Genomic DNA, 922746 nt, shown 5'->3' with positions numbered 1-922746 from the left:
ACCAAACGCAGCGTTTCAAGTTTTGCTTTCGCAATCCTGAACGCCCTGTCTGCCGTTTCCGTATAATTGCCTTTTGCCAATAGCGCCAGTTCAAAACCTTCTCTGAGAAATGGGTGGCTGTCGGTTTTTTTAAAATGCCCGATTTCGTATGTCCCGGCCAGCAATCCGGAGAAAGCGGCTTCTGCGAGTCCGGCCTGAAATCCGTCGGGAAGCACCAGCGCGGTGTTTGTGTTGAAATGTTCCTTATTCCTTAACGATATACGCCGGAACATCGTAAAAACCGATTTGTAATCAGGCGTTTTACCCAAGCCGATGAAGAGGTGCAGGCAGTCGTATTTATCCGAATGATATGACGTATCCTTTTTTCCGTAGAACACCTTTGACGAAACCGAAACGCCTTGAAATTCAATTGGAACGAGGCTTTTTACATGGGTCTCAAAAACGGGAATCAAAATCGTTCCTTTAAAATCAGCCAGTTCGTGTACAGTAATTATTTTCATTTAATTGTCTTTGGTGTTAAAAAAAAGCCATTCCATCGCTTTCGGGAATTCGTCGCTCCAATACCGCTCGTTGTGTTGGCCTTCCATATTAATACTGAGGCGGATTTTCATCTTATCAGCGACAAATCCGTTCTTAATCATATTGTCTTTAAACTTCTTAACCTGACCGATCATGGTCTTGCTTTCGTCGCCGCCCGCATAGAGGTAAATCTTGGTGTCGCCGGGTTCATCAAGATTCATATTCATAAAATCCATCTTTGGAACCACCCAGAGCGATGGTGAAAAAATCATCAGTTTGCCATACACTTCCGGATACATCAGTCCGCTGAAAATGCTTACGAGCCCGCCCATCGAGCTCCCGCCGATGCCCGTGTGTTCCCTTTCCGGCTTCGTCCTGAATTTGCCGTCGACAAAGGGCTTCAGCGTATCGGTAATAAACCGGATGTATTTTTTTCCCTCACCGGCACCCAAAACGGTCCGGCCCACGTTGTATTCCTTTATTCGATCCTGCTCGGCGTGTTCAATAGCGATAATGATGATTTTACCGATTTTATATTCGGACATCACCGCGAGTTTCTTGTCAATTTCCCAATTGCCGTATTGTGCTTGTTCGTTAAAAAGATTCTGGGCATCCTGCAGGTACATTACCGGATAGCGTTCGCCCGAACTGTCATAATCATGAGGCAATAATGCCCAGATCCGACGCTTCCTGTTGAGCTGCGGCATGTCGAATCCTTCTGAAATCAGCTGGATTTGCGGAAGGAAATTCGGTTTGAAGGGCAGCCAGTTCCGACGCCACTTTGCGACATGTTCACGGCGCAAACCCTGTGTTTGTGTGCAGGAACGGTTTTCGGTCCGGTTTCCGGACTGGTCAATTTCGACAGCACTCCAATCGCCTTTGGTAAACTTGTAAAGCAGCTCGTTGGGATACACGAAATCTTCGGGGAATCTAAAATGGTACAGGCCATTGCCGACTTTGTCCATCTCAAATTTGCGGTCCTGCGTGTGCCATTCATTGAAATTGCCCGACAGGTATACAGGCCTTTCGTCATCGTCATCGGTGGTCAACAGGATGTTAAGCTGAGGCTCCTCAGGCCCCGGTTCGCGGAAATGTAAATTGATGTTGGCGTTGGAAATCATAAAGCAAAAACTGGCTTCGTTTAAAAAGTAAATATAGGTTTTTGGTTTTTCAATTAAAAACAAACAGGCGGCGAATAGACGACATTTTAATACTTAGGGTGATCAGGAACCCTCAGAAATGCCTGACGGTGCGTCGTCATCCTTAAACAGCAGCGCCACAGTCGTTCCCTGTTTTTCTGAACTTTGGATATCGATGGATACGCCAAGCAATTCGCAGAGTTTTTTTACAATCGACAAACCGATGCCTGTGCCCTTTACGTCCGAAAACTTGTTTGATTTGGCACGGTAAAACTGTTTGTAAATGTCCTGCAATTCCTGCTTAGAGATACCGATCCCAAAATCAGTGATGCGGCAAATCACATAGCCGTTTTCGTTAAAAATGTGAATGTCGACCACGCCGCCCACTTCTGAGTATTTAATGGCGTTTGACAGGATATTTTCAATAATTATAGACGCTTTGTAGGCATCAGTGGTCACCGGGAAAAGCTCATCGAACTTAAAATTGATGACGCTCCTACGGCTTTTTATCAAGGGTGACAGGCGTTCAAGTGACTCGAGAATAATCTCATTCAGCGCGATTTTTTGTTTCTGGAGCACAATCTGGCTGTTTTCGAAACGCGCCAGTAAAAGCAACTGGTCTACCAGGTTATTCATGCGGTTGATTTCGGAAATGCAATAGTTTATCGTTTTTTCATATTCCTCTTTTTCACGGGGTTTACGGATCAACACCTCTAAATTTCCTTTAATTACAGCCAATGGCGTCCGGAGTTCGTGCGAAGCATCGGATGTAAACTGTTTCTCGCGATCCACGGCGGTTTCAATGCGTTCGAGCAGGCTGTTTATCGTTTCGGATAATACAAACAATTCGTCACGGTTCGGCGGCAGGTTAATCCTTAAATTAAGATTTTGCCGCGAAATCTGGCTCGCGGTTTCGGTAATGCGTATGATAGGGCGAATGCTACGGCCAGCGATGTACCGAATGATGAAAAACAGCAGTGGAAGCACAAGAATAGCGGAGATAATCAAAACCAGCATTAAATTGTCCAGTACGACATTCTCTTCTTCCAGAGACATGGCAATCGAGAGGTAACCCTTAATGCTGTCATTTCTAACAATCGGGACCTGGACCTGACGTATGGATTGCCGGTGCAAGGTGGTATCCACAAAATGCTTTTTATGGATATTCCGATAAAAATGCAGGTTGTCCTTTTTAAGATTTGGAGATTTCTCGACGGGAATGCCGTCGGGTTTATAAATTTCGACAAAAACGGGATCGATGGTTAGCCGGTTGTGTTCGCGTTCTTTCCATTCTTCCACATCAATCCATTTGAAAATATCCTTATCGAAATCCATTTCCGAAAAATGGAGCGCGATTTCGTGTTCGATGTCTGAATTGACGTCGCGGTACACGTTGTATTTGACGATGGCATAAATCACGGCAAATACGCCGAACATCACCAATGCCGTCGTGATCATGAAGTTGAAAGCCAGTCGGTTTTTAAACGAAAGTTGGAACATATCAGCCGATTTCATCCGCAATATAGCCTATTCCGCGGATGGTCCTGATATAATCTTCATCTTTTTTAAGGTTGAGCTTCTTGCGCAGGGAATTCATAAAAACATCGATGACGCCGGTGTCATATTCGAAACTGATATTCCAAACGTCTTCAATAATCTGCGTCCTGGTGCAGATCCGGCCCTTGTTTTTTACGAGATATTCCAGCAAGGAAAATTCCTTTTGCGTGAGTGCCACCTCGTGTCCTGCACGGAACACCTTATGTGCCAGTTTATTAATGCTGATGTCGCCCAGCTGGTATTCGTTTACTTCACCTTCCGTGTGACGAAGCTGCACCCTGATCCTTTCGAGCAGTTCCTCAAAATGGAATGGTTTCTTAATATAATCATTGGCGCCCGAGCGCAATCCGGCAATCGTTTCCTGAATGGTGTCTTTCGCGGTGATGAAAATAATCGGTGTGGTTTTATCCTGTTCCCTGACGCGGGTACAGATGTCGAGACCGCTAAGTCCCGGCAGCATCCAGTCGAGCAGCAGCAAATCGTAGGAGTGCGACAGTGCGCGCTTGAGGCCTTCATTGCCGGTAGCCGCAATATCAATCGCATAGCCTTCTTCTTCGAGCCCTTTCTTCAGGAAGCCCGAAATTCCGGGTTCATCTTCGACAATGAGTATCTTCGTCATAAATTAAAATTTTCGCAGCATGCTGATAAACTGCGTGGGCGTTTCTTCCTTATATACGCCGGTTTTTCCGCGGACTTTCGAATCCTTGCTGAGCACGACGACTAACGGGAAAAAACCGTCCTTGTTATATTTTTCAATGATCAGCAGGTTCTTTTCAATCATGCTGTCGGTCAGTTCTTCGGTAGGCTTTTGCGAGAAGTCAATCCTCACCGGTATGTAATTTTCTTTGGCGAAAGCCTGAAATTCTTCGCTACTGAAAATATTCTTATCGAGCTTGTCACAATTCTCGCACTGTTCTGACACCGTAAAAAACAGCAACACGTCCTTGTTTGCCACGGCCGCTTCCCTGAGTGCCTTGTCGATATCGGTTTTCCAATGCAATTGTTGGCTTTGGGCGAAGTTGCCCACCATCAGGACTGCGAATATTAGGCTTTTCATAAGCATCGATTTTCTGCTAAATATCCATAAAAAATTCCCGATTCGCAACCAAAAAACAGGGCACTTTTATTTCAGGCGATGGTTTGTAAACAAATAATCCGCTGTTTGGTAAAACGAAATGGTTTCTGTCAGAAATCCTTTATCCATGGGCAAAGGTTCCAGCGCATTGGTGTTTTTATCCCAGGTATAAAAATGTTGCACTTTCTGGTCCGATAAAATCATGGCCTTGTTTTTTTTCACTAAGGCAAGCTTGCGGTAAGTCCCGGAGAAGAAACGCTCCTCAAAGCCATTTTCGAGTACGTCCTTGCCATAGAAATCAGAGTCGTATGACCAACCGAATAACCCGAAAAGCGTCGGGAAAATATCAATCTGCGAGCACTGCGTCTCCACTTTCCGCGTTGTTCCCGCATTGATGATAAATGCCGGAATATGGTAATTGGCCAGATCAATCTCGTCTTTTCCGGCGCTGCTCGCACAATGGTCCGCAATTATCACAAACACGGTATTCCTGAACCAGGGCTTGCGGCTTGCCTTACGGAAAAGTTGCCTCAAAGCATAATCGGTATACTTTACGGCGCCTTCCCTGCTCTTGCCTGACGGGATGTCTATTTTTCCTGAAGGGTATGTGTATGGCCTGTGGTTTGAGGTGGTCATGATGAAATTGAAAAAAGGCTTGCCCGACCGGTATTGCGCATCCGCGACGCCGAGCATTTTATTGAAAATGTCTTCGTCACAAATGCCCCAGGCGTTTTCAAAAGTCACCTCACTGTCGGCAATATTGTGGCGCGTCGTCCTGATGTCGTCACTCAGTACGCTGCCCCGGCCGCGATCATAGATCGTAAAGCCATTGCCGCCAAAGAAACTGTTCATATTGTCGAAGTAACCATCGCCGCCATAAAAGAAATTGCAATCATACCGGCGGTTCCTGAATACCGAAGCGACAGTATATAGGTTGTGGTTGTCGGGTCTTTTAACGATACTTTGTCCCGGCGTGGGCGGAATGCTCAGCGTGACGGCTTCCATCCCGCGAACTGTGCGGGTGCCGGTGGCATAGAGGTTCTCAAAGCAAACGGATTGTTGCGCGATGCTGTCCATAAACGGCGTGATGTGTTCCGTGTTGCCAAATTCACCAAGGAACTTTGCGCTCAGGCTTTCCACCAGGATGAAAACTACGTTCTTGTTTTCCATACCATCGCCTGTCAGTGTTCGATGCACGCTGTATTTGTCGGTGACGAAAGTAGCGTTGGGGGAGCCAAGTTTCTGCCGGACCAGATCGAATGCAGCGTCATTGCCTGTTGACGAATAGAATTCGGTGTATTTCATCTGGTTGTTCCGGAAAGCGGCAAAAAACGAATATATGCCGGATTTTGAGATTTCGGAATTGTAACGGTTTGATGACCATTCCGCCTGGTTGTTTGTAATGCCAAGCGAAAACACCAAAGCAATCCCGACCGTGATGGCAAGCGCGATGACCCTTTTTTTCAACGCAAGTGCATGAGAGAACGTGTCGCGGAAGACCTGCCTTTTGTAAAACACAAAAACAATCAGCCCTGTGATCAGCAAAACGCCGCCGATCAAAACGGGCAATGGGTAAGATTCCTTGATATTTGCCACAACTTCGTGGGTATAGATCAGGTAATCGACTGCAATAAAATTAAAACGGGTTCGGAATTCATCCCAGAAAGTGATTTCAGCGAAAAACGTCAGCACGAGGATGAACAGCATCAGGACCGTAAAGAAATACGTTACGATCTTGTCGAACCAGCTTCCGATGAGGCGGTTGGGTAAAATCGAAAAGTACAGCACTGCCGGCAACAATACAAATGAGACCGTACCGATATCAAAGAAAATACCGGTAAACAGCGTGCGGAACACATCGAGGATATTCCATGATATTTCGTCATGCTGCCATATCATGAAGGTGACGCGCAGCAGCAACGAAGCGGCCAGGAACCACACAGCCAGCGCAGTAAGTAAGGCAAATCTTTTCCGGGGAAGGAATTTAGTCAGCATATATCTCTTTTTGCAAAAATCGGTTACCGCACAATTGAAGCGCTTAAGGTTGACTTAAAACAAACTTAAGATTTCCTTAAGACTCAGCTGAACGTGGCCAAACCATTACAACATGCCATTGTACTTTCTGATAAACCATTCCGCCGAAAGCAAAGCTGCAATAGCGATCAGCAGCAGCATACTGTCGACCAACGGAATTTTCCGGACGACCTCCTTCTGTATCGATTTGTAATCGGGGTTTTCAAGCAGTGCTTTGATCAGCGCGTCGGCCTGGTTCGGTACGTAGGTTTTGCCGCCGGTCTGCGCAGCGAGTTGGTTCAGTTTGGCAACATCCGGATTGACAAATTGCTTTTCAATGTTGAAATCAAGTATTTCAAAGCTGCCGTTGTAACGGTTTTTTGAGGTCTGCTCAACGACGGAGAAGGTATATTGCCCGGCTGCCAGTCCGTCCAGATTCGCTTTGTAGGCATTGGCTCCTTTGAGCATATCGTACTGCCGGGTTTGTTTCGTCTGCCTATTGGTTACCGCAATGGTCAGCCTCGCTTTTTCGTCAAACTCATAATTCTTGTTGAAATATTGCGCAGTTATCTCGATAGCATCACCCGAATTGTAAAACCGCTCGTGGTTGACGACCAGCGATTTCCGGGCGTTGTTCGACGCGAGGTATTGGATGATCTTGTCCGAAAAAAGATCAAATTTCTCGAACGTATTCAGGTCGGCATGACTCTGCAACCGCCATTTCCAAATGTTTTCGCCCAAAAGAAAAGCCGTACGCCGACCCGCATTTTCAGTAAATGCAAGCAGGGGCGCGCCTGTAGCGATATTCCGAATCCTTGCCGACAGCAACACGTTAAGATTTCCACTGGCTGTAATGGTCCCGAAAGCGTGCTGCAAAGGCGGCAAACGGTCGAATCCGAAATCGTCTATCGCAAACAGATTGAACTGCGTATTAAAGTCGGCCGAGTAATCCTCTTTCTGTCCGCTCATCTTGAAGTTCAGCGTCTGCTGCTGCTGGTTCAGGAAATTAAAATCTGTGGCGGTGCCCGTGATAATCAAAGTATTGATGCCCGCATTCCTATTACTGTCAAAAACCGGCTTGAAGTCGGCCGTGGGCTGGTAAAGCACCAACACGTTATAGTCGTCAAGGCTTTTCAGGTCCGTTGGCTTTACGATGGTCACGTGGCGCTGCGGATTCATTTCTATGGAACGCTTGAGCGCACCCAGGTCGGGATGGTTGAATGAGGCGACGATTGCGATCTCCGACTTCTGGTCGATGACTTCCACCGCAAAGTTCTTGATGTTGTTGTAGGAGTTTTTTTCCGCTTCCGCAGAAGAAAGCCGGGCACGGTAGATTTGAAGCCCGTTTTTTTCTGCCGGCAACAATACGTTTACGACAGCCGATCTTTTAGAAGGGGAAAAACTGACTTTTTCCTTTGCCAACACATTGCTGCCCTGCGCGATGCTGAAATCGGCCTCGATGGCTTTGGTACCCGAATATTGCAGGAACACCTCGACCGGGAATTTATTCTTCAGGAATGCATATTTGTTCACGTTTAACTGGCTGATCCGCAAGTCGGTAAACGTTGTCGTGTCGCCGAGAATCAACGGATAGACCTTGTTTCCGGCATCAAAACTGAATACATAGTCATTTCCGGTGGTTTGATTCCCATCGGAAATGAGGATTGTAGGATACAATTTATTGCGGTTGATGCTCTTAAGGTTGCGCGCCGCTTCATCTATATTCGTCTGGGTTCCTTTGAAATCGAACTTTTCCGACAGTTCAAAACCAGTGTCAAAACGGTAACCCTGCACATCAAATTTTTCGCGCAGGCCTGAATCAGAATATAATTTCTTAAACAATTCGTTTGCCGTGGCGTCTGCTTTTAAATCCTTTACGGATTCAGAATTGTCCACCACGATTGGCAATGGTGTCTTCTCGGTCTCAAAAGTGCTTCTCGTAATCTTTGGATTAATCAACAGCAACAATATCCCGAACACGGACAAAAAACGCAGCACAGATAAAACCAGGTGTGTCCTGCTCCTGGTTTTGCTTTTATAAAGGTATTGGTAAAATGATAGTCCGGCTGCCAGTGCAAGCGCTAGGATAATTAATAATATAGTATTTAATGCCATTTAGTTTTTTACCTTCATAATGAAATTGTTATCGGCTACGCAAATTATCAGCCTTTTATAAATTTGGCCCCGTGTATGGCGTCACTTTTGATGATGTAAGCGCCCTTTGAAAGCCTGGAGAGACGTTAATCAATTGTACTGCCTCCCATTGAATTGGCCAGTCATCACTACTATGTTGGAAAATTCAATTTGCTTGTCCATATAAATTTCCTGTCTACAATTTGTCTTATGTCAGCATACCTCCGTCAACATTCAGCACCTGCCCCGTGATGTACGCGCTCATGTCTGACGCCAGGAACAGGCAGGCATTGGCGACATCTTCCGTGCTGCCGCCACGCTTTAACGGAATCGACTCTGCCCAGCCTTTCACGACCTCCTCATTCAATTTGGCAGTCATTTCCGTTTCAATGAACCCCGGAGCTATCGCGTTGCAGCGGATGTTCCTGGAACCCAATTCCAAAGCAACAGACTTGGTAAAGCCGATAACACCTGCTTTAGAGGCAGCATAATTGGTCTGTCCGGCGTTCCCTTTCACCCCTACTACAGAACTCATGTTGATGATCGAGCCTGAACGTTGCTTCAGGAAAGTCTTCTGAATAGCTTTTGTCATATTGAATACCGATTTCAGGTTGACATCAATCACCTTATCAAAATCCTCTTCAGACATACGCATCAAGAGGTTGTCCTTGGTAATTCCTGCATTATTAATCAGGATGTCTACCGTTCCGAAATCAGCCAAAACAGCGTCGACAAAAGTATGCGCTTCGTTAAAATCGGCGGCGTTGGACTGATATCCTTTGGCCTTGATCCCTAAACCGTTCAGCTCGTTTTCAAGCGCTAACGCAGACTCAGCAGAGGCGCTGTATGTAAAGGCGACATTGGCACCGTGCTTTGCAAAAACTTCCGCTATTCCTTTTCCGATGCCGCGGCTGGCTCCCGTGATGATGGCTGTTTTTCCTTCTAATAATTTCATAATGGTCTGATCAAATTTGTAATGGTTGCACAAATATAGGAATTCAGATTTTAGAATCAGGATTTTAGATTTGAGAATTCCGGGGCAGATTGCGTATGGTGCTGGCACCTGAAACAGCCATCAATTTCCAGGAATCAGGAAGTTTCCAAAAAGCAAAAGGCCGCCTGTTGGCAGCCTGCTGATTTATAGTAAGTTGTGATTAATCTCTGAGGACGCGTGTGAACCAGCCGACGGCTTCGGAGACCATTTTTGAAATCGCGCCGCCTATGGGCATGGCCGCAATCGCGATCGTTGCCTTTGCTGGTGCCGTGGCGGCATTGGTTGCATTTTGATTGTGGGCGCTGGCCGCTACGGAACAAAGGAGCAGCAGGAGAATTACTTTCGTTTTCATAATGTAGTTTTTTGGTTGATGATCGTTTTAATGATTTCAAATATATTAAAAAAATCGAATCATAGATATAAATAACATGAATATCAATAAGTTGTTATCAAAATGCTATCCTTTGAGGAATTTTGATGACCAGGTTCCTGTATTAGAAATCACTTTTAGTACATACTCTCCAACCGGCAAACGCGATACATCAATACTATAATCGCCAACCGCAGGGATCGCTTTCGTGACTTCCTGTCCAAGCATGTTATAAATGACTATTGAATCAATATCGGCGGTTACTTTTGAAGCAATATTCAAAACATCCTTTACCGGATTTGGATATAAAGCAAATCCAAATGCATTTTCATTTTCATCCGTGCTTAAAGGAATAGCCATGGTAGTCACCGCAGTATTCGTAACAATAGGGAAGTTATAATCGAAATAAATACTCGCTGTATTGCTGATGGTACTGCCTAAAGTCAATGTCGGTTTGGTTTTGATCTTGAACAGTATATAACCGTCATTATTGGCGTCATCGAAAGGGAGATTGATGTTTTCGAATAGGAATTCGGCCTGATCGCCTGTGATTCTTGTAGTGAATGGATGACTTCCATCAAGTGGTATTAATGTAGTCACATCAAATTTTGCCGTATCTATCACATCTTTCACGACGATATTTTGTGCCGGAGCATTGCCAGTATTTTCAAAACGGATGCGGTAGTGCAGCTCCTTCCCAACGATATCCGGTGTAATTGCATCACCTTCAAGGCATATCTTATCATTCGGATCAAATGAATTAAATACAGGCTGTTCCAGTTGCGCAGTATTGTTCTGAGGTGTTTCATCTGTGGCATCTGATGTAGCCACGGCGTTGAAATGCAATATGGTATTGCCATTAACCGGCGGAGTATCCGTAGGGGTATTCAGATTAAACTGAACCATGAATTCTTTTTTTTCAAAAGGTACCAAATTAACGCTCCATGAAAGGCTGCCCTCATTGTCGGCTGCTGTTGGCTGTACATTAACCAAGTGCATTAAATCATTTTCAAAATGAAATTCCACATGGGCGGATTGTGACGTATTCCCTGTATTATTTACAATGACTTTATAATGAATATCGAAACCCGGAATGGCGTCGCCAATGGGTAGCAGGATTATTTCAAGATCGTTGCGGTTCCCTGCTGGCGCAATACAAAATTGGAGGTTATAAGGACTTGCCTGTGCAGGGAAGCCTACGCTTGCTGAAGTGGGCGATACCGTAAAATACTCCGGATGCTCAAGTACAGGGGCAACTTGATAAGTGCCTTGCGAAACAGGAATACTGAACAGGCTGTTCGCAGCTGCTATTACTTGTGTAGTGGTACTCCCCGAAGTTAAATTTAACTTCATGGCAGGTATGTTCAGGTCACCTGCGTCACATCCGTTTGCATTGGAATCCAAGGTATTGGCGGCAGCAATTTGATAATAAGTGCCGCCTGGAGTAAACGAACAGTATGTATTGACTTCGCAATTGGTAATATTATAAATTGGAAAGTTAGTGCCTATCATGTCGTCTGTCTCATTTGCATCAACACAAATGTATCGTAGGGACGGAAGGTTTTCTAATGTCGGAAACGGATTATAGTTCCCATTCTTAAGATTAACCCACTCTAATAACGGGTTGTTGTCAAATTTAACTGAATTCGAAATTAACCCATTTGGACGAATAGATGACAAATCCAATTTAGTAAACAGGTTATTCGTACAGGACAGATTTGTAATTGAACTGGAGCCCTGGCCTTCATTGTAAAAATGGAGCTCGGTGAGGAAATTGTTATCGCAATAAAAATGGGAAAGATGCTGGAAAGAACTCACATCGAATTGCGTAAAAAGGTTGTTGCTTATATTGATTTCAAACAGGTGATACCATGATGCCCCGATATCGAGTGATGTAAGCTGGTTACCCTTACAACTCAGTGTTGTAATATTGGAAAGTCCGGAAAGGTTAAGAGATGTCAATATGCCATCCTCGCATCCGATATAGGCCAGCGTAGGATAAGGTGTAAGATCAAGTGAAGTGATTGCGGTATGGCTGATGAGAATTTGGCTGATTGACGTAAGGCCCGTCATATCCAATGCCGTTAAGGGATTGGAATAACAAACAAGCTGCAAAAGATTATGCAAGCCTGCGACCTGTATATTTGTCATGTCATTCGTATGGCAGTAAAGGGTTTCAAGCCCACTCAATGCCATTACATCGAGTGTTGTAAGGTGGTTGTTATTGCAATAAAGGATCTTAAGGTTGCTGAGCGCCGCCAGATTAAGAGCGGTAAGATTATTATAGGAACATTTCAGTGTACCGAGGTTTGTAAAGTATTCAATCCCTGAAAGGTCGGATATCTTCTCGCTTTCTGTAAAATTTAATGAATCTACATTCAAAAAATATACAGCCTGTGCTTCCGTAACGGTGATCTGCCCGTCATAATCGGCGTCAATATGTATTGGAAGATTCGCTTCATTCCTTGCAATATCGTTATTTATAGAAGAAAGCGCCAGCCTTGCTGCAAAGGCCGTGTCAGCAATATTGATTACCTGTGCCTGTACACCTGCAAAAGCAAGCATTAGTAATAAATAATGTTTTTTCATTTTAATTGTTTTGGTATTCAAATATAATGCAATTATAATACGGTTGCATAAAACCAATAAAAAAGCCGGTCAGTAACCGGCTTGATATTTAACTGGAAATTACTCCTTTATAAACCGCGAGGCCCAACTTCCGGTCTCCGAAATTACCTTCACTACATAACTGCCTACCGGCAAACGCGATACGTCTATACTATAATCTCCATTCGCAGGCAATACTTTCATTACCTCCTGTGCCAGGGTGTTGTAAATTTGTACCACATTGATGACAGCATCGGTTTTTGACGAAATGTTTATGACATTCTTCGAAGGATTTGGGTATAAACTGAAGCCGCTCTTATCCACTTCATTTATGCTTAAAGGAACCGCAACTGTAGTCACCGCAGTATTCGTAATCACGGGAGCATTATAATTGAAATAAATCCCTGCAGTGTTGCTGAGTTCATCCCCTAAAACCAAAGTCGGCTTTGTTTTGATTTTAAATATTACATAACCATCATTATTCGCATCGTCAAACGGCAGCATGATATTATCAAAAATAAACTCCACCTGATTGGTGTTGGTGATACGGGTAATAAAAGGATGGCTTCCCGCAATGGGCGTTAAAGTTGAAATATCAAATTTTGAAGTATCAATCACATCTTTAACTGTAACAATCGCTGCAGGATAATTTCCGGTGTTCTCAAAACGGATTTTGTAATGAACATACTCCCCTGCCATGTTCGGCGTTATCGTATCACCTTCGAGACAGGTTTTGTCGTTGGGGTCGAAAGCGTTAAATACTGGCTGGTTCAATGCCGTGATGTTGTCCGACGGCGTTTCATCATCATTAAATGCACTATATGCTACAATAGTAATATTGTCACCCTGTTGCAATGGTGGATTTTCAACAGGAGAATTCAGGTTCATGGTAAAATGTACAGTATATGATCCGAATGGCTTCAAATCCGAATAGGCCCAGCTGAGTTCGTTCAGCGAAGCATTGGCAGCCGGTTCAGCAGTAACAAAATCGAGGATATCATCATCGAAGGATACATTGATAAAGCCTGATGCTGTGGTTGTACCTTTATTTTTACAGAGAACGGTGTAATCAGCATCAAAACCGGGAATGGCAGTATTGTTATTGGTAATGGTAATTTCTATATCGGGATGCGTTCCATTCGGGACGATACAGAAACTTTGCGCTACCACAGATGATGTACCCGGAAACGTTATCGAAGCGCTATTGGGAGTGCTGCTGAAGTAAGGTGTTTCAAAAACAGGCGTAATACTATAAGTACCGGCAGGAAGGGATAAGTTGCCTGTACCTGATAAATTTACAAAAAGGCCTCCGCTGCTACCACCATTATCGATAATAAATCTTTGGTTGGGAATTAGAGGATTCGCAGCATCACAACCAACTCCGGCAGCATCAAATTTTGCAGTATTAGCAATTTCGTAAGGTGCATCGGCACCGTCATTACAATAATTGTTGATTTCGCAACCGGTGATATTGTTATAACTCAATTCCTGTTGTATTGCATAAAAATCGGATTCATCTGCGCAGATATATGACAAGTTGGGTACATTGGATATTGAAAACTGGATTTCCTGTGAACCGTTCTTGACATACAATGACTGGAGTAGCGGATTATCATGTATGCTGACATATTGAGCCGGAAACGGCACTTCGATACTCGTCAGGTCAGTGAAATAGCAATACAATCTTGTTATCTGTCCTAATTTTAATGTAGTAAGTGGATTGTTGGAGCATGTGAACTGATCCAATATCTTGTCCGAAACGTCAAGCTCTGTTATAAGATTGTTACGGCAGCTCAGTGTGTTCGATACACTACTATTCAACATTGATCCGGTCAGGTCGAGACTTGTCAATTGATTGAAGCCGCAAAGCAAGCCGGATAAGCCGGGAAGATGGTCTACCTGCAGGCTCGTAAGCTGATTGTAACTGCAGTTGAAGGTGGTCAGCAACGGAAGCATGGTTACGTCAAGTGTAGTCAGGTTGTTGTAATCACACCATAGGTAATTCAATAAAGGGCTGCCGGAAACATCAAGTGAAGCTATCTCATTTTCAGTGCACTTTAATTTCTCAAGTTGTGCCAGCCCTGTGATGTTTATCCCTGTAATGTTGTTGTTTTCGCAAAGTAAACTTTTGAGTCCGGGCATAGAACTAAGGTCCAGCGTGCCTGCAATCTGGTTGTCGTCTATGTCGAGAGATTTCAATCCGGAAAGCCCAGCAAGGCTCAGCGTTGTGAGATAATTACCCCCAACCTGCAAAGATTCCAATGCCAATCCGCTCACATCGATTGCGGAAATCACGTTCGAGTATGCCGTAAGGCTTTTCAAATTAATGAAACTATTAATTCCGGTAAGGTTTACAATATTGGAACTACTTACGGAGAGCGAATAGACCAGTGCTGCTTCGCTTTCCTGAATTTCATTGTCGCTGTTGGTATCAATCTTGATTTTTACACCATTTACGTCTTTTGCAATACTTGAGGTTTCGGAGGATTGGAGCAACTTCGCCTTAAAATTGGCATCAGGGATGTTGATTACCTGTGCCTGTACACCTGCAAAAGCAAGCATTAGTAATAAATAATGTTTTTTCATCTTAATTGTTCTGGTGTTCAAATATAACGTATTTATTATACCGTCAAATAGATCCATAAAAAAGCCGGTCAGTAACCGGCTTGATATTTAACTGGAAATTACTCCTTTATAAAACGTGAGGCCCAACTTCCGGTCTCCGAAATTACCTTCACTACATAACTACCTACCGGCAGACGCGATACGTCTATACTGCAATCTCCATTCGCAGGCAATACTTTCATTACATCCTGTCCCAGGGCGTTGTAAATTTGTACCACATTGATGACAGCATCGGTTTTTGACGAAATGTTTAAGACATCCTTCACCGGATTCGGATATAAAGCCAAACCAAAAGCATTGTCATTTTCATTGGTATTCAAAGGCAACGCCACCGCCGTCACCGCCGTATTGGTTACAATCGGCAGGTTGTAATCAAAATAAATGCTGGCCTTATTGCTGAGCGTACTTCCTACGGTCAATGTCGGTTTGGTCCTGATCTTAAATAAGACATAACCGTCGTTGTTGGTATCATCAAAAGGCAGGTTGATATTTTCGAAAATAAATTCGACCTTGTCACCGTCGGTGATGCGCGTCGTGAACTCATAATTGCTGCTGACCGGCACCAAAGACGCTATATCGAATGTGGCCGGATCGATGATGTCTTTCACCACCACATTCTCCGCCGCAAAAGTACCTGTATTTTCAAAACGGATAAGGTAGTGGACGTAATCTCCCACCATGCCGGGCGTAATGGTATCCCCTTCGAGACACGTCTTATCGTTTGGGTCAAACGAATTGACCACGGTCTGGCGCAATATCGTCGTGTTGTTTAACGGCGTTTCGTCGGTACCCGAATACGTCAAAGCCGCAGTGAACACAAGGTGGTCATCCAAATTGAGCGCCGGCGTCTCGACCGGGCTGTTCATATTCATTTTGACCAGTACACTGCGTGTTTCAAACGGTGCGATTGGCAATCCGCTCCAATGCAGCATACCCTCATTTTGGTCAGATAAAGGCGGTACCGACTGCACAAAATCCATTACGCTGTCGTCAAAGGCAAAATCAAGATCGGTATCAATTGTCGTGTTTCCTGTATTTCGGAATAACAGATTGTAAGTAGCATCAAAACCGGGTCTCGCAATCCCGATTGGCATGATGAGTATTTCCAGGTCGTTATGGATGCCATTCGGGATGATACAGATGTCCTGCATCACGCTGTTAAGATCGCCCGGAAAACTGATTGTGAACTGTGAAGGATCGGTAGTGAAATAGCTGTTTTCGACCACCGGGGTGATCGTATGGGAACCGGCCTGAAGCGGCAGGCTGTAGCTACCCAACGCATCTGCAACGAATGTTCCTGAGTTCACGCCGTCGGTCACGGTAAATTTAATGCCGGGATACAATGGATCTGAGACGTCACAACCATTGCCGTCGAGATCTGCCCTTGAACTGCCCTCTACGGTATAATAGGTTCCGCCCGGTGTGAAAGAGCAGTACGAATTGATGCTGCAAAGAGGAAGCGCCTGCGTAAGATAGTCCAGGCTTTCAATCTGCTCATCGTCAGTACATAAATACTTCAGATTGGGTATTGCCGTTGCCGCGTTAAAATTAAAATTAAGGATTTCGTTGGCGCCGTTTTTTAAGTTCAGCATTTCGACACCCGAGCAACCTGATAAATAGACTTGCTGCAGGTGAGTATTGGATGAAAAATCCAATGATTGGGTAGGATAAATATAGGACAGGACAACATCCTCAAGCAATGCATTGCCTGAAAAGTCGTATGCTGTAACGGATTCAGTCCTGGATTGAAGGGTTTTCAACGAGGCGAGCGCGGTCAGATCGAGCGAGGTGCAATTCAGCATCGTAAGCGTCAGGGTTTCCAATGCTGGCAACGACAAATCAACCGCCAGCCAATCGGTCTCAAGGCTGAGCTCTTTTAAAATATGGCAATTGTTAAATGCTACTGTACCCGGGCTGGACATTTTGAGGGTAAGCTTTTCAAGATTCACTGCCGGATTTAAATCCAATTGCGTAGGATAAGAAGCAGTTACGAAGTACAATTCCCTGAGGTTAACACAGCCCGTAACATTCATAGAAGACAGCCCGTAGCATTGATTTGCATATACGCGCTCAATCAGCGGATTGGCGGACAAATCGAGGTTTTGAATGCTGGAAAAGGAAACCCAGAGTTCCCTGAGGTTTGGAACAGCGCTGAAATCAGTCGTTTCCGAAAGATAATTTTCAGTTGCATTAATCAGGGTGAGCGTATTGCAGCCGGTGAGTATCAATTGGGTAAAATGATTTACCGTCAGATCGAGTTCGGGAAGCAGGTTTGCCCTTCCGCTTAAATCAAGCACGCCATAAATCTGGTTGTTCCTGCATTTAAAATCGTGTAGTGCATAGGTTCCGTCGATATTCAGCGAGGTGAGGCTGTTGTAGGTGCAATCGAGGTCGGTCAACGCCGAAAGCCCACTGGCATTCAGGCTGGTCAACAGGCAATGGTTGACATTCAGTTTCGTAAGCAGCGGAAACACGGTCGCGTCCAGCGTCGTAATCGGGTTGTACGGCATGCTCAGCACTTTGAGGTTCGTAAAATATTCAAGCCCCGTAATATTGGAAATGCCGTTGTTATAAAAATACAATTCACTGACCTGTAGCGCTTCGGAAACCTGTATCTGGCTGTCGTTGTTGGCATCGATGGCAAAATAGGCGCCGTCAAGGTTTTTTGCCCTGGTGTTGGTGGCCGAGGCGTCAAGCAGTCTCGCTTTGAGCTGTCCCGATGGAAAATTGATGATCTGTGCGTTTGCGATCGAAACACCGGCGAATGCCAGCATCAGCAGGTAAAATTTTTTCATATCGATTATTTGGTTTTCAAATATAAATTAAATGTGGCGGTAATCTCAACAAAGCCAAAAAAAAAGTCCCGCATGCCGCGGGACTCAGTGTATAATATCCGAATCAGGGTTTATCCTAAAACCTCTTTAACTTTCTTACCAATCTCTGCGGGGGAATCCACCACGTGGATGCCACATTCGCGCATGATGCGTTTTTTAGCCTCAGCGGTGTCATCCGCACCACCGACGATTGCACCGGCATGTCCCATCGTACGGCCTTTAGGCGCCGTTTCACCAGCGATAAAACCGACTACCGGTTTGCGGTTGCCGTCAGCCTTAATCCACTGTGCCGCATCCGCCTCCAGCTGCCCGCCGATTTCACCGATCATCACGATGCATTTGGTTTCAGGGTCATTCATCAGCAACTCCACCGCTTCCTTCGTTGTGGTTCCGATAATCGGGTCACCACCGATTCCGATCGCGGTTGTAATTCCCAAACCTTGCTTCACCACCTGGTCAGCGGCCTCGTAAGTCAGCGTTCCTGATTTTGAAACAATTCCGACGTTGCCTTTCCTAAAGACGAAGCCAGGCATGATGCCCACCTTTGCCTCTTCCGGAGTAATTACCCCAGGGCAGTTCGGCCCGATCAATCGGCAGTTTTTTCCTTTGATATAGTCATATGCCCGGATCATGTCGGCCACAGGAATTCCTTCAGTGATGGTGATGATGACTTTGATGCCGGCATCGGCCGCTTCCATAATGGCATCGGCTGCAAATGCTGGCGGTACAAAAATAATCGTCGTATCCGCTCCTGCCTTATCTACAGCGTCTTTCACCGTGTTGAAAACCGGACGGTTCAGGTGTTCAGTCCCGCCTTTTCCGGGTGTTACGCCACCTACAACGTTGGTTCCGTATTCAATCATTTGTGAAGCGTGGAATGTTCCTTCACTTCCGGTAAAACCCTGTACAATTATTCTGGAATCCTTGTTAACTAAAACACTCATGGTATATGGTTTAAATTATTTTTTGAATTTAGTGCTGCAAAAATAAGTTTTTGGAGGCAAATCTCGTGTGCTTTTGAAAAATATATTGCCGTCGCGCTTATGAAAGCTGGCTCATCTGGTAGCCGCGGAATAACTTACCATCCCTGACTTCCCAGATCACAAAAAAGTGCGCGAGGAGCATCTCTTCCCTCGGATTTTCAATCGTTTTGACAAAATGGGAATACCTGGCCGAAACCATATCGCCCTCATGGACGATGTGGCTCATGCGCACTTTGGTCCGCATGTAAGCCTTACTCAACTCCGTCGTAAAGGCAATGATTTCGTCATGATCCATTACAATCAGCCCCTTGGTGCTGTTCCATTCCACTTTTACTTCGGGATGCAGGTAGGTTGCCATTTCGGCAGGATCGATCAGTGCATCCGATTTGTAAAAAGCCTGAACCAGTTTTTTAGCGTTCATGTTTATTTCAGTTTGTTAAGTATCTCCGGTATTTTCTTGATGTTGGCCAGTTGCTTGAGTTTTTCGCGTGATTCTTCAATCGGAGTGCCAAAGTAGGTTTTACCACCTTCGACAGATTTGGTTACGCCGGTCTGCCCCATCACCACGGCCTTAGCCCCGATCGTGATGCCGCTTGTCGTACCCACTTGTCCCCAGAGCGTCACTTCATCCTCAATCACGACGCAGCCCGCGATGCCCGTTTGCGAGGCAATCAGGCATTTCTTCCCGATAACCGTATCGTGCCCTACATGCACCTGATTGTCTATTTTTGTGCCCGCACCGATGGTCGTGTCGCCCGTAACGCCTTTGTCAATGGTGCACAGCGCGCCAATGCCAACGTTGTCCTCGATCACGACGCGTCCGCCGGAAACCAGCTGGTCAAAACCTTCCGGCCTTTTCTTGTAATAAAATGCATCGGCTCCCAGAACGGTACCCGCATGGATCATCACATTGTCGCCGATAACGGTATGGTCATAAATGGCGACATTAGAGTGGATCTGGCAGTTTTTACCGATCTTGACATGGTTTCCGATAAACGTATTCGGCTGGATTACCGTGCCTTCACCGATCCGGGCTGTGGGTGAAATCGCCGACGAGGCACTTTGAAATGGCCTGAAATGCTTTGTCAGGGTATTGAAATCCCGAAAAGGATCATCTGAAATCAACAGCGCTTTACCTTCAGGACAGTCGACTTTTTTATTGATCAGTACGATGGTTGCGGCAGACTTTAGCGCCTTGTCATAATATTTCGGATGATCGACAAACACGATATCCCCGGGTTCAACGACATGGATTTCGTTCATTCCGTGAACCGCAAAATCAGCAGCACCGACGAATTCGCACCCGAGCAGGTCGGCAATGCTTTTGAGGGACTGTACGTTTGGAAATTTCATATTGTAACCGGATAACGGGTTGGTTGGAAAATTACGGTAATTTGGAAGGGCTTAAGACACAAGGCCTATCGCCTGTTTCATGATGATGCTTGATCAAATTTCCGATTATTCCTTTACGCGCTCCATATATTGACCCGAAGCGGTGTCAATCTTGATCTTATCGCCTTCGTTGATGAATAACGGCACGTTAACGGTTGCACCGGTTTCAACGGTAGCAGGTTTGGTCGCGTTGGTGGAAGTATTTCCTTTTACGCCCGGTTCTGAATACGTCACTTCGAGGATTACCGAGGCCGGCATATCCACAGACAGCGGTGCTTCGGTTTCCGCATTGATGATTACTTTTACGGTAGTCCCTTCTTTCAGTAAATCCGGGGCATCAAGAATGGCTTTGTTCAGTTGGATCTGCTCATACGTTTCAGTGTGCATGAAATTATACAGATCGCCTTCTGCATATAAAAATTGGAATTCGTGCGTCTCCACGCGCACTTCATCAATCTTGTGCCCTGCAGAAAAGGTGTTGTCCAACACTTTTCCGTTAGTAAGGCTTTTGAGTTTGGTGCGTACGAATGCCGGGCCTTTTCCGGGCTTCACGTGAAGGAATTCGACGATCTTGTAAATGTCGTGGTTGAACTTGATGCATAATCCGTTTCTAATATCCGATGTAGATGCCATTATTGAATGTTATTTTAAATGTTCGTTGTTAATTTTATGAATTGTCGTCTCGCTGTACATGGTTAGTAATTTCCGGTGTAGCCTTTCATCACGCCGCGTGAGGAATTCCTGATGAAGTCAAGGATTTCGTCACGTTCCGGAGTCGCTTCCATTTCCGCTTCGATGATGCTTACGGCCTGCGAGGTATTGTAATTTTTCTGGTACAATATGCGGTAAATTTCCTGTATCTCACGTATTTTTTCCGTGCTGAAACCCCGGCGCCTCAAACCAACAGAATTGATGCCCACGTAGGACAGCGGCTCTTTAGCGGCTTTTGTAAATGGGGGTACATCCTTCCTTACCAGTGAGCCACCTGAAATCATCGCATGATCCCCGATGTTGATAAACTGGTGTACCGCCGCCAATCCGCCGATAATGGCGTAATTGCCCACGGTCACGTGGCCCGCCAATGCGACACCATTGACTATAATTGCATTGTCACCAATGTGGCAATCGTGAGCGATGTGTGCCGTAGCCATCACCAGGCAGTTGTTGCCGAGCTTGGTCTGCCCTGAGGCGATGGTGCCCCTGTTGATCGTAACGCACTCACGGATAGTACAGTTATCGCCGATTATCGCAAGTGATTCCTCACCTCCGAATTTCAAATCCTGAGGAATCGCTGAAATGACCGCTCCGGGAAATATATTGCAATTCTTCCCTATCCGGGCACCTTCCATGATGGTGACGTTCGATCCGATCCAGGTACCATCACCGATCACCACGTTATTGTGGATCGTTGTAAATGGTTCGATCACCACATTCTTGGCAATCTTCGCACCGGGATGCACATAGGCTAAAGGCTGATTCATCTTCTGTTTTTTTATGGTTTGTCCTTATGGGACTTATTGTTTTTTTGCGATTTGGGCCATCAGTTCCGCCTCAGCGACGAGTTTGCCATTGGCGTAGGCGTTGGCCTGCATGTGACAGATTCCCCTCCGTATGGGCGCAATCAGGTCACACTTGAACACCAAGGTATCACCCGGCAGGACCTTGTATTTAAATTTGACGTTGTCGATTTTCATGAAGAAAGTCAGGTAGTTTTCAGGATCAGGGACGGTGCTCAGCACCAGGATCCCGCCGCATTGCGCCATCGCCTCGACAATCAAAACGCCGGGCATAACAGGCGCTCCGGGAAAATGGCCAACGAAAAACGGTTCGTTCATCGTCACGTTTTTCAACCCGACGACATGGGTATCGGACAATTCGAAAATTTTGTCTACCAGCAGGAAAGGCGGCCTGTGCGGCAGCATCGACATAATTTTATGAATATCCATCAACGGCTCCTGATGCAGGTCGTATACCGGAACATGGTTGCGTTGTTCAATCTTGATGATTTTCGACATCTTCTTTGCAAACTGCGTATTGACGAAATGCCCGGGCTTGTTTGCGATCACTTTACCTTTGATTCTTGTGCCTATCAGTGCCAGGTCGCCCACTACATCAAGCAGTTTGTGTCGCGCGGCCTCGTTCGGGTAATGCAGTGTAAGGTTGTCAAGCACGCCATTTGGCTTGACTGAAATCTTGTCTTTCCCGAAAGCGACCTTAAGGTTTTCCATTGTAGATTCCGAAATCTCCTTATCTACATATACGATGGCATTGTTAAGGTCGCCGCCTTTAATCAGCCCGTTTTCGAGCAGTGATTCAAGTTCATGAAGGAAACTGAACGTCCGTGAATTTGCGATTTCAGTCTTGAATTCCGAAATGTTTTTCATCGTGGCATTTTGCGTGCCGAGCACTTTCGTCCCGAAATCGACCATCGCGGTCACCTGATACTCATCACCGGGCATCACGAGGATTTCGCTTCCCGTGGCCTCATCGGTAAAAGAAATGACTTCTTTCACGACATAATATCTGCGCTCCGCTTCCTGCTCCACAATACCGGCTTTCTCGATCGCCTCGACAAAATATTTTGAAGAACCATCCATAATCGGCGGCTCGGAAGCATCAAGCTCTATGATAACATTATCGACGTCACAGCCTACGAATGCAGCCAGTACGTGTTCTGACGTCTGTATCTTGACACCCAATTTTTCCAGATTGGTGCCGCGCTGCGTATTGACAACATAATTGGCATCGGCCTCAATGACCGGCTGCCCTTCCAGGTCTACCCTGACGAAAGTGTAACCGTTATTTACAGGTGCGGGCTTAAAGGTCATCTTTACCTCTTTGCCTGTGTGAAGCCCTACGCCTGTAAGGGAAATTTCATTTGCGATGGTTTTTTGTTTAACCATTAGATCGTGTTTTTGTTTGTATATTCGTTTGAATCGCCATACCCGACAGGCATGTTGACTCCTGATGCTATTCTGTTTTTTTCTTCAGTTCCTCCCATTCGGCGATGATCTTCGGCAGGTTCTTAAAATGTACATACGATTTGCTGAAATCGGTATAATTATATGCCGGACTGCCCTGCACTACCTCGTCATCCTTGAGGCTGCGCCCAATGCCGGACTGCGCCTGCACCCTGACATTGTTGCCAATGGTAAGGTGGCCGGAAATGCCAACCTGCCCCCCAATCATGCAATGACGGCCGATTTTGGTCGAGCCCGCCACACCGGTTTGCGCCGCAATTACGGTATTCTCCCCGATCTCCACATTGTGCGCAATCTGTATCTGGTTGTCCAGCTTTACCCCATTGTGGATGATCGTCGACCCCATCGTCGCGCGGTCAATCGTCGTGGCGGCACCGATATCGACATAGTCGCCAATGACCACATTGCCGATCTGCGGAATTTTGGAATAAGTTCCGTCTTCTTTTGGCGCAAATCCAAAACCATCGGCACCAATAATCGCACCGGAATGGATGTTGCAGTAGTTCCCGATTTTCGAATCAGAATAAATCTTCGCGCCCGCAAAAATAATTACATTATTCCCGATTTCCACATTATCACCGATAAAAGAATTAGGATATATCTTGACATTGTCGCCGATCCTTACATTATTGCCAATGTAACTGAAACTGCCCAGATAAAAATTCTCGCCATAAACCGAACTTTCTGACAACACGGATGGCTGCTCTACCCCCTGCTTATTGTGCTTAACCTGGTCGTAAAACGTGAGTATCTTCGTAAATGCCCCATACGCGTCTTCAACCTTGATCATCGTGGTAAAAACGGGAGCGTCAGGAATAAACGATGCATTGACAATCGTTACCGACGCCTGCGTGGAATAAATGTAATTGTTGTATTTGGGATTCGAAAGGAACGTAAGTGAACCGTCCGTTCCCTCCTCGATTTTTGACAATTTAAAAACAACGGCATCAGGATTTCCGATGATTTCGCCTTCCAGGATGTCCGCTATCTGTGCTGCTGTGAATTTCATTTTACTGATGTTTCTGCCTGTTTCCTGTCAAAAAGAGATTGGCGGGAAATCGTAAAGCCCTTGATTTGCTTTTGCCCGACAAAAATATAAAAAAACAGGTTTAATTGTTAATTTTACGCCAGTACTTTTGGAAAGCAAATATAGTATTTGGTCACCGGTTTGCTCAGCGCTTTAAGGTTGAGATGGTCGGAGGCTTCCACCACATCCTCGATACTGCGGTCTTTTTTGTAAATACTGATCGGTTCAGCCGCCTTATCATACGCCTGGTTCCTGATTTTTCCCTTGAATACGAAATATCCGGCCTCATAAGCCGAAATGTGATTCTTCGACGCGAAATCCCGGATGTACCCGTCGGTGTCGTCTTTCGAAAATTTTTCGTCACTGAACCGTATCTTCGGCAAATCCCGGTTGATGATCATCTTGCTCAAATGGCTCAGTACAAAATCGTCGTGGTACTGCCACGCCTTCAGTGCGCTCACTACGTCAGAGTCGTCCAGCCTTGAGAAAAGTTCGAGTACCTCATTGTCGAAATCGCCGGCTTCAATTTTATGTGCCATGAAAAACCTGAGCGGCGCACTGCACTCCAGGTCAACGCCCTTCAATGTCAGTTCCTTGGCACGTTTGAGGGCCTTCATCAGGATCAGCTCTGCTGCAAGGCTGGTTTTATGCAGGTAAGCCTGCCAGTACATCAGCCTGCGCGCCATCAGGAATTTCTCGACCGAATAAATGCCTTTTTCCTCGATGGCGAGTTTGTCATCCACTACAATCATCATCTGGATCAGGCGATCGGAATTGATATTGCCTTCCGCGACACCCGTGTAAAAGCTATCGCGTTTCAGGTAATCCATGCGGTCCATGTCGAGTTGGCTTGAAATGAGCTCAAGCATGAACTTCCGATGGTATTCTCCTTTAAAAATCTCAATGGCTAAGGTAAGCCGTCCCCCGAATTCCGCGTTCAGTTTGTCCATAAACAATAACGAAATGGATTCATGGCTGATATTTTCAACAATGCTGTGTTCCATCGCATGCGAAAATGGCCCATGTCCGATATCGTGGAGTAGAATCGCAGCATACAGCGCAATTTCCTCTTCCTTTGAAATGACCGTGCCCTTAAACCGAATCGCTTCAACGGCTTTCTGCATCATGTGCATACAACCCAGCGCGTGGTGGAACCGGGTGTGGTGCGCACCAGGATACACCAGGTAAGACAGGCCCATTTGCGAAATGCGGCGCAGGCGCTGAAAATAAGGATGCTGCACCAAATCGTAAATCAGCGTATCCGGTATGGTAATAAACCCGTAAATCGGGTCGTTGAGGATTTTCAACTTGTTGATGTGGCTCACTTTAAAATAATCATCGAATTGACAAGCCATGTCCTGCCTGCAATTACGGGTTAGCGAAGCCAAAGATACGCATTTCCGTTGTATGGTAAATTCGGTTGCAATTTGTAACTTTAGGTCCTAAAACCAATTTATGGATCTCAGGAAAACTGCCTTTTTCATCTTTGCACCGTGCTTTCTCAGCTGCTCCTCGCAGCCCACCCCGCTTAAAACTGTTTTTGATTTACCCGGACAAATAAAGGAAGCCTCAGCGCTGGCATACCTTCCAAACACCAATGTCTTCTGGACTTTAGAGGACAGCGGCAACGATGCGGTCTTGTTTGCACTGGACACAAACGGGGCGCTCAGGCACAAGGTAAACATTAATAAACCGAATGTCGATTGGGAGGCTTTGACATCAGACGATCGCGGAAACCTGTACATTGGCGATTTCGGCAACAACGACAATGACCGGGAAAATCTGATGATTTATAAGATCAACGCGGAAGATTTGGGAAAAGCCGGTGCAAACGTCTCCGTGCAGGTTAATTTTTATTATCCCGAACAGCAGGAGTTCCCGCCTAAAAAGTCCAAACGCATTTTCGATGCCGAGGCGTTTTTCCTGCACGACAACTATTTTTACGTCTTTACGAAAAACCGCAGCAGCAATTCTGACGGTACGACGCAGCTCTATAAAATCCCAAATGTTGCCGGAAATCACGCCGCAAAGCTTATGGGCTCCTTTACGACCTGTGAGGCATTCCGGAAATGTGCCGTGACTGATGCCGCCATCAGTGGCGACGGAAAGAAAATGGCCTTGCTGAGTAATGCAAAGGTTTGGCTTTTTGAAGATTTTAGCGGCGACGCATTTCTTAAAGGAAAAGTGACCGAAATCGACCTGCATGACAATTCGCAGAAAGAGGGCATCTGTTTTAAGGGCAGTGAGATTTTTATCTGTGATGAAAAAGACAAGCACAGCGGCGGAAATATGTATCAACTCACAATAGACAACCAATAATTTTATTCGATATGGAAAACACGACAGACATCCTCCATCAGATTTTCTGGCTGTTGGTCCTGCCGCTGCCCGTCGCGTGCATCGCCTGGACGGTAACCCATGAAGAAGTCTTCAGGGAGCCGCGTGAATACTGCGTCTCGCAATCCAAAAGTAGCCGCCGGCTCTTGCGACGGAAGTTTTTTTACCTCTTCACCTGCGAATACTGCTTCAGCCATTATGTAACGCTGGGCGCCATCATACTGACCCGCTTCCATCTGTTGCTCCCGGATTGGCGGGGCTACATCATTTCAGGTTTTGCGACGGTTTGGATGGCCAATGTCTACATGAGCGTTTTTGCCCTCATCCGCCAGGATATCAAAAAGGAAAAGACTGAAATCGCGCTGATAGAAAAAAAGGTTGAGGAAATAAGCGAAGCGCCCGCTTCAAAATCTTAAAACATAATCTGCGTATACTGTAAACGATTGGCGATATCATGGGATAAATTTGTTAAGACGCAAACCAGTCTAACAAAAAAATGAATGTCATGAAAACAACGCAACAGGATACGCTGCCATTGCAGTCCAAATTTGATACCTCGGGAACTGATCCAAACCGTTACGCCGCGTTTTATTCCGAAGACGAAGCGCAACGCCTTGGCAATGTTACACATAAGGCGAAGCCCGTGATAAAGGGGCTGGAACCCAATATCGGCAAACTCGAACGCATCCTTATGGTTGCAGGCGGTACGTACCTGCTCTATAAGGCACTGTCCGGAAAAACAAAAAGCGTAGGCAAAGGCATCGCAGGCGGCACCATGCTTGCGCGCGGCATCAGCGGCTATTGCCCGATGTACGACCTGGCCGAAAAAAGTGGCAAGTTCAAAGCATCCAACGTCAATATCCGCACCTCAATTACCATCGACAAGCCGGTAAGCGACGTGTACGCATTCTGGCGGAAACTCGAAAACCTGCCCAAATTCATGAGCCACCTTGACAGCGTCAAAGAGTTGACCCAGACCACCTCTGAATGGCGTGCAAAAGGTCCGGCCGGCATAGGCCACATCAGTTGGAAAGCCAACATACTCATGGATGAAAAAGACCGTATGCTCAGCTGGCATTCCGTTCCGGGTGCCACCATCGACAATGCCGGGAAAATTTACTTCCGTGAAAACGGACCGCAAAGCACCGAGCTTGACATCACGCTGTCTTATCATGCGCCGCTGGGAATTGCAGGCGAAGCCGCTGCAAAGCTACTCAACCCATGGTTTACGAAGATGGTAAACCACGATATCGAAAATCTCAAGGCCTATATGGAAACCGGCCAAAATGCGCTGCAGGAATAAACCGCCCGCCTTTTTGCTCCCGAATGTTCAGCGCCGCGTTTGATTTTTGAATCCAAAATGAAAAACACGGCGTTTTTTCGTGATCAATAATTTTATCGACAACATAACACCCAGCAATCATGGATACCCAAAACGGACGCGAAGGCCAGCCATCGCAAACCCACCCTGACGAAATCAATGTTAAACACCCCGCAAAAGAAATCGCAGCGCAAAACAAAGTGACCATCAAAGAAAGCGGCCTCGGACGCGAACAGGGCCAAACCCCGGCAGATGAGCATATTGAAGTGAGCCCACCAAACAACGACGATGATGACATCAATGATACCGACGACCGCGATCAGGGTGACAGCACACGCGACTGGGATGCCGAACACAGCCGCACCGGAAGGAACAAGTAGCGCGCAACCGGAAACTACTTACTGTGCCCGCCGCCGCGCCTTGCGCTCGTCCCGGATGTCCTGGTAAACCTTAAATTGCTCCTCGCTGAGCAACGCCTTCATTTCCTCGTCTTTGTTGATGCGCAGCGTCTTGATTTCTTTGAGGCGCGCGATTTTCTTGCGGCTGGTATCGGCGTTAATCTCTTTGGCTTTTTCAGCATATTTTCTTGTGATTTCCAGGAACGGCGCTTTCTGCTCCTCGGTAAGCGACAGTTTTTTCACATCGGTCTTCAACTGATCGATAAATTCGCTGTTTTGCTTTTGGTTCAACTGTGGTTCCTGTTGTGCCACAGCGGTGAAGCCCGCAGTCAGCAGCAGGGCCGGTAAAAGTAGACTGAGTCTTTTCATCTTAAATCATTTTATTCGTAAAGTTAATAAATGCGTCAACAGGGCCGTTGCGATTTGCACTGCAATTGTTGCAATTTTATGGCGGACATTTCCGGCTGTCCACTGTATCTTTTTTTAACCCTCCGGGATTAAAAAAAGGATGCCGTTCCCATCCGGGCCGCGGCACAGTTCGGATTGACGCCTTCCACAACGATTGCCGCAGGCTAAATATCAACTGCCGTTTATCATGTAATTTACACGGCTAATCCTTACCTTTGCATTTTGCTCAAAAATATGCCTGAAATTGAAAATTCCATTGAGGTACTCGGTGCCCGCGTACACAATCTTAAAAATATAGACGTCACCATCCCGCGCGAGCAACTCGTCGTGATCACCGGACTTTCGGGTTCCGGGAAGTCCTCGCTCGCGTTCGACACGATTTATGCCGAAGGACAGCGCCGTTACGTCGAGACATTCTCTGCTTATGCACGCCAGTTCCTGGGCGGACTCGAGCGGCCGGATGTCGATAAGATCGACGGATTGTCCCCCGTAATCGCCATCGAGCAGAAAACAACCAGTAAAAGTCCGCGGTCCACGGTAGGCACGATTACAGAGATTTATGACTTCCAGCGGCTGCTTTTTGCACGCGCCGGAGACGCCTACAGCTACAATACCGGCGAAAAAATGGTCAGTTACAGCGACGAGCAGATCAAAAACCTGATCCTCGAAAATTACGCAGGCAAACGCATCAACATCTTGGCACCCGTAATCCGCGCACGAAAAGGCCATTACGGCGAACTCTTCCAGCAGATTGCCAAGCAGGGCTTCCTGCGCGTGCGCATCGATGGCGAGCTTAAGGAAATCACGCCGGGCATGAAACTTGACCGCTACAAGGTACACGACATCGAAATGGTGATTGACCGCATGCTGGTAGAGGAAAATCCGGAGACTGACAAGCGCCTCAGCGAGAGCATCAATACCGCAATGTATCACGGCGACGATGTGCTGATGGTGCTCGACCAGGATGCAGGCAACGTCCGGTTCTTCAGCCGAAATCTGATGTGCCCGACAACGGGAATTTCATACCAGAATCCGGAACCAAACCTGTTTTCGTTCAATTCGCCCAAAGGGGCATGTGAACACTGCAACGGTCTGGGCACGGTCAACGAGATCAATATCAGGAAAATCATCCCCAATCCGCTAATCTCAATCAAGTCAGGCGGGTTACTCCCCCTGGGCGAATACAAGAACTCCTGGATTTTCAAGCAACTGGAAATCATCGGGGAAAAATTCGGTTTTAAGCTCACCGACCCTATTGAAAAAATTTCCGCTGATGCTATGGATGTAATCCTGAACGGCGGCAAGGATAAATTTGCGGTTTCCTCCAAAAGTCTGGGCGTGACCAAAGAATATAAGATCGAATTCGAAGGCATTTCGGCGTTCATCAAAAACCAATACGACGAGAGCGGATCCTCGACGATCCGCCGTTGGGCCAAGGATTTCATGGATGAGGTGAAATGCCCGGTTTGCGAAGGCTCGCGGCTGAAAAAAGAAGCTTTATATTTTAGGATCCATGGCAGGAATATCGCGGAATTATCTGAGATGGATATTTCGGATCTTACGGATTGGTTTAACAGTATCGACAAACACTTGTCGGAAAAACAAAAAATCATCGCCTCTGAGATCATCAAGGAAATCCGCGACCGACTGCATTTCCTGATGAATGTCGGATTGGATTACCTGTCGCTGAACCGCAGTTCCAAATCGCTTTCGGGCGGCGAAGCGCAGCGCATCAGGCTTGCCACGCAAATCGGATCGCAACTGGTGGGTGTGCTTTACATCCTCGACGAACCCAGCATCGGGTTGCACCAGCGCGACAATGAAAAACTGATCCGCTCGCTGGAACAGCTGCGCGATATCGGGAATTCTGTATTGGTTGTAGAACACGATAAGGACATGATCGAGCGCGCCGATTACGTGATCGACATCGGTCCCAAAGCCGGGAAATACGGCGGGAAGATCATCAGCCAGGGCACGCCTGCGCAATTGCTTAAAGAGCGCACGATGACGGCGAAGTACATGAACGGTGAAATGCAGATAGAAGTTCCGGAGAAGCGCCGGGCGGGAAATGGCAAATTCATGAAACTCAGCGGCGCATCGGGCAACAACCTTAAAAATGTTACGATTGAGCTGCCGCTGGGACAACTGATCTGCGTCACCGGGGTTTCGGGCAGCGGAAAATCCACGCTGATTAATGAGACACTATACCCGATCCTGAATGCGCACTACTTCAATGGTGTGAAAAAGCCGCAGCCTTACAAGAAAATGGAAGGCCTGGAACACATTGACAAAGTCATCGACATTGACCAAAGTCCGATTGGACGTACACCGCGCTCCAATCCGGCGACTTACACCGAGGTGTTTTCTGAAATCAGGAGCCTGTTCACAATGACACCTGAAGCGATGATCCGCGGTTACAAGGCCGGACGCTTCAGTTTTAACGTAAAAGGCGGGCGCTGTGAAACCTGTGAAGGATCAGGGGTTCGGACCATCGAAATGAATTTCCTGCCCGATGTCTATGTGGAATGCGAGACCTGCCAGGGTAAACGCTTTAACAGGGAAACACTCGAAATCCGTTACAAAGGCAAGTCGATCTCTGACGTACTGAATATGACAGTGGATGAAGCGGTGCCGTTTTTTGAAAACCTGCCGAAAATTTACAGGAAGATCAAGACGATACAGGATGTCGGATTGGGATACATTACATTGGGCCAGCAAAGCACGACACTGTCCGGTGGTGAAGCGCAGCGCATCAAACTGGCCGCCGAATTGTCAAAAAAAGATACCGGAAATACTTTCTACATCCTCGACGAACCCACAACGGGTTTGCATTTTGAAGACATCCGCGTGCTGATGGAAGTCATCAACAAGCTTGTAAACAAAGGGAACACCATCCTGATCATCGAACACAACATGGACGTAATCAAGCTCGCCGACTACATTATTGACATCGGGTATGAGGGCGGAAAAGGCGGCGGACAGGTGGTGGCAAAAGGTACGCCCGAGGAAGTGGCTAAAAATAAAAAAAGCTACACTGCGCAGTTTTTGAAGAAAGAACTCGCCAAATAATGACGATATTTGGCATCGACAGCGAAAAAGCGTTATATTGGCGCGGTTTAGTTACAACGACTGAGGAGGTCAATACAAACGGAATCGGCAACAGTTAGCTGCCGGATAAATATGAAGATATGAGATTAGAAGATTTTGACAATGATGAGGATAAGATCATCCAGGACCGCTTGAAGCAGAAAACCTGGAATGAGATCAGGACCAATGACAGCTGGGCAATCTTTAAGATTATGGCAGAATTTGTCAATGGTTACGAAACCATGGGACGAATCGGGCCCTGTGTATCTATTTTCGGATCGGCCAGGACCAAGCCGGATGAGCATTTTTATCTGCTTGCCGAAAAAATCGCGTTCCGCATCAGCAAAGCCGGCTACGGGGTGATCACGGGCGGCGGGCCCGGAATCATGGAAGCGGGCAACAAAGGCGCGCACCTGGGCGGCGGCACTTCTGTGGGACTCAACATCGAGCTGCCATTTGAACAGCATTACAATCCATACATCGACCGCGATAAGAATCTCAATTTCGATTATTTTTTCGTTCGCAAGGTCATGTTTGTAAAATATTCGCAGGGGTTTGTGGTCATGCCCGGCGGTTTTGGGACCCTGGATGAGATGTTCGAGGCCATCACGCTGATACAAACCAAAAAAGTGGCTAAATTCCCTGTGATCCTTGTGGGACGTGAGTTCTGGTCCGGACTGATGGACTGGGTGCGGGCCGTGTTGGTTGAAAAATATAAGACCGTCAGCCCTGGTGACATGGACCTGATCCGGATCGTGGACACCGAGGATGAGGTCGTGGAAGTTTTGGATAATTTCTACAAAAAATACACCCTGAGTCCGAACTTTTAAAAGTTACGTATATGCTTATAAACCGCAAAGTCCTTCGGGTTTTGTGGTTTCTTTTTTCTTAAGCAATTATTAAGCAACCCTGCGCAATAAGTCACGTCTGTAAGATGTTATTTTACGTGCGAACTTTTGAACATAGCCATTTGAAATCTTACTACCCGTTTTTTTTATTGCTTCTTACCTTATACGCGCCGGCAGCCACAGCGCAGCATTCCTCGGTGATTTCTGCTGTCCTCGATACCGAGACCAGGACGCTTTCGGTCACGCAGCAATTGGTTTACGTTAATGATTCAAACGACACCCTGCAAACCATCGTCCTGAATAACTGGATAGAAGCATACGCTTCAAAAGACACGCCACTTGCCAAACGCTTTTCTGACGAATTCATCAGAAGCTTCCACCTTGCCAAAAATAACGAGCGCGGCGGCACCGACAATCTTGAGATACACTTCAGCGGAACCGGCGCGGCAGCCGATTGGTTCACGATGAATGACCAGCCCGATCTTGTCGAAGTCAATCTGCCGAACCGGCTTCTGCCGGGCGAGAAAACGACGTTTGAAATGACCTATCTGATCAAGGTGCCCAGTGATAAATTTACCGGTTACGGCTACGGACCCGGAAAAAAGCTGTACCTGCGCAACTGTTTCCTGTCGCCTGCCCGGTTCGAGAACCATCACTTTGTCAAATACAGCAACAACAATTCTGATGACATGGCCAATGCGCCAACCGATTATGACGTTACAATCGCGACACTGCAGGATGTGAAATTGTTTTCTGACCTTGACGAGCAGGAATCAGGGAATCCGGTGCGCTTTGTCGGTAAAAAACGTAACGATTTTGTACTCTTTTCAAGTGACAGCCACGAGATGCGCACTTACAAAAACGATGTGACTGAAGTGGTCACCGATTTAAAGGACAACAACATCGACGAAATCCGGAAAGCGCTGCTCATTGACAAGATTGTCCATTACGTCGACAACAATATCGGGCGCTACCCTTATGAGAAAATCATGGTGACACAGGCGGATTATGAGCGCAACCCGTTTTATGGGCTCAACCAGCTTCCGGCCTTCATCAGCCCGTTTCCGAACGACTTCCTGTATGAGGTAAAATTCCTGAAAACCTACCTGAACAATTTCCTTAAAAACAGCCTGCGCGTCGATCCACGGGCTGACAATTGGATTTATGACGGATTCCAGGTGTATTTTATGATGAAGTACATTGACGAAAATTATCCGGGCATCAAGATGATGGGCCACGTGTCAAAACTCGGCCTGTTCAAGAGTTACAACCTGACTCAACTGGATTTCAATGGCCAATACAGCTATTTCTACATGCTTATGGCCCGTAAAAATCTGGATCAGCCGATTGGCGCGCCAAAAAACACTTTGATCAAATTCAATGAACAAATTGCCGGAAAATACCGTGCCGGGTTGAGCTTCCGTTACCTTGCCGATTACATCGGGAAGGACAATGTGGAAAAGAGCATCACTGCATTCTATTGCAAGAACCAAACCGTAAACAGGTCTGCACGGGATACCTTGGAAACCATACTTAAGGCTGCTACAGACAAGGACATCGATTGGTTTTTCAAGACGATTATCGACTCGCGTGAGATTGTCGACTATAAATTCGGCGAGGTGTCGAAAACAAAGGACAGCGTTACTTTTACCGTAAAAAATAAAACCGGCACCACGGTTCCGATCCCGGTTTACGGCGTGCGGAATAAGGAAATTGTTTTTAAGCGATGGCTCGAAGGCATCAGCACAGACAGTACTTTTACGATGCCCAGGGAATCCGCCACGAAATTGGTGCTGAATTATAATAATGAAGTGCCGGAATACAATTTGCGCAACAATTGGCGCTCGTTGAAAGACTTCAGGATCAGCAACCGCCCCATCAAATTTGTGTTTATGAAGGATCTCGAGGATCCTTACTACAACCAAATCCTGTACGTGCCTACCCTCACTTACAACCTTTATGACGGATTGTCCCCAGGCTTCCGGTTTCACAACAAGACCATCCTTGACAAACCTTTTGTTTTTGATGTGAATCCGATTTATTCGCCGAACAACCAGTCACTGGTAGGGAACTTCTCGTTTGCGGTCAACCAGAACAACCGTGACAGCAACCTGTTCGGAATGCGCTACCAGATCAATGGATCGTATTTTCATTATGCCCCTGAATCGGCATATTTCAAGCTCACGCCGATTGTGTTTATGAAATTCCGGGATCCGGACCTGCGCAGCAACCACAAACAAACGCTGGTGTTGCGCAACGTCATCGTCAAACGCAACAACCTGCCCGACACCGCCGACGACGAACTGCAGAATTACAGTGTCTTCAATGCGAAATTTATCGATGGAAATACGGAAGCCACGAAGCATTTTGGATACACGACCGACCTCCAACTCTCTAAATCTTTTGGTAAAGCGTCAGTTGATATGCAGTTCCGTAAACTATTCAACGACAACCGTCAAATCAGTTTGCGGTTGTATGCCGGGACGTTTCTGTACAATCGTACCGATGATGATTATTTCAGCTTCGGACTGGACCGTCCTACAGATTACCTTTTTGATTACGATTTTTACGGCCGCTCTGAAAAATCAGGTTTATTCAGCCAGCAGCTCATTATCGCTGAAGGCGGATTCAAATCAAAATTCGGAACGCCTTTCGCCAACCAGTGGATTACAACGGCCAACGTCGGTTTCAATATCTGGAATTGGGTTGAAGTCTATGGCGATGCGGGTTTTGTCAAAAATCGTTTCACGCAGCCTGAATTTTTATATGACAGCGGAATCCGGCTAAACCTGGTAACTGATTATTTTGAGCTTTATTTTCCGGTGTATTCAAGCAATGGTTGGGAAGTCGGCCAGCCGAACTACAACGAAAAAATCCGCTTTGTCGTAACGCTTGATCCGCGTTTGCTCGTGAATCTTTTTACAAGAAAATGGTTTTAAAAAGGCGGACATCCGGTAGTGTACGATTATTTCCCAATTATAACGTTTTCGCTGACTCAACATGCTTATTGACAGCAGGTTATTGCGATTGGTCGTAAACTTTACCCACTTTGCCACTTCGGCACTTTGTTACTTGTGCCGTTTTTCAGTAAATTTGCCGGATATATTCAATAATTCCCCGATATGGCACAGGCAGAAACCAATGCAGCTCTAACTTTCGAAGATTTCAAAACCGAAGTCATCAACGATTATAAAATTGCGGTCGTAAGCCGGGAATGCAGTCTTCTGGGAAGGCGTGAGGTGCTGACCGGCAAGGCTAAATTCGGGATTTTCGGTGACGGGAAGGAAGTGCCGCAGCTCGCGATGGCCAAGGCTTTTAAAAATGGGGATTTCCGGTCAGGCTATTATCGCGACCAGACTTTCATGATGGCTATCGGCGAGATGACCATAGAAAAGTTTTTCGCAGGCTTGTATGGCCATACCGACCTGAATTTTGATCCGATGTCTGCCGGAAGGCAGATGGGCGGACACTTTGCCACCCATTCGCTCGACGAAAACGGCAACTGGAAAAACCTGACGCTACAAAAGAATTCCAGCGCCGACATCTCCCCCACCGCGGCCCAGATGCCCAGATTGCTCGGTTTGGCGCAGGCGTCGAAGATCTACAGGAACGTCAGCGGGATCCATAATAAAACCAACTTCTCGATTAACGGAAACGAGGTAGCGTGGGGTACCATCGGGAACGCATCCACGTCTGAAGGGTTGTTTTTTGAAACCATCAATGCTGCCGGTGTCCTTCAGGTTCCTATGATCATGAGTGTTTGGGACGATGATTATGGAATTTCGGTCCACGCGCGCCACCAGACAACCAAAGAGAACATATCGGAAATCCTTAAAGGCTTCCAACGCGATGAACACGGCAACGGTTATGAGATTTTTAAGGTCAAAGGATGGGATTATGCCTCGCTGGTAGACACTTACCAAAAGGCTGCAAAAATCGCCCGTGAGGAGCATGTACCGGTGCTGATCCACGTTTACCAACTAACACAGCCACAGGGGCACTCCACTTCAGGTTCGCACGAGCGCTACAAAAATACTGAAAGGCTTGCCTGGGAAAGCGATTTTGATTGCGTTCGCCAGATGAGGCTTTGGATGATCGCCACCAATGTGGCCACGCCTGAGGAGCTCGACGCCCTGGAAAACGATGCCAGGAAGCAGGTGCTCGAAGGCAAAAAAACCGCATGGAACGCGTTCATCAACCCGATGAAAGCAGAGCAGTCCGAGTTGGTCGCCCTGTTGGAAAAGACTGCGGCTGCAAGCGACAATAAGGTTTTCATCGAAAAACATATTTCCGAAATCAAATCCATAAAAGAGCCGGGAAGAAAAGATCTCTTGAGTACGGCACGAAAAATCCTGCGCTTGGTGTCCAAGGAAAATAAGCATACGGCGCTTTCAAAATGGATTTCGGATTACACTGAAAAGATACAGCCGAACTTCAGTTCCCACCTGTTTTCCGCTTCCGATGCCAATGTTTTTTCGGTTCAGGAAGTTCCGCCCGCTTACAATGAAAATAACGAGGATGCGGACGGCCGCGTAATTTTAAGGGATAATTTCGACGCAATCTTTGCAAAATACCCTGAAACCTTGGTTTTCGGCGAAGATGCCGGAAATATTGGCGATGTAAACCAAGGATTGGAAGGCATGCAGGAAAAATACGGCGAGTTGCGTGTTGCTGATGCCGGGATACGCGAGGCAACAATACTCGGCCAGGGCATCGGGATGGCGATGCGCGGACTGCGCCCCATTGCCGAAATACAATACCTCGACTACCTGCTGTACGCGATCCAAATTATGAGCGATGACCTGGCGACACTGCAATTCCGCACCAAAGGCAGGCAGAAAGCCCCGCTGATCATCCGTACGCGCGGGCACCGCCTGGAAGGCATCTGGCATTCGGGGTCACCGATGGGAATGATCATCAATGCGATCCGTGGTATCCACGTTCTGGTACCCAGGAATATGACGAAGGCTGCCGGTTTTTACAACACATTACTGGAGACCGACGAACCTGCATTGGTTATTGAATGCCTTAATGGGTACAGACTTAAAGAAAAGATGCCAACAAACCTAGGGGAATTCAGGACACCAATCGGGGTCGTGGAGACGATACGCGAAGGCAGGGACATTACGATTGTTTCGTATGGATCCACTTTGAGGCTTATTGAACAGGCGGCCAAAGAATTGCAGGAGACGGGCATTGAGTGTGATATTATCGATGTACAATCGCTGCTGCCGTTTGACGTCAACAAAGATATTGTGAAAAGCCTGCAGAAAACAAACCGCCTGCTCGTGGTTGACGAGGATGTGCCCGGTGGCGCTTCAGCCTTCATCCTGCAACAGGTTTTGGAAGCACAGGACGGTTACCGCTTTCTGGACAGCAAACCGGAAACACTTACTGCAAAAGCACACAGGCCGGCTTACGGAACCGATGGGGACTATTTCTCAAAACCCTCGGTCGAGGACATTTACGAAAAGGCATATGCAATCATGAGTGAAAGCAAACCGGCACAATTTCCGGCGTTGTACTAGTTACTTTGTCACCGGCATTTAAATGATTTTTTTACAAGGCATGTGTTTTTTCGTTACCTTAAGGGTTGCAATAAAAAGCATTATAATAAGTTATTGCAGTAATTAACAATTTAAAAAACCTTAACGTATGAAAAAAGTAATCCTGATGGCTGCAATGATTTCGTCATTCGCCATCGTATCCTGTAAAAAAGATGCACCTGCCCCACCTCCGGCTCCTGAAGCGCCGGCTGAAGCTCCGGCACCACCGCCTCCTCCACCTACGCCTGAGGCTGCGCCAGAGAAAACCGAAGACGGTACCAGCGTAACGGTTGGGAAAAACGGTGTCGATGTACAGACCAAAACAGAAACAAAAAGCACGACTGTCGAGGTTAACAAAAAAGGTGCTGCCATCGAAGTCAAGAAATAGGAATTCTTAATTTAAAGTTATAATGCCAACATAAAAATTTTATGTTGGCATTTTTTATTTTAACTTTAAGGAACTAAACCAAACATCTATGACCGTTTTTGAAAATTTCCTTTATGATATACAGAGGGTGAAAGTGCTTGACAGTGACATCCATATCAGTAAGTATGTGGCGATCGACTTGTCAGAAAAGTTAACCGACCATTCCAGAAAGTTCCTCCAGGACCCCACTCATTTCCAATCCTTTATCGATGACTACCTGCACACCAACCAGGCGACCGTGGCCTATGGCGGGTACAACGAAAAACGTACATTGTACCACCATAATGCACTGTTCAACGATGACGAAAGCGCCGAACGCAATATCCATCTGGGTTTTGATTTCTGGGCGAAAGCAGGCACAAAGGTCATCGCGCCACTCGACGCCACAGTTCATAGTTTTGATTACAATGCGGGCGAAGGCGACTATGGTCCGACCATCATCCTGGAACATAAAATTGATGGACATCATTTCTACACACTTTACGGTCACCTGTCAACCGAAAGCATTGAAAATATTGAAATCGGCGACCAGATCGGGCGGAATGTGGCCTTTGCAACAATAGGCGACACGTCAGTGAACGGGAACTACGCACCCCACCTCCATTTCCAGATTATCCTTAATCTCGAAGACCATTTCGGCGATTATCCCGGAGTTTGTTCAGAAGACGATTTACCGCATTATTTAAAGAATTGTCCCGACCCTGAGTTGCTTTTTAAATTCGACGCGCCATGAGAACTTTGCTGATCGGGTGCCTGATCTGCCTGTCGTTACTGGCATGCAAGGTAAAAAAAAACGTCGCTAAATTTGTGAGGGTGGATCCTACTGAAGTCAATACAGCGTCGAAAAATCGGGCGTACGAATTGGGTAAGCGCATCCTCGTCAGCTGTAATACGTCTCGTTTTAAGCCATTCAACACCAGTGAAGCTACTGCTGAAATCATTAAAAACATCACACCTGAAAAAATCACCAAAACCTGCCAGAAGTTCCTCATAAAATATGGCAGGTTCCAGGACCTGAAGCTGGCTCAGGTGTTGCAGAACAGATCAAACAATTCGCTGATATTCCGTTACAAGGCCGATTACCAATGGAAACATACCGTGCGCGAACTGCGTGTGACGGTCAATTCGGACGGCAAAGTATCTGCAATTAAATCAGCCAATTGGACCGAAGACTACACACCATAAATCCTTTTTTCTAAAAATGAATCCCAACCAGCAGTTGATTGAAGAATTTTACGCAGCATTTGCAAGCCACAATCCTGATACGATGGCGAGCTGCTACCATCCCGATGTGACATTCCAGGACCCTGTATTTGGCCTGCTCAAAGGAAAGGATGTCAGCGATATGTGGCATATGCTGATTGCCCGCAGCAAAGGGCATCTCGATATTGGATTTTCCGAAATCAGGTCGGAAGGGCATGCCGGATCAGCAACCTGGATCGCGACCTACGTTTTCAGCAGCACCGGCCGAAACGTCGTGAATGTGATTCATGCGCGATTTGAATTCAGGGACGGGCTGATTTTTCGCCATACAGACCACTTTGATATCTGGAAATGGAGTCGGCAGGCACTTGGCATCAAGGGCTTACTGCTGGGATGGACGGGATTTCTTCAGAATAAAGTACAGCAACAGGCACTGCATTCGCTACGTAAATTTCAAACCGGAAACACGTAAATGAAGGCTTCGGACTTATTGGCTTTGCGCCTTTCGAGCCAGTTGCTGCAAACCGGGCATGAAAAGAATGTGCAGGAAGTTGTGCGTCACCTTGGGGCCATGCAGGCACAGGATTACGGCATGGCAAAATGGGCGATCGGAATGCGTAGCGGCGAGAGCGAAGCCGTTGTTGATGACGCCATCAATTCAGGTGCCATCCTGCGGACACACCTGTTGCGGCCGACCTGGCACTTTGTGGCTGCAGACGACATCCACTGGATGCTTGAACTCACTGCGCCGCAGATCCGCGTCCCTTTACTGTCGGCGTCAGCCAGACTCGGACTCGACGCAAAGGCGCTCCATAAATCCATAATAGTTATCGAACAATTGCTGTCAGTCCACAAATCGATGACACGCGAAGAGATTATGCAGGAATTGGTTAAACATCATGTGCCCGTCGACCATCTCAAGCCTGCCCACATTATGATGTTCGCGGAAATGGAACAACTGGTCTGCAATGGTCCGATGCGCGGCAGGCAATTCACTTATATGCTGCTGCAGGAACGCGTTGGCGAACCAACCGGCTTCACTAAGGAAAAAGCGTTACACGATTTGTCGCTGCGGTATTTTACGAGTCACGGTCCGGCGACACTCTCCGATTTTACATGGTGGTCGGGGTTGTCTGTTACAAATGCCAGGGTGGCTTTGGAATCGTCGAAGCAGCAGCTGGAGTCAACGGAAACAGGTGGGTCTGTTTACTGGTATCGTCCCCAATCAATCATGGCGATGAATGAAACCGTACATTTGTTGCCTGCGTTCGACGAATACCTGATCAGCTATAAAGACCGTATCGCCGCCATTGATTTGAAACACCAGCCTAAAGCATTTACAAAGAACGGGATTTTTAACCCGGTAATATTGATAAACGGAAAGGCCGCGGGCACATGGAAACGCAGTTTTAGGAAAAGTAAGGTGGTCTTTGAGTGCACTCCTTTCGCTGAATTCAATAAAAGGGCAAAGCGTTTGATTGAGATCAAGGCAGAAGAATATGCGGCCTTTATCGGATTAGATGCAGAAATCAGGTTTTAAGCCAGGTTGAACTGCTGCGGAACGTTATGATCGAACCAAAGCGCGCCACTCCGCACAGCAAGCGGCCCATCAAAATTGTTGGTGTAAAGCGCGCCCGTACCCAACCCCTGGGGCATGGGATTGCGCAGCGTGTAGGTCCATTGCGCAATTGCATTGAGTCCGATGTTGCTTTCCAACGCCGAGGTAATCCACCACCCTATTCCATATTTCCTGGCCAGCGCTATCCATTCGTTTGTCCCGCGAAACCCGCCGATGAAACTGGGTTTTAAAATGATGTATTGTGGCATGATGGCGCGAAGCAGGTTTTCTTTTTCCGAACGTGCCGTAACACCGATCAACTCTTCATCAAGTGCAATAGGCAAATCGCTGTTTTTGCACAGGGCTGCCATACTGTCAGTATTGTTTTTAGCAATAGGTTGTTCTATGCTATGTAATTTAAATTCAGACAGTTGATTTATTTTATATAAAGCGGAATCTAAGGAAAACGCTCCGTTGGCATCCACACGTATTTCCATCTGTTCAGCGGTGAAATTACTGCGGATAAAACGCAATAAATCGAGTTCCTTATTAAAATCAATCGCCCCGATCTTGAGCTTAATGCACCTAAAACCCGCTGCAATCTTCTCTTCGATCTGTGCTTTCATGAACGCTTCGTCACCCATCCATACCAACCCGTTAATCGGGATTGATTTTGTTCCTGCCGTGAATTCCGAACGGAATAAAATAAATGGATCTTGTGCTGCCAGTGACCGGAATGCCATCTCCACTCCAAATTGTATGGAAGGAAAGTCACGCAGTGATTCCCATAAAACCTCTTCACCCAATTGGATGTTGTCGCAAACCCATCGCAATTTTTGTTCATAATCCGGAACGTCGTCATAACTGAGTCCTCTCAGGATCCCGCATTCGCCAATACCTGTTTTGCCGTCACTTTCAATGACCAAAAACCAGGTTTCCTTTTCTGTCAGGATGCCACGTGAAGTACCGGATGGCACTTTAAACTGCAGTGGATAACGATAGTAGGATGCTTTCACTTAGCGAAACAGTTTTAAGATGCGTGCGAAATTTTCAGAATCGATTCCGGCCGACCTGAAGTCATTGAAATCGCTGTTCGTCTTGTCTTTCCAGCTCAGCGACGCCGTCACATTTTGCAGCATGTATTTGCGGTGCAGCGTCTTCGCAGCCTGAAAGTCATCGTTCAACAAATAGGCATGTGCGAGATTGAGCTTGATGAGCAATTCGGAGTTGTCCAGTTTCTCACCTTCCTTAAACGCCCTGATGGCTTTCTCGAATTGCCTGGAATACAGGTAATATTGCCCAATGGCGTTGTAATCGAGTGCCTTTGCTGTGCCCCTGTCAATGATCCCGGCCTGCAACAGCCTGATGGCCTCGTTGTATTTTCTGTTTTTAAAATGTCTGGCTGCATCAGTGCGGATGTTGGCCTGGATGGCGAGATTGTCTTCCGACCTGGAAAGGCACGAATTGCCAAAGTCCTTGAAAATCTTCGTCTTCTCGACCGCGAGCAGTTTGGCATATTGGTTGTAAGTGTATTTTTGCTGGATCTTATCCAAAATACAAACGCAGTAGTCGTCAGGCGAAAGCATCAATTCGGCGATATCCGAAGTTTTACTGATGGCAAGGATTGATTTACGGTTTTCGACGGTCCAGCCGCGGTTCAGGTTCCGGTCGACCCAGGGCACCACTTCAAGCACGATCTTGCTTTTCATGATCCAGTTTTTGCTTTCAAAACCAAACCACATCGCATCACTGCCGAAGCAACCGCTTTTGTCAATGGAAAGCCGCTTGGCATCCTTGCTCAACGGTTCTCCCTGCTTCCAGCAGGATTTATCGGTCTTGCCTTCCTTGACGTAAGCCGATGCGTTCTTTTCAGACGAAAAGACCGCGTAAGTGCATTTGTCATCGCCTGAAACCTTAGACATCAGGAACACGGCGCCCGCTGAACCCTGGCTGATTCCTGTCGGGTCCGGAATGGATTTGAGTACCGACACCAGGCTGTTGGCCATCTGCTGGTTGTCATCGAGCAGTGTAATCCGAAAAACGACCTCAGTGGTGCCCGTCGGAAAATCCTCGGTACGCACAACAATACGGTCACCTGCGGCCAGCTTGATTTCTTTCGTCGTGGCGCGGTCTTTGTCCCAATACCCTTCCGGCTGTGCGAAAATCCACTGGCTAAAGGCAAGGAGGAAGAAAATAATGTTTTTAGTCGTCATATCATTTGAGAACGGAACCCCTAGCCCGGATGGCAGCGGCATCCTTTTGCCGGCGGCTTTAGCCGGGAAAAGATACAGCGGACAGCCGGATCAGCTCCTGAAAAATTAGAGGTCAATGGAAGCGCCGATGTCCAGCAGCATCAGGTCTTTGCCCTTGTCAAAGAACTGTCGAATCGCCTTTTCCCGGTTGATGATGATGTATCCGAAAGTGTCGTAATGCACACCCAGGACTTTGTCGCATTGTACGAAATCTGAGGCGATGATTGCATCCTCGACGTCCATCGTAAAGTTGTCGCCGATCGGCAGTATGGCCAGGTCAAGTTTGGTACGCAGCGGAATCAGTTTCATATCCATCGTCAGGGCGGTATCGCCGGCGATGTAAATATTCTTATGCTCGCCTTCGATGACAAAACCGCCAGGGTTTCCGCCGTATGCCATATCAGGGAACTGGCTCGAATGGATTGCATTCACATATTTTACCTTGCCGAAATCGAACTGCTTACTGCCGCCATGGTTTAACGGGTGCGTCTTAAAGCCCTTGCCTTCATAATAAGCCGCAATTTCCGCATTGGAAACAATGACCGCGCCGGTGCGGCTTGCGATGGCTTCTACGTCGAGTATGTGGTCGCCATGCGCGTGTGTCAGCAGGATATAGTCGGCCGGAAGCGAATGGATGTCGATCTGCGATGCCTTGTCGTTCGCCGAAATGTAAGGGTCGACGAGGATGTTTTTGCCGCTGACCGCGATGCCCAGCGATGCGTGTCCGTAAAATGTAATTTTCATATGGTTAATTTTGTTGTGTGAAATATAGGTAAATCTGCAGCAAGATGTCCGTAAAGAAATAAATCATCGAAAGCGCGAGCAGCACAGACATGGCGAAAGTGCCCAGCGCCAGCTTCTTGAGCTCGGGGTCGAGCTTTTTCGGATCCTTGTTTTTAGCTACGGTCACCAGGTGCCGGATAATGGGAATGTAAGCCAACAGGAACACGTAAATATCAGGATTAAATTCTCCCGGATTCGCATCCTTGTACAAATCGAAGCAGATCGCAAAAACGAGCGTTAAAACCATGGCTGAAACCAATAAAAAGTAGTGGTAGACTTTGGCCTTGGCGCCGCCAATTTTCACGACAATGGTGTTTTTATTCGATTTGCGGTCGGATGCCTCATCGCGCATGTTGTTCAGGTTCAATACTCCTGTACTCAGGAAGCCGATGGCCGTCGCGGGTAAAATCAGCAGCGGATCAATGGTTTTTAAAACCATGAAGCTGACCCCTATCGTGCTCACCAGCCCGAAGAAAATAAACACAAATACATCGCCGTATCCGCGATAACCATAGGCCGTATCGCCCACAGTGTAACGGATGGCAGAGAAAATCGCCAAAATCCCGAGCACCAGGTAGAACAGCGAGTACGTAATGTTCGTATCGCGGAACGCCACATAAATCAGGCTCACGGCAGAGCAAAGCGTGAGCACCGATGTGATCATGATCGCCTTTTTCATTGCCTGTGGAGAAATCACGCCGCTTTGTATGGCGCGCTTCGGCCCGACGCGCTCGTCGTTGTCGGTGCCTTTTATGCCATCGCCGTAGTCGTTGGCAAAATTGGACAAAATCTGCAGCAGCAGCGTGGTACTGAGTGCCGAAATGACAATCTTCCAGTTAAAGATGGATTGCGACATCGCATAAAAACTTCCGACGATGATTCCTGATACGGAAAGTGGCAATGTCCTGACCCTTGCGGCTTCGACCCAATGTTTCATTGTAATTGATGGTTGATAATCGACAATGGACGATTTCGTCCGAAAATCAATTGTGTAAATAATTTGTTTGTTGTTGATAATTTTCCATTCGCGTTTATATTACATCCAGTTGCTGTCGGACGTTTCCAGGCCATAGAGCCACAGATTGGCGTAATCCTTTATGACGTCGAAATTTCCGAGCTGGAAGCTGATATTCCCGCCTGCAGTATGCAGCGTCACTGAGCCGATGTTCAGGTTTTTGTGCCAGAACAGTTGCGAAGTCGTCACGGCCTGTATTTTCTGCGGCTCGATGATTTCATGGCTGATGTCCCACGCGCCGCTTTGCTTTATGATAAAATCGTTATGGATGAAAAGGCGGGCATTCCTGAACTTATAATATTGCAGCAATGCCAGCAGTACGATGTAAATGCCGACAAAGTAATACAGATTGTCGTTTTCGGTCCTGCTGTAATTCTTGATCATGAAAAATCCGGCAACGGGAATGACGATCGTCAGGAAAATTGAAAATACAAGTTTGCGCCAGTTGGGCACAAGCGCGAGGCCTTTCTGCGGAAGCGCATGAAACAGCAATTTTAAAATGGCATCGCGTTCTGCGGCGTTGCAACCCGGAATTTCGATTGCGGTATTTTTTTCGCCCCGCAGTCCGCCCGTGGCCTGCCTGACGCGCATTTGCAGCACACCCATTTTCTTCTGGAAGTAATTTTGTGTGACCACGGCGATCTGTACTTTTTCAGGTTTAATGATCGTGCTTTTTGTGTTCAGTAAACCAAACGAAAGCAGCAGTGAGCCCTGTTGCTTCATGATCGTATAGTCAAAATAACGCAATACCATCCGGAAAACGTTTACTACGATAATGACGGCGAAAATCAGCAACGTCACGACAAGGATTAATTCTATTATGGTGAATTGGGACGCGTAACTGTCGATGCGGTCGGTGTCAATCCCATCGCCGTCGTAAACCTGCCGGATGTTTTCGTAGGTCGAAAAGAAAAACGCCAGCAGCAGGAAAAAGCTCTTCACGTAATTGGACGTAAATCCCATTTTCAGCAGGCTTTTGAAACTGATTTTTACGAATGGTGAGGCGGTTTCCGTGTGGTCATTTTCAACATGCAAAGGTGCTTCGGCGAACTCCGGCGACAGTGGTTTGTTGAAATTGTGCGCCAATAGTCGGGATTTCAGATCGGTGGCAATGCCATGCGACACGGCTTTGATTACGACTTCTTCTTTTGAAGATCCGGCCGTATCTACATCGAGTGAAAAGACGCCGATGATTTTCTGGATCAGTGACTGTTTGATATTGACCTGCTGGATCTTATTGAGGTTGATTGTCGTGCGCGACTTGTTCAGTACGCCTTCGGTGATGACGAATTCCTCATTCTCGTCGTCGAGAAAAAAAGTAAAATTAAGGTACTTCAGCCAGGCTATGACGCCAATAGCCACGACAATGAGCAGCAAGGCGGCCCCGACATAGAGCAGAGACACTTTGGGCTTTAAAATGAAGATGGCGAGCATCGGCCACATCGCCTTGATCAAATGGCGCATCGTATCGAAGAACATGACGATAATCCCGACTACGGATTGCCTTTGCGGCTGACTGAAATCAGGTTTCATTTACAGTGTTTTTTGGATTTTGCCCATCAGGAGCTGTTTGATGTTCTCTGCTTCGGATTTTGCGATACCCGGAATCCCAATGTCGCTGGATGCGCCTCCGGCAGTGAAAATCTCGACTTCGGCCAATCCAAAAATCCGGGAAACAAAGCCTTCATGTAAGGACACATGTTGCACTCTGTTGTAAGGGATTACGATCGTATTGGTAGCGATAACGCCGCGTCGGTAAATTACATCATGCTCGCGGAATGCGTACGCTTTTTTCTTAAAACCGAGACGCAGGAACAACAGCAGGAGCGCCGTAAAAACGACATAACCCACGCTGATTTCCATCTGGTATTCGACCCATTCTTCAATATTGTACGAAGCGAAACCCAATGCAATCCCGACGATGATCATTACAATCAGCGTGTTGATCAGCAGTGCTTTCCAGTAAAACCGGTGCAGTTTCGTCATTTCAACGGCCTCAAACCTCGGAAGCTGTTTGGTATCAATCGTATCATTTGTAAAGTTTTCCATAATCGCGACTACGCTTAACTTCTTATTTTGCTTGAACTCTATTTACGGCAACCATTTGTTTTTGCCAAAATCGGGCTTGCGCTTTTCAAGAAACGCATTGCGGCCTTCCTTCGCTTCTTCGGTCATGTACGCGAGACGCGTCGCTTCACCCGCAAATACCTGCTGGCCGACCATACCGTCATCAGTGAGGTTCATCGCAAATTTGAGCATTTTTATCGATGTAGGTGATTTCTGCAGGATTTCCTGCGCCCACGCATACGCCGTATCTTCCAATTCGGCATGGGGAATTACGGCATTTACCATTCCCATTTCGAAAGCTTCCTGCGCCGAATAATTGCGCCCGAGGAAGAATATTTCGCGGGCCTTCTTCTGCCCTACCATCTTTGCCAAATATGCAGAGCCATAGCCGCCGTCAAAACTGGTCACATCGGCGTCAGTCTGTTTGAAGATCGCGTGTTCCTTACTCGCCAGTGTCATGTCGCAAACCACATGCAGGCTGTGCCCGCCACCGACTGCCCAGCCGGGAACAACGGCAATTACGACTTTCGGCATAAAGCGGATCAGGCGCTGTACCTCCAGGATATTCAACCGATGTTGTCCGTCCTCGCCTACATAACCCTGATGTCCACGGGTGCTCTGGTCACCGCCGCTGCAGAAAGCGTATACGCCGTCTTTCGTGGAAGGGCCTTCGGCAGAAAGAAGCACTACGCCAATCGACGTATCTTCCTGCGCATCGTAAAAAGCCTGATATAATTCGCTGGTGGTTTTCGGTCGGAAAGCGTTCCTTACGTTCGGGCGGTTGAACGCGATACGCGCCACGCCATTGGATTTCTTATACGTGATGTCCTCAAAATCTTTAACAGTTTCCCACTGTATGTGATTCATATTTGTATTATTTTAGCGTAAAAATAAACCATTTTTCAGACTTACATAAACAAAAACCCACTTAAATAAAATGAAAAAAAGCATTTTAAGCCTTGCGCTGGTGTCGATAGGATTTTACGGCTACGGCCAGGCGTATGAATTTCAAACTGTTAAAGATATTGAGGCGACGCCCGTCATTTCGCAAGACCAGACCGGCACCTGCTGGAGCTTCTCCACTACCTCATTCCTTGAAGCTGAAATCATCCGTATGACAGGGAAACCGGTCGACCTATCGGAAATGTTCAATGTACGCCATACCTACGATAAAAAGGCCTGGACGTACGTGATGCGTCAGGGACATGCGCAGTTCGGCGAGGGCGGACTGGCTCATGATGTGATCAACAGCGCCAGGGATTTCGGTCTGGTTCCCGAAGAAGCGTACACGGGACTCACAGGAAATGCAACAAAATACAATCATAGCAAAATGGTCGCCGAACTCGAGAAAATGCTCAAGGGCTATGCCGATCCCGGCAAAAAACTGTCTCCCGAATGGAAGAATGAAGTAAAGAAAGTGCTTGATGAGACTTTGGGTAAAACCGTCACTGAGTTTAACTATCAGGGAAAAATGTACACACCGAAAAGTTTCCTCGCAATGACCAAACTCAGGCTCGAGGATTACGTGACCATCTCTTCCTACATTAACGAGCCTTATTACAAACCGTTTATACTTGATATCCCCGATAATTTTTCAAATGGCAGTTTTTACAATATGCCGTTGGATGAATTCATGCAGAATATCGACAATGCGATAGATAAAGGTTACACACTGGCAGTGGATATTGATGTCTCCGAGGACACTTTTTCGGCAGAAAAGCAACTGGCCGTGATTCCTGACAACGACGCCGACAAGAAAGCAATCCTGACCGAAATCAAGCCCGAAAAACAGGTTACACCCGATTTCCGTCAGGCCGAATTCGAAAATTTTGACACCACTGATGATCATTTGATGCACATCGTTGGGAAAGTCAAAGACCAGAAGGGCAATATGTACTACAAGGTTAAGAATTCATGGGGAAGCAAAGGACCTCATTCCGGCTTTGTTTATATGAGCGTTCCTTACGTACGCCTGAAAGCGATCTCAGTTTTGGTCCACAAAGAGGGCCTGCTTAAGAAAACCAAAAAAGAACTGGGCGTGTAATGACTGTTTTTCGTTCTGCTAAAAGTACCGCAACAATGATTGTTATGGGGGTATTGGTAATTGCATTGCCAATACCCATAATTTTTGCTGCATTTGAGGAAGAATTTGGGTCAATAATAGTCCCGTTTATCATTGTCGTTCTGATTGAAGCGTTTTTTATCTCGATGGTCTTGGATACAAAATATATCGTTGACGGGGAGATTTTATTTTATCGTTCCGGCCCGATCAGAGGAAAGATTGACATTTCAAAAATCAGGAAGATCGAAGAGAATAATTCGTTTGTAAAATACAGTACATTCAAACCCGGATTAAGCAACAGGGGATTTGTAATACATTTCAATACGTTCGACGATATTTTCATTTCGCCTGAAAACAAAGAAGCATTCGTAACATTACTATTGCAGATAAATCCCGGGATCCAGGTTTGTTAACCCCATTTCACCGACGTCATCGTCAGGGAACCACCAACGGCCTTGTCATTAAAAAAACGGATGTCGTCACCATTTTGCTGTAACGCCATCGCATACAGCAGCGGGTAATAATGATCCGGAGTCGGAATGGCAAGTTTCGCCGCAGCATGCAGTTTTTCATAATTGACCAACGCTGATGCCTCGCCGTTTCGAATCTTTTCCTTAAATACCGAATTCATCTCCAAAGCCCAATCGAAGCCATATTCGGGCTCAGTCAATTTGTCCCAGGCGACCATCCTTAAATTGTGGACCATATTGCCGCTGCCAATGATCAACACGCCTTTGTTGCGAAGCGAAGCCAATTGCTTTGCCAGCTCAAAGTGGTATCCTGCGGGCCTCGCATAATCGATGCTCAACTGCAGCACGGGAATGTCAGCATCAGGATACATATGCCGCACAACGGTCCAGGTGCCATGGTCTAACCCCCAGTCGTGGTCAAGACCTATATCGGTCATGGCAATAAGTGTTTTTGTGGCCTCCGCCAGAGCTGGCTCACCGGGCGCCGGGTACTGCACTTCAAACAGTTCTTTCGGGAATCCGCCAAAATCGTGGATGGTCCTCGGATTTGGCATCGCGGTAATGTGCGTGCCCCTCGTAAGCCAATGCGCTGAAATCACCAGCACGGCTTTAGGATTGGGGATATCCCTGCCCATTTTGGCCCAGCTTTCTGAAAACGCGTTGTGTTCAATCCCGTTCATCGGTGAGCCGTGGCCGATAAACAGTACCGGATGGCGGCCTTCGCAGTAACCCAGATCCTGCGTCCAGTTATGGAATTGGTGTAGTGACATTACAATAGGTAAATGCCGTCTTCCTTGATGTCAATCAATTTTTGCTTGTATAACGCTCCGATCGATTGCTTGAAGGTTTTCTTGCTCATTTGCAAAACGGTCTTGATATCTTCAGGGTCGCTACTGTCATTCAATCGCAGGAAACCGCCTCGGCTCGCTTTGAGTTCGTCAAGGATTTTCTGCGCGTTCGACTCGATTTTCTCATAACCGGGTTTCTCCAGTGACACGTCGATTTTGTTATCAGGACGTATTAATTTGATGTATCCGATTGCATGATCGCCGGTACGCACCCCTTCTTCAAAAACCTCGTTCTTATACAGCAGCCCCTTATGTTTTTCATTGATGATGACATTGATGCCAAGATCAGTAATGTGCGATACAATCAGGTTCACTTCATCGCCCACGGCAACTGTAAGGGTTTCATTGCTCAGGAATTGATTGATTTTACTTGACGCTACCAGTCGGTTGGTTTTGTCGTCGAGGTACAAGTGTACGAGATAGCGTTTCCCTTTTTCCATCGGGCGGGCCTGCTCCCTGAACGGCACCAGGATGTCCTTCTCCAACCCCCAATCGAGGAATGCGCCGGTTTTATTGACATAACTGACACGCAACAAGGCAAACTCATGAAGCGTAATATAGGGCTCCAATGTGGTCGCAACAGGGCGCTGCTCATGGTCAAGGTATACAAAAACCGCTATCATGTCCCCTATTTCGTATTGTTCAGGCACGTACTTGTTCGGGAGCAGTATGCCTTCGGCGTCAGCATTTTCGCCTAAAAACAAGCCCACTTTGGTGCTCCTTAAGATTTGAAGTGTGTTGTATTTTCCTATCTCGATCATCATGGTAAAATCAGATTGCGAAGTTACGAAGTTGCTTTGGTTTAAATCACTATTTTTATCAAAACCAAAATGAACCCGTGAGACCGTTATTTTTCGAGAAAGCATCCGATTTCAGAAAGTGGCTTGAGGAAAACCACGACAAATGCACCGAAGCAATCGTTTTGTTCTATAAAACCGGAAGCGGCAAACCGAGCATGAACTGGCCGGACTCCGTTGACCAAGCACTCAGTTTCGGGTGGATTGACGGACACCTGAAGCCTGTGGATGAACAATCCTATACCAGGCGGTTCACGCCGCGAAAGGCAAACAGCATCTGGAGTAATGTCAATATCAGAAAAGTCGAGAAACTGATTTCCGAAGGACTCATGCACGAAGCAGGAATGGCCGCCTACAATCTGCGGAAGCCCGGGAAAATCGGAATTTACGGATTTGAAAAGCCGTTACAACAACTCGACGAAACACTCGAAAATGGCTTTAAAGCCAATCAAAAGGCCTGGGAATTTTTTGAGAAACAAGCGCCATCGTACAAAAAAGCCATCATCCATTGGCTCATGGCAGGCAAGCAGGAAAAAACGCGGTTGGCACGCCTGGAAAAGATCATTTCGGCAAGCGCTGAAGGCAAAAAACTCAGATAAGTTCGCGGAAATACTGCAACAATACGCCGTCGTTTACCGAAGTTGGCGTAAACACTTCGAGGATGGCGGGCCGCTCATCTGAGGCAAACAAAGCTGAAAGCCCGACTTCCAAAGTGTTTTCATCATTGGCGCTCAGATAATTCAATCCGAACATTTTCGCCAGATGCTCCGCGGTCAGCGTATGACCGGTTTCGAAATACGTATTGAACACGGGTGTTTCCTGATGCCCGGGCAGGATCCTGAAAATGCCACCGCCGCCGTTGTTGACCAGGATGATCTTAAAATTCTTCGGGATGTAGCTGTTCCACAGTGCGTTGCTGTCGTATAAAAACCCGATGTCGCCGGTAATCAGCGTAGTCTGTTTTCCTGAAGCCAGCGCCGCACCTATCGCCGTTGACGTGCTGCCGTCTATACCGCTCGTACCCCGGTTACAGAACACCTCGATGGTCGGGTCAATCTCGATGAGTTGCGCATACCGGATTGCCGCACTGTTGCTGATCTGAAGTTGCGACTCCCTGCGCAGGGCAGGCATCACGGCAGCGAAAACCTTAAAATCACAAAACGGCATTTTACGCAGATATTCTTCGTGGCGGCGGGCGCGCAAGTCTTTTATCCCCTGGCCCAGTTCACGATAATCGCTGACGCTGTGCGCAACCGATGGCGCCAATTGTCCGAAAAAGTCATTGACCGGCATTTCGAAATGTTTCGTTAACGCACCGAAGGTGTCGTACGCACGCAGCGGATCGATATGCCAATGGTTTTTGGGTCTGTATTTACGCAGGAACGCCTTAATGCGTTTTGATACCACCATGCCGCCGAAAGTGATCAGCAAATCGGGTTGCAGCGCGCCAAATTCTTCCTCTGTAAAAGGCGTGATGATCGTGTCGATATTGTTGATGAATGACGGATGGTGCAGGTTTGATGTGGTTTCCGTCATGACCATCATTGACGGATCCGCGGCAATTTGGCCCACAACGGCATCGCTGACGACTCCCGGTTCATTCACGCCGACGAGCAACAGTTTCTTTCTGGCGCCGTTCCAGATTCCGGCAAAATTGGCAAGATTCGGGTTTTGGGCAGCTGTCACGTTCATTTCGGCAATGGCAGGCGTCACCGAAATCCCTTCCTGCGTTTCGTACAATGGTTCTTCAAAAGGCGCATTGATGTGTACCGGACCCTTTTTCACGCGGCTGATCCCGATCGCTGTATTGATTTCGGCGTCATTTTCTGCGGAAGCGCTTTCGCTGAGATTGGCGTTGTACAGCGAATGGTTCGCATACACGTTTTGCTGGCGGATGGTTTGCCCGTCACCGATGTCGATTTTATCTGTTGGCCTGTCGGCAGAAATTACGACCAAAGGAATCTGGCTGTAAAACGCCTCGGCAAAAGCCGGGTAATAATTGAGCAATGCCGACCCTGAAGTACAGACCAAAACCACAGGCTCATGCAGTTGCTGTGCGATGCCCAGAGCGAAGAATGCCGCACAGCGCTCGTCGGCGATGCTGTAACAGCGAAATCTTGGCTGGCTGGCAAAACCGATGGTCAGCGGCGCATTTCTGGATCCGGGAGAAATCACGATGTGTTGTATTCCTTGCTGCGCACAAATTTCGATTATGCTTTGCGCCAAAGGGATTTTAGGAAAGGTCATCTGGCAATTTTTACCCTGCAAATTTACGGATAATTTACCGTTAAAGCGGTCATGGCTGCCATCATTCGGGAAACTTTTTTGTTTAAATTTGTCGTTCTGATTACGGATTATGAACACACTCTTAAAGTATCTGCTCATTTTATTTTTTGCCCATGCTGCCATGGCGCAAAACGGCGTGCAATTTGAGGAAATCGGTTTCGAGCAGGCCATTGCAAAATCCAGGACGGCGCGCAAACCGGTTTTTTACATGATTTATGCCACCTGGTGCCCGCACTGCGAGAAAATGCGGCAGCAGGTTTTTACTGATCCGAAAATAGGCGCATACTTCAACAGCCATTTTATCAATGTGTTGGTTGATGGGGAACAAGGCGAAGGGCCGGAATTGCGTAAGAAATTTGGCGTAAAGGCATTTCCCGGACTGCTTTTCATCGATGAACAGGGCACGCTGCTATACAGCCTGAACGGAGAATTTAAAGTGGATGATTTACTCGCTGAGGCCGCAAACGCCATGGTTCCGGAAAAACAACTTCCGTACCTGAAAGCTGCTTTCGACGCCGATCCGTCTAATGCCGAAAAATGCCTTGCATACCTGATTACGCTGCGTAAAGGAAGCGATCGCAAGGCGCTTTCACCCGCAGCACACAAGTATTTGGCAACGCAGTCCGACAGTCAGTTGCCCAGTACCATCAACTGGCGGATTATTGCCAATGCGGTGACAGACATCAACTCACGCGAATTCCAGTATGTCCTCAGCCATCAGGAGCAGTTTGCGGCGGTTGCATCGCCGGCGCGTGTACAACGCAAAATCGGAAACATCGTCACTGAATTGCTCGAACCTTACGTTGCCAGTCTGGATAGTCTCGGCTACAAATCGAAGCGGCAGATTGTAAAGTCGATGCGGTTGCAGAAGGCCGATTCTTTGGTCTTTTCATATGATCTCATGCTTGCGGAACACACCAATAATTGGGCAGCTTACCGAAAGGCGGCTGAAGAGGGTGTTGAAAAATATGTGTGGGGAAACCAGAAAATCATCAAGGAAATTGCCAACACTTACTTACAGCATCTTGCGGACACCGAGCGTCTTTCTTACGCGATAAAATGGGTGAAACATGCATTGGAATTGATGGACTCGTATGATGGAAATATTATCCTGTCGAAGTTATACCTAAAAGTCAATGACCGCAGTAATGCCATCACTTACGCCCGAAAAGCGAAAGAACTCACGAGAAACCTCGGCTGGAATTCGCAGGAGGCCGATGCCCTTTTTAAGGAATTAAACATCAACTGATATGGCGATAACCGTTCGCAATGCAACAGAAAATGACATTACGGCGATACTGGAGATTGTCAATCACGCCATACTCCATACAACGGCGATCTATGATTATGACGCACGCACGGTCGTACAGCAGCAACAATGGTTCAGCGACAAAAATTCCGTCGGTGATCCGGTCGTGGTCGCCGAGGTGGACGGCCGCGTTGCCGGATTCGGGACGTACGGAAGTTTCAGGGTAAAGGTGGCATACCGTCACACGGTCGAGCATTCGGTGTATGTGTCGGACGGGTTCAAAGGCCGTGGTATCGGAAAACTATTATTGGAAACGCTCATCTCCCGCGCCAGCATGCAGGGCCACCATGTGATGATCGGCTGTATTGATGCGGAAAACACCGGGAGCATTGCATTTCATGAAAAATTCGGTTTTGAGGTAACGGGAACCCTGCGTGAAGTCGGTTTTAAATTCGGACGCTGGCTTGACCTCGTTATGATGCAACTGATACTGAAATAAAAAAGGGTCCGAAGACCCTTGTTTTTTTATTGTTTTTTCTGGACTGTATTTTGCGCACCGTCAATCCAGGATGTAATAGCCGGATCAAGCGGACTCACTTTAGATTCGAGTGACTTGACAAGATTCCCATTCTCATCGATCAGGAACTTCTGGAAATTCCATTTCACATCAAAATTCCGAAGACCGTTCAGTTTTTCTTCAGTAAGGAACTGGTAAACCTTACTTTTATTTAGGCCGTTCACAGATACTTTGGCCATCATCGGAAACGTAACTCCGTAATTTTTCTGGCAGAACGCAGCGATTTCCTTGTTGCTTCCCGGTTCCTGCTCCCCGAAATCGTTTGACGGAAACCCAATGATCACGAAATTCTTGTCCTTGTAGCGTTGGTACAACTCTTCCAATTCCTTATATTGTGGCGTAAAGCCACATTCAGACGCCGTATTTACGATCATGACTTTTTTGCCTTTCAGCGTTGAAAAATCAAATGGCTTGTCTGCGATGTCCCTTGCATTGAAATCGTAGAGTTTCTTCGGTTGTGCTTTCGGTGAATTATCCATAGGTTGAGCGCTTATGTTGGCCTGTTGTGCGAGCGTGCCCTGAGTTGACAAACAAAAGAGGCAGGCTGCTAAAATTGTGATTTTTTTCATTTTGGAAATTTTAGCTAAAAGTAGTTAAAAGTTGCGAAATACGAAAGCTAAAAAAATCTGGCTGCCATTTTTGTTGAGCCAAATCGCGATTTGTTAAAACAATGCTTTATTTTCTACTAAAGTTTGCATAAGTTTGTATGAAACATAAATCCTTACAAAATGACCCAGGAAGAATTATTGCCGCTGGTTTTGAAGAAAGACGAACGAGCGTTCACGCTGCTTTATGACATGTACTCCAAAAATCTTTACGGCGTGATTTACAATCTCGTGCGCGACCGCGAGGAGGCCGAAGATGTGTTACAGGAAGTGTTTGTGAAGATTTGGAAGAACATCGAAACCTACAATGAGAGTAAAGGCCGGTTCTTTACCTGGATCCTGAATATCGCCCGAAATACCACGATTGATAAACTCCGGTCCAAAGGTTTTAATAACAGCCGAAAAAACCTGAGCGCCGATAATTTCGTACATCTGCTAGATGACAGTAATAAATTGTCCAACCGTATAGATACGATCGGCATCCGGGAATTCGTCAAAAAATTAAAGCCGAAATGCATCCAGATTATCGATTTGCTCTTTTTTAAAGGTTACACGCAGCAGGAGGCGTCGGAAGAACTCGAAATACCGTTAGGCACGGTAAAAACGCAGAACCGCAATTGTATGAATGATTTGAGAAACTTTTTACAGGTATAAATGGATATTACAACATATATTGAATCGGGAATTTTAGAACTTTACGTTTTTGGTAATCTTACCGAGGACGAAATGAAGGAAGTCAGCGAGATGGCACAAAAGCATCAGGAAATCAAGAATGAAATCCTGTCTATTGAAAAAGCGGTAATCAGCCTGTCCTTCAGTATGTCGCCTTATTTGTCTGCAGCCAATTTTAACCAAATCCGCAGGCAGCTAATAGAAAAGCATGGTGGCGTCATTGAAATGAGGAAACGCCCGAACGCCATGTCATACATCGGCTGGGCAGCGGCAATTTTGCTACTTGCCGGGACATGCTATTTTTACAATCTGAATGAATCTGCAAACAATCAGATTGTCACTGTAGAAGCCGAAAAAACCAAAATGAAGGGCGATATGGATGCCCTGCAGGCCAAGAGCAGGAATACGGAAAATATGCTTGCCGTGGTACGTGATGAAAACAATGTCATTGTACCCCTGGGCGGACAGGCTGTCGCACCGGATGCCAAGGCGAGGATCTATTGGAACAAGTCGACTCAGGCAGTTTATGTTGACGCCAGCGGATTGCCCGAACCTCCGGAAGGCAAAGTCTACCAGGTATGGTCGTTGCAGCTGAGTCCGCAACTCGTCCCCACAAGCATCGGGCTATTGGCTGACTTTAAAGCCAACGACGCCAAAATGTTTGCTGTGGAGAGCACCGCTTCCCCACAAGGTTTCGGGATCACACTTGAACCGGCAGGCGGAAGTGCGACGCCAACAATGGAACAGTTGTACACGCTAGGTGCTATGAAAGTTTAAATTGCCAACTACTATAAATAAAAAGGGCTCCGTTAGCGGAGCCCTTTTTTATTGGTTGTAAGAAGCTTCAATACTTGATGTTCCGCCGAAACGTTCTTAATCAAGCCAATCCCCCATCCGCTAATGTTAAAGAACGCTTACGGTTAATCCGGGTAGGATGACATGCGGTTTCTGGTGAACCAGGATTCCCGATGCTTTCTAGTGCCTGATAGTTTGACAAAGCAGTCGGGGACGAAACAAAAACTTTAACGATTGGTACGGGTTCTCCGTAACGTTGATTGAAATTTATTTCATAGGGCCAGTTACCGCCCCTTCCCTGAAGGTAAAATACAAATTACAGAATAGCTTTCGATGTGGAAAATCCACAGCAGGTGTTAAAAATAACAAGCGGGTAATTTTACAGATCTCTTATTTTTTATAGAATTTACGCTGCTTACCATAAGTAATCGCTCCAAGGAATGCGATGACTATCATGCTGTACCACATCCAGCTCAGTGATTTGGCTTCGCCACTGGCATAAGAATGCAGTCCGGTAAGGTGGAAATTCACGCCATAATATGTAAATAAAATAGACAGGAACGCGAACATACTCATCAGGTTAAATACCCACTTGCCGCGTAGTGCAGGCACAAAGCGCGCATGAATCACAAATGCATAGACCATAATACTGATCAGTGCCCATGTTTCTTTAGGATCCCATCCCCAGTACCTACCCCAGCTTTCATTTGCCCATTGCCCGCCCAGGAAATTTCCGATGGTCAGCATCACAAGACCAATAGTCAATGACATTTCGTTGATGTAAGTGATTTCCTGAACATTGAGCTTCATTTTCTCCTTATTTTTTTCGGTTGTGAAAAAGATCAGTAACAGCGATACGAATCCAAGCACCATGCCCAGCGCAAACGGACCATAACTCGCCACAATTACTGCAACGTGGATCATCAGCCAATAGGAGTTCAGTACCGGTACCAGATTTGCGATTTCAGGATCAACCCAGTTGGCATATGCGGCCATGAGGATCATAGATGTCACGAATGCCGATGACGCTACGGTCAGTTTAGATTTCCGGTCGAACGCCAGACCGAAGAACATCGTGGCCCAGGCGACGTAAACAATGGCTTCGTACGCATTACTCCACGGTGCGTGCCCTGAAATGTACCAACGCGCAACAAGGCCAACCGTGTGGGCCGCAAACAATAATCCGACGACGACATGCATGAAATTGACCAAAAACCGCATCAGCCTATTCTCCTTGAAAATGCGGATAATTACAAAAATCATCATCACAATCCCTGCCATCATATACATAAAGAAAAGGTTTCTGAAGATGTTGATCTTGTTATAAAGGATTTCAGATGAGATTTTATCGTCGCTCGGCATCACTTTCGCGCCGTACTTTTTTTGGTACTTGGAAATTCCCTCGAGATAAAAATCCGGTTCCTTGTATTTTTTGTTCAGGGCAGCCACGGAAAGGGAATTCAGGTAAATCGGTACAATCTGCCTGGTAAATATAGAATCCATGCCTTTAATCGGCGCCGTATCCAGTTCCGCTGAGGAAATCCATTTGTTATTCTTGTCTCCCGGAATCGGGAAAATCCTCAGAATGGTCCCGGACAATGCTGAATTCATCAGGTTCATTTTCTTGTCGGTTTCCACAAAATCCTTCTCGAAATTGGTCGGATTTACCGCACCGTAGGCTTTATCCAAAAACGGCGACAGTTTGTAGTTCCCCATTTTATCAAAGAAATTGATAAATCTTGCGAATTTCTGTTTGGAAGGGATACCGATGATCTTACGGATACTGTCATTCCCTGGATTGATGTAGATAATCGGCACCTCGTACCAAAGTTTCGGGAACTGTGTCATCGAAAGGAATACCTGGTCCGCGTTCATGTCGTTATACGTATCGGAATGGCTCACTTTGCGCAGCAATTCTGATGAAAAAGTGTTCACGGGCTTCATCCTGCCGCCGACATCCTGCACGATAATGCGGCCGAATTTTGCTGCGTGCGTCCCGCTGACTTTATATTTCGTCAGAATGGCGTTGATTTCCTGCTGAGTTGGCGCTTTCATCTCGTGTTGCGCCGCCGCGCCGAAACCCGAAAGTAACAGCAATACCGCCATCAGACCTGCTTTTTTCTGTTTTACTTTTTCCAGTTTCCGCTTGAGGTCGGCAAAGCGCGAATGCTTCGTAAACATAATTGCCATCAATCCGAAAAACAACAGGAAGTAACCGACATACGTAATCGTGGTTCCCCAGAAATCGTGATTGACGGAAAGCCGCGTGCCCATCTCATCAGGGTCATACGAAGCCTGGAAGAAACGGAATCCTTTGTAATCCAATACATTGTTCATGAAAATGCGTGCATCAAATTTTTCGTTGTTTCCCTCAAGGGTGTCCAGCACGGTCACCTTACTTTCAAATGACGAATAGCTCTTCTCGGTTCCCGGATATTTTTCAGCCACAAAATCGTTGAGCTTCACAAAAAAAGGCGTGTTGTAAATCTTATTCCCGAATGACAGCGTAAAATCAAGGTTGCCGGAATTGAATGTTTTCGTCTTGCCCGGATCGGTGATACCGCTCATCAACGCGACTTCTTTCTCCTTGCCCTCCGCGACAATCTTTACAACCAATACGTCATCGGTTTCCTTGTCCTTGTAATTGTTATTTGATACGTAATCCTCAACGCCCTTAATGGCGGGTTCGGGAAATACGAACTGGCTTCCACCGACATTGTAGAGTGAGCGCAGCATCAGGTTCTGGGCGGAATCCTTGACGACTTTCCCTTGCATCTTATCGGCCATACGCATGAAATTCCCTTCAAACGGCGTGCGGATCGTGAGGTTGGAAGCATCGCCGCTGATATTAATGGCACCGGGCGTCGGTTTATTGAACGCAAAGAGCAGGTTGTGGATCTCTTCGAGTTGTCCCTCCTTTAAGAAATGCTCATGCCGCGTGCCACCGCCGGCCTCAACCATTTTCAGGTACAGGACACCTTTTTCGTCCTTCCTGATCTCAGGTTTGGCGTTCATGATGTATCTGACGTACTTCACTTCATATGGAATCTCGGCAAACTGATCGGTAATCGTAAAATTGTTGTTTGTTACCGGGGACATCAGCAGTTCCTTTTGCTTAATCTTCCGCTTGAGCCCTCCTTTGTACTGCCCGTCCACGGTCACGGTGAGGTAATTCTTTTCGGAATAAAATTCGTTGGTTTTTGCGCCTTCGCGGATCAGCATCATGCCTTCATAACTGATATATCTTGTAATTCCGGCACCGATCAGGATAAAAATAAACGCGAGGTGCAGGGTCAGGGTGGCCCATTTTTCTTTTTTCCAAAGTTGGTATCGCTTGATATTTCCAAGGAAATTCACAAAAAAAAGCAGGTGAATCATTTCAAACCACCACGTATTGTAAATCAGGATGCGTGCCGTTGCGGTGTTGTAGTCGTTCTCTATGAAAGTGCCTGTGGCCATCGCCGCGGCATAAGTCAGGAAAAGTACGGCCATTAAACGTGTTGAAAAGAAAAAAGAAGCCAGGCGGGAAAGTATTTTCTGATCCATTATTTTGGAAAATTTATTGCATAAAAAAGTCGCACAAAAGTACGCAATAGAATTCTGAATTAATATGCAAGACGTAAGAAATATGCGCTGCCCGTGCATTATCCCGCGATAACGATTCTTAACGCTTAATTTTTTATTTTTACGGCACCAAAAACCACAAAATGCACGACATACGCATTGAATTTGTCATGAGCCTCTTCATCCTGGGTGCCGCGGTGCTGGCGTTCATCCACCATACGGCACTGTACTTTTTCAGTAAGGACCGTTTTTTGCTCCACTACCTCATTTACCTGTTCTTTACAGGGATTTTCCTTTATGCCAAAACAGGCCTGTACGCCTACGCATTTGGCATCGAAGCCGAAAATTATATGCTGTACGCATACAAGGAAGCCATACAGATTGTGTACCTCACCTCTTATTTCAATTTTATCATCCACGCGATCTGGCTTTCCGGGACTAAGGTTCCGTACCTGTTCCGCTTCTGGAAACCCATTGGCGGTGTCTTGCTGTTGTACGCCGCGCTGTTTACAATGTCGAAGGTATACTTCCCGCTCGATGACTATACCATCCCGTTCGTGGCCATACGCATTTTCATCTTTGCTATCACCGGCATCATGCTTTACCAAAGCTTTAAATTAAGGGAAATCAGGTTCCAGCAAATCATCCTTTACGGATGCTCGGCGTACATGGTCTGTGGGTTGACGAGCTTTATCACCAACCTGGATCCGACGACCGATATGCTCATTTACCCATTGGAATGGCTGATGATCGGTAGTTTTATCGATATTATCTTTTTCTCTTTTGCCATCGGGTACCGCAATAAAAAACAGCACGAAAGCCTCAATTTATCTTTACTCGAAGAAGCCAACAAGCTGATTGAAAAGCAGGCAGAACTTGAAAACGAACGCAGCCGCATCGCCGCCGACATGCACGATGACCTCGGCAGCGGCCTGACCAAGATTACATACCTGAGTCAGATGGCCGTCAGGAATGACACCCAGGAAAACCTCGTCAAGATTAAAAACACCGCCGCCGAACTTGTAAAAAACATGGGCGAACTGATTTGGGTGATGAAAGAGGAAAACAATACCCTCGGTGACCTGGCCAGCTACATCCGGGCCTTCGCCGCAGATTATTTTGAAACCAACAACGTCACGTTGCGCACCGCCATCAAGGATTTTCTCGATGAGATGACCATTAGCGGAAATGACCGCCGTAACATATTCCTTTTGGTCAAAGAGTGCTGCCATAACATCGTTAAGCATTCCGGCGCCGGAACGGTCTGGCTCAGCATCGGATACGCTGACGGCCTGAACATCACCATTAAGGACGACGGCTGCGGGATTCCCGAAAACAAACTGCAGCCCACATCAGGCAACGGACTCAAAAACATGCGTGTCCGCATCGCTAAAATGCGTGGGCGGATGGAAATATTATCGGGCGAAGGGTGCGAAATACGTTTCGTTATCCCTTTGCAGAAGGATTCCAAAAATCAACCGTTTGTACCATTGTAATCTTAAAACCACCGGCGTTCCTTTGCACCGTCAAATTTCGAAACATGATAACCATTTGCATCATTGAAGATATTCCTGATATCCAGAAAGGATTGCAAAGCATTATTGAAAGTGACGAGCGTTTCAGCCTGCTCGGGAGTTTCGCCAACGCTGAAGAAGCGATCATCGAATTGCCGCTGCTCAGGCCGCATATTGTGTTGACCGACATTAACCTGCCCGGAAAAAGCGGTATTGAATGTGTCGCCGAAGTCAAGCCGTTATTCCCTGAGATGCTGTTCATCATGTTCACCATCCATGAGGACAGCGACCAGGTTTTTGACGCGCTGAAGGCCGGATCGAGCGGATACATCCTGAAGAATACGGCACCGGAAAAAATCATCGGGTCGCTCGTAGAACTCTACGAAGGCGGCAGCCCGATGACCCCGAAAATTGCACGCAAAGTACTCAATACATTCAACAAGACGGTCCCGGAGGTGCATGTGAGCGAACTGCTTTCGAAACGCGAGCAGGAAGTGCTCGAACTGCTCAGCAAAGGGTTCCTGTACAAGGAAATCGCCGACCAGCTGAATATCGCGATGAGCACAGTAAAAAGGCACCTGAATCATATTTATGCGAAGTTGCAGGTGCAGAATAAAATTGAAGCCGTCAATAAATTATATAAGCGAAACTAAGGCCTGATCAACCTTGGATCACAATGGAGAAGTCCCATTTCAAAAAACTTCAGAGAAAATCATCATAACCCAACCCGAAGGCCGTTTGGCTGTAGGGAATCAAAAAACGAACATCAAATGAAACAACTACACTTTGTTGTGGCAGCCGCCACCATGCTTTGCCACACTGCGCTGGCACAACCTCAGATCACACGGTCAAACGTCAACACGACCAATTTTGAATCCGAGTTCTATTATGCACCTGCGGACGGCCTGGACGTAGGCGAAGCCGGTATTGAACAGGTCTGGGATTTTTCCAGCCTCGACCTGATGTATTTAGGCACGGACGTCACCCTTCCGGTATCCGCTACGCCTTATGCTGCCACGTTTCCGACGGCAAACTACTGTTACAAATATGACGGGATTTTCGGGCAGACAGGGCGGTATTATTACCACACCATCACGCCATCCAAGTATGAGATCCTGTCTATTGCCTGGAATGGGACTGCAGGCGACAACTACAATCCGGATCCGCGTACGTTTATGGTCTTTCCTTATAACCTGAACGATTCTTACACTGACACGTATAAGTCCACCGACGATATGGTCGAGAAAAATGTTGTGGCGACCTACGACGCCTATGGCACAGTAATCATGCCTTTCGGTACGCTAAACAATGTCATCCGACAGAAAGTCGTCACCGATGGCGTCACCGATTACATCTGGTTTAACGTAGAACCCTTCTACCCTATCGTGCAAACCGTCTTTGCAGAGAACAGCCTCGGGATTGTCAAGAATACGACACCGCTGGGCATTGAAAATCCTGCGGAACGAACGTTCAGCATCGCGCCGAACCCCACGTCAGGCGCATTTTCCATTGCTTCAGAAGGATTCAGTGACGGCTCTGAAATCTCGATTAACAATGCGCTCGGCCAAAGCGTTGCGGTACAAAAAATTGCTGCCATGAGCGAAACCGTTACTTTAAACATTCAAGACCAGCCGGCAGGACTCTATTTTGCAATAATTACCGATAAGCAGACGTCGGTGAAGCATACGCAGAAAATCATCAAGCAGTAACGCGTCCCCGAAGGAACAACAATATTGACGCTTCGTAAAGCCTCCATATGGGGGCTTTTTTATTTGGTTTGTCGTACATTTATGAAAAAAATCAAACCATGGTTAAAATTTCAGCCCATATTGGCAAGACGAACTACATCACTGAAATCAAGGGTTCCCATACAATCATCGCCGATGAGCCCACTGAAAAAGGCGGCGGCAATCAAGGCATGAACCCGGGCGAGCTGCTGGCTTCCTCACTGGCTTCCTGCAGCCTGATTACCATGCAGATGTATGCCCAACGTAAGGCGTGGGATCTTGCTGCCGCCCATGTTGAAATTTCCTATGAGCACGATATGAAGGAAAATACGGCTACGATGATCAAGCACATTACGCTCACGGGCAATCTTGACGATGCGCAGCGGCAGCGGCTGAAATATTTTGCCGGAAAATGCCCCGTACACCGCATTCTTGAAAAAGCCGTAAATATTGAAAGTTTCCTGACCGATGCAGTGTAATTGCGCCGATTTGAATAATTTTGCGCCATGATTAATGTCAGTATTATTGGGTCGGGCAATGTGGCCGGCCATTTGGTTTCGGCTTTCGCCAAAAGTGACGCGGTGCAGTTGGTGGAGGTTTTCTCACGCAGGAATAGCGTCGATTTTACATTGCCTGAAAATGCCTCGCTCGTGCACGACCTGGATTTACTGCAGGATGCCGACCTGTACATCATCGCCGTAACCGATGGCGCCGTTGCCCAGATTTCGGAGGCACTCCCTTTTAAAAACCGTTTGGTGGCGCATACCTCGGGTACGATGCCCCTGGAAATCCTGCACGAAAACAATCGGAAAGCCGTTTTTTACCCGTTGCAGACTTTCAGCAAAACCAAAGCGGTCAACTTCCTGGACATCCCTATCTGCCTCGAAGCGCAGTTTCCTGCGGATTTTCAGCTGCTGGAACGTACTGCCAGGGCGATTTCTGATAAAACTTACGCAATCAATTCCGCCCAGCGGAAAGCGCTGCACGTTGCCGCGGTTTTCGCCAATAATTTCACGAACCACCTGTATGGCATCGCCGACGAAATCTGCCGTGAGCACCAGATGCCGTTTGAAATACTGAAGCCCCTGATTGCCGAAACCGCTGCAAAAGTGATGCAGCTCTCACCCGATGAGGCACAGACGGGGCCTGCTAAACGCAATGACCTTAAGACCATAGCCGCGCACGAGGCCTTTTTATCTGACTATAAAAAAGACATTTACCATATCCTAACCGAATCAATACAGAACCATGGCAAAAAGTTATAAAGAAATCATGAATGCAATCACGACGTTCATATTTGATGTTGACGGCGTATTGACCGACAGCACGGTACACGTCACCCAGAATGGCGAAATGTTGCGTACGATGAACATCCGCGATGGTTTCGCGATGAAGGCCGCCGTCGAATCGGGATACCACGTTGCGATCATTTCCGGTGGCAGCAGCGAAGGGGTCAGGATCAGGCTGCAGAACCTCGGCATTACTGACATTTACCTTGCCTGCCCAAGCAAAACCGATACGTTCAGGGAATATACGGCTTTGCACAACATCAATTCGGAACAGGTGTTGTACATGGGCGACGACATCCCCGACTACCACGTGATGCAGCTCGTAGGTCTTCCTGCCTGTCCGAAGGATTCCAGTCCGGAAATCCGCGAAATCGCCAGGTACATTTCCCATAAAGACGGCGGCAAGGGCGCAGTCCGCGATGTGATTGAACAGGTCATGAAGGTACAGGGAAAATGGCATATATACTATGACGGGAAGCACGATTGAGTTGTTTTGGCTTGTAAAGTTGGCTTCAGTCATCGCTTAAAATGTAAACCTTAGCGCAAAAGAACTACCTTTGCAGCCTTGAATTTGAAAAAATGAGATTACACAGGAACTTAGTTTACACCACGATTGATTCACTGAACGCAATCTTCAATGAAGGCGAATATGCTGACAAGGTGGTGGCAAGGGCGCTGAAAAAAGACAAACGCTGGGGAAGCCACGACCGTAAATTTGTGGCAGAAACCATTTATGAAATTGTCCGTTGGAAAAGATTGTATGCCGAAATCGCAAATGTGAAAGAACCTTTCGACCGCGATGACCTGTGGCGCGTATTTGCAGTATGGGCCGTATTGCGCGGCTATCCGATTCCCGACTGGAGACAGCTCGAAGGTACACCCGAACGAAAAATCAAGGGCCGTTTCGACGAATTGTCAAAAATACGCACATTCCGCGAGTCGATTCCCGATTGGATGGATGAGCTCGGTATAAAAGAGCTCGGCGAACAAAAATGGACCGAGGAAATCGCAGCACAAAATCAGCCGGCAAAGGTAATTTTGCGTGTCAACACATTGAAAACTACCAAAGAGAAGCTGCGCGCGATCTTAATGGACCTCAATATTGAAACGGAATTCCTGAAAAACCAGCCTGACGCTCTGGTGTTGAAGGAACGCGCGAACGTTTTCCTGACCGATGCCTTCAAAGAAGGCCTGTTCGAAGTACAGGATGCGAGTTCGCAGCTTGTGGCCGCTTTCCTCGATGTCAAACCGGGAATGCGCGTTGTAGACACCTGTGCCGGTGCGGGCGGAAAAACGCTGCACCTGGCTTCGCTGATGGAAAATAAGGGACAGCTGATTGCGATGGACTTATACGAGAGTAAGCTCAAACAGCTAAAACTGCGTGCCAAAAGGAACGGCGCGTTCAATATCGAGTATAAAATCATTGACTCAACCAAAGTCATTAAAAAATTGCAGGAGAAAGCCGATCGGGTATTGATTGATGCGCCCTGCAGCGGACTCGGCGTACTGAAACGCAACCCCGATGCCAAGTGGAAACTGCAGCCGGAATTTATCGACAACATCCGCAAGGTACAATCCGAGGTACTGGAAAGCTACAGCCGTATCGTGAAGCCGGGAGGTAAATTGGTCTACGCCACCTGTTCGGTGTTACCCTCTGAAAATCAGGAACAAATACAGCACTTCCTTACCACCGAAAACGGTAAAAACTTTACCTTTGTGAAAGAAGAAAAGATCCTCGCATCAGAATCCGGCTTTGACGGCTTCTATATGGCGCTGTTGGAACGAAAATAAATCCTATGAAAAAATTATACACTCCGTTTGCGCTGCTGTTGGGTTTTATTGCGGTGGCGCAGATACCGGCCGGATACTACAACTCGGCTACCGGGACAGGACTGACCCTCAAAACGCAGCTCCACAACATCATCAAGAACCACGACGACCAGGGATACAACGCCATTGATAATTTTTTCACTGCGCACGACATCGACATCTATTATGAAGATGACAACACGATCCTGGATCCGTATTCGGAAAAACCGAATGCCACAGACGCCTACAATTATCAGCCTGACCAGCCCGGTGACATTTGCGGGAATTACAACAGCGAAGGCGATTGCTACAACCCCGAACACGTCATTCCGCAGTCGGTTTTCAGCCAGGCTCCACCCATGCGCGGCGATGCACATCATTTGCTTCCGACTGACGGCAGGGTGAATAACTTCAGGAGCAATTTCCCGTTCGGCGTTGCGGGTACTTTGGTTTCGCAAAATGGTATCACGAATCCCACGACAAATGGCTCTAAACTGGGGGCAAACGTAAATTCGGGTTACTCGGCGGGTTACACCGGAACGGTTTTCGAGCCCATCGATGAATTCAAGGGCGATATCGCACGGATATATTTCTATTTTGTCACCCGATATCAGGATGTTATCGCAGGCTGGAACAATTATGCGATGTTTACACCAAACAACTCCGGAACGGTCATTGCGCAGCCGTTCCTGAATATCCTGCTGACGTGGAATATACAGGATCCTGTAAGCCAAAAGGAAATCGACCGCAATAATGACGTATACGATTATCAGGGCAACCGGAATCCATTCGTTGACAATAACAATTATGTGGCGATGATTTGGGGTGCGCCGTTGGGTAGATCCGAAAATGACATCGTCAACGTCTCGGTATATCCGAATCCGTCTGCCAACCATCAGGTCAATATACAATCGGACAGGTCTTTGAACCGGATTGAGTTGACGAATATCAACGGACAGCTGATCCGGCGGATTGACAATCCGGTCACTGTAAACAATGTATATACGTTATCGGACCTGCCGCAGGGACTTTACTTCCTTAAAGTGGCGGCTGCGGAACAATTTTCGGTAAAGAAAATTGTGGTGAATTAGTACGGAACAAAATTACGCTTGAACACCTGGCATAGGTCCCTCAGCTGAGATTAATAAGTAAAGTCCCAATCTTTTGGGGCTTTTTTTATATACACGACCGAGTAGGCCGCAGTTTTTTCACAATCAGCCGTAAAAATTTCACCAATCCAAATAAAGCATATACATTTGCTGGCTGAATTTTTTAAATATGAAGAAAATATTATCGTTTACCGCATTGTTTTTCACACTGTTAAGCATTGCCCAGGCGGGAAGTCCCGCACCGTATTATAATGGATTTAACTGGACCCTTACCGGCGTGGCACTCAAAAATGCTTTGGCTACGAAAATCATCACGACACACACCGAGCAGTTGTCCTACACGCCCGGGATATGGAACGCGTTGAAAATAACGGATAAGGACCCGAACAATTCCTCAAACGTACTCCTGATTTATGGTTGGGAAAATGGCAGCGACAGTGATGTAACCAATGACCTTTCGAGAAGTAAAAATTCAAACGGTGGTGCAGTGGGCGAATGGAACCGCGAACATACCTACGCACAATCCATTGGTACGCCGGATCTGGGCACGTCAGGTGCCGGTGCAGATGCGCACCATTTACGCGCTGCCGATGTACAACGCAACGGGAGCCGCGCGAGCAAGAAATTTGCCGCAGGAAGCGGGAACTCGGGCGCAGTGACCGGCGGATGGTATCCCGGCGATAACTGGAAAGGCGATATAGCCCGAATGATGATGTATATGTACCTGCGTTATGACGACCAATGCCTGCCGAAAAATGTCGGTGTTGGCAATACACTGGCCACCGACGCCAATATGATCCAGCTTTTCCTGCAATGGAATGCCGAAGACCCGGTGTCTGCCGTTGAAGACCAGAGAAACACCTACCTGGGCAACGCGAGCAACACTTACGGGCAGGGAAACCGCAATCCGTTTATCGACAATCCTTATATCGCAACGGTGATCTGGGGCGGCCCTGCTGCCGAAAACCGCTGGCCGTCCATTCCGCTGGGTATTGAAAACCATTCCCTTGAACAGCTGGTGGTGTATCCGAATCCGTCGAATGACCACAAAATCAATATCGATGGGGATGTCGTTTTGGATGAAATTGAACTCATAAACCTTAATGGGCAGCTGGTACAGAGAATTACAAAGCCCGCGATGGACAATCACAGTTATACGCTCAACGGACTACCCTCAGGATTTTACCTGCTCAGGATGACTTCTGAGAACCAGACGGCAACAAGGAAGGTCATTGTAAACTAACTGTTCCCCAAATATCAAATTAACCTGCCAGTTCACATGGCGGGTTTTTTTGTGCTTTGTCGAAAAAAAATACGCGATTTATGAATTTATTTGCGTATTGTTAAAATTATTATAAATTTGGAAACCGATACCTTTACCAACAACAAAACCAACACTTTGCGTCACTACCTTTCCCAGTTATGAAGAAATTATTAGTCCTGCTCCTGATTCCCATTTGGTCTTTCTCCCAGACCGCAAAAGACAAACAAGACATCATCCGCCACACTGATGTATCAAAATTAAAAGCAGCATCAGCCAGATTTCACAAGCAATTTGAAGAAAACCGAAACAAAGCACGGATGCTTGCCAAATTGTATCAATGGCCATTGAAAATCAGTAAAGACAAAACATTTTCCGAACTGGTCGGTGTCACCGCGCAACTCAGGCCGGTGTATTATATGACATTTAATGAAGGAGCCGGAATCACCTCGCGCGCCAACAAGCTCTACAGCGGTGGAAGCCTCGGACTCAACATCAACGGTGAAAACATGATTTCCGGCGTGTGGGATGCTGCAGGAGCGCGGGAAACCCATCAACTTTTTAGCGGACGTGTTTCGGTGGAGGACGGGACTTTGGATACGCATTACCATTCAACCCACGTCGCAGGCACCATCATGGGGACCAATCTCGTCCAAAATGGGGCAGCAACCGGGATGGCTTATAAAGCCCATGCCGACTCCTACGACTGGAATGACGATATCTCTGAAGTGGCCGCGGCGGCAGCCGGCGGTTTGCTGCTGTCGAACCATTCCTATGGCCGTAACCCGTACTATGTGGAGGATTTCGAATACGGGAAATATGACGAAGAAGCGCAGGCTTTCGATGACATCATGTTCAATGCACCGTATTATCAGTTTGTGTGCGCAGCCGGAAACAGCAGGGGAAATTTTAACCTGGACAAAAATGGCTACGATTTGCTTACAACGCACGCGCTCAGCAAAAACTCGATTGTGGTCGCCGCTGTGGAGGAAGTCCTGCAATATGACGATGAAAGTTCGGTAGTGATGTCCGACTTCAGCAGTTGGGGACCCACTGATGATGGTAGGATTAAACCGGACATTTCGGCTAAGGGCGTAAACACTTTCTCAGCAGTAGACGATTCGGACACCAGCTACGATTATCTTTCGGGTACCTCTATGGCGTCACCCAGCGTAAACGGCACCTTGCTGCTTCTGCAACAATATTACCATCAGAAAAACAATGTATTCATGAGGGCGGCTACGCTACGAGGCCTCATGATTCATAGTGCTGATGAAGCGGGGCTGACACCCGGACCCGATTATAGTTTTGGCTGGGGTCTTATCAATGCAGAAAAGGCGGCGAATATCATTACCAAAAGAGATTTCCAGACTTACATCCAGGAAAACACCTTGTTACAGGGCGAGACCTATACTATCGGGGTGAACGCGCTTGGTGATGAGCCGTTGCTGGCCACAATCTGCTGGACCGATCCGCAGGGTATAATCCATTCGCAGGCCATCGATGATCCGACACCGGCGCTCGTGAACGACCTCGACATCACCATCTTGCAGAGCAACGACACCTACAGGCCCTGGAAGTTAAACCCCGCATCGCCCGCGGCCGCGGCAACAAAGGGTGATAACGTGGTGGATAACGTGGAGAAAATTGAAATCCCGAATCCGTCAGGAAGTTACACCATCCGCGTCACCCATAAAGGTACTTTGGTCAACAACCAGCAGCAATACAGCCTGATTATTTCGGGAACCACTGCGAAGGATTTCTGGATCACGTCGACTGACAACGTTAAGTTTGAATGTGACGACAACAGCAGCAGTACATACGCTTTCAACCTCCATACCAAATCGGGCTTCAGCGATGTAGTGACGCTGTCAGCATTAAACCTCCCTGCAGGAATCTCAGCCGCTTTCACCGCGGAAACCATGACGGCATCGGGAGATTTTGAGGTTACGCTGAGCAACATCAACTCACTGGTGCCGGGCGTCTATCCGTTCACAATCAGTGGGATCTCGGCTAATGATTCCTATGAAATTCCGGTGGCACTCCAGATTTTATCCGATACGTTCCAGCCACTCACGATTTTGGCGCCCGTCAACGGTACGATGGGCTATCCCCTACCGGCATCATTTAGCTGGAATGCAGATCTGAACGCGCAGGCGTATGAAATACAAATTGCCGAAGACGCTTCGTTTGCCAACATTGTGCAAACACAGTCTGTTGCAACAAATACCTACACTGCGCAAGGTCTGGCCAACGGACACCTTTATTTCTGGCGCGTGCGCGGAAAAAATTCCTGCGGTACGGGAAGTTTCAGCGTGGCAGCTTCTTTTTCAACCATCTGCAGCATCCCTTCCGGGATTACGCTTGTATCAGCAGCCAGCGCTACATCACAAATTGGATGGGTGGATGCTTCGGGTGCCGCAAGCTGGGAGGTCGAAGTTGTGGCAGCAAACGCAAGTCCGACGGGATCCGGTACCATCGTAAATTCAAATCCATATACCATCACAGGCCTTACCGCATCGACCTGTTATAAATTTTATGTGCGCAACCTCTGTGAATTGGGGGATGCAGCCTGGGCAGGCCCGTTCGATTTCTGCACACAACCTGACTACTGCGCCGGAACGCATTTCTACGACAGCGGCGGGCCGTCAGGGAATTTCCAGATCGGAGAAAATAACGTGACAATCATTCGTCCTGACCAAACCGGTGAGCGTATCCGGGCCATTTTCAACAGCTTTGACTTAGGGGAATGCTGCGGTTATTTTATTGTATTCGATGGGCCCGATACAAGTTCACCCATTTTGTACTACAGTTATTTTGATGAGATGCCGCCGTCGTTCGCGTCCTCACATCCGGAGGGTGCGCTGACGTTCCTTTTCAATTCCAGCGACTATCAGGTAGCTTCAGGATGGGATGCGACCATCATATGCGAACCAATACCCGCTTGTCCGACCCAGCCAACAAACCTGCATACAACAAACCTCACCCTCCATACAGCAAACATCACCTGGGAAGACGATGCTTCGGCAATATCATGGGAAACTGAGCTGTTGCCCTCAGGTGCATATCCGACGGGAATAGGGGTATCAAATACTACGGGAACTGTCGAGTATACCGGCCTAACGCTCGACACTTGTTATGATTTTTATGTAAGATCTGTCTGTGCTGCGGGCACCTCAGGTTGGTCAGGACCATTCAAATTCTGCACCCCGCCGGACTACTGCAACGGAAGCCATTTCTATGATACGGGCGGAGCTACAGGCCCATACCAGAATAACGAGCATAAAGTCACCACCATATATCCTGATAACCCGGGCGATCGCATCAGGGCGGTTTTCAATACTTACCAACTGGACAACTGGAGTGATTTTATGGTGATCCATAACGGACCTGACGAGACGTATCCTGTGCTTTACGAAGGCAATTACAATTCTCCCGGGACAGTGGTTTCCACAGAAGTCAATACCGGCGCGCTGACCTTTGTTTTTTACTCCAATGAATATGAAACTGGAAACGGATGGGATGCGTCGATTATTTGTGAGCCAATGCCAGCCTGCCCGAATGCACCCACAAATCTGGAGGTTACTTACGTAAGCACTGATTTTGCCAGGATTGGCTGGACAGACAGTTCCAATGCCTGGTCCTGGGAGACTGAAATGGTCCCCCATGGGATGACGCCAACAGGTACCGGTACCATAATCAATACCACCCTAACCGAGTTTGAGGGGCTGGCATTAAACAGTTGTTACGATTTTTATGTCCGGTCGATTTGTGCTGACGGAACCTCGACCTGGGCGGGCCCGCTCTACTTCTGCACTCAGCCGGATTATTGCGGAGGTGCCCATTTCTATGATTCCGGTGGGGCTACAGGCGCCTACCTTCCATATGAAAATAAAACAACAGTGATTTACCCTGAAAACGCCGGCGATCGCGTACGTGCCATTTTCAACGAATTCAACATCAACAATTGTTGCGATTACTTTGCAGTGTACGACGGCCCTTCGACAAATGCGGAGGTGCTCTATTACAACTATTACGGCAACCCACCTGTTTCGTTTATCTCATCTCATCCGACAGGGGCCCTGACATTTTCCTTCCAGTCTGCCTATCAGGGTGGAACCGGTTGGGATGCTGTCATTTTGTGTGAACCCGTTTCGCCATGTGCGACGGCGCCGGCTAACCTGCATCTCGACAGCATTTCCTTTAATGAAGCAAATATCGGATGGGACAATGATACGAACTCAAGTTCATGGGAAATTGAAGTGCTGCCTCACGGAACCACGCCCACAGGAAGCGGAACCATGATTAGCATGAACGCCTATTCTTTTGAAAACCTGTCCGCAAATACGTGCTACGATTTTTATGTAAGGACGTTTTGCGCAGCCGGCGCCACGGATTGGACTGGCCCGCTACAATTCTGTACGCCACCTGATTACTGCGGAGGCGCCCATTTTTATGACACCGGAGGACCTGCTGGGGCGTATAACGATTACGAAAATTATACCAAAGTAATTTATCCGTCGACAGCCGGAGAACGTGTGAAAGCCGTTTTCAACTCTTTTCAGTTGGAATCCTGCTGTGATTACCTTCGGATTTATAACGGCCCTGACGCCACTTATCCTTTGTTGTATAACAGTTATCAAAACAGCAATCCCGGCACATATAAAGCCACTACACCTACAGGCGCATTGACCTTCGAATTCCATTCTGACGGCAGCGCTACTTATTCCGGATGGGACGCGACGATAATTTGCGAACCCATGCCAGCCTGCCCAAATGCGCCTACCTCCTTGAGCGTTTCAAATGTTACGACAACATCAGCCCAGTTCACCTGGGATGATTACGGCACTCCCGCAAGCTGGGAAGTTGAGATTGTGCCGCAAAACGGCAGTCCGGCCGGCAATGGAACCATTACGCAAACCAGACCCTACGCAGTTTCAGGTTTGTCGCCGGGCACGTGCTACCAACTTTACATCAGATCGAATTGTACCATGGGCAATTCAGATTGGGTAGGCCCGTTTAACTTTTGCACCACGCCTGACTACTGTGCGGGAGTCCATTTTTACGATAGTGGTGGCGCTACAGGATCTTACGGACCAAACGAATACAAGCAAACCGTAATTTATCCCGACACCGCCGGCAACAGGGTACGCGCGATTTTCAATGCGTTCCAGTTGGAGTCCTGCTGCGATTATATGACCATTTACGACGGTCCGGGTACAAATTACCCATACCTGTATTCCGGTAATGGCAATCTGTCACCCGGAAATGTCGTAGCGACAAATCCACTCGGTGCATTGACGTTTTTATTCTCATCGGATTCCAGCGGTCAATACAGCGGTTGGGATGCTACCATTATTTGTGAACCGCTTCCTGACTGTCCTAACCCGCCCGGGAACCTGATCGCCTCAAATGTTACCAAAACCGCCGCCACCGTATCATGGCTTGAAAATTACAATGCCAGTTCGTGGGAAATGCAGTTAATACCCCATGGCGCGCCACCTGCGGTTTCAGGTACCGTTGTGGCGAACAGCCAACACACGTTCAGCGCGCTGAGCCCGAATACCTGCTACGATTTTTATGTCCGATCGCTTTGCAGCGATGGCCATACCGACTGGGCAGGGCCGCTCATTGTCTGTACCCAGCCGGATTACTGCGGTGGTAATCATTTCTATGACACGGGAGGTGCTACAGGGTCGTATCAGGACAATGAATATTATGTGACTACGATTGCTCCCGACAGCGCAGGGCAAAAGGTGAAAGCGGTATTCAATTATATTTCGCTCGAAAGTTGCTGCGACTCAATGTCAATCTACAACGGCCCTACGACTTCCAGTCCGTTGCTCTATTCCGGCGGAGGTTACAATATGCCTACAACCTTCAACTCCACGGATGCCACGGGAGCTTTGACATTCCGTTTTGCTTCTGACGGCAGCGAGACCGCTTCAGGATGGGATGCCACTATCAGCTGTATTACGCTTGGAACCGACGGCTCGGATGCATTCAGCCAACTTGAATATTATCCGAATCCTGTGCAGGAAAGGCTGGAGATTGACGCCAAACAAACCGTTGCCAAATACGCGTTGTACAGTATTGAAGGCAAGCTGATCAGGGAAGCCGAAGTGGGTATGGACAAGTTCCAGATCGAAATGGCCGGGTTAAGTTCCGGGGCATACATGATCAGGCTCACCAACGACGAGTCAGAAGTCAAAGTGATAAAAGTCATCAAGAATTAAATGAAAAAGTCCCGGAAATCCGGGACTTTTTTTATAATGTACAGGCGTCGCAGCCAACGATTACTAATCATTCATCGATATCAGGAACTCTTCGTTGTTACGGGTTTTCTTAAATCGGTCATTGATAAAATCCATGGCTTCCACCGGATTCATGTCTGACAGGTATTTCCGCATGATCCACATGCGCTGTAGTGTTTTCTCATCCAAAAGCAAATCGTCCCGGCGTGTGCTTGACGACGTAAGGTCGATGGCCGGGAAAATACGCTTATTGGCAATCTTGCGATCCAATTGCAGTTCCATGTTTCCGGTTCCCTTGAATTCTTCGAAAATCACCTCGTCCATTTTAGAACCTGTTTCAGTCAGGGCCGTAGCGATAATACTCAGCGATCCGCCATTTTCCACGTTTCGTGCCGCCCCGAAGAAGCGTTTTGGTTTCTGCAGCGCATTGGCATCGACACCCCCGGAAAGTACTTTCCCGGATGCGGGTTGCACGGTATTGTAAGCTCTGGCCAGTCGCGTGATGGAATCCAGCAGGATCACCACATCATGTCCGCACTCCACAAGCCTTTTTGCTTTTTCCAAAACGATGTTCGCAATCTTCACATGTTCCTGCGGCTCGCGGTCAAAGGTTGAGGCGATCACCTCTCCCCTGACGTTGCGTTGCATGTCGGTCACCTCTTCCGGGCGCTCATCAATCAACAACACCAATAGATAGACCTCAGGATGGTTTGACGCAATGGCGTTGGCAATGTCTTTCAGCAACATCGTCTTACCGGTTTTCGGTTGTGCCACAATCATCCCACGCTGTCCTTTACCGATCGGTGAAAACAGGTCGATGATGCGCGTGGAAATTGAGCTGCCTTTCTCAGCAATCCTGAATTTCTGCTGTGGGAAAATCGGGGTCAGGTGCTCAAAAGACACACGGTCCCGGACTACCTGAGGGTCGTGCCCGTTAATTTTCAAAACCCTTACCAATGGAAAAAACTTCTCCCCTTCCTTTGGCGGACGGACCACGCCTTTCACGGTATCGCCGGTCTTGAGCCCAAAAAGGCGGATCTGCGATGTCGAAAGGTAAATGTCATCCGGCGAGGCCAGATAATTGTAATCCGAAGAACGCAGGAAACCGTAGCCGTCAGGCATCATTTCCAAAACACCTTCGCTTTCGATAATCCCGTCAAATTCGTAATCCGAATCACGAAAATTGTTCTTTTTCCCTTTAAACGCGGCTTCGCCCCGGGCATTCTGGTTTCCGTTAGGGTAGTTATTCGGTTTAGGGTTTTGATTGTCGTTTCCGTTGCTGTTCCCGTTTTGGGCCTGGTTCGGATTGCTTTGCTGCACACGGTTCGGCTGTGTGTCGGACTGTGTGTTGCTGTTATTATTGTTATTGTTCTGGTTTTGCGGATTTTGGTTCGGACCCTGGTTTTTACCGATAATTTTCGGCTTCCTTTCCGCAGTACTTTCTGCAGCCTGTTCCTGCGTGTCTCCCAAAGTTTCCTGGGAATCGTTGTTGTTGTTGTTGCGGTTCTTTTTGTCGAATTTATTCTTCCCGAATTTATTCCTGCGTTCAGTTTGCTGGGTGGTTGCGGCCGACTCGGGTTCACTGACGGCCTGGTCAAACAATGTGGCGCTTTCCGCGGTCCTGGGCGACGGAGGAGTCTCTGCGGAAGCGTCTTTCTTATCTTTTGACATGCGTGTTCTTTTGCCTTTGCCTTCTTCGGCTGCGGACCCGTTGTTATTGTCCTGGGTAGTCGTGGCAGCGGCCTGGTTGGCGAGGATCCTCTCAATCAGTACTTCTTTTTTTACGCCTGCTGTTTTGATGTTTTTGGCCAATTTGGCAATTTCCTGAAGCTCAGTAAGCTTCATTTCTTTTAATGCAGAAATATCAAACATGAATGTTTTTTGAATTAATTAAATTGGAGCAATTCGGAATGAATGGTGGTGAAATTTTTGAAAATGAATATACCGAAGGATGAAGTACTTACGGTTTAGTTGTGCAATAATACAAATAATATTTCAGCAGACAATAGCAATTATTAAAAAGAAAATATATTTTTGTGCCGAAATTACTACAGTATGCTGCAGAGAATACAGACCGTCTACATGGCCATCGCGCTCCTCGCGACCGGTGTGCTTCCGTTCATTTTCCCGTTGTGGAAGGTGGATGGCAAGGACGTTTTTTTTGTGGCTGAAACCATTTATGTACCGCTTTTCGGTTTGAGTACCGCATTGTCGGTCATGGCAATCATTTCGTACGCAAAAAGACAAAACCAGTTTGTGATGAACAGGCTGAATATGATATTGAATTTAATTTTATTAGGATTATTTGTATACCGCTCGCTAAATTTATCTGGAGAAGCGCCCGTCGTTTCTGAGAAAGGTATTGGTATGTTCCTCCCGATTGTTGCTATCGTTTTTTTGGTCTTAGCCAACAAAGCCATCAAGAAGGATGAAGATCTCGTAAAATCTGCGGACCGGTTGAGGTAACCCTATAAACTTAGTTTATTAGTGCGAAGAAAAGTCTGAACGAAAGTTCGGACTTTTTTTGTTTTACAAATATGGAAATCCGGTAGTTATTAATGCATGGATGGCGGGCGCTTCTGTCCGAGTTCAATCACCTCCAGATCACTGATTTTTTCCCCGTCAATCACAAACCGCAGCATGGTACGGACCTGATGGAAGCCGCTGATGCCGCAGGCGCCCGGATTCATGTGCAGCAAACCGAGCTTCTTATCAAACATTACCTTAAGGATGTGCGAATGCCCGCAAATGAACAGTTTCGGCGGATGGTCGTTAATTTCCTGCCTTACCGCCGGATTGTATTTACCCGGATAGCCGCCGATGTGTGTGATCCAGACCTCGACGCCCTCGCAAAAAAAACGGTTGTGCAATGGGAATTCCATACGCGCCTTATCACCATCAATATTGCCGTATACGGCGCGCAGCGGCTTGATGCGTTTCAACGTGTCAGTGACGTTCAGGTCGCCGATGTCACCTGCATGCCAGATTTCGTCTGCCTGTGCCGCATATTTCAGGATCTTGTCGTCGATGTGACTGTGGGTATCGGAAAGCAGCAGTATTTTTTTCATGTAGGAAGGTGCAGTTTACAGGTGTGCCAAATTTACAAAGTTCGTTTGAACCCGCGTGTTCGGTTTCAAAAGTTGCTTTAAAAAAAGCCGTTTTGGAACTGTCGAACTTTGCTGACACTTCCTGAAAAACTTTGTAACTTTGCTGCTTTAATCTTTCCACGTTACATTGCGCTACTTCATCCGATTTTCCTATAACGGCACCCATTACCACGGTTGGCAATACCAGCCGAATGCGGTTTCCGTGCAGGAAATACTCGAAAAGGCGATGTCCGTGATCTTAAGGGAACCGGTCGAACTGACCGCCGCCGGTCGTACGGACGCCGGGGTACACGCCAGGACGATGTACGCACATTTCGAGGTCGGATCTCTCGAGAGCACGCCCGAGATCGTGCATCGTCTCAATGCCTACCTGCCCGCTGATATTGCAGTTGCTGAGCTCATCAAAGTCCACGATGGGGCACATGCGCGTTTTGACGCGACCAAACGCACGTATGAATACCATATTTTCACAACCAAAAACGTATTCGGCAATGAAACGGGCTGGCATTACGGACTGCCGCTTGATGTGCACAAAATGAATCAGGCCGCCGCAATCCTTTTGGAATACAATGATTTCCAATGTTTTTCTAAAGTCAATACTGATGTCAATACGTTCAATTGCCGCATCGCTGAGGCATACTGGCAGGAACAGGACGACCGGTTGGTCTTTACGATATCTGCCGATCGTTTCCTGCGCAATATGGTCCGCGCGATTGTTGGTACTTTAGTAAACATCGGCCGGGGTAAAATTCCGATCGAAGGCCTGAAAGCCATCATTGAGAGCAAAGACCGCAGCAAAGCCGGATTTTCTGTGCCTGCACAAGGCCTCTTCCTGACAGCAATAACATACGATTACATAGTAGAAAAGTCCAATACCGGCACCGCTAACATCTGACTAAATGAGCGCAAAAGCATTCGATTCCCGCGTATTCAAACGCATTATGGCCTACACCAAGCCGTATCGCAGGCGCTTTAACGGCGTCATTGTCTGGGCGGTGTTCCTCGCGGTTTTCGCGGCACTGCGCCCCGCTTTACTGAAGGGCACCATCGACAATTACATCGCCAAAAAGGACGAACTGGGCTTGCTGTATTATATTATTGCTATGGGTGGCGCGCTCATCATGGAAGTGCTTTCCCAGTTTTACTTCGTCTATTGGGCGAACTGGCTGGGGCAGGATATCATCCGTGACATCCGGAACAAACTGTTCCGCCACATCTTCAGCTTCCGGATGAAATATTTTGACATGGCGCCTGTGGGCCAGCTCGTGACGCGCACGGTTTCGGATATTGAAGCCATCGCAAAAATATTCAGCCAGGGCCTTTTCATGATCCTGAGCGATCTCGCCAAGATGGTCGCGTTGCTGTTCCTGATGTTTTACCTGAACTGGAAACTCAGCTGGATCGTGATCGTTGCCATGCCGATCCTGGTATATATCACACGCATTTTCCAGAAGAAAATGCAGTTGGCCTTTGAGCAGGTGCGCAACGAGCTGTCAAACCTGAATACCTTCGTACAGGAACGTGTTACGGGTATGAAAATCGTACAGCTTTTTCACCGCGAGCAGATAGAGTATGACAAGTTCCGCGACATCAACGACCGCCACCGCAAAGCGTGGATCAAGACCGTATGGTACAACTCCATCTTCTTCCCGATTGCCGACATGATCTCTGCACTTACACTGGGATGTGTGGTTTGGTATGGCGGATTGCGCATTTTAGGCGGCGACACGACAACGACCTTTGGTGACCTGTTTTCATACACCATGTTTATCACGATGTTGTTCAATCCTTTGCGCCAGATTGCGGACAAATTCAACGAAATGCAGATGGGAATGATTGCAGCCAATCGTGTCTTCGACATCCTCGACAGCGAAGACCAGGTACAGCAGGACGGTACAATCGAGGCGCCCGCGTTTGAGGGACACATCGAATTCCGTGATGTGCATTTCGGGTATATTGAGAATGAAGAAGTCATCAAAGGCATCAATTTGAAGGTAAATGCGGGAGAGACCATTGCCATTGTCGGGGCCACGGGTGCCGGAAAGTCGACCATCATCAACCTGATGAACAGGTTCTATGAAATCAACAGCGGAAAAATCTGCATTGATGGCCATAACATCAGGGATTTTAGGCTGGAATCGCTTCGGAATCAGATCGGGGTGGTTTTGCAGGACGTTTTCCTTTTTGCCGATACCATCCTGAACAATATTACGCTGAACCACGCCGGCATCAGCAGGGAGCAAGTCATTAACGCCGCGAAGAAAATCGGCATTCATGACTTTATCATGAGCCTTCCCGAAAATTACGACTACAACGTCAGGGAGCGCGGCGCCATGCTGTCATCTGGCCAACGCCAGCTCATCGCTTTCCTGCGCGCTTACGTGAGCAATCCTGCGATTTTGGTGCTTGATGAGGCGACATCTTCAATTGACACCTATTCCGAAGAACTGATACAGCGCGCGACCGAGACCATCACCAAAGGGCGCACATCCATAGTCATTGCGCACCGCCTCGCCACCATCATCAACGCCGATAGGATTGTAGTGATGGACAAAGGGCTGATCGTAGAACACGGCACCCATCAACAGTTGCTCAGCATTGAAGGCGGTCACTACCGAAACCTGTATTATTCGCAATTCCTGACCGAAGTAAAAAATTAAGCTATGTCCTTCACCATCGCCATTTCCACCGACAGAAAAAAGTTTAAGCAAAACCGATGGCTGCAGCTTTTTTGCGCTGTTTTCATCGGTTGCTGGATCAATTCATTTATAGGGACTACGGACACGTCAAACTGGTTTCTGGAAAACACCCTGGTTTTCCTGTTTCTGGGCTTCCTTACCTTTACGCACAGGAAATACCAGTTCAGCGACCTCAGTTATCTGTTGATTTGCATCTATTTGTGCCTGCATGTGTATGGCTCGAAATATACTTATGCTGAAAATCCCTTCGGATACTGGCTGAAAGATGTCCTGGATTTACAAAGGAACCATTACGACCGCATTGTGCACTTCAGCTTCGGATTCCTGCTGGCCTACCCCATGCGCGAAATGTTTCTCAAATGGCTGAAATTCCCTGCCTGGGTGGCCTGGACCTTGCCGATAGAGATCACCCTGTCGATCAGTGCTTTCTATGAGCTGATCGAATGGGCCGTTGCCGACATCCTTTTTAAGGAACAGGGCGCCGCTTACCTCGGCACTCAGGGCGACATCTGGGATGCCCAGAAAGATATCTTTCTGGCTTTTTCAGGGGCAATCATCGCAACGACAGTGGTTTCAATTGTCAGGAAACTGGGAAATTTCAACGAGCCGCAATAAGACAAGTTCATCATCAACAGAAATAATCTTATGGAAAATCAAATTGAATCGCTTCAGAGACAGGTGCGCCAACTGCGCATCGCGCTCATGGCTTTGGCGGGATGCCTTGCTGTTGGACTCCTGGTCTCATTCAAATCCGGGAATCAAGAAATCATCCGCACCAAAGGCCTTATTGTAGAGGATGCCGCGGGCAAACCTTTTATCATGATGGGCAGCCCGATACCACAGGAGAAAGGCCGCAAACGGCACGACGCGATGTCAGGATTGGTTTTTGTGGACAGCACCGGCACCGACCGCTTATTCATGGGTAAAGATGGAAAATTGCAGATTGGCGGGAAACTCGAAGACCGGAATTCGGCAGGCTGGTCCTATATCATTAATGACAACACCGGCGATGAACGCGGCGGCTTCGGATTTGCGGATGATGAGGACCGCATCGGCCTAGGGCTGGATTATGGCGGTAAGGATGGCGGAGAGGCCATCTACCTATATGCTTCAAACGACATAGCCTACCTGCTCATGAACAGCAACACGAACGACAGGGTCCGGCAGCGCGCCGTGTTGTGGCATGACACAAAAAATGATCTTACGCAGATCAAGCTTGGAGATAAAATCACCGACGAAAGGCTTGTAATGCGCGTTGCGGCACAAAAGGCCGTGATTTCCCATCAGGTTAAAGGCACCAACAAGAATATCCTGGAGTAGTTTTTTGCAGCACCAATTGGCGCAAACATTTTACAATAACCAAATAAATACTTACTTTCGTACACAAATTTTAAACCGCAAAATATACATAATGAAATACGATATTATAGTTTTAGGAAGTGGTCCCGGTGGCTACGTTACGGCCATCAGGGCTTCGCAACTCGGATTTAAGGTTGCTGTGATCGAAAAGGAAAGTCTCGGCGGGATCTGCCTGAATTGGGGATGTATCCCGACGAAAGCCCTGTTGAAATCGGCACAGGTATTTGATTACCTTAAACATGCTTCTGACTACGGACTGACCATTAAGGAATACGATAAGGATTTCAACGCGGTGATCTCCCGTTCGCGTGGTGTGGCCGACGGCATGAGTAAGGGTGTGCAGTTCCTGATGAAAAAGAATAAGATTGATGTGATCGAAGGGGCCGGAAAAATCAAGCCGGGCAAAAAGGTCGCCGTGGACAACAATGGGACTGTGACGGAATATTCAGCCGACCATATCATCATCGCTACAGGTGCACGCTCGCGTGAACTGCCTAACCTGCCGCAGGACGGCGAGAAAGTGATCGGTTACCGTCAGGCGATGACCTTACCGGAACAGCCTAAATCCATGATTGTCGTGGGTTCCGGTGCAATCGGGGTAGAATTTGCACATTTCTACAATTCGATGGGAACAGACGTTACGATTGTGGAATTCCTTCCGAACATAGTCCCATTGGAGGACGAGGAAGTGTCCAAACAAATGGAACGCTCGATGAAGAAAGCCGGCGTGAAAATCATGACCAATGCATCCGTTGAAAAAGTGGACATCAGTGGCAATGGCGTCAAAGCAACAGTTAAGACAGCTAAAGGGGAAGAAATACTCGAAGCCGATATTGTGCTTTCTGCTGTCGGAATCAAATCCAATATTGAAAACATCGGACTCGAAGAAGTGGGCATCGCTACCGATCGTGACAAGATCCTTGTAAACGATTTCTATCAGACGAATATTCCCGGGTATTATGCAATCGGCGATGTAGTTCCCGGACCTGCGCTGGCTCACGTCGCTTCCGCAGAAGGAATTACGTGCGTTGAGAAAATTGCGGGCCTCCATGTTGATAAGATCGACTACGGAAACATCCCGGGCTGTACTTATGCCGCACCTGAAATCGCTTCCGTGGGGATGACCGAAAAACAGGCTAAAGAGAAAGGATACGAACTCAAAATCGGCAAGTTCCCATTTTCTGCCTCCGGAAAAGCAAAAGCTGCCGGTGCTGCTGATGGTTTCGTAAAGGTAATCTTCGATGCCAGATACGGCGAATGGCTGGGTTGCCACATGATTGGTGCCGGCGTTACTGACATGATTGCCGAAGCGGTCGTAGCCCGGAAACTCGAAACTACAGGTCATGAAATCATCAAATCCATACACCCCCACCCGACCATGAGTGAGGCAATTATGGAAGCGGCTGCGGCGGCTTATGATGAAGTGATCCATTTGTAGACGCGGATTGCACAAATAGATTTAAGAATAGACCGTCCTTTGGGGCGGTTTTTTTTTTGGCCAAAACACCAGGGTAGCGAGCGTGTTTTTTAAGAGACATTTCGGTCAGTTCGCTCAGGTTCCGGCGACAATACGATTTTTAACAAAACTGCCGCTTTTAAACAAAAAGTCCTCAATTCCTGAAGCTTTTCCCATCAAAATCAACATAAACAAACGATGCAACGTTAATCCCTGAAATCCTCTAACTATTTTCTTAAATCCTTAGTAATTTTACATCTCCAAAATGTAAAACAAAATGACAACAATGCTTGCTTCTTACTGGTGGGTGCTCCTGATCCTGCTGGGTATTCTTATGTACAAATTTGTACTTCGCGTGTTCTTCGGTATGGTCATCGTGCCTGAAGACAAGATTGGTCTTGTAACCAAAAAATTCGTGCTTTTCGGAGCTGAAAAATCCTTGCCTGACGGCCGCATCATCGCCACCAAAGGCGAAGCCGGTTTTCAGGCTAAAACGCTCGCACCTGGACTTTATTGGGGCATGTGGATCTGGCAATACAGCGTCGACATGACCGCGTTTACCATTATTCCTGAAGGTAAAATCGGGCTGGTGCTGAGTAAAGATGGTGAAGAAATCCCGACCGGGCACATCCTGGCGAGAAAAGTCGATTGCGACAATTTCCAGGACGCGACTGCCTTCCTGAACAATTCCGGACAAAAAGGGCGGCAAACGGCGTTCATCACCACGGGATCTTATCGGATTAACACCTTCCTGTTCGAAATCATCGTGTCCGACCAGATCAAGATTTTCGAAAACATGATCGGGATTGTAACTGCCCTGGACGGCGAACCGATCCCTCAAGGGCAAATTGCCGGTAAATACATCGATGGGCACAACAATTTCCAGGATTTCGACAAGTTCCTCGAGCTCGGCGGAAACCGCGGCCTCCAGCCACAAATAATGCTGGCCGGTTCGTACTACATCAATCCCTGGGCCGTGCTGATAGAACAAAATCCGATGACAGACGTGCCTATCGGTTATGTCGGTGTTGTGATTTCCTATATCGGTGAAGATGGCAAAGACGTTACCGGCGACAGCTTCAAGCACGGAAATATCGTTTCAAAAGGACAACGCGGCGTGTGGATGGAGCCGCTGGGTCCCGGAAAATACGCATTGAACAAATACACAACCAAGCTCGAGCCGGTGCCTACCACGAATCTGGTACTGAACTGGGCCAACGCGCGCAGCGAATCGCATAACCTGGACAAGAACCTGTCGACCATTACGGTACGTTCGAAAGACGGTTTCCCATTCAACCTTGACGTGGCGCAGATCATCCACGTACCGGCCAACGAGGCACCAAAAGTCATCGCGCGTTTCGGAAGCATGAACAACCTCGTGTCACAGGTTTTAGAACCCACTATCGGAAACTACTTCCGGAACTCGGCCCAGGACAGTGATGTGATTTCGTTCCTGTCGACCAGAAAAGAGCGCCAGGAATCAGCCAAGAACCACATCAAGCTGGTGTTGGATGAATACAACGTAAACGCTGTGGATACGTTAATTGGTGACATCGTTCCGCCTGAATCACTGATGAAAACGCTGACCGATCGTAAGATTGCCGAAGAAGAGCAGAAAACTTACCAGACTCAGAGGATGGCGCAGGAACAAAGGCAGGGTGTAGAAAAAGAAACGGCCATTGCAGACATGCAGAAGGAAATCGTGCGCGCTTCTCAAAGTGTCGAAATTGCGCAAAGGACTGCCGACGCCACCGTTAAAAAAGCGGAAGGTGATGCGACCAGCCTCAAGCTCAGTGTAAACGCTGAAGCCGAAGCGACAAAAATGCGGGCCAATGCAGAAGCCGAAGCCACCAAGGCGCGGGCCGGTGCGCAAGCGGAGGCGACAAAACTAAACGCCAGCGCCGAAGCGGAAAAGATCTCCAAAACCGGTCTGGCCGAAGCCGAGAAAATCATGGCCATCGGAAAATCGACCGCCGAAGCTTATCAGTTACAGGTTTCAGCGATGGGCGGCGACAATTTTACAAAATATAAAATCACCGAAGAGATCGGGAAAGGAAAAATCAAGGTCATTCCGGACGTCCTGATTTCAGGCAACAACGGTACCGACGGTTCGATCAGCGGACTGCTGGGGATGAAACTCATGGAAATGATGGATGCCAGGGACGACACCAAAACGCGGGATGGAAAAGCACAGCCCGGAAATGAGGCATAAGTCCGAATCAGTCACAAAAATCCGTACCATGTGTACGGATTTTTTTTTGCAATTGGCGGCCCGTCAGCCTGTAAATTAAAATGGGAAAGCTGTAAAGCGCCGCATTCAAAATGCCCTAATTTCGGTAAAAACCACAGCCATGAAAAGAAGGATAAAAAAAGCGCGGAAACACAGCCGGAAAAAAAACCGGCTCGGCGTCAAAAACTCGCTCGTCAACAACATCAACGCGCGCCGCAAGAAGGGTATTTCGAGAAGCAAACGGAAATCAGGGATTTCGAAAAAATCGTACGCTGCGATGCAGGCAAACTGGAAGAAAAAGAAGTGAGCTGACGTATATTTAGTCCTTCAGGATTTCCCCTTTTTTTTCAAATCGTCAGCAGAGGCTTTTTAGTTCATTTTCATATCTTTAAGCCGAAAAACGAAAATTCTGATGAAGCCATTCTACAAATCAATCGGATTGCTGGCTGCACTTTCCCTGGGCAGCTGCAACCACGTCCCGGAAAAAAAGCCTGAAAAAGGGAACGACCTGTCGGTTTATGAGCCGAAGGAATACGTGGAAGTCAAACACCCGGACTGGTCAAAAAATGCCACGATTTATGAAGTGAATATCCGCCAGTACACCCATGAAGGGACGTTCAAAGCATTCGAATCGCACCTGCCCAGGCTGAAAGCGATGGGAATCGACATCATCTGGCTGATGCCGATACATCCGATAGGCGTGGAAAAACGCAAGGGTACACTGGGCAGCGAATATTCCGTTAAGGACTATTTCGGTGTCAATCCTGAGTTTGGCACTGCGGCCGATTTCAGGCGCCTGGTCGACAGCATACACGCGATGGGAATGCACATCATCATCGATTGGGTTGCGAATCATTCGTCATGGGACAATCCGTTGGCGAAACAGCATCCTGACTGGTATACCAAGACACCGGAAGGCCACTTCCAGCCCACGCCCTGGTATGATTGGGATGACGTGATTGATTTCGATTATGACAAACCCGAACTTCGCAAATACATGACCGGTGCATTGGTGCATTGGGTCAGAGATTTTAATATCGACGGGTATCGCTGCGATACGGCCGGTTTTGTGCCAACCGATTTCTGGGACAACGCGCGCGCCGAACTCGATGCCATCAAACCCGTGTTTATGCTGGCCGAATGGGAATCGCGCGATTTGCATAAGAAAGCATTCGATATGACCTATTCATGGACGCTGTTTGAGAAAATGACCGCGGTGACAAAGGATAAGAAAGGCAGCGCCGGACTTGTAGAATACATGGCGCATGATGTGAGCACGTTCCCCCGAAACGGCTACCGCATGCTTTTTACCGACAACCACGACATGAATTCCTGGAATGGAAATATGGTTGCCAATTTCGGAGATGGACTGAAAGCCTCGATGGTGCTTTGCGCCACGATCAATGGTATGCCGCTGGTGTATGGCGGACAGGAAGCGGGGTTGTCGCGTTCGCTTAAATTTTTTGATAAGGATGAGATCAATTGGTCGGCATTCCCATATGCGCCGTTGTACACCAAACTCTTTGCGCTGAAGCACAGCAACCGTGCACTATGGAATGGCAACGAAGGCGGGGTGATGATCCGGATATTCAATGACAAGCCTGAGCAGGTCATTTCTTTTTCGAGGACGCAGGGAAAAGACAGGGTGATCGCGATAGTCAATTACAGTAGCAAACCGGCAACGGCGACGCTGGATTCGAAATACCAGAAAGGCAGTTATACCGAACTTTTTTCCGGAAACAAAGTGACGCTCGCCGGCGCAGACGTATTCAAGTTGGCTCCCTGGGAATACCTGGTGCTGGTAAAATAAAAAATCCCGCGTTTGCGGGATTTCTTTTGCTGTAAGCTATTCTATCTATTTGAGCATAAAGTTCAGCCCCACGTTGAAGCTTCCCCGGTCGTTGCGTATCGCTGATCCGTCGTTGTTTTTTGCGATGTCGCTCAAACCAGCCTGTTCATCGTACTCGATGAAGATTTTCATCTTGTCTGATACCGGTATTTTTACACCAATACCCAAAGCCAGTCCGAAATCACTGCTTTTAAAGAAATCCTTAACGTCGGTATCAGCCGAACTTTCTTTGGCGCTCATTAAAAAACCTGCGTACGGACCAAAATTAAGGTACCAATTGCGCTTTTTTCCAAAATGCCAGTTGGCCATCACCGGTACCGTAAGGTAGTTAACATTGTAGTCTGCAGGGAAAGTATCTCCATTGGCGTCAGTGAAAAATCCGCCATCCCAGCCCTTCTGGTCGTAATACAATTTTGCCTTCAGACTCCATCGGTCTGAAAAATAATAGTCACCTCCAACGGAAAAATTAAATCCGGTGCCGGTATCCGCCTGCAGATTGGCATCCTGAACCGTCGAGAAGTTCACACCGACACCAACGGCCATTTCAAAATCGCCCTTAGCCTGCGCTGAAGCCACAGTAGTAAGTCCGCAAAAAATTACTGCAGACAGTAAAAAATTCTTCATGGTTTATGTTTTAATTGTTTTGCGCAAACATAATACTTTTTTCCAAAAACGCAACTAAATCAGCTGGAGTGCATTCACCAATTCGTCGATGTCCTCGATGGTATTGTAATGGCTGAAGGAAATCCTCAGGCTTGGTTTCTCGAGATCGGCCGCTTCCAGCATTTCAGCAAGTACGTGCGACGGCTTCGGGCTGCCGGACTGGCAGGCGCTGCCACGTGACACCGCAATCCCTTTGATGTCGAGGTTGAAAAGGATCATCGAAGTCTTCTCGGGTGAAAAAGGCAGCAACACATTGATGATGTTGTATAAGGTGGCGTCGGGATTACCGTTGATTTTCATCTGCGGAAACTGTGCTGACAACCTACGCACGGCATATTGCTTTAAGTCATTGATATGGTTTGACTCTTCCTTAAGATGGGCATATGACAATTCGAACGCCCTGGCCATACCAGCAATATTGTGTACCGATTCAGTTCCAGGGCGCAGGCCTTTTTCCTGTTCTCCACCGAAAAATACCGGGTTTATGGAAAGTCCCTTGCGGATGAATGCAAAACCGATGCCTTTGGGTCCGTGGAATTTGTGTGCACTGGCAACCAAAAAATCGACTGGGATTTGTTGCAGGTCAATTTCAATTTTCCCGATCGACTGCACCGTATCAGAATGAAAAAAAGCCCCATGTCGCTTCGAGATTTCGGCAACCGCTGCAATGTCGGTGATTACCCCGGTCTCATTATTGACGTGCATCAGTGACACCAAAGTAGAGATTTCCTGCGACAGCAATGCCTCAAGATGGTTGAGGTCGACACTGCCATCGGGAAGAATTTTCACGAAATCAATCGCTGTCCCGAATTCCGTTTCCATGCGTTCCACTGCATGAAGTACTGCATGGTGCTCAATCTTTGAGGTAATGATGCGCCCCACGCTGAGATGGGTTACGGCGTTGCGGATAATCCAATTGTTGGCTTCCGTGGCTCCGGAGGTGAATATGATTTCGCCGGCCTGGGCATGAAGCTGCGCAGCGATGGCTTTTCGTGACAATTCTATGGTGTTTCGGGAAACCCTTCCGAAGCTGTGGGACGAAGACGGATTACCGAAATCGTCCGCTAATATCCTGCTCATTTCTGCAATGACTTCAGGGCGGACCTGGGTCGTCGCAGCGTTGTCTAAATATATTTTTTTCATCGGTGCAAAGCTAGCAAATTTGTGATTTCATTGTGAGCTGCCGTCGGTGAATTCTCATTTTTTTACCTACTTTTGCTCAAAATAAAAGATTGGCATGAAGAAATTTCTGGTTTTATTGTGTTGCAGTATTTTGCTAAATGGCTGTAATGACGGGGATATCAAAGTAGAATCGTTTGATTTTGAAAATGCGCAGACAAGAACCTGCGGAGAAGACACCAACGACTTTTTCCTGTATAAATTTGATGGAAACGAAGCGCTGATCGTCCAGATACCCCAAACGCGATTTGTCAATAAGGAAACACCTGCCGGAACTCCGATAGTCATTGATATCACAGCAAATGTAAAGGTGATCTACAGGGTGTATGATGCACCGGTAACCGCGTCTACGCTTTGCAGCAACATCCCGCCTTCAATGCCTACGGTTATTGACGAGTGGAATGCTGAAGGTGGCACCATTGAAATCACCACGAGGGCAGTCAATACCGAAGTGGCCGCGACCGGAGAAAGCCTCGTGACTTCTTTCAGTCACAACATCATCTTCAAGAATATCACGTTCAACCGCGGAAATGATGAGCGCCAGACGACGGAACAGATTAATTTCGGAACCTACACCACTCCGAACCGGAATAAGCCGGTGGACTTTACCACGATTGAAAACGTACAAACCTGCACGACCAATAACCTGCTTTACAAATTATCCGGAAACCAGGCTTTGGCGTTAGACCTGGACGCCGCCACGCTGGCCACGCTTTTCCCGAATGAGGCCACTACGGTAGATAATCCCAGGGAATTTTACCTTACTACTGAAGACCAATTGCTTTTTGTGGTATATGCCAATGTCGTGACCAGGGATGATTTTTGCGGAGGCAACGTCGGTGCGGTCTCCGAGATATGGAAAGCGCAACCCGGCGTTGATCAGATCAGCGGACTGATTCAGGTTGAAACAACGACGAGCGGCAGCAATTTTATCCATACCATCCGGTTCAGGAATGTCCGGTTTAAGAACGCCGACGGGCTCGAATTCACTTTTGGCGACAACTACCGTTTCGGGGATTACATCACGAATTAGGCTTTCTTATTTTGCCTGAAATAAATCTCAGTGGCACCGGCACCATATTTCTGGTAGCTGGCATCCTGGAAATCCAGGTTGTCGTATCTGCCCAGTAAAAAGTCCAGTTCAGCTTTCAGCACGCCCTCTCCCACCCCGTGGATGAATACGATTTTAGGGATACGGTGGCTGATGGCAAAATCCACGTGTCGTTTCGCAGTCTCGATCTGCAGATTCAGGATGTCGAAATTGTTCATTCCGCGGGGATTCTTTACAAGTTTTTCAATGTGCAGGTCAAATTCGGGAACCGGAACTTCCTTCACTTTTTTCTCCTTTACAAAACTACGTGGTTTCGGAATCTCTTTTTCTTTTAGGATTTGGCTGATATTCCCAGTGGTAAAATTGATTTCGGGTCCGCCCACCAGGAGCAGTTCCTTTTGATGGAACGTAAGTTCGAATCCCTCGGTAGTTTCCACAGTGACCGATTCGCCCTGCACATTCATCACGATGCCTTCGATGTCATCGTCAAGCACCATCACCTTATCGCCCTTCTTGTACATCGTCATCGTCATTGCGTTGGTTCTTACTTGGTATTTTGGCGCTCAGCCGCATCATGCAAAACATGAACACTGCGATGGCCGCAATCATGACATACACATTCGGATGCGTTTTGCTTTGCTCGTAAAGTGCGAGCAATATGGACACGAAAATCAGCGGGACCAGGATTTTGTTCATGTAGTGCATTTTGGAGTCTAAATTACGATTTTTCCAAACAAAAAATCCGTTCCGGTCGCCCGAAACGGATTGTGATATTCTCTTTATAATTATGCTGCTCCTGCCCCTGACAGCAACGCTACGATCATCAGCAAAAAGGCGAGTACATAAATCGACAGGAAAATAATCGTGAAAATTCCGATGAACTTATAGTGAGACTTCAGGTATTCCATTGACGAAGCCAAATATTCGGAGCTGTTTTCCCTGTAGGCTTTTTTGAGGTTGACCGCGAATTTGTTCAGGTAAAAAACCGGAAAAAACATGATGGCGATTACAATCAGCAGTATAAGTCCCAACGCCGTCGGGTTCATATCCTGAACCTGCTCGTTTCCTCCACCTGGATTGATCAGTGCGGAGTTGCCCGTGGTGATTACGGCTATCGTAAGCAGCACCATAAGCCCGAGGTACACAAACCCGATGATACTTAAAAAATGAGCCCATTTACCTACTTCCCTCAGGAATTCCTTGGCAGAATCGGTTAATTGCATTTCAAATTTTCCAAAAGCAGAATCGCCTTCCATAATGTCCAGTTTTAAAGTTAATTTCCAAATTTAACAAAATTGGTTTCACCACCATTTGCCGGAATTAAAAGTTTTAAACAAAAAACCCGCTTCAAAGCGGGTCCTTTTTATTTCTCGAATTCCTTTAAGGTCTTTATGATGATATTAATGCAGTCGGACAGCTGCTCTTCGGTCATGACCAACGGCGGTGCAAACCGGATGATGTTGCCGTGGGTTGGCTTGGCCAGCAGTCCGTGATGGGCCAGGCGGAGGCAGATATTCCACGCCGTATCGCTGTCTTCAGTATCATTGATCAGAATAGCGTTCAGTAATCCCTTACCTCGCACCAGCGTGGCTATATTCGAAGTCCTGATGTACTCACCTATAGCTTCCCTGAAAATGGTTCCGAGATATTCGGCATTTTCAGCAAGATTTTCATTTTCAACCACTTCGAGTGCTGCCATGGCCACCGCTGCCGCCAACGGATTGCCTCCGAACGTTGAACCGTGCTGCCCCGGTTTAATGACATGCATCACGTTGTCATTTGCAAGCACCGCGGAAACCGGATACACGCCGCCCGAAATGGCTTTGCCTAAGATCAGGATATCAGGCTGTACATTTTCATGGTGCACGGCCAGCAACTTCCCGGTACGTGCGATGCCGGTCTGTACCTCGTCAGCAATGAACAAAGCGTTGTGTTTTTTGCAAAGCGCGCTGGCTTTGGCGAGATATCCTTCAGACGGCACGTAGACGCCCGCTTCTCCCTGGATAGGTTCTACGAGGAAACCGGCGATATTTTTTGTGGAAGCCAACGCCTGCTCCAAAGCGTCAATGTCATCGTAGGGAATCTTAATGAATCCGGCAGTATACGGCCCGAAATGCTTCCTGGCATTTTCATCGTTGGAGAAAGAGATAATGGTCGTGGTCCTGCCATGGAAGTTGCCTTCGCACACGATAATCTGGGCCTGCTGCTCTTCAATACCCTTGACTTCATACGCCCACTTCCGGCAAAGCTTTACTGCGGTTTCCACCGCTTCTGCGCCCGTATTCATCGGCAATACTTTGTCAAATCCGAAATACTCACAAAGAAACTTTTCGTAAAGCCCTAATTTATCATTGTGGAAAGCCCGCGACGTTAACGTAAGGGTTTGCGCCTGGTTGATCAGCGCTTCAACAATATCCGGATGGCAATGGCCTTGATTGACCGCAGAATATGCTGACAGGAAGTCGTAGTACCGCTTTCCTTCGGCATCCCACACATACACGCCTTTTCCGCGGCTCAACACCACAGGCAAAGGATGGTAATTGTGTGCTCCATACTTGTCTTCCATCTCGATAAATGCTTCTGAACTGATTTTTTCTAAAACTGACATTGATACTGATTTTTAGAATATGTTTTTACAATTCCTTCTTATGGAGAGAAATCATCCGTTTGCGGCGTAAAAATAAATATAAAATGGAGAATCTTATCTTTTTGCCAAAGATATTCACCCATCTTAAAAAAACGCCCCGTTCCCTTTCGGAAATGAGGCGCGCTTAGAAATGTTTTTTTGTTTACAGCAACGTTGCCGTTGAGGAGATATCGGTGTTGAGTAATTTTGAGATCGGACAGTTCTTTTCTGCCTTGTCCACGAGTTCCTGAAACTTCTCTGCTGAAATGCCATTGACTTTCCCGTTTACGGTCAGCACCGAACTTACGATGGCTCCGTTCTGAAAATCGATATCACACTTGGTTTCAATACTTTCAATCTCGTAACCTTCTTCGCTGATATAAGCGGACAACTGCATGGTAAAGCAGCCCGAATGCGCCGCTGCAATAAGCTCTTCCGGGTTTGTCCCGATGCCGTCTTCAAAACGGGTTTTAAACGAATACTGTGAATTGTCGAGCACCTTGCTCTGTGTCGTAAGCCTGCCATTGCCCTCTTTCAGGGAACCTTTCCAGACTGCGGTTGCGTTGCGTTTCATATTGTTGATTTTTTTGTTGCTTAAATTTACACCTTAATCCGGACAATGCGATCGTGACGCGAAAAATTAACACAAACAAAACACTACTTTTTGCGGTACATCTTGAGGTCAATAACGAAGGTGGCGCCTTTGATGTCGCCGCCGCTTTCCGCGTAGAAAAGCCCGTCCGCTTTCTTGATAATCTGGCTTGAAAGGTACAGGCTCATGCCGTTGGGCTTGCCATCCTTGTCCGAACGCGTCATATTGGCCAGGCTGAAGAAGTCTTTACTGCTCGTGCCCATCCCCGCGCCGTTGTCGGCGACTGTAATCATGATATGCGAATGTTGCCTGTATACACTGAGCGTGATGGTTTCCCCGACGGGCGAATACTTCACCGCATTGTCGATAAGACTGCCAAGCACCGTAAGCAGGGATTCGCTGTCGATACGCAGGTGCGTTTCGGTAATTTTTAAGTCGGTGACCAACTCGATGCGCTTTGCACGCAGTTTTTCCTCAAATTGCTTTTTCAGGGCATTGACGATCTCAGCGAAACGAATCCCCCTTACCTTAAACATTTTCCGGGACAGCGCTTCTTCTTCCTTTAAGATGGCGACGTAAGTCTGCAGGAACTCCTTTTGTCTTTCGGCAGAATCTGCGATAGTCTGGGCCTCAGCAGCAATCGCCGGTGAGGGTTGCAGGCTGATGATCCTGCGCGCAGATGCAAGCGGCGTTTCGGCAAAAGCTTTCATATCGTTTGAGAGCAAACCGGCCATATCCTGTTTTTGCTGCAGCAGCGCTTCATTAATCCTGATGGCGGACTGGATGTTGGCCATCAGCAGGCCGGCAGCGTCGGTGTATTCTACGGGAAGGTTCGGGACGGTGCGTGTGCTCCGGTAATTTTCCAATGCCTTGGAGGCGGCGTCGATCGGAGCGATGAGTTTCTTCAGCAGGACCAATGTCACCGCCGTGGCAAACAAGGTCAGCGCCAGGGCAATGACGATGACCGATGTCGGAGAAATCTTAGACTCATAAAACGCGATAAAAAATAGCAGTCCGATAAGCGGAATGTGGATTCCGACAAATGCGACAAAAAGGAATTTTCCCGCATAGCGGTCCTTCAGAAAGCCCAAATTGGATAAGGCGGCGTATAATTTCATGGTGATTGTGTTTGATTGCTGGCAACGATAATTACGAAACCGGTGAGGTATCGGTTTTCCAAATATAACATTATTCGCAAATGAATAAAAATTAATGCGCCGAACTGAAAAATATGGCAGGTTTTAATTTTAAGCTTACTTTTGCGGCATGGCAGCAAAAAAGACAGACAAGATCATTTTTGAAAATATTGAAGTACTCGATGCGGGTGCAAAAGGCGTTTCCGTAGCGAAAGCCCCTGACGGCAAGGTGATTTTCATTCCTAATGTGGTTCCAGGCGATACCGTGGATGTACAGACGTTCAAAAAACGGAAAGCCTATTACGAGGGAAAAGCGATAAAGTTTCATGGCTTGTCGGAGCACCGAACAGAGCCCCAATGCCAGCATTTCGGGGTTTGCGGCGGCTGTAAATGGCAAAACATGAAATACAGCCGGCAACTGCATTACAAACAAAATGAAGTCAAGAACCACCTGCAACGCATCGGGAAGATCGCGTTGCCTGAATTCGAGCCGATCCTGGGGTCACAAAAACAATTCTTTTACCGCAACAAAATGGAATTCGGTTTTTCGAATTCCCGTTGGCTGACTGAAAAGGAGATTGGCACCTCAGACGAGATCGACAGCCGCAATGCACTGGGATTCCATATCCCCAGGATGTGGGATAAGATCCTGGACATTACGGAATGCCACCTTCAGGAAGATCCGTCAAACCAGATCAGGAACGAGATCCGCAAATTTGCCATTGCAAACGACCTGGCGTTTTTCGACCCAAGGAATCATGAAGGACTGTTGCGCACGCTGATGATCCGCACCGCGTCGACGGGTGAGATTATGGTCCTGATACAGTTTTTCCACGAAAACAAGCCGCAGCGTGAATTATTGCTCGATTTTCTTTCCGAAACCTTTCCACAGATTACGTCGCTTCAATACGTAATCAACAGCAAACCGAATGATACGATTTACGATCAGGATATCAAACTGTACAAAGGACGCGATTTCATCTATGAGGAAATGGAAGGCCTGACATTCAGCATCAACGCGAAGTCTTTTTATCAGACCAATTCGGCCCAGGCCTATGAATTGTACAAAATCACGCGCGAATTTGCCGGTCTCACAGGACAAGAAACCGTGTATGACCTGTATACGGGAACGGGTACGATTGCGCAATTTGTGTCGAAACAGGCTAAGAAGGTCGTCGGTGTGGAAGCCGTACCCGAAGCGATTGCTGATGCCAGGGAAAATGCCAGGCGTAACGGGATTACGAACTGCGACTTCTTCGTGGGCGATATGAAAGTGGTTTTCAACGAAGCCTTTATCGCAGCGCATGGCAATCCTGATGTTATCATTACCGATCCGCCGCGCGACGGTATGCACAAGGACGTGGTAGAGCAGATCCTCAGGATTGCACCGGAAAAAGTGGTGTATGTCAGCTGCAACTCGGCTACACAGGCGCGCGACCTGGCGCTGATGGATGAAAAATATAAAGTTACACGTGTGCGCCCTGTTGACATGTTTCCGCAGACGCACCATGTCGAAAATGTCGTACTTTTAGAAAAAAGATAATCGTCCCGGAGCGGGATTGCAATATGAAAAAGATTTATTTACTGCTGTTACTGGCCTTTGCCTTTTCAGGTTGTGAGAAAGATGATATCTGTGATTCATCCACACCTACCACACCGCGGCTTGTCATCGAGTTTTATGACTTCACCAACCCCGCACTGCTTAAGGACGTAACCAATTTAAAAGTGACGGGCACTGGCGCTGACCAGGCCATTGTCTTCAATGATGCTTTGCCCGAGGATGATGAGAATCGATACCTCGCAAACACCAACAAGATCATGCTCCCCTTAAAAATCAATGATGATACGGCAGAGTATACGCTGACGCTGAATTCAGGAAATGATGTGCTCAACGTATCCGATATGATCCGATTGAATTACACCCGTACCAGTGAATATGTGTCCCGCGCCTGTGGATTCAAGACGCTGTTCAGGCTTAACCCGGACGTGAACGATGATACGGCGCCGCTGATCATCAATGGGAATCCGGCCGCGAATGCCGGAAACTGGATCAAGAATGTGGAGATCATCAAATCAAACCTCGAAACCGAAAATGAAACACACGTTAAAATATTTTTTTAGTGCCTTTTTCCTTTGCATGGGTTTGATGCTGCAGGCACAGGAAGTAAAAAAGGATTCGGTCAAGCCAAAGAAGGAACGTTATGGCGTGCGCGTCGGGGCTGATCTGTTCAAGCTCTCGCGCTCTTTTTACGATAAGGATTATAAGGGCATTGAATTTTCGGGGGATTACCGACTGACGCGAAAGTATTATCTCGCTGCCGAAATCGGGAATGAAAACAAGACCACCGACGAGGACCAGCTTAATTTTACGACCAAGGGCAGTTTCCTGCGTTTAGGTTTTGACTATAATATGCATGAAAACTGGCTCGACCTTGAAAATATGATCTATGTCGGATTGCGGTACGGCATCAGTACGTTCAGCCAGGAGCTCAACAGTTACAAAGTATACAATCCCAATCCGTACTTTAATGAAACCTCCACCATTGCCGTGGGTGAAAAATACAGCGGGCTCTCTGCCCAATGGGTCGAGGCAGTTGCCGGCATGAAGGCGCAGGTTTTCAACAACATATTCGTGGGGTTCAGCATCCGGCTGAGCACTTTGGTGTCCAACAGGAAACCTTCAGGATTCGACAACCTTTACATTCCGGGATTTAACCGTACTTACGACGGTGATTTTGGTTTTGGCTTTAATTATTCGGTGTCTTACTTCCTGCCATTGTATAAGAAACAGGTAAAGATGGATCAGAAAAAATCAGACGAGGCTAAAGCTGCAAAGTAGCGACTGTACGGCATCCGGTTTTTATCCCACCTGCTTTACCCCTTTCACAAAAATCCATTTCATAAAGACCTTTTCGCCTGCACCTGTTTTCACGGATTGGAACTTGGGTGCGAGCAGACTGGCCGCAACGGCTGCCGTCAACGGTTTAAGCCAACCGTTAAGATTCGTGAATTCGGCTGCAAGGAAATACATCAGCAGGTACAAGGCCGCAAAGCAGATGAAGTTGTAAAGCAGTGCTTTTGTAGTGGGTTTCATAATGATTTTGGATTATCGCCCGACATACCGGGGTTGAATTTGGCCCGTTTGCTTCCTTCGTACATTTCATATTTGACGAAGCGCGCTTCAAGGCTTCCGTTAAACAGTTTTATCTTTCTGGATGGTTTCAGACCAACAAACTTCAGGGCTTCGATGTTTGCCGTAATAAACCAGGCATTCGTATTCGGATAGCTTTTTTTGAGGGTATCGCCTATTTCTGCGTAAAAACGCTCCATATCGATGTCGAGGCGTTCGCCGTATGGCGGATTGAATACCATGTGCAGCGGACCCTGCGTTTCTTTTTCGGTGTCGAAGAAATTGCGCTCATACACCGAAATGTAATCGTCGAGATTGGCATTCCGGATGTTGTCCTTCGCCTTCAGGACGGCAGACGGCGCTTTGTCATAGCCCTTGATCGTGTAATGGAATTCGCGCACTTTCTTAAGGCAGGATTCGGCAATCATGTCAAACAGCTCATTGTCCCAGTCGGCCCATTTTTCAAAAGCGAATTCCCTGCGGTTGATATTTGCCGGAATGTTACATGCGATCATAGCGGCTTCCGCCAGAATCGTCCCGCTGCCACACATCGGGTCGACAAAATCGCCCTGCCCGTTCCAGCCTGAAAGCAACAGCATCCCTGCAGCAAGCACTTCGTTGATAGGGGCGATGTTCGTTGCGGTCCGGTAACCGCGGTGGTGCAGCGACGCCCCGGAAGTATCCAGCGCCACCGAAACCTGATCCTGGTGGATGTGGATGTTAAGCCGCAAATCAGGATGCGTCTTGTCAATACTCGGACGCTGCCCTGTTTTCTGCCGGAACTGGTCGACAATGGCATCCTTGCATTTTTGCGATACAAATTCAGAATGCCGGAATCGATCGGAGTTCACCGTGGCATCAATCACAAAAGTCTGATCGGGGGTCATATACTTCGACCAATCCATGCTGTAAATGCCTTTGTACAGGCTGTCTTCATTGGATGCCCTGAAATGATACACCGGCTTGAGTATCTTAAGGGCAGTACGCAGCGACAGGTTGGCTTTGTACATAAAACCCTTGTCGCCCTTAAAGCTGACCATGCGTACACCGGCTTCCACATCCTGTGCGCCTAAGGCCCTGAGTTCCTGTTCCAGTATTTCTTCAAAACCGAAAAAGGTCTTGGCAATCATCTTAAAATTGGCTTCCATAATTTTTGTATTTGGATGGGACAGGCGTGTAGTGAGCTGATCCGTTTCCGGACATCATCCCGCTTTTGCCTTGAGAACAACTTGGCGTCCCTGTATAAATCTGGCAAAAATAGTCTAAATTTGCGTTTCAATCTGAAAAAAGAATATGCCCGAAAATCAAAACAGCCAATCCGCGGAAAACGGCCGCCCTGCGGACGAAAACCTGAAACCCAACTGGTACGCTTCCTGGTTTGACACGCCGTATTACCATATTCTTTACAAGGACCGCGACAATACCGAAGCGCGTCTTTTCATGGACAATATCACCCAATACCTGAATTTACCGGACGACGCTACAATCCTTGACCTGGCTTGCGGCAAAGGACGGCATTCGATTTACCTGAACGAACTGGGGTATGACGTTACGGGTGCCGACCTGTCTGAGAATAGTATTGCCGAGGCCAAAAAGCACGAAAACGACCACCTGCATTTTGTGGTTCACGATATGCGCGAGCCTTGCGCAGCACAGTTCGACGCCGTTTTCAACCTGTTTACCAGCTTCGGTTATTTTGAAGACGATGCGGACAATATGAAAACCCTCGCAGCCATCAGGGACAGCCTCAACGAGACCGGATTTGCCGTTATCGACTTTATGAACGCCGCGCATGTCATCAATCATCTTGTTCCGGAAGAAGAGAAAATAGTAGAGGGAATTACATTCCGCATTAAACGCTATCATGCTGATGGCCATATCTTTAAGGAAATTGATTTTGAAGACCAGGGTACCTCTTACCACTTCACCGAGCGGGTCCAGGCATTGATGCTGTCCGACTTTGAACATATGATGGCCCAGGCGGGAATCTTCCTTCTTGACGTTTTCGGGGATTATAAGCTCCGGAAATTCCATCAAACTGAAAGCGAACGCCTGATCATGATTTTCAAATAATGAACTATTTACTCCCGTTATTGTCTGTTCTGGCAGGTTACGCCTTCGCCATTTTCATCAGGCCCGAAAAGAAGAAAAGCCTGAAATTACTGCTTTCATTCAGTGGGGCATTCCTGCTGTCGCTGACGGTAATGCATCTGCTTCCGGAAGTTTATGAAGCGGAACACCTGAAAAGTGGCGAAGCACATTCCAATACTGTTGGTATTTTTATTATGGTCGGGATATTGTTCCAGATCTTATTGGAGTTCTTTTCGAAAGGCGCTGAACACGGTCATGTACACGGTCACGAGGAAATGCTGCGGATGCCGTGGACTTTGTTCTTCAGTCTTTGCCTGCATGCCTTCCTCGAAGGATTTCCGGTAAGCCGGCATCACGACCTCGCTATGGGAATCGCCATCCATCACTTACCGATTGCGGTCATCCTGACGCTGTTCTTCATCAATGGCAAATTGAAAAAAACCACGATTTTTATATTTATGGCTGCATTTGCAATCATGACGCCTTTAGGTACCTTTGCGGCAGAATCCTTGTCGGTTTTAAACGACTATTACACTCAGATTACGGCGGTTGTCATCGGAATCTTATTCCATATTTCCTCAACGATTATTTTTGAGGCGAGTGAAAATCATAAATTCAATGTGGCGAAACTGTCGATGATCGCCCTTGGTATTGTCCTGGCGTTGCTATTGTAGGCACTGCGCTCGGATGCGGATAACCAGGTTTAGCTGGCTACTGCATTTTTTATTAAAGTGCCAGTTTGTGCATGCAGCGACACTAAATTAGCGCGGGATTTTAATTGTAAAACCGTAACTTTGGGTTCAAATCCAAAAATCGTTACATTTTGTCTTTTACCAAAACGACTGAACAGTCCTCGAAATACAACAGCCTCGAATCGATGCCGGTTGGCGAACTGCTGGCCAGTATCAATAACGAAGACAAGACCGTCCCTTACGCGGTTGAGAAAGCGCTTCCGCAGATAGAAAAACTCGTCAATGACATCGTGTTGCGCATGCAAAACGGCGGCCGCTTATTTTATATCGGGGCCGGGACATCCGGAAGGCTGGGAATTGTAGATGCCTCTGAATGTCCGCCCACTTTCGGCGTACCGTTCGACCTTGTCAACGGGATCATCGCAGGTGGCGATAAGGCAATCCGGCGCGCGGTTGAAAATGCGGAAGATGATGCCGAGCAGGCGTGGAAAGACCTCACCGACATGCAAATCGGTCTGAACGATACCGTCATAGGGATTGCCGCTTCCGGCACGACGCCTTATGTCATCGGCGGATTGGCCCAATGCAACCGGAACAACATCCTGACCGGCGCGATTTGCTGCAACGCGGGCAGCCCGTTATCACAGACGGCAATCCATCCGATCGAGGTTGTCGTAGGCCCAGAATTCGTCACGGGCAGTTCACGTATGAAGGCCGGAACCGCACAAAAACTCGTGCTCAATATGATTTCGACAACCGTAATGATCCGACTCGGCCGCGTGAAGGGCAACAAAATGGTTGACATGCAGTTGAGCAACAAAAAACTTGTAGACCGGGGCGCCAAAATGATCGTGGAGGAAACCGGCGTAAGCTACGACGATGCCATCGAAATGCTGATACAATACGGCAGCGTGCGCAGTGCGGTTGATAACTACCAAAGCAAATCGTAATGCCTACAAACAAAGACATTTTAAACAAGGGATTGAAACTGCTGGCGTTTGCGTTGCCCTGCGCCTTCATCGGTCCGGCCGTGATCCATTTTGCATTTATAAACAAGCAGCAACCCTTGTTCCCGCTCGTGCTTGGAATCGGGATTGTACTCGCTTTTGCCGCGATTTTCCTGATGTTCAAAGGCATCATCACCATCATTAACAGCATGACCGACTGATGGAAAACCTCATTAACATTGATGTTGTTTTCGACAAATTGGCCTTCGTGAACCAGAAGTTGGCCCACCGGGAGTTTGATGGCTGTATTTTCCGGAATTGCGATTTCGCAGGCAGCGACCTGTCGAACAACAGCTTTACCGATTGTGAATTCCGTGATTGTAACCTTGGCATGGTGAAGTTTAGGGAGACCGGACTCAAGACCGTGCTGTTCAGCAATTGTAAAGTCATCGGTGTCCGGTTTGATGAGGCGGACGAATTTCTGTTCCATGTCCGTTTCGACAATTCAGTGCTCGATTATGCGTGTTTCGAAAACAGGAAAATGCCGAAGACCAGTTTCAGACATTGCAGCTTGCGCGAAGTAATTTTTACGGGTGCGGACCTTTCGGGTTCCGATTTTGACCATTGCAACCTCGAAGGCGCGATTTTCAGCGAAACGGAGTTGAAAGCCTGTGATTTCACGACCGCTTACCATTTCAGCATCGACCCGGAGCAAAATCCGATGAAAAAGGCAAAGTTTGCTGTAGAGGCGCTGCCCAACCTGCTTTCCAAATACGACATTAAAATCATTTAGCCATGGATACCAATACCACTTACCTCGAAAGTGTGCGCAAACAGTTCCTGTATTACAAGACCATTGCCGAAAAGGCGCTGGCACAATTGCAGGACGCGCAGTTGTTTACAGCGACGAACGAAGATACGAACAGCATCGCAGTGATTGTAAAGCACTTGTCCGGCAACATGCTTTCGCGCTGGACCGATTTCCTGACCGCAGACGGTGAGAAGGAATGGCGTGATCGTGACAGCGAATTCAATGATACTTACAGCTCAAGGGCCGAGATGCTCGAAGCCTGGGAAAAAGGCTGGTCATGTCTCTTTGAGGCGATTGATGGCCTGAAGCCGGAACAGCTGTCGGATATCATTTACATCCGGAACGAAGGGCATACCGTCATTGAGGCGATCAACCGACAGCTGGCGCATTATCCATATCATGTCGGACAGATTGTTTTTTATGCGAAAATGCTTAAGCAGGGTGCGTGGGATACGCTGTCGATTGCCCGGAACCGGTCGGCGAACTACAATGCCGGAAAGTTCTCGAAGGAGAAGACCATACGAAATTTTACGGACGATGAACTGGACAAATTAAACAAATAGGACAAGGTGCCCCTAGCCCCGATAGCAGCGGAAATCCTTTTATCCGGCCTGGGAAGGCCGATAAAAGATTGCAGCGGATAGCGGGAAATAGCTTCTGAAAAAAATGAAAAAAATACTACTAACCGCCGTTTCACTAGCCATGATTTCCTGTTATGAACCCCCCGAGCGCCGGTGCAATGATTTTAAGACAGGTAAATTCCGAACGGAACAAATCGTTAACGGTAAGAAAACCGTCACGGAATTTGAACGCAATGACAGCCTTGAAACCGGCATTCTCAATGGAGAAAAAGAAACCGCGACAGTGCGGTGGGTCAATGACTGCGAGTATATCATGCGGAAAAAAGACCCGAAAAATTACCGTGAAGCGGTTGCAATCAGCGTGAAAATATTGACCACCTCAAAAAATTCGTATACCTTTGAATACGGGGAAGTCGGGAAATCCAAAAAATTCACCGCCACCGCCACAAGGATTCCGGATTGATGCCGCTCCTGAAACCATAAACCAAACCTAAAATTACAAATACCGCTGCATGGAAGTCTTACTGAATCCCAATTCCTGGATTGCCTTACTGACGCTTACTTTTCTTGAAATCGTATTGGGAATCGACAACATCATTTTTATTTCCATCGCGACCGGGAAGCTCCCGATGGCAAAGCGCAAAAAAGCGACCAAAATCGGTATGTTCCTTGCGATGTTTATGCGCATCGGGCTGTTGTTCGGGATCAGCCTGCTGATTGCGATGAAGGAGCCGTGGTACAGCATCAACACGGATTGGGTTACGCTCAATATCACCGGACAGAGCATCATTTTGTTGCTGGGCGGATTGTTCCTGCTGTATAAAAGTACGAAAGAGATCCGCGAGAAGGTCGACGAACGAGGTGAAGAGGAAAAAGAGCTCAAGCGCGGTGCGGCCTCTACATTCGGGAATGTGATCCTGCAGATCATCCTGATTGATATGGTGTTTTCGTTTGACAGCATACTGACCGCGGTGGGTATGACCAATGGCGTGGAAGGTGCGATTTATATCATGATTGCCGCGGTGATCATTTCGGTGTTTATCATGATGCAATTTGCGGTGCCTATCGGTACTTTCGTCAATAAGAATCCTTCAATCCAGATTTTGGCGCTGTCTTTCCTGGTGCTGATCGGCTTCATGCTGATTGTGGAATCTGCGCACCTGGCGAACGCGTCTTTCTTCGGGAACCATGTTGAGACTGTGCCGAAAGGTTACCTGTACTTCGCCATCGCGTTCTCATTGCTGGTCGAGCTCCTGAACATGAAAATGTCAAAGAAACAAAAGAAAAGCCGCGATGAGGAGGCGTAAATCGCAGCCGATGGTTCTGATCATAAAAAAAGCTGTTGCGATGCAACAGCTTTTTTTATAATCCATAATATTGGCGATACCGACTAAAATAAGGTGATCTGTCCCTCGTCATCAATCTGAACATCTTCGTCCGGAATGTCCGTTGGTTCCGGAACTTCGGTAACTTCGGCGACCGCCTCCTCCGGGAGTTCGTAAGGCAACGGTTCGAGCATGTTCACCTGTTTGAGCTTGTCAGCCGTGAGCTGGTTCCCTAATGCCTTAAATCCTTTTACCGCGATGAACGCCTCGACGTCGACGACGAGATTTTCTTTCTGTACACCCTTCACTTTGGCGAAAACCAGTTCAGCCACGGGACGGTAATCCGTCGAGACAATCTCGAGCTGTGAATTCGGGTGTTCGCTGATGAAGGTTTCTTCCTTCCCCTCGTTTTCCACGATAAAACGCTTCACATAATAACGCTCTTTTTCGCCGTCGTAGTAGATTGCCGAAATCGGTTTTTTCGGGATCCATTTTTCCAGAACGACCATATCGGGGTCGAAATGCGTCGTCAGCTCGGGAATGATGACCTTGAGTTTTCCCGTTTGCGAAATCACAAGAATCTTATCGCTGGGCCTGAATTCCCCAAGCAACTCTCCCCTGCCGTCGACATTGAGGCGCTGCACTGTGTCGTCAAACCATATCTTACGGGGCAATAATGTAGAAATCCCTTTTTCCTTGAGCTCGATTTTCTTGATCGGGTATTTGGTCACGAGATTGCCTTTTGACGAGCGCCCCTTGATCGCCATTTTGGCGAAATCAATATCGAATTTGAGTTTTTTGATGCTTCCGACCTGACGGAGTAAAATCGTAATCACCTCTGCCTCGCCATTAGGATTGTGAGAAAAATACAGCACCTGCGACCCGGTATTCCCGTTGGTCAGGTCATACGCCTTGTCTCGCGTGACGCCTGAAACGTTGAAGCGCTTGATAAACGAAGGCCCTGATTTCCCGTCGCGGTACACCATATTGTAAATCGTGCGCTTGTCATTTTTATCAAAAATATCAACGTGTATGATGTCTTTACCAATAAATTTCTTGTCATCAACCTTGGTGATCATCATGGTGCCATTTCTCAGGAACACGATTACATCGTCAATGTCGGAACAATCGGTCACGTATTCGTCTTTCTTCAACCCGGTCCCGATAAAGCCCTCCTCACGGTTCACATACAATTTGGTATTCCGGAGGACGACTTTCGTGGCTTCGATGTCATCAAAAATACGCAGCTCTGTCTGCCGTTCGCGTCCTTTGCCGTATTTCTCCTTAAGCTTCGTGAAAAACGCAATCGCAAAATCAGTCAGGTGTTCCAGATGGTGCTTGACCTGTTCGATTTCACCCTCGAGCGCCTCAATCTTCTCCTGTGCCTTGTCGATGTCGAACCTGGAAATGCGTTTGATCCGGATTTCTGTCAGCCGGTTGATGTCTTCATGCGTTACCGCGCGCCTGAGGTGGGTAATGTGGGGTTTCAATCCTTCGTCAATCGCGTTGATTACGCCTTCCCAGGTTTCCTCCTCTTCGATAAGGCGGTAAATCCTGTTCTCAATAAAGATGCGCTCGAGTGATGCAAAATGCCAGTTTTCCTCGAGTTCATCGAGCTGGATTTCCAGTTCCTGCTTCAACAACTGCACGGTGCGTTTCGTCGAAATCCGCAACATGTCCGATACGCCGATAAACCGCGGTTTATGGTCTTCAATCACACAGCCCAGCGGTGCCACCGACGTTTCGCAGGCCGTAAAGGCATACAACGCGTCTATGGTTTTATCTGGTGAGACGCCGGGAAAAAGGTGGATTAATATCTCCACCTCCGCCGCGGTGTTGTCTTCTATCTTCTTAATTTTTATTTTTCCTTTCTCGTTGGCTTTCAATATACTATCAATCAGTGTTGAAGTATTGGTTGAGAAAGGGATTTGGGTAATGACGAGTGTGTTTTTATCCAACTGGCCGATTTTGGCCCGCACGCGCACCCTTCCGCCACGCATCCCGTCGTTGTAATTCGACACGTCGGCGATACCGGCTGTCTGGAAATCAGGGAATAGCTGGAAAGGTTTGTTTTTAAGTATTTTTATCGAAGCATCAATCAGTTCGTTAAAATTGTGCGGCAATACTTTTGTCGAAAGTCCCACGGCAATCCCTTCCGCGCCCTGTGCCAGCAACAGCGGAAATTTTACGGGTAGATTGTTGGGTTCGTTGCGGCGGCCGTCGTAAGAGGCAATCCATTCGGTAATCTTAGGGCTGTACAGCACCTCGAGTGCAAATTTGGAAAGGCGCGCCTCAATGTAACGTGAGGCAGCTGCCCCGTCCCCGGTAAGGATATTTCCCCAGTTTCCCTGGGTATCAATCAGCAGCTCCTTCTGCCCGATCTGCACCATAGCGTCGCCAATGCTCGCATCGCCATGCGGATGGTACTGCATGGTATGCCCAACGACATTAGCAACTTTATTGTAGCGGCCGTCATCAAGTTCTTTCAGCGAATGCATGATGCGGCGTTGCACCGGTTTGAAACCATCTTCGATGGCTGGTACGGCGCGTTCGAGGATGACGTACGAGGCATAATCCAGAAACCAGTCTTTATACATACCGGTAACCTTCGTGATCGTGTCATTCGGGTCTTCTTCCTCATTCTCATAGAAGTGCGAGCCTTCCGGGCGCTGTTCTTCTGAAAGTGCGTCGGGGTTGATATTTTCTTCTTCTTCGTCCATTAATTTGAAGTAAAAACCCTGTAGCCCAAGCTACTGGTTTTCGATGGTGTCTTAAAAATTATACTTCTCCCTGCATATGTGTTTCTCCGTGATGACCTGGTTGCCATGCTTGTCAATCGTTACCATTTTCTTTGTCTCACATTCATTATGGTCATTGGCATCGGTGATAAACAGGTATCCGCTCACAGCAGTCACAACGACGAGGGCTAAGGTGATGTACCAGGCTCTTTTCATTACTTTATAGTTACAGTTCCTCAATTACGTCAAGTTCGACCTTCAGGTTGTTGATGATAAACTCCTGTCTGTCGGGCGTATTTTTTCCCATGTAAAAGGACAGCAGCTGTTCGATTGATGTGCCTTTGTCGAGCATGATCGGATCCAGCCTGATGTCGTCGCCGATAAAATGTTTAAACTCATCGGGTGAAATTTCTCCCAATCCCTTGAATCGTGTGATTTCCGGCTTGGGTTTCAGTTTTTCAATCGCCGCTACGCGCTCTTCTTCAGAATAGCAGTAAATCGTTTCCTTCTTATTCCTGACCCGGAATAACGGTGTCTGCAGGATATACAGGTGCCCTTCCTTGATCAGCTCGGGGAAAAATTGCAGAAAAAAAGTGATGAGCAGTAACCGGATGTGCATCCCGTCCACATCGGCATCGGTGGCGATGACGATGTTGTTGTACCTCAGGTCGCTCATGTCTTCTTCGATGTTGAGCGCCGCCTGCAGCAGGTTGAACTCTTCATTCTCGTACACGATTTTTTTGCTCATCCCGTAGGAGTTCAACGGCTTACCGCGAAGACTGAAAACCGCCTGGGTATTGACATCCCGCGATTTGGTAATCGATCCGGAAGCTGAATCCCCTTCGGTGATGAACAGCGTACTTTCCAGGTAACGCGGATTCTTGATATCCGGCAGGTGTACGCGGCAGTCGCGAAGTTTCTTATTGTGGAGGCTTGCCTTCTTTGCACGGTCTTTGGCCAGTTTTCGGATTCCCGAGAGCTCTTTTCGCTCGCGTTCCGCCTGGAGTATCTTACGCAGCAATAAATCAGCCGTTTCAGGATTTTTATGCAGGAAATTGTCAAGCTTGTTTTTTACAAAATCGTTGATGAACGTACGTACTGAAGGCAGGTCAGGGCCCATATCCGTAGACCCCAGCTTGGTTTTCGTCTGCGACTCAAACACGGGCTCCATCACCTTTACGCTGATGGCGCTCACAATCGACTTGCGGATGTCTGAAGGCTCGAAGCTCTTGTTGTAAAACTCCCGGATGGTCTTCACAAGAGCCTCCCGAAAGGCCACCAGGTGCGTACCACCCTGCGTCGTATTCTGGCCGTTAACAAACGAATGGTATTCTTCGCTGTATTGCGATTTACTGTGGGTCATCGCAATCTCGATATCGTCGCCGAGCAGGTGGATGATCGGATAGACCATGTCCTCTTCTGAAATATTCTCATCGAGCAGGTCCTTTAAACCGTTATCGGAATAAAATTTTTCTCCGTTGTAAATGATCGTCAGCCCGGTATTGAGGTAGCAGTAATTCTTGAGCATCTTCACCACATATTCATTCCTGAACTTGTAGTTTTTGAAAATGGCTTCGTCAGGAGTGAAGATTACCTTTGTGCCTTTACGTTTCGTGGTATCGATCACGTCTTCTTCCATCACCAGGTTTCCGGCGGAAAACTCTGCCGCTTTCTGCTTTTCTTCCCTGACCGATTCTACGCGAAAGTAGTTTGACAGCGCATTGACCGCCTTGGTACCCACACCATTCAATCCGACCGATTTCTTGAAGGCCAGCGAATCGTATTTCCCGCCGGTATTCATTTTCGACACGACATCGACCACCTTGCCCAGCGGAATCCCGCGCCCGTAATCCCGCACCGACACCGTCCTGTCTCGGATGGTCACTTCAATGGTCTTGCCGGCACCCATAACGAATTCATCGATACAGTTATCAATAACCTCCTTGAGCAGTATGTAAATACCGTCATCAACCGAGGAGCCGTCACCAAGTTTCCCAATATACATCCCGGGACGCATGCGGATGTGCTCCTTCCAGTCCAGCGAACGGATATTCTCTTCGGTATATTGATTTTCGACTGACATGCAGAAATAACGATTTAGCTGATGGTGATGGCGCGTATGCCGGATGCAACGCCCATGGTTTGCTAATATAGTTGAAATCGCGGCGAATCGGAAGCGGAAAAAATCAAAGTTATTAAGAATGATATTGACAAATCCCGAGGCTATATCATTATAAAGAGGCCAACAATGTTTACGGTTTTCGGTCGAAATTTACTGGTAATGGCAAAAAATGCCACCGTCGGTCAGCGTCCACAAGGCCGCCTTCTGCCTTCCGGATTTCAGCGTGTTGTTCGTCCAGGAATTGCAGGTGTAGAACAGGCTGTACCTGCCTTCGGCTTCATAAAAGATGTCGTTCAGGCCGTAGCCCGAATGTAAAATCGGGCGTGGATTTCCGGCTGTGTCGCGCGCAAATGATTTTTGAACGAAAGCCACCATGTCCGCATACTCCCGGCGGCTTACAAAAATTTTGCGGCAGCGTTCGCCCTCAAGCGGCTGGTCGAGAAAAACCACATGCATTGCGCTGGTGCCCAGATAAAAGGCGGCATTGAAAGCGGTGCGGAATTTAAGGTCAGACCACTCCGGCGTATGAAGGTAAAAATCCCTGTCACCCCAGCCGAAAGCGACATATGCCAATGCCGCATCGTTGGCTACGGTATGGCCAACCCGGACGAATTGCTTCCAGTTAAAAACCTCATTCTCAACCGGAAAAACCACATCGGTGTGGACACCGTTGGTACGCAGGTAGATGGCGACAGCAGAGTCCGGATCCTCGTCTCGGGAATTCACCGAAATGCGTGACAGTAAAAAAGCCAGGAGCATATAGGCGGCGATAAAGACCAGCAGCGAAAGCATCAGCCTCCGAAACAACCGCAACCATGTCCAAGCTCTATACTTCAATTATCGCGCAATTTTATAGGCCGCTACTGAGCGGTTGTTTACAAAAAGTGTCAGGAATCCGCGATCCGCCGCATCAATAGGGATTTCAAATTCAGCAAGGTTGCCATTGCGTTTGAGCTCGGGGCGCTGCAGTTCGTTCTGACTGCTGAAGGCGTACGTGACGCTGTCGCGCTCACCGAGGTCGGCAATACGGAAAGGGATAGCTTTTTGTCGGGCAGGAAGTATACCGCTTTCAGGCGACAGGATTTCGTAATCAGAATTGACATAGCTACCGTAATATAAGGGCAGGTTTGCAAAGTCCTGCGGTGTTTTTTCGAGCATCGACATCCTATTGTCTTCAGGAAAATGGTTCAGGAAAAAAATTTCGGGCATTGTACAGAAATAGCCGTCATTAAACGAGGGAACAAACCGTCCGGTGTCAGAATCGACGTTCCCGGCGCCCCAGGTGACATCGATGAGATTCCATGAATTTCCGATTTTGACGGCATTCCATATGTGGTCGCTCGGTTGCGGCAGCTTGCCTATTTGTGTGGGACTGGTCTTGGCGCTGCCGGGAATGTCAATGCATTTCAGCGCCGTCAGGTCGCAAAGGTGATGAAACAGCGCTGCGTAATTCTGGCAAATGCCTTTTCCGCTTTTCAGTGTCTTCTCAGCCAGCTGGAGACGAAATTTTTTCTCTTTTTCTATTCGATCGGCTTCATCCTTATAATAGAACGCCACACCATTACCGAAACGCGAGGCCGGTAAATCGTAACGGATATTGGTCGCAATCCAGGTGTAAATCGCGCGCGCCTTGTCGGCATCAGAACTGAAATCGGTATTGATTTTCCCGGCAAGTTTTTCTGCCGAAGAAAAGGCTGACGGATAACCCCGTACGATGTCATCCACCGCAGCAAAGTCCTGTGCAAAAGCACTTTGGATGAATAAAAAGATAAAGGTGATGGTCAGCATCAGTTTGGGGAAACGCTTTTTCATGGTCATTCGCTTTACAATAATTATACCATAAAACGCGCCGGATTTAAAAAAATTTCAGCAGGCATCCTGAATTAACAGTTGACACTGAAATACATTACATTCAATCCCTCAATTTGAGTTTGAGTCCGGGAACAGTTCTGAAGATACGACGCAGGTCCGAGAGGTCGGCGTCCGTCATCTCGCGCTTCGGTATCAGGTTGGCCACCTGCTTGCTTTGGTACACCAGGAACCAGTCGCGGGTTTCCTCAATGCGATACAGGCTGTCCATTGCGAGTTCTGAATTGAAACGCTCCCCTTTCGAGAACATTTTGTCAGCTGTGAATTCGTATATCACCGGCTGTTGTATGCGCTTGTTCGAGGCGAAATTGCGTGTCGATTTGATGTACAGCATAACCGGAATAAAAATAAGGTAAAACGCGAACAGCAGCGTAAATATCGGATCCAGGCCGAAATAAGTCTGACCGGAATATTCCAGTATCCCCATCACCATCAGTACGAAACAGAGTGCGGTAAACACAATCGTAAACGGCTTGCGGTATGTGAGTTAAAAACACAGTTTTAAGTAGTCTTTGCCGGCGATTTGCGTGGTGAAAACCATGGCCCGGAACTACACTGGAAATTTTGAAACGGTTTCCCTGAGTTCGGTGTCGAGCGTTGCATTGGAAATGCGGTTGGTACCGAGATCGAAATTCTCGTAGAACGACGGAAGTGAGAATACCGCCTTGATATTTCCGCCATAGCGGGGCAAATTAGCCTGGGCAATCTCCAGCACGCTTTTCCCACCACGCTGACCGGGGGAAGTAGCCATCAGGAGCATCGGTTTATTTTGAAAAACTTCCTTGGTGATGCGGGAGCACCAGTCGAAAAGGTTCTTAAAGGCCGCAGAATAATTTCCGTTGTTCTCGGGCAGGGACAGCACGATCACCTCTGCGGAAGCGAGCTTGTCAAGGAACGCCTGGGCCAGAGGATGCTGCCCGATTTCATCCTCACGGTCCTGACTGTACAGCGGCATCTCATAGTCGTTAATGTCCAGTAATTCCACTTCCGCGTTGTCGAAAAGACCTGCGGCATATGCAGATAATTTCCGGTTTATGGATTTCGAACTGTTTGAGCCTGCGAACGAGATGATTTTCATAAAAATTGAATTGAAGGGTCTGTAAGATATTGATCCGTCCTAGGAATTATTTCGAATTTCCTGAACCATCGGATTTTACTGTCCGATTACACGTTAAACCTGAAATGCATGACGTCGCCATCCTTGACAATATATTCCTTGCCTTCGACGCGGAATTTCCCGGCTTCTTTTACCTTGGCTTCGGAACCGTATTGTACATAATCGTCATAGGCGATCACTTCTGCGCGGATGAACCCTTTTTCAAAATCGGTATGGATGACGCCGGCTGCCTGTGGCGCTGTGGCCCCGATATTGACGGTCCAGGCCCTGACTTCCTTAACGCCGGCGGTGAAATACGTTTGTTGCTGCAGCAACTTGTACGCCGCACGGATCAGCACCGATGCGCCCGGCTCTTCCAGTCCGAGATCTTCCAGGAACATCTTGCGTTCCTCATACGTTTCCAGTTCAGTGATATCAGCTTCAGTGCCAACAGCGAGGACAATGACTTCCGCATTCTCGTCCTTAACGAGTTCCCGTACCTGCTCCACGTAGGCATTCCCGGTTGCGGCAGACCCCTCGTCGACGTTGCATACATACAATACCGGCTTGGATGTAATCAGTTGGAAATCCTGCATCAATTCTTCCTCATCATTATTGTTAGGCTGAACGGTACGCGCAGACTTGGCCTGCAATAGTGCTTCGCGGACGCGGTTCAGCAGCGTTTCTTCCGTCTGGGCTTCCTTGTTCCCTGTCTTGGCGGCGCGCTTTACTTTTTCGAGCCTTTTATCTACGGTTTCGAGGTCTTTGAGTTGCAGCTCGATGTCGATGGTTTCCTTATCGCGGATCGGGTTGACGTTGCCGTCTACGTGAACGATATTGTCATTGTCGAAACACCGCAATACATGGATGATGGCATTACATTCCCGGATATTTCCCAAAAACTGGTTACCAAGCCCCTCCCCTTTACTCGCACCCTTCACCAGTCCTGCGATGTCAACGATATCCACGGTTGCCATAACGACACGTTCCGGCTTCACCAACTCTTCGAGTTTCGCGATACGCGGGTCCGGCACATTTACCACGCCGATATTCGGTTCGATGGTACAAAACGGAAAGTTTGCGCTTTGGGCTTTGGCATTGGATAAACAATTGAACAAAGTTGATTTTCCTACATTCGGTAATCCGACAATTCCTGCTTTCATTGAAAGGTATTTTTTTTAAAAGTCCGCAAATATAGCGATTTTAGATTTAAGAAATCCGGGTTAATATCGTCGTGATGTTGTTCATTCTGATAAATTTCAAAGAAATTCCGTAACACATTTCGCACAAACGGCTCGTAGTTTTGTCAGGTATAAATCAGAAAACTAAACATTATGAAAAAGATACTTTTAAGCGCGATGATGCTGTTCGGACTGAACGCAGTGGCACAAAACAAGAACATCACCAATGTGACCAAAACCACGGTGACAACCGTCAAAGACTCAGACGGAGAAAAGAAACAAGTTAAAAAGGAAAATGTTCAGGAAGTCCAGAATATTGAACTTCAGAATGCCGAGTCGAAAGAACTCAACAAAGACTTAAAGCCTACACCGGTAGAGGTTACCTCAACCACGCAGATCACCAACCCTGACGGCAGTACGCGTACCGTCGACGTCGACCGTTCATCATATTATGAGTCAAACGGCGTCAAATATGACGTAAAATTAGACGCACAGGGCTACACGGTCAATGCACCTTCGTTCCAGAAACCTGCCTTACTCAGGAAAACGTCAACGAACAGTTACATTTATCGTGGCAAAGACCAGACCTCAATCGGATACTTTGATACCAACGGCAACCTGATCCTGGAGACCTACGACGACAGGTCAGATAAGGTAAGTACGCAAACCTTCACAAAAGTAAAATAAATACCTGCCCCTTAAACGAAAAATCCTGAGCATAACTCAGGATTTTTTTTATTCATTATGGAGAAACGCCTGCCGGTTTAGCAATGTCTCTTCACTTTCAACATGGTTGTCGTCAGGTACGCAACAGTCAACCGGACAAACGGCGGCGCACTGTGGCTCTTCGTGAAACCCTTTACATTCAGTGCATTTTCCGGGCACGATGTAGTAAATGTCGTCTGAGATCGGGGTTTGCGGGTCGTCGGCATCCACGGTCTCACCAGATGGCAAAACAACCTTCCCGCGCAGCGCCGTGCCGTCTTTGTAACGCCAGTCGTCCGCACCTTCATATATCGCCGTATTTGGGCATTCCGGCTCGCAGGCTCCGCAATTGATGCATTCGTCAGTTATGATGATGGCCATTTTTCAGATTTTAGTGTTCAATGGTGAGGGCAATGGAAAAGCGTTGCATGCAACTTGTACCCTGTACCAAAATGAACTAATTTTGCGCAAAATTACATCCAAAACAATTCATAAGCAAATCATCTATGACTTTAGCAGATAAAAAAGCGGCTTTGGTGACGCTGGGCAAATTCCTGTCACAATTTTCCGCAAATGGCAATGTCGCGAACCATGAGGTGCCGCACAACGAATTGTTTTTTTCCGCTTTTGCTGATCTGATCCAGTTATCACAATCGCACAATGGCTGGTATACTCCGGAGCAGGTACATTTCGCAATCAGCGCGTGGGCGGAGGCTTTGACACTGGAAAATCTTGAAAAATGGCTTTCGCAGTACCCAATTGAACCGCACGAACCAAAAACAGTCGCCCTTATTCTGGCAGGAAATATCCCTTTGGTCGGATTTCACGATGTGCTGTGCGTACTGCTCAGCGGACACAGGGCGCTGGTGAAACTGTCGTCGAATGACCAGAAACTCCTGCCTTTCCTTGCCAATTACCTTATCGCGGTCGACGCCGGATTTGCAGAACTGATTTCGTTTACTGACGGGAAACTAGAAAACTTCGACGCGGTGATTGCGACCGGGAGTAACAATACGGCGCGTTATTTTGAATATTATTTTAAGGACAAGCCTTCGATTATCCGGAAAAACAGGAATTCGGTTGCCGTGCTCGACGGCGGGGAATCCAGGGAACAAATGGTGGCGCTGGGCGAAGACATTTTCAGGTATTTCGGACTCGGATGCCGCAATGTTTCAAAAATCTTCATTCCGAGGGATTATGACTTTGACCGTTTCTTCAACGGTATGTTCCCTTACAGCGATGTAATTAAATATGAGAAATACGCCAATAATTATGACTACAACAAGGCCGTTTTCCTGATGAGCAATTTCAAGCTGCTCGATAACGAATTCCTGACAATCAAGGAAGATCCGGGTTACGCCTCCCCGATTTCGAGTGTCTTTTATGAATATTACGACGACCTGACTTCCATCAAATCGAAACTCGGGAACGACCGCGACCAGATCCAGTGCATCGTCTCAAACAACCTCATCGAAAACAGCGTCGGTTTCGGGCAAACCCAAAAGCCGCAGCTGTGGGACTACGCGGACGATGTCGACACCATGGCATTTCTACTTTCGCTGCGCTAACCGCCTCTTACCATCCGCCTGCCTTCACTACAACGTTTTTGTTAATAACCTTATGAAATTATTACTAAAACGCAATCATTGTATTAATTTCATTTTTGGAAATTTGCGCCTGAACCCTTATTTGATGCCAAAATGAAAAAGCACAACTACAGCGCCGGTCCGTGCATCTTGCCGCAGGAAGTTTTTGAGAAATCGGCTGCGGCCATACTCGATTTTAACAACTCCGGTTTGTCGATTCTCGAGATTTCGCACCGCAGCAAGGATTTTGTTGCAGTGATGGAAGAGGCGCGCGCCTTGGTGCTGGAACTACTCGGACTCCAGGGCAAGGGCTACCAGGCGCTGTTTATGCACGGTGGCGCCAGTCTTGAATTCCTGATGGTGCCCTATAACCTGATGAAGCAAAACGGGAAAGCTGCATATCTCGATACCGGAACCTGGGCCAATAATGCGATTAAGGAAGCCCGGTTTTTCGGGGAGCCGATGGTTGTCGCTTCGTCGAAAGCGTCTAATTACACCTTCATACCAAAAGATTTTGCCATCCCTGTTGATGACGATTATTTCCATTGCACAAGCAACAATACCATTTTCGGAACCCAAATGAAATCATTTCCCGAAACCGCTGTGCCGATGGTATGTGACATGAGTTCGGATATATTCTCAAGAACCATCGATTTTTCAAAATTCGGTTTGATATATGCGGGCGCACAAAAAAATATGGGTCCTGCAGGCGCAACATTGGTGGTCATTAAGGAAGAATTATTGGGTAGAACCGGCCGTGAGATACCAAGTATGCTCGACTACCAAAAGCATATCGCTGCCGAAAGCATGTACAACACGCCCTCCGTATTCCCGATTTACGCGTCGCTGCTCACGCTGCAGTGGCTTAAAGGTCAGGGTGGCATTGCAGGAATAGAAAAAGTAAACGAACAAAAAGCAGCACTACTTTACGCTGAAATCGACAGAAACCCGTTGTTTAGAGGGACGGCGGCGGTCGAAGACAGGAGTATCATGAATGCCACTTTCCTCCTGAATGATGAATCACATGCGCCGTTATTTGACAGTTTGTGGAAAAGCGCCGGGATTTCAGGGCTGCCCGGACACCGCTCCGTGGGCGGCTACCGCGCCTCGATGTATAATGCATTGCCATTGGAAAGTGTCGAGCTTTTGGTAGCGGTCATGAAGGAACTGGAAACAAAAATATAAATCTGAAAATTAAGGTCACCAAAAAAACTTGGATTAAATACCCGGTTTTCAAATTATCCAAATAATAAGAATGATGAAAGTATTAGCTAACGACGGACTATCAAAAAGCGGTATCAATGCGCTCGAAAAAGCCGGTTTCGAAGTCATTACGACCAAGGTTGCCCAGGAACAGGTTGCAAATTTTATTAATGAAAATAACGTATCGGTATTGCTCGTACGCAGTGCGACCAAGGTCAGGAAAGACCTTATTGACGGATGTCCCGGACTGAAAGTGATTGGGCGCGGTGGTGTCGGAATGGACAATATCGATGTCGACTATGCGCGCGCAACGGGCAAACATGTCATCAACACCCCGGCCTCTTCGTCAGAATCGGTTGCGGAATTGGTATTCGCCCATTTGTTTACGGGTGTGCGTTTTTTGCAGGATGCCAACAGGAACATGCCTTTGGAAGGCGACACCAATTTTGAAGGACTTAAAAAGGCCTATGCCAATGGTACGGAACTTCGCGGCAAGACCCTTGGGATCATCGGCTTTGGACGGATTGGCCAGGCCGTGGCTAAAATGGCGTTGGGCCTTGGTATGAAGGTAATCGCCGCCGACAAATTTTTGGGAAAGGCTGAAATCAAGGTCGATTTCTACAACGGGCAGTTTATCATTGTTGAAATCCCTACCGAGCCACAGGAAGACCTCTTCAGGCATTCGCATTTTATTACTCTGCATGTCCCGGCACAAGATGGGTATGTAATCGGGGCGGCAGAACTCAGTCAGATGCGCGACGGCGTGGGCATTATCAATTGTGCGCGCGGCGGTGTCATCGACGAAGTGGCGCTGATCGATGCGCTTGATCAAGGAAAGGTTTCGTTCGCGGGGCTGGATGTTTTTGAAAGCGAACCCACACCCGAAATCCAAATCCTGATGCATCCCAAAATTTCGCTGACGCCACACATCGGGGCAGCGACGAATGAGGCCCAGGATCGGATCGGCACTGAACTTGCTGAACAGGTAATCAGTATTTTAAAAACGGAAAATAGTTAAAGAGAATACGTTAAAGTTACATCAGGCACCCGAACAGGGTGCTTTTTTTATTATATTTAAATATGAAAAAGATTGTTGTAACGACCCTGCTGCTGTCCTCGATCATGGCAGCCTGCATCGCCTCAAAAAATGGTGCGCCGGGCCAACCCGGAAAAGATGCCGCCATGGCTGTAAATGATACCGTCAGGATTGCCAATGACGAACTGGAATATGAAATCATCATCATTGATCCGGGCTTCAACTCTTGGTTCAATTCGTATGCCAAACCACGCAATTTTTATTCTCAGCCCTATCTTGAAGCACGCAACAGGGTTTGGGTCAGCGAGTGGAACATCAGGGCATCCTCACCGCTTACATACGGCGATCTTTACGGCATGCGGATCGACTACAACACGAATATCGACTACGGTTATGAAGTGAATTATATGCTGTTCAACTACATGACGTATTTCCAGATTGTGAATAAGGTGCAGCTGGGCGGTTTTGCGCCAAGGATATAAAATTGTATTTTTGGATATAAATTAAACGAATGAGCAAACTCAAACAACGCTGGGGCATTACATCGAATTTTCAGATGGCCGTAATCTTTGTTGTTTTTGCCATCAATGGTACGCTGTCTGCAGAAATCTCGAAGCTGCTCATGGGCCTGCTCGGTATCAGTAAGGCAACCACCCCAACCTATTTGTATTATCCTTTATTACTTGTGCTGGTCCTGCCGCTGTATCCATTCCTGCTGATGGCTGTCGGGTACCTGTTCGGCCAGTCGGCGTTTTTCTTTCCTTTCGCCAGGAAAATGTTGCGAAGCATCGGACTTGGTTTCGTTTTCGGCACAAAAAAAACTCCCTGAGCGGGAGTTTGTATTTTTTACTTCTTGAGCTTGTCCTTGAAATGTTCCCTGACTTTTTTGACTTTCGGGGTAATCACATAATGGCAATAGGACTGGCCCTTGTTCTGATTGTAGTAATTCTGGTGGTAATTTTCAGCAGGGTAAAATGCTACGGCCGGAGACACCTTGGTTACGATCGGATTGCTGTAGGTCTTTGCGGCTGTAAGTTGCGCGATATAGTCCTCTGCAGTCTGTTTCTGTGCGTTGCTGTGGTAAAAAATCTCACTGCGGTATTGTGTCCCGATGTCATTACCCTGGCGGTTCAGCGTCGTGGGGTCATGCGTTGCGAAAAACACCTCCAGTAATTCGCCGAACGAAATTTTCGCGGGATCAAAAGTGATTTCTGTGGCTTCGGCGTGCCCGGTGGCGCCTGAGCTGACCTGCTCATATGTTGGATTCGGCCTCGCGCCACCCGTGTAACCGGATACGACCGACTTTACTCCATCCAATTCTAAAAAAATTGCTTCTGTACACCAAAAGCATCCGCCGGCAAACGTGGCGACTTCCATTCCGTCCTGTGTATTCATCTTTATGGGTTGATTTGTTTGTGCTGTGACCGCTTTGTTTTCTTTCGCCTTGGATTGGCAGGCAATTCCGAAAAATGCCAAAATAAGAACCGATACTTTTTTCATAATGTGGGATGTTTCACAAATATACGTAATGAGGAAAATACGGTTTCCGCTTTAACGAAATTTTAATTTGAAAGCAAGTAATGGAACGAACCTGGTGTAGTCAGGATGCAGGAAACGTACAATTGATCGTTTCCCGTTTTGCAACCCAACAGTCTTTCCGTTATCTTTGCCAAAACCCAAACCATGATCCAGGCGAAAAACATCCATAAGCATTACGGGGAACTACATGTACTGAAAGGCGTGGATCTGCACATCCGTAAAAGCGAAATCGTATCAGTGGTCGGTGCATCAGGCGCTGGAAAAACGACGCTGCTGCACATCTTAGGTACATTGGATAAAGCCGATGCGGCCGATTCCACCCAATTATTGATCAATGGCGAAGATGTATTGCAGATGAACGACAAAAACCTCTCGCGCTTCCGGAACGTGAATTTAGGTTTTATTTTTCAGTTCCACCAGCTTCTGCCAGAGTTTACCGCGCTCGAAAATGTCTGCATTCCGGCTTACATTGCCGGCAAAGGCAAAGCGGAAACCGAGGCCGAAGCCAAAAAACTCCTTGACTATCTCGGACTTTCGCACCGCGTGTCGCACAAGCCCGGTGAGCTGTCAGGCGGTGAGCAGCAACGGGTCGCCGTGGCGCGCGCCCTGATCAATAAGCCTGCCGTTATTTTTGCAGACGAACCTTCCGGGAATCTCGACACCGCTTCCGCAGAAAACCTGCACCAGCTGTTTTTCAGGCTGCGTGACGAGTTCAGCCAGACGTTCGTCATCGTAACCCATAATGAAGAGTTTGCGAACATGGCCGATCGGAAACTGGTGATGTCCGACGGGAATATCGTGGGATAATTTTAACGTTTGGTGCGGTAAATCCGTAAATTGACCCCTCACGGCTTCGCTACCTTTATACTATTGCCACGATAGTATACGCCATGAAATCTCTAATCGCCTATTTTATAATCTGGGTGTTGCAAAGCTGCTCTGCCCCTGCGTCGGACACACTGGATGAGGCCGGCAATTGTCCAAAGTCCGCTCTTCCGCCCATAAGCGGCGAAACGCTTCCTGCCGACATCGACACCGACGTTATTTCGATACAATTAGCACGCGCTGAAAACTTTCGAAGGTCGTTGTCCTGCGATTTACAGGCATGGACAGCGCGCTATCCTAATTTATATGCCATTATCCTGAATGATTTCCTGGACGATTATACTGCAACCCACCGGGCGCTGGCAAAGCGGCAGATATGGTCGATGACATACAATGACAACTACTCAGGTGATGGATTTTTTGCTGATGCAGATACCGCTGCGCCGATTGCCAACGATAATCTTCAACTCATTCCGCAGAAAATTTTATCTGGCAACGGACAGGTATCGATTCACTTTGGCATCACGTCAAGCGATGGTGGTTATGCGCGGCAAAAGGTGTCGGTTGCGTTATGTCAGGTACTTTCCGATGCCCTGAAACTCGCAAACACCCAGCTTCCTAAAAACCAGCTAATAAGCGCAATCGAAATCAAATCCACCACAAATGGCAACCATCTTACCGACAGCAACCATTCGAAGAAAACCGCGATGGATATCAGTCAGATCAATGGCGTCCCTATAGCATTTTCGCCTCCCGAAACCATTGCATTGCTGCAAACTTCATTTGATGCCCAACCTCAGATCAGGGAAAATTTCGGTCCTGCATTCAAACATAAAACCTCCGCAGATGGGTCACGCAACAATTACTTCAAAATACCGGGCCATTTCGACCACATCCATATATCGGTTCAATGACTACGGAAGGATACTTTTCTCAAAAGCGCCAATACCAAAAAGTGCGTAATCATATTTTACCGGATCCAAAGGGTCGAAATCGCGCAGTTTGGCATCTAGCTCGGCCAACGCCCTGCCGTCATTCTGCTTGCGTGTAATGAGGCCCAGACTTCGTGCGATGTTCCCCGAATGCACGTCGAGTGGGCACGACAAAATCGCAGGCGAAACGGATTTCCATATACCCAGATCAACGCCGCGCCGGTCTTTCCGTGCCATCCAGCGCAGGAAAAGGTGTATGCGTTTCGCAGCGGAATTGGTTGCGGGATCGGCGATATGTTTGCGGCTGCGGGGCAGGTGATCGATTTCGAAAAATAATTTTTTAAATTCAGTAATGCTTTGGTGCAGGTAGCCTCCGGCCTGGTTCAGGACAAAAACCTGCTCCATGCCGCCGTGGTTCTTGTAAATGTGCTGTAAGCCCACGATAAAAGACCTTAAGTCAGCGGCATTAAATGTACGGTGTACAAAGCCATCCATTCGGTCCAGGTCTTTTTCCTTGTGGGACATTACAAAATCGTAGGGCGAATTTCCCATCAATTCCATCATACGCGTGGCACTTCTGATCACTGATTTGCGATTTCCCCAGGCTACGGTCGCCGCAAGGAACGCAGAAATTTCAATATCTTCTTTGATGGTAAACAGATGCGGGATCTGTACGGGATCGGATTCGATAAATGCGGGATTGTTATAATGTGAGGCTTTCTCATCGAGAAAATCCTTCAACTCGGTCGCAGTCATTCCTGAAATGTTGTTCTTTTGCATCTGCTATTTTTACGCCTGCAAAGGTAACGCAAATTCGTAGCCCGCATTGTCCATAAAATCAATACCTTTGCCGAAAATTACGCAATGGCTACATTTGAACAGTTCAACCTTCCGAAATCATTACAGAAAGCAATTGACGAACTCGGGTTTGTTACCCCTACACCGATCCAGGAGAAGTCTTTTGCTTTGATCATGTCGGGGCGCGACATGATGGGAATTGCTCAAACCGGAACAGGAAAGACATTCGCTTACCTTTTGCCTCTGCTGAAATTGTATAAATTTTCGCCCACGCATACGCCAAAAATTGTCATCCTTGTACCCACCCGTGAACTGGTCGTCCAGGTTGTTGAGGAAGTCGAAAAACTGACCACTTACATGTCGGTGAGGACACTTGGGATTTACGGCGGCGTCAACATAAATACCCAAAAAACTGCTGTTTATCAGGGTATTGACATTCTTGTGGGTACGCCGGGACGCGTTATGGACCTGGCTTTGGATAATGTAATCCGTTTTGATGAAACAAGCAAGCTCGTAATCGACGAATTCGATGAGATGCTTAACCTGGGTTTTCGTCCGCAAATCACCTCGATTTTAGCCATGATGAAACCCAAGCGCCAAAACATCCTGTTTTCGGCTACGATGACCGATGAGGTCGATGCCGTATTAAACGACTTCTTTGATTTTCCTGAGGAAGTCAGCCTGGCCGCTTCAGGGACACCATTGGAAAATATCACCCAGCGCGCGTATCCCGTGGTGAATTTCAATACCAAAATCAATTTGCTCAAGGATTTGCTGCAAAAGGATGACAGCATGAGCCGTTTGCTGATTTTCGTCAACAACAAAAAGATTGCCGATATGCTTTTCGACAATATTGACGAAGCATTTCCGGGCGAATTTGGCGTCATCCATTCCAACAAATCACAAAACTACCGGCTTAACACGATGGCAGAATTTCAGCAGGGACACCTGCGCGGGATTATTACAACCGATATTATGGCACGTGGACTGGATATTTCTGACATTACGCACGTGATCAACTTTGAGATGCCGGAAATGCCGGAATTGTACATGCACCGTATTGGGCGAACCGGGCGTGCCGATGCGACCGGAACTGCAATCAGCCTGTACACGGCGCGCGAAGAAGAAATGAAACTCGAAGCCGAAGTGCTGATGAACAAGGAAATCGAATTACTCCCGTTCCCTGAAGATGTAGCGATTTCTGATAAACTCATCGGACCGGAAAAGGATAAGCAGCCGGTAAAATTCCTGATGAAAAAACCGAAACTCGAAGGCGACGGCGCGTTCCACGAGAAATCGAAGAAAAACCAGAAGGTGAATCTCGGCGGGCCGTCTAAGACAAAAAAGAAAACCCACGGCTCTGTAAACCGAAACATGCTCAGGACACAGACCGCTAAAAGAAATAAAAAGAAATAGTTTGAATAAAAAACCCGCCAACTAAGGCGGGTTTTTTTATACTGATAAAATGCATCAAATGTGTAGCGACCGGTTATCGGTTGCCCCTAACGCGGCTTCTTTGACCGCTTCGGCGTAAGTTGGGTGTGCATGCGACATCCTCGCAATGTCTTCAGCGGAAGCCTTAAACTCCATTGCGGTTACGGCTTCGGCAATCAAATCGGCCGTACGTGCGCCGATCATATGAATGCCTAAAACCTCGTCGGTTTTGGTATCGGCCAATATTTTTACGAATCCGTCCGTATCACCGCTGGCGCGCGACCTACCGAGCGCTTTGAACGGAAAACTTCCTGTCTTGTAGCTAATCCCTGCCTCTTTGAGCTGTTCTTCGGTTTTACCTACTGCAGCCACTTCAGGCCAGGTGTATACTACGCCCGGGATCAGGTTGTAATCGATGTGTGGCTTCTGCCCGGCAAGCGTTTCGGCAACAAAAACCCCTTCTTCCTCGGCTTTGTGCGCCAGCATCGCCCCTTTGATCACATCTCCGATCGCATAAATATTCGGAACGGTCGTCTGCAAATGATCATTTACCTCAATCTGTCCCCGTTCAGTGACTTTCACTCCGGCTTTTTCAGCCGCAAGTCCGTCCGTGTATGGCCTTCTGCCGACCGCGACCAATGCGTAATCGCCGTCAAGGGTAACTGTTTCACCTTTGGCGTTGTCCGCCTGAACCTGTACGTTAGCGCCGTCCCTCGTTACGGATTTCACTTTATGCGACGTATAGAACTTCATCCCCTGCTTCTTGAGTACTTTTGTCAGTTCTTTCGAAAGTCCGCCGTCCATACCCGGAATAATCCTGTCGAGGTATTCCACTACAGACACTTCTGCGCCAAGCCTCAGGTACACCTGACCGAGTTCCAAACCGATCACACCACCGCCAATGATGATGAGATGCTTAGGCACTTCTTTGAGTTTCAGCGCCTCGGTTGAGGTGATGATACGCTCTTTATCGATACTGATAAATGGCAGGCTCGCGGGTTTAGATCCCGTAGCGATGATGGTGTATTTTGCCTCAAGGACTGTCGACGTACCGTCATTTTTAGCCACCTTGACGTGGGTAGCGTCTTCAAATGAACCCACACCTTCGAAAACAGTAATCTTATTCTTGTCCATCAGGTATTTAATTCCCGATGTATTTTGATCGACCACGGTGCCTTTACGGGCAATCATCTGGTCGATGTTGAATTTGATTTCGCCTGAAATTTCAATACCGTGCTCTGCAAAATGGGATTTGGCATCATGATAATGGTGAGACGAATCAAGCAAAGCCTTCGAAGGAATACAGCCAACGTTAAGGCAGGTGCCTCCCAAAGTGCTGTATTTTTCGATGATGGCTGTATTGAAACCGAGCTGCGCGCAACGGATTGCAGCTACATAACCGCCAGGTCCTGAACCAATAACGACAACGTCAAATGAACTCATGGTATATCTTTTTAGTTTTTTAAATTTTGAAGCACAAATTTAAGGATAATTAGCGAATTAGCCGATGAGGAAAACCGTGAAATGGCGTACCAACTTAAAACCCAAAATAACAACAACTGAAGGCCATTGTTTTTGAGCTGTTGCGATACCCTTTCATACCAAGCCGGTTAAGTTCTTGCGATTTGCCCGAGCCTGCTGTGGCGCCTGCTGTAGCCGAAATAAATTACCAAACCGATAATGAGCCAGATGGTGAAATAAATCCAGTTCCATACACTCAGTTCGGCCATCATGTAGAGGCAGCTGATTAGTCCAAGCAGCGGTATCAGGGACAGATTCCTGCGATACGTCCAAACCAGTAGTGCCAATAGCACGACCAGGAAAATCCACATCGGGATCTTGTGTTTGAACAATGAAAAGCCGGATTCATATTTAAGCGAATCAGGGATCGGTAATGACGCGACCACAATTTCGTAATCCCCTGCCTGCTGGTGGCTTGCGAGTGCGTTTTCGAGATCGGCATTACCCTGTTCCTGTGGAATGAGCACGTTGTGTACTGCCATCGCCTGTTCCTGATTTAATGACGTGACAATGTCGGCAGGCCCGAACACCTGCTTTTCATTGGTCAGGAAATCCATCGTCGCCTTATTGTTAATCGTGAAAGCGATCGTGATCCCCGCAATAAGCAATATCGGGTAAATAAATTTGGCATTGATGTAAGGTGTCCTGAATTTGCCACGTGGGATGTCTTTCTTATTCTGCAGTACCAACACGCCTGCGCAGACCAGTACAAAGGCAAATAACGTCCCGATACTGCAAAGATCGGTTACCATCGTGAGGTTTAGGAAAAGTGCGGGAATTGCCACCACAAAACCCGTGACAATCGTTGCGTACGAAGGCGTTTTGAACCTCGGGTGTACACGTGAAAATTTTGCCGGTAGCAAGCCATCGCGGCTCATGCTCATCCAGATTCGCGGCTGTCCCATCTGAAAGACCAACAACACGCTGGCCATCGCGACCACGGCACTTACCGCGATAATGCCTGACATCCACTTCAAATCCAGTTTCTCAAAAACATAGGCCAGCGGATCGCCCACATTCAGGTTACTGTAATTGACCATACCTGTAAGCACCAATGCTATCACCACGTATAATACGGTACAAATGATGATTGCCCACATCATGCCCCTGGGCAGATCACGCTGGGGATTTTTGCACTCCTCGGCTGTTGTGGAAATGGCATCGAAACCAATGTATGCAAAGAAAACTGCCGAAACGCCTTTTAACACCCCCGCGACACCGTTTGGCGCAAACGGATCCCAATTGTCAGTATCCACATAAAAAACGCCAACTGCGATCACGAGTAGGATGATACAAAGTTTCACAACAACCATCAGGTTACTGGCGTTTCTTGATTCTTTCATTCCGCGGTACACGAGGTAAGTGATCAGGACAATAATGAATAAGGCGGGCAAATCTGCCACAAAGTGTAGCGGGCCTAGTACCGGCGCCGTTTTCCAGGCGATGTACGCGTTTTGCAGCCCTTCGCCCAGACTGTCAAAGGGTTTGCCCGTCGCCATCAGGGCGGTCGCGTCCTTGAAGCCATTAGAGGCCGTCAGGTAATCCATTTGTATCCATTGAGGCAGGTCAATCCCTCCACTCTTGAGTAATCCCGTAAAATAGTCGCTCCATGAAATAGCGACCGTGATATTCCCTATAGCATATTCCATAATCAGCGCCCAGCCGATGATCCACGCGATTATTTCACCAAAAGCCACATAGGAATAGGTATATGCACTGCCCGAAACCGGTACCATTGACGCGAACTCGGCATAGGCGAAAGCGGCAAACCCACATGCGAGCGCCGTAAAAAGAAACAGGAATATTACTGCCGGACCTCCATCTGCACTGGCTTTACCAATGGTACTGAATATCCCTGCACCGACGATGGCCGCAATCCCAAACGCAGTCAAGTCTCGGGTTGTCAGGTGCTTGCCGAGACTGTTATGACCGTCCGATTCATTTTTTTCAACCTGTCGTAAGATGTCCTGTACTGTTTTTTTCCGGAATAAATCTGAAAATGCCATATTGAGTTTTTTCGAATAGGAAACAAATATATATTATTTACATGTTGCTTGGCATACTTTAAGCTGTTTGGCTTAGATAAGTCACCTCATAAGCATTATGAAAATAGTCATACGCTATCGATAAATAAATATTAATCATAATAAACTATCGACACTAAGCGGTAATCGGAATACATTTGCAACATAAAATTTATAAACCTTAATTATAATTCCTATGTCATTAGTCGGTAAAAAATTCCCAAACATCAGCGTTGACGCCATTTCGGAAATGGGCGACAACTTAAAGATCAATGTTTTCGAAGAAGCGGTAAACAACAAGAAAAAAGTACTCTTATTTTGGTACCCGAAAGATTTCACATTTGTTTGCCCGACCGAATTGCATGCATTCCAGGCAGCACTACCTGAATTTGAGAAAAGAAATACCATGGTCATCGGGGCATCCTGCGACACCAACGAGGTGCATTTCGCCTGGTTGAATACACCAAAGGATCAGGGCGGTATCGAAGGAGTTACATACCCCATTCTTGCTGACACGAACAGGAACCTGTCAAACATTCTGGGAATCCTCGATATAGAATCCACAAGCTACAGCGAGGAAACGGACTCAGTGATCATCGAAGGATCGAATGTTACCTTCAGGGCGACTTACCTGATTGATGAAACGGGTAAAATTTTCCACGAAAGTGTCAATGACATGCCGCTGGGCCGTAATGTAAACGAGTACCTGCGACTGCTTGATGCCTATATCCACGTTCAGGAGAAAGGCGAAGTGTGCCCGGCCAACTGGGAAGAGGGCAAACAGGCGATGTCTGCTACCAGGGAAGGTGTGGCGTCTTACTTAAGCAACTAACGATACAGTCCGCATTTGCAGAGGAAAATCGCTGCGCGCGCGACCTAATCTTTAAACTAAAAATTATGCTAATCGAGTTAAACGAGGATACGCTGCAAAACGTAGTGTCTGAAAATCCTAAGGTGGTCGTGCAATATTCTGCATCATGGTGCGGCAATTGCAGGATCATGAAGCCTAAGTTCAAAAAAATGGCAGCTGAAAACGAGTCGATGACCTTCGTGATTGTCGATGCGGAAAAGTCACCGGAATCGAGGAAACTTGCCAACGTGTCGAACCTTCCGACGTTTGCCACTTTCATCAACGGAAAGCTTGTGAATGAAACCCAGACCAACAAGGCCGAAGTCTTGGCCGAATTGGTGGATGAAATCGCTGCTGCCTTATGAAGCTGCCCGTATTAAAACATTTGACACAGTTCATTGAGGACAACGACCAGGATTACCTTGTCGAAACGATCGAAGTTTTGGAATCCCTGACCGAAGTCCCCTCCTTGAAAGATGAGGAGCTCGACGTAATCGGCGAACTGATTTCAAATATGTACGGCGCGCTGGAAGTCCACAAAATGGTGCGTGAAGGCATGGATAAGAAAGAGGCCTTAAACGCTTTTATGAAAAGGGTTTTAGGGTCGATTGATAAGTAGTTTTAGATTTTTTTATAATGAAAAGCCTCCGCTATGGGGGCTTTTTTATTGCAGATTTTAAGGCATCTTCCCTATCTATGCTATCTGATTCGGCTTCTTATACATTCTTGAAGTTAAGTCGGTCAACATTTTGGACTTTCTAATCCTGTCATCCTTTTTTTTTTCACAAACAAGCCTTTTCGATGTAGGAAAAAAATAAATTTTTACAGTCAAAGAAACTATTTTGCCGGGAGAGCCGAAAATCACCTACCCCAACCAGCCATCCCGATCCAAACTCCTATACTGTATCGCCTCAGCGATATGCGAAGGCCCCACAAGCTCCTGATTGTCCAAATCGGCAATAGTACGCGATACCTTAAGGATACGGTCATAAGCCCTAGCAGAAAGGTTCAGCCGCTCCATAGCGGTTTTCAACAATTGCAGCGAAGCCTCGTCAAGCTTGCAATATTCGCGAATCAGTTTGGTGCTCATTTGCGCATTGTAATGCACTTTCTCCGTTCCCGAAAAACGCTTCGTCTGGATTTCACGGGCTTTGATGACTCTTTGCCTGATTTCTGCGCTGCTTTCAGATTTTCGGTCATCGGACAACTTCTCAAACGGCACGGGAGTGACTTCAATATGGATGTCAATCCGATCCAATAACGGCCCTGAAATTTTTCCAAGATAGCGCTGCATTTCATTTTGCGAGGCATTCGAAGGGGAATCGGGGTCGTTAAAAAATCCACCCGGGCTGGGATTCATACTCGCCACCAACATGAATGAGGAAGGATATGTAATCGTAAATTTCGCCCGTGAAATAGTGACTTCGCGGTCTTCGAGCGGCTGCCGCATCACTTCGAGCACGTCCCGTTTGAATTCGGGCAATTCATCAAGAAACAGCACCCCATTGTGCGCCATAGAAATCTCTCCGGGTTGTGGATAACTGCCCCCGCCAACAAGCGCAACGTTTGAAATCGTATGATGCGGACTCCGGAACGGCCTCTGGTTCATCAGCCCGGCTTCCTTGAGTTTGCCCGCCACGCTGTGGATTTTTGTGGTTTCGAGCGCTTCCCTAAGCGTCATCGGTGGGAGGATGCTCGGCAGACGTTTCGCAAGCATCGTCTTCCCTGCTCCCGGCGGGCCTATCAATATGATGTTGTGTCCGCCGGCAGCGGCAATCTCCATACAGCGCTTGATGCTCTCCTGTCCCTTAACGTCCGAAAAGTCGAACTCTGGAAAATCCAGCGTCCTGAAAAATTCCGAACGCGTATCAATCACCGTTGGTTCGACCGTAGGATTTCCGGCAAAGAAATCGATTACTTCTGACACGTTGCTGATACCATAAACGTCAATCCCATCTACAATCGCAGCTTCATTCACATTCTGTATCGGCAGGAAAAAGCCCGTAAAACCTTCCTCGCGCGCCTTGATCGCAATTGGCAGTGCGCCTTTGATGGGTTGCAGGCTCCCGTCAAGCGAAAGCTCACCCATGATGATGTACTTTTCCACTTCATCGGATTTGATCTGCCCGGAGGCGGCGAGTATGCCAACGGCCAGAGTGAGGTCGTAAGCCGAGCCTTCCTTTCGCAAATCGGCCGGAGCCATATTGATGATGATTTTTTTGCCGGGCATATTATACCCGTTGTTTTTGAGTGCTGCGGAAATGCGGAAACTGCTTTCCTTAATGGCATTATCGGGAAGGCCCACGAGATGGTACCCGATTCCCTTGTCCATATTGACTTCAACAGTGATGGTTGTGGCTTCCACGCCAAAAACGGCGCTTCCGAAGATTTTGATGAGCATGGCGTATAAAAATTTATCTGGCGTTTAGTGGGATAAAAATAAAAAAATCCGCCAAATAAATAGTTACCGATTGTAAAAGTTTCAACAATGCACCTCACGTCAGAATCCGCTTCGTTGCCAGACTCATTCGTTTTTGCGTGATTATTTCCTGAATTTCGAAACCCCGTCCTGAAGCCATTTGTAATAGGTTACAACATCCGGCGTGTATGCAATCGGCTCATTGAGGTTTTGTTCGTCGTGGCCCATCAATACATAGTAAGGACGCGCATTACTTTGGTAGCGCTCCCTTTCAAAATCGGACCATTTTTTGCCAACGGTCGTAATCTCAGAACCGGTCGCTTTGGAAACATACTTTTCATTTTCAGGCAATTCGACGGCAGAATCGCCATAAAGCGAAACCAGTACGACGTCGTTCTTAAGCATGGAAAGAACTTTAGGATCAGACCACACATTATTCTCCGTCAGCCTGCAGTTCTGACAGGTTTTCCCGGTAAAGTCCAGCATCACGGGCTTGTTGACTTTTTTAGCATACGCCAGGCCTTTATCATAATCCTCAAACGAGACAATATGGTGCGGCCCATATACGGCGCCTTCAGGTAAAACCTCGAGTGCTCCGGATGTGTTGCTGCCGAAACCATCCGGACTTTCACTGTAAGTCTGCGGAGGCGGAAATGCGCTGATGAGCTTCAAAGGAGCTCCCCAAAGCCCGGGAATCATGTACACGGTGAAAGCCAGCGTCACAAGGCCGAACAGCATCCGGCCGACCGAAATATGCGATAACTTGTCGTCGTGCGGTAAGGTGATTTTTCCGAAAAGATACAAGGTCAAAGCGCCAAAAATAGCGATCCAGAACGCGAGGAACAATTCCCTGTCAAGCAGGTGCGTCTCCATCACGAGGTCGGCGCTGGAAAGGAACTTAAAGGCCAGGGCAAGTTCGATGAATCCGAAAACCACTTTCACGGTGTTGAGCCAGCCACCGGATTTCGGCATATTTTTGAGCAAGCTCGGAAACAGCGCCAGCGAAATGAAAGGCATCGCGAGTCCGAGTCCAAAGCCCAGCATCGCCATCGTGAGTATCGTAGCACCGCCGTCAGTTGACAGTACGCTGCCGAGGACAAACCCCAGCGCGGGGCCCGTGCACGAAAATGATACGATGATCAGTGTCATGGCCATAAAGAAAATGCCTACCAATCCGCCTGAATTTGACGCATTATCGGCCTTATTGGCAAGCCAGTTGGGCATGGTGATTTCAAACGCGCCAAAAAATGAAATTGCAAAAATGATGAAGATGATAAAGAAAAACAGGTTCAGATACACATTGGTCGAAATCTCTGTAAACATATTGGGATCCAACTTTTCAAATAGGTGAAACGGCACTGAAATCAGTACATAAATCGCGATGATGCAGAATCCATAAAAGAAAGCGTTGAATTTTCCTTTGGACTTGGTGCCCGATTGCTTGATGAAAAAACTCACCGTCATCGGGATCATCGGGAACACGCAGGGCGTTATCGTAGCCAGCATCCCGGCCAGGATTGCCCCGACGAAAATCAGCCAAAGACTTTGGGGGGCGCCTTTTTTCATGGGCGTTTTTTGCCCGTTAGGTTTGGCTACCGAGGTTTGTTTCACGGTGTCGGTCACCGTAGCAGCTGAAGTGACAGTGTCCGCAACTACGGCTGTAACTTCGGTCTGCACGGCATTTACGACTGCGGCACCGGACATTTTGGGGATATCAAACGTGAATGTCTTTTCGTCATTAATGCAACGGTCCTTACAAACCTGGTATTCAATGGTCGCCTTTATTTTTGCCAATGCAGGATTGGTGATTTTTACCTTCTGCTTAAACACCGCCTTGTGGCTGAAAAAAGTCTCTTCGACTTCAAACGCGTCGCTAAACGCTTTTTCGGTCTTCCCTTCCGATGTTTTTCCATTTAAAATGTAGTTTCCGGCTGCATTTGCAAACGTGACCACTGCCGGCATCGAACCGTCCGGATTTGAGTTTTGCGAATACACGTGCCAGCCTTCGTCAATGGCCCCCTCCATAACGAGGGTAAACTCATTGGCGCTGATTTTTTCTACACGTGAAGTCCATTTAACGGGGGTGAAAATTTGGGCGTTGCTCTGCGTAAAAACCAATAAAAATAATAAGGACGCGAAATGTTTAAGGGGAAATTGAAGTGTCATGAAGCGTAATTTGTAGTATGTTTTGAGTTGTATGCTGTATTTTAAAACGTTCGTCCTGCCGTAAACCGACAATCCAGACGATCTCGTCACCAGAACACAAAAGCCACGTTTGCTCTTTTTCAAAAGCGGAGCGCTTTTCGTCTTTGAAGAATTTACTTACCTTTTTGGATTTGCCATGCATGCCAAAAGGCTGAAAATCATCGCCTTCACGCCATTTTCTCAGTATCAGTGGGAAGTGGAGCAAATCCTCGTCGACAAAGATAATCGTATTGGGTGCATCTGAAATGTCGTTTACTTTGCAAAACGATAATTTTAAGGGAAAATTAACTTGCGAAGTGTTGCGTTCAATTGCAATCTCTGCTGCATCCACAGCCGAATTCGGTGCCAGCAGCAAGAATTCCCGGTCTTTCAGCAACCGGTAACCAGCACAAAACACCTGCTTTCCCGTTTGTGCATTCACCAGGTGGTAGATGTCCTCCCAAGCTGTAAAACCAAGGGGCGCAAGCCAGCTGTGGAGGTATGCCTTGTAATTCGGCAGCACGAGCAGCTCGTTGAGGTTAATTTTCTTTTGGAGCGGTTCAGCCGTCACGACCTTTCGGTACACGATTCTCGACGCGTCGTCGGCCATCGACAACGATTGTTGCAGGTACGATGCCGTATGGGCAAACGACTGCAACAGCGATGGATTGATTTCTTTCAGTAACGGGATAACGTGTTGGCGTAGTTTGTTGCGGAGGTATTTGTCAGAGGTGTTGCTGCTGTCCTCACGCCACGCAAGCTCATTTTGTCTGGCGTAGGTCTGGATCTCGTCACGCGAAAAAGGCAATAGCGGACGGATGATCTGCCCATTGATGGCCGGAATGCCGGTAAGACCCTCCGGGCCGGTCCCGCGGCTGAAGTTAATCAGGAAAGTTTCGAGGTTGTCATCGGCGTGGTGCGCGGTGACGACGTAATCAAATTTATCCTGCTCCAAAATCTCCCGGAACCAGTTGTAACGCAATTCGCGGGCGGCAAGCTGCGTCGATAGTTTGAAATCTTTCGCAAACGAAGCCGTATCGAAACGCGTTTGAAAAAACGGGATGTGGTGCGTCTCAGCAAAAGATTTCACAAACGCCTCGTCGGCATCACTTTCTTCGCCCCGCAATGTGAAATTGCAGTGCGCAATGCCAATTTCAAAGGGCAGTTTCAAAAAGAGATGCGCCAGCGCCATGCTGTCCAGTCCGCCCGAAACAGCAAGCAATAGTCGCTTATGGGTGAGGAACGGGAAATGTTCAGTGAGGTGTATCCGCAGTTTGGTAATCATTCCCAAATATACTAAAATTCGGCTTGAGGGGCATGGAGTACGGTGAACATCGCTTTGGCTTTCAGCAGGCATTCTTCATACTCCTTTTCGGGATCTGACAAAGAGGTGATGGCGCTTCCTACTGAAAACGAGAGGTATTTATCGGAAGCATTGAAGAGGATGCTCCTGATTACGACGTTGAAATCGAAATCGTCCTCGGGTGTGAAATAACCAACCGCCCCGCTGTAAAGACCACGTTTGGTTTCTTCAAGTGACTCGATAATTTTCATCGCCGAAATTTTAGGCGCTCCCGTCATACTTCCCATCGGAAATGAATTTTTAATTATTTCTATTATAGGGAATTGTGTATTCCATTCTGAAGTAACCGTTGATATCATCTGGTGCACCTGCGGAAAGCTGTAAATGCCGCATAATTCTTCCACGCAGACGCTTCCCTTCCGCGCCGTTTTTGAAAGGTCATTGCGCACGAGGTCGACAATCATGATATTTTCAGCGCGTTCCTTCGGATCCTGCCTCAAATGCGCTGCAGCAGCGCGGTCGGTGTCAGCGTCCGGATGCCGTTTTGCCGTACCTTTAATCGGCTGCGAAATGACCTTTGTGCCTGATTTCCCGAGATACCTTTCAGGAGAAGCGCAAAGGAGGTAGTGATTTCTGTTTTTGAAAAAAGCGGCAAAAGGCGGTTTGGAAATGGCATTCAGCGCTTCAAAAGTGTCTATCGGATCAATTGTAGCATTTTCGGCGTAAAATTCCATGCAGAAGTTTGCTTCATAAATGTCCCCGCGATGAATATGGTCAAGCATTTTCCCGACTTTCTCCAGGTAATTTTCCCTTGAAATGCGCTGTGCAATACGGCAAACCGTTTCCGTAGTTCGGGTATGGATATCGGTTGCGAAAATGTCACGAAGGTCACTCTGCATTTCATCACTGCATACATTCAGGTACAGGATTTCAACTTCATGCTGTTTGAATAGGAAGAGCTTTTTAGGTTGGAAAAAATACAGGTCCGGAAATCCCAGTCCGTCATGATGCCCTGAATTAAGATTTTCAACACCGTTCTTCAGGTCGTATGTGAGGTAGCCAAAAATCCAGTCCTTAGTGGAACTCTGGTACTGCCCGAGCGCATCAAAAGCGCTGACGAAATCCGTTTTTAATGAAGTAAAGGCATCTATTGCGAGGAGACACTCATAGCTGCCGTACTTTTGATCGTGTCCGTTGCTGTCAAGCAGCACGATTTCAGCACATTGCCCGGCCCAGCGCAGTAACTGCTTTTTGAAATCCACAGGCGGATTGTGAAGGGTATATGAAGTTCTCAAGCGCAAAAATTTGGCGCTAATTTACTGAGAAAAATCGGAATCAGAGTGTTGAGAGATTGCGCAAGGCCCATCCGGATTCGGCATGGAAAATATAAATATCGATTCTTTTCTCCGCATCCTTAAGATACTGGCTCCTGGCATCGGTTTTGGCCAATTCGTATTCAGCGTGCGGCTTAAAAAAAGTTTTCCATATCGGAAACAGGTCATCATAGGCGGCAGTGATTTCGTTAAGTTTGTAAGTAACCGATTCCGGTCGTGGCGCATTGACATCCTCACCGGCGTTATAGAATGAAAAATCAATGGTAATAAATGCCTGACGCTGCGCTTCGGTAAAATTCCCGTTCTTAAGGTCGTTGTCTGAAAGTTCACTCTGCACAAAGCGGAAACGCAGGATTCCCGCATTATACGATTCTTTAGTGGTGTAGAGCCGAAATTTACCATTAGCCGTCGCAACGAGCTGCTCTGCGATTTCTGTAGCCCGAGCCTTGTTGGGTACATGCTTCATTTCTTCAATCAGCTTGTAATCCTGGGCAGCTGACCTTGCGACAAACAGCAATGCAAAAAGCAATAATCGAAATTTCATTTTTGAGTTTTGTGGACAAACGAAATTACGCAAAAATTATTGCATTATCCTAACTGCAGTCCCATTGGATAATCCGGAAGCAGCAGCAGTAAGGACATATCGAACAGGTCCATTTCCGTCTTGAGGTACTTTTCAGCATCGGTACTTACGGCCACGATCACTTTAGAAAACTCCTCGTTACAATGGATGTAAAACATCCACCTACCCGATTCGATGCCGATGACAGCCTGTGCTTGAGAAATTTCCCAGGTCGTCCCATCCGGATTTACGCCGCCAATACTGGCGATTCGCTCAGCAATATTTTGGCTTGCGGATTTCTTTACAAAACGGATTTGATGGTTCGTATGCATATCGTTTAATTTATCAGGGGTTAACAATGTTAATCATTTCAAGACTTTAATGCGCCTCGATGCCTGGTAAAAATATTTAAAATATGCCAGTCGACATTAAGGGAAAAACCTATATTTTACTGCTGGTTTTAGCTTTTTTTTGAGGGAAAACCCTTAATGCGGTATGTCAAAAAACAGGAGGCGGTTAAACCGGTTTTTCCTGACTTTGGTTATAATTCGTCTACTGACAGGTAGTGATTCCGGAACGCATAGACAATGGCTCCTATGAAGTTCCTGGCATTGGTTTTGTCGAGGATGCGCTTCTTATGCCCTTCCACGGTTTTCGATGAGATGCAAAGCTGCTTCCCTATTTCCGCGCTGTTCAATTCCCGGCAGGCCAGTTTAATGATTTCGACTTCCCGCCCGCTCAGGGTATTTTTGTCAATCTTTTCAATCTGCAGCCCCGCCTGCTCTTCGACCGCATTGGGCACATCGATAGTCGATCGGTTCTGCCACAGCAACGCCTCCCTGATTACACTTCCCAGCTCCATTCCAAAATAATATCCGGTTTTCTGCAGGCTGTTGATTGCGTGTTGCAGCTGATTGGGATCTGAATTTTTTGTGAAGTAACCATGTGCTCCCAACTCCATGATTTTATGGATGCTTTCTTTGGTAGTAAGTTGTGAGACGATCAGCACCTTGATTTCGGGAAAGTTCCTGCGCAGGCTGATGCAGGTTTCGTAGCCGTCCATTTCCGGCATCTCGATGTCGAGCAGCACAATATCCGGTTTCACTTCGGTTTGATCTAACGTTTCCAAAAATACTTTTCCATTCTCAGAATCAGAAATCACCTTTACACCTTTAAACGAATTGACAAGCAGGACAAGGCTTTTCCTGAATAGCTGGTGGTCATCTACTATGGCGACTTTTATCATACCGGCGTTTTTATGACGATTAAAAAATGGTTGCCAACAGCGGTTTCCTTTTGTTGAAACGCGGCATCAAGTATCTTCAGCCGCGAACGGATATTACCCAAACCCGCGCCGTTAGAGGCTTTGTACAGACTCTCAAAATGATACGGCGTACCATCGTCAACAATTTCAATGGTCGTGGTGCTTTGCGATCCTGAACAGGTTACCGCACATTGGGAGATGTTGCCGTATTTGATCATGTTGGTAGAAAACTCCTGGATAATCCGGAGGACTTCGTACGCCGGCCCGGTCTCGAGGTGAGTATCGTTAGGCGCATAGACGCGGAAATTGATGGCAGGATAAGCCGTGTTAAGGCGGTCGAAATAGTCTTTTAACGTGGCGATCAGGCCGGAAGATTCCAGTAGCGGTGGCATCAATTTGTATGAAATTGAGCGTGTGTTCTGCAATGCCGCTTCAATTCCGGTGTGGATGCCTTTAAGGATAGCTACCTTATCGTCGTCCGCTTCCTGTGATTGGAGAATGGCAACAAAATTCCGCGCCGCATTCAAATCCCCTGACAAACCATCATGAATGTCTGCCGCAATGCGCTTGCGCTCATTCTTCTCACTTTGAAGCGAGGTCTTGAGCAGCATTTCGGCTTCTTCCCTTCTTATCTTAGCTAAATGATTTTGATAAAATAGTACGAGAAATATCAGGCCTCCGCCAAAAAAAAGCGAGACGGATGTACCTATCCACAAAATGGTATTTACTTCCTGAGTTTCCATATTCCTGCCATTAGAAAAAGCCGTAGAATGATATTGAAGGCGATATTGATCAGCCAGGTGTCCCTAAACCCTTCATGATCAGCGTCGATTAACTGGCTGCTCAGCAAAAATAAGAATATGGGACCGAACAGGTAGATAATTATGCCTGAAACAAAATAAAAATCAGGGATTTTCAGAAGTGACGTTTCGGGAATATCTTTGAAAATTCCCGTAAACCATTGTATTGCAAAAACATATACCGCGACCGTCGCAAAAGCTGACAGGTAGGCGTCGGTACGCATGCTTTCAGTGAAATTCCATTCAAAACCGATACAGAAGTACGTGAAAAGCAAAACAAAAAGGGCAGCAGCGGTGACGTAGAGCCATTTCAGTCTCCGCTGGTTTAATTGGTAGAAATACCATAGCAGCACGTAAAATTCCGTAAATGTATACACTTTGTAGTGCACCGCCGAGGGGATACGGTATATCGCTGCAAAAATTTCGTAAATGTCGGACAATAATATAATCAGTATAAACGGAAAGATGAAAGTTGGACCAAACCCCACGACTTTCTTCCGTCTCAGATAATATCCGTACAGGACAAATGCTGAAACAAAATAAATACCGAACACGATGATTTGAAACAACGTCATTTGAAAAAGATTATCTGCAAAGTGCGCTGGATGAATCGCAATAATTGGGGCATGGCAGCGCTTTATCCAGGATTACGCCGGAACACATATCGTTACCCGAGTTTGTCCCGACGATTACCGGCGTGATCTGGCCGGTCTCCTCGTCGTACCCGTTGTAAATCCGAATGCCCGTGCATCCCTCCTGCGCCAGTATCATCTTGATGTTCTCTGCAGAAATGAGGTATCCCTGTACGGCTTCGGGATATTTTGCCCGAAAGTTTCCCGTAAGCGCTAAAGCAGTTTCCAACGTAATCTGTTGTCCTGCGGTTTGATTTTGTTCCATAATTTGAGGTTTAATTGTTTGGAAGCAAAAATAAATTAAAAAAAAACAATCGGATTAGGGGTTTTTACTGATCATAATAGGTATTTATACTTCATCATTAGGTAAAAACCCTTAATATAACACTGTTTTTATTGCAAAAACCCTCGGCTGGCTCTGCAAAAATAGGCAAGCGATTAAGCGAAATTTCAGGGTTTTCAGGTATTGTGCAATGAAGATACTAATGATAATTTTACCTCGTAAAACCATACTATGAAAATCCAGCAATTATCCCGAAAACCTGTATTCACCAAAAGCCGAACCCATGATCCGCAACTGGGACTGGTGAGGTTTTTACTTATCATTACGGGGATTATTGTCGTGATTGCGGTTTACGCTACTTTCCGCTGACTACCTTTTTAAGTTTTGCTCATACATCGCTATCCAATCCCGGACAGAAATTTTCCGGCTCAACTCGGCGATCAGTTCAAAAGGGATTGACTCAGGTTTCTTAAACCGGATGCACCCTTTTCCCATGTCCAGCTTCAATGCAGAATGCTTGGGGTATTCGCCAACGAACCAATCCAGCAATTCCCCGCTGCCATAAATCCCGATGTGGTGCAGCGCGATAAAATTCTTTTGCGAAGCGATACTCATAAACGGCAGTGGCAGCTTTGGGTTGCAATGGTACCCACTCGGATAGATGCTGTGCGGCACAAAATAACTGATCATGCCATAACCCATGCCTTCAGAAAAACCTTCAGGCAAATTCGCTAAAATAGTCGCCCTCAGTTTTTCAACGGCTTCTTTACGCCCTTCGGGTAGTTCGTCGAGGTACTGTGGTACAGTAGTGGCTTTTAATTGCATACGCTTTTTTCAGCCAAAGTTATCAAAATGAAGTTAATTTTCTTCCACCGCAAACTTTACAAAAATCAGATTCCCGATATTTGTGAGTCTAACACTAAAAAAAAACCTATGAAAACTTTACTTACAATATGCATCGCAATGGTGACCTGCGGCACCTTCGCGCAGTTGAAACCCGTAGTCTACAATGACGACAGCCAGAAGTTAAACGGCTTTTCGATAGCTCCTGCCCGAAACCAGGGCGACAAAAAGGGCGTTCTCATCCTTCCGGCCTGGAAGGGGATCGACGCGCACGCGAAAGAAAGCGCCCAGAAGTTGGCCGATTTGGGTTATTATGCCTTTATCGCAGATATTTATGGTGAGGGCAATTATCCGAAGGATGCTGCGGAAGCCGGGAAACAGGCCGGGTATTACAAGCAAAATTACAAAGCGTACCAGAAACGCATCAGCCTGGCGTTGGCCCAACTCGTCAAAGCGGGAGCCGATGCCAATAATATTGTTGTGATGGGTTACTGTTTTGGCGGGACAGGCGCGCTTGAGGCTGCCCGTGCGGGAATGCCCGTGAAGGGTGTGGTGTCATTCCACGGCGGATTGAAAAAAGAGGCCACGAGGCCAAACAATCCACTTTCGGCCAAGGTGCTCGTCCTGCATGGCGCCGACGATCCGAATGTGCCTGCAGACGAAGTGGCGGCCTTCCAAAACGAAATGCGTGAAGCGAAGGCCGATTGGCAAATGGTATATTATGCCAACGCTGTGCACGCATTTACAGATCCATATGCCGGAAACGACAACTCGAAAGGCGCAGCGTACAATGAGAAAGCGGACAAACGTTCATGGGAAAGTCTGCTGGATTTCCTCAAAGAGTTGCTCAAATAATCAAAGTGCTGTAGGAAACGGTATACAATCTGATTTTTTTTAGTAGTTTTAGCTTCTGAACCAAACAGTTTTATACCGTTTTTTATGTCCAAAAGCCAAATCAGAAAAGACAAAACCTGCCTGAATTGCAACTACGTCGTTGACCAGCGGTATTGCCCGAATTGCGGCCAGGAAAACACCGATTCACGAAAGACGTTCCACCATCTTTTCTTTCACTTCTTTGAGGACCTGACGCACTATGAAAATGCGTTCTGGAAAACCATACGAAACCTGCTCTTCAAGCCGGCGTCGCTTACAAAAGAATACCTTTCAGGTAGGCGCCTCTCCTACCTTGCACCGGTAAGGCTGTATATTTTCATCAGTTTTATTACTTTCCTTGTCATCACCATGATGGCGTCCGGCGAAGAGTTCCACGACCTTCCGTTGGCACAGATGAAACCGAAACCCGGCACAAAACTGACTAAGAATGAACTGGAGGAAATCCGTGAAATCGACCTGATCCTTGCCAAGCAAAAAAGGATAGACTCCCTCAGGGTCGCCGGCTGGTATAACAAAGACGAAGCCGACCTGATGAAGCAAAGCCTTGAGGATAATTTTTCATCTTTCGGGCTGGGCGAAAACATGGGGTATAAATCGATGCGCGAAATGGATTCCGTGCAAAAATCATTGCCGACGGCCAAACGATACAGTCAACCGAAATACTGGCTGTACAGCAAAATCACCATGCTCAGGGAACGCCGGCTGTCGGGAGAAGAAATTGCAACCAAATTTAAAGAGTCATTCCTGCATAACTTTCCGAAAGTACTGTTCATTTACATGCCGATTTTTGCGTTTTTCCTGTGGCTTTTCCATAGCAAGAAGCGATGGTATTACTTTGACCACGGCATTTTCACGCTGCATTACTTTTCGTTCCTGCTGTTGGTCTCCCTGATTGCGATCTGCATTGACGGACTATTGGGTTTACTGCATTCCGATATTGCTGAGATCGTATCCCGATTTGTATTTTTTATCCTGGTTTGCTGGATGATTTATTATATCTTTCCGGCACACCACCGTTTTTACGGCGAAACCCGGACGTTGTCTTTTTTCAAGACACTGGTGCTTTTTTTTATTAACTCCCTGATTATAATAGCGATATTGTCACTATTCGCCTTGTATACTTTCGTAAATATCCACTAACATGAAAAAACTCTTATATTTTGCATCAATAGGACTGCTCGCGAGCTGTTCCAGCACGAAACCTGCCGGCTATGAGCAGAAGTACATGAATACCATTACCGCCGAGGAACTCAGGACGCACCTTACGATTGTCGCTTCAGATGAAATGGAAGGCCGCGAAACCGGTTCAGTAGGCCAGAAAAAAGCCGGTGCTTACCTGATCAGCCAGTACAAATCCGATGACATTCCCTATCCGAAAGGCGCTGATGGTTTTTACCAAAAAGTCCCCGCGGAATATATGAACGGAAAATACGGCGAAAATCTGCCTGATTCCGAGAACATCTGGGCTTTCATTGAAGGTTCAGAAAAGCCGGAAGAAATTATTGTGGTATCGGCCCATTACGACCACGTGGGGGTCAAGGGCGGTAAGGTTTACAATGGCGCCGATGACGATGGATCGGGAACGGTGGCCCTGCTGGAAATCGCGCAGGCATTTGAAAAAGCCAAAAAAGACGGGCATGGGCCGAAGCGTTCGATCTTAATCCTGCACGTTACGGGCGAAGAACACGGCTTGCATGGCTCGAGGTATTATTCGGAACACCCGCTGTTCCCCATTGCAAATACGGTAGCGGACATCAATATTGATATGATCGGGCGGCGCGATGACCTGCACAGCCAAAGTAATTACGTGTATGTGATCGGTTCGGATTATCTCTCAACCGATTTGTATAATATCTGCGAGGCGGCCAACAAACAGTTTACGAATCTCGAACTCGATTACAAATACAACAGCCGCAAAGATCCGAACCGGTTTTATTACAGATCGGATCATTACAACTTTGCAAAACAGGGGATTCCGTCGGTATTCCTTTTCAACGGTACGCACGCCGATTATCACAAAGATACCGATGAAGTAAGCAAGATTGAATTTGATGCATTAGCCAAACGGGCGCAGCTTGCGTTCGCCATTGCGTGGGATATTGCAAACAGGGACCAGCGCATTACAGTCGACAAAGACGGAAAATAAACAGATGGGCACATGAGAAAATTCGTATTGCTTTTACTTTTAATGCTGGCCCACGCCATTTCGGCACAACAACTTTATATCAGGACTTTTGGTTCTGAACAGGCCAAACCGATGCTGTTCCTGCACGGCGGACCGGGTTACAACAGCGCCAATTTTGAGGCCTCCGCGGCGCAAAAGCTTGCCGATCAGGGGTGTTTTGTGATAGTTTACGACCGCCGCGGCGAAGGCAGGTCGGCGGATGAAAATGCAAAATTCACCTTTGAAGAAACCATCAGCGATGTCGACCGGATATTGTCAGAATATAAGATTCCAAAGGTGACACTCATCGGACATAGTTTCGGAGGGATCGTGGCCACCTATTACGCCCAAAAGCATCCGGAGAAGGTAAATGCCGTCGTCTTGGTAGGCGCACCCATATCGCTGCAGGAATCGTTTGCGAACATTATTGAGCGCTGCAGGAAAATATACGCTGATAAGAATGACCAGTCGAGCCTCGGCTATATGGATATGCTTGAAAAGATGGACAAAAACAGCCTTGAATTCAGCAGCTATTGCTTTATGTATGCGATGCAGAACGGTTTTTATAAACCGGGATTGATCACGCCCGATGCACAAAAGATTTATGACGACCTCAAAAAAACTCCTGAATACAAATACGCCACGCAGATGACACCTCAAGGCCCGAAGGGTTTCTGGAAAAATGAAAATTACACCTCACTGGACCTGTCAGCGGATATTTCAGATTTGTCAAAGAAAATGAAAGTAATCGGACTATACGGCAGGGACGACGGACTGTACTCTGAAAACCAGATTGAGAAACTCAGTAAACTCATAGGGAAAGACCATGTTTTTTATATCGAAAACAGCTCACACAACGTCTTCATCGACCGCCAGGATGAATTCCTTAAAATAATAAAAAGCCAGATCTAAAGATATGGCTTTTCATTTTTTACGATCTGTACTTTCCCAATCGGAACGGTGTCAGTTGAATCCTTAAGAATGTTGACCCCCAGCAGGTTGAAAGGAAAATCCGGAATCCCATCACCGGATGTTTTGATCTCATGAACGAGTTCCTGGAAATCCTGTGGACTCACCACCAGGGAATCCCCTGCGTTAAGTTGGTGCGTAATGATGTAATCCCGAAGCGATGGCACGGTAATCCGGTGCCCGATTGAAATGTGTTCTGACATAGCGTTTCGTTTTAATACTAATTTAAGCATTTGCGCAGTCGCAGAAAAACCATTTAAGTTTTAATTGGGAATAAAAAAAGCCCTGAGTTTCCTCAAGGCTTACAAATTGGGTGGATGATGGGGTTCGAACCCACGACCCTCGGCACCACAAACCGATGCTCTAACCAGCTGAGCTACAACCACCGTGTGTTTTGTGAGTGCAAATATATTGTAAAAAGGTTGATTCGGCAAAGAAAAAAATGAAAAAATTATATCAGGTCGGCTAAACTATTGACCGCCAAATATCTTTCCACCGTAAATCCTTCGGCATAATCCTTCCCAATCAATCGTCCGAGATCCTGCGCTCGATAATGGATGCTGTCAAGGAAATTCTTCGTGGCAATCGGCGTCTCAGGCTCGTTGCTTCCGGGCTTGTAAAATTGGGAACCGTACGCCAGGATTGCGTCGGTTTTTTTGTCAATATATCCGGAGATGTCCACGACAAAATCGGGTTCGATATTCTTCCATTGGATGTAATGGTAAACGACTTTTGGTCGCCAGGCCGATTGCTGCAGTCCGTCATGTTGGGTTTCAATCTTGATCAATCCGGAGAGGAAACACGCGTCAGAAACCAGTTTGCTGCCCTTTCCGTGATCGATATGCCGGTCATCAACGGCATTACAGATCACGATTTCGGGCCGATACTTCCGGATTGTCCTAATTACCTCAAGTTGGTGCGTTTCATCATTTACAAAAAAACCATCGCGCATGTTCAGGTTTTCCCGTACTTCGATTCCCAAAGCGACGGCACCTGCCTTGGCTTCAGCATCACGGATTTCGGCTGTACCACGTGTTCCGAGTTCACCCCGCGTCAAATCGACGATGCCAACTTTTTTGCCGAGCGACACTTCCTTCGCGAGGGTTCCGCCACAGCCCAGCTCGACATCGTCAGGATGGGCGCCAAATGCCAAAATATCTAATTTCATAATCATATCTAAAATAAAACTTTTTTTATCGTTTGTGACTTATGTACCGTTTCGAGCCATTCGGCTTCGGGGTCGCTATCCTTTGTTATGCCGCCGCCTACGCAGATCCCGGCCGAAATCCCATCGGTGTCCACCTGCATACAGCGCAGGTTCACGAAAAAATCGGTTTGCCCGGTGCCGTGGAGGAAATCGCGGTTCAGTTCGCCATGAAATCCGGCGTAAAAATCCCTGTCGTAACCTTCGTTTTCCAGGATAAATTCCAACGCCGGGCGCTTAGGGAGTCCGCAGACTGCCGGCGTCGGATGCAGCGCGCCTATGATGCCGTTCAAATCAGCATCAGGTTTCAAATCCGCGGAAATATCGGTCCTGATATGCGCCAATGCCCCTGCCCTCAGCGTGTAAGGGTTTCCGGATTGTACCGATATTGAAAAATCCTTCAACGCGTCGGAAATGAAATCGGAGACAAATTGCTGTTCGTGTTTTTCCTTTTCCTGCCAGGTCAGTCCTTCATGCCATTTTTGTGTGCCCGCAACGGCCATTGTGTGCAGTTTCCCATCGCTGATTCGCAGCAGTTGCTCGGAGAAGGCACCAAACCAAAATCCTGTTTCCGGATGAAACCAGCAGTAAACATAGGCCTCGGGGTAATTCTGCAGCAAGGCGGCGTAAATTTTTCGGAAATCAAAAGCAACAAGATCGAAACGTTCTTTTCTGGACAACACGACTTTCTCAAAATCGTGGTCCAAAATCGCACGAATGCCTTTGGTAACCAATTTGAGGTGAAAATCCCTGCCCGTTTCATTAGCCGTTGTCACCGAAGTTGAATTCAGATGTCCGTCGTTTTCGTAGATCGAATATAAAAAGTCGGCATCATGATCAGGGATGATTAAGGTTTCCCCGTGATAAAATGGGGCAAATACATAGCCCTTTCCGTCAAAATCGTCTGCCGTATGCAACTGCGATGATTTCTGAAACAAACCACGTACAGCCGCGTGATCGGGTTTTTTATACAGTACAAATGGCAATCCTGCGCTCAAATTTCCGCCGGCTTTGTCCAATAATGACATCATCGGGATTCCAGCCCTCATCTTGAACTCTCTTTTGGAAGAATAATATTGGTCAGTTTGCACAGACAGATGAGTCGTTGTTCCTCGTCGGTAATCCTGATTTCCCATAGATGCAACGTTTTGCCCCTGTGTATGATACGGGCAGTACCCCAAACCATTCCTTCACGTTTACTGCGCAAGTGGTTTGCCGAAATTTCTATACCCCTCACCTCCTCTTTTTCAGAATCCGTAAACAGCATCGAAGCCGCACTGCCGACACTTTCGGCCAACGCTACGCTTGCGCCGCCGTGGAGTAATCCCATCGGTTGATGCACACCGGGATTCACGGGCATCGTGGCCGTCAGGAAGTCCTCACCGGCGTCCACATAGCTGATGCCCAACGTTTGCATTAAAGTATTTTGTGAAAAAGTATTGCAAAGGGCGAGCAGTTTTACCTTATCAAAAGCCATCCAAAAAATTTTGACGTAAAAGTACGGTTTTTAAGACTTTTAGCCTAAAGAATAATATTTGCTTTTTGGCGTTTGCATACCAACTTGTGCTGAACAAATTTTACTATTTTTACCGAAATTACATTCCATGATGCGTAAAACCGTATTTGCCGCCTTTATAATTGCCTTGATTTCATTGGCTTCCTGCCGTACCGACTTCGATTTTCAGCCGAGCACAGGCAGCCTCGCTTTCTCCAAAGACACGGTATACCTGGATACGGTTTTCACTGACATCGGTTCGAGTACCTACACCCTGAAAGTGTATAATAAATCCAACGACAATATTTCGATCCCGACGATCCAACTCGGCAAGGGACTGGCTTCAAAATACCGCATCACTGTAGATGGCATGACCGGCAACAACGGCAAAATCTTCAATAATGTAGAGCTTTTGGCCAAAGACAGCCTGTTTATTTTTGTGGAGACCACCGCCAATATCGCCGATGCCAACCCCGATGATTTCCTTTATACAGACCAGATCCAGTTTGGCAATGCGACTGATTTTCAAAAAGTGGAATTGGTGACCTTAATCCAGGATGCCGTGTTCCTGTATCCGCAGAAATTTGAGGACGGCACTACGGAAACACTGACTTTAGGTTCCGGCGAAAATGCGCAGCAGATTTACGGTTTTTTTCTCGATGATAACGATCCGGTGCACGGCAACGAGTACCAGTTAACAAATGACAAACCCTACGTGATCTATGGTTATGCGGGTGTTGCCAGCGGTAAGACATTGAATATTGAAGCGGGTGCCCGACTTCATTTCCATGCAGATTCGGGCATTATCGTCGCCAACGGCGCGACTTTGAATGTAAATGGGAATGTATCATCCACGGAAGCCCTGGAAAATGAAGTCATCTTTGAAGGCGACCGACTCGAGCCGGGTTTTTCCGATGTGCCCGGACAGTGGGGTCTCGTATGGCTGACCTCAGGAAGTATGGGGCATATCAATCACCTTACATTGAAAAACTCCGTGGTGGGTTTCCTTGTCGAAAATAATGCCGGGGAAATGTCGGTTAGCAATACACAGATTTATAACAACTCTGTTGCCGGAATCCTGGCCCGGAACGGAAACATCAGTGGAGAAAATCTCGTCATTAACAACTGCGGGCAGGCGTGCTTTGCGGGTACTTACGGCGGAAAATACAATATGACGCACTGTACTTTCAACAATGACTGGCCGACATCAGCACAGTCGGCGGTGCTGCTGAATAATTTTATTGAAGGCGCAGACCCTGAATCTAATCCGTTAACGGAAGCCAATTTCAACAACTGTATTATTTACGGTTCAAATCAAGGGGAACTTAACTTATTGAAGTACGACCAGACACAGACTTTTAATTATAAGTTCGACCACTGCCTGATTCGTTTCAATAATGTGGATAATGAATTTACCAATAATCCGCTTTATAATTTTTCCGATCCTACTTTGTATGACGGCTGCCTGATTGCCAAAACCAGCCAGCAGTTTGACCCTAAATTCTTTAATGCGGATAACAACAAGCTCAATATCAGCCCGGAATCTGCAGCATTTCAGACAGGAAGTACCTCTTTCTCAGTTCCAGTCGATGTGAATGGTACGGTACGCACTTCCAATCCTCCCGATATGGGTGCCTACCAGAGCGCCGCCTTTCCTGAGGAAAATTAATCCACGAAAGTCAGAAAGTTATCGTCCAAAACCGTCAGAATGTCCGGTGAAAGCATGGATCCGATGACCAAAAAAATGAAGAAAGTAAGGGAAACCTGGACCATGGTGGACAATGATACACAAAAAATGGAAATGTTTGAAACCGCTCCTGACGGAAAGGAATACAAAAGCATGGAGATTGTGATGCGACGAAAAAAATAACAGCTAAATCTTTATCGGCCAGCCGGCAACCTGTCGGCTTTTTTTTTGCTTATAAAAGTTATAAGGCATAAATTTGCGCCACACAACACACTAAAACACTTACAATGGTTCATTTCTTCGGAAACGAAAGCGGTACCGTATTTGCTGTTCAAACGCAGGAGACCCTTTCGGCAGAAAATATTTCAAAACTTAACTGGCTTTTTGGCGACGCTCATAAAATAGAAAAATCCGTGCTTACGGATTTTTTTATTGGACCCCGTGCCGCTATGGTGACGCCCTGGAGTACCAATGCCGTCGAAATTACCCAGAATATGGGCATCGACGGGATCATACGTATTGAGGAATTTCATAAGGTTGCAGACGGAGACACAAATTTTGATCCGATGCTTTCACAGCAATTTGCCACGCTGGACCAAAATATCTTTTCGATAGACATAACGCCCGAGCCCATTCTCGACATTGATGACATTGCGGCCTACAACCAATCCGAAGGGCTTGCCCTGAGCGACGAGGAAGTGGATTACCTGAATGCCCTTTCAGTGCGCATCGGCAGAAAATTGACAGATTCGGAAGTATTCGGTTTTTCACAAGTCAATTCAGAACACTGCCGCCACAAGATTTTCAACGGCACTTTTGTCATCGATGGCAACGAACAACCTACTTCCCTATTCCGTTTGATCAAGAAGACCGCTGCCGAAAATCCGAATGATATTGTTTCCGCTTATAAGGATAACGTCGCGTTTATCAAAGGACCGCGCATTGACCAATTTGCACCGAAGTCGGCAGACAAACCCGATTTTTACGAAATCAAACCTTTTGATTCCGTCATCTCGTTGAAAGCGGAAACCCACAATTTCCCCACAACCGTCGAACCGTTCAATGGCGCAGCGACCGGGTCAGGCGGTGAAATCCGCGACAGGCTGGCCGGAGGGCAGGGCTCCTTGCCACTCGCGGGAACAGCCGTGTATATGACGGCCTATTCCAGGCTCAACCAAAACCGGGAGTGGGAAAATGGCATGCCGGAGCGAAAATGGCTGTACCAAACCCCGATTGACATACTGATCAAAGCATCAAATGGTGCATCCGACTTCGGAAATAAATTCGGCCAACCGCTGATCAGCGGCTCTGTACTCACCTTTGAACACGAAGAAGCAGGCCGCAGGCTGGGCTATGATAAAGTGATCATGCAGGCAGGCGGGATCGGCTACGGGAAAGCGGAGCAATCGATAAAGAAAAAACCTGCCCAGGGTGATAAAGTGGTAATCCTGGGAGGGGAAAACTACCGCATCGGGATGGGCGGTGCTGCCGTCTCCTCAGCGGATACAGGCGCTTTCAGTTCCGGAATTGAATTGAACGCCATCCAGCGTTCCAACCCTGAGATGCAGAAACGCGCCGCAAATGCCATCCGTGCCTTCGTCGAAAGCGACAACAACCCGATCATCTCTATCCACGACCACGGTGCAGGCGGCCATTTGAACTGCCTTTCCGAATTGGTCGAGGAAACCGGCGGACTCATTGATCTCGATGCATTGCCTGTTGGTGACCCCACGCTTTCGGCGAAGGAAATCATCGGCAACGAATCCCAGGAAAGAATGGGGCTCGTGATTGGTGAAGCGGATTTGCAGCTGCTCGAAAGGGTGGCCGAACGCGAACGTGCCCCAATGTACACCGTCGGCGAGGTAACCGGTTCGCACCGATTTACATTTGAATCCCAAAAAACAGGTGCCAAACCCATGGATCTGGCGCTCAACGACATGTTCGGAAGCTCTCCAAAAGTAATCATGAATGACCGTCGGATTGCGCGCCATTACGAGGATTTGCATTATCACGTGAGCCACATCCAAACTTACCTCGAGAACGTACTGCAACTCGAAGCCGTGGCCTGCAAGGACTGGCTTACCAACAAGGTAGACCGTTGCGTCGGCGGAAAAGTGGCCAAACAACAATGTGCCGGGCCATTGCAATTGCCGCTGAACAATGTAGGTGTGATGGCATTGGATTACAACGGACAAGAGGGCATTGCCACGTCAATTGGGCACTCCCCGCTCTCCGCGCTGATCAGTCCGGCAGCGGGCAGCCGTAATGCGATTGCCGAAGCCTTGTCGAACATTGTATGGGCTCCGTTGAAAGACGGCCTGAGCAGCATATCGCTGTCGGCAAACTGGATGTGGCCCTGTAAAAATGAAGGTGAAGATGCGAGGTTGTATGAAGCGGTACAGGCGTGTGCTGATTTTGCGATTGAGCTGGGGATCAACATTCCGACCGGAAAAGATTCATTGTCGATGAAACAGAAGTATGCTGATGGTGACGTCATCGCGCCAGGCACCGTGATCATTTCTGCGGCGGCGAACTGCAACGACATTTCGGCGGTCGTGGAACCGGTCCTTAGGAAAAACGGCGGCAACATATACTACCTGAATCTATCCAATGACAGTCACAAACTGGGTGGTTCCTCATTGGCGCAGACCTTAAACAAGATCGGACAGGAAGCACCAACCGTGCTTGACGCCAACTATTTCAAAACGGCGTTTAATACCCTGCAGCAATTGATCCGCGAAGGCCAAATTCAGGCCGGACACGATATCGGAAGCGGCGGATTGATTACCACGTTACTTGAAATGTGTTTTGCCGATGTCAATCTGGGCGCCAACCTCGACCTGTCCGCAATCAATGAAGTTGACACCGTAAAGTTACTTTTTTCGGAAAATATCGGTTTGGTTTTCCAGGCTGACGAACGCATTGAAAGCGTTTTCAATAGTCATGGGATTGCAGTATTTAATATCGGAAAGGCGACTGACGGCAACAGCCTGCAGATTAAGAATCACAGCGACCAATTGCGCTTTGATATCGCGCAGACCAGGGACGTTTGGTATCAAACCTCATATTTACTCGACCAGCGGCAATCCGGCCGGAAGAAAGCAAAGGAGCGTTTCGAAAATTACAAGAACCAGCCACTGAAATTTATTTTCCCTAAGGACTTTGATGGGAAAAAACCGGTTGTCGATCCGTTCAAGCCACGTCCGAAGGCGGCCATCATCAGGGAAAAGGGAAGCAATTCTGAACGCGAGATGGCCAACGCGATGTATCTCGCAGGTTTTGATGTCAAGGACGTGCACATGACCGACCTGATTTCAGGACGCGAAACCCTTGAAGACATAAAATTCATTGGTGCAGTCGGCGGATTTTCAAATTCCGATGTCCTGGGATCGGCTAAAGGCTGGGCAGGCGCTTTTTTATACAACGAAAAAGCAAAGGCCGCACTTGGTAATTTTTTCAAAAGGGAAGATACTTTATCGGTAGGCATCTGCAACGGCTGCCAACTGTTCATTGAACTGGGGCTGATCAATCCGGATCATTCGGAAAAACCAAAAATGAGGCATAACGATTCCCACAAGCACGAAAGCGCGTTTACGTCGGTAAAAATCCACGAAAATAACTCGGTGATGCTGTCGTCACTGGCCGGAAGTACCCTCGGTGTGTGGATTTCGCATGGCGAAGGAAAATTTGAACTGCCATACGGCGAAAACCGATATCACGTTGTGGCCAAATACGCTTACGAAGGCTATCCTGCCAATCCAAACGGCTCGCACTTCGACATTGCGATGATGTCCAGCGACGACGGACGCCACCTGGTCATGATGCCCCATATTGAGCGATCGACGTTCCAATGGAACTGGGCGCATTATCCCGAAGGACGACGGGATGAAGTGTCACCCTGGCACCAGGCGTTTGTGAACGCGCGGCTTTGGCTGGAGAAATAATCATGCGGCTTGATTTTCGTATTTTCAACATCTGAGAACCTGAAAATCGTTTAAAAAGGCTTTCATTAATCAAAGCCTTTTTCTATTTTTAGCCCATATTCCCGAACGATGCACCATAACTCCTGCCTGAATTGCGGCAAGCTTGTACACAGCAAATTCTGTCCTGATTGCGGGCAAAAGACCGATACGCACCGCATTGTCCTGAAACATTTTCTGCTGCATGATTTTCTTCATGGCGTATGGCATTTAGAGCGCGGCATATTATTTACAATCAGGGAGGCTTTCGTAAGGCCGGGACAAGCCGCATTGGATTATATCTCAGGGAAACGCATCAGGTATTACAACGTGTTCTACCTGTGCTTGCTTATTATCGGATTGAATATCGTGCTGAACCACTTTTACGATAGTTTTTTACCCGAGGAGCATGTACAACGGAAACTTCCCGACGGTTCCTACGATGCCTCCGGTTTTTTCAGGGACAATATTAAATTCATCCTACTGGGCATCGTCCCGATTGTAGGACTATCGGCATATATTGTATTCGGCAGACTGAAACTGAACCTTGCAGAACACCTCATATTAGGCGGCATTTGTCTATTGGGTGAACTGGTTATCGGATTGGCCTTTTTTACCGTAGCTTTTCTGGTGCAATTGCCAGGCATGCCCGATGCCGCTGATTATGCCGTACTCCTGATCCTGCTGACCATGTTCTTTTATCCTTCGTGGGTGTATGCAAATGCAACGAAAGGAATTTACAAATGGTGGGGTAAACTTTGGCGGTTGATTGTGTTTTACATCCTTTCCATCATTTTGATGGTTTTTACGCTGGGCGTTGTGTTGGCTTTTCTCAGCGGATTTAAAGGCACGGTAAGTTTCTGATCATCATCTCATCGTACTGCCGCCCAGTCGCTTATCGATAACCCGTTCCATATAATCCTGAAGGAATGCTTTACAACGCCGTTCGAGCAGGTTCATTTCCGGATTGCGCTTTGAGATCAGGTTGTGTTCCATGCCTTTGTCGGTTTTCGCATAAAAACCGACGGCTTTTTTTCCGTCAAAAGTGCAGATGTAATTGCCGGACATCATCTGATACAGATTGGCCGAATACTTGATGACAAACGGCGGCACTTTGGTATCACTGATGAGGCTCCTCCCCCAACTTCTGAACGGTTTGCTATATCCGATCATATCCAAAACCGTCGGATACAGGTCGATCTGCTGTGCAAAATCATCATTCACGCCAGCATATTTGCCGTCCGGACGATAGATCATCATTGCTACGGCGTTGCGGTTAAATTCCTTTTTGTATTCATCGTAAAAGACGGTGTTGCCATGATCGCCGACGAGAATAAATATCGTGTTCCGGAACCAGGGTTGCGATTTGGCCTTTGCAAAAAATTGCTTCAACGCATAATCCGTGTAGCCTATGCATTGGTGGATATTTACGTCACCTTTCGGGAATTTACCTTCGTATTTGGCAGGGACTTTGTACGGTTCGTGCGAGGAAACCGAAAACAGGGTTGCTAAAAAAGGTTGGTTTTGCTTGTTGAGTTCACGATCAAAAAACTGGAAAAAAGGTTCATCCCAGATGCCCCATACCCCGTCAAAATCATCGTCATTATTGTATTCCGTTTTGCCAAAATACCGATCTGTGCCCAAAATATTCGAATATCCCAGGAAGCCCATCGACCCGTTTGGTGCGCCATGGAAAAAAGACGTGGCATACCCTTCACTTTCAAGTGTAGAGACCAGGGATTCCGTGGGTTGTTTCGGGTATGGTGATGACGTAAATGCGTCTTTAAACGATGGTATCCCTGCGAGTATTGATGATACCGCATGGATTGACTTGTGCCCGTTCGAATAGGCATTGGTAAAAATCAGGCTGTGCTGTGCGAGTGAATCTACAAAAGGCGTGTACCCCCGATAGTTGGGGATTTGCGTATTTTTATTGAGGCATCCGTAATACTCCCGGGCGTTGCTCTCGAGTATGAAAATGACGACATTCGGCTTTGACGGCGGGTTGTTGTGGTATTGTTTTACAGGCACCACCAATGCCTCAATATCGGAATTGGAAACCAGGTTAATTTTTTTAAAACTGTTGCTGAACATGGTTCGGATAATGGCGAAAGGCGTGTTCATCACAATATCTGCCTGGCTCGCAACACGTACGTAACGGCTGGCATCAATGAGGTTGATCGGTCGGGTGCTTTTCTTAAAATCGCCGCGTATACCGCCAATTGTCAGTGCGGTTATCGCCAGGAACGCGACGACCGAAGCAACGAAATACCGCCCGTAAAACAAGATACGGTCCGGCTTCACTTTGAATTTCCTGTACAAACAGATCCAAAGTCCGGCCATGACAAAAAACAACAGAAATACGTGCCAGTATCCTGTGAGGAAGTTCCAGAAAAGCAAAGCCTTATTGGATTCATGCGCTATTGAATCGGTGATGGCCACTGTCGATCTTCCAAAATTAAATCGGTAGTAAATAAAGTCGATGAAGTTGGCAGCGTATGCGATCAGGTTTGTAATAAAATACAGGTAAAAAAGGAATTTCTGGTACCCCGGACGGGTATTCACGGTAAATGGCAGGATCGAAAATACTATGAACAGCGCATTTACGTAAAGGATGGCGGTAGTGTCAAACGCGAGCCCATGATAGTAAAGCGTCAGGAATTCCCACGGGCCATCTATCGGGATTAGTGTGGCGTTGTACCAGTAAAACAACAGTCTGGCCACGAAGTAAAAGACGTAGGCCAGCAGGATACGGTAAAACAAGGCTTTATATTCCTGGAGTCTGGGGAATCTGGACATTGATACACAGTTTGGGTTACGGAATGCAAAAATAGAAAATTTACGCTTGCTACGGCGGCACATCGGATCAGCCGTTTTCCGTTTGTACCCGACTATTTGTAAATAATCGTGCGCGGCTTTCCAAATTCAAAATCCTGTAAGCCAAAATCCTCCGTCTCGAATGTATTGGTCTTGGTGAGATTAGTTCCTTCGCCCGGAATGGTTGGGTAGTACGCCAATGACAGCTGGAACGAACTGAACACCAGATAGTCATTACTGATGATCAGTCCGATGCCCAAACTCGAATACACCTTGCTTTTAGACAGTCCGACGCGGTCATCGCCAATCATCGCAGCGGTATAGTTCAGGTAGGGGTTCAATCGGAAACCCCAAAGATTCCAAGGCGAATAAGCCTGCGTCTGCAAAGCCAGCACCAATTTTTTGGTACCATAAACCGCGCTGTTAAAACCCTGAATACCGGCACTGTTACTTCCCTGAAAACCGGCGCCGTAGTTCCCCTGGAAGCCACTGCTTTCATTTATCGTCAATCGGTCGCCGATCGAGTTAAGCCGGTTAGTCCCTAAAATCAATTGAGGCTTGATGAACTGCCGGAATTTCCACTTTCCGCTTTCTAAAAGGTTTGTGAAATAAGTTGCCTGGAATGAGAAGGCCGTTTGCTCTGCCTTCCCCTCATTAAAAAAAGTGCCGTATTCAAAATTGGTGCTCAGGTAACCGAATTTAAAATAATTGCCGTAAGATGCCCGCGCGCCGACATAGGGCCGTTTGCTGCCGTTCTTAAACTGGTAGCCTCCCGTAATACCGTAAATCTTGCCTACCGGCACGTCTTCCACTATGCCGTAGTTAAACAGGTACTTGTCCTCGACGAACTGCCGTGACGATATCCCGATACCGGCCAGGTAGAGCTTCTCGCCGCTGAAAAAATTAATTGAGTCATATGCCGCAGCGGGGCTCTCACGAAATTGCACATGCAGCGCGCGTGCGGACAGTATCAGGTTTGTGGTCCGCTCATCCTCGGTATTTCCGTTGAAAATCCTGATGGCGTGTCCGCCCCAGTAATCCTGCGAATAATATTTAAGGTTTTGGCTCGCGTAAGCCATATTCTTATCAGGCAGGGAATCCCTGCGGAATTGCTGATCGATATACACACCGCCCGCCCATTTGGCATACGGCGAATAAAACGGCCGTTCAATATTGAGGCTTTTTCCGTAATAGCCGTCGAGATCTATCTGGTACAACGCCGTAGTCCTCACGAATGTATTGAGGATATTCGGTACCGTATATTTCATACGGTATGCGTTTTTGCCATCCTCAATCCGGTTGGTGAACTTGTTCTCGAACTGATGACCCGAGCCCAGAAAATTGCGTTCGTCGAGTTCGATAGTCGTCCGGGTACTCGATAAAGAACCACGCGGAATAAGACTCCATGAATCGAGTACGCGTACGTAGACGTCGACCGAATCAGGACTTCCGGGAATGGGTTCAGCGTCAATCAGTACTGTGCTTACAAAACGCTGGGAACGTACCAAACGCTCGGATTCCCGAACCAGTAGTGTATCGAGCGGCCGATTCCTCTTTATGAGCAGTATATTTTTAATGGCAAGTTGGCTGGACTTGATATGAAACCGGTTTCCTGCTTTTTCGGCCCAGTTTTTTGGCCGTTTGGTGGTATCTGTAACAGAATATCCGAAAGGATCCAGGGTCGTGACCTCAATCTTTCGGATGATCTTGCCTTCAAAGGCTTTGTATTTTCTTTTCCGCGGCTTGCGGATCGGGTTTGATTTTTTGACTTCCGTAGGTTCGAAAATCAGTTTGTGCATGGCCTTCATGAACTTGCTGCGTTTCGAATACTTCTCGATTTTCCTGTACATCGCCGCAGAATCCTTCACGGCCGGCTTAACCTGGGCTGAGACGCTTACGCAGAGGAAAAACAACAGCAATAAAAGAGAGGGGTATTTTGATGGCATCAGCAATTTTTGGATGAACAATGTAAGAAAAGTTCCCGTACGAAAAAAACTTTCGCCAATGGTTCGGGGTTGGATCAATCCATCAGGGAATCGGATTCGTGCCTGGTTTTCGGCGTAAGCGGCGCTTTGAGGATCATTCCTGAAACGGCTGCCTGCGCGGCGTTTCCGAGCATCCTTTTGAAGAAATTATGTGATTTGCCGACAATGGCTTTCCTTGCGATAAATCCGCCCAGAAGTCCGACGCCATATTTTATAATCTTATTTTTCAGGGTAGATCCGCCGGCAATATCCGCGATTTTGTCCCTGATGATATTTTTAGGGTTGAGGCTCTCTACGGTATGGTGGAAATGTGATGTAAGATCATGCATTTCAGCTTCCCTTTGAAATTCCATCGCCCTGATCGCCTGTCCGAGCGAATAATCGTCGTTAATTGGTTGCATCGCGTTTTTTTTCTTTAAAGATTTCCTTGATTACATAATTATTGAAACGGAGTTCAATGTATTTTTTTCGGATGAAAACCAGAATGGCGGTTACGACTACGTAAAAACCTGCCATGACAAAGAAACCGTAATACGATTTCCCCAGCAGATCGCCGATATACAGCGACAAACCGATGGTCAGCAAAAAGAAAAATAAAGCAATGCTGACCGCAATGATGATCCTGGAAGCCACAGACGCAAAAACGTCAGTGATTTTATCAATGGCTTTAAGGCGGTAAAGCTGTATTGTGGTTTTACCATACTGCTCTGCCTTGTCAAAAAGTTCGCTGACCAGCACTACTTTATCTTTCATAATTCCTGACATTTAATAATTATTTTACCGCGTTTGCAGCGCTGGCAGCACTCGACCTGGCTTCTGAAGCGATTTCTTTTCCTTCTTCATAAAAGTCTGACGCGCGGTCCTTTACTGATTCAAAACGCGATGAAATCTGGTCGATTACATCAGTGTATTTCTGCTTCAAGCCGTCAACAGAATCTTTTCCTTTTTTGGCGATTTTTCCGCGTGTTGCCGAACCTTTATCCGGTGCGAACAAGATTCCCAAAACTGCTCCTGCTGCCAATCCGGCCAGCGCTCCTAAAACTACTTTACCTGTACTCATCTTAGTTGTATTTAAATTAATGAATGATTATAATTATTTTCTATAGCAAAATTTCCCTTAAAACGCGTAACCTACAGCGAGTTGCAGCACCTGGTTCTTGTAGTTGATGTTAGATGAACCGCCGTCGCTGTCTGTCTTACTGATGTCCCAGGCGCCACGCGCAGAGATCACGAAATTGTCGAAGTTCAAATCAGCACCAACGGTAAAACCGAAAATATTCTTCTTGTAATTTTCGCCGTTGATATCTGCTTCCTGTTCGTTTGTAAACTGGCCGTCGTTAAAATTATTCTTCGTCTGGATCAGGTATGAAAACTGCGGCCCGGCCAGGATGGAGAAAACGGGACTCGCCTTGAATTGCAACTGAAGCGGGATGTCAATGTATGTGTTGGTCCTTTTGTATTCGTAATCACTGCCCAGGAATGATCCGGTGACTTTAAATCCTTTTTCAGAATACATCACCTCGGGCTGGAAGCCAAGTACCTGGCCAATCGGAATTGTAAGGAATGCCCCTCCGGCAAACCCGACTTTGCTGTCAGCGACGAAATCATTGTCGTTGTCATCATACACATTAGACAGGTTAATCCCTGCTTTTACCCCGAAGCGGATAGCTTCTCTATTATCAGCTACTGTTGCGGTCGTTTCCTGCGCGTTTGCATTGAATAAAGCCATATTGGCTAACAGGAATAAAATGGCGGTTCTCTTTTTCATGGTCGTTTTTATTTAGGTTATTATGGATTTATTTTCTGTTTATGGCTTCGAAATCTTTTTCCAGCGCAGCCGCCCGCGCATCAACGTCTTTTTTAAAACTATCCCAGGTATCGGCGTTATAACTGCCGTAGGCATCGAGCGTTTGTTTTAGCTCCATGTTCTTGATTTCCAACTTCTCAACCTGAGCGTTGTACTTTTCTTTCTGGCTCATCGTGCCATCAATGGCTTTGATCTTCAGATCGGCGATGGCGAGCTCGTTGTCAGTAATCCGCTTGCTGACTTTCATCCTGTAATTCTCATACTGGCGCATCGATTCACTTTCGGCCTTGATCAGCTTTTTTTGTGCCTGGATCATGTCCTTTTGTGCATCCTTTAATTTTTCCTCATTGTTTTTGCATGATAAAAATGTAAGGGAAACAAACAGTGAAAACGCTGAAAGTAAGATTGATTTTTTCATATTTTGGTTGGTTTGGTAATACGTTACAAAGATGCCTCAGACTTCAAAATTTTGCGTTACACAACTTTTTTTATAGTTTATAATATTTGGAGATATTGCAATCTTTAGCCGGAAACAAGCGCAAGTACGGATGAAGTATTTACTTCTTCTCTTTGGCATCCTTAGCTTTTTCAGCCTTCTTTTCTGCCTCTTTTTTAGCCTTCTCCTCCGCTTCTTTTTTAGCTTTTTCTTTTTTCCTGAAGTAACCGCGTAAAAGGAAATTATGTTTGGCCGCTTCCATGTTTTCCTCAAGCCCTTTGCTGCTTCGTTTAAGATTGCCTAAAGTCGCGTCGATATTTTCAGCCATTTTTTTATCCTGGATCAGGCGACCGAGGGTACCTTCTCCTTTATTGATTTTGATAAGGATGTCTGCTATTTCTTCCGAAGCTACAGCCGCGTTGTCTGCAGTGACCGAAAGGCTTTGCATGATGGCGTCGGTTTCAACAGGTTCAGACGAGGCAATAAGCTGGCCGTCCTTTACGATACCTGACTTGTAATTCCCCGGTGAAAGTACGATAACCTTGTCGCCGATAATTCCTTCTGAACCGATACCGGCTTCACTGTCCGCTTTTATAAATCGCTGCACATCCTTCTTGATCAGCATGCTCACCTTGACGGTCGAGTCGTTGACGATGCGGATATTGTCCACAGTCCCCACGTTGATTCCGGAAAACCGCACGGTGTTGCCAACCTGCAGTCCGCTTACATTGCGAAAATTAGAAGTGAGCGTAAAAACCGGATCAAAAAGGTTTTTCTGCTTGCCGATAATGAAGATTGCGGCGAAGAAAAGTGTGATTCCGACGATGATGAAAATTCCGAGGCGCAATTTGTAAGTAGTGTTCGTTGCTTCCATTTTAAGTTGTTTTTAGATTTTTTATATTTTGACTTTGGAAATAGGAATTGATCAGCTCGTCATCGGTATTTTCGAATTCCTGGGGCTTACCCTCCTTGTATACCTTGCCTTCCTTCAGCATGATCATTCGGTTTGCGGTTGTCCTGGCACACTCGATATCGTGCGTGATGACAATAGATGAGGTTTTGTATTTATGCTGGATCTCGTTGATAAGCAGGCTGATCTCGTGCGATGTTACCGGATCAAGTCCTGTCGTGGGCTCATCATAAAGCATGATTTGCGGATCTACGATGATTGTTCGGGCCAGACTGATCCTTTTGCGCATACCGCCTGACAGTTCTGAGGGCATTTTGTCAATCGCTTCAGGAAGCCCGACGTTCTCCAGCACTTCCTTTACTTTGGCTTCAATGTCGGCTTCGGACAGGTCCTTTTTGATACGGCGAAGTGGGAATTCGAGATTCTGCCTCACAGTCATTGAATCGTACAAGGCGCCGCTCTGGAAAAGAAAACCGATTTTCTGGCGGATCCCGTCAAGCTCCTTTTCCTTGAGTTGGTTTACATCCTGGCCCATGACATTGATACTGCCTGAATCGGCGGTGAGCAGCCGTACGATGCACTTGATCGTAACGGATTTCCCTGTACCCGATTTCCCAAGTATTACAAGATTCTCGCCCCTGCGCAACTCAAACGACAAATCATTTAGCACCTGCATGCCGCCGAACCCTTTGTACAGGTTCCGGACTTCAATCACGTTTTCGGTAGGTGTAGTATTTTCTTTCATAGCATATCTGTGATTTGTACCGCAATGAGGTCAACAACAATAACAAGCAGCGAAGCCATGACTACGGCAGAATTGGCTGCAATCCCTACACTTTCGGTTCCCCTCCCGGCATTATAGCCTTTGTAGCAGCCTGTGAGTCCGATAACGGCACCAAAGAAAAAAGTCTTGATAAATGCAGGGATCAGGTCTATAAATTCCACATCGCCAAATGCCTGCGTAATGAAAAGCACAAAACTTACATCGCCTTTAATATTTGCTCCGGCCCAGCTTCCGAGGATACCCAGTGCATCCGCATATAAAACCAATAAGGGCAGCATCAGTGTGGCAGCCAACACGCGTGGTACGATCAGGAATCGGATGGGATTGGTGGATGAGACTTCCATGGCATCAATCTGCTCTGTAACACGCATCGACCCAATTTCGGCACCCATTCCTGAACCGATTTTTCCGGCACAGATCAGCGCACAGATTACCGGACCCATTTCCCTGATAATTGATATCGCAACCATGCCCGGAAGCATGGTCTCGGCACCGAAATCAACCAGTACCGGACGCGATTGTATCGTCAGTACCAATCCAATAATAACACCGGTAATGGAAATAAGCGGCAGGGATTTGTTCCCGATCTCAAAGCATTGTTTCGTGAATTCACGAAATTCGAAACCTCGTGAGAACGTATTCCTGACGACGTTAAAAAGAAACAGGAACACATCAGCCGTATCTACGGCAAATTTTTTGAATTTGTTGCTGTTGCTGATCGTCCCCTCAGTGACGTCAATGGTTTTCTTCCTTGCATAGTAGCCGATTCTTTTGATGGGCGTAGTGTTTGTCATGGCAATTCAGATGGTTTGTTGGGTTTACTTTCTTCAGTTCCTTCTTCCGGTTTCGGAACGGTGGAAGTGACCGTGAACAAGGGCTTTTTGATTTCTTCGGCGACGTGTACTGTGGCGCTGTTTTCGTAGGTGTAGAGCGGAAATTTTATCTTACGCCATTGGTAGGTTTTCGGAAGGTCGTCCCCGACCAAATATCCCCAGGGTTCGAGAAAATCAATCCGATCGCAGATCACCTTCATGATTGCAATCAGCGGTATGGCCAGGAACATGCCCGGAATGCCCGCAATTGCCCCTCCGATGATAATTCCGAGGATTGAGATAAAAGCGTTGATTTCAACTTTTGAGCTTACAATCATTGGCACAAGGATGTTGTTGTCGATAAACTGCACTATGAAGTTGACGATGATGACACCGAGTATGATCGAAAGGTCCGGAGACCCGGTCAAAGAGGCCACGATGCTCAGGAATCCGGCAAATAATATACCGATATAAGGAATCAGGTTAAGCAGTCCCGTAAGCAGTCCCAGGAGAATCGCATATTTTACACCGATTATCATAAAGCCTACCATAGTCAGTATCGACACGATTACCATTTCAATTATCAGTCCTGTAATGTATCCTTTGACGGCAATTTTAATTTGTGTAATGATTTCTTCAAGCTTCGCATGATGCTCAGACTTAAACAATTTACAGAGGAATTTCATGAAATGGGTCCGATACAACAGCATCAGGAACATATAGATGGGAACCAGAATCAGGCTCATCAGGGTATCGGTAAAACTGAGCAAAGTGGTGCCAAGCATGGCTTTACCGGTTTTCATCGTATCCTTTGTAGCGCTGTCGATATACTCCTGCTGCTCGCGGCGGCTGATGTCAAAATGAGCCCTGACATACTCCTGAAGGTGTGAGAGGTGTATTGTGAAATTCTTTTTGATCATACCCCAATCTTCGGTAAAATCGCTGATTTGTACCGAAAGAAAAATGATAATTCCCAACACGACCAACACAAATATGAGCACGGTAAATATAACCGCCAGTACATGCGGAAAGCGCAGTTTTCTGAAAAACTGCATTACAGGTCGAAGCAGGATGGAAAAAATGAACGCAAAAATTACCGGGACGATAATGTCCTGACTCACATAAAAAATGTAGAACAGCGCGATCAGGCCTACGAGGATGAGTGCGATACGGGCGTAAAACGGCAACTTTATAGTTTCATTCATTTTGTTCAGCTATTAGTATCGTGCAGGGTTTGCACAATTTTTCCTAATAATAATGAACAAAATTCACTTTTATTCCGTGAAAATGGATTACGGAAAATACTTAATAAGTTATAGAATTTACAGATTAGAAATAGCCGAAAGATATTCGAAAACCCGGTCCACCGGGAATCCCATAACATTCGCGTAGGAACCCTCAATCTTGGAAACCGCGACAAACCCAATCCATTCCTGGATTCCGTATGATCCAGCCTTATCAAGAGGCCTGTAATTTTCGACGTAATAACGGATTGCCTCGTCGGTCAGGGGATTGAATGTCACACGTGTGGTTTCAGTGATCACATCAAATGTCTTATGGGTCCGGAATCCGACTGAAGTGATAACAAGATGCGTATTTCCCGAAAGCGATCGCAGCATATGCAACGCCTCTTTTTCATCTTTAGGCTTACCCAATGCTTTGTCCTCAAACCAAACGATGGTATCGCTCGTAATCAGGATGTCGTTTGGCGCTAGTAGGGCATCGAATGCATCACTTTTCAGTTTGGTTAAGTACTCGGTGATTTCCTTTCCTCGGAGGCTGTCGGGGTATATTTCCTCCACATCTTTTAATCTGACTTCAAAATCAATATCAAGGCCACGGAGCAATTGCTGGCGTCGCGGAGATCCTGATGCGAGAATGATGTGATGGTTTTTCAGTTTTTGGCTAAGCATATTTTATTGTGATGTTTAGGAGCAGTATAGACAATATCCCGAAAAACAAAACCAACTTAAGTAGGTTGCTCAATCGATGGAATTCCTTTGGGCTCTGGGCCGACAATACTTTTACCATAAAAAGAACCAATGGTCCCAAAACCGAGACCAGCATATATGCCGACATGATGTAAAGACTATTCGTAATATAATACGTGTTGATATAATACAGCAATCCCAGGACAGTCAAAAGTGCCAGTGCAAAAAGAATTTTTCTTGTCTTTTCCAAACCCAGTACGATTGGTAGCGTATTCATTCCCAATGCACTGTCGCCTTCGATATCCTCTGCATCTTTGGTCATCTCGCGTATCAGGTTGATTGCAAAACTGAATAAGGCATAATCGAGTATGACTTCGAAAAATAACGCCAGTGTGCGTTGCTCCTCAAATGAAATGTTCCGCCCGGTCATTGGGTACAATTCGAAAATCCCAACAATAATGACACTCATTGACGTTATTGCAGCAATAAGAATGTTGCCGATCAGGAAGCTCCTTTTGAAACTGGTGGCATAAAGGTAAAGCGTCGCCGAAATGACAATGAAAATTGCAGCAAATCCTGGTTTCTCAATCAGATTGGCCAAATAAAAGCCAATCCCGACGCCGGATACATTCAGCGCTGCGTAGATATTGTACGCCAGGCTTTCGGAGATCCTGTTGCCGGCGATGACATTGTTGGGTTTATTAATGAAATCGGTTTCCTGATCAGCTATGTTGTTGATAACGTATCCGCCGGCCGCAATCAGCAGGGTCGAGAGCACCAGCAACGCGTACTGCCAGTGATTCAGGGCTGTTGGGATATTGCGCAAATCAAGACAACCGTATTTTAAGATAAACTGCATAATGGCAATCATAAGCAGGTTCTGGATGCGTATTAACTTGAGGAATGAAATCATTTTGTCTATTTAGTAAGTTACTTACATTTTCGCGGACGGTGCAAATGTAATCCAAAGTGACTGTAAATAAAAAAGCCTGAAAGTGTTTTCAGGCTTGTTGGTTTATTTGAGTGAGGCTATCCTCTTGCGTTTCTTCGTTCTGCACCGGAACTGCTGCCCTGGCTTCTTGCAGGAGCTGATGACCTTGCCGGCTGAACGGTTCTGGTTTTCGTTTCAGTCCGTACCGGAGCTGACTGGTGGGTTTCTGTCTGTATTGTCCTAGCCGGCGCTACCGTCCTGACACTGGTCTCAGTGCGCACAGGAGTAGATTGCCTGACCTCTTGAACTGAGGTTCTCGAAGGGGCGGTTGCCGTTTCTGAGCGAGTTGTACGAACCGGCATCTCATTATTTGCTGACTGCCCCCGCGTAGGTGTGTTCACTCTAACCCTGGTTTCCGCGTTGGTTCGCGGAGTGGTGGCTCTTACTGAACCTGTTGCCGCGTTATTTCGGGTTCCATAAAGTGAGGTATTACCTGACCTTGTTACCCTAGGCGCCGAATTAACCCTTTCCGCTGCCAGTGTTTTTCTCGTCTGGTCCAGCTCATAACGGTTGGAAACATTATTGTTTCGTTGAGAGAAAGATCGGTTTGGGTGTGACACTTCATAACCATTGCTTCGTCTGCCGCTGTATAGCGTGACTGCACGCTGGCTTCGCCTCACATTGACGTAATTGTAATGATTGTGCTCATTGATGCACACATCGATATGCCTTCTGTAACGGTAAATAGGGTAAGGCGCCCAGGTATAATAATAACTTGGGTAGTAATTCCAATAATACTGTGAATAATATGGCCTGTAATAATCGGTCCAAAAGACACTGTAAATTACGGGGCGGGTAACATATACAGGCTCATATATATAATTCGGACCGTACATGTAAACATCGCCTACAACCTGAACCTGTGCCTCGTTATTGCTATCCTTTTCGACTTCTACCGTAGCGATGTCCTGAAAGACATCTTTATCGAGTATCGACTGGATAACAATCAGGTGGGTACCGGATTCGGTTGATTCGATAACTCTCAGGTAATCCACCTTACCGTCATTATTGAGGTCTAAATTTGAAATCTGCGCCTTGGGATCGTTAAGGCGCTTCTCAAAGTCTTCAAGATTTGCCGATTCGCCAAAGATAGACGCGACCGCACGCAAGTCAAGATTATCACTAATGTCACTGTTTTTTGCATTTACAGTCGTGACATCCTGCGCCCTCGTAAGGTTAACCGAAAGGGCAACAATCATCAAAAATAAAGTTTTTGTTTTCATAACCTGGAGTTTTTGTTTTAGCTGTTTTAATTATCTGATTTAACAACTAGACGATAAAATTCAGGAAATGTTTATCGGAAATGACGCATTTAGTATTTATTTAACTAAAGTCATTCCAAAATTCAACAAATTTTACCAAACGTATTAATGATTATTATGAACGCGCTTCATACAGATGCTCTCCGGCGGGTGAAGCACCATCGGAAATTTTTCAATTTTGACTGAACTGCTGTCCAGCCCAAACGCTTTCTCTTCCGACAAGCTTAACTTCTTAAAAAAGAAATAGGTGTTCATGATAATTTTCTCATCCCAGCGCATTTCGCTGTCATTTGAAAGAAATTTTTCCGAAAGGACAAACTTGAAGTCCCCGATAATGTTGTTCCGACTCAACGAATCATATCGGCTGGTAATGTCTACTTCACCGTTCTTTACCAAATCCTTCACGACTTCCTTGAACATGATATTGATTTTAGTCGGTTCACGGAAACCCAGATTAAAGTCAATTCGGATTAAGTCATCCTTGATAATTTCGGTTACTTTATACTCTGTCTTATATGGCTCGTTGAGGATATTCACGTGGATGAACCAGTACAGGTCAGCGCGCTTCGGGCGTTTCTGTAAGATTGAGTAGAGTACTTTCTCCTCAATTTCATCCGTGCGGGCCGAATTGGTCATATACACCAAATGCGTGGCATACTTAGGAATCGTCAAATCAGAACTAAGTTCGTTAAGTACTTTCTTATAGTTTTCGATCTTAACCATTTTAGTGTAATTCTTGCTGATTTTCTTAGCGCGGTACCACGTGGCCATTATTCCTATCAACGCGAGCGCAATGAAAACCGTAACGTAACCGCCTTCCCGGAATTTCTGGATATTCGCAAAAAGGAAAGCGAATTCAATTGCGAGGTACAGCGTGATGATTGCACCGATAAAATACCATTTTATGCGTTTCATGATCATAAAGTAATTGAGCAGCACCGTGGTCATGATCATGCACAACACGATGGACAGGCCGTAAGCAGCTTCCATTTTACTCGATTCCTCAAAATGCCATACAACCATGATACAGCCGGTGAGCAACAGCCAGTTAATAGAAGGTATGTAAAGCTGACCTTTATGGTCGGATGGATATTTTATCCGGACTTTCGGCCAAAAACTCAGCCGCATGGCCTCGTTGATTAAAGTGAAGGAGCCGCTGATCAACGCCTGTGAAGCGATTACAGCCGCCATCGTAGCAATGACAATTCCGAAAGGCTGGAACCAATCGGGCATGATAAGATAAAACGGGTTGCCATTATTACCACGACCCAGATTTACCAACTTTTCGCCTTGGTGCGCCATCAGATAAGCGGCCTGGCCAAAGTAATTCAAGACCAGCATCGTCTTTACGAATATCCAGCTCACCCTGATGTTTTTACGGCCACAGTGCCCCATATCTGAATATAATGCCTCCGCACCCGTCGTACAAAGGAATACCGCGCCTAAAAGAAAGATTCCATCGGGATGAGCCACGAGTAATTCGTATGCGTAATAGGGGTTTAGTGCCTTGAAAATCTCGGCATGGCCGTAAATCATAGAAACACCCAATACGCCGAGCATAGAGAACCAGATCAACATCAACGGTGCGAAAAATTTTCCAACGAGGTTTGTCCCAAACTGCTGTATCGAAAACAGGATAATCAAGATTGCTATTACATACGGCACAGTGTCAAGCCCCGGATAGAATGTATTGAGCCCTTCCACTGCGGAGGAAACTGAAATCGGCGGTGTGATGATGCCGTCGGCGAGCAGGGCGCTCCCTCCTATCACAGCCGGTACGATAAGCCATTTCACCTTTGTACGCCGCACGAGCGCATATAAAGCAAAAATCCCACCTTCCCCATTGTTATCGGCGTTGAGCGTAATAATGACATATTTAATCGTTGTCTGCAGCGTGAGCGTCCAGAATATACAAGAGATGCCGCCCAGCACCACATCAGCGGCGATTGGGTCGTCACCGACTATGGCCTTCATTACGTAAAGTGGAGATGTTCCGATATCACCGTAAATAATTCCCAGCGTGACGAGTAATCCACCCAACGTAAGTTTGTTGAGGTGGCTTTTATGTGAGCCCATAAATAGAATTTAAAGGTACAAAATTAACGAAATTTTAAATATGCCGCGATTTTGACCCCGTGTTTCTGGTGCAAACCAATGGCAAAAGCCTTAAATTTAATCCGTCTAAACTCCTCGGAAATGAAAAAACAGATTCTTATAATCCTAATCGCCTCATTACTAATTTACTGCAAAAAAAACACTCCAAAAGTGGCTTCTCCGGAAAAAGCAGCCCAAGGCTTTTTCGCGTCGGCAACCGTAGATACCGTTTTCGCCGACAGCATTTCGATACGCGCTGTAGTTTTTGATGGGAACAATATGTGGTACGCCGCGAATGGAGGTAAATATGGATTTTATGATATTGAAAAAAAGAAAATGTTCAACGGGCACATCGCACTTGACACGATAACCCCGGAATTCCGCAGTATTGCCAAAACCAAAGAGCATGTTTTTATCCTGAATGCGGGAAGTCCGGCGCTGCTGTATAGAATTTCGAAAGACGGCAGACAGGTGAAGCTGGTATATCATGAAGACGATTCCAAAGCATTTTACGACAGCATGCAGTTTTTTAATGACCTGGAAGGCATAGCGATGGGCGATCCAACGGGCAAATGCCTCTCGGTTATTGTAACCCGGGACGGTGGAAATTCATGGACAAAGTTACCATGCGATAAACTTCCAGCCATCAGTGAGGGTGAGGCTGCGTTTGCTGCCAGCAACACCAACCTCATAATAAAAGGGAAGCATGCGTGGATGGTCTCGGGTGGAAAAAAAGCCCGCCTGTTCCGCTCTACCGACAAAGGGAAAAACTGGGAAGTATACAATACACCCATCGTACAGGGGAAGTCCATGACAGGGATTTTTACAGCCGATTTTTATGATGAAAAAAATGGATTTATTGCCGGTGGCGATTATGAAAGTCCAACCCAAACCATTAGCAACAAGGCTGTTACCGTTGATGGCGGAAAAACCTGGGAACCCGTTGCTGAGGGTCAGGGTTTTGGATACGCATCTTGTGTGCAATACGTCCCTCACGGCGACGCCAGGCAACTCGTCTGCGTTGGCGCATCAGGACTTCAATATTCTGCTGACTCGGGAAAAAACTGGACGCAATTGCTGAAAGACAAAGAGCTATATACCATTCGGTTTCAGAATGATTCTGTTGCTTTTGCCGCGGGCAAGAATAAGATTGTAAGGGTACGGTTCAATAGGCAGCCGGCTCCAGCGCAGCACTATTGACTTTCAAGCTGAGAACAAAGCCGTTTAGATTAATACCAACGCTTTTTGTTTTGCTTTGATCCTGCAGATTTCCTTGAATTTTTGTGTCTGCCGCCACTGCGGTTGGAATTAGCGGCAGGCTTTTCTTCCGCTGTAGGCTCACCCTCATGCCACGGCCAGGGATGGTCGGAAATGACCTGGACGTCGACCTTAATCAGTTTCTGGATGTCCTTCCAATACCCGTGTTCGTCTTTACTGCAGAATGAAATGGCTTCGCCCGCATTGCCTGCGCGGCCTGTCCTCCCGATGCGGTGCACATAGGTTTCGGGTATATTCGGTAAATCAAAGTTGATTACGTAAGGCAATTGGTCTATATCGATGCCACGCGCCGCAATATCTGTGGCTACAAGTACACCCACTTCCTTGTTCTTGAATGCATCCAGCACACGCTGGCGCGCACTCTGCGACTTGTCTCCGTGGATGGCTTCTGCCGCAACGCCACGTTTGCGAAGGGCTTTGACGACATTATCGGCCCCATGTTTGGTGCGCGAAAAGACCAACACATCATGCAGGTTTTCATTCCGTATCAGGTGGTACAGCAAATTCCTCTTCTCGGTTTTATCGACAAAATAGATTTTCTGGTTTACTTTTTCGGCCGTAGAAGACACGGGCGTCACTGATACCGTAGCCGGATCTTTCAGGAACATCTCCGCCAGCTCTCGGATCGCTATTGGCATCGTAGCCGAAAAAAGCAACGTCTGCCGGTTATTCGGGGTCAGTTTCACGATTTTTTTCACATCGTTGATGAAGCCCATATCGAGCATCTGGTCGGCTTCATCCAATACCAGCGAATGCAGGTGGTCAAGGTTGATAAAACCCTGTTTGTGCAAATCGAGGAGCCTGCCCGGAGTCGCAATCAGCACGTCGATGCCCTTGCGCAGCTGCTCAACCTGCGGAATTTGTGACACGCCGCCAAAAATGGTCAGCTGGCGGATATTGGTATATTTTGCATAATCATCAAAATTCTGCCCAATCTGTACCGCCAGTTCCCTCGTCGGGGTCACGACCAATGCACGGATGTGCTTCAACTTGCTGCCGGAACCCACCAGCCTATGCAAATGGTGGATGATTGGGATGGCAAACGCAGCGGTCTTTCCAGTACCTGTCTGTGCGCAGCCTATGAGGTCACGGCCGTCGAGTACGATGGGTATTGCCTGTTGCTGAATCGGCGTAGGGCTGGTATAGCCCATATCGGCTACAGCGCGTTGTATATTGTTGGATAACGAAAGGTCTTCAAATTGCATAAAATGGTTTGCTACAGCCTTATTGCTGTAAAACAGGGCGCAAAGATAGTCTTATTATCTTAATAATCCTGTTTTGGCCTGTTGGAGTGTTTTGCCTTCCGATGTGATGGCAAGTATCAGGGTTTCGCGTAACCACGTTATGTCCGTTTCAAAATGCCGCGCCCACCCTTCTGAGGCCAGCAGTTTTCGGATCTCGCGGATTCTTTTGGTAACGTCTGTGGCGGAAAATAATGCCTTCGTTTCGTCGGGGTTGAGTTGATTTTTATGCTGATAAGACACCGTGCTACTTGCGATGTCATAGTGGATAAAATAAATTTTGTCGGTAGCGTTGTCGGGATGAAACGCCGTCCAGAGCGCAAAACCCAGCCGTAATCCGCTTTTCTTTTCGCGCGATTCCAGCCGCCACTTGCATTGCGCCGCACGGCCCCAATGGTCTGACAATCGGTATACGCCATTCGTTGTAAAAAAATAACTGCTTCCTGACCTGCTGATGTGGTTTGCCCTGAGGCCGGAGATTTCCGCCAAGGGTCTTTCCTCAAAAATGCAAAAAGTGTGTTTATGGAAATTGTATCTGTCGTAAGGCATTTCAAAAAAAGTATAAAATTTACGGTCCAAGGCGGTAAGGCCCTGAACCGTGAACCATACACAAAGGTAACTTTATTGTTTAATGAATTGCAGCTCGATCGCGAGTTTCACTTCCTCACTTACAAGCACGCCGCCGGTTTCGAGCGCGGCATTCCAGGTTAGGCCCCAATCCTTGCGGTTGAGCTTACCCGTGATTGAAAGCCCCGCCTTGGTGTTTCCCCACGGATCTTTCATGAGCCCACCAAATTCTACCGCCAGGCGCACCGGTTTGGTCTCGCCGTGCAGTGTCAGGTTGCCGTGCAGTTCGTAGTCGCCTTCGGTAATTTTCGTAAATGAATTTGATTCAAACTTCATTTCCGGGAATTGTTCGGCGTTGAAGAAGTCGGCACTGCGCAAATGGTTGTCACGGTCTGCATTTCCGGTGTTGATGGAATCCGTCTGGCCGGTAAAATGGACTTTGGCATTTTCAAAATGATCGCCTTCGGTTTCGATAGCGGCGTCGAATTTGTCGAATTTTCCGGAAACGTTCGTAAACATCATGTGTTTCACTTTAAATCCGATTTCTGAGTGTGTGGGGTCGATGACCCATTTAGTTGTTGACATATTAATTGAATTATTTGATTGTTATTTATTAGTTGGTATCGAAAGTTGATTCCGGCATTTTTGGCGTTGCAAGCGATGTGACGCAGAATTTCCCAATTTAAAAGACCGGCAATTGCATCGGGACTTCCATCAACAGGATTTCAGCGCCGTCGGAAAGGGATGAGATATCAATCGAATCCACCCCCGTGATGCCAAAACCGTCTCTTGTATCCAGCACCTGGCCGTCAATGGTGAAACTTCCTTTAAGAATGAAAGCATACACCCCGTTTCCTTCCTTCTTAATATTGTACGAAGTCTTGACGTCCTTATCAAATTCACCGAGGTGAAACCAGGCATCCTGGTGGATCCACACACCCTTATCATCTGCTTTTGGCGAAACTACCTGCTGCAAATTGTTGTGTCGGTCCGCAGGATTTAAAGTTACCTGATCGTAGCGCGGTGTGACACCCCTTTGGTTGGGTATTACCCAAATCTGCAGGAATTTTACCGCTTCGCCCTCGTTCCTGTTATATTCGCTGTGCGAAATACCGCTGCCCGCGCTCATAACCTGGATGTCGCCTTTGCGGATGACGGCAAGATTCCCCATACTGTCTTTATGTTCAAGGTCGCCTTCCAGTGGGATCGAAATAATTTCCATGTCGTGGTGCGGGTGCGTGCCGAAACCCATCCCACCGTTTACGCGGTCGTCGTTGAGTACCCGAAGTACACCGAAGTGTACGCGCTCCGGATTGTTGTAGCCGGCAAAGCTAAAGGTATGGTATGATTCGAGCCACCCGTGGTTTGCGTAGCCACGGGTGTTGGCTTTATGCAGAACGGCATTTTTATGATTTGTTTCCATGAGTTTGTGTTTCAATTACAGTACAAAGTTCTGTCATGTGTAATGAAAAAACATTGAACTGGGACAAGAAAGATAGGTCGTTGTATTCCGTGTTTAAATTATACAACCATTCCCAATAATTCCGTAAGGCGTTTCACGCAAAACAAATCGAAATTTACACTCACTAATTGTTTAACCAATACTATACTGAAATGAAAAAGTCAACTCTTTATTTGATGATGATGCTGTTTACACTTGCCATTACACCCACTGTAACGTACGCATCGACTCCGGTTACCACCACGTTAACCGCTGACCCTACAAATGAAATGCCGGCACGTGTCAAATTATTGACAGATCGTCTTGAGGAAATCAAGGCTATGGATAAGTCGGATTTATCTCGTGCTGAAAGAAAGGCGCTGCGCAAGGAAGTCCGTGCAATCAAATCAGAACTGCGTACTACCAATGGCGGTGTGTACCTGTCAGTAGGTGCGATCATTATCATTATCTTGCTGTTGATCCTGCTGCTGTAAGCCTAAAATTTAATATCCTGACATTTTGTGACGACGTAGAACGTGGTCTAGGTCCTATCCTCAAGAAAGGTAAGTGCGAAAAGCACGCCTGTGAAGAAGCGATACCCTTTTTGCGGAGCATACACGTGGGAGTATTTTCCAAGCTTTAAACCATCCAGAATCACAACAGTCTGGTGACAATCTTAAAAGAAATAAATTATGAGAACAACGAAATTAATATTGCTATTGCTGTTTTTTACGGCTGCAGCGCACGCGCAGATCACCGTAAACGTGAATCCTACTGTAGTGGAACCCACACCAAAACCAGTGATTGTGAGGTATTACTACCTTCCTGATTACGCTTCTTATTATGACATTTCAACGAAGCGTTACATTTACCGGACAAACAATAAATGGATCAGGGCCAAATACCTGCCTGGGAAATACAAGAATTACTCTTATGAAAAATGTCGCAAGGTGAAAATAAGCGATTACAGGGGTAACAGGCCATACATATATTACAAGAAACATTATGCGCAGTATGCTCCGGTTGTCGTGAAAAGGCCTGTCGTGTACACGGAACACAAACACGGAAAAGGACATGGAAAAAAACACGGGAAGGGTCACGGACATCATTAAATGCAGCCTACCTGAAAGCAAAGGGTTGTCTCGATTGAGACAGCCCTTTTTTTGTTAAACAAAATCCAATCAGGCTATGGGGTTGATATAATTGGTATATTTGGCGACCATCGAAAATGAATCCCGAAATGCGTAAAATCAGTCTCTTATTCCTGCTTACTTTACTATGTCAAACCGGCGCGCAGGCACAACAGCCGGTAAAACCTAACGTCGCCGACATCTACGCCCAAATCCAGAAACTTAATGTCTTGGGGACCGTACTGTACATCGCTGCCCATCCTGATGACGAAAATACGCGTCTGATTTCCTATTACGCTAACGAAAGAAAATACCGCACAGGTTACCTCTCACTGACGCGTGGCGACGGTGGGCAAAACCTTATCGGGGCTGAATTAAGGGAATTACTCGGCACCATCCGCACCCAGGAATTGCTTGAGGCCAGGAAAATCGACGGCGGCGAACAATTTTTCTCGCGCGCCAACGATTTCGGCTACTCTAAAAATCCTGATGAAACGTTGGCCATATGGGATAAAGCGCAAGTATTAAGCGACATCATCTGGCAAATCAGGAAGTTTCAGCCTGATGTGATCATCAATCGTTTTGACCATCGTACGCCGGGCACTACCCATGGCCACCACACCGCTTCGGCGATGCTGAGCTTTGAGAGTTTTAATCTGGCGAACAACCCGAATTCTTATGCTGACCAACTAGAATATGTAAAGCCATGGCAACCGAAACGCATGTTTTTCAATACGTCGTGGTGGTTTTACGGTAGTAAGGAAAAATTCGATCAGGCCGACAAAACCAATATGTACAGCCTGCAAACGGGAGTGTACTTCCCCATGCTGGGTAAATCAAACCAGGAAATTGCCGCATTGAGCCGCAGCCGCCACCAGTCGCAGGGGTTTGGAAGCACAGGGACGCGCGGTGAGGAAACCGAGTACCTCGAATTTATTAATGGCGACAAACCAGAAAATAAGTCTGATATTTTTGACGGCATCGATACGTCCTGGAACCGCGTTCAAGGGGGAAAGCCTATTGGCTTGTTGCTTGCTGCAGTGGAGAAAAATTTCGATTTCACAAATCCATCGGCGAGTATCCCCGATCTTGTTAAGGCCTATCAAATGATCCAGGCATTGGATGAAGCGCATTGGAAAGCCATAAAATCAGAAGAAATAAAGGAAATAATTGCAGGTTGCGCCGGACTGTACCTTGAGGCGGTCACCAACATTCAGGAAGCCACGCCGGGCAGCAAAATCAAAGTAAAGATGGAAGCTACCAACAGGAGCGCAGTTGATATGACGCTCTCATCGGTCACATTTTTACCCGCGCAAAAAACAATCTCCCAGGGTGTAGCGCTCAAAAACAATTTCCCGTTCACACTGGAGCAGGAACTTGAAATCGGCGCCCAATCCGCCTACACACAGCCGTATTGGCTCGATGAAAAGGGAACCGTAGGAATGTACCGCGTGAATGACCAGCAAAACATCGGAAAGCCTGATGTAATCCGGGAATTGAAGGCTGTTTTTAACATCCGCATCAATGGCACCGACCTTCCTTTTGAAAAAGAAATCACGTACAAATTCAATGACGACGCGAAAGGCGAGATATTCCGCCCTTTCGACATCGTGCCGGACGTTTCGGTTTCCATCTCGAATAAAGTTACGATCTTCAATACAAAAAAGCCGAAACTGGTTGACGTGCGTATCCAATCCGGAAAGGATAACGTGAAAGGAAATGTGTCGCTGAACCTGCCGCCGGACTGGAAAGTGATTCCGTCCCAATCGGCTTTCGATTTGAGTAAGAAGGGTTCCGAGCAGTCGTTCACTTTTGAAGTATTTCCACCGGCTGGAGGTGCTGAAGCTGTGGCCAAAGCCGTAGCCATGATTGATGGGAAGACGTTCAGCCAGGAACAGGTCAACATCAAATACGACCACATCTCAAGGCAACAGGTGCTTAAGCCGGCTGAGGCGCGTTTCATCAGGCTGGATATAAAAACAGGCAGTGAAAAGATCGCCTATATTATGGGTGTGGGCGATGAAGTCCCGAAAAGCCTGATCCAGATGGGTTATGATGTCACCGTGATCAAACCGGAAGAAATCTCCAAGGAAAAACTGGCCGGTTTCGACGTCGCCATGACCGGCATCCGCGCTTACAATGTCGCACAGGCACTATCATTGAAACAGGACGTGCTTTTCGATTTTGTGAAAGAAGGCAAAACGATGATCGTGCAATACAACACTACAGATGATTTGGTTACCGATAAGATTGCGCCGTTCCCGTTGAAGTTATCGCGGGACCGGGTGACCGAGGAAAATGCACCTGTACGGTTCCTGAATCCCGAATCACCCGTACTCAATTCCCCGAATAAAATTACTGCGAGGGACTTTGAGGGCTGGCGACAGGAACAGGGTTTGTACTACCCGAATGAATGGGACAAAGCATTCACCCCAATCCTCTCGTCCAACGACAAGGGCGAAACGGCTAAAAACGGTGCGTTGCTTATCGCCAATTATGGAAAAGGGCATTACATTTATACCGGACTCAGTTTCTTCAGGGAATTGCCGGAAGGCGTTTCAGGGGCTTACAGGCTGATGGCCAATCTAATCTCTTTAAAAAAATAGCATATGACGGACGACAAACCCCGATGGAAAAAAAGCTATTCCGCCGTATTGATTGCCAATGCGTGCTACATCCTGGTGTTTTATTTACTAATGCGTTATGCTGCCTAAATGGAATCAATTGACTGGATTGTACTGATTGCCACGCTTTTGTTCATCGTGTTTTATGGCGTCTGGAAAACGACCGGCAGCAAAAACGTGGATGAATACATCCTGGGCAACAATGAAACGCCTTGGTATACTGTCGGGATTTCAGTGATGGCAACGCAGGCCAGTGCCATTACTTTCTTGTCGACGCCGGGACAGGCTTACGACAGCGGCATGGGATTTGTTCAATTTTACTTCGGCCTGCCCCTTGCCATGGTTATTATCTGCTACACTTTCATCCCGATATACCATAAACTCAGGGTATATACGGCATATGAATTCCTTGAACGTCGGTTTGATATGAAAACCCGGACGCTCGCGGCGATTCTATTCCTTGTCCAGCGTGGCCTCGGAACGGGCATTACCATTTATGCGCCCGCAATCATCCTTTCCACTATTTTGGGGTGGGACCTTAACAAGATGATTATTGGCATCGGGACATTGGTAATTTTGTATACTTTCTCCGGCGGGACCAAAGCAGTCAATGTAACCCATAAACAACAAATGTTCATCATCATGAGCGGTATGGGTGTCGCATTTTACCTGATCCTGCATGCGCTACCTGGAGATATTACTTTCGGAAAGGCTCTGAAAATCGCAGGCGCGAGCGGCAAGATGGACATTCTTGACTTTTCTTATGATCCGAAAAGCCGCTATACATTCTGGAGCGGCATCACCGGCGGACTGTTCCTGATGCTTTCCTATTTCGGCACAGACCAGTCACAGGTACAACGCTATCTTTCCGGGAAATCAATCCGCGAAAGCCAGATGGGACTGATCCTGAACGGCATCATGAAAGTGCCGATGCAGTTTTTCATCCTGCTTACGGGCGTGATGGTTTTCGTGTTTTTCCAATTCCGCGAGGTACCGTTGAATTTCAACCCGAATGGTAAAGCGATCGTCGCGAATTCCGCATTTGCGGGCGATTATCAGCAATTGGAAACCGAACTTTCACAATTGAATAAAAAAAAGAAACTTGCTGTGCTGGCGTTGGCGCGACGCAATGACGCCGATCCAAAATTAAATGCCGAAATCAGAGCACTCAATACACAGGAAAAACAACTCCGGACAAAAGGCCAGGAACTCATCGGGAAGGCCCAGGGCAAAGAGAAATCAAGCGATGCCGATTATGTGTTCATATACTATATCGTCAATTACCTGCCGCGAGGATTTATCGGACTGTTGCTCGCAGTGATACTCTGCGCGGCGATGTCGTCAACTGCTTCAGGCTTGAATGCCCTGGCATCAACGACAGTGATTGACCTCTACAAGCGCAACCTGACTACTGAGAAACCCGACAAACACTTTGTCAATGCCGGCAAATTCTTCACGATAATGTGGGGCGCGGTAGCTATCGCCTTTGCCTGTGTGGGAAGTTTATTCGTAAATCTGATCCAATTGGTGAACATCGTCGGCTCGATCTTTTACGGCACCGTCCTGGGGATATTCCTTGTGGGCTTTTATGTTAAATTCGTAAAGTCGGCAGCGATTTTCCGCAGTGCCGTAATCAGCCAGCTGATCATTTTCGTGATCTATTATTATGCCATCCACATTTATCCTGAAGGCCAGGAAAAACTGGGTTACCTGTGGCTTAATTTCATTGGCGCGGTACTCACGCTTTTGCTGTCGATTGCTTTTCAGTCCATCTCCCGAAAACCAGTCTGCAGTACCGATCAGCCCTAAATAAAAAAGCTGTCGCAAATGCAACAGCTCTTTATAATTTCGGGAAGGTCACTCGGAGTTACTTCTTGCTCCACTCTGAGATACTGTCCTTGTTCATTTTCACGTAGTCGGCATTTTTAGCGGCTTCAGCGGCAGCGAGCGAAATTTTAGCGGTTTCGATCGCGCCTTTCTTGTCACCAAGTTTCGCCTGGATCAGTGATTTCTGGCGGGTGTACCAAAACGGATTCGGCTGCTTCAATTCCAACGCTTTATTGATGTACTCCAAAGCCATCTTCATGTCGTCACCCGATTGAAAATAATATTGTGCAGCAGAAAAGTAGTCATCTCCTGTCGGACCGGCCAGCGCTTTTTTGATGCTTTCGGTTGCCGTCTTTTTGGTAGGCACTTCAAATTTGACGGCCACTATTGTTTTCTCCCAGGAGATTTCAAGCATACCGTAATTGTTGTCCAGTCCGTTGATACCGATAGTCAAACTCTCTACCATGCGGTTCAGCATTTCTGGTTTAGCCATTGTTTTAAGTGCTACTTTGGAATCGTCCCAGGTCTCGGGCGTACCCCAATTGTCGGTTGAGCTGTAGAAAATGACTTCCCAATTGTCTGCTTTTGGAGTCGTGTACAGCGCATATTTCCCTTTTTTAAGCGTCTTTCCGTCGATGACCACGTCTTCGCTGAAATTGATAGTGGTGTTCGCATTGGCTCCGGTACGCCAAAGTTTCCCGAAAGGAACCAGGTCGCCAAATATTGTACGGCCTTTCACACCCGGCCTTGAATAGTCTACCGTCACATCGGTCAGGCCAACGACCTGTTCTACATGGGCTTTCGGACTCGGCGCAGGCGTTTTTACCTGAGCAGTGATCCAGGTCACACACATCAATGTGGCTACAATAAATAATTTTCTCATAAAGTAAGGTTTTATATTTTTCCAAAATTAAACATTACGACTCCGCTGAAATGTTAATGTTATATTAATTTAAATTTAGTTTTGTTTGATGTTTTAAATCAATCGTTAAACGTTGTATCTTTACAGAAAGTTAATCTATGTACACCAAAAAGAGTATCCAAAACCTTCCGATTTCTATAGAACAGGCGTGGGATTTTTTATCGGATCCTAAAAACCTGGCGACAATAACGCCTCCCGACTTAGGATTTGAGATTGTATCCGGTGCCGAAAGATCGATGTATCCCGGGCAGATTATCAGGTATATTGTCAGGCCTTTGTTCGGGATCAAGACAGAATGGGTCACCGAAATCACCCACGTAAAAGACAAGTTGTACTTTGTTGACGAACAACGATACGGACCTTACCAAATGTGGCACCACAAGCATTTCCTCAAATCCATTCCAGGCGGTGTCGAGATGGAGGACATCATTGACTATAGGCTTCCCTTCGGGATATTGGGCAAGCTGGGCCACAGTCTAGTCGTTAAGCCGAGGCTCGATAAGATATTTGAATTCAGGCGCAAAAAACTAATCGAAATTTTCGGCCAGTATCGTCCCGATGCTGCCAAAGACATGTGATGGAAAAAGAAGCAATAAATGTGTTCTGGTTCAGGCGGGATTTGCGACTCGACGACAACCGCGGACTTTACGAGGCGTTGCGCTCCGGGTGCAAGGTACTTCCTGTTTTCATTTTTGACCAAAACATCTTATCGGATTTGCCTGTTGATGACGCACGGCTTTCGTTCATTCACTCGCTTCTGGAACAAATGAACGACAAGTTGAAGGCATCAGGAACATCGCTAGCGGTGTTTCATGACGATCCTGATGCGGTTTTCGAAGATCTGGCTAAAAAGCACAAAATTGATACGGTTTTTACCAACCATGATTATGAACCGTACGCCCGCAAACGGGATAAAGCGGTTTACCAGATATTTAAGAAGCATGGCATCGCATTTAAGACTTTTAAAGATCAGGTCATTTTTGAAAAGGCTGAAATTGCCAAAGATGACGGGTCGCCTTACGTAGTGTACACGCCCTACGCAAATAAATGGCTTGAAACCTTCCGTAAAACCGAATTGATGCACTACCCTTCCGAAAACCATCTGAATCATCTTGTCGCCCATTCAAAAGGCTTTCCGTCATTGGAAAAGATAGGTTTCAGGAAGTCCGAAATTTCCGTTCCTGATTACAATGTGTCGAAAAGCCTGATCCATAACTATGAGGAAACGCGGAATTTTCCGGCTTTGGATAAAACATCGAAACTGAGCCCACACCTTCGTTTTGGTGCGGTTTCCGTTCGGAAAATGGTGGTCAGGGCAAACCAGGACGCAAACACCACCTTCTTGAAAGAACTGATCTGGCGCGAATTTTTCATGCAGATTCTTTGGCATTTCCCACACACGGTCAACAAAAGCTTCCGCCCTAAATACGACAACATCAAATGGAGTTACAGCGATGCGAATTTTAAAAAATGGTGCGACGGCAAAACCGGCTATCCGATTGTTGACGCCGGCATGCGCGAACTCAACCAAACGGGCCACATGCACAACCGCGTGCGGATGATCGTCGCAAGTTTCCTCTGCAAGCACCTGTTAATTGACTGGCGCTGGGGAGAAGCGTATTTTGCTGAAAAACTGCTTGACTACGAGCAGTCGAGCAACGTGGGCAATTGGCAATGGGCTGCCGGCAGCGGTGTAGATGCTGCGCCATATTTTAGGATTTTTAATCCGGCAGAACAGGCAAAAAAATTTGACAAAGACGGAAAGTATGTGAAAAAGTGGGTGCCCGAAGTGGATACTAATTCGTATCCTGAGCCAATGATTGACCACAAGGAAGCGCGCGAACGCTGCCTAAAGGTTTTCAAGGAAGCCTTAGCGTAACCGCTTCACTTTTTCAAAATCCAACTCATTAAAGTGCGAAATAATCTTATCCGCAAGCGAGAGGTCCTGTAATTTTGAATTTGGGCTGACGTAACCTACACAATAAATGCCTGCTGATTTTGCGGCTTTTACGCCATTGGCACTGTCTTCGATTACGATGCAATTTTCAACCGGCGTCCCCGACAATCGTGCCGCCTCAATGAAAATCGCCGGATCCGGTTTGGATTTTGGGAAATCTTCGCCAGATATGATGTGGGTAAAATAGTGATGCAACCTGAATCGGGTGAAAACACGTTCAATGGTCACTTTTGCAGACGAGGATGCCAATACAAGCTGCATGCCATTGGAAAACAAATCCCTGATCAGCGTGTCGACTCCCTCCAAAAGGAACAGGTCCTCTTTTTTATCGAAAGCCTCGTTGAACAATTCACGCTTGCGATCGACCAACTCAGCCACCTCATAGGGGATGGCAAACTGCTCTTTTAATTTTTCGTAAGTATTTCTCGTAGAAAAGCCCGTAAAAGTCGCATACATTTCCGGCGAAACCTTAATGTTCAAATCATCGAAATGAAGGTGGTATGCAAAATGGTGCAGCGGTTCGGTGTCAACGATGACGCCATCCATATCAAAAATAACCGTTTGTATCATAAGCCTGTTTTTGTGTGGCGAATTTACGAAGTTTCAATAGTCACGACACATTTTCACAAAAAGATAACTTAGCCATCGAAACGGGATTTAAACTATTTGGAGTAACTTTAGTCGGATGGGTAAAAAATTTGACTTTTGACCGGCGAAGAAGAATTCATTAAGGAACTGCTTGATCCGAAAACGCAAAACAGCGCATTTCAGAAATTGCTTGCGCAGTATCAGCGGCCTTTGTATTCGCACATACGCAGTATTGTTCTGAACCACGACGATGCAGATGACGTGTTGCAGAACACCTTTGTAAAAGTATTTAGGCACCTCCAGAATTTCAAGGGCGACAGCAAACTTTTTACATGGATGTACCGCATTGCTACGAATGAGTCAATCACCTTCATCAACAATAAAGCCAAAAAGCACAGGCAGACCAGCGAAGAATATCAGCAGCGGCAGATTGAACGCATCAAGGCCGACACGTATTTTGACGGTGACGAAATCCAGCTTAAATTGCAGCAAGCTGTTTCTCAATTACCTGAAAAACAACAGTTGGTCTTTAAGATGAAATATTATCAGGAACTGAAGTATGAGGAAATTTCCCAAATTTTGGGCACTTCCGTGGGCGCTTTAAAGGCGTCTTATTTCCATGCCGTCAGGAAGATAGAAGAATTTATGAATAAGGGTTAAACCAACGAAACCCTAACAAGTCAGAGCAACATGAAAAATTTTAAACTCGATGAACATCCAAAAATAGGCAGCGGTTTGCGTGCGCCGGAAGGTTATTTCGATAATCTTTCCGTTTCAGTAATGGAGCAAATCAATACGGACGTGAAAGTCATTCCTTTGTACCGCCGTCCGAAAATGATCTGGATAGCTGCTGCGGTTTTGGTCGGATCACTTATGGTTCCACTCGTACAACATAGGAATAACGACCAGTCGCAGCCGGATGCTGTTTCAATTGAAAATTACCTGACCTACCAAACCAATATTTCCGATGCTGATATTGCTGCGCTTCTCGATGCAGAAGACCTCGACAAGATGGACAGCGAAATTTCCATTGACGATAAGTCCATTGAGGAAGTGCTTACATCAGATTCCAATTTTGAAAACCTAATAGATTAGTTATGAAGACCCTAAAAATATTGCTTGTTTTAATTTTGTGTTCCACTGCGTCGTTTGGACAGGCTTCAAAAGAAAGAATTAAATCGCTGAAAGTTGCTTTCCTGACCAGGGAGCTCGCGCTGACATCTTCGGAAGCCGAAAAATTCTGGCCGTTTTTCAACGCTTATGAAGACAAACAATTTGAGGTCAGATTCAAAAAAATGAGAGAAATCAAGAGCAAAATGAACCCGCCTGCCGTTGACAGGCTGTCTGAAAAAGAAGCGGCTGCGTTATTAACCCAGCTCGAAGAGGCTGAGCAGGAACTCGCAGACAATCGTAGGAAACTCATTGCAAACCTTAAAACCGTCATCAGTCCGATAAAGATTTTAAAACTTAAAAAAGCCGAAGACGACTTCAACCACAAATTACTGCGTCAATACAAACAAAAAGGCGGAGATAAGGAATGATAGTTTCCATGGTTTCATAAAAAGCGATAGCTTTGTGTCCTAACCCGATACCATGATAAATCCCTCGGCGCCAGGCTGGATCGACAAATTTTTCGCGGAACAGCGCTCACTGACACTGCCTGCGGTCAGCGGCCCCGAGTCATTGTACCATCGCATCAGGAAAACCGGGCTTATCTACGGCCACATTGTGTCGTTTGATACGCCGAGAGCCATTACTCCCAAAAATAAATCGCCTGAGGAGATTTCCAAAATTGCATTGCTCAACACACTGTACGCTGTGCACAATCTCGTACTCGAAACCTACGACGCGGCGGGATTCCTTTCTGATGCCGTGTCGTTTTACAAAGCACTGAACAAGACGGGTTATAACCCGCTAAAAAAAGTACTTCCCGAAAATAGCATTTCCGCTGAGTTGGAGAAAATCATCGGGGAACGCGTGCAGACAAACGAGAACCCGATCAGCCGGAATTTTTCGCATATCCTTACCAATGCACTATTATTTGAAGATGTGCTGGCATTCCAGCAGTACCTCATAAATGGCGAAATTTCAGGCAGCTACATGAGACGGCTCGAGGAAACGGTCATCAGTGTGGTTTCACTGGCGCTCAATACAAAATCCGAAAAATCTCCATATGACGATTTGCTGGTCAGGCTGTTTGAATCGTCCGTGCGTTACACTAAATTTTCGAAAGTTAATATCAGTAATGTCGAGGCCCTGGAGCTTGAATACTTCGGATACAAACTGGAAAAATATTACCTGATAGATATGGCTGGACTGGCGATGTGCAGTGATGGAATTGTCGAGGAAAGCGAATCCGGTTTCCTGCTCAAACTCGCGGACATCATGGGCATTGAGCGATCATTTGTTGAGGAAAGTATTTCCCAGACCGATGCCTTCATCAGCAAATACAAAAAGGAAATCCCTTATTTCAATTATTCGAACCCGGTAAAGCATTTCTACGACCACACGACACAATACGTCATGATGCTCATCTCCCGGAATAAAAAAAGGTTACAGAAAGAATTGGCCAACAACGGCGAACTGATGCTGCTGCTGACACATTCCACGCATCGAAGCCTTGACAGCAAGGAAAAGAAAAAGGTAAAAAAACAATTGCTGGAATTTTGCAAAACCGTGCCATCGCTCACGATTTTCCTGCTGCCCGGTGGTAGTTTGCTTTTGCCGCTGCTCGTAAAGTTTATTCCTAAAATGCTCCCGACGACATTCAACGAAAACCTTGAAGAATAAAAAAAGCTGCATGAAGCAGCTTTTTTGTTTAGAATTTCAGTCGGTAGACACTCTCCAGGTCTTCCGTTCCGGAAAGATCCACATTGAGATCGGTAACGTAACCGGAATTGAGTCCGTACACCCAACCATGCAACGTTAATTCCTGCCCTGACTTCCAGGCCGCCTGTACGATTGATGTTTTGGCGAGGTCAAAAACCTGCTCCTTTACGTTCAATTCCACAAAAGCATTGAAACGGTCGTCTTCATTAATGATTGAATCAAGGTAGGCATGGTGAAGCCTGTATACGTCTTTGATGTGGCGGATCCAGTTGTCGATAATTCCGATGGAGGAATTGCCCAAAGCCGCCTTTACGCCGCCGCACCCGTAGTGGCCGCATACAATTACGTGTTTGACTTTCAGGACATTGACCGAATAATCGAGCACGCTGAGCATATTCATATCAGAATGGATAACCATATTGGCGATATTCCTGTGGACGAATACCTCGCCCGGCTTGGCACCGATGATTTCGTTTGCGGGAACGCGGCTGTCTGAGCAACCAATCCACAATAGTGGCGGCGTTTGCCCTTTGGCCAGGTCCTTGAAATAATTCGGGTCTTTTGAAAGTGTCTTTTCAACCCATTCCTTGTTGTTGTCTAAAATCTTCTTATAAAAATCTTCCATTTCTTTTTTGTTTTTTCAGGTGTACAAATCCGGAAATAAAATTACGGAATTCGCAGCAGCCTGAGGTTATTGATTGTTAATTATTCTCTTCTGTCTTTACATCTTTATTTTTCCGATCCAAATCTTCCTGGTGCCTGATGGAAACATGGTTTTGGACTTCCTCAGTGTTTTCGAGCTTATAGGCTTTTTTAAAACCCTTGAGTTTAACCTTGATATTTTCGTCCTTGGCGCGCACCGCCTTAAACTCGCGTATCAGATCCAGCACATCATGGGCAATATACACCGTATCGGCTGCATTGATGATCACTTTGGAATTTTCGGGTATGTCGTTCAGCGTAGACTTTATCGCCGCCTTATTCAGGAATGACACCTCCTGCGCCAGGTCGATCTGGATGACATCGCCATCTTCGTATTCTTTCCTATGGAAATGGTACGCACGTTTCAGGTTTCCTTTTAACACAAAAATAATACTGATCAGCAGTCCCAACGCGACGCCTTTAAGCAAATCCGTGAAAACCACAAACACCAGCGTGGCAATAAACGGTACGAACTGGTATTTCCCTTTTTGCCAGAAATGTTTTACCGTCGATGGTTTGGCCAACTTATATCCGACAAGTAAAAGCACTGCGGCCAATGCGGCAAACGGAATCTTGTTAAGCAATGCCGGAATGGTCAACACGCAGATCAGCAGGAAAAAACCATGGATGATGGTTGACATTTTCGACTTCGCTCCGGCACTGCTGTTTGCCGAGGTCCGCACGACCACCGATGTCATCGGCAAACCGCCTAAGAGTCCGCTCAAAATATTCCCGATGCCTTGCGCCTTCAGCTCTATATCGGTGTCCGTATAGCGTCTTTGCACATCCATACGGTCCGCCGCCTCAATACACAACAATGTTTCAATTGAGGCAACAACCGCAAGCGTGGCCCCTGTAATCCATACTTTGTAATTGCCTAGCGCTGTAAAATCGGGCATCACAATAATATTTTTAAAGTCATCTATGGTTTTTGGAACCGGCAATTTTACCAAATGTTCAGACGCAATGGCCAAAGAACTGCCTGTGGTAATAAACAGTTCATTCAGCACCACGCTTAAGATCACTACAACGAGCGCGCCCGGCACCAGTTTGATTTTCTTCAGGAACGGCACTTTATCCCAGGCAATGAGTATAGCAAGTGAAACGGACGTAATCAATATGGCTCCGAGGTGAAGGTGGTTAAAAATCCCGAAGATCTCAGAAAAGGAATTCTCCCCGTCAAATTGCAGGAACGCCTCATCACCCTCAAAATCCCCGTCATAGCCGAGCGCATGCGGAATTTGCTTCAATATAATGATCACGCCAATCCCGGCGAGCATCCCTTCGATTACATTTGTAGGGATATAATTTGACAGCGTTCCCGCCTTGATGAATCCAAGTATAAGCTGGAGCAATCCCGCAACCAATACGGCAGCGAGGAAAATATCGAACGCCTTGAACTCAGTTATGGCGGTCAGCACAATGGCCGTGAGTCCTGCCGCAGGACCTGAAACGCTGAGGTGTGAGGTGCTCAATGATCCGATAACGATACCACCGATAATCCCGGCGATAATTCCCGATAATGGCGGCGCGCCTGAAGCAAGCGAAATGCCGAGGCACAAAGGAAGTGCCACTAAAAACACCACGAGACCGGACGCAAAGTCCGATTTGAGGTTTGCAAAAAGGTTGATTTTTTTTGTCATGTTACCTAAACTGAAATGAATACAAAGTGTGTTTTCAGGCGCTCGCCTGATAATCGGGTTGAAATGAATCGGCAGTCCGCACACAACCTTAAGGGCTGCAAGCTCCCGTTATCAAAGGTTTACGAACTCCAGACTTTGTATTTACGCGTTAGGCGGTGGGGAAAAAATGGAGCGCATCACGTTGTCGTGACGCAATTGGTTTTCAGAGATGATAATCCGCGAAGTGCATTTTTGGAAATTGAAAAAATCGTATTGTAAAATCCTGAGCTCCGCTTTCAGTTCCTTGACTTCCTTGTGTGCGAGTTCTTCCTCAGACATATTGTAGAACATTGAGGTATCCGAACTTTTCCTGATCAGGCTCACTATCGTTGGCGTGGCGAGAAAGGTCAGGAAAACCACAATCATTATTTTTACGGCGAATTTCATCGGGACAAATGTATCAAATGAGTTTGGTTGGAAAAGCGCTACGCGGTAATTGTTTAAAATTTTAACATTTTGGAAAATCAAGAGCCAGAAGCCAAGACCTTGCGGGCCTCAGTTCTGACTCTGATTTAAATGTATACTGAAGATTAAAGTGACTCCTCCAGCCAGGCGTTCATCATCCAGATGGTTTTTTCCTGTTCCGAGATAAAGTCGCTCATCAGCGAATTGGTTCCCTCGTCGTTGATCTCGCCGCTTTTGTTGAGTAATTCGCGCTCTATCCTGAGCAGTCCGGACAGCGATTCGACAATCAGCTGTATGGCTTTCTCATCATTGGAAATATTTTTCCCGACAACAATCTTGTTGTTTTTAATATAATCGTCAAACGTGTGCAATGGTGTTCCGCCGATGGTCAGGACGCGTTCCGCCACGAGGTCGACCTTCATCTGGGCATCATTGTAAAGTTCTTCAAATTTGACGTGCAGATTAAAGAAACGCTTGCCGCGGATATTCCAGTGAATACCACGCAGGTTTTGGTAATATACCTGGAAACTGGACAACAGGATGTTCAGGTCGTTGCTAATGGCTTCCATCTCCTTTATAGGGAGACCGAGTAGGTTTGTTTTCATAAAAAGTGTCGTTATTTGTTTTAAAGATAAGCATTTTCATACGAAAGGTGCATAAGATAAATTGATAGTTTTTATATTTGCATCAAATTTTGCTATATTATGACCATTACACAACTCCAATATGTACTCGCTGTTGCAGAATATAAGAATTTCACGCTCGCCGCTGAAAAGTGTTTTGTAACCCAGCCCACACTGAGCATGCAGATACAAAAAATCGAGGAAGAGCTCAGCATCCTGATTTTCGACCGCAGCAAAAAACCCATCCAGTTAACCGACATTGGACAAAAAATCGTGACCCAGGCCAAGAACATCGTAAACGAGGCCGACCGGATAAAGGATATTGTAGAACAACAAAAAGGCTTCATCGGGGGGGAATTCCGTTTGGGGATTATCCCAACGATTATGCCTACCCTGCTCCCGATGTTCCTGAATAATTTCATCAAAAAATATCCCAAAGTAAAACTCATTATTGAGGAACTCAACACCGAGGAAATTATCAACCGCCTCAAAAACGGTCATCTTGATGCCGCCATTGCCGCAACCCCTTTGGAAGAGGAAAAACTGAAAGAAATCGTACTTTATTTCGAGCCGTTTGTGGCGTATTTACCCGAGTCGCATGCGTTGTCTAACAAAAAGGACATTGAAGTCGCCGATCTCAATATTGAGGAAATACTTATGTTGCAGGACGGGCATTGTTTCCGTGACGGCATCCTTAATTTATGCAAAAGCAACGGCGGTGGAAATAACAACGGCAACTTCCGTCTCGAAAGCGGTAGTTTCGAAACCCTGATTAAACTGGCCGATGAAGGCCTGGGCACCACGCTCCTGCCCTATCTCCACACATTGGACCTTTCTGACCGGGATAAAAACAAGCTGCATCAATTTAAGGAACCTAAGCCCGCGCGCGAAGTGAGCCTTGTCTTCCCGAAAACAGAACTCAAAATACATATAATAGACGCGCTTAGAAGCACCATTGCCGGTGTAGTGAAAGGAGCGATCGTGTTCCAGAATGTACAGATTGTCAGTCCGCTTTCTAAAACGACAGCAGCTAAATAACTATTTTCTGTTCACGTGCACATGAAATAAAAAAGGAGCCATTTAAGCTCCTTTAGTTTTATGCGTTTAGATAAATCTGGCAGTGTTTCAATTCGGGCTTTTCTTCCACGAATCTCGACAGCCACTCCGTTAACTGTTCGATTTCGTACGGTAGCAATACCTTGAGTGCCTTTCGGACTTCCTTGCAAAAAAGCATGGGGTCAAAACTGACGCTTTCCAGTATGCTCTTGGTATAGTTGAACATAGTTTTTTCCATAAATGAAATTGCTTCTTTTAGTTAAAAACCTATTAAATCAGTCATATCAAATTTAAAAAAATAAGTTTTACAAATTTACAACGGGCTGTTAATTTATTTTTTTTAACTAATTGCGGTTGGCCTCGATCTTTTGGGGCGAATTTACCCAGTAATCATTTATATTTGCAACCGATTAAAATACCCTTATGAAGATATCTTACAACTGGCTGAAACAATTTATCAAAATCGACTGGAAATCCGAAGAAACCGCCGCCCTGCTGACTGATCTGGGCCTGGAAGTGGAAGCCGTCGAACCGTATCAATCCGTTAAAGGAGGACTCGAAGGCATTGTCGTAGGGCATGTACTGACGTGCGTACAACATCCAAACGCGGACCGTTTGAAAGTAACCACGGTGGATCTGGGGAATGGCGCTCCGCTACAAATCGTTTGCGGCGCCTCCAACGTTGCTGTGGGCCAAAAAGTAGCTGTTGCGACCATCGGGACGACCTTATATGACAAGGACGGTAATGCGTTTCAGATCAAGAAAGGGAAAATACGGGACCAGGAAAGCCATGGCATGATCTGTGCCGAAGACGAAATCGGCTTGGGTGACAGCCATGATGGCATCATGGTTCTTGATGAGGCATTGGTTCCGGGAACGCCGGTTGCCAAAGTCTTCAATATCGAAAATGACGAGGTTTTTGAAATCGGGCTGACACCGAACCGCGCCGATGCCATGAGCCATATGGGGGTAGCGCGCGACCTGCGCGCCGGACTGCAGCAGAAAAACATAAACACAGAATTGAAGACGCCGTCGATAAGCAATTTCCGGATTGACAAGCGGACGCTGAAAATTGATGTTAAAGTCGACAATGCGAAATTAGCTCCGAGATACTGTGGCGTCACAATTTCGGGAGTGACCGTTAAACCCTCTCCGGACTGGCTTCAGAACAGGCTGAAAGCGATTGGGCTGACACCAAAAAACAACATCGTCGATGTGACCAATTATGTACTGCACGAGCTGGGGCAGCCGCTTCACGCGTTTGATGCCGCAAAAATCAACGGCAATAAAATCATCGTAAAAACGCTGGAAGCCGGAACCAAATTTGTGACGCTCGACGACGTGGAGCGGACTTTACACGAAGATGATTTAATGATATGTGATGAAAAAGGACCATTGTGCTTTGCGGGCGTTTTCGGTGGGAAACACTCCGGCGTAAGCGAAAACACCAGCAATATATTCCTTGAAAGCGCTTACTTCAACCCGGTAACCGTGCGTAAAACAGCAAAAAGACAGGCACTAAACACCGACGCGTCTTTCAGGTTTGAACGCGGTATCGACCCGACCATCACAGAATATGCACTCAAAAGGGCGGCAATCCTGATCCAGGAAGTAGCAGGCGGTGAAATCACTTCAGATGTGATTGATGTGTATCCGAAAAAAATCGAGGACTTCCCTGTTTTCCTGAATTTTGAGAAAGCTGCTAAAATCATCGGGCAGGAATTGTCGAAGGAAACCATCAAAAAAATCCTCGTGTCGCTCGATATCAAGGTGAACAGCGTTTCAGACGCCGGCCTCGGACTCATCATACCGGCCTACCGCGTGGATGTGCAGCGGGAAATCGACGTGATCGAGGAGATCCTCAGGGTGTATGGTTACAACAACATCAATTTTACGAAAAAACTGCACGCTACGGTGGCCAATGCGCCACGGACGGAAGATTATAAAATCCAGAACATCATCGGCGGACAACTTACCGCATCAGGCTTTCATGAAATGATGGCCAATTCGCTGACCACGCCAGATTACATAGCGCTGTCCGGGAACCTGAAGGAAGACGAAAATGTGATGATCATCAACCCGTTAAGCAAGGACTTGTCGGCGATGAGACAATCGCTTTTGTTTTCAGGACTTGAAGCGGTTTCTTACAATATCAACCGCAGGAATTCGGATCTGAAGCTTTTTGAATTCGGGAAAAGTTATCGTAAAGTTGACGGCACTTACACAGAAAAGAAGCACCTGACATTATTCATGACAGGCAACCGCAGCCGGGAAAGCTGGACCATGCCACAGCGTGCCTCTGATTTTTTCCTCTTCAAAGGGTACGTTAACAGCCTGCTTTCAAGGCTTGGCATTTCAAAAATCAATATAAAACCGGTTACGTCAGACGTTTTTGCGGAAGGAATTTCAATGGCTGCTGGCGACGAAGTTTTGGTTGAGATGGGTACCGTGAAAAAATCAGTAGCCAAACAGTTTGACATCAAGCAGGAAGTTTTCTTTGCCGATTTCAATTGGGAATTGGTGCTGAAATCCATCAATACCAAAATACGCTTTGCCGATATTCCGAAATATCCTGAAGTGCGTCGCGACCTCGCTTTGCTGCTGGACGAAAATGTGCGTTTTGACGCCATCTATGACGTGGCTCGACAATCTGAAAAATCATTGCTGAAGGACATCGACCTTTTCGACGTATATACAGGGAATAATCTGCCGGAAGGAAAAAAATCCTACGCTTTAAGCTTCATCATCCAGGATAACAGCAAGACGCTGACTGACGTGCAGATTGACAAGATTATGGGCAAACTGCAGCAGAAATTCGAAAATGAACTGGGCGCCGTTTTGAGATAAAAAAATCCCGGCCTTGCGGTCGGGATCTTCAACTAACCAAAACAAGTATCTTATTTGTGCATCAGTACGGTGTCAACAACATGGATGACGCCATTTGACTGTTGCACATCGGCAATTGTAACAGTTGATTTACCACCTTTTTCATCGGTCAGCACCAATTTGCTTCCACTCATCATAGCAGTCAGCTTTCCGCCTTCTACAGTCGTAAGCACGGCTTTTCCATTACCGGCCTTTATAGCGGCAGCGATGGCTTTGCTGTCCATTTTTCCGGCCACAACGTGGTAGGTCAAAATACCCTGCAACATTTTTTTGTTGTCCGGTTGCAGCAATGTTTCTACGGTGCCCTTCGGCAATTTGTCAAACGCCGCGTTGGTCGGTGCGAATACAGTAAACGGGCCTTTGCTTTGTAGGGTCCCTACAAGATCAGCCGCTTTGACGGCAGCCACCAGTGTGGTGTGGTCTTTGGAATTTACTGCATTGTCAACAATATTTTTGTTGGCATACATGGCGGCCCCTCCCACCATCGGGTTTTGTTGCGCAGAAGCAATACCGGTCACGAAAAATGCGGCAATGGCAACCGCGGCTGAAAAAAACTTTGATGTTTTCATAAATTGAGTTATTAAGTTAATATTCTAATCTACGCCGAAGTCCCGAGGGTGGTTTTACAGGATCTCCATTTTAACATCGATTTATGATAGGCCGGATTTTCCTTAGTGCCAATAAAAAGCCCCGCAAATAATGCAGGGCTTTCAGATTTCAGACTTTTTTGGAAAACTTTACCTTTTAAAACTATTCAAAGATAGTCATTGCTACCTGGTCAAATGCGGCTAATGAGTATCTGCGCGTTTTGACTGAGAATTTCCCGATTTACAATTTTATAAATTTTGTTGCGGAACTTCCGGAAGGAGTGTTGATTTTCAGGATATATGTTCCGGCAGCCATTAGCGAGATGTCGAGCTTTTCTGATGGATTGTCAACCACCATTATCAATTGTCCGAGCAGATTATATACAGAGACCGAGTTTATCAGGATGTTACCTTTTGCAGCAATGTTCAGGATTTCCGATGCTGGGTTCGGATAAATTGAAAAAGCCTCATTGAAAGGAAAATCACTTGTTCCGAGGACCTGAATTGCCGTGGTGGCCGTATTCGTAACTACCGGAGCATTGTAATCAAAATAAATACTTGCAGTATTGCTGAAGGTATTTCCGACAACCAGCGTGGGCCTGGTTTTGATTTTGAATGCCACGTAGCCGTCGTTGTTGGCGTCATCAAATGGGAGTTGGATGTTTTCAAAAATGAATTCTACTTTATTTGTATCTGAAATCCTCGTCCTGAACGGATGGCTTCCGTCCAATGGTACCAACGATAAAACATCAAACTTTGCCGTGTCGATCATGTCCTTCACCACCACGTTTTGTGCATTGGCTGTTCCCGTATTTTCGAATCGGACCATATAGTGAACGTACTTACCAGCCACATCCGGCGTTACCGTGCTGCCCTCCAGACAGATCTTATCATTGGGATCCATCGCATTGTATACATATTGGACTAAGGCTGCCGTATTGTTTGTCGGAGATTCGTCAGTTCCGGCTGAGGTGATTCCGGCCGTGAAATGCAGCAAATCACCTTCATTTACCGCCGGGTTCTCTACTGGTGTGTTGATATTCATACGGACGAAAATTGCCTTTTCCTCGAAAGGCCTGAGGTCGATAAAATTCCAGCTGACAGTATTGGTCGTCTGGACTGAAGCGGTCGGCGTCGCATTGACGAGATCCATGATTGCATCTTCGAAAGTCATGGAAACGGAACCGGACTGAACCGTGTTTCCTTTGTTTTTGTATAGGATTTTATAATTGGCATCAAACCCGGGAATGGCAGTTCCAATCGGGATCAACGTAATTTCAAGATCATCGTGCGTGCCGATTGGCGTGATGCAGAAATTCTGGGTATACGGACTTGCAGTTGCCGGAAAAGTTAGGACCACTGATGGTGGCGAGATGGCAAAATACGCCGGATTTTCAATTTGCGGGGTAATGGTGTGTGTACCGATCTTAGCCGTAATCTCATAATCACCCGAAGCATCTGGCACAGTAGTCTGAGAAGTGACGCCGCTCACGGTATTGAACTTTAGTCCCGGTATGGCGATATCCGCGTTGTCGCAGCCGTTGTTGTCGGAATCAAATTTCACATTCCCGGCTACGGTAAAATAATTGCCTCCGGGAACAAAAGAACAGTAAGAGTTGATAACGACATTGAGCCCCTGGTTTGCCGCTGTTGCCTGTATACCGGCTACATCCGACTCATCGCAGCAAATGTATCCAATAAATGAATTATTAAAGCTAACGGTACTTTCGTGACTGCCATTCTTCAGGAAAACTGAATCAATTCCCATCCCGTCGCAAAAAAATACGTCGAGGTAACTCAGTTTGTTGAGATCCAGCGTCGTAAAATTATTGTGAGAACACAACAGTACTTCAAGATAAATAACCGGATCGAAGTCGATTAAAGTAAAATGGTTGAAGTCCATCTGGAGTGTCGTTAAGGCCGCCATCGGCGACAGATCAAGGTTTGTCAGCTCGTTATACTGACAGTGCAACTCCGTAAGTTGCGGACAATTGGTAATGGTCAAAGACGTCAAATCGTTGTAAGCCAGATCGATGACATGGATAAGCGGCGAATCCGAAACGGTCACGGTCGTGAGGTTCCCGCCAACGCCGTAAAGACCATTCAACGCAGGAAGGTCAGTAAGGTCTACGGTTGTAAGCGGACTGCTTGAACTCCCGAAATACAACTCCCGAAGGTGCTGCATCCCGGCGACCTGTAGCGACGTAACCGGGTTTGCGCGACAATCGAGCACTTCAAGATTAGTCAGCGAAGTGACATCCATGTTCGAAACACTATGCCCCGCTATGTCGAGTTTTTTGAGCGCATGGAAATACTCAATCCCTTCAATTGAATAAATTTCAGCGGAGGCGTTTGTCAGGATCAGGTTCTCAATGACCGCCGCTTCCGATTGCTCAATTTCGCCATCCTGATTGGTGTCAAATCCGAATCCGGGTGAAATCAGCGCGGTCTTAAATCCAGGATCGGGAAAGTCGATAACCTGCGCATTAACCTGGCATCCGATTGCGAAAAAAAGTAAAATGTAAAGTTTTTTCATGTTAATCGATTTAGTTTACACAAATGTATCGGTTTAACGACTTATTCGGGGTACGATTGGGTAAAATGCGGTTCCGGATTAGAATACGAGCAGACGGGTCCCGCATCACCTGACGATTTAATCAAAAATCCAATTACTTCTTGATAAACTTCGACGACGCCTTTCCCTTATCCGTAACAATACTAATGACATAAGTTCCTGTGGTCAATCCGGACAGGTCGATGCTTTCCATCGGATTGGCAACGGTTAAAACCAACTGTCCCAAAACATTGTAAACTGAAAGAGAATGAATAACCGCATTGTCTTTTGATTTGATATTCAAAATATCATCCACAGGATTCGGGAATAATGTAAAATGATTATTTAAATCAAAGTCATCAATTCCTAAACTGGACTGAACTGTTGTAAGCGTATTGTTGGTTATAACAGGCATATTATAATCAAAATATATGGAAGCCTTATTCCTGAAACTATCGCCCGCGACCAATGTTGGCGATGTTTTTATCTTAAAAGCCACGTAACCATCATTATTAGCATCATCAAAAGGCAATTGGATGTTTTCAAAGATAAATTCGTAAGTGTTATTGTTGCGCCTTCTGGTGACAAAAGGATGACTTCCGTCAAGTGGTACCAGAGAAGCGGCATCAAATCGAGCCGCATTTATGATATCCTTAATGACAATATTCCGGGCATTCGCGCTTCCGGTATTTTCAAAATGAATAATATAATGCACGTATTTACCGACCGTTTCCTCCAAAACCTTTTTCCCTTCGAGACAAACCTTGTTATTGGGATCAAAAGAATTAATTACAGTTTCAGTCAGCTGAAAAGTGTTGTCTTCCGGCGTCTCATCCGGATCAGCAGATATAATGGATGCCGTATAGTTAAGCACGTCGCCACTGTTGAGATCGGGTGTATCGGTGGGAGAATTCAATTCCATATTGACCCAGATTACACCGCTCTGCAATGGCTTAAGATTGTTGAAGTTCCATGTGAGCAATCCGGTTGTCGAGATGTCGTGGGCGGGATTGGCATTAAAAAAATCGACTACCGCATCATCATATGCAAAACTTATCGCTCCGGACTGTGCCTGATTGCCTTTGTTCTTAAAAATAATCTTGTATTCTGCGTGGTCGCCGGGAAAAGGCATATTAAGTGGCAGGACTGAAATTTCCAAATCCGGATGGTTCCCATTGGCGGTGATACAGAAATCCTGTATTGAAGGCGAAGGCTGCGAAGGAAACTGAACCGTCACCGACGAAGGCGAAATATTGAAATAGTCTGTGTCAAAAAGCGGCGTGATAATGTATTCTCCTTCGGGTGAAGGAAAGATGAAATCCCCTGAACCGTTATAGAAGACATTGGCGGACTCACCATTCCTTTCAATCTGGAACTCCATCGAGGGGGTTACGGCCTCAGAAATTTCACAGCCATTATTATCGTTGTCAAATAATAAGTTTGTCTTAATGCTGTAAAAGCTGTCTGCAGGATGAAGCATGCAATAATCGTTTACGATAACATTTGTAAATCCGTAGCTTTGGAGAAAAGACTCTATAAAAGGCCTGTATGGTTCCGATGTACAGATATAATGCAGACTGGGAACATTATACATATAGAGCCCGTTTACATCGAAAGAATTGCTTTTCAGCAATATATGTTCAAGGAGCAGGCTGTTAGAACACGCCAAAGACTGCAGGTGGTCAGAGTAAGTGACGTCAAGTGTTACAATATTGTTATCGCCAATGTAAAGCGTCTCTAATTGATGCAATTCTGAAAGATCAATCGATGAAATCGGATTGCTTTCGCAATGCAATAATTTCAATTGTGTGAGTGTGGACACATCAAGGCTTGAGAGCATACAGTAGGAGCAGCTTAACTTTTCAAGGTTTACAAGGGGTGAAAAATCAATGGAAGTAAAATGATTGAATCTGCAGTATAGTTCCTTTAATGTTATAAATGGATTAAAATCAAATGCTTGCAATTCATTTTCAGAGCAATCCAGTGATTCAAGATTAATAAGTCCATTTAAATTCATGGACAAAAGGTTATTTGCCTGGAAATCCAAATATTTCAGGCCTGAAAGCCCGGAGACATCAATAGATGCTATTTGATTGAACTCACAGGAAAACCATTTAAGATTCTCAAAACTTTTTATCCCTGTGACGTCTGAGAAATAAGGCATTGGATTTGTGTAATTGCCCGCATCAAGATAACTTACCTGCAATGCTTCAGAGACTTCTATTTGTCCGTTGTCATTCTGGTCAATCTTAAAATACTGATTGCTCAGGTTTTTTGCTATTTGATTCGAAGCAGAAGCCGCTAAAAGCTTTAACTTAAAATTCGTATCAGGAATATCAACTATTTGTGCATTAACCGAAATGCAGCAAATTGCAATAATAAATAAGTAAAGATTTTTCATAATCTATCCATTTAGACGTATGCGAACATACAAAGCAATCTGCTGATATTTTATACAAAATGAGTATTCCACAATCCTGAATTAGAATCCGAAAAAAAAGCCCCGCATCTCTGCAGGGCTTTCCTAAAAATATGGGAAAATATTATTTCTCTCCTTTTTCCATCTTCGCTTTCAATTCAGCTAAGATGTCGTTGTTGTCTCCTAATGTAGACGACTGGCTGTTGTTGTTGTTTGAAGCCACCGCATCGCTTGCCGCTTTCGCGTTTTTCTCCTCTTCCTCACGGAAGATGGCTGTGTGCGAAGCTACAACCCTCTTGAATTCCTTGTTGAATTCGATTACCTTGAAATCAGCTACTTCGCCTTTCTTCAATTTCTTACCGTCTTCTTTCTCAAGGTGACGTGAAGGGATGAAAGCAACGATGTCATCGCCAAATTCTACAGTAGCGCCTTTATCAACGATTTCTGCTACAGTCCCGTTGTGAACGGTACCTACTGCGAACGAATCCTCATACTTATCCCATGGGTTAGCCTGGGTTTGTTTGTGGCCCAAAGACAGTTTGCGTCCGTCAACATCAAGCTCTAACACAACCACGTCCAGTTTTTCACCAACGCTTACGAATTCAGATGGGTGCTTGATTTTCTTAGTCCATGACAGGTCAGAGATGTAGATCAATCCGTCAATTCCTTCTTCCAATTCTACGAATACTCCGAAGTTTGTAAAGTTACGAACGATACCTGTGTGCTTAGAACCTACAGGGTATTTCGCTGTAATGTCAGTCCATGGATCCTGAGACAATTGCTTGATACCCAAAGACATCTTACGGTCTTCACGGTCTAAAGTAAGGATAACCGCTTCAACAGTATCACCCACTTTTACGAAATCCTGGGCTGAACGCAGGTGCGTAGACCATGACATTTCAGATACGTGGATTAAACCTTCAACACCTTCAGCTACTTCGATAAATGCACCGTAATCAGCGATTACAACTACTTTACCTTTCACTTTATCACCTACTTTCAGGTTTGCATCCAATGCATCCCATGGGTGAGCGTTCAACTGCTTAAGACCCAACTGGATTCTTGTTTTCTCGTCGTCGAAATCAAGGATTACCACGTTCAGTTTCTGATCCAATTCAAGTACTTCACTTGGGTGGTTGATTCTTGACCATGAAAGGTCAGTGATGTGGATCAATCCGTCAACACCGCCAAGGTCGATGAATACTCCGTAAGAAGTGATGTTTTTCACCACACCTTCAAGTACCTGTCCTTTTTGCAACTGACCGATGATTTCTTTTTTCTGTACTTCAATATCCGCTTCGATAAGCGCTTTGTGAGAAACCACAACGTTTTTGAATTCGTGGTTGATTTTCACTACTTTGAATTCCATCATTTTGTTTACATACTGATCGTAATCACGGATTGGTTTTACGTCAATTTGTGAACCTGGTAAGAACGCCTCAATTCCGAAAACGTCAACAATCATACCGCCTTTAGTCCTGCATTTTACAAAACCGTTTACGATTTCTCCTGTTTCGTTTGCGTTGATTACGCGATCCCATGCTTTGATCGTACGTGCTTTTCTGTGTGAAAGTACCAACTGACCGGTCTTGTCCTCACGGATGTCGATCAATACTTCTACTTTGTCACCTACTTTCAGGTTTGGATTGTAACGGAACTCGTTCAAAGAGATAACTCCTTCAGACTTCGCGTTGATGTCAACAATAGCGTCACGGTCAGTGATCCTTACTACAACACCTTCCACTACTTCTTCCTGATCTGTTGAGATGAAAGTCTTGTCTACCAATTCTTCGAATTCCTGTAGGTTTTTCTCATCCACAGCATCAATTCCTTCCTGGAAGTTGTGCCAGTTAAAGTTCTCTAAAAATTCCGCTTGTGTTTTTGTTTGTTCAGACATGCTGATAAAAAATTTGTATTCTGTATCCCTGCATTGCTTAAGATAAAAATATCAGAAGTGTTTTTTTAAAATAAAGTTCAGTACCTAATGGGCAACGCTTCTCTTCCAAAAGGTGCGCAAAATTACAACTTTATTTTTGATTTGCAAATAGTTGCAGATTCAAATACGATAAAATTTGCTTAAAATGAAAGCTCTGATTTTCAGGAGCATCACGATGGTACTTTTTAGGACTTAACTGCCCGCTTTCCACTGCAATCTTTTTGTCCTTAAAGAAAGGACGAAAAAGGATTTTCGTTGCAATCGGGGCTAAGATTTTGGTATCGTGCTTCGATGAAATGAAAAGCCCCTTCGTTTTATGGAAAGGGCTTCAGTATTTATGTTAGTGCGCTATTTCCGCCACATCTTCCGGCACGTGCTTGTGCTTAAAGAAAAGTCCGAACAGCACCGCTATTATCAATGAATATATCGCAAAGGAAAACCAGATATTGTGCCAATCCTTAAGTCCGTCATGGGTGAAATATTCATCAATAACAATCCCACTTATTTTACTGCCCAAATAAGCCCCTACTCCATTGGTCATCATCATAAATAATCCCTGGGCACTGGAACGAATCTTTGAATCCGTGGTCGTTTCTACAAATAAAGACCCGGAAATATTGAAAAAATCAAATGCCATTCCGTACACAATACAAGACAGTATAATCATCCATAAACCATCCGTTGGATTTCCGTAAGCAAACAATCCGAAACGCAATACCCATGCAAACATCGAAATCAGCATGACGCGCTTTATCCCGAAACGCTTAAGAAAAAATGGAATCGCCAGGATAAATAAGGTTTCTGATATTTGTGAAATAGACATAATAAATGTTCTCCCTTCTACCACAAATGTTTTCTTATACTCAGTAATCTTGCCAAAATCATCCAGATAGGAATCGCCATACATATTCGTCAATTGCAGCGCCGCGCCAAGAAAGAGTGAAAAAAGAAGAAACATTGCCATTTTCGAATTCGAAAACAATTTGAAAGCGTTTAAACCCAGTTGCTCTGCCAAAGAAGCATCGTCTGCAATAAGTTTCTGCGGTGGGCATTTTGGAAGTGTAAATGAATAAACTCCCAATATAATTGCAAAAAATGCGGCTATGTAAAATTGGTTGGCAAAAATTGGGCTGCCAAAAACATCAGCAATAAATTTCCCTATGCCCAATCCGAAATCCTTGATGAACTCGGGTGGCGTTTCAGAACTGAAAATATTGGTAAGCCACATAGCAATAATAAAACCGATGGTTCCCCAAACCCTGATGGGTGGAAAATCTTTTACCACATCATATTTGTTGTTCTTAAGAATATTGTAGGCAATAGAATTTGACAGCGATATGGTAGGCATATAGCAAATCATCGCCCCGAAAATCACATAATATAATGTGTTGGGATCATTTACTTTCGGGACAAAAAATAAAATGATACCATAGAAGATGTGAAGGATTCCGTAGAGCTTTTCAGCGTTGATCCATTTATCGGCGATAATACCTGTGATCGCCGGCATAAAAAGAGATGATAAGCCAAGTGTTGAAAAAATGGCTCCAAATTCGGCTCCAGTCCAACCTTTGGCATTAAAACAATAAGTCCCGATCGTTATCAGCCAGGCACCCCAAACAAAAAACTGCAGGAAACTCATGACCGTAAGCCTAAACTTTATACTCATATTAAATTAGTTTTTGGTTGATTTATAAACAGCCTGTAAAACTAACATTAAAAATGAGACGTGCAAATCGGCGAATGATAAAATTAGTGCGATAGCACGGATCACTTAGCGGCCACTTTGCTGATCAGGTCAAGCACCGTATCGAATTGCGCTTCGCGCGTGAGGTCAGAATTGTCAATCTCGTATGCCCCATCCGCTTTCACCAATGGGGAATCCTCGCGGTGGGTATCGATATAATCGCGCTCTTCAACGTTTTTTAGTACGTCGTCAAAAGAGACGTTATCCCCCTTGGCTTTGAGTTCGTCGTACCGCCTTTGTGCGCGGGTCGTGGCACTCGCGGTCATGAATATTTTTAATTCGGCATCCGGGAAAACAACCGTCCCGATATCGCGGCCATCCATCACGATGCCTTTATCCTTGCCCATCTGCTGTTGCTGTTCGACGAGCTTCGCGCGTACTTCAGACACTTCAGCCACCCTGCTTACAAATCCTGACACTTCGATGGTGCGGATTTCCTTCTCCACATTGACATCGTTCAGGTACATCTCGCCGAAACCCAGTTCCGCATTGAAAACAAAATGAAGCTTGATGTAAGGCAGGCTCGCAATCAAGGTATCCCGATCAAAAAATTCCTTATCGATATAACCGTTCTGCATCGCGAAGAATGTTACTGCCCGGTACATCGCGCCGGTATCGACGTACACATAGCCAAGATAGTTGGCGAGCTGTTTGGCAATCGTACTTTTTCCTGTGGATGAGAAGCCGTCAATGGCGATGGTGATTTTTTGCATAAATGTTGTCGTTTAATCTGGCAAAAATAAGCAAAAAAAAAGCTGCCAATTGTGGCAGCTCATATATTAACTAGCAAACGTTTCTAACAATTTATCAGTCGCGCGCAAACCCTTGCATTAGGTGCATTTCTCTTAATTCTCAAATCTATACATTTTCCGGTAACTAAAGATTCAGAAAGAGCTGCCATGGCTTCTGAAGATTTTTCCTTAACACATGACTTACTCATACATGTTCCATAACTCTTCCATCCATCACCTACTTTCCCACTACAAGCTTCACCATCGCCAACTGAAGCTGTATTAACGGTAACAGAAGAAATTGGGTCAGGGTACAATGTCAATGTTCCTGTACTGTCGTTCATCACCATGTCGACCGCAACTTCATCAGAAATAATAACTTCCCCTTCATTGTGATGCCGCAGATCCGTCTCGTAAATATCACCAATAATATTTTCTATTATTAAGTCTCTTTCCGTTGAATCGGCATAATAATACACTACTGGTTTGGTAAAATCAATCTTTAAAGCTGACGGTGCCAATCCGGCACCTTCAACTATATTTTCTTCAACTGTGGTTACTTCTTCCTTTTCCGAGCATGAACCAATGGCAATTGCTAATAATGCTGTGTAAATAATTTTTTTCATTTGACAACAGTTTTAATGTTCTCAAATATACACAAATATAACTTTAAAGCACTACGTAAATATACCTGATTTTAAAAAAACTCCTTTCTACATTAATTTAATCACAAAAAGCGACTATTCATCCCCGAAATTAATGGTCAATCCGAACAGGCTCGTATTGGCAGCCAAAGTATACCGTGAATAAGAATAATCAAATTTCAGTTTGTTGATTTTTAAACCGAATCCGACAGAAATCCCGGAGAAATTCCGTTGTTCCAAAAGACGCAGCTCCTCTGCCCTCCTGAAATTATAACCGACACGGAGGTTAAAACCTTTCTTTGGAAATAATTCGGCACCAAGGATTACATGTCGCAGGGCATTGTTAAAGATGGACACTTTTTCAGGAGTCGAACCGCCATCGATTGACCCTTCGGCCCGCGCCGGATTTGAAAAAGCGATTTGCCATTGCTGCAGGTTTTCCAGCGTCACATGCCATCGGATCGGCACATTCTCCATTTCCTGTGACACGCCGAACATGACTTCCAACGGTAATTTTTCACGGGTTCCGGCATAAGTCGTAATCTGTGTGCCAACATTCCTGACCACAAAAGCCCAGTTCACATCATTATCCTCATCGATATACAGCGCCCCGAGGTCTACCGCAGCCCCAAACGAATTGTAGCTTTCCAGCGTTGACGAAATCAGCTTCGCATTGGCGCCCACATAAAAATCCGAAAAGGGCACATTGTACGCGTACCCAAACGAAAGCGCGATCTCGCTGCCCGTAAAGTCTGACGTGCGGTTTCCATTCTCATCGGTGCCTTCAAACGTGCCGTAATTGACATAGTTGACCCCGCCATGGAACGTCTGCACATGCCGGTCGTAGGTATAGGCATACGCGGCTGTGCCGTAGGTTACCTCCCCAAACAGGCTTCCATAATTTACAGATAGCCGGTTGTCCATCGCAGGGTTAATCGTCGCAGGGTTGAAAAACGCCTGGTTCACATCGTAATCATACAGCGTCAGCACTTTACCGCCCAGCGCTGACTGCCTCGGCGAGGTGATCAGGCTCAGGAACTGGTAAACCGATTTCCCGCCTATCTGCCCGAAGGAAGCAGCAGAAATCAAGAACACTATGCAGGTAAGTCGGTTTTTAAACATGAATGCCGTAGTAAATGCGGTACTATAACGCAGCTGCGAAGATATTATTTTTTCCTTTAGGAGAAAGAATCAGCAGCGCGGAATCAGGTGTAATCTTAAACGGAAGCCTTTTTTGGGCGTGCCCCCGTTGCGGCAATCGGGTCCTGACGGAAAACGGTACGGCAACGGGGTCGGGCCGTCCGCTGTAGCTTTTCCGCTGCGCTGCAAAGGCTGCCGCTCCCGTCCCTCACGCGGTTCCCGGCTGCCATCGTGCCTCGGCTAAAAAAGAAAGCCGGGAAAAAGTCCCGGCTCCTGTATTGCAGTGGCGTCACATTTATGACAATGTCTTCGCGTTTTTTACTTTTTCATCCAGTATCGCAATTTTCAGCACCTCGCTCATTTCCTTTACATAATGAAATGTCAGGCCCTCAATATACGTCTTGTTGATTTCCTCGACATCGCTCTTATTATCGAGGCACATAATGATTTCCTTAATATTGGCGCGTTTTGCAGCGAGGATTTTCTCCTTGATACCACCCACCGGCAATACCTTGCCGCGCAGCGTAATCTCGCCGGTCATTGCAAGGCTCTTACGTATTTTCTTCTGCTTCAGCACCGATACGAGTGAAGTCAGCATTGCAATGCCCGCGCTCGGTCCGTCTTTGGGCGTGGCGCCCTCCGGTATGTGGATGTGCAGATTGTATTTTGAGAGAATTTCCTGGTCAATGCCCAATTGTTCCGCATTCGCCTTGATGTATTCGAGTGCAATGGTCGCCGACTCCTTCATGACATTCCCCAGGTTTCCGGTCATGCTCATTGTGCCTTTTCCCTTAGATATCAGTGACTCGATAAACAGGATGTCGCCGCCCACGCTGGTCCACGCCAGTCCGGTGACGACGCCCGCCACCTCATTGCTTTCCGATTTGTCACGGTGCAGTTTGGGAGCGCCCAGGATTTCCACGATGTCCGCATCGCTTACCTTACTGTTGTACGCTTCTTCCATGGCAACTGATTTCGCCGCATGGCGTATCACCTGCGCTAACTTGTTCTCGAGGTTGCGCACTCCTGATTCGCGGGTGTAGCCTTCAATGATTTTTTCAAGCTGCTTCTTCCCGATGGTCAGTTGCTTCGGCGTTAGGCCATGTGCTGCAAGCTGTTTCGGGAACAAATGATTTTTGGCAATTTCCACCTTCTCCTCAATGGTGTAACCTGACATCTTGATGATTTCCATCCTGTCGCGCAGCGCGGGCTGTATGGCGCTCAGGTTATTCGACGTCGCGATGAACATGATTTTCGAAAGGTCATAGCCCATTTCAAGGAAATTATCGTAAAACTCACTATTTTGCTCCGGATCGAGCACTTCAAGCAACGCCGATGACGGATCGCCCTGGTTGCTGTTCGACAATTTGTCGATCTCATCGAGGACAAATACAGGATTCGACGTACCCGCTTTCTTAATGCTCTGGATGATGCGTCCGGGCATAGCCCCGATATAGGTTTTCCGGTGCCCGCGGATTTCAGCCTCGTCACGCAAACCGCCCAGCGAGATGCGCACATATTCTCGTCCGAGCGCCTCCGCTACAGATTTCCCGATGGAGGTTTTCCCTACCCCGGGAGGTCCGGTAAGGCATAGGATCGGCGATTTCATGTCGTTGCGCAGTTTCAGGACCGCAAGGTGTTCGATCATCCGCTTCTTCACATCCTCGAGCCCAAAATGATCCCGATCCAGCACCTGTTGTGCGCGCTTCAGGTCAAAGTTGTCTTTGGAGAATTCATTCCACGGCAGTTCGAGGAACAGTTCAAGATAATTTCTTTGTATGCCAAAGTCAGGCGCCTGCGGGTTCATGCGCTGCATTTTCGACAATTCCTTATCGAAATGCTTCTGCGTCTTTTCATCCCATTTTTTGGCTTTCGCCTTTTGGCGCATGTCATCAATTTCCTCCTCGTGCGAGACGCCACCCAGTTCTTCCTGTATGGTCTTCATCTGCTGATGCAGGAAATATTCGCGTTGCTGCTGGTCAAGGTCGAACCGTACTTTCGACTGGATGTCGTTCTTGAGTTCAAGTTTCTGCAACTCGATATTCATGAATTTTAATGTGGCCAAAGCGCGGTCCTTGAGGTTGTTCATCGCAAGCAAATCCTGCTTTTCCCTCACCGAAAGGTTCATGTTGGACGACACGAAATTGACGAGGAATGACTGGCTTTCAATATTCTTGATCGCAAACGTCGCTTCAGTGGGGATATTCGGACTTTCCTGAATGATCTGCGTAGCGAGTTCCTTGAGCGAGTCAATGATCGCTGAAAATTCCTTTTCACCATTTTTGGGGCGCTCTTCGGGCACTTCCTTGATGTCGGCTTTGAGATAGGGTATTTCAGTGGTGACCCTTTCGATCTCGAAACGCTTTTTCCCCTGGAGGATGACTGTGATGTTCCCGTCGGGCATTTTCAAAACCCGCAGGATTTTGGCCACGGTCCCAATGGTATTAATGTCTACGGATGTGGGATCTTCAACTTCCTCATTGATTTGCGACACCACCCCGATAATCTTATCGCTGTTGTTGGCATCGTTAATCAGCTTGATCGATTTGTCCCGGCCCGCTGTGATGGGGATGACAACACCGGGAAACAGGACCGTGTTGCGTAACGGGAGTATCGGTAATGAAAGCGGAAGCTGCTCATTGGCCATTTCTTCCTCATCTTCGGCCGTTAAAAGGGGTATAAGATCGGCTTCGGAGTCTAAATCCTGAAGTGACAAGTTGTCAAGTGTGGTAATTTTTTGGCTGGACATATTTTGTTTTAAGTCATTTTGTCATTACCCGAAACACGGATAACAGCAAATTTATTGTTTAAAAATGTTGTATACTTCTGAACACCAGATAAAATTGCGTTAAAATTTTTACTGCGGCACCGTTGTCAGGCAATGATTATGCCAAACAAAAATCCCGGACAAAGCCGGGATTGATATTCTTAGTTAAGTCTAATATTTAGTAATCCACGCTGAAAGCGCCCTCAGTAACCTGACGCGTGACCGTGCCTTCGAAATTTTTCATCGTCACGGAAAATGTCCCGGTAACATGGGTAGCCGTCATCTGCGTAATTGTAACGGTACCTGAGGTGGCCTGATACAACACATCGTCCTGCAGCAGGTGTGCGCCCACGACATCATCGGTAAGCGGACCGGTAATCGTATAAGTCCCCGGCGCCAGCCCGTCATTAACACGCAGTCCTAAATTGTCGCCGCTTGGCTTTGTGCCCACAATACTGATATAATCCGGCACGCCTGAAGCAGATACGAATCCTACGTCAATCTGGCTTTCCGAAAATTCAGTACCGTCTACTTTAGCGAAAAAGGTATCGCTACCGGGATTCGGGTTGGTGGAGGTGTATGGGACGGTAAAGGTTCCGTTAGTGAATTCCTTATTTGGCACCGCAGGAACGGCATCAAATTCGGACCAGATTCCTGTAAAATGGAACGTTCCGGAAATCGTGTGGTTGGTTGTATTGATTTCGGTAATCACGACCTCGCCGTTGGTTTCAAAATCCGCATTGGCATTGGAATAACCGAACTCAGCATTCGCGCTTTGGTTGTAAAAAATCCCCGCGTTATCGGTATAAGTACCGGTAGTCTGTCCGTCCAATAAGATGGCGAATCCGGCGCCGTTGGCTTTCAGGCCCGTAATCGCGATACCATCACCTGTAATAAATGCAGTAGTGGTTGTCGCTACGAAAGTACCGCCATCAAAGTCGGCTTTGAAAGTACCGGTCTGCGGATTCGGATTCGGGTTGGGATTCGGATCGATGATAACCGTGTCATTAACGCCAATGGGGCCCACCCAGTCGCTGAATACATCACCGCAGCTGGTGCGTACGTAGAAATCGTACTCCTGTGTGGCAACCAAACCATCGACCGCAAAGGTGCGTTCCGCAGTAGTTACCGAAGTTCCCTGACCGTGTGCGAAACCTGCCGGACCATACTCCACTTCCCATAAATCACCCTCGGAAACCCAGGTCAAAGTAACTTTGGTTTCAACGAAATCGCTGGAAGTAAAGGTTGTCGGTTCGGGACATTCGGTGACATTCGGATTTAACACATAAGGATCAATAGGTTCCACGTCTCCGGTACAGGCCGTAATTGACAATAAGACCAGAAAAGCAAAAACTCGAAATAATATTTTGAAATTTTTCATACAAATCTTTTTAAGATGCCCCAAATATAATTTATTTTATGATTATGCCAACTTTTTACGGGGCACTCTTCTAAGCAGCAGCAACCCGACAAGGAAAAACAGCGCGAGGAAGACGATCGCAAACCTGGGGCTGCCCGTAATCTGGTCGATGATGCCATAGACGAGCATCCCGATTACGATACCGATCTTTTCCGAAACATCATAAAAACTAAAAAATGATGCCGTGTCAGTGGTTTCCGGAAGCAGTTTCGAATAGGTTGACCGTGACAGCGCCTGTATGCCTCCCATAACGAGACCTACCAGCCCGGCCATACCGTAAAAGGCCATTGGTGTGGTAATAAAATACGCCCCGATGCACAGCAGCAGCCAGAATGCGTTGATGGCCATCAGCACCGGGATATTGCCAAACCTCGCAGACGCCCTTGACGTCAGGACAGCGCCCAATACGGCAACAAGCTGAATGACGAGGATACAGATGATCAGACCAATGGTGCTTTGGTCCGCATTTTCCCATTTGATTTCCTGGGAACCGAAGTAAGTGGCGATGAGCATCACCGTCTGTACCGCCATGCTATACACAAAAAAACTGCTCAGGTACCGTTTCAGTGGCACATTCTGGTTGAGCAACCCCCACACTTTCCTGAGTTCGCGGAAGCCGTTGAACAGCACCGCCCGGGTCACTTTTCCAGCGTTCCGGTTGCCTTTAGGCAGGTAATGGTAGGTATATTGGCTGAAGACGATCCACCATACGCCAACGCTGATGAAAGAATACTTCATCGCCTTCAATGCTGCTTCGAGCGGTGCGCCCGTAATCCCGAAGAGCTCCGGCTTCATGACCATGGCCAGGTTGATGACCAGCAGGATGACGCTGCCCAAATACCCCAGCGAGTACCCTTTTGCGCTGATCTTGTCCTGCTGCTCCGGATAGGCGATATCCGGCAGATATGAATTGTAAAAAACCAGGCTGCCCCAGAACCCGATCAGCCCCAGGAAGTAAAAAAGCAACCCTACGTAGATGTTGTCGAGGTCGAACCAATACAGGCCCATACAAGACAAGGCGCCGAGGTAGCAGAAGAAACGCATGAAATTTTTCTTGTTGCCCACATAATCGGCTATGCCGGACAACAAAGGTGAAAAAAACGCCACGGCAAGGAATGCAGCCGCAGTGACGAAACTGATCAAAGCCGAATTTTTCAATGAGGTGCCGAAAACATGGATGTAATGGTCGCGGCCCGTAAACAGTTTCTCATAAAAGATCGGGAATATTGCAGAAGAGATTGTCAGTGGGTACACTGAATTTGCCCAGTCGTAGAAAGCCCATGCATTGAGCAGCTTCTTACTGCCTTTTTCTAAATTGGCCATATCGGAGATTTTCCACGAATGTATTTATTTTTTTCGTCATACGGCCAATCGGCAAATAATTTGACTGAAAGATAATCCCTGAAACACGCTACCCTTCCGGCTGCCATCTTCGGTGTACCAAAACAAAAAAGCCATCCCGGGGAATGGCTTTACTTGTATTCAGTTTAAACGGCGCAGCTTATTTGTACACGACACCGAATTTGGCCGCGGTCGCCTTGGCTTGCGGAATCAAACGCTTCAGGTCCCTGATCCTTGTAGCATCTGACGGGTGTGTACTCAGGAATTCCGGCGGTGCGCCTCCACCCTGTGCTGACATCCTCTGCCAGAACGTAATGGCCTGATCAGGGTTGTACCCGGCGATGGCCATCAGGGTAAGCCCGATTTCATCGGCTTCAGATTCATTGCTGCGGCTGAACGGTAAGGTAACCAGTAACGTAGACCCTAAACCATAGGCTTGTGAAAAGATGGCCTGCTTTTCCTGTGACTGACCGGATACAGCAGCGCCTACCCCTATGCCGACAAGCTGCTGAAGCTGATCGGCGCTCATACGCTGTGCCCCGTGATTGGCCAAAGCGTGCGACACTTCGTGCCCCAGTACTGTTGCAAGTCCGGCTTCATCTTTAGTGACAGGCAGAATTCCGGAGTACACTACGATTTTACCACCCGGCATGCACCAGGCGTTCACTTCCTTATTCTCGACGAGCTTGTATTCCCAGGCGTAGCCGTTCAGGTATTCTTTCTGTCCGAGGGAATTCAGGTATTTTTCAGCGGCAATCCGGATTTTATTACCGACGGTCTGCACCTGTTGCGCAGCGCCACTGCCTGAAACCACTTTATTTTCGGTCAGGAATTGTTTGTATTGCGCAAACGCCATCGGAAAAATCTGGTCATTTGAGACAAAGTTCAGTGTCTTTTTTCCTGTAAAAGGATTGGTGGCACAGGAAATTCCCAGCGCCATCGCAAAAGCGGATATTATTACGTATTTTCTCATGGTTATGGTTTTAAAACACTCCAAAAGTACGATTTTAATTACGCGCCCGTAATATGTAATTCTGTAAAATCTTTATCAATAAACAATGTCGTGCCATCAAACCGGGTCGCCTCTGCATCAGCGCGCTCATTATCGATGTAGATCGTCTTGACCTTAAATGGGAGTCCGTGCAGGTTGACCTTAAATTTACCGTACGGCACTTCAAACTTCCCCTCCTTATGCTGTTGGATGATCAGCTGGTTTTCCTTGCCATTGAACGTGAAGGTCGACAGGCTGTAACGGCCTTTGTTGTAATCGTAGCCGTCCTGGGCGTCTTCATAAAGGAATGATTTTTCCTTGCCCAGTTTGTAATATACTTCCAAAGTGACTTCATCGAATTTAAGTTGGCCCACATACTGTTGCACGGGATACTTCGGAATGACCGCGCCCTCCTTTATAAAAATCGGAATCTGGTCGTAGTCGGCTTTTACCCAAAGCTCTTTTCTGCCTGAAACCTTTTCGCCGGTCCAATAATTGTACCAGTTGCCTGCGGGAAGGTACATCCGGCGGCCCTGGGCGTTGGGTTCGAGTATGGGGCATACGAGTATATGGTTCCCGAACAGGAATTCGTCAGTGCGGTAATGCGTCTGCGGGTCATCCTGATCGAAGTACACCAATGGCTTCAGCATCGGAACGCCATCATTGACGTATTCATAGAACATAGTGTACAGGTACGGCAGCAGCTGGTAACGCAGGTTGACGAATTTACGCGTGATGTCGACGATTTCAGTATCAAACGACCACGGTTCCTGGTCGCCGTGGTCGCCTGACGAATGAGTACGGCAAAACGGGTGGAACACGCCCAGCTGGATCCAACGCGCATACAATTCGCCCGAAGGCTGCTCGGCGAAACCACCGATATCGGAACCGGTAAAGCCCATGCCGGAGATCGACATGCGCTGCATTTGAATGTTGGCAATCCAAAGGTGCTCCCAACTCGCGACATTATCGCCTGTCCAGGACGAAGTGTACCGCTGGGCGCCGGAATAGGCTGAACGTGTGATGATGAAAGGCCTTTTCGGGTAAGCAAAACGCTTAACGCCTTCGTAGGTGGCGCGCGCCATCTGGGTACCGTAAATGTTGTGCGCCTTGCGGTGGCTGCAGGGATTGCCGTCATAATCATGGCGTACGTCCATAGGGAACGTCTTACCGGGAACCTCCATCACGGCGGGTTCGTTCATGTCGTTCCACACCCCCTTGACCCCGATATCGGCAATGAGCTCCCGGAAGAGTCCCGCCCACCATTCGCGCACTTCAGGATTGGTAAAATCAGGGAAATTACATTCTCCGGGCCACACCTTGCCTTTCATGTACGGGCCGTCGGCCCTTTTGCAGAAATAATCCTTTTCCAATGCCTCCTGATACACCCAGTAATCCTTGTCTATCTTGATGCCGGGATCGATGATGACCACGGTCTTGAAACCGTCTTCGGCCAATTCTGCCACCATTTTCCTGGGATCCGGAAAATACTCCTTGTTCCAGGTGAAGCAGCGGAAGCCGTCCATATAATCGATGTCCAGGTAGATGGCATCGCAGGGGATTTGGAGTTCGCGGAACTTCGAGGTGATCTCGCGCACTTTGCTTTCCGGGTAGTAGCTCCATTTGCATTGGTGGTAACCCAATGTCCACATAGGCGGCATTTCCGGCTTACCGGTCAGATGGGTGTAAGTCGTGACGACATCAGCCATTTGCGGTCCGTAAATAAAGTAATAATTCATCTCCCCGCCTTCTGCCCAAAAGCTTGTCACGTTGCGGCGTTCCTGTGCGAAGTCGAAGTTGGTCCTGAAGGTATTGTCAAAGAAAATCCCATAAGACCTTCGGTTGTGCAGTCCGATATAAAACGGGACGACCTTATACAACGGCTCCTGGTCTTTGTGGAACGCATATTGGTCCATTGCCCAGTTCTCAACCCGCTTGCCTTTGAGGTTGGCGTGTGAGGCCTTGTCGCCCAGGCCGTAATAACTTTCCCCTTCGTGGGACACTTTACTCATCTTGACGATATTTCCGCCAAACTGGTAACTTTCTTCCCAGTGAAAACCGAGCTCGTCCTCGAGGATGACATTATTTTCCAGGTCTGTGAGTAGAATCCTGAGGTCCGATTTATCCACGCGGCAAATGAGCTTGCTGGTGCTGATCTGGTAAAAAGTGTCGTGTTCGATGAGTTCCAGCGCGTTGTAACCGTGTGATTGTGACTTGTCGATGGCGTACGAAAAATCGTTGCTGAAGTATCCTTTTGTCGTATATCTGAACCGTATCAGGCTGTCGCGCAGTATGGTAATCTTGAGGATGACATTATTATCGGTGTGGAAAAAGACCGAATCAGCGTCCTGCCTTATTTCCGTGACGGCTGAAGGGAACAGGTCGCCTTTATATTCCAGTTCGGTGTTTGTGATCATGCTTGTACGGGTTGTAAAAAGCCAAATGTACAAAGTTACTGCCAAGTTGTTGTTGGTAAGTTGGTGGAGTTTTCAACGATAACGATTGCGGGCGGATGCTTGCGGTTTATAATCTAACAGGAAGAAGAAGTTTTTTTCCTATTTTTTCAACGGCAGACGTCAAATTCAAATATTATGATTTAATTAAGGCTGATTTTCGCTAAATCCCTACAATATTAGAATATTTTTTCTGGGAAAATGAATCATTTGGATTAAAATTGAGTAGCTTTGAGAGAACTAATAATCAAAAATATATCATGGATGCTCACGAAAAAGCTCATGGACAGGCTAATGCCCCTCCTGTTTGTAATCGGAATCGTTATCAATTTTCGATTCCGAAACTTAGTCAGTTTAGTGTATTTAACCTGCTTCAAATCAACCGGCTTTAAGCCACAAATCAATTTAACCAGAATATCATGAAAAGAATTTTAAAACTATTTGTTTTCCTAATGCTTGTGGCGAATGTCCATGCACAGGTTACTGTGTCAATTACCAATATGACATACATTAATGGCACACCCATTAGCAATTGCGGAACCATTGAGTTCGGCACAAGTCCAACCGTAAGGGTACAATTCGGAATCAACCTCACCAAACCCCACAACCAGGTTGTTGGCTTAAGTCATTTGTATGTGTATTCTCTTAATGCATACGGAAACAGGCTGATCCATAAAAATGAAGTTTTACAGGACGCAAATTTTGACACAACCTATCCTTCCGGCGCAGATGTCACACTTAATGCCTCTGACTACAATGCCTCCGGCTGTACTTTGTTTGCGGTGTTTACAACATTCGATAATGTGGAGTACTCTTCGTGTAGTTATAACATCACCAAAACAACCTTTTCACTCTCGCCGACCACCGTTAGCATGCCGTGTGGCGATAGTAACGCCCGGACTTTTACTGTGACCCCAGCGAACGTTCCTGCTGGTGCCACGGTTACGTATCAGTGGAATTACAGTGGTTGGAATCCCCCTACGGTAAGCAATACTATGAGTTCTGTAACACTGACTCCGATTTCGGGAACTTCACTTCCTTCTAGCGTCACTGTGACACCAAAAGTGAACAGCACATCATCTCAAACCCTTGTAGCCAATACTTCCCGGTCGGCATACAGCAGTTCGGCAACAATTTCTGGAGCAACGAACATTTGTGCAGGCACATCAACGTATACGATTGGAGTAATATATCCGAACGAGTCGGTAGCATGGAGCTTAACAAACAACACTACGGCCTTTACAAGCAATCCAACCAATAGCCAGGTAAATGTCACGTTTACAGGTACCGGCCCGCAAACCCTGAAAGCTACCATCACCAATACCTGCGGGCAAACAGCCGTAAAGACGTTTGTAATTAATACCAATGCGACGACTTTTGTCAGCAATGCCATACTTTCGAGCCCAACGAATACCTGTGCGGCATCGAACGTATTTAATATCACCGGTGTAGGCAGTGACCAAACAGTTACATGGAGTCTGTCAAATACATCTATTGCCTCGCTCAGCGGTTCAACCAATTCCCAGACAACAGTAAATTTTACCGGTAGCGGAAACCAAACATTAACTGCTTTGATTACCAATACCTGTGGCCAAACCGCTACTAAAACCAAAACATTTTATATAGGAAAACCGTTTACGACAGTTTTGAACACACCTTCCGGAAATCCTTATGACCAAAACAACCTTCCTGCTGGAGCCACTTCAGGCGCTCCTTACTGGGTATTCAGTTCTTTCTACCCGGAAGCCGGCGTTAGCAGCTATAAAATCATTAATAACGGAGTGACCACTTATAAAAATGCCACCGGCGGCAATGTCACACTGACTGCATCGGAGCTTGGACTTGCTGAAGGCGAGACAAGGGTCATCAAAGTGACTGCCATCAATAGCTGCGGAAGCTTCTTTAAAGACCTTGTATTTACAATCCGCAGGCCTACACTATGCGAATCAGGGATCGGAGCTGGATGCAACCTGAACAGACAGGCCAATACAACAAATCCTGTTTTTACAATATATCCTAACCCATCGAGGGACAAAGTTAATGTCGATTTGAGAGATAGGGAGAATTTCCCGTTAGAAGCAAAACAAATAAGCGGCGAACTGTTTGATATGTGGGGCATTTCCAAATCAAAAGTGCAAATCACAGATGGTAAAGCAACTTTTTCTGTAAAGGGTCTTTTAAAAGGTATTTATATCCTTGTGATAAACTTTGACGGAAAAACAGAGCGTCATCGGATTGCTGTAGAATAAACTTCAGTCAGGTACAATCAAAAAAGAGCAGTTTCGCAAGCCGGAACTGCTCTTTTAGTAAAATAATATTTTTTATCTTGTTAACGGGCAATCTAAACCCCATTCAATTACCTCAAGATCAACAAGAACAGCGAATATCTCAACTTAAATCATTCGAATTCGATCTCTTAAATTATTTTTATCGTTATCAAATGAAACCAGAACCCAGGATAACACTAACGCTCTCCCCTACCGACAAATTCATCGAATTAATATGCTGGCTTTCCATTATCAATATCTGGATTTTAGTATTCGTAAATTACCCAAAACTCCCCGGTATCATTCCCATCCACTTCGATCTTTCAGGAAAAGCGGACGGCTTCGGTGCAAAGGAAAACCTGTTTGCGTTGCCGGTGGTGACGACCGTTGTGGCCGTGGGACTGACCTTGTTGAACCGGTTCCCGCACCGCTTTAACCACCTGGTGACGATCACGCCCGACAATGCCTTGCGGCAGTACACGATGGCGACGCGGTTTATCCGGTGCTTAAAACTGGCCACCGTTCTGATTTTCGGGCTGGTTGTCTGGGGAATGATCCGAAGTGCAAGCGGTCATTAATGCGTAGCAGTTGACCCCAACGGCGTTCATGGACCACCAGATTTTTCAGCTTAATTTAAAGACGACGACCCCTAGAGGCGGCAAGGTTATTTCGCTCGAAAATGCCCTGCCATTCCATTCCTTTTTTTCCGTTTTGGGACTTTTCGGATTGCCGACACCTGAGCCTCCGTAGATTGCGCTGTCCGAGTTAAAGATTTCGGTAAGCCTGCCTTTCCGTGGCAGTCCGATGCGGTAAGGGGTTCGCACAACGGGAGTGAAATTGCAGACCACCACAAGATCCTGCTTTGGATTCCTGCCTTTACGGACGAATGAAATGACGGCATTCTGATGATCGTCATGGCTGATCCACTCAAAGCCTTCCGGGCTGAATTGGTTTTCGTACAACGCCGGGTTGTTCCGGTATAAGGCGTTCAGATCGGTAATGGTTTTCCTTGCCCCTTCGTGAAAGCTGAATTCAAGCAAATGCCAGTCCAGGCTGCCGTCGAATTTCCATTCGGCCCACTGTCCGAATTCGGATCCCATAAACAGCAATTTGCCCCCGGGATGCGTAAACATATAACTGTACAACAACCTTAAATTGGCGAAGGCCTGCCATTCATCGCCCGGCATGCGACCCAAAATCGAGCTCTTGCCGTGCACTACTTCATCGTGCGATAGCGGGAGCATAAAATTTTCCGAGAAGGCATAGGTCATTGAAAACGTAAGGTCATTTTGGTGGTATTTGCGGTAGATGGTCTCGCGCTTGAAATACTTAAGCGTATCGTGCATCCAGCCCATCATCCATTTCATCCCAAAACCGAGTCCGCCGCTGAATACGGGTCGCGACACCATCGGGAACGAGGTGCTTTCCTCGGCGATGGTCTGTACGCCTTCGAAATTCGAGTACACCGCTTCATTGAAATCCTTCAGGAAACTGATCGTATCGAGATTCTCCCGGCCACCGTAAATATTGGGTTCCCATTCTCCTTCATTTCGCGAATAGTCGAGGTGCAGCATCGAAGCGACCGCATCGACACGCAGTCCGTCAATATGGTAATGCTGCAGCCAGAACAAAGCATTGCTGATGAGGAATGAGCGCACCTCATTGCGGCCGTAGTTGAACACCAGGCTCTTCCAGTCAGGATGGTAGCCTTTACGGCGGTCGGGGTGTTCGTACAGGTGCGAACCGTCAAAGTAACCCAGGCCATGCGCATCGTCAGGGAAATGTGACGGCACCCAATCGAGGATGACCCCGATACCTGCCTCGTGCAGCTTATCGACGAGGAACATAAAATCCTGCGGTTTGCCGAAACGCGATGTGGGTGCGAAATACCCGACGAGCTGGTAACCCCATGAGGGGTCGTAAGGGTACTCCATGACCGGCAGCAATTCGACATGGGTAAATCCTGTTTCTTTTACGTAAGCGACAAGCTGGTCTGCGAGTTCGAGATAGGTCAGGAATTTGCCTTCCGCATTAAGGCGCCACGAACCGAGGTGTACTTCATAGACGGAATATGGTTTATCCAGTCCGTTTTTGTCCTTTCGGGTATCCATCCACGATTTGTCCTTCCATTTGTAATCGAGGTCCCAGATTACGGAAGCGGTCTGGGGCGGATGCTCGCAGTACAATGCAAACGGGTCGGCTTTCTCGGTAATGATATCGTTGTTAAAGGAATGGATCCTGTACTTGTAGCGCATCCCTTTTTCGGCATCGGGGATAAATCCCTCCCAAATCCCTGAGCCGTCCCAGCGTACGAGGAGTTCGTTAACGCCTTGTCGCCAGTCATTAAAATCCCCTATAACACACACCGAACGTGCTGCGGGGGCCCATACAGCAAAGTAGACCCCTTTGACCCCGTCTACTTCGACACTGTGGGCGCCGAGCTTGTCGTACAGCCGGAAGTGCTTCCCTGCACGGAACAGGTCGATATCAAAATCAGTGAAAAGGGAGTGTGGCAGGGTTTTGGTCATGGTGTCCGGTTTTGGAATATAAACTTAGTGAAATTCCCATTGCTTTTTGATTCCCTGCCTGTGAATGTTTGAACCCATTATTTACTCACCCAAATTCAGATAAACTCATTTTACAATCTACCCCTATTTTTTTAGGGGTGTTTTATTTTTAAAAACAAAAAACCATATATTTGCATTTAAATTAACAGGGTATAAACTTTAAAAATCAATTTTTATGTCAACATTACGTTTTCAGGCTTTAAAAGAAGCATCGACAAGGAAGCCGGTTAAATTTGAAGAGGCAGGCCGTAAATCAGAAATTTTCGCTACCAATGTATTCAACGACAAGGCGATGCGACAATTCCTGACCCAGGATGCTTATAAAGGCGTAAAAGATGCCGTCCAGCATGGAACAAAGATTGACAGGAAGTTGGCTGATTATATTGCCATCGGGATGAAGGAATGGGCGCTTGCAAAAGGCGTCACACATTACACCCATTGGTTCCAGCCTTTGACAGGCGCGACTGCTGAAAAGCATGACGCATTTTTTGAAACATCGTACGACGGCAGCGATCCGCTCGAGAAATTCGGCGGCGGGCAGTTGGTACAACAGGAGCCGGACGCGTCTAGTTTCCCGAATGGCGGCATCCGCAACACATTTGAAGCCCGTGGTTATACCGCCTGGGATCCTACGTCGCCGGCATTCATCTTCGGTACGACATTATGCATTCCCACGGTTTTTATATCTTATACCGGAGAAGCCCTGGATTACAAAACCCCATTATTGAGGGCATTGAATGCAGTAGATGAAGCAGCGACGGACGTGTGCCGCTATTTTGACAAGAATGTAAAGAAAGTCACAGCGACTTTAGGCTGGGAGCAGGAATATTTCCTTGTAGATACGGCTTTAGCGAATACAAGACCGGATATATTAATGACCGGAAGGACGCTTTTGGGCCATACTTCTGCAAAAGGTCAGCAATTAGACGACCATTATTTCGGATCAATCCCTTCAAGGGCTTTGAATTATATGCGCGAACTCGAACAGGAGTGTATGTATCTCGGCATTCCTGTGAAAACGCGCCACAATGAAGTGGCACCGAACCAATTCGAACTCGCCCCGATTTTTGAAGAGACCAACCTCGCGGTAGACCACAACTCGCTGTTGATGGACGTCATGCAGAAGGTGGGCGAACGCCATGACTTCAAGGTACTGTTCCATGAAAAGCCATTTAAAGGCGTTAACGGTTCAGGGAAGCACAACAACTGGTCACTCGCGACCGATACCGGGGTAAACCTGCTGAGTCCGGGTAAAACCCCGATGAGCAACTTACAATTCCTGTCGTTTTTCATCAATACGATTAAGGCGGTAAATAATTATGAGTCGCTGCTCAGGGCTTCCATCGCCACGGCAAGTAACGACCACAGGCTGGGTGCCAACGAGGCGCCGCCGGCCATCATCTCAGTATTTATCGGGGAACAACTCACCAAGGTGCTTGCGGAACTTGAAGGTGTCTCTTCCGGGAAATTATCGCCTGAGGAAAAAACCGACCTGAAGCTGAATGTTGTCGGCAAGATCCCTGATGTGCTTCTGGACAATACCGACAGGAACAGGACTTCGCCATTTGCGTTCACCGGAAATAAATTCGAGTTCCGTGCAGTAGGCTCCTCGGCAAATTGTGCCAACGCAATGACTACGCTCAATGCCATCGTAGCCAAGCAATTGAAGGATTTCAAGAAGGAAGTCGACGCGCTTATTGACGGAAAAGGGCTTAAGAAAGATGAAGCCATTTTCAATGTCCTGCGCGAATACATCAAGACATCAAAGGACATTCTTTTTGAAGGAGACGGTTACAGCGATGCCTGGGAGAAGGAAGCTGAAAAACGCAAACTCAGCAATTTCAAGACAACGCCGCTCGCGTTGAAGGCAAAAATCTCCAAAGACGCGCTTGAGCTTTTTGAAGAGCTGCACATCATGAACCACGTAGAGGTCGAAGCGCGTTACGAAATAGAACTTGAGGAATACACTAAAAAAATCCAGATCGAAGGGCGTGTATTGGGTGATATCGCGAAAAACCATGTGATCCCGACAGCGATCCGTTACCAGAATACACTGATAGAAAACGTCTGCGGACTTAAGGAGATTTTCGGGAATGACTTCCAGAAGTACGGCAAGGAGCAGATTTCGCTGATCAAGGAGATTTCAGAGCACATCGAAGGCATCAATACGCAGGTCGAGGAAATGACCGAAGCGCGTAAAACGGCCAATGCCCTAACCGATGCGCAGCAAATGGCGGAACAATACTGCGACAATGTAAAACCGTATTTTGAAGTAATCCGTGAGCATTGCGACAAGCTGGAATTGCTTGTTGATGATGAGAGTTGGACGCTGACAAAGTACAGGGAGTTGCTTTTTACCAGGTAATTGAAGCATTTCATAAAAAAAGCCGGCTCATTTGAGCCGGCTTTTTACTTTGGGGATGTCCCTTAGGGTACCTGGGTTACAGTATAAGCCCCTGTTCCGTTGACGTTCAAGACAAAATCAATCTTATAATTTTTTGGTGTCGACGGCGATGCTCCCGGAAACGAGATTTCCGTACCGCCCATTTCTGCAATGCCATCTGCAAGATAATCACCATAGTTGGTAATCCCTGAATTTGGATTCGGCAACATGAAATAGAATTTGTCGCTGCTTACAATACCGGTTACAGTAGCACTGGCTGTATTGGTTGCGACATTGTACGTCATATTGTAATCGGTAAAAGTCGTGGCAATGCGTACTTTAGGCACGAATTGCGTTACATCCAGGTACATCCCGTTATCCATGTCGTAGGCACTGATACTGATCCAGTATAATCCTGATGAAGGCGCAGTAAACGCACTTCCGTTCAGGACCAGCATGCCGCCCGAATTTCCATATACGGCTGAGTTCGGTGATGTACCAGAAGTGAATTTAATCTGGCTGCCTCCGGTCAGGTATTTGAATCCGGTAAAGTAGCTGTCATTATAATTCAGCAGCTGTGCAGTGGCAGTGTTAAAGCCATTAAAAGTACCATAAACATACAAATCAGCAGGATAATTGCTTGCGTTTGCCGTAGTTGGCAATGACAACACACCTGCATCATTTACCGATAACTGATAAGGCGTGCCATTAGGCGATGTCAGCGTAATGCCTTCCCCCGGAGCTAAAACCAAAGATTTTGCAGCCAAAGCATAAGGCACAGAAAGCAACTGCGTCGTACCAACCATAACATAATTCGTTCCCCCGGCAACATCCATCTCCACCTTCAGGAACTTTGAATTCGTTTTCCAATTGATTCCTGCAAAAGTTCCCGAAACCGGCGTCCCCTGCCCGATGACAAGATTGAAAAGGCCTTGTGCGTTGGTGGTTTTTGTCTGCGTTTCAGTATACAAAGCGGTTCCTGTAGCGGAAACATCCAGAACTGAAAGGCGGATGCCCACATTAGAACTCACAACGGGATTTCCTGATGGATTCAATGCGATGGCCTGGTAGGAAATACCTTGTGGCACCTGCGCAAAAGTAATCGCTGATATCAATAAAGCGGATAGAAGTAATAATTTTCTCATTAGTGTTTGATGATTTTAAATGTTTTTGTTTTCTCGTTTGAAAGTTGGATAAGATAAATGCCCTGTGCCAAATCTGACAAATCCACGGCATTGTCCGGGGTAATTTCCTTTTGAATCACAAGCTGCCCTGCATCATTGAAAACGGAGACGCTTTCTTTGGTCAGGCTCTGCGTTGATTCAAAATACACTTTGGCAACCGTAGGATTCGGGTACACTGTGATCTTATCGGACAATTCCAAAGACGGGACTTCCAAAAATTGCTGGTTTACCTGCGCCAATACACCGATAAGTCCGGTGGCCGATTGGTTCTGATTCTGCGGGATAACGACAATTTCCCCAACCCCGACAGTCGCTGTCGCTGAAATGACGCTTCCGGAATTGATGCTTTGTATGACCGACTGCGCGTTGCAAAGGCCTCCACAAAACAGTAAAATGATTAGTAAATTTTTTCTCATACGTTTGATTTTAGGCATCAAATATATGAATTGATTGCAGATTGGCGTTTTATTCTTCGCGAAACAACCAAAAAACTGTAAATTCGTGTATACAACCCTGACATGAGAATCATCCTGCTAACCATATTGCTGCTGCGCTTCGTTCCCTGCCTTTCTCAGGAATCCTTCGCTGTATATTTTGACAGCAACCAGTTTTCCTTGACCCAAAAAGAGCGCGCCCGCCTTGATCATTGGATTGCAGCAAACAAGGAGTCGAAAATTGTGGCCGTGAACGGCTACACCGATGAAGACGGCACCACCGGATTCAATGACACGCTCGCAAAAAAAAGGGTTGATTTTATTGTCAGCCTCCTAAAAGGCAACATCAACATCCGCGACGATTTTAAGACCAGGAGCTTCGGCGAGACATTTCAGTCTTCCAGGATAAAAGCCGAAAACCGTAAAGTCACCATTTACTATCTTCTGGCAAAGGACCTCCATCGCGAAAACGAGATCTTGGGCATTGTACCTAAATCGGAAGTGCCAAAACCTAAGGTCCGCCAACCCATCCGGTTCCCGACCAACATTGCCATCGACAACCCCAACGGCACCAAGACATCGGTACAGCTCGATACGCTTTTTATGCAGAAAGTAAACCTGGCCAAAGCCGGCGATAAACTGCAGATTGAAAACCTGAATTTCCGCATCAATACTTTCATTGTTGTCCCGGAATCTGTCCCAAAAATGTATGAACTCCTGCTGGTATTGCAAAGCAATCCCGACCTGAACATCCGCATCCTCGGGCATTTGTGCTGCATGCCCTCAGACAAGCAGGATTTGTCGACACAGCGCGCCAAAGCCGTATACAGTTTCCTGACCGCATACGGAATCCCCAAAGACCGGCTGTCGTACAAAGGCCTCGGGGTAACCCAGCCGTTGTTCCCGATTCCCGAAAAAAATGAGGCCGAGCGTGCCGCAAACCGCCGTGTAGAAATCGAAATCATTGCAAACTGATGAAAATAAGACTGTTCCTTTTGTTGTTGTGCTGCTTCGCCCTGCCTGACGCCAACGCCCAGGGCCGGCTCGAAGTATTTTTTGATTTCAACAAATACGACATCAACCCCGGGGCAAAAGAAAAACTGGACCGCTGGCTGTCGGAAAACAAGAACATCGAGGTGACCGGAATTTACGGCTATTGCGACTGGAAAGGTACTAATGGCTATAACGATACATTGTCGCTCAGGAGGGTGAACCAGATTTACAATTACCTGATCAGCAACCGTATTGCGGTGGCGGCCGGTTATGAAACCAAGGGCTTCGGCGAGGATTTCACGCAGTCAAAGATACAGTCGGAAAACCGGAAGGTGCTTATCGTATACGAACCCCTAAAGCCAAAACCCGAAGCCATCCAACCGAAAACGCAATACCAGACGCTTACCGAACAGGTTAAGACGGCAAAGCCCGGCGACCTGATAAAATTAGAGAACATCAATTTCTTCAACAACTCTGATGCCGTCGTTCCCAAATCAAAGCCCGTGCTCGCCGAACTGCTTTGCATCATGGAAGACAACCCGAACCTGAAGATCGAAATCCAGGGCCACATCTGCTGCCAGACGCAGGGCGACGTAAACGATATTTCGACGAAGCGTGCCAAGGCGGTGCATACGTACCTGGTGCGCAATAAAATCAGCCGCGACCGACTCACATTCAAGGGGTATGGCATCACGCGGCCAATGCACCCTATCCCTGAAAAAAACAGCCAGGAGGAAGACGATAACCGCCGCGTTGAGATTTTAATCCTTTCCAATTAGACGACTCGGATAACTTTTGATATCACTATGTCGCTCTGTATTTAACAAATAAAAAAACCGCCCTGTTCAGGCGGTTATTTTTTTTATCAAAGCGTCAATTATTTTTCGATAATCGATTTCTTTTTCTCCATAAGGTTCACTTCTTTCTTAGCGATCACCTCTCCTTTAATCTTGAGTGCAATCTTGCCGCCCTCGACATTCACCGCATTCGACTCGACCGTAATGGTCTTACGGATCGCACCCGGATTCATATTGTATTTTACGTCGATTTTTCCGGTTTTGCCCGGCATGATGTCTTCCGTGGGTTTTGAAGGTACCGTACAGCCGCAGGTCGACTGCACATTGATGATCTTCAACGGTGCATCGCCGGTATTCTTAAACTCGAAACTCCGGATACCGTTATCGGATTCTTTTGAGACCGTTCCGTAATCAATCGTATTGTCTTTCGCCATGAACTCGATTTTAGGGCCGGACTGGGAAAATCCAACAATCGAAAACACCATAAAAACCGCTAAAAATAATGTTCTTTTCATTTTGTACTTTTTCATTTGGGTTCGTAAATTTAAATTCTTTTGACTAATGCGCAAATAATTAACTCTTAATTTTTTATCCCACACGATTTATTTATTTTTGCACACTATTGCAAAAACCGTACCTGAGATTTGTTTTTTCAGGAGCCCATCCTGCTGTCCGCTGTATCTTTTCCCTGCTAAAGAAGCAGGCAAAAGGATGCCGCTGCCATCAGGGCTAAAACGCTCAGAACCAGCGGATATTTTGCACACAGCAACAATGAACCGAATTTAATGCCAAAATGGCAAACCCACACTATGACAATCCCATCGCAATTCGACGCCAAAGCCATTGAAGACAAATGGTACGCTTACTGGATGAAAAACAACTATTTCCATTCAGAGCCGGACCACCGTACGCCCTACACCATCGTAATCCCGCCGCCAAACGTCACCGGCGTGCTGCATATGGGCCATATGCTCAACAATACGATCCAGGACGTATTGATCCGCCGCGCACGACTCAAGGGTTTCAATGCCTGCTGGGTTCCGGGAACGGATCATGCTTCGATTGCGACTGAGGCCAAGGTTGTTGCCAAACTCAAGGCGGACGGCATCAGCAAAAACGATTTGTCGCGTGAGGAATTCCTTGCGCATGCCTGGGAATGGACAGACAAATACGGGGGCGTGATCCTCGAGCAGTTGAAGAAACTTGGCGCCTCCTGCGACTGGGAGCGCACAAAATTCACGATGGATCCTGACATGTCTGCATCGGTTATCCGCTCTTTTGTTGATCTGTACAACAAGGGCCTTATTTACCGGGGTTACCGCATGGTCAACTGGGATCCCGAGGCCAAAACGACGCTGTCGGACGAGGAAGTGATTTATGAGGAACAACAGGGAAAACTGTATTTCCTTAAGTATAAGATTGAAGGGACGAAAGATTTCCTGACTGTGGCGACGACACGCCCTGAAACAATTTTCGGTGATACGGCCGTGTGCATCAATCCTAACGATGAACGTTTTTCCCATTTGAAAGGCAAAAAGGCCATCGTTCCCATCTGCGGACGCGTGGTTCCCATCATTGAAGACGATTATGTCGATATGGAATTCGGGACCGGCTGCCTTAAAGTGACGCCTGCCCATGACGTCAATGACAAGACGTTGGGTGAGAAACACCACCTCGACATCATCGATATTTTCAATGAAGACGCCACGCTGAACGCGTACGGACTCCACTACGAAGGGAAAGACCGTTTCGCTGTCCGCACCGAAATCGCAAAAGAACTTGAGGAAAATGGCGATCTGGCTAAAACCGAAAACCACATCAATAAAGTAGGTACTTCGGAACGGACCAAGGCGGTGATTGAACCGCGGCTGTCTGATCAATGGTTCCTGAAAATGGAAGATTTGGTAAAACCTGCGATCAAATCGGTACTGGAAGACAACGAAATCAAATTATATCCAAAGAAATTTGAAAGCACTTACAGGCATTGGCTCGAGAATATCCGCGACTGGAATATTTCGCGTCAGTTGTGGTGGGGGCAGCAAATCCCCGCTTATTATTACGGTCCGGGCAAAGAAGAGTTCGTCGTAGCGGAAACAGCTTCGGACGCGCTGGAACTCGCAAAAACTAAAACGCAAAATCCAAATCTGCAGGCAGGTGATCTAACACAGGATGTGGATGCATTAGATACCTGGTTTTCATCGTGGCTGTGGCCGATGGCGGTTTTCGGCGGTGTCCTGGATCCGGAAAACCCGGATTTCAAATATTATTATCCTACAAATGACCTGGTTACCGGCCCGGACATTTTATTCTTCTGGGTTGCCAGGATGATCATCGCCGGCTACGAATATACCGGTGAAAAGCCGTTTACAAATGTCTACCTGACCGGGCTCGTACGTGACAGCCAGAGACGTAAAATGTCGAAGTCATTAGGGAATTCGCCTGATCCATTGGATCTGATTGATAAATTCGGAGCTGACGGCGTACGTGTGGGATTGTTGCTGAGCGCGTCTGCCGGAAATGACATCCTTTTTGACGAGGAACTGTGCAATCAGGGAAAAGCGTTTACGCATAAGATCTGGAATGCATTCCGACTCATCAAAGGGTGGGAAGTGGCTGAGATTCCGCAGCCGGAATCTTCAAAAACAGCCATCGAATGGTATGAGGCAAAACTGCAGCAGACATTGGCTGAAATCGAAGACCATTTCGAAAAATACCGCATTTCGGATGCATTGATGGCGATTTACAAATTGGTTTGGGACGATTTCTGTTCCTGGTTCCTTGAAATGATCAAGCCGGCATACCAGCAGCCCATCGACAGCGCAACTTTTGCAAAAGCGATCGAGATGATGGAAAACAACATGAAACTGTTGCATCCATTCATGCCGTTTTTGACAGAGGAAATCTGGCAGCTGATCGCAGAACGCAGTAAAGACGAAGCTTTGATCATTTCGGCCTGGCCGGAAGCAAAGCCTTTTGATTCAAAATTAATTACCGATTTCAACCATACGATAGACGTAATTTCAGGAATAAGAACGATCAGGAAAGAAAAAAATATCCCGTTCAAAGATGTGATTGCACTAAAGGCTGTAAATAACGAACAGGCTTCAACCTATTTTGACGCCGTAGTTTCCAAACTCGGCAACATCGATTCGTTCGAATATGTTTCTGAGAAAGTAGATGGCGCACTGTCTTTCCGCGTAAAATCGAATGAATATTTTGTACCGATTACCGGAAATATTGATGTTGAAGCAGAGATCAAAAAACTCACCGAAGAACTCGAATACAACAAAGGCTTCCTAAAATCGGTGCAGGCAAAGCTCTCCAATGAAAAATTCGTGAGCGGTGCACCGGAAAAGGTTATTGAAATGGAAAGGAAGAAAGAAACTGATGCTTTGGCGAAGATCGCGATGATTGAGCAAAGTCTTTTAAGCCTTAAATAATGTAAAAACCCGGAAATATCCGGGTTTATTTTTTTATGATCTTTTTGGTCAGTTCGCCTTTAGGTCCCGAGACTTTTAAATAATAGATTCCGGATGAATAATTTCTCAAGTCAATATTATTGGCAGCGGCCGGATTTGCTTCTCTTAAAATCTGACTCCCTAATGAATCAAACAGCAAAATTTCGGATCCTGCTTCCCTATTGTCAACGAAATCAACGTTTACAAAATCAGTAAAAGGATTGGGATATACATTTACAGTTGCGATTTTTGACACAGGATTTACAGACAACGAGACCGAAGTATTGTACAAAAGGACGAGTCCGTGGTTATAATCAGCCACTGCAACGTCCTTCAAACCGTCGTTGTTGAAGTCACCCAGCGCAAAACCCTGCCTGTTATAGTGTGTCGCATAAGGTAATGGGAAAGAATCATATGAAGTATATTGCCCCGACGCGTTTTGCTCATAACAGCTAAGGCTTCCACCACCATGAACTTCGAAGATCTCATTTTTCCCGTCGTTATTCAGATCACCGATTTCTATCGGCTCCGGAACATCGTAAGACGAAATGATCGAAGGGCTGTCCAGCAAATGGGTCGTCTGGTTTTGCTTCCAGATATATAATTTTGAAGCAGGTGAATTCCCCCCACCGGAAGCAGCTACATCGCTTTTTCCATCGTTATCCAAATCTCCTACTGCTATGCCGTTGATGCCCCAAATGCTGCTGCCGATAGCATAGGCAGCCTCGGTGTCCAATATTCCCGATAAATTCTGGGTCAGTACATGGATTTGATCAGACGATTTTGTAACTACATCCTGCCTTCCGTCCCCATTCAGGTCGGCAATATGAATTTCAGCGTCATAAGCGGTAGTACAGGTATAAGATGCTGTTGTAAACGCACCACCCGCAGATTGCATCAGCGTAGCTACATTATTAGCATAATAAGCGATAGCAATATCGTTTAGCCCATCATTATTGAGGTCGCCTACTTTCAGGCTCTTGACAAGGTTCGGCATCACGATTTCGGTTATAGGGTTTAGTGTACCCGAATCATTCTGGTAAAAAATACCAATTTTGGTACCGAAACCGATCACTACATCGTTAAGTCCATCATTGTCGACATCAGCGATATCGAGTGTTTCTATGTCTGACGATGTTGCGGTATACGGATATTTTACCGCTGGATTGAGTTCACCTGAATTATCCTGTGTGAAAATAAAAATCCGGTAATCATTATTTGTGTCGAAATAACTAGCCATGCCCAGTACAACATCGCTGCGCCCGTCATTGTTTACATCGCCGACACATACGACTTCAGGCCATGAGCCTGTTGGTATTGAAATATAAGGAGCAAAACTTACCTGAGCATTGCAAATAGAAAATCCCAATAAAAAAATAAGTATAAATTTTTGCATTGTATTAACTGCTTTTCTTCATCGCTTCCTCATACTTCTCCCCGACTTTCTGCCAATTGATCAGGTTGAAAAATGCATCGATATAATTCTTTCTTTTGTACTGATACTGAATATAATACGCGTGCTCCCAAACGTCGAGGGCAAGAATCGGTTTGCCTGAAACAAGCACACCCGGCATTAAAGGGTTGTCCTGATTTGGCGTGCTCGTTACCTGCAATTTTCCGTTCTGATCGACAACAAGCCAAGCCCAGCCTGAACCAAACTGATTCGTTGCTTCTTCGGTAAATCGTGTTTTAAAATTTTCAAAAGACCCGAAATCGGCAGCAATAGCCAAAGCCAAGGTATCCTTCGGCTGGCCGCCGCCTTTACCGGAGAGCGATTCCCAAAACAGGCTGTGGTTGTAATATCCGCCCGCGTTGTTGCGCAACGGCATATTTTCAGTGCCTGCCTTCCTAAGGATGTCTTCGATGGGTGCTTTTTCGAGATCCGTTCCGGCGAGTGCCTTATTGAGGTTGTTGGTATACGTAAGATAGTGCTTTGAGTAATGCAGTTCCATAGTTCGCGCGTCGATATCCGGCGCCAAAGCGTTGTAGGCGTAAAGCAATTTCACCATTTCAAACGCCCCTTCATCCGCTTTCACATCGGACGGATCCCCGACGACGGCTTTGGTCGGCACTTCGGTTTCAGGTAAAGGCACCTCAACTTCGGTGAGTTTCTTTTGGTTACATGAAAAAACCGCAGCGGCAGCAAACGGCAATAACAACAAACGTAAAGTTTTCATGACGATGTATTGAGTGAGTGGATCAATTCAATGTAAGCTTCTTTGGCCTCATCCGGCGAAAGGTGGCTGATCTGCATCCAGGCATTGGTCTTAAAAGCGTTGCGCAGGTCGAAATTTGAAGCATGGCGGCTGTTGTCGATGGTGCCAAAGGTAGCCTGCTTGTAAAACGCATACAAACGCAGCTGCACGTCCTGAGGCAGCGACGACTGTGTCATACGGTCAGCAATCTCGACCGCATCATTAAAGCGTTTATTTAAATCTTCGGGGTGCATCAGGATTTGGCAGCGATAATGGTCCTGTTTCCAATGGCTTTTTGTCCGAGTTTCACGTCCACTTTCGTGCCTAACGGCAGGAAAATGTCAACGCGGGAACCAAATTTGATAAATCCGGCATCTTCTCCCTGCACAACATCCATGCCTTCTTTCGCGTAGTTGACGATACGTTTGGCCAAAGCGCCCGCAATTTGCCTGTACAGGATTTCGCCAAATACCTTGTTTTCAATGACTATGGTCGTGCGCTCATTCTCCTCACTGGCTTTTGGGTGCCACGCGACGAGGAACTTCCCGGGATGGTATTTGCTGAACTTCACTTTACCGCTGACCGGAAAACGCGTGACGTGCACATTGATTGGCGACATGAAGATGGAAACCTGCAGTCGGTTGTCCTTGAAATACTCGCTTTCATACACTTCTTCAATCACCACCACTTTGCCATCTACAGGCGCGATGACATGGTTGTTGTTTACAACCAGCGTCCGGTTAGGGTTCCTGAAAAACTGGAGGATAATGATCAGGAAAAGCAATACGGTAATCTGGAGGGTTTTCTGCATCCATAAATCGGCAATAAACTTATCGGCCAAAAGAACAATGCCGACGCTTATTGCGCACGCGACCAAAATAATCCTTGCGCCTTCCTTGTGAAATTTTAAAAGAGCCATTTTATATAAAATTTAAAATCTGGTAAAATAAAAAAATGAACGGTGCTGCAAATATAACACTATCCAGCCTGTCCAGGATGCCACCATGGCCGGGCATGATTTTCCCGCTGTCCTTCACTCCTGCAATCCTTTTGAATTTCGATTCGATCAAGTCACCGATGGTACCGAAAACGCTCATGATCAGGGCAAAACCAATCCATATATTCTGCGCGAGCTTTCCGCCTTCAATATAATATTTTGAGATCAGGAAACCGGCCAGCACTGCAAATGCTACGCCGCCGAGAAATCCTTCAATCGTCTTTTTAGGCGAAATCCTTTCGTACAGCTTGTGCCTGCCAATCGATTTTCCGACAAGATATGCAAAGGTATCATTTGTCCAGACTAAAATAAAGATGCCAATGAGAATTTTTGGGTTGTATCCCTTGATGCCGAACGGAATTTTGGTAATGATGACGAATGGCAGGATGATGTACCCTGCGAGGTAGGCATATTTTGAAAACGTGCTGACCGTATCGCGGTTCCGGCTGAAGAGAAAAATAATTCCTTTAATTGAGACCAGCATGGTCAGTGCCAGCAGCGCCAAATCAAAATTCCGGTCAAGCCGTATGTCGCTGAACAGCATATAGCTGATTGTCCCGTAAGCGGACAGGGAAAGTAACACGGGAAAAATGACAGGGAGCCGCACAAGGCTGCAGAATTCGAACACGGCAATAATCAGGAAGATCCCAAACAGGAGGAAAAAAGTTTCCGTAGAATAATAAATCGAAGCTATCAGTAAAATCACATAAACAGCACCGGAAATCCCCCTCTTGAGCGTTTCGTTCATCTTAAAGATCCTCTAAAAGCAACAAATAAAGGTTTTTGGCAACGCTTCCGTAATGCAGGAAGTCTTCCTCTTTGGCTTTTTCAAAATATTTGATGGTGGTGATGTTGGTAGGGTAATCTTTTTCGTAACGCTTTTTAATTTCACGCAGCCCGTCGCTCTTGTTTTCAATAATCTGGCTGGTCGTCCCTACAATGACGATGTTTCCCGGAAGTTCCTGAGGCTTGAGCTGCTTGATCTGGTTTGACGAGAACAGCACCGAGCCCTCATCGGCAATGAGGTTTTCACAGGTGGCAAAAAGGAATTTGGGGCCGGCAGGACTCTTGAAATTGATCCTGTTCTCCTCGAGCATGCTGAACAGCTTGGGTTCAAAGCACATGGCCTCTGTTTCAAACCAGTCGTTCTCTTCAAGGATGTCTTCGAAATGGTTCCTGACTTCAGTGAGGTTTTCGCAGTAAAGGAACTTACCGCCGTTTTTTCTGAAATTTATCGTAAACTGTTCGTCGATCGGGAGATTTGACGTGGGAATGGCATTTAAATCATTCGCTTTCTCTTCGTCAGAAGAATCCCCGGGACCAAAAAATTTTCTAAAAAGACTCATATAAATTGTTGAAAAACCAAATTCCGGAATGAAATTTATCAAAGATAAAAAAATCTTAATTCAAACAGTTTTTTGAATTAAGATTTTTGTGAAAAGTCCGTATTTTACGGCTATGACGTCTCCTCCTGCAGGTTTTTGTCAAAAGGCCGCTTCCCGAAGATATTCTCGAGGTCGTCTTTAAAGATCACTTCCTTGTCGATGAGGATGTCAGCCAATTGGTTGAGCTTGTCCTTATTATCTTCCAAAATCGCTATGGCACGCTGGTATTGGCTTTCAATCAGTATCGAAATTTCCTCGTCGATGACTTTTGCCGTCTCTTCTGAGTAAGGTTTCGAGAAATTGTATTCGTTCTGTCCCGTCGAATCGTAATAGGTAACATTTCCGATTTTGTCGTTCAGGCCGTAAATCGTAACCATGGCCCGTGCCTGTCTGGTTACTTTTTCGAGGTCGCTCAGGGCGCCTGTTGAAATCCTCCCGAAAGTCACGTGCTCAGCGGCACGGCCGCCCATCGTGGCACACATTTCATCGAGCATCTGATCCGGGCGAACGATCTGCCGTTCCTCAGGAAGATACCAGGCAGCACCCAGACTCTGGCCTCTCGGTACGATGGTCACTTTGACCAAGGGTGCCGCGTGCTCCAGCATCCAACTCACCGTGGCATGTCCGGCTTCGTGTATCGCAATGGCTTTCTTCTCTTCCGGGGTAATGATTTTATTTTTCTTTTCCAATCCGCCGACGATACGGTCTACGGCATCAAGGAAATCCTGCTTATCTACGGCTTCCTTGTTTTTACGGGCGGCGATCAACGCGGCTTCGTTACAGACATTCGCGATGTCGGCGCCTGAGAATCCCGGCGTCTGTTTGGCTAAGAAATCCGTGTCTAGGTTTTCGACTTTTTTAAGTGGTGCCAGATGCACTTCAAAGATTTCCTTGCGTTCCCTGATGTCCGGGAGGTCCACAAAAATCTGGCGGTCGAAACGCCCCGCGCGCATCAAAGCCTTATCGAGCACATCTGATCGGTTGGTTGCCGCGAGTACGATAACGTTCGAATTGGTGCCGAAGCCATCCATTTCAGTCAGCAGCTGGTTCAGCGTATTTTCCCGCTCATCGTTGCCACCTGACATGTTGTTCTTTCCGCGCGCGCGTCCCACGGCATCAATCTCATCTATAAAAATAATTGCAGGTGATTTTTCCTTCGCCTGTTTGAACAGGTCGCGAACACGCGAGGCACCCACCCCAACGAACATCTCAACAAAATCAGAACCTGACAATGAGAAAAAAGGGACTTTCGCTTCGCCTGCTACTGCTTTCGCCAGCAGGGTCTTACCCGTTCCCGGAGGACCTACAAGCAACGCCCCCTTCGGGATTTTACCTCCAAGGTTTGTATATCTTTCCGGATTTTTCAGGAAGTCCACGATTTCCTGGATTTCTTCCTTGGCCCCCTCGAGTCCGGCCACATCCTTGAACGTGGTCTTGATGTCATTCTTTTCGTCAAACAACCGCGCTTTCGACTTTCCGATGTTAAAAATCTGTCCGCCGCCACCCGCGCCGGTACTAGACATCCTGCGCATCATGAAGATCCCGAAGACAATCAGTAATATAATTGGGATGATTGTAATAATGTCGATCCAATTGGTTTTCGGGGCAAAATTGTAGCCTGCAAGCTTTCCAGCTGTCTTGGCGTCTTCTAGTTTCTTCTGGAATAATTCATCATTCCCGATCTCATCAAGGAAAAGATGCGGCCCTTTGTTGGGGTTTCCGAAAACATCCTTAGCCACTTTGGCAAAAAACTTATCCTTGAGTGCCGCCTCATTGAGATAGACATCAGCCTGTGTTTTGTTGACTACCACTTTGGAAATCAAACCTTTATCAAGGTATTCATTAAAAGTCGAGGAAGTGATTTTTGATGGATCTTTTATCGAATTGTCGCCGGTAATGTAAACGAACAGTATGACAGCGATTACAGACAGGTAAATCCACATCGGATTGAACCTGAGCTTTTTTGGATTTGGAATATTGTCTTTAGACATGAATGTGGATTGCTTTAGTATTTGTTTTGGATGGTGGTAATTTTGGCATCGCCCCAAAGACTCTCGATATTGTAGTACTCACGGATGGGCTTCTGGAACACATGCACGACGATGTTGACGTAATCCATCAGCACCCATTCGGCGTTCTCAGCCCCTTCTACGTGCCAGGGTTTGTCTTTAAGTTCCTTCGAGACTGTTTTCTGGACAGAATTCACGATGGCGTTTACCTGGGTATTCGAATTCCCGTTGCAGATCACGAAATAATCCGTGGCCGAGTTGTCAATTTCCCTGAGATCCAGGATATCTATGTCGTTTCCTTTAACCTCTTCAATTCCTTTTATAATGAGTGCCAGCAGCGCATCGTTATTTACAGACTTTTTTGCCATTTAATATTTTTTATAAGTTTGCAAAGTTACCATTTTTTGTATTTACTTTTGAACCTTAACAGAAGATTAAAACACCTCCCATAATCGCGTCCGATGCAACTTATCAAACTCAGTGCCATAGATTCGACCAACGATTACCTCAAGCAACTGAACGCACGGAACGACCTCAAAAGCTTCACCGTAGTCACCGCCGAAGTACAGACTGCGGGCCGCGGCCAGATGGGAGCCCAATGGCTCACTGAGGACGGTAAGAATCTAATTACAAGCATCTTGATCAAGGATGTACTGACCGAAACGGCACAGGTATTCCTGCTGAATGCGGCTGTCGCGGTGGCGATCGTGACCGCGCTTAAAAACTTTGACATACCCGATTTGTCAATAAAGTGGCCTAACGACATATTGTCAGCCAATAAGAAAATTGGTGGCATACTTATAGAAAACAGCTTTAGGGAAGACGGACGAATTGACTCGGTTATTGGCATCGGGCTCAATGTCAACCAGACCCATTTTCCAGGTTTGCCAAAGGCGTCCTCGCTGCGAAATGTAACGGGAATGGACTGGGATAAACACGCGATACTCGAATCCATCGTGGCCGTCCTGAAACAGGATGCGCAGCGCAATTTCCCTGCGGAAATCTGGGATACATACACGGGCCTGCTTTTCAGGAAGGGCTTGCCCACTGCGTTTGAAAGTGATGGCCGGCAATTTATGGGGATTGTCTCAGGCGTCAGTCAGGACGGCAGGTTGCAGTTGCTGCTTGAGGACGAATCGGTGGCGCTTTTCGGGATTAAGGAAATTACGATGCTTTACTGAGATTTGGCTCTTACAGGGCAGTAATACTGACGTGCTGAAAAAATTGGCCAACAAATCAAATGGTTAAGCCCAACCCGTTTTCAGATGCCGAGCGGATCGTCATACAGGTAATGGATGTGTCCGTTTGTGATGACGACATCGGCGTTGCCGCCCTGCAGGGTGCCCGAAAACGTGGCCTCAAATTCCGTCCTGCTGTTCATACTGATATTACTGGTAAACGTGCCTTCGGTAGCATTATCATCTATCCCGACCGGGCTCAGCGTAGTGTAAAATCCTTTGAACCCCCCGTTGCCCGTCTCGCCGTATGTCGCAATCAGTTTCGCCGATTCATCCGTGCCGCCGTCATTGGCGTACATCCAGATGGTGAGTTGGTAGCTTCCGTTTTGCTGCAGCTTCGTCTCCACACTTAAAGGTTCAAAAGTACGCGATACGCCGTTGACTGTCATGGTGACGGTATTGCTCTTGTCAGCATCGTCGTCAGCGGTACACGAGGTTAAAGAAACGGCTGAGAAAACCAGCAATAGCAAAGACGGTATTTTCATATTGGTCGGATAGATTTTGAACCAAACGGCATTTGCATAAAAATATTGTAATACTGTGTTAACGTGCTTCGCAATGCTTACGACCCCAGGCGCGCCTTCCTTAACCGAAACGTAACCCACAGTTTACCTGTAAGTCATACTGCCGTCCGTATTTTGTAACAAATAAAGTAAGATGAAATTCCCTGTATTGTCTGTAATCAAATTTTTCCGGCAGTGGCTTTTCTTCAGGGCCATGCAGTCGACATTCCTTCATTGATGATGCGACGCTGAATGGAAAAAGAGCATCCATTGCACCGCCTGCAGTTCGGCACGGATTTCCATTGGGGCGTATCCACTGCCGCATTCCAGATTGAGGGCTCTGGCGATTCGGATGGCAAAGGTCGCTCGATCTGGGACACTTTCACTGCCGGAAAGGGCCGCATCAGGAACAACGACCACGCCCGGATTGCCTGTGATTTTTACAACTCCTACGAACAGGATATCGCATTGCTGTGCGGCCTGCACATTCCGGACTTCCGCTTCTCATTAAGCTGGACGCGCATGTTGCCCGCCGGTCGGGGCGCCTTGAACCAGAAAGGGATCGACTATTACAACCGCCTTATTGACCACCTGCTCGGACAGGGCATTGTACCCTGGACCACACTCTACCATTGGGATTTGCCGCAGGCTTTGCAGGACAAGGGCGGATGGGTAAACCCTGACAGCATTTCCTGGTTTGCCGATTATGCCGCCGTGTGCGCAAAGCATTTCGGGGATCGCATCCCGAATTGGATGGTGATGAACGAACCGTCCGTGTTCACGGGTGCGGGCTATTTCCTGGGCATACACGCGCCGGGAAAACGCGGACTTACCTCTTACCTCAAATCCGTACATCACGTGACCATGGCCACTGCTGCGGCTGCCGGAGTATTGCGGGGCGATACGCAAAGCAATATCGGCACGACATTTTCATTTACACACATCGAGCCCACTTCGCAAAAACCTAAAGATGTAGCCGCTGCTGCACGTGTCGATACGCTTTTGAACCGCACCTTTATCGAACCGTTGCTTGGGATGGGCTACCCTGACGACGATCTCCCACTTTTACGCCGGATCAGGCGCCATATGCGGCCCGGAGATGAAAAACTGCTGGCATTCGATTTTGATTTTATAGGGGCGCAATGCTACACCCGGGAAATCGTGCGCGCGCGCTTTTTTACACCCTACATCGGTGCAGGTTTGGTGCCGGCAACAAAGCGCGCTTCGGAAACAACCGAAATGGGTTGGGAAGTGTACCCGCCGTCGATGTACCACACCTTAAAGCGGCTGCATGCCTACGACAAAATCAAAAAAATTATTGTCACCGAGAACGGGGCCGCATTTCCCGACACAGTCGTCAACGGGCACGTATACGACAGCCGACGCCGGGACTACCTCCAGTCGCACCTGCGTGAACTGTTGCGGGCACAACAGGAAGGTGTGAATGTCAAAGGCTATTTTGTCTGGACACTGACCGACAATTTTGAATGGGCTGAAGGCTACCATCCGCGTTTCGGGTTAATCCATGTCGATTTTGAAACCCAGCGCCGCACCATCAAGCAGTCCGGATACTGGTACCGGGATTTTTTAAGACAACTGTAAAAAACACGAAATATGAAAATACTTTACGGCATACAGGGTACGGGCAACGGGCATCTCAGCCGCGCCGTCGATATCATTCCGTGCCTGCAGCGGCATGGGCAGGTCGATATCCTTGTCAGCGGCACACAGGGCGATTTGAAATTGCCATTTCCAGTGCAGTTTGAGGTGCGCGGACTCAGCTTCATTTTCGGGAAAAGTGGCGGTGTAGATTTGTGGAAGACTTTCGCGAAGGCCAATACGCGCAAACTGGTCAGGAACATCCGCAGGCTGCCTGTAAAAGAGTATGACCTTGTGATCAGCGATTTTGAGCCGGTCACGTCGTGGGCCTGCTACCTTCAGGGGAAAACCTGCGTTGCCCTGAGCCATCAGTCTGCTGTACTTGCACCGGAATATCCGGCTGCCGACACTGTGGACCGCATGGGCAAACTCATCTTGGGGCACTACGCCCCTGCCGATCACGCTTACGGTTTCCATTTTTCGGGAAACGGAACCAACATTTTCACGCCCGTCATACGAAACCAGGTGCGACGCCATCCCGTGACCAACGACGGCCACTACACGGTGTATCTTCCCGCATACGATGACAGGAAATTACTCAAACGCCTGTCTGATTATCCTGAGGCGCGCTGGGAAGTTTTCTCGAAGCACAATAAAAAGAAAATCACCAAAGACAACATCACCATCCGCCCGATTGACGGCAATGCCTTTACGGCGAGCATGGCTTCGAGTGCAGGCGTATTGTGCGGCGCGGGGTTTGAGACACCTGCCGAAGCGCTTTTTCTCGGCAAGAAATTATTGGTCATCCCAATGAAAAACCAATATGAGCAACACCTGAATGCTGCAGCCTTGAAAGCGATGGGCGTCGCAGTCGCAAAAAACCTGAAAGTCGAACACGCAGCCGTCATCAGGGACTGGCTCGAAAACGGCCAGCCGATCCCTGTGGATTATCCTGACAGGACGCAGCAGATTATAGATGGGATTGTGGGGAGATTTGGGACTTCTCAAGCAAGCAGTGACAACTATACGCCACATTGAAATTCTGTAACAATCAATACCCCTTTTATAACCCAAAAGACAGCCGAATACATCAAATTTGTAAGTAATTTGTTTCAAATTTGGATGTGGCATGGCATTGAATAAATACGTAAGGAAAACCCTTAAAATATTGGCATGGACAGTGGGCTCGATCCTTGGGCTTTTCCTGCTTTTGGTGCTGCTGATCCAGGTTCCATACGTACAGCAACGCATCAAGGACAAGGCCGTTAGCTACCTTGAAGGCAAAATCCACACTCCGGTGCGAATAGGTCGGATCGAACTTGGCCTCCCCAAGTATGTTATTCTCGAAGATGTATACCTCGAAAGCCAGCAGAAGGATACGCTGCTTGCAGGCAAAAAAATCAAGGTCGACATCAGCCTTTTCAAACTTTTTGACAATCAGGTCGAACTCAACGCCGTCATGCTCGAAGGGATTACGGCGAACGTTAAACGCGACAGGGATTCCGTGTTCAATTTTGATTATATCGTCAAGGCCTTTGATTCGGGCAAGGCGAAGGACACCTCCGCGCCAATGGTATTTTCGCTAAAGAAAGTGCGCCTCGACAACATCAATGTTCGGTTTGACGATGCGATCTCAAAAAACGACCTTAAAGTAAAACTCACGCATTTTGATACCGATGTCCGCACATTCGACCTTCAAAAAATGGATTTCGATATTCCGGAAATCAATCTCAGTGGGTTGAAACTAAATCTGGAACAAGGTGACCTCGTACGCGAAATTGCCGTCAACACGATACAAAAAACCGATTCTATTGTCAGGTCCACGCCAAACCTGAATATCAGGCTCAGAAAAATCCGCCTGGCAAAAATTAATGTGGCATACGACAATAAGGATACACGCCTTAACAGCGGACTTAAGCTGCGGAAACTCAATATCGATTTTGACAGGTCGGATTTGCCCGGACAACAGATTATCATAGACAACTTGGAACTTGACGGCCTGAACGCTGCACTGACATTAGGAAAACAGCAACAAATCCCAATTCCTGCTACCCCCGCCGCCAGCACGCCAAACGATTGGAAAATCAATGTAAAAAACACGCGGCTCAGCAACATCGCGTTCCGTTTTGACGACGAAAATGCAAAACCCGTTGCAAAAGGCATTGATTACAAACACATGACCATTTCGGGTTTCAACCTCAAAGCCAATCAACTTCGGTACAGCAAAAACGGCATTTACGGATCGCTCGCCTCACTTTCGGTAAAAGAAAAGAGCGGCGTCGATATCGAATCGTTGCAGACAGATTTCAGCTACCATGACAAAGGCGCCTCGCTTAAGAATTTGTATTTAAAAACGCCAAAAACACTGGTTCGCGACCAAATTGCCGTGGCTTACCCGTCACTCGATGCCATAAAGCAGGATCCGGGGCGCGTTTCGGTAAATGCTTCGCTGGCGGACAGCCACATCGCTTTTGAGGACATTTTACTGTTTGTACCTACATTGTCGGACACGAATCCGTTCCGGGACAATAAAAAGGCAGTACTCAATATCAACGGGGAAGTGAACGGGCAGCTCTCCGACCTGAACATCCCGAATCTGGAAATTGACGGAATCGGCAGCACACGGCTCGCGGCAAGTGGAAAAATCAAAGGGCTTCCCGATGTGAAGACTGCGTACTTTGATCTCAATATCCGTGACTTACAAACTTCGGCCAAAGACATTAACGGATTTGTCCCTAAGGGCACTGTGCCGTCTACCATTCAACTGCCCTCACGGCTCGCACTCAAAGGCCAGTTTAAGGGGGCGGTCAACAATTTCACCACAAATCTCGCGCTGACCACGAGTTTTGGTAACGCGAAAGTCAGCGGTCGTTTTGACCAACGTGTGAAAAACCGCGAGCAATACGATGGTAATGTTGCGCTGGACAATCTCGATCTGGGCCGCCTGCTCAGGAACGACTCTCTTGGAAAAGTCAGCATGAAAGCGAAAATCAAGGGCACCGGCCTGAATCCAAAAACCGCGAGCGCTTCTGCAACCGTCAACCTGATCAAGGCGCGTTTTAACGGCTATGATTACAGAAACCTCGCTGTACAAGGCAACATCCGAAACGGTAGGTTTGAAGCCAATGCGGGTATGGCTGATCCAAACCTTACGTTTGACCTGGTGTCAGAAGGCGATTTCGGGGGAAAATATCCTGCCGTGAAGCTTCGCCTGAACGTCGATATAGCTGATTTGAGCAAACTGAACCTGCATGCCGGCGTAATGAAATTGCGCGGCAAGGTCGATGCCGATATCGCCACCGCAGATCCTGATTTCCTGAACGGGAAAATCAGTGCGTATCATTTTGTCATCGCCAATGAGAAAGAGCAGTTTCAGCTTGATTCTGTAAACATTAACGCGATTTCCACCGCCGAAAGGAATGCCCTGCAGCTGCGTTCACAGTTCCTCAAAGCCGATATCGACGGGAAATACCAGCTCACAAAAATCGGTACGGCAATTGCCAATTCTGTCGCGAGGTATTATGACGCCAATCCCAACTCGAAAAAGACAGCCACACCGCCGCAGCAATTTGCGTTCAGGCTCAACGTCATCAACGACCCCATCATTATGAAGCTTATGCCGCAGATTACGCGCATTGAGCCGATTGCGATCTCGGGCCGTTACAATAGCGTAAACGACACGATTTCGCTGAATGCTTCCATATCGAGGCTGGTGTATGGGGCCAATACCATCTCCAACGCCGTTATCAAATTGGACAAGGAGGACAACGCTTTGGTATACAGCGCACTGATTGACGAAGTGCAAAGCGAGCAATTCCGCTTGCCTTACACCAGCCTGACCGGACGGATTGAAAATAACCTGATCGCCTACAGGCTGCAACTCAAGGATGCGAAGGACAAAGACCATTATATTGTCGCCGGGACGCTTAAGGCGACAGGCGGCGATACTGAACTGCACCTGATTCCTGCCGATCTGCTGCTCAATTACGAGCCCTGGCTGATTGCTGATAACAACGTTGTGCGTTTCGGATCAAAAGGTATTTATGCTGATAATTTTGAACTCTCCAATAAGGGCAGTGCCGTGAAAATCCAGTCGCAATCGACAGCTGCCAATGCTCCATTAGCGGTGGATTTTAAGGACTTCGACATTGAGACGATTTCACGCATGGTGCAGAAAGATTCGCTGGCGCTCGGTGGAAGGCTCAACGGCAATACCGTACTCAGAGACCTGATGAAAAAGCCGGTTTTCACTTCTGATCTGACTATTTCAAATTTTACGTTTAAAAAAGATACCATCGGCGATATTGCGATCAAGGTGGACAATGAATTACTGAATACCTATCGCGCCAGCGTGCGGATTACCGGACAGGAAAACCTTGTCAATCTCGACGGGACCTACAGAAATGACAACAGCAGTTTCAACATGGCACTGGCAATCGACAGGCTTAATATCGCGAGCATTCAGCCGTTCACAGCGGGCAACATCACTAAGGGCAGCGGTTACATCTCGGGCGATATGAAAATTTCAGGAACGGTGGATGCACCCAAAATCATCGGCGGAATCCAGTTTCATGACGGGGCTTTTACGGTTGTGAAGCTCAACTCACCCTTCAGCCTGATGAACGACCGCATCGATTTCACTGAAACGGGCATCGTATTTACGGATTTCTCGCTTTCGGATGCTGAAAAAAATTCGCTGAAAATAAAGGGTAAGGTCAACACGACGAATTACCGCGACTATGGTTTCGACCTGAACATCACAGCCGACAATTTCCGCGCGATGGACTCCAAGGCCAAAGACAATGATCTCTATTATGGCAAATTGTTCCTGGATTCGCGCCTCGCCATAAAAGGCGACCTGAACAAACCGATTGTTGACGGGACCATCAAGATCAATGAGGATACGAGACTCACCATCGTGTTGCCACAACAGGACCCGTCGATTGCCGACCGTGAAGGTATCGTGGAATTCATCGACCAGGACAGTCCCCAGCTGACGGAAAAACTGCTCACCGATGCCGATCTGGTCAGTAAAACACCATTCAAGGGCCTTGACGTCTCCGTGAATATTGAAATCGATAAAGATGCCGAACTTACGATGATCATCGATAAAGGCAACGGTGATTTTGTAAAAGTAAAAGGAGAAGCCAGGCTTTCAGGCGGTATTGACGAATCGGGGAAAACCACGCTCACAGGACGCTATGAACTCCAGGAAGGCTCTTATGAAATGACATTCAACCTGATCAAAAGGAAATTCGACATTCGTGAGGGAAGCTACATATTATGGACCGGCGAGCCGACTTCAGCCGACATCAACGTGACAGCGGTATACGAAGCCAACGTTGCCCCGATTGACCTGCTCGATGACCAATTGGGATCGGTTACGCCCGCCGTCAGGAACACCTACAAACAGCGCCTTCCGTTTGAGTTGTTGCTGAACCTCAAAGGCGAACTGCTCAAACCGGACATCACGTTCGACATCACTTTACCCGAAGGGAATTATGGTGTGGCATCAGATGTGACGACGAACACAAGGGCAAAACTCGACCAATTGCGCCAGGAGCCGTCTGAACTGAACAAACAGGTTTTCGCATTGCTGCTGCTCAACCGTTTTATTGGTGAAAATCCGTTTGCAAGCGAATCGGGTACGAGCGCCGAGGGAATGGCCCGGCAAAGTGTCAGCAAGATCCTGTCGCAGCAGCTCAATGACCTGGCCGGCAACCTGATTAAAGGTGTTGATATTGCGTTTGACCTCGAATCGACTGAAGACTATACTTCCGGCCAAAGACAAAACAAAACCGACCTGAATGTAGCCGTTTCTAAGAAATTGCTCAATGACCGCCTCAAAGTAACTGTTGGAAGCAACTTCGATGTAGAAGGCGAACAGCAGGTTAATGAGCAGGCCAATACGATCGCCGGCGATGTTTCGGCCGATTACCAATTGTCAAAAGACGGCAGGTACGTCCTGCGTGCTTACCGCAAAAACGAATACCAGGTGGCGCTGCAGGGTCAGGTCATCGAGACCGGCGTGGCCTTCATCATCACAATGGATTACGACAAATTCCGTGAACTGTTTCACCGCAGCAAGGCAGAAAAACGCGAGCAACGCCTGCGCCGCCAGAAAGAGAAAGAAATACGCGACAAAGAGGCCGCAAGAAAAGCTGCGGAATTCCAGGAACAACAAAAAGAAAAGGAAGCTGACCAACCCAACGATACAAAAAAACAATGAGACACCGGATTTTGCCCTATTGCCTTGGTTTGCTGTTGATGATACTGTATTCATGCAGCAATACGAAATACCTTCCTGAAGGGGAATACCTTTATACCGGAGGGAAGATCAAGGTGAAGGACTCGCTGATTTCACGCAAGGAACGCAAGTCGCTCGAACGCGAACTTAAAGTATTGCTGCGCCCGAAGCCCAATTCAAAAATCTTAGGCCTGCGTCCTAAATTGTTCATTTACAATCTTGCGGGGGAGCCGAAAAAGGAAAAAGGCTTCAGGCACTGGCTGCGCACCAAAGTGGGTGAACCTCCGGTTTTGTTCAGTCAGGTCGACCTGGATTTCAACGCCGACATATTGCAGAATTACAGTGAGAACCGCGGCTATTTCAAAACGATGGTCAGCTCTGACTCGACAAGGCGCGGCAAAAAAGTTAGCGCCGAATATACCGTGATGCCCGGCAAGCAGTACAAGATCCGAAACGTGATTTTTCCGCAGGATTCGACTGCCCTCGAACAGGCAATTACCCGCACGAGCGACAAGACGCTGCTCAAAACGGGAAATCCGTATGACCTGGAGACGATTAAACTGGAACGCACGCGGGTAGACGCAAGGCTCAAGGAAGAGGGGTTTTACTTTTTCAGCCCCGATTTCCTCAAAATACAGGTCGACAGCACCGTCGGGAATTACCAGGTGGATCTGCTTGTAAAGGCAAAGGATGAAATGCCATCGCAGGGCGCCAAGGTGTTTACCATCAACGACATTTACGTGTATCCTGACTATTCCCTGCGCAGGATGCGGCGCGACAGCGTTCGGGGCGACACCACCGGCGTGGTACAATACAAGGATTACACGATTATCGACAGGAAGAAACTATTTGACCCGAGGATTTTCGACCGCACGCTGTATTTTAATAAGTACGATGTGTATAACAGGACGGACCACAACCTTTCGTTGAACCGCCTGGTAAATCTCGGCACATTCAAATTCGTGAAAAATCAGTTTAAGATTTCAAAGGAAAATGAAAGCGCACTGGACGCTTTCTACTACCTCACGCCCCTGCCCAAGAAATCCATCCGTGTGGAAGTTCTTGGAAAAACCAATTCCGCCAATTATACGGGAACGGAACTCAACATCAACTGGAGCAACCGCAACACTTTTCGTGGAGCGGAATTGCTGAACGTATCCGTTTTCGGCGGACTCGAAGCACAGATTTCGGGCCAAAACAATGGCTACAACGTGTACCGCGTCGGATCGGAAGTCAGCCTGACCTGGCCGCGTTTCATTGCGCCTTTCAAACTGAAATCATCGAGCGGATTTGTACCGAAGACGAAAGCCACTTTAGGCTACGAATTCCAGAAACGCGAAAAACTGTATTCCCTGAACTCGTTCAAAGGTTCTTTCGGTTACCTGTGGAAAGAAAACATCCGCAAGGAACACCAGCTGAATGTGACGGAAATCAATTATGTCGCACCATCATTGGTCACCGACCTTTATCTTGAGCAGGCGCAGGGCAATAAGACACTTGAAAAAGTCATTGAGAAACAATTGATTTTCGGGCCAACCTACTCGTTCACTTACACCAATACGATGCAGACTACGAGGAAAAACACTTTCTATTATAAAGGCAGCCTCGATCTCGCAGGGACCGCTGCAGGACTTGCGCTTGGAGCCGATGTAAAAGCCGGTAAGGAAAAGGAAATCCTGGGTGTGGCGTTCAGCCAGTTTGTAAAAATGGAACACGACTTCAGGCATTACCTCAAGCTCGGCGGTGAAGCCGTGTTGGCCAGCCGGATCATTGCCGGCGTCGGGTATGGCTACGGGAACTCGACCGAGCTGCCGTACATCAAGCAGTTTTTTATCGGGGGTACAAACAGCATCAGGGCGTTCCGCGCACGCTCGCTTGGTCCGGGTTCGTACAATGGCGCATCGGAAAGCAGTGATTTCCTGCCTGATCAGTCCGGTGACATCAAACTCGAATTTAACACGGAATACCGTGCCAAGCTCTTCAGCATAGTCAAAGGTGCCGTGTTTGTCGATGCGGGAAACATCTGGCTGATGCACAAAGACGCAGACAAGGCCGGAGCCGAATTCTCCAAGAAATTCCTCAGCGAAATCGCCGTGGGAGCCGGTGTAGGATTGCGGTTTGATTTGTCATTCCTCGTGCTGCGCACCGATCTGGCTTTCCCGTTGCGTAAACCCTACCTTCCCGAGGGACAGCGCTGGGTCATCGATGATATCAGCCTGGGAAGCGGTTCGTGGCGCAAGGAAAACCTGATATTTAACCTCGCCATCGGGTACCCGTTTTAAGCGGCCGGGCGCTATCTCTCTCGTTTTTTCAACGTCTCGTACGCCTGCCATTCCGGGTAATTCCAGGAGAGTACCGATTTGGATTCCCATGTATTGACAAACTCCTTTTTGCGCCTTTCGATTTTGTTGTGGAAAATTGTCGCCGGCATCAACTCGGTATCAAAATGGAATTTTGATTGCTGGATTTTGTCGATTTCGGACAGTTCGGCTTCCGACTTATCCAGTTCGGGAAGTACCTTATCCGAAAAATCCGAATTGTAGTCCAGGTCAACAAATGACGTCCTGTAATGGCTGAAATTATAATTCACGATGATCTTGTCCCAATTAAAAACCGACGCGGAAATCAATAAAACATACAATACCAGGGCATTGGTCCTGACAAGGTAAAATGCGGATTTCCTGCGCATCACTTTAACTGCAACCGTATACAGCCAGCAAATCACGAACAGCAGGAACACCGCGAGCGCAATGCGCTTATACGCCAACGCAAAATAGCGGATGTAGTGAAAATTCCGCACCCCCACAGACACTGTGAGGACTGCATTCTGAACGATCCAGACTAGGCACAGCGACCTGATGAACTTGTTTCCCGTATAAAAGTTCAGGTTGCCACGGAAGAAATACAGTACAACCAAAATGGAGCATACGATCGACAGTAGCAGCAAATATGTGCCTTCATGAACAAACTGCTTCAGGAAGTCGCCGTTCCAGCTGAAATTAAACCAGACCCAGTAAATGTCGATGCTGTTTACAATCAGCAGCACGGCATTCAGTGCGAGCAGCAGGAACACGCCCGCGCGCAGTTCGCTTTTCAATCCCGTTGTCAGACCACGCGAATGGCGCTTTCTCCTGATCCTGACGATTTCATCGCTGGCGTTGGCGTCGTCGCGTATCGTCTGCTCGTTGGTATTTCGGATGAAAAAATAATTGCAAATCACCAGTCCGAGAATAAAAGTAAAAATCAATGTCAGGTCAAGATTGATGAAAATGCTGTCCAGAAAATCCCCAACTTTTGTAAAAATCTTTTCCATCAGCTTGTCGAATACCGGATTAGAACTCCGGTAAATCGCGATAAATACGCCAATCACGATGACGGGTATAAAAAATACGCGTGATTTCCACAGGGCGCGGGCCATTTTGCCTCCGCCGACTTTAGCGCTGAAAAACGCGTCTATGAAACGGATCTGAGCGTAGAAGATATTGAAAAAGGAGAGTTTAGCCGAACTTACCAATGACCTCGCCTGCGGGTAAATCAAAATCCCGACAAAAACAAACAGCGAAAGGGCATTCATCACCACGGCATAATCCGAAAAAACGAACACCACGGCAACCGCAGTAATAAAAAAACCGCTGCCAAAAATAAGGTGGTTGCGGTTCGTGAAATCGATCTGTTTTGTAAAAGCGAGCCAGATCAGCGCGGCGGCCTCGATGATCAGCAGGTTTAGTCCCACATACTGGTTATGGAACAGCAATGTAAAAAATACGGCGAAAATCAATGCCCCCTTCAGTCCTTTTTTAAAATCCATCTTGTTTTGCAGTTTGCATTTTAACGCAGGAAATCGCAACGTATTGTAAACTGTTAGCAGGTCTTGTGAACCAGGACGGCGTTTGAATTCAGGAAAAGAATCGGTCAAGGGCTTCGGCCAGCGCGGTCACGGATACCTTTTCAATGGGGTGCGGCGTCTCAGGAAATACCATGAAAGAAGCGTCAGGCAACTTGCGGTACACAGCAAGGGTTTCTTCAGGAGTCACCATCGCATCTTTGTCGCCAATCGAAATCCTTACCGGAACGCTGATGCTGGGGAAATCTCCGGGTGCCAGCGGATTATGGTCGCCCATAGCCACCATCATTTTTGCGGTTTCTGACAACACCGTTTTCCAGTCGTTGGGGTGATGCCTTTTTTCAAGAATTTTTGCAAAAGCGGGCACTTTCTCAAGCATTATTTCCGGATCGAGCATCCTGATTTCCTTTGCAGCGGTTTCGGGCGTCCAGTGGAATTTTGTTGCCAGCGTAAAAACTTTTGCAATCCGCTGTGGTTGCTCTTTTGCAAGATACAACGCGACATATCCGCCCATGCTGTATCCGAAAATATGCATTGACCGGAGGTTGTTGACCGTGAGGTAATCGGCGACTTCGGTTGCAAAGCCCTGAATCGAAAATGATGTCGGCATGGGCGCACCGCCGTGTCCGCCGAAATTGAGCGCATGCACGTCAAAACGGTTTTCAAGCTGTTTCACGAGTGCATCAAATTGGTCTTTTGCACCGATGGCGCCATGGAGTATCAGGAGTGGCTGCATGCTTTTCTTCCAAAGTTAAAAATTTCCGCCAATTGATTGACCAAACATTTATATTTGGGCACAATTTGTAACTATGAAAAACATACTATTGGTCGCTTCGTTTCTGATTTGCGGTTTGCTGGCCGCCCAACCCGCCGATACGTTTTTCATCGAAGCCGAAAAAATGTATGTGCGGGAAGAATACGCTGCCGCGATTGCCCAATATGACAAGGCATTGCAGGCCGACCCCAAATTGGTTTTGGCCTACAACAACCGCGGCAATTCTTACCTGCAGCTGGGTGAATACGCCAAAGCCATGGCAGATTATGACGCCCTTCTGGCTGTCGATCCGGGTAATGCCGTGGCCTACAGAAACAAAGGCCTGGTTTTTAGCGCACAGCAAAAATACCCCGAAGCCCTGGCCGCTTATGAAAAGGCCATTGCGCTCAAACCTGATTTTTTTAACGCCTATGCCAATAAGATTACGGTATTCATGTTGCTTAAACAGGACGACAACGCCAGAAAAACGGCCGCGCTTGTCAGGGAAAAATATCCCGATGCCCCCGAAAGCTACGCGGTAAGTGCCACTTATTACCGCCTGAGGAACGACTATTACATGGTTTTTGCCGAAATGGATGCGGCTTTGGCCAAAGACCCTAAAAACGAAAAAATCCTTTCAGAGAGAGCGCAGCTCAAAGATAATCTGGGCGATGAAAACGGCGCCGTTGCGGATTACACCCAACTGATCAAAATTGATGCCGGGAACGCGAGATACTTCTCCGGAAGGGCGAGCGCCTACCACGACCTAAAACTGTACGAAAAGGCCATTTTCGACTGCAACCAGGCCGTTGCACTGGATGCATATCATTACGCCGGCTACACATTACGGGCTTTTATCGAAGACCAGCTGGGACAGGTAGATAAAGCCATCGCCGATTATGAAAGGGCCATTTCCGTAAGGCCGTCTGCGGAGTTTGCCTATTTTGAGCTTTCCACCTTATACGACTGGCAGGAGAAATACAATGAGGCACTCGGCGTGATCGGGCGACTGCTGAAAATAAGACCCGACGCCTACCAGGCGCTCATCAAGCAGGCCGATTTTACCGCGAAAACGAAAAACTTTAAGGAAGCCATCCGTTTGTGGGATGTGGTCATTCAAAAAAAACCAACGTTCATTGCGTTCTCCCAAAAAGCATTGTGTGAAAAGCAGGTTGGCGACATGGCGGCAGCCTGCAACGATATGACGGCGGCCAACAAACTGGTCACCGACAAAAAATCAGAGGATTATTTTCTGAGCATCAATTTCCTTTACAACAACTGCCGCAGCGCCTTCAGTTCCCGGGATTTGAAGATCATGGACCTAAACACGCAACTGCTACAGTTTTATGACCGCAATGACGCGCAAAACGTATTGAAAAAATACGACGAAATGATTGCCGTCGCACCAGATTCGGCGTCACTGTACGTAGACCGCGGATTGTATAGACGCGGCATCGGAGATTATACGGGCGCCATTAACGATTATAAAAAGGCGATAGCACTGGATAATGACAATGCCGTTGCACGCAGTGCCATGGGGTTCGCGCTGCTCTATACCGGCAAACCCGACGAAGCGATAAAAACCTACCTTGAAGCGATACGCCTGCATCCTGAATACGCGCCGGATTACTATAACCTTGGACTGATCTATGCCCAAAAAGGGGACTATCAAAAGGGCATCGACTATTTGCAAACCGCGGTACAGAAGGATCAAAACTATTCGAGCGCCTACTACAACCTGGGTTTGATCTACCTGAAAACCGGGCAAAAGGACAAGGCATGCTATTATCTAAAGGCCGCCGAAAAATTGGGGTCGATGGAGGCAAGGGTGAAGCGCATCTCGGAATGCGGGTAACCCCTTTTACATATTCCTACGATATTGCCCCCCCACCTCAAATAATGCGGAAGTGATCTGCCCCAGCGAACAGACTTTCGTCGCCTCCATCAGTTTTTCAAAAATATTCTTGTTGCTGATGGCCGCTTCCTGGATGGCTTCGAGTTGTTCTTCTTCCTTGCCTGCATGGGTTTTGTGCAATTCTTCGAGCATCGTAATCTGGTATTGCTTTTCCTCTTCAGTCGCGCGGATGACTTCAGCCGGGATTACCGTCGGTGACCCTTTGGAACTTAAGAAAGTGTTGACCCCGATGATTGGAAAATCACCGTTGTGCTTGAGCGTTTCATAGTAGAGGCTCTCCTCCTGTATCTTCGAACGTTGGTACATGGTTTCCATGGCCCCGAGGACACCGCCTCTTTCTGTAATGCGGTCGAATTCCTGCAACACGGCTTCCTCTACCAGGTCTGTAAGCTCTTCTATGATAAACGATCCCTGTATTGGGTTTTCGTTTTTAGCCAGTCCCAATTCCTTGTTGATGATCAGCTGTATGGCCATCGCACGACGTACGGATTCTTCAGTAGGTGTTGTAATCGCCTCATCATAAGCATTGGTATGCAACGAGTTACAGTTGTCGTAAATCGCATACAGCGCCTGCAAGGTCGTGCGGATGTCGTTGAAATCGATTTCCTGGGCGTGCAGCGAACGGCCTGAAGTCTGGATGTGGTACTTGAGCATCTGGGCGCGTTCGTTAGCCTTGTACTTGTATTTTAAGGCTTTCGCCCAAATTTTCCGGGCCACGCGTCCGATAACGGCATATTCAGGATCAATGCCGTTGGAAAAGAAAAAGGACAGGTTCGGTCCGAAATCGTTGATGCTCATGCCACGGCTTAAATAATACTCCACGTAAGTGAAACCGTTCGCAAGGGTGAATGCCAGCTGCGTAATCGGATTGGCACCTGCTTCGGCGATATGGTAACCTGAGATGGACACCGAGTAAAAATTGCGCACATTGTTTTGAATGAAATACTCCTGCACATCGCCCATCAGCCTGAGCGCAAATTCAGTTGAGAAAATACAGGTATTCTGCGCCTGGTCTTCCTTGAGTATGTCGGCCTGCACCGTACCGCGTACCTGCGCCAGGGTTTTAATCTTAATTTCCCTGTAGACCTCGGCCGGAAGCACTTCGTCGCCTGTGACTCCAAGTAACAGCAACCCGAGCCCGTTATTGCCTTTGGGCAGTTCACCCTGATAGGATGGCCGTTTGGTACCTTTCTGTTTGTAAATTTCATTAATCTTCTCCTCGACGACAGAAACCAGGTTGTTCTGCCTGATGTAGATCTCGCATTGCTGGTCTATCGCTGCGTTCATGAAGAATCCGAGCAACATCGGGGCAGGTCCGTTGATCGTCATTGACACCGAAGTCAGCGGGTGCACGAGGTCAAAACCCGAATACAGCTTCTTTGCGTCGTCAAGGCAACAGATCGATACGCCCGCATTGCCGATTTTTCCATAAATATCGGGGCGCAGGTGTGGGTCGTTGCCGTAAAGCGTTACGCTGTCGAATGCGGTTGACAGTCGCTTTGCCGGCATACCCTGGCTCACATAATGAAACCGTTTGTTCGTGCGCTCCGGACCGCCCTCGCCGGCAAACATCCGCGAAGGGTCCTCTCCTTCCCTCTTGAAAGGATACAAACCCGAAGCGAAAGGGAATTCGCCCGGTACATTTTCCTGCAGACACCAGCGCAGGATGTCGCCCCAGGCTTCATACCTTGGCAACGCCACTTTGGCAATCTGCGTATGCGACAGCGATTCGGTATGCGTAGCGATCTTGATTTCCTTGTCGCGTACTTTGAACGAGTAGACAGGGTGTTTGTAGCGATTGACCTTGGTATCCCAACTGAGTATGATTTCCCAGTTGTAAGGGTCAAGGTCCATTTTTACCTTGTCGAACTGGTTGAGCAGCAGGTTTAGGAAGATTCTGTTTTCATGGCCTTCATCAATGGCCGATAGGATCGAGTCATCGTCGATGCCCGCCTTCGTTATCACAGGATGCCTGCCCGAAACACTTTCAATCGTCTTGAAAATACCGAACAGCTTTTGCGCCACCTGCTGCTGTGACAAGGCATCGGCGTCGTATTTGCGGTTGTTTTCTGAAATCTCAGACAAATAGCGCGTGCGGTGCGGCGGGATGACGAAAATCTTCTCGCTCATCTCACGCGTGATATGGAAATCAGACTGCAGGTCAGATTCGGTTTTTTCATGGATCTTATCCATCACCGATTTGTACAACGTGTTCATCCCGGGATCATTGAACTGCGAGGCGATGGTACCAAACACGGGCAGCGTGTCGGGATCAGCGTCCCAAAGCTGGTGGTTTCTTTGGTACTGCTTCTTCACGTCGCGCAGGGCATCGAGTGAACCGCGCTTGTCGAACTTGTTGATCGCGACCAGATCTGCGAAGTCCAGCATGTCTATTTTCTCTAACTGGGTTGCGGCGCCAAATTCAGGTGTCATCACGTAAAGCGAAACATCAGAATGATCCATGATTTCAGTATCGGATTGCCCGATACCCGAAGTCTCCAGGATAATCAGGTCGTATTTTGCCGCCTTCAGCACTTCGATGGCTTCGGCCACATATTTGGATAAGGCGAGGTTAGACTGGCGTGTTGCCAGGGAACGCATATACACACGTGGGTTGTTGATCGCGTTCATTCGGATGCGGTCACCCAGCAGCGCGCCGCCCGTTTTCCGTTTGGATGGATCGACAGAGATGAGTCCGATGGTCTTCTCAGGGAAATCAATCAGGAACCTGCGCACAAGTTCATCTACGAGCGACGATTTTCCCGCGCCACCTGTTCCCGTAATCCCGAGCACAGGTGTCTTGCTTTTTTTATTCTTTTTATAAATAAGGTCCATCGCCGGCTTTGCCACTTCTGGAAAGTTCTCGGCTGCCGAAATCACGCGTGCGATGGCCGTCGGATTCTTGGATTCAAGATGGTTCACTTCGCCGTTGAGCCTGTCCCCCACCGGAAAGTCACTGCGTTTCACGAGGTCATTAATCATCCCCTGCAGTCCCAGCGAGCGCCCGTCGTCAGGCGAATAAATGCGCTCAATCCCATATTGGTGCAGTTCTGCGATTTCTGAAGGCAATATCACGCCGCCGCCGCCGCCAAATATCTTGATGTGTCCGGCGCCTTTTTCCTTCAGCAAGTCGAACATGTATTTGAAGTATTCGTTGTGCCCGCCCTGGTAGGACGTCATCGCAATCGCATTGGCATCTTCCTGAATGGCGGTATTGACCACTTCCTCGACACTGCGGTCGTGCCCCAGGTGGATTACCTCAACCCCGGTCGACTGGATGATGCGTCGCATGATGTTTATTGCGGCATCATGTCCGTCGAAGAGTGACGCGGCGGTTACAATCCTTACTTTATTAACAGGAATATAGGGCTTTACTTGTTCCATCTGTATTTTGCAGTGTGTTTTGAGCGCGCAATTTACGGAATTTATAATGAGTAGCAAAGAAGCATGAGGCCAGAATCATAAACTTGAAACGAACATATTTCTTCATCTCATTTTGATTCCCGCTGGAAGGTGGCACAGATAATTTACCGCATGGATCACTTCCCTACGGTACTTTTTTGATATATTTGGTTCACATCAGCAAGCAACGCCATGGCAGTGATTTTTAAAGGCGAATACGTTTCCTTCCAGATCCGATTGATAAAAAAAGTGGCATCCATTTTGCCCATTCTGATCATTGTCTTCCTTAAAATAAATTATGACGACAGCAACATGATATTTGCAGGGTATCAAAACTATCTCAATCTATTTCTTGTTGCCTGCTTCTTTTTCGGGATGTATTATCACGTTCGCGATATCCGGACCGTGGTCACTGAAGTCACTTTTTCTGAGGATAAACTTCAGGTATCCGGGTACGACCTTAACCGCAAATTTGAAGATACGTTGGCCGTAAATCATACGTTTATCGAAATAAAATCAAGAAGCAAGTCGCATCTTTACATAGAAATCTTTGCTGATGGTAAGTACTTTTATATAAACAATTATTCGCGCTGGGAAAACACGGTCATGTCGGAACTGCTGCAGGAATACCGGCGAAGGTGCGATAATAAGATCACAGGACACAGTTTTCCCGGCCTGTTATAGCCTGAACAAAAAACAAAAAATAGCCCATCGCACAAAACCGAGCTAAGTGTCTTCATATCCAACTGCACAACTAGCATTAAAAATGATATCACATCGCAAATATTTTCCGAACCTTAACGGACTGCGCTTCATTGCTGCCATGATGGTGATTGTCTTTCATATCGAAGGATACAAGGCGATGCTTGGTTTTGAGAACGCCGCGTCAGTCCCGGCGGTTTCAGTGGCGGGTCCGCTTGGCGTGGTTTTGTTTTTTGTGCTCAGCGGATTCTTGATCACCTACCTGCTGCTTGCAGAAGAAAAGTCCGCCTCGCAAATCAATATCAGGAATTTTTACCTGCGCAGAATCCTGCGCATCTGGCCGCTGTACTTCCTCATACTTATCCTGGCTTTTGCGGTATTGCCGCACATCAGCATCTTTACGCTCCCCGGCTATAACAAAACAGTGATTTATTCCGATCTCAGCTCAAAAATACTGATGTACCTATTCTTGTTGCCAAACCTTGCCTGCGCGGCTTTCACGCCCGTCCCCTACGCCTCGCACCTATGGTCGATTGGCACTGAAGAGCAATTTTACCTGCTGTGGCCCGTATTGCTGAAAAACATAAAAAAGTACCGGCGGCTTCTTATGGTAGTCATTGTGGCGGCATACCTCGCGGTAGCCGTGTGGCTGCGGTCGCATTATGCCGAAAGCCTGCCATCTCATGATACACTGCTGCGTTTCTGGAATAGTTTTAATATTGACTGCATGGCGATCGGCGGCATTTTCGCACTGCTATATTTTCAGCGAAGCCGTTTGTTGAAACTGCTGTGCGACAGCAGGCTGTTTCTCGGTACGGCCGCCCTCGCTATGCTGTTATTGTCCATGGGATGCCAGTTCAGGTACCTGCACAATGAAATCTACGCCGTGTTGTTTGGCATTATCATCCTGAACCTGGCAACAAACAGCAGCGCCGAAAAGGTGCTCGAGGCGAGGCCGCTCCGTTACCTGGGCCGCATTTCCTATGGGCTGTACATGTATCATCCGATAGGCATCATGCTCGCCGTAGGCATTTGCAGCCGTGCAGGGCTTTCGATACATTGGATGCTTTATCCGACTGCGATCGCGCTCACCGTCATCATGGCTGCCGTTTCCTATTATGGCTTTGAACGCAGGTTCCTCAACTACAAGCGGAAATTCCGTCATCCCGCCCATGCCGGGCCGTCCGACTAAAAACAGGAAAGCAGCCTCTGGAGCTGCTTTTATCTGGTGTTCCTGTCGGATTATATCCCGTTCACTATCGCTGCAAAATCGGCAGCCTTGAGTGCTGCGCCACCGATCAGGCCGCCGTCAACATCCGGTTTTGAAAAGATTTCCCTGGCATTTTCAGGTTTTACGCTGCCGCCGTACAGGATGGAAACGTCCTGTGCGATATTGCCGTATTTTTTATTAATCGTCTCACGGATAAAATGGTGCATTTCCTGCGCCTGCTCCGGAGTGGCCGTTTCTCCCGTACCAATTGCCCAAACCGGCTCATACGCGAGAATGATGTTTTCCAAATCTTTTGCTTCGAGATGGAACAGGCCGTCTTTCAATTGGTTCTCTACGATATTGAAATGGTTTCCGGACTGCCTGTCCTTCAATTCTTCGCCAAAGCAGAAAATCACCTCCAAATTGTGTTTCAGCGCCGTAACGACTTTTGACGCCAATAACGCATCGGTTTCATGGAAATACGCCCTGCGCTCCGAATGCCCAAGGATGACAATCCCAACGCCAATACTTTTGAGCATGTCCGCCGAAACCTCTCCTGTATAGGCACCGGATTCCGACTGGTGCATGTTTTGAGCGGCCACACCGATATTGGTAAATTCGAGGTGGTCCACCGCCGAAGCCAGGTTGACAAATGCCGGAGCCACAATAATCCGTACCTCCTTATCGTCGGGAAGCTTATCAATCAAATCGTTAAGTAAATCTTCAGTTTCCTCAGCATTTTTGTGCATCTTCCAGTTTCCGGCAACAATCTTGGTCCTCATTATTGTAGTGTTTTTAGTGTTTGTTCCATTGCGTCAAAATCGGTTTCTATGGCCCGGTAGGTTACTACTTTGCCCTTAGCGTCCACAATAATGTACCTGGGTATCCAATCGAGGTCGATGGCTTTCCCGAATGCGCCCTTCATCATTTTTTCATCATTGGCCCAATAGTGGTCGCCCTGGAGTTCGTGCTTGGCGATACCCGCTTTCCATTTGTCTTCGGCCTTATCCATCGATATAAATACATAATCCACATTGGGATGGTTTGCCTGGAGTTTCTTAAGTTTAGGCATGGCTTTGACACAGTCGCCGCACCAGGAAGCCCACACTTCGATTACGGTCACCTTGCCGTTGTGTTTTTCGAGGATGCTCCCAAGGCTCGAGTCGTTTCCGTCGAACGTTTTCAGTTTTTCGGACAGCGCCTCTTTCGAAAAGGTTTTTTGTGCCTCACAGGAGACCAGCGGGATGGCGATAAGCATCATCAGGAATATATTTTTCATTGTAGTTTTTTTTTAAGCCTTCCGGCAGAAACGGCGCTGTACCGATCCACCTTGCGGGCTGATTTGAAGTGTCACAAAAATACACATTTTATGCCAATTACTGCAACCTGATTTTCGGGTCAAGCCACGCATAAATCAGATCCACGAGAATGTTGATTACGACAAATGTTGCCGCAATCACAATCACCGAACCCATGATTACAGGCAGGTCAAGGTTGCTCAGCGCTTCGACTATTTCCTTGCCCAGCCCATTCCACCCGAAGATAAACTCCACGAAAACCGCGCCGGCGAGCATCGAGGCAAACCAGCCGGAAATCGCCGTGACGACCGGATTCATTGAGTTTTTAAGCGCGTGTTTGCGAATGATCTTCCACTCGCTCAAACCCTTGGCCCTTGCTGTACGGATGTAATCCTGTGTCAGGGTTTCCAACAGGGCGTTGCGCATCAGCTGGATCACTACACCCAGCGGCCTGATCCCAAGCACTACCGCAGGCAGGATGATATTTTTCCATTGGATATATGAGCCTTCGCCAAAATCATAAACTTCATACAGGCTGCCGGTCATGTTGAGCCCGGTCACGTTGTGCAGCAAAAAACCGAAAATCCATGCAAAGAGTATCGCGCTGAAAAACGACGGGATACTCATGCCCAGGGTGCTGAATAAGGCAATGAGCCTGTCTGTCAGCGTGTCTTTGTAAAGTGCGGACACAATCCCCAGCAGGATCCCGAAAACGACCGCGATAACGATGGCGGCCACGGCCAGGATAAAGGTGTTCGGCAGGGTATTGGCGATAATTTCCGATACCTTCTTGCCACTTTTCTGGAAACTTTCGCGCAGGTAAGGCTTCTTCAAAACCAGTTCATTATTCCCGACCCGAAATAGCGTCATGGCGTTGTATTTCCCATCGCTTAAAAACGTGTAGTCTTCCGGCGATTTGCTGTGCAATGACAGGGGCGAAAGGTCGTTGAGGTAATACAGGTATTGTGTGGTCACCGGTTTATCGAAACCATATTTCTTACGAATGACGGCCAGTTGTTCCGAATTTTCGTTCTGGTCGAGCATCATGCGCGCCGGATCTCCGGGAAGGATCGTAAAGAGAAAGAAAATGACCGTAACCACGCCGAAGAGCGTCACCAGGGCATAACCGGCTTTACTTAGGAAATATCGGATCATCCGCGGAGTTGCTATTTTTTTGGAAGTGCTGAAAAAGGCTTACTGAGGAGCTTCTCCAAGTCTGCCGGATTGAATTTATTGTCGGTAATGCCCCAGTAGTATTTGTATTCATTACCATTCCAGAGGTATTTCACGCCTGGCGTGTCCTTCCCGCTGCCCAGCACATTCCAGAATGGGATCACGCCGATAATCTTGTACGGATACTCTGCGCCGGCGTATTTGAAGAACTCGGGGATCAGGTCGGCTTCCTCATCCATAAAGATGATGCGCACTTCAGGGAAGTTTTTGTCCTTTTTACGCAATTCGGTAATCTCCTTCGCGGCATCACGGCAATGGTCGCAGCCCGGGACGAGGAAGCACAGGAGTTTCCTGCCTTTGTCAATATCGGCGAAGTACGATTTGTACCCCGATTGGTGCGGCGAAGGCGCGTCCTGGATTTTCGGCGCTTCGGCCTTTTTTACTGTATCGGCAGCTTTACCGACGGCTTCGGGCAATTCAATTTTTCCGGCCGGTTCGGGTAAAGCGGTAGTGTCCGCCGGAAGCTCGCTACCTATTACCGGGGCAGGCATCTCAACGGCTTTCGGTTGGATGGGTGCGAGCATGAATATACCGAGTATCGTGGCAAACAATACGGTAGTCAAAATCCAGAAATTGCCTTTGGGCTCAATTTTCGGCAGGAGCAGGTACAACCAGGCCAGCAATGCGATGGCGACCACGTTCTTTATAATGGCCTCAATGGGTGTCATCGGAAGCAGCTCCCCGAAGCAGCCGCAGTTGCCTGTATTCCCGCCACTGATGAATGTCACGTAGGTCAGATGCCCCACAAACACCAACAGCAACAGCGTCGTCACCGGGATTATGAACCGCCTCAGGAAGTTTTTCTGAAGCAACAGGAATCCCAAAGCCAACTCGATCCCGATCAATATCCTTGAGAAATAGGGGGCGAAACTTTCCGAAAAACCCATCGGGTAAAGCTGCTTCACCTCGAATGTCGAGATGGCAAAATACGGCGAGTCAAACAATTCGCTTTTGGACAGTTTGGCTACCGCGGAAACGATAAAAAGCAGCGAAACGATGATCCGCAGCGTCCAGGCAGTGTAATTTTTAGTACTGGCAGTCATGATTTTTTAAGTTTTGCCAAAAATAGGGCATCCAGTTTTCAGCGGCTGTTAATGAGTTGTTATTTGTGAAAATCCATCAGGATCAAGGCAAAAACGGCATAATTGATCATATCCTGGTAATTCGCATCAATGCCTTCTGACACGAGCGTCCTGCCCTTATTGTCCTCTATTTGCTTGACACGCAGCAGTTTCTGCAAGATGAGATCAGTCAGCGAACTGACCCGCATCTCGCGCCAGGCCTCGCCATAATCATGGTTCTTGGCTTCCATGAGGGCTTTGGTGACGCGGATTTTCTCATCGTAAAGGCGTGTGGCTTTTGCCTCGTCAAAATCGGGTTGGTCGGCTACACCGTACTCAAGCTGGATCAGCGCCATCAAAGAATAGTTGATGATGCCGATGAACTCTCCTGTTTCGCCTTCGTCCACCTTACGCACCTCATTTTCCTGCAGGCTCCGTATGCGTTGCGCCTTGATGAAAATCTGGTCCGTCAGCGAAGGCAGTCTTAGGATACGCCAGGCACTGCCATAATCTTTCATTTTATTTACAAATAGCGTGCGGCAGGTCGCAATCACCTGATCATATTCCTGGGAGGTATTACTCATTTCGGTGTATCTTTGTTTTGTAATTTTTCCAAAAGTAGGGAAATAAGATTGAAGTACAAAGTCGCAACCACAACGTAAAACCGACCATATGACCATCAATTGCAAAGGAAATCTCATCGACCTGAGCGTGCCGAAAGTTATGGGCATCCTGAACGTCACGCCGGATTCATTTTTTGATGGCGGCCGATTTGATTCCGACGGGGCGCTTCTGGCACAAACCGAAAAAATGCTTTCGGAGGGCGCACATTTTATTGACGTCGGCGGCTACTCAAGCAAGCCGGGCGCTGCCCTCGTCACCGAAGCCGATGAGATCAACCGTGTTGTGCCTGCCATACGCTCCATCTTAAAACATTTTCCCGATGCGCTGATTTCCGTAGATACGTTCCGAAGTCGCGTCGCAGAAGCCGCTGTCGCGTCAGGTGCGGCAATTGTCAACGACATATCGGCAGGCAATCTGGACCCGGATATGATGCCGACGGTGGCGAACCTTCGCGTACCTTATATAATGATGCATATGAAAGGTGACCCAAAAACGATGCAGGGTTTGGCCCTATACGACAACATAAGTCGCGAGGTGGTTTTTTATTTTTCGGAAAAGGTGGCCGAAGCGAGGCGTCACGGCATCAGCGATCTGATTATCGATCCGGGTTTCGGGTTTGCCAAAACGCTGCCACAGAACTACGAGCTGCTTCGTGAAAGCGACCGCTTGCAGTTTCTGAACCTGCCGATACTGGTTGGGATTTCGAGAAAGTCCATGATTTATAAAGCGCTCAATATCAGCAATACCGACGCGCTTAACGGAACCACAGTGTTAAATACGATGGCATTGACCAAAGGCGCGAATATCCTGCGCGTGCACGATGTCAAGGAGGCGGTTGAAGCCATTGCCTTATTCAATTTGGCTTCCCCGAAAAATTAGCTCTTACACTCAGGATTATTGGTGGTGGTAAGGTTCATTTCTGAGAATCGTAAAGCCGCGATACAACTGCTCGATAAAGAACAGGCGCACCATCTGGTGGGAGAAAGTCATCTGCGAAAGCGATATTTTCCCCGACGCCTTGGCATATACCGCATCAGAGAAACCATAGGGCCCGCCGATAACAAACACAAGCGTCTTCACGCCGGAATTCATTTTCTTCTGTAACTCCCCCGAAAAAGCGACACTGGAAAAACTCTTGCCGTTTTCATCAAGTAGGATCAATTGGTCGGTGGGCTGGATTTTCGACAGGATCTGCTCACCTTCCTTCTCTTTCTGCAACGCTTCGGAAAGGTTCCTGGCGTTCTTGACGTCGGGTATGACCTCGAGCTCAAACCGGATATAAAATGACAGGCGCTTCATATATTCTTCGATCAGCGACTGTAAATGACTGTTGTCCGTTTTCCCGATGGCGAGCAGCCTGATGTTCATATCATGCGAATTGGTCCTGCAAAGGTGCAAAGTTATTTAGTATTTTTGGCTAAATTTTTTCCGATGCCTGAATTTAAAGACCAGCTTGGCCAAGTATTCACTTTTGAAAAAGCGCCGTCACGCATCGTGTCCCTGGTGCCCTCGCAGACCGAAATGCTGTATGACCTGGGCCTTGAGGAACAACTCGTAGGGATTACGAAATTCTGTGTGCACCCGTTTCACCTGAAATCGACAAAAAAAATTGTTGGCGGCACCAAAAAGGTGCACGTCGAAAAAATACGACTCCTTCAACCCGATATCATCATCTGCAACAAAGAAGAGAATACACCGGAGATTGTAGCTTCACTGCGCGGGATTGCACCGGTCTGGGTGACGGAAATTGTGACCTTGGAAGACAGCCTGGAGATGATTTCGCAATTGGGCATGTTATTCAACCGCCGTACCGAAGCGCGCAAGTGGATTGACAAGATCAACCACGCTAAACAGGATTTTGATCGTTTCGTAAAAGACGTCCCTATTCGGAAAGCGGCTTATTTTATCTGGAAAAATCCGTGGATGGCTGTCGGCAGCGATAATTTTATCAACGAAATGCTGTCAACGAACCGCTTCGCGAACATCTATTCGGACAAGGGGCGTTATCCTGAAGTGCACATCCAAAAGATCCGGATACAGGGCGACCCTGAAATCGTGTTCCTGTCCTCAGAGCCTTATCCATTCAATGAACAGGACGCCTTCGAGGTGGGCCGCTGCACACACCACGCCAAGGTTGTCTTTGTGGATGGCGAGATGTTTTCATGGTACGGCACGCGTTTGGTAAAGGCGTTTGCCTACTTTAGACAGTTGCAGGAACGCATTTCGTAAATCGGATGTCATCAAAATAAAAAGAGCCGGAATAAATCCCGGCTCCTTAAAACTCTAACTAACCAAACCAATATGAGTGCATATTATGGTACAAATATCATACATTTTTCAGAATCAATATGTTAACACTCTGTTATTTATTTGTTAGCAGGTGATCGGGAGGTCAATCCTGCATTGCAAATACGCGTCGCAGCAAGTCGCTTGACCGCGCGCTCAGGTTGGTTCGAATATCTTTTTCTTCCACGGCAATCATTTTAAAAACGCCTTTCAGCGCTTCCCGCGTTACGTAATCCTTGAGATCCGGATTGACATCGTTGGTCAAAGGTACCGCATTGTATTTGGTGATGATATTGGCCCAGACCTTGTCTGCCCCCACTTTGGCCAGAGACGACTGGACTACCGGGCTAAACTTCGCATACAACGCCGAAGTTGTTGCGCCTTCAAGATAAGACGTTGCGGCACTGTCGTTGCCCAGCAGTATGTTTTTGGCGTCATTGAAGGTGATGTTCTTCACTGCCGTCACAAATATTGGCGTAGCTTCCTTGACGGCGCTCTCGGCAGCGCGGTTCAATACTTTCAGTCCCTCGTCAGCGAGACTAGACAAACCAATCTTGCGCAGCGTGTTGTCAACTTTCTGCAATTCGGGCGGCAGCAAAATCTTTACGGCTTCGTTTTTGAAAAATCCGTCGGTGGCGGTCAGCTTTGTGACCTGTTTAGAAATGCCATTGTTGAGTGCTTCACGCAGTCCTGCGGCGATATCGGCATTCCCGAGTCCGCCCAACTGAGGATACTGACTCGCAACCTGTTGCAGTTCAGCACAGGAAGACAACGTAAAAATGAGCAGCAATGCGAAAATCTTTTTCATATGGTTTTATTTATGGTCCTGCATCGCAAACACTTTGCGCAGTAAATCTGAGGTGCGGGAATCCAGGTTGTTGCGGATATTTTTCTCTTCGACGGTAATCATCTTAAACACGCCGTCGAGCGCTCTATTAGTGACATAATCATTGATGTCGGGATTGACTTTGGTCACCAACGGGACACTGTTGTATTTCCTTATGATCGAAGCCCAAACGACATCGGCCCCAACTTTCCCGATGGATTGACGCACGACAGGAAGGAACTTCGCATACAGCGGCGCCGTGGTCTCAGACTGAAGGTATACGGTAGCCGCGTTGTCATCTCCCATGAGGATGTTTTTCGCATCTTTGATCGTAATCCCCTTAATGGCATCGATAAATATCGGCGTGGCTTCCTTCACCGCATCTTCCGCGGCACGATTCAGCATCAGGATGCCTTCATCGGCGAGCTTCGCCATACCCATCTTGCGAAGGGTCTTGTCCACTTGCTGCAGTTCGGCAGGCATCAGGATCCTGACGGCCTCATTTTTGTAAAAGCCGTCCCTGGCAGTGAGTTTGGAAACCTGCTCAGTGACGCCTTTGTTCAGCGCTTCCTTGAGGCCCGCGCCGATGTCTACGCCGCTGTTCCCTTTGGTCACCGATTCCACTTTATCGGATGCTTTCTTTAAAATGCCTTTCAGCTGGGCGTTGCCGGCCAGGGGGAAGACGAGCAACAACAAGAGTATTTTTTTCATAGCGTTTTCTTTAGCAACACAAATATAAACCCGATAACCCCATTTGTGCCGGAATCCTGTTAAATTTTAAAAAAACATTATGAAACGCCGAAGTGTCGACCGGTTTTTTATACATTTAAATACTTAAATCATTTGCGATGAAAACAGATTACTGGGATGTGACCGATGAGCAGGTCATTGAAAAGACAGGAAAAAAACTCGCCGAATGGGTAGTTATTATGGATGACTTCAACACGGCGGCCAAAAAGTCTAATGACACCGTGACGATGCTGCAGCAGGTTTACCAGGTGCCACGCTATTGGGCGAGGACTTTGACGACTTATTATTTGAAGCAGAAACAATAATGCCTTTTACCTTTTCCCATCCGGCAATTGTGTTGCCGCTGGCCTATTTGCCCAAAAAGTCGTTCTCGTTGACCGCCCTGATTGTGGGCAGTATGGCCCCGGATTTCGAATACTTCCTTCGGATGAGGGTAAATGGCACTTACGGGCATACCGTCGCAGGAATGTTTTGGTTTGACCTGCCCTTAGGTATCCTGCTTGCGCTGGCCTTTCACAATCTGGTCAGGGAAGCACTGATCAGTAACCTGCCTTCTCATCTTCAGGGCAGGTTTGCTATTTATGCAAAAGCAGATTGGAATGCGTATTTCAGGGAACACTTCATCGTGGTCATATGTTCTATGCTTATCGGTGTTGCATCGCACCTTTTCTGGGACAGTTTTACGCATGAGCATGGCTACTTCGTGCAACGAATCAGTATCTTAAAACAAATTGCGATACAATGTTTTCCGTGGTATCGGATATTGCAGCATTTGAGCACCTTATCAGGAGCGCTGGTCATTTGTTTTGCGATTTACAAAATGCCTGTTTATCAAGCGGCGCACAACAAGATTTTAGGCTATTGGTTAACAATAATGCTGGTGGCGGGGCTGATTTTTTGCCTAAGAATGCAATTCACTGGCAGCCTGGGCATTGGGAGTTTTATAGCGTCGGTAATCGCTTCCGTATTGCTATCATTAATCATCGTTTCATTAGTATGGACAAAGAAACATTCTGTGAGAAACTGACCCGGCTGCATTTTATACTGCTTATGGCCGCATTGCTGAATTTCAGCGCCAGGAAAGTTATCGGATTCAGTTTGACTCATGAACTTTCCTACATCCTGAATGTTTCGGTTTACCTGACAGGGATTGTTACTTTTTTTAAGCTTTACTTTTCGCGGTTCAGGAAAATCGTTATCTATTTCTCCTTTTACTTGATTTCTATGTTAAGCGCTCTGTTTTTCTTTATGATGGGCGGTATCTTCTGGGCTGTCATCGTCACGATTACCGCTTATCCTGTCTGGCATGACGCGAAAGTAATCAATAAGAATGATTTGGTCGTATATGAAGACTTCCAGGGTTTCTTAGGCAGTTGCTGTAATTATACGGTTTCCGAAAAATGCCTGATATTTGAAAAAAGGCTTGGCCTTATCAAAACCGATGGCGAAGACCTTAATGAAGAAAATTACAGCCTGATTGGCGTAAAAGGCGATGCATTACAAATCAGGGATATGAATGCCAATGAACCATCCGGATACATTTACTTTGAAATTAAATAGTTTAAATGAAATTTGTGAAAATGCTTCTATACGCTCTCATATCAGTTATATGCTGTACTGCTGTTTATTATTTCTGGCCGGAAAAAAAACTCCCGGCTGGCACCCGAATCGATTCCATCGTAGTGTATAAATCTAAAAGGCAGCTGCAGGCTTATTCTGACGGCAATCTCATAAAAACCTACACAATTGCATTGGGCAAAAATCCTGTTGGGCATAAAGTGTCTGAAGGCGACATGAAAACACCCGAAGGTTTGTATACCATCAATGCCAAAAATCCCAACAGCGCGTACCATAAAAATCTGGGTATCTCCTACCCTGACGATTCGGACCGCGCGGCCGCAGCACGTCTTGGAAAACCGCCGGGTGGCGACATCAAGATTCACGGACTGCGGAACGGCCGGGGCTACATCGGCAGGTTCCATCGCTGGACCGACTGGACGCACGGCTGTATAGCCGTTACTGATGACGAAATTGACGAACTATACGACGCGGTAGCTGTAGGCACCCCCATAACGATCCAACAATGACCGGGCTCAACAGCGGCTTTCCATGTAAGATAACTCACCGCCAGGCAATTTCTTTTCAGGTTCCGCCCCAGGTCCGATCAGAATCAAATTCCTGCGACGGACCTGATCTCGTCCATAATCCTTACGGCCAAATCATCAGCCTGTTGTTGCGAAGGCGCTTCAGTGTAGATGCGGATGATCGGCTCAGTATTGGATTTGCGCAGGTGTACCCAATCGGATGGAAAATCAATCTTGACCCCATCAATCGTGGAAATGTTTTCATCAGCGTATTTTTTTGTCATGGCGTCAAGGATTGCGTCCACGTCAATTTGCGGGGTCAGCTCGATCTTGTTCTTGCTCATGTAATACTGTGGATAGGAAGCCCGCAGTTCCGAAACCTTCATCTTCTTATTGGCCAGATGGGTCAGGAACAGTGCAATGCCCACGATGCTGTCGCGTCCGTAATGCAATTCGGGGTAAATAATCCCACCATTGCCTTCGCCGCCAATTACGGCATTGTTCTGCTTCATCAGTTCGACAACGTTGACCTCACCGACCGCGCTGGCTTCGTACGAGCCGTTGTGCTTTTGGGTAACATCCCGAAGCGCGCGCGAGGACGACAAATTCGATACCGTGTTGCCCGGCGTTTTACTTAGCACGTAATCGGCGACCGCAACTAGTGTGTACTCCTCACCGAACATCTCGCCGTCTTCGCTGATAAAAGCGAGCCTGTCCACGTCCGGATCGACAACGATACCCAGATCGGCTTGCTCCTTGACAACCAACTCACAGATGTCCGTGAGGTGTTCCTTCAGCGGCTCCGGATTGTGCGGGAAATGTCCGTTGGGTTCGCAATACAGCTTGACCACTTCGACGCCCATCTGTTCGAGCACCATCGGGACAATGATACCACCCGACGAATTCACGCCATCGACGACCACCTTGAACTTCGCTGCTTTCACGGCTTCGACATCCACGAGCGGCAAATTGAGTACCTCATCGATATGCATATCCATATAGGCATCATTGGAAGTGATTTCACCCAGGTTATCCACGTCTGAAAAATCGAACGCTTCGGCTTCAGCAATCTCAAGGATTTTCGCACCATCGGCACCACTCAGGAATTCGCCTTTCGCATTAAGCAACTTCAGGGCATTCCATTGTTTGGGGTTGTGGGAAGCTGTCAGGATGATCCCGCCGTCAGCCAGCTCTAAAGGCACAGCCACTTCGACCGTCGGTGTAGTCGAAAGTCCGAGGTCAATCACATCGATGCCCAGGCCAATCAGTGTATTGACGACGAGATTGTGGATCATGGGACCCGATATGCGCGCATCCCGACCAATGACTACGGCCAGTTTTTTATTTTCCCTTTGGGAAGTGTCGATACTGTTTTTCAAGAAGGTGCCGTATGCCGAAGCAAACTTCACGGCATCAACCGGCGTGAGGTTATCACCGGTTTTCCCACCGATGGTACCGCGGATGCCTGAAATGGATTTGATTAGAGTCATAATTGGTTTGTTTTGTGCAAATATAGGAGTTCTTTTGTGAGTTGGTATCCGGATACTATCAACCCTCCCTTATACACCGGTCCTAATTGTATTTGCCTGGTCGGCGCGTAATCTTTTTTTGTTACATTTGAAAATTGCCGGTAGTTGTCGGTGACACAGATAATACTAAGCATTCGCGACGGTCCGATACAAACAGCCAAACAACAGCAATTAAAAAAACCGCAAGGTGAAAAAGCTCCTGCCATGCAAACCCGTTAAATTTTGGCCTGGCACCAAAACAAAAATGACTATGAAAAACCTTGCGTTCATACTGCTGATGGCTTTTGCCGGCGCTGCAGGCCAACAACATGATGTCGTGCACCCGTTCGTTGTATACGAAAATGGGAAAACCAAATCGCTCCGGCACGTCAGCGTTTCCCTGGTTTGCGGGAATGACACCATCAGCTGTGCAAAATCAGGCGGTGGCTTTCGGTTCCCAACCTGGGATAAGGAGTGTTATATAGCGGTGCAGTCCGGAGCGCGGCGCGATTGGCTCGGTCCTGTAAACTTTTCCAAAATCCCGGACAATGCCGTGATCACTTACGGGTTCGTAAGCGATTTGAGCAATTTGATCAGTATCAAGGACGAAGTGGATTTGTATCGGGTTAAAAACTCCGGGCATACCGTCTCGATCCAGGACAGGGAAACTTTAAAAGATGTATCATTTATCATTTTCAAATCGTTAACCCATGTGAAGGACAACATTTATTCTGACAGGACTACCGGAGTGGTATCGACCCACAGAACCGAAAAATAACTATCAGTACCGTCTCACAAAAAAATTTAGTAACAGCATGAGGATACGAAGCATCATTTTGGTTTTTGTTCTTGCTTTTTCCGCGACTGCCAACGCGCAAATCATCAGCGACATGCTCAGCGAGGCAACATTGGAATTTACGCCAAAGCAGGAGATCGACTATGTCCAACTGGAATTTTCCGGACATGGAAAACAATCGGTCCGCAAAATAACATACAACCGAAACCTGCAGGTTGTCAGTGAGGAAAATGCCGCTGATGCTGGTCAGGCGTTCAAAATCACCCGTGAATATGACAGTATCAACCGCCTGGTCAAAGAGTCTACACGCTCGAGTTCGCTCCATGGTACCGTGTTCACCTATAAAAAATTTTCCTGGAGCACTGCAGGCGCCGAAACTTTGGAATACGATAAGAACGGAAAGCTCACGAGCAAATCGACGATTGCCTATGACAGTCTGATGAATCCTACAGAAGTCGTGACATTTGACGCCAACGAAGCAATGATCGGGCGTGAGGAAGCCAAATATGATTATGGGGATAATATCGTTGAGATCCATATTTACAACCACGATGAAAAACTGGTCGGGATACACCTGACAAACATTTACTCAAAAAACACAAAAATCCCGTTCATGGATTATGTCCGGCGCATGCCGTTTGAAGAATACAGGCCATTGTGTACGAATTGGAAGCAATTTGAAGTGGCCATTTCAGAACGGAAATACAAATTGGACAAAAATAATGCGTGGAAAAGCCGTACGCTCGAAAAGCTTTTTTACTCGCCTGAGGCAGGCACCACGAGAAAAAATTTTAACGATACGACCGTACGAAAGATATTTTACAAGAAATAATCTTTACAAATCCAGGCATCGCATAAGCATCCTTTTTCCGGGCTGTGCATCCAATCAGGGTGATGCACGTAATAAACCAAACCAATACCTAAAATTTACGTTGAAAACGAAGCTTCTTTCCGTACTCCTTTTCGCATTGGCCAGCAACCTTTCAGGCCAGGCCAAAAAGGAAATCTATCAATTTTCCAAAGACATCGAAGCGCAAACCGATAAAGACACCGTCCCCTGGAAGTACCAGCTCAGCGCGACAGATTATTCGATCAGCGGCCATTATGAGAAAGCGTTGCAGGACTGGGACAAAAACGGAAGCCGCGCACAGCAGCTTTCCGCACAGGACAGCGCTTATTTTAGGTCATTCCAAAAATACGATGCCAAAGCGTATATTGTCAACCGTTCCAAAAACGAAAAAGTCATCATTATCAATGAGGCCCACCACAACGCACGCCACCGGGTCTTCACTGCCTCTTTGTTGCAGGGATTATACGACAATGGCTACCGATACTTCGGACTCGAAGCGCTTTCAGACACGCTGATCAACAACCGGAAGTTTGTCACTTCGGAAAGCGGTTATTACACCAATGAACCCCAGATGGCGAATTTAATCCGTGAAGCAATTCGAATAGGTTTTACCGTTTTTGGTTATGATGCCGAAGACGTCTCGAACGGAAAACAGCGGGAAATCGCACAGGCGCAGCATATTTCGAAGCTGATGAAAGCCCATCCCGAAGCGAAGTTTTTGATCCATTGCGGCTGGGATCACGCCATCGAAGGCACGCCTGGAAATAAAAGCTGGGAAAAAGCGATGGCGGGAAGGCTTAAGGAACTTACCGGCATCGACCCTTTTACGATCGACCAAACGGCCTATTCTGAAAAAAGCAATGTGGCCCTCAGCAGTCCCTTTATCGAAATGGCCCATACCGAAAAAACCGTCATCCTGGTTGACAGCCACGGCAAAACGTTTAACGGCAGCGCTACGAATGATCAAACCGACTGCCGTATCATTCACCCGGCCACCCGTTACCTCCACGGACGACCCGATTGGCTGCTGATGGACGGCGCCCGAAAAAGCTATGCGGTGCCCAAAAGCAGGATAAAGGAATGTCCTGTATTGGTGCTGGCTTATCGGGAAAAGGAAGCCGAACACGACGGCATACCCGCAGATCTTATCGAGATCACAAACCGGGATACGCCCGCGAGCCTGATCCTCTCAGAAGGCCGGTATACGATTGTCATGAAAGACAGGAATTACAAAACGATCAATACGTTCCAGGCGAAGGTCCGGTGATTGCTTCGAAAAGTTGCGACCTAAGGCACCTCCCCGATACTTATTCATGGGCTGTATTTATAACAAAAGCCCGCTGTAAGGCGGGCGTTTATCCTGGTCTGCGATTATCGTATTGGTTAAAAGATCATCTTTTTACTGACCTGGTGGCCATCGGCTGTGCCAATCCTCAGCAACAGCAGCGCGCCCGATGCGTCCAACCCGGGGACCCGCACTTTGTTGCCGTCAGCCTGGTTGGTATAATACAGCAACCTGCCGGCGGTATCGTACACGGATACTTCTGTTATCGCCACTTCTGACGACCTGATCTCTATCCGTGCATTGTTCCTGAAGGCAATGATTTTGTTTTCTGTGGTAACGGGTACAGCCATACCGAGATTGTTGCTGGTATACAATAAAGTGAAGCGGTTAGTGAACGTGCCTGCCTCAGAGAAAAAATTACAGCCACCTGATTTGAGGTTTGTGATTGTTCCCGTTTGGTTGTCTTTCAGGAAAATATCCTGCGTCCCTTCAAAAACGCCTTCGAGTCTCCCCAGGGCGATCGTATAATTGCCGGCCTGCCCAGCAATGAAACCCAGCCTGACACTGTCAGTATCTGTGAATGGACTGGTCTTCCCCTGAATGACATAAGGCGTTTCGGTGTCGATCAAGCTGTATAAACGGGTACCTTCCAAAAGCAGTTGCTTTGCATCAAACTGATTGTCAACCCCGTTCGTCGCGCCTTCTACGTAGCCAATCAGGATCTCACTGCGTGCCGCCCCTTCTCCGGTAAGGCCAACCCATAAACGGTCCCTTTCTGACGCCGCTGTCCTGAAAAACTGGTCTGCATTGTTGGCTACCCTCATGTTGTTGTTGAAAACTGCATTTCCTGCGGTATTCACGTACGCTACAAAGCCCTGACCGACCTGGATGGTTCCGTTTGGGGTATCGCTTTCCGGGGTTGTTGATGAGGCTGCCGTCTCACCAGTGGCGTTAATCGTTGCGTAATTGGCGCCGGGTGCTGATCCCTGTACCGTGTGCGTCCAGAAATAAATCGTGTTTATTCCCGGATTGGCGTTCAGGAACGAAGCCGCATTGATTGTTGACGGATAAGGGTTTCCGATCAGGTTATACCCCTGCCCATCGAGAGTAACCGGAATCGAAAGATTGCCATTATGAGGCGTACCGGTAAAATGCCCGTTGAAGGACTGTGGCGTATTGGCATACACATCGGGCGCACGTATCACATAACCTTTGGCAAGACTGAAATTATTTACATACGGATCGACCGCAGTGAAGTTATTACCGGCTTCAGTGATGGTGTAAAAGCGGTTGGCCAGTGTCTCCGGTGAAAAGTCGTGAAGGTTCTGCCCTGCTACGGGTGACGACCAATACACATAGTCCAGCCTGCGCATCAGGGCGTTTCGGTCAATGGTGATCGCGCCGGCGTTCGTGTTAACAGCAGCGATCTGCAATAGGTTGGCATTGTTCTCGATGGTGAAGGAAGATGCGGCCGCATTGTTGGTGATGGTACTAACCACAGTAATATTCGTTCCGCTGGCGACGGTCAGGCTGCCGTCATTCGTTACGGTCAGGTTTTTCGAAGTGAATGATCCGTTCGGCGCGGTGTTGTAATTTCCACTTACAAAGGCATTGATGCCGGCGGTAGGCGCACTGTCGGTCCACCCGATGCCGTCCCAGGTAGTCTCGTCAGTGGTAAGCAGCCCGATCGTATTTGAGTTTTGTGAAGCGCCGTCTGCGTCAATAGCCCGTACCCTGTAGTAATAAGGCGTGGCAGGATTGAGGCCTGTGACGGTGTAGTAGGTTACGTTTTCGACAAACAGGTTTTCAAACACAAAGTCATTGTCGTTGCCCTGGCCAAAAGGCGTCGTACTCACATCCAGACGGTAACTGGTCGCGCCGGGCACTACGGTCCATTGCGCGCCAAACGTAGTATTCATGACATTGGTGGCCTGCACGGCGACAGGTGCCGCTGCCACAAGGACGCTGTGCGGCATTGCGGAACGGATCTCGGCTTCGGCGGTAGCTGTGTAAAGGCATAGGAAAGCCATAACGCACAGCGTACGCAGTTGTAGTAATTTAATTTTCATAGATTTTAATTTGTGTGCGCTGCCGGGCTATGCCCTGACGAGTACACGGATTAAGGCCCCATCGAGTGTGGTACGGACAGTCGGCACTTCCCAAATAAATGCCGTAGTAAGCTGTCCAGGACCGCTGGAATACCGGGTGCAAATCTAGCCGTACGCTTTCGGTAAACATTACAACATTACGTTTTAACATTATACACTTGGGTCTTCATCTGTGTTATTGTGTAATAAAATCGGCAAATGGTGTAAATGGAAAAACATTTATTGGACAGACATTTGGGTAGGATTTCAACCCTTAAGCACCAGAACATGAAAATTTTGAAAACCCAGGTGTTGCGCGGACCCAATGTCTGGAGCAATTACAGGAACAGACTCATACAGGTCAGGCTCGACCTCGAAGACAAAGAAGACTCCCCTACCGATACTATCGACGGATTTTGCACAAGACTTAAGACGTTGCTCCCCGGCATGATAACGCATGAATGCTCAGAGGGCCGGCGTGGTGGATTCTTTGAGCGTGTCGAACGCGGCACCTGGCTGGGCCACGTGATGGAGCACATCGCACTCGAGTTACAGAGCATGGCCGGAATGGAAGCGGGCTATGGCAGGACACGCAGTACCAGCACCAAAGGCGTTTACAATATCGTATTTACCTATGAAGTTGAGGAAGCCGGGTTGTATGCTGTGGAGGCTGCCTTCAGGATTGTCAATGCGCTTTGCGATAACCAACCCTATGACCTCGACGCCGACATCACAGAACTCCGATTACTCAAGCGCCGCTTCGGATTGGGTCCGAGTACGCTGTCCATCGTGCAGGAAGCCGCAGCCAGGGGCATTCCATGGACAAGGCTCGGGAAAAATTCGAAAATACGGCTCGGGTACGGCAAAAACCAAAAGCAGTTCCAGGCGACCATTACCTGCAATACATCCAATACCGCGGTAAATATTGCCGGCGATAAGGATTCGACCAAAAAGCTTTTGGCCCAGGCGATGATTCCCGTCGCAGCAGGCGATGTATGCCAAACCGAGGAAGGGCTTAAAGAAATCACCGACAGGATCGGCTTCCCGATTGTCATCAAGCCATTGCATGGGAATCATGGAAAAGGCGCCACAATCGGGATTGATGATTTGGAGGCTGCCAAAACTGCCATGGCAGCAGCAAAGGTCTACGGACAATATGTTATCGTTGAGCGATACATCACCGGCACTGATTTCAGGTTACTCGTTATCGACGGCAAATTTGTGGCTGCAGCCAAAAGGATCCCCGCACATATCGTGGGCGACGGCATTTCGGATATCACTTCACTCATAGCATCGGTTAACAGCCAACCGGGTCGCGGGGAAGGTCACGAAGCGCCGCTTACGCGGATAAAATACGACCAGGACACCGCTTTGCAACTCAGCAAATACGGATACACACCCGACAGCATCCCCCTTCAGGGAGAAACCGTGTACCTGAAATCGACTGCCAACATCAGCACGGGAGGAACGGCTGAAGACGTAACGGACCGCATACACCCGGAAAACATATTCATGGCAGAGCGCATTGCCAAAATCATCGGACTTGACATTTGCGGGATCGATATTATGGCCACTGACCTTTCTGTACCCATGCGAAAAAGCGGCGGTGTAGTCCTCGAGGTAAACGCTGCTCCGGGTTTTCGGATGCATTTGGAACCCTCTGCGGGTAAGCCGCGCAACGTCGCCAAAGCCGTAGTCGATATGCTATACCCTCCCGGGACGCCGAGTACCATCCCATTATTTGCTGTCACAGGCACCAATGGCAAGACCACGACGACCCGACTGATTGCACATATGGCGAAGACAACCGGGTATCAGCCCGGTTATACCACTACCGATGGCATCTACATTGGCGACTACAGGATCAAAGAGGGCGATACTACCGGTCCTGACAGTGGCCGTGTCGTACTGAGCGATCCTACGGTCGATTTTGCAGTACTGGAAACAGCGCGCGGCGGATTGTTGCGTGGCGGACTTTGCTTTGACCAATGCGATGTTGGTGTCATTACAAATATTCAGGAAGACCACCTCGGATTGAATGATATCGAGGACCTGCAAGACCTAGCGCAGGTCAAGGCCGTTGTAGCTCGCAGTGTTAAGGAAAACGGCTGGGCAGTGCTGAATGCGGAAGATCTGTACTGCGAAAGGATTGCAAACCGTATCGACTGTAACATCGCTTTTTTCTCTATGGATGAAACGCTTCCGCTGATTCAGCGTCGGATTGCCAGAGGCAGGCCCGTTGCCGTACTCAGCGGTGAGAACATCGTGATTATCAAAGGTACGGAACGGATCATCATTGATTCGGTTTTCAATATGCCGCTCACCGAAAATGGAAGCTGCCGGTTCATGATAGCCAATATACTGGCCGCATCGCTCGCCGCCTACTGTGGTGGCCTGCCCGTCGCGCAAATCCGACAGGCACTGCGCACGTTTGTGCCCAGCTATGAAACCACCCCCGGACGTATGAACCTGTTCGACATGGGCCAGTACAAAGTGCTCGTTGACTACGCGCACAACCCGCACGGACTACTGGCATTGAAAGACTACCTTTCACACTTTGATGCACCGCGTAAGGTGGGTATCATTGCAGGCATTGGTGACCGAAGAGATGAAGATACCATCGCATTCGCGGCCATTGCAGCCGGCATGTTTGATCACATCATTGTGCGGCAGGAACACAGCCTGAGAGGAAAAACCATAGACCAGATCAATGCGCTGGTGGTACAGGGAATCGAATCTTCGGGCAGGGTTATCCCATATGATCTGGTCCCGGACGAGTCGGACGCCATCGCCTTTGCACTGAACATGGCTGCGGACGGCGATCTGATTGTGGCACTCAGCGACGCGCATCAGAAGGTCGTTGAAATCATCACGGAAACACAGAAAGCGTTATCCGAGATACCAGCGATTCAAGCTACTGCGCCTGTACTGACTTAACCGTCTTTTAAAAAATGGTATAAATCAGGGACTCGCCAGAACGGTAAACCTTTGCATACTTCAACCTAATACAAAAGCCTGCTTACAGCAGGCTTTCGTCTTGATAATAGTCTGGTAATCAACTTACTCAGCTGCAGCTTCAAAATTGATCTGATTGTATGCCGCGTCGCTCAACAGCATGTCGGCCTCTTTCTCCTCAGCCAGTGTCTGCATGAGCAATTTTGCCGCATCATTCTCACCCAATGTTTTCGCAAAGGCGCACAACGTGCCATAGGTCGCAATCTCGTAATGCTCAATCTTCTGTGAAGCGGCGATGATTCCGGCGTCCCTGACGGGTCCCGGCTGGGTTTCCGCGAGGATGCTGTCACCTTCCTTCAACAGTCCGGCCATGGCCTCGCATTTTTTTGCTTCGGCTTTTTCACCGAGCAGTTCAAAAACCTGCTCCAATCGCCTGAGCTGATTCTGGGTTATGCTGTGATGCTCGCTGATCGCGGTTGACAGATGGGGCGAAGTAGCATTGGCGGCCATCTTTGGCAAGGCTTTCACCAGTGCATTTTCTGCCCAGTAAATGTCCCTTAAACTGTCAATGAAGAACGCGCGAAGGTCATTGGCGGCGTCTGATGCAGCAGCAACGAAACCACTCTTGTCTGAATTATTGGTATTTTTCATAAATAAATATTAAGATTGAATAAACTATACTTTTGGTTCCCGATCCCAGATACGATGCCTGCCCATGGCCTCAACAAAACGCTGCCCGAAATCTTTCTGCCCATCCCTGTCGGCAATGAGGCCCGCGTCTTCATTATTGGATGTTTTTGACGCAAAATAAGTATTGGCCAGAAGATCGATGCCTTCCCCTTCCGCACCAATAACCTTACAATGTTTATACGCTTCGTTAATGAAATCAAGTACGTCAGGATCTTCGGCGATTATACTGATTGCCGTCCCACCCGGGATGTACACCGCATCAAATAACACCGAAGAGGTATTGAGGAAGGTGGCTTCCACAGCCACAGCGCCACCGCGATCGGTAGTGACAAATCCCATATGTGGTGCAATCACACATCCTTTTGCGCCCTTTTCGACCAATAACGCCCTGAAGGCTGACAGCTGCGTTTCATTGACGCCATCATGACACAGGATCGCTACTTTCCTGGTTTCAATTGTCGGACTGACAGTCGGGTTCCTGATCATACCCAGCGTATCAGAAGGCTGTTGTGGCGCAAGGAGCGGTTTGGGTTCCTGACTGCCATCCGCGTCAGCACCCACGCCATGGTTCATAGGTGATTCGGGTTTTGAAGGGACCGGGAGGCCGAGGCCCAGCGCAACCTTTTCTGCTAGCCCCGCATCAACCTGCGACAACAGGCCGACCATCCTGACCCGAATCGCAGTGGTTTCAACCTTGCTTAGTTCAAAACGCAATGCCTTTATGATGTGGCCCTGTTCAACTTCAGTCTGGCTGTTGAAAAATAAAGTGGCCTGGCTGAAGTGGTCCGAAAAGCTGTCACTACGCTGCCTGACTTTATGGGCATCGATGCGTTCGTTAAAACTGGCAAAGCCGCCTTCCGCAATCCTGGCCTGGTACGGACAGCCGCCACCGAGGGAATTCGGATGGTAGCTCACACGACCCGTGTTGATTTCCTGCCGCATGTGCCCGTCGCGCTGGTGGTTGTGTGTGGGCGAAATGCTGCGATTAATCGGAATTTCGTGGAAATTCGGGCTGCCGAGCCGCGACAGCTGCGTATCGGTGTATGAAAACAACCTGCCCTGAAGCAACGGATCGTTACTGAAATCGATGCCGGGCACGACATGCCCCGGATGGAAAGCCACCTGTTCGGTTTCGGCAAAAAAGTTATCAGGGTTCCTGTTCAATACCATCCGTCCGATTATCGTTACCGGGACCAGTTCTTCTGGTATGAGTTTGGTAGGATCGAGCAGGTCAAAATCGTATTTGGATTCATCGGCTTCAGGAATTAGCTGCACGCCCATTTCCCACTCCGGGAAGTGGCCCGCCTCAATGGCTTCCCAGAGGTCACGCCTGTGGAAGTCGGGGTCTTTACCTGAGATTTTCTGGGCTTCGTCCCACACCACTGCATGCGTCCCCAATTTAGGCTTCCAGTGGATTTTTACAAAGTGGGACTCATGTTGTTCGTTGATGAACCGGAAGGTGTGTACGCCAAATCCTTCCATCATCCGGTAACTCCGCGGAATGGAGCGGTCAGACATCGCCCACATCACCATGTGCATCGATTCGGGCATCAGTGATATGAAATCCCAGAACGTATCGTGCGCAGAAGCGGCCTGCGGAATCTCATTGTGCGGTTCAGGCTTTACTGCGTGAATCAGGTCCGGGAATTTGGAAGCATCCTGGATGAAAAATACGGGAATGTTGTTGCCTACGAAATCATAGATACCGGCCTCCGTATAGAATTTCACGCTGAATCCACGGACATCCCGCGCAAGGTCGGTCGAGCCACGAGACCCTGCCACGGTGGAGAACCTCGTAAACACAGGTGTTTTCTGGCCTTTCTCCTGAAGAAAACCTGCTTTTGTAAATTGAGGGATCGGATTGGTTACCTCAAAAAATCCATGGGCTGCAGACCCGCGGGCGTGCACGATCCGTTCGGGTATCCGTTCGTGGTCAAAATGCGTAATCTTCTCGCGCAGGATAAAATCCTCGAGCAATGAAGGGCCGCGATCCCCTGCCTTCAGGGAGTTGTTGTCGTCGTTGACACGGACACCCTGGTTGGTGGTCATGAATTTATTGTTGGCGTCAGCTGTGTTTACTGACAAATCAGTTTTCTTCGAGTCCTGATGGACGTCGGAACGCGCGTTGTTGCTTTTCATAATATAATTTGTTGTGTTTGCTTAAAAAAAAAGCGGCACTTTCGTGCCGCCAAACCAAAACAAGTGAAAAAACCGGGTGGTTGAATCCGTTACATCAACCATTTTCACTTCAGTGCCACCCGGACTTTCCGCTTGCCGGTTTTTTATTTTGAGGATCGCCGTTTGAACGGCTTGTTCGGTATTGTAAATTTAGTACGGGACTGAGCGACAGGGTTATCTTATTATCGGCTATTGTTACAACTTACACACCTGCACGGACTGCAATGTTACAACAGCAAATTCCAAAACTGTAAAATACCTTGAGAGCGGTTGAAATACCTTTAGTCCATTAATCGGAACCAATTTCCCATCTTATGCCTGAAGGCCCAACCATCGTCATACTCAGAGAACAGCTTGCGCCGTTTACTGGCGAAAAAGTGACTGCTGCGCACGGAACCGCGCGGATTGACCTGTCCCGGCTCGAAGGACAGCACATCACCGCATTCAAAAGCTGGGGCAAGCACTGCCTGATCTGTGTCCGGGGATTCAGCATACGCATTCATTTGCTGATGTTCGGGAGTTACCGCATTAACGATCACAAGGATGTCGCGCCCCGTATCGGACTTACCTTCAACGATGGTGAAATCAATTTTTATACCTGTGCCGTAAAGCTGCTGGAAGGCGATGTCAATGACCATTACGACTGGACCGCTGATGTGATGAACGACAACTGGAATGCGCGGCTGGCCAAGAAGAAACTGGCTGCCATACCTGAGCAAATGATTTGTGACGCGTTGCTGGAGCAGGACATATTTTCGGGCGTAGGGAATATCATCAAAAATGAGGTGTTGTATCGCGTAAGGCTTCACCCTGAGTCGCTTTGCGGTTCAATCCCGGATGCCAAGCTGCGCGAACTCATCAGAGAAGCACGGCAGTACAGCTTCGAATTCCTTGAATGGAAAAAGAAATCCGAATTGAAAAAACACTGGCTGGCCTACACCAAAAAAACCTGCAAGCGCTGTAACCTGCCGTTTGCAAAAAAATACACCGGGACCGGAAAGCGACGCAGTTTTTTCTGCGCCAAATGCCAGAAACTCCACCATGGATAAAAAAAGCATCATCACCGGCTGCTCCTCGTTTAACGAAGCCAATTGGAAGGGTGTATTTTATCCCGAAGATTTGCCCAGGAAGGCATGGTTTGAGTACTATTGCCGGTTCTTCAATACCTATGAAATGAACGGCACATTCTACAAATTTCCTACGGAGAAGACCCTGGCGAACTGGTATACCAAGGCGCCCGAAGGTTTTCGCTTTTCAGTCAAGATGTACAAAGGCGTAACACATTACAGGAAGTTTGTGGACTGCGCGCGCGAGTTGTCGGGGTTTTATGAGGTTTGCCGGAACCAGCTCAGGGAAAAACTCGGGTGCATATTATTCCAGTTGCCGCCGTCATTCCATTATTCCGAAGCGCGGTTGCAGCTGCTCCTTGACGCACTCGATTATAGTTTTACGAATGCGGTGGAGTTCCGCCATAGCAGTTGGTGGCAGGAGTCGGTATACGAAGCGTTTCGAAAAAAAGGCATAGTGTTTTGCAACGTAAGCTACCCCGCGATGCCCGAGACGCTGGTCGCTACTGCCGATACAGGCTACGTGAGGCTGCACGGTGTCCCGAAATTATTCTATTCGGGGTACGCGGATGCGACGTTGCACCAACTGCACCATGACCTGCTCGAACAACATTGGGAAAAGGCATTCGTTTATTTTAACAACACCGCCAGCGTTGAGGGAATCCGGAATGCACTGTCATTCGACAACTTGTAATATACTCCACATAATCAAAAAAAAAGCCTCCGTTTTATCAGGAGGCTTTTATTTATTTAAGCGGCATCGCGCAGTGCGCGCACCTTGTCATGCTCGCCTTGCAGCGCAGCCTGTTGCTTCCTGATCATCGCAATCTGGTCGGCTGATAAGTCAGCAGTATGGTTTGTCAGCACATGCTCGTAGGTTTCGAGGGCCTTGTCTTCTCCAAACTCACATGAGTTCAATACTGACTGGCGGTCATTGCCTGTGAGGGCTGCTTTCACTTCCATCCAGGCACGGAAGAATTTGCCGGTAACGCGCGTCCCTTCTTCGGGTTTACCGCCCAGGCGTGTCACTTCCTGACGTAATTCTGTGAGGTTGGCCTGGCTTGTCGACTGCAGCGTGGCGAAAAGTGCCTGTAAGTCACTGTCTTTTGTTTCTTTTGACGCGGTTTCATAACCTTCTACGCGGTCGTTGTTGATTTCAATCAGCTCGTTCAGTACGCTGATGGTCTTGGTATTTTCCATGATGCATTTATTTTAAATGATTTTTGTAAAGTTCCATTTTACGTTCAAGGAAAAATTACAGTATTACGGGTCAATTTTATAGCTTTCCGATTCGGGGAAAATAAAAAAGCACCCACAATGGGTGCTTTCATATGAACCAATATTGCGGTCCTTATAATTTGTGCATGTTTGTGGCCAGTGTCTCTATGAACTTGCTGATCGGACCTTTCACCATCATCGCCATCATCGCATTGAACTCGCCTTCGAAGAACAGCTGTACTTCGGAAACCGAATCTGACACTGAGTAAATAGCGGCAGTCAGCGTAAACGGAAGTTTGTCACTTGCCGCGCCCAAAACTATTTTAGTCGTCGGGATCTTGTCTTTCATGCGCAACTTGATTTCGGGCATGCCTTTCAATCCGAACAGGAATGAATCCGCATCAAGCACTTCAAATTTGGAGATGGTGTCAGGCATCAGTTTTTCGTAATTGCTCACCTGTGACAACGCATCAAATAAATACTGCGCTGATTTTTCTACGGTAACTTTCGGGCTTTCGAGATTCATTTTCTGTGTTTAAGGTTAAAGGTTAATGTTGTGCGTTAACGACGCCAAGGCGCTGAAAAACGGCGTTTCACGCTGTGCCTGCGAATTGTGCCTATACTTCCACGCCCCATGTCGACGGACTCACACGCCATTCGATCAGGGTTTGTTCCTCTTCTTCGGTAATGTATTTTTTTGCCACGGCCAATGGGAGCAGGCTTTCGTAATTGCTCAGGGTGTAGAGGTCTACATTTGCGGCCTTGAAATTCTTATTGGCGACATCAAAACCATAGCTGAATATGGCGGCCATGCCTTTGACATTGGCGCCGGCTTCCTTCAACGCTTCCACGGCCATCAGGCTGCTGTTCCCGGTACTGATAAGGTCTTCAATGACGACAACGTTCTGTCCCTTTTGCAGGAACCCCTCAATCTGGTTCAGGCGGCCGTGCTTTTTCGGTTCAGGCCTTACGTAAACGAATGGCAGCGCCAAAGCTTCAGCCACGAGCAGTCCGATGCCGATCGCTCCGGTAGCAACCCCCGCAATCACGTCGGGCTTTCCGAATTGTTTTTCGATATTCTTGGCAAATTCTTCCTTGAGGTAATTCCGTATCGGCGGGAAAGACAGCGTGATCCTGTTGTCACAGTAAATCGGGGATTTCCATCCTGATGCCCATGTAAAAGGATTTCCTGGATTCAATTTAATTGCATTTATTTGTAAAAGCAATTCGGCAGTTTTACTGGCTGTATCTTTATTGAAAATCATACTACAAATGTATAAAGTTTTTGTAAACGACAAACCGCTTTTCCTCACAAATGAAATCGTCAAGGAGACGGATTTTCAGTTATTTTTACTCGAAAGCGCTGATATAAAGAAGGTTATTACCAGGATTTTCCAGAATAAAATCGAAAAAGCGTACTTATACCATCCCGACGAGAAGGAAATCCTGAAAACGCTCAAGAGCAAGATGCCCGTACAAAAGGCGGGCGGCGGAATCGTATACAATAAAAAGAACGAAGTATTATTCATTTTCCGCAACGGCAAATGGGACTTACCCAAAGGCGGCATCGAAAAAGGAGAGGAAATTGAGTATACCGCGTTGCGCGAAGTCGAGGAAGAAACCGGCGTGGGCAAGCTGGTCATCACCGACAAACTGCAGAAAACCTACCACATCTTCAAGCGCAACGGGCGCTATAAACTCAAGGTGACGCATTGGTTTGAGATGCGAAGCAGCTACGACGGGCCATTACTGCCGCAATTGGAAGAAGGGATTGAAAAGGTTGCCTGGCTTGGCCCTAAAGAAATGGAAGAAGCTTTGAAGAACTCTTATGAAAATATTAAATTATTGTTTGAGAATTCCCCTGTTATTTCCTGATCAGTTTTGCCGAATGGTGCACACCATCCGAAGTCTCAAAGTTCATTAGGTATATTCCTTTGACTAGTTGTGAAACATCGGCTTTATTATCAGAAAAAGGACAATACACCCTTTTTCCATCTATCGTAAATAATTCTGTCTTAGCTACATCTTTTGTAAAATTCACAACATCAACAGCAGGATTAGGGTAAAAAAGTGTTTTGCCATCGCTCATATCTTCCACATAAAGATTAGACTCCAAAATATATTTCGCCAACATAAAATCATACGAATTGTTTACCGGATTGTAGACCGCGCCGGTAAGCATGGCTTTGCCATCAGCAGTCAATGTCAGCGCATTCTGATAATAACTGTAATGCCATGGTAAATCAAGCAACACGGCACCGTTCGTACTAAATGTAATATCAGGCATTCCTTCCGGAGTGAAGCGCATAATGGAGAAGTACGCTGATTCGTCGGACTGGTCATTGTCAAAACTCCCAAATACATATATTTTATGATCCAAAGAAATTTGGAAATCGTATCCTCTTGAAAACGACAGATATTGCGCATAGCCATCCTCCCCGAAGGAGGTGTCCAACGATCCATCAGCGTGGAAACAGGACAATGTAGCCCGAACCTGGTCTTCTCCATTGCCAAATACGGTGCCCAAGAGCAGGATTCTGCCATCGTTCAGAAGTCGCATTTTTTGGATATAGCTGTTAGATGTATTGGAAATTTCCGCGTTAAAAGTGTTGTCAATAGTGCCATCTGTATTGAACCTCATTATTTCCGACCGGGTGTAAGGACTGTCATTAAAGCCATCAACATGTCCCAGCACAAGCATTTTTCCATCTGGCTGGATAATTAACTGGTTGAATTCCGATTTATGGTCAAAATCCACGCACATTACAACCCTGCCTGCTGTCCCGAATGATGTGTCAGGTGTACCGTCCGAATTGAATCGCGCGAGGAAATGACAATCCAGGACATAGTTGTTGACGACCGAATCAATCCTACCGCAAATCACAATTTTATTGTCAGCCTGAAGCTTAATGTCACTGGCAGTCATATATCGTGTGTTAAACGCATAGCTTCCCGAGGAGGCAAATGAGCTATCGGGTGTTCCATCGGCATTAAATCTTGACAATTTCGCATTATAAATCCCAAAGTCGGAAGCATTCCATGTCACGATTTTTCCATCAGGCTGCACGGCAATATTTTTAATGATTCCCCTGTCAAGCAACTTTACATTGCCCGAATTTCCAAATGTCGTATCAATACTGCCGTCTGAATTATATTTAACCAATGCCCCGTAAAAATCATTGTCGCCGTGTATGCCGCCACAAGTAATTATCTTGCCATCGGGAAGCACTGTGGAAGCGGCGGCAAAATCACCTGAAGCTTCAGGAAATGTGATAAACAGCTTTCCATTTGCTGCGAAAGTATCGTCGATAGCCCCATTCATATTAAATTTCGCGACCGCAATTTTTTCTCCTGCATTACCGCCCCTGGCATGGCCCGCCAGAAAGATTTTATTGTCGTAGATATCGAAGTCTGGTGCAAAGTCTCTAAAATTAAGGAATGAGAAATTTAGATATCCCATACCATTGAAAGCAGTGGCAAGCTGTCCGGCTGAAGTATATTTAAGCAGTATAACATTGGAATTTTGGGTCGTTGAATTGTAAATATCAGTACTCAGGAGGATTTCTCCATTATCAAGACATTTAATCGTCCCCGTAAAACCAAAAACCCCCATTGTATTTCCTAAACCATAGTTTGTATTAAAAGAAGTAATTCCGTTAGTTCCGTACCCGGTGTCTATTGAACCATCTGTGTTGATTCTGCCCGTAATTAGTTTTGAAGCTGAAGAATAATTTACTCTCTTGGCAGAAAAAATGATTTTATTGTCCGGTTGGATGTCCATTGCATAAAAATCCTCGCCATTCAAAGGGGCATTGAAAAAAAATGCGCAGCCGTTAATACCAAAGTCAAAATCAGAAGTACCATCTTCATTGAATTTATAAAAGCAAATGTGGCTGTGAGTACTTGAATCAAAATACTCGCCTCCGACAACAAATTTTCCATCGGGAAGTATCTCAAGCCGATAGGCATATTCATAATCAAAATAATCGACTATCCTGCTACCGGTATTATTAAAAGTAGTATCAGGGCTACCGTCAGGATTTAATTTCGATAGCCTGAAATTATTGATATTGTTATAACTAACCTGAGAAACTACTAAAATCCTCCCGTCGGCATATACTTTTATGTCAGTAACATTACCATAAACGGAACTTCCATAAAGCAGCTGTCCTCCTATCCCAAAGGTTTCATCAAGTGTACCATCTTCGTTGTATCTGGCTAACGCGATCCCATACCATTGGGTATTTCCTCCAACGATTATTTTTCCATCGGGTTGTACCCTCATACAGGAAAAACCCAATATATCTGTATTTGACACACGGTTTCCCCCATTAAATTGGGTATCGATATTGCCGTTAGCATCAAGCTTCGTAATATAGCCCTCATAATCGGATTGCGTCAGGTTTATACTAACCTTGCTTCCCGCTAATAATATACTGCCATCGCTTAATATTTCCTGGTCGATAACAGTAAAGTCGGCGAACCCTAAATCTGCATAAGCTTTGCCTGAACTACCAAAAGAAATATCAGGATCTCCTGCTTGTTGGGCGCGGCAAAATAAAATACTGAAAATACTCAGGAAAGAAACAAAAATCTGCTTGTTCATAACGAAGAAGGTTAGATGAATGCCAAATATCTTAAAATAAATTTAAATACAAAATTTATGTCACCCTTACAGATTCCGGTACGAGCATCTCGTATTGCCCGCCATTCCTGATCACATCGCGCACGATGCTCGAACTGATATACGAAGTATTGGCAGCCGTAAGCAAAAACACGGTCTCTATCTTTGACAACCTCCTGTTGGTGTGGGCGATGGCCTTTTCGAACTCAAAGTCTGCAGGATTGCGGAGTCCGCGCAGGATATAATGGGCCTTCATCTTCTTGCAGAAATCAATTGTCAGCCCTTCATAAGTTTCTACCCTAACCGACGGCTCATTGGCAAATGCCTCTTCGATAAAACGCTTTCTTTCTTCAAGGGAGAACATGTACTTCTTCTCGGCGTTGACGCCGATAGCGACCACAATCTCATCAAAAAGCGGAATGCTTCGCTTGATGATGTCATAATGTCCTAAGGTGATCGGGTCAAATGAGCCCGGAAATATCGCTCTTTTCATCGTGTTGGCATTGGTAAATCCAAAAGTAATATAAAATACAGGAATCAGGTAATGCGCAGCGTTTTTATTGCGGCAACCCATTCCGGTTTGGCGCAGACCGCGCACAGCGCTTCACCGGGACCCAGTTCCTGCGTATGCCCGCAGAACGTACAGGCGTACAGCCCCGCTTTCGGGACCTGCTTACTTTTTTGTGCAAAGTAGTGCGGCAATATCGGCAGCCCGGGCCTCACCTCTTCGTCTTTGTAAAAGAACACACTCACCTCCCCACTCGTTTCGAGAAACGCATTCCGTACCTGCCCGAGGTGGTCGACGGATTTCAGTCGCAATTCCGTAAAGAACTCATCCTGTGCCAGGCTTTCTTTTTTGAAAGACGAAATTGAAAATTTCCCTTCACTGATCAGGCATTCCGTCTTTCCTTCAATAAACTCTTCAAACTTGCGGTTCTTGCCCGCAACCCAGGTAACAAGGCGGTACATGGCAATAATCACTAAAAACACGGTGATCGCAGGGATTAGTCCCACATCTTCGTAAAACATCGGGTCGCCCGCGGCAGAACCCAGGGCGATGATAATGACGGTTTCAAAAACCGACAATTGCCTGACGCCCCGTTTGCCGGTCATTTTCAAGGTCACGAGCAGGATGATGAACATCGTGGCCGACCTGAATACGACCTCGTACAGGAACTCCAATGGCAGTTCATTGAGCAGCACGCGCTCCCATTCAAAAATCTCTTTCATACCATCGGGGTTTTTATATGCTAAAGATACCTATTTTTTCCAAAGCGTCCTGCGCTCCAGGGCCAGCGCAATCTCATTGTCGAGCAAATCAGAAAAGGCGATGCCGGCATGCGCTGCCTGCTGTGGGAAAATACTTTGCGGTGACAGGCCCGGGTTGGTGTTCATTTCTATGAAATGCGGAACGCCGTCCATTACTATAAAATCGGATCTTGAGAAACCCCTCATACCGAGCGCCTCGTAAGCCTTTGCCGCCGTCTCGCGCACTTTCCGCTCGGTCTCCCTGTCGAGCCTTGCGGGGGTAATCTCTTCCGATTTGCCTTCGTATTTGGCTTCGTAATCGAAGAAGTCATTTTGCGAAACAATCTCGGTCAGGCCCAGAACCGTCGTTTGTCCGCGGTAGTGCAGCACGCCGACCGAAACCTCAGTGCCTTTCAGGTTGGATTCTATCAGGATGTCGTTGTCCTCCGCGAAAGCGAATGCCAGCGCCTTGTCAAAATCAGCCGGGTCATTGACCTTGGACACGCCCAGGCTGCTCCCGGACTGGTTTGGCTTTACGAAAAACGGAAGGCCGAGCTGCGCCACAATCTCATCAACTGACACGGCCTGCCCTTTGGAAAGGTAGATGGATTTGGCCCGGGGTATCCCGAATTTGGACAACACCGACAAGGTATCGCGCTTGTTGAATGTGAGCGCCGACTGGTAAAAACTGCAACCCGAATACGGAAGTCCGAGCAATTCCCAGTAGGCCTGCATATGGCCGTCCTCGCCGGGCGTACCGTGTATTGTATTTACCGCGACGTCGAACCGGATGTGCCTTCCGTCCATGTCAACGGAAAAGTCGGCTTTGTTGATCGGGTATTTTTTATCGTCTGCCACCACATGCCATCCGTCCTTAAGGATGTGTACTTCAAACGCCTCATATTTCGATTTGTCGAGATTACTCAGGACCAGCTTTCCGCTGCGCAGCGAAATCACCGATTCGTCAGAATATCCGCCCATGACCACGGCTACTTTCATCCGGTATTGATTATTTGGTTTAAGCAAAAATATCATTAATTTTTCAATCCATATCACATACAGGATTTTTATATCTTTGCCGAAACATTCAACCCATGAGCTTACGCAATTACCTTACCAGCAAAGTTTTTTTCAGGCAACTTGCATTGGCATTCCTGATTTTACTGGTAATCGGCTTCCTGCTTTTACAATGGATCTCTTTTTCGACGAAGCATGGGGAGGAAATTACGGTGCCCAACCTCGCTAAAATGTCGATCGAGCAGGCAGAGGAAGTGCTTGACAATGCCGACCTCGATTATGAGGTGCTCGACACGGTTGATTTCAACCCGGATTATCCTAAATTCACCATCGTGAAACAGGATCCGCTGGCCGGGGCCAAGGTGAAGGAAGACCGTAAGATTTATATAAAGATCAATTCCGGCGGATTCAACTCGGTCCGCGTACCCAATTTAATCGAGCAGACGCTCAGGCAGGCGGTGCCCACACTGCAGTCCATTGGCCTGCAGCAGGGCAAGATCACTTATAAACCCTACCTGGGCAAAGACATGGTGCTTGAGATGATGCAGAACGGCAAAGTCCTCAAGCCGGGCGACAAAGTACTGAAATCATCCAAGATCGACCTCGTCGTAGGTGATGGGAAAGTCGGTTTTGAAGAGGAAAATGATACCCAAACCGATACGACAGATACCGGAGCCGAGTAATGAGTACTGATTTTACACCCGAAATGGAACCCGAAGACGAGCTTTTCGAACACCATCGCTTTGTAGTCGCTAAAGGGCAGGCCCTGCTGCGCATCGACAAATACCTGATGTCACAGATTGCCAATGCCACGCGCAACAAGATACAACAGGCCGCGTCGAACGGCGACATTTACGTCAATGACATTCCGGTCAAATCGAATTACCGCGTCAAGCCGCTGGATGTGGTGACCATCATGCTCACGCACCCGCCATTCGAGAACCGCGTTGACCCTGAGAACATTCCGCTTGATATCGTTTATGAGGATGAGGCGCTGCTGATTGTCAATAAGCCCCCGGGGCTTGTCGTACATCCCGGGCATGGAAACTATACCGGCACCCTGGTCAATGCGTTGGCGTACCACTTTGAAAACCTCCCGCTGAACAGCAGCAACCGTCCCGGACTCGTGCACCGCATCGACAAAGACACCTCAGGCCTTTTGGTCATCGCCAAAACCGAAACGGCGCTAAGCCACCTGGCTAAACAATTTGAGAACAAGACCTCCGAAAGGGAATATGTCGCGCTGGTATGGGGCAACATGAAAGAGGACGAAGGCACGATCAACGGCAACCTGGCCAGGCATTTGAAAGACCGCATGCAGATGGCTGTGTTCGCCGATCCTGAAATCGGGAAGCCGGCCATCACGCATTACAAGGTGATTGAGCGTTTCGGCTATGTGACCCTGGTATCCTGTATACTCGAAACCGGAAGGACACACCAGATCCGGGCACACATGAAATACATAGGGCATACGCTGTTCAATGATGAGCGCTACGGCGGCCACCAGATATTGAAGGGAACAACATTTACAAAATACAAGCAATTCGTTGAAAACTGCTTTAAGATATTACCGCGTCAGGCACTCCACGCCAAGACCCTCGGCTTCGAGCATCCCGTGACCGGCGAAATGATGCGTTTTGACACGGAACTCCCTGATGACATGCGGGAAGCCATCGAAAAATGGCGCAACTACTCGAAGTCGCATACCGTAGACGACGATGAGGAATAGACTGAACCGAAAACCAAAGAGAGTAGTAATATTCAACACACGGATAATCTAAAATCTATAATCCTTCCCACAAATCCTGTAACGTTCCTACTTCACCGGCTGCTAATTTTGTAAAGCCATAACTGGCTTATTTCCAATAAAATGATACAGCCATGAAAAATGAAAAAACCATCAACTATAACAATACTTTTGAAAAATTCGCTTCGAAAGTATCAAGGCTTACCGGAAGCACCGCCGCTTTTTGCTGTGCGTTCCTGGTAATCATCGCCTGGGCGGTTACCGGACCCCTTTTCAACTTCTCACAAACCTGGCAGTTACTCATCAACACCGGCACGACCATCGTCACCTTCCTGATGGTATTTATTATCCAGAAGGCGCAGAACAAGGATTCACTCGCCATACAACTGAAGCTCAACGAACTGGTCGCGTCGCACAAATATGCGAGCAACCGCCTCGTCGATATCGAGGACATGACCGAAGAGGAAATGCGTACCATCCAGAAGTACTATGCACACCTGAGCAAGCTGACGGAGCAGGACGAAAGCCTGCAATGCTCCCATTCGATTGAGGAGGCCGAAGAGCTGCAGGATTTTAAGCAGAGTGTCAGGGAAGCCCGCAAAGAGGATCTGGAGGTACAGTGAGGGCCATCGGGTCGTCTCACCGTGCCGTTTCGCTGCCCAAAATCCGGTCCATGATCCAGGTCGTGTGCGCCGCCGACCGACCCTGAGACGGATGCGGTCGCTCACCCGCCAGGTGGGCGCGCATCGCCTCGACATGGAACAGTTGTATGTTTTCAGGCGGTGCGATATCAAACGATTGACTCGTGCCCTCTTTTTCAAACAGTATGGGCAGGTGGTTGTCAAACATCGAAAAGGAAATCTTTCCCTCACTGCCGTGTATTTCCACCACATCTTCACGCACGCTGCTGCCGAAATTCCAGTTCGCCGACCCGACGATCCCGGACTGATGGATCCAGCAGGCTGATAGGGCGTCTTTTGCACTATACAGTCCCTGCTGGTTCGTACTGATGCCGTGCACCGCGGCTACTTCACCAAAAAGGAACGTGAACAAATCCAGTCCGTGGCTCGCCAGGTCCTCAAAGTAGCCCCCACGCGCGATGGCTGCATCAGTACGCCATTGGTATTGCCCCGAGCGGTCATTGGCATTGGGTACGCGGCTGAGCTGCCAGCGCACCGATCGCCCGGCGCCTATCTCGTCCAGCAACGCCTTTACCTTCAGGAACTTCTCCAGCGTACGGCGGTAGTAAGCCACAAACAACGGCAGTTTTTTTTGTTCAAAGGCTTCGCAGATCATCACGCATTCGTCATAATCACTGGCCATCGGTTTTTCAATACAGCAGATTTTGTCCGCGGCGGCCACCTTCAACGCATAATGGGCATGGGTATCGGGTGGGGTCGCAATATACACAGCGTCGATATCCGGGTCGGCAATCAAAGCCCCTGCGTCGGTGTAAAATCGCGGCACACCATGCCGTTTGGCATAATCTTCGGCTTTGGCGGCATCACGGCGCATGACCGCAACCAGCGCAAAGCCTTTTGTTTTCCGGTAGGCCGGGCCGCTCTTCAATTCTGTCACATTGCCGCAGCCGATGATCCCCCAGCGGATAGTCTTCTCCATGATTTTTGGTTTGGGAACTAAGGTATGAAAATGTGCCGCCATGCGCAACAGCATGATGCAGCGATATTAGGCTGTTTAGCATGCCACGCGGTGAAGATTTCGTATCTTAGGGAAATCAACGCCCATACCATGAAACAATCCGCGGGACTTCTTTTATACCGGTACACCGACGGCCAGCCCGAGGTGTTGCTCGTCCACCCCGGCGGGCCGTTCTGGCAACACAAGGATGCGGGCGCCTGGTCGATCCCGAAAGGCGAATTTGACGGTGACGAACAACCGCTTGAGGCCGCCATCCGCGAATGCCGGGAAGAAACCGGGGTGACGCCCACGGGCGAATTCATGACACTGCAGTCCGTAAAACTCAAATCCGGCAAAATTGTGCACGCGTGGGCGCTGCACATGGACATCGATGCGCAAAACATAAAAAGCAATACCATCGAGATTGAGTGGCCCTACAAGTCCGGAAAGCGCCTGACCATACCCGAAGTGGACCGTGCGGAATGGTTCAGCGTATCCGCGGCGCTGACTAAAATCAATCCGGCGCAGGCCGCTTTTATCCTGCGACTGGCAGATAAATTCGCAATGTAACACCATACGGGTAGCGAATTGCGATACCGCTGTTAAACTATTGGTAAAGACTGGGACACCTCCGCAGGAAAGGCGTAATTTAGCCCCACCTACCCATTAACCTGCTCATATCCTAACAGCAGTATAATGAAATACCTTTTATCGATTTTATTCCTTGTGCCGGCAATTGTGCTGGCGCAGCCACGCTATTCAGAAACCAGGGTCACGCAGCTCACACGCCCCGATCACGATTCGGCTTCCCACCGTGTCGTGACGACCACATTGTTGCGCGTGGCCAACAGTAAAGAGTGGATCCCGATCTACACGCATGATACGCTCGTCAGGAAGTACCGCGATACCGGAAAAGCGAAACTCAGGGAACTCTCACTCGCCAAAGCGGTAGGCAAAAAATACCTCGAGGATGCTACCGCGGCCGAGCGGAATACCAACCTGCCGGTCCTGGGAACCGACGTGCCGCGCTAGTATGTTCCGGCGGGCCGAAGGAACCCGCGGCGCCTAACGCTTCAGGTAGGCCGCGATCGCGCTGACCAGGTTGCTGTCCGTTCCTGCAACCGCCTCACGCAGCTTCTCTTCGGTGACCTCAAAGTGTTCCATCCAGTGTGCTACCGCACGCGGGTTGTCCAGATCTACCGCGATGACACCGCGGTAGCCGGCCTGCTCGTCTTTGTCTAATGTATCCATAACAGATTGGTTTCTTGTATTTGAACGCTAAAGATACACCCGCCTGCGGCCGTTTGGCTTATCAATAAAGATTGAAATGTTTCAGTTTTTTGATGGTGGCGCCAGTCCGTCGCTGGCGTATTTATCGAGTGAATGCCCGCAATGGTAACAAAACCGTGCATCGTCGCGGTGGTGGTCCGCACTGCAGCTCGGGCACACCTGGGTGTTATTGCGCGTGCCGCCTTCCTTGGTCATGAATTCGGCCGTGACCAGTCCCGTAGGTACGGCAATGATCCCATAACCCAGGACCATGATCACCATCGACACAAACTGGCCGAAAGGGGTTTGCGGCGTGATGTCCCCGAACCCAACCGTAGTCAGCGTAACAATCGTCCAGTAAACTGCGACAGGGATGCTCGTAAATCCGCTCTCAGCGCCCTCAATGATGTACATCACGGTGCCCAGTATGACGCACAATACAATGACGCTGAACAGGAACACGATGATCTTCATCCTGCTTTTTTTCAGGGCCAGGACCAATTGGTCTGAGGCGCCTACGAACTGCCCCATCTTCAATATCCTGAAGATGCGCAGCAGCCTGACCGCCCGGATCGATATCAGGAAATGCAGCCCCGGGAAAACCAGGTCAATATAAGCGGGAATCGTGGCGAGCAGGTCAAGGATGCCCTGTACGCTGCAGATGTACTTCCAGGGCCTTTTTACCGCGATGATGCGACCGATGTATTCGAGCGTAAAGAAAATCGTGATCACCCATTCGACGATCTCGAGTTCCGCACCATAACGCGCCTGGATCGATTCGACACTCTCAAGCATCACGGCGGCGATGCTTACCAGTATCAGGAAAATCAGCAGCAGGTCAAACAATTTGCCCGCCAGGGTATCGGCCTCATAAATGATCTCGTGGAACTTCCTGCGGGCTTTTTCCGTTTTTGTTATATCCAAAATGTACGCTTTTTGCGGGTTATGGTAAAGCTACGAAAGTTTGCGCAAAGAAGCATGGCCATGCTGACAGTTTGCCTCGCCATGCTTTTACCCGCGCATTCTTTTTTTTATCCGAAAGCCGGGCGCAAATCCGTATCTTTATGAGAGGCGACATTGCGGTGATACGCTGCCGCGATGCAATGCCCCAGACGACAAACACTTAAACACACGCCACATGGACATTGACATCATCCGCGACATCTGCCTGTCGTTTCCGGCCACCGAAATGGAAATCAAATGGAAAAGCGACCTCGTCTTTATGGTGGGACGAAAAATGTTCTGTATGGTCGACCTCGATGCGGTGCCGCCCGTAGTGTCCTTCAAAGTGTCCGATGAGGATTATGAGGAAAAAGTCGCCTCCTACGGTTTTAAGCCTGCCCCCTGGTTTGGGAAAAACAAATGGGTTGCCGTGACCGATCACCACATGCTGACCCACGCCGACTGGACCCGGTACCTCAAAGCATCCTATGGGCTTGTCCGGCAGAAACTGACGCAGCAGCTGCGCCGTGATCTGGGCATCTCCTGATGCCCGCCCCAGGCTATCCCAATAAAAAAAGTCCCTTTCGGGACTTTATCATTTCCGGACCGCCGTGTTGCTGATCGGTTTCCGCTTTCGCGCCGACGTTGGGTTTGCTGCATGTACGAACGGGTGGAAAGCACATGCCCCGTTACAGCCTCCGCGACGAACTGACACCCGTCGTCTTCGTACCGAAAGTGATATGATAAAATTAAAGCGCGCGAGCTGACTTTTATTACAGGATCTTAAGCGGACGTTACAAAATTCACCGGATATCGTAACCGGCGTCGCAAATCCGCAGCGATTGTCGGTGGGATATTATTCGGTTTGGCTGGCCATAATCCGGAACAGGCCGGCATTCGACAACAGGAAGCGGTTCTCCGCATTGATCCTCGAGAGCTGTGCCGAAATCAGGTTGTTCTCCCGGGAGTTAATCAGGAACAGCGAACTTTCGCCCACAGAAAACAGCCGCTCTTCCGATTGCAGCATCACCGTATTGTCGGCCACCAGCCGCGCGATAATCTCCTGCTGTTTGCGCAGCGACTCGATTTCGGTCCTGCGGTAGGCAATCTTGTTTGTCAGCTGCAGCCGTTCCAGTGCGAGTTCGAGCTCGGCCTGCTGTATCTTGAACTTCGTCATTTTCAGGCTGCCGCGCTCCTTGCGCAACAGTATCGGAAGTGTGAAATTGAGGGCAAGCTTGTAATTGTCGAGGCCGTATGCATTCGCATTCGCGCGTTCTGACAGGTAGTAGTAACCCAGGTCAATCTTCGGCAACAGCGCGTTGGCCTTGAGTTTGCGCTCGACATCGAGCAACGCGATTTTGGTCTTGAGCGCATCGATCTTTGGATGGGTCTCGATATCGGGCTGCTGTGCCAGCTGGTTTACGTTCAGCGTTTCGGTGACGGTCTTCAGGATGTTTTCTTCGGGCTGTACGGCCTCACTCAATTCTACAGGGGTGCGGTCAAGCCACAGGAACGTCGACAGCTCCAGCCTCGCCTTTTCGAGTTTGAGCTTTGCGTCCTCGACATTCAGCTGCCGGCTGCGCACCACTATGCCCGCTTCGACTGAATCCACCGCAGGGCGGTCGCCGTTGTCGATCAGCTTGCGGATGCCGGTGTAGCGGATGTCTGCATTCTTCAGGTAATCGCGGTACATCTGAAACTCGCTGTAGGATTTGCGCCACTCGAAATACGCGGCGGCGGCGTCTGACAGTACCTCGGCGGCCTGCAGCCTGCGCTCGGCCCGGCTGAGGGTAATCTGCAGTTTTGCCTTCCTGAGGTCGGCCATGCGCTGGTTTGTAAACAGCCCCTGCCCCAGCGGCACGCTCAGCCCCACTGAGGTGAGCCCCGACTCGGGCACCGTATTTTCGGGATTGATGTAAGGGCCGTCGTTGTCGTCGAATGCGGCTTTAAGCTCTATGCCATACCAGGTCGGGACCTTAAACGTGCTGTTCAGCAGGCTGTAATATTCTTTGCCGTTGAAGCGCTTCTTATCGAAATCGACTTCAATCTTGGGGTCGAACGCGCCGCGGGCCATCATTAAGTTGGCCTGTGCCATGTCGAGCTGCAGGTTTGCGTTCTTCACCAGCGGATGGAACTTCTTGACATAGCCGAGGTACTCGCTAAAGGACAGTTCCCCCGCATTGAATGACTGGGCGTGGACGAACGACGTAAAAAGCAGCAGCGCCAATATCTTTTTCATGCCGTCACTTTTTTGCGGTTTTGGTTTCAGGGGTGTAGTAGTTGGCCGGGAATCCGTTCAGGCTGCGCCAAAGCTCATACCATACGGGCACGTCTTCAAGCAGCGCGAGCGTCTGCACGCCTGAACCCATACTGATCTGCTTCGGCCAGGGTGCTTCGGCGCGGTCCGGTGCGATCAGTACGCGGAACTTGCCATTCGGACTGATGAAATTCTCCACCGCGACAATCTTTCCGCCAAAGGTCCCATAGCTCATGTCAGGCCAGCCTGAGAATACGATCGTCGGCCAGCCGTCAAACCATACACGCACTTTTTCGCCTTTATGGATCAGTGGCAGGTCATTCGGACTCACATAGGTCTCGACCGCAATATCATATGCCGCAGGCATGATGCTTACGATTTCAGTCCCTTCCTTTATGGTTTCGCCCAATCCGGATTGGATGGCGCGGTTGATGTAGCCGGTCTGCGGGGCCGTGATGTAATACATGCCATTCCGGATGCTGTAGTTGTTGTACTGGTTTTTGAGCTTGTTGACCTGCGCCTTGGTGTCATACTCGCTGCTGCGCGCGGTGTACTGCTCGCTCTGCGCCTTGGCCGATTTCTCGGCATACTCGGCCAGGATGCGGTTGACTTCCGCGCGGGCATTCAGGTACTCGTTCTGTGATCCGATGTATTTATTCTCCTGGGTGATGATTTTCGCCTCGACATCCTGGAGCTTGAGGCGTTTCTCCTCGACATCGGTCAGCGGTTTGAGGCCTTCCTTGTTGAGTGTCAGCGAGCGGTTGAACTGCGTGGTCGCGATCTTCACCTGCGTGCGCACCGCAATCAGGTCCATGCTGTCGCTTTTTACTTTGAGCAGCGCCTGGCGGATTTTGTTCTTTGCCTGCTGCAATTTGATTTTCTTCTCGTTCTCGATGGCGGCGATCTGCAGCGACAGCGCGTCAACCTTACCGGCATAAGAGCGCTGCGCCATTTCCTTGGCCTGCATCTGGTCTTTGGTATTGCCGACGAGGTTCGGGTCCAGGTAGTCTTCCTTGATTTCCGAAATAAAAAGGATGGTGTCCCCTTTTTTGACGAGGTCGCCTTCCTTCACATACCACTTCTCAATCCTGCCCGCTATGGCGGACTGCACGGTCTGTGGCCTTTGGTCCGGCGTCAGGGTGGTTACGGCGCCCGCGCCCGAGATGCTCTGTGTCCAGGGCAGGAACAGGATGATCAGGCAGACCAGCGACACGGCCCAGATGATCTTATTGAGCACCTTGTAGTCAGGCCGGTTTTCGAGGTTCCGCACCGTGGTAAAATGGGAAATGTTTTCCGTAATCGGGTTTTCTTTGGATATGTTCAGCATGTTACCGGCGTTTTTTATCTTCAACAATCTGTCCCTGCTGCATCGTGATGACGCGCGAACTGTGCGCTTCCCAATACGGGTTCCTCGACGATACCATCACCGTCCACGGGTGTCGTGCATCGGTAATAAAGTCGATGATGTCACGGGCTGCCCCGTCGTCCATCTTATCGGTTGGGTCTTCATAAAACAGGATGCGCGGCCGCGTCACGATGCTTCGGGCGAGCAGGATCTTTTGGGCGTTTGACGACGTCAGCTGATGGCCTTCCGGATGTATCCTGGTTTCGAGTCCCTTCGGCAGCGACTTGATAAAGCCACCCAGCCCCACGGCCTCTATCGCCCACTTCACATCCTCGTGCATCACATCGGGGTTGTTGAAAGTGATGTTTTCCAGAACACTGCCCTCAAACGGGGTTTCGCCGTGTATGATCACACCGATGTGCGAACGGTATTGCGCGAGGTCCATTTTCTTGTAGGTGTCGTCGTTGATGAATACCGCGCCAAATGACGGCTCCAGCAGCCCCGAAAGCACGCGCAGCAGCGTGGTTTTCCCCGATCCGTTTTCGCCGCGCAGCAGGATGCGCTCGCCGGGCTCAATCTTGAGCGAAATGTCATGCAGGGTGTAATCGGCGGCGTCCGGAAAACGGAACTTCAGGTTGGCCGTCTCCAGCGTGATGCTGTCAAACACGCAGTGCTGGTTCTTGATGTCGGGCGTCTCCGTCTGCAAATCGGTAATCTGGCCGATCTTCTCGACCGCCGTGAGCACGTCATACAGCGTCTCGAGCCCGGTAATGATCTTTTCCACGGAATTGATCACCAGCAGGATGATGATCTCGGCCGCCACAAACTGCCCGATGTTCATCTGCTGGTTCATCACGAGCAGCCCGCCGATGATCAGCAGCCCCGCGGTGATGATAATCTTGAACACGATCAGCTGGATGTATTGCCGCCTGATGACCCCGAAATGCTTCTCGCGGTTGTCGATATAGGCCGCCACGATCTTGTCATTCTTATACAGCGAGAAATTGAAATTCTCCCTGCGCCGGAAACTGTTGTTGTTGCGTGCAATCTCCTGCAGCCAGCCGGCCACCTTGTATTTGTATTTTGATTCCTTGAGGCTGGTGCGCAGACCGCTCTGGTACGAAAACCGGAAAATGCAGTACAGCAGCAGCAACAGCAGCGCCCCGAACAGGATGAAGAATGCGTGGTACAAGGACAGTAAGAGGATCCCGAAAATAATCTGCAGCAGCGCCGTAGAGAAATCGATGAGCAGTTTGGAAGTACCTTTCTGGATCGTCATCGTATCGAAAAAACAATTCGCCAGTTCGGGCGGGTACTTGTCGTACAGCTCACGCAGCCTGATCTTGGGCAGGCGGTAACTGAACTCAAACGACGAGCGCACGAAGATCTTCTGCTGCAGGTTCTCGGTGATGCGCAGCTGCATCAGCGACAGGATCCCGATCAGCGAGACACCGAGCACCACCACCACGACGAGCACCACCCAGGAGGTGCTTACGCGGCCCGACTGGATCAGGTTGATGATCGCCTGTATGCCCAGCGGGAGTGACAGGCTGACGAGCCCTGCGAATATGGCGTAGAAAAAAATCTGGTAAATGTCTTTCCTGTCGAGCTTGAGCAGGTTGATGAAGCGTTTGAGCGGTGTGTGTGTCATTGATCTGTGTCTGTATGCTGTTTACAAAGGTAAGTTAAAACTTATCTTTACATGGTTTCCGTAAGAAATTCGACCCTGCCGGTGTGGATGTTGTAGACCGCCCCGACAATCATAATCTCCTTGTTGTCATTCTTTTGTTTCAGTACGGGCGCCAGCCGCTTCAGGTTTTCGACCTGCCGGATGACATTCCGCCGAACCGCGTCATTCACGCTGACCGATTGGCCCCCGCCCTGCAGGGCCGGCCTGATGTTCTCAATCAGCGTGCCGATGTGCCCCGGCGGATCCTTGATGTCCTTCACGGCTGCGGAAACCGCGCCGCATTCGGTATGCCCCAGCACCACGATCAGCCGGGTCTTCAGGAACAGCACGGCATATTCCATGCTCGCATAGGAAGCGTCGGCACTCACCTGCCCCGCGGTCCTGATGATGAACAGATCACCCAACCCCTGGTCGAAGATGATCTCATTGGGCACGCGCGAATCCGAACAGCCCACAATCACCGCAAACGGCTGCTGCCCCGTCTCGAGCGATAACAACCGAAGGCTGTCCTGGCGCGGCCTGACGCTTTTCTGCTCATAAAACCGGCGGTTGCCTGCTATGAGTTCGCTGATGCCCCGTGCCGGGTTCAGGTAAGCTGAATCGCGGGCTGCCTGGCTGCGTTCACTCCCCTGTTGCGCCAGTGTATAACAACTGGCCAATATCGTTAAGCAAAATGCAAAAATGTTTTTTTTCATTGTGTTAGTATTTAGTTAAAAGTGATGATGGAAAGGTAAATCGGCATGCCGATGGTGATGTTGAATGGAAAGGTCACTGCGAGCGCCATCGGCAGGAATAAACCCGGATTGGCCTTCGGTACGGCAATCTTGACGGCTGCGGGTACGGCGATGTAGGAAGCGCTGGCGGCGAGCACCGCGAAGATGAAGCGGTTGCCTGTGTTTTCAGTGACCCATCCGCTTGCCAAAGCCACGATGCAGCCGTTGATTAACGGGATCAATATCGCGAACACCAACGCAAACCAGCCGTTCCTGATGAAGTCGCCGAGCTTCCTGCCGCTCACTATGCCCATATCGAGCAGGAAAATAGCGAGGAAACCCTTGAACAGGTCTGTCGTAAACGGCTTGATGCCCAAGGCCTGCTGCTCGCTGGCCAGGAACCCGATTATGAGGCTGCCCAGGATCAGGAGCACACTGCCGTTGGTCAGCGAATGCCGGGTGATGGCTGCGATGTTGGTCTTCACGCCATCCCCTTTGTCAAAAAACCGGATCAGGATGACCCCGACGATGATCGCAGGCGCTTCCATCAGCGCCATGACGGCCACCATATGCCCGTCCATGTGGAGGTTCTGTATTTCGAGAAAACTGGCGGCAGTGACGAAGGTCACGGCACTGACCGAGCCGTAGGCGGCCGCAATGGCGCCGGAATCGAATACGTTGAATTTCTTTCGCAGTATGAAAAAGGCGTATACCGGGATGGCCACCGCGATGCCGATGCCGAACAGCGCCGACCATAGGATGCCCAGCGTGAAGTCGCTGTGGGCCAGTTCCTGCCCGCCCTTGAAGCCGATCGAGAACAGCAGGTACAGCGAAATAAACTTGGATGAATTCTCAGGAATCTGCAGATCGCTCTTGAGCCGCACGGCCAGCACGCCCAGAAGGAAGAACAGCAGCGCGGGATTGGTCAGGTTGTCAAGCAATAAATTAAAGTTCATATTATCAGGGTTTAAGGATTACAAAAATCACAGTAGGCCGGGTCTTCATACTGCTTGTCGTTTGGAAAGGGTGCCTGGTGCGTGTGATTGCATCTAACGCAACCGTACGTTACACTCAGCGTGGAACGCGTGGGCGCATGGCACAGCATACACGGCAATCCCGGATTGGCCCGGATGATGCTGTAGCCCGGTGTGCCGCAGCCTGGGCAGGCGGACCGTGCTTTCTGGGACAATTTTTCAGCTGCTTCCCGGATCACCGCCATGCGTGTCGGGTTGTAGAGCGCACGCATGTCGGTTTCCACATGCAGGCTGCCATAGGCTTCGAGCAGTTGCAGTCCCAGGCGCTGCAGCTCCCCGGCATCGGTGATGCCCTTGTGGATCTCCGAATAATCACCGCTGCTTTTTCTCAGGATGAGGCCGTGCGACGGAAAGCGCGCGGTGGTTGCAAACGCCAGCAGCGCCTCGGGGCTGTCCACCGTTGCCGCATTGAAGTTGGTCTCCAGAGACAAATGCCGCGCGGTGATTTCAAGTCCGTTACTGCGGTCGATCAGCATCAGCAGCTCCTCATTGGCATGGGCAAAAAAGATCGACGGATGCGGCCCGAACGACCCCTCGCTGGCCATCCCCAGATCGGCACCCTGCCGCTCCATCCCCAGCAGGCATTTCCTGCGCACGACCTCAAGCGGTGTGCCCTGGCGCGCCACCTCGCCGGAGAATGTACCCAGCCGGTCGGTATCGATACCGCCCGCCGTAACGCAGTGCACCCCGAGGTCGCGTTCCAGCACCGGTGCGATGACGCTTTCCTTGGCATGCATGGTGGTGATGACGAGCCGGCGGCCCGCAAAGACATTATTTTTCATCGAGCAGCGTAATCGTGACCTGGCTGTCGATGGCAATGCGCTGCCCCGACCGGGCCGCACTGTCAAACAGTTCGCTGACCGAGGCTTTCATCTCCTGCAGCGCGGCGATGCGCGACTGCGAGTTGTCAATACGGTCATTGAAACGGATGTGGTTGCTGAACGCCCTGAGGTTGTGGTATTCGATCTTCCTGTCAATCAGCGACAGCAGTACCTCGCGGGCCTCCTCGGGTGAGAAGTTCCCATGGATCAGCCGGAATTCATTTTGTGTTTTCATGGTCTCCTATTTTAAATTGGTGTGGCAAAATTCAAGATAATAAACCATATATTTTTATTTATATTTGTAATGACATACATAAACAATATTTATGAACTACACCTTACACCAACTACAGGTTTTCCTTAAGGTTACCCAAACGCTGAGCATCACCAAGGCCGCGGAAGAACTCCACCTGACGCAGCCTGCGGTGTCCATACAGCTCAGGAACTTCCAGGACCAGTTTGACATACCGCTGACCGAGATTGTCGGGCGGCAGCTGTTCGTGACCGATTTTGGTAAGGAGATTGCCACGGCGGCGGAGAAGATTATCAACGAGGTACACGCGATCAACTATAAGACGCTCGCCCATAAGGGACAGCTCAGCGGACGGCTCAAGATTTCGGTGGTCTCGACGGGCAAATACGTCATGCCCTATTTCCTGGCGGATTTCCTGAAGCGGCATGAGGGTGTGGAACTGCTGCTCGACGTGACCAACAAGGCGCGGGTGATTGACAGCCTCGCGGCCAATGATACCGACTTTGCGCTGGTGTCCGTGCTTCCCGCCAAGCTCGACATCCTCAAGGTCGAACTCATGGAAAACAGGCTGTTCCTGATCAGCGACGCCAAAATGCGCCCCGCAAAGCAGCCTGCCGAAAAATCGATACTGGAAACGCTGCCGCTGATTTACCGCGAACAGGGATCGGGCACGCGCTATGTGATGGAGCAGTTCCTCAAAGGGGCCAACCTGAACGTGGTAAAAAAAATGGAACTGTCTACGAACGAGGCCGTCAAGCAGGCGGTAATTGCCGGGCTGGGCTGCTCGATCATGCCCATCATCGGCATCAAGAACGAACTGGCGTCGGGCGACCTCCAGATCGTGCCCGTCAAGGGCCTGCCGATCAAATCAAACTGGAACCTGATCTGGCTGCGCAGCAAGAACCTCTCCCCTGTCGCCGAGGCCTTCCTCAAATACATCAACGACGAGAAATCGACCATCATCGACGAATGGTTCGACTGGGCGCTGTAAGTTTCTGCCTCCCATGGCACGTACCGCACTTTATACACGTCGTTCCCGCGGGTCGCTGCCCGCTATGGCATTGCCAAGGCGAAACCGCGGGATGGCGCGCGTTCCACCAGCCCTAAAGTTATCATAAAATCAGGCGGGCTTCCCGATAATCTCCCTAACTTAACATAACCATCGGCCTGCGACCATGCACCGCCGATGGGCAACCTATACCCTATTTGCTATGAAAAAAGACCAAACACAAAACGGCCTCAGCGGCAAGACGGTAGTCATTACCGGTGCCAGCAGCGGTGTGGGCCGTGCCGCAGCAGAAGCTTTTGCCGCCGAGGGCGCGCAAGTCGTAATCGTGGCACGCGGCCGCGAGGGCGTTACCGAAACCGTAGCCCAATGCCGGGCGGCAGGCGCCGTCGCCATCGGGATCTGCGCGGACATGTCGGTCGCCGAGGACGTACAACGCGTGGCCCAGGAGGCGCTGCGCCTCAACAACCGCATCGACATCTGGGTGAATAATGCGGGTGTGATGGCCAGCGGCCAATTTGAGGAAATCCCGATGGACATCCATGAGCAGGTCATCAAAACGAACCTGTTCGGCTACATGCATGGCGCCTACGAGGCGATTAAGATCTTCAAGCGGCAGGACGAAGGCATCCTGATCAACAACGTCTCGATTGGCGGCTTTATGCCTGCCCCTTACAGCGCGGTGTATTCAGCGACCAAGTTCGGCATCCGCGGCATGATGGCCTGCCTGCAGGGCGAAGTGTCCGGTTACCGCGACATCCACATCTGCAACCTGTACCCGCAGCTGCAAAACTCGACGGGCAACCTGCATTCGGCGAAGTACTCGGGTTTCAGCCTGTCGATCCCGCCGATCGCGTCAGACCCGCGCGAGACGGCCGCCTGTATGGTGAAACTCGCACTGCGGCCTAAGAAAGACACGTTTCCCGACTTCACAGCGGCGACGCTGACGCGCCTTTACCAGCTGTTTCCCAAACCCATCATCAATACCGCCTCGGCGGCGCTGCGCCTCAAGATGATGGCTCACCGTGACGAGCCCGGCGACCCGGGCAACATCCTCAGTCCGTCGCGCGAACCGCTGCGCGTCTACGGCAACCCACCGGGTGGGCACGGCCTGCGCAACGTAGGGCTTGCCGTACTTGCGGGCATGGGGGTCGGCGCGCTGCTTTTTACGCTGCAACGCCGCGCGAACTGAGGCCAGCGGACCCGCGTCATGCAGGGCGTGCACGGGCTGGCGCTTCAACCACCGGGCACCGTTTGCAGTACGGTCCCACGCCGCAAATGTACCCCACAAAAAAAGAGGCCCGAGGGCCTCTTTTCCTATTTACTGCCATGTAATATATTATAAACTCGGCAACAACACTTTGTCAATGACGTGCACCACGCCGTTAGACGCCTGTACGTCAGTCGCCGTGATGGTACTGATCCTTCCGGCCTGGTCGGTAATCTTGGCACCGCCGGTCAGGTTGATCGTAAAGCTGTCCCCGGCAAAGGTATCGACCATCATGCCGTTGGTCAGTGAGGCCGCCAGCACATTAGACCCGGCCACAACGTGGTACTTCAGCGTCTTCTCGAGCGTGGCCTGTGGGATAGCACTCAAGCCCGGCACGTTCAGCTCCGTAAGCAGGTCACCGAACGCGGTGTTTGTCGGTGCGAAAACCGTAAACGGAGCCCCGGCGGTTCCTGATAAAATGCCCGCGAAATCCGGCTGGTCGTTGCGCGTCAATGCCTGCACCAGGATTGAGAAATTCGGGTTGGCCTTGGCGTGATTCACGATTGTCGGCAATCCGATGACGCCATCCACCACATGCACGACACCATTGCTGGCCTGCACGTCGGCGCTGGTTACGGTGGCCCCGCCATTTGACGTACCGCCGTTAATCACCACACCCGAAGCGGTGTTGATGTACATGCTCAGCGTGTTGGTCGCCGATGCGCTGCCTTTGGCGAGCGTCTTGACGTAGCCTGTGCTGAGCTCTGCAGCCGTTTCCTCACCTGCAATCACGTGGTTCAGCAACACTTCCTTCAATACCGGCACCGGTACGGCATCGATGTTGGCAAAGCCGTTGGCCTGCAGGAACGCGGTGAAGGCGGCGTTGGTCGGTGCAAACACCGTGTACTCTGTCGAGCCATTGAGTGTAGTGACCAGGTCCGCACGCTCAAGTGCGTCGACAAGGATGCTCAGATTGGCATTGCCCTGCGCGAGTTCCGCAATCGTCTGCTGGTTGTTGCTGTTGTTGTCGTCATCGCTGCAAGCGAAAAGTGATATGGCCAATGCCAGTACCGCCCATTTTTTAACATTCTTTTTCATACGTATTGATTTATGGTTTCCGTAAAATTAAACAGTTGCTTCTTTTTGTTTGATGATTTTATGAAAACTTTAAACAATGTAGAATCTCACTTACGGAACCATTTCGTTTGCGACTGTGCCACAGTCCCGTAGCGCACCGAATGGAAAGTGCCGTGGCGCCACCCGGGAACTGAACTGCCGGTGCCCTGGCTGCCGCGTACATAGGCCGGAGCGGACAGGCCGGTCGGGCTATGCCCCGATAAACAACCTGGCACGGCGCTAGCTGCTGCAGCACAGCCTCTTATGCGCCTGCCCGGTAAACAAAAAAACCCGGAGGCGGCTCCGGGTATTGGGTTCATAGCACTGTGTTACAGCACGGTTGCGGTCAGGTGCAGGCTTGTCGAGGCGCGGTAGCCGCCCATGGCCGTAAAGCCGATCCAGCAGTGCACGACATCGCCCTGCCAGCTGTCGGGCAGCGACAGTGAGAGCGCGCCGGCGCTGCGCTGTTCGGTGTGGTCGAACTGGAAGCGCGCTTTCTCGGGGTTGTAGACGACGACCAGCAGCAGGTCAGTCGATACGGCTTCGGGCTGCCCGGAGTTGTCTGTCCAGGTGAATTCGAGCACGGCATTGGCCTGCGGCACGAGCACCGCGTCCTGCGGCCCGGCGAGTTCGCCTTTGGTGATGATCACCTTGTTGTAGTCGAGCGTGATGTTCGGGTAGCTGCCTGTGGTCGCTTCCCTGAGCAGGTAAGACGAGGCGAGGTCGGCACGCGAGCGTTCGTTAGCCGGCTGCCCGTAATACTTGTCGAGCAGGCCGCGCAACGGGTTGAAGAAACGGATCACGAGCGCAAACACCATGCGCTGTTCCAGCTGCTTGTCGGTGGCCTGGCGGCCACTGCGTTTGGGGCGGCTGCGCATCACGTCGATGCCGCGCCAGTTTGTTCCTACCACGGGCCCTATGGTGCCCCTGAATCCGCCGAGGATTCCTTTTTCAAATTTTCCCATGTGTTCATTTTTTTAAAAATTAGCCTATCATATCAGCCTGCAGGACTGGCGGGAACCTTTCCCGATTCTGGACCAAAACTAAAACGCATTTTCCTGACGTCCAAGCCCGTTGCCGCTATGTTCCGGGTTTTACCGCTGTCTACCGCAAAAGGGCGTCAAAGGGCCGGAATTACCGCTTTTTACCGCTTTCTGTCCCAGGGGGCCACTGCCTTTGGTATGGTTTTGTTCGGGTTTGGTTATGGTTTGGTTCGGGAAACGCTGTGGTTTGTTCGGGGCGCCCCGAACAACTCCCGAACAAAACTGCCGGCAAACCCCTGCGAAACCCGCTGTCAAAAATCTATCAAAACGGTCTTTATGAAAAAGTTAACAAACCCGTCAAATCGCATCATATATGGACAAATCGTGACTATACGAAATCGTTATAGTTAAAATTTTGAAAACAAATAGTATGCGTGCCGAATATTTTACGTTCTTCGTAACGATCTAAGCCTGAGCCCCTAATCAGGTATAACCGATGTACTAACCAAAAACGAATTAAGATGAGCAGGGTAATCATTTATGTCAAGGATGTGAGTATACTGATGGGTACAAGCGACAAGACGGCGCGCGGCTTTATGAAGACACTCCGTATCCATGCCAACAAGGGCCGCAACGTGCCACTCACCGCCTACGATTTTTCAAGCTACACCAAGATGGATCCGCAGGAGGTGATCCGGATTATTAACGGGAAGTAAGGGCTTAATCAGAAGTCGCAGTGTTCAGCTGGTACGTTTGCATACTATAAAATTATTACTGAACATTGCCTTCCTAACAATACAATCTAACATTCTAGAATGAAATCTCTATTGAGGTGGCTGTACTTTTTGGTAAGATATTTGGACGGAGTCAATCCAATTGCGTGTCTCTCGTATCGAATTTTAATTCGAACCTATTGGACAGGATGAATCACGTCACAACTGTTATGTTCACGCTCTTCCACATCATGCCTGAAAGGATGATGACGCTATAAGACAATCGCGTTATATTACACGTACAGATAAAGTCTTTTTTTAACAATTATATAATTGCTTACGAAGTAACAATTTTTCCAATTATAATTTATTAAATCAGGTATTTATACGGTTGCATTTTTAGCAACTACGCAATTGAAGAAAAAAATATTTGGATTACATTTATTCCCTATTATAATTTTCGACTTCTTTGGATAACGTCCTCATAACCATGCGAAATTTTCCTCATCAAAAACTGTACGAATGTCCTTCGAAAAAATTAAAGGCAAAGAACATCTTGATAAAGACTTTCTTGAAGAACTAAAACATAAAATATGGTCGACCAAAGGCGCAAGATTTGGAGCCGATAACAGGCTGAAGACCACTGCTCGATATTCGAGTTTAGGCAACAGTATCTTGTCTGCATACATTATAATTTTTGGGCTAATTTCAGTTTATAACTTATCAAATGTAAGCAGTATTAGTGATAATCTTACCGCATTCTCACTAACTGCCTTGTCAGTTATAAGTCTAATTTTCTCATTAGTTGACAATGGAAGCAATTACCTATTAAAGGCTAAGGATTTTCATGATTGCGCGCTAGAATTATCAGAACTTTACAATGAACTTCAGATTTTTAAAACATATAGTGAAGGCGCTACCAAAGAAGAAATTAGGAAGTTTGTAATTGAACTCCAACATAGATATCAATTTGTTTTGGAGAAGTATGATAATCACTTGCCAATCGATAATGAGTATTTTAGAGCGAAACACCACGATTATTACAGCAGCGTAACTCGGACTGACAGATTTTATGCACACTTAAAATTATTCGCTATGACTAAACTTTTATATATCATAATGATTTTTTTCCTGCATTAACGTTACTTATAATAATATTCGGAGATTAAATTAAACATCATTTAATTAAAAATTACATATTGATTATAGATTACAGAAAATGGTTTATTATTAAATTATTTAAACTCTATTTTTGTTTCAAATTTAAATGATGGAAAATATCAGCATATCACAAACGCTAGCGGCAATAAAATCTGAAATTCTCAATGGTGAAAACCATGACAAAAGAGAGTTTATCAGAAAATTATTAAACTACCCGGCTATGATGGTGCCATCTGTGCAAGAATCTATTATTAATGCACTAATCACATTCCTACCAAAAGATTCTTCACTAATTGATCCATTTATGGGAGCAGGTAACACACTTGTAGCAGGAATGAAATATGGATTCAATGTTTTTGGGCAAGATATCAATCCACTTTCAGTGTTAATTGGACAGGTCAAAACAGCTTGTTATGACGAGAAAGAACTACATGAAGCGAACGTCCGAATTCAAGCAAAGATTAAGGAAGACGTGACCACAATTATTGACGTAAACTTCAAAAATATTGGAAAGTGGTTCAAACCTGAAGTACTGTGCGAATTAAGCCGAATTAGAAGAGCTATCTTAACCGAAAATGACTACAAAATTAGAAAGTTTTTTTGGGTCACACTTGCAGAGACAGTGAGGTTAACTAGTAATGATCGAACATCTACTTTCAAGATGCATATACGCTCTGAAGAAGATATAAATACACGTAGCATATCACCGATAAAAATCTTTGCCAACACTTGTAAAAAAAGCATTGCCGATATATGCGATTTTATGAGTGTGTTAAATAAAAATAAGCGCTTAACTGGTTGTGCTTATAATAAAAAAGCGGAAGTCATTTGGGGTAACTCACTGGATTCTATAAAGACTGACAAAAAGTATCAACTTTTGCTAACATCTCCGCCATATGGTGACAATCACACAACTGTTACATATGGACAATTTTCATATTTACCATTACAATGGATTCCTGTTGAAGAAATTGACATAACGATATCAATTAATTACCGTGACATAATTACCCAAATTGATACCGAAAGTTTAGGAGGTTCTTCAAAACCTAGAATTTGGATTGAGGAAGAATTATTTGCAAAGTCCAAAACTTTAAAAAATTACTTTGATAGTCTTGATAAAAGTGAAAAGTTACGTGCGCAAAAAGTCATTAATTTCACAGATGACCTGGATAAAACTATTGATAAAATTCTGCTGAAACTTGACAAAAATGCTTTTCAAGTTTGGACGTTAGGAAATAGATATGTAAACAATAGGGAGGTTAAAAATGATTTAATTATAACTGAACTTTTACACAGCAAAGGTGCGGAAATTATTACCGATTTGCATAGAGATATTTTAAGTAAACGAATGCCTGGAAGAAATAATTTTTCCAACACAATGACAAAAGAAAAAATTTTAATTTTTAAAACTTGTTCATGATAAATAGAGAAGACTTTTCTGTAAATCAATGGGATGCGATAACTTCTAATGATACCCATCTTAGAATTATTGCATGTGCTGGCTCGGGTAAAACAACTACTGTTTCTGGGAAAGTTGCATATCTACTTGATCCAGAAAATAACTTCGATGTCAAACCAGAAAATATAATCGCTTTTACGTATACTGAAAAAGCCGCAGCAGAATTAAAAAACAGAATACTTAATTACGTTGGGCCGTACAAAGGAATGGCTAACATGTATATAGGAACAATCCATGGGTGGTGTTTAAAATCGCTTCAGGAAAATGAATATCAATACCAAAGTTATAGTGTTCTTGACGATATCAAATTAAAACTATTTGTAGATAAACATTACGACCATGTAGGAATGAAAGACATTACGAGAATTTCTAACCCTGCAGTTCCATTACGAAGATTTATCGACACTTCGCTATTTGTTAGGATTATGGATATCGTTCGAGAGTCTGATAAAGTAGAAGGCTCAAGCTTATCAGAAAATATCCTGTCTGCAAAGGAGAAATACCAAAGAACTTTAATGTCAAAACGCTATTTTGACTTCTCTATGATAATGGAAAAGGCAATGGAATGCCTTAGCGAAGGCACTAACTTATACAATCATATTAAGGATAATTTAAAGTACCTAATTGTTGACGAATATCAAGATGTTAATCCAATACAGGAAAAATTAATTAATAGGTTACAACAGATCAGTAATTGCAAATTAATTGTAGTCGGAGATGATGACCAAAATATTTATCAGTGGCGAGGCAGTAACAACAAATATATAATTGAGTTTGAAAATAAATATCTGCCATCTGAGGTTAAAACAATACCTCTAGCTGTGAATTACAGAAGTTCTGAAGGCATAACAAAATTGGCAGAAACACTAATTTCAAATAATAAAAAGAGAATTCCTGAGAAAGGTATGGAATCTGATGGAAGACAAGATTTTAATAAGGGGCAGGATATATTATATAATCGGTTTGGTTCGGTAGAGGAAGAAAATGAAGCAGTAGCAACATATATCGATAACATAATAGGCGTACCATTTAAGGAAAATGAAGAAAATGCTCGCGGTATTGCCTTTTCAGATATTTGCATTTTATTACGCACATGGAATAAAGCTTCATCAATCGCCGAAGCTTTAGATAGACATAATATTCCATACATCACAGCAGGGGTAAATCAGCTTTTTGAAACAGATGAAATACGGGCGGCCTTAGGGATTTTCAATTTTTTGTATGATGATATTACTAGAGAAGAATTAATTACAAAATGGTTAAACCTGTCGAGCATAGAGATTTCAATCGACAAGATAAATTATGCAATTGACAACTTACTGACTAAACATCCAAAATTAGACAAGATTGATAAAAATTGGGAATTCTCCTTGCAAGCAATTTTCTGGGACTTCCTGAATGATGCTGAGGTGTTAGAAGATAAATTAATTGACAATTCTACCCCGGAGAGTATTCTCCGAACAACTCAACGTTCTGAAATAATATTTTTCAACTTTGGAAAACTTAGCCAGGTAATAAATGATTTTGAAACAATAAATTTTAATTCTACAAGTCCATCCTTTCATCTTTTTAGCTTTTTAAGCTTTATCAACTATGTGGCTAAAGACTATTACCCAGAGGGCTGGTTAAACAATCCATATAAGACTCCCAATGCCGTTCAAATAATGACTGTACATCAGTCTAAAGGACTTGAGTTTCCCGTCGTCATTATTCCCGGATTAAATCACAATTATTTGCCTTCAAAAAGAAGAGGTGGATTAAATGAATGGCATTTTTTAGATAGAGGAACTATCGCTGAGCAATCTAGGTATGAGGGCGATGCTGATAAGGAAGACGAAAGAAGGCTTTTATATGTGGCATTGACCAGAAGTCAGAAGTACTTACTTTTAACCCAAGCTCCAGATTTGAATAATCAGCTTTACAAAAAAGAGTCTGAATATATTCAGGAATTAGCAACGGCAAAAATTAATATGTCACCGATAATGATTTCTGATACGAGGCAAGATTTTTCAGATTTAGATAGATTAGAGCAGAAACCTAAAGAGAAAATTAAGAATATCTCACTTGATTTTACAAGTCTTAAAGATATTTTTGAATGTCCTTATAGATTTAAATTGATCTCTGTTTTTGGGTTTTGTTATCCCTTGAACCAAAGAATGGGAGTCGGCAGGTCTTTTCATAATTGCTTAATGGAAATTCATAAAGAGGCTAAAAAGGGGATTACACTTACGCAAAGAGAGCTGGACGAGCTAATTGAGAGACAAACCCATTTCCCTTACCTAAATAATTCTCCAATCTTGATTCCTAGGCTAAAAGCAAAAGTGAGAACAAACGTTGAAGAGTACTATAATGATAACAAATCAGAATTTGATAACATCCAATTTGTAGAACAGGAAATACAATATAAAATTGACAAAAATATCTTGGTCGTTGGTAGGATTGATTTAATTAAGAAAATAAATGGAGAAGGTTATCATGAAACTACCATCATAGAATTTAAAAGTGATGAGGAAGATGCTGACTCTCCTATTACGAAAGATCAATTAAAATTGTATGCTTTAGGTCATAAGGAATTAACCGGCGAAATCGCAAATTATATAATGACTTACGTAATTGGTAAAAATCAACCAAAAACTCCTGAGAAATTGTATAATTCGGATTTAGAAGATATCGAAAACAAAATCAGAGACGCTGTTAATTTGATTAGAGATGAAAATTTTAAAAAAACAACCAATAACCACATTTGCTCAAATAATTGCCACCAAATTAGGCTTTGTTCGCATAGGCTTAAGTTTAATATAAAGCCTCGTAGATAATGGGAATGTATAAGAGGCGTAAAATAGCAATTGGAAATTTAAAACGGCTTGTAAAAGATCCTGCAAAAGTCTTGTTTATTCATTACTCTGCAAGTAAAACTTTTGATGACGATTATGGCAACATATCTCCCATAATAACTTCAATTGTCATTAAATCCCTGGACGGTGCAATCGACACACAGTTCGCCATTCATTTTGAAGCTGATAAGGCAGATATTACAATTGATCAAATTCATGATTCTTATAGGGATTTGGAACTTAGAATCTTAAAAGCGTTTAACAATTTCGCTAGAAGGCATCAAGATTACATCTGGGTACATTGGAATATGAAGAATATTCACTTTGGTTTTGAAGCTATAAAGCACAGATATGAAAAAATATTTGAAGATTCCGCGGACTACTTTGAAATACCAAGTAATCAAAAAAAGGATCTTCAAGTAATAATTGAGGGAATGTATGGCGACCACTTTGTTAACGGTCCAGATCAACTAAGGTCTTTACTGGAATGTAATTCGAACAATACAACAGATCCTAATTATTTGAGAGCCGAAGATGAAGCAAAACAATTTGAAAATAAAAATTTTGAAGTTGTAATTAAATCAATCGACACAAAGGTTGAATTTCTAAAAAAAGCAACTCAAAGACTTTGTGATAAAAAACTCGTGATAGTAAATAAAAATTACTATGCTATTTTTATAGATGTAGTTAATCATCCGTTATTTACATTTAGTGGTTGGGCGATTGGATTAATTGGACTTATATTAGCAATGGTCACTCTAAGCTAATTTACCAATAAAAATCGTTAATAAGCTTTGAGCCAGAAATGCGCAACATCCTTTATCGCGAATGCAAAACATTTCATCAAAAGTTAGAGGGTTCTACAATTCTCCTTAAGTAAATACTATGCGCTGTTGTTATAACATTCGCTAACGAGAGTCAAATACACCGCAAAGCTGCACGGTTTGGCATGTGAAAGAAGAGCTCCGCGATTCTTACAGTTATTACTTACAACAACCCCTGCCTTTTGTAAATAAATTTTTATAAATTCGCAACGTATTCATACGTTACCGGTCCCTACCCCATGGCCGGTGCCGTCAGCGTGCAGGACGTTAGGCACGCCAGCAAACACGTAACCAACAAACAATTACATATGAGGAAATCACTACTCTTCTTTTCCCTGCTGTGTATGGCTGCGGCTTCGGCGCAGGGCATCACTTCGGAAAAGTTATCAGACATCAAGGCAACACGCAAGGCGCTGCCGGTGACTGAGACGATGCTACAACGGGCCACCAACGCGGTGTCGCTGTTGCAACCCAAAAAATCAGAATACACCCGGGTGCCTTTAGGGCAGTCTTCGCAGTCGGTTTACTCGGCCGTGGTGGCTAATGGCAACCCCGATCCTGTGTCTGCACAGGTGCGCCTGCGCATCTTTGACGGTGCCATGACTGAGGTCGCTTCGGCCAGCAGTGCACCCGTCCTGCTTGCCGCCGGGAGTAACAGTGCGCCCCTTGCGGTCGTACCGGCGTTCAACCCGACGGCGACCGGAACCTATACCTTCACTTATGACGCCGTGATTGACGGCACACCGGAGGCGGGCAGCGAGTCCAGCTATACGGTAGAGTATACCATTGCGCAGATGGCACGTGACGTCAGCACCCCAACCGGCGGGCTCGGTATTGGTGCGGGCGACGGCGGCTACCTCGGGCACGCCTTTACCTACAGCAGCGCCACAACGCTGGCATCAGTCGATATTTACCAGCTGGGCGCTACCAGCAGTGGCTTCGAAATGGGATGTGCCATCTTTAAACTGGTTGGCGGTGTACCGCAATTGGTGTATACCGCACCTTCACAGCAAATGGTAGTCGGTACGGCACCGGGCTGGGTCACCTACGCAGTCAGTCCCGCACTGACTGTCAATGCCGGTGACACCCTGGTAATCTGTGCGCAGGAGTTCGCGCAGGTTATACGTGTCGGACTCACCACCAACATCTTTACTACCGGTGCCACTTACGTGAATTGGCCGTCAATCCCTGGCGGTGGCTGGTTGCATAATGAAGATTTCGGCGGCAGTTTCAATAAATCCTATATGATCAGGCCAAACCTGTCCTGTACCCTTCCTGACCCTGCTGCGCCGGCGTTGCAGGTCTTCTGCGACGGTGCTACGGTAAACGACCTGAGCGCTTCTGGATCAAACATCGCCTGGTACGAAGAGGCTGCGGGCGGCGCCGCACTAGCTGCCGGTACCGTATTGACAACCGATACCTACTATGTCTCGCAAACTGACGGCAGCTGTTCCAGCAACAGGGTGCCTGTGGCGGTGACCATCACCCCACTTACGTCTAACACCACCACCATCGATGCCTGCGACAGTTATTTTTGGGCAGAGACCGGAACGACTTACACCACATCAGGCACCTACACTTCGGTAACGGACTGCCATACGGAAACACTGGAACTCACGATCACGCCTTCGACGGTGAATACTACCGTAATCACGGCCTGTGACAGTTATACCTGGCCTGTAACCGGCCTGACCTACACCACTACAGGGGATTGGAATGTGACCACAGGCTGCCATACGGAAGTGCTCGACCTGACCATCACCCCATCGACGCTGAATACTACCGTAATCAGCGCCTGTGACAGTTATACCTGGCCTGTGACCGGACTGACCTATACCGATTCAGGGGACTGGAATGTGACGACAGGCTGCCACACGGAAGTGCTCGAACTGACCATCACGCCATCGACGCTGAATACCACGGTAATCACCGCCTGTGACAGTTATACCTGGCCTGTGACCGGACTGACGTACACCGATTCAGGCGACTGGAATGTGACGACAGGCTGCCATACGGAAGTGCTCGAACTGACCATCACCCCATCGACGCTGAATACTACCGTAATCAGCGCCTGTGACAGTTATACCTGGCCTGTAACCGGCCTGACCTATACCGAGTCAGGGGACTGGAATGTGACCACAGGCTGCCATACGGAAGTGCTGGAACTGACCATTACGCCTGCCACAACCAACATTACGGCCATCAGCGCCTGCGACAGCTATACCTGGGATGCGAATGGCATCACCTATACCGAATCGGGTATGTATGAGATTGTAACGGGTTGCCACACTGCGGCGCTGGAACTGACGATTACGCCATCTACCTCGCACCTGACGCAAGCCAATGTCTGCGGCAGTTATACCTGGGACCAGAACAATGTGACCTATACCGAATCAGGCGTGTATGAAGTCGTCAACGGCTGCCATACCGAGGTACTCGAACTGACTATAGTGCCGATTACCTCCAATACGACTGTGATTGAGGCCTGCGACAGCTACTACTGGAACCAGACGGAAGTCACTTATACCGAATCAGGTACGTATCAGTTGGTGAACGGCTGCAACACGGAAACGCTGGAACTGACCATTACGCCTTCGACTTCAAACATCACGCCGATGACCGCCTGCGACAGCTATACCTGGGACACTAATGGGGTAACCTACACGGAGTCCGGGATGTATGAGGTAGTCACGGGCTGTCATACTGAAATGCTTGAACTGACCATTACACCTGCAACGGTAAGCGACCTGTCTGTCAGCGCCTGCGACAGCTTTACCTGGGATGCCAATGGGGTAACCTATACCGAGTCGGGTGTGTACACCGCAGTGAACGGCTGCCATACAGACATCATGGAACTCAACCTGAATGCGTCGCCGGTCATTACCGTACAGCCCGTGAGCACATCGGTTGCGGAAGGCAGCGACGTGGTATTCTCGATCATGGCGGACAACGCAGGGGATTACCAATGGCAAGTGAGTGTTGACGAAGGACAAAGCTGGATGAACCTTCCTGAAGGAGGTGACATCACCGGTTCAAATTCCTCTTCACTGAACATCAGCGGACTGTTGATTACTCCCGATGCGGATGGCGCACAGTTCAGGGCCATCGTTACTAACGGGATCTGTGAAGCAATCAGCGTACCTGCAACGCTTTCGATCATGCTGGGCATTGACCCGATCAACACAGGCAGCATCGCGCTGTACCCGAACCCGACACACGACCGCGTGCACGTGGATACGAAAAACGCTGCGGCCACAGTAACGGTGTTTGACATCAACGGCAGGCTGATGCATACGCAACAACTGGTAAACGGCAGTGGTGACATTGACCTTACCGGGGTGCAGTCGGGCGTCTACCTGTTCAGGGTGGCCACCGAAAACGGCACCATCAATAAGAAAGTGGTGAAGCAATAGCCTCCATTTTAAAAAAAACAGCGCCCCTCTTGTAGGGGCGTTTTTTTTTATGGCCTGTACAAATGCCTGTGACAATCGGGTGTCGCGGCAGGTTGATACGCCACCACGCGGAAAATCATTATCTTTGCGCCATGTCACGCCGCACCCTGAAGAACATCAACCAGTACAACGACAAACTCCACAAGGCGCAGGCCAAGGCAACGAAAGCCGCTGCGGAACGAAAGGAGAAGCTCGCGGCCATCGCAAAGCAATACCACCAACAGCAAAACAATCCCCCCTCATGGACGGACTCAGATTCATCGGTTTAAGGAAAAAGACGCAGGAGATTATTGACCTGATAGGCCATGGCGACCTAGCCGAAGCAAAGCGAAGGCTCACCGAAGCCCAAATGCTGCTGGAAGACCTGCTCGACCATTCCACTGCAAATGACGACGTGATTGAGGCCGGGCATTACCAGGCGCTGCTCGCACAGCTCGAAAAAAGGGTGTAGCACCCGCATCGCAATATGGGGACGGCGCAGTGGTGCTGCCACTAACACTGTTACCCATTGGACAGTTGCGTGCAGACTATTTTACGCTGCTTCCATTCGCTTCAAACACTTTCGAAAAAAACAACACCTGATACGGCAGCGCATCCTGCCAGTACTGCCAGGTATGGGCACCCGGACGTTCGGTGTAATCGTGCGGCACTTTCTCATAGACAAGCCGGCGGTGGAATTCGCGGTTGGATTCGATCAGGAAATCGTCTACGCCGATGTCGATGATCATCGGCATGTTATTGGCCTTGAATTTACTGACCATCCCGATGACGGCGTGCGACCGCAGTTCCGCATCCGTAGGCGGTACATCGCCGTATACGGCCCTGAACATCTTGTTGGTCTCGGCTTCAGATTCCAGCTTCCGGATGGTTCCCATGTCGAGCGCCCCGCTCATGCTGCCGGCGGCGCAGTAGAGGTCAGGATGCCGTACGGACAGGTACATGGCGCCGTGCCCGCCCATAGACAGGCCGGTGATGGCACGGCCATTCTTGTTGGCAATGGTGCGGTAGGTGCCGTCAATTTTGGCTACGACTTCCCTGCTCACAAAGGTTTCAAACTGGGAGGATTTTAATGTAGGGCTGTCAATGTAAAAGCTGAAGGCCTCGCCCTCGGGCATTACGATAATGATGTTGTATTGGTCGGCCAGTGCCTTGACCGCATTGGCGTTTGGTGTCTTTTTAAGCCAGTCGTTGAAATGCCCCCAGGCCCCGTGCAACAGATACAGTACCGGGTAACGGCCTTTGCTTTTGGCATAGGATTCGGGGATGGCCACCGCGGCACGCAGCGTGCGGTCCATTGCGGCACTCTTGATTTCGAGCGTGTCGACTTTGGCGGCAGAAGCCAAAAACGACAGGCAAAAAACGGCGATCAGGGAGAGGACTATCTTCTTCATAATGCTTGGATTAGGTTGGCTTAAAGGTATAAAAAAACGTGACGCGGCGATCGTTGCCGGGTATATTGCCGAAAAAGGCGGGGCGCGCCATGGGTTAAGGCTGAGCGCTGCATGCTGCCGGTGCCTGCACGCGCTGCCATACACCCAAATGCACCTGCACAAAAAAGCCTACCCGAAAACGGGCAGGCCTGATGGTTGAGATTTAGATTTGATTTTGATTGGTTTCTTATTCCATGTCCTCGTCGGCAGCGTCGAGGTTGATGTGCGATTCGGCAATCTGGGTCAGTAATGCGTCAGCCTGTTTCTCCTCGTCGAGGGTCGCAACCAGCAACTGTAAGGCTTCGTCATGTCCGAGTGTTTTCGCAAATGCGGCCAGCGTACCATAGGTAGCAATCTCGTAATGCTCGATTTTCTGCGAGGCGGCAATGATGCCGGCATCGCGCACGACACCCAGTTCGGTTTCCTCCATGATGCCCTCCCCTTCCTTGATGAGTCCGTCCATCGCGTCGCATTTCTTGGCGACTGCCTTCTGTCCGATCGCAGCAAATACCTGTTCGAGTCGCTGTACGTGAGTTTCGGTTTGCGTCAGGTGGTCCTGCAATGCCGTCACCAATTCGGCAGAGGTGGCATTTTTGGCCATTTTAGGCAGGGCTTTGGTCAGCGCCTTTTCTGCCCAGTAGATGTCCTTTAAGCCGTCTTCAAACAATTCGCCCAGCCCTTCGGCGGCAGTCGATTTCGCTTTTACGGTACCTTTAGGGGTGGCCGGGGTTTTGGAAGCGGTGGTTTTCGCAGCCGATGTTTTGGCTGTAGTCGTCTTTGCGGCGGCGGTTTTGGTTGCAGCTGTCTTTTTGGCCGGGGCCTTGGTTGTTGTCTTCATAATATAGTGTTGTTTAATGATTAAAATGAACCTCACAAAGATGGCGGTTTGAGGGACGTAAAACTTATGTTTTTGGGCGGCAAGGTTACAAGATTTTAAGTCGGTGCAGCGGCGAATGTTAAAATGGAAATCCTGTAACCCGCTGATAATAAACTATAAAACAACGCTAAATCGTTGTTGTAGTTTTGGAATATTATTAACCACAAATACTTTTCAATTATGAAAACTCCAATGTCAAAAGACACCAAAACCGGTGCCGCAACAACCAAATCGACTACTAAAAAGTCAACCACAAAAACCGACAGCAAATCAGCTAAAGGGACCACTAAAAAGTAATCTTTAAAACAACAACACAATGGAAACGAACAACAACAACGGAAATCGCGATTGGAATCGCGAGGACCAAAACCAGAGACATGCGCAGGGCCAATCACGTACCGGCGAAAATGAAAGCCGTACCGGATCTTCGCGCCAGAGCGACATGCAGGACAACGACCGCTCGATGCAGTCGTCACGCAGTGAGAACACAGGCAACGAACGTTGGGAGGACAGTGAAAACAGCCGCCGCGACATGGGAAATTCCCAATATGGTTCTGGGACATCCTCTGAGGATGAGGCAGACCGCCAGGCACGTTTCAGTCACGAAGACGACCTTGATTCAGGACGCGATGCTGAAAGAAGGTCCTCTCCGGACAGGGATATGTAAGCATCCCACAACAAAACCATCAGGGCAGGTGTTTATTCGACACCTGCTTTTTTTTGGCTGTAGGCATGATAATTACAATATCATTTCAGGTAATCCTGTAAAATATGGATGGCAGTTACTTCGGAAATTAGCGGGGAAACTTAAACAATACGTTATGAATAAGAACACTTTTACCCGATGCGTTGCGGTGGTCCTGTTGTCTGCCGCTGCAATCTCCTGCAACAAGAATCCGAAAACCGACCTTCCTGAGGAAAAGGTGAATGACAGCATCACCGCAGAAAACAAAGACGCCCGGCTTGAGCCGAAAGGCCCTGCCCCTGAATGGGGTACGAACATCAAGCCGGAAATGGCCGTCGTAATGGAGAAGCTGGCCACGCTGGGCGGCAAGCCAATTGAGACACTGAGCCCACAGGAAGCCAGGAAACAGCCCACGCCTACCGATGCGGTAATGGCGGTCATGGAAGAACACAATATGGCGATGCCGCTGCCATTGTGCGACACCATCGGCAAGCAGATCCCGGTCAGCGGGGGCACTACACACATCAGGATTTATACCCCTAAGGAAGGGAAAGCGCCGTTTCCGGTCATTGCCTACTACCATGGCGGTGGTTTCGTGATTGCCGACATCAACGTGTACAGCGCGGGCGCACAGGCCTTGTGCGAGCAGACGGGCGCCATCGTCGTGTCTGTGGAATATCCGAAAGGCCCTGAGAAAAAATTCCCTGCCGCACACATGGTGGCGTTTGATGCCTACCAATGGATCCTTAAAAATGCGGCTACGTTCAATGGCAACCCTGCTAAAATTGCCGTAGCGGGAGAAAGCGCGGGCGGAAACCTCGCAGCCAATGTGAGCCTGATGGCGAGGGAAAAGAAGATACAGGTTCCGCTGGGTGCCGTATTGGTATATCCGGTGGCCAACAACGACATGACCGCAGAGAGCTATGTCAAATACGCGAACGCCAAGCCGCTGAACAAGGCGATGATGGGATGGTTTGTGAAAAACTACCTGACGTCCGAAGCGCAGTCGGCAGACCCGAGGATAAGCCTCGTCAGGGCGAACCTGAAAGGCTTCCCGCCAACACTGATCATCGGCGCCGAAATCGATCCGCTGCAATCAGAAGGCAAGCTGCTGCATGAGAAACTCAAGGCGGCCGGTGTCGATTCGGAATATGAATTGTACGAAGGCGTGACCCACGAGTTTTTCGGGATGGCAGCGGTAGTGCCGCAGGCTAAGGACGCGCAGGCTTTGGCAGCTAAAAAACTCAAATCGGTACTCGGATTGTAAGCAGTCGGCCCGGTGATAATGGTTGTAAATTTTATTATAAAAATTTACAACCATTATTTTTTTTCCATACATTTCGGGTGAATTTAAAACTACAGAAAATGGAATACCAAAACACTACTTTGGTCGCGCATGCTTCCGAAGTACAGAAAGCGGAATTTTACAAAAAGACGTACATGCACGTGGCACTCGCCATCCTGGCATTCATCGGGGTGGAAACCTTACTGATTAACACCGTACCGCCACAGGCTATCGGAGATTTATTGGGCACGAAATTCATCTGGCTGTTCTTCATCGGCTTGTTCTGGCTGGGTTCCATGTTGTCGTCGAAACTCGCTTTTGCCGCGACGCGTACGCAACAATACCTGGGGCTCGGACTGTATGTACTCATTGAAGCCCTGATCTTCCTGCCAATGCTGATCATCGCCATGTATTATACCGGCAGTACGGCGGTCATTACGCAGGCGGCGATCATTACGTTGTTTATGTTCGGCGGATTGACAGCGGTAGTGTTCTTTACAAAAACGGATTTTTCTTTCCTGAGGTCGGCTTTGATCATCAGCGGATTCATCGCGCTGGGACTGATCGTGGCCGGGGCGTTGTTCGGGTTTGAGCTTGGCTTGTGGTTCTCTGTGGGCATGGTGATTGTAGCCAGCGGCAGCATCCTGTACCAGACCAGCCAGATCAAGGACCATTATGCCACCGAGCAATACGTAGGCGCGGCGCTGCAGCTGTTCGCTTCGGTAATGTTGTTATTCTGGTATGTGCTCAGGATCCTGATGAGCAGGAAATAATCATAAAAGACTTTATCATAAGGCCGGGCACAAGTCCGGCTTTTTCATTTCACATCTTATGAAAAAAATCATTTGGCTTGTACTGCTGCTGCCGTCACTTGCGCTGGCACGTTTTATTGAAGGCACCGTAACCATGAACGATCTCAGTGTCAGGAAAGGCTTTGTGGAGGTACCGTCATATCTCGACAGGAAAATCAATTTCCGGTCAGAACCCAACGGAAAAACCGAAAAGCTCAGTATTGACGATGTGGCGGGCTTTGAAATCATCCACCGCGATAAGCCGGTAAAATTCGTTACGGAATACGTGGCCTTCTTCCGGTTGTTCAACAGCAGCGAGATCAAGGTGGAGAAGCGTAAGTTCTGGCTTGAGGTGATCCGTGAGGGCGCTGGGAGCAGTATGTATTCCGCCTATTCCGGATGGAGCCCGGCGGCGGGACCTAACGGGTTTGCGAATGCCGACGTGGAGAATGAAAAATTCTTCATCAAAAAAGCCGGCATGGCCTATGCGTTGTACTTTTATATGACACTGGGGCGTGGGGCAGGACATTCGTTTAAAATCAAAAGGACCAAATCCATTGAAAAGGAAGTGAACCTGCATTTCGGCACGGACTGCCCGGGACTCTTCAATCGCATCACGACGGAAGACCTTGCTGCCGAAGGCCTGTCAGTGGTGATTAAGTTGTATGATGACCACTGCCGGTAGACATAAAAAAAACTCCATTTTTCAATGGAGTTTTTTTGTGGGCGATACTGGGTTCGAACCAGTGACCCCTACCTTGTCGAGGTAGTGCTCTGAACCAGCTGAGCTAATCGCCCGAATCGGATTGCAATAATACAGCATCGCCGTTGTATTTGCAAGAAAAGCCGATAAATATTTAAAGCCGTGGTTTACATTTTTACGCTGCGCCGCTTTTGTAAGCTGTCTCCCAATGTATTGGACAACACTGCTGCGCCGTGGTGGTTGGCGTGCACGGCATCATAAAAATCGTTGACCGGCAGCAGGCTGGTCAGGTCAACCACCCGGATGCCCGTTTCACGTTCCAGCATTTCTTTGGTTTTCGCCGAAGCGAGCGCGTGGTCGTTACAGTCGTCCGGATTTATCGGCATCAGGATGATGACGTATTCGATGCCTTTGCTGTCGAAATAGGCCTTGGTTTTCTTCAGGAAAGCGATTTGTGTCTTTGGGTACTTTGACAGTTGGTATTTGGCACAACCCGTCTGTTGTACCGGGTAATTGGGCGACTTCTGGTCGATATAGATGTGCGGGAAATACTTGTCCATCATCAGTGACTGGTTGTATCGTTCGTTGTCGAAAAACGGCCTGATGGCGGTCGTAATATAGTTCCTGAAGTACTCACGGCACTCAAAGTAGCCATCGATTGCGGGCTTGTCGAAGAAACGGTTGTAGTCGGGGATCAGCTTTTTGGTCTGCTCATTGGCGCGGTAGCCACTCAGGTACATCGGGATGGCCTTGACCTCGGGCATCCGGTGCGGTTCATCGGTAGCGAAGAATTCGGGTGAGGTGCACTGTACGACCATTTTGGTATTCTTTTCAATCATCCCGTAAAAGTACGACGACTGATACAGCGACTGGCTGAAGTTGGCCAGGTTGTACATGGGAACGTCAAATCCGGCACGGGCCTTTACCACTTTGGTGTCTACGCCCAGCACGCCGCGGCTGTCGCCGAACAACAGCACATTGTCATGTTTCTTATCGTTGAGGATCCCCATAAGGGTCACGAAGCGGCGGTCGTTGCTGTCCATCACGCGGTACAGTCGGGTTTGCAGGTAAATGGCCAGTAATATCGTGGCCCCGGCGACTACGAGAAATAGGGCTAAACGTTTTAATGACGGTTTCATAAGCTATTAAAATTGGAAATAAATAAAATCTGCCTGCTTTCCGCCAAAGAAGAAAATCAGCAGCACTAAAACAAAAATGATCGCAGACTGCTTCCACAGGCTGCTTTTGTAAATGTCCTGGAACGCGTACTCTTTCCTGCGGTAAAACCATTCGGTGATGAATAAGATCGATACCATCACCAATACGATCAGCATGGTCGTGTTCTGGCCGCTGGACAGTTTAGGGATTGAGAGAATTGACGGGTGCAGCAGGTGCCCCATATAGGCAAAAGCGTGGTGCATCGATTCGGTGCGGAAGATGATAAACCCGAAGCAGGTCAGAGAGAACGTGATAATGACGCCCATGGCATCCCTGAACGACGGTAAGGCGCTGTGTGCCGCAATGATTTCCATATTTTTACGGTGGCTGTTGCGCAGGATGAGCGGTACGACGTAGAGTCCGTTCAGCACACCCCAGAAAATATAATTCCAGCTTGAGCCATGCCAGAAACCGCTTACGGTAAAAATGATCATGGTGTTCCGGATCTTGATCCAGAGGCCGTCCTTATTGCCGCCCAGCGGAATGTAAAGGTAATCCCGGAACCAGGTGGAAAGCGAGATGTGCCACCTTCTCCAGAATTCGGCGATATCCCTCGAGAAATAAGGGTAGCGGAAATTCGTCATCAGGTCAATGCCGAACAATTTGGCGGTTCCCAGCGCAATATCGGAATAGCCCGAAAAGTCGCCGTAAACCTGGAATGCAAAAAGGATCGGGCCCAGAGCAAATACACTGGCTGAGCCGCCTTCCTTATGAAAGATGATGTCTACCAGCTGCGCGGCGTTATCGGCAATCACGACCTTCTTGAACAGTCCCCACAGGATTTGGAAACTTCCGTCCACCATACGGTGGTAGGTCATTTCACGCCTTGTGAAAAATTGCGGCAGCAGGTGCGTGGCGCGTTCGATGGGTCCGGCGACAAGCAACGGGAAAAAACTGACGAACAGCGCATAGTTGACGAGGTTGGTCGTGGGCTTTGCCTTGCCGTTGTAAATGTCAAAGACGTAAGAGAGTCCGTGGAAGGTGTAAAACGAGATTCCGACCGGGAGTATGATGCTCAGCGTACTGAAATGCGGGTGCAGCCCGAAATTCCCGATAAAATCGCTGAACGATTCTATGAAAAAATTGTAGTATTTGAAAAAACACAGGAATCCGAGGTTGATCGTGACGCTGAGGACCAGCCACATCTTCTTTCGGGCCTTGGTGTCGCTGCGTTCGATGGCAAGCCCGGAGTAAAAGTCGAGCAGCGTAGAGAACGCAAGCAGGAATCCGAAGCGCCAGTCCCAGCAGCAGTAAAAAAAATAGCTGGCCACGACAAGCATAAAATTTTGCAGCCTCAGACTTTTGTTGGTTACAAACCAGTAAAGGATGAAGACGATGGGCAGGAAAATGGCAAATCCTAAGGAGTTAAAAAGCATCTTGCAGGTATTTGTTTTTGGTTTTCATTAACATTTGCCCAAAAGTAATAAAAACTTCTGCAAAACAATGGAATGCGTAATAAATTGCTGTCGTGCCGCTGCCGCTATCATGACGCAACCCGGGGGCTGTTTCAGCGGGCCGGATTCAACGCAATAAAAAAACCGAAACTTGAAAGTTCCGGTTTTTCGTGGATATATATGGAGATAGATAGTTTCGGCTATTGTCCTGCAGCTTCTTTTTTCTTCTTCTCATCAACTACGGAACCTACACCGGCTCCTAAAATGGCACCTGCAGCACCACCAATCAATGCGCCCTCCCCTTTTTTACGTTTGGAGACTACAGCACCTGTCACGGCACCCACACCGGCTCCGATAACAGCGCCTTTAGCGGTATTGCTCCAGCCTTTTTTCTGGGTGGTCGTGGTTGTGGTCGAACTGGTAGTAGTCGATGCATTGTTTGAGGCGATTACCTGCTGCCTTTGGATGCGCTGCCTTTCGGCGACGACCTTCATCGAGTCGATGGTTTTCTGCCTGGCTTCTTCGGCTTGTTTGGCAGCCACCTCCATACGGATCGAGTCAATTGTAGCCTGCTTTGCCTGCTCGGCTTCGGCCTGCTCCTTTGCAGCATTCTTACAGGATGCGATGGCAAGGGCACTTACGAGTATTAAAGCTAATTTTTTCATGGCTAAACTATTTTGGATTTATAATTGTAAAATTACTGCCACGGCCATGATTATATCTTATGGTATTTCTGACAATTGTTGTAATTTAACATTTACGGCACCAACGGATAGCCCAGCATTTTTTTCAGTTCATCAAGAGTAATGGCCTGTACGGTCTTGCTTTCATCGTTCGGAAAAAGCAGGCAGCAGATTATTTTCTGCGTCTGGGCTTCCAGTACAATCTTATAACAGTAGTCCGGTACAGCGAGGCTGTTGTCGCCGATACGCCTGTCCCCGTAAATCCCTCCGGCAATTACGAACAGTTTTTTCTTTTGGGAAATGTCCCGGATTTTTTCCTCCCATGTTTTCCATATGCCACGGTTCAGCGTTACGGTTTGCGGCAGGCAGTTGTAGTAACAGAATGTGGCGGCTTCTTTCGCGCAGTCGTAAGCGAAATCCTCCGCATTGGCCAGGTGGCCCTTGTCAAAGCCGGAACCCGCATAATCCTTATCTGACGCCGTTTTAATGCCGCATTTGAGAAAACGGAAATGGGCCTCGCCGCGGTCACAGTCGCCGCCGCCCTTATACAGCAAGTAAGTGACATACAGCGGCTGCTTCAGCGCATAGCAGAAATAGGATTTGTACACCCCGGTGTTGATCACCGTATCGGTTTGGGTTTGTGCCGTAAGGATTGAGGCGCACAGCAAGGCGGCTGCAATGAGGAACTTAAGTGGTTTCATGGATACTGGCTGGCGTACAATTGATGGTCCAAATATATCAGGAATTATTTTACAAATTTCAAAGTATGCGGAATTTACACGCAACCGATTCCGGACCGAGGCATCATATTCGTGGCATCAGGCCGGAAAACCAAAACAAAGCTTATGAAAAAGATTACCTTACTACTGCTGTTGTGCATGGCCACAGCGCAATCCCAGAATTTTGAATGGCTGCAAACCCCGGAAATCAATTTCAGCCTAAGTCCCGACGGCGTCAGCTATCCACTTACGACAGACAATGAAGGCAACGTATACATGGCCGGATTTAAAGAGAATCCTGTGCCATACAATGACGTGATGGGCTTCGTCTTCTACAACAAATACGACAAGGACGGCAATCTGCTGTATTCTAAAATGCTGCCCGGCGAGGTCACGGTGTATGAGATGGCTACCGATAGTGCGGGCAACCTGCTGATGGCGGCCGGGTACAGGCATTCGATTGTTTTCCCTAACGTTGCTTTCTTATCGGCGTCGGATGACGTACAGTACCTGATGATCAAGTTTGACCCCGAGGGCAACCTGATCTGGCAGCAGCCCATTGAGATCCAGGACAGTTTTGTGAATGATTTCCGAACGATCACAACCGATGCGCAGGACAATATCTACATCGGATATGATGATTACAACTACTCCTACATTTCAAAACTCAACCCTGCCGGAACGGTCTTACTGACCATTACTCAGGAATACGCGCGGATGGTTACCTCGATCAGCGTGGACAACCAGGGCAATATTTACGGTGCGGGTTCGTGTGCCGAGAGCATTGCAACCTATGCCGGGGTAGCTGCGGGATCTCCGTTTTTTTACAATACCTACGCGGTAAAATATAATGCGTCGGGAACATTCCAGTGGATCAAATACGTCGATGATATCACCTGCCCGCTGCCGCAGATCAAGGCCAGGACGCCTGACGCGGTGTATTTCAGTTCGTATCTCTTCGGGAGTTACGCTTTTGGGCCGATTACGACGGAAGGCCCTGCTTCGGGCGGTTTCGGTGACTTCTTCCTGGCCAAGCTAAATGCTGACGGCGATTACCAGTGGGTTCGTGAAGCCGATGGCACGGGCACGGTCACTACGGGTAAGAAAAATTTCCTTGAACTGGACCAGGATGGCAACGTGTATTTTGCAGGCGGTGTACAGGGTACTATCGACTGGGGCAATGGCATTACGACCTCAAACGGCATGAATGATGACGCCGTACTCGTAAAATATGACGCGGATGGCAACGCCCTGATGGCGGTCTCGGCGGGAGGCAGCGGCTTTGACCGCACCGACAGTGTCAGGATTGCCGCTGACGGCTCCATTTACCTGAGCGGTATGGCTAATGGCGATGCGGTATTCGGAGGGTTTTCACACGAGGGAACCGCGTTCCAGTATTACCCATATCTGGTCAGGGTGAGCAGTGCGCCGCTGGGCGTTCCGGAAATCGGCGGTGTAAAGATATCATTGTACCCCAATCCCGCAGCGGAGGAAATCCATTTCAACAACCAATCGGCAATGAGCGGTACAATCTGGAACATCCTCGGGCAGAAAATAACAGACTTTAGCGTGGAGGCCGGGCAGGCTTTCAACATCAGTGCACTGGCCAAAGGAACCTATTTGGTAAAAACGGGCGGCTCGGTCCTGAAATTTGTAAAAAGTTAAAATGCGTAATGGCGACTACCGGAAAAACCGATGATCACAGCTGTCTTTTATTTAATCAAAGCTACTCAGAATCTATTTTAAAGCGTAGTATGATGGGTACTTCCAAAAATTCCCATGACAACTTCTAATGAGATCATTCCATAAATCGGTACGGTTTTTTTTATACTATTTGATAAAGGTAAAAAATACTATATTTGTGTAAATCAGCCTGAGAGCAAATTGACGACAAGTTTAATCTACGCGATGTGAGTTGGGTATCCCTGACCGGGAAAGCAAATGGCTTGTTGTCCGCATCAATTTTTTTTAAGTTACAGAAAGATTACTGGTTTCTATCCACATTTTTAAACTGAAATCATGGGAGATTTAAATCATCAAGACGGCCGGATTTACGATTTATGGTTTTACATCTGGACTTCGGTCGCGGGAATAATCCAATTGTTGTTGATTGTCGTTATGGTTTTCTATTTCGTTAAACTGTATCGAAAGGTCGTTAAGTATCTTGATCACAATTCGTGATCCTATTGTACTCACAGGTGACTATTGACAATTTAATTTCAAAAATCTTTTAAACATCAGAGGTAGAAAAAGATGCAAAGCCATCCTGATTTTCTTTTAAAATCCTAAATGACATTGGGGTTTAAAACCACAAAACAGCAGTATCAATATTGATATTGCTGTTTTTTTTTGGTCCGAAAATCTGTACTTTAATCCTCCAGCCTGATCCAGACGGGCGCATGGTCGCTGGTTTTCTCCCATCCGCGTACGTGCCTGTCGACACCCCCTGAGGCCAGTTTCCCCGAAATTTCGGGACTCAGCAGGAAGTGATCGATACGCAATCCCGCGTTGCGGCCATAGGCATCCCGGAAATAGTCCCAGAAGGTGTAAATGGTCTCCTCGGGGAACAAGGTGCGCAAGGCGTCGGTCCAGCCCTGTGCGACGAGCCGATGAAATGCCTCGCGGACTTCAGTCCTGAACAACGCATCGGCTGTCCAGCGTTCGGGCTTGTAAACGTCGCGCTCGGTGGGAATCACGTTAAAATCGCCGACGAGGATTACGGGCGTATGATGTTCCAATAGTGATTTTGCGCGGGCGGCAAGTCGGTCCAGCCATTTTAGTTTATAATCGAACTTCGGGCCGGGTGCCGGATTACCATTGGGTAGGTACAGGCAGACCACTACGATGCCATTGATGACGGCCTCGATATATCGGCTTTGGAGGTCGTCGGGATCGCCCGGGAGTCCGCGCCCTATTTCCTGTATTTCCATCCCCTTTGCCAGGATGGCCACGCCGTTCCATTGTTTTTGTCCATGCCATATGGCAGTATACCCTGCGGCATGTATGGCCGCTTCGGGGAATTTTTCCTGGGGCGCCTTGAGCTCCTGCAGGCAGACGATGTCGGGCTTCGCTTCTTCGAGCCAGGACAACAGCACTGCCAGCCGACCGTTTACACCGTTGACATTATAAGTTGCGATTTTCATAATCGATTTTTAGCTGAAGTTACGAATTTCCCGCGCACGAGGTCAATCAAAATGACATAACGTTCATTTAAAATCTTATAAAATTACTGTATGGATCGGGCGTAATTTTATGAGCGATAAAACCGTTGGCAAAAAACCTGGAATACCTATGAAAATCGAGATTATTACAAACGACAACAAAGGCCTTAAATCAGAATTGACGCCGCTTTACAATCTCGTTAAGCGGAATGAGGAAAATTTCCTGCACCGCGAACCGCGATTGAAAGAGTTTATCGTGGAGTTGCGCAACAGTGCGCTCCTGGCCCTTCGTGCGAACAGAGGAAACTCGAGCAAATACATCCTCTCTGATGACGGGCAATCCATCAAGCTCATCATCACCAGCCTTTCGCAGCCGGATGTAGATACAATCTGCCAATTGGCATCCAAGGAAATCGAGAACATCAAGCACGAACTTGACGAATAATCAGAAGCCGAAACCTAGTCCGAAAGAAACCCTCCCGCCTTCGGTCGAGTAAAAATAGTTCAGTTTGGCCGTGATGACGTTGATGCCGCTGAGCCACAGGCCGCCGCCATACGCGGTATGCCACTTATCAGAGGACTCGCCCGGCAGCCATACGCGGCCATAATCGAAGCCTGCCAGCATGCCGTAACGCATCGGCACAATGCTGTTTTTAATCTTTCCAAGCTGCAGCCGCACATCGGAACTCTGGAAAAACGACCTTTTACCCGAAAACCGCTCACTGCGGAATGCACGCACGTCGAAATCACCTCCTATGGTCGCCATCTGGTAAAATTCATAATCATTGCTGAAGAGCAGTCTGGATTTCAATTGTGACGCAAAAACCAGTTTGCCGCTCGTAACGATTTTATGGCTGAAACCGATCATGCCTTCCAGGTGCGGCACGTTGTTTTTCACATCATTCACGTTTAGCGTATTGCCCACTTCAATGTAGCATTTCATGCCCAGCGTCGGATTTGACAGGTTGTCGTAATTTTCAAATCCGTAACGCAGGTTGAGTCCTGCGAAATTCTGTGTGCGGAAAACTTTTGGGTCGACAATTCCAGTACCTACAATCCGCGTGGCACTGCGCTCGACTTCAATCGACTCAAATGTCGCCTGTGCAAGGAAGAAAGCGCCCAGTTCGCCCTTCCAGTTCAGGGAAGGGGCGGCATACATCACCTGCGCTTTGACACGGTTGAAATTCATATCATCGTCGACTTCCTCTTCCCTGTTCTTGGTTTCGTTGCCGTAACCGAAAAAGTTGAAGCTGAAATTGGGGCTGGTAATCCGAGCGTCCATCTGGAAATCCCAATCGCTGGAGACATTCGGGAAAATCCCTTTATAAATCAACTCGTAGCCGCCGGTGGCGAAGTAATAATTGGCCTTGACGTTGTGTTTTTGGGAATAGGGATTGCGTTTGAATCCGTTTACGGTGTAGGTCAGCGACACCCCAACCTTCACGCCATCATCAGGATTAAAACCGATATTGGGGAATCCTGCCATCGCGTTGTATTTGGGGCGTTTGTAATCGTATTGGTTCAGGTTGTAGTTGTCTGACAGGATTTTTTTCGCATGCCTGTCGATTTCAAAATCATTGTCCTTAGACGCAAAATCGTAAATCCGGACATTCTTTCCACTTTTTACGCGGTACATATCGTGGTTCTGCCCCCCAAAGAGACGGACTTTAATACAGTGGTTGTCTTTCCCGCCAACCTCGTACACATCGTCGTCATCTAATCCGTAAATCCAGATTTCGCGCGTTTCGTTGCGCGTATAGGTACGGCTTCGCACCAGCTCTTCCTTATCGCCCTTGATCCGGAAAACCGATATCTCCGTTTGGTCATCACCGGTGCGCGTCACGACAAATTTGTCTTTTTTATCGGTACCGACGACGAGCACCGTTTTCTGCAACACGTCAAAATAACGCGCCGCATACTCATCCAGATGGCCGCGCCTCGATTTGAGATTGCTGCTGATTTCTGTAATGGTAGCATCGTTAACCTCTTTAGGCAACTTGCTGAAGGCGGCATCAATTTCCTTATCGGTGAGGTTTTTCGAAAGATAGTCCGCCTGTTGCTGCCAGTCCTCTCTGGTGGCCCGCGTGATCAATGCAAGATCCAGCGGGTAGGCTTCCATATTGAACCATTTGACATTCCTGATGTCGTCTTTAAATGATTGCATGTGGCGCAGCATGGGCATCTTCATGACCAGCCATAGCAGCTTGCCGTCGTATTTGGTAAATGCCTGGTCGCGGTCACGCGGAATCGGCCGGTACACTATCCTGTCCTGCTCTTTGTACTCGCCCCAACGCCATTGGTCGTAGTGGCGGTCCCAATCACCGATCAGCATATCAAACAGGCGTGCCCGGATGTAGGCTTTTTCGTCAATCTGGTATTTCTCATCCTTGCGCAGGTTCAGCAGCATGTCGTCAGTACTGACTAATGCATCAGGGCGGCCAAAACTCTTCAGGCTTTCGAAACCCTTATCAGGACGCTCCTCTATCATGTACAGCTCATCTCCGAAACTCTCGTTAAACTCCCCGAGCGCATTCTGTTTCGGGACATAGAACAGCTTGGGGTTTGTATGGCTGATCTGCACCGCCTCGGCGAGATCGCCCACAATGAACGGGGTGTACGGATGTGAAGTCGTGTAAAAGTCCAAAAGAAAGTCTTCCGCATACGTGTTCTTGAAATCCTGCTCGACAAACTGCTTTTTGAACGCCATCGTCTGTATGAATTTCACCGCATTTTTACGCAGGCCACGCATGGTGTATTGCTTTTTCGAACGGTCCTCGAGCCGCAGCGACATCGACTGGTGCCCACCGCCGGCAGTCACCGGGGACAAGCCGCCGTACAACGTGTCCAGCAACGCGGTGCGCGCCGGGATTTTTGTCCCGTAGTATGTCCTGTAATGTTTTCCCCAAAGGAAATTGTGCATGCCTGATTTGTGCAACAGCGAATCATTATAGACCGAAGCATCGTATTTAGGCGGAAACGACTTAGGGTACACCTTGACTTCTTTATCCAGTACGGGCGGACTGACCCTGTATTTGTGCAGCAATTGCTCCTTTTTTTTCTTCATTCCGAAAAAAGAGACCCATGCCTCCCCTTTTTCAAAAATCTCCAAAACCGCATAGCCGTTGCCTCCAAACGAAAAATCATTGGCGTCGATCGCGCGGGCCGCCTCTGATTTAGAGCCTGCGCCGCTGACAATCTGCTTGATGTCATCCTTTTCAATGTACTGCAAATTGTGCTCATGCCCTGACACGACAATCACATTCGGTTTGTCCTGGATCAGCGGCTTGATACGCTGGACCAATGCCGTGTATTTCTTGTTCATGAGATCCTGGGGATCAAGTCCCGACGTTTTCCTGATGAAATTAATCACCGACCCCACCACTGGTAAAGGCACATCAGACTGGAAAGGAAAAAGGCTCTTGGCCATTGAAAACTGCCCGCCGTGTGTCCCGTTGCTGATCAGCGGATGGTGGATGGCAAGCAATACCGTCTTTTTCTGGTTCTTACCGAGCTGGTCCTCAAGCTCCCGAAAAAAATCATCACGCGATTTGATATCGCAGTCGTCGTTAATTGTGGGGTTCTCATCCCAGTCTTCCATATACCATTGCGAGTCAATGATGATCATCGTGATGTCGTCGCTGATCTTTACATTGTCAATCCCGCAGCCATCCTTGGGCAGGAATGATTTTTTCTGCCCTAATTTCTCATTAACGTACTTCTCCTGTCGCTTGAGTCCCTGCAAGCCTTCACTGTACCAGTCGTGGTTACCCGGGATAAAAATGGTTTTCCCTTTGTAATCCGATGCCAGTTCGATTTGGTTGTCCAGCTTAACTTCAGCCAGTTTGCGCTCCTTCTTGCCCTGCATCGGCATCCCGGCGGGGTAAATATTGTCACCGAGAAACAGCAGTGTGCTTTCCTTCCGCGCATTGCCAAGCCGTTTCTTTAGGAAGGACAAAGTGTGTTGCGCGTTGGGCTTATCGGCGTTGCCGGCATCACCGACCAGGAAAAAGGTGTGTTCCAGTTTGGCCTGCGTGGTTGAAAGCGCCGCGTTTTTAGAAACGTTGCGGCCATACTGTGCCTCAAAAGTAGCGCACGAATTCAGTAACAGCAACATAAAAAGGCAGGGAATCAGCTGGCAAATTTGTACGGCATTTGTGGCTTTCCAACAAAATAATTTCATAATTTGGTTGCTGTAAAATTTCATCATGGGCATTATAGAAAAAGCGGAACAATTTGTTTTTGCGCTATTCAAAGATAAGTTATCTCCGGCATATACTTACCATAATTTCAACCATACTTTGCGCGTGGTGGAAGCGGTAGAGAAGATTGCAAAAGCTGAAAAACCGCAGTCCGAAGAGCATACCGCCTTACTGCTGGCCGCCTGGTTTCATGACACCGGCTACACCGTTGGCTGTGATGAACACGAACAGAAAAGCGTGACCGTATTCAAGGATTTTGCCGTAAAAGAGAATATTGATGAAAACCTGTCAGCGTTAACCCAACAACTGATATTAGCCACCGATATCCGGAAAGAACCGCAAACCGAAATTGAGTTCATGATACGGGATGCCGATGCCGCGCACTTTGCCAGGAAGGAATATATGAGCATTAGTGAGCAGCTCCGGAAGGAATGGGAAGTGAGTTCAGGCAAAAGATTTTCCGATCTTGAATGGCTCGAAGGCAACCTCCGGATGCTGACTCAAAAGCACCGGTATTATACCGCCTACGCCAAAGAAAAATGGCAGCCCAAAAAAGAAAAAAACATTAGCCTTTTACAGCAGATGATTGAAGATAAAACACTGGATTATAACAAGAAAGACAAAAAGAAAAAAGACGATTCAAAACCGGAGCGCGGGGTGGAGACGATGTTTAAGGTGACGCTCAATAACCATACGCAACTGAGCCAGATTGCTGACAGCAAAGCGAATATCCTGTTGTCGGTAAATGCGATCATTATTTCCATCTCGCTTTCGACCCTGATCCCAAAACTGGATAGCCCCGGCAACGCGCACCTGGTAGTGCCAACGTTTGTGCTGCTGCTGTTCAGCGTTATTTCAATCATCTTCGCAATCCTGTCCACGCGACCGAAAGTCACCTCGGGATCGTTTACGCGCAAAGAAATCGAGGACAAAAAGGTAAACCTGCTGTTTTTCGGGAATTTCTATAAAATGCCGCTCGACGAGTACGAATGGGCAATGAATGAAATGATGAAAGACAAGGAGTATTTGTACAACAGCATGATCCGTGACCTGTATTTCCTTGGACTGGTACTCAACCGAAAATACAAGCTGCTGCGCATTACGTACAACATTTTTATGTTTGGGATTGTGCTATCTGTTATCGCCTTTGTGATTGCTTTCCAGTCGATCCGCGCTTAACTTTCAATCTCTTTAAGCAATTCATTGTAGCTGTACAGTTTCTGTCCCGTTTCGTCATACAGCACCTCGACTCTGATGCCTTTCAGTCCGGAGACACCCTGTAAATCCTCGATTTCAAAAAACTCGACCTTGGGCCCCAGCCGCTTCTTGTGCTGCAGGAATGCGATATAGCGCTTGTACTCCTGCTCTTCTTCCTGCTGGGCATACACAATGGTGATTCGGCCCTCTTGGGTAATGCGCTCCGTACTCCCTTTTATGAAAGCCTTGTCGATGCGTTTTTTGATGACTTCGTAGCGCGCATTGTACGAGCCGTCGACATCGAAACGCTTCTCATCCATACGGAAGCGGATCGTAATGGGCAGGTTAATGACGAGAATCAGCGAAGCGACCTCCATCGGGTATGGCAACGACGGCTGCAAAAGGTGGTATTGATTTTCCATTTCGCACATCACCTGCAATTGCCACAGACGTAAGTTGTACAGGTACAGGAAATCGAACTGCGGCTCATTGGTAATCGAATTCCCGATATACAGGTTGTGCTCCACACCATCGGTCTTGAAGCGTTCATAGTAGTGCGGATAATATCGCTGTGCGTCGACCTGGCTTTTGTCGAGGATGTCAGCCATTTTCTTATTGATGATCGACACCGTCGCATCATATTTCTTACGCGCCGCGTAGACAGTGTCCGAGCTGCGGTCGAGCGTGTCAAAATAGCGCTCCATCAATGCCTTGGTTTCGGGACGTTCCGGCTGATGACGCTTGAGTACCGGATGGATCTCACTGCGGATGTAGTTCTGGATGATGTGCTCGGAATCGGCCTTGATGGCGTCTTTCAACGTCACGAGGTACTGCTCCAGCTCAAAGATCTTCTGTTCGAAGATTGGCAGCTTATTGCCCTCGTTGATGCTTTCAAAAATCGATTTCAGCGAACTTACCTGCTGGATGATGTCCTCTTTTGTCGTAGCATTCCTGCGGTCTGACGAACCTTTGATGTCAATCTGTCCAAACAGCGGATAGACATCATTAAAAACGATTTCGTGCAGCGATGAGGCGTCGTTCAGGTGGCTGTGCGCTTCCTCGCGGAATTTCCAATAGACGCTCGGGTGGATTGTCGTATATTCTTTCTGGATCAGGGCCTCGACCTGGTTGTTGATTTCCGAGTAGTACCGGTCAATGGTATCGACAAGGTAGGGCATCACGATATCAAGCTTATTGGAATTGATGGTGTTCAGCTGTTTTGTCTTTTCCGAAACCAATTCGACAATCCCAAGCAGGGTACCGTTCTTCACGACCGGTGCAAAAATAGCGGAATGTATGTGCTGCTGCAGTAATTTTGCAGCCAGTTTGCTTTCAGGATGGTCTTTGCTGAATTGGGCGACATCCGAAATCACGAAATACTTACTCTCCTTGATCAGTTCCGGCATTGAGGTATGGCAGAAAAAATAATCACAGTCGGAACCACCCTCGTCACAGGTCAGGAAACTCGTAATGTCTTTTTCAAACGGAGACACCGTAAACTGGTTCGTCATCGGGTCAATCGAGCTGTACCCGATCCGGAGGTCGCTGAACCGGAATATCGAACGGAAAATGCTCTGGAAGCTTTCGCGTATGTCCTCCTTATCGGCTTCGTTTTTCGGTGTCAGCAGGTTTGTCTTGAGGTTGGAAACCGCGCTTTCAACCGTGGCATCGTATAGGGTCATGATCCCAAATCCGCGCATAATCCAGCTTTTGGACGGGAACTTTTCTTTCCACAAAGCCACATTATCAAAATTGTCAATCAACAAATCGACTTCTTCAGCGCTGATGGGCAGCGATTTTTCGGTAGGGAAAATCTCGATGAAATCGGCATTGTATAAAATCCGGTAGTGGCGCATGATGCCTGCCGCATCCGGAATATCATAAAAAAACGGTTTGCTGAAATCGAAATTGTACCCATAATACCCATTGAGGATCATACAACAGCTCATGACGTAAAAGCTGTCGTCGGTAAAGTCACGGATCTCCATATCGAAATCAGGTCCGGCATTGTTCAGGATCTGCTGGAAACGCGTCGAGTAATTGAACGTAATGTTGTGGAACGGGATGGTGATTGCCTTGATCTCATTGTTGGTCAGTGCCGTCGGGAATAAATCGGCCAGCAGGTTCCTGATGAGTTCGGTGTGGAATTTGATTGTCGAGAAATCCCGAATGCCGTCGCGCAATTCGGGCACGGCTGCAACGGCCTCAAGAAGACCTTTTGCGTAATGCGCCCTGTAATCGACGTCTGCGGCAGCGATGGCCTCGAGGTTTTCAAGCAGCTTGTGAAACGAAATCTGGACTTCAAAAGGGTTGTCAATGGCTTTTTCGAGAATCATGACGGGAAGTTTTTTGCAAAGATAGTGACAAAGTGCCAAAGTTATCGCGCTGCCGAATGCCACACCAATCCAATTTAAGGTAGACAACTTTTCGTTCATAACTAAAAACTTTGCACCTTTGTAAACCACGCCTGTTGCAAATTTTAATTGAATGTACGACCAGATTGACGCCGCCATTTCCAGGTATGTCTCGTTCACCCGTGACGAGCTGGACATCTTCCATTCTTTGCTGCAATACAAAAAAGTGCCGCGCAAGACCATCATGCTGCGTGAGGGTGAAAAGTGCGATTTCGAGGCGTTTGTTGTGAGCGGCTGCATCCGTAAATATTATATTGACGCCAATGGTTTTGAAGTGATCCTGCAATTTGCCATCGAAGATGCATGGGTCAGCGACGTGTCGTTCAGCATGTATGAAACCAAGCCCAGCCAATTGTATATCGAGACACTGGAAGACTGTGAATTCCTGCTGTTTACCCCCGAAACCAAAGAAATGCTTTTTGCGAAGGCCCCGAAGTTCGAGCGCGCTTTCCGCATCCTGTTAATGCGCAATATGGCGGTGACGCAAAACCGGCTCTTTCACACGATTGCCAAAACCGCCACGGAGAAATACCTTGAATTTATTGCACAGTACCCGACCATTCCGCAGCGTGTGGCGCAACATCATATCGCTTCCTACCTGGGGATTTCGGCAGAATTTCTCAGCAAGATCCGTACGAAGCTTGCCCGGAAATGAGTGATCCGGGACCGCCACAAATCCTAAGCGAGCGGACAGGCGGCAGCTTGCGGTGACACCGACTTCAAACTTCAGAACTTTTTCATTACTTTGCAGCAAAATAAGTGCCATGACAGAAATTACCCGGCTGTTCGATTTTCCGTACTACCAACTTGAAAAGCATGATCTGAAAGAGGCGTTGGTCACCAAATATAACGGTGTCTGGGAAGCAACCTCCACTAGGGAATATATTGCCAAAGCCAATGCCGTATCGCGGGCGCTGCTGCGTATGGGCGTAAAAAAAGACGACAAGATTGCTGTCATTTCTTCGTCAAACCGGACGGAATGGAACATCATGGATATTGGGATTTTACAGACCGGGGCGCAGAACGTCCCAATTTATCCGACGATTTCCGAAGAAGATTACCAATACATCCTAAACCATTCTGAATCAAAATATTGTTTTGTATCTGACACCGAAGTGCTCGCCAAGGTAAACCAGATCAGGGCCAATGTGCCGTCGCTCGTGAATGTCTTCTGCTTTGACCGTATTGAGGGTTGTGAGCATTGGGAGCAATTACTCGAACTTGGAAAAAACGACAGCAATCAGCCTGAGGTGGAAAATATCAAAAATACAATCCATACTGACGACCTTGCTACCATCATTTATACGTCAGGCACCACGGGCAGGCCTAAAGGCGTCATGCTCTCACACAAAAATATCGTAGCCAATGTACTGGGCAGCGCACCCCGGATCCCTTTCGAGGAAGGCCGCAGCCGCGCGCTGAGCTTCCTGCCCATCTGCCATATTTATGAAAGGATGATCCTTTACATCTACCAATATTACGGTGTGTCAGTATATTTCGCTGAATCCATCGACAAGCTTGTGGACAATTTGAAAGAAGCGCAGCCGAATGTAATCACCGCCGTGCCACGGCTTCTTGAAAAGGTATACGACCGGATTTATGCCAAGGGCGCCGAACTGACCGGCATCAAAAGGAAATTGTTCTTCTGGGCCATCGACCTGGGACTGAAATACGAGCCTTACGGCAAAAACGGGTTTTGGTATGAATTCCAGCTTTCGATTGCCAGAAAACTGATTTTCAGTAAATGGAAGGAAGGTCTCGGCGGGAAACTCGAACTTATGGTGTCAGGCAGCGCCGCACTGCAGCCACGTTTGGCGCGTGTTTTCGCTGCTGCAGAAATCTATGTGATGGAAGGCTATGGCCTGACCGAAACCTCACCGGTAATTGCCGTAAATGACAGGCGGAATGGCGGATTTAAAATTGGTACCGTAGGCCGTGTCATTGAAAATGTTGAAGTCAAAATTGCCGAAGACGGAGAAATCCTGTGCAAAGGCCCGAATGTGATGATGGGCTATTATAAAGATCCTGAAAAAACTGCGGAAGTCCTGCAGGGCGATTATTTCCATACCGGTGATATCGGTATTATTGATGAAGAGGGTTTCCTGAAAATCACCGACCGTAAGAAAGAGATGTTCAAGACTTCCGGAGGAAAATACATTGCACCGCAATTGCTTGAGAATGCCATGAAACAATCCCGTTTTATCGAACAGATTATGGTTATCGGCGATGGCGAAAAGATGCCGGGCGCATTCATACAGCCCAATTTTGACTTCGTAAAGGAATGGGCGAGATTGCACAATATCAACGTAGGCAATTCACATAAAGAGATTGCCGAAAACCCTGAGGTGATCAAACGCATCGATGAGGAAATCGAAGCACTCAATAAGAAATTCGGGAATTGGGAACAAATCAAGCGTTTCGAGCTTACGCCAAATGTATGGTCGATAGACGGCGGGGAGCTCACCCCTACCCTAAAGCTGAAACGCAAAATCGTATTGGAAAAATACCGCGATTTGTACCAAAAGATTTATGGTAATGGTTGAATGCAGCGTCGGTCCCCCGGAGTCTTGCATAGAGACCACGAGGACGGTTTAACAATATTGTCGAAAACAATATGACTGCGGATCCTATTTGTTAAGGAAGTCGGTCACATTCTTTTCAATCCTCTCCGAAATGGCATTGATATCGGCCTTTATGAAATTTTCGCCAAGGATATTTTCATACAACTCAATATATCTTTCCGAAACACTATTGATGTAGGCTTCATCCATATGCGGAATCTGCTGTCCATCTTTACCCTGGAAACCATTGGCAATCAGCCATTGCCGTACAAATTCCTTTGAAAGTTGCTTCTGTTCTTCGTTATTGTCCTGTCTTGCCTGATAGCCTTCACCATAAAAATAACGCGAAGAATCGGGTGTATGAATTTCGTCGATCAGCACAATCTTTCCGTCCCTGGTTTTCCCAAATTCATATTTGGTATCTACGAGGATGAGTCCGCGACCGGCAGCGATGTGTGTGCCGCGTTGGAATAACGCATGTGTATAATTTTCCAATACAAGGTAATCTTCTTCTGAAACGATTCCGCGCGATAGGATTTCCTCACGCGAAATGTCCATATCGTGCTCACCATTATCCGCTTTTGTAGTTGGCGTGATAATCGGTTGCGGGAATTTGTCATTCTCTTTTAACCCTTCGGGCAGTGTCACTCCGCAAAGTGTCCTTTTACCCAAAGCGTATTCGCGTGCAGCATGTCCTGAAAGGTAACCACGGATGACCATTTCCACCTTGAAAGGCTCGCATAAGTGCCCGACGGCAACATTCGGGTCGGGTGTGGCGATGAGCCAGTTTGGCACGATATCCTGCGTAAGCTCCATAAAGCGCGTGGCAATCTGGTTGAGGATTTGTCCTTTAAAAGGAATTCCTTTGGGCATGACGACGTCAAACGCCGAAAGCCTGTCGGTGGCGACCATGACCAGAAGTTCATCATTGATATTGTACACATCGCGGACTTTCCCGTGGTAAACGGATTGCTGTCCCGGAAAACGGAAATCCGTCCTTGTAATCGTATTGTTCATTGTGTTGTTGTTTGCGCGCAAAGGTAAGTGATTTTTGGATTTGTCAGATTACCGGATTATCGGATTTTGCGGCCATTTGATATTCGGACAGTGCGACATTCAATTAAAAATATGCACCAGCATTTCCTTCAGTAAATCCGAATTGGAAAGTGAGTTCGCGCCGACGCCCTTGCTTTTCATGTCGATTTCGCGTAAAGCCGCCACGATGGCACTGACTTTCCTCATTGGATAATTTTTCAATGCGATGTCATAGTCCTTCAGGAAATACGGGTTGACCTTCAGCACTGAAGCGACATTCTTCGGGTTGCGGTCTTTCAGTCCGTGGTACTGCAGCAGGTTCACAAAAAACCCAAACACAAGGCTGGTGGTGACGACCATCGGATTGTCCTTCGGATTTTCTGCAAAATAATGCGCGATCTGGTAGGCTTTCACCTGATTTTTATCGCCGATGGCTTTCCGCAGCTCAAATACGTTATAATCCTTGCTGAAACCGATGTTTTCCTCGATGTGCTTCGCGCTGATGGTGGTGCCCTTGGGCAGAATAATCTGGAGTTTGTCCAGTTCATTGCTGATTTTACTCAGGTCGGTTCCAAGAAATTCCACGAGCATCGCATTGGCCTTCGGTTCCATAGTGTATCCCTTGCCCTGCAAAACCCTCGTGATCCACTGCCCTACCTGGTTCTCATAGAGCTTCTTGCTTTCGTAAACCAACCCGTTTTTCTCGAGCAGCTTGGTCACTTTCTTGCGCTTGTCTAGGGTCTTGTATTTATAGCAGAAAACCAGCACGGTTGACGGCATCGGATTGTCCGCGTAACCCTCGAGCCTGTCGATGGTCTTGGTTAGTTCCTGGGCTTCCTTGACAATCACAACCTGCTTTTCGGCCATCATCGGATACCTTTTTGCCGACCCGATAATGTCTTCCATACTCACATCGCGACCATACAAAACAGACTGATTGAAGCCTTTTTCCTCTTCGGAAAGCACATTTTCCTCAATATAATCGGATAGCTTATCGATATAATACGGTTCCTCCCCCATCAGGAAATAGATGGGCTTGATATTTCCGGCCTTGATATCATTTACGATTTTTACGACTTCATCCATTTTTAGTACAGGGCTCAGGCTACAACGTACGGGAAGCCGTTAATTATTGATTGTGGATTGTGAATTGTCAATTATCTTTGCCGTATGCAGCAGCTCAATTTTCCTACTTACGGTTTTCGGTTCAAAAATAGCGAAAATAAGATCTTAATCTTTGACCCGATACGCAAAAAATTCGTGGTACTGACTCCGGAAGAATGGGTACGCCAGCATGTAGTGCAGTTTCTCTTACTCCAAAAAAAATACCCGCATTCCTTAGTCAATGTTGAAAAACTGCTGAAAGTTAATGGATTGACAAAACGCTATGATGCTGTGGTGTTTCACAATAACGGCAATATCAATATACTGGTGGAATGTAAAGCACCTGAAGTCACCATAACACAAAATACCTTCGACCAGATTGCGCGTTATAATATGGTCATGAAAGCCGATTACCTGATGGTGACCAACGGGCATAATCATTACTTTTGTCGCATGGATTTTGAAAAAGAACGTTATGTCTTCCTGAAGGACCTGCCTGATTTTGGACTAAAAAGCACGGCGTTATGACAGTCGCCGTCGTCATCCTGAACTGGAACGGGAAATCATTACTCGAGCAATTCCTGCCATCGGTCGTCAGATACTCGCCCGAAGCGGTGGTGTATGTGGCGGACAACGCCTCAACTGACGATTCGCTGGATTTTGTAAAAACCTATTACCCTTCGGTCAAAATCATCCGTAACACCGGTAATTTCGGCTTTGCCAAAGGCTATAATGAAGCATTGCGGTTTGTGGACGAGGACATTTATGCTTTGGTCAACTCTGATATTGAAGTTACCGAAAATTGGCTCCAACCCATTTTGAGCACATTTGAGACTGAAAAAAACGTCGCAGCGATTCAACCGAAAATACGCGATTACAAAGACAAACAGTATTTTGAGTACGCTGGCGCCGGTGGTGGATTTATTGATAAATTCGGTTACCCGTTTTGCCGCGGACGCATTTTTGACACCATCGAAACCGACCACGGGCAGTACGACGATGCGAAAGACATTTTCTGGGCATCAGGCGCGTGTCTTTTCATCAGGAAAGCCGTGTACCGGCAGCTTGGTGGTTTCGACGACAGTTTTTTTGCCCATCAGGAAGAAATTGACCTGTGCTGGCGGATTTTCAATAAGGGCCTCACGATCCGTTACATTCCGGAGTCGACGGTTTACCATGTGGGCGGAGCGACGCTACAGCAGGGAAATCCCAGGAAAACTTTTCTCAATTTCCGGAATTCTTTACTGATGCTCACCAAAAACCTTCCCAGGCCATCGCTCTACTCTGTTTTGTTTCAAAGATTGCTTCTTGATGCGGTTGCAGCATTCCAGTTTTTATCCAAGGGGAAGCTCCGCCACTTCCTGGCGATTATCGAAGCGCATTTTTCGTTTTACGGGCGATTTGGTACCACGCTTCAAAAACGGGAAAAGCATCAGAAGCGGGATTATTACGCCGTAAAAAGTATCGTAAAGGCTTACTACATCAGCGGAAAGAAGACCTTTCACAATCTGTTTTAACAATAGTTTAGGTTTCTGATTTTAACATTTGTGTAATAAAAGCCTTAATTTTGTGTTCGGAAACTAAAACACATCATCATGAGGAAAATCATTTTAGCGCTTTCAGTAATGGGTATGTTAACCCTTACTTCTTGCGGCGCAAAGAAAAAAATTGCGGCTTTGGAAGCCAAAAACAAGGAAATCCAGGATTTGCTGAATTCAACCACCGTTAAATTGAACCTGTGCCTTACCGAAAAAGAAGCGCTGGCCCAGCAGATGGAGTTCCTTAAAAAGAACAATTCCGACCTGATCAACAATATGGGTAACATGACCACCCTGACTACGCAAGGGGCGCAGAATATCGAGAAAGCCCTTGAGACTATTAAGGAAAAAGACCTGAAGATCAGCCGCATGCAGGATGCCCTCACCAAAAAGGACAGTGTGACGCTGGCTTTGGTAACGAGCCTGAAAAGGGAGGTTGGTATTTCTGACCCTGACATTGAAGTCAATGTTGAAAAAGGGGTTGTCTTTATTTCGATAGCCGACAAGCTGCTGTTCAAGAGCGGAAGCTACATGGTCAGCGACAGGGCGAAAGAAATCCTGGCTAAAGTGGCCAAAGTAATCAACAGCAAGCCTGACTTCGAATGTATGGTTGAAGGGCACACCGACAATGTTCCGTTTATCAGCAACGGTACCCTGCTTGACAACTGGGATCTGAGCGTGAAGCGCGCAACGTCTATCGTAAGGGTGTTGACTAAGGACCTTAAGGTGAACCCTGCGCAGCTGATTGCAGCCGGACGCAGCGAATTCATTCCGCTGGTAGATAACAGCAATGCAGAAAACCGCGCCACAAACAGGAGAACAAGGATTATCGTACTTCCGAAGATCGACCAGTTTTATGAAATGATCGAAAAAGAAATGAAAGCGCAGAAATAATCTGATTTTCAATATGATACATCGCACCAAATCCCAACTTTAACAGGTTGGGATTTTTTTTTCGCATATTGAAAATCATGGTAGGGTATTTTCATTTTCACCTGTTATAGTAGGTTATATCTTATGGTTGCACCAGTGAAACTTTAACAAAAAAGTAAGTAATATTTCACGTTTCGCGGCACGGGCGATGGGCAATCTTGAGTTACATTTGCCAACCAAAAAAACCGAACAAACAAAAATGACGAATCCTTCCACAAAAAAATATTCAGTATGGCATATACTGGTTATGTCGGTGATTGTAGCCGGCCTGACCTTTCTGGCCAGTGGCTATATCGGCGGAAAAAACGATAAAAAAGACGAGACGGCTATTGCCGGCTATGCGTGCAACTATAATATTAAAAGGCTTGAGGGCTACAAATTCATCAAACCGATTATGTTTGTTGACGGCGATTGCGAATCGGAAAGCCTGCAACCGATCAAATCCAAACTGACCGGCATCATCGAGCAGTATAAGACAAACAATGGGGTCATCAACGCATCGGTCTACCTCAGGTCAAACAGGGAATGGATAGACATCAACGGAAATGAGGCCTATGAGCCCGGTTCTTTGTTTAAGGTGCCGGTAATGATGGCCATCCTGAAAATGTCCGAAGAAAGTCCGGGTTTCCTCAATAAGCTGGTCGCCTACAATAAGGTATTTGATATCAACAAGCACGTAATGTATTCGGACAAATCGATACAGCTTGGCCACAATTACACCATTAAGGAATTGCTTGAGTACATGATCCGATATTCCGATAACAACGCCACGGCGCTGTTGGAAACGTACATGAAGCCTGAAATTTTACAAAAAATGTTCGCTGACATCGGTCTTGAAGTACCCAATATGTATGCGCAGCATTATTATTTCAACGCCTCCCAATATTCGCTGTTCATGAGGTCGATTTACAATGCCAATTACCTGTCTGCGAAGAACTCCGAATATGCAGCAGAGCTGCTCAGCGAATGTGAGTTTAAGGATGGGATTGCCAAAGGCCTTCCTGCCGGAGTCAAACTGGTGCATAAGTTTGGGGAAGCGGGCAGTGTCGATCAGATCCAGCTTCATGAATCGGCCATCATCTACGTTGATGGCAAATCGTACCTGCTCACAGTAATGACCAAAGGCAAAGACACCAAAGCCCTTTCCGCTTTAATCGGGGAAATTTCCAGGGAAGTGTATAACGACAGGAAAGGCGCATAATGTCCAGTCAAATGGACGGATCACAGCGATTCGAAAAATGTCACGAGGCTTATTTCCTAAAGTATATCGAGGCTTCCTTTTCCTTCCCTTACTACGACAGGTTCGTGTCCTGACAAATCAATGATTGTAGAAGCGAGATTGTCGCCATAACCGCCATCAATAACGATATCTACAAGATTTTGCCATTTCTCGAAAATCAGCTCAGGATCGGTGGAATATTCCAGGACTTCGTCATCGTCGTGGATGGAAGTGGAAATAATCGGATTCCCTAATTTTTCAACGAGGCAGCGTGCAATTGCATTGTCGGGCACCCTTATCCCCACAGTATTCTTATTCTTAAACTCCTTTGGAAGATTGTTATTTCCCGGGAGAATGAAGGTATACGGTCCGGGAAGCGCGCGTTTCAGCAATTTGAAAGTGCTAGTGTCGATCTGCTTTACATAATCAGACAGGTTGCTCAAATCATAACATACAAAAGAAAAGTTCGCCTTCTCGAGCTTAATCCCCTTTATCTTGGCGATGCGTTCGAGCGCTTTGGAATTGGTAATATCACAGCCAAGTCCGTACACAGTATCCGTAGGGTAAATTACCAATCCGCCTTCTCGCAGCACCTTTACGACTTTTGCGATGGCTGCCTCATTGGGATTTTCGGGGTAGATTTTGATAAATTGGCTCATATCATTACAGTTGACAGTTGCAGCGGGTGGTTTGCAAGCAACGGTTAGTAGTTGTTAAGGTACGAATTAATTGCGTTATCTCAGGTAAAAAACGGATTGTACCCGGGAAAAATCGGAATATCATGTTTTTATTTTTACCCGATCACATCGAGTTTCGCGAAGCGTAACAACAACTTCTTAATTCCACCCACATCAAAACAGATTTCGGCTTTTCTATCCGCACCCGCACCTTCCATACTGACGACCTCGCCTTTTCCGAAGCGTTCGTGCATGACGGTATTCCCGACGGACAGGTCCAGGTCGTTTGCAGTGCCCGGCTTCTGGTTCCCGACGGGTTTCAGCCTGCGTATCGGACTGTCAGGCTTCGGCTGATTGTCGGTAATGTACTTTGGGGGCGCGGATGCCACGGGTTTACTCTGCCTGAGTTTCGACTTATCAACATCGCCGAAAATATCAATGTCAATCATAGGGCGGTAGCGGTAATTGCTTTCTTCGGGCGTAAGGTACTCGAGGTACTGCCCGTCAATCTCATCGATGAAGCGTGAAGGCTCACTGTCGCTCAGTTTGCCCCAACGGTAACGCGACTGCGCGTAGGTCAGGTAGGCCTGGTGTTCCGCGCGCGTCAGGGCTACGTAAAACAGGCGGCGTTCTTCCTCGAGTTCGCTTCGGGTGCTCATGCTCATCGCGCTCGGAAATAAATCCTCTTCCATTCCTACAATGAACACGTACGGAAATTCAAGTCCTTTGGCGAGGTGGATGGTCATCAGGGCCACGCGGTCGTCATCGCCCGGATCGTTATCCAGGTCGGTAGCGAGGGCGACATCCTCCATGAATTCGGACAGGGAGCCGCGGGCGCCGTCAATTTCCTTCTGCCCCTCGATGAAATCCTTCATACCGTTGAGCAATTCCTCAATATTTTCAATCCGCGCAATGCCTTCCGGCGTCGCATCCTTTTTCAATTCCTGCACAAGCCCCGTTTTTTTGGTCACATGGTCGGCCATAAAAAACGCATCATGTGTTTCATTCAGCACCTGAAAGCTGCGGATCATCGTGACGAAGTCCTGGAGCTTGTTTTTGGTACCCGAATTCAGCTTGAGGTCTATTTTGTCGATGTGCTGCATTACCTCGAAAATCGATCGCTTGTAGTGGTTTGCCGCAATGGTCAGCTTCTCGATAGTCGTATCGCCGATGCCACGTGCCGGATAATTAATGACGCGTATCAGTGCTTCCTCATCCTTTGGATTCAAAACCAGGCGGAGGTAACAAAGGACATCCTTGATTTCTTTTCTTTGATAAAATGACAACCCGCCGTAAATCCGGTAGGGAATGTCACGCTTGCGCAACGCGTCTTCCATCGCGCGCGACTGGGCATTGGTGCGGTACAGTATGGCAAACTGGTTGTTCATCAACTGCTTCTGCATCTTGGTTTCGAAGATGGTACTGGCTACGAAACGCCCTTCTTCACCGTCAGTCATGCTGCGGTGGACCTTGATTGGAGGCCCATCATCATTTGCGGTCCAGACAATCTTGTCGAGCTTGACCTTATTCTTGTCGATGATGGAGTTTGCGGCCTCGACAATATTCTTCGAGGAACGATAATTCTGTTCGAGGCGATAGGTCTTCACGCCTTCATAATCCTTCTGGAAATTCAGGATGTTGTTGATGTTCGCGCCGCGGAAAGCGTAAATACTCTGCGCATCGTCTCCCACCACACAAATATTCTGGAAACGGTCAGAAAGCGCGCGCACAATGAGGTATTGCGAGTGATTTGTATCCTGGTACTCGTCAACAAGGATGTATTTAAAACGATGCTGGTATTTAAGCAGCACATCCGGAAACCGATTCAGGAGTTCGTTGGTCTTAAGCAACAAATCGTCAAAATCCATGGCGCCCGCCTTAAAGCAGCGGTCTACATAATTTTGATAAATTTCCCCCATGCGTGGCTTTTTTGACATCGCATCAGCCTCCTGTAACTCGGGATCATTAAAATATGCCTTTACGGTAATAAGGCTGTTTTTATAGGACGAAATCCTTCCGAAAACCTGCTTTGGTTTGTAAATGTCCTTGTCCAGCTGCATTTCCTTAATAATGGCAGAAATGAGCCGTACCGAATCCTGCGTGTCGTAAATCGTAAAGTTTGACGGGTAGCCCAGCTTGTCAGCCTCAGCGCGCAGTATCCTGGCAAATACCGAGTGAAAAGTACCCATCCACAGGTTTTTGGCTTCGGTCGAGCCGACGATATCTGAAATCCGCTTCTTCATTTCCCGCGCCGCCTTATTGGTAAAAGTAAGCGCCAGGATATTGAAAGCATCAACGCCCTGGCTCATCAGGTAAGCGATGCGGATGGTCAGTACGCGGGTCTTGCCCGATCCGGCGCCCGCGATAATGATCATGGGGCCGTCTTTATGTAAAACTGGTTGTTGCTGGGCTTCGTTTAACTGGCTGATATGGTGTTGCATGTTCTGTTACGTGTAGAGCACAAAGATAATGAATTTGGCGATTAAGGAACGTGTTTATTCAAGGATTGGGAATTGTCCGGCACGTGTCGCAAATCCCCCTGTGTTTTACGTTTTTGTCCCTTTTCAATCCATGTTTTTGGGCTATTTTTGAAATATCAAATATTTATAAATCAAAAAAAAATCAAAGTTTATGGCGTTAATCAATCCACACATCAATTTCAACGGCAATGCCGAAGAAGCGTTTCAGTTCTATAAGGCGGCCTTCGGGGGCGAATTTGCGAACGTCGTCCGGTTTAAGGACTTTCCGAATCCCGACTTCCCGGTCCCTGCAGGCGAGGAAAACAAGATCATGCATATTGCCCTGACCATCGGCCCGAATGTACTGATGGGCAACGATGTTCCCTCGTTTATGGGAAAAACAAATGAAAGGGAAAACAGGAGCAAGATTTCGATCGGTGCCGAAAGCAAGGAAGAGGCGGACAGGTTATTCGAGGCACTGTCGGAAGGCGGCGAGGTCGAAATGCCGATAATGGACAGTCCGTGGGGCTCTTACTTCGGGATGTTCCGTGACAAATACGGCATTGAATGGATGATTGACTACGATGCAAGGCATCAGGGAAAGGTGTAACAAAAAAAGCTTCCTCATTCGGAAGCTTTTTTATCATGAATGGTCAGGTATCTGACGGCAGACTATTTCAGCGCCGGCATTGTGTATTTCCTGCCCTTGTTCGCTTCTTTGAGGTAATCCATCAGTGGACTGAAGTATTCAAGCATCGCTTTGGCACTCAGGTCGGTGCCGGTTTTTTCACGCAGCAACTTACGCCAGTCTCCCGTGGCACCGGATTTCATGATGTCCTGTATGAACTTCCCGACTTCCTTATTCCCATAGTAATTGGTCGCGTGCGGATCCTGGTGCAGGATATTTTTTGCAATGTGATCGTGGATCTGGAACAACAATATGTATGACAGTGCGTAATCATAATATTGTGCGGCGTCATCGTTGATGTGCGTTTTGGTCGCCGCATCGCAGAATTCCTCGCCCCTTTCCGTCGGCGGGACAATACCCTGGTATTGCGCCGCGAGTTCCCACCAGCGCTTGTTGAACTGGTCGGCGGGCAGGTTGTTTGCATACAGATCATGCTCGAACATGCTCATTGTCCCGGTACTGAAAGGGATAAAAACGACGTAATTCAAGGCTTCTTTCAACAAGGTCTGCATCTCATCTGATTTCGTGCCTTTCGGGATCAGCCCAAGGTTTTCCATAAATGGCTTTTGCATCGCTGCCATCCCCATCAGGCTGCCCAATGCTTCATGATACGCACGATTAGCGCCCTCACGCAGCAAATACGGAACTTCAGGCGTGCTGTACGACAGGTAATAGTAAATGTGACCCAACTCATGGTGCGATGTTTCATACCATTCGCTGTTGGGCTCGACGCTCATTAATGACCGCACATCCTTATCCAGATCCATATGCCAGGCAGAAGCGTGGTTGTTCTTCTTGTATGCGGCACCCGCCGGCGCAGGATACAGGTCGGATTTGTCCCAGAACGTTTTGGGCAACTCCGGAAAGCCGATACTCACATAAAACCGCTCGCCCTGCTTTACGATCCACTCGGCGCCTTTAGGTTTTACCGCAGCATCCAGGTCAACACCCTTCACGTCAACCAGGCTGCTCCAATCCTGGCCCCAACGATTCGGGAGCCAGTCGGCAGGAAGCATGTCCGGTACGTTTTTTACACCATATTTCTTTGCATATTCATAACGGGCATACGTGTGCAGTTCGCGGAACAGCGGGTACAAATCCTTATTAAACTGCTTGAGCATCGCGAGCATTTCGTCAGTTGTCATGCCATAATCCGAAACCTGGTAATCGAAAAAATCCTTATAGCCCAGTCCCTGAACCGTTTGATTCCTGAGGTCGCGCAGTTTCGCAAGGCCGGGCTTGAGGCCCTTCCCGACTTCCTTGCTGGCTTCCCACGCTTTACGCCTTTTTGCGAGATTGGTTTCATCGGAAAGCACCGCATCGATGTCATTTGCGGAAACCGATTTGCCATCCATTTTGAAGTCAAATCCGAACAGGTTTTCAGTTTGTCTCGTCTCCGCCTTTATCCTGGCGGTAACCACATCTTTCAGCGTTTCGGGATTGTTTGCGGCTTTATAGAGAATGCTTTTGAGTTGCTTGAGCTGCAGCGCCGTCAATTCTTCTGGATGCTCAAGGAACTTTTTAGCCGTATTGATATTGGAACTGCTGCCTGTAAACCTGGCATATTCTTCCTGCGCCTTGTTGTTCGCCACCGCATTGGTCGAATCGCCTTCCACAATGTGAATCTGCATCTGCCAGGAGGTTTCATTGACCAGCACATTGAGCCGCTGGTATTCCTTATTGTAGCCATCGAGATAGGTTTGCACTTCCTTTTGCAATTCGGGACTGGCTTTGTCATTTTTACAGGAGAAGACGGCAGCTGCCAGCAGGAACAATAATATTTTTTTCATCGTCGGTATGATTTATAACCGTAAATATAGTCAAAACCGACACGCAGTCGATCCTACCCTGCCATTGTGATTTAAAATTTTTCAAAATATACTTGCGCAACCGAATAATTGCATTTATATTTGCAACCGAATAGTTTCATATATATCCCCATGGACACCAGAAGAGACACTTTCCAGGCAATCGCTGATCCCACGCGACGGGCGATTTTACTGCTTATCGCATCCCAGGCGATGACACCTAACGCCATTGCAGAACACTTTCAAAGCAGCAGGCAGGCGGTGTCAAAGCACATCAGGATCCTGTCTGAATGCGAATTGCTGCGCCAGCAACAGTCAGGCAGGGAAATATATTATCAGCTTAATCCTTCAAAAATGAAAGAAATAGATGCGTGGCTTCAGAAATTCCGCGAAATCTGGCAAGACCGCTTTAACGAACTCGACAAGATATTACTAACGATGAATACCAAATGACATGAAAAATTTTCAAACCGATTTTACCGTAGACAAAGAAAGCAACAAAATTCACGTAAAAAGGACATTCGCAGCGCCGGTCAGTACCGTCTGGAAAGCCTGGACAACCAGCGAAATCCTTGACCAATGGTGGGCACCGAAACCATATCGCGCCCAGACCAAAAGCATGGATTTCAGGGAAGGCGGCTCTTGGTTCTACTCGATGCTGGGGCCTCAGGGCGACGAACACCGCTGCCGCGCAGATTACAAAACCGTCGAGGTTGAAAAATCATTCACCGGACTCGATGCATTCTGCGACGAAAACTGGAATACCAATCACGATTTTCCGCGTACGGACTGGCACGTGACGTTCCGCCCTGAAGGCAATCACACTTTTATCAACGTGACGCTGACGTACGAAAAACCGGAAGATCTTGAAATGATCATGAGCATGGGCTTTAAAGAAGGTTTCACTGCGGCACTCACCAATCTGGACGCGCTGCTTCAGCAATAACAAGTGCACCGGAATCTATTCAGGCCGAAACTGTTCCGGCTTTTTGCGCTTGGACACCAGCATGGGAGCTGACTCAGGGCGCCCCCTCCGGGCCGCGCTGTCCGCTGTAGTCCTCGCCTTCCAGGCTGCGGGCTGCCGCTCCCATCCCTGGCGCGGCGCCGCGTTACCTGTGCGTAACCACATCGTAGGCGAATCGCGCCAGCGTGCCAACAATCACGACAAGAAAAAACACCCTGATAAACGCATTTCCCCTGGCAATCGCGACTTTAGCCCCGATGAAACCACCGGCGGCATTGCACAAAGCCATCGGGAGCGCAATGGCCCAGATCACTTTTCCCTTTGAAATAAACAGGCAGATCGAACCGAAATTCGTGGCAAGATTTACCATTTTGGCATTAGCGGACGCCTGCAGGAAATCGAACCCAAGCAGCGCAATAAACGCCACAACGAAAAAACTGCCGGTTCCGGGACCAATAAACCCATCATAAAACCCGATCACGACACTGATCAGCACCGCATAAGCGACCTGCTGCGCAGCCGAATGTGATTTGTCGCGATGCAGCCCGAAATTCTTCCTGGCATAAGTATACACGACCAATACCGACAGCACAACAAGCAGCAGCGGTTTCATGAAATCGTTGTGCACGACCGTCAGGAGCAGCGAACCGGCAAACGCTGACGGCACGGCAAGCGCCATCATGATCAACAGCAGTTTCCAGTTCATACGCACCTGCCTGAGATATTGCGCGGCGGCAAACATCGTTCCGCTGAACGACGGTATCTTAAGCGAACCCATAATCGCGGCCACAGGAAGTCCGGGCAGCAGTATAAGCGCCGCGGGCGTTTGTACGAGTCCGCCACCACCCACCACCGCGTCGACAAACCCGGCTCCGAATGCGGCCACGCAAAGCAAAATAAGGATCGCAGTATCCATCCGGTAAAAAAATTTCTCAAATCTAATGTATTGGTTTCATATGTTTATTCGTTTATTTGCTTTCATCAAAATTTAAAACCCAAATATGGACACTGACAAGATACTCGAGTTGTTATTTTACACGCTTCCCGCGCTGATCACCGGTGCTGTGGCGTACTCCTTTTTCCAGAAATACACCGAAAACGAAGAGAAAAAGCGGCAGTTCCTGCTCAGGAAAAGCAACCAGAGGCAGTCGTTGCCGCTGAAGTTACAGGCTTATGAAAGGATGGCCCTGTTCCTCGAGCGCATCAACCTCACGAAGATCCTGATCCGGATTTCACCAATCTCGACTGACAAAAATGATTACGCCAATTTGCTGATCGCCCACATCGACCAGGAATTTGAGCACAACCTGACACAACAGATTTACATGACCGACCAATGTTGGGCCCTGATCGTCACTGCGAAAAACTCGACGATGCAAATAATCCGCAAAGCCGCACTGTCCGCTGAGGTCACCGATGCCGACAGCCTGCGCCAGTTTATCCTGAGCGACCTGCTGGAAAAACAGACGCCCGGAAACGCCGCGCTCGCTTACATAAAAGATGAAGTGTCTTCGATGTTATAATTGGAATTGACTTGCGGATTTTCAACAGGCTCCGCAAATACATCGCAGTTTTCCTGGCCCGGTAAAAAAGCTGTCCCTTTCCTCACAACGCGTATCCGAAATTTGCATTATGGGTAACAAACCCCAATACAATCCATCTGTAACTTTCTTAAAATCAAAAAGCCTCCGCTAAAACGGAGGCTCTTTTTTATAGCAATTTTTCCCATAATGTATGCTGGGAATAGATATAACAGCCGGCGGCTAAAAAACCCTACTTACAATCGGCTTCTTTATGGAAGTTTGTTGTCGCTCATGAGTCCGCTTTTATTCTTCGCATACTCATAGCCTTCCTGCCACCACTGCTTCATCTTTTGTTTGTTAAAGATGAGGGCATTGTCCGTAAGTTGGGTCGGGGTGTAAAATAAATTCAATTTTACGTCGTGATGCGTCGCCGAAAGCTTACCGATAGTGATGTCATGCTTTTCCACCTGGTCGAGCAGCGTGGCAAAAAGATCGACCATCAGCGAGAAAGGATTTTTACCGATCACGCGCGGCGAAAGCTGGGTTTCGGTTTCCAATATCACCACATCTACAACGGTTGCCCCGCGATTGATGGCTTCGCGTATCGGCACGAGGCTCGAAAAGCCGCCATCTCCATATTCGCAACCGTCTTTGCTCGCAATACTCATAAACGGAATGTAATTGCAGGAAATCCAGATCCAATCGCAGAAATCCTCGTAACCGAAATCCTTTATCGCTTTGTATTCCACGTCGTTTTTACTCAGGTTGGTGACCGTAACGACGATGTTGCAGTGGGATGCCTTTAACTGGTTGAATTCGCTGAGCGTAAAATTTTTCCTGATTTGTTTGCGCAATTTCTGGCTTTCGCCAAACGTACGCTTCTTCCTCAGAAACTGCAGCAGTACGTTAAAGTGGTTGATGGTGACAATTTCAACACCCTTTCTTTTCTTGACGACCAAAGGATTGATGTTGAATATTTTCTTCATATTCACATTGGTGTAAATGCCATGGATCTTTTTCACATTGCCCAATGCCAGGTGCGGAATCAGCAGGCTTCCCGTGGAGGTACCGAGCAACAGGTCGTACTTATGTCCTTCCTCGAGCAGGTATTGTGCTACGCCGCCCGCAAACGCTCCTTTGCTGCCACCGCCTGAAATCACGAGCGCCCTCATTTTTCTTTGAGGAGTTTATCGAGCTGAACCCTTTCATTTTCGGGCAGGGATTCCAGCAGGGATTCATAGTATTCGCGGTGGCTCTGGACTTTAAGCTGCGTCCTGATCCGGTCCCGGGAAAACTTGGAAAACCTTGGAATATGGCTTACCAGGCCGTTGATAAGGTACGGGATGTAATTTTTGTCATTCTTATCAAGAAAGATGAGCTTGTCGAGCGCGTTGATTCGGGTATTGACGCGGAAATCGGGAGATGCATATCCCAACAGCTCGTCATAGTAACCCGACTTTTTTTCGGGGCGGTAATCCTTGGTTTTCAATGCCATGGAAAGCCACATGATACGCAGGTTTTTGTCGATCAGGCCAATCCAGCCGTCGGACTTGTCGAGCAGCCTTTTGCTATCCTCCGGAAACTGCGACCAAAGTTTATTCATCGCGATTTCCCTGGTATAATACGACGGATCATCGAGCAGCGTCTCATATTCGGTTTTAAAACCATCAGGAATTTTATCCCAGTGCATGGCCACCGTTTGCCTGACCAGGACATCATTGGTCTGCATGGCCCGCAGCAGCAGGTTCTTCTCTTCTTCGAAAGGCAGCTGTTGCAACTGGTTCACGATTTCCTGCTTCACGGGATAGAACACGTTTGAAGCCAAAATCTGCTCAAACTCTTTTTCTTTCTGTGCCAACGGGATTTTAGCCATGTCCGCCACCCGGAAGTACTCGGTTATGAATCGGTTCTTTTTAAGAATCGCCAACACTTCCTGTATCGGGAAAATGCCGCTTTCAAGCCACCGCTTCCTGAAGTCGTCGGTATTGTAATCCGAAACCTTATTGATTTCCGCAAGGAACTCGTCGGTATCTGCATTTTTGAACTGATATTTTTCCACGTAATTCTTAACCGCTTTCCTGAACCGGTCCGCACCCACGTTTTCCCGCAGCACATGAAGCGCCCAGGCGCCTTTCTGATAAAAACTCAGCGAGCTCGCCTTCTCGTTCAATATCGGTATGGTGTCTGTTTTGGCTGCCCGTTGGATTTCCTCGGCGTTTTCATAGAGCCGCTGGTTGAAATAGTCATCACCGAAAACCTCTTTCTCCGCCAACAGTGCATAGTAGGTAGCAAAGCCTTCCTGCAGCCAGTGGTGTCTGGACGATTTTGCCGTGACCATATCGCCGAACCATTGGTGCGCCAGCTCATGCGCGTTCACATTCAGGTAATTGTTGTCATTGAAGCCGATCTCGTCGACCACATAAATTTCATTAAAAAGTGTGGACGTGGTGTTTTCCATCCCACCATAAATGAAATCGTGTGCGGGAATCTGGCGGTAAATTTTCCAGGGATACGGCACGCCGATTTCTTTCTCGAGATAGTCAAAAATGCGCTTGGAATAACGGTAAGTGGACTCAAATTTTGCAGCGTCTTCATCGGGCAGGTAATATTCCAGCGGGACTCCACTTGCTGATGTTTCGGTTTTACGCGTAAAATTTCCAATGGCCAGCATGAGCAGGTAGGAACTCATCGGCTTGTCCATCGAAAAATAGGAAATCTTATACTTACCCTTGCCATCGAACAGCGTATGGTCATCTTTTTTTGGTGTCGCGCTGTAGGTGCCGTTCGAAATGACGTCGACGTCAATCCCGGTAATCACCTGCATATTGAAAATCACTTTTTCATTCACATCGTCGAAACTCGGGAACCAATGGCTGGTATTCTTTCCCTGCCCCTGCGTCCAGATTTGCTGGCTTTCGCCACGGCCTGTAAAGTAAAGCGCTTGTTTGGGAAACGCCTTAAAGGCAAAAGCCACTTTGTTAGCGCCTTTCCTGAACCCTTCGAACAACAGGATCTGTTTGCCCGAATTCTTAAACCGCGCATGCCTGCCATTGACAGTCATATCCATAATCGACATATTGACGGCATCGATCCTGACGGTGTCGGTTTTACTTAACACCTGGAAATCGTAATGGGCCCAGCCGGTAACGGATTTTTCTTCGGGATGGGGTGTGACCTGTCCGGTAACGGATTTGAAATCCACAAAGCGCGTCTGTTGGGCAAAGGCCAGTCCGGAACAAAGGAAAATGAGGAGGTAACGCATAAGACTATTATTACAGGGTTAACAAATATAACGGGTTTTTTGTGGTTTTGCCATTTCCCGTTTTGCCAATTTAAAGTTATCTTCGCCTTAAAGTTTTCACGCCAGCATGTCCAACCTCCTGCAAACCCCGATCGAATACCTCAAAGGCGTCGGCCCGCAACGCGGCGATTTGCTGCGCAAGGAATTGGGAATACACAAATATTCGGATTTGGTGAACTTTTACCCGAACCGATACATTGACAGGACGCGGTATTACAAAATCAATGAACTGCGCAACAGTCCCGCCGAGGTCCAGATTGTCGGGAAAATCATCCACATCAAAACCGTCGAGCAAAAAAAGGGCAAACGCCTTACTGCCACATTCATTGACGATACCGGCGAAATGGAACTGATCTGGTTCCAAGGCCTTAAATGGATCCGCGAAAGCCTGCAATTGAACGTCCCGGTGGTGATTTTCGGAAAATGCAACGTTTTTAACGGGCAGTTCAGCATGCCGCACCCTGAAATCGAATGGCTCAGGGACCACGAGCAGAACCTGCGCTCGGCGATGCAGCCGGTCTACCCTTCGACCGAAACGCTTGCCAACCGCGGGATCTCAAACCGTGTGGTCAATAAAATGATGCAGCAGCTGTTCCTGGAAACCGGGAATGCATTCACGGAACCCCTGCCGGCTTGGCTTTTGGACGAGCTGAAACTCGTCCCGAAGAGTAACGCCCTGTTTAACATCCATTTTCCAAAGAGTGCCGACGCGCTAGCAAAAGCGGAATTCCGACTGAAATTTGAGGAGCTTTTTTTCATCCAACTGCAGCTTATTACCAAAAACATCATACGGAAGCACCGCATTAAAGGGCATCCGTTTACGAAAGTGGGGCCGCGTTTCAATGATTTTTTTAACCGTCACCTGCCTTTCGAACTGACCAATGCGCAGAAGCGCGTACTTAAGGAAATCCGCAATGACATGGGCGGCAGCGCGCAGATGAACCGTTTGCTGCAGGGCGATGTAGGATCAGGGAAAACGATTGTCGCGCTGATGACCATGCTGCTTGCGCTTGACAATGGATTCCAGGCCTGCCTGATGGCGCCAACGGAAATATTGGCAAATCAACATTATACCGGCTTATCCGAACTCGCTAAGGATTTGGATATCAATATTAAAATTCTGACGGGCTCAACTAAGACTGCCGATCGGAAAATCATCCACGACGCGCTAGAGGACGGCAGCCTCCATATCCTGATCGGCACGCATGCGTTGCTCGAAGACAAGGTGAAATTTAAAAATTTAGGCCTGGCCGTGATTGACGAGCAGCACCGTTTCGGAGTTGAGCAGCGGTCGAAATTGTGGAAGAAGAATGACATCCCGCCACACGTGCTGGTGATGACGGCTACCCCAATCCCGCGTACACTCGCGATGAGCCTGTATGGTGATCTCGACATTTCGGTAATCGACGAACTGCCACCGGGCCGAAAACCCATACAAACGGTGCACCGTTATGACAGCAACCGACTTAAAGTCTGGAAATTCATTCGGGATGAAATTGCAAAAGGCCGTCAGATTTATATCGTTTACCCATTAATCCAGGAATCCGAAAAGATGGATTTCAAGGATCTGATGGATGGTTATGAAAGCATTTCGCGAGATTTTCCGCTGCCTCAATATGCCGTTTCCATTGTACACGGAAAAATGAAAGCCGCCGACAAGGATGCGGAAATGGAGCGGTTTTCAAAGGGCAAGACCCATATCATGGTGGCGACCACCGTGATTGAGGTCGGTGTCAATATTCCGAACGCCAGCGTAATGATTATAGAAAGTGCCGAACGTTTCGGGCTCTCACAACTGCACCAGCTTCGAGGGCGCGTCGGCCGTGGCGCCGAACAAAGTTACTGCATCCTGATGACCGGCCACAAACTCAGCAACGACAGCAAAACACGGATGGAAACGATGGTGCGCACCAACGACGGGTTTGAAATTGCCGAAGTTGATCTCAAACTCCGCGGCCCCGGCGACCTTATGGGAAAACAGCAAAGCGGCGTGCTCAATCTGCAGATTGCCGACATCGTCAAAGACCGCGAAATCCTCCAGCTTGCCCGGCACTACGCCATAAAGCTGCTCAAAGAAGATGCGGCGCTCGCAAAACCGGAACACCAGGTGCTGCGCGATGTTTTTATGGAAATGTCGAGAAAACAGGAAATCTGGAATTACATCAGTTAAACGCTCCGCGAAACCACTGTTTGGAAAAAAACAGCCCTTCTTCGGACGCTAAAATACTTTTCGGGTATATCTCCCGCCTGCCCCAACGCAGCTTGACAGTTGTTAAATAAAAACTAAGTACTTTCCCTTTCAGCAGGCTAAGGCGTAAATTTGCTTCATAAGCCTTACCCATGAAAATAAAATACATCGTCTACACGCTCCTGATAACCGGACTTGGCGCGTTGATTTTCTACCGGATCAAAGAAAACAATTCGGAAAATGACAAGTCCAAAGATCCGAAATCAAAGAATAAGACGACTAAGGTCAGTGGCATCGTTGTCGTTCCGCAAACATTCGAAAACAATCTCTCCCTTTCCGGTTCAATTGAAGCCAACGAGCAGGTCGAAATTCGTAGTGAGGTGTCCGGCATTGTTGAAAGCATTCAATTTAAGGAAGGCGTCACCGTGTCAAAAGGACAGCTGCTGTTTAAGGTCAACGACGTGGAACTGCGCGCGCAACTGCGGCAGCAGGAAACCAGGGAAAGCCTGGCCTCTGAGAACGAACGAAGGGCCGGCTTGCTGCTGAAAAAAGAGGCAATCAGCCAGGAAGAGTATGACGTTGCACGTGCCGATTTCAAATCGGCCCAGGCGCAAACGCAGCTGATCCGCGCACAAATTGCAAAAACCTCGGTCAGGGCCCCGTTTTCCGGAAAAATCGGATTGCGTTCCATTTCGCCCGGTACCTACATCACGCCCGACATCCTGGTGGCTAAACTGGTCAATGTTTCCCAGCTGAAGATCACCTTCAGTATTCCTGAAAAATACGCCGGACAAATGAAAATAGGAACGCCGCTTTCATTTACAGTAGCTGGCTCGACATCATCATACACTGCGAAAATTTACGCCATCGAGCCCGAAATCTCGGTCGCGACCAGAACGCTGCAGATCCGTGCCGTCGCTGACAATAAAGACGGTAAACTGCTTCCGGGCACTTTTGCCGACATTGAACTGCCGCTGCAGAAAATCAATGATGCCATAGTCATCCCTTCAGAAGCCATCGTTCCGGTACAGGATGGCAAGAAAGTCTTCACGGTACGCAATGGCAAGGCCAAAGAAAACAAGGTAGAAACGGAAACCCGCACCGATAAGGACGTGCTGGTCCTTTCAGGTCTTAAACCCGGCGATACCGTATTGACCTCAGGGGTAATGTCGCTCAAGGATGACGCGCCGGTCAAGGTCATGATTAAAAAACAATAATCCATGAGTTTATCTACCTTAAGCATCAGGAGGCCCGTTTTTACGATTGTGATCAATCTCGTGATCGTGCTTTTTGGCATCATCGGATATACGTACCTGGGCGTACGGGAGTTTCCGTCCATCGACCCGGCACAGATTTCCGTCCGAACGAATTACACCGGAGCCAATGCAGACATCATAGAGTCGCAAATCACCGAGCCACTTGAAAAGGCGATCAACTCTATCGATGGAATCCGCAATATTACCTCTTCGAGCAACCAGGGATCGAGCAATATTACGATAGAATTCAAATTGGAAAAAAGCCTCGAGGAGGCCGCAAACGATGTGCGCGATAAAGTGTCGCAGGCCGTTCGCAGCCTGCCTCAGGATATCGATGCGCCACCGGTGGTATCCAAAGCCGATGCCGATTCAGAGCCGATCATCACCATGACGGTGCAGAGCGATTCAAAAGACGCGCTCGAACTCAGCGACTATGCAGAGAATGTGATTGCAGAACGTTTGCAGACCATTCCCGGAGTGAGTTCGGTACAAATCTGGGGGCAGAAGAAATATGCCATGCGCCTCTGGGTAGACCCGGTCAAACTGACTTCGTACGGGGTTACCGTTGCTGATGTGCGCACGGCACTTGAAAAACAGAATGTTGAGCTGCCATCAGGGAAGCTTACCGGCGCGAATACGGAACTGACCGTAAAGACCGTCGGAAATCTGTCCGAGCCGGAGCAATTCAATAACATCGTCATTTTATCCGAAGGCGAGAAAACCGTGAAATTCAGTGATATTGGCCGCGCGGAACTCGGACCCGAAAACCTCGAAACCAAAATGTCGGAATCCGGACTGCCCATGGTCGGTCTCGCCATCATACCGCAGCCAGGAACGAATTACATCGACATCGCCAACGACTTTTACGAGCAATATGACAATTTAAAGAAAACGCTGCCCGGTGACCTGAAGTTGAATGTCGCCATAGACAACAGTGTTTTTATCAAGAAATCGGTTGTCGAAGTTGCCGAAACCCTGGGTATCGCGCTGATTCTCGTCATCCTGATCATCTATTTGTTTTTCAGGGACTGGGCGATTGCCTTCAGGCCTTTGATTGACATCCCGGTGTCGCTCATCGCTACGTTTTTTATCATGTACCTGTGCGGGTTTTCAGTCAATGTGCTGTCATTGCTGGCCATCGTGCTGGCCACGGGCCTCGTTGTTGATGACGGTATTGTGGTTACCGAAAATATATTCAAGAAGGTCGAGGAAGGCATGTCGCCGATTGAAGCCGCCATCAAGGGATCGAATGAAATCTTCTTTGCTGTCATTTCCATTTCCATCACGCTCGCCGCGGTGTTCCTGCCCATTATATTCCTTGAAGGCTTTGTTGGGCGGCTGTTCCGGGAATTTGGCGTCGTCATAGGCGCGGCAGTGTTGATTTCGGCATTCGTTTCGCTGACGCTGACTCCGATGCTGAATGCGTATTTGATGAAGGGCGGCGAGCAGAAAAAATCGAAATTCTACAATCTCACCGAGCCTTATTTTGTCAAATTAAACCAAGGGTATGCGGGCTCGCTCACGAAATTCATGAAACGAAAATGGCTCAGCTTCCCGATTATCATCCTCTGCATCGGCATTATTGTGCTGTTTTTTAAGATATTGCCAAAGGAAACCGCACCTTACGACGACCGCAGTTTCATCGGTGTCAACGTAACGGCTCCTGAAGGTGCCACTTACGACTATACCGACCGGTTTATGCAGGAACTCACACAATTGATCAACGATTCGATTCCTGAAAAGAAGGTCAGCCTCGTAATCACATCTCCCGGTTTCGGTTCTTCGTCGGTCAACAGCGGCAGGATCCGGATTGCCCTTAAAGAGCCCGATGAACGGGAGCGCAGCCAGAAAGAGATCGCAGACGACCTGACCAAATGGACCAAAAAATATTCTGAGGCCAAGACCAATATTTCAGAACAGCCCACCATCGCCGTAAACCGTCGCGGCGGGATGCCAATCCAGTACATTATACAGGCGCCTAATTTTGAGAAACTACGTGAGAAAATACCGCAGTTTATGGATCTGGCAAGCCAAAACGACACCTTTTCAAATGTAGACGTCAATCTTAAGTTCAACAAGCCCGAAATAAACGTCACCATTGACAGGGAAAAAGCGGAAAGCCTGGGTATTTCTGTGCTCGATGTCGCGCAAACGCTGCAGTTGTCTTTGAGCGGGCAGCGTTTCGGTTATTTCATGCGCAACGGCAAACAATATCAGGTGATCGGGCAGTTTGATGAAAAGGACCGCGACTCACCCCTGGACCTGACGTCAATGTTCGTCAAGAACGATAAGGGGCAGCTGATTCAATTGGACAATGTCGTCAAAACCGAGGAAAAGAGCAGCCCGCCGCAACTGTACCACAACAACAGGTACTTATCGGCGACAATTTCCGCTGGCTTGTCTCCTGGAAAAAGCATCAGCGATGGGATTGCCGCTATGGACGAGATCAAGGCGAAAGTGCTTGACGATACCTTTACGACCGACCTCGGTGGGGAGTCCCGCGATTTCGTGGAAAGCAGTTCCAATACCTCAAAAGCGTTCGGCCTTGCGGTACTGCTGATCTTCCTGATCCTTGCGGCGCAATTTGAGAGTTTTATCGATCCGCTGATCATCATCCTTACCGTACCGATGGCGGTGGCAGGGGCGCTATTTTCGCTTTGGCTTTTTGGGCAGACCTGGAACATTTTCAGCCAGATCGGAACGGTGATGCTCATCGGGCTGGTTACCAAAAACGGCATACTCATCGTAGAATTTGCAAATCAGTTGCGCGAACAGGGCAAGCCAAAATTCGAAGCAATCATTGAAGCCTCCGAGGCGCGCCTCAGGCCCATCCTGATGACGAGCCTCGCCATTTCATTAGGTGCATTGCCCATTGCGCTGTCGCTCGGTGCGGCCGCCACCAGCCGTATCGGGATGGGCGTCGTCATTGTAGGCGGCACGATATTTTCGCTCGTGCTTACGCTGTTTGTCATCCCGGCCATGTACATGATGTGGTCGCGCGCACCCAAACACCATCCCGAATTTGACCACATTGACGAATATGAAAAAGAAGCCAGGCATGAAAAATAGGAATTTATATTTTGCCGCCCTACTATGCTGCATCGGATGGATGAATGCCGGCGCACAGACTGTCCTGACCATCGAAGAGGCCGTGAAAACCGCCTTGGAAAACAATTATGATATCCGGATTGCAACAAATGAGCTGACCATCGACAAAACCAATGTGAGCCTGGGAAACGCGGGGATGCTTCCCACGGTGACAGCCAATGTCGTCGACAACAATGGCATTCAGAACAGCAAACAAACGCGTTCCGATGGAACCGTAAACGAACTGGATAACGCGAAAAACAACAGCCTGAATTATGGCGTTGGACTGAACTGGACCGTTTTTGACGGGTTTCGGATGTTTGCCCGCTACGACCAACTCAAAGAATTGCAGAAATTGGGTGAAGCCGAGGTAAGAATGGCCATACTGACGCGCATCAGTGATGTCATGCAGACATACTATACGGTCGCGCAGCAGCAACAGCAACTCGCCGCACTCGATACGACGATAGTCATTTCAAAACAACGGCTGGAATTGGCAAACAACCGCTATACGATTGGGAAAGCCTCGAAACTTGAGGTCCTGAACGCCCAGGTGGATTTAAATACGGACACCACGAATCTGCTAAGACAGAAGGAGTTGTATGCCAATACGAAAATCGCATTGAACCAGCTCATGGCACGTGATCCGCAAATTGATTTTTCGGTGGTAGACGCCATCGAACTGGACAAAAGCCTGCAACTCGATGCGCTGATCAACCTCGCCCAGAAACAAAATCCGCAACTTGAAGCACAGATCATCAACAAGCGCGTCGCCGAGCTGCAGCTCAGGCAGGTCAGGGCAGGCCGCTATCCGACAATTGGTATCAATACGGGCTATAATTTTGGGAGGACGGAGTCCAGCCTTGGATTTACCACGCAGTCGTCAGCAAACGGACTGACATATGGGTTTACGGCTTCGCTGAATTTATTCGACGGCTTTAACCAAAGGCGGAACGAAAAAGTCGCGCGGCTGCAGGTAGCCAATTCACAGCTCCTTATCGAACAGCAAACCGACAACGTTAAATCGCAACTGGCTTCGGCGTATCAAACCTATCTTACCAATCTGCAATTGGCGGAACTCGAGCAGAAAAATGAAGAAATTGCCCGCCAGAACCTTGACATCACTATGGAAAAGTTCCGCATCGGCACCATCCCTACAATCGAATTCCGCACAGCACAACTCAATTACGTCACCGCACAGACACGCAACAGCGAAGCACAGTTCCAGGCAAAATTATCAGAGGTGGCGCTCAAGGAACTTGCCGGAAATTTGAAATTTTAGCCTACATTTACTGAAAAACCGACATGATTTCTTACAATACCAAGGAGTGGTTTACTTTCATTTTCCGATTTCACAAGGCCGATACGTTCCGTAAATTATTGCCCATTATGCTCGCCATAGGTGCCTATGCCGCGCTTTTAGGGTACCTCGAAGTGGAATATTTCCATCTTTCCGAAAAAAATTACATCCGAAAGATCACAATCATGCATGGGATGTTGGGTTTTGTCATTTCGTTGCTGCTCGTATTTCGCACCAACACGGCTTACGACCGTTGGTGGGAAGGCCGAAAAATGTGGGGTGCACTCGTGAACAACAGCCGTAATCTCGCACTGAAAATCGCGGCGATGTCCGGTGACGCCGACGACAGGTCTTTTTTCAGGAAAATGATCCCTGCCTACGCTTTCATACTCCAGGAGCACCTGACCAACGAGGAAATCAGCCAGGAACTTTTTGACGATATTACGATTGAACGGCACAAACACAAACCAAACCAGGTGGCCTCACTGCTGTTCAGGAAAGCCAACGAGATGTATGCCGAAAAAAGAATTTCCGGAGAGCAGCTCATCGTCATCAACGCCGAATTACAGTCGTTCACCGACATCTGCGGCGCCTGCGAACGCATCAAAAACACGCCCATCCCCTATTCTTACAGCGCCTTCATCAAGAAATTTATTTTCTTTTATGTCATGTCGCTGCCTTTCGGCTATTCGTTCGATCTCGGATTCTATGTAGCCCCGGTTGTGGTTTTCATATTTTATGTTCTGGCAAGCCTAGAGTTGATTGCGGAGGAGATCGAAGATCCTTTCGGAACAGATGAAAACGACCTGCCGATGAAAAAGATTTCGGAAAACATTAAAAAACACGTAGAGGAAATCTTGTAATCCCCTGCCTTTTCAGGCATGCTGCACCGTCTTATCCTCAAGGCTGACCGTTATTTTCTGATCAGGGCATATAGAACCGAGTCCTCAAATTTGCCGTCGGTAAGATAATGTTCGCGAAGCAATCCTTCCGTGACAAAACCGAATTTTGCTAAAAGCCGCTGCGACGCCACATTATGCGTGGCAGTCAGCGCCTCAATGCGGTGCAGTCCCATAACTTCAAATCCGTAAGGGATAATATACCGCAGCGCTTCAGTCATCAGGCCTTGCTGCCTGAACTCTTCCCTGAAGAGACCGTACCCCAGCTCGGCCCGCGCGTGATCGGTCCACCATGTATGGAACCCGCACCAGCCAATAATCTGGTCATGCTGTAAAATCTGGAAGTAGCGGAATGTCTTGTTGTAGGTCCACATGCCGTTCACGAACTTATTTTTTTCCGCAGCAAGCTTTTCTTCAGAATCCACACCAAGGAAGGCCATCAGCGCATCATCCGCGTACTGCGTATGCACGTATTGAAAAACGGCAGGGTTCAGCTCGCGGAGCGCCAACCGCGGCGTATTGATAATGTTAAAAGTCATCGCTATTTGATTTAATTTGACAACACACTCACTTCTAAAGGATTGTTGAGTTTGAGGATTTGCTGTTGGATCAGGACATCCCAATCTTCGACGTGGCGCACCTGTCCGCTTTTAAGCCATGTAAAACCTGTGTAGTAGGTGATTTGGTCGCGCGGTTTGGTGACCAGGAGCAGGTGGCTGCGATCGGGTTGCGCGTCGACATGGGTCAGTATATCGTCAATGTACCTGGGCTCCATGATAAGCGCCTCGCCCAGCCACGAATCGCCGACAGCTTCCCAATACCGGGCCCAGCCTACTTCCTTTTCAAGCCTCGTTTTGCCTTTATTGTCGTGCAGGCTGATGCCCAAGGAATATCCAGGAGCTTTGGTATTGGCCGTAAAATACACTTCAAATTTTGAAAAATTCGAACCCATATCGAGCGAAATGATTTTAGTTTCTTCGACCCAAAACCGGCTCCACCTCGCATATTTCACTTCTAATTTGACACGCAAAGGCCCGTTCTCCAGAATCCGGTAGCTGCTGAATCCGCCCGGCAGGTGGAGGCTGTCTTTGACCCAAAGTCCACTGCCACCTGCGCCCATGCCGGCTCCCAATAGGTAGCCATCATACCCTTCGCCATGGTCTTGCCTGTAATACCCGGGCTGTTTTTTGCTTTTTGCAAACCAGCTGTCAATCACGGCATACGCAACTTTCTTGAACCACGGATTGACGCCTCCCGGAAACGCTGACGCGTCTTTAGCGCTTTTTTTTCCGCCACTGCCATACAAACAAAAAGCCACCCTGTCATTCTCCCATGCGAGGCCTTCACCACGTTCCGGCGAGAACTTTCCATAGGCCACGCGCTGAGACTGGGATTTGTTTTTAAGGCTGTCGGAGACGATGAAATAATTGACGGTGGCATTCGCCGGCACATTGGCCTGGAACAACACGGCGTCGTATTTCCCATCCCCATCGTAATCGGTCCATTGTATGGGCAGGTAGGCTTCGGTGCCCTCCATCTTGATGCGGAAATTCTTTTTATCGTGCTTTTTAAGCCAGAACCCGAGCTGGTCGCGTGTGATGGCCGTAACGTCGTTTCGCTCAAAACCAAGCGGATTTTTCACAATCACCTTGAGTGACTGCGCGCGCGCTTCCACGAGGGTCAGTGCAAGCAGCAAAATTAAATTTGGCAAAAGTTTCATTGGTCTCATCTAGGCAAAGCTAACAATTCATCGTTAAAGTCTGCGCATCCCGATTCATATGCCGCCGAAAAGATATGATTATGGCGCCCCCTCCGGGCCGCGCTCTCCGCGCTACACGGTAGCCGGCTGCGATCGCTGGCGCAGTACCGCGTCCGGATTGGGATTTTCATTATCTTTGGAAAAAAAACGCATGCAACTCGTCTTTGCCTCTTCCAATAAGAATAAAATTGCCGAAATACAAAACATGCTTCCCGACGGCATCACCGTTTTGAGCCTCGAAGACATCGGCTGCCACGAAGAGATTCCCGAAACCGCCGACACCATCGAAGGCAATGCCGTCCTCAAAGCCGATTATGTCAGCCAAAAATACGGTTACGATTGCTTCGCGGATGATTCCGGACTCGAAGTCGATGCGCTTGGCGGTGCCCCCGGCGTGTATTCCGCACGGTATGCAGGTGAGCAGAAAAATGCAATGGATAATATGCACAAACTTCTCGAAGCTTTATCAGAAGAAACCAACCGCAGTGCCCAGTTCAAAACCGTATTGGCCTTAAATCTAAATGGTGAAAAGCATTTATTCTCAGGAATCCTTAAAGGTAAAATCACTGATGAAATGCGCGGAACGAAAGGTTTTGGCTATGATCCGATCTTCCAGCCGGAAGGTTATGATCGGAACCTCGCCGAATTCTCTATGGAAGAAAAAGCAGCGATCAGCCACCGCGGTATTGCCGTAAAACAATTGGTCTCCTTCCTGAATGACAACTCAAAACCCTAAACTTTTGAACTGAAACCGTTTACATCAGGCGGTTTTTTCTCCTCTCCGATCGCAAAACTAACCGCCTGCAGGGCCGCTCCACGTGTATGTAATTGATTTTCAATAATTAATAAATCAACAATAAACTACCAGCCATTAGTTATTGCGGAATATTAGCACTACTTTTGCAAAATATTTTAAAATACCTTATGAATAAATTTGAACAATTAGGATTGAAAGAGTCGCTGAACCGTGCGATTATCGATCTGGGATTTGAGAATCCGACCGAAGTGCAGGAAAAAGCGATTCCAATGCTATTGGAACAAGACACTGATTTAGTTGCGTTAGCCCAGACAGGGACAGGGAAAACCGCAGCTTTTGGCTTTCCACTGATCCACAAGATCGACGCTGACAACAGAAATACACAGGCGTTAATCTTATCACCTACCCGCGAACTTTGTTTGCAGATCACTAACGAGATCAAGAATTACTCGAAGTACGAAAAAGGAATCAATGTCGTAGCCATCTACGGCGGTGCCAGCATTACGGAACAGGCGCGCGAAATCAAGCGCGGCGCGCAGATTATCGTCGCGACTCCGGGAAGGATGCAGGACATGATCAACCGCGGATTGGTCAACATTACCCAAATTGATTACTGCGTTTTGGACGAAGCGGACGAAATGCTCAATATGGGCTTCTATGAAGACATCGTTTCCATATTATCCGACACGCCTGACGAAAAAAGCACCTGGCTTTTCTCAGCGACCATGCCTGCCGAAGTGGCGCGCATCGCCAAGAAATTCATGGAAAATCCGATTGAAATTACTGTCGGGACGAAGAATTCAGGTTCCGCTACAGTATCGCACGAGTTTTACCTCGTCAACGCGCGTGACCGTTACGAAGCCTTGAAACGCCTGGCCGATGCCAATCCGGATATCTTTTCCGTGGTTTTCTGTCGCACCAAAAGGGACACGCAGCAGGTGGCAGAGAAATTAATCGAGGACGGTTACAACGCAGCCGCATTACACGGCGATTTGTCTCAGGCCCAGCGTGACTCGGTAATGAAGTCATTCCGTGGTAGGCAAATCCAGATGCTCGTAGCGACGGATGTTGCCGCGCGTGGTATCGACGTAGACAATGTGACGCACGTGGTAAATTACCAGCTTCCTGACGAAATCGAAACCTACAACCACCGTTCGGGCCGTACAGGACGTGCAGGGAAATTAGGCACCTCGATAGTCATTGTAACGAAAAGTGAATTGCGCAAGATTTCTGCCATTGAAAAAATCATCAAGCAGAAATTTGAGGAGAAGACAATCCCATCGGGAATTGAAATCTGTGAAATCCAGCTGTTGCACCTGGCCAACAAGATTAAGGATACCGAAGTGGACCACGAGATTGACAACTACCTTCCGGCCATCAACAACGTATTGGAAGGCCTTTCTAAAGAAGAGCTGATCAAGAAAATGGTGTCGGTCGAATTCAACCGATTTATCAATTACTATAAGAAGACGCGCGACCTTTCAGCGCAGTCTGCCGGAAAACGTGACGATCGTGAACCGCGTGAAAACTCGGGCGGCGCCGTGCGTTATTTCGTAAATATCGGTTCCAGGGATGATTTCGACTGGATGCAGTTGAAGGATTTCCTTAAGGAGACATTGGATCTGGGCCGCGACGATGTATATAAAGTGGACGTCAAGGAAGGATTTTCTTTCTTTAACACCGATCCGGAACACACCGACAAGGTAATGGAAATCCTCAATAACGTAACGCTGGGCGGACGACGAATCAATGTCGAAATTTCCAAAAATGACGGCGGCGGACGCAGGGACCACAACGGAAGAAGCGGCGGATTCGGCGCAGAACGCGGCGGAAGAAGTTTCGGCGGTGATCGCGGCAGCAAGAGCTTTGGCGGCGGTTTCAAAAGCGACAAACCGTCACGATTCTCGTCAGAAAGGGCCGGCAGCAGCGAAACCAGGTTCAGCCGTCCGGAGACGCCAAGACGCGAGGGGAAATTCACCTCGGAAAGGGCGCCAAGGCGTTCTGAAAGCTTCAGCGACCAGTCGAGGCCGAAGCGTCCGCGCAAAGGCTAAGCCATTGTGTTAATTTTGCCATAATTTATATGGAGACTGCAAAATATCTTAGGAGTTTTATTACTTTTAAACCGCTTAAAACCGGTATGAGATATTTTGCAGTTTTCTTTTTTATGCTCTTTTCCGCTGTTGTTTCCGCACAGGAAAAACAGGAGGGGCAGGTCGTCAGCGGTACCGTTATTAACGACAACACACTGCTTCCCATGCCCAATGTCAACATCATCAACATCAACAAGGTCAGGGGAACGGTCTCGGATGATAAGGGAAATTTCCAGATCGCAGTCACCGCCAGCGATACGCTGCACATTTCATTCCTCGGTTACAAATCGATTAAGGTGCGCGTAACCAACGACTGGATCAAAAACAAGACCACAACGATCCACCTGACAGAGAAAGCCTATGCACTCGAAGAAGTCATCGTGCGCCCATACAACCTTACGGGCTACCTTGAAATCGATGCCAAACTGATTCCGATAAAAGAAAATTACCGCTACAGCATTTCAGGCCTTCCGGCAGGTTATGAAGCGGGCGATGCGTATTCTCCCAATGCTTTTGGGCGGGTACTGGGTTCCATATTCAATCCGGCAGACATGCTTTACAATTTCTTCGGAAAAAAGCCGACAGAGCTGCGGCGACTCAAGGAAATGAAGAAAGACGATGCGGTGCGGAATGCACTTGAGGAGAAATTCGATCGCGAAATGATTGCCGTACTGCTTGGCGTAACCAAAGAAGAAATCGGCGAGATTATGTCGCGCTGCAATTACTCGGAGCAGTTCATTAAGACCGCAAATGACCTGCAGATCATGGACGCCATCAGTGCGTGTTATGAAGAATATAAGATCCTGAAGAAAAAGTAACGCCCCTTTTGCACGACTTACGGTGCTGACGTTTAGCCTTGATCAAGGCTCCCGAAATAGCGTGCCTCAATCCTTTTAATATCCTTGATGGAGTTGCGTGACCAGTCGATGCGCTTTTCCAGCAACTCTTCCGCAGAAAGCTGCCAGTCCACAGTTGACTTGCGGAGCCTTTCCGTGATGTTCTGGATAATGATCGCCGCAGATACAGATATATTCAGGCTTTCAGTAAATCCAACCATAGGGATTTTCAGGAATCCGTCTGCCTGGCGCAACACTTCTTCTGAAAGTCCGTGGATTTCCGTACCGAAAAACAGCGCGCTTTTCTGCGTAATGTCAAAATCATCCATCAGGCAATCGTCCTCGTGTGGCGTGGTGGCAATGATTTTATAGCCCTGCGATTTGACTTTAGCGAGGCACTCCCCCACGCTTTCATGCCGGCTGATGTCAACCCATTTTTGTGCGCCCAGTGCAATCTGCTTATCGACACGCTTGCCATACTTTTCTTCAATGACATGCAGGTTCTGAATCCCGAAAACCTCACAGCTCCGCATCACGGCGCTGGTGTTGTGCAGTTGGTACACATCTTCGATCGCAATCGTAAAATGGTTCGTACGGTTAGCGAGGATCTTGAGGAACTTTTCCTTGCGGTTGTCGGTCAGGAATCCTTCCAGATACTCCAGATAAGCGAGGTCGGCCATAACTATTTTTTGCCAAAAGTAATAAAAAGCGTAGTTTTATAAAGCTTAGATTCTTGATATGGAAAAGAAAAAACTGGTGGTATTGAGTGGTGCCGGAATCAGTGCCGAAAGCGGGATCAAAACGTTCCGCGACAGCGATGGATTGTGGGAAGGCCATGACGTCATGGAAGTGGCCACTCCCGAAGGTTTCAGGAAAAACCCGAAACTCGTACTTGATTTTTACAACCAGCGCAGGCGGCAATTGCACGAAGTCGAACCCAACAGGGGCCACCTTATTTTAGCGGAACTCGAAAGTCATTTTGAGGTCAATATCATCACGCAGAATGTGGACAATCTTCATGAGCGTGCCGGAAGTTCGAACGTACTGCATTTGCACGGCGAATTGTTTAAAGTGCGCAGTACCGCGAATCAAAACCATATTTTGCACTGGGAACACGATCTGCATTTGAGTCACCTTGACGAGAACGGTCATCAATTGCGGCCACACATCGTGTGGTTCGGCGAGGCTGTACCGGCGCTGGAAGAAGCGGCACGACTCGCGTCCGAAGCGGATATTTTCGTCGTAATCGGGACGTCGCTGCAGGTGTACCCCGCAGCGGGACTGATTGATTTTACGCAACGGCACGTCCCGTTGTATTATATCGACCCGAAGCCGGCGTACATCCCCAACCTGAGAAACCCTTTGGAGATTATCGGGCTTGGTGGTTCGGAAGGGATGGCCATCCTGCAATCTAAAATTGTACGTTAACCTGAGAAACATGCCCTAGCCCCGATCGCAGCGGCATCCTTTTTCTTTTTTCTTTAAAAAGAAAAAGATACAGCGGAGAGCGGGAAGCAGCTTCTGATTTTTATCAAAAAAATACCATTTAATGATTTCGATTCCTTTCGCGTTTGAAACCGAAGGGTTATATTTGCTTTTAACGCAAAAACAACACACAATGCAAGACCTTACCGCGCTAAACGCCATTTCGCCAATCGATGGAAGATACCGCAGCAAAACGATTTCCTTGTCCAGATATTTTTCCGAAGAAGCCCTGATCCGTTATCGGGTTCTGGTCGAAATCGAATACTTTATTGCGCTTTGCGACCTCCCCTTGCCTCAACTTGAGGGCGTAGATAAAGGCGTATTTGACAAGCTTCGCGACATTTACACCGAATTTAATACCGACGATGCCTTGTGGATCAAGGAAACCGAAAAGACCACGAACCACGATGTGAAAGCGGTCGAATATTTCATCAAGGACAAATTTGATGGATTGGGTTTGGCGAAATATAAGGAATTTATACATTTCGGACTCACCTCACAGGACATCAATAACACGGCGATCCCGCTTTCGACGAAAGAGGCATTCGAAGAAGTGTATCTCAAGTCGCTGATTGGGCTTATCAACAAGTTAAAAGAGCTCAGCATCGAGTGGAAAGACGTGGCCATGCTGGCACGCACGCACGGGCAGCCGGCTTCCCCGACCCGACTGGGTAAGGAAATTGGCGTTTTTGTCGAGAGGCTTGAGGAGCAATTGCGGTTGCTGTTCAACGTGCCGTTTGCAGCCAAATTTGGCGGTGCCACAGGAAACTTCAACGCGCACCACGTGGCATATCCGGCAATCGACTGGAAACATTTCGGGAACCAGTTTGTGGAAGGCGCGCTCGGATTGCAGCATTCGTTCCCTACGACTCAGATCGAGCACTACGACCATTTCGCGGCTTTTTTCGATGCCTTGAAAAGAATCAATACCATCCTGATTGACCTCGACCGCGACATCTGGACTTATGTGTCGATGGATTATTTCAAGCAGAAAATAAAGGCTGGTGAAATCGGTTCCTCGGCGATGCCGCATAAGGTGAACCCGATTGATTTTGAGAATTCCGAAGGGAATTTAGGCATTGCCAATGCTATTTTTGAGCATTTGTCGGCCAAGCTTCCCGTATCAAGGCTGCAGCGCGACCTGACCGACAGTACCGTTTTAAGAAACATCGGCGTGCCGATAGGACACACGCTGATCGGGTTTGAAGCCACGATGAAAGGCCTTAACAAACTGTTGCTCAACGCCGATAAATTTGCAGAAGACCTCGAAAAAAACTGGGCCGTCGTCGCGGAAGCCATCCAGACCATCTTACGTCGCGAAGGCTATCCGAACCCTTACGAAGCCTTGAAAGGCCTCACCCGAACCCACACGACCATCGATAAAAAAGCCATTCATGAATTTATCGCAACACTGGAGGTCAGTGACGCGGTCAAGCAGGAATTGCTGGCAATCAGTCCGTCGAATTACCTGGGTATTTGATTTTAAACGTCTTGATATGATAATAGCAGCCGCTACAAACACGCACCTTTATCCCTTGATCAGCGACCTCGGCCTGATCCTGATGACTGCGGGTGTTGCGGTCATCCTGTTTCGTAAGATCAAGCAGCCGCTGGTACTGGGGTACCTGATTGCGGGTTTTCTGGCCGGCAACCACTTTGATTTTTTTCCGTCGGTGAAAGACATCAAGAGCGTGGAAGTCTGGGCGCAGATTGGCGTGATTTTTCTGTTGTTCAGCCTCGGACTGGAATTCAGTTTTAAGAAGCTCATGAAAGTGGGCGGCACAGCGTCGGTGACAGCGAGCGTGCAGATTGTCTCGATGCTTATCATCGGTTACGGCGTCGGGAAGTTGATGGGTTGGGAAACGATGGATTGTATTTTCCTCGGGGTCATCCTGTCCATTTCCTCCACTACGATTATCCTGAAAACCTTCGATGAACTCGGGGTAAAAGCACAGAAATTTGCCGGAAATGTTGTCGGGGCGCTCATCGTACAGGACATCATCGCGATCCTGATGATGGTATTGCTGTCCACCATCGCGGTCAGCCAGCAATTTTCGGGCATGGAACTGATCAAATCCGTAGCAAAATTGCTGTTTTTCCTGACCATCTGGTTCGTCAGCGGCATTTTTTTCATACCTACTTTATTGAAAAAGGCCAAAAACCTGCTGAGCGACGAGATGTTGCTGATTGTGTCTATTGCCTTGTGCTTACTGATGGTCATTTTAGCGGATGGCGTCGGGTTTTCACCGGCTTTAGGCGCTTTCATCATGGGTTCAGTGATTGCGGAAACGACCCAGGCAGAACACATTGAGCACCTGGTTAAGCCGGTTAAGGATCTGTTCGGTGCGGTGTTCTTTGTATCCGTGGGCATGCTGATCAATCCCGAAACTTTGGTTGCCTATGCAGGGCCCGTGATGATACTGACGTTGGTAACCATTTTAGGCCAGTCGCTGAGTTCGACGGCCGGTTCGCTTTTATCCGGGCAGCCGCTGAAACAATCCGTACAAACCGGGATGAGCCTGTCACAAATCGGGGAATTCTCATTTATCATCGCGACCCTGGGAATGACGCTGAACGTCACCAGCAATTTCCTCTACCCGATTGTTGTCGCGGTTTCAGCAGTGACTACGTTTACGACCCCATTTATGGTCCGTGCGGCGCCTGCCTTTGCAGACTTACTTGCGAAAAAGCTGCCACGAAAATGGACTAAAAAAATAGAACGTTACAGCGCCAATGCGCAATCTATCAAATCAGTGAGCAACTGGCAGGTGGTTTTAAAAGCCTACATGGTACAGGTTGTCATCCACTCGGTGATTATCGTTGCCGGTATCCTGCTTTCCGCCAAGTTTGTATTGCCGTTGGCCAAAGATTCGCAGTTCGGTCACGCCCTCGTCGCCCTGGGTACGCTGGTTGTACTCGCGCCATTCCTGTGGGCGCTCGCATTGCGCCGCGTCAAGGTCGACGAAGTGCTCGTCCTGATGCAGGAACGACGGTATCGCGGCCCGATCATTATGATGATCCTGTTGCGCTTCGTACTCACGCTGGTGTACATCGGTTTTATGCTGAACAACTTCTTCTCTCCGGAAGTGGCCATGATCGCGTTTGTTTCAGCCCTGGCGTTGTACGCGATATTCCCGAAAAGGCTCAACGCCCAGTACCACCGTATAGAGAATCATTTTATGAAAAACCTCAATGCGCGTGAAATCATCAGGGCCAAATTTACGCGGAGCGACCTTACACCGTGGGAAGGACACATGGCTATTTTTAATATTGCAAAGGAATCGAATATCGTAGGCAAAACCCTCGAAGAATTGCAGCTCAGGGAGGATATCGGGATCAACATCGCATTCATCAAGCGCGGCGAGATTACGATAAACATTCCCGGTCGTACTGAGAGGCTGTTTCCCGGCGATGAAATCTGCATCATTGGCACCGACCAGCAGGTGAAGGATTTCAGGAAATTCCTTACGGAGAATGAAATTGCGCCGCCAGAAAAATCAGTTGAGCCCGACATCGTATTGCGCCAGATAGAAGTGCATCAGGAGGAATTTATCGGGAAAAGTATCCGGGAATCGCAGTTGCGGGAGAAAACCAACGGATTGATTGTGGGGTTCGAGCGTAAGGGCAAGCGTACCTTCAATCCGGAATCTCAACTGGTGCTCCAGAAAGACGACATTCTTTGGATCGTAGGTGACCGGAAGCGGATCGCCAGACTGTAGCCTGACCCGTTAGCCCCGATCGCCGCAGCATCCTTTTTCCCGCTTCTTTAGCGGGAAAAAGATATAGCAGAGAGCGGGATTGGCTCCTGAAAAATTACCTTGAATAATTCGGCGCTTCTTTTGTAATCGTAACATTATGCGGATGGCTCTCGGTAATACCGCTTGAGGTGATCCGGATAAAACGGCCATTTTCCTGTAAGGTCGGGATGTCTTTTGCGCCACAATAGCCCATCCCGGCACGCAGCCCGCCGATGAATTGCTGCATGCTTTCGTTCAGTTCGCCTTTATACGGCACGCGGCCCACAATGCCTTCGGGCACGAGTTTCTTGATATCATCCTCGACATCCTGAAAATAACGGTCTTTCGAACCTTCCTGCATGGCTTCAACCGAACCCATGCCACGGTATGACTTGAATTTCCTGCCTTCGAAAATAATGGTTTCGCCCGGTGACTCTTTGGTTCCGGCGAGCAGAGAACCCATCATCACCGAGTCGGCTCCGGCGGCAATGGCTTTCGGAATGTCCCCGGTGTAGCGGATTCCGCCGTCAGCAATGACCGGCACGCCGGTTCCTTTAATCGCGGCTGCCACTTCAAGTACGGCTGAAAACTGTGGGAACCCGACCCCCGCCACCACACGGGTTGTGCAGATAGATCCGGGCCCGATGCCTACTTTCACGCCATCCGCACCATGCTCGACAAGGTATTTCGCCGCTTCGGGCGTCGCGATGTTTCCGACGATGACATCGATATTGGGGAATTTTGATTTTACGTCCTTCAGTACATTGACCACGCCTTCCGTGTGGCCGTGCGCGGTATCGATAATAATGGCGTCAACGCCGGCGTTCACCAGCGCCTCTGCCCTAAGGACCGCGTCGGGTGTCACGCCGATGGCCGCAGCCACCCGCAGCCTGCCGTACACATCCTTATTCGCGATGGGTTTTTGCGTCAGTTTGGTAATATCACGGAATGTGATCAGGCCCACTAGCTGGCTGGCGCTGTTGATTACAGGCAGCTTTTCGATCTTATGTCCCTGCAGGATGACCTCAGCTTCCTGAAGTGAGGTGCCTTCCGCTACCGTAACCAGGTTTTCACTGGTCATGACTTCAACGATGGGACGGGCATTATTTTTCTCAAATCGCAGATCGCGGTTGGTCACGATGCCTTTGAGTATTTTGTTTTCGTCGACAATGGGGATGCCTCCGATACCGAATTCCTTCATCACATTTTTCGCATCGGAAACTTTTGACGTGAGCGGCAGCGTCACCGGATCGATAATCATACCGGATTCGGCACGCTTGACTTTACGGACTTTGGCGGCCTGCTGCTCAATGGTCATGTTTTTGTGCAGTACGCCAATGCCGCCTTCCTGTGCCATAGCGATGGCCATAGCGCTTTCGGTAACGGTATCCATTGCTGCGGAAACGATCGGGACGTTCAGCGAAATATTCCTCGAAAATTTTGATTGGATTGAAACTTCCCTGGGAAGCACATTGGAATAATTGGGGACCAGCAGGACATCATCGTATGTGAGGCCTTCGCCGATGATCTTGGAGTTGTGTGCGATCATTGCAATTTGTGTTGTAGTTAAATTGCGTGCAAATATAGTGAATCCTGACCGATTAAAAAATTTAAAAACGGGAAACATCAGGCTAATAGCCCAGAAAATAAAGTCAAAAATTTCTGATGAATGTTACTTTGCCTAATTTAGCCAAAAATCCTCAATATGCTAATTACCGGCCTTGTGCTGCTGGCCCTTGTCAGCGCTGTTTACCTCTTCCTGAAACACCCGAAGTTCGGAAAATTGCCGTCGGGAAAAAGATTGGAACAAATCCTGAAATCGCCAAATTACCGCAACGGGAGATTCCAGAATTTAAGCTACACGCCTGACCTGGCCGAGGGGGAAACGGTCTTAAAGGTACTTCGGAAAGTGCTTTTTGAAAAAGACCGACGCAACAAACCCAAAGCAGCCATCCCTTCGCAAAAAACAGATTTACTTGCGCTGGCGGCCGACGAAAATGTCCTGGTATGGTTCGGGCATTCTTCGTATTTCATGCAGGTCGAAGGAAGGAAAATCCTGGTTGACCCTGTTTTCAGCGGTGCAGCCTCTCCTGTGCCGGCGACGACGCGCAGCTTCAGGGGCTCAGATGTTTATACGACAGACGATCTCCCGGAAATCGACTATCTTTTCATCACCCACGACCATTGGGACCATCTTGACTACGAAACGGTGATGAGGCTGAAGCCAAAAATAAAAACCATCATCACCGGACTCGGTACCGGTGCGCACCTTGAATACTGGGGATTCCGTCCGGAAATTATTATCGAAAAGGACTGGAGTGAAACCGTTGCGCTGCCTGACGGTTTTACCGTCCACACAGTACCCGGGCGGCATTTTGCGGGCAGGCTTTTCAAACGGAACCAGGCGTTGTGGATGGCATTTGTCTTACAGACACCGAAACGCCGGATATTCCTGGGCGGCGACAGCGGCTATGACACGCATTTTTCAGGAATCGGGGACGATTTCGGGCCGTTTGATCTGGCCATACTCGAATGCGGTCAATACAATGAAAGCTGGAAGAACATACACCTGATGCCCGGAGAGATCGTTCTTGCAGCGCAAGCGCTTAAGGCCAAAGCACTGCTGCCTGTACACTGGGCCAAATTTGCGCTGGCGCTGCATGCGTGGGATGAGCCGATTAATTTGGCAGTGGCCGACGCAAAAACGGCAAACCTGCCGTTACTGACGCCGATGATCGGTGAGAAAATGTGCCTGGATACCCTGACACCTTTAAAAGCATGGTGGCGAAACGTAGATTAATGGAACTCGCCGAATAGCCTGGTAGCCTCGTTGTAGGCACTTTCGAAAGACATTGGACTGGTGCCTGTACTGGCTTTTTGTGTTGTAAAATACGAAAGCAGCTTTTCGGTAGGCATATTTCCCGTGAGGTCGTCTTTTGCCATTGGGCAACCCCCAAATCCCTGGATGGCGCCATCAAACCGGCGGCAACCTGCTTTGTAAGCCGCGTCGGTTTTCTCAAACCATTTGTCAGGCGTGGTGTGCAGGTGAGCGCCGAATTCCACCTGCGGATATTTCGGAATCAGGTTCGAGAAAAGGTACTCGATGATTTCAGGCGTCGAACTCCCGATGGTATCGGACAGCGACAAGATCCGGACGCCCATGGCAGCGAGTTTTTCGGTCCATTCCCCGACAATGTCGACGTTCCATGGGTCACCATAAGGATTTCCAAATCCCATGGACAGGTAGGCAACCACTTCTTTGTCCGTCTTTTGGGCTATATCAAGGATTTCCTGCAGCGTAACGAGCGATTCGGCTATCGTTTTGTGCGTATTGCGCATCTGGAAATTTTCAGAAATGGAGAACGGGAAACCGAGGTAGCGAATTTCGTTAAATGCGGAGGCCGTTGCCGCACCCTGCGTATTGGCTATAATGGCCAGCAGCTTGCTTTTGGTTTGTGATAAATCCAGGCTGGCGAGTAATTCAGCGGTATCCTTCATCTGCGGAATCGCTTTTGGGGATACAAAACTCCCGAAATCGATGGTATCGAATCCGACCCGTAGTAAGGATTGGATATAGGATGCCTTGCGTTGCGTCGGGATAAAGGGCTTGATTCCCTGCATGGCATCCCTTGGACATTCGATTATTTTTATTGGCTCCATAAAATGCCAAATATATAAAAGTATTGTCGCGTGGCGAAATCGTTTTCTTTTAAAATTGGAGCGATAGTATACCGCAATTCAATCATAAATCTTTATATGACGCAATTTGGTAATAATCAAAAATATGATTAAATTAGGTTATAATAAAAAATATTACGTAATTTGGTAATAGTTTACATCCGGCAAAAAATCTATCTTTGAGAATATGACAGCAATCATCACAGGCGACATCATCAATTCCAGAACATCCGAATCAGGCATATGGATTGACGGCCTACAGGAATTACTGGCTACGAAAGGGAAAACGCCGCGAGACTGGGAAATTTTCCGTGGCGACGAATTCCAGCTCGAAGTGCCCAAACCTGAGGAAGCACTGCACACCGCACTCGAAATAAAAACCTGGCTGAAGACCCTCCGGCTGGATGCGCGCATCAGTATCGGCATGGGCGATAAAACGTTCGTCGGAAAAAAGATTTCAGAAAGCAATGGCCCGGCTTTTGTGCGCTCGGGCGAACTTTTTGACGTGCTGAAAAAGCAAAAACTTACGTTGGCAATAAACACCGGAAACGCTGACTTTGATGCCGAAATGAACCTGATGCTCAGGCTGGGCACCTCAATCATGCAAAACTGGCTCCCGCAGTCGGCGGAATTCGTGCTTGCCGCCATGAAAAATCCCGGGTATTCCCAGGAGGAAATCGGTGCAAAATTAGGCATTACCCAGGCTGCCGTAAGCCGCAGGCAAACCCGATCGCAATTCGACCTGATTACGGAAATCGAAAAATTTTACCGGCAAAAACTTAAAAAAACCGCACTATGATCCTGTTTGTAAAATTACTGCTGGCACACCTGATCGGCGATTTCATGCTGCAGCCCGATTCCTGGGTCAGCGACAAAGAGCACAAAAAGCACAAAAGCATTTTTCTGTGGATGCACATCATATTGCACGGAATCCTCGCCTGGCTGATGGTGCGCGAGCTGCGTTTCATCGCGTTTGCACTCCTTCTGGCACTCTGTCACGGCCTCGTCGACCTGCTCAAGCTTCATTTGCAGTCACCAAAAACAAGACGCACCTGGTTCCTCACCGATCAGTTGCTGCATATCGTAACGCTGATGGCGATTACCATTGCCTACACCGGAAATCCGATTGACACGGCAATTTTCGGCGACCGCTTCTGGCTGCTGCTCACCGGCGTGCTCTTACTGACAAAACCGGCATCTATCATCATCAAAAACATCATCTCGATCTGGACGCCCGAAAGTAAGGACACCCATGATTCGCTGATCAATGCCGGAAACTACATCGGCATTTTAGAGCGGCTGTTCGTATTTTGCTTTATGATTACAGGGCATTTTGACGCTGTGGGGTTTCTGCTGGGTGCCAAATCGATTTTCAGGTTCGGGGACCTGATGCAGGCCAAAGAACGCAAGCTCACCGAATATGTGCTAATCGGTACCCTGCTGAGCTTCGGGCTCGCCATGCTTACGGGTTTCCTGGTGAACTACTGCCTACTGCTTATGGCGTAAGATCGCTTTGTTGATGGATTTCACCAACGCAGGCCCTTCGTAGATAAATCCTGTATAAAGTTGTACGAGGCTTGCACCCGCTTCAAGCTTTTCGATGGCATCTTCCGCGGTATGGATTCCGCCGACACCGATAATCGGGAAGGATTTGTTGCTTTTTTCAGAAAGGAAACGGATGACTTCTGTTGACCTTTTCGTCAAAGGTTTTCCTGATAATCCGCCGGTTTCAGACTTGTTCCCTGATTGTAATTCCTCTCTTGAAATGGTCGTATTGGTTGCAATAACACCGGCAATTTTGGTTTCATTTACAATATCCACGATGTCTAAAAGCTGTTCATCAGTCAAATCCGGTGCAATTTTCAGCAGGATTGGTTTGGCCTTTGGCGTTTTGAGATTCTTTTGCTGTAAGGTATTTAAAAGCGCCTTTAATGGTTCTTTGTCCTGTAAGGCCCGAAGGTTGGGCGTATTTGGCGAACTTACGTTTACCACAAAATAATCAACATAGTCATACAACGCCTCAAAACAGGTTTCATAGTCTGACACCGCGGCGTCATTGGGCGTATCCTTATTTTTCCCAATGTTGCCTCCTATCAATACGTCTTTGTTTCGCTTTAATCGTTCCGCTGCTGCAGAAACGCCTCCGTTATTAAAACCCATGCGGTTGATGATGGCCGAATCCTCGCGAAGCCGGAACAACCGCTTTTTCGGGTTGCCGGACTGCGGTTTGGGAGTCAGCGTACCGATTTCAATAAATCCGAAACCGAAGCCGGAAAGCTCGCTATACAATTTCGCGTCCTTATCAAAACCCGCAGCAAGGCCAACCGGATTTTTGAATCGCAGTCCGAAAACCTCCGTTTCGAGCCGCTTGTCCTTCACTTCGTATACAGCGCGGAAAAGCGCCGGAAAACCGGGAATCTTACTGACAAACCGGATCATGGAAAACGTGGCATGGTGTACTTTTTCAGGATCAAACCAAAAAAGCACCGGACGGATAAGGAGTTTGTACATTGGCTGTGTTGTTGTTCGGCAAAGTTAAAACTTAAAGTCGAAAGTCGAAAGTTGAAAGTTGAAAGAATCGTCATCCGGGCTTTCGACAGTTGACCCTAGCCCCGATAGAGGCGGCATCCTTTTTTAGCGGCATAAAATTGCACTGTGACGACAGAACATCACTCCGCTAAAAAAGATATAGCCGAAAGCGGGATCGGCTGCAAAAAAAACTTAACATTGTCCGAGGCCCTGAATTTGTATCTTTGCACCAAATCTAACCCAATTATGCAGCACCTCATTGACCGCTTTATCAGCTATGTGACCGTTGACACGGAATCGGACCCGAATTCGAAAACCACCCCCAGTACAAAAAAACAGCTTGTGCTTGCGAAAATGCTGGCCAAAGAACTCAAGGCCATCGGGCTGAGTGAAATCAGCATCGACAAAAACGGTTATGTAATGGGCACCTTGCCGTCGAACGTCGACCATGAGGTACCTGTAATCGGGTTTGTATCGCACTACGATACGACGCCGGATTTTTCCGGGGCAAATGTAAACCCACAGGTTATTCCGAACTACGACGGCAAGGATATTGTGCTCAATGCCGAGCAGAATATCGTGCTCTCCCCGGGTTATTTTAAGGATTTACTGCAATACAAAGGACAGACACTCATCACAACCGACGGTACGACGCTGTTGGGCGCAGACGATAAGGCTGGTATTACCGAAATTGTCTCCGCTATGGAATTCCTGGTGCAGCATCCTGAAATCAGGCACGGCAAGATCCGCGTCGGCTTTACGCCCGACGAGGAAATCGGGCGCGGCGCTGATTTGTTTGATGTGGAAAAATTCGGCGCGCAGTGGGCTTATACGATGGACGGAAGCCAGATCGGCGAACTCGAATATGAGAATTTCAATGCGGCGGGCGCCAGGATTACCTTTAAGGGCAAGAGCGTACACCCCGGTTACGCGAAGGGGAAAATGATCAACTCAATGCTGATCGCAAATGACTTCATCAATGAATTGCCGAAAGGTGAAGTGCCGCAGGAAACCAAAGGTTATGAAGGATTTTTCCACGTACACCACCTTAGCGGAAGTATCGAAGAAACAGTCCTCGAACTGATCATCCGCGACCACAGCGCCAAGAAATTCAGGAAGCGTAAGGAACTGATTCACGACATCACCAGGAAATTCAATAAGAAATTTGCAAAGCAGTTTGGCGAAGACATCGTAATCACTGAGATCAGGGACCAATACTACAACATGGAAGAGAAAGTGAAACCCGTGATGTTTATCGTCGACCTTGCTGAAAAAGCCATGAAAGACCTCAACATCAAACCGATCATCAAGCCGATTCGTGGCGGTACCGATGGCTGCAGGCTGTCATATATGGGATTGCCATGCCCCAATATTTTTGCCGGCGGGCATAACTTTCATGGAAAATATGAATATGTCCCTGTAGAAAGCATGCAGAAAGCGGTGGATGTGATTGTCAGGATAGCCGAACTCACCGCCACCACCGATTTTTCGGCGAAGGAAAAAAGCGGGACAAAAAAGAAGAAGAAATAATCAATCGGATTCAATTCCATAAAAAAACGCCTGCGGTTGCAGGCGTTTTTTGTATCGGGTCGGGTCCGCTTTATTTAGCCGGAGCGTGGAGCTTCGCCGTCATTTCAATTGAAATCGCAGAGCGCTCCATTTTGAGTTTTCCGGACATCGTTTCCATTACCATTGTGGTTGCAGACAGTTCGGATACCTTGCCGTGAATGCCGCTTTTGGTTACGATCTTGTCGCCTACTTTTAAATTGCTTTCAAATTCACGCTCAGATTTCGCACGCTTCTGTGACGGACGGATCATAAAGAAATAAATGATTACCCCCATCAGGACGAGCTGGATTATAAATGTATTGTCCATATTATTTTGTTTTTATGGTTTCGTGCTCGGTGGCTCCGGCACTGATTCCCGGTTTTTCCTCTCCCATCACATTTCCGGTAATCCGGATGATTTCAGATCCTTTAGGCGTATTGGCAGTGATGGTCACGGTCTTGTGCTGCTTGCCATGCTTTCTGGCAGAGTTGAACGATACCTTGATCTGGCTTTCCTCTCCCGGCTTTACGGGTTCTTTAGGATAGTCAGGAACCGTACAGCCACAGGAACCGCGCGCACTTTCAATTTTCAGGTCGGCTTCACCGGTGTTCTTAAACTCAAACACATGTTCCACTTTATCCCCTTCCTTAATGTCGCCAAAATCGAACTCCCTTTCCTTAAAATCCATGATGGCCTTTCCTGCCGCATCCGGATTCTTGGGATCAGATTCCTTTTTGCAGGAAGTTGTCAGTAAAAAAGCCGCGATGGCAGCCACACACAACATTTTTTTCATAATAATTTATTGGTTTTGATTCTACATTAAACCTCTTCCGGTTTTCTTTAGTTTATCGGTGGATTGGAATTCCCTGACAAGATTGTCGAGAATCCCGTTGATGAAGATACTGCTTTTGGGTGTCGAATATTCCTTGGCAATCTCAAGGTATTCATTGATGGTGACTTTCACCGGGATCGATGGGAATTTCAGGAATTCACAGATGGCCATTTTGAGGATGATGGTGTCTACCTCTGCAATCCTTTCCGAGTCCCAGTTCGGGGTTTTGTCAATGTATTCCCTGGCCAGTTCTGATTCGTTTAATACGGTCTTACGAAACAACAGGCTTACAAACTCCTTGTCTTCGGTATCCTTATACAATTTGGAAATCCTGAAAACTTCGGTCTCTTCCGGCTTAATTCCCTTGAGTTCCTTGATGATCTGTGTGTTCACGACGGGAATATCATCTATCCAGGTAAGTTTATTGTCTTCAAGGTATTCGTACAATTTTTCATTCGGGACGATGATGTCCATAAAGGCGTGAAGTATGAAATCCCTGTCTTCTTCAAAAGAATCCCTGCCGCTCGACATATACTGCTCGTAGGCGTTACTGGTCTTAATGGCTGACAACAAAATCCTGATGTAATCCTCATTGAGGTACCAGTTGTTGATCTTGCGGTCTTCCAGCGCACTGTTAAGGGAATGATTTCCTGAAAGCAGTTGCAGTATGCGGTTATCGACAAACTTCCTGTCGGGATTCTTCTCGCTGGCGGTAGCGAGGTGCTTTTTACTGGATACCTCGAGGAAATGAAGTTCGGCGTTGCGGATCTCGACCAAAGACGAAAGCATGATCAGGTAAAGTTCCTGTATGTTGTCGATGCTGTGCAGCAGGAATTTTTCCTGGCCTTCAAGGTTATCCGAACCATTCTGATGCATCGCATAAATGGACTGCATCACCTTAACGCGTATATGTCTTCTGTTTAACACCTGTAAGAACTTTTATAAAAAATTAGCGGAGCAAAAAATGTTACTTTTTCGCCCCGCAAAAATAAGAATATTATTGAAAGCCGCCTTACCTGGCTGCGTTTTCTTTTTTCCTGTCGTCGATTCTTTTTTGTGCAATGGACATCGCGGCAGCCTGCGTGGTGATGCCATTTTGTTCAGAAAAACCAAAGATTTCCAAGGTGGTATTGTAAATATTTTCAGTCCTTCGCATCGCTTCGGCACTGTCATAACCTACGATTTCTGCGTACACATTGATGATTCCCCCGGCATTGATAAGGAAATCAGGCGCATACAGTATGCCCCTGTCTTTCAGTATCTGTCCGTGCACGGCATCATTCGCCAATTGGTTGTTTGCGGCTCCGGCAATCACTTTAGCCTGGATCTTGTTGATGGTCTCGTCATTAATTGTAGCGCCGAGTGCACATGGGGAATAAATATCCACATCAGCCGCATACAAATCGGGTCCTGTGAAGATTTTTACGCCATACTTTGCTGACACTTCTTCGAGCCTGGCCTGGTTGATGTCGATGATCTGCACGTCAGCGCCTTCTTTGGCGAGGTATTCCACCAAAGTCTCCCCCACGTGGCCGATGCCCTGCACCAATACTTTTTTTCCGCCAAGATCATCACTGCCAAACTGGTATTTGGCAGCGGCTTTCATGCCCATGTATACACCGTAAGCCGTAACAGGCGAAGGATTTCCGGATCCGCCTTTTTCTACGGAAACACCGGTTACAAATTTCGTCACGTCACGGATCAGGTCCATGTCCTGTGTGGTGGTACCTACATCTTCAGCCGTAATATATTTTCCACTCAGGGAATTTACGTATTCACCAAATTTCAGGATCATCTCCGGGGTCTTTTCGGTTTTGGCATCTCCGATGATTACCGCTTTCCCGCCGCCCAGATTCAGTCCGGTAATCGCAGACTTGTATGACATCCCTCTCGAAAGCCTTAAAACGTCATTGAGCGCCTCCCACTCATTGGCATATTTCCACATCCTTGTTCCGCCCAGAGCAGGTCCTAAAACAGTATTGTGGATACCGATTATTGCTTTTAATCCAGTATCTTTGTCATTGCAAAAAACGATTTGTTCGTGGTTGTCAAATGATACCTGACCAAAAACCGGGTCGATTTTCTGAAGCTCATTTCCGTTTATCACTTCTGTTACCATGGTAAATAAATTTAAATTGAATTACGACTTTGTCAAAAAGACGGAGCAAAATTACGTTTTTAATCAAAACACACCAATGTAATTGGTTTTTTTTAAGGATATTTCAACAAAGGCAACCAGTGATGCAGAAAAACAAAAAAATATATTTGCCAATTATTTTAACGATACAGTCAGTAAAAAAATATCTTTTTCGATAATTATATGAAAGAATTGCAATATTTGAATAAATATTTCATCAAATACAAATACCTGTTTTTTTTTGGAATACTTACTACCATTGCCGCGCAGATTTTTGCTTCTTTTCTTCCGAATCTCATCAGCAGTACCATAAATACCATCGTCAGCCACTTTTCCGCCGATGCTGACAGGCAGGCCGTAACCGAAAAGCTGTTTCACTTCATCCTGCTGATTATCGGGACAACCATCCTTAACGCGTTCCTCACCTTCTGGACCCGGCAATGGCTGATTGTGATGTCTCGTCATATTGAATTCGACCTGAAAAATGAAGTGTTCCGGCAGTACGAAAACCTGACGCAGCATTTTTACAAGCAAAACCGCACCGGCGACCTGATGAACCGCATCAGCGAGGATGTGAGTAAAGTCAGGATGTACGTCGGCCCGGCAGTCATGTATACGATCATGACCCTGATCCGTTTTATCGTTGTCGTCATCTTCATGTATCACGCCTCGCCGAAACTGACGTTGTACACGATCCTGCCGCTGCCGGTTTTATCCTATGCTATTTTTAAGCTGAGCACCCAAATCAACAAACGCAGCACGCTGTTCCAGCAGAATCTTTCGTCAATTTCCAGTTTTTCGCAGGAGGTTTTTTCAGGGATTCGCGTCATTAAGGCGTACTCACTGGAGAACCAATATACGGAAAAAGTCAGGGAGTTGTCTGAAGAAAGCAGGACAAAAGCTATGGATCTCGCGTGGCTCAACTCGTTGTTCGGACCCTTCATGCTCGCGCTCATAGGGGTCAGTAATCTCGTGGTGGTATATTTCGGCGGTATGATGTACATCAACGGGACGGATGGTGTGACCGATATTGGTACCATTGCAGCATTCATTCTGTTCCTGAACATGCTGACGTTTCCGGTGGCTTCGCTGGGCTGGGTCTCATCAATGGTACAGGAAGCCGCCGCCTCGCAGAAGCGCATCAATGAATTCCTTAAAATCAAGCCGGAAATCGGGAACAACAATCCTGATCACACTCAAATCAAAGGTGATATCGTATTTGACAACGTCTCTTTTGTTTACGAAGACACCCATATCAGGGCGCTGGATAACATAAGCTTTACGGTGAAAAAAGGTGAGACACTTGCCATTCTGGGAAAAACAGGTTCGGGGAAATCAACCATCCTGCAACTTATCGGGCGCCTTTACGACACAACTTCGGGCGACATTAGGGTCGATGGCACGCCCATCCGTTCACTCAATCTATTTGACTTGAGAAGCAGCATCGGGACGGTGCCGCAGGATGCCTTCCTGTTCTCGGATACCATAAAGAACAACATCCGCTTCGGGAAGGAAAATGCCACTGAAGAAGAAGTCATCGACGCTGCAAAAAAGGCGGCGGTGCATGACAATATCGTGAATTTCAAGTTACAGTACGAAACGATGCTCGGCGAACGCGGCATCACGCTGTCTGGAGGGCAGAAGCAGCGCGTATCCATTGCACGCGCAATAATTAAAAATCCTGAAATCCTGCTGCTCGACGACTGCCTTTCCGCGGTCGATACCGAGACCGAGGAGACCATCCTGAACAACTTACTGGATTTCAGCAGAGACAAGACGACGGTGATCGTGAGCCACCGGGTTTCGTCGGCTAAGAACGCAGATAAGATCATCATCCTCGAAGACGGAAAAATCATCCAGCAAGGCTCTCATAATCAACTTATCAGTCAGGAAGGCTACTACAAAGAGCTGCATTTCAAACAGCTTTCGGAAAAAGAATTGCTGTAAATTGTTTTGGAATTTAAGTTTTTTTTCTCACATTTGGATACTACTTAACACCAAACTAAAAATTGTAAGAAGGATTATGAGAGACAACGATATGCTGGAAAAAGAAGAGATTTTTTCTAAAGTTTTGAGGGCCGGGAGAAGGACTTATTTTTTCGATGTGAGGGCAACCAAGGCTGACGATTACTACATTACGATTACAGAGAGCAAAAAATTTACCGAGGAAGACGGCTCCTTCCATTTCAAGAAACACAAAATTTACCTTTATAAGGAAGACTTCGCCGCTTTTGCCGAAATCCTTGAAGACATGACTTCTTATGTTCTGAACCACAAAGGCGAGGAAGTCATTTCAGAAAGGCACCAGAAAGATTACAAGCGGGAGTACGTCACCGACACCGTACAGGAGCCGGCCACCGAAAAAAATTACACCGAAGTGGATTTCGACGATATTTAATCAAACGAAGATTTGGAGCCCGAAAGCAGTTTCGGGCTTTTTTTATGCAATGCGCAAGCCGTTTTCCACATGAAAATCCGGCGACAGCAACACCACATCGCCCTCCTGCCCCACGGCACCCAGCACCAGGCATTCGCTCATGAATTTCCCGATTTGCTTTTTAGGGAAATTGACAACAGCAACAATCTGCCGGTTTATTAAATCTTCTTTACGATATCGTTTGGTAATCTGCGCAGACGACTTCCTGATGCCTATGGCCGGCCCAAAATCAATCGTCAGGCGGTAGGCCGGTTTCCGCGCCTCTGGGAAGTCTTCCGCTGCAATGATTGTGCCGACGCGCATGTCTGTTTTCTCAAAATCGGTCCAACTTAACTCCATAATCCTTTTTAATCCAAAGATAAAATTTGCGGATAACTTTCAGGTGTTTTCAAATATGTTAGAGCATTTTTTTTACAACTTTTTTGTTGTACATTGGGAAAGTAAATCTGACCAGCCAATAATAACGATATGGAAATATTTCACGTCAGCGCCGAATGCTACCCCGTCGCCAAAGTGGGCGGCCTTGCCGATGTCGTAGGCGCTTTGCCGAAGTACTTAAATCAGGCCGGGCACCAGGCCAAAGTCGTCGTCCCCGGTTATGATAATAAATGGACTAATGAAAACGAATTTGACGTCGTCCACAACGGCAGGCTTAAACTCGGATGGTTTTATTTCGACTATACCGTATTGCAGGAACGCACCGGAAAACTCGGTTTTCCGTTATACCTGATTGCAATCCCCGAATTGTTTGACCGCCCGAACGTTTACTCCTATGAAGACGACACCGAGCGTTTCACGGCCTTCCAGATCGCTTTCCTGAACTGGCTTACCGAATCGGAGCAATATCCGGATGTCATCCACTGTCATGACCACCATACCGGATTAATCCCTTTTATGGTGCAACAGTGTTTTAATTACCAGCGGCTTGCCCATACCCCGACGGTGATCACGATTCACAACGGACAGTACCAGGGTTGGTTCGGTTTTGACAAAATGCACTATCTCCCGAATTTCGATTTGTCACGCACCGGTTTCATTGAGTGGGGCGGGATGATCAATCCGCTGGCCGCCGGAATCAAGTCGGCCTGGAAAGTGACGACGGTCTCTCCAAGCTATCTCGAAGAGATTTCGCACTCGGCCAACGGTCTGGAGAACCTTCTGCGTTATGAGAAACCGAAAAGTGTCGGGATACTCAACGGTATTGACAACGAGGTTTGGAACCCGAAAACCGATCCGATGATTGAAGCCAATTATGCCTTAAAAGATGCCAGAAAAGGCAAGGAAAAAAATAAGGCGTTTTTGTGTGAACAATTCGGACTGGATCCCGAAAAACCGCTTTTTGCCTTCATCGGCAGACTCGTCGGTGAAAAAGGCGCCGATTTGCTACCGGAGATTTTCCACAATTCCCTTCGGGGGCATTACCAGGAAATCAATATCCTCGTCCTGGGATCGGGCGATACTTTCGTTGAAAACCAATTGAACAGCCTCAAACCTTATTTTGAAGGAAACTACAATGCGTATATCGGTTATAATGAAACACTGTCGCACATCATTTATGCCGGCGCTGATTTCCTGTTGATGCCGTCACGCGTAGAACCTTGCGGCCTGAACCAAATGTATGCACTGCGCTACGGCACCATCCCTATTGTCAGGCGAACCGGCGGACTGAAAGATACGGTTATCGATTTCGGCGACAATGGCTTTGGAATCTGCCACGACCAGGCGAGCGTTTTCGATGTAAATTACTCGATTTCGAGGGCAGTCGGCCTGTTTCACGATAAAAAGAAGATGAAGCAGATCGTGGATTATATTTTACAGATCGACCATTCGTGGGAGAAAGCCGCCGGACAATACCTTGCTATTTACAATTCCTTAAAACAATAAAAGATGAATAACAATACTTTAGCCATCATCCTCGGTGGCGGACAAGGGTCACGGCTCGCGCCGCTGACGGAAAGCCGTTCAAAACCTGCGGTACCCATTGCAGGAAAATACCGTTTGGTAGACATCCCGATTTCGAACTGCATCAATTCCGGAATACAACGCATGTTTGTGCTGACACAGTTTAACTCGGCCTCGCTGAACCAACACATCAAGAACACCTATCATTTCAGCACTTTCAGTACGGCATTTGTGGATATCCTGGCAGCGGAGCAAACGCCCGAAAACCCGACCTGGTTCCAGGGTACTGCTGACGCCGTACGCCAGTGTATGCAGCACTTCCTGAACCACAATTTCGATTACGCACTGATCCTTTCGGGCGACCAGCTCTACCAGATGGATTTCAATCACATGATCCAGGAACACGTGAAGAGCGGCGCGTCTATTTCTATCGCCACTTTACCTGTCACGGCAAAAGAGGCACCCGAGTTTGGCATATTAAAGACCAATGAGGAAAACTTTATTACGTCGTTCATTGAAAAACCGGCAAAAGAGTTGCTGCCGCAATGGACTTCCGAAGTCAGTGACGAGATGAACGCCGAAGGGCGGCATTACCTGGCGTCAATGGGCATCTATATTTTCAACCGCGATCTGTTGGTCGAACTGATGTCTAATCCCGATACCAAGGATTTCGGGAAGGAAATTATTCCGCAGTCGATCGGTAAGGAAACGATTTTAAGTTACCAATATGAGGGTTATTGGACTGATATCGGTAATATCGATTCTTTTTTTGAAGCCAACCTCGGCCTCACCGATGACATCCCAAAATTCAACCTTTTTGACAATGCGAGCAAGATTTACACGCGTGCCAGGGTGTTGCCGCCGTCTAAAATTACCGGAGCCTCGTCGTTTGACAAATCCGTGGTTGCGGAAGGATGCATCATCAACTCGTCTAAAGTCGAGCATTCGGTCATCGGGATCAGGAGCCGTATCGGGAAAGACTGTGTCATTTCAAACTCATACCTGATGGGGAACGATTTTTACCAAAACCTCGAGGAAATCAGCAACAACCGTGACAAAAACATCATCAATATCGGCATTGGTGAAAGGTGCCACATCAACAATACGATTGTGGACAAAAATTGCCGGATTGGGAATGATGTCCATCTAATCGGCGGAGCGCACCTGCAGGACACCAACACGCCACTTTATACCGTGAAAGACGGCATTATCGTCGTAAAGAAAGGCGCGACACTGCCCGATGGTTTTTCTGTATAACCATAAAAAAAGCATCCTTCACGGATGCTTTTTTTATGCATTTTAATTTTTCTGCAAATCGAACAGGTAATTGGTAATCAAACCCATATCGGCGTCATCGAGGCGCGCTTTCTTTTGCATACGCGCCAGGATCGGTTTCCAGTCCGCCTGGGAGAAATTGGTTGCGGCATAAAGCTTGTGGCATCTCGCGCAATTATTTTCGTATAGTGATTGGCCTTTCGCATGCGCTTCGGTAACTGTAACGGCAGTAGGAACCTGTGGTGGCTCAGGGGTAGCAGGTGCATTGGCAATTGCCGCTTTCTTTGCCTGACAGGACAAAACGAGCGCCGCGGCAAATGTTAATGCAAAAATTCTTGTCTTCATAATTTCGGTTTAAGGGTGTAAATATAAAAAAAGCACCCGTAGAGAGTGCTTTGCATTTGACATTTTGTACGATTATTTTACGTCCATCAGTTCCACATCGAAAATCAGTGTGGCATTGGGCGGAATGACGCCTCCGGCGCCTGACTCGCCATAACCCAGGTAGGACGGGATCACGAAACGTGCCTTATCACCAACCTGCAGCAAGGCGATGCCTTCGTCCCAGCCTTCAATAACGTGGCCTTTCCCTAACGGAAATTCAATCGGCTTTTTTCGCGGATACGAACTGTCAAAGGTCTTCCCGTTTTCCAATTGGCCGGTATAATGAACAGAAACTGTACGGCCGTTTTCGACTTTTTTTCCCGAACCTTTATTGATGATCTTGTAACGCAAGCCACTTTCCGTCTTTTCAAAGCCTGCGGCAAGTTCCTCCATTTTCTTATCGGCGGCTTCGCGCTCGTCAGCTTCACGTTTTGCACGTGACCCTTCAAACACACGGAACGCTTCCACGGCATTCCATTTTTCGGCTTCCTCGCCCACCCTTACAATTTCGACACTTTCAATGGAATCACCTTGTGCCACAGCATCAACTACATCCTGCCCGTCGACCACATTCCCGAATACCGTGTGCTTCTGGTCCAGCCAAGGCGTAGCCACATGCGTGATGAAAAATTGCGAGCCATTGCTTCCGGGCCCAGAATTGGCCATTGACAAAACGCCTGGTTTGTCGTGACGTAAATCCATGTGGAATTCATCATCGAATTTGTAACCGGGTCCACCCGTTCCTGTTCCCTGAGGACAACCGCCCTGAATCATAAAATCGGGAATAACGCGGTGAAATTTGAGTCCGTCGTAAAATGGCTTGCCCTGTGGGCGTGCAGTGTTTTCGAGATTTCCTTCAGCGAGGGCTACAAAATTACCAACCGTCCCAGGAGTTAAATCATGTGTGAGTTTTACTAAAATAGCACCTTTTGAAGTGTTGAATTTAGCATATATGCCGTTTTCCATTTGTTTGTTTTTTTAAATGAGTTGCAAATTTACAAATTATTTGGCTTAGGGAGACCAGTTTTAGATGAAGTGAATTGGAATGACAGGATTGCCGTCGGATTTACAAGTTCGTAAGTATAAATACGCGATTTAAAAAATAAGTATTAATACGTGGATTCTTCTAGAATTTATATAATATCTTGGACGTCAATTAATTGAAAATTAGCCAGCTGACGGGTGAATTTACAGAAACACACCTTAAAAACGAAGTACGTGAAATCAATAACCTTATTATTTTATGAAAAGAAGATTAATTTACTTAGGACTTTCAGTTGCAGTATCATGTATTGCAGCATTTGTCGCTATTTCGTGGAAACAGCCGGATTTGTACCCCGAGCCGCAGTGCATCACGGCACAAAATCGCACAAAGACAATCACCATTAATTTTAACGCAGGCCCCAGATCCTACCGGAAACCTGGCTACGAATTTTACATTCCTGACAGTGACATTGTCTGGGGGAGTACACCTGCAACCGCGGCAATGGACGCAACAAAGTGGTTTTGCATGGTGACGGTGACCTCTCCCAGTTGTGAAGGATTTTCATGGGAACAGGCTGCCAGCCCGGAAAACCTGGTAGGCAACAGGATGACTATCAAGGTACCGCCGCCGGGGTTTCCTTTTACGGTAAATATATATTATAAGGAACAATCTGATAGTGGTTCAACACCTGATTTCAACGAGGAGGTGATGTTTTATTACTATGCCCGTGGCACTTACAGGTATAACCATACGTTTCAAAATGCCTGGGGCAATGTGAGCCAGCCAATGTATTTGAGTCCTTGGGGCTTGAGTGGTGTGGATGCGAATCTTCAGGGACTGGATGCAAGCGGCTGGGATAAATCGCCTCAGTTACGCGACGGTGGCATCAATTATGCAATTAATAACCATAAATACAACAGGTAATGAAAACACAACTAATATTAGCCACAGCATTTTTAAGTATCCTGATTACAGGCTGCGCCAAGGATCCCGCAGAAGACGACAATCAGTCCCGGAATTCCCTTATGAGTTTCAGGGTTTATGCACGCATGTTGGGCGATGCCCAAAGCGACGGGACGGTTCTAATCCAAAGCGATATGAGCCTGCTGAATCCTAACGAACCATATAACATCGATATCTCCGAAAAAGAGGGAACAAGCAAGCATTTAGAATTCTTCGAAGTCAACGGCAAGCAGATAGATATCGTTGGAAGCACGGACCAGACCCTGAACACTTCATTGTATGGAACAACCCTGAAGTATAGACTTAATGGACAGCCAATGAGGTCAATGTACATTCCAAACCTCATCAACCCTACGTATAGGTCAGCCGAGGTTAAGCCGAACACAACCATCACATGGAATGCAGATCCCAGAAACGCAAACGGCGTGGCAATCTGGATCACATATAAGCCAACAATCCAGTATTTTTCCATAATGGAGGCTAATCGCCAGTACATCGTTGAGGGTATTGTAGTTCCGGATACGGGCACATATACGCTGACGGCGCAGGATTTGTCAAGATTTCCTGACGAGGCGGTGGTTGACCTCGGTGTTGCGCGTGCTGCCTCGGACATCTCTTCCGATGCTCCTTCGGTTGTAGCCTTTACTACAAAATCATTAACAGCAGTACTAAATAAGAAGCTGTAAATGGTGGAAATTAAAGAAATAATTCCGTCAAGGCGGAAAGGCTTTGCCGGAATTATACTGTACAGGATGTTGCTGTTTCCGGTTGTTTTCATCGGCTGGAATTTTTTCGCGCCTCTTTTCCTGGTCTTTTTGTATGCTTTCGTGGCCGATATCTTTTCAGAACATTCCTTCAGGCAAAAGACCATACTTTCCCTGCTCTACGCCATCATATTTAATGTTGGGATCCTTTCCTGGCTTTTTTCGGTTGAGTCAGGGTATGTGGCGTTGTTGTATAATATCATATTGCATTTCCTATTGTACCTGTCGATTTTTATGATCTGCAGGAAAGGCTCCAATTTGATTTCTGGATTGGCAATATATTTGCTTTTCGAGTTTTTATCGAATATAACGAACTTCCTTTTCCCATGGACAAATCTCGGGAATGTATTGTGTCAATTTCCACTGGCCATACAATGGTATGCCATAACTGGCCCTCTGGGCGGGTCGCTTTGGTTGTTGGCTATTACTTATTGTATTTTAAATTTCGTCAGACAACGCAATAAGAATGCGGTCCAGAAATTGGCGTTCGTTTTCCTGGTACCGATTATGTTATCTTTCACACTGTATTTTTCAAATACTCCACAACATACTGCAACCAGGGACTTCATTACATTTAATCCTGCATACAGTGCAAATAAGAGCAGTCTTATAACTTCCGCAGACAACGAAAACATTTGTTACTATGTCAGCAATGCATTAAGAAAAGAGCAGGGCAACTATGTACTGCTGATCCCTGAAATTACACTCAGAGGTGTTTATTTCCCCAGGTTCAACAATAGTTTGTGTGCGACCTATCTACGCCAACTGATCGCCAAAGACAAATGCACTGAAGTTTTTTTAGGAGCCAGTTGTTATACGGATTACGATGTCTTCAACAGTGCGATTGTAATGGATTCGGCCTCATCGTATATAAAATACAAGAACAGGCTGATCCCCTATGCAGAAACATTACCGCGGTTTTTAAATCGCTATTTCCACAAACCTTCCTATACAACAGGAGCAAAAGACTCAGCATCGGTAATCAACAAAGTATTTAAATTCTCGCCAAATATTTGTTATGATGCATTTTTTCCATTTTATTACTCGAAATCGATTAAGGACGTAGACGTTGGCATTGTCATTTCCAGTGAAGATTTTCTTAATAAAAATACCATAGGCATGAGGCAATACTCAAATTTACTGAAGCTAAGGTGCATTGAAACAGGCAAACCATTAATCAAAAATTCTGCGCATGGGGTTTCTATGGTTATAAATAAATTTGGCCAGGTGGAGTTTACGGGCAAAAATACAGAGTGGAACAGGACGGTCTTAAAATATGACAAAAAACCAAAAAATACTATATTTACCGATATCGTCAGTCATTTGAATTTATGAGACACATCATTTTCTTAATAGTAATAGGTATCTACTGCGAAGGGCAGGCACAGCGTAATGCGAAAGATTATGCGTTTATCAACATCGGCTTCCATAGCGTCGTTGCCGGAGTTGGCGCCGTCATCAACAAAAAAGAAGGTGAAAAAACAGGAAGAACATTTATTAAAGGCCTTTTAGGCGGTGCGGCAGGTGGAAGCCTGATGTATTCGGGTAAACTCCTTACAGGGAATATCAGTAAGGAGAACACCCTGGGATATGCCTGGCCGGGTAAAATAATATATTCGGCGGGCAATTCAATAATGGAAAATGCAGCCATGAACAGGCCCGTGCTAAGCCAATTTCATATGAATATCGGGATCGTAAGGTTAGGCTATGATTTCACCAAATCCAAAATAAACGCCAAGGTATTGCCCTTAACAACGATAATTACGGCGTACATCGCCACACAGTCGAAATTTGAAGCCGTAAAATCGTTGTGTTCGGGCGAAATCATTTTCTCCAGCAATAAGTTTAATTCTTTGGACCTGGACTTCAGGGGATTCACTGTGGGCAACGTAGTGGTCCTGCACAGCAATTATGCACAGAATTACCAGACGATCGGGCATGAGATCATTCACACGTTTCAAAACAATGATTTCAATTTTACGAACGCTTGGATACTGACTCTTGCGGATAAAAATAATTTTTACCGGACAACGTCGAAATACCTTTACTACGAATTCAATACATTATTGAACCAGGCGGCCTATTGGCTGCAATACAGAAATGACGATGGGTATTACAGCAACGTATTTGAAAGTGAGGCGGCTGCTTTCACCCATACTTTCAGGAACGTATCATCAGGCAATTAGGACAGATCAGTCTGGGCAAATAAAATCCGACAAACACCATAATAAGTTTTAAAGTATATTTATATTAAATTTGCCAATTTCCAAACCTTCTATGAGAATTGACATCATTACCGTGTTACCCGAATTGCTCCGCAGCCCGTTTGAAGCTTCCATCATGAAGCGCGCCATAGACAAAGGACTGGTAGAAGTGCATTTCCACAACCTGCGCGATTATACGACGAACAGGCAGAAGAGTGTGGACGATTACCAGTTTGGCGGCGGCGCAGGCATGGTCATGATGATACAGCCGATTGACGATTGCATAACAAAATTGAAAAGTGAGCGCCACTACGACGAAATTATTTACATGACACCTGACGGCGAAACGTTGAGCCAGGGCATGGCGAATAAAATGTCGATGCTCGAAAACATCATCATCCTTTGCGGACATTATAAAGGAGTGGACCAAAGGGTGCGTGATCATTTCATTACGAAGGAAATTTCGATCGGAGATTATGTGCTCAGCGGCGGAGAACTCGGCGCCCTCGTGCTGTCCGATGCCTTGATACGATTAATACCGGGCGTTTTAAGCGATGAGACCTCGGCGTTGACTGACAGTTTCCAGGACAATCTCCTTTCCGGACCGATTTACACACGCCCGGCAGAATATAAAGGGTGGAAAGTACCCGAGGTGCTGACGAGCGGACATGCCGCAAAAATTGAAAAATGGCGGGAGGATATGGCATACGAACACACAAAAAATCGGAGGCCGGATTTGCTCGACGAATAAATATTGCGCTTACTGATTAATAATGAATCAGTTAGCCTGCGTAAAATTTATTTGTTATTAATTGTTAATTACCGATTATTAATTATCTTTGCGCCCACATTGGACCAACCTCTGGCGAGAACCGCGAATGTTGCTCTGATTTTAAACCATAATTTAACAATATCATGGCAGATTTAATGAAATTCGTTCAGGACGAATTGACTTCAAAAAAAGATTTCCCTGATTTCGGTGCGGGTGATACCATCACTGTGTACTACGAAATTAAAGAGGGTGAAAAAACAAGGACACAGTTCTTTAAAGGTGTCGTAATCCAAAGAAGAGGCACAGGAACTACTGAGACTTTTACCATCCGTAAAATGTCAGGTGCAGTAGGTGTTGAGCGTATCTTCCCTGTAAACCTTCCGGCTTTGCAGAAAATTGAAATCAACAAGAAAGGCCACGTTCGCAGGGCTCGTATTTTCTACTTCAGGGAACTTACCGGTAAGAAAGCGAAAATCAGAGACAAAAGAAGGTAATCAGATTTGCCTCATTTTATATCAATCCCGTTCCATGCGAACGGGATTTTTTTTGCATTCCCGTCAAAAATCGGATGGGATTCTGACGATTCCGCAATTTTTAATTTTACTATTTACAAATCCGCAATTATAACGTTTTCGGAACCGCAATTACGGTGCCCTAACGCTTGTTTTGCTATCTTTGCAGTCCTTCAACGCTAACAATTTGTACACCATGCCTGATAAAACAACTATTTTTTATACCATTACCGATGAGGCGCCGATGCTCGCCACGCATTCTTTTTTGCCAATCGTAAAATCCTTCGCAAAGACTGCGGGGATTTCGGTCGAAACACGCGACATTTCGCTTGCCGGCAGGATCATTTCAAATTTTTCTGACTGGCTTCCTGAAAACCAAAGGATCAGCGATGACCTGGCTGCTTTGGGGAAACTGGCAACTACGCCCGAGGCCAACATCATCAAACTGCCTAACATTTCTGCCTCGGTGCCACAACTCAAGGAGGCGATTAAAGAATTACAGGCCAATGGATACGACATTCCTGACTATCCTGAAAATCCCGCCGATGATCGTGAAAAAGAAGCGAAATCAAGATATGCAAAAGTGCTGGGATCTGCGGTAAATCCGGTGTTGCGCGAAGGAAACTCCGACCGGCGTGCACCGAAAGCTGTAAAAAATTATGCGAGAAAACATCCGCACAGCATGGGCCCCTGGAGTCCGGATTCGAAAACCCACGTCGCGAGTATGGACGGAGGCGACTTCTACGGAAGTGAGCAATCCATTACGGTAAAAAAAGCCAACACCTTCAGGATCGAGTTTACGGATAACGGCGGAAATACAAAAACCCTGAGGGACAGTGCACCGCTACTGGCCGGCGAGGTTATTGACAGCGCCGTCCTGAGCATTTCGTCATTGAAGCAATTTATCGCAAAGGAATTCGAGGATGCCAAAGCTAAAAATGTCTTATTCTCCGTACACCTGAAAGCCACCATGATGAAGGTTTCTGACCCGATTATTTTCGGGGCAGTGGTCGATGTATTTTTTGCGCCGGTTTTTGAAAAATTTGCCGCGCTTTTTGCCGAATTAAAAATAGATACCAAAAATGGTTTGGGTGATGTATATGCTAAAATAGCCGGCCATCCGCAACAGGCTGAAGTCGAAGCCGCAATCAATGAGGTGTACCGGAACGGACCTGCTTTGGCGATGGTCAATTCGGACAAAGGGATCACCAACCTGCATGTGCCTTCCGACGTGATTGTAGATGCCTCGATGCCTGCCATGATCCGGACTTCGGGCCAGATGTGGAATGCCGCCGGAAAAGGCCAGGATACAAAAGCAATCATTCCGGACCGTTCTTACGCCGGGGTCTATGTGGCGACAATCGATTTTTGTAAAAAACATGGGGCGTTCGACCCGACAACCATGGGGAGCGTACCCAATGTCGGACTTATGGCACAAGCCGCCGAAGAATACGGCTCGCACAACAAGACCTTCCAGATGACTGCCGATGGTGTGGTCAAGGTACTTGGAGATAACGATGAAGTGTTTTTTGAGCAGGAAGTGCAGCAAAACGATATTTTCCGGATGTGCCAGACTAAGGATGCGCCCATACGCGACTGGGTAAAACTTGCAGTCAACCGCGCGCGATTGTCGGAAACGCCGGCCGTTTTCTGGCTTGATGAAAACCGGGCACACGACCGCCAGCTAATTGAAAAAGTCAATTTATACCTGAAAGACCATGACACCAATGGTCTGGATATTCGCATACTGAACCCTGTAGCCGCAACGCATTTTACGCTGGAGCGCATTAAGGAAGGAAAAGACACCATTTCGGTCACCGGCAATGTGCTGCGTGATTACCTGACTGACCTCTTCCCTATCCTCGAACTCGGCACTTCGGCTAAGATGCTTTCAATCGTCCCGCTGATGAACGGCGGTGGATTGTTTGAGACCGGAGCCGGCGGATCGGCCCCAAAACATGTCGAGCAATTCCTCGAAGAAGGCTATCTGCGCTGGGATTCGCTGGGTGAATTTCTGGCTTTGGGCGTCTCCCTGGAACATTTAGGACAGACGCAAAACAACAGCAAGGCATTGGTTTTATCCGAAACTCTGGATGCTGCCAATGAAAAATTCCTTGAAAATGATAAATCACCGGCACGTAAAGTCGGAGAGCTCGACAACCGGGGTTCCCATTTTTACATCGCTCTGTATTGGGCCCAGGCGCTGGCTGCACAGGATAAAGATGCGGAACTGCGCGCCATTTTTGAGCCAGTCGCAAATGCACTGACCGGGAACGAGGCAGCAATCAACGCCGAGCTCATCGGCTCACAAGGCAAAAAGCAGGACATCGGCGGATATTACAAGCCCGATCAGGTAAAAACCGATCACGCGATGAGACCGAGTCCCACGCTCAATGCCATATTGGCGGAATTAAAATAAAAATCAGGCGGCTTTCGGGCCGCTTTTTTTTTGAAGCTTATCCGGCCATTCGCTCCAAACAACCCACTTCCGGAAACTGTTTTACAACTGCCGCAGACGCTTCCTTTGGTCGCGCCCGCAACAGCGTAAAACTGATGTTTCCTGAAGCGCATTGTTTTACGCTGCTGTCCGGGCTAGGGCGCCAACGCAAAAGTTCGTATCTTCGTCCCAATTCGTAATCATCCATTTCCGTGTCTTCCCATCATATAGTCCGTGACGATCAGGAACCCGCGCTCATCATTGCCAATGGTGAAGCCTGCAGCATGGAATTGCTCGGGCAGCTGCTCGAATGGTCGCCTTTGGTCATCGTGCTCGACTCGGCTATGGAGCGTGTGGCGGCACTTGGCATCAAGGTCGATGTGCTGCTTGGCGATTTTGACCGTGATTTCAATCCGGACGAATTCATCAGGACACAGCATCCGATCGAGATCGTGTATGCACCGGACCAGGAAAAAACTGATCTGGAAAAAGCTTTCGACTATCTTATTGAACGCGGTATCCCGGCCGTAAATGTCATCTGGGCGACCGGCCGCCGTACCGATCACACCATTTCGAACCTGACCAATATCGTGCGCTACCGCGGCCTGCTCAGCATTGTCATTCTTGATGATTACTCTAAAGTATTCCTGCTGCCGCGAAATTTCCGGAAATGGTACCCCGCCGACAGCATCCTGTCGCTTATCCCTGTGGGCACGGTCAACGGCATCTCGTCAGAGAATCTCGTTTACGAATTGCAAAATGAGACCTTAACGATGGGCTTCCGCAGCGGCAACAGCAATGCATCGCGGCGGGAAGGCCTGGTGTCCATAATACATCAGGAGGGTGACCTGCTGCTGATGGAATGCAACGACTGACACTTTTTCCTTTCGGCTATAGCTTCAGCAAGGCGTCTCGGATCTCGTCATAATGTTCCCACGGGATAAAATGGTTTGCGTCCTTGATGGAAATCACTTTCATGGACCGGGCATTGACAAATTCAAATTTCATGAAGCCGACATTGCTGTAAGGCACCAGCGGGTCTTTGGTCCCGTGGATAATGAGTACATCCGCGGTAATGTTTTTCAAGGTTGGCTGCAGGTCGTACAGGTCCTTTTTCAATATCCACAATTCATCGTTTGATGCGCGCAACGCCCCTGGAATAAGAAAACGAAGCGGCGTTGTCTTGATTACCGCACGCCACTTTTCGGGCGTCTCTGCCTTGGGGTCCACCGATCCTGAAAGCACTACTAGATTCTTATACCAGTCCGGATGCATCGCAGCGAGTTTGACTACCACGGGCCCGCCCAGCGAATGCCCGACCAACGTCTTGGGCTGCCCGTTGTCAAGAAATCGGATCAATGCCCCAATCTGTTCGCATTGCGGCAACAAGCCTTCCGCCTCCCCGAAATCACTGTACCCGAAACCCGGTCGGTCGACCGCCACGAGGCGGTATTTCTGCAGCAGCAGCGTGTCTTTCATATAATCCTTGAACGCATTCCAGCTGCCCGGAGACCCGTGTATAAAAAACAGCGTGGGCAGCTTGTCATTCCCTGTGATGATGTAATGGATGTCGCGCCCCTGCGTGGTGAATACGGTATCCTTATAGGGCAACCCGGCGCTGTCAAAAAAATATTTGGTCTCTTTCTTCGTAAAACGCATCGTCATACACGCCTGGCACATCACCACGTACGCGAGAAATAGTCCGTAGGCAATATACCTTTTCTTAAAGCGTTTCTTCATCGTGTTTTTGGGGGAACTTTCGGACTTCATTTTTATTTTAAATGTAGCCATTTTTTCCAAAACCTTAACTTAGTAACCAAACCATCTTTTATGACAAATCCAAAAATCAGGATATTGAGCGATGAACTGCTTTCAAAAAATTGGTATATCCTAAAAAAATACGTGTACGAATACCTGAAAAACGACGGCTCGACGGAGATCCAGCATCGCGAAGTCTACGACCGCGGCAACGGCGCGACGATTTTATTGTACGATAAAAAGGAGAAGAATGTCATCCTGATCCGGCAGTTTCGTATGCCAACCTACGTAAATGGCAATGAGACCGGCATGGTCATCGAAGCCTGCGCCGGGCTGCTCGAGGAAGAGAACGCTGAAGAATGCATCCGTCGGGAAAGCGAAGAGGAAACAGGATATAAGATACGGGAAGTCCGGAAAATCTTCGAATCGTATATGTCACCCGGGTCGGTGACGGAAATCATCCATTTTTTCGTCGCGGAATACTCTAAAGACATGAAGGTGAATGAAGGCGGCGGACTGGATTCGGAACATGAGAACATCGAAGTCCTGGAAATCCCTTTTGCCAAAGCACTGCACATGATACAAACCGGCGAAATCAGGGATGCCAAGACCATTATGCTGCTTCAGTACGCCCAGATACATCAGCTGTTGTAGCATTTTCTGATCGGCAGCTTGGAGTCTGTAACCGCATGAAGTGTAATCCGAAACTATAAAACTGTAAACTGCAACTGAAAACTTCTTTGTAAATTAGCATCCCAACATACACACTATGAAATTTCAGGTTGTTTCCGAATACAAGCCAATGGGCGACCAGCCTGAGGCAATAAAAAAACTCTCACAGGGCGTACTGGACGGCGAGAAGTTCCAGACCTTGCTCGGTGTGACGGGTTCAGGGAAAACGTTTACCGTAGCCAACGTCATCCAGCAAGTCCAGCGTCCCACACTGGTCCTGGCGCACAACAAGACGCTCGCCGCACAATTGTATTCCGAGTTCAAGCAGTTTTTTCCAAACAATGCCGTCGAATATTTCGTGTCATATTACGACTATTACCAGCCGGAAGCATTCATGCCGGTTACGGGCGTGTTCATTGAAAAAGACCTGTCGATCAACGAGGAGCTGGAAAAGATGCGGATGAGCACGACCGCGGCTTTGCTTTCAGGCCGGCGTGACGTACTCGTTGTCGCTTCGGTATCGTGCCTTTACGGTATTGGAAACCCGACGGAATTCCACAAAAACATCATCGCCGTCGCAAAGAACCAGATCATCTCACGCACCAAGTTGCTGCACAGCCTGGTACAAAGCCTGTATTCCCGCACTGAGGCAGATTTTAAACCGGGAAGTTTCAGGATTAAAGGCGATACCGTGGAGGTTTATCCGAGTTATGCGGATGATGCGTACCGGATGCATTTTTTCGGCGATGAGATAGAGGAAATTGAAAGTTTCGACCCAAAGAACTCGCAGGTTTTCGAAAAATACGAACAACTGAATATTTATCCGGCGAACATGTTTGTGACCTCCCCGGATGTGCTGCAAAATGCAATCTGGGAAATCCAGCAGGACCTGGTGAAACAGGTGACCTATTTTAACGAAATCGGTAAAAATCTCGAGGCCAAACGCCTTGAAGAACGCACAAATTTTGATCTCGAGATGATCCGCGAACTCGGATACTGCTCAGGAATCGAAAACTATTCACGATACCTCGATGGCAGGTTGCCCGGCACCCGTCCTTTCTGCCTGCTCGACTATTTTCCGAAAGATTACCTGATGGTCGTCGATGAGAGCCACGTGACGGTGTCGCAGGTGCATGCCATGTATGGCGGTGACCGCAGCCGGAAAGAAAATCTCGTCGAATACGGATTCCGCCTGCCCGCGGCGATGGACAACCGGCCACTTAAATTTGAGGAATGGGAATACATGCAAAACCAGGTCATTTATGTTTCGGCTACACCGGCAGATTACGAGCTTGAGAAAAGCCAGGGCGTTTATGTCGAACAGGTCATCCGCCCAACAGGCCTCCTCGATCCCATTATCGAGGTCCGGCCCAGCCTGAACCAGATCGACGATCTGATTGATGAGATCCAGGAGCGTGCGGAAATCGATGAGCGTGTCCTGGTAACGACACTGACCAAACGGATGGCCGAGGAACTCGCAAAATACCTGACCAAAGTCGGGATTCGCTGCCGTTACATCCATTCTGAAGTCGACACGCTTGAGCGTATCGAAATCATGCAGGATTTGAGAAAAGGCATTTTCGATGTACTCATTGGCGTGAACCTGCTTCGTGAAGGCCTGGATTTACCAGAAGTATCATTGGTGGCGATACTTGACGCGGACAAAGAGGGTTTTCTACGCAACAACCGCTCGCTGACGCAGACCATTGGACGTGCGGCAAGGAATCTCAATGGAAAAGCGATCATGTATGCCGACAAGATCACCGAAAGCATGCAAAAAACCATTGATGAGACCAATTACAGGCGCAGCAGGCAGGTGCAGTTTAATACCGAAAATAACTTTACGCCACAGGCGTTGAACAAAAAAATCGGGAACGTGTTTGCTACGAAAAATCCGCTCGTGGATTACGAACTCGGCCTGAATATAAAAGCGGCGGCGGAACCCGACACGACTTACATGCAGAAATCGGATATTGAAAAGATGATTCGCGACAAGCGCAAGTCGATGGAAAAAGCGGCAAAAGATCTTGACTTTATGCAGGCGGCTAAACTTCGGGATGAAATCAAGAAATTGCAGGAAAATTTGGCCTAGCGGTTCAATTCGGGATTAACTTCGGATCAGTTATACTGTTCCTTGAACGCATCCATCAGCAATTTAGGATCGATGATTTTTTTCGGGGATTCACCGATCAGCTGTAATACCTTTTTCGTCGCGGCAGGGTTCAGTCCCATGTTGATCGCCATTTGCTTGATGGCAATTTCCTCTTTCTCATGCATGATGCCGTCTACATGCATCAGCAAAGCCAATCGGTAAAATTGGTGAATCCTGTGCACCTCCATCTTAATGGACATCACGGGCAGTTCCTGATGAAACAAATCGTCAAAGATTTCTTTTTCAATCTTGAGTTCTTTGGCAACCAACAACAAAAATTCATATTCACGCTGGTGCAGCTTCCCGTCGACAATGGAAAAAGCAATCATATCGGTCAATAAGCTGATTTTCTGTTCGTAGTTATTCATCATACATTTTGTTTCGGCTAAATTATCGCTTTTATGATAAATGGCAAAATGATTGCAGATGTCGTCACGAGAGGGGTATCTTGAGTACGACTTTGGTTCCGGAAATGTCGCCATCGGAAATTTGATCGTGAAAAACCACCAACTCCTCCAATTTCAGTTCCTGATTCAACAGTTCCAGCCGCTGCCTGATGGAATCCGTTGAAAAGGAATTGTGGCCGAGGTCATTCGAAGCTTTGATCGCGGCCGACCTTTCCCGGCCAACGCCGTTGTCTTCCACTGAGCAAATCAGGTAGCGTTCGGTCGGGTCGATATCAAAATACACGGTGATTTTCCTGGCACCCTGCTTGTGCAACAATCCATGTTTTATGCTGTTCTCAACGAACGGCTGCAGGATCATTGGGGGAACGGTGTGGTAATCGGGATCGATCGCGTCCGAAGCCGATACGCTGTAACTGAAGTCGGATGCAAAACGCATTTTTTCCAGCTCGAGGTATTTCGTCAGCAGCTCCATTTCCAATGCGACAGAAATCTGCTTCCTTCCCGACACTTCAAGTATTTGCCGGGTTAGATAGGTGAAATTGCTCAACTGCTCATTCGCCTTGAGTTTGTCGCCATACATGAATTGCTCCTGGATGCCGTTGAGTGCATTGAAGATGAAATGCGGATTCATCTGGCTCTTGAGCGCCTTGAGTTCGCTGTCGGTGATCTTCTTCTCGGCTTCCAGCAGGTTTTGGGCTTCTTCAAGTTTTGCGGCAAGCCATTCATTTTTCTTCCTCTGCCTGAACCTCGAGAACAGGAAGTAGGCCACCAGTGCGAGGGCGATAAACGAAATAATCATCCCGTTCATCAGGATACTTTTGCGGTTGGACTGCAGTTCCGAAATTTTTCGCCTTTGGTTCAGGTCCTTGATTGTCGCTTCTTTCTTCTCCGTATCGTACTTTGCGCTTGTTTCACGTGTCAATTTCTGTTTCTCCAGATCGGTAAGTTTTTCATTTACCGTGAGGTAATCAAGCGAGGAAAGATAGGCTTTCTTAAAGTCGCCCCGGCCGGCGTAAGCCTGATGCAACACCTTGTGTATTTCGCGGAGGCTGTTTTGGTCATTTATCCTCGTGCAGACCACTACGCCTTTTTGCAGGATTTCGATCGCCCGGTCAAACTGTTTCCGTGCGAGGTACACCTTCGCCAGATCGTTGTAAATCTGGCCCAGCAGCGCATCAAAGCTGTTCTTTTCCGAAATCGACATCGCCGAAATCAGGAAAGGCAACGCCTTTTCAAATTTTTTCAACTGCACATATTCGTCACCAATATTGCTCTGCGCGATTGCAATCCCAAAAAGGATCTCCTTCTTTTTACACAACGCCAATACCTTAAAATGGTATTGCAATGCGTTTTGGTGCTGACCCATGGCGGAATAAGCTGCACCGATGTTCGTGAGCACCGCGGCCCTGTTTTGCGATTCTGCATTACCGGTTTGTAACAGCAAGGCGTCGCTTTCGAGAAACAACGGCAATGCTTTGGCCGGTTGGTTCGTCTGCGTATAGATGTTGGCCAGGTTGTTGTTGCAGATGATGATGTTTTCAGCGTCCTTATTCCGCTCGGCAATGCGTCCGGCGGTAGTGTAGTAGCCGATTGCCTTGTCAAGGATGCCCTGCTGGTAATAGTAATTTCCGATACAATTCAACGCCCGCATTTCGCCGAGCCGGTAATGCAACCGGACCGCGGTCTGATGTGCTTCACGGGCATAACGGAGCATTGTGTCGGAGACCGAGAACGTGTTGTTTACACAGTAGTCAATCAGCAATTCCACGCGAACGGTATCTTGCCTGCGGTAATTCCGTATTTTTTGAAGCAGGTCATCCTGCTGGGAAAAACAGCATAAAGACCAGCACATGATCCATAAAAAAGTGATGTGTTTCACGAAATGAAGTTGTTGCGTTGCATGAAGTTTTCAAATTCTTCCTTCTTCTCCCTCGAAACCGGAAGCAGGTTTTTACCGTCATAAGTCACTGAAAAACCCTCTTTCTTTGAGTATTTTTTGATTTGGGTGATGTTGACAAGGTACGAACGGTGGATTCTGAAAAAACGGTTGTCGTTGGCAAGCAGGTCTTCAAAATGTTTGATTTTTTTCACTGCAAGATCCCGACCGCCCGTGTGGTGGATGGTGGTATAAGACCCATCGGCTTCAAAATAATGGATGTCATCCAAATCCATGAACACAATCCCGTCGCCGATATGAACACCGATTTTCCTGATCTGGCTTCCCGAAAGATTTTCCTTTAAAACCTCAATCTGGTGCGGCGGCTGCACGCGATCCAATCGTTCCGCAACCTTTTTGACGGCTTCTTTCAGCTTTGAAATCCCGATAGGCTTCAGCACATAATCTACTGCCGAAACTTCAAACGCCTTGATGGCATACTGGGAATAAGCGGTGCAAAAGACGGTTTCAAATGTCGGTTTGTTGAAATAATCGAATAGCGCAAAACCATTCTCATTAGGCATTTCCACGTCGAGAAAGACCATGTCCACCGGCTGTTTATTAATCCATTTTACGGCAGTGCGCACGTCTTCGGCGCAGGCAACCACCGTAACTTCAGGACAATGTTCTCCAAGCAGGTGCTGCAGCAAAGACCTGGCATTGATTTCGTCATCGACAATTAGGGCTCTTATTTTTCTCATACCGCACGATTGGTTGTGACAATATAAGAAATTTATTACATGAAAAACCGCCCTGCACTGAATTGCCCCAGCCGGACGGTTTTTACCGAAAAAACTATAAGATTTAGATTTAATTATTTGATAACCAGTTTTTTCGAAACTAATCTATTGTTATTATCCACTATTTTGATTACATAAACGCCGGCCGCCAATCCGGAAACATCCACTGTTTTTGCATCGGATGTGAGGACCCTTTGCCCCTGAATTGAAAATACGCTGATCATTTTCAACCCCGCTTCCATGCTGATGTTTACCACGCCTGACGCCGGATTCGGATAGATTGAAACGTCAGTGTTTGCAACGCCGACAGCAGGAACACTCAAAGTATTGTTCACAAACAGGTTGGATACTTCGGTGGCAGAAAGCGCGTAATTGTAAATTTTCAGGTCATCCAGATGACCGCTGAAATACCCGCCGACACCCGTCTCTGTTAGTCCCAGCCTGAAAATATCCGCGTTGTTTACGGTGTTCCATGAGCGCGCCGTGCTTCCTAAAAGAACGCCGTTCTTGAAAACCTGTGATGTCAGTCCGTCGTAGGTGAACACAAAGTGCGTCCAGCTGTCATTTTGAGTCGTCGTTACGGCATGGTTGCCGCCCACTGCGCCAAAATGAAATACCGTTGACGGATTGAGATAAGCTCCATTATAAGCCGTGCCGGTGCCGTACGAATAAATAAAATTGTAGCCCGGACTGACCTGATCCAGCTTCACCCAGATAGAAATGCTGCGCGGACGGTTCCCGTAAGGCAATGCGGGTATGGTAGCGGTCGTTCCAGAATCAGACACTGTCAGTGCCGCGTTCGGATTGCCATTGCGGTCCGTTGTCAACGTCGTGCCATCGTTATCCTGAAACGGATTGTTGCCATTGCTGTCATAATAGGTATTATCAAAAGTATAATCAGCAATCAGCTGGTTAACCGGCACCAGAAACGAACTGACCGGCGACGTGCTGGTCCCTGCTGAATTGGTTGCCTCAATCTGATAATAAAAGGTCGTATCGGGTTGCAAACCGCTTAACGCCGCAGTCACCGCTGTGGCAGCGCTTCCACTGGCCACACCACCGGTCGCCTGTGAGGTCAACGCATCTGAAGTAAATCCGTAGCGCACCAATGACGTCGTATTGCCATTATTGGCATTTAAGGTGTAACTGACAAGCCCCGAACCATTCGAGCCAAAAGCACTCACCGCGCTGATGGTCGGAAGCGTCGCTGATCCCGGCAGTGTAGTAAACACAATCGTGGCAGAAACGGTAGACAGGTTTCCGCAGGAGGCGCCCGTATTACTGGTCAACCTGACGAAATACTGAGTTCCCGGTTGCAGGCCGGTGATGATTTTCGCAAAAGTCTGCCCTGCAAATACGGTCACCGCAGGTACCGTGGTTTGGTTGGCGAATCCGGAGTTTGTCGCATAATTCACCTGGACTGCTGCGCCCTGCGGACAGTTCGCTGCCGCATAATAATTGATGGTCGCGCTGTCAGCCGTAACATTACTCGCTGAAACGCTGTTGACTGTCGGCTGCGCGAACAGGCCTGCCGAGATGGTAAAAAGAAGGATGGGTAATAGTTTTTTCATATTTTTCGGTAATTAAATTCACTGCAAAAATGGCAATATCGCAACCAACTGATAAAACATTTTCACGAAGTGCAGGACCCTTTGCCTGAACTGCATCGATTTCTTCATAAGCGGTAATTCGACACTTGTCCACATCCCTGCCCGTATCGATTATTTGGTATCTTTACACGCTGTTACCCACATCATCCACCATAAATCCGCTGACCCATGCTGAAAATAATCTTAACTGTCGCCACCCTTTTTTTCCTCGCCGTAAGCGTCAGGGCGCAGCAGAGCACCGCGTCAAAACAGGTCTCTTCGTTTAGTATTGACGCGCCGCAACTGCATGTCGCAAAGAAAATCTGGGTCTACCTGCCTAAATCATATGCCGACAATCCAAAAAAGAGGTACCAGGTAATGTACATGCACGACGCACAAAACCTGTTTGACAAAAAAACGGCCTTTGCGGGGGAATGGGAAGTCGACGAAACACTCGACAGGCTGAATGCCAATGTGATTGTCATCGGAATTGAGCATGGGAATGACAAACGTATTGATGAACTGACGCCGTTCAAAAACGAGAAATATGGCGGCGGAAATGCGGATGCCTACCTGGACTTTATCGTGACCACTTTGAAGCCGTATGTGGATAAAACCTATCGGACGAAAACTTCTGCGAAGCATACCACCATTTTCGGCAGTTCGCTGGGCGGATTGGTTTCGTTTTACGCCGTGTTGAAATACCCTTCGGTATTCGGAAAAGCAGGTGTCTTCTCCCCTTCGTTCTGGTTCTCAGAAGATATTTACAAGATGATGGAAAGCGCGCCAAAAACCAAAGCGAAAATTTACCTGCTTTGCGGGGACAGCGAAAGCAAGGAAATAGACGTGGTGGCTGATGTCAATAAGATGCACAGGCTGCTTGACGAGAACCGCTGCTACTGCCTGCACCTTACGGAGAAAGTTATCGTCCGCGGCGGGGAACACAACGAAAAATTGTGGCGCGAACATTTTGAAAAAGCGTATCTTTGGCTGAACTAATTACGACCCTGAATCCTAGAAAATGAACAATAACGACATATTTAAAAAACTGCGCGTTGCGCTGATGCTGCGCGACGACCAGATTGTAGACATCCTGCAACTTGTGGATTTCCGCATTTCAAAAGCTGAGCTCTCTGCGTTTTTCCGCAATGCTGACCATCCGAATTATATGGAATGCGGCGATCAGGTATTGCGCAATTTCCTCAATGGGCTCGTCATTCACCTGCGTGGCACGAAGGAAAATCCGAAAAATCCGAATGAGGTGCTCGAAGCGAACAAGTTGTCCGCCAAAACACCAGCCAAGGGGATTTCACCCAGACAGGACGCAAAAAAACCCGTTGCAAAACAGCCTGCAAAAAACTTTAATGCCAAAAGAAATGCGCCCAAAAAGCCGGAAATTGTCGAGAAGGTCGCATACAAAAACGGAAAGAGTAAAAAATCCTGATCCATACAGCGAATGGTATTCGCCCTGCCATCGTTCAAAAGCCACCGGTCAGATTCAATGGCCGGTTTTTTTTTGCCTGCAACCGAATGCTACCGGGTTGTTGAGCCGCTCCTTGTGGGGTACGTATCTCGCTTTGATCGGGGACTGTGTCACATCATGTGCCTGAACATGCTGTTTTAACGCTGTATTTTTAAGACCTACAGCCATTTTTATTACATTTGGTAACCAATTTTAAACCGAATGATATGGCAGCAGTTAATCCTTATTTAACTTTCAACGGCACGTGTGAGGCCGCATTTAATTTGTACAAGTCCGTTTTCGGAGGTGAATTTCCGTATATCGGCAGATTCGGTGACATGCCGCCGTCTGAGGATGGAAAGCGCTGTACCCCTGCAGAAGCGGACCTGATCATGCATGTGTCCCTGATGATAGGCGATACTGTCCTGATGGGGTCGGACGCACCAGGCGAATACGGCGAAAAGCTCGTAATAGGCAACAACTATTCCGTATCCATTAACACCGACAGCCGCGAAGAAGCCGACCGCATTTTCGCAGGACTTTCAGACGGAGGTACCGTAATGATGCCCATGGAAAACACCTTTTGGGGTGCCTACTTCGGCATGTTCACAGACAAATTCGGCATTCACTGGATGGTCAATTTCGATGAAAAACCCGAGGCATAACGATGCGCCGCTTCTTATTGTTTTTTTTCATTACCGTCTGCCATCCTGCCCTCGCGCAGGATGCGGCTTATATCACCAGGAGCAACATCCATTATTATGGAGACGCCGTCAACAAATCCGATGCGTACATCAACGAGCGGTGTGTGCTTGACCTGTATTACCCGGCAAACGAAAAAAATTTCGCGACCGTGGTCTGGTTTCATGGGGGTGGTCTCACCGGGGGTAGCAAGGAAATCCCGACCGCACTGATGCAACAGGGAATCGCCGTGATTGGCGTCAATTACAGGCTTAGCCCCAAAGTAAAATCGCCGGCATTCATTGAGGATGCAGCAGCAGCAGTAGCCTGGGCGTTTACGAACATTCAGGATTACGGAGGCAACGACAAACTGATTTTCGTGGCCGGTCATTCTGCCGGCGGCTATCTGACCACTATGGTTGGTTTGGACAAAAAATGGCTGAAATTATACGGGATTGATGCCAATGACATTGCGGGACTGATTCCGTTAAGCCCTCAGGTGATTACCCATTTCACCATCCGGAAGGAACAAGGGATTCCTGATACACAGCCAGTAGTTGATGAGATGGCACCATTATACCACGTTCGTGCTGATGCACCGCCACTTTTACTGATTACCGGTGACCGCGAAATGGAGATGCTCGGCCGTTATGAAGAAAATGCTTATCTGGCACGGATGATGAAGGTTGCCGGGCATAAGAAAACGAATTTGTTTGAAATTCAGGGGTATGGACATGATATGACAGCACCGGGTTTTCCATTACTTTTGAAGGAGGTTAAAAAGATTACGGGAGAAATTCAGAAAAAAAAGTAACTTAACGACCTGTTTATTCCCAAAAGCAATCAATATGAAAAAATCATTCTACATTCTTACCATTTTACTTTCCTTCAACTGTTTTTCCCAGCCAGCGGAATTTAAGGCTCCCGATTACGAACAAATCAAGACGGATATTGCAGATAGAAGCTCCAATTTTTTCTACGATACACTGCTTAAGCGATTGAAGGAAAAAGACACTTCACTTACGGCTGACGACCACCTTCATTTGTATTACGGATATGCCTTCCGGAAGGAATACAATTCTTTCTACCGGTTTAAGGACGAAGAAAAGCTAATGAAATATTACCGCATGGACAAATTGGATCCGAAAGATTATGATGACATCATAAAATTGTGCGAGAAAGGCCTGAATGATTTCCCATTTGACCTTAAGATAATGAACTTTCTTTCTTATGTATATCGAGCAAAAGGCGATGAAGCCTTATACAAAAAGACCAGTAAGATATTTGAGGGTATTGTTGATGCAATCATTTCCAGCGGTGATGGGAAAAGCTGCGAAACAGGCTTCCATGTGTTGATGATCGGGCATGAATATACTTTGCTTGGTCTTTTCAACCTTGAAGTCTCAGGGCAATCATTAGTAGGCAAATGCGATTACATGAAACTTACGGAAGGGAAATACAAAATGGAAGGCGTTTATTTCAACATCGAAAAAATGATGGAAAATGAAACGAAGGCCTTTGGAGGCAGGTGACTTTATCAAAATATCGCTAATAACAAAAATCCCGGCTTGATGGCCGGGATTTTCATTTCATATTATCAATTGTCAATTAAGCCAAAGCCGCTTTCACCTGATCGGCAGCTTCCTGGAATTGTACGGCAGACAAAATCGGCATTCCGGAATTGTCAATCATCTCTTTCGCAAGTTCAGCATTGGTACCCTGCAAACGCACAATAATTGGTACGGTAATGCTGTCGCCCATGTTTTTGTACGCATCGATAACCCCTTGCGCCACACGGTCGCAACGCACAATCCCTCCAAAAATGTTGATCAGGATCGCTTTCACGTTAGGGTCTTTCAGGATGATACGGAAAGCCAGCTCAACACGCTTTGCATCAGCAGTTCCTCCTACGTCCAGGAAGTTTGCAGGCTCGAAACCGGCATACTTGATTAAGTCCATAGTCGCCATGGCCAGTCCCGCACCGTTTACCATACAGCCCACGGTCCCGTCAAGATCAACGTAGTTTAATCCTGCCGCTTTTGCTTCCACCTCAATCGGGTTTTCTTCACGGATGTCGCGCATTTCAGCCAGTTTCGGATGCCTGTACAGCGCATTGTCATCGAGATTTACTTTTGCATCCACTGCGATGATCTTGTTGTCTGATGTCTTGAGCACCGGATTGATCTCGAACATCGAGGCATCTGAACCGATATAAGCATTATATAAAGAACTTACAAATGCAGTCATTTCCTTAAAAGCATTTCCTGAAAGTCCGAGATTGAATGCAATCCTTCTCGCCTGAAATGCCTGCAATCCAACTGATGGATCAATTTCTTCAGTGAAAATCAAATGTGGCGTGTGCTCGGCAACCTCCTCGATGTCCATACCGCCTTCGGTAGAATACATGATCATGTTACGGCCTTTGGCCCTGTTGAGCAAAACCGACATATAGAATTCTGAGGTTTCACTTTCGCCCGGATAATATACATCCTCGGCAATCAAAACCTTGTGGACTTTCTTACCTTCCGCAGAGGTTTGAGGGGTAATCAGCTGCATACCGATGATTTGCTCAGCCAGCTCTTCTACCTGCTGCAGGTTTTTAGCCAATTTTACTCCTCCGCCTTTTCCGCGTCCTCCGGCATGAACCTGCGCTTTGATCACGTGCCATCCGGTGCCGGTTTCCGCCGTCAGCTGTTTTGCCATCGCTACAGCTTCCTGAGGGTTATTGGCCACATAGCCGCGTTGTACTTTTACGCCATAGCTGGCTAATATTTCTTTTCCCTGGTATTCGTGTATGTCCATAATGAAGTTTTTGACTGTTTTGGCCTGTCGTTACAGGTGGCACAAAAATAAAGAATTTCTGCAGACTGGGGAAAGTTTTTATTTTTTTTATCAGCAGCCGTTCCCACTTTTAAGGTGCCATTTGTCAATGGAGAAGCAGCTTCGGAAATGCCTTGTTCTGCCACCCTGTTTGACGGGATTGCCGTCCGCGAAACAAAAACCGGCCGTGCAAGGCAACCTTTCCCGTAATTTGAAATCTCATTGGCAATAACCTGATCCAATACACTAATGAGAAAGATTTTATTTTTACCGATGCTGTTGGCCGCCATCAGCATTTTGTCATGTAATTCCGATGATGGAGCCAAAGCCAAAAACCTTAGCGGTAAATGGGCGCTCACCGGCGGAAGCGGTACGATCACCGGACGTGTTGACGCGTTCAGCACAGGTGAAATCACATGGACTTTTCATGAAAACCACACGGTCGACATCGTAAATACCGTTACCGACACGGCCAGGCTCTCCGGACTTCCAAGCGGTACGTACCATTATGCCGTAAGCAACAGCAGTGAGGTCCAGGGCTGCTCCACGACCGTCACTGTAGGACCATGGACTTTCGGCTGTGCCACGATTTCATCTGCGTCTGTTGAGCTTGCCGATGGGTTTGCCGATGGCGTCGGGTACACATTGATTCCGATGCCGCAAGTCGTACCCCTGCAATAGGTAGCGTAATGTTGCAATAAACTTGGGTTTAAAGCTAAAAGCCGGGGCACCGGTTTTTCTAATTTTACACCTGAATCAAAACATGCACGATATGAAAACCATCAAACTTTTTACCATTTTATTTATCGCACTTTCCATGTGGAGTTGCAACGACACTGAAGGCGCACCGGCTGAAGGGTCAGAGGAGGTACTGCTGGGCACCTGGAACATGACCAAGGCTTACGGTGGGATTTCGGGGACAGTCTATGACATCCCGAAGGGCGACATCGTGTGGACGTTCAACATCCAGTCGAACACCCTGACTGTTGCGAACAACCACAATCCTGATCACTTTGACGGCGCGCTGGCCAGCGGCACTTATACCTACCAGATCGTCGACGCCGTGGGAGAAACACCGTGCACCAAAACACTCGTCATCGATGGCAATGATTTTGGTTGTTTTTCCCGGACCGACACCGGACTCACCATCAGCCAGGTTCATGCTGACGGTCTGATGCTCGATTTTGTGGAATAATGTCCCGTCAAGGCATTCGGAGTTATAAATAAAACTTTCTACGTCATTTTGTTATTTACCTTCAGGTCTTTTGGCCGGACCGACTGATTGCCATAGTTTTGCACAAAACTTCAATCATGCAGCCAAAAGACCTGCTTTCATTAGCATCAGCATTCGGAAGTCCGCTTTACGTTTACGACGCCGAAAAAATAGCTTCCCAATACGCCCGGCTCACCGATGCCTTTTCCAAAACTGGCAGTCTGCGTATCAATTATGCAGTCAAAGCGCTATCGAACATTGCCATTTTAAAATTGTTCAGGAAACTCGGGGCCGGACTCGATACCGTCTCGATACAGGAAGTGCAATTGGGTCTGCACGCGGGATTTGAGCCCAACAAGATCATCTACACCCCAAACGGCGTGTCGTTCGAAGAGATTGAGGAAGCCGCGCATCTGGGCGTACAGATTAATATCGACAACCTCAGCGTGCTCGAGCATTTTGGTGCCAGGTACCCTAAGGTGCCCGTCTGCATCCGCATCAATCCGCATGTTATGGCGGGTGGCAACAGCAACATCTCGGTGGGGCATATCGACAGCAAGTTTGGTATATCGATCCACCAAATGCCGCATATTTTGAGGATAGTGGAAAATACGGGCATGCACATCAACGGCATACACATGCATACGGGCTCAGACATCCTCGACATCGAAGTATTCCTGTATGCCGCGGAAATCCTGTTTGATGCCGCAAAGCATTTTGCAACACTGGACTTCCTGGATTTCGGGAGCGGATTCAAGGTGCCTTACAAAAAAGGCGACATACAGACAGACATTGAAGAGCTCGGCAGGAAACTTTCCAAACGCTTTAATGCTTTTGAAAAAGAATATGGCAGGAAACTCACGCTCGCTTTTGAGCCCGGAAAATTCCTCGTCAGCGAAGCGGGCTATTTCCTGGCGAAGGTGAATGTCGTCAAGCAAACCACCTCGACCGTTTTTGCGGGTATCGACAGCGGCTTCAACCATCTGATCCGACCCATGCTATACGGATCTCAGCATTACATTGAAAATATTTCCAACACCAAAGGCAAGGAGCGATTTTATACTGTAGTGGGATATATTTGCGAAACCGATACGTTTGCCAACAACTGCCGCATCCACGAGATCAGCGAAGGTAACATACTTTGTTTCCACAATGCGGGGGCTTATTGTTTTTCAATGTCATCCAATTACAATTCGAGGTTCAGGCCTGCTGAAGTGCTTTGGTACAACGGAAAAGGTTTGCTGATCCGTGAGCGTGAAACGTTTGACGACCTGCTTAAAAACCAGGTAGACGTTGCGTTAGATTAAGAATACATCACAAAAGCGCGGTGTATTTTTCCGGTGTCATTGAAAAACAGGCTTTCGGCCGATTTCCTCCCGGTCGCGGTATTGATGTAGTAAATCGTCAGGCTGTTGATGCCGGTCAGTACGTCGAGTATTTCGAAATGCAGGTCAGGAATACGCTGCAACCCGATCTGCCAATATTCGCGAACCGCTTCCTTTCCGTGCACGACGCCCTCGTTACCGGCCAACAGCTTTGCCGCCATCGGGGTTTCAATCGTGAAATTATCGGAGTAATGCGAGAGGATGGCATCAAGATTATGGGCATTCCAGGCAGCGGCCCAGGTGTCGGCAAATGATTTTGCAAAAGTTTCGGTGACCATTATTCTTCGTTTAAAATTTCAGGCAAAACGATGCACTCGGAGCCATTAGGGAATGTGATCCCCAATTTTTGTGCCAATGTCGGGGCAATCTGCGTGATGGTTTTTTTATCGTGCGAGATGCCTTTCCTGACATGCCAACCGTAAAATATCGCCGGAACATGCGTGTCATAACTGTAAGGCGTGCCGTGCGATGTGCCCGTGGGTCCGTATTCGATGTAGCCGGGACGGAACAACACCACCAGGTCCCCGTTTTCGCGCGGATCATATCCTTTTGCAATGCAACTCAAATAATAATCGGCGCCGCCGGCATGTATGATGACTTCTTTTGAATACACCCGTTTGGTTTGCGGCAGCGTCATCAGGTAATCGGACAGTGCGCTTTTGACCTTTTCAGGCTCCAGCGATTTATCCTTGAGTGCCTGCCTGTTCAGGTACAGGTTGTTGTTGGAAAAATCGGCAATAACGTCTGTCCCAAAAGTATCCAGGGAAAACTGCTTCAGGTTTTTGGACATTTCGCCGAAAGGAATGTTCGTCACATCGTATTTGTGGTCTTTAAGGAACGTGACATTTTCAGCCCCGGCGTGGTCCGCGGTAAGGAACATCAGATAGTTGCCTTTGCCCACTTTACCGTCGAGGTACGCAATGAGGTCTGCGATATTACGATCCAAACGCAGATAGGTGTCCTGCAATTCGACCGATCTTGGTCCGATGATATGCCCTACATAATCCGTCGAGGAAAAACTCACGGTCAGGAAGTCCGTGTCATTATCGACGCCCAAACTTTCCTGATCCACGGCAACCTTCGCAAACTCGAGCAACAGGTCATTCCCGAAGGGCGTGGCGCGCAGTATCCCTGCATCATTTTTCGCGTACATTTCCTTAAGGTCATACGGGAAAACCGGTGCCTTGCCATAGAGTTTCCCTTCATACTTGTTGTCATCGGCGAGACTTTCGTTGTAGGCTTCTTCCGGCAAAAGCAAATCCCAGCCCTTATTGATGTACGACATGAACCTTTTCTGCGCATTAAACTTCGTTACCCACTCCGGCAATTGCTGTCCATAAAAGGTACTCGAAATAAATTCACCTGTCTTGCTGTACCAGAAAGCCCAGTTCGCAAAATGCCCCGCCGGCAGGATGGCACCGCGGTCCTTCAGGCTCATCCCGATCACTTTGCCCTTAAAATTGGTTGAAAGCCGCAGTTCATCAGTGATGGTCGTGGCAAGCAGGTTTTTCGGTGACATGGCGCCTTCCTGTGGGGTGCCGTTACCGACAGTTGTCACGCCGGCATCATCGGTGCAATAGCGTTCCTTGCCCGTACTGGCTGAATACCACTCATTGCTGACAATACCGTGAACCGACGGCGTGGTGCCCGTGTAAATAGAAGCGTGTCCGGGCGCGGTATACGTGGGCATGTAGTTGTAATGCATGTTTTCGAAAACGAAGCCGTCGTCCATCAGCTTCTTAAAACCGTTCTTTGTGAAATCAGATGAGAAGCGGTAGAGGTATTCCATTTTCATCTGGTCAACAACGATACCTACGACCAGTTTCGGACGCTGTTGTGCCGAAAGGGCCAGTGGCGCCAGCAGCAATAAAAGTAATTTCTTCTTCATAATGGTTTAAAAATGGTACTGCTGTTTTACCGCCTGCTCAAAGTCACGAATGATGTCCTCAATGATCTCACAGACGGGTTTGATGTCCCTGATCAGGCCGGAAACCTGCCCGATTTCGAGTTCCCCTTCCACCAGATCCCCTTCAAACATGCCGCGTTTTGCGCGTGCGCGGCCCAGCAATTCAATCAACGCTTCTTTGGTCGGCGCGCTCGTGTATAGTTCCTGTACGTCGTGATAAAATTTATTCTTGATCAACCGCACGGGCGCCAGTTCCTTAAGCGTTACGTGGGTCTCCCCTTCTTCGAGTCCGACCACCAGCCGCTTAAACGCCTCGTGCGCGGAACTCTCTGCCGATGCTGCAAAACGGCTTCCCATCTGTACGCCATCTGCACCGAGTACCATGGCAGCGAGCATGCCCCGTCCGGTTGCAATACCGCCTGCGGCAATTAAAGGAATGCTGATTTTTTCTTTCACCATCGGGATCAGGGTGAACGTCGTGGTTTCCTCGCGTCCGTTATGTCCTCCGGCTTCGAAGCCCTCTGCCACTACGGCATCGACGCCGGCCTCCTGCGCCTTGAGTGCAAATTTCGAGCTGCTGACGACGTGTGCCACAGTGATGCCCTTTTCCTTCAGGAAGGCGGTCCAGGTTTTGGGGTTTCCTGCCGAGGTGAAGACAATCCTGACGCCCTCCGCAACCAAAATGTCCATGATTTCCTCGATATTGGGATACAGCATCGGGACATTTACACCAAACGGTTTTGCCGTTGCCGCCTTGCACTTACGGATGTGCTCCCGCAATACGTCGGGATACATCGATCCGGCGCCGATCAGCCCCAATCCACCCGAATTGCTTACCGCTGCTGCCAGTTTATAGCCGCTGTTCCAAATCATGCCGCCCTGGATTATGGGGTACTTGATTTCAAAAAGGCTTGTAATCTTATTCATGAAAGCGTCTTATTGTTTTATGATCCTGCCGGTTGCCTGGACGTTATCGGCTGAAATTTTGTAGAGGTATATGCCTTGTGCGAGTTGCTGCAGGTCTATCTGCGAAAGCGGTGCGTTGATCTGCTGTTTGAAAACCAGCTGCCCGGTGGCATTGTAAAGCACGATCACGGCAGGGACCGAAAAATTTTCGGTTTTGATGGAAAGCGTCTCTTTTACCGGATTGGGATATACGGCATATAAGGGCAGTACCTCATCCTCAATACCCGCGGCAGTGACGGCGGCGGCGAAATCGGGAATGCCGTAACCAAACATTGCATCAGGACTGTTATAATGGTCGGCCGACTGCCTGATCAGGCTGACGATCTCTGCATTGGTCTTGTTGGGCAATGCCTGCCAGAGACAGGCGGTGAGTCCGGCGATGATGGGCGCTGAAAACGATGTCCCGTTGGCACCCTGGATGTCACCGGAGCTGTTTACCACGATGGCCTGTTCGCCCTGGGCCACGACATCGGGCTTTACACGCCCGTCGGCACTCGGGCCGATGGAGCTGAACACCGCATGCTGTTCAGTGGCATTTACGGCACCAACCGCAAGTACGTTGAAAGCATCTGCAGGCACGCTGATGTGTGGGTCGGTCGCACTGCCGCCCGAATTCCCTGCTGAAGCTACTACAACGATGCCGCGCGTAAAGGCAATGTCTGCACCACGCGAGATAAACGCTTTGGTGCCGTTCATATCGCTGTAATCGTAATTGTATGCAGGATTTACGAAGTGAAAATACCCTAATGATGTCGTGATGATGTCGGCTCCCAAACGGTCGGCCTCTTCGGCGGCTTCCACCCAGAGCGATTCCTCGAGGGGATTTTCATCGACGTTGCTTTCGGTGATAAAGAGGTAATAATCGGCATCCGGGGCGGTGCCCACAATCTGGTCCTGCACATAGGCGCCCATGGTGGAGAGTACTGCCGTGCCGTGGTTGTTTGACGTATAGAAGTCGGGCACCCGGTTTACGAAATCATAGCCGCCGAGGATGTGGTTGTTGTTGCGCAGCCGCGAAAAGGCATCGAGCACATCTACGCCGGGGAAGCCCGCATCGAGTACGGCAATGACCTTTCCGGCACCGGTGTAGTCATCGACATGGAGCTGGTTGCCCTGGAGCATGGCTACCTGGTTCTGCGAATTGCCGTAAGGCAGGTTGACCATGGTTTCCTGCGCCTTGAGAAACGATGCCGGACGGTGTGCCATGGCGGGCCGGTTGCCATTGGCATCGAGTGTGTCATCGGCGAAATCTATGGCACTTACGAAGGTGTAATCCAGCAATGACTGAATGTCGGCCACTGTGCCGCGGACGTGTACGGCGTTGAGCCATTTCGATCTGGCGTAGACGGTCACGCCGGGTGTCGACGACACCGTATCGATGTAATCCTGGCTGATGGGAACGTCTTTGACGTCGAGTGCGATATTTTGTGCGGCGCGGCGGTCGAGGGACCTTTGCGTGAGCATGCTCAGGGGATTGGCGAGGTAGCCGGCGGCGTTGGGCTTGTCGGTGAAGTATATCCAGGCGTCCTGTTGTGCTGACAGTGCCGTTGACAGGGTTAAGAACAGTATCAGGATAACTTTTTTCATAGCATTTGAAAAGATAGTTCAAATTTAGGGAAAAAGTTTAATCTTCTTCTTTTGTCTTGACACAAAAGAAGCAAAAATTCAAGCCTCACCCCTTCTGGCTACGCCCAGTTCGGCCGCTGGCCTCGGGTCAGCGACCTGCTATTCCTCGATTCCTAACCCGAGCGCATTAGCGCGAACAGGCGAAGCAAATCAAAAAACTCGCTGCGCTCAGACAGTTATGATTTTTTAACGGAATCTTCGGAATGCAGGTGCCCGCTTCGAAGCGGAAGGGCAGAGTGACATATTCAAGTCGCGGTCACAGTGATGATTGGAGTCGGGTAATATGCTTGATATTACTGCTTGTAAGTTTGGACATTGGCATAAAAAAAGCGCCGTAGGGGTCGGCGCATTGGGGGACTTGAGCGGACCGCCAATTATGATTCCCTGAGCTCGATAGTCATGCGGTCGCTGCGGTGCTGGTTTACGGAGATGGCGTGGGACTGATCCTGGTAGCCGTGAAGGCGGAAGTGCAGGGTGTGGACGCCGTCCGGGAGGGTCTGGAAGCGGAAGTTGCCTTTATTGGTGGTCCTGACGGCGTCCGGCAGGCCGTCGATGGCGACGCTGACGTAGCGCAGCGGATTGCCGGCGTTGTCGGTCACGTTGCCCGTGGCGGCATACGGACGGGCGGGGGTTTTGAGTGCGGTGCGGCGGTTGCGGTAGTCGGCGTAGAAGGCCGGTTCGCGCTTGCGCAGCATGTTGGCGAGGGTATCGAGCCCGGTCGCGGCGGCCTGCGCGTCGTTGAAGCCTTCGAGCAGCTGCAGTGAGGCTTCCTTTTCGCTGAGCTGGTTCTCGCGTGGCTTTGGCATCAGGGCGCCGAAAAGCGCGATGGTATCCGTGAAGGCGGAGTTGCTGTTTTTAGGGATCCCATAGGCCTCGAGCTCGGTGGCGTAGGGCTGCATTGCCGTAACGAGGTTGGTGGCGGTGGCAAACAGGTTGTGGTCCCTCATCTTTTGAAGCGTGTTGACACTCAGGTTCCATTCTTCCGCGAGGGTCACATCCTTCAGCCTGGTGCACAGCGCACAGAGTGCTGCGGTACCGTTGAACACGGCCTCTTCGAGCGCGAGGCGCGCCTCGTTCTTGTTGCCGGTGGCACGTTGGGCATAATGCAGCTGTGCTGCAGACGCCTGCTCGATTTTTGCAATGGCGGCCCTGAGGGCCGCGAGATGCAACAGGGCATCGGGCATTTGGGCGAGGATTGCCGGATCGGCTTCGGTTTCGATGGCTGCGGTCACGATGTACGACGCGAGCTTGTTTTTTTGCTTTCCATTCATCTTTATAAAGTGTTAAGGGTTAGGAATATTGGCTCGCTTCCGGCGAACCATGCGACGAAATAAACAGTTTATTTCTTAATTTTTTGTTATTAGTTTATTTTTATAACATTTTTAACATCGATAATGTTTTGAAACGAATGATATTTTGAAAATTTATATCAATAGTGATGTGCAGCGTTTCTATACCTCCGCAGCCTATCCGATGACCAGCGCGCGAACGTCGATGGTGAGCACGCGAACGTCAATGGTCATGGCGCGAACGTCGATGGTGGGGACGCGAAGGTTGATGGCTGAGGCGCGAACGTCGATGGCGAGTACGCGAAGGTTGATGGTCAGGGCGCGAACGTCGATGGTCGAGGCGCGAACGTCGATGGCAAGGACGCGAACGTCGATGGTGAGGACGCGAAGGTTGATGGCGGGGACGCGAACGTCAATGGTCAGGGCGCGAAGGTCGATGGCGGGGACGAAATGGTATGTGTTAGGTGTGGGTACGTTTTTGCAGGGAGTAGCTGTAGATTTTCGGTGATTGGTGTTTGTTGTCGGTTTTGTTTAGAACTTGGAATTGTGTAGGAAAAGTTTGGGTATATTTGGGTGTTAGCTTTAACTTAAAAAGAAAATAAAAACTTTATGAAACAAAAATTATTACCCATTATTTTTTTAGTCAGTCTAAATATTTCGTGTTTATTTGGTCAAACTAACTCTCAATGGATACATTTTGATTGGCATGGTGAAACTATTTATGGAAAACATTTTGATAAAGTGGCGATGAGTATTCCTCTAAAAGTAGAAAATATGACCTATAATTTTTGTGCGCAATTCGATTTAGGTGCTACGACTACTTTGTTATATGAAAATTCTTTTAAACCGTTTACTAACGATTATCCTGAGATCATGGAAAAGTTAGATACAACCATGACTCCATATTATCTAAATGGGAGAAAAAGCTTTTTTCTAAAAGACATAGACATTCAATTAGACAAAAGTTCATTTCCAAACAGAAATATTGCATTAGTACCCAATTATGGAGACACTTATCAACTGGACTCAATAAATTCGCAATCTCAAAAATTAGTAGGGACAATAGCTCCTGATTTATTTCAAAACAGTTATTTGGTCATTGATTTCAAAAATAATCGCCTAAGAATGTACACTAAACTACCGAAAAAATACAAGAAAGCAGATTATGTAGATGCTACTATTCGAAAGGGAAGAATAAAAATCCCTATTAAAATCGGAGACAAAACCGAATTTGTGCTGTTCGATACTGGAAATTGTATGGGAGATTTATTGCTCGATAAAGAAACGATACTAAAGTTTACCGATGCTAATGAACCAGCTGAAAAACTACTTGATGGTAATACCTGGGGCGATAAGATAACTATTCAAACAAAGCGACTCCGTAATCCAATATTTTTTAATGAAAAGGATATGAAAATCACCAATGCTCAATTTACGGATACTGATGAAGATGTTCAGTTCAATAAAGAGGAAAAAATTATAGGACTAATTGGCCCTTTGCTGTTTGAGAATAAGACAATTATTATTGACTACATTGATAGCAAGTTTGGAATAAAGCAGTAAGCTACAAAAGCCGCAACTGACGTGAAACCGCCGGACGCTATAACATTTCAGGCAGTTTCAAAGCCGTAACTTACCTGATGCCGCCAAACCAACGAAAATTTCAAAACACAATCCACCTATAAACGAAAACGAAAAAACCGTAGCTGCGGTTCTCATGATGATGTCCGAGCGGCGCAGTGAAGACGCATTTAAGACCTTTTACCACCGTGATGCGAAACAGATCGAATATCCCAACCTGGTTACGAAAAATGTGGCTGTAAGAACTCTTGAGGATTTGAAAGCAGGCTCTGAACGGGGCGCTTTATGGGCAAAATGTGGAAAAAGACAGTTGGTTTTCTTGTCACGTAACATTCCTGATCCTGACTCCTGATTCACAACAATGGGTGCGTAAGTTGTGACAGCGCCTCTTTTTCCCTAACTTCGTTTTAAAGACTCACCCGCGGACTTCAATGGCGGGTGAAACAAACACCGCATTCCGTTATGAAAATAAGAGCAGTCCTGTATTTATGTATCGTGTTTATGTTGACGCAGCCGGTTGCCGCACAAAATAAAAAAAGCAACGGCACGACGGAGGCAAAACCTTTTGTACTGGGCGTTGTCGACGAATACCATTCAGCCCAACTCAACGAAAACCGCATACTCAACATTTACCTGCCCGAAGGCTACGATCCTGACAACGGGACGAAATATCCGGTGATCTATCTGCTGGACGGTTCGGCTGATGAGGATTTTATCCATGTGGTGGGCCTGTTGCAGTTTTATAATTTTGACTGGATCAACCTGGTTCCAAAGTCGATTGTCGTAGGGATTGCATCGGTTGACCGACAGCGGGATTTCACTTTCCCGACCACCGTAGCGGAAGACAGGAAAAAATACCCGACAACAGGCCACTCTGACCGGTTTATGGCGTTTATAGAAAAAGAGCTGCAGCCCTATATTGAGAAAAAATACCATGCGGGTACGGAAAGGACGATTATCGGGCAATCGCTTGGCGGTTTACTGGCAACCGAAATCCTGTTCAAAAAAACGCAGCTGTTTAACCGATACATCATTATAAGCCCCAGCCTATGGTGGGACAACGGCTCATTACTGAATGAACAGACGCCAAACCTGCGGGATGTCGCTGTTTATCTCGCCGTCGGCAAGGAAGGACTCACCCCGACAGCGACTCCGCGGGTCATGGAAGTCGACGCGAACGTGCTGTCGGAAAAGCTTAAAAAGTCGGGTACCGAAGGTGCAGATATCTATTTCGATTACCTGCCCGAAGAGAACCACGCGACCATTATGCACCAGGCGGTGATGAATGCGTTTAAATACTTATACCGCACTGTTCCGAAAAAGTGACAAAAATTTGCGGAGGTATTGGCCTGGCTGCAGCTTATGAAATCACTCCCGAACCGACCAATTCCTCGCCATCATACCACGCGACGAACTGCCCTTCGGTGATGGCCGATTGCGCTTCCGCGAATGACACGTACAAGCCGTGCCCGAACTGGTGCAAGGTCGCTTTTTGCAATGGCTGCCGGTAACGGATGCGTGCCATCGTTTCCCGTTTTTCACCAGGCTTTAAGGCAAGATCTTCGCGGATCCAGTGCACTTCGGACGATTGCACGAACAATGCTTTCCTAAACAGTCCCGGATGTTCGCTGCCCATCCCGGTATATACAATGTTCCGTTCCACATCGGTGGCGACGATGAACAATGGCTCGGCCGTACCGCCCACGCCGAGTCCTTTCCGCTGGCCATTTGTAAAATAGTGGGCGCCCTGGTGCTTGCCAACGACCTTCCCTTTGGCGTCGGCAAACGGGAGCCTGGCTGCTTCAAAGGCGAGCAAATCCAATTCTGAGGTGGTCTCCGGTTTGGTTTGGTCGAATATCGGATCGTCTTTATCTACCTGTATGATCAGGCCTTCTTTGGGTTGCAGTTTTTGCTGTAAGAATTCCGGCAGGCGCACCTTGCCTATAAAACACAGGCCTTGAGAATCCCTCTTTTCTGCGGTGACGAGATCCATTTCGGACGCTATCCTGCGTACTTCGGGTTTGGTCAGTGCGCCAATCGGGAACAGCGCCTTGGAGAGCTGCTCCTGCGAGAGCTGGCATAAAAAGTACGATTGGTCCTTATTACTGTCGATTCCTGAAAGCAATCGGTAGATGGTCTTTCCGCCTTCCTGTGTTTCGGCTTTGCGGCAATAATGGCCTGTGGCTACGTAATCAGCGCCAAGGCTCAGGGCAATCTTCATGAATACGTCAAACTTGATTTCGCGGTTGCAGAGCACATCCGGATTCGGCGTGCGGCCTTTTTCATATTCGGAGAACATATAGTCCACGATCTTTTCCTTGTACTGTTCACTCAAATCGACAGTCTGGAAAGGGATTCCGAGCTTTTCGGCAACCAGCAGCGCATCGTTGCTGTCCTCCAGCCACGGACATTCATTGGAAATCGTGACCGAATCATCGTGCCAGTTTTTCATAAACAATCCAATTACCTCGTATCCCTGCTGCTGCAGCAAATAGGCTGCAACGCTGGAATCCACACCACCTGAAAGTCCGACGACCACTCTTTTCATAGCAAAAATATTCTGCCGCAAATTTACGCAAAATTGTCAGTTGCCTTTCATCATGTGATTGGTTAAAATTATGGCAGCGTAATGCAAACTGATAGCGGTCAATAATACACCTTGATCATCACCTCGCTGTCGACGGTATTGACGGACACGACTTCAAAATGGAACTTGTCGATATCCATCTTCTCGCGGATGGTCCGGCGGATGTGGCTGTCTTCGGGGCTGAAACCGGTTTCGTATGGGATTATCAGGTCGCAATGGTTGCTGAACTGAGAGATTTTATCAAACAAAACCATTGATGCCATTATAAAAAACAGGATGATGGCTGATTGGAACAGGATCAGGATTTCGTATTTCTCGACCGGATACATCACATCCAGTATCGATAAGGTAAGGGACGTAAAAAGAAATATGATCCCGTTGATTGTGAACGCTTTCGCGCGGAAGCGAAGCACGGAAAAGATGGCAAACAGCCCAAATCCGATGCCGACGCCAATATCAATTTTGGTGAAAAGGTAACACAGTGAAAACGTGCAAAGCCCGACAATCATGTACAGCGGATGGATGGTTTCGGCTTTGTTCCGGTTGGAAAAAAAATAAAGGATCAGGACTGAAGCGACCAACAGTGTAAACCTGCCGCCTAATTCGAGTAAGCTCATGGTGTGGTATTTAACAAATATAAAACTAGTCCAATCTGTAAGATACCGGGTTATAGTTTACTCTTGTTTTTTTACAGTTTTAGCGAATTTGACGCGCTCCGGGAATTTTTTCTTTTCCTTGAGTTTGCCGTCCTTATAAAATTCCCAGGTGCCCTTTTTCTGTCCGTTTACGAAAGGTCCCTTCGAGATGATGGCGCCGCCGCCATCCCGGAAAATGGCCATGCCGTCATAGCCGCCGTTTTTGAAATTTGACTCTTCAAGCACCGCACCCTTCTCGGTATATTTTTTGTAGCTGCCATTCCTGACGCCATCTTTATAGGTCGTTTCCTCGGCGATGATTCCCCCTGGGAAAAACACTTTGCGCACCCCGTTGAGCTTGCCATTGGTGTAAAATTCCTGCGTCATGAGGTCTTTGGATTCTTCCTGATAGTACTTCCATTCGCCCTCGTTAAGCTTGCCAACCGTTTTTCCTTCACTGACGACAAAGCCCTTGCGGTCGTAAAGCGTGGTGTAGGCTACCTTGCCATTTTCGCTGAAAGTGCGTGTAGCGATTACTTTCCCGTCCTTCGTATCGTCGAAATATTTGAACGTGCCGGTCTCAATGCCGTGTTCAAAAGTGCCCTCGTAGCGCGGCCTTTTAGACTCGTCGTAAGTGCCTTTCCAAAGGCCGTGTTTTTTTCCGTTGGCATCCGTTTGGTTGATATTGGTCTGGGCCAGCGCACTGAAGCCGATAAACAGGATAAGGAGGTATTTCATTGGTAATTTCATTTAGGCATAAAACTTGTTTGTTGCAAAAATAGTATGTCACGGAATTGAAAAGCCGAAAAAATCCGGAAACCGGAAAGCGTATTGACTTTCAGTTTTCCGGATTGGTATTTCAGGCTTGGCGCTTACTTCTTTTTGGCTTTCTCAGCTTCGGCCTGCTCCATCATCTCCTGAAGTTTTTGCTGGAAACGGCCTCGTTTCTTAGGCTCTTTGAGTTTGTTCTCCTGAATCTGCGCGTGGATCTTATCATTGTCAACGATATAATTCTTGATCACCAACATGATCCCGACGCTGATCAGGTTTGAAATGAAATAGTACAAACTCAGTCCTGAAGCGTAATTGTTGAAGAAAATAAGCATCATCAATGGCGAGATGTAAATCATCACCTTCATGATTTTAGCCATATCCGGCATGCCTTCCTGCTGCGGGGCCGATGCCTGCTGATCGCCCGTAGTCATTTTCATGTAAAAGAAAATGGCGATCGAGGCGAGTATCGGGAACAGGCTGATGTGGTTTCCGTAAAGCGGGATGTAGAACGGCAATTTGTAAACCGAGTCAAACGATGAAAGGTCGGTAGCCCAAAGGAATCCTTCCTGCCTGAGGCTCAACGCCGATGGGAAAAACTGGAATAACGCATAGAATACGGGCATCTGCAGCAGCGCGGGAATACAGCCTGCCATCGGGTTTACACCCGCCTTGCTGTACAATTTCATTGTCTCCTGTTGCTTCTTCATCGGGTCTTTCTTGAACTTTTCGTTGAGTTCAGCAATCTCGGGACGCAGTACTTTCATTTTGGCCTGTGAGAGGAATGATTTGTAAGTGACCGGCGACATCAGGAGTTTGATCAGGATCGTAAAGAATATAATCGCCAATCCCTGAGACATGATCAGGCTCAGCACATCATAAGCGGGTATGAAAAGGTAGCGGTTGATCCAGCCGAAAATACCCCATCCCAGTGGGACGATTTTCTCGATATTCCGGTCGTAGGTCTTCAGGATCTTATAATCTGTAGGACCGTAATACCAATTCATTTTCTGGGCCAGTTCCCCATTTTCGAAAGCGAGCGGCACCGTCGCACGAAATTGTTTGGTGAACGTGCTGTCGGTCTTTTCATCATGAACAAGGTTGTTGGAATACAGTTCGGCTTTGGCGAATGGCTTGTCAGTCAGCAATATCGAGGTAAAAAAGTGCTGCTTAAAGGCAATGTAGGATACCTTTTCTACCGATTCCGTCTTGTCCTTGCCCTGTCCGAGGTAATCGTTTTTACCGTCTTCATATTCATATCTTAAATCTGCGTAACGCGACTCATACGTAGCGCTCTTCTCGTTGCGGTAGCTTTTCAGGTTCCATTCGAGGTCTGCCGGTTTTGATGTGTTCAGCACCTTGGCAAGTCCCTGGGAACGCACGCTGAAATCCAGCATGTAGTTGTCCGGTTTGAGCACATACTGGTACTCGAGGAATGCATCAGGTCCTGATTTGAGGCGCATCGTCAGGATCTGATTCTCGCCGGATTTGGTAAGCGTCGGCTCAAAGTACATATTCCTGGTGTCGATGACGCGGTTGTCCTGGGTTTGCAGACGGATGTTGAGCCCGGCGTTGTTGTCTTTGATCAGTTCGACAAGGTCGCCCGAGCCTTTCCTGATTTTTTCATACCCTTTCAGTTTCGCATTGATGATGTAACCGCCCTTATTGGCAATGGTCAGGCTGACCAGTTTGTTTTCGATAGTCGTAAAATTTTCCTTTGCGGACGGAAGGGTCGCCGAATAGGCAAAATCACCCAAAGTGCTGCGAAGTTTCGCCAGTTGGGCAGAATCGCCTGCGGTGGAATCAGCCGGCAGTGCCGTAATCACTTTTGTTGGGGCGGTCTTCGAGGCAGCTGCAGCGGCTTTGGCGGCCTGTTCTTTCTTTGCTTTGGCGGCCTGTTCCTCTTTGGTGAGTTGCTTGGGCAGCATCATCCACATAAATACTACAAAAATCAGTACAAAACCGATAATTGATTTTACGTCTAACTTCTTTTCTTCCATTTTGTCTTATAGCCTGCGCTATGGGTGTTAATAATTATTTTTGCTTTGCTTTCACCGTCGCCGCTACGAAATGTACAAATAAGGGATGCGGATTGGCAACGGTGCTTTTGTATTCAGGATGGTATTGTACCCCGATAAAAAACGGGTGTTTTTCGATTTCAATAATTTCGACAAGGCCGGTTTCCGGATTGACCCCGGATGGCTTCAGTCCGGCCGCCTGCAGCTTTTCCAGATAATCGCCGTTGAATTCATAACGGTGACGGTGGCGCTCCATGATACTGGTTTTGCCGTAAACCGAATGCGCGAGCGAATTTTGGGTAATGTCGCATTTCCACGCGCCAAGGCGCATCGTCCCGCCTTTGTCGGTGATGGTTTTCTGCTCTTCCATTAAGTCGATTACCGGGTGAGCCGTACCTACATTCATTTCGGTCGAATTGGCATCTTTTAAACCGAGGACATTCCTCGAATACTCAATCACGGCCATCTGCATGCCCAGGCAAATTCCGAAAAAAGGAATATTGTTTTCACGCGCATAGCGCACGGCTTCAATTTTGCCCTCAATGCCCCTTTCGCCGAAACCGGGTGCCACGACAATGCCATCAAGGCCTTCAAATTTCCCGGCCACGTTGTGCTCGTCGATGTATTCGGAGTGTACCGAAACTACATTCACTTTCGTCTCATTGGCTGCGCCGGCGTGTATAAAGGCTTCGAGGATTGATTTATAAGAATCCTGCAATTCGACGTATTTCCCGATGAGGCCGATGTTGACCACATGCTTCGGATTTTTGAGCCTTTGCAGGAAAACGGTCCAGTTTTTAAGATCAGGCGTGTTTTTCTGCGGAAGCGAAAGTCTTTTCAGCGCTACCACATCGAGCCCCTCTTCAAGCATCAGATTCGGCACTTCGTATATCGTAGACGCATCGATCGATTGTATGACCGCTTCACGTTTGACATTGCAGAACAGCGCAAGCTTCTGCCGCAGTTCGTCCGACAATTCGTGTTCTGTACGGCATACGAGGATATCGGCCTTGATTCCGCTTTCCATCAGCGTCTTGACCGAATGCTGGGTGGGTTTTGTTTTGAGTTCGCCGGCAGCGGCAAGGAAAGGTACGAGTGTAAGATGGACGACGATGCCGTTGTTTTCGCCAAGCTCCCAGACGAGCTGACGCACCGATTCGATGTAAGGCAACGATTCGATATCACCGACCGTACCTCCTATTTCAGTAATCACGATGTCAAAGTCGCCTGAATTGCCCAGCAACTGCATGCGCTCCTTGATTTCGTTGGTGATGTGCGGCACCACCTGCACGGTCTTGCCGAGAAATTCGCCGCGGCGTTCTTTTTCGATTACCGAGAGGTAAACGCGGCCTGTCGTAACATTGTTGGCCTGTGAGGTGGGGACATTCAGGAACCGCTCATAATGGCCAAGGTCAAGGTCAGTCTCCGCACCGTCATCAGTGACAAAACATTCGCCGTGTTCATATGGGTTGAGCGTTCCCGGATCGACATTGATATAAGGGTCAAATTTTTGGATTGTGGTACGGTATCCGCGAGCCTGCAATAGTTTTGCCAGCGAAGCCGCAATGATGCCTTTCCCGAGGGAAGAGGTCACGCCGCCCGTAACAAAAATATATTTTACCTGATTCATTTGTTGTTGTTTGTTGTGTTGTTGCTGTCGTTTAAAAAACGTCGCAAAAGTAGGGAATTAATTAGATAAATGGGCAATTAGGCATCCAGAAAATTAAGGCGCCTGCCGATGGTCCGGTAACTGTTTCGTTATCGCGAAGACCGCGCTGTTTCGATACGCAGGCAGCATAAATTTACACGCCTCGACGCCAGATGCGTGGGCTTTTTGCCTAACTTGCCGTTCTCAAACCTATGCTATGGATGTCCAGCAACAAATCCGTGAGTATATCGACGGACTGCCCGAAGCAAAACGCAGCGGGATGCACATATTACACGAACGCATCCTGAACATAAATCCCGGTTGCAGGCTTTGGTTTCTCGATGGTAAAAACAGTAAGGGTAAAGTCGTTTCAAATCCGAACATCGGCTACGGCTGTTACACCATACATTATGCTGACGGGAAAAGCCGTGCATTTTACCAGGTGGGCCTGAGTGCGAACTCGACCGGGATCTCGATTTACTTTATGGGGCTGGAAGACCGCAAATATCTCGCAGAGACTTACGGGACATTGCTGGGAAAAGCTACCGTCACGGGCTATTGCATCAAATTTAAAAAGCTTGCAGACATCAATGCCGATGTGCTGGCATCAGCCATAGCATTTGGATTTACGGCGCGGTAGGCTGGTTACTTCCGTTCCCCAATCTGCTGCCTCCACATCGCGTAATACAATCCTTTCTCATCAAGCAGGTCTGCGTGCCTTCCCTGTTCGATGATCGCGCCCTGTTCCAGGACATAAATCCTGTCGGCATGCATGATGGTTGACAGACGGTGCGCAATCAATACCGTAATCTGGTCGCGTTTCGACGAAATGTCACGGATCGTTTGTGTAATCTCTTCTTCAGTAATCGAATCGAGCGCCGAGGTCGCTTCATCAAACAGCAGCAGCCTCGGATGGCGCAGCAAGGCACGTGCAATCGACAGCCGTTGTTTTTCGCCGCCTGACACCTTGATACCGCCTTCTCCGATGGTGGTATAAATTCCCTTCTCCGCCCTTTTCAATAAATTGTGGCAGGCAGCCTGACGCAGTACGTCGTGCAATTCCTCATCTGTGGCGTCGGGTTTCACGAACAATAAATTGTCCTTAATGGTTCCCGAAAACAGCTGCGCATCCTGCGTCACAAATCCGAGTTGCTGCCTGAGTTCGTTCAGGCTGATGTCGTTCGCGTTTTTTTCATTGTAAAAAACTGTGCCTTCATTGGGTTTGTACAACCCGACGAGCAGTTTCACCAAGGTGGTCTTTCCACTACCCGACGGCCCTACAAATGCGATGGTTTCGCCGCTTTTGGCTTCAAAGGAGATGTTTTTTACGGCAGGCGTCTGTGCAGAAAGGTGCCTGAACGAAATCCCTGAAAAACGCAGGCTGTCGATCAGGCCCATCACTTTTGGCTGCGCGGGCGTGGGCTCACTGGCGGAACCCATGAGCTTGCTGAAATTCTCCATCGAGGCGTTGGTCTCGTTATAAACCGCGATGACGTTACCTAATTCCTGCAACGGATTGAAAAGGAAAAACGAGAAGAACATCAGCGTAATCAGGTCTCCGGGCTTGATGATCCCGTTGAAAATAAACATATAGAGCGCAAATACAAGGCAGGTACGCATAAAGTGTACCGTAGTGCCCTGAAAGAAACTCAGTGAGCGAATGTAGCGCACTTTTTTCAGCTCGAGCCCAAGGATTTTGGTTGTGGTCGAATTGAGCCTGTTGACCTCCTGCTGCGTCAACCCCAAGCTTTTCACCAGCTCGATGTTGCGCAACGATTCTGTTGTGGCTCCGGCTAAGGCCGTGGTCTCACCGAGTATCTCCCGTGAGACTTTTTTGATTTTCTTGCCAAGGAAAGAGCTGATAAATGCCACGACGGGAACCGTGGCAAGGAAAAGCGGTCCCAGCAGCCAATGGATGCTAATTGCGTACACCACTACAAACACAATCCCGACCACCGACTGGAAAATCAGCGATATTGAGAGGGTGATGAACTTCTCACAGTCGGTGCGCACTTTTTGCAGTTTGCCCAATGTTTCCCCGCTGCGCTGGTCCTCGAAATCCTGAAATGGAAGCTGCAGTGCCTTCTGGATGCCGTCGGTATACATCTGGGCTCCGGTCCGCTGAATGATGATGTTGGTAAAATAGTCCTGGAAATTCTTGGCTATCCGTGACACCATCGCAGCGCCTACGGATAATGCCAGCCAGCCCAGCACGACCTTCACAAAGGAATTCATATTGTGGTGGAAATTGGCAACGCCCACGCCACATTCGTTCATGAGCTTTCCGATAATGATCGAGTCGCAAAGTGAAAAGCACTGGTTGATTGCGGCAAGGAACAACGCGAGGAACAGCAAGGATTTATGGGCTTTGATATAAGCGAATAGTATTCTCATAATGGCAGGAAAAATTTTGAGCGCAAAATTAAGTGTTAAACATTGTGCTTCATCATTTTTGGTATTCTTTTTATTTATGCCGATATTTTTCCCGCAAATGCCGATTGTGTAACCGATGAGTGCTTTCAATCGGACATTCGAGACTTTTTTTTAATTTTCCTCCATTTCTAATCTTATTCCTCTACGCTCATGAGCAGAACCCTTACAGATGCCGAACGCCAACTATTGATGCAAACCTTAAAACAGCGCTTCGAGCAAAACCGCTCACGCCACGACAACATCAGCTGGGAACAGGTGGCGGACAGGCTTGAAACGCATCCTGCCCAATTGTGGTCGCTGAACGAAATGGAAAAAACCGGTGGCGAACCCGATGTAATTGGCATCCAAAAAAATGGCGCAGTGGTTTTCTGCGATTGTGCTGCTGAAAGTCCGAAGGACCGCCGAAGCCTCTGTTACGACCGTGAGGCACTCGACGCACGAAAAGCAAACAAACCAAAAGACAGCGCCATTGATGTGGCGGAGCGTATGGGCATCGAACTGCTTACGGAAACGCAATACCGTTCATTGCAGCAGCTCGGGCAGTTCGATACGAAGACTTCCAGTTGGGTAAAAACGCCGGATGACGTCAGGCAACGCGGCGGGGCATTATTTTGCGACCGCCGGTATGACATGGTATTCTTATACCACAATGGCGCGGATTCGTACTATGCCGCACGGGGATTCCGGGGAATTTTGGAAATTTAAACAAGGATTGCGTCGGGAAGCCAGATTTCAAAAGCTGTCCCCTGACCCGGACTGGTAGACACGGTAATCGTGCCGCCGTGATTTTCCGCGATGCGCTTGCACAGTGCCAACCCGATCCCGGTGCCCTGTGTCTTGTCGTGGAGCCTATGGAACATTCGGAAAATTTTGTCGGCCTGTTCCGGATCAAACCCGCGGCCGTTGTCTTTGACGGTGATTTTTATGAATCCGTCCCGACCTGATTTGGTCGAATCTTCATAGGTTATGTTGATAACCGGAAAACCATCATTAAATTTTATCGCGTTACTCACAAAATTTGAAAACAATTGGTGCATTTGTATCGGGACAGCGTGCACGACAGGCAGTGTTGTGCGCTTTAACACGCCACTGCGTTCTGAAAGCAGCACGTCAAAATCGGTTTCAATATGGGCCAGGACGACATTAAGGTCAACGGCTGCTTTAAGCTCTACGTCATCGGTTGCCTGCGAATAATTAAGGACTGCTTTGATCAGTGTCGACATACGCTGTGTCGAAGCATTTATTTTGGTAATGTAGGATGCAACGGCTTCCTTATCGTCGATATTACGCTGCAGCAAATCGATAAACAGCATAATTTTCCGAAGCGGTTCCTGCAAATCGTGCGACGCTACGTAGGCATATTCCTCCAGTTGCTTGTTTTGCTGCAGGATCAGGTCGTCCGATTGCTTTTTGTAGGTCAGGTCCCGCGTCACTTTTGAAAAGCCCGTTATGTTTCCGTGATTGTCGTGAAGTGCCGTAATCACGACGCTTCCCCAAAAATGGCTCCCGTCTTTGCGCAGGCGCCAGCCTTCGTGGGCCGACTTGTTGTTAGCGACTGCCAGCGCCAGAAGTTGCTCGGGCAATTGGCGTTCCCGGTCTTCCACCCTGTAAAAATTCCTGAAATTCCTGCCTACGATCTCGGCTTCGGTATATCCCTTTATTTTCTGTGCGCCCTTATTCCAGTTCATGATATTGCCGTCCGGATCCAGCAGGATGATCGCGTAGTCCTCGACTTCGGCAATCATGCGGTGGTAGCGTTCTTCACTACGGCGGAGCAGTTCGTTCTGATGTTGCAACTCGTCTTCGGCATTTTTGCGCTCGGTTAGGTCGCGGGTGACTTTACAATAACCGATTACCTGATCGTTGTCGTCATGCAACGCGGTAATCACCACCGATCCCCAGAATGTGCTTCCATCTTTCTTCAGCCGGAAGCCTTCGTGTGCCGCCCGTCCCTTTTCGTAGGCGGTGCGCAGCAGCGTATCGGGCAAAAGCTGCGCGCGGTCTTCCTTCGAGTAAAACACACGGAAATTTTTCCCAATAATCTCATCGGAAGCATAGCCCTTGATTTTCTGCGCCCCGGGATTCCAGTTCAGGATATTTCCATCGCAGTCGAGCAGCAGCAACGCGTAGTCCTGCACCTCAGAAACCATTTTATGATACAATCCCTGTGTCACATTTGCGGCATCACTACCTTCCTTTTTATTGAGACTTTCCATTGCTTTATTTAACGGCGATAAAGTTACCCCAAATCCGACAATTCCAAACGCTTATAGTTGTGAAGTTCATCGGCTAAGTTATAAGATAACAGTTTCGTGCGCGTATTCATTCAGGCGCTGACAAATTTATTAAATCGTTCCGAAATGCAAAAATGGCACATCCAACGGTACATCCTAAAAATAATTAGCCGGCTTTGCAAACAAAAAACCGCTTCACCGAAGGATGGGTTATTTTTAAACGTCTAATGCTGTAAACCAAAACCGTTAGATATGCATTTCAGACTCCTCCTCCCCGCTTTCCTGTTGTTAAGCCTCAGTTCCTGCAGTAAAGACGAAGACAGCGAATACATTCCTGTCGACCCCTACGCGAACATCACCGCCACTTTCGGCGACAACGTGAATCCTGACAACCTGCTCAATTACGCCAATCAATCCATCCCGGCCTACATCACCAAGGACAACACCCAGGGAAATCCCATTACCGATAAAGGCGCCACGCTGGGACGTGTATTGTTTTACGATAAAAAACTTTCCGCAAACAATACGGTTTCCTGCGCGAGTTGCCATGTGCAAGCCAATGCATTCGGGGATTCGAATGTGGCGAGCAGCGGAATCAATGGCGGCACCTCACGCCATGCGATGCGGCTGGTTAATTCAAGATTCTCTGTCGAGCGGAAATTTTTCTGGGATGAACGGGCCGCTACGTTGGAATTGCAGACCACGCAGCCGATACAAAATCATATCGAAATGGGATTCAGCGGCACTGCCGGTGACGAAAACCTGGGCGGTTTAATCTCGAAACTCCAGCAAACCCCATACTACCAGGAATTGTTTACGTTCGTTTACGGTGATGCAACGGTCACGGAAGCGCGCATCCAGAATGCGTTGGCACAGTTTATCCGGAGCATCCAGTCATTTGATTCCAAATACGACGCAGGCCGTGCCACAGCCGCAAACGATGGCCAGCCGTTTGCCAATTTTACAATGCAGGAAAATCAGGGCAAAAACCTTTTTCTGGCGCCGCCTCAGTTCGATCCGTCAGGAGTGCGGACAGGAGGTGGCCTCGGTTGTGCGGGCTGTCATGCCTCGCCTGAATTCGATATTGCGCCAAACAGCGGCAACAACGGGCTCATCGGAAGTTTAGGCAATCCAACGGTCTTAGATTTGACCAATACCCGTGCGCCTTCGTTGCGCAACCTGCTCAAGCCGAACGGCACTGTAAACGGACCATTCATGCACACCGGAGAACTGGCTACACTCGAAGACGTCGTGGCCCATTACAACCTGATCGTGCTCAATCCGGCCAATACAAACCTGGACCCCAAGCTCCGTCCCGGAGGCATGCCACAAAACCTGAATGTCACCGTGCAGGAACGGGATGCTTTGATTGCCTTCCTGAAAACACTGACGGGAAGCGATGTGTACACCAACGCGAAGTGGTCGAATCCGTTTAATTAAAAGGGCAGTCGCAGTCTCAGCAAACGTCCGAGACTGCGGCTATTTTCCAACGCGTATTTTATAAATACGTGGGGTGGTATGTACGAAAAACTTACGGAACCCTTCATTGATCACGTAATAATCCAGACCGTTAAAAGTTGCGACGCCTTCCATCTGACGGAAGCGCCTGCGGATTTTGATCTTCCTTCCCGGTCCTGCAAAAAAATCTGTTCCCTCGGTTTCCGGAAAAACAAGCAAAAAAGGCCTCAACAGCATATTGTAGCCGCAGAGCACCAGCTGCCGGGAAGCCTCATCGTAGGACGCACCTGTAATCAAAATCCTGGTTTCTAAAGTGTATCGGTAATGCGCAGTCCATTTTCCAGGCGTTTTGGGAAGCGTAAATACGCGGGTGCGGTGGCCGTGCTGCCATTCTTTGGTAAACAGGCAAATACTGTCGCCGACTACCGCCATGGCTTCACAATCGAAGTTAGTCCGTTCCGGTGTACCGTCTGTCATCGTTTCGGGCCAGGTGAACGCGATGGTATCGATGGATGGCTTACGCTGCAGCAGCGAATTCTTTCCGATGCGGTAAATCTGGACGGTATCCACGCGGTGCGCGTTGTTGCCGAAATTTCCAAGATAAAAGTAATCGTTGTCCTGGCCGAGGTCTTCCCAGTCCCTGTTTTTCAGAGGCAAATCGTATGTCGCCACAATTTTAGCGCCGGCAGTATCCAAGGCAAAAAGTTTTGGGGTATCGCTGTCGTTGTGCGTCCACAATTGTCCATTCCAGGCAACCATCCCCGAACCTTCAGCAATCGCTTTTTCAAGTCGGAACGTCTTTAACGGCCTCTTGCCGGAACGTTTCATTTTCGGTTCAGCGAAAACCTCAGCCCGCTGGGCAGCAGCAAGGCCGACGCAAAGCAGGCACAATACTGTAGTGATTACGCGACTTTTTCTGGCGGGGTTGTGAGGCAGGCTACATGCCTTTAATGTATTCAAGAATCTCATTGGCGTCAAAACTATAATGTGGCGCTGCGAATTGCTGGGCATTGCGGGGCATAAAGGGCATATCTGCGGTCTCAGGTTTCTGGATAATGGTCGTGCCCCCCAGCGCCCTGATGGCTTTGAGTCCGGCCGTACCATCAGCATTGGCACCTGATAAAAGGATGCCGGTAAGTGCGTTCCCGTAAGCATCCGCAGCGGATTCAAACGACAGGTCGATGCTGGGTCGGCTGTAGTTAATCTTTTCGGAAATATCGAGCGAAAGCGTGCCGTTTTTCTCAAACAGCAAATGGTAATCCGATGGGCAGATGTATATCGCGCCGGGAAGTAACGGCGTCTTGTCTTCAACCTCCACTACGGGAATCATGGTTTTTATTGCAATCAGTTCCTCGAGCGTATTGTCTTCAGAATTTTTACGGTGCAATATGATGACAATCGCAAAATCAGGGATAATGGCAATACGGGGTAAAATCTTCAGTAATACCTCGAGGCTGCCCGCCGACCCTCCTATGACCACTACCCTGCTTCGGGTCATTTCAGTTTCTTCCATATTTTTTCCTTTCTCAATTGCCCGAAACGCGGCTGGACGCTGGAATATTTGAGCGTTTCCTTAGTGCCCAAAACAAGATAACCGAGCTTCGCCAGGCTGTCATCGAAGAGTCGGAGTGCGCGTTCCTGCAATTCCTTATCAAAATAAATCATCACATTACGGCATAAAATCAGGTCGAACTCATTGAACGAACTGTCGGACACGAGGTTGTGCTGCGAAAAAACCATCTTTTCCGACAATTCCTCGCTGAATTTGGCGCGTTCATAATTGGCAATGTAGTAATCCGAAAAATCGCGGATACCTCCCGAAGCCATATAGTTTTCCGAATATTGTTTCATCATCCGCAGCGGAAAAATACCGCTTTTGGCGCTCGCAAGCGCTGACGGACTCAGGTCGGTCGCATACAGCAGGGATTTGCTGAGCAGCCTGGCTTCCTTTAATAAGATAGCCATCGAGAAAACTTCCTCACCCGTAGAACAGCCCGCGTGCCAGATCCTGATGAACGGCTTGGTTGCAAGGATGGGCAGGATTTCTTCGCGGAGTATTTTGTAAACGTGCGGATCCCGGAACATTTCAGTGACATTAACCGTGATTTCCTCTACCATATGCTTGAAATAGTCGGAATCGGTACGCATTCTGGACAGCAGGCTGCGGAAATCAGTGAGTCCGTCCATCTGAATGAGCCGTTCGATACGCCGTTTAAAGGACGCACGGGAATAGCCCCCGAAATCAAATCCGTAGTATTCATGCGCCTCGTTGATAAGCACTTCGATTTCGTTATCGCTCAGCATCGTGTTTACAATTTTTTAAAAATACTGAGTAACCTGTCGATGTCTACCGGTTTCGAGATGTACTCGTCGGCGCCCGCAAAAAGGCTCTTTTCGCGATCGCCGACCATTGCCTGTGCGGTGACCGAAATGATCGGCGTTTGCGAATGCGAAGGAATTTTCCGGATTTGCGGAATGGCTTCGTAACCATCCATTTCAGGCATCATCATATCGATCAGGATGTAATCGACGGTATCATCTGCGCTCAGCAGGTCTATGGCTTCCATCGCACTTTGGCAGGACAGGCAGTCATAATGCCTTGATTTGAGTACGGCCGCCAATGCAAAGATATTTCGTGCATCATCGTCGATAATCAGGATTTTCTTCTTATCCATCAGCATGTTTTTATTGTTTATCGTAAAGCCAGACGCGCAGCAGTGACAGCAGTTGGTCGACATCGACGGGTTTGGTGATGTAATCGGAAGCCCCTGCGTTGATGCACTTTTCGCGGTCACCCATCATTGCTTTGGCCGTCACGGCAATCACGGGCAGGTTCCTGAATTTCGGCTTTTCGCGTATGCGCTGCGCCGTTTCATAGCCGTCCATGTTGGGCATCATCATGTCGAGCAATACCACATCAACGCCTGGGTTTTCATCAAGGATCCTCAGGGCCTCCTTGCCGTCGATCGCGGTGACGACTTTCATTTGCAGTATCTCGAGCGCTTTGGTGAGCGAATAGATATTCCTGACGTCATCATCGACAACCAAAACCGTTTTGTTGCTGAGCACATTATTCAGCAACTGGTATTTCTTGTTTTTGATGCCTTCGGTTTTCTTTTCTTCCATCAGGTGCAGGAACAGCGATACTTCATCAATCATCCGTTGGTATGAGTGGGCCGTTTTTACGACAATGGAATCGGCGTATTTTTTAATCTTCAGTTCCTCCTGCATCGAGAGGCTTTTCCCTGTAAATACAATGATGGGAAGGTTTTCCAATCCCGGATTTTCCTTGACCTTTTCCAGGATGTCGTACGCCTGGCGGTCAGGGATGCCCATATCCAGGATCACGCAGTTGATGTCAGGCTTCTGCAATGCCATCACCCCTTCCGATACTTCACTCTTGATTTCCGAGCTGATGCTGTGCGTTTCGAGGAAAAATGCCAGGGCGCTGGCGTGTTTGGAGTTGTCTTCAATGATCAGGACCTTCTGCGCATCGCGGTTTACGATCTGCTCAATCTTCTTAAATACTTCTGGTATCTGCTCATAAGCGGCAGGCTTGTCCAGGAAATTGATGGCGCCCTTAAGCAGGCTTTCCTGACGCAACTTGTGCGATGACATGATGTGGACCGGAATCGGGCGGGTCTGCGGGTTGTTTTTGAGTTCTTCCATCACCTCCCAACCGCTTTTCACGGGCAACTGGATGTCGAGCAAAATGCCGACCGGATGGAATGTCAATGCCAGGTTTAGCGCATGGTCACCACGAACGCTGACAACGCCTTTATACCCACGCTTCCTGGTGTAATCGAGTAAAGATTTGGCAAAATGGGTGTCGTCTTCAACGATCAGTATGACCTTGTCGCCCGCGGAAATCGCATCCCGGTCATCAGGAAGGTCTTCCGGGATATCCGGTGCAACGTAACGATCCGGCGCGCCATGTGAAAGTTCCGCGGTGGCGGCCGAAGCAGGATCTGCCGCGGGGTCAGGGATTGCATGGCCTGCGGTTGAAATAGAAACGGGGATTCGAAGCGTGAATTCACTTCCTTCATTTAGGACACTTTTCAATGACAGTCCGCCCTGAAGCAATTTCGCCAGTTCCCTGCTGATTGACAATCCGAGGCCCGTTCCGCCATACTTGCGTTTGGTTGAGCCATCGGCCTGGTGGAAAGCTTCGAAAACCAGAGGCTGCTGTTCAGGTGAAATCCCGATTCCGGTATCCCTGACGCTGAAGCAAAGGAATTTTTCATTTTTGGGATCCTTATAAATCTCGAGCGTTACGGCACCTTTAGAGGTAAACTTGATGCCGTTTGATATTAAATTTTTAAGGATTTGTTCGAGGCGCATCTTATCGGATTTAATGACCAATGGCGCGTTTTTGGTGATGACCTTAAACTCAATCCCTTTTTCCTTCGCCATGACGGAAAACAGGCTTTTCAGGCTTTCGGCGATGTCCTGCACAGGAACGTCGAGGATCTCAAGTTCCATTTTCCCTGCCTCGATTTTCGACAGGTCGAGGATTTCATCGATCAATCCCAAAAGTCCGTTGCCCGAGCTTTGGATTACTTTGGCAAATTCAATCTGCTCGGCACTCATGTTCTGCTCGTTGTTTTCCGAAAGCAAACGGCTCAGCAACAATATTGAATTCAGCGGTGTACGCAGCTCATGCGACATATTTGCCAGGAATTCGGATTTATACCTCGTGGAGAGTTCCAGCGCCTCCGATTTTTTCTGGATTTCAGTATTTTGTTCTTCAAGCAGTACGCTTCTTTCGGCGAGTTCCTCATTGGTTTGCTGCAATTCTTCCTGCTGCACTTTGAGTTCCTCTTCTGAAGCCTGCAGCTTTTCGGTCTGGGTTTCCAGTTCCGCATTAATGCTCTCAAGTTCGCTGTGCTGCACGCTGAGTTCTTCAGATTGGGCCTGTGTTTCCTCAAGCAGCTCCTGTACGCGTTTGCGGCTCAGTGCGCCCTTGATTGCAATGGCGATATTGTACGAGGCGTCAGTAAGGAAGTTGAGCTCCAGGGTCGTGAATTCCCTTACCGAAGCGAGTTCCATCACGCCTTCGACATTGGCTTCCATCAAAGGTATGGCAACGACATGCGCAGGCCTGATTTCGCCCAACGCATAAGAGATGCTGATGTCTTCATTTTCAGTCAGTTTGAGTTCAAGCATTTTTTTTGACTTTGCCGCCTGTCCCGTCAGTGCCTCGCCAAGTTTCAGTCGCTCGCGTTTTTTGGATGGGATGAAGCTGTAGCCCGACACCATGTGCAATTCATCGCCTTCAAGCAGGTAAATCACGCCGGCATTGCTTTTGGTGTATTCGGCAACGAACTCGATGGTTTCCTTTGTGAGTTGTTCGACAGTTTTCTCCCCGAGCATCACATTGCTCAGATGGGCCATCCCGGTTTGCAGCCATTCCTTTTCTGTAAGCAGGTTGAACGACCGGTTCAGTGATACAGCCATATTGTTGAGCGAGCCCGCGACGCTTCCCAATGCATCGCTTTCGTTGTCATTGACGCGGATTTCATAGTTCCCGTCCGAAATTTGTTCCGCGATTCCGCTGATGACCCGGATGCGGTTGGCGGTTTCGATTTCGTTCCGTTGCAGTTCCATCTGAAGTTTTTGCCTTTGCCTGAAATCCCTGAGCATCCGGATGAAAAAGACAACCGTAATGACCAGTGCCAATAACGCCGCCAGTACGATTAAGATCAAGCTGTAGCTGGCATTTTCCGAAGCCTGCTCAATCCTGATTTTAAGCAGGCGCTGCTCTTCATTTTCCATCGCCCGCAACGACCCGCGCAGGTTGTTGAGCAGTTCTTTCCCCCGGAGCAAATGCTCTTCCGTGGCATTAAACCCCGCCGCTTTGGAGGCGACCCTTTCTTTCAGGTAACTATAGAAAATCTGGCTGTTGAGCTTCAGCTCGGCCATGTTTTTCTGTTGTGTAAGATTGTCTGCCGTAAGCCCTTTTAATGTCTGGTAAGAAATACCGGCACGTTCTTCGGCGCCGTTGTAAGCCTCCAGCAGGGCACTTTTTCCGGTGATGAGGAAACCGCGCACACTGTTTTGCGCTTCTATTGTAATATTGTGGCCCTGATTGATCTGGTAAATTACCTCGTTGGTGTGGTTGACCATTGCATTGCTGTCGAGCAGTTTCCTGATGCTGATGTAGGAGGCCGTCGAACTGATCAGGAGGATTAGCATGGAGATTCCTGAACTGACAATTAGATTCCGCTTAAAATTGTTCTGCATAAAGTTATTATTTTGGGAGAATAATAATGAATTCGGCCCCCTGTCCTTCCTGGCTTCGGGCAGTTATCAGGCCGTTGTGTTTTTCAATGATTTTTTTGGCGATGGCCAGGCCGATACCGGTGCCTTCATAAGCGTCGCGGTGGTGCAGCCTTTGGAAAATGGTAAAAATCTTGTCGACATAATTCTGGTCAAAACCGATGCCATTATCCTTTACCGAAATCCGGTAGTATTTGCCCTTTTCACAGTCGGTGGCATCGCAATCCTTCTCGGTCACACATTCCGATGTGATCGTGATTACCGGCGCGATATCCGGTTTCGAGAATTTCAGCGAATTGCCGATCAGATTTTGCATCACCTGGCGCAATTGGCTTTGTATTCCCATAATGACCGGCAAATCGTTGGCCAGGATTACAGTGCCGTTTTTCTGATCGATAAGATATTCGAGGTCAGAGAGGACCTCGCCCACGACCTCATTGAGATCGGTTTGCTCAGGAACGGCCGACGATGACAGCCTGGAGTAGTCCAGCAGGTCTTCAATCAGTTTGGTCATCCTGGCTGATGACGCCAAAGCACGGTCGACGGTTTCGTGCGCCTTCTGCTCATCGATAAGATAGCGTTCTTTAATCAGACGCACAAAAATCTCTATTTTTCGAATGGGTTCCTTTAAATCGTGCGAAACCACCCAGGCGAACTGCTGCAATTCGTGGTTCCGGAATTCCAATTCCTCATTCTTGGATTGCAGTTCACGCGTGCGTTCCAGTACCTTTCCCTCAAGATTCTCCTGGGCTTCTTTCCGGATTTCGATTTCTTTGGACAACAAACCGTGCAGCGCCTTAAGTTCCTGCTGCTGCTGGTATAATTTGAGGAACGTCTTGACTTTTAGGATGAGCAGGTCGGCATCGACCGGCTTTGTGACGTAGTCGACCCCGCCGGTCTGATAGCCTTTGGAGATGTATTTCTTCTCCTTGTTGATGGCCGAGAGGAAAATGATCGGGATATCCTTGGTACGGTTGCTGCCTGAAAGTGCTTCGGCAACTTCAAAGCCATCCATTCCGGGCATTTGTACATCGAGGATAATCAATGAATAATTCTTTTTGAGAATCATCTTCAATGCTTCCTCTCCTGATTCGGCCGAATCCGATTCAAGGTGATGCAGTTCCAGGATTTTTTTGAGCGGGATGATATTCTCCCTTTTATCGTCTACAATTAGTATCATATATATACGGGCAAACAGCCCCTTCTTAACGCAGGGCAAACCGTTATGCTCAAGCGTAAGCCACCAGCATTCACTGATAGTCCAAAATGTAATACATATGGAATTGCAGTTTTCAGGAATGATCCCCGGGAAAGGGGACTGATCTTTTCAAGGACCGGTTCCGGATCTAAAATTGTTTATTGGTACCCAAATGTATGAAAAAAACCATTCTTTTCATTGGGCGCATTAAAAAATATATGATTGCGACGCACTCTAATGCGAAACGCTGTGGGGTTATTGCTTCTCGGTAAGGTATTTCCAATACCGCCTGGGCACGTGCTGCAGGTGAAGCTTCATGTTCTTTCTGGCGGGTATGTTGGTACTTTTAAAATAATCCTGCCACAGCACCGCATACAGGCTTTCTTTGTTGTGCAGCAGCCCGTCGGTGTCACCTTTACGCAGTTCAGGGGTGTAAGACATTGTAATTTCCGAAACCGATTGCAGGTCGTAATACAACCCATAATGTCGTCTGAGGTCATAAATAATCCATTGCTGGTCGGCATAACGGTTTTTGAAGAAATTGGCGATCAGGGGCAACACGTTATAGTCGGGCTCCACCGTGGCATAGAACATGCCGTCGATGGTTTCCTGGAACCGGATGAACGCTTTCATGCGGTGCCTCTCGCGGTTGACGCTGCGGTCCATTTTGGAAATGGCCATCACCGACGGGTGTCCGTAATTTTGTTCCGCCCCTTTGGGATTGTCAAAAATGTAACGGCAGAAATCAAACAGATGCTGTGCCATTTCAGGCACTTCAGAAAGGTATGATTTGTAGAACCGGAGCTGCCAGTCACTTCCTATCTTCTTCCCCAATCCTTCCCAAACGCGTTTTGCCTTGGCATCATCACTGAAAATATCAACCGCCGATTCCAGCAATCCGGGCTGGTAATGCGATTGCGGCACGATTTTCACCGCGCCGGGTTTGGTTTCATAAAATTCGAATACCGCAGTCAGCAACCCTTCAAGACTGCCGTCAAAAACAAAAACGGTCATCAGAATAAAGTAAGTTGGTTTTGCGGGACCTTCAGGTATTTGCTCTGGCTTTCTGACAGGATTTTTTGTTTTATCATAAAACCATCGGGCTCATTGAGTTGGAAAACGCTGTCCGCGCATCGGATAAAATACCTTGCGCGATTGTAGGCAATACCCATCTGCCGGAGCTGGTCTGAACGCAGTCGGCCGAACTTCCTCGCCATAACAATCTTTTTGGCAGAACCTACCCCAATGCCGGGAACGCGGAGAATCATCTTATAATCGGCGGTGTTGATGTCAATCGGAAACGACTCCATATTGCGGAGCGCCCAGCTCAATTTAGGGTCAATATCGACATCGAGGTGCGGATTGTCCTTATTAAGAATTTCATGGACATCAAATCCGTAGAAGCGCATCAGCCAATCGGTCTGGTATAAACGGTTTTCACGAAGGAGCGGCGGCTGACTTCCTATGACAGGCATTCTCGTATCATAACTGATGGGGATATAGCCGGAATAATAGACGCGTTTCAGGTCAAAGTTCTTGTAGTACTCGTTTGCGCTGTACATGATTTCCATGTCGGTTTCGGGGGTTGCCCCTATCACCATCTGGGTACTCTGCCCAGCAGGCACAAATTTGGGCGTGCTGCGGATGAGTTTCTTTTCATCTTTGAGGGCGATGATGCTGTTTTTTATGAAGCCTAACGGTTTCTTCACATCCTCATGCGACTTATCAGGCGCAAGGAGTTTTAATCCTGATTCCGTCGGCATTTCGAGATTGATGCTCATCCTGTCGGCGTATAATCCGGCTTCGGTAAGCAACTCCTCACTTGCCCCGGGAATCGTTTTTAAATGAATGTATCCGTTGAAGTTATTTTCAAGCCGGAGTTTCTTGGCAATGCGCACAAGCCGTTCCATAGTGTAATCGGCATTCTTGAAAATCCCTGAACTCAGGAAAAGGCCCTCAATATAATTGCGACGGTAGAAACTCATGGTAAGTTCCACGACTTCATCAACGGTAAATGCGGCGCGCTTTACATCATTGCTTTTTCTGGATACACAAAATGCGCAATCGAAAATGCAGTGGTTTGTAAGCAGGATTTTCAGCAGCGACACGCAGCGTCCGTCTTCCGTATAAGTATGGCAAATTCCGGAACTGCTGGCATCACCGAGTCCCTTAGTCGTGTTTTTGCGGTTGCTACCACTTGATGAGCAGGAGACATCATATTTTGCGGCGTCGGCGAGGATTTGCAGTTTTTCACGGATTCTTTCGGACATTCTCTCACAGTTTAAGGCGGATTCAATTGATAAAAGTAGTTATGATAAACCAGTTTCCCATCTTAACAACCGTTAAAAATCTTTCAAAAAAAATACCGCCTTAAAAAAGCGGTATCAGTACATTTTGGTCCTGCCCTTCGAATAACTGCTGAGACCCAGAAAAAAATAGACAAGGCAGTACCTTATCAATCCTGTCAGCAGCAAATAGACGCCTGTAATGGCAAACAGGTCATCCAAAAGTTCGTCGGGGCTTACATCTGTAAAGGACAATATAAGTAATATTGATCCCAAAATAAACCTGACAATCATGTCAGATTTGCCGACATTTTTTTTCATGTTTGTGTTTAGTTTTTTGGTTTTGTAGAATTATTTCTACAAAGCTAAATTAACAAAAATTTCAAACAAACAAAAAAAACGCTGGGAATAAGTTATTTATGGCTGCACGGTGTCACCCTGCCACTGCATGAAGCCGCCCATGAGGTTAAAGGTGTTGGCAAAGCCCAGTTGCCCCATAATATCACAGGCCTGGCTGCTCCTGCCGCCCGCCTTGCAATACACATAATAATTCTTTGATTTGTCGAGCGCTTCGAGTTCGTAGATAAAACCCTGCCCTTTGTAGATATCAATCATTATGGCATTTGGGATGATGCCTTCATTGCATTCGTCCTCCGTCCTTACATCGAGGATAACGGCGTTTGGATCGGTTTCGAGTTGTGACGCCCATTCATTTTGTGATAAATTCATATAACGGTTTTAATTGCTTTACGCCTTGATTGAACAGCCGATGGCCTTGGTTTCCTTTACGGGGATGTCTTTCTTGCCAAGCAATGCATCCACGGCATTTTCGACATATTTTTGCTTTACGGCCGATTCATCCTCATAATTGTCGTCGATAGCGCCGATATATTTTACTACCAATGCCTTTCCTTCTTTCTGCAAAACATATACATGCGGCGTTTTGGTAGCGCCATATTGCGGGTAAATTTTCTGTCCGTCGTCAAAAAGGTATGGGAATGTGAAGCCTTTCTCCCTGGCGCGGACCTTCATAAGTTCGAAACTGTCGTCCTTCTGTTTGGCAGGGTTGTTCGGATTAATGGCAATCACAGGATAACCCTTGGCCTCATATTTTTTATCCAGCGCAATAATCCGGTCTTCGTATGCCTGAGAAAACGGACAGTGGTTGCAGGTAAAAATGACAATAAACCCTTTAGCCGATTTAAAATCCCTGAGCGAGACCATTTTATCGTCAACGTTCCTGAGCGTGAAATCTGTCGCCGTATCCCCCACCTTGTATCCACTGCCGGCAGCCTCCCTTATCGTAAATGCACTGGCCCCGGTGACTACGATGGCCAGCAAGAGCATTGTAAATCTGTTCATGATATTTAATTTATAAATTGTTTCAATTCTTTCTCCAAAGTTTCAAATGTAAAGCTTTGCTCGTAAAATTTTCTTTCGGTTTTGTTAAAGATTATCGTGGCTGGTATGGCACCTGACCACGTAGGATCCACCTTCCCTATCCATTCATTTGCGTTTGGGTCATCGAGAAAAAAAACCTCTGATTTAAGTTCCTTCCGCCTGATGAAAGGAAGCAGGCTGCTTTCTATCTTTTTCCTCATATCAAGGCTTACAAGCAGTACCTTCACTTTCCGGTTGTTGTAAACCCGATGCAATCTCTCAAAATGTGGCAGCTCTGCCACGCAGGGCGCACACCAGGTGGCCCAGAAGTTTACGACATAAGTGGTGTCATTTTTCTTATTCAGGAAATACTCCAGTGACCGAAAATCGTATGCCGGGACTTTCACTCCATCCTTCTCATAAACTCTCAGCGGTTTCGGCTCTCCGGAATCCGGAATCGCCCGTACCCGGATGAATGACAACGGTAGCAACATCAGGAAAAACGCCAGGATCTTCGTCATCTCAAATTTTTTCAGGACAATAAAAGTACCCAATTCAAACGGCCACTACATGCATTTAACAAAAATTTAATACACTGTTGTATATACAAATGAAATCTTTTGCAATACATTTGTACCTACAAATATTGTTGCAACAATTATGACAATCGAAGAAGTGATCAAATCAAAGTCAGCCTTGCCTTTACACAAAAAGGTGATTTTGAATATTTTGTATACACAAAATGTCGTTTCTGAAAAATTCGCCGAAATCCTGAAACCGTTCGAAATTTCCGTAGAGCAGTTTAATGTCCTTCGCATCCTGCGCGGACAGAAAGGCTGCCCCGCGAATATGTTCCTGATCCAGGAGCGTATGCTGGCCAAGACCAGCAACACCACGCGGCTGGTCGATAAATTGTTGCTGAAAGGCCTGGTGACGCGTGAAGTATGTCCCAACAACAGACGCAAGATGGAAGTCGCCATTACGGCGAAAGGGCTCGAGCTACTCGGGGAACTCGACCCCCGCGTCGAAAACCATGAAAAAAACTTTGCCGTCAACATGACGCATGAGGAACTGCAGCAGCTCAATACGCTGCTCGAGAAATTCCGGAATACCGATGCATTCAAACACTAATCTTTTATCAATTTTAAACAATAACTAAATTACTTTACAATGAAAAATTTTAAAACAATCGCTATCGCACTGATCGTCGCTCTTGGCACTGCCGCCATGACCGCCCAAACAAAAAAAGTGGACACCAAAAACAGCCAGATTGCCTGGGTGGGTAAAAAAGTGACCGGCCAACACTCCGGAACAGTGAACCTGAAAGACGGTGCACTGGAATTTAAAAACAGTAAACTGACCGGCGGAAGCTTCACGGTAGACATGAATTCGATTGCTGTAACCGACCTGAAAGCGGGTGAAGGAAAAGAAAAACTGGAAGGACACCTGAAAGCCGATGACTTTTTCGGCACAGCAAAATTCCCTACAGCATCCCTGAAATTCAAGACCGTCACTGCAAAAAAAGGCAACAATTACACCGTGACTGCTGACCTGACCATCAAGGGCATCACCAAGCCGGTAACATTTGACATTGCCGTTGCCGGTAACAAAGCCAGCACAGCATTTAAAGTAGACCGCACAAAATACGGCATCGAATACAAATCAGGAAGCATTTTCTCCGGTTTGGGCGATGCAGTAATCAACGACGAATTCGAATTGAGCGTATCGCTGCAGTTCTAATCCCCGAAAGAAATATTGCAAATGAACCCCGGCGTTTTCGTCGGGGTTTTCTTTTTTTCAGGGCGTGTCCGCGTTGCGGAAACCCTCGGTAAGTGCGTGTTCCCGCGGCAACGCGGCCGGGCTCTCCGCGGTGCGCGGCACCTTGCTGCGATCCCTCACGCGACCCCGGCATCCCATCGACAGCCCTTCACTGTGAAGTTTCCCAAAATAATTACTTCTTATATTTACGCCATGAAAATCCTCCTGATCGACAACTACGACAGCTTCACGTACAACCTAAGCCACTACCTGGAAGACCTCGGCGCCGAGGTTACCGTGTGGCGCAACGATGAATTTGAGCTGGAAGACGCCGCGGCATTTGACAAGATCGTACTCTCACCCGGGCCGGGACTGCCTGCAGAATCAGGTTTGCTCATGGCCGTCATCCGCACCTATGCCGCGACAAAAAGCATACTCGGCATTTGCCTTGGGCAGCAGGCCATCGCCGAAGCCTTTGGCGGCAGCCTGGTCAACCTCGAGAAAGTGTATCACGGCGTTTCGTCCAATATTACCATCACGGTCGCCGATGAACCCCTATTCACCAATATCGGGGAAACGATGGCAGTGGGGCGCTATCATTCGTGGACCGTAAACAGGGATCTCCCAGACTCGCTCGAAGCCACTTCAACCGATGAAGATGGAGAAATCATGTCGCTGCGCCACCGAACGTTGGACGTAAAAGGCGTGCAGTTCCACCCTGAAAGCATCCTCACACCCAATGGAAAGCTGCTCCTTAAAAACTGGCTGCACAGCTGACGGTTTTCATTTTTAATCAATATTTCAGTTGATATAATAGTGCATTAATATCTGTTTTTCAGTAATATAAATACATGCAATAGATTATGTCTATTGCGTGAATTCACATGAAATTTACGTTTGTAACGTACCGCAACCGACATTTCCCAGCCGTTAAAAAAAAGTTAATGATATTTTAAACGATTGTTTAATTTAAACAAATGTTTAATTTTGTTGCCGGATTTTTACCGCCTCAAAATGACGACTGATTTCAATGACAAACAGATGCGCATCCTTCAGGTCGCAGAACAGCTTTTCGCAGAAAAAGGTTTCGACGGCACTTCGATACGAAACATAGCCAGGGAAGCGAAAATCAATATCGCAATGGTTTCCTACTACTTCGGCTCTAAGGAAAAGATGCTCGAAGCTCTGATCATCTCGCGCATATCGGACCTCAAGATCCAACTTGAGAACCTGATCCGTGAACCGCTCACTCCCATAGAAAAAGTCGACAGGCTCATCGAGCTGTACATCGCCCGCATGCACAAGAACCGCTGCATTTACCAGATTGTCCACTTCGAGCTTTCCAATAAAAAGCGCGAGGTGAACCTTAAGTCATTCACAGATGTCAAGCGGAAGAATTTTGAATTCCTCCGGGAAATCATCAACGAGGGCCAGGAAAAAGGCGTGTTCCGTAAGGACGTCAACATCTACCTGATCCCACCCACAATCCTGGGCACGTATTTCCATTTCCGGATGAACCGTCCGTTGTATGAGGAGTTGCTCGGCCTTGACACAGACGAATCATTCGAAAATTATATCAAAAACGACCTTTGCAAACACATCAAGCAAACCATAAAAGCTTTATTGACCAATGAAAACCAGTAAATTAATACTTCCTGCGCTGCTGCTATCCGGGTGGTTTTCCGCGCAGGCGCAACAAAAAACAAGCCTCTCGCTGCACGATGCGGTACAGCTGGCGCTGTCAAAAAATGAACAGTCCCTTTTAGCCGATACCAAAGTCCGCACCCGCGAATACGACCTCGCCGTCGTAAAAAACAACCGCTACCCCGATTTCAAGCTTTCCGGGCAATACCTTCGACTGACCAACGCGGACGTTAAGCTGAAGTCGAGTGACGAGGCGTCGACCGATCCGAATGCCGAGCCGGCTTCATCGCCGAAAGTAAACCAATTGGTCATTGCGCAGGCAAACGCCAACATGCCCATCTTTTCAGGATTTAAACTCAGGCACAGCATTGCAGCGTCCGAAAATCTATACAAGGCGGAGAAAGCGAGCGCACAGTACACCAAGGAGGAAACGGCCATGCGCGTGGTGCAATATTACGCTGACCTTTACAAGGCCCAGAAGTCAGTGGAGTTGCTCAGGGAAAGCTTAAAAAGCAGCCAGCAACGGGTAACCGACTTCACCGCGCTGGAAACCAACGGCATCATCGCGCGAAACGACTTGTTGAAATCGCAGCTTCAGGAATCGCGTATCCAGCTTTCGCTCGACGATGCGGAGAAGAACGTACGTATCATTAACTACAACCTGGTCACACTTTTAAAGCTGTCACCTGAAACACTTATTGAAGTGTCACCCGACAACCTCGACCCCGATCTTTTTTCAAAAACCATCAAATCGGAAGGAGAAGCGCTCGCAAACAGGAAGGATCTGGAAGCGCTGGATTTTGAGCAGAAAGCTACCGAATCGAGCATCAAGGTTGCCAAAAGCAATTACTACCCTTCGCTTTCGCTTGTGGGTGGCTATGCCTTCATCGATCTGCAGAATGTCGTGCGCGTTGAAAATGCGATGAATATCGGTGTGGGATTATCGTACAACCTGAGCTCATTGTTTAAGAACAGCAAAGATGTGAAGGCGGCACGCTCGCGCTCTGAGGAAGTCAGGCTGCAGCAATCCATCCTGACAGACCGGATTAAATCACAGATTGTGGCAGCGCGCGAGGATTACGACCTTTCGGTGAAACAAAACCAGGTGTATGCCGAGGCGGTGAAACAGGCCGATGAAAATTACCGCATCGTGAAAGACAAATATGATAACGGACTTTCAGACACCAACGACCTGCTTGAAGCCGACGTAGAAGACCTTACCGCAAAAATAAACCAGGCTTACGCCAAAGCGAACATGGTCCTGAAATACTACGAACTGCTTGATGCCACAGGCCAATTAACTCAATCCTTCAACCTAAACTAACAATATCATGGAAAAGAAAAAGACCAATAAGAAATTCATAGCCATCCTGAGCATCCTGATTATTGCAGGTGTGACCTACGGCGTTTTCAAGTACGTGCACTCGCTCAAACACGAGGAAACCGATGACGCCCAGATTGAAAAAAATATGAATCCGATCATCCCTCGTGTGACCGGCTATGTGACCAAAGTGTACGTGAAGGATAATGATTTCGTGAAGAAAGGCGACACGCTCTTTACAATCGACAACAGCGATTACGTCGTAAAGCTCGAGGACGCAAAGGCGGCACTGGCAGCAGCGGAAGGGAATTACGATGTCTCAAAAGCCGACGTAGGCAGTGCGCAGGCAAACGTGTCGGTTTCAGAAGCCAACGTACTTTCTGCGGGCGGGAATATTGAAACCGCACGCATACGGCTGACACGGGCCACCAACGACTTTGAGCGCTACAACAACCTGTACAGGAACCATTCGATTACAAAGCAGCAGTTTGAACAGGCTGAGGCGGCGAAACTGGAAGCAGAGAACCAATTGAAAATCCTCCAGCAGCAGCAACGCGCCAGTGCATACCAGAAATCGGTCACCATCGCGAAATCGAATGTCAGCAGCAAACAGACGTCCGTGGCCGCGGCGAATATCAAACGCGCGCAGGCGGCTGTTGATGCCGCAAAGTTAAATGTGGATTATACCGTGGTTACCGCTTCAGTCGACGGCCAGATTTCAAAAATCGGCATACAGCCCGGGCAGGTCGTGCAGCCCGGACAGTCGCTGTTTTACATCATCAGCAACCAAAACCCCTGGGTAATTGCCAATTTCAAGGAAACCCAGCTCAATAAGATGGTCGCAGGGCAAAAAGTCACCGTTAAGGTCGATGCTTATCCGGACACTGAATTTACAGGAACAGTGGCTTCGTTCTCCCCTGCTACCGGCGCGCGTTTCTCAATTCTGCCTCCGGACAACGCAACAGGTAACTTCGTAAAAACAATCCAAAGGCTTCCCGTCAAGATTACACTGGATGCCGGGAATGATGCCGGAAAAATAAAATTGCTGCGGCCGGGGATGAATGTGGATGTCGATGTGCATTTAAATTAAGTATGCAGACACTGGCCTTGCCGCATTGGCAAAAAACAGGGCTCCTAAGCGTTAAACCTTAACCCAAAAACCATGGTTAAAGAAGAAAATGATTTGGTCGAATACGGCTTCAGGCGGGTAATCATTACCATTACGGCCGTGCTGTGCGCGCTGCTGGAGATTGTCGACACGACGATTGTAAACGTAGCGCTCACCGACATGCGCGGCAGCCTTGGCGCCACGCTGACCGATGTGGCCTGGGTGATCACCGCCTACGCCATTGCCAACGTCATCGTCATCCCGATGACGAGTTGGCTCTCGCAGCAGTTCGGGAGGCGAAATTACTTCGCCGTGTCCATCGTGATCTTTACGATCTCATCCTTCCTTTGCGGAAACGCCGGCAACATCTGGGAACTCGTGGTTTTCCGTTTCATACAGGGACTTGGAGGCGGCGCACTGCTTGTCACCGCACAAACCATCATTACCGAAAGTTATCCGGCAGCCAAACGCGGCATGGCACAGGCCATCTATGGTATGGGTGTCATCGTCGGACCTACGCTCGGGCCGCCTTTAGGTGGCTATATTGTCGAACATTATTCATGGCCCTACATCTTTTACATCAACATCCCGATTGGAATTATTGCTGTAATACTCACACTGAGTTTCGTGCGCAGTCCCAAATATGGCGAGAAACTCAAGGCGAATCAGGTCGATTGGATCGGGATCCTCCTGCTCATGGCTTTCATCGGGTCGCTGCAGTTTGTCCTGGAGCACGGGCAGCAGGATGATTGGTTTGATGATCCCCTGATTACAGGCCTCAGCGTCGTATCCTTATTCGGTTTGATCTTATTTATCTGGCGGCAGCTTACATACCAATATCCTATCGTGAACCTCAGCGTACTCAAGGACAGAAACCTGCGCGTAGGGACATTTATGTGCTTCATCCTCGGTTTCGGACTGTACGGGTCTACACTGGTGATCCCGATTTACACCCAGCAAATATTGGGATGGACTGCCACAGACGCCGGATTGTTGCTGATTCCGGGTTCGATTACCACGGCTTTTATGATGCCGATTGTCGGAAACCTGATCCAGAAGGGTGTGCCCCAACCCTACCTGGTAGCCGTCGGCTTCCTGATTTTTTTCTTTTTTACATTCTCTATGCACAACGCCATGACACCCGATACCGGCGTAGAACATTTATTCTGGCCACTGATCATGCGTGGCATCGGATTGGGACTGCTATTTGTCCCGATCACCACAATGGCGCTGTCTACCCTGCAAGGGAAAAGCATCGGCGAAGGTGCCGCGTTTACCGGCATGATGCGCCAGCTTGGGGGATCATTCGGGATTGCGATCATCACAACGTTTATTACAAGATATACGCAAAAGCACCGCGTGGATCTGGTGTCGCACCTCGATGGCAGCAGGCTGGAAGTACAGCAGCGCATCAGCGGCATGCAACAGGCCTTTATGTCTAAGGGATTTTCGTCCAGCGAAGCACTTGCGAAAGCCCACCAGGCATTGGACTACAACGTGTTAAAACAGGCGACAGTGCTCTCTTACATGGACGTTTTTCTATATCTGGGCATCCTGTTCCTGTGTTGCATCCCGGTTATCCTATTTGTGAAAAGAGGAAAAAATAAGGTGGATTTGTCTGAAGCCGTGCACTAAGCAGACCTGCAGTACAAAAGATTTTTACGATTTATGAAATGGAAATGGAAGAAGCCGGGCGTGAGTCCGGTTTTTTTTAATGTCTGTCAGCGTAACCCGCCAATGCGATGAAAAAATCGGACCAGTTCACACCGCCGCCATTTTTACCCATCCTCACAATCACGACGTTTTTTTCGGGATTTACATAAATATACTGCCCGAGAATGCCTTCAGCCATAAAATCCCCGTTTGCCGAGGGCAGCCACCATTGGTACTTATAATAATCCGCGCCGCCTTCGGTGGTATCTGCTTTTGTCGATTCCTCTACCCATTTGCGGGAGACGATCTGCCTGCCGTTCCATGCGCCTTTATTGAGGTAGAGTCGGCCGATTTTGGCAAAATCCCGCGCGCGGGCATTAATACAGCAGAACGCCTTTTCCGTCCCGTTGTTCTTTTTGTCGATACTCCACGAACCATCGTACTCCATCTCGAGCGGTGTCCATAATTTTTCCTGGAAATATTGCGTGACCGTTTTTCCCTTCAGGGCGCTTGCCAGAACTTCCCCCAACAGCTGCGTATTCCCGCTCACGTAGTCGAAAGTCTTTCCGGGTTCGCCTTTTAGCTTAAGTTTGGACACTTCACGCTTCAGGTTCCGTCCATAATAAAAGGAAGCCGCTTCACCGAACGGGTTAAAGTAACTCTCACTGAAATCCAGCGCCGAGGTCATCTGCAGCAAATGCTTTATAGTCACTTTCCCAAAGCCGTTCTTTTCGAGTTCAGGAAGGTAATGCGTCACGGGTTCATCAACCGACTTGATCAAACCATCATCAATCGCACAGCCGATAAGGATCGACGTCACGGATTTGGCCATCGAAAATGACGGTATGATACTTTCCCGATTGTATCCCTTGAAATACTTTTCATACTGTATCGTATCATTCCTGATGATCAGGAACGCGACGGTGCTGTGGCTTTCGAGCAGCCGGTCAAGCGAAATGGAATCCTTTCGGTTGCCCACCTTAATGGCTTTCGGATATTTCCCGTTTGAAGTCGAATCAAACCTGAATTTCCTCTCATGGCTCACCAACGCCCGCGATGGAAACTTCTTGTAATCTTTGATATCGGCGAAATTGTAGACCACAAACCGACCGAGTTTACACGATGACAATACGACCGCAAGGATCATGAGGAGGCCCACCCTGTGCCATTTTGTATAATTCATAGATGTTTTTTTACGAACCCATTGGGTTTAAGTTAAATGTGCCCTGGTACGTCCAATGCGACACCAGTCCGATCAGGAACGCCAAAAGCAACACCACCTCAACGCACATGAAAAGGTACATCAATGCAATCCTGCAACCCATAGCGAAACCGGAATAATCGGCGCGGAAGGCGTTTATATAAGCATAGGCCACATACATCATCGTAAGGACTACCACTGAAATATCAACCGCCGTGGCGAAGCCTTCACTAAACGGAATCACGAGGTTAATATAATAAATGAGATGCCCGACCATCGAAATCAACAGCATCCCTAACAAGACCATCCCCGCAATAATTGCGTGTTCACTCAGGTTCAGTCTTCTCCGGCGGAATACGATAAAGCTGTTCAACGCTGACAACGGCACAAAAAGGAAGATCAGGATTTTACTCCTCTGGGTATAAATCTGGTCCAATGCCTTATTTGCTTCCGTCTGGTGAGCAGGATCCGGTACGGCTTCCCCAATCCGGCTGATCAGCAGTTCACTGTAAAAATGGCGCACAAACAGCAAAAGTCCGAGCGTGATCAACACCAGGTAAAACACATTGTAATACCGTATCCGCTTCCCGGAAATATAATCGAGTGCGGCCTTCCCCGGACGCGTCAACGCCTGCCGGGCCGTAAACAGCATGCCCTTATCGATATGGAATGTACCATGCAACAGGTCATGGAATATAAAATGCTGGAAAGAAATCCGGTGTGTGTCAGCTTTCTGGCCGCAGCCGGCACAAAATTTATCTGTTAACACCTTATCGCAGTTGAGGCAGTTTTTACCAGTCATGTATCAGATTGCTTTAAGGCGAAGATATTGAAAAGCGCTATCATTTCAATTTATTTCGCAAGCGACCGATGAAAAACTTACCTTAAACCAACACCATTCCCCCGCCATTTCCCTGAGTTGTTTTACAAAGACCCAGTATTGGTCATACGCTGTTTTGATTCCAGCTGGAGACGAACGGTTACTAATCATTATCATCCACAATTTCCAGATCTTCCGGCACAATCCACAACGAATTCCTTACCGCGTTGTGGTTCGCAACGCCAAAGCGGTCCAGGTCATTGTCAAACAAAATCAGCAGCCTGCCATAGGCATTTCTGGTTTCACCCAGCACCACGCCCGTCTCGCCAATCAATTTCCAATAGTCGTTTTCTGCATGGATTTCCTGCTCCGCACTTTGCCGCCCTAAAAACGACATCAGTTTTACCTTGGTGTTTGTTTTCATACAATATTGATGGCCGGGCTCCAATCCGCTCCTCCATAAGGGTGGCCGCAGGCCGGGTGGTTAAAACGTCAATCCTTTTTATATTTCAACCCTGAACCTACAATTCATGCGAAATTTAAAAATATCACAAATAAAAAAAACGTTTTCCAACAATTATTTCGTTGTATAGTACATACGATTCGCCAATTGATGTATATTTAGCTGAAAACACTTGTATTAGTATGAGAATTATTAAGTCTACCAAAATCTTCGTTTCAACATTCGGGCAGGTGTGGGATGTCGCTATAGTTTTCTTTGGATACGCCGGAAGTTTATTTTAAGGCATCGACGGTCGCGCCCCTGCCATCGATCTTCGCGCCCCTGCCATCGACGGTCGCGCCTTTGCCATCGACCTTCGCGCCTTTGCCATCGATGTTCGCGCGCTTGCCATTGACGTTCGCGGCCTTGCCATCGACGTTCGCGCGCTTGCCATTGACATTCGCGGCCTTGCCATCGACGTTCGCGCCTTTGCCATTGACGTTCGCGCCTTTGCCATCGACCTTCGCGCCTTTGCCATCGACGTTCGCGGCCTCGCCATCGACGTCCGCAATGCGACCACCTGCTGCAACGGCCTACTGTGACTGCGACTGAAACTCCCTAACCCCAACGCCAACCCGTCTTTTAAACAGTTTCGAAAAATACCCATAGTCCTCAAATCCCAACTCATAGGCAATCTCACTGAGGTTTTTCCTCGAATGGATCAGCATCCGTTTGGCTTCGAGCAGCACACGTTCCGTGATGATGTCGGTGGTTGTTTTGCCGATTACCGCCTTGTTGATGCGGTTCAGGTGTTTGGCTGTCATGTGCATCATCCCGGCATAGGCTTCGGCGGATTTCTCAGTGCGGAAGTGCTGTTCTACGTACTTTTCAAATTCGTGGAATCTCACAGAATAAGAATGCTGTGCAGCGTTGATGGGATTTTGATCTGCAGCAGCGCGCCCAAACCCGATGTAAATTTGGCTGAGGAGGCTCAGGATCAGTTCGTCACGCTTCAATGCCGCCCCGCCACTTTCCGCGAGAATTTTGACAAACCGTTGTTCCGTTTCCTGCAATGCCACGCCATCCAGCACGAGCTCACATGTATTGCGCAACGGCGAAAAAAATGTAAAACTGTCAATACCGTTGATGAAATGCAGGTCATAAAACGCTTTGGTATGGAAGAATATGAATCCGTCCGCTTCCGCAGAAAGGGACCAGCTATGGGCTTGCCCGGGCGACATCAGGAACAGGGAGCCCGGTTTTACGTTAAATGTCCTGAAATCGATATGGTGCCTACCCGTCCCTTTCGTGAATAAGATGGCAGCATAAAAGTCGTGCTTGTGCGGCCGCTCTATATGCTTATGGCTTGTCACCAAATGATTTGCCAACGTATTGGCGTAAAAATCCTCCCCGGCTTCCGGCTTCCGGAACTGATTGATGTTGAGTATGGCGATTTCGTTCATAATGTCCTAAAAGTACCATTTTCTACGCAATACGCACCAACGATTCATCTCAAAATATCCGGACCTTTGTCAAATAAATCCGAGTGACAAAAAGAAGAAGTTTCATCAATATAAAGTAAGGATCAAAGTCAGTTAAAAATTATTCACCATGTGCACCAAAGGAACAAAACTATACAGCATCGCCACCGGAACCTGCCCGAAATGCCAGTCAGGCAAAATGTACATCCACAAAAATCCGTACAACGTCACTAAAATGCTTACCATGCACGAACATTGCAGCCATTGCGGTTTCCGGTTCATGGTCGAACCGAATTTCTTCTTCGGGGCGATGTATGTCAGCTACGGACTTGCAGTAATGGCCGGGCTTTTCTCGTTTTTGATTACGCACTACGGCTTCCACGCCGGTGTCGACGTTTCTTTCATTTCCATATTTGCCACCTTGTTTGTACTCCTGCCCCTGATCACGCGCGGCGCCCGGAGTATCTACATCAACATATTTGTAAACTATGAAAAGGCACTCAGCGCCTAAGAAAACATCATTCTAGTTCCCACGACCATTCCCCTCCTCCGGAGGGGTGGCCGAAGGCCGGGGTGGTGACCTTAGGCCGCAGGCCGGGGTGGTAACCGAAGGCCTAAGGCCGCGGCGGTAACCACAGGCGGAAGGCTGGGTGGTGACCGCAGGCCGCAGGCCGGGGTGGTGGCCGAAGGCTGAAGGCATGGCTGGTTTCTCCACACCATGATAAAAAAATCAGGTATAACTACGCGTATCCACCCCAATCCTATTCTCTAAGTTTGGCTATTGACAATTTAAAAACCAATCAAAAACCAAAACTTAAGATGATACACCAAAAATTTTTCGGCGAGAAGGCTGAAAGGGTGACTCCGGAAAATCTCGGCGAAGCCGTACAGCAGGCGATCGAGATTGAGATTTCGACGATTCCGACCTACCTTTTTACCTATTACTCCATCAACAGGGCACCCAACCAGCAGGCGATGATCAATTCGCTGACCAATGCGCTGCTCAAAATCGACAGGGAACCACGCTACACTTTTGAGGAAGCCAGTGAGATGGCCCTAAACCTTTCTGCTGATATTATGGTATTTGCAAACAAGGCCGGGGCAATCATCATGAGCGTCGCCATTGAGGAAATGCTGCATATGGCCCTTTCGTCAAACATCAAGCAGGCGTTGGCCGGGCAGCCAATTCTTTATGGCCGCTCACCGGCAACCTGGCCATGCGATCTTCCGGGGCATAAGCCCGCTTTGAAGATCAATACGTCAAAACTGGACATGGCGCAACTCGAAACCTTCCTGAATATCGAGAAACCGATGAAGCCCAAGCAGAAAACGCTCAAGGCCGCGCGCAACTACATTCCCTATCCGACAATCGGTGAGTTTTATGATATGGTCATCGACTGCCTGGATAAGAATCCCGGCCTTCGCTACAACACCCGCGCACCGCAGCTCGTACCCGAAAAGGGCTACTACGCGCAGAACAATATCGACACCATTTATTATGACAAAAACCACAAGCCGGTATTCACCAACGAAAATGAAGGCGGTGACCTGATTTGCGTTAAGGACCGTGATTCTGCAGTAGCGGCCATCAACCTGATTGTCGAGCAGGGCGAAGGCAGGCTCGTTCCCGATGCGCCGTATCTGGACAAGGACAACAACCTCGATTTTGCCGCTTTGCTCAAATACCAATTCAAGCCGGAACCGGGCCGGGAAGTATCTCATTTCGAAAAATTCGCCGAGATATACCAGACGTATTATGCTATGGAAAAGCAATACGACGCCCTGGGCATCACCGATATCCACTTCAGTGAGCTGTTTGTGATGGACATCCGCAGTAATCCGGCCACGACCGATTATCCGGCACATATCGCACCGGTGTCAGACCTGATCAACGGCGTATACACATACATTTTTGTGATGATTGAGGAATGCTACCGCAAATCGGGAAGTACCCAATATGAAACGTTCATGTTCGGCATCCACAAATCGATGATCTTTATCCTGAACTCGCTTTGCGGCGACATCATGAAACTGAAATACAGGGCCGACGACGGTAAGGAATACTACGCCTCCCCCACGTTCGAAAACTACAATTTCAGTCCGGTGGCACGTCCTAAAGCACAATTACAGGCGTTATACGCAGCAGCCGTGGCGGTATATCCGGCAATCTCATATCTCGGAGTCAGGATCAATGACCTCCCGGACGTGGATTTAAAATAATCGATTTTCATTTTGCAAAACATTTATTTAAAGAACTTATGGCTACAACAAAATACAATTCCGAATTATCAATGTGCGGCGGCAAGGCACCGGATCCGGCAGCGCCTTCCGCCCCGAAAAGTTTAAAAGTCCCTGTCGAGCTGCACGTTTGCATGGGACTCAATGCCTGCAAAGGGCACGACCGGACGGGCGCAAACAATTGTGCCGGCACCGGGTACTGCGCCACGGCAGAACAGCACAACTGCCAGACGCTCAACAACTGCCGTAACCAGGGCGGATGCGGACTCTACGGTGACGCTGAACAGCAGATGAATCCCGGAAATAACAACTGCGCCTGGCAGGGAAGCTGCGCCGTGCCCATCCAGGCAGAGCGCTTCAGCACGCTGGGTGACAACCAGGGATTGAGCACCTGGAAGCGCGCCCGCGTTATTTTTGAAAAAAGGATGACGGATGCCAACCGGAACTTCGGGCCCGCTCCGTTTGAATGCGGACCGCCGCAGGCCTGGCTGACATCTGTACTGGGATCTTATGACTCATGCGGGAACAGCGGCAACAAAAGTTGTTCCTTCGGATTCAACAACCCGGCAAACAATGCCAAAAAACTTTGTGAAGGCGGGAAAGAATAACTTATGAAATCAGTGGCAACTTATAGCGATATGGTCAGGGCAATGCCCAATCCAGGTCTTGGCCTTGGATTAAGAAGCGTACACTTCGACCATATCCTTAAACATCAACCGGAAGTAGATTGGTTTGAGATCATTTCAGAAAACTTCATGGATTCCGGCGGACGGCCACGCCACATACTAAGACAATTGATGGAGCGATACCCTTTGGTCATGCATGGGGTATCGCTTTCTATAGGCAGTACCGATCCGCTTAATGCCGGATACCTCACAAAACTGAAGGCACTGGCTTCCGAAATAAAACCATTGTGGGTCAGCGATCATCTTTGCTGGACGGGCATCAACATGTTAAACACACATGATTTACTGCCCGTAGTCCTCAATGACGAATCGCTCAAACACATTATCGGGCGGATCAATCACGTACAGGATTTCCTCGAACGCCCATTGGTCCTGGAAAACCCCAGCACTTACCTCACTTTCAAACAATCCACGATTGCAGAATATGATTTCCTGCGATACATGGCCGAAGAAACCGGTTGCGGACTGCTGCTAGATGTAAACAATGTCTATGTGTCTTCGTTCAACAACGACTTTGACCCGATACATTATATAAAGCAATTGCCGCACGACCGTATCGTACAGATGCACATTGCCGGACACCAGCACTGCGGCGATTACATCATCGATACGCACGACCGGGAGGTCACCGACAAGGTGTGGGAATTGTTCTCACTCGCCTGGCAGCTTACTGGAGGCACGGCCACCTTGCTCGAATGGGATGGTAACATCCCCGCGTTCGACGTCTATTACGAAGAACTCATGAAATCCAAACAATTCATGCAAGGGTTTCATAGCCAGCACGTCAATACCGGCAGCGTCGCAACTCCAGAGTTTCAAATTTCAAATCCTGTTGATTTCCTCGTCAACGAAATCAGGCTGTAAGCATGTCAGGTATCCGCGAAATACAATTCTGGATGCAGTCCATGCTCGTGAACTCCGTTCCCGTGTCCCCTTCCGGGCAAACCGCAGCGGATATGGTCTGTGATTCCCAAAGGCTCTCCGCGGCACAGCACCTGAACATTTACCGGCACAGTTACATCGCGCGGCTTCGTTCCTGCATGCAAAGCCAGTTCAAGGCTTTGGCGTATGCTTTGGGAGAAGAACTGTTTCAGGCCTTTGCCGACCAATACCTCGACAGCAATCCTTCGATAAGTTATACACTGAATAATTTAGGTGAGAAATTTGCCGATTTCCTTTCCTTAACAAGACCGGATGCCGAAAGTACTGAGAAGGAAACCTGGCCTGATTTTATGATTGAACTGGCCGCTTTCGAATACGCGCTTTCCATCACCTTCGACATGGAGAGTAATGACGATGAAAGGATTGTTGGAGGTACACCCGATCAGTTGCTCCAGGTTTCCCCCACACTGCATCTTTTTGAGCACCAATTCCCGATCTGCAGTTATTTCCTCGATTTCTGTGCAGAAAAGACGCCGGAGTTGCCCTTCCCGCAAAAAAACTGGTGTGCGGTTTCGAGGCAGAATTACCGCCTCGGATTGTTCCCCATCGGTTCCGACCAATATTGCTTTTTAACATATCTAAAAAATGGGTTATCCATCCCTGAAGCCAAAGAAAAGCTCATCGCGCGTCTCAATATCGAGAGCGTGAGATTAGACGAAGTGTGGCCGGTTTGGCGAAAAACCTTTATCGCCTGCGGCTTCTTTGTGTCGATTTCGATGTAATAGAGGCTTCTTTCCCGCCTGGGAATTTTACTATCTTTGGGAGCCTAATGTTTACCAATATGAAAAATAAATTCCTCTACATCGCTATATTGGCCGCCTCATTGAGTTATGCCCAAAACGCTGCGCGGCACTGGAACGGAAAGCGGTGCGCCGTCGTCCTTACCTATGACGATGCGTTGAATATACATCTTGACAAAGTCATCCCGACGTTGGACTCGTTTCATTTTAAAGGCACTTTTTACCTTGTCGGATCGTCTCGGGTCGTTTCCGAAAGGATTCCTGAATGGCGTGCCGCGGCAAAAAACGGGCATGAACTGGGAAACCACAGCTTAAACCACCCTTGCGACGCTACTTTGCCCGGACGCGATTGGGTAAATCGGGAAAATGACCTCTCAAGATATACGGTGGCACGGGCCGTCAACGAAGTCCGCATCAACAATTCTTTGCTCAAGGCCATAGATGGTAAAGGCCAAAGGACGTTTGCGTATCCGTGCGGCGACTTTACGATTCATGACACTTTGTATTACAATGCGTTGAGAAATGATTTTGTGGGTGCCAGGGGCGGGACATCAGGATTTCCGCAGGCTAAAGAAGTGAATCTGGACGACATCAACGCCTTCGTTGAAGATGGGACAACAGCCGCACAAATGATTGCGCAGGTCGAGGAAGCTGAAAAAGCCGGGTCGTTCATCGTATTCCTGTTTCACGGCGTGGGCGGCGAGCATCCGATGAATGTGGATGCCGGAGAGCACAGGAAACTATTGGAATATCTGAAGAAACGGGAAAAGGATATTTGGGTAGCGACGATGGTTGATGTGGCAAAATACATCCGCGAACAGCAAAAGTAAAAACAGCGGTTTATCGCGTAAATACCAGATGATTTCCCTTTGACACATTCGCATCAAACTGATATCCGTCATAATTGAAACCCTTCAGATCATCAATGGTTTGAGCATGGGTATCTAAAATATAACGTACCATCATCCCGCGTGCTTTCTTTGCAAAGAAACTGATGGTTTTGAGTTTTCCATCCTTAAAATCCCTGAAATCAGGTGTGATGACCGGCACTTTCAGGGCCTTCACATCTATCGCCCCGAAATATTCCTGGCTGGCCAGATTGATAAAAAGCTCTCCTTTCTTTAATTCCTTATTCAGGGCTTTGGTAAGATCAGCCTTCCAGAATTCATAAAGGTTTTTGCTTTCCCCGACAGGCAATTGTGTCCCCATTTCCAGGCGATATGGCTGAATTAAATCCAATGGTTTCAGCAAACCGTACAAGCCCGAAAGGATACGCAGGCTGCCTTGTAATTCATCCAGTTTTTCCAACGGAATCGAATACGCATCCAATCCCTGATACACGTCGCCATTAAAAGCGTACATCGCCGGGCGCGCATTCTCAGGGGTAAAGGGCGTTTTCCATTTTTTGTTGCGCTGCCAGTTGAGCTGGGCCAGGTTGTCAGAAATATCCATTAATTCGGATAATTCCGCGGGCTTTTTCTTCCTGACCACGGCTTGTACGATACGACTTTGCTTCAAAAAAGCAGGCTTCGTATGCCGTTCTGTCGGCAACGGGGTTTCAAAGTCGAGCGATTTAGCCGGAGAGATAACGATTTTCATACTCAGAAATTAGAAAGGTTGGAAAAGACACAGCGCAATCGGAGGTGAAGTGACGTTCTTTAGTTGTTCTGACTTTACCTGCCGCACGACGCTAATTAAACAAATCTTCTTCGATTTGGAAGCTACTTAAGAATTCCACCGTTTTTTGTATGTCATAATGCAAAATGCGGTCCTCTCCTACCAACGGCACTTCCTCACGGTAAGATTTCAGGAAACTTTCGATAAAAGCGCTTGACTTTAACGGTTCCCGGAAATGGATGGCCTGTGAGGCATTCATCAGTTCGATTGCGAGAATCCTTTCAAGGTTTTCCATCACTTTTAACGCCTTTACCGCAGCATTTGCTCCCATGCTCACGTGGTCTTCCTGGCCATTAGACGAGACAATGCTGTCTACACTGGCCGGCGTTGACAACTGCTTGTTCTGGCTGGCAATACTGGCGGCCGTATATTGCGGGATCATAAAACCTGAGTTCAATCCCGGATTCTCAACCAGGAATGCGGGAAGTCCGCGCAGCCCTGAAATAAGCTGATAGGTACGCCTTTCCGAAATGCTTCCGAGCTCAGATAACGCAATGGCCATAAAATCCAGTGCCAGCGCCAGTGGCTGCCCGTGGAAATTCCCTCCGGAAATAATTTTGTCGCTTTCCCAGAAAATGTTCGGGTTATCTGTTACCGAATTCACTTCGGTTTTGAAGACCTTCTTGACGTAATCGATCGCATCTTTTGACGCCCCGTGTACCTGCGGTATGCAGCGGAAAGAGTACGGATCCTGTACGTGCTGTTTGTATTGGGAGATAATCTGGCTGCCTTCAAGGAATTCCGCGACACGGCGCGCCGTAACCACCTGGCCTTTGTGCGGCCTGATGTAATGGATCAGTTCGTTGAACGGTTCAATCCGGCCGTCAAAACCTTCGAGGGAAACTGACCCGATCAAATCAGCAAGGTAAGAATATTTGCACGCTTTGAGCAGCACATAAACGCCGTAAGCACTCATGAACTGCGTGCCGTTTAAGAGCGCCAGCCCTTCCTTTGATTGCAACTCGATGGGCTTCCAGCCGAAATGCGTCAGGACATCCATCGAAGGAAGCCTCTTATGCCCAAAAAACACTTCGCCAAGACCCAAAAGTGGCAGCGACAAATGGGCCAGCGGCGCTAAATCGCCGGAAGCGCCTAACGACCCCTGCGTGTAAATGACAGGTAGGATGTCGTTATTGTAGAAATCAACCAAGCGCTCCACCGTGAGCAGCTGGACACCCGAATTCCCATAACTGAGCGACTGGATTTTAAGCAGCAACATGAGTTTTACTATAGGTTGCGGTACCTCATCCCCGATGCCGCAGGCGTGCGACTTGACCAGGTTTTCCTGGAGTTTCGACAGGTTTTCCTTTGAAATCTTGATGTTGTAAAGCGATCCAAAGCCCGTGTTGATCCCGTAAATGGGTTCATCGTGCGACTGCATCTTGTTGTCGAGGTAGTCGCGGCATTTCTGTATATTGACTTTAGCTTCCTCAGAAAGCGCGAGGGTTTTATGTTGTACGACAATGTCGTTGATTTGCTCAAAGGTCAGGATATCTGAGCTGATATAGTGGGTGTTGTCCATTAGTTGGTGATTGAAAGGCCAAAATTCCGCAATCGGTCGTTAAAATCCAAGGTTTGTTGATAATAATTAACCGCCTGATACCATCTCAAATTTAACAATCGGTATTTTTTGTATCGGTTAAATAGAAATTCAGTCTCATTGCCGTGACATTTCACACAATTAATGCCATATCTGTAAAAATTTCACACAAGGTGTAGGTATATGCAAAAAAATGTATTTTTGGCAAACAGATATGACAAATCCTTCCTGCATAATCATCCCTTCTTCAGTAACCGTATATGTTGGTTCGACAACATCTACTACCACGACCCCATTGGGGTAAACAGTTTACATATCATCCTGCCTGTATTTTTCGAAAGAAAATAAAACCGCATTTACGTTTCCCTAAAATAATTCATAATGAAAATCCTAAAATTTGGCGGCACTTCTGTGGCCGATGCCGCAAATATCCGCCGCGTAATAGATATCGTCAAAAGTCAGTCAAAAGACAATCGCCTGGTCATCGTCGTGTCCGCATTCAGCGGTGTGACTGACCTGCTGCTGACGGCCTCGCGCGAAGCGGCCGCGAAAAACGAAAACTACAAGGAAATCTCCCGCCTGATTGAGCAAAAACACCTCGACGCCATCAGGGACCTGATTCCGGTAAACCACCAGAGCGCGTTGCTAAGCCATGTCAAGCGCATCATCAACCACCTCGACACCTTGTTTGACGGATGTTTCTTATTGGGTGAATTGTCAGCACGGACTTCCGATACGATTGTCGGTTTCGGTGAAATCCTGTCATCATCGGTAATTTCCGAAGCGATGAAGCAGGAGGACGGACTGCGCAACGAAGCCGCGTTTAAGGACAGCCGCGAACTCATCAAAACCAACAGGAGTTTTGGAAAAGCCGCCGTGAATTTTGAAACGACCAACAGACTGATTTCCGACTATTTCACGAGCGCTGCGCAGCGCGTCACAGTGATTCCGGGCTTTGTGGCATCATCCAGCGATGGCAACAACACCACCCTGGGACGCGGCGGATCGGATTACACAGCTGCAATCCTGGCGGCTGCCCTTCATGCCACTGTACTTGAAATCTGGACTGATGTGAACGGAATGTACACCGCCAATCCCAGACTCGTCAAACAGGCACAGCCCATCGAACGCATCTCTTATCAGGAAGCGATGGAATTATCGCATTTTGGCGCCAAGGTGCTTTACCCGCCCACGATCCAGCCTGTTTTGAACCTGAAAATCCCGATCCTGATAAAGAACACTTTTGAGCCCGAAGCCGTCGGGACGCGCATTTCCGATGAAAACAATGTGCAGTCGAATCCCATAAAGGGCATCACACACATCGATCGGATTGCACTGCTGACCATCGAGGGATCGGGAATCATCGGAGTAACCGGATTCTCGAAAAGGGTTTTTGAGGCGCTGTCCAATAAAGGCATCAATGTCATTTTCATCACCCAGGCCTCTTCTGAGCATTCCATCTGCATCGGCATACAGCATGAGGATGCAGACGCCGCAAGGACCAGCGTCGATGAGGCCTTCGAAATAGAAATCACGCAGCAGCGGATCGATCCCTGCACAGTGGAAAAAAACCTGTGCATCGTGGCATTGGTTGGTGAAAATATGAAAAACCATCAGGGACTGAGCGGGAAGATGTTCAGTACGCTGGGCAAAAACAACGTAAACATCCGGGCCATTGCCCAAGGCGCTTCAGAGAGAAATATTTCGGTCGTTATCAATGAGAAAGATGTACAGAAAGCATTGAATACGCTGCACGAACGCTTTTTTGAGGACAACATCAAACAGCTGAACCTTTTTGTAATGGGTGTCGGGAATGTGGGTGAGAAATTCATGGAACAAATCAGCAGCCAGAAAAAATACCTGAAAGACAATCTTAAAATTAACGTTCGCCTTATCGGTGTTTCCAATTCCCGGAAAATGCTTTTTGATGAAGACGGTATTCCTTTAAAGGAATGGAAAAGCCTGCTTGAGCATGGTGAAAAAGCGGACAAGGAAACATTCGTTGAGCGTGTCAAAGCGCTGAACCTGCGCAACAGCGTTTTCGTTGATATTACCGCCAATGAGGAGATTTCAAAAACCTATGCGCAATATCTCGAGAAAAATATCGCGGTGGTAACCTGTAACAAGATTGCCTGCGCTTCCGGATTCGAAAATTACAAAAATTTGAAAAACCTCTCCCGAAAGTACAATGCGCCGTTTTTATTTGAAACCAATGTGGGTGCCGGATTGCCTATCATAGACACGCTGAAACGGATGATCGCTTCGGGAGACAAGGTCAACAAGATTCAGGCGGTTTTGTCGGGGAGCCTGAATTTCATTTTCAATAATTTCAATGAAAACGCTTCATTCCATGATGTGGTTAAAGAAGCCGGAGTCCAGGGCTTTACTGAGCCCGATCCGAAAATTGACCTCAGCGGCGTCGACGTTGCGCGCAAGATCCTGATCCTCATACGCGAAAGCGGCTATGAAATGGAAATCAATGACATTGAAAACAAGTCCTTTTTGCCACAGTCGTCGCTGGATACTGATAATGTCCCCGATTTTTTCAGCTCGCTTACCGCAAACGCCGCGCATTTTGATGCCTTGTACAAAGAGGCTGCCTCGAAAGACTGCCGCCTCAAATATGTCGCGCAGTTTGAAAACGGGAAAGCTTCGGTAGGGTTGCAGGTGATCCCGAAAGGACATGATTTTTACAACCTTGAAGGAAAAGATAATATTGTACTTTTTTACACCGACCGATACGTGGACCAGCCGCTGATTATCAAAGGGGCCGGGGCCGGGGCTGCGGTTACGGCTTCCGGAATTTTCGCGGATGTGATACGTGTGGGGAATGTGTAATTAAGGGCTGAAGCAGCAAATTGGCGTTTTCTTTTTTGTCACGACGGAAACTTTGCTACACTGCCGCTTTGTAAGTTTATAATCATGAAAGAAATAAAGATATTCTGTCCCGCTACGATCGCAAACCTCTCCTGCGGATTCGATGTGCTGGGTGTGTGCCTAGACAATGTGGGTGATGAGATGGTTGTCAGGAAAATGTCAGCCAAAGGGGTCCGCATTACGAAAATTGCTGGAGCCGATCTGCCCCTGGAAACCGAAAAAAATGTATCCGGTGTCGCAGCGTTGGCGATGCTCGCGCAGGTGGAAACCGACTTTGGTTTTGAGATTGAGATTTATAAAAAGATTAAGGCCGGAAGCGGCATCGGCAGTTCTGCGGCAAGTTCAGCCGGAGCGGTTTTTGGCATCAACGCACTCCTCGGGAATCCATTTTCAGCGCACGAGTTGGTGCCATTTGCAATGCAGGGCGAAAAGCTCGCGAGCGGCAGCGCACACGCAGACAATGTAGCGCCGGCGCTATTGGGCGGTTTTACGCTCGTTCGCAGCTATGACCCCCTGGACATCATCAGGATTGAAAGCCCATCCGAATTGTATGCTGCGGTGATTCACCCACAGATTGAACTGAAAACCGCTGACGCCAGATCGGTCTTGAAGCAAAACATTCCGCTTAAAAGCGCGATTGCGCAATGGGGAAATGTTGGCGGACTTGTGGCGGGGCTTTATACCAATAATTATGAGCTCATCGGCCGATCATTGCATGACGAGATTGTGGAGCCATTACGGAGCGTCCTCATTCCGGGCTTCGATCTTATCAAGGCCGCAGCGCTGGAAAACGGTGCGTTAGGCAGTGGCATTTCAGGATCGGGGCCTTCTGTATTTGCGTTGTGTAAAGGAAGGGAAACGGCCCATAAAGTAGCCGAAAGCATGTCTTCGGTTTACGACAACATAAAACTCCCATATGAAATCCATGTCTCACCGGTAAATGACATTGGGGTTAAAATATTGGCTTCTCATTAATAAATTCCAAATCAAAAATGACGTACTATAGTTTAAACCATAATGCCCCGGAGGTATCATTTCGGGAAGCCGTAATACAAGGGCTGGCCCCGGATAAAGGGTTGTATTTCCCGAAGACCATCACGCCTTTGCCAATTTCCTTTTTCGAGCATATTGAAACCCTGACGAACGAAGAAATTGCATTCGGTGCGATCAGACAATTCATCGGAAACGAAATCCCCGAAAACGAATTGAGACAGATTATTGCAGACACCCTGTGCTTTGATTTCCCGATCGTAAAAATGGAAGAAAACGTTTATTCCCTCGAGTTGTTTCATGGCCCGACGATGGCATTTAAGGATGTCGGTGCCCGGTTTATGGCGCGTTGTCTGGCCTATTTCAACCGAAATAATCCTGAGACACGCAACACGGTTTTGGTCGCCACTTCAGGTGACACCGGCGGCGCGGTGGCCAGCGGCTTTCTGGGCGTAAAAGGCGTCGACGTCGTGATTTTGTATCCTGCGGGAAAAGTCAGCGATGTACAGGAACGGCAATTAACGACCTTAGGACAGAACATTACAGCATTGGAAGTTGATGGTGTGTTCGATGATTGCCAGGATATGGTAAAGAAGGCATTTTTGGATGAAGACCTAAAAAATCATAATCTAACATCGGCCAATTCCATCAACATCGCGCGTTGGCTGCCGCAGATGTTTTATATCTTTTTTGCTTATAAGCAATTGAAAAGAGAAAATAAACCGTTAATCGTCTCGTGCCCAAGCGGGAATTTCGGGAACATTTGTGCCGCAATCATGGCAAAACGGCTCGGCCTCCCGATTGCCTATTTTGTAGCGTCAACGAATGCCAACGATACCGTGCCGAGGTTCCTTGAAAACGGGAAATACGCCCCAAAATCATCGGTAGCAACGATTTCGAATGCAATGGATGTGGGAAATCCGAGCAATTTCATCAGGATTCAGGAACTGTACCACAATGACCTGTCCGAATTCGAAAAGGACTTTTCATCCTTTTCATTTACCGATGACGAAACAAAATCAGCAATGAAAGCCATTTATGAAAATTCAGGATATATCGCTGAACCGCATGGTGCCGTCGGATACCTCGGACTAAAGAAAGAAATGGCAAAGCATCCCGGAAGCATCGGCATATTTCTGGAAACCGCACATCCGATTAAATTCCCCGAAACCGTGGAGCCGCTGTTAGGGATTACGCTCGATATTCCCGAACAGATTAAAAGTGTGTTGGGGAAGGAAAAGAAAAGTTTGAAAATTAGCACTTACAACGAACTTAAAGATTTTTTAAGTCATTCAGGATAAATACATTTGATTCGTTAGCGGTCCGATAAAATCACGCTCATCTCCTGCTGAATTTTGGATGCCTCTTCCCTCGCCTTTTCGGCAAAATCCCTTTCTGGGGATGCATAAATGATTGCGCGCGATGAGTTGATCAATAATCCCACATTGTCATTCATTCCGTACTTACAGACTTCCGATAAACTGCCCCCCTGCGCGCCAACACCGGGAACGAGTAGGAAGCTGTCGGGGACGATTTTACGGACTTCGGTAAAATACTCTGCCTTTGTAGCCCCGACCACATACATTAATCGTTCTGAATTTTTCCATGTTACGGAAGTCTCGAGGACTTGCCTGTAGAGTTCTTTTCCATCCGTATTCAGGGTCTGGAAATCGAATGCACCCTCATTGGACGTCAGCGCCAGCATGATGGCATGCTTATCTTCAAATTGCAGAAACGGTTCGACCGAATCCTTACCCATATAAGGGGCCACCGTAACGGAATCAAACTGTAAATCGTCGAGGAAAGCCTTCGCGTACATCGTCGACGTATTCCCGATATCGCCGCGCTTGGCATCAGCAATGGTAAAGATTTCAGGATAATTCGCGTTCAGGTATCGTATTGTTTTCTCCAGTGACTGCCAGCCTGTCAAGCCATAGGCCTCGTAAAACGCCGTATTGGGTTTATACGAAACCGCCAAATCATGTGTCGCATCGATAATGGCCTTGTTAAACTCGAAAATCGGGTCTTCAGTGTCAAGCAAATGCTTTGGGATTTTGTTCAGATCGACATCAAGTCCGATACAAAGGAATGATTTCTTGCTGTGGATCTGCGCGATAAGTTGTGCTGTTGTCATGGGTTGTCGCTGCGGTTAAAATTAAAAAAAATGCCCGCGGTAAGGCAGGCATTTGTCGTTTTCTTAGTAGACTTCGCTCGCTTCCTTGAGCTTTTCCGTATTGTTCACCAATTGCAATTCGTCAATCATCTTCTGGATGTCTCCGTTCACGAAATTCTGCAGATCGTAAATGTTCATATTGATACGGTGATCGGTAACACGGCCCTGGGAATAGTTATAGGTACGGATTTTCGCGGAACGGTCGCCCGAGCTCACCTGTGACGAACGCTTCTTAGCGTCTTCCTCCTGCTTTTTGGCAAGTTCCTGTTCGTATAAACGCGAACGCAACACCGTTAAGGCCTTGTCCTTGTTTTTGTGCTGTGACTTCTCGTCCTGGCATTGCGCTACGAGTCCGGTGGGCATGTGCGTCAGACGCACCGCTGATTTGGTTGTATTTACCGATTGACCGCCGGGACCTGATGAACAGAAGTAGTCGATACGGACATCATTCATGTCGATCTGCACGTCGAATTCCTCAGCTTCCGGAAGCACCATAACCGTCGCTGCCGACGTATGGACGCGTCCCTGCGTTTCGGTTTGCGGCACGCGCTGGACGCGGTGTACGCCTGCTTCGAATTTGAGCGTACCATAAACATCCTCTCCGGTAACCTCAAAAATGACTTCCTTGAAACCACCTGAAGTACCTTCATTCATATCCACAACTGAGGTTCTCCAGCCTCGGCCTTCGCAGTATTTTGTGTACATCCGGAACAAATCTCCGGCAAAGATACTGGCCTCATCGCCTCCGGTACCGGCACGGATCTCGACCATTACGTTCTTCGCATCTTCCGGGTCTTTCGGGATCAGCATAAACTTGATTTCGTCTTCAATCTGCGGGAGTTTGCTCTTGGCTTCTTCGAGCTGCAGCTGTGCCATTTCGGTCATTTCGGCGTCTGAGCCATCGGCAATGATTTCGTTCGCTTCATCGATATTCCCGAGGACATTGATGTATTCTTCGCGCTTTTCATTGAGCGCTTTCAATTCCTTATATTCTTTATTCAACGCGACATAACGTTTCTGGTCGGCAATGACATCCGGTTGGATAATCAGGTCGGAGATTTCGTCGAAACGCTGTTTTACGTATTGGAGCCTGTCTAGCATCGTATTCTTTTTTGGAGGGCAAAGGTATGGAAAAAAGTTCGGAAGTTCAAGAGCTGCAAACACCTCGAATCAGATTGCAATTGCTCCCGAAATCCGTATCGGCAGTCACTGCAGAATGAAGCAACGCCCGATGCAACGGTTCCAATTTCCATCGCAGGAAGTGCGTAAGGTCTTGAGCCGGCTGCAGCGCGGATTTAAAATGTTGGAAATTAAGTCAAACGGATTTCCTGTAAACTTCCGATCCCGTCACCCCTTGAACTTCCAAACTTTTGCGTAAATTTGCCGTTCAATAAAAATGAAAGATTATGGTTTACAAATTCAGGGTAATACTTGATGCTGAAGAGGACGTTTTCCGTGATATTGCCATTATGGATGACGATACGCTGGAAGATTTTCACAACGCAATAGTGAATGCATTTGGGTTTGACGGCAATGAGATGGCGTCCTTTTATACCTGTGACGGGCAATGGAACCAGGACGAGGAAATCCCGCTTTTTGATGGTGGAGACGTACCCGGCGAGCAGATGACAATGGCGGATCATACGCTGGGACAACTCCTGGACGAAGACAACACCAAGATCATTTATGTGTACGATTTCCTGAATATGTGGACATTCCTTGTGGAATTGGCCGCAATCGAAGCGCCGCAACCGGGCGAAAGCTATCCTGCGACTTTGTTTTCGCACGGCGATATGCCCGCAGACGCTCCAGACAAGCAATTTGAAGCGGATGAAAATGAATTCGGTTACGACGAGGACGGCTATGACGAGGACGACCTCGACGAGTTTGACAGCGGCGAAAACTTTGAGGATTACGGGTTCGAAGAGAATTGGAATTAAATGCCGCCGTAAGCGATTTGCCATTTTCAACAATCAATACACTTTTTCACCTGTCACGCAGATCTTAATATTAAACTATACCGGCTGACCGCTGATAGCGGAAAGCCAACCTCCAAAAATGATCAACCTATACAACACCCACATCGAATCGCTTTCCATCCACCGCGTTGGCAACAAATCCCGAAATGAAGCCATTTTCCTGTCTGAAGCGCCGTTTGCGCTCAAGGACGAGATCGTGCCACTCATCAAGGAGTATTTCTTCAAACCGTTCCGCGACAAGGAAGAGAATTATTTCCAGTTTGCGCATGAGGTGGATCTGGATTACAACGACATGTTCAAATACGCTTCTGAGATTTTCGAAAATCCGTCGAACGTACACGACATTTCGAAAAAAATCACCAACCATCTTTATGAGCAGTCCAATCATCCGCACATCAAGAATGGTGAGGTGTATGTTGCCTACCTGACGAACCTGACGATCGACAACAATCCTGTGGATGCGATCGGGATTTTCAAGAGTGAGCTGCAAACGGACTTCCTGCAGTTCCAGGAAAAAGGCACCGATCTCGAAATGATCCTGCAGCAGGGCATCAACCTGAACAAGCTCGACAAAGGCTGCCTGATTTTCAACTATAAGAAAGAAGAGGGCTATAAAATCCTGACCGTTGACTCCAACCGCTACGATGCGCGCTATTGGCTCGAATATTTCCTGTCGGTTGATGCGTTCCAGGACGAGAATTTCATCACGAAGAAATACCTGAAATTCTGCCAGGATTTCGCCAAGGATGTCGTGCTGCCTGCCGAAGACAAAAAAGAAGAAGTGATGTTCATGAACCGTTCGGTAAATTATTTTGCCAAAAACGACCAGTTCGAGGAAACGAATTTCCTGAATGAAGTATTGGACAACCCAGACCTGATTCCGGAGTTTAAAAGCTATAAGGTCGACAAGGGTGAGAAGTACAGTATCGAAGACGTCACGGAATTCCCGATTGCCAATGCCGCCGTTTCTGATGCGCGCCGTAAGATCAAGAACGTAATCAACCTCGATACCAATATCCAGATCAAGCTCGATTTCATCAACCCGGAAAGCGCTGAGAAATTCGTCGAGAAAGGTTGGGATGAGGAAAAGCAGATGTATTACTACCTCGTGTATTTCAATAAGGAACAGAAAAGCTAAACGACAATACGTATGAAGCCGGCCAGAAATGCCCGGCTTTATTTTATCTACCGCCGACCGTTCGTCGTAAAATGTTAATTTTCAATTAACAAAGCAACCTTTTTGTTCAGTTTCCGTCTTACGTTTATAAATGGGTTTTTTAGGTTAGTCCATAATTGTTTTTGTTTTAAATGGAAATGCGTTCCGCCCCACGGAGCGCATTTTCTGTTTTATGCGACTGCGCAAACCTTCTGCTTGTAAACGGCGCATGTAGCTTCGTAACAGCGTGCGCAGAAAATGGATTTTCGCTACCTTAGGAAAATTTTAAGAAAACCGTAACAATCTGTGGCAGCATTCGTCTTACCACCAACAAAACCGAAACAATTTGGAAACCATTCTATCGATTAAGAACCTGTATAAGACTTACGGCAAGGTCAAAGCCGTAAAGAATGTCTCCCTCGAAATACAAAAAGGCAACGTCTACGGCATCTTGGGCCCAAACGGCAGCGGGAAATCAACTACATTAGGCATTGTTTTAAACGTGGTCAATAAAACCTCCGGGGAATATGCCTGGTTTGGCGGCACCCTGAAGGACAACGAGGCACTCAAGCGGGTGGGCGCTATCATTGAGCGCCCTAATTTTTATCCGTATATGACCGCCGAGCAAAACCTGAAACTCGTGTGCAAGATCAAGGGTGTCAACTATGCTAACATCCATAAAAAACTGGAACTTGTCGGGCTGCTGGAGCGGAAAGACAGTAAATTCAGTACTTTTTCACTGGGCATGAAACAGCGCCTCGCCATCGCCTCCGCGCTGCTCAACGATCCTGAAATTCTGATTTTGGATGAGCCCACCAACGGACTCGATCCTCAGGGCATCCACCAGATCAGGGAGATCATACGCGTAATTGCCGCTACCGGGACAACGATCCTGCTGGCTTCACACCTGCTGGACGAGGTGGAAAAAGTATGTTCGCACGTGCTGGTGCTGCGCAAGGGCGAGATCCTGTACTCCGGACTGGTCGACGGCATGACGTCAAAAGAAAGTTTTTTCGAATTGCAGTCCGAAAATATGCCATTGCTCGCTGAAGCGTTGGCACAACATCCATTTGTGGCGAAAACGGTCAACGAAGAATCAAAAGTGATCGCCTATCTGTCGGAAGACCTCAAAGCCGATGACCTGAACCGTTATCTCTTCCAGAAAAATATTGTGCTGACACACCTGAACAAGCGCAGGAACAGCCTCGAGGAACAATTTCTGGAATTAACCGCCGAAAAAAAATAAACATGAAAAGATTACTTTCCATAGAACTACAGAAAATCTGGAAAAGCCGCTCCAGCCGCATTCTGACCATCACCTATTTCGTACTGCTGACCTCGCTGGCGCTGATCACGACGATCAACTTCAAATTCATCGGGATTGACATCAGGCTCGCCGATGTCGGCATCTTTAATTTTCCGTTCATTTGGCACTTCAATACATTCATTGCGGCCTTCCTGAAAATTTTTCTGGCCATCGTGATCGTGTCAATGATTTCCAATGAATACAGTTATGGCACCCTGAAGCAAAACCTCATTGACGGGATGAGTAAGAAGGAATTCATTATGTCAAAATTCCTGACCGTCATATTGTTTGCACTGATTTCCACCGTGTATATTTTCATTGTCACCTTGATCCTTGGATACGGTTACTCGTCTTATGACGAACCGGCCATCGTTTTCTCTGAACTGGATTACCTTGTCGCCTTCCTTATAAAGCTCAGCGCATTCTTCTCGTTCTGCCTGTTTTTGGGTTTGTTGATCAAACGCTCGGCATTTGCGCTCGGTTTTCTTGTGGTGTGGTTTATCATCGAAAGAGTTTTTATCGGCGCCGTAAGGGTACCGGAATGGATGGCGGATTTATTCCCGTTGCAATCGATGTGGAATCTTATCGATTGGCCGTTTCCGAGACTGGAAGCTTATCAGCAACTCGAGAAAATGAACGGGAGCGCCGTGGTGAGAGATTACAGCGTACACCTGAGCAGCATGATGATTGCCGTGGCGTGGATTGTGATCTTTGTATTATTGTCTTATAAATTACTTCAAAAACGGGATTTATAGTATCTTTGCCGGTGCTATGAATTTTATACGAAAAGTGCTTTCCCTTGGGCTCTTGACCGGATTCGCAGGTATTGCGGAGGCCCAATATATTACCATTGATGAAAATTACACGGCCAGGCAGCTCGTCGAAGACGTTTTGGTCAACAGCCCGTGTGCCAATGTCGAGAATTTCACGGTCAATGGCGACCCATTCAACGCAGGCCAGAACAGCTATGCTTTTTTTAGCGGAAACGGAAGCAGTTTTCCTTTTGCCAACGGAATCGTGCTAAGTACTGCAAGGGCGAACCGAAGTGCCGGACCGAATGACAACCTGATTGACGAAGGCTCTCCTGACTGGCCGGGAGACCCGGACCTCGAACAGGCATTGGGGGTTTCTCCAACCGTAAATGCCACCATCCTGGAATTTGATTTTACGCCACTGAGCGACCACATCAGTTTCGACTACATCTTCGCTTCGGAGGAGTACCACGGCACGGCGACCTGCCAGTATTCTGACGGGTTTGCGTTTTTATTGCGCCCTGCAGATTTCAGCGCGCCGTACACGAACCTCGCAGTGCTGCCTGGCTCAAACGAGCCTGTCCTGGTGACGAATGTTCACCCACAGATTGCCGGAGGCTGTCCAGCCGAAAATGAGGCCTACTTTGGTGGATTTAACGGCAACAATGCCCCCATCAACTTCAACGGCCAGACAGCCGTGCTAAAAGCCGAAGCAACGGTAACCCCATATGTTAAATACCATATCAAACTGGTCATCGCCGATTTCCTGAACATCCGTTATGATTCGGCTATTTTTCTCGGAGGCGGCAGTTTCAAAATAGAGAAAGACCTTGGTGAGGACCGCACTTTTGCTGCAGGCGACCCCGTATGCGCGGGCGGAGAGACCGTCATCCTCGATGCCACAGAGCCGGGGAATAACACCTATCAGTGGTTTCGTAATAATATTGCCATTGCCGGAGCAACCAATCCGCAATTTCAGCCTCTTCAGGAAGGTGATTACAAGGTAGAGATTACCCTGAACGCCACCGCCTGTGTCTCTACGGGTGAAATTAAAATCGACTATGCCGCACCGCTGGACCTAAGTGCTGTGGGCATTTTCCAGTGTGATGAAAACAACGATGGTATGGCTGTATTTAACCTAAACAAAACAAATGACCGTATCCGGGATAACAATCCGGACGCCGTTTTCTTTAATTATTACGAGGATGCAGCCGCTACCGCAGTGATTCATTCGCCCGCAAGCTACACCTCAGCCCCTAAAACAGTGTACGCGCAGATCACGAACCAATACGGCTGTCCCGGCATGATTCCGATCAATCTCGGGATTGCCAACAACGCCTTACCCAACTTATCACCTGTCCCAACCTGCGACGATGATCAAGATGGCCTTTATCATTTCACGCTATCGACCGAAGTAACGCCTCAGGTTACCGCCGGACTTCCATCAGGACTTGATGTGAACTATTACCTAAATCCTGTCGATGCTGCGGCTGGACAAAACCAGGTTTCGGATGATTTCAGCAATACCGAACCGTTCCAGCAGCAAATTTGGGCAGCCATAACCAACGGACCCGATTGCTACGGTATCATTCCCGTAAATCTCGTGATTCAAACTTTTCCGCGTACCGGCCTCGAGGATGTAGAAGACTTTCTTTGTGACGGCACCACGATCACACTGGAAGCGCCTGCGGGTTTTTCATCATATCGCTGGAATGACACCGCGCAGTCTGCCACGCGGGCGATTACTGTGAGTCAGCCGCAAACCTACATCGTGACGATTACCGATGCGAACGGCTGCACGGCGACCAAGACATTTGTCATAAAAGCCTCAGGAAAAGCAATCATCAACAGCGTAGACATCACCGATTTTCGCGGCGACCGGAACAGCGTTTTCATCGATGCCACGGGCGCGGGTGATTACGAATATTCTCTTGACGGGCAGCACTATTCCGACAGTCCGTTGTTCAGTGATGTTACCTCGGGGGAATATACCGTGTACGTCAACGATACACACGGGTGCGGGATCACCACCAAACCGATTTTTGTAATGGATTATCCGAAATTCTTTACACCAAACAACGATGGTGTCAACGATTACTGGCAAATCCCGTTTCTGCGTCTCTACCCTGACGCCGAAGTCCTGATTTTTGACCGCTACGGAAAATTAGTATACGGCTTCAGTGGAAATGGTACCGGCTGGGACGGCAGGCTCGACTCGAAACCGTTGCCTTCAACCGATTATTGGTTTACGATTTCCATCGCGAACCGCCTGATTCGGGGGCATTTTGCCCTCAAACGATAAACTGGATTGTATGTGAAACCTGCTGAGATATGAAAAAAGTGCTGTTGTTTTGGTGTCTGCTGCTGGCTGCAAACTGTTTTCCTCAATTCAGTAAGACACATTACATACCACCCCTTTCAAATTCGGATGCGCAGGAACCCCAGGGACAATTCATTTATATTTCCTGTCCAAGCCTAACCCCTGTAAATTTCAGGATCATCGCATTGGGTGGCGCCGTCGTAAACGGTACGGTCACAAGAGACAATCCTTACGTATTTAATATCGGGGCCGGATTTGAAACACAGTTGCTCGTAAGCGCTGTAAACGTCAATTCGGTTATGCAGAACAAGGGTTACATTGTCGAGGCCGAAGACCAGGTGTATGTGACAGTCAGGATGACTACGACCCCGATGAATTTTCAGGGTGGCGGACTGGTTTCAAAAGGATTGGCAGCACTCGGGACAGAATTCCGTGTGGGCGCATTCATCAACACGCTGATCCCGTCAATTACTGAAAACCATTATACCTTTGCATCGGTATTGGCCACTGACAACAATACCGAGGTCACCTTTGCACCACCGCCCGGAAATACCACGATTACCTTAATCAACCACGAGGCCTTTGCCAACAGTCCGCAAACCGTCACCTTAAACCGCGGCGAGAGTTTTACCATTGCAGTACAGGGAACAAACAACGCCAATGCTGACGGACTGATCGGCACGCTGATCACTTCCAACAAGCCCATTGCCGTAAACTGCGGTTCGATCGCCGGGACGAATGGCGACGCGCAAAATCTGGATCTGGGATTCGACCAGATCGTATCTGCGGAGCGTACCGGGACGGAATACATTTTCATCAAGGGCAACGGACTCGACGTGGTGGAGCGTCCGCTGATTGTTGCAAACGAACCTGATACGGACGTATTCCTCAATGGCGATACTTCCCCAGTAGCCACACTGGATGCCGGGCAATATTTATCGTTAAGCGGTTCAAACTACGGGCCCGATGGCAATCTGTATATAAGGACATCACACAATGCATTTGCCTACCAGGGCATGGGCGGCCAAATTAGCCAGGCGAACCAGAACATGTGCTTCCTTCCCCCGTTAAGTTGCGAGACGCCACGGGTGATTGATAATATCCCGTTGATAAATGAGATTGGAACGCTTACCGATTTTATCGGCACCGTGAACATTGTTACCGAAACCGGCGCGTCCCTAAATTTTATCATCAACGGGCAGACGTACGCTTTCGCAGACCTGCCGCCCGGTATAACGGCGAACGGCCCGTTTAGCGTACCCGGGAATCCGGCTTATCAAACCTATACTTTCCAGGGACTTCAGGGCAACATTTCGGTGTACTCGACAAATCAGGTATACCTATCGTATTTCGGGTCGAGCGGCGCGGCAACTTACGGCGGATTCTATTCCGGTTTTACGTTCAAGCCTGAAATCGCTTTCAAGAACCTCGACACCGGCCTCGCATCGAATTGCATCCCCAACATCGAACTCTCAGTCAATGCGTTAACTGCCTTTGACGAATTTCAGTGGTATTTTAACGACGTGCCGATTTCAGGCGCCATAAACAGGACGTTCATCCCCGATGCGCCGGGATTTTATTACGTGAAAGCCGGGATTTCGGCATGCAATACCGAATTGATTTCTGATAAAATCCCTGTGAGTTCGTGTGCGCCCGACGGCGACGGCGATGGCGTAAATGACAATGCCGACATCGACCTCGACAATGATGGCATCGCCAATTGTTTCGAATCTTACGGGGACGCCGCGCTTGATTTATCGGCCACCAACACGGGGCAGATACAGGTTGGGACGTATTCGAATCAATATGCGTTTGCTTCAGGCGCCTCGACCGGGCCACAGGTACCTGCGCCTTTCACAGGCGGCAGCGACGGCAGTTTTGTAGTGGAAACCGCAGCCGGATTGGGGAACACCACTTCAGAACAATTTACTTTTGCAAATCCCGCAAGTATCGTTGTCGCCTATCCCGACATCTCGGCCATCGAAAACCTGCTTACTTCTAACGGGGAATACACACTGCAGGTTCCGGAAAACAAGACCATCACGCTGCTCAATCCCGATGATCAGTTGCTCGTCGACACCAACTATGATGGTTTTTTTGAAAGTGGCATCACGGAATTTTCGTCGTTTGAAATCCGTTTCAGGATCAATGGCGGACTGCCTGTCAATGCAGGAAGCGGTACTTTTTCATTCCGCGCAAGGGACATCAGCACGCTGCGCTTCATTCAAAAAAACCTCATCGATGGTAGCAATATCAAGTCGACCTTTACCTTATCCTTGTCCTGCCTGCCAAAAGATACCGATGGTGACGGCGTGCCTGATCTGGGTGATTCGGATTCGGATAACGATGCAATCCCTGACCGTATCGAAGCCTCAGGAAATCTCACCCCAGGCGCTGTAACAACCGATACAAACCGCAACGGCATGGACGATGCTGTCGAGCCCGGACTGGGGCAGCGGGATACAGACGGCGACACGGTCCCGGATTTTTACGATCTTGACAGCGATAACGACGGCATTTATGATATAACAGAATCGGGATCAAATGCCTCCGATTCAGACAGTGACGGCCGAGTTGACGGCGCGGCATTTGGCACAAACGGTTTATCAGATGCTTTGGAAACCACGCCGGACAACGGCATCCTGAATTTCGGCATTGCCAATTCAGACGGTTTGGACAGCATCCCTGATTCCCAATCGGCAGACAGCGATGGCGACGGTTGTTACGACGTAATCGAAGCCGGATTCGACGATGGCGATGGTAATGGTAAATTAGGGTTGTCACCCGAATCCGTTAATTTGTCGAACGGTTTGGTCACATCGGCTGCCGGTTACAGCGAATTGCCTAATAACAATTATACCACCGCCGCACCCATTGTCATTGTGCTTCAGCCTCAGGACCAGACCGGTTGCGAATTGCAGCAGGTAACTTTTACGGTAGAGAGCAATGAAGTGAACGGATACAAGTGGCAGGTGGGCACTGATGAAACCGGCTACGCCGATCTTACCAACAATTCCCAGTATACGGGCGCTGACACCGCTTCACTGACTGTGGCCGCGCTCAGCCCATCGATGTCAGGATACCGCTACCGCGTTGTGATGCAGAAAGACGGCAACAGTTGCGGCCTGATTTCGGATCCGGCAATACTCACCGTCAATGCAAGGCCTGTCGTTGCGGCCTCCATCACTTTGGTGCAGTGTGAATCAGACCTTGACCACCTTGCTGATTTCAATTTGAGGGAAAAAGAAAATCAGATTTCGGCAAATGCCACCAATGAAACTTTTTCATATTTCAGCACGCAAAACGCTGCGGAAACCAATGACACCAATGAGCAGATTACTAACGAACTTGCCTACAACAACAGTAATGGCAATACAATCTGGGTTCGGATCGTAAACAGCAACGGTTGTTACAACGTGACGCGTATGGACCTGATTGTATCAGCGACCCAGATACCAGCCGGATTTTCAAGGTCTTTTTCTGAATGCGACGACTTCATCGACACCAACCAGGATGACCATGACGGTATTGCCGGATTTGACTTCAGTTCCGTGACCGCTGATATCAATGCGATCCTGGGCAACAGCAGCAACTACACCGTCAGGTATTACAAGAAGGAGGCTGACGCATTACAGGAAAATGACGCCCTTGGCAATCCGCTTTCCATTGGTGACATTTCAAATTACCGCAACGTAGGATATCCAACCGAGCAGCAAATCTGGGTCCGGGTCGAAAGTACTGCAGACAATGCCTGTTTCGGATTGGGGCCCTACATTACCTTGACAGTGGAGCCGCTTCCGGTGTTTCATGAGGTTGCCGTGCAAAAGCAATGCGACCGTGACTTGACGGACAACGCAATCGATTATGATTTTCCGACAACAGGTTTACAGCAAGCCATCCTGCAGGGACAGACGGGCGTCACAGTAGCGTATTACGACCAGGACAATAACGCTTTGCCGAGTCCGCTGCCCAATCCATTCAGGACCGCGACGCAGGACATCAGGGTAGTCCTCACAAACGACTCCGGCAGGCGCTGCGTTGAGGGGGGTATCATTTCGTTCGTCGTCTATGCCCGCCCGATAGCACATCCCGTTACCGTTGCGGCCCGTTGCGATGACCTGCCGAATGACACGGATGGTAAGGTGGTGTTTGATACCAGCGCAGTCGAGGCAACCTTATTACAGGGACAGATGGGATTTGTGGTAAAATATTTTGCCGAAGACGGAACTCCGATTCCGAGTCCGTTTCCGGTGACGTACGAAAGTTTTTCCCAAAATGTGACCGCCATTGTTGAAAACCCTTTGAATCCGGACTGTTCGGACACCACTACGATTTCCTTCACGGTGCACCCATTGCCGGAGATACTTGAAGACCATACGGAAATTATCTGTACCGGAATTGTCAATGAAAGTGTGACGTTATTTGCCGGACTAGCAAACGGGAATCCCGGCAGGTTTAATTACGAATGGGCCAGGAACGGCGTGCTTATTCCCAATGCGATTACCGACAGGCTCACAGTCAATGAAGACGGTGTGTACACCACCCGGATAATTGATAAAGTTACGGGCTGCTTCCGGACCAGGGCCAATACAGTCGTGTATTCTGAAGTGGCAACGATCACATCAGTGGACATCAACGACCTGAGCGATGCCAATTCGGTGCAGGTTAACGCCACCGGCGCAGGCAAGTACGAATACAGTCTGGATGACGGGCCGTTTCAGGACAGCGCCTATTTCAATAATGTCACAGCCGGCTTCCATGAGATCGTCGTCAATGACAAGAATGGTTGCGGAACGACAGCCAAAACCATCGCGGTCGTGGGCGCACCGCCTTTCTTCACGCCCAATGGAGATGGCTACAACGACTATTGGAAAATTAAAGGCGTCAACGCGCTGTTCCATACAAAATCAGTCGTTTATATTTTTGACCGGTATGGTAAACTGCTGAAAGAAATACCATCCGGAACCGACATCGGCTGGGATGGGGTTTACAATGGCAATCCGCTGCCCGCGGACGATTACTGGTTCCTGCTGAAACTCGACGATGGCCGGACCGCAAGAGGACATTTTACACTCAAACGATAAGGTATTTATGACGAAAAAATACACCCTACTCCTTTTACTTTTGATATTTCAGGCGTCTTTTGCACAGAGTGATTGCGCCGATGCGATTGTGGTTTGCGGAAATTCCGGTTTCAGCGGACTCACCGTGACCGGGATCGGAACTCAGGAATTGGGAACCGGGATTACATGTGGCAGCAGCGAGAACAACAGCATCTGGATCAGGCTGGACATCGCAACCTCGGGTACGCTCGGATTCACGTTGGTTCCGGAAAGTAACGATATCAATGAGGATTTCGATTTTTTCATCTTCGGGCCAAATGTAAGCTGCGGCAACCTGGGACCTGTTAAACGGTGTTCGACGACCAACCCTTTCGCGGCGCAGCAAGGCGACAACCACACCGGCTTGAACGCCACCGAAACGGACGTATCTGAAGGCCCCGGGGAAGCCGGAAACAGTTTTTTGAGCATGCTCGACGTCATCGCGGGGGAATCGTATTTTCTGGTCGTCGACAGGCCGGTAGGTACAAGCAATTTTTCAATCAATTGGACAGGAACGGGAGGTTTCAATGACCCGCCGATTTTTGACCTGCCTTCGGGCACCACCACATTGGACATCGGGAAATGCGATGACGACAACATCGATGACCGCATCACCGAATTCAACCTGGAACAAAACACGCCGCTGATCATCGGCAACCAGTCAAATGTCACTGTGACGTATTACACCACGCAAAATGATGCGTTTGTTGGCACCAACGCGATTGCAAATACGGGCAATTTCCTCAATACCCAAAATCCACAGACAATTTATACCCGGATCGAAAACAACACGACGCACTGTTTCGCCAATGCTGAATTTAAGATTACGCTGAGCATCGTTTTTCCGTTTAAGGAATCGGTCACCTGTGATTCTACTGAAATCGACAACGACGACACAAACGGCCAGGCCGTATTCGACCTTGAGAAGGTAACGCAGGATGTGTTTGCCGGAATCGCATATGATAATCTGAACATCAGTTATTACCTGAACCAGGACGACGCCGACCACGACCGCAACCCATTGCCCAGATTTTTTCACAATACCGTGCCCGATGTCCAAACCATCATTATTAAAGCGTCAAACGGGGATTGCAGCGATACGGTAGCCATCAGGCTGATTGTCAATCCGCTTCCGCAGAAAATTACCGGGCATTATTTCCAATGTGATTCCGGTGAGCATCCCGACGGCCTGACGACTTTTGAGCTGCATAGGGCCGACGGTGTTTTCACGACGGCAAACCCAGGTATTGAAGTTGAGTATTTTGGAAGCATGTCAGACGTCCAGAACAACCTCCCGCTGCCGGCCTTTTTCGACAATACGGTCAATCCGCAGGCGGTGATCGTCAGGCAGACAAATCCCGATACGCAGTGCATCTCTTATGCTACGCTGATGCTCCACGGCGGTACGGATGATGCCCAGCCCGACATTGTGCTTAATAACTGCGATGTCTATGGTCAGGAAAACGGCTTCACGACGTTCAACCTTGACGACAGCCATATTGCGCTCACAGGCGGACAAATGCTTGCCTACTACAACACGCCGCAGGATGCGGTCATCCAGCAGCATGCCATCACGAACACCACCACATTCCCGAATCCGGTGGCCTACGAGTCATTCGTTTACGCGCGGATCGACGATGGCGGACTCAACTGCAGCATGATCAGACGCATCAGGCTGGTTGTGAATACCCTCCCGGATATCGAAGAGCAAAGCGACGGCAATGATTTTGTTTGTCTAAATAAACCCGACGAATTCATTACGATTGATGCGGCGGTACGCGATCCATTTTTTGCCGATTACGAATACTTATGGGAATACAACAGCATCCCTTTTCACATGAACACCTACTCCGTACAGGTCAACCATCCCGGAACTTACAAGGTGACCGTCATAAAGCCGACAGGCTGCCGGAAAGTCCGAACCGTTGAAGTGTTTCCTTCCTCAGATGCCACGATAGACTCGGTCGACATACAGGACATCACTTTCGGTACCAATACGGTGACCGTAAACCTCACACCGGATAGTATCGGCCAATACGTCTACAGCCTCGACAATCCGTCAGGTCCGTTCCAGGATTCCAACTTTTTCGATAATGTGGCGTCCGGCATCCATACGGTTTATGTGAAGGATGTGAACGGCTGCGGTATGGTGTCAAGGCTGATTGCCGTGCTGGGCATACCCGAGTACTTTACGCCGAACGGCGATGGGGTGCATGATTCCTGGAGGATTGACGGCGTAGACACCGTTTTCAATTCCGATACCAATGTGCTGATTTTTGATCGTTTCGGAAAATTCATCAAGGAAATCGCAAAGAACGACACCGGCGGCTGGGATGGTACTTTTCTGGGAAGGCCGCTGCCGTCAGATGATTACTGGTATGTCCTGAACCTCGAAGACGGCCGCACCATCAAGGGACACTTTGCCTTGCGAAGGTAATGTTCGCAATCGGTGAGCCCCAAAATTTAACGGTCACGTTTTTTTTTGCAACGACATTTCATCTGTTATGATATATTTGCATAAAACAATCTGACATGAAATCAATTTTACAAAACAAATTCCAATCAAGTTTATCGCTGGGTGTCATCTTCCTGTTACTGATTTTCAGCGCATGTTCAGGCGACAGCGACGCGTCGTCGGGTATCAAGATAGAAGGATTTTCCGCGTCACAGATGGGTTCCAATATCCGTTTCAGTTACGTAACTTCCGAAGGTGCATCCAATGTGACGCTATACAGGGTTGAGAATGGCTCTTACGCTCCGGTGACCACCAGGACCGAAAACCCGTTCACGATGTCAATAGCTGAGCTCGGCCTGCAAGCCGGTGATGTGGTCACATTTGCCATAAAAGCGGCAAGCAATACCGGGTCGACGTCCGAATATTCCAGTCCGGTTACCCTTACCATAAATTCCTTCTGCGACGGTCCCTCCGGACTCGCAGTAAACGGTGGGTTTATCTCATGGGATGAGCCGGCGGGCGCATCGAACGCCTACTACCAGGTGCAGTATGGCGCTCAGGGTTTTACCGTCGGAAACGGGACAACCGTGACCACAAACAGCACATCGACCAGCGAGGTCAGTTTTACTGCAAACCAGATTTACGATGTGTATGTGCGGGGCTACTGTAACGGTTCGCAGCAATTCAGTTCATGGGTTGGCCCGGTATCATACTTCGCCACCGCAAACCAAAACGTGTGCACCTTGCCATCGAACGTGGGCTATTCCGTAGAATACAACTTCTTCGGCGAGGCGGTAGGGGCAAATTTAACCTGGACAGACACCGGAAATAACGGCAGGTACGAGTTCAACCTCGTGGGGCACAACCAGTCGCCAACGTCGAACGCCGTGGAATCCAATGATTTCCCAACCATCACCTATATTTCACTATTCCAGAACACCGATTATGACTTTTACGTGAGGACCCAATGCCTTGACGGCTCCTACACCAATTGGGTAGGGCCGCTGGTTGTGAACATTGGTTTTTAGATTATAAGCAGCTTCGGCTGCTTTTTTTAATGCGCATCTTTCCGGTCAAGCCTTGCGCGCCAGGTCATGAAAGGTTTTTCGACCGCAAAATAAAAACCCGAAGCCAGCGCTATCGTGCTTCCCAGTGAGAGTAAATACATCAGCGGCATTGAGATGGTGTCGATCCCTTTGTTGACAAGGAAAACTATTGCAATTTCATGTGTGAGGTAGAAGCTGTACGAGATCGTACCGAGATACACCAGCCATCCCGGACTCCTGATAACGTGGTTTTTATTCACCAAAAAAGCGACAATGACCACAAAATAAATTGCAAAGGGAAAATACTCAAGGCTCTTCCGACCCATGCTGAAAAAGTAAACCAGCACGGGAATTCCCACAGCCAACAGGTGTTTGGTGCTGATCTGACTAAACCATCTGCTGTTGTTAAAATGCATGACACCCGCGAGGCAGCCCAGCGCAATACAGTCGTACCGGTAGAAGTGCATCAGTTTGTGGAGCAATCCTGCGGATGGCCACGGAATACAAATCAATATATACTTGATTGCAAAGTAGGCGACGAGGAACACCAACAGTAACTGTGCGAGTTTCCGCCTTGAAAAAAATACGGCCAACGGGATGATTATATAAAACAGTTCTTCTACGCCGATTGACCAGGTAGGTTCTGCGAAAGGCAGGATCACGCGTTGAAACGATGGGATTTGCGGGAGGAACAGCAGATAATACTTCATGTATTCCGGAGCCTCGTGGGCATTAGTCGCAGCAGGCGGAAGCGTGAACTGCAATGCCGGGACATGTGGCAGCACAAATATCGCCAACAAAATCACGACATAATACAACGGCCAGATCCGCAGCATCCTGGCCCTGTAAAAGCGCCAAAAATCCCACCCACCGCTTTTCATTTTTTTCAGTATGCTGAACGTAATCAGGTAGCCGCTGAGCACAAAAAAACCGACAAGGGCCACCCGACCCAGATGGTACACCGCCGGCAGGTCGTACAGCGTATTTCCGCGGAAATAAAGCCTGATCAGGTTGACATGGCTGAACAGCACCATCAGCGCCAGCACGCCACGCAGTGCGTCAAGGCTCCGTATTTTTTGACCGTCCTGCGCGCGGGGAGGCTTCAAGTTTCGATGATTTTTTGGTTATGGACAAAAAAAAGCGGGTTTGAAGCCCGCGTTTTTCTATTTTTCAAGATTCTTCTTAATATTGGTAAGGTTTTGCTCGTAGGCGTCTCCAATGAATTGCCTTCCGATAATTGACATCAGGCGGCCCACCGGGTAAGGCGCATCGCCGGAAAAGGTGTAGGTGATTTTGCTGCGTCCCGCATCCACCTCGTCAACCTGCATTGACGCTTTAGGCTGGTCCTGCATCGGCTTGATGAAATTCAGGTCTATATCCACCTTATTATCGGACAACGCAGCAATCGTCTGGCTTCCCTCACCCATCTCCTCGCTTTTCCAGGATACTGACGATCCAACCGTTCCGTCAACGCCTGTGTACACCAATTGGATTTTCGAGTCCTTCATCACCCAGACACTGAACTGTTCCTGATTCTTCAATGATTTTATGTAATCGAAAACCTGCTGTTTGGGGCGGTTTACCTCACCGGTCTTCACCACCGTATAATGTGCGGGGAGAAACGCGGCGACAACAAGCAATAGTCCTGCCAATACTGCAATCACCAGTAGTATTTTCTTAAGTATTTTCATAATAATCGGGTTGTTGGTTAATGGCACTAAAATAATAAAAAAGCTTTAGCCCGCAACCCGGGAGGCATAATTTACGAAATACGATAGGTCAATTCGCATCATTTTTATTTAACTTTGAATCCTGTATCTTCAACCTTTTTTAATAAAAATGACATCCCTCCAAACCACTATCGAAGCCGCCTGGAACGACCGTTCCCAGTTGCAAAATCCAGAAACCCAACATGCAATCCGCGAAGTGATTGAACGGCTTGACGCCGGAACACTGCGCGTTGCTGAACCCGCTGCCGACGGATGGCAGGTAAACGAATGGGTGAAAAAAGCCGTTGTCATGTATTTCCCAATCCAGAAAATGGAAACGCTTGAAGCGGGTATTTTTGAGTACCACGATAAAATGCCGCTGAAACGTAATTATGCGGAAAAAGGCATCCGCGTGGTGCCGAATGCGGTAGCCCGGCATGGCGCATACATTTCTAAAGGCGTTATACTAATGCCCAGTTATGTCAATATCGGTGCCTATGTTGACGAGGGGACTATGGTTGACACCTGGGCTACGGTAGGAAGCTGCGCGCAAATCGGTAAAAATGTGCACCTGAGCGGCGGTGTCGGCATAGGCGGCGTGCTCGAGCCGTTACAGGCAGCCCCGGTAATTATCGAAGATGGCGCGTTCATCGGGTCGCGTTGTATCGTGGTGGAAGGCGTACGCGTTGAAACCGAAGCCGTACTCGGAGCCAATGTATGCCTCACCGCGTCGACCAAAATCATCGATGTGACCGGCGAAACTCCTGTAGAAATGAAAGGGATCGTGCCAGCGAGATCGGTTGTGATTCCAGGCAGTTATACGAAGCAATTTGCCGCAGGCGCGTTCCAGGTGCCCTGTGCATTGATTATCGGCAGGAGAAAACCTTCAACAGATTTAAAGACCAGCCTGAATGATGCGCTGAGGGAATACGATGTGGCCGTCTGACAGCCAATCGTACCCTGACACACTTTCAAGACAATCATTCGGAGAACTATCTTACAGAAAACATTGAAACACCAAATGGCGCAGCTTCCCGGGCATAACGGCTTATCGGCAGACAAACTTAAAATTCTTGTGATCCAGCAGAAGATGATCGGTGACGTGCTGGCGACGAGCATCATTTGTAACAACCTGAAGCAGCGATATCCTGATGCCCGGGTGGATTACCTCATCTATCCGTTCACGCAGCCGGTCATCCTGAACAACCCGAATATCGACCACGTCGTTTTATTCGATGACCGATACAGGAAAAGCAAAATGGCGCTGCTCGGTTTCGCCCTGAGGCTAAGGAGGCAGCAATACGACATCGTCATCGACGCTTACGGAAAAACCGAAAGCAACCTGATCGTGCTGTTTTCAGGAGCGAAAGTCAAACTGGGCTTTTATAAAAAATACACCCGTTTCCTTTATACGCAGACAGTCAGGGAAATTCCCGCGCCGCTGACCAACGCCGGGACCGCCCTGGAAAACCGCATGAACCTGCTGAATCTCTTAGCGCCTGGCGCGACTGCCGACATCAGGCCGAAAATCTGGTTGACGGAGGCCGAAATCGAAAACGGGAAAAAAATCCTTGAGCGGCATCAGGTTACTTCCGGAAATATTTTCATGATCGGGGTGTTGGGCAGTGGCGACAACAAGACGTATCCATTCCCCTACATGGCGAAGTTGTTGGATTTTATTGTTGCAAGAACGGGCGCCGTGCTGCTTTTTAACTACATGCCTTCACAAAGCGAAGAGGCCAAAACGATTTACAGCCTGTGCCTGCCGCAAACGCAGCGTCAAATCCGCCTGGATGTGGTGCCGGGAAGCATCCGCGAATTCCTCTCAATCACATACCATTGCAGGGCGCTGATCGGCAATGAGGGGGGCGCGGTCAATATGGCGAAGGCTATCGGTGTTCCAACGTTTACGGTGTTTTCAACCTGGATCAAAAAGGAAGCGTGGAGTTCATTTGAAGACGGAACAACAAACGTCTCAGTACATCTCAAAGACTTTAAACCGGAGCTATACGGCGCGAAATCGCCAAAAGAAATGAAAAAACAGGCGAAGGAATTATACCTGGAGTACCAGCCGGAGTTGATTATTCCGGTGCTGGGTGATTATCTCGACCGGTTTTAGCCGTTTCGTTCGCCTTTGATAATTCCGAAAGGCGTCCATGACAACTTTCTGTCCCTCACCTCTTTCCGGATTGCGAGGTTCGCCGCCAGGGATTCCGGCGTTTTATAGCTGCGCGCATGGTCAAGATGCAGGCACACGGCCTTATGGCGGATTTGCATCCCCTTGACACCGAAATTTTCCAGCCTTTCACCGAACTCCCTGTCCGGACCACCATATTTCATCCGCTCGTCATAACCGTTGATTGCAATCATATCCTCGCGGAAGCCGGAAGAATTACAATTATTAAACGACGGATTTGTAGGCGTGACGGTATCGAGAATGTTGCCCAGGAGTCCGTTAGAGGACAGCTTCAGCGTTTGCGAAAAACCCAGTTTGCCTTTCGTCTTCAGCCATTTTACATTGAAACAGCGACCGGAAAGAATGTCGTCGCCGTTGATTTCCTCGCTGACCTTCATATTAAGCTTGCAATAACCGCCGGAAAGAAAACGGCCTTTCTCTGCGTAAGCGGCGTGAACTGCCACAAAATCCTTACGCGGAATGCAATCGCCATCGGTCATGATGATGTATCCGTGCGCAGCTTCCATAATGGCGATGTTCAGGATTTCCTGCCTGCGGTAGCCTTTATCCTCATGCCAGATGTGGCGCAAGGGTACCGGATATGTCAATGCATAACCGTCGATCAGGTTTTTGGTAGATTCCCTCGAACCGTCATCTGCGACAATCACTTCAAAATCGCGGTAAGACTGGTTGCTGTAGCCAATCAGGACTTTCTCAAGCCATTTCTCTGCATTGTAAGTACTTATGACAACAGTTATCTTCATAGGCCGGTCGGGGTTCGGTTTGGTTTTTCAGCAACGAATATACATAAATTCCGTTGGAGCCTGAAAAACCGCGCTATTTTGAGTTTTTTTTGAATTAAACCTTTGCAAAAATAGTAAATAAATTATATTTGTTGAATATTTAATATTGAATGGAATTTAAGCCGCAAACAAACATATCGGTTCTTATCATCACGTTAAATGAAGAGGCACACATGAAGGAATTGTTGAGTGACCTCGACTTCGCAGAAGAAGTCATCGTAGTGGATTCCTATAGTACAGACAATACCAAAGCCATTTCAGCATCTTTCCCGAACGTCCGCTTTATAGAGAATAAATTTGAAAATTTCACCAGCCAGCGCAACTTCGCCATCAGCCAGGCCAAGAATGACTGGATCCTTTTTATCGATGCCGACGAGCGGCTCACGCCGGAACTCAAACAAGAAATCATCGATACGGTAAACCGCAACGACAACGAGATCAGCGCGTATCTTTTTTACCGGAAATTCTTTTTCAAAAACAGGCAGCTCCACTTCAGCGGCTGGCAGACTGATAGGATTTTCAGGTTATTCCGGAAAGATAAGGCGCATTATACGGCCAAGCGCCTGGTGCACGAAAAGCTCGATGTCGATGGGCGCATCGCGGTTTTTAAAAACAAATTGATCCATTACTCCTATTCGGATTATGAATCCTATAAAACCAAAATGATTGCGTACGGCAAGCTCAAGGCGATGGAGAAGTTCCGTTCCGGTTTCAAGCCGACCGTATTTCATTACCTGGGACATTCAGCATACAATTTCCTGTACCAATACCTTGTCAGGCTCGGCATCCTCGACGGCAAGAAGGGCATCATCATCTGTTACCTCAATGCGCTCAGCGTATCGCAGCGCTATAAGGAATTGCGCCGCCTGTACCAGGGGGCTTCAAAATAAACAGCATGATGGATGTTTCGGTAGTCATAATCAATTACAACACCTCGCTTTTAACCTACAATTGCGTCGTTTCTATTATTGAGACCACGCCCGCCGCCATCCGGTACGAAATCATCGTGGTCGACAACGCGTCCAAAAAAGACGACTTTCTCGACCTTGAGCAGAAATTGAATGCGCTGCACAACGACCGCATCAGGTTGATACGCAGCAGGATCAACACCGGGTTTGCATCAGGAAATATGTTCGGCGTACAATTTGCGCAGGGTGATTACCTTGCGTTCATCAACAATGATGTCGAACTGCTGGCCGACTCGTTCACGCCGTTGCTCCAATATTTTGACACCCACCCGGATACCGGCGTGATCGGCATCCAACCGATTTTTTCCGACAAACGGAAACAGGTGGCTTTTGGTCACTTTGACACGTTCAGCACCCGGTTTTTCGGGTATTGGCTTTACGAAAAACTGCATCCGAATAAGGCCAAAAGGCATCAATCGTATACCGCACCCGTCCGGACAGACTATGTCGTCGGCAGTTTCATGCTGTTCAAGGCGGAGCATTTCAACGCAATTGGCGGATTCGATACCAATATTTTTCTCTATTTCGAGGAAATGGACATTTGCAAAAGGCTGCTTAACAATGGCTTGAAGACGATTTTCTTCCCGTCGATTGATTATGTACACATCAACGGGGCAAGCACGAACCTGGGTTATACAAAAAAAATCGAGCTTAAAGTCTCGCACCTTTACATCGTGCGCAAAAACCACGGATTTTTCAGTTATGCGCTGTTGAAAACCTTCTTTGTGTTTGTTTTCCTGCTCAAGGCCATCTTCAATCCCAAACATTTTAAACTGCTGTTTAAGCTCATCACGCTCGGGCCGCCGATGGCCTCGTCAATCAGGCACCAGCAGCGGATACAGTCCTAATTATAGTGGGGATTTACAATTTGTTAAAGGAATTTTTATCGTAAATTCGCAGCTTTACAAATGCATCTTCGTATGGACAAAACCCAGAAATGGCAAAATTTCCTTAAAGAGCTGGGCAACCAGGTGTTCTTTTGGTTTTTCGGAATTGTTTTCTTTACGCTTTTCAGGATTACATTCATTTTTATTTTCAGGAAACAACTGAGTGCTGCCGCAGATGGCGGCGAGATATTCAAGGCGTTGTCGTCCGGTTTCAGTTTTGACTGCACCGTCATGGGCTATTTTCTGATGCTCCCGTTTTTGCTGCTGCTGATTTTCGCACCGTTCGACAAATTCCGCCCCGCAATCATCAGCCGGAAAATTACGCAAATCCTTTTTGTAATCCTTTCCACGATCATCTGCATCATTACGATCGGCTACTTCCAGGAATACCACGACCAGTTCAACAATTTCCTGTTCCTCGCTTTATACGATGACCAGAAGGCAGTGGCCAAAACGCTGATGGCCGATGAGTACCATCCGTTACTGAATATGGCGACCTTTATAATCGTCATCGGTGCAGGCATCGTGATACTGGCCTATTCCGAACGGCGGGATTTTATTTTCCGACGGCTTCGGCAGGTCCGCTTCAAATACAGCCGCCCCATTCTTGTCGTTTTGGTCATCGCGCTTTTCGTGTGCAGCCTGCGCGGGTCGTTTTCATCGGTTCCGGCCATCAGGAAATGGGCAGGGGTTTCCAAAGACGCTTTTTTGAACAAGACGATCGTCAATCCGTTCCGGTCCTTTAAATACGCGCTGGAGGATTTTAATGAGCTTAACCTCCTCGACGGGAAAAACCCGTTTCTAAGCGAGGCGCAATTCAGGATGGATTTTCCGCAGGCTAAAGTTACCGACCTGCTTGAGAAAACCGCACAGGGCCCAACGGTAGAAAAACCGAAACATATTTTCCTCATCGTTATGGAAAGTTATGATTCGTGGCCGTTAATGGACAAATACAAACCGTTTAAATTTTCGGAAAATCTCAGCCGCATCGCCGCTAACGGTACCCAGTTTACCGATTTCCTTCCGGCAGCCAATGCCACTTTTGATTCGTTTGGCGCCATCGTGACCGATGTACCGCACTGCGGGGTGAACATCAGCCAGCTCGGAACGGTCAACGAACCTTTTGAAACCTCGATTTTCAGGCAGTTTAAGAAACTGGGATATGAGACCAATTTATTTTACGGCGGATTCCTGTCATGGGAAAATATCGGTGATTTCTGCAAATATCAGGGTGTAGACCGGATATTTTCAGGTGTGGACGCCGGCGGGAAGTCTGATTCAGGCGATTGGGGTATCGAAGACGAAAAGCTTTTTAACCTGGTGTTGAAAAACACCAATCCTGCCAAAAACTCGCTCAATGTAATCCTGACGTCAAGTTATCATCCGCCTTACGCGATTGATATTTATGGCAAAGGATTCCCGTACCATACGGAAGCGGATTTCCCTGCCAGCGTAAGGAAATATTACGATGGCGGAATGACCATGAAGGAAATGGGCCACCTGTGGTATGGTGACAAAGCGATTGGCGCTTTTGTGGATTCGGCTGAAAAGAAATACGGCGACGGACTGTTTTGCTTTACAGGCGACCATTATGGCAGGCGCTTCATCAACCACAACCCGAACCTCTACGAGAAGTCGTCGGTATCGTTTATCATGTACGGGAAATCCATCCCGAAATCCGTTAACCGCACGCCGGGAAGTCATGTCGACATCATGCCTACATTGATTGAAATGATCGCGCCAAAAGGTTTTAAATATTACAGTTTCGGGACTTCGCTTTACGACAAATCAAAGAACAAGGCTTTCGGACTCGACAAGATGGTCGTGCCGGACGAAATCTATTATTTCCCGAAAGAAGCGAAAATCGAGCGGATCAACCTGCGTACGTTTGGCGAAAGCCGCCTCAATAGCAGTCCGCTTACTGACGACTACAACCGTTACATGGCACTGACCTGGCACTACACGATTAAAGGAAATGACCTCAAGGCGACAAAGAAAAAAACCGCAAAAAAGAACTGATTATGGAAGACATCAACCAGGAAGTACACCATGCATATGAAGTGATCCGTAACGGCGGCATCATCCTCTACCCTACCGATACTGTTTGGGGCATCGGCTGTGATGCAACCGACGAAACGGCTGTCGCCAAAATCTTCGCGCTCAAGAAACGTGCCGAAACCCAAAGCATGATTGTGCTGATGAACGGGGAGAAAATGATGTACAACGTGTTTAAGGAAATTCCGGAAACCGCCTGGCAGATCATCGACCTCAGCGAAAAACCGACAACGCTGATCCTGGACAATCCGCGTAATGTGGCAAAGAACGTAATCAGCGCTGACAACTCGCTTGGCGTGCGTCTCGTGAAGGAACCTTTCTGCTACAAGCTGATGGAACGCATGAAAAAACCATTGGTCTCTACATCGGCTAATATTTCGGGCGAACCTACACCAAAAAGTTTTAAAGAAATCAGTCCGGAGATTATTAAAGGTGTGGACTATGTCGTAAATTTGCATCGTGATAAAACCAACGGAAACCCGTCAGCCATAATCAAACTGACACAGGATTCGCAGGTGAAAATCATCAGGAAATAATTGACAATTGACAATTGACGATTAATAGTTAATAATTAATAGTTGCCGGGCGGTTATTCAGATTTTGGTCAAAACAAACTACAAGGAAGCACTTCAAAACCCGATTTTTAATATTGTCAGTGCCGCTGCACAGGAATTGCAGGTTGACGCCTATGTCATCGGCGGTTTTGTAAGGGACCTGATCCTGGATCGCGGTGCAAAAAAGGACATCGACATCGTGGCTGTGGGCAGTGGCATTGCATTGGCCCAGAAAATATCCGCCATGCTGCCGCGTAAACCCAAAGTACAGGTGTTCAAAAACTATGGTACGGCGATGCTGCGTTATGAAGGCACCGATATTGAATTTGTCGGCGCACGCAGGGAATCCTATCAGGCCGACAGCCGTAATCCGGTAGTCGAGAACGGCACGTTGGAAGACGACCAGAACCGCCGTGACTTTACGATTAACGCATTGGCGCTTTCCCTGAACAAAGACCAATTCGGCGACCTGCTCGATCCGTTCGGGGGCTTGCAGGATTTGAATGATAAAATGATCCGGACGCCGTTAGACCCGGATGTTACGTATTCTGACGATCCACTACGGATGCTGCGGGCCATCCGTTTTGCAACGCAACTGGGTTTCGGGATTGACAAAAAATCATTGGATTCGATTACTGACAATAAGGAGCGCATCAGGATCATTTCCGGTGAGCGGATTGTCGAAGAGCTCCATAAAATACTCGCTTCGGAAAAACCGTCAGAAGGGTTTCTTTTGTTGTACAAAACCGGGCTGCTCGACATCATTTTACCCGAACTGACGGCATTAAACCAGGTGGAGGAAATTGAAGGGCATACGCACAAGAACAATTTCTACCATACGCTCGAAGTCGTTGACAACATCAGCCGGAATACCGATGATGTATGGCTGCGCTGGGCAGCTTTACTGCATGATATAGGGAAAGCGCCTACTAAACGGTTTTCCAAAAAACAAGGCTGGACATTCCACGGGCATGAATTTGTCGGCGGAAAGATGACCAAAAAAATCTTTGAACGGCTGCACATGCCGCTGAACCAAAAAATGAAATTTGTGCAGAAAATGGTGATGATGAGCTCAAGACCAATCGTTTTGTCGCAGGACATCGCCACCGATTCTGCCGTAAGGCGGCTCGTGTTTGACGCGGGTGAGGATGTAGAAAGCCTGATGATCCTGTGCGAAGCTGATATCACTACGAAGAACCCGGTCAAATTTAAGCGCTACCATCAGAATTTTGACCTGGTCCGTAAAAAAATTGTTGAAGTCGAAGCGCGCGACCACGTCCGTAATTTCCAGCCACCCATCACCGGTGAAGAGATTATGGCGATTTACAACCTGAAACCTTCGCGTGAAATCGGGGTTTTAAAGGAAGCCATCAAAGAAGCAATCCTCGAAGGTGACATCCCAAATGACTACGATGCAGCCTACCGCTTCATGGAAGAGCAGGCGGAAAAAATGGGGCTGACGAAGCCGTAAGCGAAATAGGCCCATTCGGGAAATTTATTTAATCTTGATTGTTAAGAATGCTGTAACTATGAAAAAATATTTTCTTCGGTTTGCCAAAATATCGCTGATTCTCATATACATCGTGATCATCGCCGGTGCGCTGGTGCGTATGACCGGCTCCGGCATGGGCTGCCCTGACTGGCCTAAATGCTTCGGTTATTACATCCCGCCTACGGACATCAAAGAATTGACCTGGGCGCCGAACCGCGAATTCGAATCAGGCCAGGTCATCATCAAGGATGAAAAATTGTGGGTGGCTAACGATGACTTTACAACCGGGGCCACCTATGACCCCTCGCATTGGCGACCCTATACAAAACATGATTACGCCGTGTTTAATCCGACGCACACCTGGATTGAATACCTTAACCGTCTGGCGGGCGCGTTGGCGGGGATTGCCGTGTTGCTGATGGCAGTATGCTCATTTGCGTTTTGGAAACAACGCAAAAACATCACGATGCTTGCCTGGCTCACGGTCATCATGATGGGAATTCAGGGATGGCTCGGGGCACGCGTGGTTTATTCCGTTTTAAATCCATTGAAAATCACGTTGCACATGGTCGTCGCGTTACTAATCGTGGCGGTCCTGCTGTATATCATACGCCAAGCGCAGGACAGGCCATCCGGCAACGTATACCATCCGCTGTTCAGCAGACTGATGGTGTTTGCCTTGTTTTTGACCTTGGTCCAGATCGCCATGGGAACACAGGTACGCCAGTTTGTTGATGAGCAGGTGGGGGCGCTGGGACATCAAAATGTGGACGATGCGCTGCTGGATCCACCTGTAATATTCTATATCCATCGCTCGTTTTCGTTTTTGGTTTTAGGCATCAACGTCTGGCTGTTTGCGATTAACCGGCGTAAAAAACTGGGTTTCGGAAAAATGAATATAATTATGGGATTGATCGTTTTTGAAATCCTGTCAGGGGTGGTCATCTACTACCTTGATTTTCCGTTCGGATCTCAGACTATCCATCTCGTGATCGCGGCACTGCTGTTTGGGTTGCAGTTTTACCTAAGTATTTCCGCGGCGGAATCAAAGCGCACAAAAATTATATTGTAACATTCGGGGAAAATTCTGTAACAGGATTCCGGGCAATTAAAGGCAATTTTGTAACTGAAAAAGAAGTTTATTAGTTACTTAAAACCAATTGCTATGCCGAATTCAACTGAAATTAAAGGAAACTGGGAAGAGTTTAAAGGAAAGCTCAAACAGAAATTTGCCGACTTAACCGACGACGATTTGTTGTACGAAGAGGGCAAAGAGCAGGAAATGTGGGGAAAATTGCAACAGAAACTTGGAAAAACCGAAAAAGAAATTAAATCCTTATTCGACTAAGCCGCACACAACAACACGACTTTTAATACTGTTTCGCTTTATATGCTGCCGATCCCGGCGCATTAAGGCGAAACAGTTTTTTTATTCCTACGCATACGGTACCAGAAAACAAAGTTTAACATACGGTATGGATTTTCCGTAACAGCGCTCCGTAAAAATTGATTAGGGCTGCAATCGCCCCTTCCCTGAAGGTAAAATACAAATTCTCCTCAGCATCGAATGGTGCAAATCGCATCGCAATCGTTAAATTTTTGCGATACATTTCGGATCAAAAACGGCTAATTGATCCATGCTTTAAAATCCGATACCTTCTCGCGGCTGACGACCACATCGTCACTCTTGTACGTAGGTAAGATCAGCTTCAGTCTCGAGTTGCTGTACACGACGATTTCACGGATGGACTGCAACGGCACAATAAATTTGCGGCTGATGCGGTAAAATTTATCCGGGTCGAGTTCCTGCTCTAATGTTTCCAGCGAGCTCTCAATGAGGTAGTCCCGGTTGTCGAGCGTGTGGAGGTAGGTGCCTTTATTTTCACTGTAGAAACACTCAATCTCATCAATGCCAATGACTTTAAGGTGCTGGCCGATCTTGACGGTGAACCTGCTTTTATGATTTTTTTCGGACGGATTGGAGAACATCCTGCGGATGGATTCAAAATCAAACGGCTGCTGTGGTATCATGGCACGAAACTTGTGAAGTGCCGCTTCAAGCTCGTCTTCGTCAATGGGCTTCAACAGATAATCAACACTATTGAGCTTGAACGCGCGCAATGCATATTCGTCGTAAGCCGTCGTAAAAATCACGGCGCTGCGTATGTCGACCTTTTCGAAAATTTCGAAAGAGAGTCCGTCGGAAAGCTGGATATCCAGGAAAATCAAATCCGGATGCGGGTTATTCTGAAACCACGCGACCGCATCTTCCACCGAATGGAGCATCGTCGCTGTCTTTAATCCGAATTTTTCGAGTTTACGCTGCAATAGCCTGGCTGCCGGCTTTTCGTCTTCGATAATGATCAGGTTCATATTATTCCCAGTGTTGTGATTTTCGCTCCTTTTCTATGATCTGGCGTATCTTGCGTTCTTCCCATTTTGGTCCGAACAATACATGGGGTCCGAATACGGAAACAGCATGCGCGGCAAGGCCGACGCCCCAAGACAGGAGCATCCAGAAGTTTTTCAGTTTCCAAAAGTCGGATACCGTCTTTACCTCAAAATAAACTGCAATCAATGCGGCCAGGTTGATTACTGCGTAAATGAGCAGGTGCGTATAAAACCCTTTGATGCGCTTGACCCTTTTTTCAGCAAACGCATAATTTTCATTGACCGGGGATTCTTTGTACGTCTTCATATTATTCGCTCTTAAACGATTCGTTGCGTTTCCTTTCTGCTTCCATAAACTGGCGGATTTTGCGTTCCTCCCAGTCCTTACCCATAAATGGCGTGAATCGGAATACTTTCATGGCATGGAACAGCACCCCGATTCCCCAGCCGAACATCGGCCAGAAAAACCATAGCTGTTCCGGCGAAGTCATCAGATTCAGTATCGCCAGTCCGATATTCACCACAATGTAAGATGTCAAATTGCCATAAAATCCCTTGAGTTCCTCGACCCTCTTTTTGGCCTCGCGAAATCGCTCCTCTTGTCGATAATCTGTTTGCATGTTGGTATGTTTTAGTTCCACGTATGGGTATTTTCCCTCTTATTCATGATCTCGCGTATTTTACGGTCCTCCCACTTCGAGCTGTATCCGAAAACCTTGAACGCGTGCATAATCAATCCGAAGCCCCAGCCTGACACCGAAAACCAAAACCAGTGGAAATCAGGCGAATAGCTCAGGTTTACAAAAATAAGCATGGGAATGACGATGCAGTATGACAGCAGGTTTCCATAAAACCCCTTAAGCTCCTCTACCCTGCCCTTCGCACGGAAGTATGCATTGCTTTCATCGTATTGTGGCGGCGCATCCGCGGCGACCTGCCGGGTCAGGATCGGAATTTTAACCGTAAATGAGGCGCCGTTTTCTTCTACAAACACGGGCTTCCTGGTGATGATGCCATAGCGGCTGACGATGTTTTGCAGACCCACGCCGCGCCTGTCCTGCAACACCTTTTTTTTCTGCAGGTTGTTCCGGATATGCAGGTAGTCATCCTTGATAAAAATACTGATATGCAGTGGCTTTCCTTCGCTTACGACATTGTGCTTTACGGTATTTTCGAGCAGTAGCTGGAGCGAGAGCGGGACGACTTTCGCTTCCGTGGGGTAATTATTTTCAGGCAATTCATAAAAAAGGCTGTTTTCGAAACGCATCCTGAGCAGGTTCATATAGGTTTTGGCGAAAGCCAGCTCTTCGTCCAGGTCGACCAGTTCCTTATCTTTCTGCTCGAGCACATAGCGGTAAATTTTGGACAACGAGGTAGTAAATTTCTGCGCGCTGTCCGGATTTTCCTCAATCAGCGAACTCAACACGTTCAGGCTGTTGAAAAGGAAATGCGGATCAATCTGGTTTTTCAGGCTTTCAAACTGCGCTGATGCCGTCCCCGCGATAATCTGCTGTTGCGCAATTTTCTTCTCGTTGACCGCCTTGTAATAATAAACGAGATGGAAAATAAGCGTCACGAAGATCGTAATGATCAGCGGAATGATGTAAAAACGAACCCTTTCCGCATTAACAAATACCGCTGCATCCTGGCCTTCCAACGCTACAAAAATGAAAAAACGGACAAAGAAAACGCCGGCCAGGGTGATGATGACACTACCCGCAGCCCCGATCAGGATACGGTAGCGGCTGTATTTTCCCCAGTCCACTTCTTTATTGATGTAATGGAAATACCAGGAATTGATTGTTGTAAGCGTCACCCCGAATAAGCAATAATAACCGATTTCCCGCAACAATGCCATATCGAACACCAACGCGTCGCCGTAAGCCATTTCAATGCCTTTCAACGCGAAGAAAATAACAAGGCTGACGATAAGGCCCTTGATACTGATTCGGAAAATATTTCGGATTAACATTTGATTGTCTTTAAGTTGATTTGATGATCGGGGCGTCAGCGTGGATTGGCGACACCGCTCCGATTCTGTATTTACTTTTTACAGGCTTCCTGGGTTTGCAACGCCCGGTCAAGCCCCCAGCTTGGCCCGAACTTGGTATCGTCTTTATAAGTAGCGAACAGCCCGATGGCACGGTCAACTTCAGCACACATCGGCTTGGTATCAGTACCCCAGAATTTCGCCCCGCCAATTTCAAATTCCGCCTTGCAGAATACTACCCTTGGATTATTAGGCGCAATCTTGATCGCCTGCTCATAAATCTGCATGGCTTTCGCCCCAAATTTCTGGCCATTGGTCATCGGGTCGTATACGATCCAGGCGGTGTAAATCATGGCTTGCAACACCAGCAACTCTGGATTCTCGGGCGCTTTCGCCAATTCAGCATCGACGGCATCCTGCGCCTTATCGAGCAGTGCGCTCAGTTTTTCCTTGTCCTGGGTTGTGAATGCTGAAGTTACGTTCACCAGCCCCACGTAATAATTTGGCAGCCAATTGTCCTTTTCTGCCGAAGCGATCCTTTCAAACAACGCCGAAGCCTCGGTACTGTTTCCTTCGCCCCAAAGTTTAAACGCTTTGCCCATGCCTTCTTCATATTTTCCCTGCCCGAAAAACAGGCCGGTAACGAGTAGTGTAATGATGGTAAAAAATTTTGTCATGATGTTGATTTTTAAATGGTTGTTATTGTATGATGCAAATGTAAATGCGCAATCGCTGATTTAAAATTAATGGTGACTGAACTGTCGCTTTTTGATGATGAACCGGAAAGTCAGCGTGTGTTGACTACAAATTATCCAACTGATTGCTTTTCTTATCCTTACTGATGGTCCAGAAAAACCCAACGAAAAAGAACTGGTCGGCGGTGGGCGTTATTGCGCGGCTGCGGTACGTTCCGTCAGCATCCGGCGCATTGGCATACTCATACCCGAACACATTGTGCGTGCCCAGCACATTCGATATCGAAAAATACAAAATCTTTTGCTGGCTCAGCAGATAAGCCCAGCTCAGGCTCAGGTTGTTGTATGCCTTGGTTTTCCCCTGCATGAAACCGACGTCATTTGGGTTGTTGTACGGCCTGCCTGAATTGAAGCTGTTCGTAAAGCCCACCTGCGATTTGAGGCTTTGGATCCAATATTTGGTCACCAGTGATGCGGTGTGTTTCGAGACAAAGCTGGGTGTAACTTCGTAAGCAAAATCCCTGTAATCCCGTTGGGTATCAATGTAAGAATAAGAGAACCAGTACTCCAGGTTTTTAATATTCTTATTGTCGCGCCAGAACACGTCAACCCCTTTGGCATAACCAAAACCGCCATTATTATAGGTGGTCGAAGTGAATTTCACCAGGTCGTCATATTTTTTATAATACGTTTCCGCACGGAAAGTCTGCCCGTTTCTCGCATACTGGTAATTCAGTATATAATGCTGGGTTTTTTCGTTTTCAAAGCGGCTGGAATATTTGAGGTATTCCTGTTTTGGCGCCTGCACGAAGTCACCGTAAGCAACGGACAGCGTCCCGAATTTGCTGACTTTATAAGCCAACGATGCGCGGGGCATGATCGCCGATTGATCAAGGTAATCATTATTCGAAGCACGGAAACCAAATTTACCAGCCCATTTTTTGGTGAAAAGTATATCGGCTTCAGCATATCCGGCGGCGATGTTGGCATCGTAACCGGTGCTGTAGCGCACACCGCCGAATGGCTGAAAATGCTCATCGAAAGCAGTAATGAAATAATCTGCCCCGAAATTCAACTTAATGTGTTCCGAAAAAGTCTTTTTCAGTTTCATTTTCAGGTGCGTGGCGTTCTCCACGTTATCTACATCATCCGCATCAATCCGGATGTCGTTGCGCCCGAGGCCGTGGCTCAGTCCGGCCGTCAGCTGCCAATTGTCTCCAAAATAACCTTTGTAAACCGAATTGAAATAAAAATTGTTGTTTTCCAGGCCAAAGCGCACCTTTTCAGGCTTGTTGATGTCGACCTGATTCAAACTGAATCGCGACGCATCGAAGGCACCATATACTTTAAGCAGTCCGTTGTTTTCAAAATGATACCGGTAAACCGCCTCCCCTGACAACGATTGGTATGGCCTGTTCCAATCCACCGCCTGTGGCACGGCTGCCTGGTACGCACTGAGGTCGATGAATGCAACATTCAGGCTAAGCGAACTTTTCTTCCACATTTGTGTATTCCCTACACCCAGCCCAACGGTCATCAGCGAAACATCGGTCTTTTCCTGATCGGGATCATCAGTTGTATTCAACAGCAGCACGCTCGAAAGGGCTTCGCCATATTCTGCCGAATACCCTCCGGTAGAAAATGAAATCCCGCTGAAAAGAAAGGGTGAAAACCGGCCGCGTGTCGGGATATTGTTAGCTGACGCGCCATAAGGCTGTGGCACACGCAAGCCATCAACGAACGTCTGGGTCTCGTCGGACTCGCCGCCGCGCACAAAAAGCCGGCCACTCTCCCCTACCGTCTGCGTGCCGGGCAGGGTTTGCAATGCCGCCACAATGTCGCCGGCTGAACCCGCGGTCGTCACGATGTCGAGTGGCTTGAGGACCGCCACACGGCCTTTGTCCCCGGCTTCAAATGTGCCCGCGTTGATCACGACGGTGTCAAGCGAATTCAGGCTTTCTTTCAGTGAAAATGTCTTTGGGATATAAGTCGTAGCGTCGAAAGTTTCGGAATAAGGCGTAAACGCCAGGTAAGTGATCCTGAGTGTAACCGGTCCGGTTTCAGTGGTCGTAAAATTGAAATTCCCCTCAGTGTCGGTGGTGGCACCGTCGTAAGTACCGTCTAGGAAGACATTGGCGCCATGCAGCGGATTGCCTTTCGGATCCGTGACTTTACCTGAAATTTTCGTTTGCGCAAAACCGCTTCCGGCGAGCAGCAGCAGGAACATGGTAATTATGGTTCTCATAAGTTGTTTTTTGGTACCACAAATGTGCGATGTTATCGCGTGTTATAAAATAATTCCTGACTGAAATGTAGAATTTTGATGACGAACCGTGCTAACTAACTGAAAAAAGTTTTATTTTGACGCTTCCAAAAACAACATGATGAGAAAATATTTACTCTTTTTTGTACTGATTGGTTACCAGGCCATAGCGCAGATCGAGTTTGTTCCGGGATTCTACATTGACAACAATGGGGTCCGAACGAATTGCCTGATCCGTGACGAAGGCTGGCGCAACAATCCCACCAGCTTTCAATACAAGCAAAGTCCGGATCAACAAAGCACTACGGCAACGATCGAACGGGTTTCAAAGTTCGGTGTAGACCAGGGAGACCTCTATGAACGTTTTACGGTAAAAATTGACCAATCTTCTAAAAACATCAACGCCCTGAGCAAGGAAAAGCAGCCCGAATTTAAAGAAATGACGGTGTTTCTTAAATACGTCACTGAGGCCGACATCAGCCTGCTTTCCTACGAGGCAGGCGACCACGTCCGCTTTTTTGTATACAATAAAAACAGTGCGCCGGAACAGCTGATTTTTAAAGATTATTTGCTGGACCCCTCCACTATCGCTCAGAACAACTACTTCAGGCAGCAGCTTTACACTTCATTGAAATCAGCCAGGCTCACGCAGAAGGATTTCGAACACCTGCAATACAAACAACAGGACCTCGTAAGGGTATTCGAAAAATATTATGCCGACAACGGCAGCGCGCACACCGTTACGAAAGAAACGTCAAAGACAGCCATACACCTTGCTGTTACGGGCGGTGTAAATTTTTCCGGTGTCCGGCTTGTCAACGACGCCCAGAATGTCGACATCAGTACAGGAATGCATGCTTCGCCGGGCTTCGGATTCGAAGTTGAATCGATATTGCCTTACAACCATGGTAAGTGGGCCATTTTCGCGAATCCCAACTACCACTATCTCAAATACGAAGAAACGTCGGTCAATCCTTTTATCGTGGATTATAAGGCCGTGAACATCCCGATCGGCGTCCGACACTACATGTTCTTAAAGAACCCTTCACGCCTGTTTCTCACGGGCGGCTACGCACTGGGGTTTTCGTTCTCCTCCGCATTACAATACCGTGGATTTAAATTTGACGTGAGCAAAGGCGGCAATTTATTCTTCGGCGCGGGCTATAATTATGGCAAATACGCTATCGAGGTCAGGTATAACACGATGCAAAGCATGATCGTATATTCCTTTTGGGATGCTGGTTACGGCGCCGTCCAATTGGTCGCATCTTACAAATTATTTTAAAGATCGGAAATGAAAAAATTAATTTTATTGCTCGTCACATGCACCGCATTACAGGCATTTTGCCAGGAATCCAAGCCGGTTTATGACGAAGCGCTTGCGAAAAAACTCAACGCAGACTCGCATGGTATGCGCAAATATGTTTTTTGCCTGCTCAGGACCGGCAGTAATACCTCCGCTTCGCAGCAGGAAATGACAGCACTTTTTGAAGGCCACATGGCCAATATCAACAAGATGGCGGCAGACGGTAAACTTTCGGTGGCGGGGCCATTCGGTAAAAACGATCGCAATTACCGTGGCATCTACATCTTCAATGTCGACTCGATTGAAGAAGCCAAGGCATTAACCGAAAACGACCCTGCAATAAAAGCCAATGTCCTTGAGGCGGAATTCACCTTGTTTTATTGCACTGCAGCGCTGCAGCAAATTCCAGAACTACACGAAAAAATAGCAAAAGAAAAATACTAAAATGACTGTCAGGAAAATCGCTTTTGCCGCCGCCGGACTCTTACTTTGGTCCTGCCATAAGGAAACCGACTTCACTCAAATCGATGCGGCCATCAAAAAATACGACACCGTAGATTTCTCCGCGCTGAAAAATACCTACGTGGGCTACCGTGGAAGGGACGAAACTGCCAATTTGATGCTCATGGTGGCAAAATTCGACCTCTCCTGCCCTGCATACATCGCCACGGTTTACCCAAAGACCAAAGAACTCACCGCCGTTGATGAGCACCTGATCAAAGAATCCGATAAGGACTGCCAGCCTTATTTCACCAAACAACAGATCGCGCAATATTCAAAAGCCTTCCTGAAGTATGACGCTAAAGTCATCGGAGTCGATGCCTCCGGGAATGTCTACATCAATCCGGCAGCACAGGACGCACCAAACCTGCTGAGGAAAGTCGACGGTAGCACGCCAAAAGACCTTGCCGATTTTAAAAAATATAAAGGCAACTGGTACCTGCGTAAAACAGAATAACTTTCCATTTTTTATGGCGCCTCCCGTTACGGCTTCCTCCGTCGCCGTACCGTGACCGCGCACTCCGCAGTGCATGGCACTTTGCTGCGATCGCTGGCGCGGCGCCGCGTTGCCCGCAGGCGCATCCGCCAATTCCCGATTCCCGCCCCGTACCGCATCCACCTTGCCATACACCATAAAAAAACCGGGAACAATGCCCGGTTTTCCTTATCTGTATACTTTTTGATTATTCCTTGACGAATTTCGCCTGGTATTGCCTCTCGCCCGAGGTCGCCCGAAGGATGTATACCCCTGCCGCAAAGCGCGACACGTCGATCACCTCAGTGCCCTTCTGCTCGAGGACCACCCTGCCGGCTGAATCCAGGATCACCACATGCTCGGCCCTGAAGTCGCCATCCGACCTGATGTTGAGTAGCGACGAGGTCGGGTTCGGGAATATCCTGATGCCGTACCCTGCAGCCACCGCCTCCTGAGAGAGCGTTTCCTGCTGTACCATCTCAGGCATCCTGACCATGCACGAGATCAGCGTCACGTTGGCCGCCGCCCGAAGGCTCTCGCAGCCGTTGAGGGTCTGCGATACGTAGTAAGTGCCCGCCGTAAGCTGCGAAGACCCCGCAAGGGAAGTCCCGCCGCTCGCCGAGGCATACCACCTCAGTGCCGTGCCCGTAGCCACAAGGTCGCTTACCAGCTTGCCCTGGCAAAGTGACTGGTCAGATACCGCCGGTGGCGCCGTAGCATTCACGCTCACCGATACCGCGCGGCGCGCACTCGTGCAGCCGTCGATGGTCTGGGAGACGTAATAGGTGCCTGTGGCGAGCTGCGCCGTCGAGGGCAGCGCCGATCCGCCTGTGGCCACCGTATACCATAACAGGTTGGTTCCCGTAGCCGTAAGGGCAGGGCGCTTCACGTTGCAGCTGAAGACCTGCGGCGAGGGCGCATCAGGCATCGCCACGGTGTTGATGGTCACGCTGACCGCCGTACGGTCGCTCTCGCAGCCGCCCACCGACTGTGATACGTAATAGGTCCCGCCTGAAAGTATCGTCCCCGTTGCCAGTGCCGTGCCGCCCGCCTGGGACGTGTACCATTTCAGGGACGTGCCGGCCGCCGCAAGGTTGGCCACCGTAGACCCCGAGCACAATACCTGCGCCGTGGCAGCCGGTGCCGACGGGTTGGTGATGATAACCGATACCGCCCTGCGCCCGCTTACGCAGCCGCTGACGGTCTGGCTCACATAGTAAGTGCCCGTGGACAGCACCGCCGTAGAGGACAGTGCCGTACCGCCGCTCGGTACCGTATACCACGCCAGCCCGCTGCCGGTAGCCGCAAGGCTTGGACGCCTGGTGCCGCAAACGAACGTCTGCGGTGAGGGCGCCTCAGGCATAGGTGCGCCGCCCGTGATCACCTCTACGGCCGTGCGTGCGCTCTCGCACATCATCGAATTGGTCTGTGAGGCGTAATAGGTAGCCGTAACCAAAGGGGTAGTCGATGCCAACGGCGTGGTGTCGGTCTCAGAGGCATACCACTTGATGCCGCTGCCCGTAGCGTAAAGGTTTGCCACCGTAGCCGCCGTGCAGAAGAACTGCGTGGAGGCGGTCGGCGCCGAAGGGTACAGGATCGTCACCGATACTTCCCTCCTCGGGCCTTCACAGCCGTCGATGGTCTGGCTCACATAATAAGGGCCCGTAACGAGCTGCGCTGAGGAGAGCATCGGGGTGCCGCCCATAGGCGACGTGTACCATTTAAGGCCCGTGCCCGTAGCCACCAGGCTTGTCCTCCTGGATCCGCAGTTGTAGGCCTGTGCCTGTGGCGCATCGGGAAGCGCAGGGCCCGAAAGCGTCACAAGGACTGCCGTCCTGGCGCTCTCGCAGCTGCCCGTCTTCTGTGAGGCGTAGTAGGTGCCCGCAGTAAGCTGCGTGCCCGTGGACAGTGCCGTACCGCCTGCGGCGGTGGCATACCACCTGATGTCGGTGCCGCTGGCCGTAAGGTTGGCCACCGTAGCGTTATAGCAATGGGTCTGGTCGTTTGACACCGGTGCGGCGATCGTATTGACGATCACCTCAACGGCCCTTCTCGAGCTCTGGCAGCCGTCGATGGTCTGGGTCACGTAATAGGTGCCGCTGGCCAGAAGGTCTGAGGAGGCCATGGCCGTGCCGCCCGAAGGTGTGGTGTACCACCTCAGCGTGGTGCCCGTGGCCGAGAGGTTCGTCCTCCTGGCCCCGCATACGAAAGTCTGAGGTGAGGCTGCCGATGGCATGCCCACCTGTACCGTCACGCTGACCGCAGTGCGGTCGCTCTCGCAGCCGCCCAGGGTCTGGCTGGCGTAATAGGTTCCCATCTCCAGGGCCGTATCGGCGCCAAGGGCAGTACCTCCTGTCGGGGAAGCGTACCATTTGATGTCGGTGCCCGCTGCCGTAAGGCTCGAGATGCTGCCGCTGCAGAACGACTGCGCCGTGGCCGTCGGGGCCGCGGTGTGGCTCACCGTCAGGTGCAGGGTACCGGTCTCGGTACAGCCCGTGGCATTCGTGCCGCTGTAGGTATAATCGCCGCTGTTGGTGTAGGTCACACCGTGCCACAGGTAGGAGCCGCAGGCTGTTGCCGTCTCATCGGTGGTGGTGCTGCGGTTCACCGTCAGGTGCAGCGTGGAGGTATGCGTACAGCCAAAGGCGTTCACGCCCTCGTAGGTGTAGTCGCCGCTTTCGGTATACTCACGGCCGTTCCACTCGTAGCTGTCGCATGCCGTCGCCGTCTCTTCAGAGGTCGTTGACGGGTTGATGGTGACATTGATTGGGGTCATGTCGCTTTCACAACCATGGGCAGTTTGCGACACATAATATATTCCGGTTTCCAATAAAGCATCAGGTGATGAAAGCAAATGGTCGTTATCATACCATCTTAAATCAGTTCCTGAAGCAATCAAATCGGCTACGATGGCACCGGCACAAAATGCCTGGTCAGCTGCCGATGCCGATGGTGTGCTGTTAACGGTTACAGTCACTGCTGTCTTTTCGCTTTCGCAACCCGCTACACTCTGTGACACATAGTATGTGCCAGTCGACAACATATCGGTTGGTGCCAAAAGAATGTCTTCGGCGTCGTACCACCTGAGACCAGAACCAAGAGCATTCAGATCCGAGACTAAGGCTACTCCGCAGAATGTCTGGCTTTCGGCTGCAGGTGCCGGCGTCTGGTTTACGGTCACGATAACCATAGTGCGGTCACTTTCACAACCGTTTTGGGTTTGCGTCACAAAATAGACACCACTCTGAAGGACATCGGAATCGCTGACAATATGATTTGATCCATCGTACCATCTGATATTGTCTCCGACGGCCGTCAATTCAGATACGGTGGCCGTTCCGCAAAATTCCTGATCTGCCGATATTGGCGCAGCGGTATTGAAAATGGTCACCGGAACTACCGTTTTAGGGCTTTCACAACCGTGTCCCGTTTGGGAAACGTAATACGTCCCGGTGTGGATGCTGTCTGTCAATGCCAGAACATGGTTTTCGCTGTCGAACCATTGTAGATCGGTACCCGTCGCAGCCAAATCGGCCACAGTCGCTTCAAAACAGAACGACTGCGCTGTCGCTGCCGGAGCGGGTGTATCATTAATTATGACCGAAACCGCTGCCTTGGTGCTTTCGCAGCCATGAGCAGTTTGCGTAACAAAATACAATCCGGTTTGCAACATGGTGCCTGAAGTGAGCAGATTGTTTTCGGCGTCATACCATTTGATATTGCTTCCCACAGCATTCAGGTTAGCTACGGTCGCACCCGAACAGAAATATTGCTTCGAGGATTCAGGAGCGGGTGTAAAATGCGCATCTACTGACGCCGTATTAACGATAGTACAGCTTGGCGACACCACGGTGGAAGTATAAACCGTAAAAGTGCTGGGTTTCGCATAGACTACAGCGCGGTTTTCTCCTGCAACGTAAGGGACAGTTGCCGTTGCATCCGTGTACAACCCTTCCACAGGCGACCAGGTCATCATGGTCTCCGGCGCGCTCAGTATCCTGAGATTCGGCCTCACGGCAGGCTCATAAATAGTGGCGCGACTGCAAATGTTAGGCTCGTTGTCCACTTTCACATGCTTGTACAATTTCGTGGCAACCTCGGATGATTCGACATTTAAATTATTGACCGGCGTTCCGCCATTGTTATTGTTGTTGTAGCAGGTTTCAACCAACAGGTTAGAGATCCCGTCCCAGACCAATGGTGTCGAGAGCGTGTAATCTATCTCGCCGTTACCGGTTTGCGGAACATACGAAGCCTGCGTGAAGACCGTGTAATCAGGGCTTTGGATAAAATCTTCGAGCACATTTACCGTAGTGAATCCCGCTTTTATTGTAAAATTGCTGAGTTGGATTGGCGTTCCGGAGGTCACCTTATAACCGATGGAGTTGATTGGGCTGCCTGAATGCAATCCGAGAGCAGACAACTCGCTGGCCGTATACACCGCCTGGCTTCTGGCGCCGCCCCAATATCCCTGATACGGAGTGTAATTGGTGTTGGTGGAAACACCTGACCCCAATTGCCGTACCGGGTTATTGATACTGGCATTTACCGTCAATGCCTGGATTTCGCTGCCGCAGATTTCACTCGACGCAGGCGTAACGGACACCGTGTTCACGGTTACATTAATTTTCTTGCGGGCAAGACTCTCGCTGCCATTAATGGTTTGGGATGCGTAATAAGCTCCCGTCGTCAGCAAGCTGTCTGACGCTAAGGCAGTACCTCCTGATGAAGCCGTGTACCACTTAATATTAGATCCGGTAGCCACGAGGCTGGCAACGGATACCTGGCTGCAGAACACCTGATCTGAAGCAGCCGGCGCAGGAATCGGATCAACAACAACGGCATACGCAGGTAAACTATATTTTGAACCGCTCGCATTCTTAATTGTAAATTCCAAACGTCCCAGATTGACCTGGTTCGCAAAATAACTGCTTACGGGATTTAATGTTACGGAATACGTTCCATTAGGGTTGGCGGTCAGGGCGCTCGCCGGCAGCGGCGCATTAAACGTGCCGTTATTTGGCGAAGGCTGCATATTGGCCTGGGCCTCGTTATATGACTGGGCCCAAAGGTATAAATTACCGGCACCGGTCCAGTAACCCGGAGTGACCAGACTAAAGGTGAACGTGACCGAATCAGATTGATTAAACGACGTGGTGCTTCCTGTCGTATTATTCACAAAACTACCGATGATCTCGCGGCCCTGGTCAGTTGTGAAAGGTGAAGCTGCGACCCAGTCGCTATAAGCGAAAGTATCGCAATAGGAGCGCACCCACAGGTAATAGGTCGTTGAAGGTGACAGCCCCTGCAACGTTCCCGGATTTGAAAACGCATAGCCCATACTGGCAGTCGACGCTGTTGGTGCAACCCCTGTGGTATTGTAATAATATTGTAAAGAGTTATATCCGGTAGTATTGAATTCAGCAGTGGTCGAATACACATTGCCAATGCTCACGCTCGTCGGGGGCACACATGCCAGTGTTGTGGCTGATCCGGCCGAAATCCACGGACCTCTGGAGATACTGCCGCAATTTGATCGCATCCAGACATAGTAAGTTGTAGAGGACATCAGGTTGAAAACGTAACCTTCATCGACTGTACTGACGTAAAAAGCACCTGTTTCCTGCGTCGTCGCCGTGGGCTCTGTAGCGGAAGTACTGACATAGTAATCGTACCCTGTTGGCGCTTCTGCCGGCCGGTCAAACTCGACTACCAGGAATCCTTCGTACACTGACCTGATTGATACATTTGTAACGGACTCACAGCTAAAGGTCACCGCGCTTCCCACCAATACCCAATTGCTGTACGCGGATAAGCCGCATCGCGAGCGCATCCAGACAAAATAGGTGCTGGATGGCAGCAGGTTGATCGATACCGATGAAACGCTCGGACTGACGCTGCCCGACGGTGCATCAGAAGCGGACGGCGCCGTGTTGGACATGCTGTAATAATATTGATAACCGAACGCCGGTAATGATGATGGCGGTGTCCATGACAGCGTAGCTGAACCTGCTGTTATATTGGAAATGGTGATATTCGAAGGCAATTCGCAAGCCGGTGTGGTGAATGCGCCGCCGCTTGTCCAATCACTTGTATTATTGCCGCTGCACCTTGAGCGCAACCAGAAGTAATACGTGGTAGAAGGTGTGAGGTCACTCAAAGACAAGCTCGTGGTGATGCTACCCGTACCCGCCGTAGCAGCGGTTGCCGGCGTTGGTGCTGTTGCTACGGTAGACAGATAATATTGGTAGTCGGCTCCCGGGGCCACTGCCGGCGCGGTCCATGACACGGATGCCGACGTGGCACTTACATTGCTTACAGTAACGTTAGAAGGCTGCCCGCAGGCGTCTTCGCAGGTGATGTATCTGGTGCGGCTGGTTTGTTGTGTCCCACATCCCGAACTCAGGTGGAAATAATATTTGATTGTGCCCGATACGGCGTTAGACGACCAGGTCACCGGGGTGACTCCCGTTGCATAAACCGTCAGCCCGTCTGAGCTGACCACAGAAATGTAATCTGTGCCAACAGAACTCCTGAAAGTGTATTTTTTATTTGGCACGACATTCACCACGGTATACTCGCCTGCCCACGCATTCGTTACGATGGTTTCCTGGCTTCCGGTGCAAGCGGGTGTAAAGTTGGTGCTTGGATATTGTGTCCCGTTGAGGCAGGGCGCGTTATCCTGAGCAACAAAACTGCCTCCTGCAACCCAGTTCCCTGAGATGGTTGCGGAACATTTGGAGCGAACCCAGTAATAGTAGCGCACGCCAGCCGTTAATCCCGTTAGGGATTTTGACAAAACGCCTGCGGACACACTGCCGGATGCTGTCGTAGTAGGCGCAGTATTGATATCGGAATAATAATATTCATATCCTGACGCGGGTGCCGGCGATGCGGCAGTCCAGGAAATCGTGGCCGACGTTCCCGTGATGCTGCCTGCCGTGAGTCCGCCCGGCGTATTGCAGCTCAGGTCGGCACAGGTGACATACCTTACCCTGCTGGTCTGCTGTGATCCACAGGATGCATTGGTATTCAGGAAATAACGGATGACCTCCGCATTGTTTGAAACCCAGGAAACAGGTGTGGTGCCGCTTACATAAATCACGGTGGCCGCGGCATTGGTGATGGTAATAAAATCAGTGCTTACAGAACTCCGGAATGTGTATGACCTATTGGCCAGTACGTTGACGTTGCTATACTCCCCTGCCCAGGCGTCGACGGTAATGGTTTCCTGGCTTCCGCTGCAGGCCGGCGTAAATGTAGTCGTTGGGTATAAACCCTCGACAGCGGTCGTACAGCCGGAGTAACAATTGATGGCCGTGGGAACGTGGTATTCTGTTGTGTTGCCTAAACCAAGCTGGTAAATCTGATTGGCACCCCAACCTGACATGGAGCCATCGGTCTTGATGCCGAATGTATACGAAAGGCCGGTACCTACCGAGGCCCAGTCATTGGCAGTTCCGATTTGCACCGGAGATGACTTGTTCACCACGGTATTGTCACCAAGCTGCCCTTTTGCATTGTCACCCCACGCCCATAATGTGCCGTCTGTCTTGATTCCGAAACTGGAACCCCAGGCTGCGTAGGCGGATTTCCATGTGGATGAGCCCACTTGGACGGGAGTGTAGCTTACCGGCGCCGCACTGCCTATGCCCAATTCGCCGAAGTTATTGTCTCCCCAGGCCCATAATGTCCCGTCAGTCTTTATAGCCAGTATACTTCCCATGGTGCGCGAAATACTCTGCCAGTCTGTTGCGGCACTTATCTGGATAGGCACGTTGGAATTTACTGTGGTTCCGTTTCCGTAATAACCCGCATTGTCCCCACATGCCCAGAGCGTCCCGTCGGTCTTCAGTGCAAATGTATTGCTGCCTCCTGACGTGGCCATCTTCCAGTTCGTATCAGTTCCTACCTGAACCGGACTCAGGCGGTTTGTGGTCGTACCGTCGCCAAGCTGGCCATAAGTATTCCTACCCCAGGCCCACATTGTTCCGTCTGTCTTGATCGCGATGGTGTGATTGAGACCCGCATAGACGTATTTCCAGTTTGTGGCCGTACCTACCTGGACCGGGCTGTTCTGTTGGACCGTATTTCCGATACCCAGCTCGCCATTGCCGTTTCCTCCCCAGCCCCAAAGGGTTCCGTTGGTCTGGATGGCCATGGTGTAGGCCGAATTCGTGCTTTCAGAACCCACGCTTACCACCTTCCAGGTGGCAGTCCCCACTTTCGCCGGCGTGGTTACATTGGTGGTATTTCCAAGGCCCAGTTGCCCGAAAGCGTTCCAGCCCCACGTCCACAGTGTGCCATCAGTCTTTATGGCTGCACTGCTCTCATAGCCGGCCGCGACACTTTGCCAGCACTGGCTGTATCCATTTGAGAAAAGAAGTAATGCAATAAAGGTAAGTAACGTAATTTTTGTCCTCATAAATAAGAAATTTATAGTCTTGTTTTGGCGCATTTTTGTATGCAAAAGCTTCCAAAAATAGCTTTATTTTTTAATAATCAACGGATTGTGTTTAAGAAAATATTAACACAGGCAGCGCAAGGTCAGTTAGGCGGATTTTTTGGTTTTTTATCGAAGGGCCTCGATCGTTTCGGATTTTACAATCAATTGCATCTCGTTTCGTAAGCAGGCGCCTCGGAATTGTATCGCCATCCGCTTGACAGTACTTTTCTTATCTGAAATGCAACTGCGGATTTGAACGAATCTGTTCATTTACAAATCAACTTCGTATATTTGGACAACATTAATATCCAGGTACCATGAAAAAACTATTTTTACTTTTGGTTATATGCATCGCCAACGCAGGATTGGCGCAGACCGCTTTCGACCGATGGCCGGCCATGAATGAATTCCATGACATCCTTTCGCAAACGTATCATCCCGCAGAGAAAGGCAATCTCGAACCCATTAAGTCCCGTTCGCTCGAACTTGCACAGAAAGCTGAAGCGCTGAACACAGGCGAAAAGCCGGACGCGTTCAAGACAAGGGAAATTGTTATCGCTACTGAATTGCTGCAGATTAAAAGCCGCGAATTGCATAAAAAAATCAAACAGGGCATTTCAGATGCCGAGATTACGACTTTGCTTAACAGCATTCATGATACTTTCCATGAAATTGTCGGACTTTGCGCTAAAGAAAAATAAACTTAAAACCTGCCTGCCAGGTTTTTTTTATGCCTGTGAAATATGCTTAAACTCAACCGCATCCACCACATCGCCATCATATGCTCAGACTATGAGGTGTCGAAATACTTTTACACCAAAGTGCTCGGGCTTGCAATGACCAGGGAGACTTACCGTGCCGAACGCGATTCGTATAAACTCGACCTGTCTATGAACGGTTATTATTGTATCGAACTTTTCTCGTTTCCCTCCCCGCCTCTGCGGATTACGCGGCCCGAAGCTACAGGACTGCGTCATCTGGCGTTCGAGGTTGACAGCGTGCTGGAGACGATAAAATATTTTTCCTCAATCGGAATGGCATCAGAACCCATTCGTATCGATGACCTTACGGGTAAGAAATTTAGTTTCATTTCCGATCCGGACAACCTTCCGATTGAATTCTACGAGAAATAAATTTTACAACATTATAAAAAATTCACATAAACAATTTTTGTTGTACTTTTGACAACTTTGGGACGTAATTCAAAAAAACAGTACAATGAAAAAGCACATTTATTTCGCCGCGGCCTCGATTTTTTCGGTGATGTTGCTGGCTTCCTGTAAAAATGAACCAAAAGACATCGATGATGCCAAAGAGGATGTTATCGAAGCCAGGCAGGACCAACAGGCCGCAACTGAAAAGGCTGATGCCGCCCAGACGGATTCAGTTTCCGATTATGCGCGCTTAAAGGCAGAAACCAATAAGCTGATCGCTGACAATAAAACGCGTATTGCCGAGTTTAAGGTGAAGCTGAAGACGGAATCTGCCACAAACCAGGCTAAGTTCCAGAAGCAGATTGACAAACTCGAAGCCAGGAACGAGGAACTGCAGCAGGATCTTGACAGTTGGGCCGATAAGGGCAAGGAACGTTGGGATGCTTTCAAATCGCGCGTAGCCAAGAGCGTCGAAGACATCAACAAGGACATCGACGATTACAAAAAAGAACACAATTATTAAATTAGCACTTTAATATCACCTGAATCATTGATTCTATCAAAGGGCGTCCTCACGGATGCCTTTTTTTATTAAGGTTAAAGTGCATCAACAGTCGGTGTGTTAGGGCGGGAACATGTACTTTTGCAATATACCGTCAACTGATGAAGCACCAATCCAAATCCCTGTTTATCCTGTCGTTGCTCGCGGCCGCTGCGGCGATCGGTTTGCTGTCTACGATTTTGGCGCTGACACTTAAGGAAATGACTGCAGCCTATGAAACCTTACTTTTCGGAAAAGTCAAAACCTGGCCGATAGTGTTTTTCATATTCCCTTTCGCCGGACTTTCAGCAATCCACTGGCTTCGGAAAAAGGTTTTCAAAAATAAGCCAAACAAAGGCATTGCCGAGGTGTTTGAAACGGTCAGCCACAAGCGCGAATGGCTTCCCGCGTACAAAATTCCGTCGCACGCAATCAACGGCTTCCTGACCGTGGTTTCCGGGGGATCGACAGGCATTGAAGTCTCCACCGTCGTAGCAGCTGCAACCATTGGTTCTACTGCCCGCAAAAAATTCAGCCGGTTCCGCAAATACAAAAGTACCCTGATCAACTGCGGGGTGGCAGCCGGGATTACCGCCTTATTCGGCAACCCCATTGCGGGATTCTTTTTTTGTTACGAAGTGATTTCCCGAAAATGGAACTGGCTCAGATTGTCGGCAGTTTTGGTAGCGCTTGCCGTATCCACAGCGCTCATCAACCTGGCAGATTTTGCGCCGCTTTTCACCATCCGGCTGCACGGGTGGCACTACCATGCGTTGCCGTGGTTCGTACTCCTGGGCGTCATTGCGGGTTGCCATTCGGTATACCTCACGCGCTGCGTGCTGTTTTTCAAAGAAAGGTATTCCCGACTGTCATCTGATCGTCACAGAATCGTCCTCACTTCCTTTACGTTGGGCGTTTTAATGCTCCTTCTGCCGCAATTGTATGGTGAGGGGTACCATGCCGTCGCTGAAAGTATGCAGCAGGCGCAGACCCTTATCCTCACGCCGGGCCTGTTTCTTACCTGCGTCGCTATTGTATTGCTTAAACCGATCGCGACTTCGGCCACGCTGGCCTCCGGCGGCGATGGCGGCGTTTTTGCACCGGGTATGTTTATCGGGGCATTCCTCGGATTATTAGTTGCGCTGCTCCACAATACCTTTTTCAGTGCACAGGTGATTCCGTTGAATTTTATGATCCTCGGTATGGGGGCCATGCTCAGCGCGAGCATACACGCTCCATTTACTGCGGTTTTCCTGACCTGTGGCCTGACGGGCGACTACACACTGCTGGTACCGGCGCTGCTGGTCTGTTTTGTTTCAAAACTAACCGCCAAATCGTTGTATCCTTTTACGGTGTACACGTACCAAAAAGTATAATGCTTATATTGCGGCTTTAAACCGGACAACATGATACGTAAAACCTTTGCGGCTATCGCACTATGCGCCGTGATTTCGTCGTGTAAAAACGAACGCCGCTACGACAGGATTGAAAATGCCAAATGGCTTATAGGACGATGGGAAAATGACTCCCGCGCAGGCAAACTCGTGGAAGAATGGTCGACGTTCAACGACAGCATGATTATAGGAAGCGGCATGTTCGTGACCGGAACAGACACTGTTTTTTCCGAAGACCTGTGGCTGGAGCAACATGGCGACTCGCTTTCGTATTTTGCAAAGGTGTACGGACAGAACAACAGCCGGAAAGTCGAGTTTAAAATGACTTCGTCCACAAAAGACCAAATGGTGTTCGAAAACCCAACACATGATTTCCCGAATAAAATAGTCTACAGGCACGTACAGGACAGCCTGATTGCAGACGTTTCAGGCGTTTCGAAAGGACAACCGAAGACCGAACATTTTGCCATGAAGAAAAAATAACGCAAAAAAATCCCCACCAGCCGGCAGGGATTTTTTGTATATGGTTGTTAGATTACTATCGATTCAACTCAATTCTTATGTGGGATATTTCCGAGGATTTCCAATACGAATTTCCAATATTTCTGAGCAGATTTTATGCTTGCCCTTTCATCCGGGGAATGTGCACCGTGAATGGTTGGCCCAAAAGAAATCATATCCATTCCCGGGTAATTTGTACCGAGGATACCACATTCGAGTCCGGCGTGGCAGGCGACTACTTTTGGCTTTTCGCCGTTTTGCTTCTCGTAGATATTGACCAAAACTTCCAGTATTTCTGAATTCACATTTGGTGTCCAGCCCGGATAAGAGCCGCCGAAGGTTACTTCGCAACCACACAGTTCGAATGCAGAGCGCAATGCATTGGCTAAATCAAATTTTGAACTTTCCACCGAAGAACGCGTTAAACACTGAATTGAAAGCTCACCGTTTTTGACCGTAATCTTCGCAATATTATTTGAGGTTTCCACCAGGTCTTCCATATCGGCGCTCATGCGGTACACGCCATTGTGCGCAGCATAAACGGCACGCAGAAATCCTTCCTGAGCGGGCACCTGCATCACTTTTGCAGGCAAATCCGATTTTTCTATAAGGATTTCCAACTTCGGCTCGGTGGTCTTAAACTCTTTTTTAATATCACCGATAACTTCCTGCATGTCGAACACAAAGGCTTCGTCATACATTCCGGCAATGATTATTTTAGCCACGCTTTCACGCGGAATCGCGTTTCGGAGGCTGCCCCCGTTCAATTCGGAAAGCTGCAAACCAAAGTTTTCGAAACCGCCGAAAAGCAAACGGTTCATGATCTTGTTGGCGTTGCCCAGGCCTTTGTGGATATCCATCCCCGAGTGGCCGCCATTGAGGCCCTTCACTGTAATCGTATACCCCATGGAACCTTCAGGGGTTTCTTCCTCATCATACACTGCAGTTGCAGTAACATCCACGCCACCGGCACATCCGATATCGATCTCGTCATCTTCTTCGGTATCGAGGTTTAGCAATATTTCCCCTTTTAATATGCCGCCTTTAAGATTCAGGGCGCCTGTCATTCCGGTTTCTTCATCAATTGTAAATAAAGCCTCAATTGCGGGATGTGCGATGTCAGTGCTCTCGAGGATTGCCATAATTGTTGCTACACCCAGTCCGTTATCTGCACCGAGCGTCGTGCCACGCGCGCGAACCCAATCACCATCAACATACATGTCGATGCCCTGGGTGTCGAAATCAAAAACGGTGTCATTGTTCTTTTGGTGCACCATATCGAGGTGTCCCTGCATCACAATCATCTTGCGGTCCTCCATGCCTTTGGTAGCAGGCTTTCGAATGATTACATTGCGGATTTCATCTTCAAAAGTTTCAAGGCCAAGACTGTTGCCGAAGTCTTTCATGAATTGGATCACGCGTTCTTCTTTTTTTGAAGGACGGGGTACTGCATTTAAGTCGGCGAATTTATTCCAAAGGGCTTTTGGTTCAAGGTTTCTTATTTCGTTGCTCATATTTTTGATTATAAAAATGGGTCACTATGGTAACATGCCTCAAAGTTAAATGTTTTGCGGGAGGATACAAGTTGGAAGCAAAATTTAGGTAGACCATAACCGAAATTATTTCCATAAATTCGTCTTATGAGCTCAAAAGCACTTTAATTATGGAAAATCAGAGAGTGTATAAAATGTCGTTCGCCGGCGTTTACCCGCATTATATTACCAAAGCAGAGAAAAAAGGGCGAACCAAAGAGGAGGTAGATACTGTCATCTGTTGGTTAACAGGCTACAGCCCGGAGGCATTGCAACAGCAGATTGACGATCGGGTGAATTTCGAGGAGTTTTTTGCACAGGCGCCCCAGCTCCATCCGAATGTTTCGAAAATTACAGGCGTGATTTGCGGTTACCGTATTGAAGAGATTGAAGATCCGTTGATGAAGCAGGTGCGATATCTGGACAAACTGGTCGACGAGTTGGCAAAAGGGCGGCCAATGGAGAAGATATTGAGGAGTTAATGATGTGATGAAAAACAACCTCCGCATGTACAGCCTATTATTATTCGTGACTTTTTTTCTATGTTACCTCGAATGGGCAGATAAGAGTGCGTTCCTATTCCAGGCGCAATATGACCTGTTATTTAAGAACGACAAAGCTTCACTGGTACATCCGCTGATACTTGGCCCGGCGATTGGGCAATTGCTGTTGTTGTTTTCGCTTTGGAAGCCCGATCGACGGACTGTGCTTTGTGGGATGCTGCTGTTGGGGCTGCTGGCACTGATGGTGTTGATTACGGGAATTTTTAGCGGTAACTGGAAAATCATTTTGTCGGTGATGCCTTTCGGGATGGTTTCCGGGGTATTTGTTCTGAAATATAAGAGACTTAAAACGCAAAAATTTTGAACGCTTGAAAAAGAAATACCTACTCCCTGCGCTGTTAATCGTACAAATCATCCTAATTAATTTTTTAGGTTATATTCCTGACACTGTGGAACGCCTTTACAGCAACGGTTTGTACCTGCCGATTTCGAAAGGAATGCGGATTTTGTTCGGGTGGATCCCTTTTTCCTTTGGCGACGTTTTGTATTCGGTGGTATTCGTTTTCATATTCCGGTGGATTTTTCTGAAAAGAAAAACCTGGAAAATTCATTGGAAAGCGAATTTACTTCATATCGCAAGTTTTATTTCTGTGGCATATTTCGCTTTCCACTTGCTTTGGGCATTCAATTATTACAGGGTCCCGTTAAACGAGACTTTAGGCATCCGCAAAGATTATACGCAAACCGAACTGCGTGAATTTACATTAAAACTAATCGAGAAAACCAATGCCGTCCAACTTAAAATCACCAAAAACCAAAACGCAAAAGTCGTTTTCCCACAGTCGCGCGAAACCATTTACGGCAAGGCATTAAATGGATATGGCCATCTTTCGGCACAATATCCGCAATTCAATTACACACATTCCAGTATCAAAGGATCCATTTACAGCCTGCCACTCACCTATATGGGCTTCTCAGGGTATTTAAATCCGTTTACGGGTGAGGCACAGGTGAACGACAAGATGCCGTTGTATTCGTTTCCTGTCACTGTCTGCCACGAAATGGCGCACCAGCTGGGTTATGCTTCGGAAAGTGAGGCCAATTTCATCGGATTTCTTTCCGCCAAAAGCAATGCCGATTTATATTTTCAATATGCCGCTTATTCATTTGCGCTGCGCTATTGCCTGAATACTTTTGAACGCACAAAGGAAGGCAATAGTAAGCAATTTATGCCTTTGATCAACAAGGGCATCCTTGAAAATTACAAGGAAAGCCGGGCATTCTGGGAACAATATGAAACCTTCATCGAAACCGGATTTAAAATCTTCTATGACCGTTTCCTCAAAATGAACCAGCAAAAAGACGGCATGGAAGGCTATAGCCGGTTTGTGGAACTGATGGTAAATTACTACAAAAACCGCACGCTTTAGTTCGGAAAACCAAATCACATTTGTATTTTTACGCCAATCCGGTTCACTATGTGTAACAAAACCGTGATTACACTACTAACGCCGATATGACTGAAAGTTTAGAGAAATCTTTTGTGCAGCAACTGCAGACCAACCAGAATATCATCCACAAGATTTGTAGGCTGTATACTTCGGGCGAAGACGCGCACAAGGACTTGTTTCAGGAAATTACGATCCAGCTTTGGAAAGCCTATCCGAAATTTCGCGGCGAAAGCAAGTTCTCGACTTGGGCCTACCGCGTGGCATTAAACACCGCCATCACCTTATACCGCAAAAGCACGCGTTCGCTGTCGACCGTGGAATACGACAATACAAAGCATTTTATCAAACAGGAAGAATACAATTATGAGGAGGAAGAGCAGCTCAAACTGTTGTATCAGGCCGTGTACCAACTGAACGATATCGAGAAAGCGCTTATTTTTATGTATCTTGAAGATAAGGATTATCAGGAAATATCTGAGACGCTGGGAATCAGCGAAGTAAACGCACGTGTAAAAATGAACAGGATCAAAGGGAAACTGAAAAAAATACTAAATCCGTAAGGTAATTATATGAAAGAGTTGGATCTATTAAAAAAGGACTGGCAAAAGGAAGGCCAGCCGTTCAAGCAGATTTCGGAGGAGCAGATCAATACGATGATCCACCGGAAATCATCTTCGATAGTGAAGCGGATTTTGATCATCAGCGTGTTGGAATTCCTGTTCTGGATTGCCATCTCGATGCTGCTGACCGACGACAAATACAATGCCAAAGTCGAAAACTACGGCCTGGAAACGTTTATGTTCATTTCCAACATCGTCAATTATGGCGTGCTGCTGTTCTTTATTTACTTTTTCTACAAGAATTACAAAACCATTTCCACCACCGACTCGACACACCAGTTGATGAAAAACATCCTGGCGACACGGAAAACGGTGAAATATTACATCTGGTATAACCTCGGCATCGTGGCACTCGACATCGTGCTGACACTGATTATGGAATATTACCACGATGAAAAACTCCAGACTTTACGGCAAAGTACGGAGGGTAAAGGCGTCTCGGCAGCGCTGCTGTTGGTCGGCCTGGGCATCGTGATCCTGGCCATCGGCATTGTCGCCGTCTGGCTGTTTTACCGATTGCTTTACGGCATACTGCTCAAAAAACTGTATAAGAATTATAACGAATTAAAGAAAACCGAACAATGATGCGACATATATTCAAACTGATCTGCCTGCTGGCATTCGTCCCAACCCAGGCGCAGGCCCCTACCGAAAAATCGCTGCTGTGGGAAATCAGCGGCAAAGGCCTTAAAACTTCTTACCTGTTTGGTACAATGCACGCGACCTGCGATGCCACCTTAAGCCCAAGGGTCACCGAGGGATTGGACAACACCCAGCAGCTTTACCTCGAACTCGATATGGACGATCCTTCCATGCAGGTGAAAATGATGAAGGGACTGAACATGGCCGGCGGAAAAAAAATGTCGGACCTTGTTACGCCAGAGGATTACGCCGTTGTTGATGCCTTCATGAAGAAAAACATGGGCATGTCGCTGAAAGCTGTAAACACATTCAAGCCTTTTTTTGTGAGTTCGCTGATGATTACCAAACTGCTGGATTGCCCAATGCAATCGATTGAACAGGAACTGATAAAAGTCGCCACCGCCAGTAACAAAGAAATTCTCGGACTCGAGACAGTGGAAGAACAGCTGTCGGTTTTCGACGCGATTCCGTACGAAGCACAAATGAACGAACTCGTCAAAACGGCCAAAGATGACATGGTCAATGACAAGAAGGAATTCGCAGCCTTATACGAACTCTATCAAAAACAGGACCTGAACGGCATGCTCGACTTCTCCAAAACCTCAAAAAACGAAATGACGGCTAAGTTTGATACTGAACTCCTTACAAACAGAAACGCCAACTGGATTCCGCGCATCATCAGGATCGCCGCTGAAAAACCGACTTTCTTCGGTGTAGGCGCGGCGCATCTCGGCGGTGAGAATGGTGTGATTTCGCTTTTGCGCAAGAACGGATATACGGTTAAGCCTGTGCTGTAGCAAGCCAGCTATCAGGAACACGGATCCTCCTGACTTTAGAACTTACGCTGCTTGTTTAATTCCTCCTGGAACTCCAGCTCTTCCTGCGGGATCACTTTGAGGAATGACGGATGCTGCTCGATGGCAAACTCCACTTTTTCCACGATTTGCTCGATGCTGTCATTTTCATAATCGATGCTAAGCGGTTCCTTGATCTGGAACGTCTGCAGAATGCCTTTTTTCTTCATGCGCAGTCCCTTTTTGTCAAAAGAGCGCCGAAAGCCATCAATCACAATCGGAACGACAATCGGTTTGTGATCCCTGATGATATGCGCCGTACCTTTCCTGACGGGTTTAAATGACTTTGTCGTGCCCTGCGGAAAAGTAATTACCCAACCGTCGTTGAGCGCAATCCGGATGTTTTCGGTATCGTTCGGGTTGACCTCGCGTTGTACGTCCTTACCTTTGGCGCGCCAGGTCCGCTCGACTGTAATGGCTCCTGCATAAGCGAGGATTTTCGGAAGTAAGCCTGACGTCATCGTTTCTTTTGCCGCAACATAATATAAGTTCAGCTTTGGATTCCATAGGTATCCGATGTTCTTGATATTGTCCTCCCTACCGCTCAGGCTGGCGTTAAACACATGGAACATGGCCACGACGTCGGCAAAATAGGTTTGATGGTTTGAGATAAAAAGCACATTGGTGTCCGGCAAAGTCTTCAGGATTTCAGAACCGTCGATCTGCAGTTCATTGAAACCCCGATAACGCCGGTGCGTCAGTGCGCCCAGGATGCGTATGAGCCATTTCTTCAGGAAAAGAATATGCCCAAAAGGATTTCGTTTAAACAACCCCATAGAATACTTGCAAAAAATGAAGTGCAAACATACAAAAACTTAACCGTTGACCGCGTTGTTTAGCACTTCTTTAAGTTCGCCGAGCATCATGGCAGTGGCGCCCCAGACGATTTGTCCGTCAAAATCGAATACGGGAACGTCTACGTTGTTGGCGTACGAGGTGTGTATGGATTTTACTTTAACGTTACCATCGTCAAATAAAGCTTCCAGCGGCAATTCGATGATACCGGCCACCTCGCGCGGATCAGGCACAAAGGAGGGTGTGGTGCGGCTGACCGCCAAAAAGGGCGCGACAAGGAAGTTACTGGGCGGGATATAGACTTCAGACAGGGGACGCACGATTTCTAAAAAGTCAGGCCCTACACCGACTTCTTCGCTGGTCTCACGCAAAGCCGTGGCTTGCTTCGAACAGTCATAAGATTCGACTTTGCCTCCGGGGAAAGCAATCTGCGAGGAATGCACCCCTTTGTAAGAGTTGCGCAAAATCAGCACAAGATGCGTCCTGGAGCCTTTAGGGTAAAACAGTACCAATACGGCAGCCTGCCTCGGATTTATAGTGTTCCAGTCAAGCGTTTCCATGGCCGCCCTGCGCTCAGGCGGCGACATTTTAGCATGCGCAGGTTCGCCCGGTAGCATAACTTTTCCTATTTTTGGAAGCAGTTCAAGAAAATAATCGAATTCCATACAATGATTTCAGGTTTGTAAATATACGAACCATGCGATGAAATCAGGAAACATAACCCGAATCCTTACATGTACAGCAAAGAAGAAACACAACGGCTCAAACGCGAATTCTGGATTGCATTTGCCGAAAGATACCCGCGTAAATGGTTGCTTTACGACACAAAAATCAAGGATCTGTCGTTTAAGTTTTATGCCGATAATAAAAAAGCCCAGGTTTTGCTGGAGATCGAACCCCGAAGCGAGCACAAACGCATACAATATTTCGAAAAACTGGAATCACTGAAAAATATACTCGAAGAGGAATTCATCCCCGAATTGGTATACGAAAAAAATTTCACGCAGGATACTGGCAAAACCGTAAGCCGCGTATGGATTGAAAAACAAGGACTCAGCATGAGCAACCGCACCCATTGGGATGCCATCTTTGATTTCTTTTATCAATACATGGACGCCTTCGAGCGGTTTTTTTACGAGTATGAAGATTACCTCCGCGATATTGAAGCGGAACCGTGATGTGAAAGTCATAAACAGCTTACCATAATGGCTGCAAATTACCCTTGAACAGGCTGGCATCCAGCATGATGATCATTTCTTAAAGATTTGTTAATAATCGCCGATAACCTTGCAGGAACAGCATGTTTGGCTAAATTTACATCATAACAAATCCCCCCCTAAAAAATGTTCAGATTATTTCCGGATGAAGAATTCAGGGAAGTCACGATTCCCTTTAATCTGAAATTCCGTTACGCAGTGTCAAACCATGGCCGGCTTGTCAGTTTTACCGACAATCCAAAAAATGGAACCCTGCTTAAAGGCGGAAGATCAGATGGTTACAAAACGATACAATGCAAGGTGCGTATCGATGGCAAAGTTGTCAATAAGAATATCCTGCTGTACAGGCTGGTCGCAGAATTGTTTCTCACACCGCCGTCCCCCGAGCACAAATTCATCCTGCACAAAGACCATGACCGTGCAAATGACCACTACAAAAACCTGCTCTGGGCCACTTACGAAGAAAAGCTGGCGCACCACAAGGCCAGTCCACACGTAATCAAGGCCAAAAAGAAACTCATCGAGTACAACATCAAGGCAGACGGCAAGAAACTCAGCGTAACCAAAGTGATCTACATTAAAAAACTGTTGCAGGATCCGAATCGGAAAACGCGACTGAAAATGATTGCAAAGCAGTTTGGCGTCAGCGAAATGCAGATCCGCAGGATCCAAAGCGGTGAAAACTGGAGTTCTGTAAAGGTTTAAATTAAATCCTCAAATGAATGCAGCGCGGTAATCCCGCGCTTTTGTTGTTTGCATTTAGCAGCGCATTATTTATATTCGTAAAAAAAAATCAGTGCTATGATTCATTATGTAAAAACCGATTCTGAAAATCCGGATTTTATTGCATTGGTGCGTTTGCTGGATGCCGACCTCGCCATACGTGACGGTGAAGACCATGCGTTTTACGACCAATTCAACAAAATTGCAACGTTGAAAAACGTGGTTGTCGCTTATGACAATGACGTTGCCGTCGGGTGCGGTGCCTTTAAGGAATATACGCCGGAGTTGGCCGAAGTGAAACGGATGTTTGTGCCTGAGAACCGTCGCGGCGAAGGGATTGCCTCCGGGATTCTCGCGGTGCTCGAAGCCTGGATCCTGCAAAGCGGGTATCGGGGCTGCATTCTGGAAACCGGCATCAAGCAGCCCGAGGCTATTGCATTGTACCGAAAAAACGGTTATCGGGTGATCCCGAATTTCGGGCAGTATGAAGGCATTGAAAACAGTGTCTGTTTTGAGAAAGTATTTTAGTGAATTATGGAAAGCAATTCGGACGCAGTCAGCCAGTTTATTGATGGATTTCCCGAAGCCACACGCAACAGGCTTCAAGCCGTGCGCGAAACCATTCTTCGTGCGGCACCTGAAGCGCAGGAATACATCGGCTACATGATGCCCGCTTATAAATTACATGGTCCGTTGGTATACTTTTCCGGATATAAAAACCACATCGGGTTTTATCCCGGAGCATCGGGAGTGGCACATTTTAAAGAGGAACTGTCAGACTACAAGACGGCCAAAGGTTCGATACAATTCCCTCTTGATCAACCCGTTCCCATAGAGCTGATCCGGAAGATCGTGACTTTTCGTGTTAAGGAAAATCTGGAAAGAGCCGCCGCAAAAGCCCTAAAAAAGAACTAGCATCATCCGGTTGCCCATACATTGCGATCAAGTTCATACCAATTACAGGTTTCACCATCGCATGCAAAAGTGTTCGTAAAACACAAACCGGCTTTCTGTAACACTTTGGCAGAACTTAGATTACCCTGTGCGGTGTACCCGCAAATTTTTTCCAGCTGCAGTTCCCGGAAACCAAATGCAACAAACGCCTCTGCACTTTCCGTGGCGTATCCCTTTCCCCAGTATTCAGGAATAAGGCGGTAACCGAGGTCATAAAACCGATCGTACCCATTTTTATCGCTTTCAAGCTTCAGTCCGGACCATCCTAAAAACGCACCCGTTTCTTTTAATGTCACGGCCCAGCGTCCGATGCCGTTTTGCGCGTATTGTTCGTGAATCATCCCAATAACATCTTCAACCTGCTGCATTGTCGTCACCGGATTGTTGCCAAGAAAACGATGCACTTCAGGGTCTGAGTCGAGCCTGAACATCCCCGGCGCATCGGAGAATGTGAGTTCACGCAGGATCAACCGTGGCGTTTCGATAACCTTACTCATGGCCGAGGCTGTTGTTGAATTCATCAATGCTGTCCGCTACAAAACCGTAGTCTGATTCGTGGATGTACAATTCCACGGCCAGGTCCGATGTGCCATAACCGCCCCATATTGCTGATTGGATGTCGTCTTTGATCACAACACGGACGCCCTCGGATTCTAACATTTCCTTAAGCCGCAACGCCAGGATCGCGCCACCTGAAAATATCCTGATTAACGCCATTATTCGTCTTCCTCGGATTCAAACCACAGTGGCTCCACCATGATTTTGTCGGCCAGCACTTCGACTTTCTCGGTAATCTGAGTCGTAAAAAAAAGGCGCTGCGTTTTTTCTATACTCATCGACAGGCGCTGCACCACGGCATCCATTCGGTTCTTGAATAGTTTATCCGCATCATCGACGGCAAAAATTTTGATTGTATTGAGGTTGAACCCAGCAGTTGAAAACAGGTGGTTGATTTTTTCGGGAGTGCCGATCAGCACATCCAGGCCAAGTGAAATCTGGTTTTTATCAAAATCGGTATCGCCCTTTTCGTGTACGCCAAACACGCGTAAGTCGGTGTAGTTTGCGAACGTCCGGAACAATGCCACCATTTCAATGACTTTTTCCTTATCCTGCACCAAAACGAGCGCGCGCGTGCTTTCACCCTGGGCTTTTTCGAGTTTCTGAATGACGTTGATCACCAAAGTCGTTGTTTTTCCGGTCGCTTCCGCAGATTGTACCACGACATCCGCGCCGCTCTTGATTGCCGAGAACGTTTCGGACTGCAATTCATTGGCTTCTGACAAACCGTTTTCTATGAGTGCCTGCCTGAGACTGGGGTTGATTTTCTTGAGTTCCATTAATATTTAAGCCATTTGAATAATTCCTTGTAAGTCGGTTTTTTGCCATACATCAAAATACCCACGCGGTAGATCTTGGCCGCAAACCAGACGACCAGCAGAAATGTTGCAAACAATAAAGACAACGAAATGGCCAGTTGCCACCACGGTACACCAAACGGGATCCGCATGAGCATAACGATCGGTGACGTCAATGGTATCATGGAAAATACGACAGCCACAGTGCCGTGCGGGTCATTCAATACGCTAAAAAAGCCAACGTAAACCCCGAGCATCAACGGCAAAATAATCGGCAGAAGGAACTGCTGCGAATCGGTTTCACTGTCAACGGCAGCGCCAATAGAGGCATAAATGGAGCTGTACAGGAAATAGCCCCCGATGAAATACAGCAGAAAAAAGACAACCAGCGACACCAGCGGCAAGTCGAGGACCACATCGAGATAGGAGAAAATCCCGCTGATAAATCCTGGCTGTGCGACACTCATTGCGCCGGTATCGATCCCGAAGACATTGGAAACCGTAAAAATCAGCACACCGCCGACCACGGCCCAAATCAGGAATTGCAGCACACCGGCAAGCGACGTCCCGATAATTTTTCCCATCATCAGCGTAAATGGTTTTACCGAAGAGATGATGATTTCGATGATCCGGTTGGTTTTTTCCTCGATTACGCTACGCATCACCATGTTGCCGTAGATGATGATGAACATCATGATCAGGTATCCAAACGCGGCACCGACCCCGATTTTAAGTTCATTCAGCCCTTTAATCGTGGCCTCGCCAGAAGATTTCACGAGGTTGATGTTGACTTTGGCTTCAGCGCTTTTGATTTTTGTAACGTCGAGTCCGAGTTTTTCATAATTGGATTTCGTAAGGCTTGCTGCAATGACATCCTGGATGTCGCCTATAAAACCCATGCTGGGGCTGTCGTTCGAAATGTATTGGATGCTGTTTTGAAGCGCGGAGTTGTCCGGAACTTTTGGGATGAAAATAATGCCTTCGTACCTTTCAGCGACCAGGCTGTCCTTAAGTACTTTCATGTCGACGCTTGAAAAATCTCCGAATGTATAGTCATCGGAACTTTTAAAGTCCTTCACGAACATGCCCGACTCATCATGTACGGCTATCGACTTCGCATCCGATTTCATCGTTGCCAGGAAAGCCACGAACGAAATCAAACCGACAACCAAGAGCGGACTCAAAAAGGTCATTACAATAAATGACTTGTTGCGCACTTTGGCGATAAATTCCCTTTTTATTATTAAAGATAAAGTACTCATGTTTGGTTATTTTTGGCTGACAGTTTGGATGAAGATATCGTTTACACTTGGGATTTTTTCCATAAAGTGAGTCACCTGCCCGCGTTGCATCAGGATGTGCAGCAATTCGTTGGCAGGCGCATCGCCAATCCGGATTTCAAGTTTAAGGTCGTCGTTGAGTGATTTGAAGTCAGCCTGCCCGACGGTAAATTTTTGTGTCAGGTCGTACATCAGTCCTTCCACATTTGATGTCATGATGCCCACCTCAAAACTGTTGGTGCGGAATTGCTTCTTGACATCGCTGAGTTTTCCTTCGATCAACTTATTGGATTGGTGGATCAGCGCTATGTGATCGCAAAGTTCCTCGACGCTTTCCATGCGGTGTGTAGAGAAAATGATTGTAGAACCCTGTTTCTGCAATTCGAGGATTTCGTCCTTAATGATATTTGCGTTTACGGGATCAAATCCGGAAAACGGCTCGTCAAAAATCAGCAATTTGGGCTTGTGCAGCACGCAAACGACGAATTGGATTTTTTGCGCCATCCCTTTCGACAATTCCTGGATTTTCTTATCCCACCAGCCCTGGATTTCGAGGCGATCGAACCAGTAATCAAGTTGTGCTTTGGCCTCTGCCTTTGAAAGGCCTTTCATTTGGGCAAGATACAGGCACTGCTCCCCCACCTTCATCGTTTTATATAACCCACGCTCTTCAGGAAGATAGCCGATGTGCTGTACATGTTTGGGTTGCAGCGGTTCCCCGTCAAGGAGCACGGTGCCGCTGTCCGGCATCGTAATTTGGTTGATGATCCGGATCAGGGAAGTCTTCCCGGCGCCGTTGGGGCCTAACAGTCCGTAAATACTGCCTTTGGGAACCGTTATGGACACTTCATTCAAAGCAGTGTAATTGCCGTATTGCTTTACGACCTTCGTCACTTCAAGTATATTACTCATACAGAAATTGGTTTGTGTAAAAGTAGGCAATTCAGAACGAAAAGGGAATCGGCCGCAAAAAAAAACCCACCCTTATTTGCACAAGGATGGGAAAAATTGCTATGAAAAAGAAATTACTAGTTACCTAGTAAAGTCCAAATATAATATTTTTTTAAATATCATGAAAACATATCCTTAACTTTTTCAAAAAAAGATTTTTCTGATTTTTCCGGGTTCGGAATGAAGTTCGGATCTGTCAGTGATTTCTCAAAAAACTGGCGTTGTTCCTTACTGAGGTTCTTCGGTGTCCATACGTTGATGTGCACCAGAAGGTCTCCCGTTCCATAACCGTTGATGCTCGGGATTCCCTTATTTTTCAGCCTCAGGATTTTACCCGATTGGATCCCTTCCTCGAGCTTGATCCTGACTTTACCGTTAACCGCTTCAATATCTTTTGAAATTCCGAGCGCGGCCTCGGCAATGCTGATGTACAAATCAAGGTGCAGGTTCTCCCCTTCCCTTTTCAGCGTTTCGTGCTCGAGCTCTTCAATGGCGACAATCAGGTCACCAGGAATGCCGTTGCCTGGCGCGTCGTTCCCTTTATTGGCCACCTTCAGTTGCATCCCGTCAGTGACACCCGCCGGGATCTTGATCGATACGGTTTCTTCCTGCGAAATCATGCCGTGCGCATCGGCGTTGTTTGGACGGGTCTCGATAATCTGCCCCGATCCGCCACATGCGCTGCAGGTTGACGCGGACTGCATTCGTCCCAAAATCGTGTTGGTGACGCGCATGACCTGTCCTGAACCATTACACGTAGGGCATGTTTTATATTTTACGCCGGGTGCCTGCACGCTGCGTTTCACTTTTATTTTCTTTTCGACCCCATTCGCCACTTCTTCAAGCGTGAGCTTGACTTTGATGCGCAGGTTACTGCCTTTCACCCTACGCTGGCCACCGCCGCCGCCGCCAAATCCACCGAAACCACCGCCAAAACTTCCGAAGATATCGCCGAACTGGCTGAAAATGTCATCCATATTCATGCCGCCACCGTTAAATCCGCCGCTGCCGTCGAAAGCCTGGTGTCCAAACTGGTCGTACTTAGCTTTTTTCTGCGGATCGCTCAGCACCTCATAGGCTTCGGCTGCAGCCTTGAAGTTTTCCTCGGCCTGCTTGTCTCCCGGATTTTTGTCAGGATGGTACTCAATGGCCTTTTTGCGATACGCTTTTTTGATTTCAGCAGCATCAGCTCCTTTGGAAATGCCCAATATTTCGTAAAAATCTTTTTTCATTTTGTCTTGTGTTAACGGGAATATTACTGACCGGTCACTACTTTCGGGAATCTGATAATGCGGTCTCCGAGTTTGTAGCCCTTTTCAATCACATCGACGATCTTACCTTTCAGGTTAGGCGAAGGCGCCGGAATTTGCGTAATGGCTTCAGCAATATCCGCGTCGAAAATATCGCCAGCCTTGATGGTTACCTCTTCCAAGCCTTTGGAAACCAAAGTGTTCTTTAATTTTTCGTGAATCAGTTCGACACCGCGCAGCAATACATCATCCTCAGACTTCCTGATCTCCGTAATGGCGCGGTCAAAGTCGTCCAGGACCGGCAGCATTGCCTGCAATACGTCCTGATTGGCAGTTTTATACAGGTCCAAACGTTCTTTAGAAGTCCTCTTTTTGTAATTTTCAAACTCGGCAAAAAGGCGCAGGAATTTGTCTTTTTCATTCGCAAGATCTTTTGCCATTTGCTCTTCAGCGGTCAATTCTTCTACGATAAGCTGTTCGCCATTGGCATTGTTTTCAATAGTGGCTGCGTCCAGCTCCTGCTCATTTTCTGTGCTTTCGGTATTCATTTTTGCTTTATTTTTAAAAATATCCCTGAATGTATTTTTCATCGGTTTGCCTGTCAGCAAAAGTGTTGCCAAACAGCCAAAAATGTCAAATTGTCACCAAAACGGACAACCGGATTTTCGGCAAAAGTAAATAAAGCCAACCAAAGGGCATAAAAAAATCCGTTTTTAAACGGATCAGGATTTGGTAAGCAACTGCCGGAGTGCCTGCTCCAGGTAGTCATACTGAAACTGGTAACCCCAATCGCGCACTTTTGTAGCGCTGGCGTTCTGGCTCGCATACAACACGGTATGCATTTCGCCCAACACCATCTGCATCAGGAATTCCGGTATGTTGGGCATGAAGAAAGGTTTCTTAAGCGTACGGGCAATGGTTTTCATCATTTCCCTGTTGGTCACCGGATGCGGCGCAACCGCATTGAACGCCCCCGCCCATTGCTGGTCAGCAGCCATGCGGTAAATACCAACAAGGTCATCTATATGGATCCAGGATTGGTACTGTTTGCCACTCCCGAATGCGGCACCCAATCCCAAGGTGACAGGTCGTACCATTTCAGGAAGTGCGCCGCCCTGATCGGACAAGACGATACCGGTCCGGATTTTTGCCACCTTTATATTAAGGAGCTTGAATTTATCGGCGACCTGCTCCCACTTTTCGACGACATGTCCGAGAAAACCTTGATCGACTTCTTTGGTATCTTCTGTATATACGTTTTTAAGGCTGTCTGGATAAATGCCTGTAGCTGATGCCGAAATGAGGTGCTTCACCTGATGCGGGTTATTCTTAAGTGTGCTGAAAAGTAAATTTCCCGATAGCACCCGGCTTTCGATAATTTCCTGCTTGTATTTGTTGGTCCAACGTTTGCTGATGTTTGCGCCGGCAAGGTGAATAATAGTCTCCACGCCGTCGATGGCGCGGCCGTCGATCTCACTTTTTTCGGGATTCCAGTAAAATCCCCTGAAGTGTGATTCAGTCGCCAGGGATCCTTTTGACGTTGTCAGGTAATGAATGTCGTGCCCGTGGCGCAGGAGCGTTGAGACGAGTGCTTTCCCTATCAGGCCTGTCGCACCGGTGATCAGTATTTTCATTTTGGAAGGTTTTTCCCAAATTTACGTTTGATATCGCAAAACAGAAAGTTAATTGGCGTGGCTTTAACGAAGTTTTAAGCTTTTAACCTCACCGTCCATTGAAATCGCATTTCTGAAACCACGACATTGTCCTCGTTCGTTCCAACCGACAGCAGCCAAACCGTTTGCGCCGCGCCGCTCTGCACTGCGTTCGCAATGGTTTCTTTCACAAGGATTCCGTCACGGCACACAAAGGTGATTTTTCCGGTCGCTTTTTTAGAGAAACTGCTTTGGGACTCGGCCACGAGCATGGAAATGTCTGCCCCTGACTCTTTGATGTATTTCATCACTAAGGCACCCGCAGACAATTCAGCCGCCATGGCCTGCACCGCAAAGTACATCGACCGGAAAGGATTCTGGTTGATCCACCGATGCCGAACAGAAACACGGCAAATTTCCTGATTGATTTCAGTAGTACGCACACCGCACAAGTAGGCAGACGGCAGTTTAAATAAAACGGAAAGGTTGATTTTTCGGGGTGTCAACTCCATATATTATTGATATTTTGGTAAATATAGTCAATTTTGAAAAACGATCTAAATGTTAATATTATGTTAATATACACTACTTTGTATTGCATAATACCTTTTTTTAGACTTATCTTTGTATAAGAAATTAATAGCCTATCAATAGTATTGTATGGCCTGCGAGTTTCAATCATCATCAAAAACCGAAATCATGCAAACCACCAATTACAATTCGACTGCCAGCATCATGCACATGAGCACGTTTTCACAGTATCTGTTTCCATTCGGGAATTTCATTTTCCCGGTTATCATCTGGAGTTCAGTGAAAGACCGTTCCGCCTATGTTGACCAGCAGGGCAAAGAGGTCATCAACTTCCAGCTCAGTATTTTTATTTATCAGGTCGTGCTTGTCCTGACCGCCATCCCGATTTTTTTAATGACCATACTGCAACATGTGGAGTTTAATTCCGTCATTCACGATAACGAGATATTTATCCGGTCAATCAGGACTTCGGGATTCCCTACACTGGCTATTGTAGGCATTGTAGCAGTATTCCTGGCAGCCTGCCTGCAATTGTTTGAATTTTTTATGACGGTTTACGCCGCCGTAAAAACATCAAACGGACAGGACTTCAAATATCCGTTAGCAATCAAATTTTTAAAATAACCGAGTTTCAATCATCATCAAATCAATCAAAATCAATCATTAATCACCCGGGGCGCAGCCGAATGCCGGAGCGCACCGGAAAAAAATCAATCATCATGTTAAAAATCACAACAACCATCGTTTTATTCTTAATCGGAATGTTAACCCAGGCACAGGTATCGGAAAACAGGGCCATCCCGGACTTTTCCAGAATCGAAGTAAAAAACGGAATCACCATCAGTTATTCCGTCGATCCCGTCCCGTCTGCAAAAATGCAAAGCGGCAGCAACGAAAACCTCAGCAACATCATGCTGGACGTGAAAAACGGCACACTGAAAGTTTATACCGCTGATGGAAACCCTGTAAACGGCGTTACGGTGTACCTTCAAAGCGCGGGCCTAAGTGCGTTGTCGGCCTCGTCAAAGGCACAGGTTGTCCTTCCGCAGATATTGGAAACACGCTCGATAGACATCGCACTGTCATCGGGCGCAAAATTTACCGGCATGATCCGGTCACGCGCCAATACGACAGTAAAAGTATCGGACAACGCCAGTTTCAACGGACGCGTCGATACCGGAAGACTGTCCGGTGAATTCACCGACAGTGCGACAGTGGTGCTTTCAGGAAACGCTTATGATGCATTCCTGTATACGGACAAAAATGTGAAAGTGAGCGCGCTGAATCTGGACACGGAAAACGCCGTTGTTTTTGCCTCAGGTCAATCGGCGGTGCGACTGCACGCTGGGACAAACCTTTCGCTGAATATCGCCGACGGCGCCAGGGTCACCTATTCCGGCAGTCCGAAGAACGTACAATACAGCGAAGGCGCATTGGCCACAATTAAAGATAAAAGCACAAACGGATTGTCGGCCAATTAAGATGGCTTACACCCGAAACGAATTAAAAACAGCGAAGAAATTATGAATATCGAAAACACGAAAGCCCAAATGCGTAAAGGTGTTCTTGAGTTCTGCATCTTATCGGTCCTTCGGGAAAAAGATGCTTACACCTCGGAAATTTTAGATACCTTGAAAAACGCAAAATTGCTGGTGGTCGAAGGCACGGTATATCCGCTGCTGACCAGGCTTAAAAACGACGGACTCCTCAACTACCGTTGGGAAGAATCGACTTCAGGGCCGCCAAGGAAATATTACGGCCTGACCGAATTAGGACAAACATTTTTGAAAGAACTCAACGGCACCTGGACAGAATTATCCGATGCGGTGTCCATAATCACTAACCAAAATAATAAATAGTCATGAACAAAACGGTAAATATAAATCTGGGAGGAATGTTCTTCTATATTGATGAGGATGCCTACCAAAAACTGTCCCGCTATTTTGACGCCATAAAACGTTCCCTGTCAAACTCTAACGGGCAGGACGAGATCATCCGCGATATCGAGATGCGCATCGCCGAACTGATTTCGGAAAAACACACCAATCCCAAACAGGTCATCAGCCTGAAGGAACTCGACGAAGTGATCGCCGTCATGGGCCAGCCCGAAGACTACCGACTGGACAATGAGATGAACGACGGGCCTTCAAAAGCCGGTAATGCCTTCGACAGCAACCCCAACGGACCCGTGAAAAAGAAACTGTACCGAGACCGCGAAAACGGTATGATAGGCGGTGTGCTTGCCGGATTGGGGCATTATTTCGGGGTGGATAAAGTATGGCTGCGCATCGCACTGCTTGTGCTGGTATTCTTCTACGGAACCGGACTGCTGGCTTATATCATCCTTTGGATTGTGATGCCGGAAGCGGTGACCACGACCGAGAAACTCGAAATGCACGGCGAACCCATTACGATCTCCAATATCGAGAAGAAAGTGCGTGAGGAATTTGATAACGTGGCAGAGCGTATCAAAAATGCCGACTATGACAAAATGGGCAAGCAGGCCCGGCATACCGCGGGGCAATTCAGCACCTCTATAGGCGATGTGATCGTGAATATCTTCAAGGTATTTGCAAAAGTGTTCGGCGTAATCCTCATCATCATGTCGATTCCGGTCGTGATTTGTTTACTGATCGGCGTGTTTACACTGGGTTCGATCCATTTCATGCGTTACCCCTGGTCCGATTATATAGAAGCGGGCAATTTCTCTGAATATCCGATATGGGTTTTCGGCCTGCTGATGTTTTTCGCCATCGGGATTCCCTTTTTCTTCCTCGCTATTCTGGGCTTTAAATTGTTGATCACCAATATGAAATCAATCGGAAGCGCTGCAAAATACACTTTACTGGGATTGTGGATCTTATCTGTAGGGATACTGATCACCTTAGGTATAAACGAAGCGGTTGAAAGATCAGAAGAAGGCCGTGCCACGCAAAAACAAAGCTTCGTACTCAATCCGCAGGACACACTGCAGATTTCTTTCAGGCACAATGACTTTTATGCCCGCAACGTGTACGACCGCGAAGACATGAAAATCACCCAGGATTCTACCGATGCGGCGATTTTATACTCAAACAACGTCCGGTTGTACATTGAAAAAACCGACGAGGCTTCGCCCTATCTTTCCATTGAAAAGCAGGCGCGCGGAAATTCGGTTTCCAATGCCAGGAAAATTGCTGAAAAAATCCGGTACAGCTATAAAATAGAAGGAAATAAATTAATTTTGAATAATTATTGGCTGACCGATGCATCGAATAAATTCCGCGACCAGTATGTGGAGTTGCACCTCTACCTGCCTGAAGGAACGAAATTTAAGGCCGATGCCAGCGTACGGGATTACGACGCATCTTACGACGATTTCTTCAACCTGCATTACAGCTCTGACCAGTACATCTACCGGATGGGCCATGACCAGGTAAAGTGCCTCGACTGCCCTGTGGAAGAAAACGACCATAACGACGTTAGTACAGAGGACAATGAGCGTGTTACCGATTCAACGGTGACGACGACCACGACCATCCGCGATGACAATGGCAAGGTGATCATCGAAACCAGGACGCCCACGCCGCCAGCAAAAGCCGGCACAGGCGGAAAAGGACTGACCACCGATAAAGACGGAACCATCATTAAAAAATAACACCATGATCAAAGCAATCATTTTCCTAACAAAAATCGTCATCGCAGCAGCTATCGGCCTGCTATTCGTTTCCTGCAGGTACAATGTCAACTTTGGCGACGGGATTGACGGAAGCGGAAACGTAATCAGGCAAAACCGCAGCATCTCCGGCAATTTCACCGGAGTTAGTGCCGACGGCGGCATCGAGGTCATTGTCGAGCAGGGCGCCGGCACTGAAGTAACAGTCGAAGCGGATGACAACATTATGTCGTTGATCAAGACAGAGGTCATAAATGGCATCCTGACCGTCCGCACCGACGGCAGCTATTCAACGGCTAACGGTCCTGTGGTCACCGTAAGGCTACCCGAGATCAAAGAACTCCAAGCGGATGGTGGCGCCACGTTGCGCGGTAATGGGAAACTGATCTGCGAAAGACTGGAATTGCATTCGAGCGGCGGAGCGCAGCTTGACGTTCACGTCGAGGCAGACACTATGTCAATGGATGCCAGTGGAGGCGCCGGCATAGATGTCAGCGGAAAAGCACTGGACGTAGAAATCTCGGCCAGCGGCGGAAGCCCGGTCGATGCAGAACAACTACAGGCCAACAATATCAAAGCCGATGCGAGCGGTGGCGCGAGCATTTCAGTGTATCCGATATTGAAACTCGATGCCGAGGCAAGCGGAGGCGGTTCTGTGGGCTACCATAAAATCCCGAAAACCCTCTCCAAGTCGGAATCAGGCGGTGGATCGGTCTCAGAGGAATAGTCCATTTTGAAGTTAGTAAAGCATCCGCTCCTTTTGGGGCGGATTTTTTTTGTACCGGAATGCATCGCCCTCACTACCCGCTTGTTCAGAGTGAAGCGCGACCCAACATTAAATCATTGTTAAATGCATTTCTCTTGTCGATCAAATTCTTGAACTTTATAACACACAACTTATTATCAAACTGTTATGGAAAATGAAATCATCAAACTGGAGAAAAACTATTGGCAGGGCATGGAAGACCATGATTACGAAACCGTAAAACAGCTCACCCGCTTTCCGTGTACTGTGGCAGGTAAAAACGGTGTGATGCGCGTTGATGAAAATGAATTCAAGCACATGTTCGATTCGGGTTCAGGTGCGGACATCAGGGTTACCGACATTAGCATGGCTGCAGTCGAGGTCTTTGGCAACAGTGCCATTATTGGCTACACGATTACCATAGGATCGAAAAGCGACGCGCAGAAGCAGCCGATGCAGTGCGCCTGTACTTCCACATGGATCAAAGAACAGGATTCGTGGCGTTGTGCGATGCACACTGAATCCGAGTTGGTTCAGGAATAAACGCAAATATCCCGGTGCCGCCTCCGAACGAATTGACGCTATTTTATGTAGCGTTTTTTTTTGTAATCCGCGCAAGCAATCGATTTTCCGACCTAAGCAACTTTTCATATATTTGGCAAACCCAATCATATGAAACATGAAAAAAACTGCATTCACCCTGATGCTGCTTTTGCTGAGCGGAATGGCATTTGCGCAGGGAAAAGAAAAACTCAGAGGCTCTAAAATTGTCGTGATCGAACAAAAAGAGGTCGAATCGTTTGACGGACTTGAAGTACGTGACAACCTCGAAGTATCACTGATTAAAGGCGATAAAAATGGTGTTGAGCTGGAAGCCGACGACAACCTGCAACCGGCACTGGGCATTGCAATGAATGGCAGTGTGATGATCCTTTTTATGGCCAAAGAAATTACCGGTGAGAAAAAATTCAGCGTCCGGGTCACTTACACCGACAGTTTCAAGACTGTCGTCACAAAAAATGAATCACGGGTCAATGCCCTGGAAGAGGTGAAACTCGATGAGATTTCGTTTCAGTCGTTCGACGGTTCAAGACTGTACCTGAACCTCGGATGCAAATCGTTCTCAATAACCGCAAACGATAAATCCAGAACAGAATTGAACGCTAAGTCGGAAAGTGGAACTCTTGTCCTGAGCAAGAACGCCGACATCAAGGCACTTATATCGGCGACGGCATTAAAATGCGACTTATACCAGAAAGCATCGGCCAAGATTGAGGGCGATGTGCTCGACATGACCCTGCGTATGGACAACAACGCGGCATTTACGGGAAAAGGCCTCACCGTAAAGAATATGGCCCTTACCACCGAAGGCTATGTCAATTGCAGCGTATTTGCTGACAGCACGCTGATTCTTGACGCCTCAGGCAGCTCAGAGGTTACCATATACGGCGAGCCAAAAATCGACCTTAAGAAACTCGCGGACAATGCCACATTGTTCAAGAAGACGTTGAAATAGCCGGCGGTCTTTATGATGGCCGACAGCATAAAAAATTCATTGTCACCAATAAAAAAGCCCCTCATATCTGGGGCTTTTCTATATTAATCAAATGCTGTAAAGCGCCGTTATTCCATAGCGGCAAGATAACGCTCTGCGTCCAAAGCTGCCATACAACCCGTACCCGCAGCAGTAATAGCCTGACGGTACACATGGTCTGCCGCGTCACCGGCTACGAAGACGCCGGAAACGTTTGTTTTTGACGTTCCTGGCACATTGATGATATACCCGGTTTCGTCAAGCGTAATGTATTCTTTGAAAATATCCGTGTTGGGCTTGTGTCCGATGGCAACGAAAAAACCGGTCGCCGGAATGATTTTCTCTTCTTTGGCATTCTTGTCAATGACTTTTATCTGATTTACCACCTGGCCGTCACCGCAAACTTCCAGAGTTTCGGTATTGAACATGATTTCAATATTTTCTGTTTTCATCACGCGTTCGGCCATAATTTTCGAAGCGCGGAAATTTTCGCTCCTTACCAGCATCGTAACCTTTTTACAAAGCTTGGAAAGATAATGCGCCTCTTCACAAGCTGAATCACCTGCACCTACGATAACCACTTCCTGATTCCGGTAGAAAAATCCGTCGCAAACCGCACAAGCCGACACGCCGCCGCCTGTATTGAGGTAGTGCTGCTCAGACGGCAGACCGAGGTACTTCGCCGACGCACCGGTAGAAATGATCACCGTATCGGCATGCAGCTCAATGACATCGTTTACCCAAACCTTATGCACCGGGCCTGAGAAATCAACCTTGGTCACCCAACCATCGCGCACATCGGTTCCGAAGCGCTTGGCCTGTTCCTGCAATTCGACCATCATTTCAGGTCCTGTGATGCCTTTCGGGTAGCCGGGAAAGTTCTCGACTTCGTTAGTAGTTGTCAATTGCCCGCCGGGTTGCATACCCTGGTAAAGCACAGGAAACATATTTGCTCTTGCGGCGTAAATGGCCGCCGTATAACCTGCCGGGCCGGAGCCGACGATCAGGCATTTTATTCTTTCAATAGTATCTGACATGGTATTTTGTTGTTCATTTTAACGTGCGCTAAATTAACGCATAATTGCCGATTTTGCGCCAGCGAGTTATCAAGATTTATTATGAAGTTATAAAGAAGCCGGACCGAAGATTAACGGGATAGAGAGACAGGCAAAATGTGTACTTCGCGACGTCGGAAGCGATGCCGGCAGCTTCCGAACTTTCGGTTTGCCGATATTCTAACTTTCCTGTTTTTTATTTTGCATAACGAAATTTAATCCTATATTTGCACCGTCTTCGGGGTGTAGCGTAGCCCGGTTATCGCGCCTGCTTTGGGAGCAGGAGGCCGCAGGTTCGAATCCTGCCACCCCGACCAACAGAAAGCTGAACGCAACGGTTCAGCTTTTTTTATTCCCGGCTGTGAACGCAGAGTTTGAATTTCAAAACAACGGTACGGCGAAAAAAAAGTGTATCATCTTCAGGTTTGGCTAATGGGTATTCGGTAAGATTTTCCAATTATCCACATTGGCCTTATCACTTTGCCTGCCTATCTCCCACTCAGACAACTGCAGCCAGATTGTGTTACATTTGACCTTGAATTATGCCCATACCAAAGAAGATATTATCCCGCAAAGATGAGATTACCGCCGACTTCCTTCAGCTCTATGAAGCGCATTTGGCCGAACTTTTCGCCGGAAAAGCAAACTACCGCATGTCTTCCTCCAAATTTGCAGAAAAGCTGTTCATCCACCCCGGGCACCTCACCAATACGCTGAAGCTCACCACCGGCAAGTCACCCTGCGATTTCATGGAAGAAGCCATTCTGCGGGAAGCACAAAGGCTTTTGCGCGACACCGATGCGTCGGTCGCAGACATTGCCTTGATATTTGCCTATGATGAGCCTACGAATTTTATCAAATTTTTTAAAGGGATGTGCGGGATCACGCCGCTGCAATATCGGAAGGCTGCAGGCTAAGAACGGTACGGCAATTTCATAAAAGTCCGGCCGGGTCGTATTTGCCTCTGTTAAAATACTGAAGTCTTCATCATTTTTCGCGCCTACTCCGCCCTTACATTTGTGCCTTAATCTTTAACTATTAAAAATATGGCACTTCATAAGATTGCACTGGTAACCGGCGGGAGCCGCGGGCTCGGAAAAAGTATGGCGCTGGCGTTGGCAAAAAAAGGAAATGACATCATCCTTACCTACCTCACCAAGGAGGCGGAAGCGCTTGACACCGTAAAAGAAATAGAACTTCTGGGACAGCGGGCGGCCGCATTACCTTTAAACGTCGCGGATTCGAAATCCTTTACTTCTTTTTTTAATTCGGTATCCAAATTACTGCAGGATCATTTTGGCGCGCAGACTTTTGATTTTCTCATTAATAATGCCGGGATCGGACTTCATACGCCATTTGCCGAAACAACGGAGGAGCAATTTGACACCATGGTGAATGTCCACCTGAAAGCCACCTTTTTCATGACGCAGCACGCGTTTCGCTTAATGAATGATGGCGGCGGAATTGTGAACGTCTCTACCGGACTCGCGCGCTTTACCCTGCCCGGCTATGCTGCCTATGCGACAATGAAAGGTGGCATTGAAACGCTCACCAAATACCTCGCGAAAGAACTTGGAACCAGACAGATCAGGGTAAATGTCATTGCGCCGGGCGCCATTGAGACCGATTTCGGGGGTGGACAGGTGCGCGATAACGCGGAACTGAATGCGTTCGTGGCGGCACAAACCGCTTTGGGACGCGTCGGATTGCCGGAGGATATCGGAGGTGTGGTGGCTTTCCTTTGCTCTGAAGAAGGCCGTTGGGTCAATGCCCAGAGGATTGAGGCATCGGGAGGCTTTTCCTTATAGCAGCGGTTACTTTTCTGAAATGCATTCGCTCCGGAACGCTTCGGCCATAACGTTGTCGTGTGTAAGTCATAAACCCCGACAGCTCAAAAAACCGAAGATTCTCCGACTTTTATAAAATCTGTAGTATAAACCAGCCGCGGATGTCCTAATGACGTTCGCGGCTTTCTCCGCTGTTTCCTGAAAGAAAATTGGTTGGGAATCGGTAACTCGGTTTGAGACGTCCCCCCCGGCAACTAATTAAATACTTCGGTACGCTCTCCGTCAAAACTGGCGAAAACCATACTCGGGTGCGAATCCTGGTGGCATATATTGCCAAGTCGGTCAATCCCGATGGCACCTGCAAAACCATCATATGCTTTAAGCTCAGTGAAGGTTTTTGCAAAAGCGTCGCGTAAAGAAAAGCCATCAGTGACACGGGTAACGATTTTAGCGGCAGTGGCGTTGCTGACGATGTCTTCGCCCACACCGGTAAGGCTGATGCCGCAATATGCATTGGCGTAATTCCCCGCTACTGTAGCCGAATCTGAAATCCTGCCGGGCATTTCAAAACCCTTGCCACCGGTTGAAGTGGCGGCTGCCAGGTTTCCGTTTTCGTCTAAAGCCACACAACCGACGGTGCCTTTTCCGCTTGCCTTCAATTTGGCTTCGTACTCCGCGCGGCGCTGAGGGATTTCAGTAGAAAAAGCTTCAAAACCCTGTTTTCGCGCGAATAATGTCGCACCGCTTCCGCCTAAAATCCTGTCATCGTAATCCTGCAGCCGCTGCGCTACCAGTATGGGATTCTTCGTGTCCTCTATATTGATCACGCCGCTCATTTTTTGTGTAGTCCCATCCATCAACGCGGCACTCATGCGGATTTTCCCGTCGCTCTGGATCTGTGAGCCGATACCTGCATTGAACAGTGCATCATCTTCGAGCAGGGAAACCGCAAACACGGCCGATTCTACGGCCGAATGGGTCTTAAGATAATCGTAGGATTGTTTCGCAATACGGATTAATGCCTGTTGCTTCGCCACTTTGGTTTCGTGGCTGGTCGAGGATTCGGAAAAAAATCCGCCGTGAATGATGATTTTCATAAGTTAATCGTCTGAAAGGAATTGCAGTTTTTCAGCGTATTGCGAGGACTGGATGTGCATTTTATGGGTCTTGAGGTCAAAGGTGTCGTACTTGCTCATGACGTGCGTGACGAGGTGGCTGATGGAAATGGGTTGACCGAGCTCAACCTGTGTGAGATTGGTATCCTTGATTTCCCGGCCATCGACGAGAATGACCAGTCCGGAGCCGATCGCTTCCATTTCCGTGTTGTTTTTAATCAACAGTCCGGTATCTTCTCCAAGCCCAATGCCCAAAACCTTTGGATTCCCGACAACCGCCTGAAACAGACGTCCGATTCTGCCGCGCTGCACGAAATGCGTGTCAATGATCACGCCGTCGATCAGCCCGAGGCCGCTGGTGATTTTGACCTCACCTTTCAGCAGGGCTTCGGAACTGCTTCCCTGATAAATCATATTGTTGGAAGCCGCAGCAGCACCCGCTGACGTTCCTGCGTAAATAAAATCTTCGTTATAATATTTCTCAAGCAACAGATCGTGAAAAGGTGTACCCCCTAAAATCGAAGTGAGCCGCAGTTGGTCTCCACCGGTAAACATCACGACATCGGCATTGCGCAGGCGCTCGAGGTATTCAGGCTGCATCGCCATTTCGCGCTTATCGAGGTCAAGCACATCGACGTTCTTGGCACCCAGATAATGCAGTGCCTTTACGTATTCCGGTCCGATTTCCTTCGGGATTTTTGAAGCCGTAGTGATGACTTCAATCCGCGAATCGGATTTGTGTTTTGATTCATTAAGTATCCTTTTGAGGATACCCGTTTCAAAAAAATTCAGGTTGTTGGCCGCATTCCGGTCCAGGTCTGTTTCCGTAAAACTGCCTTTATCCACCGCACCACCTATAATAATTAATTTTCCTCGTATCTTCATTTTGTAAAAATAGCCAAAAAGTTAAAGTATGCAATTTTGGCGAAAAAAAATTTTCCCTTTTTAACCAGCCGGAAATAATTCCATATTTTGATGATTAAATTTTGATTAGTTCGGCAAAAAAATTATTTTAGTTGCCATTATATCGTGAATTTTTTAACGAAAACCCCAAACTTCCCAAATTGATTTCATACTGCTTTGATTAACACCTCAAAACAAAAACAAACCAACCAAGTTTATGAAAATACTAAAAGTGCAGGCGCTCCGCGGGCCGAATATATGGAGTGTCCAAAGAAAAAAACTCATCCAGATGCGACTCGACCTGGAAGAGATGGAACAATTCCCAACCAATAAGATTGACGGTTTCCGTGAGCGGATAGAGCGTTTGCTACCGTCCCTGATAGAACACCGTTGTTCAGAAGGCGTGCCCGGCGGCTTTTTCTCCCGCATAGAAAGGGGTACGTGGATGGGCCATGTGATTGAGCACATTGCTTTGGAAATCCAGACGCTTGCGGGTATGGAAACCGGCTTCGGGCGCACGCGCGAAACCAAAACGCCCGGAATTTATAATGTTGTTTTTAGTTATACTGAGGAAAATGTCGGACTTTTCGCTGCGGAATCGGCGGTACATATTTCCGAAGCCCTGATCGCCGGCACCGAGTACGACCTTGAAGCCGATATCCAGAAAATGCGTGAAATCCGCGAACGCGTACGCCTCGGTCCAAGTACCGGCAGCATCGTGGAAGAAGCCGTTGCCCGTGACATCCCCTGGATCAGGCTGGGAACCAATTCACTGGTCCAGCTCGGATATGGGGTAAATCAAATGCGATTTCAGGCCACCATTACACAGAAAACCAGCAATATAGCTGTGGACATCGCCTGCAATAAGGAAGAGACCAAACGCATGCTCGAACTCGCCTCAATCCCTGTCGCCAGTGGCAGCATCTGCGTGGACGAAGCCGATCTGGAAAATACCATCAATAAAATAGGGTACCCGATTGTCATCAAGCCCCTGGACGGCAATCATGGCAAAGGAGCTTCGATCAACGTCAATACACTTGAAGACGCGAAAGCCGGCCTGATTTACGCCCAAAAATACAGTCGTCGCGTAATCGTGGAGAAGTTCATTACCGGCTTCGATTTCCGTGTCCTGGTCATCGACAATAAACTTGTGGCCGCGGCAAAAAGGGTGCCTGCGCATGTGATCGGCAACGGACAGGACACCATTCAGCAACTCATTGATGAGACCAATCGGGATCCGAGGCGCGGTTATGGCCATGAAAATGTCCTTACACAGATTGATGTGGACCGTGACACGCTGGACTTACTCGAGAAATTAAAGTATTCCCTGGACAGCGTCCCAAAAAACGGCGAGATCGTATACCTGAAGTCAACGGCTAACCTGAGTACAGGAGGGACTTCAGTAGACGTCACCGATATGATGCACCCTGAAAATATTTTCCTTGCCGAAAGGATTTCACGCGTTATCGGGCTCGACATTTGCGGCGTCGATATCATGGCAGAAAACCTCACGCAACCATTAAAGGAGAACGGCGGCTGTATTCTGGAGGTGAACGCAGCACCTGGATTCCGTATGCACCTCGCGCCTTCAGAAGGATTGCCCAGAAACGTAGCTGCCCCTGTAATTGACATGCTGTACCCACCCGGAAAACCAAGCCGCATCCCAATCATCGCGATAACGGGTACGAATGGTAAAACGACGACCACACGTTTGTTGGCCCATATGGTAAAAAATAATGGTTATAAGGTCGGTTTTACCACATCGGACGGCATTTATATCCAAAACCACATGATGGAAAAAGGCGATACGACCGGACCCATCAGCGCTGAGTACATCCTGAAAGACCCAACAGTCGAATTTGCCGTGCTTGAAACTGCCCGTGGTGGTATCCTGAGGTCTGGGCTTGGCTTCAGCCGCTGCGATATCGCCATCATCACGAACATACAGGAAGACCACCTCGGACTGAGCGACATCCACACGCTGGACGACCTCGCCCGCGTGAAAAGCACGGTTGTTAAGAGCGTCAAGAAAGACGGTTGGGCAATCCTGAATGCGGAGGATGCGCAATGCGTTAAAATCGCATCGGAACTCCACTGTAATGTGGCCTGGTTCAGTATGGACGAGGAAAATGAGCTGATAAAAAAATGCAGCAAGGAAGGAAAAACCGTAGCTGTGTATGAAAATGGATTCATTACCATTAAGAAAGGGGAATGGAAAATCCGTGTCGAGCGCGCCACACACGTCCCCCTGACCTTGGGCGGAAAGGCTAAATTCATGATTGCCAATGCCCTGGCAGCGACCCTGGCAGGATACCTTTACGGATTTAAGACCGAGGACATCAGCATTTCCCTGCAAACCTTTATTCCGAGTGTCGCGCAAACGCCCGGCCGTATGAACATATTTGAATTCAAGCGTTTCAAAGTACTGATCGATTTTGCCCACAATGCGTCGGGTTACAAGGGCGTTGAGGATTACCTGTCGAGCGTCGAAGCGAATAAAAAAATCGGAATTATCGCCGGCGTGGGTGACAGGCGCGACGAGGACATCCGTGAATGCGCCAAGATTGCCGCACGCATGTTCGATCACATCATCATCCGTCAGGAAAAACACCTGCGCGGTCGCAGCGAGGAAGAAATCATCAACCTGATTATGGAGGGAATCGCGGAATCCGGCAGGAACATCACTTACGAAATCATCAACAAGGAAACCGATGCGATCAAGCATGCGATGAATATTGCCGAAGAAGGCACTTTTATTACCGCGCTGAGCGACGTCATCACCAATGCGATCGAAATCGTGCAGGAACACCTGGACAAGGAGAACGAGGAAGCCTGACCTGAAGCGAAAATTATCAGATAGGTCACCAGGAATAAGCAGCGCGAATTTTCGGATGCTAAAAAATGGTTGCGGTCGTCGCCAGCAGGGCTCAGACGGTTTTTACTATGGAAAACCTGATGGGAGCCCCAAACTGTCCCGCTCGCTGTTGTGTGCTTCGAATCCGTTTGTGATGCTGAAAAAGCAGGAACCGTTACACTGACGCATCGTTGACGCCGTCTTTCTGAAGCAGGCGAAATTTTGGTTTGAAATGGCTTTGCCAAGGGTAAAATCCACGTACTGAGCCGCTGCCGATACGCGTGCTCTTCCGACAGCAGCACCAATCCGTTTTAGCGTGTAACAAACTCCTGTTTTGTAATACAAAGTAAAAGTCATAAAAACGAAATCCATGAGGTACAAAAAATTATTGTCGCTGTTCGTAGTCTTGCTGCCACTCACAGCCATTTCTCAAAAAACCATTTCACTTGAAGACGCTGTGATGCAACAAAACCGGCAGTTCCGCGCCGATAAATTATTGGGATTCCAATGGATTCCCGACACTGACAAATACGTGTATTTCGAAGACAGCGCCCGCAAGCTGATGACAGCCAGCGGCAAAAACACTCAGGCCTCAGAATTCCTCTCACTGTCTGACCTCAATAAATCTTTGGGTACCAGCCTGAAGAATTTCGCAGGCGTTTCATTCAGGAATGCCAATACGATGCTCATCACGGACGGAAACAAATATTATCAGTACGATGTGGTTTCCAAAACCGGCAAAAAGACCTCTGAGTTGCCCGAAGAGGCAGAAAATATGACGTTCGATGGTAAGAAATCGGCTATTGCATTTACCGAAAAAAACAATCTTTTCATTTTAGACGCCGGCGGAAAAAAAATCGCGATAACCAATGAGACTGACGAAGACATCGTTTCGGGGCAGTTTTTTGCGCGGAATGAATTTGGGATTGAAGGCGGCATTTTCTGGTCGCCGAAATCAAACCTGTTGGCTTTTTATCAAAAAGACCAGAACGACGTAGCCGATTACCCTTTGCTTGACATCAATGAAACGCCGGGTAAACTCGTCAATATCAAATACCCGATGATTGGACAGCAAAGTGAGAAGCCTCGCGTCGGCATTTACAACCTTATCAGCGGGAAGACTGTATTTATTACACCAAAAGGCAAACCCGACGATTACCTGACCAACCTGTCCTGGACACCGGACGAAAAATACGTCGTCATTGCGGAGCTCAACCGTGGCCAGAACGACATGCACCTGAACCTCTACGACGCCCAAACCGGAAATTTCGTGCGCACGCTGCTGCATGAACAGAATGACAGTTGGGTCGAGCCGGAACACCCTGCGTTTTTCCCTGATCCGAAATCATCAAACTTCATCTGGATCAGTGAAAAGGACGGGTTCAACAACCTCAATTATTACAGCATTGACGGAAAACTGATCCGACAGCTTACGCAGAACAAGTTTGTGACCAAAGACATCATCGGTGCGAACCGCGCCGGCAACGAAGTGTATTTTTACGCCACTGGTCCAAATCCGACCAACATGCTTGTATACAAAGTGGATCTGAAAGGGAAGCAGACGTTGCTTACAAAGGATGACGGCGTTCACACCTTCGCGGCGAACAGTGACGACAGCTGGTTTTTCGACGAATACTCCAACCACACCACCCCTTCCAGATCATTGTTGTATGACAAATCAGGCAAAGCCAAAACGCTGTTGGCAAGCAGCAATAAATATGAAGGATACACTATCGGTTCGGCTGAAATCAGGACGATCAAGTCGGCTGACGGCACTACCGATTTATACACCAGGCTGATTAAGCCCAGCCATTTTGACCCGAATAAAAAATATCCCGTTATGGTTTATGTTTACGGTGGCCCACACGCGCAGATGATAACCAATTCGTATCTCGACGGCGCGAATCTCTGGATGTATTGGATGGCTGAACAGGGTTACCTTGTGTTTACGGTCGACAATCGCGGCTCTGAAAACAGGGGCGTCGCATTCGAAAAAGTGATTCACGGAAAACTCGGTGTAAACGAAATGGAAGACCAGCTTAAAGGGGTGGAATACCTCAAATCACTGCCGTATGTCGATGGCAGCCGGCTCGCGGTACACGGCTGGAGCTATGGCGGATTCATGACGACCTCGTTGATGCTCAGGAAAGCGGGCACATTCAACGTTGGTGTGGCGGGAGGCCCGGTCACTGACTGGAAATATTACGAAGTAATGTACGGCGAACGCTACATGGACACACCCGCCGAAAATCAGGGCGGTTTTGATGAGGCGAGCACGCTGAACCACGTCGAAAAACTCAAAGGCAAACTCCTGCTGATTCACGGTACTAGCGATGATGTGGTTGTAATGCAGCAGAATTTCGCGTTGCTTAAAAAATTCATCGAGGCCGGCAAGCAGGTCGATTTCTTCGCGTACCCGATGCACAAACACAACGTGTTGGGCAAAGACCGTGTACACCTGATGACCAAAGTGCTTAATTACATCATCGACAACAATAAATAAAACCTTCACGAGCTGGGTTAAATGAAAATTCCGTAACCATATGGCGGAATGTCATAAACAATTGATAATGTGAATCTTGAAATTTGTGTTACGGAAAGCCCGTAAAACAAACTTCAAAATCACACGCTATGAAAAGACTGATTGTAACGACGATGGCATTTTTCGCTTTCGGATACGCATCGGCTCAGACCGACACCACGGCAACCCGGAAAATGCCGGACACAAAGAAAAGCGAGCAGCCGCGCACCAATGCCGATATGAAAGGCGGTACCAAAAAAGAAGACTCGGTTGTCGATGAACGCAAGCGGCGTATGCGCCAGGACAAGGGAATGGCCAAAGACAGCGTCGCTGTTCCGCCAAGGAAAAGAAACAAGTAATTAAGCAAAAGCCCGCTACATGCGGGCTTTTATTTTTTTGCAATGATAATCATATCTGTAGTTACCCCGTCAGGATTTGGAAAATCAACCCGCTGCACGTGAAGAATCGTGAGGCCCGCGGATTCCAACATACCCGTAATGTCGTCTGCACGGTAGAAATGCTGGAAAATTCCGTCCTCCCCATCAGACGACAGTTGCCACTTCGAGGCCGAATAATCGTTCTCCATCGTGCTGATGTACAGGATTCCATCAACATGAAGCATTGACGCCGCATCGGTAACAAATTGAGAGGCCTGTTCCATCGAAAGGTACGGGAATATAAACCCACAAATGATCCCGTCGAATTTTGCGTTCAGTTCCAGGATGTCGAGACAATCCATCACGCGGAAGGCCGCATCCGGAATATTGCCTTTTGCGAGCGCAATCATATTCGGAGCCAAGTCGATACCCAGAACATTAAAATCAGGGCGTTTCCGCAGTATATACCTGCTGATATTGCCGGGTCCGCAGGCCACATCAAGGATTGCGGGGTTCTGTTTTTCCACGCTTCCGCAGAACAGGTCCAGCGTACCGTCATAAAGGTCCATATCCATGTACTTCTCCTGGTACCTTTGCGCATGCTTGTTGAATACGGCGGCGGCCTTGTTAGAATCGTTCATATCAGTCGGATTGGTTTTTATCGAACGTAAATTTACGCAATTGCGGCGCCCTGAACAAAGTATATCCAACCACGCCCAGCGTGAGGCAGCCTCCAATGACCACCGCGCGCACCGCCCCAAAGAAATGCGCCATAACCCCGCTTTCAAAATCACCGAGCTCGTTCGAGGAACTCACAAACATCGTATTGACGGCAGACACACGTCCACGCATGTCATCAGGCGTAACGAGTTGCAGGATTGTGCCCCGTATCACAACACTGACCGCATCAAACATGCCCGAAAACAACAGCATCGCAAACGAAAGGTAAAAATTTTCTGAGAGTCCGAAAATAATAATGCTTACCGCAAATCCGGCCACGCACAGCAGCAACTTGCGTCCCGGGTTCGTGCGTAACGGCAGCAGGGCCAGCAGTCCAAGGGTCAGGATTGCCCCTACACCCGGCGCCGACCGCAGCAAACCGAACCCCATCTCATTGACATGCAGGATTTCTTTCTGATACACTGGCAACAGCGCGACTGCGCCACCGAATAATACGGAAAACATATCCAACGCCAACGCGGAAAGTAAAACGGGTGTGCGCCACACAAACCGCAATCCCTCGGTCACGCTTTTGATGATCGCTTCTTTTTCCTTTTTGACAATCGGCTTGACGGCAATGGAAAATAATGGGACCAACAGTAAAATTTCCAGTCCCACGACGATTGCGAGACTCGACAATACGCTCAGCGAAGCAATCGCAAACCCTGCCGCCAATGGTCCGAGCACTGCGCCGACCTGCCAGGCCATGCTGCTCCAGCCAGTCGCATTAGGGTAATCGGCACGCGGGACAATCAGCCCGAAAAGGGAAAACATCGATGGACTGTAAAACGACCGCAGTGCACCGCCCAGAAATACGAACGCATAAATCAAATGCAGGATCCAGGAGGATTCCATATGTTGCGCCGCGACGGGCAGTGCCAGCAGCAGCATACCGGCACCGGTGATGATGTAACCAAAAAGACAAATCGTGATCATTCTCCGCTTTTCGTTAATGTCTACAAAATGTCCTGAAATAAACGAGCAGCAAATTGCCGGAATCACTTCCGCGAGACCCACGAAACCAAGCGACAACTTATCGTTAGTCATTTGGTACACCCAATAATAAATTGTCGTCGACTGCATGTTCAGCGCAAAAATGATTCCAAGCCTCAGCGTCAGGTATGATCGGAACTCACGGATTTTCAATGACGGATTCTTGCTGATAAATCCCTTTCGCGGAATGGGTGTAGGCGTTTCGGTTTCCATGACGCTAATTTAGGGCATTCGTCGAAATAGCCAGTTATGGCAAATCGTGAAATTGATTTTAAAATTTCCGCGTGGCAAGACAACGCGCATCCGACGGTTCGTGATTAATACATGTTGAGCAGATTGTGACCAAGACGCCCGGTCCATCCTGATATTTCTATCCATCGACACCATGCAATTCATTACCTTTGCCTCCATGCCGCAATACCTGTTTGAACAACAATTTCACAACATCGACTACGCGAAAGACACCGCTGACCACACTGATTTTGAACGTTGTACTTTCACCGACTGTGATTTCTCAGCCGTAGCGTTTACTGCAGTGACCTTTATTGACTGCGTGTTTTACAGTTGCAATTTTGACGGCGCGAAAATCAATTATGTAGCACTCAGGACGGCACAGTTCTACCGCTGCAGTTTCAGGGAAGTGAATTTTGCAATGTGTGACAAACTGATTTTCGATATCCGATTTGAAGATTGTATTCTCGATTTTGCGAAATTCTACACGCTCAAACTGAAAGGCACCACCTTCTCAGGCTGCAGCCTTATCGCGGCGGATTTTATGAGCGCCGATTTAACTTCGTGCGCGTTTCCCGATTGTGATTTGTACCGTGCGGAATTTGACAAGGCGGTCGCAGACAAATGCGATTTCAGCCTTAGCCGGAACTTTACGATTAATCCGGCGTCAACCCGACTCAAAAAAGCGGTCTTCTCAAAGTCGGGTCTCGGGGGCCTGCTCTCAAGACACGGTATTCTCGTCAGCTGAGGGATTTCTCCATAATGTAGTCTTCCATGAGGTAACCGTTGCCTATTTCGACATCCTCGCTGCCCACATTCTCAAAGCCGAGTCGTTCATAAAATCCGATGGCAGGGTTGTACCGGTTGACATTCAGTGACAGTTTTTCAGATCCGCTTTTGCTGGCCAGGTCTTCGGCAAAACCGATGAATTGCTTCCCCACACCTTTGCCCTGCGCTTCCGGCAGCATGTAAATTTTATGGATCCGTGTCACAGGATTCCCCTTGTATCGGTGCTCAATGCCCAAGAATCCCAGGACGGTCCCGCCTTCTTTGGCGAAGTAAAAACGGTGGCCGCTCTCCAGGTTCCTGTTCAGCGTTTCCAGAGAATAAAAAAGCGCAATCATATAGTCAAGCTGCGCCTTCGAAAGGATTTTGCCATAAGCCACCGGCCAGGTCTTATCGACGATATACTGTATGAGGTTGAATTCGTTTGCCTGCGCTTCGGTGATGTGCATCTGCTGGTGAGTATTTGTTGGCGGTTTATCCGTGTATCGATTCTGATTTTCCGTATTTTGCAATCACTGAAGCTTCAAAATCAAGCCATTCGCGCCAGCGCTTTTCCACATCAATCCCCTCGCCATATTTTCGGGCGTAGGTGATAAAAGTGGTGTAATGCCCGGCTTCGCTCTCCATCAGTTCGCGGTAGAACAGCGAAAGTTCCTCGTCCTGTATGTTTTCGGAAAGCACTTTGAATCTTTCACAGCTCCGCGCTTCGATCATCGCGGAAAACAGCAGGCGTTCGACCAGACCGGACACACGGCTTCCGGTATTGCTTTTTTTCATGTATTGCGCGAGCTCGCCCACATATTCGTCCTTGCGTTCGCGTCCGAGCTTCAGGCCGCGCTTCTTGATGATTTCGTGCACCATATCGAAATGCTCGAGTTCTTCTTTGGCCAAAGCCAGCATATCGGTCACCAGGTCAGGAAACTCAGAATTGATGGTAATCAGCGTAATGGCATTGGAAGCGGCTTTTTGCTCGCACCAGGCGTGGTCGGTCAGGATTTCCGAGATGTTTTTTTCGACGATATTGACCCAGCGTGGGTCGGTGGGCAACTGCAGGCGGAAGGTTGACATGGGTGATTACTTTTTTTTGGTCGATCTGATAATTATGTCTGGCAAAAATAGTGTAATTTTAAAATAAAATATCCCGAACATGACGGCAATCACAGCCAAAAGAATATTAAAAACGCTTTACGTCCTGATTGTGTTGGCCTGCTGCCTGCCGCTCCTCTACCCTTATCTGGACAAGTCAGGTGCATTTTCCCAAGCCGTGAGAAGCATTGGCTATATCGAATCGGTTTTAATCATAGTGTTGCCATTGATTGCCTTACACATGCTCGTATCTTACTGTTTCGATAAGGAAACCTTTTCAGAATACTACAACAGGCAGAAAATATTATATGGCGTTGCGGCACTTTTTGTGATTGCCTGCTGCATTGCCAAAATAATGTAATTTCTTATCCGGCTTTTTTTGGGCCCAAGGGCACAATGCCTCAAGATCTCCTAAGATTCCGCTTATCCCTTTACCCTGCCCTGTTCTTCGGCCGCACCGCTGCGTTCGCTGCCCTTCTGCTGAAACATTTTCCCGAATGAATAACTGAAAGCCAGTGCGACATACCGGCTGTCCGGCTTATTTTTCCACGTCGCGTCGGTAAGCTGCAGGTTGTTGATTACGCCATTGTTGATGCCCATATAGAAAATGTCGTTGGCGATAAGCCGAAGGGTACCCTGGTCTTTGAGCACTTTTTTCTGGATGGCCACATTGATACTGCCACGCGCACCGAGCGTAAATTGTGACGACGTGATTTCGGAATTGTACCTGCCGCTGAGTTCCGCAGCCCAGCTTTTGCTGATTGTGAAGCGATTGTTCGCCGAAAAGAAGAAAAAAGTTCCTTTTGAATCCAAACCTTCGGTATACAGGTCACTTTTATAGCTGCTTCGTGTGGTTTCGGCATACAGGCTGGTCGAAAACCATTTGGCCACCTCAAAATCAGATTGCATATTAAGGCTGTAATAGCGGCTCTTCCCAATGTTGCCGGGACGGCTGTAATAAATTTCATCCCTGATCTCAATGGTTTCGTTGATCTCATCGTCAGACTGTCCGTAGCTTAAGGTTGTACTGAACAAACCCTTGTAGCGGTATGACAGTTCGACATTGTGCGCAAACGACGGATTGAGGTAGGGGTTCCCGGAATAAAACGTGAATTTATCCAATGGACTCAAAAACGGGTTTAAATCCTGGTAATACGGACGGTTGATGCGCTTCCCGTACGAGGTGACCAACTGGTTGTTGCCAATGGAATCCAGTTTGTACATCAGGTAGGCCGTCGGAAACAGGTTTGTATAGGATCGGGTGAAGCGCGACGCCGAGTTGGCCGTGCCATTTCCCAACTGATTCCCTTTAGACACTGTGCTTTCCAGCCTCAGTCCTGCCTGCAGCGAGAACCGCTTAAAGTTTTTGCTGAAATTGGCATACGCGGCATGAATCACCTCATCGTATTTAAAATGGTTGCTGTTCTTTAAATTCGGAACGGGGAAACCATTGATTATATCCGCGTAATCGGCCACATTATCAGTCCTGGAATAGCTCACCTTATAGCCGGTCTCAAAACTCGCTTCTCCTTTAAATGGCTGTGAATAATCGGTTTTGAACGCGTAAATCGAAATTTTCGAAGGCAACCTTCCTGTAGACCGGTCGCTGCTGCTCAGACTGCCGTCGGGCTGGTAAATGTAATTGCGGTACAGTTGCGCAGTCCTATCCGAATAAGCCAGGAAATCGGCGTCGGCGGTGAGTTTCCTGTCGCCGCCCAGATCGCGGCTGTAGTTCAACGTGACGCCACCGTTCTTAAATCTTTTGTCCTCCTTGTTGTCGGCAACAATGGTCGAGTCGAGTACCGAGGCGGCGTTGGTTAGCACGCTGCGGACGTTGGACATATTGTCGCCCGAAGTGGACAACGCGGTGACACTGACACCGAGCGTGGTGTTCTCAGAGGCATAATAATCCATCCCTGCCCTGAGGTTAGCCGAATTGTTCTTACCTGTAAGGATTGAGTTCTGGTCGAAGAGCGTCTTCGTACTCCCATCCGGATTCTTGTAGCGCCTGAAGATGTAAAGATCAGTGAGGTTTTCGCCTGCTGAAAAACCTGCGCTTCCATACAAACGGATTTTCCCGTCGGTGTAATTCAGGTTCAGGCTGTTCTGGGTCCGGCCGCGTTTGCCTTTTGAAACGCGCGAACTGACGCTGCCGTTAAAACCTTTTTGCCGGCTTTTCCTGGTCTTGATGTTGATGACGCCGGCACTGCCCGCAGCATCATATTTGGCCGGAGGATTGGTCATGAGCTCGATCTGATTGAGTGTCGACGCGGGCAGCGATTTGAGATACGCCTCGAGGTCGGCACCGGAAAGGTAACTTGGCTTGTCATCAATAAACACAGCTACGCCACTCTTGCCCTTGAAAGTGATTACGCCGTTCTGATCGATGGAAATCCCGGGTGATTTCTCGAGGACGTCCATGGCATTAGAACCCGCCGCAGACATCATGGCATCGACATTCACTACCGTGCGGTCAATCTTATTTTCCACGAACGATTTTTTCCTGACCACGACTACCTCGTCGAGTTTCCTCGAAGATGTGGTGAGTGTGACCACCGGCAGGGCTACCGTATTTTGGTTCACCGTCAGCGGCGCACTTTGGAACATTTCAAAACCATCACCTTCAATCAAGACAAGATATTGGTTATCCGTAAGATTGCTGAAGCTGAAACTCCCGTCAGGTTCGGGAAAGGTGGTCTTAAGCAGGGCGCTGTCGGTTGCGGAAAGCAGGGAAACCAAAACCCCTTCAATAGTTTGATTGTCTTGGGAATTGATTTTACCGGTGATTTTTCCGGTTTGCGCGGAAAGAAATCCGCAAAGCAGCAAGCATACCAGGAGGTGCATGGCATTTTTCATAACGTTCGTTTTTGATTGTCCCCGGTTTGATTACTGCCCGGGGAGATGATTGATTGATGATTGAAACTCGGTCGGACTACTTTTATATGTCGCCCCTGTACTCGAAATTGTAACAGATGGCGCTGACTTTCGGTTTTACATATTTCCGCTTCAGCTTTGCGTGGACAGTTTCGCATTGTTTCCGGCCGTTCACGATAAGGCTGTTTCCTGATAGCCTGAATGACAAACCTTCTGTGCCTGTAATGATATGGTCGTTGATCAGATCGGAAATGATATTGTTGGTCAGCATGTCAATGTTCATATCGTCGGGGAGATTCTCTCCCGTGATGCCGGTACGTAAGGTTGCATGCCTGTTTTTCGATGGATTTTCAGAATCGTAGGCCATCACTTCGCGGTCCATCGTGTGGGCCGTTTTGGTTTTCGAGTTGACCGTGCGGGTGGTCACAGTCGAGGTGGTGGAACTCTCAGCGGGCATTGGCCCAACGATCGGTTCAGGACTACAAACCGGCGCCGGCGATTCGGCCTGATCATCCGTTTCGTTTGCAGGCGCGGTGTTTTCATTAGTCTGGACCGTTTCCACAGTAGTCACTTCCTGGTGCGTCGTTTGTGTGACAGTTCGGACGGCACCATTTCCGGGCAGTTGCACTGCAGGAATCTTTCCGGAAAGCGCTTTGTTCACGGATGTTCTCAAAGCGTCCCCTGTTTTAGGACTCGTGCAGGCGATGATGGCTATGCCGGTAATGACAACGCACACAGACAGGAACGTTTTTTCTGCCTTACTCAACGACTTGTTGTCGTCGTATACTATCCTTTTCACACGCTGCAGCAGCGGTTTCCTGTCCCCGGCAAAGGCTACAGAAAGCTTTTGGGATTGACAGGCCTCAAATGAAATGAGGGCGTGAACCAGATCGGTTTTGTTGCCGGTAACGCCCAGCGCAATGTCATCGCAACAGTTCTCCCTTTCGTCCCTGACCAGCGACGACACCCACAACAATCCGGGGTTAAAGAAAAATACTGTTTCGGCAAGATGCTGCAACAGGTTGACAAAATAATCCTTCCTTCGGATGTGGGCCAGTTCATGCAGCAGCACCGCCTCGACCTGGTCCTGTGGCAGGTTGGCCAGCATACCAAACGGAAGCAGTATGATGGGTTTCAGGTAACCGGTGACACACGGAATTCCGACGAGTACCGACTCTCGCAGCAGCACGTGCTTTTTGAGGTTGATTGCCAATGCCAATTCAGACATCCTGTCGTTCCAGTACGCAGGGACTTCAAAATTCTTATAGTGCCGCATCCTGTAAATCTTTCCGAAGGCATTGAAAACGCCGATCATCTTTACCCCAAACACCAACAGCCATATCCAGGTAATTGTCGCTGCGTTGTCGTTCAGGAAATGGACTGCCTGACTTAGAAAATCCGTCGTGCCTGCGGTGGAAGTGAATTGTTGCTGTGCTACCGGCAGGTCGAGTTGGACCACGCCCGAAGAAGCTTCCATTGAAAACTCGTGGCTGAAGGTCACCGCTACAGTGGCGATGAAAGCGACAAACAGCAGTGACAATATATTATACCGCAACACCGCCGCAGCTTTTTTGGTGAACAGTATCACAATTCCCGCAAGTACCGCCAGGAACATTCCCTGCCAAATGGAGTGGATTAATGTCCATCCAACTGCCTTGACCATGTCATCGTGTAATAAAGTCATGCTATTTCTTTTTATCGATTTTATCGAGCATCGCCCGGATTTCATCAAGTTCCTGTTGGGTCGTTCTCTTATTCCCAAGCAGCTGCGTCATCAGGCTGGAGCTGGAACCCTGGTAAAGATTGTCTACAAATTTCTCCAAAAGCAGGCCTTTGGTTTTCTTTTCTTCGACTGCCGCGCTGTATATGTGCTTCATGCTGGATTTGTCTGGGTTGAGCATGCCTTTTTCAGCCATAATCTGCATCAGCTTCAGGGTGGAAGTGTATTGTACCGACCGTTTCTGTTCATTTAAGGTGTCGTTTACGAATCGTACCGTCGATGGCCCAAACTGCCACAACACCTGTAAGATTTCCAATTCTGATTTTGTAGGTTCTGACTGCATGATTTCTTTTCTGTTTTCCATTGAACAGGTCAAAGGTAAGAAAAGTTTCGTACGAACAAATTATTACCTCTTTTTTTTCCAGATATTTTCAGCCTAAAAATAAAAAACCCACGACTGGCGTGGGTTTAGAATATAAAAAAGATTTGTTTTAGAAAACGAACATTGCGCGTTCGCTCATCATTTCGTTTACCTGATCGCCCACTTCGGCGATTACATCTTCATTGTTGATGTTGGAAAGCACCTTATCAATCAGTTCCACGACCGTTTCCATATCTGCTTCCAAAAGTCCGCGTGTCGTGATTGCAGGTGTCCCGATCCGGATACCTGAAGTGGTGAACGGCGACTTATCATCAAACGGTACCATGTTCTTGTTTACGGTGATCTCCGCTTTCACCAATGCGTTTTCGGCTTCCTTGCCGGTAATGCCTTTATTGCGCAGGTCGATCAGCATCATGTGGTTGTCAGTCCCTCCCGAGATCAGGTTGTAACCTCGTTTCATAAAAGCTTCGGCCATCGCTTTGGCATTTTTCTGGACCTGCATGGAATAATTGAAAAATTCATCGGTGAGTGCCTCTCCGAAAGCCACTGCTTTCGCAGCGATAATATGCATCAATGGCCCGCCCTGATTTCCGGGAAAAACGGCCATGTCGAGTAAGTTTGACATCATCTTGATTTCCCCTTTGGGCGTGGTCAGTCCCCACGGATTTTCGAAATCCTTACCCATCAGGATCATTCCGCCACGCGGCCCGCGAAGGGTTTTGTGCGTGGTCGTCGTGACGATATGGCAATGCGGTATCGGGTCATTCATCAGGCCTTTGGCTATCAAACCCGCAGGATGTGAAATATCTGCCAGCAATAGCGCGCCCACACTGTCGGCGATGCTTCGGAAACGTTCGAAATCCATGTCACGGCAGTATGCTGAGGCGCCGGCAATGATCATTTTCGGCTGCTCTCTTGTGGCGATTTCTTGGATTTTATCATAATCGAAACGACCGGTTTCCTTCTCCACACCGTAGAATACCGGCTGGTATAACTTACCGGAGAAATTTACCGGAGAACCGTGCGTAAGGTGACCGCCATGCGACAAGTCAAAACCAAGGATCTTGTCACCCGGCTTCAGACAGGCTGCATAAACGGCAGTATTTGCCTGGGAACCGGAATGCGGCTGCACGTTGGCATAAGCTGCACCGAAAAGCGCTTTGGCACGATCTATGGCAATCTGCTCCACAATATCGACGACCTCACACCCACCGTAATAACGCTTTCCGGGATAGCCTTCCGCATACTTATTGGTGAGGCAGGAACCCGCGGCTTCCATGACCTGGTCGCTTACAAAGTTTTCTGAGGCAATGAGTTCAAGTCCGTGTATCTGCCTGTCCTGTTCGTCAAGGATCAGGTCGAAAATTTCCTGGTCGTGCTGCATGGTATATGATTTGTTAAAAACGGGTCAAAATTACGAAAATCGTTTGTTAAATTGACATATAATAATATATTTGATAACTGAATTTTTAACAAACTAACCACCCCTAAATATTTTCTGCCCATGCCAATTACCGCAAATAATCCACACCGTAAATCGTGGCTGGAAGTGCCGCCGGAAAGCGATTTCCCGATTCAGAACATTCCTTTCGGGGTGTTCCTGACCAAGGACGATGTGATCACCATAGGCACCCGGATAGGCGATTACGCCATTGATCTGGGCGCTTTACAGCAACTCAACTATTTTGAAGGCATTGAGCTTACCGATGACATGTTCATGCAGGACACGCTGAACGATTTCATCTCTGACGGCAAGAAAACCTGGCGGCTCGTGCGCAACCGCATCGCCGATATTTTCGACGCCAAAAACAACGAACTTAAAGACAACAAGGACCATCGTGACGCAATCGTGCACCATATCGATGAAGTGGAAATGCAATTGCCTGTGCTAATCGGTGATTATACTGATTTTTATTCCAGTAAGGAGCATGCTACAAACGTCGGCAAAATGTTCCGCGATCCTGAGAATGCCCTGTTGCCGAACTGGCTGCACATCCCTGTGGGGTACCATGGCCGGAGTTCGTCAATTGTGCCGTCGGGCATTCCGGTACACCGTCCGATGGGGCAAACGGTACCGGCGGGTGAATCCACACCGGTTTTCGGGCCTTCAAGATCCATCGATTTTGAACTGGAAACGGCGTTCATCACCACCGACGTCAACATCATGGGTGAAAATATACCGGTGCATGAAGCAGAGGATTACATTTTCGGGATGGTGCTGCTCAATGACTGGAGCGCCCGTGACATACAGCGTTGGGAATATGTGCCGCTCGGGCCGTTCCTGGCCAAAAATTTTGCGTCATCGATTTCTCCCTGGATTGTGACGATGGATGCTTTGGAACCGTTCCGTACAAGGGGCCCCAAACAAGATCCTACACCCCTGCCCTACTTACAACAGAAAGGCAAACACGCATTCGACATCACCCTTGAAGTGGAAATAGAGCCGGAAAACTGCGAGCCTACAGTGGTAAGCCAGTCGAATTTCAAGTACATGTACTGGTCGATGAGCCAGCAGCTCGCGCACCACACCTCGAACGGCTGCCGCGTTAATTCAGGCGATATGATGGGATCGGGGACGATCTCAGGACCCACTCCGGATAGTTTTGGTTCGATGCTTGAACTGACCTGGGGCGGTAAAAACCCGATTGTCATGAAAGACGGTACGGAGCGCAAATTCATCAATGACAACGACTCAGTCCGATTCCGCGGCTGGTGCAGGAATAATGAGGTGCGCATCGGATTCGGGGAAGTTTGCAGCAAACTGTTGCCGCCGTTTGTAAGAAGCTGACACAGCGTAAATTCATAACAAGCCATTCCGGATTGTAACGCGGGCTGCCGGGTTATATTCCGGAATGTGCATTTTTTGAGATTCCCTGATTCGGGAAGGCGCCGGTAGCCCGGATGGCAGCGGCATCCTTTTTCTTTGGCGCAGTGCAGCGGAGCCTAAGAAAAAGATACAGCGGACAGCCGGAAACAGCTCCTGAAAAACTTTATGCCCGGGCTACTTTGTAATTTACCACTTTCGCTATATTTGCCAAAAACCAAAAACAACATGAAGAAAATTATACCCCTCCTTTTACTTTTTATGCTGGTTTCATGTGGGAAGAAAGAAACCGAAAACATGCTCAATTCAGGCGATTACGACAACGCAATCGACAACGCCGTGGGTGCGTTGCGGAATAACAAAAATAAGAAAGGCAAGCAGCCGTACGTGTACATGCTGGAAGAAGCGTTTGCCAAAGCACAGGACCGCGACCTGAGGCAGATTGACCTGCTGGTCAAGGACGCCAACCCGCGCAATCTTGAGGAAGTATTTACGACTTACCACAAACTCAATAACCGTCAGGAAAAAATCAGGCCGTTGTTGCCGCTGCGGTTGATGAAAGAAAACCGCGATGCAAGGTTCGTGTTCCAGGATTATTCTGAACAGATCGTGAACAGCAAGAACGCACTGTCAAAATACCTGTATGATAATGCGAAGGCGTTGCTGGCGTCAAAAGACAAGGCGAATTTCCGCAGGGCTTATGACGATTTGCAATATCTTGACCAGATCAACCCGGATTATAAGGATGTGCGTAAACTCATCAAGGAAGCGCAGTTCAAGGGTACTGACTACGTCAGCGTTTACATGAAAAACGAAACCAATATGGTTATCCCGAACCGCCTCGAGGCCGACCTGCTCGACTTCAGTACTTACGGCCTGAATGACAAATGGACGGCGTACCACAGCAACAAACAGAAAGGCATTGATTACGATTATGCTATCGTGCTGAATTTCCGCCAGATCAACATCTCACCTGAACAAGTGAAGGAAAAAGAATTCGTGAAGGAAAAACTCGTAAAGGTCGGAACCAAAAAATTACTCGACGCACGTGGCAATGTCGTAAAAGACAGCCTGGGCAAAGCCATCATGGTTGATGACATGCGAACCGTGAAAAGCTCGGTTTATGAATTCAGGCAGACGAAAGCCTGCCAGGTCACCGCAAAGGTGGATTATATGAACCTCAACACAAACCAGTTGCTGCAGTCGTTTCCGCTGTCGAGCGAATTTGTATTTGAAAACCAGTACGCGACCTTCCGCGGCGACAAGCGTGCGGTGGAGCAGGAATATTACACCTATTTCGATCAGAAGGCAGTGCCGTTTCCAAGCAACGAGCAAATGGTTTACGATACCGGCGAGGACCTGAAGGCGAAACTGAAGGACATCATCACGCGGAACAGGCTCAAACGCGACTAACCGGATTACAATTTAAGACAACATTACAAGCGCAACGGTTTCCCGGCTGCGCTTTTTTCTTTAATTTTGCGGTCTGAATTTTATTTTACGCAATTATGTCAAATGTAAAAGTGGGTCTGGTGCAAATGTCCTGTGATGCCGACAAGCAGGCCAACCTCGATAAGGCCATAAGGGAAATCCGTGTGGCAGCCGAAAAAGGCGCACAGATTGTCTGCCTGCAGGAACTCTTCACCTCATTGTATTTCTGCGATGTCGAGGACTATGAGAATTTTAAGCTCGCCGAACCGATTCCCGGGCAGTCGACAGCGGCACTTTCAGCAGTGGCTGCAGAACTGCATGTGGTGATTATCGCCTCGCTTTTCGAAAAGCGCGCTGAGGGGCTCTACCACAATACCACCGCGGTCATCGACGCTGATGGTACGTACCTGGGCAAATACCGCAAGATGCATATTCCGGACGATCCGGCATATTACGAAAAATTTTACTTTACACCCGGTGACCTGGGCTACAAGGTCTTCAATACCAAATTCGCCAAAATCGGCATACTGATCTGCTGGGACCAATGGTATCCTGAGGCCAGCCGCATCACCGCCCTCATGGGGGCCGACATCATGTTTTACCCGACGGCCATCGGCTGGGCGACCGACCAGGATGAGCAAACCAACAAGGACCAGTACGAATCCTGGCAAATCATACAGCGTTCGCATGCCGTCGCCAATGGCATTCCGGTTGTGAGTGTCAACCGGGTCGGCTTTGAGCAGCAGGGGGCCATGAAGTTCTGGGGCGGCAGTTTCGTTGCCAACGGACAGGGTAAACTGTTGTACCTGGCATCACACGACGAGGAAGAAACCACCGTGGTCGACGTAAATTTAAACGATGCCGATCACTTCCGGATGCACTGGCCGTTCCTGCGCGACCGTAGGATTGACAGTTATCAGCCCATCACAAAACGGTTTATCGATGAGGACTAAGATACGGGAACGGAAAAACGGGAACATCAGCGCATCATGCTGATCGTCACCCACGCAATTTCCTGACGCGCTGATCCATCCTTTTTATTATCCTTTATTTTCCGACTGAAATGACTCCAAACCAACTCGGCTTCCACTTCCCTGCTGAATTTGAAAAACAAGACGCCCTCTGGCTTTCATGGCCGCATAAAGAAGCTTCGTGGCCTGGGAAAATCCACCTGATTTACGACTCGTACTGCGAATTCATCCTTCGGGTGGCGTCACATCAGCGGGTGTGCATTAACGTGACCGATCAGGAAATGAAAGACACCGCCGTCGAAACCATCCGGCACAGCCGGTACGCGAAGACCGTCGCGGTGGAAAACCTGTTCGCGAACATTTACTTTTACTTCCATCCGACCAATGATGCCTGGTGCCGCGATCACGGTCCTGCATTTTTGGTGAACCGCGAAACCAACAAGAAAGCCATTGTCGATTGGGGTTACAACGCCTGGGGTGGAAAGTATCCGCCGTACGACCTCGATGATAACATCCCGACGCTCATCGGAAAGGAACTAAGCCTTCCCGTTTTTTATCCCGATATTGTCATGGAAGGCGGCAGTGTCGAGTTTAACGGAAAGGGCACTTTGCTCACCACAACCGCCTGCCTGTTGAATAAAAACCGCAACCCGCACCTGACCCAGGGCCAGATTGAACGGTACCTTTCAGACTATTACGGTGTAAACCACATCCTGTGGCTGGGCGACGGTATCGTTGGCGATGACACCGATGGCCATATCGACGACATCACGCGTTTCGTAAACGAAGACACTGTCGTTACGGTGGTCGAGGAAAATAAAAATGATGAAAACCACGGATTGCTGCAGGAGAATTTACAGACGCTCAAAGGAATGCGCCTTGAAAACGGCAAGCAGCTTAACATTATAGAACTCCCTATGCCCAAAGCCGTTATCTACGACGACCAAAGGCTGCCCGCGTCGTATGCCAATTTCTACATCTCGAACGAGAATATCATCTTCCCGACTTTCAAAGACGACCAAAACGACGCCAAAGCGCTTGATATACTGCAGGATTGTTTCAGCGACAGGAAAGTGGTAGGTATCGACTCGGTGGATTTAATTTGGGGACTGGGAAGTTTTCATTGCCTGAGCCAGCAGGAACCTTCGATCTGATTGTGATTTTATGGCGCCTCCCGTTATCGCTCCCTGCGTCCGCAATACCGGGATCGGGCTGTCCGCTGTATCTTTTTTAAACCTTCCAGGTTAAAAAAAGGATGCCGCTGCCATCCCTGGCGCGGTTCCGCGGATAAATTCAGGCGATTTCCAGCATGACGTTTGACCGCCCAAACGCCTTTTCCCTATCACTCTGCAAATTTCCTCAGGTCTTCCGCACTGATATTTTCATGCGACGCATCATAGACGGCCTTTCCTTCGCTAACCACCAGGATCTGCGGAGATTGATGGACTACCCCGAATCGCAGGGCAAGCTCGTTTGAAATGTTTCGGTAAGCAAGCAGGTCAAGAAAATACAACCTCATCCTGTCCGCCGGGATGTCGTAGGCGCGTTCGAACTGCCGCAACGAAAAGCTACTGATATTGCAGCGTGTACTGTGTTTAAATATGGTGACCGGTGCACTAAACGATTCTTCCGCAAGCTGTTCGAGCTGGTCCATCTCTTCAAGAAGTACCCAATCCAGGCCGTTCCCCGCGCTGTGTTTGTTTCCGAACATGTTCCTAATTCCCATAATTGTCGTATTTTAAGACATTTTGTCTTTGTTTTCAAGGGTTTACGCGACATTTTGTCCGATGCCTCCAACTGGAACATCATTTGATTAAACCGTCGCGAAGTTACACAAACCAGATTACAACATCATGCCGTTTAAGGTTTCCTTAAGGCAAAAACATCATAAACATATGAACATCAACAAATTTACAATCAAATCGCAGGAAGCGATCCAGAAGGCACAGCAGCTTGCACAAAGCTATGGGCACCAGCAAATAGAAAATGAACACCTTATGAAAGCCATTTTCGAAGTTGACGAAAACGTTGCGCCGTTTCTCCTGAAAAAGCTCAACGTAAATGTGCCCTTGTTTGAACAGGTAATCGCCAGTTCTTTGCAAAGCTTCGCGAAAGTATCCGGCAGCGAGATCATGCTGTCGCGCGTCACGGGAACGACATTGAACGAGGCAGAAATCATAGCCGGTAAAATGAACGACGAGTTCGTGTCGATTGAACACCTGCTGCTGGCCATTTTCAACTCCAAAAGTAAGGTTGCCCAAATCCTTAAAGACCATGGCGTGACTGAAATAGGCCTCAAAGCCGCTATCGATGAATTGCGTAAAGGCGAACGCGTTACCTCGGCATCCGCTGAGGAAACGTACAACGCGCTGAACAAATATGCCAAGAACCTCAATGAACTCGCAGCAAACGGAAAACTCGATCCCGTGATCGGGCGCGATGAGGAAATACGGCGCGTACTGCAGATCCTGACCCGCCGGACCAAGAACAATCCGATGCTTATTGGTGAACCCGGCGTAGGTAAAACGGCCATCGCTGAGGGACTTGCACACCGCATCGTCGATGGTGACGTGCCCGAAAACCTGAAGGACAAAATCGTGTTTTCGCTCGACATGGGTGCATTGATCGCCGGTGCAAAATACAAAGGCGAATTCGAGGAAAGGCTTAAATCGGTAGTACGGGAAGTGACCGCTGCCGAAGGGGACATCGTGCTTTTTATAGACGAGATCCATACCCTCGTAGGCGCAGGCGGCGGTGAGGGTGCGATGGATGCGGCCAATATCCTCAAGCCGGCATTGGCGAGGGGCGAATTGCGCGCCATCGGGGCGACGACCCTCGACGAATACCAGAAATATTTCGAGAAAGACAAAGCCCTGGAACGCCGTTTCCAGAAGGTGCTGATTGACGAACCGGATACGGAAAGCGCAATTTCCATCCTGCGGGGCATCAAGGAAAAATACGAGACACATCATAAAGTCCAGATCAAGGATGAAGCCATTATTGCAGCCGTGGAATTATCGCAGCGCTACATTACCAACAGGTTCCTGCCCGACAAGGCAATCGACCTGATGGATGAGGCGGCTTCGAAACTGCGCATGGAGATCAACTCCAAACCCGAAGAACTCGATGTGCTGGACCGCAAGATCATGCAGCTCGAAATCGAAATTGAGGCAATCAAAAGGGAAAATGACGAAAGCAAGCTTAAAGGCCTCGGCATGGAATTGGCCAACCTCAAGGAAGACCGTAATGAGATTTTCGCCAAATGGAAATCAGAGAAGGATATCGTTGACAGCATTCAGGCAGTAAAAACAGAAATCGAGGACTTCAGATATGAAGCCGAACGTGCAGAGCGCGACGGCGACTACGGGAAAGTAGCGGAAATTCGTTACGGGAAAATCAAGGACGCACAAACCCGGCTCGAGTCATTGCAAACCCAGCTCGCCGAAAATCAAAGTGGCGGCACTTCCCTGATTAAGGAAGAAGTCACCCGGGAAGACATCGCTGAAGTGGTGGCGAAATGGACCGGTATCCCCGTAATGAAGATGTTGCAGGGGGAGCGCGAAAAGCTGCTGCTGCTCGAAGAAGAATTACACAAGCGGGTCGTGGGTCAGGAAGAAGCCATTGAGGCGGTCAGTGATGCGGTACGCCGCAGCCGCGCCGGGCTTCAGGACGTCAAAAAACCCATCGGGACCTTCCTTTTCCTCGGGACCACGGGCGTGGGTAAGACCGAATTGGCAAAAGCCCTGGCGGCATACCTGTTTGATGACGAAAGCGCCATGACGCGCATCGATATGAGTGAATACCAGGAGCGTCACAGCGTAAGCAGGCTCGTGGGCGCACCTCCCGGATATGTTGGCTATGATGAGGGCGGGCAATTGACCGAGGCCGTCCGGAGAAAACCGTACTCGGTGGTACTGCTGGATGAAATCGAAAAAGCGCATCCCGACACCTTCAACATCCTCCTGCAGGTACTCGATGAAGGCAGGCTTACAGACAATAAAGGGCGCCTCGCCGATTTCCGGAATACGATCATCATCATGACCTCTAATATGGGAAGCGAAATCATCCAGGAAAAATTCTCTAACCTGAAGGGCAGTGTGGAAGCTGCAACGGAATTGGCGAAAAACGAAGTCCTTGGCCTGCTGAAACAAACCGTCCGCCCGGAATTCATCAACAGGATCGACGACATCGTGATGTTCACACCGTTAACGGAACAAAACATCCGCGAAATCGTGGGCATACAGCTGAAAGGCGTTACCAAAATGCTCGCGCAACAGCAAATTACGCTTGATGCCACGCCCGAAGCGATTTCTTATCTCGCCCAGAAAGGCTATGATCCGCATTTCGGGGCCAGGCCGGTGAAACGGGTGGTGCAGAAGGAAGTACTGAACGAGCTTTCCAAAGAGATCCTTTCAGGGAAAGTGAATACCGAAAGCATCATACTACTCGACAGTTTTGATGGAAAACTGGTCTTCAGGCAGGGGTAATAAAAATGCGGAAAACTGAATGAAGTGTGGTAACACGATAATACCCAGACGCCGGACGACTCTTGTTCCGGCGTTTTTTTTTAACGCTACCCGCACCTTGAAATCTTGAAAACTTTTTCGGAAATCCCTGTGTCGGTAATGACTAACTTTAGGTGAATAAACAACATCTTAAATTTTGAAGTTATGAGCAAGAGAATCGCTATTTTGGCAACACACGGATTTGAGGAAAGCGAACTGAAATCACCAAAAGAACATCTGGAAGCACAAGGCTGGACCGCTGAAATTATCAGCCCTGAAGCCGGCACGATTAAGGCCTGGGCCGACAAGAACTGGGGAAAGGAATACGATGTCGATGCGGTGTTGGGCAGCGCCTCCGCAGACGATTATGACGCGCTCGTGCTGCCGGGTGGGGTAATCAACCCTGATCAGCTGCGCACAAACGAGAAAGCGCTAGATTTTGTGAGGGCATTTTTTGAAGCCGGAAAACCCGTAGCGGCCATTTGCCATGGTCCGCAGACACTGATCAGCGCCGGACTCGTAAAAGGCAGGAAGATGACATCGGTCAAAGCCGTCAGCACCGACCTGATCAATGCAGGCGCCGATTGGCATGACCGGGAAGTTGTCACCGACAAGGGACTCGTAACAAGCCGTACACCTGAGGATCTACCCGCATTCAACAAAAAAATGGTAGAGGAAATCATGGAAGGACAACATCAGCCTGCATCATAACTGCGGCGAACAGTCGTACCAAATATTTGGTCTGCCTGTCTTGGAAAGGGAAGTTTGCCCACGCGATACCTGATTCCCGACAGGGTTGTAAAAAAAAACTCCGGGCGAACCCCGGAGTTTTTATTTTTCACGTACTTATTTTTCTTTGTTGAACAGGAAGTCGAATCCGCTCGCCCTGAAATGAAGTTCAGCGCCGTCAGCACTGAATTCGAGTTCGAGTTCGCCCTCAATCGAAAACTTATTGTTACCCTCATTCTTCAACGGAATCGGCCCTTCACCATCGATGGTCGCAACCAATTCGCCGTTTTCCTCAGCAAATTCGATTTTGGTCGGAATGGTTTTGCTGGCATATTTGCCTTCAAAATTCTTCAGTGCTGAGGCAGTTTCTCCTGATGCACTGCCGTCCTTAGCTGGCGCGGACCAGCTGTTATTGCTGCTATTGCTGTCAGGGAAAACATCGTCCGGATCCAGTGTCACCTTTACAATCTCTTCATCGGTGTCAGCCTTGAATGACCACGTGGCGTTGCGCTGCCAGATTTCTACCGGAAGGGTAATCCGCTTTACATTACCGCTGGCCATCTTTACATCCATCACCACGGGCATCGCCATTTTTTCCCTGTTTTCCAAAGTAATGATCGCCCCATTTTTCGGGTCATTCTTTGGGTACCTGACGCCGGTCACGCCCTGATCGAGCTTCCAGTTATTGAGGAACCAGCCACGCCAGAACCAGTTCAGGTCTTCGCCCGCAACATTTTCAATCGTGCGGAAAAAATCATCAGGTGCAGGATGTTTAAATGCCCATCGTTCCACATATGTCCGGAAAGCGCGGTCAAAGCGTTCTTTCCCGAGAATCTGCTCGCGCAGGATAATCAGCCCCGCCGATGGCTTAAAATACGCCAGCGTCCCAAGGTTATTTTCCTTCAATCCGTCAGGTGCCGTCATAATAGGTTCAAGACCCGGCGCAGCCAGCATCTTGCACATAAAATCCATCCCCATTTCAAACGATTTATACTCCCCATTATTGAAATCCTTCGCACTGATCGAATTGATGAACGTGTTGAAACCTTCATCCATCCAGGCATACAGCCGTTCATTAGAACCCACGATCATCGGGAACCAACTGTGCCCAAATTCGTGGTCAGTGACCTCCCAGAGTCCGCCGGCTTTCGATTTATAACCACAAAATACAATTCCAGGGTACTCCATCCCGCCTGTAATTCCCGCGACATTGATTGCTGCCGGATAGGGAAACGGAAACCATCTTTTCGAATAATTCTCGATACAGGCTTTAGTGTATTCGGTAGATCTTGCCCAGGCCTTCTGCCCGTCGCTTTCGATCGGATAGGCTGAAATGGCGAGCGACTTCCTGCCTTCCGGGAGATTGATCCGCGCCGCATCTATGATAAATGCTGCTGACGATGCCCACGCGACATCACGTGAATTCCTGATGGCAAAATGCCAGGTCAGCGTGGATTTCCCCGCAGGCCGCGAAGCGGGATCGGTCACTTCCTGCGCAGCACGGATGGTGACTGTTTTATCACTTTGCGCTGCTGCAGCCCACCTTTTCTGCTGTTCCGCAGTATAGACCTCTTTCACATTGAGCAACTCACCTGAACAGACCACAATATGGTTAGACGGCGCAGTGATCATCACATCGAAATCGCCGTACTCAAGATAAAATTCGCCTGCTCCCTGATACGGCAGCGTATTCCAGCCGCGCAGGTCGTCATACACGCACATCCGCGGGTACCATTGCGCTACCTCAAAAATTTTCCCGTTTTTGGTATCCTGTATACCCATGCGGTCAGAGCCGAACACTGGAGAAATAAACGAAAAATCAATCTTTAGCCGCACGGTGCCGCCGTTTGGGTTTACCGCCGTCGGCAGCTGGACCTGCATGCGGGTGTCGTTGATGCTAAACTGCAGTTCTTTTTCTGATGTAATCCCTTTTACCGTCGTGAGCAACCGCACGGATTTGATTTTATGGCCGCCATCGAAAACCTGACCGTCTGCGCCGTTGCGGCTGCCGTCAAGCGGAATGACTGCGCTACCACGTGAATCGGACTTAAACAAATTCTGGTCGACGTTCAGCCACAGGAATCCAAGTTTGTCAGGGCTGTTGTTGGTGTACGTGAGGATTTCCGAACCCGTGATCTCACTCTTGCTTTCATCCAGGGAGGCCGTCAATTTATAGTCGGCACGGTTTTGCCAGTATTTCGGCCCCGGCTGCCCGCTGGCCGATCGGGTTTCGGTACCATTTGAAGTGTAAAATCCGGGGCCAAATGCGGCATGATAATCATAGACCGATTCGGTTTGTGCCTGCACCTGGCCGGCAGCAAAAAATAAGGCCGCAATACACGTGGCCCTGAGCATGAGTTTTTTCATTTTTTAACCAATTTCGGCAACAAATAAAAGAAAAAATATAATAGGGAATTGCAAACGCTTTGCCAATTAATTTATAATCAGTTTCACCCCAAAGAATGAGGTTGATTTAATTAAATTTGTAAAAAAAAGATTTGACTACTACCATTTCAAACGGCAATGTTTCGGCTGCTATCAATCACCATGGAGCGGAATTGATTTCACTCACTTATCAAGGCCGCGAATACCTCTGGGACGGAAATCCTGAATTTTGGGGTAAACATTCACCGGTCCTTTTCCCGATTGTGGGCACGTTGAAAAACGATAAGTATCTTTTTAATGATCGGCAGTACCATCTTAACCGGCATGGTTTTGCGCGCGACATGGTATTCTCGCTGGAAAGCAAAACCGATGAATCGGCGACTTTCCTTTTAAAGTCGGATTCCGAAACTTTGAAAGTGTACCCGTTTGATTTTGAACTCAGGATCGTGTACAGCGTTTCCGCGGAGGCAGTCACCATCGCCTACCGGGTTTCCAACCTGGGCGACGGACAGCAGTATTTTTCGCTGGGCGCGCATCCGGCTTTCGCGCTTCCTGAACCTTTCGCGAACTATGCGCTTGAAATGGTGTCAGCAAAAACGTTGGTGAGTTCGTTGCTTGACAACGGACTGTTGTCAGGCAGAACCATGACGTTGCCCCTTATCGAAGGCAGGCTTCCCCTCGATTACGCATTATTTGACACGGACGCACTGATTTTCCGGAACGCAGGATTTCACTCGCTAACGTTGCTCGAAAACCAAAAACCGATTCTGAAAGTGGATTTTGAGGATTTCCCGGATTTGGGTTTATGGACCAAAACCGGCGCTGCATTTCTGTGTATTGAGCCCTGGCTGGGCTATGCGGATGCGCTCGACGCAAACCACCAACTGAAAGAAAAACCCGGAATCATTGCACTGGAGCCAGCGCAGGATTTCAATGCACAATTTAAAATCACTTTGCTGTAATGATCACATTCAATTTTTCACCATTCCCGATACTGGAAAGCCATAGGCTGCTGTTGCGCAGGCTGACCGCTGACGATGTAGAACAGGTTTACCGTTTGCGGTCAGACCCTCAGACCATGCAGTACATACCGCGTCCGCTGGTCACCGATCACGATGGCGCGATGGCGCACATCGACCTCATTAAAGAACGCATCGATGCCAATGAAGCAATCAACTGGGCAATAACGCTTAAGGGCGCTCCGGAACTGGTCGGGATCATCGGATTTTACAGGACGCAAAAAGAGCATTTCAGGTCAGAAATCGGATATATGCTCCTGCCGGAACACAGCGGTAAAGGCATCGCCACCGAAGCCGCAAACCTCGCTTTAGATTATGGTTTCGCGGTGCTCGGTTTTCATTCGGTGGAGGCCGTCATTGCACCTGAAAACGAAGCTTCGGAAAGGGTTTTGATCAAAAATAATTTTGTGAAAGAAGCGCATTTCATCGAAAGTGAATATTATGACGGAAAATTCCTCGATAGAGTAATTTACTCCATTCTGAAAAAAAACTTCAAAAAAACTAATCGCACGGGCTAATTTCGTTTTTATCCGACGCAACCATACCATCAAAATATTATCCCTTCAAAAAAAAAACAGATATGAAGACCATAAAAACCCTTTTAAGCGCCAAAACCCTTATCGTAGCATTGTTGTGTGTCTCGCTGACTTCGTGCCTCAGTGACTCTGACCCCGCGGTCAACGAATGCTACAACACACAGAATGTGGGCGTGACGAATGTCACGGGCCCTACTACCGCCGGCATTAACCAGCCGGTGACATTCGACGTGACGTTTAATGTCGCCGACAGCTGCGGCAGTTTCCTCGGATTTTATGAGGAAGCGACCGCTACCAACGAAAAAACCATTACCGTAGTGACCAAATACCTCGGCTGTGATTGTATCGATGGTGTTATTGCGAAAACGACGCCCTATACTTTTAAAGGACTTGCTTCGGGCACCTATGTGCTGAAATTCAAGATCACCGAGACCACATACAAAACCATGACGATCGTTGTGGGATAATCACTGTGGCAATTTAGGCAGTGTACGGATGTAAAGCGCTTCGACTTTCCTGCGAGCCCATTCGGTTTTGCGCAGGAAGGTAAGGCTGGACCTGATCGACGGGTCGATGTTAAAGCATTTTATCGGAACCAATTCGCCCAGGGTATCAAAACCATAGAAAGCTACAAGCGTTTCCAGTATTTTTTGCAGGGTCACACCGTGTAAGGGATCTGAGGATTGCTGATGCTGCATCATTTCAAATTGTTTGCCCGAAGGTAATAAAAAAGACCGCTGCGGGAAAGACAGCGGTCCGGTTAATGGCTTTCACCAATAAACACCTATCTAAAACCAAAAAAATGCGACTTCCGGAAATAATCGCCTTATAGCTCCTTCAGTCTGCATGCCAAAAATACCACAGACTGCTCACCAAAAAAATGACCGAAATCATGTGCCGGGATTTTTTTTAAAGCGATTGCGGGTCCGGCGGAAGGATTAGGCGAAATCTTGCTATCTTTGCAGGCCATGGTAAAAACCGTCAACATACTTAACAAACGCGCGCGTTTCGATTATGAAATTATCGAGACCTACACCGCCGGTATCGTGCTTACCGGAACCGAAATCAAATCCATCCGACTCGGTAAGGCAAACATCACCGAAAGTTTTTGTGAATTTAGCAACAGCGAACTCTTCGCAATCAATACGTACATCGAGGAATACCGTTTCGGGAACCAGTTCAATCACAGTGCGCGCAGCGAACGCAAGCTGCTGCTGAACAGGCGAGAACTCAAAAGTCTCGAGCGCAGCGTACAGGCTAAAGGACTGACCATCGTTCCGCTCAAATTACACACTAACGAAAAAGGCCTGGCCAAGCTCGACATCGGTTTATGCCGCGGTAAAAAGACGTATGACAAGCGCGAATCATTGAAGGAAAGCGATACCCGACGCGATCTGGATCGGATCAAGAAGGCCTTCAACAATTAAGATAAGCCGTTACGCCTAATTCTTATTTTCGAGTAACGGCACAAAACGGAATTCCCCGAATTCATGCTTTTCAAACTGCGTTTCATTTTTACGGATCAGCAGTGTCATGATTTGTTGCTCTTCGCCCAGTGGGATAACGAGCCTGCCACCTACCTTTAATTGTGCCATCAGCGGTTTGGGAATCACCGGCGCACCCGCAGTCACAATAATGCTGTCAAAAGGCGCATGGTTCGGCAGTCCTTTGTAGCCGTCCCCGAACGAAAGATGCTTTGGCCGTATGCCGAGTTTCGGCAATAAAATCGTGGTTTGCTTAAAAAGTTCGTTCTGCCTTTCCACACTGTACACCTTCGCGCTCATTGTACATAGCACTGCAGTCTGGTACCCGGAACCCGTGCCGATTTCGAGCACCTTATGGTCTTTTCTGACCTCGAGAAGCTGACTTTGGAATGCCACCGTGTACGGCTGCGAAATCGTCTGCCCGGCACCAATCGGGAACGCCTTATCCTGATAGGCATAATCTTCAAAACTTGAATTCAGGAATAGGTGTCTCGGGATTTTCCTGATTGCATCGAGCACTTGCTTGTCGGTGATGCCCTTCTGCTCTAGCGCGGCGGCCAGCTGATTGCGCAATCCCTGATGTTTGGCTGTATCTTTCAAAGTGGGGAAAAGTTTTGGTGCGGTAAAAATAACAAAGTAAAAGTACATTGGGCATTTGTCCGGCCAAAAATATCCTGGTATACCGAAACCAATTTCCCAAGGCGCCCGCCTAGATAAGTCACCGAAAAAATTACATCGGCTACAGGTGTAATTTTTTAATCTATTTCAGAATATCGCCCAAATAGTCTTATTTTTGTTCACCGCTGCCCAATGGCGGCTACTGTCAAATAAAAACATCCCCACTATGCTAAAAATAGGCGTTTTAGGCGCAGGGCATCTCGGAAAAATCCACCTGCGTTTACTGCAACAATCTGAAAAATATGAGCTCGTCGGTTTTTACGACGAAAATCACGAGAATGGCGAGAAAATCGCAAAGGAATTCGGTTACAAACAGTTCGATACGATTGCCAAGCTGATCCATGCTGTTGATGTGATAGACATCGTGACCCCTACCCTTTCCCATTACAAATGTGCGAAAGTGGCTATAAAATCAGGCAAACACGTATTTATTGAAAAACCGATTTCCAATAGTGTTGAAGAAGCCGAAGAAATTATCGCGCTCGCGAAGGAATATAATGTCAAAGGACAGGTTGGGCACGTCGAGCGTTTCAACCCCGCTTTTCTGGCCACGCGCGATTTGATTGAAAACCCGATGTTCATCGAAACGCACCGCCTGGCCGAATTCAATCCTCGCGGTACCGATGTGCCGGTCGTACTCGACCTGATGATCCATGACATCGATGTAATCCTGAGCGTCGTGAAATCCAGGGTAAAGCGCGTCGACGCCAGCGGTGTCTCCATCCTAAGCGAAACACCTGATATCGCCAATGCCCGCATCGAGTTTGAGAACGGTTGTGTGGCCAACCTGACCTCGAGCCGTATTTCGCTGAAAAACATGCGCAAGACGCGTTTTTTCCAGAAAGACGCTTACATTTCTGTGGACTTCCTCGAAAAGAAGTGCGAAGTCGTAAAAATGAAAGATGCTCCTGAAAATCCCGGCGATTTCGATATGATCCTCCAAAATGCCGAAGGCGTAAAAAAGCAAATTTATTTTGCCAATCCCGATGTGTCGCAAAACAATGCGATCTTAGATGAACTTGAGACTTTCGCCTATGCCATCAACACCGGTGGAACGCCCGTCGTCACGTTGGAAGACGGAACCGAGGCGCTTCGTGTCGCCTACCAGATCATCGACAGCTCTAAAAAATAACAGGACACTGTCCTATTCGTAATGCTCATTGCTAAAATACAAACTCAAAAAATGAAAAATATAGCCGTAATCGGAGCCGGAACCATGGGTAACGGCATTGCCCATACTTTTGCACAAAGCGGATTCACCGTAAAACTGATTGATGTCTCTGAAAAGTCGCTCGACAAGGGCATGGCGACCATCGCTGCAAACCTTGACCGGATGGTAGCCAAAGGCACCATTTCGGAAGATGACAAACACAATACGATCGGGAATATCATCACGTACACAGAAATCAGTGACGGCGTCATCGGAGCAGACCTTGTCGTTGAAGCCGCTACCGAAAACGTCGAGCTGAAGCTGAATATTTTCCGTCAACTCAACGACGCCTGTTCCCACAATACGATACTGGCGACCAATACCTCATCGATTTCCATTACCCAAATCGGAGCGGTGGTTTCCCATCCTGAGCGCGTGATTGGCATGCACTTCATGAATCCGGTCCCGATTATGAAATTGGTCGAAATCATCCGCGGTTACAACACTTCAGACGAAGTCACAAAAACCATCATGGATTTGTCTGTCACCCTGGGAAAAGTTCCTGTGGAAGTGAATGATTATCCCGGATTTGTTGCCAACCGCATCCTGATGCCGATGATCAACGAGTCTGTGGAAACGTTATACAATGGTGTGGCCGGCGTTTATGAGATCGATACCGTGATGAAACTGGGTATGGCACACCCCATGGGGCCACTGCAACTGGCTGACTTCATCGGGCTTGACGTATGCCTGGCCATCCTGCATGTGATGTACGACGGCTTTAAAAACCCGAAATACGCACCGTGTCCGTTACTGGTCAATATGGTTCGGGCCGGGAAACTTGGTGTAAAATCGGGGGAAGGATTTTACGATTATACCGAAAGCAAAAAAGCCGAAAAAGTCTCGAAGCAATTTTCATAACTATTTATCCATTTGCCGATGGCCAAAATCATCCCGTTTCATGCCGTGCGCCCCGCAGCTGACAAGGTCAGCCTGGTAACGTCGCGTTCGTATGAGGAGTATTCTGCTGCCGAACTGGCATCACAGCTGGATTTCAATCCGTTTTCTTTCCTGCACGTACTGAACCCGGCCTATGTAAACCAGCAAAAGGCCGGATTGGAAAAACGGTTTAAGCTGGTGGCACAGAAATACAGGGATTTTAAAGCCGAAGACATATTGATAAGGGAGGATAAACCGGTGATGTTCCTGTACCACATCCATTCCAAAACACGGGATTTTATCGGAATTATTGCCGCCACATCAATACAGGATTACCGGAATGATGTAATCAAAAAACATGAAGACACGCTGCAGTACCGCGTAGAGTTGTTTAAGGATTACCTGCACCAGACGGGCTTTAACACCGAACCGGTGCTGATTACCTACCCGGACAACGACGCACTGAACCAATGGATTGAAGTCAAAAGGACCGCCGCGCCATTATATGAATTTTCAACGACCCGAAAAGAAAAGCACACGCTTTGGAAAATTGATTCGGACGACGAGTTGGCTTTCCTGAAAAACCAGTTTGACGCTGTCGGGGATGTATATATCGCCGATGGGCACCACCGCTCTGCTTCGGCGGAATTGCTGTACGAGGAAGATAAAAGCACCGGAAACGACCACCTGAATTACTTTATGAGTTTCCTGATTGCCGAAAGCAATGTCAGGATTTACGAATACAACCGCATCATCCGTGACCTCAACGGACTGTCAAAAGCCGACTTCCTCACAGCCTTAAGCCATGATTTCTGGGTAAAAAACAAGGAACAGGCACTATGGAAACCGGAAAAGAAGTTCCAGTTCGGGATGTACCTCCAAGGCGAATTTTATTGCCTGCAGCTCAAGGATGGGAATAGTTTCAGTTCAATCGCTGACCGACTCGACGCGCAAATCCTGTATGATAAAGTCTTGCAGCCGATTTTAGGGATTACAGACCTTCGAAACGACGAACGCATCGATTACATTCCCGGAAACCAATCCATCACTACGATAAAGGAAGTCGTCGACGAAGGCGATTTTGAGGTGGGATTCATGCTTTTTCCAACCGAAATTTCAGAAATAAAGGCATTGGCAGACAACAGCCTGATCATGCCTCCAAAAAGCACTTACATCGAACCCAAATTCCGCAGCGGATTGGTCGTGTACGAAATTTGACATCACTCCTAAAACCATAACAATGCGAATTGCCGACAATCTCAACGCCATAAAAACCGGCTTGCCATCCCATGTCACGCTGGTTGCCGTTTCCAAAACGAAACCTGTATCGGACTTGATGGAGGCCTATGACGCCGGGCAGCGCATTTTCGGAGAGAACAAAATCCAGGAAATGGCCGAAAAGTATGAGGCCATGCCGAAGGATATCGAATGGCACATGATCGGCCATGTGCAGACGAATAAGGTGAAGTTCATGGCACCTTTCGTTGCACTGATCCACGGTGTGGACAGCCTGAAATTGTTGGAAGAAATCAACAAACAGGCAAAAAAAAACAACCGCATTATCGATTGCCTGCTGCAGGTACACATCGCTGAAGAGGAAACGAAATTCGGACTTAACGAAAAGGAACTGGCCGAGTTACTCACGTCAGAAACGCTGAAGTCACTTCGCTCGATACGAATCACCGGCCTGATGGGCATGGCGACTTTTACCGACAACCCGGCGCAGATCCGCAAGGAATTTCTGTTTTTAAAATCATTGTTCGATCATTTCCGACCGCTTGACGCGGAGAACTGCCGGCTGAATATACTGTCCATGGGCATGTCCGGTGATTATCAGACAGCAATCGAATGTGGCAGCACGATGGTTCGGATTGGAAGTAGTATCTTTGGTGGGCGATAACCAGAGCGCGTCGCTTACCTCGCCTCATTTACATTTTAATACAAAATTTGTACGCAATACTCGACATAGAAACCACTGGCGGCCAGTACAACGAAGAAGGCATCACTGAAATTGCCATCTATCGCCACGACGGGCATGAAGTGGTTGATCAATTCATCAGCCTGGTCAATCCCGAAATCCCGATCCAACCCTTCGTGGTGAAGCTCACGGGGATCAACAATGCCATGCTGCGGTCGGCACCGAAGTTTTTCGAAGTCGCCAAACGCATCATTGAAATTACACAGGATTGCATCATTGTCGCCCACAACGCGTCTTTTGATTACCGGATCCTGCGCACGGAATTCCGACGCCTCGGGTATCAATTCGAGGCCCAGACGTTATGTACCGTCGAATTGGCTCAGAAGCTCATCCCGGAGCAGCCGTCCTATAGCCTGGGCAAGCTCGTGCGGGCATTGGGCATTCCAATGGCCGACAGGCATCGTGCGAGTGGCGATGCGATGGCCACCGTGAAACTTTTCAAGATGCTTTTGGACAAAGATCTGGAAAAGACAATTTTAACCACGCTGGTCAAATCTGAAATTGTAAGGGGCATCGCACCGAAGTTGTATGACATTGTCGAGAGCCTGCCTTCCAAAACGGGCATTTATTATATCCATCGGGAAGATGGTACGATTATCTACATCGGGAAAAGCAGGAACATCCGCAAACGCGTGAACCAGCATTTTACAGGAACCACCGCAAAATGCAAAAAGATCCAGGATGAAGCCTTTACAGTCACCTTTGAGCTTACCGGCAGCGAACTCATCGCGTTGCTCAAGGAATCTGAAGAGATTAAAGTGAATAAACCCGTTTACAACCGCGCGAACAAGAAAACGATTTTCCCGTGGGCGTTGTATCCTGAAACGGATGCCTCAGGTTATACCTGCCTGAAATTACAGAAAACCGACCGCCGTAAAAAAGAGATTATTTCCTTCGCCTCGTTGCAGGAAGCACGCAATGCATTCTTTAGAATCAGCGCGCAATATCAAATGTGCCAGAAACTGAACGGCTTGTACCAGACGGATGCTGAGTGTTTTCAGTATAAGATCAGCGAATGCGACGGCGCTTGTATCGGTAAAGTGCCGGTGGAAGCATACAATGCGCGCGTGCAATCTTTTATAGACCATACCCTTTTCGCGGAAAAAAGCATGATGATAATCGATCGCGGGCGCACAGTCAACGAACGCAGTGCAGTCCTGATTGAAGATGGCGTTTATAAAGGATTTGCGTTTTATGACCTCAATTACCAGATCAATAACATCAGCATTCTCAAGAATATACTCGTTTCCATGCCGAATAACCGCGACACGGCACACATCATCCAGAAGCACATCCAGCGCACGCGCCATCTTAAAATCGTCCATTTTTAGGTCATGGCGAAGTCGCTGATCACCATTGTAGGGCCCACGGCAATAGGCAAGACTGCGATGTCAATCGAGGTGGCGAAGCATTTCAGCTGTGAGATCCTTTCCTGCGATTCGCGGCAGTTTTTTAAGGAGATGCGCATCGGGACCGCCGTTCCGAGCGAGGCCGAACTCCAATCGGTGACGCACCATTTTATCCACAACAAATCGATTTTTGACGCATACACGGTGGGTGATTTCGAAAAAGAAGCCATCGCCACACTTGATGAGTTGCTTCGAAAAAGTGATGTGGCGGTGATGACGGGCGGTTCAGGATTGTATGTGGACGCTGTACTGAATGGCTTTGATGATTTTCCGGAGATTGATCCCGAAATCAGGAACGCACTTGCAACAAAATACAATGAACTGGGAATGGCTTTCCTGCAGGAGCAATTGCTGGCGCTCGACCCGGACTATTTTCTGACGGTGGACAAAGGAAATCCACAGCGCATGATGCGCGCATTGGAAGTATGCATCGGGACGGGTACGCCCTACTCCCATTTCTTAAGGCGAAAAAGCACGCAGCGGACTTTCAATAAGATCCTGATCGGACTGGATGCCGACAGGGAAGTGATTTACGACCGCATCAACCGCAGGGTCGACATCATGATGCAGCAGGGCCTGCTGGCTGAAGCGGAGCGGCTGTATCCGCAAAGGAACCTGAACGCATTGCAGACAGTAGGTTATCGGGAATTGTTCGACTTTTTTGAGGGAAAAACCGAACTGGATTTTGCGGTTTCCGAAATCAAGAAAAACACCCGGCGTTTTGCCAAACGCCAATTGACGTGGTTTCGGCGGAGTGCAGACACAAAATGGTTCGACTACAACACTGATCCGGCCGAAATAATTGCGTATATTGAAGGGCAATTGACACTTCATATTTGAATCCGTTTACCAAACCCAAATTTTAAACCGTACCTGCCACATGCCGATAGCTGAAGATTTCTCCTCGATATATGAGCACCGTTGGGATGTCAACTTTTCACAGTGTGCTCCGAACGGCCTTATGAAATACACCGATCTGTGCAATATCCTGCAGCTCACCGCGGCGTACCATGCAGAGAAAGGAGGCATCAGCTTTTCGGAAATGCAGCAGTTTTCACAAGCCTGGGTGTTGAGCCGGATGCGTGTCGAAGTGCTGAGGCTCCCCAAGTGGAAGGAAACCGTAACGGTAAAAACCTGGATTGTATCGCTTGAAAATTCGAGATCGGTGCGTGCCCTGGAAGTTTATGGTGAAACGGGTGAAAAACTGGTGGGCTGCGAGACCTACTGGGCGGTTTTCAACACCCGGATCCGGCGTCCGGAAGCCCTGGCACTGCCGCACGAACATTACCATAAATACACTGATGTTTTTGCGACGACGCAACGGGTTTCGAAAATTATGTTCTTCGAATCGGTGAAGGCGGTCAGAAAGCATAAGGTCGTGGTTTCTGATCTTGATATCGTGAACCACGTAAATAATGTCAAATACCTCGAATGGTGCCTGGACACGCTCGATCCGCATATCCTGCTGGATAGTCAGGTCAATGCTTTTGAAATGAATTTCATGAAAGAACTGATGCTTGGCGAGGAAGTGTGCATTGAGGAAATGAAAACCGACAAGAACCCGATATTTTCGATTTCGCGCGAAGGCAAATCCTGTTTTGCACTGGAACTGGAATTGAAACGGTAACCCCTAGCCCGGATAGCAGTGGAAATCCTTTTACTGTCGCGGCAAGCGACGTGACGCCTGAAAGTGGTAGTAAAAGATTGTAACGGATAGCCGGAAAAAGCTCCTTAAAATAAAAAAGCCCCGGTTTCCCGGAGCTTCCTGTATTATTCTGCCGTAGCGGCGGCCTTTGGCTTATTCTTTACCACGAGCCTGAAACCTTCGCCGTGGATGTTCAGGATCTCCACGTTTTCGTCGGGTTTTAGGTACTTCCTGAGTTTGGCGATGTATACGTCCATACTCCTTGAGGTAAAATAATTGTCATCCCTCCAGATTTTTGTCAGTGCGAGCTCCCTGGGCATCAGGTCGTTTTCATACACGGCAAGCATCTTAAGCAATTCGTTTTCCTTAGGCGATAACTTGACGGGCTCTTCTTTTTTGTAAGTCAGGAACCTCAATTTTGAATTCAGGTGGAAGTCACCGATTTCAAACTCGAACTTTGCGACATCTGTCTTGACCTCGGTTGCCTGTCTTTGCAGGATCGCCTTGATTTTCATCAGCAGCACCTCGGAGTCGAACGGCTTGTTCAGATAGTCATCTGCCCCTACTTTGTACCCTTTGAGAACATCTTCCTTCATCGATTTGGCGGTGAGGAATATAATCGGAATGTCCTTATTTTTCTCGCGGATTTCTTTTGCTAAAGTATAACCGTCTTTATAAGGCATCATCACATCGAGGATACAAAGGTCGAAAGGCTCTTTCTTGAATTTCTCAAAGCCTTCCATCCCGTTTTTAGCCAGTGTGACCTGGAAGTCGTTCAGGATTAAATAGTCTTTCAGTATAGACCCGAAGTTCGGATCGTCTTCTACCAAAAGGATTTTTTTGTTTTCTGTTTCCATATTTCAATTTATTAATGGTAATTTTATGATGAAGGTACTACCTTTTCCTTTTTCACTTTCTACTGCAATCTGTCCGTTGTGATCGTCGACAATACGCTTGACGTAAGCCAGGCCTAATCCGTGGCCTTTCACGTTGTGGATGTCACCGGTATGCTCGCGGTAGAATTTCTCGAAAATCCTTTTTTGGGCCGCTTTACTCATACCCGCGCCATGGTCCTTAATCTTAATGATAACGAAATCCTTGACGTTTTCAGTATATACGTCGATTACCGGCGATTCGGGTGAATACTTGATCGCATTATCCAGGATATTCACGATGACGTTCGTAAAGTGGACGTCGTTGAGCAGTACTGTGGTCCTCTTTGCGTCCAGATGTTGTGTAATCACGCCGCCGCGGTCTTCAATAATGAGGTGTACGTGTTCCGCCGCATCTTCGATAATCTCATGGATGTCGGTCGATTCTTTCGTGATTTCAAGTTCACGCTTCTCCAGTTTTGAGATCCTGAGTACGTTTTCAACCTGCGCATGCATCCTCTTATTCTCGTCGCGTATCATCTGGTGGTAACGATCCATCTTTTCCTGGTCGTCACGCACCTTAGGGTTCCTGATTGCGTCCAGGGCCAGATTAATCGTTGCAATCGGGGTCTTGAACTCATGCGTCATGTTGTTGATGAAATCCGTCTTAATTTCGGAAATCTGCCGCTGCTTGATCAGCTGGTTCAGCGCGCTGCTGTAGGCGATGATGATGACCAGCGTAAAAATAATCGACAGGATCGTGATATTGATCAGTTCCGAGAACAGGAATTTTTTCTTCTCGGGGAACGTCACCAACAGCTCGTATTTGCTTTCCCCCTCGTTGTCAGTGAGTATCTTGGTCTTGAACGTAGCGTCTTTATTGACCTTGAACTTATCCGATTTAATTTTCGTCGCCAACCCGTTGCCGTATACCGCGAATTCAAACGGTGTGATTACGTCTGCCTGCCTGAGTTCCTGCCCGAGCAGTTTCTGAAGCTCCTCGACTGAAATCCGGTCGGTGATCGCCTTGGTCTCTGCAATATCGCGGAAGGAAATGTCAAACTGCACTTTATCGAGCAATTCAATCGTACCTGATTTCTGTATGGTCATATCCGGCGCGACATTGTGCTGCATCGATGATTTGTCAATCGCGTTGCCGGAAAAGATCTCAGTCTTCCGCCGCGAAATAAAATTGTTCGCCTTTACGATCGAATCTTTCTTCTTATCAAAGAACGAAATGCCGTAATCATCAGCAATGATGCTATTGGAATAGATAACGGTTTCATTGGTCATCCTGTTGTTCTGGACCAGGATAAAGTTCAGCAGTTCGCTCTGTTTGGGGTCTTTGCCAATACTGTCCTTGAGCTTGTTGTATTCGTTCAGGAAGGTGTATAATTCCCTCTGTTTCAGCTTTTCGGAGACGCTCCCGATGACCTGCTTGACATGGTATTTGAATTGCTCCTCGTTATTTTTTAATGATGTATTGATCAGGTAAAGCTGGACTAAAATAATGCCAATCAAAGAAAGGCTCATTAAAAAAACAAGTAATCGAAATAATGTCTTATTCATTAATTACAAAATTAACATTTTAACATATGTTCGAATAATACATTAACCAAAGATTAACATCTGCCTGCCTACATTGAATTTATCAAAGATTCGTAGATTGCAACCGCCTGCTTCCGGGTGTTTTCCATATCCACATTGTCAATGACGTAATGGCTTTTTGCTGCGCGCTCCGCATCGCTCCATTGCGCATTGATGCGCGCCAGTATCGATTCACGGTCTGTATTGTCGCGTGCCATGACCCTCAAAATCCGGTCCTCTAATGGCGCGGTAACCGTGATAATCCTGTCGCAGTCGGTATGGCTTCCGCTTTCAAAGAGTATTGCGGATTCCCTTATCACGAACGGGGACTTCCGGTGTTCCTCAAGCCATAAGGCAAAGTCTTCCTTTACCAAAGGATGTATGATGTTGTTGAGTCTGGCGAGCTTATCGGGATTGCTGAATACGATTTGCGCTATCTTCTTCCGGTCCGGCAACCCGTCGGTAAACGCGCTGGCCCCGAATTCCTTCCGCAGCGCACTAACAGCCTCCGGCAGCATCAGTACTTTCCTGCCTGCATCATCGGCGATGTACACCGGGACGCCAAGCGCCATGAACATCCGTCCCACTGTAGTCTTGCCGCTGCCTATACCGCCCGTAAGTCCGATAATCTTTGCCATACTCAGAAAAATAATTCAGGAAACACTTTCTTAGGGTCTTTTTTTAAGCATTGCACCTTGAGGAACGATTGCAGAAACCCGATGCCATAGCCATAAAACTGTACCGATACGGCAACGATTGACAACAGCGCGATTCGAACGCTTTTATTCCGGATTGCAGAGAGCACGAACAGCAGGAAGAAGTAGAGTGTGTAAAACAAAATAAAGAAGTTCCATCCGATCAATGCCATAATTGCTGAGAAGACAAAACCTAACAGGAACAGCGTCGGGAAAAAGAAAGTCAGTTTCGTGTATTCAGGATACCAGCTGTTGAGTATCGGCCGTGCCTTACCGAATTTGTTTACCTGCCTGTAGAATTTTGACCAGTCGATGCGGCGTTTGTGGTATACGAATGCCTTAGGGAACAAACAGGTCTCGAAACCCAGTTTCCAAAGCCTTATGGACAGGTCCGGATCTTCGCCGGGGTGGATGTTCCCGAACCCGCCGGAAGCCTTAAATGCTTGTTTCGACAGGCCCATATTAAAGCTCCTTGGCTGGAATTTTCCTGTGCTTTCCGATCCGCCGCGGATTCCGCCCGTCGTCAGAAACGAAGTCATCCCAAAATTAATCGCTTTCTGGATATCAGAAAATGAATCGAGCGCTTTATCGGGTCCCCCAAAACAATCGACGTAACCATGGTTGAGCGCTGTTGCCACTTCGTCAAGGTATTGCGAAGGAATGATGCAGTCGGAATCAAAAATCAGGAAATAATCGCCCCTCGCCTTACGCATCCCGAAGTTGCGCGAGTCGCCGGGACCGGAGTTCGGCTTAAAATAGTAACTGATGTCGAGCTTACTGCGGTACGAATTTACGACAGCCTCGCACGGTATTGGCGAGCCATCTTCTACGATTACGACTTCGAACTCAAATTGATAGGAAGTTCCAGATAAGCTGTGGAGCAGTTCCTCGACCTCATCGGGGCGGTTGTATACCGGTATGATCAGCGAAAAAAGCATCTTTAAATTTTAACAAAGATACATTTTATAAAAAACAAAAGCCACCGGTAAGGGTGGCTTTTGAGTTATGGAAGCTGGCTTCCTATTGTTTGATGACCTTGATGGTTTTCACCTGGTTATCGGCCATTACTTTCACGATGTAAGTGCCCGCAGCAAGTCCTGACATATCTACCTGAGCGGCAGTAGCATTCAGTGATTTTGCAATCACCTGCTGGCCAACGAGGTTGTATACGGCCACGCCTGACATGTTGGTGTCATAAGACAGGTTCAACACATTGTGTACCGGGTTTGGATATACTGAAAACTTACCGTCGTTCAATGGGTTGGTGCCCAGCATTGAATCATCGTAAGCCGTGATACCGAAACCACCGAAGTTGTTGTTACCATATTCGTATACCCTTAAGTACAGCGGTGCACCCGGAGTTTGTCCTGTTACGGTTACTTTCGAATAAGCACCTGTAGCCGCTCCGTCATCGTCGCAACCTACCTGAACCAGATTAGCACAGTCACCCGAATATACGGTCACAACAGTGTCTACACCTGTAGCGCCAGTACTTGAATTCTGGGTCTCAATGATTACATTTCCTGAAGGCGGCGTAACGATAGTATACCACACGTCACCACCGGAATATCCTCCGCAGGTTGCAGGGGCTGCTTGCGCAGATCCTGTCGCACCTAAGTTGGACGCGTCATACACGATTTCACCTACTACTGAACCTACCACGAAGCTCTCTGCTGCGTCGCATTCGTCGTTTGCCGGTGGACAGGCCGCCTGGGTCCTCGCAGGGCTTGTAAGTGTACAAACGGCGTTTTGGTCGTTCGCCACAGTATAAATTACCGAAGTACCGTTCTGGTAAGGCCCGAAAGTAACCATACCAACGCCTGAAAGGTTTTGTGATGCACTTCCCTGGTCGTCACTCACTGTAATTGATGAGGCAGAACCCATGTCAGTTACATCGACATTTACGAAGAACTGAGGTCCGTTAGCGCAGTCAGAAACTACAGTATATGTTGCTGTAGGGTTTACACAGTCGATATAGTATCCGCAAAGGCTGAATGTACCGATACCGTCGTTGCCATAATCCCAAAGCCTCAGGTAATACGTGTCGCCCGGAATCAGGTCAGAATAGGTTTTAGTTGCGGCGTTACCACAAGTACCTGTTTCAGTAAGGTTACCCGGAGTACCTGAATACAGCGCGCTTGAAACGGTAATGATGCTTCCCGTAATGTCAGAAATATTCAAAGTAACGGTTGGGTTTGGCGCTACGAAATAGAACCACAAATCGCCATTACCCTGTGAAGGGTTGTACTGGTCCATACAAGTTGGATTCACTTCCGGAGACGGTGAAGTCTGGTCGTTAGAGATACCCGTAATCTTATTCGGTCCGCAAGCTGTTCCCAGGTCTAATACCAGTTCGAGGGCACCTGTCGCATCATCGTTAACCGGTGGCGGTGGTGGTGTGCCCACGCAGATGTTGAACGTGGTATCAGAAGCTGTGGTACCGGAGGTAAACACCCTGATATAATACGTATCGCCTACAGTAAGGTTCGCTACGGCACTTGAGTTAGGATCACTGACAGACAGGCTTGTAAACCCGCCGCCGCAGTTTCCTGAAAGCACTTCGTGTACGAGGTCAGTGGCCGACCCTGTGATGCCGGACAATGTAATGGTCTGTACCGGGTTGGTGGCCACGAAGGTATACCAAACGTCGTCATCAGGCGTACCTGCACCGTTGTCTCCTTCACCTGAATCGGTAGCCGATTGCAAAGTTCCTGCAGTGACAGCCGCACAGCTGGTATCAGGATTCACCGTAAGCGCTTCAGCGGCGTTGCAATCGTCGTTTGCAGCCGGAGGTGGTGGTGTACCCACACATATATTGAACGTAGTAGTTGAATTGCTTCCACCCGCAGTGTAGCTGAACACCCTGATGTAATATACCTCACCCGGAGTCAGGTTACCCACTGAATTTGTGTTAGGGTCACTGATCAACAGGCTTGTAAAAGCACCGCAGCTTCCGCTGAGCACTTCAAAAACCATATCGGTTGGCGTTCCGGCCACGTTTGAAAGAGAAATCTTTTGGGAAGTTGCCGTGGCGGTAAAGGTATACCAAACGTCATCATCAGGCGTACCGGCACCGTTATCGGTTTCAGCGGATTCCGTAGCTCCAAGCAAAGTCCCGGCAGTTACCGTGCCGCATGCGAAATCCGGGTTTACCGTAAGATCGATGGCATTGGCGCATTCGTCGTTAGCGGCAGGATCGGGCAAAGTAGTGAAACTTGCCGTGGTCCAGGCGCTGTATACGCCAGGCGCGCATACCGCCCTGACGTGGAAATAATACATTGTCAGTTGTGTCAGGTTATTGATCGACACGCTATTGGTAGCGCTCGCAATACCTGCTCCTGCAGGATCTCCTGCATTCTCATCAATAACGTACTCGTATGGTACGGCTAGATCTCCCCAGGCAACATCTACCGTGTTGGCCGTGGTGTTTGAAAACATGATTGCAGACGGTGTTCCGCAGGCGGCTGAAGTCAGCACCGGCGAATCGAAGCAGAAACCGTAGTTCCAATCTGCCCCGCCGATCTTGTCATCGTAAGAAATACGATACCTGAAGTTTGCAAGCTGGTTGGGTGTAAAATTTCCAATCCCCAACGCACCGCTTGAAATGGTGGTTTTAGGGATGGTACAGAAATTGTCCACAATAGTCAGGTCATTCCCCGGGATATTAGCGCCCCAGTTTACCCATACAGCGGCATCGGCATCCCAATATTGAAATACCAAAACGTCATCAGCAAGGTAACGGTAACCGTATTGTGCAGTTACTGAAATAAACTTTTCATTGCCTGCAAATGCGGCAGTGAGGTCGATAACAGGAGATTCCGCCGCAATGTTGTCTTCGTGCCCGTTCGTGGCATCGTCATCATCAAACGCAAAATTTGGCGTAGCGGTAGGATCTGATTCGAACGCCGCGGGAAGGGTACTGTAATCCCCGGTGATCGTCCAGGCCTGGTTGGGCCAGTTTGCCGATTCGTTGACAATCTGGGCGTTAGCCTGAAAGCAAAAAACCGACAAGAGTAAGAATAAGTAATTCTTTTTCATCATAAGCTTAATAAGGGTTAATAAGTCGACGAAAGTATAAAAAAAATAAAGATACGCAAAGCAGATTGTACGAAAACAGGCAATTTTAACCTATTCCCGGCCTCGGAAATAAATTAAAAAAGGATTTGTGAAGAAAAGTCTGAGAAAAGTTTAAGTTTTGAGCTTTTTCTTGCGGGCCGCAGGGAAAAGCACATTGTTCAGGATCAGCCGATATCCGGGGGAATTCGGGTGCAGGTCCAGCACAGTCGGCGGATCACCCACCTGGTGTTTGTAATCTTCCGGGTCATGCCCACCGTAGAAAGTATACATCCCCTTCCCTTTCTCTCCATGGATGTATCGCGCCTCGCCGTTGAGCTGGCATTCGCCCATGACGAGTACATTCGACTTGACCAGATCAGGCTGGAATGCGGTGCTCTGGCCCATGAAGCCTTTGACGAGCATCGTATGGTTCTGGCACAGCATGCTTGGGATCGGGTCCCATTTTGCAGAAAAATCCATCAGCGTGAAATAGTCCTTTTCCATCGGGACATTCGCACGCTTGTTTGTCATATCGATATCCGAAAACTCGTACATGTTCGGATTGCGCTCAAGCGTGAAGTTCTTGAAGGCAAAGGTGTTGCTGAACTGGAGTTTAGACTGGTAATTCGCTTCGCTGGGGTCTCCGTCAAACATGGGCTCGCAGATGTCAACCCCATCAGCAGCCAGCGCAATATCAAAACTGTCTGCGGCAGAGCACATGGCAAACATAAAGCCGCCGCCTATGACAAAATCGCGGATCTTCTTAGCCACAGCCAGTTTCTCTTCCGATACCTTGGCGTAACCCAGCTTCGTAGCCAGGGCCTCGGCGTCTTTTTTCTGTTCGATGTACCACGGGGCATTTTTATAACTCGCATAAAATTTACCGTATTGCCCCGTAAAATCCTCATGATGCAGGTGCAGCCAATCGTAGAGCAGCAGCTGATCAGAAAGCACTTCCTCGTCGTATACCGGGGTGAAAGGGATTTCGGCATAAGTGAGCACGAGCGTCACGGCATCGTCCCAGGGCTGTTTGCCCTTGGGCGTGTATACTGCTATTTTCGGCGCTTTTTCGAGTATGACCGTTTCCATGTTCTGGGACGGACTTGAGATTTCAGCGAGGATTGCATTGGCTTCGTCATCGGACAGCAGTTCAAAACTGACCCCGCGGATCTGGCATTCCTTGCGGATTTCAGGCGCATCAGGCAACAGGAATGAGCCGCCGCGGTAGTTGAGCAGCCAACTCGCCTTATACTGCCTGTCGAGGCACCAGTACGTGATGCCGTAGGCCTTCAGGTGGTTCTGCTGGGTGGATTCGTCCATCGGCAGCAGGATGAAGCCAGCGCGCGCTGCCACAGATGATAGTAGCAACAGCAGGACGCAGTATGATATTTTCAGGGTTTTCATATTCAATGCAAATGGCCCGAAAGGTATAGCATTCGCTGTAAATGTCAAAGACAAATTTTTGTTAAAGAAAACGGACTGGCTGACGCGATGTGCTTTACCGCTTTCTGCCGCACCAGTACCGCTTTAGTACCGCACTAGTACCGCACTAGTACCGCATTAGTGCCGCACTACTGTCGGACCGGTCACGGACGGTTATCGCATCACAGCCGGGACACCGGTACCAAACGGGTTCGTCGCGGACAGGCGCAAATACAGACACGGTGGCATTTCTTTTTTATATATTTGACTTTGAAGTTTCATTTACATTAAACAGAATTTTGAGATTGTATACCCTGAAAGACACAGTGACCTACAGCATTAAAGTATGGCTTTCCACCGCGCTTGCCGCGCCACTGCTGCTGTTCCTGATCCTGGGCATCGCCATTAACGGAACACAGGCCGACGAAATTGTACAGGCCGCCCCAATGCTCGGTTTTATGGTGGTGTATGGATTGCTATTGTCAATTCCCGCTATGATCGTATTCTGGCTCATCGGACATACGCTATTCAAACGGTCAAGCTACCGAAACACAAAATCGGTATTGAGTGTATACGGTTTGGCTTCGGTGTGGGTCAGCTTCTATTTTTTCGACAAGGGATTGCCCGATCGCGGACCGCAGCAATACCTTTGGGTGCTCATTTATGCTTGTACCATGCTGGGTTGCGTCTGGATCGTGCCCTTGCGTAGCGGAATGCATCCTTCAGCGAGCCCCTGAACAAATCGACACGGCACCCGCTGAAAGTACTGGCTGATGGAATGGCAGGCCATAGCCAAAGGTTTACCGTAATTAAAGCCTATCTTTGGGAAATACCACAGCCGAATGAAAAAAGACATTTCGATTCCCGACGGCCCCACACCGGAAGACGACCCGGGTGACAGCCAAGCCGCGTTGCTCATAGCCAACCAGCAATTGGCGTTACAAAACCGCGAGAGGGCGCACCAGGCTGCCGCATTGGCTATGGCCAACAAAGAGCTGGCCTTCCAGAGCAGGGAAAAGGGCAAACGTGCGGCCGAACTGGCCATTGCCAACAAAGCACTCGCTTTTGAGAACAAGGAAAAAGAACTGCGCGCCGCCGAACTGATCATCCTTAATGCCGAACTCACTTTCCAGAATCAGGAGAAAGAAGCCCGCACGGCAGAACTGATCCAGGCCAACAAGGAGCTGGCATTCCAGGTGAAGGAAAAGCGCAAACGGGCTGCCGAACTCCTCAGCGCGAACAAGAAACTTGCAGTCCGAAATTACGAAAACGAGCAACTTGCCGAGGCATTGACCAAAGCCAACATTGCGCTGGTATCCCAGCACAAGGAAAAGGAATTACGCGCCGCGGAACTTTTGATCATCAACAAGGAACTCGAATCGTTCAATTTCATCACGAGCCACGACTTACAGGAGCCGCTTCGGAAAATACAGGCTTTCTCTACACGCATCCTTACAGAGGAGTATGAGCAATTGTCCACCAAAGGGCGATACTATTTTGAACGCTCCCGGTCTTCGGCGCAGCACATGCAGAACCTGATCAATGACCTTTCTGCCTATGCGCGTACTTCGGTACAGGACCGGAAGTTTGAAAAAACCAACCTCGGTAAGATTGTAAGCGACGTTATGGATTCGCTCAAAGAACGGCTGCAGCAGACCCATGCCGTGATTGAAATGGGCCGGCTGTGTGACGTAAACGTGATTCCGATGCAATTCCGGCAGCTGCTGCGGAACCTCATCTCGAATTCCGTTAAATTTTCAATGCCGGATATACCGCCGCACATTACGATCGACTGTGTTTACGTCCCGGCTGAAAAGCGGGATCCTGCCGATTTCCCTTTGGCTGTCGATCACCACCGCATCAGCGTAGCAGACAATGGAATCGGGTTCCATCCGGATTACAGCAGCAGGATTTTTGATATTTTCCAGCGCCTGCACCCTAAGGACAGCTACGATGGAACCGGTATTGGCCTGACCATCGTAAAGAAAATCGTTGAGAATCATCACGGTGTGGTCACCGCCAAAGGTACGGAAGGTGGCGGCAGTACCTTCATTATCTGTATCCCGGCAAGACAGGAATAAGGCGTGATAAACCCCACCGCACAAGCCTTCGCGGACTGTTTTTCCAGCCGGTCAGGCTCAGTTTTTGCCAAGACCGATAAAAAAATAACCAAATATTTTTTGCTATTTCATACTTTATCGTAATATTGCAATATAAAAATAAATAAGATGGGCGCCACGAAAACCGACCACTTTACGGAACAGCAGAACCGGATGGCCACATTGGCAAAGGCATTGGGGCACCCGGCAAGGATTGCTATCATGGAATACCTTATGGGGGTAGATACCTGTATTTGCGGAGATATCGTCAACGTACTGCCGCTCGCCCAGCCCACCGTCTCACAGCATCTTAAGGAACTCAAAAACGCCGGCCTGATTAAAGGGAGCATTGAAGGGAACGCTGTTTGCTATTGCATAGACGAAACGGTTTTGCAAATACTGGAGGACTATTTTGCCAATGTCTCCAGGCACCTTGAAAGAAAGAAAAATAATTGTTGTTAAAACTTACGCATCATGAAGCTATCTGAAATAAAAAAAATCCTTGAGACGGTACAAACCGTGCGTTTTAAACTTGAAAACGGCGCAACCGTGCCGGACCATTTTCACGTGACTGAAGTGGGCGTGGTTTCCAAACATTTCATTGACTGCGGCGGAACGGTCCGGAAGGAAAACATGGCGAATTTTCAGCTCTGGGATGCAAACGACTATGAGCACCGGCTTAAGCCTGCAAAGCTCAGGAACATCATCGCACTTTCTGAAAAGGTTTTAGACATGCAGGACCTGGACATTGAGGTCGAATATCAGGCAGGTACTATCGGGAAATATGACCTCGGTTTTGATGGCAGCGACTTCGTTTTACTCGACAAGCGGACGGCCTGCCTTGCAAATGACAGTTGCGGGATGCCCAAAAAATCAATACAGTTGCCTGAATCAGAGAAACCCCTTTGCGCACCTGATGGAAACTGCTGTTAACTTTTTTTCGAAATACAGACGGCCCATTGTCATTACCGTTTCAGTCATAGTGCTCCAGCTGATTTTCGGTTGGGATGCTAAATTCTGTATCATCAACTTTATATGGCTATTAGTTTAATTATGAAAAATATATTAGTACTCTGCACCGGAAACAGTTGCCGCAGCCAGATCGCCGAAGGATTCCTGCGGTATTTCGCGGACGGTAAAGCCAGGGTGTACAGCGCGGGCATTGAAACACATGGGGTCAACCCGCGCGCCATCGCTGTCATGCAGGAGGCAGGCATCGATATTTCAGGCCACACATCCAATCACATCGAAGAGTACCGCGGTGTCGATTTTGATTTCGTCATCACCGTTTGTGACCATGCAAAAGAAAGTTGTCCGTTCTTTCCAACGAACGCGAAAAAATTCCATCATAATTTCCCCGACCCGGCTAAAGCGACCGGAGACGACGCTGCCGTATGGCATGAATTCAGGAAGGTGCGGGACCTGATCCGGAACTATGCTGCCGCGTTTGTTGCAGAACAGCTCTGATACTGTTGTCATCCGACGCCGCATTTTTGCTGCTTCCAACGGATGAGAAGTGAAGAATCCTTATTTTTGGGATGTGGAATGTGCAAAAACCTTTACATCAATCCTATGGAAAAAGTAATCAGGGAGGCGATATGGAACCAATTCGGTGCCGCCATAGACATGCTGATCAATGCGATTTCAACCTGTCCCGACGCCTATTTCGCGGACCGAAAACGTTTTTACTACATTGCGTACCACAGTGCCATCTTTCTGGACTACTACTTGAGTGTTCCACCCGCCGGCTTTTCGCCTTTGCTTCCTTTTACCCAAAAAGAAGCATCGCAGCCTGTGGAAGCTGTTGGCGACCTGATCCCTGACAGGCACTATACTAAAGATGAGCTCATAGCATACGTCGCGCGAAGCCGGGAAAAATGCAAAGAAACCATTGAAAGCCTGAGCGGCGAAAAATTCCATGACCGATTTACGGAGGGCGACGATCCCGGCGACATGGACTATCCGATATTGGAAATCCTGCTTTATAACCTGCGGCACACCCAGCATCATACGGCGCAGTTGCATCTGCTGCTGCGGCAGGATCTGGACCTCCATGCCGAATGGTCGTTCCGGGCGGGTGATATCGCGTGATGAGCCCCCTTGCCGCGCGATGAAAATATTCCACTGGGGCAGTCGGCAATAATTTTTATATTTGCGCATGAGCAAATCAGCCTACGACCACGACCCGCAAAGTGTAACGGAATTCATCCGCAACCTGCACCCCGATTTTGCCGCATTGACCGAAGCGATCCGAACCGCGGTGCTCGAAACCGACACCCTCGTGAGCGAGCACATCAAATGGAATTCGCCTGCCTTTTTTTACAACGGCGATATGAAACCGTTCGATCCGAAAGAGTACAAAAGGGACATCCTTGTCATACATACGCGAAAAAATTATGCGTTGCTGGTTTTTCCTACCGGTAACATCATCGACGACCGCGACGGCGTATTGGAAGGAAACTACGCTGACGGCCGAAGAATGATCCGGCTGGGCTCCATCGCGGATCTTAATAAAAACCGAATCGCATTACAAAACGTAATAAAAGACTGGCTAGCCAAAGTGGAGCAATAATATCTCCCGCCACACAATAACAATTAAAATGAACGAACAGACAGCAGCAATCAAGAACAGCATCGCGCCATTACGGCAGGAAATCATCAACCACAAAGTATATTCTGCCATAGAAAGTGCCGAAGACCTTAAAATATTTATGCAATACCACGTTTTTGCGGTGTGGGACTTCATGTCGCTTTTAAAGTCACTGCAAAACGAGCTCACGTGCACGTCGGTGCCCTGGTTCCCGAAAGGATCGGCGGATACGCGTTACCTGATCAATGAAATCGTGGCGGGTGAAGAGTCAGATGTGGATCTGAACGGAAACCGCAAGAGCCATTTCGAGCTCTACCTCGATGCGATGCATCAGTGTGGTGCCGATACCGCTCCCATTGAAAATTTCATTTCTGGCCTGAAAAACGGCAGGAGTTTAGAGGATGCCCTTCAGGCTGCAGACATTCCGAAGGAAGCCAGGGATTTTGTCGGGTTCACTTTCAAAATTATCGAGAGCCGCAAAGACTACCTCCAATCAGCGATCTTCACTTTTGGAAGAGAGGATCTGATTCCCGGTATGTTCCTTTCGATGGTCAGCGATCTCGACAGCCGTTTCCCGGAAAGCATTTCGGTTTTTAAATATTACCTCGAAAGGCATATTGAGGTTGACGGTGACCACCACAGCCATCTCGCGTTGCAGATGACGTCCCATTTATGCGGCGCAGACGCAACCCGCTGGGAAGAAGCCACTCAGGCCACCAAAGCATCACTCGCCGCGCGCATGGCGCTCTGGGACGGGGCATACCGACAAATTATGAACAACAAAAAAACGGCGCCGGCAACGGTTTCATAACAGGATAATGGCCTGATCGCCCCTTCGTTTTACAATAATAAACAACTTTACACCTTATGGGAATATTTTCAGCATTACTAGGCAACGCCGGAGCCGTCAATCCGGACGAACTGACCCAAAAATACAGCCAGCTTTTAATCGACGGTGAACATATCGAACTCGGCTTCAAGCTGATCCGTGATACTTTCATCTTTACCAGCAAACGACTGATATTTGTGAATGTCCAGGGACTGACAGGCAGCAAGGTCGAGTACAAATCAATCAACTACAAGAGCATTTCGAGATTCAGCATCGAGTCGGCCGGAACGTTCGACCTCGACGCCGAACTCAGGATATGGGTTTCGAGTGAGGCCGAACCCAGCATCAAGGCACAATTCAGCAAATCGGTGAATGTGTATGAAGTGCAGAAGGTTTTGGCGCACCACGTGTTGTAATGTTGCAAAGGTCCGTCAGCGGAAGCTTACTATTATTTCATAACATTGTACTCAGCCGTGTAGACCAGCGTGTCCTTGTCCCTGAAAAGCAGCCTGCGGTTGTCTTTTCCCTGTAATTCGAAGGCCCCGTTTACGGTAAATTTGATGTCTGTAAAAGCATACCCGGTTGTCATGACCGCCTTAGCGGTGTAGCAGCCGGTAGCCGCGTCATACTGCATCGGGTAATCGTAATCCCAGCTGAATGGCTTGTCGTTTCCGCGGATGCCAACAGATGTGATTTTTTCACTGCTTTTGACTTTGAGTGTAATGAGCAGCGTCCGTTTGTATGAGGGCTGAACGCAGCCGATAAGCGCCAGAGATAAGGCGACGACGAATATCTTAAAGTTTTTCATCAGAAGATTTTTTAGCGGTTAATAAATAGTCGAGTCCGAAGCGGCCCGAACCAAGCACCATATTGAACAGGGCGACGAACAGGAAAGCCATTGCTGGCAGCATATTCCAAAGGGTCTCGCCTCCGTGTTGTATGAACGCGGCTACGATCATCGTGCACGCAATCAGGAAAGAGGCGATGCGTGTCTGCAGGCCCAAAACCAGCAAAAGCCCCCCTACCCCTTCGCTGAAGGCGCCCATCCAGGCAAAAAGTGCAGGACAAAGGGCAAAGACTCCGCCGTAAGCGGCGACATCATTGGGAAACCAGAAGGCTACCTCAAAAAAACCGAGATTGTTTTCCGGCGGCGACCACGGCAATCCGAATTTGGCTGCACCGAAATTAGAAGTTAGCCAGTAGCCACAGACTACACGTGGCGCCATCAGCAGGACATCCTGCCACCAGTAAGGCATGGTCAGTGGTCTTGTTAAGCGGGCGAAGAGCACCCGGACCAGCGTCATTTTTGTTTTTTTTGTCATGATATTGCGTTTTGATTCAGGGCAAAGTTGCAGCTTATGCCTTTGCCGGTCGCTTCATATCATGATTTGAGACCTTTTCAATCGCTTTTTTTCGGAATCAGGGCCAGAAAAGCCGTCGGTGTTTGCCCGGTGTGTTTCTTAAAGGCACGATTAAACGTAGCTTTTGAATTGAAACCACTGTCCAATGCGATCCCGAGCAGCGTCTGTTGCTGGTGTTCGTTGTTTGCAATTCCTGTGCAAACCGCATCAATTCGGAAAGAGTTGACCAGGTCGTTGAAACTCATGCCGAAACCCTGGTTCACGGCCTTGGAAACGAATGTGGGATTTTTTCCGAGTTGAGTTGACACGTCCAACAGCGTGAGTTCCGGATTGCGGTAAAGCGACTCATCTCGGATGAGCCGTTCTATACGTTGCTTCCAATGCTCCAGGTCGGGCAGTTTCTTTGTTTCCTCCTGGTCCCGGAGCTCAAGGGTAGGCGGGGCATCATCGGGTGTGCCCAATGCGACCCGTTGTTGATTGCCTTCCGAGTAGACCCGGAATGCCATTTTCTGAACCACCGGATTGGAATACGCAGTAAGTGCCAGGTAATACATCACCACCGAATAGGCAAGGAAGTACCACCATGACCCGGCATATGATGTCGCCTGGGGATAAAACAACGCGACCAGGTCGAAGATGACGGGCAGGGACATCAAGATCAGGAAGGCTACCAAATAGGTCTTTATCCAGCGAAACAGGATCCCGTCGGCAAAACTGGTGACCTGCACCACAATTTCATTATATGTATCGTAAAAGCGGATGCTTCGGATAAGGTAAAAACCCATCGAGGCCAATCCGGCGTATTGGTACCAAGGTTCAAAATCCTTGTCGCTGCCTGAGGCGTAGAAATAATACCCTTCATAAATGAAATCGTCATAAATCCACATCAAAAGACAGTATACGAGGTATACCGCCGGCAAAACGAAATGCAGCCGCACGTTTTTCGTGACGCTGAACTGCGGATTGAGGAGGCTTTGGGTGTAGCAGTAAATCAGCGGTCCCACCAGAAAAAGCTGCTGAAACGGAATGTAAAACAAAATGTCCCGGTACGGCTGCGCGTCATACCAGCCTGCAAACCCGAGCATCCAGGGCGCAAAATAAAGCGAACAGCAGAAAATGAAGGCGGAGAGCCACACATTTGACGGGTTGTCTGCTGCGATGCCCTTGCGGAGCAGCAGCAGTGCAAATATGATTCCCTGGCTGAAGATGACCAGCAGCAGCGAACTGTAGAAACTGAACTCGAAAAGCATGAAGTACTTGGTTGGGGATGGACACAAAACTACTAAAACTTCTGCTTTGTCTTACAAAGGCATTGACGCTATGTTAACTTAACGGTTACGGCCTGACCAATGCTCCGGAATCCCGTTTGAAATGCCGCGGAAATGCGATTGATACGCGGAAACGCGATGGGCTCAGTCGGTTACAAAATGTAATAAATTGATTTTTTTCTACAAAATGCGTCTGAACGATGTTACTTATCAACAATTTATGCACTCATCCTTAACAAATTATTAATAAGAAAGCCATGGTTTGTTGTTAAAAACACTTAATTTTGCTCCCTGTCAATTAAATAAAAAATGATGAAAACAATTCTACTTAACAGTTACCGTCTCTTACTGGTAGCCCTTCTTCTTTGCGGTGTTAAAAGCGCCGCGCAGACTACGGACGATTTTACAGATGGTAATTTTACTGCATCACCGATTTGGTCTGGGGACACCGGAAGTTTTGGTGTAATTACAACAACTCCCCTTCCCGGTGGAACTGCGACAACAGATGGTTCTTACCTGGCGGGCACTTTGACCTCAGGTACTGCAAATGTCACATTGACCACTCCGAGTACCGAAGTCAGCGAATGGGCATTTTCATTGGGTTCTGGCAGTTTTAGTCCGGCCAGCGGAAATTATTTTGGGGTTATACTTATGTCGAATACCGCGATTACCGGCTCAATGGTGGGCGCTACGTGGACTGGGTATTTCCTAAGGATTGGAGTTGACGGTACTACTGACCCAATTGAATTGTGGAAAAAGTCAGGAGCGGGAGCCCCTACCAAAGTAGGTAATTTCCCTTCAAGCGCAAATTACAACGCCAGCGCGCTAGCTGCTGGTTTAAATATCAGGGTTACCAGAAGTGCTGCAGGTGTGTTTGAATTGTTTTATTCTACGGGCTTTACTTACGGAGCTACGCCTACAACCAGCGCCGGAACTTTAAGTGACAATACAATTACTAGCTCATCATTTTTTGGTGTATACTCCATGTTTACGAATCCTTCTGCAGCCAGAAGGGTTTATCTTGACAATGTAGTTATAGGTGTTGCCAGTACAGCTACCATCACCGGTGCGGCAACCGCAACTGCTTTTACAACGACTTACGGTACCGCATCGGCTGCGCAGACATTCCCTGTCTCAGGAAGCGGCCTTACGGCAGATATTACTGCTACGGCACCAACGGGTTTCGAAGTAGCCAGCGACGGCGTCACTTATGGCAATACGGCTACTATCGCACAAAGCGGCGGTACGGCCAGCGGTACTTTAAGCGTCCGTCTCAAAAACAATGCCGCGGTTAGCGGAAGTTATAACGCTCAGAATATCGTCTTATCCACGACAGGAGCGACGAATGTCAACATCACCACCGCGGCCAGCGGAAATACAGTAAGCCCCAGAGGCGTAACCCTTAGCGGCGTTCTGGTAAACGATAAAGTTTATAATGGCAATACAACAGGATCTTTTAACCTGACCGGCGCCAGCGTTTCAGGCGTGTTATTTTCAGATGTAGTCACGATTAACAGTGCTGCCGCTACGGCTACCTTTGCTTCTGCCAATGCAGGAACGGGCATCAGCGTTACCACTGTTGGATTCGCACTAAGCGGTGCGCAAGCCGGAAATTACAGCTTAACTGCGCAGCCGACAGGGCTGACAGCTAATATTACGCAAGCCGGCCAGACAATTACTTTCGGACCCTTGTCGGACAAACAAAGTACCGATCCGCCGTTCAGCCTGACCGCTACAGCAAGTTCAGGCCTGACGGTAACTTACAGCAGTTCGGATACCAACGTGGCAACCGTTTCAGGAAATACTGTAACGATTGTGGGCGCGGGTGATACCACCATTACGGCGTCACAGGCAGGTGATACAAATTATTCCGCTGCTGCAAACGTGCCACAGAACTTACATGTAATCGCCTCCGTAAAACTGGGACAAACCATTACTTTCGGCGCATTAAGCCCGGTAACTTATGGTGACGCTCCATTCGCGCTGACCGCTACGTCGGATTCGGGGCTTACCGTAACCTACTTAAGCAGCGATCCTACCGTGGCTACTGTTTCCGGCAATACCGTAACCATCCTGAAACCCGGAACGACCAACATCACCGCGCAGCAAGCCGGTGACATCAACTATAATGCGGCCGTAGATGTGGTACAATCACTTACCGTCAATACAAAAACCTTAACCGTGACAGGTGCTACCGCCCAATCAAAAGTTTACGACGGCACTACAACGGCAACAATTACAGGCGCTACTCTCGTAGGTACTGTGGGTGCTGACAATGTTACGGTCAGCGGTGGCGGAACTTTCAGCGATGCGAATGTAGGGACAGCAAAACCTGTAACCCCTGCTTTGACGCTTGGAGGCACTGAAGCTTCAAGATATACCCTGACGCAGCCAACAGGACTTACTGCCGATATTACTGCATTAGTGGTAAACCATATGGTCATCAGCCAGATTTATGGCGGCGGCGGTAACACGAGTGCTACGTACCAGCATGATTTTGTGGAGTTGTTTAATCCAAGCAGTTCGCCAATTAACCTGAACAATTACGCCGTTCAATATTTATCAGCAACGGGTACGGGTGCATGGTCTGCCACAGCGAATCTCGGAAACGTTACCGTTCAACCGGGGAAGTATTTCCTGGTGAGGCTTGCGAACGGTGGCGCAAATGGTACTGCCATCTCTTCATTTGATTTCTCAAACACTGCAATCAACATGTCCGCTACGGCAGGGAAAGTTGCATTAACTAATAGCACTACTGCCCTATCTGGTGGTAATCCTGCAAGTGCCACGATCGTTGACCTTGTTGGTTATGGCGCAACGGCAAGCGCATTTGAGACTGCCCCAGCGGCTGCATTATCAGGCAATGTGAACTCATACAAGCGAAATAATTCCGGTTGTTTGGACACCAATAATAACAGTACTGACTTCAGTAACGGTACTGCGGCCAGTTTCCGTTACAGCGCTACCGCTGCCAACTACTGTAACCCGACGATTGTTGGTGCAGCAACGGCAACAGCATTTACAACCACATACGGTACCGCCTCTACTGCGCAAACATTTGCAGTATCGGGTGGTGGATTGACTGCCAACATTACTGCTACAGCACCAACAGGTTTTGAAGTAGCAAACGATGGCGTTACTTATGGCCCTACGGCCACTTTCACTCAAACCGCAGGAAATGCAAGCGGTACATTAAGCGTCCGCCTTGCTGCCAATGCAGCTGTGACAGGAACTTATAATTCGCAAAACATCGTATTGAGCAGTACAGGTGCTACTTCAGTAAACATCACTACTGCTGCCAGCGGCAACACGGTCAATGCCGCGGCTTTAACAATCACAGGCCTTACCGGTTCAAATAAAGTTTACGACAGGCTTACGACGGCAAGTTTCACGGGAACCGCTGCGTATTCAGGCCTTCAAAATGGGGAAAGTTTCTCTGTAAGCGGAACGCCGGTTGCCAACTTTACGACGGCTACTGTAGGAAACGGCAAAACAATCAACATTACCGGTTATACGGCGCCTTCAACAAACTACAGCCTGACACAGCCAAACCTTACGGCAAATATCACTCCGGTCGATGTGACCATCGCAGGTGTTACGGCGAACAACAAGGTTTATGATGGCAACACTACCGCTACATTAAATACAGGCAGTGCGTCTGTCACAAACGTAATTTCTCCGGACGTTGTTACAGTTAACAGTGCTTCCGCCTCTGCCACTTTTGCTACCGCTAACGCCGGAAACGGAATCGCAGTAACGACAATCGGGTTTACCTTAAATGGTGCAGATGCCGGAAATTACAACCTGGTTTCACAACCATCGTTGACTGCAAACATTACCAAAGCAGGTCAAAGCATTACATTTGGCCCATTGGCAAGCAGACCTGACAATGACCCACCGTTTGCATTGACAGCGACGGCGAGCTCAGGACTGACCGTTACTTATATGAGTTCAGATACCAACGTAGCTACTGTAGCGGGTAACATCGTTACTATCGTTGGTGCAGGTACCACTACAATTACCGCCTCACAGGCAGGAGATTCAAATTATGATGCCGCTGCAGATGTACCGCAATTACAATTGATTACAACGACAACGAAATCAGATCAGATCATTACTTTCAATGCCCTTTCAAATGTAACTTATGGTGATGCAGACTTTGCACTTACCGCTACTGCCGATTCGGGATTAACTGTTACTTACTTAAGCTCTAATCCGAGCGTGGCTACCGTGAGTGGAAACTTGGTGACTATTGTTGCACCGGGTACTACTACAATTACGGCGCAACAAGCCGGAAACAGTGCTTATAATGCTGCTCCCGATGTAAGTCAATCGCTGACAGTAAATACCAAAACACTTACTGTAACCGGAGCCACTGCTTCTAATAAGGAGTATGACGGACTGACGTTTGCTTCCATTTCAGGCGCTACTTTGGTCGGTATTGTCGGATCAGACGATGTGACCGTTAGCGGAAATGGTAATTTTAACAATGCCAATGCAGGAAATGCAAAGCCGGTGACCACTTCGTTGTCGCTTGGCGGCGCAGACAGTGCCAAATATACGCTTACACAGCCTTCTGGCATCACTGCTGATATCACGGCTAAAACAGTGACGGTTTCGGGACTGGCAGCCAACAACAAGCAATATGACGGCACAACCACTGCTACTTTATCGGGGACAGCCGGTTTATCCGGTGTACTTCCCGCAGATGTTGCCAATGTTGCTTTTAACGGTGCCTCAGGTACTTCCACTTTTGCAACCGCTGCTGTAGGAAACGGTATCGCCGTAACTGCAACAGGATATACCTTAACGGGAAGCGCAGCAGGAAATTACAGCCTGACACAGCCAACGGGTCTGTTTGCTGACATTACCGTTAAGACGCTGACGCTTACTGGATTTGCTTTCAACACCAAGACTTATGACGGAAATGATACTGTTTCTATTACGGGCACACCTGCTTTAAGTGGTGTTATCGGCAGCGAAGATGTATCACTGACAGGTGCTTTGACAGCCGTGTTCCCTTCAGTAAACGTAGGCAGCAACTACGCAATTAACATTACAGGATTATCACTTGCAGGTACTGATAGCGGTAACTACATTCTTGATACTACAGGCCATACGGCTTCAATCAACCCAGCAGTCCTGACATATACTGCAGATCCGGCAACAAGGGTTTACAACACTGCGAACCCTGCATTTACCGGAAATGTGACCGGATTCGTTAACGGCGAAACCATCGCTACAGCGACTACAGGAACAGCCGTATTCACTACTATTGCGACGATTGCGAGCCCGGTAGCGTCTTATTCCTTAAACGGATCAGGATTGTCTGCAACCAACTACAGCTTTGTACAGGCCGCAGGTAATGCTACAGCCTTTACAATTACACAGGCAACACAATCGATTACTTTTGGTACACTTGCAACGAAGACTACGGCTGATGCCCCATTTGCATTGACCGGAACAGCGTCTTCGGGACTGACTGTTGCTTACAGCAGCTCTAACCCTGCGGTGGCTACGGTTTCAGGAAATACGGTAACGATTACAGGTGCCGGTACAACGACCATCACTGCGTCACAGGCAGGTAATGTAAACTACAGTGCTGCTACGTCAGTGCCACAGACACTTACGGTAAATGCGGCTCCGGTTTCGATTATTGCCTGGAACGTAAGCACTGAGCCGGGAGGAACGAACTTCTTTGGAAACAGCCCATTGGCTCCAACCACAAGTGCAGCACATGTGGTTAACGGCTCTTTGATAAGAGGATCAGGTGTAGCCACCTCGAACAGTCCTACCGCAGCAACAGGAGCTGCAAGGGGCTGGGGTGGTATCGGATGGGCATCTAGCGCTGCTGCTGCGGTTTCCGCAAATAAATTCATCACATTCAGTACACAGGCAGCAACGGATTATACGCTTTCGCTGACTTCGGTAAATCCTTTCAGTTACAGAAGATCCTCAACAGGTGCTTCATCTGCTGAATTACAGTATTCAATTAATGGCGGCGCATTTACGACCATCACCACGTATACTTTATCAAACACAGCCTCGTCGGGCGCCACACTTACGACCGATCTTACAGGTATTGCCGCACTGCAGAATGTTCCTGCCACAAGTGTAATTACATTCAGGATTGTTCCTTACGGTGCAAGCAGTACCACAGGTACATTCTACATCTTTGACGTTGCAAACTCAACTGCGAGTGACCTTTCTGTTAATGGTATTACGACTTACTCTCCGACCAACCAGGCACCTACCGCTACAGCAGTTTCTGTAACAGGAACTCCTACAATCGGGCAGACTTTGACTGGTAATTACACTTATAATGACACCGAAGGCGACCTTGAAGGTACCAGCACCTACAGATGGTTCCTTTCAGATGATCTTTCGGGATCTAACGAAAATGCCATTCCGGGCGCCAATTCGATTTCGTACCAACTGACGTCGACTGACCTTAACAGGTACATCCGTTTTGGTGTAACCCCAAAAGCCGCGACCGGTACGCCGACAGGTGTTGAGACCTACAGCAGCCCAAGGATGCTGGTAAGCCCTGCGGGTGATGCAGTTTCAACCATCACGGCAGATCCTGCATTTACAGAAACACAAAACGTGAATTATGCCGCATTTACGGGAACTGATGTTACCGGAAGCAGCATTGAGATCGGGCGTTTCCTTGTCAACGACATTGTCGGCACACCGGGTGACGCGCTTACTACAAAGCTGACAAGCCTTACCCTGAGCCTGTCTAACAGCGCCAACTTCGAAAAAGTAGCGCTGTATGACGATGCGAATAATGAAATCAACGAAATTACCGCAGCTGCATCACTGCAGTTCACAGGACTTGCAATCGAAGCCGCTTCAGGTGCTTCCAAATCATTTTCTGTAAGGGCTACATACAAGACGACGGTTACTGACAACCAGCAATCACAATTGGCGGTTACGGCTGCTGTTGCGGAGAGCACAGGGTCTATTTTCGCCGTTGCCAACGCGGGTGGTGCTTCGACTTCAATCACTGCCGATGCAAACCGTATCGAGGTATCCGCTACGGCGCTGGCTTATGGCCAAAACGCTTCAAATACATTCATCAATGTTCCGATGGTCCCTGCGGTGACCGTGAAAGCGATCGATGGCAATAACAACACCGATCTTGATTTCACCGCTCAAATCAATGTGGTATCAACAGGTACCATGGCGCCGGCGAACGCAAATGCGGTGGCAGGGATTGCTACTTTCGCTTCGTTGACGCACACTGCTTACGGTTCAGGATTCCATTTAACAGCTTCCTCAACCGGTTTAACATCTGCTGACAGCGCGACATTTGACGTATTCAATCCGATTTTCTACAACCTGATCGTTGATACGAATCCAAGTTTATCAAACCCGTATACCAACGGACAGTTTGTTGCGGCGAACCTTAGCGCCTCAGGTATTGGCAGAGGAGCCGGAATTTCAGGCAATGCCGGTGCAGACCGTTATAACGCTACCGGATGGGGTGTCGCATTCGACGCTACGGATTATTTTGAATTTACATTGTCACCACAAGGCGGCAACGAAATTGATTTCACAAACCTGATTTTCAGCATGCTTCGTTCAGGCACAGGACCTACAAACCTTGCAGTAAGGTCCAGTCTTGACACTTACACCGCTAACATCAGCTCATTGACTTTGCCAACAACCGCGGCAAGCTTCTTAGTGGATCTGTCGGGGGCGTCTTTCCAAAACGTCGCCGCTCCGATTACGTTCCGTATTTATGCATGGGGCGGAACAGGTACACTGGGTGTCACAGATTTTAACTTCGACGGTGTCATTACCCCAAGTTCGGCGATTAACCTTAACGTTTCGGCTGCATCGCTTAATAAACTTGATTATATCGTGGGCAACGGTCCGTCGGCTTCAAAATCGTTTACGGTGACCGGTGCAAACTTAACCCCTGCTGCAGGCGACATCACGGTAACCAGCGATTCCGCCAGTTTCCAATTGTCAACGGATAATGTCACGTTTGGGGCAGGTCCTTTGACCTTGCCATACACCGGCAGTACATTGGCTGCTACAACAGTGTATGTACGACTGGCTTCCGGACTTACCGAAGCCGCTTACAACGGCACGCTGACGGTGGCCGGCGGTGGTTCAACCGACAAAACCGTTACGGTACAGGGCGCGGTAAGGCTGCCTTTGGCACTGTCTTACGTGAACACATTCCGCACGCAGACACAACATGACGAAGCCGTGAACTTAGGCTTCGGATTCAATGGTGTTACCTTCACTGCAAGCCCGCCGTCAAGCGGATATGAGCAGATGATCGGCAACAATGCTTATGTAGAAACCCCGATTATTGATTTTAATGCGTATGCCGATGTGCAGTTGTCGTTTACGGCTGCTACGTTCAATGGCAGCTCGGGACAAACCCTGCAGGCTGAAATCTCAACAGACGGTGGTAACACTTACGCGCCGCTTTCAGGTGCATTGGCCAGCCCGGTTTCAACAACTTACGTAACCGTGAGCCAGACCATTGACCTGTCTTCATACAACACCTCAAACGGTCGACTGAGATTCAGGATGGCGGTTGGTTCCAATCCGTCCCAAGGTATCCGTTTCAGGGATTTCGCCTTGAGGAAATACACGACCTGGGATGGTAATGCCTGGTCAAACGGTGTTCCTGACGGAGATGCCTTTGCCATCATTGACGGTGACTTCACCTCAGCCACGAATGGAAACAACGGCCTGGCTGCTAAAACCCTGACTATTGATTCAGGAATTGTAACAATCTCTTCGGGAGACTCGCTCACACTTACTGACGATCTGACAATCAACGGCGGGAATCTGGTTTTCGAAAACAATGCCAACATGCTTCAGCTGAACAGCGCTGCGGTAAACACCGGCACCATTTCGATTTCAAGGACTGCAAATATGAGAAGGCAGGATTACGTATACTGGTCTTCGCCGGTAGCCGATATGATCCTTCACGACGTGTCGCCGAATACCCTGCCAAACCGTTTCTATGTATTGGATGAAACCAACAACAATTTCGCCAACGTAGATGCGACGATAACCACGATGGCTGCAGGACACGGCTATATGGTCAGGGCTCCCGCCAATTTCCCGAATACGCCACAGGATTACACTGCGACTTTTTCAGGAACGCCAAACAACGGAACCATTACAGTGCCGGTAACCCGGAACAACCAAGGGTACAACATGGTAGGTAACCCTTATCCTTCGACGATTAACGCGACGACATTCCTTCAGGCGAACCCTAACCTGGGTACGATCTACTTCTGGACGCATTTCAACCAGGCTGCCGCTTCAGGTGCGAATTATGCTACCTTTAACGGCACCGGAGCCGCTTCAGGCTCAGGAAGCGCTGTGCCTAACGGATTCATTCAGGTAGGACAGGGATTTGTAGTGCAGACACCTGCTGCCCCTGCCACTCCTTTGGTAACATTCACCAACAGCATGAGGGTAGACAACCATTCAGACCAGTTCTTCAGGACTGCCAATGACACTGCCAACGGACGCCTTTGGCTCAACCTCAACAATGCAGATGGTGAAAAACTGAACCAAATGCTTGTAGGATATGTTGCCGATGCAACTGATGCAGTCGATGTGAACTTCGACGGTAAGTCGATTGAAGCAGGTAAGCCGGGTATTTACAGCCTGCTTGATGCTACAGCTTACACCATTCAGGGTAAAGCACTTCCGTTTGCAAATACTGATGTTGTGCCGCTGAGCCTGCAGGCAGTAACTGACGGGAACTACAGCATCAGCTTAGACCATACCGACGGATTCTTCTCTGCTGATCAGGATATCTTCCTCAGGGACATCTACACCGGAACCTACCACAACATCAAGAACGGTGCATATACTTTTGCTGCCACTGCAGGAAATTACACCAACCGTTTTGAAGTAGTATACCAAAATGCACCTCTTGGTGTGGAAACACCAGCTTTGGATGCTGACAGTGTCATTATCTACAAGCAAAACGGCCAATTGGTCATCAATACCGGAGCGGTGACTATGGATAACGTGAAAATCTTTGATATCCGCGGCAGGCTGCTGTTTGAGAAATCAGGCGTGAACGCTTCAGCATACACTGTAAACCAGTTCAACGCGGAGCAACAGGTATTGCTAATCCAGGTAACTGCTGATGACAACAGGACCGTTACGAAAAAAGTGGCTTATTAATAAATCACTTTGAGATACTTTTTAAAACCTCCTTCGGGAGGTTTTTTTATTTTTCGACTGATCCAAAAAATCTGAATCGGATGGCCCGGACAGCAGTATTGTGAGGGTCTGCGATACAATTTCTCAATCCAAACCCACTTCTCAATTCGTTAAATTATACACTGCAAAAATTTTGTAATAGTTTAAAACAATGGTATAAAAAATCGCCTGGTATGGTTTATAATTTAGCCAAAAAATAAAAGCTATTATGAAAAAAAGATTACCCTTCAGTAACGTAATGCGTATGCTGGCCGTAGGCGTTATGTTGTGCGGAAGCGCACAATCAGTGGCACAGCTGTCCCTCACGGGAAGCAGTTACAATGAAACTTTTGACGGAATCAGCACGGCGCTACCCACAGGGTGGACGGTACGGGCCACGGCCACTGCGGTAACCCGCGGAACCGCACTGGCGTTCGCCACGGCTGCAAATACCTGGGCGGACACAGGAAGCGGATTTAAAAACCTCGCCTCATCCGATGGACTCGCATCAGGAAGTTCGGCAGCAAACCAAAACGCATCTTCCGACCGCGCATTGGGCGTAAAACAAAGTGGAAGTTTTGGTGATCCCGGAGCCGCTTTCGAACTGGCCCTTACAAACACCCAAAACCGTACCGGATTTTCGTTAACCTTAAAACACCAGATGCTCAGCGTTCAGCCGAGAACGACCACCTGGACCGTGCAATATGCCGTCGATGGAGGCTCGGGACTGGTGTGGACTAATTTAGGGACCTACACTGATCCGGGGACGTTCGGCAGTACGACAGGAAACTACAGTTTCGGTACGGCACTCGACAACATTTCAGGCAACGTACTCATCAGGATTGTAGCATTAACCGCTTCAGGGGGCACCGGGACAAGAGACACTTATGGTATTGATGATTTTGTACTTTCGTGGACCAATGCCACAGTGCCCGATCTTGCGGTAAGCTCCGGCAGTCTCACTTACGGGACGCTCAGCGTGGGCACAGCGTCGGGAAGCCAGACATTTAATCTGTCAGGTACGAACCTCACCGGTGCACCCGGGACGATTACCGTCTCAGCTCCCAACACGGATTTCCAGGTCTCCAATGACAACATCAGCTGGGGGGCTTCGGCATCCATTGCCTATAACAGTGCCACGCTCGCCGCGACACCGGTATACGCGAGATTTACGCCGCAATCTTCGGGAGCCAAGTCCGGGAACATCACTTTCAGCGGTGGTGGCGATGCTACGCCGCCGACGGTCACATTAAGCGGAAACGGAGTATTGGAGGCGCCCGTTGCGACCGCAGCGTCAAACGTGAAAAACACCGAATTTACAGCGCAATGGCAACCTGTGAGCGGCGCGACAAGCTATCGCCTCGATGTGAGCTCGACGCCGTTTGCGTCCATCGGTTCCATCCCATGGATCAATGAATTCCACTATGATAATATTGGAACGGATGTTAATGAGTTTGTCGAAATGATCCTACCTGCAACGTATGCAGGAACCGGGTTTACACTGACTTTCTACAACGGCTCGAATGGCGCATCGTACAGCACCGTCAATCTGGCGCAAATGGTTGCCGGCGAAAGCAACGCGCTATACACCATTTATACCTATACGTTTCCGGCGGAAACCTTCCAGAACGGTGCGCCTGACGGACTTGCTTTATCCGATGCGTCCGGGCTGATCCAGTTCATTTCCTACGAAGGAAGCTTTACCGCCACAAACGGGCCGGCTAATGGGATGGTATCGGTTGAAATCAATCCCGCGCTGAGCGAATCAAACACCACACTGGCCACTGCTAGCCTGGCCCTTAGCGGCTCGGGTACTTCTTACAGCAGCTTTACCTGGGGTGCGGTCAACATGAACTCCAAGGGAGCGCTGAATGCCGGCCAAACTATAGGAAGTGCCACTTATATCATACAGGACCAAAATGTCGGCAACAACACGTCTTACACCGTGACAGGGCTGAATCCTGATACGCCTTACTACTACCGGGTACGCGCCATAGATGCAAATGGCTTGTCAGTGAACTCCAATACCATCAGTGTTTCCACTACAGCCGAAACGACCTGGGATGGGTTGGCCTGGTCAGACGGCTCCCCTACCGCATCGCTTAATGCCATAATTGAAGGCGCGTTTGATACGGCTACTGATGGCGTGTTCACGGCGAAAAGCCTGACGATCAACGCGGGAGGAAGTGTTACAATCAATTCAGGCACGAACATCACCGTGGTCAATCAGGTAACCAACACCCTTACCGCTGCTGATTTGGTGGTTGAAAACAACGCCAATCTGTTACAGCTCGGTATTGTAAACGTCAATTCGGGTGAAGCGACCGTGTACAGGAATGCTTCAATGCGCCGCCAGGATTATGTGTATTGGTCTTCTCCGGTGGCAGGACAGAACCTGTTGGATTTTTCACCCAATACGCTGACCAACCGTTTTTACGAACTTAACGAAACTTCCAATTCGTTTGCTCCGGTAAATCCCGAAACGACCGATTTTATAGCTGCCAAAGGATTCATGGTACGTGCGCCAAATGATTTCCCGGCAACACCCCAGATCTTCAGCGGCCGATTCATCGGTGTGCCGAACAGTGGAAGCTACTCGATTGCCGTGACTAACAACAACCAGGGTTACAATATGATTGGAAATCCTTATCCTTCAACAATCAGCGCTGATGCTTTCCTTGACCAAAACGTGTCAGTAGGGACCATTTATTTCTGGACCCACACAAACCAGGATGCAGGACCGGGAGACAATTATGCGACATACAATGCCACCGGCCAGGTGGCACCGTCATCAACGACCCCACAAAGTGACAGCCCTAACGGCGCCATCCAGACAGGGCAGGGATTCATCGTGCAAACCAACACGGCAACCAACATCGAATTTCTGAACACCATGCGCATCCCGGATAACAATGACCAGTTCTTCAGGACCGCGTCATCTATTGAAAAGAACCGGATCTGGCTGAACCTCATGGACAACACCTCGGCAGCATTCCTGAACCAGATTCTGGTAGGCTATGTTACCGGTGCCACGAACGACAACGACTTACGATTTGACGGAAGGATGATGCCTTCTGAAGGCGCAAGGATTTACAGCGTGATGCCTGAAGGCGACTACGTCATCCAGGGCCGGGCATTGCCCTTCAACGACAACGACGTGGTGGCTTTGGGCTTCAGGACGCCTGAGCCAGGTACGTTCAGCATTGGGCTTGACCACCTAGATGGTATTTTTTACGACTCCCAGGATGTATTCCTCCATGATAATGTTACCGGCGCGACCATCAATATCAAGGAAGGTGATTATCAGTTTGCATCCAATGCAGGCGAGTTTTTAGACAGGTTCCAATTGGTTTACCAAAGCGCGCCACTGGGCATCAATCCGGTATTCGACGAAAATGCCATTGTTATCTATTCCAAAGACGACCAGCTTACCGTGAATACAGGCATCCGAAACATGGAATCCGTGAAGGTGTTTGATATCAGCGGCAGGTTGTTACTGGAACGGACCAACCTCACGTCGGCGGAGACGGTGCTCGACAACCTGAGTGCCAAAAACCAATTGTTGCTCGTTCAGGTAACCGATGAAGACGGTGTTACGGTAACGAAAAAAGCGATGTATTGATCGGATGACTCCGAAACGCATTGCAAATGCTGTTTTACAATTGATCAAAAAGAGAAAGCCTTCCAATCGGAAGGCTTTCTTATTTCAAAATACTATTAAAACGGCACATCGCTGTCGTCATCATGGTTCGCGCTGCTTCCAAAAGCTTCATTCGGTGACGGCAGATGTTTCGTGGTAAACGGGTTGTCGTCGTGGTTCATTTTTGAAGGCAAATCGTCATAGCCGCCTCCATAATCTTCCAGATTGTCAAATTTACCGAGATTGCCGATAAACTTCAGGCGTATGTTCTCCAGGCTTCCGTTACGGTGCTTGGCGATGATGAATTCGGCCTGGCCTTCCGTCGGACTGTGCTCATCGTCATCCCATTCGTCAATCTTGTAATATTCGGGACGGTAGATAAAAGACACAATATCGGCATCCTGTTCAATCGCTCCCGATTCCCTCAAATCCGACAACAGCGGACGCTTGCTCGAACCGCGGGTCTCAACCGCACGGGAAAGTTGTGACAGCGCGATCACGGGCACATTGAGTTCTTTCGCCAATGCCTTGAGATTACGCGAGATCGTAGAAATCTCCTGCTCGCGGTTTCCGCCGCCTTTGCCGTTGCCTCCCGCCGTCATCAGCTGCAGGTAGTCCACAATAATCATCTTGATGCCATGCTGCGACGACAGCCTTCGGGCCTTGGCGCGCAAGTCGAAAATCGAAAGCGATGGTGTGTCATCAATGTATAGCGGTGCTTTTTCGAGGTTTTTTACTTTGGTGGTCAACTGCTCCCATTCATGCTTTTCAAGTTTTCCGGTACGGAGTTTCTCTGACGATAAGCCGGTTTCAGACGATATCAGACGCGTAATCAACTGCACTGACGACATCTCGAGCGAAAACAATGCCACCGGTTGGTTGAAATCGATGGCCATATTGCGCGCCATCGACAAGACGAAGGCCGTTTTACCCATACCCGGCCTGGCCGCAATGATAATCAAATCGCTGGGTTGCCAGCCCGAGGTAACCTTATCCAGTTTTTCAAAACCGGTTGCAATACCGCTAAGCCCCTCTTTTCCGGCAATCTCCTCAATCCTTTTCTTGGCCTGGATCACGAGGCTTTGCGCTGTCTCCGAACTCCGCTTGATGTTGCCCTGAGTGACTTCGTAAAGCCGCGATTCCGCTTTGTCGAGCAAATCGAAGACGTCTGTGGTTTCGTCGTAAGACTCTTCGATGATTTCAGAGGAAATCTTGATCAAGCTGCGCTGGATGAATTTTTGCAGGATGATCCTGGAGTGGAATTCAATGTGTGCCGAGGAGGAAATTTTCTGCGTGAGCTGGATCAGGTAAAAATCACCACCGGCAAGGTCAAGCTTTGCGTTTTTCTTCAACTGCGCCGAAACGGTCAGCAAGTCAATAGGCTGTGTATCGGTAAAAAGCTGCACGATGGCTTCAAAAATATGTTTGTGCGCGTCTTTGTAGAACGCGTCAGGCTGCAGGATATCGATTACCTCATCTACACCTTTCTTGTCGATCATCATCGCGCCAAGTACGGCTTCCTCCAGATCGGTGGCCTGTGGCGGGAGTTTGCCCTTTTCGAGGTTGATCAGGGTGGTTTTGTCAACCCGTATCGGATTTATATTTCTGAGATTTTCCATGTTGCGAATGTAACCAAAAAGTTAAGCCGGCATTTTTCCAATTGTAAACGTTATCCGGTTGATAACTCGGGATAACTTTTTTTATTTGTTCATATCAAAAAAAAATCCAAAACACCGGGCTTTGGATTTTTTAAAAGACTTGTGCTGTAAGCCCTATTCTTTGTATTCACCCATCTTGCTGTATTTATCCATCCTCTTTTCAACAAGGTCCGATGTTGATAAATCCTTGAGTTCATTAAATGCCTTGATGATGTACTCGCCGACGGTTTGCGAAGCCGTCATCCGGTCGTAATGCGCGCCGCCCAATGGCTCCGGAATCACCTCGTCTACGAGGTTTTGCTTCTTCATATCGGTGGAAGTCAGTTTCAGCGCTTCAGCCGCCTGTTCCTTGTAATCCCAGCTTTTCCAAAGGATTGAGGAACAGGATTCCGGGGAAATCACGGAATACCATGTATTCTCCATCATGAGGACGCGGTCCCCCACCCCGATACCCAGGGCGCCTCCTGAAGCCCCTTCACCCACGATGACCGCGATAATGGGCGTTTTCAATCGGATCATTTCAAAAATGTTGCGCGCAATGGCTTCACCCTGTCCGCGCTCCTCGGCTTCCAGTCCGGGATATGCACCCGGCGTATCGATGAACGTCACCACAGGAATGCCGAATTTCTCGGCCATCTTCATCAGCCTCAGCGCCTTTCGGTACCCTTCCGGATTGGCCATCCCGAAATTCCTGTACTGACGCGTCTTGGTATTGTATCCTTTCTGCTGTCCGACAATCATGAACGACTGTCCGCCAATCTTGCCCAGCCCGCCGATCATCGCCTTATCGTCCTTAAAATTACGGTCGCCGAAAAGTTCGAGCCACGAATCACCGCACAAAGCGTGCACGTGGTCCATGGTGTAAGGGCGGTTCGGGTGGCGTGAAAGCTGGACGCGTTGCCAGGCAGTCAGGTTCTTGTATATCTTTTTCTTGGTTTCTTCCAGTTTTTTCTCAATCTGTTTACAGGTGTTGGTCACATCGATGTCTGATTCCTGCCCGATGACCTGGCACTTATCCAATTGCTCTTCCAGTTCTTTGATAGGAAGCTCAAAATCTAAATATTCCATAGGTTTTGTCCGTTTTTAATTAAAATTGGAAACACAAAGATAAAATTTAAAATGGCGTGGGAAAACGTTTTTTTGCGTTAAATTGATTTTTTAGGGCGCGCCCCTGCGGGTCAGGCTGTCCGCTGTAGTCCTCGCTCGTGCCTCGCTGCGGGCTGCCGCTGCCATCCTTCGCGCGGCCCGTGGTAACCGGAAACGGCGGTGCTGTAATGAGAGCCGCATCGTTCGATGAAAATACCTCGTAAGCTACGCAGGAAATCGATTTGTGGGATCAAACGGACTTGCTGCTGCGGCTTTTGATTACGCCATTTAGAATAACCGTGACGATGATCACCGACGCGCCCAAGTAGAAAGACAAACTCATGCGTTCCCCCTGCCCTATTATGAAATACGCAAGCAGGATACCGTAAACCGGTTCAAGGTTCGTGGTAAGCATTACCGTGTAGGGCGTGAGTTTCTTCATCACATTCACCGACGCTGTGAACGCATACGCTGTACATACCGATGACAGGATCAGGATCAGGATCCAGTCGTTTAGGGAGACTTTAAAAAAGTCGGCGCTGAACGTGCCCTGATACAGCAGGTACAGGGTGACAAAAAATGCCCCCGCAAAAAACTCGTACAAAGTGATCACTGCCGGATCATATTTCTGTATCAGTTTGCCGTTGAAAAGCGTAAATACCACCCCCATAAACACCGAAAATAGCGCGCACAACGCCCCGTTTATGTAATGTACCTCGACGTTCATGATCGTGAACAGTCCTGCGATGATGATCAGCCCGAAAACCACTTCATACCAAAGCATTTTACGCTTGTAGAATATCGGTTCGAGCACCGACGCCAGGAAGGCACCCGCTGAGAACATCGCCAGTGTGATCGACACATTTGAAATGTTTATCGCACGGAAAAAAAATACCCAATGTATTGCAATGAGCAGGCCTACAAAAACCAATTTTGCGGCGGACCTCAACGGAAGCAGGATTTTTCTGCCGGTAAAAAGTAAATAAATCAAGAGGAAAACACCGGCACTGAGCATGCGGTACCACACCAGCGAAGCATCCTTCACCGAAATGAGGGCACCGAGCACAGCGGTAAATCCCCAAATGAAGACAATCAGGTGCAGGTTCAGATACGCTTTAAGTTTAGCGCTTGGCATTGCGGAGCAGGTAAATGGCCAGTATACCGAAGATGACATTCGGGATCCAAACGGCGAGCAACGGCGGCATACTAGATTTTTCTGCCAGTACACCGAAAATCTTATCGAAAAAGATGTAAATGAACGCCAGCGCAATACCGATGGCAAGGTTCATTCCCATACCGCCACGGCGCTTCATCGAAGACACTGCCACGGCAATAATCGTCAGGATGAATGCAGAAACCGGGATGCTGTATTTTTTATACAACACCACAAGATAAGTATTGATGTTTGAAGAACCACGCTTCTTCTCCCGGTCTATAAATTTGTTGAGCTCCCCGAAACTCAGTGTTTCCGCGACGTACACAGTAGGTGTCAGGTCCTCGAGCTCGAAATTGAATATGGTATCCTTCTTTTCCGCCTTCTCGAGTTTGTCACCCAGCGCCCCTACGGTTCGTTTACGATATTGGAACATCGTAAAATTTTTTTTCATCGGGTTGTATTTGATCCTATCCGCGTCAATCTTGAACAAGAGTTTTTCATCCTTAAATTTTGACAGCGAAAATTTAAACGCGATGCCGTTTACCTGGTTGAAGTTCTGCACGTAAATGTATTCGTTGTCACTGACCTGACGGAACACATCGCTGGTCTGCCTCATTTCATTGAGGCCGTTGCCCCGCAAATACCGGTACCTGAAGTTGTTGAATCCCTCACTGGCCGATGGCACGAGATAAAAACCCATCAGCAGGGAAAATACCGACACCAGCCCCGCCCCGATGATGTACGGCCTCAAAAACCGGTTGAAGGAAATCCCGGAACTTAAAATCGCGATGATTTCGGTATTGTTTGCCAGTTTTGAAGTGAACCAAATTACGGACAGGAACAGGAAAATCGGGAAAAGCAAATTGGCAAAATAGATCGTAAAATCCAGGTAATATTTTGCAATGGCACCGAAAGCCACTTTATTCTGCAGCATCCGGTTGACCTTTTCCGAGACATCGATTACAATCCCGATGGGGATAAACATCAGCAGCATTACCGTAAAAGTAACAAGGTAGCGTTTGAGGATGTACTTGTCTATTATACTCATAGGTTCAGGGTTCAGGCTCAGGCTCGGGGCCGGTGACAGTCTTTCAACTTACCGTGCATCCGGACACCTGCACCTATAGTCTTTGGTCCATCTGTTTTACCATTTTTTCCTTCCATTCGCGGAAATCTCCCGCTAAGATATGCTTTCTGGCCTCACGAACCAACCACATGTAAAAGCCCAGATTGTGGATTGTGGCGATTTGTTTGCCCAGGTATTCATTCGCGGCAAACAAATGCCTCAAATAAGCCTTGCTGTACTCTACGTCAACGAAGGTGTGGGCCATCTCATCCAAAGGTGAAAAATCAGCTTCCCATTTCTTATTCTTGATGTTGATGGTGCCGTGTGCGGTAAAGAGCATGCCATTGCGGGCATTCCGGGTGGGCATGACGCAATCAAACATATCGATGCCCAGGGCAATGTTCTCCAGAATGTTGATGGGTGTCCCTACGCCCATCAAATATCGCGGCTTGTCTTCCGGGAGGATGTCGCATACGACCTCAGTCATCGCGTACATCTCTTCCGCGGGTTCGCCTACCGACAATCCGCCGATGGCGTTGCCCTGCTGCCCGGCATTGGCGATATACTCGGCCGACTGCTTTCTCAGGTCCTTGTAGGTACTGCCTTGTACAATCGGGAAAAAAGTTTGTTCATACCCATATTTAAAAGGCAGCTTATCCAAATGCGAAATGCAGCGATCGAGCCAGCGGTGCGTCATGTGCATCGAACGCTGCGCGTAGCGGTAATCACATGGGTAGGGTGTGCACTCATCGAAAGCCATGATGATATCAGCCCCGATCGTACGCTGGATTTCCATCACATTTTCAGGCGTGAAATAATGGTAAGAGCCGTCGATATGCGACTTGAATTTGACGCCTTCCTCTTTGATCTTGCGGTTTGCCGAAAGCGAGTAGACCTGGTAGCCGCCTGAATCTGTCAGGATGTTTCGGTCCCAGTTCATAAATTTATGCAATCCGCCCGCCTTTTCAAGTATCTCAGTTTGCGGACGCAGGTATAGATGGTAGGTATTTCCCAATATAATGTCGGGATTAATCTCATCCTTCAATTCGCGCTGGTGCACGCCTTTTACGGACGCTACCGTCCCGACAGGCATGAAAATCGGGGTTTCGATCACGCCGTGATCAGTGGTGATGCGGCCTGCGCGGGCTTTAGATTGGGGATCTTTCTGTAGTAAATCAAATTTCATATGGCATTCCCGCTTTAAGGGACGGCAAAGATAGTTTAATTCGCTAATTCTAAAATCAGTGGCAGGAAAAATTAAAATTGTTTTATGACTTGCGGTTGACTATCGCGCACAGCCGCCAAAGGAATGTTGGTTAAATTCTTATTTTTATCCGATGAAAGCCTTGCAAATTTACCCAAAACCGTTCATCTACGTATTCTTTGCGTTTATAGCATGCACCGTCATTGGTACCTTGACGCATGAATTGGGACATATCGCAGTAGCGCAATGGCTGGGTTACGACACGACGCTTTCCTACCAAAGCATGCACGTTGACAGAAACGCGGACAGGGCGGAGTTGCACCGGCTGGCAGATCCTTATTTCGGAGAACTCCGGACCAACAGGCCTTTCCCGACGAAAAAGGCATTTGAAGCCAAGCGCCGACAAATGCACCACAACGACTTCTTGATCCGGCTCGGCGGGCCGCTGCAAACCATGCTTACGGGTAGCATCGGGCTTGGCATACTGTTGTACAGACGGAGGATATCATACGCCGATTTCAACCTGACTGACTGGCTGTTGGTGTTCCTGTCCTTATTCTGGCTGAGGCAGCCCAGTAACCTAGCGCATGGCCTGGCGCGCCGCATTTTCAGAGGCACCGGAAGCTGGACCGGTGGAGATGAATGGGTGATCGCTTACTATTTGAAATGGCCATTGTGGTCCGTTTCCGTATTGAGCGGCGCAATCGGTTTTGTGATTGCAGCCTGTGTCATCCTGTTTGTCATTCCAGGAAGATACAGGGTTACCTTCCTTATTGCAGGATTACTCGGCGGCATTGCAGGATTTGTGTCTTGGATGAATTATCTGGGACCGTACCTGCTGCCATGACATTGTCGATTTCTGATCTTTTAATGTCGTTTTCACCCCGCATCAAAGGGTGTTTGTTTCCCTAAATTTGTCTTATCGGAAGAATAACTTAATTTTAAAATGAAAAAATGATACAGACAGGAAAAAGGATCAGCCCATTTTTATGGTTCGATCAGGATGCGGAAGAAGCCGCATTATTTTACACCGGGATTTTTAGAGATTCCGGCATCAGGAGTATAACACGCTACCCGCCAAACGGTCCGGCGCCGGCAGGCCATGTCATGACCGTGACCTTCGAACTTGACGGACAACAGTTCACAGCCCTCAACGGGGGGCCGGCATTTCCTTTCACCGAGGCTGTATCGTTTGTGGTGTACTGCGACACACAAGATGAGATTGATCATTATTGGGATGCGCTTATCGAAGGCGGAACGGCGTCTGCGTGTGGCTGGCTCAAGGACAAATACGGACTTTCGTGGCAGATCACTCCGATTCAGATTACCGAAATGTACAGCTCAGCCAACGAGGCAGGCAAAAACCGCGCGTTCCAGGCCATGATGACCATGGTAAAACTTGACCTCAAAAAGCTGCAGGATGCGTTTGACGGCAAATCACAATAAATTAACAGGAAACTAAATTAAGAAAATCATTTTTATGAAAATTACAGTGACAACCGCAGTGAACGCCCCATTGGAAAGAGTGTGGCAGGTATGGAATAACCCGAATGACATCATCCAGTGGTGCAGTCCTTCCGAAGAGTGGCACACCCCGAAATCGGAAAACGACCTGCGCGAAGGCGGCAGCTTCACCTCGACGATGGCAGCACGCGATGGCAGTGCGTCCTTTGATTTCACCGGCGTGTATGATCAGGTGGATTTACACCGTTTCATTGCTTACACGATGGAAGATGGGCGTAAAGTCGAAATCAGTTTCGAAAATCAGGACGGCCAGACCGTATTGACGGAAACTTTCGACGCTGAAAGCATCAATCCTGCCGAGATGCAAAGAGCGGGCTGGCAGGCCATACTCGACAATTTTAAGAAATATACCGAACAGCAGGCTTAAGTCGGTTAGCGGATGGCCCGACCAAACCTTAGGAACCGGGCCGCAAAAATAGGGCAAAACAAAACCCGGCAAATGGCCGGGTTTATATTTTAATAAGTCTGGAATTTCGTCCTGAATGTCCGTCGTTAAATTTTGAAACGTTTCCTGTCATTTTCGTTCAGGTAGATTTTACGCAGACGGATGGATTTTGGGGTCACCTCTACGTACTCATCTTTCTGGATGTATTCCAAAGCTTCTTCGAGTGAGAACTTGATGGCAGGGACAATACGCGTTTTATCATCAGCACCGGCAGAACGGAAGTTCGTCAACTGCTTGGTTTTTGTGATGTTGATCGTCATATCATCGGCACGGGAATTTTCGCCCACAACCTGTCCTTCATAAATATCTTCGTTCGGATCCACGAAAAACTTACCACGATCCTGAAGTTTATTGATAGAATAAGGGATGGCCTTACCATTTTCCATGGAAATCAATGAACCATTGATCCTTCCCGCAATTTCGCCTTTGTACGGCTCATATCCTATGAAACGGTGTGCCATGATGGCCTCACCTGCAGTGGCAGTAAGCAGCATATTACGCAATCCGATGATTCCCCTTGAAGGAATATTGAATTTTACGATCATACGCTCGCCTTTACCTTCCATCGAAAGCATTTCTCCTTTACGTATGGTAACGAATTCTACGGCACGTCCCGAAAGATGCTCCGGTAAGTCGATAGTCAATTCCTCGATAGGTTCACATTTCACGCCGTCAATTTCCTTGATGATTACCTGTGGCTGGCCGATCTGCAATTCATATCCTTCCCTTCTCATGGTTTCGATCAAGACCGACAAGTGCAATACACCGCGTCCGAAAACCATAAACTTATCGGCAGAATCAGTTTCATTCACGCGCAATGCGAGGTTCTTTTCCAATTCCTTGGCCAAACGGTCCTTGATGTGGCGCGAGGTTACAAATTTTCCTTCTTTTCCGAAAAAAGGCGAATCGTTGATGGTGAAAAGCATACTCATGGTAGGCTCGTCAATCGCAATGGTATCCAGTGCTTCCGGATTGTCAAAATCGGCAATGGTATCACCAATCTCAAATCCTTCCACCCCAACAATCGCACAAATATCGCCGGCAATCACTTCGGTTACTTTCTTACGGCCAAGACCTTCGAAAACGTGAAGTTCCTTAATTCTTGATTTCATTACTTTTCCGTCCCTTTTCACCAAGGAAATCGGCAGGTTCTCCTTCAAGACGCCCCTTTCCAGACGACCGATCGCGATACGGCCGGTAAAGGAAGAGAAATCCAAAGAAGTGATCAGCATCTGTGGGGTTCCCTCAGATACTTTTGGGGCCGGGACGTTGGCCACGACCATATCCAAAAGCGGCTCGATGTTTTCGGTTTGGTTACGCCAGTCGTCAGACATCCAGTTGTTTTTGGCAGATCCGTATACGGTTGGGAAATCGAGCTGCCATTCTTCGGCACCGAGTTCAAACATCAGGTCGAATACTTTTTCATGCACTTCTTCCGGAGTACAGTTTTCCTTGTCAACTTTATTGATTACGACACACGGTTTCAAACCAAGGTCAATCGCTTTCTGCAAAACAAAACGCGTTTGCGGCATCGGGCCTTCAAAGGCGTCGACGAGCAGGCACACGCCATCCGCCATATTGAGTACACGCTCCACTTCCCCACCGAAATCGGCGTGACCGGGCGTGTCAATAATGTTGATTTTTGTTCCTTTGTACACTACAGAAACATTCTTAGAGGTAATGGTAATTCCGCGCTCACGCTCTAAGTCGTTGTTGTCGAGGATCAGGTCGCCGGTGTTTTCATTCTCGCGGAAAAGCTGGCAATGGTACATGATTTTATCAACCAAAGTAGTCTTACCGTGGTCAACGTGGGCAATAATTGCAATGTTTCTGATAGATTCCATCTGTATTTTTTAATGGGTGCAAAGGTACACTTTAATTTGGGATAAAAAAGCGTTGTTGGTTATTAGAAAGTTAAGTCCGGGAAAAGGCGGCTAAAGTGGGTCGCCGGCAGGTCACCCTACCGGTTTTTTCCCAGTTTTCCCAATCTTAACATAATTTTGTTATATTTGGTGTAATGAAAAATAAAACCGATAAAATAACCTACATTTTTATTTTCATTGCGATCATCCTGGCGTTTTCAAGTCTTACTTTACTCGAAAGGCAATACGCATCGGACGACTTCCTTTATTTACATATCCTGCGAGATTTTATCTTTGTGACTGTATGTGCCGTGGTCATCCGTTATTTTATCGTAAAAAACGACCGCGAGAACAGGCACAACCTCGAAAAACTGAAAAACAACAACCTCGAGATCCGTGAATCAAAAGAGCGCTACGATATCGTAGCCAAAGCGACCAGCGATACCATCTGGGACTGGAAAATACAGGAAAACGAATTTACCTGGAACAAGGGAATCCAGGGGGTTTATGGGTATAAGAGGGACGAAGTGGGCCAGAATTCCAAATGGTGGTTTGACCGCATCCACCCTGAAGACAGCATCAGGATGTCGGTCAAGCTCTATGCTTTCCTGGAGCAGAAAACCCAGAAATGGCAGGATGAATACCGTTTTAAGTGTCGGGACGGATCTTACAAATATGTACTCGACAGGGGATTTCTCGTCTTCAATGAAAAAGGTACACCCATCCGTATGATTGGGGCGATGCAGGATATCACCAAACAAAAAAAGGAAGAGCAACGCCTTAAGCTGCTGGAAACCGTCATCACCAATACCAAGGATGCAGTCGTAATTACAGACGCAAACAATGCCGTATTGGCCATTCCCGAAATTGTATTCGTAAACCAGGCATTCACAAACATGTCCGGTTATGATTACGAAGACGTGATCGGTAAATCACCATTGATTTTCTTCGGCAAAAGGACTGATCCTGCAGAGATTGCCAGGCTCACCCACTGCATACATCAGAAACAGGAGTGCGAGACGGAGCTGATCTGTTACAAGAAAAACGGCACGGAATACTGGGTGCGTTTTTCTATGGTGCCGGTATTCAATTCCGAAAAAGAGCACACGCACTGGATTTCAATCCAGCGTGACGTCACTGAAAGGAAGCAGCAGGAAAAGGAGCGCGAACAGCTGATCAATGAGCTCACGCAGAACAACAAGGACCTGCGGCAGTTTTCCTACATTACTTCGCACAACCTCAGGGCACCATTGTCAAACCTCATCGGATTGTTGCAGCTGCTTGAGGAGATTCCGTTGGAAAACGATGAATTGCAGCAAATTATGGAGGGATTCTCAAAGTCTACCTACCTGCTCAATGAAACCATTTCCGATCTGGGTAAAGTGGTCATTATCCGCGACAATCCGTCGATAGAAAAGCAGCACATCCCGATACGCGAGTCTATTGATAATGTGATGGACCAGATCCAAATCATGATCACCGCCAACAACTTACAGGTGGATTACGACATTGCCGCGTCAGACGTGTATTCGAACAAGGCCTATTTCGAGAGCATTATGCTCAACCTGCTGACGAATGCGATTAAATACAAGTCGGAAAGCCGCCCGCTCCGAATCAGTATTTCCGTCACCGAAGATGATGATTTTACCATTTTGCGCTTCAGCGACAACGGCATCGGCATTGACCTCCACAAGTTCCGCGAGAAGGTTTTCGGATTGTACCAACGCTTCCACAATTACCCGGACAGCAAAGGCCTCGGACTTTACCTCGTAAAATCGCAGATAGAGAGCATGGGTGGTGAGATCAGCATCGAAAGCGAGGTCGACTACGGCACGACTTTTATCGTAAAATTCAGGAAAGAAAAATAAAATGCTCCACAAAGTAATCTGTATTGACGACGACCCCATCGCATTACTACTTTCGAAAATGGTAATCGCAAGAGCCAATTTTGCCACCAACGTCATCACCCTGTCAAACGGCGAGGAAGCCATCGCTTATCTTACCGATCAACAGCACCAATCCGGAGATCCCGAAGAGCTGCTGATTTTGCTCGACCTGAATATGCCCGTAATGGATGGCTGGGAGTTTCTTGAGCAGTTTAACAAAAACCTGTACACGAATTACCGGAATGCAAAGATCATTTTGCTTTCATCGTCCATCGATCCGAATGATATCCGTAAATCGCGCGATTTCGGGATGGTCCTCGATTTCCTGCCGAAGCCGCTCACCAAAGAAATGCTGGACTGCATCCTTGCTAAATTTAAGGCATAAAAAAAGGCTCCGTAAAGGAACCTTCAGTATATCTTAGCAACGTATGCTTACAATTTAGCTACTTGTTTGGTCAATTTTGACTTCAGGTTGGCTGCTTTATTATCGTGAATGATATTTTTCTTAGCCAATTTATCAATCATCGAAATCACGGCAGACAACTTTGAAGAAGCTTCGTTTTTATCGGTAGCCATCCTAAGCGCTTTGATAGCATTACGCGTCGTTTTGTGCTGGTACCTGTTTAACACCCTCTTCTTCTCGTTACTCCTGATTCTCTTTAAAGCTGACTTATGATTTGCCATTTCTTAATTTGTTTCTTTAATATTCAATTATGTAGTCCGTAGGGGAATCGAACCCCTGTTACCAGGATGAAAACCTGGCGTCCTAACCCCTAGACGAACGGACCATTATTCATCCGGTTCAGATTTGTCAATATTGGATTGAACTTTCGTAGCCCGTGGGGGAATCGAACCCCCCTTACCAGGATGAAAACCTGGCGTCCTAACCGATAGACGAACGGGCCTGCTTCTCTAATGCGGATGCAAAAATACAACTATTTTTTATTCGCGCAATACCTTCAGCTTATTTTTTCAAATTATTTTAAAAACTTTAGAAAGGGGCGTTTTTAATACGCTTTCGCGAACAATACCCTGCCCTGCGAAGGCTTGCCGGTCAGGACGCAAACGCCGGTTTCAGCCACACGGTCCAACGCGATGCATCGGATCGTCGCCTTGGTAAGTTCCTTTATTTTTTCCTCGGTTTCAGCAGTGCCATCCCAGTGTGCCGCGATGAAGCCGCCTTTATTTTCAAGCACTTCCCTGAATTCGTCGAAATTTTGCACCTCGGTGATATGGGTATTGCGATAATCAAGTGCCTTGTTGAAAAGGCTCTGCTGGATGGTCTCCAGAAGGTCGTTTACATAGTTCACGATACTGTCCTTAAGCACAATTTCTTTTGAAAGGGTATCCCTTCTGGCCACTTCAAAGGTGCCGTTTTCAAGATCCTTCGGCCCTATCGCGATACGCACCGGCACGCCTTTCAGCTCCCATTCGGCAAACTTAAAGCCGGGTTTTTGCGTGGTACGGTCGTCGAATTTCACTGAAATCCTCAGTTTCTTAAACTGCGAGACCAGTGTCTGCGCCGCTTCCGAAACCGCGGCAAATTCCTCTTCCGACTTATATATGGGCACAATCACAACCTGGATCGGCGCAAGGTTTGGCGGCAATACGAGGCCGTTGTCATCAGAATGCGTCATCACCAAGGCACCCATAAGCCGCGTAGATACTCCCCACGACGTGCCCCATACGTGCTCAAGTTTCCCTTCGTGATTGGCAAACTTCACATCGAAAGCTTTCGCAAAATTCTGCCCAAGGAAATGTGACGTCCCCGCCTGCAATGCCTTTCCGTCCTGCATCAGCGCCTCGATACAGTAGGTTTCTTCAGCCCCTGCAAACCGCTCTGTCTCTGTCTTGAGCCCCTTGATGACCGGAATTCCCATGAAGTTCTCGACGAAATCCGCATACACGTTCATCATTTTCTCAGATTCTTCGATCGCCTCACTTCTTGTGGCGTGGGCGGTATGCCCTTCCTGCCAGAGGAATTCGGCGGTGCGCAAAAACAGCCTGGTGCGCATTTCCCAACGTACCACGTTGGCCCATTGGTTAATCAGGAGCGGCAGGTCGCGGTGCGACTGGATCCATTTTTTGTATGTTGACCAGATAATCGCCTCACTTGTCGGGCGTACGATCAGTTCTTCTTCCAGTTTGGCATTGGGATCGACCATCAGTTTGCCCGGCTTGTCCGGGTCATTCTTTAAGCGATAATGCGTGACTATTGCGCACTCTTTTGCAAAGCCTTCAGCGTTCTTTTCCTCGGCTTCAAACATGCTTTTGGGCACAAACAAAGGAAAGTAGGCATTTTGATGGCCGGTTTCCTTAAACATCCTGTCGAGTTCCGCCTGCATTTTTTCCCAAATCGCATACCCGTACGGCTTGATGACCATGCAGCCCTTAACCCCGGAATTTTCAGCGAGGTCGGCCTTTACAACCAGTTCATTATACCATTTCGAATAATCGTCTTCCCTCGTTGTGAGATTCTTGCTCATATACAATAAATTGAGATAAATCAGGTTTAACTTTATTTAACTAAAAAGTTTCGCAAAACTACTTATTTTTGTGTTGTCCAACAATAAAAAAGCTACAGACTATGAAAACTTATTATGCTCACTTCAGATCGCTTCGCGCCTGGCCCGTTTTGGGTTTGATCGCGCTGCTGGCCGCGTCCTGCGGTTCATATCAGAATACTTCCTACTACGATCGTGATGGCGTTTACGGAGCCGCCGGCAGCGATGTCCGGACGAAAGAAACTGCGTCAAACGCTAATAACCAGGCCTACAAGGACTATTTTGATGCCAAACAACAATCCTCAGAGGTTTTTACCGATGTTGACAATTATTCATCCGTCTCAGACACCACCGGCAATACGTATCGTGATGCCAACGATAACGGCGGATGGGGAAGCAATGAAAATGTCGTGGTCAATGTATACGACAACAGTTGGGGATGGAACAACTGGTACGGGCCAAGCCTCGGGTGGGGATGGTATAGCCCGGGGTGGAACTGGAATATCGGCTGGGGATGGAATTCGTGGTACGGGCCAAGCTGGGGCTACTACTCAGGCTGGGGCTGGGGAGGCTACTACTCACCATACTGGGGCGGCTATTACGGAGGTTATTACGGGCACCATCACTACGGCAACTACGCCTACAGCAATGGAAGACGTGGATCCGGATACAACTATGGAGTTAATGCTGGAAGAAGAAATAATTACGCAGCTATCGGCAGATCAGGCAGCCGCAATTATGGCAGAAGTGACGCCAGTAATAATAGCGGCAGGAGATCAGTAACAAGTTATTCAACGCGCAATTCCGGCACAAGGAATACGAACTACTCCAACAATGCGCCTTCAACTTCAACGCGAAGCAGCGGCACTTACACTCCAACCAGAAGTTCATCATCTTCTAACTCGCGGTCTTACACGCCAAGTTCATCCGGAGGCAGCCGTTCATCAGGCGGAAGCTACGGCGGTGGCGGCGGTGGCGGCAGAAGCAGCAGTGGTGGTGGTGGCAGAAGAGGATAATCAACAATAACAAATACCTGTGTTCAGCATAGGTATTTTTTTGACCAAAAATTAATCATCAATATGAAAAAGTATTTATCAATTTTATTTTTAGGGCTTGCAGCCAACGGGTTACAGGCACAGGATTTCACCGACGCGCTTCGTTATGCGCAGGACAACCTGAATGGCACGGCCAGGTTCCGCGCGATGGGTGGGGCCTTCGGCGCGCTGGGCGGCGATTTTTCATCTCTGAGCGTCAATCCTGCAGGGTCGGCAGTATTTTCGAACAACCAGGCAGCGTTGACGATGAGCAGCGTAAACACTACAAACCGTTCGAATTATTTCGGCGAAAAATATCGCGAAAACGACAATACATTCGACTTAAACCAAGTGGGAGGCATATGGGTTTTTACCGATAAGAGCGAAAAGAGCGGATGGAATAAGCTGGCGCTCGGGATCAATTACGAAAATGCAAACCTGTTTGACAATTCTGTTTTTTATAGGGGACACAACGATAATTCCGTTGCAGACTATTTTCTGAGTTATGCGAACGGCGTACCTGTTTCAAGAATCACAGACAACAATTTTGAAGACCTGACCTACGCGGAACAACAGGCTTACCTTGGGTTTGAAGGCTATGCTATTAATCCGGTTGGCAATGCAACGTACGCATCAGCGATTACGGGAGCGAACAATTTTTACCAGGAGAATACCATTACCAGTACCGGTTACAATGGCAAATTATCTTTTAATGCCGCAATTTCGTACAAGGATAAATACTATTTCGGTTTAAACCTCAATTCCCACTTTACAGATTATACAAGGCACACGAGTTTTTACGAGGATTACCTTGATTCACCCGGACATGATGATGCCAATGGCTTGCAGGCGCTGCGTTTCAGCAATGACCTGACCACTTACGGATCGGGATTCTCATTCCAGTTGGGTGCCATTGCCAAACTGAACAACGAAATCCGTGTGGGGTTGTCTTATGAGTCGCCGACCTGGTACAGCCTCAAAGACGAGATGCTGCAGACCCTCAAGGTCAGCACCTTAAATACAGCACCCAACGAAGGCGATTTTTTTGCAGACCCGAACATCAGGTTCATTTATCCGACATACAAATTGCAGACGCCGGGCCGTTATACCGGAAGTGTAGCTTATGTTTTCGGGAAGAGCGGACTGATCAGCGTGGATTATGCGATGAAAGATTATTCCAACACACGCCTCAAGCCGAAAAGCGATCTTTTGATTGCCAAGGCGAATACCCAGATCAACGATTTACTGGATACCTCGGGCGAACTGCGGGTAGGCGGCGAATACCGCATCAAAAAATGGAGCCTCAGGGGCGGTTACCGTTTTGAGCAGAGTCCGTACAAAAATGACGCCATCATGAGCGACCTCAATGCCTATTCCGCCGGATTGGGTTACAGTTTCGGAGACACCAAGGTGGATATTTCCTACACCAAGGCCAGAAGGGATTACCAGCAATCTTCGTTTTCGCAGGGCCTGACCGATACCGCCACGATCAACCAAAGAAACCACAATGTGAGTCTGACAGTGATTTTTGAACTTTAAGCTTAAAGGACAAAGCGCCAATTGGATAAAAATCCGTTCCGGGTGGAACGGATTTTCTTTTTAGCCCTGATGGCAGCGGCATCCTTTTTGCTGCTGGCACAGCAGGAAAAAGATACAGCGGACAGCAGGATTAGCTCCTGAAACAAAAGATTATCCAAAAAATAACCGTATTTTTGCACCCTCAAATTTCAGACACATGCGGACTAAATCCCTAAAAAAGAACAAAATAAACGTCATTACGCTGGGTTGCTCCAAAAATATCTACGACAGCGAGGTGCTTATGGGCCAGTTGCGCGCCAGCGGAAAGGATGTACAGCACGAGGCGCCGGAAAAAGAAGAGGGCAACATCATCGTCATCAACACCTGCGGGTTTATCGATAATGCGAAAGCAGAATCTGTCAACATGATTTTGGAATACGCCGACAAAAAAGAACGCGGCCTGGTGGACAAGGTTTTTGTGACCGGATGCCTGTCAGAACGCTATCGTCCGGATCTGGAAAAAGAAATCCCGAATATCGACCAGTATTTCGGGACCACCGAATTGCCCTTGCTGCTCAAGGCGCTGGGTGCCGATTACAAACACGAACTGCTGGGCGAAAGGCTCACCACCACCCCAAAGAATTATGCCTACCTTAAGATTGCCGAAGGCTGCGACCGCCCGTGCAGTTTTTGCGCGATCCCGCTGATGCGCGGCAAGCACGTGTCCCAACCGATTGAGAAATTGGTAAAGGAAGCACAGACGCTGGCCAAAGACGGCGTAAAGGAATTGATATTGATTGCGCAGGACCTCACCTATTATGGCCTTGACCTGTATAAGAAACGAAACCTTGGCGAACTGCTCGAAGCGCTTGTCAAAGTAGAAGGCATTGAATGGATCCGCCTGCATTATGCGTTTCCTACGGGCTTCCCGATGGATGTACTGGAAATCATGAAGCGTGAGCCGAAAATCTGTAACTATATCGATATTCCGCTGCAGCACATTTCAGATTCCATCCTGAAGTCGATGCGCCGCGGCACCACCCAGGAAAAAACAACAAGATTGTTGAAGGATTTCCGTGAGGCCGTTCCTGGTATGGCGATCAGGACGACCCTGATTGTAGGGTATCCGGGGGAAACCCAGGAAGATTTCGAAAAGCTCAGGGATTTCGTACAGGAAATGAAATTCGACCGTTTGGGCTGTTTTGCCTATTCTCATGAAGAAAACACGCACGCGTATCTGCTCGAAGATGATGTGCCTGATGAAGTAAAACAGGAACGGGCCAACGAAATTATGGAGTTGCAGTCACAGATTTCATGGGACCTGAACCAGGAGAAAATCGGGCAGACCTTCAAATGCATTATCGACAGAAAGGAAGGCGGGCATTTTGTGGGACGAACCGAATTTGACAGTCCGGACGTGGATAACGAAGTACTCATCGATGCCACGAAGCACTATGTGAAAACAGGTGATTTTGTTATGGTAAAAATTACCGACGCGACAGAATTCGATTTGTACGGGGAGCCATTGCACGTGCACGAATAGAACCTTGTGGTTACGTGGATTACTTTCGGCCGATCTACGGTTTAGTATTTGATTGATACGGTAGCTGTTAAAAAGTCACGCCCCTCCAATGAGGTGTTTGCAGCAGCGCCATTGTGCGTGTAATTAATGGTTACCGGCATACTAACGCCAAACCCGAGGTCAAATTCGCGCGATGCGGCGACTGCAAGGTTAATAAATGAAATTTTATTATAATCTCCAGCCGCGTAGTATGCTGCCTGATTATTAAGCACGGCACCCACCACCGGGGTAATGTTGATACTACGAAATGTTTTTGTGGAAATACGATCGAATACGTCCTTAAATACATATCCGATTTCAGCGTATGTCGTGAAATTTTGCACGGGATTATCGCCGGCACTATCATAGCGGAAATCATTCCCAGCGATAAACGTATTCAAGGCCGCCTGGAAGGCGAGCCGGTAATCTTCAGAGAAATCGAATGTTAACCCAGCGTCAACTGTTGTGACACTGTTGGTGCTATAGTTAAAAAAACGGGTATCTGCTTCAAGGTCTTGCTGTAGGGCCGGCCAGTAGTATTGCCACAGACCAAAAGATAAAAAATCTGCAAATTGGTAGTCCAATCCAAAATCGAATTCACGATACCCGTCGGACGTGCCGTCGGTATGGTAATCCTTACATCGGAAATTTTGCGTCGCCCAAATCCCCACAGTCAGCTCTCCAATCAGGTTGTAAGCAAATGAAGGCTGCACAGCGGTAGTGCTGCCACCGTAAGCCTGTCCGCGCCAGATGTACCTGCTTTGGAAGTCTATAGCTGCCTCCCATTTTCTATCTGTATTTTCACGCCTTTCGGCACCCTCCGTGTTTTGAGCGAAAAGGCGCAACCCTGCTAACAACAATAGAGACAAAGATTTCCTAAGCATTGGATGCATTCTTTTTAATATAAACGACATTGTTGAGCAATGCAAGTAATTTATCCTTATCAATAGGCTTAGAAATACAGGCTGAAAATCCTTTTTGATTAATGAGGCTACCATCATTCCCAACATAGGCTGTTTGTGCGATAACGGGGAGTTCAGGCCTGATCTTCCTTATGAGTTCGAAGGCTTCGTAGCCGTCCATTACAGGCATCTTAATATCCATGAGCACCAGGTCGATCGCTGTATTGCTTTGGCAGGTATCGACTGCCTCACGGCCGTTGCAAGCCCTTAAGATGACATGATTGTGCCTGTAGAGCATTTTTTGCAGCAACAGGAAATTAATGTTGTTGTCTTCAGCGACCAGAATGGTGAGCGATTCCTTCTCGTATTCTGCTGCATTGTTTTTGATTGGACTGGCTATGTTTTCAGCCTGCGCATAATTCAGGGGAATGGTGAAGCGGAAATCCGATCCTGCTTTTTCGCGTGATGTGATTGAGATTTCTCCGCCAAGCATGTTTACGTATGCTTTCGAGATGGAAAGGCCTAATCCGAGACCTCCCGCCTTTATCGAAAAGTCGTTGTCAATCCTGAAAAACCGATCAAAAATCTTACCATGCTCCTCCACATCAATGCCGATACCGGAATCATGTACTGAGAAAACCACTTCGGCCGCATTGCTGTCAATTTCATAAGATATTGATACGAATCCCTGTGGTGTGTACTTGATTGCATTGGTGATTAAATTTGTAAGGACTTGCCGGAGTTTTACTTCATCGGTGATTATTTTTCCGGAAATACGTTCGTCAGGCCAGGCAATGTAGAAGTGGATATCCTTTTCCCGGGGAACGGTTATTTTAATCGACTCATACAAGTCACTTAGGCACGCATCAATGTCGACAGCTTTATAGTTTGGAACGACCTGGTTTGTATCAATCCTGGACATCTCAATAAGATCATCGATAATAGACACCAGATTGATTCCGCTGCTTTGCAAAATACGGAGGTACTCGGTCCTTTCCTGCTCGGAAAGATTGCCGTTTTGCAGCATTGCCGAAAATCCAATAACGGCATTCATCGGGGTGCGGATCTCATGCGATATGTTCGTCAGAAATGACGATTTGAGACGGTCGCTTTCCTCAGCTTTTGATTTGGCGATTTCAAGCTGCTCGCGCTGCTTCTTGCTTTCTTCAAATAAATTTCCGATGTGCCGGAATTCCCCGGGAATGTGTTTAAGTGTTTCCATATCGGTCTCATTCCCTTTTTCAAGGATACTTGTAATCAGATTCAATGGCTTATACACCCATTGGCGCGAACAGTACAGGTATACCGCAATACTGCACAGATAAGTAATTATTAGTAATATTAATATACTTTTTGTAGTATGGAAACTGACATCGAAAGGCCTGATGAACGATAAAGTAGCGATGGTATTATGGTTATAATCTTTCAAGTCACGAAGTACATAGAGGCTATTTTCAGATTCCTGCGGTTTGTCAATAAATCCGATCTGGGAATTGTTTAACGTCTCAAGACTGTCAAAATACGCACCGTTCATTAGCTTGACGATAAAGAAGTATCCTGACGGCGGGGTCTTTTTATCGTATATATCCGCAGTCGGGTGCACACCTGACCCAAAGACCTGTACAACACCTTCGGGGATCCTAATGTAAAATTCAACCAATCGCCTGCGGTCGATCGCATCAAAAGCCGCTTTCGGCATGAAATCCAAACTACTTATTGCCTTCGTTGACGCCTTATTCAGGAAATTCCTCTTAACATCATAGATTCCAAGGTAGTCTGCCTTATAGGTGGCCACCGAAGATTCGATATTCTGATCAAACCAATATTGGTCTTTCAGCTGCAGGTAGTGAATGAATTCGTCCCAATACACCATGTCAACAATATTGGAAATATTGGTTTGCGCGTCAAGCTCGGTCAACGAATTTACCTCGTTCCCAAATTGTCTCAGGGAAACTTTGTAAACTTCCTTTTCCTGCTGAATAGTGTAGTAGTAGATGGCCGACAGCAGCGCAAGAAAAAAGATTGCGGACAGAGTGGTCATCCACAATATCTTCTTATAAATGGTAATACGGTTTAAGTTATTTAACACATCGTTGTAGTTAAAACGCAGTTAAAAATAGATAAAAAAACCATTGACGCGCGATTTTTAGACTAATGCCCTTATATTTTGTGAAAAAACAAAGATGCCATTGTCAAGGTTTGACAATGGCATCAAATTAAAAAAGCACAAAATCTTAAATAACGGTTCCTTTTAAGGTAAGCACTTTCGGGCTGTCACTTTCCGAAGTGGTTACGGTGATGGTCTTTGTAAACTGTCCCTTGTTTGCCGCACTGTACGTCGCGGTAATTTTAGCTGATTTTCCGGGCGCAATCGCTTCTTTGGGATAGTCGGCGACGGTACAGCCACAAGAGGCTTTCGCGCTGGTGATGGTCACCGCAGTTTCGCCGCTGTTCTTGAATTCAAATTCGATGGTTTTCGGCGTGCCCTGCGGAATTTCTCCGGTGTCCACGGTTTCGGCTTTCCAGATTACCTTGCCACCGGTAGCAGGCAGCGTAGCGAATGATGAAAATCCGATCGTGCAAAACATTGCAGTGACAAATAGAATAAGGGTGTGTTTCATAATTAAGGTTTTTTCGATTAATAAAAAAGGCGTGCCTTTGTTTGCTGTTCCAAAAGTATTTTAATCTTCCAGGCGCCGTTGTTAACGACTTTCAAATGTTTGTTAACGAGTTGTTAAGCAGCATTTCAAACCGATAATTTGCCTAATATTGCAGGCAATGAAAGTGAACAAGCTTAACATCATCATACTGCTGGGGCTCATTGCCATCATTGGAATCCTCGTATTGCAACTGCTCTGGACCCGGCAGGCCTACACGATAGAGGAGAAAAAATTCAGCCAGAAATCCCATATCGCCCTGCTCGAGGTATCCAAGAAATTATATGAGGGAACCAACAATGAACTGCCCGGCGACAATCCGGTACAAAAGGTGTCCAATGATTATTACGTGGTCAACATCAACAATGATTTTGATCCGAAAATCCTCGAATTCTATCTCAAAGCGGAATTCGCCAAAGTTAACATAGCCACTGATTTCGAGTACGCGATGTACAATTGCCAGAGCGACGAAATGGTGTATGGCAACTATGTTTCCTATTCAGATAAGGATGCCGCGCCACAGAAAGTCTATTTCCCGAAGCACAAAAACCTGGTCTATTATTTTGCCGTCCGCTTCCCGAATGAAACGTCGTACCTGTTCAGTTCACTCAAGTTCTGGTTTGTACTGACGATTGCGCTGATTGTAATCCTGCTGATTTATGTGTATTCGATTTTCACCATCTTACAACAAAAGAAATATTCCGAACTGCAGCGCGATTTCATCAACAATATGACGCACGAATTCAAGACCCCGCTGTCGTCGATCCTGATTGCTTCGCATTACCTCAGCAAACAACCGCAAATCCGGTCTGATGAGAAACTTGATAAGTACACCGGGATTATCATCGCTCAAAGCAACAAGCTTAACGCACATATCGAGAAAGTACTCAACATCGCCAAATCAGACAATTCTGCATTGGTGCTGCATAAAGAACGTACTGAATTGATTGCGGTCATCAGGAATGCCGTAGAAAGCATCCACCTTAAATACCCGGAAACGAAAGTCAGCATTGAAGCGCAAAGGTCCGAATACCATATTGCTGCCGATGCGTTTCATTTCACCAACATCGTGTACAACCTGATCGACAACTCGGTCAAGTACTGCGAGAAAACACCCGAAATCACCATTCGCATTACCGAAGAAAGTGACAAACTCAGGATAGCGTTCGTCGACAATGGCGTCGGGATTTCAGGAAAGAATATTTCGTTTATTTTTGATAAGTTCTTTCGGATCAGCAATTCGAGAAGTAATGAGGTGACGGGTTTCGGACTCGGACTTTACTATGTTAAAAAAATATGCGTGCTCCACCACTGGAAGATTGTACCTTCCGCAAATCCGGACGGCGGACTCACAATGACCCTAATAATGCCAAAATAAATGCACTTTAAGATATTGTATGCCGAAGACGACGATACGCTCGCGTTCCTGACCAAAGACAACCTGGAACAGCATGGCTACGACGTTACGCACTGCGCAGATGGTGAGACCTGCCTCGAAATATTCCGGGCGGGCGCGTTCGACATTTGCATCTTCGATATCATGATGCCGAAAAGGGACGGTTTCGAGCTTGCTTCGGAAATCAGAAAAACCAATACCGACATCCCGATTATTTTCCTTTCCGCCAAAACGCTCAAGGAAGACCGCATCAAAGGCCTGCGCATTGGTGCCGATGATTATCTCGTAAAGCCATTCAGCATCGAGGAGCTGTTGCTGAAGATTGAAATATTCCTGAAGCGGTCCCGGCGCAGCGTCGAGGCAAATCCCGTGTATGATCTCGGAAGCTACCGTTTCGACAGCCAGAATTACATCGTGTTCAAGGAAAATGAAAAAATTAAGCTCACCGAGCGTGAAGCCGCATTGCTCAAGTACTTCCTGGACAATAAAAATAAGGTGCTCAAACGCGAGCAGATCCTGACTGCGCTCTGGGGCGACGATGATTATTTCATGGGACGCAGCCTCGATGTGTTTATTTCAAGGCTCCGGAAGATAATCGCCAATGAGCCAGGGCTCGGCATCGAAAACCTGCACGCAATTGGTTTTAAATTCAAATCAGAATGACCATGAAAAAATCAGTGTGCCTCTTTTTTTTACTGCTCGCCGTGACCGCGTCGGCGCAGTCTTTCGTTTCAGTAAAAGGAACCCGGTTTTTGAGGAACGGAAGGAATTATTCCTACGTCGGTGCCAATTACTGGTATGGCTCACTTTTGGCTTCCGGGAAAGGCGACCGACCACGGTTGCTTCGCGAGCTCGACCTGATGAAGCACTACGGCATCACCAACCTAAGGATAATGGTGGGTGCTGATGGCGGCAATTATGACTTTACCGTGCGGCAGGCGCTGCAACCTGAACAGGGCAAATACGATCCCGATCTGCTTGACGGACTTGATTTCCTGCTTTCGGAAATGGCCCGGCGCAACATGACGGCTGTCCTTTACCTGACCAACAATTGGGAATGGTCGGGCGGCATGGCGCAATACCTGGAGTGGAATGGCAAAGGCGCAATCCCTAACCCAAACATCGGAGCGGAACATACCTGGGATGAATTTATGGACTATGTAGCGCAGTTCCACTCCTGCGCAGCATGCAAATCGGCTTTGGCCCAACACATCACCTTTATTCTCGGCAGGAAAAATGCTTACACCAAAAAAAAATATACTGATGATCCTACAATCATGGCGTGGCAGGTCGCGAATGAGCCGCGCGTGTTTACCCCGGAAAATGAAGCAGCTTTTACTGACTGGCTCAATGAAGCGGTAAACCTGATTGACCGACTTGACAAGAACCACCTGATTTGTACCGGATCCGAAGGCAGGATGGGGGCTAACGGCGACCTGGGCACCTTCGCACGCACGCATGCCAACCCGAAAATCGATTACCTGACCATGCACATCTGGCCAAAAAACTGGAACTGGTACAAGTCCGCTGACGCGAAAGCTACGCTGCCAACAGCGATTTCCAATGCTGAAAAATACATCGACGAGCATGTGGCATTGGCGCGTAACATGAATCGTCCTATCGTCATTGAGGAATTCGGCCTGCCCAGGGAAGATGAAAGCCTGTCTCCCAAAACGGCTTTCGACGACAGGCTGGCGTTTTACAACCTGTTCTTTGAGAAACTCTCAAAGAGTATTTCCGGGGACGGCCCGTTGCGGGGCATCAATTTCTGGGGTTTTGGCGGCGAAGGTGTCGCAAAGGATGAAAGTGGAAAGTGGCATGCCGGTGATCCTTACACGGCTGATCCACCGCAGGAACCACAAGGACTCAATACGGTTTTCAGCAGCGACACCAAGTTGCTCGAGCTGATAAAACGTTGTAATCTCACCATCGGGAACGACTGATTTGCCGGTTTTGAGGTTCCGAATTGGGTAAAAATTAACGACGTTAAAAAAATATCTTTGAAGATTAATTGTAAGTTTGGCAATCAAAATCAATTTCCTGAACATGAAACAAATACTCGTCCTTGCAGTGTTCATTTTTTCTTCATTTTCAATCCAGGCGCAATACGGCGGCGTAGACCGCAGCATTGGCGGGCCTGGCCAGTTCCAGACAGGCAAGAAAAAGGACAAGAAGTCTGATTTTGATTTCGTACAGGCCTCGACGGATAAAATGACCAAGGAGCTTTCCCTGGATGATTTCCAGAAAGCGGCCGTAAAAAATATTATCGACGACTATAAAAACCAGGTTATGTCAATCACTGTTGAGGAAATTCCAGATACCGGCAAAAGTGAAAAAATGAATACTGCCAAAGACAAGATGGAAGCGAAAATCCGTCAATTGCTTAACAAAGAGCAGTTGCTGAAATTCGAAAACCTCAAGAACAAAGCCGAAAAAAAAGACAAGGGCAAGAAAAAAGACAGCCCGGAAGCGGATGAAAAGAAGGACTGACCTATAATACCAGTAAACCGTGTTTCCTGAGCGTCTGCATCGGTTTAGCATACCAGAACAATTCGAAGTCGTCAAGATGTTGCTCAAAATCTGACTTGATTTCGCTGAACTGCCACACTTTTTGATTCGTCACGCGGACCTGCTCCAACAGTCCGGCCAACCACTCCCCTTCCGCCCGATTAAACTGAAGCGCGAACGCCTCCTTTTTAGTATGGAATGTCAAAGCCACCATTTCCCATGAACGTCCTTTTTTCGATTTGGTGACGTATTGCATGGAAGGCATACCGCCAAGCCAAATAACCTTCGCCGAACCCTTGGTGTCAAACATGCCGTCTTCCTCCAATGCATTGACGATAAAATCGCGGCTTATAGTCGTATTGGGAATCTTAAAATCAAACCAATCCTGAAGCCTGTAATCGAAACAAATGCCGTGCATGAAATTGAAAAGCGACTTTTTTAGGCCAAAGCTGAATTGATCATGATTGATTCCGGTGTTGTCCGTGTAATTGATGTCGTTGTTTGCAAAACTACCGACCAATTCCGAATCCTTGACGACACCGAACCTCGCGGGTTCGAGCCCTACCGGACTGTGCGCCGTCATCGCAAACTGGTGCCAGAATCCGGATTGCAGAATCCCCGCTTCGAACATCTGCCTCACCATTTCGAGACTGTCGACGGTCTCCTGAACGGTCTGCGTCGGGTAGCCATACATCAGGTAGGCATGCACCATGATGCCGTTTTCGGTGAAATTCCGCGTGACCCTCGCCACCTGCGCCACCGTCACGCCTTTATCAATCAGTTTGAGGAGCCGGTCGGAAGCCACTTCGAGTCCGCCAGACACCGCAATACATCCCGAAGCCTTGAGCAAATGGCACAGGTCTGCCGTGAAACTTTTCTCGAAACGGATGTTGGTCCACCAGGTGATCGTAAGCTTACGCCTGAGGATCTCAATGGCCAATGCGCGCATCAGTGCGGGGGGCGCGGCCTCATCCACGAAATGGAAACCGGTTTGCCCGGTCTGCGCTACGAGTTCCTCAATGCGGTCACAAAGTAATGACGCGGCGACCGGTTCATAAATCCTGATATAGTCGAGTGATATATCGCAGAAAGTACACTTTCCCCAGTAGCACCCGTGTGCCATCGTAAGTTTGTTCCAGCGGCCATCGCTCCACATGCGGTGCATCGGGTTTACAATCTCTATCACCGAAATATACCGGTCCAGCAGCAAGTCGCTGTAGTCCGGCGTACCGGTTTCAGACTGTTTGTAATCGTGCTGAACGGAGTCATTTTTATAAACGACCGCGTTATTTTCAAGAAGGAATGTACGTTTGTAGGTGCGCTCCGATTTGGGAAGTGACGAATTCCGGAGCAACTGTGCCACCGGCGCCTCACCGTCATCGAGCGTGATGAAATCGAAAAACTCAAACACGCGCGGATCCGAAAGCGAACGCAATTCGGTGTTTGGAAAACCGCCGCCCATGGCGACAATTGCGTCGGGGTAATGTATTTTGGCCCATTGGGCACAGCGGAAAGCCGCGTACAGATTGCCTGGAAATGGTACCGAAATGAAGATATGCGTCGGTTGGATTTCACTGATTTTTTGCTCTAGGAGTTGGTATAGTATCCGATCGATATAAGTGGGTTGCTGTTGCAGCGACGCGTACAATTCATCAAACGAATTGGCGCTGCGGCCGAGTCTTTCGGCGTAGCGGCTAAACCCGAAATTGTCGTCGACACATTCCACAATCAGGTCGGAAATATCTTCGAGGTACAGCGTCGCGAGGTGTTTTGCCTTGTCCTGTGTGCCCATCGTCCCGAACGCCCAATCAAGTTCTTCCAACTGGCTGAACCGCGACGCTTCGGGCAGGAAATCCTCCTGACAGATCTGGAGTGCCAGTGTTGGGTTTTTGCCCTGCAGGAACAGGATTACGGCATCAATCGTGTCAATGTAATCCTTCCTGAGGGATATCATGCGTGCGGCGTTAGGAGTGACATCTGCGGAAGCGCCGATAAAATCAAACAACTCCGTAAGCCCTTTTTTGGAAAACAACGCGAGGATTACCTCAATGCCCAAATCAGCCTGAAAAGCGGCAATGCCTTGTGTGTTGAGGAAACCCTTGAGATAAGCGGTCGCCGGATAAGGCGTGTTGAGCTGGGTAAACGGCGGCGTGATGAGGAAGGGTCTGACCATATGGCAAAATTAGTCTTAATTTCTGAAATTTTAAGTCCATACGATTTCGGGAGGCGTTAAACGATAGTTTCTCCTGCACGGAATTTAAAAAAAAGGCTAACCGATTGACAATTAAAACGAAAAGGTAGTAGATTTGCCTCCAAATAAATTCGATATGAAAAAGGTGTTTTTTTTACTGCCCGCGTTAATCTGCACGGGTCTCCGGGCGCAGCAGAGCACGGTCGCAGGCGGCGGAAATGCAACCGGGTCAGGCGGCACCGTGAGTTACTCTGTAGGACAAATTTCTTATAAAAGTCCGGATAGCGCATTGATTACCGTCGGTGTCCAGCAACCTTATGAAATCATCGTTTTAGGAAAAGACGAGCTTCCCGGAATACAGCTTTTGGCATATCCCAATCCGGTGCGCAACAACCTGACGTTAAAAAACGCCGACGACCGCGACGGCAGTTTAACATACAGCCTCTCTGACATCACCGGTAAAGTCCTGTTATCACCTGCCGCTTTCTCTGGAGAAACATTGGTGGCAATGCAGCAATATCCTCCGGGAATCTACCTGATTACGATCTGCGGAAGCGATAAAAAAATCAAGACATTCAAAATCATAAAAAAATAAGAACATGGTTAAAAAGTACATTCCCCAAATAATCCTTTTCGCTTTATTGCTCATCAGTTCCACGCTATCTGCTCAGGCTCCACAAAAAATGAGCTACCAGTCAGTAATACGGGATGCTTCCGGGAACCTGGTTACGGAAACCCCAATCAGTGTGCGCATCAGCATTGTAAAAAATGACCCTCTGGGGATTGCTGTTTATGTTGAGACACACGCGGTTACGACGAATGAAAATGGTCTGGCCAGCCTTGAAATTGGGGGCGGAACACCGGTTACGGGGACATTTTCAGCGATCAGCTGGGGTGACGGAAATTATTTCATCAAGACCGAAACCGATCCTGAGGGTGGGAGTAATTACAGCATCTCAGGGACCAGCCAGTTGCTGAGTGTGCCCTACGCACTGTATTCGGGAACGAGTTTGAATCAGGGGAAATCCACCATTTTTATCACCGGTGATACCAGTAATGCCGAAGCTGCCGCGCAAATACAATCTCAGTTTGGCCCCAATACGGAGAACATTATCGTTGATGCCACGACGCAATTGACGACGCTTGACCTGAGTATGGTGACAACTTTACTTGACCTGCAGATCACCAATAACCGACAGCTTGTTACACTGAATCTTAGCCATCTTACGACAGTGTACCGCGATGTCAGCATTAGCGACAACCTTCACCTTACCACGGTTGACTTTTCGGCATTCACAACGTCCAGAAGAAAATTTGATGTGGTTGACAATAACGATCTGAGCTCGCTTACTTTTCCGGCGCTGACGAAAATTGCACCGGGATCGAAGTTCCTGCTGACCGATAATGCCAGCATGACGAGTTTGTCTTTTCCGGTAATGACGGCGTCTTACAATTTGGATATAGAAGACAATCCATTGCTGCAAACCATCGACCTTGGTGCATTGATAAATAATACGCAGAAGATTTATATTGCGAACAATGCGGTGCTCGCCAATGTAAACCTGGACGACCTGCATACCGGCAGAACAGTTACCATAACCGGCAACAACCAGATCGGCTCATTAAACCTGCCTGCGTTAACTTCAGGTACGTTATTTATAAACTCATCAACTTTAGCGTCTGTAAACCTGCCGCTGATTGCAACAGGCAGTGTTTCTGTCTATGGTGACCTGATCAGCAGCATCACGCTGCCTTCGCTTGCCACGGGCGGTTTTTCTGCTTATGGCGACTTGATCAACAGCATCAGTCTGCCTTCACTCACCACGGGTAGTGTCTCGGTTCACGCTCCGATGCTTACCTCGCTTGAGATTCCGTTGCTAACAGTTGCCGATTTGATTGGCATTCAGGCAACGGGCTTTACGAGTTTATCGTTTGAGCACATTACCTCCATTAATTCCCTCCATGTCAGCTTTAACACAATGCTTACCTCAGTAACTTTCCCTGCATTGACGTTCTTAAAGGAATGCAGTTTCCAATCGAATCCGGTTCTTGGAACAGTTGCGTTTCCTGTGCTTGACGAAGTGGGTGGTATAATAGCACCCGGCAACTACAATCAGTATGCTTTCAGCTATAATGCCCTGACGGTTGCTACAGTAAACAACCTGCTGCATACGTGGCTTCTCGTTGCGCCGGCAACCGGGAAACAGTTGTTTCTGGGTTCCCAAAGTCCTCCGGCACCGCCGACGGGACAGGGTATTATAGACAAACAGGCACTCATCAGCGCAGGAAATACTGTAGTTACGGATTAAGTAAAACCATCTTTTTTTAGTAATTTTACGGGAAATTCAAACTTTCCACATGCCAACCGACTGTATTACGTATCAGGATTCCGGGTATTTCACACCTTTAGTTGTCGATTACCTCAACCAAAAACCCGGCGTACGACAGTGGTACCATCGGTTCCCATCACTTGAAAATTTTAAGGCGCAGATGGAGGAGAAAAAAAGGAATTTCCCTCGGGAAAACCGTGCGGTCCTGGTGGCAGAACTTGAAAGGCAGTATGCTCAAATCAAGGCTTCTGCGCTGACTAAAGAGCATATTTCGCTTTTGGCGGATGACGATACTTTCGCCGTAACGACCGGCCACCAGCTGAACCTTTTTACCGGGCCGCTGTACTTTCTGTACAAAATCATCACGTCAATAAACCTCGCCAGGGAACTCAGCGTAAAATATCCCGGGAACCGCTTTGTTCCTGTGTATTGGATGGCGACCGAAGACCATGACTTTGAAGAAATCAACTACTTTAATTTCCGTGGGAAGAAATTCCGTTGGAACCGTGAAAGCGCCGGCGCCGTGGGGCGTTTATCTACGGAAGGGCTTGACCAGTTCCTCGAGATTTTTGCAAGGGAACTCGGACCCGGCCTTCATGCCGAAACACTCAGGACACTGTTCAGCGATGCTTACACCGGGCACACGACCCTGGCGGAAGCCACGCGCTATCTGGCCAATGCGCTGTTTGGCGCTCACGGGCTTGTAATCATCGATGCCGATTCGGCTGCATTGAAAAAAGCGTTCGTCCCGTATGTGAAAGCTGAACTGGAACAACAGGTCTCTTTCGGGAAAGTTTCTGAAACCATTGCCGGCTTTGGCGATTACACCGTGCAGGTGAATCCGCGTGAAATCAACCTTTTTTATCTGGAGGACCAGCTGCGCGAACGGATCATTTTTGATCAGGGTAAGTACATCGTGAACCATACCGATTTAAGTTTTACCAAAGAAGAAATCCTTGATCTGGCTGAAAATCATCCCGAGAAAATCAGCCCCAATGTGATCATGCGCCCACTTTATCAGGAAGTCATATTGCCGAATCTTTGCTACATCGGCGGCGGTGGCGAAATCGCGTACTGGCTTGAACTGAAAGCATTCTTCGATGCTGCAGGCGTCACTTTCCCGATGCTGCTGATCCGCAACTCAGTATTGCTGGCTACCGAGAAACAGGCTGGGAAAGCGGAGCGACTTGAATTGCAATGGAGAGACCTGTTTATGAAACAGGACGCGTTGGCAAATAAAAAAATCAGGTCCCTTTCAGAGTTTCCTGTGGATTTGTCGGAGCAGAAGAAATTCCTGTCAGACCAGTTTAAAAAACTCCACGACATGGCACTGCATACCGATAAATCGTTCACGGGTGCCGTAAAAGCGCAGGAGATCAAACAAATCAAAGGCCTTGAAAACCTGGAAAAGCGTTTGCTCAAAGCGCAGAAAAGGAAGCATGCTGATGAATTGGAGCGCATTACCAATTTACAAAATGAGCTTTTCCCGCTTAACGGTTTGCAGGAAAGAAGCGCCAATTTTGCAGAGTTTTATCTCGAATATGGTGATTTGCTGATTGAACGCCTTGTGGATACGCTGCAACCCTTTTCTCATCACTTCAGCGTACTGGTTTTGTAAACTGCTGATAGCCATTTCAGTTGCGCTAAAAAAGTTATCAATACGCAAACGTTTTCGTGCATACATTTCTTTATCGGTAAATATCAATCTGTTAAATTTTATCTAAATTTAACGGACACATATTAACTAAAACTGATAAGGAATGAAAAAAACACTACTCTTTTTAACGATGTTGCTGTTTTCCATCACGCAGGCACAGGTAAATTCTGTGGCGGTCGTGGGCGAGGCAGCGGGTGGATGGCCCGGCGATCCAGGAAATCCGGGACCGGAAGACGTGCACCAGATGGCCACAACAGATGGCGTCCACTGGACCCTCGAAAACCTCACACTAACTACCTTTGGAAGTGGTGGCGGTATCAAATTCAGGGCCAACAATGCCTGGGCGATCAATTGGGGAAGCACGGCATTTCCTAGTGGGACCGGAACCCAGAATGGTCAGAATATCCAGTGCGTGGCGGGCGTTTACGATGTTACTTTTAACAGTGACACAGGTGCGTATTCGTTCACTAATGTCGTCTCTTTTCCGAGTATCGGGATGATTGGTACTGCGGTAAGCGCAGACGGGTTTGCTGGACCGGACGTCGATATGGTGACTTTTGACGGCATTTCATACTCGGTTACGAATTACAATTTTCTGGGCGGGGAGATGAAATTCCGGCAGGATGATGCCTGGGACATCAACTGGGGCGGTACGGCATTCCCGAGTGGTGTTGCGACCATCAACGCGGGGAATAACATACCGGTTCCTGCGGGTACATATTCGGTGACTTTTAACAGGATTACGGGCGATTACAGCTTTACTTTCCCAAGTATCGGCGTAATCGGGACGGCAGTGAGTGCCGGAGGATTTACAGATCCGGATACCGACTTAAGCACGACTGATGGTGTGAATTATGTCCTATACAACCATACGTTTACTACCGGTGAGGCCAAATTCAGGCAGGATAACGACTGGGCTGTTAACTGGGGCAGTGCTGATTTCCCATCCGGAACAGGCACGCAGGATGGATCCAACATCATGGTTACGGCAGGAATGTATACGGTGCATTTTAACCGTCAAACCGGTGCTTATTCTTTTGACGCTCCGGTGGTATTTGCCAATATCGGCGTATTGGGTACGGCGGTAACTTCAGGTGGCTTCGACGATCCTGATACGAATATGACCACCAACGATGGTATTACTTACACGCTTGAAAATTATGTCTTCACAAATGGGGAATTGAAATTCCGTCAGGACGATGCCTGGACCACCAACTGGGGTGTGGATCTTTTGAACGATAATTTTCCAAACGGCACTGCTGTTCAGGGCGGTTCAAACATTCCTGTTGTGGCCGGCACCTATACACTGACGTTCAACCTGAGTACTTTGGCCTATTCATTTGTCGGTACACCGCTTTATCCAAGTGTCGGGATTTTGGGCACCGCGGTAACTGCCAACGGATTTGCCGGACCGGACGTCAACCTCTCCACCAATGACGGAGAAACCTATACACTTTCCAATTATACGTTCACAGCGGGCGAGGCCAAATTCCGCCAGAACGATGCCTGGGACATTAACTGGGGTAATCCTGCATTCCCTTCGGGAGTCGGCACTCAGGGCGGGAACAACATGATCATTCCTGCCGGGACCTTCAATGTAACGTTTACGCGTTCGACAGGTGCGTATGAATTTTCTACTGTAGGTGCTTTTCCATCTGTTGGCATTCTTGGAACCGCTGTAGACGCCAACGGGTTCAGCGGACCGGATACTGACCTGGTCACTACCAATGGCATCGTGTACACCCTGATGAACGTGACCCTGATGAACGGCGAAGCCAAATTCCGTCAGGATGACGCGTGGGACATCAATTGGGGAGGTTCTTCATTTCCCTCAGGTTTGAGCGACGGCAATAACATCCCTGTTGTTGCAGGCACGTATGACATCAGTTTCAACAGACTGACGGGCGCGTATAACTTTATGAGCATCAATAATTTTCCGAGTATCGGAATTATAGGAGATGCCGTGAGCGCGGACGGCTTTGCAGGACCGGACGTCGACATGCAGACAACAGATGGTATCACCTATACTTTGTTGGCTTACACGTTCGTTGATGGCGAAGCTAAATTCCGCCAGGACGACGGCTGGGCAGTGAATTGGGGAAGTACCACTTTCCCTTCAGGAGTTGGCGTGCAGGACGACCCTAATATCCCTGTGGTGGGAGGCACTTACAACGTCACTTTCAATATCCTTACAGGTGCCTATTCTTTCGATTTTGTAAGCATTGGTGTTTTAGGGACAGCCTTAACCGAAACCAATGGGTTTGATGGTCCGGACGTTAATATGAGTACCTCTGATGGGATATCCTATTCCCTGGAAATCTGGATGAATGCAGGTGAATTCAAATTCCGGCAAAATGACAGCTGGACCGTAAATTGGGGAATGGGAGCCGATATGTTTGAAGGCATTGCGGTACCCGACGGCCCGAATTTTGTAACGGGCGGCGGCGATACCATGGGTATTGGCTTCAACAGGGTCACCGGCGAATATATCATAGTAGGCCTGTTGGTTACGGTAGATGAGATTCCCGGCGTGCAATTTACAGCCTATCCGAATCCTTCACACGAAACCTGGAACATTGTAAGCAATGGCAATTTAAGTTCCATTAGCGTCATCGATGCGATGGGGAAAAACGTATTGACAAAAAATCTGTTTGGCAACCAGGGCACCGTGGATTGCTCCTCACTTGCTGCGGGACTTTATTTTGCGAAAGTGACATCCGATAAGGGTGTGCAGACGATTAAGCTGATTAAAAAATAGCACCGCATACGATTTAGAATTTTGGTTAATTTGAAAACCTCCGGAGGTCTCTTTGCCGGAGGTTTTTTTTTATGTCCCGATAATTACCTGTGTAGATTTTATTATATGGTTTTAATAAACTACTTTTGCGCAAAATTTTAAAATAAAAATGGCAACAAACAGAACTTTTACAATGATTAAGCCTGATGCGGTTGAAGCCGGAAACATCGGGAATATCCTGAAAATGATCACTGACGGAGGGTTTAAGATCGTTTCTTTAAAACTGACACAACTGACTACGGCTGACGCGCAGGCATTTTACGCCGTGCACGCCGCAAGGCCTTTCTACGGAGAGTTGGTTGAGTTTATGTCGAGAGGTCCAATCGTAGCGGCTATCCTCGAGAAAGAAAACGCAGTCGAGGATTTCAGGACTTTAATCGGTGCTACAAACCCTGCGGAAGCGGCTGAAGGCACAATCCGTAAAGCTTACGCAAAATCAATCGGTGAAAATGCAGTCCATGGCTCCGACAGCGACGAAAATGCTGCCATCGAAAGTGCTTTCCATTTTGCAGGAAGAGAGCAGTTTTAATCTAACGTCCTTGCTTGTAAAAGCTTGTCGATTCAGACTATAAGACCAAAAAATCCCGTTCATATGAACGGGATTTTTTTATATTTCATGTCACGGAAAGCAATGGATTCGTGCGTTTCGGCTACCTTAAAATGACTTCCCGAACCACTTCCCTACCCAGCTCTTCGTTAATCATCGAGACAATTTTTGCTTTTCCAAACATCAATTCCTCACGCAGCACGGACGATGACAGTGCAACATACAGCGTACTGCCTTTCAGGACCACTTCCTTAGTGTAATTCCGCACGCCATTGCCCATTAGCGAATCCCATGCCTCGCGCACTGCTACAGCGTCCATCCCGGGCTGCAACTTATTCAGGCTGATGATTTCCTTCAGCACATCGCTGATCGGACTTTCGTTACTCGCTCTTTTGACCATTACTTTACTGAAAATTTTACGGGACGTTTGTAATGGAATTCCGTGCCGGAACTGTCAGTGAGTACCAATTCCACGGCATTGACTTCAGTAATCCTGTCACGCCATTTGCCGTAAGGCGTTACATAACAGATGTAAAAATCATCCCCATCTTTCTTAACGCCAAGATCTTCCTTCTGGTCATTTATAATGTAACGGCCATCGAATTGCGGCATCACCTTCTTGCGGAAACCTTTGTTGTTCCTGACTTGAAAATAGTCGATGGTTTCGTTAATCTTAAAATCCTTCTTAAGGCCATCTTTGCCGACGGTTTGTGAAATCTCCCAATAGCCGTTGATTGCGGAGATATCTTCCTGGGTCACATCATGATGGCAACTGAACAAGGCTGCGGAAAGCAGGAACAAAAACGCTGATTTTTTCATTTTGTGGTAAAAGGTAAAAGTACTAAATCAGTGTTGACGCGCCATGCGCAACCCTCACAAATTTCCAAAAAATAAGGATTGTTAATTAAGCCTGTACCGAATCGTTGCAGCAAGCACAGCCAGCTTTGAGGCATTGATACCTCCCTCATTATAGAAATTTTTCGCGTACACATCGTAGTCGAGGTTCAACGATATCTTTTGCCCGAACATATAGCCAGCACCCAGTTTGGCATTGAACGCGGTCTCCGTATCGCCCTGAACGCGCGCAATATTTTCTATACCTGTCGGGGTGTATCGGTCTTTTGAATACGTTATTGTCCCGTTCGCAAGGCATACGCCGAAGGCCCCACTCAGAAAAACCCTGTTTTTCTCGTTTACGATGAAATAATATCTTGTCCCAACATTGATGTCAATGGGCGTGGCTTTAAATTCAACATAGTCCTGGATGTAAGTAACGAGGCTACCTGTAGAAAATTTGCGTGAATACAATTTAAAATCAGCCTTTTCCACGACAGTGTTCAGGAATAATTCCATGCGCTTGTTATTGAACGGCAGCAGCAGGGAAACCTCTGCCCCTGCTACAAAAGTTGAACCGCTTCCATTTTCAAACGATCCTTCCAGCGAGCCCACCTTGAACGTCGTCAGTCCTAAGCCCGCAATCACAGAATACTTCACTTCGCTCTTCCTTTGCTTTTCAGCATAGACTTTGCTTTCACTATTTCTGCAGTCGTTGTACCTGCGCACGACATCTGAAATTGATTTTTCGGTGTAAGGCAATCGCCTGAAATCGGCAGCAGTAAGTTTATCGCATTTAAGGGCTTCAAACAACTGCATCTTATAAGCGGTATTTTTTTGCTCATGGGCATCGTTGTCAACGTACACCCTCAAAAAAAGCTGTTTGAAAATCCCGTCGCCGGTTGACAGGAAATATTTGGGCTGGCTGTCATTAACGTAAGCGTAAAGCGACGCATCACCCTCAATCAGGACTTTAAGGAAAATCATCTTTTTTACATACTCAGGATTGCCGTTCATGGAATTATTTTCCTTCATTATGGTGGTCCTTCGCAGATCAATGTCTACCGTTTCCCTGACATACTTTATGGTTTCTCCTATCCCAAACTCCCTGACATCCTTGACGTCGAGACTTTTTTCGACAGATTGGGCGTCAGCTTTAAATTTAATAAGCGATGGCGTATTGCTCCAGTAGTTGTTTTCTACAAATCCGATTTTTTTCGTGCCATAATTGTCAATGTAATAGCCGGCTTCATAAGCGTTTTGTGCATGGCAGTAAGTCGTGATCAACACGAAGAAGTAAAGTAATGTTCTCATATTTTTTATTTTTGGTATGCCCAAATATACTTTTTTATATGAAATAATTAAACTTTTTATCAAATCGCGATTCACACGGCCACTTTGTACTAATATTCCGTAATTTTAAATTCGTAAAGAGAGATCCTATGAGAAATATACTACTTGCCCTTGCGCTTGTCTCGTTAAATTGCAGCACCAATAGTGGGGAAGACAATGCGCCCGTGGAAGACGCAATGTATTTTCCAACGTCAGGCGATGACACTTGGGAAACACGGGCTTTTTCAGACTTAAATTGGAATGAATCGGCCAGACAGCCCTTACTCAATTATCTCGAAACCAAACACACCAAAAGCTTCATCGTCCTGATCAATGGCAGGATCGTCATGGAGAATTATTTCAACGGGCATTCCGCGACGACGCCCTGGTACTGGGCGAGTGCCGGAAAGACGCTGACGTCGGCGATGACCGGCATTGCCGCGCAGCAAGGATTCGTTGATCTCAATGACAAGGTTTCGGATTATCTGGGAAACCAATGGACGAGCGCGCCTTTGGCTAAAGAAAACCTGATTACGTGCCGGCACCTCCTGACGATGACATCGGGACTTGATGATGCTTTGGGCGATAATGTCTCCCCCGCAAATCTTGAATACAAGGCGGATACGGGAACCCGCTGGGCGTACCACAACGTTTACGTGAAATTACAGGACGTGATAGCCGCTGCGACAGGACAGACTTGGAGTACTTACTTCAATACGCAATTGCGGGATAAAATCGGGATGACGGGCGCATGGCTGGCTTCGGGAGAGGATCTCAGCGTATATTGGAGTAACACCCGCAGCATGGCGCGTTTCGGATTGTTGATGCTCAATAAGGGAAAATGGGATGGGACGCAAATCCTCAATGAGAACTATGCCTTTGCTGCCACCTCAACGTCCCAGGACATCAACCTGGCATACGGTTATTTGTGGTGGCTCAACGGGAAGCCGAGTTACCACCTTCCGCAAAGCCAGTTTGAATTTCAGGGCAGCATCATCCCGTCAGCGCCTGACGATATGTACATGGCATTAGGAAAGAATGACCAGAAAATCTACATTGTCCCTTCAAAGAAAATGGTGGTGATCCGTATGGGAGAGGCCGCTGATAACGTAAACCTGGCCTTATCCGACTTCGACGAGGTGCTTTGGCAGAAAATTGCCTCGTTGTATAACTGAAAATTGAAGCCGGACAGCGGAAAAACAGCAGCGTAAAACACTGCAATTTTTCTTATTTAAAAAAGGAATCGACAAATTCGTACTTATTAAACACCTGCAGGTGCTCAATGCCCTCACCCACCCCGATATACTTTACAGGGATTTTAAATTGATCCGATATACCAATCACCACGCCACCCTTTGCGGTCCCGTCGAGTTTGGTTACCGCCAATGCGGTCACCTCGGTCGCAGCGGTAAACTGTTTGGCCTGTTCAAACGCGTTTTGTCCTGTAGAGCCGTCCAATACCAGCAGGACTTCGTGCGGCGCATCAGGCACCACTTTCTGCATCACACGCTTGACTTTGGTTAACTCGGCCATAAGATTGGTCTTGTTATGAAGACGGCCTGCAGTATCGATAATCACCACATCGGCATTTTGTGCTACTGCGGATTGCAGGGTGTCAAAAGCAACCGACGCAGGATCGCTTCCCATTTGTTGCTTCACTAATGGAACATTAACCCTGTCCGCCCAAATCTGCAACTGGTCTATAGCCGCAGCACGGAAAGTATCTGCAGCGCCAAGAACGACTTTAAATCCCGCTTTTTTAAACTGATGTGACAGCTTACCGATGGTCGTGGTTTTCCCGACACCGTTGACGCCCACGACCATAATCACATACGGCTTTTTGTTGGTGGGAATCACGAATTCCGAGGCCTCGCCCAGATTGGTTTCAGAAAGCAACGCAGCGATTTCCTCACGCAGTATCCGGTTCAGTTCGTCAGTACCGAGGTATTTGTCCTCAGCGACCCGCTTTTCAATCCGGGTGATGATCTTGAGCGTGGTATCGACGCCTACGTCTGACGCGACAAGAATTTCCTCGAGGTTGTCGAGCACCTCATCATCCACTTTTGATTTTCCGGCTACGGCTTTGGTCAGTTTTGAAAAGAAAGAGGTCTTTGATTTCTCAAGCCCTTCATCGAGCGTTTGTTTCTTTTCGGAGGAGAATATTTTTTTGAAAAATGACATGGTCTGAATACTTTCGTTAATGTGTGCCCTGCATTCCACTCCTCCCGAGGGGTGCCTGAAAGGCGGGGTGGTCAGCCCGGATAGCAGCGGAAAGCCCGGAGTGCTGAAGGCACGGATTTTGAAAATTGCCGCGGCGACCAAAGGAAGCCGGCGGGGATTTTACAAAAGACCGCCTGAAGCGCGAGGACTTGCAGCGGATAGCCGGATTGGCTGCGGCAAATATATAAAATAAAAAAGCTACTTCCGGTGAGAAAGCAGCTGTTCTATATCATGTATGGTGAATTATTTCTTTTTCAGAAATTCATCTACGGCCTCTGGAGCCATAATCGCTTCAACAAAAGTGTAAGCACCGGTTTTTGGCGACTTTACCATTTTGATGGCTTTAGACAATCTTTTTGATTGTGTCTGTAATGTTGCTACGGTTTTCTTTGCCATGACGCTGTATTATTTAATTTCTTTATGAACGGTTACACGCTTCAGGATCGGGTTGAATTTTTTGATTTCCAACCTGTCCGGAGTGTTTTTCTTGTTTTTTGTCGTGATATATCTTGAAGTTCCCGGAACACCTGAAGTCTTGTGCTCGGTACATTCTAAGATTACCTGGATCCTGTTGCCTTTCTTTGCCATTTTGCTAAATATTTATATTGGAAAAGATTATTTAATAAATCCTTCTGACTGTGCTTTTTTCAAAACAGCAGCGATTCCGTTTTTATTGATCGTTTTAATTGTAGATGCAGCCACGCGAAGGGTGATCCATCTGTCCTCTTCAGCAAGGTAAAAACGCTTTTTCACTAAGTTCACAGAGAATTTTCTCTTTGTTTTATTCATAGCGTGGGAAACGTTATTTCCTACCATCGCTCTTTTGCCTGTAAGGTCACAAACTCTTGACATGATGCTTATCTTTTATCGTTATTCAAAATCAGGGTGCAAAGAAAAGAAAAATAAACCTATGCGCAAAATAATTATTCCACAAATTTCAAAATTTCTTTCTGCAGCATTTCAAGCGATTTGTTTACCGCCCTGTCGATGACTTTTTCACGCGGCTGGCCAAATTTAAACTCGTTGGAAATGACGCTTCCGTCAGGCAAAGCCAGTGCAATGCACACGGTTCCCACGTCCTTATCGGTGTTGTCCTTGCCGGGACCTGCGTTGCCGGTTGTGGCAATCGCATAATCCGTTTTCATGATGCGTTTGACGCCCAGCGCCATCGCTTCGGCCACTTCGTTGGAAACCACCGAAAACCGGTTTATGGTCTCCGTAGGAACTTGCAGTACATCCGTCTTAATCGCTTCCTGATAGGCAACAACGCTGCCGCAGAAATAGGCCGACGCACCCGGAACCGACGTCAGTGTCTGGGCTATTTTCCCACCCGTGCAGCTTTCTGCCGTAGCGACGGTCAGCTTTTTATCTGTCAGCCATTTGCCAAGCATTTTTTCAATCGTCTCCTCTTCTTCAAACCCGACAATCACATCCGATATAAGTCCGGACAACGATTTTATATTTTCAGCAATTGCGCTTTCGAGCTCGTTTTTGTCGCTGCCGCGTGCGGAAAGGCGCAACCGTACCCTTCCCGGACTCGGCAAATAAGCCAGTTTGATGAAAGCCGGCAGGCTGTTTTCCCAATCCGCGATCCGGTCGGCAATCATGCTTTCGCCCATGCCGTAGGTCATGACGGTCTTGTGGATGATGTATGGCCTGCGGTACTCAGACACAATCCGTGGGATCACCTCATGTTCCATGAGTCCCTTCATCTCATACGGCACGCCGGGTAGCGATATAAAGACCGTATTGCCTTTCTTCATCCAAATGCCGGGCGCCGTGCCGTATTGGTTGAACAGCACCGTCGCTTTCGACGGAACCAGTGCCTGATCGATATTGCTTTGCAGTAACGGATTGGTATTGCCGGTGTAATTGTGGATCAATTTGGTGACGTGTTCCAGGACTTTGGCGTTGCTGACGAGGCTGTCCCCGAAATATTCGCAAAAGGTATTCCGAGTGACATCGTCTTTTGTGGGACCGAGGCCTCCGGTTACGATCACAAGATCGGAATCATCCTGAAGTTCGCTGAACGTATCGAGAATGTGTTGCTTATTGTCTGAAATCGAGCGCATTTCTGCCACTTCGATCCCTATTTTATCAAGCGCTTTGGCTATAAATCCGGAATTGGTGTCGACAATCTGCCCGATAAGGATTTCGTCGCCAATAGTGATAATGGATGCTTTCATGGTTTGGATTTCAAAATGGCAGATTTACAAATTAAAATCTTTCCTGATCTCCTTCACCGCCTTCTCGACCCTTTCCTCAATATCCTTGAAGGTATCCTTGATTTCCTTGCGCTTGCCTTCGCGTTTGGTCCACTCCTCTACCACGAGGATTTCCTCGAAGGCGACGGTCATCCCCAGCAGGTCCAGCGTGGGCTTGATCTTGTGCGCGAAGCTGTACGCCTGTTTGTAGTTCTTCTGCTCGATGCCCTCCCTGACCAGTTGCAGGTCAGCCGGGACTTCTGATATGAAAAGCGAAACGATCTGGAGCACGAATTCGGTGTCGTTTTCCGAAATCGCGTAGACCTTTGCTAAGTTATAATTTAGGGCCATTATTTTACCTGTATTCTGAATAGTTTGTTTTGTTCAAGAAATCCTTCCAGCACATCGCCCGGTTTTACGGCCGCTACGCCTTCCGGGGTGCCGGTGAAAATAAGGTCGCCTATCTTGAGCGTAAAAAATTGCGAAACGTAAGAGATCAGCTCGTCAATCTTCCACAGCATATGCGAATTATTCCCCTTTTGGACGGTCTTCCCGTTATTGGTCAACTCAAATGTAAGGTTTTCTATTGATTCGAATTGGGTTTTGGGCAAAAATTCTCCAACGACTGCCGAGCCGTCAAACGCTTTGGCTTTTTCCCACGGAAGGCCTTTATCCTTAAGCTTTTGCTGCAGGTCGCGCGCGGTAAAATCTATCCCAACACTGATTTCATCATAGTACTTGTGTGCGAATTTCGGCTCGATGTACTTCCCAACCTTGTTTATCCTGACGACAATTTCGATTTCGTGGTGGATGTCATCGGAAAATTCCGGGATGACAAACGGATGCTGTTTGAGCAATATGGCAGAGTCCGGTTTCAAGAACACCACCGGCTCGGCCGGGCGCTCGTTTTTAAGTTCTTCGATGTGGGCAGCGTAATTGCGGCCAATGCAGATGAGTTTCATATTGCAGGGTTCAGGGTTCAGGATTCAGGATTTGGAGCTATTCCCGCTTTTCATTTCAATCTTTTGCTTTGTAAAGAACAAAGCAAAAGGATTTCCATTTCAATCGGGGCTAGGGCGTTTTGTCCGAAGGGATTTCTGCCCTGAGCCTTGCAACCGTGTGCTGAATCCTGCGCCTAATTAAACTTGTTATTCAGTTTCCTGAGCTTAATCGCTGTCAGGACTTTTTTAGTGTATAAGGGGAAATCGGCGTTCTGGATCCAGCTGAAGTAGCCGGGCTCCGATTCAAGGATCTTTTCGACCTTTGCGCCTTTGTGCTTCCCGAAGGTAAAAATCTCCTCATCATCCTTGTCAAAGGCGATCATGCCTGCGAAGTCGGCAATCTTTTTCCTGGTAGTAAATTCGGACAAGGATTTCATGTCATTGTCCAGTTCGGGATAACGCTCCAGCTGTGCCTTGAGGATCTCATAGGTCGCTTCGGTATCTGCGGCAGCGGAATGCGCATTTTCAAGATTTTTCCCGCAATAGAACTTCAGTGCGGCGCTTAGCGTACGCTCTTCCATCTTGTGGAAAATCGTCTGCACATCTACGGAGACACGCGACTTCATGTCGAAGTCCAACCCGGCCCGCAGCAGTTCCTCAGCGAGCAACGGAATATCAAAACGGTCAGAATTGTACCCCGCAAGATCTGAATCCTTAATAATATTGTATACTGTATGAGCCAAATCCCTGAAGGTGGGCTCATGGGCCACTTTCTCGTCGCTGATGCCGTGCACGGCGGTCGAGGCGGGCGGAATGGGCATCTCAGGGTTTACAAGCCATGTTTTGCTTTCCTTGTTGCCATTGGGGAAGACCTTTAGTATCGAAATCTCGACGATGCGGTCCTTACAGATATCGATTCCGGTGGTCTCGAGGTCGAAGAAACAGATCGGGCGGTGTAGTTTGAGTTCCATTTTGCTTGAATAAGATGCAAAGATAGATTTTTCGCAGTAAGATTTAAGTGTTTAATTGCAGTGGTTTCAATCTGCAAAAAAAATCACTTTATAACCTTTACTACCGATGACGCTTTACCATTTGAAATGTTCAGTAAGTATAAACCGTTCGCCAAGCTTTCAGGGAATTTCAAATTCAGGGAATTTTCGCCTGTATGAAAAATACCGGAATTGAGGAAACATATTTTCTTTCCCGTAATGTCGTACAGGTCAACTGACAGATTTTCTGTTATTGATAAATTAAATTTGACATTGATGTAGTTTGTGAAGGGATTCGGGTACACTTTAAAATCTGCACCGGTTAAATCATTACTGCCCAAAGGCATTTCTTTGTATCGCACCAAGGCAAAATCGACATTTTCTGACACGGACGCGGCGCCGGCAACATATATGTCACTACCCACCGTTTTTACAGCGATCGATGCTGCCATGTCCTCAAACACCGTTGTTAAGACTCCGGCGGTTCCAAAATCGGTATCTAAGGCCCCATCTGGCAAGTATCGGGTTGTAAAAAAACCCCGTTCTCCGCTTTGGGGCTGAGCTACTGCTGTAACAAGCAATTTCCCATCATTTTGTAATTCAGCATCACGAAAAAATATGATGGAGTAATTGGTTCCGCAATCTGAAATCACCTTTCCGTCAATGCCAAAGGCAGGATTGAGTGACCCATCAGGCAAATACTCAGCCAGGGCAATCTTGCTGTTGTTGAAACCATTGTAGTAATAAACGCCGCTTACAAGGATATTCCCGTTTGGCCTGATCGAAATCCTTTCTCCTAATTCAATGCTTCCGAAATCAGTCGTCACAATGCCATTTACCCCAAAACCTGCATCGGGAGTGCCATCAGCATTTAATTTAACGATACCGAAATGCCAGGCTTCTGGAATATTTTCCATATCAGTTGTTCCGGCGAGCAACAATTTGCCATCGGGCAATATCGAGAGGTTTGATGCCGAATCGTTGCTGTAATCTGCAGCATTATTCATTCCAAAATTAATCTTTATGGTGCCATTCTCGCCAAACGTGGTATCCAAAGTCCCGTCAACATTATACCGCGCCAATGCAAAATCCCTGTCACCAATCCCCGCAGCGAATATCTTGCCGTCCGGCAATAATTTGATATCAGAAACACCGTCATCACCACCGAAGTCTGTCACGACTAATCCATTAACCCCGAAAGTATTGTCAGGGCTGCCATCAGGATTGCATCTGAAAATGGCAAAATCAGTGCTACTGTTGTTTTCCTGTTTTCCTCCGATTACTATTTTACCATCCGTTTGCAATAGCATACAATTCGCGCCATGATGCTCTCCTCCGTATGGTAACAGTATTTTTCCATTGTCCCCAAAAGTGCTGTCAAGAACACCATCGGCCGTAAATCGTGCCAGTGCAAAAAAACCGTTATCGCCAATTATGGATTCTCCGGCCGCTATTATTTTTCCGTCAGGCTGCACTGCCAAAGCGTAAATGATATCAATTGCCGTGCCGGCGCCAAAGGGGGTGGTGACTTTTCCACCAATACCAAAGTTTTGGTCTAAGGTAAACTGGGCGTTCATCGTAGCAAAAAGAAATAGCCCGCCAATAAAAAGTTTTATTTTCATTGTCAATTGTTTTGGTAAAGCTGATATATGTAAAAACAAAACCCCCTTATAATTCAGTGGGGTCTGTATGTCATTTCGCGTGGTACCGACTCACTTCACTAATTTAATAACTGATGATTCAGTTCCGTTAGAAATTTTTAGGAAATAAATGCGTTGAAAGCGACGCCGGTAGATTTAATTTTATGGAATTCAGACCTGCAGAGAAATCAGTGTTTGAAACCGACGTAGCTGCTTTTTTGCCTGAAATGTCAAACAGGCCAATGGTGACTTCATCAGCCTGTGGTAGGGTAAAATTAAAATCCGAAGCAGGATTCGGGTAAACAGAAAGCGTATTTGATCCTAAATCCGTGATCCTTAAACCATCCGAATTAAACCTCAGCAATATGGTATCCTAGTATTCTGAACCGATATCTATCGAGCCTCCAAGTACCAGTTTACCGTTTAGGCTGCATGGCTATTGTGCTCATATAAGTATTGGTATTATTAATAACGGGGCGAAAAGACCCCGCCCTCACCAAATGCAGGATCTAAAGTCCCATCGTCATTCAATTGCAACAACAACGGGTTTGCTTTTTCATCATGATAGCTAGTCCCTGTAAATAATATTTTCCCATCGGCCAATAATTGGTTCTTATACAATTTATCATCATCCCCTTCCTTAAAGACATCTTTAATGAATATATTACTTGTCAGATAATCTTGCCATCCGGCTTTATGAATACTGAAGTGATGGCATCATAATCATATTGTTCCTGGAGTGAGATGACTACTTTGCCTTCTTTCCCGAAACTTTCGTCAAACGATTATTGCTGGCTCAGGGCCGGTAGTGAAAAAAACATTGATTATGCAAACCATCAGATTTTCATAATAGGGCTTTTTCATTGGATAATGATATTCCGATTTCCGGCATGTATAAGGGGTTACTTTTAATCTGAAAAATTAATAAATTAAAAGCAGAACTTTTTAGTAACCATCGAGTTGTCTGCCAACACGATTTTTACTATTAAAAATGAATTGGAAGGCAATACATCCTGAATTGACACTTCGTTTTTATCCAGACGTTTACTCTGTAAAACCAGTTTTCCGCTCAAGTCATATATACTGACTGTCGATATCTTGCTTGAAAGCGATTTTATATTTAAAATACCGCTGTCTTTATAAATCCTGATATCATTATCCAATACGTCACCCATATTCCCTGTTGACAGATCATCCGCGGCCATAATACGTGTGATCCGGTTTCGCCCTGTGTTTCCGAAAAATGCAAATTCGCCACAGGCAATGACTTTGCCAGATTGAAAAGCAATATCAAAAATATAACCACCGATGCCATTCTCAAACGTTACAGAGTTAATACTAAAACTTTCATCTACGCTTCCATTACTGTTAAGCCTTACGAGTCCGAATCGCGGAATCCCATTATAAGTTGTGAAACTACCTGATAAAATCATTTTCCCATCCTGCTGTACAAGTATTTTGTTGAAACTCCCCGAGAATGAAACACTAGTTCCCGACAAAAAGCTATTGTCAGTAGTCCCGTCTCCATTAATCCTCAAAAGTGTACATGTCCCGATTCCGACTTTGACAAAAACTATTTTGCCATCAGGCTGCAGTGACATGCTTCTAACTCCTTCAAAATTCAAACCTACCACGGGAGTAAAACTTAAATCCTGAGATCCATCCGAATTTAACCTCAATAATATTGCATTATTGGTGAAACCTGATTGGCGTCCAAGCACAATCTTATCATCTGGAGTAATCAATAACGAAACGTGGTCCGCTAAAAGCGATGCTGGGATCGCGCTCAAAGTGTCCATGAAATCCTGATCGATGCTTCCATCAATGTTTAACCTGATAACACCATAGTGTACAGAAAAGTCGACGGTAAAATAAAATACTCCGGTTAAAATTATTTTCCCGTCCGACTGTACTCCAATATTATTAATAGTTTGATCAAACCCAATGTTAGGAATAAAAGCACTATCCATACTGCCGTCCGGGCTCAATCTTACAAACTTATTCACCTCCTGCCCGTTAAAACTTGTAAAATTGCCTGCAACCAAAATTTTACCATCGGCCTGACGAGCCATTACCCTTGTATCATCATTAAATCCTGTTCCCGTATTGAAATCCGGATCCACGTCGCCGTCCGGCAGCAGTCGTACAATCTTGCTTTGTGCCGAGCCGTTGAAATGAGTAAATCTTCCTGTTACCAATATTTTCTCATCAGGCTGCACAATGGTTCGCGCGATGTAATTATCAGCTCCGGTTCCCGCGTTGACAGGTATATCAATATTAATTGTACCATCTTCATGAAGGCGGGCAAAACGGTTTTTGTTTGTTTTGTCGTAATAATCAAAACTTCCCGTGACGATAATATTTCCGTCTGATTGCAAAGAGAGGTCTGAAAAAAAACCTAAATTATTTGCCCTGGAGTAAAAGGTTTCATCCAGACTGCCATCAGTATTCAGCCTGCAGATATTATGCGCATAGGTATCCCCATTAGTACTAAAATAACCAGCTACAATGAGCTTTCCCGTCGGTGTAAAAACTGCATCGGTGATAGTATTATAAACGGGTGTTATCGGAACGTAAAATCCAGAGTCCAGGCTACCATCACTATTCAACCTCGCGATGACTCCGGTTTGTACCGCATTTACGGAAGAAAATTCACCTGTAATTATTATTTTTCCGTCATCCTGCGCCAGTGTTTTGGTGACAATGTCATTAATTGATGCAGGTGTAAATGAAACGTCTCTGGCACCATCTTCATGAAGCCTTACAATTAAGTTCGATGGTTGGGAATTATATTCCAAAAATTCACCAACGGCTAAAATTTTTCCATCTGCCTGTAACGCCAATCCACGCACATTGCCATTAAATCCTGTTCCGGTTGTAAAATTACCGTCTACAGATCCGTCAGTATTGAGCTTTACGATTCTTTTATAATTATTTGCGTTAAAAGCTGTAAAGTTTCCCCCGGCAACAATCTTCCCATCCGAGAGCAACAAAATTGAGCTTACCGCATCGTTCGCACCTGTGCCAGTATTAAAACTACTGTCGAGCGATCCATCAGCATTAAGTCTGGCAATGTGATTAACAGGAATGTCATTGTAAGTTGTAAAATTTCCGCCAATGATGATTTTCCCATCGGGTTGGAGTACAATCGCCGAAATATCATCGTTTGGTCCGGTTCCGGGATCGAAAGACAAATCAAGAGATTCATCAGGATTAATCCTTGCAATCCTGTTCCTGTCATAGTCTTTATACCTGGTGAAACTTCCCGAAATGACAATCCTGTTATCCGGCTGTACAGCGTTTACGTAAATGATATTGTTCGCACCGTTCCAATACCCCCCGTCCTGAGGATTGAATGATGGATCGTTTACCCAACTTTGTGAAAAAGCAGATATTGTAAGTAAAGTCGAAATCAACAAGGTCAGGATAGTTTTATTTTTCATATGTCAAATTGTTATGGTTTAGCTAATATATGAAAAATAAAAACCGTTTGGAATCTGAGGTGCATCTTTAAGATGAACGTAACGACCTGCTTATCAGGAAAAAAAAGCCTCTCAGATGAAAGGCTTCCATTATTAAGTGTCAATAGTCAATTATTAAAAATCCCTGTTCACATCAAAAGCTTCCAAATAATCCGCAACTTTTTTCACAAAGCTTCCACCCAGTGCCCCATCAACCACACGGTGGTCATAAGAGTGTGAAAGGAACATTTTCTGGCGTATGCCGATGAAATCCCCTTCAGGTGTTTCGATGACGGCAGGCACTTTACGGATCGCACCCAAGGCTAAAATCCCGACCTGCGGCTGGTTGATGATCGGCGTGCCGAACACGCTGCCGAAAGTACCAACGTTGGTGACAGTGTAAGTGCCGCCCTGTGTGTCGTCCGGCTTAAGCTTTCCGGCTTTGGCGCGGTTACCCAGATCGTTTACGGCTTTCGCCATGCCTACAAGGTTTAACTGGTCTGCATTCTTGATAACAGGAACGATAAGATTCCCATTCGGCAAGGCCGCCGCCATACCCAGGTTGATGTTCTTCTTTTTGATGATGTAATCGCCGTCAACCGAGATGTTCATTCCAGGGAAGTCTTTCAGCGCCTTCGCTACGGCTTCCATGAAAATCGGGGTGAACGTGAGTTTCTCGCCTTCGCGTTTCTCAAAGGCATTTTTCACCTTGTCGCGCCATTTCACGATATTGGTCACGTCCACTTCGATAAACGACTGTACATGCGCCGATGTTTGTACCGAAGCGACCATGTACCCGGAAATCAGTTTGCGCATGCGGTCCATTTCGACAATCTCGTCACCACCATTTACTGAAACAGGGACAGCCTGCGCGGCGGGTGCCGGAGTGGCCGGTTTGGCTGCCGGCGCCTGCGTACTTGCAGCCTGAGGCGCTTTCCTGCCCGCTATGTATTGTAAGATATCGTCTTTGGTCACGCGGCCATCTTTGCCGCTTCCGCTGATTGATTCGAGTTCAGCTACCGAAACGCCTTCTTCCTTCGCTATATTTTTAACCAACGGCGAGAAGAATTTCTCGGAACCGGAAAAATCCTGCGGTGCCGCGACGGTTTGCTTCGCAGTCTCGACGGTTTTCTCTACGGCGTCAATGTCGCCATTTTTCTCCATTGTCGCTTCAGAGGGTGCGTCAACAGCCACGCCGCCAGACACCTCAATGATGGCAATGGTCTGGCCCACCTGCACCAGATCGTCCTTTTGGAATAATTTTTCGACGAGCACTCCGCTCACCTCAGAAGGCACTTCAGAATCGACCTTATCCGTCGCAATTTCCAGTACGGCTTCATCGGCTTCAATTGTGTCGCCCACTTCTTTTAACCAATTGGTAATGGTCGCTTCTGCAACGCTTTCTCCCATTTTCGGGAGTTTCAGTTCAAATCTTGCCATATTGTTACCCTGAAAGGTGGTTTTAGTTTTATCGGTGCAAAATTAATGTTTTTTTTGAGTTTTGGCTACGAATGGCGTAAATTTCAGCAGCGCCGGAAACTTCCTCATTTCGGCAACCGGATGACTTCACCGCGGTCGGAACTGCTGTCGCTACCGATCATAAAATCAGCTCCTTGCGGGATAATCCGGAAGGTCACCGATTTCCCTTTGCCCATTTCAAATGCCGCAATGATGGTCCGGAAATCGACAAAATGATTGTCGAACACCAGTTGTATGTTACGGTTTTCCGAAAACGTTTGCGCCGTAACCGATGCAGCCATCCCGATCGTAAAGCCATAATGCGCCTCAAGCCTGCGGCGCAGCAGGTCATCTTCTGAAATCAGGAGGATGTGCTCCGGTTTCACTTTCGGTTTCGGCTTGCCCTGTACGGTCTTGACCAACGAAAAATAAAACGCGCCGGCTTGCGCCATCACATCAAAAAATACCGATTTCTTAAAATGCTTTGTGTAAAAGAAATTCAGGAAGTCACGGAAATGCTTCATGTATACGGCGTCTTTTACGGTGCTTTCCCCCTTATAATGTATGACGGAAGTGTTGTGGAAATAATAATTTTGTTTGCGAAGCAGTGACGCCCTGTAGGACAGGTCGATGTCATCGGCATACATGAAGCAGTTTTCATCGAAACCACCCAATTCGTTGTACAGGTCGCGTTTCATCAGCATAAATGCACCCACGAGAATGTCCGCTTTTCCCGATTGGTTTTCGTTTAAATGCATCGCATAGTACTTCCCGAATGCTTTTGGGGCGATTTTATACAACCCGAAAATCTTCGTAAACGCGACCCAAGGCGTGGGCACGCCGCGCTTACTTTCCGGAAGGAAATGGCCCGTACCATCAATCAGCTTTACGCCTGCAATGCCGAAATCGTCCTGATCCCCGGCGAACGCCAGCACTTTAGAAAAAGTATCTTCTGCGACCACCGTATCGGGATTCAGGATGCAGAGGTACTCGCCTTTGGCCTGTGCTACACCGATGTTATTGCCTTTGGGAAAGCCCGAATTCTCATGGTTCTCTATAAGCCGTACCTGCGGGTAACGGGACTTCATCATCGCGCAGCTGTCATCTGAAGAATGGTTGTCTATGACAATCACCTCAGCCTCGATATTTTCCGTTGCTTTGAGTACGCTCAGGACACAAAGCTCGAGAAAATACCGGACGTTGTAATTTAGGATGATTACGGAGAGCTTCATTTTTAGCTGGGATTAGTTTGCAAAATGGCAGTTTCAGGGTTCACGCCGCTAAGGAAAATTTCCGCCGGCTCACCAGGTTATTTCGACACCTTATTATTTTTTCTCAAATCAAAGTTAAAAAGGGCACTCGCCATAATTCCATTATTGTATTGAAACACATTATTGCCGTCGATCTCGCGTCCGAATTGTAATATCTGGCTGATGTACCCGGCCTCGATAGTGAAAATGTCGCTGCACCGGTAACCAAAAAGCAATCCAAGCCTGTTCTGGTCGAAAACATTCTCACCGACGTGCTTTCCGAAGTTTACCGAAATTTCATTAAACATCGCAAGGTATGGCGTGCTGTTTACGCTTTGCTGCCCTTTCAGCGGAACCTGTGCCCGGAACATATAACGCAAACGGTTCCTGAACGGAAACTGGTCTTCCTTATCAAGCGCTTCGCTTGTGTACCGCCCAACCCATCGCTGCTCGAGCATGAACCGGTGCGTCAGCCCGAGGATTGAAACGTTGTCGGTAATCGTAACGGCCTCGAAAGCGCGGTGCTCGTGATAATCCTTCCCGAAACGGTTGATCGGGATTTCGCCATACGCATAGGTTTTGGCCCAGCCGTACCCGAGACGGAACTGTACTTTGGGATGGATCTGGTAGCTGGCCGAAATCCGCGCAAGCCCCTGCTGCCACTCGGTAATGAGCTTGTTGCGGCGCCATTGGTATTCGGTAACAAAACCCCATTTATCGCTGAGCCTGAAATTTCCGGTAACGCCGTACCAACCGATCGTATTGTGGTCGCTGATACGCGTGTTCTGAGCTGATGCCGGCGTTATGAAGCATACTGCGAACATCAGGATGAGTGGAAAAATCGTTTTGGGCATCGGGTAAAGTTTGTGCTGCGAAAATAATTAATAATTGACAAATTAAGTCAATTACTTGCGTGCATTCGGGTTTTTGGACTTCCGGCACCCCCGACTTTCCGCTTAAAAAGTTACTTTTGCAAAAAATATACCTGTGAATTACCTCTCTGTAGAAAATATATCGAAGTCGTTTGGCGAACGCGTGTTGTTTGAAAACATCTCATTCGGCATCAATAAAGACCAGAAAATTGCCTTCATCGCGAAAAACGGTACCGGAAAAACCACAATCATGAACATCATAAATGGTATTGATGAACCGGACTCCGGTAAGGTGGTGATGCGAAAGGAAATCAAGATGGCCTTCCTGTCACAGGTGCCTGACCTTCAGGACGAGCTGACGATTGAGGAAAGCATTTTCGCGTCAGATAATCCGATACTCAAAGTGATTGAGGAATATGAACACGCACTGGAAAATCCTTCCGATGAAGAAGCCTACCAGCGCGCGTTTGACAAAATGGACCAGTTCAACGCCTGGGATTTTGAGACGCAATTCAAGCAAATCCTTTTCAAGCTCAAGCTCGAGGATTTTAAGCTCAAGGTAAAAAGCCTTTCGGGAGGGCAGAAAAAAAGGCTGTCGCTCGCAATCATCCTGATCAACCGGCCTGACCTGCTGATCCTCGACGAGCCGACAAACCATCTTGACCTTGAAATGATTGAATGGCTGGAAAGTTACTTCGCCAAAGAAAATATCACTTTGTTCATGGTCACGCACGACCGGTTTTTCCTCGAGCGTGTGTGCAACGAGATCATTGAGCTCGACAACGGAAAACTCTACCAGTATAAAGGCAATTATTCATACTACCTTGAGAAAAAAGAACAGCGCATTGCCTCAGAAAATGCGAGCATCGATAAGGCGCAGAACCTGTTCGTAAAAGAACTCGACTGGATGAGGCGACAGCCTAAAGCGCGTACCACCAAGTCAAAATCGCGACAGGATGACTTTTACGTAATCAAGGAAAAAGCGCAAAGCCGCCGCAAAGAAAACCAGGTCGAACTGGAAATCAACATGGAGCGCATGGGCAGCAAGGTCATCGAAATGCATAAGCTCGTCAAGCGTTTTAAGGACAAGGTAATCCTTGACGGATTTAGTTATGATTTCCAAAGGGGCGAGCGCGTTGGGATCATCGGGAAAAACGGCACGGGGAAGTCGACGTTCCTCAATTTGCTGACCGGTACGATACCGCCAGATGCGGGGAAAGTCGTGACCGGCGACACGATCAAGGTGGGCTACTATACCCAAAGCGGCATCAATCCAAAACCGGGCCAGAAAGTCATCGATATCATTAAGGAATACGGCGAATACATCCCGCTCATGAAAGGCCGGACCATTTCGGCGGGGCAATTGCTCGAGCGGTTCCTTTTCGACAGGAAAAAACAACACGATTACGTTGAGAAGCTCAGCGGCGGTGAGTTAAAGCGGCTATACCTGTGCACGGTACTGATCCAAAACCCGAACTTCCTGATCCTGGATGAGCCTACAAACGACCTCGATATCGTGACCCTGAACGTTTTGGAAAACTTCCTGTTGGATTATCCGGGCTGCCTGATTGTGGTATCGCACGACCGTTACTTTATGGACAAGATTGTTGACCATTTGTTCATCTTCAGGGGAGCCGGCCAAATTGAGGATTTTCCGGGTAATTACTCAGATTTCCGGGCCTATGAGGACAGCGCCGAGCCAACAAAAAAAGAGCTGAACGCGGTAAATACGGAAAAAAATTCATGGAAACAGCAGCAGGTCCAAAGCGGCCTGTCCTTTTCAGAGCAGAAGGAATTCCAAAAAGTGGAACGTGAGATCCGGGATTTGGAATTTGAAAAATCAAGAATTGAAAAGGCTTTTGCCGACGGGAATGTTGCCGATGCCGATATTGAAAAAAAAGCAAATGAGCTGCAGCAGATCATCGGCAAGCTTGAAGAAAAAGAGGAACGCTGGTTTGAACTGAGCGCGAAAATGGAGCAATAGGAAAATTGGCCAACATCGATCCCGTCCGAAAAAAGACACCCTGAATCCGGAAAATCCCATGTTATTTGGAATACAATCATATTTGAATTTTCTTGCCAGATCGACTAACGAGCACGGCGTGCACTCGCCATTTGTGTTTCAATTGGTGACAAAGTGCTTTTATGATCGCACCGAGTATCCTGAGTACACTGTGCTGCGGCAATATCGGAAAGCGCTATTGGGGAATGACGAACTGATTGGCGTGGCTGATTTTGGTGCCGGCTCCAGAGTATTCAAATCCGATTACAGAAAAATCTCCGCAATAGCCAAGACAGCGGGTATTTCCAAAAAAAGGGCCGAATTGCTTTTCAGGATGGTCCGGTATTTCAGGCCGAAGCAGGTACTTGAAGTCGGAACATCGCTTGGCCTGGCGACTGCCGCATTGGCCTCAGGATACACCGACGCACAGATCGTTACGCTCGAAGGTTGCCCGGAAACCGCGTCGGTCGCAGAAAAATCGCTCGCCGCCGCGGGCATCGGAAACGTCCGAGTGGTTGTCGACCGCTTCGAAAACACCTGGCCGGAATTGTTATCCGGAACCTACCGACCCGATTTTGTGTATTTCGACGGCAACCATACCAAAGAAGCGACAGTACGCTATTTCAATACTTTATTGCCCACCGCAACCAATGACACGGTCTGGGTTTTTGATGACATCCACTGGTCGGCTGAAATGGAATCAGCCTGGGAAATCATTAAAAAAAATCCGAGGGTCACAGTAACCGTGGACACGTTTCAATGGGGATTGGTATTTTTCAGGAAGGAACAGCAGAAAGAGGATTTTGTGATCAGGGTTTGATCATTTTTTTACGAAACGGAGCATTTTCGATTGACCGGCGGCGGTTATCCGCACAAAATAAACACCCGAAGACAACCCGTTCACGTCGATGGCCGATTGATTCTCATACTGCTCTGATATTTTTTTCCTAAGATGTCGAAAACGGCAACAGCCTCAATCTGATTGGTGGATGCACTGCTCAGATACAACACGTCGCGCGCGGGATTCGGAAATAAATAGGTATCTTCCAGCGGATCCGGCGAACCGGTGCCGAGTGTGGTGCAGCTATAATTTATAGGCAGGAACGACGGCACATGCGAACCGTTGCCCAGTTGTCCGTAAAAATTATCGCCCCAGGCTGACATCGCCTGGTCTCCTTTCAACGCAACGGTATGGAATTCCCCCGTGTCGGCAAATATCCAGTCATTGCCTGTCCCTACTCTTGTCAGAACCTTTTTCTCCACATTGGTACCATCACCGAGAAGTCCGTTATAATTGTACCCGCAAGCCCATAATGATCCGTCCTGCTTGATGGCCACGGTATTTGCTTTGCCGATGCCTATCGATTGCCAGTCATAATCAACACCAACCTGAGTGAGCACGTTGACGTCAATATCGTCGCCCAGGCCCAGGCGGCCGTCGGCATTGAAGCCCGCTGACCAAAGGGTCCCGTTCTGCTTCAGCGCCACGGTGTGGTATTCTCCGGAAAGCGCTACGGCCCAGTCGTTGTCGTTGCCAATCTGTATAGGCACGATGCTCGAAGTATTGTTCCCGTTCCCGAATTCACCATGTTCATTATTGCCCCACATCCAAAGCGTGCCATCCTTCTTGATGGCTACGGTGTGGCGGGATCCCGCGGAGACGAACTCCCAATTGTTATCGGTCCCGATCTGGATCGGTATGTTCTTATTGTACAGGGTTCCGTCACCAAGCTGCCCGTAAGTCACATTGTGTCCCCATCCCCAGAGTGTCCCATCATCCTTGATGGCCATGTTCGACCAGTATGTCGCGGAAATCATTGCCCAGTCGTTAGCGGTGCCTACCTGTATCGGCATACTTTTACTGGTGAGTGTCCCATCGCCCAGCTCGCCATAGCCGTTGTATCCCCAACTCCAAAGCGTGCCGTCAGTCTTGAGTGCTATTGAATGCGAACCGCCCGCGGAAACCATATCCCAATTGGCATCGATTCCGATCTTGACCGGAAAAACCTTGTCAATCGTGGTCCCATCGCCCAAAAGTCCGTTCGCATTTCCGCCCCATCCCCATAAGGTACCGTCCTCCCTGATGCCCATCGTGTGATAAACACCGGGCGACACCGACTTCCAGCATTGCGCCGTAACGGACAGTCCGTAAAGGGAAAACAAAAGGGTTTTGAGTAAAAGTTGCCTCATCGTAAAGCGTTCGTTAATAAAAACTTAAAATTACTAAACTTTTACTAATAATTTACAATAAGTTTAAATTTAAAAAAAATCGCCACTGAATTAGTGGCGGATTTCTTAAATACGTGTACTTTAGAGTACACGTCAAAATGAAGGTATGATAAACAAAAATGGCACCCTGCAGGATGCCATTGATGATTTATTTTTTTGCGTCGGCGTTTTCCTCAGCCTTGGCACCCATACGTTCCCATTTGAACTTAGGGGCGAACTTAAATTTAAGTTCAGCGATTTTCCTGTTATCACGTGAAGAAAGACCTTCTTTCTCTACCGTATTTTTGTGGGCGTCCAATGCTTCATACATGGCTTTGATCTCGTCAAAATCTTCTCTTGAGTAAGAATCCTTGTTGGCGTCAAATTCGTTGTAGAAATCGTTGTAAACTTTCAGGATGTTGTCTTTGTTTACCCATGAAAAGTTCATGTCCTCGCCAATTTTACCCGCTCCAAAATAAGAGTCACGCAATACCTGCTTCCTGTCCGGCGTCGTAGATGCAGCGGTGGCCGTTTTTGCTACTTCTGCGTCAACCTGTGTTTTAAGCTCGGTGTATTTCGCCTTGGCTTTTTCAATCCTGGCTTCGGCAGCTGCCTTGTCCTTGAATTCCGCCAATGCCGCTTCGGCTTCCGCAGTACGCTGGCTGTACTCAGCTTCAATAGCAGCCCAGTTTGTCTTAGCATCGGCTACGGCAACGCTGCTTACTGAATCTGCATATTTTTCATAACTGTCCACCGTCTTTTCGGCTTTTTGCTCACCATCACTTTTGCAGGAAGCAAAACCCAATGCCATCACAGCAAACCCCGATAATAAATAATTCGTTTTCATAAAATTAGATTGTTTTGATTTTTAATATCCCAAAATTACCCATCGGTTTCCTGAAAACATTTCCATTAAGCCTCCAAATATTATAACATTTCAGTATAGCTCCGTTTGGTTTGTCTTTGAAACAAATTGTTTACTTTTATCTCAAATTAAAAGTATGGCGTCACCATTAATAAGTATCAAGGACATCACGCGGAATTTCGCGCTGGGAAATGAAACCGTGTATGTACTTAAAGGCATCGACCTCGAAATAAGCAAGGGTGAATACGTTGCATTGATGGGACCGTCGGGCTCAGGGAAATCGACCCTCATGAACCTATTGGGCTGCCTTGATACACCCACGTCAGGCACCTATATCCTTAATGGTAAAAACGTGAGCCACATGGGCGATAATGAGCTGGCCGAAATCCGGAACAAGGAAATAGGTTTTGTGTTCCAGACCTTTAACCTGTTACCGAGGACCACCGCACTGGACAATGTGGCGCTGCCGATGATTTACGCCGGCTTTTCCAAATCAGAACGCCACAAACGCGCAAAGGAAGTGCTCGCACAGGTCAACCTCGCCGACCGCATGGACCACCAGCCCAACCAGCTTTCGGGCGGGCAGCGGCAACGGGTCGCGATTGCCAGGGCATTGGTTAATACACCATCAATCATACTGGCTGACGAGCCAACAGGAAATCTGGACAGCAAAACGTCCGTCGAAATCATGAAGCTTTTTGACGACATCCATAAAAACGGCAACACCGTCATACTGGTCACCCATGAAGAAGATATTGCGGCCTACGCCCATCGGGTGATCCGCCTGCGGGACGGCGTCATTGAAAGCGATACAAAAAATAACGTTCAATAATAAACAGGGTGAATTGTTTACGATAATCTGTTTTCAATTTTCCCCATCAAGTCATAATGAAAGTATATACCAAAACCGGCGACAAAGGGACTACAGCATTATTTGGCGGTACCCGCGTGCCGAAAGACCATATCCGCATTGAAAGCTACGGCACGGTTGACGAGCTCAATTCTTACATCGGGCTGTTACGCGATCAGCAAATCGATGTCAGGTATAAAGACATCCTGATCGAGATCCAGGATCGGTTATTCACTATAGGGGCGATCCTCGCAACCCCGCCGGAAAAAGAAGTCATGAAAAATGGCGAACGCCGATTGCAGAATCTTGGCCTGTCGGAAAAAGATGTCGAACTGCTCGAAACTGAGATCGACCATATGGACTCCCAGTTGCCTCAGATGACGCATTTCGTGCTGCCCGGGGGGCATACGACCGTGTCATATTGTCATATTGCGCGTTGCGTGTGCCGGCGTGCGGAAAGGCTGGCAGTACATTTGAGCCATATTGACCCGGTTTCGGAACTGGCCATAACCTACCTGAACCGTCTTTCAGATTACCTTTTTGTTCTGGCACGGAAATTGACAGCCGACCTGCGCGCTGACGAAGTCAAATGGATCCCGAGGAAGTAAATTTTAGAGGATTTGTCTGCAATTGAATCCGACCCGATTGGGATTTCGCAAAGACGTTCTTAACTTTTTTAAAATAAATCGAATTTTACTTGACTTTTTCAGTAAAAAAATTATTTTTGCATCAAATATTAAAATCGACTATAGATGTATTGGACATTAGAATTGGCATCTTATTTAAGCGATGCGCCGTGGCCGGCAACCAAAGATGAGCTAATCGATTACGCTATCCGTGCAGGAGCGCCGCTTGAGGTTGTGGAAAACCTGCAATCAATCGAAGATGAAGGCGAGATATACGAATCAATGGAAGAAATATGGCCTGATTATCCTACCGACGAAGATTACCTTTGGAACGAGGACGAATATTAAAAAATAAAAAATCAATCTTAAAGTCTCTGCAAGAGGCTTTTTTTTTGCTTAAATTTGCACACATTTTTACAAACAGAAATTAAATAAATCATGAGTTTCATAAATAGCATTCTCAAGGCTTTCGTAGGAAATAAATCAGAAAAGGATGTCAAGTCCCTGCAGCCCTACCTTACTAAAATCAAAGCGCTTGAAGGCAGCATGGCAGCCCTTTCGCACGACGAGCTCCGCGCAAAAACGGCAGAATTCAGGCAACGCATCAAGGATGCCCGTGCTGACAGGGATGCAAAAATCGCAGACCTTAAAGCCAGGGTCGAGGCCACTGACGATATTGATGTCAAGGAGGACATTTACGCCGATATCGATGCCCTTGAAAAGGAAGCTTATGAGATTTCAGAAAAAACCTTGCTTGACATCCTTCCGGAAGCTTTCGCCGTGGTGAAAGAAACCGCCAAACGATTCAAGGAAAATACCAATGTCACCGTAAAGGCCACACCGAAAGACCGCGAACTTTCAGCCGAAAAACCTTACATCACGCTGGAAGGCGACAATGCCATCTGGGCCAATTCCTGGAATGCCGCCGGAAAGGCGATCACCTGGGACATGATCCACTATGATGTGCAGCTCATCGGCGGTATGGTGCTGCACCAGGGAAAAATCGCTGAAATGCAGACGGGTGAAGGAAAAACCCTCGTGGCCACATTGCCATTGTACCTCAATGCATTGACCGGAAACGGTGTGCACCTCGTTACCGTGAACGACTATCTGGCCAAACGTGACAGCAGCTGGAAAGCGCCGCTGTTTGAGTTCCACGGACTGACCGTAGACTGCATCGACAACCACCAACCCAATTCAGAAGGCAGGAAAAAAGCCTACGATGCCGACATTACCTATGGTACCAATAACGAATTTGGTTTTGATTACCTAAGGGACAATATGGCGCATTCGCCGGCTGATCTGGTGCAGCGCAAGCATAATTTCGCGATTGTCGACGAGGTCGATTCCGTCCTGATCGATGATGCCAGGACACCATTGATTATTTCGGGGCCGGTGCCACAGGGCGACCGCCACGAATTCAATGAACTGCGTCCGAAAGTCGAAAATCTCGTCAACCTGCAAAGGCAGCTGGCCAACGGTTTTTTAGCCGATGCGAAACGACTGATCAAAGAAGGAAATACAAAAGATGGCGGATTTTCGTTGTTGCGCGCGTACAGGAGTTTGCCTAAAAACAAGGCGCTGATCAAATTCTTATCGGAAGAAGGCATCAAGCAATTGCTGCAAAAAACCGAAAACCAATACATGTCTGACAACAACCGCGAGATGCACAAGGTCGATGAGGCACTGTATTTTGTGATTGAGGAAAAGAACAACCAGGTTGAACTTACAGACAATGGTATCAAATTCCTTTCCGGAGATACCGACAGCCACTTTTTCGTGCTGCCTGATATCGGGACCGAAATCGCACGCATCGAAAAAATGAATCTTGAAAAGGATAAGGAAGCCGAGGAAAAAGAAAAGCTGTTCCAGGATTTCAGCGTAAAAAGCGAACGCATCCATACCCTGACCCAATTGCTTAAAGCCTACACGCTGTTCGAAAAAGACGTGGAATATGTCATCATGGACAACAAAATCCTGATCGTTGACGAACAAACCGGGCGTATTATGGACGGCCGCCGCTATTCTGACGGGTTGCACCAGGCAATCGAAGCGAAAGAAAACGTGAAGATTGAAGCCGCGACGCAGACTTTTGCAACCGTGACGCTGCAGAATTATTTCCGTATGTACAGCAAACTGGCCGGCATGACCGGTACAGCCGTTACTGAGGCGGGTGAATTGTGGGAAATTTATAAACTCGATGTGGTGGAAATCCCAACCAATAGGCCAATGGCGAGGATTGACCGCGATGACCTGATCTACAAAACCACACGCGAGAAATTCAATGCGGTAATTGAGGATGTTACACAACTCTCAGCCGCAGGAAGGCCCGTACTGATCGGTACCACTTCGGTAGAGATTTCAGAATTGCTGAGCCGCATGCTGAAAATGCGCGGTGTACAGCACAATGTCCTGAACGCCAAAATGCATAAGCAGGAAGCGCAAATCGTTGAAGAGGCAGGAAAACCCGGTGTCGTAACGATCGCAACGAATATGGCAGGTCGTGGTACCGATATTAAACTGACCCCTGAAGTGAAAAAGGCAGGCGGTCTGGCCATCATCGGTACGGAGCGCCACGATTCCCGTCGCGTAGACCGCCAGCTGCGTGGTCGTGCGGGCCGTCAGGGAGACGTCGGTAGTTCACAATTTTATGTATCGCTGGAGGACAACCTGATGCGTTTGTTCGGATCGGAAAGGGTCGCCAAGATCATGGACCGTATGGGACTCAAGGAAGGCGAGGTAATCCAGCATTCGATGATGACCAAATCGATCGAGCGCGCCCAGAAAAAAGTAGAGGAAAACAACTTCGGTGTACGTAAAAGGCTTTTGGAATATGATGATGTCATGAATGCCCAACGTGAGGTCGTATACAAAAGAAGGCGTCATGCCTTACACGGCGAAAGACTGAAACTCGACATCGCCAATATGATGTTTGACACCTGCGAACTGATCGTGGCCAATAACAAGGCAGCCTCCGATTTCAGGAATTTCGAATTCGAGCTGATCCGTTATTTCTCAATCACGTCGCCGGTTAGCGAAAGCGAATTCAACCAGCAGAATGAAACGGAACTGACGGCCAAAGTCTACAAATCAGCGTCACAATACTATAACGAAAAAACCGAGCGCAGCGCACGCGAAGCCATGCCGATTATTGCCAATGTTTTCGAGAACGAAGGCAACAAATTTGAGCGTATCGTGGTACCATTCACTGATGGCATTAAAACGCTGAATGTTGTAACGGATCTTAAAAAGGCATACGAAACACAGGGAAAACAGCTGATCGCCGATTTCGAGAAGAACATCACGCTGGCCATTGTGGACGAAGCCTGGAAGAAGCATTTGCGTAAAATGGATGAGCTCAAGCAATCAGTGCAGCTCGCCGTCCACGAGCAAAAGGATCCATTGTTGATTTACAAATTTGAAGCATTCAACCTGTTCAATAATATGCTGAACGGTGTCAATAAAGAAGTGGTGTCCTTCCTGTTCAAAGGCGACCTGCCGATGCAGCAGGCTCCTAAAATCGAGGAAGCCCGGGAAGTAAAGCAGAAAGAAAACTACCAGACTTCAAAAGATGAGATCCCGAATAGCGACCAATCGTCTGCGATGAATCGCGAAGCAGGACAAACGCAACCACGCCAGGTTACTGAAACAATCGTGCGCGATGCCCCGAAAATCAACAGGAATGACAATATTACTGTGAAACACGTGATGAGTGGCAAGACCGAAACCATGAAGTACAAGAAAGCCGAATCGCTGCTGACTTCAGGCGAATGGGTTATCGTAAACGACTAATCGAAATAAAATCTGATATAAAATCCCCGATTGTAACTACAGCGGGGATTTTTTTTATATTTTTAGTAAATCATATAACACTATCAACTCCATGAAAAAAATCCTTGCCCTTTTATTGTTCATTACCGTTTCGACCGGTTTTTCCCAGACATTGGACGGCCTGAAAGCACAAACCCAGAAAATGTACAAATCCTCTATCGACATGAATTTTGATGCGATTATGGATCTCACCTATCCTAAAGTGTTCGACATCGTTGACCGTGAAACGCTTTCCGGGATGATGAAAGGCATGTTCGATAACGAACAGATGGCCATTACGCTCTCGGATATGAAACCCGTATTTACCTACACCGATGTGAAGGAGATCGACGGAAAAAAGTTCAGTGTCATCAAGTACAGGAACGGCATGAAAATGACGCTCAAGGGTGACGTGACCGACGGCATGGTCAGCACTATGGAACAGGGCCTGAAAAGCGCGCCACAGTTTGACAAAGTAAATTACGACAAAGCGACCAAAACCTTTACGCTGGAAGGACCTGCAGTAATGATTGGGGTGGCCGATGACACGACAAAAAATGAGTGGACCTTTGTAAACTATGACAACGAGCAACTCTTTAATATGATTTTTGACGAGAAAATCAAGACTGCTTTAGGATTGTAACAGAAAGCCTTCCTATACTTTTACGTCAGCTAACCTTTTAAAACCAACAACCATGGCAAAAAGTCACGACGCGAAGAAAACCGCAAAGAAAGAACCCCTGAAAACCGCAAAGGAGAAAAAAGCGGAGAAAAGGGATAAGAAGAACACCCCGAAAAGGGACTAAAAGAAAAAGCCATCAGTTTCCTGATGGCTTTTTTAATAACTAAAAACAAATACTAGAACCTGTACCCTACGCCGATATAAAATCCGCTTAGTTTGATTGAGTTGTCGCTGTCGCCATTTTCCACAAGATTCGCCAGCCCGATGTTGTAGCGCGCATCGGCAACAATTTCTTCGGTGATGTCGTAAGACGCGCCCAAATCGATACCGTAGTTGAATGACTTTGTACCATCCTCAGCCCCGGTGATAAAACCAAGATTCGGACCCGTGAACAAACCAAAACCTTCGGTTACGTCATATTTCAGGTGCAAAGGCAATTGGATCTGATTGACGTCGCCCACCGCCACATACAGCAGTTCAGGCTTAAATCCAAATGATTCCGAGATAGGGAATTCAGCAAACAGGCCGCCGAAAAATCCGGAATCCGAACCGTTAGCAGAAACACCCGCCACTTTAACTTTTGATGACAAAGAGGCAAAACCCGCTTTGGCACCGAATCGCATTCCGTCTGAATCCTGCGCACTTACTACGCCAAAGGCCAGAACGGCAGCCACACTTAAGAGTAATTTTTTCATGATGTAAAATTGATTAGTTAATAATTTTTTGTAAAAATACACTCGTCCCCGGCGCCGGGCAATACGTAAAATGTCGTATTTTACAGTCAGTGCTGGTCAGGGAAAATTTTCCCGGGATTCAATATATTGTTCGGATCGAAAACCTTCTTGATGCCGCGCATCACAGCCAGGTGTGGCGCGCTGAACGCGATGTCCATATAATTTTTCTGCACATATCCGATGCCGTGCTCTCCTGACAGCGTCCCTTTTAGCGCAACAGTCAGGCTGAAGATTTCACGGATGCCCTTCGGCACCTCTGTCTTCCAGCGCTCGTCAGACATGTCGCCCTTTATGATGTTTACGTGCAGGTTCCCGTCGCCGGCATGACCATAGCAAACGGATCTGAATCCGTACTTGGTACCGATTTCTTTGATGCCCCGCAGCAACTTAGGCAACTCATAACGCGGCACTACCGTATCCTCTTCCTTGTAAACCGAATTCGATTTGACCGCTTCGGCGATGCTGCGCCGCATTTTCCACAGTGCATTTTTCTGGTCTTCAGTATCGGCAAAAAGCACCTCATCAATCTCAAAATTTTCTACCACTGCCATAATCTTTTCAGCTTCCGAAAACAGTACGTCGGGATGATTGCCGTCCACCTCTATCAGTAAATGCGCCTCGATGCCGTGCTTTACAGCGACACTGAGTCCATCCACATATTGTACCGCCCAGTCAATGGCATCGCGCTCCATAAACTCGAGTGCGCTCGGCACGATTCCCGCCCTGAAAATCGCTGAGACCGCTTCACAAGCCTCTTCGGCCTTGTAAAATGGTACCAGCATCAGGATATTATGCGTATGGGCCGGCAGCAATTTCAATACAATCTTCGTGATGATGCCCAAGGTCCCTTCGCTGCCAACCATCAACTGGGTGAGGTTATAGCCCGTTGCATTTTTTAATGTGTTGGCGCCCGTCCAGATGATTTCGCCATTAGGCAGCGCCACTTCGAGATTCAGCACATAGTCTTTTGTCACACCGTATTTCACTGCGCGTGCGCCGCCCGAGTTCTCGGCGACATTCCCGCCTATGAAACAGCTGCCCTGGCTGCTGGGATCCACCGGATAAAAAAGCCCTGTACTTGCCACACGTTCCCTAAGCGTCTGGGTAATCACACCCGGCTCAACGGTTACCTGCAAATTCTGCTCATCAATGTGGATAATCTTATTGAAACGTTCCATCGAAAGCCCGATGCCGCCGTGAATGCTCAAGGCACCGCCGCTCAAACCGGTCCTGCCGCCTATCGGGACAACAGGGAGGTGGTGTTCATTGGCCAGTCGCATAATCGCGGAAACCTCCGATGCTGTCCCCGGTTTTACGACGACACCGGGCGGAAAACTGTAATCCTCTGTTTCATCATGCCCGTAGTGTGTCAGGGTGTCAACATCCGAAAAAACAAAGGACTGACCAGCAATCTGCTGCAACGCGGCGATTATCGTACCATCGGTTATTTGATTCATGCAAATCTGGAATTATGGAGTGTGCACCAAAAATACTATTTATATAAAAAATGGCGCAGTATTGTTGATTTTATTTGGGCGTTGCCTGCGGCCGGGCTATCCATTGCAATCTTTTTTTGTCGGCCTGCGACGGGATAACCGGGCCATTTCCGTTGACAAAAAAAGGATTTCCATTGCTATCCCTAACGCAAACATCCTACGCGACGGACAGTATCCAGTGCCAAAAACACAGGGTCAGGAACGACAACGGAATCCCAATCCCGATCATCATACTGCTCAGTTTCGGCTTGAGTCCGTAACCCGAAGCCACGATCGCACCGGTAATCATCGGTGCCATCGCCGCTTCCATCACCGAGACGTCGATCGCCATTCCTTTTTCCCCAAGGATGCACCGGTACAATATGAAAATCAACGCGGGCGTCAAAAATAGTTTAAACAACAACCCAAGCGACAAAAAACGCCAGTGCCTGCTCTTCACGTCAAACGTAAGCTGTAAACCTACTGACACCAGGGCGATAGGGGTCACCGTCGCGCCGAGTTTCTGCAGTGACTGTTGCAAAAGCGTTGGGAAATCGGTGTTAAGCAGGTTCATGACTGCAGCCAGTACAAACGCGACAAACGGCGGGAAAATCAATATCTTCATCGATATCGTACGCAGATCGGGTTTGTTGCCGGAAAACACCATCGCCGTAATGATCCCCAACGTGGCCATCACCACGAATGAGCCCGGTTGATCCACAATGATGGCCGTCTGCAGTCCCTGTTCTCCATACAAGGCCTGTATGACCGGAAACCCTACGAATGACGTATTCCCCAACCCGGACACGATGATCAGGCAGCCCGTAAGCCTGCGCGGCCATTTCAGCCATTGTCCCAGTGTGCGGAAGAATAAGAACGAAAAACCGAATCCGATCCAGGCCACGCCCAGCGGATACAGCAGTGCAGGACCCAGAACGATTTTCGGTATGTAGTACAGCGCCAGCGCAGGAAGCGAGACGTAAATGACAAACAGGTTCAATACCTTATGGGCCTGCGCGGGCAATTGCCGGACCCGCTGCAGCATCAGCCCTACAAACAGGCAGATAAAAATCAGTAGGATGTTTTCCATGCGGCAAAATTAGAGATTACAAATCAGGAATTGTGAATTATGATTACTTTTACGTACCAAACGCACGATTTTGCCAGACAAAAACAAAAGACCCGCGACACTTCAGGAAAAGGCCGGCATCCCGCCGCCAGATACCGTCAGCGCCCAGTCAGCGCAGCAGGTACGCAATTATAGACGCATCCAGCCCAGTGCCGAAGCGTTGATATCAGGCATCATCCGCGGAGACAAAACAGCTTTGAGCCGAGCCATCACGCTGATTGAAAGCACCAACCCGGATCATTTTGAAAAAGCGACAACAGTCATAAATGGCTGCCTGCCACATGCCAACCGATCGGTGCGTATCGGGATCACCGGGGTGCCCGGCGTAGGGAAAAGTACCTTCATCGAGGCGTTCGGCTCCCAGCTCACCGCAATCGGCAGGAAGGTAGCCGTACTGGCAGTAGATCCGAGCAGCACCCTTTCGCACGGCAGCATCCTGGGCGACAAAACCCGCATGGAAGAACTCGTTAAAGATGAGCGGGCTTACATCAGGCCCTCAGCCTCAGGAGAAGCTTTGGGCGGCGTGGCGAGGAAAACGCGTGAAGCGATCATTTTATGTGAAGCGGCGGGGTTTGACATTATCGTGATTGAAACCGTCGGTGTGGGACAGAGTGAGACGGCCGTACACAGCATGACCGACTTCTTTCTGCTGCTCAAGATATCCGGCGCGGGCGACGAGCTGCAGGGCATCAAGCGCGGCATCATGGAAATGGCCGATGCGATTGTCATCAACAAAGCAGACGGCGACAATATCAAAAGGGCCCAGCTCGCTAAAACGGAATTCAACAGGGCGCTGCATTTATTCCCGGCAAAAGATTCGGGATGGCAGCCGACGGTTTCCACGTGCAGCGCAGTGGAGAAGACCGGTATTGGAGCCGTGTGGGAAACCATCTCGGAATACCTCCGGCTCACTAAATCCAATGGCTTCTTTGAAAAACGGCGCGCGGCGCAAAACCAGTACTGGATGATGGAAACGATCGAGCGCCAACTCAAGGAAAGGTTTTTCAACAACAGCGACATTTCGGCATCTTTGGACGATATGAAAAGGGCCGTGCAGCAGGGTGAAATATCCCCATTTGCAGCGGCCCGTCTTTTATTGGAACAGTATTTTAAAGCCTAAAATTTCCAGGATTTGATCAGCCAGCGGTAAATCAGCCAGTTGACGACCACATACACCACCAGCGGCACGATCAAAACCAATGGCCAGAGGTAGATGTGGATGAACTTCGGGAGCAGCCCATTGGCTATGGGTGCCGTACCGAGGTAGTATTGGCCGACAGACAGCAACCCCAGACAGATCAGCAACACTATACCCAGGTTAATACTGAAAAAGCGGCTGATGGAACGCACCATCTTCCGTGGGGAGTATCCCAGCGAATATTTTATGGAGACGGCTTCGTGCTGTTCCAGGAACTGCATCTTGATAAAATTCACAATCATAAAAATACACAACAGGAAAATGAATCCGCCAATCAGGGCGATGGTCTTCAGTACCAGGAACAACTTGCTTTTTATTTTTGCCGAACGCAGCGATTCCTGATTGGATTCGTAACCTTTCTGCTTCATTTTCTCAATCAGGTCCTGATCGCTGGCATCGTTTACCTTCACGAGCACACGTGTGAAGATATTCTGGTGCGCCTTACTGAAGTCCTGTGTGCCGTTGATCGAATCCAGGAAATGCTTCGGTACCAAAACCGAGTGGATCCTGTCTGACAAGCCCACAAGCCTGCCGGTGTACCTGAGGTTCTTCTCCTTTAGCCTGAGGTTGATATTGACTTCAATCTTTTTGGCAAATTCCTCGGTGATCTGCGGCAAACCCTGGTTCAGTGCAAAGCCGTAGTTGTACAGGTTCAGGTATTCGCGCGAGATGATGATCGGGAGCACGTTGCCCTTGACTTTGAATGCGGACAAATCGCGGATGTCAATGGCATCGTCATCCACGGCTTCGAGATACATATCGGTATAAAACGGAATAAAATCACCCCCGTCGGCCGAGACCTTAAAATCGTTTGATACGACCGGATAGAGGCTTTTGACTTCCTTCCACGTTTTCAGATCGGCGATATCCCTGTCATTGAAGCCGATCAATTCCTTCCTGCCAATGTTGTCCGGCGTAATGGTTTTGGACATCGTCAGCCAATAGTTGGCCTCACTGCTCCTGCTTCCGAAGAGTGCATTGGCATTCACATAAAGCTGTGCACAGCTCAACACCAGCGCAAACGCCAGGAACAATCCCAGGTACAGGAAAAAGGATTTGGTCAGTTGTTTCATCATAAATTCAGGATATGGCATTGATGCGGGAACGGAAAATCATTGAGCTCAAAAAATATCACACCGCTCCCATGCGCCTCGGCCACCCGAATAATCAGGTCAAATGCAATTTGCTTGTTTTTGAGGTCGAGGTGGCTGAAACATTCGTCATACACGAGAAAATCAGTCGGGTTTATGAGGCTACGCACGATCGCGGAACGTTGTCTTTCCCCGTAGGAACAGTTCTTCGCCTTTTTGTCAAGTAGCGGCAATATGCCCAGCGTGTCCGCGTACGATTGCAGCTTGCTTTCAAAGTCGGCATTCTTTTTACCGAACGTCCGCAACAGCACATTCTCACGGACGGTAAGGTCCGGGATCAGGCGCACATCCTGAAAAAGCAACTGGAGCTGGTTCCTTCGGAACGCCACAATCTGCTCAAGCGACTGCGTTTTGAGACTTACCAGGTCATATAAAATAGTCCCGTCATATTCAAAATGATTCCCGAGCATCGCCGTTGCCAAAGTCGATTTTCCACTTCCGGATGGCGCAATCACAAGATAATATTCGCCTTTCGTGAAAGTGGTTTTCGTGTTCCAGATCGTAGCGGCAGTCGCCATTGTTTTCGGGACAAAGTATTTTGGCGTGATGCCGTCGAGCGTGATGCTATTCATATCCCATCAGGTAATGAAGTACATTTTTTTTGCTTTTATCGACAGTAATAGTCACCTCTGAAGTGAAGTTACCGTCCCTGACGTTCGAGATCGATTCCATGCTTACGACTTTCAATTTCCTGTTGCCGGTTTGAAGCATGTTGTTGGCATCAGAAGCGTCTGACCAGCTGTAGCCGGTCACCCCAGATTGTTTTTTAAGCGAACTGTTGACCGCGGGCTTATTGGTTTTAAGCAGCGCCATGTCATTTTCGTTTGTGGCCACCACGAGCAATTCCTTATCGTGATACACTTTGGCATTTTGCTCAAGCATTGGTTCTGCGGTCACGAGGCCGATGAGTTTTTGGGCTTTATCCGCGTGTATACCCAGGGCCAGCAGGAATTTTGGCTGCGCGTATGACACCACCGGAAAACCGTACTCGTCAACCTGGGGCGCCGCCTGGGCGGTATCGTCCTCGCGGAACTGGGTGAAGGCATACTGGCCGGTCAGCGCATTGGTGATCTCTTCTAAGGTGATGCCTCTCGATTCGAGGAAATTATTGGCCATCGATTCAAAGCCGGCCTCTTTCACAAAATACCTGATAAATTCCGGACTCATGTATCCGAGGCTGTAATTTTTGGTACGGTCGATTTCGATGTTTTTCACGATATTGTAATCCACCGTCTTGCCGTTATAGAATTTCTGCACCAATTTTTTCAGATCATCATTGAAGAACGTACTCCCTTTGAATGCAATCTTCCCTTCTCCAAAATTCAGGCTGACGCCAAATCCTGCGCCGATAAGCAATTTGTTGACCGCGAGCGTTTCGATGTAGCCTTTTGAAAACGTGTTGATCATGCCGTAAAGGTTGATCCACGAACTGACATCAGACCCGCTGTCGAGTGATTTTTCAATCTGGTCAATGGCATTTTTATTATCAACCGGCTTGCGCTTCCACAGGGCCGTATAGAAACCAGCCGTCAGCGTATTGTCTGGAGAACCTGTAGAACCTCCGTAGACCATCGCCATCGGATTGCCGACGTGGCGCGAGAGTACGATCATATCGTCCTGTATGCTGCCGATAAGCTGATCATTGGCATAAATCAATTGCGTGGTCGCGTCGATGCGTATTTTAGAACCGGTAATCTTTGAAAAATTGGCAGTGAATTTCGATTGGTCAGCGAGCCACCCGAAAAAAGAGAACGCAAATCCGTCCCTGTCCTGGTCGGTCATAAGGTATAACGGCCTTTCGATATCGACGCCATTCTTATCTGCATTCAGGAACAATTCCATCTTTTCCCTGTCCTTGTCCGAAAAATTACCCGTTTTGTCGTTGAGCATTTCGTCCTTCGGCAGTTTTTTATCGAGCTGCTGCAGGTTGATCTTGACAATTGCGAGGGTTTTCTCGGTTGTGTATTTCAGGATTTCCTCGTTGTCACTGTCCTTGCCACAGGACGCCATCAGGATTGCCAGGCACACGGCCAGGCCATAGATAATTTTCTTCATATGATATTTTTGATTGTTGTAAACGTTTGGGATTGGAAACGCAATGACGAGGCGTCTGTTTGTTTATCCGGATTCTCGGTTACGACGCAGTCGGCACAATTAATTTTCCCCTTCATACCGTTCCATTTCACGGTCGTAGAAAGCATTCGCCTCGATGATCAGGCTTTCCATTTCAGCGTTCAGCTCGGCTTCATCAAGGTCCTCAGCCTCTTCCATAATTTCGACTTCGTCGTCCTTGAGATTGATGATAAAACGCGGATAATCAAGGTGGATGATAAAAATATCCTCAGGAAAATCGGAGTTGTCGGCCAGGACGAATTTTGGTAGTTCCATATTATTGAATTGTAGAATGACGATTTAAAGAATGTCTTAGTGCCAGGCGTTGTTCATCGGCTTTGTTTGGCCCGACGGATCGATTGGCTGATTCCGCATCTTTTTTGTTAGATAATGAAAGCGAATATACAAAAATAATGCTGCGGCCGTAAGCCCTGCGAGCAATCCGATCCAGACACCGGCCGCTTTCAGTTCCGTGTGTTCCCCGAGGTACCACGAAATCGGGAAACCGATGACCCAATACGCAACAAACGTAATATACATTGGGATCTTTACATCCTGCAAGCCACGTAAGGCGCCGAGTACGACCACCTGTATGCCGTCGGAAATCTGGAAAACAGCGGCTACGACGAGTAACTTCGACGCGATGGAAATGACCTCGGCATTGTCGACTTCCTGCAACGTGTTGTCCATATTGAGGAACAGGTACGGCAGGCTTTGGTGAAAAGCGATAAACAGCAGCGCAAATACGATCTCGATAATAATCGACAGCAGGAATATCGAGCGCGCAACAACGACCAGGTTATTATAATCCTGCAAACCGCGCTGGTTGCTCACCCGGATCATGGAGACTACGCTGAGTCCCATTGCAAACATAAAGGTAAAGGAGGCGAGGCTTAACGCAATCTGGTTGGCCGCCTGGCTCGTTTTACCGATATTTCCGCAAAGCCAGATCGCAGCGGTAAAAAGCACCACTTCAAACATCATCTGCATTGCTGAGGGCAAACCCAGGTTGATGATTTTGCGGAGCATACTTTTTTTGATCTCGGCGAAAGTAAAGCCTTTAAAATAGGATTTGAGTTTTTCCTGGCGTGACAGGATGATGTGCATGAAGGTCACCATCAGTATGCGGGAAATCACCGTGCCCAACGCCGCCCCGACAATGCCCATTTCGGGAAAAATCCATACGCCGTAAATCAGGCAATAGTTGATGCCAACGTGCACGATGTTGGCCATCACGATCGCATACATCGAGAATTTTGTCATCGATAAACCATCGGCAAATTGCTTGTATCCCTGATAAATGATCAGTGGGACCAGCGAAAATGCCACCCAGTCCAGGTAGGGTTTCGCAAGCACGATCACTTCAGGCGGCTGCTGCAGCAACTCCATTACCGGTTTTGCAAGCACTACCAGCAGGAACAGCACGACACCTAAGATGGAACACAGGAACAAACCGTGGTGGAACGCCGCCCGGATCTTGCCCGTATCTTTTTCCACATCGCCCTCGCCGACAATCGGGGTTATGGCCGTGGAAAAACCGATGCCCAATGACATCGCTACAAAAATCATGCTGTTGCCCAACGACACCGCAGCCAGTTCGGTGCTGCCCAGTTTACCCACCATGATGTTATCGACGATCTGGATCATCACATGCCCGATCATTCCCAGGATCACCGGGTATGCGAGTTTAAGGTTGTAGCGGAATTCTTTGGTGTATTGTGCAAACATGCCGAAATTTTCGCGCAAAGGTAACGTAAAAGGCTGAAAGCATAAAGCAGAAATGCCGCGGGTTAAAACCGAATACCCCCTGTCTGGAAACTTCTTCCGACGAATCGCATCCTTCGCATTTATGTATGAAAAAGCCTACCTGTGTACATTATAACAATACCCTGTAATTCTGTAACCGACCTCAAAAATGCCGACTCTATATTTGCAATATGATTTTGCTAAGAATAGTACTAACAAATCAAACTGACTCAATTAACAAATTAAAAAATGAAGATCATGAAAACAGCAATTAAAGGATTATTTACAGCGGCATGTATCGCACTGGCCATCAACACGACGCATGCACAGACCAACCCTCAGGTGGCCTCTGACAACCCGGCAACTTACGACCAGGGGTTTAAACTTGGCTTCGGACTTTCCGGCGGTTATGTCTTTGAAGACGGCTACGGTGCTGCCGTGGGTGCAGATGCCCGCCTTCAGTACAATTTCTCAAAACGCAACTCGCTTACCATTACCACAGGTTATACACACCTGTTTGTAGATGGTGACGGTGATGATTTGGGCTTCATCCCTGCTAAAGCAGGATTCAAGGGATTTGTATGGGGCGATACCTTTTACCTTCAGGGAGAATTGGGTGCTGCCATACCGGTAACCGCAGACTATGATGATACATCGTTGATTTTCGCACCGGGAGTGGGTTATGCTACCAAGCACCTTGACCTGAGCCTGCGTTACGAATTCTACAATAAATTCCGCGATGCCAACGGCGAAAAAGGAATCGGACAGCTTGCCGCGCGTATTGCATACGGATTCGACCTATAAAAAAACACCAAAACAAGTCAAACGAAAAACGTGCCCCTCAAGGCACGTTTTTTTATTTTCCCTCACCAAGCTTTTTCCTGTAAAAGGCAATACGGTCTTTCACTTCGTCGCTGAGTTCCGGTTCGGTAATATCCTTGTATTGCTTCATTTCCTGGCGGATGATTTTTGCCGTAATGAGCCGCGCCACATCCTTGTCATCAGCAGGAATGATGAACCAGGGTGCCTGCCTGACCGACGTTTCGTTGATCGCTTCCTCATAAAATTCCTGGTAGGCCTCCCAGCAGTCACGCTCCTTAAGGTCATCCGGCGAAAATTTCCAGTTGTGCTTTTCCTCATCAAGGCGCCGCAGCAAGCGCTCGCGCTGTTCTTCCTTGCTGATGTGCAGGAAGAATTTCATGATGATGGTGCCGTTGTTCACGAGATGGGACTCAAAATTCCGGATTTCCCTGAGGCGCTTTTTCCAGAAATCCTTCGGGATGTCCTCAACGGATTCAATCCCGGGAATGTCTTCACCGAGCACATATTCCGGATGCACACGGCTGATCAGCACATTTTCGTAATGTGATCGGTTAAATACACCGAATTTTCCTTTTTCAGGCAATCGGATGTAGTGCCGCCAGAGGTAATCGTGCTCGAGCTCCGCTGATGTCGGGGTCTTGAAACTCTGCACTTCCACGCCGCGCGGGTTAAATTCCCGGAACACTTCCCGGATCAGGCTGTCTTTCCCGGACGTGTCCATTCCCTGGAAGCACACCAGCACATTGTATTTCTTGTGGGCATACATCACATCCTGCATGCTGCTGAGCTTTTGCCGTGTCTTGGCCAGCTTCTTTATGACCTTGTCTTCGCTGGCGCCGATGTCTATTTTCGTAGGGATGTCACTTAAGGAAATGCCTTCAGTCACCCTAAAATCGGCTGCTTTGATTTTTTCCATAATTGCATATTTCACATAAATGTATATATTTAAGGTGTCAATATGTTACGCTTAATTTTTATTTGTAGCAATTTCCGGCTGTACGCTGTATCTTTTCCTTTTTAAAGAAAAAAGGAAAAGGATGCCGCTTCCATCCGGGCTATCCCCACCCGCCATGGTCACCTGCGCTATCCGTCCTTACTTCCAGATCCCGGGCATCAGTGCCGCCTCGGGGATTTTGTACCATGACCGCACCTTGTACCTGATTGCCGACAACAGCCAATACCTTTACGTGTTCGATCCCGCAACGGATCGTTGCAGTACGGTGCCGCTCGCAGCCGATCCCGCTGAACATATCCCAAAGCCCGCTAAACCTGATGTGGAATCATTGACACTGTACAAGAATCGTATTTACGCCTTCGGTTCCGGATCAAAGCCTAACCGGTGCCTGCTGTATATTTACGATCTACGTTCCGGCAGCGTCGTCACCGAAGACCTCTCTGCACGTTACGAAAGCCTGCAACGCAGTGCCTCAGTGCCTGCATCGGAATTCAATATTGAAGGTGCGGTATTCCGTGACGGCCACTGGCTGTTTTTCCAGCGCGGCAACGGCGCGGGTGGCTGCAACGGCGTCTTTATTTCAAGGAATGAACCCGGGAATGCCGTGCGGTTCGTCCCGGTACACCTTCCGGATATCGACGGATTTGCCGCATCATTTACAGACGCAACTACAGTCGGTGACGCGATTTTTTTCCTGGCGTCGGCGGAAGATACCAAATCGACCTACGAGGATGGCACCATCATCGGCAGTATTTTCGGAAGGATGAACCCCGAAAATTACCATGTCGAGGACGTCATGATGATTCCGGGCAGGCACAAATTCGAAGGCCTTACCTTTTACCGGCAGACCGAAACCGCATTGGAATTCCTGGTTTGCGAGGACAGCGATTCTGACGAAAAAACGGCCACCATTTACCTGATGACCGTTCCGAGAGCGTTATCGTATAACCCCTGATCGGTTACTTTTCAATTTCCCGCAGGCTTTCCATTTTCTTATGGGCAAGAAACCCTTTGATGTCTTCAAAATGCTCTTTAACGCGTTTGTTTCCAAACTCGAATACTTTTTCAGCCAGGCCGTCAAGGAAATCACGATCGTGCGAGACGAGCACCAGCGTGCCATCGAAATCCCTGAGCGCATCCTTGATGATATCCTTGGTTTTCATGTCAAGGTGGTTCGTAGGCTCATCGAGAATCAGGACATTTACCGGTTCGAGCAGCAGTTTAATCATCGCCAGACGGGTTTTCTCGCCGCCGGAAAGCACTTTCACTTTCTTCTGTACATCATCACCACCAAACATAAAGGCGCCAAGTAAATTCTTGATCTGGGTACGGATGTCGCCTTCAGCAATACGGTCGATGGTTTCGAAGACCGTGAGCTCCCCGTCAAGCAGTGACGCCTGGTTCTGAGCAAAATAGCCAATCTGAGCGTTGTGGCCGATCTCGACTTTACCGGAGTCCGGTGTGAGTTCTTTCATGATGGCTTTGACCATCGTCGATTTCCCCTCTCCGTTCTTCCCTACGAAGGCCACCTTCTGCCCTCTTTCAATGACGAGGTTGGCGTCGTTAAAAACAACGTGCCCATCATAGTGCTTTGACAGGCCGTTAACGACCACCGGATACTGCCCGCTTCTTGGCGATGGCGGGAATTTCAGGCGCAATGCCGACGTATCGACTTCGTCGACTTCGACCAACTCCAGCTTTTCGAGCATCTTCACGCGGGATTGTACCTGCAGCGTCTTGGAATAAGTGCCTTTGAAACGTTCGATGAATTCCATGTTCTCGGCAATCATCTTTTGCTGTTCCTCGTACGCCTTCTGCTGGTGTAAACGACGGTCTTTGCGCAGTTCGAGGTAGTGGGAATATTTCGCCTTATAGTCGTAAATACGGCCCATGGTCACCTCTATGGTCCGGTTTGTAATGTTGTCGACGAAAGCGCGGTCGTGGGAAATGACAATGACCGCTTTGGCCGAATTGATCAAGAAATCCTCCAGCCATTCGATGCTTTCGATATCCATGTGGTTTGTAGGCTCATCGAGCAGGATCAGGTCCGGTTTTTTGAGCAGGATTTTCGCCAACTCAATGCGCATGCGCCAGCCACCGGAAAATTCCGACGTCGGACGCGTAAAATCTTCGCGCAGGAAGCCGAGCCCTTTCAAAACTTTCTCCACCTCGGCTTCATAATTGATTTCTTCGATGGAATAAAATTTCTCGCTGAGTTCAGATACCCTTTCGATCAGTTTCATATAGGCATCGCTTTCGTAGTCGGTCCGTATCGTGAGTTGTTCGTTGATTTCATCGATTTCAGCCTTCATGCTAAAGACTTCACTGAACGCTTTAGAGGCTTCCTCAAAAACGGTGTTATCATCTTTAGTGAGCAGATGCTGCGGCAGGTAGGCGATTACGGCTTCTTTTGGGGCGGAAATGCTGCCCGTTGACGGCTTGCTTTCCCCGGCAATAATTTTTAATAATGTCGATTTCCCCGCGCCGTTTTTGCCCATCAGTGCGATTTTGTCATTCTCATTGATTGCGAAAGACACCTCACTAAAAAGGGTCGTTCCGCCAAATTGCACCGATACATCGTTAACCGTAATCATAAATATGTTTTTAAAGCGGCAAAGATAACCAGAAGCGGCGATAAAGTTTGCACGGTGGCCAATTAAAATCCGACGCTGGATTTTGAAAAAAATAGTATGTTTAAACCCAATCACGTGCCACACAACCATGATGAAGCGTAAAATAGACAGTACCATCCTGCTCAATACAGGCGCTGCGGTTTTATCAGGATATGCCACAAGAATGACGCTGAAAAAATACGCACAGTGGATCTCCTGTTATTGGCGAGCATCCTTGTTTTTATCAGTGTTGGCCTAGATGTCATGGTAAAAAGTAGAAAAACCAACAATAAATAATCCGCTATGGCTGCAGAATCAAAACGCAAAAACACAGGGAACGCCATCATCCTTTTCGGCTCGGTGTTCCTGATGATTTTCATTTCAAAACTGAATTTCGATAAGATCACCGTCAACCACATCATGATTATCGTCTGCAACCTGGTATTTATTGGTTGTGGGATCTACGCCAATTGGCGGAGCCGGAAGGCTATTACGAAATAAAAACCAGGTGGCGGCTTCCAAGGCTCAACCGGATTTTTGTGAGGAGGCCAAAGCGGTTTAGCATTTATTCAAATACCTCAATAGCGCCTTTCACATTGAAATTAAATTCGTATCCGTACACAAATCCCCAGTAATCGATCGGATGGTACGCGCCCAGAGCCTGCAGTCCGGAATCGGTAACCATAGGGAATACAGGATAAAGCTTGGTGGGAATTGACGCAATGAGTTCATAATTGCTGTTGAATTTGTGGATGATTTTTTCACCCTGTACACTACCGTAGATATTTCCCGCTGTGTCAAACGCAAACTGAATGTAATGTTTTCCCGTAATTTCGTTCAGATTGGCTTCCTGTTCAAAAGTGTTGATATTAAAGATCCGACCGTTGTACGAGGTGATGCATTTTTGCCTGGAATGATTCCATGTGAAAATATAAGGGTCGACCGCATAAGGAGGCAGAGAAAAACTGTGACTGTCGGGGTAAAAAACCGGGAAACATTCCGTTGCGGTGCACGTCTGCGGACTGTATCCGAGCACCCGCATACCTTGGGTGAAGAGGAAAAGCACTTTGTGTTCACTGAGCATTTCGGCGTAAACGGCATCTGTGGTGATACCGGAGCTGACTGATGATCCGGTCGACATTTCATAATAATTCCATACATTATTGTCCTGATAATAAATGCGGTCGCCTTCAATCGAAAAAGCGTTGAGTTTGTCATTGATGACAGCGTTATAATTGCCATTTACAGCGTAATTATCTTTATTGAGCCTGGTGATTCCGCCGTTCACATCGCACACGAAGACGTTGCCGTCCGCAAATTGAAACCTGTTGTTGAGGGTCCATCCTGCCCCGGTAAAATGATGTGTTGCGGCGATGCTTTTGTCAGACCAGCTGTATCTGGTCAGCGTACCTGACCCTGCCTTATCAAGTATGTGAAAAATATCATCATTAAGCGGATCCTTTTGGACATCCAACGGAATCCAGGGAAATGAAACAAGGGGACGCGTAAACGTCCTTAAATCGCTTTGGAGTTCCCGTGTAGTCACTCCTGAATCATCATCAATGTCCTGATATGTAATCACCACTTTGTAAGTCACCTCTTTATAGTAAGGCACATCGTTGTCAGTGTAAGTCGTTTCGTTTGACGGCAGGTTTGCAATCTGTACAGGCACCTGCATGTCTTCATCGTCGCCATTTTGCGCAAGCCTGTAAATACGTAATGAGGTCACGATCAAATCTGAGGGCCGCTGCAGTTGCCATTGCAAACTTACCGCGCTGTAGGATGGTTCAAATCCGGTGATTGTCAGGGCAATGTTTCCGGGACCATCGTTGTCGGAACTGCATGACAACAAAAGCAGCACTAAAGCCGCAAAACTGAGGAATTTCTTAAAGTAACGCATTTAGGATTGTTTTTCTTAAACGTTGGGTGTAGGTGGTGTTGACATGATAACCGGTCCAGGCATTCCGCTGGAAGTAAATTTCACTGCCCGCGTTGAAACAGCTGCCGGCTTCGTCAAAAAAGTCATCCTGCACATACGCCGGCTGGTTGGTTTCGATATTGTAGAGGGTCTGACTGTTTGAATTACTGTATCTCCCCACAACCGCATTCTGGTAATGGAATACTGATTTGTATGGATATTCTGTCACCGAAAGCGCCGGCGTGATTTTGTAGGTACGCGCATGCCACGTCACATAAATATTATTTCCGAAGTGCATATAGTCACACTTGCCGGAATCATACTGGCCCATAGCAGGTATGCCTGAAAATGCTGACGCGGATAATGTCGTCCATGTTCCTCCCGAATATTTGTACTTTTCAGTGCGTACTGTAGGCAATCCGTTGACAAGTTCTATTCCGCTCAGCAGGTACAGCGCTCCTTGGTAAGCAAACATAATCGGGCTGATGATTGTATTGTCAGGCAGCGCAATAGCGGTTTCGGCATAGGTGTTCAGGTTCAGCTTTGTCAGGGTATATGTTTGTGAAGCAGATTGGAATTTGTAAAGATAAAGGGTATCGTCTCCGTCAAACAGCGCATCCGAAATATTACCGAAATAGTGAAATGACGACAGTACCGTCCATTTTTCAGTAGCAGCTGAAAACTCCATCAGCGAATACTCGCCTGTTTCCTGTGAAGCGGAATTCATCCGGGCAATCCTGTAGGCTTTCCCGTTGCGCTCAAAAATCTGTGAATTGTTGCCTGAAACCGAATCGTAATCCACCATAATCGCATCGTTCCCTATTGGTATGTCGGTATTATAAGTGGCCGTTTGTCCCGCCGTCTTATAGGTGACGGCAGTGATGCGGAAGTCAGTGTACACCCCGGGCGGGATGGATAGCTTTACCTGGTTGTTGTACACTGACACGTAACACGGATTGCCATTGATCGAGGCTTCACCCATCTCATAGTCCGGATTGTAGTTGAGCATGTTAAGCGTCAGTTCCCCCTTAATCCATGCGATGGTATTGTCAATACTCAATATCTGTGGTGCCCTGAGGTGAAGCATTGCCGCGGCAGTCACCTCCTGACGTTGCGCCTTTACTTTAATTTGCAGATTTGCGTCCGTGATGTTTGTCGGAAGTACCACATCAATCTTATTATAGGACGCGGCTACTGCGGAAGCAGCGATACCGTTCACGGTCACGCCGACATCGTCTTTGATTGTATCGAAGTTGTCCCCGTTGATACTGAAAACCTCACCAAAGGCTACTTCCGAAACACTGAATCCGTTTATGACCGGAGTTTTCAGCGAGAAATTTTCATTTACAATGGTTTCATTGGTGGTCAGGTCAATGATTTTCAAAACCGACGTCGGGTTGGTTAGCGTACGCGGAACGGTGATCTTAATTTCAGCGTCTGACAAATAGGTGATGGGCGCCTGCTCATTGCCAAAAAACACCTGCAATTTATTTGGTTCAATATTTTCAAGCTGCATAGTGAATTCCTGTCCCAGCAACCCGGACAACGGATAATTGGTTACTAAAGGCCCAGACCCGTCACGGTCATCAGGCGAACATGAAAACGAGCTGACGGCCAACAACAGCAGTAATGCAACGGAAACCAATCTCAGGTGTTTCATAAATTTAGATTGTTGTGTAAATATAGCGAAGTTTAAGAGGCGTCGATTATATGCGCTCCGCCGCGATTATTTCTGCCTGCAGGCACACTCATGGTGCGCCTCCAGATAAGCGATCGTCGCCCTGCACATTTTTTCCAACACATCAATATGAATGTCGGCTAGTTTTTTTATGTAGATGCAGGCCTTCCCCATTTTAAACTTTCCGAAACCCTCGAGCAGGTGCTCATTGTCAGCGGTCGGAGAATAGACATATAATGAGAATTCCGCTTTTCGTGGCGAAAATCCAAGCATCGGTGCATCACCCTCATGCCCGCTTGCATATTTATAATGATAACTGCCAAACCCGATGATTGTCGGGCCCCACATTTTCGGCTCAAAACCTGACCATGTGCTCAGCAGGGAAACCAGTTTGAAACTGTCCGCCTTCTTTTGGTCGTTATCTGCATAGGAATTGATGAACTCAGTGACACTGACTTCCGTTTCATGGGTCTTATTCTTCTTTGCCATACCTAACTATTTTTTGTACGAATCACTTGCAAGGCTACGAATATAATAAAAAGACGCAGCTATTGCGAATCGACAGTAAGCACTGCCGTTTTTTTTTATGGCGTGCCGCCGCCTGTGTGGCTGGTGTTTGTTGCGGTTCTGTGAGGGCGGCGTCGGACTCCCGGCACTCGCTGTTTGCTGCGCAGGCTGCGCAAACGAGCTCAGGCAATGCCGGGATCCCTCACGCGGCGCCGTATCCGCGGATGTCTCTTTCCTAAAAGGGCGGTAAGTTATTTTGGGAGTGGCAGGCCTCCGGTGCAGGCAGGATTCCGGCTAAACCAAAAAAAAGCCATAGGTAATTTCGGGATTTTTAGATACTGGTATAAAAAAAGAACCTATGCCTCTTAAGCTGGGGTTTTCAAAAAAAAACCGGCGGGGATTGCCCGAACCGGGCGAAGCTAAAGGCGACGACGCGGGGCTTTGCCCGAACTGCGTCGCATCCCTAAAAAAAAGAACCCCAACCTGTATAGGTTGGGGTTCCATAAATAAAGGCGACGACATACTCTCCCACAAAACTGCAGTACCATCTGCGCAGGCGGGCTTAACTTCGCTGTTCGGATAATATTTACCGTCATTTTTTTAAAAATGGCATAAAACAAAAAACCCCTCATCGAATGATGAGGGGTTCCATAAAGAAAGGCGACGACATACTCTCCCACAAAACTGCAGTACCATCTGCGCAGGCGGGCTTAACTTCTCTGTTCGGGATGGGAAGAGGTGAGCCCCGCCGCAATAACCACCTTAAGTCGTTACGCGATCGGTGTTCCGATCACATTATATTATTAACACATTGGGACAAAAATTTACATGCAAAAAGTGTCCCGGGCCCGAAGGCCCGGAAGGCGTACATAAGCTTACGGGTTATTAGTACTACTCGGCTATGACATTACTGCCTTTACACCTGTAGCCTATCGACGTAGTCATCTCCTACGACCCTTAAAAGAAATCTCATCTTGTGGTGGGTTTCGCGCTTATATGCTTTCAGCGCTTATCCCTTCCCGACGTAGCTACTCTGCGGTGCCCCTGGCGGGACAACAGATACACCAGCGGTCGGTCCAATTCGGTCCTCTCGTACTAGAATCAGATCCACTCAAATTTCTAACGCCCGCAGTAGATAGAGACCGAACTGTCTCACGACGTTCTGAACCCAGCTCGCGTGCCACTTTAATGGGCGAACAGCCCAACCCTTGGGACCTTCTCCAGCCCCAGGATGTGACGAGCCGACATCGAGGTGCCAAACCCCCCCGTCGATATGAGCTCTTGGGGGAGATCAGCCTGTTATCCCCGGCGTACCTTTTATCCTTTGAGCGATGGCCCTTCCATGCGGAACCACCGGATCACTATGCTCTACTTTCGTACCTGATCGACCTGTATGTCTCTCAGTCAAGCTCCCTTATGCCATTGCACTCTACGCACGGTTACCAAGCGTGCTGAGGGAACCTTTAGAAGCCTCCGTTACTCTTTTGGAGGCGACCACCCCAGTCAAACTACCCACCAAGCACTGTCCCCCACATTATGGGGTTAGGCTTCAGATAAGCAAAGGGTGGTATTTCAACAATGACTAACCTACGCCTGGCGACGCAGGATCGAAGTCTCCCACCTATCCTACACATCACTTATCCAAAGTCAATACTAAGCTATAGTAAAGGTGCACAGGGTCTTTTCGTCCCACTGCGGGTAAACGGCATCTTCACCGTTACTACAATTTCACCGAGCTCATGGCTGAGACAGTGTCCAGATCGTTACACCATTCGTGCAGGTCGGAACTTACCCGACAAGGAATTTCGCTACCTTAGGACCGTTATAGTTACGGCCGCCGTTTACTGGGGCTTCAATTCAATGCTTCTCCGAAGATAACATCTCCTCTTAACCTTCCAGCACCGGGCAGGTGTCAGGCCCTATACTTCATCTTACGATTTTGCAGAGCCCTGTGTTTTTGATAAACAGTCGCCTGGACCTCTTCACTGCGGCCAGCATTGCTGCTGGCGACCCTTCTCCCGAAGTTACGGGTCTATTTTGCCTAATTCCTTAGCCATGAATCTCTCGAGCACCTTAGGATTCTCTCCTCGACTACCTGTGTCGGTTTACGGTACGGGTTGTATCAATCTGAAGTTTAGAGGTTTTTCTTGGAAGCCCTTAGGTACACTATCTCTTTGTCCGAAGACTCCGAGTACTATCGCATTTCCCCATCGTCTACGCATTTAACTATAAACGATATAGGTAGGTGCTTCAACGCACTATTCCGTCAGTGCGCGGTACTTTCATCACTCCGTCACCCCATCACAATCAATACAAGTACGGGAATATTAACCCGTTGGCCATCGACTGTCCCTTTCGGGTTCGCCTTAGGACCCGACTAACCCTCAGCTGATTAGCATAGCTGAGGAAACCTTAGTCTTTCGGTGTGCGGGTTTCTCGCCCGCATTATCGTTACTTATGCCTACATTTTCTTTTCCAGAAGGTCCAGCATGCCTCACGACACACCTTCAGCCCCGCTGGAATGCTCCCCTACCACTTACAGTAAACTGTAAATCCATAGCTTCGGTACTACACTTATGCCCGATTATTATCCATGCTCGTCCGCTCGACTAGTGAGCTGTTACGCACTCTTTAAATGAATGGCTGCTTCCAAGCCAACATCCTAGCTGTCTGGGCAGACAAACCTCGTTCTTTCAACTTAGTGTAGATTTTGGGACCTTAGCTGATGGTCTGGGTTCTTTCCCTCTCGGACTTGGACCTTAGCACCCAAGCCCTCACTGCTGGTAAACATTATATAGCATTCGGAGTTTGTCAGGAATTGGTAGGCGGTGAAGCCCCCGCATCCAATCAGTAGCTCTACCTCTATATAACTATATCCAGCGCTGCACCTAAATGCATTTCGGGGAGTACGAGCTATTTCCGAGTTTGATTGGCCTTTCACCCCTACCCACAGGTCATCCGAAGTCTTTTCAACGACAACCGGTTCGGACCTCCACTGTGTGTTACCACAGCTTCATCCTGCCCATGGGTAGATCACACGGTTTCGCGTCTAACACTACCGACTAAAGCGCCCTATTCAGACTCGCTTTCGCTACGGATCCACATCTTAAATGCTTATCCTTGCCGGCAACGTTAACTCGTAGGCTCATTATGCAAAAGGCACGCCGTCACCCAACTTGTGGGCTCCGACCGCTTGTAGGCGTATGGTTTCAGGATCTGTTTCACTCCGTTATTCACGGTTCTTTTCACCTTTCCCTCACGGTACTGGTTCACTATCGGTCTCTCAGGAGTATTTAGCCTTAGCGGATGGTCCCGCCAGATTCAGACAGGGTTTCACGTGCCCCGCCCTACTCAGGATACCACTATCCATTACATCCCTTACCCATACGGGGCTATCACCCTCTATGGCAGACCTTTCCAGGTCCTTCCGGTTCAGTTTGCATGAAATGCCGTGGTCCTACAACCCCAGTATTGCCGTAACAACACTGGTTTGGGCTAATCCGCGTTCGCTCGCCACTACTTACGGAATCACTTTTGTTTTCTTCTCCTCCGCCTACTTAGATGTTTCAGTTCAGCGGGTTTGCCCTCCTATCGGAGTAATACATCTTCAATGTATTGGGTTGCCCCATTCAGGTATCGCCGGATCAATTCGTGTGTGCCGATCCCCGGCGCTTTTCGCAGCTTATCACGCCTTTCTTCGCCTCTGAGAGCCTAGGCATCCCCCATACGCCCTTATTTTGCTTATTGTACTTTTGAGTTTACGGTTGACAGTTAACAGTTAACAGTTTGCACTGTAAACCGTAAGCTGTACACTGTAAACTTTGTGTTCTTTCTACTTTTTGTATTTTCTTATCCCAATATGTCAATGAACTTTTTCAATCCGATGGATTGATCGTGGAGAATATCGGAGTCGAACCGATGACCTCCTGCGTGCAAGGCAGGCGCTCTAGCCAGCTGAGCTAATCCCCCGTTTTTAGTGTACGGTCAACCTTTACAGTTAACAGTTGCTTGAACGGTTCACCAGTAAGTGTAACTCAACTTCTAAAATTTCCTTTACCCAAACAAAAAACAAAGTAGTAGTCCCGGGCAGACTCGAACTGCCGACCCCTACATTATCAGTGTAGTACTCTAACCAGCTGAGCTACGAGACTCTGTTTGTTTTTCTTGGATTGTTTTTTTGAACCAACAGCGAGAGTAATGAAAACCATCAGAGATCCTAATGGTAATATGCTAAAATGTCGCCTTTCTCTAGAAAGGAGGTGTTCCAGCCGCACCTTCCGGTACGGCTACCTTGTTACGACTTAGCCCTAGTTACCGGTTTTACCCTAGGCAGCTCCTTGCGGTCACCGACTTCAGGCACCCCCAGCTTCCATGGCTTGACGGGCGGTGTGTACAAGGCCCGGGAACGTATTCACCGGATCATGGCTGATATCCGATTACTAGCGATTCCAGCTTCACGGAGTCGAGTTGCAGACTCCGATCCGAACTGTGACCGGCTTTATAGATTCGCTCCCACTCGCGTGGTGGCTGCTCTCTGTACCGGCCATTGTAGCACGTGTGTAGCCCAAGGCGTAAGGGCCGTGATGATTTGACGTCATCCCCACCTTCCTCACAGTTTGCACTGGCAGTCTTGCTAGAGTTCCCGACTTGACTCGCTGGCAACTAACAACAGGGGTTGCGCTCGTTATAGGACTTAACCTGACACCTCACGGCACGAGCTGACGACAACCATGCAGCACCTTGTAAATTGTCCGAAGAAAAGTCTGTTTCCAAACCTGTCAATCTACATTTAAGCCTTGGTAAGGTTCCTCGCGTATCATCGAATTAAACCACATGCTCCACCGCTTGTGCGGGCCCCCGTCAATTCCTTTGAGTTTCAGGCTTGCGCCCGTACTCCCCAGGTGGGATACTTATCACTTTCGCTTAGCCACTGAAGTTGCCCCCAACAGCTAGTATCCATCGTTTACGGCGTGGACTACCAGGGTATCTAATCCTGTTCGCTACCCACGCTTTCGTCCATCAGCGTCAATCCACCGGTAGTAACCTGCCTTCGCAATCGGTATTCCATGTAATATCTAAGCATTTCACCGCTACACTACATATTCTAGTTACTTCCCGATAATTCAAGGCCTGCAGTATCAATGGCCGTTCCATCGTTAAGCGATGGGCTTTCACCACTGACTTACAGGCCCGCCTACGGACCCTTTAAACCCAATGATTCCGGATAACGCTTGGATCCTCCGTATTACCGCGGCTGCTGGCACGGAGTTAGCCGATCCTTATTCCTACGGTACCGTCAATCTGCCACACGTGGCAGGGTTTCTTCCCGTATAAAAGCAGTTTACACACCATAGATGCTTCATCCTGCACGCGGCATGGCTGGTTCAGGCTTGCGCCCATTGACCAATATTCCTCACTGCTGCCTCCCGTAGGAGTCTGGTCCGTGTCTCAGTACCAGTGTGGGGGATCTCCCTCTCAGGACCCCTACCCATCGTAGCCATGGTAAGCCGTTACCTTACCATCTAGCTAATGGGACGCATGCCCATCTTGAACCGTTGTGACTTTAATAATAAGATGATGCCATCTCAATATACCATGGGGTATTAATCCAAATTTCTCTGGGCTATCCCCCTGTTCAAGGTAGGTTGCATACGCGTTACGCACCCGTGCGCCGGTCTCAAGAATGCAAGCACTCTCTACCCCTCGACTTGCATGTGTTAAGCCTGCCGCTAGCGTTCATCCTGAGCCAGGATCAAACTCTTCATCGTATATTGTTTGCCAATCGCTTGGCGTATTTTTCAGACGAATTTCTAACGTATTTTTATTCTCTCGAAAATCTTCCGATTTCCCTTACTCTCTGCTTACTTCCGAATCACTCCGGAAGTGCTGTCAATCCAATATATCAATGAACGTGTCAATCTTTCTTATATCGCTTGTGTCTCAAAGCGGGTGCAAAAGTACAACTTAATTTTTACCATCCAAGCTTTTTTGAAAATAATTTGAAATTTATTTTCCGTCAGCTTTAAATCAATATGTTAAGAAGAACTTTTGTTTTCCCACAGCACAGTTCCCTGTTTTGCGGACGGCAAAGGTAAGCCACTTTTTGTGTTTACCAAATTTTTATTGAAAGTTTTTTGAAGTTTTTTCGCCGCGTATTTTAAATCCCTGAAAGAGCAGGAATTAGAGAAATCGGATTTTGGTTGACTTTGCGCACAACGCATCATGAACCGAAACCCAAGTCAGATTTGGGGTGTACCGCAGCCAGGAAGGCGTTTTAAATTTACCCCGCGGGATTCGCTATCAACAAAGGCTTATAATTTGGATACGAGAAATCCAGATGTGGGTTTTTCAGGTCGAGCCAGTCCCGTTCGGTTCCGGGATTGAGCATGACGGGCATCCGATGGTAATCGATCTGCGCATCTTTGTTGTGGACGAATTTCATGCGTTGATTGGCCTGCGTGGTGAGAATCGTGTAACTGTTATAGACCGAACCGTCGCTGTCTGTATATGAGCTGTATAATCCTGCGAGACAAAAAATCTCATCGTCCGGATGCCATACTTCATATAATGTCTTGGACCTGCCCTTTGGATCGTTCCAATGGTACTCGTAATAAAAGGAAGTAGGGATAAGGCAGCGTTGGTTTAAAATCGACCTGAATGAATATTTCTGGTGAACCTCCTCAATCTTAGCATTGTATGTGCTGTTCCATATTTGCTCTTTCGGTTTGTTCCAGGTTTTTGGGACCAAACCCCAATGGTAATCGGTATCCATCACACCCGGGGTTTCCGCCCTGATGATACCGGCTTTCGTATGTTCAAATGCGGAATGCATCTTTCCGTCAAAAACATCACGTTCCTCAGGAATAATCACACTGAAGCGCTTCATCACATTGTCTATTTTCGCCTCCACCCGTCTTTTATTACACATAACCCCAAGTTTGATTGTAAATTTAGACATCCGCAAATCCACAATTCTTACACAAATACAATATTGTTTATCAAATTACACTGCTTCCGATGGCCTGCACATGGAACGATTCTGCGTTAGGGATCGCAGCGGCATCCTTTTGCGGCCGCAGCGCAGCGGAGGCCGTAAAAGATACAGCGCAGAGCCCGGCCCCGTTGCAGTAAATATAAGCATCGGACGGCTCAGGTTCCGCAACGGGGAAACGCCCAAAAACAATACCCTATAGTTACAGGCATTTATTTTGGCTGTAATTTGCCAAACCCCTATATTTGCCGTTCAAATTTTTAAACGATGATCAAGATTACACTACCCGACGGTTCGGTGAAGGAGTTCGCTTCCGGGGCAACTCCGATGGAAGTTGCCAAAAGCATTAGTGAAGGATTGGCCAGAAACGTGATTTCGGCTTCCTTTAATGGTACAACGGTTGAAACGGAAACGCCACTGACGACGGACGGGAGTCTTGTTTTATATACCTGGAATGATGCCGAAGGCAAAAAAGCGTTCTGGCACTCGACTTCACACGTGATGGCACAGGCGCTGCAGGAATTGTATCCGGGCGTAAAGTTAACCATCGGGCCGGCCATCGAAAAAGGGTTTTATTATGATGTGGATTTCGGCGATAAGAACATCACTGATGCGGAGTTCAAGAAAATTGAAGACCGTGTATTGGAGATTGCGCGTGAGAAGCATGAATTTAAGATGCGCTCGTCTTCGAAGGCTGATGCATTGGCGTTTTATAAGAAGGAGAACAATCCATATAAGATTGAATTGATTGAGAATCTGGAAGACGGCACCATTACGTTTTGTGACCATGCTACTTTCACCGATTTATGCCGCGGCGGACACATTCCGAATACCGGCCTGATCAAAGCCATGAAAATCATGAGCGTTGCCGGCGCTTACTGGCGCGGTGACGAGAAAAACAAGCAATTGACACGTGTTTACGGTGTTTCTTTCCCAAAACAGAAAGACCTTACCGATTACCTGGAATTGCTCGAAGAGGCCAAACGCCGTGACCACAGGAAATTAGGAAAGGAACTGGAATTGTTTGCGTTCTCACAGAAAGTCGGACAAGGCTTGCCTTTATGGCTGCCTAAAGGTGCCGCTTTACGCGAAAGACTGGAGCAATTTCTGAAAAAGGCACAGAAGAAAGCGGGTTACGAACAAGTCGTGACACCACATATCGGACAAAAGGAATTGTATGTGACTTCAGGACATTACGCCAAATACGGCGCCGATTCGTTCCAGCCGATCCACACGCCTGCTGAAGGCGAGGAATTTTTGCTGAAGCCGATGAATTGTCCGCACCACTGCGAGATTTACAACAACAAGCCTTGGTCATATAAGGATTTACCGAAAAGATACGCTGAATTCGGGACGGTGTACCGTTACGAGCAATCGGGAGAGCTGCATGGATTGACCCGTGTACGCGGGTTTACCCAGGATGATGCGCATATTTTTTGTACGCCGGACCAGCTGGATGCCGAGTTCAAGAAAGTGATCGACCTGGTGCTGTATGTGTTCGGGTCGCTTGGTTTTGAAAACTTTACGGCCCAGATCTCATTGCGTGACCAGGAAAACCGCGACAAGTACATCGGTTCCGATGAGAATTGGGAGAAAGCCGAAAACGCCATCATCAATGCCGCGCGTGATAAGGAATTGAATACGGTCGTGGAATATGGGGAAGCCGCTTTTTACGGTCCGAAACTGGATTTTATGGTGAAAGATGCGTTGGGCAGAAGCTGGCAGTTGGGAACGATCCAGGTGGATTACAATTTACCTGAACGTTTCGAACTTACTTATAAAGGTGCTGATGACAAATTGCACCGTCCGGTAATGATCCACCGCGCGCCTTTCGGTTCGATGGAGCGGTTTATTGCAATACTATTGGAGCATACTGCAGGAAATTTCCCGCTCTGGCTGATGCCTGAACAGGCTATAATCCTGTCTTTGAGTGAGAAATATGAAAATTATGCCAAAAAAGTTTTAGAATTGCTGGAAAATCACGAAATTCGCGCCCTAATTGACAACCGAAACGAAACCATCGGGCGTAAAATCAGGGATGCGGAAACGCAGAAATACCCATTTATGCTGATCGTCGGCGAGGATGAAGAAAAGAACGGCACGATTTCAGTACGCCGCCATGGCCAGGAAGGAAAAGGCAACACGACGGTGTCGATAGCGCAATTTGCCGAAATGGTCCAGGAGGAAATCAACAAAACATTAAAGACATTCAACGTCGAATAACATTGACATATCGTTTAACTAAAATTTTAAAGTCATAGCAATTAGAAACAACAAGGGTTATCAACCCAGGGTGGAAAAGAAAGATGCCCACAGGATCAACAACCTGATCCGCACGCCTGAAGTACGGCTTGTGGGGGAAAATGTAGAAACGGGAGTTTATAAGATTTCCGAAGCACTGCGGATGGCAGACGAGCAGGAACTGGATTTGGTGGAGATTTCCCCGAATGCGGAGCCGCCGGTATGCAAAATCATGGATTATAAGAAATTCGTCTATGAGCAGAAGAAACGCGAAAAAGTGCTGAAGGCAAAATCCACGCAGGTAATAATCAAGGAAATCCGTTTCGGACCACAGACTGATGAGCATGACTACGAGTTTAAAAGGAAAAACGCTGAGAAATTCCTTAAGGAAGGTTCGAAATTAAAAGCTTTCGTATTCTTTAAAGGACGTTCGATTATCTACAAAGACCAGGGACAAATCCTTTTATTGAGGCTGGCCCAGGATCTTGAAGAGTTCGGGAAGGTGGAGGCCATGCCGGTTTTGGAAGGAAAGCGGATGATTATGTTCATCGCACCGAAAAAGAAGAAATAGTAAGTCCAAATTTAAATACACTTAGGAATTATGCCTAAAATGAAAACAAAATCCAGTGCCAAAAAGCGCTTTAAAGTGACCGGCTCTGGTAAAATCAAAAGGAAACACGCTTTCAAAAGCCACATCCTGACTAAAAAGTCGAAGAAACGTAAATTGGCGCTGACCCATTCTGCATTGGTTCATCAATCAGATATGAAGAGCGTCAAAGAACAATTGAGGATTATCTAATAGACACAGCTTTAGCTGACAGTTGTCGGTGCCTCACGGTTAACACATTTAATAACCCTGGAGTATGGCCTTTAAGTTCCCTTGATTCAATTCGGGACGCCTGCTACAAAAAAAAAGAAAAATTATGCCAAGATCAGTAAACTCCGTCGCCAAAAGGGCAAGAAGGAAAAAGATTATGAAGCAAGCCAAAGGTTTCTTTGGCCGTAGAAAAAACGTTTGGACAGTTGCTAAAAACGCGGTAGAGAAAGCGATGAGCTACGCTTACCGTGACCGTAAAGCAAAAAAGAGAAACTTCCGCGCGCTGTGGATCATGCGTATCAACGCCGGTGCACGTCTTGAAGGGATGTCTTACTCTCAGTTCATGGGTAAAGTAAAAGCCAGCGGAATCGAATTGAACCGTAAGGTCCTTGCCGATTTGGCTATGAACCACCCTGAAGCTTTCAAAGCAATACTTAATAAAGTAAAATAAACGTTTAATACTTTTTGGACTTACTAATGAGAAACCCGCTTTATAAGCGGGTTTTTTATTTTAACGCATACAGCTGTAACATTTTGATTTAAAAACGTCTGATGTTTTGCGTAATTTCGAAACCAAACTTAAATTTATGATTAAAACCATCACCCGCTGCATCTTCTTCCTTTCAGCCGCAGCCACCCAGGCCCAGACCTACACGACAGAAACCAAAAAAGATCCGAACGGCTATACCTACGAAGTCGTCAAAAATGACAAAACCGGCGTGCGCGTATACACGCTCAAGAACGGACTCAAGGTGTATCTCGCGCAGAACACCGATGAACCCCGCATACAGACGTACATTCCAGTAAGGACGGGCTCGAACAACGACCCATCGGACAATACGGGCCTCGCCCATTATCTCGAACACATGGTTTTTAAAGGGACCAGCAAAATCGGAACACAGGACTGGGAAAAGGAAAAAGTGCTGATCGCCCAAATCTCCGATCTATACGAAAAGCACAAAGCGGAAACCGATCCTGAGAAAAAAGCCGCGATTTACAAACAGATTGACCAGGTGTCATTGGAAGCCTCGAAATATTCGGTGGCCAATGAATACGACAAACTGATTTCCTCGCTTGGCGCCAAGGGAACCAACGCCCACACCTGGCTCAATGAAACCGTATACAAAAACAACATCCCTGCAAACGAACTGGAAAAATGGATGGCGATTGAAAAAGAGCGCTTTTCGGAATTGGTGCTGCGACTCTTCCACACCGAACTCGAAGCGGTGTACGAAGAATTCAACCGCGCGCAGGACAATGACGGCAGGCTGGTGAATTACGCATTGATGGATGCCTTATTCCCGTTGACGCCCTATGGGCAGCAAACCACGATCGGGAAATCAGAGCATCTGAAAAATCCATCGATGGTCGCGATCCACAATTATTTCAATACCTATTACGTACCGAATAATATGGCGGTGGTTTTGGTAGGCGACCTGGATTTTGACAAGACGATCAAGATGGTCGACAATTATTTCGGGGCTTTCCAATACAAGGAATTACCGATGAAGAAAATGGTTTCGGAAGTACCGATGACTTCTGTGGTCGAACGCGAAGTAAAAAGCCCGACGGCAGAACGCCTGACCATGGCCTGGAGGACTTCGGGCGTAGGAACGCGCGAATCCATGCTGTCCGAGATCGCTGCAAACATCCTTTCCAATTCAGGCGACGTGGGACTGATTGACCTCGACATCAACCAAAAACAGCTGGCCCTGAGCGCCGGCGCCGGAAACTCGGTGATGAATGATTACGGCTACCAATCGCTGTCCATTTCGGTGAAAGAAGGGCAGACCCTCGAAGAAGGGAAACAATTACTGCTTGCCGAAACTGCCAAACTTAAAAAAGGCCAATTTGACGACTGGATGATTCAGGCCGTAATCAACAATATGAAACTGGATCGTATGAAAACCTTCGAATCAGGCAACGGACTGGCGACCACCTTATATAATACGTTCATTGAAAAAAGGTCGTGGGAACAGGTTTTATCTGAGATTGACGAACTGTCAAAAATCAGCAAAGCCGACATCTTGAAGTTTGCGAATGATTTCTACAAGGACAATTATGTCATCGTTTACAAAAGAAAAGGGGTCAATGACAAACTCGTTCGCGTGTCGAATCCGGCCATTACGCCCGTTAACCTCAACCGTGATGCCCAATCGGGGTTCTACAAGGATTTCCAGAACCGCACGTCAACGGCGCTCTCTCCGGTTTTCGTGGATTTCAAAAAGGAAATACAGACGAGAAAAGTCAAAAACACGAACATCAGCTTCGTGAAAAATACCACCAACAACATCGCCAGCGTGTATTACATCTTCAATATGGGCTCGGATAACGACAAAAAACTCTCTCTGGCGATCAATATGCTGGATTATCTCGGCACCGATAAAATGTCGTCAGAAGACATTAAGAAAGAGTTTTATAAGATGGGCATCACGCCCTCGGTAAATGCCGGAACCGATTTGAGTTACGTTACGCTGACCGGCCTGGAAGAAAACCTGCCGAAAGGCATCGCCATGCTCGAAACCTGGATGAAAACCGTAAAACCGGACCAGGAAATTTACAACACCCAGGTGGAAACCATCCTGAATCAACGCGCCAATGCCAAGAAACGCAAGGAAAGCATCAGCGCAGCCCTGACCAATTATGCGATGTACGGGAAAAATTCGCGCTTCAGGGACATTCTTTCAGAAGATGAACTCCGGTCCATGAAAGTTTCAGAACTGACCGATATCATCAAAGGCATTAACAATTATGAGCACCAGGTATTTTTCTACGGAAATAAGCTCGAGCCAATCGTAAAAGCCCTGGAAGCGAACCATAACCTTGCCGCGAACAAGGCCGTACCGACGGCGAAAGTCTATCCGCAACCGGATACTGCCGGTAAAGTGTACTTCGCCAACTATGACATGGTGCAGGCAGAAATGACGCGTGTGGCCAAGGGCGTAAAATACAACCCGCAGATTGCCGGTACTGTAAATGTATTCAACAACTATTTCGGTTCCGGATTGTCGTCAATCGTATTCCAGGAGATCCGCGAATCCAAGTCGCTGGCTTATTCTGCAGGGGCGGTATACCGTACGGCATCCGACAAGGATAAGAGCGATTACATGCAGGTGACGATCGGGACCCAGGCCAACAAACTGCCACAGGCCGTGGACGCGATATCAGTGCTTTTGGCAGACATGCCTAAAATTGACAGGCAGTTCAACAATGCAAAGGAGTCAAGCCTGAAACAGATTGCCTCGAGCAGGATCATCAAGTCGAACATCTTCTTCACACAGCTCAACCTCAAGAAGTTCGGTATTGATTACGACAACCGTAAGGATATTTACAACAGCATTCAGAACCTCACACTCGACAATACGACGGCGTTCTTCAATGCCGAGGTAAAGCCCAAAAAATACAACACAGCGATTGTGGGTAAAAAGGAAAACCTTGATTTCGAAGCCCTGAAGAAACTTGGCGATGTCGAGGAAGTGTCGCTCGAAGAAATCTTTAATTATTAGTGCACCGCATACAAACAGTAAACCCGCTTCAACAAAGCGGGTTTTTTTATTTTCAGGGCGTTGCCTCCGGCCCGGGCTGTCCGCTTTATCTTTTTGTGCCTGGCTAACGCCGGCAAAAAAGGATGCCGCTTCCATCCCTAACGCAGCAACGCGAAACCGGGACTACTTTTTCAGCATCGCGGCGTCCAGACTGTATTTCCCGGGTCCGGTAAAAAACAACGCCAGGTAAATCACGAAATAAACGAATGCGTGTCCGAATTCGACGCCGTTGTCACCGGCTTTGTAGATTTCCATCTTGTCCATCACCACGACGATGTATCCCATGCAAATCAACAGCGGGATCAGGCTCAGCCTCGACAACAGCCCGATGAGAAGCAACAGGCTGCAGAAAAACTCGGCGAAAATTGTCAACGCCAGCGGAACTTTTCCGGTCATGCCCAGGAAATTGACCTCGTTGAAAAACTCAGCGGTCTGGTCAAAATGAGTCAGCTTCTGGTAACCATAGCAGGCCATCAGGATGCCTATCATCAAACGGATCAGCAACAAACCCAAATCAAGGTTTATCGGCAAGGACGAAAGTAATTTTTTCATTGGTATGTGGTTAAAGTGTTGAACCCAAATATATTCATTTTCCATGAAATATTTTTTCTTCCGGAATCCATTAATGTTCTGCAGGCCGGCAATCCGAAAACAGGCACTATACGTAATTAGGGTAAATTGAGCAGATAGCACGGCAGTTCGCATTATTCGCGCTATCTTTACCTGAATCCTTAAAAACCAATTTGCAATGAAAATGAAACAATGTTTTTTTATGATGCTCCTGATTTCGGGGATCTGTACCGCACAAACCAGCCAGGATTCCGTACAAGTCTACCAGTACTCCGGGAAAGCGCAGGTGCTTTCCACAAAAATCCTGGAACAGAATGCGGAACTCGTAAAGCTGCAGACCAGGCTGGCCGAACTTCAGGCAGACGCACGCGAAAAAGAAAATAAGGCGAAAGAATCCAGCGCCAACAACAGTAAAGCGGCGGCCAAACTCCAGGATGACCTCGACAGCCGCAGGAAAGCACGACGTGCCAGGAACGCTGGCGACGAGGCGGCGGACGACGCTAAAGAAGCACGGAAGGCCGCAAACCGCGTAGAGGATGTTGAGAACGACATCCGAAAACTTGAACGAAAAATCAGGTCGAACGAGAAAAAGCGCGCCAGGTTGCAGCAAAACGGCTAGGAATTTACCGTCAACTCGATCACCCGGCGGCGCTAACGTATAGCCAGCCGGGAATTAAATGAAAGCAGGAACATTGTTAACCCACAATTGCCCTCGCTTTCATTTTAATTTTTATTTTTGCCTAAACAAAAAATGCAGATATGCTGATTATCGGAATTGCCGGAGGAACGGGCAGCGGGAAAACCACCGTGGTACACCAAATCATGAACGAGTTGCCACAGACCGAAGTAGGCATCATTTCGCAGGATTCCTACTATCGCGAGAACAACCACCTCTCTTTCGACGAACGTGCCCTGATCAATTTCGACCATCCGCGTGCCATTGATTTCGAACTTTTGGTGGCGCACCTGAAGGATCTCAAGGCGGGTAATACCGTTGACCAGCCGGTCTATTCTTTCGTCACCCACAACCGCACAGAGGATACGATTTCGACGCATCCGCGTAAGGTCATGATCGTCGAAGGCATCCTGATCCTTGCCAATCCGGAGCTGCGCGAGCTTTTCGATATCAAGATTTACGTCCATGCCGACTCCGACGAACGGCTAATCCGTCGCCTCAAACGCGACATTGCCGAGCGTGGCCGCGACATGCACGAAGTATTGAACCGGTACCAGACGACGCTCAAGCCGATGCACGAGCAATTTATCGAGCCGACAAAAGCGTTCGCAGACATCATCATCCCCAATGACAAATACAATACCGTGGCCATTGATGTGGTGCGTGCAGTAATCAACCAGCGTATTTTGTAATTGATGGTGTGGTCCGAGCCATTGGCTCCATATAAGAATACCCGTTCCGGAAATTTAAACTATGAAGAATCCATTCAAGAATACCTTCGAAAAATGGCCGTTGCTGCGCATCCTGGGCAACCGCTACGTGTTGGTGTTGCTGGTTTTCGTGGTCTGGATGCTCTTCCTCGACAATTATTCCTGGCTCAACCACCGCTTGCTCGACAAGGATATCGACGAACTCGAAGACAACAAGCGATATTACCAGGAAGAGATCAAAAAAGACCTGCGCAATATTAAGATACTGAAGGATTCCAATCAGGTTGAGAAATTTGCGCGCGAGAAATACTACATGAAGCGCGACAGCGAGGACATTTACATTATTGAATTTGAGGGTGATACTTTGAAACGCGATTTTTAATCCGATTCGTTTTTTTTAAGTAAATTTCGTTCCACAAAATAACGCTTCTTTTTAAAGCACATAAAACATTTTTTGCGTGGCAAAACCTACATCATTTGACGCCTTCGGACCCGTATCCTCTAAACAATGGAAGCAGCAGATCCAGTTTGAGCTTCGCGGCGCCGATTACAACGAAACGCTGGTCTGGGAAAGTCCGGAAGGCATTAAGGTGAAACCTTTCTACCACGCCGATGAGGACACTGCCACCCTGCAGCCACAAAGCCAGAAAGGATTTTCGATCTGCGAGGATATTTTCGTTTTCGAATTGCAGAAATCCATCAGCAGGGCACAGGATTGCCTGAGCCGCGGCGCAGAAAGCCTGCGTTTCCATATTCCTTCGGCAGACACTGACATAGTTCGGCTGCTTTCGGCCCTTCCTGCGGATGGCACAACGGTTTACCTGAGCCTTCCATTCATCTCAAAGGCCTTCATGGAGAAGGTGTCTGCATTTGCCAATGACAATAAAGCGTCGATTTACTGCCTGATCGATCCCGTAGGGCACCTCGCCAGGGAAGGAAACTGGATCGACACTCCGGGAGAGGACAATTTTTCAGCACTGCGCGGTTTACCGGGACGTGCAACCTTTCCAACCATCAGCATTGACAGTGCCCTGTACCAGAATGCCGGCGCGAATATCGTGCAGCAGCTGGCGTATTCACTGTCGCATGCCAACGAATATTTCAATCACATCCCGGATATAGCCCACCCACCCGTGTTTCAGGTCGCCATCGGGTCAAATTATTTTTTTGAGATTGCCAAACTCCGGGCATTGCGTATTTTGTTTGATCTGGTGGCCAGAGAATATGGCGTGCAAACCGGTTGCCATATCATCGCCACGCCTTCGAAACGAAACAAGACGCTTTACGATTATAACGTGAACATGCTGCGCACTACGACCGAAAGCATGGCAGCAATCGCAGGCGGCGCCGATGCCGTGGCGAATATGCCTTACGATGCGCTGTATCATAAGGGCAATGAATTTGGAGGCAGGATTGCCAGGAATCAGTTGTTGATCCTGAAAAACGAAAGTTATTTTGACAAGGCCGAAAACCCGGCCGACGGCAGTTATTACATTGAAAGCCTGACACTGCAACTGGCAGAAAAAGCCTTGGCACTGTTTAAGGAAATCGAGGCCGCGGGCGGATTCCTGAAACAGCTTTCCGATGGTACAATCAACAAGAAAATCAACGATAGCGCGCAACGTGAACAAGAGCTGTTCGATTCGGGCAAAGAAGTGCTTTTGGGGACAAACAAATACCCAAACAAAAACGACAGGATGAAGCATGAACTCGAGTTGTTTCCTTTCGTAAAGCTAAAACCCCGAAAAACACTGATTCCACCCATCATCGAGAAGCGCCTTGCCGAAAAAATGGAACAGGAACGCCTCGACACCGAAAACGAAAACCCATGAAAAACACCTTACTTCTTTTAGCCTGTCTTGTTTCTTTCGCCGCCTTTTCACAACAACGTGCACTGGAACTCACCAACAACGACAGCGGCAAAATCAAAACCTTTATCGAAAACGAACGCGTCAAAGCGCGCACGCTCGACCATAAAAAACACGTAGGATTGCTTGCGTTCACCGACAATACCACCTTGAAGATCGGTAACCATACCATCCCGATTGACAGCCTGCAAAGCATTAAGAAACAGCCAAAAGTGCTCGGGACAGTAAAAACCGTAGTGCTCTTCGCGGGACTGGCGACGGTAGCGACCTCAATTGCCATCGCCACTGCCGGGAATAATGCCGCATTCCTCGTGTTTGTGGCAGGATCAGGAGCAACGATTGGCGCGGGCATCATGGAAGCCGCGAATTCCAATTATACGACGCGGAAATGGACTTTTAAAATTGTGGAGAAATGATGCGAAAGGATTTAGGACATCTCAGTCTGGCCGATAGCCAAAATAACGGTTCGCTAAGCCTAAACGACGACAGCGCCTTTTTAACGGCAGAAGGCATTGGGATCAGGTCTTCCTACTCAAAATCGGACGTGGAAGCGCTGGAACACCTGCATTTCGGCGCGGGATTTGCTCCGAATTTGCGCGGTCCGTACGCCACGATGTACGTGCGCCGACCCTGGACCATCAGACAATATGCAGGATTTTCAACCGCCGAGGAAAGCAATGCCTTTTACAGGCGAAATCTTGCCGCCGGGCAGAAAGGGTTGTCTGTTGCTTTCGACCTGGCCACGCACCGCGGTTACGACTCAGATCATGAGCGTGTCGTAGGGGATGTCGGTAAAGCCGGTGTCGCCATTGACTCGGTTGAGGATATGAAATTGCTGTTCGACCAGATTCCGCTGGACGAAATGTCGGTTTCGATGACAATGAATGGCGCCGTATTGCCGATAATGGCGTTCTATATCGTCGCGGCCGAGGAGCAGGGCGTGAAGCCGGAAAAACTTTCCGGAACGATCCAAAATGACATCCTCAAAGAGTTTATGGTACGCAATACCTACATCTACCCTCCTGCCCCATCGATGAAAATCATCGCGGATATCTTTGATTATTCCAGTAAGAAAATGCCGAAATTCAATTCGATTTCAATTTCAGGCTACCATATGCAGGAAGCGGGCGCCACGGCAGATATTGAGCTGGCTTATACTTTAGCAGACGGATTGGAATACATCCGCACTGGACTGGCAGCAGGCATGAATATTGACGAGTTTGCACCCAGGCTGTCGTTTTTCTGGGCGATCGGCATGAACCATTTTATGGAGATTGCCAAAATGCGTGCGGCGCGGATGCTTTGGGCAAAACTATTGAAGCAGTTTCACCCCAGGGATGAAAAATCACTGGCGCTGCGCACACATTGCCAGACATCAGGGTGGAGCCTGACGGAACAGGATCCGTTTAACAATGTAGCGCGCACCTGCATTGAGGCAGCAGCAGCAGCATTCGGCGGTACCCAGTCACTGCATACGAACGCATTGGATGAGGCCATCGCGCTGCCCACCGATTTCTCGGCCAGGATTGCACGGAACACACAAATTTTCTTACAGGAGGAAACCAAAATAACCAAAACCGTCGATCCGTGGGCGGGCAGTTATTATGTAGAATCGCTTACCGCGGAAATCGCCGACAAAGCCTGGGCACTTATTGAAGAAGTCGAACGGCTCGGTGGCATGACCAAAGCGATTGAAGCAGGCATCCCCAAATTGCGCATTGAGGAAGCTGCTGCGCGCAAGCAGGCACGCATCGACAGCGGCCAGGACATCATTGTCGGCGTCAATAAATACAGGTTGAAAAAAGAAGATCCACTGCACATTCTTGATGTTGATAACCAGATGGTGCGGAAACAGCAGGTGGAAAGGCTTGAACAAATTAAAGCCTCAAGAGATAATGCTAAAGTTAAAGTCGCCTTAGACGCACTGATTACCGCCGCAAAGACCGGAGACGGAAACCTGCTCGAACTCGCGGTAGCAGCGGCACGCCACCGGGCCACACTGGGTGAAATCAGCGATGCATTGGAAACGGTTTTCGGGCGTTATAAAGCACAAATCAAATCATTCAGCGGCGTGTACAGTAAAGAAATCAAGAACGACGAAAGCTTTGCCAAAGCGAAGCAACTTGCCGACGCCTTCGCAAAAACGGAAGGACGCAGGCCAAGGATCATGATTGCAAAAATGGGCCAGGACGGCCACGATCGCGGCGCAAAGGTAGTCGCGACCGGGTACGCCGACGTCGGTTTCGATGTTGATATCGGGCCGTTATTCCAGACCCCTGCGGAGGCCGCGAAACAGGCCGTGGAAAACGACGTGCATATATTGGGCGTCTCCTCTTTGGCTGCAGGCCACAAAACCCTCGTACCACAGGTTATTGCCGAGCTGAAGCGTTATGGCCGGGAAGACATTATGGTAATCGTAGGCGGCGTAATCCCGGCACAGGATTATCAGTATCTTTTTGATGCGGGAGCTGTAGCGGTGTTTGGGCCGGGAACCAAAATCAGTGAGGCGGCGATCCAGATACTGGAGATCTTGATGCCCGAAGTATAGCAGCGACCTGAGGGAATTAACGCTTACAATTGAGCGCAGGCACCGCCTGAAGTGATCCTCATGCTGACAGCAAACAATTAGAAAAAATTCAAATCAAAAATATGGCAGGAGGTTTCTTTGCAATATTAGACGACATTGCAGCTTTGATGGATGATATTGCCGTGAGCAGCAAAATCGCAACACAGAAGACAGCAGGGATCTTAGGCGACGACCTCGCCGTCAATGCGGAAAAAGCGACGGGATTCCTTGCCAGCCGGGAGCTACCGGTGCTTTGGGCCATCACGAAAGGATCGTTCCTGAACAAGCTCATCATCCTTCCAATCGCGTTCCTGCTGAACTACTATTTCCCCATAGCCATTACGTTTGCCCTGATTTCGGGCGGCATCTACCTGGCTTACGAGGGGGTTGAGAAAATCATCGAATATTTTTTCCATAAAAAGCATGTCGCGGAAACAACCGAGGCGCATATCAGCGACGCCGCAGATGATGAAAAAGTGAAAGTGAGGTCAGCCATCACTACTGATTTTATCCTTTCGGTCGAAATCGTGATTATCGCGCTCGGATCGGTGTTAGAAAAGGACCTGACCACGCAGATCGCGACCGTTACCATCGTGGCGGTGCTTGCGACAATCGGCGTCTACGGACTCGTGGCGCTGATTGTAAGGATGGACGATGCGGGTTACCACCTGATGCGGAAAAGTAACAATTCCGGTTTTTTATGCCGATTGGGAAAATTCCTGGTGTGGCTGTTGCCTATGGTCATCAAGATGCTCGCCGTTGTCGGAACATTGGCACTGATCCTGGTCGCCGGAGGAATTTTCATGCACAACATCGGTTATTTCCATCATTTCCTGCCCGGGCTTCCGGTCACTTTGACGGAATTTATACTCGGACTCGCAGTCGGACTCGCAGCCGTCGCGGTAATTACCATCGTTAAAAAGATCTTCGGAAAAACAAAAGCGGCGCACTGAGTTTACCTTGGCGGGCATGCCCTGCAAAAAATTGCATATTTATCGGCTAATTATTTTGCCAGTTCCATAAATGAAATATATTTGCAGACCCATTTCGGGATGTAGCGCAGCCTGGTAGCGTACTAGCATGGGGTGCTAGGGGTCGCTGGTTCGAATCCAGTCATCCCGACGGAAAAAACCAATCCTTCCCGGGATTGGTTTTTATTTTTTGGATCAGCCGAAATATCTTATTTCAGGAATGACTCGATATCAATCAGGAGGTTTGTGTACGCTCCCATATTTCTGGCTCTGCTTTCGGGGAAACCAATCGGATTGGTCAGGCTGTAACTGCCCATCAATTCAAAGCTGTAATGCTTCAAGAAAGTCACACCGAAACCCAGCATACCGCTGAATGCGGTACGGTTATAAAAATTCTTCAAAGATGTCCCGTCGTCAGCCCTGGCTCTCAGGATATTGACCATATTCAGGCCGCCCTGTAGGTAAAAACCTTTGGCGTATACCTTGTTGACGTCAAATTTAATGAGGGGTTGCAACTGCAACGTGGTGAGTTTCGCCTCGTCGAAAATTTCGTAGTAGGTACCCGACTCCAATGGCCCATAATCGGTTTCAGTGGTCTTGTTGAAAATCATGTTCACCTTCAATCCGCAGTGGCTGCTGAACTGGTAATCGATGAATCCGCCAAAGTTGAGACCACTGAGTCCGTTGCCTGCAATCAGCGGTCCGCTCACTTCAATGTCGTAAGCGTTCATACCCAACAGCGCGCCATAACGCATTTTCTGGGAAAATCCGTGCAGGCCGCATACCAAGGCTGATAAAAGAAAAAGCTTTTTCATGGCTGTTTGTCGTAATGGTTTCAGGCTGCAAAATAATCATTTGGGGCCTCTCTTTTTAACCAGCTAAAAAAAAATGCCGGAAAAATCAAAACGCCGGCAATCTTTGTTACCGCTGCTCCGAATTCCGAACTTTCTATTTATATTAGCTCAAAAACCAAAACCATGGATTTCTCAAAAAAAATGCTCCGTGACGGTGCACTTGAAAATAAGGTGATTGTAGTTACGGGCGGCGGCAGCGGCCTTGGGAAGGCGATGACACGATATTTCCTCGAACTCGGGGCCAGTGTGGCCATCACGTCCCGTGACCTCCAGAAACTGGAAAAAACTGCAGCAGAACTGGAAGCAGCCACCGCAGGAAACCGAAATGGCGCCAAATGCCTGCCCGTGCAATGCGACGTGCGCGATTATGCACAGGTGGAAAAAATGCTTGACTCGGTCGTTTCGGCTTTCGGAAAGGTGGACGTGCTGCTCAATAACGCTGCGGGTAACTTTATTTCGCCCACTGAACGACTCTCTGCAAACGCCTTCGATACGATTATCGACATTGTCCTGAAGGGCACAAAAAACTGCACGCTGGCTTTTGGGAAACATTGGATTGAAACCAAAAAAACGGACAATGTTATCCTCAATATCGTGACGACTTATGCCTGGACCGGATCGGCGTACGTGGTGCCCAGTGCAACCGCCAAAGCCGGCGTGCTGGCGATGACACGCAGCCTCGCTGTGGAATGGGCGAAATACGGCATCCGGTCGAATGCGATCGCTCCCGGACCTTTCCCGACGAAAGGCGCCTGGGACCGCCTGTTGCCCGGCGACCTGGCGCAAAAATTCGATATGGCCAAGAAAGTGCCGCTGCAACGCGTGGGCGACCATCAGGAGCTGGCCAACCTTGCGGCGTACCTGGTGTCCGATTTTTCAGCGTATGTGAATGGCGAAGTCATTACCATTGACGGGGGCGAATGGCTCAAAGGCGCGGGACAATTCAACCTGCTGGAGGCAATTCCGGATTCAATGTGGGATATGCTCGAAGCGATGATCAAGGCCAAAAAATCATCATAAAAGGCAATTGCAACCGCGAACTGTCCCGGTGTGTCTCCCGCCCCTAGCCCGGACCGGAGCGGCATCCTTTTACTGCGTTTTTCAGCAGTAAAAGATACAGCGGAGTGCCGGATCAGCTCCCGAAAAAAAAGCCCTCAATACACCGCAACGCCACTTTGCAACTTTGCAACTTTGTTAACAATTTACCCTTGAAAAACCCATAAATAATTGTATTTTTACCGCTCCAAATTTTGAAACTTAAATGGGTAAGATTATTGCCATTGCCAACCAGAAAGGCGGCGTAGGAAAAACGACGACTTCTGTGAATCTGGCCGCCTCGCTCGGGGTACTTGAAAAAAAAGTGTTACTTATCGATGCCGATCCGCAGGCCAACGCAAGTTCGGGCCTCGGGATTGACATTGAGAATATAGCCATCGGGACCTACCAGATCCTGGAGCACAGCAATACGCCCGAAGAAGCCATTATGGCATGCAGCGCACCGAACGTTTCAGTGATTCCCGCACACATTGACCTGGTGGCGATAGAAATCGAATTGGTTGACAAGGAAAACCGTGAGTACATGCTCAGGGAAGCGCTGGCGGGAATCAAGGACCAATACGATTACATACTGATTGACTGCGCGCCATCGTTGGGCCTTTTAACGCTTAATGCGCTGACCGCCGCGGATTCTGTCGTGATTCCGATCCAGTGTGAATATTTTGCCCTGGAAGGACTTGGGAAATTGCTCAATACCATCAAGAGCGTGCAGAAAATCCATAATCCGTCACTTGACATTGAAGGCTTGCTGCTGACCATGTTTGACTCGCGCCTGCGTTTATCAAATCAGGTGGTTGAGGAAGTGCAGAAGCATTTCAGCGATATGGTATTCAATACGGTGATCCAGCGCAACGTGAAACTCAGCGAGGCCCCCAGTTTCGGGGAAAGCATCATCAACTACGATGCGACGAGCAAGGGTGCGACGAATTACCTGCACCTCGCACAGGAAATCATCAAGAAAAACAGTTTATCATGACCAAAGCGGTAAAAAAACAGGCACTCGGAAGGGGATTATCGGCATTGCTTAAGGATCCTGATAACGATATTAAATCGGTTGACGATAAGAATGCAGACAAGGTTGTCGGCAATATTATTGAGTTGGAACTCGATGCGATTGAGATTAATCCGTTTCAGCCGCGAAGCAATTTTAATGAGGAATCGTTACAGGAACTTGCCACTTCGATCAGGGAGTTGGGCGTCATCCAACCGATTACCGTCAGGAAGCTCGATTTTAACAAATACCAGCTGATTTCCGGGGAACGCCGTCTGCGCGCCTCGAAAATTGCGGGACTTGCAGTGGTTCCTGCCTACATCCGGATTGCCAACGACAATGAATCGTTGGTGATGGCCTTGGTTGAAAACATCCAGCGCCACGACCTCGACCCGATTGAAATTGCATTATCCTACCAGCGTCTGATGGATGAGATTCAACTTACTCAGGAACAGATGAGCGACCGTGTCGGAAAAAAACGTTCGACCATTGCCAATTACCTGCGTTTACTGAAACTCGACCCCATTATCCAGACCGGAATCCGTGACGGCTTCATCTCGATGGGCCACGGACGGGCAATCATCAACATCGAAGACCAAGACGCACAGGCGGATATTTACCATAAAATCGTAAGCGAAAACCTGTCGGTTCGCGAAACCGAAGCTTTGGTAAAAAATTACCAGGAAAGCCTCAAACCAAAGCCTGCTGCAAAAACCAAGGCCGATACCTTTACCGTCGCCGACGAGCAGCAGAAAGCGATCAATAACTATTTCGGGACCAAAGCCGAAATCAAAATAGCCGGCAATGGCAAAGGAAAAATCACGATCCCTTTTCATTCCCAGGAGGATTTCAACCGCATCCTAAAACTTTTAAAGAGTTAGTGCTTCGGAATATTTCCATATGGTCATTCTGCTTGCTGTGCAGCCTCTTTTTGTCGGCGCAGACAAAACAGAATGATGTGCTGATTATGGCCGATACAATCAAACGAAAGCCCATCAATCCACTGGCTCCGACCAAAGCCGCATTTTATTCGGCAATACTTCCCGGTTTGGGGCAGGCCTACAACAAACGTTATTGGAAAATACCGATTGTCTATGGCGCACTGGGTACGGGTATTTATTTTTTTGCAGACAACAATAAAAAATACCACCGCTTCCGCGATGCTTACAAAGTGCGGCTTGCCGGGGGTAAAGACGAATTTGACGGACAGTACAGCACCGCTACGCTGCTCAATGCACAGAAAACGTTTCAGCGCAACCGCGACCTGTCTTTCCTGATCACGGTCGGGATTTATGTGCTGAATATCGTGGACGCCAATGTGGATGCGCACTTATTGCAGTTCAACGTCAACGACAATTTGTCGTTGCGTCCGGATTATTACCCGACAGACATCAATTACAGGCACAATGTCGGATTGTCATTAAACTATAGTTTCTAATGAAGATAGCACTGTTGGGATATGGCAAAATGGGCAAGGTGATTGAGAAAATCGCTTTGGACCGCGGCCATCAGGTGGTGTTTCGCAAAACCAGTTCCGATTCATTTGACGGATTGGCGCAGGCTGACGTGGCAATCGACTTCAGCGTGCCTGACGCCGCAGTCGCCAATATATCGGCTTGCCTCGAACGTGGCATCCCGATCGTCTCCGGGACCACTGGCTGGCTGGCATCCTATGATGCCATGGTATCGCTTTGCCGTGAAAAAAACGGGGCTTTTATTTATGGGTCGAATTTTAGCCTTGGTGTCAACCTGTTTTTTGAGCTGAACGACCATCTGGCAAAAATGATGTCGAAATTCACGCAATACAAGGCGTCAATGCAGGAAATCCACCACACGCAGAAACTCGACAAGCCAAGCGGGACAGCCATCTCGCTCGCTAACGGCATTATCGGCAATTCTGCTTATGAACGCTGGGTATTGTCAGACCCAAAGGCCGCAGAGATTGAAATTGAAGCCCTGCGTGTCGACGAAGTACCCGGAACACATACGGTAAGATACGATTCCGCCATCGATACGATTGAGATTACACATACAGCCCACAGCCGCGAGGGATTTGCCTTTGGTGCGGTCATTGCTGCGGAATGGATTGCCGGAAAAAAAGGCGTTTTTACGATGAAGGATGTGCTGGGATTGTAACAATCCGCAACAAACCGACACTTAGGATATAATCTGCCGGAAGGCTAAAAAAATAAGCATAACAATTAAAGTTTGACAATATGAATTTATCAGAGTGGTTTGTGTTCTTTTTGCTGCTGCAGGTAATCCATTTCGCAGGAACCTGGAGGCTATATACCAAAGCGGGGCGGAAAGCCTGGGAAGCGGCGGTGCCGGTATACAACGCCATTGTGCTCATGAAAATCATTAACCGACCGACATGGTGGACCATCCTGCTGTTTATCCCGATTGTCAACCTGATCATGTTCCCGGTTATCTGGGTGGAGACCATCAGGAGTTTCGGAAGGAATTCAACGGTTGACACACTACTGGTGCTGTTTACCCTGGGCTTTTACATATATTACCTGAATTATACGCAGGACCTGGAGCATCTTGAAGGCCGAAGCCTCGTGGCAGCCACCAAAATGGGTGACACAGTGAGTTCGCTGTTGTTTGCGGTCGTCGTGGCAACGATTGTACATACTTATTTTATCCAGCCCTTCACCATCCCGACGGCCTCCCTTGAGCGCACCCTGCTTGTAGGCGATTTCCTGTTTGTCTCCAAAGTGAATTACGGTGCCAGGACGCCAATGACCACTGTCGCTGCGCCGATGGTACACGATACGCTTCCGATCGTAAAAACCAAATCGTACCTGAATTGGCCACAATTGCCATACTTCAGGCTGCCAGGATTTGAGGATGTAAAAAAAAATGACATTGTGGTCTTCAACTGGCCGGTAGATACCGTACACGTCTTTTTCGATAAAAGCGGACGAAAGGCCGTCATTAAGCCAATCGACAAAAAATCGAATTACGTAAAACGCTGCGTCGGGACGCCTGGTGATGTGGTTCAGGGCAAGAATGGCATTTTGTTCGTCAATGGCAGCGAAATGACCTACACCGACAGGGCGAAAGTACAATATATGCACCGGATTTATGCCGCAAAAGAAGGCGTAAGCACCGAATTGCTGAAATCCTTAGGAACCAACGACTACCAACGCGCCTATAAAGTGGAGGTAAACTCTGAAGAACAGTTTAACATGCTGCGCCCCTACCTGACAGGTGCCAAAGACAATATAGTCTATACCGGGCCAAGAGGATTGCCCGCATCGGTATTACAGAAGTCGGGCGCGTTTGCCCAGGAGCAATACCAGGCGGAGAACTTCGCAAACCTCACTTTGAAAGAGGCGGAAATACTGCGCAAAAATCCGACAATCGATTCGGTGGTGCGCTATAAGCCCGCAAATAACGACTCACGGGTTTTCCCGCATGATTCGAAATGGGGTGAAGACAATTTCGGACCAATCACGATTCCGAAGCGTGGCGCCACCGTGGCGTTGACCATGGAAAACCTTCCGCTTTACAAACGCATCATTTCAGTGTATGAGAACAATGCACTAGAAGTCAAAAACAACCAGATTTTCGTGAACGGAAAACCAGCAGCCAGTTACACCTTTAAAATGAACTATTACTGGATGATGGGAGACAACCGCAACAAATCGGAGGACAGCCGTTACTGGGGTTTTGTTCCGGAAGATCATATCGTCGGGAAACCGGTATTTATCTGGATGAGCGTCGACGGGATCAACGACGGGATCAAAAACTGGAGCGTCCGCTGGGACAGGCTTTTCACCACAGTTGGCGGCAGTGGCGAACCCTACTCTTATTTTAAATTCTTCCTGATTGCGCTGGCAGCATACTTCGGAATCACTTTCTTTATGAACCGTAGAAAAGAAAAAACAGCTTAAGGGTTCGGATTCCGCAGCTTGCCGCATTTCCGGGATACTTTGGAAAAAATCGCAGGCTACGGTGTCTGCAATGTCACATGTAAAAGGCAAAACCATGTCTATCCTGATCCATCCAACCTATTTCCCAAGCATCTCGACGTTTGCCGCCATGGCGCAGGCCGGGGCAGTCACATTGGAAATGGACGACAATTTCCAGAAGCAGACCAACCGCAATCGCATGTATATTTACAGCCCCAACGGGATACAACTGCTGAATATCCCCGTGAAGCACAGCAGGGAAAACGCACACCAGAAAACGCGTGACATCCGACTGGAAACGGCATTTGACTGGCAGAAACAGCACTTCAAGTCTTTGGAAGCCGCCTACCGCAGTTCGCCGTTTTTTGAATACTTTGAAGATGCCATCATGCCGGTTTTTGAAAAAGAGTATACGTTCCTGATGGACCTCAATCTCGAGACCATGGACATTGTAGCGAAGTGCCTCAGGATGGACTTCCAATACGACAAAACCTCAGAATATTTCAAGGATGGCGCAGGATTTCAGGATTTCCGTCACCTTGCAAACGGCAAAAAGGACAAGGCTGCCCTGGAACCTTACACTCAGGTGTTCGGGGATAAGCACGGTTTTATCAACAACCTCAGCATCCTGGACCTGCTGTTTAATGAAGGACGGCATGCATTGGATTATTTGAAGAGGCAGGCAATTTAAAAGCCAAAATGCTAAATGGGTTTATCGCCCGACCTTGGTGACGTCAATTGGTTTTTTTTTCTGAAAGCACCGCCATCACCGGAAAATGGTCTGAATCCACGATTTCAGGATAACTGTTGAACATCCTGACATCAAACCGCTCATCGGCAAAAATATAGTCAATCCGCGCCGGATAATAGTTGAAATCGTACGTCTTGCCGAAACCTTTTCCCGCCTCTACAAAACAATCGTTCAGGTCGCCCTTAATGTTCCGATAGACATAAGAAAATGCGCTGTTGTTCATGTCCCCACAAATGATGATCGGATATTTGCAGTTTTGTTTGTGGTTCATGATGATTTCGGCCTGGAGCTGCTGCTTTCGGAATGCCTTGCCGATCCGCCTGAACATCATCTCCGATTTCTTCTGGTTGATTTCATTGATGTCTTCCGAAATGTCGTGCACATCGGGACTGATCTTAATGGATTGCAGGTGCATATTATAAACCCTGATGGTGTCTTTCCCTTTGATGACATCGGCGAAAATCGCATTGTTATTTGAGTCCGGGAATTCTATATGGCCGGTATTGATGATCTTAAATCTGGAAAAAATCGCCTGCCCCGTTTTTATTTTTTTGCCATTCGAGAAAATAAAGCGGTGCGGAAAGCCCGAATAATCGAAATCAGCCGCGTTTGAGAACTCCTGTATGCACAACAAAGACGGGTTCTTTTCCTTGACGAAATCCGAGATTTCTACGGGGACCGTTTCCTTGTCTGACCATTCGAATTTGTTGAAAAGTCTGACATTATAGCTCATCACGCTAAAATCCCCAGCTGCCGGCACATAGTCGGGCGCGGAAAATTTATAAAATTTATTGATGAACGTGATCCCGATCAGCAGCACAATGCCCGACAACAACACCTGTCTTTTGAATTGCACCGCCCAATATGCAAAAAACAGCAGGTTCAGCACCAGCATCAACGGCAGGCCCAGCGTGAAGACTGACAGGAACGGGAACAACTTCGGGGCCATGAAAGGCAGCAGGTAAGCCATGAACGTGCAGCACGCGAGAATGATGTTGCAAACGAACATGATTTTATTGAATAGCGAAAGGTTTTTCATTGCTGCATGGGAATTGGCCGAAAACAGCACTAATCTACAAACAATTAGTGAGCTGCGAAATTATTTTCCGGCATTGAACAGAAAATCCTTTTCCTGCTGTGTGAGGCTGTCATAACCTGAACGGCTGATTTTGTCCAGGATCTCATCAATCTGCTGCTGCTTTTTGTCCTTAACGGCGGTCTTTGACGCAGTGGTTGACCGTGGTTGGGTATTGTAATTGCGGTGTACTTTTTTAAAGGGTTTGGGTTGTGACGGCTTGAACATCCGCAGCACACCGTCTACGGTACCTGTAACGATTTTGCTGAGATCTGTGCCGGTTTGCAGGAGTTTGATGTAGGTGAAACCGAAAAACGCGCCGGCGAGGTGGGAAATATGTCCTCCTGTATTTTCAATCATCAGCTGCATGAGATCAATGATCAGGATGACAGCCGTCATGTGCCAAAGCTGGACGCGTCCTATAAGGAGCAGCCGTATTGGCATGTGCGGACTGTAAGTCGTCGCCGCTACGAGGATCGCCATAATGGCCGCTGACGCCCCGACGATAATTGATACCCTGCCCATCAGGAAATAGGCGCCACAGAAAATTATCCCGGAAAATATAGCGCTCAAAATGTACAATCCTACGAGTTGCTTTTCCTTGAAAAAAGTAAGGAACAGCATTCCTGCGTAGTTCAGTACGAGCATATTAAAAAGTAAATGGAGGAAGCCACTGTGGAGAAAAGCATACGTGAGCAAAGTCCATGGATGGATCGCAAGAACTAACGGATCAGAAGACAGGGCAAGCCAATCCGGAAAAATAAAAGTACCCAGGCGGAATTCGTAAAAGATAAGCGATACCAGGAAAACCCCAATATTCCAAAAGATCAGGCGCTGGGTGATCCCGCCCATCCTGTATTGCATCTTCAGGTCATCCCATAGTCCCATAACTTAATTCCAGCGGTTGTTTTGAAATTTGTTCTTACGCCATGACATCATCATGATGAATCCGAGCAGAGCGCCTCCGATATGGGCGAAATGCGCAATGCCTCCACCCGAGTTGTCGCCGAAAAGCGAACTGCCCTTTAGTCCGAGAAAGAGATCCACGGCAATGAGTCCGGGAACGAAATACTTTGCCTTGATGGGCACTGGAATGAAGAAAAGTGCCAGTTCCGCCATCGGGAACATAAATGCAAATGCCACGAGCAAACCGTAAATTGCGCCCGAAGCGCCAACCGCCGTGCCGTTGTAAGCGTCAATCATATTGCCCAGAACCTGGTTGTCGATGCTGATATTTGTCGGATATTTAAAAGTGCCCGATGACAGGAATTCCGGGATCCGGTCACCCAGTCCGAGTGAAGTCATGTACGTTACGCCTTCGTGATAAAAATAGTAATTGACTCCGGTATGCATCAGGAAAGCGCCCAATCCGCAAACAAAATAAAAAATGAGGAATTTCGTGCCGCCCCAAAAATGCTCAAGCATCGACCCGAACGACACCAGCGCAATCATGTTGAAGGCAATGTGCATGATATTCGGGAATGGAGCGTGCATAAACATGCTCGTCACGGGCTGCCAAATCTTAAAGTTCGGGTTTTCGAAATAAAACAACGACAGCTGTCGGTATGCGGCATTGGCTTCAATTGGGTTTCCTCCCATGAGCTGTGCGCCTATAAACACAATAATGTTAATGATCAGCAGCTGTTTCACCACCGGGGTCATGTTGTTCATCATAAAGCAAATTTTTTATCCAGGTCTTCCACCCGCATCGTAATGAAAGTCGGCTTTTGAAAAGGCGACACGTTTGGATCCTTGCAGGCAAACAACCCATTGACGATGTTTTCCTGTTCCTTTTCGTTCAAAAATGTCCCGGTCTTAACGGCGAGGCTTCGTGCCATAGACTTGGCTATGCTGTCATTCTGGCTAAACGCGCTGTCCGGAATCCCGTCCTGGAGATCACCCAATAATTGTTCCAGTAATATCGAAACCTCACTTTCGGCAACATTGACAGGCAGTCCTGAAATTACGGCATGATCCTCGTGCGTACTCTCAAAAACAAATCCCGTATTGACCAATGATTCCTGCAATTCTGCCATCAGCTCCATTTCCTGTTTTGAGAAATACAAGGTCAGCGGAAACAGCAACTGCTGACTCGCCGCCTGGCGGACGGTCATGTTGGCCAGGAATTTTTCATATAAGATCCGTTGGTGCGCCCGCTGCTGGTCGACAATGATCATTCCGGATTTAATCGGATTGACGATGTATTTCTTGTGGATCTGGAACAATTTGACGGCTTGCAGTTCCTGCTCGTGGTCGTCAAATAAAGCCGCGGTGACTTCCTCCTGCTCAAACTGGATATCAACCGGCGCGGTAATCGTCTCGGCTTCCTGCCTGAGTCCGACATACAGTCCATCCCAGTGAGACGTGTCCGGCTTCTTATAAGTGGAGTACGAAGGCCTAGACGGCTTGTCGTCTGCAAACGGATTAAAATTGGCATCGACCTGTATCAGGGGTACCGACGCCTGCTGATTTTTATAATCGTAAGGCGTGTCGAGGTTTGGATCGCGCTCAAAATCGAGCACAGGCGCCACATTAAACTGGCCAAGGCTGTGCTTTATTGCCGATCGTAAGATCGCGTACAACGCATGCTCGTCGTCAAACTTAATTTCGGTCTTGGTAGGATGGATGTTGATATCGATGGTGTGCGGCGGCACATCGAGGTAAAGGTAGTACGCGGGCTGGCAACCATCTTTCAGCAGTCCTTCATAAGCCGCCATTACGGCATGGTGCAGGTAGCCACTCTTGATGAAACGGTCATTGACGAAAAAAAACTGCTCTCCCCTGCTCTTCTTTGAAAACTCGGGCTTCGATACAAATCCATGTATGGAAACGATATCGGTGGCCTCGTGGACAGGCACGAGTTTCTCATTGGTCTTTCCCCCGAAAATATTGACAACACGTTGCCGGATGTTTGACTGCGGAAGGTTAAAAACCTCGCTGCCATTATGGTACAAAGTAAAATGGATATTCGGATGTGCCATGACGACCCTCAGGAACTCGTCGATGATGTGGCGCTGTTCCACGATGTCCGACTTCAGGAAATTGCGCCTTGCAGGAATGTTAAAGAACAGGTTCTTCACTGCAAATGACGTCCCTTTAGGCAGTACCGCGACATCCTGGGACACAAACCGGCTGCCCTCAATCACGATATGCGTTCCGAGCTCTTCCTGATCCTGTCGCGTTTTCATTTCCACATGGGCAATGGCGGCTATCGACGCGAGCGCCTCGCCGCGAAAACCCTTGGTATGCAGTGAAAACAGATCTTCGGCCTGACGTATTTTTGAAGTGGCATGCCGCTCAAAGCAGAGTCGGGCATCGGTGACCCCCATGCCCACGCCGTTGTCAATGACCTGCACCAGTGACTTCCCTGCATCCTTGACAATCAGCTTGATGTCGGTTGCTTTCGCGTCAACCGCATTCTCCAGCAATTCTTTCACAACCGAAGCGGGCCGCTGGACGACTTCTCCGGCAGCAATCTGGTTTGCGACATGGTCTGGGAGCAATTGGATGATACTCGGCATTGGGCATTTTTGTTAGTACTTCGGGCTTCGGGAACCGATTTCCGGACAACCCCAAAGTTACATAAATATTGCGGAAATCCGGACGCCAAAATCTTAAATGAGCGGTCCTTTTAATCAAAAAAACCTGTCCGCTATGGCCAGGTTTGACGATGATCTGTACAGAGAAAGTTATTCCTCAAGTTTGTAAGTCCCTTCGATGCGGATGGCTCCGGGTTCCAACAGGTTTTGCGTCGGGAAAGGATAACCAGAATTGGCCTGTTGCCGCAAAAAGGCCATCTTAATGGCCGCGATGGCCGCTTCAGTGCCTTTATTGCCGTGAGCGCCGCCGCTCCGGTCAATAGATTGCTGTTCATTATTATCGGTGAGTACACAGAAAATAACCGGAATATCTGTAAGTATGTTCAAATCCTTAATGCCCTGGGTCACCCCTTCACAAACAAAATCAAAATGCTTGGTTTCCCCCTGGATGACACTGCCTATCGTTATGACCACATCGGGCTTTTGGGTTTCAATCATTTTTTTTGCAGCATACACCAATTCAAAACTTCCGGGCACGTTCCACCGGATGATGTTGAAATCAATGGCGCCACAATCCATTAATGCCGTAACGGCGCCGGTGTAAAGCCCTTCTGTAATGTGGTTGTTCCATTCAGAAACAACAATCCCAAACCGAAAATCTTTCGCATTTGGGATCGTATTCTTGTCGTAGTCCGATAAATTTTTACTAGCAGTAGCCATGATTCCTTCAGATTTATGATGTCTCTTTCACAACCCCGTGAACCCTGATATTTATTGTGCCAATCCGATCAGCACGTCAATATTCTGTGCTTCAGGTGTCATGTCAAAAGTTTCCTTGATTTCAGTAAAATATTTCAATGCATCAGCCTTCTTACCCAATTCCAAAGCTACTTTACCTGCTTTAAGGAGGAAGCGCGGCCTGATGGCATCACTTTTGGTCGCGTCAGCGGCTTTCAAATAAAATTCCAAAGCCTCTTTCAGGTGGTTCTTTTCGGCATGCGCATCACCGATGGCTCCCGTAGCAGTTGCACTAAGGAACTCTTCTTTAGAATCAAATTTTTCAAGGTATTTGATCGCATCATCAAATTTGCCTGTATTGAGGTAAGCCATCCCAGCGTAGTAATTGGCAAGATTTCCGGCATCAGTACCTGAGTATTTATCGGCCAGTTTAATGAATCCGTATTTTCCTTCACCCCCGTTTAGCGAGAGCACGTAAAGCGAATCCGGGTTTACCCCGTCAGTGGCCTGCTGAAAATATTTCTGCGCCTGGAACATGTCCTTGTTGGCTTCAGCCTCGTTGGCCTCTACCACAAATTTCTGATAAAGGAAGTAACCGGCAGCAATCAGGGCAACTACAAATACAGCACCGAAAATCACCTTTTGGTTGCGCTCGACGAACTCTTCGGTTTTTGACGCGGTGTTATCCAACGAGTTGAAGACGCTGGCCGTAGCACTGTCCTTCTCGTCAATATTCAAATCCGTGTCGTCAACAAATTGGTCGTCAATTTTCTCCTCTTTCGGTTTTGGTGCTTTATATCCTCTTTTGTTAAAAGTTGCCATCTATTATAATTTAGTGAGGTGCAAAAATAAAATTTTTATTCAATAACAAAAGATGTTTTGTCGATATTTTTCAATAATTTGCGAGCTGTCTGTACGGTCGGTTCCTTTGCTGCCTGCAACACAATAATACACCCAGCATTCACAGGGGTTCACACGATGTATTTAAAAAAAATTTCACTCTTCAATTACAAGAATTTTTCGGATGCCGATTTCGATTTTGATTCCAAAATCAATTGTTTCGTCGGTAGAAACGGTATCGGGAAAACCAACGTGCTCGACGCGATTTACCATCTTGCCTACGGGAAAAGCTATTTCAATCCGCTTGCGGTCCAGAACATACGCCACGGCGAGGAATTTTTCGTGATCGACGGCACTTTCGACAAGCAGCAGCGCGACGAACAAATTGTCTGCAGCCTCAGGAAGGGACAGAAAAAAATCCTGAAGCGCAACGGCAAACCTTATGACAAATTCTCAGACCATATTGGGTTCATCCCACTGGTGATCATCTCCCCCGCCGATCGTGACCTGATTGTCGAAGGCAGTGAAACCCGCCGCAAATTCATTGACAGCGTCATCTCACAGTCCGATGCCCTGTACCTGCAATCGCTGATCCAATACCAGAAGGTGCTCGCACAGCGCAATGCCCTGCTCAAGTATTTTGCACTGAACCACGTGTTTGAAACCGATACCTTAAATATATACAATGCGCAGATTGATGCCGTCGGTCAGAAAATCTATGAAAAAAGAAAGTCGTTTTTAGCCGATTTTACGCCCATTTTCAATCGCCATCACGAGGCCATTACCGGCTCGGGCGAGGCCGTGCAGCTCATTTATGAAAGCCAGCTGCACGAAGGCCAACTGCTGCAGCTGCTCGAACAAAACATTAACAGGGACCGCATGCTGCATTATACTTCAGTGGGCATCCACCGGGATGACCTGTCGTTTGAGCTCGGCCAGCATTCGATACGGAAGTTCGGTTCGCAGGGACAACAGAAATCGTTCCTGATTGCCTTAAAGCTCGCACAATTCGAGTTCGTAAAACAGCAAAGCGGCGAGAAACCGATTTTGCTTTTTGACGATATTTTTGATAAGCTCGATGAGACCCGTGTGGGCAAAATCGTAGAGATGGTCAATAATGATGATTTTGGCCAGCTTTTTATATCCGATACGCATCCGCAACGCACGGAAGCTATCGTAAAATCGACACACCAGACGTACAGGATTTTCAATTTATAGTATACTTTGGGTCGTTCACCTATATTTTTGAGGGCAAACAAAAAAATACTTTATTTTAGCAACCTATTAAAAACCTTACGATGAAAATACGAATGATTTTTCCGGTATTGGTCTGTTTTTTCCTGAGTTGCCAGGCGCAGACGTCCAAAAAATATGAGTCTATACCCGCTTTGGCTTTCGCCGAAAAGATAAAAAATACGCCCCAGCCGCAGATTCTTGACGTCCGTACACCCGAGGAATTCAACGACCAGCACCTCGACAATGCGAACAACGTCAACTGGAATAGCGAGGATTTCGCAACAAAGGCTGCTGCATACGATCAGTCGAAGCCCGTCTTCGTATACTGCATGAGCGGTGGGCGCAGCAAACAGGCTGCCGAAAAACTTTCTGAAATGGGGTTCAAGACCGTGTATGAGCTTCAGGGCGGCATCATCAAATGGAACGCCGCGGGCCTCGCCCCAAAAAGCGACCGCATTATCGGGATGTGTTCGCAGGAGTACGAGGAATTACTCAATACGGATAAGAAAGTTCTGGTCGACTTTTATGCCGAATGGTGCGGACCGTGCAAAAAAATGGCTCCCTACCTGACCAAAATGCAATCCGATTTAAAAGACAAGGTGGTGATTATAAGGCTTAATGCTGACGAAAACAAAACACTGATGTCACAACTTAAGATTGAGGAACTGCCGGCGCTGTTTTTATATGAAAACAAAACGGTAAAGTGGCAGCACACCGGTTTTATCAGCGAGGAAGACCTAAAAAAACAATTGTAATATGCTTGCGAAAGAGTCACTGCAATTCCTGAAAGACCTCAAAGCCAACAACAACCGCGACTGGTTCCTGGCCAACAAAAAACGGTACGATGCCTACAAGGCGGATTACCACAAGCTTGTCTCTGATTTACTGGATGCATTGAAGCCGCTCGACCCGGCGCTGGAGCATCTTGAGGTTAAAAACTGTACGTTCCGTATCAACCGCGACATCCGCTTTTCGAAAGACAAATCACCTTACAAGGACCATATGGGCATGTGGTTTTCAGGTCTGGCAAAGGGCGCGAACCGTCCGGGATATTATGTACACATCGCACCCCAGGGCAGTTTTGTCGCAGGCGGTTTTTACCAGCCTGAAAATGAGGAACTGAAAAAGATCCGCAAGGAAATTGCGTTCTTTCATGAGGACCTGGACGCTATTGTTGATGATAAGGAGTTTAAGACGATCTTCGGCGGACTAGACGTCAATGAAAACAATTCGCTCAAAACGGTGCCGAAAGGATATGAAAAAGACCACCCCGGCATTCATTTCCTGAAACTCAAGAGCTTTACGGCCAGCGCCGATTTCGCCACGAAAGAGGTACTCGATAAAGACTTCGTTGCCAAAACCGTAAAAAAACTGATCGTGCTCAGGCCAATGACCGAATTCCTTACCAGGGCGCTGACGCAAAACGATTAGCATGAAGCAAAAGAAGACCATCCTTTTCCTTGGCGAATCCTATCGCGCCGATGCCATCACCTGGATGAACGGCCTGAGGGAGTTTGGTGACTTTGACATTGTAGCCTGGGAACTGAAGTCGTCAAACGTCGGGCTCAACCGTGTCAAACGGCTTTTTGAATTTAAACTGGCGTTGTGGAGTATCCGCAGACTGGTGCGCAAACACCGGCCCGATATGGTCATTGCAGAACGAACCACCAGTTATGGATTCCTCGCGGCACTTTGCGGCGTGAAGCCCGTAGCGATAGCCCAACAGGGACGGACGGACCTTTGGCCGGAACAGTCGCTGCTGCTGCCATTGAAACGCGTCATTCAGCACCACGCCTTCAGCAAGGCCGACCTGATTCATGCCTGGGGTCCGGTGATGACCATTTCGATGAGAGAAGCAAATGTCAATATGGATAAGGTAATGGTCCTTCCGAAAGGCATTGATCTCGAATCCTTTGCGTTCCGGGAAGTCCGATCCGAAGTCATCCAAGCCATCGTCACACGGTCGCTGCTCCCCGAATACCGCCATGACGTCATCCTGAAAGCGTTCGACATCCTGAACCGGAACGGAACGGATTTCGTACTTACGATTGTCGGCGACGGGAAAGAGCTGCACAACCTCAAAAATCTGGCACAGAAATTGAAAATCGACCATAAAGTAATATTCACGGGCCGGATTGACAACCGCGAATTGCCTGCGTTATTACAACAATCCAATTATTACATCAGCATGCCGATAACTGAAGGCGTATCGGCATCATTATTTGAAGCGATGGCAGCAGGCTGTTATCCTTTGGTTACCGATATTCCGGGCAACCAGAGTTGGATAAAGCACCGCGGGAACGGGCAGCTCATTGCGACAGACGATGCACAAATGCTGGCCGGCGAGCTCCTGTGGGCGACCCAAAATTCCGAAACCATTCAAACCGCAATAAAAAATAACCGAAAATTTGTTGAAGAACATGCCGATTACAAAGTGAACATGAAAGTCATTGCGGAACGGTATCACGAGCTGATCAATAACTTTAAAGGTAACTGACCATGTGTGGTATAAATGGTATTCTGAATTTGCATCAGCAGCAGGCCGATGAACGGGTTTTGACCAAAATGCGTGACGCACTGGCCCATCGCGGGCCGGACGACGCAGGAATTTTTATCGATGGAAATCTGGGGCTGGGCCACCGGCGTCTTTCAATCCTGGACACCTCAGCTGCGGGACACCAGCCGTTCCTGTCCGACGACGGTCGGTACGCTATGGTGTTCAACGGAGAGATTTACAACTTCAGGGAATTTTACGACGAACTCAAAGCAGCCGGGTACAACATAAAAACCCAGTCAGACACCGAGGTGCTGATGGCGCTGTTCCAAAGACAGGGCACTGCGATGCTGCACCGCCTCGATGGCATGTTCGCATTTGCCATTTGGGATAAAACCGAACGGAAACTCACCTTGGTGCGTGACCGGATGGGAGTCAAGCCGCTCTATTATTCGTTTCATAACGATACGTTGTATTTTGCCTCCGAACAAAAAGCGATTTTTGCGGCAGGCGTGCCGCTGCAGGTTGCGCCTGACGGATTGGAAGAATACATATTCAATCGTTTTGTCGCAGGTGAAAAGACACTGTTTAAAAACGTGAAAAAGGTGCTGCCTGGCCATATCATGACCGTTTCAGAAAATGGGAAGGTAGACAGTACGCGGTGGTGGAACCTGAAATCCGAAATCCTCGGGCAGCCGAAGATAAAAGACCCGAAAGAATGGTTCGCAGGAACTTTTGACGCGTCAGTCAGACTGCGGATGGTCAGCGACGTGCCGGTGGGCGTCTTACTCAGTGGCGGCCTGGATTCCTCTTCAGTACTGGCCTCGCTAAAGCATCAGGACTATAAGGACATCAAGACGTTCAACATCGGATTTTCGGAGACCGAGCACAACGAATCGCACCTGGCCAAAAACCTCTCAGAGCAGTTCAACTATCAATTCGATTCGTTAGAACTTCAGGGCGACGAACTCTTCAGGAAAATGATTTCCGCAGCTTACTACCACGATGAGCCGCTGATGCATTTAAGCGAACCGCATCTTCTGGCAGTCTCAGAACTCGCCAAACCAGCGGTCAAGGTCCTGCTTTCGGGCGAAGGCGCTGACGAACTCATGGGCGGCTACGTGCGTTACAAGCCGTTGCGCTTCCCATCATTGCTGCAATCCATTGGGGCCATAAGCAGTATGGGGATCTTCTCGAAAAATGCGCGTTTTGACAAATTGTCCCGATACACTCAGATTAGCAGTGAGGCCGGCCTGATCATCTACAACGGTTCGAATATTTACCCCAACGACATCGCCAGGGTTTTCGGCATTTCCAAAGAACCCGCAAACGATTACCGTCATCACATCTACGAAGAAGCCAAATCGCTGTATCCCGGAAACCTGAAACGGCAGATGCTGTATTTCGACCAACACACCTACCTGTGTTCGTTGCTGGACCGCAATGACCGCTGTACGATGGGCGCGTCGATTGAATGCCGCGAGCCATTTCTGGACCAAAGACTTGTAAAAGGACTCGGATCGCTCGATGACAAATGGCTTTTTACGGGAAAGAAAGGGAAATACATACTTAAATCATCGGTAGAAAACCGGTTGCCTTCGGACATCCTGAGCTTCCGAAAAATTGGGCTCAGTGCGCCGTGGGGCGATTACCTCACGAAAAATCCGGCCTTCGCGGAGGAACTCGAAGCCTTTACAAAAAGTGACATTTTCAGGATGCCGTACCTCGAGCATATCGACGCAAAAAAACTTGCCGACCGGCTCAGGCAGGGTGACTGGCAGGTCGTATCTTACGTTATGCCGCTTTTCATGCTCCACATCTGGCTCAGGTATTATGTGCAGACTTTTACCGCTGCCGCAGACAGCAATTAAGTTTCCAAAATATTGCGTTACCTTTGGCGGGAAATTCAATGTTGCAGCCTGATGGAAATCCTCGATAACTTTTCGCTCAAACAATACAATACTTTCGGAATTGACGCCAGAGCAAGGCGCTTTGTGTCTGTTCATAATACTGACGAACTTACCGAAGTCCTGCGGCAGAACCCATCGGAAGCCAAATTTATCCTGGGTGGCGGCAGTAATATGCTGCTCACGCGCGATGTTGACGCTTTGGTCATCCACATCGACATCAAAGGGAAGACAATCGTATCGGAAGATGACGGGTTTGTCGAAGTGCAGTGCAATGCGGGAGAAAACTGGCACGAATTTGTGCTCTGGACCATCGATCACGGTTTCGGCGGACTGGAAAATATGTCACTCATCCCGGGCAACGTCGGGACGACACCGGTTCAGAATATCGGCGCTTACGGCACCGAAATCAAAGACACGTTTGTACGTTGCGAAGCCATGGACATCAACACCTTCGAACTACGCACATTCGATCGGGACGCGTGCCGGTTTGGGTACCGGGAAAGTGTTTTCAAAAATGAAGCCAAAGGCCGTTACATCATCACCTCGGTGACATTCCGCCTGACGAAAAGCAATCATAAAATAAACACTTCCTACGGCGACATCCTCGCGGAACTGGCCAAAAACAACATTTCCACGCCCACGCTCAGGGACGTCAGTAACGCAGTGATTGCAATCCGTAAAAGCAAATTGCCTGATCCTGCCGAACTGGGCAACAGCGGGAGTTTCTTCAAAAACCCGGTCATCCCGAAAACGCAGTTTGATGCCGTGCAGGCCCAATTCCCTGACATTAAATTTTTCCCTGTTTCAGATACCGAAGTAAAGGTGCCCGCGGGTTGGCTCATAGAACAGGCCGGCTTTAAAGGAAAGCGGTTTGGTGACGCCGGCGTGCACAGGAACCAGGCGCTGGTGTTGGTGAATTACGGTGGGGCAACCGGCGCGGAAATCCTCGAGTTATCCCGTAAAGTGCAACAGGCGGTGTATGATATTTACGGCATCCGGATTGAGGCTGAAGTCAATATCATCTAGCCTTTTTTTGAAGCTCCCCTACTCATTCCCACTTAGTATCGATTTGAAAGAAACCGCTTTTTATATTGGTGATGTAATTGTACCTTTGCAAAAAATTTAACAGCCTTCAGGATAGTTATGCTACAGCTAATCTTTTTCGCTTTTATCGGCGTCGTCGCAATCCAGTTCATATATTATGTGCTTATATTCGGCAAACTCGCATTTGTAAAGCCGAAGCAGAACAATCCGAAAAAAATCCCGGTTTCGGTCATCGTTTGTGCTAAAAACGAGGAAGAAAATGTTGCGAAGTACATCCCGCTGCTCGCCGAACAAAACTACCCGGACTATGAAATCGTACTCATCGACGATGCGTCTTTTGACAATACGCTCGAGGTTTTTGAAGAGTTTGAACGGCAATATAAAAACGTCCGCCTGGTAAAGGTCGCCAACAACGAAGCCTTTTGGGGCAATAAGAAATTTGCGCTCACACTCGGCATTAAGGCTGCCAGGAAAGAATACCTGTTGTTCACCGATGCCGACTGTTATCCTACTTCCAGAAATTGGATTACTGAGATGAGTTCGCATTTTACCCTGCAAAAAACGATTGTACTCGGTTACGGCGCTTACGAAAAAATCCCGAACTCGTTCCTGAATAAGATCATCCGCTTTGAAACGCTGCTCGCGGCCACGCAGTACTTTTCCTGGGCCCGCATCGGACGACCATTCATGGGTGTGGGGCGGAATCTGGCCTACAAACGGGAAGAGTTTTTCAAAGTCGATGGCTACCGTGACCATTTGAAAATCCGTTCCGGCGACGACGATCTTTTCGTAAATCAGGTGGCGCACGGCAAAAACACCACGGTGTGCTACGCGCCGGAAAGTTTTACATATTCAAGGCCAAAGACGACTTTCGGTTCTTGGTTTACCCAAAAAAGACGGCACATTTCCACCGCAAAACACTACAAATCAAGCGATAAGCTGCAACTAGGCCTTTTCTATGCCACGCAATTGTCTTTCCTGATACTTCCTGTAATATTGTTGGCGTTCCAGTTTGAATGGATTGCCGTTACGGCCATTATCGGTTTCCGCTACTTGTTTACCTGGCTTACGCTGGGCTTTGCCGCGGGAAAATTAAAGGAAAAAGATGTGATGGTCTGGTATCCGGTTATTGAAATGGTGGTGGTATTCACGCAATTGAATATCTTTATCACCAATCTTTTTTCAAAACCCGTACATTGGAAATAAAGCCATATATCGACAAAGCCAAGCAGGGCGACCAAGTCGCGTTCACTTTTCTCCTGGATCGCTACTGGAACGAGGTGTACGGTTTTATGCTGAAACGTACTGAAAATGAAACCGACGCAGAGGACATTACGATAGAAACCTTTTCGAAAGCTTTTGATAAAATCGCGACCTACAACCCGGAATTCAAATTCAGTACCTGGCTGATTGCTATCGCTAAAAATGTCCACATCGATTTGCTCCGGAAAAAAAAATCGTCTCTATTTATAGAAATCACAGACGAAGAAGACCACCAGGCTTACAACGTGGCCGATACGGCACCTTCGGCCGAAGATGAGTTGATTACCGAACAAAACCTCTCCCAACTGCTGCGTTTCATTAAGGAACTCAAGCCACATTACCAGGAAGTGATCCAGCTTCGCTATTTCCAGGAGATGAGCTACCAGGAGATTTCAGATAAGATTGGTGAACCGCTGAGCAACGTAAAAATTAAGCTGTTGCGCGCCAAAAAATTACTCGCGGAAATTATTCAGGAACGTCGCTAAGGTACGCATTGCGGCTGCAACCAACTGTAGCAAAAAATCTGACCAAAATTCCCTTTTTCTTACAATATCCTGAAAGCAACTGCCGTTATGTTTTAAAATCCAGTCACTTATGGCATGAAAATACTTAACCTTAACAATGAGAATTATGTCCGGATCAAGTATTTTCGAAACCTCTTGGATCAACCTTGTTTTTGAAGGCAAAAACAAATCCTACGGCGCGTACCAACTGCGTCGTGAAAATCCAAAAACGACGCTCAAAGCCTTCTTTCTTGGCCTGTGCCTGATCACTGCCTTATCACTTTTACCCTATTTTCTGAGTTCCTTCAGTAAAGCGCCTGCGACACCGCCTATCATCCCGGAGGGTTTTGACGACGTTGTTCCGATAACTTTAGAACCGAAAATCCCTGAAACGCCTAAATCCAACCCTGCGACACCGCCTGCAGAAATTCCAAAGCCGGAACAGCCTGTACTCAATGACCGCCCTGTAGTTACAGACATGCCGCACGAAACACCAAATCTGGCTGAAGGCGTAAACAGCACTCCTGCTTCCGACCCCGGGAACTCAGGCACAGATACAGCGGTTGCCGGTGTACCAGGCGGGGGCGGTAATGAGCCGGCTACTGTGACGCCCGCAACGCCTTCGGCAGGTGAAGCCCCCTACATCGCAGTGGACAAGATGCCGGAATACCCTGGCGGAATCAATAAATTCCGCAAATACATCGCAGATAATTTCAAGGCCCCGGACGCGGAGGAGAGCGGCAATGAAGCCGTAAAAGTCCTGGTTTCCTTTGTCGTGGAAAAAGACGGCACGATTTCGAACATCAAAATCGTCAGGAACCCGGGTTACGGCATGGATAAGGAGGCCATCCGTGTACTGAAATCGATGAAGACCAAATGGATTCCGGGAAGCATCGCCGGGCAGCCCGTACGAACAATCTACAACCTGCCGATTGCTGTGCAGCCGAGGCAGTAGGCTGATAAAAATCAGGAACCACAGTGGGAACTGTGGTTTTTTTATGCCTTTTTTACAAATTCGGTTCGCAAAACCATAGCGGTTTTATTGACACGACAGTCAATTTCTGCGGGATCATCCGTCAGGCGGATATTTTTTACCATGGTTCCCCTTTTGATCACGTCTGAAGAGCCGCGTACTTTCAGGTCCTTGATTACGGTCACCGAATCACCATCGCTGAGGATGTTTCCATTGCTGTCTTTTACTTCCATTTGTTTTCAGGTTTTAAGCGCCAAAGTTACAAAGTTTTCTTCGCTGCAGGGTCACTCTTACTCCCAAAATGCAGTTGATGTGATGCAGGCTGTACCTTCTCGCATGCATCTCGGACTAGTAACCGGAATTTCAAAAAGCCCCCGCTTTGCAACTTTCCAACTTTGTCACTACTTTTACCCCATGCAAGAAATGACCTTCAAAGAAAAAACCCGCTACCTGCTCGGTTTTCCCGTCATCGTAGCCGCTTTGGGCTATTTTGTGGATATCTACGATCTGCTGCTTTTCGGTATCGTCCGTGTGCCGAGCCTCGAAAGCCTAAACCTTAACGTAGATACCGTGGGTACGATGATTATCAACTACCAGATGGTCGGACTGCTGCTCGGAGGCATCCTGTGGGGCATCATCGGTGATAAGAAAGGGCGGCTCTCGGTGCTTTTCGGATCAATTTTAGTGTACTCCCTTGCCAATATCGCGTGCGGTTTTTTGCCGCAGATCAATATAGCCGATAAGTCTGCATTGTACGCCGCATTGCGTTTCGTCGCCGGCATCGGGCTGGCCGGAGAACTTGGTGCCGGCATTACCCTCGTTTCTGAGAGCCTGCCCAAAGAGTTGCGCGCCATCGGGACCTCGATTGTCGCCGGGTTTGGTTTACTTGGTGCCGTCGTGGCGCAACTTACCGTCGAGCTTGCGGGAAATTGGACCATCGCTTATTTCATTGGCGGTGCATTGGGACTGGTCCTATTGCTGCTCCGTGTGGGAGTGCTTGAAAGCGGGGTGTATAAAGACATTGCGGCATCTGACATTCAAAAAGGCAACTTCTTATCGTTTTTTACCAATAGGAAACGATTTATAAAATACCTAAAGTGCATTGCAATCGGGCTGCCGACGTGGTTTTGCGTAGGAATACTGGCGATGCTGGCCAACCAGTTCGCCCCGGCGATGGGTATCAAAGACATTGCGCCCGGCAAAGCCATCATGTGGGCGTATATCGGGATATCAGTGGGGGATTTTGCCAGCGGATGGATTTCACACGCACTGCACTCGCGCAAAAAAGCAATATTGTTCATGACACTCTTCACGCTATTGGGTGTGATCCTGATGCTTTCCGGCATGGCGTCCACGGAGCATGGCTATTATTTTTTTTGTGCCTGGCTGGGCCTCGGAACGGGGTACTGGGCGATGTTTGTCACCGTGGCGGCAGAGCAATTCGGGACCAACATACGCAGCACCGCCACGACGACCGTACCCAATATGGTGCGCGGGCTCGTACCGGTGATGATTATTATTTTTGATTGTCTCAAACCGTCGCAAGGGGTTGTGGCAGCGGCGGCCATTGTGGGTTTTGCCGCGTTTGCTCTCGGGATTTACGCTACACTGACCATTCCTGAGACGCACAACACAGACCTTGACTTTACCGAATAAATATTACAATCCTTAACATGCTGAATATTGTCCTCGTAGAACCTGAAATCCCGAACAACACCGGCAACATCGGACGTTTGTGCGTGGGCACCGAAAGCCGGCTGCACCTGATCCATCCTTTTGGATTTAAGATTACTGACAGCAGCGTAAAACGGGCCGGGCTGGACTATTGGGTGCACCTGGATTGGACGGATTACCAGAATATTGAGGAATGGCTTGAAACGGTTCCTGATCCCTCACGCATTTTCCTGTTCAGCTCGCATGCGGAAACGAGCTATCTCGACAATACATTCCGCGATGGCGACTGGCTGGTTTTCGGTAAGGAAAGTGCAGGACTTGGCCCGCAAATACTATCCCGTTTTCCAAATCATCTGAAAATCCCGATTTCGCCACTGGTACGCAGTTTCAATCTGGCTAACGCGGTCGCATTCGTACTCGGTGAAGCCAAAAGGCAGATTTCCGTGCCATAAGATTCGTTTTACGCAAACGATTTCCTACTCCTCAGATTTGCATAATTTCCTGCCATAAGTTTAAATTTTTATATATTTGGCAACCAACAGTCCAATGTATGATAAACAAAAATGAACTTCGCAGCACAATCTTCAGGCATCTCGACGGATTGGCCACCGCGCCCGTTGCCGTCGCCTTGAAAAAGAAAGGGATTACCGACTACCTGATCCAGCATCAAAAAGCGACACTGTCGGAACTGGTTTCCACTTTCCATGCTAACGAAGGATACCTTAATGTAGGACTTCGGATCCTTGCTTCCCAGGGATTTTTGGATTACCATATCGACAACGCGACCGACACGATTTCGTTCAGTACCAACAGCAACAGCGCGTCGGCATTTTCGCTATTCCATTTATATGAAGATGTTGTCGAGCTGTTGCATTTCTCCTCGAGTTTTCATCCGAGGATTTTCGAAGAGGAACCGTTCCGCAAGCTGGACGCGATCCTGGACAAATACAAAGCCGGCTATGGTCTGCAGCCGTCCGCTGAGCCGATCGAAAACACGCTGCAGCAGCAAATCCTGAAACATGTGGAAGGCTACCTCATTGGCCCGACATTGGTTCGGTTGGGTATGAATGGTATGTTCCATAAATATTTTATGGAAACTTCGTTCAGTCCGGATGAGTACCACCGCTCGCCGGATCAGTTCAGGAAAATCCTCGATTTTATGGTATTTCTGGGATGGTTTACCGAAAAAAACGGAAATTACCAGTTTACCGAAACCGGTTTGTTTTTTGCGAAAAAAGCGTCTGCTTATGGCGTGACGGTTTCCTACCTTCCGACATTTGCCAAAATCGAAGAGCTGATGTTCGGCAATCCTGCGATTCTGCGGATGCAGCCTGACGGCAGCGAGGAAATCCATGTAGACCGTGAGATGAATGTCTGGGGAAGTGGCGGCGCGCACGATACCTATTTCAAGGTCGTGGACGAAATCCTGATCCGCCTTTTCAACCTGCCTATAGAACAGCAACCGAAAGGCATTCTTGATATGGGTTGCGGGAACGGCGCTTTTTTACAACACATATTTGAAGTGATTGACCGGCAGACATTGCGTGGAAAAATGCTCGATGAACATCCCTTATTCCTCGTAGGGGTCGATTACAACCAGGCGGCACTTAAGGTCACGCGTGCAAACCTGATCAAAGCAGATATCTGGGCGAAGGTGATTTGGGGGGACATTGGCAGGCCGGACGTCCTGGCCGCCGACCTGATGGAAAATTATTCGATTGATTTGAAAGATTTGCTTAATGTAAGGACTTTCCTCGACCATAACCGCATCTGGGAGGAACCCAAACACGTCACCGCAGGCCGTGTGAGCACCTCAACGGGCGCCTTTGCACACCGTGGAAAGCGTATTTCCAATAGCCTGGTAGAAGACAATCTTTATGAGCACATCCAGAAATGGTCTCCTTATGTAAGTAAATTTGGTTTGCTGCTGATAGAATTGCACACCATTTCACCGGCCCTCACGGCATCGCATCTGGGAAAAACCGCAGCTACGGCGTATGATGCCACCCACGGTTTTTCAGACCAGTACATCGTCGAAATTGAAGTGTTCAACCGCATTGCTTCGGAAGCCGGCCTATTCCCGGATCCCGACGTGTTCCGTCGTTTCCCCGACAATGATACGGCAACAGTGAGCATCAACCTGCTCAAGGGAAAATAAAGCGGAGGCAATGGGATGGGATACGCCTATTCGCAGCCGTTCCATATCATTCATATGGCGTATAGATGCGGAATTTGTTTCGGATGTAAACGTGGCGAAGCAGCGTCATAGTCCGCCTGGGAAAAGCACAATATCATAACGACGGAAAGCTAATTGCTCCGCGAGATCGTTTCGATAAAATTTCCGACAAGCTGCGACGCGGTATATTCAAGCGATGGGAGCATTTCGGTGTAATCTTCCTTGATTTTCCCGTCTGACGTGAAGTAGTCGGCGAGCGTAGATTGCTGCGGTTTGTCATCCTTACCCAGAATTTCCTTGACAATCAACGTGACCTTGTATGTTTTTTCATCGAAAACCACACCCAGTGTATATTTTATCTTGAAGACATATTTTTGTCCGCGGTTAATATAGTAAAACCCGTTGTCCTTGAGTCCGTCTATTTTAAGGGAATTTTCAGTGACGTCATACACATCCACATTTTTGCGGTTGTAATTGTAAGCCCAACCTTTCGCGGTTTCAATAAGGTTCGAGACCGGGGCGGCGGGCAGTGGGCTTTCAACCGGGGCAAAACCTGATGGCGTGAGTTCCATTTTTATCTGCGCCGAAACAAGGGCGCAGCTGCATAATGCGAGTAAAAGGAATAGCTTTTTCATATCTGGCGTTTCTCTCAAAGATAGGGATTTGCGCACTCACTTGAAAACTAATCGGCGACAAATCGGCGTTTTTCAGCGTCGAACCGAATACCATCATTGGCAAAAAGTTGGTTGAAAATGCCACTCCCGATGAGTTTCTCCGGCGCATCCTGTAATAATGCCCGCTCAGTCATCACAATCATCTCATCGCCCATTTCCATAGCCAGTTCAATGTCGTGCGTGGAGAAAAGAATGCACTTTCCCGCTTCGGCAGTTAGCTTTTTAAGCAGTTTAAACAGGTGAATTTTATGCGGCAGGTCGAGATGCGTTGTAGGCTCATCCATCACAATTATTGGCGTATCCTGCGCCAGGGCACGTGCAATCATCACGGTTTGCAGCTGTCCATCGCTGATTTCATGGTGTTTCTTTGACAGCAATCCCGAAACGCCGGTCAGCGCTACCGCCTCATCAACTTTTATTTCGTCTTCCGGCGACAGGCTGCCGAGCCAATTGGTGTATGGCTGCCTTCCAAGGGCAATTATCTCATATACGGTCAGGTTGCCCGGCGGCAATTTTTCTGTGAGTACCAGACTGATTTGCTGCGCCAAATCCGACGCGGGATAATCGTGTAACGGTTTGCCGGCCAAAGTAACGTTGCCGCTTAAGGGAGCCTGAATGCCTGTGATGGTTCGGAGCAATGTTGACTTGCCGATACCGTTTGCGCCGGCGAGTGCCACGAGCGTACCTTTCGAAAGTCGGAAATTGATTCCCGAAGCCACGACAACACTATTTTTCTTCGAAGCATAACCTATACTCAGATTCTCGGCGTAAAGTATACCTTTTTGTTCCATCAGTTCAGGATTTTACGTTTGCGGATGACGAGCCAGACAACAACCGGTGCCCCAATGATGGAGGTAATGGCATTGATCGGCAACAGCGTTTCGGATCCCGGGAACTGGCACAACATGTCGCACAGCAGCATGATAAGCCCACCAGACAATAATGTGGCCCAGAACAGGATCCTGTGCTCGCTCGTCTGGAAAACCATTTTCGCAATGTGGGGCACCGCGAGCCCGATAAATGCGATTGGGCCGGCAAACGCGGTGATGCTGCCCGCTAAAATTGATGTGGAAAGTATAACCAGTAATCGTGACTTCCTTAAATCCTGTCCCAGGCTGCGTGCATAATTTTCACCCAGCAGCATCGCATTCAGGGATTTAATACTGGCTACAGCCAAAATGAGTCCGACACACACTGCTGTTGCCAGAACGGTAATTGACGTTCGGGAAAGGTTGCCGAGATTGCCCAGGGCCCAAAATGTATATTTTTGCAACTGTTCTGCCGTACTGAAGTAAGTCAGGACTCCAACAACCGCACTACTGAAACTCCCAAACATCAGGCCGACAATCAGCGTGGCCGACGTATCGCGCAATTTTCCGGCCACCATCAAAAGCGTCAGCAACACCAGAAAACTTCCCAGGCAGGAGGCGAGGATAAGACCGTAGGATGACAGCAGGAACAGGCCAGCGACGCCCGGAAGCAATCCGGCTCCCATAATCACAAATGCGACACCAAGGCCCGAACCTGAGCTTAGTCCGAGTACATCAGGCCCGGCAAGCGGATTTCTGAACAATGTCTGCATCAGCAAACCACTGACAGACAGCCCCATTCCAACAAGCGTTGCGGTAATGGCTTTAGGGAGGCGGTAATCGAGGATGATGAATTTCCAGGCATCTTTTGAAACGGTTTGTCCCGTCAGGCTTCGGAATACCTCAGCGATCGGGATTTTGAGTGGCCCCAGACTGATATCGAGCAGGAAAAACAGTACCAATACCACCAAAAGCAGCATAAATAAGGGAATGTATCTTCGCTCGGCGTTACCCATCACCGAAGTTTTTCGAAAAAATAAAGTTTGTATTCCGGCAGCAATTCCGGATGCAGGATTTTTACCATATCCCGCAGTACGAGATCAGGCCGGTTTGGTGCAAGTTCATAGAAAACGATGCCACCGGTCTTTCCTTTTTTGGAGCTGAAAGAATATATGTTCCTGTTTTTATACGCATCAAAAGCCTTGTAATTGGCATTGGCGTCCGCCATTTCCTTTAGTGATGTAAATTGGCCGGGCCCAATCCAGAATGCGGCGTGCTGCGCCTTGTCGAATACGACTTCGAAGGGCAGTGACAGGCTTCCCGTTCCTTTAGAACCAGCCCACAGGTAGGTACCGCCTGCCTGTCCGATAAACTGCGCCCCCCAGCTGTTCCCTTCCGGCAGATACCAATGGTTTTCGTATACGGCACCGGCAAGGACTGACGGCCGGTTTTTGGTTTTGCGTACCAGAGCCATAGTGCAATTGTAGTCATTCTCGATGGTTTCAAACAATCGGTCCGCGGCGGCTTCTTTGCCATACAAAACGCCGAAGAACTTGATCCACTCGGCTTTTCCCAAAGGGGTTTGTTCATTCCAATCCCCATTCAGCAATACCTTCAATCCGGCGCGTTGCAGGTTGTCTAAAGTAGGATTGTTGTTGTCGATGCCATAGCCGATAATGACGTCAGGCGACAGTCCGATGAGTACTTCGGTATTCAGGTTTTGGTTGGATCCCAATTCCCTGATCTTGCCCTGGTCGATGCGTTTGCGGATTTTTTCAGAAGAAATGTAGTCCAGATTTGGGAAACCCGCAAGCGAATTCTCAACACCCAGCATATCGAGCGACGGAATGTGCGTGGTCGAAGTCACCACAATCGATTTGACAGGAACCTGCACCGCTGTGAACTGCCTGAGACTGTCCGGGACGACCGTGTTTGTTTTATAAAGTACGTAGGTATAATCCTTTGTCGCCTTTGGCCAGGGATTGGAAACCTTAACGATTGAAAAACCGTCATAGTGATAAATGGCGAGCCCCCTGGCATACTTAATTGCATTTGGGTGCTGCGGCAATTCCTGAGTAACCGGTTTCCCGTTTTTCGCGCACGAGAAAGTCACGGAAACCAGCAGCAGCAATAATAATTTAAGGAAGTTTCTTTTCATTCGGCACGTTTCAAAGCTGGGCAAAGGTAAATGTAAAGGTAGTTTTTTTAAAGAATCCGGCCTGCAAATTTCATAATCGCAATATTCGCGCTATATTTGCCGCCGATTGAGGTTGTGGTTGCTGCCTTTCAGCAGCCGCATTAAAAGGGAATCAGGTTTAAGGCCTGAGCTGTTCCCGCAACTGTAAGCTATAAAGCCTGTTGTACCGCATTGCCACTGGATTTTTTCCGGGAAGGCCAGCAACAGGACGCAAGCCAGGAGACCTGCCTTTTTCGTTAACCAATACCGCGCCTTCGGGAAGAAAGGCTGGATAATGACTTGCAGATACGCTTTTTTATTTTTTTTGTTTTTGCTGTGCCGAAACGTTGTCGCGCAGCAGCAGCCCATTGCGTTGGAGGAAGTCGTCATTTCCGACGCGCAATTGAAGCATTTCAGTCAGTCGCAGTCGGTCATAATCCTACGCGATTCCATAATTGAAGCGAATCCGCCTTCGCTTACGGGCTTATTGAGCCGCAACACGTTCCTTTACTTTAAGGAGAATGGCCTGGGCATGGTCTCTTCGCCTTCTTTTCGCGGGACTACAGCGCAGCAGACCAGCGTGATCTGGAACGGCATTAACGTAAATTCCCAGCTGAACGGGCAAATGGACTTCAACACGATTTCGGGATCCGATTTTAATACTATTGTCGTACGTGGCGGTGGCGGAAGCGTACTGTATGGCAGCAGCGCGATTGGCGGGGCCATAAGCCTGAACAATGAGGTGGTCTTCGGAAAATCACTCTCGCAAAGTGTCCGTGCGGCGTACGGAAGTTTCAATACGGCGGCTTTGGCGTACCGACTGCAGTTTGGGACAAAAAAATTCAGTCTTCAAACCGGTTTTTCGGCAAATGCATCATCCAACGACTACCGTAATGCCGGCCATACTTTTGAAAATCGGAATGGTCAATTCCGGAATTTGGGCTTCAACGCGAATGCGGGCTACCAATTTGGCGCAAATGATTTCATCAAGTTTCACACGCGGTTATATGAAGGCGGACGCCATTTTGCATTGATTTCCCCTTCGGACAGCAAAACAAAATACCGCGACTCGAATAGCTGGTATTTGCTGGAATGGGATCATTTTGCAGGGCGTTTTATTTCCCGGTCGAAAATTGCATTGCTCAGGGAGCACTACCAATATTACGAGGACATACAAAATGCCGATTATACTTTCGGCAAATTAAATACGCTGAACGGCCGATACGACCTGACTTTTAACTTAAATGAAAAAATACGCCTGAATGGCATCGCTGATTTCACACAACATGCGGGATGGGTGTCATCACTCGTGAGCCAGAAACGGCAAATCGCTTCGGGTTCGTTGCTGCTTGCGCACCGCATTTCGGAAAGACTTCAATACGAATTGGGCTTTCGGAAAGAAATTACGGACAATTATGACAGTCCGCTGCTGTTCTCATTCGGCACGCTTTATCGCATCTCCGAAAAGTACAAACTGAAAGGCAACGTGTCGAAAAACTTCCGCATCCCCACATTCAATGACCTGTATTGGGATGGCTTGGGCAACCCTGACCTGCATCCGGAAACTGCCGTTCAGGTGGAAATCGGGCAGGAAATAACAGTCGGTCATTGCAGTTTGTCGATCACCGCTTACCATAGCGATATTCAGGACATGATACGATGGGTGCCACGCGCCGGCGGCGTCTTTTCGCCCGAAAATACCGATAAGGTAAAAATCAACGGCATTGAAACGGCCTGCCGTTGGAACACCAAAATCAACACGCACACGCTTGAGGCGAACCTCCTGTATGCGTACAATCAATCGGAGAACGCCGTTACTGGCAAACAACTGGTCTATGTGCCTTTTCATAAAATTACCGCTTCGGCAGGCTATGGCTTTCGGAGGTGGTCGTTCACTGTGCAGCATCTCTTCACCGATAAGGTTTACACGCAGACAGATAACAATCCCGCCAGGATTGTTCCGTACTACAACGTGACCGACGCCGCGCTTGCTTATGATTTCGGCAGAAAAGACCATTTGAAACTCGGATGCCACGTCCGGAACCTTTGGAACGAAAATTACCAAAGCGTCGAAGGCCGCTATATGCCGCAACGAAACATCGACTTATATCTAACCCTTAAATTTTAAACAATGAAGCTCACAAAATTATTTTTTACCCTGCTCGCCGGTTCCCTGTTTCTGGTTTCCTGTGATGATACCGACAGTGCGGCGCCACTGGGTGCATACGAAAACGGCATCCTGGTCGTCAATGAAGGCAATGGCACAGCGGGATCGGTCACATTTTTCGGCGATGACATGGCCACCGTGCAGCAAAATGTATATGGCGCAGAGAATGGAGGCGACGGATTGGGCGGGTACGTACAATCGATATTCTTCAATGGTGATGAGGCGTTTATCATTTCGAACGGCTCGAATAAGATTACGGTCGTCAACCGCTATACTTTCAAGGTCATCGACAAAATCGACAGCAATCTTTCAGTCCCCAGGTACGGCGTGGTATTAGACGGCAAGGCGTATGTGACAAATCTGGCCACGTTCGGGAGTTTAACGGATGATTTCGTTACGGTCATCAACCTGGATACGTACGAAGTCGAAAACACATTTCCCGTTAATGCAATAGCCGATAAGATTGTGGAAGAAAACGGCAGGCTGTACATCGGGAATGGAAATTACGGTGACGGGCATTCCGTTACCGTGATGAATCCGGAAAACGGGGCGGTGATTACGACATTGGAAACCACCTTATCACCCACATCAATGGCGAAAGACGGCAATGTATTGTATGTACTTTGTTCCAGTTACCAGGACCCGAGCCGGATTGTGAAAATCAACCTGGAGAACAATCAGGTAATCGGGACGATTGCATTGGGCGATGCACTTGTGAACGCACAAAATCTTGATATTGAGGGTGGGAAATTGTTTTTTACCGTTAACTCAGATGTCTTTGCTGCGCCATTGGATGCCCTGACGATTGGCAATACGCCCTTGTTCACCTCTGAGGCGGTTACTCTATACGGTTTTTCGGCGGAGAACAATCACATTTATGTTTCCGATGCCAAAAACTTCGCTTCTGATGGCGAGGCTTTCATTTACGCGCTTGATGGAACGCTGCAACAGCAATTCACCGTCGGCCTGATTCCCAACGGATTTTATTTCAACTAAAAAAGAAAGGCTTTCCATTGATGAAAGCCTTTTTTTATCTGCTATTTTCGGATGATACCTGTCGGAACGTCATCAAGATACATCTCAGTACCGAAGCGCCTGAGGGATTTTGAATCCTTGAAATCCCGTGTCTGATCTGAAGGATTTCGATATATCCTGCGGCCGCTGGAAGTAATCTGTCCAATCGCGGTGCTTAGCAATGGTTCGTTGACATCGCCGAGCTGCCCAAGATTCGCTAAATTTTCCAAAAGCGGTACCGTAGGCACAAGTCCGCTGGCATAATCCCCAAACCCTTCAGCATTGGTCGTTTTAAAAACCAACGGCTGCATCGCGTATTTGTGTTTCGTCGAAATATTGTCTTTGTTGACCAATGCGGGAGAATCGTATAAGGTGATTGACCCCACATTCTTTCCGGTGGTCTTGTCCCCAATCTGCACGACTTCGATGTAAGGCTTCAGTCCGTTAATGACCAGCTCGCTGGCCGACGCCGTACCTCTTGTGGTGAGGATGTATACCTTAGTAAGGTTCAGGCTGTTGATTGCAGCACTGCCGATCGAATTCGTAAAATTATTGACCAATGCCTGCGGATTCAGTTCCTCGTAGGCGGCCTGCACTTCTGCATTCCATTGCTGCTTAGCAAACAGCTGTCCGTTGAACTGCCCGGTGATCATACTCGCCAGCCGCGTAGCCGTGCGTACAGAGCCACCTGAATTGTAGCGTAAATCCAAAACAAGGTCTGTGGCGCCACCGGCAAGGAATTGCCCAAATGCGTTATTGAGTTGCGAATCGAAATTTGCCGTAAATCCATTGTAAGCGAGGTACGCAATCTTGTGACTTCCGACAGGGATAATCCTCGCATCGAAAACCGGATTCTCAGTGAGCTCTGTTTTAGTCAGGGTCACCGTGCGTCCGTTCGGGGTTATATTCCCGCCGTCATAATCGGCCAGGCTTAACGTGTAGGTATCCTTTGCCAATAAATCCAGGTTATCGTCAGTAGGGCTGTTCGAATAAAGCGGTACGCCGTCGACAGCATAGAACATATCACCGCGATGGATGTCCTTTCCTGCAGCATCTGAGCCTGGGATGATGTATCGTACCCAGCCGAAAACCTCACTGCCGCCATTTTTCCGCTTAAGACCGAAATCGACGCCGTTATTTTTGGTCACCCCTGCGAAAAGATTTTCCAGTGCAACGTAGTCGTCAAACAATACGCTGAAGCGGTCAACAGCGTCGTTTGGAAATTTGCTCACCGGTTTGTACAGCAGATCCTGGAACAATTGCTCAGGGCTTCCCGCAGCGTCCAGGAACGCGTTTTTCTGTTCCTGGTTCTCAAAGCGGTCGTCGGCGAGGTCGGGTACGTCCGCCTTCCACAAATAGTAAAGGTTCAGGCCACGGTAAATAAAGCTTTCGACTTCGAGTCCTTCCGGCGCCGCCGCAACTTTATCGTCCATATCCTCACATGCCTGAAACGCAAGCACGCCAAAAAACAGCAAAATCAAGTATTTATAAGTTCTTTTCATAGCAATGTCACATTTAAGTGTGAACGTAAATTTAATACTTTAATTTTATTTTTGATTCTATGTAACAAAAATAAGGCGGCCTCGTCTTGACCCATAACCGACCCAATCAGAGATGACCCAGAGTGACTTCATTGCCATCATCAATCCAATACGGAGCAAATTGTTCCGGTTTGCGAAGCGTTTGCTGATTAGCAATGAAGAAGCGGAAGATGCCACGCAGGAAGTCATCATGAAGCTCTGGGCGATGAATGAAAAGTTAGCGGCCTACCGCAGCATTGAAGCGCTGGCCATGACGATGACCAAAAATTATTGCCTTGACCAGCTCAAATCGAACAGGGCGACAAAACACCTGCAGATTGTCCACAGTGATTTTGCACTGCACGGCAAAGATTTCCAGCAGGACCTCGAGGCGGCAGACAGCCTGAAATGGATCGGGAAAATTGTAAACCGACTGCCTGAACAACAAAAATTGGTACTCCACATGCGCGATGTCGAACACTATGAATTTTCGCAGATCGCTGAAATCCTCGACATCACTGAAGTGACAGCGAGAGTGACCCTGAACAGGGCACGAAAGACTATTAAGGAACAGATTATTAAAACGCACCAGTATGGAACCGCATAGAGCAGCCCAGTTATTAGAAAAGTATTTTGAAGGGGAAACAACGGTTGCCGAAGAAAAATGGCTTCACCAATATTTCGCTTCCGCAGAAGTTGCTCCGGAATTGGAGATGTACAAGCCATTATTCGGGTATTTCGAAAACGAAAAATCACAGCAACTGCAATTCGTCCCAATTCCTGAAAGAAAGCGAAATCCGTGGATATCAATCGCCGCAGCAGCGATTGTGCTGGTAAGCATTGGAAGTTTCGCTTACCTTAATTTCCAAAGCAAGCCACAACGCGATTTAGGCACTTATGACAATCCTGAGAGAGCTTTCCTCGAGACAAAGAAAGCGTTGGCGTTGCTTTCAAGGAATGTCAACACCGGTGTGGAAGGCATACAGCATCTTAAAACGTATGAGAATACAAGAGAACGCATTTTTAAACAATAAAGCCCGTCCTGTGGTGATCGAAACAGGAAAAATCAATTCATTAAAAAACAAATAGTTATCATGAAATCAACAAAAAAAATGTTCGTTTACGCTGCACTTCTGGTGCCCATGTTATTCTTCGGCCAGATCACTTTTGATAAATTCGACGGCCGTGATGACATTACGGCGGTGATTGTCAACAAGAAGATGTTCCAGATGATGGGGAAGGTCGACAGCAAGGACAAGGAGGCCCAGCAGTACCTGAACCTGATCAAAAAACTGGATTACCTCAGGGTGTTTACAACGACCAATGAAAAAACCACCCAGGAAATGAAGTCCACGACTGAGAAATACATCAAATCGTCAGGCCTTGAAGAATTGATGCGCGTGACTGACAAAGGCAAAAACATCCGGATCATGATCAAATCGGGAGCTAAGGAAACCATCGTCAAAGAATTGCTGATGTTCATCGAAGGCTCAGGAAAAGACGACACGGTTTTGCTGTCGCTGGTTGGTGAATTTGACCTCGATGAAATTTCCGTTCTGACCGATAAAATGAAGCTTCCTGGCGGAGATGTCCTGTCTAAAGGAACCAAAGGCAAAAAGTAACATGAAACGTTTTTTTATAATACTGGTTTGCGGCCTGTTGCTTACGGGCTGCAATTCCAAACCATCGTTACAGCAGTACTTCGTTAAGCACAGCGGCAAATCTAATTTCGTCGTGTTGGACCTGACGCCCGGGATTTTTAAAATGGACAAGCTTAAATTGAACGCCGAAGAGAAAAAAGCCCTGGATACTTTTGACAAAATGAATATGCTGTTCTTCAAATCGGATTCTGTGTCAGCCACAGCCTATGAACGGGAAAATAAAGCTTTGAAAGCACTTCTAAAAGACAAGAAATACGAACTGCTGATGCGCGTCGGGTCTGGAAGTGATGGCGCTTCAATAAGTTATGTCGGAAAAGACGACGAGCACATCGACGAATTCGTCATTTACGCTGCGAAAAAAGAAAACGGAATTGCGGTAGTCCGCGTCTTAGGGGACAATATGGATCCGTCCGGGGTAATGACGCTGCTGTCGTTGCTGAAAAACGCCGACATAGATCAGAAGCAGCTCGAGCCATTGAAAAAGCTTATGAAATAAACCAATCAAAATCAGGACAGTAAATCAGAAAAGCACCTCAACAGGGTGCTTTACTTTTTAAAATATTTGAAAGGTACAATAAGCATCCCAAAACATTCGCCCTGGTCCTTCCCTAAATGTTTGTGGTGCATCTTGTGCGCCCTGCGAACCGCTCTTGCATAGCGGTTGTTGGCGTTTCGGAACATCTTGAATCTTTGGTGTATAAATATATCGTGGACAAGAAAATAGGTAGCGCCGTAGACAAAGATTCCCAAGCCTATTGCGAGTCCGATACTGAGGATATCGTATTGCCAAAGCAGGAAAAATCCAACGCTGATTACTGCATAAATCAAGAAGAATGCATCATTGCGCTCAAACCATGAATCATGGTCCTTTTTATGATGGTCTGCGTGCAGTACCCAAAGAAATCCGTGCATAATATATTTATGGCTAAACCAGGCCATAAATTCCATAAAGAAGAAAGTCGCAAAAAAAACGAAGATGTGGATCCACATAATTAAATAAAATTAAACCTGTACGTCAGGTAACATTTGGCAAAAAGTCCGTATTTCTCATAATCAGGAACACGGATGCGTTTGGTCTTCAAATCAGCGGACGGAACTTTTTTCAACTTGGAAAGCAGTTTCCGGTAATACACATAGGCAGTATATACTCCGAACTTCGCTTCAAGCGGCAGGCCTGCTATGCCCTCATACCCTATTTTGAAATCCGCTTCTATTTCTTCAATGATCTGCTGCTTGGATACCTCGTCCAGCTGGTTCAGGTCGGTTCCGGGAAAATAAGTGCGGTTCAACTCCTCATGATCTGCCTTCAAATCCCTTAAAAAGTTTACTTTTTGGAAGGCCGATCCCAACTTCATCGCGGCGTACTCGAGTTCGTGGTATCTGTCCTCGTTGCCATTCACAAACACTTTGAGACACATCAGTCCGACAACATCCGCTGAGCCGTAAATGTACTGCTCGTAATCGGCTTTGGTTTCATAGACAGATTTGGTGAGGTCCAAACGCATGCTGTGCATAAAGGCCTCAACCAGCGACATCGGAATCTGGTATTTGTGGACGGTATGCTGGAAGGCATTGAGCACCGGATTGAGGCTGATTTTGTGAAACAGCGCTTTTTCAAGATCTTCTTCAAACGCATTGAAAAGGGTCTCCTTATCATAGTCGTGGAAACTGTCGACAATTTCATCCGCAAACCTGACGAATCCGTAAATGTTGTACACATCCTGCCTGATAGAAGGTGCAAGCATACGCACCGCAGCTGAAAATGACGTGCTGTAAGCCTTCGTAACATCTTTGCTGCAGCGGAATGATATGGTATCGAAAATGGATTTCATAGTGGTCAGGTTGTTTTGGTAATGTCATTTTGTATCAGTCCCGCGGCAAGTTTGCCGGAAATCAATGCCGGCGGCACACCCGGCCCCGGCACGGTCAGCTGACCCGTAAAATACAAATTACGGATTTTACGGCTTTTCAGTTTTGGTCTCAGGAAGGCGGTCTGCAACAAGGTGTTGGCCAGCCCGTAGGCATTGCCTTTATAGGAATTGTAGTCATTGACAAAATCGTTGACACAATAATCCTGTTTAAATATAATGTTTTTTCTCAAATCACTGCCCGTCATCGCCTCAAAACGGTCCATAATCATTTCAAAATACTTGCTTCTCAATTCGGGGGTGTCTTCTATTCCCGGCGCGAGCGGAATCAGGAACACGGCACTTTCCATGCCTTCAGGCGCAGCGGACGGGTCCGTTTTCGAAGGGAAACTGGAATAAAAAAGCGGCGCCTCAGGCCATTCGGGCGTATCGTAAATAGACTTCGCGTGTTTGTCAAAATCGGTATCGAAAAACAAGGCGTGGTGGCTGATGCCGTCCACTTTTTCACTCAGGCCGACATAAAAAAGCAATGCGGACGGAGCGAAAATCCTCTTGTCCCAATATCGCTCTGAATACTGCCGGAAAGGCTTGTCAAGTAGTGTCTCGGTGTGATGGTAATCAGCACCACTCAGTACCACATCTGCCGGTACATATTTCCCATTGATGGTCAGTTGCGTTGCGCTGTTGTTTTGAACCGTAATTTTCTCAATATTGCTCGAGGTTTGAAAAACAACGCCGAGTCCTTCAGCCAGCTGTTGGATTGCCGCAACGACGTCGAACATTCCTGTTTTAGGATGCCAGGTACCCATACCAAAATCGGCATAATTCATGAAACTATAAAATGATGGGGTGTCTGAAGGTTTGGCCCCTAAAAAAAGTACCGGAAATTCAAGTATGCTGACCAGTTTCGGATTGTCGAATTTTTTACGGATGTCGCTGCTAATGTTGGAAAAGAATTGGCCTAGATTCAGTATCGTTTCCCCCGTAATCAATTCCAGCGGCGAATTCCCTGGCCTGTAAACGAGATCGGTCATCGCTATGGTGTAATTACTTTTCGCTTTGCCGATAAAATCCGCCAGTTTTGCTCCGCTTCCCGGCTCTATTGCCTCGAAAGTACGGCGAATCGCTTCAAAGTTATCCGCAATTTCAACAAAATCCTTTGGACCGAAATACACCCGGTAGGCGGGCGACAATTTAACAAGATCATAAAAATCTGATGGCTTCTTTCCGAAATCGGCGAAGAATCGCTCGAAAATATCCGGCATCCAGTACCAGCTGGGTCCCATATCAAACGTGAATCCGTCCTTTTTCAACTGCCGCGCACGGCCGCCGATGGTGGCATTTTTTTCGTAGACGGTCACTGAATGCCCTGCTTTTGCCAAATAGCACGCAGCAGCAAGTGATGAAAACCCGGACCCGATAACAGCAATTGTCTTTCTCATATGTTTAACAAATATAGTAAATTGATAAACAAAATAAGCGCCGTTCTCGAAATATTATAACTTGCGGATGTAATCTGTAAATGAATGGATAATGGAAATGGACTTATGATACTGTTGATCAGGCACATCGACAACCTGGCTGCCCCCGACCCAAAGCTCGGACGTCGTACCGTCAAGCAATTTACTGCCGAATTCTGAGAAGTAAGCCTGCAGCGTGTCCCTTTCAGGATCCAGCGTAAAGTACGTCACAAATACAGGATTTGCAATGTGCGGCCCCAGCCTGTCGAGGTCATCGATTTGTATACCGGGCCCCAGATAAATGGTTTTACAGCCGTTGAGTACTGCTTCGTAATGCATATAAAGTAAACCGAGCTCGTGATTCTCATGCAACGGCAGATAAAATACAAATGTCCTCTCACCTAAAGTCGGCGTTTCACGCTGTGCCTTTTCGATGTTGGCTGAAATTTTCTGGCGCAGCAGCGAACTGATAAAATGTTCATGGACGGCGCTGACGGTCTCCGTTTGCCATAACATCCCGATTTCATTGAGCAGCGGAATAAAAATATCATTAAATATCTCTCGGAACGATTTCTCGGAAAGCAACTCATTATAGGTCTGAAGAAAATAATCCTGGTCGAATTGAAGCATCGCCATTTTAAAAGCACTGATGGCATGATGCCTCACGGTTTTTGGCGAAATGATATCCCCGATCATGACCTTCAGCTTGTCTTCATCGAACGTTGCAATCTTCGAAATCTTGTAACCGTGGTGGTGCAACAGCGTAATGTTCAGCAGGCGTTTGAGATTCTCGATGGTGTAAAGCCTGATGTTGGTATCCGTTCGTTCGGGCTGCAGGATATTGTAGCGCTTTTCCCAGATACGGATGGTATGTGCCTTTATCCCTGAAATATTTTCCAGGTCGCGTATGTTAAAGATGGCATGGGCACTGTTCATTATTTTCTTCAGGAGTTTAAACAAAAGTAACAAAAATTTGTTACTATCCGCTACAACGGCAACATATTGCCAATGTTCGTCACTTTGAAATGCCTGAAAAATAATTTTGCATAAAAAAAAAGCGCCCGTGAAACAGACGCTTTTCCAAATGTATTTTCGTGACCACGATCAGATTCGAACTGACACGTCTTGCGACACCACCCCCTCAAGATGGCGAGTCTACCAATTTCTCCACGTGGCCGTAAAAAAAAAGCCAAGCAACCGCCCGACTTCAGTGACCCGACTGGGGCTCGAACCCAGGACCCCAACATTAAAAGTGTTGTGCTCTACCAACTGAGCTATCGAGTCTGTGATTCAGGAAATTAAGTCATTTTGTGACCCGACTGGGGCTCGAACCCAGGACCCCAACATTAAAAGTGTTGTGCTCTACCAACTGAGCTATCGAGTCATTTTTTCATTCCCTGAATGCGGGTGCAAATATAAGGCCTTATTATTTATTTTTCAAAGCAATTTTCCTTTAAATTTGGCTTTTTTTGATAATTACGCTTAAGACCTTAGTTTATAAGGATTTATTGTATGGGAAAAATCATTTTGCTGGGTTATATGGGTTCGGGAAAAACCACTGTGGGGAAAATTTTATCCCAAAAAACGGGCATGCCTGCATTCGATCTGGATCAGGTCATTGAAGAATGTACACAAACCAGCATCACAGCTATTTTCGAAAACAAGGGTGAAATTTACTTTCGCAAAGCCGAACACAAGGCACTGGACATGCAATTACAAAAACCTGAAGACTTTATCCTAAGCCTTGGCGGCGGAACCCCGTGTTACGCCAACAATATGGAACTGCTCAAACGCCAAGAGGTGGTCTCCATTTACCTCAAAACCAACGTGGGCACGTTATTGGAAAGGCTGCGGCCGGAAATGATGAAACGTCCGCTGATGGCTGCGGTGCCGGTATCGGAACGGGCAGACTACATCGCTGCACACCTGTTTGAACGCAGCTATTTTTACAACCAGGCAGACATCAAAGTAAATACCGACCAGCGCACACCTGATCAGGTGGCATCTGAAATCCTCGAACTGCTAGCTTAAGTAGGCTACCGACTCGGTAGCAAATTCGACACTCACATGCTCCAGCAGCGAGGTCGAAAGTGAAATCCCCTTGAAATCAGCTTTCACGGGATATTTTTTATGATTCCTGTCTACCAGTACGGCAGTCTTGAATTTTTTCAGCGGCACATCCAGAAAATGGCGTACGCCGTAAATCAGCGTTGTGCCTGAATTGAGCACATCATCAACCAGCACCAGGCATTTGTCCTGATATTGATCGGAACGAAGCGATGTCGTTACCGGATTGTTCGGATGTTGCTTGTCGATATGCACTTCGCACAGCAGTACATCAATTGGTGCGATGTTTTCGAGGACCGACTTGATTTTCTCCGCGAAGATGATGCCGTTAGCAGCAATGCCTGCAACGATGACAGTCTGCTCGTCAACGAACGTTTCATATATCTGGTATGCAATCCTGCGGATCTTGTGTTCGATTTCCTGATGGTTCAGGATGATGTTCTGGCTCATATGGCTGTAAGTTAGTCCGAAAAATCAGTTTCATTTTCAAGTCCGTAATCCTCTAGATCGCGGCGGTCCTTTTTGGTGGGGCGGCCGTCGCCTGTGCGGCGGTAATGTTCTTTGGAAAGCCTCATCATCTCGAGTTGTGCGAAAGCTTCCGGCGGTGTCTCGTCTTTGCGGTATATATCGGCGAGCTTAGCCCCTACACGGCTCGGCGGAATATCCAATACTGAAACAATATGGGTGATCTGCTCTTTACGGAAGGTAATCTTATCGCCCGGAAACACCTCTTTTGAAGGCTTTGCCAGCGCACCGTTGACCGTAACCTGGTTCTTTTTGCAGGCCTCGGTAACCATATTCCGTGTCTTGTAATATCGCACACACCACAGGTATTTATCGATTCTCATATCTTTTACAAAAACGGAGTTAAATTTGTTACAAAAATAAATCTATATTGTATCTTGCGCCATCAAAATTCGATCCAAGAATGAGCAAATTTAAGTTTTATTTTATTGCGCTGACCGCCTCACTGACTTTATTTTCCTGCCATAAAAACGATGATGGAGTGACCATCGCCCCGCCACGGGACCGTGCTGAACAATATGCCGCAGACATCGATTCGATAGAGACCTACCTCAAAACGCATTACATGACTGTGACTACGATCGACGGCCTGCAGGATATCACGATCGATACCCTTATTGCCGGCGACGGGCACGTTTCAATCTGGGACAATACTGAGTATCCGCTACACAAGGACAAAATAGTGAAGGACGATGCTAGGCTCTCAAACCTGACTACGGGCGGGTCTGAGGATCCTGTATCCTACAAGATGTACTACCTGATCCTGAATCAGGGCGGTGGCGCCACGCGTCCCACCACGGTCGATTCGACTTTTACAAGTTACCGCGGATGGAAGCTGGACAACGAGGAGTTTGACCGCAACAAAAACGGCATCTGGTCAACCTACCCTGTACTGACCACGGCTGAAAGTGGCTTGATTTCGGGGTACAGGCAGTTCCTGACAGAACTCAATCCGGCGGAAAGTGTTACCAATAACGGCGACGGCACCTACACATTTAACAACGCAGGTGTGGGTGTGGTATTCCTTCCTTCGGGCCTCGGGTATTTCAACACGGCCAGGGCGAATATTCCGGCTTACTCACCATTGATTTTTACCATCAGGCTGAATTCAGTAAAGCGTCGTGACCATGATCTGGACGGTGTGCTGTCGGTTTATGAAGACCTGAACAACAATGGTGATTATTTCGACGATGATACCGATGGCGACACGGCGCCTGATTTCATTGATGCCGATGATGATGGCGATCGTTATTATACTAAGGAAGAAATCCGAAAACCGGCGGGCGAGGCGGGACCATCATGGAAATATCCATTTGACCCAATCCCGAATGCCGATCCTTTACTCAGCGAACCGGCCGGCATACCGAATTGTGCCGGTGACACTTCCTCACCTACACGGTTGAGAAAACATTTGGATCCGAGCTGTCATTAATGGAAAATATCACAAGCGATAAACAAAAAATCCCGCCTTTACATTCAGGCGGGATTTTTTTATGATGATTTCGGGTCGGCAAACTGCCAATGATCAATTGCCCGTTTTTCTGCCTATGACTCTTTCGGCGGCCGCTGCAATCGCCTGGTGGTTTAGCTTGTATTTTTCCATTAATTGCTCAGGGGTTCCGCTTTCGCCGAAACTATCTTGTACGGCCACGAATTCCTGCGGTGCCGGGTGATGCAGTGACAGCACGCGCGCCACGCTCTCTCCGAGTCCGCCCAGGATGTTGTGCTCTTCAGCCGTTACAATGCATTGGGTCTTGGCCAAAGATTTCAGGATGGCTTCCTCATCTAAAGGCTTTATGGTATGGATGTTGATGACTTCAGCGGAAATGCCTTTGGCATCGAGCGCCTCAGCGGCAAGCAACGCTTCCCACACCAAATGCCCTGTCGCGACGATTGTCACATCGGAACCTTCCTGAAGCAGGATGGCTTTGCCGATTTCAAACGGTTCGTCGGCAGGCATAAAATTTGGTACTACCGGCCTTCCGAAACGGAGATACACCGGACCATGATGTTCAGCAATCGCCAGGGTGGCCGCTTTAGTCTGGTTGTAATCGCAGGTGTTGATTACCGTCATGCCCGGCAACATCTTCATCAGTCCGATGTCTTCGAGGATCTGGTGGGTGGCACCGTCTTCACCCAGGGTCAATCCGGCGTGTGACGCACAGATTTTTACATTCTTATCAGAATAGGCTACGGATTGGCGGATCTGGTCATAAACCCTTCCCGTAGAAAAATTAGCGAAAGTTCCCGTGAAGGGAATTTTTCCGCCTATGGTCAATCCCGCAGCGATGCCGATCATATTGGCTTCTGCTATCCCGATCTGGAAAAAACGTTCCGGATGATTTTTCTTAAAGTCGTCCATCTTCAGCGAACCGATAAGGTCCGCGCAAAGCGCAACGACATTTTCATTTTTTTGTCCTAATTCAGTAAGTCCAGCGCCAAACCCGGAACGGGTATCCTTACTGCCTGTATTTTCGTATTTTTTCATAACTGTAGTCTGCATTAATAATCGCTTTCGCCGTCACAATAATTCTGCGTTAAAGCCGCCTCAAGCTGCGCATCGTTCGGGGCTTTTCCGTGCCATGCGTGCGTATGCATCATGTAATCGACACCGTGACCCATCTCTGTATGCAGCAGCACGCAAACCGGTTTTCCTTTGCCCGTTTTTGCTTTGGCCTCTGTCATCCCGCTGATGATCGCTTCCACGTTATTGCCTTCAGTGATTTCAAGCACTTCCCAGTCGAAAGCTTCAAATTTAGCCCTTACGCTTCCCATCGCGAGTACCTCATCGGTGGTACCGTCAATCTGCTTTCCATTCAGGTCTACAGTAGCAATCAGGTTGTCCACTTTTTTGGCGGAAGCATACATGATCGCTTCCCAGTTCTGTCCTTCCTGTAATTCGCCGTCCCCGTGCAGGCTGTAGACGATGTGCTTGTCGTTGTTGAGTTTTTTTGCCTGTGCGGCACCGATTGCGACTGACATGCCCTGTCCAAGCGATCCCGATGCTATGCGCACGCCGGGCAAACCTTCGTGCGTCGTAGGGTGCCCCTGGAGCCGGGAATCAATATGGCGGAAAGTCGCCAGTTCCGCCACCGGGAAATACCCGCTGCGCGCCAGTACGCTGTAAAAAACAGGCGAAATGTGGCCGTTTGAAAGGAAAAACAGGTCCTCCCCTATGCCATCCATGTCAAAGCTGTCTTTTCGGTCCATCAGATTTTGGTACAGTGCTATGAAAAATTCAGTACAGCCCAGCGAACCGCCCGGATGGCCTGAGTTTACCGCATGTACCATACGCAGGATATCCCTGCGAACCTGGATGCATAAGTTGTTTAGTTGTTGTGTGTCAGGCTTCATTTTAAGTTGAAAAAGTTAAACTGGCGCAAAGATAACCAGATAATTGGATTTCATTTCAATTAATTATCAAATGCCTGTTGGTAACTCTGGCGGAAATGAATTAGCAGAAAAGTAATGAGCTGCTGTTTGTAAAAAAGTTATGACATTGACCCTTTACGTTGCAGGATTACCGAAGCGCTTCATAACCTTCGGACGGAATGTTGTAATGGTGTCGCGCAACGCACGCGTACATTTGACCATTCAATAAATGAAAAAAGAAATGAAAAAAATGAAATTTGTTCTACTGGCCGCTACAGCCTGTTTCGCCCTGTCCTGTGATGATGAAAGGGATACCATCAACAATGATATTACCGGGACTTACAACCTGACCTCGTTCCGTACGGAAATGCCTGTCGATTATGATGGGAATGGTACCCGCTCTTCTGACCTGATGGACGAAACAAGGTGTTATGATGACTCCCGCCTGACAATCAACAGGGACGGCACCTACATACTCGAAGAGAATGCAGTGGCCATCAATGGCACCACTTCATTTTGCGATGCAAGAATTGTAAAAGGAACCTGGACGAGATCCGGAAACTCACTGACGACGACATCTGACCTCGAAGACGGTTACGTCGTGGATAAATATGCTTTTGCAACTGATAACGGAATGTCGGGGAACACCATGACGATCACCATGGCACATGCCGATATCCCGTTCAGGGACGCTGCCGGCAATCCCCACCTGACTTCCGGCACCGTGGAAGTGACTTATACTGAGCGGCCGGACAGCGCCTACTAACCCGTGTAACGCATATATTCCCAAGACCTGCTTCGGCAGGTTTTTTTATGCCATGCCGTTTTCCATCGGTGAAGGCATCCTGATGGGATTACCACAGATAACTCGCGACGGCACCGGACTCTAAGGTCGCTGTGACCGCCTTTCCCCACCGCTTACTATCTTTTATAAAAAAGGTCTGCGTTGCCGGCCCACTGTTCAGCACGATCAAAACCTTCCTGCCGTCAGGCGTGACGAAGGCCACGTTTTGCAAATCCCCGATAACATTGCTTGCGATGCGGCGTGAACCCGCAGGAACGAGCATCGCCGCGTGGGCCATCGAATAATAAGCCACATTACGCGTCACCTGATTTCCATCGATTGTAATCGCCCCAAGGCAGGAGGTGCAGCCGCCGTCATCGGTATGCGGACGGTACTGGGGGTCAGCCGCGAGATTCCATTGCAGCACCGTTTTAGCCCAATTGCGAGTTGCCGCGATGACCAGGTTGCCTACATTGCTTTTCAAATCTTCAGCAAACTTCTCCGGACCGCCATTCCATTGCTCGGTAAAATACAGGTTTTTGTCCGGATGGGCGTCATGTACCGCAGTCATTGCCGTGATTTCGCCACCATAGAGGTGAAATCCCGAACCATCCACGTATTGCTTCGCTTCGGGATCATCCATGATTGAAATCGGGTAATCAGGCCGGTCGCAGTTGTGGTCATAAAGCACAATTTTCGTCCTGATTCCGGCTTCCCTGAAGGCAGGCCCGAGGTGGCTCTTGATAAATTCAGCCTGGTCCCTGGCTTCCATGTACATGCTCGGCGTATTGCCCGGATGCAGCGGCTCGTTCTGGACCGTCACAGCATCGATTGGAATGCCCGCTTTCTGCATGCCCTGGATGTAGTTCACGAAGTAATACGCATAGGTCTTGTAAAATTCCGGCTTGAGGCTGCCACCTTTCACCTTTCCGTTGGTTTTCATCCAAACGGGTGCCGACCAGGGAGACCCCATAATTTTAATGGTAGGATTGATGGCGACGATTTTCTTCAACAGCGGAATCAGCCCCGTCCGGTAATCATGCTGCAAGCTGAATTTTGCCAGCTCCGGATCGGTTTCACCTTCCGGGAGGTCATCATACGAGAACACGTGGTCATCAAGGTCAGACGCCCCGATGCTGACGCGGAGGTAGCTGACAGAAATGCTGTTGCCATGATCTCCAAAAAGTTCATCGAGCAATGCCTGCTGTTCCTTTTCGCCCATTTTGCTGATCAGCTGCGCGCTGCCGCCGGTAAGGCAGTATCCAAAACCGTCCATTTGCTGGAAGGTTTTGGTTTCGTCTATGTAAATGGTCTGCATCTTTTGCCTGACGTTCTCAAAACGTAATGCCGGCCGGGGCTGTAGCAACATCGAACGGTCGGGCTTGGTCATCCAGCTGCTGACCATCGCAGCTGACTTTTTCTGAGCAGTGGCTGCGACCGATAAAAGCAGTGCGATGAGTGTAATCCTGAACAATTTCATATATGACGGTTTTATGGTTGGCCCGCAAATATAGCGGCTGCACTGTTTTCAGCCAAACAGAAAATCCGGTGCAAGGCCCGTTGTAAGTTTTTGATAGGTTTGCCAGCGCCGAAAACCGGGGTCAGAGCAAAAATCCATCGACCTCAGCGACCATTCCCGAAGGCATGTCACCCAGATGGATGTTGCCGATACGCACCCGCACCAGCCTGAGCGTCGGGAAGCCGACGGCAGCCGTCATCTTGCGCACCTGTCGGAATTTCCCTTCTTTCAGGGTAATGGATACCCAGCTCGTCGGACCATGCCGTGCATCGCGTATTTTCTGTCCGCGCGGCGGGAGATCGGGCGCATCAATCAGCCGGGCTTCGCATTTACGGGTAATGTATTTCTTACCATTGAAACCAATTTCAACTCCGGCCTGCAACGCGTCAACAGCTGCCTGTGTTATGAGTCCGTCGACCTGGGCATAGTATTCCTTTTCGACCTTTCGGCTGCGTACCGTTTCGCTCATCATCCCGTCGGTCGTAAGCAACAGCAACCCTTCAGAATCTTCGTCCAGCCTGCCTATGGCCATTGTTCCCTCGGCAAAATCATACAATTCGCCCAGCAGTTTCTTTTTCCGTTTTAACTCATAGATAAACTGGCTCAGGTAGCCGTAGGGCTTATGGATGATGTAATGGTGGTGGATCATGGTGCGGTACTTCGGTGCTTTTTTGAGATCGTGTCGACTGCGCTTTTGGTCCGATAAAGATAAGCCTCCAAATATAAATGTATGTTAAACCCTGACGTTTTTGGTTTTAATAATCGTAATTTCATAGGGAACAGCATATTGAAAACCCACTACTTAAATATTTAAACGATGAACCACGACAAAGACCTCGGCAATAAAAAAGTGAACAATGAACAGGAAGTCAACGAAGGTTTCAGCGCCGAAAACCTGCCGGAAGATTACAATCCCGCAGAGGCCAGGCTGAAACACGAAACCGAAACCGACGAGCAGGGCAACGAACACCACGTGAAACGGGCGAGGAACAGCGATGCCGATGAGAGAAACGACAGTCCTCATGCCGGCGGCCACACCAAATCCTACGATGGCGATATGCGATCGCAGGTGGAAAACAAGGACCGGAATGCTGATACAGCGACCAACCGCTATCCGAACAGCCACCCTGACAACCATATCGACCGCGGGAATATGGACAATTAAATATACAATCGGTTTAGAAACCGGCAGGCTCATTTTCATGGGCCTGTTTTTTTTATAAAAAAGATATATTTGTCCGATGAAACAAAAAAGACCGCTCACAGGGACCATAACCGCTATATTTTCTGTGATAAAAAAATCGCTGAAAGGCGAAACAATTGATTATACGACGGGCAGCATCCGGCTTTCGGTCATCCTTCTCGCCATCCCGATGATGCTTGAAATGTGCATGGAATCGGTATTTGCTCTGGTCGACCTGTATTTTGTAGGGCACCTGGAGAACAGCAGCTTCGCCGTTCAGACCGTTGGACTCACCGAATCGGTACTCACGATTGTCTATTCGCTGGCCATCGGGATCAGCATGGCGGCGACCGCAGTGGTGGCGCGCCGTATCGGAGAGAAGGACCCCGAAGCAGCAGCGCGTGCGGGTATGCAGGCGATACTTATTGCGATCCTTATTAACGTCGTGATCAGCGGGTTGGGCGTGTATTTCGGTACCGATATCCTCAAACTCATGGGCGCAGGTCCTGAAGCCGCCGTACAGGGCACACCGTTCATCCGGATCATGATTGGCGGCAGTCTCGTCATCATGTTACTCTTCCTGATTAACGGAATTTTCCGGGGCGCCGGCAATGCCGCAATTGCGATGAAAAGCCTTTGGATTGCTAACCTGAGTAACATTATCCTTTGCCCGATATTCATCAATGGGCTGGGGCCTGTCCCGGCATTCGGACTTACAGGCGCCGCAATAGCCACTACGCTGGGCCGCAGCATTGGGGTGACCTATCAGCTCTATCACCTGTTTAACGGCAACAGTGCGCTTAAGGTGGCGCTGTCGTACTTCAAACCCAGTCCCGACATTATCCGTTCAATTGTGAAGATTGCCTCGCCTGCCGTATTGCAATTTGTCATCGCCTCGTGCAGCTGGATTTTCCTAGCGCAACTTGTGGCGAGGACCGGCGGCGACCATGGTTCTGCCGGATACCAGACCGCCATGCGGTTGATGATGTTTTTCCTGCTGCCGGCCTGGGGCCTCAGCAACGCGGCGGCGACGCTGGTAGGACAGAACCTCGGAGCCAAAGAGATTGCACGCGCGGAAGAATCCGTATTGAAGACGGCGAAGTACAATGTGATGTATATGCTGGCAGTGATGCTGGTCTCGCTGCTGGGCGCCGGATTCCTTGTTGATTCCTTTACAAATGATCCGCTGGTACGGGACTATGCTGTCGAGGCAGTGCGCATCATTGCCTGTGGTTATGTCTTTTATGGCATCGGTATGGTGATGATCAATGCGTTTAACGGCGCCGGCGACACCTGGACCCCTACATTAGTCAACTTAGTGGGATTCTGGTTGTTCCAGATTCCGCTCGCCTATGTGCTGGCAAAGCACTACGGGATGGGGCCGCGCGGCGTGTTTTTGGCGTTGCCCATTGCCGAGACAGGCATTACAATAGCGAGTTTTATCCTGTTTAAGCGGGGGAAATGGAAAACTGTAAAGGTGTAGCAGACAAAGCATACCGACATTAGGAGCACCGACATACTCGCCCGCGCATCCGATTTACTCATTCATCATGCCCTGTTGCTCAGTTTAACACTATTGAGTGTATATTATTCGTAACTTGGCGCTACCAAACTACCTGCACTGACCTGCTGCCAATAAAACCGCAGCACGATGAAAACGAATTTTTCTTTAATCCTTTTATTGCTATCAGGCATTTGCCTGGCACAGCCCGAACACATCAGCACAGAGATTTCACAGGTCATCCGACCCGATTATGACACGGCATCGCATAAGATTATTACCAAGATGTTTGCCAAGGAAAGCGATGCGGCTGAATGGAAGGAAATCTACGAGCACGAAACCCTTTTCAAGAAATTCCGTGATGCGTCTCTGACCAAAAAGGAAGAGTATCTCAGAGCAGAAGAAGCGGGCAGGCAACTGCTGGCCGACGGAAAGATCCCTGAGACGATGCTTCCGGTTGCCGGCAATGAAAGCCAGGAACGTTAGCGCCTGGCCCTGCTACGAGGCTCGTTCAACAATTGCTAAAAAGAATCACGCTGTTAAAATGCAGTGTCCGGAAAAAAGACGTCCCAGTCTTCATGGGTATGGGCAGCTACATCACCCTCGTGTGCCGCATCTGTAGTCGCAGCGTTGACCATCAGGTGTTCCAATTCTTCGAACCCATTGTATGTGTGTGGCGTTTTCATAATAATCTTCCGTTTGAGTTTACAGCAAAATTAAATTTCAAATGACAGGCGGTGTTATGCTTAAATCCATAAAGTTTGTATTTTAATCAATCCGCAAAACCGATATCATATTTAACGTAAGATATTTCTTCCTATAATGATATTATTTCGCATAATTTCACTATTTCACCTCATTTTTTGATTTAAAGCACATAAACATTTGTTAAAACATCTCAGCTTACATACATTGCGAACAATTTCAGTAAGCTATGCCCTCCTATCCCGAATCTGTAAACGTTCTGCCCGAGGGCATCCAGACACTCGACCGATCCTGGCGGTATGTTTATATGAACGACGAAGCCATACGGCAATCGGGGAAGCGCAGCGAAGAACTGATTGGCAGGAAGATGACCGTTGTATTTCCCGGAATCGATGAGACGCCCCTATTTAAAAATCTGTTGCTGGCGATGGACCTACGCATGGCGTCACGTTTTGAAAATCTTTTTACATACAGCGACGGCCAGACCGCATGGTATGACATCCGCGTACAGCCCAGCGAGGAAGGCATCAGCATTTATTCCGTCGACATCACGGCGCGCAAGGAATACGAAGCCAAATTAAAACGCGCAAACGGCCTGTACGCGTTCCTTACCCAGATCAGCCGTAATATTTCCACCGTCGCGGACGAAAAGGAACTGTTTCACGACTGCTGTCATCTTGCGCTGCGCTTTGGTAACTTCACTATGGCATGGATTGGCATGTATAACGATGGTAGCGAAACCCTGACAATGGTGGACCAAAGCGGCATCCCTGAGAAAGATCTTCCATTATTTACTGAAGCCCTCAGTCACACCAATCCCCAGTTTTCACACATTTTACATTCGGGCGAATATTATATTTCCTTAGACATCCAGCAAGAGGCCGGCCTTGAGCCATGGCGGTTCTACGCAGCCAAAAACGGCGTCCGGTCCTGCATTCTGTTGCCCCTGCGCAAAGCAGGCGTTGTAGCGGGGCTATTGAATTTGTATTCAACCGAAATCAGGTATACTGACGAGGACCTCGCATTGCTACATCAGCTTACCGACCAGATTTCAAGGGCGCTCGATATTTTCGATAAGGTCAGGAAGCAGCAGCAGATGCAGGATGAACTTGCTGCCAATGAATCGCGGTTCAGGCATACGCTCGATAACATGCTTGAAGGCGCCCAGATCCACAATTTTGAATGGCGTTATCTGTATGCCAATGATGCCCTGGTCGCGTCAAGTACCTACACCAAGGAAAAGCTGATTGGCCGCTCGCTGCTGGACGTATATCCCGGTATCGAACAGACCGAGTTATTTAAGGTGCTCGAACATTGTATGACGCACAGGGTCTCCCGAAAATATGAAACGGAATTCGTCTTTCCTGACGGCAGTGAAGCGTATTTTGAACTGAGCATCCAGCCCATACCAGAGGGGCTTTTCATCCTGTCTTTTAATCGCACCGAAGAGATGCGAAACCGCGAAAAGCTCATCAAGGTAAATCGGCTTTACGCATTCAACAGTGCCATTAACCAGAATATCGTGCACGTCGAAGAAGAGCAGGAATTGCTGGACAACACCTGCAGGATTGCTGCCGAAATCGGAAAGTTCACCCTCGCCTGGGTCAAAGTGGTAGAGAATAAACACCTCAGGCGCGTCAGCCTGGCCGGCACGGAAAACGATCCGTATCCCGAAATCCATGAACTCCGCCTGCCGGTAGACCATCCTGACCTCGTCAACACACCAATAGGCAAAGTAATGGAAACAGGGAGGTACTGGGCGATCAATGACATTACTGCCGATCCTATGATGGCGGCCTGGCAGGACAGGCTGCTGGATTGCGGCATCCGTTCGGCTATATTCCTTCCTATCAAAAGGTTCGGAAAAGTACTGGGGATTATCGGGCTGCACGCGCCCATCATCGATTTTTTTGATGCAGAGGAAATAGCACTGTTGGAAGAAGCGGCAGAAGACATTTCATTTGCGATGGAAAATTTTGAGAAAGCGCGTAAGCACCGCGAAGCTGAACTGCTTATCGAGCGCAACGAAAGGCGGTTCCGTGCGCTGATTGAAAAAAGCTCGGACATCAAGACGCTCGCCACGCGCTCAGGCGAGTTATTATACGGCAGCCCTGCATTTACCAAAGTGCTCGGATACCGGCCCGACGAGTACCTGCATACGTCCCTATTTGACCTCATACATCCCGATGACCTTCCCGCCTTTACCGAGAAATGCAACAAAATACTGGAACAGCCGGGCGCATCCTATCTTTTCCTTCAAAGACGCAGGCACCGTGAGGGACACTGGCTGTGGTGCGAGGGCACGGTAACCAACCTGCTCGAAGAGCCCGGGGTAATGGCTATGGTGTCGAACTTCAGGAATGTCACCCCGGCGGTTGAAGCCCGGGAAAAGCATGACTTTGACAACAGCAACCTCGACGCGCTGATCAACAACACCAATGACCTGATGTGGAGCCTCGACCGCGATTATAGGCTGATCACTTCGAACGCGCCGTTTGACGAGCTTGTGAAAAAGGTCCGCGGCACTGCTTTTGAACGGGGAGAGAATGTATTAAGCAATGCCGGGAAAGGACGTGCGGAGCGATTCAAGGGATATTATGACCGTGCTTTTTCGGGGGAAGTGTTTTCGGTTATCGAACACACGCTGTCGCCCAATGACCTGTGGTCGGAAATATCGTTTTACCCGATCCGTGCGGGCAGCGACATCATCGGTACGGCCTGCCATTCACGCAATATTACGGACCGGATCCGGACCGAACATTTGCTCCGCCGCAGCGAACTGTTCAGCCGTGGCATCCTCGACTCGCTCAGCGCACACATTGCAGTAATCAACAGTTCGGGCGATATTATTACCGTCAATGAGTCGTGGCGCAGCTTCACCCGGCAGGACCCCGATACACTTCTGAGCCATACCGCTGAAGGCAGCAATTATTTCACGGCATGCCAAGAGGCCGTGGCGGCAGGAAATGCAGATGCCGAAACCGTATTGGCGCACATCATGGACATCCTTTCCGGGAATATCCGGGACTTCTATCACGAATACAAATGCACGGCAAAACCCGGGGACCGCTGGTTTTCGATGCTGGTGAGGAAGTTTGAGGACGACGAGACCATGATTGTCATTTCGCATCAGGACATCACAGCGCGTAAGCTTGTGGAAAACCAATTGGTTATGAACAACGAATCGCTGATCAAGACCAATAATGAGCTGGACCGCTTTGTGTACAGCGTATCACACGACCTGCGCTCGCCACTGACCTCGGTACTTGGCCTCGCCGGGCTGATTGAAGCGGAGAGCAATGAGCCCGATACAATCGTTCACATCAACATGATCCGCAACAGCATTACGAGGCTGGATAACTTCATCAGGAACATCCTGAACTATTCCCGAAATAACCGGACAGAGGTCAGTATCGCGTACATCCCGTTGCAACAGACGGTCGACGAGGCGATTGGGCTGCTATCGGGCGCGAAAGAGTCTGAAGCCATCCGCTTTGAAACCGACATTACCGAAACGGTCCCATTCTATTCTGACCGGCAGCGCTTCTCCACTATCATTGAGAACCTGATATCGAATGCTATCAAATACCACAAAACGGACGGTACGGATAAATTCATCCGCGTCACGGCAGGCACCTGTGCGAACAGCCTTGTGCTGAGGGTGGCTGACAATGGTATGGGTATCGGTGCGAGGCACATCCCGAAAATATTTGACATGTTTTACCGCGTGGCCAATACCGCTAATGGGTCGGGTATCGGACTGTATATCGTCCGCGAAAGTGTCGGGAAAATGCAGGGCACCGTAGACGTGAGCTCAGAGGAGGGAAAAGGCACCTGTTTCACCATCATCTTAAAAAATTTACACCATGAATATGACACCGACAACAGCCATCCATAGGGTCATGATCGTGGATGACAGCGACATCGACCGTTACATCGCGAAAAAGATCATGGCGAGGCATGATTTCTGTAACGAAGTGATTGATTATGAAAAACCTGCAGAAGCACTCGAGTTCCTGAATGACAACCAGCAGCATGCCGGTGCCTTACCGGATGTCATCTTTCTTGACGTGTACATGCCCGAAATCAATGGTTTTGACTTTATGAAAGTGTACGACGGCTTTTCAGCGATGCTGAAGGCACAGTGCGATGTGTATATTGTCTCTTCAACCATCGACCCGAAAGACCTGATGATGGCTGATCAGGACCCCAATATTGTGGCGCTGCACGTCAAGCCGCTTGATGCTGAATTCCTGTCGCGTGTACGACAGCGACGCCCATAAGGCAGTTGTGCGGCACGGGCTGCAGTTGTTACCCCGTTGCTTCCAAAACTTCGCGCCCTGTTATTTTTGCACCCCCACTTAACCTAAATCATATACCATGCCCCAAATGCCCATTTATGCTGTAGTTGTCACCGAAGATCCGGAAGGCATCGGTTTGCTCAGGAAGTTTGAGGAGGAGAATGCCGTCATCCTGAACATTGCTGCGGAAGCCGCGAATGTGACCGAAGGGATCTCGGCGATTGCCTCCAGGCGCCCTGACCTGATCTTCCTGGACGGTTCGGTCGATGTTGCGGCGTTTTTTATGCAGCTCGACAAACAGGGATTCGCTGTGCCGAAAGTCATTATGATGTCAGCAGAAGCCCATGATGCGGTCGAGGCGTTCCGGCACAATGCCGTCGACTTTATCATGAAGCCGCTTGAGTTCAACCTGCTGATGATGTCAATGTACAAAGTCATCCGCCGTATCGAAATGGAGCGTGCCATGCAGAAACAGAACGTGGAAAAGGTCAGCGCCGAGGCGAAGAACGAGGCCAAAGGGTTTGTAGCGGTATCATCGCTTGATAAGATTGAGCTGCTGCGGATGTCGGATATACTGTTCTGCAAATCGGAGGGGAAATATACGGTGTTCCACCTCGCCGACGGCCGCAAGATCATGTCGAGCCGCAATCTCGGGGAATACAGCAAGATCCTCGACTACAACTTTTTCTTCAGGGTGCACCATTCGTATGTGGTCAACCTGCTCCACATACGGCAGATCGTGAAAAAGGATGGTTACTTCTGCGAATTCGCCAACGGCATTACGGTGCCCGTAGCCACGCGAAGGCAGGAAGAATTCCAGCGTTTCATGAAACTTTAGGATGCAAACAGACAGTCAAATAAAAATCCCCTTTAAGATGACAACAGCCTTTAAACAAGTCATGATTATAGACGACAATGCGGTGGACCTGTACATCGCGTCGCGCACCATCACCAGCAACCGCTTTGCCTCCCATGTTATAGAGTGCAGAGGTGCCGCGGAGGCGCTGGAATATCTGGCCTATCACAGCCACGATGCTGATAAGCTGCCACAGGTAATCTTTGTTGATATCTACATGCCGCAGCTCTCCGGATTTGATTTTATTGAGGGGTATGCCCAATTGCCTGAACGGCTAAGGACAGGCCGCACACTGTACATGCTGTCTTCCTCTATTGACGACCTGGACATCCATAGGTCGCAGGCCGACGAGCATGTCGGGGTGTTTCTGGTCAAGCCCATTACCCGGGCCGTACTTGAGCGCATAGCCGACGGCAGCGTCTGACCGGGCCGACTTTGGAACCGTTGAGGGAAGTCCGCCCGCAGCGCCCGTAATGATTATCCGTCCCGCGGCGCACTTATACCCTCCATGCTTCGGATATTACTTCTGCCCTGTATGTTTCATCGATATGTCGCAAATTTACTACAACCAATCAGGGATTGGCAGTGAATCTGAACCAAAAACGACAACACCATGAAACAGATGTACAACACCCTACAAGACCGGCTCTTCCTCGCCTGCATCCTGCTCTGTACCATTTCAGCCTGGCCATCCCGGGCGGCGTTTACTGCCCACGGCACGCAGCCTGGCCAAGTCCGAAACCTACGCGTCACCGACACCACTGAACCCGAACGGCACCGCTACTGGCTGTCGCTGCACACGAGCGACGACATCGTCAGTACAATACTCGTGGGCTATATGGACGGCACCACTATTGGTGCGGATCCGGGCTACGACTGTATGGGCTTTTCAACGAGCGTATTCTACACTTTGCTCGGCACGGACGCCTACATCATCCAGGGACGGCCGCTGCCGTTTACGGGCGACGATGTGATCCCGTTGGGCTATAAGGCGGCGCAGGCGGGCAGTTTCACGCTGTCTATACCGGATGCTGACGGCCTGTTTGAAGCCCAGGACATCCTGGTTCGCGACAAGCTTGACGGCACGCTGCACAATGTGAGCGAGGCGCCGTACACCTTTACCAGCAATGCGGGTATCTTTAACGACCGGTTTGAGGTTCTCTATGCCGATATGGCGACCGCGAGCGTCCTCTCGGCCGGCACAGACAACACCCTTGCCCGTGTGCAGGTATGCCTTGCCCATGGCACCCTTTCGATACAAAGCCCTAAGAATATTGCTACCGTGAACCTCTATGATACCAGCGGCAGGCTGCTCACGTCGCGCAGCCACGTTAACGCGCCTACCGTCGCTATCGAAGCCGGCTGGACGAAACAGGTCCTGATCGTTCAGGCAGTTGCCCTGGACGGCTCCACCGTGACGCGAAAGGTTATACAATAAACGGCAGTACGCCTGGCCACGCTGCCGCGCCATCCATTTTTGGGGAGTGGGCGGGCCGACGCAGCTTGGGAACTGCACCGGCAGCCCCGCTGATGGCAAGGACAGTAAGGACAGGCGCACACTGTAATTTCAGATTTGGTGAAATGAAGAACCCGCAATGTAAGGCTGCGGGTTTCTTTTTTTTTTGTGCTACCCGTTCCCCTCCTGCGGAGGGGTGCCTGAAAGGCGGGGTGGGATTGATGCGTTGTGATTACTGTGAAAGTAAAGGGAAAGATTTTTCTATTCGGGCGTGCGGCTATCCCTACGCTTTACGTGTAAGGTAAAGGGAGCGATTTTTACCACCCCGGCCTACGGCCTCCCGTCTGTTTTACGTATACGGTAAGGGGAACGATTTCTCCACCCCGGCCTACGGCCACCCCTCCGGAGGAGGGGAATGGGACGTGTGTTTCCCCTCGTGCGGAGGGGTGCCTGAAAGGCGGGGTGGGATGGATGGAGTTTGCCTGCTGAGTTCGATTTGCGCGTGAGGTACAGGGGACGTCTCTTCCACCCCGGCCTACGGCGACCCTTACGCTGTACGTGTAAAGTAAAGGGAACGTTTTTTACCACCCCGGCCTACGGCCACCCCTCCGGAGGAGGGGAATGGACGGCATTACTTTGTTGTCTGTTTCTGGCCGAAATGTGCTATTATATATTGTTCGAGTTCCGCCATCACACTCGCCAGATCGTGCTTCACCCTGTAATCGATGATGCGGTATAGATACAGGCCCAGTGCAGTGAGGTGGCCTTCCCTGCGCGCATCGTAATCTGCTTTATCGTTATGGCTGGCGCCGTCAATTTCGATAATCAGACCTAAGGATTTGATATAGAAATCTACGATATAATTGCCAATTACCCTTTGACGGTCGAAGTCGATATGATGGAATTTTCCGCGGTGTACCTGTTTCCAGAAAATGACTTCGGCAAGATTACCTGCTTTGCGGAGTAAACGGGCTCGTGACGTAAGTTTGGCATTGGAGGGGAGGTATGCAACATCCCTACGATAAATGGGGATGCCGTTGATTGTGGCGATTATTGTTTGCATGGCGTGTATTTGTTCGTTAAATGTAAGGATTTATGCGGGTAGTTGTGGTGTTCCAGGTTAAGGAGCGTTTTGCTGTCATGGCTTGCGGTCACACCTTCGCTGTACGTGTAAGGTAAAGGGAGCGTTTTTTGCCACCCCGGCCTGCGGCCACCCCTCCGGAGGAGGGGAATGGGACGTGAGTTTCCCCTCCTGCGGAGGGGTGCCTGAAAGGCGGGGTGGGACGGCTGCGGCGTTGTGATTACTGTGAAAGTAAAGGGAAAGATTTTTTTACTCGGGCGTGCGGCTATCCCTACGCTTTACGTTTAAAGTAAAGGGAACGTTTTTGCCACTCCGGCCTACGGCCACCCTTACGCTTTACGTATAAGGTAAAGGGTGCGATTTTTACCACCCCGGCCTGCGGCCACCCCTCCGGAGGAGGGGAATGGGTTAGTTCAGGCGTTTGCGGACGTCCGCTTCCGTGAAGCCGAAATAGCTGCAAAACTCAGAGATGGTGACGGGTTGATGAGGCTGTTTGCTGTTCCGGGCACGGATTTCCCGAATCAGGCGGCGGCAGTAGCCTTCGCTGTAGCCAGTCAGTAGTACGATGTCTTTGGTGTGGATGCACAGCCTTGAGGTGCCTTCGGAATTTTTCATGTTGTGGTGTTTTTGGTTTATAATTGTTTTATCAAAATCGCTGTTTTTATTTTTTTATTGCCGCTTTAAGCCGCACTAGTACCGCTTTAGTACCGCACTAGTACCGCATTAGTACCGCACTAGTGACGCACTAGTGACGAAGTACCGGCGCTGTTTGCCCGCATTACTGCCTGTCGGAAACCGGGTGATTCGGTTTTTACAATAACTGTTTGAACTGCGGCTAACTTTAAATCAAATATCGCAAGGTTTTGAAATTTTAAATCACATATTGACAATAAATTAACATATATACCTGCAATACTGTCAGAGTGTTGTTTTGGTTATGCTGCAACAGCGGAACATTTTGTACACAAACAGACAATAACGGCACTGTCCCGAACGCAGCGGAACCAGCTATTTGGAAATCAGCACCATAACGATATTCCTTTGTGCCATTATTAATTCTAAATTTTTTAATCATGGCGAAACAACGCGGATTTTTAAAGGTTGAAGGAAAGATCGATGACATTTCCTTTTTTAAGAGAAAAGATGAATATCTTTTACGGCAAAAAGGCGGTGTGAGCAAGCACCGCATCATGAATGACCCTAAATTCAAACGGACACGGGAGAACGGCGTGGAGTTTGGGATGGTTGCCAGTGCAGGCAAGCTGTTGCGGGATTCCTGCGGGATTCTCGTCAATAAGGCGAAGGACGGCACAATGAACACCCGGATGATGCAGGTCATGACGGCCATCAAGGCGATGGATACGACGTCAGTCCGGGGACAGCGGCAGGTTTACAACGGCCTTGGCACCACCGCCGGCAAAGAACTGTTCAAGGGTTTTGAGTTTAACGGACAGGTTTCGCTGCCGCAGGCGCTCAGTGCCGCGTACGCACTCACTAAGGCGACGGGTAAAGTGGTGATCAGCGACCTGATTCCTGCCGACCACATTACGGCACCCCCGCATGCTACGCATGTTTCGTTCCGGGCGGGATTCCTGAACCTGAATTTCCATACGGGAGAGAAAGCGATTACGTACAGCCCGGTGGTGAATCTAGCCCTTGGTGCGACCATGGGCAATGTGACCCTCACTCCTACCGGCGTACCTACGGGTACCGGCACGGTGCTGTACCTGCTGCTCATGGAATTTTACCAGGAAATGAACGGGGTGCAGTATCCGTTAAGCAACGGACAGTTTAATGCACTGACGGTGATTGATGTGGCTTGATCTTATTCCCTTTTTTTTTTGAAGGCGCCCTGAGAGGGGCGCTTTTTTTGTGATGTGGGGTTTGGTGGTTTTTTTACGACGGCGTGGGGTCACGCCTACGTTTTACGTGAAATGTAAAGAGAACGTTTTTTTTCCACCCCGGCCTGCGGCCACCCCTCCGCAGGAGGGGAATGGGACGTGTGTTCCAATCCTGCGGAGGGGTGCCTGAAAGGCGGGGTGGGATTGATGCGTTGTGATTACATTGGGAGTAAAATAATAGAATTGGCGTTGTGGCTTGTGGTTAAACCTACGCTGTAAGTTCAAATTAACGGGAACGTTTTATCCACCCCGGCCTGCGGCCACCCCTCCGGAGGAGGGGTGCCTGGAAGGCGGGGTGGGATTGATGCGTTGTGATTACATTGGGAGTAAAATAATAGAATTGGTGTTATGGCTTGTGGTCAACCTACTCTGTAAGTTCAAAGTAACGGGAACTTTTTGCCACCCCGGCCTGCGGCCACCCCTCCGCTGTAGGTGTACGGTAACGGGAACGTTTTTACCACCCCGGCCTGCGGCCACCCCTCCGGAGGAGGGGAATGGGACGTGTGTTCCCCTCCTGCGGAGGGGTGCCTGAAAGGCGGGGTGGGATTGATGCGTTGTGATTACATTGGAAGTAAAATGATAGAATTGGTGTTATGGCTTGTGGTTAAGCCTGCGCTGTAAGTTCAAAGTAACGGGAACGTTTTTGCCACCCCGGCCTGCGGCCACCCCTCCGCTGTAGGTGTACGTTAACGGGAGCGATTTTTCCACCCCGGCCTGCGGCCACCCCTCCGGAGGAGGGGAATGGGACTGTGTTTGTGGGGTGGGGTTATTGGAATACTACGAATGTGCCGGTGATGTGGCCACCGAAATCGAGGAGTGCATCAGTGCTGAATGACATGCCTTTGTTGTTGTGGAATGTGAGGGTGTATTTGTCTTCTGCGTGCTGTTGGATGTCGAGTGTACCATGTACGACCAGGTAGGTTTCGTTGGCGGGGCTGAAGGTCGCGCTGACGTAGTCAGGTGCGTCCTGCATCCTGTCAAAATGATACGTCCCGGTAAGCGGTTGCCCATCAGCAGGCCTGTTGACCTGAACGGACATTACGGGAGTGTTGCCGCCGTTGGTGAGCATAAAATCGACCACATCGAGTCCTGTGATTGTCGATGTGGTGTAATTGACCGAGCCCTCGGTCAGCGTGTAGGTACCGGTGTCAAGTTGGATCGTGCCGTTTAATGTGAGGTCGTCATCAGACGTGCAGGCCAGGCAGCATGACAGTAATGCAATGAGGATGGCAAGTTTTTTCATAGTAGCCTATTTAACGGGTGCGGATTTTTGCGGCAAGATAATTAAATATGGTTATCTAAAAAATACCCACTAGTGGGTATTGTGCTGTGTTTGCCTGACCCCTATTTTTAGCAATGCAAGCTATTACTATTCCGGCCTCGTTTCCGGGTGTACAAAACAGGTATTTTTACGTGGTTCAGCGTCGCTAAAATAGTTTATGTTTGGACAAGTCCCGGGCGGCATTCCCCAAAGTGTGCCCTGTGAATTGGCAACGAAGGCATACCAAAAACAATCAAACCATTACCACAATGAACAAGATCATTATCCTGAAAGCAAACAGCAATACGGGCAAAACCACTAAAATCAATACCATTGCCGACTGGATCATCACCACCCATGGCGCTGCCAACACTATCGGGCTGGATCCTGCCCATCTTACCAAAGACAGCTGTGGCGTGCTCACGGTGGGTAAGCTTAACATCCTTGTCAACAGTGCAGGTGACGACCATGCCAGCGTGCTGAAAATTGATGCAGCCCTTCAATCATTCCATGGACAGGTGGATATCATCCTTTGTTCCTGCCGTACCAAAGGCATCACCTACCAGCATTTGTACAAAAATTACAACCGCAGCACTGGGTGGCTGGACGTCATTATCCCGATTGCCGAATTTACCCCTGCGAACCCGACGCGTCAGGCGGCAAGGGATGCGGCGCTGCTTGCGGAGATACAGGCCTGGCTCACAGGACTTCCGAAACTGTGATGCAAAAGCAGCTACCATGCCCCGGACAATTCTTGCTTTTACTACTGTAAACCGTTACATTTAGCCAATAAATATAAAACGGCACCTATGTCAGACGAACAAAAAAAACTCCTTGAATCCCAGCTCTGGAACATCGCGAACATCCTGCGCGGCAAGATCAACGCGAACCAGTTCCAGGATTACGTACTGGGATTTATCTTTTACAAATACCTGTCCGAAAAGATGGAGAAATACGCGAACGAGATTCTCCGTCCGGACCATATCGAATACACTGCGATTAACGAAGACACCCAAAACGAATACATCGAGGCCGTCAAACATGCTGCGGTTGAGAAGCTTGGTTTTTTCCTGAAGCCTTCGGACCTGTTCAGCAGCCTGGCTGCCAAAGGGAATGCTAAAAAAGCACAGGACGGCGATGATGATGAAAGCGAGGAAACCTTTATCCTTGAAGACCTTGAGCGCATCCTTAAAAACATCGAGAAAAGCACAATGGGGGCCGAGTCTGAGGAGGATTTTGACAACCTGTTTTATGATATCGATTTGAACTCGACGAAGATTGGCCGTACCGTCAGCGACCGGAACAAGGTGATCGTGAAAATCATCACGGCGCTCAATGCGATTGATTTTGATCTGGACAATACCGAGGGCGATGTGCTGGGTGATGCCTACGAGTACCTGATTGGGCAGTTTGCTGCCGGTGCGGGACAGAAGGCGGGCGAGTTCTATACGCCGCAGGCGGTGTCGTCGATATTGGCGAAGATCGTAACGACGGGCAAGAGCCGACTGAAGTCTGTTTATGACCCTACCTGCGGCTCAGGTTCCCTCCTACTTCGCGTGGCGAAAGAAGTGGGTGAAGTCGCGCATTTTTACGGGCAGGAGCAGAACCGAACTACGTATAACCTCGCGAGGATGAACATGATATTGCACAATGTGTCGTACCATGATTTTACGATACGACATGAGGACACACTGGAACGCCCGCAGCATTTGGATTATAAATTTGAGGCGATTGTGGCGAACCCGCCGTTCTCTGCACAGTGGAGTGCGAACCCGCTGTTTATGAACGACGAGCGTTTCTCGCAATACGGCAGGCTGGCGCCCAAGACGAAGGCCGACTTTGCGTTTATACAGCATATGGTACACCAACTGGACGACAACGGCATCATGGCGTGTATTGCGCCGCATGGGGTGCTGTTTCGCGGCGCTGCCGAGGGGCATATCCGGAAATATTTGATCGAGGACCGCAACTATGTGGATGCGATCATTGGGCTGCCGGCGAATTTGTTTTACGGTACGAGCATCCCGACCTGTATATTGGTACTGAAGAAATGCCGCGAGTTCCCTGATGACATCCTGTTTATCGATGGCAGCAAGGAGTTTGAGAAGGTCAAGAACCAGAATGTACTGCGCGGTGAGCATATTGACAAGATTGCGGACACCTACCGCGACCGAGCCGTGGTGGACAAGTTCTCGGCCGTGGCTAAGCTGGAATCCATTAAGGCAAACGACTATAACCTGAACATCCCGCGCTATGTAAACACGTTTGAGGAAGCCGAGTCGATCGACATCAATGCGGTGGCGCTGGAGCTGAAGGCACTGGACCGGGCGATAGCGGAAACAGACCAAACGATTGCCGCATTTTGTACCGAATTAGGAATCAATACCCCATTTTGAGCATGGAAAAGTTAGTACCGAGGTTACGGTTTCCGGGGTTTGAGGGGGAGTGGGAACTAAGAAAGTTAGGGGAGCTAATTGAGATAAAGAGCGGAGTAAGTCCGTCCAATTATCTTATTGAAGATAATGGTCGATATCCATTTGTAAAGGTTGAAGAACTAAACAACTGCGATAAATATCAGGCATTTAGTCGATTTTATTCAAATAATAAGAAGAATCTGATTCCAAAAAATTCGATTATCTTTCCAAAAAGAGGGGCTGCAATTTTAAATAACAAAGTTCGCATTAATGCTGTCGATATCTTGATGGACAGCAATATGATGGCGCTTATTCCAACAAATATTGATTCCGAATTTCTATTTTACAAAATTTTAGATGAGAAATTATACGAAATAGCTGACACCTCGACTATACCTCAAATCAATAATAAACATATTGAACCATATAAGATTATAATCCCTAAAAAAGATGAGCAAATTAAAATTTCGGCTTTCTTAAAACTATTTGAAGATAGACTAAACTTGTTACTAAAAAAGAAAACCCTTTTAGAGCAATATAAAAAAGGGATGATGCAGCAAATCTTTAGTCAGGAGGTTCGGTTTAAGGATGATGATGGTGGAGATTTTGGGGAGTGGGAGGAAAAGAATTTGGGAGAGATTGGCCAAAGTTATATTGGCTTGACCTATTCGCCAGATGATGTCGTGGAGGAAGACGGAATTTTAGTATTAAGGTCATCCAACATTCAGGATGGCGTGATAACTTTTCAGGATAATGTGTTTGTAAATGCGGAAATCTCGGAAAAGAACTTCGTTAAAGAAAATGATATATTGATTTGTGCAAGGAACGGAAGCAAGCATTTAATTGGAAAATGTGCCATTATTAAAAAAGAGCATGAGGGATATGCCTTTGGCGCTTTTATGACAATATACAGAAGCAATTATAATCGTTTTTTATTTCACTTTTTTAAATCAGATTTCTTTATAAAGCAAGTTCATGAGCATTTGGGGGCAACTATAAATCAAATTACTACCAAAAGCCTAAATGGTTTTATATTTCCATTCCCACCCGTGAAAGAACAAACCAAAATCGCCAATTTCTTATCTGCGATTGATGATAAGATTGCGTTGGTTGGGAAGGAAATTGCCGGGATGGAGAATTGGAAGAAGGGGTTGTTGGGGGAGATGTTTGTGTAGGAGTTTACAGTTAACGAAACAATAATAAACAATGGGCCTATTTAATTTTTTCAGGAAAAAGGCAAAAGCGTCGGATGACGACACCGACAATTTTATGGCACGCATGGAGGCCATGGTAGCGCAAATCAGGGAGGCAGAAGGGACGCACGATGATGAGCTGCCCAATCACCAGGGTGAATATGGCTTCTCCACAGACAACCCAATACTGCTTACCAGTGTTTCTGAATCAAGAAAGTACCTGGATAAACTGATTTATATCAAGCCGGGCTCCTCCCAATACCGCTGGGAGCGAACCGGTGCGGTACGCAGCAACATCGTCAGCACGCCAATTGACCAATACAATTTGTTAGATGCTGATTTTAATGTTGTTACAACCATTTACATCTGGCCTTACAACAAGGTAAATTCCAAAAAAGTGCCGGAGGGTTTTGGTTTAATGGATGTGGATTGACGATGGTTGTATAGCCTTTTTATTGTAAACGGACTGTTTATTGGTAAGTGGGGGGTGTGACGGAGGAAGAACACATTACAATCGTAAATTTTCTATCTGTTAGATTTTAACATTGGGTTGGTTGAGGAGGAGATTGAAGGGATGGAGAAATGGAAGAGGGGGTTGTTGGGGGAGATGTTTGTGTGAAAGAAATAGATAAAGAAAGCATAATAGCAATAAATAAAAATGCAAACTGAAAGATAAGATTATAATGGGTATAGAGTTAGAATTTTTCCCTACGGCAGTTCCATATTTTCGCAAGTTTGTTGAATCAAATATGCCAGATTTCTTAATTCATATGAGAGAGTATAGAACATACCCTCAAGGTGGATATGGATCGTTTTATCGTGATAATGAGGTAATTCAAGTTCTAATCAATATTTATCATAATATAGACGAAACTTTCGGCGATTTATTAATTCCGCAAACATTCGCATCACCCAAGTCATTAGCAAAAGCGTGGGAAAGTTTTTACATCTTTTTAAAAAATGATGATAAGTTATTTGATGATATCTATTCGAAACTTTCACCGGAAAATTCAGATGACGAAGATTACTTCTTCCCCGTTATTTTAACGTCAATTGATCAAGATAGAAAGAAAGTTATTGAAATGCTTGAATTTATTCTTGCATTAGGTGAGGTCGCCAAGTTTTTAAAAAATCCAGCGGTTGACATTGACGAAAAGAAAATAGAATTTAAAGCGGTTCCTCAACGTGTTTTTGATGTCGTGATTATCACTGCAATTATAAAAGAATATTTGGCTGTTGTCGAATTGCTAAACAATGGGTTTACTCCAAATTTTCACGATCCTTCAAGAACTACTTATTTCCAAGGTATTTTTACACTAGAAAGTGGTGCAGAGATTAAAGTACTTGTGGTCTGTTCTAATCAAATGGGTATGACTTCAGCGGCCTCCTTAGCGTCGAAGGTAATTTCAAGATTTACACCAAAATTAGTTGCTATGTGCGGAATTGCTGCAGGCATTTCAGGTAATATTGGCGACGTAATGATTCCAGACATTCTATGGGACTATGGGAGTGGAAAAAGCTCGTTAGAAGCTGAAGAAACAACTGTCCTCTTTTGGAAACGGACCAAAATTGTAGAAAAATTTTCTCCATACAGATTTCCAATAACCATTCAACAACAATTAATAGGGGCATTAATTCGCCTGACAAAACAATCGCTAATAAATGACACAGTATATAAACTTGGATCCCACTTAAAATTTGATGGAAAAGCAGAGAAAATAAGGGCGCACATTGGACCATTTGTATCGGGTTCAGCAGTTATAGCAAATGATAAATTATTAGAACAAATAAAAAATCAAGATGGAAAATTAATAGGATTTGATATGGAGGCTTTTGCAATAGCATACGCCGCAAGTGTATCTGATATAACGCCACAACCAATCGCATTTATAATTAAATCTATTTCAGACTTCGGCAATATGAAGAAAAGCCACATGGAAAAAGATAAGCATCAGGAATATGCTGCATTCACAAGCGCAAATTATTTACACCAATTAATAATTAAAAATGGTTCGCTATTTAATTTGGAGTAAAGTTGATAAAGATTAAGTTGTTGAAAATAATCGAGGAAATTGAGGGGCTTGGAGATTCGGAAGAAGGGGTCGTTGGCGGGAGATGTTAGTTTAATAAATTTTAAAAATAATTAATTTATGGTAGTACCGGCAAGTTATATTGTAGAAACAGTGGATTTAACATCTAACGATGCATTACTTCCATTATTTGAAAGTTTAGTAAATTCCATAATAAGTTTGCACCAATCTAATGTTGTCGATAAGGAAATTCAGATAAAAATTGTTAGAGGAGATTTGCCATTTCAGACAAATATTGAAAACATTCCAACGATTCAATCAATCATAATTACTGATAATGGAATTGGATTCAATGAATCTAATTACAGGTCTTTCGAAACCCCTTTTTCAAAAACCAACAAGGATTTTGGTTGTAAAGGAATTGGAAGATTTACGGTAATGGCGGCTTTCAATTCGATAAAAGTAAGAAGTAATTATATGGAAGGTTCTGTTTGGAAATATAGAGAATTCAGTTGTGATGCAGAGAATGAAATAAAACCTGTGACTTTAGAATTATCTGAAAATCAAGAATGGAAGACAACTGTCGAATTAAGAGATTGTTTTAATCCAATCATAAAAGATAATACAGCATTAAGTCTTGAGGCGATCTCGAATGAGATAATGCACCATTGTTTAATTTATTATTTAAGCGACGAGTTGCCAAAGATAACAATCTTTGAATCCGAAGAAAAAAAGGGAGAAATTATAAATGAACTTTACCAACGTGTATCTAAAGATAATGAAAGAGTGTTTAAAGTTGGTAATCAAAGTTTCAGGGCCTACATTACAAAAGTTGCAAAAGAAGGAAACAGACGAAATCATTATGCATATTATTGTGCTAATTCCAGAGTGGTTGGACAACCGAAAAACATTGGTAAAATAAATAGTTTATTTAATTATCCGCTTTTAATTAATGGAAAGCCTTATTTGTTAGAAGTATATGTAGTGTCTGAGTATTTTAATAAAAATGTGTACAAAGCCAGAAATGGTTTTGCCATTCCGTTGGAAAAGGAAAACCAAATTTTTGAATTTTCAAATAAGATTTCTTTTGAAGAAATTGAGGAGGAGCTCGTTAAAATATTAGAGGAAGAATACGATGACCATGTAAGAGATTCAAAAGAGAAAAGTCAAACGGAACTACAAAATTACATTTATGACAAAGCACCACGATTTAGGAGTTTAGCTAAAAATAAAGAATTGCTCAGTACAATTCCACCAAATTTACCTGATGATAAAAAAGAAGAGTTTCTTTATAAAATATCTTTTAATGCACGAAGAAATGTTGAGAAGAATATACAGGAATTTATTGACAATAAACAAATTACTGAGGAATCAATTGAAATTATAAAGAACGATCTTCGTGATAAAACTGCTTACGATGTTGATAGTTTAGCCGATTACATGATGCGGCGGAAAGCAATTATTAGGCTTTTTGAAAAGTTTTTAGAAGCGGATATAGACGGCAAATACAAATTAGAAGCTGATATTCATAATTTAATATTCCCGATGGGAATTACAAATAATGATGTTGACTATGAAACACATAATTTGTGGCTTCTAGATGAAAGATTTCTAATGTACAAATTTGTTGCATCAGATAAGTCAATTACTTCGATGAGCCAAAAGAAAAGTAGTAAAGAGCCTGACTTATTGCTTTTAGACGAAAACCCACTTATGTTTGACAATCCAATTGGTTTCGCAGATAAAAGCAATGGCGATGTTGGTTCGATGGTGATATTTGAATTTAAACGTCCCGGGAATATTGCTCACCAAAAAAATAAAACAGATTATCGATGGGAGTTTTCGCTTCTTGTTGAGCCATATTTTGATGATTTTTTATACTCTCCCGACAAAAAGAACTATAAAGGTAAGCAGGTAATTCTTAAAAAAGAAACGCCAAAATTTGGATATATAATCATAGATGTAATTCCTCCTCAACTTGAACAATATAATTTGGATAAAGGTTGGAATAAAACTCCTTTCGGCTCATACTATAAAATGGAACCAAACAAAAACATGCATTTAGAGGTAATGACATTTACTAAATTATTGGAATTTGCTACAAGCAGACATTCACCATTTTTCGACCGGTTGTTTTCCGTATAAAATTCACTTCAAAACTGTTTTAGAAGTCTTTTCTACATTACAAATATTAACTAGCGTATATAAATGAACTTAGGAAAACCAATATTAGAAGAATTATTTAATAAACAAATTAGATTTAGGATTCCTGTTTTTCAACGCCATTACGTCTGGAACGAGCATGACCAATTGATACCGTTATGGGAAGATTTCCTAAATAAATATAACGAGCGATTTAACAAGCAAAAAATTCATCCGCATTATACAGGGTCAATTGTTCTATTCCAAGAAACGACAACCACAAGCACCCTATCAACTTATAGTGTAATTGATGGTCAGCAAAGGCTGACTACTTTTCAGATTTTAATAGCATCTTTTAGAGAGATTTGTAGAAAGTATGTTGGAGACGAAAATTTAATTAAAGAACTTGATAAATTTCTGTTCAATGAAAAATCATTCGGTGACAGTGATTATGATACACAGAAATTTAAACTCGAACCCACAAAATTTAATAAAGAGGTTTTCAAAATTATTATTGATAATACTTATGAGCAAGTAGAAGAGCTGCTTATTACTCCAATATTATCAGAATATGGCTATGGTCATAGAACATATAGACAGGCGGCAAAGAACAGAAGTAAGATGCTGGCCGCATATCTTTTTTTCTACGAGAAACTTGAAGATTTTATAACAGGTACAAAGCGCGATATGACTGAGCTTATACTTCAGTTTTTGTTGGTTCTCAAAAGAGATTTTCAGTTTGTCGAAATCGGACTTACTCAACATGATGATCCCCAGATGATTTTCGAAACTATGAATGGGCGCGGTGCGTCGTTGACCGAAACCGACCTGATAAGGAACTATATTTTCATGCGTGCGAACAGCAGTCATGAGGATTTAGATAAAATTTATGATAAATATTGGAATGAATTTGATGATCCGGAGTCAAATTTCAAATGGCATGAAAAAATAAGCCGAGGCAGGTACTTTGAGTCGAGTTTACAATTCTTTATGATTGATTACCTCACTCTTAAACTGCAAATTGAGATGAGATATGATCAGGTATTTTATCATTATAAGCTGTTTATAATCAATAACTCTGATTTTGTAACGGTAGAAGATGAGCTAAAAGAATTATGCCGCTATGGTAAGATATTTAAAAGGCTTACCAGGCCTGATGGCGAAAGTAAATTTGATAGACTTGCCGGCAGATTAATTGATATGGGAATATCCACTATCTATCCATTAATATTATTTATTGAAGGAGACACAGAAATTTCCGAAGAGAACAAAGGAAAGATTTACGAATATTTAGATTCATACGTCACCAGACGTTTTTTATGTGGCTACACAACAAAAAATTACAATAATGTCTTCTTGGAATTTTTAAAATTTCTGACTAAAAATAAGGATGCTGACGCATTCAAAGAGCACCTTAAGGCGAAAACTGCCGAAACTAACCTGTGGCCATCAGATAACATTTTTATGGATAGACTTCTAGAAAGGCCGCTCTATATTGAAGAACGGAACAGAACAAAAAGTATTTCCAATATATTATTAGAAGTTGAGCATTCAATAAGGGGAAGTAAGCAGGAAGCTGTGAAATTTTTTAATCACGGTCTAACAATTGAACATTTGTTACCACAAACATGGTATGAGCATTGGCCATTAGACGGTATTGATATATCGGAAGAAGATTTCAATATAGCAGTGCATGCTGTTATGACGGAAGATGATAAAAATGGAAAGTTTCATAAAATTCAAAACCGAAATAGGTTATTGCATTCCATTGGCAACTTAACAATACTTACAAGCGCGTTGAATCCGAGTGTAAGCAATAGTCCATTTGAAATCAAAAAACAGGAAATAGCGCAACATTCAACTGTTCTTTTAAATACTTATTTTCAAAATAAACCTGATTGGGGCGAAGCTCAAATTGTGGAAAGAAGCAAATACCTAATCGACAAGCTCAAGCAAATATGGAAAGTTTAAATTTAAGGTTATGAAAAAACACTATCAAGAAATCGTCGACGAAGTATTTGGATCAATGTACAAACATCGTACACTTAGAACATTGTTTGATCCCGGCTCGTATGAATATTCACAAACAACCATTGAAAAAAAAAGGGAGATTTTAAACAAACTTTTGGAGAGCGGTAAAATTACGATACAGGAAATTGAAAAGGGATATAAGCATTTCTATGGCAAAGAACTTTCAAAAAAAGCTTATGTTTCAGACTCATTTGATGAAGGTTTAAAAATTATAAGCGACAAAACGGATTTCAAATAATAGTTTATGGAAGTACAGTCAGTTGACATACAAGAACCAGTGATTTTAATCAGGATTAATAAAGCATATCAATCCGGGTTCACGGATAAGGAGCTTTATGAATATACACGCGGCAGATGGAAACTAAATCCTGAGCGTGCTAAAAAAGCTACCTATGGAATCGCTGTATACAAAGGCATTATTCGGGAAGTTTATGAAATCACTGGTGTCCATCCAGCGGGAACAACTATAACTACTAGGAGTATAAAAAGCAACAGCGGTTTAGATACTAGAGAAAGTCTTATCAAACGCTTTGAATTTGAGGGACTTTTAGCGCCCACCGATGTTAGGGGAAAATATTTGAATAAGTCTGTCAAACATTATTTTGTTCGTGGTAATTCAAATCCAATAAATTATGTGAACCTCTGATCATTAACCCATGACCTCCCATCCGAACAAATCCCCTAACAAAACCTTATCGCCCAATTGGTTGCCAATGGCCATGAGATGTTTATATCCCGGACGAAAAGGATTTGCCTGCAAAAAGAGAAACCAGGACATCCACCAAATGACCTTTCGTTTGTGCTTTTTAACAAAAATAGTCCTTGTCTCTTTTTTTATGTTACAAAGCCAATATATTTGCGCTGTAATGCTTAATTAAAGTCGCTTATGAAGCAAGTTTACTTTTTATTTTCCTGCCTGCTGGCTTTCCCATTTTCTTCAGGTGCCCAAAATTTCGCATGGGTACGGGAGGTCAGGGGCAATCAATATGAATACGATGACTTTATTATCGGGCAGGCCGTTGATGATGACCAAAACAGTTATATATTGGGCGATACGGAGTCGTATACTTTTGATATGGATCCCACGCCTGACGGTGTAGATATTATAGACAATTTTAATATCCAGAATCTCGGGGCTACATACCTCCTGAAGCTGGATGCGGATGGTAATTATCTCTGGGGGCACATGTTCGGGGACTACCGGCGAGGCGATCATGCCATTGACATCAAGATTGGTACTGATGGGAATATCTATGCGATGTTAACCATACAGCATCATCATCCAACGCAAAATGTCATCAACGGTTTTTTTGAGATTTACAAGATATCCCCCGATGGTACTATTTTGTCTACTGTTTCCATTCCCCGAAACTATGGAAATAACAACAACATCTCTGCGGATTCATTTGACCTTGACAGCCAGAACAATATGTTTATATCTGGGTATTTCACGAATAATATTACGTTAAGCGCTTCCAATCCTGATCTCAACTTAAGCATCACGGGTATTGGGAATTATGTCATGAAGCTTGATCCGGCAGGAAACTTTATCTGGACCAAGCAAATCGATGTCCATCATAATGATTATTCCATGCTTCAGGTCAGGCCGGATGACAATATTAACCTTATCCTGCCTAAGTCCTCCAATTATATCCTTTACAATATCGATGGTGCCACCAAAGCCACCTTGTGGGAAAAGGAGTTCGATCACCATGAGCCGTTGGCTTATAAAGTGTCAGATAACGGAATTGTTATTCTGGGTGACAAAACCTACTATACCACGACCGATATTGATGTTGATTTGTCTGCCAATAATGCGATTGTAAGCGGAAGATGCCAATTCATGCTTTTCATGGACCTCGATGGCAATTTTGTTGAAGTTAAGCGCTTTGGGATAGTGAATAATACTGACGGATTTTCGTTTAGCGCAATCAATGTAGACGCTGCCGGCAGGTACACTTTTGGTGGCTGGTATCACGGAACCATGGACTTTGACGCTTCCGCAAATACGAACGTCCTGAACTCCGGCTATTTTGGCGATGCTTTCCTGCTTAAGTATGACGAGAACCGTAATTTTCAAAGCGTTATTAAATTTGGGCAGGAACTCCCATTGCAGACTCCGTATAATATCTGCGATAAATTCAGGATAAGGAAAATTGCTGTAGTGGATGACGAAAACTATTTGGTAGGAGAATATAACAGGGTCTGCGATTTTGATCCTTCGCCAACTTCTTACACATCACTGGATTCGCTCAATCCTGCTACTTACAATTACAATGGGTTTATACAGAAACTGGGGCCCTGTAATCCTGCTATGCCTGCGGCAAGCCCGACGCAGCAATTCTGCAACTCACAAAATGCAACCATCAGTAATTTAACCCCTTATTCCCAAACCACGCATTGGTATGATGCGCCAACAGCAATTACACCGTTGACGGGTACGACCCTGTTAGTGGATGGCCACGTGTATTATGTGTCAAGGCAAATAGGCTCCTGCCCTGAAAGTCCAAGAATGGCTGTCACAGTCAGTATACTGCCTACACCTGCACCCCCTGTTGCGGTTGACCAGACTTTCTGCGAAAGTGAGTCGGCTAAAATATCTGACCTTGTGGCTACCGGGCAAAATCTTAAATGGTATCAAACCGCTACGAGCACTGCTGCTTTGTCGGCTACAACACCATTGCAAAATAACACGATTTATTTTGTATCACAATTTATAGGCTGCGAAAGCCCAAGAACTTCGGTGCAGGTTACCATCAATAGTACTCCGGAACCCGTGGCTGCGTCACCACAGTCATTTTGCATGCAAGATGCCGCAACAATCAGTAATCTTGGGGTTGCAGGGCAAAATATAAGATGGTATGATTCTGTTACGGGAGGAAATATTATTAGCGGAAATCCTTTAATACAGGACGGCGTTACCTATTATGCCTCGCAGGAGATTAATAACTGCGAAAGTTTACGGGTTGCGGTAACCGTTCATGTGTATGCTACATCTGTGCCTGTCGCCACAAGCCCTCAAAGCTTTTGCTCCGTTCAGAATCCGGTGCTTAGTGATCTAGCTGTGACGGGAAGCGGTATACAATGGTACCTTTCGGCTTCAGGCGGTACGGCTTTACCTGCCAGTACTTCGCTTACAAACGGAAGTATTTATTATGCCTCACAAACGCTGAATAATTGTGAAAGCATTGGCAGGATACCGATTGCCGTAGCGCTTATTACCACGCTTAATGCCAATGATTATCACAATTTCATCTGTGATGACCTGAACGACGGAACTGAAGTAATTGACCTAAGTGATTACAATCAACAATTACTGTCGGATATCTCAAATGCTACTTTTACCTATTATCATTCGCAGGCAGGTGCGGAACTTCTCAGCACATCGGACCAGATTAATACACCTTCGCAATATCCATTGTCGTTAGGCGTCAACGATATCTACGTGAGGATTACGTCAGCCAATGGATGTTCGCAGGTTGTTCAACTGTCGTTAACGGTGGTGGCGATGCCTGTAATCCAATTGCCTGATATTGTGCCGATATGTGAAAATACAGAAATTACCATCGACGCGGGACCCGGATTTAACAGCTACATGTGGTCAGGCGGGGAAACTACGCGTACGATTAGAGTTTCGGATACCGGCCCGTTTACTGTCAGCGTAGCAACAGTACATGGCAGTGTAGTGTGTAGTGACACGAAAAGCTTCAGTGTCGTAAAATCTGACGTGGCGGTGATTAACGACGTGACTGTCCAAGATTGGAGTGATGACGAAAATACAATTACGGTTCTGGCTGCCGGAAGCGGAGATTACGAATATTCGATAGATGGTACAGGTTTCCAGGACCAAAATGTTTTCGACGGAGTTCCCAGTGGTATTTATACGGTTTATGTTCGCGATAAGAACGGTTGCGGTGTGGTGTCGCAAGATATAGTGCTGTTGATGTATCCGAGGTTTTTTACGCCCAATGGTGATGGATATAATGATTATTGGCAGGTTAAATTTTCAGTTCTCGAGCCTCTATTAAACGTACGTATATTTGACCGGTATGGAAAGCTGATTCACCAGATGCCATACAATGGGCATTGGGATGGGAAGTATAACGGAGCCGAATTGCCGGCTGATGATTACTGGTTTGTGGTCACACGTTCGAACGGGAAAGTGGAACGCGGCCACTTCAGCCTTAAAAGATAATATAAATGACCTCCCAATCCGAACAGATCCTCGAACAAAACCTTATCGCCCAGCTTGTAGCCAATGGCTATGACAAGGCGTATATCCGAGATGAAAAGGATTTGCTCGCGAACCTAAAGACGCAGTTGGAAAAACACAATAACAAACGTTTTTCTGATACCGATTTCCAGCAGATCCTGAACCACCTGACCAAGACGAATAATGTATTTGAGAAGGCCAAACTGCTGCGGGATCGGTTTGCTTTCCGCAATGACAGCAACGAAGTCGTGTATGTCGAGTTCCTGAATATGGAGCACTGGTGCCAGAACCAGTACCAGGTTACCAACCAGGTCACGATGGAAGGCAGTTTTAAGAACCGCTATGATGTGACGCTGCTGATTAACGGGATACCAATGGTGCAGATTGAATTGAAGCGCCGTGGGCTCGAAATGAAAGAGGCGTACAACCAGATCAGCCGGTACAGCAAGCACTCTTTTGGCGCGTCGCTGGGGCTGTTTAACTTCATACAGCTGTTCGTCATCAGTAATGGCGTGAATACGAAATACTTCAGCAACTTCACAGGACAGCAACCCGACTTTAAGCAGACGTTTTACTGGACCGATGAAAACAACAAGCGGATTTCGCAACTCGCCGACTTTACGAATAGCTTTCTAGAAAAGTGCCATTTGTCCAAGATGATCACCAAGTACATTGTGCTGCACGAGACCGACAAGGCACTCATGGTGCTGCGGCCGTACCAGTACTTCGCCGTAGAGAAGATCATTGAACGGGTGAAGACTACGAACAGGAATGGTTATATCTGGCATACGACCGGATCGGGAAAGACGCTGACTTCATTCAAGGCCAGCCAGATCCTGTCGAAACTGCCTAAAGTGGATAAGGTGGTGTTTTGTGTGGACCGCCGTGACCTGGATTACCAGACTTCCAAAGAGTTTAATGAGTTTTCGCCGGGCAGTGTGGATGGTACACATAATACCAAATCGCTGGTCAGCCAGTTTGCGGATGACAGTACGCGCCTCATCGTCACAACGATACAGAAATTGTATACGGCAGTGACCAAGGAGCAGCACCTGAAGACGATGGACAAGCTCAAAGACAGGAAGGTCGTGTTTATTTTTGATGAGTGCCACCGCTCGCAGTTTGGTGATACGCATAAAAAGATTAAGGCGTATTTCAGCAATTACCAGATGTTTGGATTTACAGGTACACCAATCTTTGTAGACAATGCGGTTTCCAAAGCGGGAAAGAAGCATACGACGGCAGCGCTGTTCGACGAGAAGCTGCACCAGTATGTTATCACTGATGCCATTAAGGATGAGAATGTACTGCGGTTCTCGGTAGAATACGTTGGGAAGTACCGCGAGAAAGACGGTTCGCGAAACGAAATCGACATTGAAGTTGAAGCCATAGACACGCAGGAACTCATGGAGAGTCCGCAACGGTTGGAGAAGATTGCAGACTACATCATACAGCAACATCCTGTCAAGACGCATCGCGGGCAATTTACGGCGATGTTCTGCGTGAGCAGCGTGGAGCTGCTGATCAAGTACTACGATATTTTCAGGCGTCTGAAGCAGGAGGGCCGGCATGACCTGAACACGGCTACTATCTTTAGCTATGGTGCCAATGAGGATGATAAAGAGGAATTCGGAGCCATGGATTTTCAGGACTTCGATGTGATTGCCGACCCGGGAGGAAAACCTTATGCATCTTACCACACGCGCGATAAGCTAGAAGCCTACATCGGGGAATACAATAAGGATTACCAAACCAATTATACGACGAAGGACAGTGATTCCTTTTACAACTACTATAAGGATGTGTCGGATAGGGTCAGGAAGCGGAAGATCGACCTGCTTTTTGTGGTAAACATGTTCCTGACCGGATTTGACAGCAAGAGCTTAAACACGCTGTTTGTGGACAAAAATCTCCGTTACCATGGACTGATACAGGCCTACTCGCGCACCAACAGGATATATGGGCAGAAGAAGTCACAAGGCAATGTGGTTGTGTTCCGCAATCTTAAAAAGGCTACTGATGATGCCATTGCGCTGTTCTCGAACAAGGAGGCGAAGGAGATTATTATCATGAAGCCGTATGTGAACTATGTGGATGATTTTAATGCCGCTTATGACAAGCTTTTGGCTATTGCACCTGCGGTGGATTCGGTAGACGATTTGGCCAGCGAGGATCAGGAGCTGGAATTTATCAAGGCGTTCCGGGAGTTGCTCAGACTGCGCAACGTGATTGCTTCCTATGCTGATTTTACTTTTGACGACCTTGACATCGAAGAACAGCAGTTTGAGGATTATAAGAGTAAGTACCTGGATTTGTATGATAAGGTCAGGACTTCCAAGGAAAAAGTATCGGTGCTTGATGAAGTCGATTTTGAGTTGGAATTAATCCACCGCGATGACATCACGGTCGCATACATCCTGAACCTATTGGCGAAACTGAACGCTATGTCGCTCGAAGAAAAACAGCGCAAGCAGAAAGAAATCCTCGATTTAGTTGCCGGCGATGTCAGGTTGAGGAGCAAGCGGGAACTTATCGAGAAATTCATTACAGAGAATTTGCCGTTGATTGCGGATGACAGCATCGAAGAGCAGTTCGAAAGCTTTATGGATGCTGAAAAGCAAAAGGCGTTTGACCAGTTTGTAGCACAGGAGCAGCTCGATGGTGACAAGTTAAAAATGTTGGTTGAGAACTACCTGTTTTCCCAACGGACACCGACCACACAAGAGGTGATTGAGACGCTGGAAAGCCAGCCTTCCGTCCTCCATCGGAAAACAATTGGAGAAACACTGCTATTGAAATTCAGGAGTTTTGTCGATACTTTTTTTGGGGAGTAGGCACTTTTGTAAGCGAATCGTGTACCCGATGAAAGTGTCCAAACATTTTCTTCCGAAAAAAAACTTCTCGTCATTGAAAAACCCGAAGCCTTACGCTCCGGGTTCCTTCATCCAATCGTATAAATTAAGTTACAGCTTGTTGATGTAATTGCTGTACAGATCCTTAAACTGATACCCCACCGCAATCCGGTCCTTGCTCAGTTTCTCATATTCCACCAGCCCCCAGAGCAGGAATTCCTTGAAGAAATATTTTTCTTCGGGCAGGCAGCCGGGCTGGTATTTCTGCAGTAAGGCTTCCAATGGCGCAACGGCATCCAGTTGTTGTTTGTAGGCGTCATCCGTCGCATCGTCGAGGAGCTCGAAACCCGTTTCGGTAAAAAACCATTCGAGCAATGGCGCATACGGACTCGCAGTGGCATCGCGTTCAAGCTTTTCTATTTTAGGAAAATACCCAGGGAACAGCGTATGAATCGCATCGCTTATGAGGTGCTGTGCCACTACGGCCGCGCCTTCCTGTTCGCCCTCGTACACAAGTTCCACTTTTCCGGTAATCGACGGGATAATCCCCATAAAGTCGGACAGGCGTACCGTGGTGGTGTCAGTCCCTGCCAGCAATGCCCTGCGTTCGGCGGTACTGATCAGGTTTTGATAGGCCGTGATGCTCATACGCGCACTCACGCCGCTTTTGGCATCGATATATTCGCTTTCGCGTGCCTCAAAACTGATTTGCTCGAGTAAGTCTTTGGCGAGTGCAGGCACCAAAACAGCCCCTGCCTGTTGCGCATCCAGCCTGGCTTCCTGCTGCGTAATGCTGCGGGCCACGGCTAACGTTTCAGGATAATGCGTCAGGATCTGGGAGCCGATACGGTCTTTCAAAGGGGTAACGATGTTCCCGCGGTTCGTATAATCTTCAGGATTCGCGGTGAATACAAACTGCATATCAAGGGGCATCCTGATCTTAAATCCACGGATCTGGACGTCGCCTTCCTGCAGGATGTTGAACAACGCCACCTGGATACGCGCCTGCAGGTCGGGCAATTCGTTGATGACAAAAATGCAGCGGTTCGCTCTTGGGATCATACCGAAGTGAATCACACGGTCATCGGCATAGGATAGTTTCAGGTTGGCCGCTTTAATGGGATCAACATCCCCGATAAGATCGGCAACGGTAACATCAGGTGTGGCCAGCTTTTCAAAAAAGCGGTCAGATCGGTGTACCCAGGCAATGGGGGTGTCGTCACCCTTTTCGGCAATGAGGTCTTTGGCAAAGCGCGAAATGGGTTCAAGCGGATCGTCATTGATTTCAGAGCCTGCGACGATGGGGATGTATTCGTCAAGCAGTCCGACCATTTTACGGGCCAGCCGCGTTTTCGCCTGACCCCTTAGCCCCAACAGGTTGATGTTGTGGCGTGATAAGATGGCGCGCTCCAGTTCAGGGATGACTGTATTCTCAAAACCATACACGCCTTCAAAAACAGGCTGTCCTGATTTTATCCTGAGGCGCAGGTTGTCGCGCAGTTCGTCTTTGATGCTTTTGGAGGTATAGCCTGATTGTTTTAAGGCTACGAGTGTGGTGGTGTTTTCTATATTCATGTTACTTTTTTTATTTTTTAACCAAACAGAAACACAGGTCTCATTTGAATGGTTGTGGCATTTCATTTAGGATAGCGTGTCTGGATAAGTCCGCGGACACCGGTTCCGGCAGCACTATGTTGCTATGTTGTGAGTTATTATCAAATCAATTGATTTTCTTCTTCCGGTTCGTCTCATAATCGGCAAAAATCATTTCCCCGAGGCCTTTGAGTCCGGTATAGAACGCCTTCCCCTGGTTGGCTTCGGTAAATTTATTGACGAACTGCTGCAGGTACGGGTCGCTGGCAATCATAAAAGTGGTGATCGGGATGTGCAATTTCCGCGCCTGCGCCGCCTGATTGTAGCATTGCTCGGTGATGTATTCGTCCAGCCCATTGCTGTTCATGTAGTAGGTGCCGTCTTTTTCACGCACACAGCTGGGCTTGCCATCGGTAATCATAAAAATCTGCTTGTTGGTGTTGCGCTTCCGGCGCAGCATGTCCATCGCCAATTGCAAACCCGCGACGGTGTTGGTATGGTAAGGCCCGACCCTCAGGTAAGGCAGATCCTTGATGGCAATCGGCCACGCATCATTGCCAAACACCAGAATGTCAAGGGTATCCTTAGGATAGCGCGTGGTAATCAGTTCTGCCAAAGCCATGGCTACTTTCTTCGCCGGGGTAATCCTGTCTTCGCCATACAGGATCATACTGTGGCTGATGTCAATCATCAGGATGGTACTCATCTGGGCTTTGAACTGTGCATCCTCAACGACCAGGTCATTTTCGGTGAGTTGGAAATGATCTAGGCCATTATTGATTTGTGCGTTGCGCAGGCTCTCGGTTACCGATATACTGTCCAAGGCATCGCCGAAGGCATAGGCCCGGAATTCCCCCGTCAGCTCATCGCCGCTGCTCGAATACTTCGTGCCGTGATTCCCCCTACCCGATTTGTTGAGATTGCCGAAAATCTGATCCAGTGCCTGCTGACGGATTGCGCGTTCGGTCTTCGCGGTGATGCCGGTTCCTGAGGTACCGTCGTCTTTAAGCACTTCGCGGATGTATCCCTTCTTCTTTAAATCTTCGATGAAGTCATCAATGGTATAGGCGTCGTCAGTGAGTTTATATTCCTCGTCCAATTGCCGAAGCCAATCGATCGCCTCATCGAAATCACCCGAAGTATGGGTGATCAGCTCTTTAAAAATACCAAAAAGTTTATCGAAAGGCGACAGCAATGGCGCGTCGTAAGGCTTGAAGAAAAATCCTTTTTTAGTATGCTGTTCCATAGCCAATAAAATTATCTCATAAACTTAAGAACCTTTATCAAACGAATGTTAATTCTTTCGTAAATGACGGCGCAGTATTCCGGTTAAAAGCCATCGTGCCGGAGGCCGCCGGCAACGAAGGCGTGACTGAAGCCGGACGCGACGTATTGAATAGTATATTAATGTGAAGCCGTCCTGTAACGGCTTGCGTACAAGCTGACTTTGGGGCGTATCGACCGGCGTCATGGCCGCACAATTCACTCCGGCACCCACCGGAACGAAACTACTGCCAATCCCCGCCCGCGAATCCTTTTTTAAACGCTGCCATCCGCTGCGCGGAAGTCCCATGCGTAAACGAATCCGGTACGACATGCCCCTGCAGCCGTTTCTGCAGCGCGTCATCCCCTACCGCATTGGCGGCACTGAGCGCCTCCTCGACATCGCCCGCCTCAAGCCATTGGTTGCGTCGTTGGCTGTGGTGCGCCCAGACGCCGGCATAGAAATCGGCCTGTAATTCCAGCTCTACAGAAAGCCTGTTGGCACCGCTTTCATCGGTCTGCTGCTGCAGGTCGTGGACTTTGTCCGATGTGCCCAGCAGGTGTTGCACATGATGGCCAATCTCATGGGCCAGCACGTAGGCAATGGCAAAGTCGCCTCCCTTGGCGCCAAAACGCGACTGCAGCTCTGTAAAGAACGCCATGTCCATGTACACTTTCTCGTCTTCGGGGCAATAAAACGGTCCTGCGGCTGACGTGGCATACCCACAGCCGGTACTGACGCCTTCGGTAAACAACACCAGCGTGGGCGGCTCATAGCTCATCCCCTGCTCCTGAAACAGCGCAGACCAAACGTCTTCCGTATCGGCGAGCACCACGCGCATAAACTGGCCAACTTCCTCCTCCTGTGCCGTCAGTGCCCGGGTTTGCTCCTGTTGGGTACCGGGATTCGCCTGTTGTAACAACTGTGAAGGGTCTGCGCCCGTAAGCAGGCTGTATATTACCGCGATGACGGCAAGAATCCCGCCTCCGGCCACTGCCTTTCCGCCGCCCGACATCCCGCGGCGGTCTTCCATATTTCCGCTTTCGCGGTGCCCAAACCATTTCATATGATCGTATTTTTTATGAAGGTAAGAAATAACGGGCTGACAGGAAAGCCATTGTAAACGATTGTGGGAAAGTTATAATACCACAACCGATGAGCCATGTATATTACTTTTTTTATGGCGCCTCCCGTTACGGCTTCCTCCGTCGCCGTACCGTGACCGCGCACTCCGCAGTGCATGGCACTTTGCTGCGGTCGCTGGCGCGGCGCCGCGTCACCCGCAGGCGCATCCGCCAAATCCCGATTCCCGCCCCGTACCGCATCCACCTTGCCATACACCATAAAAAAACCGGGAACAATGCCCGGTTTTCCTTATCTGTATACTTTTTGATTATTCCTTGACGAATTTCGCCTGGTATTGCCTCTCGCCCGAGGTCGCCCGAAGGATGTATACCCCTGCCGCAAAGCGCGACACGTCGATCACCTCAGTGCCCTTCTGCTCGAGGACCACCCTGCCGGCTGAATCCAGGATCACCACATGCTCGGCCCTGAAGTCGCCATCCGACCTGATGTTGAGTAGCGACGAGGTCGGGTTCGGGAATATCCTGATGCCGTACCCTGCAGCCACCGCCTCCTGAGAGAGCGTTTCCTGCTGTACCATCTCAGGCATCCTGACCATGCACGAGATCAGCGTCACGTTGGCCGCCGCCCGAAGGCTCTCGCAGCCGTTGAGGGTCTGCGATACGTAGTAAGTGCCCGCCGTAAGCTGCGAAGACCCCGCAAGGGAAGTCCCGCCGCTCGCCGAGGCATACCACCTCAGTGCCGTGCCCGTAGCCACAAGGTCGCTTACCAGCTTGCCCTGGCAGAGTGACTGGTCAGATACCGCCGGTGGCGCCGTAGCATTCACGCTCACCGACACCGCGCGGCGCGCACTCGTGCAGCCGTCGATGGTCTGGGAGACGTAATAGGTGCCTGTGGCGAGCTGCGCCGTCGAGGGCAGCGCCGATCCGCCTGTGGCCACCGTATACCATAACAGGTTGGTTCCCGTAGCCGTAAGGGCAGGGCGCTTCACGTTGCAGCTGAAGACCTGCGGCGAGGGCGCATCAGGCATCGCCACGGTGTTGATGGTCACACTGACCGTCGTACGGTCGCTCTCGCAGCCGCCCACCGACTGTGATACGTAATAGGTCCCGCCTGAAAGTATCGTCCCCGTTGCCAGTGCCGTGCCGCCCGCCTGGGACGTGTACCATTTCAGGGACGTGCCGGCCGCCGCCAGGTTGGCCACAGTAGACCCCGAGCACAATACCTGCGCCGTGGCAGCCGGTGCCGACGGGTTGGTGATGATAACCGATACCGCCCTGCGCCCGCTTACGCAGCCGCTGACGGTCTGGCTCACATAGTAAGTCCCCGTGGACAGCACCGCCGTAGAGGACAGTGCCGTACCGCCGCTCGGTACCGTATACCAGGCCAGCCCGCTGCCGGTAGCCGCAAGGCTTGGACGCCTGGTGCCGCAAACGAACGTCTGCGGTGAGGGCGCCTCAGGCATAGGTGCGCCGCCCGTGATCACCTCTACGGCCGTGCGTGCGCTCTCGCACATCATCGAATTGGTCTGTGAGGCGTAATAGGTAGCCGTAACCAAAGGGGTAGTCGATGCCAACGGCGTGGTGTCGGTCTCAGAGGCATACCACTTGATGCCGCTGCCCGTAGCGTAAAGGTTTGCCACCGTAGCCGCCGTGCAGAAGAACTGCGTGGAGGCGGTCGGCGCCGAAGGGTACAGGATCGTCACCGATACTTCCCTCCTCGGGCCTTCACAGCCGTCGATGGTCTGGCTCACATAATAAGGGCCCGTAACGAGCTGCGCTGAGGAGAGCATCGGGGTGCCGCCCATAGGCGACGTGTACCATTTAAGGCCCGTGCCCGTAGCCACCAGGCTTGTCCTCCTGGATCCGCAGTTGTAGGCCTGTGCCTGTGGCGCATCGGGAAGCGCAGGGCCCGAAAGCGTCACAAGGACTGCCGTCCTGGCGCTCTCGCAGCTGCCCGTCTTCTGTGAGGCGTAGTAGGTGCCCGCAGTAAGCTGCGTGCCCGTGGACAGTGCCGTACCGCCTGCGGCGGTGGCATACCACCTGATGTCGGTGCCGCTGGCCGTAAGGTTGGCCACCGTAGCGTTATAGCAATGGGTCTGGTCGTTTGACACCGGTGCGGCGATCGTATTGACGATCACCTCAACGGCCCTTCTCGAGCTCTGGCAGCCGTCGATGGTCTGGGTCACGTAATAGGTGCCGCTGGCCAGAAGGTCTGAGGAGGCCATGGCCGTGCCGCCCGAAGGTGTGGTGTACCACCTCAGCGTGGTGCCCGTGGCCGAGAGGTTCGTCCTCCTGGCCCCGCATACGAAAGTCTGAGGTGAGGCTGCCGATGGCATGCCCACCTGTACCGTCACGCTGACCGCAGTGCGGTCGCTCTCGCAGCCGCCCAGGGTCTGGCTGGCGTAATAGGTTCCCATCTCCAGGGCCGTATCGGCGCCAAGGGCAGTACCTCCTGTCGGGGAAGCGTACCATTTGATGTCGGTGCCCGCTGCCGTAAGGCTCGAGATGCTGCCGCTGCAGAACGACTGCGCCGTGGCCGTCGGGGCCGCGGTGTGGCTCACCGTCAGGTGCAGGGTACCGGTCTCGGTACAGCCCGTGGCATTCGTGCCGCTGTAGGTATAATCGCCGCTGTTGGTGTAGGTCACACCGTGCCACAGGTAGGAGCCGCAGGCTGTTGCCGTCTCATCGGTGGTGGTGCTGCGGTTCACCGTCAGGTGCAGCGTGGAGGTATGCGTACAGCCAAAGGCGTTCACGCCCTCGTAGGTGTAGTCGCCGCTTTCGGTATACTCACGGCCGTTCCACTCGTAGCTGTCGCATGCCGTCGCCGTCTCTTCAGAGGTCGTTGACGGGTTGATGGTCAGGTGCAGCGTCGCGGTGTGGGTACATCCGGCTGCATTGATACTTTCGAAAGTGTAATCGCCACTTTCCCTGTAACGTTGGCCATGCCAGTCATACGAATCGCAGGCGGTCGCTTCTTCAGACGTTGCCGTGCTGTGGTTGATTGTCAGGTGAAGCGTTGCAACGTTCGGACAACCTGAGGCATTGGTGCCTGTGTAGGTATAATCCCCGCTCTCGGTATAGTTCTGACCATTCCACTCATAAGAGTCACAAGCCGTGACCTCTTCCGATGTTGCGGTGCTGTGGTTGATCTGAAGGTGCAGGTTGGCTGTGTTGATGCAGCCCGATGCATTGGTGCTTTCATAAGTGTAATCACCGGTTTCGGTATAGGTTACACCATTCCACACATAGGAATCACAGGCCGTTGCATCCAGCGATGTCGTTGTATTGCGATTGATCGTGAGGTGCAGCGTCTCGATATGAATGCATCCCGATTCGTCGGTGCTTTGATAGGTGTAATCGCCACTGTCATGATAGTTTTCACCATGCCAGTCATACGATTCGCAGGCAGTAACGCTTTCGGATGCCGTGATGACGCAATCAACCTGACAGGTAATATACCTTGATCTGGACACTTGCTCCACACCACAAGCCGCATTGGTATTCAGATGATAACGGATCAATCCGGAATAGCTTCCTGACTGCCATACGACGGGCGTCACGCCGGAAGCCAGCAATACGCTACCATCTTCATTTGTAATCGTAATATAATCTGTGGAAACGGAACTGGCGAAAGTGTATTTCTTTTGATCCAGTACCACGACGTTCGAAAATTCCCCCGGCCAGCTGTCCGGAGCGATAAGTTCGGGGCTTTGTGAGCATACCGGTGTAAAAGTCGCGGCAGGCCACAGCCCAAACGGAGCTCCGTTACATCCCGGGTTCACTGCGGGGATGGTGGTAAAACTTCCGGCAACCCATTGGCTCCAGTTGACTTCGCAATACGAACGGATCCAATAATAATATGTCGTGTTCGGAAGCAGTCCACTGTACGATGTCGAATCATAAGCGAGCCTTGTCGCATTGACAGGATCGGAATCCAACGGTGCGATATTTTCGGTAGAGAAATAAACTTCAGCCCAATGGGTGCCATCCCATGCTATACGTCCCATTTCCGATGTCAGTAAAGAAGTCCTGATATTCGTGGGGGCATCGCAAGGGACATCGGGGTAAGCCGTAACCGTTCTGACCCTGCCGATATTTTCCGTGCCACAGGCCGAATTGGTGTGGAAATACACCCTAACCGTGCCGCCATCCACATAGGAATGGAAGTTGACCGGCGTGATACCGTAGGCGAGAATTTCGCTGCCGTCAGCGGAAGTAACGGTAATATAATCCGTAGCCACGGAACTGCTGAACGTGTAATCCCTGCTCAGCAACATCGTTACATTGGAATAGGATCCCGCAAAGGCCGTATTGGTGATCACTTCAGGCTCGCCCGTACGCAGTGGCGTAAAAGTTTCTGTCGGGAACAGGCCTCCGTTGGTACATCCGGGTGCCGCCGTCATAAACGAACCTCCGGCGACCCAGGCACCCGGGCCTGATGCGCAAACAGAGCGCACCCAGTAGAAATAGGCTGTTGACGGCGTCAGGCCGGTCACTACGAAGGAATTTTCCCCGGCAGTGTTATCCGTTGTCGGGAAACTCGCTGAAGGGGCGATATTCTCTGTAGCCACATAGAACTGGTATCCGTTCGACGGTGGGAACAGCGGGATATTCCATGAGATACGCGCTGATTCCGATTTCAGCTCACCGGCAGATAAGCCTTGCGGTGCAGCACAACTTCCCGGCGCCTGGCAGGCAATCGTCCTCACCCGGTTTACATTCTCAGTCCCGCAGTAATCATTGGTATGGATGTAGAACCTGATCAGATTGCTTTCAACGCCTGCGCCCGAAGACCAGGCCAGCGGCGTGGTGCCATAAGCGTAGACCACGCCTCCATCAAGGTTGGTTATCGTGATAAAATCGGTACTGACAGAACTTCCGAAAACGTATTGCCTGTCAGGAAGCACGTTTACATTGGTGTATTCCCCTGCCCAGGCGTTGGTAGCTATAATTTGGGAACCTGTATCGCAGGCAGGTGTAAAAGTAGTTGACGGGAATATGTTTCCGGACCTGCAACCCATAGCATGCGTGGTAAAACTGCCTCCGCTGACCCATACGCCGCTATTGGTACATATCGAACGAACCCATACATAGTATGTAGTACCGTCGAGAAGTGCTGTAAAGTTCCTGAAATTATTTGTGGTGGTATTGGTAATAGTCATGGTGCCCGGGACCGCCGTGCTGGTCGTAACGTACACCTGGTAGCCTACGGTCGGTGCCAATGCCGGTGTGGTCCATGATACTGTTGCCGTGGTCGTACCTACATTGCTGACCGTAACGGCTGATGGCGCGTCGCAGGGCGTCATGAAGCTGCCGCTATTCCAGTTGCTGGTCACCCCCGGATAGCATACGGTGCGTACCCAATAGTAATAATTGGTACCCCTGTTCAAACCGGTAATTTCCTTTGAAAGGCTTCCAGCAGGGATGGTGCCGGAAACGGTTACCGATGACGACGGTGTGTTCGGACTCGTGGACAGGTAATATTCATACCCGTAAGTCGACGGGGTTGCCGGGGCCGTTACCTCTATCGTGGCGGCATTTGCCGTGATGTTTGTCGCAACAGTGGTTGGCGGTGCATCACATGGGGGATTGCTGCAGCGCACGTATTTCGACCTGGAGAGGCCATCTTCGCCACAAGCGGCATTCGCATGTACATAAAAACGCACCACGCCTGTCATGCCTGAAATCCACGTAACCGACGCAGTGCCTCTGGCAATGAGTGCCGTGCCGTCTGCATTGGTTATTGTGATATAGTCGGTGGCTCTTGACGTGGAAAAAGTGTATTGCTTATAAGGGATTACATTTATATTATTGTAGATAGCGGCACTGGTACTTCCTGATAGCAATTCCTGACTGCCGGTGCAGGCAGGTGTAAAGTTAGGGACTGCAGCAGACAGAGGACCGTTGGTGCAAAGAAACACCGCCTGCGTGGTAAAGCTGCCCGCGGCCCAGTCACTGAAAGCGTAAGAACCACAACGCGAACGCACCCAATAGTAGTAAGTCGTTGAAGGCAACAGCGGCTCAAGCACCACCGGATTACCACTGCTGTATCGGAAAGACGAGGAATAAGCATATCCAGGTGCGACGGGTGAGGTACTGTACACATAATCATAACTGCCTTCATTTGCAGGATCGGTCCATGATAAGGTAGCGGTATTGGCAACAAAATTAGACACCGTAACATTTGCCGGAACAGCCAAACAGGCCGCTTCGGCAGTGAGATACAAGGATGCACTGTTCTGTACCGTACTGCATGTGGAATCTTCATGGAGGTATACACGCACTATTCCGGTGACATTTTCAGATTTCCATGTCAAAGACCCAATCCCACGTGCGTAAACCGTGACCTTGTCCGGACTGGTGATGGTAATTACGCGACTTGAAGAAGAAGAAAACGTAAGAACCTTATTGGGAAGCACATAGACATTAACATATTTTCCGGTGGTGAATCCCGAAGAAGATAAACCGCTTACAAATTCGGTTGTTCCGCTGTATGCCGGCGTAAATTCCCCTGGTGAATTTATAGTGCCCGAGAGACAATCAGTTGTTCCCAAAGTTGTAAAGCTGCCTCCTGCTGTCCATACACTTTTCGATGTGCCGCAATTAGACCGTATCCAATAATAATACAGTGTATTCCCTGCCAAATCGGTTTTGGTGTAGTTCCTGAGGTTGCCAGGTACCGTGAAATAATTGGATGTTTCGGTCGGTGGCGTGTTTGTCAATGAAAAACAAATCTCAAATCCGGCAGGATTGCCGCTTACCACTGTCCAGTTCACTTTCACTGCATTATTGGCCGGAAGGCTTGATGTCAGGTTTGCTACCGCACTGCAGCTTACGGTCGGGTCAACCGTGGTAATACTTCTGGTTCTAGTTGTAAAATCGCTATAACAAAGGGTGTTGGTATGGAGATAATATCGTACAACACCCGTTTTATCTGCGGAGTACCAGGTAAATGGCGTAAAACCGCTGGCGTAGATCTGGTTGCCCGACGCATCTGTAATGGTAATGTAATCGGTGGCCACGCTTGATGTAAATATATAAGAACGGTTGGCAAGGATATTTACATTCGAATACTCTCCGGTCTTGCAGAAGGTTGAAATCGCTTCCGCAGCGTTAGTGTATGCGGGTGTAAAAGTAGCAGTCGGGTACAGGCCATTGGATGCTTTCGTACATCCGCTGACACAAGTCACATAAGCCGGCACACGGTTTGTGTTGCCCGGATTATTTAGTCCAAGCTGACCATAAGCATTTTCACCCCAGGAGTACAGGGACGCATCAGAGGTCGTTGCCATCGAGTGCGTAAATCCGGTACCGATAGAAGTCCAGTTGTTGTTTACCCCGACCTGCGTCGGAATGGATTTGTTCACAATGGTGTTGTCGCCAAGTTGTCCGTAGCTATTGTCTCCCCACGCCCACAATGTACCATCAGTGCTGATGGCAAGGCTGTGTTTGATGCCTGCTGAAATGGATTGCCATGTCGCGGTACCAATCTGGACAGGAGTGATTTGTGTAGCGGTAGTTCCGTTACCCACCTGACCTTTATCGTTGATGCCCCATGCCCATAAGGTACCATCTGTTTTTAAGGCAAGCGTAGTGGATCCGGCACGGGAAATGCTTTTCCAGTCGGTTGCCGTACCGATTTGCACCGGGACTGCTGAATTGGTCGTAGTGCCGTTTCCGAAGACGCCGTTAAGGTTTCTTCCCCACGCCCACAACGTACCATTTGTTTTGATTGCTGTCGTAAAATCGGCGCCACAGACCACAGTTTTCCAATCGGCCGCAGTGCCCACCTGAACCGGAGTTACACGGGTCGTTGTAGATCCATCGCCGACCTGACCATAGGTATTAAGCCCCCAGGCCCATAGGGTTCCATTCGTCTTGATTGCGGCCGTATGTGTTTTTCCTGAATTGACCCATTTCCAGTTGGCTTCGCTACCTACCTGAGTGGGTGCATAAGTATAATCAGAAACGGAGCCACCGGTGCCTAACTGTCCACTGAAATTTCCGCCCCAAGCCCAAAGGGTGCCATCGCTTTGGATTCCTGTCGTATAATTGTCACTTAAAGAATCTGAACCCATACTTACCATCGACCAGGCCGCAGTACCCACCATGGTAGGATTTCCGAGATACGCACCATTACCGGTACCTAATGAACCGGTACCTCCATTACCCCAGGTCCACAAAGTGCCATCAGGCCTGATGGACGCACTCGTCGAATAACCGGCGGTTACACTCTTCCAGCACAGCCCGGAGCTGTCCGGAAGGATTTGTTGCGGACTGCACGTAATCGATTTGGTCCTGGCTACATTTTGCGCGCCACAGCTCGTATTGGTATGCAGATAATAACGTGCTACACCGAAATTCATATCCGAAAGCCACGTCACCGGTGAAAATCCTGAGGCGTAAATCGCGGTGCCCTCAGCGTTGGTCACGGTGATATAGTCCGTGGCGACTGAGCTTCTGAAGGTGTAACGCGTGTTCGCTGATATGCTGACATTTGAATATTGCCCGGCAAAACTATCGGCAGCAATCACTTCGTCACTGCCTGAACATGCCGGTGTAAAAGTAGCCTGCGGGTATAGGAAGTATGGCGAACTGTTGCAAAGTAACCTGCGTAAGGTCGTAAAGCTTCCGCCGATCCACGAGCCCTGCATCGTACCGCAGTTGCTGCGCACCCAATAATAATAGGTTGTGTTTTCGGCCAGGCCTGTAATACTCACCGACAATCCACTTGTAACCGCATTGATCGTTGGCGGCCCAATGATGGAAGTTGAGTAATAAATTTCATATCCTGCCGCAGGGGGCGTCGATGCCGCTGTCCATGACAATGTCGCGGAACTCGGCGTGATGTCGGTAATAGTCAATGCAGTCGGTCGGGCACAGGGCTCGGGAGTGGTAAAACTGCCTCCTGGAATCCAGGCACCTAATGACGTTGCTGAACACTTTGTCCGTACCCAGTAAAAGTAAGTTGTTCCGGAAACAAGGTTTGACACATTGGCCGTAACCGCACCCGCAGCGGTACTTCCGGACGGCACTGTCGCAGCGGTAGGCGCAGTATTTGCCGTACTGTAATAATACTGATATCCCTGTGCCGGAGCGGTTGCCGGAGCCGTCCACGAAAGAGACACGCTGTTAAACGTTACATTTGATGCTGTAACGTCGGTTGCGTTTCCACAAGGGTTTTCACAAATGATGTACCTGGTCCTGTTTACGTTGCCGGTACCGCATGAAGCCCCCGCATAAATGAAATAACGGATCGTCCCTGAGAAAGGGGACTGCCAGCTGACAGGATTTTGCCCGGCAGCGTATACAAACGATCCGTCAGTGCTTACAATCGTAACGTAATCAGCGGCCGAAGTTTTAAATGTATAGAGTTTGTTGGCTATTACATTGACTGTTGCATATTCGCCATCCCATGCATTGGTATTGATGGTTTCCTGTCCACCGGTGCAGGATGGAGTGAAATTGGTCGTTGGAGCCTGTGAACCGCTCGTGCAATATTGCGTCCCGAGGGTTGTAAAGCTTCCTCCCGAAATCCAGGCGCTCTTGTTGGCGCCGCAGGTGGATTTTATCCAGTAATAGTACGTGGTCTGGCCATTGAGCTGCGCTATAGGATATGTCCGGAGGTTTCCGGCTACGGTTACCGTAGTACCAATTGTCGTTGCCGTAGGCGCCGCATTGGTACGTGAAAAATAAATATCCCAGCTTGCCGGCTCATAGCCCTGCAGCTCCCAGTTTAAGGTCGCAGTATTTGCACCCGCGACTGATGTCAGGTTTTTCGGCTTACCGCAGGTTGCCGTAACGCTCAAGGTCCTTTGCGTTGTATCCGTCCCACAGGCGCTGCCGCTGTGTACTGCCACCCTTATGCGGTTGTTGGTCGTGGTGAAAGTCCCCGGTGACCAGGTGAAAGGTGATGGCCCGGTTGCATAGACATCGACACCATTCACACTTTCTGATAAAGTAATATAATCGGTCGGGATACTTGAGGTGAAAATATATTGCTGGCTGTTTTCGAATTGAAACCTTGAATATATACCGGCTGCATCAGTAAATATCGGCTCAGGCGCTCCGGTCAATGCGGGTATAAACGTTGACACGGGGCTGTGTTGGGTGGACAGCGTGCATCCCGGCATACAATATACCGTTGTAGGGACATACACTTCAAATCCGCCCGGAGTGATAGCGATTTCCCCGCTATAGTTAGAGCCCCAACCATATAATGATCCGTCAGCCTTGAGGCCTAGCGTATGTGTATTGCTTGAAGTCAAAGCGGTCCAATCGTTGCCGGTGCCGATCTGGACCGGTGAATAGACGTCCCCGAATGCATTATTTCCCAATTGTCCGTCGCCGCCGTTACCCCATGCCCATAAGGTGCCGTCTGTTTTTAATGCGAAACTGTTGATTCCTCCGGCACAAACGGATTTCCATGTCGAAGTACCTATTTGCACAGGGGTTGTCCTGGTTACAAAAGTCCCGTCACCCACCTGTCCGAAACTGTTCCTTCCCCAGGCCCACAAAGTTCCGTCGGTTTTGATGGCAAGCGTCGTTTCGGCAATCCTCGAGATACTGGCCCAGTCTGTCGCTGTACCAATCTGCACAGGAACGCTTGAGTTTGTGGTAGTGCCGTTTCCGAATCCTCCTATAGAGTTGCTTCCCCAGGCCCAAAGTGTGCCATCGGTTTTTAAAGCGGTGGTAAATGACGATCCGCACTGCACCATCTTCCAGTTTGTAGCAGTCCCGAGTTTCTTAGGATTGACACTGGCCGTAGTAGTACCGTCGCCAAGTTGTCCTGAAGTATTGATTCCCCAGAGCCACAATGTCCCGTCGTTCTTAATGGCTGCAAAATGCGTGGCACCATTGGAAATGCTTTTCCAATCGGTTGCGCTGCCTATTGTTTGTGGCGTAAGGTATGTCGTTCCATTGATATCGCCCCAGTAACAGATGTTGCCGTTGGTTTTTAATCCGAGTGAGGCGTTTCCTGACATGGAAACTGCTTTCCATCCGCCTGAAACCCTTTGTGGCGTCCTGTAGTCGCTTGTTTCGTTTATACCAAGCTGACCTTTGGCATTGAATCCGAATGTCCACAAACTCCCATCGGGTTTTATGGCTCCGGTGTGGCCGTTTCCTGTAGATACGCTTTGCCAGCATTGGGCGGAAACAGTAAAGTTAAAAGATAAAAAGGCGAAGAGAAGAAACTGGGTAATTTTTGACTTCATATAAATTATTTTGTCTTTGAATTAGTGCTTTTTGTGCAAAAGCCACCAAAAATAAAATAATTTCCGAACAATCAGGCTAATAATCTTAACAATCTGTTAAGTTGCCCTTTTTTAACAAAAAAGGGTCGCGATTAGCTTAACTCCTCCGTTAAAGTGCAATGCGTGCCAATACCAAATCTTCTTTCTGCCGGTCGACATTAAAAAAAAACCGTCAACAGGTTGTCTTTCAGCCCTTCAAAAGATTCACCTTGATTGCTTCCCGCTGCCCACCGTTATATTATACGTCAATATATCGCGCGCGGTGTCGTTCTTTCCAAAACCGGCAACCATGATCCAGACGCGTTTTCCATCCACATCGACGTATTGGTTTTTGTCCAGTGAAAATACCCACAACTTGCCGTTAACCCGCAAGGTTGCCTTGTCTGTTTTATATTTTTGGAAATACACAGTCAATTTGGGCGTGATGACATTCATGAATCCCTTTGCGACTAAATGCTGCCCCGAATATTCGATCGAATACCCTTCAGTGTCCGACTTTCGGACGGTGGTTTCAACAGGGCCTGAGGGTACAGGCTTGGGTTTATTGTCATACCATACTTCGATCGTATGTGCGATGTCCGGTCGATTGATGTTCCGCAGCTGAAAATCCAATCCCGTAATTTGCCGCACTTTCTGGTGTAGCGAAATCGCTTCCGGTTCGCTTTTCTTACTGTAGTACCTGATTTCGTTGCCATAACCCGAAGTGTTGGCCACATAATCATTGCCCGGCACCACAAATTCGTCTCCCAACTGACGCGACAGTTCATCCACCAGGTTTCTATAATCGAGGCTGCTGAATTGGATGTAGACCTTAAGTTTGTCCGGCGCCAGACTGGCCACACCATCAACCATTTCTTTGGGTTTGAGTTCTGTAACCGATCCCCCGCTGTTGACGCCGTCTTTGTTTGTTCCGGCTGCCATCGGATCGGTGAGTGCTGTCGTCGACGTTGCTGCCTTGAGTTTGCGCGCCTCGTTGTTGATGCCAATATAATTACGCTTTTGGTTCAGGGCGTCCTTGAGTTTCGGACAGGTGTTGGCGTACACCTGTATGGGACGTTGGTTTTCCGTAATGCCGATGAGTTCGCCGTCACGCTGGTAGTAACTTTGGTTGGCAGAATACATTTCAGCCAGCAGCGTCACGGATTTGTCGACAATCCTTCCGGTATCCTTGTTTTTCATATCGGCCCACACCATTTTCACAAGATCGAGTTCGCTCTTGTAGCGATCCGTAGCCTTACTGCGCTGCCCTTCCATGTAATTGAAGAAAAAGATGATTGCGGTGATGGCAATGGTCAGGAATGGCAATATGAGTGGGACAACCCGCTTCTTTATGGCCTTCTCCAGCGGACTTAAATCGCCATCCTCTGAATTGAGCACATCGTTGATTTCCTTCCTTTTTTTCAGCGCTTGGGGGCTAAGCGACTCGAGTTCCGCGCGAAGCGACTGCCGTTTACTGTTTGGTTCCCTCAGTGCCATTGTCAGTCATGTTGCATTTTAAAACGTTCCAGAAGTTCGCTAACCTTGATGCGGAGCCGTTCCAGGTGCGAATTCGTCACACTGCTGTCGTACATGTCCAAAGCGTTGATCATCAGCTCAAAATTGTACAACTCAGCCTGCTTCTTCCCTACCGAACCGAAACGGCGGCGCAGCTCACTGCCCATCTCAAAGAGCCGATCCCAGGGCCCGTCCTGTGCCGCGTTTTCCGCATCGAGGAACAACAGCGCCAGCATCATTCCGGTAGGGTCGGTGTTATCCCAATAATCCATATCCAACGCCGACTGGAGGGGTTGTGCGGCAGTGTCCTTAAGTATGGCAATGTAGTCCTCGAGCTCACGACTGTCCGGCTTTTTAGTTCGCTTTTCTTTTCCGAAATGCAGTATCACATCATAAATCAGCAAGGTATTTAACGGATAGATCCGCTTGCTTTTTTGGTACGCATCGCGGTAACTGATGATGGCGTGCTCAATCAAGCTGCGCTTTTTTGAAAGCGTCCCTTCCATATAAGCCAGCCTTTTGTATGCGCTGCCCATCAATGCGTGCCGTTCGGCAGTGGCATTAATGTCCTGCAGGTTTTGAAGGTGCTTCAAGACGTCGCGGATTTGTTTTTCTGCGGAAGCGCGGTTTGCGTTATCGTCCAAATATTCCTTGAATGCCTTATACGTGCAGTTGCTGAAGAACTTGTGCAGCGCATTGACGGAGAAAGCCGCGTCATCCCATCCTTTCAGTTCCCTGAATTTCATATCAGCCGCGTCATACATGGCCAATTCGTAGTAAATCATCGCCTCGGTTTCATCAATCCTGGCGCTGCTCAGGCCGGCACGCTTCCTGTCGGCAGTAATCCTGGCGAGCTTGTCAAGTACCTTTTGCTTTTTGGTGTATCGCACATCGAGTTGGTTCAGCAGGTTGAAAAGATCGATATATACCTGCTCTTCAATGATGTAATTTTTGTTTTTTATCGGATCGGCGGTACGGTTCGAAAGCTTATAATACGGGTCACCATAACATTGGTAAGCGCCCCAGGTATTGTCGTTAGGTTTTTTAGGATCATAAATGCGTGATCGGGCTTTCCTGACCGCAACCCCAAAAGTTTCCCCGGCGAAAAGGTTTTCATAAAAGATTTCTGCAAATTCCCGAGCCGCGTCATCGGCGACCTGCCATCCTGCCACGACGACGGCACGCACCCCCATCTCAATCAATTCGGTTCCGATGTTGGCTGCCAATCGGTACCGGTCGCGTACGAATTTGTCATCAACACTGCTGACTGCTCCCAAATGGCAGCAATTCACGAACACCAATTCAGGTACGACGGGCAACTGTTGTATATCGGCGGGTGTGAGGAAGATGTTGTTGCCCAGTACAATTCCTGAACTGAACGTATTTTCCGGATCATAAATGCCGTGTCCCGCAATGTGGACGATCTTATATGAATCGGTATAAAGCACTTTCACGATATCTGAATAGTCGCTGCCTATCAGCGACAGGTTTGCCCACCCTTTCATGTCCATCTGCCTTTTTACCACCTCACCTTCTTCGCGGGCCTGCTCGAGTTGGGGCAGGAATCCGCCGAGTTCCGGATCTGCGATGATCAACGCCTTCTCGCTGATGATGCCTTCAATTTTCGGGGTAAAGTCGCGGGTAGACAATTGTCTGATCATGCCGGCATCGATACACAGTGGCCGTGCTTTGACAGAGCTGTCCTGGAGCAATTCCCAGGGATACGAAGCGCTGTCCTTGTCCAATATCCAGGTGATGTGGCCTTTGCGCTTCAACTGGTTCTTGAACGCATTCGGGATCAGCAATTCAAAAAGCGATTTGGCGACCGCATCGGACCACTGTCCGCCCACTGAAATCTCTTTCAGGAATGAATCGGTAATGGCGGTATTCGAATGGAGTTCGCTTACCTCGTCGCGTGCATCGCCGGTGCTCGCACTAAAAATGAGCTTCTTGCCCTGATATGTACCGCCTTCATCGGTGGCCGGATTTTTGCCGTTTCGGTAAATGGGTTCAGTACGGATGGCCAGGCGGTTCCACCATTCTTCCGAATTCTGTACCGGAAGCGTCTTGCGGCAGCCGAACAGTTTGCGGATCCGCGCAGTCTCCATCTTGATATTATAGGTTTCGTTATCGCAGCATTCGATATTCTTCAGCGCGAACAATGCACTGATGGTGTTGGTTTCGCATTGCTCGATGAATTCAATGTTGGTGATCTGCGGATAGCCGCAATCGAGTGCCGCCACCGTGCTGTTGGCGTTGTTCACCCCTTCGATCACTGCCTTGATGGAATTCTCGATACTGAGATTTCCATAACCTGTACCGATCAGCAGCGCGGAAATGCCGACCGTCTTATAGCCCGTATTGCCGGAAGGCATCCCGATCAGGTAATTGGCCGCACCTATCGCGACGCTTTTGGAAAGCATGTACGCGGTCAGTTTTTCGGGTTCGCCGAGGCCGACGATGATCGCGCCTTCAAAAAAAGGATCCCGTTTGTAAATCACTTCATAGGTTCCGATTGGCCCGGGATAGCCGCCCATGCGGTGCTTGTACTGCAACATGGAATTTAAGTTGTGGTCAATGGCTTTCTCCGCCTGCAGGATGGCGTCGCCGTTAAAATGGCCCGCCAATACCGGAAAAGACGCATAGGCCAGATCGCCATGGCTTACTGAAACAATTAACGGATTGCGGCTCACGACGGCTTCGGTAACCGCGGTCGTCCCCATAATGGAACGCTCGAGACCAGTTTCGGAAAGATCGAAATCGGTATGCTCATTAATAGTAAATGTCTTTTGCGTATCGCGGAAAACGGGCCGTTTTTTGGAAAGCCTGTTTGTACTTCCGCGCGACAGGATCTCTTCGATACCTGAAAAGATCTTGTCGTCGTTGGCCAGGTCGCCGTGGGTTACATCTACATAGTACACCTGTTCAAGCTCAATCATTTTGGCCGGGATTCCGGTAGCCCAGGTCACGCTCTGGTCGCCTTCCCTTGTGTAATTAAACACCAGTCTTCCGCCCGTAATCGAGAATCCGCAAGGGGTTGCCTTATCCTGTCCCGCGATATAAACCATGTTGGTGTAATCTATCCCTGAGCTGGCGCTGAGCACCTCATCGCGGTAGGCGGCAAATTCCTTTAATCGCTCTTTGGTACCGGCCCCGACGGGGGGCAGTGGCCACGCATCGTCATTCATTCCGCTGCGCATTTTTTTCCACAATTCGATGTCGGCATAATCCATGCCTTCACCTTTGGAAAAGGGTAACAGGCTTAAGATACCCGGCAACGAGGTGAAGAACGAGACCAGTTCCTTTTTGGAATGCTTCATGTCCAGAAAGCTGAGTTTGTTGATAATCCCGTCCATCCCGAACAATACGGCGGGGATGCGGTGCGACCCATTAAGCGGGGAACCCAGGAACAATAACCTGAAACCACTGCGGCGGTTCAGGATTTCCCAGGTCTCCCTGTGATACACGATAAAGTCGCGGACAAGCACCCCGCCCATTGAGTGGCCGATAATCTTAATCTGTACGCTGAGTTTGAGCAGCTCGGTGATTTTCTTATTCAGCTCTGCCGCAGCGTCCTTCATCGGCTTGCGCCAGTCAAACGGGAAAATCACCACGTCGTATTGCTTTGACAATTGCAGGTATAATTTGTTGTAGGAACTTTTAATGATTGAGCGTGCCCGGATGTCCTTCCCGTCAAGATCAGTCATGTGGCTCAGGTCGCCTTTCAGGATGCCCCAGTAATTCAGCCACATACGGCTTTTTTCGTCGTAAATATTGGAACCCATTATGCCCGGCAACAGCAGCACCACCGGACGTTTACCCGATGGTGGTGTCGTCGCAGGATGCAGCTCACCGCCGTCTATACCCAGGACGCCCCTGTCAGAGGCCGGGATTTCCAGTTGCGGTACACGCTTGTATCCGTTGACAGTATTGCCCGGCGCGGTCTTCAGGGCGTTAAGCAGTGCCTGTAGTGTTCTTTGGTTGTTGAAATAATGGATGTGGTCCACATTGGTACCTTCGTCGAAGAAATACTGTATGGAACCGCTGCGGCATACCCCAAGGTACATAGAATCGGTATTGACGACAAGGTCGCTCCGCTGCCTGTAGAACAGTTTGCCCAAAATGACCAATAACCCGCGGAAACTGAGGCTGAGCCTGCCATTTCCCGAAATCACTATCAGCGAACTGCCGTCAATTTCTGAGCCGGGACTTCTTGCGTTCAGCGCTTTGATGAAAATTGACTGGGGATGCATGGCCTCGAGCCCAGGCAGCACGTTGATGTTGCTTTTTTCCTTCAGTACCGCGCTGATCAGGTCGTGGAGCACATCGGCAAATACGCTGGTCGTGCCGGCAATGTTGAAAAATACATTGAGGATATGGTCCATACGGTCCGAGGCAAGCAACGTTCCTGCAGAAGGCGATGCGACACGGACGAATTTTTCAACGCTGATGCGCTTATCCCTGAACAGGGACTCCAGCTCGGCAATGCTTTTCAGGTCCTGCTTTCGGCCTTCTTTTTTGAACAGCGCCAATTCCTGCTCGCCAAAGAACTTCCCGGCGGCATACTTTGACAACAAATCACCGATGAGTCCGCCCCTGGAATGCGTAATCAGGTGCAGTGTGCATTTATCAGGCAGCGCTTTGACGAGGTCCACCGTATTCTGTAACGGACTGGCCGTAAGGGTCCTATGCTGGTATGCAAGCACGTTTCCGGAATACAAGTTATACATTTCGTCGAACACCCTGTTTTGGGCCAGCCCGCCGAAGGCGCCTTCGGTATTCGAATTGGTACCGTGAACAAACAGCAGAATGGGCTTGTCGTCGGCAATGGCTTTTTTATCAGTGGCATAATACTGCAACGTAAAATCCCTCTTGACGATATGAAGGCCTTCCCGCGTAGCAGACAGCTGTTTGTTTTCGAGTCTGGTCGCGATGTCGCCGACGAGTTTATCGCCGGCAGGTTTTGCAAACACATGGATTAGCTTGAGTACAATGCTACCTACTACACCCCGCTGTGCGCCGCTTGCCAGTTCCAGCGGAAGGCTGGTTTCGATTTTGCCGCCGCGTGTCTGGGGGACTTCACCGAAAAGCTCCTGCAGGGTATCGCCATCGGCCATCCAGGAAGTATTGTCATCATACACGAACTGGTAATATTTGTCCTTGTCTGCCGTGTTGATACTGTGGATTTCCGTAGGCTCTCCGCCCCTGCTGTGGATTTCGATACGGTATGTGGCTTCCGGCCGTTTTTGCCCGTCGGCTTTGTCCTGCTGTTCCCTTGTAGCGGGAAAACTGTAAATTATTTCAGCCATAATATGGTGTATTTAGGATTTAAGATAAACAGGCACGGGTTTCCGACCGGTCCGTTCCTCTGGTCAATGAAATCTTCATGTTGTTGTTTCAGGATGTCCTTCTGGGATCGCCTTTCAGGTACAGGCCGCTCCATTTGTACCAGGCATCGGAGGTATTTTTGCCCGCCTTGCCATCCGCAGTAAGTGCGCTGCCGTTCTGGTTTAACAAGTCCTGTAATACTTTCGCTTCCGCAGAAGCGAAGCCGGTATAATATATGACCTTATTCCCGGCCGCGATAATCTGGTCCTTAACGGAAGTAACGGCAGGCGCAGACACAGCGATAGAAATGACCTTGTTGTCGACCATTCTTTTCAACAAAGCGGCTGCACCGCATTGTTTTGAAACCAGGTTGGGGTCGTATTGGCCGTCAGCGGCAAATTTTCCCTTGACATATTGGTCTGTGTAACTCCAAAGGTACGGCGACGGCAGGTTTTTCCTGAAGTATCCGAGTCCGTTGTAACATTCGATCCGATACAACATTCCGCCGAGGCTCCAGTCCTTCCATGCGTTAAGGCCGTTGCCGGTCAGCGCATCGGCAGCACTGTATTCCCATGTAAACGGCGGGTTTCCTTTAGCGGGCTGCCCCTTAGGCACGTGTACTGTACGCGCAGTAAGCGGATCACCGTTATGAAGATGGCAGTTGAAATTGAGCCCGGCCTCCATATTGTGCAGCACGCCAATGACATACCATGGAATACCCAATGGGGTGGCTACTGCCTGGTAACGCGCCTTGTTCGAAGCGATTTTCGTGACTGCCGTGTCAATCTCATTGACTTTTGCGGGATTTAGATTACAGGTATTAAACCTGGTCTCGTACAAGGTTTTTTGTTGTGGCGTCATGTTGTTTTGGTTTTAGACGATAAATGTAATGCATTGATTATTAAGAGAAAATACCCATTAGGGGGTATTTTTTAAGCCCCGTATCTGATGAGTTTTCTGCCTCACAGCCCTACAATTTTCTCAGTATTTCCTTAATTTTCAGCACTTCGTTATGTGATGCGGTTCCGGGCTGGACGATTTTCGCTTTTTCCCACGCTTTGATATCTTCGATGAAGTACGCCTTAAGGTCAGGGTTGGTGGTGTAAATCTTCCGGGCCTCCGTGTAATGATCCTGCAGCAGCAGCCCCATCGCCAGATTGGCATTGATCCATTTGTTTGTGTTGTCGTAATAAAGTCCCTTACGGGCAAAGACTACCGCGTCTTCATAGTGTCCCGAATAGATACTGTAATGCGACAGCGTATCGTACAGCGGCGACAGCTCATGCCTGATGGCTGCGTCATAAGGGGTGCCCACAATGGCTTTCTCTATTTTTGAAATTCCATTTTTGAGTATCCTCGCGGCCTTTGCGTAGTCCGGGACGAGGTTCTTGGCAACCAGCTTGTATCCCTGTGCCAGGTCGAGAATGATTTCCTTATCCGACTGCTCGTCGTCAAATGCCTTTTCCCTGAGGTGCTGGGTGATTAAAAGGCCCTTGATGCGCATGATGCTGTCGTTATCGGTACTTGAGAGACTGATCGAGTCTATCTCAAAGCGCGCATACTTCAGCATGGCCTGTCGCCTTTGGAGTTTTGACAATTTGCTGAGTCTTTTTTTAACCATGAGCTTCTTATACATGCGCGATATATCGCGTAGTGCTGTCCTGATCAGGTTGTCGTAATCCTTATCGCCGGGATGCTCGTTTACATTCGGGAGCGCCATGCTGTAGGTCAGGATTTGTCTTAAAAGCTCAATGCTGCTGTCCGGATTTCCATATACCTTCTCCGCAGTGTAATCAGTAAGCCCGGTTTTGGCATAGTCCAACGGACTGTAAATCTGCAATTCTTTGGACCTGTACAAAGCTGAAATCTCGCCTTTCTTCCAGATGTAGACCTTCCCTGATAATGTGGAAGCCAGTATATTTTTCCCATCAGGAGAGAAAATCGCATTGGTAATCCGGCTTTCGGAAGTAATCAGGGTGCGCATGTTGCCATTGCCGTCAGACAATTCGACTTCATTGCTGTGGGCTATCAAAAAATGCTTGCCGTCTGGGGATATCGCAATGCGCTCGCCCACGTTCCCATACTCATCGGCATCGTAATAAGCGGTGTAGTAATCGGCATGTGTTTTGGAGCTGCTTTGATGTCCTTTTGGGAGTCTGGCAGGAATCGGAAATTTCCCGGGCTTGTTGTCTTTACCCACCACATACAGGCTGTGGCCGTCAGGGGCGATGCAAAAATCGGTAAAACCATTTCCGGTGTTGCCAATAAAACCTTCCATCTTACCGTTACTGCTGAACCGGTAAAAGTCACCGTATTGCGTCTGCCCGATGATGGATTTACCGTCACGGGAAAAAACGGCCTTGTGCAACTTTTGCCCGAAGGCGGTCAAAGAGTCGACAGGCTGTGCGGTGCCAACATGATACAGGTTACCGGCCAGAATGAACGAGTTCCGGTCCGGCGCCATGCTGTTTGATGGGCCGTGGCCCGGAGCAGCGGCATATCGCGTGGCCCGCCCGGTTTCCATGTCGACCAGACAAATTCCGCCGCCATCCACCGGCCTGCCTACGAGCAAGCCACTCTCCGGAAAAGCAAAATACACATAGTCAATATCCTTAAAACGCTGCTTTTCGAAAATAATCCCTTTCGGACCATAATACAGCACGGCATCCCTTTGCACGACATTAATCCGGCCTTTGTTGTCGTAACCCACTTTGCCATAGCCGTCTGCAAACATGCCGGTCAGGTAAAAATCAGGCGGCCTGTTCTCGAACCCGTTTAAGTAATTGCGCAGGATGTCGGGCGGATGCGCAAACGCGTCCTTGGCAATCAGGTAAGCCAGCGTCGGGTTGGCCGCATTTTTGGCCGCAATCATATACAGTTGCGCCCTGTTGTCCTGGGATTGACGGTGCTGGTACCAAAAACCAAAAGACGTAAAAGCCAGTACCAATAGCATGACCAATACGACCGTACGCTTTTTATTTTTCGTGCGAAGGCCTTCGGCAAGCAGCGACTGTTCGCGGACGACCTTCATTTTATTGAGCGTCGGGATGATTGATTCGCTGTTGATCTCATAGTACACGCCGCCCGACCGCCGCTCACTGCGCACCAATCGGGTTTCGTGTTCGAGCCTGTCCAGGATGAGGTTGAGATTGTTCACGGAAAGCCCCTGCTCTATCAGTGCTTCGCTGATGGCATGTTTGTGGAAGATATTCCGTGTATTTTCGTTGAGCACGAGGATTTGCAATATTTCGGTAGCCACGGTCCGGTCAGCAGCGGGCAGACGGGACAGTGCATTCTCGTAAGACTGTCTGATGATATCCTTTATGGAAGTGTGTTCCAGGAAAGCCATACGCTCCTGCGGGGGAAGGTCGTAGAGGAATTCGCAGACAATCTGCACATCGGTCAGTACGGCATAGTCGTCATCAAAATGGGCATTCAGTTTGGCTTCCAGCGCGACCATAAAAGACTCCGTAAAAGGATTCGGGAACCTGCCCAGGTTTTCACCCGTAAACGGGCAGGCCACAATCTGATGAATGTCCTGGCAGGGAATCGATTTGATGCGCAGGGTATGGTCCTTAAGATCGGGGATGGCCATGAACAGCCGGGAGAATTTAGCCAGGTAATCTTCGCGGAACACAAAGATAAACTTCATACGCAGGGAACGGTTGTAGTAAACTTCCCGAAAAAGCTCGATGATGTCCTTCTGGAATTTCCTGCGATCGGCCGGTGTGAGTTCGCCGTCAGTCGTGGTGCCACCCATTTCCTCAAACAGCGTGATGAGTTCCTCAAACTGATCAAAAATAAAAACCGGGATCGGCGAGGCATCGTCAGCCAATGCTTCGCTGTAATGGATCTCGTCTACGAGGGTCAGCCGCAAGGGTGGTTTGGTCGCAGTGTCGGTCTCATCGGCAGCACCTTTGGGCCGAAGGCTCAGAACGCGTTCGCGGAATGCCGCAAACGACACGCTGATCTGCGGTTTATTGTCGGAATTCAGATCGTCAAAAATGGAGGGAAGGTACACCTGCTGATCTTCCTGCTCTTTAATCCTGTAAATGATAAAGGTGCCGTTGTATGATGGCGAGACGCGCATGACTTCGGGTGAATAATCATATTCAAGCAACTTGGGGGCGAGTGCCGCATTGATCAGCGATGACTTTCCGAAACCACTTTGGCCGAAGAGCAATATGCCGCGATACAGTGACACTAAGTTGAGCAATTGTTCCTTTTCCCAATTGCGTCCGGCAAAAATATCGCGGTCCGAATACCGGAACGGCTTGATGCCGCGGAAAGGTTGCGGTGCTTCGCTGTCAGTATGAGCTTTCGTTATATCCATATCAAAGCGGCATTTCTTTTCCGAACATTTCCTTGTAGAGGTATGGGACGGTTGACCAGATATCGTCTTCAATGAAACTGAATTTATAATCACGGATGTAAATGTTCTTGATCACTTCGTCCGGTTTCATATCAATGGACCATTTCTGCAGCGCGCGGAAGATGTCTACATTTTTCTTCCAAAGGGCCGTCTTGAATATCAGCCGCAGGTTGTAATCCCTGAGGCTATAACCGACAAACAGGAACGTGTTGCGGTTTAGCCCGCTGAACGCATTGTTGATCGATTGCGGTATCGGGTATAAATCGAGCCGCTGGTCAGTCAGGCCGCGTTCCATATTGCTGCTCACCTGGCTCATCCTCAGGATAAAATGCAGATAATCCTCATCGGTCAGGACTATCGCATCTTTTTCCGGCAGGTAATCGCCGTCTTCATTGAACGGATCGCGGATGTCACCATGCAATTTGTAAAGGAAAGGCATCTCTGCCGAAATATCCGGCCCGAAATCCTCGGTATATTCTGATGCATCTCCGCGGTTCGGCTTGTAAACACCCTTTTTATAACCTTTCTTGTAACCGTTGGCTATGGCGCGGTCCAATGCCGTCTCGAAAAGGTGGTCATAATTCGTGGAAACGATATATTTAAAAGGCATTTCAGCCAACGCATTGAGGATTGGCGACGTTCGTTTATTGTCGATGGCGTGCGCGAGCTTGTCGACCATGGCTTCCCGACTGAAAGTCTCCTGGTAGTACTGGCTGACCCAACTCAGCGGGAGCCGCTCCTGTTTCATGTAATCGCTGCGTTCCGTTGTGGTGTCGGCTGCGAAAAGGGCATCGATAAAATAATTGTTCAACTCGTTGCCCAACGGCGGCCGGTCATCCTTGCCGTAAATACCTTCGAAACCGGGACGGGACAAATGGTAATTCACCGCCGCACCCAGGAAAAGCACCACCCTTCCCTTGTATTGTCCCGCTTTGTCACCACGGTCGTATTTTTCGCAGATTTCCGCGGCAAGCTGTTGCAGCTGTCTTTTATTGTCAGCGCTCAGTGACTGGTACAAGTCTTTAGCATCCATCTATTGCGTGGGGTGGGTTTAGGGTTAATGCAACTGTAACCGTTTCACAATCAGCATTTTTCCAAATGTAGGTATTTTCGATTTTCCTGAACCGCGTATTTTTACGTGAAATTTGATCTGGTGGCAATCTGCTTGTAACAAAAACTCCCGCAAGTGCGGGAGTCTTCTTCGTGGTTGCTGGTCTATTTGGTTTTGAAATTAATTAATTGCCTTTTTGGTTATTGTCCTGCCGTCAGCAGCTGTAATCTGCACCAACAAGACTTCCTGCGCGGCATTGAGGTCGGTAAGGGCCACGGCGTCAGCGTTGACCTGGTGCTTTTCGTAAATCATCCTGCCTCGGGTATCAAACACCTTCACGTGATCAATGAGTACGTTTCCGGCATCGATGTTCAGGACGCCCTGCTCCCTGAACAGGACCACGCGATCAGTCTCCAACAAAGGGGCGTCGGAACTGAGCGGACTGTTTTGGTACACGATCTCAAAACGGTTGTGGTACGTTCCGGCGGTTGCCGCGAAGGCGTAGTCGGCCAATTTGATGTTGTGGACAGTCCCCGTAAGATTGTCTTTAAGGAAAACATCCTGCGAATCATCAAATAAACCGTCTGTGTGGTCTAGTGAAATTTTGTAGGTTCCGTCAGCGTCTGTCTTGAATCCTAATGGCACCACGTCGGTGTCGGCAAAAGGCAGGGCTCTTCCCTGAATCACATATTCGCTTCCGTTAATCAGGCTATACAGTTTCGTGCCCTGTAATTCAGCGAGCTTTCCGTCAAAACGCAGGTCAAAATTATCGGTAGCTTCAGGAACATAACCCACGAGCATTTGGTTGACGGAACCCAGCGACGAGGAAAGGTTGAGCCAGATACGGCTTCTCTGCCCGTCAGCTGCAGTGCGATAAAATTGGTCGTCAGTGTTGTTGACGCGCATGCTGTTGGTAAAGACGGCAGTTCCCGGAGCGTCCGCCAGGGCCATAAACCCTTGTCCTGTCTGTATCGTGCCATTTGGCAATGGGCTCACGGGCACTGTGTTGGAAGCGGCGGCAGCGCCCGTGGCGTTGTAAGAAGCGTAGTTGGCACCACTCGGTGCGCTTTGCTGCAAATGCGCCCAAAAATAAATCGTACCTATATTAGGATTTGCTGCGAGGAATGCATCTGCATTGATTGGCGAAGGGTATGGATTGCCTATCAGGTTGTATCCCTGGTTGTTGTGCGTCACGGGAATAGAGATATCGCCTTTGCGCGGCACGCCGGTAAACACCCCTTGAAATGCAGTCGGTACATTCGGGGTATAGTTATCAGGAGCACGGATGGCATAACCTTTTGCTGCCTGGAAGGTATTGGTCGCCGGGTTAACATAGACGAACGCGTTGGTCGTTTCGCTGATTTCATAAAAACGGGTCGGCAGAGTTGCCGGTGAAAAAGCCAGCAGATTTTGTCCTGTAACGGGCGATGACCAATATACATAATCCTGGCGGACCATAGTGGCATTCCTTTTAATCGTAATGTTTCCTGAGTTCCCTGTAGTTACTGAGCCGCTTTGGATCAGGTTCGCATTGTTTTCGAAAGTGAGGGTGGCGCCTGCCTGTACCGTAACATTGCCGGTAATCGTCAGGTTGTCACCAGGGCTGATGACTGCATTGAATCCCGTCCCGACAATCAGGCTGCAGGCGGAAAAACCGCCCGGATTGACATCGGCCGACACATAATCTCCATTGATTACCGCAGGTTGTGTGGGAACCGGATTGCCGTTACTCCAGAACAGACCGTTCCAGACTGTAGGCTGCGAACAGGCCGTGACGTAGAAAATGGAGAACTGGGATGCAGCAAAATTATTGTTTCCGGCGGCGTCAGTGGCGACATTCGCGGCCACGTTGACGGTTTTATTTCCATTGCCTGAAGGAGTGAGGTTGACGCTGTAAGACGATCCACTTCCCGAAAAATTGGACAGCGTACCACCCGTTGCGGTGATGTCGGACTGTACAAAATTCACGACCGATTCACTGAAGTTGATGTTGATTACTATCGGATTGGCGCTCGTTGGCGTTGATTGAGCCGATGTAATCGATACCGTTGGCCTTGTCCTGTCAGACGTTATTGCGAATGTCCCGACGGAATTGCCATTCCCGGCACTGTCGTTTGCCACACCGGCAAAAACAAATACGTTAATCGTACCGTCGACTGCAGGCGACAAATTAGCAGTATATGTTGTTCCGCTTCCTGAAAAAGCGGAAAGCGTACCTCCCGAAGTGAAGATATCCGAAAAGGTGAAACCTGTCACCGGTTCGGTAAACGTAAAAGTTAAAGGAATTGTAGCCAGGTTAGAAGGATTCGTTGCCGACGAGCTGATGGTGATGCCCGGGCCATTCCTGTCGGAAACCACACTGTATTGTCCTGCCGCGGTGTTCGTATTTCCTGCTGTATCATTCGCAACCCCCCCGCTTACATTCACTGTAACGGTACCATCGGCTGTGGGCGTAACAGTTGCCGTATACGTGGTTCCGCTTCCTGAGAAATTTGACAATACACCATTTCCGACCACTATTTCCCCAGAGGTAAAACCAGCAACGCTTTCACTGAACGTAACAGTAATCTGGAAGTTATTGGCACTGGTTGGATTTGGGGTTCCAGGCGCGGTGATTGCGACAGTTGGCTGCACATTGTCATAAATCCAGGTCAACGGTGTCGCTGCCGTATTGGTATTTCCTGCCGCGTCGTTCGCTACCCCTGAAGAGATGCCTGCAGTTACCGTTCCGTTCGATGCAGGCACGATATTAAAAGTATAAGTGGTGCCGCTTCCGCTAAAGGAGTTCACCGACCCATTACTGATGGCGACATCTGCCGCTATGAAGTTGGAAACCGATTCACTGAAAGTGACTGTGACACTGATATTGTTGGAATTGGTGGGGCTAGGTGTTGAAGAGCTGAGGTTGACGGAAGGCTGCACGTTGTCGAAAACACGGCTCAATTGTGCTGCCGCCGTATTGAGGTTCGAAGCCTGGTCGGTTGCTACACCGGCAGCCACGTCAACGGTTACCGTGCCATTTGACGAGGGCACAACCGTAAAAGTATAGGTAGTGCCGCTTCCGCTGAAGGAAGTGACTGAGCCATTTCCGACGGTGACATCGCCCTGTACGAAGTTACTAACCGATTCACTGAATGTTACTGTAACCGGAATGTTAGCATTGGTCGGGTTTGATGCGCCCGAAGTAATGGACACTGTAGGCTGTACGTTGTCATATAAGGTATTGCGGCTCAGCGTAGCGGTATTGGCATTGCCTGCAGCATCATGAAAGGCTCCTGCCGGCACGCTTACGACCACCGTTCCGTTTGACGTCGGAGCAATTGTCACTGCGTAAGAGGTGCCGCTTCCTGAAAAATTGGTAACGGTACCATTTGTCACCTGTATGTCTGCGCTGGTAAAATCAGCCACTGATTCCGTAAGTGTAATATTCTCGACATATGGACTCGTATTGGTAATTCCCGGAGGTGGGCCCGGAGTCTGGAACGCCGGAGGGACATTATCGTAAGTCCTGCTGAATTGCGACGCAACCGAATTGCCGTTGCCGGCCGCGTCCGTGGCAACACCTGCCGCAATGTTTATGGTGACAGTACCATTTGAAGTGGGCACCACGTTAAAAGTGTATGTCGTTCCACTTCCGCTGAAGCTGTTTACCGAGCCATTGCCGAGGGACAGGTCTGTCTGCACGAATCCGGTAACACTTTCATTGAAGGTTACAGTGACAGGGATACTTGACGCGTTGGTGATACTGGCAGTACCCGAAGAAATGCTTACCGTCGGGCCGGTCCTGTCAGAAGTGATGCTGAAAACCGACGACGCGACGTTTCCGTTACCGGCGGAATCATTGGCTACTCCCGATGAAAGGCTCACCGTAACGGGTCCGTCAGCGGTTGGCGAAACGAATACGGAGTAGCTCGTCCCGCTGCCCGTAAATCCAGACAGTGATCCATTGGTGACCGAAATGTCGCCATTTACGAAATTCGAAACGCTCTCATTAAAAGTAAATGAAACTGTAATCGGGCTGGCGTTTGTCGGATTGCCCTGGGGTGAAGAGATCGATACCGTAGGCTGGGCCCTGTCGACCGTCACGCTCGCCGGTGAAGCGGCTGTATTGCCATTCAGTGCCGCATCAAAAACCCCGTTGGCAGGAATGTTTGCGGTTATGGTGCCATCAGCCGTGGGCGTTACCGTTACGGTGTAAGAGGAACCGCTGCCTGCCAGGTTCGAAAGGGACGCATTGGTCATTGAAATATCGGTTGTTGCGAAGCCCGTCACCGATTCGCTGAAATTAATTGTAAGGGTGAATGAGCTGCTGTTTGTCGGGCTGCCCACTGAATAGTTCATTGACGTTATGGTCGGTGCCGTCCTGTCAGAAACGCGGGAAAGCTGTGCTGCTGCGGTGTTCCCGTTTCCTGCGCCGTCAGTGGCTTTTGCGGCGGCGACATTTACAGTCACTGTGCCGTCAGCTGATGGCGTCAGATTGGCGGTATACAAGTTACCGCTTCCTGAAACACTTCCAATGCTTCCACCGGTTACGACCACATCTGAAGCATCAAAACCCGTAACACTTTCGCTGAACGTAAACGTAATCGGGATGGGATTCAGGTTCGTTGACGCTGCGGCGCTCGAAGTAATCGAAAGCGACGGCGCATCGCGGTCTACCGTCTGTACCCCTCCTGAGGTAAAGGCAGCCACATAGCCATTGGTATTAAACCCATTGCCTGTGGCGTCAGTGATATTGGTATTGGATTTGAGGTCGAGCCTCAATGTTCCGGTGCCCGTAATATTACTGACGGCAATCGTCATTGAAGTGCCTGAAGAAGAGGATGGCGTGCCGATTACGCCGGTGACCCCTGTTCCCGTGACGGTTAGCTGGAAGTCATCGGCTGACACGTTGTTTGCGGTTTCATTAAAAGTGATGGTATAGGTCACCGACGCTGAATTTGCGCCTGCAGCGGTCAGCGCGATTGACTGCACGACCGGTGGTGTGATGTCGGCACCGGAAACCGAGAAGTTGCTCACACCATTGGCAGTCCATCCCAACACAGGTGTGGTTCCGCTAAAATCCGGCAGGTCACCACCTACATCATATCGCTTCCAATTGGAAAGGGTACAGACCCTGCTGAGCAATACTGCCCGCGAGCCTGAGGTGTTGCCTTCATAACGCGCATTATCGGCTTCATCACTTACGCCGGGGCCAATCCCCACGGCCACCGCATTGGTACCGTTGGTCAATCCCGGAGGCAGGTTAGAATAATTGTCTTTGAAAGCCGCAGCGGTACTTGCGGTATTAGTATTCAGCGAGTTCCAATCCGTTGTGGAAGAGGTGCAGGCGAAAATTGCCGTAAAGTTCGTACCGGGAAAGTTTGCATCTACGGTTGCTGTCGATCGGAACACGATGATTTCGTCACCGGCATTCGGCAGGGAGAGCTTTCCATCGGTATCGCTACCGCATTTTGTACCGGAAAGAACGGTATAATCGGCACTGGTACCGGCTTCGGACACGGTCTGCACCGTCCCCGCAAGAATACCTCCAGATGGCACGGTGTAGCGCAGCAGGATCTCGTCGGTAAGGCCTGTGGCCATAAATTCGTTGGAAAGGGTATTCCAGCCGGCATCTGTAAAGTAAAACTGTGTACCGGCGTTGAGGTTTACCAATGGCACCCAGCTGAATTCGGTCTTGGTATTCGGCGCAGGATTACCCGTATCTGCCCCGATACCGATAACTACGATGTCTCCCGGCTGAAGCGTCTGTCCCATGGCGTCGATGCTGATCCCCATCAGCGCCAATCCAAATAATAATTGTAAAATTTTTCTCATAATTTAAGCAGTTGGTTTATCCTATCGCGAACTTTATCGGAAAATAGAAGCTTCAAACATCATCAGTCGTGCCAATATTCGCAGATACGCAAATGTAACCAAGCCACTCCATTATATATTGCGTAAAAACACCTGATTGAAAACCACGTAGAAATACCTGTTTTTGACCTCCGGCTGATGATTTTCGATATTAATCATTAGCTTTAGCCCAGTTATTAATTTCTAATCCCTAAAAACCTTATTTATGACAAGCGAAAACGTAATTCCTCTAGAAACTGCCCAGGAATGGGCACATGCATGGGTAACCAGCGGCATCAGCCCTGTAAAGGCTTACCTGATACCTGAGGCCGACATTACACAATTGATGGAAGAAGCTGACGTACAGGATGTACGCGCCTACATGGGCATTGACGCCAATGGCGTATCAAAAATGATGCTCGTCGGAGTAGACAAGAATGGCAAAGACCTGATCGATTACAGTAAAGGATTGTACGTTTATGATTTTACGATGCCTTGTCCTAATACCTGCGATGTAGCCAGTCCTTTGTATTTTGAAAGATAAATTATGGGTGAAATTCTGGCATTGATGGGTTATGTGGTATTGCTGATAAATTTGGCCTTATTTGCATATAAAGTTCCGCAATTCAAAAATCCAGCTTACAGAATTTTCACCTTGTATCTGGCTGTAATATTCCTGATCCAGATTTCATCATACATTCTCAGTTTCCTAAAAATTCATAACCTCTACCTGTCCCATTTTTATTTTATCGCGCAATTCATCGCGCTGAGCATTTTCTACAACATCCTGCTTAAGGAGCCGTTGCAGAAAAAAATAGTAAAAATGGGATTGGTAACAGGTTTAACGGCTTTAACCATACAATACGCGATGAATCCGGGACTTTTTTTCAGGTTCAACCTGTTTGAAATCTTTATTACCTCATTCCTGCTCATCATCTATTCTACTTTTCATTTCTATAATTTACTGAACAAGGCCAAGGCGTTCTATTATCTCAATTCGGGGATACTGGTCTACCTCTTCGGCAGCACCGTATTGTTCCTCGCGGGCAACCTGGTATCAAACCTGACTTCAAAAATGAACACCATCACCTGGACGCTCAACGCCTTCCTGTACATCGTGTACCAGGCGTTCATTTTCGTAGAATGGAAAAAGAGCTTTTCAGGCGGCCCCAATACCAAGGACATTTCATGAATACCAATACGATACAGGAAAATGACCTACTCGTCGTAATCATCTACACCTGTGCCGCGTTCCTGCTGATGGCGACAGTGCTCGTCCTGTTTTACCACTTTTCAAGAAAAAAGATCGTGCAGCACGAATTGGAAAAACGCGATTTGCAGATCAGCCACCAGAAGGATCTGCTCAAAGCCACGATCATCACCCAGGAAGAAGAACGCAAGCGGATTGCCCAGGACCTGCATGACGACATCAGCTCAAAGCTCAATATCGTGTCGCTCAATACACACCTGCTCACCGCTTCGGGACTTTCTGAAAATGAACTTGCCGAGATTACGGGTCACATTATCGAACTGACAGGCAAGGCGCTTGAAAATTCCCGGCGGATTGCCCACGATCTCCTGCCTCCGGTATTGGAGAAATTCGGGCTTCATGCGGCCATCGAGGAATTGTGTCACGAGTTCAAGAGCGCCAGGCAGGCTGAGATCCATTTTATGAACAAACTGCCACCTTTCAATATGGCTGAGGAAGAAACGCACCTGCAGGTTTTCCGGATCCTACAGGAATTGCTTAACAATTCTTTCCGCCATGGCAAGGCGACGACAATCCACATCGTATTGGATGAGGTGGACGGAAAGCGCCTGTGTGCTTACACCGATAATGGTAAAGGCTTCGACCCGTCGGAAATGAAGAACAAGAAAGGACTCGGCATGAAAAATATCGAAAGCCGTATTGCGATTCTTAACGGTAATCTTACCTTTGACAGTGCCGTCAATCGTGGCGTGCAGGTTACATTCACATTCTAAAAACATTTTTATTATGGCCCCAACTAAAATAAAAATAGCCCTTGCCGATGACGAACTGCTGTTCAGGAAAGGCATTTCATTTTTGCTGCAACGCGAAAAAAATCTCGAAATTATTTTCGAGGCGTCCAATGGATCAGAACTGATCGACCATCTGAAATCATTACCCGAACAGCCTGACATCATCCTGATGGACCTCAAAATGCCGCTACTTAACGGCGTTGAGGCGACTAAAGTCATCCACAAGATGTTTCCCGGAATCCGGATCATTGCACTGACCAGCTACAACACCAAGCCTTTCATCGCAAACATGATCCAGGTGGGTGCAGTGTCGTTCATCGTGAAAAATGCCACACCACAGGAAGTAATCCATACGATCAATGAAGTGGCCCAGAAGGGCTTTTATTACAGCCCGGATGTCATGAAGATCATCCATGATGACATGCTGACCAAGAAGACTACGAGAAGCAACCTCGACACCGATTACCTGACGGCACGCGAGATCAAAATCCTTGAGCTGATTTGTGAGCAGAAAAACACCGTCGAGATTGGCGAGACATTATTCATCAGTCCCCGAACGGTCGAGGGACACCGAAATAATCTGCTGATCAAGACGGAGTCCCGCAACATTGCCGGACTGGTAGTCTATGCGATACAAAACCGGATCGTAACTTTGAAAAACTTTGATTAGCTATTCTTTGAGGATTTTTCTTGTAATCGTATCTGTCCCTGACGTCAACTTTACAAAATAGGTGCCCGGTGGCAATCCCGAAACATCAATGATGTCTTCGGGGTTTTTAAACTCAGCCACCTGCAGGCCTTTAACGTCATAAATAAAAACACCATCAACATGGGCATTGCTGCCGGTCCTGATCCGAAAATCATTCGTTACCGGATTCGGATACAGGGCGAATGACTGCTGATCAGCTTCGTAACGCCCCAAAGACTGCACGTCAAAGGCCACGACGCCATTGGAAGTCCATCCGTTTGGCGTGGTTCCGAATGCGAGATCGTTCCCAAATGCGCTGTCGTATCTGCCCCAGTTAGCGAGGTTGCACACCGAAGCAAGGATTTCTTCACGCGTACCGCTGGCGATGCCCTGGTAACGCGCATTGTCTGATTCGTCCGCCTCAAGCGGTCCGGAACCAACGGCCACCGCATTGACGCCATTTTCAAGTCCGGGTGCCAGATTGGTAAGGTTGTCCACATTCGACACGGGCGAAATACCCGACTTGCCTACTGCGAGTGCGGTGAACGACAGCGAGCTTCCCGTAAGCATAAAAATCGCAGAAAAATCAGTATTACCAAAAGTCGCAGGCGTAGTCTCATCGTCGGTCGACTGAAAAACGGTAATCTGGTCTCCCGCGTTCGGCAGCGTGATCATTCCGTTAAAATCATTGCCGAATTTCGAACTACTGATGGCTGTGTAACCTGAAGGCAGCATTTCCTCGGTAACGGTCATTACGGTCCCCGCGCTGATGCCTCCGGCAGGTACGATGTATCGCAGCAGGATTTCATCGCTAAGGCCGGACCCCATGAAATCTGAATCTACAGTATTGTACCCGGCATCAGTAAAATAAATTTTTGTGCCGGCCGGCAGGTTCACCAGCGGCACCCAGCTGAATTCGTTATAGGCCACGGTGGCCGTGCCGGTGTCGGCAGCATACCCGATCACGACAATATCACCGGGATTCAGGGTTTGCGCCACGACGGCGCCCGGAATGAAGAACAAGGCTGCAAGAAGTAAAATTTTTTTCATGCTTTCTGAGGTATTATAGTTGATATAAAAAATCCCCGAAAAGATCCAGGGATTTTGTATCGATGGGTTGTACTGATTAACCGCGTGTAGGGTAAATTCCGTTAAGCGCGATGCAGTAATTCAGTGCCAGCGTAGGCTGAATATTGTTGATGGGCTGGCTACCGCCCGCAGCGGTAACGTTAAGCGTCGCATTGGACGACCCCATTGCCGAATTCGCAGTCCCTGCATAGCTGTCCACACCCGGTGTCTGGCGTAAGAAGCAGCCTTCAGGCGAGTCAGAATCCTGTTCGTCCCCTGAATTCACAGCAATCCTGACGTTTGGCGGCGTCGTTATGGCCGTATGGGTATGTGCAGGCATCTGCGCACTGGTCATGGTATTGGTCTCAGTACCGTATACCTCGCCCAAAGTAATTTCGCTCAAGCCTGGCCGTTGCCCGGCACTAACCGCTACCCGTCCGCGAAGGTCAGGCAGTGCGAACGTGGTGACGCCATTGCCTCCGTACGTGGTGCCAAGGATTGTAAAAAGCGCTTGGTTTGCCGATATCGACATCAACTGTCCGTTGCAGAGCGCCCAGTTACGCGGTGCAAAATTTCCTGCAAAAATTCCGATTTGTCCTAAAAATGGTTCTAGTTCCATATGTGTCTTTTTAATAGTTTGTAAAATGATTTACGGCCTGGAGGGATAGATTCCCTGAAGCGCGATGACGTAGTTGATGCCCAGATAAGGCTGCTGATTGTTCATTGGCTGGTTTCCGCCATTGGCCATAATGGTAACGGTAGCGGTGGAAGCACCCATCGAAGCGTTTGACGAACCTGCATAGGTATTCACACCCGGCGTCTGCCTGAAAAATGCACCGGTAGGATCGCTTGAATCCGCCTCATCTGAATTATTGCAGAGTACGGCTACAGAGCCCAGCGCAGAGTGCGCGTGCATGGGAAGCTGGGTCACGTTTAACATCTGGGTTTGCGTGCCCTGGAATTCTCCCAGGTTGGTCGGACTCAGGCCAGGGCCATTTCCGGCATGGCTTGGAATCGTGCCACGGAGATCCGGCAAACCGAATGTAACCTTGCCATCACCGCCGTATGTCGTCCCTAATAATGAAAAGAGTGCTGTATTTTGTGCAATCGACATGAGCTGACCATTGCATAACGCCCAGCCTTTCGGCGCAAAATTCCCGGCGAAAATAATTATTTCTCCTATCGTTGGTTCCATAATATCGTGTAGTTTTTTTAATTATTTGAATTGAATTGTTTGTCCCTGAGGTTAGTTGTGGGACGGATAGATCCCCTCAACGCAGATGCAGAAGTACATCGACAGCGTAGGCATCATGTTAGGTACCGGCTGGTTGCCACCGGCAGGGCCCATGGTCACGTTAAACTGCGAAGCCCCCATAAGCGCGTTGGCACTCGCCGCATAGGTGTTTACGCCCGGAGTAGCCCGTGGGTAAGAATCCACCGGAGAATTCGAATCCTGTTCGTCTCCTGAATTTGCACCCACCTTCACCGCACCCGTAGCACCGTGCGTGTGCATTGCCATTTGGGCGGTAGTCAGTGTGTTGCTCTCGGTACCGACCTGCTCACCGAGCGTGTAGTACGAAAGTCCGGGGCCCTGCCCGGCGCTGGTAGCCACCCGGCCACGAAGGTCCGGAAGAGCGAACGTCGTTACACCGTCGCCACCGTAAGTGGTCCCTAAAATGGTGTAGAGGGTTGTGTTTGAAGCAATCGAAAGCAGTTGCCCTTCGCATGCCAGCCAGCCACGCGGGGCAAAATTGCCGCCCCATAGCATAATTGAGCCGATCAAGTAATCCATAAGTCTATATTAAATTGGTTAATAATAGTCCAAATGTAGCATTCGCATCAGGCCATGTTCAGCGCAATTACACCCATTTTAAAAATCACGTAAAAATACGGGGGAACTGTAAAGGCACAAAAAACCCCCTTGTAGCAAGGAGGTCCGGGGGAATTCTAATTAACAACTATGTAAAATCTTACTGACTGTCCATTACATAAAAATAACCTCGAGGGCCAACACATAATAGACGATCAACGTCGCGATCAGTGCATAAAAACCTATTTTCCTGACATAGCCCATTTTGTCCTTATTGTCTCCCATTGTTGGTATTTCGTCGTTGTGCATCGTATGACCTGTATTGATTACGAGCCAAAAATAATGTTGCCGCATGACATATTTTAGCGTAGAAATACGTGTTTTTCAAAAAATTTACGTCGGAAAAAATAAATCTTCAAAAGCTGAGTTTCCTTTACATAACGGGCCACTGCGACTGCGAAATCTTAATGTCCTGTTAAATTATAAGATTATCATAAAATACTGTAAGCCGGCACACTAGCCCTATTAGTAATTTAGTCAAAAGATTTAAAACCGTTAAAACCAAACGTTATGAAAACTTTATCCTTAATGATGTCTGTTGTCGTGTTCGCTGTCTCGGGTTATTTTTTTGTGACGGATTTCCGTGAAACCACTGAGTTGAATTACCTTATATATATGAGCCTGCTTGTCATCCTGATGCTCATCTGCGTCGTAGGGGTCATGATCAACCTGCCGATGATTTTACGCCAGCGCCGGAAAGTAAAAACGCTGATTTACAATAGTTACTCGAGCAAACGCATCCCCAACAAGGAATTCGACAAACAGCTGAGCATCCACTAGGCTATCTATTCTCTTTATACTGAGGTTCCGCATCCTGATTGGGTTGCGGAACTTTTTTTATTTTTTTTCAGGAGCATGAACCCGCTGTCCGCTGTATCTTTTCCCGGCTAAAGAAGCCGGAAAAAGGATGCCGCTGCCATCGGGGCTGGCGTGCGGCGCCCGAATCGGATTTTGTCAACAATTCAGGAAAGTGCCTGCTGACATTTGATTTGTTTCGCTACTTTTACCTTCCACAAAAAACGCCTGACAAATGGAAATCGCAACCGCCATCATGGTTTTTATCATCGCGCTGGCAATCGGAACCTTCATCGGAAAACTGATTTTTTCCGCGCGGTTTCAATCGGATAAAACCAGCCTTGAGGAAAAAATTATCGCGCTCAACACCCAGTATGCTTACATGGAAACGCAGCTGAAAAACGAAAAATCGGCCGCTGACCGGCAATTGCAATTGCTCATACAGGAACGCGAAACCATCCGTACAGAAAAAGAGGCGTACGCGATCCAGCTGTCTAAAAAGGAAACCGATTTTGACAACCTGCTCGAACGCCATGCCGAACAAAAAGCCGAAGTCGAAAAGCTTCAGGAAAAATTCACTAAGGAATTTGAAAACCTGGCCAACAGGATACTCGAGGAAAAATCAGTAAAATTCACCGAGCAGAATAAAGAGAACCTAAAAAATATCCTGTCTCCGTTACACGAAAAAATCCACCTGTTTGAAAAGAAAGTTGAGGATACCCATAAGGAAAGCATCGATTACCATGCGGCACTGCGCGAACACATCGGGAACCTCAAGTTGATGAACGAACAGATGAGCAAAGAAACGCTGAACCTGACCAAGGCGCTCAAGGGCGACAGCAAGATGCAGGGCAACTGGGGCGAACTGATCCTCGAACGCGTACTGGAAAAATCAGGACTGGAAAAAGGACGCGAGTATTTCGTCCAGCAAAGCCACAGCAATGAGGAAGGCAGCCGCGTGTTTCCCGACGTGGTCATCAACCTGCCCGACGGCAAGAAAATGATCGTCGATTCTAAAGTCACGCTGACCGCCTACGAACGTTTCATTAATGAGGAGGATGAGGCCCTCAAATCAGCCTACCTGAAAGAACATGTGCTTGCCATCAAACGCCACGTCGAGCAATTGGGAGATAAAAACTACCACGATTTGTACCAGATGGAGAGCCCGGATTTCGTACTGTTGTTCGTCCCGATCGAATCGGCTTTCGCCCTCGCCCTTAATGAGGACACCGCACTGTACAACCGCGCGTTTGAGAAAAATATCGTGATCGTCACCCCGTCGACGCTGCTGGCTACGCTGCGCACGATCGACAGCATGTGGACCAACCAGAAACAGCAGGAAAACGCAGTTGAGATCGCACGGCAGGCGGGCGCCTTATACGATAAATTTGAAGGTTTCGTCGCCGATCTTGTCAAAATCGGGAAAAAGATAGACGAGGCAAAAACGGAGTACCAGGGCGCGATGAACAAGCTTCTCGATGGAAAAGGCAACCTGATCAACAGCGTGGAAAAACTTAAAAAGATGGGCGCCAAAGCCAAAAAATCGCTGCCCGAGAACATCCTCAAACGTGCCGAAAACGACGAAAATGATTATGATCGAACCCCTGTTTAAGCCCGTATCCGATTCGCACGTCACGATTTCCGAACTGATGCTGCCGTCACATTCGAATTTCAGTGGAAAAATCCATGGTGGCTATATTTTGTCGCTACTGGACCAGATCGCATTTGCCTGTGCGTCGAAATTTTCGGGCTATTACTGCGTAACGGCCTCAGTAGATACGGTCGATTTCCTCAATCCGATAGAAATCGGGGAACTTGTCACGATGAAAGCCAGTGTGAACTATACCGGGAAGAGCTCGATGATCATTGGTATCCGCGTGGAATCTGAGAACATCCGGACAGGCATTGTCAAACATTGCAATTCCTCTTATTTTACGATGGTGGCCAAAGATGAAAACGGAAAAAATGCTGCCGTTCCGGGTTTACTGCTCCGGGATTTTGAAGAGGTGCGCCGTTTTTACCGTTGCCTCAAGCAGATTGCACAACGCAGCGAACGGCAAAGCCACGAGGAGGTATTTGACTATAAATCGGCAGCTTCTTTGGAAAATTTAAAAAAATACAATATTAAGGTAGGGTTTCAACCGACTTGATTGTTATATAAACGGTTAATTGTGTGCGAATATGAAAAATTAAATTATTTCGATAATTTTTCAACAGTTTTGCATTTTACCCATTTTTGTTAGCATAACCTTAACATAAATTTATTATTTTTGGTCAGCATTTAAAAAACGTATGAAACAGAATTACAAACTTTTATCCCGGATATTTCTCTTTTCTGCAGTACTTGCCGCGGCAACCTTTATCGGCTGCTCCAAAGACGAAGATGAATACATTGAACCGATTCCGGAGCCAGTGGTCTCGCCGGTTACGGTAGACCTGACCAAAGTACCTTACGATTCGCTTTCAAAATACCATTTTTTTGATGGTGAAGGTGAAATAATTGCCGCAATGAAAGACCTTTCCCCATCGCTTGATGTGTTGCCTTATGCGCCAGCCAGCGCGTTGTTTAGCGATTATGCGCACAAAAAGCGCTTCGTCTGGATGCCGAAAAATACGAAAGCCACTTTCAACAGCGACGGGACAATCCTCGAACTTCCGGTGGGCGCGGTGCTGATCAAGAACTTTTATTATGACAATGTGCAGAATATCGCCAATGTCGGCGGAAGGCGCATCATTGAAACCCGACTGATGATCCGCAAAAGCGAAGGGTGGATTTTTGCAGATTACAAATGGAATGCGGAACAGACTGAGGCAACATTCGATCTGCTGGGAAGTTTTACCGATGTCGTTTTTAAAGATGACAATGATGTGACAAGGACCGTCAACTACAAAATCCCGAACGAGTCACAGTGTGTCATCTGTCATAAGTCGAGGGATATCAATGATGTCACGACCTATATCCCTATCGGAATCAAGCCACAGAACCTCAACAACAATTACAACTACGGTACGGAAACGAAAAACCAGCTGACCAAATGGATTGAGAAAGGCTATCTGGACAGCAACTTCACCTTCCCTACAGCTGAAAACACGACAATTGATTACAACGACACTTCGCAGCCAATTGAATTGCGCGCCAGATCCTATGTTGACATCAATTGCGCGCACTGCCACGGCGTGGACAGGCATTGCGACTATCGCCCGATGCGTTTTGCTTTTTCGGAAACCAAGGACAACCTGGCCAACATGGGCGTGTGCGTGAACACCGAAGACATGCAGAGCTTCCCACCTTCTTTAAGCAAGATTGTAAATGCAGGACGGCCTGAGAATTCGATGCTGTATTACAGGATCAACACCACCAATGAAACCTACCGTATGCCGCTTCACGGACGCACCGTCCTTCATGATGAGGGCATTGCCCTGATGCGCGATTGGATCAACTCATTGGACCGCTGCGATTAAAACAAACCAAACCACCATAAACTAAATTTTTATGTATTTGAAAAATTACCCCAATAAAAGAAGCTCGGCGCTTTCGAAAATCCTGGCCTTCGTTGCCATGGTAAGTTCAGGAATGGCATTGGCTCAAAACAGTTGCCAGACTGCGACCCCAATAACTGTAGGCATGTACACGGTGCCGGCCATTGATGGCTCAAACATCTCATCAGTCTGTTCAAATGCAGGCGCGGCAGAATGGTATGCATACACCCCTTCAGCCAACTACACGGTAACGGTGAGTTCCGACTTTGAGCAGAATATATGCGGCGATACTAATTTTGTGGTATATACCGGCGACTGCGCAAACCTCAGCTGTTATGTGGAAGACGATGATTCGGGCTCTTTAGCCTGCAACACCGCACCGTTCAACAGTTATCTCTCGAAAAAGACTTTTGATGTACAGGCTGGCATGACCTATTATATTGCATGGGACAGCCGCTGGAATACTAACGGATTCGATTTCCAGCTTACTGAGGCGCCGCAGGCTGTCGTGCCGGTTTCTTATATCTCCCAAAACATCCCGACAATCCCGACAGGAAACAGCATTTACAATAATTGTGTCGTGGATATGAACGGGGATCACCTGGACGACCTGGTGAATGTGAGCTCCCATACACTGAAGATCCATTACCAGCTCCCTGACCATACATTTTCAAACACTACATTCAACATCCCCGGAACAGGCAACCTGCCCGATTGGAGCATTGCAGCCGGCGATTACAACAGGGACGGGTTTAACGACCTATTATTGGGTAGCGGAAACGGACTGACCTTCTGGAAATCGAACGAGACCGGTAGCGCTTACACAAATATCACGCCGGGCCAGTACATTTTCTGCCAAAGGACAAACTTCGTCGACATCAATAACGACGGAAACCTCGATGCATTCTCCTGCCACGATGTGCAACGCAATGTCTACTACATCAACGACGGGAACGGTGGCATGACCTACTACCAATCTGGAACGACACCAGGTGCTTACAACCTCGGACTTACCACTACCGGCGGCAACTATGCTTCGCTTTGGACGGATTATGACAACGACGGCGATGTGGACATGTTCATCTCAAAATGTTCAGGGCCTCCGTGCGAGTTGCACCGAAATGACGGAAACGGCGTCTTTACTGATGTGTCCGCACAGGCGGGCATCAATGTCACTCCGATCCAATCATGGTCTTCAGCAATCGCTGACTTTGATAACGACGGCGATATGGACATCATGATCGGTTCCAATGGCGGTGTGGGCCACAAATTTTTCAGGAATGACCTTGATACGACAAACAATGTGGAAGAACCTTTTGCGAACATTACGGCCGGTTCAGGCTGGGATACCGACAGCACAAACAACCGTGATTATATCGCGTACGACTTTGACAACAACGGCTGGATCGATGTAATGAGCACCGGTGGCCGGATTATGTTCAATCAGGGCAACATGACATTCGCGCCTTCCAATTACAGTGCTTTAAATATGGGCGCCGTCGGAGATTTGAATAACGACGGTTTTCTTGACATCTTAAATGAAAACATGATCCGATATGCCGTGCCAAACGGCAACCACTGGATTAAAGTGGCACTCAACGGCGTGCAAAGCAACGCCAACGGAATTGCAGCCAGGGTAGAAATTTACGGTTCCTGGGGCAAACAGATCAGGGATGTGCGCAGTGGAGAAGGGTTTGAATTCATGAGCACATTAAATACCCATTTTGGGATAGGCAGCGCAACAGATATCCAAAAACTCGTGATCAACTGGCCAAATGGCACGATCGACGTGGTTGAAAATCCTGCGATTGACAGCATGATCACTATCAATGAAGGTGCATTCCCGCTTGCAGTGACGGCCGCCCAGGGCGACGAGTTCGTGATGTATCCGAATCCGGTGAGTGACGTCATCAACATCAAATCAAAATCAAATGCCGCAATCATCAAGGCGGAGATTTTCGATCTGAGTGGAAAGCTGCTGTTTAAGAAAGAGTCCGTAAACAGTACTGTTCCGGTAAGCACGCTTTCTTCGGGAACTTACATCATCAAAGTATTGGATGTCAGCGGAAAGCAATACACGCACAAATTCGTGAAATCATAATAAAAGCCATAGAGCGGCCCGGAGGGATCAGACCCTAAATGGGCCGCTTTCAAAAATCTATGCCGGATAACTTTTTCAGCAAATCAACCGACAGGACGATGATTTGATCCGCCTTTATGATTGGAAATGAGGTGGACGAAGCATACAGTAACACCACCAAAACTACAATCATATGAAAAAGGAATACTCCAAAAGGAGACGGTCACGCACCAGCATTTCGATTATGCTGGTCATGTTTTCGATACTCTCCATCCAGCAATCTTTCGCACAGAATACTTGTGCCAATGCGCTCCCCATTACAGCCGGCGTATATACTGTAGACGCGATTGACGGCTTGAATATCACCGGCACGACCTGTTCTAATGCATCTTTGGCCGAATGGTTTGCGTACACACCCACGGCCAATTACAGCGTAACGGTCTCTTCTGATTTGGCCCAGAACATTTGCGGTGATACAAACTTCAGCGTGTATACCGGAAACTGCGGCAGCCTGAACTGTTACACAAAGGATGATGATTCCGGGGTAATCTTGTGTAATACGCCTCCAAACGACAACCAATCGTACCTTTCCAAAAAAACATTTGACGTGATGGCCGGCGTCACTTATTACATTGCCTGGGACAACAAATACAACACCAACGGCTTTGACTTCCAACTTACCGAAGCGCCATTTGTACCCAGTCCCTGCTACACTGCGACACCCATTACCGCGGGTTTGACTACCGTAACCGCCATCAACGGCTCTAATGTAAACACAGCCTGCTCTACAACGACTATGGCCAACTGGTACGCTTATGTGCCGACGCAGGATTATTTCATTACCGTCACATCGGATTTACCGCAGAATATTTGTAAGAACACCAATTTCAGTGTTTACAAGGGTTCCTGCTCAGGCGGACTGACCTGCGTGATCAGTGATGACAATTCGGGTGCCATTGCCTGCAACTCGGGCAATACGCAGTCCAACCTTTCCATAAAATCGTTTAACGTTACGGCCGGAACAATCTATTATATCGCCTGGGACAACAAGTGGAGCACAGCAGGTTTCGATTTTGAGCTGATTGAATCGCCTACCCCGTGTTCAAGCGCGATTGCCGTGAATGCAGGCACCTATACCGTAGGTGCAATTGACAGCACCAATATGACCACCAGCTGCTCGACAGCTACCATGGGCAAATGGTACAAATATGTCCCGTCCCAGGATTTCCATGTCACCATCAGCTCAGATTTACCGCAGAACATCTGTAAAGACACCAACTTCAGTGTCTATAAAGGGAGCTGTTCGAACACGCTCACCTGCGTAACCAGTGACGACAACTCAGGCACCATCGCCTGCAACTCCGGCAACGTCTTCTCAAACTTATCAAGAAAATCTTTTGACGCCGAGGGCGGCGTAACCTATTACATCGCCTGGGATAACAAATGGAGTGCAGACGGTTTTGATTTTGAAATTACAGAAGAGGAAATCAGCGTACCCGTGAACTTTACGTCTCAGACCATTGCGACGATCAACAGTACCTATAATATCTGCATCGCAGACATGAATGGTGATCTGCTTGATGATCTCGTTGGGGTAAGCACCAACCTGCTCAAGACCCACTACCAGAATGCGGACGGCACTTTCACCCCTGTCTCTTTCACAGTTCCGGGAAACAGCAACCAGCCCGCGTGGAGTATGGCTGCCGGTGACCTCAACAAGGATGGTTTTAATGACTTGCTGCTGGGCGGTATCAACGGACTGACATTCTGGAAGTCCAATGCTACCGGCACCGGATATACCAGCGATACACCGGGTCAGTACATTTTCTGTCAAAGGACAAATTTCATTGACATCGATAATGACGGAAATCTCGACGCATTTTCCTGCCACGACGTGAACCGTAACGTGTATTATATCAATGACGGCAGCGCGAACATGACGTATTACCAATCCGGAACCACTCCGGGAGCATACAATCTGGGGCTCACCCAAACCGGCGGAAATTATGCTTCGCTGTGGATGGATTATGACAACGACGGCGACACCGATCTTTTCATCTCAAAATGTTCCGGGCCACCATGTGAGTTACACCGCAATGACGGTAATGGCGTCTTTACCGACATCTCTGTTCAGGCAGGGATCAGTTACCAGCCGGTCACAAGCTGGTCATCGGCCATTGGCGATTTTGACAATGACGGCGACATGGACATCCTGATTGGTAAAAATGGTACTGTAGGGGCCAGGCTTTACCGGAACGATTTGGATAAAACCAATAGTGTGGAAGAACCATTTTCCAACATCACTGCGGGTTCGGGATGGGATACCGACAGTACCAACAATACCGATTATGTCACTTACGATTTTGACAATGACGGATGGCTGGACATTTTCGGGACAGGCGGAAAAATCATGTTCAACCAGCACGACATGTCATTCCTTCCGACATATTACAACGCGCTGAACCCCGGGCCGATCGGCGATCTGAATAACGATGGCTTCCTTGACATCCAAAATGGCAGTACCATACGGTTTTCGGTGCCAAATGGCAACCATTGGATCAAAGTAGGATTGAAAGGCCAGCAAAGCAACAGCAACGGCATTGCAGCACGGGTCGAAATTTACGGTGCCTGGGGCAAACAGATCCGCGATATCAGGTCCGGTGAGGGATTTGAATTCATGAACACACTCAACGCCCACTTCGGGATCGGCGCGGCGACTGCCATCGACAAACTAGTCATCATCTGGCCCAGCGGGACAATCGATGTTGTCAACAATCCGTCGATTGACAGTATGGTGACGATCAATGAAGGCGCCTTCCCGCTATCAGTAACCGAAGCGCAAACCGATGCTTTTGCGATTTATCCCAACCCGGCAAACGACGTGATCAACATCAGGTCAAAATCGAATACGGCAATCATTAAAGCGGAAATTTTTGATCTTACCGGAAAACGGGTGCTCAGGAAAGATTCCGTAAATCAGGTCATTCCTGTCAATATGCTCTCGTCAGGAACTTACATCATCAAAGTCCTTGACGTCAATGGCCGGCAGTATACCCAAAAATTTGTAAAATCGTAAAGAATTAAGGCGGTTTGCTGTCAGCGTAGCCACCCTTTTTTTAACATACTGACGCGTCAGATAATTGCCAACCGGCACCACAATAAACCAACACCTAAATTAAAATCAAATGAATTCAAAAAATTACTTTAAAAGGAAACTGGCGGCCTTCGGGATTGCTTCCAAAATCCTGATCCTCGCAGCCTGTCTCGGCTGCTACGGTTCCTATGCGCAGGACAGCTGTGCTGGGGCACTTTCGATCACCGCAGGCACATATACCGTGACGGGTATCGATGGCACAAACATCACGACCACCACCTGTTCAAATGCTTCGTTGGCTGAATGGTATGCCTACACCCCAACAGCCAACTACACCGTGACCGTAACTTCCGACTTACCTCAAAACATTTGCGGCGATACCAATTTCAGCGTGTATACGGGTACCTGCAACGGACTGAGCTGCTACACTGAAGACGACGACAGCGGAACCGTTGCCTGCAATAACACAGGCCAGACTTACTTATCAAAAAAGACTTTCGAAGCCCTGGCCGGGGTAACTTATTACATTGCGTGGGATAACAAATGGAATACCAACGGTTTTGACTTCCAGGTCATTGAAGCGCCATTTACACCAAGCCCATGCTATGCGGCGACGCCTATTACGGCCGGAACCGTGACCGTCAATGCGATCGACGGCACTAATGTAACCACCTCCTGCTCTTCGGCGACGTTGGCAAAATGGTATACGTACGTCCCCACTCAGGATTATTTCGTAACGATTACGTCGGATTTGCCGCAGAACATTTGCAAGAATACTTTTTTTGCAGTGTATAAGGGCTCCTGTCTTAATGGGCTGACCTGCGTAACCAGCGACGACAACTCAGGAAACATCGCTTGCAATTCAGGAAACACTTTGTCTAACCTATCGGTAAAATCATTTAATGTTACGGCCGGGACGGTTTACTATATCGCGTGGGACAACCGCGGCGGTGCCGACGGCTTTGATTTCAAGCTCATTGAATCCGATACGCCCTGTTCCGCGGCACTGCCTGCCACGGCGGGAACCATCACCGTAGACGCCATTAACGGCACGAATATGACCACAAGCTGTTCTACGGCATCGGTGGCCAAATGGTATGCCTATACACCCTCGCAGGATTACTTTGTGACCATCACATCAGACTTGCCGCAAAACATCTGCAAAGACACGAATTTCAGCGTTTACAAAGGCTCATGTTCGGGGACACTGGCCTGTGTCACCAGCGATGACAACTCAGGTACCCTCGCCTGCAATTCGGGGAATACGCTGTCAAACCTGTCCGTAAAATCTTTTAATGTCACCGCGGGTACCACATATTATATTGCGTGGGACAACAAATGGAGTGCAGATGGTTTTGATTTCAAAATCATCGAATCCCCTACTCCGTGTACAGCAGCCATTCCAGTTACAGCAGGCCTGATTACCGTAGATGCGGTCAACGGCACCAACATGAGTACCTCCTGCTCTACTACCTCAATGGCTAAATGGTACGCCTATGTCCCGGCACAGGATCTGCACGTGACCATTTCTTCGGATTTAATACAGAACATTTGCAAAGACACCAATTTCAGCGTGTACACCGGTTCGTGCACCGGTACGCTCACCTGTATCACAAGCGATGACAATTCAGGCACCGTCGCGTGCAATTCCGGAAATACATGGTCCAATCTCGCGAAAAAAACCTTCGACGTCGTGGGCGGTATGACGTACTACATCGCCTGGGACAATAAATGGAGCGCCAATGGTTTCGACTTTGAAATTTCGGAAGCGCCAATCATCGTTCCGGTCAATTATACTTCACTGTCGATACCGACCATTAACAGCAGTTACAACATTTGCGTTGCAGACATGAATGGTGATTTTCTCGATGACATCGTAGGCGTTTCGGCCAATTCGTTGAAAACCCACTACCAGAATCCTGACGGTACTTTTACTGCAGCCACTTATGCCGTTCCCGGAAACAGCAACATGCCCGGATGGAGCCTCGCTGCGGGCGACCTGAACAAGGATGGCTACAACGATCTGCTGTTGGGAAGCAGCAATGGACTGACTTTCTGGAAATCAAACGGCAATGGCACAGGCTACACGGCCGACACACCGGGTGACTATATTTTCTGCCAAAGGACAAATTTTGTAGACATCGATAATGATGGCAATCTGGATGCGTTTTCCTGCCACGACATCGACCCAAATGTCTACTACATCAATGACGGGAACGCGAATATGACGTACTTCCAATCGGGCATCACGCCGGACGCACTGAATCTGGGCATTGTCATGAGCGGGGGCAATTATGCATCCATCTGGACTGATTATGACAACGACGGCGATGTCGATTTATTCATATCGAAATGTTCGGGACCACCATGCGAACTGCACAGGAACGACAATGGTGTCTTTACCGATGTATCTGTACAGGCAGGGATCAGCTACCAGCCGGTCACGAGCTGGTCGTCAGCCGTAGGCGATTTTGACAATGACGGCGACATGGATATCCTCGTAGGAAGAAATGGTTCGGTCAATGCACGCCTGTTCCGTAACGAACTCGATACTACCAACGATATTGAAGAGGCTTTCACCAATGTGAGCGCGGGCTCCGGATGGGACACCTATGACGATTACAACCAGGATTACGTAGCCTATGATTTCGACAATGACGGATGGCTTGATATTTTAGGCGCAGGCAATAAAATCATGTTCAACCAGCATGACATGTCTTTCCTTCCTACGGTATACACCAATCTCGATCATGGTGCTATCGGCGATCTCAATAATGACGGTTTCCTTGACATTCAGAACGGCAATACGATCCGTTTAGCGGTGCCCAACGGCAACCACTATCTGACCGTAGGTTTGCATGGCGTACAAAGCAACGCGAACGGAATTGCCGCAAGGGTCGAGATTTATGGCGCATGGGGCAAGCAAATTCGGGATATCCGGGCGGGTGATGGTTTCCGGTACATGAATTCGCTCAATGCGCATTTCGGCATCGGCAGCGCGACGACCATCGACAAGCTGGTCATCAGGTGGCCCAGCGGTACGATCGATGTCATCAACAATCCATCGGCAGACAGTCTGGTGACCGTAAACGAAGGCGCATTCCCGTTGGCCATTACCGAAGCCGGAAACGAGGCATTCGTGATTTACCCGAATCCCGCCAATGACATAATCAATATCCGCTCGGCCTCTAATGCCGCCATCATCAAGGTTGATATTTTCGACCTCAGTGGCAAACAGGTCATGAAAAAAGAGTCCATCAACAGCACCGTGCCTGTCAACACGCTTTCTGCAGGAACTTACATCATGAAAATCCTTGACATCAACGGCAATCATTACACATACAAATTTGTAAAATCGTAGTTAATTAATAAACAACCAAAGAAAAAGCCGCATTGTACAGTGCGGCTTTTTCAATTTAAAAAGTTATGATCCGTTAGAATACCCTCGATAAGTTAAACCCGAAAAAGATATCGCCTTTACCCCAGTCACCGGTAGACTGCCCTAAAAATCCGGCTTCGTGGATCTGCTGCGAACTCGTGAAATGCATCTGGAATACGTGCCCTCCAGTCTCGAGGTCAACGCCAACGGACAGCGGATTCTTGTAAATGGAATTTGACGCGCGGTTCAGGTGCGCTGCATAATCGACGTTGATCGACCATCTCTTTCCTATTTTATACCGTCCACCCATACCGATGGCGTACTGCGTATTGTCCTGATCATCGTTATCGACAAAATTTTCGTGGAATACGGTGGGTGCCAGTTCGAGAGACAACTTGTCGTTGAATTTCCTCGACACCAGCAGTTGCTGGACATACACCAGGCGGTCATCAAATTTCATCAATGGATAATTGCTTTCCTTCAGCGTATTGTTGATCGCAAGGCTGCTGAAACCCACGATGGCGAACGGAAAACCGTCCCTGATCTGGTTTTGTAGCGTATATTTCACCGAAAAATCGTACGCCACTTCGCTTCGGGCCCCACTGATGGTGAGCCATTCAGTCCAACCATAAAGGAATTTCAATTGCGTCACGGCGTTGTCGAGTCCGTAGAATCCTTCGAAATCATCTTTAATCGACCCGAATCGGTGCGCCACAATGAAGTACAGGTCGCCTTTTGCAGCGAGTTTGGTGGATTCAATATTGACGATTTTAAGCCCTTTAAAAGCCGACTCAACTTTTTCGTGGGTGCTGACGGAATCCACTCCGGCCAGCAAATCTTCCTGTGCGAACGAGAGCGCAGGCAACAACAGTAACGATAGTAATAGTTTTTTCATAGTTATGATTAAGTAAAAATTTATTCAGAAATAGTAGCCTGGTCCAGTTGGAATTCCTCAAGAAGATCATCATAACCGACAAACCGGCCTTTGATCCTGATGGATTTCCCTACTTCAAATCCGGTGGCGGTGGAATCCTTGAGCCTGGCCGATAATTTTTCGTCCAGCATAATAGAATGCGCCCCCAAATCTGTACTGGTGATTTTACCGTATACTTCAATAGTCTTATCGAGGTATTTTTTATTCGAAAGACTGTCGTTTTCGGAAAATTGCTTTTGAAGTTCCGCAACCTTTACGCTGTACGCCGCCTCTTCAGTAGCAATGTCCCGGTGACCCTTATACATATAAAAATACAGCCCGACGGCTGCAATCGCAATGACAACAAAAACGGTAAGTATAATTTTTTTCATATCATTTTGTTTTCTTACAAACATAATTATTTATTTTTGATTAAAATCCTATGAAAATGCATCTCAAAACACTTTTAAAAATAACGTTCACCGGAATCCTGATCAGCGCCTGCTCTAACGACAGTCCTGATGACCTCATCAAGGCGCAGCCGGGGACCGAAACGGTGACCTACGTCGCTAACGTAAAACCCATCATTACAAACAACTGCCTTTCGTGCCACACGTCACCACCTGTCAATGGAGCCCCCATGCAATTGACTACTTACGAAGACGTCAGGAATGCGGTTTTAAACCGGGGCCTCCTGAATCGTATTTCGAGGCAGAACGGTGAGCAGGGGTTAATGCCCAACGGAGGACCAAGGATGCCCCAACACAATATCGACGTCATAAACCAGTGGGTTGAAGACGGACTTGTCGAACAATAAAAACAGAAAAAACATGAAAAAAATAACACTGATCGCAATGATGCTCCTTGCCGTGACGGCTGTAGCACAGGACAAAATGATGACCAAAACCGGTAAGATTACTTTTGAAGCCTCGGTCCCCGCATTTGAAGAGGTGAAAGCGAAAAATGATGCTGTTACCTGTGTACTCAACCCTAAAACCGGCGAAATTGCAAGCCTGGCCCTCATGAAAGGTTTCCGTTTTAAGGTAGCGCTGATGGAGGAACATTTCAACGAAAATTATGTCGAAAGCGACAAATACCCGAAATCCACATTCAAAGGCAAAATAGAAAATTTTGACGCATCGGCACTGACCGCAACGCCCAAAGATTACACAATCAAAGGCAAACTCGAAATGCACGGAAAATCAAAGGACATCAGCATGACGGGCAAAATCCGCAAAACCGATGGCGGTATTGAAATCATCTCCAGTTTTTACGTCAACGCAGACGATTATGGCATCGCAATACCATCCGTGGTCAAAAGTAAAGTGTCTAATAAAGTGGCGGTAAAATGCGAATTTACGGTCAAGTAGCCGTTTTACAATACCAATCCGGAAAGCACTTCTATCGAGGTGCTTTTTTATTTAATCCAACGTAACTCTCGTAAAACTATTGAGCCTGTCCAGGTGGAGGATGGTTTTCGTATTCGCTTCGTTTTCGGTATACATCACGTCAAACTTCGCCCCGTATACGATTTCCTCAAAAGTATAGGACGTTTTCGCCACGACATTCGTACTGAACATGTCGTCAAAAGTCTTCAGATACACCAGGACCTCGCCTTCGACCGACTTAAAGTCGGACTCCCTGAACCCCCACAGCGGACTCTCCTCGGTGATCGGATGCACCAGGGTCCAGCTCAGTGTCAGCGCATTAATCCTGTCCAGTTCGAGCGGCAGCGAATAAAACCTGTTCGTCAGCTTACCCTCTTCCTCAACGCTCATACCAAGGGTTATTTTTGCCAGCGCGTCCGAAAAATCAGTATTCTTAAAAGGTGTGAGTCGCATCATCAATGCCGATCCGCCACGATATGGCGCAATCAGTGCGTTGTGGGAAAATTTGATGTGTGCTACGGGCTTGCTGAAACGTCCAAAGAAAAGTCCCGTGGCAATGGCAAAACTCAACAACCCGACCAAAGCCTCGGCTGCCGCGAGTGAGCTGGTCAGGAAACCATTCGGGCTGATGTGTCCGTACCCCACCGTGGTAAAGGTTTGCGCACTGAAAAAATACGCTTTCCCGAACTTCACGATTTCGCTGCCGGTCGTTTCAATCCCATCGAGGTACTCCACCCCAATAGAATAGTAAATGCAGGCGAACAGGAAATTCACCAAAATATAAAAAGTGAAAAGTATAGCCATAAAACGCCACCGCGGCATGCTGATCATAGTATGGTACCAGCTGATGCGTGAAAAAACAGTCATGCCGCGCTTGCTGATGTTGGCCGTGCCGTCTTTATTTATGAAGCGACCGCCGTAACTGCCCGGATTGGTGCCAAACCCGGTATTGGCATCGGCAGTAGCTTTAGAATTGATTTTGCTGAGTAAAGACATTGGTTTATTTTTGGTAAAGCTAAAAAATATTTACTTTTATCGGACCCTCAAACCAAACCGTTGAATATGGAGAATGACAAACTAAGCATCACACATACTTACAGCGCTTCCGCAGAAACGGTCTGGAGCGCCCTGACGGACGTTGCCAAAATGAGGCAATGGTATTTTCCGCAGCTCGAGGAGTTCCGCCCGGAAAAAGGTTTTCAAACCGAATTCAACGTGCAACACGATGGCAACGATTTTATTCACATCTGGAAAGTGACCGAAGCCGTGGCATTACACAAAATAGCTTACGAGTGGCGCTATGGCGGATTTCCGGGCAACTCAATCCTCTCCTTTGAACTGTTCCCCGAAAATGGCAGAACAAAACTGATCCTGACCCACACCGGGCTCGATAGTTTCGAACCGTCACGTTTTCCTGCACTTTCAAAGGACAATTTCATATTGGGTTGGAGCCATTTCACTGCATCGCTTGATACTTTCCTGCAAGCACCATAAATACTGACGCTGACAAAATCCCTTTACAACAAAACAAACCCTTCCCGTTTATGAAACTAAAATTCCTGTTACCCCTCGCCATCCTTTCGCTTTGCGCCTGCTCATCGGAAAATGAAAAGGCCGACGACTCGGTACTCGGCATCTGGAAAAACACCGCGGCTTTCGATGGCAATCAGTCGACAACGCCGGGCACGGCAATGGACATTTGTGAGAACAATATAAGGCTCGCGTTCGGCGCGGACTATTTTTACAATGAATCTCTGGCGAGTGAAGTTCCGTGCGATATCGTGACGGAAAACACTTATGAATGGTCTGAAACCGGCCCCAATGCATATGAATGCAGGCATTCGGGTGACAACACCCTATATTTTACAGCAACGATAATGGACGGTACCATGACACTTTACCGACCTGACCTCGACAAGACTTACCTGCTTCGGCACACGGCCAATTAAGCTGTTTGCCACAGCTGCAAACGCATCGTATAAACTGGATAGGATTGCTTATCTTTGTACCCGATAAAAAAACACGCTATGGAAACTGTTTTAGACAATGCACTTCCTGTAGGCAAGCCCAAATGGCTTAAGGTAAAGCTGCCCATCGGCCAGAAATATACTGAACTGCGCGGATTGGTCGACAAATATAAACTCAACACCATCTGCACCTCAGGAAGCTGTCCTAATATGGGCGAATGCTGGGGCGAAGGCACCGCGACCTTCATGATTCTTGGCAATGTGTGCACGCGTTCCTGCGGATTCTGCGGCGTAAAAACCGGCCGGCCTGAGACGGTCGACTGGGATGAGCCCGAGAAAGTAGCCCGTTCAATCAAGATCATGAAAATCAAGCATGCCGTCGTCACAAGTGTCGACCGCGACGACCTTAAAGATGGTGGGTCAATCATCTGGATTGAGACCGTTAAGGCCATACGCAGGATGAATCCCGAAACGACACTCGAAACACTGATTCCGGATTTTCAGGGCATCGAAAGAAATATAGACCGCATCGTAGAAGCCAATCCGGAAGTGGTATCACACAATATGGAGACCGTGCGCCGACTGACACGCGAAGTGCGCATTCAGGCAAAATATGACCGCAGCCTTGAAGTATTGAGGTACCTGAAAGAGAAAGGGATTAACCGGACCAAATCAGGAATTATGCTCGGGCTGGGTGAAACTGAGGAAGAAGTCATACAGACAATGCAGGACCTGCGCAATGCCCATGTCGATATTGTGACCATCGGGCAATACCTCCAGCCTTCGAAAAAGCACCTGCCCGTGAAGGAGTTCATCACGCCCGAACAGTTTAAGAAATATGAAGAAATCGGCAGGGAAATGGGATTTCGACACGTGGAAAGCGGGGCTTTGGTGCGCTCGAGTTATCATGCCCAAAAGCATATTCTTTAACCGGTACACGTTACAGGGTGTGAGACGCAGCCTTACACCCTGGACCCTGAACCCTGAACCCTGGACCAATTGAAAACAAAAATCGCCATCAACGGCTTTGGGCGCATCGGCCGCAATCTTTTCAGGTTACTGATTGATCATCCGGAAATTGAGGTGGTTGCCATCAACGACATTGCCGATAACAGGACGATGTCGCATCTCATCAAGTACGACAGCATACATGGCATACTCCCTTACGACTGCACTTTTGATACCGATGCCATTACAGTAAACGGCAAAGCTTACCGTTTTTTCCACGAACGCGACATTTCAAATCTCGACTGGGGGTCAGTCGCCGTCGATGTAGTGATCGAATCGACCGGTAAGTACAAGACTTTCGACGAAATCAACGCGCACATCCTGGCCGGTGCCAAAAAGGTGATCCTGTCCGCACCGTCCGAAGTCGACAACATCAAAACTGTCGTATTGGGCGTAAATGAGCACATTCTTGACGGCACGGAAACCATCGTGTCGAACGCAAGCTGTACCACGAACAACGCCGCACCGATGCTCAAGGTCATCAGCGACTTATGTGGTATCGAACAGGCTTATATCACGACGGTGCATTCGTATACTACAGACCAAAGTTTGCATGATCAACCGCACAAAGACCTACGCAGGGCGCGCGGCGCATCGCAATCCATAGTACCTACCACTACAGGGGCGGCTAAGGCGCTCACCAAGATTTTCCCGGAATTTGAGGGCAAAATCGGGGGAAGCGGCATCCGCGTCCCGGTCCCTGACGGCTCACTGACGGACATCACCTGCTATGTGAAACGCGAAGTCAGTATTGAAGAAATCAACCACGCCTTCCTGAACGCCTCCTGTGGGGAGCTCAAGGGCATCCTCGCCTACACCGAAGACCCGATCGTCTCGGTCGACATCATCGGAAATCGCAATTCGTGCCTATTCGACGCACAGCTGACATCGGTCATTGACAAAATGGTTAAAGTCGTTGGCTGGTACGACAATGAGATCGGGTATTCGTCAAGAATAATCGATTTAATTAGGATTTTGTTTCAGAAATAAATTATATTTATTGCGGCTAATCAGGACTATGCAATGAGGTTAATAATCGTTTTCTTACTTTTAATTTCGTGCGGTAATTCTGATATTTCTGCGGCGACCGGGATACAAACGGGCCCGTCCATTTCCTTATCAATCCCAAAAGCTTTCTGTTCCTTATCCGCAAATCCGATCCCGTCATCCACATCAAACCAAAGCAGCCTCAAACCTGAGGAAGTTTCAAAACACGCGGCCCTGACTACCGAAAACAAATTTTCAAAAGTCGTCAGCATCCTCAGCCTTGCACTGATTTCAATCCTGTCATTACTGAGTCTGTCACTCTACCGCAATAACAACATACGCAAGCAGACCAATGCGCTGCTACAGGAAAAAAACAGCGAATTGCTGCTGGCCAAGGAAAAAGCGGAGCGTGCGTCAACCGCGCGGTCTGAATTTCTCTCCACGGTTAGCCATGAGCTGCGTACGCCGTTGAACGCGATTACCGGGATCACGCACCTGCTGATGGAGGAAGATCCCAAACCTACGCAGGTTGATTACCTCAAATCCCTGCAATTTTCAGGAAATTACCTGCTGAATTACATCAATGAGATCCTTGAAATCAACCGCATCGAGTCCAGGAGCATTGAAGTGGAAAAAATCGACTTTGACGTGCGCGCACTGTTCACGGGCATCCATCATTCGATGAAGGAACAGGCAGCGCAGAACCAGAATGAGTTCCTGCTGGAAATCGATCCCGACCTTCCGGAAATGCTCATAGGCGACCCCACGAAACTATCCCAGATCTTCATCAACCTGGTCAACAACGCCATAAAATTTACACAAAAGGGTAAAATCATGGTCCTGGTGAAATTACTGAAATCCGAAAACAAAAAGTCGACGGTGTATTTCGAAGTGTCCGATACCGGCATCGGAATACCTATAGATAAGCAGGAAAGCGTTTTTGAAAGTTTTTCGCAAGGGTCTATTGAAATCAAACGCAAATACGGGGGGACAGGATTAGGGCTCGCGATTGTAAGGCGACTGATTATCATTTTAGGCGGCAATATCAACCTTTCCAGTAAAATCGGCCAGGGCACAGTCTTCTCTTTTACGCTCGAATTCAGGGAAGGTGTCAGGCAACCCATTCGCAGCCCGCATTTCAATGACAATGATCTTATTTCCAAAAAAATCCTGCTCGTTGAGGACAACAAGATCAACCAGATGATTACCAAAAGGCTGCTTGAGAAAAAACAGATGTACTGCGACATCGTGGAAACCGGCGAGGATGCGGTGGCGATTGTGAAAGAAAACCGTTACGACCTGATCCTGATGGACGTACACCTGCCCGGGATTAACGGCACCATTGCCACGCAGCAAATCAGGCTTTTTGACTCCACGACGCCTATCGTTGCGCTCACGGCCATTTCGTTGCTTGAAAACCGTGAGATGCTCTTATCTTATGGGATGAACGAAGTCATTACCAAACCATTTGAACCGGACAATTTCTTTGCAGTGATTGCTGAATACGTCCAGAAAGAAAGCGCCTAGTATCTTACAATCAGGCTCTTAATCAGGCTCCGCACAAGGGGTTCCGCTTTTTGGGCGGCTTCGAGCACTTCCTGATGCGTTATCGTGCCGATGCTTTCCTCATTGCCCATATCGGTAATGACCGATATACCGAACGTTTCGAGTTCCATATGCCTTGCTACGATGACCTCAGGCACCGTTGACATCCCGACGCAATCCGCTCCAAGTATTTTCACCATCCGATATTCCGAAAGCGTCTCAAACGTGGGGCCCTGCAATCCGAGATACACACCGTCATGCACCGGAATGCCCAATTCACCGGCAATTTCTTTGGCTTTGGCCATCATCATTACGGAAAACGGCTCGCTCATATTGACAAACCGCGGACCGAAACGCTCGTCGTTTAAGCCGCGCAGCGGATGCTCAGGCAACAGGTTGATCTGGTCTTTCAGGATGACAACCGACCCGACGTGATATTCAGGGTTCACCCCACCCGACGCGTTGGAAACGACCAGCTTGCTTACTCCGGTATATTTCATGACGCGAACAGGGAAAGTGACTTCCTTCATGTCGTAGCCTTCATAAAAATGAAAACGCCCCTGCATCGCAACGACCCTCTTTTCTCCAATCATTCCGAAAACCAAAGCGCCTTTATGTCCCTGTACCGTAGAAACCGGAAAATTCGGGATCTCGTGGTAAGGAATCGTAAATTGAATGTCAATGTCTTCTGTAAAACTTCCCAATCCGGAACCGAGTATTACGCCGTATTCCGGATGGAAATGATTCGTCCTTTCATTAATGAAGCTGACGGTTTGCTGTACTTTTTCCCACATAATTATTAATCATTTTATCGAATTGATCACCGTCCCGAAGTATTACCGTCCGGATCGGGAGATAGTACAGCCTCGCGCTGCCAAGCTTCCTAGTGAGCCGGACGTAGTCTTTCTCAGTGGTGATGATGAGTTTGTTTTCGGACAGTCTTTTTATTTCGGCAAGGTCTGACGCAGTAAAGTCATGGTGGTCAGGAAATGTCATGAGTGTATCCGTTTCGTTCCGGAGATGTGCGAAAAAAGGGCCGGGCTTCGCAATTCCTGCAACCAGCGTTTTGGGCAGGGCCTTCGCCTCTTCGGCCATCATTCGGCTATTTTCGGACAAAACATAATCCGAATAATCAATACTGCTGAAAAATACTTCCTGGCCCGCAAGTGGATTGATTTTCCGGCGGATCGCTGCCATCGTGTCCATGCTGATGTCAGCCGGGCATTTGGTTATCACGATGATATTGGCGCGCCGTGCCCCGCGCCGGCCCTCTCTTAAATGGCCTGTCGGGAGCATGAAATCATCCGGGTACAGGTCGCCATAAGCAGTCAGCAGCATGTAAAATCCCGCGGTAACCCGTCGGTGCTGGTAGGCGTCGTCCAACAAGATGACTTCGGGTTTCACAGGCAGAGATAACAACCTTGCGATCCCATTTTTCCGGTCAGCATCGACCGCTACCTGAATATCCGGAAATTTTCGATGGTATTGGAATGGCTCATCTCCGAGTATCTCAGCATTGGAATCTGGGTCAGCCAAAACAAAACCGGACGATTTTCGCTTGTAACCCCGACTTAAGACCGCGACCTTATGATTTTCAGAAAGCAATCGGATCAGGTATTCAACCTGCGGAGTTTTCCCGGTGCCGCCGACACTCAAATTCCCAACGGCGATAACGGGGACGTCAAAAGATGCTGATTTTAAAATGCCCTTATCGTAAAGGAAATTGCGCAAACCGGTAATCCAGCCGTACAACACGGCAAACGGAAAAAGTATTATTCGCAGCAAAACCATGATGCGAAAGTAGAATATTTTATCTTTGGATACTTTAGTTACCTTTTAAATTATGCTGATAAAAGAAATACTTTCCGCCCTTGAGGAAATGGCTCCGCTCGCCTACGCCGAAGATTTTGACAACGTCGGTCTGCTCGTAGGCAATGCCGAAAACACGGCGACCGGCGTATTGGTTTGCCACGATGCCCTGGAAAGCGTGATTGATGAAGCCATTGCGAAAAACTGCAACCTCGTGGTTTGCTTCCATCCGATCCTGTTTTCTGGACTGAAAAAGATCACCGGGAAAAATTATGTCGAACGCGCGGTCATTAAGGCCATCAGGAATGATGTGGCAATTTATGCCGTGCACACCGCTCTGGACAACCACCGCGACGGCGTGAATAAGATTTTCTGTGAGGCATTGGGGTTGAAGAATGTCAGGATGCTCGTTCCCAAAACCGACTTTATCCGAAAGCTCGTGACCTACACCGTGGCCGAAAACGCGGATAAATTACGTCAGGCGTTGTTCGCGGCCGGTGCGGGCAGTATCGGAAATTATGAGCACTGCAGCTTTAATTCGGCCGGGACAGGTACCTATCGGGGCAACGACCACAGCAATCCGGTAGTGGGCAGCCGCGGCGAATTCATGCAAACACCCGAAATCAAAATCGAAGTCACCTTTGAAAAGCAACTTGAGAAGAATATCCTCAAGGCACTATTCTCGAATCATGTGTATGAGGAAGTGGCCTACGAGATTTATGCGCTGCAAAACCAGCACCAGCATATCGGACTGGGGATGATTGGCGAACTTGAAACGACGTACAATGAGTTGGATTTCCTGCATTTCGTTAAAGATAAGATGGGTTGTGGCGGCATCCGCCATAGTGCGTTCCGGCATAAGAATGTCCATAAAGTGGCGGTCCTCGGCGGTGCAGGAAGTTTCGCAATCGGACATGCCATCCGTGCCGGCGCTGACGCTTTCCTGACTTCTGACCTTAAATACCATCAGTTTTACGAAGCGGAAGGGAAACTGCTTTTAGCGGATATCGGACATTATGAAAGCGAGCGGTATACAAAAAATTATATTGTTGATTATCTTACGAAAAAAATACCTAATTTTGCATTCATTTTATCAGAAGAAAATACAAATCCAGTTAAGTACTTATAATTTATGGCGGCTACAAAAGAATTGAGTGTTGAAGACAAGTTAAGGGCAATCTACGATTTACAATTGATCGATTCTCGAATTGACGAAATCAGGAATGTCAGGGGCGAACTTCCGCTGGAAGTGGAAGATCTTGAAGACGAAGTTGCCGGTTTGAAATCCCGTTCAGAAAAACTGAAATCTGAACTTGACGTGATCGAAGACCAGATCAAAGCAAAGAAAAATGCAATCGATGAGCACAAAGAGGCCATCAAAAAATACACCAAACAACAGGAAACCGTACGAAACAACCGTGAGTTCAACTCGTTGACGAAAGAAGTGGAATTCCAGGAACTGGAAATCCAACTGGCTGAAAAGCAAATCCGCGAGATGAAGGCTTCCATAGAATATAAAAAACAGGTTGTGGCCCAATCCTCTGAAAAACTCGAGGAAAAACAGGCACACCTTGACCATAAAAAGTCAGAACTTGACGCCATTATGGCTGAAACTTCTAAAGAAGAAGAGTTCCTGTCACAAAAATCAGCGGAGTTCCGCGCATTGATCGAGGAACGACTACTGACGGCTTACAACCGCATCCGCAGCAGCGTGAGGAATGGCCTGGCCGTGGTATCTATCGAAAGGGGCGCATCAGCCGGATCTTTCTTTACGATCCCGCCGCAGACGCAAGTCGAAATCGCTTCAAGGAAAAAAATCATTACCGATGAGCATTCCGGAAGGATTCTTGTAGACAGCGCGCTGGCTGACGAGGAAAAACAAAAAATGGAAAAGCTTTTCGCTGACATGCAATAAACCAAAAACCTCCAGAACGGAGGTTTTTTTATATGAAAAAAATACCGTTTTTACTGCTGACCAAATCCATCGGTTGCGGCATCAACCTCATGGGTGTCGTCAATCCGTCGAAAGCACAAAAGCTCGCTTACCGTTTCTTCAGCGAGCCCCGCACAGGCAAACTGACCGCTGACCGGCTTCCTGCGATACTTTCCTCCGCCGAACGGCAGCAGTTCTTATTTGGCCAACAGCCTTTCAACGCTTTCGTCTGGAAAGGGAATCACGATGTCATCTTATTGGTTCACGGCTGGGAAAGCAACGCCGCACGCTGGGAAAAACTGCTGCCTTATCTCCGCAAAAGCGGGAAAACCATCGTTGCGATTGATGCGCCTGCGCACGGACTCTCGCCGGGCAGGGAATTTACCGTACCGACGTATTCGGAGTTTATCAACATCGCTGCACGGCATTTCAGGCCCTCTTCAATCATCGGTCATTCGATCGGCGGGACGGCAGCCCTGTACTACCAGCATCGATTCCAAAATCCCGAAATCAAAAAAATGATAACGCTGGGTGCGCCGTCAGAACTGCAGGTTATCGTCAATCAGTACACCCGGTTACTCGGACTGAGCCCGCGAACGTCAGCCTTGCTTGACCGTTACTTTCCCGAGCATTTCGACATTCGAATCGCCGACTTTTCCTCGCATCTGTTCGCCAGGTCGATAGGTGTTCAGGGCCTTATCATCCACGACCTTGACGACACCGTCGTCTCTTTTGCCGAAGCGCAGAAAATTGCAGACTCCTGGAAAAATGCGGGTTTTGTCCAAACCAAAGGACTTGGGCACAGCATGCACGACGAGGCACTGTATCAACAGATTGCTGATTTTTTAGAAGCATGATCCCGCTGTCCGCTGTATCTTTTTTATCCTCCCTTGCTGCGCCGGGAGTTAAAAAAGGATGCCGCTTCCATCGGGGCTGGCGTACCGGCCGGCCTGACGCAATTTCGCTTATTTGCGCTCCGAACCATTCCACTAATTAATTACCTTTGCGTTATGGAGGAAAATTTAAAGCGCATCAACAAATTCATTGGTGAAACCGGATTCTGTTCCCGCCGGGAAGCGGACAAGCTGATTGAGGAAAAGCGGGTAACCATCAATGGCGAAATCGCTGAAATGGGCACGAAAGTCTCGATGGACGATGAAATCCGCGTAGACGGAAAACTCATCCGTGAAAAAAATGAGAAACCCGTATACCTCGCATTCAACAAACCTGTAGGTATTGAGTGCACTACCAACCCCGACGTGAAAGACAACATCGTCGATTACATCAACTATCCCAAACGTGTGTTCCCGATAGGACGGCTCGACAAAGCCAGCGAAGGCTTGATTTTCATGACCAACGACGGCGACATCGTAAACAAGATCCTGCGCGCCCGAAACAACCATGAAAAAGAATATATTGTTACCGTTGACAAACCGATTACCTCACGCTTTATTGAGCGCATGGGCAACGGCATTCCGATCTTGGATACGGTGACAAGGAAATGCAAAGTTGAAAAAACCGGTAAATCTGAATTCAGGATCATCCTGACACAGGGCCTGAACCGCCAGATCCGGCGTATGTGTGAATATTTAGGTTATGAAGTAGTCACGCTGAAAAGAATCCGCATTATTAATATTTCGCTTGACCTTCCTGTGGGCCGTTACCGCAACCTGACCGACAGTGAAATCAGCGATCTGAACCAGTTGATTGCCCCTTCGAGTAAAACGGAAGAGGCGAGTTTACCGAAGCCGGGCAGCCGTACGAACGAACGTCCCCCGGAACGCAAGCCGATGGTTTTCAAAAAAGCGGAAACCCGGGAAAATGAAAGCCCGCGGTCGGTTCCGAATTCTAAGTTTTCACAGAAAAAACCGCTTCCGAAAGTCGAATTTATCAAGAAGGACGATCCGAACTACAGGAAAAAAGGGGACTATTAGCTCACTTCCTGCGCTGTTCCCTGGCCAATAACGTATTTTTCAGCAGCATGGCAATCGTCATCGGTCCGACACCGCCCGGAACCGGGGTAATGTGCGAGACTTTCTTGCTCACGTTTTCAAAATCGACATCGCCCGTGATGATGTAGCCTTTCTCAGAATTTTCATCGGCAACGCGTGTAATCCCGACATCGATGACTACTGCACCGTCTTTCACCATTTCCGCTTTGAGGTAATTGGGAACGCCCAAAGCCGTGATAATGATGTCGGCCTGCGTGGTAATCTGCGCTATATTTTTGGTGTAGCTGTGTGTTAAGGTTACAGTGGAATTTCCCGGAAAACCTTTCCTTCCCATGAGTATGCTCATGGGACGGCCCACGATATGGCTCCGGCCAATCACGACCGTGTGCTTGCCTTTGGTTTCTACATTATAACGCTCGAGCAATTCCAAAATACCAAAAGGCGTCGCCGGTATAAACGTGGTCATGTCGAGTGCCATCTTTCCAAAATTTTCAGGATGGAAACCATCGACATCTTTAGAAGGATCTATAGCCATCAGCACTTTTTGCGTATCAATCTGGTCCGGCAACGGCAATTGCACGATAAATCCATCGATATCATCATCAGCGTTCAGGTCGTGGATCTTTTTGAGCAATTCAGTTTCCGATGTGGTGCTGGGCAGCCTGACCATGGTCGACTCAAACCCGACGCGTTCACAGGCCTTGACTTTGCTGCTGACGTAAGTGAGGCTGGCACCATCGTTTCCGACGATGACGGCGGCCAGGTGCGGTACTTTTTCCCCACGGCTTTTCATGGCCGACACCTGTGCGGTGATTTCTGTCTTTATGTCTTCCGAAGTTTTCTTTCCGTCAAGTAGGATCATCATGTAATTGTTTATAGGGTTAATGGGACAGGGCGTCCGTAAACAGTCAGGGTGCAGCGTCCATCACCTGAACTTTGCACCCTGAACTTATCATTTATCTCATTCCTTTCATGCCGCCCATCATTTTCATGAGGTTTTTTCCTCCGGGCCCCTGCATCATCTTCATCATTTTGCTCATCTGGTCGAATTGCTTCATGAGTTGGTTGACCTCCTCAATCCTGCGTCCGGCACCTTTGGCAATCCGGGTTTTCCTTTTCATGTCGATGATTGCCGGGCGAGAGCGTTCTGCCGGTGTCATTGAATAAATGATCGCTTCAATGTGCTTGAACGCATCGTCTTCAATCTCGACATCTTTCATGGCTTTTGACGCGCCTGGAATCATCCCGACAAGGTCTTTCATGTTACCCATTTTCTTGACCTGTTGGATCTGGCTGAGGAAATCGTCGAATCCGAATTCATTCTTCGCAATCTTCTTCTGTAATTTCCGGGCCTCCTCTTCATTAAACTGCTCCTGCGCCCTTTCTACCAGCGATACGACATCACCCATCCCAAGGATACGCTCGGCCATACGATTTGGATAGAATACGTCAATCGCTTCCATTTTTTCCCCGGTACCGACAAACTTGATCGGCTTGTTCACCACCGATTTAATGGTCAGGGCGGCACCCCCTCTGGTGTCACCATCGAGTTTTGTCAGGATGACACCGTCAAAATTGAGTCGGTCGTTAAACGCCTTGGCCGTATTGACGGCATCCTGTCCTGTCATCGAATCGACGACGAAAAGCGTTTCCTGCGGATTCAACGCCTTATGGACATTCGCGATTTCAGTCATCATTTCTTCATCTACCGCAAGACGACCTGCTGTATCGACGATGACTACGTTGTAGCCTTTTTCCTTCGCATATTTAACGGCATTCAAAGCAATCTCAACGGGGTTGTTATTTCCCAGCTCCGAATACACTTCAACGCCTATCTGGTCGCCAACTACGTGCAGCTGGTTGATCGCCGCGGGACGGTACACATCACAGGCTACCAGGAGCGGCTTCTTATTTCTCTTCGTCTTAAGGTGGTTGGCCAGTTTTCCTGAAAAAGTCGTTTTACCCGACCCTTGGAGTCCTGACATCAGGATAACCGTCGGATTTCCTGAAAGATTGATGCCTGCCACATCGCCACCCATCAATTCGGTCAGCTCATCCTTTACGAGCTTGACCAAAAGCTGGCCCGGCTGCAGCGTGGTCAATACATCCTGCCCGATTGCTTTTTCCTTTACCGTATTGGTAAATTCCTTGGCTATTTTAAAATTGACGTCGGCATCCAGGAGCGCGCGGCGCACTTCCTTAAGGGTATCGGCGACATTGATTTCGGTGATTTTGCCGTGGCCTTTCAGGATATGAAACGCCTTATCGAGTTTTTCGCTTAAATTATCGAACATAATGCTGTCTTTTAAAGGCGCAAAGATAACGTAATCCTGTGAAGCGGCAAAGCGCCGCCGACTACAAAAAAAACAAAAAACCAGCCCTGAAAGCGGGCTGGTTTTAAAAACAAACCAAAAAATATAAACTATTAATTAACACACGTGTTATTGTCGCCCTCGAGTTTGAAGAGCGTGCTGATTTCGCTTTGGTTAAGCTTCCTCCTGTACACCCTGATGTCGTCGAGGCTTCCCTTAAACTTCCGTCCGAAATAATAATCGAAAAGTTGGGTATTGATGAAAATCGGGTCAGGAGATTCCGCCGCGCCGATAAAAACACCGTCGCGATACAGGTTTACATGGGCCGAGGGCGCGCCGTCCTCAACCGTTACGACGAGATGGTGCCACGCGGGATTGTCAGTCTGCATATTCCACGACCCGTCCCAGAGGTTAAAAATCGGATCCTGGTTGGCATAAAACAACGGCCTGTTCAGGTCATACAATGCCAATCCGAAACTCAGCGGGTTGCCCTGGCTTGCCTCTGATTTTTCAAAAAGGAATTCAAGGTCGGTTTCGTTGGTGTTGTTCGCCTTAAACCAAAGACTTACAGATACCGCGCCACCCTCGATATTGTTGCCCGGTGTAGCCATTAATTTAAGATAATCCAGATCGCTTCCGCTGAACGTGACCGCGCTATTGGCATTGCCATTCCTGTCAGTAACGAATACCGGCGGATAATTGTCATTGTATATCGCGTCCGCGCCCGACATAAGGTCGCGTGCCTCATTCGCGAAAGGCATGTAAATCACCAGACTGTCCATCAGGATGCGCGGATTGTTGCATGGCGTCTCCACAGGAAAACAATTGTTCATCGCAGACTGGATTGCGGCGAGCAGTTCCGCGTTGCTATGGATCACCACTATTTCACCATCGATGGTGACGCTCATCGGGTAAGCGATTGCGTAAAATTCGTTAGCGCCGAGATTTGACAGGAATCCCAAAAGCTGTGCATCGTTCTGGAACGTATAGGTATCGGCCACCTGAAAATCGCTGTTATAGCCGAAAACTGTCACCGGATATACAATTGAAAGGCACGGAATCACGGCACTTACAGGATTTCCGGACTCACAGGACACTTTGTGCATATGCATTTCCTGCTGATTGTGTATGACTGCCTCGCTTCCATCGGCGTATACGATAGTCACCGGAAATTCCATATTGAAATGATCATTGCCGTCAAATTCGTGAATCGTATTCTTCACCGCTTCCAATGACCCGGCGTCAGTGACCTGGGCGCCATAAGATGTGGTATTATTCCCGTCAGTGTCATAAATCCAGACCGTGTAGGGCATCCTGATGGAGAAGCACGCAGTACTGTCCAGGGTATTGTCACCGTCGTCGGAAGCGGAAACACGACGTAACAGCGTCGTCAACTCAGATTGACGGTCGAGACGCTGCGGATTTGGCGTTACCGAATCCTGATCCTGCTGGCAGGCCGCCGGCAAAAGGCTCAGCACCGCAATGAACGCCAACAGCAATAACGTTTTTTTCATAATTATGGACTAATTTACAGTAGAACAGTTAACAGGCAAAATACCCTACTTATTTAACACCCGCAAAAAATTGTTTCCAAAAGTTAGGGTAATTTAAAATTGGATTGTTATATGGTATATTTTTGCTTCTAAAAGTAAATATAAAATGGATGAAATAAAACCTGCCGGCGTTTGTGAGGAACGAATTTTTGCTTCTTTCTTCCGGTCAAATATCAAAGCAGTGCGGAATTATCTGTTTTATAAGTACGGAAATGAGGAGCATGCCAATGACATTGCGCAGGATGCGTTCATAAAACTTTGGGAAAATTGTGCCTCGGTTCCCTTCGACAAAGCGAAGGCTTACGTGTATACGATCGCCAATAACGCCTCACTGAATCTGGTCGCACACCATAAGGTCGTGCTGAACTATTCAAAAAATGCGGGCAAAAGCGGGGTCACTTCGGAAAGTCCGGAGTTTATACTCGAACACGATGAATTTGGAGAAAAATTGAAAAAGGCGATTGCCAATCTCACTGATTCCCAACGCACCGCCTTCCTGATGAACAGGATTGACGGAAAAAAGTATAGCGAAATCGCTGAAATGTTAGGCATAACGGTCAAAGCCGTAGAGAAAAGAATCAGTGGCGCGCTGGTTTCGCTAAGAAAAGAAATTGACAATATTTAGTAAGATTATGAAGAAGGAACATGATTTAGCCAAATGGCTTGCAGGTGACATGACGGCAGAGGAGCGGGTAGATTTCGAAAAATCACCTGAATTCAGCTCATATGATAAAATTGCGCGTGCATCGCAATTCCTTGAAGCACCCGGCTTCGACGCGGATAAGATGTATCAAGGCATCATATCGCGTGAGAAAATACAGCCCAGGGTGATTCCGCTTTACCGGAAAAACCTCTTGCTTAAAATTGCAGCGGTATTGGTCATCGGGCTGGGTATCTGGTTTTCACTGCCCCAAACTGACCAGCCACGCCATCAGGAATTGGCTGCTGCGGGAAAGACCTCGGTTTTCAGCCTTCCGGACCATTCTGAAGTAACGCTGAATGCGGACTCGGAAGCAGATTACAGCAGCAACGATTGGGATGACAACAGGAAAATTAACCTGCGCGGGGAAGCTTTCTTTAAAGTGGCTAAAGGAAAAACATTCGATGTGCTTACAGACTGTGGAAAAGTCACTGTGGTCGGCACGCAGTTCAACGTTAAATCCCGAGGCCAACGGTTTGAAGTCACCTGTTTCGAAGGAAAAGTCAGGGTGCAGTGCGGCAAGAATACTACCTTTATCACGAAAGGCCAGAAAGTAGCGTTTGAAAACGGACAGCCAATCCCAAGTCAGTTTATGGCAAGCGACAGGCCGTCATGGATGGACAGGCAGATGGAATTCACTTCTGAAAACCTTCAGGGCGTTGTGGCCGAAATGAAGCGGCAGTATAATGTGGAAATTGAGGTGACAGGCGCGGATAAAACCAAAAACCTGGCCTTCACCGGTGTCATGCCCGCAGACAAACTTGAAGTGGCCCTTGAAATCGTCAGCAGGACTTTTGGCATCCATGTCAAAAAAACCGAATCCGGAATAATCCTGTCTGGGAATGAGTAAAAAAAAAGGCTGCTGTCAATCGTAGTTTTCATGATTTGCTGGATATCCGTTTTTTCCCAGCAGCGACAGCCTTTGAAGAATATCATCCGCGACATTGAACGAGAGCATTCGGTGCACTTCAATTTTATCGACGAACAAATCGGTAATATTGATATCGACCCGCCGGAGTCTTCGTTGTCGCTGGCCAAAAAAATATTTTACCTCGAAAACCATACGCCATTGCATTTCGATGTCATCGGTGGGACGTATATTTCGGTTTCCCTTAAAAAAAATAACGACGCCCCCCCCGAAAGCGAGATGAAGGTTTCCCTTGAAGAAGTCGCCGTAGACAAATACCTGACGACGGGGATTTCGAAAAAGTCAGATGGGGTTTACCAGATCAAGCCAAAGAAACTCGGGATCCTGCCCGGACTCACCGATCCCGATGTATTACAGACCATGCAGCAGATTCCTGGGATTTACAGTGCTGATGAAACGGTTTCAAACATCAACATCCGCGGCGGCACCCATGACGAGACACTTTTTTTGTGGAATGGGTTGCGCATGTTTCAGACCGGACATTTTTTCGGTCTGATTTCTGCTTTTAACCCATACCTGAACGACAAGATTGAAATTTACAAGAACGGCACTTCGGCGTTTTACGGCGAGAGTGTTTCCGGTGTCGTCGCCATCTCTTCGGGACTTGCCGAAACCGACAGCACGGCCTGCATCAGTGCAAACATGATCTGGGCGGGCTTCAATATGAAAATCCGTACGTCCGAGAAAGCCGTACTGACACTTTCGGCCAGGCGATCGATGACGGATTTCTTCAGTTCTCCTGCTTATAAAAAATACTACAACCGGATTTTCCAAAACACCATCGTCACCGATTTGAATGACAATCAGGCGGTAAATTTCCAGAGCGATGAGTATTTTTATTTTTATGACACCACAGTGCAATACCAGCAAAATATCGAAGACAGGCACACGCTTACGTTTTCAGCGATTGCCATAAAAAACTCACTGGACCTGTATGAAAGCACGCTGAACGGCAGTACCTCGATTTCCAAAAACAGTACGCTGGGCCAGCAGAATTTCGGTGCCATTATCTCGTGGAAAACAAACTGGAATATGAAAAATACTTCGGAAATGTCCGTGTACAGTTCCAACTACAATCTCGATTCCCGGTATGAAAACATCAGCAACAACCAGATCCAGAAACAGAAAAACAGTATCACCGATTCCGGCCTGAGGCTGGCACACCACTATATGTTGACCGACCTGTGGACGCTCAGCGGCGGATACCAATATATTGAAACAGGTGTCCGCAATGATGAGGAAGTCAACAATCCTGCGTTCCTGAAACTCAGCAAAAAAGTACTGCGTACGCATGTTGGCATCGCGGAGACCGACTGGAAAGCGCCCAACAGGCAAACCACATTCCGGCTTGGCTTGCGCACCAATTACATCAAAGAATTCGGAAAATTCCTGTTTGAACCGCGGATGCAGGTTTCGCATGCCTTTAATGGCAAATTCCGCGCTACCGTCTCGGCAGAACAAAAAAGCCAGAGCACTTCGCAGGTAGTGGACCTGCAACAGGATTTTCTTGGGGTGGAGAAAAGACGCTGGGTGATTGCCGATAACGCGCTGATCCCGGTTCGCCGAAGCAGGCAGATTGAAATCGGATTGGCCTACAAAGACAAGAAATGGCTGGTAACATTTGACAATTACCTGAAAAAGGTGCAGGGCATTTCAACCAGCGGGCAATCATTCCAAAACCAGCTTGAATTTGTCAAACTAAACGGCAGCTACCTCAATTATGGCTCTGAATTGCTGGTGCAGCGCAATCTCGGACGTTTTTACGCCTGGCTCAGTTACGCCTACAACAACAACAAATACAATTTCCCGGATTACATTCCGCCTAAATTCGCTAATAATTACGAGATCTCGCATATGGTGTCAGGGGCGCTGATTTATGACTGGAAAAAACTCAAGACGGCACTCGGTGCGAAATGGTATTCCGGCCGCGCCGAAACCACGCCGATCAGTACAATCCTAACACCAAACCAGCCCGGGATTATCTATAATAACCCGAACAACGACCGCCTGGCTGATTTTTTCCAGATGAATTTTTCGGTGTCGTATTCGTGGAAAGTAAGCAAAAAGAACCTTTTTGAAGCCAGTTTTTCGCTACTGAACCTTCTCAATAAACGGAACACCATCAATCGGTATTACCGCGTCAATACTGCTACCAACAGTGCGGAAAGCGTCAACACGTACGCTCTGGAGCGCACTCCCAACCTTAGTTTAAAAATGCAGTTTTAAACTTCGGGATGCCATTACAAATTACCGCGTTGCAACAACTGATTAAATTTTAACAATTGGTGTGCGTATTCCACAGCCATGTTATCTGAGGTTTTATTACGGGACTACAGCCGCCCCTTCCCTGAAGGTAAAATACAAATATTCCATAACACCTCGTTACGGAAAATCCACATGTCCAGCAATTCTTATGGCTGTCGTTTTTGACGTTTCCAGTTGACCTGCGTCGCTAAAGAAGATGCTCACTTTATTGTGCATGGGGGTGTCGTCCCGAGCCTGGTTAAAACTGGAAGTAAATAAACGGCTGCGTACCCGATGTCGAGGTGGCATACACCACCCAGAAAGCGAGCGACAGTACCAGCGCCTTACCTATTACCGGCAGCCTGTCAAAACCGGTTTTCATCAGCGTGGTCACCGAATTGGGGAGGAAATGCCACAAATACCCAATCAGCATGACCAGGAAGACATTTTTGTAACCCATGATGATAATCGCCCATTCGTTGAAATGGAAGTTCAGTTTGCCTATCATCCCGATGACATCGAAAGCAGTGGCGAAATCCCGCGCGCGGAAAAATATCCAACAGAAAGCGACAAAATGGAAGGTGAGAATGATGGAAAACAATCGGACAAGACTGCCCCCGAATGTCTTTTTCTTTGGATTTTTTTCCGGGAAATATTCTGAAAATATCTTGTTCACCGCTAAGGCCATACCGTGTAAGGCGCCCCATATGATAAAGCGGAAACTGGGTCCGTGCCACAATCCGCCGAGCAACATGGTGGTCATCAGGTTGACATTGGTAAACAAGGTGCGCTTCCTGTTTCTGGACAACAGGAACGTCAGCATGAATACGACAAGTGCCGCCAACGACACGATTAACGGGACCGGGCTTCTATCAAAGTACACTATCCCGAAAACGATCAATCCGGCAAAAAATAAACAGGGGAACAGGAAACCGCCGAATGATCCTTTACGGTTTCCGCCCACAGAAATGTAGAGGTAGTCCCGAAGCCAAGTCGACAGCGAAATGTGCCACCTTCTCCAGAATTCTGTGATAGACGCCGATTGGTAAGGCGTGCGGAAATTGACCGAAAGCCTGAAACCCATCAGCAGCGCAATCCCGATAGCCATATCGGAATACCCTGAAAAATCGCAATAAATCTGGATGGTGTAGCCGTAAGAAGCCATCAGGTTTTCGAATGCCGTGTAGCTTTTCGGCGAATCAAAAACGCGGTCGACAAAATTCAGAGAAATATAATCTGAAATGAAGGTCTTCTTAATCAAACCGCCGATAATCAGGAAGAGCGCATGGTTTACATCTTCACGTGTCAATCTCAGCCTGGCATAGATTTGCGGAATGAATTCGGACGCGCGTACAATCGGACCGGCTACCAACTGCGGGAAAAAGGACACGAAAAACATATAATCGAGGATGTTTTTAGTCGGCTGCAGCTCGCGCCTGTAAATATCGATAATGTAACTCATCGACTGGAAGGTGTAGAACGAAATCCCGACCGGAAGGATGATGTCGTGAAACTGCAGGTGCTCGTCGAAAAGTCCGTTGTAATTTTCAATCAGGAAGTTTGTGTATTTAAAATACCCGAGAAAGCAAAGGTTCAGCACGACGCTCAGGACAAGGTAAAATTTCCTATATCCTTCAATTACCTCCTGATACAACAGCCTGGCGAGGTTGTAATCGACCACGCCGGAAAAAAGAAGCAGCACAAAATACCCACCGCTGGATTTATAATAAAAGAACAACGAAAATGCGAACACATACAGGTTGCGCATGGCATGGGTCTTTGCCTTGGTAGTCAGGATGTATAAGGGGTAGAAAACGAGGAACAGCCCCAGGAACAATGCGGTATTAAAAAGAATCGGATGCTTTGGGTCATAGGTGAACCAACTGCGCACGTCGGCTGCTGTGACCTGCCCGAAAACCAACGTAAACCAATGCTGTATGTCTGCGAAGCCCATTATTGTTTCGTGTTTTTATAATTCCGGAATGTTGCCAGGATGGCCTCACTGAGCAAATCGCCCTGCCGCTCGTAGCCTGCTTTTGAATAATGCACCCTGTCCCCTGCCATCAGGCCTTGCCGGTAATTCCGTGTAACACCGTATAGACCACCCAATTGCGCATACATATCCCATACCGCGTAATTGTTTTCCGTGGCTACGTTAAGTATTTTCTGCGCATAGTCGGCGACATAGATATTCGGTATTTTTCTGCGAAACATCGAAGGGGATGGCGTGGCCACAAGGAGTTCAGTGCCGGTTTCCTGTTTTCGTATGTTTCCCAGAAACAACTCCAATTGCGCCATGTAATCTTCGGATCGCATTTTGTCAAAGGATTCGTTGGTCCCCAGTGCCACCACGATCAGATCCGGTTGCAAGGCTTTAAGCTGTTCAAAAAACATTGGATATTTGTTGTAATCCGAAAGCTTGGCGCCATTGACGCCGATGTTATGGTATACGATTCCGGGTTCATCATTTTCCAGTACAATCCCGTTCAGGGTGCAATTGTCTTCGGACTTATTCGGCAACAGGTAGATTTTCTCCAGGCGGTCTTCAGTGACATAGAAATGTGTGTCATTGTCGGAAAGCAGCGGCAGCGGGATGAATTCCGATCGCTCGATTTTCTTTTTCTGCATCTCACTTGAGGGGATCTTTAACGTCTTCCCTGCCCTGATCCGATCATTTTTAAGTCCGTTCGCTTTTTTAAGCTGCGCAATCGATACATTATATTTATCCGCGATGATTGACAATGCTTCGCCATTCCTGATTTTGTGCGTGATGGTCTTAGGCACGTTCGACTCAAATGAGATCGTCCGTTTTGCGGTGGCGATATTGAACGTATCCTCGTTCCCCGGCGTGATGATTTTTATCGTATTGAAAAAATTATCGGGCTCTTTGGCGTTGAGTTCAATGACGAAGTCGTCCCGGCGCGACATCAGCGCGATGCCGCTCAGCCCTACCTTACTGCCGTCAACGGGCGAGACGATACGGTGGTTTTCCCAACTTCCGTTAGAGGAAAACCGGATGTCCCACGAGCCGTTCGTCTTTGCCAGGCTGTGCGGAAAAACCAGGCCGCGTCCACCATTACCGAATGCGGCCTGTAATGTCTTGCGCACGCGGTTCGTCATCAGGTCGGCCTGGATGTGCGAATCGCCAATGTGTACAATATTGATTTTGCCCGAATGCGTTTTTTCCAGCTTGTAGAGTTTTTCCAGAAAACCGCTGATGGCCATGGGGTTCTGGATGCCGTTTTCCGGAATGATGATCGGAATCGTATCCGCTTCGATGCTGTCAGTGACCACTAATGTCGAATCGACGACCTGCCCGTACAACTTCGGAAGTGCGAACAGTAAGACCATCAGTAACCATTTACTCTTCATTTTGCGGTGCTTCATTATCGGGGTTGATGCTGTCTGCAGGACTTTCGCTGCTCTCCGTGTAGGCACCTTCCCTCTTTTTCCTCAATTCCTTAAATTCGTTATAGCCCTGGTCCAATTGGTTAAAAATCATCGCGGCTACTTTCCTGGCACCACGGAAATTGAAGTGCGTATAGTCCTTATTGGCCATGGCAGGTGCTTCTTCGACCCATTTCACCATCGATCCATCGCCGCCCATCAGCGTGTAAAGGTTTACAAAAGCCGCGCCCGTCCTGAGCGCATAGTGTTTCTGCGCACGGCTTAGTGGGGCAACCGCTGAATCGGTCTTCATTTCGGTGTCGTATTTTGTAGATTTGTCGGCTGTGGAAATAATCAGGATCGAAACGCCGGGGAAACATTCTTTAAGCCGGTTTACGGTGCGGGTCATGCTTCGTTCGTACCAACCATAATCTTTTGTACCGTAATTCAGCACATTGGTGCCGTAATGCAACACGATCAGGTCATAATTCAATTTTTTCTGGAACGCCTTCATCAGTGCTACATCGAAATTTGAGATCGGGATTCCGGAATTGCCGCGCTGCGAAAAATTGTCGATGTGTACACCCTTCCCGTCGTCAAAATTAAAGCCGTAAACCGGTATGGCACGCGCATTCTTAAAATGGACTTTCAGGGATTTGAGTCCGCCTTTCGACAGTGCCAGCGTGTTGAGCACATTGTCCGGAACGAGCTTCTTGTGGAGCGTATCTTTGCCAACGACGTAGCTGATCTCGCCATTTTTATTCTCTGCACTGCCGTAGAAGAGCGTCGGATTGTCGAGCTGTGCGGTGTACTTCCCGTTCTTGTATTTCACCCAGGCCGGCTTTAGCGTATCATTGGCAAAAAACACATGCCCGTTGACCCCGAACGGACGCAGCGGATGCTTGACATTGAGGTAAGACTGCATTTTCCAGTTGGCAGAAAATTCGTGCACTATTGAACTCCTCGAACCCGCAGATTCCGAAGTGATCGCTACAAAACCAACACCTTTTCCACCGTATCGGTTCTGGAAATTATTGCGCAAATCCTGGACAATCATATCGCCATCGGTCATAGAGTCGCCAAAATAGGCGATACGGACATTCCCGTTTTGCGCCGTCTCAAGCTGGTATAGTTTTTCATAAAAAGGCACGAGGTATTGGTGGCCTTTGTAATCTTCGTATGATTCCTCCGGGAATTTGATGCCGTTGGTTTCGTAATACGTAACGGGCTGGTTGGCCAGTGTATCGCCAATGTCTGCGCGCGATGAATCAGTTTCAGCCTCAAACGCGTCGATGAGCATACTGTCGATGAGCACGTGCTGCACATCGCCGGGCTTTTCCGAAAAAATCCGTTTGGGCAGGATTCGTTTGACACCCAGAAAGAATATGGCTGACAACAGTACGATCAGGAACGAACGGAAAAAATACGATTTAGGATTCACTCAACACGGGATTACAATTGATTACATGCGCTCGGGCACCTGTATTCCAAGCAACGCAAAAGCCGCTGCGATAGTATCGGCCACCTTTCCGGACAGTTGCACACGGAATGTTTTTTGTAAAAGGTCATCAGTACCTAAAATCGGGACAGTCTGGTAGAAAGAGTTGTATTCCTTTACGAGTTCATAGGTATAGTTGGCAATAAGCGCGGGACTGTGCGTCTCGGCGGCATTCCGGATCACTTCAGGGAACTGCTGCAACAGCTTGATCAGTTCCTTCTCTTTCGGATCCAGAACAGGGATCTCGACATCGGCGGAAAAATCGAATGCGGCTTTCCTGATAATAGATTGGATGCGCGCGTAAGTATATTGGATAAACGGCCCGGTATTGCCTGCAAAATCAACCGATTCCTCAGGATTGAACAGAATGCGTTTTTTCGGGTCTACCTTTAAGATATAATATTTTAATGCGCCCAGACCAATCATTTCGTGCAGGCGTTTCTTTTCGTCATCGGAATACCCGTCGAGCTTGCCGAGTTCGTCAGAAATTTTTGCGGCAGTATCAACCATTTCGGAAATCAGGTCGTCAGCGTCGACCACGGTCCCTTCTCGGCTTTTCATCTTTCCTGAAGGCAGGTCAACCATGCCGTAAGACAAATGATAAAGCGATTCAGCCCAGTCAAACCCGAGCTTTTTCAGGATCAGGAACAATACCTTAAAGTGGTAATCCTGCTCGTTCCCGACGGTATATACCATGCCACCCACATCAGGAAAATCCTTTACCCGCTGGATGGCCGTACCGATATCCTGGGTCATATACACGGCGGTGCCGTCAGCACGCAACACAATTTTACGGTCAAGGCCTTCATCTGTAAGGTCAATCCAGACAGAGCCATCCGGATCTTGTTCAAAAATGCCTTTGGCCAGGCCAAACTGTACGACTTCCTTACCTAACAAATACGTATTGCTCTCGTAGTAATTTTTATCAAACGACACGCCGAGCCGCTCGTAGGTCTGCGCAAAACCGGCATACACCCATTGATTCATTTCCTCCCAAAGGGCCAGCACTTCCGGTTTGCCGGCTTCCCAGTCAAGAAGCATCTGCTGGGCTTCCATAAGGATTGGCGCTTTCTTTTTGGCATCGTCTTCACTATGCCCTTCGGCCATTAATTCAGCAACCTGATCTTTATATTCCCGATCGAAGGCAACGTAAAAATTTCCGACCACCTTGTCTCCTTTAATACCTGTAGATTCCGGGGTCTGGCCTTTTCCAAATTGCTGCCATGCCACCATCGATTTGCAGATGTGGATGCCGCGATCATTAATAATCTGGGTTTTGTAAACATTTTTACCCGACGCTTTCAAGATTTCAGCTACCGAAGCGCCCAGAAGGATGTTGCGTACGTGCCCCAGGTGGAGCGGCTTATTCGTATTGGGTGACGAATATTCGACCATAACGGCATCAGCATCCTGAGGCGGGGTTACAAAACCGAAATCGGCATTTTTCCTGATATCATTAAAGTAACTATTATAATAGGTATCGGCAACTACCAGGTTCAGGAAGCCTGAAACCACGTTAAAACGCGTGACGAGGTTGGTGTTTTCAACAAGAAATGTGCCAATTTCATTACCCAGGTAGGGTAAACCACTTTTTAGCTGTTTTAGCAGAGGAAAGAGCACGAGGGTGACGTCCCCTTCGAAGTCCTTCCGGGTGGCCTGAAACTCGATTTTGTCAATAGTAACATCAAACAGAATGCGTATCGCATCTTTGATTTTCACGGTCAAAATCTGTTGTAAATCCATGCCTTTCGAATTTGAAAGCGCAAAGATAGATGTAATTCCGAAAAAGTGTTATAAAAGTTAGTAAAATAGCATTGCAAACGTTGCAAATGTTAAAATGCCAACCTATGCCTTAATGTTAACACGATTTTAGCATTTTTTAGGATTATTTATAAAATAATTGTTATGTTTGTTTCCTTAAAATTTATTATGTGGTTATGAAAAAAAGTCTATTTTTATTGATGTTATTGGTATCGTTTGCAGGATTTTCGCAGGCGATTTCGGTGAACACATCTTTCTCACCTGACTATCTGGTCAACGATGTCCTGATCAGCGGGAATTGTACTACCGCCTCGGGTGTAGTGGCACAAACTGGTACAAATTTCGGTTCCGTAAATGGTATCGGGTATTTTGAAAACACCAGTAACAATCCTAATTTCCCGTTTGCGAAAGGGGTTGTGCTGTCAACGGGCGACGTAACAAAAATTCCCGGGGTGAATCCGGCGACGCCTAACACCACCACGCTCAGTGATGGGAACGCTGCCTGGACGGGTGACACCGATCTTCAGAATATACTTCTTTCACAATCCGGAATTACTTTCAATTCGACCAATGCGTCGTTCCTGAAGTTCGATTTCGTACCGGTTTCAGCGAATTTCAGTTTCGATTTCGTTTTCGCTTCGGAAGAGTATGGTGCCCTGCAGTGTAACTTCTCTGACGCGTTCGCTTTTATCCTGATTGATAATACCTTGGGCACTTCGACAAACCTGGCTGTCGTGGCAGCGGGCTCCCCAATTTCCGTAGCGACAATCAGGAACTCGCTGTACAACGCGAACTGTCCTTCAGTCAATCCAAGCTTCTTTGGTGCCTATAATGGTAGCGGTTTCGGTCCTGCCATCAACTTCAACGGCCAGACTGTAAAGATGACGGCCTCTGCCGTTGTAGATGTTACACACCAATACACCATCAAACTGGTAATTGCTGACGGTGTGGATTCGAACAATATTCCAAGTCCTTTATATGATTCGGCCGTATTTTTTGGTGCCAACACGTTCAATATTGGTAGTGAGGTGCTCGGCCTTGATTACACGGCTGTGAATGCGACAGCGACACCTCCAAGGGATGCTATTTGTCCAGGTGGCGTGATGCCTACACTCGGCCCAGTAACGCCACTGCCTGCAGGTACGACTTACCAATGGAAAAAAGATGACCAAATCATTCCCGGCCAAACGGGTCCTACTTTGAATCTCCAGGCATTGGGGGAAAACGCTACACATACTTACACTTTAGTTTATACAAAGCCGAGTTGTGATCCGTTTGCTGATTCAATCCTTGTGGAAGTTTACAACCCGTTGTTTACCCCACAACCGCCAAACCTCTACAAATCGTGTGAGGCTGCCAGCGCCACGCACAGTTACGACCTGACCCCGAATACCACATTCATGATGGCTGGCCTCCCAGCTGACGCGATCATTACATACCATGCCACGCAGGCCAACGCGAATACCGGCGCAAACCCATTGCCTACAACACAGGTCATCACCCATGCAGCCGCTTTGGCGGGTGTAACGATCTATGCCAGGATTAAAAGTGGTACATCCCCTTGTTTTGAGACCAAATCGTTCCAGTTAAAGTATACCGCCGAACCGGTGATCAACACGCCAAATATGGCAACCCCGGCGGTTGCAGCGATTTTCACCAAATGCGCAAGCAACTATCCTGCGCTGCCCGCGAGAGCCAACTTTAACCTGGCACAAATCAGTCCTGTGATTCTTGGAACCCAGGATCCTGCGGTGTATGTTGTAAGATATTATGGCTCTCTTATCAATGCCCAAAATAACCTTACGCCTTTAACCAACCTGAACAACCAGACGACAAAAGATATTTTTGTGAGGGTAGAATTGATTGGCAACCCTGCATGTTATGCAGTGAGTTCAGCACCGGCATTTACGATTACTGCCGTGCCGAAAGCGCCGATTGAAACACTTGATGACGTAATTGTATGCAGCAGCAGTACCGGCTATGCGCTTCCTGCCCTGGCTGACCCCAACGCAAAATATTTCACAGACACCGATGGTGGCGGTACAGAAATCGCAGCCGGCACATTAATTAACACCACACAGGAAATATATATCTACAATAACCCAGGAGGGAATATATGTCCTAACGAAAGCAGTTTTCAGGTTACTAAAGTCAATTTGACAAGCTGGACACAGGACATTCCTTCTACACCGGTGTGTACAGAATTCATCCTGTCTGAATTGCCTTATGGTGTTTACGTGCCAAACGATGCCGCACCAGGACCCGGCAATTTACCAATCCCAGCGGGACAACCAATTACAAACAATACTACACTATACGTTCATGTTGATTCGGAAGGACTGACCCCTGCATGTTTTGACAGGAAACCGGTTAACATCAACATTATTCCTTTCGTACCAATCAGTGATTCTGATTACCCAAATCAGTTCAGTTGCGGCACATACATCTTAGGCACGAACATGCCTAACAATCCGCAGGTAACGTATTGGACAGGACCCAACCAAACGGGCCAGCAGAAATTTATCGGTGATGCCATTACGGTTAATAATACTACCATTTATCCTCACCAACAATCAGGACCTTGTACCAATGATGATGTGTCATTTAACGTAGTAACAAGCCTCACGCCAAATCCTTTCCCTTTCACCAACGGACAGATTTTTAATACATGCTCTAATTTTAACCTGCCGGCGTTGACTATTGGCGAATACCATACTGCACCGCAATCAGCAGGAGGCGGCACACAATTGTTCCCAGGACCGTTGACTACAGCCGGACAAAACGTAATATATATTTATGTTCCTGGCCAGTCCTGTACTTATGCCCCGGTTGGAACGGATTACAAGTTTACCGTGAACATCCAATTGGCACCAATACCTGCGATTGCAGATGTTCCGGCCCAATGTGATTTCTACCTGCTTCCGCCAAACCCTTACGGTAGTGCGAACTATTACGAAGGCACTTACCCTAATGGCGTACTTGTAGCGGATAATTTGAACTCTAACAATTATGTGGTCACAGGTGCAGGAGTTCATACTTTCTACCTTGGAAGAACGCAGCAAACCTGTCACGTAGAGGAATACTTCACTGTTACTATCAACAATACGCCGATAGTCGATGTCTTCGCTGATGCGGTGGCCCCTTGTAACTCTACCACCTACACCTTGCCGACGTTAACACAACCTGGTGCATTTTACAACCAGCCCGGTGGTGTAGATCCGATAGCAGGCAATACAATAACACAAGCTACTTCAGGCGTGCGTACGATTTATGTGTACCAAGCGGGAAGTACTCCGGGAGTATGTGATGGCCAAGACAGCTTCACGGTATCGTTCAGTATCGTTGATGTTCCGGCAGTTGCTAATCAGTACACTTGTGCTGACGATTTTGTACTGCCTGCAATTCCTACAATCCCGAACGCGGTGGCCGACTATTATGATGCGCCGGGTGGTCCTGCAGGAACAGGAACCAAGCTGACTATGCCATATCACGTCATAAGACAGGTTCCGGGTGCAACTGAAACCAGGACTTTTTACCTCTATGCTGACGATGGCGCTCCTGTACCGTGCAGGGACGAGAGTTCATTCACCGTTACACAATATGCGCAACCGGTAATCAATGCATTCACCGATGTGACAGCCTGCGGCTCGTATACCTTACCGGCGTACAGTTCGTTCTCGACCACACCTGCCAATGCGGTAAATCACTATTACACCCAACCGGGTGGACTGGGAACCGAACTAATGCCTGGTGATGTGATTTCAACTACAACTCCTATCTATGTTTATGCAGGCATCATTTCTCCTGAAAACACAGTAGCGTGTTATTCTGAAGCACCTTGGAATATCAACATCACGCCTAATCCTGTCATTACACCGGCAGTTGCAGACCTTGCAGGTTGCGATCAGGTGGTTTTGACGCCACTTACCGTTGGAAACTATTATAGTGATGCGCTTTATACAACCCCAATCACGAATTTGACGCTCACGACAAGCCAAACCGTGTATGTGATGGCAGTCAACAATCCGAACAACTGTCAAACTACAGATAGTTTCGAGGTTGCCGTGACCAACTCACCAGTACTGACCCTTAACGACGCAGACGCCACTATTGATGCCTGCGACAGCTATACCTTGCCTGCGTACAATGATGCTTTGTTCACGACAACAACAGGAAGTGTAGACCACTATTTCCTTTCATCAGGTACTGAGGTTTTCCCTGGGGACGTGATCAATGCTTCTGACGTCATTACAATCGAGGCACACAACGGCAGCTGCGCTAACCTGACACCGGTTACGCTTACCGTAAATATTTCAGCCACTCCGGTGCTTGCACCAGTGTCGAACCTCGCCGGTTGTGACCATGTACAATTACCGGCTCTGACCGTGGGTAACTACTACAATGATGCGACGCACCTGAGTCCGATTACCAATACGGACCTTACGCTGAGCCAGACCGTATACGTATATGCTGAAAGTGCAACGAATCCTAACTGTGCGCCACCGGTATTGAGCTTTACCGTCAACGTGACGCCGACTCCGGTATTGGATCCTGCAGACACTGCTGACATAGATGCCTGTAACTCTTATACCCTTCCTGCATTGCTTACTCCGGGTGCGGCTTATTACTCGGGTCCAAACGGAACGGGTGCTGTAATTCCTGCCGGGACAGTGTATACTGCCAATACCACGGTATTCGTATTTGCTGATAACGGAGGTGGTTGTAATGCGGGCGATGACAAAGTGATCAACGTGTACAACGTCGATGAATTCCCGAGCTACAATGGTTGTGCACCGTATGTATTGCAGCCGCTCACAGCAGCCAACGCAAATTACTACACCGGCACTGGTGGAAGTGGAAACTTGCTGACCGCCGGAACGCCAATCACGACAACACAGACCATCTACGTGTATGGTACTTCACAGGGCGGAACCTGTACAGACGAAAGCTTCTTTACAGTCACTAAACTGGCTGATGCAGTTGCCAACCCCGTAACAGATCCTGCGATGCTGACCACTTGCGACAGCGATGCGAATCCTGACGATTTTGTAACCGCGATCGATCTTGATAAATTTACCGCAGTAGTCTTAGGTTCGCAGAACCCAGCGGATTTTACGGTGAAATACTATCCTACACTTATTGATCAGCAAATGCAGACAAACGAAATCACTACAGATGGCACTCCTGCACCGGACAGCGCAATAAACCCTGTTTGGGCGCGTATCCAGAATGCGACCGGCTGTAATGCAAATGTTGAAATCCTTACGAATGTCGTACCATTGCCGCATATCGATGCTGCGTTAACCGGCATCGTGTGTATCGACCCTGATACCGGAGAAGTGACACCTGCTTACATCGAAAGTGGCTATCCTGGTGGTACAGGAGCTGGTTCTTATAGCTTCACATGGACTGATGCGGACGGTGTTGTAGTCGCTACTACACCTAACCTGCAGACGACTGAGGCCGGAACTTATGAACTTACCATCCGTGCAAACGGTGTAGCGACGTGTGAGTCTGCACCAATACCTGTAACCATCATCGAATCGGCAAGACCGGCTAGCGTTGAAGTGGAAACTACAGGTTGGTTCACCGACCACCAGACCATTACCGTGAAAGCCATACCGTATATCGGTACAAACACTGATAATTTCGTGTATTCGTTAGACGGACAGGAACCTCAGACTGAGCCTGTATTTACAGACGTATCAGGCGGCATCCATGAGATCCTGGTAAGTGATGTCAACGGTTGTGGTGCAACCCCTGCCCCATTCTCTGTAGAATTGGTTAGCAGTCCGGCATACTTCACACCGAATGGCGATGGGGTAAATGATGTCTGGAAACTGAACGGTACCAACAACATTCCTTCAGGATCGGTATCAAGCATCCAGATTTTTGACCGCTACGGAAAATTGGTAAAACAAATCACTTCAGACGGTCCGGGCTGGGACGGAACCATCAGCGGGCAGCAATTACCGGCTGACGACTACTGGTTTACGTTGATATACGTGGATCCGTTGACGATGAAGCCTAAAGAATTTAAATCTCACTTCTCGTTAGTACGATAATTGATCTAAAAATGAAAAACCTCCTTAACGGGAGGTTTTTTTTTGCCTATGCCTGAACAAATAACAATCGCTATGTAACATAAGGGCCCGTTGCGTGACTAACCCGTCGATTAAACAAACATCATCAAAACAAAACCCAATGAAATTAAAAATTGCGCTTATCTTTTTTGTCGCCGGAATCTTTTCGATGAACGCCCAGAACCAAGGTTCTGTTTCCGGGAAAGTGACCGACAGCCAAACCAACACCCCAATTTCCTACGCAACAATCGTCATCAAGGCGGACGACAAGATTACGACCGGAGGCATCACTGATGACAACGGAAACTTCGAAATCAAGAACCTGGAACTGAAGAAATATACAGTTGAAATCCAGTTCATCGGCTACAAAACGTACAAAACGGAAATCACACTTTCGGGCGATCAGAAAAATGTCAGCCTGAATAGAATCAGCCTTGCCGAAGAAAGCACGGAACTCGAAGGCGTCACCGTGGTTCAGGAACGTTCTACTGTAGAACAGAAAATTGACCGGAAAGTAATCAACGTCGGCCGGGACCTTACCACTGCAGGCGCGACCGCATCGGATATAATGGGGAATATCCCTTCAGTGAATGTCGATCAGGACGGTAAAATCTCGCTGCGCGGAAACCAGAATGTACGCGTACTCGTTGATGGAAGGCCCACCAACATCGACGCAGCCCAGTTGCTGAAACAGATTCCTTCCACCTCAATCAAAAAAATCGAATTGATTACCAATCCGAGCGCGAAATACAATCCGGAGGGTATGTCGGGCATCATAAACATCGTCCTGCACAAAAACGCAAATGACGGCTTCAATGCGAGCCTGAATACGGGCGTCACATTTGCCACCACACCAAAGTCCAACAGTTCGATTGATATGAACTACCGCAGGGGGAAAGTAAATTTCTTTGGCACCTATGGCAACAACTTCGGGTACCAGTTCAACAACGGCGACGTGACCCGGGAAGATGACAATTCAAGTCAGCTTTTTGACATCATGAACGACAACAAGTCGCACCTGTATAAAATCGGGATGGATTTCTACATTGATGACCGCAACACCATTTCGGCCTACACCAACCAAAACCTTTTTGTAGGCGACGGCTACATCCACACCGACAACCTGTTCGCAACGCCCGGCATGAATTTCACCTCAGACGACCACTACCGAAACGACAACGGTAACAGCACCTACAACCTGGCTTACAAGCACCTGTTTGCTAAGGAAGGCCATACACTCGACGTGGAAGCCAACCACAACTGGTCTAAAGATGAGCAGGCAGCTGAATTTGACCGTGCCGGAAACACCACCGCTGCAGATTATAATGATTTTAAAGTCCAAAGAAGGAAAAACTCGACCATCAACGTCGATTACGTAAATCCGCTCAATGAGAAAACCACCCTGGAACTCGGCGCTGAATCGCGGACGATCAGGACAGACAATGACTATTTCACCACACAGCCCGGTGAACTCGCATACATCAAATTTTTGTATGACGTTGATATTTATTCCGCTTACGCCACCTTCGGCCAAAGATTCCAGAAATTCAGCTACCAACTGGGTGCGCGTGTCGAAAGTTATAAGGTTGAAGCGACCAATAACGGTGCCAGGGCTTATGAGGATGACTATTTCACGCTTTACCCATCCGCTTACCTGACGTATCAGCTCAACGAGAAAAACAGCCTCCAATGGAGTTACAGCCGTCGCGTCGACAGGCCAAGCCTCGAGCAAACCTCACCCATCCGGGAATTCAGCACGGTGCGTTTCAAATCCATCGGGAATCCCGAACTTGACCCCCAGTTTACCAATTCTATGGAGGTAAATTACACGCGCATGCTTGAAAAAGGCTCCATTTCGGCCGGGGTATTCTACCGCATCATCAACGACGAGATCAGCCGCATCCTGATTCCAGATCCGGACAACACCCAAAACCAGATCATGCTTTTCGACAACTTTGACAACAACAAATCTTTCGGATTCGAATTGTCGTCAAATTACAAAATCAACAAATGGTGGGATATCCAGCCTGCAATCGACTTCTCGAGCATCACCCAGAAAGGCATCGTCTCCATATTCAATCCCGCCATCAACGATTTTGAATCGGTGCAGACCGAAATTACCGCCAACGCTTTCAACGCCAGGATGAACAGCAATTTCAAAGCCACGAAAAAACTGAGCTTCCTGCTGTTCGGATTTTACCGCGGCGGCGTAAACGGCATCCAGTTCAACGGCAAGGAAATGTACAAGGTCGATGCCGGCGCGCGTTACAGCTTCCTTAAGAACAAGGCCACGATGAGCGTAAGGTTCAACGACATGTTCAATACCATGCGATTTGCGTTTGAAGGCGACAACCCTTACCCGCAGCACGGCCAGTTCACCTGGGAAAGCCAGTCGGTATACATCAACTTCAACTTCATGTTCGGCGCCGGAAAAAACCGTGCTCTACAGCGTAAATACAGGGAAGACAACACCAAACAAGGTGGCGGCGGACTTTTCTAAATCCTGTTTCCAAAAACTACAAACCCCGAATGTGCGTTCGGGGTTTTTTATTTTTCAGGAGCCATTTCCGGCTGTACGCTGTATCTTTTTCAGGATTTGCCTTACGCAGGCTGCAGGCAAATCCCAAAAAAGGATGCCGCTGCCATCCGGGCTAGCGCAAGACTTCCACGGCAATTACCATCTGATAATGGCGCTGCCCCACGTAAATCCGCTTCCGAAAGCCGCAAGCACCACGAGATCTCCCGGTTTAACCTTGCCTTTTTCCCAGGCTTCGGTGAGCGCTATCGGGATGGAGGCGGCGGTGGTATTGCCGTATCTTTGTATGTTGTTGTACACCTGATCATCCTGTAGCCTGAATTTCTGTTGGATGAATTGGGAAATCCTAAGGTTTGCCTGATGCGGGATCAGCATGTTGATATCGGAGACTGAAAGGTTGTTGGCCAAAAGGCCTTCGTTAATCACCTCGGTGAAGCGCACCACGGCGTTCTTAAAAACGAATTGCCCGTTCATGTGCGGGTAGTAACTTTCGTCATCCGGATTGTTATCGGCCAGGATGTCGGTGACCCACCGCGAACCCATGCCGGGTGCGTCAAGGAACAACTCTTCTGCGTGCGCCCCTTCCGAATGCAAATGGGTCGATAATATGCCTTTGGTATGGTCTTCTTCCCTGCTCAGCAGCGCGGCGCCGGCACCGTCGCCAAAAATAACGGAAACGCCACGGCCGCGTGTCGTCATGTCCAGCCCAACCGAATGCACTTCAGAACCGATAACCAGGACATTCCTGTACATACCGGTCTTAATGTACTGATCGGCAACAGAAATCCCATACACGAAGCCCGAACACTGGTTCCTGATGTCGAGCGCACCCACCGTCTTCAAGCCCAGTTCTTTCTGTACCGACACGCCGGGCCCCGGGAAGTAATAATCAGGGCTTAAAGTCGCAAATACAATGAAATCGATATCTTCATAAGCGATTCCCGCACGCTCGATGGCAATCCGTGCGGCCTTAACCCCCATCCCCGTCGTATTGTCCTCCCCACGGATGATGTGCCTGCGCTCCTGAATCCCGGTGCGCTCCTGGATCCATTCGTCATTCGTATCAATGACCTTCGACAAATCATCGTTGGTCACTACGTTATCGGGCACGTAAAACCCCAATCCGCTGATTCTTGAATTGTACATATTGCGTGTATTTGGTTATACTGAGAATGGCCAGACAGGCAATTCCAACACCACAAGATAGGATTTATTCCGGAACTGGCAATGTAGCGATCGACTTTAGAAACTTGCCGATTTCACGAACTTAATGGACTGCCTGCCCGTATTGCTGTGCAGGTTGACCACATATACGCCGGCCGCATACGGAAAATCAAACGAATAATTCCTAACCGAAGCGCCCTCAATGGTGTCGCGCTTCAGCTGGCGGATCAACTTCCCTGCGCTGTCGTACAATTCAATCACCAAATGATCGGACCCGATGAATGCCACGGACAGGTTTAACTTCTCCCTCACCGGATTCGGGCTGATTGAGGCGGCAAGCGGTTTGCGCGGACTTTCAGTAAAAGGCACTGACAGATTCTGGTCGGTGAGTTTATAGACCGTCGTCCCCGACGCATAGGCCAAATGATCATTCACGACTACAATCCGGTTCATGTTGCTGCCTACCCCGGTGTCCGTCCAGATGTCGCCGCCATCAGTGGTTTCCAGCAAGCCAGTGGCGTGGCCGCCCATCCAGCCGTGGGTTTCACTTACAAATCCCACCGCCTGAATATCAGTGTCCGGAACTTCCTTGCTGACCCAGTTGGCACCGCCATCGGTTGACCTGACGAGCTTCCCGAGCAATGGCGATACGGATTCCACGGATCCGAATAAAATCTGGCCGTCTCCATGCAAATCCTGAAGTTTCCACACATATTCGCCCGGAATGCCGGAATGGTATAACGGGGTCCAATTGGCACCGCCATCCACCGTTTTCAGGATTACGCCTCCATTGTCATCCTTGCCGGAAACAAATCCGGTATTTTCATCGATAAAAAGGATTTCCACCAATGCGTTGGCGTAGGCACTCATATCGATAAACTGCCAGTTGTCTCCACTGTCGACCGATTTGATGATGTAAGCCGGAGAAAAATAGGCGCCACAGCCGTAAATGGTCGTACCACCCACAGCCGAAAGACCGCAAATCGCCGGAATGGTCGTCGGAAGGTTAGTTACGGGCGCCCAGGTAGCACCACCGTCAACGGTTTTGAGAAACGTACTGCTGAGCGTCCCGACAAATCCGATATTTTCGTTCAGGAATTCGATGTTCCGAAAGTACTCGTTTCCAGGCTCAAGTTCGAGTTGCAGTTGCCAATTGGCACCGCCATCGGTCGTTTTATAGACTTTAGAGAAATAGCCGTTGGCCGCCCAGCCTGTATTTTCATTCAGGAAAAACACATCGTCATAACGCTGGAAACCTTCATTTTCATAAACATTGGTAAATGGCGCCCATTGCAATTGCGCAGATACCAGAGCAGACGTGAATAGCAGCAGGAAGTAATATTTTTTCATCTTAAATAAATATCGATTGCGCTGTAAATGTACATTATTTTAGGAAAAAAGAATGTGGTAGCGATCTATAAACGATTCAGCACCAAATCCATATCGGCGGTAAGACCGAGTTCCTGCTGCAACGGGATTTCATAAGGGCTCTCGAAGAAGATGATTTTCCTGTCACGGACGGCTTTGACCAAATAACCGCCGCCTTTAAAATAGCATTGTTTAACGACCACTTTAAGGTCAGAATTGTCATCAGGATACAATTCATGTGCGTAGAGCAGCAGCAATTTTTCCTTGTCTTCAAAAGGGATCAAGAGGTGAAGCGGTATCTCATTGACTTCCCCAAACAGCGAGGCGGTATACCGGCTATCGGGCCTTAAGTACACTGATTTTGATTCGCCAAGTGTGACAATGTGCCCATTTCGCATTACGAGCGTGCGGTCTGAAAACGAAAGGGCGTCAATGCTGTCGTGCGAGGCGATGATACAACTGATTCCTTTGTGCTTAAGGTATGCAAAAAGGTTCCTGCGCAGCGCGCCTTTCCTAAAGCTGTCGATGTTGCTGAAGGGCTCGTCGAGCAGCAGCAACTCGGGCTCCAGCGCCAAAACCCGTGCCAGTGCTACGCGCTGTTGCTGACCGCCACTCAAATATTTCGCTTTGGTTTGGGCAAACTGATGCATCTCGACCATTTCAAGAAGCTCAGTGACCCGCGCTTCCTTTTCGGCAGGATACATGTTTGAAAGGAATTTTCCGACGTTTTCAGCCACGCTTACATAGGGCATGAGGTCAAAATCCTGCGCCAGGTATTTCATGTTTTGAGCGCCTGGGACGAGGTGAAATTTCGGTCCGAGGATATCATCCCCATTCCATGAAACCGACCCGGAATTGAGATCATACAATCCATAAATCAGTTTCAACAACGTACTTTTTCCGCAGCCGCTTTCCCCGATTACAGACAGGTTCCCGCCTTTTTCAAGTGTAAAATCGATGTTGTCAATGACAGTTTGGGTATCGTAGGCGAAAGATATATTTTGTACGCGGAGCATGTGAAATTAATTTCTGCAAAAGTAAACCTTCGTTCCTGAAACCTCATGACCGGTAAAGGTTTTAACAAAAGTATTTTTGGAGTGGATTACCGGCGTTGGCGCACAGTAGCACTTTAACATTTGGTGGACGTTTTACACATACGGATATATTTAAAATTGCGTAAGGGACTGCACCTTCCCCTTCCCTGAGGGTAAAATACCACTTCTTCATGACATAGTGTTACGCGAAATCCACACCGTCTGTTAAATGTCAGCAAACCCATGAAGCATCGTAAAAAGCAAGGGCGGCCACTCTTTTGGAGCGCCGCCCTAACCAACCTAACCAATAATAAACAAACTATCTTAAGTAAGATAAACTTTATAATGCTGCGTGTCCACGCGTGCTTTCAAATCATTCAACAGGCAATAGAGCCCGAAAAAAGTGCGGTTCACATAAATGAAATGCTCTGACCCGCGGTTCCCGTTCATTTTCCTTAGTTTCGTATCATTTGCAAATTCTTCACTGAGCGCCGCAATTTCGTCGAAAAACTCAGGATCGGAAAAATCGAATGCCGGTTCGTGGTGCGGCTTGGTGAAGAAACGCATCAAGCGTTGGAAAATATCAGAGAAATACTCAATTTCCTCGGGAGTGTCATCGGTCCTCAAGATTTCGAGCTCGTACAGCTTTTGCTTAAAAAGCACCGCATTTTCAATGATTTCAGGCCTTGCAAGTTCGAAATAAGGAATGTAAAAATCCTCGGGCACTTTCTTTATGCAGCCGAAATCAATCGCAACCAGATTGGCATCCCTGTCTACAAGGAAATTCCCCGGATGCGGATCCGCATGCACTTCGCGAAGTCCGTGCATCTGGAACATATAAAAGTCCCAAAGCGCCTGGCCGAGTCGGTCACCGGTTTCCCTATCCTCATTGTGCGCGGTAAACTCTGAAAGATGTTCACCCTGCATCCAGTCCATCGTGATGGTTTTTTTAGAAGACCACTCCGGATAGTACGACGGAAACCTCAGCCCTTTTATTTTGGCGCACGATTTTGCGATGGCAACGCCCTGGGCCAGTTCCAGCTCGTAATCGGTTTCCTCGAGGAGTTTGTGTTCCACTTCTTTGAAGTACCTTTCAGAATCTTTCCCGCGCAGGTTAAACATCCTTGTCGCAAAAGGCTTGACGAGCGCCAGATCTGAACTGATGCTTTCCGCCACGCCAGGGTACTGAATTTTAACGGCAAGCTTTTTACCACTTTTTGTGGCCTTATGCACCTGACCAATGCTCGCTGCGTTGACAGAATCCGGTGTAAAGGTATCAAACACTTCTTCGGGATATTTGCCATACCACGTTTTGAAGGTCTTTCTCACCAAAGGTGCGGATAGCGGCGGTACGGAAAACTGCGCCAGCGAGAATTTATCAACATAGGCTTTCGGCATGATGTTCTTATCCATACTCAGCATTTGGGCTACCTTCAGCGCGCTGCCTTTAAGGTTCTTCAGGCCTTCATAAATGTCATCGGCATTATTTTCGTTGAGCTTTTCGCGGGTGAGCGACGGATTCACGATTTTTTCGCCATAATAAGCCATGTAATTTCCACCCACTTTGAGGCCGGTTTTCACCAACTGGCCCGCGCGTTCAATTTTACCTGTCGGAATTTTGTCTAACGTTTTCATAATGCTGATTTCCTTTCTTTCCAAAGGAACTTCCCTAAATCAATCAGGTTTTCCATCGGTTTGGTATCCAGTAAATCCACGACAGTATTGACTGATTTTTCAATAATAATGTCCGTTTTCTCGAAACCTTTAGACCGGTCTTCAATCCAGAATTTCAGTATGAGTAAGAACTGCACCCAAGCGCCTTCTGATACCACCGGCGTGGTGGCCTTTTTCATCCTGGCCATGGATTCTGTACTGTTTTGTTTGTAGAGATGTACGATAAAATCCTTGAAACGGTTTCTGAAAGGTTTGAGTTGTACCAGATTTTTCAGACCTTCACCATTTTCCTTCATCGCAAAAAGTACGTATGTGCGGTTCAGCGTCAGAATTTCAAACAGGGTAAAATACAGCGCCAGCAGTTTGTTCTTGTCCGAGTACGACAGGTAGCCGGGTTCCTTTTCGATAGCGCTGATGGCATTCTCAAAAAACTTAACCCAAATTTCCTGTTTCACCATGTCCATTGAACCAAAAAAGGCATAGAAATCAGACTCAGGGATTCCATGTTTCTTGCAGAAGGTGTAAACGTTAAGGTTATTTCCAGAATGTTCCAGCACATCATCCATATACCATGCAATGATCTGGGCGTCATCAATAAACTGATTTTTTGCTGTATTTTTTTTTGTTGTAGCCATAAAAAATGGTTTTAATTTTCAACGTAAATTTACGTTTCAATAATTTCTGAAACATAAAAACAATTGTTAAAAATCTTTCAAAAAAATTGAACAAACCGGCACAAAAAAAACCGGCCTTTCGGGACCGGTTTATTTTATGTACAGGAATAATTATTTTTTTGCTTCCTGTTCAGCATCCTGAATCATCTTCTGGTTTGCGGTGATAGCAAACTCAACGCGCCTGTTCTGGCTCCTGCCTTCAGGCGTATCATTGGTCGCAATCGGATCGGCAGGCCCCATACCTGTTGTAGTGAAACGCGCCGCTGAAATGCCTTTTGATGACAGGTAATTCTTCACCGATGCTGCCCTTTGCTCAGAAAGTGTCTGGTTGATCTGCATAGAACCTGTACTGTCGGTGTAACCGTAGATTACAATGTTGGTATCCGGGTAATCATTAAATACTTTGACGAGCTTGTCAAGGTTGGCAGTCGCCGTCGCTGTAAGTGTGGATTTGCCGGTATCGAAACGCACCGCATTCTCATTTAGTGTCAACTTGATCCCTTCGCCTACACGTTCTACTTCGGCACCCGGAATGGCATTGTCAATTTCACGCGCCTGCTTGTCCATCTTATTTCCGATGACACCACCGGCCACGCCGCCTACAACACCGCCAATTACGGCTCCAAGCGCGCCTTTGCCTCCTTTGCCTGCGTTGTTCCCGATGACACCGCCCGCAATGGCACCGCCGATGGCACCGATAGCAGCGCCACGCTGCGCATTATTTGAATTTTTCACCGCATCACAGCCCGTAAGCAAAGATGAAGAAAGCGTTATAAACGCCAGAGCTAAGATTGAAATCTTTTTCATGTTATTGTTTTTAATTCGTTTTATTAAATTGGTAAGTTACGTTGGTCATTTTTCCTCCGACATCTATTTTGTCAAGCAACTGGAAAGAAGTTTCGGTCTGGTTTGCAAGCGTAAGTACATAACCGTCACGCACTTTTTTAGCCTTTTCGCCCGCATTTAAGAGTTTCAATACGAATTGACCGTCCTTATTTACAAACCATGTAAACGGAGAACTGAAGGATGGGCAATTGGAGTCAGTGATGGCCATATCGCCTTTGTTGTTGTTCGAGACGAATTTCCAGGTACTGCCCTCAAAACATTTTGAATCGGCGATCTGGAACGAAAGCACCCTGATGTACTCCGATCCCGGATAGGTCACTGAACTCAGCACCCAATTGCCTTTTATGGCAACCTGTGCCCTGGTGTCTGTTTTTGTATTGGTAGCTGAAGTCGATTTGCATGACGCAAGGGACACTGCCAGTACAAATAATAATGCGATTTTTTTCATTGTTTAGGTGTTTATAAATTTAACAAGTACAAAGATACATTCCCAACCCAATATTATGTTTTAAGATTTAATAATTAATTATTAAAATTAGCATTCGCGACAATTTGTCATTCTGTAGGCTTTTGGTATTTATTTTGAAAAGCACCAGCCAAACTAAAAAAAATTTAACACTATGACAACAGGAAAAATTCATGTTTCGGTTGAAAACATCTTTCCCTTAATCAAAAAGTTCCTATACAGCGACCACGAAATTTTCCTTCGTGAGCTCGTATCCAATGCCACCGATGCAACCCTGAAATTAAAGCACCTCACGAGCATCGGTGAGGCAAACGTCGAATATGGCCATCCTGTAATCGAGGTAAAAATTGACAAGGAGGGAAAAAAAATCCACATCATCGACCAGGGGTTGGGGATGACTGCCGCGGAGGTTGAGAAATACATCAACCAGGTCGCCTTCTCCGGCGCTGAGGAGTTTTTGGAAAAATACAAGGACTCTGCCAAAGATTCAGGCATCATCGGACATTTTGGCCTCGGATTCTATTCTGCTTTTATGGTGGCCGAAAAAGTGGAAATCATTACCAAGTCCTACAAGGATGAGCCCGCCGTGCGCTGGATTTGTGACGGCAGTCCCGAATTTACCCTGGAACCGGCTGAAAAAACCGAACGGGGTACGGAAATTATCCTGCACATCGCAGAGGATTCTGTTGAATTCCTTGAAGAAGGCCGGATCCGCTCTTTGCTCGAGAAGTACAACAAATTCATGCCTGTGCCAATCAAGTTCGGGACAAAGCAGCAGGTGCTTCCGAAACCTGACGACGCGCCGGAAGACTACAAAACCGAATATGAAACGGTAGACAACATCATCAACAACCCGACTCCGGCCTGGACCAAACAACCGGCTGACCTCAACGAGGATGATTACAAAAGTTTCTACCGCGAATTGTACCCCATGCAGTTCGAAGAGCCATTGTTCAACATCCACCTCAATGTGGATTACCCATTTAACCTCACAGGAATCCTTTACTTCCCGAAACTGGGTTCGGATCTGCAAATCCAGAAAGACAAAATCCAGTTGTACCAGAACCAGGTTTTCGTTACCGATAATGTCGAAGGCATAGTACCGGAATTCCTGACGATGCTGAAAGGTGTGATCGACTCGCCGGATATCCCGCTGAATGTGTCGCGCTCTTACCTTCAGGCCGATGGGAATGTAAAGAAAATTTCGAATTACATTACCCGCAAAGTATCTGATAAGCTCAAATCGCTGTTCACGGATAGCCGGGCTGACTTCGAGCAAAAATGGAATGACATCAAGGTCGTATTGGAATACGGTATGCTTTCTGAGCCTAAGTTTTACGAAAAGGCGGGCGCATTTGCCCTGTACCCTACCGTAGACGGTAAATACTTCACACTTGATGAACTTAAGGAAAACCTCAAGGAAAAGCAAACCGATAAAAACGGAAAACTCGTGCTCCTATATGCTGCCAATAAGGATGCGCAGCACAGTTACATTGCCGCTGCCGCAGAAAAGGGTTACGAAGTGTTGCTGCTTGACTCTCCGATCATTTCGCACCTGATCCAGAAACTGGAAGGTGACAACAGCGACATCACATTCGTCCGCGTCGATTCTGACCACATTGATAATCTCATCAGGAAAGAGGATCTGGCTATTTCAAAACTTTCGGACGAAGAAAAGGAAACGCTTAAGACTATAGTGGAAGGCGTCGTTCCGCAGCCGGCTTACACTGTACAGCTTGAACCGCTCGACAGCCACGCAGCCCCATTCCTGATTACACAGCCTGAATTTATGCGTCGTATGAAGGAAATGAGCCAGAGCGGGGGCGGCATGTTCGGGATGGGAAATATGCCTGAGATGTATAACCTTGTGGTCAATACAAATTCTGAACTGGCGACAGCCATACTCGGAAACCAGGATGAAACGGTTCGCGCCGGATTGGTTAAACAGGCTTTGGACCTGGCAAAACTTTCACAGAACCTGCTCAAAGGCGAAGAACTTACCGCATTTGTGAAGCGCAGTTTCGAGATGATAAAATAAGATGCAAAAACGGTCTGGAATGAAAGCCTGTAGGAATTCCCTGCAGGCTTTTTTTGTGCGTTCAAATGACAAAATCTGGAAAAGATGACTTGAAAAATAAAAGACTTCCGCGTAAGCCGTAAGTCTTTTTTTATTAATTTGACAGCGTAATAATTGATTGCCCGCAGCCGGGATAAAAACGTGCAGTTTTCCCTGAACTGCCGAAAAATATGACTTATGATAACAGTGGTTATTGCCGAAGATCATCAGGCGATGCTCGACGGGATCAGGCTTTCCCTAAGGCTTGAAAATGACATCCGCATTGTCGGCGAAGCCGGTGATGGCGAGCAGCTGCTGGAAGTGGTACGCGAAAAAAAACCCTATGTTGTGGTTACGGACATCCGTATGCCAAAATGTGATGGCATTACCGCCACGCGGCTCATCAAAAAGGAATTCCCGAAAATAAAAGTAATCGCTTTCAGTATGTTTGACCAGCCGGTAGCCGTAGCGCAAATGAGGGATGCAGGCGCTTCAGGTTACCTGATGAAAAGTTCATCGGTGTTCCTGCTGCAGAAAGCCATCAGGGCCGTGTTTCTCGGCCATACCTTTTTTGACGATGCCATCATCGCACAGGACGCCGCCGCCATAGACAACAACGTGCTGAGTGTAAGGGAGAAGGAAATCCTGAGGCTCATCGGAGAGGGAAAATCCACCGAGGACATCAGCGAGCTGCTATGCATCAGCGTGGAAACCGTCAAGACTCACCGTAAAAATATCCACAGGAAAATTAATCTTCACGGCAAATCAGACCTGATACGTTATGCCATAGAAAGCAAATTCGATTTTTAAAAGCCGTGCATCCTCAGATCTGGATGTCGCTGTCGCTTTGGATATCGGGATCCGCATGATGGAATTTGGAAACGGTTTTCACGAAATCGGCGGCGCTGCTGTCAGAATGGGCCTTGTCATTGATATTGTATTTATTCACCAATTCAATCCTGCCGTTGTCCTCGTGCTGCGGATCCACTGGATTCCTCGATAGGGTGTGTTCGTGCACGTTGCGTTCGGCTTCGCTAAATCCGCTGCCGGTTGTGCTGTCGGGCGTATAGCCATCCTCCGCGGCAGTATTGCCATTGTTGATCGTATTTTCCATGATGTGTAAAGTTTTGACTCAAATTTCCGCAAAACACCCAGTTTCCTGTTACATTATTTGCACAAAAGATTACCAGATTCATCAGGGTGAAAGGCCGCGTACATACTTACCTTTGCGTGAGAAAGTCGTTCCGTTGTAACTTAATGATATTGTAACAATATCCTTACAATATCGTCCAAGCATCGGCGTTAGTCTGGCTGCGCCGTGTTAAAAAACAGTGTCAGACAGCAAAACAACCTTAAACCAATCATCAATCATTTATATGAGAGTTCTTATCCAGCTATTTTTAGCCGCATCACTATCACTGTTGTCGTTCGCCCTGAGTGCCCAGGAACGCGCCACGCTGAGCGGTACGATTTCAGATCACGACGGCAATGAGACGCTAATCGGCGTGAACGTCTACATCAGCGAACTGAAAACCGGCGTGTCCACCAACGAATACGGCTTCTATTCGATTTCAGTACCAAAGGGAGATTATACCGTCATCATTACCTATGTCGGCTACCGTCAAACCTCCGAAAAAATCAGCCTCGTAACCGACATCAAGAAAGATTTTAAGCTTCACAGCGACACGTCCGAGCTCGAAACCGTCACAATCAACAGTGAAAAAACGGTGACCAACATCCGGAAGCCGGAAATGAGCACCAACAAACTTACGATACAGCAAATCCGGAAAATGCCTGCTGTGTTGGGAGAAGTCGACGTGCTGAAGTCCATCCTGCAACTGCCCGGCGTAACCAATTCAGGCGAGGGATCTGCGGGGTTCAATGTGCGCGGCGGATCGGCCGACCAGAATCTTATTTTGCTCGACGAGGCCACAATCTACAATTCATCCCACGTTTTCGGGTTCTTTTCGGTGTTCAATTCCGATGCGATCAAGGATCTGAAATTGTATAAAGGCGGAATTCCGGCGCGGTTTGGCGGAAGGGTCTCGTCTGTCCTGGACATTTACCAAAAAGAAGGGAACAGCGACAGCTTCCATATGAACGGCGGTATCGGTGCGGTTTCAAGCCGGCTTTTAGCCGAGGGGCCACTTCGCAAAGACAGGGGATCGTTCCTGCTGGCCGGGCGCGGATCCTACGCGCACCTCTTCCTGAAACTCGCCGATAACGAAAATTCGGCCTACTTCTACGATCTCAATACCAAACTGAGCTACCGGCTCAATGCCAACAACAATTTATTCCTCTCGGGATACTTCGGCCGTGACGTATTCAAGCTCAACCAGATTTTCAGCAACACTTATGGCAATACCGTGTTCAACCTGCGCTGGAATCATTTGTATTCCGATAAGCTGTTCTCAAACCTTTCGGCCATTTACAGCGATTACTACTACGGACTTGATGTCGATGCTGGTGGACTGCAATGGGAATCCGGCATCGAAAATTATAATATCAAATATGATCTGAGGCATTACCTGACGGATAAGATGAAATTAAGCTACGGGATTAACGCCATTTATTACGAATTCAATCCCGGGACGGTCGATCCGCTCAACGCGGATTCAGGCATCAACCACAGGCAACTCGACCGCAAATATGCCTTTGAGCCATCGGTGTATCTTCAGGCCGAACAGGACATCACCAGCAAACTTTCGGTGAATTATGGCCTGCGATACAGCATGTTCCATAGACTAGGGGAACAAATCGTAAGCGTGTATGACAACAACCGGGCAGTAAACTTCAACACTGAACTGCAGCTTTACGAAAAAGCGGAGCCGATTGGCAGCACATATTACGGCAACGGTAAAACCATTGCAAAATTTGACAACCTGGAACCGCGTGCCGCAATTGCGTATCAGCTTGACGAACGGCAATCGGTCAAGGCAAGCTACAATCGGATGAGCCAGTACCTGCACCTGATTTCCAACACCACCTCCGTGACACCGTTGGATGTGTGGGCGCCGAGTGACCAATTCCTGCAACCCGAAATACTCGACCAAGTCGCATTGGGTTATTTCAGGAATTTTAAAGAGGAAGCCTATTCACTTGAAGTGGAAACCTTCTTCAAAAAAATTAAAAACCGTGCGGACTATATCGACGGCGCCGACCTGATTGCCAACAACAACATTGAACAGGTTATCCTCAACGGGAAAGCCCGCTCCTACGGTCTCGAAGTCCTGGTTAAGAAAAACGAGGGCCGCCTGACCGGATTCGCCTCATACACCCTCTCGCGCTCTGAGCAGAAAACGCCGGGCAGGACGCCGGAAGAAACCGGGATCAATCACGGCGGATGGTATCGCGCAGGTTACGACAAGTTGCACAACCTGTCCCTGACAGGCAGTTACCAACTGAATGATAAATGGTCTTTCGGGGGGATTTTTACACTGCAGTCCGGCAAAGCGGTAACCTACCCTAACGGCCAATATGTCTACGGCGGCGTAGTGATCCCAACTTACGAAGCACGCAACGCCAGCAAACTTCCGGTTTACCACCACCTCGACGTATCAGCGACGTACGTGCCTAAACCCGAAAAGAAAAAAGGCTGGCAGGCCGAATGGGTTTTCAGCATTTACAACCTGTACAACCGATCAAACGCTGCATCAATGGCTTTCAGGGAGAATGAAACCACGGGCGTTAACGAGGCCGTGCGGCTGTCAATTTTCGGACTGATCCCCAGCGTAACTTATAATTTCAAATTCTAATCCGATTCATCATGAGCAACATCCATAAAAATTTAAAATACCTGTTATTGTTTGTACTGGCCATTTCGATGGGCGGCTGCGAGGACGTAGTACATGCAGACCTGAATACGGCCGCCCCGCGACTCGTGATTGACGCCTCGATTGACTGGGTGAAAGGCACCGACGGCAGCCTCCAGAAAATCAAGCTCACAACCACCACCGGCTTTTATGACGCTGAAGTGCCCATAGTCTCAAATGCCGAAGTACACATCTCCAACAGCAGCAACGTCGTATTCGAATTTGTTGAAAATCCCGGGACCGGGGAATATGTCTGTGATCATTTCGTGCCGCAAATCGCGGAAACCTACAAGCTTACCGTGATTACCGGCGGACAGACGTATGTGGCTACGGAAAAACTTTTTGCCGCACCCGACATCGAGTCGGTCGCACAAAATAACGATGGCGGCGTATCGGGAAGCGACATCGAACTGAAGTTCTTTTTCAGGGACAACGGGGCCGAAGATAATTTTTATTTGACGTCGTTCCAGACAAACATCACGATTTTCCCCGATTATGACGCGTACGACGACGAGTTTTTCCAGGGCAACCAGATTTATGGTTTTTATTTGAATGAAGGCCTCAAGGCGGGCGACCAGACTACCTTCTCAGTGTACGGCGTATCGGAAAGGTATATGAATTATATGTCTATCCTGATCGGGATTATTGATGACGGGGGCAGTCCATGGTCAGCACCGCCGACGAATGTCAGGGGCAATCTCGTCAACGAAACCGACAGTAAAAATTTTGCGCTGGGCTACTTCCGGCTTTCAGAAGTGTCAAGAATGGATTACACCGTGCAGTAAACAATCTATCCTTTATTATACTTGGTCCGATATTCTACCGGGGTTAGCCCGGTAATCTTCTTGAAAACGTCGCGAAAAGCCTTGGTATCAGTATAGCCGACATCGTACATCACCTCGGAGATATTTTTCCGGCTGGTTTCAAAACTGCGCTTCGCGGCCTCGATTTTTACGCGCTGGATGTATTCCACCACGGTGTTGCAGGTCGCTTTCTTGAAACGCCGTTCAAGGCTGCGCCTTCCTATAGCGAACCGATCGGCGAGTTCATCAACGGTAATCTTGTTGTCAAAATGCTGCTCGATATAATCCTGCGCTTTCCTGACGGGTTCGTCTTCATGTTCCTTCTGACCCTTAAACATGATGAATGGCGACTGGCTGACACGGTCGATGTCAATCATAAAGCCCTTGGCAATCCCGATGGCCATTTCGCGACCGGCGTATTTTTCGATCAGATACACCAGCAGGTTGAGGAACGAATAGGCGCCGCCACTGGTATAAATCCCGTCTTCATCGGTGATTATCTTATCGTCGACCACGTGGATTTTCGGAAACATCCGACGAAATTCATTGACTGATCCCCAATGCGTCGCACACTGCCGCCCGTCAAGCAGACCCGTTGCGGCGAGGAAAAACGAGGCGATGCAGAGACTCGCAATCTCGGCTCCGTTTTCATACTGATTCCTGATCCACGGCAGGAATGCGCTATTGATTTCGGTCATTTCCGGCATGTTGCCGTGCATGGCAGGGATGATAATCAGGTCTGTTTTGCCGACGTCCTCAATCAGGCAATCCGGTACGATCGTAAAACGGCCGCTGCGTTGGCTTATGGAATCTGAAATGCCTACCAGTTTCACATCAAAAAACGGGGGAATGCCCAGGCGTTCCGCGATGGTGTTGACTTCACAGAAAATCTGGTGGGTGCCGTCGATATTGGGAAGGCTGGTGTGCCCGTTTGGTACCAAAATGGAAATATGTCTCATCTTTGTGATTTGCGATTGGGTGTGATTTGGACAAAAATAGCAAAATCGATTGTCGGAATCAACCCTCCGTTACGTCGTTTCCACACATCTTTATTTGATTTGGTGCCGGTTAACTTTGTGAAACCATCGCGGCAAGTCGTTAACTTCCATCACTTGGCCTTGTGCAAACCCATGTCAAACGCTAAATAAAAAGGTATTATGAACACCCAAACACAGACAGACGAAACCCAGAAAACAAACCTCATACAAGACATATCGGTCACTTTTGAAAACCTGTATGCCGCACTACAAGCCATCGGCGAGGAAAAACTCGATTGCAGCCCTGCCCCAAACAGCTGGTCTGCAGGGCAGGTTGCCGAACACCTGATTAAGGGTATGGGAAACATCGGGGGTATGGGTGTAAAAACGGCTGCGGCCCACCGCCCGAAAGATGCGAAAGTGGCTGCCATTAAAGACCTGTTCCTCGATTTTACAACGAAATTATCATCGCCTGAATTTATTCTCCCGACCGCCCACAAACATGATTTAAAGCAGCAACTGCATATGCTGAAAAGCATCGAGGAACAACATCAGGGCATGGCGGAAGACGCCGACCTGTCGCTGGAGAGCCTTGTTTTTGAGTTGCCGGGCTTTGGGACATTTACGCTGTATGAATGGATCGTTTTCAATATCGTGCACGCGCAACGCCACACACACCAGCTTCAGAAAATCCGGCAAAGCATCTGATATGGGTCGCATCAGCGCCTACCTGACATCCAACGGCAATTGCCGGCAGGCTATGCAGTTCTACCAGGCATGTCTCGGCGGAGAGCTGTGTGTGCGGGAATTGGGTGACATGCCCTTTGGGAAAGCCATGCCGGCGGGAATGCGTCACGCCATATTGCAGGCGACACTCACCAAGGGAAGCCTGGAGCTCATCGCGACGGACCTTCCCCACGACGATCGACTGCGGCGCGGGAATGCCATAACCCTGATGCTGCATTGCGATACGGAGGCGGAGCTACGACGCTGCTACGCCAAACTTTCGGTAGAAAGCCGCACTGCTCAGCCTGTCTCGATGGCGGAAGATGGCGGATCGTCTGCCTATCTCACCGACCGGTTCGGTAACCGGTGGATGCTGGTTTGCCCATCCGACATGGGATGAGATCGCCTCAATGTAATCCTGTAACTTTTTTATAAATCTGTATAAATTTTCGTTATATAGTCGGCTTAGTTTTGACAAACTAATGATTAAACAAATACATTATGAAAAATCAGGGCCAAAATTCCGAGTTGATTTCACCAACCGCTTTGATCTACAACCATACCCACTATGACATGCTCGTATTCTGTGACGGAAGCTGGGACCAGACCTACAGGAAAACGCTCCGTTTCCTTGACCGTAATGTAGGGACTAACATCCTTTACATTGAAAAACCTACCGCTTTCGACCCAGACGCAGACAGCTCAAAATTTATGATGATCAATGACCACATTCATGTGCTTCGTACCAATGTGCCATCAATCGATGCGGTCTTCACGCTGCTTCCGTGGCAGGTACGGACCAAAGAGGTCGCCGTAGGCTGGTTTGCTTCATCCGACTATGCCCATTTTTCTGAATTGATCCGATTCAATACCATCATCAACGATTACCGCAGTGTGTCGCTGCCTTCAGTCCAGCACAAACCGGCGTACAAAGTCATGGACGCATTCGCTCAACGCAAAGTGAGGACCCATTTCCCGGCAGCAAGCTGATAACACGCTCCAACAAGAATGGACTGCGCTCGTAAAACCAAGACACAAGGGTCATTTTCACGGCTTGGACGATGCTTTATGTTTGGAAATTTTATAAAATTATCTGCGAATTCATGAAAGACCGCTGCCGTATGATTTTTTAACTTTGGCCGAACGTCACGGTGAATCCGTTATAGCCATGGAAGATTTTTTTTCAGATATTATCAGGCACATCGAAAGCTACTACTACAAGCTCGTCGACATTACGCCTAAAATCGGACTTGCCATACTTATTTTCCTGTTGGCCTGGTTTGTTGCGTCAAGACTACAGCAATTTTCAGACGCACGCCTCAAGCGCCGCATGCACGACCCGCTTTTGGCGAATTTTATCTCGCGGTTGATCAAGGCGGTAATGCTGATTTTGGGCATTTTGGTGGTCTTCCGGATTATCGGATTGACCGGTGTCGCAACGAGCCTGCTTGCCGGCGCAGGAATTTCAGCATTTGTCATCGGTTTTGCACTGAAAGATATCGGTGAAAATTTCCTCGCAGGTATATTGCTCGCATTCAAACGGCCGTTCTCCATAGGCGAAATCATTGAAAGCAACGGTGTTAAAGGGAAAGTCATTGCGCTAAACCTGCGCGACACCCAGATCAAGAGCGACGGCAAGGACATTTACATACCTAATGCGCTATTGGTCAAGAATTCGCTGATCAATTACAACAGCGGCGGCTACCTGCTGCAGGATTTTACCGTCAACCTTGAATACGGCGCTGATTACCAAAAAGCCATTGAGCTGGTTAAGGCGAAACTTACGGAAATTGACGAGGTGATTAATGAAAAGCTGGAAAATTCAGTGGTAATCTCAGGAGTTACCGGAAACACAGTACAACTTACGACCCGCTATTGGGTTAAGACCGATGCCGATATGACCAATGGCAGTACGCGCTCTAAAGTCCTCATCGAAGTCATGGAGACGCTCAGCAGCAACGGTTACGCCCTCATTAAACTGTAAGCTAGTTTTTCGAAGGGATGAAAATATTGAACCTTGCGCCAACGCCCGGCGTTCCCTCGGCGGTGATACTGCCGTTGTGGTTCTGCATGATTTTCTTGCAGATAGCCAGTCCCACGCCGGTACCTTCATACGCCTGTTTGCCGTGCAGGCGCTGGAATACCTCAAAAATCTTGTCGCCGTATTGCGGATCAAATCCGATGCCGTTGTCTTCTACGACCAATTTCCAGAATTTTCCCTGATCGTTTTCAACCTTTTCCGCGCTGATCTTGATAATTGGCGGTACATTCGGCCTGCTGTATTTTATCGCATTGTTGATGATATTGAGCAGCAATTGCTGAAATTGGATCCGTACCACATGCACCACAGGAAGCGACCCAATTTCGAACACCGCACCGCTTTCTTCGATGGAAATGTCAGCGAGCTGTCGCACTTCCCGTATAAATTTGTTCAGGTCTGTACGCTCTGTCCTGAAAATCGCCGAATCCATACTGGAATAGCTTAGCAGCGCATCAATAAGCGTCTGCATCCTGACGGCGGTACTGTTGATGTTGGTAAGGTAGGACAGGATATTTTCAGAAAAATGCTCGTCTTCCTCAAACATCCGGCTGATGAACATCCTGATCTTGCGTAACGGTTCCTGGAGGTCGTGCGATGCAATATAAGTGAAGGACGAAAGCTCCTTATTTTTGTTGGAAAGTAATGTATTCATCCGTTCCAGTTGCAGCGCAGCAGATTTTTCCGCCGTAATATTCTTTGACGTGATGGTTACTGAATCATTGACTTTTTCCATGGCAGCGGTAAGCCATAACGTCTTTTGCCCGTCATTTACCGAGATTTCGTACGTATCCGGAGCACCCGTCAGCATACAGTTCCTGATTTTTTCGAAAATGCCGTTTTCAAAAACACCGGGATAAACTTCGGTGAAAGTTTTCCCGACGACATCATGCACCGAAAGTCCGAAATTTCCAGGGACTTCCTGATTGCTGTACATAATCCTGAAATCCACGATTTCACCCTCGCTGCTGCGGATGGGTTCGTAACTCGCAATGCCGTAATAGGTTGAACCGAGCACTGAATTGAGAAAAGAGCGTGACTGTTCGAGTTCAGCTGTGCGGAGTGTTACCAAATTTTCCAGTTCGGTTTCGATATCGGCCTGGAGCTGTTGCGCTTTTTTCTTGTCGGTGACATCTTCAGCAATCAGGAATAACAGCGTCTCATCACGACTTACGGATTGCCTGGCGTTCACCATCAGCTCGCGCACACCGCTTTTATGGCAATCGAGCTTGATTTCATAGTCATCGACGAGACCTTTATTGGGCAGCAACTCATTAAAAAGATAATGTATCTCAGGTTTGTCCCAGGCCTGACCGTCGATAGCATACAACGATTGCCCGCTGATACTTTGCGGATCCAACCCAAAATTCCGGCAAAAGACCGGATTCGCCATCCTGATGGTCAGGTGGCTGTCGAGGATGAGTATCGCATCACGGCTCGCAGCGAGCAGGATTTCAGTGTCGTTTTTGGTAAACATGCACGGGTTTGGTTTTTACCATAAAAGTAACCAAAATACACGGCGTTAACCACAGTACCCTTATTTTTGTAAAATCAAAACCAAATCATGGCTTTACGTTTCGACCTTGCCTACTTCTGCGGTTTCCTATTGCTTATTGCGACAGAGTGTTTTATAGCGGGCTTCATACACGATGACTGGATACGTCCTTATGCCGGCGACACGCTGGTGGTCATACTGCTGTACTGCTTTGTCAGGGCATTTGTAAAGATTGACCCTTATAAAGCTGCAGTCGGTGTGTTGCTTTTTGCGTATCTGATTGAGTTTGCACAGTATTTGCAACTGCTGCAACAACTGGGATTGACGCATTCAAGGGTCGCCAACCTTATTCTGGGAAACTCGTTCGAATGGATTGATTTAGTTGCCTACACCGTTGGGTTTGCCGCCATTGTAGTGACAGTCAGAATGAGCCGTCGCGGTGGACAAAAAGTTTGAAATGACAAAGCATCAAAAGCATCGTATGAAAGGTAAGCACCGCCAGGATATCAGCCAATGGTGGGGCGCAGTAATCAATTTCAGGCCGTTTGGAATGGCTGCGCAGTTTGGAGCGGGTATCAGATTTTTGATCGTAACCGGTTTCACCATGTCAATTTTTACTATCTTACTTCCAATTGAGCACAAGTTGGCGATGGCGGGGCTACAGCGGCCGTCTGATGGTATTATGTTCATCAGCCGGCAAGGGATCTGTATGGATTAAATGAATTTGAGGAACAAAAAACAATCTATATGAAAATTATTTTAGCTGTTGGCCTCGGCAGTTTTCTCGGAGGCATTTCCAGATACCTGCTGTCCGGACTCGTTCAGGCCAAAACTGCAGGACACTTTCCGGCCGGAACATTTACCGTAAACGTCGTCGGCTGCCTGTTGATCGGGATGGTGTACGCTTTTGCCGATAGAGGGCAGCTGTCGACAGACTGGCGGCTATTCCTGGCCACCGGGATTTTGGGCGGATTCACTACTTTCTCCGCATTTTCATATGAAACTTTCGATTTTGTAAAGAGCGGGCAGTACCTCAACGCCCTTCTATATATTGCTGGCAGTATCGTGCTGGGAGTTATGACCACGGCGGCAGGTTACATAACCGTAACCAAATACATCATAAACTAGCGGCTAAAAACGGCTTGGTGAAAGTATTTTCTTATAACATTTTCAGAAATACTTATAAAATTTCCATGTCGGATGCAGATTACTCTCATAGGTTGTGCGAATTAATTTTTTTTCTAACGCTATCGCTCCAAGGCGCCCTTCAAACGAAAAAAAATAAACTTATATTTGCCCCATGACAAAACAGAGAATATTGGTAGTTGATGATGATAAGGATGATCAGTCATTTTTACTGGAGGCTATAAACGAATTGTACCCTTCTTTTATATGCGAACTGGCCGACAACGGCCGTGATGCATTAGAGCATATTGATAAAAATCCGCCTCCGCCGGATTACATTTTCCTGGATCTCAACATGCCGCTTCTCAATGGCTACGAGTTCCTGAAGGAATATAAAAAGCAGCCTGAAAGCAGCAAAAGCAAGATTATCGTATACAGCACCTCTTCGCATCCGCAGGATAAGATCGCGACGAAGGACCTTGGCGCTACCGACTACATTACGAAACTTAGTGATTTCAGAAAACTCAAGCAGACACTCGAACAGGTGTTCTCCGACTATCGGGGATTGTCCCTTGCATAAATTCACAAAAGCCATCATGCATTGATGGCTTTTTGTTTGATTCCATGTCCTGAGTTTAGTTCGGTTTGGAATCGTACTGTACCTGCGGCCTTACTTCTTTCGGCTGTTTGACAGAATCCGAAACCGGCCTCTCGGCGGTGGTTTGCTTCTGTGTACGGCCTTTATCCTTGGCGCGCTTTTCAGCCTGGAATTCTGCGTCGCTTTTCTTTTTTGCTGCGTCGCGTTGCGCTGAGCGCTCTACGGCGCGCTGGGTTTCCCTCGGGGGTTGCTGCTGCAGTTGATCCTGATCGGGCTGTCCGTCCTGTTGTGCGGCCATCGGCCCGCCCACCGCAAATAATGCGATGGCCATGGCGTGTTTGATTGTCAGTTTCATAATTTCTTTTTTTTACAAAGTAAAGCCAAGCGGCAATGGAATGTTTACACTTTCCATAGATAAAGTTATATTGTTCAGGTATCCCCAATACAAAAGCCAGGTGACGACTTTATTAATTCCCCGATGCGCCCCAGCGTCTTGCCGGTTATGAATTATCACCTATCTTTGTCGGCTTTTAAAAAATCAGGCAATGACAAATAACAATATATTGAAAGGGGTATTTTTCGTCGGACTTGGTGCAACCAGCTATGGCATGCTCGCGACGTTCGTGAAAATGGCGTACGCAGATACGGGCGTATCCGGCGGGCATTTTACACCGGCTGAAGTCATCACATCCCAATTCGTGATCGGTATTGCAGCCATCCTGCTGATCAATGCGTTCGGCAGGCAAAAGCGCGGCACACATGTACTGAAAGCTTCCCCAAAGAACATCCGTGACCTGATGATTGCGGGCACTTCGACCGGACTGACAAGCATTTTTTATTATTTGGCGGTCAGGTACATCCCGGTTTCCATCGGCATCGTGCTGCTGATGCAGACCGTCTGGATGGGCGTGTTGCTTGAAATGCTCCTGGAGAAAAAGCGGCCGTCAGGCGTAAAAGTCCTCGCGGTATGTATCGTACTGATCGGCACCGTTTTGGCTACGAATCTGATACAGACGGACATCTTACCGGACTGGCGCGGCATCGTTCTGGGCCTCCTTGCCGCGGCGTCTTTTACCACAACCATGTTCACGGCAAACCGCGTGGCTGTCGAAATTTCATCGGCGCAGCGCAGCCTTTATATGCTGTTGGGTGGTGCGGTGCTCGTACTGATTTTTGCATTGGCTACCCAAAATACCCCGTTCAATTACGACATTTTTTTTAAGTGGGGCATCCTCGTGGCACTCTTCGGTACAGTGGTTCCGCCGATGCTGATGAATGCCGGATTTCCGCTGACGGGCATCGGCCTGGGAAGCATCGTATCGTCGCTTGAGCTGCCGGTTTCTGTAACTATGGCCTATTTCCTGTTGCATGAGCAGGTATTGCTCGTACAATGGATCGGCATCCTGCTTATCATCGCGGCCATCGTCGTGATGAACGTTAAATTCAGGAAACAGGACTGATAATTTAGTACTTTTAAGCAAAACTTTACCATGGCATTACCCTGGCATCTATATGTAATGGCTTCACTGTACCTGCTTGCGGGCCTGAACCATTTCAGGAAACCGGGACTGTATCTTAAAATCATCCCGGCCTACCTGCCATGGCACAAAACCATCAATTACGTCTCCGGCGCCGCGGAAATCATCATTGCGATATGCCTTTGCTTTCCGGAAATTTCGGCTGTAACCGCCTGGGCACTGATTGCGTTGCTGATTGTCATTTTCCCCGCCAATATCTACATGTACACCGATGAAAAGGCTTCGTTAAATACGCCCAGATGGTTGTTGATGCTGCGCCTCCCGCTTCAGGTCGTGCTGGTAATATGGGCTTACATATACACCGATGGGCTCCCTTTTTGAAAACATGGCTGAACCAGTTACCTTTCGTGTGCCTGATGCGGAAATAAGGTACTATCCGCATGTATTTACTTCGGAAAGGTCACACGAACTCATGCAACAGCTGCTGGATGACATCCTATGGCAGCGGGATGACATTACGCTTTTCGGCAAAACGCATCCGCAACCCCGCCTGACGGCATTGTACGGCAACGAGGGAAAACCCTATTCTTATTCCGGTATTGTGATGGCACCGCACCCATGGAGCCCCCTGCTTACCTATATCAAGGAGGAGGTCGAACGCATATCCGGCCACACTTTTACGACGGTGCTGCTCAATCTGTACCGTGACGGCAGAGACAGCAATGGCTGGCATGCCGATGATGAGAAGGAACTCGGGCGGAATCCCGCAATCGCATCGGTGAGCTTTGGGGCGGAGCGCTTTTTTCATATGAAACACAACAGCGATCCCCAACAGAAATTAAAGATCCTGCTTGAAAACGGCAGTATGCTCCTGATGGAAGGGAGTACACAGCATTTCTGGAAACACCAGCTTCCCAAAACCTCGAGGCCTGTTGGTGCGCGAATCAACCTGACCTTCAGATCAATCAGGTAATCAATAACCGGCTGTCCCAACATTCCCCGAAAAAAGTTACATTTGGTAAAACCATTTCCCATGGAAACTATTATCGACTATTTTTCACATATTCCCGCACTGCACCGCGCATTGATCCTTGCGGGCGGCATCGCATTTTTCTGGTTGCTTGAAAGCCTCAGGCCGTTGGTGCGGTTCGACTACCAGAAATGGCGGCACGCGGGCATCAACATTTTTTTCACGATGACCACTATTGCCGTGAATTTTGCCATGGCATTCGCGCTGCTGATGACCGCTGAGTGGGTAACCGAAAACGACTTTGGCGTCTTAAACCTGCTGCCGATGCTTGACCCCTGGATCGTGACGCTTTCGGGGCTGTTGATGCTGGATTTTATTGGCGCCTACCTGGCGCATCTGAGCGAACATAAAATCAGTTTGCTATGGCGCTTCCACCTGATCCACCATACGGATACCTGGATTGACACAACGTCGGCCAACCGGCACCACCCTGGAGAAAGCATCTGGCGCTTCATATTTACCGTGGCTGCGACGTTCATCGTTGGCGCCCCCATGTGGATGGTTTTTCTATACCAGTCGCTGTCAGTAGTTTTTTCGCAGTTTAACCACGCCAATATCGCGCTTCCGCAGAAACTGGACAGCGCCCTGAGCTGGTTGCTCGTGACTCCGGACATGCACAAGGTGCACCACCATTACGAGTTGCCATATACCGATTCCAATTACGGCAACATATTCTCAATCTGGGACAGGTTGTTCGGGACATTCAGGAAACTTGAAAGGGACAAGATTGTCTACGGCGTTGATACCCACATGGCCGAAGCGGAACACAACCGGCTGGGCAGCCTGCTCCGGATTCCTTTTTGGACACCGCGCCATGCCGGAAAAAAGCCCATCTGAAAAATTTTGCAGGGTTTAGAAAAGTAAAAGTATTTTTTATTAATATTGGTATAGAAATCAAAACTTTAAAAAAAATAGTGACCATTTATCTGGATTAATTTTCAAATAATGAAAAAGAGTAAATTTCCCGAATTAGACAGGGAGCAACTTGAAAAACTCACCACCCTGGCTTTGGAAGAACGAAATCCGTTCGAAATCATCAAGAAAGAATTCGGGTTGGCCGAAAAAGAAGTGTTGGATATTATGAAAAAAAAGCTCGCGGCCGACAAATATGAGCTCTGGAAAAAGAAAGCGATGGCCGGTAAACCGAAGCCGAAACCGCCAAAGATTGATGACTTCGACGAAGACCTTGACGGTAAATATTATATCAGGAATAAATTTGACTGATCTGAGCTCCCAAATGGGAGCCTTTTTTTTGCGCCAATATATACGCGAAATTTAGTTTCACTCAGACCCCACTTTTACATAAAATAATTTTTAATTAAATAATATTCATTTAATATTAAATTTTATTAATTTTGTATTCATTAATTCTAATATCATGACACAGCCAAAACTTCCCGTTACCTGTCCGAGCTGCGCTACTGCACTTTCAGTGACGCAGTTATCCTGCGGGCACTGCGGCACGGCGGTCTCAGGCAATTATACCTTGCCGCTATTGTTGCAACTCAGTGAGGACGATCTCCAATTTGTCCTGCAATTTTTCATGACCGGGGGCAGCCTTAAGGAGATGGCATCCCAAATGGGCAACAGCTATCCGACAGTACGCAACAAGCTCGACGACATCATTGAACGCATTAACCAATTGAACAAAAAATCCAACCCATGAAAATGATTTACAATCCTTTTGAGCGGCTATCGACTAACAGTTTACTGATTGCCGGAATACTTTTAACCGTAGCCGGCGGACTCCTGGCATGGCAATTCAGCGCGCACTATGATGGGGTATTAGACCTGCATTTTGTTGCAGAAACCCAATTGCAAACCCCGTTTATCGAACTGCTCATTAATATTGCCTGTCTGGGACTGCTGTTGTTTTTGGCGGCGAAAAAAATCAACCCCAAGACCCGTCAGATCGATATTATCTGTGCGGTTTTAGTATCGCGTCTTCCTTTCTACCTCATGACACCCCTTAATGGCGGCGGACGGATTTACGAAGCTACCGATCGGCTTCAGCAAATGGCCGTGAACAATGACATCAAGAGCATCCTGCCCGCCGATATGATGTTGCTGGCCATACTCGGCTTCGTGTCGCTGCTGTTCCTCGTCTGGTTTTTCGCCCTGCTCTGGAATGGCTTTAAGGTGGCTTGTAATGCCAAAGGTTCGCGTCCGGTATGGTATTTTATCGGGACTGTAATCGCAGCGGAAGTACTCTCAAAAATCCTAATCCTTTATACCTTATAAAATGAAAACAACAATCCATTGCCTGATCTTGCTGTGCTGTGCGCTGACATTTGCCCAAAACACCAAAGTGGCCGAAACAGAAATTGCAGTAAACGACCTGATCAAAGGCACGTTATACACGCCTCAGAACGCTTCCCTAAAAACCAAACTCGTCATCCTTATCGCTGGCTCAGGCCCGACAGACCGCAATGGCAACCAACCCGGACTGGAAAACAATTCGCTGAAATTCCTGGCTCAAAACCTGGCCCAGAATGGCAACGCAGTGTACTCATATGACAAGCGCATTATCGCATTGGCAAATTCCGGGAAATTGGACGAAAACAGCCTGTCGTTCGAGGACTTTATAACCGATGCCAAAGCAGTCATCGCCTACTTCAAATCCAAAAAAGCGTATTCCAAAATTATTGTGGCGGGTCACAGCGAAGGCTCACTTATCGGGATGGAAGCCGCGCGAGGGAATGCCGACGCCTACATTTCGATTGCAGGTGCAGGACGTTCTATCGACGAGGTTATCATGGACCAACTGAAAGGTCAACCACAGCAAATGCTGGATGCGGCCGCAGAGGGCTTTGCCACATTGAAATCGGGGAAAACATTCAAACTCGAAGATCCGTCGCTGGGCATGATTTTCAGGGAGAGCGTTCAGCCATATATGATTTCGTGGATAAAATACAATCCTCAACAGGAAATTAAATCGCTTACAATTCCGGTTTTGCTCGTGAACGGCACCAAGGATTTGCAGGTCAAAGTATCAGAAGCCGAGTTGCTGAAAGCTGCGAAACCCGACGCAATCCTGAAAATCATACCTGACATGAATCACGTGCTGAAAAACATTGCGGCCGGGGATGCTGAAAATGGCGCTTCCTATACAAATCCGGTTTTGCCACTGGATACGACATTCACCCATACCGTTAATCAATTCATAAATTCGCTCTGACCTGTAACACAATGGCCGTAAGTTTGACTTATCAAAAAATCTAAAAAAAGGATGAGAAAAATACTTACGGCCCTTGTTACTTTGTTCTTAATCACCGGCTTTTCTGCGGAAGCGCAAAAAAAACCAAAAAAAGCGTCCCCTTCAAAGCCTTCTTACCCGACAACTGTTTCAGTTAAAGTGGACATGGACCTGAATATTGTCAGGGATGACAAGCTGATGGTCACCGTCACACCACCGAAAATCACTTCAGAAAATACCACGTACTGCATCCCCAGAACCGTTCCGGGAACGTATTCTACAGACAATTACGGAAAATTTGTGGATGACCTCAAAGCCTTCGACAACAAGGGAAATGAACTTGCAGTAAACCACGAAGGCGACAACTGCTGGACCATCGCCAATGCGCCGCAGCTTGCAAAGATTACCTATTGGGTCAACGATACCTTTGATGTGGAATACACCCACGATATTTTTTCGCCTGCAGGCACAAATATCAACGAAGGGACCAATTTCCTGCTCAATACCCACGGCTTCATCGGGTATTTCAAAGAATTCCTGCAGACACCTTACGAACTGACCATTGCCCATCCGTCGGGGTTATGGGGCGCTACCTCGATGACCGACGCAGACGGGAGCGACGTAAAAGACCGTTTTACCACGACACGCTACGCTGAATTGGTGGAAAATCCCATCATGTACTCGAAGCCCGATTACACGACGTTCAACATCAATGGCATGGACATCCTGATCAGTGTCTACTCACCCACCGGAAAATACACCGCTGAAATGATTACGCCCGATATGAAAACCATGATGATAGCGCAAAAGAATTTCCTGGGCAGTTTTAACAGCACAAAAAAGTATACCGTGCTCCTGTACCTTACTGACCTTCGGAAAAAAGACGCCAAAGGCTTCGGGGCACTCGAACACCCGACAGCAACTACCGTAGTCATGCCCGAACTGCTGCCTAAGAAGCAAATGGGCGAGCAGATGAAAGACGTGGTGTCACATGAATTTTTCCACATCGTAACGCCGTTAACGATCCACGCGAAACAAATTCAGGATTTCGATTACAATGACCCGAAGATGTCGGCGCACCTCTGGATGTACGAAGGTGTGACAGAATATTTCGCCAACCTGTTCCAGGTCAACCAGGGATTGATCAGCGAAAAGGAATTTTTCGGCCGTATGAAAGAGAAAGTGCGTAATGCCTCACGCATGAACGATACCATGCCGTTTACGGAAATGAGCGCGAACGTACTGGTAAAGCCTTACAAGGACCAGTACCTCAATGTCTATGAAAAAGGCGCGTTGATTGGTATGTGCGTGGATATCATCATCCGCGAGAAAAGCAATGGCCAAAGAGGGATCCTCGACCTGATGCAAAGGCTGTCGAAAGAATATGGCATCAATAAAGCGTTTGATGATGCCGATCTGTTTGATAAAATCACGATGCTGACCTATCCTGAGGTAGGTGACTTCCTCAAAACGTATGTCTCGGGTGACAAACCCATCCCTTACGCCGCCTACTTCGCCAAAATGGGTGTCACCGATTACGAATTTACCGACACAGCCAAAAGCGAACTGAAAGAGGCCTGGCTGAAAAAATAGCGTTTGGCATTGTTTGAAATTTGAGGTTTAAGGTTATCTTGCGCCCGATTAACTTCAAACCTTAATTTTAAACTGAAATCAGCCATGAACAAAATATTAGGCACGATGGCGCTATGCCTGCTGCTCATCTCATGTAAGGAAGAAAAACCAAAAGGCAACCTCCAGCTTACGGGCAATATCGAAGGCCTGAAAAAAGGCACCCTGTACATTTCCAGGATCGGTGATACTTCATTTGTAACTGTCGATACCATTAAGATTGACGGCGATTCGCATTTTGAAAGCTGGCTCGATATCAAATCGCCGGAAATGTACTACATCATCCTGGATCGGGGCAAAACCAACTCACTTGACGACAGGCTGCCGTTTTTCGCCGAAGCGGGAAAGATGCATATTGAAACGAAGTTGGAACAATTTTACGCCCAAGCCAAGATTACGGGTTCCAAGAACCAGCAGCTACTCGATGAATACAGGAAGGTCAATGCGCGTTTCACAAGCCAAAACCTTGAAATCACCGAACTGCTCCTGAGGAAGCAGCATGCGAAAGTAGCCGTAAACAGCGACAGCATAGCTCGGGTGCAGGATTATGTCATGAAACGAAAATACCTGTATGCAGCGCAGTTTGCACTCAACAATAAGGACCACGAAATTGCACCTTACATCGTTTTGGCAGAGATCAACCGGAACGCCACCGTCGCGCTGCTCGACCGGATACGCAAAGCGCTCACACCGAAAGTAGCCGATTCCTACTACGGAAAAAAACTGACCGCGTACTACAACGAAAGAAAAAACGCGGAACAGGCAAAATGATTCGCAGCAAAAAGCAAAAACCATCCTTAACGGATGGTTTTTTTTCGGTATGGTCACAAAAAAAACCACCACTAAAAAGTGATGGTTTTGAAGAGCCGATGGAGGGACTCGAACCCACGACCTGCTGATTACAAATCAGCTGCTCTAGCCAACTGAGCTACACCGGCGGCGTATTAACGGTGCAAATATAATTTTGATTTTCTAATTACCAAAAAAATATTGGCAAATTTTACCGCAAAATATGATTACAACGCGTTGATTTTGGCAATGAGCTGAGTAGCAGATTGTTCCAATTCAGCACTGATTTGTTTAAAATGCGCCTTGGCATTTCCTTCTTTTTTAGCATTCACTTTAGCAATCAGGCTGTCGAATGAAGCAAGGGCCTCATCAATAATTGCATTGGTCTGTTCCGTCGGCTTTCCCGTAGTCGACATTTCGAAAAGGTAAACGGCCTCAATAATATCGCCTAAAACGTAGTTGATGTCTTTCTTTAAATTCCTAACATTTGCCATCTTGAAAATATTTTTTAAAATTCTGTGCAAAACTACACATTATCTTTGGATTAGCCTAAGAAATATAAATTTCCAGCACAGAAGCCCTGCCCTCAAGCACATAGCCATCCATTGCTGCGGGAACCAATACTGTATCGCCGGTCGTGTAATGGAATTCCTTGCCTTCGGTCACCAATGAGAAAGCGCCGTCAGTACACATCAAAACCCGAAATGATCTGCCGTCCTGCCGGATCGTTACCTTTCCGTCAAGCGGAATGAGATTGGTCGTAAAATACGGGCAGTCAACCAGCGTATTGGACTGGTTTGGGTGGTTTGTGTATTTTTGCTGCGCCTGCACCGGATTGTAATTGATTGCTTCCAGCGCCTGATCCACATGCAGTTCACGGGTGTTGCCCTGTGCATCCCTGCGGTCAAAATCGTAAATCCGGTAGGTGATATCAGACGTTTGCTGGATTTCAGCAATCACCAAACCGGCTCCGATTGCATGAACGGTTCCCGTCTCAAGAAAGAAAACGTCACCGGGTTTCGCCTCAATCGTGTCGAGCAGTGAAACGATGCTGTTGTCCCTGAGGCTGTCAAGGTATTGTTGCGGACTGGACTTTTCCTTAAACCCCACGATGATTCGCGCGCCGGGATCAGCCTGCATGACGTACCACATTTCGGTTTTGCCAAATGAATGATGGCGCTTCATAGCGAGCTCATCATTCGGGTGGACCTGGATCGACAGGTCTTCACGGGCGTCGAGGTACTTGAAAAGCAAGGGGAACTCGGTGCCGAAGCGGCTGTGGACATCAGTACCTAAAATTTCCTTGGGGGCCAATGCAATGATTTCGGTAATGGGCCGGCCCTGATGCGCGCCGTTCGCCACTACACTAACGTCTCCCTTAACCGTCGACAACTCCCAGCTTTCCCCGGTAATTTCAGAAACAATGGGTTTGTGCAACAGGGTTTTGAGTTTTTGTCCGCCCCAAATCCTTTCTTTCAGGATGGGCTCGAATTGCATCGGGTATAGTTTTGCTTCCATTTTTTATTGCAAATTTCAGGCTTTAGCGAAAACGGAGCCTGACACAATTTTGCCAATTTGTTGCACAATTCCTATTCGCCGCGGTAGGTCACAAAATTGCGCGGGGTTTCATACAGCACCACTTCGAGTTGAGAATCCGCTTTGATCCTGTTCCTGAGTTTATTCCAGATCACAACCGAAATATTCTCGGCCGTGGGATTCAGGTTTTTAAATTCAGGCACGTCCAGGTTCAGGTTCTTATGGTCAAACGCATCTTCCACCTCTTCGGAAATCATCATGCTCAGATCCTTGATGTCCATCACATAACCGGTTTCCGGATCGATATCGCCCGTCACGCTTACAATCAGTTCATAATTGTGTCCGTGAAAATTCGGGTTGTTGCATTTCCCAAAAACCGCGTTGTTCCGCTCGTCGGTCCAATCACTCCTAAACAAACGGTGTGCTGCATTAAAATGGGCTTTCCTCGAAATTGTAGCTTTCATATTATAGTGTGTGTTCTTCCAGGTAATGGTAAAATTCGTCAAAAATAATCCGGAACCAGACAGTGTAAACCTGCGGCCTCTTCGCCATATCGGCTTTGATATCCTCGACCGCCATCCATTTCCAGTCCTCAGCCTCTTCCGGGTTCAGGCTTGGACTGCCGTTGTACCAGCCGATCATGACATGATCTAGCTCATGTTCGGTCAGCCCATTGTCAAAGGGCGCCTTGTAAATAAAATGGAATAATTCCTTTAAATCGGTCCGGATTCCCATTTCGTCAAACAAACGGCGTGTCCCGGCTTCAATGTTGGTCTCTCCTTCGCGCTGGTGGCTGCAGCAGGTATTGGTCCACAACAACGGTGAATGGTACTTGCCGGCGGCACGTTGCTGGAGCATGATCTCCTTGTTGTCATTTAATATAAAAACCGAAAACGCGCGGTGGAGCATTGCTTTTTCGTGCGCTTCGAGCTTGGGCATCAATCCAATCTGATTGTCGTTTTCGTCGACCAAAATCACCTGTTCTTCTGTCATAACAATTTTTATCGACGTAAAAATACAAAAATTAGGTTGGTGTTTCAGGGTTTCTTAAGTTTCAGGAAATCTCCCTTTTTCACTTTCATTTTTCAGTTATTATCGCTACACTTGCGCAAAAATTCGCACCATGAAAAAGATAATGCTGATTATCTGCCTTTTAACCCTGAATTTGGGTTATTCAAAAGTTTTCCCTGTAGCTGTCAAATACAAGGACGGACATGAAGAAAACGGCTTCATGGAAAACATCATGCAAAAGAAAATTGACCTGCTTGGTTTCGGTTCCTGGGAGCACACTTACAACCTTGATGCTAAAGTCCTAAAAATAAGGGATTCTGAAAAAGGAAATGCAAGAAAGGTTTCGGTTAAGGATATCGATTATGTTATTTTTCATTTTGAAAAAGGCGATCTTGAATACAAAGCGATACGGTTGATGCGCATCGGCGGCGGCGGTAAACTGAACGACGACGGCATTTACCTGTTGCCCGTAGTCCGCAAAGGGC

At 47.9% G+C, this 922746-nt stretch carries 809 protein-coding genes, 12 tRNA genes, 3 rRNA genes, 1 pseudogene and 1 riboswitch (2 of these 826 running past the window's edge); of the genes and pseudogenes, 422 read left to right on the top strand and 403 right to left on the bottom strand.

Annotated elements, in window-relative coordinates; genetic code table 11:
- From HYN48_RS10975 to HYN48_RS10880, 20 genes are all read right to left on the bottom strand, one after another.
- A protein-coding gene (locus HYN48_RS10975; RefSeq protein ID WP_108371655.1) for a leucyl aminopeptidase family protein crosses the window boundary here: on the bottom strand, positions 1 to 500 show its 5' portion. Its footprint begins 931 nt before the window's first position; only the first 500 of its 1431 coding nucleotides appear in the window; it begins with the start codon at positions 498 to 500; its stop codon lies beyond the left edge, outside the window.
- A complete protein-coding gene (locus HYN48_RS10970; RefSeq protein ID WP_108371653.1) occupies positions 501 to 1640 on the bottom strand; it encodes an alpha/beta hydrolase in 1140 nt (379 codons plus the stop codon).
- 102 nt (positions 1641 to 1742) lie between these two features.
- Complete coding sequence (locus tag HYN48_RS10965; protein WP_108373573.1) at positions 1743 to 3158, bottom strand: sensor histidine kinase; 1416 nt, start codon at positions 3156 to 3158, stop codon at positions 1743 to 1745.
- A gap of 1 nt (position 3159) precedes the next feature.
- Positions 3160 to 3834 (bottom strand): response regulator transcription factor, encoded by a 675-nt coding sequence (locus tag HYN48_RS10960; RefSeq protein ID WP_108371651.1) that lies wholly within the window; start codon positions 3832 to 3834, stop codon positions 3160 to 3162.
- Positions 3835 to 3837: 3 nt separating this feature from the next.
- The gene (locus tag HYN48_RS10955; protein ID WP_181248464.1) at positions 3838 to 4272 is read right to left on the bottom strand and encodes a thioredoxin family protein; all 435 of its coding nucleotides are present in this window, start codon (positions 4270 to 4272) and stop codon (positions 3838 to 3840) included.
- A gap of 66 nt (positions 4273 to 4338) precedes the next feature.
- Entirely contained in the window at positions 4339 to 6285 is a 1947-nt protein-coding gene (locus HYN48_RS10950) for an LTA synthase family protein (RefSeq protein ID WP_108371646.1), read from the bottom strand.
- A 105-nt stretch (positions 6286 to 6390) separates the two neighbouring features.
- Positions 6391 to 8418: a hypothetical protein gene (locus HYN48_RS10945; RefSeq protein ID WP_108371644.1), complete on the bottom strand. Its 2028-nt coding sequence runs from the start codon at positions 8416 to 8418 to the stop codon at positions 6391 to 6393.
- A 226-nt stretch (positions 8419 to 8644) separates the two neighbouring features.
- Positions 8645 to 9391, bottom strand: a complete 747-nt coding sequence (gene fabG / locus HYN48_RS10940; protein ID WP_108371642.1) for a 3-oxoacyl-[acyl-carrier-protein] reductase — start codon at positions 9389 to 9391, stop codon at positions 8645 to 8647.
- Between the two features lie 199 nt (positions 9392 to 9590).
- Positions 9591 to 9782 carry a hypothetical protein gene (locus tag HYN48_RS10935; RefSeq protein ID WP_108371640.1) on the bottom strand — a complete coding sequence of 64 codons (192 nt, stop codon included), beginning with the start codon at positions 9780 to 9782 and terminating at the stop codon, positions 9591 to 9593.
- Positions 9783 to 9887: 105 nt separating this feature from the next.
- Complete coding sequence (locus HYN48_RS10930) at positions 9888 to 12389, bottom strand: DUF7619 domain-containing protein (protein ID WP_108371637.1); 2502 nt, start codon at positions 12387 to 12389, stop codon at positions 9888 to 9890.
- 99 nt (positions 12390 to 12488) lie between these two features.
- A complete protein-coding gene (locus HYN48_RS10925) occupies positions 12489 to 14993 on the bottom strand; it encodes a T9SS type A sorting domain-containing protein (RefSeq protein ID WP_181248463.1) in 2505 nt (834 codons plus the stop codon).
- 98 nt (positions 14994 to 15091) lie between these two features.
- Entirely contained in the window at positions 15092 to 17827 is a 2736-nt protein-coding gene (locus HYN48_RS10920) for a T9SS type A sorting domain-containing protein (protein ID WP_108371633.1), read from the bottom strand.
- A 110-nt stretch (positions 17828 to 17937) separates the two neighbouring features.
- The gene (gene sucD / locus HYN48_RS10915; protein ID WP_108371631.1) at positions 17938 to 18810 is read right to left on the bottom strand and encodes a succinate--CoA ligase subunit alpha; all 873 of its coding nucleotides are present in this window, start codon (positions 18808 to 18810) and stop codon (positions 17938 to 17940) included.
- A gap of 97 nt (positions 18811 to 18907) precedes the next feature.
- Positions 18908 to 19270 carry a nuclear transport factor 2 family protein gene (locus HYN48_RS10910; protein WP_108371629.1) on the bottom strand — a complete coding sequence of 121 codons (363 nt, stop codon included), beginning with the start codon at positions 19268 to 19270 and terminating at the stop codon, positions 18908 to 18910.
- Between the two features lie 2 nt (positions 19271 to 19272).
- The gene (locus HYN48_RS10905; RefSeq protein ID WP_108371627.1) at positions 19273 to 20202 is read right to left on the bottom strand and encodes a UDP-3-O-(3-hydroxymyristoyl)glucosamine N-acyltransferase; all 930 of its coding nucleotides are present in this window, start codon (positions 20200 to 20202) and stop codon (positions 19273 to 19275) included.
- 105 nt (positions 20203 to 20307) lie between these two features.
- The gene (gene efp / locus HYN48_RS10900) at positions 20308 to 20874 is read right to left on the bottom strand and encodes an elongation factor P (RefSeq protein WP_108371625.1); all 567 of its coding nucleotides are present in this window, start codon (positions 20872 to 20874) and stop codon (positions 20308 to 20310) included.
- Between the two features lie 62 nt (positions 20875 to 20936).
- The gene (gene lpxA, locus HYN48_RS10895; RefSeq protein WP_108371623.1) at positions 20937 to 21722 is read right to left on the bottom strand and encodes an acyl-ACP--UDP-N-acetylglucosamine O-acyltransferase; all 786 of its coding nucleotides are present in this window, start codon (positions 21720 to 21722) and stop codon (positions 20937 to 20939) included.
- 33 nt (positions 21723 to 21755) lie between these two features.
- Entirely contained in the window at positions 21756 to 23144 is a 1389-nt protein-coding gene (locus HYN48_RS10890) for a bifunctional UDP-3-O-[3-hydroxymyristoyl] N-acetylglucosamine deacetylase/3-hydroxyacyl-ACP dehydratase (protein ID WP_108371621.1), read from the bottom strand.
- A gap of 67 nt (positions 23145 to 23211) precedes the next feature.
- Complete coding sequence (gene lpxD / locus HYN48_RS10885; RefSeq protein ID WP_108371619.1) at positions 23212 to 24231, bottom strand: UDP-3-O-(3-hydroxymyristoyl)glucosamine N-acyltransferase; 1020 nt, start codon at positions 24229 to 24231, stop codon at positions 23212 to 23214.
- Positions 24232 to 24344: 113 nt separating this feature from the next.
- Positions 24345 to 25574, bottom strand: coding sequence for an HD domain-containing protein (locus HYN48_RS10880; RefSeq protein ID WP_108373571.1), 1230 nt, complete (start codon positions 25572 to 25574; stop codon positions 24345 to 24347).
- Between the two features lie 130 nt (positions 25575 to 25704).
- On the opposite strand from HYN48_RS10880, the gene HYN48_RS10875 reads away from it, so the two are divergent.
- The 4 genes from HYN48_RS10875 (at position 25705) to HYN48_RS10860 (ending at position 28287) form a co-directional block, all read left to right on the top strand.
- Positions 25705 to 26568, top strand: coding sequence for an esterase-like activity of phytase family protein (locus HYN48_RS10875; protein ID WP_108371617.1), 864 nt, complete (start codon positions 25705 to 25707; stop codon positions 26566 to 26568).
- Positions 26569 to 26579: 11 nt separating this feature from the next.
- Positions 26580 to 27002: a hypothetical protein gene (locus HYN48_RS10870; protein WP_108371615.1), complete on the top strand. Its 423-nt coding sequence runs from the start codon at positions 26580 to 26582 to the stop codon at positions 27000 to 27002.
- An 89-nt stretch (positions 27003 to 27091) separates the two neighbouring features.
- Positions 27092 to 27889 (top strand): SRPBCC family protein, encoded by a 798-nt coding sequence (locus HYN48_RS10865; RefSeq protein WP_108373569.1) that lies wholly within the window; start codon positions 27092 to 27094, stop codon positions 27887 to 27889.
- A gap of 119 nt (positions 27890 to 28008) precedes the next feature.
- Entirely contained in the window at positions 28009 to 28287 is a 279-nt protein-coding gene (locus tag HYN48_RS10860; protein WP_108371613.1) for a hypothetical protein, read from the top strand.
- Positions 28288 to 28305: 18 nt separating this feature from the next.
- Here HYN48_RS10860 and HYN48_RS10855 read toward each other — a convergent pair whose 3' ends face one another.
- Positions 28306 to 28674, bottom strand: coding sequence for a hypothetical protein (locus HYN48_RS10855; RefSeq protein WP_108371611.1), 369 nt, complete (start codon positions 28672 to 28674; stop codon positions 28306 to 28308).
- Positions 28675 to 28947: 273 nt separating this feature from the next.
- Here HYN48_RS10855 and uvrA point away from each other — a divergent pair, with 273 nt between their 5' ends.
- From uvrA to HYN48_RS10810, 9 genes are all read left to right on the top strand, one after another.
- Positions 28948 to 31782, top strand: coding sequence for an excinuclease ABC subunit UvrA (uvrA, locus tag HYN48_RS10850; protein ID WP_108371609.1), 2835 nt, complete (start codon positions 28948 to 28950; stop codon positions 31780 to 31782).
- A gap of 119 nt (positions 31783 to 31901) precedes the next feature.
- Entirely contained in the window at positions 31902 to 32630 is a 729-nt protein-coding gene (locus tag HYN48_RS10845; RefSeq protein ID WP_108371606.1) for an LOG family protein, read from the top strand.
- A gap of 140 nt (positions 32631 to 32770) precedes the next feature.
- Positions 32771 to 35587, top strand: coding sequence for a gluzincin family metallopeptidase (locus tag HYN48_RS10840; protein WP_342747841.1), 2817 nt, complete (start codon positions 32771 to 32773; stop codon positions 35585 to 35587).
- A 183-nt stretch (positions 35588 to 35770) separates the two neighbouring features.
- Positions 35771 to 38176: an alpha-ketoacid dehydrogenase subunit alpha/beta gene (locus tag HYN48_RS10835; RefSeq protein WP_108371604.1), complete on the top strand. Its 2406-nt coding sequence runs from the start codon at positions 35771 to 35773 to the stop codon at positions 38174 to 38176.
- Positions 38177 to 38303: 127 nt separating this feature from the next.
- Positions 38304 to 38582 (top strand): hypothetical protein, encoded by a 279-nt coding sequence (locus HYN48_RS15295; protein ID WP_181248462.1) that lies wholly within the window; start codon positions 38304 to 38306, stop codon positions 38580 to 38582.
- An 88-nt stretch (positions 38583 to 38670) separates the two neighbouring features.
- On the top strand, positions 38671 to 39354 hold the full coding sequence (locus tag HYN48_RS10825) for a peptidoglycan DD-metalloendopeptidase family protein (protein ID WP_108371600.1): 684 nt from the start codon (positions 38671 to 38673) through the stop codon (positions 39352 to 39354).
- A complete protein-coding gene (locus HYN48_RS10820) occupies positions 39351 to 39806 on the top strand; it encodes a hypothetical protein (RefSeq protein ID WP_108371598.1) in 456 nt (151 codons plus the stop codon). The genes HYN48_RS10825 and HYN48_RS10820 overlap by 4 nt, the downstream gene beginning before the upstream one ends.
- A gap of 16 nt (positions 39807 to 39822) precedes the next feature.
- Complete coding sequence (locus tag HYN48_RS10815) at positions 39823 to 40296, top strand: nuclear transport factor 2 family protein (RefSeq protein ID WP_108371596.1); 474 nt, start codon at positions 39823 to 39825, stop codon at positions 40294 to 40296.
- Positions 40297 to 41364, top strand: coding sequence for a winged helix DNA-binding domain-containing protein (locus HYN48_RS10810; protein ID WP_108371594.1), 1068 nt, complete (start codon positions 40297 to 40299; stop codon positions 41362 to 41364).
- Here the strand turns inward: HYN48_RS10810 and HYN48_RS10805 are convergent.
- From HYN48_RS10805 to HYN48_RS10775, 7 genes are all read right to left on the bottom strand, one after another.
- Positions 41361 to 42398 carry an o-succinylbenzoate synthase gene (locus tag HYN48_RS10805; protein ID WP_108371592.1) on the bottom strand — a complete coding sequence of 346 codons (1038 nt, stop codon included), beginning with the start codon at positions 42396 to 42398 and terminating at the stop codon, positions 41361 to 41363. The two genes, HYN48_RS10810 and HYN48_RS10805, sit on opposite strands and share 4 nt — an antisense overlap.
- Positions 42399 to 43595 (bottom strand): tetratricopeptide repeat protein, encoded by a 1197-nt coding sequence (locus HYN48_RS10800; RefSeq protein WP_108373565.1) that lies wholly within the window; start codon positions 43593 to 43595, stop codon positions 42399 to 42401.
- A 105-nt stretch (positions 43596 to 43700) separates the two neighbouring features.
- A complete protein-coding gene (locus tag HYN48_RS10795; RefSeq protein ID WP_108371590.1) occupies positions 43701 to 44378 on the bottom strand; it encodes a metal-dependent hydrolase in 678 nt (225 codons plus the stop codon).
- A 4-nt stretch (positions 44379 to 44382) separates the two neighbouring features.
- On the bottom strand, positions 44383 to 45354 hold the full coding sequence (gene menA, locus HYN48_RS10790) for a 1,4-dihydroxy-2-naphthoate octaprenyltransferase (protein WP_108371588.1): 972 nt from the start codon (positions 45352 to 45354) through the stop codon (positions 44383 to 44385).
- A gap of 99 nt (positions 45355 to 45453) precedes the next feature.
- On the bottom strand, positions 45454 to 46965 hold the full coding sequence (locus tag HYN48_RS10785) for a PH domain-containing protein (RefSeq protein WP_108371586.1): 1512 nt from the start codon (positions 46963 to 46965) through the stop codon (positions 45454 to 45456).
- A complete protein-coding gene (locus tag HYN48_RS10780; protein ID WP_108371584.1) occupies positions 46966 to 47481 on the bottom strand; it encodes a PH domain-containing protein in 516 nt (171 codons plus the stop codon). It lies immediately after the preceding gene.
- Between the two features lie 42 nt (positions 47482 to 47523).
- On the bottom strand, positions 47524 to 48366 hold the full coding sequence (locus HYN48_RS10775) for a 1,4-dihydroxy-2-naphthoyl-CoA synthase (RefSeq protein WP_181248461.1): 843 nt from the start codon (positions 48364 to 48366) through the stop codon (positions 47524 to 47526).
- A 70-nt stretch (positions 48367 to 48436) separates the two neighbouring features.
- Between HYN48_RS10775 and HYN48_RS10770 the strand changes: the two genes are divergently transcribed.
- Both HYN48_RS10770 and HYN48_RS10765 read left to right on the top strand, forming a co-directional pair.
- Positions 48437 to 49543: a C1 family peptidase gene (locus HYN48_RS10770; protein WP_108371582.1), complete on the top strand. Its 1107-nt coding sequence runs from the start codon at positions 48437 to 48439 to the stop codon at positions 49541 to 49543.
- A gap of 44 nt (positions 49544 to 49587) precedes the next feature.
- The gene (locus HYN48_RS10765; RefSeq protein ID WP_181248460.1) at positions 49588 to 49974 is read left to right on the top strand and encodes a PH domain-containing protein; all 387 of its coding nucleotides are present in this window, start codon (positions 49588 to 49590) and stop codon (positions 49972 to 49974) included.
- On the opposite strand, the gene ygiD is transcribed toward HYN48_RS10765, so the two are convergent.
- A complete protein-coding gene (gene ygiD / locus HYN48_RS10760) occupies positions 49971 to 50801 on the bottom strand; it encodes a 4,5-DOPA-extradiol-dioxygenase (protein ID WP_108371577.1) in 831 nt (276 codons plus the stop codon). The two genes, HYN48_RS10765 and ygiD, sit on opposite strands and share 4 nt — an antisense overlap.
- Positions 50801 to 51640, bottom strand: coding sequence for a CvfB family protein (locus HYN48_RS10755; RefSeq protein WP_108371575.1), 840 nt, complete (start codon positions 51638 to 51640; stop codon positions 50801 to 50803). Before HYN48_RS10755 ends, ygiD begins: the two co-directional genes overlap by 1 nt.
- 77 nt (positions 51641 to 51717) lie before the next feature.
- Between HYN48_RS10755 and HYN48_RS10750 the strand changes: the two genes are divergently transcribed.
- Complete coding sequence (locus HYN48_RS10750; RefSeq protein ID WP_108371573.1) at positions 51718 to 52275, top strand: YdeI/OmpD-associated family protein; 558 nt, start codon at positions 51718 to 51720, stop codon at positions 52273 to 52275.
- On the opposite strand, the gene menD is transcribed toward HYN48_RS10750, so the two are convergent.
- On the bottom strand, positions 52268 to 53923 hold the full coding sequence (gene menD / locus HYN48_RS10745; RefSeq protein ID WP_108373561.1) for a 2-succinyl-5-enolpyruvyl-6-hydroxy-3-cyclohexene-1-carboxylic-acid synthase: 1656 nt from the start codon (positions 53921 to 53923) through the stop codon (positions 52268 to 52270). The genes HYN48_RS10750 and menD overlap by 8 nt on opposite strands.
- A 109-nt stretch (positions 53924 to 54032) precedes the next feature.
- On the opposite strand from menD, the gene HYN48_RS10740 reads away from it, so the two are divergent.
- On the top strand, positions 54033 to 55211 hold the full coding sequence (locus HYN48_RS10740; protein WP_108371571.1) for a thioredoxin family protein: 1179 nt from the start codon (positions 54033 to 54035) through the stop codon (positions 55209 to 55211).
- A 1-nt stretch (position 55212) separates the two neighbouring features.
- Positions 55213 to 55710, top strand: coding sequence for a GNAT family N-acetyltransferase (locus tag HYN48_RS10735; protein WP_108371569.1), 498 nt, complete (start codon positions 55213 to 55215; stop codon positions 55708 to 55710).
- Positions 55711 to 55736: 26 nt separating this feature from the next.
- On the opposite strand, the gene HYN48_RS10730 is transcribed toward HYN48_RS10735, so the two are convergent.
- Positions 55737 to 56357: a glutathione peroxidase gene (locus HYN48_RS10730; protein ID WP_181248459.1), complete on the bottom strand. Its 621-nt coding sequence runs from the start codon at positions 56355 to 56357 to the stop codon at positions 55737 to 55739.
- Positions 56358 to 56516: 159 nt separating this feature from the next.
- Here HYN48_RS10730 and HYN48_RS10725 point away from each other — a divergent pair, with 159 nt between their 5' ends.
- Both HYN48_RS10725 and HYN48_RS10720 read left to right on the top strand, forming a co-directional pair.
- Complete coding sequence (locus tag HYN48_RS10725; protein WP_108371567.1) at positions 56517 to 57047, top strand: RNA polymerase sigma factor; 531 nt, start codon at positions 56517 to 56519, stop codon at positions 57045 to 57047.
- On the top strand, positions 57048 to 57842 hold the full coding sequence (locus tag HYN48_RS10720; RefSeq protein WP_108371565.1) for an anti-sigma factor: 795 nt from the start codon (positions 57048 to 57050) through the stop codon (positions 57840 to 57842).
- A gap of 408 nt (positions 57843 to 58250) precedes the next feature.
- On the opposite strand, the gene HYN48_RS10715 is transcribed toward HYN48_RS10720, so the two are convergent.
- Positions 58251 to 61352, bottom strand: a complete 3102-nt coding sequence (locus tag HYN48_RS10715) for a cytochrome c biogenesis protein (RefSeq protein ID WP_425433092.1) — start codon at positions 61350 to 61352, stop codon at positions 58251 to 58253.
- 215 nt (positions 61353 to 61567) lie between these two features.
- Here HYN48_RS10715 and HYN48_RS10710 point away from each other — a divergent pair, with 215 nt between their 5' ends.
- The 10 genes from HYN48_RS10710 (at position 61568) to HYN48_RS10665 (ending at position 76369) form a co-directional block, all read left to right on the top strand.
- On the top strand, positions 61568 to 62920 hold the full coding sequence (locus tag HYN48_RS10710; protein ID WP_108371561.1) for a sensor histidine kinase: 1353 nt from the start codon (positions 61568 to 61570) through the stop codon (positions 62918 to 62920).
- A gap of 44 nt (positions 62921 to 62964) precedes the next feature.
- The gene (locus HYN48_RS10705; RefSeq protein ID WP_108371559.1) at positions 62965 to 63591 is read left to right on the top strand and encodes a response regulator; all 627 of its coding nucleotides are present in this window, start codon (positions 62965 to 62967) and stop codon (positions 63589 to 63591) included.
- A gap of 117 nt (positions 63592 to 63708) precedes the next feature.
- Positions 63709 to 64647: a T9SS type A sorting domain-containing protein gene (locus tag HYN48_RS10700; protein ID WP_108371556.1), complete on the top strand. Its 939-nt coding sequence runs from the start codon at positions 63709 to 63711 to the stop codon at positions 64645 to 64647.
- 98 nt (positions 64648 to 64745) lie between these two features.
- Positions 64746 to 65144 (top strand): OsmC family protein, encoded by a 399-nt coding sequence (locus HYN48_RS10695; protein WP_181248458.1) that lies wholly within the window; start codon positions 64746 to 64748, stop codon positions 65142 to 65144.
- Between the two features lie 27 nt (positions 65145 to 65171).
- Positions 65172 to 65930: a Rossmann-like and DUF2520 domain-containing protein gene (locus tag HYN48_RS10690; RefSeq protein ID WP_108371551.1), complete on the top strand. Its 759-nt coding sequence runs from the start codon at positions 65172 to 65174 to the stop codon at positions 65928 to 65930.
- Entirely contained in the window at positions 65914 to 66441 is a 528-nt protein-coding gene (locus HYN48_RS10685; protein ID WP_108371549.1) for a KdsC family phosphatase, read from the top strand. Before HYN48_RS10690 ends, HYN48_RS10685 begins: the two co-directional genes overlap by 17 nt.
- A gap of 92 nt (positions 66442 to 66533) precedes the next feature.
- A complete protein-coding gene (locus tag HYN48_RS10680) occupies positions 66534 to 67745 on the top strand; it encodes an RsmB/NOP family class I SAM-dependent RNA methyltransferase (protein WP_108371547.1) in 1212 nt (403 codons plus the stop codon).
- 5 nt (positions 67746 to 67750) lie between these two features.
- Positions 67751 to 68854, top strand: a complete 1104-nt coding sequence (locus HYN48_RS10675) for an endonuclease (RefSeq protein WP_108371545.1) — start codon at positions 67751 to 67753, stop codon at positions 68852 to 68854.
- 187 nt (positions 68855 to 69041) lie between these two features.
- Complete coding sequence (locus HYN48_RS10670) at positions 69042 to 70115, top strand: endonuclease (protein ID WP_108371543.1); 1074 nt, start codon at positions 69042 to 69044, stop codon at positions 70113 to 70115.
- Positions 70116 to 70294: 179 nt separating this feature from the next.
- Positions 70295 to 76369, top strand: a complete 6075-nt coding sequence (locus HYN48_RS10665; protein WP_108371541.1) for a fibronectin type III domain-containing protein — start codon at positions 70295 to 70297, stop codon at positions 76367 to 76369.
- A 63-nt stretch (positions 76370 to 76432) separates the two neighbouring features.
- On the opposite strand, the gene rho is transcribed toward HYN48_RS10665, so the two are convergent.
- Entirely contained in the window at positions 76433 to 78259 is a 1827-nt protein-coding gene (gene rho, locus HYN48_RS10660) for a transcription termination factor Rho (protein ID WP_108371539.1), read from the bottom strand.
- Between the two features lie 183 nt (positions 78260 to 78442).
- Between rho and HYN48_RS10655 the strand changes: the two genes are divergently transcribed.
- On the top strand, positions 78443 to 78853 hold the full coding sequence (locus tag HYN48_RS10655; protein ID WP_108371537.1) for a DUF4293 domain-containing protein: 411 nt from the start codon (positions 78443 to 78445) through the stop codon (positions 78851 to 78853).
- 89 nt (positions 78854 to 78942) lie between these two features.
- On the opposite strand, the gene HYN48_RS10650 is transcribed toward HYN48_RS10655, so the two are convergent.
- Positions 78943 to 79455, bottom strand: a complete 513-nt coding sequence (locus HYN48_RS10650; protein ID WP_108371535.1) for a metallophosphoesterase family protein — start codon at positions 79453 to 79455, stop codon at positions 78943 to 78945.
- 166 nt (positions 79456 to 79621) lie between these two features.
- Between HYN48_RS10650 and truA the strand changes: the two genes are divergently transcribed.
- The 8 genes from truA to HYN48_RS10610 all read left to right on the top strand — a co-directional run bounded on the left by truA (position 79622) and on the right by HYN48_RS10610 (position 89048).
- The gene (truA, locus tag HYN48_RS10645) at positions 79622 to 80389 is read left to right on the top strand and encodes a tRNA pseudouridine(38-40) synthase TruA (RefSeq protein ID WP_108371533.1); all 768 of its coding nucleotides are present in this window, start codon (positions 79622 to 79624) and stop codon (positions 80387 to 80389) included.
- A 4-nt stretch (positions 80390 to 80393) separates the two neighbouring features.
- A complete protein-coding gene (locus tag HYN48_RS10640) occupies positions 80394 to 82154 on the top strand; it encodes an ABC transporter ATP-binding protein (protein WP_108371531.1) in 1761 nt (586 codons plus the stop codon).
- A 3-nt stretch (positions 82155 to 82157) separates the two neighbouring features.
- Positions 82158 to 82808 (top strand): DUF2238 domain-containing protein, encoded by a 651-nt coding sequence (locus HYN48_RS10635; protein WP_108371524.1) that lies wholly within the window; start codon positions 82158 to 82160, stop codon positions 82806 to 82808.
- A 30-nt stretch (positions 82809 to 82838) separates the two neighbouring features.
- Positions 82839 to 83513, top strand: a complete 675-nt coding sequence (locus HYN48_RS10630) for a hypothetical protein (RefSeq protein WP_108371522.1) — start codon at positions 82839 to 82841, stop codon at positions 83511 to 83513.
- Between the two features lie 91 nt (positions 83514 to 83604).
- Complete coding sequence (gene lpdA, locus HYN48_RS10625) at positions 83605 to 84990, top strand: dihydrolipoyl dehydrogenase (protein ID WP_108371520.1); 1386 nt, start codon at positions 83605 to 83607, stop codon at positions 84988 to 84990.
- 295 nt (positions 84991 to 85285) lie between these two features.
- Entirely contained in the window at positions 85286 to 87220 is a 1935-nt protein-coding gene (locus HYN48_RS10620) for an SPFH domain-containing protein (protein ID WP_181248457.1), read from the top strand.
- A gap of 30 nt (positions 87221 to 87250) precedes the next feature.
- Positions 87251 to 87550: a hypothetical protein gene (locus HYN48_RS15290; RefSeq protein WP_181248456.1), complete on the top strand. Its 300-nt coding sequence runs from the start codon at positions 87251 to 87253 to the stop codon at positions 87548 to 87550.
- Positions 87551 to 87650: 100 nt separating this feature from the next.
- Complete coding sequence (locus HYN48_RS10610) at positions 87651 to 89048, top strand: alpha-amylase family glycosyl hydrolase (protein ID WP_108371513.1); 1398 nt, start codon at positions 87651 to 87653, stop codon at positions 89046 to 89048.
- A 45-nt stretch (positions 89049 to 89093) separates the two neighbouring features.
- On the opposite strand, the gene HYN48_RS10605 is transcribed toward HYN48_RS10610, so the two are convergent.
- Positions 89094 to 89711, bottom strand: coding sequence for a porin family protein (locus tag HYN48_RS10605; RefSeq protein ID WP_108371511.1), 618 nt, complete (start codon positions 89709 to 89711; stop codon positions 89094 to 89096).
- A gap of 54 nt (positions 89712 to 89765) precedes the next feature.
- Entirely contained in the window at positions 89766 to 90893 is a 1128-nt protein-coding gene (locus HYN48_RS10600) for a cysteine desulfurase family protein (protein WP_108371509.1), read from the bottom strand.
- A gap of 94 nt (positions 90894 to 90987) precedes the next feature.
- Here HYN48_RS10600 and HYN48_RS10595 point away from each other — a divergent pair, with 94 nt between their 5' ends.
- Complete coding sequence (locus HYN48_RS10595; RefSeq protein ID WP_108371507.1) at positions 90988 to 91962, top strand: hypothetical protein; 975 nt, start codon at positions 90988 to 90990, stop codon at positions 91960 to 91962.
- Here the strand turns inward: HYN48_RS10595 and HYN48_RS10590 are convergent.
- The 6 genes from HYN48_RS10590 to HYN48_RS10565 all read right to left on the bottom strand — a co-directional run bounded on the left by HYN48_RS10590 (position 91959) and on the right by HYN48_RS10565 (position 96316).
- Entirely contained in the window at positions 91959 to 92501 is a 543-nt protein-coding gene (locus HYN48_RS10590) for a Smr/MutS family protein (RefSeq protein ID WP_108371505.1), read from the bottom strand. The genes HYN48_RS10595 and HYN48_RS10590 overlap by 4 nt on opposite strands.
- A complete protein-coding gene (locus HYN48_RS10585; RefSeq protein ID WP_108371502.1) occupies positions 92482 to 92676 on the bottom strand; it encodes a hypothetical protein in 195 nt (64 codons plus the stop codon). Before HYN48_RS10585 ends, HYN48_RS10590 begins: the two co-directional genes overlap by 20 nt.
- 89 nt (positions 92677 to 92765) lie before the next feature.
- On the bottom strand, positions 92766 to 93236 hold the full coding sequence (locus HYN48_RS10580; RefSeq protein ID WP_108371500.1) for a cytochrome ubiquinol oxidase subunit II: 471 nt from the start codon (positions 93234 to 93236) through the stop codon (positions 92766 to 92768).
- A gap of 107 nt (positions 93237 to 93343) precedes the next feature.
- Entirely contained in the window at positions 93344 to 94588 is a 1245-nt protein-coding gene (gene rocD, locus HYN48_RS10575) for an ornithine--oxo-acid transaminase (RefSeq protein ID WP_108371497.1), read from the bottom strand.
- Positions 94589 to 94769: 181 nt separating this feature from the next.
- Positions 94770 to 95180, bottom strand: a complete 411-nt coding sequence (locus HYN48_RS10570; RefSeq protein WP_108371495.1) for an OsmC family protein — start codon at positions 95178 to 95180, stop codon at positions 94770 to 94772.
- Positions 95181 to 95263: 83 nt separating this feature from the next.
- Positions 95264 to 96316: a sensor histidine kinase gene (locus HYN48_RS10565; RefSeq protein ID WP_108371493.1), complete on the bottom strand. Its 1053-nt coding sequence runs from the start codon at positions 96314 to 96316 to the stop codon at positions 95264 to 95266.
- 148 nt (positions 96317 to 96464) lie between these two features.
- Between HYN48_RS10565 and rlmD the strand changes: the two genes are divergently transcribed.
- The 3 genes from rlmD to HYN48_RS10550 are packed head-to-tail and all read left to right on the top strand — an operon-like array spanning position 96465 to position 99173.
- A complete protein-coding gene (gene rlmD / locus HYN48_RS10560) occupies positions 96465 to 97877 on the top strand; it encodes a 23S rRNA (uracil(1939)-C(5))-methyltransferase RlmD (protein WP_108371490.1) in 1413 nt (470 codons plus the stop codon).
- Between the two features lie 23 nt (positions 97878 to 97900).
- Positions 97901 to 98455, top strand: a complete 555-nt coding sequence (locus tag HYN48_RS10555; RefSeq protein ID WP_108371488.1) for a DUF6452 family protein — start codon at positions 97901 to 97903, stop codon at positions 98453 to 98455.
- Complete coding sequence (locus HYN48_RS10550) at positions 98427 to 99173, top strand: DUF6048 family protein (RefSeq protein ID WP_108371486.1); 747 nt, start codon at positions 98427 to 98429, stop codon at positions 99171 to 99173. Before HYN48_RS10555 ends, HYN48_RS10550 begins: the two co-directional genes overlap by 29 nt.
- A gap of 21 nt (positions 99174 to 99194) precedes the next feature.
- On the opposite strand, the gene HYN48_RS10545 is transcribed toward HYN48_RS10550, so the two are convergent.
- Positions 99195 to 99428: a hypothetical protein gene (locus tag HYN48_RS10545; RefSeq protein ID WP_108371483.1), complete on the bottom strand. Its 234-nt coding sequence runs from the start codon at positions 99426 to 99428 to the stop codon at positions 99195 to 99197.
- Positions 99425 to 100612, bottom strand: a complete 1188-nt coding sequence (locus HYN48_RS10540) for a THUMP domain-containing class I SAM-dependent RNA methyltransferase (RefSeq protein ID WP_108371481.1) — start codon at positions 100610 to 100612, stop codon at positions 99425 to 99427. The genes HYN48_RS10545 and HYN48_RS10540 overlap by 4 nt, the downstream gene beginning before the upstream one ends.
- Positions 100613 to 100757: 145 nt before the next feature.
- Here HYN48_RS10540 and HYN48_RS10535 point away from each other — a divergent pair, with 145 nt between their 5' ends.
- The 8 genes from HYN48_RS10535 to HYN48_RS10500 all read left to right on the top strand — a co-directional run bounded on the left by HYN48_RS10535 (position 100758) and on the right by HYN48_RS10500 (position 105893).
- The gene (locus tag HYN48_RS10535; protein ID WP_108371479.1) at positions 100758 to 101537 is read left to right on the top strand and encodes a class I SAM-dependent methyltransferase; all 780 of its coding nucleotides are present in this window, start codon (positions 100758 to 100760) and stop codon (positions 101535 to 101537) included.
- The gene (locus HYN48_RS10530) at positions 101537 to 102229 is read left to right on the top strand and encodes a ZIP family metal transporter (protein ID WP_108371477.1); all 693 of its coding nucleotides are present in this window, start codon (positions 101537 to 101539) and stop codon (positions 102227 to 102229) included. The genes HYN48_RS10535 and HYN48_RS10530 overlap by 1 nt, the downstream gene beginning before the upstream one ends.
- A 149-nt stretch (positions 102230 to 102378) precedes the next feature.
- Positions 102379 to 103197 (top strand): N-acetylmuramic acid 6-phosphate etherase, encoded by an 819-nt coding sequence (gene murQ / locus HYN48_RS10525; RefSeq protein ID WP_108371475.1) that lies wholly within the window; start codon positions 102379 to 102381, stop codon positions 103195 to 103197.
- The gene (locus HYN48_RS10520; RefSeq protein ID WP_108371473.1) at positions 103197 to 103415 is read left to right on the top strand and encodes a DUF6095 family protein; all 219 of its coding nucleotides are present in this window, start codon (positions 103197 to 103199) and stop codon (positions 103413 to 103415) included. The genes murQ and HYN48_RS10520 overlap by 1 nt, the downstream gene beginning before the upstream one ends.
- Entirely contained in the window at positions 103415 to 103987 is a 573-nt protein-coding gene (locus tag HYN48_RS10515) for a pentapeptide repeat-containing protein (RefSeq protein WP_108371471.1), read from the top strand. Before HYN48_RS10520 ends, HYN48_RS10515 begins: the two co-directional genes overlap by 1 nt.
- A 2-nt stretch (positions 103988 to 103989) precedes the next feature.
- Positions 103990 to 104568, top strand: a complete 579-nt coding sequence (locus tag HYN48_RS10510) for a DUF1572 family protein (RefSeq protein WP_108371469.1) — start codon at positions 103990 to 103992, stop codon at positions 104566 to 104568.
- Between the two features lie 103 nt (positions 104569 to 104671).
- The gene (locus HYN48_RS10505; RefSeq protein WP_108371467.1) at positions 104672 to 105049 is read left to right on the top strand and encodes a DNA topoisomerase IV; all 378 of its coding nucleotides are present in this window, start codon (positions 104672 to 104674) and stop codon (positions 105047 to 105049) included.
- A gap of 49 nt (positions 105050 to 105098) precedes the next feature.
- The gene (locus HYN48_RS10500; protein WP_108371465.1) at positions 105099 to 105893 is read left to right on the top strand and encodes a TerC family protein; all 795 of its coding nucleotides are present in this window, start codon (positions 105099 to 105101) and stop codon (positions 105891 to 105893) included.
- A gap of 83 nt (positions 105894 to 105976) precedes the next feature.
- Here the strand turns inward: HYN48_RS10500 and HYN48_RS10495 are convergent, their stop codons facing one another.
- From HYN48_RS10495 to ychF, 8 genes are all read right to left on the bottom strand, one after another.
- Positions 105977 to 108631: a DNA gyrase/topoisomerase IV subunit A gene (locus HYN48_RS10495; RefSeq protein ID WP_108371463.1), complete on the bottom strand. Its 2655-nt coding sequence runs from the start codon at positions 108629 to 108631 to the stop codon at positions 105977 to 105979.
- 51 nt (positions 108632 to 108682) lie between these two features.
- A complete protein-coding gene (locus HYN48_RS10490; protein ID WP_108371461.1) occupies positions 108683 to 108865 on the bottom strand; it encodes a hypothetical protein in 183 nt (60 codons plus the stop codon).
- A gap of 10 nt (positions 108866 to 108875) precedes the next feature.
- The gene (locus tag HYN48_RS10485; protein ID WP_108371459.1) at positions 108876 to 110732 is read right to left on the bottom strand and encodes a DNA topoisomerase IV subunit B; all 1857 of its coding nucleotides are present in this window, start codon (positions 110730 to 110732) and stop codon (positions 108876 to 108878) included.
- 189 nt (positions 110733 to 110921) lie between these two features.
- Positions 110922 to 111608, bottom strand: coding sequence for a TIGR02117 family protein (locus tag HYN48_RS10480; protein ID WP_245945947.1), 687 nt, complete (start codon positions 111606 to 111608; stop codon positions 110922 to 110924).
- The gene (locus HYN48_RS10475; protein WP_181248455.1) at positions 111609 to 112583 is read right to left on the bottom strand and encodes a transglutaminase domain-containing protein; all 975 of its coding nucleotides are present in this window, start codon (positions 112581 to 112583) and stop codon (positions 111609 to 111611) included.
- A 100-nt stretch (positions 112584 to 112683) separates the two neighbouring features.
- On the bottom strand, positions 112684 to 113100 hold the full coding sequence (locus HYN48_RS10470; protein ID WP_146171767.1) for a YcxB family protein: 417 nt from the start codon (positions 113098 to 113100) through the stop codon (positions 112684 to 112686).
- A 90-nt stretch (positions 113101 to 113190) separates the two neighbouring features.
- Positions 113191 to 113718: an NADPH-dependent FMN reductase gene (locus HYN48_RS10465; protein ID WP_108371451.1), complete on the bottom strand. Its 528-nt coding sequence runs from the start codon at positions 113716 to 113718 to the stop codon at positions 113191 to 113193.
- A gap of 86 nt (positions 113719 to 113804) precedes the next feature.
- The gene (gene ychF / locus HYN48_RS10460; protein ID WP_108371449.1) at positions 113805 to 114899 is read right to left on the bottom strand and encodes a redox-regulated ATPase YchF; all 1095 of its coding nucleotides are present in this window, start codon (positions 114897 to 114899) and stop codon (positions 113805 to 113807) included.
- A gap of 171 nt (positions 114900 to 115070) precedes the next feature.
- Between ychF and HYN48_RS10455 the strand changes: the two genes are divergently transcribed.
- Positions 115071 to 115604 carry a hypothetical protein gene (locus HYN48_RS10455; protein ID WP_108371447.1) on the top strand — a complete coding sequence of 178 codons (534 nt, stop codon included), beginning with the start codon at positions 115071 to 115073 and terminating at the stop codon, positions 115602 to 115604.
- Between the two features lie 48 nt (positions 115605 to 115652).
- On the opposite strand, the gene HYN48_RS10450 is transcribed toward HYN48_RS10455, so the two are convergent.
- Positions 115653 to 116003, bottom strand: a complete 351-nt coding sequence (locus HYN48_RS10450) for a 4Fe-4S dicluster domain-containing protein (protein ID WP_108371445.1) — start codon at positions 116001 to 116003, stop codon at positions 115653 to 115655.
- 125 nt (positions 116004 to 116128) lie between these two features.
- On the opposite strand from HYN48_RS10450, the gene HYN48_RS10445 reads away from it, so the two are divergent.
- The 5 genes from HYN48_RS10445 (at position 116129) to HYN48_RS10425 (ending at position 120276) form a co-directional block, all read left to right on the top strand.
- A complete protein-coding gene (locus tag HYN48_RS10445) occupies positions 116129 to 117190 on the top strand; it encodes an acyl-CoA reductase (RefSeq protein ID WP_108371443.1) in 1062 nt (353 codons plus the stop codon).
- A 132-nt stretch (positions 117191 to 117322) separates the two neighbouring features.
- Positions 117323 to 118393 (top strand): 3-phosphoserine/phosphohydroxythreonine transaminase, encoded by a 1071-nt coding sequence (gene serC, locus HYN48_RS10440; protein WP_108371440.1) that lies wholly within the window; start codon positions 117323 to 117325, stop codon positions 118391 to 118393.
- A 73-nt stretch (positions 118394 to 118466) separates the two neighbouring features.
- Entirely contained in the window at positions 118467 to 119429 is a 963-nt protein-coding gene (locus HYN48_RS10435) for a D-2-hydroxyacid dehydrogenase (RefSeq protein WP_108373557.1), read from the top strand.
- Between the two features lie 62 nt (positions 119430 to 119491).
- Positions 119492 to 119929 (top strand): DUF6146 family protein, encoded by a 438-nt coding sequence (locus HYN48_RS10430; protein ID WP_108371438.1) that lies wholly within the window; start codon positions 119492 to 119494, stop codon positions 119927 to 119929.
- Between the two features lie 29 nt (positions 119930 to 119958).
- Positions 119959 to 120276, top strand: a complete 318-nt coding sequence (locus HYN48_RS10425) for a DUF6787 family protein (protein WP_108371435.1) — start codon at positions 119959 to 119961, stop codon at positions 120274 to 120276.
- A gap of 17 nt (positions 120277 to 120293) precedes the next feature.
- Here the strand turns inward: HYN48_RS10425 and msrA are convergent, their stop codons facing one another.
- A complete protein-coding gene (msrA, locus tag HYN48_RS10420; protein WP_108371433.1) occupies positions 120294 to 120947 on the bottom strand; it encodes a peptide-methionine (S)-S-oxide reductase MsrA in 654 nt (217 codons plus the stop codon).
- A gap of 183 nt (positions 120948 to 121130) precedes the next feature.
- Here msrA and HYN48_RS10415 point away from each other — a divergent pair, with 183 nt between their 5' ends.
- A complete protein-coding gene (locus HYN48_RS10415; protein WP_108371431.1) occupies positions 121131 to 121793 on the top strand; it encodes an ABC transporter ATP-binding protein in 663 nt (220 codons plus the stop codon).
- Positions 121794 to 121876: 83 nt separating this feature from the next.
- Positions 121877 to 122725 (top strand): hypothetical protein, encoded by an 849-nt coding sequence (locus HYN48_RS10410; protein ID WP_108371429.1) that lies wholly within the window; start codon positions 121877 to 121879, stop codon positions 122723 to 122725.
- Here the strand turns inward: HYN48_RS10410 and HYN48_RS10405 are convergent, their stop codons facing one another.
- Complete coding sequence (locus HYN48_RS10405) at positions 122726 to 123499, bottom strand: TIGR02757 family protein (RefSeq protein ID WP_108373555.1); 774 nt, start codon at positions 123497 to 123499, stop codon at positions 122726 to 122728.
- A 108-nt stretch (positions 123500 to 123607) separates the two neighbouring features.
- On the opposite strand from HYN48_RS10405, the gene HYN48_RS10400 reads away from it, so the two are divergent.
- Positions 123608 to 124957, top strand: a complete 1350-nt coding sequence (locus HYN48_RS10400) for a DEAD/DEAH box helicase (RefSeq protein WP_108371427.1) — start codon at positions 123608 to 123610, stop codon at positions 124955 to 124957.
- Positions 124958 to 125011: 54 nt separating this feature from the next.
- Here the strand turns inward: HYN48_RS10400 and lpdA (HYN48_RS10395) are convergent, their stop codons facing one another.
- Entirely contained in the window at positions 125012 to 126418 is a 1407-nt protein-coding gene (lpdA, locus tag HYN48_RS10395; RefSeq protein WP_108371424.1) for a dihydrolipoyl dehydrogenase, read from the bottom strand.
- A gap of 167 nt (positions 126419 to 126585) precedes the next feature.
- Positions 126586 to 128502, bottom strand: coding sequence for an amino acid permease (locus tag HYN48_RS10390; RefSeq protein WP_108371422.1), 1917 nt, complete (start codon positions 128500 to 128502; stop codon positions 126586 to 126588).
- 214 nt (positions 128503 to 128716) lie between these two features.
- Between HYN48_RS10390 and HYN48_RS10385 the strand changes: the two genes are divergently transcribed.
- The 3 genes from HYN48_RS10385 to HYN48_RS10375 all read left to right on the top strand — a co-directional run bounded on the left by HYN48_RS10385 (position 128717) and on the right by HYN48_RS10375 (position 129989).
- Positions 128717 to 129352, top strand: a complete 636-nt coding sequence (locus HYN48_RS10385; protein ID WP_108371420.1) for a peroxiredoxin — start codon at positions 128717 to 128719, stop codon at positions 129350 to 129352.
- Positions 129353 to 129417: 65 nt separating this feature from the next.
- Positions 129418 to 129735, top strand: coding sequence for a thioredoxin family protein (locus HYN48_RS10380; protein WP_108371418.1), 318 nt, complete (start codon positions 129418 to 129420; stop codon positions 129733 to 129735).
- Positions 129732 to 129989, top strand: a complete 258-nt coding sequence (locus HYN48_RS10375; protein WP_108371416.1) for a DUF6952 family protein — start codon at positions 129732 to 129734, stop codon at positions 129987 to 129989. Before HYN48_RS10380 ends, HYN48_RS10375 begins: the two co-directional genes overlap by 4 nt.
- Before the next feature lie 246 nt (positions 129990 to 130235).
- On the opposite strand, the gene HYN48_RS10370 is transcribed toward HYN48_RS10375, so the two are convergent.
- From HYN48_RS10370 to HYN48_RS10325, 10 genes are all read right to left on the bottom strand, one after another.
- A complete protein-coding gene (locus tag HYN48_RS10370; RefSeq protein ID WP_108371414.1) occupies positions 130236 to 131771 on the bottom strand; it encodes a YifB family Mg chelatase-like AAA ATPase in 1536 nt (511 codons plus the stop codon).
- 141 nt (positions 131772 to 131912) lie between these two features.
- A complete protein-coding gene (locus HYN48_RS10365) occupies positions 131913 to 133955 on the bottom strand; it encodes a protein-disulfide reductase DsbD family protein (protein ID WP_108371412.1) in 2043 nt (680 codons plus the stop codon).
- Positions 133933 to 135258, bottom strand: a complete 1326-nt coding sequence (gene tilS / locus HYN48_RS10360; RefSeq protein WP_108371410.1) for a tRNA lysidine(34) synthetase TilS — start codon at positions 135256 to 135258, stop codon at positions 133933 to 133935. The genes HYN48_RS10365 and tilS overlap by 23 nt, the downstream gene beginning before the upstream one ends.
- A gap of 11 nt (positions 135259 to 135269) precedes the next feature.
- Positions 135270 to 136571: an anthranilate synthase component I family protein gene (locus tag HYN48_RS10355; RefSeq protein WP_108371408.1), complete on the bottom strand. Its 1302-nt coding sequence runs from the start codon at positions 136569 to 136571 to the stop codon at positions 135270 to 135272.
- A gap of 40 nt (positions 136572 to 136611) precedes the next feature.
- Positions 136612 to 137154: a hypothetical protein gene (locus HYN48_RS10350; protein ID WP_108371406.1), complete on the bottom strand. Its 543-nt coding sequence runs from the start codon at positions 137152 to 137154 to the stop codon at positions 136612 to 136614.
- 44 nt (positions 137155 to 137198) lie between these two features.
- The gene (locus HYN48_RS10345) at positions 137199 to 137504 is read right to left on the bottom strand and encodes a DUF3892 domain-containing protein (RefSeq protein ID WP_108371403.1); all 306 of its coding nucleotides are present in this window, start codon (positions 137502 to 137504) and stop codon (positions 137199 to 137201) included.
- Between the two features lie 209 nt (positions 137505 to 137713).
- The gene (locus tag HYN48_RS10340; RefSeq protein ID WP_108371401.1) at positions 137714 to 138418 is read right to left on the bottom strand and encodes a response regulator transcription factor; all 705 of its coding nucleotides are present in this window, start codon (positions 138416 to 138418) and stop codon (positions 137714 to 137716) included.
- The gene (locus HYN48_RS10335) at positions 138415 to 139179 is read right to left on the bottom strand and encodes a sensor histidine kinase (RefSeq protein WP_108371399.1); all 765 of its coding nucleotides are present in this window, start codon (positions 139177 to 139179) and stop codon (positions 138415 to 138417) included. Before HYN48_RS10335 ends, HYN48_RS10340 begins: the two co-directional genes overlap by 4 nt.
- Entirely contained in the window at positions 139161 to 139811 is a 651-nt protein-coding gene (locus HYN48_RS10330) for a hypothetical protein (protein ID WP_108371396.1), read from the bottom strand. The genes HYN48_RS10335 and HYN48_RS10330 overlap by 19 nt, the downstream gene beginning before the upstream one ends.
- A 10-nt stretch (positions 139812 to 139821) precedes the next feature.
- Positions 139822 to 140133 (bottom strand): hypothetical protein, encoded by a 312-nt coding sequence (locus HYN48_RS10325; RefSeq protein WP_108371394.1) that lies wholly within the window; start codon positions 140131 to 140133, stop codon positions 139822 to 139824.
- Between the two features lie 249 nt (positions 140134 to 140382).
- On the opposite strand from HYN48_RS10325, the gene HYN48_RS15285 reads away from it, so the two are divergent.
- Positions 140383 to 140520, top strand: a complete 138-nt coding sequence (locus HYN48_RS15285; protein ID WP_181248454.1) for a hypothetical protein — start codon at positions 140383 to 140385, stop codon at positions 140518 to 140520.
- Here HYN48_RS15285 and HYN48_RS10320 read toward each other — a convergent pair whose 3' ends face one another.
- Positions 140521 to 140976: a DUF1801 domain-containing protein gene (locus tag HYN48_RS10320; RefSeq protein ID WP_108371392.1), complete on the bottom strand. Its 456-nt coding sequence runs from the start codon at positions 140974 to 140976 to the stop codon at positions 140521 to 140523.
- Positions 140977 to 141084: 108 nt separating this feature from the next.
- Here HYN48_RS10320 and HYN48_RS10315 point away from each other — a divergent pair, with 108 nt between their 5' ends.
- From HYN48_RS10315 to HYN48_RS10300, 4 genes are all read left to right on the top strand, one after another.
- Positions 141085 to 141849, top strand: coding sequence for a dienelactone hydrolase family protein (locus HYN48_RS10315; RefSeq protein ID WP_108373553.1), 765 nt, complete (start codon positions 141085 to 141087; stop codon positions 141847 to 141849).
- 84 nt (positions 141850 to 141933) lie between these two features.
- Positions 141934 to 143028, top strand: a complete 1095-nt coding sequence (locus tag HYN48_RS10310) for a DUF3667 domain-containing protein (RefSeq protein ID WP_108371389.1) — start codon at positions 141934 to 141936, stop codon at positions 143026 to 143028.
- 1 nt (position 143029) lies between these two features.
- The gene (locus HYN48_RS10305; RefSeq protein ID WP_108371386.1) at positions 143030 to 144034 is read left to right on the top strand and encodes a M28 family metallopeptidase; all 1005 of its coding nucleotides are present in this window, start codon (positions 143030 to 143032) and stop codon (positions 144032 to 144034) included.
- 12 nt (positions 144035 to 144046) lie between these two features.
- Positions 144047 to 144964 (top strand): alpha/beta hydrolase, encoded by a 918-nt coding sequence (locus tag HYN48_RS10300; RefSeq protein ID WP_108371383.1) that lies wholly within the window; start codon positions 144047 to 144049, stop codon positions 144962 to 144964.
- On the opposite strand, the gene HYN48_RS10295 is transcribed toward HYN48_RS10300, so the two are convergent.
- From HYN48_RS10295 to HYN48_RS10275, 5 genes are all read right to left on the bottom strand, one after another.
- Positions 144961 to 145224: a hypothetical protein gene (locus HYN48_RS10295; RefSeq protein ID WP_108371381.1), complete on the bottom strand. Its 264-nt coding sequence runs from the start codon at positions 145222 to 145224 to the stop codon at positions 144961 to 144963. The two genes, HYN48_RS10300 and HYN48_RS10295, sit on opposite strands and share 4 nt — an antisense overlap.
- A 109-nt stretch (positions 145225 to 145333) precedes the next feature.
- Positions 145334 to 145407: transfer RNA gene (locus HYN48_RS10290), tRNA-His, on the bottom strand.
- Positions 145408 to 145472: 65 nt separating this feature from the next.
- On the bottom strand, positions 145473 to 146189 hold the full coding sequence (bshB1, locus tag HYN48_RS10285; RefSeq protein ID WP_108373551.1) for a bacillithiol biosynthesis deacetylase BshB1: 717 nt from the start codon (positions 146187 to 146189) through the stop codon (positions 145473 to 145475).
- An 8-nt stretch (positions 146190 to 146197) separates the two neighbouring features.
- A complete protein-coding gene (locus HYN48_RS10280) occupies positions 146198 to 147274 on the bottom strand; it encodes a chorismate-binding protein (RefSeq protein WP_181248453.1) in 1077 nt (358 codons plus the stop codon).
- Positions 147271 to 147702: a PaaI family thioesterase gene (locus HYN48_RS10275; RefSeq protein ID WP_108373548.1), complete on the bottom strand. Its 432-nt coding sequence runs from the start codon at positions 147700 to 147702 to the stop codon at positions 147271 to 147273. The genes HYN48_RS10280 and HYN48_RS10275 overlap by 4 nt, the downstream gene beginning before the upstream one ends.
- 127 nt (positions 147703 to 147829) lie before the next feature.
- On the opposite strand from HYN48_RS10275, the gene HYN48_RS10270 reads away from it, so the two are divergent.
- The 4 genes and pseudogenes from HYN48_RS10270 (at position 147830) to HYN48_RS10255 (ending at position 154230) form a co-directional block, all read left to right on the top strand.
- Positions 147830 to 149389, top strand: coding sequence for a hypothetical protein (locus HYN48_RS10270; RefSeq protein ID WP_342747838.1), 1560 nt, complete (start codon positions 147830 to 147832; stop codon positions 149387 to 149389).
- A gap of 33 nt (positions 149390 to 149422) precedes the next feature.
- A pseudogene (locus HYN48_RS10265) lies at positions 149423 to 149590 on the top strand (DUF1579 family protein); the annotation flags it as partial.
- A gap of 104 nt (positions 149591 to 149694) precedes the next feature.
- Positions 149695 to 153351 (top strand): phosphoribosylformylglycinamidine synthase, encoded by a 3657-nt coding sequence (gene purL, locus HYN48_RS10260; protein WP_108371374.1) that lies wholly within the window; start codon positions 149695 to 149697, stop codon positions 153349 to 153351.
- Positions 153352 to 153459: 108 nt separating this feature from the next.
- Positions 153460 to 154230, top strand: a complete 771-nt coding sequence (locus HYN48_RS10255) for a DUF3667 domain-containing protein (RefSeq protein WP_108371371.1) — start codon at positions 153460 to 153462, stop codon at positions 154228 to 154230.
- A 3-nt stretch (positions 154231 to 154233) separates the two neighbouring features.
- Here the strand turns inward: HYN48_RS10255 and HYN48_RS10250 are convergent, their stop codons facing one another.
- The 15 genes from HYN48_RS10250 to HYN48_RS10180 all read right to left on the bottom strand — a co-directional run bounded on the left by HYN48_RS10250 (position 154234) and on the right by HYN48_RS10180 (position 169177).
- On the bottom strand, positions 154234 to 156165 hold the full coding sequence (locus tag HYN48_RS10250) for an LTA synthase family protein (RefSeq protein WP_108371368.1): 1932 nt from the start codon (positions 156163 to 156165) through the stop codon (positions 154234 to 154236).
- 92 nt (positions 156166 to 156257) lie between these two features.
- The gene (locus tag HYN48_RS10245; RefSeq protein WP_245945946.1) at positions 156258 to 158129 is read right to left on the bottom strand and encodes a BamA/TamA family outer membrane protein; all 1872 of its coding nucleotides are present in this window, start codon (positions 158127 to 158129) and stop codon (positions 156258 to 156260) included.
- Positions 158130 to 158203: 74 nt separating this feature from the next.
- Entirely contained in the window at positions 158204 to 158569 is a 366-nt protein-coding gene (locus tag HYN48_RS10240; protein ID WP_108371366.1) for a hypothetical protein, read from the bottom strand.
- Positions 158556 to 158921: a hypothetical protein gene (locus HYN48_RS10235; protein WP_146171766.1), complete on the bottom strand. Its 366-nt coding sequence runs from the start codon at positions 158919 to 158921 to the stop codon at positions 158556 to 158558. Before HYN48_RS10235 ends, HYN48_RS10240 begins: the two co-directional genes overlap by 14 nt.
- A 19-nt stretch (positions 158922 to 158940) precedes the next feature.
- A complete protein-coding gene (locus tag HYN48_RS10230) occupies positions 158941 to 159228 on the bottom strand; it encodes a YtxH domain-containing protein (protein ID WP_108371361.1) in 288 nt (95 codons plus the stop codon).
- A gap of 57 nt (positions 159229 to 159285) precedes the next feature.
- Positions 159286 to 159936 carry a porin family protein gene (locus tag HYN48_RS10225; protein WP_108371359.1) on the bottom strand — a complete coding sequence of 217 codons (651 nt, stop codon included), beginning with the start codon at positions 159934 to 159936 and terminating at the stop codon, positions 159286 to 159288.
- 28 nt (positions 159937 to 159964) lie between these two features.
- Positions 159965 to 160393, bottom strand: coding sequence for a hypothetical protein (locus HYN48_RS10220; RefSeq protein ID WP_108371357.1), 429 nt, complete (start codon positions 160391 to 160393; stop codon positions 159965 to 159967).
- Between the two features lie 139 nt (positions 160394 to 160532).
- Positions 160533 to 161285, bottom strand: a complete 753-nt coding sequence (locus tag HYN48_RS10215; protein WP_108371355.1) for an MlaD family protein — start codon at positions 161283 to 161285, stop codon at positions 160533 to 160535.
- 1 nt (position 161286) lies between these two features.
- A complete protein-coding gene (locus tag HYN48_RS10210) occupies positions 161287 to 162066 on the bottom strand; it encodes an ABC transporter ATP-binding protein (protein WP_108371353.1) in 780 nt (259 codons plus the stop codon).
- On the bottom strand, positions 162063 to 162899 hold the full coding sequence (locus tag HYN48_RS10205; RefSeq protein WP_108371351.1) for an MlaE family ABC transporter permease: 837 nt from the start codon (positions 162897 to 162899) through the stop codon (positions 162063 to 162065). Before HYN48_RS10205 ends, HYN48_RS10210 begins: the two co-directional genes overlap by 4 nt.
- Entirely contained in the window at positions 162896 to 164122 is a 1227-nt protein-coding gene (locus HYN48_RS10200) for an AI-2E family transporter (protein WP_108371348.1), read from the bottom strand. Before HYN48_RS10200 ends, HYN48_RS10205 begins: the two co-directional genes overlap by 4 nt.
- 117 nt (positions 164123 to 164239) lie before the next feature.
- Positions 164240 to 164830 (bottom strand): Maf family nucleotide pyrophosphatase, encoded by a 591-nt coding sequence (locus tag HYN48_RS10195; RefSeq protein ID WP_108371346.1) that lies wholly within the window; start codon positions 164828 to 164830, stop codon positions 164240 to 164242.
- On the bottom strand, positions 164823 to 165761 hold the full coding sequence (locus HYN48_RS10190) for a geranylgeranylglycerol-phosphate geranylgeranyltransferase (protein WP_108371344.1): 939 nt from the start codon (positions 165759 to 165761) through the stop codon (positions 164823 to 164825). Before HYN48_RS10190 ends, HYN48_RS10195 begins: the two co-directional genes overlap by 8 nt.
- 116 nt (positions 165762 to 165877) lie before the next feature.
- Positions 165878 to 167062, bottom strand: coding sequence for a hypothetical protein (locus tag HYN48_RS10185; protein WP_108371342.1), 1185 nt, complete (start codon positions 167060 to 167062; stop codon positions 165878 to 165880).
- Positions 167063 to 167206: 144 nt separating this feature from the next.
- Positions 167207 to 169177, bottom strand: coding sequence for a KUP/HAK/KT family potassium transporter (locus tag HYN48_RS10180; protein ID WP_108371340.1), 1971 nt, complete (start codon positions 169175 to 169177; stop codon positions 167207 to 167209).
- A 120-nt stretch (positions 169178 to 169297) separates the two neighbouring features.
- Between HYN48_RS10180 and HYN48_RS10175 the strand changes: the two genes are divergently transcribed.
- A complete protein-coding gene (locus tag HYN48_RS10175) occupies positions 169298 to 170395 on the top strand; it encodes a beta propeller repeat protein (protein WP_108373542.1) in 1098 nt (365 codons plus the stop codon).
- Positions 170396 to 170424: 29 nt separating this feature from the next.
- Here the strand turns inward: HYN48_RS10175 and HYN48_RS10170 are convergent, their stop codons facing one another.
- From HYN48_RS10170 to HYN48_RS10155, 4 genes are all read right to left on the bottom strand, one after another.
- On the bottom strand, positions 170425 to 171678 hold the full coding sequence (locus tag HYN48_RS10170; protein WP_108371338.1) for a DEAD/DEAH box helicase: 1254 nt from the start codon (positions 171676 to 171678) through the stop codon (positions 170425 to 170427).
- 54 nt (positions 171679 to 171732) lie between these two features.
- Positions 171733 to 172263 carry a hypothetical protein gene (locus HYN48_RS10165; protein WP_146171765.1) on the bottom strand — a complete coding sequence of 177 codons (531 nt, stop codon included), beginning with the start codon at positions 172261 to 172263 and terminating at the stop codon, positions 171733 to 171735.
- A 72-nt stretch (positions 172264 to 172335) separates the two neighbouring features.
- On the bottom strand, positions 172336 to 172866 hold the full coding sequence (locus HYN48_RS10160; protein ID WP_108371334.1) for a YceI family protein: 531 nt from the start codon (positions 172864 to 172866) through the stop codon (positions 172336 to 172338).
- A gap of 97 nt (positions 172867 to 172963) precedes the next feature.
- Positions 172964 to 173704 (bottom strand): pirin family protein, encoded by a 741-nt coding sequence (locus HYN48_RS10155; RefSeq protein WP_108371332.1) that lies wholly within the window; start codon positions 173702 to 173704, stop codon positions 172964 to 172966.
- A gap of 191 nt (positions 173705 to 173895) precedes the next feature.
- Between HYN48_RS10155 and HYN48_RS10150 the strand changes: the two genes are divergently transcribed.
- The 4 genes from HYN48_RS10150 (at position 173896) to HYN48_RS10135 (ending at position 179285) form a co-directional block, all read left to right on the top strand.
- Complete coding sequence (locus HYN48_RS10150; protein ID WP_108371330.1) at positions 173896 to 174216, top strand: hypothetical protein; 321 nt, start codon at positions 173896 to 173898, stop codon at positions 174214 to 174216.
- Between the two features lie 198 nt (positions 174217 to 174414).
- The gene (locus HYN48_RS10145; protein WP_146171764.1) at positions 174415 to 174834 is read left to right on the top strand and encodes a hypothetical protein; all 420 of its coding nucleotides are present in this window, start codon (positions 174415 to 174417) and stop codon (positions 174832 to 174834) included.
- A gap of 128 nt (positions 174835 to 174962) precedes the next feature.
- Positions 174963 to 177458, top strand: a complete 2496-nt coding sequence (locus HYN48_RS10140; protein WP_108373540.1) for a PIG-L family deacetylase — start codon at positions 174963 to 174965, stop codon at positions 177456 to 177458.
- 108 nt (positions 177459 to 177566) lie between these two features.
- A complete protein-coding gene (locus tag HYN48_RS10135; protein WP_108371325.1) occupies positions 177567 to 179285 on the top strand; it encodes a sodium:solute symporter family protein in 1719 nt (572 codons plus the stop codon).
- 58 nt (positions 179286 to 179343) lie between these two features.
- Here HYN48_RS10135 and HYN48_RS10130 read toward each other — a convergent pair whose 3' ends face one another.
- On the bottom strand, positions 179344 to 180186 hold the full coding sequence (locus tag HYN48_RS10130) for a DUF2911 domain-containing protein (RefSeq protein ID WP_108371323.1): 843 nt from the start codon (positions 180184 to 180186) through the stop codon (positions 179344 to 179346).
- Between the two features lie 137 nt (positions 180187 to 180323).
- Between HYN48_RS10130 and HYN48_RS10125 the strand changes: the two genes are divergently transcribed.
- A complete protein-coding gene (locus tag HYN48_RS10125) occupies positions 180324 to 180803 on the top strand; it encodes an SRPBCC family protein (RefSeq protein WP_108371321.1) in 480 nt (159 codons plus the stop codon).
- Positions 180803 to 182104: a cryptochrome/photolyase family protein gene (locus HYN48_RS10120; RefSeq protein ID WP_181248452.1), complete on the top strand. Its 1302-nt coding sequence runs from the start codon at positions 180803 to 180805 to the stop codon at positions 182102 to 182104. The genes HYN48_RS10125 and HYN48_RS10120 overlap by 1 nt, the downstream gene beginning before the upstream one ends.
- On the opposite strand, the gene HYN48_RS10115 is transcribed toward HYN48_RS10120, so the two are convergent.
- Positions 182096 to 182752 (bottom strand): HAD family hydrolase, encoded by a 657-nt coding sequence (locus tag HYN48_RS10115; RefSeq protein ID WP_108371319.1) that lies wholly within the window; start codon positions 182750 to 182752, stop codon positions 182096 to 182098. The two genes, HYN48_RS10120 and HYN48_RS10115, sit on opposite strands and share 9 nt — an antisense overlap.
- A gap of 135 nt (positions 182753 to 182887) precedes the next feature.
- Here HYN48_RS10115 and HYN48_RS10110 point away from each other — a divergent pair, with 135 nt between their 5' ends.
- From HYN48_RS10110 to HYN48_RS10095, 4 genes are read left to right on the top strand one after another with little or no spacing between them, the layout of a single operon-like run.
- Complete coding sequence (locus HYN48_RS10110) at positions 182888 to 183430, top strand: RNA polymerase sigma factor (RefSeq protein WP_108371316.1); 543 nt, start codon at positions 182888 to 182890, stop codon at positions 183428 to 183430.
- A gap of 30 nt (positions 183431 to 183460) precedes the next feature.
- Positions 183461 to 183865 carry a hypothetical protein gene (locus HYN48_RS10105; RefSeq protein WP_108371314.1) on the top strand — a complete coding sequence of 135 codons (405 nt, stop codon included), beginning with the start codon at positions 183461 to 183463 and terminating at the stop codon, positions 183863 to 183865.
- A 2-nt stretch (positions 183866 to 183867) separates the two neighbouring features.
- Positions 183868 to 184311: a sensor of ECF-type sigma factor gene (locus HYN48_RS10100; RefSeq protein ID WP_108371311.1), complete on the top strand. Its 444-nt coding sequence runs from the start codon at positions 183868 to 183870 to the stop codon at positions 184309 to 184311.
- A gap of 52 nt (positions 184312 to 184363) precedes the next feature.
- Complete coding sequence (locus HYN48_RS10095; protein WP_108371309.1) at positions 184364 to 185560, top strand: LETM1-related biofilm-associated protein; 1197 nt, start codon at positions 184364 to 184366, stop codon at positions 185558 to 185560.
- A gap of 28 nt (positions 185561 to 185588) precedes the next feature.
- Here the strand turns inward: HYN48_RS10095 and can are convergent, their stop codons facing one another.
- The 4 genes from can to HYN48_RS10075 form a co-directional block, all read right to left on the bottom strand.
- Positions 185589 to 186224 carry a carbonate dehydratase gene (gene can / locus HYN48_RS10090; protein ID WP_108371307.1) on the bottom strand — a complete coding sequence of 212 codons (636 nt, stop codon included), beginning with the start codon at positions 186222 to 186224 and terminating at the stop codon, positions 185589 to 185591.
- 76 nt (positions 186225 to 186300) lie between these two features.
- Entirely contained in the window at positions 186301 to 187944 is a 1644-nt protein-coding gene (locus HYN48_RS10085; RefSeq protein ID WP_108371305.1) for a SulP family inorganic anion transporter, read from the bottom strand.
- 141 nt (positions 187945 to 188085) lie between these two features.
- Positions 188086 to 188370, bottom strand: coding sequence for a hypothetical protein (locus HYN48_RS10080; RefSeq protein WP_108371303.1), 285 nt, complete (start codon positions 188368 to 188370; stop codon positions 188086 to 188088).
- 143 nt (positions 188371 to 188513) lie between these two features.
- Complete coding sequence (locus HYN48_RS10075) at positions 188514 to 188993, bottom strand: Dps family protein (RefSeq protein WP_108371300.1); 480 nt, start codon at positions 188991 to 188993, stop codon at positions 188514 to 188516.
- Between the two features lie 99 nt (positions 188994 to 189092).
- Between HYN48_RS10075 and HYN48_RS10070 the strand changes: the two genes are divergently transcribed.
- Positions 189093 to 190049, top strand: a complete 957-nt coding sequence (locus HYN48_RS10070; RefSeq protein WP_108371297.1) for a LysR substrate-binding domain-containing protein — start codon at positions 189093 to 189095, stop codon at positions 190047 to 190049.
- A 58-nt stretch (positions 190050 to 190107) separates the two neighbouring features.
- Here the strand turns inward: HYN48_RS10070 and HYN48_RS10065 are convergent, their stop codons facing one another.
- Positions 190108 to 190305, bottom strand: coding sequence for a hypothetical protein (locus tag HYN48_RS10065; RefSeq protein ID WP_108371295.1), 198 nt, complete (start codon positions 190303 to 190305; stop codon positions 190108 to 190110).
- A 185-nt stretch (positions 190306 to 190490) separates the two neighbouring features.
- Between HYN48_RS10065 and pheT the strand changes: the two genes are divergently transcribed.
- Positions 190491 to 192914 carry a phenylalanine--tRNA ligase subunit beta gene (pheT, locus tag HYN48_RS10060; protein ID WP_108371292.1) on the top strand — a complete coding sequence of 808 codons (2424 nt, stop codon included), beginning with the start codon at positions 190491 to 190493 and terminating at the stop codon, positions 192912 to 192914.
- Positions 192915 to 192964: 50 nt separating this feature from the next.
- Here the strand turns inward: pheT and HYN48_RS10055 are convergent, their stop codons facing one another.
- From HYN48_RS10055 to HYN48_RS09995, 13 genes are all read right to left on the bottom strand, one after another.
- Positions 192965 to 193522 (bottom strand): fasciclin domain-containing protein, encoded by a 558-nt coding sequence (locus HYN48_RS10055; protein WP_108371290.1) that lies wholly within the window; start codon positions 193520 to 193522, stop codon positions 192965 to 192967.
- A 259-nt stretch (positions 193523 to 193781) separates the two neighbouring features.
- The gene (locus tag HYN48_RS10050) at positions 193782 to 196076 is read right to left on the bottom strand and encodes a DUF7619 domain-containing protein (protein ID WP_108371288.1); all 2295 of its coding nucleotides are present in this window, start codon (positions 196074 to 196076) and stop codon (positions 193782 to 193784) included.
- 133 nt (positions 196077 to 196209) lie between these two features.
- Positions 196210 to 198495, bottom strand: coding sequence for a DUF7619 domain-containing protein (locus tag HYN48_RS10045; protein ID WP_108371285.1), 2286 nt, complete (start codon positions 198493 to 198495; stop codon positions 196210 to 196212).
- 142 nt (positions 198496 to 198637) lie between these two features.
- The gene (gene rpsA, locus HYN48_RS10040; protein ID WP_108371283.1) at positions 198638 to 200410 is read right to left on the bottom strand and encodes a 30S ribosomal protein S1; all 1773 of its coding nucleotides are present in this window, start codon (positions 200408 to 200410) and stop codon (positions 198638 to 198640) included.
- A gap of 379 nt (positions 200411 to 200789) precedes the next feature.
- Positions 200790 to 202115, bottom strand: a complete 1326-nt coding sequence (locus HYN48_RS10035) for a nucleoside permease (protein ID WP_108371280.1) — start codon at positions 202113 to 202115, stop codon at positions 200790 to 200792.
- Positions 202116 to 202216: 101 nt separating this feature from the next.
- A complete protein-coding gene (gene cmk / locus HYN48_RS10030) occupies positions 202217 to 202906 on the bottom strand; it encodes a (d)CMP kinase (RefSeq protein ID WP_108371278.1) in 690 nt (229 codons plus the stop codon).
- Positions 202907 to 202989: 83 nt separating this feature from the next.
- On the bottom strand, positions 202990 to 203550 hold the full coding sequence (locus tag HYN48_RS10025; RefSeq protein WP_108371276.1) for a hypothetical protein: 561 nt from the start codon (positions 203548 to 203550) through the stop codon (positions 202990 to 202992).
- 114 nt (positions 203551 to 203664) lie between these two features.
- Complete coding sequence (gene porQ / locus HYN48_RS10020; RefSeq protein WP_108371274.1) at positions 203665 to 204690, bottom strand: type IX secretion system protein PorQ; 1026 nt, start codon at positions 204688 to 204690, stop codon at positions 203665 to 203667.
- Between the two features lie 313 nt (positions 204691 to 205003).
- Entirely contained in the window at positions 205004 to 207457 is a 2454-nt protein-coding gene (gene lon, locus HYN48_RS10015; protein ID WP_108371272.1) for an endopeptidase La, read from the bottom strand.
- Between the two features lie 196 nt (positions 207458 to 207653).
- Positions 207654 to 208856, bottom strand: coding sequence for a DUF6252 domain-containing protein (locus HYN48_RS10010; RefSeq protein ID WP_108371269.1), 1203 nt, complete (start codon positions 208854 to 208856; stop codon positions 207654 to 207656).
- 42 nt (positions 208857 to 208898) lie between these two features.
- Positions 208899 to 210218 (bottom strand): MFS transporter, encoded by a 1320-nt coding sequence (locus HYN48_RS10005; protein ID WP_108371267.1) that lies wholly within the window; start codon positions 210216 to 210218, stop codon positions 208899 to 208901.
- Between the two features lie 178 nt (positions 210219 to 210396).
- Positions 210397 to 211209, bottom strand: a complete 813-nt coding sequence (locus HYN48_RS10000; RefSeq protein WP_108371264.1) for a M48 family metallopeptidase — start codon at positions 211207 to 211209, stop codon at positions 210397 to 210399.
- 38 nt (positions 211210 to 211247) lie between these two features.
- The gene (locus HYN48_RS09995) at positions 211248 to 213644 is read right to left on the bottom strand and encodes a glycoside hydrolase family 31 protein (protein ID WP_108371262.1); all 2397 of its coding nucleotides are present in this window, start codon (positions 213642 to 213644) and stop codon (positions 211248 to 211250) included.
- A 455-nt stretch (positions 213645 to 214099) separates the two neighbouring features.
- Here HYN48_RS09995 and HYN48_RS09990 point away from each other — a divergent pair, with 455 nt between their 5' ends.
- Together HYN48_RS09990 and HYN48_RS09985 are read left to right on the top strand one after the other, a co-directional pair.
- Positions 214100 to 215929 (top strand): T9SS type A sorting domain-containing protein, encoded by a 1830-nt coding sequence (locus HYN48_RS09990; protein WP_108371259.1) that lies wholly within the window; start codon positions 214100 to 214102, stop codon positions 215927 to 215929.
- A 191-nt stretch (positions 215930 to 216120) separates the two neighbouring features.
- A complete protein-coding gene (locus HYN48_RS09985; RefSeq protein ID WP_108371257.1) occupies positions 216121 to 216525 on the top strand; it encodes a DUF1648 domain-containing protein in 405 nt (134 codons plus the stop codon).
- Positions 216526 to 216570: 45 nt separating this feature from the next.
- On the opposite strand, the gene glgB is transcribed toward HYN48_RS09985, so the two are convergent.
- A complete protein-coding gene (glgB, locus tag HYN48_RS09980; RefSeq protein WP_108371255.1) occupies positions 216571 to 218475 on the bottom strand; it encodes a 1,4-alpha-glucan branching protein GlgB in 1905 nt (634 codons plus the stop codon).
- A 214-nt stretch (positions 218476 to 218689) separates the two neighbouring features.
- On the opposite strand from glgB, the gene HYN48_RS09975 reads away from it, so the two are divergent.
- Positions 218690 to 220879: a glutamine synthetase III family protein gene (locus HYN48_RS09975; protein ID WP_108371253.1), complete on the top strand. Its 2190-nt coding sequence runs from the start codon at positions 218690 to 218692 to the stop codon at positions 220877 to 220879.
- A 62-nt stretch (positions 220880 to 220941) separates the two neighbouring features.
- On the opposite strand, the gene HYN48_RS09970 is transcribed toward HYN48_RS09975, so the two are convergent.
- Positions 220942 to 222042 carry a cadherin repeat domain-containing protein gene (locus HYN48_RS09970; RefSeq protein ID WP_108371250.1) on the bottom strand — a complete coding sequence of 367 codons (1101 nt, stop codon included), beginning with the start codon at positions 222040 to 222042 and terminating at the stop codon, positions 220942 to 220944.
- Positions 222042 to 222497 (bottom strand): T9SS type A sorting domain-containing protein, encoded by a 456-nt coding sequence (locus HYN48_RS09965; RefSeq protein WP_181248451.1) that lies wholly within the window; start codon positions 222495 to 222497, stop codon positions 222042 to 222044. Before HYN48_RS09965 ends, HYN48_RS09970 begins: the two co-directional genes overlap by 1 nt.
- Positions 222498 to 222599: 102 nt before the next feature.
- Between HYN48_RS09965 and HYN48_RS09960 the strand changes: the two genes are divergently transcribed.
- Together HYN48_RS09960 and HYN48_RS09955 are read left to right on the top strand one after the other, a co-directional pair.
- Positions 222600 to 223490, top strand: coding sequence for an OmpA family protein (locus tag HYN48_RS09960; protein WP_108371245.1), 891 nt, complete (start codon positions 222600 to 222602; stop codon positions 223488 to 223490).
- A complete protein-coding gene (locus HYN48_RS09955; RefSeq protein WP_108371242.1) occupies positions 223490 to 224287 on the top strand; it encodes an OmpA family protein in 798 nt (265 codons plus the stop codon). The genes HYN48_RS09960 and HYN48_RS09955 overlap by 1 nt, the downstream gene beginning before the upstream one ends.
- Before the next feature lie 98 nt (positions 224288 to 224385).
- Here the strand turns inward: HYN48_RS09955 and HYN48_RS09950 are convergent, their stop codons facing one another.
- Entirely contained in the window at positions 224386 to 224820 is a 435-nt protein-coding gene (locus HYN48_RS09950) for a DUF1573 domain-containing protein (protein WP_108373536.1), read from the bottom strand.
- A 294-nt stretch (positions 224821 to 225114) separates the two neighbouring features.
- Here HYN48_RS09950 and HYN48_RS09945 point away from each other — a divergent pair, with 294 nt between their 5' ends.
- On the top strand, positions 225115 to 227745 hold the full coding sequence (locus HYN48_RS09945) for a valine--tRNA ligase (RefSeq protein ID WP_108373534.1): 2631 nt from the start codon (positions 225115 to 225117) through the stop codon (positions 227743 to 227745).
- Between the two features lie 25 nt (positions 227746 to 227770).
- On the opposite strand, the gene HYN48_RS09940 is transcribed toward HYN48_RS09945, so the two are convergent.
- The 8 genes from HYN48_RS09940 to rsfS form a co-directional block, all read right to left on the bottom strand.
- Positions 227771 to 229159: a T9SS type A sorting domain-containing protein gene (locus HYN48_RS09940; RefSeq protein WP_108371239.1), complete on the bottom strand. Its 1389-nt coding sequence runs from the start codon at positions 229157 to 229159 to the stop codon at positions 227771 to 227773.
- A gap of 4 nt (positions 229160 to 229163) precedes the next feature.
- The gene (locus HYN48_RS09935; protein WP_108371237.1) at positions 229164 to 229940 is read right to left on the bottom strand and encodes a superoxide dismutase; all 777 of its coding nucleotides are present in this window, start codon (positions 229938 to 229940) and stop codon (positions 229164 to 229166) included.
- A complete protein-coding gene (locus tag HYN48_RS09930; protein ID WP_108371234.1) occupies positions 229937 to 230212 on the bottom strand; it encodes an acyl-CoA-binding protein in 276 nt (91 codons plus the stop codon). The genes HYN48_RS09935 and HYN48_RS09930 overlap by 4 nt, the downstream gene beginning before the upstream one ends.
- Positions 230212 to 230877 (bottom strand): phosphatidylserine decarboxylase family protein, encoded by a 666-nt coding sequence (locus HYN48_RS09925; RefSeq protein ID WP_108371231.1) that lies wholly within the window; start codon positions 230875 to 230877, stop codon positions 230212 to 230214. Before HYN48_RS09925 ends, HYN48_RS09930 begins: the two co-directional genes overlap by 1 nt.
- Position 230878: 1 nt before the next feature.
- On the bottom strand, positions 230879 to 231703 hold the full coding sequence (locus tag HYN48_RS09920) for a phosphatidate cytidylyltransferase (protein WP_108371229.1): 825 nt from the start codon (positions 231701 to 231703) through the stop codon (positions 230879 to 230881).
- A 1-nt stretch (position 231704) separates the two neighbouring features.
- Complete coding sequence (locus HYN48_RS09915) at positions 231705 to 232301, bottom strand: lactate utilization protein B/C (protein ID WP_108373532.1); 597 nt, start codon at positions 232299 to 232301, stop codon at positions 231705 to 231707.
- Positions 232302 to 232411: 110 nt separating this feature from the next.
- Entirely contained in the window at positions 232412 to 234331 is a 1920-nt protein-coding gene (gene ftsH, locus HYN48_RS09910) for an ATP-dependent zinc metalloprotease FtsH (RefSeq protein WP_108371226.1), read from the bottom strand.
- Between the two features lie 14 nt (positions 234332 to 234345).
- The gene (gene rsfS, locus HYN48_RS09905) at positions 234346 to 234717 is read right to left on the bottom strand and encodes a ribosome silencing factor (protein ID WP_108371222.1); all 372 of its coding nucleotides are present in this window, start codon (positions 234715 to 234717) and stop codon (positions 234346 to 234348) included.
- Positions 234718 to 234810: 93 nt separating this feature from the next.
- Between rsfS and HYN48_RS09900 the strand changes: the two genes are divergently transcribed.
- Positions 234811 to 235530, top strand: coding sequence for a biotin--[acetyl-CoA-carboxylase] ligase (locus tag HYN48_RS09900; RefSeq protein ID WP_108371220.1), 720 nt, complete (start codon positions 234811 to 234813; stop codon positions 235528 to 235530).
- A gap of 80 nt (positions 235531 to 235610) precedes the next feature.
- Here the strand turns inward: HYN48_RS09900 and HYN48_RS09895 are convergent, their stop codons facing one another.
- Positions 235611 to 236072, bottom strand: coding sequence for a hypothetical protein (locus HYN48_RS09895; RefSeq protein WP_146171763.1), 462 nt, complete (start codon positions 236070 to 236072; stop codon positions 235611 to 235613).
- A 270-nt stretch (positions 236073 to 236342) separates the two neighbouring features.
- Here HYN48_RS09895 and HYN48_RS09890 point away from each other — a divergent pair, with 270 nt between their 5' ends.
- The 4 genes from HYN48_RS09890 to tamL all read left to right on the top strand — a co-directional run bounded on the left by HYN48_RS09890 (position 236343) and on the right by tamL (position 246218).
- Positions 236343 to 237692, top strand: a complete 1350-nt coding sequence (locus HYN48_RS09890) for a GH1 family beta-glucosidase (protein ID WP_108371209.1) — start codon at positions 236343 to 236345, stop codon at positions 237690 to 237692.
- A gap of 12 nt (positions 237693 to 237704) precedes the next feature.
- Positions 237705 to 238727, top strand: a complete 1023-nt coding sequence (locus HYN48_RS09885; protein ID WP_108371207.1) for a glycosyltransferase family protein — start codon at positions 237705 to 237707, stop codon at positions 238725 to 238727.
- A 91-nt stretch (positions 238728 to 238818) separates the two neighbouring features.
- Positions 238819 to 243918, top strand: coding sequence for a translocation/assembly module TamB domain-containing protein (locus HYN48_RS09880; protein WP_219909581.1), 5100 nt, complete (start codon positions 238819 to 238821; stop codon positions 243916 to 243918).
- Positions 243915 to 246218, top strand: a complete 2304-nt coding sequence (tamL, locus tag HYN48_RS09875; protein ID WP_108371205.1) for a translocation and assembly module lipoprotein TamL — start codon at positions 243915 to 243917, stop codon at positions 246216 to 246218. Before HYN48_RS09880 ends, tamL begins: the two co-directional genes overlap by 4 nt.
- 11 nt (positions 246219 to 246229) lie before the next feature.
- On the opposite strand, the gene HYN48_RS09870 is transcribed toward tamL, so the two are convergent.
- A complete protein-coding gene (locus tag HYN48_RS09870; protein WP_146171762.1) occupies positions 246230 to 247744 on the bottom strand; it encodes a DUF4153 domain-containing protein in 1515 nt (504 codons plus the stop codon).
- Between the two features lie 88 nt (positions 247745 to 247832).
- Positions 247833 to 248516, bottom strand: a complete 684-nt coding sequence (locus HYN48_RS09865) for an alpha/beta fold hydrolase (protein WP_108371200.1) — start codon at positions 248514 to 248516, stop codon at positions 247833 to 247835.
- 73 nt (positions 248517 to 248589) lie between these two features.
- Between HYN48_RS09865 and HYN48_RS09860 the strand changes: the two genes are divergently transcribed.
- Positions 248590 to 250389 (top strand): tetratricopeptide repeat protein, encoded by a 1800-nt coding sequence (locus tag HYN48_RS09860; protein WP_108371197.1) that lies wholly within the window; start codon positions 248590 to 248592, stop codon positions 250387 to 250389.
- A 6-nt stretch (positions 250390 to 250395) separates the two neighbouring features.
- On the opposite strand, the gene HYN48_RS09855 is transcribed toward HYN48_RS09860, so the two are convergent.
- Positions 250396 to 253833, bottom strand: coding sequence for a methylmalonyl-CoA mutase family protein (locus HYN48_RS09855; RefSeq protein ID WP_108371194.1), 3438 nt, complete (start codon positions 253831 to 253833; stop codon positions 250396 to 250398).
- Positions 253834 to 254043: 210 nt separating this feature from the next.
- Between HYN48_RS09855 and HYN48_RS09850 the strand changes: the two genes are divergently transcribed.
- Together HYN48_RS09850 and HYN48_RS09845 are read left to right on the top strand one after the other, a co-directional pair.
- A complete protein-coding gene (locus HYN48_RS09850; RefSeq protein WP_108371191.1) occupies positions 254044 to 254535 on the top strand; it encodes a hypothetical protein in 492 nt (163 codons plus the stop codon).
- A gap of 82 nt (positions 254536 to 254617) precedes the next feature.
- The gene (locus tag HYN48_RS09845) at positions 254618 to 255745 is read left to right on the top strand and encodes an acyltransferase family protein (RefSeq protein ID WP_108371188.1); all 1128 of its coding nucleotides are present in this window, start codon (positions 254618 to 254620) and stop codon (positions 255743 to 255745) included.
- Between the two features lie 50 nt (positions 255746 to 255795).
- Here HYN48_RS09845 and tpiA read toward each other — a convergent pair whose 3' ends face one another.
- The 5 genes from tpiA to HYN48_RS09820 form a co-directional block, all read right to left on the bottom strand.
- Entirely contained in the window at positions 255796 to 256545 is a 750-nt protein-coding gene (gene tpiA / locus HYN48_RS09840; protein ID WP_108371185.1) for a triose-phosphate isomerase, read from the bottom strand.
- Positions 256545 to 257042: a TlpA family protein disulfide reductase gene (locus HYN48_RS09835; RefSeq protein WP_108371183.1), complete on the bottom strand. Its 498-nt coding sequence runs from the start codon at positions 257040 to 257042 to the stop codon at positions 256545 to 256547. Before HYN48_RS09835 ends, tpiA begins: the two co-directional genes overlap by 1 nt.
- Positions 257043 to 257139: 97 nt before the next feature.
- On the bottom strand, positions 257140 to 258216 hold the full coding sequence (locus HYN48_RS09830) for an ABC transporter permease (protein ID WP_108371180.1): 1077 nt from the start codon (positions 258214 to 258216) through the stop codon (positions 257140 to 257142).
- Positions 258217 to 258227: 11 nt separating this feature from the next.
- Complete coding sequence (locus HYN48_RS09825; protein ID WP_108371177.1) at positions 258228 to 259337, bottom strand: MauE/DoxX family redox-associated membrane protein; 1110 nt, start codon at positions 259335 to 259337, stop codon at positions 258228 to 258230.
- Positions 259338 to 259396: 59 nt separating this feature from the next.
- The gene (locus HYN48_RS09820; protein ID WP_108371175.1) at positions 259397 to 259939 is read right to left on the bottom strand and encodes a DUF1599 domain-containing protein; all 543 of its coding nucleotides are present in this window, start codon (positions 259937 to 259939) and stop codon (positions 259397 to 259399) included.
- A gap of 88 nt (positions 259940 to 260027) precedes the next feature.
- On the opposite strand from HYN48_RS09820, the gene folP reads away from it, so the two are divergent.
- Positions 260028 to 260858: a dihydropteroate synthase gene (folP, locus tag HYN48_RS09815; RefSeq protein ID WP_108371173.1), complete on the top strand. Its 831-nt coding sequence runs from the start codon at positions 260028 to 260030 to the stop codon at positions 260856 to 260858.
- A gap of 15 nt (positions 260859 to 260873) precedes the next feature.
- Here the strand turns inward: folP and rlmH are convergent, their stop codons facing one another.
- On the bottom strand, positions 260874 to 261347 hold the full coding sequence (gene rlmH / locus HYN48_RS09810) for a 23S rRNA (pseudouridine(1915)-N(3))-methyltransferase RlmH (protein ID WP_108371170.1): 474 nt from the start codon (positions 261345 to 261347) through the stop codon (positions 260874 to 260876).
- 63 nt (positions 261348 to 261410) lie between these two features.
- Between rlmH and HYN48_RS09805 the strand changes: the two genes are divergently transcribed.
- Positions 261411 to 262208, top strand: coding sequence for an ABC transporter substrate-binding protein (locus HYN48_RS09805; RefSeq protein WP_108373528.1), 798 nt, complete (start codon positions 261411 to 261413; stop codon positions 262206 to 262208).
- A gap of 163 nt (positions 262209 to 262371) precedes the next feature.
- Here the strand turns inward: HYN48_RS09805 and HYN48_RS09800 are convergent, their stop codons facing one another.
- On the bottom strand, positions 262372 to 263073 hold the full coding sequence (locus HYN48_RS09800; RefSeq protein ID WP_108371167.1) for a DUF4197 domain-containing protein: 702 nt from the start codon (positions 263071 to 263073) through the stop codon (positions 262372 to 262374).
- A gap of 6 nt (positions 263074 to 263079) precedes the next feature.
- Positions 263080 to 263802, bottom strand: coding sequence for a DUF4197 domain-containing protein (locus tag HYN48_RS09795; protein ID WP_108371165.1), 723 nt, complete (start codon positions 263800 to 263802; stop codon positions 263080 to 263082).
- Between the two features lie 137 nt (positions 263803 to 263939).
- Between HYN48_RS09795 and HYN48_RS09790 the strand changes: the two genes are divergently transcribed.
- The 4 genes from HYN48_RS09790 (at position 263940) to HYN48_RS09775 (ending at position 265928) form a co-directional block, all read left to right on the top strand.
- Positions 263940 to 264146: a DUF4287 domain-containing protein gene (locus tag HYN48_RS09790; RefSeq protein WP_108371163.1), complete on the top strand. Its 207-nt coding sequence runs from the start codon at positions 263940 to 263942 to the stop codon at positions 264144 to 264146.
- The gene (locus HYN48_RS09785; RefSeq protein WP_108371160.1) at positions 264146 to 264868 is read left to right on the top strand and encodes a DUF4184 family protein; all 723 of its coding nucleotides are present in this window, start codon (positions 264146 to 264148) and stop codon (positions 264866 to 264868) included. The genes HYN48_RS09790 and HYN48_RS09785 overlap by 1 nt, the downstream gene beginning before the upstream one ends.
- Positions 264838 to 265401 (top strand): hypothetical protein, encoded by a 564-nt coding sequence (locus HYN48_RS09780; protein ID WP_108371158.1) that lies wholly within the window; start codon positions 264838 to 264840, stop codon positions 265399 to 265401. Before HYN48_RS09785 ends, HYN48_RS09780 begins: the two co-directional genes overlap by 31 nt.
- Positions 265402 to 265523: 122 nt before the next feature.
- Positions 265524 to 265928 carry a L,D-transpeptidase family protein gene (locus HYN48_RS09775; RefSeq protein ID WP_245945945.1) on the top strand — a complete coding sequence of 135 codons (405 nt, stop codon included), beginning with the start codon at positions 265524 to 265526 and terminating at the stop codon, positions 265926 to 265928.
- An 83-nt stretch (positions 265929 to 266011) separates the two neighbouring features.
- Here the strand turns inward: HYN48_RS09775 and glmM are convergent, their stop codons facing one another.
- Positions 266012 to 267415 (bottom strand): phosphoglucosamine mutase, encoded by a 1404-nt coding sequence (gene glmM / locus HYN48_RS09770; protein ID WP_108371152.1) that lies wholly within the window; start codon positions 267413 to 267415, stop codon positions 266012 to 266014.
- A gap of 289 nt (positions 267416 to 267704) precedes the next feature.
- On the opposite strand from glmM, the gene HYN48_RS09765 reads away from it, so the two are divergent.
- From HYN48_RS09765 to HYN48_RS09755, 3 genes are all read left to right on the top strand, one after another.
- The gene (locus tag HYN48_RS09765) at positions 267705 to 268211 is read left to right on the top strand and encodes a hypothetical protein (RefSeq protein WP_108371149.1); all 507 of its coding nucleotides are present in this window, start codon (positions 267705 to 267707) and stop codon (positions 268209 to 268211) included.
- Positions 268212 to 268248: 37 nt separating this feature from the next.
- Complete coding sequence (locus tag HYN48_RS09760; RefSeq protein ID WP_108371148.1) at positions 268249 to 269061, top strand: hypothetical protein; 813 nt, start codon at positions 268249 to 268251, stop codon at positions 269059 to 269061.
- A gap of 100 nt (positions 269062 to 269161) precedes the next feature.
- A complete protein-coding gene (locus tag HYN48_RS09755; RefSeq protein ID WP_108371146.1) occupies positions 269162 to 270346 on the top strand; it encodes a hypothetical protein in 1185 nt (394 codons plus the stop codon).
- 116 nt (positions 270347 to 270462) lie between these two features.
- Here HYN48_RS09755 and HYN48_RS09750 read toward each other — a convergent pair whose 3' ends face one another.
- A complete protein-coding gene (locus tag HYN48_RS09750; RefSeq protein WP_108371143.1) occupies positions 270463 to 272433 on the bottom strand; it encodes a fibronectin type III domain-containing protein in 1971 nt (656 codons plus the stop codon).
- Between the two features lie 306 nt (positions 272434 to 272739).
- Here HYN48_RS09750 and cphA (HYN48_RS09745) point away from each other — a divergent pair, with 306 nt between their 5' ends.
- Positions 272740 to 275388, top strand: coding sequence for a cyanophycin synthetase (cphA, locus tag HYN48_RS09745; RefSeq protein ID WP_108371141.1), 2649 nt, complete (start codon positions 272740 to 272742; stop codon positions 275386 to 275388).
- A 123-nt stretch (positions 275389 to 275511) separates the two neighbouring features.
- Here the strand turns inward: cphA (HYN48_RS09745) and HYN48_RS09740 are convergent, their stop codons facing one another.
- Together HYN48_RS09740 and HYN48_RS09735 are read right to left on the bottom strand one after the other, a co-directional pair.
- A complete protein-coding gene (locus HYN48_RS09740) occupies positions 275512 to 276057 on the bottom strand; it encodes a YciE/YciF ferroxidase family protein (RefSeq protein ID WP_108371139.1) in 546 nt (181 codons plus the stop codon).
- Positions 276058 to 276081: 24 nt separating this feature from the next.
- Positions 276082 to 278235, bottom strand: a complete 2154-nt coding sequence (locus tag HYN48_RS09735) for a catalase (RefSeq protein ID WP_108371137.1) — start codon at positions 278233 to 278235, stop codon at positions 276082 to 276084.
- A 353-nt stretch (positions 278236 to 278588) separates the two neighbouring features.
- On the opposite strand from HYN48_RS09735, the gene HYN48_RS09730 reads away from it, so the two are divergent.
- Together HYN48_RS09730 and HYN48_RS09725 are read left to right on the top strand one after the other, a co-directional pair.
- A complete protein-coding gene (locus HYN48_RS09730; protein WP_108371135.1) occupies positions 278589 to 279323 on the top strand; it encodes a DNA-formamidopyrimidine glycosylase family protein in 735 nt (244 codons plus the stop codon).
- Positions 279316 to 280035: a DUF72 domain-containing protein gene (locus tag HYN48_RS09725; protein WP_108371133.1), complete on the top strand. Its 720-nt coding sequence runs from the start codon at positions 279316 to 279318 to the stop codon at positions 280033 to 280035. The genes HYN48_RS09730 and HYN48_RS09725 overlap by 8 nt, the downstream gene beginning before the upstream one ends.
- Before the next feature lie 56 nt (positions 280036 to 280091).
- Here HYN48_RS09725 and HYN48_RS09720 read toward each other — a convergent pair whose 3' ends face one another.
- The 3 genes from HYN48_RS09720 to pyrE all read right to left on the bottom strand — a co-directional run bounded on the left by HYN48_RS09720 (position 280092) and on the right by pyrE (position 281824).
- Positions 280092 to 280541, bottom strand: coding sequence for a PA2169 family four-helix-bundle protein (locus tag HYN48_RS09720; RefSeq protein ID WP_108371131.1), 450 nt, complete (start codon positions 280539 to 280541; stop codon positions 280092 to 280094).
- Positions 280542 to 280692: 151 nt separating this feature from the next.
- Positions 280693 to 281085, bottom strand: coding sequence for an orotate phosphoribosyltransferase (locus HYN48_RS09715; RefSeq protein WP_108371129.1), 393 nt, complete (start codon positions 281083 to 281085; stop codon positions 280693 to 280695).
- A 91-nt stretch (positions 281086 to 281176) separates the two neighbouring features.
- The gene (gene pyrE / locus HYN48_RS09710) at positions 281177 to 281824 is read right to left on the bottom strand and encodes an orotate phosphoribosyltransferase (RefSeq protein ID WP_108371127.1); all 648 of its coding nucleotides are present in this window, start codon (positions 281822 to 281824) and stop codon (positions 281177 to 281179) included.
- A gap of 7 nt (positions 281825 to 281831) precedes the next feature.
- On the opposite strand from pyrE, the gene HYN48_RS09705 reads away from it, so the two are divergent.
- The gene (locus HYN48_RS09705) at positions 281832 to 282434 is read left to right on the top strand and encodes an NUDIX hydrolase (RefSeq protein WP_108371125.1); all 603 of its coding nucleotides are present in this window, start codon (positions 281832 to 281834) and stop codon (positions 282432 to 282434) included.
- Here HYN48_RS09705 and HYN48_RS09700 read toward each other — a convergent pair.
- Genes HYN48_RS09700 through HYN48_RS09685 form a run of 4 tightly spaced genes read right to left on the bottom strand, consistent with a single transcriptional unit; the run spans position 282424 to position 287430 of the window.
- Positions 282424 to 285165 carry a T9SS type A sorting domain-containing protein gene (locus HYN48_RS09700; RefSeq protein WP_108371122.1) on the bottom strand — a complete coding sequence of 914 codons (2742 nt, stop codon included), beginning with the start codon at positions 285163 to 285165 and terminating at the stop codon, positions 282424 to 282426. The two genes, HYN48_RS09705 and HYN48_RS09700, sit on opposite strands and share 11 nt — an antisense overlap.
- 55 nt (positions 285166 to 285220) lie before the next feature.
- Positions 285221 to 285676, bottom strand: coding sequence for a pantetheine-phosphate adenylyltransferase (coaD, locus tag HYN48_RS09695; RefSeq protein WP_108371120.1), 456 nt, complete (start codon positions 285674 to 285676; stop codon positions 285221 to 285223).
- A 44-nt stretch (positions 285677 to 285720) separates the two neighbouring features.
- Entirely contained in the window at positions 285721 to 286413 is a 693-nt protein-coding gene (locus HYN48_RS09690) for a DUF421 domain-containing protein (protein ID WP_108371117.1), read from the bottom strand.
- A gap of 30 nt (positions 286414 to 286443) precedes the next feature.
- Positions 286444 to 287430: a D-alanine--D-alanine ligase gene (locus HYN48_RS09685; RefSeq protein WP_108371115.1), complete on the bottom strand. Its 987-nt coding sequence runs from the start codon at positions 287428 to 287430 to the stop codon at positions 286444 to 286446.
- Between the two features lie 95 nt (positions 287431 to 287525).
- On the opposite strand from HYN48_RS09685, the gene HYN48_RS09680 reads away from it, so the two are divergent.
- The 3 genes from HYN48_RS09680 (at position 287526) to HYN48_RS09670 (ending at position 289818) form a co-directional block, all read left to right on the top strand.
- On the top strand, positions 287526 to 288131 hold the full coding sequence (locus HYN48_RS09680) for a PASTA domain-containing protein (protein ID WP_108371113.1): 606 nt from the start codon (positions 287526 to 287528) through the stop codon (positions 288129 to 288131).
- Positions 288131 to 289177, top strand: coding sequence for an RluA family pseudouridine synthase (locus HYN48_RS09675; RefSeq protein WP_108371111.1), 1047 nt, complete (start codon positions 288131 to 288133; stop codon positions 289175 to 289177). Before HYN48_RS09680 ends, HYN48_RS09675 begins: the two co-directional genes overlap by 1 nt.
- Positions 289178 to 289329: 152 nt before the next feature.
- Entirely contained in the window at positions 289330 to 289818 is a 489-nt protein-coding gene (locus tag HYN48_RS09670) for a low affinity iron permease family protein (protein WP_108371109.1), read from the top strand.
- A gap of 16 nt (positions 289819 to 289834) precedes the next feature.
- Here the strand turns inward: HYN48_RS09670 and HYN48_RS09665 are convergent, their stop codons facing one another.
- Entirely contained in the window at positions 289835 to 290815 is a 981-nt protein-coding gene (locus HYN48_RS09665; RefSeq protein ID WP_108371107.1) for a Gfo/Idh/MocA family protein, read from the bottom strand.
- 129 nt (positions 290816 to 290944) lie between these two features.
- Here HYN48_RS09665 and HYN48_RS09660 point away from each other — a divergent pair, with 129 nt between their 5' ends.
- Together HYN48_RS09660 and HYN48_RS09655 are read left to right on the top strand one after the other, a co-directional pair.
- Entirely contained in the window at positions 290945 to 291403 is a 459-nt protein-coding gene (locus tag HYN48_RS09660; RefSeq protein WP_108373526.1) for an NUDIX hydrolase, read from the top strand.
- 126 nt (positions 291404 to 291529) lie between these two features.
- A complete protein-coding gene (locus HYN48_RS09655) occupies positions 291530 to 291865 on the top strand; it encodes a hypothetical protein (RefSeq protein ID WP_108371105.1) in 336 nt (111 codons plus the stop codon).
- A 33-nt stretch (positions 291866 to 291898) separates the two neighbouring features.
- Here HYN48_RS09655 and HYN48_RS09650 read toward each other — a convergent pair whose 3' ends face one another.
- Positions 291899 to 292084 (bottom strand): DUF3606 domain-containing protein, encoded by a 186-nt coding sequence (locus HYN48_RS09650; protein ID WP_108371103.1) that lies wholly within the window; start codon positions 292082 to 292084, stop codon positions 291899 to 291901.
- A gap of 81 nt (positions 292085 to 292165) precedes the next feature.
- Positions 292166 to 293026, bottom strand: a complete 861-nt coding sequence (locus HYN48_RS09645; protein WP_108371101.1) for an ion transporter — start codon at positions 293024 to 293026, stop codon at positions 292166 to 292168.
- 214 nt (positions 293027 to 293240) lie between these two features.
- Here HYN48_RS09645 and HYN48_RS09640 point away from each other — a divergent pair, with 214 nt between their 5' ends.
- Positions 293241 to 293591, top strand: a complete 351-nt coding sequence (locus tag HYN48_RS09640) for an MmcQ/YjbR family DNA-binding protein (RefSeq protein WP_108371099.1) — start codon at positions 293241 to 293243, stop codon at positions 293589 to 293591.
- Between the two features lie 309 nt (positions 293592 to 293900).
- On the opposite strand, the gene HYN48_RS09635 is transcribed toward HYN48_RS09640, so the two are convergent.
- From HYN48_RS09635 to HYN48_RS09605, 7 genes are read right to left on the bottom strand one after another with little or no spacing between them, the layout of a single operon-like run.
- The gene (locus HYN48_RS09635) at positions 293901 to 295283 is read right to left on the bottom strand and encodes a TolC family protein (protein WP_108371097.1); all 1383 of its coding nucleotides are present in this window, start codon (positions 295281 to 295283) and stop codon (positions 293901 to 293903) included.
- 4 nt (positions 295284 to 295287) lie between these two features.
- Entirely contained in the window at positions 295288 to 296628 is a 1341-nt protein-coding gene (locus tag HYN48_RS09630) for an HlyD family secretion protein (RefSeq protein ID WP_108371095.1), read from the bottom strand.
- A 1-nt stretch (position 296629) separates the two neighbouring features.
- Positions 296630 to 298297, bottom strand: coding sequence for a peptidase domain-containing ABC transporter (locus HYN48_RS09625; RefSeq protein ID WP_108371093.1), 1668 nt, complete (start codon positions 298295 to 298297; stop codon positions 296630 to 296632).
- A 47-nt stretch (positions 298298 to 298344) separates the two neighbouring features.
- A complete protein-coding gene (locus tag HYN48_RS09620) occupies positions 298345 to 299031 on the bottom strand; it encodes a carbonic anhydrase (RefSeq protein ID WP_108371091.1) in 687 nt (228 codons plus the stop codon).
- A gap of 11 nt (positions 299032 to 299042) precedes the next feature.
- Positions 299043 to 300005 carry a sodium-dependent bicarbonate transport family permease gene (locus HYN48_RS09615; protein WP_108371089.1) on the bottom strand — a complete coding sequence of 321 codons (963 nt, stop codon included), beginning with the start codon at positions 300003 to 300005 and terminating at the stop codon, positions 299043 to 299045.
- An 11-nt stretch (positions 300006 to 300016) separates the two neighbouring features.
- Complete coding sequence (locus HYN48_RS09610) at positions 300017 to 300865, bottom strand: DUF6671 family protein (RefSeq protein ID WP_108371087.1); 849 nt, start codon at positions 300863 to 300865, stop codon at positions 300017 to 300019.
- The gene (locus tag HYN48_RS09605) at positions 300855 to 301139 is read right to left on the bottom strand and encodes a hypothetical protein (protein ID WP_108371085.1); all 285 of its coding nucleotides are present in this window, start codon (positions 301137 to 301139) and stop codon (positions 300855 to 300857) included. The genes HYN48_RS09610 and HYN48_RS09605 overlap by 11 nt, the downstream gene beginning before the upstream one ends.
- Before the next feature lie 91 nt (positions 301140 to 301230).
- Between HYN48_RS09605 and HYN48_RS09600 the strand changes: the two genes are divergently transcribed.
- A complete protein-coding gene (locus HYN48_RS09600; RefSeq protein ID WP_108371083.1) occupies positions 301231 to 302148 on the top strand; it encodes a LysR family transcriptional regulator in 918 nt (305 codons plus the stop codon).
- A 220-nt stretch (positions 302149 to 302368) separates the two neighbouring features.
- The gene (locus HYN48_RS09595) at positions 302369 to 303355 is read left to right on the top strand and encodes an SDR family NAD(P)-dependent oxidoreductase (RefSeq protein ID WP_108371081.1); all 987 of its coding nucleotides are present in this window, start codon (positions 302369 to 302371) and stop codon (positions 303353 to 303355) included.
- A 147-nt stretch (positions 303356 to 303502) separates the two neighbouring features.
- On the opposite strand, the gene HYN48_RS09590 is transcribed toward HYN48_RS09595, so the two are convergent.
- Positions 303503 to 304471, bottom strand: a complete 969-nt coding sequence (locus tag HYN48_RS09590) for a fasciclin domain-containing protein (protein WP_108371078.1) — start codon at positions 304469 to 304471, stop codon at positions 303503 to 303505.
- 347 nt (positions 304472 to 304818) lie between these two features.
- On the bottom strand, positions 304819 to 305454 hold the full coding sequence (locus HYN48_RS09585) for a DUF6266 family protein (RefSeq protein WP_108371076.1): 636 nt from the start codon (positions 305452 to 305454) through the stop codon (positions 304819 to 304821).
- Here HYN48_RS09585 and HYN48_RS09580 point away from each other — a divergent pair, their 5' ends adjacent.
- The 9 genes from HYN48_RS09580 to HYN48_RS09550 all read left to right on the top strand — a co-directional run bounded on the left by HYN48_RS09580 (position 305455) and on the right by HYN48_RS09550 (position 316369).
- A complete protein-coding gene (locus HYN48_RS09580) occupies positions 305455 to 305883 on the top strand; it encodes a hypothetical protein (protein ID WP_108371074.1) in 429 nt (142 codons plus the stop codon).
- Positions 305884 to 305993: 110 nt separating this feature from the next.
- The gene (locus HYN48_RS15170) at positions 305994 to 306188 is read left to right on the top strand and encodes a hypothetical protein (protein WP_146171761.1); all 195 of its coding nucleotides are present in this window, start codon (positions 305994 to 305996) and stop codon (positions 306186 to 306188) included.
- A 519-nt stretch (positions 306189 to 306707) separates the two neighbouring features.
- Positions 306708 to 307325 (top strand): SLATT domain-containing protein, encoded by a 618-nt coding sequence (locus HYN48_RS09575; protein ID WP_108371072.1) that lies wholly within the window; start codon positions 306708 to 306710, stop codon positions 307323 to 307325.
- 127 nt (positions 307326 to 307452) lie between these two features.
- Entirely contained in the window at positions 307453 to 308769 is a 1317-nt protein-coding gene (locus HYN48_RS09570; RefSeq protein WP_108371070.1) for a TRM11 family methyltransferase, read from the top strand.
- A complete protein-coding gene (locus HYN48_RS09565; RefSeq protein WP_108371068.1) occupies positions 308766 to 311624 on the top strand; it encodes an ATP-dependent helicase in 2859 nt (952 codons plus the stop codon). Before HYN48_RS09570 ends, HYN48_RS09565 begins: the two co-directional genes overlap by 4 nt.
- Positions 311624 to 312409, top strand: coding sequence for a hypothetical protein (locus tag HYN48_RS09560; RefSeq protein ID WP_108371066.1), 786 nt, complete (start codon positions 311624 to 311626; stop codon positions 312407 to 312409). The genes HYN48_RS09565 and HYN48_RS09560 overlap by 1 nt, the downstream gene beginning before the upstream one ends.
- A gap of 365 nt (positions 312410 to 312774) precedes the next feature.
- On the top strand, positions 312775 to 315879 hold the full coding sequence (locus HYN48_RS09555) for a T9SS type A sorting domain-containing protein (protein ID WP_146171760.1): 3105 nt from the start codon (positions 312775 to 312777) through the stop codon (positions 315877 to 315879).
- Between the two features lie 131 nt (positions 315880 to 316010).
- Positions 316011 to 316187, top strand: coding sequence for a hypothetical protein (locus HYN48_RS15165; protein WP_181248450.1), 177 nt, complete (start codon positions 316011 to 316013; stop codon positions 316185 to 316187).
- The gene (locus HYN48_RS09550; protein WP_108371062.1) at positions 316160 to 316369 is read left to right on the top strand and encodes a hypothetical protein; all 210 of its coding nucleotides are present in this window, start codon (positions 316160 to 316162) and stop codon (positions 316367 to 316369) included. The genes HYN48_RS15165 and HYN48_RS09550 overlap by 28 nt, the downstream gene beginning before the upstream one ends.
- 76 nt (positions 316370 to 316445) lie before the next feature.
- Here the strand turns inward: HYN48_RS09550 and HYN48_RS09545 are convergent, their stop codons facing one another.
- Together HYN48_RS09545 and HYN48_RS09535 are read right to left on the bottom strand one after the other, a co-directional pair.
- Positions 316446 to 317309 carry an alpha/beta hydrolase gene (locus HYN48_RS09545; protein WP_108371060.1) on the bottom strand — a complete coding sequence of 288 codons (864 nt, stop codon included), beginning with the start codon at positions 317307 to 317309 and terminating at the stop codon, positions 316446 to 316448.
- A 226-nt stretch (positions 317310 to 317535) separates the two neighbouring features.
- Positions 317536 to 318186 (bottom strand): YciE/YciF ferroxidase family protein, encoded by a 651-nt coding sequence (locus tag HYN48_RS09535; protein WP_108371056.1) that lies wholly within the window; start codon positions 318184 to 318186, stop codon positions 317536 to 317538.
- 355 nt (positions 318187 to 318541) lie between these two features.
- Here HYN48_RS09535 and HYN48_RS09530 point away from each other — a divergent pair, with 355 nt between their 5' ends.
- The 4 genes from HYN48_RS09530 (at position 318542) to HYN48_RS09515 (ending at position 321671) form a co-directional block, all read left to right on the top strand.
- Positions 318542 to 318892 carry a hypothetical protein gene (locus HYN48_RS09530; RefSeq protein ID WP_108371054.1) on the top strand — a complete coding sequence of 117 codons (351 nt, stop codon included), beginning with the start codon at positions 318542 to 318544 and terminating at the stop codon, positions 318890 to 318892.
- Between the two features lie 154 nt (positions 318893 to 319046).
- Positions 319047 to 320177 carry an alpha/beta hydrolase gene (locus HYN48_RS09525; RefSeq protein WP_108371051.1) on the top strand — a complete coding sequence of 377 codons (1131 nt, stop codon included), beginning with the start codon at positions 319047 to 319049 and terminating at the stop codon, positions 320175 to 320177.
- Positions 320178 to 320275: 98 nt separating this feature from the next.
- Entirely contained in the window at positions 320276 to 320968 is a 693-nt protein-coding gene (locus HYN48_RS09520) for a Bax inhibitor-1/YccA family protein (protein ID WP_108371049.1), read from the top strand.
- A 58-nt stretch (positions 320969 to 321026) separates the two neighbouring features.
- The gene (locus tag HYN48_RS09515) at positions 321027 to 321671 is read left to right on the top strand and encodes a hypothetical protein (RefSeq protein ID WP_108371047.1); all 645 of its coding nucleotides are present in this window, start codon (positions 321027 to 321029) and stop codon (positions 321669 to 321671) included.
- Positions 321672 to 321709: 38 nt separating this feature from the next.
- Here HYN48_RS09515 and HYN48_RS09510 read toward each other — a convergent pair.
- The 5 genes from HYN48_RS09510 to HYN48_RS09490 form a co-directional block, all read right to left on the bottom strand.
- Positions 321710 to 321784 (bottom strand) — tRNA-Val (locus tag HYN48_RS09510).
- 72 nt (positions 321785 to 321856) lie between these two features.
- On the bottom strand, positions 321857 to 322828 hold the full coding sequence (locus HYN48_RS09505; RefSeq protein WP_108371045.1) for an SGNH/GDSL hydrolase family protein: 972 nt from the start codon (positions 322826 to 322828) through the stop codon (positions 321857 to 321859).
- Between the two features lie 6 nt (positions 322829 to 322834).
- Positions 322835 to 324283, bottom strand: coding sequence for an MBOAT family O-acyltransferase (locus tag HYN48_RS09500; RefSeq protein ID WP_108371043.1), 1449 nt, complete (start codon positions 324281 to 324283; stop codon positions 322835 to 322837).
- Positions 324284 to 324501: 218 nt separating this feature from the next.
- A complete protein-coding gene (locus HYN48_RS09495) occupies positions 324502 to 324966 on the bottom strand; it encodes a YMGG-like glycine zipper-containing protein (RefSeq protein WP_108371041.1) in 465 nt (154 codons plus the stop codon).
- A 92-nt stretch (positions 324967 to 325058) separates the two neighbouring features.
- A complete protein-coding gene (locus tag HYN48_RS09490) occupies positions 325059 to 325685 on the bottom strand; it encodes a DNA/RNA non-specific endonuclease (RefSeq protein WP_108371038.1) in 627 nt (208 codons plus the stop codon).
- A 144-nt stretch (positions 325686 to 325829) separates the two neighbouring features.
- Here HYN48_RS09490 and HYN48_RS09485 point away from each other — a divergent pair, with 144 nt between their 5' ends.
- Entirely contained in the window at positions 325830 to 327368 is a 1539-nt protein-coding gene (locus tag HYN48_RS09485) for a T9SS type A sorting domain-containing protein (protein WP_146171758.1), read from the top strand.
- Positions 327369 to 328072: 704 nt separating this feature from the next.
- On the opposite strand, the gene xth is transcribed toward HYN48_RS09485, so the two are convergent.
- Positions 328073 to 328846 carry an exodeoxyribonuclease III gene (gene xth, locus HYN48_RS09480; RefSeq protein WP_108371034.1) on the bottom strand — a complete coding sequence of 258 codons (774 nt, stop codon included), beginning with the start codon at positions 328844 to 328846 and terminating at the stop codon, positions 328073 to 328075.
- A gap of 148 nt (positions 328847 to 328994) precedes the next feature.
- On the opposite strand from xth, the gene HYN48_RS09475 reads away from it, so the two are divergent.
- The gene (locus tag HYN48_RS09475) at positions 328995 to 329309 is read left to right on the top strand and encodes a hypothetical protein (protein WP_146171757.1); all 315 of its coding nucleotides are present in this window, start codon (positions 328995 to 328997) and stop codon (positions 329307 to 329309) included.
- Here HYN48_RS09475 and HYN48_RS09470 read toward each other — a convergent pair whose 3' ends face one another.
- Entirely contained in the window at positions 329310 to 333044 is a 3735-nt protein-coding gene (locus HYN48_RS09470; RefSeq protein ID WP_108373524.1) for a metallophosphoesterase, read from the bottom strand.
- 25 nt (positions 333045 to 333069) lie between these two features.
- Between HYN48_RS09470 and HYN48_RS09465 the strand changes: the two genes are divergently transcribed.
- Positions 333070 to 334242: a Pycsar system effector family protein gene (locus tag HYN48_RS09465; protein ID WP_108371029.1), complete on the top strand. Its 1173-nt coding sequence runs from the start codon at positions 333070 to 333072 to the stop codon at positions 334240 to 334242.
- Here HYN48_RS09465 and HYN48_RS09460 read toward each other — a convergent pair.
- Complete coding sequence (locus HYN48_RS09460) at positions 334239 to 336596, bottom strand: GAF domain-containing protein (protein ID WP_108371027.1); 2358 nt, start codon at positions 336594 to 336596, stop codon at positions 334239 to 334241. The genes HYN48_RS09465 and HYN48_RS09460 overlap by 4 nt on opposite strands.
- 151 nt (positions 336597 to 336747) lie before the next feature.
- Between HYN48_RS09460 and HYN48_RS09455 the strand changes: the two genes are divergently transcribed.
- Both HYN48_RS09455 and HYN48_RS09450 read left to right on the top strand, forming a co-directional pair.
- Complete coding sequence (locus HYN48_RS09455) at positions 336748 to 337329, top strand: Crp/Fnr family transcriptional regulator (RefSeq protein WP_108371025.1); 582 nt, start codon at positions 336748 to 336750, stop codon at positions 337327 to 337329.
- Positions 337330 to 337438: 109 nt separating this feature from the next.
- Positions 337439 to 339217 (top strand): AMP-dependent synthetase/ligase, encoded by a 1779-nt coding sequence (locus HYN48_RS09450; protein WP_108371023.1) that lies wholly within the window; start codon positions 337439 to 337441, stop codon positions 339215 to 339217.
- Positions 339218 to 339301: 84 nt separating this feature from the next.
- On the opposite strand, the gene HYN48_RS09445 is transcribed toward HYN48_RS09450, so the two are convergent.
- Positions 339302 to 340252, bottom strand: coding sequence for a phosphoribosylaminoimidazolesuccinocarboxamide synthase (locus HYN48_RS09445; RefSeq protein WP_108371021.1), 951 nt, complete (start codon positions 340250 to 340252; stop codon positions 339302 to 339304).
- A 99-nt stretch (positions 340253 to 340351) separates the two neighbouring features.
- Positions 340352 to 341356, bottom strand: a complete 1005-nt coding sequence (gene holA, locus HYN48_RS09440; protein ID WP_108371019.1) for a DNA polymerase III subunit delta — start codon at positions 341354 to 341356, stop codon at positions 340352 to 340354.
- Between the two features lie 84 nt (positions 341357 to 341440).
- On the opposite strand from holA, the gene HYN48_RS09435 reads away from it, so the two are divergent.
- From HYN48_RS09435 to HYN48_RS09420, 4 genes are all read left to right on the top strand, one after another.
- The gene (locus HYN48_RS09435) at positions 341441 to 341902 is read left to right on the top strand and encodes a type I restriction enzyme HsdR N-terminal domain-containing protein (protein ID WP_108371017.1); all 462 of its coding nucleotides are present in this window, start codon (positions 341441 to 341443) and stop codon (positions 341900 to 341902) included.
- The gene (locus tag HYN48_RS09430) at positions 341899 to 342891 is read left to right on the top strand and encodes a glycosyltransferase family 2 protein (RefSeq protein WP_108371015.1); all 993 of its coding nucleotides are present in this window, start codon (positions 341899 to 341901) and stop codon (positions 342889 to 342891) included. The genes HYN48_RS09435 and HYN48_RS09430 overlap by 4 nt, the downstream gene beginning before the upstream one ends.
- A gap of 78 nt (positions 342892 to 342969) precedes the next feature.
- On the top strand, positions 342970 to 343806 hold the full coding sequence (locus tag HYN48_RS09425; RefSeq protein ID WP_108371013.1) for an OmpA/MotB family protein: 837 nt from the start codon (positions 342970 to 342972) through the stop codon (positions 343804 to 343806).
- Between the two features lie 238 nt (positions 343807 to 344044).
- Positions 344045 to 345046 (top strand): serine hydrolase, encoded by a 1002-nt coding sequence (locus HYN48_RS09420; RefSeq protein WP_181248449.1) that lies wholly within the window; start codon positions 344045 to 344047, stop codon positions 345044 to 345046.
- 56 nt (positions 345047 to 345102) lie between these two features.
- Here HYN48_RS09420 and HYN48_RS09415 read toward each other — a convergent pair whose 3' ends face one another.
- Together HYN48_RS09415 and HYN48_RS09410 are read right to left on the bottom strand one after the other, a co-directional pair.
- Entirely contained in the window at positions 345103 to 345723 is a 621-nt protein-coding gene (locus HYN48_RS09415; protein ID WP_108371009.1) for an L-threonylcarbamoyladenylate synthase, read from the bottom strand.
- Positions 345724 to 345857: 134 nt separating this feature from the next.
- Positions 345858 to 348182 carry an ATP-dependent helicase gene (locus HYN48_RS09410; protein WP_108371007.1) on the bottom strand — a complete coding sequence of 775 codons (2325 nt, stop codon included), beginning with the start codon at positions 348180 to 348182 and terminating at the stop codon, positions 345858 to 345860.
- A 190-nt stretch (positions 348183 to 348372) separates the two neighbouring features.
- Between HYN48_RS09410 and HYN48_RS09405 the strand changes: the two genes are divergently transcribed.
- Positions 348373 to 348810 (top strand): VOC family protein, encoded by a 438-nt coding sequence (locus HYN48_RS09405; protein WP_108371005.1) that lies wholly within the window; start codon positions 348373 to 348375, stop codon positions 348808 to 348810.
- Between the two features lie 62 nt (positions 348811 to 348872).
- On the opposite strand, the gene HYN48_RS09400 is transcribed toward HYN48_RS09405, so the two are convergent.
- Positions 348873 to 350678 (bottom strand): M2 family metallopeptidase, encoded by a 1806-nt coding sequence (locus HYN48_RS09400; protein ID WP_108371003.1) that lies wholly within the window; start codon positions 350676 to 350678, stop codon positions 348873 to 348875.
- 150 nt (positions 350679 to 350828) lie between these two features.
- Between HYN48_RS09400 and HYN48_RS09395 the strand changes: the two genes are divergently transcribed.
- Together HYN48_RS09395 and HYN48_RS09390 are read left to right on the top strand one after the other, a co-directional pair.
- The gene (locus HYN48_RS09395) at positions 350829 to 351149 is read left to right on the top strand and encodes an ArsR/SmtB family transcription factor (RefSeq protein ID WP_108371000.1); all 321 of its coding nucleotides are present in this window, start codon (positions 350829 to 350831) and stop codon (positions 351147 to 351149) included.
- A gap of 1 nt (position 351150) precedes the next feature.
- On the top strand, positions 351151 to 351642 hold the full coding sequence (locus HYN48_RS09390) for an SRPBCC family protein (protein WP_108370998.1): 492 nt from the start codon (positions 351151 to 351153) through the stop codon (positions 351640 to 351642).
- A gap of 163 nt (positions 351643 to 351805) precedes the next feature.
- Here HYN48_RS09390 and HYN48_RS09385 read toward each other — a convergent pair whose 3' ends face one another.
- Complete coding sequence (locus tag HYN48_RS09385) at positions 351806 to 352576, bottom strand: sulfite exporter TauE/SafE family protein (protein WP_108370995.1); 771 nt, start codon at positions 352574 to 352576, stop codon at positions 351806 to 351808.
- A gap of 85 nt (positions 352577 to 352661) precedes the next feature.
- On the opposite strand from HYN48_RS09385, the gene HYN48_RS09380 reads away from it, so the two are divergent.
- Positions 352662 to 353183 (top strand): DUF7935 family protein, encoded by a 522-nt coding sequence (locus HYN48_RS09380; protein ID WP_108370993.1) that lies wholly within the window; start codon positions 352662 to 352664, stop codon positions 353181 to 353183.
- Between the two features lie 269 nt (positions 353184 to 353452).
- Here the strand turns inward: HYN48_RS09380 and HYN48_RS09375 are convergent, their stop codons facing one another.
- Together HYN48_RS09375 and HYN48_RS09370 are read right to left on the bottom strand one after the other, a co-directional pair.
- The gene (locus HYN48_RS09375) at positions 353453 to 354355 is read right to left on the bottom strand and encodes a patatin-like phospholipase family protein (RefSeq protein ID WP_108370991.1); all 903 of its coding nucleotides are present in this window, start codon (positions 354353 to 354355) and stop codon (positions 353453 to 353455) included.
- Positions 354352 to 356445, bottom strand: coding sequence for a M1 family metallopeptidase (locus tag HYN48_RS09370; protein ID WP_108370989.1), 2094 nt, complete (start codon positions 356443 to 356445; stop codon positions 354352 to 354354). The genes HYN48_RS09375 and HYN48_RS09370 overlap by 4 nt, the downstream gene beginning before the upstream one ends.
- Before the next feature lie 106 nt (positions 356446 to 356551).
- On the opposite strand from HYN48_RS09370, the gene recG reads away from it, so the two are divergent.
- From recG to HYN48_RS09340, 5 genes are all read left to right on the top strand, one after another.
- Positions 356552 to 358654, top strand: a complete 2103-nt coding sequence (gene recG / locus HYN48_RS09365; RefSeq protein ID WP_108370987.1) for an ATP-dependent DNA helicase RecG — start codon at positions 356552 to 356554, stop codon at positions 358652 to 358654.
- 170 nt (positions 358655 to 358824) lie between these two features.
- Positions 358825 to 359889 carry an efflux RND transporter periplasmic adaptor subunit gene (locus HYN48_RS09355; RefSeq protein WP_108370983.1) on the top strand — a complete coding sequence of 355 codons (1065 nt, stop codon included), beginning with the start codon at positions 358825 to 358827 and terminating at the stop codon, positions 359887 to 359889.
- 3 nt (positions 359890 to 359892) lie between these two features.
- Positions 359893 to 362997 carry an efflux RND transporter permease subunit gene (locus tag HYN48_RS09350; RefSeq protein WP_108370981.1) on the top strand — a complete coding sequence of 1035 codons (3105 nt, stop codon included), beginning with the start codon at positions 359893 to 359895 and terminating at the stop codon, positions 362995 to 362997.
- Positions 362987 to 364297, top strand: a complete 1311-nt coding sequence (locus HYN48_RS09345; RefSeq protein ID WP_245945944.1) for a TolC family protein — start codon at positions 362987 to 362989, stop codon at positions 364295 to 364297. Before HYN48_RS09350 ends, HYN48_RS09345 begins: the two co-directional genes overlap by 11 nt.
- Positions 364298 to 364320: 23 nt before the next feature.
- Positions 364321 to 365178: a bestrophin family protein gene (locus tag HYN48_RS09340; RefSeq protein ID WP_108370965.1), complete on the top strand. Its 858-nt coding sequence runs from the start codon at positions 364321 to 364323 to the stop codon at positions 365176 to 365178.
- Positions 365179 to 365228: 50 nt separating this feature from the next.
- Here HYN48_RS09340 and HYN48_RS09335 read toward each other — a convergent pair whose 3' ends face one another.
- Positions 365229 to 365753, bottom strand: coding sequence for a GNAT family N-acetyltransferase (locus tag HYN48_RS09335; protein WP_108370963.1), 525 nt, complete (start codon positions 365751 to 365753; stop codon positions 365229 to 365231).
- An 11-nt stretch (positions 365754 to 365764) separates the two neighbouring features.
- Positions 365765 to 366925: a DUF4861 family protein gene (locus tag HYN48_RS09330; RefSeq protein WP_181248448.1), complete on the bottom strand. Its 1161-nt coding sequence runs from the start codon at positions 366923 to 366925 to the stop codon at positions 365765 to 365767.
- Positions 366926 to 367124: 199 nt separating this feature from the next.
- On the opposite strand from HYN48_RS09330, the gene HYN48_RS09325 reads away from it, so the two are divergent.
- The 3 genes from HYN48_RS09325 (at position 367125) to HYN48_RS09315 (ending at position 370638) form a co-directional block, all read left to right on the top strand.
- Positions 367125 to 367709 (top strand): non-canonical purine NTP diphosphatase, encoded by a 585-nt coding sequence (locus HYN48_RS09325; protein ID WP_108370959.1) that lies wholly within the window; start codon positions 367125 to 367127, stop codon positions 367707 to 367709.
- A 188-nt stretch (positions 367710 to 367897) separates the two neighbouring features.
- On the top strand, positions 367898 to 369781 hold the full coding sequence (locus tag HYN48_RS09320) for a DEAD/DEAH box helicase (RefSeq protein WP_108370957.1): 1884 nt from the start codon (positions 367898 to 367900) through the stop codon (positions 369779 to 369781).
- Positions 369782 to 369867: 86 nt separating this feature from the next.
- Entirely contained in the window at positions 369868 to 370638 is a 771-nt protein-coding gene (locus HYN48_RS09315; RefSeq protein ID WP_108373522.1) for a carboxypeptidase-like regulatory domain-containing protein, read from the top strand.
- Positions 370639 to 370670: 32 nt separating this feature from the next.
- Here the strand turns inward: HYN48_RS09315 and HYN48_RS09310 are convergent, their stop codons facing one another.
- Complete coding sequence (locus HYN48_RS09310) at positions 370671 to 371336, bottom strand: TrmH family RNA methyltransferase (protein ID WP_108370954.1); 666 nt, start codon at positions 371334 to 371336, stop codon at positions 370671 to 370673.
- Positions 371337 to 371394: 58 nt separating this feature from the next.
- Here HYN48_RS09310 and HYN48_RS09305 point away from each other — a divergent pair, with 58 nt between their 5' ends.
- The 3 genes from HYN48_RS09305 to HYN48_RS09295 all read left to right on the top strand — a co-directional run bounded on the left by HYN48_RS09305 (position 371395) and on the right by HYN48_RS09295 (position 375860).
- The gene (locus HYN48_RS09305; protein ID WP_108370952.1) at positions 371395 to 372084 is read left to right on the top strand and encodes an SIR2 family NAD-dependent protein deacylase; all 690 of its coding nucleotides are present in this window, start codon (positions 371395 to 371397) and stop codon (positions 372082 to 372084) included.
- A 190-nt stretch (positions 372085 to 372274) separates the two neighbouring features.
- On the top strand, positions 372275 to 373621 hold the full coding sequence (gene purB / locus HYN48_RS09300) for an adenylosuccinate lyase (RefSeq protein WP_108373520.1): 1347 nt from the start codon (positions 372275 to 372277) through the stop codon (positions 373619 to 373621).
- Between the two features lie 16 nt (positions 373622 to 373637).
- Positions 373638 to 375860 carry a cation:proton antiporter domain-containing protein gene (locus HYN48_RS09295; protein ID WP_108370950.1) on the top strand — a complete coding sequence of 741 codons (2223 nt, stop codon included), beginning with the start codon at positions 373638 to 373640 and terminating at the stop codon, positions 375858 to 375860.
- Positions 375861 to 375954: 94 nt separating this feature from the next.
- Here HYN48_RS09295 and guaB read toward each other — a convergent pair whose 3' ends face one another.
- Positions 375955 to 377427 carry an IMP dehydrogenase gene (guaB, locus tag HYN48_RS09290; protein WP_108370948.1) on the bottom strand — a complete coding sequence of 491 codons (1473 nt, stop codon included), beginning with the start codon at positions 377425 to 377427 and terminating at the stop codon, positions 375955 to 375957.
- Positions 377428 to 377583: 156 nt separating this feature from the next.
- Between guaB and HYN48_RS09285 the strand changes: the two genes are divergently transcribed.
- Positions 377584 to 378678: an MBL fold metallo-hydrolase gene (locus HYN48_RS09285; RefSeq protein ID WP_108370946.1), complete on the top strand. Its 1095-nt coding sequence runs from the start codon at positions 377584 to 377586 to the stop codon at positions 378676 to 378678.
- On the opposite strand, the gene HYN48_RS09280 is transcribed toward HYN48_RS09285, so the two are convergent.
- Entirely contained in the window at positions 378675 to 379538 is an 864-nt protein-coding gene (locus HYN48_RS09280) for a hydroxymethylglutaryl-CoA lyase (protein ID WP_108370944.1), read from the bottom strand. The two genes, HYN48_RS09285 and HYN48_RS09280, sit on opposite strands and share 4 nt — an antisense overlap.
- Positions 379539 to 379743: 205 nt before the next feature.
- Here HYN48_RS09280 and HYN48_RS09275 point away from each other — a divergent pair, with 205 nt between their 5' ends.
- Positions 379744 to 380355: a hypothetical protein gene (locus tag HYN48_RS09275; RefSeq protein WP_108370941.1), complete on the top strand. Its 612-nt coding sequence runs from the start codon at positions 379744 to 379746 to the stop codon at positions 380353 to 380355.
- The gene (locus tag HYN48_RS09270) at positions 380352 to 381062 is read left to right on the top strand and encodes a DUF3307 domain-containing protein (RefSeq protein ID WP_108370939.1); all 711 of its coding nucleotides are present in this window, start codon (positions 380352 to 380354) and stop codon (positions 381060 to 381062) included. The genes HYN48_RS09275 and HYN48_RS09270 overlap by 4 nt, the downstream gene beginning before the upstream one ends.
- On the opposite strand, the gene HYN48_RS09265 is transcribed toward HYN48_RS09270, so the two are convergent.
- Positions 381045 to 382067 (bottom strand): quinone-dependent dihydroorotate dehydrogenase, encoded by a 1023-nt coding sequence (locus HYN48_RS09265; RefSeq protein WP_108370937.1) that lies wholly within the window; start codon positions 382065 to 382067, stop codon positions 381045 to 381047. The genes HYN48_RS09270 and HYN48_RS09265 overlap by 18 nt on opposite strands.
- A gap of 264 nt (positions 382068 to 382331) precedes the next feature.
- On the opposite strand from HYN48_RS09265, the gene pepT reads away from it, so the two are divergent.
- On the top strand, positions 382332 to 383615 hold the full coding sequence (gene pepT / locus HYN48_RS09260; RefSeq protein ID WP_108370934.1) for a peptidase T: 1284 nt from the start codon (positions 382332 to 382334) through the stop codon (positions 383613 to 383615).
- 70 nt (positions 383616 to 383685) lie between these two features.
- On the opposite strand, the gene yajC is transcribed toward pepT, so the two are convergent.
- From yajC to HYN48_RS09240, 4 genes are all read right to left on the bottom strand, one after another.
- Entirely contained in the window at positions 383686 to 383961 is a 276-nt protein-coding gene (gene yajC, locus HYN48_RS09255) for a preprotein translocase subunit YajC (protein ID WP_108370932.1), read from the bottom strand.
- A gap of 1 nt (position 383962) precedes the next feature.
- Positions 383963 to 384427, bottom strand: a complete 465-nt coding sequence (locus tag HYN48_RS09250; protein WP_108370930.1) for a DUF1573 domain-containing protein — start codon at positions 384425 to 384427, stop codon at positions 383963 to 383965.
- A gap of 21 nt (positions 384428 to 384448) precedes the next feature.
- Positions 384449 to 385360: a transcription antitermination factor NusB gene (gene nusB / locus HYN48_RS09245; protein WP_108370928.1), complete on the bottom strand. Its 912-nt coding sequence runs from the start codon at positions 385358 to 385360 to the stop codon at positions 384449 to 384451.
- Positions 385361 to 385478: 118 nt separating this feature from the next.
- Complete coding sequence (locus tag HYN48_RS09240; protein ID WP_108370926.1) at positions 385479 to 386585, bottom strand: Glu/Leu/Phe/Val family dehydrogenase; 1107 nt, start codon at positions 386583 to 386585, stop codon at positions 385479 to 385481.
- A 201-nt stretch (positions 386586 to 386786) separates the two neighbouring features.
- Between HYN48_RS09240 and HYN48_RS09235 the strand changes: the two genes are divergently transcribed.
- On the top strand, positions 386787 to 388550 hold the full coding sequence (locus tag HYN48_RS09235; protein WP_108370924.1) for an ABC transporter ATP-binding protein: 1764 nt from the start codon (positions 386787 to 386789) through the stop codon (positions 388548 to 388550).
- A 76-nt stretch (positions 388551 to 388626) separates the two neighbouring features.
- Complete coding sequence (locus tag HYN48_RS09230; protein ID WP_108370922.1) at positions 388627 to 389001, top strand: PUR family DNA/RNA-binding protein; 375 nt, start codon at positions 388627 to 388629, stop codon at positions 388999 to 389001.
- A gap of 42 nt (positions 389002 to 389043) precedes the next feature.
- Here HYN48_RS09230 and HYN48_RS09225 read toward each other — a convergent pair whose 3' ends face one another.
- Positions 389044 to 389379, bottom strand: coding sequence for a tRNA-binding protein (locus HYN48_RS09225; RefSeq protein WP_108370920.1), 336 nt, complete (start codon positions 389377 to 389379; stop codon positions 389044 to 389046).
- Between the two features lie 129 nt (positions 389380 to 389508).
- Between HYN48_RS09225 and HYN48_RS09220 the strand changes: the two genes are divergently transcribed.
- Positions 389509 to 390924, top strand: a complete 1416-nt coding sequence (locus HYN48_RS09220) for a glycogen synthase (protein ID WP_108370918.1) — start codon at positions 389509 to 389511, stop codon at positions 390922 to 390924.
- A gap of 3 nt (positions 390925 to 390927) precedes the next feature.
- Positions 390928 to 392199, top strand: a complete 1272-nt coding sequence (locus HYN48_RS09215; RefSeq protein WP_108370916.1) for a glucose-1-phosphate adenylyltransferase — start codon at positions 390928 to 390930, stop codon at positions 392197 to 392199.
- A gap of 42 nt (positions 392200 to 392241) precedes the next feature.
- Here the strand turns inward: HYN48_RS09215 and HYN48_RS09210 are convergent, their stop codons facing one another.
- The gene (locus HYN48_RS09210; RefSeq protein ID WP_108370914.1) at positions 392242 to 392562 is read right to left on the bottom strand and encodes a cytochrome C; all 321 of its coding nucleotides are present in this window, start codon (positions 392560 to 392562) and stop codon (positions 392242 to 392244) included.
- Positions 392563 to 392634: 72 nt separating this feature from the next.
- Positions 392635 to 393567, bottom strand: a complete 933-nt coding sequence (locus HYN48_RS09205; RefSeq protein ID WP_108370912.1) for a peptidylprolyl isomerase — start codon at positions 393565 to 393567, stop codon at positions 392635 to 392637.
- A 277-nt stretch (positions 393568 to 393844) separates the two neighbouring features.
- Here HYN48_RS09205 and HYN48_RS09200 point away from each other — a divergent pair, with 277 nt between their 5' ends.
- The 8 genes from HYN48_RS09200 (at position 393845) to HYN48_RS09165 (ending at position 402113) form a co-directional block, all read left to right on the top strand.
- Positions 393845 to 394510 (top strand): hypothetical protein, encoded by a 666-nt coding sequence (locus HYN48_RS09200; protein WP_146171756.1) that lies wholly within the window; start codon positions 393845 to 393847, stop codon positions 394508 to 394510.
- Complete coding sequence (locus HYN48_RS09195) at positions 394510 to 395235, top strand: hypothetical protein (RefSeq protein ID WP_108370908.1); 726 nt, start codon at positions 394510 to 394512, stop codon at positions 395233 to 395235. Before HYN48_RS09200 ends, HYN48_RS09195 begins: the two co-directional genes overlap by 1 nt.
- Positions 395236 to 396648, top strand: a complete 1413-nt coding sequence (locus tag HYN48_RS09190) for a nitrilase-related carbon-nitrogen hydrolase (RefSeq protein WP_108370906.1) — start codon at positions 395236 to 395238, stop codon at positions 396646 to 396648. It abuts the gene before it with no gap.
- Positions 396645 to 397499, top strand: a complete 855-nt coding sequence (locus HYN48_RS09185) for a hypothetical protein (RefSeq protein ID WP_108370904.1) — start codon at positions 396645 to 396647, stop codon at positions 397497 to 397499. Before HYN48_RS09190 ends, HYN48_RS09185 begins: the two co-directional genes overlap by 4 nt.
- Before the next feature lie 91 nt (positions 397500 to 397590).
- Entirely contained in the window at positions 397591 to 398268 is a 678-nt protein-coding gene (gene trmD / locus HYN48_RS09180; protein WP_108370902.1) for a tRNA (guanosine(37)-N1)-methyltransferase TrmD, read from the top strand.
- 164 nt (positions 398269 to 398432) lie between these two features.
- Positions 398433 to 398783: a 50S ribosomal protein L19 gene (rplS, locus tag HYN48_RS09175; protein ID WP_108370900.1), complete on the top strand. Its 351-nt coding sequence runs from the start codon at positions 398433 to 398435 to the stop codon at positions 398781 to 398783.
- A 214-nt stretch (positions 398784 to 398997) separates the two neighbouring features.
- Complete coding sequence (locus tag HYN48_RS09170) at positions 398998 to 401220, top strand: NADP-dependent isocitrate dehydrogenase (protein ID WP_108370897.1); 2223 nt, start codon at positions 398998 to 399000, stop codon at positions 401218 to 401220.
- A gap of 230 nt (positions 401221 to 401450) precedes the next feature.
- Positions 401451 to 402113, top strand: coding sequence for a thiamine diphosphokinase (locus tag HYN48_RS09165; RefSeq protein WP_108370895.1), 663 nt, complete (start codon positions 401451 to 401453; stop codon positions 402111 to 402113).
- Positions 402114 to 402129: 16 nt separating this feature from the next.
- Here the strand turns inward: HYN48_RS09165 and HYN48_RS09160 are convergent, their stop codons facing one another.
- Positions 402130 to 403029 (bottom strand): alpha/beta fold hydrolase, encoded by a 900-nt coding sequence (locus HYN48_RS09160; RefSeq protein WP_146171755.1) that lies wholly within the window; start codon positions 403027 to 403029, stop codon positions 402130 to 402132.
- A gap of 39 nt (positions 403030 to 403068) precedes the next feature.
- On the opposite strand from HYN48_RS09160, the gene nudK reads away from it, so the two are divergent.
- Positions 403069 to 403650, top strand: a complete 582-nt coding sequence (nudK, locus tag HYN48_RS09155) for a GDP-mannose pyrophosphatase NudK (RefSeq protein WP_108370891.1) — start codon at positions 403069 to 403071, stop codon at positions 403648 to 403650.
- Positions 403651 to 403765: 115 nt separating this feature from the next.
- Positions 403766 to 405760, top strand: a complete 1995-nt coding sequence (gene uvrB, locus HYN48_RS09150) for an excinuclease ABC subunit UvrB (RefSeq protein WP_108370888.1) — start codon at positions 403766 to 403768, stop codon at positions 405758 to 405760.
- Between the two features lie 26 nt (positions 405761 to 405786).
- Here uvrB and HYN48_RS09145 read toward each other — a convergent pair whose 3' ends face one another.
- From HYN48_RS09145 to HYN48_RS09130, 4 genes are all read right to left on the bottom strand, one after another.
- Positions 405787 to 406191 (bottom strand): excinuclease ABC subunit B, encoded by a 405-nt coding sequence (locus HYN48_RS09145; RefSeq protein ID WP_342747832.1) that lies wholly within the window; start codon positions 406189 to 406191, stop codon positions 405787 to 405789.
- 61 nt (positions 406192 to 406252) lie between these two features.
- On the bottom strand, positions 406253 to 408106 hold the full coding sequence (locus HYN48_RS09140; protein ID WP_146171754.1) for a tetratricopeptide repeat-containing sensor histidine kinase: 1854 nt from the start codon (positions 408104 to 408106) through the stop codon (positions 406253 to 406255).
- Positions 408103 to 408864: a LytR/AlgR family response regulator transcription factor gene (locus tag HYN48_RS09135; RefSeq protein WP_108370884.1), complete on the bottom strand. Its 762-nt coding sequence runs from the start codon at positions 408862 to 408864 to the stop codon at positions 408103 to 408105. Before HYN48_RS09135 ends, HYN48_RS09140 begins: the two co-directional genes overlap by 4 nt.
- 113 nt (positions 408865 to 408977) lie before the next feature.
- Positions 408978 to 410474, bottom strand: a complete 1497-nt coding sequence (locus HYN48_RS09130) for a LamG-like jellyroll fold domain-containing protein (RefSeq protein WP_108370882.1) — start codon at positions 410472 to 410474, stop codon at positions 408978 to 408980.
- 207 nt (positions 410475 to 410681) lie between these two features.
- Between HYN48_RS09130 and HYN48_RS09125 the strand changes: the two genes are divergently transcribed.
- The 5 genes from HYN48_RS09125 (at position 410682) to HYN48_RS09105 (ending at position 414167) form a co-directional block, all read left to right on the top strand.
- Positions 410682 to 411491, top strand: coding sequence for an alpha/beta hydrolase (locus HYN48_RS09125; RefSeq protein ID WP_108370880.1), 810 nt, complete (start codon positions 410682 to 410684; stop codon positions 411489 to 411491).
- Positions 411492 to 411513: 22 nt separating this feature from the next.
- Positions 411514 to 411936: a DUF1456 family protein gene (locus HYN48_RS09120; RefSeq protein WP_108370878.1), complete on the top strand. Its 423-nt coding sequence runs from the start codon at positions 411514 to 411516 to the stop codon at positions 411934 to 411936.
- A gap of 245 nt (positions 411937 to 412181) precedes the next feature.
- Positions 412182 to 412619, top strand: coding sequence for a VOC family protein (locus HYN48_RS09115; RefSeq protein ID WP_108373516.1), 438 nt, complete (start codon positions 412182 to 412184; stop codon positions 412617 to 412619).
- Positions 412620 to 412621: 2 nt separating this feature from the next.
- Entirely contained in the window at positions 412622 to 413449 is an 828-nt protein-coding gene (locus tag HYN48_RS09110; RefSeq protein ID WP_108370876.1) for an alpha/beta hydrolase, read from the top strand.
- A 34-nt stretch (positions 413450 to 413483) separates the two neighbouring features.
- Entirely contained in the window at positions 413484 to 414167 is a 684-nt protein-coding gene (locus HYN48_RS09105) for a DUF4919 domain-containing protein (RefSeq protein ID WP_108370874.1), read from the top strand.
- Between the two features lie 76 nt (positions 414168 to 414243).
- On the opposite strand, the gene sucC is transcribed toward HYN48_RS09105, so the two are convergent.
- Positions 414244 to 415437, bottom strand: a complete 1194-nt coding sequence (gene sucC / locus HYN48_RS09100; RefSeq protein WP_108370872.1) for an ADP-forming succinate--CoA ligase subunit beta — start codon at positions 415435 to 415437, stop codon at positions 414244 to 414246.
- A 267-nt stretch (positions 415438 to 415704) separates the two neighbouring features.
- Between sucC and HYN48_RS09090 the strand changes: the two genes are divergently transcribed.
- The 3 genes from HYN48_RS09090 (at position 415705) to lysA (ending at position 417975) form a co-directional block, all read left to right on the top strand.
- Complete coding sequence (locus tag HYN48_RS09090) at positions 415705 to 416136, top strand: hypothetical protein (RefSeq protein ID WP_146171753.1); 432 nt, start codon at positions 415705 to 415707, stop codon at positions 416134 to 416136.
- Between the two features lie 91 nt (positions 416137 to 416227).
- On the top strand, positions 416228 to 416650 hold the full coding sequence (locus tag HYN48_RS09085) for a hypothetical protein (RefSeq protein ID WP_108370866.1): 423 nt from the start codon (positions 416228 to 416230) through the stop codon (positions 416648 to 416650).
- A gap of 116 nt (positions 416651 to 416766) precedes the next feature.
- On the top strand, positions 416767 to 417975 hold the full coding sequence (gene lysA, locus HYN48_RS09080) for a diaminopimelate decarboxylase (protein WP_108370864.1): 1209 nt from the start codon (positions 416767 to 416769) through the stop codon (positions 417973 to 417975).
- On the opposite strand, the gene HYN48_RS09075 is transcribed toward lysA, so the two are convergent.
- The 5 genes from HYN48_RS09075 to HYN48_RS09055 form a co-directional block, all read right to left on the bottom strand.
- Positions 417972 to 418331: a nuclear transport factor 2 family protein gene (locus tag HYN48_RS09075; protein ID WP_108370862.1), complete on the bottom strand. Its 360-nt coding sequence runs from the start codon at positions 418329 to 418331 to the stop codon at positions 417972 to 417974. The two genes, lysA and HYN48_RS09075, sit on opposite strands and share 4 nt — an antisense overlap.
- Positions 418331 to 419941: an alkaline phosphatase PafA gene (gene pafA / locus HYN48_RS09070; RefSeq protein ID WP_108370859.1), complete on the bottom strand. Its 1611-nt coding sequence runs from the start codon at positions 419939 to 419941 to the stop codon at positions 418331 to 418333. Before pafA ends, HYN48_RS09075 begins: the two co-directional genes overlap by 1 nt.
- A gap of 6 nt (positions 419942 to 419947) precedes the next feature.
- Positions 419948 to 420886 (bottom strand): NAD(P)H-dependent flavin oxidoreductase, encoded by a 939-nt coding sequence (locus HYN48_RS09065; RefSeq protein ID WP_108370856.1) that lies wholly within the window; start codon positions 420884 to 420886, stop codon positions 419948 to 419950.
- A 9-nt stretch (positions 420887 to 420895) separates the two neighbouring features.
- The gene (locus tag HYN48_RS09060; RefSeq protein WP_108370854.1) at positions 420896 to 422512 is read right to left on the bottom strand and encodes a S8 family serine peptidase; all 1617 of its coding nucleotides are present in this window, start codon (positions 422510 to 422512) and stop codon (positions 420896 to 420898) included.
- A 413-nt stretch (positions 422513 to 422925) separates the two neighbouring features.
- On the bottom strand, positions 422926 to 423822 hold the full coding sequence (locus HYN48_RS09055) for a carboxypeptidase regulatory-like domain-containing protein (RefSeq protein WP_108370852.1): 897 nt from the start codon (positions 423820 to 423822) through the stop codon (positions 422926 to 422928).
- A 627-nt stretch (positions 423823 to 424449) separates the two neighbouring features.
- Here HYN48_RS09055 and HYN48_RS09050 point away from each other — a divergent pair.
- On the top strand, positions 424450 to 425403 hold the full coding sequence (locus tag HYN48_RS09050; RefSeq protein WP_108370850.1) for a hypothetical protein: 954 nt from the start codon (positions 424450 to 424452) through the stop codon (positions 425401 to 425403).
- 480 nt (positions 425404 to 425883) lie between these two features.
- Entirely contained in the window at positions 425884 to 426747 is an 864-nt protein-coding gene (locus HYN48_RS09040) for an alpha/beta hydrolase (RefSeq protein ID WP_108373513.1), read from the top strand.
- Positions 426748 to 426781: 34 nt separating this feature from the next.
- Here HYN48_RS09040 and mnmA read toward each other — a convergent pair whose 3' ends face one another.
- The 5 genes from mnmA to HYN48_RS09015 all read right to left on the bottom strand — a co-directional run bounded on the left by mnmA (position 426782) and on the right by HYN48_RS09015 (position 433062).
- Positions 426782 to 427969 (bottom strand): tRNA 2-thiouridine(34) synthase MnmA, encoded by a 1188-nt coding sequence (gene mnmA, locus HYN48_RS09035; RefSeq protein ID WP_108370846.1) that lies wholly within the window; start codon positions 427967 to 427969, stop codon positions 426782 to 426784.
- A gap of 98 nt (positions 427970 to 428067) precedes the next feature.
- Positions 428068 to 428625: a DUF4956 domain-containing protein gene (locus HYN48_RS09030; protein WP_108370843.1), complete on the bottom strand. Its 558-nt coding sequence runs from the start codon at positions 428623 to 428625 to the stop codon at positions 428068 to 428070.
- A gap of 57 nt (positions 428626 to 428682) precedes the next feature.
- On the bottom strand, positions 428683 to 429381 hold the full coding sequence (locus tag HYN48_RS09025; RefSeq protein WP_245945943.1) for a toxin-antitoxin system YwqK family antitoxin: 699 nt from the start codon (positions 429379 to 429381) through the stop codon (positions 428683 to 428685).
- Between the two features lie 134 nt (positions 429382 to 429515).
- Positions 429516 to 431414, bottom strand: coding sequence for a membrane protein insertase YidC (gene yidC, locus HYN48_RS09020; protein WP_108370839.1), 1899 nt, complete (start codon positions 431412 to 431414; stop codon positions 429516 to 429518).
- 34 nt (positions 431415 to 431448) lie between these two features.
- Entirely contained in the window at positions 431449 to 433062 is a 1614-nt protein-coding gene (locus HYN48_RS09015; protein WP_108370837.1) for a CTP synthase, read from the bottom strand.
- A gap of 235 nt (positions 433063 to 433297) precedes the next feature.
- On the opposite strand from HYN48_RS09015, the gene HYN48_RS09010 reads away from it, so the two are divergent.
- Entirely contained in the window at positions 433298 to 433720 is a 423-nt protein-coding gene (locus HYN48_RS09010; protein WP_108370835.1) for a DUF1801 domain-containing protein, read from the top strand.
- Positions 433721 to 433725: 5 nt separating this feature from the next.
- Here HYN48_RS09010 and HYN48_RS09005 read toward each other — a convergent pair whose 3' ends face one another.
- Positions 433726 to 435474, bottom strand: coding sequence for an ABC transporter ATP-binding protein (locus HYN48_RS09005; RefSeq protein ID WP_108373511.1), 1749 nt, complete (start codon positions 435472 to 435474; stop codon positions 433726 to 433728).
- A gap of 189 nt (positions 435475 to 435663) precedes the next feature.
- Here HYN48_RS09005 and HYN48_RS09000 point away from each other — a divergent pair, with 189 nt between their 5' ends.
- Positions 435664 to 436218, top strand: coding sequence for a DUF4256 domain-containing protein (locus tag HYN48_RS09000; protein ID WP_108370833.1), 555 nt, complete (start codon positions 435664 to 435666; stop codon positions 436216 to 436218).
- Here the strand turns inward: HYN48_RS09000 and HYN48_RS08995 are convergent.
- The gene (locus HYN48_RS08995) at positions 436215 to 437729 is read right to left on the bottom strand and encodes a sensor histidine kinase (protein ID WP_108370831.1); all 1515 of its coding nucleotides are present in this window, start codon (positions 437727 to 437729) and stop codon (positions 436215 to 436217) included. The two genes, HYN48_RS09000 and HYN48_RS08995, sit on opposite strands and share 4 nt — an antisense overlap.
- A 270-nt stretch (positions 437730 to 437999) precedes the next feature.
- Here HYN48_RS08995 and HYN48_RS08990 point away from each other — a divergent pair, with 270 nt between their 5' ends.
- The gene (locus tag HYN48_RS08990; protein ID WP_108370829.1) at positions 438000 to 439187 is read left to right on the top strand and encodes a cytochrome-c peroxidase; all 1188 of its coding nucleotides are present in this window, start codon (positions 438000 to 438002) and stop codon (positions 439185 to 439187) included.
- A gap of 39 nt (positions 439188 to 439226) precedes the next feature.
- On the opposite strand, the gene HYN48_RS08985 is transcribed toward HYN48_RS08990, so the two are convergent.
- From HYN48_RS08985 to HYN48_RS08930, 12 genes are all read right to left on the bottom strand, one after another.
- Complete coding sequence (locus HYN48_RS08985) at positions 439227 to 440033, bottom strand: hypothetical protein (protein ID WP_108370827.1); 807 nt, start codon at positions 440031 to 440033, stop codon at positions 439227 to 439229.
- Positions 440034 to 440142: 109 nt separating this feature from the next.
- On the bottom strand, positions 440143 to 440718 hold the full coding sequence (locus HYN48_RS08980) for a chemotaxis protein CheB (protein ID WP_108370825.1): 576 nt from the start codon (positions 440716 to 440718) through the stop codon (positions 440143 to 440145).
- Positions 440700 to 441509 carry a CheR family methyltransferase gene (locus tag HYN48_RS08975; RefSeq protein ID WP_108370823.1) on the bottom strand — a complete coding sequence of 270 codons (810 nt, stop codon included), beginning with the start codon at positions 441507 to 441509 and terminating at the stop codon, positions 440700 to 440702. Before HYN48_RS08975 ends, HYN48_RS08980 begins: the two co-directional genes overlap by 19 nt.
- Positions 441510 to 441514: 5 nt before the next feature.
- Entirely contained in the window at positions 441515 to 441880 is a 366-nt protein-coding gene (locus tag HYN48_RS08970) for a response regulator (protein ID WP_108373509.1), read from the bottom strand.
- A gap of 10 nt (positions 441881 to 441890) precedes the next feature.
- Positions 441891 to 445448 (bottom strand): response regulator, encoded by a 3558-nt coding sequence (locus HYN48_RS08965; protein WP_108370821.1) that lies wholly within the window; start codon positions 445446 to 445448, stop codon positions 441891 to 441893.
- A gap of 7 nt (positions 445449 to 445455) precedes the next feature.
- Positions 445456 to 446664: a hybrid sensor histidine kinase/response regulator gene (locus HYN48_RS08960; protein WP_108370819.1), complete on the bottom strand. Its 1209-nt coding sequence runs from the start codon at positions 446662 to 446664 to the stop codon at positions 445456 to 445458.
- A gap of 273 nt (positions 446665 to 446937) precedes the next feature.
- The gene (locus HYN48_RS08955; RefSeq protein ID WP_108370817.1) at positions 446938 to 447696 is read right to left on the bottom strand and encodes a TIGR03915 family putative DNA repair protein; all 759 of its coding nucleotides are present in this window, start codon (positions 447694 to 447696) and stop codon (positions 446938 to 446940) included.
- Positions 447696 to 448952 (bottom strand): putative DNA modification/repair radical SAM protein, encoded by a 1257-nt coding sequence (locus HYN48_RS08950; RefSeq protein WP_108370814.1) that lies wholly within the window; start codon positions 448950 to 448952, stop codon positions 447696 to 447698. The genes HYN48_RS08955 and HYN48_RS08950 overlap by 1 nt, the downstream gene beginning before the upstream one ends.
- 114 nt (positions 448953 to 449066) lie before the next feature.
- Positions 449067 to 449288 (bottom strand): YgaP family membrane protein, encoded by a 222-nt coding sequence (locus HYN48_RS08945; protein WP_108370812.1) that lies wholly within the window; start codon positions 449286 to 449288, stop codon positions 449067 to 449069.
- Between the two features lie 96 nt (positions 449289 to 449384).
- A complete protein-coding gene (locus HYN48_RS08940) occupies positions 449385 to 449696 on the bottom strand; it encodes a rhodanese-like domain-containing protein (RefSeq protein ID WP_108370810.1) in 312 nt (103 codons plus the stop codon).
- A gap of 18 nt (positions 449697 to 449714) precedes the next feature.
- Complete coding sequence (locus HYN48_RS08935; protein ID WP_108370808.1) at positions 449715 to 450329, bottom strand: thioredoxin family protein; 615 nt, start codon at positions 450327 to 450329, stop codon at positions 449715 to 449717.
- Positions 450330 to 450334: 5 nt separating this feature from the next.
- Positions 450335 to 450868, bottom strand: coding sequence for a TlpA disulfide reductase family protein (locus HYN48_RS08930; protein WP_108373507.1), 534 nt, complete (start codon positions 450866 to 450868; stop codon positions 450335 to 450337).
- A 139-nt stretch (positions 450869 to 451007) separates the two neighbouring features.
- On the opposite strand from HYN48_RS08930, the gene HYN48_RS08925 reads away from it, so the two are divergent.
- The 7 genes from HYN48_RS08925 (at position 451008) to HYN48_RS08895 (ending at position 457813) form a co-directional block, all read left to right on the top strand.
- A complete protein-coding gene (locus tag HYN48_RS08925; RefSeq protein ID WP_108370806.1) occupies positions 451008 to 451478 on the top strand; it encodes a MarR family winged helix-turn-helix transcriptional regulator in 471 nt (156 codons plus the stop codon).
- Between the two features lie 39 nt (positions 451479 to 451517).
- Positions 451518 to 452087: a YceI family protein gene (locus HYN48_RS08920; protein WP_108370804.1), complete on the top strand. Its 570-nt coding sequence runs from the start codon at positions 451518 to 451520 to the stop codon at positions 452085 to 452087.
- A 231-nt stretch (positions 452088 to 452318) separates the two neighbouring features.
- Positions 452319 to 452882, top strand: coding sequence for an anthranilate synthase component II (locus HYN48_RS08915; protein ID WP_108373505.1), 564 nt, complete (start codon positions 452319 to 452321; stop codon positions 452880 to 452882).
- Positions 452883 to 453119: 237 nt separating this feature from the next.
- Complete coding sequence (locus HYN48_RS08910; RefSeq protein ID WP_108373503.1) at positions 453120 to 453749, top strand: TetR/AcrR family transcriptional regulator; 630 nt, start codon at positions 453120 to 453122, stop codon at positions 453747 to 453749.
- Positions 453736 to 455073, top strand: a complete 1338-nt coding sequence (locus HYN48_RS08905; RefSeq protein ID WP_108370802.1) for a TolC family protein — start codon at positions 453736 to 453738, stop codon at positions 455071 to 455073. The genes HYN48_RS08910 and HYN48_RS08905 overlap by 14 nt, the downstream gene beginning before the upstream one ends.
- Positions 455074 to 455080: 7 nt before the next feature.
- Positions 455081 to 456160: an HlyD family secretion protein gene (locus HYN48_RS08900; RefSeq protein WP_108370800.1), complete on the top strand. Its 1080-nt coding sequence runs from the start codon at positions 455081 to 455083 to the stop codon at positions 456158 to 456160.
- A gap of 72 nt (positions 456161 to 456232) precedes the next feature.
- Complete coding sequence (locus tag HYN48_RS08895) at positions 456233 to 457813, top strand: MDR family MFS transporter (protein WP_108370798.1); 1581 nt, start codon at positions 456233 to 456235, stop codon at positions 457811 to 457813.
- Positions 457814 to 457889: 76 nt separating this feature from the next.
- On the opposite strand, the gene HYN48_RS08890 is transcribed toward HYN48_RS08895, so the two are convergent.
- The 4 genes from HYN48_RS08890 to HYN48_RS08875 form a co-directional block, all read right to left on the bottom strand.
- Entirely contained in the window at positions 457890 to 459014 is a 1125-nt protein-coding gene (locus HYN48_RS08890; RefSeq protein ID WP_108370796.1) for a serine hydrolase domain-containing protein, read from the bottom strand.
- 10 nt (positions 459015 to 459024) lie between these two features.
- Positions 459025 to 459834, bottom strand: coding sequence for a DUF3667 domain-containing protein (locus HYN48_RS08885; RefSeq protein WP_108370794.1), 810 nt, complete (start codon positions 459832 to 459834; stop codon positions 459025 to 459027).
- A gap of 181 nt (positions 459835 to 460015) precedes the next feature.
- Positions 460016 to 460276 (bottom strand): hypothetical protein, encoded by a 261-nt coding sequence (locus HYN48_RS08880; protein WP_108370792.1) that lies wholly within the window; start codon positions 460274 to 460276, stop codon positions 460016 to 460018.
- Positions 460277 to 460887: 611 nt separating this feature from the next.
- Complete coding sequence (locus HYN48_RS08875) at positions 460888 to 461757, bottom strand: helix-turn-helix domain-containing protein (protein ID WP_108370790.1); 870 nt, start codon at positions 461755 to 461757, stop codon at positions 460888 to 460890.
- A gap of 148 nt (positions 461758 to 461905) precedes the next feature.
- Between HYN48_RS08875 and HYN48_RS08870 the strand changes: the two genes are divergently transcribed.
- The 6 genes from HYN48_RS08870 (at position 461906) to HYN48_RS08845 (ending at position 467211) form a co-directional block, all read left to right on the top strand.
- Positions 461906 to 462286: a DUF983 domain-containing protein gene (locus HYN48_RS08870; RefSeq protein WP_108370788.1), complete on the top strand. Its 381-nt coding sequence runs from the start codon at positions 461906 to 461908 to the stop codon at positions 462284 to 462286.
- A gap of 308 nt (positions 462287 to 462594) precedes the next feature.
- Positions 462595 to 463995, top strand: a complete 1401-nt coding sequence (locus tag HYN48_RS08865) for a ferritin-like domain-containing protein (RefSeq protein ID WP_108370786.1) — start codon at positions 462595 to 462597, stop codon at positions 463993 to 463995.
- Between the two features lie 38 nt (positions 463996 to 464033).
- Complete coding sequence (locus HYN48_RS08860; protein WP_108370784.1) at positions 464034 to 464621, top strand: hypothetical protein; 588 nt, start codon at positions 464034 to 464036, stop codon at positions 464619 to 464621.
- Positions 464622 to 464624: 3 nt separating this feature from the next.
- Positions 464625 to 465563: an MNIO family bufferin maturase gene (gene bufB / locus HYN48_RS08855; protein ID WP_245945942.1), complete on the top strand. Its 939-nt coding sequence runs from the start codon at positions 464625 to 464627 to the stop codon at positions 465561 to 465563.
- A 2-nt stretch (positions 465564 to 465565) separates the two neighbouring features.
- A complete protein-coding gene (locus HYN48_RS08850; RefSeq protein WP_108370781.1) occupies positions 465566 to 466363 on the top strand; it encodes an HvfC/BufC N-terminal domain-containing protein in 798 nt (265 codons plus the stop codon).
- Between the two features lie 59 nt (positions 466364 to 466422).
- Positions 466423 to 467211: a polysaccharide deacetylase family protein gene (locus HYN48_RS08845; RefSeq protein WP_108373498.1), complete on the top strand. Its 789-nt coding sequence runs from the start codon at positions 466423 to 466425 to the stop codon at positions 467209 to 467211.
- A 10-nt stretch (positions 467212 to 467221) separates the two neighbouring features.
- On the opposite strand, the gene yaaA is transcribed toward HYN48_RS08845, so the two are convergent.
- Together yaaA and hutH are read right to left on the bottom strand one after the other, a co-directional pair.
- Positions 467222 to 467980, bottom strand: coding sequence for a peroxide stress protein YaaA (yaaA, locus tag HYN48_RS08840; RefSeq protein ID WP_108370779.1), 759 nt, complete (start codon positions 467978 to 467980; stop codon positions 467222 to 467224).
- A 91-nt stretch (positions 467981 to 468071) separates the two neighbouring features.
- Entirely contained in the window at positions 468072 to 469580 is a 1509-nt protein-coding gene (gene hutH, locus HYN48_RS08835) for a histidine ammonia-lyase (protein WP_108370777.1), read from the bottom strand.
- A gap of 399 nt (positions 469581 to 469979) precedes the next feature.
- On the opposite strand from hutH, the gene thrA reads away from it, so the two are divergent.
- The 3 genes from thrA (at position 469980) to thrC (ending at position 474766) form a co-directional block, all read left to right on the top strand.
- Positions 469980 to 472436 (top strand): bifunctional aspartate kinase/homoserine dehydrogenase I, encoded by a 2457-nt coding sequence (gene thrA / locus HYN48_RS08830; protein ID WP_108370775.1) that lies wholly within the window; start codon positions 469980 to 469982, stop codon positions 472434 to 472436.
- A gap of 84 nt (positions 472437 to 472520) precedes the next feature.
- Positions 472521 to 473450 carry a homoserine kinase gene (locus HYN48_RS08825; protein ID WP_108370773.1) on the top strand — a complete coding sequence of 310 codons (930 nt, stop codon included), beginning with the start codon at positions 472521 to 472523 and terminating at the stop codon, positions 473448 to 473450.
- A gap of 17 nt (positions 473451 to 473467) precedes the next feature.
- The gene (thrC, locus tag HYN48_RS08820) at positions 473468 to 474766 is read left to right on the top strand and encodes a threonine synthase (protein WP_108370771.1); all 1299 of its coding nucleotides are present in this window, start codon (positions 473468 to 473470) and stop codon (positions 474764 to 474766) included.
- Positions 474767 to 474780: 14 nt separating this feature from the next.
- Here the strand turns inward: thrC and pyrF are convergent, their stop codons facing one another.
- Together pyrF and prfA are read right to left on the bottom strand one after the other, a co-directional pair.
- Complete coding sequence (gene pyrF, locus HYN48_RS08815) at positions 474781 to 475599, bottom strand: orotidine-5'-phosphate decarboxylase (RefSeq protein ID WP_108370769.1); 819 nt, start codon at positions 475597 to 475599, stop codon at positions 474781 to 474783.
- Positions 475600 to 475662: 63 nt separating this feature from the next.
- Positions 475663 to 476739, bottom strand: a complete 1077-nt coding sequence (prfA, locus tag HYN48_RS08810) for a peptide chain release factor 1 (protein ID WP_108370767.1) — start codon at positions 476737 to 476739, stop codon at positions 475663 to 475665.
- Between the two features lie 305 nt (positions 476740 to 477044).
- Here prfA and HYN48_RS08805 point away from each other — a divergent pair, with 305 nt between their 5' ends.
- The 8 genes from HYN48_RS08805 (at position 477045) to HYN48_RS08770 (ending at position 491736) form a co-directional block, all read left to right on the top strand.
- Positions 477045 to 477578: an IS1096 element passenger TnpR family protein gene (locus tag HYN48_RS08805; RefSeq protein WP_108370765.1), complete on the top strand. Its 534-nt coding sequence runs from the start codon at positions 477045 to 477047 to the stop codon at positions 477576 to 477578.
- Between the two features lie 118 nt (positions 477579 to 477696).
- On the top strand, positions 477697 to 478755 hold the full coding sequence (locus HYN48_RS08800) for a nucleoid-associated protein (protein ID WP_108370763.1): 1059 nt from the start codon (positions 477697 to 477699) through the stop codon (positions 478753 to 478755).
- Positions 478756 to 479119: 364 nt separating this feature from the next.
- Positions 479120 to 480019 carry an ABC transporter ATP-binding protein gene (locus tag HYN48_RS08795; protein ID WP_108370761.1) on the top strand — a complete coding sequence of 300 codons (900 nt, stop codon included), beginning with the start codon at positions 479120 to 479122 and terminating at the stop codon, positions 480017 to 480019.
- A gap of 2 nt (positions 480020 to 480021) precedes the next feature.
- Positions 480022 to 480834 carry an ABC transporter permease gene (locus HYN48_RS08790; RefSeq protein ID WP_108370759.1) on the top strand — a complete coding sequence of 271 codons (813 nt, stop codon included), beginning with the start codon at positions 480022 to 480024 and terminating at the stop codon, positions 480832 to 480834.
- Positions 480835 to 480850: 16 nt separating this feature from the next.
- Positions 480851 to 483133: a T9SS type B sorting domain-containing protein gene (locus tag HYN48_RS08785; RefSeq protein ID WP_108370757.1), complete on the top strand. Its 2283-nt coding sequence runs from the start codon at positions 480851 to 480853 to the stop codon at positions 483131 to 483133.
- 29 nt (positions 483134 to 483162) lie between these two features.
- Positions 483163 to 488235: a T9SS type B sorting domain-containing protein gene (locus HYN48_RS08780; protein ID WP_108370755.1), complete on the top strand. Its 5073-nt coding sequence runs from the start codon at positions 483163 to 483165 to the stop codon at positions 488233 to 488235.
- A gap of 7 nt (positions 488236 to 488242) precedes the next feature.
- The gene (locus HYN48_RS08775) at positions 488243 to 490690 is read left to right on the top strand and encodes a T9SS type B sorting domain-containing protein (RefSeq protein ID WP_181248447.1); all 2448 of its coding nucleotides are present in this window, start codon (positions 488243 to 488245) and stop codon (positions 490688 to 490690) included.
- A gap of 95 nt (positions 490691 to 490785) precedes the next feature.
- On the top strand, positions 490786 to 491736 hold the full coding sequence (locus HYN48_RS08770) for a hypothetical protein (RefSeq protein ID WP_108370750.1): 951 nt from the start codon (positions 490786 to 490788) through the stop codon (positions 491734 to 491736).
- 26 nt (positions 491737 to 491762) lie between these two features.
- Here the strand turns inward: HYN48_RS08770 and HYN48_RS08765 are convergent, their stop codons facing one another.
- Positions 491763 to 492860, bottom strand: a complete 1098-nt coding sequence (locus HYN48_RS08765) for an acyltransferase family protein (protein ID WP_108370748.1) — start codon at positions 492858 to 492860, stop codon at positions 491763 to 491765.
- 57 nt (positions 492861 to 492917) lie between these two features.
- Positions 492918 to 493445: an SRPBCC family protein gene (locus tag HYN48_RS08760; RefSeq protein WP_108370747.1), complete on the bottom strand. Its 528-nt coding sequence runs from the start codon at positions 493443 to 493445 to the stop codon at positions 492918 to 492920.
- 148 nt (positions 493446 to 493593) lie between these two features.
- Between HYN48_RS08760 and HYN48_RS08755 the strand changes: the two genes are divergently transcribed.
- Together HYN48_RS08755 and HYN48_RS08750 are read left to right on the top strand one after the other, a co-directional pair.
- Complete coding sequence (locus HYN48_RS08755; protein WP_108370746.1) at positions 493594 to 494409, top strand: 2,3,4,5-tetrahydropyridine-2,6-dicarboxylate N-succinyltransferase; 816 nt, start codon at positions 493594 to 493596, stop codon at positions 494407 to 494409.
- Positions 494410 to 494472: 63 nt separating this feature from the next.
- Positions 494473 to 495582 carry a glycosyltransferase family 9 protein gene (locus HYN48_RS08750; protein WP_245945941.1) on the top strand — a complete coding sequence of 370 codons (1110 nt, stop codon included), beginning with the start codon at positions 494473 to 494475 and terminating at the stop codon, positions 495580 to 495582.
- On the opposite strand, the gene HYN48_RS08745 is transcribed toward HYN48_RS08750, so the two are convergent.
- Positions 495579 to 496403: a glycosyltransferase family 2 protein gene (locus tag HYN48_RS08745; protein WP_108370744.1), complete on the bottom strand. Its 825-nt coding sequence runs from the start codon at positions 496401 to 496403 to the stop codon at positions 495579 to 495581. The two genes, HYN48_RS08750 and HYN48_RS08745, sit on opposite strands and share 4 nt — an antisense overlap.
- A 149-nt stretch (positions 496404 to 496552) precedes the next feature.
- Between HYN48_RS08745 and HYN48_RS08740 the strand changes: the two genes are divergently transcribed.
- The 7 genes from HYN48_RS08740 to HYN48_RS08710 all read left to right on the top strand — a co-directional run bounded on the left by HYN48_RS08740 (position 496553) and on the right by HYN48_RS08710 (position 503746).
- A complete protein-coding gene (locus HYN48_RS08740) occupies positions 496553 to 497332 on the top strand; it encodes a glycosyltransferase family 2 protein (protein WP_108370743.1) in 780 nt (259 codons plus the stop codon).
- 5 nt (positions 497333 to 497337) lie between these two features.
- Positions 497338 to 498258: a glycosyltransferase family 2 protein gene (locus HYN48_RS08735; protein ID WP_108370742.1), complete on the top strand. Its 921-nt coding sequence runs from the start codon at positions 497338 to 497340 to the stop codon at positions 498256 to 498258.
- Between the two features lie 72 nt (positions 498259 to 498330).
- Complete coding sequence (locus HYN48_RS08730) at positions 498331 to 500316, top strand: LTA synthase family protein (protein ID WP_108370741.1); 1986 nt, start codon at positions 498331 to 498333, stop codon at positions 500314 to 500316.
- A 2-nt stretch (positions 500317 to 500318) separates the two neighbouring features.
- Positions 500319 to 500888: an L-threonylcarbamoyladenylate synthase gene (locus tag HYN48_RS08725; protein WP_108370740.1), complete on the top strand. Its 570-nt coding sequence runs from the start codon at positions 500319 to 500321 to the stop codon at positions 500886 to 500888.
- Positions 500889 to 500949: 61 nt separating this feature from the next.
- Entirely contained in the window at positions 500950 to 502377 is a 1428-nt protein-coding gene (locus HYN48_RS08720; protein ID WP_425433127.1) for a CCA tRNA nucleotidyltransferase, read from the top strand.
- 58 nt (positions 502378 to 502435) lie between these two features.
- Positions 502436 to 503470, top strand: coding sequence for a COX15/CtaA family protein (locus HYN48_RS08715; RefSeq protein WP_108370738.1), 1035 nt, complete (start codon positions 502436 to 502438; stop codon positions 503468 to 503470).
- 93 nt (positions 503471 to 503563) lie between these two features.
- Complete coding sequence (locus tag HYN48_RS08710; protein WP_108370737.1) at positions 503564 to 503746, top strand: CsbD family protein; 183 nt, start codon at positions 503564 to 503566, stop codon at positions 503744 to 503746.
- Positions 503747 to 504024: 278 nt separating this feature from the next.
- Here the strand turns inward: HYN48_RS08710 and HYN48_RS08705 are convergent, their stop codons facing one another.
- From HYN48_RS08705 to HYN48_RS08680, 6 genes are all read right to left on the bottom strand, one after another.
- Positions 504025 to 504771, bottom strand: a complete 747-nt coding sequence (locus HYN48_RS08705) for a LytR/AlgR family response regulator transcription factor (RefSeq protein WP_108370736.1) — start codon at positions 504769 to 504771, stop codon at positions 504025 to 504027.
- A gap of 1 nt (position 504772) precedes the next feature.
- Positions 504773 to 505096, bottom strand: a complete 324-nt coding sequence (locus tag HYN48_RS08700; RefSeq protein ID WP_108370735.1) for a 2TM domain-containing protein — start codon at positions 505094 to 505096, stop codon at positions 504773 to 504775.
- Position 505097: 1 nt separating this feature from the next.
- Positions 505098 to 505409 (bottom strand): 2TM domain-containing protein, encoded by a 312-nt coding sequence (locus HYN48_RS08695; protein WP_108370734.1) that lies wholly within the window; start codon positions 505407 to 505409, stop codon positions 505098 to 505100.
- Between the two features lie 11 nt (positions 505410 to 505420).
- A complete protein-coding gene (locus HYN48_RS08690) occupies positions 505421 to 506761 on the bottom strand; it encodes a histidine kinase (protein WP_108370733.1) in 1341 nt (446 codons plus the stop codon).
- A 71-nt stretch (positions 506762 to 506832) separates the two neighbouring features.
- Positions 506833 to 507456 carry a tetratricopeptide repeat protein gene (locus HYN48_RS08685; RefSeq protein WP_108370732.1) on the bottom strand — a complete coding sequence of 208 codons (624 nt, stop codon included), beginning with the start codon at positions 507454 to 507456 and terminating at the stop codon, positions 506833 to 506835.
- Positions 507457 to 507580: 124 nt separating this feature from the next.
- A complete protein-coding gene (locus HYN48_RS08680; protein ID WP_108370731.1) occupies positions 507581 to 509719 on the bottom strand; it encodes a TonB-dependent receptor in 2139 nt (712 codons plus the stop codon).
- A 136-nt stretch (positions 509720 to 509855) separates the two neighbouring features.
- Between HYN48_RS08680 and HYN48_RS08675 the strand changes: the two genes are divergently transcribed.
- From HYN48_RS08675 to HYN48_RS08665, 3 genes are read left to right on the top strand one after another with little or no spacing between them, the layout of a single operon-like run.
- Positions 509856 to 511022, top strand: coding sequence for a PorT family protein (locus HYN48_RS08675; protein WP_146171752.1), 1167 nt, complete (start codon positions 509856 to 509858; stop codon positions 511020 to 511022).
- A gap of 9 nt (positions 511023 to 511031) precedes the next feature.
- Positions 511032 to 511487, top strand: a complete 456-nt coding sequence (locus tag HYN48_RS08670) for a YciI family protein (RefSeq protein WP_108370729.1) — start codon at positions 511032 to 511034, stop codon at positions 511485 to 511487.
- A 1-nt stretch (position 511488) separates the two neighbouring features.
- Positions 511489 to 512001 carry a hypothetical protein gene (locus HYN48_RS08665; RefSeq protein WP_108370728.1) on the top strand — a complete coding sequence of 171 codons (513 nt, stop codon included), beginning with the start codon at positions 511489 to 511491 and terminating at the stop codon, positions 511999 to 512001.
- Positions 512002 to 512227: 226 nt separating this feature from the next.
- Here the strand turns inward: HYN48_RS08665 and HYN48_RS08660 are convergent, their stop codons facing one another.
- Positions 512228 to 520444, bottom strand: coding sequence for an Ig-like domain-containing protein (locus HYN48_RS08660; RefSeq protein ID WP_181248446.1), 8217 nt, complete (start codon positions 520442 to 520444; stop codon positions 512228 to 512230).
- Positions 520445 to 520782: 338 nt separating this feature from the next.
- Between HYN48_RS08660 and HYN48_RS08655 the strand changes: the two genes are divergently transcribed.
- The 5 genes from HYN48_RS08655 (at position 520783) to HYN48_RS08635 (ending at position 524037) form a co-directional block, all read left to right on the top strand.
- Positions 520783 to 521166, top strand: coding sequence for a hypothetical protein (locus tag HYN48_RS08655; RefSeq protein WP_108370726.1), 384 nt, complete (start codon positions 520783 to 520785; stop codon positions 521164 to 521166).
- 42 nt (positions 521167 to 521208) lie between these two features.
- Positions 521209 to 521598, top strand: coding sequence for an SMU1112c/YaeR family gloxylase I-like metalloprotein (gene gloA2, locus HYN48_RS08650; RefSeq protein WP_108370725.1), 390 nt, complete (start codon positions 521209 to 521211; stop codon positions 521596 to 521598).
- An 85-nt stretch (positions 521599 to 521683) separates the two neighbouring features.
- The gene (locus HYN48_RS08645; protein ID WP_108370724.1) at positions 521684 to 522142 is read left to right on the top strand and encodes a hypothetical protein; all 459 of its coding nucleotides are present in this window, start codon (positions 521684 to 521686) and stop codon (positions 522140 to 522142) included.
- A gap of 140 nt (positions 522143 to 522282) precedes the next feature.
- Positions 522283 to 523536 (top strand): chloride channel protein, encoded by a 1254-nt coding sequence (locus tag HYN48_RS08640; RefSeq protein ID WP_108370723.1) that lies wholly within the window; start codon positions 522283 to 522285, stop codon positions 523534 to 523536.
- 30 nt (positions 523537 to 523566) lie between these two features.
- Positions 523567 to 524037: a DUF6265 family protein gene (locus HYN48_RS08635; protein WP_108370722.1), complete on the top strand. Its 471-nt coding sequence runs from the start codon at positions 523567 to 523569 to the stop codon at positions 524035 to 524037.
- A 68-nt stretch (positions 524038 to 524105) separates the two neighbouring features.
- Here the strand turns inward: HYN48_RS08635 and HYN48_RS08630 are convergent, their stop codons facing one another.
- Positions 524106 to 525569, bottom strand: a complete 1464-nt coding sequence (locus HYN48_RS08630; protein WP_108370721.1) for an aminoacyl-histidine dipeptidase — start codon at positions 525567 to 525569, stop codon at positions 524106 to 524108.
- Between the two features lie 149 nt (positions 525570 to 525718).
- On the opposite strand from HYN48_RS08630, the gene HYN48_RS08625 reads away from it, so the two are divergent.
- The 6 genes from HYN48_RS08625 (at position 525719) to HYN48_RS08600 (ending at position 529600) form a co-directional block, all read left to right on the top strand.
- Positions 525719 to 526069, top strand: a complete 351-nt coding sequence (locus tag HYN48_RS08625; protein ID WP_108370720.1) for a DUF2200 domain-containing protein — start codon at positions 525719 to 525721, stop codon at positions 526067 to 526069.
- Between the two features lie 25 nt (positions 526070 to 526094).
- Positions 526095 to 526454, top strand: a complete 360-nt coding sequence (locus tag HYN48_RS08620) for a hypothetical protein (RefSeq protein ID WP_146171751.1) — start codon at positions 526095 to 526097, stop codon at positions 526452 to 526454.
- Between the two features lie 154 nt (positions 526455 to 526608).
- On the top strand, positions 526609 to 527520 hold the full coding sequence (locus HYN48_RS08615; RefSeq protein ID WP_245946008.1) for a DUF3810 domain-containing protein: 912 nt from the start codon (positions 526609 to 526611) through the stop codon (positions 527518 to 527520).
- 86 nt (positions 527521 to 527606) lie between these two features.
- Entirely contained in the window at positions 527607 to 528101 is a 495-nt protein-coding gene (locus HYN48_RS08610; protein ID WP_108370717.1) for an RNA polymerase sigma factor, read from the top strand.
- A gap of 9 nt (positions 528102 to 528110) precedes the next feature.
- Complete coding sequence (locus HYN48_RS08605) at positions 528111 to 528746, top strand: hypothetical protein (RefSeq protein ID WP_108370716.1); 636 nt, start codon at positions 528111 to 528113, stop codon at positions 528744 to 528746.
- Positions 528743 to 529600: a TraB/GumN family protein gene (locus HYN48_RS08600; RefSeq protein WP_108370715.1), complete on the top strand. Its 858-nt coding sequence runs from the start codon at positions 528743 to 528745 to the stop codon at positions 529598 to 529600. Before HYN48_RS08605 ends, HYN48_RS08600 begins: the two co-directional genes overlap by 4 nt.
- 35 nt (positions 529601 to 529635) lie before the next feature.
- Here HYN48_RS08600 and HYN48_RS08595 read toward each other — a convergent pair whose 3' ends face one another.
- Positions 529636 to 530433, bottom strand: a complete 798-nt coding sequence (locus tag HYN48_RS08595) for a lysophospholipid acyltransferase family protein (protein ID WP_108370714.1) — start codon at positions 530431 to 530433, stop codon at positions 529636 to 529638.
- A gap of 39 nt (positions 530434 to 530472) precedes the next feature.
- Positions 530473 to 531117: an NUDIX hydrolase gene (locus HYN48_RS08590; RefSeq protein ID WP_108370713.1), complete on the bottom strand. Its 645-nt coding sequence runs from the start codon at positions 531115 to 531117 to the stop codon at positions 530473 to 530475.
- 69 nt (positions 531118 to 531186) lie between these two features.
- Between HYN48_RS08590 and HYN48_RS08585 the strand changes: the two genes are divergently transcribed.
- The 4 genes from HYN48_RS08585 to HYN48_RS08570 all read left to right on the top strand — a co-directional run bounded on the left by HYN48_RS08585 (position 531187) and on the right by HYN48_RS08570 (position 533307).
- Positions 531187 to 531630: a DUF4268 domain-containing protein gene (locus HYN48_RS08585; RefSeq protein ID WP_108370712.1), complete on the top strand. Its 444-nt coding sequence runs from the start codon at positions 531187 to 531189 to the stop codon at positions 531628 to 531630.
- 165 nt (positions 531631 to 531795) lie between these two features.
- Positions 531796 to 532374, top strand: coding sequence for an HNH endonuclease family protein (locus HYN48_RS08580; protein WP_108370711.1), 579 nt, complete (start codon positions 531796 to 531798; stop codon positions 532372 to 532374).
- Positions 532375 to 532470: 96 nt separating this feature from the next.
- Positions 532471 to 532920 carry a GNAT family N-acetyltransferase gene (locus HYN48_RS08575; protein WP_108370710.1) on the top strand — a complete coding sequence of 150 codons (450 nt, stop codon included), beginning with the start codon at positions 532471 to 532473 and terminating at the stop codon, positions 532918 to 532920.
- Between the two features lie 6 nt (positions 532921 to 532926).
- Entirely contained in the window at positions 532927 to 533307 is a 381-nt protein-coding gene (locus tag HYN48_RS08570; RefSeq protein ID WP_108370709.1) for an iron chaperone, read from the top strand.
- Positions 533308 to 533309: 2 nt separating this feature from the next.
- On the opposite strand, the gene HYN48_RS08565 is transcribed toward HYN48_RS08570, so the two are convergent.
- The 9 genes from HYN48_RS08565 to HYN48_RS08525 all read right to left on the bottom strand — a co-directional run bounded on the left by HYN48_RS08565 (position 533310) and on the right by HYN48_RS08525 (position 540346).
- Entirely contained in the window at positions 533310 to 533843 is a 534-nt protein-coding gene (locus HYN48_RS08565; RefSeq protein ID WP_108373496.1) for a GNAT family N-acetyltransferase, read from the bottom strand.
- Positions 533836 to 534063, bottom strand: a complete 228-nt coding sequence (locus HYN48_RS08560; RefSeq protein ID WP_108370708.1) for a putative signal transducing protein — start codon at positions 534061 to 534063, stop codon at positions 533836 to 533838. Before HYN48_RS08560 ends, HYN48_RS08565 begins: the two co-directional genes overlap by 8 nt.
- Positions 534063 to 534683 (bottom strand): DEAD/DEAH box helicase, encoded by a 621-nt coding sequence (locus HYN48_RS08555; RefSeq protein ID WP_108370707.1) that lies wholly within the window; start codon positions 534681 to 534683, stop codon positions 534063 to 534065. Before HYN48_RS08555 ends, HYN48_RS08560 begins: the two co-directional genes overlap by 1 nt.
- A complete protein-coding gene (locus HYN48_RS08550; protein ID WP_108370706.1) occupies positions 534683 to 535963 on the bottom strand; it encodes an ABC transporter permease in 1281 nt (426 codons plus the stop codon). Before HYN48_RS08550 ends, HYN48_RS08555 begins: the two co-directional genes overlap by 1 nt.
- Before the next feature lie 6 nt (positions 535964 to 535969).
- Positions 535970 to 536893 carry an ABC transporter ATP-binding protein gene (locus HYN48_RS08545; RefSeq protein ID WP_108370705.1) on the bottom strand — a complete coding sequence of 308 codons (924 nt, stop codon included), beginning with the start codon at positions 536891 to 536893 and terminating at the stop codon, positions 535970 to 535972.
- A 158-nt stretch (positions 536894 to 537051) separates the two neighbouring features.
- Positions 537052 to 538164: a molecular chaperone DnaJ gene (gene dnaJ, locus HYN48_RS08540; protein ID WP_108370704.1), complete on the bottom strand. Its 1113-nt coding sequence runs from the start codon at positions 538162 to 538164 to the stop codon at positions 537052 to 537054.
- A gap of 23 nt (positions 538165 to 538187) precedes the next feature.
- Complete coding sequence (locus HYN48_RS08535; protein ID WP_425433091.1) at positions 538188 to 538730, bottom strand: nucleotide exchange factor GrpE; 543 nt, start codon at positions 538728 to 538730, stop codon at positions 538188 to 538190.
- 174 nt (positions 538731 to 538904) lie between these two features.
- A complete protein-coding gene (locus HYN48_RS08530; protein WP_108370702.1) occupies positions 538905 to 539816 on the bottom strand; it encodes a TIGR01777 family oxidoreductase in 912 nt (303 codons plus the stop codon).
- Positions 539817 to 539890: 74 nt separating this feature from the next.
- On the bottom strand, positions 539891 to 540346 hold the full coding sequence (locus HYN48_RS08525; protein ID WP_108370701.1) for a DUF4442 domain-containing protein: 456 nt from the start codon (positions 540344 to 540346) through the stop codon (positions 539891 to 539893).
- 187 nt (positions 540347 to 540533) lie between these two features.
- On the opposite strand from HYN48_RS08525, the gene HYN48_RS08515 reads away from it, so the two are divergent.
- From HYN48_RS08515 to HYN48_RS08485, 7 genes are all read left to right on the top strand, one after another.
- Positions 540534 to 540989 (top strand): DUF4870 domain-containing protein, encoded by a 456-nt coding sequence (locus HYN48_RS08515; protein WP_181248445.1) that lies wholly within the window; start codon positions 540534 to 540536, stop codon positions 540987 to 540989.
- Between the two features lie 95 nt (positions 540990 to 541084).
- Positions 541085 to 541846: a GIN domain-containing protein gene (locus HYN48_RS08510; protein WP_181248444.1), complete on the top strand. Its 762-nt coding sequence runs from the start codon at positions 541085 to 541087 to the stop codon at positions 541844 to 541846.
- A 42-nt stretch (positions 541847 to 541888) separates the two neighbouring features.
- Positions 541889 to 542224 (top strand): PadR family transcriptional regulator, encoded by a 336-nt coding sequence (locus tag HYN48_RS08505; RefSeq protein ID WP_108370697.1) that lies wholly within the window; start codon positions 541889 to 541891, stop codon positions 542222 to 542224.
- A 2-nt stretch (positions 542225 to 542226) separates the two neighbouring features.
- A complete protein-coding gene (locus HYN48_RS08500) occupies positions 542227 to 544002 on the top strand; it encodes a PspC domain-containing protein (RefSeq protein ID WP_108370696.1) in 1776 nt (591 codons plus the stop codon).
- Between the two features lie 4 nt (positions 544003 to 544006).
- The gene (locus HYN48_RS08495) at positions 544007 to 544747 is read left to right on the top strand and encodes a head GIN domain-containing protein (protein WP_108370695.1); all 741 of its coding nucleotides are present in this window, start codon (positions 544007 to 544009) and stop codon (positions 544745 to 544747) included.
- 186 nt (positions 544748 to 544933) lie between these two features.
- Positions 544934 to 545308, top strand: coding sequence for a nuclear transport factor 2 family protein (locus tag HYN48_RS08490; protein WP_108370694.1), 375 nt, complete (start codon positions 544934 to 544936; stop codon positions 545306 to 545308).
- 136 nt (positions 545309 to 545444) lie between these two features.
- The gene (locus tag HYN48_RS08485) at positions 545445 to 546281 is read left to right on the top strand and encodes a GIN domain-containing protein (protein ID WP_108370693.1); all 837 of its coding nucleotides are present in this window, start codon (positions 545445 to 545447) and stop codon (positions 546279 to 546281) included.
- Positions 546282 to 546388: 107 nt separating this feature from the next.
- Here the strand turns inward: HYN48_RS08485 and trxB are convergent, their stop codons facing one another.
- Complete coding sequence (gene trxB, locus HYN48_RS08480; protein WP_108370692.1) at positions 546389 to 547336, bottom strand: thioredoxin-disulfide reductase; 948 nt, start codon at positions 547334 to 547336, stop codon at positions 546389 to 546391.
- Positions 547337 to 547593: 257 nt separating this feature from the next.
- Between trxB and HYN48_RS08475 the strand changes: the two genes are divergently transcribed.
- The 3 genes from HYN48_RS08475 to HYN48_RS08465 all read left to right on the top strand — a co-directional run bounded on the left by HYN48_RS08475 (position 547594) and on the right by HYN48_RS08465 (position 549162).
- Positions 547594 to 547671, top strand: a tRNA-Pro gene (locus tag HYN48_RS08475).
- 225 nt (positions 547672 to 547896) lie between these two features.
- Positions 547897 to 548271, top strand: a complete 375-nt coding sequence (locus HYN48_RS08470; protein ID WP_108370691.1) for a helix-turn-helix domain-containing protein — start codon at positions 547897 to 547899, stop codon at positions 548269 to 548271.
- Positions 548272 to 548400: 129 nt separating this feature from the next.
- Entirely contained in the window at positions 548401 to 549162 is a 762-nt protein-coding gene (locus HYN48_RS08465) for an SDR family NAD(P)-dependent oxidoreductase (RefSeq protein ID WP_108370690.1), read from the top strand.
- 233 nt (positions 549163 to 549395) lie between these two features.
- Here the strand turns inward: HYN48_RS08465 and HYN48_RS08460 are convergent, their stop codons facing one another.
- Together HYN48_RS08460 and HYN48_RS08455 are read right to left on the bottom strand one after the other, a co-directional pair.
- On the bottom strand, positions 549396 to 550238 hold the full coding sequence (locus tag HYN48_RS08460) for an isoaspartyl peptidase/L-asparaginase (RefSeq protein ID WP_108370689.1): 843 nt from the start codon (positions 550236 to 550238) through the stop codon (positions 549396 to 549398).
- 3 nt (positions 550239 to 550241) lie between these two features.
- Positions 550242 to 551141, bottom strand: coding sequence for a cyanophycinase (locus HYN48_RS08455; protein ID WP_108370688.1), 900 nt, complete (start codon positions 551139 to 551141; stop codon positions 550242 to 550244).
- A 235-nt stretch (positions 551142 to 551376) separates the two neighbouring features.
- On the opposite strand from HYN48_RS08455, the gene cphA (HYN48_RS08450) reads away from it, so the two are divergent.
- The 3 genes from cphA (HYN48_RS08450) (at position 551377) to HYN48_RS08435 (ending at position 556893) form a co-directional block, all read left to right on the top strand.
- On the top strand, positions 551377 to 553995 hold the full coding sequence (gene cphA / locus HYN48_RS08450) for a cyanophycin synthetase (protein ID WP_108370687.1): 2619 nt from the start codon (positions 551377 to 551379) through the stop codon (positions 553993 to 553995).
- Positions 553996 to 554383: 388 nt separating this feature from the next.
- Positions 554384 to 556516: a S9 family peptidase gene (locus HYN48_RS08440; protein ID WP_108370685.1), complete on the top strand. Its 2133-nt coding sequence runs from the start codon at positions 554384 to 554386 to the stop codon at positions 556514 to 556516.
- Between the two features lie 128 nt (positions 556517 to 556644).
- Positions 556645 to 556893 (top strand): hypothetical protein, encoded by a 249-nt coding sequence (locus tag HYN48_RS08435; protein WP_146171750.1) that lies wholly within the window; start codon positions 556645 to 556647, stop codon positions 556891 to 556893.
- A 29-nt stretch (positions 556894 to 556922) separates the two neighbouring features.
- Here the strand turns inward: HYN48_RS08435 and HYN48_RS08430 are convergent, their stop codons facing one another.
- On the bottom strand, positions 556923 to 557552 hold the full coding sequence (locus HYN48_RS08430; protein ID WP_108370683.1) for a class I SAM-dependent methyltransferase: 630 nt from the start codon (positions 557550 to 557552) through the stop codon (positions 556923 to 556925).
- 1 nt (position 557553) lies between these two features.
- A complete protein-coding gene (locus HYN48_RS08425) occupies positions 557554 to 558837 on the bottom strand; it encodes an MFS transporter (protein ID WP_108370682.1) in 1284 nt (427 codons plus the stop codon).
- Positions 558838 to 559009: 172 nt separating this feature from the next.
- Here HYN48_RS08425 and HYN48_RS08420 point away from each other — a divergent pair, with 172 nt between their 5' ends.
- Positions 559010 to 559603 carry a pentapeptide repeat-containing protein gene (locus HYN48_RS08420; protein WP_245945939.1) on the top strand — a complete coding sequence of 198 codons (594 nt, stop codon included), beginning with the start codon at positions 559010 to 559012 and terminating at the stop codon, positions 559601 to 559603.
- Here HYN48_RS08420 and HYN48_RS08415 read toward each other — a convergent pair.
- A complete protein-coding gene (locus tag HYN48_RS08415; RefSeq protein ID WP_108373494.1) occupies positions 559596 to 560090 on the bottom strand; it encodes a GNAT family N-acetyltransferase in 495 nt (164 codons plus the stop codon). The two genes, HYN48_RS08420 and HYN48_RS08415, sit on opposite strands and share 8 nt — an antisense overlap.
- 25 nt (positions 560091 to 560115) lie before the next feature.
- A complete protein-coding gene (locus HYN48_RS08410) occupies positions 560116 to 560709 on the bottom strand; it encodes a MiaE family protein (protein WP_108370680.1) in 594 nt (197 codons plus the stop codon).
- Between the two features lie 79 nt (positions 560710 to 560788).
- Here HYN48_RS08410 and HYN48_RS08405 point away from each other — a divergent pair, with 79 nt between their 5' ends.
- Positions 560789 to 561088 (top strand): hypothetical protein, encoded by a 300-nt coding sequence (locus tag HYN48_RS08405; protein WP_108370679.1) that lies wholly within the window; start codon positions 560789 to 560791, stop codon positions 561086 to 561088.
- Between the two features lie 62 nt (positions 561089 to 561150).
- Here the strand turns inward: HYN48_RS08405 and HYN48_RS08400 are convergent, their stop codons facing one another.
- The 4 genes from HYN48_RS08400 to glyA all read right to left on the bottom strand — a co-directional run bounded on the left by HYN48_RS08400 (position 561151) and on the right by glyA (position 567087).
- Positions 561151 to 563583 (bottom strand): outer membrane beta-barrel protein, encoded by a 2433-nt coding sequence (locus HYN48_RS08400; protein WP_108370678.1) that lies wholly within the window; start codon positions 563581 to 563583, stop codon positions 561151 to 561153.
- A gap of 82 nt (positions 563584 to 563665) precedes the next feature.
- Entirely contained in the window at positions 563666 to 565285 is a 1620-nt protein-coding gene (locus tag HYN48_RS08395) for a M56 family metallopeptidase (RefSeq protein WP_181248443.1), read from the bottom strand.
- Between the two features lies 1 nt (position 565286).
- The gene (locus HYN48_RS08390) at positions 565287 to 565685 is read right to left on the bottom strand and encodes a BlaI/MecI/CopY family transcriptional regulator (protein WP_108370676.1); all 399 of its coding nucleotides are present in this window, start codon (positions 565683 to 565685) and stop codon (positions 565287 to 565289) included.
- Between the two features lie 127 nt (positions 565686 to 565812).
- Positions 565813 to 567087, bottom strand: a complete 1275-nt coding sequence (gene glyA / locus HYN48_RS08385; RefSeq protein WP_108370675.1) for a serine hydroxymethyltransferase — start codon at positions 567085 to 567087, stop codon at positions 565813 to 565815.
- A gap of 120 nt (positions 567088 to 567207) precedes the next feature.
- On the opposite strand from glyA, the gene fahA reads away from it, so the two are divergent.
- The 4 genes from fahA to HYN48_RS08365 all read left to right on the top strand — a co-directional run bounded on the left by fahA (position 567208) and on the right by HYN48_RS08365 (position 572083).
- Entirely contained in the window at positions 567208 to 568491 is a 1284-nt protein-coding gene (fahA, locus tag HYN48_RS08380; RefSeq protein ID WP_108370674.1) for a fumarylacetoacetase, read from the top strand.
- A 264-nt stretch (positions 568492 to 568755) separates the two neighbouring features.
- Positions 568756 to 569940: a hypothetical protein gene (locus HYN48_RS08375; protein WP_108373492.1), complete on the top strand. Its 1185-nt coding sequence runs from the start codon at positions 568756 to 568758 to the stop codon at positions 569938 to 569940.
- A 95-nt stretch (positions 569941 to 570035) separates the two neighbouring features.
- Complete coding sequence (locus tag HYN48_RS08370) at positions 570036 to 570911, top strand: carbon-nitrogen hydrolase (RefSeq protein ID WP_108370673.1); 876 nt, start codon at positions 570036 to 570038, stop codon at positions 570909 to 570911.
- A gap of 110 nt (positions 570912 to 571021) precedes the next feature.
- Complete coding sequence (locus tag HYN48_RS08365) at positions 571022 to 572083, top strand: agmatine deiminase family protein (RefSeq protein WP_108370672.1); 1062 nt, start codon at positions 571022 to 571024, stop codon at positions 572081 to 572083.
- A 188-nt stretch (positions 572084 to 572271) separates the two neighbouring features.
- Here the strand turns inward: HYN48_RS08365 and ytxJ are convergent, their stop codons facing one another.
- Complete coding sequence (ytxJ, locus tag HYN48_RS08360; RefSeq protein ID WP_108370671.1) at positions 572272 to 572655, bottom strand: bacillithiol system redox-active protein YtxJ; 384 nt, start codon at positions 572653 to 572655, stop codon at positions 572272 to 572274.
- A gap of 169 nt (positions 572656 to 572824) precedes the next feature.
- Here ytxJ and clpB point away from each other — a divergent pair, with 169 nt between their 5' ends.
- A complete protein-coding gene (clpB, locus tag HYN48_RS08355) occupies positions 572825 to 575416 on the top strand; it encodes an ATP-dependent chaperone ClpB (RefSeq protein ID WP_108370670.1) in 2592 nt (863 codons plus the stop codon).
- Positions 575417 to 575599: 183 nt separating this feature from the next.
- Positions 575600 to 576145 (top strand): type 1 glutamine amidotransferase domain-containing protein, encoded by a 546-nt coding sequence (locus HYN48_RS08350; protein ID WP_108370669.1) that lies wholly within the window; start codon positions 575600 to 575602, stop codon positions 576143 to 576145.
- Between the two features lie 135 nt (positions 576146 to 576280).
- Here HYN48_RS08350 and HYN48_RS08345 read toward each other — a convergent pair whose 3' ends face one another.
- Positions 576281 to 578530, bottom strand: a complete 2250-nt coding sequence (locus HYN48_RS08345) for a M1 family metallopeptidase (protein ID WP_108370668.1) — start codon at positions 578528 to 578530, stop codon at positions 576281 to 576283.
- 131 nt (positions 578531 to 578661) lie between these two features.
- Here HYN48_RS08345 and HYN48_RS08340 point away from each other — a divergent pair, with 131 nt between their 5' ends.
- From HYN48_RS08340 to HYN48_RS08330, 3 genes are all read left to right on the top strand, one after another.
- Positions 578662 to 579510 carry an aldose 1-epimerase family protein gene (locus HYN48_RS08340; RefSeq protein WP_108370667.1) on the top strand — a complete coding sequence of 283 codons (849 nt, stop codon included), beginning with the start codon at positions 578662 to 578664 and terminating at the stop codon, positions 579508 to 579510.
- Positions 579510 to 580085 (top strand): GNAT family N-acetyltransferase, encoded by a 576-nt coding sequence (locus tag HYN48_RS08335; RefSeq protein ID WP_108370666.1) that lies wholly within the window; start codon positions 579510 to 579512, stop codon positions 580083 to 580085. Before HYN48_RS08340 ends, HYN48_RS08335 begins: the two co-directional genes overlap by 1 nt.
- Before the next feature lie 62 nt (positions 580086 to 580147).
- Positions 580148 to 580570 carry a hypothetical protein gene (locus HYN48_RS08330; protein ID WP_108370665.1) on the top strand — a complete coding sequence of 141 codons (423 nt, stop codon included), beginning with the start codon at positions 580148 to 580150 and terminating at the stop codon, positions 580568 to 580570.
- Here the strand turns inward: HYN48_RS08330 and HYN48_RS08325 are convergent, their stop codons facing one another.
- The gene (locus tag HYN48_RS08325; protein WP_108373490.1) at positions 580571 to 580801 is read right to left on the bottom strand and encodes a VF530 family protein; all 231 of its coding nucleotides are present in this window, start codon (positions 580799 to 580801) and stop codon (positions 580571 to 580573) included. It abuts the gene before it with no gap.
- 270 nt (positions 580802 to 581071) lie between these two features.
- Here HYN48_RS08325 and smpB point away from each other — a divergent pair, with 270 nt between their 5' ends.
- Positions 581072 to 581530 (top strand): SsrA-binding protein SmpB, encoded by a 459-nt coding sequence (smpB, locus tag HYN48_RS08320; protein WP_108370664.1) that lies wholly within the window; start codon positions 581072 to 581074, stop codon positions 581528 to 581530.
- 15 nt (positions 581531 to 581545) lie between these two features.
- Here the strand turns inward: smpB and HYN48_RS08315 are convergent, their stop codons facing one another.
- On the bottom strand, positions 581546 to 582187 hold the full coding sequence (locus HYN48_RS08315; RefSeq protein WP_108373488.1) for a protein-L-isoaspartate(D-aspartate) O-methyltransferase: 642 nt from the start codon (positions 582185 to 582187) through the stop codon (positions 581546 to 581548).
- Between the two features lie 244 nt (positions 582188 to 582431).
- On the opposite strand from HYN48_RS08315, the gene HYN48_RS08310 reads away from it, so the two are divergent.
- From HYN48_RS08310 to HYN48_RS08280, 7 genes are read left to right on the top strand one after another with little or no spacing between them, the layout of a single operon-like run.
- Entirely contained in the window at positions 582432 to 583397 is a 966-nt protein-coding gene (locus HYN48_RS08310) for a Gfo/Idh/MocA family protein (RefSeq protein ID WP_108373485.1), read from the top strand.
- Positions 583398 to 583448: 51 nt separating this feature from the next.
- On the top strand, positions 583449 to 584336 hold the full coding sequence (locus tag HYN48_RS08305; RefSeq protein WP_108370663.1) for a 3-hydroxyacyl-CoA dehydrogenase family protein: 888 nt from the start codon (positions 583449 to 583451) through the stop codon (positions 584334 to 584336).
- Between the two features lie 18 nt (positions 584337 to 584354).
- Positions 584355 to 585572 (top strand): DUF1015 domain-containing protein, encoded by a 1218-nt coding sequence (locus tag HYN48_RS08300; RefSeq protein WP_108370662.1) that lies wholly within the window; start codon positions 584355 to 584357, stop codon positions 585570 to 585572.
- Between the two features lie 22 nt (positions 585573 to 585594).
- Positions 585595 to 586254 carry a YggS family pyridoxal phosphate-dependent enzyme gene (locus HYN48_RS08295; protein ID WP_108370661.1) on the top strand — a complete coding sequence of 220 codons (660 nt, stop codon included), beginning with the start codon at positions 585595 to 585597 and terminating at the stop codon, positions 586252 to 586254.
- Positions 586255 to 586301: 47 nt separating this feature from the next.
- Complete coding sequence (locus HYN48_RS08290; RefSeq protein ID WP_108370660.1) at positions 586302 to 587663, top strand: exonuclease domain-containing protein; 1362 nt, start codon at positions 586302 to 586304, stop codon at positions 587661 to 587663.
- 3 nt (positions 587664 to 587666) lie between these two features.
- Positions 587667 to 588581 (top strand): tRNA (adenosine(37)-N6)-dimethylallyltransferase MiaA, encoded by a 915-nt coding sequence (gene miaA, locus HYN48_RS08285; RefSeq protein ID WP_108370659.1) that lies wholly within the window; start codon positions 587667 to 587669, stop codon positions 588579 to 588581.
- 40 nt (positions 588582 to 588621) lie between these two features.
- The gene (locus HYN48_RS08280; protein ID WP_108370658.1) at positions 588622 to 589368 is read left to right on the top strand and encodes an acyl-[acyl-carrier-protein] thioesterase; all 747 of its coding nucleotides are present in this window, start codon (positions 588622 to 588624) and stop codon (positions 589366 to 589368) included.
- Between the two features lie 143 nt (positions 589369 to 589511).
- Here HYN48_RS08280 and HYN48_RS08275 read toward each other — a convergent pair whose 3' ends face one another.
- From HYN48_RS08275 to HYN48_RS08250, 6 genes are all read right to left on the bottom strand, one after another.
- Positions 589512 to 590243 carry a response regulator transcription factor gene (locus HYN48_RS08275; RefSeq protein ID WP_108370657.1) on the bottom strand — a complete coding sequence of 244 codons (732 nt, stop codon included), beginning with the start codon at positions 590241 to 590243 and terminating at the stop codon, positions 589512 to 589514.
- A 3-nt stretch (positions 590244 to 590246) separates the two neighbouring features.
- The gene (locus tag HYN48_RS08270; RefSeq protein WP_108370656.1) at positions 590247 to 591827 is read right to left on the bottom strand and encodes a sensor histidine kinase; all 1581 of its coding nucleotides are present in this window, start codon (positions 591825 to 591827) and stop codon (positions 590247 to 590249) included.
- A 68-nt stretch (positions 591828 to 591895) separates the two neighbouring features.
- The gene (gene coaE / locus HYN48_RS08265; protein ID WP_108370655.1) at positions 591896 to 592483 is read right to left on the bottom strand and encodes a dephospho-CoA kinase; all 588 of its coding nucleotides are present in this window, start codon (positions 592481 to 592483) and stop codon (positions 591896 to 591898) included.
- Positions 592484 to 592485: 2 nt separating this feature from the next.
- Positions 592486 to 593478: a glycosyltransferase family 2 protein gene (locus HYN48_RS08260; protein ID WP_108370654.1), complete on the bottom strand. Its 993-nt coding sequence runs from the start codon at positions 593476 to 593478 to the stop codon at positions 592486 to 592488.
- An 82-nt stretch (positions 593479 to 593560) separates the two neighbouring features.
- On the bottom strand, positions 593561 to 596581 hold the full coding sequence (locus HYN48_RS08255; RefSeq protein WP_108370653.1) for a T9SS type A sorting domain-containing protein: 3021 nt from the start codon (positions 596579 to 596581) through the stop codon (positions 593561 to 593563).
- Positions 596582 to 596728: 147 nt separating this feature from the next.
- Positions 596729 to 597916 carry an asparagine synthetase B gene (locus HYN48_RS08250; protein WP_425433126.1) on the bottom strand — a complete coding sequence of 396 codons (1188 nt, stop codon included), beginning with the start codon at positions 597914 to 597916 and terminating at the stop codon, positions 596729 to 596731.
- 401 nt (positions 597917 to 598317) lie between these two features.
- Here HYN48_RS08250 and HYN48_RS08245 point away from each other — a divergent pair, with 401 nt between their 5' ends.
- From HYN48_RS08245 to HYN48_RS08205, 9 genes are all read left to right on the top strand, one after another.
- Positions 598318 to 598755, top strand: coding sequence for a hypothetical protein (locus tag HYN48_RS08245; protein WP_146171749.1), 438 nt, complete (start codon positions 598318 to 598320; stop codon positions 598753 to 598755).
- Between the two features lie 105 nt (positions 598756 to 598860).
- A complete protein-coding gene (locus HYN48_RS08240; RefSeq protein ID WP_108370650.1) occupies positions 598861 to 600099 on the top strand; it encodes a sensor histidine kinase in 1239 nt (412 codons plus the stop codon).
- 147 nt (positions 600100 to 600246) lie between these two features.
- The gene (locus HYN48_RS08235) at positions 600247 to 600579 is read left to right on the top strand and encodes an ArsR/SmtB family transcription factor (RefSeq protein ID WP_108370649.1); all 333 of its coding nucleotides are present in this window, start codon (positions 600247 to 600249) and stop codon (positions 600577 to 600579) included.
- A gap of 12 nt (positions 600580 to 600591) precedes the next feature.
- Positions 600592 to 601050, top strand: a complete 459-nt coding sequence (locus HYN48_RS08230) for a DUF6428 family protein (RefSeq protein ID WP_108370648.1) — start codon at positions 600592 to 600594, stop codon at positions 601048 to 601050.
- Positions 601051 to 601170: 120 nt separating this feature from the next.
- A complete protein-coding gene (locus HYN48_RS08225) occupies positions 601171 to 601584 on the top strand; it encodes an arsenate reductase ArsC (protein WP_108370647.1) in 414 nt (137 codons plus the stop codon).
- 105 nt (positions 601585 to 601689) lie between these two features.
- Positions 601690 to 602208 (top strand): DinB family protein, encoded by a 519-nt coding sequence (locus tag HYN48_RS08220; protein WP_108373483.1) that lies wholly within the window; start codon positions 601690 to 601692, stop codon positions 602206 to 602208.
- A gap of 67 nt (positions 602209 to 602275) precedes the next feature.
- The gene (locus HYN48_RS08215; RefSeq protein WP_108370646.1) at positions 602276 to 602689 is read left to right on the top strand and encodes a DUF1801 domain-containing protein; all 414 of its coding nucleotides are present in this window, start codon (positions 602276 to 602278) and stop codon (positions 602687 to 602689) included.
- Between the two features lie 28 nt (positions 602690 to 602717).
- Positions 602718 to 603518 (top strand): DUF3050 domain-containing protein, encoded by an 801-nt coding sequence (locus tag HYN48_RS08210; RefSeq protein ID WP_108370645.1) that lies wholly within the window; start codon positions 602718 to 602720, stop codon positions 603516 to 603518.
- A gap of 56 nt (positions 603519 to 603574) precedes the next feature.
- Positions 603575 to 603952, top strand: a complete 378-nt coding sequence (locus tag HYN48_RS08205; protein WP_108370644.1) for a PH domain-containing protein — start codon at positions 603575 to 603577, stop codon at positions 603950 to 603952.
- Between the two features lie 32 nt (positions 603953 to 603984).
- On the opposite strand, the gene HYN48_RS08200 is transcribed toward HYN48_RS08205, so the two are convergent.
- From HYN48_RS08200 to HYN48_RS08190, 3 genes are all read right to left on the bottom strand, one after another.
- On the bottom strand, positions 603985 to 604344 hold the full coding sequence (locus tag HYN48_RS08200; RefSeq protein ID WP_108370643.1) for a hypothetical protein: 360 nt from the start codon (positions 604342 to 604344) through the stop codon (positions 603985 to 603987).
- The gene (locus tag HYN48_RS08195; RefSeq protein WP_245945938.1) at positions 604331 to 604858 is read right to left on the bottom strand and encodes a DoxX family protein; all 528 of its coding nucleotides are present in this window, start codon (positions 604856 to 604858) and stop codon (positions 604331 to 604333) included. The genes HYN48_RS08200 and HYN48_RS08195 overlap by 14 nt, the downstream gene beginning before the upstream one ends.
- A gap of 77 nt (positions 604859 to 604935) precedes the next feature.
- Positions 604936 to 606147, bottom strand: a complete 1212-nt coding sequence (locus HYN48_RS08190) for a helix-turn-helix domain-containing protein (RefSeq protein ID WP_108370642.1) — start codon at positions 606145 to 606147, stop codon at positions 604936 to 604938.
- A 327-nt stretch (positions 606148 to 606474) separates the two neighbouring features.
- Here HYN48_RS08190 and HYN48_RS08185 point away from each other — a divergent pair, with 327 nt between their 5' ends.
- Positions 606475 to 616344, top strand: a complete 9870-nt coding sequence (locus tag HYN48_RS08185; protein ID WP_108370641.1) for a YDG domain-containing protein — start codon at positions 606475 to 606477, stop codon at positions 616342 to 616344.
- A 247-nt stretch (positions 616345 to 616591) separates the two neighbouring features.
- The gene (locus HYN48_RS08180; protein WP_108370640.1) at positions 616592 to 619984 is read left to right on the top strand and encodes a T9SS sorting signal type C domain-containing protein; all 3393 of its coding nucleotides are present in this window, start codon (positions 616592 to 616594) and stop codon (positions 619982 to 619984) included.
- 95 nt (positions 619985 to 620079) lie between these two features.
- Here HYN48_RS08180 and dnaB read toward each other — a convergent pair whose 3' ends face one another.
- From dnaB to tgt, 5 genes are all read right to left on the bottom strand, one after another.
- A complete protein-coding gene (gene dnaB / locus HYN48_RS08175; protein ID WP_108370639.1) occupies positions 620080 to 621621 on the bottom strand; it encodes a replicative DNA helicase in 1542 nt (513 codons plus the stop codon).
- 153 nt (positions 621622 to 621774) lie between these two features.
- Positions 621775 to 622728 (bottom strand): acetyl-CoA carboxylase carboxyltransferase subunit alpha, encoded by a 954-nt coding sequence (locus tag HYN48_RS08170; protein ID WP_108370638.1) that lies wholly within the window; start codon positions 622726 to 622728, stop codon positions 621775 to 621777.
- A 268-nt stretch (positions 622729 to 622996) separates the two neighbouring features.
- Positions 622997 to 623881 (bottom strand): DMT family transporter, encoded by an 885-nt coding sequence (locus tag HYN48_RS08165; RefSeq protein ID WP_108370637.1) that lies wholly within the window; start codon positions 623879 to 623881, stop codon positions 622997 to 622999.
- Positions 623868 to 624950 carry an LptF/LptG family permease gene (locus HYN48_RS08160; protein ID WP_108370636.1) on the bottom strand — a complete coding sequence of 361 codons (1083 nt, stop codon included), beginning with the start codon at positions 624948 to 624950 and terminating at the stop codon, positions 623868 to 623870. Before HYN48_RS08160 ends, HYN48_RS08165 begins: the two co-directional genes overlap by 14 nt.
- A 73-nt stretch (positions 624951 to 625023) precedes the next feature.
- Positions 625024 to 626154, bottom strand: coding sequence for a tRNA guanosine(34) transglycosylase Tgt (gene tgt / locus HYN48_RS08155; RefSeq protein ID WP_108370635.1), 1131 nt, complete (start codon positions 626152 to 626154; stop codon positions 625024 to 625026).
- Positions 626155 to 626305: 151 nt separating this feature from the next.
- Here tgt and HYN48_RS08150 point away from each other — a divergent pair, with 151 nt between their 5' ends.
- The 3 genes from HYN48_RS08150 (at position 626306) to HYN48_RS08140 (ending at position 628063) form a co-directional block, all read left to right on the top strand.
- Entirely contained in the window at positions 626306 to 627019 is a 714-nt protein-coding gene (locus HYN48_RS08150; RefSeq protein ID WP_108370634.1) for a hypothetical protein, read from the top strand.
- A 107-nt stretch (positions 627020 to 627126) separates the two neighbouring features.
- Positions 627127 to 627618 (top strand): VOC family protein, encoded by a 492-nt coding sequence (locus HYN48_RS08145; protein ID WP_108370633.1) that lies wholly within the window; start codon positions 627127 to 627129, stop codon positions 627616 to 627618.
- A gap of 34 nt (positions 627619 to 627652) precedes the next feature.
- On the top strand, positions 627653 to 628063 hold the full coding sequence (locus HYN48_RS08140) for an SRPBCC family protein (RefSeq protein ID WP_108370632.1): 411 nt from the start codon (positions 627653 to 627655) through the stop codon (positions 628061 to 628063).
- Between the two features lie 125 nt (positions 628064 to 628188).
- Here HYN48_RS08140 and typA read toward each other — a convergent pair whose 3' ends face one another.
- A complete protein-coding gene (typA, locus tag HYN48_RS08135; RefSeq protein ID WP_108370631.1) occupies positions 628189 to 629985 on the bottom strand; it encodes a translational GTPase TypA in 1797 nt (598 codons plus the stop codon).
- A gap of 173 nt (positions 629986 to 630158) precedes the next feature.
- Between typA and HYN48_RS08130 the strand changes: the two genes are divergently transcribed.
- Both HYN48_RS08130 and HYN48_RS08125 read left to right on the top strand, forming a co-directional pair.
- On the top strand, positions 630159 to 631871 hold the full coding sequence (locus HYN48_RS08130; RefSeq protein WP_108370630.1) for a PAS domain-containing sensor histidine kinase: 1713 nt from the start codon (positions 630159 to 630161) through the stop codon (positions 631869 to 631871).
- A gap of 1 nt (position 631872) precedes the next feature.
- Entirely contained in the window at positions 631873 to 632274 is a 402-nt protein-coding gene (locus HYN48_RS08125) for a response regulator (protein WP_108370629.1), read from the top strand.
- A gap of 47 nt (positions 632275 to 632321) precedes the next feature.
- Here HYN48_RS08125 and rpsT read toward each other — a convergent pair whose 3' ends face one another.
- From rpsT to proS, 4 genes are all read right to left on the bottom strand, one after another.
- Positions 632322 to 632573 carry a 30S ribosomal protein S20 gene (gene rpsT / locus HYN48_RS08120; RefSeq protein ID WP_108370628.1) on the bottom strand — a complete coding sequence of 84 codons (252 nt, stop codon included), beginning with the start codon at positions 632571 to 632573 and terminating at the stop codon, positions 632322 to 632324.
- A gap of 32 nt (positions 632574 to 632605) precedes the next feature.
- A tRNA-Glu gene (locus tag HYN48_RS08115) sits at positions 632606 to 632677 on the bottom strand.
- Between the two features lie 45 nt (positions 632678 to 632722).
- Positions 632723 to 632794, bottom strand: a tRNA-Glu gene (locus tag HYN48_RS08110).
- 102 nt (positions 632795 to 632896) lie between these two features.
- On the bottom strand, positions 632897 to 634375 hold the full coding sequence (gene proS / locus HYN48_RS08105) for a proline--tRNA ligase (protein ID WP_108370627.1): 1479 nt from the start codon (positions 634373 to 634375) through the stop codon (positions 632897 to 632899).
- A 101-nt stretch (positions 634376 to 634476) separates the two neighbouring features.
- On the opposite strand from proS, the gene HYN48_RS15160 reads away from it, so the two are divergent.
- The 3 genes from HYN48_RS15160 to rimO all read left to right on the top strand — a co-directional run bounded on the left by HYN48_RS15160 (position 634477) and on the right by rimO (position 638488).
- The gene (locus tag HYN48_RS15160; RefSeq protein ID WP_146171748.1) at positions 634477 to 635409 is read left to right on the top strand and encodes a hypothetical protein; all 933 of its coding nucleotides are present in this window, start codon (positions 634477 to 634479) and stop codon (positions 635407 to 635409) included.
- Positions 635410 to 635472: 63 nt separating this feature from the next.
- On the top strand, positions 635473 to 636966 hold the full coding sequence (locus HYN48_RS08090; RefSeq protein WP_108370624.1) for an OmpP1/FadL family transporter: 1494 nt from the start codon (positions 635473 to 635475) through the stop codon (positions 636964 to 636966).
- A 196-nt stretch (positions 636967 to 637162) separates the two neighbouring features.
- Positions 637163 to 638488 carry a 30S ribosomal protein S12 methylthiotransferase RimO gene (gene rimO, locus HYN48_RS08080; RefSeq protein ID WP_108370622.1) on the top strand — a complete coding sequence of 442 codons (1326 nt, stop codon included), beginning with the start codon at positions 637163 to 637165 and terminating at the stop codon, positions 638486 to 638488.
- A 41-nt stretch (positions 638489 to 638529) separates the two neighbouring features.
- Here the strand turns inward: rimO and HYN48_RS08075 are convergent, their stop codons facing one another.
- From HYN48_RS08075 to HYN48_RS08065, 3 genes are all read right to left on the bottom strand, one after another.
- Positions 638530 to 639420 (bottom strand): TorF family putative porin, encoded by an 891-nt coding sequence (locus HYN48_RS08075; protein ID WP_181248442.1) that lies wholly within the window; start codon positions 639418 to 639420, stop codon positions 638530 to 638532.
- Positions 639383 to 641497: an ATP-binding protein gene (locus HYN48_RS08070; RefSeq protein WP_146171747.1), complete on the bottom strand. Its 2115-nt coding sequence runs from the start codon at positions 641495 to 641497 to the stop codon at positions 639383 to 639385. Before HYN48_RS08070 ends, HYN48_RS08075 begins: the two co-directional genes overlap by 38 nt.
- A 145-nt stretch (positions 641498 to 641642) precedes the next feature.
- A complete protein-coding gene (locus HYN48_RS08065; protein WP_108370619.1) occupies positions 641643 to 642029 on the bottom strand; it encodes a DUF1573 domain-containing protein in 387 nt (128 codons plus the stop codon).
- Positions 642030 to 642186: 157 nt separating this feature from the next.
- Here HYN48_RS08065 and HYN48_RS08060 point away from each other — a divergent pair, with 157 nt between their 5' ends.
- The 4 genes from HYN48_RS08060 (at position 642187) to HYN48_RS08045 (ending at position 645951) form a co-directional block, all read left to right on the top strand.
- Positions 642187 to 643443, top strand: a complete 1257-nt coding sequence (locus HYN48_RS08060) for a sensor histidine kinase (RefSeq protein ID WP_108370618.1) — start codon at positions 642187 to 642189, stop codon at positions 643441 to 643443.
- A complete protein-coding gene (locus tag HYN48_RS08055) occupies positions 643444 to 644124 on the top strand; it encodes a response regulator transcription factor (protein WP_108370617.1) in 681 nt (226 codons plus the stop codon).
- Positions 644125 to 644126: 2 nt separating this feature from the next.
- Positions 644127 to 645404: a glycoside hydrolase 5 family protein gene (locus tag HYN48_RS08050; RefSeq protein ID WP_245945937.1), complete on the top strand. Its 1278-nt coding sequence runs from the start codon at positions 644127 to 644129 to the stop codon at positions 645402 to 645404.
- Between the two features lie 103 nt (positions 645405 to 645507).
- Entirely contained in the window at positions 645508 to 645951 is a 444-nt protein-coding gene (locus HYN48_RS08045; RefSeq protein WP_146171746.1) for a hypothetical protein, read from the top strand.
- Between the two features lies 1 nt (position 645952).
- On the opposite strand, the gene HYN48_RS08040 is transcribed toward HYN48_RS08045, so the two are convergent.
- A complete protein-coding gene (locus HYN48_RS08040) occupies positions 645953 to 648142 on the bottom strand; it encodes a B12-binding domain-containing radical SAM protein (RefSeq protein WP_108370614.1) in 2190 nt (729 codons plus the stop codon).
- Between the two features lie 154 nt (positions 648143 to 648296).
- Between HYN48_RS08040 and HYN48_RS08035 the strand changes: the two genes are divergently transcribed.
- From HYN48_RS08035 to HYN48_RS08015, 5 genes are all read left to right on the top strand, one after another.
- Complete coding sequence (locus tag HYN48_RS08035) at positions 648297 to 648755, top strand: T9SS type A sorting domain-containing protein (protein ID WP_108370613.1); 459 nt, start codon at positions 648297 to 648299, stop codon at positions 648753 to 648755.
- An 88-nt stretch (positions 648756 to 648843) separates the two neighbouring features.
- Entirely contained in the window at positions 648844 to 650469 is a 1626-nt protein-coding gene (locus HYN48_RS08030; RefSeq protein WP_108370612.1) for a hypothetical protein, read from the top strand.
- 49 nt (positions 650470 to 650518) lie between these two features.
- A complete protein-coding gene (gene bshC, locus HYN48_RS08025; protein ID WP_108370611.1) occupies positions 650519 to 652108 on the top strand; it encodes a bacillithiol biosynthesis cysteine-adding enzyme BshC in 1590 nt (529 codons plus the stop codon).
- A gap of 142 nt (positions 652109 to 652250) precedes the next feature.
- Positions 652251 to 654905, top strand: a complete 2655-nt coding sequence (locus HYN48_RS08020; protein WP_108370610.1) for a T9SS type A sorting domain-containing protein — start codon at positions 652251 to 652253, stop codon at positions 654903 to 654905.
- A gap of 148 nt (positions 654906 to 655053) precedes the next feature.
- On the top strand, positions 655054 to 655473 hold the full coding sequence (locus HYN48_RS08015) for a nucleoside-diphosphate kinase (protein ID WP_108370609.1): 420 nt from the start codon (positions 655054 to 655056) through the stop codon (positions 655471 to 655473).
- 121 nt (positions 655474 to 655594) lie between these two features.
- Here the strand turns inward: HYN48_RS08015 and HYN48_RS08010 are convergent, their stop codons facing one another.
- The 3 genes from HYN48_RS08010 to HYN48_RS08000 form a co-directional block, all read right to left on the bottom strand.
- Entirely contained in the window at positions 655595 to 655891 is a 297-nt protein-coding gene (locus tag HYN48_RS08010) for a DciA family protein (RefSeq protein ID WP_108370608.1), read from the bottom strand.
- Positions 655891 to 656310 carry a hypothetical protein gene (locus HYN48_RS08005; protein WP_108370607.1) on the bottom strand — a complete coding sequence of 140 codons (420 nt, stop codon included), beginning with the start codon at positions 656308 to 656310 and terminating at the stop codon, positions 655891 to 655893. The genes HYN48_RS08010 and HYN48_RS08005 overlap by 1 nt, the downstream gene beginning before the upstream one ends.
- An 81-nt stretch (positions 656311 to 656391) precedes the next feature.
- Positions 656392 to 657639 (bottom strand): outer membrane beta-barrel protein, encoded by a 1248-nt coding sequence (locus HYN48_RS08000; RefSeq protein WP_108370606.1) that lies wholly within the window; start codon positions 657637 to 657639, stop codon positions 656392 to 656394.
- Between the two features lie 128 nt (positions 657640 to 657767).
- Between HYN48_RS08000 and HYN48_RS07995 the strand changes: the two genes are divergently transcribed.
- Entirely contained in the window at positions 657768 to 658832 is a 1065-nt protein-coding gene (locus HYN48_RS07995) for a serine hydrolase domain-containing protein (RefSeq protein ID WP_108370605.1), read from the top strand.
- A 52-nt stretch (positions 658833 to 658884) separates the two neighbouring features.
- Here HYN48_RS07995 and ftsY read toward each other — a convergent pair whose 3' ends face one another.
- From ftsY to HYN48_RS07920, 15 genes are all read right to left on the bottom strand, one after another.
- Complete coding sequence (ftsY, locus tag HYN48_RS07990) at positions 658885 to 659838, bottom strand: signal recognition particle-docking protein FtsY (RefSeq protein ID WP_108373478.1); 954 nt, start codon at positions 659836 to 659838, stop codon at positions 658885 to 658887.
- A 282-nt stretch (positions 659839 to 660120) separates the two neighbouring features.
- Positions 660121 to 660273 carry a DUF4295 domain-containing protein gene (locus HYN48_RS07985; protein ID WP_108370604.1) on the bottom strand — a complete coding sequence of 51 codons (153 nt, stop codon included), beginning with the start codon at positions 660271 to 660273 and terminating at the stop codon, positions 660121 to 660123.
- 9 nt (positions 660274 to 660282) lie between these two features.
- Entirely contained in the window at positions 660283 to 660465 is a 183-nt protein-coding gene (gene rpmG, locus HYN48_RS07980) for a 50S ribosomal protein L33 (protein ID WP_008253902.1), read from the bottom strand.
- A 27-nt stretch (positions 660466 to 660492) separates the two neighbouring features.
- Entirely contained in the window at positions 660493 to 660729 is a 237-nt protein-coding gene (rpmB, locus tag HYN48_RS07975; RefSeq protein WP_108370603.1) for a 50S ribosomal protein L28, read from the bottom strand.
- 71 nt (positions 660730 to 660800) lie between these two features.
- Positions 660801 to 662063 carry a CinA family nicotinamide mononucleotide deamidase-related protein gene (locus tag HYN48_RS07970; RefSeq protein WP_108370602.1) on the bottom strand — a complete coding sequence of 421 codons (1263 nt, stop codon included), beginning with the start codon at positions 662061 to 662063 and terminating at the stop codon, positions 660801 to 660803.
- A gap of 24 nt (positions 662064 to 662087) precedes the next feature.
- Positions 662088 to 662432, bottom strand: a complete 345-nt coding sequence (locus HYN48_RS07965) for an Hpt domain-containing protein (protein WP_108370601.1) — start codon at positions 662430 to 662432, stop codon at positions 662088 to 662090.
- Entirely contained in the window at positions 662432 to 663043 is a 612-nt protein-coding gene (locus HYN48_RS07960; RefSeq protein WP_108370600.1) for a fumarylacetoacetate hydrolase family protein, read from the bottom strand. The genes HYN48_RS07965 and HYN48_RS07960 overlap by 1 nt, the downstream gene beginning before the upstream one ends.
- Positions 663044 to 663216: 173 nt before the next feature.
- Positions 663217 to 663993 (bottom strand): 3'-5' exonuclease, encoded by a 777-nt coding sequence (locus HYN48_RS07955; protein WP_108370599.1) that lies wholly within the window; start codon positions 663991 to 663993, stop codon positions 663217 to 663219.
- An 83-nt stretch (positions 663994 to 664076) separates the two neighbouring features.
- Positions 664077 to 665633 carry a T9SS type A sorting domain-containing protein gene (locus HYN48_RS07950; RefSeq protein ID WP_108370598.1) on the bottom strand — a complete coding sequence of 519 codons (1557 nt, stop codon included), beginning with the start codon at positions 665631 to 665633 and terminating at the stop codon, positions 664077 to 664079.
- Between the two features lie 127 nt (positions 665634 to 665760).
- Positions 665761 to 666015: a T9SS type A sorting domain-containing protein gene (locus HYN48_RS15405; protein ID WP_181248441.1), complete on the bottom strand. Its 255-nt coding sequence runs from the start codon at positions 666013 to 666015 to the stop codon at positions 665761 to 665763.
- 101 nt (positions 666016 to 666116) lie between these two features.
- Entirely contained in the window at positions 666117 to 666254 is a 138-nt protein-coding gene (locus HYN48_RS15400) for an NHL repeat-containing protein (RefSeq protein WP_425433125.1), read from the bottom strand.
- Positions 666255 to 666580: 326 nt separating this feature from the next.
- On the bottom strand, positions 666581 to 669094 hold the full coding sequence (locus HYN48_RS07935) for a T9SS sorting signal type C domain-containing protein (protein ID WP_108370595.1): 2514 nt from the start codon (positions 669092 to 669094) through the stop codon (positions 666581 to 666583).
- A 153-nt stretch (positions 669095 to 669247) separates the two neighbouring features.
- The gene (locus tag HYN48_RS07930; protein WP_108370594.1) at positions 669248 to 670552 is read right to left on the bottom strand and encodes a dihydrolipoamide acetyltransferase family protein; all 1305 of its coding nucleotides are present in this window, start codon (positions 670550 to 670552) and stop codon (positions 669248 to 669250) included.
- A gap of 104 nt (positions 670553 to 670656) precedes the next feature.
- On the bottom strand, positions 670657 to 671802 hold the full coding sequence (locus HYN48_RS07925) for a glycosyltransferase family 2 protein (protein ID WP_108370593.1): 1146 nt from the start codon (positions 671800 to 671802) through the stop codon (positions 670657 to 670659).
- 77 nt (positions 671803 to 671879) lie between these two features.
- Positions 671880 to 672674, bottom strand: a complete 795-nt coding sequence (locus tag HYN48_RS07920) for a DUF2490 domain-containing protein (protein WP_108370592.1) — start codon at positions 672672 to 672674, stop codon at positions 671880 to 671882.
- Positions 672675 to 672807: 133 nt separating this feature from the next.
- On the opposite strand from HYN48_RS07920, the gene HYN48_RS07915 reads away from it, so the two are divergent.
- Positions 672808 to 674676, top strand: a complete 1869-nt coding sequence (locus tag HYN48_RS07915; protein WP_108370591.1) for an ABC-F family ATP-binding cassette domain-containing protein — start codon at positions 672808 to 672810, stop codon at positions 674674 to 674676.
- A gap of 58 nt (positions 674677 to 674734) precedes the next feature.
- Positions 674735 to 675514 carry an O-methyltransferase gene (locus HYN48_RS07910; protein WP_108370590.1) on the top strand — a complete coding sequence of 260 codons (780 nt, stop codon included), beginning with the start codon at positions 674735 to 674737 and terminating at the stop codon, positions 675512 to 675514.
- Here HYN48_RS07910 and HYN48_RS15395 read toward each other — a convergent pair whose 3' ends face one another.
- From HYN48_RS15395 to HYN48_RS07895, 3 genes are all read right to left on the bottom strand, one after another.
- Complete coding sequence (locus HYN48_RS15395; RefSeq protein ID WP_425433124.1) at positions 675515 to 675598, bottom strand: T9SS type A sorting domain-containing protein; 84 nt, start codon at positions 675596 to 675598, stop codon at positions 675515 to 675517.
- Positions 675595 to 676884 carry an RCC1 domain-containing protein gene (locus tag HYN48_RS07900; RefSeq protein WP_108370588.1) on the bottom strand — a complete coding sequence of 430 codons (1290 nt, stop codon included), beginning with the start codon at positions 676882 to 676884 and terminating at the stop codon, positions 675595 to 675597. The genes HYN48_RS15395 and HYN48_RS07900 overlap by 4 nt, the downstream gene beginning before the upstream one ends.
- Positions 676885 to 677071: 187 nt before the next feature.
- On the bottom strand, positions 677072 to 677749 hold the full coding sequence (locus tag HYN48_RS07895; RefSeq protein WP_108370587.1) for a hypothetical protein: 678 nt from the start codon (positions 677747 to 677749) through the stop codon (positions 677072 to 677074).
- Between the two features lie 154 nt (positions 677750 to 677903).
- On the opposite strand from HYN48_RS07895, the gene HYN48_RS07890 reads away from it, so the two are divergent.
- The 5 genes from HYN48_RS07890 to HYN48_RS07870 all read left to right on the top strand — a co-directional run bounded on the left by HYN48_RS07890 (position 677904) and on the right by HYN48_RS07870 (position 683696).
- Complete coding sequence (locus tag HYN48_RS07890; protein WP_108370586.1) at positions 677904 to 678599, top strand: ABC transporter ATP-binding protein; 696 nt, start codon at positions 677904 to 677906, stop codon at positions 678597 to 678599.
- A gap of 56 nt (positions 678600 to 678655) precedes the next feature.
- The gene (locus HYN48_RS07885; RefSeq protein WP_108370585.1) at positions 678656 to 679225 is read left to right on the top strand and encodes a cob(I)yrinic acid a,c-diamide adenosyltransferase; all 570 of its coding nucleotides are present in this window, start codon (positions 678656 to 678658) and stop codon (positions 679223 to 679225) included.
- Positions 679226 to 679369: 144 nt separating this feature from the next.
- Positions 679370 to 679591 carry a DUF2795 domain-containing protein gene (locus tag HYN48_RS07880; protein WP_022828503.1) on the top strand — a complete coding sequence of 74 codons (222 nt, stop codon included), beginning with the start codon at positions 679370 to 679372 and terminating at the stop codon, positions 679589 to 679591.
- Between the two features lie 90 nt (positions 679592 to 679681).
- Entirely contained in the window at positions 679682 to 683035 is a 3354-nt protein-coding gene (secA, locus tag HYN48_RS07875) for a preprotein translocase subunit SecA (protein WP_108370584.1), read from the top strand.
- A 91-nt stretch (positions 683036 to 683126) separates the two neighbouring features.
- Positions 683127 to 683696 carry a hypothetical protein gene (locus HYN48_RS07870; RefSeq protein WP_108370583.1) on the top strand — a complete coding sequence of 190 codons (570 nt, stop codon included), beginning with the start codon at positions 683127 to 683129 and terminating at the stop codon, positions 683694 to 683696.
- A 215-nt stretch (positions 683697 to 683911) separates the two neighbouring features.
- Here HYN48_RS07870 and HYN48_RS07860 read toward each other — a convergent pair whose 3' ends face one another.
- The 3 genes from HYN48_RS07860 to HYN48_RS07850 form a co-directional block, all read right to left on the bottom strand.
- Positions 683912 to 684430 carry a porin family protein gene (locus tag HYN48_RS07860; RefSeq protein ID WP_108370581.1) on the bottom strand — a complete coding sequence of 173 codons (519 nt, stop codon included), beginning with the start codon at positions 684428 to 684430 and terminating at the stop codon, positions 683912 to 683914.
- An 86-nt stretch (positions 684431 to 684516) separates the two neighbouring features.
- On the bottom strand, positions 684517 to 685926 hold the full coding sequence (locus tag HYN48_RS07855; protein ID WP_108370580.1) for an FAD-binding oxidoreductase: 1410 nt from the start codon (positions 685924 to 685926) through the stop codon (positions 684517 to 684519).
- Between the two features lie 196 nt (positions 685927 to 686122).
- Positions 686123 to 687034, bottom strand: coding sequence for an AEC family transporter (locus HYN48_RS07850; RefSeq protein ID WP_108370579.1), 912 nt, complete (start codon positions 687032 to 687034; stop codon positions 686123 to 686125).
- Between the two features lie 70 nt (positions 687035 to 687104).
- On the opposite strand from HYN48_RS07850, the gene meaB reads away from it, so the two are divergent.
- Entirely contained in the window at positions 687105 to 688193 is a 1089-nt protein-coding gene (meaB, locus tag HYN48_RS07845; RefSeq protein ID WP_108370578.1) for a methylmalonyl Co-A mutase-associated GTPase MeaB, read from the top strand.
- Here the strand turns inward: meaB and HYN48_RS07840 are convergent.
- From HYN48_RS07840 to HYN48_RS07820, 5 genes are all read right to left on the bottom strand, one after another.
- Complete coding sequence (locus HYN48_RS07840; RefSeq protein WP_108370577.1) at positions 688190 to 689347, bottom strand: hypothetical protein; 1158 nt, start codon at positions 689345 to 689347, stop codon at positions 688190 to 688192. The two genes, meaB and HYN48_RS07840, sit on opposite strands and share 4 nt — an antisense overlap.
- Positions 689344 to 689994, bottom strand: a complete 651-nt coding sequence (locus HYN48_RS07835) for an ATP-binding cassette domain-containing protein (protein WP_108370576.1) — start codon at positions 689992 to 689994, stop codon at positions 689344 to 689346. Before HYN48_RS07835 ends, HYN48_RS07840 begins: the two co-directional genes overlap by 4 nt.
- Entirely contained in the window at positions 689987 to 691477 is a 1491-nt protein-coding gene (locus HYN48_RS07830) for a hypothetical protein (RefSeq protein ID WP_108370575.1), read from the bottom strand. The genes HYN48_RS07835 and HYN48_RS07830 overlap by 8 nt, the downstream gene beginning before the upstream one ends.
- Before the next feature lie 99 nt (positions 691478 to 691576).
- The gene (locus HYN48_RS07825) at positions 691577 to 691810 is read right to left on the bottom strand and encodes a hypothetical protein (protein WP_108370574.1); all 234 of its coding nucleotides are present in this window, start codon (positions 691808 to 691810) and stop codon (positions 691577 to 691579) included.
- 36 nt (positions 691811 to 691846) lie between these two features.
- The gene (locus HYN48_RS07820; protein ID WP_108370573.1) at positions 691847 to 693262 is read right to left on the bottom strand and encodes an MATE family efflux transporter; all 1416 of its coding nucleotides are present in this window, start codon (positions 693260 to 693262) and stop codon (positions 691847 to 691849) included.
- Between the two features lie 276 nt (positions 693263 to 693538).
- On the opposite strand from HYN48_RS07820, the gene HYN48_RS07815 reads away from it, so the two are divergent.
- The gene (locus HYN48_RS07815) at positions 693539 to 694084 is read left to right on the top strand and encodes a hypothetical protein (protein WP_245945935.1); all 546 of its coding nucleotides are present in this window, start codon (positions 693539 to 693541) and stop codon (positions 694082 to 694084) included.
- A gap of 52 nt (positions 694085 to 694136) precedes the next feature.
- Here HYN48_RS07815 and HYN48_RS07810 read toward each other — a convergent pair whose 3' ends face one another.
- Positions 694137 to 695018, bottom strand: a complete 882-nt coding sequence (locus HYN48_RS07810; protein ID WP_108370571.1) for a PPK2 family polyphosphate kinase — start codon at positions 695016 to 695018, stop codon at positions 694137 to 694139.
- A 121-nt stretch (positions 695019 to 695139) separates the two neighbouring features.
- On the opposite strand from HYN48_RS07810, the gene HYN48_RS07805 reads away from it, so the two are divergent.
- Positions 695140 to 696012, top strand: coding sequence for a DUF6929 family protein (locus HYN48_RS07805; protein ID WP_108370570.1), 873 nt, complete (start codon positions 695140 to 695142; stop codon positions 696010 to 696012).
- A gap of 4 nt (positions 696013 to 696016) precedes the next feature.
- On the opposite strand, the gene HYN48_RS07800 is transcribed toward HYN48_RS07805, so the two are convergent.
- Positions 696017 to 697651 carry an ABC-F family ATP-binding cassette domain-containing protein gene (locus tag HYN48_RS07800; protein WP_108373476.1) on the bottom strand — a complete coding sequence of 545 codons (1635 nt, stop codon included), beginning with the start codon at positions 697649 to 697651 and terminating at the stop codon, positions 696017 to 696019.
- A gap of 321 nt (positions 697652 to 697972) precedes the next feature.
- On the opposite strand from HYN48_RS07800, the gene HYN48_RS07795 reads away from it, so the two are divergent.
- Positions 697973 to 698170, top strand: a complete 198-nt coding sequence (locus HYN48_RS07795; protein ID WP_108370569.1) for a hypothetical protein — start codon at positions 697973 to 697975, stop codon at positions 698168 to 698170.
- A gap of 64 nt (positions 698171 to 698234) precedes the next feature.
- On the opposite strand, the gene HYN48_RS07790 is transcribed toward HYN48_RS07795, so the two are convergent.
- From HYN48_RS07790 to HYN48_RS07745, 9 genes are all read right to left on the bottom strand, one after another.
- The gene (locus HYN48_RS07790; protein ID WP_108370568.1) at positions 698235 to 699569 is read right to left on the bottom strand and encodes a hypothetical protein; all 1335 of its coding nucleotides are present in this window, start codon (positions 699567 to 699569) and stop codon (positions 698235 to 698237) included.
- Complete coding sequence (locus HYN48_RS07785) at positions 699556 to 701247, bottom strand: IPT/TIG domain-containing protein (RefSeq protein WP_108370567.1); 1692 nt, start codon at positions 701245 to 701247, stop codon at positions 699556 to 699558. The genes HYN48_RS07790 and HYN48_RS07785 overlap by 14 nt, the downstream gene beginning before the upstream one ends.
- A gap of 66 nt (positions 701248 to 701313) precedes the next feature.
- Positions 701314 to 701754, bottom strand: coding sequence for a DUF1801 domain-containing protein (locus HYN48_RS07780; RefSeq protein WP_108370566.1), 441 nt, complete (start codon positions 701752 to 701754; stop codon positions 701314 to 701316).
- A 673-nt stretch (positions 701755 to 702427) separates the two neighbouring features.
- A 5S ribosomal RNA gene (gene rrf / locus HYN48_RS07770) occupies positions 702428 to 702537 on the bottom strand.
- Positions 702538 to 702637: 100 nt separating this feature from the next.
- Positions 702638 to 705519, bottom strand: a 23S ribosomal RNA gene (locus HYN48_RS07765).
- Positions 705520 to 705667: 148 nt separating this feature from the next.
- A tRNA-Ala gene (locus HYN48_RS07760) sits at positions 705668 to 705741 on the bottom strand.
- Between the two features lie 108 nt (positions 705742 to 705849).
- A tRNA-Ile gene (locus HYN48_RS07755) sits at positions 705850 to 705923 on the bottom strand.
- Positions 705924 to 706024: 101 nt separating this feature from the next.
- Positions 706025 to 707540 (bottom strand): 16S ribosomal RNA (locus HYN48_RS07750).
- The 16S, 23S and 5S rRNA genes sit together here with 2 tRNA genes alongside, the layout of an rRNA operon.
- A gap of 512 nt (positions 707541 to 708052) precedes the next feature.
- Positions 708053 to 708700 carry an SOS response-associated peptidase gene (locus HYN48_RS07745; RefSeq protein ID WP_181248439.1) on the bottom strand — a complete coding sequence of 216 codons (648 nt, stop codon included), beginning with the start codon at positions 708698 to 708700 and terminating at the stop codon, positions 708053 to 708055.
- Positions 708701 to 709030: 330 nt separating this feature from the next.
- Here HYN48_RS07745 and thrS point away from each other — a divergent pair, with 330 nt between their 5' ends.
- The 5 genes from thrS (at position 709031) to HYN48_RS07720 (ending at position 715327) form a co-directional block, all read left to right on the top strand.
- Positions 709031 to 710986, top strand: a complete 1956-nt coding sequence (gene thrS, locus HYN48_RS07740) for a threonine--tRNA ligase (protein WP_108370563.1) — start codon at positions 709031 to 709033, stop codon at positions 710984 to 710986.
- Positions 710987 to 711056: 70 nt separating this feature from the next.
- A complete protein-coding gene (gene infC, locus HYN48_RS07735; RefSeq protein ID WP_245945934.1) occupies positions 711057 to 711575 on the top strand; it encodes a translation initiation factor IF-3 in 519 nt (172 codons plus the stop codon).
- 30 nt (positions 711576 to 711605) lie between these two features.
- The gene (gene rpmI, locus HYN48_RS07730) at positions 711606 to 711803 is read left to right on the top strand and encodes a 50S ribosomal protein L35 (RefSeq protein ID WP_108370561.1); all 198 of its coding nucleotides are present in this window, start codon (positions 711606 to 711608) and stop codon (positions 711801 to 711803) included.
- 124 nt (positions 711804 to 711927) lie between these two features.
- A complete protein-coding gene (rplT, locus tag HYN48_RS07725) occupies positions 711928 to 712272 on the top strand; it encodes a 50S ribosomal protein L20 (protein WP_108370560.1) in 345 nt (114 codons plus the stop codon).
- Positions 712273 to 712408: 136 nt separating this feature from the next.
- The gene (locus HYN48_RS07720; RefSeq protein WP_108370559.1) at positions 712409 to 715327 is read left to right on the top strand and encodes a M16 family metallopeptidase; all 2919 of its coding nucleotides are present in this window, start codon (positions 712409 to 712411) and stop codon (positions 715325 to 715327) included.
- Positions 715328 to 715489: 162 nt separating this feature from the next.
- Here HYN48_RS07720 and HYN48_RS07715 read toward each other — a convergent pair whose 3' ends face one another.
- Positions 715490 to 715918 (bottom strand): DoxX family protein, encoded by a 429-nt coding sequence (locus tag HYN48_RS07715; RefSeq protein ID WP_181248438.1) that lies wholly within the window; start codon positions 715916 to 715918, stop codon positions 715490 to 715492.
- A gap of 196 nt (positions 715919 to 716114) precedes the next feature.
- Here HYN48_RS07715 and HYN48_RS07710 point away from each other — a divergent pair, with 196 nt between their 5' ends.
- The 8 genes from HYN48_RS07710 to HYN48_RS07675 all read left to right on the top strand — a co-directional run bounded on the left by HYN48_RS07710 (position 716115) and on the right by HYN48_RS07675 (position 722878).
- Positions 716115 to 716555, top strand: a complete 441-nt coding sequence (locus HYN48_RS07710; RefSeq protein ID WP_108370557.1) for a hypothetical protein — start codon at positions 716115 to 716117, stop codon at positions 716553 to 716555.
- A 140-nt stretch (positions 716556 to 716695) separates the two neighbouring features.
- On the top strand, positions 716696 to 717304 hold the full coding sequence (gene udk, locus HYN48_RS07705) for a uridine kinase (RefSeq protein ID WP_108370556.1): 609 nt from the start codon (positions 716696 to 716698) through the stop codon (positions 717302 to 717304).
- Between the two features lie 61 nt (positions 717305 to 717365).
- Positions 717366 to 717704 carry an FtsB family cell division protein gene (locus HYN48_RS07700; RefSeq protein ID WP_108370555.1) on the top strand — a complete coding sequence of 113 codons (339 nt, stop codon included), beginning with the start codon at positions 717366 to 717368 and terminating at the stop codon, positions 717702 to 717704.
- 76 nt (positions 717705 to 717780) lie between these two features.
- Complete coding sequence (locus tag HYN48_RS07695; protein ID WP_108370554.1) at positions 717781 to 719154, top strand: methylmalonyl-CoA mutase subunit beta; 1374 nt, start codon at positions 717781 to 717783, stop codon at positions 719152 to 719154.
- Complete coding sequence (locus HYN48_RS07690; protein ID WP_108370553.1) at positions 719151 to 719606, top strand: hypothetical protein; 456 nt, start codon at positions 719151 to 719153, stop codon at positions 719604 to 719606. Before HYN48_RS07695 ends, HYN48_RS07690 begins: the two co-directional genes overlap by 4 nt.
- On the top strand, positions 719603 to 721738 hold the full coding sequence (scpA, locus tag HYN48_RS07685; RefSeq protein ID WP_181248437.1) for a methylmalonyl-CoA mutase: 2136 nt from the start codon (positions 719603 to 719605) through the stop codon (positions 721736 to 721738). The genes HYN48_RS07690 and scpA overlap by 4 nt, the downstream gene beginning before the upstream one ends.
- Before the next feature lie 101 nt (positions 721739 to 721839).
- Positions 721840 to 722709, top strand: a complete 870-nt coding sequence (locus tag HYN48_RS07680; protein WP_108370551.1) for a DUF808 domain-containing protein — start codon at positions 721840 to 721842, stop codon at positions 722707 to 722709.
- A gap of 95 nt (positions 722710 to 722804) precedes the next feature.
- Positions 722805 to 722878, top strand: a tRNA-Pro gene (locus HYN48_RS07675).
- Positions 722879 to 722936: 58 nt separating this feature from the next.
- Here the strand turns inward: HYN48_RS07675 and HYN48_RS07670 are convergent.
- Positions 722937 to 723542: a porin family protein gene (locus HYN48_RS07670; protein WP_108370550.1), complete on the bottom strand. Its 606-nt coding sequence runs from the start codon at positions 723540 to 723542 to the stop codon at positions 722937 to 722939.
- A gap of 162 nt (positions 723543 to 723704) precedes the next feature.
- Between HYN48_RS07670 and HYN48_RS07665 the strand changes: the two genes are divergently transcribed.
- The 7 genes from HYN48_RS07665 (at position 723705) to HYN48_RS07635 (ending at position 730239) form a co-directional block, all read left to right on the top strand.
- Entirely contained in the window at positions 723705 to 724601 is an 897-nt protein-coding gene (locus tag HYN48_RS07665) for an SDR family oxidoreductase (RefSeq protein ID WP_108370549.1), read from the top strand.
- A 241-nt stretch (positions 724602 to 724842) separates the two neighbouring features.
- The gene (locus tag HYN48_RS07660) at positions 724843 to 725613 is read left to right on the top strand and encodes a ParA family protein (protein WP_108370548.1); all 771 of its coding nucleotides are present in this window, start codon (positions 724843 to 724845) and stop codon (positions 725611 to 725613) included.
- Positions 725610 to 726509, top strand: a complete 900-nt coding sequence (locus tag HYN48_RS07655; RefSeq protein WP_108370547.1) for a ParB/RepB/Spo0J family partition protein — start codon at positions 725610 to 725612, stop codon at positions 726507 to 726509. Before HYN48_RS07660 ends, HYN48_RS07655 begins: the two co-directional genes overlap by 4 nt.
- Positions 726510 to 726595: 86 nt before the next feature.
- Complete coding sequence (locus tag HYN48_RS07650) at positions 726596 to 727066, top strand: DUF5683 domain-containing protein (RefSeq protein WP_219909578.1); 471 nt, start codon at positions 726596 to 726598, stop codon at positions 727064 to 727066.
- Positions 727066 to 727764 carry a 4-hydroxy-tetrahydrodipicolinate reductase gene (gene dapB / locus HYN48_RS07645; RefSeq protein ID WP_108370545.1) on the top strand — a complete coding sequence of 233 codons (699 nt, stop codon included), beginning with the start codon at positions 727066 to 727068 and terminating at the stop codon, positions 727762 to 727764. The genes HYN48_RS07650 and dapB overlap by 1 nt, the downstream gene beginning before the upstream one ends.
- Positions 727765 to 727844: 80 nt before the next feature.
- A complete protein-coding gene (gene lepB / locus HYN48_RS07640) occupies positions 727845 to 729530 on the top strand; it encodes a signal peptidase I (protein ID WP_108370544.1) in 1686 nt (561 codons plus the stop codon).
- A 94-nt stretch (positions 729531 to 729624) separates the two neighbouring features.
- Entirely contained in the window at positions 729625 to 730239 is a 615-nt protein-coding gene (locus tag HYN48_RS07635) for a WbqC family protein (protein ID WP_108373473.1), read from the top strand.
- Between the two features lie 43 nt (positions 730240 to 730282).
- Here HYN48_RS07635 and HYN48_RS07630 read toward each other — a convergent pair whose 3' ends face one another.
- From HYN48_RS07630 to HYN48_RS07605, 6 genes are all read right to left on the bottom strand, one after another.
- Entirely contained in the window at positions 730283 to 731338 is a 1056-nt protein-coding gene (locus tag HYN48_RS07630; protein WP_108370543.1) for an endonuclease/exonuclease/phosphatase family protein, read from the bottom strand.
- A 60-nt stretch (positions 731339 to 731398) separates the two neighbouring features.
- On the bottom strand, positions 731399 to 732262 hold the full coding sequence (locus tag HYN48_RS07625) for a rhomboid family protein (protein WP_108370542.1): 864 nt from the start codon (positions 732260 to 732262) through the stop codon (positions 731399 to 731401).
- 3 nt (positions 732263 to 732265) lie between these two features.
- Positions 732266 to 733045, bottom strand: coding sequence for a rhomboid family intramembrane serine protease (locus HYN48_RS07620; protein WP_108373471.1), 780 nt, complete (start codon positions 733043 to 733045; stop codon positions 732266 to 732268).
- Positions 733045 to 734895 (bottom strand): DNA mismatch repair endonuclease MutL, encoded by a 1851-nt coding sequence (gene mutL / locus HYN48_RS07615; RefSeq protein WP_108370541.1) that lies wholly within the window; start codon positions 734893 to 734895, stop codon positions 733045 to 733047. The genes HYN48_RS07620 and mutL overlap by 1 nt, the downstream gene beginning before the upstream one ends.
- Positions 734896 to 735063: 168 nt before the next feature.
- Positions 735064 to 735633, bottom strand: a complete 570-nt coding sequence (gene ribH, locus HYN48_RS07610; protein ID WP_108370540.1) for a 6,7-dimethyl-8-ribityllumazine synthase — start codon at positions 735631 to 735633, stop codon at positions 735064 to 735066.
- A 51-nt stretch (positions 735634 to 735684) separates the two neighbouring features.
- Entirely contained in the window at positions 735685 to 736473 is a 789-nt protein-coding gene (locus HYN48_RS07605) for a tetratricopeptide repeat protein (RefSeq protein WP_108370539.1), read from the bottom strand.
- Between the two features lie 156 nt (positions 736474 to 736629).
- Between HYN48_RS07605 and recF the strand changes: the two genes are divergently transcribed.
- The 9 genes from recF to HYN48_RS07560 all read left to right on the top strand — a co-directional run bounded on the left by recF (position 736630) and on the right by HYN48_RS07560 (position 745896).
- On the top strand, positions 736630 to 737709 hold the full coding sequence (gene recF / locus HYN48_RS07600) for a DNA replication/repair protein RecF (RefSeq protein ID WP_108370538.1): 1080 nt from the start codon (positions 736630 to 736632) through the stop codon (positions 737707 to 737709).
- An 80-nt stretch (positions 737710 to 737789) separates the two neighbouring features.
- On the top strand, positions 737790 to 738482 hold the full coding sequence (locus HYN48_RS07595) for a thioredoxin domain-containing protein (protein WP_108370537.1): 693 nt from the start codon (positions 737790 to 737792) through the stop codon (positions 738480 to 738482).
- 1 nt (position 738483) lies between these two features.
- The gene (locus HYN48_RS07590) at positions 738484 to 739158 is read left to right on the top strand and encodes a DUF2461 domain-containing protein (RefSeq protein ID WP_108370536.1); all 675 of its coding nucleotides are present in this window, start codon (positions 738484 to 738486) and stop codon (positions 739156 to 739158) included.
- A gap of 1 nt (position 739159) precedes the next feature.
- Complete coding sequence (locus HYN48_RS07585) at positions 739160 to 740224, top strand: glycosyltransferase family 1 protein (protein WP_108370535.1); 1065 nt, start codon at positions 739160 to 739162, stop codon at positions 740222 to 740224.
- 2 nt (positions 740225 to 740226) lie between these two features.
- Positions 740227 to 742092: an asparagine synthase (glutamine-hydrolyzing) gene (asnB, locus tag HYN48_RS07580; RefSeq protein WP_108370534.1), complete on the top strand. Its 1866-nt coding sequence runs from the start codon at positions 740227 to 740229 to the stop codon at positions 742090 to 742092.
- 51 nt (positions 742093 to 742143) lie between these two features.
- Complete coding sequence (gene murB, locus HYN48_RS07575) at positions 742144 to 743157, top strand: UDP-N-acetylmuramate dehydrogenase (protein ID WP_108370533.1); 1014 nt, start codon at positions 742144 to 742146, stop codon at positions 743155 to 743157.
- 117 nt (positions 743158 to 743274) lie between these two features.
- Positions 743275 to 744381 carry a glycosyltransferase gene (locus tag HYN48_RS07570; protein WP_108370532.1) on the top strand — a complete coding sequence of 369 codons (1107 nt, stop codon included), beginning with the start codon at positions 743275 to 743277 and terminating at the stop codon, positions 744379 to 744381.
- On the top strand, positions 744372 to 744923 hold the full coding sequence (locus HYN48_RS07565) for an RNA polymerase sigma factor (protein ID WP_108370531.1): 552 nt from the start codon (positions 744372 to 744374) through the stop codon (positions 744921 to 744923). The genes HYN48_RS07570 and HYN48_RS07565 overlap by 10 nt, the downstream gene beginning before the upstream one ends.
- 145 nt (positions 744924 to 745068) lie before the next feature.
- The gene (locus HYN48_RS07560) at positions 745069 to 745896 is read left to right on the top strand and encodes an energy transducer TonB (protein ID WP_181248436.1); all 828 of its coding nucleotides are present in this window, start codon (positions 745069 to 745071) and stop codon (positions 745894 to 745896) included.
- A gap of 41 nt (positions 745897 to 745937) precedes the next feature.
- Here HYN48_RS07560 and HYN48_RS07555 read toward each other — a convergent pair whose 3' ends face one another.
- Positions 745938 to 746147, bottom strand: a complete 210-nt coding sequence (locus tag HYN48_RS07555; RefSeq protein WP_108370529.1) for a zinc ribbon domain-containing protein YjdM — start codon at positions 746145 to 746147, stop codon at positions 745938 to 745940.
- Between the two features lie 181 nt (positions 746148 to 746328).
- Here HYN48_RS07555 and HYN48_RS07550 point away from each other — a divergent pair, with 181 nt between their 5' ends.
- The 3 genes from HYN48_RS07550 (at position 746329) to HYN48_RS07540 (ending at position 749746) form a co-directional block, all read left to right on the top strand.
- Positions 746329 to 747570 carry an MFS transporter gene (locus HYN48_RS07550; RefSeq protein ID WP_108370528.1) on the top strand — a complete coding sequence of 414 codons (1242 nt, stop codon included), beginning with the start codon at positions 746329 to 746331 and terminating at the stop codon, positions 747568 to 747570.
- Between the two features lie 17 nt (positions 747571 to 747587).
- Positions 747588 to 748040, top strand: coding sequence for a tRNA (cytidine(34)-2'-O)-methyltransferase (locus HYN48_RS07545; RefSeq protein WP_108370527.1), 453 nt, complete (start codon positions 747588 to 747590; stop codon positions 748038 to 748040).
- A gap of 98 nt (positions 748041 to 748138) precedes the next feature.
- A complete protein-coding gene (locus tag HYN48_RS07540; protein WP_108370526.1) occupies positions 748139 to 749746 on the top strand; it encodes a class I SAM-dependent methyltransferase in 1608 nt (535 codons plus the stop codon).
- Positions 749747 to 749895: 149 nt separating this feature from the next.
- Here HYN48_RS07540 and HYN48_RS07535 read toward each other — a convergent pair whose 3' ends face one another.
- The 4 genes from HYN48_RS07535 to HYN48_RS07520 are packed head-to-tail and all read right to left on the bottom strand — an operon-like array spanning position 749896 to position 753405.
- Positions 749896 to 750399, bottom strand: a complete 504-nt coding sequence (locus HYN48_RS07535) for a hypothetical protein (RefSeq protein ID WP_108370525.1) — start codon at positions 750397 to 750399, stop codon at positions 749896 to 749898.
- A 47-nt stretch (positions 750400 to 750446) separates the two neighbouring features.
- Entirely contained in the window at positions 750447 to 751229 is a 783-nt protein-coding gene (locus HYN48_RS07530; RefSeq protein WP_108370524.1) for an ABC transporter ATP-binding protein, read from the bottom strand.
- The gene (locus tag HYN48_RS07525; protein WP_108370523.1) at positions 751229 to 752263 is read right to left on the bottom strand and encodes an iron ABC transporter permease; all 1035 of its coding nucleotides are present in this window, start codon (positions 752261 to 752263) and stop codon (positions 751229 to 751231) included. The genes HYN48_RS07530 and HYN48_RS07525 overlap by 1 nt, the downstream gene beginning before the upstream one ends.
- A complete protein-coding gene (locus HYN48_RS07520) occupies positions 752263 to 753405 on the bottom strand; it encodes an ABC transporter substrate-binding protein (protein ID WP_108370522.1) in 1143 nt (380 codons plus the stop codon). Before HYN48_RS07520 ends, HYN48_RS07525 begins: the two co-directional genes overlap by 1 nt.
- A gap of 92 nt (positions 753406 to 753497) precedes the next feature.
- A riboswitch (cobalamin riboswitch) is annotated at positions 753498 to 753690 on the top strand.
- Positions 753691 to 753754: 64 nt separating this feature from the next.
- On the opposite strand from HYN48_RS07520, the gene HYN48_RS07515 reads away from it, so the two are divergent.
- Entirely contained in the window at positions 753755 to 755551 is a 1797-nt protein-coding gene (locus tag HYN48_RS07515; protein ID WP_181248435.1) for a TonB-dependent receptor plug domain-containing protein, read from the top strand.
- 3 nt (positions 755552 to 755554) lie between these two features.
- Positions 755555 to 756586: a DUF5074 domain-containing protein gene (locus tag HYN48_RS07510; RefSeq protein WP_108370521.1), complete on the top strand. Its 1032-nt coding sequence runs from the start codon at positions 755555 to 755557 to the stop codon at positions 756584 to 756586.
- 41 nt (positions 756587 to 756627) lie between these two features.
- Here the strand turns inward: HYN48_RS07510 and HYN48_RS07505 are convergent, their stop codons facing one another.
- Positions 756628 to 758106, bottom strand: a complete 1479-nt coding sequence (locus HYN48_RS07505) for a S41 family peptidase (RefSeq protein ID WP_108370520.1) — start codon at positions 758104 to 758106, stop codon at positions 756628 to 756630.
- Positions 758107 to 758218: 112 nt separating this feature from the next.
- Between HYN48_RS07505 and HYN48_RS07500 the strand changes: the two genes are divergently transcribed.
- The 4 genes from HYN48_RS07500 to HYN48_RS07485 are packed head-to-tail and all read left to right on the top strand — an operon-like array spanning position 758219 to position 760281.
- Positions 758219 to 758731, top strand: a complete 513-nt coding sequence (locus HYN48_RS07500; RefSeq protein ID WP_108370519.1) for an RNA polymerase sigma factor — start codon at positions 758219 to 758221, stop codon at positions 758729 to 758731.
- Positions 758718 to 759158 (top strand): hypothetical protein, encoded by a 441-nt coding sequence (locus tag HYN48_RS07495; protein WP_108370518.1) that lies wholly within the window; start codon positions 758718 to 758720, stop codon positions 759156 to 759158. Before HYN48_RS07500 ends, HYN48_RS07495 begins: the two co-directional genes overlap by 14 nt.
- A gap of 60 nt (positions 759159 to 759218) precedes the next feature.
- Entirely contained in the window at positions 759219 to 759746 is a 528-nt protein-coding gene (locus tag HYN48_RS07490) for a DUF4252 domain-containing protein (protein WP_108370517.1), read from the top strand.
- Position 759747: 1 nt separating this feature from the next.
- Positions 759748 to 760281, top strand: coding sequence for a DUF4252 domain-containing protein (locus tag HYN48_RS07485; protein WP_108370516.1), 534 nt, complete (start codon positions 759748 to 759750; stop codon positions 760279 to 760281).
- Positions 760282 to 760331: 50 nt separating this feature from the next.
- Here the strand turns inward: HYN48_RS07485 and HYN48_RS07480 are convergent, their stop codons facing one another.
- From HYN48_RS07480 to HYN48_RS07450, 7 genes are all read right to left on the bottom strand, one after another.
- Positions 760332 to 760775: a sterol desaturase family protein gene (locus HYN48_RS07480; protein ID WP_108370515.1), complete on the bottom strand. Its 444-nt coding sequence runs from the start codon at positions 760773 to 760775 to the stop codon at positions 760332 to 760334.
- Positions 760776 to 760777: 2 nt separating this feature from the next.
- A complete protein-coding gene (locus HYN48_RS07475; protein ID WP_108370514.1) occupies positions 760778 to 761617 on the bottom strand; it encodes a phytoene/squalene synthase family protein in 840 nt (279 codons plus the stop codon).
- Between the two features lie 5 nt (positions 761618 to 761622).
- Positions 761623 to 763095: a phytoene desaturase family protein gene (locus tag HYN48_RS07470; protein ID WP_108370513.1), complete on the bottom strand. Its 1473-nt coding sequence runs from the start codon at positions 763093 to 763095 to the stop codon at positions 761623 to 761625.
- 54 nt (positions 763096 to 763149) lie between these two features.
- Positions 763150 to 764049 carry a MerR family transcriptional regulator gene (locus HYN48_RS07465; RefSeq protein WP_108370512.1) on the bottom strand — a complete coding sequence of 300 codons (900 nt, stop codon included), beginning with the start codon at positions 764047 to 764049 and terminating at the stop codon, positions 763150 to 763152.
- A gap of 159 nt (positions 764050 to 764208) precedes the next feature.
- Positions 764209 to 764290: transfer RNA gene (locus HYN48_RS07460), tRNA-Leu, on the bottom strand.
- A gap of 34 nt (positions 764291 to 764324) precedes the next feature.
- Positions 764325 to 764397: transfer RNA gene (locus HYN48_RS07455), tRNA-Lys, on the bottom strand.
- 27 nt (positions 764398 to 764424) lie between these two features.
- Positions 764425 to 764497: transfer RNA gene (locus tag HYN48_RS07450), tRNA-Lys, on the bottom strand.
- Positions 764498 to 764625: 128 nt separating this feature from the next.
- Here HYN48_RS07450 and HYN48_RS07445 point away from each other — a divergent pair.
- Positions 764626 to 765144 carry a shikimate kinase gene (locus HYN48_RS07445; protein ID WP_108370511.1) on the top strand — a complete coding sequence of 173 codons (519 nt, stop codon included), beginning with the start codon at positions 764626 to 764628 and terminating at the stop codon, positions 765142 to 765144.
- Here HYN48_RS07445 and HYN48_RS07440 read toward each other — a convergent pair.
- Together HYN48_RS07440 and HYN48_RS07435 are read right to left on the bottom strand one after the other, a co-directional pair.
- The gene (locus HYN48_RS07440; protein ID WP_108370510.1) at positions 765136 to 765630 is read right to left on the bottom strand and encodes a phosphoribosyltransferase domain-containing protein; all 495 of its coding nucleotides are present in this window, start codon (positions 765628 to 765630) and stop codon (positions 765136 to 765138) included. The two genes, HYN48_RS07445 and HYN48_RS07440, sit on opposite strands and share 9 nt — an antisense overlap.
- A gap of 11 nt (positions 765631 to 765641) precedes the next feature.
- Positions 765642 to 766028: an RNA-binding S4 domain-containing protein gene (locus tag HYN48_RS07435; RefSeq protein ID WP_108370509.1), complete on the bottom strand. Its 387-nt coding sequence runs from the start codon at positions 766026 to 766028 to the stop codon at positions 765642 to 765644.
- An 80-nt stretch (positions 766029 to 766108) separates the two neighbouring features.
- Between HYN48_RS07435 and HYN48_RS07430 the strand changes: the two genes are divergently transcribed.
- Positions 766109 to 767137, top strand: a complete 1029-nt coding sequence (locus HYN48_RS07430; protein WP_108370508.1) for an FKBP-type peptidyl-prolyl cis-trans isomerase — start codon at positions 766109 to 766111, stop codon at positions 767135 to 767137.
- Between the two features lie 93 nt (positions 767138 to 767230).
- Here the strand turns inward: HYN48_RS07430 and HYN48_RS07425 are convergent, their stop codons facing one another.
- Both HYN48_RS07425 and HYN48_RS07420 read right to left on the bottom strand, forming a co-directional pair.
- Positions 767231 to 768193 (bottom strand): transketolase family protein, encoded by a 963-nt coding sequence (locus tag HYN48_RS07425; protein WP_108373467.1) that lies wholly within the window; start codon positions 768191 to 768193, stop codon positions 767231 to 767233.
- Between the two features lie 14 nt (positions 768194 to 768207).
- Positions 768208 to 769059 (bottom strand): transketolase, encoded by an 852-nt coding sequence (locus HYN48_RS07420; RefSeq protein WP_108370507.1) that lies wholly within the window; start codon positions 769057 to 769059, stop codon positions 768208 to 768210.
- A 268-nt stretch (positions 769060 to 769327) separates the two neighbouring features.
- Here HYN48_RS07420 and HYN48_RS07415 point away from each other — a divergent pair, with 268 nt between their 5' ends.
- Positions 769328 to 769843 carry a lipocalin family protein gene (locus HYN48_RS07415; protein WP_181248434.1) on the top strand — a complete coding sequence of 172 codons (516 nt, stop codon included), beginning with the start codon at positions 769328 to 769330 and terminating at the stop codon, positions 769841 to 769843.
- 88 nt (positions 769844 to 769931) lie between these two features.
- On the opposite strand, the gene HYN48_RS07410 is transcribed toward HYN48_RS07415, so the two are convergent.
- Positions 769932 to 771341, bottom strand: coding sequence for a glycoside hydrolase family 30 protein (locus HYN48_RS07410; RefSeq protein WP_108370505.1), 1410 nt, complete (start codon positions 771339 to 771341; stop codon positions 769932 to 769934).
- Between the two features lie 121 nt (positions 771342 to 771462).
- Complete coding sequence (locus tag HYN48_RS07405; protein WP_181248548.1) at positions 771463 to 772026, bottom strand: pseudouridine synthase; 564 nt, start codon at positions 772024 to 772026, stop codon at positions 771463 to 771465.
- A 171-nt stretch (positions 772027 to 772197) separates the two neighbouring features.
- On the opposite strand from HYN48_RS07405, the gene HYN48_RS07400 reads away from it, so the two are divergent.
- The 3 genes from HYN48_RS07400 to HYN48_RS07390 all read left to right on the top strand — a co-directional run bounded on the left by HYN48_RS07400 (position 772198) and on the right by HYN48_RS07390 (position 774550).
- Positions 772198 to 772545 carry a hypothetical protein gene (locus HYN48_RS07400; protein WP_108370503.1) on the top strand — a complete coding sequence of 116 codons (348 nt, stop codon included), beginning with the start codon at positions 772198 to 772200 and terminating at the stop codon, positions 772543 to 772545.
- Positions 772546 to 772621: 76 nt separating this feature from the next.
- The gene (locus HYN48_RS07395) at positions 772622 to 774046 is read left to right on the top strand and encodes an MATE family efflux transporter (RefSeq protein ID WP_108370502.1); all 1425 of its coding nucleotides are present in this window, start codon (positions 772622 to 772624) and stop codon (positions 774044 to 774046) included.
- Positions 774047 to 774214: 168 nt separating this feature from the next.
- Entirely contained in the window at positions 774215 to 774550 is a 336-nt protein-coding gene (locus tag HYN48_RS07390) for a hypothetical protein (RefSeq protein ID WP_108370501.1), read from the top strand.
- A 53-nt stretch (positions 774551 to 774603) separates the two neighbouring features.
- On the opposite strand, the gene HYN48_RS15280 is transcribed toward HYN48_RS07390, so the two are convergent.
- Positions 774604 to 774750: a hypothetical protein gene (locus tag HYN48_RS15280; RefSeq protein WP_181248433.1), complete on the bottom strand. Its 147-nt coding sequence runs from the start codon at positions 774748 to 774750 to the stop codon at positions 774604 to 774606.
- Positions 774751 to 774998: 248 nt separating this feature from the next.
- Here HYN48_RS15280 and HYN48_RS07385 point away from each other — a divergent pair, with 248 nt between their 5' ends.
- The 5 genes from HYN48_RS07385 (at position 774999) to HYN48_RS07365 (ending at position 781364) form a co-directional block, all read left to right on the top strand.
- Positions 774999 to 778667: a PAS domain S-box protein gene (locus HYN48_RS07385; RefSeq protein WP_108370500.1), complete on the top strand. Its 3669-nt coding sequence runs from the start codon at positions 774999 to 775001 to the stop codon at positions 778665 to 778667.
- Entirely contained in the window at positions 778636 to 779052 is a 417-nt protein-coding gene (locus HYN48_RS07380) for a response regulator (RefSeq protein ID WP_108370499.1), read from the top strand. The genes HYN48_RS07385 and HYN48_RS07380 overlap by 32 nt, the downstream gene beginning before the upstream one ends.
- A gap of 97 nt (positions 779053 to 779149) precedes the next feature.
- Positions 779150 to 779908 carry a LytR/AlgR family response regulator transcription factor gene (locus HYN48_RS07375; protein WP_108370498.1) on the top strand — a complete coding sequence of 253 codons (759 nt, stop codon included), beginning with the start codon at positions 779150 to 779152 and terminating at the stop codon, positions 779906 to 779908.
- A 37-nt stretch (positions 779909 to 779945) separates the two neighbouring features.
- On the top strand, positions 779946 to 780350 hold the full coding sequence (locus HYN48_RS07370) for a response regulator (protein ID WP_181248432.1): 405 nt from the start codon (positions 779946 to 779948) through the stop codon (positions 780348 to 780350).
- 414 nt (positions 780351 to 780764) lie between these two features.
- Positions 780765 to 781364, top strand: coding sequence for a hypothetical protein (locus HYN48_RS07365; RefSeq protein ID WP_146171744.1), 600 nt, complete (start codon positions 780765 to 780767; stop codon positions 781362 to 781364).
- A gap of 649 nt (positions 781365 to 782013) precedes the next feature.
- Here HYN48_RS07365 and HYN48_RS07360 read toward each other — a convergent pair.
- The gene (locus HYN48_RS07360; protein WP_108370495.1) at positions 782014 to 782445 is read right to left on the bottom strand and encodes an endonuclease domain-containing protein; all 432 of its coding nucleotides are present in this window, start codon (positions 782443 to 782445) and stop codon (positions 782014 to 782016) included.
- Between the two features lie 426 nt (positions 782446 to 782871).
- A complete protein-coding gene (locus tag HYN48_RS07355; protein WP_219909575.1) occupies positions 782872 to 783078 on the bottom strand; it encodes a hypothetical protein in 207 nt (68 codons plus the stop codon).
- A 458-nt stretch (positions 783079 to 783536) separates the two neighbouring features.
- Here HYN48_RS07355 and HYN48_RS07345 point away from each other — a divergent pair, with 458 nt between their 5' ends.
- Positions 783537 to 784286 carry a hypothetical protein gene (locus HYN48_RS07345; RefSeq protein ID WP_108370492.1) on the top strand — a complete coding sequence of 250 codons (750 nt, stop codon included), beginning with the start codon at positions 783537 to 783539 and terminating at the stop codon, positions 784284 to 784286.
- An 844-nt stretch (positions 784287 to 785130) separates the two neighbouring features.
- Here HYN48_RS07345 and HYN48_RS07340 read toward each other — a convergent pair.
- On the bottom strand, positions 785131 to 785607 hold the full coding sequence (locus HYN48_RS07340) for a hypothetical protein (RefSeq protein WP_108370491.1): 477 nt from the start codon (positions 785605 to 785607) through the stop codon (positions 785131 to 785133).
- Between the two features lie 287 nt (positions 785608 to 785894).
- On the opposite strand from HYN48_RS07340, the gene HYN48_RS07335 reads away from it, so the two are divergent.
- From HYN48_RS07335 to HYN48_RS07285, 11 genes are all read left to right on the top strand, one after another.
- The gene (locus HYN48_RS07335) at positions 785895 to 786347 is read left to right on the top strand and encodes a hypothetical protein (RefSeq protein ID WP_146171743.1); all 453 of its coding nucleotides are present in this window, start codon (positions 785895 to 785897) and stop codon (positions 786345 to 786347) included.
- Between the two features lie 87 nt (positions 786348 to 786434).
- Positions 786435 to 788021: a type I restriction-modification system subunit M gene (locus HYN48_RS07330; RefSeq protein ID WP_108370489.1), complete on the top strand. Its 1587-nt coding sequence runs from the start codon at positions 786435 to 786437 to the stop codon at positions 788019 to 788021.
- 2 nt (positions 788022 to 788023) lie between these two features.
- Entirely contained in the window at positions 788024 to 789214 is a 1191-nt protein-coding gene (locus HYN48_RS07325) for a restriction endonuclease subunit S (protein WP_108370488.1), read from the top strand.
- Between the two features lie 31 nt (positions 789215 to 789245).
- A complete protein-coding gene (locus HYN48_RS07320; RefSeq protein ID WP_108370487.1) occupies positions 789246 to 789665 on the top strand; it encodes a hypothetical protein in 420 nt (139 codons plus the stop codon).
- 250 nt (positions 789666 to 789915) lie between these two features.
- A complete protein-coding gene (locus HYN48_RS07315) occupies positions 789916 to 791265 on the top strand; it encodes a 5'-methylthioadenosine/S-adenosylhomocysteine nucleosidase family protein (RefSeq protein WP_108370486.1) in 1350 nt (449 codons plus the stop codon).
- Positions 791266 to 791382: 117 nt separating this feature from the next.
- Entirely contained in the window at positions 791383 to 793407 is a 2025-nt protein-coding gene (locus HYN48_RS07310) for a hypothetical protein (RefSeq protein WP_108370485.1), read from the top strand.
- A 63-nt stretch (positions 793408 to 793470) separates the two neighbouring features.
- Positions 793471 to 795375: a DUF262 domain-containing protein gene (locus HYN48_RS07305; RefSeq protein WP_108370484.1), complete on the top strand. Its 1905-nt coding sequence runs from the start codon at positions 793471 to 793473 to the stop codon at positions 795373 to 795375.
- 10 nt (positions 795376 to 795385) lie between these two features.
- On the top strand, positions 795386 to 795673 hold the full coding sequence (locus HYN48_RS07300; RefSeq protein ID WP_146171742.1) for a hypothetical protein: 288 nt from the start codon (positions 795386 to 795388) through the stop codon (positions 795671 to 795673).
- A gap of 6 nt (positions 795674 to 795679) precedes the next feature.
- The gene (locus HYN48_RS07295) at positions 795680 to 796081 is read left to right on the top strand and encodes a hypothetical protein (RefSeq protein WP_108370482.1); all 402 of its coding nucleotides are present in this window, start codon (positions 795680 to 795682) and stop codon (positions 796079 to 796081) included.
- 240 nt (positions 796082 to 796321) lie between these two features.
- Positions 796322 to 799630 (top strand): T9SS type B sorting domain-containing protein, encoded by a 3309-nt coding sequence (locus HYN48_RS07290; RefSeq protein ID WP_108370481.1) that lies wholly within the window; start codon positions 796322 to 796324, stop codon positions 799628 to 799630.
- A gap of 5 nt (positions 799631 to 799635) precedes the next feature.
- Complete coding sequence (locus HYN48_RS07285; protein WP_108370480.1) at positions 799636 to 802482, top strand: type I restriction endonuclease subunit R; 2847 nt, start codon at positions 799636 to 799638, stop codon at positions 802480 to 802482.
- 129 nt (positions 802483 to 802611) lie between these two features.
- On the opposite strand, the gene HYN48_RS07280 is transcribed toward HYN48_RS07285, so the two are convergent.
- The 10 genes from HYN48_RS07280 to HYN48_RS07230 form a co-directional block, all read right to left on the bottom strand.
- On the bottom strand, positions 802612 to 804075 hold the full coding sequence (locus tag HYN48_RS07280; RefSeq protein WP_108370479.1) for an AAA family ATPase: 1464 nt from the start codon (positions 804073 to 804075) through the stop codon (positions 802612 to 802614).
- Positions 804076 to 804220: 145 nt separating this feature from the next.
- On the bottom strand, positions 804221 to 805339 hold the full coding sequence (locus tag HYN48_RS07275; RefSeq protein ID WP_108370478.1) for a vWA domain-containing protein: 1119 nt from the start codon (positions 805337 to 805339) through the stop codon (positions 804221 to 804223).
- Positions 805340 to 805601: 262 nt separating this feature from the next.
- Entirely contained in the window at positions 805602 to 806423 is an 822-nt protein-coding gene (gene ypfJ / locus HYN48_RS07270; RefSeq protein ID WP_108370477.1) for a KPN_02809 family neutral zinc metallopeptidase, read from the bottom strand.
- Between the two features lie 327 nt (positions 806424 to 806750).
- Positions 806751 to 817658, bottom strand: coding sequence for an RCC1 domain-containing protein (locus tag HYN48_RS07260; RefSeq protein WP_108370475.1), 10908 nt, complete (start codon positions 817656 to 817658; stop codon positions 806751 to 806753).
- A 243-nt stretch (positions 817659 to 817901) separates the two neighbouring features.
- Positions 817902 to 819173, bottom strand: coding sequence for a hypothetical protein (locus HYN48_RS07255; protein ID WP_108370474.1), 1272 nt, complete (start codon positions 819171 to 819173; stop codon positions 817902 to 817904).
- Between the two features lie 2 nt (positions 819174 to 819175).
- Positions 819176 to 824500, bottom strand: coding sequence for a DUF7379 domain-containing protein (locus tag HYN48_RS07250; RefSeq protein WP_108370473.1), 5325 nt, complete (start codon positions 824498 to 824500; stop codon positions 819176 to 819178).
- 88 nt (positions 824501 to 824588) lie between these two features.
- Positions 824589 to 825380: a hypothetical protein gene (locus HYN48_RS07245; RefSeq protein WP_108370472.1), complete on the bottom strand. Its 792-nt coding sequence runs from the start codon at positions 825378 to 825380 to the stop codon at positions 824589 to 824591.
- A 109-nt stretch (positions 825381 to 825489) separates the two neighbouring features.
- Positions 825490 to 828852 (bottom strand): nSTAND1 domain-containing NTPase, encoded by a 3363-nt coding sequence (locus HYN48_RS07240; protein ID WP_108370471.1) that lies wholly within the window; start codon positions 828850 to 828852, stop codon positions 825490 to 825492.
- Between the two features lies 1 nt (position 828853).
- Positions 828854 to 829924: an SIR2 family protein gene (locus tag HYN48_RS07235; protein ID WP_108370470.1), complete on the bottom strand. Its 1071-nt coding sequence runs from the start codon at positions 829922 to 829924 to the stop codon at positions 828854 to 828856.
- Positions 829925 to 830122: 198 nt separating this feature from the next.
- A complete protein-coding gene (locus tag HYN48_RS07230; RefSeq protein WP_146171741.1) occupies positions 830123 to 835759 on the bottom strand; it encodes an Ig-like domain-containing protein in 5637 nt (1878 codons plus the stop codon).
- A gap of 244 nt (positions 835760 to 836003) precedes the next feature.
- Here HYN48_RS07230 and HYN48_RS07225 point away from each other — a divergent pair, with 244 nt between their 5' ends.
- Genes HYN48_RS07225 through HYN48_RS07210 form a run of 4 tightly spaced genes read left to right on the top strand, consistent with a single transcriptional unit; the run spans position 836004 to position 838448 of the window.
- On the top strand, positions 836004 to 836321 hold the full coding sequence (locus HYN48_RS07225; protein ID WP_108370468.1) for a hypothetical protein: 318 nt from the start codon (positions 836004 to 836006) through the stop codon (positions 836319 to 836321).
- 3 nt (positions 836322 to 836324) lie between these two features.
- A complete protein-coding gene (locus HYN48_RS07220) occupies positions 836325 to 836969 on the top strand; it encodes a hypothetical protein (RefSeq protein ID WP_108370467.1) in 645 nt (214 codons plus the stop codon).
- A complete protein-coding gene (locus HYN48_RS07215; RefSeq protein ID WP_245945932.1) occupies positions 836921 to 837760 on the top strand; it encodes a sensor histidine kinase in 840 nt (279 codons plus the stop codon). Before HYN48_RS07220 ends, HYN48_RS07215 begins: the two co-directional genes overlap by 49 nt.
- A 13-nt stretch (positions 837761 to 837773) precedes the next feature.
- The gene (locus HYN48_RS07210; RefSeq protein ID WP_108370465.1) at positions 837774 to 838448 is read left to right on the top strand and encodes a response regulator transcription factor; all 675 of its coding nucleotides are present in this window, start codon (positions 837774 to 837776) and stop codon (positions 838446 to 838448) included.
- Here the strand turns inward: HYN48_RS07210 and HYN48_RS07205 are convergent, their stop codons facing one another.
- From HYN48_RS07205 to HYN48_RS07185, 5 genes are all read right to left on the bottom strand, one after another.
- Positions 838449 to 839516, bottom strand: a complete 1068-nt coding sequence (locus HYN48_RS07205) for a T9SS type A sorting domain-containing protein (RefSeq protein WP_108370464.1) — start codon at positions 839514 to 839516, stop codon at positions 838449 to 838451.
- 76 nt (positions 839517 to 839592) lie between these two features.
- On the bottom strand, positions 839593 to 840153 hold the full coding sequence (locus tag HYN48_RS07200; protein ID WP_108370463.1) for a phage tail protein: 561 nt from the start codon (positions 840151 to 840153) through the stop codon (positions 839593 to 839595).
- A gap of 30 nt (positions 840154 to 840183) precedes the next feature.
- Entirely contained in the window at positions 840184 to 840729 is a 546-nt protein-coding gene (locus HYN48_RS07195) for a phage tail protein (RefSeq protein WP_108370462.1), read from the bottom strand.
- Between the two features lie 51 nt (positions 840730 to 840780).
- Entirely contained in the window at positions 840781 to 841326 is a 546-nt protein-coding gene (locus HYN48_RS07190; RefSeq protein ID WP_108370461.1) for a phage tail protein, read from the bottom strand.
- 192 nt (positions 841327 to 841518) lie between these two features.
- Positions 841519 to 841698 (bottom strand): hypothetical protein, encoded by a 180-nt coding sequence (locus HYN48_RS07185; RefSeq protein ID WP_108370460.1) that lies wholly within the window; start codon positions 841696 to 841698, stop codon positions 841519 to 841521.
- A 216-nt stretch (positions 841699 to 841914) separates the two neighbouring features.
- Here HYN48_RS07185 and HYN48_RS07180 point away from each other — a divergent pair, with 216 nt between their 5' ends.
- From HYN48_RS07180 to HYN48_RS07150, 7 genes are all read left to right on the top strand, one after another.
- The gene (locus HYN48_RS07180) at positions 841915 to 842184 is read left to right on the top strand and encodes a hypothetical protein (RefSeq protein WP_146171740.1); all 270 of its coding nucleotides are present in this window, start codon (positions 841915 to 841917) and stop codon (positions 842182 to 842184) included.
- Positions 842185 to 842434: 250 nt separating this feature from the next.
- Positions 842435 to 843811, top strand: a complete 1377-nt coding sequence (locus tag HYN48_RS07175; RefSeq protein WP_108370458.1) for a DNA recombination protein RmuC — start codon at positions 842435 to 842437, stop codon at positions 843809 to 843811.
- Positions 843786 to 844349, top strand: coding sequence for an acyl-CoA thioesterase (locus HYN48_RS07170; RefSeq protein WP_425433090.1), 564 nt, complete (start codon positions 843786 to 843788; stop codon positions 844347 to 844349). Before HYN48_RS07175 ends, HYN48_RS07170 begins: the two co-directional genes overlap by 26 nt.
- 142 nt (positions 844350 to 844491) lie before the next feature.
- Positions 844492 to 845661, top strand: coding sequence for a hypothetical protein (locus HYN48_RS07165; RefSeq protein WP_108370457.1), 1170 nt, complete (start codon positions 844492 to 844494; stop codon positions 845659 to 845661).
- Positions 845662 to 845698: 37 nt separating this feature from the next.
- Positions 845699 to 847780, top strand: a complete 2082-nt coding sequence (locus tag HYN48_RS07160; protein ID WP_245945931.1) for an FG-GAP-like repeat-containing protein — start codon at positions 845699 to 845701, stop codon at positions 847778 to 847780.
- Positions 847781 to 847952: 172 nt separating this feature from the next.
- Positions 847953 to 850835, top strand: coding sequence for an FG-GAP-like repeat-containing protein (locus tag HYN48_RS07155; RefSeq protein ID WP_108370456.1), 2883 nt, complete (start codon positions 847953 to 847955; stop codon positions 850833 to 850835).
- Positions 850836 to 850944: 109 nt separating this feature from the next.
- Positions 850945 to 854214: an FG-GAP-like repeat-containing protein gene (locus HYN48_RS07150; protein ID WP_108370455.1), complete on the top strand. Its 3270-nt coding sequence runs from the start codon at positions 850945 to 850947 to the stop codon at positions 854212 to 854214.
- A gap of 73 nt (positions 854215 to 854287) precedes the next feature.
- On the opposite strand, the gene HYN48_RS07145 is transcribed toward HYN48_RS07150, so the two are convergent.
- On the bottom strand, positions 854288 to 855127 hold the full coding sequence (locus tag HYN48_RS07145; RefSeq protein WP_108370454.1) for a DUF5777 family beta-barrel protein: 840 nt from the start codon (positions 855125 to 855127) through the stop codon (positions 854288 to 854290).
- 20 nt (positions 855128 to 855147) lie between these two features.
- The gene (locus tag HYN48_RS07140; RefSeq protein ID WP_146171739.1) at positions 855148 to 855537 is read right to left on the bottom strand and encodes an OB-fold protein; all 390 of its coding nucleotides are present in this window, start codon (positions 855535 to 855537) and stop codon (positions 855148 to 855150) included.
- Between the two features lie 56 nt (positions 855538 to 855593).
- Here HYN48_RS07140 and HYN48_RS07135 point away from each other — a divergent pair, with 56 nt between their 5' ends.
- Positions 855594 to 855962 carry a hypothetical protein gene (locus tag HYN48_RS07135; protein ID WP_108373461.1) on the top strand — a complete coding sequence of 123 codons (369 nt, stop codon included), beginning with the start codon at positions 855594 to 855596 and terminating at the stop codon, positions 855960 to 855962.
- Positions 855963 to 855975: 13 nt separating this feature from the next.
- Positions 855976 to 856515, top strand: a complete 540-nt coding sequence (locus HYN48_RS07130) for a YceI family protein (protein ID WP_108373459.1) — start codon at positions 855976 to 855978, stop codon at positions 856513 to 856515.
- Between the two features lie 51 nt (positions 856516 to 856566).
- On the opposite strand, the gene HYN48_RS07125 is transcribed toward HYN48_RS07130, so the two are convergent.
- Positions 856567 to 857529, bottom strand: a complete 963-nt coding sequence (locus HYN48_RS07125) for an ion channel (protein ID WP_108370452.1) — start codon at positions 857527 to 857529, stop codon at positions 856567 to 856569.
- 66 nt (positions 857530 to 857595) lie between these two features.
- Here HYN48_RS07125 and HYN48_RS07120 point away from each other — a divergent pair, with 66 nt between their 5' ends.
- The 5 genes from HYN48_RS07120 to HYN48_RS07100 all read left to right on the top strand — a co-directional run bounded on the left by HYN48_RS07120 (position 857596) and on the right by HYN48_RS07100 (position 862022).
- A complete protein-coding gene (locus HYN48_RS07120; protein WP_108370451.1) occupies positions 857596 to 858027 on the top strand; it encodes an SRPBCC family protein in 432 nt (143 codons plus the stop codon).
- Between the two features lie 50 nt (positions 858028 to 858077).
- A complete protein-coding gene (locus tag HYN48_RS07115; protein WP_108370450.1) occupies positions 858078 to 858482 on the top strand; it encodes a hypothetical protein in 405 nt (134 codons plus the stop codon).
- 78 nt (positions 858483 to 858560) lie between these two features.
- The gene (lipA, locus tag HYN48_RS07110) at positions 858561 to 859430 is read left to right on the top strand and encodes a lipoyl synthase (protein ID WP_108370449.1); all 870 of its coding nucleotides are present in this window, start codon (positions 858561 to 858563) and stop codon (positions 859428 to 859430) included.
- Between the two features lie 69 nt (positions 859431 to 859499).
- On the top strand, positions 859500 to 860498 hold the full coding sequence (gene gap, locus HYN48_RS07105) for a type I glyceraldehyde-3-phosphate dehydrogenase (RefSeq protein WP_108370448.1): 999 nt from the start codon (positions 859500 to 859502) through the stop codon (positions 860496 to 860498).
- Positions 860499 to 860531: 33 nt separating this feature from the next.
- Positions 860532 to 862022, top strand: a complete 1491-nt coding sequence (locus tag HYN48_RS07100) for an ATP-binding protein (protein WP_108370447.1) — start codon at positions 860532 to 860534, stop codon at positions 862020 to 862022.
- On the opposite strand, the gene HYN48_RS07095 is transcribed toward HYN48_RS07100, so the two are convergent.
- Positions 862019 to 862834, bottom strand: coding sequence for a purine-nucleoside phosphorylase (locus HYN48_RS07095; protein WP_108370446.1), 816 nt, complete (start codon positions 862832 to 862834; stop codon positions 862019 to 862021). The two genes, HYN48_RS07100 and HYN48_RS07095, sit on opposite strands and share 4 nt — an antisense overlap.
- A complete protein-coding gene (gene lpxK / locus HYN48_RS07090; RefSeq protein ID WP_108370445.1) occupies positions 862797 to 863831 on the bottom strand; it encodes a tetraacyldisaccharide 4'-kinase in 1035 nt (344 codons plus the stop codon). Before lpxK ends, HYN48_RS07095 begins: the two co-directional genes overlap by 38 nt.
- A gap of 52 nt (positions 863832 to 863883) precedes the next feature.
- Between lpxK and HYN48_RS07085 the strand changes: the two genes are divergently transcribed.
- The 4 genes from HYN48_RS07085 (at position 863884) to rluF (ending at position 867716) form a co-directional block, all read left to right on the top strand.
- The gene (locus HYN48_RS07085; protein WP_108370444.1) at positions 863884 to 864978 is read left to right on the top strand and encodes a Nif3-like dinuclear metal center hexameric protein; all 1095 of its coding nucleotides are present in this window, start codon (positions 863884 to 863886) and stop codon (positions 864976 to 864978) included.
- Positions 864979 to 864981: 3 nt separating this feature from the next.
- Positions 864982 to 865764, top strand: a complete 783-nt coding sequence (locus tag HYN48_RS07080) for a zinc ribbon domain-containing protein (RefSeq protein ID WP_108370443.1) — start codon at positions 864982 to 864984, stop codon at positions 865762 to 865764.
- Between the two features lie 32 nt (positions 865765 to 865796).
- Entirely contained in the window at positions 865797 to 866639 is an 843-nt protein-coding gene (locus tag HYN48_RS07075; RefSeq protein ID WP_108370442.1) for an alpha/beta hydrolase, read from the top strand.
- A 153-nt stretch (positions 866640 to 866792) separates the two neighbouring features.
- Positions 866793 to 867716: a 23S rRNA pseudouridine(2604) synthase RluF gene (gene rluF, locus HYN48_RS07070; protein ID WP_108370441.1), complete on the top strand. Its 924-nt coding sequence runs from the start codon at positions 866793 to 866795 to the stop codon at positions 867714 to 867716.
- Position 867717: 1 nt separating this feature from the next.
- Here the strand turns inward: rluF and HYN48_RS07065 are convergent, their stop codons facing one another.
- The 3 genes from HYN48_RS07065 to HYN48_RS07055 all read right to left on the bottom strand — a co-directional run bounded on the left by HYN48_RS07065 (position 867718) and on the right by HYN48_RS07055 (position 871560).
- Positions 867718 to 868596: a bifunctional 5,10-methylenetetrahydrofolate dehydrogenase/5,10-methenyltetrahydrofolate cyclohydrolase gene (locus tag HYN48_RS07065; RefSeq protein WP_108373456.1), complete on the bottom strand. Its 879-nt coding sequence runs from the start codon at positions 868594 to 868596 to the stop codon at positions 867718 to 867720.
- Positions 868597 to 868690: 94 nt separating this feature from the next.
- Positions 868691 to 870028, bottom strand: coding sequence for a signal recognition particle protein (gene ffh, locus HYN48_RS07060; RefSeq protein WP_108370440.1), 1338 nt, complete (start codon positions 870026 to 870028; stop codon positions 868691 to 868693).
- Positions 870029 to 870159: 131 nt separating this feature from the next.
- A complete protein-coding gene (locus tag HYN48_RS07055) occupies positions 870160 to 871560 on the bottom strand; it encodes a LamG domain-containing protein (protein ID WP_108370439.1) in 1401 nt (466 codons plus the stop codon).
- 145 nt (positions 871561 to 871705) lie between these two features.
- Between HYN48_RS07055 and HYN48_RS07050 the strand changes: the two genes are divergently transcribed.
- From HYN48_RS07050 to HYN48_RS07040, 3 genes are read left to right on the top strand one after another with little or no spacing between them, the layout of a single operon-like run.
- Positions 871706 to 872224, top strand: a complete 519-nt coding sequence (locus HYN48_RS07050; RefSeq protein WP_108370438.1) for an RNA polymerase sigma factor — start codon at positions 871706 to 871708, stop codon at positions 872222 to 872224.
- A gap of 7 nt (positions 872225 to 872231) precedes the next feature.
- Positions 872232 to 873149, top strand: a complete 918-nt coding sequence (locus HYN48_RS07045; protein ID WP_108370437.1) for a FecR family protein — start codon at positions 872232 to 872234, stop codon at positions 873147 to 873149.
- 30 nt (positions 873150 to 873179) lie between these two features.
- A complete protein-coding gene (locus HYN48_RS07040) occupies positions 873180 to 875453 on the top strand; it encodes a TonB-dependent receptor plug domain-containing protein (RefSeq protein ID WP_108370436.1) in 2274 nt (757 codons plus the stop codon).
- A gap of 277 nt (positions 875454 to 875730) precedes the next feature.
- Here the strand turns inward: HYN48_RS07040 and HYN48_RS07035 are convergent, their stop codons facing one another.
- The 4 genes from HYN48_RS07035 to argS are packed head-to-tail and all read right to left on the bottom strand — an operon-like array spanning position 875731 to position 882099.
- The gene (locus tag HYN48_RS07035) at positions 875731 to 877425 is read right to left on the bottom strand and encodes an MBOAT family O-acyltransferase (RefSeq protein ID WP_108370435.1); all 1695 of its coding nucleotides are present in this window, start codon (positions 877423 to 877425) and stop codon (positions 875731 to 875733) included.
- Positions 877425 to 878822 carry a GDSL-type esterase/lipase family protein gene (locus HYN48_RS07030; protein WP_245946004.1) on the bottom strand — a complete coding sequence of 466 codons (1398 nt, stop codon included), beginning with the start codon at positions 878820 to 878822 and terminating at the stop codon, positions 877425 to 877427. Before HYN48_RS07030 ends, HYN48_RS07035 begins: the two co-directional genes overlap by 1 nt.
- Before the next feature lie 10 nt (positions 878823 to 878832).
- Positions 878833 to 880299: a GDSL-type esterase/lipase family protein gene (locus HYN48_RS07025; RefSeq protein WP_108370434.1), complete on the bottom strand. Its 1467-nt coding sequence runs from the start codon at positions 880297 to 880299 to the stop codon at positions 878833 to 878835.
- 21 nt (positions 880300 to 880320) lie between these two features.
- Complete coding sequence (gene argS / locus HYN48_RS07020; RefSeq protein WP_108370433.1) at positions 880321 to 882099, bottom strand: arginine--tRNA ligase; 1779 nt, start codon at positions 882097 to 882099, stop codon at positions 880321 to 880323.
- A gap of 194 nt (positions 882100 to 882293) precedes the next feature.
- Here argS and HYN48_RS07015 point away from each other — a divergent pair, with 194 nt between their 5' ends.
- Together HYN48_RS07015 and HYN48_RS07010 are read left to right on the top strand one after the other, a co-directional pair.
- Positions 882294 to 888182 (top strand): T9SS type B sorting domain-containing protein, encoded by a 5889-nt coding sequence (locus HYN48_RS07015; protein WP_108370432.1) that lies wholly within the window; start codon positions 882294 to 882296, stop codon positions 888180 to 888182.
- 139 nt (positions 888183 to 888321) lie between these two features.
- On the top strand, positions 888322 to 890700 hold the full coding sequence (locus HYN48_RS07010; protein ID WP_108370431.1) for a TonB-dependent receptor: 2379 nt from the start codon (positions 888322 to 888324) through the stop codon (positions 890698 to 890700).
- A 174-nt stretch (positions 890701 to 890874) separates the two neighbouring features.
- Here HYN48_RS07010 and HYN48_RS07005 read toward each other — a convergent pair whose 3' ends face one another.
- From HYN48_RS07005 to HYN48_RS06975, 7 genes are all read right to left on the bottom strand, one after another.
- Entirely contained in the window at positions 890875 to 891882 is a 1008-nt protein-coding gene (locus tag HYN48_RS07005) for a 3-oxoacyl-ACP synthase III family protein (RefSeq protein WP_108370430.1), read from the bottom strand.
- 96 nt (positions 891883 to 891978) lie between these two features.
- Entirely contained in the window at positions 891979 to 893250 is a 1272-nt protein-coding gene (locus tag HYN48_RS07000) for a T9SS type A sorting domain-containing protein (protein WP_108370429.1), read from the bottom strand.
- Between the two features lie 65 nt (positions 893251 to 893315).
- On the bottom strand, positions 893316 to 894284 hold the full coding sequence (locus HYN48_RS06995; RefSeq protein ID WP_108370428.1) for an ABC transporter ATP-binding protein: 969 nt from the start codon (positions 894282 to 894284) through the stop codon (positions 893316 to 893318).
- Positions 894285 to 894626: 342 nt separating this feature from the next.
- On the bottom strand, positions 894627 to 895937 hold the full coding sequence (locus HYN48_RS06990) for an ABC1 kinase family protein (RefSeq protein ID WP_108370427.1): 1311 nt from the start codon (positions 895935 to 895937) through the stop codon (positions 894627 to 894629).
- Positions 895934 to 896611, bottom strand: coding sequence for a TetR family transcriptional regulator C-terminal domain-containing protein (locus tag HYN48_RS06985; RefSeq protein WP_108370426.1), 678 nt, complete (start codon positions 896609 to 896611; stop codon positions 895934 to 895936). Before HYN48_RS06985 ends, HYN48_RS06990 begins: the two co-directional genes overlap by 4 nt.
- A 150-nt stretch (positions 896612 to 896761) precedes the next feature.
- Complete coding sequence (locus HYN48_RS06980) at positions 896762 to 897457, bottom strand: YiaD family glycine zipper/OmpA-like lipoprotein (RefSeq protein WP_108370425.1); 696 nt, start codon at positions 897455 to 897457, stop codon at positions 896762 to 896764.
- Positions 897458 to 897467: 10 nt separating this feature from the next.
- Positions 897468 to 897944 carry a lipocalin family protein gene (locus HYN48_RS06975; RefSeq protein WP_108370424.1) on the bottom strand — a complete coding sequence of 159 codons (477 nt, stop codon included), beginning with the start codon at positions 897942 to 897944 and terminating at the stop codon, positions 897468 to 897470.
- Positions 897945 to 898116: 172 nt separating this feature from the next.
- Here HYN48_RS06975 and htpG point away from each other — a divergent pair, with 172 nt between their 5' ends.
- Together htpG and HYN48_RS06965 are read left to right on the top strand one after the other, a co-directional pair.
- Positions 898117 to 900000: a molecular chaperone HtpG gene (gene htpG, locus HYN48_RS06970; protein WP_108370423.1), complete on the top strand. Its 1884-nt coding sequence runs from the start codon at positions 898117 to 898119 to the stop codon at positions 899998 to 900000.
- A 216-nt stretch (positions 900001 to 900216) separates the two neighbouring features.
- Entirely contained in the window at positions 900217 to 900828 is a 612-nt protein-coding gene (locus HYN48_RS06965; RefSeq protein ID WP_108370422.1) for a response regulator transcription factor, read from the top strand.
- A 13-nt stretch (positions 900829 to 900841) separates the two neighbouring features.
- On the opposite strand, the gene HYN48_RS06960 is transcribed toward HYN48_RS06965, so the two are convergent.
- A complete protein-coding gene (locus HYN48_RS06960; RefSeq protein WP_108370421.1) occupies positions 900842 to 901132 on the bottom strand; it encodes a hypothetical protein in 291 nt (96 codons plus the stop codon).
- A 262-nt stretch (positions 901133 to 901394) separates the two neighbouring features.
- On the opposite strand from HYN48_RS06960, the gene HYN48_RS06955 reads away from it, so the two are divergent.
- Together HYN48_RS06955 and HYN48_RS06950 are read left to right on the top strand one after the other, a co-directional pair.
- A complete protein-coding gene (locus HYN48_RS06955) occupies positions 901395 to 903773 on the top strand; it encodes a TonB-dependent receptor (RefSeq protein WP_108373452.1) in 2379 nt (792 codons plus the stop codon).
- A gap of 11 nt (positions 903774 to 903784) precedes the next feature.
- Positions 903785 to 904615 (top strand): DUF4249 domain-containing protein, encoded by an 831-nt coding sequence (locus HYN48_RS06950; RefSeq protein ID WP_108370420.1) that lies wholly within the window; start codon positions 903785 to 903787, stop codon positions 904613 to 904615.
- A gap of 5 nt (positions 904616 to 904620) precedes the next feature.
- Here HYN48_RS06950 and HYN48_RS06945 read toward each other — a convergent pair whose 3' ends face one another.
- On the bottom strand, positions 904621 to 905592 hold the full coding sequence (locus tag HYN48_RS06945; protein ID WP_108370419.1) for a GlxA family transcriptional regulator: 972 nt from the start codon (positions 905590 to 905592) through the stop codon (positions 904621 to 904623).
- A 198-nt stretch (positions 905593 to 905790) separates the two neighbouring features.
- Here HYN48_RS06945 and HYN48_RS06940 point away from each other — a divergent pair, with 198 nt between their 5' ends.
- The 4 genes from HYN48_RS06940 to HYN48_RS06925 all read left to right on the top strand — a co-directional run bounded on the left by HYN48_RS06940 (position 905791) and on the right by HYN48_RS06925 (position 908320).
- On the top strand, positions 905791 to 906318 hold the full coding sequence (locus HYN48_RS06940) for a DinB family protein (protein WP_108370418.1): 528 nt from the start codon (positions 905791 to 905793) through the stop codon (positions 906316 to 906318).
- 1 nt (position 906319) lies between these two features.
- The gene (locus HYN48_RS06935; RefSeq protein ID WP_181248543.1) at positions 906320 to 906736 is read left to right on the top strand and encodes a VOC family protein; all 417 of its coding nucleotides are present in this window, start codon (positions 906320 to 906322) and stop codon (positions 906734 to 906736) included.
- Between the two features lie 101 nt (positions 906737 to 906837).
- A complete protein-coding gene (locus HYN48_RS06930; protein ID WP_108370416.1) occupies positions 906838 to 907326 on the top strand; it encodes a hypothetical protein in 489 nt (162 codons plus the stop codon).
- A gap of 178 nt (positions 907327 to 907504) precedes the next feature.
- A complete protein-coding gene (locus HYN48_RS06925) occupies positions 907505 to 908320 on the top strand; it encodes a mechanosensitive ion channel family protein (RefSeq protein ID WP_108370415.1) in 816 nt (271 codons plus the stop codon).
- A gap of 1 nt (position 908321) precedes the next feature.
- Here HYN48_RS06925 and HYN48_RS06920 read toward each other — a convergent pair whose 3' ends face one another.
- Positions 908322 to 909851 carry a sensor histidine kinase gene (locus HYN48_RS06920; protein WP_108370414.1) on the bottom strand — a complete coding sequence of 510 codons (1530 nt, stop codon included), beginning with the start codon at positions 909849 to 909851 and terminating at the stop codon, positions 908322 to 908324.
- Between the two features lie 87 nt (positions 909852 to 909938).
- On the opposite strand from HYN48_RS06920, the gene HYN48_RS06915 reads away from it, so the two are divergent.
- The 4 genes from HYN48_RS06915 to HYN48_RS06900 all read left to right on the top strand — a co-directional run bounded on the left by HYN48_RS06915 (position 909939) and on the right by HYN48_RS06900 (position 911574).
- Positions 909939 to 910325 (top strand): ribosomal maturation YjgA family protein, encoded by a 387-nt coding sequence (locus HYN48_RS06915; protein WP_108370413.1) that lies wholly within the window; start codon positions 909939 to 909941, stop codon positions 910323 to 910325.
- 1 nt (position 910326) lies between these two features.
- On the top strand, positions 910327 to 910587 hold the full coding sequence (locus HYN48_RS06910; protein ID WP_146171738.1) for a hypothetical protein: 261 nt from the start codon (positions 910327 to 910329) through the stop codon (positions 910585 to 910587).
- Between the two features lie 29 nt (positions 910588 to 910616).
- Complete coding sequence (gene crcB / locus HYN48_RS06905) at positions 910617 to 910997, top strand: fluoride efflux transporter CrcB (protein ID WP_108370411.1); 381 nt, start codon at positions 910617 to 910619, stop codon at positions 910995 to 910997.
- A 172-nt stretch (positions 910998 to 911169) separates the two neighbouring features.
- On the top strand, positions 911170 to 911574 hold the full coding sequence (locus HYN48_RS06900) for a response regulator (protein ID WP_108370410.1): 405 nt from the start codon (positions 911170 to 911172) through the stop codon (positions 911572 to 911574).
- 55 nt (positions 911575 to 911629) lie between these two features.
- Here HYN48_RS06900 and HYN48_RS06895 read toward each other — a convergent pair whose 3' ends face one another.
- Positions 911630 to 911947, bottom strand: coding sequence for a hypothetical protein (locus HYN48_RS06895; protein ID WP_108370409.1), 318 nt, complete (start codon positions 911945 to 911947; stop codon positions 911630 to 911632).
- 190 nt (positions 911948 to 912137) lie between these two features.
- On the opposite strand from HYN48_RS06895, the gene HYN48_RS06890 reads away from it, so the two are divergent.
- From HYN48_RS06890 to HYN48_RS06845, 10 genes are all read left to right on the top strand, one after another.
- Positions 912138 to 913052, top strand: a complete 915-nt coding sequence (locus HYN48_RS06890) for an EamA family transporter (RefSeq protein ID WP_108370408.1) — start codon at positions 912138 to 912140, stop codon at positions 913050 to 913052.
- Between the two features lie 30 nt (positions 913053 to 913082).
- On the top strand, positions 913083 to 913451 hold the full coding sequence (locus HYN48_RS06885) for a DoxX family protein (protein WP_108370407.1): 369 nt from the start codon (positions 913083 to 913085) through the stop codon (positions 913449 to 913451).
- Positions 913452 to 913455: 4 nt separating this feature from the next.
- Positions 913456 to 914043, top strand: coding sequence for an alpha-ketoglutarate-dependent dioxygenase AlkB family protein (locus HYN48_RS06880; protein ID WP_108370406.1), 588 nt, complete (start codon positions 913456 to 913458; stop codon positions 914041 to 914043).
- Between the two features lie 60 nt (positions 914044 to 914103).
- Positions 914104 to 914937, top strand: a complete 834-nt coding sequence (locus HYN48_RS06875; RefSeq protein WP_108370405.1) for a sterol desaturase family protein — start codon at positions 914104 to 914106, stop codon at positions 914935 to 914937.
- Positions 914938 to 915045: 108 nt separating this feature from the next.
- Positions 915046 to 915324: a DUF2805 domain-containing protein gene (locus tag HYN48_RS06870; protein ID WP_108370404.1), complete on the top strand. Its 279-nt coding sequence runs from the start codon at positions 915046 to 915048 to the stop codon at positions 915322 to 915324.
- 154 nt (positions 915325 to 915478) lie between these two features.
- Positions 915479 to 915766 carry a DUF2089 family protein gene (locus HYN48_RS06865; RefSeq protein WP_108370403.1) on the top strand — a complete coding sequence of 96 codons (288 nt, stop codon included), beginning with the start codon at positions 915479 to 915481 and terminating at the stop codon, positions 915764 to 915766.
- Positions 915763 to 916341, top strand: coding sequence for a hypothetical protein (locus HYN48_RS06860; RefSeq protein ID WP_108370402.1), 579 nt, complete (start codon positions 915763 to 915765; stop codon positions 916339 to 916341). Before HYN48_RS06865 ends, HYN48_RS06860 begins: the two co-directional genes overlap by 4 nt.
- Before the next feature lies 1 nt (position 916342).
- Complete coding sequence (locus tag HYN48_RS06855) at positions 916343 to 917278, top strand: alpha/beta hydrolase (protein WP_108370401.1); 936 nt, start codon at positions 916343 to 916345, stop codon at positions 917276 to 917278.
- Between the two features lie 51 nt (positions 917279 to 917329).
- Positions 917330 to 918889, top strand: coding sequence for a M61 family metallopeptidase (locus tag HYN48_RS06850; protein WP_108370400.1), 1560 nt, complete (start codon positions 917330 to 917332; stop codon positions 918887 to 918889).
- An 84-nt stretch (positions 918890 to 918973) separates the two neighbouring features.
- Positions 918974 to 919696: a DUF4369 domain-containing protein gene (locus tag HYN48_RS06845; RefSeq protein WP_108370399.1), complete on the top strand. Its 723-nt coding sequence runs from the start codon at positions 918974 to 918976 to the stop codon at positions 919694 to 919696.
- A gap of 93 nt (positions 919697 to 919789) precedes the next feature.
- Here HYN48_RS06845 and HYN48_RS06840 read toward each other — a convergent pair.
- The 5 genes from HYN48_RS06840 to idi form a co-directional block, all read right to left on the bottom strand.
- Positions 919790 to 919863: transfer RNA gene (locus tag HYN48_RS06840), tRNA-Thr, on the bottom strand.
- Between the two features lie 78 nt (positions 919864 to 919941).
- Entirely contained in the window at positions 919942 to 920208 is a 267-nt protein-coding gene (locus HYN48_RS06835) for a hypothetical protein (protein WP_108370398.1), read from the bottom strand.
- A gap of 55 nt (positions 920209 to 920263) precedes the next feature.
- Positions 920264 to 921232: a type I phosphomannose isomerase catalytic subunit gene (locus tag HYN48_RS06830; RefSeq protein ID WP_108370397.1), complete on the bottom strand. Its 969-nt coding sequence runs from the start codon at positions 921230 to 921232 to the stop codon at positions 920264 to 920266.
- Positions 921233 to 921303: 71 nt separating this feature from the next.
- Complete coding sequence (locus tag HYN48_RS06825) at positions 921304 to 921714, bottom strand: 6-pyruvoyl trahydropterin synthase family protein (protein WP_108370396.1); 411 nt, start codon at positions 921712 to 921714, stop codon at positions 921304 to 921306.
- Position 921715: 1 nt separating this feature from the next.
- On the bottom strand, positions 921716 to 922243 hold the full coding sequence (gene idi, locus HYN48_RS06820) for an isopentenyl-diphosphate Delta-isomerase (RefSeq protein WP_108370395.1): 528 nt from the start codon (positions 922241 to 922243) through the stop codon (positions 921716 to 921718).
- A 130-nt stretch (positions 922244 to 922373) separates the two neighbouring features.
- On the opposite strand from idi, the gene HYN48_RS06815 reads away from it, so the two are divergent.
- A protein-coding gene (locus tag HYN48_RS06815) for a hypothetical protein (protein WP_108370394.1) crosses the window boundary here: on the top strand, positions 922374 to 922746 show its 5' end (the start). 449 nt of this gene lie beyond the right edge of the window; the window shows 373 of its 822 coding nt (coding positions 1–373); its start codon is at positions 922374 to 922376; the stop codon falls past the right edge of the window.

Source organism: Flavobacterium magnum (assembly GCF_003055625.1).
GTDB lineage: Bacteria > Bacteroidota > Bacteroidia > Flavobacteriales > Flavobacteriaceae > Flavobacterium > Flavobacterium magnum.
Note: the sequence above shows the minus strand (reverse complement) of the source record. Positions and strands in the feature narration are given on the sequence as shown.

Bases quoted from the DNA above. Each gene is read 5' to 3' on its own strand.
- HYN48_RS10970 (WP_108371653.1), bottom strand. From the start codon at position 1,640: ATGATTTCCAACGCCAACATCAATTTACATTTCCGCGAACCGGGGCCT.
- HYN48_RS10965 (WP_108373573.1), bottom strand. From the start codon at position 3,158: ATGTTCCAACTTTCGTTTAAAAACCGACTGGCTTTCAACTTCATGATC.
- HYN48_RS10960 (WP_108371651.1), bottom strand. From the start codon at position 3,834: ATGACGAAGATACTCATTGTCGAAGATGAACCCGGAATTTCGGGCTTC.
- HYN48_RS10955 (WP_181248464.1), bottom strand. From the start codon at position 4,272: ATGAAAAGCCTAATATTCGCAGTCCTGATGGTGGGCAACTTCGCCCAA.
- HYN48_RS10950 (WP_108371646.1), bottom strand. From the start codon at position 6,285: ATGCTGACTAAATTCCTTCCCCGGAAAAGATTTGCCTTACTTACTGCG.
- HYN48_RS10945 (WP_108371644.1), bottom strand. From the start codon at position 8,418: ATGGCATTAAATACTATATTATTAATTATCCTAGCGCTTGCACTGGCA.
- fabG (WP_108371642.1), bottom strand. From the start codon at position 9,391: ATGAAATTATTAGAAGGAAAAACAGCCATCATCACGGGAGCCAGCCGC.
- HYN48_RS10935 (WP_108371640.1), bottom strand. From the start codon at position 9,782: ATGAAAACGAAAGTAATTCTCCTGCTGCTCCTTTGTTCCGTAGCGGCC.
- HYN48_RS10930 (WP_108371637.1), bottom strand. From the start codon at position 12,389: ATGAAAAAACATTATTTATTACTAATGCTTGCTTTTGCAGGTGTACAG.
- HYN48_RS10925 (WP_181248463.1), bottom strand. From the start codon at position 14,993: ATGAAAAAACATTATTTATTACTAATGCTTGCTTTTGCAGGTGTACAG.
- HYN48_RS10920 (WP_108371633.1), bottom strand. From the start codon at position 17,827: ATGAAAAAATTTTACCTGCTGATGCTGGCATTCGCCGGTGTTTCGATC.
- sucD (WP_108371631.1), bottom strand. From the start codon at position 18,810: ATGAGTGTTTTAGTTAACAAGGATTCCAGAATAATTGTACAGGGTTTT.
- HYN48_RS10910 (WP_108371629.1), bottom strand. From the start codon at position 19,270: ATGAACGCTAAAAAACTGGTTCAGGCTTTTTACAAATCGGATGCACTG.
- HYN48_RS10905 (WP_108371627.1), bottom strand. From the start codon at position 20,202: ATGAAATTTCCAAACGTACAGTCCCTCAAAAGCATTGCCGACCTGCTC.
- efp (WP_108371625.1), bottom strand. From the start codon at position 20,874: ATGGCATCTACATCGGATATTAGAAACGGATTATGCATCAAGTTCAAC.
- lpxA (WP_108371623.1), bottom strand. From the start codon at position 21,722: ATGAATCAGCCTTTAGCCTATGTGCATCCCGGTGCGAAGATTGCCAAG.
- HYN48_RS10890 (WP_108371621.1), bottom strand. From the start codon at position 23,144: ATGGTTAAACAAAAAACCATCGCAAATGAAATTTCCCTTACAGGCGTA.
- lpxD (WP_108371619.1), bottom strand. From the start codon at position 24,231: ATGAAATTCACAGCAGCACAGATAGCGGACATCCTGGAAGGCGAAATC.
- HYN48_RS10875 (WP_108371617.1), top strand. From the start codon at position 25,705: ATGGATCTCAGGAAAACTGCCTTTTTCATCTTTGCACCGTGCTTTCTC.
- HYN48_RS10870 (WP_108371615.1), top strand. From the start codon at position 26,580: ATGGAAAACACGACAGACATCCTCCATCAGATTTTCTGGCTGTTGGTC.
- HYN48_RS10865 (WP_108373569.1), top strand. From the start codon at position 27,092: ATGAAAACAACGCAACAGGATACGCTGCCATTGCAGTCCAAATTTGAT.
- HYN48_RS10860 (WP_108371613.1), top strand. From the start codon at position 28,009: ATGGATACCCAAAACGGACGCGAAGGCCAGCCATCGCAAACCCACCCT.
- HYN48_RS10855 (WP_108371611.1), bottom strand. From the start codon at position 28,674: ATGAAAAGACTCAGTCTACTTTTACCGGCCCTGCTGCTGACTGCGGGC.
- uvrA (WP_108371609.1), top strand. From the start codon at position 28,948: ATGCCTGAAATTGAAAATTCCATTGAGGTACTCGGTGCCCGCGTACAC.
- HYN48_RS10845 (WP_108371606.1), top strand. From the start codon at position 31,902: ATGAGATTAGAAGATTTTGACAATGATGAGGATAAGATCATCCAGGAC.
- HYN48_RS10835 (WP_108371604.1), top strand. From the start codon at position 35,771: ATGGCACAGGCAGAAACCAATGCAGCTCTAACTTTCGAAGATTTCAAA.
- HYN48_RS15295 (WP_181248462.1), top strand. From the start codon at position 38,304: ATGAAAAAAGTAATCCTGATGGCTGCAATGATTTCGTCATTCGCCATC.
- HYN48_RS10825 (WP_108371600.1), top strand. From the start codon at position 38,671: ATGACCGTTTTTGAAAATTTCCTTTATGATATACAGAGGGTGAAAGTG.
- HYN48_RS10820 (WP_108371598.1), top strand. From the start codon at position 39,351: ATGAGAACTTTGCTGATCGGGTGCCTGATCTGCCTGTCGTTACTGGCA.
- HYN48_RS10815 (WP_108371596.1), top strand. From the start codon at position 39,823: ATGAATCCCAACCAGCAGTTGATTGAAGAATTTTACGCAGCATTTGCA.
- HYN48_RS10810 (WP_108371594.1), top strand. From the start codon at position 40,297: ATGAAGGCTTCGGACTTATTGGCTTTGCGCCTTTCGAGCCAGTTGCTG.
- HYN48_RS10800 (WP_108373565.1), bottom strand. From the start codon at position 43,595: ATGACGACTAAAAACATTATTTTCTTCCTCCTTGCCTTTAGCCAGTGG.
- HYN48_RS10795 (WP_108371590.1), bottom strand. From the start codon at position 44,378: ATGAAAATTACATTTTACGGACACGCATCGCTGGGCATCGCGGTCAGC.
- menA (WP_108371588.1), bottom strand. From the start codon at position 45,354: ATGAAACATTGGGTCGAAGCCGCAAGGGTCAGGACATTGCCACTTTCC.
- HYN48_RS10785 (WP_108371586.1), bottom strand. From the start codon at position 46,965: ATGAAACCTGATTTCAGTCAGCCGCAAAGGCAATCCGTAGTCGGGATT.
- HYN48_RS10780 (WP_108371584.1), bottom strand. From the start codon at position 47,481: ATGGAAAACTTTACAAATGATACGATTGATACCAAACAGCTTCCGAGG.
- HYN48_RS10775 (WP_181248461.1), bottom strand. From the start codon at position 48,366: ATGAATCACATACAGTGGGAAACTGTTAAAGATTTTGAGGACATCACG.
- HYN48_RS10770 (WP_108371582.1), top strand. From the start codon at position 48,437: ATGAAAAAAAGCATTTTAAGCCTTGCGCTGGTGTCGATAGGATTTTAC.
- HYN48_RS10765 (WP_181248460.1), top strand. From the start codon at position 49,588: ATGGGGGTATTGGTAATTGCATTGCCAATACCCATAATTTTTGCTGCA.
- ygiD (WP_108371577.1), bottom strand. From the start codon at position 50,801: ATGTCACTACACCAATTCCATAACTGGACGCAGGATCTGGGTTACTGC.
- HYN48_RS10755 (WP_108371575.1), bottom strand. From the start codon at position 51,640: ATGATCGAGATAGGAAAATACAACACACTTCAAATCTTAAGGAGCACC.
- menD (WP_108373561.1), bottom strand. From the start codon at position 53,923: ATGACCTTTCCTAAAATCCCTTTGGCGCAAAGCATAATCGAAATTTGT.
- HYN48_RS10740 (WP_108371571.1), top strand. From the start codon at position 54,033: ATGAACACACTCTTAAAGTATCTGCTCATTTTATTTTTTGCCCATGCT.
- HYN48_RS10735 (WP_108371569.1), top strand. From the start codon at position 55,213: ATGGCGATAACCGTTCGCAATGCAACAGAAAATGACATTACGGCGATA.
- HYN48_RS10730 (WP_181248459.1), bottom strand. From the start codon at position 56,357: ATGAAAAAAATCACAATTTTAGCAGCCTGCCTCTTTTGTTTGTCAACT.
- HYN48_RS10725 (WP_108371567.1), top strand. From the start codon at position 56,517: ATGACCCAGGAAGAATTATTGCCGCTGGTTTTGAAGAAAGACGAACGA.
- HYN48_RS10720 (WP_108371565.1), top strand. From the start codon at position 57,048: ATGGATATTACAACATATATTGAATCGGGAATTTTAGAACTTTACGTT.
- HYN48_RS10715 (WP_425433092.1), bottom strand. From the start codon at position 61,352: ATGGCCGTACTTTTCCTGACTTATGCCGCGGCGATGGCCACAGGCACT.
- HYN48_RS10710 (WP_108371561.1), top strand. From the start codon at position 61,568: ATGCACGACATACGCATTGAATTTGTCATGAGCCTCTTCATCCTGGGT.
- HYN48_RS10705 (WP_108371559.1), top strand. From the start codon at position 62,965: ATGATAACCATTTGCATCATTGAAGATATTCCTGATATCCAGAAAGGA.
- HYN48_RS10700 (WP_108371556.1), top strand. From the start codon at position 63,709: ATGAAACAACTACACTTTGTTGTGGCAGCCGCCACCATGCTTTGCCAC.
- HYN48_RS10695 (WP_181248458.1), top strand. From the start codon at position 64,746: ATGGTTAAAATTTCAGCCCATATTGGCAAGACGAACTACATCACTGAA.
- HYN48_RS10690 (WP_108371551.1), top strand. From the start codon at position 65,172: ATGATTAATGTCAGTATTATTGGGTCGGGCAATGTGGCCGGCCATTTG.
- HYN48_RS10685 (WP_108371549.1), top strand. From the start codon at position 65,914: ATGGCAAAAAGTTATAAAGAAATCATGAATGCAATCACGACGTTCATA.
- HYN48_RS10680 (WP_108371547.1), top strand. From the start codon at position 66,534: ATGAGATTACACAGGAACTTAGTTTACACCACGATTGATTCACTGAAC.
- HYN48_RS10675 (WP_108371545.1), top strand. From the start codon at position 67,751: ATGAAAAAATTATACACTCCGTTTGCGCTGCTGTTGGGTTTTATTGCG.
- HYN48_RS10670 (WP_108371543.1), top strand. From the start codon at position 69,042: ATGAAGAAAATATTATCGTTTACCGCATTGTTTTTCACACTGTTAAGC.
- HYN48_RS10665 (WP_108371541.1), top strand. From the start codon at position 70,295: ATGAAGAAATTATTAGTCCTGCTCCTGATTCCCATTTGGTCTTTCTCC.
- rho (WP_108371539.1), bottom strand. From the start codon at position 78,259: ATGTTTGATATTTCTGCATTAAAAGAAATGAAGCTTACTGAGCTTCAG.
- HYN48_RS10655 (WP_108371537.1), top strand. From the start codon at position 78,443: ATGCTGCAGAGAATACAGACCGTCTACATGGCCATCGCGCTCCTCGCG.
- HYN48_RS10650 (WP_108371535.1), bottom strand. From the start codon at position 79,455: ATGAAAAAAATACTGCTGCTTTCCGATACCCACAGTCACATCGACGAC.
- HYN48_RS10640 (WP_108371531.1), top strand. From the start codon at position 80,394: ATGAGCGCAAAAGCATTCGATTCCCGCGTATTCAAACGCATTATGGCC.
- HYN48_RS10635 (WP_108371524.1), top strand. From the start codon at position 82,158: ATGTCCTTCACCATCGCCATTTCCACCGACAGAAAAAAGTTTAAGCAA.
- HYN48_RS10630 (WP_108371522.1), top strand. From the start codon at position 82,839: ATGGAAAATCAAATTGAATCGCTTCAGAGACAGGTGCGCCAACTGCGC.
- lpdA (WP_108371520.1), top strand. From the start codon at position 83,605: ATGAAATACGATATTATAGTTTTAGGAAGTGGTCCCGGTGGCTACGTT.
- HYN48_RS10620 (WP_181248457.1), top strand. From the start codon at position 85,286: ATGACAACAATGCTTGCTTCTTACTGGTGGGTGCTCCTGATCCTGCTG.
- HYN48_RS10610 (WP_108371513.1), top strand. From the start codon at position 87,651: ATGAAGCCATTCTACAAATCAATCGGATTGCTGGCTGCACTTTCCCTG.
- HYN48_RS10605 (WP_108371511.1), bottom strand. From the start codon at position 89,711: ATGAAGAATTTTTTACTGTCTGCAGTAATTTTTTGCGGACTTACTACT.
- HYN48_RS10600 (WP_108371509.1), bottom strand. From the start codon at position 90,893: ATGAAAAAAATATATTTAGACAACGCTGCGACGACCCAGGTCCGCCCT.
- HYN48_RS10595 (WP_108371507.1), top strand. From the start codon at position 90,988: ATGAAGAAATTTCTGGTTTTATTGTGTTGCAGTATTTTGCTAAATGGC.
- HYN48_RS10590 (WP_108371505.1), bottom strand. From the start codon at position 92,501: ATGTACAAGAAGGGCGATAAGGTGATGGTGCTTGACGATGACATCGAA.
- HYN48_RS10585 (WP_108371502.1), bottom strand. From the start codon at position 92,676: ATGAACAAAATCCTGGTCCCGCTGATTTTCGTGTCCATATTGCTCGCA.
- HYN48_RS10580 (WP_108371500.1), bottom strand. From the start codon at position 93,236: ATGGAAGGCGATTCTGCTTTTGGAAAATTTGAAATGCAATTAACCGAT.
- rocD (WP_108371497.1), bottom strand. From the start codon at position 94,588: ATGTCAGTTTTAGAAAAAATCAGTTCAGAAGCATTTATCGAGATGGAA.
- HYN48_RS10570 (WP_108371495.1), bottom strand. From the start codon at position 95,180: ATGAAACGCAACGCAACCGCAGTCTGGAAAGGTTCCCTGAAAGAGGGC.
- HYN48_RS10565 (WP_108371493.1), bottom strand. From the start codon at position 96,316: ATGAAATTATACGCCGCCTTATCCAATTTGGGCTTTCTGAAGGACCGC.
- rlmD (WP_108371490.1), top strand. From the start codon at position 96,465: ATGGCAGCAAAAAAGACAGACAAGATCATTTTTGAAAATATTGAAGTA.
- HYN48_RS10555 (WP_108371488.1), top strand. From the start codon at position 97,901: ATGAAAAAGATTTATTTACTGCTGTTACTGGCCTTTGCCTTTTCAGGT.
- HYN48_RS10550 (WP_108371486.1), top strand. From the start codon at position 98,427: ATGAAACACACGTTAAAATATTTTTTTAGTGCCTTTTTCCTTTGCATG.
- HYN48_RS10545 (WP_108371483.1), bottom strand. From the start codon at position 99,428: ATGAAACCCACTACAAAAGCACTGCTTTACAACTTCATCTGCTTTGCG.
- HYN48_RS10540 (WP_108371481.1), bottom strand. From the start codon at position 100,612: ATGGAAGCCAATTTTAAGATGATTGCCAAGACCTTTTTCGGTTTTGAA.
- HYN48_RS10535 (WP_108371479.1), top strand. From the start codon at position 100,758: ATGCCCGAAAATCAAAACAGCCAATCCGCGGAAAACGGCCGCCCTGCG.
- HYN48_RS10530 (WP_108371477.1), top strand. From the start codon at position 101,537: ATGAACTATTTACTCCCGTTATTGTCTGTTCTGGCAGGTTACGCCTTC.
- HYN48_RS10520 (WP_108371473.1), top strand. From the start codon at position 103,197: ATGCCTACAAACAAAGACATTTTAAACAAGGGATTGAAACTGCTGGCG.
- HYN48_RS10515 (WP_108371471.1), top strand. From the start codon at position 103,415: ATGGAAAACCTCATTAACATTGATGTTGTTTTCGACAAATTGGCCTTC.
- HYN48_RS10510 (WP_108371469.1), top strand. From the start codon at position 103,990: ATGGATACCAATACCACTTACCTCGAAAGTGTGCGCAAACAGTTCCTG.
- HYN48_RS10505 (WP_108371467.1), top strand. From the start codon at position 104,672: ATGAAAAAAATACTACTAACCGCCGTTTCACTAGCCATGATTTCCTGT.
- HYN48_RS10500 (WP_108371465.1), top strand. From the start codon at position 105,099: ATGGAAGTCTTACTGAATCCCAATTCCTGGATTGCCTTACTGACGCTT.
- HYN48_RS10495 (WP_108371463.1), bottom strand. From the start codon at position 108,631: ATGGACGAAGAAGAAGAAAATATCAACCCCGACGCACTTTCAGAAGAA.
- HYN48_RS10490 (WP_108371461.1), bottom strand. From the start codon at position 108,865: ATGAAAAGAGCCTGGTACATCACCTTAGCCCTCGTCGTTGTGACTGCT.
- HYN48_RS10485 (WP_108371459.1), bottom strand. From the start codon at position 110,732: ATGTCAGTCGAAAATCAATATACCGAAGAGAATATCCGTTCGCTGGAC.
- HYN48_RS10475 (WP_181248455.1), bottom strand. From the start codon at position 112,583: ATGAAAAAGCGTTTCCCCAAACTGATGCTGACCATCACCTTTATCTTT.
- HYN48_RS10465 (WP_108371451.1), bottom strand. From the start codon at position 113,718: ATGAAAATCATCTCGTTCGCAGGCTCAAACAGTTCGAAATCCATAAAC.
- ychF (WP_108371449.1), bottom strand. From the start codon at position 114,899: ATGAAAGCAGGAATTGTCGGATTACCGAATGTAGGAAAATCAACTTTG.
- HYN48_RS10455 (WP_108371447.1), top strand. From the start codon at position 115,071: ATGAAAAAGATACTTTTAAGCGCGATGATGCTGTTCGGACTGAACGCA.
- HYN48_RS10450 (WP_108371445.1), bottom strand. From the start codon at position 116,003: ATGGCCATCATCATAACTGACGAATGCATCAATTGCGGAGCCTGCGAG.
- HYN48_RS10445 (WP_108371443.1), top strand. From the start codon at position 116,129: ATGACTTTAGCAGATAAAAAAGCGGCTTTGGTGACGCTGGGCAAATTC.
- serC (WP_108371440.1), top strand. From the start codon at position 117,323: ATGAAAAAGCACAACTACAGCGCCGGTCCGTGCATCTTGCCGCAGGAA.
- HYN48_RS10435 (WP_108373557.1), top strand. From the start codon at position 118,467: ATGAAAGTATTAGCTAACGACGGACTATCAAAAAGCGGTATCAATGCG.
- HYN48_RS10430 (WP_108371438.1), top strand. From the start codon at position 119,492: ATGAAAAAGATTGTTGTAACGACCCTGCTGCTGTCCTCGATCATGGCA.
- HYN48_RS10425 (WP_108371435.1), top strand. From the start codon at position 119,959: ATGAGCAAACTCAAACAACGCTGGGGCATTACATCGAATTTTCAGATG.
- msrA (WP_108371433.1), bottom strand. From the start codon at position 120,947: ATGAAAAAAGTATCGGTTCTTATTTTGGCATTTTTCGGAATTGCCTGC.
- HYN48_RS10415 (WP_108371431.1), top strand. From the start codon at position 121,131: ATGATCCAGGCGAAAAACATCCATAAGCATTACGGGGAACTACATGTA.
- HYN48_RS10410 (WP_108371429.1), top strand. From the start codon at position 121,877: ATGAAATCTCTAATCGCCTATTTTATAATCTGGGTGTTGCAAAGCTGC.
- HYN48_RS10405 (WP_108373555.1), bottom strand. From the start codon at position 123,499: ATGACTGCGACCGAGTTGAAGGATTTTCTCGATGAGAAAGCCTCACAT.
- HYN48_RS10400 (WP_108371427.1), top strand. From the start codon at position 123,608: ATGGCTACATTTGAACAGTTCAACCTTCCGAAATCATTACAGAAAGCA.
- lpdA (WP_108371424.1), bottom strand. From the start codon at position 126,418: ATGAGTTCATTTGACGTTGTCGTTATTGGTTCAGGACCTGGCGGTTAT.
- HYN48_RS10390 (WP_108371422.1), bottom strand. From the start codon at position 128,502: ATGGCATTTTCAGATTTATTCCGGAAAAAAACAGTACAGGACATCTTA.
- HYN48_RS10385 (WP_108371420.1), top strand. From the start codon at position 128,717: ATGTCATTAGTCGGTAAAAAATTCCCAAACATCAGCGTTGACGCCATT.
- HYN48_RS10380 (WP_108371418.1), top strand. From the start codon at position 129,418: ATGCTAATCGAGTTAAACGAGGATACGCTGCAAAACGTAGTGTCTGAA.
- HYN48_RS10375 (WP_108371416.1), top strand. From the start codon at position 129,732: ATGAAGCTGCCCGTATTAAAACATTTGACACAGTTCATTGAGGACAAC.
- HYN48_RS10370 (WP_108371414.1), bottom strand. From the start codon at position 131,771: ATGCTCATCAAAATCTTCGGAAGCGCCGTTTTTGGCGTGGAAGCCACA.
- HYN48_RS10365 (WP_108371412.1), bottom strand. From the start codon at position 133,955: ATGACACTTCAATTTCCCCTTAAACATTTCGCGTCCTTATTATTTTTA.
- tilS (WP_108371410.1), bottom strand. From the start codon at position 135,258: ATGATTACCAAACTGCGGATACACCTCACTGAACATTTCCCGTTCCTC.
- HYN48_RS10350 (WP_108371406.1), bottom strand. From the start codon at position 137,154: ATGAAATTTCGATTATTGCTTTTTGCATTGCTGTTTGTCGCAAGGTCA.
- HYN48_RS10345 (WP_108371403.1), bottom strand. From the start codon at position 137,504: ATGCATACGAACCATCAAATCCGTTTTGTAAAGAAATCCGCAAGCCAA.
- HYN48_RS10340 (WP_108371401.1), bottom strand. From the start codon at position 138,418: ATGATAAAAGTCGCCATAGTAGATGACCACCAGCTATTCAGGAAAAGC.
- HYN48_RS10335 (WP_108371399.1), bottom strand. From the start codon at position 139,179: ATGGAAACTCAGGAAGTAAATACCATTTTGTGGATAGGTACATCCGTC.
- HYN48_RS10330 (WP_108371396.1), bottom strand. From the start codon at position 139,811: ATGACGTTGTTTCAAATCATCGTGTTCGGTATTTATTTTGTTTCAGCA.
- HYN48_RS10325 (WP_108371394.1), bottom strand. From the start codon at position 140,133: ATGGAACAAAATCAAACCGCAGGACAACAGATTACGTTGGAAACTGCT.
- HYN48_RS15285 (WP_181248454.1), top strand. From the start codon at position 140,383: ATGAAAATCCAGCAATTATCCCGAAAACCTGTATTCACCAAAAGCCGA.
- HYN48_RS10320 (WP_108371392.1), bottom strand. From the start codon at position 140,976: ATGCAATTAAAAGCCACTACTGTACCACAGTACCTCGACGAACTACCC.
- HYN48_RS10315 (WP_108373553.1), top strand. From the start codon at position 141,085: ATGAAAACTTTACTTACAATATGCATCGCAATGGTGACCTGCGGCACC.
- HYN48_RS10310 (WP_108371389.1), top strand. From the start codon at position 141,934: ATGTCCAAAAGCCAAATCAGAAAAGACAAAACCTGCCTGAATTGCAAC.
- HYN48_RS10305 (WP_108371386.1), top strand. From the start codon at position 143,030: ATGAAAAAACTCTTATATTTTGCATCAATAGGACTGCTCGCGAGCTGT.
- HYN48_RS10300 (WP_108371383.1), top strand. From the start codon at position 144,047: ATGAGAAAATTCGTATTGCTTTTACTTTTAATGCTGGCCCACGCCATT.
- HYN48_RS10295 (WP_108371381.1), bottom strand. From the start codon at position 145,224: ATGTCAGAACACATTTCAATCGGGCACCGGATTACCGTGCCATCGCTT.
- bshB1 (WP_108373551.1), bottom strand. From the start codon at position 146,189: ATGAAATTAGATATTTTGGCATTTGGCGCCCATCCTGACGATGTCGAG.
- HYN48_RS10280 (WP_181248453.1), bottom strand. From the start codon at position 147,274: ATGAGGGCTGGAATCCCGATGATGTCATTATTGGACAAAGCCGGCGGA.
- HYN48_RS10275 (WP_108373548.1), bottom strand. From the start codon at position 147,702: ATGGCTTTTGATAAGGTAAAACTGCTCGCCCTTTGCAATACTTTTTCA.
- HYN48_RS10270 (WP_342747838.1), top strand. From the start codon at position 147,830: ATGATGCGTAAAACCGTATTTGCCGCCTTTATAATTGCCTTGATTTCA.
- purL (WP_108371374.1), top strand. From the start codon at position 149,695: ATGGTTCATTTCTTCGGAAACGAAAGCGGTACCGTATTTGCTGTTCAA.
- HYN48_RS10255 (WP_108371371.1), top strand. From the start codon at position 153,460: ATGCACCATAACTCCTGCCTGAATTGCGGCAAGCTTGTACACAGCAAA.
- HYN48_RS10250 (WP_108371368.1), bottom strand. From the start codon at position 156,165: ATGTCCAGATTCCCCAGACTCCAGGAATATAAAGCCTTGTTTTACCGT.
- HYN48_RS10245 (WP_245945946.1), bottom strand. From the start codon at position 158,129: ATGCCATCAAAATACCCCTCTCTTTTATTGCTGTTGTTTTTCCTCTGC.
- HYN48_RS10240 (WP_108371366.1), bottom strand. From the start codon at position 158,569: ATGCAACCAATTAACGACGATTATTCGCTCGGACAGGCGATCAGGGCG.
- HYN48_RS10235 (WP_146171766.1), bottom strand. From the start codon at position 158,921: ATGAAAGATAAAGTAGTGCTGGTCAGCGAACTTTTTGACAAGGCAGAG.
- HYN48_RS10230 (WP_108371361.1), bottom strand. From the start codon at position 159,228: ATGAGTACAGGTAAAGTAGTTTTAGGAGCGCTGGCCGGATTGGCAGCA.
- HYN48_RS10225 (WP_108371359.1), bottom strand. From the start codon at position 159,936: ATGAAAAAGAGAACCGCCATTTTATTCCTGTTAGCCAATATGGCTTTA.
- HYN48_RS10220 (WP_108371357.1), bottom strand. From the start codon at position 160,393: ATGAAAAAATCAATCTTACTTTCAGCGTTTTCACTGTTTGTTTCCCTT.
- HYN48_RS10215 (WP_108371355.1), bottom strand. From the start codon at position 161,285: ATGGAAGCAACGAACACTACTTACAAATTGCGCCTCGGAATTTTCATC.
- HYN48_RS10210 (WP_108371353.1), bottom strand. From the start codon at position 162,066: ATGAAAGAAAATACTACACCTACCGAAAACGTGATTGAAGTCCGGAAC.
- HYN48_RS10205 (WP_108371351.1), bottom strand. From the start codon at position 162,899: ATGACAAACACTACGCCCATCAAAAGAATCGGCTACTATGCAAGGAAG.
- HYN48_RS10200 (WP_108371348.1), bottom strand. From the start codon at position 164,122: ATGAATGAAACTATAAAGTTGCCGTTTTACGCCCGTATCGCACTCATC.
- HYN48_RS10195 (WP_108371346.1), bottom strand. From the start codon at position 164,830: ATGCTTAGCCAAAAACTGAAAAACCATCACATCATTCTCGCATCAGGA.
- HYN48_RS10190 (WP_108371344.1), bottom strand. From the start codon at position 165,761: ATGATTTCATTCCTCAAGTTAATACGCATCCAGAACCTGCTTATGATT.
- HYN48_RS10185 (WP_108371342.1), bottom strand. From the start codon at position 167,062: ATGAAAACAAAAACTTTATTTTTGATGATTGTTGCCCTTTCGGTTAAC.
- HYN48_RS10180 (WP_108371340.1), bottom strand. From the start codon at position 169,177: ATGGGCTCACATAAAAGCCACCTCAACAAACTTACGTTGGGTGGATTA.
- HYN48_RS10175 (WP_108373542.1), top strand. From the start codon at position 169,298: ATGAAAAAACAGATTCTTATAATCCTAATCGCCTCATTACTAATTTAC.
- HYN48_RS10170 (WP_108371338.1), bottom strand. From the start codon at position 171,678: ATGCAATTTGAAGACCTTTCGTTATCCAACAATATACAACGCGCTGTA.
- HYN48_RS10165 (WP_146171765.1), bottom strand. From the start codon at position 172,263: ATGCCTTACGACAGATACAATTTCCATAAACACACTTTTTGCATTTTT.
- HYN48_RS10160 (WP_108371334.1), bottom strand. From the start codon at position 172,866: ATGTCAACAACTAAATGGGTCATCGACCCCACACACTCAGAAATCGGA.
- HYN48_RS10155 (WP_108371332.1), bottom strand. From the start codon at position 173,704: ATGGAAACAAATCATAAAAATGCCGTTCTGCATAAAGCCAACACCCGT.
- HYN48_RS10150 (WP_108371330.1), top strand. From the start codon at position 173,896: ATGAAAAAGTCAACTCTTTATTTGATGATGATGCTGTTTACACTTGCC.
- HYN48_RS10145 (WP_146171764.1), top strand. From the start codon at position 174,415: ATGAGAACAACGAAATTAATATTGCTATTGCTGTTTTTTACGGCTGCA.
- HYN48_RS10140 (WP_108373540.1), top strand. From the start codon at position 174,963: ATGCGTAAAATCAGTCTCTTATTCCTGCTTACTTTACTATGTCAAACC.
- HYN48_RS10135 (WP_108371325.1), top strand. From the start codon at position 177,567: ATGGAATCAATTGACTGGATTGTACTGATTGCCACGCTTTTGTTCATC.
- HYN48_RS10130 (WP_108371323.1), bottom strand. From the start codon at position 180,186: ATGAGAAAATTATTTATTGTAGCCACATTGATGTGTGTGACCTGGATC.
- HYN48_RS10125 (WP_108371321.1), top strand. From the start codon at position 180,324: ATGTACACCAAAAAGAGTATCCAAAACCTTCCGATTTCTATAGAACAG.
- HYN48_RS10120 (WP_181248452.1), top strand. From the start codon at position 180,803: ATGGAAAAAGAAGCAATAAATGTGTTCTGGTTCAGGCGGGATTTGCGA.
- HYN48_RS10115 (WP_108371319.1), bottom strand. From the start codon at position 182,752: ATGATACAAACGGTTATTTTTGATATGGATGGCGTCATCGTTGACACC.
- HYN48_RS10105 (WP_108371314.1), top strand. From the start codon at position 183,461: ATGAAAAATTTTAAACTCGATGAACATCCAAAAATAGGCAGCGGTTTG.
- HYN48_RS10100 (WP_108371311.1), top strand. From the start codon at position 183,868: ATGAAGACCCTAAAAATATTGCTTGTTTTAATTTTGTGTTCCACTGCG.
- HYN48_RS10095 (WP_108371309.1), top strand. From the start codon at position 184,364: ATGATAAATCCCTCGGCGCCAGGCTGGATCGACAAATTTTTCGCGGAA.
- can (WP_108371307.1), bottom strand. From the start codon at position 186,224: ATGGAAGATTTTTATAAGAAGATTTTAGACAACAACAAGGAATGGGTT.
- HYN48_RS10085 (WP_108371305.1), bottom strand. From the start codon at position 187,944: ATGACAAAAAAAATCAACCTTTTTGCAAACCTCAAATCGGACTTTGCG.
- HYN48_RS10080 (WP_108371303.1), bottom strand. From the start codon at position 188,370: ATGAAATTCGCCGTAAAAATAATGATTGTGGTTTTCCTGACCTTTCTC.
- HYN48_RS10075 (WP_108371300.1), bottom strand. From the start codon at position 188,993: ATGAAAACAAACCTACTCGGTCTCCCTATAAAGGAGATGGAAGCCATT.
- HYN48_RS10070 (WP_108371297.1), top strand. From the start codon at position 189,093: ATGACCATTACACAACTCCAATATGTACTCGCTGTTGCAGAATATAAG.
- HYN48_RS10065 (WP_108371295.1), bottom strand. From the start codon at position 190,305: ATGGAAAAAACTATGTTCAACTATACCAAGAGCATACTGGAAAGCGTC.
- pheT (WP_108371292.1), top strand. From the start codon at position 190,491: ATGAAGATATCTTACAACTGGCTGAAACAATTTATCAAAATCGACTGG.
- HYN48_RS10055 (WP_108371290.1), bottom strand. From the start codon at position 193,522: ATGAAAACATCAAAGTTTTTTTCAGCCGCGGTTGCCATTGCCGCATTT.
- HYN48_RS10050 (WP_108371288.1), bottom strand. From the start codon at position 196,076: ATGAAAAAACTTTACATTTTACTTTTTTTCGCAATCGGATGCCAGGTT.
- HYN48_RS10045 (WP_108371285.1), bottom strand. From the start codon at position 198,495: ATGAAAAATCTTTACTTATTTATTATTGCAATTTGCTGCATTTCGGTT.
- rpsA (WP_108371283.1), bottom strand. From the start codon at position 200,410: ATGTCTGAACAAACAAAAACACAAGCGGAATTTTTAGAGAACTTTAAC.
- HYN48_RS10035 (WP_108371280.1), bottom strand. From the start codon at position 202,115: ATGAGTATAAAGTTTAGGCTTACGGTCATGAGTTTCCTGCAGTTTTTT.
- cmk (WP_108371278.1), bottom strand. From the start codon at position 202,906: ATGCAAAAAATCACCATCGCCATTGACGGCTTCTCATCCACAGGAAAA.
- HYN48_RS10025 (WP_108371276.1), bottom strand. From the start codon at position 203,550: ATGAAAAAAATTATTTACACAGCATTATTAGCAATTGCCATTGGTTCA.
- porQ (WP_108371274.1), bottom strand. From the start codon at position 204,690: ATGTTTAAAAACCGACTTACCTGCATAGTGTTCTTGATTTCTGCTGCT.
- lon (WP_108371272.1), bottom strand. From the start codon at position 207,457: ATGTCCAGCCAAAAAATTACCACACTTGACAACTTGTCACTTCAGGAT.
- HYN48_RS10010 (WP_108371269.1), bottom strand. From the start codon at position 208,856: ATGAAAAATTTCAAAATATTATTTCGAGTTTTTGCTTTTCTGGTCTTA.
- HYN48_RS10005 (WP_108371267.1), bottom strand. From the start codon at position 210,218: ATGGCCAATTTAGAAAAAGGCAGTAAGAAGCTGCTCAATGCATGGGCT.
- HYN48_RS10000 (WP_108371264.1), bottom strand. From the start codon at position 211,209: ATGAGAAAATACGTAATAATATCCGCTTTTGCGATGGCGCTGGGAATT.
- HYN48_RS09995 (WP_108371262.1), bottom strand. From the start codon at position 213,644: ATGATCACAAACACCGAACTGGAATATAAAGGCGACCTGTTCCCTTCA.
- HYN48_RS09990 (WP_108371259.1), top strand. From the start codon at position 214,100: ATGAAAAGAATTTTAAAACTATTTGTTTTCCTAATGCTTGTGGCGAAT.
- HYN48_RS09985 (WP_108371257.1), top strand. From the start codon at position 216,121: ATGAAACCAGAACCCAGGATAACACTAACGCTCTCCCCTACCGACAAA.
- glgB (WP_108371255.1), bottom strand. From the start codon at position 218,475: ATGACCAAAACCCTGCCACACTCCCTTTTCACTGATTTTGATATCGAC.
- HYN48_RS09975 (WP_108371253.1), top strand. From the start codon at position 218,690: ATGTCAACATTACGTTTTCAGGCTTTAAAAGAAGCATCGACAAGGAAG.
- HYN48_RS09970 (WP_108371250.1), bottom strand. From the start codon at position 222,042: ATGAGAAAATTATTACTTCTATCCGCTTTATTGATATCAGCGATTACT.
- HYN48_RS09965 (WP_181248451.1), bottom strand. From the start codon at position 222,497: ATGAGAAAAAATTTACTAATCATTTTACTGTTTTGTGGAGGCCTTTGC.
- HYN48_RS09960 (WP_108371245.1), top strand. From the start codon at position 222,600: ATGAGAATCATCCTGCTAACCATATTGCTGCTGCGCTTCGTTCCCTGC.
- HYN48_RS09955 (WP_108371242.1), top strand. From the start codon at position 223,490: ATGAAAATAAGACTGTTCCTTTTGTTGTTGTGCTGCTTCGCCCTGCCT.
- HYN48_RS09950 (WP_108373536.1), bottom strand. From the start codon at position 224,820: ATGAAAAGAACATTATTTTTAGCGGTTTTTATGGTGTTTTCGATTGTT.
- HYN48_RS09945 (WP_108373534.1), top strand. From the start codon at position 225,115: ATGACAATCCCATCGCAATTCGACGCCAAAGCCATTGAAGACAAATGG.
- HYN48_RS09940 (WP_108371239.1), bottom strand. From the start codon at position 229,159: ATGCAAAAATTTATACTTATTTTTTTATTGGGATTTTCTATTTGCAAT.
- HYN48_RS09935 (WP_108371237.1), bottom strand. From the start codon at position 229,940: ATGAAAACTTTACGTTTGTTGTTATTGCCGTTTGCTGCCGCTGCGGTT.
- HYN48_RS09930 (WP_108371234.1), bottom strand. From the start codon at position 230,212: ATGCACCCCGAAGATTTAAATAAACGCTTTAATGATGCGGTCGAGATT.
- HYN48_RS09925 (WP_108371231.1), bottom strand. From the start codon at position 230,877: ATGGCTCTTTTAAAATTTCACAAGGAAGGCGCAAGGATTATTTTGGTC.
- HYN48_RS09920 (WP_108371229.1), bottom strand. From the start codon at position 231,703: ATGAACGAAACGCTCAAGAGGGGGATTTCCGGTGCTGTTTATGTGATT.
- HYN48_RS09915 (WP_108373532.1), bottom strand. From the start codon at position 232,301: ATGAGTCTTTTTAGAAAATTTTTTGGTCCCGGGGATTCTTCTGACGAA.
- ftsH (WP_108371226.1), bottom strand. From the start codon at position 234,331: ATGTCTAAAGACAATATTCCAAATCCAAAAAAGCTCAGGTTCAATCCG.
- rsfS (WP_108371222.1), bottom strand. From the start codon at position 234,717: ATGGCAAAAAAGTCTGTAAATAACGATGCGCTGCTGGCACTCATTATA.
- HYN48_RS09900 (WP_108371220.1), top strand. From the start codon at position 234,811: ATGCAACTTATCAAACTCAGTGCCATAGATTCGACCAACGATTACCTC.
- HYN48_RS09895 (WP_146171763.1), bottom strand. From the start codon at position 236,072: ATGAAAATACCGTCTTTGCTATTGCTGGTTTTCTCAGCCGTTTCTTTA.
- HYN48_RS09890 (WP_108371209.1), top strand. From the start codon at position 236,343: ATGGAAAAAGAGCATCCATTGCACCGCCTGCAGTTCGGCACGGATTTC.
- HYN48_RS09885 (WP_108371207.1), top strand. From the start codon at position 237,705: ATGAAAATACTTTACGGCATACAGGGTACGGGCAACGGGCATCTCAGC.
- HYN48_RS09880 (WP_219909581.1), top strand. From the start codon at position 238,819: ATGGCATTGAATAAATACGTAAGGAAAACCCTTAAAATATTGGCATGG.
- tamL (WP_108371205.1), top strand. From the start codon at position 243,915: ATGAGACACCGGATTTTGCCCTATTGCCTTGGTTTGCTGTTGATGATA.
- HYN48_RS09870 (WP_146171762.1), bottom strand. From the start codon at position 247,744: ATGGATTTTAAAAAAGGACTGAAGGGGGCATTGATTTTCGCCGTATTT.
- HYN48_RS09865 (WP_108371200.1), bottom strand. From the start codon at position 248,516: ATGCAGCCACTCCTGATACTCCATGGCGCCATCGGTGCAAAAGACCAA.
- HYN48_RS09860 (WP_108371197.1), top strand. From the start codon at position 248,590: ATGAAAAACATACTATTGGTCGCTTCGTTTCTGATTTGCGGTTTGCTG.
- HYN48_RS09855 (WP_108371194.1), bottom strand. From the start codon at position 253,833: ATGGAACAAGTAAAGCCCTATATTCCTGTTAATAAAGTAAGGATTGTA.
- HYN48_RS09850 (WP_108371191.1), top strand. From the start codon at position 254,044: ATGGCAGTGATTTTTAAAGGCGAATACGTTTCCTTCCAGATCCGATTG.
- HYN48_RS09845 (WP_108371188.1), top strand. From the start codon at position 254,618: ATGATATCACATCGCAAATATTTTCCGAACCTTAACGGACTGCGCTTC.
- tpiA (WP_108371185.1), bottom strand. From the start codon at position 256,545: ATGAGGACCAAGATTGTTGCCGGAAACTGGAAGATGCACAAAAATGCT.
- HYN48_RS09835 (WP_108371183.1), bottom strand. From the start codon at position 257,042: ATGAAAAATATATTCCTGATGATGCTTATCGCCATCCCGCTGGTCTCC.
- HYN48_RS09830 (WP_108371180.1), bottom strand. From the start codon at position 258,216: ATGATCCGATATTTCCTAAGTAAAGCCGGTTATGCCCTGGTGACGCTC.
- HYN48_RS09825 (WP_108371177.1), bottom strand. From the start codon at position 259,337: ATGACTGCCAGTACTAAAAATTACACTGCCTGGACGCTGCGGATCATC.
- HYN48_RS09820 (WP_108371175.1), bottom strand. From the start codon at position 259,939: ATGAGTAATACCTCCCAGGAATATGATCAGGTGATTGCGACCTGCCGC.
- folP (WP_108371173.1), top strand. From the start codon at position 260,028: ATGACCATCAATTGCAAAGGAAATCTCATCGACCTGAGCGTGCCGAAA.
- rlmH (WP_108371170.1), bottom strand. From the start codon at position 261,347: ATGAACATCAGGCTGCTCGCCATCGGGAAAACGGACAACAGTCATTTA.
- HYN48_RS09805 (WP_108373528.1), top strand. From the start codon at position 261,411: ATGCCTGAATTTAAAGACCAGCTTGGCCAAGTATTCACTTTTGAAAAA.
- HYN48_RS09800 (WP_108371167.1), bottom strand. From the start codon at position 263,073: ATGAAAAAGATTTTCGCATTGCTGCTCATTTTTACGTTGTCTTCCTGT.
- HYN48_RS09795 (WP_108371165.1), bottom strand. From the start codon at position 263,802: ATGAAAAAAATACTCTTGTTGTTGCTCGTCTTCCCCCTGGCCGGCAAC.
- HYN48_RS09790 (WP_108371163.1), top strand. From the start codon at position 263,940: ATGAAAACAGATTACTGGGATGTGACCGATGAGCAGGTCATTGAAAAG.
- HYN48_RS09785 (WP_108371160.1), top strand. From the start codon at position 264,146: ATGCCTTTTACCTTTTCCCATCCGGCAATTGTGTTGCCGCTGGCCTAT.
- HYN48_RS09780 (WP_108371158.1), top strand. From the start codon at position 264,838: ATGGACAAAGAAACATTCTGTGAGAAACTGACCCGGCTGCATTTTATA.
- glmM (WP_108371152.1), bottom strand. From the start codon at position 267,415: ATGACTCTAATCAAATCCATTTCAGGCATCCGCGGTACCATCGGTGGG.
- HYN48_RS09765 (WP_108371149.1), top strand. From the start codon at position 267,705: ATGAAAAACCTTGCGTTCATACTGCTGATGGCTTTTGCCGGCGCTGCA.
- HYN48_RS09760 (WP_108371148.1), top strand. From the start codon at position 268,249: ATGAGGATACGAAGCATCATTTTGGTTTTTGTTCTTGCTTTTTCCGCG.
- HYN48_RS09750 (WP_108371143.1), bottom strand. From the start codon at position 272,433: ATGAAAATTAAATTACTACAACTGCGTACGCTGTGCGTTATGGCTTTC.
- cphA (WP_108371141.1), top strand. From the start codon at position 272,740: ATGAAAATTTTGAAAACCCAGGTGTTGCGCGGACCCAATGTCTGGAGC.
- HYN48_RS09740 (WP_108371139.1), bottom strand. From the start codon at position 276,057: ATGAAAAATACCAATAATTCAGACAAGAGTGGTTTCGTTGCTGCTGCA.
- HYN48_RS09735 (WP_108371137.1), bottom strand. From the start codon at position 278,235: ATGAAAAGCAACAACGCGCGTTCCGACGTCCATCAGGACTCGAAGAAA.
- HYN48_RS09730 (WP_108371135.1), top strand. From the start codon at position 278,589: ATGCCTGAAGGCCCAACCATCGTCATACTCAGAGAACAGCTTGCGCCG.
- HYN48_RS09725 (WP_108371133.1), top strand. From the start codon at position 279,316: ATGGATAAAAAAAGCATCATCACCGGCTGCTCCTCGTTTAACGAAGCC.
- HYN48_RS09720 (WP_108371131.1), bottom strand. From the start codon at position 280,541: ATGGAAAATACCAAGACCATCAGCGTACTGAACGAGCTGATTGAAATC.
- HYN48_RS09715 (WP_108371129.1), bottom strand. From the start codon at position 281,085: ATGAATCTCGAAAGCCCGAAAGTTACCGTAGAAAAATCAGCGCAGTAT.
- pyrE (WP_108371127.1), bottom strand. From the start codon at position 281,824: ATGATTTTCAATAAAGATACAGCCAGTAAAACTGCCGAATTGCTTTTA.
- HYN48_RS09705 (WP_108371125.1), top strand. From the start codon at position 281,832: ATGTATAAAGTTTTTGTAAACGACAAACCGCTTTTCCTCACAAATGAA.
- HYN48_RS09700 (WP_108371122.1), bottom strand. From the start codon at position 285,165: ATGAACAAGCAGATTTTTGTTTCTTTCCTGAGTATTTTCAGTATTTTA.
- coaD (WP_108371120.1), bottom strand. From the start codon at position 285,676: ATGAAAAGAGCGATATTTCCGGGCTCATTTGACCCGATCACCTTAGGA.
- HYN48_RS09690 (WP_108371117.1), bottom strand. From the start codon at position 286,413: ATGAAAGAGATTTTTGAATGGGAGCGCGTGCTGCTCAATGAACTGCCA.
- HYN48_RS09685 (WP_108371115.1), bottom strand. From the start codon at position 287,430: ATGAAAGTAGCCGTGGTCATGGGCGGATATTCTGACGAATCGGTGATT.
- HYN48_RS09680 (WP_108371113.1), top strand. From the start codon at position 287,526: ATGAGCTTACGCAATTACCTTACCAGCAAAGTTTTTTTCAGGCAACTT.
- HYN48_RS09675 (WP_108371111.1), top strand. From the start codon at position 288,131: ATGAGTACTGATTTTACACCCGAAATGGAACCCGAAGACGAGCTTTTC.
- HYN48_RS09670 (WP_108371109.1), top strand. From the start codon at position 289,330: ATGAAAAATGAAAAAACCATCAACTATAACAATACTTTTGAAAAATTC.
- HYN48_RS09665 (WP_108371107.1), bottom strand. From the start codon at position 290,815: ATGGAGAAGACTATCCGCTGGGGGATCATCGGCTGCGGCAATGTGACA.
- HYN48_RS09660 (WP_108373526.1), top strand. From the start codon at position 290,945: ATGAAACAATCCGCGGGACTTCTTTTATACCGGTACACCGACGGCCAG.
- HYN48_RS09655 (WP_108371105.1), top strand. From the start codon at position 291,530: ATGAAATACCTTTTATCGATTTTATTCCTTGTGCCGGCAATTGTGCTG.
- HYN48_RS09650 (WP_108371103.1), bottom strand. From the start codon at position 292,084: ATGGATACATTAGACAAAGACGAGCAGGCCGGCTACCGCGGTGTCATC.
- HYN48_RS09640 (WP_108371099.1), top strand. From the start codon at position 293,241: ATGGACATTGACATCATCCGCGACATCTGCCTGTCGTTTCCGGCCACC.
- HYN48_RS09635 (WP_108371097.1), bottom strand. From the start codon at position 295,283: ATGAAAAAGATATTGGCGCTGCTGCTTTTTACGTCGTTCGTCCACGCC.
- HYN48_RS09630 (WP_108371095.1), bottom strand. From the start codon at position 296,628: ATGCTGAACATATCCAAAGAAAACCCGATTACGGAAAACATTTCCCAT.
- HYN48_RS09625 (WP_108371093.1), bottom strand. From the start codon at position 298,297: ATGACACACACACCGCTCAAACGCTTCATCAACCTGCTCAAGCTCGAC.
- HYN48_RS09620 (WP_108371091.1), bottom strand. From the start codon at position 299,031: ATGAAAAAAAACATTTTTGCATTTTGCTTAACGATATTGGCCAGTTGT.
- HYN48_RS09615 (WP_108371089.1), bottom strand. From the start codon at position 300,005: ATGAACTTTAATTTATTGCTTGACAACCTGACCAATCCCGCGCTGCTG.
- HYN48_RS09610 (WP_108371087.1), bottom strand. From the start codon at position 300,865: ATGAAAAATAATGTCTTTGCGGGCCGCCGGCTCGTCATCACCACCATG.
- HYN48_RS09605 (WP_108371085.1), bottom strand. From the start codon at position 301,139: ATGAAAACACAAAATGAATTCCGGCTGATCCATGGGAACTTCTCACCC.
- HYN48_RS09600 (WP_108371083.1), top strand. From the start codon at position 301,231: ATGAACTACACCTTACACCAACTACAGGTTTTCCTTAAGGTTACCCAA.
- HYN48_RS09595 (WP_108371081.1), top strand. From the start codon at position 302,369: ATGAAAAAAGACCAAACACAAAACGGCCTCAGCGGCAAGACGGTAGTC.
- HYN48_RS09590 (WP_108371078.1), bottom strand. From the start codon at position 304,471: ATGAAAAAGAATGTTAAAAAATGGGCGGTACTGGCATTGGCCATATCA.
- HYN48_RS09585 (WP_108371076.1), bottom strand. From the start codon at position 305,454: ATGGGAAAATTTGAAAAAGGAATCCTCGGCGGATTCAGGGGCACCATA.
- HYN48_RS15170 (WP_146171761.1), top strand. From the start codon at position 305,994: ATGAGCAGGGTAATCATTTATGTCAAGGATGTGAGTATACTGATGGGT.
- HYN48_RS09575 (WP_108371072.1), top strand. From the start codon at position 306,708: ATGTCCTTCGAAAAAATTAAAGGCAAAGAACATCTTGATAAAGACTTT.
- HYN48_RS09570 (WP_108371070.1), top strand. From the start codon at position 307,453: ATGATGGAAAATATCAGCATATCACAAACGCTAGCGGCAATAAAATCT.
- HYN48_RS09565 (WP_108371068.1), top strand. From the start codon at position 308,766: ATGATAAATAGAGAAGACTTTTCTGTAAATCAATGGGATGCGATAACT.
- HYN48_RS09560 (WP_108371066.1), top strand. From the start codon at position 311,624: ATGGGAATGTATAAGAGGCGTAAAATAGCAATTGGAAATTTAAAACGG.
- HYN48_RS09555 (WP_146171760.1), top strand. From the start codon at position 312,775: ATGAGGAAATCACTACTCTTCTTTTCCCTGCTGTGTATGGCTGCGGCT.
- HYN48_RS15165 (WP_181248450.1), top strand. From the start codon at position 316,011: ATGTCACGCCGCACCCTGAAGAACATCAACCAGTACAACGACAAACTC.
- HYN48_RS09550 (WP_108371062.1), top strand. From the start codon at position 316,160: ATGGACGGACTCAGATTCATCGGTTTAAGGAAAAAGACGCAGGAGATT.
- HYN48_RS09545 (WP_108371060.1), bottom strand. From the start codon at position 317,309: ATGAAGAAGATAGTCCTCTCCCTGATCGCCGTTTTTTGCCTGTCGTTT.
- HYN48_RS09535 (WP_108371056.1), bottom strand. From the start codon at position 318,186: ATGAAGACAACAACCAAGGCCCCGGCCAAAAAGACAGCTGCAACCAAA.
- HYN48_RS09530 (WP_108371054.1), top strand. From the start codon at position 318,542: ATGGAAACGAACAACAACAACGGAAATCGCGATTGGAATCGCGAGGAC.
- HYN48_RS09525 (WP_108371051.1), top strand. From the start codon at position 319,047: ATGAATAAGAACACTTTTACCCGATGCGTTGCGGTGGTCCTGTTGTCT.
- HYN48_RS09520 (WP_108371049.1), top strand. From the start codon at position 320,276: ATGGAATACCAAAACACTACTTTGGTCGCGCATGCTTCCGAAGTACAG.
- HYN48_RS09515 (WP_108371047.1), top strand. From the start codon at position 321,027: ATGAAAAAAATCATTTGGCTTGTACTGCTGCTGCCGTCACTTGCGCTG.
- HYN48_RS09505 (WP_108371045.1), bottom strand. From the start codon at position 322,828: ATGAAACCGTCATTAAAACGTTTAGCCCTATTTCTCGTAGTCGCCGGG.
- HYN48_RS09500 (WP_108371043.1), bottom strand. From the start codon at position 324,283: ATGCTTTTTAACTCCTTAGGATTTGCCATTTTCCTGCCCATCGTCTTC.
- HYN48_RS09495 (WP_108371041.1), bottom strand. From the start codon at position 324,966: ATGAAAAAATTAGCTTTAATACTCGTAAGTGCCCTTGCCATCGCATCC.
- HYN48_RS09490 (WP_108371038.1), bottom strand. From the start codon at position 325,685: ATGAAACCACTTAAGTTCCTCATTGCAGCCGCCTTGCTGTGCGCCTCA.
- HYN48_RS09485 (WP_146171758.1), top strand. From the start codon at position 325,830: ATGAAAAAGATTACCTTACTACTGCTGTTGTGCATGGCCACAGCGCAA.
- xth (WP_108371034.1), bottom strand. From the start codon at position 328,846: ATGAAAATCGCAACTTATAATGTCAACGGTGTAAACGGTCGGCTGGCA.
- HYN48_RS09475 (WP_146171757.1), top strand. From the start codon at position 328,995: ATGAAAATCGAGATTATTACAAACGACAACAAAGGCCTTAAATCAGAA.
- HYN48_RS09470 (WP_108373524.1), bottom strand. From the start codon at position 333,044: ATGAAATTATTTTGTTGGAAAGCCACAAATGCCGTACAAATTTGCCAG.
- HYN48_RS09465 (WP_108371029.1), top strand. From the start codon at position 333,070: ATGGGCATTATAGAAAAAGCGGAACAATTTGTTTTTGCGCTATTCAAA.
- HYN48_RS09460 (WP_108371027.1), bottom strand. From the start codon at position 336,596: ATGATTCTCGAAAAAGCCATTGACAACCCTTTTGAAGTCCAGATTTCG.
- HYN48_RS09455 (WP_108371025.1), top strand. From the start codon at position 336,748: ATGTACGACCAGATTGACGCCGCCATTTCCAGGTATGTCTCGTTCACC.
- HYN48_RS09450 (WP_108371023.1), top strand. From the start codon at position 337,439: ATGACAGAAATTACCCGGCTGTTCGATTTTCCGTACTACCAACTTGAA.
- HYN48_RS09445 (WP_108371021.1), bottom strand. From the start codon at position 340,252: ATGAACAATACGATTACAAGGACGGATTTCCGTTTTCCGGGACAGCAA.
- holA (WP_108371019.1), bottom strand. From the start codon at position 341,356: ATGGATGAAGTCGTAAAAATCGTAAATGATATCAAGGCCGGAAATATC.
- HYN48_RS09435 (WP_108371017.1), top strand. From the start codon at position 341,441: ATGCAGCAGCTCAATTTTCCTACTTACGGTTTTCGGTTCAAAAATAGC.
- HYN48_RS09430 (WP_108371015.1), top strand. From the start codon at position 341,899: ATGACAGTCGCCGTCGTCATCCTGAACTGGAACGGGAAATCATTACTC.
- HYN48_RS09425 (WP_108371013.1), top strand. From the start codon at position 342,970: ATGAGGAAAATCATTTTAGCGCTTTCAGTAATGGGTATGTTAACCCTT.
- HYN48_RS09420 (WP_181248449.1), top strand. From the start codon at position 344,045: ATGACGAATCCTTCCACAAAAAAATATTCAGTATGGCATATACTGGTT.
- HYN48_RS09415 (WP_108371009.1), bottom strand. From the start codon at position 345,723: ATGAGCCAATTTATCAAAATCTACCCCGAAAATCCCAATGAGGCAGCC.
- HYN48_RS09410 (WP_108371007.1), bottom strand. From the start codon at position 348,182: ATGCAACACCATATCAGCCAGTTAAACGAAGCCCAGCAACAACCAGTT.
- HYN48_RS09405 (WP_108371005.1), top strand. From the start codon at position 348,373: ATGGCGTTAATCAATCCACACATCAATTTCAACGGCAATGCCGAAGAA.
- HYN48_RS09400 (WP_108371003.1), bottom strand. From the start codon at position 350,678: ATGAAAAAAATATTATTGTTCCTGCTGGCAGCTGCCGTCTTCTCCTGT.
- HYN48_RS09395 (WP_108371000.1), top strand. From the start codon at position 350,829: ATGGACACCAGAAGAGACACTTTCCAGGCAATCGCTGATCCCACGCGA.
- HYN48_RS09390 (WP_108370998.1), top strand. From the start codon at position 351,151: ATGAAAAATTTTCAAACCGATTTTACCGTAGACAAAGAAAGCAACAAA.
- HYN48_RS09385 (WP_108370995.1), bottom strand. From the start codon at position 352,576: ATGGATACTGCGATCCTTATTTTGCTTTGCGTGGCCGCATTCGGAGCC.
- HYN48_RS09380 (WP_108370993.1), top strand. From the start codon at position 352,662: ATGGACACTGACAAGATACTCGAGTTGTTATTTTACACGCTTCCCGCG.
- HYN48_RS09375 (WP_108370991.1), bottom strand. From the start codon at position 354,355: ATGAGGGCGCTCGTGATTTCAGGCGGTGGCAGCAAAGGAGCGTTTGCG.
- HYN48_RS09370 (WP_108370989.1), bottom strand. From the start codon at position 356,445: ATGCGTTACCTCCTCATTTTCCTTTGTTCCGGACTGGCCTTTGCCCAA.
- recG (WP_108370987.1), top strand. From the start codon at position 356,552: ATGTCCAACCTCCTGCAAACCCCGATCGAATACCTCAAAGGCGTCGGC.
- HYN48_RS09355 (WP_108370983.1), top strand. From the start codon at position 358,825: ATGAAAATAAAATACATCGTCTACACGCTCCTGATAACCGGACTTGGC.
- HYN48_RS09350 (WP_108370981.1), top strand. From the start codon at position 359,893: ATGAGTTTATCTACCTTAAGCATCAGGAGGCCCGTTTTTACGATTGTG.
- HYN48_RS09345 (WP_245945944.1), top strand. From the start codon at position 362,987: ATGAAAAATAGGAATTTATATTTTGCCGCCCTACTATGCTGCATCGGA.
- HYN48_RS09340 (WP_108370965.1), top strand. From the start codon at position 364,321: ATGATTTCTTACAATACCAAGGAGTGGTTTACTTTCATTTTCCGATTT.
- HYN48_RS09335 (WP_108370963.1), bottom strand. From the start codon at position 365,753: ATGACTTTTAACATTATCAATACGCCGCGGTTGGCGCTCCGCGAGCTG.
- HYN48_RS09325 (WP_108370959.1), top strand. From the start codon at position 367,125: ATGCAACTCGTCTTTGCCTCTTCCAATAAGAATAAAATTGCCGAAATA.
- HYN48_RS09320 (WP_108370957.1), top strand. From the start codon at position 367,898: ATGAATAAATTTGAACAATTAGGATTGAAAGAGTCGCTGAACCGTGCG.
- HYN48_RS09315 (WP_108373522.1), top strand. From the start codon at position 369,868: ATGAGATATTTTGCAGTTTTCTTTTTTATGCTCTTTTCCGCTGTTGTT.
- HYN48_RS09310 (WP_108370954.1), bottom strand. From the start codon at position 371,336: ATGGCCGACCTCGCTTATCTGGAGTATCTGGAAGGATTCCTGACCGAC.
- HYN48_RS09305 (WP_108370952.1), top strand. From the start codon at position 371,395: ATGGAAAAGAAAAAACTGGTGGTATTGAGTGGTGCCGGAATCAGTGCC.
- purB (WP_108373520.1), top strand. From the start codon at position 372,275: ATGCAAGACCTTACCGCGCTAAACGCCATTTCGCCAATCGATGGAAGA.
- HYN48_RS09295 (WP_108370950.1), top strand. From the start codon at position 373,638: ATGATAATAGCAGCCGCTACAAACACGCACCTTTATCCCTTGATCAGC.
- guaB (WP_108370948.1), bottom strand. From the start codon at position 377,427: ATGATCGCACACAACTCCAAGATCATCGGCGAAGGCCTCACATACGAT.
- HYN48_RS09285 (WP_108370946.1), top strand. From the start codon at position 377,584: ATGCTAATTACCGGCCTTGTGCTGCTGGCCCTTGTCAGCGCTGTTTAC.
- HYN48_RS09280 (WP_108370944.1), bottom strand. From the start codon at position 379,538: ATGGAGCCAATAAAAATAATCGAATGTCCAAGGGATGCCATGCAGGGA.
- HYN48_RS09275 (WP_108370941.1), top strand. From the start codon at position 379,744: ATGACAGCAATCATCACAGGCGACATCATCAATTCCAGAACATCCGAA.
- HYN48_RS09270 (WP_108370939.1), top strand. From the start codon at position 380,352: ATGATCCTGTTTGTAAAATTACTGCTGGCACACCTGATCGGCGATTTC.
- HYN48_RS09265 (WP_108370937.1), bottom strand. From the start codon at position 382,067: ATGTACAAACTCCTTATCCGTCCGGTGCTTTTTTGGTTTGATCCTGAA.
- pepT (WP_108370934.1), top strand. From the start codon at position 382,332: ATGCAGCACCTCATTGACCGCTTTATCAGCTATGTGACCGTTGACACG.
- yajC (WP_108370932.1), bottom strand. From the start codon at position 383,961: ATGGACAATACATTTATAATCCAGCTCGTCCTGATGGGGGTAATCATT.
- HYN48_RS09250 (WP_108370930.1), bottom strand. From the start codon at position 384,427: ATGAAAAAAATGTTGTGTGTGGCTGCCATCGCGGCTTTTTTACTGACA.
- nusB (WP_108370928.1), bottom strand. From the start codon at position 385,360: ATGCAGTCCATTTATGCGATGCATCAGAATGGTTCGGATAACCTTGAA.
- HYN48_RS09240 (WP_108370926.1), bottom strand. From the start codon at position 386,585: ATGGTAACAGAAGTGATAAACGGAAATGAGCTTCAGAAAATCGACCCG.
- HYN48_RS09235 (WP_108370924.1), top strand. From the start codon at position 386,787: ATGAAAGAATTGCAATATTTGAATAAATATTTCATCAAATACAAATAC.
- HYN48_RS09230 (WP_108370922.1), top strand. From the start codon at position 388,627: ATGAGAGACAACGATATGCTGGAAAAAGAAGAGATTTTTTCTAAAGTT.
- HYN48_RS09225 (WP_108370920.1), bottom strand. From the start codon at position 389,379: ATGGAGTTAAGTTGGACCGATTTTGAGAAAACAGACATGCGCGTCGGC.
- HYN48_RS09220 (WP_108370918.1), top strand. From the start codon at position 389,509: ATGGAAATATTTCACGTCAGCGCCGAATGCTACCCCGTCGCCAAAGTG.
- HYN48_RS09215 (WP_108370916.1), top strand. From the start codon at position 390,928: ATGAATAACAATACTTTAGCCATCATCCTCGGTGGCGGACAAGGGTCA.
- HYN48_RS09210 (WP_108370914.1), bottom strand. From the start codon at position 392,562: ATGAAGACAAGAATTTTTGCATTAACATTTGCCGCGGCGCTCGTTTTG.
- HYN48_RS09205 (WP_108370912.1), bottom strand. From the start codon at position 393,567: ATGGAAAACGGCATATATGCTAAATTCAACACTTCAAAAGGTGCTATT.
- HYN48_RS09200 (WP_146171756.1), top strand. From the start codon at position 393,845: ATGAAAAGAAGATTAATTTACTTAGGACTTTCAGTTGCAGTATCATGT.
- HYN48_RS09195 (WP_108370908.1), top strand. From the start codon at position 394,510: ATGAAAACACAACTAATATTAGCCACAGCATTTTTAAGTATCCTGATT.
- HYN48_RS09190 (WP_108370906.1), top strand. From the start codon at position 395,236: ATGGTGGAAATTAAAGAAATAATTCCGTCAAGGCGGAAAGGCTTTGCC.
- HYN48_RS09185 (WP_108370904.1), top strand. From the start codon at position 396,645: ATGAGACACATCATTTTCTTAATAGTAATAGGTATCTACTGCGAAGGG.
- trmD (WP_108370902.1), top strand. From the start codon at position 397,591: ATGAGAATTGACATCATTACCGTGTTACCCGAATTGCTCCGCAGCCCG.
- rplS (WP_108370900.1), top strand. From the start codon at position 398,433: ATGGCAGATTTAATGAAATTCGTTCAGGACGAATTGACTTCAAAAAAA.
- HYN48_RS09170 (WP_108370897.1), top strand. From the start codon at position 398,998: ATGCCTGATAAAACAACTATTTTTTATACCATTACCGATGAGGCGCCG.
- HYN48_RS09160 (WP_146171755.1), bottom strand. From the start codon at position 403,029: ATGGCTACATTTAAAATAAAAATGAAGTCCGAAAGTTCCCCCAAAAAC.
- nudK (WP_108370891.1), top strand. From the start codon at position 403,069: ATGACAAATCCAAAAATCAGGATATTGAGCGATGAACTGCTTTCAAAA.
- uvrB (WP_108370888.1), top strand. From the start codon at position 403,766: ATGAAATTTCAGGTTGTTTCCGAATACAAGCCAATGGGCGACCAGCCT.
- HYN48_RS09145 (WP_342747832.1), bottom strand. From the start codon at position 406,191: ATGATGAATAACTACGAACAGAAAATCAGCTTATTGACCGATATGATT.
- HYN48_RS09135 (WP_108370884.1), bottom strand. From the start codon at position 408,864: ATGAGAAAAATAAGAGCCCTAATTGTCGATGACGAAATCAATGCCAGG.
- HYN48_RS09130 (WP_108370882.1), bottom strand. From the start codon at position 410,474: ATGAAAAAACTATTACCCATCCTTCTTTTTACCATCTCGGCAGGCCTG.
- HYN48_RS09125 (WP_108370880.1), top strand. From the start codon at position 410,682: ATGCTGAAAATAATCTTAACTGTCGCCACCCTTTTTTTCCTCGCCGTA.
- HYN48_RS09120 (WP_108370878.1), top strand. From the start codon at position 411,514: ATGAACAATAACGACATATTTAAAAAACTGCGCGTTGCGCTGATGCTG.
- HYN48_RS09115 (WP_108373516.1), top strand. From the start codon at position 412,182: ATGGCAGCAGTTAATCCTTATTTAACTTTCAACGGCACGTGTGAGGCC.
- HYN48_RS09110 (WP_108370876.1), top strand. From the start codon at position 412,622: ATGCGCCGCTTCTTATTGTTTTTTTTCATTACCGTCTGCCATCCTGCC.
- HYN48_RS09105 (WP_108370874.1), top strand. From the start codon at position 413,484: ATGAAAAAATCATTCTACATTCTTACCATTTTACTTTCCTTCAACTGT.
- sucC (WP_108370872.1), bottom strand. From the start codon at position 415,437: ATGGACATACACGAATACCAGGGAAAAGAAATATTAGCCAGCTATGGC.
- HYN48_RS09090 (WP_146171753.1), top strand. From the start codon at position 415,705: ATGAGAAAGATTTTATTTTTACCGATGCTGTTGGCCGCCATCAGCATT.
- HYN48_RS09085 (WP_108370866.1), top strand. From the start codon at position 416,228: ATGAAAACCATCAAACTTTTTACCATTTTATTTATCGCACTTTCCATG.
- lysA (WP_108370864.1), top strand. From the start codon at position 416,767: ATGCAGCCAAAAGACCTGCTTTCATTAGCATCAGCATTCGGAAGTCCG.
- HYN48_RS09075 (WP_108370862.1), bottom strand. From the start codon at position 418,331: ATGGTCACCGAAACTTTTGCAAAATCATTTGCCGACACCTGGGCCGCT.
- pafA (WP_108370859.1), bottom strand. From the start codon at position 419,941: ATGAAGAAGAAATTACTTTTATTGCTGCTGGCGCCACTGGCCCTTTCG.
- HYN48_RS09065 (WP_108370856.1), bottom strand. From the start codon at position 420,886: ATGAATAAGATTACAAGCCTTTTTGAAATCAAGTACCCCATAATCCAG.
- HYN48_RS09060 (WP_108370854.1), bottom strand. From the start codon at position 422,512: ATGAAAAAAGTTATCCTGATACTGTTCTTAACCCTGTCAACGGCACTG.
- HYN48_RS09055 (WP_108370852.1), bottom strand. From the start codon at position 423,822: ATGAATGGAAAGCAAAAAAACAAGCTCGCGTCGTACATCGTGACCGCA.
- HYN48_RS09050 (WP_108370850.1), top strand. From the start codon at position 424,450: ATGAAACAAAAATTATTACCCATTATTTTTTTAGTCAGTCTAAATATT.
- HYN48_RS09040 (WP_108373513.1), top strand. From the start codon at position 425,884: ATGAAAATAAGAGCAGTCCTGTATTTATGTATCGTGTTTATGTTGACG.
- mnmA (WP_108370846.1), bottom strand. From the start codon at position 427,969: ATGAAAAGAGTGGTCGTCGGACTTTCAGGTGGTGTGGATTCCAGCGTT.
- HYN48_RS09030 (WP_108370843.1), bottom strand. From the start codon at position 428,625: ATGAGCTTACTCGAATTAGGCGGCAGGTTTACACTGTTGGTCGCTTCA.
- HYN48_RS09025 (WP_245945943.1), bottom strand. From the start codon at position 429,381: ATGAAATACCTCCTTATCCTGTTTATCGGCTTCAGTGCGCTGGCCCAG.
- yidC (WP_108370839.1), bottom strand. From the start codon at position 431,414: ATGGAAGAAAAGAAGTTAGACGTAAAATCAATTATCGGTTTTGTACTG.
- HYN48_RS09015 (WP_108370837.1), bottom strand. From the start codon at position 433,062: ATGAATCAGGTAAAATATATTTTTGTTACGGGCGGCGTGACCTCTTCC.
- HYN48_RS09010 (WP_108370835.1), top strand. From the start codon at position 433,298: ATGGATGTCCAGCAACAAATCCGTGAGTATATCGACGGACTGCCCGAA.
- HYN48_RS09005 (WP_108373511.1), bottom strand. From the start codon at position 435,474: ATGAGAATACTATTCGCTTATATCAAAGCCCATAAATCCTTGCTGTTC.
- HYN48_RS09000 (WP_108370833.1), top strand. From the start codon at position 435,664: ATGAGCAGAACCCTTACAGATGCCGAACGCCAACTATTGATGCAAACC.
- HYN48_RS08995 (WP_108370831.1), bottom strand. From the start codon at position 437,729: ATGGAAAGTCTCAATAAAAAGGAAGGTAGTGATGCCGCAAATGTGACA.
- HYN48_RS08990 (WP_108370829.1), top strand. From the start codon at position 438,000: ATGCATTTCAGACTCCTCCTCCCCGCTTTCCTGTTGTTAAGCCTCAGT.
- HYN48_RS08985 (WP_108370827.1), bottom strand. From the start codon at position 440,033: ATGAAACGTTCCGGCAAGAGGCCGTTAAAGACGTTCCGACTTGAAAAA.
- HYN48_RS08980 (WP_108370825.1), bottom strand. From the start codon at position 440,718: ATGGAAGAAACTGAAATGACCCGAAGCAGGGTAGTGGTCATAGGAGGG.
- HYN48_RS08975 (WP_108370823.1), bottom strand. From the start codon at position 441,509: ATGCTGAGCGATAACGAAATCGAAGTGCTTATCAACGAGGCGCATGAA.
- HYN48_RS08970 (WP_108373509.1), bottom strand. From the start codon at position 441,880: ATGGATAAGAAGAAAATCCTGATTATCGACGATGATGCACGAAATATC.
- HYN48_RS08965 (WP_108370821.1), bottom strand. From the start codon at position 445,448: ATGCAGAACAATTTTAAGCGGAATCTAATTGTCAGTTCAGGAATCTCC.
- HYN48_RS08960 (WP_108370819.1), bottom strand. From the start codon at position 446,664: ATGATACTAATTGTAGACGATAAAAGGGAGAATATCATCCCGCTCAAA.
- HYN48_RS08955 (WP_108370817.1), bottom strand. From the start codon at position 447,696: ATGACCGTTTTTGTTTTTGACGGCAGTCTTGAAGGGTTGCTGACTGCG.
- HYN48_RS08950 (WP_108370814.1), bottom strand. From the start codon at position 448,952: ATGTCCGAAAGAATCCGTGAAAAACTGCAAATCCTCGCCGACGCCGCA.
- HYN48_RS08945 (WP_108370812.1), bottom strand. From the start codon at position 449,288: ATGAAAAAAAATGTCGGCAAATCTGACATGATTGTCAGGTTTATTTTG.
- HYN48_RS08940 (WP_108370810.1), bottom strand. From the start codon at position 449,696: ATGAATTTATCACAAAATGAATGGGCGTCACAACTCGAAACCGATCCA.
- HYN48_RS08935 (WP_108370808.1), bottom strand. From the start codon at position 450,329: ATGAACAGATTTACAATGCTCTTGCTGGCCATCGTAGTCACCGGGGCC.
- HYN48_RS08930 (WP_108373507.1), bottom strand. From the start codon at position 450,868: ATGACGAAGATCCTGGCGTTTTTCCTGATGTTGCTACCGTTGTCATTC.
- HYN48_RS08925 (WP_108370806.1), top strand. From the start codon at position 451,008: ATGACAATCGAAGAAGTGATCAAATCAAAGTCAGCCTTGCCTTTACAC.
- HYN48_RS08920 (WP_108370804.1), top strand. From the start codon at position 451,518: ATGAAAAATTTTAAAACAATCGCTATCGCACTGATCGTCGCTCTTGGC.
- HYN48_RS08915 (WP_108373505.1), top strand. From the start codon at position 452,319: ATGAAAATCCTCCTGATCGACAACTACGACAGCTTCACGTACAACCTA.
- HYN48_RS08910 (WP_108373503.1), top strand. From the start codon at position 453,120: ATGACGACTGATTTCAATGACAAACAGATGCGCATCCTTCAGGTCGCA.
- HYN48_RS08905 (WP_108370802.1), top strand. From the start codon at position 453,736: ATGAAAACCAGTAAATTAATACTTCCTGCGCTGCTGCTATCCGGGTGG.
- HYN48_RS08900 (WP_108370800.1), top strand. From the start codon at position 455,081: ATGGAAAAGAAAAAGACCAATAAGAAATTCATAGCCATCCTGAGCATC.
- HYN48_RS08895 (WP_108370798.1), top strand. From the start codon at position 456,233: ATGGTTAAAGAAGAAAATGATTTGGTCGAATACGGCTTCAGGCGGGTA.
- HYN48_RS08890 (WP_108370796.1), bottom strand. From the start codon at position 459,014: ATGAATTATACAAAATGGCACAGGGTGGGCCTCCTCATGATCCTTGCG.
- HYN48_RS08885 (WP_108370794.1), bottom strand. From the start codon at position 459,834: ATGACTGGTAAAAACTGCCTCAACTGCGATAAGGTGTTAACAGATAAA.
- HYN48_RS08880 (WP_108370792.1), bottom strand. From the start codon at position 460,276: ATGAAAACAAACACCAAGGTAAAACTGATGTCGTTTTTAGGGCGGCAA.
- HYN48_RS08875 (WP_108370790.1), bottom strand. From the start codon at position 461,757: ATGAACGAAATCGCCATACTCAACATCAATCAGTTCCGGAAGCCGGAA.
- HYN48_RS08870 (WP_108370788.1), top strand. From the start codon at position 461,906: ATGTGCACCAAAGGAACAAAACTATACAGCATCGCCACCGGAACCTGC.
- HYN48_RS08865 (WP_108370786.1), top strand. From the start codon at position 462,595: ATGATACACCAAAAATTTTTCGGCGAGAAGGCTGAAAGGGTGACTCCG.
- HYN48_RS08860 (WP_108370784.1), top strand. From the start codon at position 464,034: ATGGCTACAACAAAATACAATTCCGAATTATCAATGTGCGGCGGCAAG.
- bufB (WP_245945942.1), top strand. From the start codon at position 464,625: ATGAAATCAGTGGCAACTTATAGCGATATGGTCAGGGCAATGCCCAAT.
- HYN48_RS08850 (WP_108370781.1), top strand. From the start codon at position 465,566: ATGTCAGGTATCCGCGAAATACAATTCTGGATGCAGTCCATGCTCGTG.
- HYN48_RS08845 (WP_108373498.1), top strand. From the start codon at position 466,423: ATGAAAAATAAATTCCTCTACATCGCTATATTGGCCGCCTCATTGAGT.
- yaaA (WP_108370779.1), bottom strand. From the start codon at position 467,980: ATGAAAATCGTTATCTCTCCGGCTAAATCGCTCGACTTTGAAACCCCG.
- hutH (WP_108370777.1), bottom strand. From the start codon at position 469,580: ATGGACAACACCCACTATATCAGCTCAGATATCCTGACCTTTGAGCAA.
- thrA (WP_108370775.1), top strand. From the start codon at position 469,980: ATGAAAATCCTAAAATTTGGCGGCACTTCTGTGGCCGATGCCGCAAAT.
- HYN48_RS08825 (WP_108370773.1), top strand. From the start codon at position 472,521: ATGAAAGAAATAAAGATATTCTGTCCCGCTACGATCGCAAACCTCTCC.
- thrC (WP_108370771.1), top strand. From the start codon at position 473,468: ATGACGTACTATAGTTTAAACCATAATGCCCCGGAGGTATCATTTCGG.
- pyrF (WP_108370769.1), bottom strand. From the start codon at position 475,599: ATGACAACAGCACAACTTATCGCGCAGATCCACAGCAAGAAATCATTC.
- prfA (WP_108370767.1), bottom strand. From the start codon at position 476,739: ATGCTAGACAGGCTCCAATACGTAAAACAGCGTTTCGACGAAATCTCC.
- HYN48_RS08805 (WP_108370765.1), top strand. From the start codon at position 477,045: ATGGTTTACAAATTCAGGGTAATACTTGATGCTGAAGAGGACGTTTTC.
- HYN48_RS08800 (WP_108370763.1), top strand. From the start codon at position 477,697: ATGATCAACCTATACAACACCCACATCGAATCGCTTTCCATCCACCGC.
- HYN48_RS08790 (WP_108370759.1), top strand. From the start codon at position 480,022: ATGAAAAGATTACTTTCCATAGAACTACAGAAAATCTGGAAAAGCCGC.
- HYN48_RS08785 (WP_108370757.1), top strand. From the start codon at position 480,851: ATGAATTTTATACGAAAAGTGCTTTCCCTTGGGCTCTTGACCGGATTC.
- HYN48_RS08780 (WP_108370755.1), top strand. From the start codon at position 483,163: ATGAAAAAAGTGCTGTTGTTTTGGTGTCTGCTGCTGGCTGCAAACTGT.
- HYN48_RS08775 (WP_181248447.1), top strand. From the start codon at position 488,243: ATGACGAAAAAATACACCCTACTCCTTTTACTTTTGATATTTCAGGCG.
- HYN48_RS08770 (WP_108370750.1), top strand. From the start codon at position 490,786: ATGAAATCAATTTTACAAAACAAATTCCAATCAAGTTTATCGCTGGGT.
- HYN48_RS08760 (WP_108370747.1), bottom strand. From the start codon at position 493,445: ATGAAAATACTTAAGAAAATACTACTGGTGATTGCAGTATTGGCAGGA.
- HYN48_RS08755 (WP_108370746.1), top strand. From the start codon at position 493,594: ATGACATCCCTCCAAACCACTATCGAAGCCGCCTGGAACGACCGTTCC.
- HYN48_RS08745 (WP_108370744.1), bottom strand. From the start codon at position 496,403: ATGAAGATAACTGTTGTCATAAGTACTTACAATGCAGAGAAATGGCTT.
- HYN48_RS08740 (WP_108370743.1), top strand. From the start codon at position 496,553: ATGGAATTTAAGCCGCAAACAAACATATCGGTTCTTATCATCACGTTA.
- HYN48_RS08735 (WP_108370742.1), top strand. From the start codon at position 497,338: ATGATGGATGTTTCGGTAGTCATAATCAATTACAACACCTCGCTTTTA.
- HYN48_RS08730 (WP_108370741.1), top strand. From the start codon at position 498,331: ATGGACAAAACCCAGAAATGGCAAAATTTCCTTAAAGAGCTGGGCAAC.
- HYN48_RS08725 (WP_108370740.1), top strand. From the start codon at position 500,319: ATGGAAGACATCAACCAGGAAGTACACCATGCATATGAAGTGATCCGT.
- HYN48_RS08715 (WP_108370738.1), top strand. From the start codon at position 502,436: ATGAAAAAATATTTTCTTCGGTTTGCCAAAATATCGCTGATTCTCATA.
- HYN48_RS08710 (WP_108370737.1), top strand. From the start codon at position 503,564: ATGCCGAATTCAACTGAAATTAAAGGAAACTGGGAAGAGTTTAAAGGA.
- HYN48_RS08705 (WP_108370736.1), bottom strand. From the start codon at position 504,771: ATGAACCTGATCATTATCGAAGACGAAAAGCCGGCAGCCAGGCTATTG.
- HYN48_RS08700 (WP_108370735.1), bottom strand. From the start codon at position 505,096: ATGAAGACGTACAAAGAATCCCCGGTCAATGAAAATTATGCGTTTGCT.
- HYN48_RS08695 (WP_108370734.1), bottom strand. From the start codon at position 505,409: ATGCAAACAGATTATCGACAAGAGGAGCGATTTCGCGAGGCCAAAAAG.
- HYN48_RS08690 (WP_108370733.1), bottom strand. From the start codon at position 506,761: ATGTTAATCCGAAATATTTTCCGAATCAGTATCAAGGGCCTTATCGTC.
- HYN48_RS08685 (WP_108370732.1), bottom strand. From the start codon at position 507,456: ATGACAAAATTTTTTACCATCATTACACTACTCGTTACCGGCCTGTTT.
- HYN48_RS08680 (WP_108370731.1), bottom strand. From the start codon at position 509,719: ATGAGAACCATAATTACCATGTTCCTGCTGCTGCTCGCCGGAAGCGGT.
- HYN48_RS08675 (WP_146171752.1), top strand. From the start codon at position 509,856: ATGATGAGAAAATATTTACTCTTTTTTGTACTGATTGGTTACCAGGCC.
- HYN48_RS08670 (WP_108370729.1), top strand. From the start codon at position 511,032: ATGAAAAAATTAATTTTATTGCTCGTCACATGCACCGCATTACAGGCA.
- HYN48_RS08665 (WP_108370728.1), top strand. From the start codon at position 511,489: ATGACTGTCAGGAAAATCGCTTTTGCCGCCGCCGGACTCTTACTTTGG.
- HYN48_RS08660 (WP_181248446.1), bottom strand. From the start codon at position 520,444: ATGAGGACAAAAATTACGTTACTTACCTTTATTGCATTACTTCTTTTC.
- HYN48_RS08655 (WP_108370726.1), top strand. From the start codon at position 520,783: ATGAAAAAACTATTTTTACTTTTGGTTATATGCATCGCCAACGCAGGA.
- gloA2 (WP_108370725.1), top strand. From the start codon at position 521,209: ATGCTTAAACTCAACCGCATCCACCACATCGCCATCATATGCTCAGAC.
- HYN48_RS08645 (WP_108370724.1), top strand. From the start codon at position 521,684: ATGAAAAAGCACATTTATTTCGCCGCGGCCTCGATTTTTTCGGTGATG.
- HYN48_RS08640 (WP_108370723.1), top strand. From the start codon at position 522,283: ATGAAGCACCAATCCAAATCCCTGTTTATCCTGTCGTTGCTCGCGGCC.
- HYN48_RS08635 (WP_108370722.1), top strand. From the start codon at position 523,567: ATGATACGTAAAACCTTTGCGGCTATCGCACTATGCGCCGTGATTTCG.
- HYN48_RS08630 (WP_108370721.1), bottom strand. From the start codon at position 525,569: ATGAGCAACGAAATAAGAAACCTTGAACCAAAAGCCCTTTGGAATAAA.
- HYN48_RS08625 (WP_108370720.1), top strand. From the start codon at position 525,719: ATGGAAAATCAGAGAGTGTATAAAATGTCGTTCGCCGGCGTTTACCCG.
- HYN48_RS08620 (WP_146171751.1), top strand. From the start codon at position 526,095: ATGTACAGCCTATTATTATTCGTGACTTTTTTTCTATGTTACCTCGAA.
- HYN48_RS08610 (WP_108370717.1), top strand. From the start codon at position 527,607: ATGACTGAAAGTTTAGAGAAATCTTTTGTGCAGCAACTGCAGACCAAC.
- HYN48_RS08605 (WP_108370716.1), top strand. From the start codon at position 528,111: ATGAAAGAGTTGGATCTATTAAAAAAGGACTGGCAAAAGGAAGGCCAG.
- HYN48_RS08600 (WP_108370715.1), top strand. From the start codon at position 528,743: ATGATGCGACATATATTCAAACTGATCTGCCTGCTGGCATTCGTCCCA.
- HYN48_RS08595 (WP_108370714.1), bottom strand. From the start codon at position 530,433: ATGGGGTTGTTTAAACGAAATCCTTTTGGGCATATTCTTTTCCTGAAG.
- HYN48_RS08590 (WP_108370713.1), bottom strand. From the start codon at position 531,117: ATGGAATTCGATTATTTTCTTGAACTGCTTCCAAAAATAGGAAAAGTT.
- HYN48_RS08585 (WP_108370712.1), top strand. From the start codon at position 531,187: ATGTACAGCAAAGAAGAAACACAACGGCTCAAACGCGAATTCTGGATT.
- HYN48_RS08580 (WP_108370711.1), top strand. From the start codon at position 531,796: ATGTTCAGATTATTTCCGGATGAAGAATTCAGGGAAGTCACGATTCCC.
- HYN48_RS08575 (WP_108370710.1), top strand. From the start codon at position 532,471: ATGATTCATTATGTAAAAACCGATTCTGAAAATCCGGATTTTATTGCA.
- HYN48_RS08570 (WP_108370709.1), top strand. From the start codon at position 532,927: ATGGAAAGCAATTCGGACGCAGTCAGCCAGTTTATTGATGGATTTCCC.
- HYN48_RS08565 (WP_108373496.1), bottom strand. From the start codon at position 533,843: ATGAGTAAGGTTATCGAAACGCCACGGTTGATCCTGCGTGAACTCACA.
- HYN48_RS08560 (WP_108370708.1), bottom strand. From the start codon at position 534,063: ATGGCGTTAATCAGGATATTTTCAGGTGGCGCGATCCTGGCGTTGCGG.
- HYN48_RS08555 (WP_108370707.1), bottom strand. From the start codon at position 534,683: ATGGAACTCAAGAAAATCAACCCCAGTCTCAGGCAGGCACTCATAGAA.
- HYN48_RS08550 (WP_108370706.1), bottom strand. From the start codon at position 535,963: ATGAGTACTTTATCTTTAATAATAAAAAGGGAATTTATCGCCAAAGTG.
- HYN48_RS08545 (WP_108370705.1), bottom strand. From the start codon at position 536,893: ATGAGTAATATACTTGAAGTGACGAAGGTCGTAAAGCAATACGGCAAT.
- dnaJ (WP_108370704.1), bottom strand. From the start codon at position 538,164: ATGAAAAAAGATTTTTACGAAATATTGGGCATTTCCAAAGGAGCTGAT.
- HYN48_RS08535 (WP_425433091.1), bottom strand. From the start codon at position 538,730: ATGAATACCGAAAGCACAGAAAATGAGCAGGAGCTGGACGCAGCCACT.
- HYN48_RS08530 (WP_108370702.1), bottom strand. From the start codon at position 539,816: ATGAAAATACTGATCACCGGTGCGACAGGCCTGATAGGGAAAGCACTC.
- HYN48_RS08525 (WP_108370701.1), bottom strand. From the start codon at position 540,346: ATGGAGTTGACACCCCGAAAAATCAACCTTTCCGTTTTATTTAAACTG.
- HYN48_RS08515 (WP_181248445.1), top strand. From the start codon at position 540,534: ATGCAAACCACCAATTACAATTCGACTGCCAGCATCATGCACATGAGC.
- HYN48_RS08510 (WP_181248444.1), top strand. From the start codon at position 541,085: ATGTTAAAAATCACAACAACCATCGTTTTATTCTTAATCGGAATGTTA.
- HYN48_RS08505 (WP_108370697.1), top strand. From the start codon at position 541,889: ATGAATATCGAAAACACGAAAGCCCAAATGCGTAAAGGTGTTCTTGAG.
- HYN48_RS08500 (WP_108370696.1), top strand. From the start codon at position 542,227: ATGAACAAAACGGTAAATATAAATCTGGGAGGAATGTTCTTCTATATT.
- HYN48_RS08495 (WP_108370695.1), top strand. From the start codon at position 544,007: ATGATCAAAGCAATCATTTTCCTAACAAAAATCGTCATCGCAGCAGCT.
- HYN48_RS08490 (WP_108370694.1), top strand. From the start codon at position 544,934: ATGGAAAATGAAATCATCAAACTGGAGAAAAACTATTGGCAGGGCATG.
- HYN48_RS08485 (WP_108370693.1), top strand. From the start codon at position 545,445: ATGAAAAAAACTGCATTCACCCTGATGCTGCTTTTGCTGAGCGGAATG.
- trxB (WP_108370692.1), bottom strand. From the start codon at position 547,336: ATGTCAGATACTATTGAAAGAATAAAATGCCTGATCGTCGGCTCCGGC.
- HYN48_RS08470 (WP_108370691.1), top strand. From the start codon at position 547,897: ATGCCCATACCAAAGAAGATATTATCCCGCAAAGATGAGATTACCGCC.
- HYN48_RS08465 (WP_108370690.1), top strand. From the start codon at position 548,401: ATGGCACTTCATAAGATTGCACTGGTAACCGGCGGGAGCCGCGGGCTC.
- HYN48_RS08460 (WP_108370689.1), bottom strand. From the start codon at position 550,238: ATGAAAATCATCATTCACGGCGGATTTTTTTCCGAATCCTCGACCAGC.
- HYN48_RS08455 (WP_108370688.1), bottom strand. From the start codon at position 551,141: ATGAAGATACGAGGAAAATTAATTATTATAGGTGGTGCGGTGGATAAA.
- cphA (WP_108370687.1), top strand. From the start codon at position 551,377: ATGAAAATACTAAAAGTGCAGGCGCTCCGCGGGCCGAATATATGGAGT.
- HYN48_RS08440 (WP_108370685.1), top strand. From the start codon at position 554,384: ATGAGGTACAAAAAATTATTGTCGCTGTTCGTAGTCTTGCTGCCACTC.
- HYN48_RS08435 (WP_146171750.1), top strand. From the start codon at position 556,645: ATGAAAAGACTGATTGTAACGACGATGGCATTTTTCGCTTTCGGATAC.
- HYN48_RS08430 (WP_108370683.1), bottom strand. From the start codon at position 557,552: ATGAACGATTCTAACAAGGCCGCCGCCGTATTCAACAAGCATGCGCAA.
- HYN48_RS08425 (WP_108370682.1), bottom strand. From the start codon at position 558,837: ATGGAAACCGAAACGCCTACACCCATTCCGCGAAAGGGATTTATCAGC.
- HYN48_RS08420 (WP_245945939.1), top strand. From the start codon at position 559,010: ATGCAATTCATTACCTTTGCCTCCATGCCGCAATACCTGTTTGAACAA.
- HYN48_RS08415 (WP_108373494.1), bottom strand. From the start codon at position 560,090: ATGCACATCACCGAAGCGCAGGCAAACGAATTCAACCTCATACAGTAT.
- HYN48_RS08410 (WP_108370680.1), bottom strand. From the start codon at position 560,709: ATGTCAACCTTCCGCCTGCAGTTGCCCACCGACCCACGCTGGGTCAAT.
- HYN48_RS08405 (WP_108370679.1), top strand. From the start codon at position 560,789: ATGACGGCAATCACAGCCAAAAGAATATTAAAAACGCTTTACGTCCTG.
- HYN48_RS08400 (WP_108370678.1), bottom strand. From the start codon at position 563,583: ATGAAAAATGCCATGCACCTCCTGGTATGCTTGCTGCTTTGCGGATTT.
- HYN48_RS08395 (WP_181248443.1), bottom strand. From the start codon at position 565,285: ATGACTTTATTACACGATGACATGGTCAAGGCAGTTGGATGGACATTA.
- HYN48_RS08390 (WP_108370676.1), bottom strand. From the start codon at position 565,685: ATGGAAAACAGAAAAGAAATCATGCAGTCAGAACCTACAAAATCAGAA.
- glyA (WP_108370675.1), bottom strand. From the start codon at position 567,087: ATGCAGCACGACCAGGAAATTTTCGACCTGATCCTTGACGAACAGGAC.
- fahA (WP_108370674.1), top strand. From the start codon at position 567,208: ATGCCAATTACCGCAAATAATCCACACCGTAAATCGTGGCTGGAAGTG.
- HYN48_RS08375 (WP_108373492.1), top strand. From the start codon at position 568,756: ATGAAGAAAATTATACCCCTCCTTTTACTTTTTATGCTGGTTTCATGT.
- HYN48_RS08370 (WP_108370673.1), top strand. From the start codon at position 570,036: ATGTCAAATGTAAAAGTGGGTCTGGTGCAAATGTCCTGTGATGCCGAC.
- HYN48_RS08365 (WP_108370672.1), top strand. From the start codon at position 571,022: ATGACTCCAAACCAACTCGGCTTCCACTTCCCTGCTGAATTTGAAAAA.
- ytxJ (WP_108370671.1), bottom strand. From the start codon at position 572,655: ATGGGAATTAGGAACATGTTCGGAAACAAACACAGCGCGGGGAACGGC.
- clpB (WP_108370670.1), top strand. From the start codon at position 572,825: ATGAACATCAACAAATTTACAATCAAATCGCAGGAAGCGATCCAGAAG.
- HYN48_RS08350 (WP_108370669.1), top strand. From the start codon at position 575,600: ATGAGCAAGAGAATCGCTATTTTGGCAACACACGGATTTGAGGAAAGC.
- HYN48_RS08345 (WP_108370668.1), bottom strand. From the start codon at position 578,530: ATGAAAAAACTCATGCTCAGGGCCACGTGTATTGCGGCCTTATTTTTT.
- HYN48_RS08335 (WP_108370666.1), top strand. From the start codon at position 579,510: ATGATCACATTCAATTTTTCACCATTCCCGATACTGGAAAGCCATAGG.
- HYN48_RS08330 (WP_108370665.1), top strand. From the start codon at position 580,148: ATGAAGACCATAAAAACCCTTTTAAGCGCCAAAACCCTTATCGTAGCA.
- HYN48_RS08325 (WP_108373490.1), bottom strand. From the start codon at position 580,801: ATGCAGCATCAGCAATCCTCAGATCCCTTACACGGTGTGACCCTGCAA.
- smpB (WP_108370664.1), top strand. From the start codon at position 581,072: ATGGTAAAAACCGTCAACATACTTAACAAACGCGCGCGTTTCGATTAT.
- HYN48_RS08310 (WP_108373485.1), top strand. From the start codon at position 582,432: ATGCTAAAAATAGGCGTTTTAGGCGCAGGGCATCTCGGAAAAATCCAC.
- HYN48_RS08305 (WP_108370663.1), top strand. From the start codon at position 583,449: ATGAAAAATATAGCCGTAATCGGAGCCGGAACCATGGGTAACGGCATT.
- HYN48_RS08300 (WP_108370662.1), top strand. From the start codon at position 584,355: ATGGCCAAAATCATCCCGTTTCATGCCGTGCGCCCCGCAGCTGACAAG.
- HYN48_RS08295 (WP_108370661.1), top strand. From the start codon at position 585,595: ATGCGAATTGCCGACAATCTCAACGCCATAAAAACCGGCTTGCCATCC.
- miaA (WP_108370659.1), top strand. From the start codon at position 587,667: ATGGCGAAGTCGCTGATCACCATTGTAGGGCCCACGGCAATAGGCAAG.
- HYN48_RS08280 (WP_108370658.1), top strand. From the start codon at position 588,622: ATGCCGATAGCTGAAGATTTCTCCTCGATATATGAGCACCGTTGGGAT.
- HYN48_RS08275 (WP_108370657.1), bottom strand. From the start codon at position 590,243: ATGGAAACAGAAAACAAAAAAATCCTTTTGGTAGAAGACGATCCGAAC.
- HYN48_RS08270 (WP_108370656.1), bottom strand. From the start codon at position 591,827: ATGAATAAGACATTATTTCGATTACTTGTTTTTTTAATGAGCCTTTCT.
- coaE (WP_108370655.1), bottom strand. From the start codon at position 592,483: ATGGCAAAGATTATCGGACTTACGGGCGGTATAGGCAGCGGCAAGACT.
- HYN48_RS08260 (WP_108370654.1), bottom strand. From the start codon at position 593,478: ATGCTTTTTTCGCTGATCATACCGGTATACAACCGCCCCGATGAGGTC.
- HYN48_RS08255 (WP_108370653.1), bottom strand. From the start codon at position 596,581: ATGATGAAAAAGAATTACTTATTCTTACTCTTGTCGGTTTTTTGCTTT.
- HYN48_RS08250 (WP_425433126.1), bottom strand. From the start codon at position 597,916: ATGGACGAATCCACCCAGCAGAACCACCTGAAGGCCTACGGCATCACG.
- HYN48_RS08240 (WP_108370650.1), top strand. From the start codon at position 598,861: ATGAAAAAAGACATTTCGATTCCCGACGGCCCCACACCGGAAGACGAC.
- HYN48_RS08235 (WP_108370649.1), top strand. From the start codon at position 600,247: ATGGGCGCCACGAAAACCGACCACTTTACGGAACAGCAGAACCGGATG.
- HYN48_RS08230 (WP_108370648.1), top strand. From the start codon at position 600,592: ATGAAGCTATCTGAAATAAAAAAAATCCTTGAGACGGTACAAACCGTG.
- HYN48_RS08225 (WP_108370647.1), top strand. From the start codon at position 601,171: ATGAAAAATATATTAGTACTCTGCACCGGAAACAGTTGCCGCAGCCAG.
- HYN48_RS08220 (WP_108373483.1), top strand. From the start codon at position 601,690: ATGGAAAAAGTAATCAGGGAGGCGATATGGAACCAATTCGGTGCCGCC.
- HYN48_RS08215 (WP_108370646.1), top strand. From the start codon at position 602,276: ATGAGCAAATCAGCCTACGACCACGACCCGCAAAGTGTAACGGAATTC.
- HYN48_RS08210 (WP_108370645.1), top strand. From the start codon at position 602,718: ATGAACGAACAGACAGCAGCAATCAAGAACAGCATCGCGCCATTACGG.
- HYN48_RS08205 (WP_108370644.1), top strand. From the start codon at position 603,575: ATGGGAATATTTTCAGCATTACTAGGCAACGCCGGAGCCGTCAATCCG.
- HYN48_RS08200 (WP_108370643.1), bottom strand. From the start codon at position 604,344: ATGAAAAACTTTAAGATATTCGTCGTCGCCTTATCTCTGGCGCTTATC.
- HYN48_RS08195 (WP_245945938.1), bottom strand. From the start codon at position 604,858: ATGACAAAAAAAACAAAAATGACGCTGGTCCGGGTGCTCTTCGCCCGC.
- HYN48_RS08190 (WP_108370642.1), bottom strand. From the start codon at position 606,147: ATGCTTTTCGAGTTCAGTTTCTACAGTTCGCTGCTGCTGGTCATCTTC.
- HYN48_RS08185 (WP_108370641.1), top strand. From the start codon at position 606,475: ATGATGAAAACAATTCTACTTAACAGTTACCGTCTCTTACTGGTAGCC.
- HYN48_RS08180 (WP_108370640.1), top strand. From the start codon at position 616,592: ATGAAAAAAAGATTACCCTTCAGTAACGTAATGCGTATGCTGGCCGTA.
- dnaB (WP_108370639.1), bottom strand. From the start codon at position 621,621: ATGGAAAATCTCAGAAATATAAATCCGATACGGGTTGACAAAACCACC.
- HYN48_RS08170 (WP_108370638.1), bottom strand. From the start codon at position 622,728: ATGGAATATTTAGATTTTGAGCTTCCTATCAAAGAACTGGAAGAGCAA.
- HYN48_RS08165 (WP_108370637.1), bottom strand. From the start codon at position 623,881: ATGCCAAGCGCTAAACTTAAAGCGTATCTGAACCTGCACCTGATTGTC.
- HYN48_RS08160 (WP_108370636.1), bottom strand. From the start codon at position 624,950: ATGAGTATAATAGACAAGTACATCCTCAAACGCTACCTTGTTACTTTT.
- tgt (WP_108370635.1), bottom strand. From the start codon at position 626,154: ATGAAATTTGATTTACTACAGAAAGATCCCCAATCTAAAGCCCGCGCA.
- HYN48_RS08150 (WP_108370634.1), top strand. From the start codon at position 626,306: ATGAAAGCCTTGCAAATTTACCCAAAACCGTTCATCTACGTATTCTTT.
- HYN48_RS08145 (WP_108370633.1), top strand. From the start codon at position 627,127: ATGATACAGACAGGAAAAAGGATCAGCCCATTTTTATGGTTCGATCAG.
- HYN48_RS08140 (WP_108370632.1), top strand. From the start codon at position 627,653: ATGAAAATTACAGTGACAACCGCAGTGAACGCCCCATTGGAAAGAGTG.
- typA (WP_108370631.1), bottom strand. From the start codon at position 629,985: ATGGAATCTATCAGAAACATTGCAATTATTGCCCACGTTGACCACGGT.
- HYN48_RS08130 (WP_108370630.1), top strand. From the start codon at position 630,159: ATGAAAAATAAAACCGATAAAATAACCTACATTTTTATTTTCATTGCG.
- HYN48_RS08125 (WP_108370629.1), top strand. From the start codon at position 631,873: ATGCTCCACAAAGTAATCTGTATTGACGACGACCCCATCGCATTACTA.
- rpsT (WP_108370628.1), bottom strand. From the start codon at position 632,573: ATGGCAAATCATAAGTCAGCTTTAAAGAGAATCAGGAGTAACGAGAAG.
- proS (WP_108370627.1), bottom strand. From the start codon at position 634,375: ATGAGCAAGAATCTCACAACGAGGGAAGACGATTATTCGAAATGGTAT.
- HYN48_RS15160 (WP_146171748.1), top strand. From the start codon at position 634,477: ATGAAAACTTATTATGCTCACTTCAGATCGCTTCGCGCCTGGCCCGTT.
- HYN48_RS08090 (WP_108370624.1), top strand. From the start codon at position 635,473: ATGAAAAAGTATTTATCAATTTTATTTTTAGGGCTTGCAGCCAACGGG.
- rimO (WP_108370622.1), top strand. From the start codon at position 637,163: ATGCGGACTAAATCCCTAAAAAAGAACAAAATAAACGTCATTACGCTG.
- HYN48_RS08075 (WP_181248442.1), bottom strand. From the start codon at position 639,420: ATGTCGTTTATATTAAAAAGAATGCATCCAATGCTTAGGAAATCTTTG.
- HYN48_RS08065 (WP_108370619.1), bottom strand. From the start codon at position 642,029: ATGAAACACACCCTTATTCTATTTGTCACTGCAATGTTTTGCACGATC.
- HYN48_RS08060 (WP_108370618.1), top strand. From the start codon at position 642,187: ATGAAAGTGAACAAGCTTAACATCATCATACTGCTGGGGCTCATTGCC.
- HYN48_RS08055 (WP_108370617.1), top strand. From the start codon at position 643,444: ATGCACTTTAAGATATTGTATGCCGAAGACGACGATACGCTCGCGTTC.
- HYN48_RS08050 (WP_245945937.1), top strand. From the start codon at position 644,127: ATGAAAAAATCAGTGTGCCTCTTTTTTTTACTGCTCGCCGTGACCGCG.
- HYN48_RS08045 (WP_146171746.1), top strand. From the start codon at position 645,508: ATGAAACAAATACTCGTCCTTGCAGTGTTCATTTTTTCTTCATTTTCA.
- HYN48_RS08040 (WP_108370614.1), bottom strand. From the start codon at position 648,142: ATGGTCAGACCCTTCCTCATCACGCCGCCGTTTACCCAGCTCAACACG.
- HYN48_RS08035 (WP_108370613.1), top strand. From the start codon at position 648,297: ATGAAAAAGGTGTTTTTTTTACTGCCCGCGTTAATCTGCACGGGTCTC.
- HYN48_RS08030 (WP_108370612.1), top strand. From the start codon at position 648,844: ATGAGCTACCAGTCAGTAATACGGGATGCTTCCGGGAACCTGGTTACG.
- bshC (WP_108370611.1), top strand. From the start codon at position 650,519: ATGCCAACCGACTGTATTACGTATCAGGATTCCGGGTATTTCACACCT.
- HYN48_RS08020 (WP_108370610.1), top strand. From the start codon at position 652,251: ATGAAAAAAACACTACTCTTTTTAACGATGTTGCTGTTTTCCATCACG.
- HYN48_RS08015 (WP_108370609.1), top strand. From the start codon at position 655,054: ATGGCAACAAACAGAACTTTTACAATGATTAAGCCTGATGCGGTTGAA.
- HYN48_RS08010 (WP_108370608.1), bottom strand. From the start codon at position 655,891: ATGGTCAAAAGAGCGAGTAACGAAAGTCCGATCAGCGATGTGCTGAAG.
- HYN48_RS08005 (WP_108370607.1), bottom strand. From the start codon at position 656,310: ATGAAAAAATCAGCGTTTTTGTTCCTGCTTTCCGCAGCCTTGTTCAGT.
- HYN48_RS08000 (WP_108370606.1), bottom strand. From the start codon at position 657,639: ATGAGAACATTACTTTACTTCTTCGTGTTGATCACGACTTACTGCCAT.
- HYN48_RS07995 (WP_108370605.1), top strand. From the start codon at position 657,768: ATGAGAAATATACTACTTGCCCTTGCGCTTGTCTCGTTAAATTGCAGC.
- ftsY (WP_108373478.1), bottom strand. From the start codon at position 659,838: ATGTCATTTTTCAAAAAAATATTCTCCTCCGAAAAGAAACAAACGCTC.
- HYN48_RS07985 (WP_108370604.1), bottom strand. From the start codon at position 660,273: ATGGCAAAGAAAACCGTAGCAACATTACAGACACAATCAAAAAGATTG.
- rpmG (WP_008253902.1), bottom strand. From the start codon at position 660,465: ATGGCAAAGAAAGGCAACAGGATCCAGGTAATCTTAGAATGTACCGAG.
- rpmB (WP_108370603.1), bottom strand. From the start codon at position 660,729: ATGTCAAGAGTTTGTGACCTTACAGGCAAAAGAGCGATGGTAGGAAAT.
- HYN48_RS07970 (WP_108370602.1), bottom strand. From the start codon at position 662,063: ATGAAAGCATCCATTATCACTATTGGCGACGAAATCCTTATCGGGCAG.
- HYN48_RS07965 (WP_108370601.1), bottom strand. From the start codon at position 662,432: ATGGCCCTAAATTATAACTTAGCAAAGGTCTACGCGATTTCGGAAAAC.
- HYN48_RS07960 (WP_108370600.1), bottom strand. From the start codon at position 663,043: ATGAAACTCATCTGCATTGGCCGCAATTACGCTGCCCACATCGAAGAA.
- HYN48_RS07955 (WP_108370599.1), bottom strand. From the start codon at position 663,993: ATGGAACTCAAACTACACCGCCCGATCTGTTTCTTCGACCTCGAGACC.
- HYN48_RS07950 (WP_108370598.1), bottom strand. From the start codon at position 665,633: ATGAAAATAAAACTTTTTATTGGCGGGCTATTTCTTTTTGCTACGATG.
- HYN48_RS07935 (WP_108370595.1), bottom strand. From the start codon at position 669,094: ATGAAAAATAAAACTATCCTGACCTTGTTGATTTCGACTTTACTTACA.
- HYN48_RS07930 (WP_108370594.1), bottom strand. From the start codon at position 670,552: ATGGCAAGATTTGAACTGAAACTCCCGAAAATGGGAGAAAGCGTTGCA.
- HYN48_RS07925 (WP_108370593.1), bottom strand. From the start codon at position 671,802: ATGAAGCTCTCCGTAATCATCCTAAATTACAACGTCCGGTATTTTCTC.
- HYN48_RS07920 (WP_108370592.1), bottom strand. From the start codon at position 672,674: ATGCCCAAAACGATTTTTCCACTCATCCTGATGTTCGCAGTATGCTTC.
- HYN48_RS07910 (WP_108370590.1), top strand. From the start codon at position 674,735: ATGTTATTTGGAATACAATCATATTTGAATTTTCTTGCCAGATCGACT.
- HYN48_RS07900 (WP_108370588.1), bottom strand. From the start codon at position 676,884: ATGAGGCAACTTTTACTCAAAACCCTTTTGTTTTCCCTTTACGGACTG.
- HYN48_RS07895 (WP_108370587.1), bottom strand. From the start codon at position 677,749: ATGAAAACGAATTATTTATTATCGGGGTTTGCTGTGATGGCATTGGGT.
- HYN48_RS07890 (WP_108370586.1), top strand. From the start codon at position 677,904: ATGGCGTCACCATTAATAAGTATCAAGGACATCACGCGGAATTTCGCG.
- HYN48_RS07885 (WP_108370585.1), top strand. From the start codon at position 678,656: ATGAAAGTATATACCAAAACCGGCGACAAAGGGACTACAGCATTATTT.
- HYN48_RS07880 (WP_022828503.1), top strand. From the start codon at position 679,370: ATGTATTGGACATTAGAATTGGCATCTTATTTAAGCGATGCGCCGTGG.
- secA (WP_108370584.1), top strand. From the start codon at position 679,682: ATGAGTTTCATAAATAGCATTCTCAAGGCTTTCGTAGGAAATAAATCA.
- HYN48_RS07870 (WP_108370583.1), top strand. From the start codon at position 683,127: ATGAAAAAAATCCTTGCCCTTTTATTGTTCATTACCGTTTCGACCGGT.
- HYN48_RS07860 (WP_108370581.1), bottom strand. From the start codon at position 684,430: ATGAAAAAATTACTCTTAAGTGTGGCTGCCGTTCTGGCCTTTGGCGTA.
- HYN48_RS07855 (WP_108370580.1), bottom strand. From the start codon at position 685,926: ATGAATCAAATAACCGATGGTACGATAATCGCCGCGTTGCAGCAGATT.
- HYN48_RS07850 (WP_108370579.1), bottom strand. From the start codon at position 687,034: ATGGAAAACATCCTACTGATTTTTATCTGCCTGTTTGTAGGGCTGATG.
- HYN48_RS07840 (WP_108370577.1), bottom strand. From the start codon at position 689,347: ATGATGAAACAACTGACCAAATCCTTTTTCCTGTACCTGGGATTGTTC.
- HYN48_RS07835 (WP_108370576.1), bottom strand. From the start codon at position 689,994: ATGAATAGCATCACGCTCGACGGCATCACGCCAAAATACTTTGTCCCG.
- HYN48_RS07830 (WP_108370575.1), bottom strand. From the start codon at position 691,477: ATGAAGAAAATTATCTATGGCCTGGCCGTGTGCCTGGCAATCCTGATG.
- HYN48_RS07825 (WP_108370574.1), bottom strand. From the start codon at position 691,810: ATGGAACTACCAAAATTCGTCCTGGCCGACAACTCCGATTTTCCTGAG.
- HYN48_RS07820 (WP_108370573.1), bottom strand. From the start codon at position 693,262: ATGTTTGCACAATACACCAAAGAATTCCGCTACAACCTTAAACTCGCA.
- HYN48_RS07815 (WP_245945935.1), top strand. From the start codon at position 693,539: ATGAAAACAGCAATTAAAGGATTATTTACAGCGGCATGTATCGCACTG.
- HYN48_RS07810 (WP_108370571.1), bottom strand. From the start codon at position 695,018: ATGGAAAAAATCAAAGCAGCCGATTTTAGGGTGACTGAAGGCATTTCC.
- HYN48_RS07805 (WP_108370570.1), top strand. From the start codon at position 695,140: ATGCCGCTTCCATCCGGGCTATCCCCACCCGCCATGGTCACCTGCGCT.
- HYN48_RS07800 (WP_108373476.1), bottom strand. From the start codon at position 697,651: ATGATTACGGTTAACGATGTATCGGTGCAATTTGGCGGAACGACCCTT.
- HYN48_RS07795 (WP_108370569.1), top strand. From the start codon at position 697,973: ATGGCTGCAGAATCAAAACGCAAAAACACAGGGAACGCCATCATCCTT.
- HYN48_RS07790 (WP_108370568.1), bottom strand. From the start codon at position 699,569: ATGCGTTACTTTAAGAAATTCCTCAGTTTTGCGGCTTTAGTGCTGCTT.
- HYN48_RS07785 (WP_108370567.1), bottom strand. From the start codon at position 701,247: ATGAAACACCTGAGATTGGTTTCCGTTGCATTACTGCTGTTGTTGGCC.
- HYN48_RS07780 (WP_108370566.1), bottom strand. From the start codon at position 701,754: ATGGCAAAGAAGAATAAGACCCATGAAACGGAAGTCAGTGTCACTGAG.
- HYN48_RS07745 (WP_181248439.1), bottom strand. From the start codon at position 708,700: ATGTGTAATAAAAGACGGGTGGAGGCGAAAATAGACAATGTGATGAAG.
- thrS (WP_108370563.1), top strand. From the start codon at position 709,031: ATGATCAAGATTACACTACCCGACGGTTCGGTGAAGGAGTTCGCTTCC.
- rpmI (WP_108370561.1), top strand. From the start codon at position 711,606: ATGCCTAAAATGAAAACAAAATCCAGTGCCAAAAAGCGCTTTAAAGTG.
- rplT (WP_108370560.1), top strand. From the start codon at position 711,928: ATGCCAAGATCAGTAAACTCCGTCGCCAAAAGGGCAAGAAGGAAAAAG.
- HYN48_RS07720 (WP_108370559.1), top strand. From the start codon at position 712,409: ATGATTAAAACCATCACCCGCTGCATCTTCTTCCTTTCAGCCGCAGCC.
- HYN48_RS07715 (WP_181248438.1), bottom strand. From the start codon at position 715,918: ATGAAAAAATTACTTTCGTCCTTGCCGATAAACCTTGATTTGGGTTTG.
- HYN48_RS07710 (WP_108370557.1), top strand. From the start codon at position 716,115: ATGAAAATGAAACAATGTTTTTTTATGATGCTCCTGATTTCGGGGATC.
- udk (WP_108370556.1), top strand. From the start codon at position 716,696: ATGCTGATTATCGGAATTGCCGGAGGAACGGGCAGCGGGAAAACCACC.
- HYN48_RS07700 (WP_108370555.1), top strand. From the start codon at position 717,366: ATGAAGAATCCATTCAAGAATACCTTCGAAAAATGGCCGTTGCTGCGC.
- HYN48_RS07690 (WP_108370553.1), top strand. From the start codon at position 719,151: ATGAAAAACACCTTACTTCTTTTAGCCTGTCTTGTTTCTTTCGCCGCC.
- scpA (WP_181248437.1), top strand. From the start codon at position 719,603: ATGATGCGAAAGGATTTAGGACATCTCAGTCTGGCCGATAGCCAAAAT.
- HYN48_RS07680 (WP_108370551.1), top strand. From the start codon at position 721,840: ATGGCAGGAGGTTTCTTTGCAATATTAGACGACATTGCAGCTTTGATG.
- HYN48_RS07670 (WP_108370550.1), bottom strand. From the start codon at position 723,542: ATGAAAAAGCTTTTTCTTTTATCAGCCTTGGTATGCGGCCTGCACGGA.
- HYN48_RS07665 (WP_108370549.1), top strand. From the start codon at position 723,705: ATGGATTTCTCAAAAAAAATGCTCCGTGACGGTGCACTTGAAAATAAG.
- HYN48_RS07660 (WP_108370548.1), top strand. From the start codon at position 724,843: ATGGGTAAGATTATTGCCATTGCCAACCAGAAAGGCGGCGTAGGAAAA.
- HYN48_RS07655 (WP_108370547.1), top strand. From the start codon at position 725,610: ATGACCAAAGCGGTAAAAAAACAGGCACTCGGAAGGGGATTATCGGCA.
- HYN48_RS07650 (WP_219909578.1), top strand. From the start codon at position 726,596: ATGGCCGATACAATCAAACGAAAGCCCATCAATCCACTGGCTCCGACC.
- dapB (WP_108370545.1), top strand. From the start codon at position 727,066: ATGAAGATAGCACTGTTGGGATATGGCAAAATGGGCAAGGTGATTGAG.
- lepB (WP_108370544.1), top strand. From the start codon at position 727,845: ATGAATTTATCAGAGTGGTTTGTGTTCTTTTTGCTGCTGCAGGTAATC.
- HYN48_RS07635 (WP_108373473.1), top strand. From the start codon at position 729,625: ATGTCTATCCTGATCCATCCAACCTATTTCCCAAGCATCTCGACGTTT.
- HYN48_RS07630 (WP_108370543.1), bottom strand. From the start codon at position 731,338: ATGAAAAACCTTTCGCTATTCAATAAAATCATGTTCGTTTGCAACATC.
- HYN48_RS07625 (WP_108370542.1), bottom strand. From the start codon at position 732,262: ATGGGACTATGGGATGACCTGAAGATGCAATACAGGATGGGCGGGATC.
- HYN48_RS07620 (WP_108373471.1), bottom strand. From the start codon at position 733,045: ATGAACAACATGACCCCGGTGGTGAAACAGCTGCTGATCATTAACATT.
- mutL (WP_108370541.1), bottom strand. From the start codon at position 734,895: ATGCCGAGTATCATCCAATTGCTCCCAGACCATGTCGCAAACCAGATT.
- ribH (WP_108370540.1), bottom strand. From the start codon at position 735,633: ATGGCTACTGCTAGTAAAAATTTATCGGACTACGACAAGAATACGATC.
- HYN48_RS07605 (WP_108370539.1), bottom strand. From the start codon at position 736,473: ATGGCAACTTTTAACAAAAGAGGATATAAAGCACCAAAACCGAAAGAG.
- recF (WP_108370538.1), top strand. From the start codon at position 736,630: ATGTATTTAAAAAAAATTTCACTCTTCAATTACAAGAATTTTTCGGAT.
- HYN48_RS07595 (WP_108370537.1), top strand. From the start codon at position 737,790: ATGAAAATACGAATGATTTTTCCGGTATTGGTCTGTTTTTTCCTGAGT.
- HYN48_RS07590 (WP_108370536.1), top strand. From the start codon at position 738,484: ATGCTTGCGAAAGAGTCACTGCAATTCCTGAAAGACCTCAAAGCCAAC.
- HYN48_RS07585 (WP_108370535.1), top strand. From the start codon at position 739,160: ATGAAGCAAAAGAAGACCATCCTTTTCCTTGGCGAATCCTATCGCGCC.
- asnB (WP_108370534.1), top strand. From the start codon at position 740,227: ATGTGTGGTATAAATGGTATTCTGAATTTGCATCAGCAGCAGGCCGAT.
- murB (WP_108370533.1), top strand. From the start codon at position 742,144: ATGGAAATCCTCGATAACTTTTCGCTCAAACAATACAATACTTTCGGA.
- HYN48_RS07570 (WP_108370532.1), top strand. From the start codon at position 743,275: ATGCTACAGCTAATCTTTTTCGCTTTTATCGGCGTCGTCGCAATCCAG.
- HYN48_RS07560 (WP_181248436.1), top strand. From the start codon at position 745,069: ATGTCCGGATCAAGTATTTTCGAAACCTCTTGGATCAACCTTGTTTTT.
- HYN48_RS07555 (WP_108370529.1), bottom strand. From the start codon at position 746,147: ATGGAAGTAAAAGACAGCAATGGAAACATCCTCAGCGATGGTGATTCG.
- HYN48_RS07550 (WP_108370528.1), top strand. From the start codon at position 746,329: ATGCAAGAAATGACCTTCAAAGAAAAAACCCGCTACCTGCTCGGTTTT.
- HYN48_RS07545 (WP_108370527.1), top strand. From the start codon at position 747,588: ATGCTGAATATTGTCCTCGTAGAACCTGAAATCCCGAACAACACCGGC.
- HYN48_RS07540 (WP_108370526.1), top strand. From the start codon at position 748,139: ATGATAAACAAAAATGAACTTCGCAGCACAATCTTCAGGCATCTCGAC.
- HYN48_RS07535 (WP_108370525.1), bottom strand. From the start codon at position 750,399: ATGAAAAAGCTATTCCTTTTACTCGCATTATGCAGCTGCGCCCTTGTT.
- HYN48_RS07530 (WP_108370524.1), bottom strand. From the start codon at position 751,229: ATGGAACAAAAAGGTATACTTTACGCCGAGAATCTGAGTATAGGTTAT.
- HYN48_RS07525 (WP_108370523.1), bottom strand. From the start codon at position 752,263: ATGGGTAACGCCGAGCGAAGATACATTCCCTTATTTATGCTGCTTTTG.
- HYN48_RS07520 (WP_108370522.1), bottom strand. From the start codon at position 753,405: ATGAAAAGAAACTTCCTTAAATTATTATTGCTGCTGCTGGTTTCCGTG.
- HYN48_RS07510 (WP_108370521.1), top strand. From the start codon at position 755,555: ATGAAGCTCACAAAATTATTTTTTACCCTGCTCGCCGGTTCCCTGTTT.
- HYN48_RS07505 (WP_108370520.1), bottom strand. From the start codon at position 758,106: ATGAAAAGAACTTATAAATACTTGATTTTGCTGTTTTTTGGCGTGCTT.
- HYN48_RS07500 (WP_108370519.1), top strand. From the start codon at position 758,219: ATGACCCAGAGTGACTTCATTGCCATCATCAATCCAATACGGAGCAAA.
- HYN48_RS07495 (WP_108370518.1), top strand. From the start codon at position 758,718: ATGGAACCGCATAGAGCAGCCCAGTTATTAGAAAAGTATTTTGAAGGG.
- HYN48_RS07490 (WP_108370517.1), top strand. From the start codon at position 759,219: ATGAAATCAACAAAAAAAATGTTCGTTTACGCTGCACTTCTGGTGCCC.
- HYN48_RS07485 (WP_108370516.1), top strand. From the start codon at position 759,748: ATGAAACGTTTTTTTATAATACTGGTTTGCGGCCTGTTGCTTACGGGC.
- HYN48_RS07480 (WP_108370515.1), bottom strand. From the start codon at position 760,775: ATGTGGATCCACATCTTCGTTTTTTTTGCGACTTTCTTCTTTATGGAA.
- HYN48_RS07475 (WP_108370514.1), bottom strand. From the start codon at position 761,617: ATGAAATCCATTTTCGATACCATATCATTCCGCTGCAGCAAAGATGTT.
- HYN48_RS07470 (WP_108370513.1), bottom strand. From the start codon at position 763,095: ATGAGAAAGACAATTGCTGTTATCGGGTCCGGGTTTTCATCACTTGCT.
- HYN48_RS07465 (WP_108370512.1), bottom strand. From the start codon at position 764,049: ATGAACAGTGCCCATGCCATCTTTAACATACGCGACCTGGAAAATATT.
- HYN48_RS07445 (WP_108370511.1), top strand. From the start codon at position 764,626: ATGGGAAAAATCATTTTGCTGGGTTATATGGGTTCGGGAAAAACCACT.
- HYN48_RS07440 (WP_108370510.1), bottom strand. From the start codon at position 765,630: ATGAGCCAGAACATCATCCTGAACCATCAGGAAATCGAACACAAGATC.
- HYN48_RS07435 (WP_108370509.1), bottom strand. From the start codon at position 766,028: ATGAGAATCGATAAATACCTGTGGTGTGTGCGATATTACAAGACACGG.
- HYN48_RS07430 (WP_108370508.1), top strand. From the start codon at position 766,109: ATGAGCAAATTTAAGTTTTATTTTATTGCGCTGACCGCCTCACTGACT.
- HYN48_RS07425 (WP_108373467.1), bottom strand. From the start codon at position 768,193: ATGAAAAAATACGAAAATACAGGCAGTAAGGATACCCGTTCCGGGTTT.
- HYN48_RS07420 (WP_108370507.1), bottom strand. From the start codon at position 769,059: ATGAAGCCTGACACACAACAACTAAACAACTTATGCATCCAGGTTCGC.
- HYN48_RS07415 (WP_181248434.1), top strand. From the start codon at position 769,328: ATGAAATTTGTTCTACTGGCCGCTACAGCCTGTTTCGCCCTGTCCTGT.
- HYN48_RS07410 (WP_108370505.1), bottom strand. From the start codon at position 771,341: ATGAAATTGTTCAGGATTACACTCATCGCACTGCTTTTATCGGTCGCA.
- HYN48_RS07400 (WP_108370503.1), top strand. From the start codon at position 772,198: ATGAACCACGACAAAGACCTCGGCAATAAAAAAGTGAACAATGAACAG.
- HYN48_RS07395 (WP_108370502.1), top strand. From the start codon at position 772,622: ATGAAACAAAAAAGACCGCTCACAGGGACCATAACCGCTATATTTTCT.
- HYN48_RS07390 (WP_108370501.1), top strand. From the start codon at position 774,215: ATGAAAACGAATTTTTCTTTAATCCTTTTATTGCTATCAGGCATTTGC.
- HYN48_RS15280 (WP_181248433.1), bottom strand. From the start codon at position 774,750: ATGAAAACGCCACACACATACAATGGGTTCGAAGAATTGGAACACCTG.
- HYN48_RS07385 (WP_108370500.1), top strand. From the start codon at position 774,999: ATGCCCTCCTATCCCGAATCTGTAAACGTTCTGCCCGAGGGCATCCAG.
- HYN48_RS07380 (WP_108370499.1), top strand. From the start codon at position 778,636: ATGAATATGACACCGACAACAGCCATCCATAGGGTCATGATCGTGGAT.
- HYN48_RS07375 (WP_108370498.1), top strand. From the start codon at position 779,150: ATGCCCCAAATGCCCATTTATGCTGTAGTTGTCACCGAAGATCCGGAA.
- HYN48_RS07370 (WP_181248432.1), top strand. From the start codon at position 779,946: ATGACAACAGCCTTTAAACAAGTCATGATTATAGACGACAATGCGGTG.
- HYN48_RS07365 (WP_146171744.1), top strand. From the start codon at position 780,765: ATGGACGGCACCACTATTGGTGCGGATCCGGGCTACGACTGTATGGGC.
- HYN48_RS07360 (WP_108370495.1), bottom strand. From the start codon at position 782,445: ATGCAAACAATAATCGCCACAATCAACGGCATCCCCATTTATCGTAGG.
- HYN48_RS07355 (WP_219909575.1), bottom strand. From the start codon at position 783,078: ATGAAAAATTCCGAAGGCACCTCAAGGCTGTGCATCCACACCAAAGAC.
- HYN48_RS07345 (WP_108370492.1), top strand. From the start codon at position 783,537: ATGGCGAAACAACGCGGATTTTTAAAGGTTGAAGGAAAGATCGATGAC.
- HYN48_RS07340 (WP_108370491.1), bottom strand. From the start codon at position 785,607: ATGAAAAAACTTGCCATCCTCATTGCATTACTGTCATGCTGCCTGGCC.
- HYN48_RS07335 (WP_146171743.1), top strand. From the start codon at position 785,895: ATGAACAAGATCATTATCCTGAAAGCAAACAGCAATACGGGCAAAACC.
- HYN48_RS07330 (WP_108370489.1), top strand. From the start codon at position 786,435: ATGTCAGACGAACAAAAAAAACTCCTTGAATCCCAGCTCTGGAACATC.
- HYN48_RS07325 (WP_108370488.1), top strand. From the start codon at position 788,024: ATGGAAAAGTTAGTACCGAGGTTACGGTTTCCGGGGTTTGAGGGGGAG.
- HYN48_RS07320 (WP_108370487.1), top strand. From the start codon at position 789,246: ATGGGCCTATTTAATTTTTTCAGGAAAAAGGCAAAAGCGTCGGATGAC.
- HYN48_RS07315 (WP_108370486.1), top strand. From the start codon at position 789,916: ATGGGTATAGAGTTAGAATTTTTCCCTACGGCAGTTCCATATTTTCGC.
- HYN48_RS07310 (WP_108370485.1), top strand. From the start codon at position 791,383: ATGGTAGTACCGGCAAGTTATATTGTAGAAACAGTGGATTTAACATCT.
- HYN48_RS07305 (WP_108370484.1), top strand. From the start codon at position 793,471: ATGAACTTAGGAAAACCAATATTAGAAGAATTATTTAATAAACAAATT.
- HYN48_RS07300 (WP_146171742.1), top strand. From the start codon at position 795,386: ATGAAAAAACACTATCAAGAAATCGTCGACGAAGTATTTGGATCAATG.
- HYN48_RS07295 (WP_108370482.1), top strand. From the start codon at position 795,680: ATGGAAGTACAGTCAGTTGACATACAAGAACCAGTGATTTTAATCAGG.
- HYN48_RS07290 (WP_108370481.1), top strand. From the start codon at position 796,322: ATGAAGCAAGTTTACTTTTTATTTTCCTGCCTGCTGGCTTTCCCATTT.
- HYN48_RS07285 (WP_108370480.1), top strand. From the start codon at position 799,636: ATGACCTCCCAATCCGAACAGATCCTCGAACAAAACCTTATCGCCCAG.
- HYN48_RS07280 (WP_108370479.1), bottom strand. From the start codon at position 804,075: ATGAATATAGAAAACACCACCACACTCGTAGCCTTAAAACAATCAGGC.
- HYN48_RS07275 (WP_108370478.1), bottom strand. From the start codon at position 805,339: ATGGAACAGCATACTAAAAAAGGATTTTTCTTCAAGCCTTACGACGCG.
- ypfJ (WP_108370477.1), bottom strand. From the start codon at position 806,423: ATGAAATGGTTTGGGCACCGCGAAAGCGGAAATATGGAAGACCGCCGC.
- HYN48_RS07260 (WP_108370475.1), bottom strand. From the start codon at position 817,658: ATGAAGTCAAAAATTACCCAGTTTCTTCTCTTCGCCTTTTTATCTTTT.
- HYN48_RS07255 (WP_108370474.1), bottom strand. From the start codon at position 819,173: ATGGCACTGAGGGAACCAAACAGTAAACGGCAGTCGCTTCGCGCGGAA.
- HYN48_RS07250 (WP_108370473.1), bottom strand. From the start codon at position 824,500: ATGGCTGAAATAATTTACAGTTTTCCCGCTACAAGGGAACAGCAGGAC.
- HYN48_RS07245 (WP_108370472.1), bottom strand. From the start codon at position 825,380: ATGACGCCACAACAAAAAACCTTGTACGAGACCAGGTTTAATACCTGT.
- HYN48_RS07240 (WP_108370471.1), bottom strand. From the start codon at position 828,852: ATGGATATAACGAAAGCTCATACTGACAGCGAAGCACCGCAACCTTTC.
- HYN48_RS07235 (WP_108370470.1), bottom strand. From the start codon at position 829,924: ATGGATGCTAAAGACTTGTACCAGTCACTGAGCGCTGACAATAAAAGA.
- HYN48_RS07230 (WP_146171741.1), bottom strand. From the start codon at position 835,759: ATGAGAAAAATTTTACAATTATTATTTGGATTGGCGCTGATGGGGATC.
- HYN48_RS07225 (WP_108370468.1), top strand. From the start codon at position 836,004: ATGACAAGCGAAAACGTAATTCCTCTAGAAACTGCCCAGGAATGGGCA.
- HYN48_RS07220 (WP_108370467.1), top strand. From the start codon at position 836,325: ATGGGTGAAATTCTGGCATTGATGGGTTATGTGGTATTGCTGATAAAT.
- HYN48_RS07215 (WP_245945932.1), top strand. From the start codon at position 836,921: ATGGAAAAAGAGCTTTTCAGGCGGCCCCAATACCAAGGACATTTCATG.
- HYN48_RS07210 (WP_108370465.1), top strand. From the start codon at position 837,774: ATGGCCCCAACTAAAATAAAAATAGCCCTTGCCGATGACGAACTGCTG.
- HYN48_RS07205 (WP_108370464.1), bottom strand. From the start codon at position 839,516: ATGAAAAAAATTTTACTTCTTGCAGCCTTGTTCTTCATTCCGGGCGCC.
- HYN48_RS07200 (WP_108370463.1), bottom strand. From the start codon at position 840,153: ATGGAACTAGAACCATTTTTAGGACAAATCGGAATTTTTGCAGGAAAT.
- HYN48_RS07195 (WP_108370462.1), bottom strand. From the start codon at position 840,729: ATGGAACCAACGATAGGAGAAATAATTATTTTCGCCGGGAATTTTGCG.
- HYN48_RS07190 (WP_108370461.1), bottom strand. From the start codon at position 841,326: ATGGATTACTTGATCGGCTCAATTATGCTATGGGGCGGCAATTTTGCC.
- HYN48_RS07185 (WP_108370460.1), bottom strand. From the start codon at position 841,698: ATGCGGCAACATTATTTTTGGCTCGTAATCAATACAGGTCATACGATG.
- HYN48_RS07180 (WP_146171740.1), top strand. From the start codon at position 841,915: ATGAAAACTTTATCCTTAATGATGTCTGTTGTCGTGTTCGCTGTCTCG.
- HYN48_RS07175 (WP_108370458.1), top strand. From the start codon at position 842,435: ATGGAAATCGCAACCGCCATCATGGTTTTTATCATCGCGCTGGCAATC.
- HYN48_RS07170 (WP_425433090.1), top strand. From the start codon at position 843,786: ATGATTATGATCGAACCCCTGTTTAAGCCCGTATCCGATTCGCACGTC.
- HYN48_RS07165 (WP_108370457.1), top strand. From the start codon at position 844,492: ATGAAACAGAATTACAAACTTTTATCCCGGATATTTCTCTTTTCTGCA.
- HYN48_RS07155 (WP_108370456.1), top strand. From the start codon at position 847,953: ATGAAAAAGGAATACTCCAAAAGGAGACGGTCACGCACCAGCATTTCG.
- HYN48_RS07150 (WP_108370455.1), top strand. From the start codon at position 850,945: ATGAATTCAAAAAATTACTTTAAAAGGAAACTGGCGGCCTTCGGGATT.
- HYN48_RS07145 (WP_108370454.1), bottom strand. From the start codon at position 855,127: ATGAAAAAACTATTACTATCGTTACTGTTGTTGCCTGCGCTCTCGTTC.
- HYN48_RS07140 (WP_146171739.1), bottom strand. From the start codon at position 855,537: ATGAAAAAAATTATACTTACCGTTTTTGTTGTCATTGCGATTGCAGCC.
- HYN48_RS07135 (WP_108373461.1), top strand. From the start codon at position 855,594: ATGCATCTCAAAACACTTTTAAAAATAACGTTCACCGGAATCCTGATC.
- HYN48_RS07130 (WP_108373459.1), top strand. From the start codon at position 855,976: ATGAAAAAAATAACACTGATCGCAATGATGCTCCTTGCCGTGACGGCT.
- HYN48_RS07125 (WP_108370452.1), bottom strand. From the start codon at position 857,529: ATGTCTTTACTCAGCAAAATCAATTCTAAAGCTACTGCCGATGCCAAT.
- HYN48_RS07120 (WP_108370451.1), top strand. From the start codon at position 857,596: ATGGAGAATGACAAACTAAGCATCACACATACTTACAGCGCTTCCGCA.
- HYN48_RS07115 (WP_108370450.1), top strand. From the start codon at position 858,078: ATGAAACTAAAATTCCTGTTACCCCTCGCCATCCTTTCGCTTTGCGCC.
- lipA (WP_108370449.1), top strand. From the start codon at position 858,561: ATGGAAACTGTTTTAGACAATGCACTTCCTGTAGGCAAGCCCAAATGG.
- HYN48_RS07100 (WP_108370447.1), top strand. From the start codon at position 860,532: ATGAGGTTAATAATCGTTTTCTTACTTTTAATTTCGTGCGGTAATTCT.
- HYN48_RS07095 (WP_108370446.1), bottom strand. From the start codon at position 862,834: ATGTGGGAAAAAGTACAGCAAACCGTCAGCTTCATTAATGAAAGGACG.
- lpxK (WP_108370445.1), bottom strand. From the start codon at position 863,831: ATGGTTTTGCTGCGAATAATACTTTTTCCGTTTGCCGTGTTGTACGGC.
- HYN48_RS07085 (WP_108370444.1), top strand. From the start codon at position 863,884: ATGCTGATAAAAGAAATACTTTCCGCCCTTGAGGAAATGGCTCCGCTC.
- HYN48_RS07080 (WP_108370443.1), top strand. From the start codon at position 864,982: ATGGCGGCTACAAAAGAATTGAGTGTTGAAGACAAGTTAAGGGCAATC.
- HYN48_RS07075 (WP_108370442.1), top strand. From the start codon at position 865,797: ATGAAAAAAATACCGTTTTTACTGCTGACCAAATCCATCGGTTGCGGC.
- rluF (WP_108370441.1), top strand. From the start codon at position 866,793: ATGGAGGAAAATTTAAAGCGCATCAACAAATTCATTGGTGAAACCGGA.
- HYN48_RS07065 (WP_108373456.1), bottom strand. From the start codon at position 868,596: ATGATCCTACTTGACGGAAAGAAAACTTCGGAAGACATAAAGACAGAA.
- ffh (WP_108370440.1), bottom strand. From the start codon at position 870,028: ATGTTCGATAATTTAAGCGAAAAACTCGATAAGGCGTTTCATATCCTG.
- HYN48_RS07055 (WP_108370439.1), bottom strand. From the start codon at position 871,560: ATGAAAAAAACGTTATTGCTGTTGGCGTTCATTGCGGTGCTGAGCCTT.
- HYN48_RS07050 (WP_108370438.1), top strand. From the start codon at position 871,706: ATGGATGAAATAAAACCTGCCGGCGTTTGTGAGGAACGAATTTTTGCT.
- HYN48_RS07045 (WP_108370437.1), top strand. From the start codon at position 872,232: ATGAAGAAGGAACATGATTTAGCCAAATGGCTTGCAGGTGACATGACG.
- HYN48_RS07040 (WP_108370436.1), top strand. From the start codon at position 873,180: ATGATTTGCTGGATATCCGTTTTTTCCCAGCAGCGACAGCCTTTGAAG.
- HYN48_RS07035 (WP_108370435.1), bottom strand. From the start codon at position 877,425: ATGGGCTTCGCAGACATACAGCATTGGTTTACGTTGGTTTTCGGGCAG.
- HYN48_RS07030 (WP_245946004.1), bottom strand. From the start codon at position 878,822: ATGGTCTTACTGTTCGCACTTCCGAAGTTGTACGGGCAGGTCGTCGAT.
- argS (WP_108370433.1), bottom strand. From the start codon at position 882,099: ATGGATTTACAACAGATTTTGACCGTGAAAATCAAAGATGCGATACGC.
- HYN48_RS07015 (WP_108370432.1), top strand. From the start codon at position 882,294: ATGAAAAAAAGTCTATTTTTATTGATGTTATTGGTATCGTTTGCAGGA.
- HYN48_RS07010 (WP_108370431.1), top strand. From the start codon at position 888,322: ATGAAATTAAAAATTGCGCTTATCTTTTTTGTCGCCGGAATCTTTTCG.
- HYN48_RS07005 (WP_108370430.1), bottom strand. From the start codon at position 891,882: ATGTACAATTCAAGAATCAGCGGATTGGGGTTTTACGTGCCCGATAAC.
- HYN48_RS07000 (WP_108370429.1), bottom strand. From the start codon at position 893,250: ATGAAAAAATATTACTTCCTGCTGCTATTCACGTCTGCTCTGGTATCT.
- HYN48_RS06995 (WP_108370428.1), bottom strand. From the start codon at position 894,284: ATGCTCCGCGTACAAAATATATCTTTCGCCTACGATACCCAAACTGTC.
- HYN48_RS06990 (WP_108370427.1), bottom strand. From the start codon at position 895,937: ATGAAAACGTTAGACAAAATTCCGACAGGTAAAATTGAACGCGCGGGC.
- HYN48_RS06985 (WP_108370426.1), bottom strand. From the start codon at position 896,611: ATGGCTACAACAAAAAAAAATACAGCAAAAAATCAGTTTATTGATGAC.
- HYN48_RS06980 (WP_108370425.1), bottom strand. From the start codon at position 897,457: ATGAAAAAGATTTCAATCTTAGCTCTGGCGTTTATAACGCTTTCTTCA.
- HYN48_RS06975 (WP_108370424.1), bottom strand. From the start codon at position 897,944: ATGAAAAAAATCGCATTATTATTTGTACTGGCAGTGTCCCTTGCGTCA.
- htpG (WP_108370423.1), top strand. From the start codon at position 898,117: ATGACAACAGGAAAAATTCATGTTTCGGTTGAAAACATCTTTCCCTTA.
- HYN48_RS06965 (WP_108370422.1), top strand. From the start codon at position 900,217: ATGATAACAGTGGTTATTGCCGAAGATCATCAGGCGATGCTCGACGGG.
- HYN48_RS06960 (WP_108370421.1), bottom strand. From the start codon at position 901,132: ATGGAAAATACGATCAACAATGGCAATACTGCCGCGGAGGATGGCTAT.
- HYN48_RS06955 (WP_108373452.1), top strand. From the start codon at position 901,395: ATGAGAGTTCTTATCCAGCTATTTTTAGCCGCATCACTATCACTGTTG.
- HYN48_RS06950 (WP_108370420.1), top strand. From the start codon at position 903,785: ATGAGCAACATCCATAAAAATTTAAAATACCTGTTATTGTTTGTACTG.
- HYN48_RS06945 (WP_108370419.1), bottom strand. From the start codon at position 905,592: ATGAGACATATTTCCATTTTGGTACCAAACGGGCACACCAGCCTTCCC.
- HYN48_RS06940 (WP_108370418.1), top strand. From the start codon at position 905,791: ATGAACACCCAAACACAGACAGACGAAACCCAGAAAACAAACCTCATA.
- HYN48_RS06935 (WP_181248543.1), top strand. From the start codon at position 906,320: ATGGGTCGCATCAGCGCCTACCTGACATCCAACGGCAATTGCCGGCAG.
- HYN48_RS06930 (WP_108370416.1), top strand. From the start codon at position 906,838: ATGAAAAATCAGGGCCAAAATTCCGAGTTGATTTCACCAACCGCTTTG.
- HYN48_RS06925 (WP_108370415.1), top strand. From the start codon at position 907,505: ATGGAAGATTTTTTTTCAGATATTATCAGGCACATCGAAAGCTACTAC.
- HYN48_RS06920 (WP_108370414.1), bottom strand. From the start codon at position 909,851: ATGTTTACCAAAAACGACACTGAAATCCTGCTCGCTGCGAGCCGTGAT.
- HYN48_RS06915 (WP_108370413.1), top strand. From the start codon at position 909,939: ATGGCTTTACGTTTCGACCTTGCCTACTTCTGCGGTTTCCTATTGCTT.
- HYN48_RS06910 (WP_146171738.1), top strand. From the start codon at position 910,327: ATGACAAAGCATCAAAAGCATCGTATGAAAGGTAAGCACCGCCAGGAT.
- crcB (WP_108370411.1), top strand. From the start codon at position 910,617: ATGAAAATTATTTTAGCTGTTGGCCTCGGCAGTTTTCTCGGAGGCATT.
- HYN48_RS06900 (WP_108370410.1), top strand. From the start codon at position 911,170: ATGACAAAACAGAGAATATTGGTAGTTGATGATGATAAGGATGATCAG.
- HYN48_RS06895 (WP_108370409.1), bottom strand. From the start codon at position 911,947: ATGAAACTGACAATCAAACACGCCATGGCCATCGCATTATTTGCGGTG.
- HYN48_RS06890 (WP_108370408.1), top strand. From the start codon at position 912,138: ATGACAAATAACAATATATTGAAAGGGGTATTTTTCGTCGGACTTGGT.
- HYN48_RS06885 (WP_108370407.1), top strand. From the start codon at position 913,083: ATGGCATTACCCTGGCATCTATATGTAATGGCTTCACTGTACCTGCTT.
- HYN48_RS06880 (WP_108370406.1), top strand. From the start codon at position 913,456: ATGGCTGAACCAGTTACCTTTCGTGTGCCTGATGCGGAAATAAGGTAC.
- HYN48_RS06875 (WP_108370405.1), top strand. From the start codon at position 914,104: ATGGAAACTATTATCGACTATTTTTCACATATTCCCGCACTGCACCGC.
- HYN48_RS06870 (WP_108370404.1), top strand. From the start codon at position 915,046: ATGAAAAAGAGTAAATTTCCCGAATTAGACAGGGAGCAACTTGAAAAA.
- HYN48_RS06865 (WP_108370403.1), top strand. From the start codon at position 915,479: ATGACACAGCCAAAACTTCCCGTTACCTGTCCGAGCTGCGCTACTGCA.
- HYN48_RS06860 (WP_108370402.1), top strand. From the start codon at position 915,763: ATGAAAATGATTTACAATCCTTTTGAGCGGCTATCGACTAACAGTTTA.
- HYN48_RS06855 (WP_108370401.1), top strand. From the start codon at position 916,343: ATGAAAACAACAATCCATTGCCTGATCTTGCTGTGCTGTGCGCTGACA.
- HYN48_RS06850 (WP_108370400.1), top strand. From the start codon at position 917,330: ATGAGAAAAATACTTACGGCCCTTGTTACTTTGTTCTTAATCACCGGC.
- HYN48_RS06845 (WP_108370399.1), top strand. From the start codon at position 918,974: ATGAACAAAATATTAGGCACGATGGCGCTATGCCTGCTGCTCATCTCA.
- HYN48_RS06835 (WP_108370398.1), bottom strand. From the start codon at position 920,208: ATGGCAAATGTTAGGAATTTAAAGAAAGACATCAACTACGTTTTAGGC.
- HYN48_RS06830 (WP_108370397.1), bottom strand. From the start codon at position 921,232: ATGGAAGCAAAACTATACCCGATGCAATTCGAGCCCATCCTGAAAGAA.
- HYN48_RS06825 (WP_108370396.1), bottom strand. From the start codon at position 921,714: ATGAAAGCTACAATTTCGAGGAAAGCCCATTTTAATGCAGCACACCGT.
- idi (WP_108370395.1), bottom strand. From the start codon at position 922,243: ATGACAGAAGAACAGGTGATTTTGGTCGACGAAAACGACAATCAGATT.